Below are 865,426 nucleotides of genomic sequence, written 5' to 3'. Positions count from 1 at the left end.
TGGCTGGGGACCTCCAAGGAGCGGCCCTACAAAAAGGACATGTACCACCCGGGCAACTGGAGAAAATTGATGGACTACGGCTGTGGTACCCTGGGCGATATGGGCGTCCATATCTTTGACACGCCCTACAACGCACTGGAACTGGATGTGCCCAGGACCATCATGACGGAGTGCCGTCCCACGAACGGATTCGGTTTCCCCGAAAAGAACACCGTGACCTATGAGTTCCCGGGCACCAAGTACACGGGCAAGTCCCTAAAATGGATCTGGTACGATGGCCCAGGGGCCCCCGAGATGCACGAGGACCTGATGTTGCCGGGCATGGAAACGAAAAAGGACAAAGAGGCCAACAAGAAAAGTGGCGAAACCAACATTTCCCTGGACGCCGGGGTTGCGGGCGAGAACGAACTGCCGGAACAGGGCGCCATGTTCGTAGGCACGAAAGGACGCCTGTTGCTGCCCCACTTTATGCAATTGCCCAAAAAGATCGTCCGTGGCAAATATGTCGATATTTCCAAGGAGATCGCCAAGGTATCCGAAGAGCATAATCTGGGCGAGCCAATAAGAAATTATGGCACCGAAGGGCCCAAGCACTACCACCAATTCGTGGATGCCTGTTTGGGCAAGGGAGAAACAACAGCGCCATTTGATTATGCCGCCAGATTGACCGAGACCATTCTCTTGGGGACCATTGCAGGACGATTCCCAGGGGAAACCTTGCACTGGGACGCCGAAACGGCACAGTTCCAAGAAGAAAAGGCAAACAAATATCTGTCCGGAGACTACAGAGATTTTTAAAAAGACAATGAACAGATAATGCCAACGACCCAAGAATATTGGTTGAGTGGTCCTATACCTGATGTTCCTGTATTATTGCAACCTGCGGCCCATGCCTTGTTGCAATCGGTACGGGAGGTAAAAGCGTATTTGGAGGATTTTCCAGAAGAAAAGCTTTGGGAAAATCCTTTTGGTCGCGCTTCGGTCGGGTTTCATTTACGTCACATTACTGGGGTTTTGGACCGCATGCTCACCTATGCAGACAGTAACACGTTGACCGAGGAACAATTTGATTTTTTAAAGAATGAAGGTAATGGAAATCATGCGACATCGTCTCAAGAGTTGATCAACAGTTTTGAAGCAAAGGTCAATAAAGCCTTGGAATATTTTAAAAACACATCCGAGTCCATACTAACCGAAGAACGTTTTGTGGGGCGTAAAAAATTGCCATCAACGGTTACTGGATTGCTGTTCCATGCCGCCGAGCACAGTCAACGCCATGTGGGACAATTGTTGGTGACGGTTAGCGCATTGAAAAATCAATAAGTCAGTTATGAATGGACTACACCAGCGTTTTTGTTTTTTATTTTTCATATTGCCAGTATTGATGCTAGCACAAAGCAGACTTAGAGATCATGGTGTTGAAGTAGGCGTGTTGCGTCCAGGGACTTTAAATGCCATCACCGATGTTCCAGGGGTAAAAGTGGGTCAATTTACCTTAAACCAAGGAGATGATATTCGAACGGGCGTCACCGCAATTCTACCCCACTCAGGAAATATCTTTCAGGAAAAAGTGCCTGCTGCCATCTACGTGGGCAATGGGTTTGGCAAGTTGGCAGGATATACCCAAGTAAAAGAGCTGGGCAATCTGGAAACACCCATCATATTGACCAATACCTTGAGTGTTCCCACGGCTGTAAATGCCGTCATCGGTTATACGCTCAATCAACCTGAAAACGAAAATGTCCGTTCCGTAAATGCCGTGGTCGGCGAAACCAACGATGGCTACCTCAACGATATTCGAGGCCGTCACATCACAGAAGAGCATGTGCTTAAAGCCATTAAAAATGCATCAACGGGCCCTGTGGCAGAAGGAAGTGTCGGAGCAGGAACAGGAACCATTTGTTTTGGTTTCAAAGGCGGCATCGGAACATCATCCAGAGTATTGCCAAAGCAATCAGGAGGGTATACCGTAGGCGTATTGGTACAGACCAATTTTGGAGGTGTTTTGCAAGTAGCTGGAGTGGAAGTGGGTAAAAAACTGGAGCATTATTCCGATAGTTTTAAATATTCCCCCGATGGTTCCTGTATGATGGTCGTACTCACCGATGCACCGTTGGACTCCAGAAATTTGGAGCGTTTGGCCAAACGGGCCATGTTGGGGCTTTCGCGCACAGGCGGCATTGCAAGCAATGGTAGCGGTGATTACGTGATTGCCGTTTCTACGGCAGAGGCATGCCGAATTCCTTATGAGAGTGAAAATCCGATTCAGAATGTTCCGACCTTGAGAAATGAGGCCATGACCCCACTGTTCCTTGCCACCATCGAAACGACCGAGGAAGCTATTCTGAATTCCCTTTTTGCAGGAGAAACCATGATCGGTAGAGATGGGCATAAAATTGAGGCACTTCCAAAGGAAAAAGTTTTGGAAATGTTGAGGGAAGCAGGCAAAATCGACTGATTATTTTTCCAACTGTAACAATCCTACGTCATTTCATACTAATCTAACGGAAACGATCTTCTTTTTTTATAAATTAAGCATCAATTAAACTAAAAACACGACCATGGATATTTTTGGAAAAATAAAGGAAAAACTCAGCAACGAGTTCATTGACATTGTTGAGTGGCTGGACTACACGGACGATACCATTGCCCACCGTTTTGAGCGGTATCAGAATGAAATAAAAAATGGCGCCAAACTGATTGTGCGCGAAGGGCAGACCGCGGTTTTCATCAACGAAGGGCAGCTGGCCGATGTATTTGGCCCAGGCACCTACGACCTCACTACGAAAAACTTGCCTATTTTGGCCACCTTGAAAGGTTGGAAATATGGGTTCAACTCGCCTTTTAAAGCTGAGGTATATTTTGTAAACACCCATTTGTTCACTGACGAGAAATGGGGAACCAAAAGTCCGATTACGTTAAGTGATGACCGTTTTGGTCTTGTAGAGATACGGGCTTTCGGAACCTATGCCTTTAAAATTTCCGATGCGGGAAAATTCATAAAAGATATCGTTGGTACGGATAGCAACTTTACCAATTTTGAGATTAATGAGCACTTAAAAAGTTTGATCGCTACACGGTTCACCAATACTGTTGGACAGGCCAATCTGCCCATTGAATTGTATGCGGCCAATACCACCGAACTTTCGGATACGTGTCGCGAGGTTATGTCGCCCGAGTTTGAAAGTGTAGGGATTTCCTTGGAGAAATTCTACATCGAGAACGTATCCATGCCAGAAGACCTCAAAAAGGAAATTTTCGAATACAGCCGTATCGATAAGCTTGATTTGGACAAATTGACCAAATTCAAAACCGCGAAGGCAATCGAGGCCGCTGCCCAAAACGAGGGCGGAACCGCAGGTGCTGGAATGGGCATGGGAATGGGATTTGTTTTGGCCCAACAAATGGGCGGTATGATGGGCGGAAATACGCAAGCAGCCCCGCAACAAGCAGCACAGCCTACGGGAGGAGCCGTGCCGCCACCAATGCCAACACAGACCATGTACTATTATGCATCCAACGGGGTGCAGCATGGCCCAGTAACCTTTGAACAAATGCAATCTTTGTTCGCTTCGCGAACCATCAATCGTGATAGTTTGGTATGGAAACAGGGCATGTCGGCCTGGACAGCCTTGAAAGAAGTGGATGAGTTGAAATCGTTCTTGGGAGGCAATACGCCACCTCCATTACCAACGGAATAATCATTTCAATGCCATTTCGAAATGAGTTGCTCAGCAACGATTGAGAAATCTTAGCGTTGCAATTTAGATTTCTCAGTCGTAAACTCCTTCGAAATGACAAACGGAACATTAATTATACTATCATTCCTGTTAAAGCAGGGATTCTTAAACCATCAAGATTCCCGTTTTCACGGGAATGAAGATATGGAAGAGCAAAAAATCCAAAAGACCGAACTCAAAAAAGCCTGCACCAATTGCGGGGCGGAGCTTAAATACAAACCCGGCACCACCAGTATTAGTTGCGAATATTGTGGGCACCAGGAGACCATTGTTTTGGATGAAAGTGGGTTCGAGGAATTGGAGCTGTACCCATTTTTACAGGAAATGGGCTCGCAAAAGCATAGCGAGGAAATTTCCATGATGCACTGTAAAAATTGTGGTGCCGACCAACACGTGGAGGAAAACTATAAATCGCTCCATTGTGTGTATTGCGGTCAGCCCTTGGTTATAGAGGACGCTTATAAAGAAAAGTGGATTTTGCCGGGCGCGGTCTTGCCCTTTCAAATTGATAAAAAAAAGTCGTTTCTAATTTTTAAGAACTGGGTAAAACGTTTGTGGTTTGCCCCGAACAACCTAAAAAAAGCGTCTCTCGACCCTCAATTTACCAAAGGGCTTTATCTGCCCTATTGGACTTTTGATGCACAACTGTATGCTTCCTACACGGGCCAACGGGGCGAATATTATTACGAGACCAAAAGGGTTCGCAACTCCAATGGTAAAATGGTGACCCAACGGGTCAGGAAGACCAGATGGTACCCAGCAGCTGGAGAAGTTTCAGGTTTTGTGGACGATACCTTGATCAAGGCATCTCACCAAAAGGCTGGAAGAATCCCTGGAAAGATCGCCTTTTGGGATTTGAAAAAACTTCAACCCTTCAACAGCGGTTTTTTATCCGGATTTGTCACGGAAAAATATACCATTCCATTAAAAGATGGACACCTTCACTCCAAAGAAGTGGCACGTGGTATTGCTGATACCTGGTGCCGACGCGATATTGGTGGGGATACCCAGCGTGTAACCAGTATGGACATGAAATTGACCGAAGAGACTTTCAAACACATTTTATTGCCCGTTTATGTAAGCGCCTACCGATACAATGGCAAGGAGTACAACTTTTTTATCAATGGGGAAAACGGGCAAATTTCGGGTACACGACCTTATAGTTTCTGGAAAATATTCTTTACTGTTCTGGCTGTGTTGGCGGTTATCGGAGTGATTGTTTTTCTGTCCAAGAAATAATCAATCCAAAAACACCAAACAAACAGGGTTAGGGTGTTCCGTCTCATTCAAAAAAGTCAGGGTTCCGTTTTCCTTATCTCTTTTGAAAACCACGATGTTGCTGGTCTTTTTGTTGGCGACCAACAAGAACTCTCCCGTAGGGTCCATGGAGAAGTTTCGGGGCCAATCCCCGCGAACCGATTCCCTTCCGACCAATTCCAATTTTCCTGAAGTACGATCCACAGCAAAAATTACGATGGTGTTTTCCCCACGGTTGGAACCGTACAAAAACTTTCCATCGGGTGATAGGTGAAGGTCGGCACAAAAGCTTTCCCCATCAAAATCGGGAGCCAAGGTTGGAACCACTTGAACTTCTTGGTAATTTCCGTTCTCAACCCTTTCAAAAACTGAAATGGTACTGTTCAGTTCATTGATGACGTAAAGTAGTCGACCATCATTACCAAAGGTAAAATGGCGTGGCCCTGCCCCATCTTCAAATGGTATTGAATTTTGTTCGGCAGGAACGAACTTGCCCCCTTGTCGATTGTATCGTTTTATGGCATCCAAGCCCAAATCCGTAACCATAAGTCCATCAGCGTTGAACTGGGCCATATGGGCGTGCGATGTTTTCACGGAGTCCAGTTTTGTATGGTCGATGATCTGTGGGTCATCTGCCAGTGAGCCATCTTTATTTAGAGAAAAAACGGAAACATTGCCGCCTGTGTAGTTGGCAACGGCCAAATGCCCATCACCAGAAAGTGATACATGACAGGGATGTGCTCCTTGGGTTCCCATGCTATTTTGAAGTTCCAGAAGATCCTTGTTCAAACGAAAGGCAGTTACTGCTCCGCCCAAGCTATCGAAATCATCGGTTTCCTGCACGGCATAGAGGTTGCTTTTATCTTCTGAAATAGCCAAGTAGGATGGGTTTGTCAATTTAGCTGCCAGTTTTTGATTGGAAAGCTCCCCTGTATTTGTATCAAAAGTATAGGTATAGATTCCTTCACTATCGCCATCGGTATAGGTTCCAACAAATAAGGTGTACATGGGTTTTTCTTCAGGTTTTTCGGAGCAGGCCAATGCTGAAATTAGAGCTACGCCCGCAAGAATAAATTTTTTCATGGATGTTTAGTTAAACGACCCAAATTAAACATTCTAGATCAAACTGGAAGTATTTAGGATAGTTCGGACCTGATTTCTTTCTGAAGAAAAAATCCTGTGACGACCGTTGAAAGCACATCGGCAATACAAAAGGATAGCCACACTCCTATTTCTCCCATAAAATTGGGAAGAATCAAAATCAACGGGATAAAAAAGAAGCCTTGACGCGTCAAGGTCAGCAACAAAGCAGGAATGGCCTTGCCAATGGCCTGAAAATAAGCGGCACCTATCAACTGTATGGCAATGATCGGCGTTGCGGCAAAAACCAATCGCATGGCCAAGGGCGTATGTTGGAGCACAAAATTATTGGTCTCTATTTCCTCTGGGGACAGCTCAGGGCGATTGCTCAAAAACAGGGGGGCTATCTCCGAAGGAAAAACCATCAACACCACAAAAACAAGGGTTGCCACCAAAGCTGCGTATTTAATGGCAGTGTAAATGGATTCCTTTACCCGATTGTATTTCAGAGCTCCATAATTATAGCCTGCGATGGGCAAAAATCCTTGGGTGACACCAAAAACGGGGAACAGGGCGAACATCAGCATTCTACCGATTATGGCATACACGGCGACCATGGCCTCGCCACCTAAATTGAACAATATATTGTTCATCAATAAATATGTGATGCTGGTAACCGCCTGTCGGGCCAAGGTTACAAAACCCAAAGAACCGATTTCCCGAAGAATGGGTCGATCTAATCCAAAATGGGAGATATCGATTTTTAATTCGGAGTTGTCCGATAGAAAAAAGTAAAACACATAAAAAAAGCAGAGCAAATAGCCCACCGTGGTGGCCCAAGCAGCACCGTGCATACCCCAATCGAACACATAAATAAAGATATAGTCCATGAGCAGGTTGCCAACGGACGGAATGATCATGGCAATCATGGCAAAACGAGGCTTGCCTTCGGCACGGATCACGGTATTTCCCATCATACAGAGGGCCAAGAAAGGAACTCCGTACAAAATGATGGTATAGTAAATCTTAGCGGGTTCAAAAATGGCTCCTTTGCCGCCAAAGGCTGGAATCAAACTATCCACAAAATAAAGGCCTAGAGCCACCATGGTGACGGTAACCAACAAGGTCAAAGTAATCTGGTTGCCAAAGGTTTTTAGGGCCTTATCGCGATTATTTGCCCCAAGCGCCCTTGATATGATACTGGAACCACCGATACCGATCGCCATTCCCAAGGCTGCAATAAAAAAGGAAACGGGCAGTACTACATTGATGGCGGCAATGGCGATGGAACCTATCCAGTTGCCCACAAAAATGGAATCCACCAGCACGTTCAGGGACATCACCAAAATACCGATAGAAGCGGGTACGGCCTGTTTGATCAGTAATTTTCCAATGGGTTCCTGCCCAAGTTCCTCGGAGGTTATTTTGGCCATGCCAGCGGGTATTCTTTATTTAAAATGAAGGCAATTCTGGTTCAAAACTACAACGCATTCACCAAATTCCCTTTGTTCTCTTTTAGTTTTTCGGCAATACTGTCCCAAAGCTCAATTCGGAATTGGAGCGCTTGCTTGCTGTATTGTAAAACATCGTTCCACTTTTGGTCGTCGGTACCGCAAAGTGCCTTGATCATGCGCAATGCCAAAGGACCATGCTCGTCCCCGTCCAATTCAATATGTCTTTTGAGGTAATATTCCAGTTTTTTGTAGTTGCTCGCACCTTTTTCCCCAGATTGCTCAATGATGCCCAAGAACATATCTGGAATCAAGTCTTCGCGACCAAAGGTAAAGGCGGCCGCAATACGATGCGGTTGTTGACTGTTGATGACCTCGAAAGTAAATTGAAGAAAATTCTTTTCGGCCCGATTGAGTTCTGCCGCTTCAATTTGGTTTGAAATCGTTTTTAAATCAGTTAAAGAAGAAATGATGGCTTCAGCCTTCTGGGTATCCGCCTGCACCTCTTGCATGGCATCGAGGTACATTTCAAAATGACTTTTGGGTTCTCCCTCCTCGTTGAAATCGCTCTCTTCCTCCAGCACAATCTCATTGATGAACCGTGCCACCGAAGTATCGTCGGCGGGGTGCCAAGGCAAGCTCACACAGGTCAGATGTTGCTGCAGGGCTTTTAAGAGTGACATAAAATCCCAAACGGCATAAACATGGCTCTCCATAAAGGTTTTAATGTCCTCAACGGATTCCAATTGAGCATACAGTGGATGGTTCTTTAATTTTTTCCGAAGGGGTTGAAGCTCTTGCTCCAAGTTCTCAATTTTCATGGCAATTATTTTGTTCTCTTCTTCTTTACGGAATTTATCGGATGTTGGTTTCGGGCAAAGCATCCTTTTCCTCCCATTCCTTGATCCATTTGGCCATCAATTCGGCCCAATCATCACGGTCGTTCAAACAGGGGATGTGTATGTAATCACCACCTCCAGCTTCTTGAAACTGCTCCTTTCCCTCCATGGCGATCTCTTCCAAAGTCTCCAAACAATCACTGACGAATGCTGGGGTGATCACGGCCAGTTTTTTGACACCTTCTTCCCCCAAGCGCTCAAACTCTTTGTCCGTGAAGGGTTGCAACCATGGGTCGCTTCCCAATCTGGATTGGAACGAAGTGCTCACTTTATCCTCTGGCAGGCCAAGTTCCTTTTTTACCAGCTCGGTAGTATCATAACATTGGTGCCTGTAGCAGGTTTGATGGGCCACAGAATTGGTCTTGCAGCAAGCTCCGTTCAATTGGCAATGGAACTTGGTGGGGTCCGATTTTCTGATATGCCTTTCGGGAATTCCATGATAGGAAAATAGGATATGGTCGTAATCAAATCCCTGTAAACCTTCGGCAATACTTTTTGATAATATTTTAATGTAATCCGGATTGCTGTAAAAAGCGGGCAATGTGGTTATGTGCATCTGGGGGAAATCCTGCTGTTGCACTTCAAGTGCTTTTACAACGACTGTTTCGTAGGACGACATGGCATAATGCGGGTACAATGGTACCAAGAACACCTCATCGACCCCTTTTTCCCTCAATTCTTGTAAACCTTCCTTAATGGACCCAGAGCCGTAACGCATCCCAAGGGCCACGGGAAGGCCCGTATGTTTTTGAACCTTTTCCGTGAATCTTTCGGAAAGGATGATCAAGGGGGAGCCTTCCTCCCACCAAATTTTGGAATAGGCCTCTGCCGATTTTTTGGGACGGGTGTTCAAAATGATTCCGCGAACGATGATGTTTCTTAAAATTGGATTGACGTCGATAACGCGTTCGTCCATCAAAAATTCATCCAAATATGGCTTTACATCCTTTGCGGTAGGGCTATCGGGGGATCCCAAATTGACCAATAAAACTCCTTTTTTCACGGCATTTTAGTTTAGGCCGCTAAAATACAACACGAAGCGGACTTCACCTTTTCCACTTCAAAATACTTTCTTATGATGAAATAATGATTTTCGATTTTGTTTAAGCATTCTTCCTTCCTTGGGCTTTTCTGTCTTATTTTTGAAATATGGAGTCCTTCTACGACAATGTTTCCAAAGAATCCCTTATCTATTTGGGCATCGCCCTGCTGGTACTCGTAATTCTTTATTGGGGCACCTCCGTCTTACTGAAACGTTTCGGTAAGAACCCAAAATATCTACTGCCAAAAAGCGCGTTCAAACGATTGGCATTGCCCCTGCTCCTCATTTTTTTTTCAGTCCTCTTGAGGATGAAACCACTACGGGAAATCTTAAACATGACAGAGGCGGAATTCTGGTTTAAAAAAGCGAGTACCATCCTTTTTATTTTTGCCATGGCCTGGGCCATGATCGCTTTACTTAAAATTGTAAAAAAAGCGGTCATACAAAACTACGATATTGGGGAAGCTGACAACCTCAAGGCCCGAAAGGTATATACCCAGTTTACCATTCTGGAGCGAATTTTTATTTTTATCATTATTCTGCTGGGCACAGGGTTTGTGTTGATGAGTTTTGAGGAAATCCGAGAAGTCGGCATCAGTATTTTTGCCTCTGCGGGTGTTGCGGGAATCATTATTGGTTTTTCCGCACAGCAATTTATAGGGACCATTTTGGCGGGAATCCAAATTGCCATTGCCCAGCCCATAAAACTGGATGATGTAGTAATCGTGGAAGGCGAATGGGGGCGAATCGAGGAGATTACTTTGACCTATGTAGTGGTGAGCATTTGGGACAAAAGACGATTGATAGTTCCTACTCCCTACTTTATAAACCAACCGTTCCAGAACTGGACCAAGACCTCATCTGAACTGCTGGGGACCATATTTTTATATGTGGATTACAATGTTCCTTTTGATAAAATCAGGGAAGAACAAACACGTATCTTAAACAACACGGAACTGTGGGACGGTAATGTAGATGTGGTGCAGGTTACGGACACCAAACCCAATTATGTAGAAATTAGGTGCTTGGTCAGTTCCAAAGATTCCCCGACAGGATGGGACTTACGGGTACATGTCCGAGAAAAGTTGATCGAGTTTTTACAAAAAAATTACCCAGAAAGTATTGCTAGAACCACCCGATTGACGGTTGAACGTAAAGATGATACCAATGAAGAATAAAATTTTTGCTGTTTTTTTAATTTTAGGAGTCCTTGGCAATGCCCAACAAATTACCTGTTCTCCAGAGGACAAATCCCTTTTCGAGACCAAAATATCTGCGCTGGAACAAACAAAAGCATCGAGCTTAGGCGATACCATAGCTTTGGTTGGACAATCCTTTTTGGGAACTCCTTACGTGGAAAAAACCCTTGAGGTTGGCGATACGGAAACCTTGGTGGTAAACTTTGGTGGACTGGACTGCACCACTTTTGTGGAAAATGTGCTGGCTTTTAGCCTAATGCTCCAAAACCAACAGCAGGATTTTGAAAATTTCACTGATAACCTTGAGACCGTTCGGTATAGAAACGGTAATTTAGAAGGATACCCCTCTCGCCTCCATTATTTTACGGAATGGATTCGAAACAACGAGAGAAAGGGTTTGGTCAAGGATATTACCGCCGAACTGGGCGGAGTGGAACTTGAAAAAGCTATTAACTTTATGGGCACGCATCGAAATATATACCCGTTTTTGGCCAGCGACGAGAATTATGAAGCTATGGTAGCGGTTGAAAAAGAAATCGCAAAAGAAAAATTGTGTTATTTGCCACAGGAACAAATCGTAAGCAAGGAACACCTCATCAAATCGGGGGATATTATCGCTTTGGCCACCTCTATAAAAGGATTGGATGTGACCCACACGGGAATTGCCATCCATCAGCCTGACGGACGATTACATCTATTGCACGCCTCTAGCAAAAATGGCGAAGTCGAAATATCCGAACTGCCCTTGGCAGATTATCTCAAAAACATCAAAAGCAATATTGGGATTATAGTGGCTAGACCAACCCTAGTTTCGTTTTAAGCACCACTCAATGGCGCCCAAAAGATGCTGGCGAAACATAGGTTCATCATACGAATCTTCGGTATGACCTCCTCCTGTGTAAAAAGCTCTTCCACCATCAAACTCGTGATACCAAGCTATTGGATGATTGGAACCGTTGGTGCCGCCTTCGTAGCTGCTCTCATCCAAATTGAGCAAAACCGTGGTGTTCGGATTTAGATTTTTATAGTTGTACCATTCATCACTTCGTGACCAAGAATCAGGCAGATGTTCTGTTGACGGATGTGCTTTGTTCACCACATCAATGGTCGCTTGTCGCACATTGGGGTCGTTCGGATGGGAATCAAAATAACCTCCCACCAATTTTCCGTACCAAGGCCAATCATATTCGGTGTCACAAGCTGAATGAATTCCGAGAAAACTTCCTCCGCCTTGGATGTAACCTTCAAAGGCAGTTTGCTTCGCATTGTCCAACACATCCAATGTAGTATTCAAAAACACAACCAGCTTATAGTTCTTTAGGTTCTGAGCGGTAAAATCTTCCCCCGATTCGGTCTGCAAAGCAACAAAGCCGTTTTGCCGACCCAATTCTCTCAAGGTCTGAACTCCTTTTTCAATGGATTTATGCCTCCAGCCTTCAGTTTTGGTGAAAACCAGTACCAATTCGGGCATTTTTTGTGCTTCAGCCTCTTTTGTAGGCTCATCTTGTGCCGCGATTTGAAATGCAAAACAAAAAGCGAGCAAGGGTAGTGCAAAGAGTTTCATGTTTGTTTGTTTAGACATTGGAAGTTAAATATTTTTTAGGTGTAGTGCCGAACTTCTTTTTGAAGGAAGCAATAAAATGGCTTGCCGTACTGTATCCCACTTTCAACCCGACTTCGTTGACATTGTGCTTGCCAGTTTCCAACATTTTGCGGGCATATTCCATTTTGTAATCGAACAGAAACCCAAATACGGAGTCTCCGTAGATTTGTTTGAAGCCTTCCTTTAATTTTTTAAGGCTCAATCCCACTTCTTGGGACAGTTCGGCCAAGGTTGGCGGTTCGGCCATGCGGGAAATCATGATTTCTTTTGCCATTTTGATTCGGCGCACATTGTCCTCATCTGCCAAATAGGGGCATTGCTCCAAGTCGGCATCCTCAGTTTTATTGAAATAGAGGGAAATCAATTCATAGACCTTTCCCTTTAGGTATAATTTTTTGATGGATGGATGCAGGTTATAGTTCATCAATTGGCTTAGGACAACGGCCGTGGCAGGGGATACCATTTCTTGGGAATAATACTTTTTCTCCTTGTTTTCCTCACTCAAAAACGGAATGTAGTCCGCTTCATTAGAAAACAAAGAATGGAACTTTCTAATAGTCATGACCACCGAGAGCAGCCAAGAGCCTGGTGAAACCACCAAATCCAGCGGAAGGTCCTTTTGGGTATTATAGAGCAAAAGGGAGTTTTCTTCATTTACCTCCAAATAGTAGTTGCCGTCGTTAAAATTGAACTTTGACCTGCCCTTCAAACAAAAGTGAAATTGAATGTAGGAACTGTCAATATCCCGCGCTATCAGTTTTGGTTCGTGGGTATCGTTCTGGATTTTGAGGATGTAAATTCCATCTTCGACCAAAATTTCATCATATGAACCGCTAGCGATATTTTTCATATTGGTTTTCAATCTGATTTTGCTTTTGACTTAATTTAGAATCGCTCTAAATTGTATTGTTGATTATCAAATTTATCAATAATACCAATGCGTACCGTCATTTTAATCAAAAATAAATCATAAAATAACAGCCGCAGTTATTTATAGTACCGCTAGCGTTATTTTTTGACCTATAAGCCTGTTATTTTTGTGCTGCGATTTATATCCTTTATGAGGGACTACCATATTTCAAAACATAATTCCTTCTATGCCGTTGGGTTGAGTTACAAGAAGGCGGATGCAGAGGTTAGAGGAAAGTTCAGTCTGGATGTTCCTGCCATTGACCATATTTTGGGCAAGGCCAAGGAAATCGGAATTGATGGGCTTCTAGCCATCTCTACTTGTAACCGTACAGAACTCTACGGTTTTGCACAGCACCCCTACCAGCTTATCAAATTACTTTGCGACGAGACCCACGGAACTGTTGAAGAATTTCAGGAAGTGGCGTATGTGTACAAGAACCACGATGCCATTTCGCATATGTTCAAAGTTGGAACTGGACTCGACAGTCAGATTTTAGGTGATTTTGAAATCATCAGCCAAATAAAGCAAGGTTTTTATCGTGCCAAAAAGCATGATATGGCCAATCCGTTCTTGGAGCGCTTGTGCAATGCTGTGATTCAGGCCAGCAAGCGTATTAAAAACGAAACGGAACTGTCTTCAGGTGCCACATCCGTAGCTTTTGCTTCGGTAAAATATATTTTGGACAATGTTGATGACATTTCCAACAAGAATATTCTGTTGTTCGGAACTGGTAAAATTGGTAGAAATACGTGCGAAAACCTGATAAAGCATTCCAACAACTCCCATATTACCCTGATCAATAGAACTCGGGAAAAGGCGGAGGACATCGCAGGCAAATTTCATTTAACGGTAAAGGATTACGGTGATCTACAAACCGAGATCCGAAAGGCCGATATTCTTGTGGTTGCCACGGGAGCACAATTGCCCACGGTTTCCAAAGCGTTGATCTATCCCAAAAAGCCATTGTTGGTATTGGACCTGTCCGTTCCCAAAAATGTATCGGACGATGTGAAGCAATTGGACAATGTGACCTTGGTGCATTTGGACCAACTTTCCCAGATTACGGATGAGACCTTGGCCAAAAGAAAGAAATACGTTCCCAAAGCGGAAGCGATCATAGAAAAAGTAAAAAAGGATTTCCTAAAATGGTTGGAAACCCGAAAGTTTGCCCCAGTAATCAATGCACTTAAGGACAAACTGAACACTATGAAAACCGAAGAAATCGATTTTCAGACCAAAAAAATTGAAGGTTTCGACCAGATTCAGGCAGAAATCATCTCCGACAGGATCATTCAAAAAATTACCAAGCAGTTTGCCAATCACTTAAAGAGCAACGAGGTCGATACCGATGATAGCCTGGAACTTATCCAGAAAGTTTTTCAGCTAGAACTACACTCCAAATGAGCAAAATAATCCGCATTGGAACCCGCGACAGCGAATTGGCGCTGTGGCAAGCAACCACCGTGCAACAAAAGCTGGAGGCACTCGGGTACGATACCATTTTGGTGCCCACCAAATCTTTGGGGGATCAAGTGTTGGACAAGCCGCTTTACGAGCTCGGTGTTACGGGAATCTTCACAAAGACCTTGGACGTTGCCCTGCTCAAAGGAGACATTGATATTGCGGTACATTCCATGAAAGATGTACCTACACAACTACCAAAGGGAATTGTGCAGGTGGCCGTTTTGGAACGCGCCATTACTCACGATATTTTGGTGCACAAAGGGTCCAATTTTTTGGAGAGCGATCAACCTGCCACCATTGCCACGGGAAGTTTACGACGAAAAGCCCAATGGCTGAACAAATACCCTAACCACAACGTGGTAGATCTTCGAGGAAATGTGAATACCAGACTCCTAAAACTCATTGAGAACGATTGGCAAGGTGCAATTTTTGCACAGGCTGGACTGGAGCGTATCAAGTTATTGCCCAAGGATGCCATTCAATTGGATTGGATGATCCCAGCTCCCGCCCAAGGCGCTATGCTGGTCGTCGCCAAAGAGGAAGATAGCTTTACAAGAGAGGCTTCGGGCAAACTCAACCATCCCGAAACAGAATTGGCCACAACCATAGAACGAGAGTTTTTGCGCACACTGGAAGGTGGCTGTACCGCTCCAATAGGTGCCTTGGCACAAATAAAAGACCAAAAGGTTTGTTTTGAAGGTGTGGTTTTCTCGCTGGATGGAAAACAGAAAATCGATATCAAAAAAGAGATAAAGCTGTCCGACGCTAAAGGCATTGGAAAGACCAGCGCAGAAGAAGTGTTGCAAAAAGGAGGCGACAAATTGATGCAAGAAATCAGAAATGAAAACAGTACTGTCCACTAAAATGCTGAGCCCGTCCCAAAAAGAGCTTTTTCTAAATTCTGGTTTGGGATTGGTGGAGTACGATGCCCTAAAAATTGAACTATTAGAAATCAAAATTCCTTTCGAGTACAGCAACTATATTTTTACAAGTAAAAATGCGGTAAAAGCATTCTTGAAGCAGGCCCAAGATTCTGATGTATCCAAATTCAATGCATTTTGTGTCGGGGAAAAGACAAAAACCCTTTTGAAAGAAAATGAATTAAAAGTGGTGGAAATGGCAGAAAACGCATCAGAATTAGCGAAAATTTTGGTCGAAAAATACCAAAGCGAGTCATTTTTATTTCTTTGCGGCAATAAAAGAAGGGATGAACTCCCTGATACCTTATCAAAAAATAACGTTCAGTATAAAGAATTGGAAGTCTACAGAACTTTGTTTAATCCAAAACAATTTCAAAGGGATTTTGATGGCATTCTGTTTTTTAGTCCAAGTGGCATCCGAAGCTATCTCTTGGAAAACACTCTGGGGAACAGCACATTGTTCTGTATTGGGGAAACGACCGCCTCCGAAGCGCAAAATCATTCAAACCAAATTATTGTAGCCAATAAACCGACCGTGGAAAATATGTTGGTGCAGGCGATTAAAGAATTATCAATCAAAATGGGGGACTGAGCGCCTGCCTGCCGGACGGGCAGGGAGTCGAAGTCCCCCGCACAATCTAAATAAGACTCCTGCCTAAGCAGGAATGACAAATTAAAATTTATGATAAAAAACGACTTGTTCCTAAAAGCATTAAAAGGTGAAACCGTTGAACGTCCACCCGTATGGATGATGCGACAGGCAGGGCGCTATTTGCCCGAGTTTATGGAACTCCGTAAAAAATACGATTTCTTTACCCGTTGCCAGACCCCAGAATTGGCTTCGGAAATTACCGTACAGCCCATTCGACGATATGGCATGGACGCCGCCATTTTGTTCAGCGATATTTTGGTAATTCCTCAGGCCATGGACATCGAAGTGCAGATGAAACCTAATTTTGGACCCTATTTGCCGAACCCTATCCGTTCGCAAGCGGATTTGGACAACGTGATCGTACCCGATATTCAAGATACTTTGGGTTACGTGATGGACGCCATCACTATGACCAAGGAAAAATTAAACGACGAAGTTCCGTTGATCGGGTTTGCAGGTTCGCCATGGACGCTTCTTTGCTATTGCGTGGAAGGTCAAGGAAGCAAAAGTTTTGACAAGGCCAGAGGGTTTTGTTTTACCCAGCCCAAAGCTGCGCACGAACTGCTTCAAAAAATAACGGACACTACCATTTCATACCTTAAGGCCAAAGTGAAGGCTGGTGTAAATGCCGTTCAGGTTTTTGATTCTTGGGGCGGTATGCTATCCCCTCAAGATTACCAAGAATTTTCCTGGAAATACATTCAGCAAATCGTGGATGCGCTGAAAGATGAGGCACCTGTAATCGTTTTTGGAAAAGGATGCTGGTTTGCCTTGAAAGACATGGCAAACTCGGGAGCCTCTGCCGTAGGTGTGGATTGGACGTGCTCGGCACAAAACGCACGATATTTAACGGGCGGGAACATCACCCTTCAAGGTAATTTTGACCCTGCCCGTTTGCTTTCGCCACCATCAACAATCCAGGAAATGGTAACGCAAATGATCCGTGATTTTGGCAAGGACAAATACATTGTGAATTTGGGTCATGGAATTTTACCGAACATCCCTGTGGAAAATGCAAAAGCATTTATTGATGCTGTAAAAGAATATAAGGAGTGAACCTTTTAGCGGTAGCAAAGCGGGTAGATTTTAAAAATATACTGAAAGGTGTATTTATTGGTTTGAGTCGTCCTCACTTTATACTGCCCACCATCAAAGCCACCAAGGATTGCATAGCCATATCGACCAAAAACTACGGCAAACTGCATCATAAAAATGGTCCCGCAAACGCTTTTAGACACGCTTTTTGGAACTATTTGATTGCAAAACGTTGTTTTAACTGGCAAAGAAATGATGAAGCTGTTTTGGTTTGGGCAAAAAAAGTAACCGATTGGCACGAGGATTCATTTCCGAACAAACAATTGGCAAAGACCATGGATTTGCACAACAACGAAGTCGGTCGTTTCATTTTTGTTCAAAACACAGAAAAATCCGAACAGGAAATCGTTGAGCTATTGAAGAAAATGACTTTGGAATCCATCAAAATTGATGAAAATTCAACACTTTCAGAATATAAAAACCAAATGGTACATATTTTAGAGCAATGAAGGATACGTTTTATCAATACATTCAACAATTACAGGATACCATTACCTCCAAACTCGAAGAATTGGATGGAACCGCCAAGTTCCAACAAGACCTTTGGGAACGCGAAGAAGGCGGAGGAGGCAGAACACGTGTCATTGAAAACGGGTCGGTTTTAGAAAAAGGAGGTGTCAATATTTCCAAAGTCCACGGGGCATTGCCCAAAAGCATGCAAAACTATTTTGGCGTGGAAGATGTCGACTTCTTTGCCTGTGGCCTGAGCTTGGTCATTCACCCCAAAAGTCCAATGGTGCCCACCGTACACGCCAACTGGCGCTATTTTGAAATGTACGACAAGGATGGCAATATTGTGGACCAATGGTTCGGTGGCGGACAAGATCTTACCCCCTATTATTTGTTCGAGGAAGATGCTGCTCATTTTCATACAGTTTGCAAAAAGGCTTGTGATGCCCACAACCCAGAATTTTACCCCAATTACAAAAAGAAATGCGACGAATATTTCTGGAATGCGCACCGAAACGAAGCCCGTGGCATAGGCGGACTGTTTTTCGATTATTGCAAGGCAACCGAGCAAACCAGCTTGGAAGATTGGTACAATTTCGTCACCGAAGTTGGGGACAGCTTCTTGGAGGCCTACGCTCCCATCGTGGAAAAAAGAAAAAATCTTCCCTATTCCAAAGATCAGCGTGACTGGCAAGAAATTCGACGAGGCCGTTATGTAGAGTTCAATTTGGTGCACGACAAAGGCACTCTTTTTGGACTCAAAACCAACGGGCGTATCGAAAGTATTTTAATGAGTCTCCCTCCGCACGTGCAATGGCGTTACGACCACCATCCCGAAAAAGGAAGCGAAGAAGAGAAATTGATAGCAGTGCTTCAAAATCCAAAAAATTGGGTTTAATCCGTAGCTTTGTCCCGAAACCAAACCCATGAGACAGAAAATTTATCAAATAGACGCGTTCACCAACCAGACCTTTGGCGGAAACCCTGCCGCAGTCTGTATTTTGGATTCATGGCTGAATCCAGAGTTGATGCAAAAAATTGCACAGGAGAACAACTTGGCCGAAACCGCCTTTGCCGTAAAAAAAGACGAGCTTTACGAGATACGATGGTTTACCCCCGAAGTGGAAGTGGACCTATGCGGACATGCTACTTTGGCAACTGCTTTTGTACTGTTCCACTTTTACGAACTTGAAAAAAATACCATTCAGTTTTATTCAGGGCGAAGCGGAAATTTGACCGTAAACAAAGCAAATAATGGTTGGTTGACCATGGATTTCCCTACGGACAACCTCATTGCCATTCAAAATATTGAGGAATTGGACAATGCCATTGGGCAAAGTCCAATTAAAACCTTGAAGGGCAAAACAGACTATATGATGGTTTATAAATCACAAAAGGAAATTGAAGGTATTGAACCCAACCATCATTTGTTGGCGCAATTGGATGCTCGTGGGGTTATCGTTACCGCGCCAGGGGAAGAGGTGGATTTTGTTTCGCGTTTTTTCGCTCCAGCCTGCGGTATTCCCGAAGATCCTGTTACAGGTTCCGCCCACACCTCGTTATCACCGTATTGGGCCGAGGTTTTGGACAAAAATAAATTGACTGCCAAACAACTTTCCAAACGTGGAGGCGATTTGGTCTGCGAATATTTGGGCGAACGCGTTAAAATTTCGGGTAAGGCCGTGCTTTATTTAACAGGAGAGATAGACATCTGAGAAAACAACTAAAAAATTAAGCCAATAGCTTATAGCTTACAACTTAAAACCAAAATATGTACCCACTCATACGAAACCGAAGACTCCGCGCATCCGAATCCATCAGAAGATTGGTTCGGGAAACCACCTTGACCCCAGATGATTTTTTGGTGCCTTTGTTTGTGACCGAAGGAAAGGGAATCAAAGAAGAAATTCCATCGATGCCCAACTACTTTAGGTTGAGTTTGGACAATTTGGAAAAAGAAGTGAAAGAACTATGGAAAATGGGATTATGTTCCGTACTTCTTTTTGTGAAGGTCGATGATAAACTCAAGGACAATAAGGGAACTGAAGCCTTAAATCCCAATGGTCTGATGCAGCGCGCCATAAAAACCGTAAAAAATGCCTGTCCACAGATGTTGGTGATGACCGATGTGGCGCTTGATCCATTTTCTTCCTATGGCCATGATGGCATTGTGGCCGAAGGGCAAATCCTGAACGATGAAACCGCGGAGGTACTGGCAGAAATGAGCGTATCCCACGCCAAGGCAGGGGCCGATTTTGTAGCGCCCAGCGATATGATGGACGGCAGAATATTGACCATTCGCGAAGCTTTGGAAGATGAAGGATTCATCAACACGGGAATTATGGCCTATTCCGCCAAGTATGCCAGTGCATTTTATGGGCCCTTCCGTGATGCCCTGGATTCTGCACCTGTTGATATTGCCAATGTTCCCAAGGACAAAAAAACCTATCAAATGGATTATGCCAATCGGTATGAAGCCATCAAAGAAACCCAAATGGATATTGACGAAGGTGCGGATATTGTAATGGTAAAGCCCGGATTGTGCTATTTGGACATTGTTCGGGAAATCAAAAATGAGGTCGAAGTGCCCGTTGCCGTATATCAAGTTTCTGGCGAGTATGCGATGGTAAAAGCTGCTGCCGAAAAAGGTTGGTTGGACCACGATGCCGTAATGCTCGAACAATTGACCGCCATTAAGAGGGCGGGCGCTGATATTATTGCCAGTTATTTTGCGAAAGATTTTATCCGTACTTTGGGATAAACCTTAAACCAGAATGAAAAAACTAACGGTTTCATTTTTCTTCATCACTTTAGTGATGCCTTCGGGGTTTGCCCAACGAGAGCTCATCCATGCCCTTCCCTCCAATTTAGGGTTCGACGAAGCTTTCATCGACCAAAAAGTGGATTCCATTATGGAAATGGGCATCGATAGTCTGGCATTTCCAGGAGCGCAACTATTGGTCACCAAGAACGATACCGTCATTTTCCATAAAGCATACGGTTTCCACACCTACGACAACATTCAACCCGTTGCGTTGAACGATTTGTATGATTTGGCCTCCGTAACGAAAATATCAGGGCCGCTTCCCGCTTTGATGAAGTTGGTGGACGAGGGCAAACTTGATCTGGACAAACCTTTTAGTGCCTATTGGGAGGCTTGGCAGCATCGAAAAGACAAAAAAGACCTCACGCTTCGGGAGATATTGGCGCATCAAGCAGGATTGGTGCCCTACATCGTTTTTTTACAAAAAGTACTTCGAAAGAACGGCAAGATCAAAAGGAGATTTGTCCACAATGCATCGGATAAACGATTTCAAGGACAAGTGTATGATGGGCTTTACATCAACAATCGTTTTGAAAGGAAAATGAACCGAATCATCAATCGGTCCAAAGTTTCGGATGAAAAGAAATACAAATATTCAGGGCTTACGTTTCTTATTTTTCCAAGTTTGATAGAGCAACTCACAGGAATGGATTATCAAACCTATTTGGATGAAAACTTCTATCAACCTTTAGGTTGCCATACCCTCGGGTATCTTCCCAAGGAAAACAACTACGTAAATGCCATTGTCCCCACCGAAGTGGATTCACTCTTCAGGAAAACCTTGGTCAAAGGGTGGGTGCACGATGAAAATGCATCACTCAAGGGTGGTGTTTCGGGCAATGCGGGATTATTCGGTACGGCAGATGACTTGGCCAAACTGATGCTTTTCTATCAAAATTATGGGAACGTCGACGGCAAACAACTCATTTCAGCTGAAACCGTAAAGGAATTTACAACGGTCCAATATCCAGAAAATGAAAATTATAGAGGATTAGGTTTTGACAAGCCTCTTTTGAACAATTCGGAACTCCCTTTGGAAGAAGCGTACCCCTCCCCTTTGGCTTCACCCGAAAGTTTTGGGCATTCTGGGTTTACAGGGACCTTTGTTTGGGCAGACCCCGTAAAAAATTTGACGTTTATTTTCCTATCCAATCGGGTATATCCTTCGCGCGACCACAGAAAACTCTATAGTTTGGATATTCGACAGGCCCTTCAGGATGTTTTTTACAAAGCGGAAGCATTAAACATTCAAAATTAATTCCTATTCCCTATCTTGGTACTAAAGATTCTGCCATTCTATGGGACTACTACTATTTTATGCCCTTATTTCCATATTCTTTTCGTTTCTGTGCTCCATATTGGAGGCGGTGCTGTTAAGTATCACACCCACCTTTATCAATGTAAAAAAACAAGAAGGGAAAGATTATGCGGCCACCTTGGAAACCCTTAAAAAGGATGTGGACAAGCCGTTGATAGCCATTCTTACGTTAAATACCATTGCCCATACCGTTGGAGCAATTTTGGTAGGGGTGCAGGCAAAAGTGGCCTATGCAGAAATGTACGGTGCTACAGAGCGCACCATATTCGGATTTACATTAACGGAAGACCTTATGGTCGGAATCGTATCTACCCTTATGACGATATTGATTCTGGTTGCTTCCGAGATCATACCAAAGACGATAGGGGCCACTTTTTGGAAGCAATTGGCCAACTTTACAGGCAAAGCATTGAACATTATGGTATTCGTCCTAAAATGGACGGGACTGTTATGGCTATTGCAGCTCTTTACCAAACTTGTGGGCGCCAAAGGGGAACATGGAAGCGTATTGAGCCGTGAAGATTTTAGCGCGATGACGGAAATCGCCCACGAAGAAGGTGTTTTCAAGGAATCGGAATCCAAGATGATCAAGAACCTGCTCTATTTTGATGAGATTTTGGCTCGCGATGTGATGACCCCCAGGACCGTTATGAAAGTAGCGTCCGAGGACACCCCGATAAAGCAATTTTTTGAAAAAAACCGCCCCTTGCGGTTTTCTAGGATACCGTTGTACAAAGATCGTATGGACAATATTACTGGCTTCTTCTTAAAGGACGAATTGTTGGAGGCCATCATCAATAAAAAAGGAAATGAAACCCTGGCCACCATACGAAGGGAATTATTGGTGACCAACCGTAGCAAATCCATCAACGACCTTTTTAAAAAGTTTGTCCAGAAAAGAGAACACATTTCCTTGGTGGTCGATGAATATGGTTCGGTTAGTGGTATCGTGACTATGGAAGATGTCATCGAAACCTTGCTCGGTTTTGAGATCATGGATGAAAGTGACAACGTGGAAGACCTCCAAAAGTTGGCAAGAAAGAACTGGCATGCCAGAGCAAAACGATTGGGAATTATTGAAGGTGAAGATGAAATAGAGTGATGCAAACGGCTTACATACAAACTCCTATCGGAACGGCAGAATTAAAAGGTGATGAGAAGGGCCTTGCTTCCATTACCGTTTTGGACGATAAAAAACTAGATGGTATAATTCCTGAAGTTTTAAAGGATGCGGCAAGCCAATTTGAAGAATATTTTAATGGAGACCGAACGGTATTTAACCTTGAATTGAATCCATCGGGCACCGATTTTCAGAAAAAGGTATGGGATGCCTTGTTACAAATTCCCTTTGGAAAAACCATTTCTTATTTGGAACTTTCCAAACAACTCGGTGACGTAAAGGCCATTCGTGCAGTAGCCTCGGCCAATGGCAAAAATCCACTTTGGATTGTGGTTCCCTGTCATCGTGTAATCGGAACCAACGGAGACCTCACAGGCTATGCAGGTGGACTGCATAGAAAAAAATGGTTATTGGAACACGAGAGTCCTGCAAAGCAGACGACTCTATTTTAATTGGCTACCATGCTTTATAAACTTAACCTGGAGCATATCCTTTTTTTGGATATCGAGACCGTACCCCAACAACAACATTTCACCGATTTGGATGAAACTGCCCAGCTATTATGGGAACAAAAAACACAGTACCAGCGCAAAGAAGAGTTCACGCCCGAGGAATTTTATGACCGAGCGGGCATTTGGGCCGAATTTGGTAAAATTGTCTGCATCTCCGTAGGCTATTTTAAAATGCAAGGAGATCTAAGGACATTTAGGACCACTTCCTTTTATGGTGACGAGACTAAAATCCTGAAAGAGTTCAAACAACTGCTGACAGGTTATTTTAGCAACGTAAAGCATCTTTTGTGCGCCCATAATGGCAAAGAGTTCGATTTCCCCTATATCGCCCGCAGAATGATCATAAACGGCATCAATCTGCCCTACAAGCTGGACCTGTTCGGAAAAAAGCCATGGGAAATACCCCATCTGGACACCATGGAACTTTGGAAGTTCGGCGACTACAAACATTACACCTCGCTCAAATTATTGGCGCATATACTGGGCATCCCTTCCCCAAAAGAAGATATGGATGGCAGTATGGTAAAAGATGTGTTCTACAAAGAAAAGGATATCGACCGTATCATCAACTATTGTGAATTGGATGTTGTGACCACCGCACAGGTTTTTTTACGCTTACGAAATGAGGAGCTCTTGTCGGAAGATGAAATCAAAAAGGTTTGATTTTGGATGTCGGTGGTGTGTATTGGGTAATGAGAAAATGGTCGCTTCGTTCAGTATGACAACTCGGTTGCTGAGCGCCCGCTTGCCGGACGGGCAGGGAGTCGAAGCGGCACGAATTGCACGAACAATTGGCCAAAGGGAAAAGGCAAAGGGTAAAAGGTTCCGCGTGTCATTTCGAACGGATGTGAGAAATCTTGAAATGTGGAGGCAAAGTAGATTTCTCAATCGGTGCCCTGCACCTCATTTCGAAATGACAAAACGTGCTCCCCAACAAGAAGTCCTATGTCTTGATTCTTTTTTCTTGATTCTTATCCCTTAACCCCAGACACGAATTATCACGAACTTGGGTCAAAGGGTAAAAGGCAAAGGTTCGGCACGGGATGCTGCCGGGCGTCATTTCGAACGGATGTGAGAAATCTTGTGATTCGAGGGCAAGGGAGATTTCTCAATCGGTGCCCCGCACCTCATTTCGAAATGACAAAACGTGCTCCCAACAAGAAGTCTTGGCTCCTTGGGAACAATCTATTTGAACGCACACGAATTACACGGTTTATCAAGAACTTTGGGTCAAAGGCAAAAGGTAAAAGTTCAATGTTCGTTGCGTAATTCTACTGAACGCCGGATTGAGTTTGAACTTGAGACTTAAACTTGTTCTAGTTCTTGTAAAACTTGGTGCTTTTAATCCCGGAATAGTCCTGAACCACCAACACATACAATCCTGAAGAAAGCGACGATACATTGATGGAACCCTCGGTCTTTCCTTTTTTGATGATATTTCCCGATGTGGTCACAATAGAAAACTCGGCATCTTTGGACAGCTCGGCATTTACATTCAAATAATCGACTGTTGGGTTGGGGTACACGGAGATGTTCAATTCCTGCGGAACAAACAACGGAGTGTTCTCGATCAATGCGGTTTCTACTCCATTAAATTCAAACTCGATGGTCTCAGAAAACTCGGATACGGCATTCTCGGTACAAATGGAACGTACACGGGCCTCGTACACTTTCCCTGCTTCCAAAGCGGTAAGCTCAAAAGTGTTTTCCCATATCAATTCACTGTTCCAGCTATCGGAATCGATACTTTTATACTGCACCTCAAAAAGGGTTTCCTCGGCATCTTTCCAAGAAATTACGGTGCTCTCGATAGAGGAGCTTTCCAAATTCACCTGGGAAGGAATCTCAATGGAACAATCGGATACCTGTGCTCCGGTAACGATCAGAGAGAAATCCTGGATATTATTTTTTAATGCTCCCTTGTGCGAAATGGTAATGGTGTATGTTCCACTTGCATTTTCTACCTCAACTCGTTCAAAAGGGTCAACCTTGTTGTCACCTTTAGTGGCAGCGTCATTTGCTCTGGCAGGGTTCAGTTTCCAAGGGAAATAGGTTTCTCCATCTTTGCTGATTCTGATATCCAAATCGTTTACCAAGGCGGCCGTGGTGCTGTTGAGTTCTCCCCGGTTGATGTTTTCCGATTCCGGGTCAGTCCAAGATATGGAAGCTACCAGAGGAGTGCCTTCAATGGCATTTACGGTAATGGTATAGGTTTCACCGTTGGATAATTTTTCTTCGTTCACCAAGGTGGTGTATTCTTTATTTTGAAGGGCCTCGGCCGCAGCTTTGGCATTCATGATGCCCCAGCCCATTTTATAATCGGGACCTTTGGCATCCACATCATCTGCAGTGTGAAGCGCAAGTCCTTTCAAGGTCGCCGCTTTCATATAGTTGCCAAACAATTCTTCATGGTATTGTTGCAACAGCAAAAGTGTTCCTGTTACCCCTGGCGCAGCCATGGAGGTGCCTGCGGAAACCTGATAACTGCTGTTGGTAGCGGAGCTTGTGGAAAGTATGTTTCCGCCATCACCGGCAAGGTCCGGTTTTACGCGGCCATCATCAACCGGTCCAAAGCTGCTATATCCCGCAACTGAAGCCTTGATCAAATCGCCGCTACTATCAATTTCTGTATTGGCCCCTGCAATGGTCAAACCGTTCTTGGTGGTGGTAAAGCCCAACAAAAGGTCAAAGCCATCGGAGGTCTTTCCAAAATTTGGCGCTTCGTTGTCGTTGGATTTCTGCGCATTGCCCGCAGCGGTCACCATTAAATAATAAGGAGCATTGTACATGATTTTGTCCCAATCTTGCGTCACCTTGATATATGCTCCAAAATACCAGTCGGGCACTCTGTCCGATAGAATTCCGTAGGAATGGTTGCTCAATAGCATGCCATTTGCGGCTGCTTCTGCCACTTCAATTTTATCACGGCTCCAATCGTGGGTCAGTGCCTGAGCACCATAGGCAACCCCTTTTGCATTGGGTTCTACCCCCGCAGAAATGAGGTTTCCGGTGACTAAAGTGGCGTGCAAACTAATTTCGTCCGCATTATCGGCATTTTTGGCCCGGGTGTCAAACTCTTGGTGGGAAGATAGTGCCACGCCAGAATCCCATACACCAACTTCCATGTTGGTCCCTGTCAATCCAAGGTTCAAAAGGCCTTTATCGTAAAGTGTGTGTGCTCGAGAAGTTTGTGAAGCAGGGTCGCTCAATGTAGTGTAGTAAAGCGGTGTGCCATCCGTGCCTATATCTTTTAGGGCTACTTGGGCACCATTGCCTTTTTTCTCAGATGCGCGGAGTCCTTTGGACTTTATGAGCTCACCTATTTTTTTAAGCTTGGTTTGATGTTCCGACTCCATTTCGGAAATAAAAGAAGAGATTTTTCCTTGATTGTATGAAGAACGAATCTGTTCTTTGAAATCATTGGATTGTGCATGAAGAGAAACTGCGCCTAAAAGCGATAAAAAAATGGAGAAGATCACTTCCTTGGCCCCTAAAGGAAATCTGTAGTCCATAATTAAGTTTAGGTAAGATTTGGACTACTAATATATTATATGAAATTATATATCTCGATAAAAACCCTTCTTTATTCGATGAAATACATAGTGATTTACGCCTTTCTGTTGTGAAAATTAACTTTTATGTGGTGTAATTATTTTCCTACTTTTTCCTGTCTAAAATAACATAGACTGGAAAATGATCACTGTAGCCCCCAAGATATTTTTTTCCGGCAAATGTCCGGAACGGATTTCCCTTGTACCTACCTTTCCATTCTTTCAAAAAGCGGGGAGAAAAGATCTTCGCTTCCACAAAGGTATGGTTTCGTACTCGATGGTTTAAAAAACTGTGGGAGAGCAATATTTGATCAAACAAGCTCCATTTTGCCTTGTAGTTAGCGCTACCCCTGAACGGAGACAACAATTTTTTCATTGGGTTGATGAACATTCCGGTGTCAATGAGTGTTTGAATGCTTTCGGAATTGGGGTCATCATTAAAATCGCCCATAATAATGATATTGGGCTGATCCACGGGCATTGATCCTATTTTTCGAAGAATGGTCTCGGCGGCCTTGATGCGTTTATAGCTGGTCTCTTCGGCCCCTTCCCTACGGGATGGCCAGTGGTTCACGAAAACGTGGATCTCTTCTTGGTGCAACTTGCCATGTACATATAGAATGTCGCGGGTGAGGTCACGTTCTCCATTGGTGTTTTGGACCATCAAAGGAATGGTTTCAGTATTCAGTACTGTAAAATGGGTTTTATGGTATATCAGTGCGGTATCGATGCCCCGTTCATCCGGCGAATCAAAATGAATCACACCGTAATCAACATTTCGTAGCTTTTTGGACTGCAATAGGGTCTGGATCACTTTCTTGTTCTCCACCTCTGCCAGCCCGACCAATACGGGTGGGTGAGGGCTATCTTCCAATCCTATTTTGGAAATTGCCTTGGAAATTTTCTTTACCTTCTTCCAGAACTTGGTTTTGTTCCATCGTCTAAAACCCTTTGGGGTAAAGTCATCATCAAGAAGATACGGGTCGTCCTCGGTATCAAAAAAGTTCTCGAGATTATAAAATGCTATCGTATATCTGTTTTCCTGTTTTTGCAATTAAAAAATATAAGGGTTAACGAATAGAGAGGGCAAAGTACAAAAATAGCTTCCAAAACATTGTGTAGATTTGTATTCTAAATCCATTTGATGCTAGAAAAGAAATCAATAGAATATGAAAAGGCGGTACTTATTGGTGTATTGAACCAGTACCAAGATGAGGAAAAGGTAAAGGAATACCTGGACGAGCTGGAATTTTTGACCTACACTGCAGGTGGCGAGGTTGAAAAAAGGTTTGTGCAACGGATTGATGTGCCCAACCCAAAAACCTACATCGGGAGCGGTAAGATGGAAGAAGTACGCCAATTTGTAAAGGAAAACGAAATCGGCTCCGTTATTTTTGATGATGAGCTGTCCCCTGCACAACAGAATAATATAGAAAAGTTATTGAAGTGCAAAGTCTTGGACAGGACCAGCTTGATTCTGGACATTTTCGCCCAACGTGCCCAAACAAGCTATGCACGTACACAGGTGGAACTTGCCCAATACGAATATTTATTGCCACGACTTACAGGTCTTTGGACTCACTTGGAGCGGCAACGTGGTGGTATTGGGATGCGCGGACCTGGTGAAACGGAAATTGAAACGGATAGACGTATTGTTCGTGACCGCATAGCTTTGCTCAAAAAGAAACTTGCCAAAATAGACCGACAAATGGAGACTCAGCGTGGGAATCGAGGATCTTTGGTGAGGGTAGCTTTAGTGGGGTACACCAACGTTGGTAAATCCACATTGATGAACGTGATCAGCAAGAGCGAAGTATTTGCGGAGAACAAGCTGTTCGCTACTTTGGACACTACGGTCAGAAAAGTGGTCTTGGGCAACCTTCCTTTTTTGTTGAGTGATACCGTAGGATTTATCAGAAAGCTGCCTACACAATTGGTGGAAAGTTTTAAGAGTACTTTGGATGAGGTGCGAGAAGCTGACTTGCTGCTTCATGTGGTGGATATTTCCCACCCTAATTTTGAAGAGCATATCGATTCGGTAAATCAGATTTTGGACGAAATCGAAAGTTCCGACAAGCCCTGCATCATGGTTTTCAACAAAATAGACCAGTATGTTCCCGAAACCATTGATGAGGACGACCTGGTGACAGAACGTACCAAGGCACATTTTACGCTCGAGGAGTGGAAAAAAACCTATTTCAACAAGCTTGGGGACAAGGCGTTGTTCATTTCTGCGCTCAACAAGGAAAACCTGGACGAGTTCCGAAAACGTGTTTACGATGCGGTACGGGACATTCATGTTACCCGTTTCCCGTACAACAACTTTCTGTATCCAGAGCATTTGGATGAATATTAAACCCATTCATCGAAGTCTACTTTTTCGGTGAAAAGCAAGAAATCTTTTGCTTCACAACAATTATGTGCCAATTCACAACAAAAATTTAGGAAAAGGCAACGTAAGGCATACTTTCACATTGTTTTTAAGTCATTTTAGTGTCGAACACAGATCTTCATCGATCTTAACCTACTTAGACCATGGTCTTAAAAACATGAAAAACATTTTTCACCCCACAAAAAAGCCCTCTGTATTGAGGGCTTTTTTTGTGCTGTGCATCTAGCGTATCAAAACTTATAGCTGACACCCAAGGTCCAATAGGTTTGTAATTCGTTGTCGATGGTATCAAAAGTGGCATCGGGGTTCGGTGTTGGAGCATTGTTCACGATATAGTTCAAGGTTTCCTGTTTGTTGTTCCTCAGACCAAAATCGAAACCTACACCGATCATCTTCCATAACGTATAACTAAAAGAGTTGGTCCACGTCCAGTTGCTCAGATTACTGCTCTCGTAACTTTGAAACAAAGACAGGTTGCTCTTAAAGCTCACCGCACCGATTTGTTTGGTATAGTCGGCAAGTATCTTGGCACCCATGGAGGATTCAAAAATGGTATCCTCGTTGCTGAACACAAAGTTGTAGTTGAGCGGATGCATTACAACGACCAAATCTGGTATCGGGGTCCAAGTGGCACCCACACCAAGGTCGAGATAGCCTGGGTCGTTAAAGTTGCTCAAAATGGTGGTCCTATATTCCATCAATCCTGAAATAGCGAACTTTTCGCTCAATTTTCTACCGTACAATGATGAAATATTGAAGACGTCCGTTGCCTGTCGGAAGCTGTCATCGTCGGTAGGGTCGTCCTTATCGTCCAATTTCACCCAAGAGAGGTTGACATTGGCCGCGTTTCTCCAAAAGAATTTTTCTTCCTTCAAATTGGCAAAGGCATTTACCGTGAATCCTATATTTCCTGATGTGTTGTTTGGAATTCCCTGTGCAAACCAATTGTTGAACTGGGAAATACTTCCTCCGATGGTACCAAAAGCACCTACTTTCCAGCCGGGCAATGCATCGAGCTTGGCCTGCAATGCATCTACTCTTTTCTGGATGGCCTTGATGGAATCCTTTTTTGGGGCGATCTGAGCTTTGAGCTCCTCCTCGGTCTGTGCATGGGCAGAAAATGCAAAAAGCAATCCCACAGCAACAAAAAGCAATTTTTTCATAGTATGGAGTTTATGTTTAGAAATGCAAAAATAAGAATTGTCAGTCTTTTCACATGCAATTGTTTCAATAACCATTTACTAGCTTTTCAGAGGTTGCGCTTTATCCAATAGTCCAGCCGTTTAGCCTATCCATCAACCCAAAAGGGGCATACGTCAATTGGCCTACATACGCTCCGGGCTTTTGTATTTTCTTTGGTGCCTTAATAATCCCATAAAATAAAATGTTATGAAAAAAGTTATGTTACGCACCCTATTGGTTTCATTTATATTTACGATTGCACTCGGTTGCGGCAAGGACGATGGACCGGCACCTATACCCGCTCCCTCTATCACCAATTTTACCCCACCTTCCGGTAAAGTTGGAACCAGTGTTACCATTAATGGTAAAAATTTTGGGAACACCAAAATCAATAACACCGTTAAATTTGGAAATGTTGTCGCCGAGATAACCACCGTTTCCACCACTAAACTTGTGGTAACTGTTCCTGTTGGTGCAACTACTGGAAAAATATCCGTAACAGCCAATGGTGATACGGCAACTAGTTCCTCCACGTTTACAGTTGAGGAGGATGTTCCAGTATTGGCATTAAACAAAACAGCCTTGGAACTTTACACCTTGGAAAACGAAACCCTTGTTGCTACCGGAAATGGAGATGCAACTATAAACTGGAGTTCAAGCAACCCGGCAGTGGCAACAGTCGACACCAATGGCAAAGTTACCGCCCTTGGAGCCGGGAATGCTACAATCACCGCCACGGTGGGTAGTCAATCCGCCAATGTAGCGGTAACCATTGTACCCAATGTATATCTTGGGGGATATGAAAGCAATGGAACCAATAATGTTGCGGCCATTTGGAAAAATGGAACCAAGATTGGACTGAGCAACAGTAGCGACAATTCACAGGTAAACTCTTTGTTCGTAGTAGGAGCGGACACTTATGCCGCCGGTTTTGACGGTAATATCGCGATGGTCTGGAAAAATGGTGAAGAACTTTACCAGCTTACCAACGGTGCCAACGGAGCACGAGCCAATGGAATATTCGTTGAAGGTTCTGATGTTTATGTGGTAGGCGAGGAAAACGAAGGAGGGTTTTTTGTGGCTAAGGTTTGGAAAAATGGCAACCTTTTAAAAAACATAACCAACGGGGTCACCAATGCATACGGTAAATCTATTCATGTAGATGGTATTGATATCTATGTAGCTGGACATGAGAGCAACGGAGAGCTAAATGTTGCCAAAGTATGGAAGAACTTTCAGGTATTGCATGATCTTTCAGATGGTAGCAACCCTGCGGAAGCCTACTCCATTTTTTGGGATGGAACGGACGTTTATTCTGTGGGCGCAGAGGTCGAATTAGGCACTTTCGTAGCTCAAATCTGGAAAAACGATGTGCTTTCCAAAAAGCTTACGAACGGGGACAACAATGGCTATGCCCAATCTGTTTTTGTGGATGGGGACAATGTATATGTGGCTGGAAACGATGGTATTGCTCCAAAGGTATGGAAGAATGGGGATGTATTATATCAGTATCCTGATGGTGGAAGTTACACGGAAGCCAATTCCATATATACCAGTTTAGAAAATGTTTACGTATCCGGATTCGAATCCATGGGTGGTAAAAATGTGGTCAAACTATGGAAGAACGATGAGGAGATGACCATTACTGATGGTTCCCAAGATGCTAAGTCATATAGCATTGTAGTCAAGTAACTTTTTCATTTTAATTAAATAGATTGAGAGAGGCTCCACTTTGGTGGGGCTTTTCTTTTTTAGCTTTCAGGAGTCAGAAGTCAGAGGTCAGTAGGAAGGTTCTTGCTAATTGGTGGAATTCGTGTCGGTTCAAATAGATTGTTTCCAAAGATTCAAGAGCCAAGACTCCAAGATAAAAGAAACGAGAAAAAAGATTCAAGACTTCTTGTTCGGGAGCACGTTTTGTCATTTCGAAATGAGGTGCAGGGCACCGATCGGGAAATCTCCCTTGTCCTTCGCATCACAAGATTTCTCACATCCCTTCGAAATGGCACGCGGCATAATTCCACGTCCAACCTTTGCCTTTTACCCTTTGACCCAGTTCGTGATAATTCGTGTCTGGGGTTAAGGGATAAGAATCAAGAAAAAAGAATCAAGAACCAAGACTCCTTGTTGGAGAGAAGGTTTTGTCATTTCGAAATGAGGTGCAGGGCACCGATTGAGAAATCTCCCTTGCCTTTCGCATCACAAGATTTCTCACATCCGTTCGAAATGACACGCGGAACCTTTTACCCTTCACCTTTTCCCTTTGACCAATTGTTCGTGCGATTCATGTCGCTTCGGCTAAGCTCCGCAACCGTCCACTGACTACTGACTACTGACTACTGACTACTGACTACAAAAAACTACTATTTTCTTTTGAACAGGGGCACCGAAGAGCAGGCTTCCCCATACATGACACTTTTGGCCACTTCTTGGATTTTGGCCACAGCCATAAGATAGGCATTTTCGGGCACGGGTTTTTTGGAGCAACCTTTTATGATTATAGGCTTATCTGTAAACTCGGTCACATCCAAGTTTTCCAAAATAGTTTGATAAAGTGCTGTTTCCAAAGTTTCCAAATTCCCTTGAACTACTTTTTTGGCATAGGGTTGCAATTTGGAGGCAACCAACATAAAGGCCCAGCCTGGAATAATGGCATCCGAAGAACATTGAAGCGCCACATAAGCATCTTGGTGCATTGACCAATCATGCGCATCAACATGGGCACGGAACTCCTTTTCACGAAGAATAAAGCCCTCGTACAACCAATCTTTGATGTCCAAGACCTTACGCTCCCCTTTCGGATAATAATCCTCCAGGTCGAACGTGATCAACTTGCTTTGGGCTACTCTATTTATAATTTCAGACATATGATATCAGATTTTAGTGGTCAGATTTAAGACTTATCTTTTTCTCGAGATGCTTTATCAATCCGTGAATCGTCATTGAAATCTCGTCACAGATCTCATAGAGCCTTCTAAAAACTTCGTCGTCCAAATATTCAATATCCAGGGCCAAATATAATTGTGATTTTACTTCATAAGAGGAGGCTTTGGCCACATTCAAAAAATAAATGAACTCCCTATCGCTTTTTCTGCCAAATCCTTCGGCAATATTTGAAGAAATTGAAATAGATGCTCTTCTAATCTGGTCTCTAAGCGCAAAATCTTTACCAAATTTATTAACCTCGGTTATTTTATAAATCTCTTTGTTTAACTCTCTGGCTTTTTGCCAAGATAGAATTTGTTCAAACCCCTTTTTCATAAAATTTTATCATTGATATCGGGGGTTCGATATTAAATTATAAATATATCGGACTTCTGAAGTCTTACCTCTGAAAATCAGCGAAGCTTCGGAAATCCGCTATAATTTTTGATTTTGCGACCTAAATCTATTGGCCAGGGACGTTTTTTGGTGTTTGGTCTTTCTTCCCTTTACCCGTTTTCTCCACAACTCAAAAGACGAGCGCTTGAGATTGCTTCGCATCACTTCCCTCACGTCGTTTTCCTTTAAACCAAACTGGTACTCTATGGCTTCGAACGGGGTTCTGTCCTCCCAAGCCATCTCAATAATTCTATCGATTTGTCTTGTGGTCATGTCTTCTTAGGTTTACTGGATTTTTACAAAAGGCCCAACTCCAATTTTGCCTCCTCGCTCATCAGTTCTTGGGTCCAAGGTGGGTCAAAAGTGATTTCCACTTCCACATCCTTCAGCATATCAATGGACTTCACTTTCTCCTCTACCTCAACGGGCAAGGTTTCGGCCACAGGGCAATTGGGCGAAGTAAGGGTCATCAAGATCTTTACTTCGTATTCCTCGTTTACGAACACATCGTAAATCAATCCCAGTTCGTAAATGTCCACAGGAATTTCTGGGTCGTAAATGGTTTTGAGCACCTTTACGATTTTTTCGCCCAGCTCTTGTGTATCTATGGTAGTTTCTTCGCTCATCTTAATTTTATTTAAACATGAATTCAATAAAAAACTGATTCATGTCAGGTCGAGCGCAGTCGAGACCTTATTGAAATGCTGAATTTTAAAGCCCTCTCGACTGCGCTCGAGGTGACAAATTCTATTTTAACTGTGTTTGATAAGCAACTGCGTACAATTTCAATTGCTTGATCATACTTACCAATCCGTTCGCACGGGTAGGTGACAAATGCTCTTTAAGTCCGATTTCATCGATGAACTCGGTATCGGCATCTATGATATCCTGTGGTTTTTGGTTGCTGAACGCCCTGATCAATATGGCTATGATTCCTTTTGTGATGATGGCGTCACTATCAGCGGTAAAAACCAGTTTGTCCCCGTCCAACTCGGCATGCACCCACACCTTGCTCTGGCATCCTTTGATCAGGTTGTCATCGGTTTTGTATTGTTCCTCTATCAAGGGAAGGGATTTTCCGAGCTCGATCATGTATTCGTAACGCTGCATCCAGTCGTCGAACATGGAAAACTCATCTATTATCTCTTCCTGTATCTCTTTTATGGTCATGCGATGGTTTTGTTCAAAAATACAACTCGGTTAGTTGCCATTCAAGTCTTTATGATAATGATAACGGTTCGCCTACAGCAACATATTCCTTGCACGGCTCACGCCCTCGACCAACTTATCCACTTCTTCCTTGGTGTTGTAAAAGCTGAAACTGGCCCTTACCGTTCCAGGTATCTTATAAAAATCCATGATGGGCTGAGCACAGTGGTGACCCGTTCGAACGGCAATGCCCAATTTGTCTACAATGGTTCCGATATCATATGGATGAATACCTTCTATGTTAAAGGATATTACCGAAGTTTTGTGCGCTGCGGTCCCGTAAATCTTTAAGCCATCGATGGTGAGCAACTGCTCCGTGGCGTAATTCAATAGCTCATCTTCATACTGGGCAATGGCATCAAAACCGATACTGTTCATATAGTCCAATGCGGCACCAAAGGCAATACCTCCAGAAATGTTCGGTGTTCCTGCTTCAAACTTATGGGGCAAATCGGCATAGGTCGTCTTTTCAAAAGTGACTTCGGCAATCATTTCCCCTCCGCCTTGATACGGTGGCAGTTTTTTGAGCCATTCTTCTTTTCCGTACAATACCCCAACTCCAGTTGGTCCACACATTTTATGGGCGGAAACGGTATAAAAATCAACATCAAGTGCCTGTAAATCGGGTTTGATGTGTGCGGCTGCCTGTGCACCATCTATCAATACGGCTGCTCCCACTTTATGGGCCGCCTCAATGATTTCTTCTATTGGGTTGATGGTTCCCAATGCATTGGAAACATGATTGCAGAACACCAATTTTGTCTTATCCGACAATAGGTTGTGGTATTCCTCCATCACCAACTCCCCTTCCAGATTCATTGGAATCACTTTTAGGGTTGCCCCCGTGCGTTCGCACAGCATCTGCCAAGGGACGATATTGGAATGGTGCTCCATGGCCGACACCAAAATCTCGTCTCCTTCTTTTAAAAAGGAAGTGAATCCCGTTGCCACCAAATTGATGCCATGCGTAGTTCCCGAAGTAAAAATCACTTCGCGGGAATGTGCAATGTTAAAATGCCCTTGGATTTTCTGCCGCGCCGCTTCGTAGGCATCGGTGGCCTCTTGAGACAAGGTATGTACCCCACGATGGATATTGGCGTTGTACCGCTGATAATAATCAACAATGACATCGATTACCTGCTGCGGTGTCTGTGAAGTAGCTGCATTGTCCAAATACACCAAAGGCTTCCCATTGACCTCTCTTTGGAGGATGGGAAAATCCTTTCTAATGGCTTGTATGTCCAAAGTGGTCTCTATCATTGTAATGTAATCGTGAAAAAGTTTGTTTTACAGGTCAAAACCCATGCGTACACCCAGTTTATCAGCAATGATTTTATTGATACGCAGCTTTAACTCTGGGATACGGACACTTTCCAAAACGTTGTTGGCAAAAGCGTACATCAGCAAAGCCTTGGCTTCTTTCTTTGGAATTCCTCTTGACCTCAAATAAAAGAGCGCTTCATCGTCCAACTGACCAATGGTGCACCCGTGCGAACATTTTACATCGTCCGCGAAGATTTCCAATTGGGGTTTTGAGTTGATGGTCGATTTATCGCTCAACAAAATATTGTTGTTCTGCTGAAAGGCATCCGTCTTTTGGGCAATCTTGTCCACTATGATCTTTCCGTTGAACACTCCTGTGGAGCTATCCCCGAAAATACCCTTATAATCTTGATGGCTCTCACAATTGGGCTGTGCGTGGTGCACCAAAGTATGATGGTCCACATGCTGTTTATCGCCCAAAATCGTAATCCCTTTCAAGGTAGAGTCGATACGCTCCCCGTTCTGATAAAAGTTCAGGTTGTTACGGATCAATTTTCCGCCCAAGGAGAACGTATGCACCCTTACAACGCTGCTATCTTTTTGTGAGATATATGTATTGTCCACCAAGGAAGCGGTGGGCTCATCATTCTGAACTTTGTAATAGTCCACAATGGCGTCCTTGCCAGCAAAAATTTCGGTCACGGAGTTGGTAAACACTTCGTTCCCCGTCAAACTTTGGTGGCGCTCTATAATTTGAACCTCAGCGTTGTCCTCGGCAACGATCAAGTTACGGGGTTGCAACATCAAGGCTGGTTCCTTGCCCGTGGCCAAATGCAAAATTTGGATAGGCTTCTTCGGCATTTTGTTCTTTGGAATATAGATGTACGCTCCTTCTTTGCTAAAAGCTGTGTTCAAAGAGGTCAACGACTCATCTTTGGAGGCCGCTTTGTTGAAATATACCTCTATCACTTGTTTGAACATGGGCTTACTAAAGGCAGAGCTCATCAAACAAACATCTACGCCATCATGTGTGGTTTCGGACAGGTATGAACTGTACACCCCATCAACGAAAACAATCTTGTAGGTATCTATCTCGTGGAGGAAGTATTTTTTCACGTCCTTGTATTCCAACGTGGTCTCGTGCTTTGGAAAGATGCTGAAATCTATCTTTTCCAAGCCCCTCAACGAGGTATATTTCCAAGCTTCATCCTTTTTTGTGGGGAAGCCCTTGGTCTCAAAATTCTTTATGGCACTGGATCTTTCCTCATGTACTGGATGATCTAAATCCAAGCCATCTTCAAAAGCCATAAAAGAGGAGACTAATTTTTCCTTTAAATCCATATCTTTTTAAGTTTTCAGTGGTCAGCTTTCAGTTTTAAGTATTCTGAAACCCGATGTCTGAAGTCTTACATCTGTTTTTTAAACTGCAGCTTCTTCTTTTAACCAATCGTATCCTTTTTCTTCCAGTTCCAGGGCCAATTCCTTGGTTCCGGATTTTACGATTTTTCCGTTGTACAACACGTGTACAAAATCAGGAACGATATACTCCAACAATCGTTGGTAGTGTGTAATCACGATGATAGCGTTGTCCTTGCTGCGCAATTTGTTTACACCATTGGAAACGATACGCAGGGCATCGATATCCAAACCAGAATCGGTCTCGTCCAAAATGGCCAATTTGGGTTCCATCATAGCCATTTGAAAGATTTCGTTACGTTTCTTTTCCCCTCCGGAGAACCCTTCGTTCAAGGAACGTGAAAGGAACTTTCGGTCGATTTCCAACATTTCGGACTTCTCGCGAATCTTCTTGAGCATTTCGTTGGCTGGCATATCTTCCAAACCTTGTGCTTTTCTGGATTCGTTGATAGCGGTCTTCATAAAATTGGTCACCGATACCCCTGGAATCTCAACTGGGTACTGGAACGATAGGAACACTCCTTTGTGGGCTCTTTCTTCTGGGGAAAGTTCTTCCAAGTCTTCTCCTTCCAGAAGGATGCTTCCTTCGCCTACTTCAAATTCCTCCTGACCTGCGATTACTTCGGCCAAGGTACTTTTACCTGAACCGTTGGGGCCCATAATGGCATGTACCTCTCCTGCGTTCACCTTTAGGTTGATTCCCTTAAGGATTTCTTTATCGTCTACGCTTGCGTGTAAGTTCTTTATTTCTAGCATTTTGTAAAATTGTGTTCTGTCTTAATAATTGTGATTTCGACTTCGCTCAATCACCAGATTGGATTGGGCAGCTGAGAATGGCCGAAGTTATCCTACGGAGCCTTCCAAACTGATTTCCAATAATTTTTGTGCCTCTACGGCAAATTCCATTGGTAGTTTGTTCAATACTTCCTTGCTAAATCCGTTTACGATCAAGGCAATGGCCTTTTCGGTATCAATTCCTCTTTGGTTACAGTAGAAAATCTGATCCTCACCAATCTTACTGGTCGTGGCTTCGTGCTCTATCTGTGCGCTTTTGTTCTTGACCTCTATGTAAGGGAACGTATGCGCCCCGCAACGGTTGCCCATCAATAGGGAATCGCATTGGGAGAAGTTCCTTGCATTTTCGGCACGGCTGTTCACCTGCACCAATCCGCGGTAGCTGTTTTGTGACTGTCCTGCAGAAATACCTTTGGAAATGATGGTACTCTTGGTATTCTTGCCCAAGTGAACCATTTTGGTCCCTGTATCCGCTTGTTGGAAATTGTTGGTCACAGCAATGGAATAAAATTCACCAATGGAATAATCCCCTTTCAAAATACATGATGGGTATTTCCATGTTACCGCAGAACCTGTCTCGACCTGCGTCCAAGAAATTTTGGCATGCTTTTCACACAGACCTCGCTTGGTCACAAAGTTGTAAACGCCTCCTTTTCCTTCCTTGTTGCCAGGGAACCAGTTCTGAACTGTTGAATATTTGATTTCCGCATTGTCCAGGGCTATAAGCTCTACCACTGCTGCGTGTAATTGATTCTCGTCCCGCATCGGGGCGGTACATCCTTCCAAATAGCTCACATAACTGCCTTCTTCGGCAATGACCAAGGTCCTCTCGAACTGTCCGGTTCCCGCTTGGTTGATTCGGAAATAGGTGGAAAGTTCCATAGGACACCTCACTCCTTTTGGAATGTAGCAGAAAGAACCGTCGGAAAATACCGCTGAGTTCAATGCTGCATAAAAGTTATCCTTTTGCGGAACTACGGTTCCCAAATATTTTTTCACCAATTCAGGGTGCTCCTTGATAGCTTCGGAAATGGAACAGAAAATAATTCCTTTTTCGGCCAATGTTTTTTTGAAAGTGGTGGCCACGGATACGGAATCCATTACGATATCCACCGCAACACCTGCCAACTTTTTCTGCTCATCTACCGAAATTCCCAACTTTTTAAACGTGTCCAGTAATTCTGGATCTACTTCGTCCAAGCTATCATACTTCGGTTTTTTATTGGGAGCCGAGTAATAGGAAATATTTTGGAAGTCAGGCTTTTGGTATTTTACGTTCGCCCACTCGGGTTCTTCCATTTCTTTCCAGGCACGGAATGCTTCCAATCGCCACTTCGTCATCCAATCGGGTTCTTCCTTCTTCTTGGAAATGGCAATAACAATGTCCTCGTTCAACCCTTTTGGAAAGGTATCCGATTCAATGTCCGTGTAGAAACCATACTCGTACTCTTTGGTCTCCAATTCTTTCTTTAATTCTTCTTCTGTATAAGCCATATTCTTTCTCAGTTAAGAGTTAAAAAGGCAAAGCAGTTAAAGTCCGCTTCGTTTTTTAACATACTTAATATAATTTGCTAGCTGTTTTGATATATTGATTACCTGCTTTTTGTAATCGACCAAGTCTTCAGCTTTAAAATATCCTATCTCTTCCATTAAGTTAAAAAGATTTCTGACTTCTCCCGCAGAACCTTTGGAGAAATAAAGGAATCTTATCAACTCTTTGTCTGTTTCCCTTTCAAAACCTTCCGAAATGTTGTTCGAAATTGAAATGGTGGCTCTTCTAATTTGGTCAACCATTGCAAAATCTTCTTTCAGAGGACTTTTCTTCAATAAATCATAAACTTGGCCGGTAAACTTTATTGTTGTTTTGTAAACCTCCAAGTCTTCAAAAGAGCTGTACATCTATTCTTTTACTTTTTAAATGTTTGGCTCTTTTGCTCATTTTATAGTGAAAAACTTTCTCCACATCCACAGGTTCGTTGAGCGTTGGGGTTGTTGAACACAAAACCCTTTCCGTTCAAACCTCCGGAATATTCCAATGTGGTGCCCACCAAATACAAAAAGCTTTTTTTGTCCACGATGATTCTCACATCGTTATCTTCAAAAATCTTATCTGTATCCGTAGCGGAATTGTCAAAGGTCAATTCATAAGACAATCCACTGCACCCTCCGCTCTTTACGCCAACGCGCACATAGTCCGTGGTCGCATTATAACCTTCTTCGGTCATAAGGGACACCACTTTGTGCCTTGCTGATTCTGAAACCTTAATCATCTTAATTGAATTTAATCTAAATAGCCTACAAATATACTGTATCTAAAGGGTTTTACCATAGCAACTAACATTAATATAACGAATGATTCCATAGGTGTTTCCTATGAAAAATTAGTGCAATTTGACCACAAGTCCCATCAGTCGTGAATTTGCAAGTATTCTTAATGACTTTTGACAGGTTTTCGGGGAAAAATTTTTATGTTCCATCCGACTACAGGATTTACGATTATCCTCATTATTTTTGCAAAATGCTAGAAGACAAGAATCAAGAACGTACATCTTTGGAAGAATTGGGCGAATTTGGTCTGGTCGACCATCTTACCAAAAACTTTGAACTCAAACAACCATCTTCCATAGTTGGGGTGGGCGATGATGCTGCCGTAATGGATCATAATGGCAAAAAAACCATTGTGTCCACCGACATGTTGGTGGAAGGGGTTCATTTTGACCTGAGCTATATGCCCTTGAAGCACTTGGGCTATAAATCGGTGATGGTGAATCTTTCCGATATCTACGCCATGAACGCCATGGCCACACAGATAACAGTTTCTTTGGCCATTTCCAACCGGTTTCCTTTGGAAGCGCTAGAAGAATTTTATGAAGGAGTAGCACTTGCATGCAAGCTGTACAATGTTGACCTGGTGGGTGGAGACACCACCTCTTCAACAAGGGGAATGATCGTAAGCGTAACTGCCATCGGCGCTGCGGATGATAACGACATCGTTTACCGAAAAGGCAGCAAGCCCAACGATTTATTGGTGGTTTCTGGCGATTTGGGAGGTGCCTATTTGGGCCTTCAGGTCCTTGAACGCGAAAAAGAGGTGTTCAAGGTAAATCCGAACAGTCAGCCCGATCTTGAACCCTATTCTTACATCGTAGAAAGGCAATTAAAACCCGAAGCACGAAAAGACATTGTAGAGCTGCTCAAAAAATTGGAGGTAAAGCCGACTTCCATGGTAGACATAAGCGACGGCCTTTCTTCTGAAGTAATTCATTTATGCAAGCATAGTGATATTGGCTGTAATGTTTTTGAAGAGAAAATCCCATTGGACCCGACCGTAATTTCCGCATCCGAAGAATTTAAAATGGACAGCACCATGATTGCCTTGAGCGGTGGTGAGGATTATGAGTTGTTGTTCACGATAGACCAAGCAGATTTTCCCAAAATTAAAGGAAACCCCAACTTGACGGTAATTGGGCATATGACGGAAAAGAATGAAGGAATTCATTTAATTACCAGGGCAGAGACCAAGATACCTATTACGGCACAAGGGTGGAATTCGTTCAACGGATAAAAAAATCCCGAAAATCAAGGGCATCCCTACGTCATGGTATTGGGGCACGCAACCATTAGCAGCAGGCAATTACTTAAGTTTCCGGGATAAGATTTGGGCCTTGTAAAAAGAAAAAGGATTATGCCACTTGGTGCACAACCCTGCTTTTTCGTTTTCTGTACATATCTTCCAGAGTACTGTTAATTTCCTGCATTTGTGGAGTTAAAGCAGACAATTTTCCACTTACATCTGTGGTAACTTGTTTTTGGCAGTGAACGCATTTGTACTCTTTGATGTGCTGCGTCACTTTTTTGGAAACCGTGTAGTGGTGACCGAACAGGCTGCAGAAAAAAGAGGAAAATTTGTTGCCATGCTGAGTAGTTGTTGTCTTCATAAGCTGGGTTTGTTTTGGTAAAAGCAGTGATTCATGAAATGGGGCTAAGAAAAATGCTTAAATTGGTTCGTAATTTTTTGTTATATCGATAAATTTTTAAGGTTATATTTTACAGGAACGGATGTTAATAACTTTTTATTTCATCAAGTCATCTTTTAAATTATTTTTTCGATGAACTGCAGCATAATCGATAAAAAGACATGTTTTTTCGTCCAAAAACACTTTCGTAATATATAGCTTTGAAAACAAATTATCAACATCCCTTGAGCAAAAAATCGTTAGCGGTAACGGTCTTTGCTCTTTTTTCGCTTTTTTTTGGGGCCGGCAACCTTGTTTTGCCACCATTATTGGGATTTAAATCTGGGAATTTATGGTGGTTGGTCTCCTTGGGCTTCTGCATCTCGGGGGTATTGATCCCCATTTTGGGGATTATCGCCCATGCTAAATTGCAGGGCACCCTGTTCGATTTTGCCAAAAAAGTATCCCCGTTGTTCAGTGTGGTTTATTGTTATTTAATTTATGGTATCGCCATTGCCCTTCCGTCTCCAAGAACGGCATCGGTAACCCACGAAATGGCCATACAGCCTTTGTGGGGTTCCTCATCCTTGTTGACCAGTCTTGTTTATTTCGCCTTGGTCTTTGTTTTCGCTGTCAATCGTTCCAAAGTTTTGGATATTTTAGGAAAATTGTTGACGCCCGTCATCCTTCTCATACTCTTGGCAATCATAACTACCGCTTTACTCACAATGGAGTTTGATTTTTCTCCTTCGCAGATAGTCCATCCCTTCAGTTCCGGCATTTTGGAGGGGTATCAGACCTTTGATGCCATTGGGGCTGTAGTAATAGGTGCGGTAATTATCATATCCATCAATCTAAAAGAAAAATCTGCCTCGTTTGAAGAAAAAAAGAGATTGATTACCAAAGGGGGCTTCTGGGCCGGAATTGCCCTATTTTTGGTCTATGGTGGGTTGATACTTACCGGGGCTTTGTTCGCCGATTCTTTTGACCCCGAAATTTCCCGAACGAACCTTTTACGAGCCATAAGTTCACATACATTGAATGCCACGGCAAATGCTTTTTTGAGCATTTTAGTGAGTTTGGCGTGTTTTACCACTGCCGTCGGAATAGTTACAGGTACTTCTGATTTTATTAAAGGAAGATTCAACGACTCCCTACTGGCATACCGAATCACGGCCTTTTTTGGCTGTCTATTGGGTGTATTGGTCGGACAGTTTGATGTGGGCTACATTATTACGGTGGCCGTTCCTGCATTAATGTTTATCTATCCCATCACCATTATATTGATTTTACTGAACGTTGTCCCCGAAAGATACGCTTCCGAAAAAGTATTCAAATGGGTCGTTTATACCACCATGGTATTCAGTATTCCCGATTTTTTGGGAAGCATTGGGCTGGGTGAACACATTTCAGATTACGCTGAATGGATTCCTTTGACCAAGTACCAAATGGGATGGGTCCTGCCCGCACTGGTTGGATTCGTTGCCTCAAACACCATCAACAGTAAAGCTTCTACTCAAAGCTAACCTTGCCTTCTTTCAAAACTACAAAAAGTGAAATGCCGCACGATCATGCCATAGGTCATACGTTTTTCTGGATTGAATTCTATGATGTCGCTCTCAATCCAAGTGACCTTTTGTGCCAGAACGCCCAACCTTTTCTGTGCCTTTTCAATGGCTCTTTTTGAAATATCAAGTACCGTGATGTTTTCAAAACCCTCCTGAAGAAGAAAATCAACGAGTTTGCTATCCCCGCCGCCTACATCAATAATGCTGGCATTTTTGTGCAGCTTAAAGGAATGAATAAAATCCAGAGAAGTCTGTGGAACTTCCTGCGTCCAACTTACCTGATCTGGATTTTTAGTTTCATAAACAGTTTCCCAATGATTTTTTCTCTCCAAGTCTTATCAGGTTAATACAATACGGAATCAAAAAACGATTTCATTTCGCTGGCATAGGGAACTCCATATTGATCAAAGGTCGCTCTTGTTCCCGCATCGGGCTTCCAGTCGAAAAAGGCGTGGCCGGCGCCCTCTACTTCAATATACTCCACTGCTTGACCCTTTTCCTTCAACTCATTAATGTAAGGTTGCAAAGCTTCGTCCCTGATCAACATATCCATTGTCCCTCGAACAATAAAATGGGGAATTGCCCTTTCCGAAACATTGGGCACATGGCCCAATGGAGATATGGCATCCAAATAGCCTTGTTCTGTTTGTTTGATAAATTGTCGGAAGTCTGAAGCACTGAAAGGCCCGTAACTTGGCGCCGCCACTTTTATGGCGTCAACGATTTCATTTTTTACCATCTCCACAGTCTTACCTTCGGGCATGTAGGAGGGCATGAATTCATAAATACCTTCCGATACACCAAACCCACCATCACCTATCATTGGGCTCAAAACTGCCGCAGAAGCGGATAAATGTCCGCCAGCGCTATCGCCTGTTACCGCAATACGCGTAGGGTCGCCTCCATATTCTTCAGCGTGTTCCTGAATGTGGGCTATCGCCCCGAAAACATCTTCTATAAGCTGGTGCATGGAATTGGGCTCTTCATCCCCATCCAATGTGTTCACCCATCGGTAATCTATACTGGCGACCACATAGTGGTTTCCTTTGACCAGTTCGCGTGCAAGCCCCCGCATAATGTCCTCATTATTGGAGGACCATCCCCCACCATGAACGATTATGACCAAAGGCAAATTTTTGGCCCCTTTCGGAGAATACACGTCATATTTTAATGGCTTTACCCCGGGTTGGGCATATACTACATCGTGCGTCACATTTAAATTATCGACCAAGTCACTCTTTACAAAAACGGCTCCGATGGACATGTCCTTGTCGACTGTTATCGTCATTTTTGGTGTGAAGTTTTCCACACTGGTGGTACCCCACATTCCTCCTTTATAGGTATAATAAATGGCGTCCAAGCTATATCCGTTGGATGGGGAGGCCTCTATGGTCAGCTCGGTTCCCGCTGCCAACATGCCGTCTTCAGGAAGTTTGGGAGATACTGTGTATGTACCGTTTTCCGGCGCCACCATTGTTACTTTGTACTTGTCCTGTACAGGATTTAAACGATTTTTGGCCTTGATTGTAGAAACGGTAACCAGTACCATGGATAATGCAAATACTGTTCTCATCATAATTTTATGTGCTAATTTGGTTTGTTTAGTGTATGGTTTGAAAAATCTAAAGTTAACGTATTTTGTCAGTCACAACAACAGTGCTTGTTGCTGTTGGCTTTCTCAAAGCATTCTTTTCCTTCGGAAAAAGCAAAATAAGCGAGTCCCAAGGTACCTAGACTATCAATATAAGGTATTTTGAAAAGTTCGTAGATTCCACTACTTACCAAAAGGATGATAGACATGTAAACACAGACCAGGGTGCAATTGGCATCGGCCAAAATAGGGGCCGAACCCAGCTCTCGTCCGACTTTTCTTTTCCACAAGACCAAAATCCACATGACAAGTATGGATATCGAAGATATAATGACGCCCCAAAAGGTAGTCAATGGTTTGTGCCCCGTCCAAATATTATAAATACTGGAAACCACCAGCCCCGCGACCAACAAGTAAAAAGCAACACCGGTAATCCTAAGGGCAGTCCGTTCAAACTTGTCACGGTTACTTTCGGGGTTCCTTTGAATGCGCAAGACCATATGGGCAATGCCGAGCCCTGAAATCACCTCGATAAAGCTGTCCGTGCCAAACCCGAAAAGGGCAAGACTCTCATCTTCAAAACCCAGATAAGTGGAGATTATCCCTTCGGCTATGTTATAAATGATGGTGAACAACGCCAGGGAAAATGCTGTTCGATAAAGTTTATGCTGACTTTTCAAAACATGAAAATTTCCATGTAATCAAGTTCGTGGTAAATTCACAGAAAGTCAAATCCTTTCAAATTTTAAATTGGTGACCCTCCCCACATCAAACTCAAAACCTGAAATATTTCCATCACTTTTTTTGAAACGAACCTTATATCCTTCGGCATCAAAGATACCGTCCCCTTCTGCGGTTAATTTTCTGGGGCTGTAGTTGGCTATTTTAAGTTGAAGCGAATCATTGGCCATGTAGATTTTATAGGTTGTGTTCAATTCGTCACTGTAATATTCACCGATGTAAATCTGCATATCGATTTCTGAGATGTCTTTTTCCGATGCTTTCCCCAATTCTTCCGCTTTTGTATCGGGTGTATCATTAGCCTCTGCAACTTCAATAAATTTATCCCTTAAAATAATATCTGCTACTTTATAAGCCTTGCCCGTAGGGTCTGCATCTGCCCTATTGGCCAAAATAATCACAGAGGTTTTTTCTTTGGGAAAACGAAGCAACTGTGCCCGATAGCCCGCCAATGCACCTGCATGATGGACCGTTCGCAAACCCCTATACGTGTCGTTATGCAGTGCGAAGGCATAGCCTGCGCTCTCCCCGTTGTTCAAGATTCCCTCTTCATGCATTTTATCGATGATGCCCTGGCCTCCTTTTCCCAAAATATTGTGATAGAAATTTTGGTCCCATAGATATAAGTCTTCGACACTGGAATAAACCCCTCCTGAGCCTACGAGATCGAAACGCATGATCAAATTGTCAAAGCTGCCTTCTGTATTCTTTCGGTAACTAAATACCCGGTTTTTGACAAGATCCAAATTGTTGTCATAAAATTGGGTATTCTCCATTTTCAGAGGTTTAAATATGTTTTCAGCCGCAAATTCTTTGATGGTTTGTCCGGATGCTTTTTCAATGATCATCGCCAACATAAAATAACAGGAGTTACTGTACAGGTATTTATCACCAGGGGTAAAATTGAGCTCTTTTTGACTTTTGATCAATTCATACACTTCATCCACATCGGAATTGTCCAAATAATCTCTCCCTTTAAGGTACATTAAGGTCAAATAGTCCCTAACCCCACTGGTATGATGAATAAAATGTCTTACGGTAAGCGGAGCATCGTACTCTGGAAAATCGGGCAGGTATTTTTGAATCTGGTCATCCAAGTTCAACTTGCCCTGTTCCTCCAATAAGAGGACACAAAACGTAACAAACTGCTTGGAAACGGAACCAATGTAAAAAACGGAAGATGGTGATATGGGCAAATCATGCTCCAAGTCGGCGCTACCGTAGCCCTTCGCATATACCAGCTTACCATCTTTCACAATCCCCAAGGCAGCGCCCGGGGTTCGCATGTTCCATTCGGAAAAAATTCGGTCCGCAGCTATGCTGTCCGTTATTTGGGAAAAGGACAAACTATATATTCCACAGCACAGAAAAAGAAATACTTTTTTCATAAAAAAATATTAGTAGGTGATGTGAAGTTCGTCCTTTTTGATGTAAAAGCAAAAGACCAAAGAAACCCATTTACTCCGAGCCGCGCTTCTTCTTATTGTAGCGATATATGGCATAGGCAATTCCTGCCAATACCACAAAAGGCAAGTAGCTCCCAATGACCACACCAATTTCGTAGGCACTGTCGGGAGCTTCCTTTATCTTTTTTTCAATGTTTGATTGTTGGATAAATAAAAATAGTAGCTTCATTTAAGACTATTTATTCATCAACTCTTCTATCTCTTCGATTTCAATGGGAATGTTACGCATCAAATTGAATGGTTCTCCTTTTTCTTGGATCACCACATCATCTTCCAGTCGGATGCCCATTCCCTCAGCGGGAATATAAATGCCCGGTTCCACCGTAAATACCATGTTGGCTTTCATAGGTTTCTTTAATTCTCCGTAATCATGGGTGTTCAATCCTATATGGTGACTGGTACCGTGCATAAAGTATTTTTTGTATGCGGGCCATTCCGGATTTTCGTTCTGCACATCGGCCTTGTCCAATAATCCCAGACCTATCAACTCGGAGGTCATCAGTTTCCCTACTTCTTTATGGTATTCGGCCCAAAGGGTACCGGGAACCAACATTTTGGTCGCTTCGTTCTTCACAAGGAGCACCGCACTATAAACTTCCTTTTGTCTTTTGGTAAACTTTCCGTTTGCGGGAATGGTGCGGGTCATATCACTGGAATAATTGGCATATTCTGCTGCAAGGTCCATCAAGATCATATCGCCGTCCTTTACCTGTTGGTTGTTTTCTACGTAATGGAGCACATTGGCATTTGCCCCCGAGGCGATAATGGGCGTATAGGCGAACCCTTTGGAGCGGTTCCTCACAAACTCATGAAGGTATTCGGCCTCGATTTCGTATTCCCAGACCCCTGGTCTTACAAATTCCAAAATTCGCCTGAACCCTTTTTCGGTAATATCGCAGGCCTTCTGCATCAAATCGATTTCTTCGGGCTCCTTTACCCCACGGATATTCTGCAAAATAGGGTTGCTCTTGGCCCATTGGTGGGCGGGATATTCCTTTTTGCACTTTTCAATAAACCGATCCTCGCGTGTCTGCGTCTCCACAGCTTGGCGGTAATGCTCGTTGGTATTGAAATAAACGGTATCCGCCTCCGTCATCAGATCAAAAAAGATCTTGTCAAAATCCTTGAGCCAATAAATGGTTTTTATGCCCGATACTTCGGTGGCTTTTTCTTTGGTGAGCTTGGCGCCTTCCCAAACCGCAATATGATCATTGGTTTCCCTCACGAACAAAACCTCACGATGCTTTGCATCCATCGCATCCGGAAAAAGCAGCAAAATGGTCTCTTCCTGGTCCGCTCCGCTCAGATAAAAAATATCACGGGCCTGCTCAAATGGCATGGTGCTATCGGCACCAATGGGATAAATATCATTGGAGTTGAACACGGCAATACTCTTGGGCTTCATCTGGGCCATGAATTTCTTCCGGTTCTTTACAAAAAGATCATTGTCGATTTGAGCGTATTTCATATGTATATTTTGATTTTTCCAAATTTAGTCAATTGCGTTACCCAAGACAAATCCTTACCTTCCATTTCAAATTGAAGCCATGCAATTGAACCTTAGCATACCCGCCCTCTTGTTTCCCGCCATTTCACTTACCATGTTGGCCTACAATGCTCGGTATTTGGCCATTGCGGCATTGATCAGGCAATTGCACAAACAGTTCGAGGAGACCTCGGCCCAACCCCTAAAACAGCAAATAAACCAGTTGCGTACCCGTTTGGGGATCATTAAGAACATGCAGGCCTCTGCCATCATCAGTTTTTTGTTGGCCGCCATCACCATGTTTCTCGTTTATGTTGAAAAAGATGTCTGGGCCAATATCGTTTTTGGGTTCAGTTTGGTCTTTTTGATGATTTCCTTGGTCCTCTCCTTTTTTGAAGTACAGCTCTCCACCAAGGCATTGGGAATTCAACTAAAGAATATGCAGAAAGAATAGGGTATTAAAACACTTTGTGTAGGAATACTTCTTGATGCCCGCAAATTGAAAACATTGGCCGTCAATTGAAAGGCCTGTTGCACCAATCCTAAAGGGCCATTTGTAAATCAAGCTCCAAAATAAACTCCGGTTGCATCTACTTTTGCCGGATATAATTGATTCATTATTCTGTGAGGATACATGCAACGGGTTAAGGATTTGGAATATTTTAAAAACATAAGGGAGATCAGAGAGTACGAATTTGGGATTTTCTATTTTTTTGATGGATTGGTCATCTCAGAAATGAACGAGGGCGAGACCTTTGATTGGTCCATCGCCGAAAGGATCATAAACGTGGCCTACGAAATTTTGGGAAAGGACGACCCGATCGCCTACATCAGCAACCGAATAAACAATTACAGCGTAGTGCCAACGGATTGGTTAAAGTTCTACAAACACAGGCACGAATTGGACTTTTATTCCGTAGTCACCTACAACCATAGCGGACTTACCAGCTTGGTGCTTGAAAAAATGTTCTTTAAGAACAAAATTCGCCAGTTTACCGACCTTGAGGACGCCATTAAATGGAGCATGTGCAAAGTGAGCGAAAAGAAAATGGACCAGTCCGCCTAAACAATAAAGGCCTCTATTTTCTGTTTCGTTTCCCATGCTTTTCCACAAACTGGACAATATGCTTTGCCACATTGATTCCCGTCACGGCCTCGATACCCTTTAAGCCGGGCGAGGCGTTTACCTCGATAAGTAAAGGGCCATTTTTTGATCGTATCAAATCCACGCCTGCCACCCCCAGGCCCAAATGTTTGGTCGCATTGATCGCCATAAATTTTTCGCGTGGTGTAAGCTGAACTTTTTGTGTTTCCGCTCCCCGATGTACGTTCGATCTAAAATCATCAAGACCGCTGGTCCTTTTCATGCTCGCTACGATTTTATTGCCGACCACAATTATCCGCAGGTCTTCACCATTGGCTTCTTCGATATACTCCTGCAACAAAATGCTTGTGTTCATATTGTAGAGGGTGTCAATAATGGATTTTGCCGATTTCTTGCTTTCCGCCAAAATAACACCTTTGCCTTGGGTACCTTCCTGCAATTTTATGATCACCGGGGCTCCTCCCAAAAGTTCGATCTGTTGCTCCACATTGTTAGGGTTGATGGAAAACACCGTTTTTGGCACTGGGATGCCTTTTCTGGCCATCATCTGTAACGTGGAAACCTTATTTCTTGCCCTGATGATGCCCAATGATTTTGCCGCACTGAAAACCCCGTTCATTTCAAACTGTTTTACGATTGCGGCTCCGTGACGGGTCACGGTGGCACCGATCCTTGGGACAATCGCATCGAACTCGTCGGTGATATTTTCCGTTCCATAAAAAATCTGGGGCTTTTCATCTCCCAACTGCACGGAACATTTGGTATGATCGATATGGTCAACATAGTGTCCTGCCTTTTCAAATTCCTCAACAATCCTAGCAGTGGAGTACACATGAAGGCTTACGGATAAAATGGCAATGTCCATTTGTTCTTTAAATTTTATCCAAATTCGGACAATTATTTGGATTTTCCTTTTGCCGGCTGTTTTTCTTTTGATTCCAATCGGATTTACACCATAAGTTTTGGCAGGTTCACGATTACCCTTGTTCCCAGTGCCTTTCCAGTTTCTTCGTCTTTTATATCGTAAATGGTATAGCTGAAATCTTCGTGGTATTTTTTAGAAAAAAAATCTAACCGATCCTGAACTATTGATAATCCCAATGATTGGCCTTTGAGCGGATTTTGAAGGTTTTTAAGACGGGAAGCCTGTCGTCCCACACCATTGTCTTCCACTATAACCTTAAGACAGTCCTCTTTATCGCTTTCCTGGACCTTAATAATCAACCGTTTTTTACCTCTTTTTGTTGTGAGTCCGTGCCAAATGGAATTTTCCACAAAAGGCTGTAATATGAGCGAGGGAATCAAAATAGTGTCCGTAGATACTCCATCGTCAATTTCGGCAATGTATTCAATATTGTTTTTGAAGCGGTCACTTTCAATTTCAGTGTACATCTCAATAATGGCCAACTCCTCTTTTAAGGTGACAAGGTCCTTCCTTGAGCTTTCCAAGATTCCACGGATAAGCTTGGAAAACCTTCCCAAGTAATAAATGGCCTTTTCTTGATTGTTTTCTATCAAATAGGATTTAATGGAGTTGAGCGCATTGAAAATAAAATGAGGGTTCATTTGACTCCGCAGGGCATCGAGCTTGAGTTGTGCGAACCTGTTCTCCATTTTCATGGTGAGTTTTTCGGTTCTTTCCCTTTGGGCCTCCGAACTGAGCCCCTCTATTTCGGCCTTGGTCTGCAAAAGTTCATCCGACAGTGTTCGGTTGATACTCTCCTTGATCACTTGATTCTCTTCTAGCTGATCTATGTATTTTTTCTGTACTTGGGCCTTATCCCTATAGACCATTTTTTGCTCCAAACCAATGGCGAGGGCAAACAAGAGACTTTCCAACAATACCCCCAAGTAAAAAATATACAGTGTTTCGTCATTGGCCCTACTATCCTTAAACGAATACAAAGTGATGATGAGGTAGGAAACAAAAAGTGCCGACATACCCGATAGGATGTACCACTTGATTATGCGATCCTGTTTCAGTACCAAATAGAATCCTCCCACAAACACGATCAGGCTCATGGGCAAAAAGAAAAACCCATGGAAATAATCGATCAAGTAAGATCGGCGATTCATCAATTGAACGGACCATAAGGTCAAATATATCGGGGCAACGCCCAAATAGGCCCGGTATGCCCATTTAACGAATTTGGGATGTCCGTTTTTGAGCTGCATTATGTCCAGGACAAAAAAGCTGAACAGCATCGAGGCAAACAATTGTGTGGGGTAATGAACCCAGGCTACAAAGCTTCTTCCGGAAGGACTATGAAAAAAGTCCGAAAAAAAGACACCTTCCACATATTTCATCAACGTAATACCGGTAACCAGGGCATATAAACAGTAAAAGAGGTAAAACCTTTTCTTATGCTGAAAAAACTGTATCAGAAAAAAAACAAAAAGATAGAACAGTACGGAAACCACAAAGAAACCAAATCCATTTTGGTTACTTTCCTTGAAGAAGTCTGTCAAATTTTTCAGCATAAGGGCATATTAGCTCATCCTATTTAAAAAAGCCTCTTTTTTGGTCCTTGAAACAGGTATTTTCTTTTGGTTCAACAAGACCAAGTACCCTTCGGACCGCAAATACTCTTTTACTTTTAGCAAATGGACGATGTAGGAATTGTGTACCCTGAAGAACATTCGATTGGGAAGCATGTCCTCCAGCTCTTTCAGTTTTTTTGATACCAATAACTGTTCTCCGGATTCCAAGAAGGCTTTTGAGTAATTCCCGTCCGATTCGCAATACACAATTTCGTTCACACGCAAGAACAAAATCTTTCCACTTACTGGAATCTGAACAATCTGTGGTGAACTTGCCCGGGAAAGCGCCTCAAACGTTTGTTCGAATTGGTGTTTGAAACTTTGCGCGCCATTCAATTTTTTCAGCTTTTCCACAACGCCCAAAATATCATCCTGATCTACCGGTTTCAAAAGGTAATCCACCGCACTTTCTTTAATGGCCCTAATGGCATATTGATTGTATGCTGTGGTGATAACTATGGCAAAGTTGCGATATTCCAATTTTTCCAAAAGGGAGAACCCGCTCATTTCGGGCATTTCAATATCCAAAAAAACACAATCGGGCTTTAGGTAATTGATTCCCGATATGGCCTCTACGGGAGAGGTGAATGTTTCAATGATCGAGATAAAGTCCGAGTGTTTCCTCAATTCCCAAGACAAGCTATTGATAGCGGCCAACTCGTCATCTACAATAATTACCCTCATGATGGTTTCTTCTTTACCCCAAATTATAAATTGAACCGCTACAAAACCCAACCATAGTGATATTTAACACAAAATGGTGTGTAAGCTACATGTATGCTGTACGAATGGTAAATCTTTCCAAAAAAGAAAGGAACGTCCCATTGGTAATAAAAAACAACCAGCCAGCATAATAATATCCACCTATGGTAACGAGCGAGTTCATCAACTGGTCCAGCAATTCTAATTTGACCCCCTGAAACCCAAAAAATTTAAACATGAAAACAAGTGAATTATCAATTAAAGCATTCTTTTTAACAGTAATGTCGGTCGCGTTGATTGTCTCTTGCTCTCCAGAAGATGGTGAGGATGGTGCCGTTGGCCCACAAGGACCTCAAGGTGAGCAAGGGGTCGCCGGACCTGCAGGCCCTCAAGGGGAACAGGGAGAACAGGGCGAGCAAGGAGAAACAGGTACGGCCAATGTTATCTATTCGGATTGGATAAATACCGAATTCAGCAACAACATCATAGCCACATCCTCTTCCTTTACCATTGATGCGCCAGAAATTGATCCAGACATGCTAAATTTTGGGACCATTTTGGTCTACGCAAGAAGAATTGATATTGCCGCAGGTGGCAATCTGGTATACCAACTCCCTATAGTATTCGGAGCAGGTAGGCAACAGTCCTATTATTTCAGGGCACTAAGTGATGAAATCAGAATCACGGTGGCAGCCAACGAAGAAGGCGAAAGTGTTTTGGACGGCACCTTTTTGGAACAGTACCGTTATGTTCTAATTCCTGGTGGAGTATCCACTTCTGGTAAATCAAACATAGATTTTACCAAAATGAGCTACGAACAAGTCATCGAATATTTCAATATTCCTGAATAATCAGATTCTATAAAGTTCCCCCTAATTCAAAACACACCTATTATTTAAGCTCTTATATAAAGATGAAACAATTATTATACGTTCTCTTGGTGGTAATGATGCCTTCCGTAATGGCGGCCCAAGAACAAAGCGCTACCATAAAAGTATTGGCCAGGGCCATCCATGTGGATTCTTCTCCTATCTATAAAGCCACGGTTTCAGTAAGCCCAGCGTATTCAAGCTATGCTTCGGACGGCATGGATTTCGAGGAACTAAGGTCCATTTACCAAAAGGCATTGGAGTTGCAAGGTATCTCTTGGAAGGAAATCAAGGAAAGACCGTATGAATTTGGTTTTGAGACCATGGGGTACGACAAAGAGGGTGCCATCTATGAATTTTCAACTTCGTCCATCGAAAAAATGAGGACCTTTTTGACCATAAAATCGTTGGGGCTTCAGCGTTTGAATAGCGTTGCTGTTATAAAAATAGATGAAAACGTGGCTAAACTACTCTATGGCAAAGCAATGGAAAACGCCAGAAAAAAAGCGTCCTTAATCGCGCTCACCCTGGGCAAGGAACTTGGTGATGTGATCACTGTAGAGGACAATCAATATCTTAACGAGCAAATGGAAACCTCCATATATTACGATCGTCCAGTCGGGGAATACATCTATTCCCTTCAAGTGATCTTCGAAACCAAATAAACCTCAAAACCAACATCTCCACCAAAATATCGCAATCCCTTTTCAAATCCAACATTCTGCGCGCATGTACGGATGTGCCCACTTTTTTATCGGAATTATCAATTCCCGCCCAAACTACATTGCGGACTTTTAGTACATCATTTTCAAAGCTTTGTCCCTTCCCTATAATGTTTCTAAATAAGGGGGGTCTACTTGTTTATTACTTGTTAAAAACTCATTCGTGCCGTAAATTTGTTCAAAAACTAACTTCTAATGAGTTTGATAAAATCTTCGCTGGCCCGAAAATACGTTATGGCCTTGTCGGGTCTTTTTTTGGTCACCTTTTTGATTCTCCATGTGACCATCAATCTGGCCTCGGTATTTTCACCGGAATTTTTCAATGAAGCCTCACATTTTATGGGCTACAACCCCATCGTCCAATTTTTGATGCAACCCATTCTGATCGCAGGTGTCATCGTGCATTTTGTTATGGGCTTTGTTTTGGAGATCCAGAACAAAAAAGCAAGGGATGTTGGCTATGTAAAATACAATGGAGGAGCCAATGCCCCTTGGGTATCAAGGAACATGATCTACTCAGGTTTGGTCATACTGGCGTTCTTGGCATTGCACTTCTACGATTTCTGGATTCACGAAATGACCTACAAATATGTTGAGGCCAACCCCGAGGACCCCACGCGCTATTATGCTGAAACAGTAGAGAAATTTGCACCATTTTGGCGAACCATCCTTTACGTGGTTTCCTTTGTACTGCTCAGCCTGCACTTGTGGCACGGCTTTGCTTCATCTTTCCAATCCATGGGCGTGAACAACAAATACACCTCCGGTTTTAAAAAATTTGCTAAAATATTCGCGGTAGTGGTACCCTTGGCGTTTGCATTTATCGCCTTATACCACCACCTTAACCCAATAACACATTAAGTATGGGCATATTGGATTCTAAAATTCCATCTGGGCCACTGGCCGACAAATGGACCAAGCATAAAAACGACATCAATCTGGTAAACCCCGCCAACAAGAGGAACATCGACATTATTGTCGTGGGTACCGGTCTGGCAGGCGGTTCGGCAGCAGCGACTTTGGCCGAGCTGGGTTACAATGTAAAGACATTCTGTTATCAAGATTCACCACGTAGGGCACACTCCATTGCGGCCCAAGGGGGAATCAATGCAGCCAAGAACTATCAAGGTGACGGAGATAGTAGCTATCGCCTTTTTTATGACACCATAAAAGGTGGTGACTACCGCTCTCGTGAAGCCAACGTATACCGATTGGCAGAAGTCTCCAGCAATATTATCGACCAATGTGTGGCACAAGGTGTTCCTTTTGCCCGTGAGTATGGTGGTATGTTGGACAACCGTTCTTTTGGAGGGGTGTTGGTATCAAGGACCTTTTATGCCAAGGGACAAACAGGACAACAGCTGTTACTTGGCGCCTATGCCGCCATGAACCGTCAAATCAACCGAGGCAAGATCCAAGCTTTCAACCGTCACGAAATGATGGATCTCGTCCTAATCGATGGTAAGGCAAGAGGCATCATTGCAAGGGACTTGGTAACGGGTGAAATTGAAAGACACAGTGCACACGCCGTAGTATTGGCATCAGGAGGTTATGGGAACGTTTTCTTCCTTTCAACAAATGCCATGGGAAGCAACGTAATGGCCGCTTGGAGAGCTCACCGAAAAGGCGCTTTCTTCGCCAATCCGTGCTTTACACAGATCCACCCGACCTGTATTCCCGTTTCGGGCGACCATCAATCCAAATTGACATTGATGTCGGAATCGCTTCGAAATGATGGACGTATTTGGGTACCGGCTAAAAAAGAAGATGCCATCGCCGTACGCGAGGGTAAATTAAAGCCTACCGAGATTGCCGAAGAAGATAGGGATTACTATTTGGAAAGGAGGTATCCTGCCTTTGGTAACCTAGTGCCGCGCGATGTGGCATCAAGGGCCGCAAAAGAACGCTGTGATGCTGGTTTTGGTGTGAACAAGACCGGTGAGGCGGTATATTTGGATTTCGCCTCTGCCATAGAGCGGTACGGAAAAGAAAAGGCACTTACTTCGGGCATCAAAGACCCGGACAAAGCAACCATCATCAAATTGGGTGAAGAAGTTGTGGAGGCCAAGTACGGGAACCTTTTCCAGATGTACGAAAAAATCGTAGATCAAAATCCATACAAAACCCCAATGATGATCTATCCCGCGGTGCACTACACCATGGGCGGACTTTGGGTAGATTACAACTTGCAGACCACGATTCCCGGTTGCTACGCAGCAGGAGAGGCCAACTTTAGCGACCATGGTGCCAACCGTCTGGGAGCTTCCGCCTTGATGCAGGGACTGGCGGACGGATACTTTGTACTGCCTTACACTATTGGAGACTATCTATCAAAAGATATTAGGACAGGAGCTATTCCTACAGATTCCAAAGAATTTGAAGAGGCCGAGCAACAGGTGCGCGAGAGAATGGAAAAGTTGACAAGTGGTTCCGGTATCCATTCCGTGGATTACTATCACAAGAAGCTGGGCAAGATCATGTGGAACAAATGTGGTATGGCCCGTAACGAAAAAGAACTGAAAGAAGCCATCGAGGAAATCTCGGCACTTAGAAAGGATTTCTGGGAAAACGTAAAAGTTCCCGGAAGCATCGATTCCAAAAACCAAGAACTTGAAAAGGCCGGGCGTGTTGCCGATTTCTTGGAGTTGGGCGAACTGTTTGCAAAGGATGCCCTGCACAGGAACGAATCTTGTGGCGGACACTTCCGTGAAGAGTACCAAACCCCAGAAGGTGAGGCACTCCGCGATGACGAAAACTTTAAATATGTGGCCGCCTGGGAATATGTGGGCGAGCCAAAGGATGCCAAATTGCACAAAGAGGATTTGGTATATGAAAACATTGAACTAAAGACACGATCCTACAAATAAGAAGCTATGAAATTGTATCTAAAAATATGGCGTCAGAAAGACGCATCCTCACCTGGAAAGATAGTTGATTATACCTTGGACGGCGTCGAAGGTGACATGTCCTTCTTGGAGATGTTGGATATTTTAAATGAAGAATTGGTCTCCAAAGGAGAGGAGCCCGTTGAATTTGACCACGATTGCAGGGAAGGTATCTGCGGATCATGTTCCCTGCAGATCAATGGGGAACCCCACGGTCCGGATAGATTGGTAACCACCTGCCAGTTGCACATGAGAATGTTCAACGATGGGGACACCATTGTAATAGAACCTTTCCGTGCAAAAGCTTTTCCGGTAATCAAGGATTTGATCGTGGACCGAAGCTCTTTTGACCGTATTCAGCAAGCTGGGGGATATATCTCCGTAAACACGTCTGGTAATACCGTTGATGCCAATAGTATTCCAATCAATAAGCATGCTGCGGACGCAGCCATGGATGCCGCCACCTGTATTGGTTGTGGTGCCTGCGTGGCCGCTTGCAAGAACGCAAGCGCCATGTTGTTCACTTCGGCCAAGGTTTCACAATTTGCCTTGTTGCCACAAGGAAGAGTGGAAGCGGTGGAACGCGTTCAGAATATGGTGCGTCAAATGGACCTGGAAGGTTTTGGTAACTGTACCAACACCGGAGCTTGTGAAGTGGAATGCCCTAAAGGTATTTCATTGACCAACATTGCCCGTATGAACCGTGAGTACTTATCCGCTACCTTAAAGGGATAAACACCATAACACATCAATATACAAAACCCAAATTCCAATTAGGAGTTTGGGTTTTTTGTTATCTTACGGTATGCCCAAAGAATACCCAAAAGAACGTATTAAAGTCCCCAGGTTCAATGAGGAATCCGGTTTTTACACCACCCCCGAGCGTTCCAAGATCATGGGGAAGATCCGCGGCAAAAACACCAAACCGGAGCTTGCTTTCAGAAAAGCATTATGGCAAGCGGGATACCGTTACCGTATCGACTACAAAAAACTCATAGGAAAGCCGGATATCGCCCTTAAAAAGTACAAGACCGTCATTTTTATTGATGGGGAGTACTGGCATGGTCATAATTGGAAAGAGCGCAAGCGAAAAATAAAGACCAATCGCGAATTTTGGATCCCGAAAATTGAACGGAACATGCAACGGGACCAAGAAGTGAACCTGGCATTAAAAGAGAAAGGGTATACCGTGTTTCGCTTTTGGGAAACGGAGGTGAAGAAAAACTTGGATGAGTGCCTTGAAGAAGTGCTGACCCACCTGAACAAGGTCAAAGCTGCTTTTTCACAATCTTGAAAACCTGCAGTATCTCTTCCATGGGCAATTCGAAATCCTGAAACTCTGGCGAAGTATTCAGATTATGACACATGACCGCCTTGTTTTGTCTATTATAGCCTGTAAGCTGTTTACAGATTATCCTATCCCCGCAAACTATGATATATGGTAGGTTCCATGAGTTTTCATTGTTCCGGGTCAAGGATTCCTTCTTTACCTCCAGCCCCAGCACATAGGATTTGTTCGGAATGGCCCCTGCACTGGAATCATTCATGGAATCTCCTGAAATTTCAAAGATCTTATGCGGCTCTTCGGTTAAAAAATCAATCACAAAACCGCCTTGAAAGGGATTGGTGAAATTATTTTTCTTTAGGCTATCGATATACTTTTTGTGCAATTCCACCAAAACCAGCGGTGCCATCACCAAATATTTGCCATACTCCAACGGATAAAATACGCTCCCATGCTTGGTAAAGGGCTGCCTTTTGGTATAGGCCTCCCCCATATCGTTAACCTCATGCATGTACAGTTCCGCAATCGTAAGACCGAAAAACTCCGCAATCTTGGTTAAATTCTTGATGGGAATGTTGGCATCCTTACGCTCGTAGAGCTGTATGGTACGAAGACTTACCCCAATTTCCTTACCCAATTTTGATTGGCTAATGTTATTTTTTCTTCTTAATTGCTTTATTATATACATTTATTTCTATATTGTGCAATATTGTTACGCAATATTATTTACACGCAGCAATTCATTTAGTTTTCTGTAATTGGGTTACAGGCCAAATATAGAAAATAGGATTCGACCCCAACGTATAATTATTTAAACAGGGATTATATATGGGTTCTATTAAAGGCCTTGGGCCACTACTAAAAATTGAATTGATCTTTAAAGAAGAGGACTATGGCAAACCGATCAGTGAGCGATTATCGGAGGTACTCCGGAGAAACACCACTAAAAATGATTTTGCCAATATTTCCATACAGAGCAATGTGAGTTTTTCAACGATCAGGGACGTTGTCTATCGCACGAACAGCTTGACCAAACTGAACGCGAAGGCCATTTCGTTATTGATTCATGCCGCTTTCGAGAATTCCTTTGCGTACAAGCTCCAAGCGGAGGGCGATATTCTTTTTCTTGGAGAACTATTGAACATTTAAGCGAAGTAGCCAATCGGTCTGTTTATCCGTTCCAATATAGTATGGATGTTCGCCGAACTTTGAAAAACCATGGTGTAGGTAAAAGGCAATGGCCTTTGGGTTGTGCTCCCAAACGCCCAACCAAATATAATCTTTGCCCAAAGTCTTTGCTTTCCGTATAATTTCCTTCAGCATCCATGAGCCCACTTTTTTACCTTGATGCGATTCAAGGACATAAATTCGTTCCAGCTCTAGGGCGTTGGGATCGTGCACATCGGTCTGTGCGGATGCTATATTTAGTTTGAAATAGCCTAGCAATTCACCTTCATCAAAAACAAAATAAAAGTAGCAGTGTTCATTCGAGAGTTCTTTTTTGAGCGTGTCGGGATGGAAAGCTTGGCCAATATAGGCCTGAAAATCCTCCGGGTCATTATCCTTTTCAAAAGCCGCGGCAAATGTTTCTTTTGACACTTGTGCCAAAGTATCCAGGTCAGAACTGTCACATTCACGGCAGAAGAGTTGCATGATATGGTGTTTTGACCAAATCTATCGCAAAAAAAAGAGCCTTACAAAATGTAGGCTCCAATTTTTTCAGGGGGAATACGTACTGATCTACAGCATAAAGAGCTTTTTGATCAAAAGCATAAAACCTGTGAAAAAGTCATTTCTGTAAACTTGAACATTTTCGTCCATCGTGGTGTTTGATTTGAGTGCCATGGTCGTTTGGTTTTGTGGTATTAATTTGGGTCAAAAATTCGATATAACCAAATATATAATCGATGAATGGTAATTTAAAACTTATGTTGTGTAATGAGTTTTTTTTGTTGTAAAAAAACCACGAATAATTATCAAATCTTCATTTCAGGAATTTCCCCATCCACAATTAACTGGCCCTCTGTAGCCTTAATGATTTCCTCCACGGAAACCCCAGGTGCCCTTTCCAATAGCTTGAAGCCATCAGAAGTTACCTCCAACACGGCCAGATTGGTCACGATGGTGGTGACACAGCCCACACCCGTGAGTGGCAAGGTACATCGCTTGAGCAATTTGGATTTTCCTTCCCTATTGGTGTGCATCATCGCAACGATGATATTTTCGGCGGAGGCCACAAGGTCCATGGCGCCGCCCATTCCCTTCACCATTTTGCCGGGAATCTTCCAATTGGCTATATCCCCATTTTCAGCCACCTCCATGGCGCCCAAAATAGTCAGGTCCACATGTTTGCCGCGAATCATCCCAAAGCTCATCGCAGAGTCAAAAAAAGATGCTCCCGGCAGCGTTGTGATGGTTTGCTTCCCTGCATTGATAATGTCGGCATCCTCTTCACCTTCAAACGGGAAAGGCCCCATACCGAGCACACCGTTCTCACTTTGAAATTCCACACTGATATCGTCCCTCACAAAATTGGCCACCAAAGTAGGTATTCCTATTCCCAGATTAACGTAATATCCGTCCTTGACCTCTTTTGCTATGCGTTTTGCTATTCCGTTTTTATCCAACATATCTATGCTTTCTGTCTAACTGTTCGTTGTTCAATTCTTTTCTCATACTTCCGGCCTTGGAAAATTCGCTGTACAAATATTCCGGGAACATGAATCTGATTGGGGTCCAAACTACCTGCCGGAAGTAGTTCTTCTACCTCGGCCACGGTAATTGTAGCCGCACCACACATGCACGGATTGAAATTACGCGCAGTCCCTTTAAAGATGAGATTGCCTGCCTCGTCTCCCTTCCAAGCCTTAACAAAAGCAAAATCAGCTTTAAAAGCGGGCTCCAAAACATACATTTTACCATCGAACTCACGGGTTTCCTTGCCCTCGGCCACTTCGGTTCCGTAGCCGGCAGGGGTGTAGAATGCAGGAAATCCGGCTTGGGCCGCCCTACACTTCTCCGCCAGTGTTCCCTGTGGCGTAAGCTCTACTTCCAGTTCTCCGCTCAGCATTTGGCGCTCGAATTCATCGTTTTCCCCTACGTAAGAGGAAATCATTTTTTTGATCTGGCGCTTTTGAAGAAGCAGTCCCAGGCCAAAATCATCGACCCCGGCATTGTTGGATATACAGGTAATGTCCTTGATGCCCAACCTGACCAGTTCGTTAATGGCATTCTCCGGTATTCCGCACAGGCCAAATCCTCCCAGCATAAAGGTCATGCCATGTTCCACTCCCTTGAGGGCATCACTTACATTGGCCACTGTTTTATTGATCATATGATTCGTATTTATGATTGCTTGAAAATACGATTTAAATAAAAAAGCCCCAAGCAAATTAAGATATGCTTGGGGCTTTATTTTATTGTAAACAGATCGGACTAGAAGTCCAAATCATCCAAATCGTCGTCGGTATCGATTTTATCCTCCTCTTTTTGTTGGGAACAATCCAAATTAATGGACATCTCTTCCGGAGCCTCGAATGCTTCCTTGGAAACACCGATTTCTTCGTTGGCATAGTTCTTTTTCATATACAGACCCCAAATAGGAAGAGCCATAGCTGCTCCCTGACCATAGGTCAGATTATCAAAATGTATAGAGCGGTCATCACCCCCTACCCATACACCGGTCACCAAGTTGGGGACCATACCCATAAACCAGCCATCACTTTGGTTCTGGGTAGTTCCTGTTTTACCCGCAATAGGGTTGGTAAGTTCGTAGGGGTAGCCTGTAATTACTTTTTTATAGAAGGAATTGTTCTTATTATAATCGTTCCTTAATCTTGCTCCAGAACCTGATAAAGTAACTCCTTCCAAAAGATTGATCATGGCATAGGCCACTTCTTTGCTAAGTACATCTTTGGTTTCCGGAGTGTATTCGTACAACACGCTTCCATTTTTGTCCTCGATACGGGTAACCATTATAGGTTTTACGTATACGCCTTGATTGGCATAAGTGCCAAAAGCGCCAACCATATCATACACACTTACATCTGCTACACCCAATGCAATGGATGGAACAGCTGGGATTTCTTTGGAAATTCCCATGTTTTTGGCCAATGAAACTACTGCCCCAGGCCCTACTCTATCAATAAGTTGTGCAGTGATGGTGTTTACAGAGTTGGCCAAGGCATTCTTTAAGGTCATGTTCTCCCCGGAATATTTTCCATCGGAGTTCTTAGGTGTCCAGGCCTCCATATTTCCGTGTTTCCCGGGCTCAATGCTATATTGGTTATCCGGAAGGGTATAACAGGGGGAGTACCTTAATTGATCAATGGCGGCTGCATATACAAACGGCTTGAACAAGGAACCTGCCTGCCTTGCACCTTGGATTACATTGTCATATTGAAAATGCTTGTAATCAATTCCTCCCACCCAAGCTTTTACATGGCCTGTTTGTGGCTCCATGGACATCATAGCGGTACGCAGGAAGGTTTTATAGTATCTGATGGAATCGATTGGAGTCATAATGGTATCTTTCTCGTAGGAATCGCTGTTCCAATCAAACACCGTCATTTCTGCTTTTTTATGGAAAGTTGCTTCGATATCTTTCTCGGAAAGTCCTTCTCGCTTTAGGCTCCTCCATCTAGGCGAACTCTTCATTGCTCTTTTTATGATGGTATCGATAGCTCCTTTGCTCAAACCCAAGAAAGGTGCTGTTGGGTTTTTGTTGGGGGTATTCTGGCTAAAAAATGCATCTTGAAGATTCTTCATATGCTCTTGCACAGCTTCTTCAGCGTTTTGTTGCATTCTGGAATCTATGGTGGTATATACCTTTAATCCATCCAAATAGATATTCCAATTTTCACCATCCGGTTTAGGGTTTTCCTTTACCCAATTGTTCAACCAACGTTGCATGTACATCCTAAAATAGGTAGCAAGACCTTCACGGTGCGATTCTGGATTAAAATTGATCTTCATCTCCAGGCTCTGGAGCGAATCTTTTTCCTTTTGGGTGATGTAGCCATATTTGGCCATTTGTCCCAGAACGGTATTGCGGCGGTTAAAAACAAGTTCTTCCCGCCTCATGGGATTGTAGAGCGATGAGTTTTTGAGCATGCCCACCAAAACCGCAGATTCCTGGATTCTGAGGTCCGCTGGTTCTTTTCCAAAATAAATCCGAGCCGCAGAACGTATACCATCCGCATTGTAACCAAAATCATAAATGTTAAGGTACATGGCTATGATTTCCTGTTTGGTGTAGTTGCGCTCCAAACGGGTGGCTATTACCCATTCTTTTATTTTTTGGGTAACGGCCTCAAAAACGTTCCTAGATCTTACCCCTACAAAAAGTTGTCTTGCCAATTGCTGGGAAATCGTACTTGCCCCACCTTTGCTGCCCAAATAGGCCAAAGCCCTTGCAAACCCCCTGGCATCTATCCCGGAATGTTCGTAGTAGCGGGCATCTTCGGTCGCCACAAGGGCGTCCACCACATTTTGGGGCAACGTTTCATAATCGACCCAAGTTCTGTTGTCATCCAAATAGAGTTTCCCCAAAGTTTCCCCATCGGATGAGATAAATTCGGTTGCCAAATTGGTTTCCGGATTTTCCAATCGTTCAAACGTGGGCATTTCTCCAAAAGCTCCCCAAGAAGCCAAAAGAAAGATAAGGACCACAGTGAGTACCCCGGCTCCAAATAAAATCCAAAACCATTTTATAAAGGGAAGAAAATTTTGCTGCTGCTTTTTTTGACGAGTCTTTGCCATTATAATTTGGGTGCTTTTTCTATTTCCAAACCAACATCCGTTACTCCTTCTAAAATATGAAGGCCTTCCACATCGCCATTTTTTCGCATAGCGTGTGATATTTTCACATTATATACGCCAGAATTCGGAAAATCGATGTTTTCCTTGAACCAAAGTTTGTTTTCCTTGGTACTTCCAAAGCCTTTGCCCAGCCATTCACCACTGGGCTCGGCCATTCTGTATTCCAATGTATCCTTAACGGTGTTGCCGCTAGGATATTCTAATTCGGTAATCAAAAATAAGTTGCTGAAAGGAAAGGTCTCATCATTTCTTATATTGATGAACATGTTGTAGGTCTGTGTGGAATCCAATTCGGAAAATTGAAAGTCCACGGCTTCATCCATCTGCCAATTTCCTTCTTTTATCGGTTTGTATTCTGAATAGACCAATAGATCATTACAAGATGACAGTACAAGGACGGCCACCAAAAGAAGCAACAGATTATTTCGCATTGGAGGACGCTTTAGATTTTGGTTTTCTTCGCTTTTTCTTCCTTCTTTTATTCTTGCTAGGCCTGTCAAACCTGGTAAGACTGTCCTGCCCGACCACATTTTCGAAAGTCGCTTTTTCCTCGAGCAAATTATCCGCGGCGTACTCCTCCAAACTTGCTACTTTCTCGTTCTTTTTGTTCAGTTCCAATATTTCCAAAACCTGGTCCTTGGTCAAGGTGTGCCATGTTGCCGGTTCGTCCTTGTAGGAGAACCATAGCGTTTCTTTGAAGATATCGGCCTTTTGGCAGAATGCGATTCCTTTATTGGTCTTTAGCTTACAATCGGAGGGCGGGAAGTCCTTGAGTGCCTCGAGGTACATGTCCAGCTCATAGTTGAGACAGCATTTGAGCTTTCCACATTGACCTGCCAATTTTTGGGGGTTCAGTGCTAACTGCTGGTACCTTGCTGATGCAGTGCTCACTGATCTAAAATCCGTCAACCAGGTGGAGCAACAAAGTTCTCGCCCGCAGGAACCGATGCCCCCCAAGCGCTGTGCTTCTTGCCTGTACCCTATTTGTCGCATTTCTATCCGGATGCCGAATGCCTTGGCCATATCCTTGATGAGCTGCCTAAAATCTACCCGATCCTCGGCCGTGTAGTAAAATGTGGCCTTGGAACCGTCTCCCTGAAACTCAACATCGCTGAGTTTCATCTCGAGTTTTAAAGAAATGGCAATCTCCCTGGAACGCTTTTTTATTTCCTCTTCCCTATCCCTACATTTTTGCCAAATATCGATGTCCCTCTGGGACGCTTTTCGATAAACTTTTGGGATTGTTTTATCATCAGGGGAAACTTTTTTGCGCTTCATCTGAATACGCACCAATTCCCCGGTCAGGGTAACCACGCCCACATCATGACCTGATTTGGCCTGGGTGGCCACCACATCGCCAATGGACAAGGTAAGATTCTCCGTATTCCTGAAAAATTCCTTCCTACTATTTTTGAAACGTACCTCAACGCAATCAAAGGGTTTTTGACCGTTGGGCAACGACATATTGGAAAGCCAGTCAAAGACTGTAAGCTTGTTACAACCATCAGTGCCGCAAGTTCCATTGTTCTTGCAACCACGCGGTTGTCCATCCTTGCCGGTTGAACAACTGCTACACGCCATATTTAATATCTTGATTTAAGGAAATTTAAAGCACTTCCTTAAAAAGGGTTCATAAAAATTACTAATTGTAAATATAACACAATTTGTGGCAGCAGTGAAATACTAGTTCTTGTATTTCAGAACGGGGGAACGTCCTTTCTTGAATATTTTGTTGCTGGCCCCTTTTCCTTTGCGCAAACGCTTTTGCTCCTCATAGGGCAATGCATGGATTTCCTTGCATTCCACGGAGCAACAATTGTCCATGGCCTCGGCACATTCCTCGCATTGGATAAAGAGTAGGTGGCAAGCTTCGTTGGCACAGTTTACGTGGGTATCGCACGGCTTGCCACATTGATGGCAATGGGCAATGACCTCATCCGAAATGCGCTCGCCCCGTCTGTGGTCAAAAACAAAGTTTTTGCCCAAAAACTTGTTCTCCAGCTGCTTCTCCCTTACTTGGCGCGTGTACTCGATGATACCACCTTCCAATTGATACACATTTTTAAAGCCTTTGTGCTTGTAATAGGCACTGGCCTTTTCGCATCGGATTCCACCGGTGCAGTACATCACCAGCTTTTTGTCCTCCTTGTGCTCTGCCAAATCTTTCTCTATAATATCCAAGGAGTCACGGAAAGTATCCACGTCGGGCGTAATGGCATTTTTAAAATGTCCTATTTCGCTCTCGTAATGGTTTCGCATGTCCACCAAAACAGTGTTCGGGTCTTCAATGAGCTCGTTGAACTGCTCCGCGCCCACGTGAATCCCTTTGTTGGTCACATCAAAAGTATCATCGTTAAGGCCGTCGGCCACGATTTTGTGACGGACCTTTACTTTTAATTTCAAAAATGACTTGTTGTCCTGTTCTATGGCGATGTTCAACCTCACATTTTCCAAAAATGAAATGCTGTCCAGATGTTCCTTGAACACATTAAAATTATCCGCAGGAACGGAAAGTTGTGCATTTATACCTTCGTGGGCCACATAAATTCGACCAAGAACCTCCATATCGTTCCAAGCCAAAAAAAGATGGTTCCTAAAAATCTGGGGGTTGCCTATTCGTGCATATTTATAGAAAGAGATGGTAAGCCGTTCTTTCCCGGCTTCCTCGATAAGGGCTTCCCTTTCTTTTGCACTTAATGTATTGTACAGTTGCATGCTATACCTTATTAAGTTAAAGAATGGTTCTAAAATTTCTGCAAAGATAAAAATTAAAGGGAGAGTAAATTAAAAGGGCCGCGAAGGCCCCCTTAATCCATTTTTTTTCATAGCTGAATTTTCTTCCTCATAGCAATTCCGAGCCCTAAACAGCTCTATGGAGATGAGTTAGTGCCCTTAAGATGTATTGTTATTAAAAAGGTTGCGTGCCCTTTTTTTCATGTGGAAAGAAATGGTATTTTAGCCTTCCTAACAATTTTTACCATGAGCAAAGAGAAAGAAGCAAAATTAAAGGCACTAAAACTTACGTTGGACAAGTTGGACAAAACCTACGGTAAAGGTGCTGTCATGAAAATGGGCGATAGCGTTGTTGAAGATGTCGAAGTGATTCCTTCTGGCTCTCTGGGATTGGATATTGCACTTGGTGTAGGCGGATATCCGAGAGGAAGGGTAATCGAGATTTACGGTCCGGAATCTTCCGGTAAAACCACTTTGACCCTACATGCCATTGCGGAAGCTCAAAAAGCGGGAGGCATTGCTGCCTTTATTGATGCGGAACACGCCTTTGACCGGTTTTATGCCAAAAAATTGGGGGTCGATATTGATAACTTGATCATTTCCCAGCCCGATCATGGAGAGCAGGCATTGGAAATTACAGAAAACTTGATTCGCTCCGGCGCCATTGATATTGTAATCGTGGATTCCGTTGCCGCGCTTACCCCTAAAAGTGAGATAGAAGGCGAAATGGGCGATTCCAAAATGGGCCTCCATGCCCGTTTGATGTCGCAAGCTTTGCGAAAACTGACCTCTACCATCAGCAAAACAAAATGTACCGTGATCTTTATCAACCAATTGAGGGAAAAAATCGGGGTCATGTTCGGAAATCCCGAGACAACCACCGGTGGTAATGCCCTAAAGTTCTATGCCTCGGTTAGGTTGGACATTAGGCGCTCTACCCAGATCAAGAGCACTGATGGCGATGTACAGGGGAACAAGACCCGCGTAAAAGTGGTAAAAAACAAGGTTGCCCCTCCATTCAAAACTGCAGAGTTCGACATTATGTACGGCGAGGGGATTTCCAAAATCGGGGAAATACTCGATTTGGGGGTTGCCTATGAAATCATCAAGAAAAGTGGTTCCTGGTTCAGTTATGGCGATACCAAACTAGGCCAAGGAAGGGATGCCGTTAAAGCACTTTTGATGGACAATCCCGAACTTTCGGATGAATTGGAAGCAAAAATAAAAGAAGCCATATCGGCCGTTAGCGAATAATACCTTTTATCGTTTTTTCCGGGAGATTAACCTTTGCTTATGAAAATCCTACGCAACCCTTGTTTATACTGCACATCTAGGGAATAAAAAGGATTTTATTATGAAAAAAATGCTAATGCCCCTTATTTTGATAGTGGCATGTTCGTGGTTGGTTTCCTGTGATATCGATGACGATACCCAAAATTTTTACTTTACTGCCCTGGCTACTGTTGAGGCAGATATGCCCGAATCTTTTGAGTTCGGTAAAACCTACGACATTGAAGTAACCTACCAAAGACCCAACGGCTGTACCTTTTTTGAAGGTTTTGACGTTTCACAGACAGCAGAGACTGGCCGCGATGTGGTAGTAATCGGGTCTGTGCTATCCGATGAAAATACAGGATGCACACAAGCGGTGGAAGAAGTGGTGGCAACCTTAAAGTTCAATGTTATCTATAACAAGGACTATGTTTTCCGGTTTTACGCAGGCGATGATGCTGATGGAAATGCAACTTATTTAGAATACACGGTTCCTTTAGTGGAATCGGAACCCACAAATTAATATCAACAATCCAGAATTGACCAACATTTGGATCTTGAAGAACTGATACAGAATTGCAAAAAGGGGAACCGACAGGCCCAAGCCGAGCTATACCGGAGATATTCCGGTATTCTTTTCGGTATGTGTCTTAAATATTCCCGGAATAAAACGGAGGCGGAAGACAATCTGCACGATAGTTTTATGACCATATTCGACAAAATTGATCAGTTCGGTTTTAAAGGATCTTTTGAAGGATGGATCAAACGGATAACCGTTAACACCGTGCTACAGAAGTACCGAAAGGACCAATATCTGAATGTTGTTTCAGAAAACACCGAGGACGAAGTAGAGGTGGATACAGAAGACACCGATATAAGTCTATCCACCCTATTGGGGTACATTCAAGAGCTTCCGCACAAATACAGGATGACATTCAACCTCTATGTGTTGGACGGCTACAGCCATAAAGAAATAAGTGAGATGTTGGGGACATCCACAGGAACCTCAAAATCAAATTTGGCAAGGGCAAAAGCCATTTTGAGGGATAAAATAGAGAAAACAAAAATAAACATTGCTTAAATAGACTGACAATGGGGAAAAAGAATTTAGAGCAATTGTTCAAGGAACGTTTTCAGGACTTTCAAGAGGTCCCGGACGAAAAAGTCTGGAGCGCCATTGAAGTATCTTTGGACAAACGAAAACAAAAGAAGCGGGCCATTCCAATATGGTGGGGCCTTGGGGGTGCCGCCGCGGCCCTGGCCATCCTGTTATTGACCATCAATCCGTTTGCTGATGAAACCTTAGAAGATCAAATCATCACCAATAGAGAAAACACCGTTACGCCCGAGCAACACGAGAATTTGAAAAACAATTCGGAAGATTCCGAAAATTCGTTGGACAATGTAAAGAAAGATGCGCTTGTAAATACCACTGACAACAGCGAACAGTTGGATAAAAAGAAGAACAACAGCACTTCCAATAGTCCTTTCAACAATGATGATAACGGTGACCAAGTTTCAGAAAACACAGCATCCAACGTTGCCAGTACTCGATTTTCCCAGCAGAAGCAAGATGCGCCCGACAACCTTGGGGTGATTGACAAGAACGCTGCCGAAGCGGAAAGGGACAACATAACCAAGGAAGCCATTGCCATGAATCGTGATGGGCAAAAACCGTCGGAAAAAATTATTGAGAAAGCTAAGGGCAATGAAGCAGCAATCGCCCAAAATGAATCCAATGAATCCGTAAAAGCGGATGAAGGCAAAAAATCCATATACGACGCCATTCAAGAACAGGAAGACCTTGAAAAAGATGTGGCGGAAAATAAGGGAGGAAAGTGGTCCGCAGGACCATCATTGGCCCCGGTATATTTTAATGCCGCAGGAGATGGCTCGCCCGTAGGCCCTGATTTTTCGTCCAATTCAAAATCCGGGAAACTCAATTTAAGTTATGGAGTTACCGTAGCATACGAGGTCGGAGAAAAACTGAAGATACGCTCTGGGGTCCATCGGGTAAATTATGGCTACAGCACCAACGATGTGTTGTTTTCATCTACCCTAAATGCCGCTGCAGCCAGTAAGATAGCCAATATAGATTACAACGAAAAAGCAGCCTCCGTTATAGTCCAGAGCCGGGAAAGCTCCAAAAACACATTTGCGGTCAATTCCAAGGAAATCGCTTTGACGGAAGCTCCCGTCCTTGATGGAAAAATGATCCAACAACTCGGTTACATTGAGGTTCCTTTGGAAATAAACTATGCCATTCTGGATAAAAAATTCGGGGTGGACCTGATCGGTGGGGTGAGTTCGCTCTTTTTGGTGGACAACTCCGTATTGTTGGAATCCGAGCAACTGGTCACCGAAATGGGGGAGGCCAATAATATCAATTCGATGAACTTTAGTGCAAATCTGGGTATGGGCCTTAATTACAGGTTCAACCCAAAGATAAGATTCAATATTGAACCTGTTTTTAAATATCAACTGAATACGTTTTCCAATGTTTCCGGCAATTTTCAGCCCTACTCCATAGGGGTTTACAGTGGATTTAGCTTTAGGTTCTAGTTTTAAAGAAGTTGGTTAGGAAGATTGCTCCTTTATGCAATCAATGGAACGCCCTACATTTTTCTAGGGCGTTTTTTATTTCCCCCAAGACCATCGATCATTTCTTAATTTTATGTAATTTCAATTCTATCCATAAATAAAGAAAATGTCGGTTTTCCCCCAAAAACTCCTACTTGCCATTTGCGCTACTTTTCTGTTTGTGAATGACCTAACGAGTCATAATCGAGTTTCGAACGCCTCTTCTGCACACTCAATTGCCTTCAGGGTATTACCGACCCAAGATTCTCAAATGGGTTTTGAAGAAGCCTATCTTAATCTGGACAAATTCCTTCCCAAGGATCAAGTCAAAGCCAGCACCCATCCCAAAGACACGTATTGGATCTTGTTGGATTTTCAAAATGAGACGCAATATTTTACAAAAAACGATACCTATTTTTTAAGATTAAACTGTTTTGATTACGGCCACGTTTATTATAAAAAAAACGGTGCCATACTAGAAAAGCCTATCGGTCAGTTTGATGACAACACATTAAGCGAGAGGACAAGTTCATCCATATATCATTGTGAAATTTCCCTTCCAAGAAATTCACTGATAGACCAACGCTACTTGCTTTTGAAGGTAAAGCGGATAAAATTTTTTGAATCGTTGGAAAACTGGACGTTCAGCATTCAAGAAAGCTCCAATCAGGATTCCTATACATGGGACGATATCAAATCATCCATCCCGATATATATCTATTTGGGGATAGGTTTTATCATGAGCATTGCCATGCTCATGTTCTTTATTTATTTTGGTAAGATGGAGTTCATCCTTTATTCGTTCTTTGTGCTCTCCATAATGGTGTACCTACTGCAAGGCGAACTGATATTACTACAAAAACTTCAGTTGACGCATTCATATTTGATCAGCGGTCTTCTGGATCTGAACACTATCCTCTTGGGAATACTTTACCTTTTGTTTGTCCTTTTTTATCTCAATATAAAAACGGAATACCCCAGAGCCTATGTGTTTATCAAGACAGGCATATACATTCATCTGTTTTTGTTCATCACGGATATCTTTTTTATTGCTTTTAAATATAATTTGGGCCAAATCTACCTAATGCAAGCGTTAAGGATCATTTCCTTTCTTATTACCATATCCTTTTTGATCTATCTGTTCATTTACAACAAGAACAAGATCAGTACAATTTTTCTGTTTGGTGGAAGTAGTTATATGTTGAGCATTTTTATCTATTACTACATGAATATAGGATCCACATCCGATCCAATGCTCTATGGCAACTCTTTTGTGCTTATTATCGGCTCAACCCTTGAAGTTATTTTCTTTGCATATGGCCTTACTTACAAAGCCTTTAACGAATACCTCCAAGGATTGTACTTTAGGCAGGAAGCTATTGAAAACAAAAACAAGGCGCTCCGCGCTCAGATAAATCCCCATTTCATCTTTAATGCGCTTGGATCTATTCAACACCTTATTCTCCAAAAAAAGAACGATAGTGCACTCAATTACCTAACCAAATTTAGCCGAATGACCCGAAATGCCCTGGAAGCATCCGTAGAGGGAACCGGTACATTGGAGGAAGAAATAGAGATGTTGAAAGATTATCTGGAACTTGAATCGCTCCGCTTCGATAAAATCTTTTCCTATGAACTAAATGTAGAAGGTGGACTCTCCACATCTGAAATAGAAATTCCTTTTATGATTTCACAGCCCTTTGTTGAAAATGCGATCATACATGGTCTTTTACCCAAAAAATCGGGCAAAAAAGAACTTTCCATTACTTTTAAGGAAGAAACTGGTATCTTAAAGATCATCATTGAAGATACCGGGGTAGGGAGAAACTCGAACAATAAGTCAACGGGAGTATATCCTACCAACAAAAAATCCAGGGGATTGGATGTTACCACAACCAGATTGGAATCATGGCATTTTGGATCGGGAAAAGTTGAAATAATCGACAAAATGGATGCCCAAAATCGACCAATGGGTACCAAGGTCGAAATCAACATTCCAATGGCGCCAAACGAATAATGTTGTACGCATCATTTTTCAAAATGGCAGTTCCAATTAATAATACCTTTTTGCAAAAATTATCGGTAAATTTCTTACATTCCGTCCACAAACACTAACTAACCCTTTGATAATGCGATGACCGAGCAATTCGAGGACATTCTTATCTATTTTTCCGAATCGCTTATGGGACAGGAAAACGAAGAAGATATTCTATGGGATCTGGCCAAGAACTGTATTTCAAAATTGGGCTTCGTGGATTGCGTTATCTACCAAATGGACCACAAAGAGGGCCAGTTACTACAAAAAGCTGCTTATGGCCCAAAAAATCCACGGGACAACACCTTGTACAACCCCGTAAGGATCGCGATTGGCTCTGGCATAACGGGTCATGTGGCAAAAACCGGGAAAGCGGAAATTGTAAATGATACTTCAATGGATCCCCGCTACATTGAAGATGATGCCATACGGCTCTCTGAAATTTGTGTGCCCATCATTTTTGACGACCAGATTTATGGTGTTATTGATTGTGAGCACCCCGATAAAGATTTTTTTTCGGAGCGGCACCTTAAAATGCTTTCCGCCATTGCCTCCATCTGTGCCATAAAAATCAAGAGTGTAAGGGCCAGCAAAGAGGTTATCGAAAAACAGGAGAAACTGTTAAAAATCAGGGAAGAAATGTTGGAGATCAAGCTTAGTGCCCTCAATTCACAACTCAACCCACACTTTGTATTCAACTCGCTTAATGCCATCCAATATTTCGTAACCTCCGAGAAAAAGAAAATGGCATTGGACTATCTCTCTACTTTTAGTAGGCTTATCCGGTTTTACCTAAAACAATTGGGGAAAGATACCGTATCGTTGTACAACGAGATCGACATGCTCCACTGGTACCTGAAACTTCAAAAATTACGGTACGACGATTCCTTTGATTACATAATTTCATTGGACAAGGAATCCGAAGCGCTACAAGAAGCCATAATCCCATCCTTTGTTATCCACACCCTTTTTGAAAATTTAATAGAACGTTCCATGTTCAACCATAAAAAGGGACAGCACTTCAAAATTACATTTAAGCCCGATAGTTCGCAGGTCTTTATTGTTTTACAATACCAAGAATTCGACAACAAAAACCAGAACACGCCAGAGTATCGCGGACGTATTTTAAAATGGCAAGATCAGGTAGAGTTGCTCAATACCGTAAAGGGCTATGATATTAAAAATGAAACCAAAATCCATAAAATCGGTGAAAAATGGATTGGTAATATAACTTTGACCCTGCCCAACTTAAAATAACGCATGAAGAGCAATCTTAAAATCATGTGGCTGCTTTTTGTGATTGTATTTTGTAATCAAATACAATCTCAGTAGCCTACAAGAAAACCAACCTATTGGTACCAAAGTGATTGTACGTATACCACTAAAAGTGGTCTAATCCTTACTTAGGTCGGCCAAGATTACCTCCCTTACCTCCTCCCTTAGGGTAGAAGTGTCCTCAATACTTAAAATCCCGGTCTCAAAAAATTTGTGCACGTTGGCCCTGACACGTCCCGGCCCTCCGCTCAAAAAAGTAAAGGAAAACCTCTTTTTATTATCTGGAAAAGAAATGGGAACGACCGGAATCTTGTGGGCAATGGCCATTTTAAAGGCTCCGTCCTTAAATTTGTCCAAAACAATATCTTCATCGGGCACACCGCCCTCTGGGAAAATACATATACTCAACCCTTGATTCAATCTTCTTTGTGCCCGTCGATAGACCCCGGTACGGCTTTTAACACTGTCCCTGTCCACCATTATACAGACCCTTTTGTAAAAAAATCCAAAAATGGGGAGGGTCTCCAGTTCCTTTTTCCCAACAAAAACAAAGGGATTTCGACTCACGATCAACATCAACATAATATCCAACATGCTGGTATGGTTGGCCACCAACATATAGCTTTTCTTTTTTACCATTCGTTGTTGGCGAACAATTCTGGGAAAACAGCCCATACCGTACATAATGGGAACCGCCCAAAAATTACGGGCCATCCAAAAAAATTGGGGATAGGTCCTTTCCGAAAAGGTCAAGATCAAAAGGAACGGAAAAAACAAAAGAATGGGGACAGTGACCAAGACGTAGAACCACACCCTATACAAAACATGTCCTGCATTTTTGATTGCTCCAAGCATCTTCCAAATGTAAAGCATTTCAATATTTTAAGCTATAATCGAGTATTTTGCACGCTCCATTTTTTCAAAACATAGCGCTCTTTCCCACTTTTTTTATACGTTCGGGATGCTTACTTTTACCAGCAAAAATTTCGCATGGCCCGAATTCTGACCGGAATACAAAGTACCGGCACCCCGCACTTAGGTAACATTTTAGGAGCAATTTCTCCTGCAATTGAAATGGCACAGGATCCAAAAAACGATTCATTCCTTTTTATTGCGGATATGCACTCGCTTACCCAGATCAAGGATGGGGAACTACTACGCAACAATACCTACGCCATAGCTTCAGCTTGGCTCGCATTCGGCCTAGATATTGAAAAAACCGTTTTCTACAGACAGAGCGATATTCCACAAACTGCCGAACTGGCCTGGTACCTCAGCTGCTTTTTTCCATATCAACGGTTGACGTTGGCCCACTCCTTTAAGGACAAGGCCGACAGGTTGGAAGATGTAAACGCCGGATTATTTACCTATCCTATGTTGATGGCCGCCGATATTTTGCTTTACGATGCCGATATTGTTCCCGTAGGGAAAGACCAGCTGCAACATTTGGAAATGACACGCGATGTAGCCGCCCGATTTCACAACCAAATGGGCGAAACCTTTGTAATGCCCGAAGCCAAAGTGCATGAGCAAACCATGTACGTGCCCGGAACCGATGGCGAAAAAATGAGCAAAAGCCGTGGGAACCTCATCAATTTGTTCCAGCCGGACAAAAAGTTGCGCAAACAGATTATGGGCATTGTTACGGACAGTACTCCCATGGAAGAACCCAAGGATCCAAGCAAGGACAATGTTTTTGCCCTTTACAAACTATTGGCTTCCCAGGAGCAGATAGAGGAAATGAGCGCCAACTATTTGGCGGGGAACTATGGCTACGGCCATGCCAAGCAGGCATTGTACGAGCTCATCGTGGAAAAGTTTGAAGAGCCCCGCGAAAAGTTTGAATACTACATGAACCACAAAAACGAAGTGGACGAAGCCTTGGCCTTTGGAGCAGAAAAAGCACGAAATGTTGCCAATGGAGTTTTGGGACGGGTTAGAGAGAAATTGGGGTATTAAAATATCTCTTCGATCTCCTGTCATTCTGAATCCGAGCAAAACGAGAATGAAGAATCTTTCCTTTTTGTTGAGCAGAGATACTTCGCTGCGATCAGTATGACATCAACTACACCGCCTCGAACATTTTACCGGGCAATGGTCGGATCACCCCCTTCATTTCCATGTTCAATAAAGTGGAAGAAACTTTAAAAATGGGTAGATTACACTCCAAAGCAACGGTGTCCAGCAGTTGTTTTCCGTTCACTTGTAAATAAGAGTAGATTGACTGTTCTGTTTCGTCCAACTCGATGAACAGCTGTTTCTGGACGGTTTTTTTCTGTTTTTCTTCCTCAATTTCCCATCCCAAGAGGTAAACCAGCTCGGCGGCAGAGGTCAATAAGTGTGCTTTTTGATATTTGATGAGGTCGTTGCAGCCCTTGCTCCATTTATCGGTCGCCCTGCCCGGCACAGCAAATACTTCGCGATGGTAGCCGTGGGCCAAATCCGCCGTTACCAGACTGCCTCCTTTTTCGGCCGACTCGATTACAATGGTCGCTTCACTGATTCCTGCGATGATACGATTGCGTTTGAGAAAATTTTCACGGTTAGGTTGACTGTTGCTCCAGAATTCAGTCATAAAACCCCCGTTTTGTTCAATCTTGGATTGGTATTTGGCGTGCACTTTGGGATAGATTTGATTGAGCCCGTGCGCCATGCAGGCAATGGTCTGTAATCCATGGTCCATTGCTGCTTTTTGGATGGCAATATCCACCCCGTAGGCCAACCCACTTACAATTACTGGGTTCAGCGGCGCCAATTCTTCAATAAATTGATTGCAGAATGATGTTCCGTAGTTGGTCACATTCCTGGTCCCGACCACACTGATGACCTTTTGATTGTCCAAGTTGATATTTCCCCGTTGGAAAAGCAAAATCGGCCCGTCCACGCAATGTTTCAATCGGGCAGGGTAATTATCATCCATAAAATAAGAGATGTCAATTTCCTCTTTGGATAGAAATTCAAACTCTTTTTGGGCTTCTTCCAAATGGATAGTATCAAAAAGACCCTTTAAGGTCATCTTTCCTATGCCATCGATTTTTAAAAGGTGATACAGCTTGTCCTCAAAAATGGCCGATGGACTTCCACAATGGGCAATTAATTTTTTAGCGGTAACATCTCCGATATTCGGAATTTTTTGCAGCCGCAAGACCGCAATAATTTCAGGTTCAGTCATTTGATTTGGGAGTCAAAGTTGTCCACAAAATACAGATTTTCAAATGTTAATAAAAAGTTATCCGGCTTATTTTGTACTGTCTCATTTTTTACAATATTTGTGCCTATGCGGATAGATTCATACATAGAAAAATTGTTGTTCGATTACAATTGTGTTGTAGTACCTGGTTTTGGGGCTTTCTTGGCCCACGGTAAATCCGCAGAAATTGATTTGGCAACCAATACTTTGGTGCCTCCAAGCAAGACCATATCCTTTAACGCCCAACTTTCCAAAAATGATGGTTTGTTGGTATCCCATATTTCCAAAGAAAAGAACTTGGGGTATGAAGATATGCTTCAGGAAGTGGAAAACATTGCCAAAGATTGGAACTCCAAATTGGCACAGGGCGAAAGCATTGAGCTTTTTGGGATTGGTAAGTTGTGGCACAACAGCGAGCAGCGCATCCAGTTCCAACCTGAGGAAAAAATCAACTTTTTGACATCTTCCTTTGGTCTATCCACTTTTGCTGCGACTCCTATCCAGAGAGAAGTGATCAAAGAAGAGGTGGAAGAGCTTGAGGAGCGTATTCCTTTTATCATCACTCCGGAGAAAAGGGAACAGACATCTTTCAGGCCTTGGTTAAAATATGCTGCCGTGTTTTTATTGGCCGTTTCTTTGGGTGTAACTTCCTATAGCACTTATGGCGACCTTCAACAGAAAGAAGTGGCCGCTCAGCAAGATGCCCAACAGGAGGTTTCCCGTTTGATCCAAGAGGCCACGTTTTTTGAAAGTGCTCCTTTGGAGCTCCCGGCCATCAACATTAATGTGACAAAAAAGCGATTGGGCAAGCACCATGTAATTGCCGGCGCTTTTCGTGAGGAGCAAAATGCCGACAAAAAAGTAGCGCAACTCAAGAATAAAGGGTACAATGCCTTTTACTTGGGCGTGAACAAGTATGGACTTCACCAAGTGGCCTACGATAGTTTTGACGAACCAAAAGAGGCACTCGCCTTTTTAAGAAAGGTAAAAGCCGAAGATTCAAGGGATGCTTGGTTGCTTTCCGAGAAATAATCCCGCTTTCCTTTAAAACCATTCCACACTTCAATATCTTTGCGCAAAATTTAAAGGTATGCGCGCTAAAAAACCCAGTGAATCCCGCACGGTAATGACCGATTTGGTGTTGCCCAGTGAAACCAACCCCCTCAACAATCTTTTTGGCGGGGAACTATTGGCCCGTATGGACCGAGCTGCCAGTATTGCGGCCCGTAGGCACAGCCGGCGAATCACTGTGACCGCTTCGGTGAACCACGTAGCTTTTAACAGAGCGGTGCCCTTGGGCAGTGTTGTAACCGTTGAAGCGGCCGTTTCTCGCGCATTCAATACTTCCATGGAGATTTTTATCGATGTTTGGATCGAAGATCGCTTTACGGGAGAGCGTACCAAGGCCAATGAGGCGATTTACACCTTTGTTGCGGTAGATGATACCGGGAAACCAACCGAAGTACCCGAATTAGACCCAGAAACCGACTTGGAAAAGGAACGTTTTGCTGCCGCTCTGAGGAGAAAACAGTTGAGTTTGGTGCTTGCCGGTAAAATGAAGCCTGCGGATGCTACGGAGCTCAAAGCGCTTTTTACTTCTTAATACTTAAAAAGCAAAATTATCAGGGTCGGGGCCAAACCGTTTGCCTTTTTCCAATCCATCGAGCAGTTCTACGTCCTCTTTTGATAATTCAAAATCGAAAAGGTCGGAGTTGGCGACAATACGTTCTTTTTTGGATGATTTTGGAATCGTGACCACACCTTTTTGAAGGTCCCATCGTAACACGACCTGAGCGATGGTCTTTTTATATTTTGATGCCAGTTCTTTCATAACGTCCAGATCAAAGATATTTCCCTGCATCAACGGAGACCACGCTTCGTATTGAATTCCTTTGGAATTGCAGAAATCAATCAAGTCCTGTTGCACCAAATAGGGGTGGAATTCCATTTGGTTGACCATCGGAACGATCTCGGCGGAGGTCAGTAAATCTTCCAAATGATGCTGCAGAAAATTGCTCACGCCTATGGCTCTTACTCGATTTTCCTTGTATAATTTTTCAAGTGCCTTCCAAGTTTCCTTCGAAATTTCGCCTTTGGGCCAATGTACGAGGTACAAATCAAGATAGTCGGTTCCCAAACGCTCCAAACTGGCGTCAAAAGCCTTTAAAGTAGCATCATAGCCTTGATCGGTGTTCCAGACCTTGCTTGTTAAAAAAACATCCTTTCGGTCCACATTGCTTTCACGGATACCCGTGCCAACGCCCTCCTCGTTTTCATAAATGGCCGCAGTATCAATATGGCGGTAACCATGGTTCAAAGCTGCTTTTACTGCATTGATCACTTCGCTACCATCCTCGGATTGGTACACGCCCAATCCAAAATAGGGCATCTGGACCCCATTGTGCAGTTCAAAGGATCCTTGTAAATCTGTAATTTTCTTCATAGTGTTAGAGTTGATATATCCAATCTTCAGGATTCAGGCGATTGGAGTCCTTGTACAAATAGAACTTCAATTTTGTGGTGCCGTCCAACCGATTGGTATTTATTTCTCCCAATGCCTCTTTGGCAGCCACTTTATCCCCTTTTTTTACGAAGAGATTGGATAGGTTATAGTATGTACTGATGTAGTTTCCATGTTTTATTTGTACCCCCTTGTTTCCGCCAGGGACGGATAAAATTGCGATGACTTCACCCTCGAAAATGGCCCTTGCTATACTGCCTTTATCGGTGGTAATGGTAACTCCGTTGTTTCTGTGCTTAATGCCGGGGTACAATTTATCCGCATACACCCCATATCCCTGACTTTTAACCCCTTTCTCCACTGGCCAGATCAACCTTCCTTTGTTGGAAGTAAAATTATCGGCCAGCAATCTGGTTTCGGGTGTCATTGCAAACGTGGCACTGCTTGCAGAATTGCCGGAGCTTTTATTGGAGCTTGCTATCGCGCTTTTGATCATTCTTTCTATCTCACGATCAATTTTACGGGCTTCTTTTTGCTTTTCGGCAATCGCTGCGGTGTATTTCGCCTCATTTTGTTTTATGCTCGTTAATAGGCTCCTTTGCGACTCAATTTCCTTGGACAGTTCCGCCTTCGCTTTTTGATTCTCCGCAATAAGTTGGTCCTTTTCCTTTCGTTGACGTACCAAATCCTGATTCAATTGGGTAAGCTCCTGAGTCTTTTCAACTATTCCTTCACCCTGCTTCTTACGATGCTTTGCATATTGTTGCATATACTGCAACCTTTTATAGGCTTGATAAAAGTTTTCGGCCGACAATAAAAACATCAATCGGTTACTTTGGGATTTGTTCTGATACGTTTTTTGAATGAGCTCGGCATAGTCTTCCTTCAACACGTTTAAATCTTCCCTGAGCTTACTTATGTTTCTAATGTTTACATTAATTTGTCTGTTGAGCAAATTCGATTGTTGGTTGGTGACGCGAATCAATTCTTGACGAACGTTTATTTTGCTGTCCAACGCCTCCATTTGGTCCAGAACCGTACCTTTTTCCTTCCTTTCGGCAAAGAGCAATCTGTTGATTTCCTTGATTTCTTCCTGAAGACGCTCCCGCTTGGACTCCAAAGCCTTTTGTTCACTGGTTTGCGCAAAGGAACTTACTGAAATAAAAAAAGTAACTATCAGATAGTAAATACAATATGAAATTTTACCTTTCATATTACTTTAATGTAATTTTATCATATCCATTGGGCACTTTGTACGGAAAACTCATGGGTTTATTAAGCTCCAAGTTACGAAAACTCAAATCTATGGTCGTTAGCTCCCCTTTTTCCTCTGCCACTATTTTGATATCCTCGGGCAATATTTTACCAGAAATATCCTGATAGGTATATGCCGCCATTAACTGTCTTGAACTTTGCGGCTGTGAAATTTGCTGTGAGGCTATTTTGAAGTTTTTGGGCTCTAACTGAAAAAGAATCTTAAAGAATTCCTGTGCAGCTTTTGGCTTTAATTGATAGTTACCATTATTCACTTCCGAGCTGAACTTTTCTTTTCGCAAATCTATAACGGCATTCCCGAGTAACAGGTTCTGTACTTTTTCAAAATCCAATTCCGTCCCGAGCATATCGCTCAAATAACTAAAGTCGCCATCAAAATATTCGTTTTGGAGCTTGTTATAGAACGATACCTTTTGTGGTGTAATATGTGCCTTTACCACACCGAGGGGTGCGCTCATCCAAATTACCTTATCCTTTTCCATACGAAGGCTCACGTTTACCCCTTGGGAATCGTCACCGTTGGTATAGTCAATCTTGACCCGCCCCCTCAATGTCTTGAACTTGGGCTCATTGGAATAGTGTGCATTGATGATGTTCTTTGCTGATAACTTTGGATTGATTTCTCCTCCCGTAATGGACTTGGTACTTTTACAGGCACCAAGTGTAAGAAGAAAGGCTACTATCAAGCTGATTCTAGATATGCTCTTATATAGGTTCATTATAATCCTGAATTGATCTTGTTCAAATATTCGTTCGCTTTTTGGGTATTCCCTATTTTGGAATATCCTTCTGAAAGCTGCTTGTAGATTTTATTTTTCAACCCTTCATCATCCAAAAGATAGTCAAGACCGCTTTCCAAAACCTCTATTCCTTTGTTCGGATTGCCCGTGTTGTTCAGGGCCGTTCCGTAGGCGTAATAAAAATAGGGTTGCAGCGGATAGGCATCCAACGCCTCTTGGGAATCGCTCAACAGCTTTTTAAAATTAGATGCTGCAATCAATTGCTCCATTCCAGCCTTTAGCTTTGCTACCGGATCGTTCAAGTCCGTTTCGCTTTCAACGACCGGTACTATTTCAGGTTTTCTATCTTGCTGAAGCGAGTCGTTTATTTTGCGATTTAGTTCCGATTTCAATTGCGAATTCTCTATATCGTCCAGTACCTTGGAAGCTTCCCCATACTTTTTCATTTTAAAGAGGGAGACGGCCATGTTCTGCTGCAGCTTTTTGTTCTCGTATGGTATTTTTTGTTTTATGGTCTCAACGGGGCTTCCCTGTTTCTCCAAAATGGTCAGCAAGTTGTCCAAATACCAATAGTCGGTGGGTTCCGATAACAGGGCCTCTATTGCATATTCTTGGGCCTGCACATATTTTTTGTCCAGCATATAGGCCTTGGCCAGTTCATAGTCCACTACACTGTTGTCGGGCTCCAGTTGCTTGCATTTTAGAAACAAGTCCACTGCCCTGTCGTAGTTCTGAATGCCTTTTTGCTTTAATGCTTCAAAGAAGTTTTCTTGAAACTCATCGGTATATTCTTCGAGATAGACATCGGCACTTTCCTGTTCTTCTTGGGCATAGGTATCGTAATGCACCAAAAATGATGCTCCCATTACCATCCAAACAAGAAGTTCTTTTTTCATAACATCCTAAGTCCCCATCAAACTAAAAAATCTATTCTAAAGTTATTCCAAAACGGAATAATCTCCAATACTAATGGTCTCAAAATTACCATTGTACACTACATGGTTGCCAATCATGGCATTGTCCAGATTGGCATTGGTGATTTTACTGTTGCTCTGGATCAAACTATTCTTGATTGTGGAATTTTCCAGAACGGTATTTGCACCAACGGACACATATGGCCCAACGGTCGTATTTTTAAGAACTACATTTTCACCGATGAAACAGGGCTCTATGATGTTGGCATTTTCCTGGACAACGGTATCAGCAATCATATTTTCGCCTTCTTTCTCCAAAAAGTCGAGCATGCGCTGGTTGGTCTCTACGGTCACATTCTTGTTTCCACAGTCCATCCATTCGTCCACTTTACCTGGAACAAATTTCATGCCCTTCTCCATCATGCGTTTGATACCGTCGTTGATTTGATATTCGCCTCCATGGGTAATATCGTGATCTAGAACGTGCTGAAGTTCATTTTTTAGCACTCCAACATCCTTAAAGTAATAAATGCCGATTACTGCAAGGTCCGATATATACTCCTGTGGCTTCTCTACCAACTCGATTATTTCGTTGCTTTCGTTCAACTGGACCACGCCATAGGCCTCCGGATGTTCTACCTGTTTTACCCAAATAACACTATCGGCGGATTTGTCCAGATCAAAATCGGCACGGATCAAGGTATCGGCATACGCGATCACCGCAGGGCCGCTCAAGGACTCTTTGGCGCTCATAATGGCGTGCCCTGTTCCCAGCGGTTTATCTTGTCTGTAAATGGATCCTTTGGCCCCTAGTTCATCTGCCAGTTCCATAAGGCTCTCCACTACATCATCACCAAAAAAGGCCGGGTCGCCCAGAATGAAGGCGACTTCCTCGATGGGTTCCCCCAACACTTTGGCAATATCGGCCACCAGTCGGTGTACGATAGGCTTTCCAGCAACGGGAATCAACGGTTTTGGAACTGTTAAGGTGTGTGGTCTTAAACGGGATCCTCTTCCCGCCATTGGAACGATTATTTTCATATGTCACACGCCTGCGAAGGCGGGTATTTTTTAAAGTTATACTCTATTTAAAAGGTCTCGACTGCGCTCGACCTGACATCCTTTTTTATTTGGTGCCAGTACTCCCAAAGCCGCCTTCGCCCCGATCGGTATCCGAAAGGGTCTCTACTTCTTCCCACTCGGCGCGTTCGTGCTTGGCGATGACCATTTGGGCGATGCGCTCGCCATTTTCCACGGTAAAATCCTCATTGGATAGATTGACCAAAATGACCCCTACGTTTCCACGATAATCGGCATCGATGGTCCCGGGCGCGTTGAGTACCGTGATTCCCTTTTTTGCCGCCAATCCGCTTCGTGGCCGCACTTGAGCTTCGTAGCCAACAGGAAGCTCTATGAACAATCCCGTGGGAACTATGGTCCTTTCCAAGGGTTTTAATGTTATAGGTGATTCCAAATCCGCCCTTAAATCCATCCCCGCCGAGGCAAGGGTCTCGTAATGTGGCAGCTTATGGCCCGATTTATTGATAATTTTAATCTTCACGTTTTATAAATATACTTCTCAGTTTATCTCCTTCCATTTTATATACTAACCCCAAAAATAACAAAAGTAGTATGCTGCCGGCTATTAAATTTCTATTAAAAACATAGAACGAAAGTATTGAGAATACAAGAGAAACCGAAAGATAGAATACGATTTTACGCATGTTGTAGGGTATGGGGTAGTACTTTCTTCCAAAATAATAGGACAACGCCATCATGCTGCCATAGGCAGCTAATGTAGCCCAGGCCGAAGCCATATAGCCTGCTTTGGGAATAAAAACAAAGTTTATGGCCAGTGTAAGCACCGCTCCTACGGACGAGATATAGGCCCCGAACCTGGTCCTATCCGTTACCTTGTACCAAACGGACAGGTTATGGTAGATTCCCAAGCAAAAACTTGCCAGCAGTATAATAGGAACCACATCCATGGCATCCCAAAATGCTGCATCCCTTACCAATAGTCTCTTCAATGGGTCTATGAAGACCATCACCCCTAAAAATATAAGGCTTCCCATGATTACAAAGTAATTGGTGATTTGGGCATACGCCTTTTTTGGATTTTCGGTGTTGGCATGACTGAAAAAGAACGGTTCCACACCCAAACGGAAAGCAGTTCCGAACAGCGTCATGAATACCGCCAATTTGTAACAGGCCGAATATTTTCCGATTTCTGCCTTGGCTATGTCCTGGGGCAATAATCGGTCCAACAGAATACGATCGAACACTTCGTTCACGGTAAATGCGATACCTGCCAACATTATGGGCAGGGAATATTTGAGCATTTCCTTCCACAACTGTTTATCAAATCTGTATTTGCTATCAAAATAGATGCCGCTCACCCACAAAAAGGCTACCCCACTCGAAATGACATTGGCGATGAAGACATATTCAATTTGAAAATCGGGTCTGTATATTTTAGACCATAATGATGGTCCATTTTCTGCCATTTCTGGCAAGAGAATCAGGAAAAAAATGTTGAGAAACAAGTTTATGGCAACGCTTACGACCTTAACTATGGAATACCTCAAGGGCCTTTCATTCGCTCGGAGCCAAGCGAATGGCACTATGGCCAACGCATCCAATACCAAAATAAGGATAATATAGATGATCAGGGACTCTTGAACATCGATTACCGAAGCAAAGGTTTCCTTGAACATCAACGCGACCGCAAAAAAGATGGAAGAGGATACCAATAACGAAATCAACGACGTGGAAATCACAAGCTCTTTGTTCAGATGCTTGTTGAAAAACCGAAAAAATGCTGTTTCCATACCGTAGGCCAGCACTGTGTTAAAAATAGCAAACCATGAAAATATGACGGAAATCTCGCCATAGGTTTCCGGGTCCATTACCGATGTATACAAGGGCACCAATAAAAAAGATAGCACCCGTGGCAACACTGTTGCCATACCGTAGATGAACGTTTGTTTAAAAAGCCTCTTAAGTGGATTCAATAGCTGTTGCTTCTTTAAAGACCTTGATTAGGTGGCTACAAGTTACGTAAAAGCCGTTACTACCTAAACCTTATTATCCTAAGAAAAACAAAAAGGCCACCGATTGGGTGGCCTTTTCTATTTTATTGGTTTACGATTCCGTTTACTTAAGTTCTATGAAATTATCCAACCTACATTTTAATCTTGTATAAAATATATAAAGCCAATCCATATAGCAAGACCGAAATGACCAATACCCTTGGGTTAATTTTAAAAGACTTCCACTCCATTGTAGAGGTTAAAGTCTTTTCAACTCCCAAAATGTAAAGAACAACCACAAATACTATCGTTGCAATAATAAAATAAATCACCTAGCACGTTTAAAAGAAACCCAGATTTCTCTTTCTTGGAAATTGTTGGCGGGATTTGTCCTATTTTTAATCAAAAGGTCTGTTAAAACACCATTGTTTTTCTTGTTAATATCGTACCACGCCAAACTTTGAATCTCATGGAAGTCTTTTACCTCTGGTTTTGGTATTTGTTCATAATATTTACCCAAAGAATCCTTTTTCACTTCAACTGGTAATTTAAACCCGTGCTTTTCCAGATAAAACTTAGATAAGCTAGAAGTATTGGGTATTCCATATTTACCGACAACTTTTTGATAGAACTGTTCCGCATCCCATATCTTAAGTATTACAAGAATTTCTTTGAAATTTTTATCCTCGCCCAATTCTACTTTGGCAGCTACCTTTTCTACAGGAAATCCTAAAAAATGATATTGCCCTGCCATCCCATCAACTGTGCAATAGTCGTAGGATGTTAGACCAGAATCTACAGAATTGCTCATATTTAATTCTATGTAAGTAGAATCTTTAAACACATCTGAGAACGATTTGCATAAAACACTTTCATCAATAACCATTGTCTGAGCGATTAAGCACGATAAAACTAAATACCACGAAATTGAATTCATGAGTAGATTTATGTATCTTTAGTGAGCAAATTTACCATTGTCTCTTTCAAGAAATCCAATCACTTAGGACATAATTGGCCTTCCATTTTCCATCAATCTTTTTGAAAACTATCAAATCTCCACCTCCCGTGCTTTCTACATACATTAAAGCATATTCCCATCATTTGATAAAATGGGCACAGAGAGAGTCAAAGTATTAAAATCATGTTTTTTAGAGATTGTAATGTTATCGAGCATCCCTTTATTAAAATTTATTTTCTCAACTGATTGAGCTTTTCGTTTAAGCCTTATCATCTCCTCTTTGTCAAAAATTTTTCTAAATTCGACACCAAACTTTTTTTCAATGATATCATGGGAACTATTCAATTCACTGTAGTTGATTAAATCAACTAATGTTGAACTGCTGGAAGGTTTGACCAAAGATTTGAAAAACAATTTTTTCTCCTTTCTGTTTTCAAAATATGCATTGATTACTTCGGATTGTTCCAATGTTATATTTTGAATACCGGAAGTGCTTTTACAGTTCAAGCTAAAGAGAATTGCAACGGCGCAGATTAAATATTTTATTCCTTTCATATTCTTATGTATTAAGATTAAGGACATTTTTCTCCTTTTGCATGACATTATTAATCCACAAGCACATAAGCCAATTTCACTGGAATAACTCTTTTTTTCCCATTTAAATTTTGTTGTACAACATATACATCATGCTCTATTATTTGAGGAGGTGCCATATGCCTAAAAAATTCAGTCAAAGAGTCAAGAGTAATGGTTTTGTTAGTTGAATTTGAACCATAAGAATATCTTTCAGGGTTCTCAATAGGGCTCATTTCTATATGTTCGTTATTATACAAGTTGATTATAATTGGAAATGAATCGGTATCTTCTATATGGACATATATTTCTTCTCGAGGATAATAATCTAGAAGCTTATATGTGATTAATACAACAATAACCAAAAAGACAGCTATAATAGTTCCAATAAAATATTTTCCTTTCATAATAAATTAATTACAATCTATTCCTTTTGCATATGCTTTTTGTAGAGCGGTTACAACATTATTTAATTGTACTTCATTTAACTCTTGGTGCAAACCAGACCAAGCTAAATTTTCGTAATATGAAAAATTTTCGGATGAGTTATCGAATGCTTGTAATCCCTTGGCAATAGGTATTACATACTTATCTCTCATTATTGAATGATGTAAATCATTGGTTCCAGTAGTGGCCTTTATGTACTTTTTGAATAATTCTACAAATGAATCTTGGCCATCTCCAAATTGATGCTTTAAAAGTAATGCATGAATACTCTCATGCAATATCGTTCTAGCTATATCAATAGGTGGTCGATTATCTATCTGATTAGTATTCAAAATAATCTCATAATTGTTTTGATAAAGAAATTTTGTGATCCCATTAGGTATTGTACCGTCACTGTTGGGGCTTAATTTTCCCAAATTATAGGTAAGATAATATGCGTTGTGATTAAGTTCATCATTAAATGCAATGTAGGTATTCTGAATTATTCCTAACTCGGTTAAGTTTGTGGAGTTCAACTTATCATAAACACACTTTGCCTTCCCTGTAAGGTTGTTGATGATTTTGTCTTCATCCTCCTCATTAATGGGCAGCAAGGTATTTTCCCCCTGCTGGTGCGAGCATCATGCTCGTGCTAGCGGGGATTTTAGCAGGTCAACAGTATTATTAATCGATAATTTCATCAACCCATATGACCCTATATTTCAAAACTTTATTGTCTTTAGCTTTTTCGTACAAATAGATGGTATCAAAAACTTCTTCATTTGATAAAAGCTTAATCATACCGTCTTTTTCACCTTTTTTTATTAGATTTTTTCTTTTTGAATCCGAGACATCAATAAATTTATCTAAATCAATTAAATTAATACTGTTTAACTTTTTTAAGTTGATGGTCTCAGGGGAGTCATTTGCCTTAAAATGTTCTTTTTCAATATAAAAATGCGCACAGCCATCATTATCCAAATACTTTTTGGTGCTAAAATTACTGTCCGATATATTAAAATCAATGTTCACTTTACTGTTTTGTGACATTGAAACCGAACAATAAAGTATGGATAGTAAAAAAATTATTCTTCTCATTAGTTGCAATTTTTGTTTCCTATAAGCTTAAAGTTACTTATAACATTGGTTATTCGAGTTCTCTCCGAATTTGACAAACTATTCCACGCTACTGTATTGTGCAATCCTTCCCATGCAAGATCGTCATAGAACTGATCTGAATGTTGATTACTATCCATCTCTTTTAAAATGTCCACTATCGCCGAACGATAATGCGCTGCCATTTGTTGGTGTTGCCAATCCTTCACATATCTCCTATAATAATCATAAATACCGGGGAAATCATCAATGGAAACCATTCCTCCAACGGATCTAACTTTTCGATATAACTCTGCGTGGATGGTTTCATGGGCGAAAGTTCTTGCTAAACCAAGTACGGTTCTCTGGTTTTGTATGTTACCATTGATTCTTATCTCGATTGCATATTTACCTGAATTATTTGTAACAGCAGTAGTATTGTTAGGTAAATTATAATCCATTGAATATATCAAATGGGCTACAGGAAAATCTCCATCAAATTTCTGAATTGCATCTGTAAAATTAGTACTTAAAGATGACAACTTATCATAAACACACTTTGCCTTCCCTGTAAGGTTGTTGATGATTTTGTCTTCATCCTCCTCATTAATGGGCAACAATGTTTCCTCCTCTGGGCAGTCGGCGCTCTTGCCCGTAAGGGCAATGGCCTTTAATATACCATCCGTTCCGGTACCACCAAAATTTCCTTCGCCCACTTCTACAAAGGGTTCGGTGTCTTTACCGGTGCCTCCGGCTATACTGCCAGAGTACAGTTGTGCAAATGGTAAAAAGTATATTTTGTATTACTTGATTTTAAACTCTCTACATTATTTTTAGCCAATATTAATAATAACTAGAAATTTCAATTTTTCGGGATATAATCAATATGTTCTGAATTATCTTCTAGTAAGACCACCTCATGGTCTTTTAATTTCAATTTTATGTTTTTGATTATCAGCTCTTTGTATCGTATTTTGCCAACATAAAGAACAAAATCACTTAATTCTCCCTTTATTTCCAGTTTGAATTTTCCATTTTTATCAGATAGAGCTCCTTGAATATAATGTTCAGGATATTCCAAAGAGTCTTTATTCTTTAGGAGTACCGTGACATTTTCAATGGGAGAGTCGCTACTATCAATAACTTTTCCTTTGATAATAGTATCGTTTTCACCAAGTCTGCAGCTAAAAACGGAAAAGATGAGATATATCAAAAGCCCACCTCTAACAACCAGCATCATTTCCTTTTGTTTATTTATTCTTCTTAGGTATTATAATATCAGGATGGGGATCAAATGCGGAGGTGTCATCTTCCAAATAGAAAGATATACTGATGGAATCCCCCCTTTCGACTCTTAGATTATCTATGGTTTCCCAATTTTTACCAACTGCTCCAGCATTAATCCTAAAATTACCTTCCATTATCTGTAGAGATAGATCATTTAAGCCATGCTTATTAAATATCAATCCGTTTATTTGATAAATTGAATAGAATCTCTTGTTTTTGTCTTCTTTATGGTATGCCCCTAAGCTGAGATAACAGTGTTCATCAACTGATTTAAAAACTGATATGGAATATTTTTTGCTCGTTTTCAAGCCCTGTGATTGAATCTTGTTACATATCAATAAAGCAATTAAAACAAGTGAAAAATTAACAGCCTGCATTATTTCCCTTTTGAACTTTTGTGTTTCCATTAATATCAGATTTAGTTAATTCTATTTGTATGGTATTTAATATTCTAGTTCTGTCCGATAAGTTCGGAAAGGCTTTTTTAAACCAATTAGTTTCTTCCCAAACAATATTTCCAAAAGAATCTTTAACAACGTTTCCAAAACTATCCCTTTTTTTCCAATGTGTCAGACCACCCCATGCCATATCTTCATAGAACTGATTAGGTAGTACATATCCATTTTTTATCCCATAATCTTTCAAAGCACTAGAGATTTGGCTCACATAATTTCTCACAAATTCAGCATGTTCAGTATCATTCCTGTCAGGATATGTTGAAGAACTGTAGTCTTTCATAAAATCTGAAAAAGTCTTGGTTGCTCCTGAATAATTTGAACCGAATGAAGCAACGATATATGAATGCACTGATTCATGTAGCATCGTCCTTGCCCATGACAGGTCTGTGGCTTGTTTCCAGTTTTGGGAGTCAAGGGTTGTGGTAACCGTGCCAGTAAGTTTATTGTATTTGGTAGATGTAGTTCCCGTAGCACCACCTAGGCTTCCATCCTTCACTTCCCAGTTAAAGCCCGGGGTATTGCCCGCAAACTTTTGTACAATATAGCCGACTCCTTTATTAAGGGTCTTCAAATCATTCAAAACGTTCTTAAGGCATGGTTTAAGTGCGGTATCATCGATTTTTTCTTCAAAATCATCCTCCTCATTAATGGGTAACAATGTTTCCTCCTCTGGGCAGTCGGCGCTCTTGCCCGTAAGGGCAATGGCCTTTAAAATGCCATCGGTCCCGGGGCCACCAAATTTTCCTTCGCCCACTTCTACAAAAGGTTCTGTGTCGTCGCCGGCACCTCCACCATTGTCCGGTGCATAGGTGTTCCAATAGTCGTAGTAGCTGCCCGGGTCGTAGTCGGTGCCCCCTCCAGAGCTGGAACTTCCTTCATTTCCGCCGTTACTACCGCCGCCACTGTAACCGCCGTCCCCGTCGCCACCTTCGGCATTTACACTCAAACAGGGTTCCGGTTCACCGCCCATTTTGCCGTTCTGGTCCATCTGCAGGCCAAAGGCTTCCAAGCTATATACCCCTATGGTGCCCTTGAACGGTTTTTCCTGTCGTGGCCCCGCCACATATTCGGGCCAGTAGTCCTGGTCCACCTCGTAGCGCAGCACAAAGGGCTCGTTCTGTACCCCTTCGTAGGTCTGCTTGGCCACCACGTTATAAAATACGTTGTGCGGGGTATCGGCGACGTACATCCGCAGTGAGTAGGTGGTGTTCCCCACGGAGTCCGTTACGGCCAGCACGCGGCTGCCGTCCAGCACCACATCCGAACCATCGTTTTTGGAGGCCCAGCCCACCTTGGAGGTCTGCTGTGCTATGGAACCAGAAAAATCGGGCAGCTCATCAATGGTCAATGCCTTTAGCTGCACATGGCCTTCCGTTTCTTGGATTGGTTCAAGGTAGTCCGCCTCTTCCTTTTGGCAGTTCAAGGCCAAAAGGGCCAATAGCATTACGGGGAGTAGTTTCTTCAGTAGTTTCATTACTTGTCAAGTTTTAAGATTTAATAAGACTTGGGGAACCTTTGAAAACACACAACATACGGATATACGCAGTCTCTCTGGCCGCATATATTTTGCTACGCTGTACAAGTAAGGGGGTAGTGTTCCCGCTAAACTAACAACTTTTTTTGACAATGGATTGGACAAAAACCTTAAAAAAACTGGGGTTTTTCCATAATTGACGGGTAAATCGCCATGAAAAATGGGCCAAAAAGCTCAAAACAAAAAGGCCACCGAATGGGTGGCCTTTTAATATTATGAAAGTGGTAACCTTAGTTGTTCAAAGCTTCGGTTATTGAATATTTAGCCTCACTTTGGTTCGGCTTAATTGTTCAACGCTTCCGCTCCACCAACAATTTCCAAGATTTCGTTGGTAATCGCTGCTTGACGTGCCTTGTTGTAGGTCAATTTTAGTTCGTCCCTAAGTTCGGCAGCGTTATCGGTTGCTTTGTGCATCGCCGTCATACGTGCGCCGTGCTCACTGGCGAAGGAATCCCTAATGGCCTTGAACAATTGCGTTTTCAAGGATTTAGGAATCAATTCTTTTACGATTTCCACTTTGGATGGCTCAAAAATATAATCCGCCGCAATGGCTTCATCACCTTCTGCACCAACAATGGGCAAGAACTGTTCGGTCATCACTATTTGTGTAGCAGCGTTCTTGAACTTGTTATACACCAATTCAATTTTATCGTAATCGCCTTTGGTGAACAAACGCATCAAAAGTTCGGCTATCTCGGCAACATTCTCGAAGGTCAGGTCATCATAAACCTTGCTTTGGTCTCCCAAAATGGTATGCCTTTTTCTAAGGATGTCATGACCTTTTTTACCAATGGTGTAGAAGTCAACATGTTTTCCTGGGTAGGTGTTGGACACCAAATTGTTGCTTTGTTTGATAATGTTGGAGTTGAATCCACCACAAAGTCCCCTGTTGGAAGTAATGGCAACCACCAAAACCTTTTTCACGGGCCTTTTGTCGGCGTACTCACTTCCTCCGTCTCCTTCCAAACTGGCACTAAGCCCTTGCAAGAGCTCGGTAAGTTTATCGGAATACGGACGCATCGCCGTGATAGCATCCTGAGCCTTCTTCAACTTGGCAGCAGACACCATTTTCATGGCACTGGTTATCTGCATCGTTGATGAGATGGATGATATCCTGTTACGTATTTCCTTTAGATTCGCCATATTCTATTTTGTCATTCCGCACTTATGCGGAATCTTTTTTGTTATGGATTCCTGCAGTGCCCTTCGACTTCGCTCAGGGTCCTTCAGAAATGACAATTGTTATGCCTTGTACTTGCTTGAAAGGTCTTTACAAACAGCAGTCAATGTATCGGTTACCTCGTCGGTCAATTTACCGGCTTTAAGGGTGTCCAACACATCTCTGTGCTTGGCGTTCAAGAACTCCAAGTAATCTTTTTCAAATTCTTTTACCTTGTCAACCGGTACATTCCTTAACAGGTTCTTTGAACCTGCAAAGATAATGGCCACCTGATCTTCAACGGTAAATGGGTCGTTCTGACCTTGTTTCAAGATCTCCACGTTTCTACGTCCTTTTTCGATAACGTTCAGTGTAGCGGCATCCAAATCGGAACCGAACTTGGCAAAAGCTTCCAATTCACGGAACTGGGCTTGGTCAAGCTTCAATGTACCTGCCACTTTCTTCATGGATTTGATCTGTGCATTACCTCCCACACGTGATACGGAGATACCCACGTTAATCGCAGGACGCACCCCTTGGTTGAACAAGTCTTGCTCCAAGAATATCTGTCCATCGGTAATGGAAATTACGTTGGTAGGAATATATGCGGAAACGTCACCTGCCTGCGTCTCGATAATTGGAAGTGCTGTCAAAGACCCACCACCTTTTACGATAGGCTTCAAGGATTCCGGAAGATCGTTCATGGTCTTCGCAATTTCGTCATCCGCAATCACTTTTGCAGCGCGCTCCAATAATCTAGAGTGCAAGAAGAAAACGTCACCAGGGTATGCTTCACGTCCTGGAGGCCTTCTCAAAAGAAGGGATACCTCACGATATGCTACTGCCTGCTTTGACAAGTCATCATAGATGATCAATGCCGGACGCCCTGTATCCCTAAAGTACTCGCCGATTGCCGCGCCGGCAAAGGGAGCATATACCTGCATTGGGGCAGGGTCGGAAGCGTTAGCGGCAACTATAGTGGTATAGGCCAAAGCGCCTTTTTCTTCCAAAGTCTTGGCAATGGCGGCAACCGTTGATGCTTTCTGACCTATGGCAACATAGATACAATACACCGGTTCACCTGCATCGTAAAATTCTTTTTGGTTCAGGATGGTATCGATACAAACGGTTGTTTTACCTGTTTGCTTATCCCCGATCACCAACTCCCTTTGTCCACGTCCAACAGGAATCATGGCGTCGATTGCCTTGATACCTGTTTGCAACGGCTCGTTCACGGGCTGTCTAAAAATTACACCTGGAGCTTTACGTTCCAAAGGCATTTCGTAAGTCTCGCCAGCAATCGGGCCTTTACCATCGATGGGTTTTCCCAAGGTATCGATTACACGGCCAACAATTCCTTCACCAACGTTAATGGATGCAATACGCTCTGTTCTTTTTACCGTAGTGCCCTCCGTAATCTCTTTGGTCGGCCCGAGCAGTACCACACCTACGTTGTCCTCTTCGAGGTTCAAAACGATTCCCTGCATTCCACCATCAAACTCCACCAACTCGCCGTATTGTACATTGGCAAGTCCATATACACGGGCAATACCATCACCAACCTGTAATACGGTGCCTACTTCATCCAAAGAAGCGGATGCCTCGAAACCTGATAACTGTTTTTTCAAAATTGCTGATACCTCAGCGGCTTTTACTCCTGCCATTTTTATAGACTATTTGTAAATTCTCTTTTTAATCCGTTCAATTTGTTCGCGATGCTGGCATCGTATTGGGTGTCGCCCACCCTAAGTACAAATCCTCCGATGATGCTCTCATCGATTTTGCTCTCAAGTGTTACCTTGTTTCCTGTTGCCTTGTTGACCGTATCCAAGATTTTCTTCTCCAAATCGGATGTCAATGGAACGGCGGTGGTTACATAAGCTACCTCTTCGCCCTTCAATTTTTCATGAAGGATGATGTATTTATAGGCCACTTCTTGTAACATGGCAATTCGTTTGTTACTTATTAAGGTTTGAAGAAGCCCCTTTGTAATTTCGTTAGCTCCTTTGAAGATTTCCAACAAACTGTTCTTCTTCACTTCCGACTTGATGATCGGGCTCTCCAACAAATGTTGAAGCTCCGCGCTCTCGGAAATGGTCGCAGCTATCTCCCGCATGTCTTTTTCAACGGCATCGGCCGCTTTGCTTTCGACTGCGAAATCCAAGGTTGCTTTTGCGTAGCGTATGGCCGCCCTGTTTTGGTTCATGTTCCTTAGTTCAGTTTAATATCGCCCAACATGTCCTCGACCAACTTTTGTTGCTTACCTTTTTCGGACAGTTCTTCCTTGATTACTTTTTCGGCAATTTCCAAAGATAGGCTCGCTACCTGCGCTTTGATATCGGCTACGGCTGCTTTCTTCTCGCTCTCAATGGTTGCTTGGGCCTGTTTGATCATCTTATTCCCCTCTACCTGAGCCTGCTCTTTGGCCTCGGAGATAATGCTTGCTTTTATATCCCTTGCTTCTTTAAGCAATGCATCCCTTTCGGCTCTCGCTTCTTGCAACAGTCTTTCGCTGTCGGCTGTTACGTTCTGCATTTCTTTCTTGGCTGCTTCCGCGGCCTCAAGGGCATCCTTTATTCCTTCTTCACGCTTTTCAACGGCACCAAGGATGGGTTTCCAAGCATATTTTCTCAATAACAACAATAGGCCTATAAACAGAACCAACTGCCAGACAAACAACCCTAAGGAAAATTCTTCTAATAACTTTTCCATTTATCTTAAAATATAAATTCTTTAAACTCTGTTATCATTTTTAATCAATGAAGGGCCATAGCCAACCGCTATGGCCTTCTTCATCAATACTGTTGCGATTACGCTGCAAAAAGAGCGGCGAAACCGATACCTTCAATAAGGGCGGCTGCAATCAACATTGCAGTTTGGATCTTACCGGAAGCTTCTGGTTGACGAGCAATGGCTTCCATTGCTTGACCACCGATTCTACCGATACCCAATCCTGCTCCGATTACGATCAAACCTGCACCTACGATGTCTGGAATTGTCATGATATATGAATTTAAATATTAAACGTTCTAATTAATGATGATCTTCTTCTACCGCCATACCAAAATATAGGGCGGACAACATGGTGAAAATATATGCCTGCAATGCGGCCACCAACAATTCCAATAAAGAAAGTGCAAATGCCAACAAGAAGGACAACGGGCTTCCTATCCAGTTTTTGAATATGAACATCAACCCGATAATACTCATTAATACTACGTGACCCGCAGTAATGTTGGCGTACAAACGAATCATCAACGAAAATGGCTTGATGAGCGTCCCCAACAATTCGATGGGCGCCAAAATAATCTTCATGGGGACTGGTACGCCTGGCATCCAAAAGATATGCTTCCAGTAGTTTTTGTTCCCTGTAAATGTTGTGATAAGATACGTGATCATTGCCAGGGCAAAGGTCACGGCAATATTATTGGTTACGTTGACCCCAAGCGGTGTTAAACCAAGCAAGTTGATAACCCAAACAAAAAAGAATACGGTCAGCAAGTAACTCATATATTTTTTGTACTTGTGCTCGCCGATGTTTGGAATGGCAATCTCATCGCGGACAAAAAGGACCAAAGGTTCCAAGAACCTCCCCACACCTCTCGGCATTGCACTCTTCTGATATCTTTTTGCCATGGAACGGAACACCAAGAACATTAATAACGCCACGGCTATAATGAAAACGACATTCTTGGTAATGGATAGATCCAATGGTTTCTCGTTGGTAGGATGTGTATCATCTACGACCAAATGCTCGCCAAAAGCTTCCTCTTCATGGGTTTTCTCTCCTTCGTGACCACCAAAATCGATGGTGCCTTCAGCATCTGTCTTGTATATTTTGTTGTGGTAAAGTGTATAGTAGTTCCCGTCTACTTCGGCAACCCCCTCTCCATGCTCCAGTTTAGATGAAGAGAAAACTTTGAGCCCATTGTCCCAAAGAATTACAGGAAGTGGAAACCCTATGTACTTATGCTCTCCCTCCTCAGTAGTGTAGGAAAACAAATTGAAATCATGCGAATCCTGAAGGTGATGGTCGATGTACTCCTTGATCTCCGTCCTTAAATCGTGCGCACCGGTCTCAACTTCTTCTCCCTCATGTTTTTGGGCCGATACAAATCCCGCAATCAAAAAAGTTACGGCAACTAGTTTTTTACTGAAAAAAGAATATCGCATATGATCCAACTATGGGTCCTCAAAAATTGGTGCAAAAATACATTCCTCCTTTAAAAGAAAAAAGCTTTTTTCGGGATTATTTTTCCCATCTCTTTTTTTGCCCAATTTTCGCTCTTTCTCACACAGTATTAAGGAGTTTCACCAAAAAGAAGGTTTCCAGGACCTGGGCAAAAGCGTAGGGAACAAAAAACGCAACAAACTCCAAACGTTCCAAAGCACCGTCCTGATTATAGGCAGGATATAAAAAAATGAAGAAAAGTGTAAATTTCACTAAACTCCCTCCCAAGAAAAAGAATCCGAGCAAATCCCTGTGTTTTGCTCTGAACAAAAAAATGGCAAAAAAAACGATCAGGGCCATTATGGCATTGAGGATATAGCTTGTTGCCAATCGATAATCTGCAGGATGGTACCCTTTTGCTTCCAATAGCCTGTAATGGACAAGGAAGAGTATTGCCAATCCCAACAACAAAATGGAAACAAAAAAAATGGGAAAGGATTTGATTTTCAATCGTTGATTTTTTTCAATTGCTGAATCACCAAATATATTGAAATCGCTACGGCCAGAACGGTGCAAATCGGCAAGAAAATCTTTTGGGTGCCAAAATGGCCATCGAGCCATTTGCCGCCCCAAACACCTAAATATATGACAACGCCCATTTGAATGGCGGAACCAGACAAACGGGCTGCTGTATTAAGGGTTTTGTTGGAAGGCCTACGAGGCTTTTGCTGGCTCATCTTTCTTTGCGGGCTGCATTTTTGGAGCGGAAGCAGACATTGTGGCCTTGCCCATGGTACAGGCAGCATTGAAAGTTGCGCCCGGCTCCACGGCCAATTTGGCCACGCTAACGGTACCTTCAATGGTTGCAGAGGATTTGAGGGACAATAGGTCCTTCACAATTAGCTCCCCATTGAACCTTCCTTCGATATCGGCATTTACACATTCCACTTTTCCGTTGATGTAGCCATCTTTTCCAATCACAACTTTACCGGATGTAGTTACATTCCCCTCCAATTTACCGTCTATCCTAAAATCGGCTTCGGAGGTAATATCACCTTTAATTTTGGTGTTCTTCTCAATTCTGTTGGGCTGTCCGCCAAATTCATTCATAGGCCGGGGTTTTTTGTTGTCAGAAAACATTGTGTTCTAGTATTTTGGGGTTAAAATTGTGTTTTGTACGATTCTAAGTTTTTGTGGACTTGGATGATTTTATAGTTATCCGATAAAACTACAAAATTCTCATCTTTAATAAGGTAGTCCCTATTCTTTTTTATAAGTTCCGCGAAGCCCAGCGCAAAATCTTTGGATCTAAACCCGTGGACCACCACAAACTCTTCTTCAAGATTATAGACGTCCTTGGATACGATATTGTCATAGTTCAGTTCGTCGATTACCTCGACCAAACGATTTTTGAGTTCCGTGGCCCTTGCATCGTTCCTTATTTGAAAAGGGAACACCACTTTCCAATTTCCAGCTCCTGACGAGCCAGTTTCCTCCGAGAATTTCTTGTTCTCCAGCTTGGGCAACTGCTCCTCCACCATTTCTTCCGCTTTCTTTCCTTCGGGATTGTTCGGATAGGTTAGCGCAACATAGTTTAGGGCCTCTTTAAAGGGTTCAAAACCTTGCAGACGCCCTATGGCATTTGCCTTCAACATTTCAAACTTGGGCACTATAGGGTCTCCGGTAAATTTGCTGATATACTCCTCGGACTGGGTAATTACCGTTAAAAATTCTTGTTGTTGGTATTGCTTGAACAATGCGGCGTACCTGGCGTCCGGACTGTCCGTGTTTCCATCCAGTACCGCTTGTGGGTTCAACAAAATCACTGCATAGCGGGTATCCGGGTGGTTGACAATAATGTTTTGTTTCATACTTGCGGCCAATGGACTGCCGGATTCTTCATAAATCTTGAAGAGGTTGTATTTGGATGGAAGTATCAACCTTTCCTCCGGGTTGGAGGACAGGACCCTTTCCAACTTGGCCGCGGCCAGCAAGTTGTCCTTGAATTTCTCCTTATAAATAAGTCCTAATTGATAGTTGGCAAAGTTGCGCTCACTTTTCAAACTGTCTATTTCTGAAACATTGGTGGGTATTTGGGTCAAATAATAGTCTACTGAGTATTTTTGATCCTCCGTCATCACATCATTGTTATCGACAATTTCTTCTCCCGTTGCTTCTGAAATCAACGTTTTGGATTTGTTGCTCCATCGCCAATCATCTTCCAATGCCCTATCTCCCCATCTGGTCTTGAAATCGTTTTTACCGTACCCCAGACTGGTAATATTGTAGAAATAAAATTTTCCTTTGTTCTCCTTACCTCCCTTACTGTTGGCAAAAGTGGCAAAACCTGCCGCTGTTTTTTGTTTTTCCTTTTCCGCTGCGGCTTCTTCCTTGCTCTTAATTTCCGCAATATACTCTTCAAAATAGGCCTTGCGTTCCGCTACGGGCATCTGGTACAGCGTGATCACGCTGTCGGCGTGCTGAACTATATCCTCATACTTGATGACATCCTCAAGATTGTCCAGTTTCTTTTTGATGTCGCGGTGCTTTCTGGTATTCTCGGTCAAGTTGGTCAAAGTGCTATCGTAATACGAACCTGCCATCCGGTACTCGTCCTCATCAAAATAATAATCCGCCAAACTCTGATAGTTCAAAGCATACAGTTTTCGCTCCCCCTGAGTAGCTTTAATCGATTTGTTGTAGTAGGCCAGCGCCAAACTATCCTCTTCATAGGCCAAATGATAATCGGCCACTTGACGGTAGATCTTGTCCAGAAATGGTCGGTTCTCCCTATTCTCTTCCAAATCGGTGAGGTATTCCAGCATTTCTTCCCGGTTCCCCTCCGTAAGTTCGGTGTTCTGAATTTTCTTTAGGTGCGCATTGATCATGTACACCCGTGGCGATTTACGATTAAGTTCAATGATCTTGTTGTAGGCGTAGTTGGCACTATCCTGATGCCCCAATTGGTCATACAACTGCCCGATTATGAACAGGTATCTTCCTTTTTCGGGATTCTTTTTGGTGTAGGCCTGGGATATTTTCAGTTTTTGAATGGCCGTATCGGGCGCATTCAAGTTGATATAGCACTGGGCGAGAACCGCATTGGCGTCGGCATATTCCTGGTCCTTCAGCTTTTCGTATTTGAAAAGTCTCTTCAAGTTTTTAATGGCCACTTCGGGGTTGTCCAACCGCATGTTGGTTTTTTCCCGCCAAATGGTGGCTTCGTTCAATTTGTCGCTCTTGCTGTACTTTCTAAGGATGTAGTTGAAAGATTCCAGCGCGGGAATATAGCGTTGGTCAAAATATCTGGACTTCCCAAGCAAAAGAAAGGCTTCATCAATCTGTGGATTGCGCTCCTCGTCCTTGATGTCCATGCTGTGCTTTTGGATGGCCTTGGTGGCCTTTTCCTCTGCAATGAGAAAGTTGGGATTGTTGTCCTCGGAGTCCAGTTTTATTTCATCGGTCACCTTGAGGCGCTCCACGGGAAGGATTTCCCAATAGTCGTCACGGTAGTTGGCATTGATTTCTTCCAGCCCTTTTTGAAAAGCGAGATTACCGTTGTACAACGTATTGTACTCGGTGTTGATGGCGTGCCAATTCCGGTTGATAAACTTATCCTTTTTGGTGGAACAGGCATTGAATGCTAGCCCTCCCAAAACTATGGCACCTAAAAATGTATGATGAAGCTTCAAAATTATCGATAATCTTGTGTAACCTTAAACTCAAAAATGAGCGGATTATTATAAGGCTTATCGATAAAATGCAATAATTTTTAGGGTCGCTTTTCAAACATCAGCCAGCAAAGAAAGCTTCGAGTTCCTTCATGGTTTCCGCAGAGGTATGGATATCCTTCACGATTTCACCTTTATTGAGCACCACGATGCGTTCGCAGACTTCGGTTACGTGGATCAAATCGTGACTGGAAACCAAAACAGTGACCCCGTCTTTGGCCGCCAGATCTTTGATGATTCCCTTTAATCGAATTTGTGTGGTCGGGTCCAAGTTGGCGAATGGCTCATCCAAAATCACCACTTCCGGGTTGCCGATAAAGCTGGCCACAATGCCCACTTTCTTTTGGTTTCCTTTGGAAAGGTCTCGCAAATACTTCTTCTGGCCCAAGATCTCATCGTGGAAGAAATCCTCAAAATTGGACAACAGGGCATCCACATCGGCCTTGTTCCTGCCGCGCAGCTCCCCGATAAAGTAGAAGTACTCCTCGGGGGTGAGGTACCCGATCAAGAAGGTCTCATCGATAAAGGCAGAGGTAAAGGGCTTCCAATCCTCGCTCTGGTCCACTTGCACATCTTTATTGATGATATGGCCGGATGAGGGCTGAATCAAATCGAGCAACAAACTGAAAAGCGTTGTTTTCCCTGCTCCATTGTTTCCCACAAGGCCAAAGCTCTGTCCTTTGGGAATCTCCAAATGGTCAATGTTCAAAACGGTGTTCTCTCCGTAGGTCTTGGTCAAATTATGAACTGTGATCATGTATTTTATATTAATGGTGTGTTATTTCTGTTTGTATGCTAGTAAAGTTTTGTATTTCTCCTTTTTATAGATGCCCTCGATCATGGTGAACACTTTGTTCTTGAAAACGAACCCAAGTAAACCAAAAACGGCCACAAAAATGTATCCTGCCATGGGGTTGATCAAAAAGTGGCCAATGGCATAAATCCCAATGGGCAATACCATTTTTGGCAAAGTGAGCAGGAGCGTTTTCGCGTTAAAAGCTTGCTTATCTCCAAATGCCTTTTTGTTTGATGTAAGGTCTATCGGGGTTTTAACGTAAGCTCCTCCCAAAAGTACCAGATAACTGTTTATACCAATATTATAAATGCCCCCTACCAAAACGGCAGCATAGGCTTCCCATCCAAAATAGATATAGAAAGTGGCCAAAATGGTGGATATAATGGTCGCAATGATCACCAAATACCATTTTGAAGAGAGGTATTCGCGGTATTTAATGTTTTGGCTCATCATCAAGGGGTAATAACTACTGTCCCAACTGGGAACGTACTGTCCAAAACTGAACAGGAAGCCACCCGTAACGAATATCCCTGCAAAGATTTTCCAGAAAGGGCCATCGTAAACTTCCAAAGCCCCGGTAAAAAACAGGAGTCCGTAAAAAATAAAGAAGGCGCCTGCAATTACGGCGGAACGTGATCTTTTGTTTCGTTTTATCAATTTGATGTCGTTCTTCAAGAAAGTTCCCAAATTCCCGAAGCGATTCAACCACTCCAGGTTTTCGGTCTTGGCCTCGGTCTGTTTCTTAGCCAAACCGCCGTCCAAATACATATGTTTTTTAAAATAGGCGAAGGCACCGTAGTATAATCCTATCAAAATCACCCAGGGGATTACAGCTGTCCAAGGTAAATCGTAGAAAAAGTCGAAAATTGGCCCGGTATAGATGGTAATATCAAACCATTGATAGTACTGTGACGCCCCAGCAACAATGAACAATGCCGCAATGATATAAAAAACCACGTTCTGGTTGTTCACCATTACATTGATAAAGTTGTTACAGTAAATTATGGCCATTAATGCCAGATGCCAACCTACGACTTGCAAAGGTGGATATCCCTCCACAAGTAAAACTATACTAAACGGAATAAAGAAGAAGGCATGGGCCACATTAAAAAAGGATATCACCGTTTTTCCCAACGAAAAATTGACCACTTTGCTCTTGTTTATGGGCAAATAGAGCAAAGGTTTGATATTGGTGACGGGCATTTTTTGCAGCATGTACCTAAAAACGAGGTCAAAGGCCAGGTAGTAAATCATAAACTGGTTAACGACACGAAGGGGGTCCCCGATTTCCATCTCCTTGATCAAGAAAAAGGCTCCGACACCCATTCCTAGGAAAACCACAATAAAATACAGTGCACCCAAGGCCATCAATATTTTAAACCAGATCTCTGTTTTAAAAGTGGCCGATCTATAAAATGACTTCCATTGGAGTCCAATAAAATGTTTGAGCATGGTTGGCGTTTTTTTAGTTGGTGTCTAATTTATCCGTTTTGTTACAGAAAGAAATGCTTTTTCTAAAAATAGCTTTCCAAAAGGACTGTAATGCTTAATTTTGCAGCAAAATTTTTTTCATGAGCGAATTCCATGCTTTAAAAATAGCTGCGGTGGACCAACTGACCCCAAATGCCGTGGCACTCACATTTGAAATTCCAGAAAACTTAAAAGAGGCTTTTAGCTTTAAAGCAGGGCAATACATTACCCTTAAACATCTTATGGATGGCACGGAACTACGCCGGGCCTACTCCATTTCTTCTCCGCCCTCATCAGGAAAATTAACAGTGGGCATCAAAAAGATGGAAGGAGGAACCTTTTCGGTGTATGCCAACGAGCATTTAAAGGCAGGGGACACTATTGAGGTAATGCCTCCCGAAGGACGTTTTGTGTTTGAAGGTTCTTCGCCCAAAAAAATAGCAGCTTTTGCGGCCGGTAGCGGAATCACCCCTATCATGAGCATTGCCCAGACCGTTTTGGAGAGCCATCCAGAAAATACTTTTGTATTGGTCTTTGGAAACCAATCTCCGGAAGAGACCATGTATTTTGAGCAGCTCCAAAACCTGAAAGAGCAATATGGAGAGCGGTTTTTTGTACAGTATGTTTACAGCAGGTCCAATCAACCCGATGCGCTTTTTGGAAGGATTGAGCGATCTACCGTAAATTTTGTGCTCAAAAACAAGTTCAAGGGAACCGAGTTTGATGGTTTTTACCTTTGCGGTCCCGAAGAAATGATAGATCAGGTATCCGAAACCCTTAAAGAAAATGGGGTTTCCGCAGATAAAATCCATTTTGAACTTTTTACCAGTTCCGATACCGAAGACGAGCTTGCAGAAGGTCTTGAAGGGAAAACAGAGGTCAAGGTAATCTTGGATGACGAGACCTATACCTTTGTGATGGACAAAAAAGAGCTTGTTCTGGACGCCGTCCTAAAACAGGATATTGATGCGCCATATTCTTGTCAGGGAGGTGTATGCAGCAGCTGTATAGCCCGCTTGACGGAAGGAAAAGCCGAAATGGTGAAAAACCAGATACTTACTGATGGGGAAATTGAGGAAGGCTTTGTGCTTACCTGCCAATCCCACCCAACATCCTCAAAAATCACGATAGATTACGACGATGTATAGATTGATCTGGGCGATCTAGGTTTTGGTCAACAATTTTTCCAAGGCCCTGCTCCCATGTTCATAGCCGATATTAAAGGCGTTTTCGATGCCTTTTTTGTCCAGGACCCCAATCGTTTCCAATTCGCTGGGTTCTATAAAAAGATCACATTCCTGTAATTTTTCATGGTTGGAGGCATGAATCATCAGACTGGTCACCCTTGCGGTAAGCTGAAATGAGTTACGGAGGTCTTTTTTCTGCAAGGGCACCGTTATGGATACATTGCTTCCAATGATAAAGTCCGTAATGTGCTCTACGTATTCCTTTGGAAAGTTGTTCATAATACCTCCATCGGCATAGAGAATATTATCAATATTTACCGGGCTAAAAACAGGTGGCAAAGCTGCGGATGCCAATAAAGGTTTGATGAGTTCGCCCTGATAGAACACTTTTTCATTCCCCTTCAACAAATCCGTGGCCACGACGAAAAGGGGCTTGCTCAGGTTTTTGAAATCATTTTCTGGGAAAAACTTCTTGAAAATATCAAAATACCTTTCCGTATCTATAAATCCAGGTTTTTTAATGGCAAAAAAGCTGTATTGGAACAAAGGTGTCTCCTTAAAAAACCTGATCATATCCTCCACCGAATCATTATTGGCATAAAGTGCGCCGACCAGAGCACCTATACTTGTACCTGCCACGACCTTAGCCTCGACTTGGTGCTCGCGCATCGCCTTGATGAGTCCTATATGCGCCATTCCCCGTACTCCACCTCCCGAAAGAACCAAGCCTATGGATTTATCTTCAAGCATTTCCTTCTTTGAATAATAAGATATAAAGGTAACATAATGATGGCATGTCAAGGTTACTTCAATATTGTATTTCGATTAAATGGCGACAATTTTGAACAAAACCAAACCCTCCTCGCCAAAACTCCGTAAGTGGTTATATAAACTAAAAATAAATCACATGAAATCTTTTAAAACATTGACATTGATAGTATCCTGTATTGGATTGTTGACCATCACGAACGGATTTGCGCAGACCAAAATGGTAGGAGGTGCTGCTATGTACCCAAGTAAGGACATCGTTTCCAACGCGGTAAATTCAAAGGACCACACCACTTTGGTTGCAGCCGTAAAAGCAGCTGGCCTGGTTGAAACTTTGCAAGGGGAAGGTCCTTTTACCGTTTTTGCGCCGACTAATAGCGCATTTGAAAAACTGCCCGAAGGAACTGTTGCCACCTTGCTCAAGCCAGAGAACAAAGCAAAATTACAGGGTGTGCTTACCTATCATGTAGTGGCAGGAAAGTACAACGCAAAGGACCTTAAAAAATGGATCAAAAAAGGTAAGGGAATGACAGAACTTACCACAGTGAACGGAGATAAATTAACTGCCATGATGGACAATGGTATGATCATGATCAAGGACGGTGCTGGCAACGTGTCCACTGTAACCATCGCCGATGTGAATCAATCCAATGGGGTTATCCATGTGGTGGATACCGTGGTGCTTCCTTCAACAAAATAGTTTTTAGTTGGTTAATTTTGAATTGGTATGAGAGCGGTAAAACCGCTCTCATTTTTTTATATCCCTCATAATCAGATGCCATTTAAGCTTTTATCAAATTGATTATAATTTTATCGCCAACCTTGTAATCTCACCTATTTAATTTCGACCAAAATCAATAGTGATAATTGTTGTATGTTTAGGTAAAACATTAAATCAAGAAAAATGGCCAATTCATATTACGACCCAGCAGACCTTAGAAAATTTGGCAACATCACAGAGTGGAGCGAGGAACTGGGCAAAAAGTTTTTTGACTACTACGGAAAGGTTTTTGAGGAAGGTGCACTCAGTGCCCGCGAAAAATCCTTGATTGCTCTGGCCGTGGCTCATGTGGTAAAGTGCCCATACTGTATAGATGCCTATACCAAAGATGGTCTGCAACGTGGCATTACCAAGGAAGAGATGATGGAGGCAGTACACGCCGGTGCAGCTATAGAAAGCGGTGCAACATTGGTACATGGTGTTCAAATGATGAACAAGTACGATAAACTTTCCATGTAGTACTGGAGCGCTTCTTTTGAAAGAGTTGGACTGAAAAATATTTCAAGTGGAACATCAAGGTTTCCTCTAGGATTATAAAAAGTAGATATGACGCAAAGCATACTCACAGACATAAAAAAAGCAGCTAAAAAATCGTTGAAAGCACGGGAAGATGAGCTTGCCAATACCCAAAAACAATTGGAAATATTGAGTGGCGACCTTTTTGTCGGGGGAGAACTTCCGTTTTTTAAGGATAAAATTGCAGAAACAGGTCAATTCCCGTTAAAGCCCAAAAAGTTGGAAGTGCTCCAAATCAACGTGGGATATATGTGCAATCAAGTCTGTGCGCACTGCCATGTAGATGCCGGCCCCGACCGACAGGAAATCATGACGCGGGAAACCATGGAACAATGTCTGGAGGTCATCCGCAACACCGGAGCGCACACTTTGGACCTTACCGGTGGAGCTCCGGAAATGAACCCGGATTTTAGGTGGTTTGTGGAGGAAGCGTCCAAAGCGGGCATCCAAGATTTCATCGTACGCTCCAATTTGACCATCATTTTGGCCAATAAAAAGTACCACGACCTACCGGAATTTTTCAAAAAGCACAATGTACACGTAGTATCCTCCATGCCGCACTACACCCGGGGTAAAACGGACAAGCAACGGGGAGAAGGGGTTTTTGACAAATCCATAAAAGCATTACAAATGCTCAACAAAGTGGGTTATGGAATGCCAAACAGCGATTTGCGCTTGGATTTGGTGTATAATCCCTCAGGAGCGTTTTTGCCTGCTAACCAAGCGGCTATGGAACATGATTTCAAAAAAGCGCTTAAAGAGGATTTTGACATCGACTTCCACAATCTTTTTGCCATCACCAATCTGCCCATTTCTCGGTTCTTGGACTACCTCATCGCTTCGGACAATTACGAGGATTATATGTATTCCTTGGTTGAGGCCTATAATCCGGCCGCAGTTGAAAACGTAATGTGCACCAATACCATCTCTGTAAGTTGGGACGGTTGGTTATACGACTGCGATTTCAATCAAATGTTGGACCTAAAAGTGGCGAGCAAAGTAAAACACATCAAGGATTACAATGATGATGTGCTCAGTAATCGGGACATTATCATTTCTCAACATTGCTACGGCTGCACCGCAGGGGCCGGTAGTAGTTGCCAGGGAACGGTGGCTTAATCCACTACGGAAGGGAACACGCCCCTTGTGCCCATATCCACGACGCTTTCACCCAATAGAGGTTCATATTTACCGTTGCCGTTACCATCTTCCCATTCAAAACTTTGGTTGATGGATATGACCACTTCAATATTAATGTCTTCGGATGCATTTGCTGGTATCACCAAAGCCGATGGAAATTGTCCCGTCACTACACATGAACCCTCCGGAACCGGGGAAGTATCATCTATTGGGTTGGGCACCGTGGTTTGCGGAGCATTGCCTTGTGTTAATTGCGTTAGGACAAACCCGTTAATATTCCCTTGGGTTTCCAGGCCAAAATACCCTTGGGCCTTATTCCCATTGACATCTACTGTAAGTTTGTCCAAGGTATAATTGCCGATATAAGTGTTGTAACCCAAAAAAGATCCAACAGTGGCATCCACATCAATATTATCGTCGACGCCATCCGGCCAGTCGGGAATTTCCGTTTCGGCTCCCTCAAGGTTGTATACGATTTTGTATTTCTGGTACCCAATAGAAGCCCTAAAATATTCATATGTGCCTGAGGCTACGTAACTCAATGGAATGCTGAAGGTGTTGATTTCTTCATTCAAAAACACTTCGCTGTTAAAATCGATGGCAGTGGCTCCCCCGCTTCCCGTAGTTGCGGTCGAAGTGATGGTGACACCCTCATCATAGGGAGTGAACTTGTCCGGATACAGGCCCATAAAATGCAACCCTAGAACTTCAAAATCGGGGTCTTGCGCTGCATTTCCTTCGGGAACCGATACAGGGTTGCCCAAATTGTCCAACCTTTCAGCCTCGTTATCCATGATAAAAGTAATGTTCAATCTAGGAACCGGTTCAGGATTTGTTGTAGGCTCTTCAGAGGAACAAGAGAGCAGAACAGCTCCCAGAAACATGGTAAATATCAAGTTCGTTTTTTTCATAGCTTGTTTTTATATGACTTCGGTCAATGTCCAAAAACGGACACGGAAAGTTAAGATAATCGATTTTATATAAAATGATGCAATAACCGATAATTGGTTGCTCAATTGTCCAAGATGCCCGTCAATCTATCCAATACTCGCTCTGGTTTGATGGTTTCCATTGCGTTCTCATACCCTTGGGGCACCTTGTTACCATAAACCGAGGTCGGAATCAAAGGGTAGATACCACGGTCGGCCATGAGCGCATTTTCCAAGGGCTGCCCAAATGGATAGAACCCGGCAAACGGATGGGTAACCCCCCAGAGAGTAACCACGGGAATGCCGTAATTGGCCGCCATGTGTGCATTGCCACTGTCCATGGACAGCATTACATCCAAATTGGAGATGAGTTGTAGTTCTTCGGAAAGATTCAATTTACCCGCCATGCAAAATACATTTTCACTGGTTTGGGCCATACCTTCCAGCACTTCAATTTCTTTGGTTCCACCGCCAAAAAGCAAAATTTTATACTTTTCGGTATCATCCAATTTTTTGATGATTTCCTTGGTGGATTCCAATGGATACATTTTGCCTTCGTGAGCCGCAAAGGGGGCAATGCCTACCCATTTTTTCACATCCTGTCCTACCAGTCCCAACACTTTTTCGGAAAGCTGAATACGCTCTAATGGCTTGGCATTTGATAGGTCAACCGGGAATCCCAATTGTCCAAAAACATCGGCATAGCGCTGGTGGGTTGTCCTTAGCTGCTCAAAAACTTTGTTTTTAGATCGCGTGAGTGCTTTTTTTTCCTTCCTTCCTTTATCAATTTGGGCAAAAGGAAGACGGTCCAGGGCAAAATACTTTTTGAGTATACGGCTGCGCAACACATTATGGAGGTCCGCAACGGCATCAAACTGTTGGGGTTTCAATTCTTTGTAGAGACGCCAAAGCCCCATCAAACCCTTGTGTCTATTTTTAACATCGGCCTCTTTGACCTGCACATGCTCCAAGCCATCAAATATGGGCATGAAGTTCTTTTTGGTGAGGATGGTCAAGCGGATTTCAGGATATTTATCGATGAGTGCACGGAGCACAGGAACGGTCATTGCCACATCGCCCATAGCGGATAAGCGAATGACCAAGATATGGGTATGTTTACCCTTTTTGACCACGAAGCACCGGGTTAAGTTCGTCGTCGTTGTACATTTTCATCTGTTTATAGACTTTCATGTACTTTTCCCCTGCCTCAATATCGGCCAACAACTGGTCAATGGCGGTGGAAAGGTCTTTTTTCTGCTCCAAAAGCACCGCTAGTTTCTCACTGCATTTTTTAATGTGTTCTGGTGATGCATCGGTACGGTTTACCTCTTCTTGCATGTGATATATTTTCAACGCGAGAATGGAAAGACGGTCTATGGCCCAGGCCGGGCTTTCGGTATTGATGGTGGCCTCTTCTTTTACATGTACTGATTGGTATTTATTCAAAAAGTAACTATCGATATATTCCACCAAGTCCGTACGATCTTGATTGCTGGCATCAATTTTACGTTTGAGGTCCAACGCGGCAACAGGATCTATTTTTGGGTCCCTAATAATATCTTCGTAGTGCCACTGCACGGTATCTATCCAGTTTTTCCTATATAGCAAATGCTCCACTTTATCCTTTGGATAAGGGTTGCTGAATTCTTGGCACACATCGTCCTTGATGTGATAGGTATCAATACTTTCTTGAAATATATTGAATGCAAAATCGCTGAACATAGCTTAAATTTTGTTCAAAGATATTGCTTTATGATTTACTTATTTCACCTGGGCGATAAAAAGGCCAAAGGCCAAGACTATAGTGAGAACCATGATAATTTCCTGTATTCTTTGTTTTTTGATGCCTTCGAAGTAGTTGGTCAGAAAGACCGAGGCAGGGAAAAAGGTAAGGAGGACCGGTGATGCATCAGCTGGGGTAAAAAGAATAATGCCCGTTCCCAACATGAAAATTAAAAATACAATTCTCAACAATAGCAGCTTGCCGCCGCTTACATTTCGCAATCGTACAAATACCAATATGGATATGATAATAGTCAATATGAGATAGACCAATGTTTTGATGTCCAAAACCTGAAAAAATGATCTTGTTGTAAATAAACCCAATGAAAATTGGTAATGCGATTCGAAAAAATCCAGGTTTCCGTTAAGTTTTAACACTGTAAAGCTGAGGATAAATACCGTTGCTATACCGATAAAAGGGACCAGCCAGTTTTTAAAAGCACTCCGGTCGTAGACCCCGATCACAAAAAAAACAATGACCATAAATGCTAGTGCCCAATCGTAAAATAGACTGGCTGTGGCAATTAAAAAAGCTGCATCAAATATTTTGTGCTTTACATTTTTAATGGATTTGATGGACAACAATCTCCAGAAGGCCAAGAGCAGGAAGAAGTTGGTGAAAACTACATTTTCAGATAATAATTTATTGGAAAAGGCAACGATCATGAGCACAAAAAACACCATGGAATAGGAATTGAATTCTGTCGCCCTTTCTGTTCTTACAATTTGATTGATGATGAACACGGACAATAATTGAACAAGGAACAGGATGATTTCCAATGGAATGACCTCACTGATTTTTTGTTCCCCCAGGTTCAAAAAAATATTGGTGAAGTGAAATAGAAACAATAGAATGGCAAGAACAATGTAATTTATGGGTTTTGTTTTTCCGAAAAAGCTTGAAATCATTCTATCTTTTGCTACTTTTGTAAAGTAAATATAGCCAACATGAGCAAGTTTTTTTACGGTATAGAGGACTTATTTGTAAACTACCTTTTTGCACCTTTGGATTTTTTCCGTTTTATGGAAAGTTGGTGGGCAGCCAATACCATAAACTGGATTTTCTTTGTTATCGGTTTGATTGCCTCCGTTTATTGGATGGGCCAGTTGAAGATTTTCAATGAAACCGGTGAGGAGGACAAGAGCATCAGCTCCCACTCATATCTATAGATCGAAACCTAAATCTTTTCGATAATACATTCCATCAAAATGGAGTTTTTCCATGTTTTGATAGGATGTTCGTAGCGCTTCTTTAAAGTCTTTTCCAAAGGAAGTAACGGCTATTACACGACCTCCATTGGTGACCACTTTTCCATCAGATAATTTTGTGCCTGCATGGAAAACGATGGAATCTTGAACATTTTCTGTTCCAGTGATTTCCCTCCCTTTTTCATACGCTTCGGGATAGCCTCCCGATACGGCCATAACCGTGGTTGCTGTCCTTTCGTCGATTTGAAGATCGATTTGATCAAGTGTACCATTGGCCATGGCCAGAAGCACTTCTACCAAATCAGTTTTTAGTCTTGGGATCACCACTTCCGTCTCGGGGTCGCCCATACGGACGTTGTACTCGATTACTTTGGGCTCGTCACCTACTTTTATCAATCCAATAAATATAAAGCCCACATAGGGCAAATTATCGATTTTAAGGCCGTCTACGGTCGGTTTCACGATTTGACGCTCTATCTTATCCATAAAGACGTTATCCGCGAAGGGAACCGGGGAAATAGCGCCCATTCCACCTGTGTTGAGCCCTGTATCTCCCTCACCTATTCTTTTGTAGTCCTTAGCGGTAGGAAGAATTTTATAATTAGTGCCATCTGTAAGCACAAAACAGCTCAGCTCTATACCATCCAGGAACTCCTCAATCACAACCGTGGCGCTGGCATTACCAAATTTAGAATCGAGCAGCATGGATTTAAGCTCGTCCTTGGCTTCTTGCAAATCCTTAAGGATCAAAACTCCTTTTCCAGCAGCAAGCCCATCCGCTTTTAGTACGTACGGTGGCTTTAGGGTTTCCAAAAAAGCATGTCCTTCTTCCATTGTCTCACTTGTAAAACTTTGGTAAGCCGCCGTTGGAATGTTGTGCCGCATCATAAACTCCTTGGCAAATTCCTTGCTCCCCTCAAGTTCTGCGGCAGCTTTTTCCGGACCGATTACGGGAATGGTCCTCAGTTTGGAATCGTTCAAGAAAAAATCATGTACTCCGTTTACCAGAGGGTCTTCCGGTCCCACCACCACCAACTCTATGTTTTCTTTCAACACCAATTGTTTAATGGCCTCAAAATCGTTCACTCCCACCTCAACATTTGTGGCAATTTGAGAAGTACCGGCGTTACCGGGAGCTACAAAAAGTTTCGATGTTTTAGGGCTTTGTGAAATTTTTAGGGAAATGGCGTGCTCGCGACCGCCTGCACCTAGGACTAGGATATTCATGATTTGATGTTTTGGCAAAAATAACTCAATTCAAATTTAATTTAAGGGTTATTTCCAAATGATATGGGCTTACTTTTCGACACGAATTGCACAAATTTCCACTAAGCCGTTACGGAGCGTAGTTGTCATTTCGAGCGAATGCGAGAAATCTACAATAAGTCAGATTTCTCAATCGTCGCTTCGCTCCTCTTTTCGAAATGACATTTGACGAATGATTTATGGTAAAAACTCTCTGTGGGCCGCCCATAACTTTTCGTCGGAAAGAGATTTAAAATATTCGTACACCTTTTTGAGTCCCTCGGAACGATGCACCCTTGGTTCCCAATCCAGAATTTCCTTTGCCCGTGAAATATCCGGCTGGCGTTGCATAGGATCGTCTTGTGGCAATGGTTTGAACACTATCTTCTGGTCCGTTCCGGTAAGTTTGATGATTTCTTCGGCAAACTCCAAAATGGTGGTTTCATCGGGATTGCCAATATTGATGGGTTCCACATAATCGCTCATCAACAGACGGTAGATTCCTTCAATCTGGTCATCGATATACGTAAACGAACGTGATTGCGAACCGTCCCCAAAAACGGTGAGGTCCTCACCACGAAGGGCCTGTCCCATAAAAGCAGGAACCACACGGCCATCATTCAATCGCATACGTGAGCCGTAGGTATTAAAAATCCGAACAATGCGGGTATCCAGTCCATGGTGCCTGTGATAGGCCATGGTGATGGATTCCATAAAACGCTTTGCCTCATCGTACACTCCTCGCGGCCCTATTGGGCTCACATTCCCGAAATAGTCTTCGTTTTGTGGGTGCACCAAGGGGTCGCCATAAACCTCCGAGGTAGAGGCCACCAATATGCGAGCCCCTTTTTCTTTTGCCAAACCCAAAAGGTTCAAAGTTCCCAAGGAGCCAACTTTGAGCGTTTGAATAGGGATTTTTAGGTAGTCTATGGGGCTTGCTGGCGAAGCAAAATGGAGAATATAGTCCGTGTTACCCGGAACGTGTACAAATTTTGTGACATCGTGATGAAAAAATTCAAACCTTTCAAGGTGAAATAAATGCTCTATGTTCTTTAGATCCCCAGTAATAAGATTGTCCATTCCAATAACGTGGTGGCCTTCGGCAATGAACCGATCACACAGGTGTGATCCCAAAAAACCTGCAGCTCCTGTTATAAGTGTTCTTTTCATTTGATTCTAATAGGCTTTGATCTCTCCTTTAATTGCATTAATAACCGTTTGCACAATTATCTTCAAATCTAGGAACAGTGACCAGTTTTCAATATAAAAGATATCGAATTTAATTCTGTTTTGAATGTCTGCCTCTTGCTCTATTTCACCCCGGTATCCGCGTACCTGAGCCAGGCCTGTTATGCCGGGTTTAACGAAGTGACGCACCATGTACTTGTCAACACTAGTGGCATACTCATTGGTGTGCTTTACCATATGCGGACGTGGCCCCACTACCGACATCGTCCCAAAAAGCACATTATAGAATTGAGGGAGTTCATCAATACTTGTCTTTCGAATAAACTTACCCATTTTCGTTATTCGCATATCATTTTTGGTGGCTTGCACGTTATCGGCATTTTTATTGGGCGCCATGGACCGAAATTTGTAACAATAGAACTCCCTACTGTCGATTCCGTTTCTTGTTTGTCTAAAAAAGACAGGGCCCTTGGACTCTAAAGTAATCAATAGAGCCAATATTGGTGTCAACCAAGATAGTATCCCGATTATGACAATCAACGAAAAAACAACATCAAAAGTTCTTTTTATGAAAGCATTTATGGGACTGTCCAAAGGAATATCCCTCAATGATAGAATAGGGATATAATCATAATACTCAAACTTTAGCTTTTTGGAGAAGATGTTTTTATTGTCCGGTATAAACTTGAGGGTTTTAAGGTTATTGTCAGCAAAGCTTATGAATTGGGCAATTTCTTCGTTTTTAAGCTCGGAGACGGAGCAGTAGATTTCATCAATTTTGTTATCCAAAATGTAATCAAAACAGTTTTGAGGCTCAAAATCTTTGGAGTTGGGTGAAAATTGTTTTTGAAAACTATATCCAAACTCTCTCCTTTCTTTAAACACCTGTCTAAGTTGATCTGTTTTTTTGTTCTTGCCGATAATGACTACGCTTCTAAGGTTTCCTTTAACCCTTTCCCTGTATTCCATTAATAGGAAATAGCTCAATAACTTTAGTGTAGAAATAATCAAAAAAACAATGATAAAATATTCACCTAATGCCAAACGGCTTATTATGGGCTGTTTAAAAAAGCCAATAAATGCGTATAGTACCAAAAAAAAGAACACGAACTGTACAAACAGCAACCTTAGGATATAGGTTAACTTAGAAAACCTATAAACGGTATAAAATTCGCTTTTTATTGAAATAACCAGCCAAGCAATGGAAACATAAATATGTATAAGGGTTGGAGTTTGGAAATTTATAGGTAGAAGGTATAAGAACAAATTCAAAACCACCAAATCTAAAATATATGAAATAGGTGTAATAAGGTTTGAATATCTATGTTGCTTGAAAAACATGAGTGCTCCCTACTATTCATTATCATTTCCTAAAGTAAAGATACTTTAAGAAATTAAATCATCCGGACATTTCAATCCAATCTTTCAAATGCTTTGTCTAATATTTTCTGCTTTGAAAAATTATTCTCAACATATTTTTTCCCATTCAATCCAACTATAACCTGTTCTTCCTTTTTATGAAAAATATCATCAACCAATCTCACCAAAGCATCCAAATCATGGTTATACAAATAATAACCTCCCGAACTTTCCTCTATTATCCTACGAACTTCAGAATCTGGATTTCCTGTAACTAAAGAAGGTACACCACTTCTCATCATTCCCAAAAGCTTTGAAGGCATTACCGTATCTTTTACAGATTCCTTTTGAAATAAAATATGCAAATCCGCACTTCGTAGTAAGACACCAAGCTCTTCATAGGGGACCGGTTCGTAATGATGCACAAAACCCAGCGATTCTGTATCATTTACTAGCTGTGTCTTCATCGATCCATTTCCAACAACAATAATCTCATAAAACCTTCCATCTAACGCTTTGGCGAAATTTAAAAACAATTTCCAGTCTTGTTTATCACCGATGTTCCCAGAGTATAGTATTTTGAATTTGTCTGAGGACAAATATGGATGTTTTCTAACTACTTTGGTCTTCTCTTTTTCAACTTCCACCCAGTTGGGGAGATATTTGATTTCTGTTGAAACCCCAACCTTTGACTTTAGCTTTTCTAACATAGTGAAGCTTATGCTACTAGCAATATCTGCCCTAGAAAACAACCATTTCTCAAACCTGAATAAGAATTTGAAAAGTATGTTTTTATAGAATATGTCTCTTGTTAAACCTGTCTCGAATGCAGCATCAAATTCAAAATCTTGAATGTGCACCCATAACTTCGCTTTAGTTCGTTTCTTTAAAATCCAGCCCAATAATACGGAACTAGTAAAAGGTACAATCGCAATTACCAAATCTGCTTTGTTGATTTTAAAACAATTATACAACGACCCAAAAGTGAAGTCCAAAATATGAAAAACTCTATTTCTAAAACTTGGTGAATTAGGCACGAATTGTTTGTATCTAAAAATTCGTATTTTTCCAAACTCTTCAATGTAAAATTTGGGTTTAGACCTATATTCTTCTTTTATTTTCCATTGTGGATAATACGGGAACCCTGTAATAATATTGACCTGATGTCCTTTATCAACCAAATACTGGGCCATTTGTGTGGTGTACAAGCCTATTGCTGTATCTTCTGGATAAAAATTAATCCCAATGATGATAATATTCTTTGTTTTAGGCAAATATTCTATTTTTTATAGGTTTGGCAGGGCTTCCGTAACAAATTGTTTTTTCTGGCAGACTTTTAAAAACACTACTTCTGGCGCCAACTATTGTAGCTTTACCTATTGTAACACCTGGGGCAATATACACATCAGTCGCTAACCAACAAGAGTCTCCAATTTTTATTTTATCTGAATATATAGGAAAGTCGCTTTTCATGTAATCATGGCTTCCTGTACACAGATATGACTTCTGAGAAATCACCGTATTTACACCTATCTCTATCTCCCCTAGCGAATACAAAACAACATCGTCACCAACCCATGAGTAATTCCCGATGGTTAGTTTCCAGGGATACGTAATTTTTACTGTTGGTCTAATTATCACACCTTTACCTATTTTTGCCCCAAATATTCGAAGCAAGAATCTTCTCCATCCATATAGGACTTGAGGAGACGTTCTAAATAACAACGCTTGTACTATCCACCACAATTGAACTATGAAAATGGACTTACCGCGAAAATCTGAAGGTGTATTATAATTTTTAAGGTCTAGCATTTTCGGAAATTATGTCCTGCTTCCGGACTTTTCTTTTAACAAGTCTTCAAATCATCCAATGAGATGTCTTCTTTATTGAACAAATTTCCATTCTCAAGTATTTTATCTCGTGACCAGTTCCACCATTCCATTTGTTCAAGCGCTGTAATAATATCTTCAGAAAACCTGTATTTAATTATTTTGGCCGGGATTCCTCCTACAATGGCATAGCTTGGGACATCTTTGGTTACTACCGCTTTGGATGCAACAATTGCGCCGTTCCCAATATTTACACCATCCATTACCAATACATCCGCCCCTATCCATACATCATGTCCAATAGTTATGTCCGAATATTCCTCAAAATTACTGTTTTCCTTAGCGAAAGACTCATAAAGCGCAAATTTCTTACTATAAAAAATAGGAGAAGTACTCACTCTATTGACTGGATGTTGTCCAAGACCTGATTTAAAATTCATAGAGATTGAGCAAAATTTCCCAATTTTTGTGTTGTTGACAAGTCCAAAAAGTCCAACGTATGAATAGTCATCAATACTCGAATTAGTAAATTTTGAAAATGGTAAAACCTTACTCTTTTTGCTAATTTTAGAATTCTTTTTGTATACCAACATAATCAAGATTTGTAATAATCGGATAAGTCTTTTTTGCGCTCTAAAATAACACCGCTGTACATATAGATAATTGACTTTATTTTTTCTAAAATATTCTTCCCCATAAAATATCTTCTGAACTCGTGGACAATATTAGGACTGACCTCTATGTTCTTCTCGAAATGAAACCGTTCTTTGGTTAATGTATGCTTTTGGTTAAACCTGTCCAACCTCACTTTGTGCTTTCCAGTTCCATCAAAACCGATGTTTTCAAGTTTTGAATTCGCCGCCCATACTGTAAGCCCCTTATTTTTAAATATATGAACGTACCATCGTATTAGCCAACTATCTATTTTTCCTTCCATTTGCATTCTCAGAAATAATGAAAATGATTTTCCGCTCCAATTGAATTGGTTTTTTAATTCCTTGTCATTTAATATCTTCCAATAATAGGATTCATCGCTAAAATCACATTTAATCCAGCAATCCTTCCAAGTTGCCCACCCCCAAGAACAAGGATAAGGAGAAAAATAAGTGTCACTGTTCAATTTTTCCTTTAACGGTAGCCCAAAACCAGAAATGTGCATAACTCTATTGTTATTCTTGTAATAACTTAACGCTTGTTTCATAAAAAGAAAAAAATCCTCTTTTGGAACACAATCATCTTCCAGGACAATCACAGAATCAAAGCCCTTTTTAAAAACTTCATTTATACCTCCGATTACATTACCGGCCAAACCAACGTTTTTCTCACGAAAAACGAACTCAATATCAGGTTTCTTATTTTTTATTTCCTTCAAATAATCTCTTACCTGGTTAAGATTTAAATCCATTATACCGTCCTTAGGACCATCTGAAAAAACAAAGAGGGGAAGATTTTCTTCTAATTCGATAATTCTGCCAAGGGTTTTCTTAGTATGATGATATCTATTGTAGCAATAGAAAACTATTGCAGGATTAATTGATTTCATTTTTGAGAAAGTTTTTGCTACAAAAATAAAGGTAGTTTATAAAAAAAGAGAAGGCGACAACTCCTGTTTGTCTACTTAAAACATTTTCAAACAAAAAAGAAACACAAAATATAATTAAAATTGCATTTAATAAATTATCCTGATGGCTAAAGGCTACTTTAAAGTAAAGAAAAAGAAAAAACAAGAAATATATCAGCCCAAATATTCCAGTAGAAAGTATAATATTTAAATATTGGTTATGGCTGTTGTAGTTACTTCTTTCGTTTGTAAAAACTTTTGATAAGCAACTTCCTAATTTGTCATTAACATCTCCTAATCCATAACCAAATATTGGTCTTTCCCTCAATATTTTTAAGTTACACTTAAAAATATTGAATCGAATGCTTGTTGAATTATATGTGTCCAATTGAGAATAAGTCTCATAACTAAAAAGTTCAATAAACCTATTATTCTTATCTGGCACCACTAATAAAAGAACCGAACTGATTGAAAATAATATTACTATCAACTTCCATTTGCGCTGTAAAATAAAGAGAACAACAAGAGCTATCAACATTGCGAAAATTATAGCTTTACTCATAAGTAAAAACAAAATTGATAATTGAAGTAGCTGACAAAAAACCAACATAGTCGAATATTTTATGTTGGTTCGATAATGTTTGTTCAAAAAATAAAAACCAATGATTATAGATATTGAAATAAGCAAGGAAATGTATATAGGATGATCTCCTATTATTTGTATCGAATCTACAGCATTCCTGAAAAAATTTGCATCTTTCTTCGGATATCTAGGGTTCTTATAAAGAAAAAATGCAATGCCAGAAATAAAAGAAAAAATAACACAAGAAGCATAATTTACCCATAATACCTTTTCTTTAATTTTTATTATTTCCTTATTGTTTCTCAGAAAAAACAGGAATACTAAAGGGAATATAAAGAGTGAAACCATTGTTTTGGCCTTTGAAGTACCTTCAGTAAGATTATTGGACAAAAGTGCGCTGGCAAGTAGAATCAGATAAAAGCCACAAAAAAAAAATAAACGTTTATCGAATGGGGGAATATTCTTTGTTACAAGCATTTTTATAACTAAGATAATTACCAATAGAGCAATTAAAATACTTTCAACTATTGCTGGTAAAAGTATCATTCCGCTCAACATTAAGGCAAGAAAATGAATACTTTTGTCGAAAAGAACATTTTTAAGGTCCAATAAATTTATTTGTTTCTTTTTTCAAAGATATAATATTAATTCTCCAACTTAAATACGTTAAATTAATGATATCCCATATCTTTCTGCAACTAATTCATAACACGCTCAAATATCCGTATAAATTACCTTATAAAGACATGATTTATTATTTATAAAGTGTTCTTTTCCCTTTAAAAATGCTTAATAAAGCTCTATTAAATGGCTATACTACTTGCTCTAATCGTACTTAGTTTATGTTTTTACCGTCCTATTCTTGGGTATGCGATTTTACTACAAATCAATTTGGTTAGAGCGCTTATTTCTATAGATATTAATAATATTTGTTTTTTGTGCCTAAATGATCAAGATATACTATTGGGCGCAATCGTTCCAATTTTAGGTCACTTTTTAATTTTGGCTAAAATAGGGCTTGCTAAGAAAATAATATATAAGATTGATATTTTTGATCTGTTTTTTTGTTGTGTTACGGCAATTATGCTTTTCAGTATTATTTATAGTATATCTACATACGATTCAATAGCTTATGTGTCAAAATTCATTTTTTTAGGCCTACCTTTTTACTTTTCTGGCAAATTAATTCTCTTAAACTCAAATACAAAGAACAATACAATTAGGATGTTCTTCAAATATTCGATTGCATTAGCATTAATGTTTTCCTTGATTTCCTTGGTTTTGTTGATAAAGTATGGCAGCATTCCCTTTAGGCTAACCATTCCAGGTGTTCATCCTATTACCTTTAGTCAATTAATTGGTATTGGGGTTATTCTTTCTTTTTTAAAATATATATCAAAAGATGGTTTTTTAAGTTTCGGAAAAAGGTTTGATCGCTTCAATATTGCTTTTCTTCTTGTTTTTTTAGTAGTTCTAATTCTTTCCAAAACACGAGGAGTTATGTTGGCATCAATAATTTCAATTTTAGTTTATTTTTCATTTTTCAAAATTGTCGTTAAAAAAAGATTTTTGAAATTGATTTCTATAATATCCCTCGCTGGATTGGTGGCGTTAATATTTAGTTTAGATTTTGAATCGATCTTTAACCGAATTCTTAATGCCTCAAAAGACGCTTCAATACAAGAAAGAATAGAGCTTTACTCAAACAGTATTTTAACACCACTTGAAAAACCAATTGGAATTGGTGCCGGGGCTTTTGAGTTTTATGAAAAAGTAGGGTTCTATCCTCATAACCTTTTTTTAGATCTAATAGTGCAGTTCGGTTTCTTGGGAATTATCCTATTTCTTTTTTTAACCCTCATCATTTTGATATTAGTTTTAGACACCTACAACAACCGATTAAACAAATTTAAGGTTGTTTTATTTGCGCTTCTGGTATATTTTCTGATTGAAACAATGTTTAGCTTTACATTTTGGATGTATAAAGGTGTTTTCGCAATGTTAGGTCTAATGTCCGGTTTTTATTATACCAAAGTCGGTCGAGATCAATAGATATTACAGGAAGTGATCAATTTAATTAAGTATAATCTTCTCTTTAAGAAGGAGCATTGGCAACAACTATTGTCGTTATCTCCTCCAATGGTTTATTACTGGTCTTACTTAGATATTCTCGGCTAAATTCCCTATTTTTAAGTATTAAAAAAATTCATCTTACGGCCATGACAGCTTAGAAATAGCTGCCGTATACTCGGTTGCTTTCCAAGACCCCAACCACAACGAAAAAACATAGTTAAAGGGTTTTTGATCAATTTTTAGAACGAATTTAAAATGAAAAAAGCCATAGTAGCAGGATTAATTGCTGTAAGTATAATTATTTCTTGCTCTCAAGAGGAAGAAACAGTTATTACCATGGCCGACTTTGAGGCTACTATTGTTGAAAACCCAAGCCCAAATAAAGTTTTAGGAAAAATAAATGCTAGCACAAACCATGGAGCTTTAACATTTTCAATAATAGAACAATCACCAAATAACGCACTTCAAATAAACTCTTCAACGGGTGAATTGATGATTCTTAATGAAAGTTTGTTTGATTTTGAAACTTATGAAAAAATTACTGGTACTGTGTTAGCCGTAAACGGAAATGTAAATGAAAGCGCAAATATTGTTGTTACCTTAACAGATGATTTGAATGATAACATTATTGAACTAACGGATGTACTTGATGCCAATATAGAAGGTGTTGACCCAGAACCTTGGTGGAACACTTCACCTGAAATTAATTCAGTAAATTTTCAGGATTCACCTCTAATCATAATAAATAGCTATGAGTCAACTTTCGATGGGTTTGTTGCTTGTTTTGCTTCTAGAGGCCTTTTAGATTTTGACTTAAAATCCATTCCTGCGAATATTAATATCACAAGTGTAGAATTAGTTCTTTACAAAGAGAGTGTTACTTATTGTCCGCCATGCGGGCCAATTGAAAACCAAAACACCCAACTATATTTCGAATTAATAGATGCTGACTGGGATGTGAGCACTGTGAATTGGGGAAATCAACCTTCAACAGATAATAACCAAACCATTAGTTTACATATTCTGGATATTGAGGAAATGAACAATTTTGACATCACCGATCTTTTCTTAGAATTATATAATAATCAGAATATTTATCAAGGGTTAATGCTGAAAATAACCGAAAGTTGTATTCAGGAAAGCGTCTCCTTTTTTTCATCCAACTATTCAGATGCTGGCAAAAGACCAAGATTAATTATTAAATACAATTAAAAGATTCAAATAACTTTAATATTTACTAACCCCGACTGCAGTTACATAAAACCCTCATTGGGAAAAATGTAATATTTTTGACAAGTTCTATTCGAGTTTTTTTAGATTAATATTAAGTATAATATAGCCACATTTACCAAAGATATTTCTGAAATACCATGTATGTGTACAGGGAAAAATATCTAGAACACATTTACGAATCAATTAGCCACATTGATGCTCTCAAAATTAGTTGCCAAGAAAATTTATAAGAAGTTAATGAACAATTCTAGACCTATCGCTCAGCAACTTTTAACTCTCTATGTGTTGAAATGCTATCTGATATATTAAATATCCGTTCTTTTTTTGGGTTAGTCCAAAAGTAAAAGGGCTAAAAAGCTAAGCGAGTAATTGAGGAAGAAATTACAAGTTTTTATACACCTCTATAAGTTTATTTATAGTTTTTTCTGGGCTATAATTTACTGTGATGTATTCTCTTAACTTATTTGCATCTTGTTTTAGTGCAGTATTCACTGCAGCTCCTATTGAATCTATATCCAACGGATTTACCAAATGTGCCATCCCATTATAATACTCTTTTGGTGCGCCTCGCTCAGTTAGTACCACATTACACCCATATAAAGCCGCATTTAAGGCAACTAACCCAACCCCTTCAAATAAACTGGGCAGGGCAAAAACCTTTGCCTTTTTAAAAAGCTCCTTGAGTTTGTCTTCAGACACATAGCCTAAAACTTGTATATTCTTCGCCTTACCAATAGCCCTTTCAATTGTTTCGTACTCTACAAGTGTTCCTTTTGCCCCGGCCAAAATCAACCTAAAATTATATTTTTTAGCTGCTTTTATTAAATTTATCACATTTTTTCTTGGCTGATAAATTGAGCTTACATGGAAACAAAAGTTTTCCTTTTCAAAAATATCGGTTGTTGGTGTATCATATTCATAGGATAGTTCTACTTTTTTAACCTTTTTCTTTGATAAACCAAAAGATTCCGTGAAAAACCTCTCTTCATAATCGGACCTAACAACTACATATTTCACAAATGGCAGTACTTTTTTCAATGCATATGTTTTAGACCAGAGCCTAAATTTTTCAAAACCAAGATGTGATGATAGTCCGTACATAATCTTGCTTTGATTTGAATCTATGATTGGTGACAAAAGAATATTTTGGTTTTTCTTGTAAATACCTTTAATAAGCTCATACATCAATATATCTGCACCAAAAAAATGAATAACATCAAAAGTTTGCCAATCGTAATTGTCCCAAACATTTATTTCAACGACTTCATGCCCTTTTTGCTCTAAACCTTCTTTCCACTTACGCGATTGATTTTTTACCCCGTTTGAATCTCCTGATAACACAGCATACTGATACAAAAAATATCCTATTTTCATAACTTACTCTAAAGCGTTAAGTAAAAAATCGCTTGATTTTGCAATTTCCTTTGATAATATTTTTTCCGTTTTTGAATAATCAATTGGCTTATCTAAAAGGTCAATATAACTTTTGTCAGAAGAGGTTATAAGGCGGTCTTCAAGCTCAAGCATTGATAAAATCGATTGAAATCTTGCCATTCCTCTTTTTTCATTGCCAATTACAATAAACTGCTTTCTAAAAATTATTGAAAACAATGTTCCATGAAAAGAATCTGTAACAACAAAGTCAGCTTCTTGAAAACCTCTCAACCAGTTTGAAACTGAAGGATATACATAATTATAAATATCTAGTGACGGTTTTTTTAAAAGCAAACTTGGGTTTTTTTTGTAATTAATAGACTTTACTTTTAACCCTAAAACATTGGCAATTTCTTGAATTTTTTCGTTTTTCTCGAAACTGTTGTCTAAAACATATGTAGTTAAAACTTTTGTTTGTGACCTATTAATTTTACTTTCAATTATTGGAAGATATTCCTTCGCGGATAGTAGCAACGTAGGGTCTACGACTTGAATTGCATCAACATCAAATTGATTCTTACAGATGTCAATTCCAGAGGATTCACGGACTGATATTGCTGTAAATTTTTTCAGTAACTTACTAATCGTTTTACGTTCTTTTTCTTTAACATCCACCGAATCTTTCCCAAAGGATGGTGCATAAGAAATTCTCTTTACATTCGGGTCCTCCACAAAATCCAAAAAGAAATTATTTTTAACACCGCCCGTGTGTTCTACTCTCCATACTTGATCGCTCCCAACAATAAAAGCGTCAAAATTATCTTTATTTAGGTTAATCATCTCGGATTGTGAATCAATCTTATTGGTTCTTGGAACAATCCATCGATCAGAAAAGCGTTTTACATTCTTTATTAAAAAATGATGGAAAAAAAACTTTTGGATCCAATAACTTATGGTTTTTTTCTTCCTAATGTCCCATTGTCTATCAACCAAGAATGCGTTATACCCTTTTTTTTTTAAAAAAGTAAGAAGTGCATAGGCCTGTAATACACCCCCATAGTTTCCTTTTAAAGGCAATGTGAGTATGCCTACTTTTACTATTTTTCTATTACCCATTAATCTATCATATTAAATCCTTATTCTATTTAGTAACTTTTCAACAATTTTCCTTTCATAGTTGTTAACCCCAATAAACCACATTGAAATTGCAAACAACGACACAAACACACAAATGTGTACAAAATAATGGATTAGGGAGTTTTCTGGAGAGAAGAAGTACTTAAATAATAAATAAGCAGTTGCCGTCGTAATCAGCGGAATTGAAAGTTTAACAATCTCTCTCCAAAACAAAATCATATTTAATTTAATTTTTCTGTGATAATAGATATTCATAATGATACCATTGCCAATTATCAAACTGAATCCTGTTACCATTGCACATCCCAGACCTCCATATGCTTTTGCTGCCGGGATAGCGAATGATATATTTATTAATGCGATTATTAAATAACAAACCGATCTAAACCTCTGTTCATTCTTTGCTTGTAAAATGGTTATCCCTAAATTTTGAATTAAAGGAATTGTAACTGGGATCATTATCCATAAAGCAATAAAAAAAGATTCATTATAATCTTTGCCGACCCAAAGGAATATAAATTGATTTCCAAAAAACACAAATCCCATAAGTATGGCGGATAACAAAATGTATTGCAATCTTCCAATTTTCACAAACATCTTTGTCAATTCTGCATTAGAGACTTTATCAGTAATCATTTTTGTTACTTTTGGCAACATTAAACCAACCATCGAAGTTGACATTGCAAAGTATAAGTTCTTCAATGTAATGGCTACGGAATAAACAGCAACACTTTTAGTGCCAGATACTGATCCTAAAATAAACTGACCTGAATTCCAATATATTTGGTCTACAATAGCATTTAAAAATACATAAAAGGAATATCCTAATATTTCTTTCAAGAGCGATTTATCAAAGTAAAAATAGGACGGAGAAATATTAATTTTCTTTCTGCAATAAATATAGTTTGCAGTTAAAGTGAAGATGTTGATTCCTGTGATTACTAAAACTAAAGTAATGGACTTATAACCCATTAAAAGAAAAGGAGTCATTAAAATGGGGTTTAACAAGACACTCACAATGCTTAGTACTCTTGAAAAAACAAATCTTTCATTCGCGATTATTACCGAATTAAAAATACTGAAGGGAAATGTAATGGCTAAATTAAAGGTCAATAGCAAAATCAGTATTTTCATTTTTCCTAGCTCCAAATCATTCATAGACTCTTGAAAAAAGAACTCTGCATTTAGATACAGGATATATCCAAATATTGCAACAACAATTCCGATCATAGCATATATCTTTAGAAACATGCCGTGCAATCCGTTTAAAGTTTTATAATCATTGAGTCGCAAATATTTTGCAGTATACCTTATCATGGCATTACCTAGACCCAAATCCATTATAGATAAGTATCCAACTGTGGATACAGCCAAAGCGTAAAGACCGTATTCGGATTGCCCAAGAGATCGGATTAAAAAAGGAGTGTAAGTAAGTCTTATTAAGTTATTAACTAAAATAAGAACATAGGAGAGCGTAATTCCCTTTTTTATTTGACTCATAATAGTTCTTAATGAAAGGTAACGAAAGACTCACTATCCCTTCTTAAGGATTTTGCTACAACGCAATCCTCTGTAGGGTAACCTAAAGCCATATACATTATAACTTTTTCGTTTTCTGGAATATTGGCTGCTTTTTTAATACGGACTTCAGATCTAACGGAAACGCATGTATTTAACGCACATGTACCAATGCCAATGCTATAAAATGCTAATATTAAGGACATTGCAAACATTCCAGAATCAATTCCTACTTGATTTCGTTCATTGTTGGAAAAAAACTGAACATCACCTGTTATAATGGCAATTGTCCTTATTGATTGTTCAAAACCCCTATTCCCGTTCTGTAATTTCAACAATTTGGGAACATCGTTGCCATTATAAACATGTAGTTTCCATCCTTGTCTATTGCAAACCGATGGAGTGTATTTCGCTACTTCAATAGCCTTCAAAACTTTGTCTTTGGAAACAGGTATGTTTTTGAAATTCCTAACACTTGCTCTTCCCTTCACAAAAGCTTCATAGGCTTCTGGTTTTAAATTTGATTCAGTGTAATTACGTACACCGCCTGTTGTGCTATTAGAATTTCTATTTCCTATGAATATCCTAATATCTTCGATGATTTCAGATTCAAATCCTTTTTCATTGTGATATTTCACATATTTATTAAGAACGGAAATGATATTATCAATTAAGTAATCATTTCCAAATCTCTTGATATATGCTGACCCAACAAAAATTAAATCATTAATCTTTTTTTCGCCAAACCCTAATTTAACATCTGGCAATGCCAAGCCTTTTTCAATTGTGTGGTATTGTTTGGTCAAATAAGCTACAAAATGGCTTTTCTCTTTTAAATTTCCTACTTTAAAAGAATACTTCAAAAAAATCTTTAAATCATAGCCCGCATTGATAAACTCAATTATTTTTTGCTTTAAATTCATTTCATTAATAAGTGTTGATAATATTTTTGGTTTTATCAAATAATTAGTTTAGCATCCCTACGCACAGCTAGCTACAATGGTTTCAAGTAATCTGGGAAGTTCCTGTCTTTATTAGATAGTAACAAGTCATCAAAATCCATTAACCACTTTATATTTATTTCGGGACAGTCAAATAGAATACCTGATTCTGCAATTTTATTATAAAAATTGTCGCATTTGTATAATACCTCCGCCGACTCGGTCAACGTCAAAAAGCCATGAGCAAAACCTCTTGGTACAAACAGTTGCTTTTTGTTTTCGCTGCTCAGCTCCATTGAAAAATGCTGGGCAAAGGTAGGAGAATCTTTACGCAAATCCACCACCACGTCCTGAATTCTTCCTGACAGCACAGAAACTAGTTTGGCTTGGGCATGCTCTCCCTTCTGAAAGTGCAATCCCCGCAGAACCCCTTTTTTGGAAAACGATTGGTTGTCCTGAACAAAATTTATCTCTCGGCCAATGGCTTCACAAAAATCTCTATGGTTGTAGCTCTCAAAAAAATAGCCTCTTTCATCTTCAAAAATCTGCGGTTCTATTACAAAGCATCCTTTCAGTTTTGTCTCCGTCGCTTTTATCATGCTTCCTTGTTCAATATGCCCAACAATCTTTCTCCGTAACCGCTCTTTCGCAATGGTTCTGCCAGCTCATTTAATTGCTTTTTATCAATATAGCCCATTTCGTATGCGGCCGCCTCAATGGAGCCTATGATCATCCCTTGTCTTTCTTCGAGCACCTCAACAAACTGGGACGCTTGCATAAGTGCTTGGAATGTTCCGGTGTCCAACCAAGCTGTTCCTCGGTCCAGAATGCTAACATTAAGCTTCCCGGCCTTAAGATATGCTTTGTTCACATCGGTTATTTCCAGTTCTCCCCTTGCGCTCGGCCTTATCCCTTTTGCGATGGATACCACGTCGTTGTCGTAAAAATAAATTCCCGGTACCACATAGTTGGATTTTGGCTCTTTGGGCTTTTCTTCAATACTTATGACCTTACCTTCCTCGTTGAATTCCACTACCCCATAACGTTGTGGGTCGTTTACGCGATAAGCATAAATAATTCCCCCATTGGGGTTATTGTTTGATTGCAACAACCTGGACAATCCCGTTCCATAGAAAACATTATCGCCCAAAATCAAGGCTACTTTGTCGCTTCCAATAAACGCTTCACCAATAATAAATGCTTCAGCGAGTCCGTTCGGCGATTCCTGCTCCGCATAGGAAAAAGAGCAACCGTATTTTTTGCCATCTCCCAAAAGTTCCCGGAACAGCGGCAGGTCCTTTGGCGTGGAAATAATCAATATTTCTTTGATTCCGGCATACATCAATGTAGATAGTGGGTAGTAAATCATCGGCTTGTCATAGATGGGCATCAACTGCTTGCTTACCGAAAGGGTAAGTGGGTGCAATCTGCTACCGGTTCCTCCTGCCAAGATGATTCCCTTCATTGTAGTGCTTTATTGATATTGCTTTTTATAATATTCCAAATAGTCCCCTGAGGTAACATGGTTTAACCATTGCTGATTTTCAAAATACCAATCAATGGTTTTTTGAAGGCCCTCCTCAAAAGTCACCGACGGTTCCCAACCCAGCTCCTTATTGATTTTGGTGGCGTCAATGGCATATCTTAAATCGTGACCCGGGCGATCTTTTACAAAGGTTATTAGATTTTCCGAAGTTCCTTCCTTCCTGTTCAGTTTTTTGTCCATCAATCTACATAGTAGCCTTGTCAAATCAATATTCTTCCATTCATTAAAGCCCCCTATATTGTATGTTTCTCCTCTTTTTCCTTGATGAAAAACCAAATCTACGGCTTTGGCATGATCAACTACATAGAGCCAATCGCGTGTGTAGTTTCCATCGCCGTATACGGGCAACGCCTTATTCTGTATGATATTGTTGATGAACAGTGGAATCAATTTTTCTGGGAATTGATTGGGACCATAATTATTGGAACAATTGGAAATTATGAAAGGTAGTTTATAGGTTTCACCATAGGCCCGTACAAAATGGTCCGAACTTGCTTTTGAAGCAGAATATGGGGAATTGGGGTCGTACGCTGTTCTCTCGGTAAAAAATCCATCATTCCCCAGACTACCAAAAACTTCATCGGTACTGATATGGTAAAACAAAAAATCACGGTTCTTTTTGATGCACTCTAATGACGCATTCAGCAGGTTTACTGTACCTAGAACGTTTGTGCGGACAAAAGCCAATGGGTCCGTTATAGATCTATCTACATGTGATTCCGCAGCCAAGTGAATCACTGCATCAAACCTGTAATTGGAAAAAAGTTTGTCAATGAAATCGGAATCGATGATATCCCCCTTTAGAAATGTATAGTTAGAGCAAAGCTCAACATCTTTTAGGTTTTCCAGATTTCCCGCATAGGTGAGCGCATCCAAATTGATAATGTTGTAGTGCCCATATTTTAAAACAAATTGCCTGACCACATGGGAACCGATAAACCCGGCCCCGCCAGTGATTAAAATGTTTTTTGGAACGTTCTTTTCCATGAAAGTAGCCTTAAAAGTACCTGATGTTCTCTTTCTTTCCCATTCATAAAAGAACACTGTTCCTAGGTCTCTTGGCTAAAGTACGATAATTCCTGTCCAATACAAGGTTTGTCCGGGCCACCAAGTTGTTTTCCTCCAAAATTGTTTTGGCAAATGAATACCAGGTCATCGGCTTGCCATCGGTGAAGTGATATGTGCCAAATGGCATATCTCCCAAGACAATCCTATCCATAATGTATTTAACGAGAGATTCTGTATTGGTAGGGCAGCCCAATTGTGCATCTGTAATATGTAAATCTTTACCTGCAAGTGCCCTTTCCAAAATTGAACGATAAAAGTTATGGCCATACTTTTTACTGTACAACCAAGATGTTCTGATGATGTAATGGCTTGGTAAAGTCTCCCGGACAAATTTTTCACCTGCCAATTTGGACTTTCCGTATTCATTGATAGGATCGGTCTTGTCATGTACGGTATATCCCCCATCTTTTTTCCCATCAAACACATAATCTGTGGAAATATGAATCAAATTGACCTTGTTCTCCTTGCAGGCAACGGCAAGATTTTGAACCCCTTTGGCGTTTACCAGAAAGGCCTCTTTGGGATTTTTTTCAGCTTCTTCCACATTGGTATACGCGGAACAATTGATGCAATAGTCATACTCTTCTGTGGAAAGCGTATCCATGACCTGCTTTGACTGGGTAATGTCAAGCTCCTCTGAAGTTTTAAAATCAAATGTAACCTTGGGATAGCGATTTGCAAACTCTTGTAATGTAAGCCCCAGTTGGCCGCGAGAACCTGTAACCAAGATTCGATTCATTGCCATTCTTTATTCGTTACCACTTTGACTGGCAGAGTGAGTATTAAGTGGGTTCTCTGTTGCTTACTTTTTATATGTCTTAAGGTACTTGTTTACCTCTAATAAGGCTAGTACACCTAGAACCAAAATCAGGAGCAACATAGGCAGCTTAAACTTATAACTGTTCCAAACTCCTTTTAATTCCACGCCTCTTGTTGGAAAATCACTTATTACATTGATTATAGTGGACTTATTTGCTCGTTCTTTGTTTAGGGCGACCAGCTTTTCCTTCAGAACATCCTTTTCCTGAACCAAGGCCAGCTCCCTTCCTTTTGAATCGCCACTTTCCGCCATATTGATACTTGTTCCCTGCATGGGTTTGTCCGCCTCCTTCACCAAAACCGTTCTGTACAGGCTTTGTAAAGAATCGATCTCTGCCAATTGGTTTCTATAAATAGTGTCTTGTAGCGCTAGGTTCTCATCATTGATTCTTTTCTGCAATTTAAAGTACTGATTGACCGAAATGGAACTGATAATCGCTGGCTGCGCCTTTTTGGCCACTTTGTTGTCGGTACTGATCATGGAAATTTGGTGGAACCTCGCGTCCAAAGAATTAAAATTTTTGAGATAATTCTCATAATCAATGGCCTTTACTGTAGTCGAGTCCAATTCACGAATAAACTCATCAAACAGCTTTATTTTTTGGTTTTCATCCGAGTAAGAATCCGTAAAAATCTCTTTTATGGTTGCCGCTTCGTGCTCCGTAATGTTCAGTGCTGTTGCCAAGGCTACGGAGTCCTTAGCTTCGGCAAGGTCGTTATAGAAGGCAATATTGTTATACAATTGCTGGACACTGTTAAAATTGGGCTCCACAACCATTCGTGACACGTATTTCTCAGGCAGTACTTTATCCAATACAAACCCTCCTATTCCACCGACAACAATTGCCGCTCCAATCACTATGATATTCTTTTGAACAAAAAGAAGAAAAAGCATTAATATATGAAAAATGCCCTTGAAAATGCTAGCGATAAAATTGAAGAACTTTTGAAAGCCCCTGCCGATCATTTGGAACAATTGTCCCAAATCTATTTCATCAGAACCATTTTGATTTACTGGTTGCTCTGCCATTGCCTTATGAATTGAATATTTGTTTTAAAATCCTGTCCGTAATCAAATATGTGGGTTTTACCCCGGTTGTTCCCAATCCGCCAGAAGCCAATGTGCTTCCAGTCTCCAAAGGATTGTCCGATGCGTAATATGCGTATCGAACTTTCACATCCTTTTTGATGCTTTTGCGTATTTGGGAGGCCGATTGTATTGCCTTTTGATAATGTACGCCTTCCATTTCCAACCCTATCACGTTCCAAGTGGATTCATGGAAAAATTGAAGGATATCCCTGTTCTGCAAGGATGTTCCCAATACCGTCACCATAGTCCCCTCCATTACCTTTAGTCCGTGGCCTTCAAAATCGGAACCGCACAATTCGTTTTTAAACGGATAATTGTCCGCGGTTCCCTCAAAAATGTGTGCCGACGGAATCATCAAGTCGCCTTTGCCCCCATCCAAGATTCCCGCTTTTCCCATAATGGAAACCGAATCAACGTTCAGAAAAGTCTTTTCCTCGCCCTTCTCCATGGGCTTCAAGAGCTCATCTATGGTCTCATAAGCCTGCTCCCCAAACGCATAGTCCATCACAAATATAACGGGTTTTTCTTCTTGGGGAATATCTTTTGGCAGATTGTAACAGCAGCTTTCATTTCCAAATTTGGAGGTGTCAAAAATCTGTACATCGATATTGGTGCCCGATTTATCCTCCATAAAGAGCATTCCATTTTTTTCAGCGAGGTGTTTTACCTTTTTGTTGAGAGCTCTATGCTTTTCCGAACCCAGTGCCTCATAAATATTCAAAGACTCGTTGTCTGGAAATTCCTGGGCCAACGCTTTTTTGGCAAAAAGAGAGTTCATAACACTGTGCATGTTGGCACTGATGATATGTAGTGGTCTTTGCATCAAATTATGTTCCAACAGCGTTTTTTTAATGTTGTAGGCCCATTTTTCGCCATGGATATGATGCCCCAAGCGTTCCCTTAGCAAAGGACTGAAGGTTATCGTCCTTTTGTTTCCAGTAGTTTCCTCTTCAATGGCCAACTTGCCCAGCCAGTAAATCACATTCAAAAAACGATCGGGATCTTCAGGTGTTTTCAATTTATTTTCGATATCCACCACCTCATCAAAAGTTCTTCCCAGAATGTTTGCACAATGTATTAGGGCCACCTCCCTTTCATCATTGTCTTTTTCCTCGCTCAATACAAATTCCGTCAGTTTGTCCCAATCGCGAATGGTAGCATTGCCCTCGTCCACCAATACCCTTCGGCAAATTTTCCCCGATTCAATGAACAAGAAAGTAAGGTGCGTCAAAATATCATAAATGTCACTTCTACCTCGAGTGATCTCGATATTCATCTGTTCCTCATCTATCCGGTAGCAATTTCTTCTTCTTTTTGGTGGAACAATGGGCTTTAGGTGTGATTTGGCAAAGCCCTCATCCGAAGTCAGGTTAATGAAACGGCATTCTTCTATGCCTTCGGGCAGCCTTTCAAGCACATAGATCAACCCATTGAGCTCGGCTTTTTCCTCTGCAATGGTCCCATATATTTCGGGCCTGAGCAATAGCAGTGCACTGCGCAGGGCATTCCCGGAAACTCCCGAAGGTTTGTAGAATCCACGGTTGAGCAAATGGCGCATGGTAATGTACAAACGCTCTATCGCGTTGGTGGACTCCTGCGCCCTAGTTGTTTGTTTTACTTCTGTTGCCATCATATCTTCTGGCAAAAATAAGTGAATTCCTATGAAAATGAAGCCGTTCCAAGTCAACTAATTTTGAAAGGCTGTAAGCCATCGGCCACTTTGCGGTCGTTGGCCAATCGTTGCACCTTGTTCTGTCCGCCCAATTTCCCTACCGATTTCATGTAATCTTGAAAACCATTTGGTTTAATATGGGATATTTTTAGTGGCTGAAGAATATTGCCTTCGATCAAATCAAAGTAGTAACTATTCTGCTTCTTCATGCTTTCCTCGATAATCCCAGAGAACTCCCTTAAGTCGGAAGGTTCTCGTTCAAACTCGATGAACCACTCATGATAAGGCAGTTTTCCATCTTCCGGGTTGGTTTGTGGGGCAACGGTAAATTCGTTGACCAGGGCATCGGTCTGTTCCACGGCCAATCTCAGGGCCTCTTCCACTTCTTTGGCTATCACGTGTTCACCAAAGGCGGAGATAAAGTGTTTTATTCGTCCGGAAACAATAATTTTAAAAGGGTCTTTTGAAATAAACCGAACGGTATCTCCTAAGTTGTATCCCCATAATCCAGCATTTGTTGAAATCACCATGGCGTAATCTACTCCCAACTCAACATCGGCAATAGTCAACCTGTCCGGCTTTTCATCAAAAAATTCATCCGCCTTTACAAACTCGTAAAATATCCCCGAATCCAGTAATAGCAACATTCCCTTTTCCCTTTGTGAATTTTGATAGGCAAAAAACCCTTCACTGGCAGGAAACAGTTCTATACTATCCACTTTTCTTCCGATCAGGTTTTCAAACTTGGCTCGATAGGGCTCGTAATTTACCCCACCATAAATAAACAATTGAAACTCCTTGAAAAGTTCCCCTACCTTTTTACCGGTTTTGGTATGGAGTTTTTCAAAATACATCTGTACCCAAGAAGGTATTCCCGCAATAACGGTCATGTTCTCCTGCTGAGTTTCCTCCACAATCTTGTCCACTTTGGTTTCCCAATCTTCAATGCAATTGGTTTCCCAACTGGGCAATCTGTTTTTTTGGAGGTAATTGGGCACATAATGCGCAGAGATTCCGGAGAGACGGCCAAGCTTGATCCCGTTCTTTTCCTCCAACTCGGGACTTCCTTGCAGAAAAATCATTTTCCCATCCACAAAATCGGCATTTCCTGTTTCGTGTATGTAGTTAAGAATAGCATTTCTGGATGCTTCCACCTGGTTTTTAATGGAAGGTTTTGTAATAGGAATGTATTTGGCTCCAGAAGTAGTTCCCGAGGTCTTTGCAAAATAGATGGGCTTTCCGGGCCACAGCACATCCGTTTTCCCATCAAGAATCTGCTGGATATATACTTTCAGCTCCTCATAATCACGAATCGGAACACGTTCCACAAAATCTTCATGGGAAGTAATGGTCTCGAACTGGTGGTCCCTTCCAAACACGGTTTCCTTAGCTTGGGATACCAACTGGTTAAAAACCTTTTGCTGCGTTTTCACGGGCTGGTTCACCCATTTCTCGGTCTTTTTAGCGATTCGGTTCGCAAATATTTTTGCTGCAAATGCTTTTAAGAACATTTAGTTGAAATCAATATAGTTTTTTGGATCTACCGGCTTTCCCTTTCTCCAAAGTTCAAAGTGAAGATGCGGCCCGGTGGTAAGCTCTCCCGTGTTCCCTATCGATGCTATGACCTCTCCTGCCTTTACCAAATCACCTTGGGATTTGCTCAAAGAACCGTTATGCTTGTAAACGGAGGTGATTCCTTCTTGGTGTTCTATTATAATGACGTAGCCGGTTTCGGTAGTCCACTCCGCAAACAGTACCGTGCCATCTGCAATGGCCTTTACAGGCGTATCCCTCGGAGCGACCAAATCGACCGCATAATGTTTTGTTTTTTGGTCAAACCCCTGCGAAAGAGTACCATTTACCGGCGAGAAAAACAAAGTACCCAGATTTTCCGCGTCCCTTTCAAAAAGATTGTATTTGTCCTCCAATTCCACTTCTTCGCGCAATAAGAGGTCTTGCCGGATCGGGGTAAGGTCCACCGAGGCCGGATCAAGTTTGTATTGGTCAAACAAAGAGTCGCGATTTACCTGGTTATTTTCAATATCCCCGCGCAACACCTTTCTTACATTGTCCAAATACCTATTGGTATAATTTAGCACGGTGACCAACGAGTCCGTTTTGTATGTGAGCTCCGTAGCCTGTCTTTTAAGTTTGGTGGACGAATATCCGGGAATGTACTCGCGCAATGGGGTAAAAGCAATAATCAAGGTGGTAAGGCCGATCAGTACAATTATGAACATGGTACCGGTAACAAAAACATTGAGGCGGTTTAGCTTGAAGGATATCTTCTCCTCAAAGGTGCTTTCATTAAGAATCACCAAGCGATACTTGTGAAGCAGCTTGCGTTTGATCTCCTTTCTTTTCTTTTTGTCCTTTGCCATGATGAACAAAGATAGTCTTAGATTTTAATATGCATGTTAAGCTTTTTAAAAAGCTGCGGTTGGGAAGTTCCTAAAAATCATTTTCAAATGCTAATTTTCGTTAATCGAATATACTCTTCCACATCTTTTTAGTACCTTTACCTTTCTAATTAAAGGTTTTGTAGATATGATTGCTCAAACTATATTTCTTGGCATGTTAGGCCCTTGGCAGATTGTTTTGATCGTTGCCGTGATAGTTTTGCTTTTTGGCGGTAGAAAAATTCCAGAGCTTATGAAAGGCCTTGGAAGTGGGATCAAAGAATTTAAGGATGCCACCAAGGAGGACGAAAAACTGGAAGGCGGCAGCAAAGAATCCAAATCCTAACTGCTCCCTTGTGGGTTGAAACCCGTGGTATTTTGATAGGTTTGCCATCAACGACCACATTTTTTTGGTATTCAATGCCACAAATCCACCCTTTCACAACAAAAAATTAGCCCCCCAATTACCATAATCTATTTTAGCGGTTGAAACTAAACTGTTAGGCCCCCTATGCTTAACCTCCAAATGAACACTAAGTTCATTTGTGCAGATGGAGTGGTAATGAAAAAACTGATTTTCCTCGTATGCTTTGTATGCTCAATTGGGATTTTTTCCCAAGAGCTCGCGCTATCCGATGCCGGAAGGGCTTCTTCTTCCCCCGTACCTGCACAGTACAACAATAATGACATCGGTGCGAACAATTCTTTTATAAATCATTTGGACGGGTTGAGCGAAAGAAAGCTTGCCAAGTACTTGGAGAAAGACGGCATTGCCGAAAAGTTGATCGAAAAGGGTAATGAATATTTTGATAGGATGTGGTATGCCGAGGCCGCCCGTATTTTTGATATGGTCCTGGAAAAAACAGACGCCGACCACACTTTTGATTTATTGTTGAAGGCAGGAGATTCCAACTACTATACCGGAAACCTTGAAAAATCCTATCAATGGTACAATGAGCTTTATCAAAAATACGAAGACGAGGTACAAGAAGACACTTTCTTTAGGTACACACAAACCTTAAAGGGAACCGGTAAATACCAACGGGCCTCCGCAGTGACCAAAATATTGCGACAAAAAAGAGATGAGCCGCTACGCGAGCTCAAGAACGCAAATAGGGATACCTGGAAAGGGGCAACCATGGTAAAAATTAAAAATTTGGGGATAAATTCCCCGTATTCCGATTTTTCCCCCATGTACTACAACGGTTCCGATATTGTTTACGCATCGGCCAAGGACTCCTCCATTTTGGTCTCTAGAAAATACCGTTGGACCAACCAGCCCTTTTTGGACCTCTACATTGCCCAAAACAAAAATGAGGAAGGCGATTTGACGGCTCCCAAAAAATTCTCAAAAAACATAAACACTAAATATCACGAAGCTTCGCTCGCTTTTTCACCCGATCAAAAAACAATCTACTTTACCCGGAACAATTATGGCAAAAGATTGAAGCGCGGAAAAAATGGCATCAATCATTTAAAGATCTATCGTTCCATTTTTAAAAATGGGGAATGGACCAAGGCCGAAGAGCTGTCCTTTAACGGGGATAACTTTTCCACCGGTCATCCAACCGTGAGCCAAGATGGCAAAAAAATGTACTTTGTTTCGGATAGGCCCGGAGGATTCGGCGAGACCGATATCTACATGGTGGACATTCTTGAGGACGGCGGCTTTTCAGAGCCCAAAAATCTTGGAAGGACCGTGAACACCGAGGCTAAAGAAATGTTTCCATACGTAGCCGAAAACGCGCTCTATTTTTCGTCCAACCGCCCCATGGGCTTTGGCGGGCTCGATATTTATAAGTCTGATGGTTCCGATGGTAGTTTCACGGTCGGCATCAACCTTGGAGATCCGATCAACAGCAACAGGGACGACTTTTCCTATATTATAGATGCTTCCGGCGAAAAAGGATATTTTGCATCCAACCGAAAAGGAGGGAAGGGTGATGATGATATCTACGCTTTTGCGTATACCCTCAACCTAAACGCAATATTCGGTTCTGTTGAAAAGGCCTCTTCCAATGAACCCATCGATCAAGCAAGCATTCTGCTGTTGGACCAAAACGGTGCACCAGTGCACGAAGCTTCCGCAGATTCCAATGGAAAGTATGACTTCAACAACTTAAGCCCGTCAACAGATTATATGGTGGTAGCCCGAAAAGAAGGCTTTATCAGCGATAGTTTGATGGTGAAAACGAAGCAAAACGAACCCATAAACATTGCACAGTACTTAAAAGAGCTTAAACCAATGGCCGAGCCCATCGCTACAAGTTTTGAGCCCAACAATGTCCATTTTCGTTTTGACAGTTTCGAAATTACTGCCCAAGCGGCAAAAGAGTTGGACAAGTTGGTCGCCGTTTTAAAAGAGAACGAGGACCTTGCCTTGAAAATCGAATCACATACGGATGCCATTGGACCCAAGAACTACAATAAGTACCTGTCCGACAAGCGCGCCAAATCCACCCGGGACTATATTGTTTCGCAAGGTGTGGAACCTTCACGGATTATAAGCGCTGTTGGATACGGGGAAGAGCGCTTACTCAATAATTGCGCCGATGGCCAACCCTGTTCTCCCGACCAGCAACGCATGAACCGAAGATCCGAGTTCACCCTGATTCCGCGATAAGCCTCTTCGATTCCAACCTATAAAGCCCAATCTGAACGGCTTTTCAACCACTTCCTTTCACTTTATCGATCTTCTTGCCCTTACATCTATTGGTGGCAATATGTTATTTGTCGATCAATATATCGCCTTTGTGGAGATTTGCACATCCACCCATTCTTTCGTCCTGTTTTTAAGGTCATTTATCCTTTTGTTTTCCTTTCCGACGCACAAAATCAAACCTTTGACCTGTCTTTAAGTCTTAAAAATCATACTTATGAAAAAATTACTACTCGTTAAAGAAATTTATTTGGAAGGTTTCAGAAACCTTGGACATATAATTATTGAAAAATATTTTAAAGTATTCGCTTGGTTTAGCTTTATCATGTTCTTTATTGTGCTATATGCATTTGTATATAGAATAGCTACCGGGTATGCATTTGATTAACCCCCTAAGTTTTAAAGACAAAAAAGCCCAGACACTTGATTATCTGGGCTTTTTTGTTTGTTAAAAGTAATTGTACCTAATCCGATGTTGTGGATGGAGCAAAATCCACCGTTTTGAGGATAGCCTCCAGCTCGAACATATAATCTCTTTTCTCTTCAGAAGGGGCAAATGTAAACCCTTCCAGAATAAGCTTGCGATTGTTTTCTTTGTCGTTTATGATATAGGTCAAAAATGGCCCGGCCATGGGGTAGCCGTGAATTTCCCAAACGCCTTTGACCTCAGCAGCTTTTTTGCCCGCTATCTCCGCAGGAAAAACATAGGGCGCAAATGCTTTCTCCGTAATCATGTAAGTGTTCTCATAAGGCCCAGGAATATATTTTTTACCAATGGAGTCCCTCATTCGTACAATGTCCTCTACAAAGGTGGAATCGTTGCTAAAGTAATCCCAGGGCATTTCGTAGGCCACAATGTTCATTGTGCCCTTAGGTATCTGGATATCCATCCAAACAAAATTCTTTTCCCGCTTTCCAACCTTGTACAACGATGGTACGTTAAGGTGGATACCAAACTCCTCTTCCAAGGCCTTGTCCTTGCTCAGCGAGCGTTCAAAACGCTTTTGTGCCTCGGCAATTTCGTTGGCCCTGAATTCCTCAATGGCCCTACCTGCCAATGTATCCAGATTATTGATCATCACCTCTTCCGTTGGCCCTGTTACAACGGCAACCTTTTGGGGCTTTGCATATGCATTGTCCTTAATGTGTGCCAAAGAAGTGGAATCCTGCTCCACGTAGAGAATCGACCTTGAATAAGTGGTCGTGCCCTTGAAAACTTTCGGGGGCACTTGGGTAATGGTGAACTTTGGTTCTATTTGGGGAAGACCTACAATCTGGGCTGCAAACTCGTCCCTTATCTTATCGCCTACCGGCCCTTTCCACAATTCGGTATCCATAACGACCATCAAGGAGTTGATGCCGCCCGTGGATGGTGGCAGAAATCTTTTTTTTGAGCCTGAATCCTTACAGGCTCCCAATGCCAATACAACTGTGGCAATAAATAGTGTTCCTAATTTTTTCATCTTGTGTTAAATTTACGAAGAACAATCACACAATTTAAGTTTTGTGCCCGGTTTTAGGTTATTGCCGCTAATACCGTTCCATTCTCGTAAATTTTCTATGGAAATCCCGGGGTATTTTTTGGAAATGGTCCAAAGCGAATCTCCGGATTGTACTGTGTGCACCTTGGAACCACTTGCAACGCTTTGAGATGTGTTGCCACCATTGCTTTTTGAATTCTGTGCGATATAAGGCTTTCTAGGGAAGATGGTCAGGCGCTGCCCAACCCTCAAATTGTTGCTCCTAAGTCCGTTCCATTGCTTTATTTGACTTACGCCAACACCATATTGCTCCGCAATTTTTCCCAAATAGTCACCGCTCTTCACCTTGTACCTGATCTGGTCCTGTGCAGTGACCATGTTCGGCAACGGTTTTTCCAACGAGTCCAGCTCCTTTTTTACAAATGCATAGATCTCTTTTTCGTTGGATACAAATTTTCCAATTTTTGATATTGGCAAACGCAGGGCATAATCTTTCCCCTCGACCTTAGGAATAATGTTGAGTTTGTATGCAGGGTTCAACATTTCCAGTTCCTCGGTACTTATATCCACCAATTTGGAGATTTGGTCAAAGGTGATGAGGTTTTTTACATGAACGGTATCCGTTTCAAAATAAGGTCGGTCTGCTCTTTTATACTGGAGACCGTGCTCTTCGGCATACTCAAAAATATACATGGTCGCCAAAAAAGCTGGCAGGTAACCCGCTGTTTCACGTGGAAGAAAAGGGCGAATGTTCCAATAATTTTCATAACCGCCAGATCGCCGAATCGCCTTGTTCACATTTCCAGGGCCCGAATTGTATGCTGCAAGGGCCAAATCCCAGTCCCCAAACACATTATAGAGCCTTGAAAGGTATTTGCTGGCCGCCTTTGTGGCCATAATGGGGTCGTGTCTTTCATCCACATAACTGCTTACATCCAGACCGTACATTTTTCCGGTACTGTACATAAATTGCCAGAGCCCCTTTGCACCTACCCGAGACCTTGCCTTTGGATTGAGTGCAGATTCCACAATCGCCAAATATTTAATTTCCAAGGGAATGTTCTGGTTGTCCAGTTCCTGTTCAAACAATGGAAAGTAAAATTGGCTTGCGGTCATCATCCGCTGCATCAAGTCCCTTCTTCTTGTCAAAAAGGACTTTATCACACTTTCCAAGGATTCGTTATAGGTGATGTTGAACGGGGTTTTCTCGTTCATTCTTGCCAATCGGGCCTTCAAGGTATCCGTGGGAAGATCTACCACAAAGATGGAGTCCTGTCCGGGACCGTTCTGGATCTCCAACAACATATCGCTGAACAGGTCGGCATTGCTGTGGAGCTCTTTCAACCAAAGACTATCGTATTTCCATGCCTCCTCCAAGTCGCGCAACTTGAACTTTCCGTCTTCATGTGTTTCCAAGGCCATTAACTGGCCATCGATTTTGATGTTGGATACCGTGATTGCGGCCTTTTCCTTTTCTTCCATCAAGGTGGAATCCTGCTGCGCACTCAACAAAGGTCCTGCTGATACTATTGCAGCAAACACGACTGTTTTGATTTTCTGGTTCATTTTGGACAAGGTTTGATTTTTTGGGGTGAACTAAAATGGTGTTTTTTTCTGAAAAAGTAAAATTCCGGTCGAAAAATCATCCCTTTTTAGATACTCCCTCAATAACTCACAACGTGATAGTTAGTCCAATATTGCAGCAATGCCCGGAAGGGTTTTTCCTTCAAGGCTTTCCAGCATGGCGCCACCACCTGTGGAAACGTAGCTTACTTTGTCCTCGAAGCCGAATTGTTTTACTGCAGCAACGGAATCTCCGCCCCCCACAAGGGAGAACGCACCGCTCTGGGTGGCCTCATCAATATAGTTGCCCACTGCAATAGTGCCCTTGGCAAAATTTTCCATTTCAAAAACTCCTACGGGACCGTTCCATAAAATTGTTTTGGATGCCAATATCACTTGCTTGAATATTTCCAAGGTTTTAGGACCAGCATCCAATCCTTGCCATCCATCAGGAATTTTATCTACATCAACAAACTGCGTGTCGGCACCGTTATCAAAGGCGTTTGCTGCCAAAACATCAACTGGCAGGAATACTTTTACGTTTTTGGCTTCGGCCTGCTTTAGAATTTCCAAAGCCAATTCCATTTTGTCGTCCTCACAGATGGAATCTCCCACTTTTCCTCCTTTGGCTTTAACAAAAGTGTAGGTCATTCCCCCGCCGATGATAAGGTTGTCCACCTTGTCCAGTATATTTTCGATGATAGTGATTTTTGAGGACACCTTGGCTCCACCCAAAATCGCAGTCACAGGTTTTTCACCTGTTTCCATCACCTTATCTATCGCTTTGATTTCTTTGGCCAACAAATACCCAAAGCATTTGTTCTCTGGGAAAAATTTGGCCACAATGGTAGTTGAGGCGTGAGCTCGGTGCGCAGTGCCAAACGCATCGTTCACATATACATCGCCGTGTTTGGACAATTCTTTGGCAAAGGATTCGTCACCGGCCTCTTCTTCGTCATGGAACCTAAGATTTTCCAATAAAAGCACCTCGCCACTCTGTAATCCGGCAACGGCTTCTTCTGCTTTGGGACCAACACAGTCCTCGACAAACTTTACCTGCACGCCGATTATTCCGGATACTTTTTCTACAATATGGGAAAGTGACATGTCCGGGTTTGCCTCTCCTTTGGGTCTTCCCAAGTGGCTCATCAAAACAGCGGAACCGCCATCTTCCAAAACTTTGACAATGGTTGGTTTGGCAGCATCGATTCGGCTGGTATCCGTTACATTGAAATCACCGTCCAACGGTACGTTGAAATCAACCCTGATCAAAGCTTTTTTTCCTTGGAAATTAAAATCGTCTATCGTCTTCATTTAGTATGTTCTTTTTTGCGAGTTTCAAATGTAAAGATTTCCTGCTTTTTCCGTGGCCGGACGGGCCTATTATTTCAAACTTTCATCCTTTTTAACCTTTTCGGCCCAATATGTTAAACAAGCGTGTGCCCACTATAGGTAGGCATGTAAAACTTCAGGACTTAAAAATGTATCTTTGGGTCATGCTTTTTAAAAATGTTCTAGGTCTCGAGCACATCAAAAACCATTTGGTGACGACGGCGGAAACAGGACGGGTGGCCCATGCGCAACTGTTCGTAGGTCCCGAGGGTTCCGGAGTGCTTCCCATGGCAATTGCCTATGCGCAATATTTGCTGTGCGGCAATACAGGCGGCGAAAACGATGGGAAAAATACGGTTTGCAACACCAAGTGCAACTCGTTAACGCATCCCGACCTTCATTTTGCCTTTCCGGTATCCAACTCGGACAAGGTAAAATCGCATGCGGTAAGCGACCATTATTTGGAAGAGTGGAGGCAGTTTGTAAAAGAACAACCCTATGGCAACCTGTTTGACTGGTACCGGCACATCGGCATCGAAAAAAAGCAAGGCCAAATCGGGGTTGACGAAGCGCAGGACATGGTTAAAAAACTGTCTTTGAAATCGTACGAGGGGGGCTATAAGGTGCTCATTGTGTGGATGGCGGAAAAAATGAATTCTTCTGCCGCCAACAAACTTCTTAAATTAATTGAGGAACCTCCGAACAAAACTGTTTTACTCCTTTTGGCGGAAGATGAAGAACAGATTATTAATACCATCCGGTCCCGTTGTCAAATATTGAATTTCCCCCCACTTGCGGAACAGGTAATCACCGACGAGCTTTTACTAAGGGGCGTTGCCCAGACCGAAGCACTTACCATAGCACTGGAAGCGAACGGTAACTTTAACAAGGCATTGGACCTTTTGAACAAGGATTCCGAGGACTTGGTCTTTGAACGCTGGTTTGTGCAATGGGTCCGTAGCGCTTTTAAGGCAAAGGGAAATAAGGGTGCCATACAGGAATTGATCTTGTGGAGCGACGAAGTGGCCAAAACAGGTCGCGAGGTACAAAAGCAGTTCTTAAATTATTGCCTTACCATGATGCGACAAGCACTTTTATTGAACTACGGTACCGACGAGCTCGTTTATGTCAAGGTTCATACGGAAGGGTTCGACCTGCGCAAATTTGCTCCCTTTGTACATGAAAACAATATTTTGGATATTGTAAAAGAGTTGGAAGAAGCTATTTTTCACGTGGAACGCAACGGTAATTCCAAGTTGATTTTCACAGATCTATCCATTAAACTTACACGGCTTTTGCATGTCAGGGCCGCTTAAATACAACTACCCATGGAAAACTTGTTATCGAATGCCCCTAAAATCTTGCTCCTGTTATTTTTGACCATTACTTTTTTACAGAGCGGAATCGATAAGGTTTTAAATTGGAAGGGCAACCTATCTTGGTTGACAGCACACTTCGCCAAATCCCTTTTTAGGGGGACCGCTCCCGTTCTGTTGAGCATTATTTTGGTTTTTGAGATGTTTTCCGGAGTATTTTGCGGCGTAGGAGTCTTTGAACTTGTCTTTGATGGGAAAAGCTCCTTTGGTCTTTACGGGGGGATATTGTCGGCCATTAGTTTGTTGATGCTTTTTACCGGACAACGGGTGGCAAGAGATTATGATGGGGCAAAAACCATTGTGGTGTATTTGATACCCACCATATTCCTAATTTATCTGATGCAGTAAAACGCTGATCGATCTCCTGTGATTTTAAAAATATTCATCCATGATCATTGAACCGAGCAAAAGACCCCATCTTTCCGGAAAATTACAAGGACAGTATACCAAATTTGAACGTTTGATCTTCGAAATCAGGAGAAAGAAAATCACTGACGGGGTAACGCTCATCATCAACAAAGAAATAGAAAAGTTGAATTCCCTTTCCGAAACGGATAAAACGCTTAGGACAGAAATTCGAAAAACGCAAGCCAAGATCATTGGCCTTTTGGCCAAGAAATTGAAAATTGTACCTAAGAACTACTACCGAAAAACTTGGCTTGTACTTGGAATGACGGCATTTGGGCTACCAATTGGTGCAGCTTTTGGGTTTAGCATTGGAAATATGGCGTTTTTGGGAATCGGTTTGCCCATAGGAATGTCCATGGGAATTGCCCTTGGTGCGCGAATGGACAATAGGGCAAAAGAGGAAGGAAGACAGCTGGATATTGAAATATGAATTATGTTCGGTAAAACAGCCTTTGCTCCCTTGGTGGTCATCATTATTAGTGCAATCTTATTTGGTCTGAACATTTATGAGCAGAGGAATGGAAATGGTAGCATTTGGGGCATACTTTCCAATATTTTATTGATTTTGGCTATGATATTCGTAATTCGAGAGAAAAAAGAAAAAGGCTGATTCTTTGGAAAAAATCAGATTATATTTTGAGTCGGAATTTGGGATTTCAGCGTCCGATTGGCAGGTTTTTTCATCAAAATTAACCCGGCATGAGGTTCCCAAAAAAAGCAAGCTTCTTCAAATGGGAGAGATTGAACATCACCTTTCATTTATTGAAACCGGTATTGTTCGTCTGTATATTCCAAATGAGGATGGAGAGCTAACTTTTGGTTTTGTTTTCCAAGATGCCTTTGTCAGTGCTTATGATTCTTTTCTGACACAAAAACCATCGGAATATGCAATGGAGGCACTTTCCCCAACGGTACTATGGCGAATCGACCATCAAGACTTGCAGGAGGTCTACGAAACTACGGCCATTGGGAACTTGATCGGAAGAAAGGCCAGCGAGGAACTTTTCCTCAAAAAATCCAAAAGGGAACTATCGCTATTGCGCGATAGTGCCGAGCAGAGATATCTCAATCTTTTTAAAGAACGCCCTGAACTTTTCCGTGAGATACCGTTAAAATATATCGCTTCTTATATCGGTGTCACTCCACAAGCCTTGAGCCGTATCCGTAAACGCATTTCTTAACCTGGGTTCATTGCGCTGTACCATCTTATCATGGATTTTTACATGAAAAAAGATGAAGCCACTTTTTGTTCTTATTGGAGCATTTGTCCTTTGCTCCTTCGTTCTGAAAATTTTTACAAAAACAATCGATTATCGATTATCCGCAAGAATTGCCATGTCCAGCATGCTACTTTTTACCGCAATCGGGCACTTTGCATTTTTGGAGGGAATGTCGGCCATGGTTCCATCATTCATTCCTTTTAAAAAAGAGGTAGTTCTGGTTACCGGGATTATGGAGATTCTTTTTGCCATTGCTCTCTGGTTTCCTCAGTATCGGAAAACGACAGGGTGGCTTTTGATTCTCTTTTTAATCCTGATACTGCCTGCCAACATCAATGCCGCGATTAATGAAATCAACTACCAGACCGGACAATTAAACGGGCCTGGCATCAATTATCTTTGGTTCCGTATCCCGTTGCAGGCCTTTTTCGCGATTTGGGTCTATATTGCATCTATCCGATAAAACATAAAGCCCGCTCAAAATGAGCGGGCTTTATTTATTTTGACGTTACGAAATTTATTTTTCGTACTTATCGTTCAATATTTTAAGAATGGCATCGGTCACATTTTTGGCCTCATCTCCATAAATTACGGAACCACCGTCTCCACCACCTAAAATGTAAGTATAGCCATTTGCCTTACCATAGGCCCGGATTTCCTTTTTCACCTTTTCCACAACACTGTCCATTTCGGTCTGCCGAACTTGCTGCAGTTGTTGTTCCTCTTGTTGCAAACGTTGTCCTATCTGTTGCCCGCGTTGCTGAAGCTGGGAATATTCTTCCTGCGCACTTTGTTGGGACATGTTCTGTGCCTTGCTCTGGAATTCTTGTAGCTGCATCTGGAACGACTGCGAAATACTGTCCCTTTTCCGGTTCATGGCCTGGGCTCTTGTTTGGTACCTTGAATCGACATCAACTTTTTCCTGATAGTCTTCCAAGATCTTTACACTGTCCACGTATGCAATTTTGTTCTGCTGGCATGCCGTTGCAAAGATGGCAATGGCAAGCACTGTTAATTTTCTCATTTTTTGGATTTTATAGATGCGCAAAAATAGAAAAGCTTTTGGAAAGCCAACCATTAAGTTTGAACGATCTACAATCGGGGGCCTTTTTAAACCATAGAAGTTTCTTATCGGTGTGGCCACACTTCATAATCCCACTCTATTTTGATGGATTGCAGAAAGTGGGCTTTAAAGGCGTTTCTGTTTTCATCCATGCGATTCCCAGTAAAGGTGCAAGTTCGCTTGAACATGGCCCTTAAAACGTCCTATTTCTTCTTTTTTAGAATATATATCAATGAAGAATGCTCCTTGGTGAAGATCGCCCGAAGATTGGACCAGAATCCGATAAAAAATGCACTTGGCAAATACAATTTGTTCCCTTTGTATTTTTCTGAAAGTAGGGACACATAAAACGCATCGAACCACATGGGTTTAATTTTGATGACTTCCATTTGATGGGGTGCAAAAAGTTGCTCAATGGATTTTTTTGAAAAGTGCCACAAATGCCTTGGGACATCATAACCTGCCCAATACTCTTTATAATGTTTCGCGTCAAAAGACTTGAAGTTCGGAACGGCCACTACCAAAACACCATCATCCTCCAACATGGAAACCAAGATTTTGATTTGTTCTTCCAAATTGGGTAAATGCTCCAACACGTGCCAAAGGGTAATTGCCTGAAACTTCTGCTTGGGAACCTCCGCTAAGTTCGGGTTCAAGTGTATTCCTTTTTGCTCGGCCAACCGTCTTGCCTTCTCATTCGGTTCCACTCCAACCACATCAAAACCGGAATTACGGGCCGAAATCAAGAAATCTCCTGTTCCAGCACCGATATCTAGAAGGTTTTTATTTTTAACTACTTGATTTTCAATTATTTGAGCCTTGTTTCGTAGATTTCTTGCCTTCACCAACTGATATAGCTTATCCGTAAAAGTACTTTTGGAATCCGTATGCGAAATATAATCCTCGCTTTCGTAATATGATGCTAGATCATCCGGTTGTGGCCGGGTAAGCAACAAATCCAAATCTTTGTCCCAATGTAATTCAAATGGCTCTCCGGAAATGGCAAAGTCCCTAGTTTTTAAAAACAACTTCATTGTAATTATCGGTTGACAAATATTCGTTTTTCAAATCCCGAAGATAAGGCAAAACCAATTCCCTTGAAATGGAATCTTCAGACAAACAATCCTTTTCGATGTCGCTAAAAACTTCCATGGCTATGTACCAATTTCCAATTCGGGATGAATATGCGTCTTCCATCATGGGATCCATATCTGCCGTTTGATCCAGAACAATGTCCAAAACCATCGGGAACAGATTCACTGTTTTGGTCGGAATTTCCACTTCATAAAAAGAAAAGTAATATGTTTCATTGTTTACAAAAAAGGGAACCTGCACATCCACATAATACCCTCCTAGATCAAATTTGGTGTTGATGTAGTTATAGAATTCATTCGCTTCCTTTGGATCCTCGAAAACAAAAACATTCTTTTTGGGAAGGTTCTTTTTGAATCGTTTCCCGTTGGTCAATTTATAATCTTTAATGTTGGGTGCTATCAGGATCGGGATACAGGAGCTCAAAAAAGCAAAAACAAAAATAGCGAGCAAACTTCGTTTCATCTGGCATAAGGTTACACCAACCTGGAATCAAAAATTGAGCCATTTATGTATTTAGAAACAATAAAAAAACTGTGTTCCACGTGGAACAGTTTTGTGGATTATCTGCCCAAATACACCAAAAGAACGCTAATATCCGCAGGAGAAACACCGCTCACCCTTGAAGCTTGGGAAATGGTCACTGGCTGTATTGCTTGTAGTTTCTCGCGAGCCTCATAGGACAACGATTTGAGTTTTGAATAATCAAAATTGTCAGGAATACGAACATTCTCCAATCGCTGAAGTTTGTCCGCATTTGTTTTTTCTTTTTCTATATAGCCGGAATACTTTACTTGTATTTCCGCTTGTTCGAGCACCTCGGAATCCAATTCGTTTTCTTGAACAAATTCAGCAACGGAATCCAATTGAAGCATGTGGTCCATTGTTACTTTGGGACGAGAAAAAACTTTGAAAAGTTTATCAGATTGTTTGACCAAGGACGAATCCAAGTCATCCAGTATTGGGTTGATTTCATCCGTGGTAAAGCTTGTTTTTTTAAAGAAGTCTACAAGGTTGTCCGACTTGCTCATCTTCTCCTCCATCCTCTTAAGTCGCTCTTCTTTCGCCAGTCCAATTTCATATCCCTTTGGGGTAAGTCTTAAGTCGGCGTTATCCTGACGCAAGAGCGTCCTGTATTCAGCACGAGATGTAAACATTCGATAAGGCTCCTCGGTTCCCTTGGTGATCAAATCATCCACCAAAACCCCAATATAAGCTTCATCCCTTTTCAGGATAAACGGTTCCTTCTCGTTGATTTTCAAATGTGCATTTATACCCGCCATCAATCCTTGGGACGCAGCTTCCTCATATCCTGTAGTTCCGTTAATTTGACCTGCAAAGTAAAGATTGTTTACCAGCTTCGTTTCCAAGGTATGCTTTAACTGCGTCGGTGGAAAATAGTCATATTCGATCGCATAACCGGGTCTAAAAAACTTGACGTTCTCAAAACCTTTTACGGATTTCAAAGCTTTATACTGAACGTCTTCCGGAAGGGATGTAGAGAAACCATTCACATAAACTTCCACAGTATTCCAACCTTCTGGCTCCACAAAAATCTGATGGGAATCCTTATCCGCAAACCGGTTAATTTTATCCTCAATAGAAGGACAATACCTTGGTCCAATACTCTTGATTCTTCCATTGAACATGGGTGATCTATCAAAACCTTCCCGCAATAAATCGTGTACCATTTTACTGGTATGGGTCATATGGCAATCTCGCTGCGTCTTCAGAATCGGGGTGTTTAAATAAGAGAATTTCTCCGGCTTATCATCCCCAGGCTGAACTATCATCTTGGAATAATCAAGAGATCTACCATCCACTCTTGGAGGTGTTCCAGTTTTCATTCTACCGCTTTCAAATCCCAATTCAACAAGTTGCTCGGTAATGCCCGTAGCGGCTTTTTCCCCGGCTCTTCCTCCGCCCAATTGTTTATCTCCAATATGAATCAGGCCATTCAAAAAAGTACCGTTCGTCAACACGACGGCTTTGGACCTTATCTCTAGACCTAAACTCGTTCTCACACCAACAACCCTATCGCCTTCTATCAAAAGTCCGTTCACCATCTCCTGATAAAAATCGGCATTAGGTGTGTTCTCCAGGGCCATTCTCCACTCCTCAGCAAATCGCATTCGGTCATTCTGGGCCCTGGGGCTCCACATTGCAGGACCTTTGGATTTATTCAACATTTTAAATTGAATAGCCGACTTGTCCGTAACAATCCCACTATATCCGCCAAGCGCATCTATCTCACGAACAATCTGCCCCTTTGCAATTCCGCCCATAGCGGGGTTACAGGACATTTGTCCAATAGTCTGGAGATTCATGGTCACCAGTAACGTACTACTTCCCATGTTGGCGGCCGCTGCGGTTGCTTCCGCTCCGGCATGTCCTCCTCCCACTACAATAACGTCGTATTCTTTTTCAAACATATCTATAGTTCCACGTGGAACATTTTGATTTTTTCTTCTTCCTTTTCCCTCATTATCCTCTTCTCCTCGGCAGTCTTGTCCCCATATCCAACAAGGTGTAAAACACCATGACTCATTACCCTTAAAAGTTCTTCCCCAAAGTCGACGCAAAAATCCTCTGCATTATCTTTCACCCTTTCTGTTGATATAAAAATGTCTCCGGAAATTGTTTGACCGTCGCGGTAATCAAACGTAATTATATCGGTTAAGGTATCGTGGTTCAAATACTCTTTGTTCAGTTGCAATAGATAATCATCCGTGCAGAAAACATAATCTATTTGGCCGACGAGGAATCCTTCCGAAGCGATAACCCTATTTATCCAATCGGCATAGTCGGATTTATTGTCTATCAATAATTCACTTTTAAAATGGAACTCTATCATTATCGAAATAAACCTTTACCTTCTTTTCAAAATTTTGCCGCAAAGGTAAAGCTTGTCTATTTAATATTTCAATGTCGTTCTGGTATTCTTGAAGCAACTCTGGTTTTGTAGTAACGGGGTTGGTAAACTGCTTTACGTTTGACTTGCTTTCGCGCTCCTTTCGTTGCCCTTGTTCCATGGCCGCATTTTCCAATTTCAATAACTGATGTTGAATGTTGTTGGCCTTATTTCGGGTCCGCTCGGTAATTCCGTTTTGCAACAAATCATTCTCGAAATCCTCCATCTGCTGTATCAATTTCTGAGCAAGATTCTTATCGGATTCCTGAATCATATCCTCCAGTTGCTTTTCAAGATTCTCGCGAAGAAACTGTTGCTCCTTGTAAATTTCATACACCTCGTTCAGGTCCATTTCTCCCAAACCGTTGCCGCCCGTTTGGGACCCTTCCCCATTTTTGGAACCGCCTTGCCCCCTTTCCCCTTGCTGACCGTTTTCTCCTTGGCCTTCCTTTCCTTTAGACCCTTCTTGTTGGCCTCCTTCATTGTTTCCTTGTTGTTCCCCCTTTCCCTGAGACTGTTGCCCCTTCTCGCCAGAACCGTTCATCTTTTCTTGAATTCCCTCCTGTCCTTTGATAATATCCGGCAATTGAAAATCTTGGCCCTCTCCACTACCTTGCCCTGGTGACATGTTCTGCTGCATATTATCCAAAACGTTCGCCAAAAAGTCTGCAAGGGCGTTGGTGGCGTTGATTACATATTGCTGGTAGGAAGCGCCCTGATAAATTTGATTTTCAGCAATACTCTCCAAGGCTTTGTCCATATTGTAATAGACCTCGGTAATTTGTTCGTTCACGAATTCCGAAAGCTCCGCCCTTCTCAACGATAAAGCAAACAAACTATCGTCCACATGTTCAAACAGGCGCCTCAAATCCTGCTGTCCTTTAATGGTCCTAGAAAACTGGGAGATATCCACATCTGCACTTTGAACATTATCAAAAAGGTTCTCCTGTTTGAATGAAAAGGTCAACAGGTTATCCAGTATTTGACGTAGCATCTCGGCGTCCTCAGCATCAGTCTCCCCACCACCCATGGAACTAGATTTCATAGACTGACTCATCTCCTTCATTTTCTGGGCAGCAGATTTTTGCTTTTTGGAAGCCTGGTTGCCAGCCTCCCTTTTCTCCTGAGCTTGGGAGCTCTCTTCCATGCCTTGATGTTTATTGATTTCCTCCAAGGCATCTTTCTGATCTTCCTTTACAGCATCCGTTTTTCTCTTGCCCGTGTCGAATTCCAATGGCTTTTTAAGCTGATTGTTATCCTTTTCCAGTTCACGTATCTCCTTCTCCAAGGCATCAAACTCTTCATTCAATTTTTTCTGCTGCTTATCACTAAAGTCTTGTCCCAACTTTAATTCTGAAAGGATCTCTTGTCTTTTAGCCAATTCCTCCAGTTCTTTGGAAATTTGTGATGCCTTCTCCGTTACATAATAGCGCTTGGTCAACTCCAGAATCTGCTCCAAATTCCGGGTATTCTTACCCTGATTCTTACCTAACTCCTCCAACCTACGTTGTAAATCTTCCTTATCAATTTTATCAGCAATCTTGTTGAGTTCATCCAACAACTCGGCATTCTTTTTAGCCTCAGCCTCCTGACGCTCCAATCGCTCCTGCAACATTTTCTTCATTTCAGAATCCTCGGAATTCTTATCCATACTTTTGTTCAGGTCCTGACTGAACTTTTGCATGAGCTCTTCCTGCATCTTTTGTTGCTGCAAAAAATTCTTGATCTGGCTCTTATCTTCAAAACTTAGCGATTTCTCTTCCTTTTGACTTTTATTTATTTCAGATAATTTATCCTCCTGTTCTTTAAACTTCTTTAAGGATTCATCCATCTTGTTCAACGTGGAATTTTGAAACTCTAACTCTTTGTTGTTCAGTTCATTATCATCATATAACGTAGCATCAAAAACAGTGCTTTTGGTAACCTTTCCTCCCCTAACACCATCATTATCAACAACTTCAAAAAACAATTTATATCGCTTTCCTGCTTCCAAGGCCAAACCAGATGGAAAAGTGTAATAAAATTGATACACATTGGAATTAGGCCTTTCTAAAGTTATCCGTTGCTCTTTGGCCGTATCGTCAGAAGGGTAGCACACCAAACGGATTTCCCTCAAACCATGATCGTCCGCAGCTTGACCCGTATAATAAGATTCATTGGGGTTCAACGAATCCAAAACCTGATTCACCTGAACGGTGGCCTTGGCATCTTTGATTACATTCAGTCGATAGGCCAACTTTTCAAAATCCTGAACCTTACTATTTGATGTACTCAACTCGTAATCAAAGTCATTGAACAGTCTTTTAGTATTAGAAAACAGGTTTTTGTCCCTATCAAAAGAAAGTATTGTGTCCGCAGTAATCATTTTGATATTGTCCACATGATCGCCTTGAATCTTCCAAGTGACCTTGGTGCCTTCCGGAACTTCAGCATTTCCCGTGCCAGTGATTACCTCGGGCATCAAATTAAGATATTTAGGATATTCCAATTGGAGAGCGAAGTCCACCAAGATGGGTGTTCTATAACTTCTGATAGCGTACTCCCTGGAATCCCAACCATTGGCTGTCAAATAAAAACTGCTTTCCTGAACAGGCGCCTCGAACGTATAAGTATAAAATTCCCCTTGGTCCTTCATCAAAAGTTCCTCTCCATTAACTACGATTCGAATATCATTGGGCCTAACCTCACCTATCGTCTTCACTTGGATAGTAAGGGGAACATTGTCCAAAACCTCCAAATTATCATTCATCAGTTGAAACGTAAAAGGGGCTGGTTTTTCATAGGCCAAATCGTAATGCATGACCCTTTGGTGCGAATTGAAAAAAGAAACGATGTCACCGGTTACCCAAATGAAGGCAAAAAGCACGAGCGGAATTGCGATGTACTTGGCATAAGCAAAGCTTTCCTTAAAATTGACGGCATCGGTAAACGGAACGGGTCCTAGACTTGAAGCGCGTTGTTCAATACTGGCCAACAACAATTCGGATTTATCCTTGTTCTCGGATAACTCCAATAAATTGAGCAATTTATCATCCACCTCAGGAAAATGTTTGCCGATCAATAGCGATGCCCTCCTATTGTCAATTCCATCCCTAATTCGGAACAGATAAAGCAACGGCATAACGATATAACGGTAAAGCAAATACCCCTCGACGGTCAAAAACAATAAAAACAAAATAAGTCTCCATACGCCGCTTAACCATAAAAGGTATTCAAAATAAGTGATGGCCATCCAAAACAGTGTTCCCAACGTCAGGAACAAGAAAACTCCTTTTATCAATTGCTTGGTATAATACCTTTTGATAAAATTTTCTAGCTTATTGAGTATGTCCTGATATGCTCCCAAAGTGAAATATATAATCACCAAATTACCCGATCCATGTCAAAAGGAAAGAAAAAAATTGTTAAACCTTCTCTTATAGAGCATCCAATACCCTTTGAACGAACAGCAAAATAGCTTTTTCATTCCTTTACAGCAATGTATCTTTGCCGTTCAACATACCCTATTATGAGTAAAAAAGTTCGCGTTCGATTTGCCCCAAGCCCAACTGGCCCATTACATATCGGTGGTCTACGTACCGCATTGTTCAACTATTTGTTTGCCAAAAAACAGGGCGGAGACTTTGTACTGCGCATTGAGGACACGGACCAAAATCGGTTTGTTGAAGGTGCGGAACAGTATATCATTGAGGCCCTTAACTGGTGCGGTATTCCTTTTGATGAAGGACCAGGAAAAGAAGGTGAGTTTGGTCCATACAGACAAAGTGAACGCAAACAGCTTTACAAATCCTACGCCTTGGACCTCGTGGAAAAAGGAAAAGCCTACTATGCCTTTGACACCCCGGAAGCTCTTGAAAATCATAGAAAAGATCACGAAGCAAAAGGAAAAACTTTTATTTACAATTGGCACAACCGTAACAAGTTGACCAACTCTCTTTCCCTTTCCAATGATGATGTCAAAGAAAAGATAGCCGCCGGTGAGGATTATGTGATACGATTCAAGTCCCCCGAAAATAAAGAGCTATTGCTAAACGATATCATTCGTGGGCAGATTAAAATAGATTCCAACATTCTCGATGACAAAGTACTGTTCAAGAGTGATGGTATGCCCACTTACCACTTGGCCAACATTGTGGATGATCATTTGATGCAGATTACCCATGTAATCCGTGGTGAAGAATGGCTGCCTTCTTTGGCGTTGCATACCCTTCTTTACGATGCTTTCGGATGGGATGCCCCGGAATTTGCACACTTGCCTTTGATCATGAAGCCTGTTGGAAAAGGAAAATTGAGCAAGAGAGATGGTGAAAAAGGAGGATTCCCGGTTTTCCCGCTCACGTGGAACCAATCCGAAGGATATCGCGAGGCCGGTTTTTTTCCGGAGGCCGTTGTGAACTTTCTCGCACTATTGGGATGGAACCCGGGCACCGAGCAGGAGATATTCACACTGGAGGAACTGGTACAGACCTTCACGTTGGAACGGGTGAACAAATCCGGAGCACGTTTTGACCCAGAAAAGAACAATTGGTATAATCAACAGTGGTTACAATTAAAATCTGATGACGAACTCGCGCAAATGTTTGCCATTGAGCTCAACAATAAAGGTGTTTCCGCGGAGCCTGACTATATCAAACAAGTGGTATCATCCATTAAAGAGCGTGCCACCTTCGTCAAAGATTTCTGGGAACTTGGAGATTATTTCTTCGAATCCCCTTCTTCTTACAATGAAAAGGCGGTCAAAAAACAATGGAAAGAAGATACCCCCCAAATCATGCAACAAGTAGCCGAACTTCTAAAAGGTATCTCAGCATTTGACTCACCAAAAATAGAGGAAACCGTGAAAGCATGGATAGCAGAAAAAGAGCTGTCATTTGGAAAAGTTATGCCCCCCTTGCGATTGATCATAGTTGGCGACATGAAAGGTCCTCACCTTTTCGACATTATGGCGCTAATCGGGAAAAAAGAAAGCATAGAACGCATAGAACGAGCCATAGAACGCTTGTAGTGGCAGTTGAAATGTAACATTATTCGAATTTTAACTACTAATAATGTAGTCAAGTTTCGTAATTTCCATTTCTAACATAAAATCTAAACACTATGGGCAACTATCTTTTTATACCTATTGCATTTGTAGTACTTGTAATCCTGTTCAAGTTCTTCTTTATTGTTAAACAGCAAACTGCTGTCGCCGTTGAGCGCTTTGGTCGTTTTCACAGCATAAGAAATTCAGGGCTACAAATGAAGATTCCGATCGTAGACCGTATCGCCGGCAGATTGAGTCTCAAAATACAACAATTGGACGTGATCGTAGAAACAAAAACACTGGACGATGTGTTCGTGAAGCTAAAGGTATCCGTTCAATATGTGGTAATCCGTGAAAAAGTATATGAAGCATTCTATCAATTGGAATACCCGCATGATCAAATCACTTCCTACGTGTTTGATGTGGTCCGTGCAGAAGTTCCTAAAATGAAATTGGATGATGTCTTCGTAAAAAAAGATGACATCGCCATCGCCGTAAAATCCGAATTGCAGGATGCCATGCTTGATTATGGTTTCGACATCATTAAAACGTTGGTCACCGACATTGACCCGGATGCACAGGTGAAAGCAGCCATGAACCGAATCAATGCTTCGGAACGTGAAAAGATAGCTGCCCAGTTTGAAGGCGACGCACAACGTATTTTAATCGTGGAAAAGGCCAAGGCCGAAGCGGAAAGCAAAAGGCTGCAAGGACAGGGTATTGCCGATCAGCGTAGAGAAATTGCGCGAGGATTGGAAGAATCCGTTGAGGTCTTGAACAAAGTAGGCATCAATTCCCAGGAAGCTTCTGCCCTGATCGTTGTGACCCAACACTACGATACGTTACAGGCCATTGGTGAGGAAACCGACACCAACCTGATTCTTTTACCAAATTCACCACAAGCGGGCAGCGATATGCTGAACAATATGGTGGCGTCCTTTACGGCGAGTAACCAAATTGGCGAGGCCATGAAAAGGAAACGGGACGAAAAAAATTCAGATTCTTAGATTCCTTAATAATCTAAAAAACAAAAGGCTCCCCGATCGGGGAGCCTTTTTTATCTTGGGCAATCAATTCTAATCAAATTTTTCAATCAATTTCTTTGCAATCAGGGAGATTGCGATTTTTTGGAGGATCGGCGCTATTCCTCCCAAGATGTTTGTAGGGTAGAATTCTTTCTTGGTATTTTGAACGGCCAGTTTTACCTTTTCCTCTTCTATTTGTCTCTGAAGCTTAAGAACTTTCAATTCCCTATCAATTTCTTCAAAAGACGTATATTCTTTCTTTATCATAGCTCGTCAAAATAAAATTTAGAAAACTTTTTAAGCATCGGTCTTTCAATTCGGCTTCGTAACGCATACAGAATCAAACCTGTAAGCACATAAAATCCACCGACTATCAAGAAACCCAATGCTGTACTTTCCATAAGGTCCGCCAACCAAAATGAAGCACTCAATGAAAGAAACAGTAGGGCCAAGGACGCAACGCCGCCAACAATTATAACCTTCGCGGCCATGGTCAATCCCTTCATCATGGATTTGAAGCTCTGAAGCCTGTAATAGTCGAGACTATTTTTAATATAAGACTTACCGCCCTCTTCTACCTGATGAATCTGTTCTTTAATATCTTCGAATGCCATACGCTATTTTTTACTTTTGAAGTTGGGCGTTCTTTTTCCTAAGGTCCTCAAGCTTTTTCTCCAAGGCCACGATAATGTCGTCCGCTTTGTAGCTCATATTGGATAGTGTGTCTTCCAATTTTTCCTCGAACTCCATTTTCTTGGCATCGGCTGTCTTTGTAAATTCATCCTTGGCATTCATAATACTTTGGGAAATATCATCTTTTGCCTTTACAGCACTCTTTTTGATTTTCTTTCTTGTCTTTTTTCCTTTATCCGGTGCATACAAGATTCCTACTCCTGCTCCAACTAGTGCTCCGGTCAATAATGCAGTTAATACGTTTCCAGTGTTATTTGACATAATGTTGTGATTTTAAGTTAAACTTCGTTTTTCAATCTTTTGGGCTCGTTTTTCAATTGTCCTAATTACTTGCCCAACTGATTTACTCAAATGTACGTCACAACAATTGCCTGGATCGATCCAATCGGTGCAAACCTTGACGCGTAAGCTAAATTTTTACCAAAAATTAAGAATAAGCGCCTTTAAGAAGCTTTTGGGGCGCCAGCCTTCCCACTAGTGTCAAAAAATAAAAAACCGCCTATAAACCAAAATATAGAGGCGGTTTTTAATAAGGTTCATCAATCCGAAGACCGTGAACCATAAGAATATATTATGCTATGATTTTTGTTCCAATTTGGCCCATGTATCCCTTAAAGTTGCTGTTCGATTGAAAACCAAATTTTCTGGAGTAGAATCCTTGTCCACATTAAAATATCCCATTCTCTGAAATTGTACTTGATCCCCTATTTTAGAATCCTTGAGACTTGGCTCCAAGTAACCGGTCACCTTTTCCAACGAATCGGGGTTTACAAAATCCATGAAATCCTTGTCCTTATGTCCATCCGGTGTCGGGTCGGTAAAAAGACGATCGTACAGTCTCACTTCGGCAGTTATGGCATGAGGTATGGAAACCCAGTGCAGCGTTCCCTTTACTTTCCTCAAACTTTCTTCGGTGCCGGAGCCACTTTTACTCTTGGGGTCGTAAGTACATTGCACTTCGACGATATTGCCATCGCTGTCCTTGGTACAACTCTCCGCTTTGATAATGTACCCGTTTTTTAAACGGACCTCACCGCCGAGCTTGAGTCTAAAAAATTTCCGATTGGCTTCCTCCCTAAAATCTTCTTGTTCTATATACAGTTCCCTTGAAAATGGAACCATTCTATTTCCTGCTGATGGGTCCTCTGGGTTATTTTCTGCTTCCAACCATTCCTCTTTTCCCTCCTCATAATTCGTGATTACCAATTTTAAGGGGTTTAGAACGCCCATTACACGCGGTGCGATTTTGTTAAGGTGCTCCCTAACATGGAAATCCAATAAGGAAACATCCACCACATTCTCTCTTTTGGCAATTCCAATGGTATCCGCAAAATTCCTGATGGATTCAGGCGTAAACCCTCTTCTTCGCAGACCCGAAATGGTCGGCATCCTTGGGTCGTCCCAGCCTCTTACGATGCCATTTTGCACCAATTGCAATAATTTCCTTTTGCTCACAACGGTATGGCTCAAGTTTCTTCGAGCGAATTCCCGTTGTTTTGGGCGTAATTTATCAGAAGATACCACTTGGTCCAAAAACCAGTCGTAAAGCTCCCTATGGGGCAAAAACTCCAGTGTACAAAGGGAATGGGAGACCTGTTCTATATAGTCGCTCTCCCCATGCGTCCAGTCGTACATAGGATAAATACACCAATCGGTATTTGTTCTGTGATGGGCCTTATGGAGTATCCTGTACATCACGGGATCGCGCATCAACATATTGGAAGAAGCCATATCAATCTTTGCTCGTAAAACATGAGCGCCATCCTTGTATTCTCCCTCTTTCATTCCTTCAAAAAGCTTCAGGTTCTCCTCTATTGAACGTTTTCTGTACGGACTTGTCGTTCCTGGTTCCGTAGGCGTTCCCTTTTGACTTGCTATTTCTTCCGAGGATTGGCTGTCAACGTAGGCCTTTCCCTGCTTAATCAATTCAACCGCCCAATCGTACAATTGCTGAAAATAATCCGAAGCATAGCACTCCGTATCCCACTCAAAACCAAGCCACTTCACGTCTTCTTTAATGGCTTCCACATACTCCTTTTCCTCCTTGGCCGGATTGGTATCGTCAAAACGGAGATTTACCGGTGCATTGTAGCGCAGTCCAAGACCAAAATTGAGACATATGGAGCTCGCATGGCCGATATGCAAATACCCATTGGGTTCCGGTGGAAAACGAAACCGTAAGTCCTCCCTGGAGTACCCCGATTTAAGGTCCTCCTCCACAATGTGTTCAATAAAATTGAGCGATCTAGCTTCTTCTGACATACCTATAATTTGAGGGGCAAATGTAGTAAAATCCCATGTTGATAGCTATTTTTCCTTGTTCTGTGTATACAAAGTAGGCGATTTCACAACACTTTTGGTATCACCTACAACAATATCTTTCCTTTCGACGAAATTAGAGACATATTTGTTATTGGAATACTATATGAAAAAGAGGCGCCTGAACAGCGTCTCCTTGAACAAATTACAATTAAGGGGCACAAACTAACAGGGCTATATGGCCCATAACCTCTTAAATACTAACGGTGATGAAAGAAATTAGTTCAACGTATAGCATTCTAGTCCTGGCCTTGGCTTTTGTGCTGCTTAGTACCTTCGGGGTACAAGCTCAGGTACTAAACAAACCCGTGCCAGCAGACAATCCCAACCTTGCCGGTAATTCGGCATGGACCGCGGTCTGTGCATCTGGCGGATTCAATGAATACTTTGTAAACTTTACTTGGGACCCGCCCATGGTCGCAAGTAACAACGTGTTTATTCTGGAACTATCCGATGCCAATGGCTATTTCTCCAACCCTACCGAGCTTGCCAGCGTTAGTGATAAAAACACAACTTTCGACTTTGAGTTCAAATTTGCTCTGCCCACCGATATGAGGGGAGACAACTTCAAAATGAGGGTCCGAAGCACAAGTCCGGCCAAGACAAGTCCAGCTTCCGATGCATTCTCAATGTACTTTATCGATTACAACGCTCCGTTGTTGATCAGCCAAAATGGAAGCGGATCTATTCCTTCAGGAGGACATATTCAAATTTGCGGTGGAGGTTCCGTGACCTTGAAACCACACAACATACCCAATGCAGGAAGCTACATTTATAACTGGTACCGTAGTGGTACATTGCTATCGGAAAAATCAGAAAGCATCACCGTTTCTGATCCCGGCATGTACTATGTGGAACTGGATTATGGAGATTGCTCTGGATCTGCAAACACCTTGTCGAACACCATCGAAATCTCAACAGGATCAAGTTCCGGTCTGGCGATTAACGGTCCAGCATCCGTAGAAGTTTGTCCGGGAGAGAGCCTAGTGTTGGAAGCCAATACGGCAACACCAGGTTTAACTTACACTTGGTACAAAGATGGCTCTGTAGTAAGCGGACCGACCGTTGACGCCAAAACATATACCGTTGATGCCAGCAATAGCAATTATCTAGGTTCTTATCAGGTAGAAGTGGACGGTGTTGGGGTTTGTAAGGAATTATCTGCCCCTGTTACTGTTTCCAGCCCTGGTTCATTTGATATCACCCTGAACAACGAAGAAAATATTGTAATTCTTCCTTCACAGACTAAAACATTGTCTGTGAGCACCACGGCGAGCAGTGCGTCCTATCAATGGTTTAAAGATGGCGCCGAGATCAGCGGTGCAACCAATAACACTTTGAACGTAAGTGAAATAGGATCATATTATGTTGAAGTAACCGATAATGGTGGACCTTGTAACCCAGCTCCGCTAGCTTCGGTGACCACTACTGTTGTTGCCCCAGATTCCTTTGAGTTTGTAGTAAATTATATTGGCGCCTACTCATCTTGTGAGAGCACCGATGCCACATTGAGCCTTACTGCCATCAATGCGGTAAGTGAAAATGGTGCCGCAACCGATGTTACCGCAGACCTTCAGAACGCATTTGATTATCAATGGAAACTAAATGGCAGCGATATTTCTGGAGAAAGCTCAAAAACCATAACCATTACTGGACAAGAAAATAATGGACAATATACCTTATATGGTAGTATAGATGCTTTTGATGCGCTTTCCAATACGCTTGAGGTAAAACTTGCATCCAGCGAATCCGTACAAATCACGGCCAATGGAACTGTCCTCTGTGAGGGCGGAGAGGCCATTGTCCTAGAAAGCAACAAAGATCTTAGCAATGAATCCTTTCAATGGAAAAAGGATGGTACTGTGATAGATAGCTCATCCGAAAGCTTAACTGTAAGTTCTACCGGTGTTTATCAATTGGTCATCACATCCAACGAATGTCCATTGACATCCAACGAAATAACCATTAGCGCCTTTGACGAGTCGCTATTGGTACTAGACAAACCCAAAGACCTCATCATTATTGAGGGAGAGACCCAAACTCTTACCGCTAGCGGTGCCGATTCCTACGAATGGTACGATGCAGGAAACAACCTTATTTCTTCCAGTAGTTTTTATGACTTTACGGAAGAAGGGGAATACCTGCTCATCGCCACCTTTGGAACATGCACCGTGAGCAAAGTGATCACTGTGACCTACAGGGATATGTTTGCCATACCCAACGTTATTACCGCCAATGGCGACGGTATCAACGACCTATGGGTATTGCCCAACACATATTCCAGAGACCCCAATGTTCTTGTCACCATTTTTAATGAGCGGGGAGAACAAGTATTTAGCCAATCTGGCTATGAAAACAACTGGCCACAATCCACCACGTCTTTTAACAAGCAAAGCATGATTTTCTATTACAAGATCACCAGAGGTGGCAAAAGCCTGAAACAAGGAACAATCACTGTTATTAAATAAGCAGCAATGCGCACCCAGAAACCTCTACTATTACTTGCTATTCTGCTACTTGCCTTCTCGGGAATGAGAGGACAGGAAGAAGAAGTCTATGTACCTTACAACGTACCCTCCCAAAACCTTTTAAAGTTCAATAGGTTCTTGCTCAACCCAACGTTTTCAACTGTCAGGGAGGACAAATCCTATATCAACCTTTTCCATAGAAACCAATCGGTATCTTTTGATGACAACAATCAGGTGTATTTCCTGAGTTATAGTGGTAGAGTGAGCGATAGGAGCGGGGTAGGACTTAGTTTGTTTACCAATCGCGAAGGGCTTTTCAATAATTTCGGTGTTCACGCCAACTACGCCTACGGTGTGCGCTTGAGCCCAAAAAACACTTTCACTTTTGGTGCCAACGTCAGCTATTATCAAAGTGCATTCAATCAAGACAGGGTAAATTCTGTAGAGGTAGACCCTTTTCTAAACACTTTGGAAAGTAGCTCATTGGTCAGCTTTCAGCCTGGATTTAATTTTTCCTTTGGCAAGTTCGATATCGGTGCATTTGCCGAAAACTTATTTGATTACAACCTGAAAACCAGCGAGTCCGTTACCGATTTTACCGAAAAGACCTATTCAGGTCACTTACAATATACCCATCAGTTTGAAAACGGAACAGGAATTATGGAAAGTGCCCGTTTGATGCCCTTGGCAAGGGTCCGTAAAGTGGGCGAGGAAAACATCACCTTGGGAGGAAACCTAATCCTTGACCTTCCTAAGTTAGGTTGGGTACAAGCAGGTTACGATGACTTTTATGGTGCCTCCGCAGGTCTAGGTTTTAACCTTACCAAAAACATTTCCTTGGGATATACGGTGGAAAAAGGGTTGTCCAACGAATTTGAAAACTTTGGCGTAACCCACGAAATTTCCTTGGCATACTCCTTTACGCCCAACCTTACCGAAGACCGAGTAATGTTGGAAAAAGAGGGCGAGGAAATGGTTTCCAACGAAGAGAACGTTCCGCAGGACAGCCTAAACATTACAGACAAAGACCTTGAGATTGCCCAGCTTCAAGAAAAATTGGCAGAAAACGATGCCATTTTGGATGAGCTATTAATGCGTCAGGACTCCATAGAATCCACAAGAAAAAAGGATTTGGAAAGACGTTTTGAAACGGTAATGCGCATGGTGAAAAGGGAAACCCGAGGTGAAAATCCAGCATTGGAGCAAAAGGCCAAAGAAGTATACTTCGCCAACATGGACAGCGCCGATGTGGTGACCCAAAGAACCCAGCCTTTGGCCAACCATGGATTGTCCAACAACACATCCACCAAAAAAGTCATCAGGATCAATGAGGCCAAGGACAATACCAAACAAGCCTATGCCGCAAATTCAAGTGTTAAGAAAGACAACACCTATAGACCAGCAACAAATAAAAAAGCTAAGTTCAGATCCCACGCAGTTCCCAATGTGGAAAGCGGCCATTATTTGATTGCCAATGTGTTCCGGGACACCAATAACCTAACGGCCTTTATAGAGAAGCTTCGTGCACAAGGTATCGATGCCGACTACTTCCAAAATCCGAAGAACGGTCTCAACTACGTCTACATTGGTGACTTTAGCAACAAAAATGATGCTTTGGAAGCCTACCACAACAAAATGAACGGTACATACCAAGGTGATGCCTGGGTAATGAACGTGAACGGTGGCGACAGTCAAATTGCAGGATATTCCGGAAATATGGACAATGGCTCCTCCAAATATGGAAACAACCAACTGTCCAAAAATATAGCCAACAAAACCCTTGGAAAAGCCGGCAAGCATGTAGTGCTTACCTCACAGCCCGGAGATGGTTTGGCAGAAGGATATTACATTATCGCCAACGTATTCGAAAATTCAGCAAGCGCCAAGGAATTTGTCAAAGAGCTAAATTCCAAAGGATTGCATGCAAGCTATTTTATCAGTCCAGCAGACAAGAACAGGTACGTGTATTTGAAAAAACACGAAACCTGGAACAACGCCTTGACCTCTTACTACACCAAACTAAATGCCTCGTATGACGACGATATGTGGATCATGCGCATCAAACCAAACACAAATAGCTAACCATGATAAGACTTTTACTTAAAACATTTGTATGTCTTCTTGGCTTCGGACTTTTCAGTTCGACCGTTATGGCACAGGTAGAAGTTCCTTTTACCCCAAGGCTTGACAACTCCTATATCAACATAAAAGGTGATTATACCTTTCTTGCCAATAGTATAATAAACAGGGTAGAAGGCAGCAATACCGCCAACGACCCCTACAATGGGAGCAACAACAATAATGGCTACCATAGGGACTACATCGATATTGATGGGGACCCTTCCACTTTTAGTTCCAGTAGCTCCACGCTTACTGTTCCCGACTGTTCTAGAATCTATTGGGCCGGACTTTACTGGTCCGCCAACTACCAACAAGAAGTACTCAACAACAGCCAGATATCGAGTTTACCCGCCAACGATACGCGACGACTGGATTTTACGCAGATCAAGTTTAAAGTACCAGGGGGCAATTATATAGATATTGTTGCGGACAATAACCCTGATCCCGTTGGTGATGAGGACGCCATTATTTATGACAACGTCAACTTTAAAGATTCACCATATACCTGTTTTAAGAACGTAACAAGCCATCTTCAGGCCCTTGCCGATCCAGATGGTGAATATACCGTTGCCAACGTTCGTGCCACAAGAGGTGTAAGTGTTGGAGGTGCCGGTGGTTGGACATTGGTAATTATATACGAAAACCCCACTTTAACTGGAAAATATATTTCTGTTTTTGATGGTTACGCCGGTGTTCAAGGTTCCAGTACGGCTGACATGAACATCTCTGGATTCAACACTATTCCTGTTGGTCCTGTAAGGGCCAGATTGGGAGCTAGTGTTGTGGAAGGTGACCGTAGTTTGACCGGGGATTCCTTCAGGATTGAAACACCAATGAACCCAGGGTTTACTAACCTATCCAATTCCGCCAACCCTGCAAACAACTTCTTCAATTCCAATATCACTATTGACGGTGCCGATGTGACTTCCAGAAACATTTATGCCACCAATACTTTGGGCTACGATGCGGATATTTTTGAGATCAATAACCCGAGCAACACGGTAATCGCCAATGGCGAGACCGATGCAACATTAAGATTGTCCACTTCTGGTGACTCCTTTGGAGCTTTCTTGGTCACGTTTGGGGTAGAAGTAATCGAACCCAACATGATCCTGGAAAAAACCGTAGAGGACATTGCAGGTAACGATATTACCGGAGCAGGGGTAAACCTCGGACAGTACCTGGACTATGTCCTATCCTTTCAAAACACGGGGAACGATAACGCCACCAACTATACCATAAGGGACGTCCTCCCTATAAACGTAACTTTGGACGAATCCTCGATCACAATGCCCGCTGGTGTAACGTATACGTACAATCCGTCAACACGCGAAGTAATATTCAATATACCTGATAACCTGGTGGAAGAAGGAGATCCCTTTTCCCAAATTAGAATGAGGGTTCAGGTAGCTCAAAACTGTTTCGATTTTGTTGATGCCTGTACCGATGTTATTCAAAACTTGGCGTATTCCACCTATCAAGGGGTAATAAACGATAACCAAATTACCGATGACCCCAGTGTTTACGACTTCGATGATTGTGGATTTGGAACGCCTGGGGCGACCAACTTTTTGTTGGACGACCTTAGCGCCTGTAATTTTACAAGAACCGTGCAACTGTGCGGCGAAAACGTATTATTGGATGCCGGAGACAATTTCGACAACTATGTATGGTATCGCGATGTGAACGGAAACAACCAAATCGACGTAGGTACCGATACCGTAATCACGGACAGCGACTCCGACAACGACCCAAGTACCATCTTGGTAAGCGATATCGGCACCTATATTGTGGACAAGCAAGTTGCCGACCCATGTAAGGACTTTCAAGAGATCATTGTAGTAGAATTGTTCGGTTCGGTACAGTCCAACCCCATTACAGCACTTATCAATGACACCTCCAATTCGATTGACGGAGACATAGAAATATGTCCAAACGACGGTAGTGAGCTACCAGAAATATTCTTGTGCGGCCTAAACGACTCCGAGTTGATCCAGATAAACATACCCGATGCACTAAGTATTGTTTGGGAACAGCTGGACGAAGCAAGTTGTACCGCTGCCACGGATGGTTGTGCCAATACCAACGCAGGCTGTACCTGGAACACCGTGGACACAGGAAACGACTTTTTGGCCTCAAACACAGGACAATATCGATTGGTGATCAATTACCAAAATGGTTGTTTTAGCAGGTTCTATTTCAATATTTATAAAAACCCGCTAGATCCACAGTACACTTCAAACGATATTATCTGTGATACCCCCGGAAACATTACGGTTACCAACGTACCGTTGACCTATGAGTTCCAATTGGTGAACCAAACTACAGGTGCTGTTTTGGTGCCCTATCAATCCAGCCCAAGCTTTGATATCACAAATAACGGAGCTTACGCAGTTGAAATGAGACAACAAGGGGTTACTGATGGATGTGTGTTCGTTTTGGACAACATTGGTATTTTGGACCGTGATTTTCAAGTGGATGTGGTTTCCCAAGACGTTTACAACTGTACAGGTCTTGGAGAAATTGCCATTTCGGTTTTAAATGTTGAAGCACAATATTATTACCAAATAGCCACAGGAGGAACCGTTGTGGATACCCATGGTCCGACCAACGACAACAACTATACCTTTGAAAACCTGAACGACGGAACTTACGATGTTACCGTTACCACTGATGATGGATGTTCGTACACCGAACAGATCATCATCCAAGATTTATTGGATTTAGACCTTGAAGCAAGGGTTTCACAGCATATTACCTGTAGAGAGGGTAATATACAAATGTCCTCCACAGGAGGTAAAACACCACACATATATGCTATTTGGTCCTTTGTGGATAGAAATGGGGTGACACAGATTTCATACCCTTCCGTACAGGACATTCCTCCTTCCGAGTTCCAGACCGAACAGATTTTTGATGTTGTAGGTGCTGCAGGAGCAGGTACATATACCTACGTGGTTATGGACAGGTTCAACTGCTACGCCTTTTCCAATCCAATTGATATCGAGTTCAGGCCAGCGGCCGAGTACAATGCAACCACGGTAACCGATGTTCTTTGCTACGGGGATGCCACAGGGTCCATTACATTCAACCTGGTTAATGATAATGGATACCAGCTTACCTACTACTTGTTCGATGCCACTGGCTTTGATGAGGACAACTATGATTTTGCCAATGCCATTGCAACAAATGCATCAGGAAACTTTACAGGATTGACCGATGGTGACTACGTTGTTGTCATCAACCAAAGAAAAGGAAGTGCATCTTGTGATTATTATGAATATCAAAGCATCTCTGCTCCATCTTTTGCCTTGGAGGCACAGGTCGAACTCACACAGGACTATACCTGTACACAGCCCGGAGAAGTACGGATTTTTGACGTTCAGGGCGGTACGGCACCATATCAGTATAGTGTTGATGGTGTGAACTTTGTTCCCGATTCCGGCACCTTGTTGGAAGAGTCCTTTACCAACCTAACTGACGGCACTTATACCTTGACCGTAAGGGATGACAACGGTTGTACCTTTTCGGATACCGTGACCATACTACCCTTGAACCCACCAACAGATATTTTGTTCTCCGCAACAAACCCGCTTTGTCCAACCTTTGTTTCTGATGTAACATTGACGGTAACAGGAGGAGAGCCCAACTTGATTTACGAACTTATATCACCTTCGGCGAGTGCCGTAAACAATGGGAACAACAACACCTTCACGGGTCTCGCTCCAGGAACTTACATGTTCCGGGTAACGGATAGCGACGGTTGTTTCTATGAAGAAAGCTATACCATTGCACCGGTAACTGAAATTTCTGTTACAGGACAACTGATAAGCAATATCTCTTGTTACAATGATCCCAGTCCAGATGGTGAAATATTGTTCTCCGTTGCCAATTTTAATACCGATTACAACTATACCGTAACCGGTCCGGCAAACTTCTCGGGAACGGCGCAAACCAGTGGTACCATTCCATTGTCCAATTTGGCAGAAGGAACTTATTCTATAACCGTTACTGATAATTATACGAACTGTACCGATACGGCGAGTGTCACCATAAATGCACCGCCCTCTGAAATTACAGCTCCCTTTACCGTAACACAGCCCACATGTTTGGCCGATGGTTCCGTAAATATTACGGCATCTGGTGGATGGGGAAGTTTTACCTATGAAATTACCGCAGGACCAGAAACCTTTGGTCCCCAACCCAATGGAACATTCACCGGTCTTGACCTTGGAGGCACTTACACCTTTGTGGTTACCGATGCCAATGGTTGTGAATTTACCAACACTTTCGATATTATTGAGGCCATTGCTCCAGAACTACAAATTGTACCGAACGATATCTGCTATGATGACGCAACAGGTTTGACCTTGACCGCAAATATTACTGCTGGGGGAGACGGAAATTATGAATACAGCCTAAATGGTGGTCCTTTTGTTACCAGCAATGTTTTCACAGGTTTGGGTCCTGGTACCCATACCATTTCCGTTAGGGATGGAAATGATTGTACCGATACGGAATCCATTACCATAGATCCCGAGCTAAGTGTTGTGGCCTCCGCGCCTAATATTACGGCCTGTGCAACAGATACTGATGTAACCATTACCGCCGCTGGTGGAGATGGAAACTACGTGTATGCCGTAGTGCCCAATGGAGCAACCCCAGCAGCAGGGGACTTCTCGACCACAAACCCAATAACTGTTACCAGTGCTGGCGACTATGATGTATATGTAAGGGACAATGGAGGAGCTGCCGATTATTGCGAGGCTACCTACGACATAACCATAACTCAAGATGACCCCTTGGTAATAGCTGTATCCAATACGGATATTCTTTGTAGTGGGGAATCGCAGGCAGAACTAACCATTAATGCTTCTGGTGGCGAAGCACCATATACGTATAGCATTAATAATGGTTCCAGCTATCAACCATCAAACACCTTTGTAAATCTTCCAGCAGGAAGTTACAATATCCGTGTTAGGGACGCCAACAATTGTGAAGTAACGGAAATTTATACCATTACGGAGCCTTTGACTCTTTCGGCATCTGCGGCAGTTACCGCTTTGGCAGAATGTTATCCAGGAATGGGTGCAGAGGTGCGAATTACCAATGCCATTGGGGGAACAGCACCATACGACTACAGTTTTGACGGTGGTTCCACATACGGAACCAGTTCCATAGGATATCTATTACCGGGTACACATACCTTATATATAAGGGATGCCAACCTTTGTACCTATCCAATGACGGTGACTATAGAACCTGAGCAGGAAGCCCCGACAGCAACCACCGCTATCGATTATGAATGTGATGGCGAAGGAACAATTACGGTTACTCCAAGCAGTACCGATTTTGACTATACTTATGAAATAGATGGCTCTCCCAATACGCCCAATACATCCAACATATTCAGTGATGTTGCCGTAGGAAGCCATACGATTACCGTTAATTATACAAGCAACATAACCCCTTCACCAAGTATTCTACTATCAGAAAACTTTGGAACAGGGCCGAATACCAGCATTTCAGAAATTGATCCAGCATATTGCTACGAACCTCAAGATGGAAGCACTAGTCTATGTGGTTTTGGCACGGACTCCCATATTCAAGATGGTGAGTACTCGGTAACAAACAATATTTCCAGCCCTTATCCAACTTGGCAAAGCCCCAATGACCACACAGGTGTGGCGGGAGGAAGATTCTTGGCCATTAATGTGGGAGGTGTAGCCGGTATAGGCGGTATTGTTTACCAAAAAACGGGCGTGGAAGTGATTGCCAATAGGGACATTACCGTGTCACTTTGGGCCTTCAACCTGCTAAGGACAGGAACCAGCGGGGGAGACCCTTCCATTGAAATACAATTGGTTGACAGTGCCGGAAACCTTATTGCCAGCACCACCACAGGAAGCATTCCAAAAAATAACGGGGCATCGGATTGGCAAGATTATAGCGTAACCCTAAACCCGGGGGCCAATACCAATTTGGATATCGTTATTAGAACCAATTCAAGCGTAGAAGATGGTAATGATATTGCCATCGATGACATAGAAGCCTATCAAATACCTGAAGTTTGTACAGAATCCTTGACGCTCAATGTAAACGTGGAGGACGGTCATGCTTTTGATGGCGCAGTTACCGCATTTACAAACCTTACGTGTAATGGCGCCGCTGATGGAACCATCACTTTTGAAGCTGAAAACTTTGATCCAGCTATCGGATTTACCTATCAAGTTGATGGTGGAGCAGTATCTGCCCCACAATTCGCAAGCCCAATTACCGTAACCGGTCTAACAGCCGGAGCGCACACCATCGAAATTGTGGACTTAAGGGACGCTGCTTGTTCCGTGGTCCTTAACCAAACATTGACCCAGCCTGATTTGGTTGATGTTTCTGCATCTGTTACCACGGAATTTACCTGTACCAACGGAGGAGCAACGATTACTGCTACTGCTACGGGAGGTACACCAACTTATCAGTATCAATTGGAAGATGATTTGGGCAATGTGCTTACAGCTTATCAATCATCCAATGTGTTTACAGGACTAACCGATGGAGACTATGTGATCAGGACGAGGGACACAAATCTATGTGAGGACACAACCACAATTACCGTTGATCCTTATAGAACGATTGCCTTCGACTTAACACCAACTGCATGTTATAGTGGAAACAATGACGGTAGTATCCAAGTAGATGTAACCGATGGTAATGGCAATTATCAATTTAGCTTAAATGGCGGAGCATGGATTACTCCTTCTCCATCTACGGCAACAACATATACCTTCAACAATTTGGTTGCAGGAACGTATACCGTGGACGTGCGTGATCAATATGGTTGTTCTGCGCAAGATACCGTTACCATCAATCCAGCATTGACAGCTTCTGCCTTCCTAGATAATGATTTAACCTGTTTGGCAGACGCCACTATCACCATAAATGCCAACGGTGGCTCGGGATCGTACACCTATGAATGGTCCAACGATGGTGGAACCTCTTACAATAGTACTGGATTTACAGGAAATGTATTCAATACCAACACTGATGGAACCTATGTGTTCCGGGTAACTGATGCTTCCGCACCAACTTGTAATGTCGTTACCAACAGTATAGTAATAACACCAGCGGTACAACCTGTTATCAGCAGTGTGACCCCAACAGACATTTTATGTAACGGAGAAATTACCGGCGCATTGGATGTTGTTATAGACACTTCCGTAGGAGTGCCTCCATATACCATTAACGTGGTGGAAACCATTAGTGGTACAGTTTATGGAACACAGACTACAGGTCTGCCTGCCGGTTCTTACGAAGTTACCGTAACTGATGACAAAGGTTGTGTTTCGGATCCTTTCCCTGTGATAATATCAGAGCCAGACCCGATTACATATACAACAACGGATGTGCCGATTACCTGTGATTCCAGTTCCGGGGTTACCAACCCAGGTTCCATCACAGTTTCTAATGTAACCGGTGGAACAGCGGAATATACCTACGTACTTACCGCAAACAATGGTATTGCACCACAAACTTATACAACTACTTCCGGGGCCAGAGACCATACATTTACGGTACTGGAATTCGGAATTTATCAAATAGATGTGGTGGACGCCAATGGTTGTTCTTCATATACCACAGAAATTATCGCATCACCACCAGATGATCTGGACATCGATGTGAGCACTACAACTGTTGATTGTGTTTCTGGAGGAACTGCAATTGTATCGGTGGATACCACTGTGGGAAGTGGAAACTATGAATTTGCCATTTTAGAAACCTATTCAGCACCCTATTCTAGTTCCTATCAGGCACCAGATGCAGGTGATCCATATACCGCTACATTTACAGGACTTACACCTGGTATCACCTATACCTTTGTAGTGTACGATCTTACCACCAACTGTTACTATTTTGAGGAAGCAGCGGCACCTATCAATACACCTTCATCCATGTCTGCCACCTTGGATGCCGTGAACAATGTAAGCTGTACGGGTTCCGCAGATGGTAATATCTCATTCACCTTCACTGGTTTCGATGCCGGGGCCACCGCAGTGGATTATGAAATTTTCAATAGACAATCGAATATTTCTACAGGATATAGCGGTACGGCTACCGTAAATTCACCTACCTCTGTAACTGTTAACAATTTTGCTACATTACCTCCCGGGGAATACTATCTATTGTTATCTGAAGTTGGCGGTCCAAATAACGGATGTTCCGTAAACGGTGGTGAGTTCACTATTCGTGAATCTGTCAACGCGTTGGATTTGGACGTAGCTAGTCCACAAAATGACAACTGTAACCCCAATGCCGGTGTGATTACTGCCACAGGTAGATACGGTACAGCGCCATATACCTACCAATATCTATTGAATACCGACCCTGCCCCAACTGCCACAAGTGCTGGTTGGACAAGCAGTGCCACTGCAAATGTAGAAGGCGGTGATTACATTGTTTATGTAAAGGACGCCTATGGATGTATTGTTCAAAAACCTATCACTGTTGACGAAGATCCTAGTCCCGAAATTTCCATTTCCATAGTGGACGAGTGTGTGGAAGAAGGACAGTTTCAAGCATTGGTGACTCTGGACAACCCCGCTTTGGCCATGTCCCCATTCCAAATAAGTATAAATGGATCTGCTTACCAGAACTTTACTTTTGATGGAAGCAACCAATATTTAATATCCGGTTTAAGCTCTGGTTCAGGACAAACAATAGCAGTGAGAGATGTAAACGGTTGTGCGGATACAGAAACATTCAACATTTCTCCACCACTCGAGTTTACAGTGACCCAAACAGTTGCTTTGGATTGTGAATCAGGTACAGATGCAAATGCAGAATTGCTGATTGAGGTCATTTCTGGTTCAGGAAACTATGAATATATGATCGATGGTCCTGGGGCAAATGACGTTGCTAGAACCACATTGACCTTGGATGGGTCTAACCAATTTACATGGACTGGCGCAGCTGCAGCGGGAAGCTATGATGTTATTGTGTTTGATATGGGTACAGCACCACCCAACTGTCCTAAAACAATCACAATTGATGTTCCCGATGCACCACTTCCAGATTTTACCGAAACACATGTGGATGTAAGCTGTTTTGGAGGTAGTGACGGAAGCATTACATTAACAGCGGTCGATAATGGTATTCTCCCATTGACCTATACCCTTATACCTATGCCGGCAGGGGCTGTTCTCAACGGAAATACATTTGAAAACCTTCCAGCGGGAACCTACGATGTTCGTGCACTTGGAACCAATAGCTGTCCTTTCGAAATTAATGGTATTGTCATCAATGAACCTGCTGCAATCGCAGTCGCTGCTCCCACAGTAGTTGAATTTGGATGTACCGCAGGTAACAATATGAACAATGCTACCATTACCGTGGACGCATCATCCATTACTGGAGGTAGCGGAAATTACGTTCGTTACGAATTCATCAATGACGCCGGTTCGGTAGTGGTTCAATCAGGAAGCAATCCTGTTTATACCTCCACCGATATCAACGGAGGAAACTATACCATCAACGTTTATGATGACAATGGTTGTTTGGGAACTACCACAGCTGCCATAACTCCTTTTGATAGTTTGGATTCGGCAACCGTAGCTGTTGATGCCGTGGCCACATGTGTCACTGGAGAAGATATCACTATTACAGCATTTGGTTCCATTACAGATTCCAATACCAATCCTACCAACTACGAGTTCAGGGAATTGCCATCCGGTACCTTCCAAGCATCTGGAGTTTTTACAGGTCTGTCCGTCGGTGTTCATAACTTTGAGGTGAGAAACACGGTCACAGGTTGTATCATAACAGTTTCCCATGAAGTTGCCGATCCAGAGGTGCTCGATCTGATCGTAGTGGACACAACCGATATTACTTGTTTTGGCTACACCGATGGAGCTGTAGAGCTCAACCTTGTGGATAGTTCCAACGTTACCTATGCAAGTCCTATTACCTACACGTTGTACCGTGATACCAACAACACACCAACGGATATATCCGACGATGTTCAAACTACAGGTTCCGATACCGATGGTAGTTTCAGCATCACAGGACTTGCCGCAGGAATTTATTACATTGAAGTAACCGATACCAACCCACCGGGTTCAGCCTGTATATACAGTGAATCCTTTACAATTGCAGGACCAGCAGCAGCCATTGCTGGAGCAATCGTAGTGAGTGATATTACCTGTTTGGGCAATGATGGTCGAATTCAAATTACCACTGTGACCGGTGGTTGGGGCGGATATTCCTACTATGTGGGAACCACAGCTCCAACGGCAGCAAGTGATTACGTTTCCAGTTCTGACTTTAGTGGACTTGGAGCAGGTACCTATGAAGCATGGGTAATGGATTCCAGCGGGTGTGAGCAACTTATCGATACAAGAACACTTGCTGATCCTGTACCGATTACCGCAAATATTCAGGTTAACGTTGAAAATTGTACCAACCTACAAGGAGAAATTGAAGTGATCAATACTGCGGGCGGTCAAGGAGGCAACTATACCTATCAATTGATCAGAAATGGTGTCAACGTTGGCTCCCCACAAACAGGTACAGTATTCTCCGGTCTTGGAGCAGGTTCTTACGAAGTACTAGTGGCGGATCAGTGGTCTTGTGCCGCTACCGTTGGACCTGTGGTGTTGACCGATGCCATGATAGCAACAACAACAGTTGATAAACCTATCGATTGTACTATGAACCCCGGTGGGGAAATTACAGTGAATGTATCCGGAGGATCTTCCAATCTTACATTTGATGTGGTCTACCCCGATGGAACAACCACCGATACCAATACTACCGGAATATTTACAGGGCTTATCCAACCTGGTGTTTACACCTTTACCGTTACGGATAATGATACAACAACACCCTGTATCTATGTGGTGACCCAAGAATTGGATGACAAGGTAGACCCAAGATTGTTGGATGCTACCATTCAAAATGTGAGTTGTTTTGGAGGAACTGATGGCAGCATCAGAGCAAACCTTGATCCTGCTACGGCAGTAAATCCGACTTACAGATATGAACTGATAGGAATTAGCCCTGGTGCTCCGAGCAGACCTCTCCAGTTTAGTCCATTGTTCAATAATCTACCTGAAGGAGACTACGAAGTTAGAGTAGTTTCTTCAAGAGGTTGTGAGGATGTTAAGCCGGAAAGGGTGACTCAACCTTCTGTTTTGGATGCCACGGCTACAGCGACAGACTTTGTTTGTAGCCCAAGTAATTCCATAGATGTATCTACCATTACCGTAACACCAACCGGTGGTACTCCTTTTACAGGTGCAAGCCCTTACTACCTCTATAGTTTTAACGGAAACGGATTTACTTCAACCGCTACGTTCACCGTGGTGGACAACGGAACCGCACAGACTATCAACTACGTGGTCAGGGATGCGAATGGTTGTGAATTCCCGGATAGTATTACAGTACAACCGTTGAACACCTTTACATTAGGAGTGAATCCGGATATTGCCATTACCTGTAACAACCCAGAAACGGTTACGTTGACGGTAACAGAAAACTTTGGAAGCGATACCTATACATTTGAGTTGTTGCCATCTGGAAATCCTTATGGATCTATGACGGCTTCAACGTCCACTGCGGCGACCTTTGATTTGACCCAGCCTGGAACCTATACGTTCAGGGCCACCAATGATACCACAGGCTGTTTTGTGGAAACAACACATATCATAGTTCCATACGATACCATCGAAGTGGACGCTGTAGCTACCGCTGCTGCCATGTGCTTTGATGATGCCGGTGAATTGACTATTACCGTTTCGGGATACAATGGTCCGTTTGATTACAGTATCTACAGGTCAGGTGGTACCCTTATTGTTTCAGGAAACGAAAATACCTCAACAGGTCCATTCCCAGTAACGCACCCTGATTTAACCGGAGGTAACTATTACGTGGAAGTGACCGCTGCAGGTACTCCGTATTGTGGTGATACATCAGGTAGTGTAACCATTGTTTCTCCAAGCTCTCGTTTGGATTATACGCCACAAGAAGTGGCAAATGTAACCTGTACCAATGATCAAGGTGAGATTCTTATCGCACCGACCGGAGGTTATGCTCCATATAACATTGTACTGACCAATACGACTACATCTCAGGTATATACCATGAACGATGTACAGAGCCATGTCTTCACAGGATTATCTGCTGGAGTTTATACAGTAAGGGTTACCGATAATGGTGGCTGTTTTGAAGACAGGGGGTTGACCTTGGAAGAACCGGACCCAATTACCGCGGACATCAATGCTGCTCCAATTGACATGTTGTGCTATGGAGATGAAAGCGCAGTTGTTTGGGCAGAGAATGTGGCTGGAGGAAATGGTTCGTATAGTTATCAATTGAACTACTATAATGCAGCCGGAACAGCAATTGTGTTTACCACAGGAGAGCAAATTAGCAACACCTTTAGCAATCTTGGTGCCGGTATTTATAGCATTACGGTTTCCGATAGCTGGAGCTGTAGTGTGGAAACTCCTAGAGTAACCATTACAGAACCAACTGAAGTAGAGGCCAACCTTGTACAGCTTAGTGCCATGACCTGTATTGATGATGCACAGATCATGCTGAGCGCAACAGGTGGAACAGCTCCTTACTATTTCAGTGCCGATGGAACCACCTTTACCGCAATGAGCGGTGGAAACACCCATACTTTTGATGTAGGTCCTGGACCATATCAATACTATGTTCGTGATGCCAATGGTTGTGAAGCGACCATATCCAACCAAGTAACAGTTGACGAGGTTCCAGAATTGATGTTGGCTATCGATGAATCAGCAGCCTTCATCAACTGTACCGGAGAAGCCTCTGCTACCATTATTGCAAGAGCAACGGGCGGTTTGGGCAACTATCAATACGAACTGTTCAGCGATGCTGCTTTGACCAATTTAATTAGTGGTCCTCGAAGCAACGGAACCTTCAATGGACTTATGGCCGGTGAATATTACATCAGGGTTACCAGTGAAGATTGCGTTGAGGTATCACCGGTAATCAGAATCGTGGATCCTGAACCTTTACAGGAAGAAATAGCGGAATCCACCAATATCACCTGTGCCGGAATGGAAGATGGAACCATAACCGTGGAAGTTTCCGGTGGAACTGGAGAAATCCTATATGCTATTTCACCGAATTTGGACCAGTTCGATACCGTAAATACCTTTACCGATTTGGCACCCGGCATCTATGATGTTATCGCACAAGATGTGAACGGATGTTTCATGACCTTCCAGTTTGAGATTACACAACCAGAACCTTTAGTGGCCGAGGCCGTGAACATTATGGACGAGGTTTGTTTTGAAAGTGGTGATGGTTCCGTTGAAATTCAAGTTTCTGGAGGAACAGCGCCTTACGAGACCAGTCTCAATACCAGAGCAGATGAAAACTTTGTTCAAGATCAGTTCTTGTTCCAAGATTTGACTGCAGGAACCCACGTAATATTTGTAAGGGACGCACAAGGATGTGAAACCAACGTAATAGTGGAAATAGAGCCCGGTGTAAATCTGGCCGCCACCGTAACACCAATCTATGAGTGTACTGGAAACATTCCCGATAATTACTTGGAAATCATATTGGAAGACGAAACCATTGCAGGTGATTTACTGTACGCTTTGGATTCCACAGATCCAGCCGACATGCAATTGACTTCGGACTTTACCAATATGACACCGGGTGAACATTACCTCACCATTGCACATGCCAACGGATGTATGACGACCTATGACTTCACTATTGAAGCATACGAACCGCTTACATTGACATTGGAAAATAACACCATTAACCAAATTACTGCAATTGCAGAAGGTGGTGTGGAAGATTATACCTTCTACTTTAATGGGTACGACAATGGAACCGACAATACGTTCTTCATCAACAGAACCGATACCTATACCGTAACCGTGGTCGATCAGAACGGTTGTGAGGCCACTGCGGAGATTTTTATGGAGTTCATCGATATCGAATTCCCGAACTTCTTCACCCCAGATGGCGACGGTCTCAACGATATATGGATACCTGACAACATTGAGGGCTTCCCGGACGTACTAATTAAGATTTATGATCGTTATGGTAGAGTAGTGGAAGAGATGACCCGCAACGTACAAGGTTGGGATGGCAATTACGATGGAAAACCGTTGCCGACCGGAGATTACTGGTACGTAGTTCGCTTAAAAGGTGAACTGGACAACAGGGAGTTTGTAGGTCACTTTACCCTTTATCGACAATAACGCTTAACCTACTTAGACCTCATGTTAAAAAAAGTATATTCAACTATCTTGTTTGTTTCCTTGGCACTATGTGCCAGGGGACAAGAGTTGACCGTACCCCAATTGTCCCAATATATAGCCGACAATCCATTTTTAATGTCCCCGACATATGCAGGTATCGGTGACCACATTAAAGTGCGTCTCAACGGCCTTACACAATGGGTGGGCATTAAGGATGCACCGGATACACAAACCTTGGCGGCCGATGCCAGGATAGGGAACAGATCAGGGGTGGGAATGCTTCTTTACAACGATAGCAATGGCTATACCAGACAGCGGGGAGCAAGAGTCTCTTTTGCTCACCATCTGACCTTGGACAGATACGATGATATTTTCCTCTCCTTTGGTATCTCCTACAACTTTAACCAGTTCAGGATAGATGTCGAACAATTTGAGGAAGATAATGGGCAATTGCCAACAGATGATAAAGCCACCACCAACCATAACTTTGATCTGGGCGTACTTTACCGTTTTGATAAATTCTTTTTTAGCCTTAATGCGGGCAACGTTCTGAACAAGGACCTTTCCAACTTCAATACCGACATTATCCGTATAGAGCCAAATAAGCTAAGAAACTATTATGTCTACTCCGGTTATAGTTTTTCCAAGAGCAAGAACAGCAAGTTGGAAATAGAACCTTCCGTATTCTTTCAATGGTTTGAAAGTGATGGTAGATCGGTAACCGATTTAAACACCAAGTTCCGGTTCCGCGATTTTGAAGATTACTACTACGTGGGGCTTACCTATCGATTTTTGAACGACCAATTGGGGAAACCGCTCTACATTGCCCCCATTGCAGGGCTTAAAAAGAGTAACTTCTACTTTGGCTACTCCTATCAAGTCATAACCAACGAAATATTGGGTTATAGCACCGGTACACATGTGGTCACCGTAGGTATGGATCTCTTCCAGGGTATAAGTAACTGCCGCTGCATGTATTGATTTAAACCGTTTTACCCTATTTTTGCGCTTTCTTAAAACACAATTTTGGGCAAAATCAGGTTAAAGAACGTTAGAATACATTCCAACCACGGATGTTTAAAGGAAGAAATGCTCATCGGCAGCGATTATCGCGTTGATCTTGAAATTACCGCTGATCTCTCACGACCTGCTGCTTCCGACCAACTTTCCGAAACCGTGGACTATGTCCATCTCAATGATATCATCAAAGAAGAAATGACCGTGCGTTCCAATTTATTGGAACATGTTGCCAAAAGAATTATTGATCGTATTTTTGGAGAAATAAAAGAAGTGGAAGAGGTGGAAGTGGAAGTTTCCAAAATAAACCCTCCCATTGGGGGCGATGTTGAAAGCGTATCCGTTATTTTAAAGAGCCATAGACCCTAAATATTGGTTTGGGTAAGCTAAAAAAAATAGTACATTTGCACTCCAAATTGGCATCGTGGCCGAGTGGCTAGGCAGAGCTCTGCAAAAGCTTGTACAGCGGTTCGAATCCGCTCGATGCCTCAAAACCCAGTACATTGTGCTGGGTTTTTTGTTTAAAGATTCTCTATTCTTTCAATCTCTTCCTGAATATCGAACTTATCCTTAGGTAAAAAACCCTTCGTAATCAATACGATACCGCAAATAATCAGCACAATCCCCAACCCTTTTTTAATGAGCACAATACGTTCTTGCGTCAGATATCTTTTTAACTGTTTCGCCAATACTATCTTTATTAGGTCGGTTCCAAAGTAAATCAGCAGAACGGTACCGAAAAAAACCGTCATTCTATTGGGGCTGTTGTCCAAACTTGGGCCTACCACGATTATCAAACCCAACCAAAAAGCAAGAACACCTATATTGATAAAGTTTAAAAGAAAACCTTTCATCATCAAACCAAGATAAGTTCCTTTGGAGGCCTTAACATTGGATTTTTTCCTTGTTCGCTTAACAAAGAGAAATATTCCGTACACCAACAAAATCATTCCACCAAAAACAAAAAGACCAGGTTCGTTGCTCAAATTTTCCAGCAACTGATAACTACTGAAATAGGCAATCAGTAGAAAAACAATGTCGGCAAAAATTACCCCGATGTCCAAACTTACCCCAGCTCTAAAACCTTTGGTGGCGCTCGTTTCCAATAAAACAAAGAACACGGGGCCAATCATAAAGCTCAACAAAAATCCCAAGGGGATGGCAGCTTGGATATCTTCTATCATTGTTTAGTTTACTCTTTTTATTTTTCCGCCAAAAAGGGTCTGCTCGTCCATTTTTTTAGGGTCGCCGTACACCAGTACTTCACCACCGGCCTTTACATTGGCCTTTACATAATCCGATGCATGGATTTCGGCATTTCCTCCAGCGTTTACATTTATGGTTGTAAATTTTGTTTTGAAATTTCTTCCACTATAGGTACCACCTGTATTGATGATTACGTCCTGGGTGTTCGAAAATCCGCCGGCAAAAATCTTACCTCCGGATATCGCTTTTATCAACAATTGGTCTACCTCACAGTTTATTTCCAGTTCACCGCCTTCTTGTGCCTTAAGTTCCAAAATATCCTGAACATACGTATCATCGGAAGAAATCCTGGCATCTTCATTCACATCTATGACTACCAGTTCCTCCGAATGGTATAGATCCACATAGGTCCGATACCCACTAAAAATCTTGATGATCTCCATCCTTATTTTCAACACACCATCATTGTTCACGATAGCCACATTATTGGTATTGGCTCCGGTGATAACGGCTTTGTTCACATTGGATTTTATCAAGTTGATGGATATTCCATCAAATCCCTTGACCTCGGTGAATTTTTGTAGGCTTTTTGTAATAGTGGCATCCTGCGCTTCAACGCATTGAAGGGTGAGGAACAAAATAACAATCGTAATTACTTTCATGTTATAAAAATTTGGCTCTCAATAGGATAACAAATTTTATTCCAAAATAGTATTATTTCTTCTTGCCGATAAGTGCAAAGTCCAAATGGCGTTTGACCAAATCGGTGCTCTTTACCATCACATAGACTTCATCGCCCAATTGGTACATTCTCTTGGTCCGCTCTCCGATTATGGCATACTGGCGCTCATCGAATACGTAGTAATCGTCCTTGATATCGCGGATACGGACCATTCCCTCGCATTTGTTTTCCACAATCTCCACATAAATCCCCCATTCCGTAACTCCAGAGATTACCCCAAGAAATTCCTGGTCCTTGTGGTCTTCCATAAACTTGATCTGCATGTACTTAATGGAATCCCTTTCGGCATTGGCGGCCAAAACCTCCATGTTCGAGGAATGTTTACATTTCTCCTCGTAATATTCGGCCTTCGGTGTCTTTTCCTTGTCCAGATAATGCTGTAACAAACGGTGTACCATTACATCCGGATATCGCCTGATTGGCGAGGTAAAATGGGTGTAGTATTCAAACCCGAGCCCATAGTGGCCAATATTCTCCGTGGTATAGGTGGCCTTGCTCATACTCCGAATGGCCAAGGTATCCACCAAGTTCTGTTCTTTTTTGCCCTTAACGTCCTCCAATAACTTATTTAGGGACTGATTGATGGCTTTATTGTCCTTCAGGTTGATACTATGTCCAAATCTGGAAATAACCCCGTTCAGGGCCATTAATTTATCCTCGTCAGGCTTATCGTGCACCCGGTAAACAAATGTTTTCTTCTGTTTGCCAATAAACTCGGCAACCTTTCTATTGGCCAATAGCATAAACTCCTCTATGAGCTTGTTGGCTTCTTTTGCTTCTTTAAAGTAAACCCCTAACGGAACATTATTTTCGGACAAGTGAAATTTCACTTCTATTTTATCAAAAGAAATGGCCCCGGCATCCATACGTGCCTGCCGCATAATCTTTGCCAATCTATCAAAAGTAAGAACGGCATCCACAATGTCATCCGAAACAGCATAAGCATTTTCCCTAATGGATATTTCTTTGGGTATACGGTTCTGCTTGGTTTCTATAATGTGCTGCGCCTCCTCGTAGGCAAAACGTTCGTTGGAATTTATGGCCGTTCTACCGAACCATTGTTTTACCAATCGAGCGTTATCGTCCATTTCAAAAATGGCGGAAAAGGTATATTTTTCTTCATTTGGCCTCAGCGAACATGCTTTGTTGGACAATACTTCGGGTAACATGGGTACCACACGGTCCACCAGATATACCGAGGTGGCACGGTCGTATGCTTCGTCCTCCAGCACGGTATCGGGCTGTACATAGTGGGAAACATCAGCAATATGAATCCCTATTTCGTAGTTTCCGTTCTCCAATTTTTGGAAAGAAAGTGCATCATCAAAATCCTTCGCATCTTTGGGATCGATGGTAAATGTGAGCACATCCCGCATATCCCTTCGTTTGGCTATTTCCGATTCCTTGATAGAGGTATCCAAAGTTTTGGCAAACTCCTCCACTTCATACGGAAATTCATGTGGAAGTCCATATTCTGCCAATATTGAATGTATTTCGGTATTGTGCTCTCCCGGTTTTCCCAATACTTCGATCACTTCTCCGTATGGCGAATCGGCATCGTCCGGCCAATTGTTCAAATTGACCAATACCTTATCACCATCGTTGGCTTTTTTAAGCTTGTCCAACGGCACAAAAATATCCGTGTACATTCTTGAATCGGTAGGTCTAACAAATGCAAACCTTGGCTGTTTGTCCACAATCCCCACATAAGAGGATTTTTTTCTTTCGAGCACCTTGGAAATCTCCCCTTCCATCTTTTTGCTCTTTCTCCGGGGCTTTATAAAAACTTCCACAGTATCTCCATGAAAGGCCCTGTTCAAGTTGTTGTTCGCCACAAAAATATCGTCATCCAACTCGTCCACAACAATATAAGCGTTCCCACTGGTGGTAAGATCTACCCTCCCCGTGAAATATGTATGCAATGATGGCTTTTTTTGGTACTTGCCCCTTTCGGGCTCGGCAATACGTTCGCTTGCTTTTAATTGTCCCAAACGCTTGATCAAAAGGTTCCTATCCTGGGTGTCGGATATCTCCAATTTTGAAGCTATCTGCTTGTAATTAAAGGTTTTGGATGGTTCTTTTTCCAGTACGGTGAAAATGCCCTTCGTAATTTCATTCTTTCGCTGACTACCAGCCCTCTTCTTTTTCTTTGACATTAACGTCCTTATTTTTTTGAAAAATACAAATTATAATCCTTGAGCAACAAGGAATGGAAGAGTAATCTCAAAACAAATGCAACTTTATCAACAATTATCAATATTATACTTTTTCTTCTTTTTTAAATTTTATTAAAATGATGATTATGATGGATCGTTGAAATGTGGAATAAAATTATAGTTAAAAGTTTGGTTTGAACGATCAAAATAATTTGTTCACAATTTGTCAGACAACAAAAAAATTAAAAATCAAACGATTAGATTTTTTGTGCACGGTTTTTAATAACCGTTATCAACATCAATTTATTGAAAAGTTAATGTCTCTTTAATGTTAATTACCGACAAAAAATGTTTCATATTGGTTGATTAATTTTTGATGGATTATCGCTCCAATATCAAATAATTATTTCCATTGATCTATTTACCGAGAAAACAAAATTTGATTACCAATAATTGTCTTAAAATAATTAACAAAACAGGGGTGTTGTTAATAGGTTGTTTATGAAGCATATGTAAAAATCGCTTTCATATTATAAACAATGTAACATGAAAAGATATTGTACCTTTGTTAGGCATCCATTTTAATACTAAACCATGAAAATAGCAATAGGAAACGACCATGCGGGTACCGATTATAAATTGGCAATAATAGGTATGCTAAAATCCAAGGGGATAGAAGTTGTAAATTACGGTACCGATGGTACCGATAGTGTGGATTACCCTGATTTTACCCATCCGGTAGCCACCGATGTGGCCGAAGGAAAAGTGGATTTTGGCATTGTATTGTGCGGTAGTGGCAATGGTGCTACCATGACTATAAACAAACATCAAACTGTACGAGGGGCCCTTTGCTGGAACAAAGAGATCACCCAACTGGCCAGAGAGCACAACGATGCGAACATATTGAGCCTGCCTGCACGTTTTATTTCGCTTCCACAGGCATTGGATATGGTGGAGACTTTTCTAAAAACAGAATTCCAAGGAGGTAGGCACGAAAGAAGGATTGAAAAAATACCGTGTAGATAAACATTATGGGGCACCACCATCATCACGGACATTCCCATTCCCACGACCATTCTGATCTAAAAGGAAGGAACCTCCTTATTTCCATTTTTCTGAACATAGGAATTACCATTGCGCAGATTGTGGGAGGACTGCTTTCAGGAAGTTTGGCCTTACTATCGGATGCCCTTCATAATTTTAGCGACGTACTCAGTTTAGTGATAAGTTATGGAGCCAGGAGATTGGGAAAAAGAAAAGCATCTGCCCTAAAGACCTTCGGTTATAAACGTGCCGAAATTTTGGCAGCTTTCATCAATGCCGCCACACTTGTGGTAGTGGCCATAATTTTGATGAAAGAAGCTGTGGAAAGATTGATAACCCCACAAGAAATAGAATCCAATCTGGTAATCTGGTTGGCCTTGATAGCCATTGCCGGTAACGGATTCAGTGTGTTGTTGCTGAAGAAGGACTCCAACGACAACATGAACATGAAATCTGCCTATTTGCATCTGCTTACCGATATGATGGCCTCCGTAGCGGTATTGATTGGGGGTATTTTGATGAAATATTTTCAAATTTATTGGGTCGATGCCATTTTGACTATGATCATAGGAATTTATTTGATCTACATGGGATATGATCTTTTGAAGGAATCTACCAAAGTATTGATGCTTTTTACCCCAAAATCCGTAGTGATACAAGATATTGTGGAATCCATCTGTACAATAGATCAAGTAAAAAATGTGCACCACGTGCATATTTGGCAACTCAATGAAGACGAGGTACATATGGAGGCCCATGTGGATTTTAAGCAGGATATCAAGATTTCCGAGTTCGATAGTATTTTGGAAGAAATTGAGGAACATGTTTACCATAAACACGGTATCAACCATGTAAATATTCAGCCGGAATTCGATAAATGCGATTCCAAAAGTGTAATAGTGCAAGATTAATGCAAGTATCCGTTAAAACTTTTGATGAACTCTCCACTACGGAGCTCTACCAAATTCTGCGACTCCGCAGCGAGGTTTTTGTGGTGGAACAAGATTGCGCATACCAAGATGTGGACAACAAGGACCAAAAGGCAATCCATGTATTGGGCATAAAAGAAGGGGAAATAGTCGCGTATACACGAATCTTTGGACCGGGCGATTATTTTAAAAATACAAGTATTGGCAGGGTAGTTGTAAGCAAGAATCAGCGTAAATATGGTCTGGGAAAAGAGATTATGCAGGCATCTTTGGTAGCCATAGATCAAAGATTTCCGAATAGTGCTATTGAAATATCGGCACAATCCTACTTATTAAAGTTTTATACAGAATTAGGTTTTACGGCCTTTGGTGATGAATACCTGGAAGATGGCATTCCCCACCGAAGGATGTTGAAAGCATAAATTATTTGAAGTGCATTTCTGGAAAGGTAGGAATGACCACATGAACGGATTAAACCAACCTTTTTGCCACACCTATATTCTTTAAGTAATCCAATTTTAGTACAAGATTTATGGGTTTTTCCGCTTTGTTTTTGGTAGAAAAGAACAGATACCCCTCGGATTTTTCATTCAATTTATCCAAATGCAGCTTTCCGTTTATACCCTTCTTTGTAGCAATTAATTTTTCCAAATATGATTGGTTCAATCCTGATCGGTCCAGATGTTGGATCAGCTTGTTTCGGTTTACAAAAGTGATATTGCAGGTCGTGAAGGTATTTGCTTCATCCGAAAAAATGCTGGTCACTAAGGCATAAAAATCGGTCCTTTTGGTAGCATCGAATAACCATCCTTGTTTTTGCACACCGTTCTTTTGGTAAAAAAGTTCAAAAGCAAAAGTGGGCAAACGTTCGTTGATGTAATCCAGTTGTGCCTTTTCATCAACATAATACTGCTTTTCCGAGATTTTGTCCTTTAGGACAAGGTCTATTCCCTGAAGTTGTTTTCTCATCTGGAAAACACGCTCAAAGTGGTATTGCTTTAAGTGTTTTTTATAATAGGAATCCAGTAAGTGGGCCAGTTTTTTTTCGTTGGATAGATCAGTTTTGAACTTGCTTTTCAATTTGGGATATTTTCTGGAACAGGGAAGCACCTACTTGTTCCACTATTCCCACCACAAGAGCGTTGCCCATAAAAAAAGCGCGTTTGGCATCCGAGATACCCTCCAGTTTTGTGTGATTGTCCGGAAACATGTTCAACCGTTCCAATTCAATAGGTAAAAGTCTTCGCAGTCCCTTGGAGGTCCGGACCACGTGCTTGAACCGGGAAGGGGATATACCGCCCTCTCCGGTTATTATAGTTCTGGAAGGTTGATCAAGAGCATCGGGAAACACCATGCTTCCCTCGCTATAATTATATTCAAAACCGGTTTTGGTCTTTCTTGTTTCTTTTTTGGAGCCTTTTAAATATTCCCATTTTGGTAAATCGGCTTCATCAATAAAATATTCAGAGGGAAGGGAACCGGTTTCTAAAATATCGGAAAGTACGGTCCGCTGTCCGCTATAAACAGGCGTAGTTTTTATTGATGTCACCTTTCCGTCCACGCAAATACCGGAATTTAGAAAGGGAGAAAGACCCCTGTCCTTATTAAAGTTGTTCGATAGCGAGACCAAGTCTTTTTCCAAATCAAAAGTAATGGGACTAGTTGTTGATGAGGCAACAGGAAAAGCAGCATAAAACGGGCTCTTGTCCAATATCCATTCTTCAACAGGCGTTTGCTCCAAGTTTTGATGGATTAGGGAACCTTTTAGATAGGCCAGAAAAAAAACGCGCCTTCGGCGCTGTGGCATTCCATACTCTGCCGCATTTATTACGCGCCATTCCACAGCATAGCCCAAGTCCGACAAACTGCGTAGCATAACGGCAAAATCGCGCCCACGCTGTGAGGAAGGCGATTTTAAAAGACGGTCCACGTTCTCCAAAAAAAGATATTTGGGCTTGTTCTTTTTTTCTGAAAGTATCCGGTGGATAGACCACCACAGCACCCCTTTTTTTCCAATGAGTCCTTTGGAGTTTTTGAGGCTGGTAGCCACCGAGTAATCTTGACAGGGAAAACCGCCCACCAAAATATCGTGATCAGGAATATCGTCGGTCTTCACAGTTTCAATATCGTGATTAGTATGGTTTTTGGCCCCAAAACGGGCCTCATATACCAAGGAGGCATGTTGCATTTTGGTGGAAGGCTCCCATTGGTTGCTCCACACTACTTTGTAGTGGCCAGTATTTTCCAAACCTAAACGGAATCCTCCAACTCCGGCAAAAAGTTCACAGACTTTTAGTTTTTGCATGCCCAAAAATAGGATTTATTCCTTCTTTTTTGATGTTTAAAACATTATCCAAAAACGTCTTGATAAAAAGAGAGAATAAATACCACCGAAAAAACGAACACTACCATTAAAAAAAGCTTGTTGAGAAAGCGGATAAAATCCTGAGATTCCAAGTTTTCAGTAATTCGGGATACAGATGGTTCATTGGGAAGGTACATAACTTCCAATTGATCGATTTCCGACGGAGATGCGGTATCTGTTTTCTCCAGAATCTTTTTGTCAACCCCTTCAATTTTTTGTCCCCAATGATTTTTAAAAACATAGGAAAAATGAAAAACAGGGTCCTTTTTAATGGATGTTCCCGCATGCTTGTAGTTAACAACTGCTGCTTTGGTTCCGACACCATAGTATAAAAGATTCCAATTTTGTTCCATTGTTTTTCCGTTGACCACCACACCGACCTTTTGTAGCAGAAAATATAGAAGAACACTTATTCCAATAAAGATTAGACCCATTTCCCATGAGGTCGATGTCTTGAAGACACCTTCATACCGATACCTTGCCGAGAATATTTTTTCCAGGGCCTCTCCCATAAGGATATAACTGCCAGAAACGAAAATGATAAGTTTGATAACGCAGAGAACGACCATGGCAAAGGAAAAACGGCACATTTCCTGGGAAAGAAAAATAGGGTCCTTGGGTTTTCTGGCCACGTTGAGCCCTACAGGAATGGTTTTATCGGGTTTGAATCTTTCTAAATGGGGCTTAGTGTCCCAAACCCGTATCTTTCTGTGGATATAGTACCCGGAAAAATTCTCGAATAAGACCATAAGCTCCAACAATGGCTTTTTCCCCTGCTTTATGGTACTTACCGAAATAATGGAGGCTTCTTTGGTGGTGGTCGACCCAGTTTTTCGGTTTTTCAGAATACAAAAAGACCTCGAAAAACAATTGTTCATTAAATGATATAGCCAAAAGAGCAGGGTAATCCCGACAAGTGTCAGTGTCAGTAATGTGTAGGTCATTTACAAGTTTTTAGTCAAGGTAACATCAAAAACTTGACTTTAGCCCCAAAACTTGACGGTTGCAGGATATGGAATTGATGGATAGCCCTTATGAGTTGTTGAGCATTATTTTAAGATGCTCGAATACTTGTTCCCGTCGGCCAATAATTCCTTGGCCGTTAGGATGGCATCATCATGACTCAAATAGTATTTATAAAGACCATCTCGATAAAAGTATCGAGTAATGATTTCGTCTTCCAGTGTCTTCTGTATCTCATTTTTATAGGTGTCGAGCGCTTCGATTTTTCCGCGGTTTACCGCCAACAAAAGGTCTTTGTACTTTTCTTGTACCTCTGGGCCCAACAAGGTATCATCATTGTTGATGGTTTCCTCCAGTACCTTTTCGGTTTTGGTCTGGTAGGAGAAATTCTGTTTCGCTACAAAGTCCTTAAAAGATTCGTAATCTGCTTCTGAAAAACTGAAATTTTCAACCGAACTGAAATCGTGACCATAAAAATAGTTGGTCGCAAAATCGAACACAATATTGTTTGCCTCCAACGCATCTATAAGCGAGTTGGTTTTTAATGATTTTATGCTGATATCCGGCATAACACCGCCCCCGTCTTGGACCTTTCTCCCGTTTCGGGTGGTAAATTCTTTAAAATTGGTGTTCCGTACAGCATTGCCTTCTGCATCCCGGTTCCAATAGTCCAAGGACTGGATACATCGGCCTGAAGGAGTATAGTATCTGGAAATAGTGACCTTTAATTGTGTGCCATAGGTTAGCTTTAAGGGGCGCTGCACGAGTCCTTTTCCAAAACTCCGCGCACCAACAATTACGGCACGGTCCAGATCCTGCAATCCACCAGAGACGATTTCACTGGCGGAAGCACTTTTTCCGTCCACCAGAACCACCAGTGGAATTTCCTCGTCTTCGGGTTGGTTCTTGGTTCTATATTCTTGATTGAACTTTTTCACTTTGGATTTTGTGGTAACGATCAATTCACCTTTGGGCACAAAAAGGTTGGTTACGTTGATGGCTTCGGACAATAGCCCTCCCGGATTGCCCCTTAGGTCCAGAACCAGCCGTTCCGCCCCTCGACCTTTTAAATCTTGCATGGCGGACTGCGTTTGTTTGGAAGCTTTACTGTTAAAGCGGGCCAAAACGATATATCCCGTTTTGTCATCTATCATATCATAAAAAGGAACGGCATCGACCTCAACGCCCTCTCGGGTAATGGTGGCGGTCTTTGTTTCTCCCTGTCTTAAAAAGGTGACCTCCACATTGGAATTATTGGCTCCTTTCAGCAATTCTCCGGCATTATCGTCGAAATCGGACACCAAGGTTTCCCCAATTTTAATGATTTCGTCTCCAGCTTTTAATCCGGCCTTGTCCGCAGCATATCCTTCGTAGGGCTCCACAATGACCAGCTTGTTTTGGTAAGAACGGACCAGTGCACCAATCCCAGAGTACTCCCCAGAATTATTGATTTTGTAGGACTCAACATCCTGCTCGTTCAAGAACTGTGTATAGGGGTCCAGTTCGTCCAACATATTTTTTATGGCCGAATCCATCAACTCTGCTGGGTTGGTCTCGTCCACATAATTCATATTGAGCTCTTTAAAGAGCGTGGTAAAAATCTCGATCTGTTTGGCAATCTCAAAAAAGTCGCTTTTGAAACTACTGGCACCGATTAAAACGGCGAATGCCAAAACGGGAATCAAAACCTGCTTTTTAATCAATCTTTTCATTGAATTCTTTTTTTAAAAAGGCCTCTAAAAGCTTTTTCACGGCCACATTTACTTCCTCAAAACTTGGGGTCTTCTTGCCAAGGTATAAAAATATGAACGCAAAATTTCCCTCAATGTTGTTAAAAATAAGGGGTTTGTTGAGCCTATAAGCTTCTCTTAAAAGTCGTTTTATTCGGTTGCGCTCCACAGCCGTCTTAAACCGTTTCTTTGGGGCCACAACAGCAACTTTTATCGAAGCCCCATCTTTATGATCGGTGTTGAGGTATATGAGTTTAACGGGAAATGCCTGAAGGTTTTTGCCTTCGGTAAAAAGGGCCTCGAAAAGCTTCTTGTTGGTGAGCTTTTCTTTTTTTGGAAATGAATAGTTTAGGGTGTCCCCTTGAGTGGACCTTAGGGGAGTATTAGTATCGTTTGAATCTGTATTTTCTTCAGACATTATGATGGAGACTAGTTCTTTGGAAAGGTCAAATTACTTAAATAAATCTGAGATTAAATGAAAAAGGGCGGCACAAACGGCCACCCCTTGTTGTTCTGTTAAAGGAAAGCTGCTTATTCCTCTGCTTGATAAACATTGTTTTCTCCATCCACATCTGCCATTAATTGTGATGGGTCTATCATAATGGCCTGGACATTGTCCAAGGGCATGTCCAAAGTAAATTCATATGTTGGGTAAGCCCACGGCCAATCTTCCAGAACGGTGCGTTTAAGGTTTGGGTAGGGATTGTCTTTTTCCCCATACATCATGCGCAATGGAACGTAATAGGTTTCCTGCGTTCCATCTTTGCCAACGACCAAAATATCCAAGGGCATGGGCATTTCTCCGATACGCTCCAAAGTTACCTTGGTCTTGTTCCCATCGGCATCAACACTTTTTATACCATAATCAATGGTGTTCGTGGTCTTTGTCCAGTCGGTCAAGTACCAATTGAGCTCCATACCCGAAACTTTTTCTGCAGTTCTTTTAATATCGTTCGGCACAGGGTGCTTGAACTTGAAATCCTGAAAATACTTTTGAATGGTTTCCATTAGCTTATCCTGCCCGATCACATACCCCAATTGAGAAAGGAATATGGAACCTTTGCTGTAAGCGGCAACCCCGTACGCAAAATTGGTGGTGTACCTATCTGCATGTGTGGTCTGTGGCAATTCCAGACCTGAGTTTACCAATGCGTAGTATCCTCTGTACGACCCTTCAAATGGGTTTTGCTTGTTCTGCTCCATAATTTGGTTCATGCACAGGCTGCTGATGAAGGAGGTAAACCCTTCATCCATCCATTCGTGCTCGGATTCGTTGGTGGCCAGTACGTGCTGGAACCATGAGTGAGCCATTTCATGTACCATTACCCCGACCAAACTTCCAAATTCACGTTCGCCTGTAATCAAGGTGCTCATGGCATATTCCATTCCGCCATCACCGCCCTGCACTACGGAATATTGTTTGTAAGGATATTTGCCCACATTGTTGCTGAAGAACTTCATCGCTTCCGCTGTTTTTGGTTGAAGTTTTTTCCAGTTTTCATTGAACTCAGGGTTGTCTTTGTAGAAGAAATGAAGCGTGGGCCCATCTTCCATTTCGTAAGTGTCATGGATATATTCCGGGTCGGCTGCCCACATAAAGTCGTGAACGTTTGGAGCCTTAAAATGCCAGGTCAAGGTTTTGCCCTTGGTTTTTACTTTAGTCCCGGGAGTTTCATATCCATGACCAATTTCTTGTGGATTTTGAAGATATCCAGAGCCACCAACTGTATAATCCTTGTCCAAGGTGATTTTTACATCGAAATCACCCCAAACACCATGGAATTCGCGAGCGATGTACGGATTGGGATGCCATCCTTCAAAATCATATTCTGAAAGTTTTGGGTACCACTGGCTCATGGAAAGTGCGACACCTTCTCTACTATTTCTTCCGGAACGCCTTATTTGAAGAGGGACTTGGCCCTCAAACGTCATTTCGAGCGTTGTTTTGCCTCCGGCAGGAATCGGGTTTGCCAAATCTACGACTAGAATGGTCCCTTCTTCCGAATATGAAACGGGTTGTCCATCCTGGGTTAGGGATTTGGCGTGCAAATATCCCATCTCACTTTCGGAAAGTGATGCAATCCTACTTTTTCCGTCTTCCATCATCCTATTGTCGGGGTCCTTAATGTTCTGCAACCGAATGTCCATTTCACTTCCCGGTTGAAAGGCATTGAAGTATAAGTGATAGAAAACCCGGTCCAGTTCGTCGGGAGAATTGTTGGTGTAAACCAGCTTTTGGGTCCCGTTGTACTGGAATGTCTTCACGTCCATGTCCACCTCCATGGTGTAATCAACGTGCTGGAGCCAATCACAAGTGCTTTGTGCACTTAAGATAAGACTCAATCCGAAAAATGTAGAAAAAAATATAGATCGTAAACGCGTCATAATTTATTTTGAATTACTTTCTAAGGTCATTTTACCATTGGAAATATTGTCCGCTAAAATTAGGGCATTGTAGGCATTTACCATTTTGCCCGACTTGGAAATTTTGTCGAACGTGGTGGCCTTGGTCTGGTCACCGGCCACAATTACCGATGCTTTTGTTCTTAAACCAGACTGCATGATGATGTTCTTTACTTGGGGCGCTGATAGGTCCGGATAATGGGAACGTATCAGTGCGGCGACCCCTGCTACTGCAGGTGCTGCCATGGAGGTCCCGCCCTGAAACTCGTAGGCGCTGTTGGGCATAGTGGAATAGATTTCGTCACCAGGAGCAAATACATCCACATTTTGGCTGCCGTAGTTTGAGAAAGAGGCGACCATATTGGAACCGTATTTACTTGAAAGCGCCCCAACCGTGATCATATTGTCCACAAATTCGGTATCCCCGAATTTATGGTCGTTTGGATAGTTCTTGTTTTCAGGGTCTTCCAAATCGTTACCATCGTTCCCCGCGGCATGCACGATCAAAACATCCTTTGAGGCTGCATATTGAATGGCGTCGTACACCCATTCGGCTTTCGGGGAAAATGCCTTGCCAAAGCTACAGTTGATTATGGAAGCACCATTGTCCACGGCATAGCGGATGCCCAAGGCGATATCCTTGTCATATTCATCACCATTGGGAACGGCCCTTATGCTCATTATTTCAACATTGTTGGCCACACCATCCATTCCTATTCCATTGTTTCTTTTGGCCGCAATGATTCCGGCAACGTGCGTACCATGGCTTTCGGTATCCACATGGTTTTTTGGGTTTCCATCTCCATAGGGAACATCGGTGATGTCATAAGGATCGTCGCCTACGGGAGCCCTTCCGTTGAAGTCTTTGTTGAGGTTGTAGTTTACCTGATCGGAAAAATATGTGATCCCTTCTTCCAGTTCTTCAAGAACTTGGGGAATACTGTCCCCGTAAGTGAACATTTGGGTCAAAACGGCGACACTTTGCTCCATTTGGGATGTTTTGGGCTTTATGGAGAGTAGGTCTTCTTTTGTGTATGACTCTTTTCCCAATTCGGTCTTCACGAGTTCGTCGGCACCTTTCACCACTTGAAAGATTTGCTCATATTGCTGTTTGTTCTGAAGCGCTTCCGGATATTCTTTGTCCAACAGCAGTCTGCCTTCCGCTCTTTCGGAGGCATCTCCCACGTTCAATCGCAGCATCCTGACATATTCCAGCTGTTCATTATAGGCATCTCCCAAAAAATTGTAGCCGTGTATATCGTCCACATATCCATTGCCGTCATCATCCTTGCCGTTATTGGGAATTTCGTCTGCATTGGTCCAAAGAACACCTTTTAGGTCTTCGTGCTCCAAATCCATTCCAGAATCCAGTACCGCGACCACAATGGTTTCCCCTTTTTTGTTCTTAAGGATTTCATTATAGGCCCTGTCCACGCTCATACCTGGAATGGTGTCCGCAATAAGGTCAAGATGGCCCCAATGTTTCTTCTCGGCCTCGGTAAGCTCAGAAATTTTGAGGGGAACTGCATCAATGTTCTCAACAGGGGTCGAAACCAGAGCGGTAGAACCACAGCCCATTAAAAATAGCGCAGCGGATACAGATAGAAATGAAAGTTTGTTATATGTGCGATTCATAGAAGTTGAAAAAAATAAGATTATTTTGTTTTGAATAGTTCATCATAGGAAAACAGTTGGTCCAGCCTAGCTCCTTTTTCGGTACGTTTTAGGGAACAAATCTGGTTATGGGCATCATGCTCGAACAACAAGAGCCAATTGTTTTCAGCAGCTTTATTTAAAAATGATTCTTTCTCTTTTAAAGTCAATAAGGGTCGGGTGTCGTACCCCATCACATAGGGCAATGGAATATGGCCCACGGTGGGAATAAGGTCCGCCACAAAGACCAAGGTCTGATTTTTATAGGTTAGGTGGGGCAGCATTTGCTTGTCCGTGTGCCCATCAACAAAATGGATGCCGAAACCGAGCTCGGAATTGTCCAAAAAGGACGATTCTTTCCTGTCCACAAAATGCAATTGCCCGCTCTCTTGCATGGGCAAAAGGTTTTCTTTTAAAAAGGAAGCTTTTTCCCGTGCGTTTGGCTGTGTAGCCCACTCCCAATGGTCTTTATTTGTCCAGAACTTTGCGTTTTTAAATGCGGGCTCGTACCCTGATCGGTCCTTGTTCCATTGGATTGACCCTCCACAATGATCAAAATGCAGGTGTGTTAAAAAGACATCGGTTACATCATCCCGATGAAAACCTGCTTTTGTGAGAGATTTGTCCAAAGAATGGTCGCCCCAGAGATAATAGTAACTAAAAAATTTTTCGGATTGCTTGTTCCCGAGTCCGTTGTCGATCAAAATAAGCCTGTCACTATCTTCGATCAAAAGACATCGGGCGGCAAGATCAATCATATTGTTGTTGTCCGCAGGGTTGGTCCTGTTCCATATCGATTTTGGCACTACACCGAACATGGCACCGCCATCCAACTTAAAATTACCGGTCTCTATGGGATAAATTGTCATTTGGAAAATAAAATGGGCTGCAAAATAAGAAAAGCACCACCCAATTGGCGAAAAAATAAAGATATATTGGCCGTATTTTAACAAAATGGGGACGAGTTTCATGAATTCCAGTGGCAATCCCACGTTTTGGACGTTCTTAATCCAATCGGTGGGCCGGGTGAAGAATGATTATCTAAAAGAAAAGCAGTAAATTTCCACAAAACTTGAACCATGCTCGAACTTGCTGGAATCATAATTCTTGGCATTATTGCCCAATGGGTGGCTTGGCGATTTAAACTGCCGGCAATTTTGCCTTTGATATTGATCGGACTGCTCGTTGGACCGATAGCAACCTTATATACTGAAGACGGGTCCAAACTGATCGAACCCATTTGGAATGGAGAAAAAGGACTTTTTCCGGGCGATGGGCTCTATTATTTCGTGTCCTTGGCCATTAGTGTCATCCTGTTTGAAGGAGGACTGACCCTTAAAAGGGCGGAGATATCCAATGTTGGTCCGGTAATCACCAAATTGATCACCATAGGTACCATTGTCACATTTTTCGGGGCAGGCGTTTCGGCACACTACATTTTTGGTCTTTCTTGGCAGATATCCTTTTTGTTTTCTGGATTGATCATTGTTACCGGACCTACGGTAATCACTCCGATTTTAAGAAACATTCCCCTCAAGAAAGACGTTTCCGCTGTTTTAAAATGGGAAGGCATTTTGATAGATCCCATTGGGGCCTTGGTCGCGGTATTGGTGTTCGAGTTCATCAGTGTTGGCGAAGGCCAGGCCTTTACACAGACTGCGTTAATCGAGTTTGGAAAAATTATATTGTTCGGGACCACATTTGGTTTCACATTTGCCCATGCTTTGGCGTTTGCCATCAAAAGGGATTTTATACCGCATTACCTGCTCAACGTGGTCTCTTTATCCACCGTTCTTTTGGTATATGTGGAGTCCGACCTTTTTGCACATGAATCGGGGCTATTGGCGGTCGTGGTCATGGGAATGGTGCTGGGCAACATGAAACTTCCGAACATCAAGGAACTGCTTTACTTTAAAGAGTCACTTAGTGTGTTGTTGATATCCATATTATTTATCCTCTTGGCGGCCAATATCAACATCAGCGATATGGAATTGATATACAACTGGAGAACGTTGGCCCTTTTTGCGGTCATAGTGTTCATCATAAGGCCGGTGGGCGTTTTTCTGAGCGCACAAGGCTCCAATCTAAAATTCAACGAAAAGCTGTTTATTGGCTGGGTGGGTCCACGAGGTATTGTGGCCGCAGGTATTGCTTCGCTTTTTGGTTCCAAATTGATGCAGCGCGGCGAAACAGGGGCAGAATATATTACGCCATTGGTTTTTATGATTGTTTTGGGAACGGTGCTCTTAAATGCCACAACGGCACGTTTGTTTGCCAAACTTGTAGGAGTGTTTTTGAAAAAGTCCGAAGGCATTTTGATTATAGGCGCGTCCAAACTATCCCGATTGATTGGAAATTATTTAAGAAAGAACAACAGGCACGTTGTATTGATCGATAACAACCAAAACAATGTGGAAAGGGCCAAAAAATTGGGACTTGAAGCAATAACGGCCAATATTTTCTCCGATACCCTCACCGATAACATCGAGCTCAACGATATGGGGTATTTAATGGCTTTGACCGGCAATTCCGATATTAACAAGTTTGCGATAAATAAGTTTCAAAGACAATTCGGGGAGAACGGGGCCTTCAGGCTTGTAAACACAGAAGAGGTGAACGACCCGGACAATAATCCAAAAGAAGGACTTTTTTCGCATACCGATGACTTTATACAATTAATGGACACGGTTCGCAAGCACCCTACCATCCATGAAATTGATTTGGATGACAAGGAGCACTATGATAAGCTGATCGACATTACCTACGAAGAGCGAGATATTGTTCCATTGTTCACCAAATCCCCGGATGGCAGTATTGAGATAATCCCCGCCAACAGTAAAGACTTTACCCCAAAAGGTGAGGGCTATAAATTGGTTTATTTGGGGAAAGAAATAGAAGAGACAAAAGAGGAAAAGAATCCAGAGAAAAAGTAAAATTGTTTTCTGAAGAAGAATCGAAAATGGTTTAGAGACTATTCCATTCACTTACCATTGATAGAGCCGGCACAGAAAAATAGGTGGCCAAAGAAAGAATGGAACTCTAAATTACGCGCAATATGGGCAGCGATTTGATTATTACCATTGTGATCATCTGTATAGGAATCGTCCTGTTCATAAAGGACTATTTCTCCATAGATACCACTTCCATCATCATTATGGCCCTATTCATAGTGGCGGGTGTTCTTAGTCCCAAAGAAGGTTTTTCGGGTTTCAACCACCCGGCCACTATAACCCTTGGGTGTATGTTCGTGGTGAGTGCCGGAGTGTTCAATTCCGGTATCTTGGGGGGTCTTAGCGACCGTATCATAAAACTGGCAAAAATACATTACAGCATTGCCCTGATCACCTTTTGTCTTATCGCGGGCATGTTTTCCGCATTTGTGAACGATTCTGCCGTAGTGGCACTGCTTTTGCCCATTGCGTTGACCGTGTGCAGAGAAACCAAAATAGCACCGGGAATGTTGTTGATTCCCATATCTTTTTCGGCGTTATTTGGAGGCACCTGCACCTTGATAGGCACTTCCACCAACATTTTGGTGAGCAGCTACGCGCAAGAATATGGATTGGAAGGTTTTGGTATGTTCGAATTCAGTTTGGCGGCACTTTGTTTGGCAACCATTGGGTTTGCCTATATCTTTTTTGTGGCACCGCTTCTACTGCCAAAGCAAAAAATGGAGCAGGACGTACTTACCAAAGAAGCCCAAAAGTATATCACCGAACTATTGGTCGAAAAAGATTGTCCTGATAGCAACAAACCTTTGCACATGTCCAAATTGGTCAATGATTATAACGTGCAGATATTGGACATTTCCAGAGATAGGTTCAACAAAAAAAGTATCGGCCCGGAAACATTCATTTTGGAAGGAGATGTAATGAAGGTCCTTGTGCCACCAAAAACACTGAATGCTATCCGGGATATAAAAGGATATAGGGTAACAGGGGACAAACGGTTTGACGAATCAGAACTGGAGAAAAACATTTATGAGGTTATTGTTCCCTTTGGCTCCAGGCTCACCGAGGGCTCTTTACGCTCGCTCAATTTTAGGAGGCAATACAATGGGTCGGTTTTAGCCATCCGGCAAAGAGGGGAAATCCTTTATGAAAAATTGGCCGATGTAAAGTTGATGGAAGGCGATATGCTACTGATTTTGGGCACAGAGGCCGATGTTGACACACTGGTCGAGCAGGGCTTGGTGGTGGCCCTTTCCGAATACAAGCATGCAAAGGTAAATTATAAAAAAGCCATCCCAGCTATTGTTATCGCAGTAGGGGTGGTGCTTGCAGCCTCTCTCAACCTTACCTCTATTTTGATAAGCAGTATGGTCGGCGCTCTATTGTTGGTGGCCACATCCACTTTAAAACCGAAAGAGGCATACGAGGCGGTGGAATGGAAGGTCATTTTTATGATGGCAGGGGTGCTTTCCATGGGAACGGCCCTTGAAAAGACTGGTGGGGCCGAAAAAATAGCCCAATTTATAGAGCAGACACTGGGAAATTATCATGCCCAAGTGACCCTGAGCATATTATATCTGGTTACTTTTTTAAGTACCAACGTGCTTTCAAGCAAGGCCACGGCCGCTTTGATGACACCGATAGTCATCAGTTTGGCCTCCGCGATGGGGATAAGTGAAAGGCCGTTTTTGGTGGCGGTGATGTTTGCCTGTTCCCTGACCTTTATGACCCCGGTAAGCTATCCCACTAACACGATGGTCTATGCTCCCGGAAATTACAGATTCAACGATTTTCTAAAGGTCGGGACCCCGCTCAATATCATTATCTGGATAGCGGCCACTTTTGTGATACCGTACTTTTTTCCTTTTAATCCGGGAAGCTAAACCGGTTAATCGTTCAGTTTTAGAACGGCCATAAAAGCTTGTTGAGGAATTTCTACGTTGCCCACTTGGCGCATACGTTTTTTACCCTTTTTCTGTTTTTCCAATAATTTACGCTTACGGGAAATATCACCACCATAACACTTGGCCGTAACATCTTTTCGCAAAGCCTTGATGGTTTCCCTGGATATGACCTTGGAACCAATGGCGGCCTGAATCGGAATATCGAATTGTTGCCTTGGTATCAGCTCCTTCAATTTTTCGCACATTTTCTTGCCGATGTGGTAGGCGTTGTCAAAGTGTATAAGTGCCGAAAGAGCATCAACGGGCTGTGAGTTCAATAAAATATCAACACGTACCAGTTTTGAAGTACGCATTCCGATCGGAGAATAATCAAACGAGGCATAACCTTTTGAAACCGTTTTTAAACGGTCATAAAAATCAAAAACAATCTCTGCCAGGGGCATATCAAAAATTAGCTCAACGCGCTCCGTGGTCAAATAGGTCTGGTTAACGATCTGACCCCGCTTTTCAATACAAAGTGACATAACGTTGCCCACAAAATCGGACTTGGTAATGATGGTGGCCTTGATATATGGTTCCTCGACCCTGTCTATTGTTGAAGGATCGGGCAGGTCGGATGGATTGTTTACGATGATGGGCTTTTCGTCACCTTTGGTGGTGTAAGCGTGGTAGCTTACGTTCGGCACCGTGGTGATCACCGTCATATCAAATTCGCGCTCCAAACGCTCTTGGATGATCTCCATGTGCAACATTCCCAAGAATCCGCAACGGAAACCAAAGCCCAACGCGGCACTGCTCTCTGGTGTAAAAACCAAAGAGGCATCGTTCAACTGTAATTTCTCCATGGAGGAACGCAAGTCTTCAAAATCCTCGGTGTCCACGGGGTATATACCGGCAAAAACCATCGGTTTTACATCTTCAAAACCTCCAATGGGATTTTTGGTGGGGCTGGCCGAATCGGTAATGGTATCCCCGACTTTTACTTCGCGGGCGTCTTTAATTCCTGTGATGAGGTAACCAACATCTCCGGTCGAGATCTTGTTCTTTGGATGTTGCGTCAATTTTAAAGTGCCTATTTCATCCGCTTCATAGGACTTTCCGGTGGCCACAAATTTTATTTTCTGTCCTTTGGTAATTTCTCCGTTCATGACCCTGAAATAGGTTTCAACACCTCTAAATGGGTTATAGACGGAATCAAACACCAATGCCTGCAACGACTCGTCACGGTTACCTTTTGGAGGAGGAATGCGATCAATGATCGCTGTCAATATCTCTTGAATGCCTATTCCTGTTTTGGCACTTGCGGGGATTACCTCCTCTGGTCGGCAACCCAAAAGGTCCACGATATCGTCGGTCACCTCCTCGGGATTGGCGCTGGGAAGATCCACTTTGTTGAGTACCGGAATGATTTCCAAATCGTTTTCCAAAGCTAAATACAGGTTGGATATGGTCTGTGCTTGAATGCTCTGTGCAGCGTCCACCACCAAAAGCGCACCTTCACAGGCGGCGATGGAACGGGACACTTCGTATGAAAAGTCCACGTGGCCGGGAGTATCGATCAGATTGAGCACATATTTTTCCCCATTGTGCACATAGTCCATCTGAATTGCATGGCTCTTTATGGTGATGCCGCGTTCGCGTTCCAAGTCCATATTGTCCAGCAACTGGTCCTGTTTTTCACGTTCGGTCACCGATCCTGTAAAATCCAACAAACGGTCGGCCAAGGTACTTTTACCATGGTCTATATGTGCAATGATGCAAAAATTCCTGATCTTCTCCATATCAACAATAACATACCCTAAAAAAGGGATATAATCAACTGCAAATATAATTGTTTTAAATACCCATAAATGGTTTTTTCTCAATAAGAAAAATACGGCCTATTGCGCTCAAAAATAATTTCTTAGATTTGAGGTTCAACCCAAACCTCTAATGAAGAACCTCACCACTATTGTTTTATTGGTGTTTTTTACAATGTGTGGTACGTACGGCCAAACCTTTAAGATTACCGGTAAGGTGGTGGACGAACAGAATCAGATAATTCCCTACGCTAATATTTTACTGCTGCAAGCTGCCGATTCCACGTTTGTGCAAGGGAGTTCCGCCAATGAGGAAGGCCTTTTTGAACTTTCTGAGGTGGCACCCAACCTTTATCTTTTGCAGGCAAGTTATGTGGGCAGGGGTTCGGAGCCAAGGGCACTGGACATTAAGCGGGATGTTTCCCTAGGGGCGCTGATCATTCCCATGGAGAGCAATGAACTGGACGAAGTGGTGGTCACCGCGCAACGTCCAAAGCTTCAAAGACTGCCAGACAGACTGGTCTTTTCGGTTGAAAACACAGTGGTTTCGCAAGGCACGTCGTGGGATATCCTTAAAAATACGCCCGGGGTCATCGTCAACCAGGATGAATTGTTGATTCGCGGTCAAAATGCAACGGTCTACCTGAACGATAGAAAAGTGCAGCTTTCGGGACAGGAGGTCCGCGACCTTTTGCAAGGGCTCTCGGGCGCCAACATCAAATCCGTAGAGGTGATAGCCAACCCGCCCGCCAGTTACGATGCCGAAGGTGGGCCGATATTGAACATTGTAACCAGTAAGAACATTGTTCCTGGATACAAGGGCAGCATCAACGGAACCTTCACACAGGCCGTTTTTCCAAAATTTAGTATCGGAACAAGCCATTATTATAAAACGGACAAGCTGAACTTGTTTGCCAACTATACCATCAATCCAAAAAAGGAAATCAACAAAACCAAAAAGGGTATCAATTTTATAGATGATTCCGATGAAGTTTTCTCTATTTGGGATACGGATTATAACCAGACAGATAGGTCGCAGTCGCAAAATGCAAGCTTTATTTTGGATTATGATTTTGATGACCGAAACAGCCTGAATGTCACTTCCAACCTGCTTTTCAATCTAGATCAAGAACAAGAGACCTTGCTCAGCAACGAAATGAGGAACGGCCAGGCACAATTGGATTCAACATTTACCACGGAGAACAACGCCAATATGGACAACACCAACTTGGCATTCGACCTAACCTACGTGCACAAGCTAAAAAAAGAAGGAGCGCAGATCAGGGCCAATGGTCACTACACCTATTTTAATGGTGAAATGTTCCAGCGCTTATCTTCTGATTATTTTGATGCAGATGGCACTTTTTTGAGGGATTTTGGGTTTGACACCGATTCGGATCAAGAAATCAAAATTTTTACGGGACAACTGGACTACTCCACACCTATCGGAAATGCTTCTTTTGAATCCGGGGCCAAGATTTCATCGATTACCTCAGAAAACACGATGAACTTTTTCAACTTTAATGGTAGTAGCAACACCGTCGACGCTTCCCAATCGGACCGATACATTTATGATGAAGATGTGTATGCTGCCTATTTGAGCTTTGTAAAAAACTGGGACAAATGGTCGATGAAACTGGGGGTTCGCGGAGAGCTGACCAAGGCGGAAGGCCGTTCATTGACTTTGGATCAAATCAACACCCAAGACTTTTTTGAACCCTTTCCGTCCGTCTACTTGCTCTATTCACCATCGGATAAGCATAGCTTTTCTTTTGATTATGGACGAAATATTGACCGCCCCAAGTACAACGACCTGAACCCTTTCCGGTTTTTCTACAATGAAAATGATTATGAGGAAGGAAACCCAGGATTGAAGCCGAGCTTCAGCAACAATTTCAACTTCAACTATACGCTCAACAGCGAGTACTTCTTTGATCTCTACTATCGGGATAACGGTAGGAACATTGCCTATTTGGTGTTTCAGGACAATGACAACCAAACCTTGGTGGAGCTTAAACAGAACGTGCTGGAAAGCAAATCCTACGGCTTAGACTTTACAATGAGCAAATCCATTCTTCCCGCATGGTTCATGTATGCCTATACCTCCGTGTTCCACGAAGAGGAGACCTATTTGGCCGAAGAAAGCGGAAACGTACCTTTCACCAACGAAGTGAACGGAGTGTATGCCTATTTGGGCAATTATTTGACCCTGTCCAAGGACGGAACCTTTACCGGAGAAATTACCGGAACCTATATTTCCAAGTTTCTTTTTGGATCCTACGTGTCGGATGAGCAATTCAACTTGACGATAGGTTTAAGAAAAACGCTGTTTGATAATAAAATTACTTTGTCCCTCGCCGCCGAGGATATTTTGGAGCAATACGTGCCCACTTATCGTTCGCAATACCTCAACCAGGACAATTTTTACCGAAGACGCCCCGAAACACAGTTTATCCGCTTTGGTTTTACCTATAATTTCGGAAATTTCAGGTTGGACGACAATCAACGCGGAATCGATAAAAACGAGCGCGATCGACTTCAATCGCAGAACTAGCTTTCTGGTTCTAAGCTATTTTGTACTTTTGCAGTCCAAAAACCTGTAGGATTTGCCAAAAATTGGAAACATAGAACTCCCTGATTTCCCGCTTCTTCTAGCTCCGATGGAAGATGTGAGCGACCCTCCTTTCCGCAAATTGTGCAAGGAGCAGGGCGCCGATGTGGTGTATACCGAATTTATTTCTTCCGAAGGATTGATCAGGGATGCTGCCAAAAGTGTCATCAAACTGGACATTTATGAAAAAGAACGTCCCGTGGGCATCCAGATTTTTGGTGCCGAACTGGACTCCATGCTTCAGGCGGTGGATATCGTGGAAAAATCCAACCCGGACATTATCGACATCAATTTTGGCTGTCCCGTAAAAAAGGTGGTTTGCAAAAATGCAGGTGCCGGTATTTTACGTGACATTCCTTTGATGGTGAAGCTGACCGAAGAAATCGTGAAGCGTACCAAATTGCCCGTAACAGTGAAAACCCGTTTGGGCTGGGACAACAACTCCATCAAAATAGTTGAGGTAGCCGAGCGTCTTCAAGATGTTGGCATCGAGGCCATCTCCATCCATGGTCGTACCCGCGTGCAGATGTACAAGGGCGAGGCCGATTGGAAGCCCATTGCCGAGGTGAAGAACAACCAGCGCATGCACATTCCTGTATTCGGTAATGGCGACGTGGACACCCCCGAAGCAGCGGTTAAAATGCGCGACGAATACGGGCTGGACGGAGCCATGATCGGTAGGGCAAGCATTGGTTACCCTTGGTTTTTTAAGGAAGTGAAGCACTATTTTAAAACAGGCGAGCACTTGGCACCTCCTACCATGCAAGAACGTGTGGACGCGGCCCGAAGACACCTACAAATGGCCATTGATTGGAAGGGTGAAAAACTGGGCGTTTTTGAAACCAGAAGACACTATACCAACTATTTTAAGGGCATTCCTCACTTTAAAGAGTACCGAATGAAAATGGTGACCAGCGACGATGCCGCCGATGTTTTTGCCGCTTTTGATGAGGTTGAGGAAAAATTCGGGGATTTTCAGTTCGCTTAAGCTGAAATCAATTTTTCGGTGATACGGCTACTCGCAATTTTGGAAGAGATAACCCCCAAAACCACAATAGTTCCGATCACAATCAACAAGTTGATGACATTGAACTCGACGGGATAGGCCAACGAAGGCGTAATCTTCAACCATCCGAAGGCTAATTGTGACCCGATCAATAAACTTCCTAGGGCAACGCCTATCAACCCACCAAAAGAAGTGACCAACAACCCTTGTATAAAATAGATGCGCCGTAATTCTTTAATGGTGGTGCCCAAGCTGAACAAGGTTTTTGAATTTTGTTGTTTGTCCAAAATCATCATGATGATTGCCCCAACAACATTAAAAAGCGCAATGATGAGCACCAAGGTAAAAATCAAATAGGTCGCTAAGTTTTCGGTGTTCAGCATCCGGTAAAGCGATGTATTTTGCTCCCTGCGCGTTAGAACTGATGCTTTTTTGCCCAAAACGGCATTTATGGAATTACGGACCTCATCCGGGGAGGCATTATCCATCAATTTAAAATTGATACCGGAAACCTCGGTGCTATCTTTCTGCAACAGCTCTTGAACCAAAGGAAGACGGGCAAAAACGTATTTTTTGTCCAAAGATTCCTCCACGGCATACACCCCGCTTACCACCAGTGCAAGATCATCGTAAGGCTTGGAATTGAACCCTTGTTGGGAAAAGGAACCCTCACCGGGTTTGGGAACCAAAACTTCCATCGCGGTCCTATTGTTCATGGGCACGCCCAATAGGTTGTAGATACCAATCCCAATAACACCATTATGAACATCCGACCCCCAATTTCCGAATATAAGGGTGCTGTCCACTCCGGTAACGGCGCGATAGTTTTCATCTACACCTTTTATGTAGGCAATGGTGCTTTTTTCTTTATAGGTAAGGTAGGCCCGCTCTTCCAGCTCCTTGGAAAAATTGGCCAGACCATCAATTTCTTCAAGGGCCGATTCTTCCTCCGCGGAAATGCTAAAATGCTTGCCCGTGATGGGGGAAGCCTTCAGATCGGGATCAAAAGTATTGGAAAAGGAAAGGCTGAACGTCTTTAGACCCGCAAAAGCGGAAAGCACGATAAAAAGGGCTGCGGAACCTATCACAATCACCAAAAAAGTAATGAAATTTATGATATTTACCGCATTTTGGCTGCTTTTTGACCGTAGGTAGCGTTTTGCGATATAAAGCGGAAAGTTCAAAACTAGGATTTCTTACGTTTGTCGAGCAAGTCCCTGTTCTCGATAGGGTTTTCCTCTCTTTTTAATGATTTTTCAATCCCTTCGATGTATTCAAGGGAATCGTCCAGATAAAAATTGAGTTCGGGCACACGCCTTAGTTGATGCTTGGTACGCTGCGCCAATTCGTAACGGATGGCCACTTGGCTTTCTTTGATGCCCTCCAACAGTTCTTTGGCACCCTTATTCGGAAAAATGCTCACGTACACTTTGGCCAAGGATAGGTCAACGGTTACGGAAACCTTGGACACAGAGATCAACGTTCCCTTGAGGCCACCATCGGTAGCGGCCCGTTGTAAAATATCGGCCAGGTCCTTTTGAATAATTCCCGCTATCTTTTTCTGTCTTTGTGTTTCCTCCATACTGCAAAAATAAGCGAATAAATGACTATCCTCACGCTATTAACCATTTACACTCCGTAATTTTGGAAAAAGGTGAAGATTTTAACGCTTATTACATCTTGTATGGATAAAATTGAACACATCGGAATTGCGGTTAAAGACTTGGAGGCATCCAATGCTTTGTTTGAAAAGTTGTTGGGCGTGCCACACTATAAAATTGAGGAAGTGGCCTCGGAAGGGGTAAGGACCTCGTTTTTTAAATCGGGCCCCAATAAGATTGAATTGCTGGAGGCGACCAAGCCAGACAGTCCCATCGCCAAATATTTGGATAAAAAAGGGGAAGGCATCCATCATGTTGCCTTTGCGGTGGAGGACATTGTTTCGGAAATTCAAAGATTGAAGGGAGAAGGCTTTGTGGTTTTGAATGAAACGCCCAAAAAAGGGGCGGACAACAAACTGGTAGCGTTTTTGCATCCAAAGGGCACGAATGGCGTGCTGGTGGAGCTTTGCCAAGAAATAAAAGAAAGCTAGGGGCGTTAAAACCTTGCGCTAAAGAAAAATAAACACTAATATTGCATCCGCAAATTGCGGGTCCTATAGCTCAGTTGGTTAGAGCACCTGACTCATAATCAGGTGGTCCCTGGTTCGAGCCCAGGTGGGACCACGGAAAATCCCTCTAAACAGTTGATTTAGAGGGATTTTAATTTTTATAGGGGGCAAATTGGGGGGCAACTATTGGAATAAATTAATTTCCTCAAGAAACATTTTAAACTCTAAATCGGATTTTTCACCTGCTTCCATAGAGTCTGTTAAGTCAAAACAGTAAAAATAATCCCCATGTTCAATATAAATCATTCGGCAAAGAGCACGGTACGAGTTTGGTAGGTCCTGGTGTTCAACAATAAAATCACAATCATAGTGAACAGTCTTGATTCCAGATATATCCTTCACTTCTTTCGATTTGGTAACATTGGGATCTTGGATGTATTGAATTCTATTTGTAGTCCAACTAATGGCATATTCTTCTACCGTTTGTATACCAATCTCATCATAATCGGATTTTTTTTCAACCCAAACAGCAATACTTGGGGAGTATTTTCCAAAATTTAAGGGATTATTCTGATCATACTTGGCCATTAGACAAATAGGGTCACCCGTGTTTTCCCAAACAAAATCCTTAAACTCATCCCAATCTTCTGATAGAATCGTTTTCTCTTTTAACTCACCGAAATCTTTAACGTTGATAAAATACCAATCCTGTGGCTTGGAAAAGGCAAGCCCAAGAACTTTGTTTACATATAGATTGTTCTTGGTTATAACTGCTTGAAGTGGGTTGATTGCCAATCCAGCTAATGCCGTTGACGTTAACTTAAGAAAGTTTCTCCTGCCTGTGCCCATGCCTTTTTACAACTTAAGGATTTCATTTTTAAACACTTTTTCAAATATTGGCACATTCTCCACAAAAAAAGCATTCATTTTTGGCCAATGGAATTTGTCAAAAAGATTCACATCGTTAAGAACATACTTTATGCGACTCATTTTGTTATCTGACAATTCTTCCCACATTAAAGATTTACCAAAACCATCTTCAATTTTCACTTTTCGACTGATTAACTTTTTAAAATACTTTTTGTTCAGCTCTTTATTTGCTGTTGTTATACTAAGCTCAACCTGACAATGGGAACCGGTAACGACCATAGAGTAATTTACTCCTGTTTTTCCGGCACCCATGCTTATCCAATGAGATTTCACAGGATTAACATTTGAAAACTGGCCCTTCTCTTGCAATTGGGGTAAAAGTTGCTCCCAATATTCTTTACGTACATAAAACCTGTTGCCCTGAGAGGAACCAATATCATATTTGATAATAAGTTCATCTTCCAAATCAAATAAGGACAATAACTTTTTTAGAATATTGAACTTTGTATTGCTATCTATATTGAACTCGACAAAGTAGCCATTGGTAATTTCCTGGGCACTTCTAAAATCTTCTTTATTTCTTGTTATTTTAAGAATATTGTTCCCAAGTAATAGTCCAGTATTTAAGCCATATAACTGTTGAAGCACATAATAGTACATGTTTGCAATGGCTGATTCTTCCACCTTGTTGTTCTTGAAGATAAAATATTCGAGTTTTTTGTGGGTTGGAGACTCTGCTTCAAAAATAGATTGTTCTACAGGTTCTTCATCCGTCTCTAGTATAACATTAGGATAACTCCAGATACTAAGAAACCGTTGGCTGATTAGTTTAAGTCTTGATTCATAGGAATTGCTATCCCAAACATCAATTCTTTTTAAATAATCGTTTAACCATAGCCTACTGTATTTATAACCTTGCTCTCCACCTTGATGATTCATATTCTTTTTTTCCAAAAAGGTTTTGTTGCCTAATGAACCATTGTTGCCAGACAAAGTGAGGTTTGCCAATGTATTCAGATATTTTTCCTTAAATAGGAAAATCTCTTCCTCATCTAATTGCTTGGACCATTCATAACTAGGGTTTTGTGGAAAAATGTGCTCAATCGTGATGCTTTCACTGGAAGTATTGACATGCTCACGGTTGTTGTGGTTTTCCAAAAGCTCAAAAAGATAATTCCTGTTTTTTGCTTTGATATTATAGAGATCTTTGTCTTTTAAGGCAGTTAGCAGGTCTTCATCATCCGGAAAGCGTGAATTACCTCTTTTTTTACATAGGGCTTTGGCTAAACTTTCAAAATAGTCTTCGGTATCTATCTCTGAATACAATGTCATGAAAATCTTATTCAGCGCATTGGTCGGCAATCCTACTATAAACCTTCGCCAAGCATAATTTTGAACCAATTTCAATACTTGAATAACAGTTTCTTCGTCTGTAATCCCATTATCCCAATCTTCAAAAACCTGTAACAAGAATGGATAGGCGACATTCACCTCCAATCGGTTGATGTATTCGAGCTCTTTACGAATTTGAGGGTTTTCAACAGTTTCCGGATTGATAAACATTTTATAAAATAGGGAAAGCCCTTTCATGTTTTCCAACTCGTTCATGTACGCTTCATCCAGTTTGTTGGGATAGTTCTTTTTAAACTCTTGGTAGACCTTTGATTTATTAGGTATTTTTTTGTTTTTGAGGGTTAAATAGTCTCGGATGTATTCAGAAACCAGAGACTTTTGTTTTAGAAGGTCCCGGGCATTTTCTTCAATGGGGTTCCAAATCGTGTTGAAAACCTTTTGCTGCTCCCGTGGCTGCAGATCCATTAGAATATAATTCCGTATCAAATCGGATTGGGACAAATCTAGTCCGGTTGAGTTGAGACTTTCAAATATCCGCTGTGGATCATCCTTGTCACGCTCTAGAGAAATTTCAACAAAAATTAATCGCTTCAAACCATTTCTGATGACCTCAAAATTCTCGGCATTGATTTGAGAACTGAAAAAATTATAGTTTTCAATCACATTAGAAAATGAAGTAAACCCTTTTTCATTCCCCTCCAAAATGGCCTTGAACGCCATGGAGTTGGTGTCTGTCTGTTTTAGTTTGAGCTTACTATCGTCTTCTTGTACGTATTGGTTGACCAAGAACATATTGTAGAGCATCTCGGCCTCTTTTTCCAGTCCATTGTTCTTTGCAAAACGGTACAAGGCGACATAAAGCACATTGATAGTTGTGAGCCGTTGCTGACCGTCTATGATCACCAGTTCACGGACCTCTCGGGTGGTGTAAGCACCTTCGTGTATAAAAACAATGCTGCCTATAAAATGTGTCCCTCGGTCTTCTTTTTCAACACTGATGATATCTTCCAATAATTGTTTGCAATGCCCTAGCTCCCAATCAAAATTGCGTTGATAAACGGGTATTACAAATTGTACATTAGGTGTCTGTAAAAAGTTTATGATTGGAAGTTCAGTGGCTTTCATGTTAAATCAATAAAGTTTTTTAAGGTTCATTCACAAAAACTTGGTCATATTCCTCCCTGCTCAATACTGTGTCATATCCACCAACGGCTTGTCCTTTATGTCGGTTGATTCCTGTGTATTCCAAACTTGCATCTTCATAGCGTTTAAATTTATAAACTGCATCATTCATCAATGCGGAGTTGAAAACTCCAAGGCTTACCAGCAATTCAAAGTCTTTCACATTCAACCCAGTTACTTTCTTGAAAAGCCCAGGCTCTAACTGGGTAATAACATCTTTTAAAGTATGCTCTCTGTAATCGGTTAAGTACATGAATACAGGAATGCGAGTGGCAAACTTGATTAGCTTCTCCTGAATTTGTTTTCTCAGGCTTTTGTATTCCTTTTCTTCATCAGTTAACTCTTTCTTTTCCTTTTTGGTCATCTCCTCATCATTCTTCTCTTTCTTGGCTTTCTTTACCGCTTCGGATTTATTGATAATAGTTTCTATGTCTTGGTTCAAGGACCTGAATCCTTCAATGCTCATCAATGCAGCTAAAGCATCAGGATTGTTCTTGATGCGTTCAAGTGTCCCATTGTCCACATTTACAAGCAAGGCTGATTCCCATCTTCGTGCGAGCAGTGTTGCCGTTGTTCCACTCATGGCAATGTCCAGTACACCCGCTGCATCTACTTGCTTCATAGAACTTCCGTCATAGGCTAGTACTGGCAAGAAGTGGATAAACTCCGCTACGTTCTTTTCAGGATTGGACTCGTTTATGTTTAATCGACAAGCATAATCGGCTACTTGACTCAACGCGCGGTTTGGCGCAAAATCAAAAACGTAGCATTCTTTTTTGATGATTTCTGTTTTGTTGGGCGACTCTCCGTCTGGGTTTTTAATAGCCCAAGGTGATTGCACTCTAAAGGCAGCTTGAAAATAAGTTTCTGGACTGGATGAATTCCGCAACATGAAAATCCCTGTCCATGGTTTTACGGTAACACCTGTGGTCAATTTACCGCAAGAAAGTGTGATGGTTTTTGTTTTCAATGGATTGTCCATCGCCTTGAGAACTGGTGGTAAAGCTTCAACGCCAATTCCTGCTTGTGTACCTGCAGCAACCACCACTCTGTAATTGTGATAGAAAGTATTGTTAGGTCTCCTCATCAGGTTTTTCATAGCGTGGCAGGAAGCTACACTTGGCAAAAACCAAAAGGTATGATTCAGAATACTCAACAAACGAGCATCTGAAAAAGGCATAGGGGGTTTCTTGGCACCTAGTTTTAAATTGTCAACGGTGGTTTCTAAAAAGCTACCTCGAATAAGGTCCAGCCATTTTTGTACATAGCTTTCCATTCGGAAACGAGCACCATTGCCAATGCCTGTAGCTTCGAAAAACACGTTTAAGTCAAATTCATTGAACTCACCACCGATTGCTACTTCTTTAATGGAATCTGGCATTTGGTAAGTGAGCATAACCATTCTTGGTAAGCTCTCGTAAGGATTGTCAGCACCTTTCCAATCTTCTTTGGCTCGTTGTTCGTCTGAATACGTCCAGTTGAAGATTTGTTCTTCGATGAACTCGCCTGAGGTGATTGCTCTAAATGGTGTACCCGACAAATACAAAAAGCCATTGGTGGTAATCGGTATCATGTCCTCATCGAAGTAGTCAATGCCTTCACCTTCACCAAATTTGGCTTCTTTAGCATCTTCCGATTCAAACAAGTCTTTGGCATTTTCACGCCATGCCCCATAGTGGTATTCGTCAAAAACTACACAATCCCAATTAGTGGCGTGTACCCATTCGTTTTTGGTTTTGATACCGCCAGTTGATGTGTTCTTTCCCAAATAATCCTGAAACGAACCAAAGCACACAAAGGGCTTGCTTGGGTCAATGTCTTCGTAAGACAAGCCATTTCTGCTCACAAATTGCCAACCTTCAAAATCTACATGGGTAATTAAATCTTCTTGCCAGGCACTTTGTACGGCAGGTTTAAATGTGAGCACCAATATTTTTGTCCATCCTTGTTTTTTGGCAAGTTGGTAGGTGGCAAAGGTTTTACCGAAACGCATTTTGGCGTTCCAAAGGAAGTGCGGTGTTTTATCTGGATTTTCTCCTTTGTAGCTTTCAAAGTAGCGAGCTGTTTTATTGACTGCTTCTTCCTGCTCAGGACGCATAGAAAAGTCTTTGTCTCGGCTTAGCTCGTAGCTTTTGCCGTCTCGAACTGCTTTTATAGCACTTTCTACTTCTATTTTGTTACAAGCAAACCACTCGCCATCTGGGTTTTTGATGCCCTTTTTGCGCAGATATTCGTGTACTTCATAATCTCGAAAACTGGAACCATCATTGCGCATAGCAGATTGTTCTACTACAATTTTGAAAGCCGACCGAGTGGCACCAATTTGTTCCTTGATGCGTTGCTGTGCTGTTCTATTGGTATCACCGACTTTTAACTGCCCTTTACGGCTGTTGTCGTTTGGCAACTCGTAGGCGTATATAGTAGGTGTTGCTTCAGATTTTTTAGGGAAGAAATTTTGGCTCATAATTATTCCATTGGTCGAATTAGTGAATCAATGAAATCTTGCTCTTCCTGTGTTATTCCATATTTAGCGTAGAGCTTTTCATCTGTCCAAGACTCATTAAAATCCTGAATAGGAACAAATGTGTAAACCTTGCTTCTGGATTCCTGGGTGATTTTTTTTAGGGAAATCAAAAACCTAAAAAATTTAGTTCTTATGTACGAGATAACATTCTCACAAACTTTGGCATTGGCAAATGGCCCAATTACAATGTAGGTTTCAGAGCAACACGAGTTCTTTGGACCAAGTATCGGTCGATTAATTATTTGGTGTGGATAAGTTTCGCCTGCACCGTATGCTTTTGAAATGTAAATTTTGTTTTCTTTTATCCAAGAATTGTTTTTACGCACAAAATCAGGATTAATATACCCCATTCCTTTTTTTTCGTAACCACCGTAATAAAACTTAATCGTACCAGATTCCTCCTTCAGCTTAAATTTTGGTTTGACTCTTTTGAAGCTATTATCCTCTCTAACATCAAAGCCAAAAGGGTCATTCGCACTTACAAGGCGAGCGAAACTGTTCTCTTTTTGATTTTCAACTTTCTTTAGAATTGATATTGAGGGGTTATACCTTATGAAGACATCGGTTCCCTCTTCCAAAAGGTACCTATTAGCGGTAGAAGTTATTTGATCTCCTTGGTGTGTATTTACCTGACATTTACCCATTTGATCTCTATTCCACAGAAAGTAACAGACCCCTCCTTTGATTTCTACACCTGGAAAACAATCAGATGCACGAGGAAAGTCATGTAGTATTCTTATTCGTTTGTCATTAAGCATCTCTTTTCTGAAATCATCGACACCTCTTCCTCCAGTATACCACCTTGCGGGTATAATCATTGATAAAAATCGGGGATTCAGTTTGATTGCTTGGAGAACAAACTTGTTATAGATAGGCTTTGCGCTAGCACCAGCACCTCCGTCACTCAACTGGTAGGGAGGGTTGCCTACGATTACGTCAAACTTCATACTGAAAATATTTTGAGGCTTATCGGTATGGATAAACTGATAAGCGTAGGTTTCTAAATCGTCTGTACGGCTGTACACTTCTTCGGTTGCATCACAGAATACACACTTCCCGTTTTGCCAAGTGTGTTGCAAACGGTCATATTTTATATTGCCTTCTTCTGTATCAAACCTGGTACATACCGAGTATTTGCCATTGGCTTTTTTGGTGCAATACACACTGCGCCTTGCCAATAAAGAGGTAAGTTCGGTAATTGCTATACCGTACAACTGCTTGCTAAAAATGTGGTCAATGCGTTCCTGCTGGTCGGGAATTTGGTCTTTAAGTCCGTCATTCAGTCGCTTGGCAATCTCCCGCAAAAACACCCCACTTTTAGTTACCGGGTCTAGAAAGGTAGTTGCCTTGCTTTGGAACAACTCCTGTGGCAGCATATCCAAAATTTCGTTCACCAATTTAGGCGGTGTAAACACTTCGTCATTGCTCAAATTGGCAAGGCAAGAAAGCACGTCTGGATTGTAATTAATCTCTATCATAGTCTGCCAATTTTAAAAAGTGCATAACAGGATAATCTTTTACAGGTTCATCAATAGCCGCAGGATTACCTTCGTCATTAAACATGGAAAACTGGTGTGTTTTCTCCACCAAGAATTTGAAAACGTAATCACGTCTTTTAAGCATACTGCCATTTACCGCAGACCATTCTGAGAAAACAATGGGTTCTTTCGTCACGGGATTGGTAAAGTCCAAAGCATCGCCCCAAAGGATATTTCTTTTAAGCAAATAATTCACTGAGTTACGGCATTCATCTTTGCACTCGTTTTTGTAGAGTTTGGTGTATTGCTCATCAAATATTTTAAAAAGCCGTTTTCGGCATTCTTGAGCGTTGTCTTCCAAAATATCCACGCCATAAATGCTTGAAATGGCAATGATGGCATATCGCTCATAATCAAGTTGATTCTTTTTGTATTTAGTTTCTACTACTGCCAATTTTCTTCGCAAGACTTCCGCTAAGAAATTCCCGTTCCCGCAAGCGGGTTCCAGAAAACGAGAATCTATTCGCTCTGTTTCTTGTTTTACCAAGTCGAGCATGGCATTCACTTCTTTTTCAGAAGTAAAAACCTCCCCGTGGTCGGTTACTCGTTTTTTAGATTTTACTTGGTTCATTTATTCCACATTTTCAAAAAACTTGATAGCATACTTGCAATAATCAATGATTAGGTCTTTGTCTGTTTCAAATTCTTTACGGTTGCCCAACCAATTTCTGCATTTTTCATGGATTTCCTTACCTTCTTTCAACTCTTTATATGAGATGCACTTAATGTGTTTTTGGGAAAGTAAGACGAACAAAGCATTCTCAAAAGGATAATCTCCATATTTTTCAATATCCCTTAATGACAAACAACCATTTTTTCTAAACTTAACCTCAATAAAGTGAGCATCTTTATCCTTAAAGACTACAAAATCGGGCATTTGACGGATGTTGGTAGAAACATCGCTTCTAACACATTTCAATAATTCTGAAATACCAGGAATGGTATTTTCCATACCATATTTGTAAACCTGGAAGCCTAAGGAGATAAAAAGTTGTTCCACAATGGTTTCGGCAATCCTGCCTTTGATTACTCCGGAAACCCAAGGATTCCCATTGGCTTTGGAATAACAATTAGAACAAAGTCCGTTATTGAATTTAGTGAAAGCTCCACATTCGGTGCAATCTGGCATAAATAATTTGACAGTTTGGTTGACTACCAAAATAGATATAACACTCCAGTTTAACAATTAATAAAGTCACTAATAAGGAATTTTCTTATAACAAATGGAGTGTGGAGAAGTCACACAAAGTTCTGTGTTCAAAGTTTTTTCTAATGAAATATTCTTTTTTGGAGAACCTTAATCAAAAGACGAGAGTTAAAAATTTTAAGTCGCTGGGACACCCTTTGCCATTTACTCGTTATAGTAATCATAGTTTCCTCCATATTTTTTATAAAGTCTGCTTTGGGGACAAATAGTCCATATTATCCAGTACCCCACCATGGCCGCTTGTATTTTATTAAATTAGTCATCAATAAAATTCCCCTTGATGAAATTTAATGCCAACTATCTTTTAGTAGGTATAAGAACAGTTATAATTTAATTTGTAGAAAATGAAAAGAAAGACATTTATATCTCATTCAAGTAAGGATAAAAAATTCGTAAACGAAATCACCAATAAATTACAGAAACAAAATGTATGGTATGACACATGGGATTTAGATGTTGGAGATGTATTAAGTGATAAAATTGAGGAGGGAATTGATGAGTCAAAGAATTTCCTTATAATTCTTTCTAAGAATTCTATAGATAGCTCATGGGTTAAATATGAGCTGAATATGGCATTAATCAAGTATTTGGAGAACGAAGATTATCGTCTAATAGTGGCAAGAATTGATGATGTTCAAGTTCCACTAAGATTAAAGCCCTTTCTTAGAGTTGATATTTCAAGTTCTAAAAATATCATTAATTCAATTATTGATTCATTAAATGGTGGTGCTAGAAGCTTTAAAAGACAATTTGTAAACAGAAATGATGAGATTACTGCTCTACAAGATATGTTTTATGACTCCAACGTTAAATTCATATCCCTTATTGGTTTTTTTGGTATTGGTAAATCATCATTAATCAAGGAAACATTAAAAAGAACTTATAGCAATCCAGAAATCTCTGAAATAATATTATCCCCAGCTCATTTTGGTTCCAGATTAACTCTAGAACTTTGTTCCAAAGCCGAAGTTGAATTGCCAAAAGATGGTGCAACTGAAAAAGAATTAAATGCTTTAAACTTACTCTCAATTGAAACACTTCTGTCAAAAGGTCATTTTATTGTCTTCAACAAAATGGAATCTATTCTAGATGACAACGGGGCTCCCAATGAAGATGTTTTATGCATTATTGACCATTTTAAGGAAAAAGAAATATTAACCAGATTTCCAATAATTTTCTTATCCACAAGATGGTTACTACTAAATAATGTTGAAAGTAAAAATTCGGATAATTTATATCTAAAGGGACTGTCAAATAACCATTTAAATCAAATTATAAGTTCAGAATTGGAAAGAACAGATCCTTCAAAAAAGTTTGAGGAAAAATCACTAACTAAAATATCTCATCTATTACATGGCTATCCTCTTGCAGGAAGGCTTGCGGCACCATTTATAGTAAAGTACGGAACTGATTATCTTATCGATAACATTCAGGTTATAAATAAATTAAAAATTGATATTGCCGAGGAAATACTTTCAAAAGCAAGACTAAATCAATTAGAAATCGAAATATTAGCAATATTAGCAATCTTCGAGCATCCATTAAACCCAAAGCATATAAATGATATCCTAGATTTGCCTCCGAATGATTATATCAAATTCATTGATAATTTGGTGTCCTACAATCTTATCGAAACTGATGGAAATGGATTGCTCTTACATCCCCTTGTGAACGACTTTTATCTTAGGCTAGCAAGAACAAGTCCAAAGTTTAAAGTTTTTACGGAAAAACTTTCAGAGATCGCAAAGCAAAATCTGCGAGAGCTCGAATCTACAGATAAAATGTATGTGTATTGGCTTACAAATGCCTGTAGATTACTGTTTTACTGTGGAAAGCAAAATGAAAGTTATCAATTAAGAAGAGACTTAATTGGCGAACTGAAAGATGCAGCTATTAAATTATATCAAAGACAGGAATATTCCACCTCCCTACTATTTTGCAACGATTTTTTAGAATCTCGGCCAGATGATAAAGATATACTATTCACAAAGGCGAGATGTTTATCAAGGATAGGTAAATTGCAAGAATCGATTGAAATACTAAATAAATTGCTGCAACATGAAAATAATAAGTATAGATTATCGAAATTTAATTATGCTATTGGTCGTGCATATATAGAAAATGATCAAAAGGGAGGTGATTATTTAGATGAAGCAGAAAAATATTTTATGGCATCCATAAGAATTAATGAGCATGAAACTGCATTACAAAGCATGGGTGAATTATTGTTTAGAAAAGACCGTTTAGATGAAGCTGCAGCATTCATAGAACGAAAACTTGAAACATCTCCCTCTGATCCATATGCTTTGAGCATTTATTCAGATATTTTATGGTCAATGGGGAGAAAACCTGAGGCAATCGATAAAATAATGAGTGTATTAAAATTCCAACCAAAAAATCCAAACTTTCTTTTTAGAGCAGGTAGATTTTTGGCAGAGGAAAACCAAAGCCAAGAGGCATATGGGTTTTTTTCAGAAGTCGTAAAAATTGATGATAGTTATTTAGATGCCAAGCTATCACTAGCAGACACTTGCCTAGATTTAGGTTATCTAGATGAAGCTAAAGTACATATAGAGGTACTCGAGCGTAAAGTAAAAGGCTATAAAACCAATGTTTTACAATCCATAAAAGCAAACTATTATTTAAAAAGTGAAAAATTATCAGAAGCAGAATCAATCGCTCAAAAGTTGTTGGCTAATGACAGAAATGTTATCACGCTGGGCTTACTTTCAAAAGTTTTTATCTATAAATATCGAGAATCCTTAAAAAAGGGATTGACCTTGATTGCTGAATCGGATAAAATAAAAGCAATAGACCTGATAGAAGAAGGGTTAAAATTAGATGGAAACAATGAAACATTAAAGAATATGTTGAATGGATTACAATGAAACCTTCATTCCGATAGGTGGCATCCATGTTTTGAATTTTACAATCGGTATATTGTACGAAACACCCTATATTTGAGATATGCAGACAAAGACCAAGAACAACCATATAGGTAGAAAGATCAGTAGGATCAGGGAACTCCGTGGGATGAAACAAGAGACGCTTGCCGAGGAACTTGGTATTAGCCAACAGGCAGTATCCAACATAGAGAACAGTGAGAAGGTGGATGATGCTAAACTGGAAGAGATTGCCAAGGCCTTGGGGGTTACCAAGGAGGCTATTGAGAATTTTTCTGAGGAATCAATGATCAACTATTTCAACACCTTTAATGATAAGGTGTCAAGTAGCAACTTTGGCCATTATAATATTTGTAATTTTAATCCTTTGGATAAATTGGTCGAGGCTTATGAAGAGAACAAAGAGCTTTATGAGCGCCTTGTTCAGGCGGAAAAAGATAAGGTTGCTTACTTGGAAAAGCTATTGGATAAATAGTTTTTTTTTGGATTTTGAGCCCGTTAATTCTTCTTAGACTATCCTATTTCTTCACAACGAATACGGGGCATCAAGAATATTTAGCATAAACTTCAAGGTTATATTTTGAACCTGTTTTTCCTCACATGCCATATTAGTATTCCTATATTTTTGAGATTATTTGATCTTTGATGATTTCGTAAGCGTTACTTTGGTCGTATTCAATGCCAGGTCTTAGCAAAGCATAGATATCCCCGCCAAAATCCGGATCCTCTATTTTCTCATCCATATTCAATAAGAACTGTTTTTGTGTTGGTGATTGACCTCTTGAGAAATCCATATAGTGCTTGTATATTGATACTAAATTGTCTGTATCAACTCCCAGTAGGCTTATTGCATGGTACAAGTCAAACAGATCCCGTCCCTTTCTACGTTGATAAAGTGCCCTTAGTTTCGTTGCCAATAACTCCTCAATAGAAAAGGAATTCATGGTACAGCTTCCAGAAAACCATCCGTTATCCATACTATGCTCCAACTCGGTATAGCCCATGACAGTAAAATGTTCTCGGGTGTTGATTTCAATCTTCAAACGCATGTTGACAACGGGTGGGATTTCAGATTCAAAGCGGTAGGTCGCCGTATTCATATTAACATTCTGCTTAATATTTCTTTTGGTTCCCAAAAAATCAAGCTGCTTTCCAATAGCTTGCAAAATGGGCTTTATGGGGCCCTCCTTTATCTGAACCAAATCAATATCCTCGGAATAACGGGCCTGTGGTTTCAAATAGATTTTATGTAAGGCCGTACCACCACGAAACGCTACATGCTCCTTTAAAAATGGGTCCGAGAACAAGGCCACCAAAGCGCGTTCTATAACCAAGTCCTGTTCCACTTGTGCATCGGTAGGCCAAGGGGCGTTTGCTTTCCATTCCGTAATATATCTCCTCGGTATCATGAAAAATCCAGTTCAGTATTAATGATCAAGTTCCATTTATCATCCATGAAACCACTCTTGTTTTTGTGGGATAATGATAATGGAGCCGTATTGGTTTTATTTGCCCTTAAAAAAATGGACAGATTATCTACAAGTTTAGTTTCTGACAACTGCTCCAATAGATAGCCCAATCGCTGTAAGGTGGGTAGGGATGATTCCTTGGCAATAGCTAAAATTCTTGATGACTTAAAATTCTCGCTTAGTTCTTCTAGAACCGGAATCACTCTATTTAATCCTCCTATTTGCTTATGATAATGTACTAAATCGACAGCAGTCAATTCAGGGCTTGAGACCAAGACATATCCGGCATCGGTTTTCTTTTGCTCCAACCAATCGCCCCTCCAAGAACCTTTCGTAAAAAATATTAAATGTTGATTTTTGGTCTTGATGTCCCTAAGTGCCGGTTTTTTAATAATAATCTGCGATTGCATCGGCTGTTGGTGTCCTGCGCCATGAAGTGCAGCAGCAGAGTATAGCCCAAGATAGTATTCTCTATTAAGGAAATTCATCATATCATCTAAATAATAGGTAGTGGGCAATATTCCCATATGAGAATAATGAGGAGGGATAATTACATAAAATTCCTTTCGTACCTGGGCAAGTTTGTTCTCCTTTTTTAAACGGTGTAGTTTTTGGGCTATCGCCTTTTCGTTGGGGCCAAAGCGTTCCCTAAGCTCATGCAGACTAACAGAATACCTGCCTTGAGCTTGGATTTCATATAAATAGTCTGAAATATCGTGGCCTATCACCTCAAATCTGTTTGCGTAAATTTATGATAAATGTAGTTAATCGCAAACAAATATATGATAAGTCTACTCAAAATTACGGTTTCAGCTTAGAAAAACCCCAAATCCTTACCCCAACTTCAACGCATGGATCCTGGCCTATTTTTGTAGGTTCCGGAAGATAAGCGTTGAACAAAAATAGGATAGGGCGCTGTCCTACTTTTTGCCATTTCCCTGCAGCCATTTTTGGTACAGTTCCTTTGCCTCTGGGCTTTCTTTAAAGAATGTCCCGTAGTGTTCAATTGCATCATCCTGACCTTTGATGAATGCTGCCTCTTCTTTCTTGGAAATCCTTGATACCTGATAGATTGAAAAACCAAGGACCAACAGGACCGTGACCAACAACCCCCAAGTAAGTTTTATGGCCCAACTGGGCAAGAGAACGGACCGCTCTACTTTATGAAGAATCCTTTCCATCAGTCTTTGTTGTTCCTTAATATTGGTTTTTTGATTGTTGCCGTACTCCTCTAGAAGCGCATTTAACTCGCTGGTATCTGGCCTTAATGGAAGGTTTTTGAAATCCTCATGAATCTTTTCCAATCGGCCGATACTCTTTTCAAATCCGTTGATCTCCTCTGTCAACAGTTCCGCTATTTCATCCAGTTTTGCCATGATGTTATGTTTAGATTCCTATTCCCGTGTCCCTGACCACCTTGATGGCCAATTTGATGGTCTTCTTTATGATGGCCTGGGTCAAACTTGTCGGGACATTCACTGTCCTGCCTAAAAGCTGCATGCTCCTGCCCTTGGCAATCCGCTGTGCCATGTTCCTTTCAAAGTTCATTTGACGGGCGATCCTGCCCATGGACATGGACCGGTGCACTTCGCTTCCCTTTAGGTTGGTTCCCTTGTACTCAAAACGGAAGCCCTGCAGTTGGTTCTGCCTATTGATGCTAGGAATGACCTTTACATTGTTATGATCCATCGATTTGATATACTGGTCAAAGTCCCTTGGGCGGTCCCTGGACATGACCTTTTCATGGATCTTCTGCATTTCAGAGCGGACATGTTGCATCCGGTAGAGTTTTTCCTGCTGTACCTCCCTTACGGTGGTAAGGTCCATCTGTTTGGCCACCCGCTCGGCCACTTGCTGGCTCCGCTTCCCGATAAAGCTGTCGTTATAGCCCTTCCCTTGAAAGTTTATCCGGTTGGCATACAGATGGACGTGCACATGTTCCTTGTCCCTATGGACAAAGGCAACGGCCTGATGCTGCTTGAGGTTCATTTCCTTGATAAACCGCTCCGTCATTTCCTTGAGCTGCTCCCTTTCGAGTTTCCTGCCGTCCTCGATGGTGGGACTGAGCACAAAGCTGAGCGTGTTCTTCCGGCACAGTTCGTTCTGTTCTTGGATGACCTTGAACTCCTCGGTGATCTCCCTCGGGGTCTCCCCGGCAAGATATTGGCTGTGGATGATCTCAGACCCCTTTTCCTGGTTCATCCCGTAGCTCATGGAGGCCGAAGTGTGCGATATGGATTTGCCCATGCCTATCATTTCCTGAAATTTAAAAGGTGTTGTCGTATCTCTTTGGCCAGCTGGGCCGTTTCCTCGGCCATCCTGGGGTTCCGCTTGCGGAACATATTGGTGATCAGCCTAAAATTTCGTTGGTATTTGACCAATAGCTTATAGGCCTCTATCTGTTCGTCCGTCATACGCTCCACGATACGGTCATCGAAAGCGGCACGGCGGCAGTACTCACTGATGGAAAGACCGCTCTTCCGGGCCTTGACCTTCAGCAGTTTCTTCTCGTAGACCGAGCACCGGAACTGGACAAACTCCCTCTTCATTTTTACATCATCTTTTGCGACCTTCGGGAGCAAAAGCAAGATTTGTCATGACAATGACACATCTTGAATTCGTTGCCGAACTTCATCCTTCGCGCTTTTTACCTTCCATTCGTTGATGTCCTTAAAACTCCCATAGAGAGATGACATATCCCTACTGTTCGGGTACTTTTCCAATAAAAGTTCTGTCATCCCCATTCCCGTTTTGTCCCTATCAAGAAACAGCCCTACGTTTTCATAATCCTCTATTTCAGAAATCATCCGCTTTACAAAGGCCGTAGTGTTCAATACCAAAAGGTCATGGCCGTTCCCGATTTCTGGCATCAGCTCCAATAGGGTAAGCATATCGAACATGCCTTCCGTAATGACCAATTTCTTAAAGCTATTCCCTATGATCGAAACATCCTTGGGAGAAGTGGACCCTTTCCAATATCTGTTCCGCAGTTCCCAACCTCCAGATCTGTTTTGGAGTCCGAGGGTAAAGTATTTCCGACCACAAATTTTATAATGGATTTCCTTGCACAGCTTTCTGGCTGTTGTAGTCGAGATTTTTCTGGACCGCAGATAGGTCTCCAGGGCCCCGTGCTCAATATCCATTTCCTTGGTGATTTTAATGGGGTTGGCCTTACATTCCGTTTTGGTTGGATTCGGCCGCCGGTGAAAAGAAAAATGGCCCATGTTCCCGGACAATCGTTCCAATGCCTCCCTTACGGAACAGTTCTCCATTTTCATCACCAGGTCTATGGTACTGCCCCCCTCGAAGGTCCCGAAATCTATCCAGTAGTTTTTCTTTAATGACACCTTGAAAGAGGCTTGGGTCTCGCTCCGGAACGGGCTGAGGAACCAAGCTTCTTTTTCAGTTTTCCGGACTGGAAAGTGCCCCAAATTGGCAAGCGTGGAAACGATGTCAATGTTGCGGGCTTTTTCGCAGTCCAATCTCTTTTCTTTCATGGTTCTGTTTTTAATCGATTTTTGATGATTTGATGACAAACCTCTGGGAGACCCTGTAAATACTGATTGTTCCCCCGTCATCATTTTGTCATCGTTTCATCACTTTTGTTTTTTTCTTCATTGTCCCTGTCATCATTTTTTATTTTGATGACAGAATGATGACAAAGTGATGACAGCCCAAACCCTTATGAACACTGGGCTTATATCAATCTGTCATCAAATCATCAAAATTTTGGACCAAAAAATTCTTTTTTATGGTAAAGTACCTTCCCTTGGCGTCCTCGGTGTTGATCTCGCCGTTGTTCCAAATGGTGATCTTTTGGTACTTGTTTGAATTGGGCTGGTTGTCCAGTTTCCAATCCTTTTTCAGCAACCGCCTCAATTGGGTCAGGTCGGTCTTGACCCGTGTGCGGTTGAGCATGTGCAGGGCATCGATGGGACAAAGGTCCACCGAGTCCATCTCGAACTTTTCCATGGCGCTCAGCAATAGACTGGCCAGTTCCTTCTCCACCCTATTTCGGTTATTGTTCACCAGCTTCTTAAGGGCAGGGGTATAAACCTGTTTAGCTGTGAACCACATTCGGGTTCTTTGTTTTGTGCTGTATTCCCTTTTTGAAAGGAAATCCAAAAAAGCGGGCACTTCCTTGGACAACTGGTCCAAGAAATCGGTGTCCTCTCTTTTAAGTGAAGGAATCTTCCTAACCCAGAACCTGGTCTCATGGGCATCGATCTTGATAAAACTGTCCTCGTTATTACTGCAGAGGATAAATTTTCCAAAGAATTCCACTTCCCTTTTGTCCTTTCCCTTGGCTTCCAATTTATTTCGGTTGGTGGTACTCAGGTACTTAATGCGCTCGGTCAGTTCCTCCTTGTTGAACAGCACCTCGTCAATACAAATCAATAGTTTGTTGGCCCAATCCGCATTGAACTGGCTTGCAAAGCTGTCGTTGGTGAGGTAGGTCAGGTTGTTCCCAAAGATCTCCTTGAGCCATTTGAGGAAGGTGCTTTTGCCAGTGTTCCTTTCGGTGGAGACCAGACAGAGGATGGGGAGCACCTGCACCGGTCTTTGATAGAGGAGTTTCAGGTAGTCCATCCCCAGCTCCAGCTGGTTTCCGAATATATGCTTCAAAAAGCTGCGTGTCCTTGTTATACTTCCCTCTTCCGGTTCATGCACCAAAGGGGAATATGTATTGTAGAAACCATGGTGTTCCTTTTTGAAATCGACATGACAGGGAATGCAAGCGAATCCGTCATACTTGGGTACCTTACCCAAATAGTCCTTGCCATGGTCCTGCTTGATGATATGCTCGTTCCAAGGGACCAACTGCTCGTTGAAATGTCCTGATATGGTAGGATACTTTACAATTTTATAGAAAGACGTGCCAATGCGGACATATGGAATACTTTTCGACATGGCACTCTCATTTTGTTGATACACGACGGAACTTTCCATTTTTTCTCGCGCATTCCAATAGTTCCTTTTTGGAATAGAAAATTGAATTCCCAATTTGATAATAGGGGATTAAGTTCTTTTTCTTCCATTTGATAAGGCACTGTTCAGATCGCCCCAAGAATTTAGCAGCCTCCTTTTGGGTCAGACGGTCCTCTTCTGAATGGATGACCGATTCATTGGCGAGGTTTGTTCTCTGGAGTCTTTTGATTACCAATTCGATGGTGTTCTCAAGGTCTTTTTTTGTAAAGCCGTATAGAATGGGATTTGACATAGTTTAGAAGATTTTAATGAAACAATCAATTCATCAACTAAACTAGGTGTAACATTGGGCTAAATCAGATTGCCTATGGAATCGGGTAAGCGGTTTCTGTGTATTGAAAATCAGTTGTATAAGCTTTGATTTACGTTTGTAGTGTAGGGAGGAGTCTATTAATGGAAGAGTTGACCTCTATTTGCACATTTTTGGGTAATGTTCTTTTATATTGATAATCTTCCGAAAAGTTCTTCCTCCATGTTTGCCGGGAAAATCCATTGCTTTCGGTGAATATTTCCAAGACCCTAGTCAATTTGTGGTGTGAATTCTCGGTTGTTGAACTTTTGACAACTCTTTTGATAATCAAGTACCTCATTAGGGCAATGAAGGTTAAGACTTCATCTTGGGACAATTCGGTAAAGTAAGGTTGAAAGATATTTCTCAAATTATATTTGCAAGGGTCATAATCTGAAAATCCAGTATAACAGGCCGTAAATTTTTTAGCGTTTAAATTGGGGAGGTATCGTTTGCAAAAGGAGTCGAGAACAAGGGCAAACTGCTTTTGAGTGATTCTGTCGTTCAGGATAATCCGATTTTCCAGATTAACGGAAGTGACATTTTGATTTATGTCGATTAACATTGCCTTTAAGCCTTTGGCATCAAGGGTTACACCATTACTACCTATATTGATGTTTATCGCCAAGGCTTTGTGTATCTCCTTCATGGAATTTAGAACCGAAGCATCGCTCGCATTTTCCATCGTTATGGCCAATGCTCTTTCCATGGCGATCTTATAACTGAAAAATGAACGGATCCAAAGTGACTTCTTCTTTTGATTTTTGATTTCACTGTTTAATCTTTCAAAAGTGAGCTCCGATAACAATCGTCTTTTGAACTTTTTGGACGAAAGATCTTGGATGAGCGTTCTTTTGATTTTTGGATAAGTTTCAAATGCACACGTATAACTGTCAAAGCCCATGTCTTTCTCCTTTATGGATTTAATCAGGAATTTGTGAAACGTCCTTTTTTCTGTTTCGCCCAAAGCTTCATAAAGAGACATTGAACAATTGGAGTATTTAACGACATTAAAATCCTTTGGAGCTTTAAGGACACCGCTGAAATATATAAAAAGAACCCAGCCAAAGCTTATGAGAAGGAAGGCCACTATGAATTTTTCCAGATTGGCCCCCGGAAAAGCCATCAATTCCCAAAGTGAAATGCCCAAATAGACCAGTAGGGCTATGAAAACTATCGGCAGGGTCAAAAACAAGGTATACTTGTTCTTGGCAAGTATTTTATGGGCAATATAGTCATAGGAAGATGTCATATCATTTGATGTTTTCTTATTACACGAGATTCCAGGTATTGTCCATTTCCTTTTGTTTAAAGTCTTCGGCGATATCAACATAGCGCTTAAAGGAAGCTTCGTCCTTGTGTCCGGTAATGTTTCTGACCACCATTTCCTTCATACCAAGGACCAAACTATTAGTAACAAATGTTTTTCTTGCCGTGTGGCTGGTTATCAGGTCATGTTTGGCCATAGTTTTGTCTATTCGCTTTTGCCCTATGTATCTAGTAATAGTGATTTGGGTATTTATTTTGGCTTTTGAACAACATTCTTTTATATACTCATTGAATTTCTGATTGGAAATAGTGGGAAGGGGTTCGTATATAGTACCCTTATAGCGGTCCAGAATTTCTTTGGCATATTTGTTCAAGGGAATTTTTTGGTCAATGGTCTTCGTTTTTACAATAGTGATTTTCAAATGATCTGAAAAGACATTTGAAGATTTAAGGTTCATGATGTCACTAAAGCGTAACCCGGTAAAGCAACCAAAGCAATATATGTCCCTTATCTGGGCATATTTTTTGGATTTAAAATCAAATCGGTACAGAGCCATCAATTCATCCATCGTCAGATAGATTACCTCAATACTGTCTTCGGTCCTTCGAAATTTTTTAAATTCCAGATTATCGTGATAACCCCGCTCATAGGCCCAATTCATAAAAGTCTTAAGGATAGAGACCAGTTTTCCGAAGTAATTGTTCAGGGTTTTACGTTCCTTGAAACAATAGTCCCTAAATTTTTCATAGAAATCCATATTGATATTATCAAAACGCAGTTGGTAGGAAACCTCGTTTTGAAAATCCTTTAGAAACCCTGAGACGGTGTTGTATTTTTTTATGGTGCCATGGGCTTTTATGGTTCGGCTGGTTTCAATGAACTCATCGAAACTTTCAAAAAATTTGGGGGCCAATGAATTTTCTCCGAATGATCTATCATCGAGCTTCTCTTCTATCAATTCTGCGCTGAAAGGGATATTGTTCAGATGGAAGTAACGAAAAACGGTAAATACCTTTTCCCTAAACTCATCGAGCTTAAGATTGAATTCGATATGGTTGTTGTAATCTTCTTTTTGTGTATTGGGTTTGATTCTTTGATTCTTCCAATGTCGTGGCAATACTTTTACCCCTGCAATATTTTTTCTAATTCTTATCCCTTTAAAGGTAATTGTTGCCCTGACGGGCAAAGTTCCATCTTTGTTTTGCTTATCGTTACGGGTAGAGAACGTTAATTGCATTTAATGCAGATTAATATGATTTGAATTAATTTAGATTAAAATGGATAAAAAGGGGGGCAAAACAGGGGGCAAATAAATACAATTTGAATGCTAAAATTGGTTCACCTTCATTCTCCCTATCCCTTATATAGCATAAGATACGGAATGTTAGGTGATTATAAAACAGTGTAGAAAAAAATTACTCCAGGTGGGACCACATCAAAATCCGTAACTCATTGATAAAAAGATGTTTTACGGATTTTTTATTTCCACATAATTCTTATGGATACTTTGATTTCCAAAACTGCTTTTCCATAGTGGCGCAAGGGTGGACAATAACTTACCTTTTCGTTGAATCCGCTTCCATCTTTTTGGCCAGTTTTCAACCACCTATTTAATGTAGCTCCTTATTCTTGGAGCTCCAATCATAACCTTTTAATCAATCACAGACCATGTTTCAGAAACGGCCTCATCTTTCTGTTCAAAATATTATATTGTCTCAATTTGTGACATTAAAGAAAAATACCGTATCTTGGTTATATCATCCACAGTGATAATTTGATTTTTTCAAGAGTAACTACAACGCAATCAAGCGTTAAACGCTTTTGAAAATCAACTCACTGAAAGCAACACATAAACAACAACTAAACAAAATCAGAATGAAAAAAACATTAAACAAACTAAGTAGGTTCCGCATTCAATTGATGCTTGTGGCCTTAACCCTGCCCTTGGCTGCAATCGGCCAAGAAGTTGGTTCCATGGAGCGACTGGTCTCTCCTGAAATTGCCAATGACAACACGGTAACTTTTAGAATTAAGGCGCCCAAGGCGGAAAAGGTGGTCTTATCCGGCAATTGGATGCCAATGGTAGGCGAGGGAATGGCGATGACCCGAAAAACGGTAGAGCTGACCAAAGGAGAAAACGGTGTCTGGTCCACCACGGTCGGACCATTGGAGCCTGAACTTTACGGCTACACTTTTGTGGTGGATGAAGTCAACACCTTGGATACCGCAAACTTGATGGTAGCCCGCGACGGTGCATTTAGAACGGAAAGCGTGTTGTACATTCCCGGCGAAGCGTCCGAACTTTATTGGGCCAAAACAGGACCCAAAGGAGCGGTTCACCAAGTTTGGTACGAGTCCCCGACCTTGGACCTAACCCGTAGAATGTATGTCTACACCCCACCGGGCTATGCCGACAGCAACGAGAACTATCCTGTTCTGTACCTATTGCACGGTGGAGGTGGAGACGAAGAGGCGTGGCCAACCCTTGGGGTTGCCAACCATATCTTGGATAATTTGATCAACTCAGGAAAAGCCGAACCTATGATCGTAGTGATGACCAATGGCAACCCGACCCAGGCCGCGGCTTTGACGGTAAGCCCCAAACTGGAACCCTCAACACAACCCGCAGGAGGCATGGCCAATATGATGTTCGAAAAAAGTTTGGTCAACGATGTGATTCCTTATATAGAATCACACTATAAAGTAAAGCCCAACAAAGAAAACCGTGCTTTGACGGGATTGAGCATGGGCGGCTTACAGACCATGAACACCACTTTTGAAAACCCTGAGCTGTTCGATTACATTGGTGTCATGAGCATGGGCTTTGCTGATTTGAGTCGTTTTGGAATCGAGGTCGATCATTCTAAAAGGGGAGAGCAAATAGAAGCTTTAAAAGCTGCCGACCCTGAGCTTTATTGGATTGCATGTGGTACGGATGATTTCTTGTACCAAAGTGTCGTGGATATGCGAAATGAACTGGACAAACACGATTTTGACTACACCTATCGTGAAAGTACCGGCGGACATACATGGTCCAACTGGAGAATCTATCTATCGGAATTTGTGCCGATGTTATTTAAATAAAATTGGTAAAACGTATCTTAAATTCCCACTAAATCAGAATAAAGATATGTTTATTTCGTCAACCCTTTCAGGTCTTGGATCTGGAAGGGTTTTTTGTTGATGGGCCACAACCAACAGGTGGCATCATAGTATAGCTTTGTTCCAAGAATTCACTAATTTGCTACAAAGGAGAATACCATGCTCACTGCCGAACAAAAGCTCAAGGAACGTATCAAGGAACTTACCTGTTTGTACGAGGTAACATCTCTCATCGCCAACTGCGATTACGATGATATGGAAACCGCATTGCTCGGCATTGTACAGTGTTTGCAGCGTGCTTGGCAGTTTAATGAGGACACTTATGTGCTCTTGTCCAACTCTGATTATTTTATAAAGACCGAGGAGAAAGGAGAAGACTACGTGTTTTTGGAGTCGTTCATCACCGTGTTCAATAAACCCAGGGGTGAAATAAAAGTGGGGTATCCCTCCCCCAAGTACCAACTCAAGGATTTTTTGGAGGAAGAACAGCAACTGTTGGACAATGTGTGCCTAAAAGTGGGCAATCTGTTGGAGCGGAAGGAAATCAAGGAAAAGGAAGAGCATATACGCCGACAAGTGGAACAATCCGATCGGCTGCGGATCCTGGGAGAGATCACAGCCGGAATCGCCCATGAGCTCAATACGCCACTGGCCAATATTCTTGGTTTCACCGAGTTGTTGAAGGAGCGCGTCAGCAATGACCCACAAGCGTCCAAAGATTTGGACAAGATCATCACCAACACCATATTTTCTCGCGAAGTGGTCAAAAAGCTGATGTTCTTTGCCTGCGAAATGCCCGAAACACGGGAAGTCATCAATGTGGTAGAGGTAATAGAGGAAGCCATCAACATGTTACGGACCACGTTGCGCCAAAATGAGGTAGCCTGCGAATTTCAACATTCCCAGGACACCATCGAACTTCGTATCGATAAAATCCAGTTGACCCAAGTGGTCTTCAATCTTATTGTGAACGCCATCTATTTTGCGCCGCCCAAAAGCGTTATTTCCGTTTCTTTGATGATGGAAAAAGACAATGTCATTTTAAAAATTGCCGACCAAGGCCCTGGTATACCGGAAGCATCCAAAGCACATATTTTCGACCCCTTTTTTACTACCAAACCCGTGGGCGAGGGATCGGGATTGGGACTTAGTGTAGTGCACGGCATTGTACAGAGTCACCAAGGGAGTATTGCGGTTAGGCCAAATACCCCAACAGGAACTATCTTTACATTAAAATTCCCAAAAAAGTAAGCGCCTTGTTGAAAAAGGAGAACATATTGCTGGTTGATGACGACATCGATATTTTGGAGCTGCTACAACGGCATTTAAAATCGATGGATTATCACACGTACAAGGCCATTTCGGTAAAGGAGGCATTATACATTTTAAAGGATACTGAAATAGACCTGTTGGTGACCGATATCAATATGCCTGATATTGATGGGCTGCAATTGGTGAAATATGTGGCCGAACATTTTCCAAATATGCCGAAGTTGGTGGTGACCGGTTTTCCTTCCGTTGAAGATGCCTCCAGCGTAATCGAACATGGGGCGACCGATTATTTGACCAAACCTTTTACAAAGGCCGAACTCGAAATGGCCGTAAAAAAAGCCTTGGCGCATAAGCAAGCAAAGGAAACCTTTAAAACATCAACGGTAAAACCCATCCCCAGCAATGGCTATGCCGATATGATCGGGAATTCCGAAGCGTTCCAAAAAGTTACCGAGATCATAGATCGGGTAAGGGACAACCGCGCCACGGTTTTGGTACGTGGAGAAAGCGGCACGGGAAAAGAACTAGTGGCACGGGCCATCCATTATTCGGGCAAATTCGCACGGGCGCCTTTTATAGCTGTGAACTGTGGGGCCATACCCGAGAATTTGTTGGAAGCCGAACTTTTCGGATACACCAAGGGTGCTTTTACGGGCGCGAACGAAAACCGTAATGGATTTTTCCAAGCGGCGCACAAGGGCACTATTTTTTTGGATGAAATTGGAAATGCCAGCCTACCGGTTCAAAATCGATTATTGAGGGTGCTTCAAGAAAAAGAAGTGACCAAGATCGGTTCGCAAAAACCTGAAAAATTGGATGTTAGGGTCATTGCTGCAACCAATAGCGACTTGTATGAGCTGATCCAAAAGAAAACCTTTCGTGAAGACCTTTTTTACCGTCTTTCCGTGGTTACCGTAGAGGTGCCACCGCTCAGGGAACGTATTTCCGATATTACTTTGTTGGTCGATAAATTTATGCAGAAGTACGGCATTGAGTACAAAGATCGTTTTGTCCGCATCACCGAAGATGCTCTTGATGTTCTGGAACGATATTCATGGCCAGGGAATATCCGGGAACTGGAAAATGTGGTGCAGCGCGCCGTGATCATGTGCGATGGCAAGATTACATTGGAACACCTTCCCGATGAATTAAAGTATAAAATCGACTTTCCAGATAAGGGTTTTAAAACGCTTCAGGAAAAAGAAAGGGAATATATTCAGGAAGTTCTTCTATCCGTTCAAGGCAACAAGACCAAGGCTGCCGAAATTTTGGGGATCAACCGAAAAACACTTCGCGAAAAACTCAAATAACCGCTGGGGCATTCTGCCCCGGCCGGGTAAAAATTACCCGCTACCGACTTCTTTTATTTAATATGATTTTATTTATAGTTGATTGATAATCAGTTTAATAAAATTAAAAACCAGTCGTAACATATCCAAATGGCACAGGCTTTGCCCTTTACTGTGCAAAATGCTGGGATGCTATTTTTTTGGTATCCCGTCCGTTAAGAAATGAAAATGAAATACGGAAGCCTGATCATGGAGAAAAAGGATTACCTAACGCTAAAACGAATACTGAACTTCCATAGGTTCTATGAGGATTATGCCCATAAGGATGCCTTGGAACAGTTAGGTGAAAGAATCGATCGGGCATTGGTAGAGGACGAGAAGGATATGCCCGACGATGTGGTCCGGTTGAATTCAACGATCACGGTGGAATTTGCGCAAGGAACAAAGCAGAAGTTCGAATTGGTTCCATCAACCCGGGCAAACCTTAAAGAAAACATGGTCTCCGTAGTGAGCAAGCTTGGAGCCAGTTTGGTAGGACTGGCGGTGGGGGATCAAATTCAATTTGGATTCCCGTCCGATGTTCAATCCTTCAAGATAGTAGGTGTGGAACAGTCGCACCAATTATCATCCAGTTTTGAAGTATAGAAAAGCACCTGAAAATTAATTGTAAACCTTAAATATATATAGTTATGAGAATAATAGTTTTAGCAATTCTGTTCGCAATGGCAACCAACATCAATGCGCAAAGCGTATCCCCACAAGAGGTAAAAGTTGGTGACATATTGGAAATTGGCCGCCCGGACGCTCCACAATTTCAGCATATCGATTTTCCCAGGGCCAATTTCATCATTAAAAAAGGAGGCATAGCCAACTATAAAAGAGTGGTCGGGAACAAGGTTGTGGTGACTGATATCAAAGAGAAGAAAGACGGGACTTTGGTGGTAAAGATCAAAAAAACAGATGGCAAAAGATTTTTTAACAGCCACCCCGTTGTAAAAGCAGATTTAAAAAACGCACTTGAGTCTGGCGAGTTGAGTGTGCTGTAGTTGATTGATGATTTCCGCCCGGCTTCAAACAATTAGGTTTGTTCAATTCAAATGGTTAGCAAATGCCCGGGCGGATTTGCATCCCTGTAAAATTTTTAATATCATGCAGTTACATTTAATTCACATGTAAAACATAATAGGATGCCAAAAAAAAGAACAATAAAGCAACGTATACATGCAGGTTTTGTACTTGCAGCCGCCTTTTTATTGGTTCTCGCATCCAATCGGTTGAACAATCGAAACTTTAGCACGGTAGAACACGGCGTGGACTCCGTTTTTGAGGATCGCTTAGTGGTTCAGGAATATATTTATAGACTGAACAACTTGTTTCATAAAAAGGCCTTGTTTTTGGCCAACCATACGGTAAACGAAGGCAAAATCCCCCAATATCCTGAAATAACAACGATTCTGGCCGATTTTGAAAGGACCGACCTTACTCGGGAAGAGTCACTATACTTAACAAGTCTCAAGGAGAATTATGCTGAGCTTAAAAAATTAGAGGACGATGAAATAAGCAATGAGGCCGTAAAACAAGAAATCGTATCCGTTTTGAACCGTATCAGTGGAAACTTGGACGAACTGGCGGAGGTCCAACTTTCCGAAGGAAGACAGTTGACACAGCAATCCAAAAGATCTTTGGGGATGAATCAAATGTTGTCCCGGATAGAGATTGTATTCTTGATCATTATTGGAATACTTTTTCTCATCATCGTTTTCCATAAGGACAAATCGAACATGGAGCTTGTGGAAGAGGGCCCCTAACCAACCTCTAAGACAGTGTGCTCTTTTCCATTAAAAACAAAGCGCGCTCCTTTTTCCTTTCCCAACAACAATTGAGCAATGGGCGCATTGCCCGAAATACAGTAAATTATACCATCACCTTTTTTAAATGCCCCGGCGGAGATGGCGATAAAATAATCCGCCATTGTGGTTTTTACCCAAGAACCCAAGCATATTTTCACTGATGTTTTATCAATGTTGATTTTGTTGAGAATGCTTCGCGTGGTGTCGAGTTCCAGTAGTTGTTGGCCCAGTTTTTCCTGTTCCAATTGTACCATGGCCCTCCCCGTTTCATGCTTGTCACCTGCCGAGCTTTTGGTTTCGGAACCCAAGGATTCTTGGAGCTCATCGCTCTGTTTTTTGAGACGAGAAGTTCTATCGTCCACATATTTCCGGCAAAATTCTAAAAGCTCTTTCTTCATGGTTTGATCAAGCAAAGGTAAGTCGGAAAACAGTTTCCGAATTTGGAACGGAACGCACTTGGATGCTCCCCCCGTGAAGTTGCATTACCCTTTTGGATAGACTAAGGCCAATTCCGGTACCCTCGCTTTTTGTAGTGAAAAAAGGAACGAATATTTCGTCCATCATCTCCGGCGGGATGCCCGGTCCGTTGTCCCGCACATCGATATATTTGGAGCCGTTTTCATCAACGCTCGCTACGATACGGACTTCGCCCCCTTTGGTGGATTCCACAGATTGCAACCCGTTTTTGGCCAGATTGATCAACACTTGGGAAATTTGTTTTTCATCAATATAAAACTCCAACTCCTCTGGGTGACAAATTGTGGAGAACTCTGAATCCCCATCGACCAACCTGGCCGACATCAGCACATCTATTTTTTCCAAGAGATCCTTTCCCTTCACCAAGGTTTTATTGGGGTCCGGCACGTGGAGCAAACTGCGGTACGACTGCACAAAATCCATAAGGTCGCCGCCCTGCTCCTTGATTACCTCCAGCCCTTTCAAGGTGTTTTTTATCTGACTTTCATTCAGCTCCTCCATTGGAGTGATCTTGCCCCCTTTCCGGTAATATTTTATGATGGAATCCGATATCGAGGCAATCGGGGTTATGGTGTTCATAATTTCGTGGGTAAGTACCCGGATAAGTCGCACCCAAGACTCCGTTTCTTTTTCATCGAGCTCTTTGTGGATATCCTGCACAACGACCAGTAGCAACGATTGGCCATCCAACTTCAGCGGAGTGGATTTTAATGCCAATTGGGTTTGTTCCCTTTCATTGGATAGTTGGAACAATTTACGCTGAAAGGGCTTAAAATCCTTGAAAATCTGATACAGCTGTTCATCTACCTGCTTCAATTGTTTAATATGGTTCAGCGGGGTATAATCGAGCAATTGCTCCAAAGTGGGGTTGGCAAAAAGTATATGGCCCTTTTCGTTAAAGGTCATGATACCGATACTGGCCTGTTTTAGGATTTCCTGATAATACTGTTCCCTGATTTGAAGTTGCATATGTACCTCTTGGATAAGGCCATTTACACGGTTCAGGCTTCGGTTGAGCTCTTTAAAGGACTCGATATTGACACGCTCTGGAAAACGAAGGGTAAAATCCTCGTTCTTGATGGCATCAAAGAAATAAGCAATTTTTCTATTGGTGCTATTGATGAAGGTTATGAGCGAAAATACTTGGAATACCAAAACGAGCACACATAGCCCCAAACTAAAATACCATTTGTAGGACAGCGAAAACCCCATGGCAATGGCGGTAACTGAAATAAGGGCTACCCTAAAAATTAGCTGGATGTAGAAATTCCTGCTCGCCATCAGTCGTTCTTTTTCTTCAATTTATTGTAAAGGGTCTGGCGGGAAATTCCCAATTGTTCGGCCGCCGCGCTATAGTTGCCCTCATTCTGTTCCAGTGCCCTTAAGATCATCTGCTGTTCCATCTCGTTTAGGGTCATGGGCTCATTGTCCATCGATTGCATGGGTTTGGCGTGCAGCAAAAAATCCGAGGGCTTCAATACATTTCCGTCCGAAAGTATCACCGCCCTTTCCATGGTATGCTGTAGCTCCCTTATATTGCCCGGCCAGGCATATTCCATGAGCTTTTCCTGTGCCAATTGATTTATCCGTAATCCGGACTTATCATATTTATGTGCGAACTTTTTGAGGAAGAAATCTGCCAAGACCAAAATATCATCATCACGCTCCCTTAAAGGAGGCACTTCGATATGAATTGTATTGATCCGATATAAAAGATCTTCCCTGAACAATCCGTCCGCGACCATTTGCTCCAAATTGCAGTTCGTTGCGCAGATTAAGCGAATATCAACATTGATGGGTTTGTTGGAGCCTACCCGTACCACGGATTTGTTCTGAATAGAGGATAACAGCTTCGCCTGCATTTGGAGCGAAAGGTTTCCTATTTCATCCAAGAAAAGACTGCCCTGGTGCGCAGCCTCGAACTTACCTGCCCTGTCTTCCTTGGCATCGGTGAACGAGCCCTTGGTGTGCCCAAAAAGCTCGCTTTCGAACAAATTTTCTGCTATGGAGCCCATGTCCACAGGAATAAAAACCTCATCTTTTCGGGTGGACAATCGGTGCACTTCCCTAGCGATCAACTCCTTGCCGGTACCGTTTTCGCCCGTGATCAAAACATTGACCTCTGTTTTGGCCACTTTTGCCACAAGGTTCAATACCGAGGTCAATGCCTTGGATTTACCAATGATAAAATTTCGACCCTCGTTGATGACCTGTTTTAAGTTGTTTTCTTTTTTCTTGAGATTGTGTATTTCCTGTTTGGACTTTCTGAGTTCATAGGCGGACTTTACGGTAGTCATCAAACGTTCATTGTTCCAAGGCTTTAGTACAAAATCGGAAGCACCCTGCTTCAGCGCCCTAACGGCCAGATCCACAGCGCCGTAGGCCGTCATCATTATTACAGAGGTATGTGGCGACCTTTTCTTGATCTCGTTGAGCCAAAACAAACCTTCGTTGCCCGTGTTCACACCAGCGGAAAAATTCATGTCCAGAAGAACAATATCAATATCTTCCAGATTTGGAAAAGAAGTGATCTGGTTGGGGTTAAAAAGTGTTTGAACGCTCTTGTACTCAAATTGCAAGAGAATTTCCAGCGCACTCAACACACTTTTATTGTCGTCAACAACTAAAATTTTGGCATCGACCATCTTACATCACGGTTCATATTGTAGGTTAAAGCTAATAATTGCTTCCATACGTTTGGTCTCATTGTAAAATATTTGGACAATTTTTGTACAAAATTTTTACAGTTAGTCTAGAAAGGGCATTCTTTTTAAATCACAAAAAACTGATAATCAAAATATTATGTTTTTGGCATAAGAATGGGACGCAATTTGGCACAGGACGATACTATGAATCTAAAAAGATACTTGACAACATTATTATTACTGATTTCCTTCGTCGGGTTTTCCCAAGAGGTTTGGACACTTGAAGATTGCGTTGACTATGCCATTGAACACAACCTTCAGGTAAAGAACACTTCCTATGAGAACGACTCCAGCAAGGAAACCTACAGGCAATCCATTAGAAACCTGCTGCCCTCGGTGAGCGGTTCCACAGATTACAACATAAGTTATGGTAGGGCGGAAGACCCCAACACCAATGATTATATCAACACGGAATTCTTTAGCAACAACTATTCCCTCAACGCCAATATGGACCTGTTCCGTGGATTCCAAAAATTGAATACGATCAGGGCCTCAAAATTTATCTACAAAGCCACCCAAGAGGATATTTTGCAGGAAAAGTTCTTGTTGGCGTTTAGGGTGATGAGCGCTTTTTACGACATTAAATTTTACGAAGGGTTGGTCGCCAACACTTTGGAACAATTGGAAATTTCGCAAGCGAACTACGATCTGGTGGAAAAACAGGTAGAGCTGGGAATCATGGCCGGTGCTGATTTGTACGAAGCAGAGTCCAACCTTTTGGGCGATAAGCTTTTATTGACGCAAAATCGAAACCAACTGGCCAATGCGAAGCTTACACTTTTGCAAGAAATGAACCTGACCGATGTTTCCGACATCAAGATTCAGGAAGATCTGCCCAGCAGCACGGCCGAACTCGAGGACAGTGTTCCATTGGACTCCCTGTACCAAACGGCCCGGGGTTTTGTACCCTTGGTCAAATCGCAGGAATACCGAGTAACAGCAGCTAAAAAACAATTGAACGCCACCAGGGGAGGACTTTTCCCATCCTTGTCGCTGTTTGCAGGTTACAGAACAAGTTATTTTGAAACCAACGTGGATGATAACGGAAACGTGATTCCCTTTAAGACCCAGTTCAATGATAACCAGTCCAAATTTGTGGGAGCACAATTAAACATACCCATTACACAAGGGTGGTCCAACCATTCGCAGGTAAAACAACAAAAAATTGCCTACATGCAGGCCAAGAACAACCTGGAGATACAAGAACAGGAACTGTTTAAACTTTTGCAGCAATTGGTTCAGGACAATCGCGCATTGATCGTAGAATACGAACAGAGCAATCAAAAAGTAAAGGCCCAACAACTGGCCTTTACCATTGCACAAAAAAGATATGAAAAAGGACTGATCAATGCCTTGGAGCTATTTCAGGCCAAAAATCTTTACGGGGTTGCGCAAAACGAAAATTTACAAGTGGGCCTTAAATTGAAAGTAAACCAAAGCACCATTGATTTTTACAATGGATTGCCCATTTTTAATATCAACTAAAAAGAAACATGGATATACAATTAGAAAAAAAGAAAGGACTTAAACTCAAGCATTACGGCTATATCGCCTTGGGCATTTTGCTGTTGTTTGTTGGCTATAAATTGATTTTTGCCAGTTCCATGTCCACTTTTAGGACCGAAAAGGAGCGTTTGTCCATTTCAACGGTGACGGATGGCAAATTTGACGATTATATCACCATAAACGGAAATGTAGCCCCTATCGCCACTATATATATGGATGCCTACGAAGGTGGCCGAGTTTCCGAAAAGTTGATCGAGGAAGGCTCCATGGTCAAGAAAGGCGACATCATCCTTAAGTTGGAAAACATGGGACTCTATGAGCAGATTTTGGCAAGTGAAAGTAACTTGGCCTTAAAACAGAACGATCTTCGTTCCACCAAGCTCACTTTTGATTCAAGACAGGTGGAGGGAAGAAAATCTCTCGCAACGGCACAGTATGATGTACAACGGTTAAAGCGTGCCTACGAGCAAAACCAAGAACTGTATAAAGAAGAACTTGTATCCAAAGAAGTGTTCTTAAAGTCCAAGGAAGATTATGAACTGGCCGAAAAACAGCTGGAAATCGTGAAGCTGCAGACCGAGCAGGATGATGAGCTCCGTAAGACCTCCCTCAAAGGATTGGATACCGATCTGGAGCGTATGCAAAAGACCCTTTCCATGGTATACGAACGATTAGATCATTTGAACGTAAGGGCCCCTGCCGATGGGCAATTGGGATTTTTGGACGCAGAGATAGGCCAGAATATATCCCAAGGACAGCGTATAGGGCAAATCAATGTGCTCACCGATTTTAAAATCGAAGCGGATATCGATGAGCATTATATTGACCGTGTAAAGAGAGATCTTTCCGCTTCTTTGGAGCGAAATGGAAACGAGTACAAACTGCGCTTGCGCAAGGTGTACCCCGAAGTACGGAACGGCAGGTTTAGGGTCGATTTGGTTTTTGTGGACGAAAAACCCGAAACCATAAGAGCAGGTCAGAGCTACAACATACGTTTGCAATTGGGCGAATCCAACGATGCCCTATTGTTGCCCAAGGGCGGCTTCTTCCAGAGCACCGGTGGCCAATGGGTATTTGTAGTGGGTCCCGATGGCAATGAGGCCATCAAACGTAATGTGCGATTGGGCAAACAAAACTCAAGATATTATGAGGTCCTTGAGGGGCTTCAGCCTGGAGAACAGGTCATTACCAGTAACTACGATAGTTTTGGCGATGCAGAACGGATCGTATTGAAATAATCCGTGAAAATGTAACAACAATCAAAAGAACAGAGTCTTTAAAAACAAAAAACAACCATTAAAAATGATAAAGATAACAGACCTTAAAAAAAGTTTCCGAACAGAGGAGGTAGAGACCTTGGCTTTGAACGGGGTGAACCTTAAAGTGGAAGAAGGGGAATTCGTGGCGATCATGGGGCCATCGGGATGTGGAAAATCTACCTTGTTGAACATTGTGGGCATGCTGGACAACCCCACCGAGGGCAGCTACAATTTTGCTGGGCACGAAGTGGGCGGATTAAAGGAAAGCCAGCGCACCCAGCTCAGAAAAGGAAATCTGGGATTTGTTTTCCAGAGCTTTAACCTGATCGACGAGCTTACCGTTTTTGAAAACGTGGAACTGCCCTTGATTTACCTTAAGATGAACAAGGCCGAGCGCAGGGAAAAAGTACAAAAAGTGTTGGAGCGAATGAAGATAGCCCACAGGGAAAAACACTTTCCCCAGCAACTCTCAGGGGGGCAGCAGCAAAGGGTGGCCATAGCCCGTGCCGTGGTGACCAATCCAAAACTGATCTTGGCGGATGAGCCGACTGGTAACTTGGACTCCAAAAACGGACTCGAGGTAATGAAGTTGCTTACAGAGCTCAACCAAGAAGGGACCACCATTGTTATGGTAACGCACTCCGACCACGATTCACACTATGCACACAGGGTCATAAACCTATTTGATGGACAAATAGTGACCGAAAGCCAAAATAAACCTCTCAAAGCCATGATATAAAAGGAGTTTAATCATCAATCAAAAATCAATCACATGTTCAAGAACCACTTAAATATCGCATGGAGAAGCATTAAGAAGGACAAGCTCTTCACATTTATAAAAATAGGTGGGTTTGCCGTTGGTATCGCGGCCTGTCTTTTGATCACCCTTTTCATCGGCAATGAATCCAGTTATGATACCCATTACCAAAACAAAGACCACATATACCGAGTGGTGTTCCAAGGAGAGATTCAAGGAGAGGTAATGAAGAGCACCCACTTTCAATTGCCTTTTTCCGATGCACTCCAATCTGATTTTGCTGAAATAACCAAGGCAGGAAAAGTGAACACCATTGAAATCTTTGGTGCGGGCAAACGAGGTTTTAGGATAAACGGGGCACAGGAGAACACTTTTGAAGAGAACTTCATCATTGCGGATCAGGAGGCTTTTGAGATTTTGGAAATCGAACTGGAACAGGGAGACCCGACAACTGCGTTGACCAACCCCAAAAGTATCGTGATTTCCAAATCCAAAGCGGATAAATATTTTCCCAGCGGCAACGCTTTGGAACAGCTTGTGTTCTTGGACAACGATACATCAAATCCCTATACCGTCACAGGTATCATGGAAGACATACCGGAGAATTCACATCTTGATTTTGATTTTATGCTTCCTGTGGAGGACACCAATGGAAGCTGGACGAATCAGAACTATTTTACCTATGTGTTGGTCAATCCGAACACCGATATTCAGGAATTGGAACAAAAAATGTCATCCATTGTTGAAAAATACATTATTCCGGCGCAAATGGAAAGGGGCCGCTCGGCCAGTTTTATAGATGTGCTGCGAACCGCTGAGTACAAACTGCAACCGGTAACAGACATTTACCTGAAATCGGACCTAAAAATGCAGGATGGATTGAAGCATGGCGATGTCAAGTTTGTATGGCTCTTTGCGGCCATAGCCATTTTTGTACTGCTCTTGGCCATTATCAACTTTATCAATATTTCCACGGCCAAATCAGCCAATAGGGCCAAAGAAGTGGGTTTAAGAAAGACCATAGGGGCATTTAGGAACAGTTTGGTCAACCAATTTTTGACCGAATCGGTTATGTTCAGTGTTATTTCTTTTGTGCTAGGTGTGTTTTTGGCTTGGGGACTGCTACCGTTCTTTAATGAAATCGCTTCAAAAGACATTGAACTCCCATGGAGCGATTGGTGGTTTGTGCCCGCATTGCTTGTTGCTGCATTGTTTGTAGGTGTTTTGGCAGGAATTTATCCGGCGTTTTACCTATCGGCCTTTAAACCGGCCAATGTTCTTAAAGGTTCTTTGAGCGTGGGCAGCAAAAGTGGCAGACTGCGTAGTGGATTGGTCATTTTTCAATTTACAACTTCGGTGATCCTGATTATTGGCACATTGATCATCTACCGTCAGATGGACTATATCGTGAGTAAGGAACTGGGATATGATAAGGAACGTGTGGTAGTGCTGGAGGGCACCCATATTCTTGACAACAAAATAGAATCATTTAAACAACAATTATCATCATTATCTCAGGTGAAAAGCGTGACATCCACCAACTATTTGCCCATTGATGGAGGGAGTCGAAATGGAAACACCTTTATGGTCGATGGCCAGGATGATGGAGGAAGAGGTGTAGCTGCACAGATTTGGAAGGTTGACTATGGCTATACCGAAACCTTGGGAATTCAATTGGATAAGGGCAGAACTTTTTCAAAGGACTTTGCCTACGATTCCATCAATTCGATAGTCATCAATAACAAAATGGCCGCAGAGCTTGGTCTAAAGGATCCAATCGGTAAAAAATTGGACAATAACAGCCAAGTTTTTGAGATTATAGGGGTGATAGAGGATTTTCATTTTAAATCCTTGAAAGAGGATATCTCCGCATTGTCATTGGTCATCGGAAAGGACAATGGAGCTGTTTCGGTAAAGCTTGAAAAAGGAAACCCGACCGATGCGCTCGCTGCCATTGAACAAGTTTGGAACAGAAATGTTCCTAATCAAGCACTCAACTATTCTTTTCTGGAGCAGGAATTTGCCCAAATGCACGAAGATGTACAGCGAATGGGAAAAATATTCAACAGTTTTGCCCTATTTGCCATTCTTGTGGCCTGTCTGGGCCTGTTTGCCCTATCAGCATTTATGGTAGAGCAACGAAGAAAGGAGATAAGCATTCGTAGAGTGCTCGGCGCGCCCTTCCAAAATATTTATAAACTGCTCACTTTCGACTTTCTGAAACTTATCATCATTTCAATTGCGATCGCCACACCTATCGGTTGGTATTTGATGAACAGGTGGTTGGAAGGGTTCGCTTACAGAATCAGTATTGGATGGGAAGTTTTTTTAATGGCAGGGGTCATCGCCCTGTGCATTGCCGTACTGACCATCAGCTATCAATCCATAGGAGCGGCCTTTTTACAACCTACCAAAGGTTTGCGCAATGAATAAATCAATCAAAAAATACCATCAATCATGCTAAAAAACTATATTAAAATCGCCTGGAGAAACCTTGCAAAGAACAAGGGTTATACCGTAATCAACGTAGGAGGTCTTGCGTTGGGCATGGCGGTAACGCTCATTATCGGCCTGTGGGTGCAAGATGAGCTGAGCTATAACGATTACAACACCAATAAGGACAAAATTGCCCAAATATTCCAATCCCAAACGTTCAATGGTGAAACCGGAACCGGGCCCGCTATCCCGAGACCATTGGAGAAAGCTTTTAGGGATGGTTATATGGATAATTTTGAGTATTTGGTGATGTCTTCTTGGACCACCTCCCAATATTTAAAATATAAGGAAACAAGCATTTCTCGCGAAGGCAATTTTATGCAGCGGGAAGCTCCCGAAATTCTTGATATAAAAATTTTGAAGGGAGAAAGGGACGGTGTTCGGGAAATCAACTCCATAATGTTGAACGAGTCCACCGCCAAAGCACTTTTTGGTGACGAGGAACCGATTGGAAAGGTAATCGAGGTAAATAGCCAATACGATATGATGGTCACGGCAGTTTACGAGGACCTCCCTTTCAATGCCTCTTTTAATGACACCGAATTCATAATGCCATGGGATAAATATGTCTCAGTGAACGAATGGATCAAAAATGCCGAAGATCAATGGGGGAACAATTCGTTTCAAATGTTTGTCCAGATCGCGGACAATACGACCATGGAATCCGTTACCTCAAAAATTCTGGAGGTAAAACAGAAGCTAAACGAAAACTCCAGGGAATTCAACGCCCAATTGTTTCTATTTCCAATGGAGGATTGGCACCTGCGCAGCAGTTTCGAAAACGGGAAGCAAGCAGGGGGTAGAATCAAATATGTTTGGCTGTTCGGAATTATCGGAGGGTTTGTATTGCTTTTGGCCTGTATCAATTTTATGAATCTCAGTACCGCCCGTTCGGAGAAAAGGGCAAAGGAGGTGGGGATCAGAAAATCCATTGGGTCTCAGCGCTCCCAATTGATCAACCAGTTTTTGGGCGAGTCCTTTTTGGTGGTATCATTTGCCTTTGCAATTGCTGTATTGATCGTTGTGGCGTCCTTGAACGGGTTCAATAATTTGGCAAGAAAAGAAATATCCTTCCCTTGGGGCTCCCTTGCATTTTGGGGTGTTTCTTTGGTCTTTATAACGGTCACAGCTCTTTTGGCGGGCAGCTATCCAGCTCTTTATTTATCCTCGTTCAGACCAGTGGATGTCTTAAAGGGAACTTTCAAGGCAGGCAAGCATTCCGGTTTACCAAGAAAGATTTTGGTTGTAGTCCAGTTCACGGTTTCCGTAGCGTTCATCATCGGAACCGTGATAGTAATGCAACAGATCAATTATGCTAAAAACAGACCCATTGGGTACGATAAGGAGGGTCTGGTCCAGATTCCGACGATGAGCCAGGATTTTACGGGCAAGTTTGAATTGATGCGGGATGAATTCATCAATTCAGGAGCGGTTGTGGAAATGTCCACATCCAGCGCCCCGACCACTAACATTTGGTCCAACCGGAGCGGATTTGTTTGGGAGGGCAAACCAGAAGGTTTCCAAGAAGATTTGGCATGGACCGAAGTGTCCCCTGAATATGCCAAAAGTCTCAACTTAAAGATTGTGGAGGGAAGGGATTTTTCACGGGAGTTCCCCTCGGACTCCAATGCCGTGCTGATCAATGAAACGGCCGTGAAATATATGGGGCTCAAGAATCCAATAGGAAAGTTTATTAAGGACGATGATGAGGAAGACCCATCACCACCTTTAAAGATAATAGGCGTGGTTCAGGATATGATCGCACAGTCGCCGTACGAACCAGTGAAACAAGGCATGTACGTTTTTGATAAATACGGCAATGCTTCCTATTACAATATGAGATTGAATCCATCCCAGAGTGCAAGCCAGAACATTGCAGTAATCGAGAGGGTATTCAAAGAGCATTTCCCGAACATTCCCTTTCAATACGATTTTGTGGACGAGGAATATGCTGAAAAATTTGCATCTGAAGAACGGATTGGCACCCTATCAGGGATTTTCACCGCACTTGCCATTTTAATAAGCTGTTTGGGACTATTTGGTCTCACCTCTTTTGTTGCAGAACAGCGCACCAAGGAGATAGGGGTGCGAAAAGTGCTGGGCGCATCGGTATTTAATGTTTGGAACATGTTGTCCAAGGACTTTTTAAAACTGGTTATTATCTCCTGTTTTATCGCGGTGCCCATTGCCTATTATGTAATGAACGGATGGTTGCAAGAATATCCGTATAGAGTGATTTTGAAATGGTGGATTTTTGCCCTGGCCATGCTCGGAGCCCTCGCGGTAACGGTGCTCACGGTAAGTTTTCAGGCCATACGGGCAGCAAAATCCAACCCGGTCAAGAGTTTGAGAACGGAATAAGAACAGGATCATGATCAAGAACTATCTAAAAATAGCTTGGAGAGGGCTTGTTAGGAGCAAGGTTTATTCAACAATAAACATTGTCGGCCTATCCATGGGACTTGCCGCCTGTATGCTGATAGTCCTTTATGTGGGACATGAGCTGAGCTATGATAAGTTTCATGACGATGCCAGTAACATTTATCAAGCGGAAACTAAGATAACCTTTGGTAAGGACCCCATCTATATACCGTATTTGGATTATTCCGATGCCCCGGAAGGTAAAGGAAGTGTAGCAGGAATCCAAGAATACCTAAGATATCAAAAGGTTTCCGAAAATGTTATGGTTACAAATACAGAGAACCCTTCGTTAAAGTTTTCCGAGGATAACATTTTGTTCGCAGATCCAAACTTTTTTGAGTTCTTCAGTTTTAATCTGATAAAAGGAAACAGCGGTGAGGCCTTGATCAACCCCAACAGTATTGTTATTTCCGAAAGGACTGCCACAAAGTATTTTGCAGACAGCGATCCTATTGGAAGACCACTACAGCTTTTTGGTGATGAGATATTTACGGTTACAGGGGTCTCAGCCGACCCACCTTCGAATTCAAGCATAGACTTTGATTTTATCCTGCCCATTTCCAGTATGTTGGGAATGGAAAAATATAAGGAGGATATTGAACAAGGGCACTTGAACTTCACCACACTTTTCCTGTTGGATGAATCGGCCGACCCTAAAATGGTCGAGGTAGGCCTGCTAAATTCCTTTGGAAAGAACGCAAGTGATGATGTCCAAAAAAAATACCTGTTGAAGCCACTGCAGAGTCTACATTTAGGTGAGGATTGGGCCAAAAACAAATACATCAGAATATTTCCACTGGTAGCACTTTTGATTTTGATACTGGCACTTGTAAACTATGCAAGTCTATCCACTGCCCGCTCTACAACACGTTCAAAGGAGGTCGGAGTGAGAAAAGTAATGGGAGCCCCTAGAAAGGCCATTGCACAACAATTCTATTTCGAATCCGCGCTTTACACGATCATATCGTTCGTTTTGGGCTATTTTTTATGTCTTACACTACAACCCAAATTCTTTGAACTTCTTGGAGTCAAAGTGGACAAAGCTTTCATCTTTAGTCCCGAAATGTTGCTATCACTTTTACTGCTTTTGTTACTAACCATTTTTTTGGCAGCGGCATATCCAGCCATTTTACTTTCATCGTTTAAGCCCATTGTGGTACTACAGGGAAAATTGAGCAAGCAGCAAGGAGGAATAGTGCTAAGAAAGTTTTTCACTGTTTTCCAGTTCGGTATATCGGTAGCTCTTATTATTTGTGCATTTGTAATGGATAGGCAGCTGGATTATTTCAGGCATGCCGATACAGGCGTAAATAGGGAAAATATTGTAATGCTTCCATTTTCCGAAAAGCTCGGCAAACACTTTGGTGCATTTCAGGAGGAAGTCAGTTCACTTCCGGAAATAGTGGAAACCAGCTCTGGAATTCTACCACTTTACAAAGGCCATAACATGATGAGCGCCCAAAGCGATAATAGCGATGAGATGATTTTTTTGCCAACGCTTACCATAAACAAAGACTTTGTTTCAATGATGGGCCTTTCTTGGGCAATTCCTCCTACAGACTCTATTATAAAAATGGGGGATAAATCTGCCGTGATAATCAATCAAGCAGCTGTTGCCAGATTAAACCTAGAAGAAGACCCAGTTCATCAAAAAATTAATGGTCAGTATGAAATCAAAGGTGTTTTGAAAGATTTTAATTACTCTTCGTTGCACCACAAGATAGGCGCGTTATGCCTGTTTATAAAAAATGACCCTTCTTACAAATGGCTTGAAAAAGGGGGGGTGCTCTATGCCAAGGTTGGACCAAAAACCAATATTCCAACAATGTTGGATGGACTAAAGGCCAAATATCAGAAATATGACAACGAGCAGCCATTCGAATATTATTTTCTCGACGATGTTTTTGACTCACAGTATAAAGCAGAAGACCGTTTGGCAAAGATTTTTGGAGTCTTTACGGGCTTTGCCATGTTGATTGCTGTAATGGGACTTTTCGGCTTGGCCACTTTCACGGCATTGCAACGAAGAAAAGAAATCGGGATTAGAAAAGTATTGGGCGCTTCGGTAGAAAACGTAACCACATTATTATCCAAGGATTTCTTAAAACTGGTGCTTTTTGCCATTTGCTTAGCCTCACCATTTGCATACTGGTTTATGGATAAATGGTTGGAAAACTTTGCTTATAGGGCTCCCATGTCATGGTGGATATTCGTTTTGGCCGCATTAGGAACTTTGTCGGCCGCCATATTAACGATTGGTTACCATGCCATTAGAGCGGCCAGTGCAAATCCAATAAAGAGCCTCAGAACGGAATAAATCAATCAAAAAACGAGAATCATGTTCAAAAACAACATCAAAATAGCATGGAGAAGCCTAAAAAAGCAGCCATTCTTCACCTTCCTTAACATATTTGGATTAGCAATAGGAATGGCTGGTGGGCTTTTGCTCGGCCTTTACATTTGGGACGATCTTAACCACGATAACATGTTCACGGATGCGGAACGCATTTATCGTATTAATGCCGACACGAAATTTGGGGGCGCCGAAGAAAATGTTTCGGAGATATCCGCACCCATGGCCCGGGCAATGGTAAACGACATCCCACAAGTTGAAATGGCCACAAGGTTCAGAAATATTGGGAGCGTATTTATTCGACCACAAGATGAAATGGATAACGTTAGGGAGTCCCATGTTTCGTATGCCGACTCTACGTTTTTTGATATGTTCGGAATCAATCTTTTGTACGGGGATAGACATACGGCATTAGTGGAGCCCAATACATTGGTTATGACACGTACTGCTGCAGAAAAACATTTTCCTATTGGTCAAGCAGTCGGAAAAACACTGATAATCAATGATGAGGATGTTTATACGGTCTCAGGGGTATTGGAAGACCTACCAAAGAACTCGATATTTAAGGACAAACCCATTTTTTTGGCCATGTCCGGTTATGAAGATGCTCTACAGGCAGAATGGGGCAGTCACAACTACTATACGTTCGTAAAGTTAACCCCCGGTGTTTCTGGCGAAGACATTCAGGACCAAATGCAGGCCATGGTCGGGAGGTATGTTATTCCTTATGCACAAAAATTCTTTCCCGGTATCACCGAACAACAATTTTTGGAGTCGGGGAATTACATTAACTATTCCACCATTCCCTTAAAGGATATTCATTTATACTCCAAAAGAAGCCCGGAGTTCAGCACTGTCAGCGATATCAAGAATGTGTACATCCTTGGGGCAATCGCTTTGATACTTTTGGTATTGGCTAGCGTGAATTTCATGAACCTGTCCACGGCTCATTCCCTTAAACGGTCAAAAGAAGTGGGTATCCGAAAAACATTGGGATCCCAGCGTAGTGGATTAATCGGCCAGTTTTTGACCGAATCCGGACTGATCGCCGTGGGCTCATTGATTTTTGCCTTGTTGATCGCGGCCCTTGTAATGCCACTGTACAATGACCTTTCCGGGAAAGAATTGTCCATACCCTATGCCAATCCTGTTTTTTGGTTGATTTTGATCGTAGCAGCATTGGTCCTTGGTCTGTTCTCTGGAAGTTACCCCGCATTCTTCATGTCGCGTTTTGTTGCTGCAAAAGTACTGAAAGGTCAAGGGGACAACTCCATTGGAGGCGGTAGGGTAAGAAATGCATTGGTCATTTTTCAATTTAGCATATCCGTATTTCTGATTATGGGGACCCTGACGGTATTTCAGCAGCTTCGCTTTATACAGGGCAAGGACCTTGGGTATGGAAAAAACCAAGTACTGGTCATTAGTGGGGTAAGTTCCCTCGAAGGAAAAAAACAGGCTTTCAAAGATGCCGTGCTTCGCATTGGCCAAGTGAACAATGCCACGCTGAGCAGCTATTTGCCCACGCCATCATCCCGCAGCAGCGGAACCTATATGCTGGCAGAGGATAGGAGCCAAGAAAGATCCATCAATATGCAGCAATGGAATGTTGACGATGATTATATCTCCACAATCAACCTTTCCCTTGTTTATGGAAGGGACTTTGATGTGACAAAATTCCCGACCGATTCATCTGCGGTCATATTAAATGAAAAAGCTGTGGCCGTTTTGGGAAAAACTCCTGAAAGTGTTATTGGAACCCAATTTGTCAATGACTTTGAGAACGGGTCTTTGTCGACCGTAGTCGGAGTGGTCAAGAATTTTCATTTTGAGACACTTAAGGAAGAGGTAGGGGCCCTGGCTCTTTTCAATGGCGGCGGAAATGCGGATAATTTGGCCATCAAGCTCGAAGGAGGAGATGTGACAAGAACCGTGGCAGCAGTGGAGAATATATGGAGGGAGATGGCACCTACACAGCCCTTTGAACATTATTTTATGGACGATTCCTTCAACAATAGTTATGAAGCGGAGCAGCGATTGGGGCAGATCTTCATGGTTTTTACCCTGCTGTCCATCATAATAGCCTGCTTGGGCCTGCTTGGGCTTGCCGCTTTCAATGCCCAAAAACGGGTGAAGGAAATCGGAGTGAGAAAAGTTTTGGGCGCGGGTGTCGGACAGATTGTCTACCGGTTGTCCGCGGACTTTTTAAAATTGGTCGGACTAGCCATAGTTATTGCATTGCCCTTGGGGTGGTATGCCATGGACCGATGGCTTCAGGACTTCTCGTACCGAATAGAGATACCATGGTGGATATTTGCCCTGTCCGCATTATTGGCCATTGGAGTTGCCATAGTAACCGTTAGTTACCAAAGTATAAAGGCGGCCGTAGTGAATCCCGTCAAAAGCTTACGAACAGAATAACCAACCACAAAAAGCAAAGCACATGTTGATCAATCATCTTAAAATAGCCTGGCGAAGTATCTTAAAGAACAAATTGTTTTCCTTCATCAATGTGGTTGGTCTTTCCATTGGCCTCTGCTCCGCATTGGTCATCGGGGCCATTATTTATTTCGATTTTTCGTTCGACACCTTCCATAAGGACAAGGATAGGATATATCGGGTCACATCGCTTTTCAAGTCCGGAAACGATGAGTTTACCAATAGAGGTGTCCCTGTTCCCTTGATGCAGACCTTCAAGGACGGGGTTTCGGGAGTTGAGGTCGCGGCACCTTTTATGAGCGCGAATTTTTCAAAAGTTGAAAACAAAAGTCAGGAGGTGATTCTCAAAAATGTGAACGATGGTATTTTTGCCGACGAGGGCTATTTTCAATTATTTGATTACCAATGGCTGGCGGGCAATTCGCAAACTGCACTATCAGAACCCGCACAAGTTGTGCTGACCAAGAATACCGCAGCAAAATATTTCCCCAAAAAAAGTCCTACAGATGTGATTGGAAGCACCTTGGTCTACAACGACTCCATCAATGTGAAGGTTTCGGGAGTTGTTGCTGATTTTGAAAAAAACACCGATTTAAAGTTTACGGATTTCATGTCCATGAGCTCCGCAAAAATGTTCGGCGAAAAAGAAATTGCGACCAGTGATCAGTGGAACAACACAAGCTCTGGAGATCAATTGTTCTTCAAGGTCAGAGAAGGGGTCGATATGGCCGCCATACAGTCCCGATTGGATGCTTTGGCCAAAGAACACAAAAACACTGCAGCCTGGGCTGTGGATGATGAAAGGTTGTTCGTGCTGCAAAGCTTGCCTGAAATTCATTTTGGGGGCAAAAGCGGCGATTACCCATTCAATAACTCAGACCATGTGGCCAGCAAGACCGTTTTGACAAGCCTATCCTTTGTAGCATTGTTTTTATTGTTGTTGGGCTGCGCCAACTTCATCAACCTAAATTCGGCCCAAGCACTCACGCGCGCAAAGGAAATCGGAATTCGAAAAACCTTGGGGAGCTCCAAAAAGCAAGTGGTGCGCCAATTTTTGGGAGAGACCTTCATTTTGACCGTTCTGGCGACGCTCCTATCTCTTTTGATGGCTCCTTTCCTGTTGCAACAGTTTTTCGAGTTTTTACCAAATGGAATCGACCTTTCCGTTTTATATAGTATGCAAGGGATACTTGGAATTATTTTGTTGGTGACCATTGTAAGTATATTATCGGGCTTCTATCCCGCATTTGTGCTTTCGAAGTTTAGACCGGTTGCCGTGTTAAAGGGACAGTTTACAAAAGGAGACAAAGGCACGCGTTTGCGCAAGACCCTTACGGTTTTTCAATTTGTGGTCGCCCAAGTATTTGTAATCGCAACGATGTTGGTCACCAAACAGCTTCATTTTGTGATGAACAAGGACATGGGCATCAAGACCGAGGCGGTGGCCTATGTGCGCCTTCCATGGAACGATAAGTCCGAAGTAAAAAAAGAAAGGTTGTTTTCCCAAATGGAGAAGATAAAGGGACTTTCCAAAGTAAGCTGGGGCGGAAACCCTCCCACTTCCAACAATATATCATCCACAATTTTGACCTATTTCAAGGAAGAAAACGAGATGCACCAAGAAACCGAAATGCTCTGGGGGGACATAACCTATCTTAAAACCTACGGAATACCCCTGTTGGCGGGCAGGGAAAGATTGAACGACAGTGTAAAGGAGTACATTGTAAACGAAAGGTTTGCCAAGGCTTTGGGCTTTCAAGATCCCGCTGAGGTCGTGGGCACTTTTCTAAAGATGGACAGCACACAAATTCCTGTAGTGGGACTAATGCGAGATTTTAACCAAAGGTCGTTAAGGTCGGACATTAAACCATTGGCTCTGACCGGGGATTGGGGCAACAGCAATTATTCCAGCTTTAATGCCATTCATTTTGACCTTGGCAATAATACCGATAATTGGAACGAAACCATTGAAGGCGTAGAACAGGCATGGGCTTCGGTTTATCCCGATGAAGAGATTCAGGTAGAGTTCATGGACGAATTGGTGGAAGGCTTTTATCGAAGGGAAAGAAGTACGGTACAGCTTTTAAAATGGGCCACAGGTCTGGCCATAGCAATCAGTTGCATGGGATTACTGGGTCTGGTCGTTTACACCACCGAGCGCAGGGTCAAGGAAATTGGCGTCCGCAAGGTGCTCGGGGCGAATTTGGCACAATTGAACCTGCTGTTGTGCAAGGAGTTCCTGGTTTTGGTAGGCATTGCATTTGCCATTGCCGCACCCATATCATGGTACTTGGTCAATGAATGGATGCAAAGATTTGCCTATAAAACCCAGCTGAGCTGGTGGGTGTTTATATCCAGTGGTCTGGGCATGGTATTGGTTGCCTTGGCGGTAATCGGTGCCAGAACGTACAAAACGGCCAACATAAACCCTGTGGAAAGCCTTAGAAACGAATAATACTTAAACGTTAATAATCACGATAATGATGAATTCTTTAAAAATGGCGTTCCGTAGGCTGTTCCGAAAAGGAGAGCATGCCCTAACAAGAATCATTTCATTGACAGCTGGATTGGCTTTTGGAATACTATTGCTTTCAGAAGTGCTCTACTATTTCAGCTACGATAGTATTTATCCGGACGCGGACCGAATTTATCTGGTAGAAGAAAACTTTAAGACAGATAAATCTTCTGAAGAGCTTGAGAATTATCCAAGGGTAAGTGGGGCCATTGCCCCAGGGCTGAAAGCAGAAGTGCCCGGTGTGGAGGCAGCTACCCGACTTAATTCTATTGGAGATAATATCATCTACACGGAAGACCTCAAAAGTTATGATGCGAAGATATCACTGGCAGACGAACATTTATTTGATGTGCTTCCTGTCCCTATGGTGAGCGGAAATCCAGAGGAGATACTAAGGAGCCCAATGAGCTGTATGATTTCCGAAGAAATAGCGGAGAACATGGGGGGCGATGTGATTGGAAAGGTCATAGGCATAAAAGCTTATCCCGACAAAAAATTAACCATTGCAGGTGTGTTCAAAACCTTACCGGACAACGTGAATTACAAGTATGACCTGCTTATATCCATGGTCTCAACAGAACATTTTACTTGGGATGGCACGGATAATTGGATGGGAAACGATAGATATTATGCCTGTGTAAAGTTAAGTCCCGGGGTAATACCGGAAGACTTGGCACCAGCGGTTCGGGCCATGCAGGTAAAACACCAGGATATTGAAAATTTGGAAGAAAAAAATGGTGGATTGGTATTGGAGTATTCTTTCAAACCCATTCAAGAAATAAAGGTGGACAATGTTTGGGACATGATCTTGATTTTGTCCACAATAGCCCTTGCAGTACTGTTCGTTTCATTGATGAACTACATTTTGTTGACCATGGGAACGCTCATAACCCGCGCCAAAAGTTCGGCCATACATAAAACATGTGGAGCAGCGACCAGGAACCTACAACAGATGATTTTTTCAGAAACAGTAGTACTGTTCTTTATTTCCATTGTTGGGGCAATCCTTTTGATATGGGCCTTAAAACCTATGGCAGAGGCACAATGGGGCCACAGCCTTATATCCGTGCTCAACCCCTACGTTATTTTGCCACTGGCGTTGTTGATACTTGTATTGATATTTGTGACCAGTTATTTTCCTGGTCGCTTTTATTCCCGCATTCCAGTAGCTACCGCCTTTAGAAGCTATAAACAGAAAAAAGGCAAATGGAAACTGGTGCTATTGTCCTTTCAATTTTTAGGGGCCACGTTCATTCTCACGGTTTTGGTCATTGTAACCCTGCAATACAACAGCATGAAGACTGCGGACCATGGTTATATTACCGACGGAGTATATTATGCGTCGACCGCCGGTATGGATGGAAACAAAATAGGCCTTGTGTTGAACGAGCTCAGGGCCATGCCCGAAATTGAAAAAGTGGGAATGGGGTACGATGTGCCCATTAGCGGCGCGTCCGGGAACAACGTCATCTCACCGGACGGGGAAAAAGAATTGTTCAATGTGGCCGATTTTTACGAAGTGGACGAAAACTATCTTTCCATACTCGGACTCCAAGTTGATCAAGGGGAAGGTTTTTCAAACGGAAACGCTATTACCAACGATATAATAATCAGCAAAAAAGGAAGTGAGCTATTAAAACTGAACAACGGTTGGTCCGGAGATGTCACAGGAAGGCAAGTGACTCTTACCGCACATGACAATGCAACCATCCGTGGAGTTTATCCTGATTTTGTGATACGATCCATTTCAGAACCCGATTTACGTCCGTCCGTTTTTTTCTATCAGCCCGAAGAGCGGTTTGAAGAACTCAAAATAGAAGACCCTTCCATGTCATTTAATATTCTGGTAGCTGTCAATGAAGGTGCCCAAGAAGGAATTGTGGATAAACTTACGGAGGTTCTCAATCTAGGATTTCCTTATGATGATGCACAGGTCAAGAGTTTGGAAACAGAGCAATTAAAGGCATACAAGGGCCAAAAAGGGTTTCGGAACGCCATGTTGATCGGAAACCTCATCATTTTGATGGTTACCATTATAGGATTGTTGGGCTATACCTATAACGAATCGGTTCGTCGAAGAAAGGAACTAGCGATAAGAAGAATAAACGGGGCAACATTGGCAGATATCCTAAAGGCATTTGTTTCTGACTTGGAATATGTTGCTGTTCCAGCGGTTTTGTTGGGGTTGGTCGCTGCATGGCTAACGGCGGACAAATGGATGCAGAATTTTGCTTTCAAAATGCAGATGCACTGGGGAATATTCGCAGCCTGTAGTCTTTTTATTTTGGTATTGGTGGCATTGATAGCCACAATCAATTATACACGAACTGCAAATCAGAATCCTGTGGATGCCCTAAGGCAGGAATAAATCATCAAACAAAAACGAAAACCATGATCAAGAATTATTTAAAAATTGCCTGGAGAAACCTTATCAAAAACAAGGTCTTTACAATAGCAAATATTGTTGGATTGACCTGCGCATTTACCGTGGCCATTCTTTTGGTAATGACGGCGTTGTTCGAGCTTTCCTTTGATCAGTTCCATAAAAGTAAGGGGGCCACGTACCAACTATATATTTCCAACCAAACACCTAGGGGCACCGAAGTATCCACTTCCAACCCTGTGCCCTTGGCGCCTGCGCTTATGGAAGAGGTTCCGGGGATAAAAAAAATAGCCCGTTCTATTAGCGAGGACGCTTTGGTGACTTACAAGGAAAAGGACCTTAACCTTGACGCGGAATATTCCGATGCCAGTTTTTTTGAGGTTTTTAATTTTCCTGCTCTTTCCGGGAATATCGAAAACCCTATTCCGAACAAAAACGCGGTTGCATTGACGCGGGAAGCGGCCGACAAACTATTTGCAAAAGAGGACCCCATAGGAAAAACCGTAACTCTCCAAATAGGCGGGGAGGAAAAACCTTTCATAGTGGCCTCCATTTTGGAAGAAACCCCCGCGAACAGCAGTTTGGATTTTGAAATTATAATCCCTTTTGAAAACCATCCGGAATATGCATCCAGTCAGGATGTATGGGATTCACAGTTTTTACCGGTCTATCTTCAATTGGAAGAAGGAATGTCCATTTCCCAATTTGAAGAGAACACCCGGTCGTTTGCAAACCTTCATTACAAAGGAAGTATTGAAAGCAGTAAAAGAGATGGCGCCGTCCCCGATGCCAATGGACAGTACAAACAGTTTCATTTGATGCCGGTGACCGACCTACATTTTGCCACATATCAAGGAGGAGTAGCAAGGGCCCCTCGCACTTTTCCCTTGATTATCTTGGGAATAGCCTTGGTCATTATTTTTATCGTAAGTGCCAATTTCATCAACATGAACATCGCATTGAGCGAAAAGCGCCTGAAGGAAATAGGAATGCGAAAAACACTAGGCGCCGTAAAAAAGCAACTGTTCTTTCAATTTTGGTTGGAGAGTATCCTGGTATTTTTAACGTCCATTTCACTGGGCCTTGTTGCCAGCAATCTGTTGCTCGAGCCGTTCAAGACCCTATTTAAGACCAAGGCCACATTTGCCGATGTAGCACAACCGAACGTAATTCTGCTATTTGCCGTTGCCATTTTTTGCATCACCTTGATCGCGGGGGGATATCCTGCCCTTATTATGAGCAGACTGGGCACCCTTAAGGCACTAAAGGGGAAATTAGACCTTGGAAAAAATCGCTTGCGCAACAGTTTGATCGTGCTTCAGTTTGCCATTGCCATCATCTTGATTAGTGGAACCCTGGTACTCCATGGCCAAATAGACTTTATGCGCAATAAGGACCTGGGCTTCAACAAGGAGCAAGTGGTATCTATACCTCTCACTGGCAAAAAGAACAGCTATACCGTCGTAAATCTATTGCGAGAAGAACTGAAGGACAATCCACAAGTGCTGAGTGTAACCGGGGCGGACAACAACTTGGGAATGGGCCGCGATGGTAGCCTTTACTCAAGTATGATGGGCTTTGATTATAAAGGAAGGGGCGTGGTCACCAATGCATTGACGGTAGACTATGAATACGCCAAAACACTGGGTCTGGAATTGATTGCAGGAAGAATGTTCGATAGGGATTATGCCATTGACAGCCTTAGCTTGGTGATCAATGAGACCATGGCCAAACAATTGGGCGAGGAAGACCCGCTTTCGGTACGTATTCCCATGGACGATGGCATCACCTATTCCGTAATAGGTGTGGTCAAAGACTATAATTTCCAAGAAATCAGCAAAACCATACAGCCCCTTACCCTATTCATGAACAAAGATTGGGACCTGTACTACGCCTATGTAAAAATTGCTTCGACCCAACAGGCCCGCTCCTTTGATGCCATAAAAAGTACTTGGGAAAAGATAGAACCGCAAGCGGAGTTCCTGGGGTCCTTCTTGGACGAGAATGTGGACAGGACATTCCGAAGGGAAAAGAACATGGCCACCATTATCACCAGTGGCAGTGTATTGGGAATCATACTGAGCTGTTTGGGATTATTTGCCATTTCCATGTTGGTGGTTGCACAGCGAACCAAGGAAATAGGGGTTCGCAAGGTTATTGGCGCCAGTGTTTCTTCCGTTGCCCTGTTACTGACCAAGGATTTTTTAAAGCTGGTGGGACTTGCCTTTATCATTGCTACGCCGATTGCTTGGTATTTTTTGAACGAATGGCTTCAGAACTACGCCTTTCATGTAAGCCTGAGCCCTTTGTTTTTTGTGGTAGCAGGGCTAATGGCCGTTCTGATAGCTTTCATTACGGTGGGAACAAGGACCATAAAAGCGGCATCTGCAAACCCCGTAAAAAGTTTACGAACTGAGTAATTCCTCATTGAAACAATTAAGCTATGTTCAAAAACTATCTAAAAATCGCTCTAAGGTACTTGCTGAAGAACAAGTTGTATTCTATCATCAACATTTTTGGCCTTGCTCTGGGAGTGGCCTCATTTGTGCTTATAATGCTCTATGTTAATTACGAAAAGAGTTATGACACATTCGAAGGTTCTGAAAATGTCTATAGAACATACATGGATTATCTTGAAGGGGACACTTATGTGGCGGGTGATGCAGCAACATACAATGCCTCTGGCCCTGCCTTAAAGGAAAAGTTTCCAGAAATAGTGGACTATGTACGCTTTTATTATTTTGAAAAATTAGCCTTTAAAGTTGGAGAAAAAATCTTGGAGCAGCCATTGGGGTCATTGGCAGACCCTTCCTACTTCGATATTTTCAATCAACCTTTGATCAAGGGAGATGCGGAAACCGCTCTAACAGAACCTAATTCGATTGTACTTTCAAAATCTTTTGCCGAAAAACTTTTTGGACAGGAGAACCCTATGAGAAAACCAATTTCCGTATTTGAAGATGGCCAAGAGACGCAACTGACCGTTACGGGTATTATGGAAAATGTTCCGAAAAACACCCATTATAGAAATTCGTTTCTCATCTCGTTTGAGACGGAAAAAACTTTGACGGATTTTGGGCCTACGGCCCATGTGCTAAATTGGAACATGAACAACTATTACACCTATTTGAAGTTGGCTCCAAACACCAATATTGATGTCTTGCGTCAAAAAATAATTGACAGCGATATTGAAAAAAGTGAAACCGAAAGACATAACATAGAACCTATTGAGGATATTCATTTATATTCCGATAAGCCTTATGAAGTCACAGTCAATGGTAGTATTTTGAGAATAAAATTCTTAACGGCCATCGCTTTTATAATACTTGTTCTTTCTTGGTTGAACTATGTAAACCTTTCGACGACAAAGTCGATGGAGCGGGCGAAGGAAGCAGGCATAAGAAAAGTTGCCGGCGCAAAAAGATCGCAGCTCATTGTCCAATCTTTAATGGAGTCCGTATTGCTCAACTTTATTGCCATTGCCATAGCCCTGTTGATGATTTTTGGGGCAATGCCTCTCTACAACAACATTACCGGAAATGAGCTCAATCTTGATTGGGGTGTCATGGTAAGTTTTATCCCTTATTTTATTTTTATAATAGGAGGTGTGATTTTGGCCGGACTTTATCCCGCTTTCTTGCTCAGCAGATATTCACCGGCCAAAGCATTAAAAGGAAAGGTAAGGACTTCTACGGAAGGCATCGGGCTACGAAAAGGACTTATCGTCACACAGTTTTTTGCTACAATTGTCTTATTGACCGGGACATTCATTATCTCCAAACAAATTAATTTTTTGGATAATCAACCTATTGGTGCCGATGTTGGTCAAATTATTGCCCTGCACGGAACGGTGGTCTCGACCAAGTCGGATTCTTTGGTAAATAATGATTTTAGGGTGTTGAAAGAACAATTGGAGGACTTCCCCTTTATAGAGAAAACGGCTATTGCAGATACGTATCCAGGGGATAGTTTTGACAATCTCTCCTCTTCCCGAGGAATTTGGTTGCCTGACGGGAGAAGTGATGAGGTCAATATTTTCTATACCTACCGTGCCCAACCAGAATATTTTGACTTGATGGACATTGAATTTTTGGTAGGGGGAACCTTTGTGAAGAATGCTAATTTGGAGAGCAATCAAATCGTAGTTAACGAGACATTTTTAAAAGTTTTGGGAATCTCTTCTCCTGAGGAAGTATTGGACAAAACGGTAACTTTTTGGGGAAACAATAAATGGAAAGTTATGGGCATCATTAAGGATTATTATCATTTCGGACTAAAAACACCTGTTTTGCCCATGGTTATTAGATATGAAAATAATATGAGCAACCTGTTGGTGAAAATCGATAAATCTTCCACCTCAATTGCAGGGATTGAAACCGCGCTAAGCCAAGTTCAAAACAAATGGCAAGAGGTCTTTCCCGAAAGTACTTTCAACTATACCTTTTTGGACGAAAAGTTTGAAGCCCAATATGAACAGGACAAAGCATTTGGAATGGCCTTTCAGATTTTCACCGTTCTTTCCATTCTTATAGCCTCATTGGGACTTTTTGGTCTTACGGCATATACCGTTGTGCTGCGAAAAAAGGAAATAGGCATAAGAAAGGTAAACGGCGCCACTATAACGCAAGTACTAACTTTATTGAACAAAGACTTTGTAAAATTGTTAGGATTGGCCTTCATTATTGCGATACCAAGTTCTTGGTACGTAATGAACCAATGGTTGGAAGGATTTACGTATAGAACAAATTTCAGTTGGTGGATATTCGCTTTGGCGGGAACAACAGCACTTCTGATTACTTTTTTAACGGTAAGCTGGCAGAGTTTTAAAGCTGCTATAGCCAATCCAGTGGAATCATTAAAAGACGAATAAATAAACATACTATGCTATTACAACTCAACAACATATTCAAATGGGTCACTACGGGAGGCCAACGTATTTTTTTGCTGAAAGACATCAATCTGGAAGTGGAAGAAGGAGAGTTTATTTCAATAATGGGACCTTCTGGATCGGGAAAATCCACATTGCTCAACGTCATCGGGATGCTTGATAATTTTGATGAAGGAGAATACAATTTTATGGATGAATCCGTTCATTCCCTCAAAGAAAAACATAGGTCCAATCTGTACAAACAATACATCGGATTTGTATTCCAATCCTATCATTTGTTGGATGAGCTTACGGTAAAAGAAAACTTGGAAATGCCATTGATCTATAAAAAAATCAAAGGCTCCGAACGTAAGGCCATGGTGGCCGATATGCTGGACCGTTTCAATATTGTGGGCAAAAAAGACCTTTTCCCCGCTCAACTTAGTGGTGGCCAGCAACAGCTGGTCGGGGTAGCGAGGGCTTTGATTGCCAGCCCAAAATTGATTTTGGCAGACGAGCCCACAGGTAACCTCAATTCCAAACAGGGCGAGGAAATCATGGAACTCTTCAAACAACTCAACGATGAAGGGGTGACCATAATCCAAGTGACGCATTCCGAGAAAAACGCCGAATATGGCTCCAGAATCATCAATTTGTTGGACGGAAGAATGGTTTGATTTATAATACCAAAAGTAAAGTTCAAACTCAATACAGAAAAATTATTGATTCTTGAACTCGTTGTTTGCTCTTGATTTTTATTGATTGGCTAAATCCGCAAGTTCTTGGCCAACAAGGCTGCCGAGTGCCACACCCATTCCGCCCAAACGGACCCCACAGTAAACAGAATCTGAAACTTGTTTCACTATGGGCGACTTTTGGGCACCAACACCCATAATGCCGCTCCATCTGCGTTCGATTTGTATGTGTTGTTGAGGTAAAATCATTTTTTGGAGCAGTTCTTCCAACTTGTTTTGGATAATTTCCGTTTCCCCAAACTCCATGGTTTCCTCAGTGTCAAAATCAAGGTTTCTACCCCCACCAAATAGAATCCGCTCATCAATATTTCGGAAATAGTAATAGCCTTCATCAAAATGGAAGGTACCTTTTATATGTAGATTTTTGATGGGCTCCGTGATCAGCACTTGGGCGCGAGCAGGCTTTATCGTTTCTGATTTCAAAAGTTTTGATGCAAACCCGTTGGTGGCCACAAAAACTTTTTTGGATGCAAAATCAAAATCGGCTGTCCTGATGATGGCTTTTTGATTGGCTTCAACTACGTCTTTGACCATAACCCCATTTAAAATAGGGATTCCCATGGACAAGCATTTTTGAATCAAGGAACGCATCATCTTCCCCGTATCCAATTGCCCTTCCAGCTGGTGCGTGATGTATTTTTCCTGAATGTTGGAGAACCCGAAGAAATTGGAATTGGTGACAAAAGGGTTTTTGGCAAAAATCGGCTCCATCAAACGGTTGAGATAAGGAATGGATTCCAAGCATTTTTCATAAAACTCAGGTTTTTCCAAAGGAAAAAGTTCGTGACTTCCGTTGAGCTCGAATCCTATGGCCCTGTCTCCCAAAAGATGTCGTAGTCTCTGAATCCCGTTCCAGCGTTTTTGGACGAGTTTCGCCACTTCTTCTTCTGTATGCTGCTCCAGGTCGGATAAAATTTCGGAAACGCTGCCAAAACAGGCAAAACCTGCATTTTTGGTGCTGGCGCCTTGTGGCAAACTTCCTTTTTCTAGAATTAAAATGTTGCTTTTGGGGTACTTTTCCTTCAGGCTGATAGCACAGTTTAGGCCAACAATGCCACTGCCGACAATGGTAAAATCGACATCGGAAAACCAGCTTTTATATTCCCAATAGCTTAATTGCATAAAAGAAAACCCCGATTTTATCGGGGCTTTGTTTAATGTTCGTTTAGATATTTTGGATCCATTTTAAAATCCTCCATGAATTTGGTGGTATAATTACCTGCCAAATAATCAGGATGGTCCATCAATTGACGGTGAAATGGAATCGTAGTCTTTATACCTTCAATTACGAATTCGTCCAAGGCCCTTCTCATTTTGTTTATGGCCTCTTCCCTGGTCTGTGCCGTGGTGATCAATTTGGCGATCATGGAATCGTAGTTCGGAGGAATCATATATCCACTGTACACATGGGTATCCAAACGAACACCGTGCCCACCTGGAATATGAAGGGTGGTAATCTTCCCTGGGGAAGGCCTGAATCCATTATAGGGATCCTCTGCGTTGATCCTGCACTCAATAGAGTGCAATTTTGGGTAGTAATTTTTTCCTGAAATTGGAACACCTCCCGCAACCAAGATTTGTTCACGGATCAAATCATAGTCCACTACCTGTTCCGTAATGGGGTGCTCTACCTGAATACGGGTGTTCATCTCCATAAAATAGAAATTACGGTGTTTGTCCACCAAAAACTCGATGGTTCCCGCACCTTCGTATTTAATGTATTCTGCAGCTTTCACAGCGGCTTTCCCCATATCTTCACGGAGTTTGTCCGTCATAAAAGGAGAAGGGGTCTCTTCGGTAAGCTTTTGGTGCCTACGCTGTACGGAACAATCCCTTTCGGACAGGTGGCAAGCTTTGCCGTACTGGTCCCCTACCACTTGGATTTCGATATGGCGAGGTTCCTCGATAAGCTTTTCCATGTACATTCCGCCATTTCCAAAAGCTGCAGTTGCTTCGGTAACAGCACTATTAAAGCTCTTCTCCATTTCGTCTTCGGACCAAATGGCGCGCATACCCTTACCACCACCACCTGCAGTGGCCTTGATCATAACGGGATAGCCCATTTTTTTGGCCTCTTTCTTGGCGTGTTCCACATCTTTCAACAGGCCTTGTGATCCGGGAACGGTTGGAACCCCGGCTTTTCTCATGGTCTCCTTTGCGGTGGCCTTGTCGCCCATTTTTTCAATCTGCTCTCCAGAGGCGCCTATGAACTTGATATCATGCTCGGCACATATCTTGGAGAACTTGGCATTTTCCGAAAGAAATCCATATCCTGGGTGAATGGCATCCGCATTGGTAATTTCCGCGGCCGCTATAATATTTGGAATTTTTAAGTAGGACTCGCTGCTGGGCGGAGGACCGATACAAACTGCTTCATCTGCAAACCTCACATGAAGGCTTTCCTCGTCGGCCTTGGAGTAGACCGCCACGGTTTTAATTCCCATTTCCTTGCAGGTCCTTATGATTCTTAAGGCAATTTCACCCCTATTTGCAATCAATATTTTTTTAAACATAGAATACGATCTTAAATTCTGAATTCTAAATCTTAAATGTCCCTTGAACTATGGATACTGTTCAAAAAGAACCATTCAAAATCACTATGAAGGGTCTACCAAGAACAATGGTTGGTCAAACTCGACGGGAGAGGAATCATCAACCAATATCTTGACGATTTTACCTGAAACTTCTGATTCAATATCATTAAAGAGTTTCATGGCCTCTATCACACAAAGTACATCTCCCTTATTGATGGAACTGCCAACCTCCACAAATGCCGGTTTGTCCGGAGAAGGCTTTCTGTAAAATGTTCCGATTATTGGGGATTTGATGGTGATGTATTTGGAATCGTCCGATTTTTTGGACTCGGTTGCGGCCGGCGCAGGTGATTCCTGACTTGCAGCTGGTGCTTGGGCTACCGGTGCTTGAGCGGCAGGGGACTGAGCCACTGGTATTTGTTGAACAATGGTGGTTTCTGGAGTGCCCGATCCAGTGCTTCCCGTTCGAATGGTGATCTTGATATCCTCCATTTCCAGCTTCACCTCGCTAGCACCCGATTTAGCAACAAACTTGATTAAACTCTGAATTTCTTTAATGTCCATGGAATATAATTTTGTTAGTTGTGTGATTATGAATTATAGGCCCATTTTAAATAAATGGAACCCCATGTAAAGCCTCCTCCAAAGGCGGCAAAAATAATATTATCTCCTTTTTTCAACTGCTTCTCGTAATCGTATAGCAACAAGGGCAGGGTGGCGGAAGTGGTGTTTCCGTAACGGTCAATGTTCATTAGGACCTTTTCGGGCGCTACTCCCATTCTATTTGCCGTGGCATCGATTATACGCTTGTTGGCCTGGTGTGGAGCCAACCATTGTACATCGTCCTTTGTTAAATTGTTCCGCTCCATGATCAATGCCGATACATCTGCCATATTGGAAACGGCAAATTTAAATACGGACTTTCCATCTTGGTAAACGAAATGCTGTTTGTTCTTTACGGTTTCTTCTGATGCGGGCAAAATGGAACCTCCTGCATCGATTTTTAAGAACTGGCGGCCAATTCCGTCCGATCGGAGGTATTCGTCCTGTAGACCCAAACCTTCCTCATTCGGCTCAAAAAGCACCGCTCCGGCACCATCACCAAAAATAATACACGTAGTTCTATCGGTATAGTCTATAATGGACGACATTTTATCCGCCCCAATGACCAAAACTTTTTTATATCTGCCCGATTCTATATAACTCGCTGCGGTGGACATGCCATATAAAAAACTGGAACATGCTGCCTGCAGGTCGTAGGCAAAAGCGTTAACAGCGCCAATTTCCGAAGCTACATAAGCTGCGGTGGAAGCAACCGGTAAATCCGGTGTTGCAGTGGCGACAAGTACAAAATCGATTTCTGAAGCATCAATGCCTCTTTTTTGGAGTAGATCTTCAGCAGCTTTGATTGCCATGTAAGATGTTCCCGCGTTTTCCTCTTTTAAGATTCTTCGTTCCTTGATTCCGGTTCTTGTGGTGATCCATTCATCGTTGGTATCCACCATGGTTTCCAATAGTTTATTGGAAAGAACAAAATCGGGAACGTACCCTCCTACAGCTGTTATTGCTGCTGTTGTTTTTTTCATTTTAGCCTCTCTTTATTGTCAAAAACATTGAAATTTGACCCAAAAGCGGTGAAAATTAGTCATTTTATATGACTTTCTTGTCAAAATTGGGTCGATTTTGAGTGTTAACAGTGACCCATAAAAAAACTCCCGTCAAAATGAAACGGGAGTTGCTTTATTTTTAGGGATTTGCGATTAGGCCGCAGTTTCCTCTTCTGTCTTGTCGATCAGTACTTGACCTCTGTAGTACAATTTGCCTTCGTGCCAGTGCGCTCTATGGAACAAGTGCATTTCACCTGTAGTAGAGTCCTTGGCAATTGTTGGCGCAACTGCTTTGTAATGGGTTCTTCTTTTGTCCCTTCTGGTTTTTGATGTTTTTCTTTTAGGATGTGCCATTATAAACCTATTTATCCGTTAGTAACTTTTTTAAATCGTCCCATCTGGGATCGGTGTTTTCTGATGGTTTCTTGTTCTCTTTTGGCTGTAATTCTTCGAGCTTGTCCAAAATATCGGATTCCAATGTTCCGTCTTCGACCCCGGGATGAACCCTTTTGGGAGGAACGGCCAGCACCAACATTTCGTAAATGTACTGTGCTATATTGAATTGGTGCTCCCCATGTGGAATGATCAAGATTTCATCATCTTCATCATTGTACTCTTCACCAAACTTGATGATGAGTTTTAAATTGGAAGCAATGGGCTGGTCAAAAGGCTCGCCCGTTACATCGCAATCCACATTTATGGTGCCTTTCGCTTCAATCTCGAGTTCCATCATTGTGCTCATTTTTTCCAAAATGGCATCAATTTGAACGGAGGCCCCGTTAAATTCTTGGTAGTCAAAAGATTCAAAGAACGCATCATCAATCTCGTACACAAAGTTATGTTTTCCCAATTTCAGACCTGAAAAAGGGATATTAAACTCTTTCAGCTTCATCATTTCTACACTTAAGGTTTGTGTACCAGCCTTTAAAGGCGGGTGCAAAGATACTACTAATTTACAAAACTGCAATTCCTTCCACAACAAATATCCAAAATGCAGTCAACTTTTTATCCGCCTCGCTTTATTTTCTGCTTTTGCAAGGGGTTTTTGGTGAGTTCCAAATACTCCGTCCTGTTTTTGAACACTTGTAGCGCGGTAAAAACGGCTTCTTTAAAGGAACTCTCGTCGGCCACTCCTTTTCCGGCAATTTCATAAGCGGTTCCATGGTCTGGTGAGGTACGTATTTTATCCAGGCCGGCCGTATAATTTACGCCTTTTCCAAAGGAAAGGGTCTTAAAGGGAATCAATCCCTGATCATGGTAGGCGGCCAAAATGGCATCGAAATTCTGATGGCTGTTGGAACCAAAAAAACTGTCGGCCGAATAGGGTCCGTATACCAAGGTCCCCTTGTTGAAAAGCTCCTTAATGGTCGGTTTCAAAATCTTATCATCTTCTTCTCCAATGGTGCCGTTATCCCCGCTATGCGGATTGATTCCCAGAATGGCAATCTTGGGCCTACGGATGCCAAAATCCATTTGAAGGGATTTTTCCATGATGGCCACTTTGTTTCGGATGAGCTTTGGGGTAATGGCCTTGGCGACATCCTTGACCGCAATGTGATCGGTAAGGAGACCCACCCTGAGTTTATTGGTTACCATAAACATCAAGCTTTCTCCTTGGAGCTCTTGGGCCAGATAATCGGTGTGGCCAGGAAACTTGAAGTCTTCCGACTGTATATTGTTTTTGTTGATGGGAGCTGTGACCAGCACATCAATTTTGCCATCTTTCAATGCGGCGACAGCGGCTTTCAAGGATTTTATCGCAAAACTTCCCCCTTCCTTGGTGGCCTGTCCGTACTCCACGGTAGGAACCTCTTTCCAAACATTTACAATATTTACCTTGCCCTCTAGGGCTTGATCGGCATCCCGGACCCCGTTGAATTTTAAATCCATTCCTAGATTTGAAATTTCGTGGGAAACGGTTTTGTTGGATGCAAATATAACGGGGGTGCAAAAATCCAACATTCTTGCGTCCTCAAATGTTTTGAGTGCTACCTCGCACCCGATACCGTTAATGTCCCCTATGGAAATCCCTAACTTTATTTTTTGCTCTTCCTTCATAAAATGAATGCCGTTATGGCTACTTTTGCATTACAAAACTAGTCAATTAATAAGACACATGTTCACAGGGATCATAGAGACTTTGGGGAAAGTTGAAAAGCTAGAAAAAGAGGGAGGAAATCTTCATATCACAGTTAGTTCGAACATTACTTCGGAATTGAAAATAGACCAGAGCGTTTCACACAATGGGGTGTGTCTTACAGTGGTTTCCATTGATGGCGAAAACTATACGGTAACTGCCATTGAGGAGACGTTGAACAAGACCAATCTTAGTGATTTGAAGGTCGGCGAAGTCGTAAACCTCGAGCGCGCCATGTTGCTCGGTGCCCGTTTGGACGGACATATTGTTCAAGGACATGTGGACCAGACCGCGGTTTGCAGATCCATCGAGGAGAAAGATGGAAGTTGGGTTTATTCCTTTGCGTATGACCCAAAGTTGAACAATGTCACCATAGAAAAAGGTTCCATTACCGTGGATGGCGTAAGCTTGACCGTTGTCAACTCCCAGAAGGATAGCTTCAGTGTTGCCATTATTCCGTACACTCACCAGCACACCCGCTTCCACACCTACAAAGTAGGAGACACCATAAACCTAGAGTTTGATGTGGTCGGGAAATATTTGGCGAGATTGCTGGAGTTGAGGGGTTAGTGCCCATCAAAATACATTTCTCATCCCGCGCCAAATTCGCAAGAGCACAAAGGTGGCTATCAATACCAAAATAGTAAGGCCTATGGCCAACGGATAGTTGCCATAAATCCAGTTTCCTGTGGCAAATAGGCACCCATACACCAAAATACACCCTACGATCATGGCCAGAACACCGGATGGTACACTCCATTTTACATTGCCATCCTCCAGGGATATTCCTTCTGCTTTGGCTTCTTCGTGAATTTTTTTCCATCCGGGACCTCCCGGTTTTGTAATCTTATAGAAACGGTAGAGTACTTTGTTCTCCTCCGGTTTGGTCAAAAATGTGGTTGCCAGCCAAAGAACGGTAGTGATCAGCACCACCAAGGGAAACTTGCTCCATGTTGGAAATGGTGCGCTTTCTGCCAAAAACAATGGTTCTTCCAGCTTCCAAAAAACAATCGAAATGATTCCTGATGAAAACATGGCAACAATTTCGCTCCATGCATTGATCCGCCACCAGAACCATCTCAATAAAAAGATGAGGCCGGTACCAGCCCCAAACATGATAATGATATCAAAAAGCTGCGTGGCATTATTTAGTTCCAAGGCAAACAAACTACTTAGTATCATCAGAACAACCGTCGAAATCCTACCCACGTTCACCAATTCTTTTTCAGAAGCGTTTTTATTGATCTGTTGTTTGTAGAAATCATTTACAATATAAGAGGAGCCCCAATTGAGGTGGGTTGAAATAGTTGACATATAGGCGGCACCCAAAGAGGCCATTACCAGACCCAATAAGCCCGTGGGCAACATGGTCAGCATGGCGGAATAGGCCAAGTCGTTTTTAAGAATGTTCTCCGGCACATTGGGGAATGCCTGCTGGATGCTTTCCAGGTCAGGGAATACCACAATAGATGCCAAGGCCACCAAAATCCACGGCCAAGGTCTAAGCGCATAATGCAATATGTTGAAAAAGAACGTAGCTCCAATGGCATGGTTCTCATTTTTTGCGGCCAACATACGCTGTGCGATGTAGCCACCACCACCTGGTTCACCGCCAGGGTACCATGCGCTCCACCACTGCACGGCCAAAGGAATGATCAACAGTCCAATCAGCGCGTCGGTATCCGAAAAATCGGGAAGGATGGACATTTTTTCCTGTACCTGTGCATTGGCCAAAATATTGTCCAATCCACCAACTTCGGGCATGTTCACCAAATAAATCGCAGCACCAATGGCCCCGCCCATGGCGACGAAAAACAGCAGAAAGTCTGTATAAACCACTCCTCTAAATCCACCAACGGCACTAAATATTACCGTAATGGTTCCTCCCAGCAGTACGGTTTCAATTGGCTCCAAGCCAAGCATTACCTGTCCAATTTTGATGGCGGCCAACGTTACCGCCGACATGGCCATCACATTAAATACGACACCTAAATATAATGACCGAAACCCTCGGAGAAAATGAGCAGGTTTTCCACCGTACCGTAAATCATAAAACTCCATATCCGTGGAAACATTGGATTTTCTCCAAAGCTTCGCATACACAAATACGGTGAGCAAGCCAGTGAGCAAAAAGGCCCACCATCCCCAGTTACCGGAGACGCCATCGGTACGCACAAAATCGGTTACCAGATTGGGCGTGTCCGTGGAGAAAGTGGTGGCCACCATGGAAAAGCCCAAAAGCCACCAGGGCATGCTACGGCCGGACAAAAAGTATTCTGCTGTGTTTTTCCCTGATTTTTTGGAAACATAGATCCCGATAAAAAGGACAATTGCAAAGAATCCAAAAATGATGATGTAATCTAAAAGTTCTAGTTTCATTTGATTAGTTTGGCTGGAGCTAAAGATAGCTTTTTTGGGTTACTTTTGTGAACCATTAAAAAGTCTTCATGTTTCTTTCTGCTTATTCAGATATTTCCGTTGCCGCATGGACCATGGCTGCCACTGCCGTTTTTTTAATGGGGGTTTCCAAAGCAGGGCTCAAGGGAATGTCCATCTTTAATGTAACGCTAATGGCACTGGCCTTTGGTTCCAAGGCATCGACCGGACTTTTTATTCCTTTGCTCATCGTTGGGGACACCTTTGCCGTGATTTACTATAATAGGCATACACAATGGAAATATATCTTTAAGTTTTTGCCTTGGATGATCCTGGGGATACTTATCGGCGTTTTCATAGGTAAGGATCTTCCTGAACGGGAATTCAAATGGGCGATGGTCGTAGTGATATTCATCAGTTTGGGCATGTTGGTTTTTTGGGACCGCAGAAAGTCGGAAAAAGTACCAACCCATTGGTTGTTTTCGGGGTTTATGGGCGTTTTCTCTGGTATTTGTACCATGATCGGAAACTTGGCGGGAGCATTTACCAATATTTTCTTTTTGGCCATGCGCTTGCCCAAAAATGAGTTTGTGGGCACCGCAGCGTGGTTATTTTTTATCACCAATCTATTTAAAATGCCGTTCCATGTGTTTGTTTGGAAAACAATCACAGTGGAAAGTCTGTTGATCAATTTACGATTGCTCCCAGCCATATTTGTGGGATTGTTCTTGGGTGTTTTCTTGGTAAAAAAAATCAACGAAAAGAATTATAAGCGCTTTATTTTGATCGTGACGGCAATCGGTGCGGTGGCGATTTTGTTTAAATAACCTTTTTACCTTTGCTTTTTTTGAAAAGGTATTTCTTCAAAAATGATTCGTTCATGAAGATTCCGCAGGAGTTGGCCATGGACCACAGCAAAGAATTGTCTAGTCGGATGGGAATTTCAAGAAAATGGTCGAACCAATCCGTAGAGTAGTGGACAAGGCGCATGCCGATAGATATTTATGTAAGAATGAATGTGTTGGGGACCAAGATAAAATACCAAAGGCTCGAGGGTTAATTTCGAAAGTTGTAAATTTCAAGTAAAATAGAAATCACAATAGAACCTAACCAATTATGGCAAAATTTTACGATACAAAATATTTAAAAGGCGATTTTACTGGTGGACTCGTGGCGGGCATCGTAGCGCTACCGTTGGCATTGGCTTTTGGTGTGCAATCCGGTCTCGGTGCAATCTCAGGGCTGTACGGTGCAATCGCAATTGGAATACTTGCCGCCTTGTTTGGGGGAACAAAAACACAAGCTAGCGGCCCTACCGGACCAATGACCGTGGTTTCAGCTGCTTTGGTGGCCAGTGCCGTTGATTTGACGGGAAGCCTGGAAAGTGCAATGGGCATCATTATTCTGAGTTTCTTTGTCGGCGGTGTTTTACAGATAATTTTCGGGCTTGTAAACATTGCCGGATATATCAAATATTTTCCCTATCCCGTAATTTCAGGCTTTATGAGCGGTGTAGGACTCATTATCATCATCCTGCAAATATTCCCGTTCGTTGGTTTGGATTCGGCAAAATCTACTATAAAGGTAATGTCGGATCTGCCCAGATTATTTTCAGAGTTTAATTGGCAGGCCATGGTTTTGGGGGCAATGACGGTGATAATTTATTACCTCTTTCCAAAAATCAATAAGACCGTGCCCAGTGCTCTAGTGGCCTTGATTGCGGTATCCATCTTTTCCTATTTCATAAATTGGGATGTTCCTATCATTGGTGAAATACCTTCGGGATTACCGTCATTGCAAATAGATGGCCTTTTCAGTATTGATAGTGAAGCCTATTTTATGGTTTTGGAATATGGACTCGTCTTGGCGGTTTTGGGTTCAATTGACTCACTATTGACCTCGGTAATTGCAGATAACATGACCAAGACCAAACATAATAGCAATCGCGAGCTAATTGGCCAAGGTATTGGCAATATGGTAGCAGCATTGATTGGGGGCATACCTGGTGCAGGAGCTACGAAGGGTACCGTGGTAAATATCAATAATGGTGGTAAAACCAGGCTTTCAGGAGCCTTGCACGGAACATTTCTCTTGGCCGTTTTATTGGGACTAAGTTCGCTGGCGGCTTATATTCCCTTGGCCGTACTGGCAGGAATATTGATTCCTATTGGATTTAAGATTATAGATAAACGTGGTATCAGGCACATGAAGGTTATGCCCAAGGCTGACTCTGTGGTGCTGATCATCGTCTTACTATGGACCACATTTGGCAGTCTGATCCAAGCAGTTGGAGTCGGGGTAACCTTGGCGGCATTGTTGTTTATGAAACGCGCTAGCGATATTGGAGAAAAAGGCATGGACGTTGGTACCATTGCAGGTTTTGAGGGTGAAAAGCCTTGGCTTGACGAGGAGAATTTTTACGAGAGATACAAGGACCGTGTATACATCAAACATTTAAACGGGCCGTTGTTTTTTGGTTTTTCCACCTTTTTTCAGGATCAGATAAAAAATATTGACGAGAATATAAAAATACTGGTTATACGTATGGATCGTGTGCCCCATATTGACCAGTCCGGGGTCTATGCCTTGGAGAATATTATATTCGAATTATCCAAGAAAAACGTGAAAACCGTTCTAACAGGTTTGAGGGAACAGCCCAAACAACTTATTGAAAATATTGACATTATTCCCGATTTGGTTCCGATAGAACAAGTTTTTCCTAAGGTTCAGGACAGTTTTGCTTGGATTGCAAGGGAACTGGAGGGCGAAAGCCATTCATAGTTTAGTCAGAGCTTTTGGCCAATGCAGTTAAATGCTTGGGTTTTGAATGTCTTTTTAATGAAGAAATTACAAACACGATATTATGATTGTGAAGGCAATCGGTTGGGTAGCTTTTGTTTAATGATGGTATTATTCCTGTGTGATTAATTGTCTAATATAATCATCCTTTTGTTTTGGGATAATTTTGCTTCGCATAACTTCTTTATCATCAAACACTCTTGAAATATTCATCAAGGTCTCACGATAGTTGTCATTTCCATCCTCATATTTATTGTAAAAGATTCTAATCTGCTTGCAGTTTTCTTTTTGCATGATTGTATTCAACAAAATTTGATCAGACAACCCACAAGAAAGACCATACACATAGACTTCATAAGGACTGTTCAATTGAATCTCTAGGTCTCTATAATGAGTACTGTTAAAATAATGAGTCGATTTTATGTTTTCTAAATAATCATTTCCCAAGCCTTCCAACTTAGAATAATTTTCACCAGTTTCATTTCCATAACCAAATATTATAGGAAATTCAGATAAGTCTCCATGAATATGATTTATTGTATTATCATTTTCAGCGTACTCTGGGGCATATTCCATTAAATGGGTTAAAAACTTAGTATAGTTAAAATTCACAAAATAAAAATGAGTAGGTATTTCCTCTGCTTCTTCATAAATTTTCAGGGACGAATCATACTTAAGAATTTTTCCAAAAAAGTGTTTTTTATAGATTGACATGATTTCATCTCCTTTATGTCGATTAATTTCTAGTGTCTTCAGGTATTTGAGTAGTTCTTCCTTCACCAGCTCAAAGTATTGGTGAAACTGACGTATATCATGTTTGCCTGTTTTTAAAAGCCTATCAAAATACATTTGTTCAATATCGACCCATTTATGTTTAGAATCAAAGTTTAAAAGCTCGGTTATGAATGGGTGTTTGGGACTTATAGAAAGTTTAAATAAATATTCTCGTTTTTGTGATAGTTTCTTTTCTAAACTTGAAAATGAGTTTACATTTTTTATAGCTTCATTTAACCAATTAGCTGTAGCTTTATTTGTAGTGATTTGAAACAAAGCGGTTTCGAATCGGAACTCTTGATGCTCCAATCTTAACGAGGGTTTATTTTCCAATGCATTTTTAATAGCCTGTAATCTTGACCAATCAAGAAAATGAGAATAGGATGTTGGCATTGCCAATGAACGGTCAAACCCGTTTCCAATTAAAATTATCCTGCTCAGCTTTGATTTTTCTTCCATAGAAACATTTTAGTAAATCAAATTACAAAAAAAGCCACATCAATTTGATGTGGCTTTTCTTTATACACTAATATGTTCCGCTATTCCGAAGCGCCTTCGTAAATCGCGTTAAAAATCAATTTGTAAGTGCCGCGAGGCTGCGCCCTAAATTGTGGACGGAACGCAAACAAGATGGCGGAACCTTTTCCATACTTTGCTTTTACCATGGCTGGCTTTTTGGCAATGTACTTGTCCTCTCCCATGGCCCAACCACTCATCAGTAGGTCTTTGGCGGCATAGGTGGCTATTACCTCAACATCGGGTGCGGGAGCATCTTTGATGTCCTCTGTTCCTCCTTCACCTGTTTTCCGTTGTTTATCAATGGTAAAGGCCCTACTTCGGTTAAATGAAACTGCAACCGTATCCTTCATACCAAAGGCCAACGGATGGGACGTGTCCACACCAGCCTTGATCAAAGATCCTGGAATAAAGAAATCTTTGCTGTCCGCACCTTCAACGGCATCGCGCAATGGCAACCCGAATTGTTCAATTACAAAGTCACTTGCTTCATCAAAAGCGATCAAGGTTCCACCCGCATCCACATAGTCGCTCAGCGCCATGGACCCTTTTAGGCCAATGCCACCTGTGAATTTTTCGGGCATGCTCAAATTGCTATGTCCATGTAAAATGGAACTTGGTCTTTGAGATGGAATGATGATGGCATCATATTGCGAGAGATCTTTGGTCTTGATGTCCGCATCGTGCAAAGTATCCATATCAAATTCGTACTCGTCCATTACAAAACGGGTCCATCCTTCGTCCATATTGGCCACCCAGGATTTGTACAGACCTACTTTGGGCAGATGGATTTTCTTCAATTGCACCTCTGGTTTAGCTGCTAAACCTGTGAATTCAAGACCGTACTCGTCTGCAAGGGATTCTATCATTTCTTTGTCCCCGGAAACAATATAAGACCCAGCGGGCAACGTTTCTTTTCCTGCTTTGAATTCGCCCATGCTCTTGTATGCCGTGCCTCCTGCCTTCAAAACCTTGTTGGTTGCCGCCACGGAAGCATTTGTGTTTGCACTAAGGGCATATCCAAAGGAGCCGTTCCTATTTACTTCGCCATCGTAATACGATACGAGACCATTGACTTTCTCGGTCGGAGCTTTGAATGGTTCTTCAATTTTATCCACATCGATGCCCATTTGCATTGGCAATGTCCATCCGGCTAAATCGTATGGAGTATCGGGAGGACCGCCGGGGTATTGGAAACGTGTTGGATAATTTTGTTTTTCCATAAGGTCCATCAGGTAAGGTCTAAAGGCTTGTGCTGTGTAGATTACATAGGAACCTTCTTCGTATTCTTTGCCATTGACGGTAAAATCTTTTGTGGCTTTTTCGACCTCGATTCCTCCTTGGAGCAATACGTTGACAAGATTTACGGCTTCAAAAGAATCCCATTGTTCCTTGCTTATGATGTAGGCGAACAACCCTTCGCTCTTTCCTTTTTCAACAGCCGATTTACCCATTTTATAGATGTTGTACAGGTAATTGCTCTTGCGGTCGGCAGCAAGGTCCAAAGTGGCCCAAGTGGCGGTCAGCATATAATCCACGGCATCCCTAAAGTGGGATTCGCCACCTTTCCATGGGTCTGGGTACATAATATCGGTTCCGTCCGTAGGGGTGCCACCCGCTACAGTTTTTGGCAGTTTTTCGGGGTCATAGAATCGAGGGGTTGGTGTGGTATGTCCCGTTTCGGTCAGAATACCGATCATATTATGGTAATATGGCACGGTGCGCCCACCACCGTTCCAGAACATGGTGTAAAAATTATCGGCAATGGCGCCGGGCATATTTTCCAAAGAAAAACGCTTGGACATTGCGGAACCTACTTCGCTCACTGCAGCAGTTATTGCCGGGTGAATTTTTGGGTTTACAGGATCTGCATAGGGTGGAATGGAGATCTTGGTCCAAGATGGGGACGATTGGTGATGATTGTAAACAATCTGTGGGTACCATTCGTTATAGAGAATTTTTGTTACGTTGTACGTTTCGGGCATAATGTTCATAAACCAGTCCCTGTTGTTATCATGGCCCATATAATAATGGTATAGAATCGGAGGGCGAGAAGTTTCATAGGCGGTTCCCATATTCTTGCGATACCAATCAACAACGATGTCCAATCCATCTGGATTCATTACAGGCATTAAAAGGGTGATAACATTTTCCCTGATCTTTTGCATTTCCGGGGTTTCTGAAGTAGCCAAGGTATAGGCCAGTTCGGAAGTCATTTGACCGTGGGCCAATTCCGTGGAGTGCATCCCACCATCGATCCAGACGATGGCTTTTCCTTCTTGGGAAAGTTTCAAAGCTTCGTCATCGCTCACTTGAACACGGGCAAGCTTGGTACTGATGTCCTTCCACTTGTCCAGCTGGGCAAGGTTTTCTTCCGTAGAGATGAACATCATGTACATTTTACGGCCAAGTACCGTTTCTCCTATCTCAATTTTTTTGACCCTATTGGAAGCAGCGTCCAATTTGGACAAATAGTCTTCAATTTGGGAATAATCGGCCAATTTGTAATCGGCTCCCACCCTAAATCCGTAAACGTCCTCGGGAGAAGGAACACTTTGTGCCACGGAAAACGCTGCACAAGACAAAAACATGGCAACGGAGAGCAACCATGCTTTGAGGTTTGCATTTTTAGAAATCATTTTTTTGAATTAGTTATAATTTGACTGAAAATTAAGCATTTGTGTCGAGGATACTAAATCTGGCGTACGGGAATTATAACCAAGGGTCATTTTTTAAAATGTTTATAATCGTGGCTGTTCAAAATCAACAAATCCATATTTGGTCTTATCTGATTTTCCAAAACATAAATTTTACGGATTAACTAGGGCACTTTGGTGTGTGAGAAACATCATAATAGTACCTGTTATACCTATTTTGATAGGTGATTTGGGACTTAATTTTAATTAACATGTTGAAAAATAGTGCATTTCATCGAAAAAATTATAGGCAAAACATCTAAAACAGAGATTCGTCCGTAGATTTGGAATCTAATCAATGCATTTTAACGACATAATAGTTCACTTTAACGACTTTTTTTGATTTAACGATTTTCAAAAAATTAACCCCATTTCAAAAATCGAACCCCATGAATCCATTTCTAATAAATCGTAATATGTTAATCATCCTATCAGCATTTATTGTCTTTATTACGTCTTGCAATAAAGACAACGATTTGTTCATAGAGGCTGTTTTGGATGAAGAAAAAGAAGAAGTCCAGGAAATTGACGAAGAGATCGACACCCCAGAAGATGAGGATGATACCCCGGATGAGCAAGTAGGGGAAGAAAGTGGATACTATCAGGTGATGTTTACCGATGCACAGATAAATACGATGGTTTCCAGATTTGAATCAGGATTTTCAAAACCGGGAACAAATGGAGAGGACATCGCTAGAATGATCAGTGAAGCGCAGGATTTTCTTTCTGACCCAAATTCCGGACGCTTGGACTGGATGCCCTCCAGTGGCATTAGGGAATGTAGGATAGGTTGTGATCCGGTTCCTATCAATGTAGTCAATGGTGCCCATTATGTATCCGATAACATATTTTATGCCGGAATGTATGCCTTTATTCTGGCAAATCGCAATCAAGGCGGAGATATGGCCTATGCCGAACAATTGTCCAGGGCAATAGCGAATCAAACTTTGAAAAGGGCCAACGATCCCAATCTCGATTTTACCAATAGGAGTTCGTGGTTGGATGGAGTGGAAACCAATCCATTTTTCCTTACCGCGGCATGGCTCGAAAAGACATTGAACAATTGGTCCCTTATAAAGGCAATGAACTTGGACACTGGATTGACCGGAGAGGAAGAAGCTAGAGTGGAGAATTGGTTTAAAGATGGCAGGGATTGGCTGTTTGATAAATTGACAAATCATTATGAGGATGGATTTGGTTCCAATTGGAAATCTTCTGCGGCCGACACCGGGTACAATATGAAATACTCCGGAACGAACAATGCGGTTATTGCCGTCAATGGTGTGGAACAGACCGATTATACGGTAAACCATGCTGCTGTGCTACCACATTGGAATGTCCCCTCAAAATATGCCAGTTTTCTTCACTATTATGGATTGATATTTAAAGATAAGGACGCTTTGGACTTAACGGAAAGATGGTTTAAGGACGTTTTCAAATTGAGTGTGTTTCCTGATGGAACTACCACTGAATTGAAAAGGGCTTCCTCGGATATTCCGGGCCAAGGCCTTCAGTATTGGTGCATTACAATGTCGTCTTTAACGAGTATGGCACATAGTCACGCCGTTGCGGTTTTGCAAAATAACCCTATTGTACAGGGCTATAGCTACTCCTACTTCTACGATTATACGACAAGTGAAGGGTTGAGCGATTATCTGCCTACTTATGCAGGTAGCGATACTAAAGGGGGTAGCAAAGGATTGGAAAGTTACTTGCTTGCCTTTACCAAATATTTGGGCCAATCCACCGGATTATATGGATGGGGAGAGGTGAGACAGGTAAACGATGGCAACTACCCAGCACATGAGATGACCAGTAAGTTCCATTATATGGTTCCCCTGGCCCAAGCAAATGCATACTACAATAATTCTACCTTGCAAAATGCATATAGTGGCAATGGAGGTTTTCAAAGGCCACTTACAAAGTCCGAGGGTGCGGACTGGATTGGGGCATGGCGGGAATCCTACATGGGCGGATTCGGAAAATATTTGATTGCTTTTCCATATTTGGAAACAGAAGGGATATCCTATTAACCTTTAGTCCAGAAACATTATTTCATTTTTGAAACAGTTGAGGCTGTCTTAATTGGACCAATCAGGTCTCTTTCGGGCAGCCTTTTTATCTGCCGTAATTTTTTTGGATTTCAATCTTTTTTCTTTGGAAGATTTAGTGGGTTTGGTAGGCTTTCTTTTTTTTGGGACTACGAGCGCATTTTTTAGAATATCAAAAAAACGCTTCACGACGAGGTCTTTGTTTCGGTGCTGGCTCCTTGCCTCATCACATTGAAGAACCAAAGCTCCATCATTGGTCAATCGGGATTGTAGTTTAAGGAAAATCCGACCTTTTTCCCTATCCGAAAGTCCTTCTGATTCACTAATGTTAAAAGTGAGTTCTACTTTGGACGAAACCTTGTTCACATGTTGGCCTCCTGCGCCACTACTGCGCATGGCCTTGAACTGAAGTTCCCTATGTATCTGCTTTTTGTCCAACCTGAAGCCTTTTATTAATGGTATTCAAAGATACATTAAGAAAAATGGTCGCTCCTTTTTCCTGTTCTTTCTCCGAATTGAAAAAAACCACAGTACCATCTTCCGCCATACCTTCATTGAGGTAGTGGGTTCCCTTAAAAAAAGAATTCATAACCTCTACCTTAAGCCCCGACGAATCGGAAAATTTGAACTCATGGGGATAGACCAGAATCGACCTTTCAATTTCAGAATAGGATTTTAACAGCTTCATCGGGATTTGGTTTACTTGCCCGAACAATGATGCCGTGTAGTAATCAGGAGGATTTTTGTAGAGGTCTTGGGTATTTTTGTCTGCAATGACACGTCCTTGCTGTAATATCAAGGTGCGCTCTGCAAAAGGGAGCACATCGCTAGGGTCGTGGCTTGCGGTAAGCACGGTAATGCCCTGCTTTTTTAGATATAGGAACAGATTTCTTCTTAATGAAATCCGCTTAAAGTTGTCAATATGGCCGAAGGGTTCGTCCAAAAGCAAAATCTCCGGCTCTTGAGCCAATACACGTGCAAGTGCTACCCGCTGTTGTTGACCACCGCTGAGGTATTTTACTTTCGTTCTCGCAAACGATTTCATTTCGATGAGGTCTAGGAGTTCATCAATGCGTTCTTGATGGGTGTCGCGTTCAAAAACCGAAAGAAACTGACCTATGTTCTCTTCTACGGAAATAAAAGGCATCAAATCAAAATCCTGGGCCAAATACTTCATATAAGGTTCTCCGGGAACCAGATTAAAATTGGGTCCGAGCGCTTCTGTATTGCCCCAAAAAATGGAGCCATCCTCCACATGAAGGAGACCATAAACAATTTTTAACAACGTACTTTTTCCCGAACCACTTTCGCCCATCAATGCCACATGTTCCCCAGGGGCCACTTCAAAAGAAATGTCCCTTAAAATGGTCTGGTCTTGGTAACCAAAAGAATCTACATGGACTTTTAGCATAAACGTGTAAAAAGCTGTTCAGAAGGTAGGTTTGTCAACCTGAACTTGTTTCAGGTTCCCACATCATTTGTTTTTAATGGATGAGATTCTGAAATACCTTGCCTGCTGGCAGGAGTTCATAATGACATTTTAAGTTACTTTCTGAACAGCTAATAATATATCAATCTTTAAACTCCTTGAGCACGGCTTGGTTGGGAAGTTCCTCGTATCCCATATTATAAAAAGTGAACCCGAAAATGTCGGCATATTGCTCTATGGTTTTGCTCACCGGCGTTCCCGCTCCATGACCTGCGTTGGTCTCGATTCGTATAAGCGTAGGCTGATTACCAGCCTGCTTTTCCTGTAGTTCCGCAGCAAACTTAAAGCTATGGGCAGGGACCACTCGATCATCATGATCTCCTGTGGTCACTAAGGTGGCCGGATATTCCGTTCCTTCCTTTACATTGTGCACAGGGGAATAGCCCTTAATGTAGTTGAACATTTCCTCACTGTCCTCGGAAGTTCCATAATCATAGGCCCATCCGGCTCCGGCGGTAAAGGTGTGGTAACGGAGCATATCCATTACCCCTACGGCCGGCAATGCCACCTGCATCAGGTCCGGACGCTGGGTCATGGTGGCGCCCACCAATAAGCCTCCATTGGAACCCCCACGAATTGCGAGATACTCTTTTGAGGTGTATTTGTTTTCGATCAGGTATTCGGCAGCCGCGATGAAGTCATCAAATACATTCTGTTTACTGAGCTTTGTTCCGGCAATGTGCCATTTTTTACCGTATTCGCCACCACCGCGAAGGTTGGGAACGGCATATACACCGCCTTGTTCCATCCAAACGGCATTCACAATACTGAAAGAGGGTGTTAAACTGATATTGAAACCTCCATAGCCATAAAGAATGGTAGGGTTTTTACCGTTCAGTTCCGTACCTTTTTTATAAGTGATGATCATGGGCACCTTTGTACCATCTTTTGAATTGTAGAATACTTGTTTCGACTCGTAATCATCTGGATTAAAATCGATTTGAGGCTTCCAATATTGTTCGTACTCACCGGTTTCTACATCATATTTATACAAGGAACCAGGTGTATTGTAGTTGGTAAAGGAGAAATAGAATTCCTTATCCTCTTTTTTGCCACCAAAACCACCGGCGCTTCCTACTCCCGGCAACTTAACTTCGCGCACTAGTTTTCCTTCATAATCATATTGAAGCACTTTGGAAATCGCATCCACCATATATTCCGCAAAAAAGTATCCTCCTCCCGTTCCGGCGGTCAATACATTTTCTGTTTCGGGAATCAGGTCTTTCCAATTGTCCGGGGTTGGATTGGAGGCGTCTACGGTCACAACTTTTTTATTCGGCGCATCCCTATCTGTAACCAAATAAAGTTTGGAGCCTTCATTTTCTATAGGGTAGGTGTCGGAATCCGTATCATCCAATATGGTGACCAGTTCAGGGTTTTCTTTGGAAAGATCCATCATAAACAACTTGTTTCCCGATGTTGAGACAGATGCTGTTATAAATAGATATTTCTGGTCTTCGGAAACGGAACCGCCTACGTAGCGGTGTTTTTCTTCGGGTGTACCTCCAAAGATGATTTTATCTTCGGACTGTGGCGTTCCCAATTTGTGATAGTATAATTTATGCTGATCTGTTTTCGCGGATAGTTCGCTTCCTTCCGGTTTGTCGTAGCTGGAATAGAAGAAGCCATCGTTTCCTTTCCAAGAGATACCGCTAAACTTGATATCCACCAAGGTGTCCTCCACAATTTCCATGGATTCCGCATCGATAACAATGCCTTTGCGCCAATCGCTTCCGCCCTCGGAAATAAGGTATGCAGCTTTGGAACCGTCTTTGGTGAAGCTAAGTCCCATCAAAGAGGTGGTGCCATCCTCGGAAAACGTATTGGGATCCAAAAACACCTCTTCTTCGCCATCATCCTTTTTGCGGTAGACCACATATTGGTTCTGTAGCCCGTTGTTTTTGTAATAATAGGTGTAATCGCCTTCTTTAAAAGGGGAACCGACTTTTTCGTAGTTCCAGAGTTTTTCCAATCGGTTTTTTAGGTCTTCGCGAAAAGGGATTTTTTCCAAATATCCGAATGTGACCGCATTCTGCTTTTTCACCCAGGCTTCGGTCTCCTCGCTACGATCGTCTTCCAGCCAGCGATAAGGGTCTGGGACCTCTGTTCCAAAATAATTATCTACAGTATCAACTTTTTTGGTAGTGGGGTAGTTCACAGTAATAGGTTCTCTGTTTTTAGATTCTTCTTTGCAGGCCGCGAATAAAACCAAAGCAGCCAACAGACTTATGTTTTTCATGTTTTCTCGGATTGATTCCGATAAAAATACCACAAAAGACACAAACCTATTGGCTGCAATCGATGCTTTAACGAATTTTATGAAATAGCTTCAGAAGTATTTGAAACTAAACTGTTCTCCACCAAATACTCCGCGATCTGTACCGCATTGGTAGCGGCTCCTTTTCTTAGGTTGTCCGCCACGATCCACATGTTCAAGGTGTTGGGCTGGGTTTCGTCCCGACGGATTCTGCCCACAAAAACATCGTCCTTGCCGTTGGCAAAGGCTGGCATGGGATAGGTGTTGGTTTCAGGATTGTCTTGCACCACAATTCCAGGTGTTTCGCTTAGAAGCTGTCTTACTTCTGCGAGATCAAAATCCTTGTGGAACTCCACGTTTACGGATTCGGAGTGTCCTCCAGCAGTCGGGATACGTACAGCAGTGGCGGTAACCGAAAATGTACGGTCATCCAATATTTTTTGCGGCTCACGGGCCAATTTCATCTCTTCTTTGGTGTACCCGTTTTCCAAGAACACATCGCAATGCGGCAATGCATTTCGGTTAATGGGGTAAGGATAGGCCATTTCACCTTCGATTCCTGCGGCTTCGTTCTCCATTTGTTGCACCGCTTTTACGCCAGTACCCGAAACGGACTGGTAGGTGGAAACGACCACACGTTTCATTTGATATTTTTTGTGCAATGGATTTAAGGCCAAAACCATTTGGATGGTGGAGCAGTTGGGATTCGCAATGATTTTATCTTCAACGGTCAATTCATTCGCATTGATTTCAGGTACTACTAGTTTTTTGGTCGGGTCCATTCGCCATGCTGATGAATTATCGATCACAGTGGTACCCACCTCTGCAAATTTTGGGGCCCACTCCAAAGAGGTGTCCCCTCCTGCGGAAAAAATGGCGATATCAGGCTGGGCAGCCACGGCATCTGCCAAACCGATTACGGTGTATTCATCGTTTTTATAAGTGAGTTTTTTGCCCACGGAACGCTCCGAGGCTACCAACAACAATTCTGAAATAGGGAAGTTACGTTCTTCCAATACTTTCAACATTACCTCGCCTACCATTCCGGTGGCACCAACAACTGCTACTTTCATTATAAAAATATTTCTTGCCGCAAAGGTACTTTAGTCAGCGAGTTAAACAAGCTTTTTTATCCCCAATCAATAAAAAATAACAAAATGTTATAAATAAAACAACCGTCAACATGTTAGCGAAAACAGATTGACGGTTTTTAAAGGTTATTGTGATGTAGCGGTCGTACCGAAAAACTTCATCAGTACTATTATTGTTTTTTCAATAAATCGCGTATTTCTGCCAACAGTTCCTCTTGGGTCGGACCTTTTGGAGCTGCAGGAGTTGGTTCTTCCTTTTTCTTCATTTTGTTCACACTTTTTACGATGATAAACATCACAAAGGCCACTATCAGGAAGTCGATTACATTGGTAAGGAAGGCGCCGTACAGCACAGCGATTTCCCCGACCGTTTCCCCGGCATCGTTCACCGTTCCTTCGGTAATGACATATTTCAAATCGTTGAAATCTGATTTGAACAACAATCCGATCAAGGGGGAAACAATTCCTCCCGTGAACGAAGACACCACTTTGTTGAATGCGGCACCCATAACGAAACCTACAGCGATATCCACCAGGTTTCCTTTCATGGCAAAGTCCTTAAATTCTTTTAAAAATCCCATTTATAGTTGAGTATTGGTTAATCAGAAACAAATTAAGAAAAAAAGTGGTACACTTATTTATTGGAATCAAATTTTCATGTGTTTATCACCTCTCGTTTTACACGTTGCGATATGGCGGTTAGGATTTCGTAGGATATGGTATTTGCCGTCGCGGCAAAATTTTCAGCAGACTTGTTTGGACCAAAAACAATCGCTTCGTCCCCTTCCTTACAATCGATTTCGGTAACATCCACCATAATCATGTCCATGCACACGTTCCCCAGAATAAGGGCTTTTTTTCCATTGATGGTCACAAATCCTTTTCCTTTCCCATATTGGCGCCCTATACCATCGGCATGTCCAATGGGCAACGTGGCACTTTTTATATTGTGGCTCGATTTGAATGCTCGGTTATACCCTACGGATTGATTGGCCCCGATCTCATGTATCTGAGAAATAATGGTCTTTAGGCTTGCCACCGGCCTTAACTGTTCATCTACCTTGGCCTGGTTGCCATACCCATAAAGTCCAATTCCGCTTCGGACCATCTCAAACTGTGCTTCTGGGTAATTTATGATTCCAGAAGTATTCAACATATGTCGCATGGGAGCATAGCCCAGAGTATCCATAAGCGCACCGCTTAAATTTTTGAAAGATGCGATTTGATTCAGGCTAAAATCCCGCTCATTAATATCTTCGGATGCCGCTAGATGTGAAAAACAAGAAACTATTCTGATGCATTCGTTATGCTTGGTTTCTTCAGCGATAAAATTTACATCGGCCTCTGAGAAACCCAAACGGTTCAATCCGGTATTGAATTTAATGTGGACCGGATAATCCTTTTGGTTCTTGGCGTTCGCAGCTCCAAGGAACTGGTTCAGGATGTTTCTCGAATAAAGGCTCGGCTCCAAATGATGCTCGATCAAATCCTCAAAATTGGAAGGCAAAGGGTGCAATACCAAAATGGGAAGTTGAATTCCGGCTTCCCGCAACAAAACCCCTTCGCTTACATAGGCAACGGCCAAATAATCGGCACCCAATTGTTCCAGTTTACGGGCAATGGTCACAGTGTCGCTGCCATAGGCAAAAGCTTTGACTACACCCAAAAACTTGGTTTCTTGCTTTATTTTGGACCTGAGGTAACGGTAGTTGTGTTCCAGGGCGGATAAGTCCAGGATCAGTGTAGTTTCTCCCACCCTATTCATTAGTCTCCTTTTTTTTGGCACTAACTTCTTCGGATTTTACGTCCATATCCCTGATTTTTTCACGCAACATGGCCTTGTAAAATGCAGCACGGCTCAATGGTTCGTACTCTTCCGTCTCTCCCAATAACACCAATTTGTCGTTGTGCGACTTTCTAAAGCTATAATTGGCGAGATTGCCCGTTCTGGTGCAAACGGCGTGTACCTTGGTCACGTATTCTGCTGTGGCCATCAGTGCGGGCATGGGACCAAAGGGGTTGCCCTTAAAATCCATGTCCAGTCCGGCCACCACCACACGGACCCCACGGTTGGCCAGATCGTTGCAAACAGTAATGATTTCCTCATCAAAAAACTGGGCCTCATCAATACCGACCACATCACAATCGTCCGCCAAAAGCCGGATATTTGCGGCCGCAGGAACAGGAGTGGACCTGATTTCATTGGCATCGTGGGATACCACCATTTCTTCATGATAACGCGTATCCACAATGGGCTTGAATATTTCCACTTTTTGCTTGGCAAACTGGGCGCGCTTCAGTCTTCGGATCAACTCTTCGGTCTTTCCAGAAAACATGGAGCCGCAGATAACCTCAATCCATCCAAACTGTTCTTTAGGGTTGACCGTGTTTTCGAGAAACATACCGTATTTTTGAAAGAAATTGTTGGTTTTCCCGTTATATTGGGACAAGCACAAAGCTACTAAAAAAATACACCCCTGTTTTCAATAAGATTTTAACCTTTTGTTGATAGGGTATTCATGAAATCATTATATTTTTATAGTAAAGTAGAAAAGCTATGATACAGAAGTTGAGGGAAGAGTTGATCAAATTGTCCACCGAAATTATTACGGCCAGGGAAGACACCGATCTGGCGGCACTATATGACAAGTCCAGAAGGATCTACGAAAAGTTGGCGGTGCTAAAGTTTATCGATGAGAAATTGAACGATGTGGAGGTAGATGTCTCCCAGAACGTGATAGCTTCAAGATTTGAAAAAATGGCCAATGCCGTTTTGAGCGGGAACACCTCGGTACCCGAGAGCAACCCGCACCAAGAAGATATTATGACACCGGGTATGGATACCATCAAGGACATGGTTTCCGAAATGCCTTCCAATGCCGACTTGGAAAGAGTGTTTGCCGAGTTCGTGGCCAAGCCCGACTTTATGAAGAACGACAAGGATAATTTGTCGGCCGGGGAAGATAACGGAGTGTCCACACAGTTGAAAAAGGCAAAATCTTTGAACGATAGATTGGCCAAGGATTTTCAAGTTGGGCTGAATGATAAGCTTGCTTTTGTTAAGCACCTTTTTAACAACAGTATGGAGGATTATACCCGCGTACTTTCCCAGCTCACTACCATAGATTCTGAGGAACGGTCCATATCCTTCATCAACAATATGGTAAAGCCCGAGTACAACAATTGGGAGGGCAAGGAAGAGTACGAAGCCCGTTTCTTGGCACTTATTGAGAGAAGGTTCGCATAAATCCATTTTTTCAATTTTATTTTGATTGTAAGACCTTAACTTTGGTCCATGGGAAAGCTATATCTGGTTCCGACGCCAATAGGAAATCTTGAGGACATTACCCTCCGGGCCATTAAAGTGCTCAAAGAAGTGGATGTGGTTTTGGCAGAAGATACCCGGACCAGCGGTAAATTGCTGAAACATTTTGAGATCAACACGCATCTACAGAGCCATCACATGCACAACGAGCACAAACAGATTGATGGTTTGGTGCAAAAAATGAAAGAAGGAACAACTTACGCACTCATTTCGGACGCAGGTACGCCGGCTATTTCCGATCCTGGATTTCTATTGACCCGTGCCTGCCTTGAAAACGATATTGAGGTAGAGTGTTTGCCCGGGGCAACTGCCTTTGTTCCCGCTCTAGTGAATAGCGGATTGCCCAACGACCGATTTGTTTTTGAAGGATTTTTGCCTGTAAAAAAAGGCCGCCAGACCCGACTTTTGGAACTTGCCGAAGAAACCAGAACCATGGTTTTTTATGAGTCGCCCCATAAGCTACTTAAAACTTTGGCCCATTTTGCCGAGTATTTTGGAGAAGACCGGCCCATTTCTGTTTCCAGGGAATTGACCAAATTATATGAAGAGACCGTTCGCGGAACTGTTACAGAGGTATTAGAGCATTTCAACAATAAGGCACCAAAAGGCGAATTTGTGATTGTGGTCGGTGGGAAGAAATAGTTGTTAACTTCAACACAACTTTACGACCCAGTACATTAGATGGACCAACTACTATTCCAAATACGGAGCTGCACACATTGTGAGGAGCATTTGCCCTTAGGGCCCAGACCCATTGTTGCTGCCCATCCAGAATCAAAAATTGCGATTATTGGGCAGGCGCCCGGCACCAAAGTCCACCAAACAGGGGTTCCATGGGATGACCCTAGCGGAAGGCAGCTAAGAAAATGGCTGGGTGTAACGGATGAACAATTTTATAATGAACAACTTTTTGCCCTGATCCCAATGGGTTTTTGTTATCCGGGTAAAGGAAAATCAGGGGATTTACCTCCGCGTCCAGAGTGTGCTCCCTTATGGCATGAGTCGCTTATAAATCAAATGCCAAACTTGACACTGACTGTCTTGATAGGTCAATATGCGCAAAACTACTATTTGGGCAATACGATGAAGCGAAATTTGACGGAAACAGTGAAACACTACCAAGAATATTTGCCCGATTATTTTGTGTTGCCGCATCCATCGCCAAGAAATCGGTTTTGGTTGAGCAAAAATCCTTGGTTTGAGGAAGAAGTTTTATCAGATTTGCGAGAAAAGGTTTCCGGGAGTCTGGATTATTGAGTCTATTTAATATATGGATCCATCATGCTTCCCTTTTTGCCAGCCCACTTCCCCCAAATATTTTTCCGCACTTTCCACGGCTCCATCTTCGATATCCGTGCCCATGGAATCGTTCCAGCGGTTGAGGTACCCAAAAAGTGAAATGACCCCCATCATTTCTACAATTTCGCCATCGTTCCAATGTTTGTACAATTCCTTTTTAATGTCGGTATTCACTGTATTTGGCACTTGGGAAGCGGCCAAGGCAAAATCCAAAGCAGCCTTTTCTGCTTCTGAGAAAGCGTTATGCGTCCGGTATTCCCAAATGTTGTCCAATTGTTCCTGTTTGGCACCGTAACGTTCCGCAGCCCGGATGGCATGTGCCTGGCAATACCGGCAACCCGTGGCATTGCTGCTTACCCACGCAATCATTCGTTTTAAGGCAGAAGTTACGCGCCCTTCATTGGCCATTACAGCTTTATTCAGATTGATAAAAGCCTTGGAAATCGCTGGTCTATGCTGCATGGTCAGCACGGAATTTGGGCAAAACCCAAGCGTTTCATTAAAGAACTCGGCCAGTTCTTTCGTTTGGGGATCGTGATCGGGAGATAGGGGATTTACTAAGGGCATGATTGCGATTATAAATTGTATTTTTGAACCCTACAAGAAACAAAAATTAAACGTCATGACAAATCACATAACTACCAAATGGTTGGGAGAGATGGCTTTTGAGAGCAACAATCCATCTGGACATACTGTACGAATCGATGCCGGTGAAGATAGTGGCGGGTCGGGAGCAGGGTTGCGTCCCAAGGCCCTAATGTTGTCATCTTTGGCAGGTTGTTCGGGTTTGGATGTGGCTTTGCTCATTAAAAAGATGAAATTGGAAGTGGACGATTTTAAAATAGAGACCATAGCCAACCTTACCGATGAGCATCCGAAATATTATGATTCCGTAGTAATCGAGTATCATTTTACGGGGGCCAACTTAAATGAAGATAAGCTTAAAAAAGCGGTAGACCTTTCCGTGGAAAAATATTGTGGAGTTATGGAAATGTTCAGAAAATTTGCCGAATTGGACATCAAGACCATTTTTCATCATAAATAAGAGGCAAACAAAAGAACAGGCTCAAGAACAAAACACAAGTTCAATTACCAAATAATCAATTATATTTAAGAATTAGGTCAACCTCAGGATCAATTTTTAAAATATGAACGAAAAGAAATTCGATCTAGAGGAACGATTTGTGGATTTGGCAGCCAGTATCGCTACTTTTTGCCACGATTTATCCAACGATTTTACAGGACAATATTACGGAAATCAATTACTTCGTTCCGCTGGAAGTGCTGCTTTGAACTTTGGAGAGGCTCAAGGAACAAACACCAACAAAGATTTTGTTTATAGGGCTACCATTACATTAAGGGAATTGAAAGAATCGAGGGTAAACCTAAAGATTCTGAAAAAGATAAACTATGGCAATGAAGGAGTTTGCATTGGTTTATTGGATGAAGTTGAACAATTGATTAAAATCACTGCTACCGTAATCAAAAGGAAGAAGTAACTCGAAATTTGAGCTTGAGCTTGAATTTTGCACTTGAACTTTTAAAACTATGCGCTGGACCATAAAGCCAAAACCCGAACAAGAATCCATTGACCAATTGTCCAAAGCATTGGGCGTTGATGATTTGGTAGCGCAGCTCCTAATTCAAAGGGGAATAACCAATTACGAAGAGGCGAAAGCATTCTTCCGGCCCGAGTTGAATCATCTGCACGATCCTTTTTTGATGAAGGACATGCGCAAAGCAGTGGAACGGATTGAAGAAGCCATCAACAAAGGAGAGAACATTTTGGTCTATGGCGATTACGATGTAGATGGGACCACATCCGTAGCGCTAATGAGCGCCTATTTGATGGAAACCTACCCCAATGTGGCCACCTACATTCCCGACCGTTATTTGGAAGGTTACGGCATTTCCTTAAAAGGCATTGATTTTGCCTCGGACAACGACATATCTTTGATTATAGCGCTGGATTGCGGAATCAAGGCCATTGACCAGATAAAATATGCCAAGGAAAAAGGCATCGATGTTATCGTTTGCGATCATCACCGACCAGGCTCAGAACTGCCCGAGGCTATTGCGGTACTGGATCCCAAACAGGAAGATTGCGAATACCCGTACAAAGAACTTTGCGGTTGCGGGGTCGGTTTTAAACTGATTCAAGCCCTGGGCTCCAAGCACGGCAAGACCATCGATGACCTGATACTATATCTGGATTTGGTGGCCACCGCCATTGCTGCTGATATTGTTCCGATTACGGGAGAAAATCGGGTGCTTGCCTATTATGGGTTGATGGTCATCAACGAAAATCCAAGAATCGGAATCAAGGCCTTGATCGATCAGACCAAAAAACGGGAACTTACCATTACCGATGTGGTGTTCATTATTGCCCCGCGAATCAATGCGGCCGGAAGGATGAAACATGGCCAACACGCCGTTGACCTGCTTACCGAAACCAATTTAGCCCAAGCACAGCAATTCGCATCTGAAATTGAACTTTTCAATGCCGAACGAAGGAGCTTGGACCAAGAAATCACACAAGAGGCCTTGGTCCAAATTCAAGAAAACCGGGAAGAAGGCAGGGTCACCTCAGTGGTCTATAACGAAAACTGGCACAAAGGCGTGATCGGTATCGTGGCATCTCGACTAACGGAGACGTACTACCGGCCAACCTTGGTCTTCACCAAAAGCGGGGATAAATTGGCCGCTTCCGCAAGATCTGTCAAAGGGTTCGATATCTACAATGCACTGGAGGGATGTTCCGATTGTTTGGAGCAGTTCGGCGGTCACATGTATGCAGCGGGACTCACGTTGTTGGAAGAGCAGTATGAAACGTTCAAGAGCCAGTTTGAAAGGGTGGTTTCTGAAACCATCGACCCAAAACTCTTGCAGCCCGAAATTTCCATTGATGCCAAAATTAAAATGGACCAGATTACCCCAAAACTGATGCGCATTCTAAAGCAATTTGCGCCATTTGGTCCCGGCAACATGACCCCCGTTTTTATGGCCGAAGGATTAAAGGATACGGGGTATGCCCGTGGAGTTGGCGAAGGCGAGAAACACTTAAAATGCAGCCTCTATCAACTAGGTTCGGAACCTATTGGCGGCATAGGATTTAATTTGGGCGATAAATTGGATGTGGTTAAGCGAATAAAACCTTTTGATGCCGTATTTTCGTTGGATGAAAATGAATGGAACGGAACGGTGAGCCTTCAACTAAAACTAAGAGATATTCGCTAGCTATTTATGGACCCCTACGCAGCACTACGCTATAAGGAATTCAACATATTTTTATTGGTGCGTTTTGCCATGGTCTTTGCATGGTCCATGCAGTTTATCGTAATTGAATGGCAAGTATATTCCTTGACCAAGGACCCGCTTTCTTTGGGTATAATCGGTTTGATGGAAGTGGTACCTGCCGTGAGCATGGCCCTCTTCGCAGGTCATATTGTGGACCAAAAGGAAAAACGGAACCTTTTGGTGGTCTGTATCGCCGGGTTCTCGGTGATAAGCTTCGGATTGTTTGTATTGAGCTGGCCCGGATTGGAAGATTCATGGGAATCCACCACCATATTGTACTCCATTTATGCCCTGGTGTTTTTGGGAGGATTTGTACGTTCGTTTTTAGGCCCGACCATTTTTTCGTTGATTGCCTTGATCGTTCCCAAGAAAATATATCCGAATGCGGCCACTTGGAGCAGTTCCACTTGGCAATTGGCATCGGTTTTGGGACCTGCCTTGGCCGGATTCTCCATAAGCTGGATCGGGGTGCATTGGAGTATGTGCGTCATTTTTGGATTTTCCTTGATGGCGTTGATCTTCCTCTTCCAAATTCCCAAAAAACCTATTATGAACCCTAAAATCGGGGAGCCCGTTTTCCAAAGCCTACGTGATGGACTCAAGTTTGTTTTTGGCAACAAGGCCATTTTTGGGGCACTGACCTTGGATATGATCGCGGTACTTTTTGGTGGCGCCGTGGCGCTATTGCCCGTTTATGCCCAGGATATTTTGCATGTGGGCTCCGAGGGTTTTGGTGTATTGAGGGCAGCGCCAGCGGTAGGGGCATCCATCACCATGTTGGGTTCCACTAAGTTTCCGTTGCACAAAAATGCGGGCAAAAAATTGTTGATGGCAGTCTTTGCCTTCGGAATCTGTATTATCGTCTTCGGGTTGTCGGAACTTTTTTGGTTATCCGTGATCGCTTTGTTTGTAAGTGGGGCAGTGGATGGTATCTCCATGATCATTCGACAGACCATTTTGCAAATAAAGACACCGGACAATATGCGCGGTAGGGTAGCTTCGGTAAATTCTATGTTCGTGGGCTCCTCCAACGAGTTGGGCGCTTTTGAAAGTGGGTTGACGGCCAAACTAATGGGAACCGTGACAGCGGTGGTCTTTGGTGGATGCATGACGCTGCTCACCGTAAGTGCAACAGCAATTGCTTCCCCCACATTTAGGCGATTGGACCTTCAAAAAGATATTGACGAACACGAGAGGGAAGATTAATCCTCCAGTTTTTCCAAGGTCAATTTTTCCCCATCAAAAACAGCGTAGGTAAAAAAGGAGATCCAATCCCCGAGATTGGTATAGGTCGAGGTATCGTTCAGTTTGATTTCCAACGGTAAATGACGATGACCAAAAATAAAATGGTCAAAATGTTGCTCTTCCAACTTGCGCATGGCATACAGAATGAGCCATTCCTTGTCCTCGCCCAAGAATTTGGCATCCGCTTCGCCAGAAATTATCTTGTTGTTTACGGACAGATGTTGTCCCAAACGAACGCCTAAATCCGGGTGCAACCATTTAAAGAACCACTGGGCCACGGGATTGGTGAATACTTTTTTCATCCGTTTAAAACCCTTGTCATGTGGGCCCAGTCCATCACCGTGCCCAATAAAAAAGGAAGTGTCATTGATCAGGAACTGCTGCGGTTTATGGTACACTGGAATATTTAGTTCTTCTTCAAAATAACCGTTCATCCAAAGATCATGGTTGCCCACAAAATAAGTAATGGGAATGCCCATATCCGATAGTTCGGCCAGTTTGCCAAGCGTTCGTGTAAAGCCTTTGGGCACCACGGTTTTATACTCGAACCAAAAATCAAAAAGGTCGCCCATTAAAAAAATGGCCGCAGCATCCTTCTTAATGGAATCCAGCCAGGTCACAAATTTTTTCTCACGGGGCAAACTGTCCTTTCGGGTGGGAGCCCCTAGGTGGTTATCGCTCGCGAAATAGACTTTTTTGCCTTTAGGAAGTGAAATATTGTCCAATGGGTCTAAGGAAAAAGTTTATATATGTCATTTCGTTTTACAAAACGAGACAATATTAAGGTATTGTTTTCGCAATAAAAACCAAGTCGGTATGTACCGACTCTTATTCTGAAGGCATTCGGGTGTCCTGCTAACTTCTTGACGGACTTAAGCTCGTCCAAAACCTCAGCTTCTTTGATTTCGAGAATGATGAGCTTCAATTTTTGCTTTATCTTTTTATCATTAATCTTTCTTAAATCTTTTTCAAGTGATTTATGATATTTGATTTTCATTCATCAAGAATTTTAAAGACATCTTCCTCACTGACAAAGTCCTCTTTGTCTGTTTGCTGCATCAAAAGTAGAAGACCAAGGTCTTCCTTCTCTTCTTCTGATAGCTTTTCAAAACGCTCCAGCTCCTTGTTTTTCACATACTCGACCACGGCCTTTTCCATCAAGGCCTTAACGCTCAAGTTTTCAAAAGCGGAAAGCACTTTGAGTTTTACTACCAGTGACTTATCGACTTCAATGAGTTTTTTGACATGTTCCATAAAACGTGGTCTCTCAAATTATATACCAGCAAATATATAAAATATATATTTTATATATTATTTTTTGTAACGACGATTGCTACGTATTCTATTGACTACATACACCACGACTACAAAAAGGGCCAATATGGGAAAAATCAAATCATTCATAACTGCTTTTATTTTTTAAACTTCTCCAATGCTTTTTTGGTATTTGGCGATAGTGCCAACTTTCCGGATGCTTCAGCACGTTCCAACAATAGGTCGTCCCAATGCTCGGTTCCTTCCCAAAGAACTTTCTTCATTTTTTCCAGAGCTTCGGGGTTATAGGTGGCTAGTTTTTGAACATGGATTTCCAGTTCCCTGTCCATTTCGGTAATGGAATCGTACACTTTTGCGTATAAACCGTTTTCTTTGGCCCAATAGGCATTTTTCCACTCTGTGGGATACAAAGTGAGCTCTGCCAAAGCGGCTTTTCCCATTTTGCGCTCTACCGCCGGGGCAATGACGAACGGGCCTATTCCTATGGATATTTCCGATAATTTGATGGCAGCTTCTACCGTAGCATGCACATAATCGCAGGCCGATGCCAAGCCGACACCACCACCAACAGTTTTGCCCTGTACTCGTCCAATAATCGGCTTGGGACACTTGCGCATGGCATTGATGATGTTTGCAAAACCACTAAAAAACGCCTTCCCCTCTTCCAGATTGGAAACTGCCACTAATTCATCAAAAGAGGCTCCGGCACAAAATGCCCTTTCTCCCTCGGACTTTAACACAATTACAGAAACGTCATCGTTTTTGCCCACTTTATCAAACTCCTTTGTAAGCCGCACCAAAAGTTCGGAAACAAAGGAATTGCTTGCAGGGTGACCAAATTCTATGGTCGCTACCTTGTTTTCAATTTTGGTGTATAGGCTGCCGTTGATTCTATGGGTGGACATTTATTTTCAGTTATCAGTTGTTGTAAACCTGTATTCCGTGAGCACTAAATTAAGGGTTTTGTACCAAGGGTTGGAATTTTCTCCTAAATTTCCAGACGAGGGAAAATCCACGAATCATCATCCAGACCACAAATGCGATCCAAATGGCATATAGCCCCCAACCTAGATAAATGCCCAGATAGAGGCATGGAATGAACCCCAAGAAGGTGGCTGCCAACAGTACGTTCCTTAAATACTTCATTTCGCCCATTCCCTTGAAAAGCCCATCAAAAACAAAGGCCAACGTATTCATCGGCAAACCGATGATTACAATGTAAAAAATGTTGTAGAAGGTTTCCAGAACCACGGTTTCGTTGGAAAAAATCCGGCCAATGGGCCTGTAAAAAATAAATCCGAACGCCATAAGTCCAAGGCTTACAATAGTGCCATACTTCATTATTTTTTTGGCCAATTCCCAAAGACCGTTATAGTCTTGGGCACCGAGCAGTCTTCCGCCAATACTGTTTCCTGCGGCGGCAAATCCATCAATAAAGAAAGCGGAGAACAACCAAAGGTTGATGGCTATGGTATGTGCCCCTATGAACTGGTCGCCCAAGGAGGTGGCCTCGCGTACGGCAAGCATGAGTGCAGCGTTGAGGGCAAGCGTGCGCACAAAGAGGTTTAGGCTCATAAATACCACACGCTTCATTTCTTTGTTGAGCGGAAAAACCAGTTTCATGCTGATTTCCGTCTTTTTCAATAATAGGACAAGGGCGATAATGGCCATGATAGCTTGCGATATCAAGCTTGCCCAAGCGGCTCCTTCCAAGTAAAGGGCGGGCACCCATCCATCGATACCATAAACAAGAACAAAATCCAGTAAAATGTTGAGGCCTGCACCCAACATGGCAATTAGCATGGGGTAAAAAGTATTCTGCAATCCACGAAATATCCCGAAAACGGCAAAGGTGAAAAGTGTAAGCGGAAAGCCCCACACCCTAATGGCATAATAGGATATACAGTACTCTAGAATTTTACCGGATGCGTTGAACAGGGCAAAGATTTCTTCTATGAGAAAAACGGTGGATAAAAGGACCACGATACTGAGCAGAATGTTGAAGAAAATAGCCTGTGCCGGCAAATCTTTTACCTCCGTTAACCGTCCGGCACCCAAGTACTGGGAAATAATGGCGGAAATGGAGCTTCGTGTTTGACCGAGCACCCAAATGAGCATGGACAAAAAGGAACCCACAATTCCCGCTGCTGCCAACGACTCCAACCCGTCCACAGGAATGTTGCCCACGATGGCGGTATCCGTTAAGGAGAGAATAGGTTCCGCAATTCCCGAGATAGTGGCGGGAATGGCCAGTTGGTTGATGCTCTTAAAATTTACCTGCGTGCTCAAATCGGGCGCAAGTTACAGCACTAATTCATAACAATGAAAAGGATGCTGGCTTTGTTTGGGGAAATAGATATCGCCAAGTTTTTGATACCCTCTTTGCTCGTAAAAACGTTGGTTTCTTTTATTCTGTGAAAAAGTATCCAGCCGCACCGAAGCGAAATTATTTTTCCTGGAATAATTTTCTGCAAAATCCATCATTTCTTGGGCCAAGCCCTTTCTTTGAAGGTCTGGATGAACGGAAAGTCGGTGGATATAGGTGCTGTTACCGTTGGGGGTCAGCCATTGGATGGGTTTGTACTCTTCGTCCATCAATGTGGATATGACGATGGTTCCTTGGATAGTCTTGTTTTCCTCTATGACGAAAAGTTCTTCTCGTTCAATGTCCTTGATGAAGGCTGCTGCGGAAGGATAATGCTCGTTCCACTGATAAATGCCGTTCTCCTGCATTTTTTTGGCGCAGGCTTGGGTGATGGTCAAGATATCGGGGATTTCGGATATCTTTGCGCGTCTTATCATTGATTCATTTCAATTTAATTGTAAATTTAAGGTTTAATCATAATCACCAAACCATGAACAATATACTTGTACCTATTGGAACTTCTCCAGATTCTTCTAAAACATTACAATATGCCATTGACTTTGCGTCCGAATTTGGAGCTAAGGTCTTTGTAATGGATGTGTTCTCGGTGACCACGGCCATGGGGAGCTTGGCCAATGTGGAGGAGAAAGTGGCAAAGAGCAGCAAGGAACATTTAAAGGAGGTGATAGACCAAGTGGACACTAAAAATGTCGACTTAAAGATGGCAACCTACAATGGTGATATTATTGATGGGTTAAAGAGCATCAACAAAGAACTTGGTATTGATTTGATAATCATTGCTCCAAAAAGTAACGATATACAGGAGGAACTTTACTTGGGGAACACTTCGGGTAGAATCATAAAGCAGACTGAAATTCCAACCTTGATCGTGCCCAAAGGAACTGTTTTTAAACCTGCAAAAAAGATATTGACCGCTTTTGGGTCGGGCATTTTGAAGCGAAGCAGTATTTTGAATCCTTTGATCATTATCAAGAACAAGTTTAGATCTGAAGTGAGCTTGTTATTGGTAAAAAGACCGGGATACACGGAGGATGACCTTAAGGTCAACACCGCTTTGATGGACTTGAGTTCACAATTGACGATTACAGAAAACGGCACCACCTATTTAGGGGTGACGGAGTATTTCCAAAAAGAGCATCCGGACATGTTGTGCGTGTTCCGCAGAAAGCGTGGATTCTTTAAAAAGTTATGGGAAAAGAACACAATCCAGAAATCGGAATTCTTTGTAAAGATTCCCGTATTGGTACTCAGCGTTAAAAAAGATTAAGGAAAGGGCGCAATTTTTGATACTTTGGGAAAAAAGTATTTCCTTTGCGCTCTCTTTGGGGGATTAGCTCAGTTGGCTAGAGCGCTTGCCTGGCAGGCAAGAGGTCACCGGTTCGAATCCGGTATTCTCCACAGTAACAGTAAGGCTTCAAGAGTTTTTAACTTTTGGAGCTTTTTTCATTTGCACGCAATTTGCACGCAAAACTGGTTTTAAATTAAGCTCGGTATTATTTGATTCAAATTGGGCTATTTCTATGCTTTTTAATCCTTTATAGCATAATTTTTTGAAAAAGTATCACATTTATTACATGCGTTAGCTTCAGTATTAGATTTATGAATCTAAGTCCCATAAAAGGTCAATTAACGAAACAAATAAAAGAGACCACAAATGTGACCGAATGACAACAGAATTTTTGAAATAGAAAAGAAGTTCAAAAAAAGGGCCGTTAAAATGAACTGTTTTTAAATGCACCGAAAAAGTTTTCTTTTACTAGAGAACTGTGTAGGCAATCAATCAGCAACAATCTTCGTTATTCTGAATAGGTGGACAAGCGACAGTACCGTAGGAACAAAAGACACAACAATCCCCTTCTTTTGGCTTAAGGACTTTTTTGCAATTGTCACATTCATAAAAGAATTGACAGGCCGTTGTTGGCATTTCCTCTTCTTTTTCAAGCCCGCAATTTGGGCAAGTAATTGTTGATATTAACTGAGGTCTCATTATTTGACTACTTTATAAGCTGTACTGTTTATGGCTTTTTTGATTGCGGGCAAATCGGTTTTGGTCTTGTCAAATTCCACTATGGTGTTGGCATTTTCGTAGCTGGTTTTTACCGAAATAATTCCATCCAACTTATTGACTTCACTTTCTACGTGTGCCTCACAACCCACACAAGTCATTCCCTCAACATAAAACGTGTGCTTTTCGATATTGGATTGAGAGACATAGACGATGTCCTTTGTGGGCTGTGCATAAAATAAGTTGGAATAGTACGGGAAGGCCAGCATCAATCCCGAAAATACGGTTACGATGAACAAAAATTGTTTGGATTGCCAAAATGTAGGTTTCGCATCATCGTCACAGGCACAATCTATTTCTTCCTTTGTTTTTGGCCGTAATTTCTGATACCATGCAAATACCAAAACAATAATGGTCAAGCCGATAAAATAGGGTCTAAACGGCTCGACCCAGGAAAAGGTAGATGCAATGCCGCTTGTTCCAGCAATCAGTGCCAAGACAGGGGTAATACAGCATATTGATGCTGCAACTGCGGTAAAAATACTGGTATAGGCCGCGGTGTTTGAAGTATTATTCGATGCCATAATTTAAACTTTCTAAGCTGTTTTCTTTCTTATCGAAATTGAACTGAAAATTCCATTTAAAACATTATCCTCACTCTTTACCAACGAATAATATAATGTTTGACCTTCACGTCTCGATGTGATAATTCCTGCATCCTTCATTTTACGGATATGTTGGGATACCGCGGGGACACTCATTTCAAGAATGTCAGCAATATCGCAAGGACACAATTCATTTTCTATGTTCAAAAGAAATAGGATTTTCAGTCGTACCTCACTTCCGGCAAGGGCCAAAATTTTGCTCATGGCCTTAAAACTATCGGAAGAATTTTCTATTGTCCTCTTGCACCGTGATATTTGTTTATGGTCGGCTTCATTCCGGGTACAGGTTATTTCCAAGCTCATCAATTTTAACTTAACGCGTCTACAAATATATCATTATTTAAGCAAATACTTATATACTAAAACTGTAGACATATTATTTAGGAAGTTGGATTGGTTCTTTGTTTTAGTTTTTATAGACGAATGCCTACCGAGTTTTTGTAGCACCAGTGAAAAAAATAGGGGACTATGATATTTCTATTTCGGATTCTGATTCCAATGTCCGGCAGCAATAAGTAGCCTTTTCATTTGAATAAGTTGGTCTTCATCTTTGAAATATTCATGACTTAGCATTTTTCTCAGTTGACCAACGGTTTCTTTTGAAGTTAATCCCTTTTTTTCAAAAAGTTCGGTAAATTTCTGAAGTTGCTCTAACTTGTACTTTGCCTTTTCAACAAATTGTTCCCCATTTTCAGAATCCTCGTAACTCGATTGAATTTCAAAATGTCGTTCTATCGTACCCGGTTTTCCAATTATCAATTTCTCAGCATTAATCTGAACGATTCCATTTGTAGTAAAAACATAGTCCCTATCGTGAACCATCCTATTAATTCTGGTTTGACCATCAGCAATACTGTTTGGAAAGATTTCTAAGTAGTATTTGGTATCTAAAGGCAAAGTTATTACTGAGTCAGGATTAAAAAGGCCTTCAAATCGAGTTGATTTTACGCCGCGTATTGATACCGGATTATCGCAAGTAATTAATGGTGCATCCTCATCATTGATTCGGTGGACATTTATAGTACAATCATATTTGAAATCCACAAATTCTTTCCATTTTTCCAAATGTTGAACCAAGAATTTAATCCTGTTACGCTCTTTAAATTCGTGTCTAACTTTACCAATATCCTTAATATTGAATTCGTGCTTTTCTTCTTCAAATGTAAATTTCACATCGCCGTTTTCGTCGGCGTACAATAACATTCTATCTAAAATTTGGTCGGTAAATGCGTTCTGATGATTAAGAAACCTCGGGGTTCTAAAATAAAGGGATAGGCAGACGTATAGTACTTGCCTTTTTTGCTCAGAGGTCAATATCTTCACATTTTCATCGACAAGTAGTTTATAAATCTTAGGGAATTCAGAATCGACGTGTTCGGCATAATGATATTCCAAATCGTATTTCCTATCAATCTCGGCATTCGGAATCGTATAAAGATTTTTCTGAAAGCAAATACTTTTTGTACTAATCTGTTCAAGAAGCAAATCATCTTCCAATCTGTAAGCATCAACAAAATAGTTGCCGTTATTACCTTCAACACCAAAATTTTTCAGGTAAGACCGTGGTATGTATTGTTGCTTGATGGGTTCGTTTTTAGCCATACATGAAATAATGAATTTTCATGAATGTACTAATTCCATTCCATCTTCTGCAATCGTATCGCATTCAATATAGCCAAAAACGCCACACCCACATCAGCAAAAACAGCTTCCCACATTGTCGCTAATCCACCTGCACCGAGAATGAGGACTATGACCTTGACACCAAATGCAAGCGCAATATTTTGCCAGACAATTCGTCGCGTTGAACGACCAATTTTAATCGCTCTTGCAATCTTACTGGGTTGGTCGGTCTGTATGATAACATCGGCTGTTTCTATAGCAACGTCGCTACCCAAACCACCCATTGCAATACCTACACCACTTGCTGCCAAAACGGGTGCATCGTTAATACCATCGCCAATAAATGCTACTTTGGTTTCGGGTTGCTTTTTGAGCTCTTCAACCTCATTGAGTTTATCTTCAGGCAACAGTCCGCCTTTTGCCCAATCGATTTTCAACTCTTTTGCAACCTGTTGTGTAATTGAGTCTTTGTCACCCGATAGCATTATAATTTTGGAAATTCCTGCATCCCTAATTTGTTTAATGGCTTGGTGCGCATCATCCTTTAATTCATCTGCAATGGTAACATAACCTGCAAATGTTCCATCTATGGACACCATAACGATTGATTCTACAATACCATCTGTTTCCGAAGGGACTTCTATGCTGTTTGAGGTCATCAAGGCTTTGTTACCTACCAATACCGTTTTCCCGTTGACCTTTCCTTTCAATCCCTTTCCGGCAACTTCCGATACATCTGTCGCTTCATAATCTGACCCGTCCGCTTTGTATTCGAGAATTGCTTTTGCGATGGGATGAGTAGATTGTTCTTCCATCGCCATCAGGTATTTCATAAATTCGGCTTCCTCAAATGTGATGGAATTGATTTCCTTGATTTTAAAAACGCCTTTGGTAACGGTTCCTGTTTTGTCCATTACGACCGTGTTTACTTGGGTCATTGCATCCAAAAAGGATGCACCCTTGAATAGAATACCGTTTCGCGATGCCGCACCCAATCCGCCAAAATAGCCCAGAGGAATGGAAATGACCAGCGCACAAGGGCAGGAAATTACGAGGAATATCAATGCTCGATAGAGCCAATCCCTAAATACATAATCATCTATAAAAAAGTAAGGCAGAAAAGTAAGTCCGATAGCGAGGAATACCACGATTGGTGTATAAATCCGTGCAAATTTTCTAATGAACAATTCGGTCTTTGATTTTCTGGCGGTTGCATTCTGCACCATATCCAAAATTCGTGCAATGGAACTGTCTTTAAATTCTTTTGTGGTTTCAATCTCGATTACGCCATCAAGATTTATGCTTCCTGCAAAAACAGTATCACCTTTAGCAATAGTATCAGGTTTGCTTTCGCCTGTCAAGGCAGCAGTATTAAAAGAACCCTTTTCAGAAAGCAGAATGCCATCAAGCGGAACTTTTTCGCCTACACGCACCTGTATCTTTTCGCCAATCTCAACAGTCTCGGGATTTACTGAAACAAAATCATCATCACGATAAACCAAAGCCTCATTGGGTCTTACATCGAGTAAGGCTTTTATATTTCCCTTAGCACGGTTAACGGCCGCATTTTGGAAGAGTTCGCCCACGGCATAAAATAGCATAACGGCTACACCTTCAGGGTATTCGCCTATGGCAAAAGCACCGAGGGTTGCAATGGACATTAAGAAGAATTCAGTAAAGAAATCCCCCTTTTTAATACTTTCCCAGCCTTCCTTTATTACAGGGAATCCCACAGGGATATAGGCTACCGTGTACCATACTACGCGAATCCATCCTTTGAAGAAAGGAAACGCATCAAAGTAATCAATAGCAATTCCGGCTATCAACATTACGAAGCTGAAAATAGCCGGTAGATAGGTTCTGAAATTTGAAATTTCTTCAGGGCTGCTATGGTTATGGCCATCGTCGTGACTGTGCTCGCCTTGTTGTTTTTTTGGTTCTAAGTCACGTAAGTTTATTTTTTTCTTTTTCATATGTTCTAATCAAGTTTGATATCATTTTAAAAACTACTTCGATAATTTCAATATTCTCAATGCACCGCGCATTACAAAAGTGAAAACGATGCCGCCAATCACTAAATCGGGCCATTTACTATTCAGAAAATAAACCAGCACCCCAGCTACTATAACACCACCATTAACAATAATATCATTGGATGTAAAAATGGCACTTGCCTGCATATGAGCCTCTTGACTCTTTGCCTTGTTGATGAGCCAGAGCGATATCAAATTACCTGCCAATGCGAAAATTGAAACGATAATCATCCATTGAAACAAGGGTGTTTCGGTATTGCTAAAAAACCTTCTCAAGACCTCTGCAAACCCAAGTGTTGCCAATGCCATCTGAAAGTATCCGCTGTATTTCGCAACCTTCTTTTTTCTTGAAATGGCACCGCCTACCGCAAATAGGCTTAATGCATATACGATGGAATCTGCCAGCATATCTAATGAGTCTGCCACAAGACCCATCGAAGAAGAAATCCAACCGGTGGTCATTTCGATAACGAAAAAGCCAAAGTTGATGCCCAAGACCCACCATAGGATTCTTTTTTGTTTGGATTGGTCTTCCATTACGGGTGGTTCGGCTTCTGTGGTTCCTTCTAAGGAATCCCCAAGTTTTAAGCTGGCTATAGACGTTTTTATCGCCTTGACGTCGTCCACGTGATATACTTCCAATTTTCTGTTTGGAATATCAAAATCCAAGTGTTTTACTTGAGCATAAGACTCTAACTTCATCCGAATCATCTGCTCTTCTGAAGGGCAGTCCATTTTAGTTATTATAAAAGTGCTTTTTTTCAAAATCAATCTAATTTGTTCGTTTGTTTATTAAAGTAAATTACTGCTGCATTTTTCGCATATTCCCGTAACCACGAGATTAACATCCTCTGCCAAATATCCATCTGGCAAATTGATATGCGGGATTTTTAGTTCCGTTAAACAAACTGTTTCGTCACAGTTAGTGCAATGAAAATGTAAATGCAAATCCTGTTCTATTTCACAATTACAGCCTTCTTCACAAAGTGCGTATTTAGAGATTCCAGTTCCGTCATCTATGTGATGCACCACGTTTTTTTCTTCAAACGTTTTTAGGGTTCGGTACAATGTGGTTCTATCCGCTTTTGCGAAAGCATTCTCAATATCAGTCAGGGCGATGGCGGCATCCCTATCGGCCATATACTTATAAATCAAGATGCGCATTGCGGTGGGACGCACGTTATGGTCATTTAATGTTTTTTCAATTTCAGTCATTTTGTGCGGTGTTATAATTGATATTTTTAGCTTTATTGTAGGCTTCATAGCCTTCTTTTGCAGCGTACGGAACGATAAGTAATGCCGCCACAGGATCTGCCCACCACCAGCCTAACCAGTTGACCAATAGCAATCCTATAAGTACGACCACGGTTTGGTATAAGCAAATAAAGGTGTCTTTAGCATCAGCCAGCAAGGCTGGACTGTCTAATTTCTTTCCATACTTTCTTTTGAAATAGATCAGGATAGGATTTACAACCAGGGAAACCAATAATATAATCAGTCCCATCGTGCTCCAGTTTGCGGTTTCTTTATTTATAAGCTTTGTAATGGAATCGTAGGAAATGAAAATACAGATGAGCGTAAAGGAAACTGCAATTACGTTTAACGTGATTTTTTGTCTTCGTTTTACTTTTTCTTCATCGATACCTTTAATCTCGCCGTGTAGTCGCCAGCCTAATGTTCCCGCACTAACCACTTCAATCGTGCTGTCCAATCCCCAACCTATCAGAGCCGAACTATTTGCTGTAAATCCAGCAATAAGCGAGACCGCAACTTCAATAACATCGTAGATGACGTTCCAAATCTGTAAGGTTCTTGCTACTTTTAAGTTTTTCTTTCTTTTTTCTTTCATTCCATTTTAATCATCGTCACCAAGTTCCCCTTTTTTCATCTCTCCCATAAGGTAATAGGCATTATTAAAGGCAAAATGAGTATTTGGGTCTGGGGTTTCAAAAAAACGTATGGCTATCCAGTCACCATCCTTCTCGCCCGTAGTGACTTCTACTGGTATAAAACTCCAAGTGTTGCCTTCCCTTTGCGCTTTAAACACATAATCCCTACCACCTTCTGTAATAATGGCACTTTCTGGTAATGCGGTTTCAGCGGTTTCATCGTTATCAACTTCAATCCTACCTTTAATGTACATTCCTGAGATAAGACCACCACCTTTGTTCTCAATTTCTGCGTGTACGTGCACCGCTTTAGGATCTTGCTCGAAGGTTTTTCCTACTGAATAAATTTCGGCAACGAGTTCCGTTCCTGGTCTTGATTGAACGCTAAATCGTACTTGTTGACCTTTCTTTACCCTATCAACATCTTTTTCGAAAACCATTAAATCTGCGTGTACGTGGTCTGTATCTACTATTTCCATTAGGTTGGTCTGTGGCTCCACATATTGTCCAGTTTTTATAAAAACTTTTTCTACAACCCCTGCAATGGGACTGCGCAATGCAACACGCTGGTAGATAGTGCCATTGCGCACGCCATTCACATTGATGTTGTACTGTCGCAATTGTGCTTCCAGCCCGTTTACCATTGCGGTAGATGACTGATAGTCTGCCGTTGCCTTTTGGAAATTCATACCAGATGCCACACCAGCTTCATAAAGCCTTTTTTGACGTTCGTATTCTTGTTTTAAAAACCGACTGTTGCTGTGTGCATTTAAGTAATCGCTCTGTATCTGTATGATGCTGGGATGTGAGAGATAGGCAACCGCTTGATTTTTTTTCACTTCATCACCTTCTATTACTTCTATGGATGCCACATTTGCTCCTGTTATGGCAGTAATGGATGCTTCGTTTTGGGGTGGTACTTCCAGCGTGCCATTTGCTTCTACATAACCGCTCATATAACGTTGTGAGAGCGTGTCAATTTCCATCTGTAAGGCTTCAAACTGCTGTGCCGTGAGCATTACTTCCTTAGTTTCGCCTTCCATATTATCTTCTTCATCTTCCCCTTCAGAGTGATTTTCTTCTGTTTCAGAATGGGTGGCTTCATCGTGGCCATCTTCAGTTTTTGACTCGCCACAGCTGAATAATGTCAATGCCATAAGCATTGTGGTAATCGGTATATATTTTAATTTTTTCATCTTTTTTTAGTTTTGGAAATATTGTAGTTTAAACAAGGCTTCTAAATAATTATCGAGTGCGTCCAGCGCATCCATTTCGGTCTGTATGGCATCACGTATAATTTGCGTGAATGCTGCATAATCAAGCGCACCTTCTTTGTAGGCGAGCAATGCGCCTTTGCGCTGGTCTATGGCAAGTGGCAGAGCTTCGGTTTTATAGAAAAACCAAGTATCTCGCCATCGTGTATAATTTTGCTGTGCTTGTGTATATTGGGATTGCAGCTCGCGTTGTTTGAATGCGGCATTGGTTTCTGCAATCTGTGCATCCAGTTTAGCAGCTTTTGCGCGGCTGCGGTCTGGGCCAGAAAACAGCGGTATGGAAATCCCTGCCTGATAGGTGTAGAAACCACTATCGCCATTTACACGTTGCAGGCCACCTTGCAGATTAAACTGGGGCAGTAAGCTTGCCCTTGCTGCATCATAGCTTGCTTGTGCTTCGTCTATACGCTTTCGCGAAAGCGATAACTCGGGATGTTCATCCAATGTATCATCAGTCTCTAACACCGAAATTTCGGTAGCTTCAAATTCATCAGCTACGGTGTACATCGTATCTGGTGTCAACCAAAGATTGAGTTTTTGTAATGCGATTAAATAATCTGTTTCTGCCTGCTGAAACCTGTTGGTTATCTGTAACGCTTGATTGCGCGCAGCAGCATATTCCAGTCTCGAAATGGCTTCGACTTCAAAATTGAGTTCTACAGATTGTGCAAATTGACCATAAATGCTGTCCAGTTCTCGATAAAGAACAAATTTCTTCTTTGCCTGAAAAGCTTCTGACCAGGCTTTTTTGACTTCCAGTTCTATCTGGATTTCAGATAGGTCAAAAGCTGTTTCGGCTAACTGGATGCGTTGTTGTTGCAAGCGTTTTTTGGCACCTATTCCCAATAGATCAATATTTTGTTGCCCGATACCTATCAAGGTATAAATGCCCTGACCATCTGCCACTTCTTCGCCACCTGTAAATACTTTAGTATTACCGAAGTCATAGGCATTGCCCGTGAGTGCGCTCTGTCTTTCTATTTCGAGTTGGCTCGTCTTGAGTGCTGGATAATTCTCTTTGGCAATTTCTACAGCCCGAGATAAGGTAATGGGTGTAATGCTATCCTGAACAATGAGGTCTGGCACAGGTGCTTGTGTTTGTTGCGCTTTCGCCAAAGCGGTACCACCTAACATAAAACCAAGTATTAAAATCGTGGTCAATGCTTGCGGATTAAACGAACCAATCTTGTTCTGGTCTTTGCGCTCACGTCGCTTTTCTATAAAGATATAGAGTACAGGAAGTACTATCAACGTGAGTAGGGTGGCCGTAAGCATCCCACCAATAACTACCGTAGCGAGCGGTTGTTGCACCTCTGCACCGGCTGATGTGGAAAATGCCATAGGTAAAAACCCAAAAATATCTGTGGTAGCCGTGAGCATAATGGGGCGAATACGTTCTTTAGTCCCTTGAAATATTCTATCCTTTATGCTTGTAACACCTTCTTCCTTTAAAGAATTAAATCGGTTAATAAGTACCAGCCCGTTAAGAACTGCGACACCAAATAGCACAATAAATCCTACACCTGCCGAAATACTAAATGGCATATCTCGAAGCCATAAAGCAAACACACCACCAATGGCCGCCAAGGGAATCGCGATGTAAATCATTAGCGATTGTGAAAAGGATTTTAAGGCAAAGTATAACAGTACAAATATCAAGAACAGGGCGATGGGCACAACAATTGTTAAACGATCCTTAGCGCTTTGTAGGTTTTCAAACTCTCCACCATAGGTAATATAATATCCTGATGGCAAGTCCAGTTCTTCATCTAACTTTTGTTGTATATCTTTTACAACAGACTCCACATCTCTGCCTCGTGCATTTACACCTACATAGGTTCTTCTATACGTATTGTCACGTGAGATTTGCATAGGTCCAGGCACGTATTCAATCTCTGCTATTTCAATAATGGGTACCTGGCTTCCATCCTTAAGATCGATGTACATCGTGCGCAGGTCATCAATACTTTTTCTATGGCTTTCATCAAATCGTACCACCAGATCAAATCGTTTCTCGCCTTCAAAAATGACGCCAGCGGTACCACCTGCAAAAGCAGTACTTATGTAATCATTTACTTTTTGAATATCCAGTCCATATTGCGCCATTTTATCTCGTCTGAACTTTACGGTCATTTGTGGTAGTCCAGCTGTACGTTCTGCACTCACATCGCCCGCGCCAGGAACGGTCTTTATAATAGCTGCCATTTCCTGAACCTTGTCTGATAACACCTCTAAATCTTCGCCATATAGCTTTACTGCAATATCCTCTCTTACGCCTTCTAAAAGCTCATTAAATCTTAATTCGACCGGTTGGGTAAATGATAAATTAACCCCGACGAGTTCATCATCCAGTTTATCCCTTATGGCTTCAATCAAACCTTCTTTAGTAGAAGCAGTTGTCCACTCGTCCATATCCTTATTAAGGATGATATACATATCTGCAATATCCATAGGCATAGGATCTGTAGGTATATCTGCCACACCCATACGTGCTGTTACCGTTTTAATTTCAGGAAAATTTTCTAATAGGATAGTTTCTATTTTCTTTGAAACTTCAATGGATTCTGTGAGCGAGCTTCCTGGTCTTATAAACGCCTGCATTGCTATATCTCCTTCATCGAGCTGCGGCACAAATTCTCCACCCATATTAGAAAATATAAATCCAGCAATAATAAGCAGAACAGCAGCAGATGATAACACGATAAGCTTAAGCCGTAGTGCGCCTTTTAATAATGGCTTATAAGCATTATGTATAGCACCAATAATTTTATCACTTATCTTTTCAAGCCAACGCTCAAATTTGCCAAACCAGCTTTTGGTGTTTTGAACTGGTTTCATAAAAAGCGCAGACATCATTGGGACATACGTAAGACACAGAATAATTGCACCTATCATAGCAAAACCAAAGGTGTATGCCATCGGTTTGAACATTTTACCCTCTACACCTGTAAGGAAAAGTATAGGTGTAAAAACTATAAGTATAATGATCTGCCCGAAAAAAGCAGAACCCATCATCGTGGTTCCGGCATCATAGGCTACTTTATCCATTACGCCTTGATTGAATTTTAGCTTTCCAGACCTAATCCGTTTTTGGATCTCATACACCGTTCCTTCTATAATAATCACGGCACCATCTATAATAATCCCAAAGTCTATAGCTCCCAAGCTCATTAAGTTTGCCCATACATTAAATTGCTTCATTAAGATAAAGGCAAAAAGCAAGGACAACGGTATGGTCGTGGCCGTTATGATGCCACCTCTTAAACTACCCAACAATAAAACAAGGGCAAATATCACGATTAGGGCACCTTCCAGTAAATTGGTTTTAACGGTATCGGTCGTTCTGGCAATTAGCTCACTACGATCAATGATAGGGGCGATAGTGAGACCTTCTGGCAGGGATTTTTCAATTTCTGCCATACGATTCTTAACATTTTGAATAACCGCATTAGGGTTTGAACCTTTTAGCATCATTATTATTCCTCCCACGGCTTCCTTACCGTCTTGCGTAAAAGCACCATAACGTACCTGATTCCCAAAATGGACGCGTGTTGCAACATCTCCAATAGTTACGGGAATGTTGCCCTCGTTAATAATCGAAATATCTTTAATGTCTTCCAAAGAGCGAATAAGACCTTCACCTCTTATGAAATTTGACATTTTATTTTTTTCTATGTAAGCACCGCCTGTATTCACATTGTTCCGAGCGAGAGCCTCATACACTTGTGAAATACTAATACCCAAACTATTCAACTTATCTGGGTTGACAGCGACCTCATACTGTTTAATACTGCCTCCATAAGAGTTGACCTCTACCACGCCTTCCAGTAATGTGAGTTGTCGTTTGATAACCCAATCTTGCACGGTGCGCAGTTCCATAGGCGAATACTTGTTTTCAAAACCCTCCTCTGGCTTTATAGTGTATTCATAGATCTGACCTAAACCAGTAGAGATGGGACCCATAGATGGACTTCCAAATTTTTCAGGGATAGATTCGCCCAGTTCGTTTAGTTTTTCCTGTACCAGCTGTCGAGGAAGATAGGTTCCCATATCGTCTTCAAAAACGATAGTAACTACGGAAAGGCCAAAGCGTGAGATAGATCTTATTTCTGTAACGCCTGGTAAATTACCCATAGATAGTTCTACGGGATAGGTTACGAACTGTTCAATATCTTCCGTTCCCAAATTGGGCGATTGTGTGATGACTTGCACTTGATTATTGGTAATATCTGGCACAGACCCAAGATTTACCGTTGCCATTGACCAGATACCGACACCTATAAGAGTCAATGTAAACAGACCGATTATAAATTTGTTATTGATTGAAAAATCAATGATTTTGTTAATCATAGATAAGGATGTTAATTCAGTTGAAATTCTTGTTGAGCACATTGAATAAAAAGCAATGCACAATGTTGACGAATCCAATAGATGGACACGTCAAAACAGGATATAGCTATCCTATGAAAACTGGATTATGCCCGAGGTGGCTGTAAAAGGGAAAGTGAAATATCCTTGCCCAAACTATCGAAGTGGATAAAATTTTCTAGCGAAACGATAGGCTCGATGGGTTCAAAAATAGCCAAACGGAAATCGATGGTATGTGAATGACAGCATTGGCACTGGCAGAATGGGGAACACAGTTCACAGTCTTGTCCGTGTTCGCCATCGAAATCCATTACAGAAACGACCTGTGTGCCTTCATCAACACTGCTGGCATCGCTACAAGGCACGAAATTGAGTGCCAGAAAGTAGATGGATAATATAATCGCAAAAAATTTCACCTTGCAAAGGTAAAAGAATTATAGTGCAATTGGGTTGCAAAGAATGGCTTTGAGCGTAGTTTTTTAAAAGGAACGATTTTCAAGACAGTATTTTTCAAAAAAGCACTAGACTTTCTTAAAGTAGTATCAAAGTATCAGACTTCATTAAGACAATCCAAAGATTAAAACATGCTTTTTTAAAGTGCCTATTTTCTAACTCCCCTAGTCTTAATTGTTGATAACTCTGCTTTCTTCCATTAAACCACCTATTTGCCCAAAATAAGAACAGTTCCATTTGGTATCAAATGAAACCAAATAAAACTAAGGGTTTATCAATACCATTATATTTGAACTATTTTAACATAAAAAACTGTATATCAATTATTTGTGAATAAAATCAATCGGTCAATCTTACTTTCCCTCCTCCTTATTTTTATCTTTATCCAAAGAATTCTTCAAAAGAAAACAAAAGCGCTTTTGTTCATTTCTAATCTTTAAAAAGAAATAAAATGGACAATTTTTTAATACTGGAACGGCTCGACCGTTTGGAAAGGCTATTGATCGCCAATAAAGAAGTGCTGACCTTCGATGAGACCTGTGACTATACCGGCATATCAAGAAGCTATCTGTACAAGCTTACCGCTGCGGGGCATATCCCGCACTCCAAGCCCAATGGAAAACTGATTTTCTTCGAAAGGAAAAAGATAGTGCGTTGGCTGCTGCAGAACCAACAGAAGCCTTTACCGGAAAGCAAAACGATCGGGGATTCGATTCCCTAGTCGAATTCCTCTTTAAATTATTTGTGGACTCACGATAATTTCATAGAAACCCTAAGATTTCAAAAATTTCAAAATATGAAAATAGTACCTTATATAAGGGTGGGCACGTCTTTCTATAAAATTGTAAAGTATCCTACCATTTCGGGACATTTCAACGAGCAGCTGGTTCCGTGGAACGAGCATATCATCAAGCAGGACCATGGCAAGGACTATCTGGGCAAGGTGCCCAAATATGACGGGTTCGCCTGTATTCCTTGCCATGTGAATTTTAAAAAGGAACACCATGGTTTCTACAATACCTATTCCCCTTTGACGCATGAACCGAAAGAGGGATGTATAATAAGGACACGGGGCTTTTTGAAGCATATCTTCGGAAATCAACTGGAGCTGGGACTGGACTATCTGAAACTCCTGTACCAAAGACCGGTGCAGGTGCTCCCCATCCTCTGTCTGGTATCCACCGAAAGAAACACCGGGAAAAGCACCTTTCTCAAATGGCTCAAGGAAATCTTTGGCAACAACCTGACCTATCTGACCAACGACAGCTTTGCAAGCCAGTTCAATGCGGACTGGGCCAACAAGTTGCTGATATGCGTCGACGAGGTACTGTTCAACAAGGAGGAACTCACCGAGCGAATCAAGTACCTGAGCACCACCAACCGGAACAAGCTTGAGGCCAAGGGCAAGGACAAACGGGAAGTGGAATTCTTCGGAAAATTTATTCTCTGCAGCAACAACGAGGACAGTTTTATCAAGATCGATGCCCATGAGACACGGTTCTGGGTGAGGAAGATCCCATCCCTTAAAAGGGAGGACACCGATTTCTTGGACCAACTGGCCCGGGAGGTGCCCGCTTTTTTGGATTTCCTTTCAAAAAGGGAATACAGTACCAAGCAAAGAACACGAATGTGGTTCACTCCAAAACAGGTGCATACACCAGCGCTGAAGAAACTGGTAAACAATAACCGGAACAGGGTGGAGAAGGAACTGGCCAGTCTACTGCTCAGTGCCATGGAAAAGTTCGAGATGGACTCCGTGGACCTTTGTCCCATCGATGCCCTGCACATGCTCAACCGCACAAGGGTCAAGACCGACCTGACCCAATTGAGGCGGTTGCTGAAAAATGATTGGAAACTGGACAACCAGCCCAATTCCAACAAGTACCAAAAGATCACCATCTGGAACAACGGTGAGATCAACACCGAGGACGCAAAAGGGAGGTACTTTACCATAAAAAAGAATTTTTTGGTCCAAAATTTTGATGATTTGATGACAGATTGATATAAGCCCAGTATTTATAAGGGTTTAGGCTGTCATCACTTTGTCATCATTCTGTCATCAAAATAAAAAATGATGACAGGTACTATGAAGAAAAAAACAAAAACGATGAAACGATGACAAAATGATGACGGGGAAACTACCAGTATTTAAAGGGCCTCCCAGAGGTTTGTCATCAAATCATCAAAAATCGATTAAAAACAGAACCATGAAAGAAAAAAGAATGGACTGCGAAAAAGCCCGCAACATTGACATCGTTTCCACGCTGGCCAAGTTGGGGCACTTTCCAGTCCGGAAAACGGAAAAAGAAGCTTGGTTCCTCAGCCCGTTCCGGATCGAGACCCAAGCCTCTTTCAAGGTATCATTGAAACAGAACTATTGGATAGACTTCGGAACCTTTGAGGGGGGAAGTACCATAGACCTGGTCATGAAAATGGAGAACTGTTCCGTAAAGGAGGCATTGGAACGATTGTCCGGGAACATGGACCATTTTTCTTTTCACCGGCGGCCGAATCCAACCAAAGCGGAACATAGAGTCAACCCGATTGAAATCATCGAGGAAAAGGAAATCGAGCACAGGGCCCTGCAAAACTATCTAAGCTCCAGAAGTATCTCGATCAAAACCGCAAGAATACTTTGCAAGGAAATCCATTATCGAATAGGAGGACGGACATACTTTGGCATCGGACTCCAAAACAGGTCTGGAGGCTGGGAACTGCGGAACAGCTATTGGAAAGGCTCCACCTCGCCAAAGGATGTTTCGATGATGGGGAACAAATCAAAGAAATTGGCGATTACAGAAGGCATGTTCGATATGCTCACCCTAATTGAGCTGATGGCGGATATCGTAAACAGCCATGACCTTCTGGTATTGAACACAACTGCCTTTGTAAAACGGATGATAAAAGAAATAGAGGATTATGAAAATGTAAAACTGTTTCTTGATAGGGACAAAACGGGATTGGGGATGACGGAACTGTTACTGGAAAAGTGCCCGAACAGTAGGGATATATCCTTCCTCTATGAAGGTTTTAAAGATATAAACGAATGGAAGGTAAAAAGCGCGAAGGATGAAGTTCGGAAACGAATTCAAGATGTGTCATTGTCATGACAAATCTTGCTTTTGCTCCCGTAGGTCGCAAAAGATGATGTGAAAATGAAGAAAGAGTTCGTACAGTTCCGGTGCTCGGTCTACGAGAAGAAACTGCTGAGGATCAAGGCCCGGAAGAGCGGTCTTTCCATCAGTGAGTACTGCCGCCGTGCCGCATTCGATGATAGGATAGTTGAAAGGATGACGGACGAACAGATAGAGGCCTATAAGCTATTGGTCAAATACCAACGGAACTTCAAGCTGATCACCAACATGTTCCGCAAGCGTAACCCTAGATTGGCCGAGGAAACGGCCCAGTTGGCCAAAGAGATACGACAACACTTTTTAAATTTCAAGAAATGATAGGCATGGGCAAATCCATATCGCACACATCGGCCTCCATGAGCTACGGGATGAACCAGGAGAAGGGATCGGAGATTATCCACAGCCAATATCTGGCCGGGGAGACCCCGAGGGAGATCACCGAGGAGTTCAAGGTCATCCAAGAACAGAATGAACTCTGCCGGAAGAACACGCTCAGCTTTGTGCTGAGCCCCACCATCGAGGACGGCAGGAAACTGGAAAGCGAACGACTCAAGGAAATGACCGAACGGTTCCTCAAGGAAATGAACCTCAAGCAGCACCAGGCCATTGCCTTTGTCCATAGGGACAAAGAGCACGTGCACGTCCACCTGTATGCCAACCGGATAAACTTTCAGGGGAAGGCCTATAACGACAGCTTCATCGGCAAGCGGAGCCAACAAGTGGCGGAAAGGGTGGCCAAACAAATGGACCTGACCACGGTAAGGGAAGTTCAGCAGGAAAAACTGTACCGGATGCAATATGTCCGATCGGAAATACAGAAGATCCATGAAAAGGTCATGGCCAAGGAACGGCCAAGGGATTTTGACCAGTATATCAAATCGATGGAGCAGAACAATGTAAAAGTCATCCCGAGCATCAACAGGCAGAACCAGTTGCAGGGCTTCCGTTTTGAGCATAAGGGAACGAACCTAAAGGGAAGCGAGGTGCACCGGTCCATGTCCATGGGCAGGATCGCCCGTCAAATGAACTTTGAAAGGAACATGGCACAGCGGATTGCCAAGGACAAGAGCATGCAGCTTTTGGGGAGGACAGTGAATGTCCCAAAAAGTTTGACCCAGACCATCATAAAAAAGACCATCAAACTGGCCATCAAAGTGGTCAGGGACACTGGAATAGGAATCTAAACAAAACAATATGGCAAAACTGGACGAGATAGCGGAACTGTTGACTGAGGAGATCAACGGATTTGAAAAGAGTATCGGCCGATTGGAAAAGATTCATGAGGATTTCAAAAACCTTCCATTAAGGCCAGATACCAGCGAGTTAAATGCGCTTCTAGAGGAGTACGGCAACAATCAAAAAACCAATATTAAGGAACAACAAAGACTGATGGAAAGGATTCTTCATAAAGTAGAGCGGTCCGTTCTCTTGCCCAGTTGGGCCATAAAACTTACTTGGGGGTTGTTGGTCACGGTCCTTTTGGTCCTTGGTTTTTCAATCTACAAGGTGTCAAGGATATCCAAGAAAGAACAGGTTGCATATGTAGAAGGTCAAGATGATGCAATTGAACACTACAGGACATTCTTTGAAGAAAGCCCAGAGGCAAAGGAACTATATCAAAAATGGCTGGAGGATAATGGCCAAAAGTAGGACAGCGCCCTATCCTATTTTTGCTTTACGCTTATCTTCCCAAACACTGCAAAAATAGGCCAGGATCCATGCGCTGAAGTTGTGAGTAAGGATTTGGGACTAGGAAGGGTTAAGGTTACAGTTTAACCAATTTCTGATTATAATTGTCTAGTATATTATTCGGCAGGGACTTCAGATATATTTGAGTAGTTGATAGTCGATTATGGCCAAGCATGGAAGAAATAGCTTGTAAGGGAACGTCCTGCAGCATAGCTTGGGTTGCAAAACTATGACGAGATACATATGAGGTCAACCGCTGCTCTATCTTGCATTTTTTTGCAATTTCTTTAAGCCCTTTATTATATCTCTTCCGTGCCCATAAGACGTCTTTATATTGAAGTTCAAATGTGGCTCTTTTAATGATTGGAAATATAAATTCAGACCTCTCTTTATCCTTAAGATAAAACGAGAGGATTTCCTTTAACTGAGGCGTGATGTTAATATCATAAGGCTTTGACGTTTTTTTTCTTTGGAATTTAATTCGGTTGTCAATGATATTTTGAACCCTTAAAAAAGCCAAGTCCATAAAGGAAATACCATAAAGCATGTAAGAGGCAAGGAAGTAATTTCTATAGTGAAACAGACTATCCGTTTCTTCCAGTTTTAAAAGCATAATTGATTTGATGCTTTTAATGTCAAGCGCTCTTTTTTCTGTAGGAGTAGTTTTAATCTTATAATGTGTAAAAGGATAAGCATCTCTAGAAACAACATCAGACTTAATGGCCTTGTTAAAGACCGCTTTGATTGTTCTCATATACGTCGATAGACTGTTAACAGAATTACCTTTGGAAAAGTGCCAGTTCTCAAATCTTTTGAGAAAATCATAATTGATTTCGTTGAATTTGATATCATTTCCATCAGCGAATTTCTCCAATACCTTAATTACCGCGTAGTATGTGTTTGCATTACCATAACGTTCAGCTGCTTTTAACTCATCGACAATATCCTCGCTAAACTTAAAAAATGAATCCAATGATGCGGTTTTTACAATCTTCTTCTTCAGCTGCAAAATGGATAAAAAGTTAAGCTCGTCCTTTTCGTTCAGGTCATTAATTATGTCGACCGCTCTGGTCTTTTCTTTTAAGAGTTGATTATTGAGTTTACTAACTGATGAAGTTCCTTTGAATGCTCTTTTAACTTTCTCGTTTTTATTATCCCAAAATTCCTTTTTTATTGATTGCCCTAAGCTTATGGAAGTTGTTTTTCGAAAATGGGTTAACCGTAAAATAATAGGATAGGAGTCATCTTTTTTCTTCCTACGCGTATCTAAAGAAAGTTTTATATTGGTATTCATCCTAATCAAAGGTAAAAAAAATTTGCACGCAATTTGCACGCAAATGGGTGATTTTATTTGAAATTAAATGAATACGAAATTATTTAAAATACTGAAAAACAATTTATTATGTATTTATTTGTATTGGATTGATATGGTAATCCTCTTGCTGGCAGGCAAGAGGTCACCGGTTCGAATCCGGTATTCTCCACGATCAAGCGCAAGGGATTGCGTTTAAAACTAAGGAAAGCCGCCAAATGTATTTGAGCGGTTTTTGTGTTTTAAATGCCCAGGACCTAAGTCATGGCCCTTGCATTTGCAGTACTGGGTTTTACGGAACAATGCGTTAATCCGGTATTCTCCACCAAAATTAAAAAGCACCTCAAACGGGGTGCTTTTTTTATGGTATGTTTTGAGAGCAACTTTGATTATTTCCTTTTTATGAAGAGGAGTTCAAAGTAATTTTTCAAATGCCTGAGGTGGTCAGCTGTAAGATCTTTTCCTTTGTGCCCCTTGGATACTATGAAGGCCCCTTCAAAAATCACAAGAATATGGTCCGCCAAAGACTGAACGTCCACTTCCATTCGAGGCTCGTATTCTTCAAGGACATCATTGATCAGTTTTTCCATTGTTCGTCTCCATTGGAGCAGTGTGTCTGAAATCTGATCTAAAATATCTTGATCAAATTGATTGGGTTCATAAAGATAGGATGCATAAAGACAGCTGTACGGATCACCAAGACCGGACATCATATCGATAAACTCTTGAACAAACTGTAAAAGTCGGTTCAAGGAATCTCCGTCCAAATTCTCGGTTTTTATCAGCGCTTCGTTCATATGATGAATGTCCTCTAGGGCAAATTCATCTATCAATGCTTTTGCCAGGGCACTTTTCGTCTTAAAATGATAGAAGAATGCTCCTTTGGTGATTCCTGTTTTTTCCAAAATCTGATCAATGCTCGTACCTGAGAATCCATATTGAAAAACTAAGTCCTTGGACTCGGCCAAAATTTTATCACGAGTTGGTTTTCCACTTCTTGCCATAGGTTAAAAATAAAAAAACTAAACAAACTAGTTGGTATGTTTCTATAAAATTTTATATTTGTACCGACTAGTCTGTTATATAATTAGTTTAATCATCAAAAAATGAATCAATTATGGAAAGTTTTATTTCACAGTTACCAACTCCCTTTGAGTTGATTTTCAATCCAATATCCTACATCATATTTGGAATGTATGGAGGTTTAATGCTATGGGAAGCTGTTTTTCCCGCAAGAAAACTACCGCATGTTAAGTTTTGGAAGCTACGCGGCATCATAGCCTTTGTCTTCTTCTTTTTTCTTTCTTCATATCTGCCTATTATATGGGATGGATATTTTGCGGAGTATCAAATCTTTGACCTTACCGGTTTGGGAACAGGTTGGGGAGCGTTTGTAGGTGTAATGGTCTATGAACTTGGTGAATATGTATGGCACAGGACTATGCACAATAGTAATTTCCTTTGGAAAAGTATGCACCAGATGCACCATAGTGCGGAACGTTTGGATAGTTATGGGGCCTTTTACTTTAGTCCACTGGACATGGTAGGTTGGATCATTCTTAGCAGTATTTGTCTTGTACTTGTAACTGGCTTTACGCCAGAAGCAACAACTTTGATTATTTTAACAACAACTTTTCTGAGTATTTTTCAGCATAGTAACATAAAGACTCCGACATGGATCGGCTACTTGATTCAACGCCCCGAATCGCATACCATTCACCATGCTAAGGGTGTACATGCACACAATTATGCAGGAATAGCGTTGTACGATATTATTTTCGGGACATTCAAAAACCCAAAGGAATACAAGCACGAAACAGGTTTTTATCATGGAGCTTCCGCCAAAGTGAAGGAAATGCTTCTTTTTAAGGACATTTCCAAGGAGTCATAACTAAGCCAAAATAATATTACGGTAAAGGATGAGTAGCCACAAAGAAAATACTGTGACTTGGAACAAGATTGCTCAAGAGTATGCGGATAAGTTTATGGGTTTGGACCTATACAATGATACGTATGATGATTTCTTCAAAACCATAAAAAAGAAGCATGCATCCATCTTGGAAATTGGTTGTGGCCCTGGGAACATTACCCAATTTATCGCAAAAAGAAGCGCTGATTTTAAAATTGAAGCCATCGATATTTCCGAAAATATGATAGTGCTGGCCAAAAAGAATATTCCAGAAGCCAATTTTCACGTTATGGATTGCCGTAACGTCGCTCACCTCGAAATGAGTTTTGACGCCATTGTTTGTGGATTTACCATTCCATATTTATCGGAGGCAGATTGTTCAAAACTGCTATCGGATTGCTGTGACTTATTAAAGAAAAACGGAACTTTTTATTTGAGCTTCGTATCGGGCAAAGGAGAGGATTCAGGGTGTATTTATGGAAATCAAGGGGATACATTGTATTTCTATTATCATGATGGTCAATTAATCAAGCGGGAGCTTGAAAGAAACGGCTTCATTGTTATCAATGAATTTGAAAAGAAATATCAAAAGTCCGAGGATTCAGTGGAGAGGCACACTATTCTTTTTGCCAAAAAAACAAGGAACTATAATTAACATGGGCTTACCCTATCAAAATTCAAAAGCACCTCGGAAGGGGTGCTTTTTTGTGCTTTACAGATAGCTTTCTCTGAATTAATTTTTATTCAGCGATAATTCTGGAGTTAGAAACTCATAGACTTGTGCACCGACTTTTACGGTAATTACATCATCATGTATTTTGTTCAAGACATCATAGGGATTTTTCAAATCTAACCTTTTCACAAACAAAACGCGTTGTTGGATTCGATTTGCTTCACTATTTCCAATAGGCTCAGCTTTTTCAAAAAAGCCATTTTTACTTGATTCAACGGAAATAGGAATACCTTTTAAGGGTATACTAGACTTCGAGCTCATAGCGATTAGTACGATTAAAGAGTGTTTATAATTACCATATTCTCTCCAATATCCAGACATGACATTGATATCGGAATTAATATTAAACTTAACATTATAAAAATCACCTTGAATTTCATTGAAAGTTCCGTTTTTATTGAAAAACAAATATGGCATTATCCTGTAATAGGATTTTTTATAATTAGGATTTATTGCAGCTATACCGTTATCATTTAGTTGAGGTGCTGGAATTTCTGGCATTATCTCTGGTTTGGTAGGTCTTGGTACGCTTGAACAAGAGTAAACAAAGAGTAAAATGAAAAAGAAGGGAGCTATTTGCTTCAAATTAATAGGCCTATTTTAAAGTTAATGTGCAATATTGTTCAAACGCCTTTCAAATTTAATGAAAAATCTTCCCAAACTTCTCCGGAAGCTCATCAGTAATACGGATAGTTTCGTTGGTTAAGGGATGCTCAAAACCCAAGGCGTGGGCATGGAGGTACAAACCCTTCCCTTTTAAAATTAAGCCTTCCAGAGTATATTCTTTATCTCCGAGGATGGGATTCCCCAAACTGTACAAATGTTTCCGCAATTGGTGTCTTCTGCCTGTTTTAGGGTGTAATTTCACCAAATTCAGGATGCCGAAACGTTCCGAGGACACGGATTGTATCACTTCAAAATCTGACCGGGACGCTTTCCCGTCTATTTCCGAAGAGATGGTTCCACTTGGCTCCATATCACCAATGGCAACTGCGTAATAGGTTTTGGATATTAGTTTGTCCTCGAACATTTTGTTCAAAGCGCGGATGCTACTATTTGTTTTTCCTACCAAAACAATACCCGTAGTGGCAAAATCCAATCGGTGTATGGGTTGCGGTGTCGTGGTATCGGACATAGGGCTAGGCTTCAAGTTTTGCGGCAATGCATTTGCAATGGTCTTGAACTTATTGCCGCTTACTTCGATGCCCGCAGGTTTATGAATCGCAGCCAGATACTCGTTCTCCAACAATATTTTTATCGGAAAGTTGAACTGCTTTTTCAGCTTTTTTTCCTTTGGAATGGCAAGCGTTATTTCTTCTCCTCCATAAATAAAGGTTGCCGTGGTGGCAATGGCTCCATTAACGGAGATACACTTTTTCTTGAGCGCTTTTTTAAGGGCTGATTTGGTTGGAATGGCTTTAAATATGCCCACGCCATATTCTTGTAGCCGCTGGGGTTCGGGAATATCAGGAACGATATGGTTTTCTATATGGCTATTGATACTTCTATCCTTTATTTACGTCAGTTGATTTTCAATTGGGTCATATAAATTTTGCTCAGCCCATTATTGTTTTCGTAGATGTATTCTTGAAAATCCGACACAGAATCAAACTTCTTGGGGGATAAATTGTTCCGTCGGCTGGTAAAATAGAGTGTTTGGTTGGTCTCGTCGTAGAACGGACAATACTCCATATATTTTGTATTGATGGGAGTTCCAATGTTTTTTGCCTTTTCCCAGTTGCCCTTGTCATTCTTCAGGGAAATATAGAGGTCGCCACTTCCTATACCATCAGCTTCGTTATATCTTGAAAAAAGAATAAAATCCTCATTCTTGGAGACAAAGGCATTGAATTCATATCCGGAGCTATTGATGTTTTCATCCAATAATTGCGGGGTCGAATATGAACCATTTTCCCAGCGGGAAATGTAAATGTCGTCCTTTCCTAGTCCATTGGGCGACTCCAAGGTAAAGTACATGTTGTTGTTTTTACTTATTGAAGGATAAAACTCATTAAGGTCAGAATTAACGGGAGCACCGATGTTTTTAGGACTTGACCAATCTTTTTCGGGACCGCTTCGTTCCACATACCAAATATCAAAATCTTTTTTCTGATTAGAGGAATCATCCAAGGGCCTGTCGGAAACAAAGAACAATCGTTTTCCATCATGGGACAAAAAGGGTTCCAGGTCCATGTACAAAGTAGAAAAGGGCATGAGTTTGGGCTCTGTCCATTCGCCACCCTCTTTTTTGATATATGTGATTTGGGAAATATCCTGTAATGGGCTCTGAATGGTGAAAAATGCCTCGTTACCGTCTTCTGAGATACAGAAATCCCGAACGTTCAGGAATTTGTTCAGAGCACTGTTGAATTGCGTAATCTCGCCTTGATTTTGTGCGATTACTTGGTTTAGACAAAGCACCAGCAAAATCATCAACCTGTTTTTCATCATGGATTATCTATAAATCGTTTCACCAGCGGTAAATGTACCATATTTTACATCACGATTTTGTCCCTCCCTCTTTCTCGCATCAAACTTTACCATCCTTTTAATATCTATTTTTTGTATTTGCCCTGTGCTTTTTTGAACTTTACTACAAAACAAAATCAACATGAAATTAGAAGGAAAAGTAGCATACATCACAGGAGGAACCAAAGGTATTGGATATGGTATCGCTGAAAGCTTATTGGAGCAGGGCATGAAGGTCGCCATTAGCGGACGCAGCCAAGAAAGCGCCGATGAAGCTGTAAAGAGCTTAAACAAACCAGATAAGGTATTGGGGTTGGCATCTGACGTATCAAAATTGGACGATGAGAAAAAGGCTGTGGCCGCGATTCTTGACAAATGGGGACAGTTGGATGTGGTGATGGCCAATGCAGGCGTGGGACATTTTGCCCCAATCGATGAACTGGAAGACGAGAAATGGCACCAGATGATCAATACCAACCTCAATGGGGTGTACCATACACTAAAAGCATCCGTTGATGCCCTGAAAAAATCTGAAGGCTACTACATGACCTTGGCGAGTTTGGCAGGGACCAATTTCTTCGCCACGGCAGCGGGTTACAATGCCACAAAATTTGGGGTGGTCGGATTTACGCAGGCCGCTATGTTGGATTTAAGACAGTACAACATTAAAGTCACTACCATTATGCCAGGTTCGGTGGCAAGCCATTTTAACGACCACGAACCATCGGAAAAAGATGCATGGAAGATTCAACCGGAGGACATCGGGAAGCTTGTGGTGGATTTGTTGACGATGCACCCACGTACTTTACCGAGTAAAATAGAAGTACGTCCTACACGTCCCGATTTAAAGTAATCAATCAATTTTTTCGGTAAGTGGAACTGAAACATTACAGATTTCACGTATCAATTGGAACAGATAATTTTCAAAGGTGGAAAGGGTATCCGAATGTATTCGGGTATCCTTTTCCTCTGAAAATGAGAACAATCCTTTACTCAGATGCTTAAATGAGATAATTCCCGCCTGGACGTCACCAACACTGTGTTTTTTGGAATATAGGTAGGCATAACAGAGCAATTGGAACGCCTTGCTTTTATCATAATCGGCAATCAATGTTTCCCAATCCGTAATTTTTACGTTTTTTGCCTCTACCTTGCCCGTTTTGTAGTCAATAATGCGAACGGTACCGTCAAATTCATCTACACGATCTAAAGTTCCTTTTAGTTTGATGGGAAAATCAATCCCAGGAACCTTAATAAATTCTTCATAGCGTTCCTCGAGTGCCAATATTTTGATTTCATGGTGTTTGAGCTGTTGTAGCTCATCGTCCAAAAAGTTGTTCAGATATTTTAAGATGACATTGTACACCAAAAGAAATTTTCCTTTGGAAACATCCACTCCAGAAAGGTTCTTTTCGAAATGATGCAGTACTACCCCTTGCACTTGTGTTTTTAGTTTCTTGATGCTTGCCTCCGTTAATTCCTGATTAATTAGCGGGGTGTAAAGCTGCTCCAAGCTATCGTGAATAATGGTCCCAAAGGTGTTGGCCGCAATATTTTCCTCTACTTCCTCCAAATCATTGATTTTTAGAATATTTCTGGTATAAAAATCAATCGGGTTTCTGATGTAATTCGTCAACGAAGTGGGTGAAAAGCCGTTTTGGGCAAATGCCTTCAAGTCTTCCATAAACTTGTCGTCCTTTTCGATTTGTATCAGTGGTTTCGGATCAATGGAAATTTTTGGGGTTGCAATGGTATGCGTAATGTGGTTTTTTAGATTTTTATCCGTCAGTAATTGGGTTATCAATCGGCTTTTTTCGCCACCTTCAAGCACATCAGGTTCTGTGTTGTAGGTGATGTATATGTTCTTCGCGCGTTGAATCAATCGGTAAAAGTGGTACACATAAATGGCATCCTTTTCTTTGTAGGTGGGAAGTCCGTAATCCCGTTTTACATCAAAAGGAATAAAGGAATTGTTCGATTTTCCCGAAGGAAGGATGCCCTCGTTCACGGAAGTAATGATGACCGTTTCAAAATCTAGGTTTCGGCTCTCCAACATCCCCATAATTTGAAAGCCCATCAACGGTTGCCCGATAAAATCCAAGGTTTCCATGCTGGCCAATTGTTTGAACAGGTTTTTGATGGATTTAAGCTCTCCCATAAAATCCACCTTCTCCAAATATTGTCCCAATTGGTTGAAAAGCGCATAGAAGCGATACAGATATTCCAGCTCCAGTGCATTTTTTTCTTGTTGGTAGATATTCTTCAAACGATCTATGAGCATCAGACAGTTGTTTATCCAACGCATTGGCGATAGTGTTTCCTCCGGAAAAATGATGGCTAACAACTCCTTTGCCTTCGGATATTTTTCGAGTGTTTCCGTGTTGATGTAGAGTAGGTTGTTCTCTTTGATGTCCTTGGACAATCGTTGCGCGAAGCTCCCTTGCTTTTCCGAGGACAGTGTTAAAGTATAGGGATTGGAGATGAATTCCAAGACACGTTTAAAGAACCATCCCCGTTCAGAAACGTTGAGGTGTAGCTCTAAAAAATTTACAAAAAAGGAATAGAGCACCGTTTTGTTCAATGGCATCCCCATGGTTATGTTGACTTCGGGAATACTGCTAGGTACTGCATTGAGCATTGGGTTGAGCAAAGTCTCATCTGCCAAGACCAAGGCCGTTCTGGAGAGGTTAATGGATTCTTTGTTTCCGATTTCCTGTAGCAGTTGACCCACATACTTTGTTTGTGAGATGCTTTTGGGAACACCAGTGATTCTTATGTTCTTATCTTGAAGAAAATTGTTCTGTGACTCTATTTTATGGCCGTGCTTGTAATATGGCCAATTGTATTGGTAATCCCTGACAAACAAGCCAGCATCGTGAATGGGGTCGTTCAAAAAATAGGAATCGATATCCCAATAAATATGTGAGTTGCCTTGTTCCAGATAATACTGAATAATGGTCGACTCAGCTGCATTTAGGGCATTGAAACCTACAAATACTATGGGATTTTCATTGATTGCTGGTTGATTGACATTTTGAACGGCTTTGACGGCTTCTCGTTGAATCAATCCTTGGTAGCCTTTTTTTTGTTCAAGCAGGGCTTCATAAAAATTTTTGTAGATGGTTTCAAGATTCTTCCAGAGCTGTAAATAATTCTCGACCAGTTCTGTTTTCTCTTTACTGGCAGACCAATGGTTGATTTCTTTGATGGCGGAGAGGTAATTGAGAATATCTGTAGCAGGGATAAGGTAACCATCAATCTCATTAAAATCCTGTAAAAGGGTCTGTCCCCAATTGATGAAGGATGAGAAATCGTCATGATTATCGATTTCCGATTCCTTGTAAACTTGAAACAAAAGTAACAACAGATCAATATTCGATGCTTGGTTCAAATCGGATAGGTTTCCGATGAATTCTTGAATGGACAATACTTGGGGACTGAATATGTTTTTATCCAGTCTTTTGGACATGTGTTTTTTTAGGAACGTACCGGACCTTTTGCTCGGAATAATGAAAGTACACTTGGTAAAGTCCAACTGTTTGTTTTGGAGGTTGTCCAACACATATTCTAGGAAGGTATCATGCATGTATTAAAAATAAAAAAGGCCCCGCATTTGCGGAGCCTTTTTAAAGAAAACTTTAAAGTTTCTTATTCTTTTACCAAGTTGATTTCAACTCGTCTGTTTTGAGCTCTACCAGCTCTAGTATTGTTAGTTGCGATAGGCTTGGACTCACCGTAACCTTCAGCAGACAATCTGAACTCATCGATTCCTTTGTCTACCAAGAAGTCTTTTACAGAAAGTGCACGTGCCTCAGAAAGCTCTTGGTTCAATTTATCGCTACCTACACTGTCAGTGTGACCTTCTACGGTAAACTTAGCAGTAGGATACTCGTTCAAGATTTGGATGATGTCAACCATTACAGAAGTAGATTCTGCTTTGATAGAAGACTTACCAGTATCGAACAAGATAGTTCTAGCGTAATCGTTCAATTGCTTCTGAACTTCTTCAGTTACTTCAGGACAACCTTTGTTGGCTACAGTACCGGCAACTTCTGGACACTGATCGTCTTTGTCAAGTACTCCGTCACCATCAGAATCTGGCCAAGGGCATCCGTTGTTTGCAGCAGGACCTGCTTCGTTAGGACACTCGTCATCTTTATCGGCAACACCGTCACCATCAGCATCAGGACAACCAGCTAGTGCAGGAAGACCTGGAGTGCTTGGACAAGCATCATCTTTATCGGCAACACCGTCACCGTCAGAATCAGGACATCCGTTCATTTCTTTTGAACCTGCTTCGTTTGGACAAGCATCTTTTGCATCTTCGATACCATCACCGTCAGAATCAGGACATCCGTTGAATGCAGCCAAACCAGCTACTTCTGGACAAGCATCGTCTTTGTCGTAGATACCGTCACCATCTGTGTCAGTTCCACCGAACTTGATGCTGATACCAGCCATATGTTGGAAATGCTTAACCAAGTAATCTTCGAAAGCGTGCTTGTATTGTGTTTGTAGTGTTAAACCAAGGTTGTCAGTGAACCAAAAGTTTACACCAATACCACCGTTAACAGTACCAGCACCAATTTCATCAACCCAAGTATAACCACCACCGATTTCCAAGAAAGGATCTACAGTAGTGTTCTTAAGGAAATTGTACTTGATCGTACCATCTATAGCGTAGTGAGAAAGATCGTCAGCTTCGAAGTCTCCCAATTTTTCGATTCTGTTCAAAGAACCTCTTGCTCCAACGGAGAAACCATCACCAACATATTTGGAAACGGAAACATAAGAAACGGAAGGCAAAATGTTCCAGTGATCAGATACGTTAAAATACTCGTCGAACAACGTTGTGCTTGAATAAGGATTGTTCTCATCGTTGGTAGGATAGACGTCTATTGCATTGACCCCTATGCTAACCTGCCAGGGATTATTTTCGTCTTGCGCTTGTATGCTGTTGATCCCTACAAATACAAGAGCAACAACCAATAATTTGCTAAGATGTTTCATGCTCAAAATTTTAAGTTTAAGTGTTTATCAGCAGCAAATGTAAGTTGTTAAGACTTATTAACAAAATCTAAATTTCTTTTTTTTTGACTCATTTGCACTAAGAATTGTTGCATTTCGTCGAATTTAGATAACCTTTAACGACTTTCCTACCTTAATAAAAGCATTAATTGCATGGTCCAAATGCTCTTTTTCATGGGCTGCGGAGAGCTGTACCCTTATCCTTGCCTTGTCTTTCGGGACAACGGGATAAAAGAAGCCGATTACATAGATGCCCTCTTTTAAAAGCATATCGGCCATGTCTTGGGAAAGTTTGGCATCGTACAACATTACTGGAACAATCGCCGAATCACCATCAATAATATCGAATCCAGCTTCTTTCATTCCTTTTTTGAAGTATTCCGTGTTGCTTTGGAGCTTATCTCTTAGTGTAGTGTCGGTATCCAACATCTCAAAAACCTTGATGGATGCCCCAACAATGGCAGGAGCCAAGGAATTGGAGAACAGATAGGGCCTGGAGCGCTGGCGCAGCATCTCGATGATTTCTTTTTTGCCCGTGGTATAACCGCCCATGGCACCGCCCAAGGCCTTGCCCAGAGTTCCAGTGATAATATCGATTCGGTCCAAAACACCTTTTTCTTCCAAGGTACCGCGACCTGTTTCCCCGATAAATCCTGCGGCGTGGCATTCATCGATCATTACCATGGCGTCATATTTTTCCGCTAGGTCACATATTTTGTCCAACGGGGCCAACAAACCATCCATGGAGAACACTCCATCGGTAACGATTATTTTAAAGCGGGCACCATCGGCATTACTTTGTTTCAGCTTTTCTTCCAAATCGGCCATGTCGTTATTGGTGTAGCGGTACCTCATGGCCTTGCACAGGCGTACCCCATCAATAATCGACGCATGGTTCAACGAATCGGAGATAATGGCGTCCTCTGCGGTGAGCAAAGGCTCGAATACGCCTCCATTGGCATCAAAAGCAGCGGCATATAATATGGTATCCTCCGTGCCATAGAAATCGGCGATTTTTTGTTCCAGTTCTTTGTGGATGTCCTGCGTTCCGCAAATAAAGCGTACCGATGACATTCCAAAACCGTGGGTGTCCATCGCGTCCTTGGCGGCTTGGATCACCTCTGGATGAGAAGAGAGTCCCAAATAATTGTTCGCGCAAAAATTGATGACTTCCTCGCCTGTGGAGATTTTTATCACAGCATCTTGCGGAGAGGTAATGATGCGTTCTTTTTTAAATAGGCCAGCTTCTTCAATTTCCTTCAATTCTTTGGCCAAATGTTCTTTTATTTTTCCGTACATATCTTTAATTAGCTTTATACAAAAATAGGGTCTATTTCTTGGTCAATATAAACAATAATGGATTGTTTGATCTTAAAGTCCATATCTCTTAAAATATCGGCGTAGTTGGCAATCTGCTCCTTGTGCTTGGGCGATGGTTTTCCTGTTTTGTAATCAATGATGGTCGCCTCGTTTTCAGAGATAACGATTCTGTCCGGACGAAGGGAAAACCCATCGGTTGTCAAGATTTCCCTTTCATTTAAAACGTGAAGGTCGTCCAAGAACAAATCTTTCAACTTCGGATGGTTCACAACGGCCATTATTTTTTGTTTGATGTCGCCTGCCGCTTCTTTTGGAAAATGTCCCTCTATCTCCAAGCGTTCCAAAACAGCATCAACATCATTTATTGTTTCAATCTGGCTCAAGGCAAAGTGAATCACATTCCCCATTTCGATGGCCTCCAAGCGTTCATCGTCCCATAAACGGCTCGATTTGGTGGAAATCGTAAAGCCAGTATCATCTTTAGGTCGGGTCACGTAACGGATGTGGTTTTCGGTCGATTCCGAAGAAGATTCCACCATTTCTTTGGACGGAAATGCTCCTATCGTATAAACGCCACTCTCCTTTTCGGGAATATTGGCCTGTTTTACATACAATTGAAAAAGGTCGGAGTAGGATGAAGCTGCTTCAACGGAATCGACCTCTTTTTTGCTGGATTCAGTAATGACAAAGAGCCCTTTTACGGGACGTGTGAGGGCCACGTAGAGCACGTTCATGGAATCCAACAAGGTTTTTTGTTCTTCGGCCACATATTTTTGATGGGCCACCTCGTTGTATTCCAACATATCCTTATTGTTGTTGATCAAGAATTCTTCCAGTCCTAAAGCGCTATCATTTGTGGTAGCGGGCACCCAGGTCTTTTTCTTCTTCCGTTTGTCGTCCAGAATGGCATTGGCAAAAGGGAAAATCACAAATGGGAATTCAAGTCCTTTGGCCTTGTGAATCGTCATAATCTTTACGGCATCCACCCCATCTGGCGCGGCAATGGACAGGGATTCTTTTTTTACTTCCCAATAATTAAGGAAGGCATACACGCTGGGTCCCTCTCTTTTTTCCAAATCGAGCACTTCATCCATCAAAAATGAAATATGTGCCACAGAACCTTGATAAAGCTCAAACTGTACAATGGCAGTTTCCAAGATGGTCAATACAGGCTCCCCTTTTAATTTAATAATGTTGAAGTTATACTCGGCCGTCAAGAACGCCTCAATATCCTCAAGATTATTACTGATGAAGGTATGTTTGCCGTTTTCATGAGGGGATAGATACATTAATATATGGTATGCTGCCTCCTTATCTTTTGTATTTTCAAGAATTCGGAGGATGGATATCAAAAAAATGACTTTCTCATTCTTTGCCAACAACAGTGCATCCGAAGAAATAATGGGAATGTTCCGCTGTGCCAAAAAGTCCGCCAGCAGCATTCCTTTTTTATTGTCGCGCACCAACACACAGATATCCGAATAAGCATGATTTTCCGAAACTATGTGCTGGATGGATTTTAAGGTTTCTTCGCAATAAACCTCATCCTTGTCCTCCACATCCGCATCCAAAAAGGACATTTGAATATATCCTCCAGGTTTGTTGTTTGTTTTTTGATGGGAGTCGTTCAAAAAGAGGTTGTGATAATCCTCGTTGCCCAGCACAGGGGCCATTTTGGTGAAAAAGCTGTTGTTGAAGTCCACGATTTCATCATAGCTTCTCCAGTTGGTGTCCAAGGAATATATGCTAGGTTCTACCACGAACGGATGCGATTTTTTATTGATCAAATTGAGGAATTGCTCCGCTCGTCCCCCCCGCCAACGATAAATCGCTTGTTTTACATCGCCTACCAAAAAAAGAGATCCCCGTTCGTGTTTTTCGTCCTCGCTTTCCAAAGCATTGCCGATAAGGGGGACCAAGTTCTCCCATTGCATTTTGGAGGTGTCCTGGAACTCGTCTATAAAATAATGGCGGTATTTTTCGCCCATCCGTTCATAAATGAACGGGACGGGTTGGTTCTTGATTTCTTTGGACAGAATCGCATTTAGGGAGGAAATGGGAATGATATCCCTATCCAGCTCAATGTTCTTGATTTCCTTGGCGATTTCGTTCAAGACCGTCATCGGAACTATGTTGCCATACATGTTTTGGAGATAACTGTGCCGATACACAAGTCTTTTTATGATGAGGTAACTTTCCAAAAGGGTCACGGCCAATTGGGTAACATCTCTTTTGTCATTTGCCTTCAGCAATTTTCCCTCGACCAGATTGGGCTCCAAAGTTTTGGCAGCATACAATTTTTTTGGGTCGAGTTCTCCATCCACCATTTTTTTAAAATGATTGGGCAAGGTTTGTCTGGGGAAATCGGTGAAATCAAACCCATGGTTCTTTATTTCTTGAAGCACAGTTTGGGCCAATTGTTTTACCTTTTCCTCAATGGACTTGCTTTCTGACGCTATCCGTTCTTGGATCTTTTGAAAATCCCCGATGGATTTATCACGTAAAGGATCTATGTGTGCGGAATGGTTTTCTTGGAACAGAAGTTTGCCAATTTCGATAAGGTCGTAGGTGATGTTCCAACTTTTGTCATCATCTATTTTTTCGAGGGAAAAGGCAATCAGGACTTCGGTAAGCTTTTCATCGTTGCCCGCACGTTCCAAAAGTCTTCCCACGGCTTCTTCCAGCAACAGGTCGAGATTGAGTTCTACCTCAAAATTTTGTGATAGGTGTAGATCGCGGGCAAATGTTTTTATGATCTTATGGTTGAACTTGTCAATGGTCGAAATCTCAAAAAAGGAATAATTGTGGAGAATCCGTTTTAAAATGAGTTGGGACCGTTGCCGCAATTGCTCTTCGGTCAAGGAAAGTTCATCACAAAGGGATTGGAACAGGCTTTCTTGCTTTTCGGGAACCTGATCCTGACCAAAGGCGTAGAGGTTTTCCAAAATTCGAGTCTTCATTTCGTCCACTGCCTTATTGGTAAAGGTAATGGCCAAAATCTGTCTGAACTTTACGACAGAATTGTTGGAAAGCAGTAATTTGAGATATGCTTTTGCAAGGGCATAGGTTTTGCCCGAACCGGCCGAAGCACTGAATATTTTAAAATTGGAGTCCTCCAAACGACTTTTTCCTGCAAAATAAGGATTACTTGCCTGATGTTAACATGGTTTTAGGGGAATATAAATGTTAAAATCGTATTTTTACGTAAAAGAATTAATAACCTAAAAAAACAGAATATTATGGCTTTTGAATTACCAAAATTACCGTATGCATACGATGCATTGGAACCTCATATAGATGCAAGAACGATGGAAATCCATCATACCAAGCACCACAATGGCTACACAACCAAGTTGAACGGAGCTATTGAGGGAACCGATTTGGCAGGAAAAGGAATCGTTGAGATCTTGAAAGGATTGGACATGTCCAACAGTGCCGTTAGAAATAATGGAGGTGGATTTTTCAACCACAGTCTTTTCTGGGAAGTAATGTCGCCCAACGGTGGTGGAAAACCATCAGGTGAGTTGGCTTCTGCAATTGATGCCGCCTTTGGTTCTTTTGACGCTTTTAAAGAGAAATTTTCTTCAGCGGCCGCAACCCAATTTGGATCAGGTTGGGCCTGGTTGTGCGTGCACAAAGGAGGAAAATTGGAAATTTGCTCTACTCCAAACCAAGACAACCCCATTATGCCGGGAGTAGGTTGTGGTGGTTACCCAATTTTGGGATTGGATGTATGGGAACATGCTTACTATTTGAACTACCAAAACTTGAGACCAGATTACATTTCAGCATTTTTTAATGTGATCAATTGGGACAAAGTTTCCGAAAACTATGCGGCTAGCAAATAAGAACTAGTTGATTAATAATTAAAAAAGCCGTGCACTTAGTGCACGGCTTTTTTTGTGTTCAATTTTTTAAAATAGAAAAGGGTGAGGAAGCCCTCACCCTTTTCGTCCCAAATCTTACCATAAACTTAACCTACTTATGCTATGGCGAGACTAAAATACTGGTATTGTGTAAAATAACAAAGGGTTTTAAAAAATATTTTGCTTTTTGGAAGAAAAAGAAAACGTGCAGTTCGTCGATAAAATGGATAAAACCTTGGTAGTCAAACATAAAGAAGCCGGAGCATGCTCCGGCTTCTTTCCCCAAATCTTACCATGAACTTAACCTACTTATGCTATGGTTCTCCAAAAGTAAGCCAAGTGTTGTTTTTGTGCCCAAGCTTTTAGATGAAACTCCCTTTAATCAGTTGAAGTGTTCAACAGGGCCCGATTATTGATAAATGTCAAGAAAACAAAGGGAAACCAGAACGTTTTGGGAAGTGCAGAAAATAAAAAAGGTGGAATAGCTTCCACCTTTTTTGCCCCAAATCTTACCATGAACTTAACCTACTTATGCTATGGCAAGTACTAAAGTAGGTTTGTGGGTTTCTGTTTGTATAAAAACCCGCTATTCTGCTAGTTTCATCGATAAAATGCACGGTAATGTGCAATTTTATCGTGCTCCAATCTAATATGCCCTCTCTTTTTTGCCCTCAAAAAAGTTGACGAACGCCTTGTTTACCACCCTGTTGCCGCCCGGGGTTGGATAGTTTCCAGTGAAATACCAATCCCCAAGGTTTTTTGGGCAGGCACTGTGGAGGCCTTCAATAGTTTGATATATGATCTCAACTTCTGCATTGATGCCTTCCGGACTTAAGATTTCGCCAATTTTACGTGAAATCTGTTTAGCGCTGAACGGGGCATAAAACTCCTGCACATAGTTCACTGCATTTTTATTGGAAGGATTGGTCTGTGTGAGACACTTTTCATAAATCTCCTTTATTTTATGCGAAGTGCCGTGCTCTTCATGGAGCGCAAGCGCTGCCCTAAACGCTACAAAATCCTCCAATCGGGCCATATCGATCCCATAACAGTCTGGATATCGAATTTGTGGAGCAGAGGAGACTACAACTATTTTCTTGGGAGATAACCTGTCCAGAATTTTAAGGATGCTTCGTTTTAAGGTAGTTCCCCGAACAATACTATCATCTATAATGACGAGATTGTCCGTTGGTTTTACGGAACCGTACGAAATATCATAAACGTGGGTCACCAAATCGTCCCTGCTACTGTCTTGGGTGATAAAAGTTCGCAGTTTGGCATCTTTTATGGCCACTTTTTCAATACGCGGACGAATATTCAATATGTTATGAAGCTCTTCGGCCGTCATCTTGGAGCCCAATGCCAAAATTTGTTCTTCCTTCTTCTTGTTGAGGTAATTCTGGGCCTCTTTCACCATTCCAAAGAACGATGTCTCCGCCGTGTTGGGGATATAGGAGAAAACGGTGTTCTCCAAATCGTTGTCAATGGACTTCAATATTTCTGGGAACACAAGTTTCCCCAGTTTTTTTCTTTCCTGATAGATTTCCTTGTCACTGCCTCTTGAGAAATAAATGCGCTCAAAAGAACAGGCTTTGCGTTCGGTCGGCTCCAAGATTTTCTTTAAGGCCATGGAACCGCTCTTCTTCACGATTACGGCATGTCCAGGGTCCAGTTCGTGTACATCATCAAAATTAACATTGAACACGGTTTGTATCACCGGACGTTCCGATGCCACGACCACCACTTCATCATCTTGGTAATAATAAGCGGGCCGAATACCGGCAGGGTCACGCATTACAAAGGCATCACCGTGTCCGATAAGTCCGCTCATAGCGTATCCACCGTCCCAGTTTTTTGAAGCTTTTCTCAGAATTTTGGCTACGTTCAAGCGCTCGGCTATCAATGCAGAGGCTTCCCTTTTCGTATATCCTTCTTTTTTGATCTGCTTGTAAAGCTTGGCTACGGCATCATCCAAAAAGTGACCGATTTTTTCCATTACGGTAACCGTGTCGGCCTTTTCCTTGGGATGCTGTCCCAGTTCCACCAAATTGCCGAAGAGTTCATCCACGTTGGTCATGTTGAAGTTTCCGGCGACAATTAGGTTACGGTGCATCCAGTTGTTCTGCCTTAAAAAGGGATGAACGCTCTCGATGCTGTTCTTTCCGAAGGTGCCATAGCGAACATGCCCCATTAAAAGTTCGCCAATATAAGGTATGTTCTTTTTTTGCCAGTCAACATCGTTCTCGCGTTCCGGGTTTTCAGTCAATGCCGTATTGATACGGTTGTTGATTTGGGCAAAAATATCCTGAATGGGTTGCTGTTCTGCCGACCTTACACGGCTCATGTAGCGCTCACCGGGCTGCATGTCCATTTTTATACTTGCAAAACCGGCACCATCTTGTCCTCGGTTGTGCTGCTTCTCCATCATTAGGTACATCTTGTTTACGCCGTAAAAAGCCGTACCGTACTTTTCTTTGTAGTACTCCAGGGGTTTAAGCAAACGGATCAATGATATTCCGCATTCGTGCTTAATGGGATCACTCATAACAATACAAATAAAAAAGCCCCGAAACTTTCAGGGCAAACATTATGTTAATTCTATATTGAACTGCGTCAACTCTCTAAATTGTAACAAGCGGGCCTCGACCTCGCTCTTTTTTAAATCGACCATCCGGTCCGTGCCAAATTTTTCCACACAGAACGATGCCAAGTTGGAACCATGGATTATGGCATTTTTCATACTCTCAAAAGAAATGTTTTCCGACTCGGTCAAATACCCGGCAAAGCCACCTGCAAAGGTGTCTCCGGCACCGGTAGGGTCAAAAACCTCCTCCAAGGGCAGTGCAGGGGCAAAGAAAATATTGTCCTTGTGGAACAAAAGCGCACCGTGCTCCCCCTTTTTTATGACCACATATTTGGGGCCCATTTCCTGAATCTTTGCGGCGGCCTTGACCAAGGAATATTTGTTGGTCATCTGTCTCGCCTCTTCATCATTAATGGTAATCACATCGATTTTGGAAATTACCGCCATCAATTCGTCCCATGCGTTGTCCATCCAAAAATTCATGGTATCCAAAACTATTAGCTTTGGTCGTTTTTCCATCTGATTAATTACACTCAGTTGGATATTAGGGTGAAGATTGCCCAGCATCACGATATCTGCGGCCGCATATTCCTCAGGCACAACAGGGTTGAAGTCCGCCAAGGTATTCAACTCTGTGGCTAAAGTATCCCTGGAATTTAGGTCGTTATGGTACTTTCCTTTCCAAAAGAAGGTCTTGCCTCCTTTCACTATTTCAACACCTGAAAGGTCTATATTCCTATTTTTTAAAACATCCATGTAAGATTGGGGAAAGTCATCTCCCACTACGGATACAATTGCGGAGTCTATATTAAATTGAGAAGCTGCCAAACCGATAAAGGTGCCGGCACCCCCCAAAATTCTTCCTGTTTTCCCGAACGGTGTCTCAATGGCATCGAAAGCCATGGTCCCCACGATCAGTAATTTGCCCATTCCCTAATTTTTGCTGCAAATATACAGCATGGATGATCCAATTATCAAAAAATGGCTTCTTTGTTCGTGAAACGGATTATTTTCTCCCAAAATCAGCAGGAATTTCGCCCCAAGCTTTGGTCTCCCACTTTACGATCGGGGTGTTGAACCGATTTTTTTTGAGCCATTCCTCCGCCCTTGCGATCAATTCAAAAAGCTGCGCATTTTTGGCTGTTTTGTTCAATTTGGTGCCACATTTTTTCTTTCGCACCCAACCTATGGCAATCCTCGAATCGGAATACAGGATGCGGTCGCTTTTCTTTTGCTGCAAAAAAGCAAGACCATGGACCAGTGCCAAGAATTCCCCGACATTGCTGGTTCCCTGCTCAAAGGGACCTTGATGAAAAAGTACTTTTTTGCTTTTGGTGTCCACGCCGCGATATTCCATTTTCCCAGGGTTGCCGCTCGATGCAGCGTCCACGGCAATGGAATTATAATTGGGGTCTCCGATTTTTAACAATTCTTCTGGGCTAAGTTCGCTTTTGCCCTTGGACTTGCCCTTATATTCCAAATAATTGCCATTGTAGGCTTTTTTGGCTTCCTCGAAGGTGGCGAACGATTTGTATTGCGCCCCTTTTACACCTTCAATTTGGGCCTTGCAATCTGCCCAGGACTCAAAAATGCCTGGGTGTTTCCCTTGCCATACTACATAAAATTTCTTCTTTTTGGCCATTAGGACAACAGTTTTTCTATCACTTTAGGAAAATGTTCATATTCGAGTTGATGTACTTTTCGGGCAATGATGCTTGCATCGTCCGACGGCTCTACTAAAGTTTTTGCTTGAAAGATGATGGCGCCCTCGTCATAATTTTCATTTACATAATGTATGGTAATGCCGGTTTCGCTTTCATTATTATCTTTTACGGCTTGATGCACCCTGTCGCCGTACATGCCTTTTCCACCGTATTTGGGCAACAGGGCAGGGTGAATATTGATGATTTTATCGGGAAAGGCCTCGATAAGGTTCGATGGAATCTTCCAAAGAAAGCCGGCGAGCACGATCAAATCGGTTTGTAGCCCTTCAAGAAACTTAACTACTGCATTGGAATCCCTAAAAGCTGTTTTGTTAAAGTAAAAAGCCGGCACCTGTAGACGGTCGCAGCGTTCCAGAACCTTGGCCGAGCTCTTGTTGGTAAGCACGGCAACGACTTCCGCACCCGGTTTTTCACGAAAAAAGGAAATAATATTTTCTGCATTCGACCCACTGCCCGATGCGAAGATTACAATTCGTTTCATTCGTTAGGAATTGATGTGATTTTGGACTAAATTACATCGGCTAAAGTAAGGTACAGTATTTTAAAGTGTTTAATTTAAGGCACATTTTATCTACAAATAGTGTATTTAATCCAAAGTTTTATATTTTTGCCAACGATTTAAATTTTTAAAACCACAATAATTATGTCAGACATTGCATCAAGAGTAAAGGCTATCATCGTTGATAAACTAGGTGTAGATGAGAACGAAGTTGTAGCGGAAGCTAGCTTTACCAACGACTTAGGAGCGGATTCCTTGGACACTGTTGAACTTATCATGGAGTTTGAGAAAGAATTTGATATTCAAATACCAGACGACCAAGCAGAGAACATTGCCACTGTGGGTCAGGCCATTAGCTACATCGAAGAAGCTAAGTAATTATATGATATATCGCTAAAGATTATAAATTATCCATGTGGTGGTTATCGCATGGATAATTTTTTTTATAATTTAGGTCTAAAGGGTAAAAAGATAGTTCAATGCAGTTAAAGCGAGTTGTAGTTACTGGAATGGGAGCGTTAACGCCCATAGGTAACAATTTGGAAGCTTATTGGGAAGGACTACGGACCGGTAAGAGCGGTTCTGCCCCCATTACTTATTTCGATACCGAAAAATTTAAGACAAAGTTTGCTTGCGAGCTTAAGGGCTATGACTCTTCCGATTTTTTTGATCGTAAGGAAGCAAGAAAACTGGACAGGTTTGCACAGTATGCCTTGGTGTCTTCAGACGAAGCCATAGCAGATTCTGGAATAGACTTGAACGTAGTGGACAAGTTTCGGGTAGGTGTCGTATGGGGCGCCGGAATAGGTGGTTTGGAAACTTTCCAGAACGAAGTGATCGGGTATGCCGAAGGTGATGGCACTCCTCGGTTCAACCCATTCTTTATTCCCAAAATGATTGCCGATATAGCTCCGGGCAATATCTCCATAAAACATGGATTTATGGGCCCCAACTATACTACGGTATCTGCCTGTGCCTCTTCTGCCAATGCCATGATCGATGCTCTTAACTATATTAGGTTGGGTCATTGTGATGTAATCGTAACAGGCGGTAGTGAAGCCGCCGTGACCATTGCAGGTATGGGAGGATTTAACGCCATGCACGCACTTTCCACCAGAAACGAAAGCCCCGAAACCGCATCTAGGCCATTCGACGCTACACGCGACGGATTTGTGCTCGGAGAAGGAGGAGGAGCTCTTATCTTGGAAGAATACGAACATGCCAAAGCTCGTGGAGCTAAAATATATGCCGAGGTTTTAGGTGGAGGATTGTCAAGTGATGCCTATCACATGACCGCTCCTCATCCAGAAGGCATCGGAGTGGTAAAAGTGATGGAAAACTGTCTGCTGGACGCCGGATTGAAACCGGAAGATGTGGATGCCATCAACACCCACGGAACCTCGACACCGCTAGGGGATGTAGCCGAATTAAAGGCAATTTCCAAGGTGTTCGGAGATCATGCGCCAAAAATTAACATCAACTCCACCAAGTCCATGACAGGACACTTGTTGGGAGCAGCAGGAGCCATTGAGGCCATTGCATCCATTTTGGCCATGGAGCACAGTTTGGTGCCCCCTACGATCAATCACAGTGTTGTGGACGACCAAATAGACCCGTCGCTTAATTTGACCTTGAATAAGGCACAAGAGCGTGAGGTTAAGGTTGCTATGAGCAATACTTTTGGTTTTGGAGGCCACAATGCCTGTATATTATTCAAAAAAATAGGGTAGTTTTGTTCACATGAAACTCACTTCCAAAATATTCAATTCCCATCCTAGCTCGGATGGGGATTTTTTTTTGGGAATGAAAAGAATACTTGGATTTAAGCCCAAGAATCTTGAAATCTACAAAAAAGCGTTTCTTCATAGGTCTATGAACAAAAAAGACAATGACGGAAACCCGGTAAACTACGAACGTTTGGAGTTTTTGGGCGACTCCATGTTGGGGACCATCATTTCAAAATATCTGTACAACGAAGTTCCCGAAGGTGACGAGGGCTATCTCACAAAAATGCGCTCCAAGGTGGTAAGCCGAAAGCACTTGAACGAATTGGGCAAAGACCTTGGACTTTTAAAATATGTAGAAAGCAGGATCCCAAAGGAACATTTTGGCGAGAATATCCACGGGAATGTTTTCGAGGCGCTTGTAGGAGCCATTTATCTGGATAGGGGCTACCATTATTGTGAAAAATTTATTGACGAACGGGTAATAGAACCGTATGTTGATATTGAACAGCTCGAGGGCAAGGTAATAAGCTACAAGAGCTTGGTTATCGAGTGGTGCCAAAAAGAAAAGAAACCTTTCAACTATAATGTATATGAAGACACCGGTAACGACGAGTTAAAGCATTTTGCCGTCAAGCTCACCATTGGCGATAGAATGTTGGCCAAGGCAAGGGCCACATCAAAGAAAAAAGCAGAGGAAAAAGCATCAAAAAGAGCCTATTTCGCATTACAGAGCAAGATTGAAAATCACTGAGTTTATATTATGGTAAATTCAAACGTTTTCGCTCCGTTTATACGTGTAATATTTTGTATTGACTAGGCATTCATTTGGATTAAGCCTATATTTACGGTTCGTGTTATGGGTATGTTTACGACGCACAAGATATCGGCAGACCTTTATGATGACAGTTTTTCCCTTATCGCCATACATAGCGATTTGGAAGATTATGCCATTGCCTACGCGATAAATGCCAACTGTGGCCTGTATTTGAAAAGAATGGAGAAAGATCTCCAACTTGATGAAAATATGGCCTTTTCCGTATTCGATTGGGACGATGAGTTGAATGATGTGTATTGGACACTGATTTCCAACAAATGCGAAATTGAACAAGTATTGCCTTCGATCGGGCTATTTGAGAACAATGTTTCCAAAAGAGCCGATTATTTGGTGAAAGAACGGAAAGAAGTGGATTATTTTTTGAAAATGGATGCAGCCGATGAAGACATGTTTTTGCAAAAAATAAAATCCATAAATCAAATTGCCAACGTGATAACAGCATATCCATTGGAAACACAAAATTTAAAATCAAAAAGAAATTTAATCTTTTAACAATGCCAACTAGAAAGAAGACTAAAATTGTAGCAACCTTGGGTCCGGCCACCAGTAAGAAGGAAACCCTGAAAGAAATGATACTCGCAGGAGTGGATGTTTTTAGGATCAACTTTTCCCACGCCGCTTACGAAGATGTTGCAGAAAGAATCAAAATGATAAGGGAACTTAATGAGGAGTTGGAAATCAACACTGCCATACTCGCCGATTTACAAGGCCCTAAACTAAGGGTCGGGGTAATGGGCGGCGAGGCCATTGTTTCCCCTGGTGACGAGGTGACCTTTGTTACGGGCGAACCCTTTGAGGGAACTGCCGAGAGGGTTTACATGAACTATAAAAGCTTCCCCAAGGACGTTAAGGCAGGAGAACGTATTCTTTTGGATGATGGGAAACTCATATTTGAAGTAAAATCGACCAATGGAGAGAATGAGGTGGTAGCCACCGTAATTCAAGGAGGTCCCTTAAAATCCAAAAAAGGGGTGAACCTGCCCAATACAAACATCTCTTTGCCGGCCCTTACCAAAAAGGATATCAAGGATGCGATTTTTGCCATTGGGCAAGAAGTTGATTGGATAGCATTGTCGTTTGTTCGACATGCACAGGATCTGTACGATTTGCATAACCTGATCAAAGAACATACCGACCACAAGATTCCGGTAATTTCAAAAATTGAAAAACCTGAAGCCCTGGAGAATATCGACGAAATTGTTAAGGCTTCCGATGGACTAATGGTCGCCCGTGGTGACCTGGGTGTGGAGATTCCCGCACAAGAAGTTCCCTTGGTTCAGAAGCAATTGGTGTTGAGCGCCAAAAAAGGAAGAATACCTGTGATCATTGCCACCCAAATGATGGAAACGATGATCACCAGTTTAACACCTACCCGTGCCGAGGTAAACGACGTGGCCAACTCCGTAATGGACGGGGCCGATGCCGTAATGCTTTCTGGAGAAACCTCTGTTGGGAACTATCCCGTGCAGGTAATCGAGAAAATGGCCAGTATTGTTACCAGTGTGGAAGCGTCCAGCCTGATCAAGGTTCCGCAAACGCCACCGCACATCCGTACCAACAGATTTATCACCAAGTCTGTTTGTTACCACGCAGCCTTAATGGCAAACGAAATTTCAGCAAAGGCCATTTCCACTTTGACCAATAGTGGGTATACTGCTTTTCAGATTTCGGCATGGAGACCGGCGGCCCATATTCTTGTATTTACATCCAACAAAAGGATATTGACCCAGCTGAACCTATTGTGGGGCGTAAAAGCGTTCTACTATGATAAGTTTGTGTCTACCGACCAAACGATAGAAGATGTGAACCAAATAGCCTGTAAAAAAGGATTTTTGGATGTCGGTGATATGCTGGTAAGTCTGGCCGCAATGCCGATCAAGGAAAAAGGCATGGTGAATACATTACGAGTTACCGAGATAGAAAAATGTAACTTCTAACGAATTCTCGGATAAGATTCAAAAAAGTCGTGCGTTGCCAAAATGCACGACTTTTTTATTGCTTCAAATCAATTTCAACCAATAGGGAGGGAGCAATGCTCCTGGCCATAAAAATGGGCCAATCGTTTTTAAATAAGTGGCTTTCGGTGACGGCACTTTCATACAAAAGATAAAGTCCGCTCGATATTTTTTCTGTTTCCGCTTTGGACAAATTGGAAATATTGTCCCCAACAACTTCCCCTAAATATAGGAGAAGCTCCTTTTTCTGCTGCCGGATAACCTCAATAATTTTGGTTTGATCGGGCGAAAGCTCACCAAGTGTTTTGATGCCCCAGCATCCTTGAAAATTCTCTTCGAGGTACATGTCCCGCAACAAATCAAAAATGGCCAATAATTGAGCCCGGCCCTTGTTCCTTTCCGCTACATATCTCTTTAAGTTGTCCATAAAGGCATTATGCCGTTGAACCAGATATGCAATACAAATATCCTCTTTGGACTTAAAATGGCTGTAAAGCGTAGCTTTGGCTATGTCACACTTGGATATAATCTCGTTAATGCCTGTTGAATTATATCCCTGGGAATAGAAAAGATTGCCCGCGGAAGAGATAATATGTTGGTGCAGGTCGGGTCGTTGCATAAAAAATAGTCTAAAATAAAATTAGCGGGGGAAGCTTTCACAAAGTAATAAAGAAATTATGTGGCAGGCAATTAAACTCATTGGTAACCTATGAAAAAATGACCGGGACAAACATTGGTCCTCTTTTTTAAGCCCATGATAACAAAAAATTTTCTAGAGTGATCTAACTGATTAATATAGTGTTGATTGTAAACTATTTCCTATATTGTGTAGGTCAAATTTATCAATCAATAAAGCAATCAAAATGAAAAAATTACTTCTTGCCCTTATAGTGGGCCTTTGGTTCTCAGCGCCAAATTATGCACAAAGTTTTCAGTTCAAAGCTGACGACATCGACATCGATTACAAAACGTACACCTTAAAAAATGGACTTACGCTCTTGGTCTACGAGGACCACAAAGCGCCCATAGCGGCAGTGAACGTATGGTACCACGTTGGGTCCAAAAATGAAAAACCCGGCAAAAGTGGATTCGCCCACCTATTTGAGCACCTAATGTTCAATGGTTCCGAAAACTACAATACCGATTACTTCCAAGCACTTGAGAGCATCGGGGGAACAGATCTCAATGGAACGACGAATACCGACAGGACCAACTACTTTCAAAATGTTCCGGTTTCTGCCCTTGACCAAGTTCTTTTTTTGGAGTCCGATAGAATGGGGCATCTACTCGGTGCCATCGACCAAGAAAAGCTGGACGAGCAAAGGGGTGTTGTTCAAAATGAAAAACGACAAGGCGAAAACCAGCCCTATGGCATGCAATGGGACTACTTGACCAAGGCGATGTACCCGAAAGGACATCCTTACTCTTGGACCGTAATCGGGGAAATGGAAGACTTGAACGCCGCCTCATTGGAAGACGTTCAGGAGTGGTTCAAATCCTATTATGGGGCCGCCAATGCCGTGGTCGCGGTAGCCGGAGATGTAAATGCGGAGGAAGTCCACCAAAAAGTGATCAAATATTTTGGCGACATACCTTCCGGGCCTACCGTGGAGCGCCAAGAAGTGAATATCCCGAACAAAGTGTACGACTCCCGACAGGTTTATGAGGACCGAGTGCCCGAAACAAGGGTTCTTTTTGCGTGGAACACGCCACCGTTCGGAACAAGGGAAGACCTACATTTTGATTTGATATCGGCCATACTCACCAGTGGCAAGAACTCCAGATTGTACCAAAAATTCATTTATCAAGATCAGTCGGCCAGTGCCGCGGTATCATTTCAATCCTCCAGTGAAATTGCCAGTCAGTTCATTACTTGGCTGAATGTAAAATCCGGAGAAGACCCCAAAAAATTGGAACGGGAACTTTCTGAGGAAATAAACAGATTCATCAAGGAAGGCCCCACCGAAGAAGAATTAAAAAGGGTAAAGGCCAGTTATTTTGCCAGCTTCATCAAAGGATTGGAAAGAATTGGCGGTTTCGGAGGGGTATCCGATATCCTTGCTTCCAACCAAACCTACCATAATGATGCATCTTACTACAAGACCAAGTTGAAATTTGTGGAAGATGCAACAGCGGAAGACCTCAGGAAGACGGCTGAAAAATGGCTGACGAAGGGGAAACATATCTTGGTATGCAAGCCCTTTCCGGAATACGATATCGTGGAGTCTTCGGTGGACAGAAGCAAATTGCCGGAGTTGGGAGAGCCAAAAAGCTCAAAATTCCCCGAGCTTCAGCGTACGCAATTATCCAATGGCCTAAATGTGGTCTTGGCACAAAGAAAGGGAGTGCCCACCGTTGTAATCAATTTAGTGGCCGATGCAGGATACAAAACTGATTATTTGTCCAGTCCCGGTACCGCAAAATTGGCCATGAACTTGATGGATGAAGGAACCAAGGACAAAAGCTCCTTGGAGATCAATGAGCAGCTCCAACTCTTGGGAGCATCCTTGAGCACCTTTTCCAGCCAAGATGAATCCAATGTTTACATGAGCACCTTAAAGCCCAGTTTGGATGCCAGTTTGGACCTCTTCTTGGATGTGGTGCTAAACCCCGTGTTTCCCCAAAAGGAGTTTGAGCGTCTTCAAAATGAACAGATCAATGACATCAAACAGGAAAAATCACAGCCCATTACCATGGCATTGCGGGTAATGAACAAATATTTGTATGGCGAAGATCATCCGTATAGCAGTCCTTACACCGGAACAGGCTACGAGGATTCAGTTTCAAAATTGACAAGGGAGGACGTGGTCGAATTTTACAATACTTGGTTCAAACCGAACAACGCCACCTTGATCGTGACCGGGGATGTGGAAATGAACGAACTCAAATCCAAGTTGGAAAAAACTTTGGGCAAATGGAAAAAAGGTGATGTGCCACAAATTGTCTTCAATGAGCCAAAAACCAATTCCAAGAACACACTTTACCTCATGAACCGACCAGAGTCCCAACAATCTGTGATTTTGGCAGGACATTTGACCGAAAAGTATGGTGATGTCAACGAAATTGCCTTGGAGCAAATGGTGAACATCCTTGGGGGCGATTTTACGTCGCGTATCAATATGAATTTGAGAGAGGACAAACATTGGTCCTACGGAGCGGGCGGTTTTGTGATGGGTTCCAAAGAAGAACGTCCGTTTATAGTCTATGCGCCTGTACAAACGGATAAAACCGCGGAATCCGTTACGGAAATAAGAAAGGAGATTTCAGAATTTACATCAACCCGTCCGGCGACCAATGAAGAGCTTGAAAAAGTCAAGACAAACCAAGTGTTGAAACTTCCGGGTCAGTGGGAGACCAACAGTTCTGTCAATAGTTCTGTTCGCAGCTTGATCAGGTATAGCTTACCGGATGATTACTATCAAAAATATGATCAAAATGTCAGAAACCTTTCGGTTGATGATATCAGAAAAGTGAGCAACGAAGTGGTTCAACCTGAAAAGGTGAACTGGTTTATGGTCGGCGACAGGGCCGAGATCATCAATAAATTGGACGAATTGGGCTTCGATAACATTATTGAGATCGATGCCGATGGCAATCCTAAGAAACCAGCGGTAAAACCGATGGAGACGGATATTAAAAATTAATAAGTATAGGAGGCTGTCTGGGAATACGCCATTCCGAAATGAGTTCGGAATGATATGTTTTTGGACAGCCTCTTTTTTAAAAATCAAATTTGAGCTGAACGAGCACGGACTCTTTTTCAGGTTGTTCCTTTTCCTTTTCTGTGTTGAGGTTGGCCAATGAAATACCCAACAACCTCACCGAATTTTCCAAAGTGGATTGGTATAAAAGCTCTTTGGCAGTTTCCAATATTAAATCCTTGCTTGCAATAAAATAGGGAAGGGTCTTGCTTCTGGTCTGTAATGTAAAATCACTGTACTTTATTTTTAGAGTGACGGTTTTGCCTGCAATTTTGGATTTTTGAAGCCTTCTTTCCAGTTCGATGGCAATGTTTTCCAATTTTTCGAGCATAAAAATCTCACTGCTCAGATTTTCTGAAAAAGTTCGCTCCGCACCGACCGATTTTGGAATACGATGCGGTTTCACGCTGCTTAAATGTATTCCCCTTACCACATTGTAATAGTGGCCCCCACTTTTTCCAAAATGCTGATCAAGGAATTCCAATGACTTTTCTTTGAGGTCTTTCCCAGTAAAAATGCCCAAGCGGTACATCTTTTCCGCGGTTACCTTGCCCACACCGTAGAACTTTCGAATATCCAAGTTTTCCAAAAACTCGATCACTTCTTCGGGGTTCACCGTTTTTTGCCCATTGGGCTTGTTGTAATCGCTGGCGACCTTGGCTATAAACTTGTTTATGGATATTCCTGCGGAGGCGGTCAATCCCGTTTTCTCGTATATCTTTTTCCGTATTTCCTTGGCGATCAAAGTGGCGGACGGATTTCCTTTTTTATTTTCCGTTACATCCAGATACGCCTCGTCCAAAGAAAGCGGTTCCACCAAATCCGTATATTCAAAAAAAATGCTTCGAATCTGCATGGAAACTTCCTTATAGCGATCAAAGCGCGGCTTGACAAAAATAAGTTCCGGGCAATTTCTTTGCGCAATCGATCCTGCCATGGCGCTTCGCACACCGAATTTTCGTGCCTCGTAGCTTGCAGCGGACACCACGCCACGTTTGGACCCTCCACCCACGGCAATCGGTTTTCCCTTAAGCTCTGGGTTGTCATGCTGTTCCACGGACGCATAAAAGGCATCCATGTCCACATGAATAATTTTTCTTAAGGGAAAATCAAAGTCCATTTTCAAATTTAGGGTATATTTAGTTCGATGGAACACTTGGAAATAGAACGAAAATTTTTGGTACGGTCAGATGCTTTTAAACAAGCAGCGACCTCTCAAACCCGAATAGTTCAAGGATTTTTAAACACAGACCCCGACAGGACCGTTAGGGTGCGAATTAAGGGCGACAAAGGATATTTGACCGTAAAAGGGCCCAGCAATGAATCGGGAACCACTCGATTTGAATGGGAAATAGAAATCAGTTGGACCGAGGCCACCAACCTTATCGATCTTTGTGAATCCGGTATTCTGGAAAAGATACGTTTTGAAGTGCCTTTTGGCAATCATTTGTATGAAGTGGATGAGTTTTTGGGCGAGAACAAAGGGCTTGTTTTGGCAGAAGTCGAACTCAAACATGAGGAGGAACGTTTTGAAAGGCCGGATTGGTTGGGGGAGGAAGTTACGGGCCAGATACAGTATTATAATTCTCAATTGAGCATAAAACCGTTCAAGGAATGGTAGCCAAAACCGATAAAAAAAGGTGGGGAATCAATATGTTGATATTGGTTTCAGCATGCTTGGCCATTTATTTTGGGCAAGATGATGACAGGTACCTTTTTATGTTTTTCAAACCATGGACGACAATCTTGGTGATCGCATTACTTTTTTTCGCTCCAAAAAGCAACAATTTAAAATTGGGAAGAATGGTCGCTATTGGCTTGGCATTCTGCTTGCTCGGTGATGTTCTGCTACTTTTTGAAGATTACTTTTTGTTTGGGCTTGTGGCCTTTTTGTTGGCACATATCCTGTTCTCCTTAGCATTCATCCAATACAAGGGATTCTACAAGAACTGGATTACCTTTCTAATTCTTTTCGGTATTGCCGGAGTTCTTTTCCTTTGGTTAAGACCGGGTTTGGGAGATTTGTTGCTACCTGTTTCCATGTATGTGTTGATAATCACCTTTATGGCATGGCAAGGAGTTGGCCTGTACGTGAGGGAAAGGAACAACGCACATGCCCTTATGGCTATGGCCGTATTATTTTTTATGCTTTCTGATGCACTGTTGGCGATTGCCAAATTCAAGACCCCTTTTTACCTCTCCGGACCATTGATTTTGGCCACGTATTGGATCAGTATCACATTTATTGCGAATGCCACTAGGAGCATAATCGCGTCTGTTCACAAATAAAAGATCAATCCAGTTTTTTATCAAGTGCCAACACCGTTTTTAAAAGCACATTGGCACCATTGGCCATATCTTCTGCGGATGTAAATTCTTTGGGTGAGTGACTGATGCCTCCTTTGCTCGGGACAAAAATCATTCCCACTGGTGCAAATCGCGATATATCCTGAGCATCATGGCCGGCACCGCTGGGCATATATTGATAACTTAATCCCAAGGACTTTGCGGATGATTCTATTTCTTTTTGAATGGAGGTGTCCGTTAAGGCAGGTTCTGCAGTTGTGTCCAACGGTAAAAATTCTACCGAGACGTTTGAAGCTTCAGCGATTTCTTCGGTTTTTTTCTTGATGGCTTCGTACACTTTTTGAATCACTTCGGAAGAGAGGTCACGGATTTCGAGACTGGCAACCACCTTTCCGGGTATGACATTGGGAGCCCCAGGCTCTGCCTTGATTCGGCCGACCGTGCCAACTTGGGTTCCATCAAAGCTGTTGGTGATCTCGTTAACGGCTACTATATATTTGGCGGCGGCCAATAGCGCATCCTGTCGGGCGTTCATGGGAGTGGTGCCCGCATGGTTGGCAAAGCCCGTAAATACCACATCCCACCAATTCAGGCCAACGATACCTTCTACTACACCAATGTCCAAATTCTCTTTTTCAAGCTTGCCTCCCTGCTCAATATGAAGCTCCAAGAACGCGGCCAAGCTGCCTTTTTCGCGTTTGGCCTCATTTATTTTGGTGGTATCGCCACCAATTCTCATGATTCCTTCACCCATCGAGTAGCCTGTGGAATTGACCACGCCGAGAGCAGACTTTCCTAAATTACCTGCCATGGCTCTACTTCCCATCACACCACCTTCTTCATTAGGAAAGATGATGACCTCGAGAGGGTGACTGGTTTTGATGTTGTTTTCGTTCAGGGTTTCAATGACTTCCAAAGCGGCCATGGAACCCACACAACCATCGTAATTTCCACCGTTGGGCACTCTATCAATATGGGAGCCAAAGGCAATGGGTTTTTTGGATGCATCCGTTCCCTTTCGGGTTCCGATAATATTTCCCGCAGCATCGACCTTCACATCCATGCCAAGGTCTTTTAAGGTTTTGATCACCCAATTTCTGGCTTCAACATCGGCATCACTAAAAGCGACCCGTTCCGTTTCCCCATTTTCCTGAAGACCGAATTTAGCAAGATCGAATATTCTTTCTTCAAGGCGGTCTTGGTCAACTGTAACAGAGGACTTTTGCGCCGATAGCATTCCAACAAAAAGAAGGGAAAAAACAATGTTGAGAAGTTGTTTCATGATTTCCTAGTTTCTTTAAAAGTAGGGATTTAGAACTAACTTTTATTAAAATGGCTAGGCGGCTTTTTCTGCGGTGGCGGCATTTATTTCATGATCGACCAATTTTTGTTCCGACCACTTTTTTTTACTGACACCACTGATCAATGGGATGGCAAAGCCAACTGCCAATAATGCAACGGATATCATGAAGATGTTAAATGGATTTACAAAGAATGACCCGCTGTTCAGAGTTGCCAGAATCAACATGGTGGACAATGGGAATGAAAGGGCCAAAATGGCCACACCAAAATCGCTGCTAAAGGTTCTTCTATTCGATTTTTTGTCCATCTCCATGCTGTCGACTGCCGCAATATGCGCGTAGGGCCAAAAGCTGCATGCGCTGAGTCCGAAGGCCATGGTCAGCAATATTTCGTTTTGCGCTTCGATACCAGTTACCGTTACAAATATTCCAGAAATCAACAGGACCAATCCCGCACGGGTGCACAACAAAGAAAAAATTTGGAAGAACTGTTTCCTTTTGATTTTTACGGCCAAACCAATAAACAACAACACCAAAGGAGTCATGATCAAACTCAGTTTTTCGAGGGTTTCGCTTAAAAAGAATGGCAAAGATTCCATATGCAATCCAAAAGCGAGCAAGATAAGGGCAGCTGCAATAAACACGTTCACAGGTTCGGAAACCATGGCCTTGATCAAGGGCTTTAATTTGGTTCCACCATTCTTTTTTTGGTTGGATTGCAGGCTATAATGCCAGTTCATGGCCACCAAGTATAAAAAGAAGAGTACGAATACCTTATTTCCCAAATCGGACATGGCGGCCTTTGCCAAATATTCTTCTCCTAAAAATTCCAATATAAAGGGAAAGGAAGAAAGGCCAGGCGCCAAAGAGGGCACCAACAATTTGGCGGTTCTATACTCTGAGGTTCCTTTTCCAATACCCATAAGGGGCAAAATAAAGGGCATGGCAAAAAATAACAACAGGTTAAGCCCAAGGGCCAACAGGGGCAATATTAGTAAATGCAATTCTACCTTGATTCCCAGCAGGGCAATAAATATGGTCGCTGGCAACGCAAGGTTAAGAATCACCTTTTTTATTCCAGTAATCTCTTCCTTGGATTTAAACTTTACCTTAAGTAAGATTCCAATGAAGATGAAAAAAAGAAATACTATGGTTTTTTGAATACCTACATCCACTATACCAACACTTTATTGAGTGCGGCGGTAAATGTTTTCATTTCGTCCATGGTTCCCATACTTACACGGCACCAGTTTTGGTCCATGAACTGGAAAGCACGAACTCCCACCTTCAACTCGGTCATTTGTTCCAAAAATGCCTGTCCTTCCATGTCAATAGGGAATATGATAAAACTTGTGGAAGATGGAACGTAAGAAGTGATTCCCATTTCTTCTAAGCTTTTATACACATAGTCACGGCATTCAGCATTTAGCTTACGGGACTTTTCAATGAATGCATCATCATCCATGGCAGCCATGGCAGCGTATACAGAGGGTAAAGAGATTCCCATACCTCCCCTTGTTATTTTTTGTATTCTTCCCAAAGTTTCTTCTTGGGCAACGGCGTATCCGACACGTAGTCCTGCCATTCCGTGAATTTTGGAGAAGGTTCTGGCAATGATTACATCTTTGCCTTCGTTCACTAAAGAAACCATACTTTTTTTGGCACCGTCTTCCAAGAACCATAGATAGGCTTCATCCACAAATACAGGAACCTTTTCAGATACCCTGGAGCAAAAATCGACCAATTCCTCATGGTCGGTCATAGAACCTGTAGGGTTATTGGGGTTACATATGTAAACAAGTTTGGTGTCATCATCAATGGCTTCTTCCATGGCCTTTAGGTCGTGTGACCAGTCATCCTTTAATGGAACGGGCTTCCAGCTTGCCCCAACAGACTCTGCTACTCTAATAAGGGACATGTAGGCAGGATCTGCGGAAACCACATTGCCTCCGTTCATAAAAAAGACCATGGCCGTTTTTTCCAACAAGTCAGAAGAACCGGGTCCCATCATCACATTTTTACTTTCAACGCCTTCAAAGTCGGCTATTTTGTCCACCAACTGGAACAATTCCTTCCAAGCATACCTGTTCCCGCCGGATGCTGAATTCTTAAAAGCTTCCAAGGCCATTGGAGATGGTCCGTAGGGATTCTCGTTGGCATTCAGTTTTGCGGCCAGTTCAGGCAGCACGTTTTCTGGTTTTGGCAAATACTCTTTAAAGAAAGGACTATAGACAGCATTGCCTTCTGTGTCCAAGGTTAAAGGGGCTTTTGGTGTTTCAGCTAATCCGATATATGGCAAGGCCATTGCACCCCCTGCGGTGAGCACACTTTTTCTTATCCAATCGCGTCTGTTGATGTTAGTTGTAGTTCCCATTGGTTTTTTAGTTTTTAGAAGAACTTAAAAATACGCGATCATTATGCTAAAAACAACAGTAAAAACGTAAAAATCAGGTGATTAAAGAAGAATATATTAAAATTGAGGTAGTTTCTTTAGAAAATTGACAGTTTCAATAACTACTGTAAGGGGCTTTTTTGAAGATATGTTAAGGTGAGTATCCCCCTTAGATTATTGATAATGATATGGTCCAATAATTCGTGTAGGCTGTATTCATCAAATAAATTGGCCTTGGAATACACCGTTTCTTCCATCCGGGACAAAAAAAGCGAGCAGACCAACTCTACTTTTACATTTTTTCGCACTTGTCCGAGTTCCTGTGCTTTCTTCAATAATGGACAAACAACTTCCCAAACAATGTCCTGTTTTATGAGGGAATATACCTTATATGCCTCGGGATAATACTTGTTGAGACCATACAGAAAGGAAGGGTTGATCTCTTTGAAAGTAATCAACCCTTGCTTATAAATATATATTATTGTGGTAAGTGGCTGCCCCTCATTGGGATTGTTGAGCATGTAATTGTCGATATTGGCACGGATTTTACCAAAATAATAGGATAGGCTTTCCTTGACCAATTCTTCTTTACTGCTAAAATGCTTGTAAAGGGTTTTTTTGGATATACCGAGGTTCTGGGACAATTCGTCCATGGAGAACCGTTTGCTACCAAATTTGGTGAAGTTCTCTATGGCATAGGCCAAGATATCGTTTTTCCCCTCTATCATTATTTTATTTCCAACCTCCGCCCAAGGCCCTGTACAATTCCACAATAGCGCCAAGTTGTGCGTATTGGGAATCCACATAGTTCAGTTCGGAATTCAATGCATTTTGTCGAGCGGTCAATACCTCCAAATAGTTGGCCAGACCGTTGTTCAACAATTCTTCGGAGTAATCCTCGGCGGTCGCATAGGCATCAAGCTCTTTGGAACGAGCCTCCAATTTTTGGGTTTCGGCTTCATATGTATACAATGCATCGCTCACTTCCCTGCCTGCGGTGAGCAAAGCTTGTTTGTAGTTGAGCAAAGCTTGTTCTTGTTGAGCTTTGGCCACTTCCATTTGAGTTCGTAAACGTCTACCGTTAAAAATTGGCTGGGTCAATGATCCCACTAGACTGGAAAAGAGGGAACTTGCATCCAGCCAATTGTCAAATTCCAAACTTTGAAATCCTCCTGATGCGGATAAACTCAATGATGGATATAGACTGCTTTTGGCCACGTTGGTTAATTCAAAGGCATTGATAAGACCGTATTCCGCCTGCATCACATCAGGCCGATTGGCAAGGAGCAAATAGGGAACCCCTGTGCTCAATTCCGTTTCAATGGTTTGATCGTCCAAACTTCCACGCTCAATTTTTTGTGGCGCTTCACCCAAAAGAATACTGAAGGCATTTTCCAACAGTTTGATATTGTTCTCAAGGTCTATCACGATGATTTCGGTAGTATGCACTTGGGCTTCCGTTTGCTTTACGGCAACTTCGGTAACCTGTCCTGCCTCTTTTAGTGCAACCGTGGTCTCCAAACTGTTCTTTCTGGCCTCCAAGGTTTTCTTGGAAACTTCCAGTTGTTTGTCCAGGGCCAACAATTGATAGTAGGTGGAGGCAATGTTCGCGATCAAGTTGGTCTTTACCGCTTGATGGGCAGAAACACTCTGCAAATAGGAAGCACCAAAGGCGCGTTTGTTACTTCTGATCTTGCCCCAAACATCCGCCTCCCAAGAGAGGCTACCAGATAGTTCGTATTGTTCCAAAGGTCTGGTGAAAAAGCTTCCGAACTGACTGTTTTCCGAGTTTTTGGTCCTTGTGAAACTGGCCGTTCCCGAAAGGGTCGGGTAATAACCGGCCTTTCCCTGTTTTACATACGCTTCGGCGGCCACAACGTTCTGTAGCGCAATACGGATATCTATGTTGTTCTCCAGACCTTCTTCTATGTAGGATTTTAGCTGTTCGTCGTTGAACAAATCCCTCCAGGATACATCGGCCATGGAAATGCTGTCCTGTGGCAGATTATCGGTCCGGTAGAGGTTTTCGGTCTCAACTTCTGGTCTTGAGTAGTTTTTGGCCACGAAGCACGATTGCAACAAAAGTGGCATCGTAAGTACCAATAACAATTTATATGTGGATTTTATTTTCATGGTCGATATTCTTTGTTCCATCAAAGGATAGTTAGGCATTGTCGGTTTTTTGAAGTTCATCAAATGGCTTTCCTGAAATACGTTCCTGCAATGCTTGGAACACTACAAAGAGCACGGGAATTATAAATACCCCAAGTATGGTTCCCACAAGCATTCCCCCTACGGCACTCACCCCAATGGATTGGTTTCCTACGGCACCGATACCCGATGAAAGGGCCAACGGCAGCAGACCGAATATGAACGCGAAGGATGTCATCAAAATCGGTCGGAGCCTTGCACGTGCACCATCGGCAGCGGCATCAAATAAGGATAGGCCCGCTCGTCTACGTTGCAAAGCAAACTCCACGATCAGAATGGCATTTTTGGCCAAAAGACCTATCAGCATGATCAGTGCAATCTGGAAATAAATATTGTTTTGTAAACCAGCTAGGTTGACAAAGAGAATAGCTCCTGCTATACCAAATGGAAGCGACAACAATATGGAAAGTGGTAAAATATAGCTTTCATATTGTGCACTCAACAAGAAGTAAACGAATACCAAGCTCAAGATAAAAATGAGTATGGTCTGTGAACCTGAGTTGCTTTCTTCCCTTGTCAATCCGGAATAATCGTAGGTGTACGAGTTTGGCAACACTTCTGCCGCAACTTCCTCGATGGCCGTGATGGCATCACCTGTACTATAACCTGCATTGGGCACTCCTGTAACGCTCACAGAACTCAGCAAGTTGAAGCGCTGTACGACCTCTGGGCCATATATTTTTTTGAGATCCACAAACTGGCTTACCGCAACCGATTCTCCGTTGGCATTCCTTACGAAAATATGGCTCAGGGAGTTTTCGTTGGCACGGTCTTCGGGTTTTGCCTGAATCATTACACGGTATTGCTTTCCAAACCTATTGAAATCGGTCGCATAAATACCTCCATAATAACCTTGCAGGGCATTGAATATATCGGTGGCGGTCAACCCGGCCATTTTTACTTTTTCCATATCGATGTCCAAATCGTACTGGGGAAAACCAGGATCGAACTGTGAAATGGCATATTGAATTTCAGGTCTGGCATTTAAGGCTTGCAAAAACTGATTCTTCACATCGTTGATGGAATTCCAGTCTTCACCCGTTTTACTCTGAAGCTGTACCTCAAAACCTGAACTGGTACCGAATCCTTGGATACTGGGAGGGGTGAAGTAAATGATCTGTGCATCATTGAAACCTGCCGTTATCCCATATAATTTCTGCATGGTCGCATTTACGGATAGGGAATCGGCGTCCCTCTCGCTCCAATCCTGTAGCTTCATAATGGAGAAAGCGTAGGACCCGGCGCTTACACGGTTCAGCAAGCTAAAGCCTGCCACGCTCATCCTTACATCGATGATATCCATGGACTCATAAATGGAATCCAATTTCATGATGGTCTCCTCCGTTTTTTCAATGGTAGTACCTGGGGGCATGCTCACGTTTACAAAAATCATCCCGCGATCCTCGTCGGGAACAAACCCGGATGGTGTGGAGCGGAACAGGAATATGGCAAGCGCACTAAAGCCCAAAAGCATGGCAAGCGTGATCCATTTACGCTTCACCAAAGTACCTATGGAGTTTGTGTATTTGTTGGTGATTGCGGTAAAACCGGTATTGAATCCCCTAAAGAAACGCGCCAAAAAGTTTGACTTTTTACCTTTTTCATGGTCGTGCGGCTTTAGGAACAAGGCCGCCAATGCGGGGCTCAACGTCAAGGCGTTTATGGCCGAGATTAAAATGGCAACGGCCAGGGTAATACCAAATTGTTGGTAGAAAACCCCCGAGGAACCTTGAATAAAGGAAACAGGAATGAATACTGCGGACATTACCAAGGTAATGGAGATAATGGCCCCCGAAATTTCGCTCATCGCACTCTTGGTAGCGGTCTTGGCCGAATCGGCACCATCTTCCAGTTTGGCATGGACCGCCTCGACCACCACGATGGCATCATCCACCACAATTCCAATGGCCAAGATCATGGCGAAAAGCGTCAACATGTTGATGGAATATCCGAACAGTTGCAGGAAAAAGAATGTACCGATAATGGCAACGGGCACTGCAATAGCGGGAATTAAAGTGGACCTAAAATCCTGAAGGAAAAGGAACACTACGATAAACACCAAAATAAATGCCTCGATCAAGGTTTGTACCACGTGATCTATGGAAGCATCCAGGAAGTCCTTGGAGTTGAACGGGATTACGTAATCCAATCCTGTGGGGAAATCAGCTTTGGATTCTTCCAAAATTGTTTCAATCTCATCGATGATCTCCTTGGCATTGGACCCTGAGGTTTGGTAAACCCCCACAGCAACACCGGGGTTTCCCATACCAGAGTTTTTCCTTACGTAGCTCAAGGCGCCAAGTTCTATTTCGGCCACATCTTTTAGGCGAAGAAAACCGCCATCATCCGTAGTTCTAAGAATAATGTTCTCGTATTCCTCTACTTCGGACAAACGCCCTTTGTATTTCATCACATATTCAAAAACACCATCGGCGTTCTCTCCGATTTTTCCCGTGGCAGCTTCCCTGTTCTGTTCCCGTAGAGCAGCCTGAATATCGGCGGGCACCAGATCATAGGCCGCCATTTTATCGGGAGAAATCCAGATCCGCATGGAATAATCTTTGGACCCGAACACATTTACGTTACCTACGCCTTTGATTCTTTGTAATTGGGGAACCAGGTTGATCTTGGCATAGTTTTCCACAAACGTGGCATCATAATCCTCATTTTCGGAAAAAATGGAGAAAAACAACAGCGCGCTGTTCTGCGCTTTTTGGGTGGTGACACCCGTGTTTATAACTTCTTGGGGCAATAGGCTATTGGCCCTGGCCACCCTGTTCTGCACGTTTACCGCTGCAATGTCGGGGTCAACGCCAAGTTCAAAGAATACACTTATGTTGGCGGCACCATCGTTACTGGCAGATGAGGTCATGTAGGTCATTCCCTCTACACCATTGATTTGCTCTTCCAACGGAATAACCACACTTTTCAGTACGGTTTCCGCGTTGGCTCCAGTATAGTTGGCGTTCACCTGTACCGTTGGTGGTGCAATCTCCGGATATTGTTCTACGGGCAATGTACTCAGCCCTAGAATACCCAAGATTACAATGATTACGGATATTACTGTGGAGAGTACAGGACGATCTATAAATTTTTGGAACATATGTAAGTTGTTCTATAAGAGGTTGATGGTAATTATTGTTTTACAGGATCGATGGTCTGTCCATCCTTGAGCTTGGATACACCCTCGGTAACAATGGTGCTTCCCTCTTCCAAACCTTCTGCTACGATAAATTCCTTATCGGTTTGGGCAGTAATGTTCAATGGAACCGTTTTCACTGTATTGTCATCATTCAGTACATACACCATTTTGGTGCCTTGAAGGTCCACGGTCACGAATTGCGATATCACAAAAACATCTTCATAGGTGGTCGGAACCTTAATGGTTCCTGTACTTCCCGAACTCAGCAATAAATTTGGGTTGTCAAAATCGGCTCGCAGGGTAACGCTGCCCGTAGTTGGGTTGATGATGTTGTTGATCATGGCGATCTTTCCTTTTTGAGGATACGTATCACCATTGATCATCACCAATTCCACTTCCGGTGTATTTGCTGCAGAAACAGCTGACCCATCACCCGTCATTTCGCTTTTCATTTCCAAAAGTTCCTTTTCGGTCATGGAAAAATAAGCGCGGATACCGCTTATATCGGAAACCACCGTCAATGGTTCGCCCATGGTACTGCTTACCAAGGCCCCTACTTTGTAGGGAATCTCGCCAATGTATCCATTTACGGGGCTAACAATATTGGAGTACCCAATGTTTGCCGATATACTATTGTAGTTGCTTTTGGCCTGTTCCAAACGGGCTTTGGCAGTTTCCAATTGTACTTCGCTGATAATGTTCTTTTCAACCAACGGGACCAATTTGTTCACTTCTACCTGGGCAACGTTTACTGCGGCCTTGGCAGCTTCCGCATCTTGCGAAAGGGTCTGTGTTTCCAATTTGAACAATAGTTGGCCTTTTTTTACTTTTTGGCCCTCTTCCACATAAATGTTTTGGACGAACCCAGAAACTTTGGGCCATATTTCCACATTCTGCTTGCCCTGTATGTTGGTGGAATATGAATTGTATATGGTGATGTCCTGCTTTTCCAAAGTGCTTACTTTGAGCGAGGGGGTTTGAGGCCCTGTTGCAGCCTGCTGCTTGTTTTTGCCCCCACAGGATAGGATCAATAGTGCGACTGTTGATACTAAGGTTGATTTGATTGTTTTCATGTACGAACTTGCTTTGTTACGTTTTGGTTGTTGGAGTGATTACTCGTTTAAAATTGATTCCAGTTTTTTGATGGACTTTTTTAGGATCTTTTCGTTCTCGTTGGCATAATCCAAATACACTTCGGTTCTTAATTGCCCCTCCTCGTATTTTTTGGGAGCATATCTTTTATGATAGTTCAAAACCAAGGTGATTATGTTTTTTTCAGCTTCAACGCGTTTTAGGTTTTCTTGTAGTTTGGAAAGAAAGAAGGTCTTCTTCTTTGCCGTTTTAAAATACCTTCTTCTATCACCCGGTTTGGTGAAATAGGTAATCAATCCCATGTTCATCAAAAGGTTCAATGAGGTGGAAGTGGAACTCTTGCTGGCCCCTCTTTTTTCCAAGCAGTCCTCAAAGGTGAGTCCGTCCTGGTCCGTTAAAATTAAGATGGCATAGATGCGGGCCGCTAAGGGGGGCAGGTTTTGCTCCTGCTCCAGGTGCACTCCCAATGTTTCAATGATTTCTTCCTTCGAATGTTCCATATAATGGATTTTGAAGGTGCAAATATATAATTGGTTCGGAACAAACCGAACCAATAGAACTTAAATGTTTGTTAAAAGAAAGTTTTCTTTGAAAAATATGCGTTAATCCTCGGTAAGAATACCTTCCTTTTCTATTATAGGGATAGTGGTAAGGCGATTTTCTGTGATGGAATGTTTGGGAAACAGGAATCTTTTTTCAAAAAGTTTGTCTTCGGCAAAAAAGGTCACGAAGAATTCATTGTTCAGCGCCAACACCTCTTCCTGTATAAACTCGATTTTTTTGAAGGATTTTGCCTCAACGATACCAATGCCATGCCGCATGGTAGAAGTTTTTTTGTCCCCATCAAAACCTTTGGAGACCACAATGGTCATTTCAATGGCATCCTCCCTGTTGTTGATGATATAGGCGTTCCACTCTTTGGACAGAAACTCATCGTTCCATTCACGAATTACTGCAACGTGTACATCCTTGGCAACGGGAATTTCAATATCGTTTTTCATAAAATGGGTTACAGTGCGCTCTTGAACTGTTCCAAGAAACGAACATCATTTTCGCTCAATAGTCGAATGTCCGAAATTTGATGAAGTAGCAATGCAATACGATCTATTCCCATACCAAAGGCAAATCCAGAATATACCTCTGGATCTATACCACAATTCTTAAGTACATTGGGGTCTACCATGCCACAGCCCATAATTTCCAACCATCCAGTTCCCTTCGTCATGCGGTAATCCGTCTCGGTTTCAAGGCCCCAGTATACATCAACTTCTGCGCTGGGTTCTGTAAACGGAAAGTAGGATGGACGCAATCTAATTTTTGATTTGCCGAACATCTCCGAAGTAAAATATTGTAAGGTCTGCTTCAAATCGGCGAAGGATACATTTTTGTCCACATAAAGGCCTTCCACTTGGTGGAAAAAGCAGTGCGAACGGGCAGAAATAGCCTCATTTCTATAAACCCTCCCAGGGGAAATGGTCCTGATAGGGGGTTTATTGGCTTCCATATAACGTACCTGAACCGATGAGGTGTGCGTGCGCAATAAAATATCCGGGTCTGTTTGAATGAAAAACGTATCCTGCATATCCCGGGCAGGGTGGTATTCAGGCAGGTTCAAGGCTGTAAAGTTATGCCAGTCGTCCTCCACTTCCGGGCCTTCGGAAACATTGAAACCAATTTTTGAGAAAATATCAATAATTTGATTCTTCACAATGGAGATAGGGTGTCGGGAACCGATTTCTACCGGTTCGCCGGGACGTGTAAGGTCGCCATACTTGCCAACGGTCTCCGTTTGGTTCTCCAAAGCTTCCTTAAGTTCGTTGACCTTATCGGTAGCAGCGTTTTTTAGTTGATTGACAACCTTGCCAAAATCCTTTTTCTGTTCGTTGGGCACGCTTTTGAATTCGGCAAAGAAATTGTTCAAAAGTCCTTTTTTTCCCAAATACTTGATTCGGAAAGCTTCAATTTCTTCTGTAGAGTTTGAAGTAAACTTTTCGACTTCGGCGATATGTTCCTTAATGGTATCAATCATGATTGCTTACGCTATTGGCGGACAAATTTAGCAAATTGTCCTTGAATATATAGGCAATTAGAAAATGTACTGCGATTCCACCGAAAAGATGCCATAGCCAATGTGTGCCCATGGGAAAGAAATTCTGATGAAGATCGATGCTTCTAAAGAAAACGGCCACCCCAAAAATGATGAAAGCCGATATTACCAAACCTAAATTTTTGCCTTTTGTTCGTATTAAATACATTGTAATGGGAATAAGTATGGTCGCTGCAGTGATGACATATCCAATGGAAATCCTCCATCCCGCGGGAATAGGGAGAATCCGAAGTAAAAAGGAAGCTCCCAAGAGTATTACAATCCAGATTGCCCGCTGCCACCAAGAACGGACGAGTTTAAAAATAAAATAGATGACCAAGGCCGCGCAGAGCAATAGAATGGGCATCCAGTCCAAGCGGAGCCAAAATTCGTGACTGCGCGTAGCATGGTACACCGTACCGCCCACATAACTGATTCCTATAATGGGAAGTACCCAGGCCAAAAATTGGTGCTGCTTTGGGTTTCGATACACTTTGATGCCCCAATAGATGATGAGCGCAAGAAAAATAAGGTTGCTTAAGGTGTTGAAGGGTTCTACGGGAAACCTGCCCTCCACGGTCTCCAAGTATATGGGACCGGAATCATTTGGAAATTTTACCGGATACATGCCACTTTAAATAGGGATGGTAAAATAATCGATAAACATAAGCAAGCCAAAAATTAAAATAAAAAAGCCGATGGTTCCCTATCGGCTTTTGGTTTTAATCGGATGTTCCTGGCATTAAATGAATGTTACCTTCCCGTCCGATATATCGTACATGGCGCCCACGATAGCAATTTCGCCCTTTTCCTCCATCTCTTTGAGGATAACGCTTTGGTTTCTGATGTTTTCCAACGCCATTTCTACATTTTTCATGGCCACAGCGTCCACAAAATCCAAGTTTTGTGAGTTCCGTTGTGACTCGTCCTTTGGCTCTTTTACCGCATAGACAGCAGGTTCAATTTTATTTATCAAGGCGGTCAGGTTGCCCATACGTGCATGGTCGCAGGCCCCTTTTACGGCGCCGCAACTTGTATGTCCAAGGACCACAATGGCCTTGGTGCCGGCCAATTTACAGCCAAACTCCATACTCCCCAATATATCTTGGTTGATAAAATTACCTGCGATCCTTACACTAAAGATGTCGCCCAGGCCTTGGTCGAATATCAACTCTGCGGATACCCTTGAGTCAATACAGCTTAAAATGGTGGCAAAGGGAAACTGTCCGTCCTTGGTATCGTTCACTTGCTCCAAAAGGTTTCTGTTTGCTTTTAAATTTTGTTGGAAACGCTCATTGCCCTCCTTCAAGAACCGAAGAGCTTTTTTGGGCGTCATTGTCGCCTGCGTTTCTTTGGTATGTGCTTTCATATCTATGATTTTATGCTGTTTTTTTTGGAGACAGATTGAAGAACTCGATATAGCTATCCGGGTTTTCGACCTCGCCTCGTTCAGAGATAATTTTAATATCAATGTTCCTGTTCTTCGCCTTTCTGGAAAAGTCTTCCAATATTTCTACGATATCATTATCTAGATAACGGGTTTTTCTAACGTCCAAAGTTAGGTAAGAATTTTCAGGAAGTCTATCCAATTCTTTTAGAATTGCCCCTTTGTTAAAGAAGGTCACTTCCTCGGCAAGGGTCATCTTAATTTTATGGGAGCCATTGCTCTTGTCCTCAATATGTAAGAAATGGGAGTTTTGGTAACTTTTGATGAGGACCACTACGATGCCTACCCCAAGTCCCAAACTAATTCCGATCAATAAGTCGGTGAATACAATACCAACGACCGTGACCACAAAGGGCACAAATTGTTTCCACCCTGCTTGGAACATGGTTTTAAACAAACTGGGTTTCGCAAGTTTATAACCTACAATAAACAATATGGCCGCCAAAACGGACAAAGGAATCATGTTAAGTAGGGTTGGAATTAAAATTACCGACCCTAAAAGGAAGAAACCGTGGATAATGGCCGAAGCCTTGGTTTTACCTCCCGATTGAATGTTCGCAGAACTACGTACAATTACCTGGGTAACTGGAAGACCGCCTACCAAACCGGACAGGGTATTTCCAACCCCTTGCGCCATAAGCTCCCTATTGGTGGGCGTTGTTCTTTTTTCAGGGTCCAATTTATCCGTTGCTTCCACGCAGAGTAACGTTTCAAGACTGGCTACAAGTGCTATGGTAAAAGCCGTAACCCAAACATCCATATTGGTGATTGCAGAGAAATTTGGGAAGCTGAAAAAACCTAAAAACGACTCAATGCTGTCTGGAACCGGCACTGTTACCAGATGTTCGGCGGATATGCCCCAGGTTGCATCTCCTTGTGTTATACTGTAATAAACAATGCCCACGACCACAGCGACCAGGGGTCCCTGAATCAATTCGAATATTTTGGATTTTTTGGTCAATATGGTGCTCCATAAAATGAGAATGGCCAATGCCACAAATGCGATAAGGGTTGCACCGGGACTTATATAATTAATAGTATTGATGATTTCACTAAAGGTATTTTCTCCATCTACCTGAAAAAAGGCCCAATCGCCTTCAGGATCGGAGTCATAACCAAAAAAGTGCGGGATTTGCTTTAGAATGATAATGATTCCTATACCGGTCAGCATTCCTTTTATTACGGAAGAAGGAAAGTAATAGGCGATAACACCAGCTTTCAATATTCCGAAAACGAATTGAATAATACCACCCAGCACTACGGCGACCAAAAAGTTTTGGTATCCCCCAAGAGCACCAATGGCGGTTAAAACTATGGCGGCAAGCCCCGCTGCTGGACCACTGACACCTATTTGTGATCCACTTAGGGCACCGACCACGATACCTCCTATAATGCCGGCAATGAGTCCCGAGAACAGGGGAGCGCCACTGGCCAAGGCTATGCCCAAACATAGTGGGAGTGCCACGAAAAATACCACTATACTGGCAGGCAAGTCATTCTTTATGTACTTGAACATGTTGTGTAAGTTTGTTCTCCTATACTGGTTAGGTCAATGCATAGAAGAAGGTTAAAAATTGATTTGAATAAAATTTGAGTGTTTAAATCAATTTTCGGGGGGGAGGATCCAAAATTTCAACGGTGTGGTCTGATGTTGGAAAAAGATACCCGGAGAAATCCTTCGGTTGTTTTTGAAATATCTGATGGCCGGAAGAATCGGTATAGAAACTGACAAACACGATTGTTTCGTCGAATTTTGTTTCTGCATTCTCTTTTTCACCACTTTCCTCTTCCTCCGCGGAGCCGTACATCATGGACTTTCCTTCCTGTTTGTCCAGAAAAGGAACAACAGGTGCTGCCAACAAAGTAAGTGCCAGCACAAAAGAAATAAATGGTAAAACTATCGTTTTGAACACAGTTTCAATTTTAACTAAAAATAAGGAATTATAAACAAGGAGAAGAAATTTTGGCTAAAACTCCTTGATTTTCTTGATATTATCGGCTTTGAGCCAACCTGTTTGACCATCGGCTATCCGAATTCGCTGCCAACCGTCCAGCTGGTCCAAAACATTGACCTTCGTGCCTTCGTGCAGGGTAAAGATGGTGTTGCTACTGGTATTGGGCTCAGCGTTGACGTTCACTTCTTTTTGGAATACGATGGCAGGATCGTTCGCTTTGTATCGCTGATAGCTAAGATAGGCCATCAAAACACAAACAACCCCAAATATCAACGACAATATGCCGGAGATGAACGCGGCCCTTTTTCGGTTTGCCTGTTCCAAAAAATAGTAAGCCATATATGCCAGTACAAATAAAACCACAAGACCTATTGCCAAAAATGACCATTGGTCGTATGTGAATGCACCCACCACAAGGTTGTAGATACGGGAAAGTTCGGTCTTGGGAATTTCCTCAATGGCATCCAGCCTCATATTTTGGGCAAACCTTAAATTGTTTTGGATTTCATCATCATTTGGACTAAGGAGCAATGCCTTTTCATAATAATATATGCTGGGGCCAATGGAGTTTAGCTTGTAGTAGCAATTGCCCAGATTAAAATAGAGCGCTGCCGAATGCTCACCATTTTCAACGATTTTTTTATAGTTGTCTATCGCTTCGGAATACTTACCATCGTTGTAGAGTTCCGTAGCTTCATTGAAAAGCGCCTCGTTTTGGGCAAACCCCAAAGCGAAGCTGAGAAAGCACAACAAAAAAGTCATCTTTTTTAAGCTCATAACTGTTTGTCCAAATTAGAGATTACTTCACTGGCCCTATCATAATCTTGTTGCATCTGTACGTTGGAGAACGGGCTGTATCGCGCCATTTCGCAACTGGTCAGCAATCGAATGAATCCTTCGATATCTTCGTTCTCAACATTTTTCCCAGAAAGGATGCTTGTAATCTTGTCCTTGCTGAATTCCGAGGTCTCTATATGCAATTTTGCTTTCAGATAGTTGTGCAAACCTTTTTCCAGAGCAACGTAAAAAGCCTCTTTGTTGCCCAGTTCTTTTTTTGCGGTGGATAGATATTTTCTGGCCAATCTATTGGCCTTCTTTATTTTGTTGCCCACAACATCGCTTGCAATGGCCTCCCGTTTTTTAAATGCAAAAATGGCAATAGGAATCAGTAGAAGTGGGGCCAACAATAGGATGAAAAAGAGCCTAGATCCAAAAAAGCGATTGACACCGATAGGGACCAAGTTGGGGTTTATTTTTATAAAGTGGAACTGCTCGCCCGTTGGAACGACCAACTGCTTGTCGCTGGAGGGGATGTTTGCACTAGCGCTTCCACTGGTAGGCCCTTCAATAACCTCAATATTAATTTCTTCTGAATTAATGGTATTGTACTTGCCAGTTTCTGGATTAAAGTAGCTGAAGGCGATACTTGGAATCGGGTACTTTCCCCTAAAAGAGGGCACAATAGTATAATTGTTGGCGACTTTTCCTTCCATTCCCGAGCTATACGTATTGATGGATTCATCATACTCTGGATCATATACTTCCAAAGAGCTTGGTAGCTCGGGCTCGGGCAGTTGGAACAGTTTTAGGTTCCCTTTGCCTGAAACCTCCACTTTGGCCTGCAGCGATTCCGAAGCATTGAGTTGCGTTTTGCTGGTGGTCACCGAAAAATCAAAATCCCCGACCGCACCACTAAAGTCTGCAGGTTTTCCCGCTTCGGGCAAAGGTTTCACATTTATGGTGCGTTTACCTGCCGAAACGGTCTTACTGGTCTGGGTATATATTCTTCCTCCAAAAAAGTCCCTTCGGTTGGTGGGCACATCCACAAATATTTCCAACGAAAGTGGTTCAATGTCAAGCTTACCCGATTTTTGGGGATAGAGTACCACTCGTTTCAAAACCACGTACCGGTATGGTTTGCCTTCGTAGGTACCATTTTGGGCAGTGTGCTTGGTCACCGGGATATCTTGGCTCCAAAAATTGTTGTAGGTGGGATTATCGAGGGGGCGATAATTGGTTACACTGATGTTTGGACTGACGTAGAGTTTGTAGATGACTGTTACCGCTTCGTTCAGATAGGGATTTCCTTTGGAAACCTCCGCAACCAAATGAAGGTTTTCGTCCGCGACATCATCAACTGTTTTCTCTGAATTCGGTTTGTCCACCGCGGCGGTCACCTCAACAGTTTTAGGAGTTGTTTTATAGGTCTGACCATCAATTTCGATGGTAGCCTGGTTGATGGTGAAGCTTCCCCTGGCCGTTGGCACCAAAATATAAGTGTATGTTTTGGAAAAGCTGCGTTTACCATTTACCCATGAGGAACTAATGGATTGCGATGGGCCCATGACGACCTTGAAGTTTTCAAATTGGGGCGGTTTAAAATTATCGCCGTCCTTGTTCATGGTAAAATCCACACGAAGACGTTCATTGATCCCCAATTCTTCTTTGCTCAAGTTCATGGTGAATGTTACCTGCTCCTTCTCTTCGTCTTGGGCATAGGAAGGCCATACTACCAGAAGTAACATTGCCAAAACAAATACTATGTTGCCCTTAAACGCTTTCATTACCAGTCTTTCTCGTTTTTGATTTTTTTGCCACGGACTTTACGGGCTTCCATTTTTTCCTGTACTTTTTTCTCTTCGTTCTGCATGGCCTCTAGCAAATTTTGAATCTGCTGTTCGGAAAGTTGGTTGGGCCGGGGCTGTTGCTTTTGGTCCTGGGGCTGATCACCTTTGTTGGGCTGTTTTTCTTGCTCCTTTTTCTTGTCCCCATCGCCTTTTTGGTTCTCTTCTGGCTTGTTATCGCCATTTTCGCCCTGATCTCCCTTATCCTTGTTCTCGTCTTCTTTTTGCTCCCCGTCGTCTTTCTTTTCGTTGTCCCCTCCTTCGTTGTTCTGGTCTTTGTTTTTATCCTTGTCCTCGTTTTCCTGGTCTTTTTTATCCTGGTTGTCCTGGTTTTGGTCGTTCTTTTGTTCGTCCTGTTGCTTTTCGAGCATCTTTTTGGCCAAGGCAAGGTTGTAACGGGTTTCGTCGTCGTCGGGATTTTTTCGTAGGGCCTGCTTATAGGCTTCCACCGCTTGCTTGTAATCTTTTTGCTTCATGAACACGTTGCCCATGTTATGGAATGCCTTGTGTTTTTCCCCTTTGTCGTCAGCGGCTTCTTCGGCCTGTTTGTACCTGCCAAACGCTTCTCCAAAACTTTCCCGATTGTAATAGGCGTTGCCAAGATTAAATCTTGCGGCTGCATTTTTGTTGCTTTTGGAAATGGCCCTTCGGTAGTCCGCTTCTGCAGTGACAAAATCGTTGGAGGTAAGCTCTTCATTGGCCTCATAGGTAAGGTTAGTGGAGGCTTTCAAAGCTTTCTCCGCTTCCTTGTTCGCTTTTTCGGTTATGTCGTCCTGTGCTTGGACCATACCGAAACTGAGCAATAGTCCAAATAGTAACTTCATCTTATTCATCATCATGTTCATTAAAAAGATTCAGTTTTTTCAACCATTGAGTTTTTCTGTCCAAAACAAAGATGTCCAAAAATAGAAATAAAAAGCCCGCTGCGAGGAACCACTGGAATTGGTCCTTGTACTCCGCAAACTGTTTGGCTTCAAATTCTGTTTTGTCCATCCGGTTCAGTTCCTCTTTAATATACTCCACAGCATTTTCCGTGTTGGAGCCATCAATATATTCCCCATTACCGCGATCGGCAATCTCGATCAATACATTTTCGTTCAATTTGGTTATGACGACCTCGCCTTCATTGTCTTTTTTCAAACTTTCTACGATTCCGTTTCGTTTGATGGGAATCGGAGCTCCTTTGGGGCTGCCTACCCCTATGCTATATAGGCGGATTCCGTTTTGGATGGCCTTTTCTACCGCGTTGATGGTGGAACTTTCCGAGTGATCTTCCCCATCGGAAACGATAAAAAGGACCCTGTTCGTTTGTTGGGAATCATCATAGTAGGTGCTGGCCAAATCTATGGCTGCGTTGATGGCGGTTCCCTGTGAGGAGAGCATATCGGTGTTCATGCTCTGCAGGAACATTTTTGCGGCTCCATAGTCCGTGGTAATGGGCAATTGGGGATAAGCCTGACCTGCGTAGGCAATAATCCCTATCCGGTCGCTCGCCAATTGGTTAATGATTTCCGAAACAATACGCTTGGCCTTTTCCAAACGGTTGGGGGCAATATCCTCCGCCAGCATACTTTTGGAAACATCGATGGCAAATACAATGTCCACTCCTTCACGTTTTACGGTTTCCAGTTTTGTACCGATTTTAGGGTTTACCAACCCCAAGACCAAAAATGAGAGTCCTGCCAAAAGAAACACCAATTTTACTGTTGATTTGAAATTGGACTTGTTGGGAGCCAGTCTTTTTAAAAGGGATGTATCGGCAAAACGTTTCTGTGTCCTTTTCTTCCAAATTTGAAGAAAAAAGAACGTCAGGGCCATGATCGGGATTATGGCCAAGAGGTAGAAATATATTTTTTCGTCAAACTGAATCATCTTCTAAATAAAACTTTTAAAAATGGAATTTCGCAATCCCCATTCCAATAGCAATAAAATTCCCGCCAAGAAAATCAATGGCCTGAATTTTTCCTCGTACTTGTAATATTTGAACTCTTCTATTTCTGTTTTTTCCAATTTATTGATCTCGTCATAAATCTCTTCCAAAGACTCGTTGTCGGTGGCACGGAAATATTTGCCTCCCGTTACTTCTGCGATTTCTTTGAGCAAATCCTCGTCAATCTCCACTTGGCGCATACCATATCGGAAGGAACCATCCCTGTTGTAGGCAATGGGGGAAAGTGCGTTTCCGTTGGTACCCAGACCAATAGTGTATGTTTTTATACCAAATTCCACGGCCAGGTCGGCAGCGGTTCTTGGCTCAATAAAGCCAGAATTATTGACACCGTCCGTTAAAAGAATGATAACTTTACTGATCGCCTTGCTTTCTTTTAGGCGGTTTACCGAGGTCGCCAGTCCCATTCCAATGGCCGTACCATCTTCCAGTACACCATAGGTGATTTCTTCCAATGCGTTCAAAACGATGGATTTATCGCTGGTAATCGGGGTCTTGGTGTAACTTTCCCCGGCGTAGCCCACCAAACCGATACGGTCGTTCGGACGTTCCTCTATAAAATTGGCCGCCACTTCTTTTAGTGCGGACAATCTATTGGGCTTAAGATCTCGTGCCAGCATGCTCGAAGAGACATCGATGGCCATTACAATATCGATACCCTTAGTGGTTTTGGTCCGTGTCGAGATATCCTCCGTTTGAGGTCTCGCCAATGCGGTGATTATGGCGGCAAGGGCCAATAATCGAATGGCAAATAGCACGGGTTTTAATTTGGAAAGCCAACTTTTGAACGTAAACCCTTTGATGCTCGAGATGCGCAGGGAGGCCATTTCATTTTTCCGTTTGAAAAAATACCACAGCAAAGCCAAGGGCAGCAGCAATAGCAGCCAGAAAAATTCAGGATTCGCAAATTCTATATTCTCAAACATCTATGCCTGTGTTTTTACATCTAAACTGTTCAATATTCTGTCCACGATCTGTTCCGCATATTCGTCGTCTTCCTCCCAAGTAATGACCACTTGCTGTATGAAGCCTTTGCCACCAAAAGTGAGAATGTTGTATTTGGCCCTTTTGGAATCTCCACCCGGCCGTTCCAATGTGCCGGTACCATAGGTTTTCATGCCTTTTACTCCGGATTGCGTAACAAACTCTTCTTGCTTGGTGATGATGTTTTTTAGTCCCAATTGCTCAAAATTGCTCAAGGTGGAACCAATTACAGCTTCAAATTCGGGGTCTTCTTTTTGTTCCTTAAAGGTTATGGAGCTTGTACTCACGGAAAATATCCCTACATAACTTCCGTAGGAGAAAGCCTGAAGCTCCTTGATCAGTTCCTCGGTTTCTTTGGGAAGTTCCAATTCTTGGCGTATCAAAACTTCCGGTGTTTCTATCTGAATGGGAGGGAAACCATAAGAACTGGCAACCCATTCCCCTTCCAACAGGTCTTTGGTAGGGTAGCCAAAAACGGTATCCCTCACTTTTTTGGTACCAAAATAAACGGTCGAACCGATTCCGCCCAAAACCAGTATTCCTGCAAAAATGGCCGCTGCCCAGTAAATTCTTTTGCGTTGTTTTTTCTTGGCCAGTTCTTCCAGATATTCCTCATCCAATAGCAAATCTTCTTCAGTAGGTTCCGGGAGGGCTTCGTGGGTTTTGGTCACGATTTCTTCCACTAATTTTCTATCCTGTTCGGCTACCGAGGTGGCCGGTTTGGATTTGGCGAACTTTACGAGGTCTGCCGTCTGTAATATTTTTTGAAATTGTTGAAGGGTGTCATCATCCAATTTGAGCTCGCCGGCATCGCGCAGCATTTCCAATTTGGTGATGAGCTCCGAGGTGGTACTCTCCATGGCCGATACGTGTACGTCTTCTTCCAAATAAGACCGTACAATATCGGTAAGTTCCGAGTAGTATTGCTTGTATTCGTCTTGAATGAGGTATTTGGAATTTTCCAGTTTTTTTAGTTCCAAGATAGCCCGGTCGTAAGGAGGCAGCAGGGCCACCTTCTCTTCTTCGGTCAATGGTTTTTTTCGCAAAAAGAACCAATAGACCAGTCCTCCGACCACAATCAGCCCCAAAAGAATCCAAAGTGCGGTAAGCCACATATCGGCGGTGCTTCGCTCTACTTCAATCAAAGGTTTGATGTCGTACATCTTCTGTTTAGTGGTGTCCACGACCACATCGGCGACCTTTACTTGAAAGGAATCCGTGAAAAAGGGCTGCTCGTTGATGGCGATTCGCTGTGGGGGAATGGTATATGCTCCGCTATCAAACTGTGTGAGCGAATATATTTTTTGAAGAATGACCTTGTCATCATTTTTGAGGGTGTCGGCCATTATGGCCTCTACGGTTTCAAGTGGCGAAAAGGTCTGTCCCTCGGGAAAGAAAACCACATCGGTCGAATCTGTCTCTACGGTAATCTTGTATTTGATCTGTTCCCCAATTTTAATGGCCAAGGTGTCCACTTCGGCATCGACTTTTGGGCCTGTCTGAGAAAAACCGACCATGGGCAAAAGGAAAAGAAACAACATGACAACCAGCATTGGTTGCACCTTTTTTGTGTTTCTTTTTTTATGTTGATCTTCCATTTGCATTATCTATCCCCTTCGTTTAAAATATCCCAACAGTTTTTTCACATAACTTTCGTCTGCCCTACAATCGATTACCCCGCATCCGGATTTGTGGAACGAGTTGGTGAAATAGGCCACTTTGTCCTTGTAATGTTGCCCATAGGCCGAACGAACTTGTTTGGATTGGGTGTTGACCAATTGAATCTCGCCCGTTTCGGCATCTTGCATTTGCACCATTCCCAAGTTTGGAATGGTTTCCTCGCGCTCATCGTACACCCGTATTCCTGTAACATCATGTTTGTTGCCCACAATGCGAAGCGTATTGTCGTAATCGTCGGCAATAAAATCCGAAAGCACAAAAACAATGGCTTTTTTCTTCATTACATTGGTCAGGAACTTCAAGGCTTCCGCAATATTGGTTTCGCTGCTTTTTGGATGAAATTCCAATAGTTCCCGAATGATTCGGAGCACGTGGCTTTTTCCTTTTTTTGGCGGGATGAAGAGTTCCACCTCATCGGAAAACAATATCACACCGACCTTATCATTGTTCTGAAGCGCGGAAAAGGCAAGCGTAGCAGAAATTTCGGTGACAATGTCTTTTTTGAACTGGTTGGAGGTACCGAAAAGTTCCGAACCGCTCACGTCCACCATCAGCATCATGGTGAGTTCGCGCTCTTCTTCAAAGACCTTCACGTAGGGCTCGTTGTAGCGAGCGGTCACGTTCCAATCAATGCTTCGCACATCATCACCAAACTGATATTGGCGCACCTCGCTGAACGTCATTCCCCGACCTTTGAACGTAGAATGGTATTCCCCACCAAAAATATGGTCGGAAAGACGCCGGGTCTTGATTTCAATTTTACGTACTTTTTTTAGTAGTTCCTTTGTATCCATTTGGTTCAAAAAAATAGGTTTTCGGGTTGGTTAAAAGTATTGCTACTTATTCCGATAAACATTGAACCGCTAAGGCACTTCTACCTCGTTTACAATCTTATTGATGATTTCTTCGGAAGTAATATTTTCTGCCTCGGCCTCGTAGGTGATCCCGATTCGGTGGCGAAGTACATCGTGTACTACGGCCCTTACATCCTCGGGAACCACGTAACCTCTTCGCTTGATGAACGCATAGCATTTGGATGCATTGGCCAAGTTGATACTACCCCTCGGGGAAGCACCGAAACTGATGAGAGGCTTCAAGCTTTCCAAATTGTATTTTTCCGGGTATCGCGTAGCGAAGATGATGTCGAGAATGTACTTTTCAATTTTTTCATCCATATAAACCTCACGTACCGTTTCTTGGGCCCTTAGAATTTGCTCCAAAGAAACCACGGGGTTAACGGGTTCGGTAGCACCTCTTAGGTTTTGGCGTATAATGAGCTGCTCCTCGTTGAGTTTAGGATAATCGATTACTGTTTTCAACATAAATCGGTCTACCTGGGCTTCGGGAAGTGGATAGGTTCCTTCTTGTTCCACAGGGTTTTGGGTGGCCATTACCAAAAATGGTTTGTCCAAGATAAAGGTCTCGTCACCAATGGTTACCTGCTTTTCCTGCATGGCCTCCAAAAGGGCGGACTGCACTTTGGCAGGGGCCCTGTTGATCTCATCTGCCAATACAAAGTTGGCAAAAATGGGTCCTTTTTTTATGGAGAAATCGTTCTCCTTTATGTTGTAGATAAGCGTACCAACAACGTCGGCAGGTAAAAGGTCGGGAGTAAATTGTATTCTGCTGAAACTTCCTTTCACAGCTTTTGCCAAGGTGTTGATGGCAAGTGTTTTTGCCAGTCCAGGAACACCTTCGAGCAGAATGTGCCCTTTGCCCAATAAACCAATGAGCAAGCGTTCGACCATATGGGTCTGCCCTACTATCGCTTTGTTCATTTCAACCTTTAAAAGGTCAATAAAAGCGCTTTCTTGGGCAATTTTCTCATTCACAGCACTAATATCAATAGTAGTGTTTTCTTCCATTATATACTTTTATTGTTTGGTGTTAAGGTCGGGGTTTTAACTAAGGTGTGCAAAATGAAAATTTATTTAAAACCTGCCTGTTAATTAATGGTTAAAAAAAACGCTAAACCCCTAGTTTTATGAAGGATTTAAGGGTTTAATTTTATACTTTCAGCGCATATGGAACAGACAACGAAATTTTCCCGCATTATATCGGGAGCAATGACCTGGGGAAGTTGGGGGAAAAAACTTTCCAAGAATGAAATGATCGAATTGATGCACCACAGCATCGAATGTGGACTCACCACTTTTGACCACGCCGACATTTACGGCAGCTATTCTACCGAGGGCGATTTTGGAGCCGCTTTTAAGGATAGCAAAATCAAAAGGGAGGACATCCAATTGATCACCAAGTGTGGGATTCAAATGACCCGCGGCAGGAACAATAAAGTCAATCATTACCAATATGATAAGGATTATATTATCTGGTCGGCGGAAGAGTCCTTGAAAAAGTTGAATACGGATTATCTGGACTTTTTTTTGATGCACAGACCAAGTCCCCTGATGCAGCCGGATGAAATGGCGGAGGCCGCCCAACATTTGTTACAAAGTGGAAAGATCAAACAATTCGGGGTATCCAATTTTACGACCTCCCAAGTGGCCATGTTGGAAAATACCATCCCTGTAGAAGGGAACCAAGTAGAATTTTCCTTAACGCACCACGACCCCATGTACGATGGAACCTTTGATGATTGCATCGCCAACAAAAGAATGGCCATGGCCTGGAGTCCGTTGGGCAGCTTTTTTAGGGAAACCGACGAACAGGTGGAGCGGATTAAAGAAGCGATGCCGCCCCTAATGGAAAAGTACAATGCAACCGAAAGCCAGTTGCTTTTGGCGTGGATCTTAAAACACCCCGCCAACGTGCACCCTGTCATTGGAACTACGAACAAGAAAAGAATTGAACAATCGGCTGCGGCCGTAAAAATAGAACTGGAACTTCAGGATTGGTTTACTCTTTTAGTAGCAAGCCAAGGACATGATGTTCCGTAAAAATTGAAAATGGCAAAAATAGCATTGATAACAGGGGCAACGAGCGGAATTGGGAAAGCAACGGCCAAACTTTTTGCAAAGCAAGGTTTCAATCTCATTCTTTGTGGGCGGAGACAGGAACGCTTGGAGCAACTCAGAAATGAGTTGGGAAGAGATACGGCCATTTTCACGCTTAATTTTGATGTCAGAAATCGTGAGGATGTTTTCTCGGCCATAGAAAGTTTGCCCAAGGAATTTTCCGAAATAGATATCTTGGTCAACAATGCCGGGAATGCCCACGGTCTGGACCCGATTGATAAAGGCAGTCCGGATGATTGGGATGCTATGTTGGATATTAACGTAAAAGGATTGCTCTACGTGTCCAAGGCCATCATCCCGAAAATGACGGAACGTAAATCAGGCCATATCATCAATATCGGTTCTACGGCAGGGAAGGAAGTGTACCCCAATGGAAATGTATACTGTGCCAGTAAGCATGCCGTGGATGCCATCAACCAAGGTATGCGGATAGATCTGAATGCATACGGAATTCGCGTGGGTGCCGTAAACCCGGGCTTGGTGGAAACGGAATTCAGCGATGTAAGGTTCAAGGGAGATTCGGAAAGGGCAGCTAACGTATACAAAGGATTTCAACCCTTAAGACCAGAGGATATTGCGGATATTATTCTGTTCGTGGTCACCCGTCCCTATCACGTGAACATTGCCGACCTTGTGGTAATGCCCACCGCACAAGCCAGCAGCACAATTGTGAACAAGGAATTATGATCAACAAACGCCTACTCGTAAAAAACTTATTGGCCCACAACGACGAGAATAGTTTTTACGACAAAAAGCGTTTTATATCCATTGGAGAAAAGGAAGGCAAGGCCAAGTTTTTAAAGCATGTCTGCGCTTTGGCCAACAGCAACCCCAAAAACAATTCCTTTATCGTGATCGGAGTGGAGGATGAGGACAATACGATTGTTGGCGTTGATTTTTTTGATGACAGCAAAATCCAAAACCTTGTCAATGCCTATTTGGACAACCCACCTCTGATTTCCTATGAAAATATTCCCTTTCCCCACTTGCCCGAAGGTAAGGTGGTCGGGTTGGTCACCATCAGGTCGAACGGAAAGGTCTGTGCCCTGCGCAAAAATATCTGGAAGTACTACGGGGGAGCCGTTTTCTTTCGTGAAGGCAGCATCAGCCTGCCCAAAGCTTTTGATATAACGTTGAAGGACATCAATTCCGAAAAGGTCGCTACCATTGAGCAGCATGCCCGGAACAATATCGAGTATACTTTGGACGCCGTATTGAATTTTTTCAATACAAGGCATCCGGATTTAACAAGCGATTACAAAGTGTTCAAAGAGCAGTTTGTCGTCTGTTGGGCAGGCAACAAGAAAAAAGTAAAGGGAAAGATCTATTATTCCCGAGTGGATATTGAACTCATCAACGAACAGGTAAAATTGTTCTATTCGGCTTTGGATGAAATTACCATTGATTACGATGACGATTCTTTCAAAACGCTGGAATATGTGCAACTGGGTTTGGGATCTCAGCAGAAATATTACCCGTTGGAAGAAATGACGATCACGTTTTCGGACAATGGGAAGTATACCATCAACAATAAATTGATATTTGAACCGCCACAGTTTGATAAAAAAACGTTGTACCACGTGTACAACACGAACAATGCCCTGCTCAAAAAGCTGGAAAGCCATATTCCCCTCACGGATTCCGAACACACGGATATGACACACCTTCCCGCGACATACCTCATTTGTTATTTGAACGGTTTTGAAGAGGCCAAGGATAAAATGGACGGTGCACGGGCATTGTTAAAAGCATATGATAGCCACATATACCAATCGCTGAAAGAGTCGCAACGGATATTGCGAAAGGTCAGGTATGCCTAGGATTTCATTAGCCAGAGCATCTGGTAGGGCATTAGTTCCAAAAGAGCACTGTTCAAGCCCATTTTTTCGTCGGATACCAAATCCAGCGGCTCTCCTTTACTGAAATAGCCCAATTTTTTGATCCAAGCACTATCAATAACCTGTGGGTTTTCATCAAAATTACAGATGACCAATAGCCCTTTTTTGTCCTCTGTCCTTTCAAAAGAAAAAACATGGTCATTTCCTGTATGGTACAGTTCAAGATTGTTATGGTCGGCAAAAACGGTGTTTTCCTTTCTTATTTTGATGAGTCTCTGAAGGGAATGGAATATTCTGGATTGGGGTGAATCCTCCTTGTCCAAGTTTGTGATGGTTTCCCAATCCTGCATCGGGCGGTTCACCCATCGGCTGTCCTCTTTTTTGGAAGCATCATTTTGGAAGGAGTAGTCGTTCAGTGTTCCAATTTCGTCCCCAGCGTAGATCAACGGAATGCCGCCAAAAGCCAATGTGATGCCGTGCAGCAGAACAATTTTCTTTACCGACTCTTCCAATAACGCTTCGTTTTTGGTTTTGATGGCTTTTTCAAGTCCCAATAAAGAAGCTGCACTTCCCGTGATGCGACCATCTCCCGTTTTTGGGTTGTACATAAAAAGCATTCCCGTGGCAGGTGACCAATCCAATCGTTGGCAATAATAGTCCAACAAAAATTTGCGGTGCATTTCGGGATTCCAGCCCAGTTCTTGGATCAGATGGTTTTCGTACCCCAATCCAATATCGTCATGGCAACGAATGTAATTGATCCACGTGCAATCCTTTGGTTTGGGCGGAACGTGCATCAAGCTTTTGTAGAGCAATTGTGTTTTTTTGGTGGCGATGGAATTCCATAATAGTGCCATTAAGGATGCGTTGTACGCCACTTCACATTCGTTGCCCCGTTTTTCCTCTTCCCCAAAATATTTTACAATGTCAGTGGGGGCCACAATGGCCTCTGCCAAAAGAATGGTGCCAGGCGCCACCACTTGAAGGCACATTCTGAACAGGGATATGAGGTTATGTGCTTCGGGCAGGTTTTGGGAAATAGTGCCGATTTTTTTCCAAAGGAAGGCAAGCGCATCAAAACGGACTACATCCACACCCAAATCCGTTAGCTTTATCAAATTGGTGAGCATCTCCAAAAATACTTCGGGATTGGTATAGTTGAGGTCCCATTGGTAGCTGTTAAATACGGTCATTACCCACTTCTCCATTTCGGGGATATAGGTAAAATTGCCTGGCGAGGTTTCGGGAAATACCTCCGGCAGGGTTTTTTCAAATTCTGCTGGGATGGTAAAGTCCTCGTAGGTGTAGTAGTAACTTTGGTATTTTTTATCCCCTTTCTTTGCTTTTTTGGCCCACAAAAACTCGTAGGAGGTATGGTTCACAACAAAATCCAGCATCAAGTAGATACCGTTTTTGCGAAAGGCCTTGGTCAATTCCAGTAAATCTTCTTTGGAACCGTATTTTTTGTCCACTTCCAGATAGTTGTTCACCGCGTATCCACCATCACTTTCGCCTTTTGGCCTTGTAGTAATGGGCATCAAATGCAAAAAGTTGATCCCAAGTTTTTTGAAATAGGGTATTTTTTCTTGAAGTCCTTTAAGGTCTTTATTAAAATTTTCTACATAAAGCTGCATCCCCATGAGCTTTTCGGACTGGTACCAATTTGCTGCGTTGATACGCTCAAGATCTTGTTTTTTTAAGTGGTCTGGCCTTTCCGCAAACAATTTCGGAAGAAGCCTCAACAGTTTCTGAAAATCTTTTTCGTGATGTTCTTCGGGGTATAAGGAGAAGAACTGCTTTTGAATCAAGGTAAGGTTAGTGGCCAATCGCAGCTCAAAGAGCTTTTCGGCATCCTTTTCTTTCTGTGCAATTAGTTTATGTAAGCTGGCTTGGTTCATTTATTTATCGAGCTGGTCCTTTGTGGGCAATGCCACAATGGCTCCGTAATTGGTAGTGGTAATGGCACCGGCCTTGTTGGCGGTAGCGACCATTTTTTCAAGCAATGAGAAATCCTCGAAAACAGGTTCAAAATTGCCCAAATCCGAAATTTGGTATAATAGGCATCCGATAAAGGCATCGCCGGCACCTGTGGTGTCAACAGGGTTTACTTTTACACTGGGAATTACTTTTTTGTTGCCGTTCATGCTCAGCAAGGTTCCTTCTTTTCCCAAAGTAACGGTGATTATTTTTGTTCCCACCTTATGCAGGGCATCGCATGCCTCATGTAGGTCTTCCTTCCCCGAAATCAGTTGTGCTTCTTCCTGGCTGAACTTGCACAAATGTGATTTCTGCACATAGGGCATACATTTTTTTATGAAGGTTTCCTCATCTTCCTTCCAAAGGTCGCTTCTGTAATTGGGGTCGAAACAGATGAACATTTCTTTGGTAAGGCCATCAAAAAGGTATTTGCTGTATGTTTTTTCCAATGGTCCCCCCAAAAGAGCGGTCGCCGCTCCCAAGTGAAGTATATTCCCGCCAAGATTTTTTCTTAGGTCTGGGTTATAGGTAAGTTCCTTATCGGCGCCTCTGCTAAAAACAAAATCACGTTCCCCATCTTCCGATAACGAGACAAATGCAAGCGTGGTAAAGGTATGGGAAAGTTGGACCAACGAAACATCCACTCCTTCGTTCTTCAAGGTTTCCAATAGAAATTTGCCGAACGGATCATCACCTACACATCCGATAAAAATTCCGTTCCCGCCCAATTTTGCTATGGCGCAGGCCACATTGGCTGGGGCTCCGCCTGCTTTTTTGGTGAATTCGTTCGCTTTGGATAGGTCGCTTCCCTGCCTTTCGGCAACAAAATCTATCAAAACTTCACCAATGCAGTATACTTTTTTCATATCACTTCGGATTATTCTAAGGTACACAGAAAATGATACCACGTCCAAAAAAGAGTTAGGTTTATTTAAACCAGAGGTTAAATACGTTATAAAGCCGCCATGATTTTTCATCGGCAAACCATTTGTATGTAATATTGTCAAAAACTATTTTATGCGAACACTTGTAGTGGGCGACATCCATTCCGGGGTAAGGGCTTTGGAACAACTTTTGACAAAAGCCAAAATATCTCCGAAAGATCATATTATTTTTTTGGGCGACTATGTAGATGGCTGGAGCACGGCGGTGGAAACCGTGGACTTTTTGATTCAACTGCAAAGCGATTACCATTGTACATTTATCAGGGGCAACCATGATGAACTTTGCAGGGCCTGGCTGGTCGACCAAAATGAAAACCCGCAGTGGTTGGCCCATGGCGGAACTGCTACAAGAAACAGTTACCTAAATGCAGATAGGGACAAATGGGAAGAGCATATCAAGTTTTATAAAAGTCTCAAAAATTATCATTTGGAGAATGATAACAGATTGTATCTGCATGCAGGCTACACCAACCTCAAGGGAATAGATTACGAGTATTTTCAACAATCCTTTTATTGGGATAGAACACTATGGGAACTTGCCACTGCGCTAGATCCAAGTCTAAAGCCAACCGACCCCAAGTTTCCAAAAAGGTTGACGCATTACAAGGAAGTTTTTATTGGCCACACTCCGCTTTCTAAGAAAGAGTTTGTAAAACCACAGAACAAGGCCAATGTTTGGAACGTGGACACTGGTGCCGCATTTATGGGAGGTTTGACAATGCTTGATGTTGAGACCAAGGAATATTGGCAAAGCGACCCCGTACACACGTTTTATCCTGGCGAAATAGGAAGAAATTAACACTCATTCATTTTTTTATAATGACCTTTGTAAAAAACCCCGTATTATGTCGACGAAAAATGTAAGATTGGAAGTGATGCAAGCGATAGAACCCAAAGTAGGAGGGTATATCGATGAATTTCTTATCCCCGCTGAAAAGATATGGCAACCTACAGATTTTTTGCCCGATTCACAGAGCGATCATTTTTTTGATGAGGTAGAGAAAATCCGCGGTGAGGCCAAGGAACTTGGATATGATTTTTGGGTCACCCTTGTTGCCGATACCATTACCGAGGAGGCGCTACCCACTTATGAGTCCTGGTTAATGGATGTGGAGGGTATAGACCAGCACAATGGCAAGGACAATGGGTGGAGCAAATGGGTACGTGCATGGACTGCCGAGGAGAACAGGCACGGTGATGTCCTGAACAAATACCTTTATCTGTCCGGGCGGGTGAACATGAGAGAGATTGAAGTAACTACGCAACATCTTATATCCGATGGGTTCGACATTGGAACCGATAGGGATCCCTACAAGAATTTTGTTTACACCACTTTCCAAGAGTTGGCCACCAATATATCCCATAAGAGAGTGGGGAAGATGGCAAAAAAGAAAGGAAATAATCTGCTGGCAAAAATGTGCACCATTATTGCCGGTGATGAGATGAGACACCATCTGGCATACCGTGAGTTTGTAAAGACCATTATGGGGCAAGATCCCGATGGAATGGTATTGGCCTTTGCCGATATGATGAAGAAAAAAATAGTAATGCCCGCACACTTTTTAAGGGAATCCGGAGGAAGCATTGGTGAAGCATTTGAGCAGTTTTCCAATTGTGCCCAGCGTTTGGGAGTATATACGGCACAGGATTACATCGATATCCTGAAAAAGCTGAACGATTATTGGGAAATCGGAAATTTGAGAGGGTTGTCCGACCAAGCGGAAAAGGCCAGGGTATATCTCATGAAGCTTCCGGAGAGGTTGCAACGAATCTCGGAGCGTATGCAATTTTCACAAGATCAATACCGATTCAAGTGGGTAGAGGCCAACGGAATGTTGTAGAAAGACAGGTCGGTCTGTAATTGTGTAAATTCGTAAGCACCTGTTTTATCAATATTTACCTGCCCTATGTTTTTCCTGCCATTGGAATAATTGTTCCCATAGGCCCTCGGAGGCCATTTTAGCCTGCATGGGCCATGATGCGGGGTCATGGATACGATACCGTTTTCCTCCTGAGTCCAGCACCTCCTGGCACTTATTGGCAGACGTTTCAGCCAGTGCTTTCCATGTTTTTATGCCATAATCATGAAATAACACTTCAATTTTGGGGCCGATGCCCTCTACAATTTTAAGATCATTCTCTTTAATGCTTTTTCCAAAAGCGGCTTTGGCTTTTTTTGGGTCGAACAAGGATTGCTCTTTTTTTGAGGCGCCCAAATTCCCAACAGTATCGACTTGCTTGGTTTTTAAGGTATAGTTGTCCAATCTTTTTCGGCAAAGGTCCAGATCGGTTTTCAACTTCGCATTTTCTATTTCTAGACTATGGAGCTCGTTGGATTTTGGTGATACAGAAGGGACATCCGATTTTCCGAAAAAATAACCAAGGATTGCGGAAACGATTCCCGTTATGGCCAAAATAATCCAATACCATATAGTTGAAACCTCCCATTCCATGATTTAATCTGTTAGTGATGTCAATCACTCATTAAAGTATTAAAAAAATCTTAATTTTTTAAAATAAATATAGGGAAAGAGATATTTTTTGGGCAAATCCTTGGCTTTGTAAGAAAATTCCAAATCCAAAAACAAAACAAAAGATACCAACCATACACTTTTTACAACCAATGGTAAGATACTCCTTAATTTGTCGACAAAATATTTTGAAATTTGAGACTCAATATTAGGTGAAGAACCCTGTTTCTCCCGACAAAGTTACGGCATTGGAGCGGGGTTTTAAAGTTAAGTTTGAGTTAGTTAAGTTGGTTTTAAAGACTGCCCATTTAGTGTGAAATCCAAATGGGCGGCTTTTTTATTTTATAGGTCGAACTTAATGCCCTGTGCCAATGGAAGCTCAGTAGTATAATTTATGGTGTTGGTTTGTCGTCGCATGTAAATTTTCCAAGCATCGGAACCGCTCTCTCTTCCTCCACCAGTTTCTTTTTCACCACCAAACGCACCTCCAATTTCAGCTCCCGAAGTACCGATGTTTACGTTAGCGATACCGCAATCGGAACCTTCAACGGAGAGAAAGCGTTCTGCTTCACGCAGGTTGTTTGTCATTATCGCGGAAGAAAGCCCCTGTCTTACTCCGTTTTGCATATCAAGGGCATTTTCAAGGTCGCCTGAATATTTCATAATGTACAGTACGGGTCCAAAGGTTTCATGCTGAACAATCTCAAAGTGGTTTTCGGCTTCGGCAATGGCCGGTTTCACGTAGCAGCCACTTTCATAGCCTTCACCTTCCAGGACTCCTCCTTCAACTAAGATGTTCCCTCCCTCGGCCTCTACTTTTTCGAGTGCGTTCAAATAATTTGTAACGGCATCTTTATCGATCAATGGACCAACATGGTTGTTTTCGTCCAAAGGGTTACCGATTCGTATCTGTTTGTAGGCGTCTACAATGGCATTTTTGACCTTATCATAAATATCTTCGTGAACGATTAATCGGCGTGTGGAGGTACAGCGTTGTCCGCAGGTTCCTACAGCTCCGAATACTGCCCCGATAACGGTGTTCTTAATGTTGGCATCGGGTGTTACTATAATCGCATTGTTCCCGCCAAGCTCCAATAAGGATTTTCCGAGTCGCTCTCCCACAGTTTTGGCAACAATTTTTCCCATTCTGGTGGAACCTGTAGCCGAAATCAATGGAATTCGTTCGTCTTTGGTCATGAATTCGCCAACTTTATAATCGCCGGTGATCAAACAAGAAATACCTTCGGGCACCCCATTTTCAGAAAATACACGGGCCGCTATATTTTGACAGGCAACGGAAGTCATCGGTGTTTTTTCGGAGCCCTTCCAAATACAGGCATCTCCACATACCCAGGCCAAAGCGGTGTTCCATGACCAGACAGCTACGGGGAAGTTGAAGGCGGAAATGACCCCGACCACGCCCAGCGGATGGTATTGCTCGTACATGCGGTGGCCCGGACGTTCGCTGTGCATGGTAAGTCCGTGCAATTGGCGCGATAGACCTACGGCAAAATCGCAGATGTCTATCATTTCCTGAACTTCGCCCAAACCTTCTTGGTAGCTCTTGCCCATTTCATAGGATACCAATTTTCCCAACGGCTCCTTTAATCTACGCAGCTCATCATTGAATTTTCGGACAACCTCGCCACGTTGCGGGGCGGGCATAGTTCTCCATTTCTTAAATCCTTGTTGGGCGGTGCTTATTACTTTCTCGTAGTCCTCGCGAGTAGTGGCCTTTACTTTGCCGATTAGGGCGCCGTCAACAGGGGAGTACGATTCTATGATTTCCCCATTGGAAAACCAATTTTCTCCGGTTGAGGTTCCGTTGTTTGTGTTGTTGAGCCCCAATTCCTTAAGGGCATCTTCTATTCCAAAAGCAGTTGCTATTTTTGACATTTATAACTTTTTACAAGTGAATTGTTATATTTTTACAATATTACAAATAATCTTCAAGCCTATAAACGGTTTACAGGAATTGATTCACCAATAATAGCAGTATTCCTATCAATGCCGGGAGCGCTTGGACCCTAAATATTTTTTTTGATGCCGTAGCCGCACCATAAATCCCGGCGATTGCCACACAGCCCAAAAAGAAAAGCCCCACATAGATTTGCCATGCATCGTCCTGAATAATCAGGGACCAAAGAAGGCCTGCTGCCAAAAATCCATTGTAGAGGCCTTGATTGGCCGCCAATGTTTTTGTGGGTTCAAAAAGTTCATCGGGAAAGGTGCGGAACACCTTTTTTGCCTTGGTGGTCCATGCGAACATTTCCAGCCATAAAAAATAGAGGTGCAGCAATGCCACGATACCAATGATGATCTTTGCGAAAAGGAGGATCATTCTTCTTTAGCAATAAAACGTTCGTCCACGGGCATTACGGTGCCACAATTATCACAAGTACGTAATTCTTCGGAACCGTAAAAATGCTTAAAATGGCCCAAGAAGTCCTTTTCGATATCGTTGAGCTTAAAATAAACCTCGTACAGTTTGTGATTGCAGTTATCACAGAACCACAATAGGCCATCTTCGGCATCTAGGTCGAACCGTTTTCGTTCCACCACCAATCCAATGGAACCTTCTTGACGTGCAGGGGAATGCGGAACCTTTGCAGGATGCAGGTACATGTCACCGGGGCCCAGTTTCATGGTCTTTTTCTTTCCATCTTCCTGTATGTGGACCTCTATGTTGCCCTCGAGCTGATAAAAAAGTTCCTCGGTCTCGTTATAATGATAGTCCTTTCTTGCATTTGGTCCCGCAACGATCATTACAATATAATCGCCGGATTCTTTGTACAAATTTTTGTTGCCCACCGGGGGTTTGAGGGAGTCGCGGTTTTCCTCGACCCATTTGGTGAGATTGAAAGGTGCTTTTACTGCCATGTTCAAAGATTTTAGGAAAGGTAAAAAAAACCTTGATGGCAACATAGCGATTAACAAAAAAGACCCACCAACTGGCAGGTCCTTTCCTATATTGGTACAGTTTGGTTATTGCACTTTAATAAAAATCTGTGTGTAATAAGGCCTTCCGTCCTTATCCAGTTGAACGCTCAAGGTTGTGTGCGTAAAATCGCCTTCCATTGCTTCTTTGTGCGTTGGGCTGTTGAGCCATCCTTCCAGAGTCTTTTCCGCGGAGGTGTAATATCGTGCCACGTTTTCCGAAACGCTTACGGCGTTGGTTTCTTGAGCGATTTTGGAAGCCCTATCGTTAAAGTTGTCGTGGCTCAAGCTATTTTTGGAGATCATGTAAACGTTATGTTCCTCGGCGTATTTGTAGGATGGAGCGCTATTTTCCAAAACTTTGAGCCCAATGGTGGCTCTATGGTTGTTTACCAAATCCATCAGATCGTTCTCAATTGCAACAGGATCAATGGGAGCTTTGTCGTTGCCAAATGCAGCCTCCACGTATTCTTGCTCTTCTTCTTGAGTGGTGGATGTACTGCAACTGGATAGGGCAATACAAAACACCACGAGCAGCAAAGTGCCATGTATTTTTTTCATTTTCGGGTTGTTATCGGGAGTGTTCTAAGTTCCCTAGTGTTCTCGTTTGCTAATCTAGTGGAGACTTCCTTGTTTTCAATGAATTTTCCATGTTTGGACAGATTATCACGTTGAAATACAGATGGCTGAGGTCAAATATGATTTTCATTGATCAAAACAGGCGTTTTATCGATAAAAGAGGAAGATGTCAGATGATTTCCTCGTTGGTTTCGATTTCATCGGAAGGAGTGTTTTCTTCATCATCAAAAACATAGGAAAATACCAAATTCCCAATTTCCTTGATGGGCTCATAGAAAACGGATTCTTCTTTGGTTTCCTCGTTGATCAGTCCCAAGGGAGAGGAAAGCTTTTCGAAGAAAATGAGGAATGCCCCCAAAATTACGGCGACCTTTAGCGCACCAAAAATGCCCCCAGCAATTTTGTTCAATAATCCAAGCATGGCAAAATCGGCAATCTTGGTCAGGAACTTTCCTGCTAGGTTCACCACAATTATGATAGCAAAAAAAGTGATCAGAAAAGCGGCAATTTTCAAATATTGGTCGCTCCAATCAAACTGTTCGGCAAGGTAATCCCCCGTGATGTACGAAAAATGTATGGCACCGTATATTCCGGCAATCAAGGCAATCAAAGAGGCCAATTCTACAAAAAGGCCATTTTTTAAGCCTTTGTATAGGCCCCACACCAACAGAATTCCGATGATAATATCCAAAAAGCTCATACAAGGGTTTTAACAAATATAGAATATTGATTTGTACCTTTGGTACTCATAGTAAAACACATGTCAAGAGACGAGCAATTAAAGGAACGATGGGAATTTTTGGTGGAGAAACTGTCCGCCCAATTTTCCGATGGCGACCCGCTTGAATTGGATGGGATCGTTTATTTGGTCGGAGTTCAGGAACTGGGCAATTTTCATCGTAAATTTAAAAAGGACGAAAAGGTCAATTTGATGCATATTGCCATCTGCAGATTGCTGGAACCCTACGGTTACTACGATTTTGATTTTTTTGATGAGGACGGATGGCCCCACTATAAAATAAAAGAACAACTACCTCCCTTAAAAGCAGGTGAGCAGGCCATTTTGATGAAGGAAGCACTGGTCAATTATTTCTTGGAAAAAGAGTACATCAGCTAAATGGAACCACAAAAGACATACTACGCTGTAATTTTTACCAGCCTTAGAACCCCTGGGGACCAAGGTTACGCTCAAATGGCGGAAGAAATGGAAACTTTGGCCAGAAAGCAGCCCGGTTTTTTGGATATTGAGAGTGCCAGGGACGGACTGGGAATCACGGTAAGCTACTGGGAAAGTCTGAAAGCCATCGCGGATTGGAAAGCCAATATGGACCATCGACAGGCCCAGAAAAACGGGATAAAAACATGGTATTCCTGGTACAAGGTCAGGATTTGCAAGGTGGAACGCGAGTACGAATTCAATACATAGAAACATGGGCGAGAACATTGCTTTTTCCAATATCGACAGAAAGGACAAACTGCAAAAAGCGGCCAACTCTATCTATGACCTGGTGGTAATTGGTGGGGGAATCACGGGTGCAGGAATTGCTTTGGATGCATCTTCTCGCGGCATGAAGGTGTTGTTGCTCGAAAAAGGTGATTTTGCATCGGGTACCAGCAGTAAATCCACCAAATTGATTCATGGCGGATTACGTTACTTAAAGCAGTTCGACTTTTGGCTGGTGAAAGAAGTAGGTTCCGAACGGGCCATTGTACATAAACTAGCCCCACATTTGGTACTCCCGGAAAAAATGTTGCTGCCGCTCATCGAGGGGGGTTCCTATGGAAAATGGTTGACATCCATCGGACTGAAGGTATACGATATCTTGGCTCAAGTTTCCGGGGATGATAAACGCCAGATGCTAGAGAAAAAGGAGGCCATGAAATTGGAGCCCCTTTTGCCCAAAAAGATTTTGAACGGAGCAGGCTACTATGCCGAGTATCGAACCGATGACGCCCGGTTGACCCTTGAAAATTTAAAGACCAGTCTTCAATTTGGGGCGGAGCTGTTCAACTATACCAAGGTCAACGACTTTATCTATAAAGAGGCCAAGGTAGCCGGGGTAAAATTCACGGATGAGGTTTTTGGGGATGAGTACAACGTATTCTCCAAATATGTGATCAATGCGGCAGGGCCATGGGTGGATGAACTTAGAAGTGTCAATCAATCCAAAAAGGGGAAGCAATTGCATTTGACCAAGGGTGTCCATTTGGTGTTTCCAAAGGAAAAACTTCCTGTGAAGCAATCCGTTTATTTCGATATTCCCGACGGGCGGATGATGTTTGCCATTCCGCGTGGCAAAGTAACTTACATCGGGACTACCGACACTAACTATAATTCGGACAAGGACCACGTGACCACCGAACTTGCCGATGCCATCTATTTGATTTCAGCTGTAAACAATATGTTTCCGGACATTGAATTGGAATTGGATGATATCATTTCCTCTTGGGCAGGCTTGCGTCCTTTGATTCATGAAGAGGGGAAATCAGCCTCCGAATTATCACGAAAAGATGAAATTTTCACTTCCGATACGGGATTGGTCAGCATAGCGGGAGGAAAGCTCACAGGATACCGGAAAATGGCCGAGCGAGCTGTGAATCGTGTCGCCAAAAAAATGGAGGAAGACCACGACGCAAAATTGGAGCATTGCACTACGGACAAGATTCCACTTTGTGGGAACGATTTTAAAAAGTTCAAACACGTTAAAAAATACATTGCCGACCTTCAAGAACAGCTACAAACCGATGGATTTAGCAAGTATGATGCATGGTATTTGGTGACCACGTATGGCAAGCAAACCGAGTTCATTTTAGAACTGTATGCCAAGATAAAAGGTGACAAACCCAAAGAAAGATTGATAAGGGCCGAGGCCCGATTCACCATAGCGCACGAAATGGCACTGAATCCCTTGGACTTTTTTATAAGAAGAACGGGCCGACTGTATTTTGACATTGACAGTGTTCGTAAATACAAGGAACCTGTTTTTGAGGAATTCCAGAAAGCGTACAACTACTCCACAGAAGAAATGGAGGCCTTTTCTGTAGAACTCGACGCCCAATTAAAGGAACATTCCGATTTTTCTTTGGAGCGGGATTAATCCAACCTGTTATATATTCTTTTCTTTTCAAATCCCGTCAATTCGAGAAAATGCATGGGATTTTGTCGATTTCCACTTCTCGACACGATTTTTCTTTTGAAAAAATCTCAGAATTACCCATCCTTCAATTCAAAACCACTATCCGTCAACCCAAAAGGGGCATCCATTGATTTTGAGGGTATTGAAAGATAATCTTTACATAGCTTGACCTAAATCTTACATTTTTTGCGCAAATCTTGAAGTAAGTAAAACTGATTTCTTAACCTATTAAACTTTTTGAAAATGAAAAAAAGGATTTTTTTATTGAGTACTGTTTTTGCTATTGGTTTTGCCGCTAATAGTTTGAATGCGGCAACATTTGAGGTGCCTACTGATTGTGAAGGTTTAGCTTTTGATTATGCAGACCATGTTTATGATCAAACAGGAGATGGATTTGCTGCAGGGAAAGCATTTACTGTGGCATTGGCATTATGTGAGATGATGTAATCGCATATTTAAGAATTATTAAATGGATAGTACGCCTGAAAATTTCTCAGGTGTACTATTTAATCAAGAAATTATGAAGAATGAAATTATATTCTATTTGGGTCTTTTACTTTTCGGGATTAATATATCAAGTTCTCAGGTTAAAAATGGAAAAGTATCATATAGAGTTAGTATGGAAAGTTTTTATGAGAACAGCTTGGATGGAGGGGAAATATCTCCAAGACTAAAAAAAATGCATAAAATAACCGCTGACGCGGCTAAGAATATTCAATTACAGCTTTTGTTCAACGGTGAAGAAAGTATTTTTCAACACCAAAAAGGGCTAAGTATTTCCGATTTTAAAGAATTGGACGAGTTTGTAAAGTATCTTACTTCTAAGGGAACCTATTTTACTAACCTGGCCCACAGCGAACAAATATTGCAGACCTCTTATGAAGGTAGGAAGTATAATGTAAAATCGGAAGTACAAAAACAAGATTGGGCTTTGACCAAGGAAAAGAAACAATTTGGGAAGTTCATTTGTAACAAAGCTGTTTTAGTAAAAGAAATCGCAGGAAAAAATCGTGAGATAATAGCATGGTACTCTCCAGAAATCCCTGTTTCTTTTGGCCCAGCAGATTACGTTGGCAACTTGCCTGGCCTAATTTTGGAACTACAATTGCCCATAGCCACTTACACGGCGAGCAAAGTTGAGCTAAACCCCAAAAAAGAAGTAAAAATAGATTGGCCAACCAATATCGAAACCATGACCGAGGAAGAATACAAAAAAGAAGGTGATAAGGTTAAAGCGCAGTTGGACAGGGGATGGTAAACTATTTTATAATTTAAAGTGGGCAAAAAATATTTAATAATTCTTTGCTTGGCAATCATAAGTAATTGTGTTAAAACATCAGCACAATCTGGAGGAGAAAAGCTAAAGATTGTTTATAAGATAGAGGTTGAGTCTGATGATAATTCAAAATCCACCAAACACAGGGCCATGATTGAGAAACTATACGAGGCCTATTCGCAATTGGAGTTTGAATTGGTGTCAAATGGTAAATTGGGTGTTTATCAATATGATAAAAAGCTCGAAGTTGGGGAAAGTGACATAATGTATCGGTTGGCAATTAATCATGGAGGAGGTAGCTCGATTTACTATAGGACCAAAGAAAAAAAAATACAACATGTTCAAAACCTTGGAAAAAAAATAAATGTCGTTTATGACCCTAAAGAACTGAATTGGGAAATAACCAAAGAAACTAAAAACATAAAGGGGTATAGGTGTTACAAAGCTGTTGGCTACAAAGAACAATATGACCCAGGAAGAAAAAAGAAGCTAACTTTTTCTCCAATTGCGTGGTTTGCCCCAGAAATTAACGTGCCCTTTGGACCGAAAGGGATTGATGGTCTCCCAGGTTTGGTTTTGGAGGGCTCTATGAATGGAAAGCTTTTCTTTTATGCCAATAAAATTGAGATCTACACAGAACTCAGTGATCAAAAGGAACTGAAAATGGAAAAAGGAGAAGAAATGAGTGAAAACGAATATTTTGAACTTCTTCAGAAAATAAGACCCATTCCCAATTAAAAAAGTAATGCAAAGAATAATTGGAGAATAGATCGCCATAGAGCTTGCAGATGGTGAACATAAAGCATATGCAGGTATAATTAATTATGAGTTCACCCTTCTTGATTAGATGTAGAGGGCTTAAAAATCATCTAAAATGAAATATTTTTTATTTGTTTTATTTCTGAATTGTGCTGCGGTTGTCCATGCACAACAAAACTCGGTAGAGGTCACGTACAAGGTCGACCTTGTTGAAACTGAAGTTTCCGAGGTTTTAAAGGACATTTATAAAATAGCTTATGATAATGTAAAGTTCATAGATTTTAAACTTTTAGGTTATGCAAAGGAGTCACTTTTTTATAGAGAAAAACTGTTGACAAATGATGCAGAAAAAGGAGCTGATATTGCATTGACCATTCTTGGTGCAAAAGGCGAGTTTTTTACAAATCTTGAAAATGGGACGGTTTATGAGGATTTACCAGCTTTTGGAGAGAAATTTATTGTAAAACATCCTGTAATTAAAAATGGGTGGAAGCTAACTAAAGATAGTAAGAGCATTGGTAAATATTTATGCTATAAAGCCACTACGACTTACGTTGTAAATAATAGCAAAGGAAGATTTGAATTTCCGGTTATTGCTTGGTATGCTCCCGAAATAAACTTGCCCTTTGGCCCTAAAAATTATTCTGGCCTGCCTGGTTTAATTTTGGAATTACATGAAAAGGATAGAATATTTTATGCAGATAAAATAAGCTTGGGTCAATTGGACGAAAAGCAACGTAAGCTTATAGCTCCACCTAAAGGTAAAAAACCTATAACACAAGCAGAATTTGATGCAATTGGAACCAAAATAGCCAAAGAACGATTTGGAGGAAGGTAATTTACATGAAATAGTCAAATTATATTGAGCCGATATTTTTTATTGATTTATATTCTTTGTTTTAGTCCCATCAACTTATTGGGGCAAAATGTTACCCTAAGGGGCACTGTAATGGATAGCACCAACACTTCACCAATGGTCAATGCCAACATCTTGGCCTTCCCCAAAAATAATGGCGAGCGCACCCAGTTTGCCATTACCAACGATAAAGGCGAGTATGTCCTGCGTTTGGAAAAAGAGGTGGCCTACTCCATAGAAGTGAGCTATCTCGGTTACCAAAAACTGTCTTTTGATTATACCGCGACCCAAGATGCCACCAAGGATGTAATGATGGTGCCAAGGACCAATGATCTGGATGAGGTAGTGCTTGAGTACAAGATTCCCATAACAGTAAAAGAGGACACCATAACCTACCAAACCGATGCCTTTGTTACGGGAGAGGAACGCAAACTGCGCGAAGTCCTTAAAAAACTACCAGGGATAGAGGTAGACCGTGAAGGCAATGTGACCGCCCAAGGCAAAAAAGTGAACAAGGTGCTCGTGGAGGACAAGACCTTTTTTACGGGCAATAGCAAACTTGCGGTAAACAACATCCCAGCCGATGCCGTGGATCAGGTTGAAGTATTGGACAACTATAACAAAATTGGATTTCTCAAAGGACTGCAGGATTCCGATGAGCTTGCCCTCAACATCAAACTTAAAGAAGACAAAAAGAAATTTGCCTTTGGCGATATGGAAGCGGGTGGAGGCATCAAAGACCGCTATTTGGTGCATCCCAACCTGTTTTACTATAGCCCCAACACCAATATCAATTTTATCGGGGACCTGAACAATATTGGGGTCAAAAGCTTCTCCTTTTCCGATTATTTGGAGTTCAATGGAGGGTTTGGCAAGCTTATGGACGATATTGGCGGCTATTTTTCCCTGAGCCGGGACGATTTCTCCCAATTTTTGAACAACACGGATTTCAGGGCCAACACCAATCGCTTTGGGGCTTTCAATCTGAGACAAACGGTCTCGCCCAAAACGGACATCAATAGTTATGTGATTGCCAATAGCAGCAGTACACAAACGGAAAGCATTACCTTGAACATTTATAACAATTCCGATGGATTGCTTAATGAGGACAGAGCGGAAGAGAATGATTTCGATAATTTCTTTTTGATAGGTAAAGCAACCGCGGAGCACGAACCCAATGGGGAGGAGAATATAACGGTAAACTCCTTTATAAAGCTTACAGAGAATAAGGGGCAAGGAACCATTTTGACAGAAAGTGAGAATCAAAATACTTTTTTCAATACCCTTCAGAATGTTTCAGCCATAGAATTCAAACAGAATGTGGAATACAGCAAGCGTTTTTCAAGAGCACAGACATTTAGCTTGGAAGCTTCCCTAGCACTTCAAAACAACACTCCGGAGAATACTTGGGAAACGGACCAAGTTTTTTTGCAAGGACTGATTCCTTTGGAAGAAGACGATTCCTATCAAGTTTTTCAACAAAAAGAGACGCAGACAACATCATTTGATTTGATATTGAAGGATTATTGGGTACTCAACAACTTTAACCATATCTACACCACTTTTGGCACCAACGCAAAGTTTGATGCTTTTACAAGCAACGAAAGGCAACAACTTTCCAATACAAGTGTCAACGATTTTTCAGAAAATGGCTTCGGAAACCAGATTGATTATCGCTTCAATGATACATTTTTAGGGATGGAATATAAATTCTTGGCAGGTATCTTTACGGTAAAATCAAGGCTATTTTATCATAATTACATTTGGGACAATGATCAAGAAGGGATTTCTGTAAACAATAGCACCCAAGTTTTGCTGCCCGCTTTTGACGCAGAGGCGAAGTTCAATAGTAGCGAGAAAATACGATTCCGATACAGGCAACGAATGCAATTCCCGACCATTGACCAGTTGGGAGCCAATTTTATATTGAGATCTTTTAATTCGGTAGGATTGGGCGCACCCGACTTGCAAAATGGAAGAAACCATTCCTATTCCTTGAGCTATTATAAGTTCAGTCTGTTCCGTGGTTTGAACCTGAACGTAGGTTTGACCTATAATAAAAGAACACAAAGTGTAAAGAACACCACGGTACTGGATGGCATCAATCAATTTGTGACCTATACCATGTTCAACCAGCCCGAAAACTCTATAAACGCCAACTTTAGATTTGGGAAGCGAATCAATAAAATAAAACTTAGCATTGAAAGTAGGGGGAGCTATAACGAGTTTTTCCAATTGGTGAACGACAATGTGTCCAAAAACCTGTCCCGCTCCATTTCTGCCACCGGAAAGGTAGAGACCCTTTTTGATAAATGGCCCAATATCGAGTTGGGTTACACACACAAACCATCGGTTTTTTCCACATCAACGAGTAAAAACATCTTTACCAATTCAAGTGTCTTCGCAAACCTTGATTATATATTTTTCAATGATTTTCATTTGAAGGGGGATTATGAGCGAACGAAATACACCAATGAAGCACAAAACCTGACCAATGTATTTGATGTGGCCAATGCTTCACTCTTCTATCAACAAGAAGATAGCCCTTGGGGATTTGAAATCTCGGTAAACAATTTTTATGATGTGAGGTTTAAAAGACAGAATTCCTTTTCCGATTTTCTGATCACTGACCAATTCACAGCCATCATGCCAAGGATTGTGATGTTTAAAATTTCATATAAGTTGTAATTGCATTCCATCAACTCAAAACCACCATCAGTCAAACCAAAATGGGTATCCATTGATTTTGAGGGTTTTGAAAGGTAATTTTTACATAGATTGAAGTCAATCTTACGTTTTTGCGCAAAAATTAATGGTAAGAGAAAACTGGTATTAATCCATTAATTTTTTTAAAAAGAAGAAAATTAGTTTCATTATGGTAATCGCAATTATGTTGTTTACCATTAATTTAAATGCAAATTTCTCAAGAGCAGAAGTCAAAGATTGCATGGATCAGGCCCTCATGGTTGGTCAGCAAGCACATGCAGCGGGGCTAAGTGATGAGGCATCTACATGGTATATGAATGTAAGTTACGCACTCTGTGAAGGATATTCAATGGGGGATGTTAACATGTAATTAAAATGTAAATAATTATAACTGGGTGAGAGAATTGATTTTAAGTTTTCTCGCCCAAATTAAACCATTGGTTGTATGAAGCAGTCGCTTATATTTTTGACTTTATTTACCATGATTATTTTGGAGGTCAACGGTCAAACTCAAATCCAGTCTGGAAGAGTAACATATGGGTTTACCGAAATTGAATCTGAATTTACTGAAAACAGAGATGAAATTTTCGATAAACTTCATAAGCAAGGTGAGGATGTTACTTTTATCTTGTCATTTTCAGATAGCAAATCGGTTTTTGAAATAGCTACGACATTGGAAAATGACATTTCGCCTTTGGGTAAGTCTTGGGCGGAAAATATTGTGTCCAAAGGTAGATATTATACTAATTTAGAACAAAATGTTGTTTATAGACAAACAGATGCGTATGGAGAAAAAATTCTGATCAAGTCCCCAATTGATTCCCGGAATTGGAAATTGACCAATGAGTCTAAATTTATAGGAAAACATAAAACCTTCAAAGCAACCAAAAATAAAACAGTTGAAAATTCGGTAGGAACATTTAATTTCGAAATTGTTGCATGGTACTGCCCTCAGTTACCAGGTCAATTTGGTCCTAAAGAATTCAATAGTTTACCTGGTCTTATTTTGGAGCTTAGAGATACCCATTTTACTTTTTATGCAACAGAAATAGAAATTATGAAGTCGGAGAGTCTTGATATTAAACCTTTAAAAGGTAAGATTTTAACCGAAAAAGAGTATAGTAATAAAATAAAAGCAATAACTCCTGGTTTTTTCTCGCCTCAAAATAGGCTGTAGACTATTCCAAATGAAAAACCACACGCTATTACTCCTGTTTTTACTACCACTATATCTTGCAGCTCAGGATGACTCAAGAGCGAAAAATTTCTTTTTAAACCTTGGTGCTGAATATAGAATTACCCCCATTCACAAATCAGGAGATCAGGCCCTGGCAACAAATTTTATTAATCCTGATTTACAAAATTCTGGCCCGGCACTTAATTTTGGGGTTGATTATTATGTTACTCAAAATTTTAGTGCAGGATTCAAAACCTCTTTTCGTTATGACCTTATAACAACTCGCATTGATAATACAGCTTCAGAAACAGAGCGTGGGCTGATGTTCGGCTATCATTTTAACTTGAACTATCACTTTCAAGTTTTCCAAAAAGGCGAATTATTGGTCGGTGCCGGCCTTAGCTTGCTCAACCGAAATAGTGAGTATTTAAGAACAGAATCTATTTTAAATGAAGAAGGAGAGGTTGTAGGTTCAAATTCCTCTTTGGACAATTATAATTTCAGCGCAAACAAAATTTTCGTTGGTTATGGAAAAGGCAGGTCTAAGATAATGTTGGGTATATACATATCTCGAAACACAAAGTATTTTGATAAGAAGACAACTTTTATCCTGCCATTTATAAGCTACAGTTTCAATCTTGTCAAACTCTGAATGGGCAATTAATCCAACTTCTCCGTCAGCTTTTCAAACACCTTTTTCGGGTTCTTGTTTTTATAAAGCACTTGATATACCGCATTTATGATGGGTGTTTTGGATTTCTTTTGTAGTTTCTCCATAAGATCATGGGCACTTTGGGTAGCGTAGTACCCTTCGGCCACCATGTTCATTTCCATCATGGCGCTTTTTACGGTGTAGCCCTTGCCGATCATATTCCCGAACATACGGTTGCGACTAAAAACGGAATAGCCCGTTACCAATAAGTCACCCAAATAGGCAGAAGCGTTTATATTGCGCTTCATTTTGTACACACGGTCAATAAAACGCTTCATTTCACGGATGGCGTTGCTCATCAGCACACTCTGGAAGTTGTCACCGTAACCAAGACCGTGCGCAATCCCCGCGGCAATGGCATAAATGTTCTTTAGCATGGCAGCATACTCGGTTCCGATAATGTCATCCGATATTTTGGTGCGGATATAATCACTCTTTAAATGTGCTGCCAGCATTTTGGCCTTGTCCGCATCCGCACAGGCAATGGTAAGGTAAGAAAGTCGCTCCAACGCCACCTCTTCGGCATGGCAAGGTCCAGTAATCACACCAATATTCTCAAAAGGAATATCATATTTCTCGTTAAAATGTTCCCCCACGATTCGTCCTGTCTCTGGAACTATGCCCTTGATAGCCGAAAAAATGATTTTATCTTTCAAAGAAACCGTCAAATTTTGCAGTTCCCTATCCAAAAAAGCGGAAGGAATGGCGAAAATGAGCACGTCCGATGCCTCTACTACTTCATTGATGTCAAAGCTCATCACGAGCTGGTCCACATCAAACTCCACGGAACTCAAATAGTTCGGATTGTGCCATTCTTTTTTAATGTGCCGAATCGCCGAATCGCTTCGCATATACCAATTGACCTGCTCCAAATTTTCGGTCAACATCTTCACAATGGCCGTTCCCCAACTTCCTCCACCAAATACTCCAAACGTAAGCTTGTCTTTCATTCGTCCAAATTAGGGTGTAAAGCTAAAAAATAAATTCATCAGCTTATTATTATTTGATTATCAATAAGTTAAAAATTTTGGCACAGTGATTGGTCTGTATAAAGCGAACTCTAAAACCTCGATTATGAAAAATAGAAAACTACTCTTTGGAATTTTGTTCATTGGCCTATTGGCCAGTTCTTGCTACACCGAGGTTATTGTAGAAGAAGATTTGATCACAGAACCACCAATCAATACCGCCTTGGTTTTGGAATCCCACGACCTTTGGTATGTGGATATCAACGAAACCCGTGGAAGCGGAGAGGTTCCATTTTTGCAACGTGCCTTCACTATTACTTTTGATAGGGGAATCGTGTATGCCAACAACAACCTTTCCGGCTTGGGAAAAACAGGCAACGGATTGGGTATTGATGTAGGTGCCTACGCCACCTATAGCGGTCAGGTGGAAATAGACCACGATGTGGATGGTCTTTGGTTATTGGAAGTTATCGCTTTGGATTATAATACATTGGAAATTTACGACCCCCGTTCAGATACTTCCTATATTTTGGAAGGCTATCAAAGAAGCAATTTTGACTACGATATGGTCTTTTATGATAACATACAACTTTTCTTGCAGGAATATCAAGTTTGGGAGAAAACCTATACCAGTGAATTAGGCGCCCTAAATGAATTTGATGAGGAAAACTACTTACAGTTTTTTCCCGATGGCGGTGGATATTTCAGGTCGTCGATTGATAATCAAGGCATTCCCCTTAACAACATACAATGGGATTACGAAGGAGATTATGAAGTGTATGATGTCGCCAATGATGCATCCCTCAAAACTTTAACACTGGATTATGACTTCTTGGGCAATGATTATTTTGAGTTGTACGTTATCGATGATAGTACCATAGAGTTGTACCATGTATCCAGCGGAACGGTATATGAATTCACGGGAAGAGGATACATTCAATATTTGAAATCAAGCGACGGAACAGGTAAAAAACGTTCAAAGACCAACAACCCTGTAATGAACGTCACCCGTCAACGAGATATGTAAGGAAGAACACCTTTGTTCGACTATACAAACAGTTTTTTTGGTTGGTTATTTAGTTAAGAACCGCCCTGAGTATCAAATCTTAGGGCGGTTCTTTTTTGTGCAAAAAATATACAGCGTCGGCTGCCCATCCTTAAAATCGAATATGATACCGCCAAACAAACCACACTTTAAGAAAAGGTATTTGACCTAACTAACAGATAGATTATCAAATCCTTAAAAATGCTGGCTCCATTAGGGTCTTGGATTTAATAATGCTACTTTTGCGCGCTTCAAGAAAGAAGCCATGAAAAAGTATCTCAACCTTTTTGATTTTTCCCAAAAAATAAATTACCGCACAGAAATTTTATCGGGCTTGACCGTTGCACTTGCTTTGGTTCCCGAAGCCATCGCATTCGCCTTTATTGCGGGCCTTTCACCTTTAACAGGTTTGTACGCTGCCTTTGTTATGGGATTGGTCACCTCGATTTTGGGAGGTAGGCCAGGAATGATCTCTGGAGCCACAGGGGCTGTGGCCGTCGTTATCGTTACCTTGGCACAGCAATATGGGGTGGAATACGTTTTTGCCACCGTAATCCTTGCAGGGATACTACAGATGTTGGCAGGTGTGCTACGTCTTGGTAAATTGATGCGTTTGGTGCCCCACCCCGTTATCTTTGGGTTCGTGAACGGATTGGCCGTGATCATATTTATGTCGCAGATGAGCCAGTTCCAGACCGTGGATGGCGAATGGCTTAGCGGAAGCACGCTCTACATTTTCTTGGGGTTGGTACTGTTGACCATGTTGGTAATCTGGGGACTTCCCAAATTAACCAAAGTGGTCCCAGCATCATTGGCCGCAATTCTTTTGGTATTCGGTATTGTATTTTTCTTTGGATTGGATACACGCACCATTGGGGATATTGCTTCCATCCAAGGAACATTTCCTCCTTTTCATATTCCTGACCTTCCCTTCACTTTAGAAACCTTGCAGATTATATTTCCCTTCGCCGCAATTATGGCTGGAGTGGGCCTTATTGAGAGTTTGCTGACCCTGAACATTGTGGACGAAATCACTGAAACACGGGGACGTGGAAATAAAGAGGCAGTTGCCCAGGGAACGGCGAACATTCTTTCAGGATTGTTCTCAGGGATGGGCGGTTGTGCCATGATCGGACAAAGTTTGATCAATACCTCCAACGGTGCTAGGGCACGCCTTTCTGGTATTTTTGCTGCCTTGATGTTGCTTGTCTTTATCATGTTCGGTTCCAGCCTGATTGAACGTGTACCCATGGCGGCGCTGACTGGACTGATGATCATGGTAGCTTTGGGAACTTTTGAGTGGGCAAGTTTAAAGACGTTCCGTAGGATGCCAAAATCCGATGTTTTGGTGATGGTACTCGTAACTTTGGTGACCGTATTTCTTCACAACTTGGCATTGGCCGTGTTGGTGGGAGTAATCATTTCCGCTTTGGTATTTGCATGGGACAACGCCAAACGTATCCGTGCCAGAAAAAGCATTGATGATGAAGGTGTAAAGCACTACGAGATCTATGGCCCTTTATTCTTTGGAAGTACTACATTGTTTGCTGAAAAGTTTGATGTACTGAACGACCCCGAAGAAGTGGTCATCGACTTTAAAGAAAGTAGGCTGGTGGATATGTCAGCCATTGAAGCCGTGAACAAAATCACAGAGCGCTATCGAAAAGTGGGCAAAAAAGTACACCTGAAGCATTTGAGCCGAGACTGTAGGCGATTGTTGGCCAATGCCGACGATATTATCGAAGTCAACGTTTTGGAAGATCCAACCTATAAGGTTGCGGTGGACAGTTGATCTATTCCCTGGTCTTCCCCAAAAACACATTCACATTGGGGTTTTGAGGGTTGCCACTCGCACGGCGCATCAATACTATTTGACCTGTATGGTGGATACAATCCGAAATCATACCATTGATCATGTTCCAATAGGGAAACTCCGATGTTTTGTCGCCCTGCTTAAAGATTACTTTGAAATTTTCCATTTCTTCGGAACTTGTTCCCAAAACTTTGCTGCTGGCCGCCCTCAAGTTTTTTAGCGTTAGGGAACGTAGTTCTTGGTACGAGTATTTTGGTGGATTCTCGGGCCTTTCATAAGGTTTGGCATCCGGAGCCAATGAAATATTGTTGGACATCACATAAATGTGTTCCATAGTCTCCAAAAGCGAACGTCCATCTTCGGACGGTTTGAAAGCCAAATCCTTTTCAGTCAACCCTTCCGTGGCCCAATAATAGCGGAATCCCAATCCATCGATCATTCTGGATACCAAATTACCGGAACCATAATCCGATGGATATTCAGGAATCTCTTTATAGGGTAAATCCATTTCTTGAGCTTTTAGGTTTGAGTGGGCCGTCAAAATAAAGAGAAGGGCGGTAAATTGAAAAAGAAAATTGTTTTTCATAATCAGTCGATTTTTTTGAATACCAACAAGTTCTCTTCTGATGGATTGGAGAGGTGCAGTCGATTATTTTCAATTTTGTATGTTGTACTTGCCCGTAGTGCGGTCAAGAACTCGGTTTCCTTGTCCATACTGGGGCAGGCCATTCGGGTTGAGGCAATCTGTGTAAACCGAAGGATATCCTTTTCATAATAAAAGCTTCCCCTCATACGATTGCAGCCCGAAAAACCAGAAAACAAATTGCTGTTGCTGTTGATTTCCATATTTGGGACATCACGGCCGTTAAAATCGTCTTTGGAAACAGTACTACCTTTCATTTTTTCCAAAACCCAAATATCGTGTAGTCTATAATCCGTGAGATAAGACCCACAGCCTTCATAAACCTGGGTTTCATCTGCTCCCGTACTTTTATACGATACGGTCACGGTATAGGGAAACACTTCGCCCGACATGGCATTGGTACATTCTTTATAGGAAATTATGATGTCCATTTGGGTGGCCTCCGTCTGGATACGGAACATTTTAAGATTGGAGTCTTGTGCTACAATAGCTTTAGAGGGAGGGGTAGTTATGGTATCCTCCATGGTCTTAAGCTCCACTTTGTCATCATATAGTTTGAGCCCCCAAAAAGGTTCGGTTCCCGTGGCCTTAAAATAACTGCCATCAATTTTCATGGCAATAGGCTCCATTTCTCGTCTTTTTTCTTGGGTTTGAATAGTATCCGTAACCGTTTCTTCCAATGCATCGGTCCCTTCGGGAGTGGAAGTTTCTTCCTTCTTTTTTTCAACACAGCCAAAAAATAACACTAGGGCACAGCTAACAAGGAGTATATTTTTCATAGTTCGACCTTTTTAAATCGCATCATGGGTACCTCACCGACCAATAGGTTGAGCTTGCCATCTTCGATGGAGTAGCCGTCGATTTTTTTCATCATATTCAAAAATTGGCGTTCGCTTCCCCCGCAGAACATCATAGTGGTTGGACCTGGGTCACCAAAGACTATAGTGTTTTCGGCCAGTTCATAATCTGCCGAATAACCATTGCAACTATCGGTACCTGTCACTTTTCCGGATGCTTTGTCAAAAGTGATCTGTGGTTTTTTTTCAGGAAAGAGCCCCTCAAAAGCAATGCGAGCCCCCGAAATATATTCCAGTTCCCAAGTGGGACCGTAAAGTGCTTCCGCACTGGATTTTGTCCCCCCACAGGTTTCTGCCAATAAAAGGGCACTGTAAAGCGCTACGAACAAGATTCTCATTTTACAGAAGTTTATGGTTAATGTTGAAGTAATTTACTAAAAAAATTAGGGTAAAGCACTAACCCTGTTTTAAGGTCTGGTCAAAAATGAGGGCTATTGTTTTCTCTTGCTCCATATCTCATAAATGGGCTCTCCCTTGCTGCTCAAACCGGAGTGGTGCCAGTCACCATCCATTAACTCATAGTTGAACTCCAAGCTTGCGCCGACCCTGGAATCATCCCTTGAAAAGAAACCTATATTTTCGGTGTATTTTCCATCAATCGTGGTGTAGGTGCCGCCACCGGTTCCCATGAACACTTTGGTTTCTGTATTGTAGGCAATCCACTGAAAGCGGGTTCCCGATAATATTTTCATGGTCTTTCTGGGCCCAGAGGTATCACGTTTCACAATTTCGCCATCGCGCTTTCTACCCGATATCAACCATGCTCCGTTCAGCGCTCCGGGAGTTCCATCATCGATACGTTTCCAGACCTTGTTGTCCATGTAAAGTTCGCCGTTGATTATTTTGAGATCCAAGTTTTTTGAGGTACCCACCAGTTCCGGGTCAAAAGAGGCATACTCAATGGTGCAATTGAACAAATTGTCCTTGATTGAAAAACTGCCGCCCATTGTTCCCAAAAACTTACCGGAAGCTTTCTCAAAGAAGGCTTCCGAAATAAAGCCCTCTGCCGTTATAATCTGTACATGTTGGATTTCCGTTCCATCCCCGTTTGTTTCTGAATATTCCCAGGCACCCGTTAAATCCTGGGCACTCAATACTGTGAGGGTAGTGCAATAGAGCAGTATCAATACAAAGCGCTTCATAATAAAAGTTTGTATCAAGATAAATAAAAAGCAGCTGTTTAGATTCAAAACAGCTGCTTTTAAATAATAGGTTGGTTTTTGTTATAACGTCCTTAAGTACTCGGCAATATCCCTTGCCTCATCTTCCGTTAGGTTTTGATTGAGCATGATGGCGTTGTTGTACTCCTTCAGCAATGCTTTTGCAATAGGATCTTCTTTGAGCATGCCGTCAGGATTCAAAATCATGTTCATCACCCATTCCGGACTCCTTCTTTCGTAAACTCCCTTGAGGGCGGGTCCAATCATTCGTTTATCGACCATATGGCATGCAACACAGATGGCCTCAAATTTAGCCTGGCCTCTTGCAGCCATTTCATCATTGATCTCATCGGGAAATTCCAAATTGGTAATGGGGCCTACCCCTTTGTTGTCCAAATCAACGGGTACACCCTCTTTGGCTTGTGCTTTTGTATCCTCAGTTTTGGTTCGGCTAACCTCAAAACCATCTTTTTTTTCTTCTTTTTTTTCGCCGCAACTGGCTATCAAGGCACCTAAGGCCAAGAACATTACAAATTTTTTCATTCTGATTCTATTGAAGTTTGTTTGTGTAAACACGGGCACTAATATAGGCAATTAGGCACTAATATTCCTTGTGTTTTTTGTTTTCCCTCTCACAAAGCGATGTTCATCCGCTTATTTAAATGGAATCAAAAAAACTAAGGGCCCTTTGCTCCGTATAGGTGATATTGTTTTTTCCCCAGAAGCCTACATGTCCGCCATAACTTGGAGTTTCAAGGTACAGCTTGGGATTGTCAGCGGTCTCTTTAACGGGATAACACTGGGGCCCCAAAAAGGAATCGTTCCTTGCGTTGATGATGAGGCTGGGAACTTTGATGGCGGGCAAAAACTGCATGGAGCTGCATTGCTCATAATAGTCCAGGGCATCCCTAAAATTATGGGCCTTGCTCGTGTAGATGTCATCAAAATCTTTTAAAGTCTTTATCCTTTTGATATCCTCCGAAGTGATTCTTTCTGGGAACAGACTTTGTTTCTGTCTTAGTTTGTCCAGCAAATTTCCTTTGAACCGAATGGCATACAATATGTTTTTTGGACCAAGAAGTTGTTGGCAGGAATCACGGAGATTGCAGGGCACGGATACCGCGACCGCACCTTTCAGTTCTTTGGGAACATCGTTTCCTTCCCCCAAATATTTCAGTAGCAGATTCCCTCCCAAACTGAATCCTTTCAAATAGATCTCGGAGTAATTTCTTGTATTCATGATGTGGTCCATCACCTCGATCAAGTCCTCGGTGGCGCCGGAGTGGTAGGACCGGTATTTTTGGTTGGGCTCACCACTGCATCCACGGAAATTTACTGCGCAGCAGTCGTATCCGTTCTGGTTGAGTATTTTGGCGCTACCTGTAATGTAAGGGCGCTGTGCATCGCCTTCCAGTCCGTGGAGGAGTATCACCAACTTGGTTGTGGGTGCAGGGGAATTGCTCCAGTCCAGATCTAAAAAGTCACCATCGGAAAGTGTGATTCGCTCTCTTTTCTGGACCACCCCGTTCACAGATCGTACAATGCCAGAATAAATAGTGGAAAAGTGTCCGTTTCTAAAAAGAAAAGGGGGTATATAATTTGAAGCAAGTTGGGGCATTTATTAGTCCTTTGGGTACATTGTTAACAGGTTGGTCTGCTCTTGAATGGCTGTTTTGAAACCTTCTTTTAGATCATCGACCAGTTTGGATACGGGCAGAACATTATCAATGGTGGTTACACCTTGGCCAGCGGACCAAATGGTTTTCCATGCTTTGGCTTCGGTATCCAGTTCCTTGCCAAAATCTATTTTTCTGTCCTTTTTTAAATCTTCATCAGAAATTCCGGCCGCTTTGAGGCTCGCCGCCAAAAAATTGGCATGTACACCGGAAATGGCTGCCGTGTACACCACATCACTGGCACCTGCGTCAATGATCATTTTTCGGTATTCCTCGGTGGCTTTGCTTTCTTCGGTATTGATGAAACGTGTGCCCATGTAAGCTAGGTCTGCTCCCATTTGCATTGCAGAGGCAACATCCCTTCCCGTACTTATGCACCCTGATAAAATAATGGTCTTGTCAAAAAAATTCTTTACCTCCGCTATCAAGCTCATCGGGTTGATGGTGCCTCCGTGCCCACCTGCTCCGGCCGAGACTAAAATGAGACCGTCCACACCGGCTTCGGCAGCTTTTTCGGCATGTCTCTTTTTAATAATGTCGTGGAATACCAAACCGCCATAGCTGTGAATGGCATCGACCACCTGACTTACGGCCCCAAGCGAGGTGATGACCAAAGGCACTTTATGTTTTATGCAGAGCTTTACATCGGCCTCCAATCTTGGATTGGTAGGGTGCACTACCAAGTTGACCCCAAAGGGAGCCGCTTTTTTTCCGGTTTCCTCCTCAAATACCTTTAGTTCCGATTTAATTTGGATGAGCCATTCCTCAAATCCCTCGCTCGTTCTTTGGTTAAGTGCGGGAAAAGTGCCCACTATTCCATTTTTACAGCATTCCACCACTAGTTTTGGTCCTGAAATCAGGAACATGGGGGCGGCAATAACGGGCAGGGATAGATTTTTGATGAAATCGGCTTTATGGCTCATAAGGTCAATGTTAAACATTGTTTAAAAATAGGAACAATTCTGCTTGTTATATGGAACAGGTTATCAAAACTATGGTATTTTTACAACTATTATGCATGCATAGCAAAATAACTGATTATGTTTTTAAAAGAATTTGAGATCCGATGGAGCGATACGGACGCTAATCGACACTTGGCTAACTCTGCCTATATTAATTTTATGAGCCATACCCGAATGGCATATTTGGGACAACTGGGATTCAACCAAAAGAGCATGTCCAAACACAATATTGGGCCCGTGGTATTCTATGAGCACGTGTACTATTTTAAAGAAGCATTTCCTGGAATACCAGTAAAGGTTTCGTTGGAGTTTGTGGGGATGAGCGAGGACGGAATGTTCTTCGAATTCAGGCACAATTTTTACGACCATAAAGGGAAAAACTTTGCACGCTGCGAAATGATGGGAGCTTGGATAGATTTAAAGGAAAGAAAATTGACGGGACTTCCGGATGAATTTCTCAAGGCGTTCGAGTCCATGGAAAAAACGGAAGATTTTAAAATCTTGACCAAAGCCGATACCCGAAGGTTTGTTCAGGTGCCGAAGGATATCGAGATCAAGTAGATTTTTCAATCTTGCGAGTACCCAAACCAACTTGGGGAAGTTCTGATCAATTTTCCCGAGATGATTTCATCCAACCAGCGCTCGTACCAGTCCAAAAAGTTTTTGTCTTTTGAAAAGGTGGGAGGTGTATCGCCACCTCGATCTAGATTTACAACCATTCCTTGGTGTGGACCATTCAAAACGAGAGCATGAATGTAAGTGCAACCTTGTGAACCTAATGGCAATAGCCCAGCATAAAGGCTCCCGTTCAGTTTGTCAAATTCTTCATCGGGAATATCTTCGTCATTTATCATAAAATCGATTAACTCCTCCCATTGGGCCTCTGTAATACTTGGGTAGAGTTTGCAATCACCGCTTAAATGTTTTTCAACATCATGGTAGATAAGATCATCTAAACTTTGTCCTAAAGGATAAATACCAAAAAAAGGTCCTGCTCCGGATTTCAGGTAGGAGCTTCCTCCATTTCCAACGTTCAGTACAAATGCCCTGTAGCATTCCGGAAGCTGAATTTGAAATATTTTTTCAAAAGCTTCCACGATTTCAATATTCAAGGGAGGATTTAGTTCGTACTTGTGGCTTCCAGCACCGAAAACCTGACGGTTGGCATCCTTTTCTTTTGCCAATTTCAATTTCTGTTTGATTTGCTGTATTTGATCTTCAATCATTCGTTAAAGGTGTTTTGGGATTTGGAGGTATTTGAATTTTGTCAAGAATCTTGATTAAATTTTGGAATGGTCCTCTGATTGCCGCTTTTTCATCACGTGGTTTTTTATGCCAATGTTATAAATGAACAACAGCAAGAAGCAGAATATAAGGACAGCAATGGCCAGGTCATGTACTGAAACAATAGGTTTGTTCAAATGAAGAAAAAGACCGACCGGGCCATCTAAACGGAGAGGCGTGTCTATTTGTTCTACTTTCCATGTTTCAGGAAAAACGCCAAGTATTATGTTGTCCACAAATTCAATTATCAAATAAAACCCACCAAGGTGGAGCAATGGATTTATTTTATAGGCCTTGTTTAAAATTCGGTACAAAAACAGATATACCAGAAAGATAACAACTCCCATAAGGACACCGAGCAAAACCATTCTTTGACATTTTTTAAGGGTGATTCCCTAAAAGTATACAGGTTGAGGTTAACTAAGCTCGCCCAATTGATGAATGCAAGATTTGAATTGACGGATACGGATAAATTTTGACTAGATACCCTTTTTTTGCTTTTGACTGGCCAAATAAACACCTACCAGTACAAAGACCATAGCTGTAATTTTGATGAGACTGAGATGGTCCTTGCCGGTGAAAAGGGCAAAAAGGATGCCCACCAATGGCTGAACATAAACAAATGCGCCTACGGAGGAAGCTTTGAGCTGTGTTAGGGCAAAGACATTGAACAAATAGGTCAAAAATGTGGTGCCAATAACCACAAATGCCACGGAACCATAGGCCCAAAGCGGCATTGCCGACCAGTTAATTTCCAAAACCTCTGGAAGGGTTATGGGTAGGTTGATTACAAGGGCGATGGTGAAAAGCCATTTCATCATGGTAAACGGATGGTACCGCTGTATCAATTTTTTTACCAAAATCAAATAGGAACCATAGGCAGTCGCATTGATGATGAACAAAAAGTTCCCAAAGGGAATATTGGGTGCGTCTTGTCTTACCTCCGCCCCGAACATAATAAGCCCCACGGCGCCCACAAAACCCAAAAAAATTCCAAGGCCCTTGTTCAGGGTTATCCGCTCGCTCAAAAACAAGGCAGAAAGCACTACCACGATAATAGGAGTGATGGTCACCAGTACCGCACTATTGATAGGCGTTGAAAGCTGTAATCCCTTGAAAAAGGAGAGCATATTGATGGACATGCCCATAATGGAGCACAAGAATATACGGCCCCAATCCCTTTTCTCGATTTTTTCCTTGGGACCGAACAGGGTAATCAGCCAAAAGAGCGCTGCGGCCCCGGCCACCCTTAAAAAAATGAACCCAAAAGGCCCAACGTGCATGGGCATGACCCCTTTGGCCACAGTGTGGTTTATGCCATAAATGACGGTGGCACCTATGGCGGCCAAAATGGCGAGGGTCCGTTTGCTCATGAATGTAGGGCTTCCTTGGCGGTTTCCACGGTTTTTTTGGAATTGCCAACAAAGATTTGGTCACCTACCAAGATTACGGGTCTTTTTAAAAAAGTATAGTGTTCCAAGATGAGGTTCTTGTAATCGGTTTCAGAGAGTTCCTTTTCATGTAAACCCCGTTGTCTAAAAAGCATGGCCCTTCTGCTAAAAAGCGTTTCATAGTTCCCCGCCCTTTTGGACATTTCTTCCAATTGTTCGGGTGTAATCACTTCGGATTTTATTTCCTGTAGCTCCACTCCTTCTAGTGGTTCCAGTTCTTTAAGGATGCGCTTGCAGGTTGAGCAACTGCCCAAATGGTATATTTTTTTCATATCAATGCTGCTGGATAGGCAAAGGAAATCAAAAATCCATCAAATCCTGTTACGAACATGTAAATTCAACAGCTTTAAAAGCTGATGTTGGTTTTTTACTGTAGATATAATCTTGCTTAATGGAAAGGTTTTTCGGATTTTAGGGCTAGTTTTACCATAACAATGTTTTGAATCAAATCGAAAGCAATGGAAAAAATATTTGATATCCTTCTTAAAAACAGAAAAATACTTCACGATTTTTTGCAGAACACTCCCAAAGAAGAGCTGTTCAAAATACCGGACGGATTCAACAACAATATTTGGTGGAATATTGCCCATGTGGTCGTAACCCCACAATTGCTCATGTATAAATTGAGCGGTCTTGATTTTACCATTGAGGAAGATTTGATCAACAAATACAAAAAGGGGACGTATCCGGAAGGAGAACCGTCACAAGAGGAGATGGATAAAATTTCAGCCTATCTTTTTAGTACCGTTAAGCACATTCAATTGGACTATGGCCACGGTAAGTTCAAAAATTATATGGAGTACATGACCACGCCAAAAATTGGGTTGAGCAGTCCCGAAGATGCCCTGTCTTTCAATGTCTTCCACGAAGGGCTCCATCTTGGGGCCATTTTGGCCTTGAAAAAGGCGTTGGCAATGCGTTAGGCCTTGTTTTTTTGGCTTACCATCAATCGCTATATCGTATTGTTGTTCTTGCTGTTACGTCTTGATCGCAAAATGAGCGGATAAAAATCGGAGGGAAGGAAAATCCGCTATATTTGTTCCATAATATTGTTAAGAACCCAAATCTTAATCAAGATGAAACACTACCATTTATGTTTTGGGCTGCTGTTGGCGGCCTTAATTCTCCCTGCGCAACAATGTCTTTCCCAAAGAAGTTATTTGTCCTTGGGAGCCGTGCCCACTTACAAAACGGATGGATACGGTATTCAGTTGAGTGCAAACCATTACCACAGCACCACGGACTATATCCAAGTATCTTTGGCAGCCACTTTTTCCAAGGAAAAGCCCAATGCCGGAGTGGAATTTCCGTACGATGATTATTTTCTGAACCTGGGCTATTTTACCACCATTCTTGGTTCGCCCAAAAGAGGTATCAACTTCTATTTTGGAGGAGGCCCTTCTTTGGGATACAAGTACATTAATGATGGGAAGACCGATTTTGCCTTTGATGCCCTTGAGGCAGAAAGCAGTTTTATTTATGGTGCCTATGCTTCTTTTGAAATGGATTTCTTTGTTTCGGATGCTTTTTCATTGATTGTGCCCGTCAATGGGTTTTATCACTTCAATAGCGACCTCAACGATTCCACGCTGTTGTTGGGAGCGGGCCTCCGCTATTACTTAAAATAGGCACATTTTTTAAATCTTCACCTTCCGTTTTAGGTATGGGTTGACTTCGGCGTAGGGCATTGTTAAAACAATGGGGCCATCCGCATATGAGGCCACTTCGTATTGATTGTAAATTAGTTGCAGGCCATCTTGGGTATAGCCGAGATTATTGGGCAAATGGAACGCATCGCCTTCGAACATAAACCCAGTATCATTGATGTTGGCCTCTCTTGGAATTTTCTCTTGATTTCGGAACAGGGTCTCCGCAAAATCCTCGAACCCATCCAGATCCTTAAAAAGTTCCCGATTGTCCAATTCCCTGGACTCCGCTTTGTCAAAATTGAGGAACGAGGTCGAGGCATATCCGTGGGCACCGCCCGTAAAAGAATAGGAATTTAATACCAGTGTGATTATGTTTTCGTCCTCGTAAACCACTTCCCCATCTATTTTGGCTTCCCACTGCACCTCGTCCGGGAATTTGGTCTTGAGCTCCTTGTAACTGGAAGTGAAAGATTGCAAGGCTTTGTTCACGTTGTCAATGTTTTCATCTTCGGTAAAGGATAAAATACTGATTATTTCTTCCCTAACGGACCTATTAATGGCTTCGGAAACACCGGAATCGTCCAACGCATTCGGAAAATTGATTTCGATCTTAGGGCAGCCTTTACAGTCCTCCCCCAGCATTCGTGTAGGCTCAAAAGTAAGTTTGCTTTCGGTCTGGCAACCAAGTAGAATGCACAGGATAAGAATAGGGGCAAGGAATTTTTTCATGAATCGAGGTTTTGGGTCATCAAAAATAACACTTCGTTGAATAGGCAGAAAGATAACGATACATTTGTAGTAAGATAATTTCGATATGGGCAAAAAAGAGTTAAAATTCAATAGTAAAGCCATTCACGGAGGACAGCAACCCGATGCGGCATATGGAGCGGTAATGCCGCCCATATACCAAACATCCACATACGCACAAACTACCCCGGGCGGACACAAGGGATATGAATATTCCAGAGGTGCCAATCCCACGAGGACCGCCCTGGAAAATGCCGTGGCCAGTCTGGAAAACGGAAATTTTGGAATGGGCTTTGGCAGTGGTATGGCCGCCATTGATGCGGTAATGAAACTATTGCAGCCAGGGGACCAGGTTATCTGTACCGGGGATCTTTACGGGGGCAGTTACCGACTTTTTAAAAGGGTGTATGAGAAATTTGGGATCAAGTTCCGGTTTTCGGACATGGTGGATATGGAAGAGCTGTTGTCCCAAATAAATGAAAACACCAAATTGGTCTGGGTGGAGACTCCTACCAACCCCATGATGAACATTATCGATATTGAAGCGGTATCGAAAATCACCAAAAAACACAATATATGGTTGGCGGTCGACAACACTTTTGCTACCCCATACCTGCAAAGACCTCTGGAATTGGGTGCCGATATTGTAATGCATTCCGCAACCAAATATTTAGCAGGTCATAGTGATGTGGTGGTTGGTGCCTTGGTGGTAAACGACCAAGAACTGGCCGATCAATTATATTTTATCCAGAAATCCAGCGGAGGTATTTGCGGTCCCATGGACAGTTTTTTGACCCTACGTGGGATAAAAACGCTACACGTGCGTATGCAACGACATTGCGAAAATGGAGAATACATCGCCAAATATTTGGAGAATCATCCTAAAATCGATAAAGTGTACTGGCCCGGTTTTGCGGACCACCCAAACCATGAAGTGGCAAAAAAACAGATGAGCGGATTTGGCGGGATGATTTCCTTCGTGCCCAAGGGCGGAAGCTACGAAAACGCGATAAAAATAGTGGAGAACTTGAAAATATTTACCCTAGCCGAATCGTTAGGAGGTGTCGAAAGTTTGGTGGGCCATCCGGCAAGCATGTCACACGGAAGTATTCCAAAGGAAGAACGCGAAAAAAATGGTGTTGTAGACGCCTTGATCAGGCTAAGTGTGGGCATAGAGGACGTGGAAGATTTGATTGATGACCTAGAACAGGCCCTTAACTAAAATATTTTGAAAAATTTATAAAAAATAAATATTCAAATTATGGAAATACTATAATTTTGCCCTCAGAATAACAATTCAATAAAAAATCGCTTTTTATAAGCGGAAAGACAAATAATTTTATCCGTATATGGAAGAAAGAATAGAAGACAAGATAAAAGGATTTATGGATGAGGTGATCACCAGAAATGGTCATGAGCCCGAATTTATCCAAGCTGTTCAAGAGGTTGCTGAAACAGTGATACCTTATATTGTTCAGCACGACATCTATCATGGTAAAAATATCCTATTAAGAATGGTGGAGCCTGAGCGATTGATTTCGTTCCGTGTGGCCTGGATAGATGATGATGGGGAAATCCATGTGAACCGTGGATACCGTGTGCAAATGAACTCTGCCATTGGACCTTACAAAGGAGGGCTTCGTTTTCACCCAACGGTAAACGCAAGTGTTTTGAAGTTCTTGGCATTTGAGCAAGTATTTAAAAATAGTTTGACCACCCTGCCCATGGGCGGAGGTAAAGGAGGTTCCGATTTTGACCCAAAAGGTAAATCCGATGACGAGATCATGCGTTTTTGCCACGCCTTTATGACAGAGCTTTGCAGGCACATCGGTCCAAATACCGATATCCCTGCTGGTGACATCGGCGTTGGCGCCCGTGAAATTGGGTTCCTGTTCGGTATGTACAAGAAAATCCGAAACGAGTTTACAGGGGTATTGACAGGAAAAGGACTTTCTTGGGGAGGTTCCTTGATTCGTCCGGAAGCTACGGGTTATGGTACGGTGTATTTTGCCGATAGCATGCTCAAGACGCAGAACGAGACTTTTAAAGACAAGAAGGTAGTGATTTCAGGCTCTGGTAACGTGGCCCAATACGCTGCCGAAAAGGTGTTGCACCTTGGAGGTAAGGTTTTGACACTTTCGGACTCTGGAGGATTTATCTACGACAAGGACGGAATTGATGAAGGCAAGTTGGCCTTTGTCATGGAATTGAAGAACAATAAACGAGGAAGAATTTCGGAGTATGTGGATAAATATCCATCCGCAGAGTTCCACAAAGGGGAAACACCTTGGAAAGTGGCCTGTGATATTGCATTGCCATGTGCCACCCAGAATGAGTTGAACGGTGATGATGCGAAGACGTTGATAAAAAATGGATGTATCGCGGTGGCAGAAGGAGCGAACATGCCCTCTACTCCAGAAGCAATACATGCGTTCCACGATGCCAAGATCTTGTTCGCACCCGGAAAAGCTTCCAATGCAGGAGGTGTGGCCACTTCAGGTTTGGAGATGAGCCAAAACTCATTGCGTATCAGCTGGACCAGGGAAGAGGTGGACAAGCGATTGAAAGGAATCATGTCCGACATTCACGATGCCTGTATGCAATACGGCGACGAGGACGGATATTGCAACTACGTAAAAGGAGCGAATATCGCCGGTTTCGTAAAAGTTGCGGACGCTATGTTGGCCCAGGGGGTGATATAGTCCCTTCACGAACATAAATTTAGATTGGCAGTTACCGGATGTAGTGGTTACATTTACACTTCTGGTAACTGCTTTTTTTATTAGCCCATGCAAATCACCACAAAGGCCATTGTGCTCTCCTCCCTAAAATATGGGGATACTAGCCTTATTGTAAGGGCCTTTACCCGATCGGATGGTATAAAGTCGTATTTGCTCAAAGGGGTGCTCGCCTCCAAAAAAGCAAAGATCAGACCCGCATATTTTTTGCCGTTGATGCAATTGGAAATTCAGGCAAACCACAAAAACAAAGGAACTTTGGAAAGTATCCGGGATGTTAGGGTGGCCATTCCGTACCAGACCATGCACACCGATATCGTAAAAAATAGTGTGGTTCTTTTTTTGGCCGAAATGTTGGGAAATTCCATTCAGGAACAGGAACAGGACGAAAGCCTGTATAATTATTTGGAGTATTCGCTGCATTGGATGGATATTCATCCGTTGTCGCCCAATTTTCACATTTTGTTTTTATTGAATTTGACCAAGTATTTAGGGTTCTATCCGGATACTTCATATCAAAACGCGCCGTTTTTTGATCTTTTGGAAGGGAGCTTCAGCAAAACACCATCGCTTAACCCTTTGATTCAGAGTGAAAATCTGGAAAGTTTTAAGAAATTTTTAGGCATGGATTTTGTGGCACTACAAACGATCCAACTAACTAAGTCGAACAGGCGAGAACTCTTAAAATTGGTGATTCAATATTTCCGTTTACATGTGCATGGATTTAGGGAACCAAAGTCCCTCGCCGTATTAAATGCAGTATTTACTTAAAATGCAACACCTAAAACCAACCTTAACCTTATTTTTTTTACTTTTTGGTTTGCTTTTATATGGCCAGGAGGTCACCGTATTGGATGCCGATACCGGAATTCCTGTGGACAACGTAGCCATATTCAACAAGGACCAATCCAAATCAACCATTTCGGATTCCAATGGCAAAAGTGAGCTCGATATTTTTTCGCCAAACGAGAAGATTACCTTTAAACATATCAGCTACGAAGCATATACCACGACCAAAGAGCAGATTGAACGGCGGGGCAACCGGGTATACCTTCTTCTAAAAACCGAGGAGCTTCAAGAAGTGGTCATGTCCGTGTCCAAATGGGAACAGCAAAAAAAACATATTCCGCAAAAGATAGAGACTTTTGATGCCCGAAACATTGCTTTCACGGCACCGCAGACCTCTGCGGACCTGCTACAGAACAGCGGAAAGATATTTGTTCAAAAAAGTCAACTGGGTGGTGGTAGCCCCATGATCAGGGGGTTTGCCACCAATAGGATTTTATTGTCCGTAGACGGTGTACGGATGAACAATGCCATTTTCAGGGGAGGAAACCTTCAAAATGTAATCTCCATTGACCCATTTACCATAAAAAAGACCGAGGTGACCTTTGGTCCGGGCTCCGTGATCTACGGTAGTGATGCCATTGGTGGCGTAATGAACTTTTATACCCAGCAACCACGCTTTTCCTTTGCGGATAGTCTTGCTTTTTCAGGAAACATTAATTACCGATATGCTTCGGCCAACAACGAAAACACCGCCCATGTGGATTTCAACTTTGGAAAGGAAAAATGGGCATCTTATTCCAGTTTTACATACAACAATTTTGATGATCTGAAGATGGGCGAACATGGTCCCGAATCCTATCTCAGGAACAATTATGTGGTACGAGAAAACGGCACGGATGTTCTGGTTCAGAACGATAACCCCAAAAAGCAGGTCGGTTCTGGTTACGATCAGGTTAATTTCCTTCAAAAGTTCACCTACCGGCCCAATAATACTTGGAACTACGATTTGGGACTGTACTACTCCGAAACGTCGGATTTCCCCCGTTATGATAGATTGATTCGTCCAACAAGCGACGGCGAAGGCCTTCGTTCCGCGGAATGGTACTATGGTCCCCAGAAATGGTTCATGGGAAATGTTCAAATCACCCAAAAAGGAAAGAACAAATTTTATGATGGCGTAAAATTGACCACGGCCTATCAATTTTTTGAAGAAAGTAGGAACGATAGAGGTTTTCAAGATGTAGAATTGTACTCCACCAAAGAAAAAGTGGATGCATTGTCAGTAAACTTGGATTTTGAGAACAAAAAAATAGGGGCACTCAATCTGTATTATGGGGCCGAATACGTGTTCAATAAAGTGCATTCCATGGGGAACATGCGCAATTTTGAAACCGATGAAGTTGAGGAGACCGCATCAAGGTATCCTGATGGCTCTACTTGGCAGACGCTTGCTGGTTATATCAATGGAGAGTATCAATTAAAGCCTAATCTTTCGCTCTTATCAGGAATTCGTTACAGTCAAGTTTGGGTAGATGCTACATTTGACACCACCTACTACCCTTTTCCGTTTGATGAAGCCGATATCGTTACCGGAGCACTTACAGGAAGTTTGGGACTTAGTTGGTTCCCACGGTCAGATCTGCAAGTTACGTTGAACGGTTCTACAGGTTTTAGGGCACCCAATATTGATGATATCGGAAAGATATTTGATTCAGAACCTGGTTCCGTAGTGGTGCCCAATCCCGATTTGGAGCCGGAGTATGCATACAATGGAGAATTGGGCATCCGAAAAAACTTTAATGACGTCGTGGTTTTAAAAGGTGCGACCTATTATATCTATTTGGTCGATGCTCTTGTACGAAGAGATTTCTCTTTTGGAGGTCAGACCGAGATTGAATACAATGGCGAGCTAAGTAATGTTCAGGCCATCCAAAACGCGGCCAAGGCCTATGTCTACGGTTTTGAATTTGGTTTGGAAGCTTATTTTAATGAGCATTTGTCCTTAAATTCCAATCTAACCTTGACGGAGGGTGTTGAAGAAGATGATGACGGTACCGATAGCCCATCGCGTCATGCGGCACCTACTTTTGGGGACGTTCATCTTATTTGGGAAAACCAAAAACTAAAGGCTGATGTTTTTGTCAATTATAACGGGGAGGTGAGCAATGATGATCTCGCGCTTTCCGAAAAGGGAAAAACTTACATGTATGCCAGTGATGCCAACGGGAATCCTTTTTCGCCATCATGGTACACCTTGAACTTTAGGTCCCAATATCAAATTACAAATGCATTGAAGGCATCCGTGAGCTTGGAAAACATGACGAACCAACGCTATCGGATGTACAGTTCCGGAATTGCGGCGCCAGGGACAAATTTGGTTTTAGGGTTGGGATATGTTTTTTAAAAAAATGAGGGTGTCTAAAAAGTATTCATAACTTGATTTGTCCGGTTGAGCCTGTCGAAACTGATATTGATTATCAGTAAGTTAAAAATATTTCGACAAGCTCAATATGACATCGATTTACTTTTTAGACACCCTCATTTTATTGGTATTCGCATCAACTTACATGCTGTCGATGGCCTTTTCTGCAGCATCCATGGTTTCTTTTCCGGCTTTTTCGATGCTATCCAAAGCTTTTTTACCCATTTCCTTGGCTTCTTTGCCGGCCTCTTTCAGTGCATCGGCGGCATCTTCGGCCGCTTCTTCCAAATCTTCCCCGGCCTCGTTCAGCGTTTCTTTTGCCTCCTCGGTCTTGTCCTTTGTGTCCCTACAAGAGGTCAGCGCAGATAGTGATAAAGTCAATACCATTGCGGCAAGCAGTACTTTTTTCATGTGAATAATGGTTAAGTGTTAATGATGCATCAAGATAGGTAAATTATGGCGAATTGGGTATTTGCGGCATATCATATTTAGGTTAAGGGAATTAAGCGGATTCTTATGCCAAAAGGGAGGGTATAATTCCATCTAAATTTATAATTTTGCAAACTTGAATTCTAGTAGAAGAAGCAGTATATGAAGTTTGCGGAATATAAGGGATTGGATTTGCCAAAAGTATCTGAGAACATTCTTGACTTTTGGAAGGACAAACAGATTTTTGAAAAGAGCGTTTCCACACGGGAAGGCAAGGAGAGCTACGTGTTTTACGAAGGCCCTCCATCTGCAAACGGGATGCCTGGGATTCACCACGTAATGGCGCGGACCATCAAGGATATCTTTCCACGGTACAAAACCATGAAAGGCTTTCAAGTAAAAAGAAAGGCGGGATGGGATACCCACGGACTGCCCGTAGAAATCGGGGTGGAAAAGGAATTGGGCATTACCAAGGAAGATATTGGTAAAAAAATATCGGTAGAGGATTACAACGCAGCCTGTAAAAAAGCGGTAATGCGCTACACGGATGTGTGGAACGAGATGACTGAAAAAGTGGGATACTGGGTGGATATGGACGACCCGTACATCACCTATAAGCCCAAGTATATGGAATCCGTTTGGTGGCTCCTCAAACAGATTTACGACAAAGGACTCATTTATAAAGGATACACCATTCAGCCTTACTCGCCAAAGGCGGGCACAGGGTTAAGCTCCCACGAGCTGAATCAGCCTGGAACGTATCAAGATGTGACGGACACTACGGTAACCGCACAGTTCAAGGCCAAAGCCGATTCGCTTCCCGATTTTTTGAAGAAGGTGGACGGAGACATTCATTTTTTGGCATGGACGACCACACCTTGGACGCTTCCATCCAACACGGCATTGACGGTAGGGCCAAAAATCGAATATGTCCTTGTGAAATCGTACAACCAATATACGTTTGAGCCCATTAACGTGGTGCTGGCCAAAAATTTGGTAGGCTACAATTTTTCAGGAAAGTTTGCCAAGGTAGAAACAGCAGAAGAATTGAAATCATTCCAAGAAAGTGATAAAAAGATTCCATATTGGGTCGGCGAATCTTTTGTGGGGAATGATTTGGTAGGTATCCAGTACGAGCAATTGATAGATTATGTGCAACCCTATCAAAACCCAGAGAATGCCTTCAGAATAATTGCCGGGGATTTTGTAACTACCGAAGACGGTACAGGAATCGTGCATACCGCGCCCACCTTTGGTGCGGACGATGCCTTGGTAGCCAAACAGGCCACTCCAGAGGTTCCGCCCATGTTGGTTTTGGATGAAAATGACAACCCAGTTCCGTTGGTGGACCTTCAAGGGAGGTTTAGACCTGAATTGAAAGAGTTTGGCGGCAAATATGTAAAGAACGAATATTACGACGAGGGCGAAGTACCTGAAAAGTCGGTCGATGTAGAGATTGCCATCAAACTGAAAATAGAAAATAAGGCCTTTAAGGTCGAAAAATATGTCCACAGCTACCCTAATTGCTGGCGTACCGATAAACCCATTTTGTACTATCCATTAAATTCTTGGTTCATCAAAGTAACCGATGTCAAGGATCGTATGTTCGAGTTGAACCAGACCATCAACTGGAAACCAAAATCCACAGGGGAGGGCCGTTTTGGCAACTGGTTGGCCAATGCCAACGATTGGAACCTATCGCGCTCGAGATATTGGGGCATTCCATTACCGATCTGGCGAACAGAAGACGGCAAGGAGGAATTGATCATCGGTTCCGTGGATGAGTTGAAATCGGAAATGGCCAAAGCCGTTGAAGCGGGCGTGATGGACAGGGACGTGTTCGAGGATTTTGTAGTAGGCGATATGAGCGAGGAGAACTACGATAAGATCGATCTACATAAAAATATTGTGGACGGCATCACTTTGGTTTCCCCATCGGGACAGCCTATGAAACGTGAGGCCGATCTTATCGATGTTTGGTTCGATAGTGGTTCCATGCCCTACGCACAATGGCATTATCCGTTCGAAAACAAGGAACTAATAGACGATGGAGTGGCATTCCCTGCCAATTTTATCGCCGAAGGTGTGGACCAGACCCGCGGTTGGTTCTATACACTACACGCAATCGGAACCATGGTTTTTGATAGCATTGCGTATAAAAATGTGGTGTCCAACGGACTTGTTCTGGACAGGGAAGGCAAAAAAATGTCCAAACGATTGGGCAATGCGGTAGACCCCTTCGAGGTGCTGCCCGAACATGGGCCCGATGCCACACGATGGTACATGATTTCCAATGCCAACCCTTGGGACAACCTAAAGTTTGATATTGAAGGCGTTGTCGAAGTAAAGCGAAAATTCTTCGGAACACTCTACAACACCTATTCCTTTATGGCGCTTTATGCCAATATTGATGAGTTTGGCTATTCCGAAGCCGATATTCCTTTGGAAGAAAGACCAGAGATCGACCAATGGATATTGTCGGAACTTCACACGTTGATCAAAAACGTGGATGAGGCTTACGATAATTATGAAGCCACCCGTGCCGCTCGAATGATTTCCGATTATGTTCAGGAAAACTTGAGCAACTGGTATGTTCGATTGAGCAGGAGACGTTTCTGGAAAGGGGATTATCAAACGGATAAGATTTCCGCTTACCAAACACTGTATACCTGCTTGACGACCGTTGCGAAATTATCCGCACCCATTGCTCCGTTCTTTATGGATCAATTGTACAGGGATTTGGACGCGACCACTCAAAAAGACGGTTTTGAAAGCGTACACTTGGCGGATTTCCCAGTTTTTGATGCCAGCATGGTGAACAAGGATTTGGAGCGTAAGATGCAATTGGCACAGAAAATTTCCTCCTTGGTGCTTTCCATCCGTCAGAAGGAAAAAATTAAGGTTCGCCAACCGCTCCAGAAAATCATGATTCCAATTTTGGACGATCAGCAGCGAAAGGATATCGAGGCGGTTTCCAATTTGGTTAAATCCGAGGTGAACGTGAAGGAAATCCAGATGCTGGACGATGCTTCGGGAGTATTGGTAAAACAAATAAAACCCAATTTCAAGGTGTTGGGCCCGAAATTTGGTAAGGATATGAAGGCGATTGCCGCCGAAGTGTCCAAATTGGGCCAAGAGGACATACAAAAAATGGAGCGTGAAGGTGAATTATTGCTACAGTTGGAAAATAAAACCGTTAATTTACAGTTAACCGATGTAGAAATAAGTTCCCAGGATATCGAAGGATGGTTGGTAGCAAGTGCCGGTCCCCTGACCGTGGCATTGGATGTAACCATTGATGAGACCTTGAAAAAGGAAGGTATTGCAAGAGAACTTGTAAACCGAATCCAGAATCTTAGAAAGGAATCAGGATTTGAAGTGACAGATAAAATTGATATAAAAATATTGAAGGACGGCCTAGTGGAAAATGCGGTTTCCAGTAATGAGGAATACATCAAAACGGAAACCTTGACCGCCCAGCTGAACTTTGAGGAAAAACTTGAAGAAGGCGTTGCAATAGCCTTTGATGAAGTGAACACAAAATTGTTTATTCAAAAACATTGAAAAAATGGCAGAAGATTCAAAAGTAAGATACTCCGATGCGGATCTGGCAGAGTTCAGGGCCCTGATCGAAGAAAAAATGGAAAAAGCCAAGAATCACTTGGAGCTTTTGAAGAGTTCCTATATGAACGATGGCAATAACGGCACCGATGATACCTCGCCGACCTTTAAAGCATTCGAGGAAGGTTCCGAGACCATGAGCAAGGAAGCCAATACCCAATTGGCCATTCGTCAGGAGAAGTTTATCCGAGACCTTAAGAACGCATTGTTGAGGATCGAGAACAAGACCTATGGCATTTGCAGGGTCACAGGAAAGCTGATCAACAAAGAACGCCTAAAACTTGTGCCCCATGCTACATTGAGCATAGAGGCCAAGAATATGCAGAAATAAAGGAAACGCCTACGGGCGTTTTTTATTTATGAGAACACTGCTCTCGTTGTTCGTTTTTAGTATGCTTGTGCCAGTCCACGGACAAAAGTTGGTAAGAAAGGCTTTTATCGGACCCAACACCGATGCCATTCAAATAGATGCACAATATTGCTATAAAATCGATTTAAAGACCGCATCGACCAATGAGGTCCAAGTATCGGCAAGTATGGAGGGAGAATATGCCAAGGACCTGCTGATCTCCATCGAGCAAAACGGCACTACCGCAAGGATCAGTGCAGATTTTCAACCACTGTTTATAAACCCCAACGACAAGCTAAGCGCACATAAAGTGGTGTCCATTGCCTTGGAAATTAGTGTTCCGGAATATAAGACCGTGGACGTTTATGGAACCAATACCAATTTATACGCCACAGGAAAGTTTGAGGACCTCAGTGTAATATTATCCGATGGACGTTGCACTTTGGAAGACGTTTCAGGTAATACAGAGGTGACCACCCAAAAAGGGGATATTTGGGTTACGGTGCCATCTGGGAACATTAAGGCGGAGAGTGCCTACGGAAAAGTTGAAAAGGAATCGATACCTTTTGGGGACAATCAATTTGTTCTGAAGACGGTAGAAGGTAATATCTTCCTCACTAAAACAAAATAATATCCATATTTTTGCAATCCTTTTAGTAAGCGCATGAATTTAAAAAAGTCCCTTATTGTCATTATCCTGATTTTGCTTGTAGATCAAATAAGCAAGATTTACATCAAAACCAGTTTTATACTGGGTGAGTCGCATGAGGTTTTTAGTTGGTTCAAAATACTTTTTATTGAGAATGAAGGGGCTGCATGGGGTACTAAACTCAGTGATCTTTTGCCTATTTCCGAACCTGCAGGGAAATTGATTTTGACCATATTCCGGATTTTCGCCGTATTCGGTATTGGATACTGGCTGTGGGACATCATCAGAAAACAATCACCACGAACTTTGATTTTGGCGGTTTCCTTGATTTTTGCGGGAGCTGTGGGCAACATTATAGATTCTGTGTTCTACGGGATTATTTTTGATCACAGCAATGGGCAGGTCGCCACCTGGTTCGCCGACGAACCTTATGGAAGTCTGTTCCACGGCAAAGTGGTGGATATGCTCTATTTTCCTTTGGTCGACACTACTTGGCCAGAGTGGGTCCCATCAGTTGGCGGAAAGCGTTTTCGGTTTTTTGAGCCCGTTTTCAACATTGCAGATACCGCGATCAGTACAGGGGTAGGTATTTTGATCGTGTTCAATAAAAAGGCGTTTCCAAAAACTTCGGAAAAGAAGGAAGAAGTTTCCGATCAGAATGCATAGGTCTTTTCCGGTGTGACGCAGTAATCCAATCGTATGTCATTTTCATGGACATCACTGATCGGTTGTTTTTCAGCTTCAAAAAATGATAGCCCCACTTTTATGGTTTCCTTACGGCATTTGTCCAAAAAAACATCGTAAAATCCTTTTCCGTATCCCACACGGTTGCCCAAAGCGTCAAAAGCTAAAAGGGGAACAAAAACAACATCGATTTTACTTTCTGGAATTTCTATGCCATCCACTGGTTCCGGAACCCCCCAAGCACTTTTTTTAAAAGAAGTATTGTCGGTAAGCAAATAGTTTTGCATGGTATTTTTGCCCACGACTTTTGGGACGACCACGTTTTTATCCTTGCCCTGCAATAGTGTGATCATGGGAAGGGTATCGACCTCGTTTTTATCCTCGATACTTAAAAATATATGGTAATAAAAAAAATCCCAGATTGGGATTAGAAGTAAACGGTTTGCTAAAATCAAGCTCAAATCTGAAGCTTTGGTGATACTGATATCAGCTCTCAGATTTGTATATTTTTTTCTTAGTTCACGTTTCAACATATATATGTTGAAGGATTTTAGGATTGGTTTTGGGGTACCGAATTGTTATTCTCCCTTGGTAGCAACGGAAAAAAAGATTTTGAAGAAAAGCATCAAAATCAAGTACATTCCCAAAACGATGACATAGTTTTCCATAGGACTGTTATTATATGGTTAAATGTAAATAAAACATTTTAAAAAATTACCATGAAATGCATTTTTTATCGATGAAATACATGTTTTTTAGCAACTGTTTAACAATTTAGACCCAATTAAAACAACGAAACTGCAGCTTTTCCATAGTTTTTTTGCGGAAAAACCATAATTCTAGGTTTAACCAGGTTATTTCGCAACAGAGCGCATCGGCTGCTTTTGACCATTTATGGGATCAACACGGCCATACATCAATGCAGAACAGGAATTGATCAAGTTTAACAAGAAACACCATAATTAAAGTATAAATTTGTTGTAAGTGAAGAAAAGGTAGATCGTTTAGAGCCCATATGTCCGAACCAGTATCCCTAAAAGTACAATTGAGCGCACTCCCAAACAATCCGGGCGTGTACCAATTTTATGATGCTGATGGCAAGATCCTTTATGTGGGCAAAGCCAAAAACCTTAAAAAAAGGGTCGCTTCGTATTTCAACAAAAAACAGGAATACGGAAAAACCCGTGTTCTGGTAAAAAAGATCCGATCCATTAAGCACATTGTGGTACCCACGGAGTCGGATGCACTTCTGTTGGAGAACAATTTGATAAAAAAGTTGTTGCCCAGATACAATGTTCTGCTCAAGGACGACAAATCATATCCTTGGATCTGTATTAAAAATGAACGTTTTCCGAGGGTATTTTCCACACGAAAATTGATCAAGGATGGCTCGGAATATTATGGCCCCTATACCAGCATGAAAACTGTGAGGACCTTGCTGGATCTGGTCAAGAGCCTTTATCCTTTGCGTACATGCAACTACGATCTTTCCGAAGAGAAAATAGACGGTGGGAAGTACAAAGTATGTCTCGACTACCATTTGGGCAACTGTTTGGGTCCATGCGAAGGCCTGCAGACCGAAAAGGAATATCATGGTCAGATTGAAGATATCCGCCAGATCATAAAAGGGAATTTCAAAAACTCCATACAGACTTTTAAGCAGCAGATGAAAGACTTTGCCGAAGAAATGGAGTTTGAAAAAGCACAGCGCGTCAAGGATAAAATTGATGTTTTGGAGAATTATCAGGCAAAATCCACCGTGGTGAACCCGAAAATCAACAATGTTGATGTGTTTACCATAATTTCGGACGAAACCCATGCGTATGTCAACTTTTTACAACTTTCGCACGGAGCCATCATCAGGTCCCATACCTTGGAAATCAAAAAGAAGCTGGAGGAAAGCGACGAGGAACTTTTGCAACTGGCGATTACAGAAATTAGGCAACGGTTCAATTCAACTTCCAAAGAGGTATATCTTCCGTTCCCCGTAACGGTAGATGGCAATTTAAAAGTGACCTTGCCCAAACTGGGAGATAAACGAAGGATCTTGGACCTATCGGAACGGAACGCCAAATTTTACCGACAGGACAAACTGAAGCAAATCAAGATAACGGACCCGGATAGACATACCAAAAGGATCATGGCCCAAATGAAATCCGATCTGCGCCTTTCCGAGGAGCCTCGCCATATTGAATGTTTTGACAACTCCAATATTCAGGGGAGCAACCCAGTAGCGGCCTGCGTGGTTTTTAAGGATGGGAAGCCCTCCAAAAAGGATTACCGCCATTTCAACATTAAAACGGTAGAAGGCCCGGACGATTTTGCCAGTATGGAAGAGGTAGTGTTCCGCAGGTACAAGCGATTGCTCAACGAAGAGGAGTCATTGCCCCAACTTATTGTGATAGATGGAGGAAAAGGGCAATTGTCCTCAGCATTGAAAAGTTTGGAAGTTTTGGGATTGAGGGGAAAAATCGCCATTATTGGCATAGCCAAGCGGTTGGAGGAAATTTATTTTCCAGAAGATCCCGTGCCACTTTATCTGGATAAAAGGTCGGAAACCTTAAAAATAATCCAGCAACTGAGAAATGAGGCCCACCGTTTTGGTATTACGCACCATAGGAACAAAAGGAGCAAAGGAGCGATTGGTTCGGAATTGGTGAACATTGAAGGAATTGGGGAGAAAACTGCCCAACAGCTATTAAAAAGCTTTAAATCGGTCAAGCGAATCAAGGAAGCCTCGCTTGAAAATTTGACAGCCTCCGTTGGAGCGTCAAAAGCAAAGAAAATCTATAAAACCTTTCATAAGTAAGCAATGCGAAACAAGGCAACGATCATAACCATTCTATTTGCTTTACTTACCACAGTGGGCATTTCTCAAACTTCCGCGGAGGATAGTCCGCCAAAAGTTGGTCTCGTACTAAGTGGTGGCGGAGCCAAAGGGTTGGCACATATTGGGGCCCTTAAGGTCATTGAGGAATCGGGTATTCGAGTGGATTATATCGGCGGAACAAGCATGGGGGCCATTGTAGGGGCGCTCTATGCCTCGGGATATTCTGCTCAACAATTGGACTCCATATTCAGGAGCACCGACTTTACCGAGCTGATCCAGGATAATGTGCCGCGAAGCGCCAAAACGTTCTACGAGAAGGAGGATTCTGAGCGCTATGCCCTATCCCTGCCGTTTGAAAATTTTAAAGTTTCCTTTCCGCAGGCAATTTCTGGCGGACAAAATATTTATAACCTATTGGTGCAATTACTTTTTCATGTAAAGGACGTGCAGGATTTTAGAAAACTGCCCATACCTTTTTTATGTATGGCCACCAATGTGGAAACTGGAGAAGAGGTATTGCTGGATAAAGGATACCTTCCCGAGGCCATTGTGGCCAGCGGGACCTTCCCCTCTCTTTTTGAACCTTCCGAAATTGATGGTGATATTTTGATCGATGGCGGTGTGGTGAACAATTATCCTATTGACCAGGTCAGGAAAATGGGCGCGGATATCGTGATCGGGGTGGATGTGCAGCATGACTTGGCCACGAGGGAATCCCTTTCTTCCGCTACGGAAATTTTGCTGCAGATCAACAATTATAGAACGGTGAACGATATGCGCAAAAAATCCACGCAGACCGATATTTATATCAGACCGGATATCGATGAGTTTTCCGTTATCGCTTTTGAGAAAGGGAACCAGATCGTTAAGAGCGGCGAGGTGGCCGCCCGATCCAAGATGGAGGAATTGGAGAAAATATCACAGTTACAGAACAAGTCGGCGAAGCCACGAAAATACATCAAGGTGATGGATAGCCTTACGGTAAACAGATTGATCATTAGGGGAAACGATCAATACACTAGGGGCTATATCAAAGGAAAGCTAAGGTTCAATCTGGCGGAAGAAATTTCGTTCGAGGATTTAAGGCAGGGAATGAGCAATCTTTCGGCCACGGGCAACTTTAAGGCAATTAGGTACGATTTGGTTTCCAATGGATTGGGCACGGATTTGATTTTGAAGCTCAAGGAGAATCCTATCAAAATGTACATAAAAATGTCCGCCCATTACGACGATCTTTATAAAAGTGCCGCCCTGATAAACCTCACCAGAAAGAATTTTTTAATGAAGGATGATGTGGCTTCCTTCGATTTTATTCTGGGAGACCATTTGCGTTACAATATGCAATATTATTTGGACAAGGGATACTATTGGAGCTTTGGGGTGAATTCCAAACTCACCGATTTTGATGCGGAGACGGATTATTCCCTAATTCAGGGAAATTTTAATGTTCCGAACGACCCCAATATCCAAAGGGTCAATATAGATGTTACGGATTGGACCAATCAGGTGTATTTGCAGACCGTGCTTCAGGAGGAGTTTGCATTTACTATTGGCGCAGAACATAAATTCCTGAACTATAGTACCCGAACGCTTAATCAGATAGATCCGGATGCAGAAGTGAATGCCGCTGCCACCAACCAGAGGACCACTTTTGAAAACTCCAATTATTTTAGTGCATTTTCCCAGATAAAGTTGGATACGTACGATGATAAGTATTTTCCTACAAGAGGACTTATTTTTGATGGTGATTTTCATTTTTACGCGTTCTCATCCGACTATAATAAAAACTTTTCCGAGTTTGGCGTGGGTAAGGCAAAATTGGGAGGGGCCTTTTCCCTGCTTCACAATATTAGCATGCAGATGGAAGCAGAAGGAGGAGTCAAATTGGGCACGTCACCGGTCACATCCTTTGATTTTATTCTGGGTGGATTCGGAAACGATTTTGTAAACAATTTTGTGCCCTTCTTCGGATATGATTTTCTAAGCTTACCGGGCAATAGTTATGTAAAGGGGTATGCCAGAATGGACTATAACGTAGCCCCAAAGCACCATTTGCTTCTTTCGGCCAATTATGCCAACGTGGATGACGATCTGTTTAGAACGGGGGATTGGTTCAAGGAGCCAAGTTTTTCCGGTTATGGAATTGGCTATGGATTTGAATCATTTATGGGCCCTATCCAAATTTATTATTCTTGGTCTCCGGAGATCAGTGACGGCAATTTTTTCTTTAGCGTAGGGTATTGGTTCTAATGGAATCATGTTAACGATAGCGCTGATTCTCTTAATAATTTGTCAAAAAAAACGGTAAAACCCATCAATATAGTAGGGGTTTAGTTAAAGTCCGTTAAAAAGAGTTTTTCCTACAAAACCTTACCGTATCTTTGGAGCACATAAGGGGTGGTTCCCTTATAACTTTAAGTATTGGTTTTTCATAATTTAAAGTTTGGTTGGTTATTTAGGAAAAGCCCAGTCTTGAGACTGGGCTTTTTTTTGTTTATACTATTTTGGAATAAGTTTTGTTTAAGTATATGTGAGCAGCGTAGCCCCTAAAGTGATTTTACTAATTTTATACCATGAAATTGCATATGAAAAAAATTATAGCACCACTTTTATTGCTTCTATTGGCAATGCCGGTGATGGGGCAAAACCAACGTCCGGCCTTTAAGCCTGGGGAATGGCTAAAGTTTAGGATCCACTATGGTATTTTGAACGCAAGCTACGCTACCATGCACTTGACCTCCGATAATATAGGTAACGTACCTGTTTACCATGTGGTCGGAGAAGGAAAGACCACGGGATTTGCAAGCATATTTTTTAAGGTCGATGATACCTACGAAAGCTATTTTGGCCGTGAAAACGGCAGGCCGTACAAATTCATCCGAAAAATTGACGAGGGCGGTTACACCAAGGACATAGAAATCGAGTTTGATTATAAAAAGGACAAAGCCGTTTTAATAGACAACAAGAACGGCACAAAACAAGATTTTCCTATACATCATGGAATACAGGATTTGATATCCGCATCCTATTATTTAAGGAGCAATTATAATTTGGAGGAATTCGAAGTTGGGGATTCCATTGATCTGGACATGCTGTTTGACGACGATGGTGTTTTTAAGTTTCAACTGAAATATTTGGGAAAAGAAATCCTACGGACTAAGTTTGGAAAGGTGGAATGTCTTAAATTTAGACCTTTGGTACAGTCCGGCCGTGTTTTTAAGGAAAAAGAGAGTCTAACCCTTTGGGTATCCAATGATTGGAACAAAATACCCATACGAATAAAGGCAGACCTCGCTGTAGGATCCTTAAAAGCGGACCTTGACGGGTATAATGGCCTAATGAATCAGTTTAAAATAATAATGGATTAGTTGTGCGTTAATGGATAAGGATGCAAAAATCGCTTCCCAAATCAATAAGCTAGAGGAAAAGTACAAAAACTCAGGTCAAGATCTAAGCTCTTACTTGGACGGGCTTCTTTACGAAAGGTATCTCACTTACTGGGATTATATCCACTTGGATACCCTTTTGAGCCTGCAGGTGCCAAGGACCCATTTCCCGGATGAAGAAATCTTCATCATGTACCACCAGATCACCGAATTGTACTTTAAACTCATCCTTCACGAACAAAAGCAAATTGTTTCGGACAAGTCTCAGGACGTTCAGTTTTTTATTGAAAAAGTGAGGCGCATCAACAATTATTTCCAAGCCCTCATTTCCTCATTTGGCATCATGATAAAGGGAATGGAGCGCGAGCAGTTCCTCCGGTACCGGATGGCATTGCTTCCGGCGAGTGGATTTCAATCCGCACAATATCGGATGATAGAGTTCTACGCCACCCCACTGGAAAATATGGTGCACCCATCCGAAAGGGATAAATTTTCATCAGAAAACAGTATAGAAGAATTGTTTGAGCATGTCTACTGGAAAAAAGGTGCTACCGACCTGGCCACAGGGGAAAAGACCTTGACACTGAAACAATTTGAGGTCAGATATACCCCTAGGCTCCTAAGGATTGCCAATCAAGTAAAGGACAGTACCATATATCACAAATATCTTCAATTGCCCAATGCTTCCCAAGGCAATGAAGAGTTGATTTCAGCGTTAAAGGAAATGGACCTGAATGCCAACGTAAATTGGCCGTTGATGCATATGGGTTCTGCACATAGATATTTGGCAAGGGAAGGCAAAGATGTGGAAGCCACGGGAGGTACCAATTGGAAGGACTATTTGCCACCGAGTTTTCAGAAAATAATTTTTTTCCCAACTTTGCATACCAAAGAAGAGTTGGATGCATGGGGAAAACAATGGGTAGACCATATATTTAATCCAACAAAAAAAGAATACAAGGAATAGAGGAGAAATGCGGAAAATTATTGGGGCAATTTTGACACTGGTGGTGCTGGTGTCGTGCAAAGAGACTAAACAACCATTAGAGGAGGTGGCAACCGTTGAAACTATCGTGAAACCTCCGGTACTGCATTATGGTTTTAATCTTGACGACTACAAAGTGGTGCATGATACCGTAAGGAACGGGGATAGCTTCGGCGAGCTCATGCTCAGGAACAAAGTGGATTACCCCAAAATTGCGGCTATTTCCGAAAATTACCGCGATACCTTTGATGTCCGAAGGATTCAGGTAGGCAAACCATATCTTATTTTAAAGTCCAGGGACACTTCCGAAGTAGCGGAAGTTTTCATCTACCAAAATGACAAGATAAATTATACCGTAATAGACCTTCGTGACTCTACCAGAGCTTACAAGAGCAAGAAAAAGGTGAAATTGGTGGAACGAGAGATAGGCGGTGTTATCGACCATAGCTTGTCCATGTCCATAGATACTTTGGGAGTGGATTACAACCTAACTTTTCTACTTTCGGACATATATGCATGGACCATCGATTTTGGACGCTTGGACAAAGGGGACAAATTCAAGGTGATTTTTGATGAACGATATATCAACGATAGTATATACGCAGGTATCGGTTCCATAAAGGCAGCTTATTTTGAGCATAAAGGAAAAACCATTTATGCTTTTCCTTATATATCCGATGCAACCAATAACATCTTGGAATATTTTGACCAAGATGCCAATAACTTGAGAAGTACCTTTTTACGTGCACCGATTAAATTCAAATATCGATTGTCCTCTCGCTACAACCTGAAGCGAAGGATTGCGTACTACGGATATAAGGTAAGGCCCCATAAAGGAACTGATTTTGCCGCACCAATCGGAACGCCGATTGTAGCTACCGCCGACGGTACCGTAACCGAATCGACCCGAAGGGGCGGGAACGGTAAATACGTCAAAATAAAGCATAATGGCACCTACAGTACCCAATACCTGCACATGAAGGCCCAAAACGTAAGGCGGGGCGACTTTGTACGCCAAGGCGATGTAATCGGTTGGATCGGTATGACTGGAAATACGGGGGGACCACACGTTTGTTACCGTTTTTGGAAGAATGGCAGACAGGTGGACCCATTTCAGGAAGAACTTCCTGCTGCAGAACCCATAGCAGATTCCTTGCGTTCGGATTACTTGAAGCACATTCAACCGTTACGAGATCAATTGGATTGTATCGAATTTATTTACCCGACTCCAACAGAACCCGAAGAAACCCTAATCTCATACACCCAATAATGGCATTACCCATAATCAACCCTACTACTACTGAAGCCTGGAAAAAACTTCAAGAACATTACCAAGAAACCAAGGACCTTCACTTAAGGGAGCTCTTTTCAAAAGAAGACAATAGGGGAAAAAATTTGTCCATACATTGGAACGATTTTTTGGTCGACTATTCAAAAAATAGGGTGACGGACGAAACTTTGAAGCTATTATTGGAACTGGCCGATGAAGTAGGGCTCGAAGCGTCCATTAAAAGTTATTACGAAGGGGAAATTATAAACCAGACCGAAGGGCGGGCCGTTCTGCACACCGCTCTGCGTGCCCGAAAAGGAGACAAAGTTTTTGTAGATGGAGCAAATATCGTGGATGAGGTATTTGAGGTAAAGCAAAAGATAAAAACCTTTTCGGAAGCTGTGATTTCCGGAGAAAGAAAAGGACATACCGGAAAACCATTCACAGATATCGTAAATATTGGAATCGGGGGATCGGATTTGGGACCTGTAATGGTTGTCGAAGCGTTGAAATTCTATCAAAATGATCTAAAAACCCATTTTGTAAGCAATGTGGATGGTGACCTGGTTCATGAAGTATTGAAAGAACTCAATCCGGAGACCGCATTGTTCGTGATCGTTTCCAAATCGTTTACCACACAGGAAACCTTGAGCAACGCACTGACCATTAAAAAATGGTTCCTTAAAAGCGCATCCGAAAAAGATGTGGCCGATCATTTTGTTGCGGTATCCACCAATTTGGAAAAAATCAAGGAATTTGGGATAGCCGACGATAATGTTTTCCCCATGTGGGATTGGGTCGGCGGGCGATTTTCCCTTTGGAGCGCCGTAGGATTATCCATTGCACTTTCCGTAGGCTACAAAAATTTCGAGGCCCTTTTGGATGGTGCGCATGAGATGGACGTTCATTTTAAGGAAACTCCATTCAAGGAAAACATCCCGGTATTGTTGGGACTTATCAGCGTTTGGTACAACAACTTTTATAAGGCCGAAACAGAGGCCATTATTCCATACACTCAATACTTGCACCGTTTTTCGGCATACTTGCAGCAAGGTATTATGGAAAGTAATGGTAAAAGTATGGATAGGGCAGGAAACAGGGTTGGTTACGAGACAGGAACCATCATTTGGGGCGAACCGGGAACCAATTCGCAGCATGCCTTTTTTCAATTGATACACCAAGGCACCAAATTGATTCCAACCGATTTTATCGGATTCAAGAAATCCTTGCATGGTGATGTAGACCATCATAATAAATTGATGGCTAACTACTTTGCCCAGACCGAGGCTTTGATGAACGGAAAAACCGCAGAAGAGGTCGAACAAGAGTTGAAATCCCAAGGATTGTCCGGTGATGAAATCCAAACACTGCTTCCCTTTAAAATATTTGAGGGAAACAAGCCTACAAACAGTATTTTGATTGAAAAATTGACCCCGAAATCACTGGGTGCACTGATTGCATTGTATGAGCACAAGATATTTGTTCAAGGAGTGGTCTGGAACATCTTCAGTTATGATCAATGGGGGGTTGAATTGGGAAAACAATTGGCCAAAAATACCTTATCGGATATCGAGAATTCAGAAATTGGCAAACACGACAGTTCCACATTGAACCTTTTGCATTTTTTTAAGGAGTAAATTACCATCTTCCTAAATTCCTTTAAAAAGGCTAAACAATTGTTTTTCAGATAACTTGATTTGTTAATTTAGTGTTAACTATATTTGCATGATTTTAACTTTGGCTTAATCGCAGAGTGTCAAAAATGAATCACTTTTGCAGGGCTAATTAAACACTTAAACACTGAATTAAATGAAAAGAATCTACTTGGCTATTGCGGCTGTTTTTGTTTCCGCGATGGCATTTGCACAAGGAACTCTTACTGGTACGGTCACCGACGGTGAAATGGGCGGACCGCTACCAGGTGCAACCGTGATGGTTAAAGGAACCAGCAACGGTACATCTACGGATTTTGACGGAAACTTCACTTTGGAAGTCAGCCAAGGCTCTGGCACATTGGTGGTATCTTACATCGGATTTCTTAGAAAAGAAGTCGCTTTTACTTCAACAGGTAATGTTGGAACAATTGTATTGATGCCCGATGCTGAGCAACTTGGAGAAGTTGTTGTTACCGGCGTAATGGATATTGCTAAGGATAGGGAAACGCCTGTTGCTGTTTCCACAATCAGGGCCGCAGAAATCCAAGAAAAGCTTGGTTCTCAAGAATTTCCAGAAATATTAAGATCCACTCCTTCTATTTACGTTACAAAACAAGGTGGTGGTTTTGGTGATGCAAGAATCAATATACGTGGATTTGACACGAACAATTCTGCGGTAATGATCAATGGTATGCCTGTTAACGATATGGAAAACGGACAAGTATATTGGAGTAACTGGGCCGGACTTTCTGATGTAACTTCTGCCATGCAGGTTCAAAGAGGTTTAGGATCATCCAAATTGGCAATTTCATCCGTTGGAGGAACCATTAATGTCGTGACGAAAGCTGCGGACAAAAAAGAAGGTGGAGCTGTTTCAACATCAGTTGGAAACAACAACTACCTTAAGACATTGGCCTCATACAACACAGGAATCATGGAAAATGGTTTATCTGCTTCCCTGTTGTTGAGCAGGACTGCTGGCGACGGTTATGCTGATGGAACCAGTTTTGAAGGATATAATTACTTTTTTGCACTTGGATACAATCCAAATGACAAGCACAGCTTTCAGTTTACTGTAACAGGTGCTCCACAACAGCACAATCAAAGAAGTTTTGCACCAACTTTGAACGATTATATCAGATTTGGTAATGGTACCGATCCAGACATTCGTTATAACAGTGATTGGGGTTACAGAAATGGTAAGGAATTTACTTTTGGAGGAAACTTTTACCATAAACCTATAGCGTCTATTAACTGGGATTGGAACATTTCGGATAAATCGTCACTTTCAACTGTAGTGTATGCTTCGTTCGGACGTGGCGGATCTATAGGTTCAATAGGTAGAATTAACGGGAACCAATCTTTTTCATCAACTTTTAAAACTGCGGATGGGTTGATCAGGGTCGATGATATTGTGGCATGGAACCGTGGTGCCGATGTGCCTGACTTTGGAGACCCTAGAGAAACGTACACTTTTGGAGGGGAATTGGCCAATCAAGGTTTGTTCGTGAACGGAAACAACAATTCTTTTGGATTTGTTAGTGACAGTGATTTTGTGAGAGGCCCTGAAAACGGTATTTCACAAAGATCTTCCGTTAACTCACACAACTGGTTCGGAACAATCATCAACTTTAACAATGAAATAAATGAAAATTGGAGCTGGGATTTAGGGGTTGATCTGAGAACTTATAAAGGATATCATTACAGAAGATTGGTCGATCTTTTAGGGGCAGATTATTACGTTGACAATGACGACATCAATAATACTTTCAATTTCATACAAGAGACATATGCACCTACAATCAGCAATACCTTGAATGTATTCAAGAATATTGATGATGAGAAAAAAATAGATTACTACAACCTTGGTTTTGTAAGATGGGCAGGCGCCTTCGGACAATTGGAATATAAAAAGGACAATGTTTCTGCCTTTGTTCAAGGTTCCATATCCAATCAAGGATTTAAGAGAGAAGACCCATTCAACTACTTGGATTCAGATCCTGAGCAAACCACAGAATGGGTAAATAAGGTTGGAGGAAACATAAAGGGCGGCCTTAACTACAACTTGGACGAAAAACACAATGTTTTCGCCAATGCAGGTTATTATGTTAAGCAGCCTCTCTTCGACGCGGTTTTCTTAAACTTTGTAAACGACATTAATCCAGAACTTACGAACGAAAAAATTCTTGGTTTGGAACTTGGTTATGGTTTCAGGACTTCTTTTTTCAATGCTAACGTCAACTTGTATAGAACTTCGTGGAAAGACAGGTTTGTTTCAGATAGCTACAGCAGATTGGATGGATCGGGCAATGTAGTTTTCCAAGGATCTGTAAACTATAATGGTGTTGAACAGGTTCATACAGGTCTTGAAGTGGATTTCGTAGCAAAACCAACTTCCATGATCAGCGTGAATGGAATGCTTTCAGTAGGTAACTGGGAATACTCTGGAAACCCATCAGGTACTGTTTTTGACAATGGAAACAATCCTGTAGGTGAAGCCAACCTTATTTTGGATGGCGTAAAAGTAGGGGACGCCGCGCAATTTACCTCATTGCTTGGTGTTGATATTGAACCAGTGGAGAGATTGTCATTCGACGTAAGTTGGTTCCATGCGGACAATCTATATGCAGATTTTGGCCCTGAAGATTTTGTAGATGAAGATAATAACGGTGTTGCAGATAGTGACTTTTTGCTAAAACTACCAGCTTACGATCTTTTTGATGCAGGGGTTTCATATAAAATGTTGTTGGGTGCGGAGAAAACAAAGTCTCTTAATCTAAGGTTAAACGTGAACAACGTTTTTGATGAACTTTACATTTCAGAAGCAGAAACCAACTCTTCGCCAAATACTGATCCTGCTGATAACTGGAACGGAATAAACAGGTTTAATAGAGTGTTTTTTGGATTTGGAAGAACTTGGAACTTTAGTATTAGATATAACTTCTAGAGTAAATTTTTAATAAAATTAAAAGCCCTTCGCTCTGGCGAGGGGCTTTTTTTATGCCCAAAATTCCGTATTTTTAGACACACAAACTATACCTAATGGAAATCATCAAGAACCTACACTCTTATTTGGCCTACGTAGTGCTGGCCGTATTGGTAATAGCCGTAATCAATGCCATTGCTGGTTGGTTGGGCAAAAAAGACTTCACACTTCAAAAAGACCTTCGTATAAGCTTGTTCGCACTTATACTCAGCCACATACAACTATTGGTGGGGCTTATTCTGTATTTTATATCAGCTAACGGATTTAAAGCCGTTCAAACTTTGGGTATGGGTGGACTCAATGCTCCTGCGCGCTTATTGGCCGTAGAGCATCCATTCATTAATATTATAGCTTTGGTTTTGATAACCATAGGTTGGTCCCGCCATAAAAAGTTTATGGAAAGTAGTAAAAAGTTCAAGACCATTTCCATTTTCTATGGACTTGGATTGCTGTTGATCTTGAGCCGTATTCCTTGGGCGCAGTGGTTTGCTTAATTTCATTCCTGCGGCAGGCAGGAAGGCAGGAATCTTATACAGTTTACTTCGTAAATTTTCCTTAAATGGTCACGTAATTAACCTCAGAGATAATTATGTGGTCTAGCAGTTCTATTTCTAATATAGCGGCAGCCTTCTCCATTCGTTCTGTAAACGCGATATCTGCCTCGCTGGGCTCCAAGTTACCAGAAGGATGATTGTGGCAAAGGACAATTTTATGGCATTGCTTAGCCGCAGCCAAACTTAAAACTTGAACTGGTGTGACAATGTTGCGGTTGTTCGTTCCAATCGTCACTAATTCTATGTACTCAATATCGTTTGCCGTATTGATGCCAATGGTCCAGAAATATTCTTTTTGCCTGTGGATTTTGTTCTGTCGCCAAAGCACCTTTTGCATAATGCGGGCAATATCATCGGTGCCGGATATATGTTTGTCCTCGTCTTTCGGAAGTCTTACTGTCATGAGATAAAGATATTAAATGTTTTGTCACCTTGAGCGCAGTCGAAAGGCAGACAAAACATCTCGCCTGTACTCGATGTGATTATTTTTTGGAAATCCATCATTTAACCTCCTTCAATAAAAACAAATACGCAGGAAAGTGGTCGCTATACCCAGCTGTATAGGTGCCGCCCGAGTAGGTACGTAGCGGATACCCCTTAAACCGTCCTTCATCGGTTCGGATAAATTGCGGTGCAAAAATGCCCGCTTTCCAAAACGATAGGGTTGTTCTGTCCTCGGTCACTAAATTGGAGGTCATAAAAAGTTGGTCGAACAAGTTCCACTTGTCTCGGTAGGCCAACGAACCAATCCCTTTTTTAAACATAGCTTCCATTGGGTTGTACAGGCTGACACTGTCCAACTGACGTTTTTTGCCCTTTGTTTTCAGTATTTTTTTCAAACTGTCATCAATGGGGTCATCGTTCAGGTCACCCATCGAAATAATTTTGGCATCCAAATCCAATTCTTGGATGGAGTCAATAATTCGCTTGTTCAATAAAGCCGCACGAACACGTAAAGGTGAACTTTTAGCGGCTCCGCCCCTACGCGATGGCCAATGGTTCACGATAAAATGAATTTCTTCACCATCCATAGTGCCACCTACCACCAATTGGTCGCGAGTATATTTCCTTTCGCTCATATCATCAAACAACAAAAGCCGATGACTTTTAAACGACGATGGGATAAACGCTGCCTTTTTATAAAGCAATGCGACATCAATGCCCCGTGCATCAGGGGAATCAAAATGGATAATGCCATAATCCTTATCCCGTAAATTGGGATGTTGCACCAAATCTTCCAGCACATCCAGATTTTCAACCTCGCAAAGCCCCACAATGTCGGGGGAGGTTTTAGAGGTTTCGGCACCAATTTGGGAAATAACTTTGGATAGGTTTTCTACCTTTTGCAAGTAGCGTTCCTGTGTCCAATGATAACTGCCCTCGGGAGTTCGGTCATCATCAAAAGTGAGGGAGTCGTTTACCGTGTCGAAAAGGTTTTCACAGTTGTAAAAAGCAATCGTTCTTAAGGTGTATGTCTTGGACTTTTGTCCATAAAGTGAGGTCGATATTAATACAAGTAGGCATATTAATAATCGCATTTTATTTTGATTTTGTAGCTAAAATAGGTACAATTGTTGGCTTTTATAAAGTTTGTACAGCAATTACAACCCCTTTTTTATTAATTAACCTACAATAAGCTATGAGGCTAGCCATAGTATTGGCTGTGCTTTGTTGTTGTAAACCGCTGTACGCACAACAAAGTACCCGAGTTACAGGGCAATTGATGGAAAAGGCAAACAAATTGCCCATTTCCAATGCCAAAATTTCATTGGAAAACACTTTAAAAGAGTTTTCTACAGATTCCGGCGGTAAGTTTGAGTTCGACCTACCGGGTAGAGAAACAGAGACACTACATGTTTCCGCCCTGGACTTTATTCCCAAACGATTTTCGCTCCATTTGGATGGAAACCCGATTGATTTAGGCGTGATTTATCTGGAAAGGGACATTGCCCACGAACAGACAGACAACCTTATTTCGTTAACAGATGGTGACCTTTCCGATGATTTTGAATCGGTTTCCAGCTCCATGGGACTGTTGCAATCCACTCGTGACATTTTTCTAAACCGTGCCGCGTTCGATTTTGGACAGGCTTTTTTTAAGGTGCGAGGTTATGATTCACGAAATGGCCAAGTGTTGATCAACGGTATTCTCATGAACAAATTTTTTGATGGCAGGCCACAATGGAACAATTGGGGCGGACTTAATGATGTGGTCAGAAATCAAGAATTCACCAACAGCCTAACGTTGAATCCGTACACCTTCGGCGGAATTTTGGGCAACACGAACATCATTACCCGACCTTCTGGTTTTCGTCCTGGTCTGCGGTTGTCGTCATCTATGTCCAATCGTACCTATCGCGGTAGGTTGATGGCTACTTACAATTCAGGAGAGAAAGCAAGTGGTTTGGCCTATTCCGTATCCGCTTCGCGGCGATGGGCCAAGGAAGGTTATGTAAATGGAACGCTGTATGATGCCTACTCGTTTTTTGGAGCATTGGAGTATCAATTCAACCCTGAAAACAGCATTACGTTTACCTCTATATGGGCACGTAACAGACGCGGACGCTCCTCTGCTGTCACGGAAGAAGTCTTTGATTTGATGGGTGGTCAATACAACCCGTATTGGGGCGAGCAAGATGGGAAAATTCGTAACTCTAGAGAGCGTGAGATTTTTGAGCCCTTGTTTTTGCTCAACTATGCTTTGAACAAGAAAAAGGTCAATTGGAATATTGGGGTTGCCTATCAAACAGGAATCAATTCCAGAAGCAGGCTTGGCTATTACAATGCACCGAATCCCGACCCAACGTATTACCGTTATTTGCCCAGTTACCACATCAACAGTTCCATTGGAGCGGATTTTATCAATGCAAACTTGGCAAAAGAAGCGTTTTTGGAAAATCCACAACTCGATTGGGAGCAACTGTACACGGCGAATGCCAACAATGGCGAAAAAGCAGCCTATTTACTTTATGATGATGTTGCTCAGAACACTTCCATTTCAGGTGCCACCAATTTGGATTATGCTTTGAATGATTTCATCAAACTTGGCTTTGGCGGAAATTACGGAGCTACGGCATCTGAAAACTATGCCGAAATACAAGATTTGTTGGGAGCTACTTATCACGAGGATATGGACACCTTTTCCAACACCTTGAATAATGTTGATGGGGAATTACAAAAGACAGATGGTGAGAAATTCAATTATCATTATAATTTGGATGCTTTCCAAATGGAAGGATTTGCCCAAGTGCAACTGACCTCCAACAAGTGGAATGGATTTGTGTCAGCTTCATATTCCAACTTTAATGTACAGCGTAACGGACGCTTCAAAAATGAGCGCTATTTGGAAAACTCCTTCGGAGCAAGCGAAAAAATAACCTTTTCCAACCTGGCCTATAAAGGAGGGTTCACCTATTTCCTGACAGGGAGACATTGGTTTACGGCCAATGCTGCGATGGTGGAACGACCGCCCATCATACAGAACATTTTTATCAACCCACGGGAAAATAACGAAACGGTTCCCGAGCTTCAGAAAGAGGTGGTCAGCAGCGTGGACTTGAGCTATTTTGTGCGCCTCCCAAGCTTAACGGGACGAGTCAGTGCGTTTTACACCAGGTTTCAGCATACCACCGACATTAATTTCTTTTTTGTGGATTCAGGGCTGGGTTCCGATTTTGTTCAAGAAGTAATCACGGGATTGGACAGGCTTCACAAAGGCATTGAGTTTGGTTTTGAGTACGAGGCATCATCCAGTGTAAAATTGACCGCTGCGGGAAACATTGGGCATTATGTGTACGCGAGCGACCCATCTGTTCAAATCAATTTTGATACCGCAGGCGCCGAAGAAGAACTTATTGCTCCCGAGGGAAACATAGATTTGGGCATTGCCGATCTCAAGGATTTAAAACTGGCCCAAGGGCCACAAACTGCATTGGCGCTGGGAGTATCCTACCGAGCTCCCAAATATTGGTGGATAAGCGGTACGACCAATTATCTCACGAATAATTATAGCAATCTTTCCACCATTACCAGAACGTCCAGTTTTCTCATCGACCCCGAAACCAATGAACCTTTTCCCGATGCTACCGAAGAGAATGTGGCCAAATTGCTAGAGCAAAACAAACTCGACGATATCTATTTGTTGAATTTGGTCGGGGGCAAATCCTGGTTGATCGATGGAAAGTACATCAGCTTTTTCGCCAGTGTCAACAATGTGTTTGATACGGTTTTCCGCACGGGCGGATATGAGCAGAGCAGGAACGGAAATTTTGGCCAGCTGAAACAGGACAATCAGAGTGGAACGCCCTCCTTTGCCCCAAAATATTGGTACAGTTACGGAAGAACCTATTTCTTGAATTTGGCCATCAGCTTTTAATCTATTTCTTATGAAAAACGTGATTTTAAAAATTATCGGAACCTTCATTTTGATTTCCTTTTTATGTTGTGTGGATGGAAGGGATTTTGACAATATCGAAGGGAATTGCACAACGGAAATAGCGTCAAATATTACTTTTTCCGAATTGGATTCTTTGGTGCAAGATGATGCAGTCCAGATTCTGGATGATTTGATTTTAGAAGGTTATGTAGTCTCATCCGACCGTGCTGGGAATTTTTTCGGGGTGCTTTATCTGCAAGATGCCCTAAGCAATCCAAAATCAGGACTTCAACTTGAAATGGACTTAAGGGAATCCCATTTGCAATTTCCAGTGGGGAGCAAAGTTTTTGTAAAGTTGAAAGACCTTTATTTGGGCAAAAAAGGAAGTAACCTTCGAATCGGGAGCGTTTTCTCTTCCTTTGGAAACCTTTCCATCGGCAGGTTGCCTTCGGGGAAGGTTTTTGAACATCTTTTTGTGGCCTGCGATGGCGCAGGGAGTCCCGACCCTGTGCTTGCAACTATATCAGAAATAGATAGTCTGCCTTCCAATATATTGGTAGAACTGCAAAATGTGGAGTTTGCGGAGGAAACCTTAGGTGAAACCTATGCCATTCCCCAAGAAGAAACCGAACGGACCCTGCTGGATTGCGAAGAAAACGAAATTGCACTTATAAACAGTGGTTATGCCGATTTCCAAGCCGAACCGTTGCCCGAAACAAACGGAACCATTACTGCAATCTTAACCAAGGATGGGAAGACCCCTCAACTCGTAATCCGAACGTTGGAGGACGTAAACTTTACCGAAGAGCGTTGCCCAGAAATTATCACCGAGTTCACTTCCAACCAAATTTTTATTTCTGAATTGGCCGACCCCGATAATAATGCAGGCGCTCGTTTTGTGGAACTCTATAACGCTTCATCAGAGCCGTTGGACCTAAACTTGTGGACGCTTCGCAGATACACCAACGATAATACGGAAGTGAGCTCCACCATTGATTTATCGGGTTTTATAATCGGTGCTGAGAGTACATTGGTGATCTCTCCCAACGCTACAGAATTTGAACTGGTCTATGGCTTTGCTCCCGATTTGGGAGTATCCACCAACAGTCCTGCAGATTCCAATGGGGATGATAATTTGGAGTTGGTCGACCCCTTCGGAACCGTAATCGATATGTTCGGGGTAATCGGGGAGGATGGTTCAGGAACCAACCATGAGTTCGAGGATGGAAGAGCGGTTCGCAATCCTGATATTTTGGAAGGTAATCCAATTTTCACCTTTGGTGAATGGACCATTTTTAATGATTCAGGAGAAGCAGGGACAACAAAACTCCCCCAAAATGCCCCCGAGGATTTTACCCCAGGGGTTCGGGATTAAAATATTAAAACGCCTTATAGCTAAACTTTTGTCCACCCACAGAAGCATCGGCCATAAGACCCGCTTTGGGAAGTGCAAAAACGGCCACACCATCCTTGTATTTAGCGTTAAAGGCTATGCCCGATTTTAAGGCAACTGCAGAAGTTTCAGCAGCAAACTGGAACTTTTCGGTCTTAAAACGTTGCAGGTCCACATCGGTTTCAAAGAAAATTACTTCAATGATGGCCTGTCCGCCTGCCTGTAGTCCAATGTTCAATTTTTTAAGGTCGGCCATTCCCACGGCATCACCGTTTTCATACACCACACCGTTACCGGATGCACCTCCGATGATGAAACCACCTTTCCCTACATTGGGAAATATCACATAGCCTGCGGATTCATCAAAAAAACGCTCAAGGCCTGGACTGGTTTCCAATAAGGTGGTCTTCGCTTTTTGAGCATCGGCCATTATTTTTTTGTCTTTTTTATTCTGAGCAGAGGCAATGGTGACGAAAAATAGAAATGTTGCCAAAGCTATCGATTGTAAATGTTTCATAGTGTTCTTTTAATATATACCAAAATTAAAAAAACAACCCCTTCCGTTTTGGAAAGGGTTTGCCAATAAGTGTTAAGAAAAGCCTATTGTTTGGTTATTCCATTTCTGGAAAATCCTCATGGTCCATTACCTCTTCCATTTGTAGAATATGACGTTCGCAATGGCCTGCCGCAAATACAATAAACTGTACCACATCCACGGTGCCAAAAGGAAGGTCGCTGTTAAAACGATTTCGTAGGTCGTCCTCGGTAATTTTTACATATGCTATAAGTGCCTCCCTGCCATCAATAAATGCTGCAAGAGTTTCGTCGGTGGAACCAAACTTGCCGCTGGGCTCGAACGGTTCGGATGTCTTCACTTTGTTCGAACGGTCCACGACCATGGGCATAATTTGCTCATCTTTGAATACCAAGGAATCCTTTAGACTTGGTTTTGGTCCTTCAGCAACGGATTTATGGACAATTTCAGAAAATGTTCTTTCCGTAAGCGCCAGATGCTCCACGCATTGGGCTATCGACCAAGAAGTGGGGTCTGCTTGAAAGTTGAGCTGTTCTTCCGAAAGACCATCAAGTACCTCTTTCAAATGATCTCTGGTTTCCGTCAAATATTTGAGCATCATTTTTCGATCCTCTGGACTAAGACCAGTGCTGGAATCTTTGGCAAAACTTAAAAGTATAAATGCAACAAAAGGATAAATTAATTTTTTCATTTGTGATAATGTTTAATGTATTGATTGATTGATTGTAGATCTCTATAATTGAGAAGATTAAATTTAAAACTAAATCCGTCTGGTTTACCAAATATTTTCTCGGTGCATAAAAAAATATTCCCATTCCTTGTTGAAAAGGACATTGGGGGAGGCGATGATGTCAAATATTATATAGACAATACCTATATTTTAATAGTATTTTAATATCAAAACTCTATTGTAAAGAAGCTCATTTTCGTAACTTTAAAAATTGGAAAACTATATAAAACAACTATAAAATCATGAGTAAAGAATTGGCAAATGGAGCGGATGAAAGTCTTTGTCCGCACTTAAACGCAATGAACCAGGCAGCTGGTGAAGGAACTTCGATTGATTATTGGTGGCCCGAAAAATTGAACTTGGGCATCTTACGTCAACACTCTAACCTAACAAACCCTTTAGGAGAAGATTTTGACTATGCTGAAGCTTTCAAATCCTTGGATTTGGATGCTGTAAAAAAAGATTTAACGGATCTGATGACCGACAGCCAAGATTGGTGGCCTGCGGATTATGGGCATTATGGGCCCTTCTTTATCCGTATGGCGTGGCACGCCGCGGGTACTTATCGTGTTCAAGATGGACGTGGAGGTACCGTAGGTGGACAACAACGTTTTGCCCCATTGAACAGCTGGCCGGACAATGCCAACTTGGATAAGGCCCGTCGTTTGTTATGGCCTATCAAACAAAAATATGGCAACAAACTTTCTTGGGCAGACCTTATGATTCTTACCGGTAACGTGGCCTTGGAGTCCATGGGCTTTAAGACTTTCGGTTTTGCAGGAGGTAGAATTGATGATTGGGAAGCAGATAAATCCGTAAACTGGGGACCCGAAAAAGTATGGGTCGGCGATGAGCGACACGATGAAGAAGGTGTACTGAAAGGAAACCTTGCAGCTGACCACATGGGGTTGATCTATGTGAACCCAGCAGGACCGAACGGAAACCCTGATCCAGCATTGGCCGCCAAGTATATAAGAAACTCTTTTAAGAGAATGGCAATGAACGATGAGGAAACTGTGGCCTTGATCGCTGGTGGACACACCTTTGGTAAGTCTCACGGTGCCGGACCGCACGAGCATAAAGGAGTTGAGCCAGAAGGTGCCGCTTTGGCCAACCAAGGATTCGGATGGATGAGTGACTTCAAATCAGGTAAGGGACCCGATACCATTACCGATGGTGAGGAAGGAGCTTGGACAAATAACCCGATCAAATGGGATATGGGCTTCTTTGACAACCTATTTAAATATGAATGGGAAAAGACCACAAGTCCAGCTGGCGACGTTCAATGGCAACCTGTAAATGGTGGAGGTGCAGGAACCGTAATAGATGCCTACGATCCAAACAAGAAAAATGCTCCAATGATGTTCACTACGGACTTGGCATTGCGAGTTGACCCTGATTATGAAAAAATTTCAAGAAGATACCACGAAAACCCTGACGAGTTTGCAGATGCCTTCGCACGTGCATGGTACAAGCTAACGCACAGGGACATGGGTCCTAAAGCGCTAATGTATGGACCTGAGGTGCCAGAAGAGGATTTGTTGTGGCAAGATCCAATTCCAGAGGTCGACTACGAAGTTATCAACGATTCCGATGTAGCGAACTTGAAGGGAAAAATCTTGAGTGCTGGACTCACGGTCACCGAATTGGTATCCACGGCATGGGCTTCCGCTTCCACTTTCCGTGGTTCCGACAAACGTGGTGGAGCTAATGGCGGACGCATTCGCCTGGCCCCTCAAACGGGTTGGGAAGTAAATAACCCAACGCAGTTAAAGAAGGTTCTGAATACCTATGAAGTGATCCAACAAGGATTCAATGATGAGCAATCCGGAAACAAAAAAGTATCCATTGCCGACCTTGTGGTACTGGGAGGTGTTGTAGGAATTGAAAAAGCTGCCAAGGATGCAGGTCACACCGTTTCAGTTCCATTTACTCCAGGACGTACAGATGCATCGGCCGAACAGACCGATGTAGAATCATTCTCATGGTTGGAGCCTCAAGCGGATGGGTTCAGAAATTATTATGCCCCCACCTTTGAGACCACTCCGGAGACCATGCTGATCGATAAAGCAGAACTTTTGACGTTGACAGCTCCGGAAATGACGGTTCTTTTGGGTGGATTGAGGTCTATCAATATAAACTATGATGGATCCAACCACGGAGTTTTGACAGACAAACCCGGAACCCTGAACAACGATTTCTTTGTGAACCTTTTGGATATGGCGACCCAATGGGAGCCTACTTCCGAAGCAGAGGAAGCTTTTGAGGCGAAAGACCGCAAAACAGGTGATGTCAAATGGACCGCAACCCGCGTAGACCTTATTTTTGGGTCCAACTCTGAGCTTCGCGCCCTGTCCGAACTCTATGCAAGTAGCGATTCCAAAGAAAAGTTCGTGAAGGACTTTGTGGCTGCATGGACCAAGGTGATGAACCTAGATCGATTTGATTTGAAATAATTTCAATAATAATAGAAAAGGAAGATTAATTGCAAAGGCTGCCATGACCCAAAAAGTTGTGGCAGTTTTTTTATAACTTTAAACGTATCTATGAACAAGAAAGAAGCATTCTTCGACCATATACGAAACGGCAACACTCAGGCCGTTATGGACCTATTGGAAAACAATCCGGGATTTTTGGAAATCCAAGACCAGCGCGGCTCTACCCCCCTCTTGCTGGCGGCATACTATGGCCGTGAAGATTTGGTCCAATTTCTATTGGACAAAGGAGCAGAGGTGGACGCCCTTGACGGTTCCGGAAACACAGCACTTATGGGAGTCTGTTTTAAAGGGTATACCGAAATTGCCGTAAAATTGATCAAGGCAGGAGCCAATGTCAGCCAAAAGAATGCCATGGGGGCCACTTGTCTTATTTATGCGGTAACATTTGACCGTAAGGATATTGCTGAATTGCTTTTGGAACATGGAGCAGATGCCAACGTAAAAGATGCCAGGGGCAAAACTGCAATGGATCTTGTTCTTGAGCAGGGAAACACAGAAATGGAAGAAATTCTCAAAAGATATTAAATGCCCACAACATTGAACATTGCATTGATTCAAACCGATCTGCACTGGGAAGACCCTACAAGCAACCGTAAAATGTTTGAAGAGAAAATAGCAAGCATCCCCGATGATGTGGATTTGATCATATTACCAGAAATGTTCACCACAGGTTTTACCATGAAGCCTGAAAATGTTCCGCTCCAAGAAAGCGAAGGCACTTTCAAATGGATGAAGCAAATCTCCCAACAACACTATAAGGCCGTTATGGGGAGCATTGTTTTTGAAGAGAAAGGAAAATTTTTTAACCGTATGTTTTTTGTATCGCCGGACGGTAGCGTGGAGGTGTATGACAAAAAACACACCTTTACCTTGGCAGGTGAGGACGAAGTATATGAGGCTGGAAATAAAAAATCGATATTCGAATACAAAGGATTCAAAATCTGTCCCATGATCTGTTACGACCTTAGGTTTCCCGTCTGGTCCAGAAACACCGAAGATTACGACGTATTGATCTACATGGCCAATTGGCCCAAGAAAAGAATCAATGCATGGGATACACTGCTAAGGGCCAGGGCCATCGAAAACATGGCTTATTGCGTTGGCGTTAACCGCACCGGTAAGGATGGTCTGGACTACGAATACCCGGGACATTCGGGGGTATATGACGTGTTGGGCGAACCATTGGCTTTTTCCAAAGATCAAACAATTCTGTATGCCACCCTGAACAAGGAACACATTGAATCTACCAGAAAGCAATTGCGATTTTTGGAAGACCGGGACAGTTTTAGTTGGATAGGATAAAGGTTTCTTCTTTTTCCCAGTTTGCCCGGATTTCAATAACGCCGGGGTAATAGCTTATTTTTTCGGGTTGTCGCTTTTTCAAAAAGTTTCCGGTATCCCATTTGCCGTTCCCATTTTCATCAAATATGACACGCGCAATATAATTGCCAGGTGTCAGATTGTTGAACTCAAAAATTTGAGGTTCCGAAGCTGCAATTTCTCGTTGTACCACACCATTTTCATTGGTCAGTTGTACCACAACGGGGTAGGACACATCCCCGTTCAAGATCATGGTCAAATTACCGTAATCGGTTAAACTGCCGGAGGAAAGATTGTATGTCAGAGTATCGTTCTGCATACCGAAAAAATCGGTAATGGCCCCGGGTAAAAAGGAAAACGAATATTTTTGATTGGGTTCGATCTCAAAATCAAAATCGATTTTGTTCTTCACACTGTCCAAAGCATAGGTATATCCCATTGGAATGGAATCACTGACGTTTAGGGAAATATTGCTCGTATCCACAGCCGCAATGGGCGTAGTGGCCAAAATACTGAAGGTATCCTCAAAATTAAGTTTACCGTTAACCGATGGGGACAACTTCAAAGAATCCATGGGAAGGTTCCGAAGTTTCACCGTAAACGTATCGATGAGTTTGGCCTTATCGTTTCTTACCGTGAAAATAATGGAGTCCAGATCGGTAGGTTTCATCCAATAATTAAGGGTATCCTTGTCCCGTTCCTTCAAAATTGTGGTCTCCACGGAGTCCGGCAAGGTCGTTAAGGTTTCAATGGCCATATCACGATAATCCCCTTGATACCCAAAGATAATTTTGTTCTTGGCCACAAAACTCGGTACGGATACTTTATAGTTCAGTTGCTCCCGAAACAGGTTCAGTCCGTAAATAGAATCTGTGGGCAGGGTAATAGTGTCCTCGATAAAACCAATTTTATCCTGTCCTTGGTCGAACATGTTGTTTTTGTTCAAATCCTTAAGGCCAAACAGGGCATATTTTCCTGATTTAAGGTTTTGGAGTTCAAAAAAAGGAAGGCTGTCGCCCGTATTGGTAATGTACAATGGAGGCTCTTTGAAAACCGTGGAATCGGTATAGGTACTGTCCATTTCGTAGAGCATGACACTAATGAATTCATCTGCCTTTCGGTTGATGGCATCCTTAACGGCCCCTGTCAAGGTAAGGGAATCGATATAATCTCCCGTTGAAAACACGTAGCTCAGGAAACTGTTGGGGTTTCCCTCATTGTTGTCCACAATACTTTGCCCAAAATTGATGGTGTACGTAGTGTTTTCCCGGAGGGTATCCTTAATGATTACCTGAATGTATTTGCTAGGGGTACCCATTGGGGTTATTTCTGCTGGGTGCTTAAACGGAGGGGATACCACCAGTTGGTTCTGCACATCTTCCAACTTGATGAGTTCATCAAAATAGAGACGGATTTTGGTAGCCTTAAAATTGGTGGTAAAGTTTTCGGGCTCTGTCCTCAAAAGTTTTGGAGGATCAAGGTCCTTTGGACCGCCGCTGGGCGAACCTCTTTTGGCACATTGCCACAGGGCCAACACCATAAAGGCGATAAAAAGAAGTCCCAACAATTTTTTTAAGTAAACCATGCTTAAAACCAATGTGGAACAAAGAAACAACTAATTTGAAAACTGGGACAGCGCATTAATAAAATTTAACCCTCCGATACCGTGGCGATACTAAGAACGGAGACCTCCAAATCTTTATGTTGGAGTAGCGTCCTGGCGCAAGATTCTATGGTCGCGCCAGTAGTGATCACATCGTCCACCAGAAGGATGTTTTTACAGTTTGGATTTTTCGAAGAATCAAGCTGAAAGGCGTTTTTTGAACTTTCCCAGCGCCATTGTCTCCCCTTTTTGGTCTGCGTTTTTGTGTTTTTTACTTTTATCAGCCAATCATCGCAATATTCCGCCCCAATGCTTTCTGCAATTTTACGGGCGAACAATGTCACCTGATTGTATCCCCGTTTTTTCAGTTTTTTGGGATGTAGTGGAACAGGGATTACGAGATCAATATGTTTTAGTTGTCCGCTTTCCTTCAAATGGGCGCCGCACCATGCTCCAAAAAAAGCTCCTATTTCCTCCTGGTTTTTATATTTGAGCCAGTGCAAAAGATTTTTCACGGGACCTTTTTTGGAAAAAAAACTAAACGAAGCAGCCTTTTTTATAGGAATTCTACCATAAAAAATACGGTCCACCTCATTTTCTTCCAGATAGTTATGATCGGTGAGCGGCACATCATGTCGACAAACGGCACACAAAATATGCTCTCCACTAAATAATTGGGCATTACATCCAAAACATACCCTTGGCAATAGGACGTTGTTAATCTCGTTTATTATCTTAGCCAACCTTTTTGGTATCAAATCTTATACATTTTTAGAGTAGTCTGTCAACCCCATGAACTCCCAAGATAACAATTTCAACTACAAGATTATCTTTGCCGCTATGGCAGCGGTCATTGTGGGGATTCTTATTGCCTTCTACTACAGCTACGCGCAGTCCAAAAACCAAATGATCTATCTGGAAGAGGAAAAAGGACTTTTGGTAAAAGATCTGACCTTGATGCGCGCCGAGGTGGACCGCTTGTCCGGATTGAACGAGGTCAACGAAATCGAATTGCAGACCTCACGTTTTAGGGTGCAACAATTGTTGGATTCCGTAGGTAGGCTCAACTTCAGCATCACCAAATTGAAGGAAACCAGAAAGGAGCTCCGTAAACTGGAACTGCGTTTTGACAGTCTTAAGCTCAAGAACAACTTTTTACGCTACAATAATAGTTTGTTGGCCAGCAAGTACGACGAAACCTTAAAGCAACTGGAGGAACTCCGGGGCAGGGCAAACAGCATGCAGCAGACCGAATCCTTGTTGCGGGAGACCAATAAGGAACTCACCAAGGAGCTACGTATCAAAAGCTATCTAAAACTGCAGGATGCCGAAGGAAGCGGGTTTAGGCTAAGGGCGGGCAGACCCATTAAAACCAATAAGGCCTCGGTGATCGAAAAACTCAGGGGATGCGTTACCATTATGAGCGACCCCAACTCCAAGGGGGATATCAAAGTATTGTACCTCCAATTTTTGGACCCGAATATGTCAGTAATCGAGGACAACGCCAATACCATTTCCGTAAGCGGGAACACCTACAGCAAAAAAGTGGAAATTGTGTATACCGGAAAGGAAATCAGTATATGTGATGCCATTACCGTTCCCGAGGGTTCGTTGCCAGAGGGAATTTATACCTTAAATGTCTTTGAGGACGAAAGATTGTTGGCCTCTACAGAATTTCAGCTGAAATAACACACTTCTTTTTGGGTAAAATTCTATTTTTGCCGCATGGCAAATCAGGAAGACATTTTTAAGAAGGTTATCTCCCATGCAAAGGAATACGGATATGTATTTCAATCCAGTGAGATTTATGATGGACTAAGCGCTGTTTATGATTACGGTCAGAATGGTGCGGAACTAAAAAAGAACATCCGCGAATATTGGTGGAAGGCCATGGTGCAGCTCAATGAGAACATCGTGGGCATCGATGCGGCCATTTTTATGCACCCCACTACATGGAAGGCTTCGGGCCACGTGGATGCCTTCAACGACCCTTTGATAGACAACAAAGACTCCAAAAAAAGATACCGTGCCGATGTACTTATCGAGGATTATGTTGCCAAAATTGAAGCTAAAATCGATAAGGAAGTTGCCAAAGCGGAAAAACGTTTTGGTGATAGCTTTGACAAGGAACAGTTCTTGGCCACCAACCAAAGGGTGATGGACTACCAAGAAAAGGCCGATACCATCTTAAAACGTATGGGCAAATCCCTAGCCAATGAAGATTTGGCAGATGTAAAGGCCTTGATAGAGGAATTGGAGATTGCCTGCCCATTATCGGGGTCAAAAAACTGGACCGACGTAAAGCAATTCAATTTGATGTTCGGCACCAAGTTGGGAGCTTCCGCAGATAGCGCCATGGACCTATACCTTCGTCCTGAAACTGCACAAGGTATATTTGTCAACTTTTTGAACGTACAAAAAACAGGAAGGATGAAGATTCCGTTCGGGATTGCCCAAACCGGTAAAGCCTTCCGTAACGAGATTGTAGCTCGTCAGTTCATTTTCCGAATGAGGGAGTTCGAACAGATGGAGATGCAATTCTTTATAAAGCCGGGTACCCAGATGGAGTGGTACGAGGCTTGGAAAGAAAAACGGTTAAAGTGGCACCTATCGTTGGGAATGGGCGAGGACAATTATCGCTTCCATGATCATGAAAAATTGGCCCACTACGCCGATGCCGCGGCCGATATCGAATTCAAGTTCCCATTCGGATTCAAGGAGTTGGAGGGAATCCACTCCCGTACCGATTTTGATTTGGGCAAGCATGAGGAATATTCGGGCAAAAAACTCCAGTATTTCGACCACGAAGAAAACCAGAGCTACACGCCGTACGTTTTAGAAACTTCGATAGGATTAGACCGTATGTTCTTGGCCGTGTTCTCCAATTCGTTGCAAGAGGAAGAGCTGGAAAATGGTACTACCCGTACCGTGCTTAAGATTCCGGCCGTGTTGGCTCCGAACAAGGTTGCTGTTCTACCATTGTTAAAACGTGACGGATTACCAGAAGTTGCTCAAAAATTGGTAGATGAGTTAAAATGGGATTTTAATGTGGATTATGATGAAAAGGATGCCGTAGGTCGTCGTTACCGTCGACAAGATGCTGCGGGAACGCCTTTCTGCGTTACCGTGGACCATCAAACATTGGAAGACGATACGGTGACCATCCGCCACAGGGATACCATGGACCAAAAACGCGTGAAACTTTCAGAGGTGAAAGACATCATCTCCAAAGAAGTGGACATGCGGTATTGGTTGCAGAAAATCTAGAACAAGCCCGTAATTTCCCCGTCATCATTAATGTCGATACCTTCGGATGAAGGGTGTGCCGGCAGTCCCGGCATACGCATGATATCACCGGTTATCGGAATCAAGAATCCGGCACCGACAGCGATTTCAATTTCCCGTACAGTAATGATAAAATCTTTGGGCCTGCCCAAAAGTTTCGGGTTGTCGGATAGCGATTTTTGGGTCTTGGCGATGCATACGGGCAATTCGTCCAGGCCAAGGTCAGTTATTTTTCTTAGGTCGGCTTTGGCCTTTGCCGTGTAGTCCACATACTCCGCTCCGTATATTTCGGTGGCGATGGTGGCTATTTTGTCCTTTACACTGGATTTCCAATCGTAAAGAGGTTTAAATACCGAAGCTCCCGACTCCACAATTTCAATGACCGCTTTGGCCAAATCCTCGGCACCTTTGCCTCCTTGGGCCCAAACATTGGAAATTGCCACACGGATTCCTTTGGAAGCGGCCAATTCCTGTATTATGGCAAGCTCCTCATCCGTATCCGATACAAATTTGTTGATGGCGATTACAGGCACCATTTTAAACTTGCCGATGTTTTCCAAATGCTTTTCCAAATTGGGGAGCCCTTTTTTCAATGCTTCCACATTAGGTTCCGTCAACGATTTCAAATCAGCTCCTCCGTGATATTTTAGAGCTCGAATTGTAGTAGTGAGTACCACTGCTTTTGGAGTTAGGCCAGCACATTGACATTTGATATCGAAAAATTTTTCGGCCCCTAGGTCAAATCCAAACCCAGCTTCCGTAACGGTGTAATCAGAATAGGACATTCCCATCAAGGTGGCAATTACGGAATTGGTACCCTGGGCAATATTGGCAAACGGCCCACCATGGATAATGGCGGGGTTACCTTCGATAGTCTGAACCAAATTGGGCTTAATGGCATCTTTGAGCAGTGCGGCCATGGCGCCTTCGGCTTTCAGGTCCTTGGCATAAATTGGTTTTTTGTCGTACGTGTAGCCAATAAAAATATTGCCCAAACGATTTTTAAGATCCGTAAGGTTTTGCGCCAAACAGAGAATGGCCATGATTTCTGATGCGGCTGTAATATCGAATCCCGTTTCCCGGGGCACCCCCGAGGTTGTACCGCCAAGCCCTACGATTACATGGCGCAACGAACGGTCGTTCATGTCCATCACCCGCTTCCAACCTATGGTTCTGGGGTCAAGAAGCAAGGAATTGGTCTTGCTTTGGATATTATTGTCAATGATTGCAGATAAGAGATTGTGGGCTTTTTCGATGGCTGCAAAATCGCCCGTAAAATGCAGGTTGATATCCTCCATGGGCAATACTTGGGAATAACCACCGCCGGTGGCACCTCCTTTTATTCCGAAAACCGGCCCAAGGGAAGGCTCGCGTAAAACTACCGTCGATTTTTTGCCCAAGCGGTTCAATCCTTCGGAAAGCCCTATAGACATGGTGGTTTTCCCCTCTCCAGCAGGTGTTGGCGAGATGGCCGAAACTAAGATCAGATTACTTTTTTTCGCTTTTTCACGATTGATTGCCTTTAATGGGAGCTTGGCCTTGTATTTCCCGAACATTTCGATGTTTTCCGGGTCGATTCCAAATTTTTCTGCGATGGAGGAGATATGCTTTAACGAAACGCCTTTGGCGATTTGTAGATCGTTCATAGTTAAGTAGTTTGATGTGCAAGGAAAATCAATTCCAAAAAATGTACATACAAGATACTATAATCAAGGGATTAAAACTATGACAATTGTAGGCCAGAAGCATCTATTCCACACGCTTGCCCTCTGTGGTAAAGGATAATCCCTGCTGACCGGATGTGGAAATCATCACTCCTTCAAAATAAGGTTCGTGCGAAGTGGGCTTTATTGACCAATGGAACAAAAAGTTGGCACCGGTGCCTCCTGATCGGTCTTTTTCATCGATTACGATCTCCACGGTTTCCATTGGTTTAATATGGATGGGAAAATCAAAATAAGTACGGATAGGGTTGCCATGGGTATCAAAATATTCAGCCTTACGGATAAAAATGGTATCCCTTAGGTTGGTGTTCCGCATGCTTATCGTGCTTGTAAGGTTATGGGTTCTGTGTTCCGTTTCACTATAAATTTCTGAATATACGGATAGATAGGAAACACCATTTAATAGGGAATCAGCTTTGGAAATTGAAGTCTTGCGCTGGCTCCAGTTCACAGGGTCCACCGAACTCACTTTTTTGGGCGGTTTTTCTGTGCAGGAAATAGTGGCGAGTACCAAAAAAAAGGGCAATAACTTCCTCATAATCCAATTTTACTAGCGGCTAACTAAGATAAGGATTCTGCAATACTTGAAGTAAGCCCTTCAAAATTAATCTTTCTGTTTTTTGAACAAAACATAGGAGTACACCACGGGAACCAAAGTTATAATAACCGTTATGGCCAAAAATACTTTGATGTTGGTTTGCAAGGGAAGGACAAGGCTACTGATAATGGCCAAAATTCCTCCTACAAACCAAACCTTGCCGCCCAGTTTGTGGGTCTTTTTCCAAACGTATTCGCTTTCCAAGGTCCAGGGAGTGCGTATTCCAATAAAATAATTGGCTTTGATGGTTTTAAAATAGTTGCCCAAAATAAGATACGTGACGCCTATGATCAAGAAAATAAAGGTTGGGTTGGCCAAACTTCCTCCTTTGGTGGAATGGATGATAAAAAGGGCCATCACCGAGGTGATCAAGGTAAGTATAAATTTAAGGGAATAGTATTTGTTTCCCATTTTTTGAATCTGCTTTTTTGGGTCGATGTAGGGGACTACCAGTAGGAGTACGTAAATGAGCAAGGGCAACATAATAGGAATCAAAATGAGTTCCGATTTGTCGCCATAGCGGTCAATTTCACCTTTAATGTTATAATGCAAGGGTACTTTTTCCGGGAGTTGGTCCCATATATAGGCCAAATACAGAAAGGGAAGCAAAACAATGCCGATGATCGGAAGTTCCTTTTTTAGGTTCATGGTTATTTTTTTAAGGTTAGTATCCAATTGAGCAAATCTTCTAAAATAGTGGTGTTGAGGGAATACTCCACAAACTGTCCTTTTTTTTCGCTGGTGACCAAGTCGGCTTGCCGAAGAATGTCCAAATGGTGGGAAATACTGGGTTTGGAAATATTAAACCGTTCCGCAATTTCCCCCGCGTTCATGTCCTTTTCCTTGAGCAGTTCCACAATTTGCCTACGGGTTTCATCATTAAGGGCCTTGAACAGCGAATTCATTTATTAGTTATTTAGATAAATATCTAAATATTAAATGAAATATACAAGCAGGTATTGGGTGAAGGTTGAAGGGGTTGGGGTGTTGAGACCCTGAAACAATTCCGATAGTTATCGGGACAGGGTGATGTAGTAACCTTTTTTTGAGAGGTAAAAATCGTCCTGATGAACACCTGCCTGCCGGCAGGCAAAGCGTTTCAGCATCTCCTATTTTATGTAAACTGGAAAAAATCTTGAATGCAGCCTTCCAAGAGGGATTCACGATGATGGAACTCAAAAATTTTACTTCATCCCATAAAGAACCTTGCCCGCTTCCTCGTATTTATCACCAGTCTTCCAAAACAGTTTTTCGTTGCTATTGGCAATCAACCGACCCGAATACACATATCCTTGATAAAACTTTAGAAGGTAGTCATAGTCCAAACTGTCGGCTTCGTCGTCCGCTTGGTGGTAATATTTAAAGATTTCATCGTCAAAACTATGGAAGCCTGTGGAGTAGGTAGGTGCTGGAATTCCTTTTGCGGCGAAGCTTACATTGTCGCTACGGTCAAAGAGTCCCTGTTCCGGTGCGGGGTCGCCAATGGCCTTTAGTCCAAAAGCAGAGGCCCCTTTTTCAATCAAGGGTTGCGCGGAGGTGCGTTCCAGACCAATTATTGTGGCCAAGGTTGTGTCATTGTATCCACCGCCATCCGTATTAAAACAATAGGAAACCTTGTTCAGCGGGATCAGTGGATGGTCCGCATAATATTGGCTTCCCAATAACCCTTTTTCTTCTGCCGTAAACAAAATAAAGAGCCCGGAGCGCTTAGTGGGGTATTTGCTGAGGTTTTCCAACATGGAGAGCACTGCGGTAACCCCGATGTTGTTGTCGCGTGCCCCATTGTAAATGGAATCCCCTTCGGCGTTGGGCGTACCTATGCCCACGTGGTCATAGTGCGCGGAGTAAATCACATATTCGTTCTTGAGGTTCGGGTCGGAACCTTCGATTGTTCCAACGACATTCTGTGTATCCAAATATTTTTTGGTCTGACCATCAGATTTTATGCTGACCTGCATGGTTTCCCCTTTTTTGAGATCTGGATTGCTCTTATGCGTATTTACCCACGTGTGAAAATAAACGGAATCGTCCATTTCATTGGATGTTTCCTCTTTTATCTTGGTTCCAGAACCGATATAATGATTCACTCGTGTCCAGAAATTTTCTTCAAAATCCACAAGCTCTATCAAACCAAGTGCGTTATGCTGCTGGGCCAATGCTGTTTTTGTGGCCCTGCTTCGGAACATTCCGTTCGGACTGGGATCTTCGCTGGTCCCTGCGAGGACCACTGCCACTTTTCCGGAAACATCCTGACTTGCAAAATCTTCTTCCGTTCCATAGCCCAAAAACACCGCTTCACCGGAATGGTCGACGGCAGGGATTATAAAACTGGCGGTCAAAGGATAATCCATGTTTTTTAGTGATAGCTCCACATAGTTGGGCGGCATGGACTGTTCCAATTGGAATTTTTGATAATAGGAACTGTCTTCGTTGACGGGTCTTGCCCCAAACTTGCGTAGCTGACCGGCCAAGTAACTGGCTGCTATTTTGTTGCCTTTGGTTCCTGCTTCCCGACCTTCCAAAAGGTCGTCGGACAAGAATTTGATATGACTTTCAATGGTGTTTATGTTTACGGTAGAAGCCGCTTTTTCTTTGTCCGATTGGGCATAAAGCACTAGGGAAGAGATGGAAAAAGCGAAACAGAGAGCGAGGGATTTTTTCATAAGGTTTTAATATGCACTAAGTTGAGTAGTTGGTGAAAACTAAGTTAACATTTTTTTAAGAATATTAAAATCTACTCCCTATTCGGTACTTTTCCCTGTTCGTTTAAAATACCATCCATTTTCAGATGGGTGATCATCGGTTTTTTGGCCATACGAACCAAGCTTACATGATCAAAGGCCATGGAGTCTCGTGGATCTTGGCTGCCCCCGGTAGTGCCCAAAATGGTGTAACTATGTCCTTTTCGTATTTGATTGGAAAAGGAATGAAAATGCCCATTGATGACGGTATACTCCCGGTCGGCCAGGACATCTTCCAAGGGGCCGAGACCTTTTTCGTCCTCGCGCATCCAAAGTGGTTTGTGCATGAGCACGAAGGTCCATTTTGCGTCTGGATGGTCTTTTAATACCTTGGTGAAATATTGTAATTGGGCATTGCTCATACCGCCAACGCTCCTTTCGGGCATATTATAGTACTCGGATTCTTCATATGTACCTTCAATTTCCCCGTTGATGATTTTGAGGGCCTTGGCCCGGGCGTTGTAGATTTCCATCATGCGCTCTTCTTCGTAATCTTCGGAATCCATCATCAAAAACAATACGTTTTCATATATAAAGTGATAGTAGCGTGGCCCGAATCTATTTTTCCAAAACTCCCGCATCACCGGATTGGTTAGGTCGTGGTTGCCGCCCAAATGAAAAAATGGCATGTTGAGTTTTGACGTACGCTCATCAAAGGAATCCCATTCCTTTTTTAGTTGTACAGTATCCTCCGTTCCGCCATCGATCAAATCCCCTACACTGAGCACAAAAGTCGGGTCCAACATGTTCAATTGTTGAACGGCCGTAGCGTAAACACCTTCTCTTTCCCCACCATTGAGATCGGAAATAATGGCAAAGGTAAAATCATCCTCGGTAGGCTCAAAGTTTTCGCCTGTCCAAGGCTTGGGCCCTGAAGCCAGGTTGTGCTGAAACCTTGATAGTGCCTCTTCCGTAGTTTGTGCCTCTTGTTTACAGCCCAGTATACCTAGGATGATAATAAGAAGGAGAAGGTTTGTCCTCATGGTCTAATTTTTTCTGTAGTCCAATGCCGGCTTTCTATCACCCAGCAATGCCTCGTATTTAAAATCGGGGCCTCTTCTTTTATTGAAATCTGCTTTTACCTCCTCCAAAAGCTTTGGATTTTTGAACAGGTCCATCGCGGAAAGGGCTATGGTCTTGGCGGCCACCATCATTCCCTTAAAACCAATATCGGTTCCTCCGGCGGCCACGGCCTGCCAGCTATGTGCAGGTGTTCCCGGAACCCAAGTGGCGGTATTCACCGCAGCCGTCGGGGTGTTCCAGCTCACATCTCCGGTATCTGCAGAGGCTTTACCATAGGTAAATTCCATAGGCTGGATCTCCCCAGCACTCTCTATGGGTTTTGGGGCGCCCAAGGTTTTCTGGATTTCCTTGGCAAACTCAAGGTCTTCAGGGGTGTAGTCAACTCCCCCCACAAGCATCATGTTCTCGTGCATAATTTTTGAAAGGGGCTCGTTGGGCAATTTTTCGTAGGTCCCGCCTATGATCTCATAGGTCATTTCGGTTTCTGTACCAATGGCGGCACCTTCTGCAGCTTTTACCACCCTATCCCAAACGGCCTTCACCTCTTTTCGGTTGGAGTGCCGGATCACATAATATACCTCGGCTTCCTTGGGGACAATATTGGGAGCATCCCCACCTTTGGTGATCACATAATGGATGCGCGTTGGTTCGGTGGTATGCTCGCGAAGCATATTGACCAAATCGTTCATGCCTTCCACACCGTCCAGGGCAGAGCGACCCAATTCCGGGGCCATCGCGGCATGTGAAGATTGTCCGGTAAACCGGAACTTACCGGAAATGGTGGCCAAATTGGTACTTGGATTGGAAGCGTTTCTATCACCAGCGTGCCATGAAACCACTGCATCAACATCATCAAAAAGACCTGCTCGGACCATATATACTTTTCCAGACCCTCCTTCTTCTGCGGGTGTTCCGTAAAAACGGATGGTTCCTGATTTTCCGGATTCTTTTAAATAATTCTTGGCAGCAATGGCGGCAGCCATGGAACCAGTACCGAACAAATGGTGACCGCAAGCTTGCCCAGGCTCGCCAACCACTCTAGGTTTTCTAAAAGGAACGGCATCTTGGGACATTCCAGGTAGGGCGTCGAACTCTCCAAGGACACCGATTACCGGGCTTCCGGAACCATAGGTTGCCGTAAAGGCCGTTGGAATTCCGGCTACGCCTTTTTCAATGGTGAAACCTTCTTTTTCGAGTTCGCTTTGAAGAAGGGCCGAACTGTTCTCTTCCAAATACCCCAATTCGGGATTGGTCCATAATTCTTTGGCAATTTCTTTGTAATGGTCTTTTTTGGCATCAAGGTCCGCAATGATTTTTTTCTTGTCCTTTTGGGCAAGTGCGATTGTTGAGATCAGAATAAATACTAAACTGAATGCAAGAGGTTTTTTCATTAGTGATGTAGTTTTGGTCGGTTAAAGCAATGCTATCAAATATAACACTTATACCCAAGAGGTTATATTGAAGGTGTCAATCCTGAAGCATTATTATAAAATCCTAAAATTGATTCACTTTTTCTTGATAGGAACCCAAAATTCTTCTTCCGATTCTGGATGTTCCCCTTTGTATTTGTCTCCCATCAGTGCAAAATAGGGCCTGCTATCCATTTCGTATTCGGAATTCGGTAGCCATTCGCCATATATGTATTTGAAGGCCCTCATCGCTTCACTTGGCTTTCCTTTGTACGGGAAAACGGCATACAATCCTTCGGGAACGGTCAAACTTTCCATATCCTCGGGTATTTCTTCAATTTTCGAAACTGCCATGGCCGCCCATCTTTCAAACTGAAGGGTCGGGTCAAAATCTTGAAAAAATGTGGCGGTGGGATAGATTTCTACGGCATAGCTGTCATTATTGGCAACATGGTTTATTTCTTTTTTACGGGGAGAAAAGGCCTGCCATAGTTCAAAGGTATTGTTGTTGGCAAACGAGGTGATTGATTTTTTCCCGACCAATATGGTGACCGGCAAAGTTTGTATTCTTGGATTCATTTAAAAAGCATAGTTTAATTGCAGCCCTCCAAAATAATTGCGTCCATTGCCCGGATAATAATATCTGGGCTGCGCACCGCCGAATCCAACAGCATTGATCAATATGGATTGCGCATAGTTGGTATCAAAAATATTGTTGACCCCGGCATTGATTCCTAGACTGATATGGGATGAAAGCGATGTTCGGAACCCCAACTTGGCATGGAACACGTTAAAGGAATCACTGTTGATGGAATTAGCATCCGTCATGGGAATTTCGTCCACAAACTGATGAGTCAAGTTCAATTGTAGGCCGCTGGAATGCCTAAAATCGATGCCCGAGCTCAGTCGATGCTTTGGAACACCCGTAAGCGGATTACCGGAATAATCGTTATCATCATCTACAAAATCCACGAAACTGTGGTCGTTCAGTGTGTAACTGATATAGGGGGCAAAAGTGATGGTCCGAGCCATTCTTGCTTTGTATTGTAGTTCCATTTCCAACCCTTGGTGACGTGTTTTTCCCGCATTTCTACCAATATATTGGTCCTCTCCAACACGCTGCGCCACCAACAGATTCTTTACGTTCATTCGGTACACGGTGATATGGGCCGACAACTTTTTTTGGAACAACAGCCAATCGCTGCCCATCTCGTAGTTTATTCCGGTTTCCTGCGCAATATCTGGATTGATGATGCCTCCGGGAGTCAATGTTTCCTCCAGACTTGGATTGGAAAACCCCCTGCTGATGTTTGCATGCAGTCTTCCGTCCCGGAATTGATAATTGACCCCTAGACTTGGGAGCAAAATGGCATCAAAATCACGTTTGGCGGAAGCATTGTTCCCACCTTCATTGAACAAATCCCTAAAATCATAATGGGTCTTGTTCAAATTGAGGCCCAATTGTGCCGAGAATTTTGTTGTTATGGGATAGGTCAATGTTCCAAAAAGATTGAACTGTCTCCGGAATTCCATATTGTCCGAAAGCTGTCCTCCTTGTAAACTTCCGTTGCCATTATTGTCCTCATACAGGTTTTCAAAAGTGCCCCAGTGGTATTCATCCCTGTAAAACTCTGCACCAAAGGTAAAATCCATTTTTTTCCAGTTGCCTACGAAGCTGGTTCTAAAGCCATATCCGTTGGTAAATTCATCCAGAATGTTAAAAGGTCGTGGTTCGTAGTGGTCCAGATAGGTATAAAAGATACTGCTGGTGTTCTGCAAGTCATCGGAAAACCGATAGGTGTAGGACAGTCCGGTTAAAATGTATTTATTGGCTTCGTATCCCTGGGATTCCAACCAATTTCCCGCAGCTCTGGTCGGGTCTTCCATAAAATCCGTTTGATTGATGGAACTTGGAATATGGGCAGTGTAGTCAATATAGTTCATCAAAAGGGACATGCTGCTTTTTTGTCCCGTTCGGAATTGTGTGCTGAGCAAAAGGCCATCACGATTGAACTGACTGTTCTGTCGGTAACCATCCGTTTCCAAATGATTGTAGTTCAACATGAGGTTCAGGCCATCTTCCGAATGGGAAAAACCAAGGTTGTCCTTGAGCATGTTGTACGATCCTATCGTAAAGGAATTGATGAGCTGTGTCCTGTCCGCGACCGATGCCTTTGTCTCCAAAAGTATGGCCCCGCCGAGATTGGAGCCGTAACCAGTGGCTTTAGGACCTTTAATGACCTCCACAGCGCCCAGGTTCTCAAAATCGTAGGCCTCGATGGTAGAGGCGCCTGTTCCGTTGGTTACCGGGATTCCGTCAAAATACAAACGGAGCTTATTGGTACCGTAGGGAGTTCTGGCCCCGATTCCCCTAATGGTGATGCGATTGGTGTTAATGGCGCCGGATAAAATATATACTCCCGATATTTGATTGATGGCCGAGGGGATGTCAACCGGATTGAAACGTTCAAAAGTCTGTCCTGCTATTTTTGATGAAGGGGTGATTCCCGTTGCCTTCTTGGGTATGGCCTCTTGGGTCAGTACCACTTCGTCCAATTGTGTTATGGAATCTTTTTGGGTTTCCTGCGAAAGTGTATCCAAGATTGAAAAAATCAGAAAAAGGAAGGGGAGTGCTCTTTGAATGTAATTCATTAATCTTGATTATCGAGTTCGTTCATCAAGGTTTCGGTATCCTTGATTGTCGCAAATTCGTCTTTTAAGTTGGCCAATTCGGTATGAAAAATCACTTCGGCGCTATACCTTCTGCCATCAAATCCCAATTTATCAAATGCAGCGGTCGCATCCGAAACCAGAATCACCTCAAAACCTAAATTGGATGCCATCCGCACCGATGTGGAAACACAATGCTCAATGGTGAGGCCCACAACGACCAGCTTGTCAATGTTCTTGGCCCTTAAACCCTGTTCCAGACCGGTCCCTATGAACGCGTTGTTCACATTTTTCTCAAAAATGGGTTCGAATATCAGTGGTTGTACCGCAGGGTGAAAATCATTTCCTAGTTTGGTGGGGTACAGAGGGGAGCTAAGATTTGTGGAATTGTGCTTTACATGAAAAACCGGCCAATTTCTTTTTCTAAAATAATCCAGCAACTTACCGCAATTTTCTTCCGCGTTGGGATTGTTTCGTTCGGTACCGTAAAATTCCGTTTCCTGCAGTCCACGCTGGATGTCAATTAATACAAGTGAGGTCATGCATAGCATTTTGATCTAAATTACTGGAAAATATCAAGAAAAACCGGTTTATTTTATTTCTTGATATATCCATTGACAAATTCAATTTTAACGAGCCGATTGCAATACCTATTTTTGGACAAATTTGAGCACATGAAAATCGCATCATACAATGTTAACGGAATCCGGGCCGCAATGAACAAGGGTTTCGTGGATTGGCTACAAACAGTTTCCCCGGATGTCATCTGTCTGCAGGAAACCAAGGCCATGGAAGAACAGGTGGACACCCAACTTTTTGATGAAGCCGGGTATCCGTACCACTATTGGTTCAGTGCCCAAAAAAAGGGGTATAGTGGTGTGGCATTGCTTTGCAAAGAACAACCTGACCATGTTGAATTTGGAACGGGCATCGATTACATGGATTTTGAGGGAAGGAACATTAGGGCCGATTATGGCGACCTTTCCATCATGAGCATGTATCTTCCTTCTGGCACCAACATCGACCGTTTGGATCACAAATTGATGTATATGGCCGATTTTCAAAAATATGCCGATGAACTGAGAAAGGAACGCCCCAACCTGATTGTTTGTGGTGATTATAATATTTGTCACGAAGCCATTGATATCCATGATCCCGTCCGTAACAAGAACGTTTCTGGATTCTTGCCGGTGGAACGGGAATGGATAGGAAACTTTATTGATAGTGGCTTTATTGATAGTTTTAGGCATTTCAACAAAGAACCGGACAATTATACGTGGTGGAGTTACCGTGCCAATGCAAGGGCCAATAACAAGGGTTGGCGTTTGGATTATGGTATGGTTGCAGAGCCGTTAAAGGACAGGTTAAAGCGTTCGGTAATTTTATCCGAAGCAAAACATAGCGACCATTGTCCTATCCTGCTGGAGGTGGAAAAGTAACATTGTGGTTAAAGACCGATAATTTTGTTTCAGTACCTTTAGGCGTCCTAAATTGTAAAAGATGAGATACACCAGAATACCGCATACCGATATCCGAATCAGTAAAATTTGTCTGGGAACCATGACCTGGGGTCGACAGAACAATGAGGATGAGGCCCATGAGCAAATGGATTATGCTCTTGATCAAGGCGTAAATTTCTTTGATACGGCAGAACTGTACCCTGTTCCTGCCAAAAAGGAGCTCTATGCGGTGACCGAGGAACTTATCGGAAACTGGTTCAAAAAAACCGGAAATAGGGACAAGGTGGTGCTCGGCTCCAAGATTGCCGGACCGGGTTACGCAGGAAAACATATACGGAGCACAGGTTTTAGCAAGGAGGCCATTATAAATGCTGTGGAAGGCAGTTTAAGTCGGTTGCAAACGGATTATATTGACCTGTACCAACTCCACTGGCCTGAACGTAACACTAATTTTTTTGGGCAACGCGGGTACAATGCCCACGCAATCGATGTTTGGGACGACAATATTCACCAAGTATTGGAAACACTACGTGATTTGATCGCCGATGGCAAGATTCGTCATGTAGGACTGTCCAATGAGACCCCTTGGGGCACTATGCGTTTTTTGGAAGAAAGCAAGGTGCACCAATCTTTGCCAAGAATGCTGACCATCCAAAATCCGTACAATCTTTTGAACCGACTTTTCGAAGTGGGGCTTTCCGAGATTTCCATGCGGGAACAGATCGGTCTTTTGGCCTATTCTCCACTTGGTTTTGGAGTATTGAGTGGAAAATACCTTACCGAGATTCCTCCGAGAAAGGCGAGGGTGACCTTGTTCCCAAATTATGATCGGTATAGCAACGATAACGCTGTAGCAGCAACTGAACAATACGCCCAATTGGCAAAAGAGCATGGTTTGAGCATGGCACAAATGGCCTTGGCCTTTGTGAATACCCGTCCTTTTTTGACCAGTAATATCATCGGGGCGACCAGTATGGAGCAGCTCAAGGAAAATATTGGGAGTATAGATGTGGACCTTTCCGATGAAGTTTTGGAAGGTATTGAGGAAATCCACAATGCCATTCCGAATCCGGCGCCATAATTATTCCAAGGCGTAGGCACGGTATTCATCACCTGGGGCAGTTCCCATTTTACCACCACCGCAGGAAATTACCACGTATTGTTTGCCATTAACTTGGTAAGTGATGGGTGTGGCATAGCCGCCTGCCGGGAGTTGGTCCGCCCAAAGTTGTTTGCCCGTTTTCATGTTGAACGCACGAATTTTTTCATCTTTCGTTGCAGCAATAAAGAGCACGCCACCTTTGGTGACAACGGGCCCACCATAATTTTCAAGTCCGGATACAGGAATATTGGGGTCGTTCAAACTTTCCTCGTGCCCGAAGGGAACAGTCCAAAGATATTCTCCTGTGTTGAGGTCGATGGCATTCAAAGTTCCCCATGGCGGTTTTACAACAGGATAACCCCGGTCGTCCTTAAACCTTGCAAAGCTCGAAATTGAATAGGGAACATCGATTGTTGTTTTCTCTAACCTATGATCTTTAACTTCTTCGATATCCATCAAAAAGTCGGTTATGGCATTGGTTTCTTCTTTGGAAAGATTTGGCATTCCGGGCATGGCACCACGCCCTTTTTGGATAATGCTTTTTATGGAGTCGATTTCCAACCTTAGCTTCACATTTTGAAGCTCTGGTATTCCGTTCAAACCCTGTAAATCGCCACCATGGCACCTAGCACAATGGATTTGTGCCAAACTTTGGCCAACACTTGAGCCTTCTGCATCGCTGTCAATTTCTTTCATTTTAATAATCCATGCCATTTCGTTGGCGTTAACGTACATGATCCCATCTCGTGGGTCAAGTGCAGCCCCTCCCCATTCGGCACCACCATCGGCACCCGGAAACAGAATCACTCCGGTGGTATCCATGGGTGTAAACTGCCCTTGTGATGTAATGGAATTGAATTTTTCAAGCACGGTTGGTGCCTTATCGGTTTCGTTGCCTGGCACCAAATCATCCACAAAGGCAGTCCGGTTTGGGGCATATAAATCCTCTTCTGTTAAAATCTGTCGTGCAAATGGCGCTGGTTTTAACGGTAAAGGTTGTGTTTCAAATGCTTTTTCTCCAAGTAACGTGGAGCTTGGATAGGCTTTTTCCTCGACAGGGAACAGAGGTTCTCCCGTGATTCTGTTGAACACAAATACATGACCACTTTTAGTAACCTGAGCAACGGCAGGGATGGTCTCTCCGTCCCTAACAATGTCAACTAAATTGGGTGGTGCGGGCAAATCGCGGTCCCAAATATCGTGGTGCACCATTTGAAAATGCCAAATCCGCTCACCTGTGTTTGCGTTGAGTGCCAATAGGGAATTGGCAAAGAGGTTGGACCCTTCGCGGTCGCCCCCGTACCAATCAAACGCTGCTGAACCGGTGGGAATGTAGACAATGCCTTGGTCGTTATCCAATGCCATGCCGGGCCAGCTATTAGCGCCACCAACCTTTTTGTATGCCTCGGCAGGCCACGTATCGTAGCCAAACTCACCGGGTTGAGGAATAGTGTGGAATGTCCATAAAATTTCACCAGTGAGCACATCGTAGGCGCGAATGTGTCCCGGAGAAGAGCCAGGTCCTTCGCCCACTCGGGTGCCCTGAATCAAAATGTTTTTATAAACCGCCCCCGGTGTATTGGAGACCACGGACAATTTGCTCGGGTCTCTGTCCAAGCCTTTCCTAAGGTCTATACTGCCGTTATCGCCAAAACTTGAAATGGGTTGGCCCGTTTCAAGTTTGATGGCATACAATTTTGGACCCGATGAGAAAAAGATGCGACTGGGAGCTGTGCCATCTGATTCCCAATAATTCAAGCCTCGGTTAAGCCCAAGCCCAGATTCATCCCTTATAGGAGGTGTGAAAGTCCAGAGTTCTTTTCCCGTTGCTGCATCAATAGCGAACAACTCAACGGCCGCGTTCACACCATATAGCACTCCATCCACAACTAATGGGCTGGTCTGTATCTGGGTGGTCCTTCCTTCTTGCAGTCCTCCGCTTTTATAGCTCCAGGCCAATTTTAATTGCGAAACATTCGTGGTGTCAATTTGGTCAAGGTTGGAGAAATGTGTTCGTTCGGGGTCGCCCAAATAATGTTCCCATGTGGTGAAATAGGCCTTGTCTGTATTAGTTGGATTTGAATCGTTACAGGAAATGAGAATAGAGAGGGAGATGATGAGAAAATATCTTTTCATGTGCGGTTTGAATGTTTTTTAAATATAAATGAATTATCCGGAACAGGTATTGGAAGGTTTACTCATTCAAACACGGCATTCGCTCATTCTGAATTGAAACAGAAAGGAGTAACTCTTAAACTTAGGAAACTAAACCTGGTAATTATGAAAAAGTTCGGTCTTATTATTTGTTTAGGTATTTGTTTAAACCTAAGTGCACAAGAATTTCCAACTTACGAAAATGGGTTAATCTATTCGCCAAGAGCGATGGAGAAATTAAAAGGTATGGTAGGGCAAAAGAATCAAGAATTTAGAGTTTGCGACTATGACAAACAATTTTACTCTACAGAACAGACAAAAGGAAAGATATTTAATATGGCGGAGGTTGATTGGGGTGTCTTAGCCAAGGATTTGAAAGCCAATATTTCTCTCAAGGACTTTGAGAAAAAATATTCATATGATTTTGAAAAAGATGATTTAGTGCTTTTGTCAAAGTATGACTATGTAGATTACAATGAAAAACAAATGGTGAGCATCAGCGAGAGGCCCGATGGTTCAAGTTTGGAAATAGCATTGGCTGAATGGCCTAAATCCCACTCAAAGAATTGGGTATGGTCAAATAGAGGGAAAAGGACATGGTTAGTCTATTTGGAAAGACCTTTCGAAACTTTCAAAATACCCAAAAGATATTCCAGAATGATACAATATTCGGAATGCCTTATCGATACGACTAGCCAAATTTTCACTGCCAATGCATCAAGAATGAGATGGTATTCAGAAAATGATTCTACACGGATTCAACAAGAAAAATTCATGAACTTTATTACTGATGAATATGTAGTAAAGCAACCCGAATTGGAATATGATGAAAATATGTCGCAAGAAGAAACCATGGCCAGGTATGATAGTTTACAGCGTTGGGAAAGGGCAAAAAAAGGTTTTGTGAAATTGGAGCTATCCAAAAAGCCAAAATTTAAAAGATTGTTGAACAGGGCTTATGATGAGGCATTGAAAAACCAAAGTTCCACGGATGGATTTGAATATTATGTGGCACACTATCTATCACCATCAAAATCGCTCACCCTTAAAAGAAACCGAATTGTTGTGGGGCAATGCAGTATGGACGATAGCCCACGAATCCACGCAATGAACATAGCCCAGTTGGCAGGGGAATCTGTCAATTGGGATATATTTCTCAGGTCTCACCTAAATGTCCTCAACGATAATGTAAGCAGGGTTTCCGATGGTAGCTGGGCGTGGGAAGCAAGAAAAACTTATATCAGAGAATTGGAGGAGTTGGATATTGAAGTGAAGGAACTGTTGTTAGGGATTGCACTTAGGGCCAGTAATACGGCTGAAGGGCATTACTTTGGCAATATAGGAAGGTTGGGCAGAGCTATTTCCGAAAGCAAGGATGCGAATGAGTTTGAGGATGAACTATACCATATGATTGATGACCAAACCTTGGATGATTTTAATAGATTACTCATGTTCTACCTACATGAAAACCTTGTTTACCACATGGATACTTCAAAGGAAAAAAACAGTTACAAGAACAAACGAAATATGGCCAAGTCATTGCTTCCAAAATATTTATCGGATAAACTAGATTGAGGTTAACCAAAGAGATGGGTAACTACATCTTCAATCTTGGAGACTTTTTGAATCTGGATACCAGACTGTTTTAGTCCAATCTTGTTATTTTTGGAAACAAAGATTTTGGAGAAGCCCAGTTTTTCGGCTTCAAGAATGCGTTGGTCTACGCGTTGCACAGGCCTGATTTCTCCTGCCAGCCCGACTTCTGCGGCAAAACAAATGCCTTTTTCTATGGCGATATCCGAGTTGCTGGATAGAATAGCAGCCATAACCGCCAAATCTATGGCCGGATCGTCCACGGAAATCCCACCAGTAATATTCAAGAAAACATCTTTGGCGGCCAGCTTGAAACCTGCACGTTTTTCCAGAACGGCCAAGAGCATATTCAACCTTTTGGCATTGAATCCTGTGGCGGAACGTTGTGGCGTGCCATAAACGGCGGTGCTCACCAAAGCTTGAATCTCAATCAACAAGGGACGCATACCTTCTACGGTTGCGGCGATGGCCGTACCGCTGAGGTCTTCATCGTTCTTTGAAATCAATACTTCGGAAGGATTGTTCACTTCACGAAGTCCACTGCCCTGCATTTCGTAGATGCCCAGTTCGGCGGTTGAGCCAAAACGATTTTTGAGGGATCGAAGGATTCGGTACACATAATTGCGGTCGCCTTCAAATTGGAGAACGGTATCCACCATATGTTCCAAAATCTTGGGGCCTGCGATGGTGCCGTCCTTAGTAATGTGTCCCACAAGAATGACAGGGGTGTGACTTTCTTTCGCAAATTTGATGAGTTCTGCGGTGCATTCGCGTATTTGGGAAATGCTGCCCGCGGCAGATTCAATATAATCGGTATGTAGTGTCTGAATGGAATCGATGACTACCAAATCCGGTTCAATGGTAGCAATCTGCTGAAAAATATTTTGTGTTTTTGTCTCAGTAAGGATGTAGCAATTTTCGCTATTGGGCTGAATGCGGTCTGCCCGCATTTTTATCTGCCGTTGACTTTCCTCGCCCGAAACATAAAGAATTTTGTAGGGCAATTTGAGGGCAATCTGAAGCAGCAAGGTACTTTTTCCGATGCCCGGTTCCCCGCCCAGCAAAGTAAGCGAACCTGGTACCAACCCACCGCCCAATACGCGGTTGAACTCTTGGTCTTTGGTGTCCAAACGGAGTTCTTTCTCTTGGGTAATCTCGGAAACACGTAGCGGTTTGTTGGCTTGTTTTGCAACCTTATCGGTTTTCCAACTTTTTTTATCCTCTTTTTGGACAACTTCTTCCACAATGGTGTTCCATTCCTTGCAGGAGGAACATTGCCCTATCCACTTGGGGAATTGGGTTCCACAGTTTTGACAAAAAAATGCTGTTTTGGTCTTGGCCATTCAAACTAAATGAGGGGCCTAAAGATATGGATTTACGTGGAGGGATTTTTAGATTGTTGGAATTTTGGACGGATAGATTTTAGTCAAGTCAATCCAAACATCGAATCAATCCAACAATCCAAGGTTCTAGTATCCGAAATCTGCCTTGAGCGCATCAATTTTTTCGAGGGCCAAATCCTTGGTCAAAAAGTCGATTTCTTCCATTTGGAAGGCTTTTTCAAAAGTTTTGAATGCTTTTTTGGGTTCTCCGATAAACTCGTAGTATTCCGCTTCAAAATAAAAACCCATCATGGTCTCCGGGAATTCCTTTTTGCAGAGGTCTGCCAAAGGTTGTAGGGACTCGTAGTCTTCTTTTTTGAGGCAAGCGGCATAAATGGCCATAATATCGTTGAGTTCCACGGGTTTTTCAAAGCCGAACAGGTCTTCTATGGTTTGGTAGCGATTCTCCAAATAATTGAAAACGGGCTCTTCGGATGTCAAAATATCGGATTTATATTCTGCAGGGGTAATGGGGCGGTAAATCCTAAAAACATTATCAAAAGCTTTGCTTATCCCGTAGGCGGCAATGGAAGTGTGGTCGGCATTTTCATATTCATCAAAAAAGTAATGCAGGGATTCTTTGGTAATGGATTTGATGCTTGCGTTCATTTGAAGGATACGTTGCCTATCATCGGTGGGTTGTTTTTCCACAATCAAATTATAGAAGATAACCTGGTCCAGTTCGGACAGACGGGCCGGCACCCTGCTTTCCATTTCGGTTGCCAAAACAGGCGAAATACTGATATATGAATTAAAGAAGGATTGTTCTTTGAATAAAAAGTAGTTTCCAAAATTAGCCGTAATATCGTATCCAACAAACATTTTGAAAGGTGCAATGTTGTAAGTGGTGGCTAAGTAGGGAATAAGTTCGGTTCCCAAAAACTCGTAGAACATTTTGCCTTTTTCCGTAGGCAGACCGGAAACTTCATCAAAGTCACAATCTTCCAGCCTTAGGTTATTTTTTAATTGATCAACTCCCACAACGATGGCTTCGGGCATGCGATCGAACCGGCTCTGGAATTTTACATTGGCGACTACTAGGTCAAACAGGTGTTCGGCATCCAAGACCACGATCAATGGGTACAATTTTTCTTCGGAGTAATCTTCGGGAAAATAGTAGGAAACATCCCGGCGTTCCTGCAGTTTAAAGGATTCGAAGATTTCCTTTTTTACTTGAGCGCTCAGGTTCAAGCAAGTAAAGCCTATCAGTAGAAATAGACATTTTTTCATTGGTTAAGATTTAGGTGGTCGGTGCTTACCGATTTCTATTCAATAACGGTAATACTAGGAAGGATATTGTACCGAAAACCACGACCATCAATGTCTGTGCGATCCACATGATCCAACCAAATGCGTCACCTGAAACGGAGCTGATGCCATAAATGCCCAATGCTGCACTTACCGCGATAGGGTACAGGCCAATTCCGCCATTGGTGGTGGACATGGCAAAGGCACCGGCCACAAAGGCAACCAACAGTTGGCCCAAGGATAGCGGGATGGTTTCTTCCACGGTATATTTTATGACCCAGAACATACCAAAATAGGCTACCCAGATAAATATTGTGTGGAAGATAAACGGCCACTTGTTCTTCATTTTGAAAAGGCTGAGTACGCCTTCTTTTAAACCATTTAGGAATACCTTGAGTTTGATGGCCAAAGGCGATTTGGATTTACGGATAATGTAAGACCCCAGAAAGAGTCCGACAATGCCAAAAAGCAATATTCCGATGGCACCGATAATGTTTACGCCTCTTTCTTCGAGAAATCCGAGGATGAAGTCGGTTTGAAGCACCAAGGTGATCATGATGATGGCCAGAAGCATCAAAAGGTCTATGACCCTTTCGGTGACGATGGTCCCAAATCCTTTTTCAAACGGAACTTTTTCGTAAGTGGTAAGGGCCGTTGCCCTTAATATTTCGCCAGAACGCGGTATTCCCAAATTGGCAAAATAGGAAATAAGAACAATGAATATGGTGTTGACGGTTTTTGGTCGATATCCTAGTGGCTCCAAAAGATATTTCCAGCGTACAGCCCTTGAAATATGGCTCAATATGCCAATGATTACGGAAATGGCCACCCAAAACGGGCTTGCATTGGAAATATAATGGATGATTTGTTTTCGTTCTTCCGGTGTGGTGGAGTTGTAGGAGTACCAAACCAAAAACAGCCCAACGGCAATGGGCACAAATATCTTAAGGAATTTTTTTAGGGATTTGCCCAAAATTTATTTTAGTAGATTGGTTTCCTCGTGGGGGAACACCAATGCTGGATTAAATGTTTTTGCCTCTTCGATATCCATCCAAGCGTAGGTAATTAGGATCAATACGTCTCCGACGGCCACTTTTCTGGCAGCGGCACCGTTCAGGGTCAGCTCTCCAGAATTTCTAGGGCCTGGAATGGCATAAGTTTCCAATCGCTCACCGTTGTTGTTGTTCACGATCTGCACTTTTTCGCCCCTGATGATATTGGCAGCGTCCATAAGATCTTCGTCTATGGTGATGCTGCCTATATAATTGAGGTCTGCCCCGGTAACTTTTACTCGGTGAATTTTAGATTTTACGACTTCTACTTGCATGGTGCAAAATTATCAATTCAATCTTAGATTATCAATTAAGCGCACGCCGTCTGCGTAAACGGCTATAAACGCCCTATATTTTTGGTTGTCCTGAATTTTAAAAGCGGGGGTCAATGTGTTCTCGTCCGCGATTTCAAAATATTCCAGATCAAACAAAGGATGTTGTTCAAATTCGGATTTTACCCAATCCTTTATATTAGTAGCACTTTTCATGCCAAATTCGGCTTTGGCAGCTAGTAGGGTTTTATGGATGAAACCAGCTTCTTCGCGCGTTTCTTTTGATAGTCTTTCGTTACGGGAGCTCATAGCAAGGCCGTTCGGTTCTCTTTCAATGGGGCAGCCGATAATGTCAAAAGGCAAATCTTTGATTTCGGCCATTTTTCGGATAATCTGCAATTGCTGAAAATCTTTTTCGCCGAAATAGGCCCTGTCGGGAGCCACGGTTCTCAATAAAAGCTCCACAATGGTTCCAACACCATCAAAATGCCCGGCTCTAAATTCTCCTTCCATTACCTTGTCCAAACCATCGAACTCATAGGTTTCGGATATGATTTTTCCTCCATAAATCTCATCAACAGTGGGTGCAAAAACCACGATATTGTCCGATACTTGGTCCAAAAGCGCTATATCCCGCTCAAAAGTGCGTGGATATTTTTCAAGATCTTCTTTTTTATCAAATTGTGTGGGGTTCACAAAGATGCTGACAACGACCACATCATTTTCCGAAAGGGCTTTTTTTACCAGAGAGATATGACCTGTGTGAAGCGCCCCCATGGTGGGTACGAGACCAATGGTGCGGTCTTTTTTTCGTTGCTCCAGGATAAAGGTGTTAAGCTCTTTTTTAAGGTCGAATATCTTCATATACAGGTACAAAAGGGTGCAAAAATACTATAAATACAGCTAATCAGCATAATTTTTGTACTTTTGCAGCTATGTTTTTCGGATAAACAAAAGAAAGTGTTTATGAATGGTAAAAAGGTATTGTTTGTATCTTCTGAATTAGTTCCCTACCTCCCAGAGAATCCTGTTTCCTTAATGTCGTACGAAGCACCGCGAATGGTGAACAGTAGCGGTGGGCAAATACGCATATTTATGCCAAGGTATGGAAACATTAACGAGAGGAGGCATCAATTGCATGAGGTCATACGTTTATCGGGAATGAACCTGGTGATCAATGACATGGATATGCCCCTGATCATTAAGGTGGCCTCTATACCAAAAGAAAGAATACAGGTCTATTTTATAGACAATGATGAATATTTTAAAAGAAAGGCCACATTTGCAGATGCCAATGGCAAATTGTTTCCTGATAATGACGAAAGGGCCATTTTCTTTGCAAAAGGCGTAGTGGAGACCGTAAAGAAACTAAACTGGTCCCCGGATATTATCCATGTTCACGGTTGGATGGCATCCCTATTGCCACTATATCTTAGAAAGTACTACGCGGACGAACCGCTTTTTGCCGAAAGTAGAATAGTGACTTCGGTCTACGGCAAAGGATTTGAAGGTGAGCTGGATAAGAATATGATAGATAAAATTGCCTTTGACGGTATTGATAAAGAAGAAATTTCCTCACTGTCAGAGCCTGAGTATAATAATTTGTTAAAGGTTGCCGTAGATCATTCCGATGCCGTTATTTTAGCCGCGGAGGAATTGTCCGAGGATTTAAAAAACCATATTGACAATCTTTCCGTACCTGTTTTGCCCTATGTTTCGCTTCAAGAAGCAGAAGAGGCATACACCAATTTCTATAATACAGAGGTTTTAAAATAGATTGAATGAGATTTTCCAATATTTTCAAAGTTTCAGCACTGTTTGGAACTTTGTTTTTACTAATTGTCTCTTGTGAAGATGAACTGGACACCATAGGAGAAGGTGTTATTGCGGGAGAACCATTTAGCACGGGCAAAGTGGAATACGATGTGTTTGCCTACAATAAGGGAATTACGGCCGTACAGACCAATAGGCTCCCTTTGTACCAGTTGGGAACGTTCAGCGACCCCATTTATGGCCAAAGAAAGGCCAGTATCATTTCCCAATTGTCACTGGCAACGGCTTCACCTACATTCGGGGATCTTACTCAGGCCAAAGAAGACGAGCCGGATAATGATCAAGAGAACGAAACGGTAAAAGAAGTGATATTGTTCATTCCTTTTCAAACTGCTCCCTCGCCCGACCGGGATGGAGATGGCATACCCGATGCACTTGAAGAAGGGGATGATGCGGAGGACCCCAATTCGGATTTTGATGGTGACGGGGTATCGGATAACAGGGAAAGGGTCATAGGTTCCAATCCGTATGATCCTGATGAAGACGGTACAGAAGATGGTTTTGTTCCTAATATTTACCCGAAGAGGTTTGACTTGGACAGCATTTACGGCGATATAAACCAGACTTTTGATATCGTAGTCTCCAAATCCAATTATTTTCTACGAGAGCTTGACCCCAATTCCAATTTTGAAGAGGCCCAGGAATATTACTCTAATCAGGATTTCTCCAGCTTTATTGGTGAAGAGCTTACCATTACAGATAAGAATACCGTAACTATCGATGAAATCGAAACAGTTCTTTTTGCTGAAGATGACCCGGATACTGATGTGGACGAATCGAAAACCGTAGTTGATTCAAGGATTGCTCCTGGTATTCGAGTACCATTGAACCCGGATTTTTTCCAACAGAATATCTTGGATAAAGAAGGACAGGCGGAGTTGCTCACCCAATCCAACTTTAAAAACTTTTTTAGGGGAGTACATTTGGCCGGAGAAGGTATGGAAGAGCTAATGTTTTTATTGGATTTGACACAGGCCAATATTACCATTACCTATGAATATGATGATTTTGACACGGAGACCGAAGAGACCGTAAAGTCCGAAAAGGATTTTGTGTTGAGGCTACTTTCGGGTAGTGCAACAACTGGAATAACAGGAAATGCCGTGAACGTCTTTGAGAGTGAAATGTTTCCCACGGATATTGCAAACGCACTGGACAATGGAGAAAATGCTTCCAGAATATATGTAAAAGGCGGTGCAACACTTGCGGAGATACGATTGTTCGATGAAATCGAGAACGGAGGTTCATCGATCATCAACCAGATAAAAAATAACAACTGGGTAATCAATGAAGCCAATTTGGTGTTCTACGTGGATCGTGAAACTCTGTCCCAAGCCGGAGGTTCCGTAGTGGAACCACCAAGACTTTATTTGTACAATGCCGAAACCAATCTGCCCCTGTACAATCCATCCAACGAAATTGTAACTGCCAATTCTGGCCCTAATTCCCTTAGGTATTATCCAAGCCATGATGCCCTTTTGGAAAAGCAAAATGATCTAGGTTTAAAGTATACCATCCGAATTACGGAGCATATCAACAATATAATTGTCAGGGATTCTACAAATGCCAGACTTGGGTTGACCTTAACCCCTAATATTGCGATTACCTTAGCTCAAGAAGCCATTGGCAATGATTTGCAGGGCATTGACTATCCGGTCGGTGCAGCCATTAGTCCGCTCGGAACTGTGCTTTATGGGAGTAATGTGGCTGCTGGTGAAGAAGGAAAGAAGCTAAAACTCGAAATTTACTATACCGAGGCCAATTAAGATAAATGGATAAACGTTAATTTTAAAACGTTCATCGGTTTAAAGAATCAGAAAAGGAGTTTTTAGCAGGATCATCTTAAATTTGATAACTAGTATCCCCAAAACCGTTATTAACTTAAAAGGAATCTTATGTGCGGAATAGTTGGTTACATTGGTCATAGAGATGCTTACCCAATTATAATGAAAGGACTGCAGCGTTTGGAATACCGAGGGTATGATAGCGCAGGTATTACCTTGTATGATGGGGAGAACATCCACCTTTCCAAAACAAAGGGGAAAGTGGAAGATTTACGAAACAAAGCAGAAAGCTCCATTCCCATAAAGGGAAAACTTGGATTGGGACATACCAGATGGGCTACGCACGGGGTTCCGAACGACGTTAATTCCCACCCTCACTACTCAAATTCAGGGGATTTGGTAATCATACATAATGGAATCATAGAGAATTATGAATCCATTAAACAAGCTTTGATGAAAAGAGGATACACCTTTCAATCCGATACGGATACAGAAGTGCTGATCAATTTGATTGAAGAAGTCAAGATAAAAGAAGGGGTAAAACTGGGACAGGCCGTTCAAATTGCACTGAATCAGGTTGTTGGTGCATATGCCATTGCCGTTTTTGATAAAAATAAACCGGATGAAATCGTGGTTGCCAAACTGGGCAGCCCCCTTGCCATAGGAATTGGGGAGAACGAATATTTCATTGCCTCCGATGCTTCTCCTTTTATAGAGTTTACCAACAATGCCATTTATTTAGAAGACGAAGAAATGGCGATTGTAAGGATCGGTAAAGAGATTAAGCTTCGTAAAATCAAGAACGATGCTATTGCCTATCCAAATATTTTGGAACTACAGCTTAATCTTGAAGAAATTGAAAAAGGTGGATACGACCACTTTATGCTGAAGGAAATTTATGAACAGCCCAAGGCTATACAGGATACCTATCGTGGGCGATTGTTGGCCGATAAAGGAATAATCAAGATGGCCGGTATCGACCAGAACCTTGAAAAATTCCTTAATGCAAACCGCATCATTATTGTGGCATGCGGAACCTCGTGGCATGCCGGACTGGTCGCAGAATATATTTTTGAGGACCTGGCCAGGATACCTGTTGAGGTGGAATATGCCTCCGAATTCCGGTACAGAAACCCTGTGATTACGGAAAAAGATGTTTTGATCGCGATTTCGCAATCCGGTGAAACTGCGGATACATTGGCGGCCATAAAATTGGCCAAGGAAAAAGGAGCATTTGTTTTTGGAGTCTGTAACGTAGTGGGCTCATCAATAGCGAGGGAAACCCACGCAGGTGCATATACCCATGCCGGACCAGAAATTGGGGTGGCTTCCACAAAGGCCTTTACCACACAGATTACCGTATTGACCTTGATCGCTTTAAAACTGGCCCAAGAAAAAGGAACGCTCTCTCAATCAAAGTACCATGAGTATTTGGCAGAGTTGGAAGGGATACCGGCCAAAGTGGAAAAGTCTTTGTTGTCCAATACACTGGTTGAGGAAATATCTGAAATTTATAAGGATTCAACCAACTGTCTCTACCTTGGTAGGGGGTACAACTTCCCTGTTGCTTTGGAAGGGGCGCTTAAACTCAAAGAAATCAGTTACATCCATGCCGAAGGCTACCCAGCCGCCGAGATGAAACATGGTCCCATTGCTTTGATAGATGAACAAATGCCCGTAGTGGTAATCGCTACCAAAAAGGGACACTATGAAAAAGTCGTCAGTAACATACAGGAAATAAAATCCAGAAAAGGCAAGATCATTGCGGTCGTCACCGAAGGCGATAAAACCGTAAAAGAACTTGCTGACCATGTCATCGAGATTCCCGATACTTCAGAAAGTCTATCACCATTGTTGACTACGATACCTCTGCAATTGTTGTCTTATCACATTGCGGTAATGAGAGGTTGTAATGTGGATCAACCTCGGAATTTGGCCAAATCCGTTACGGTCGAATAAGTACTTCTAGATTTATAATTAAATGGAAAAGGCACTGAATTCAGTGCCTTTTTTATTGATTACGTATATTTGAACATCTTTTTTTGCCAAAAAAGTATTATGCATGCATAATTTTTTTCAAATTTGTATCATTGAAATGAAAAAAAATGTATCTTCCCAATAGATACTTAACATGCACATAAACTAAATTAACTCTAATCCATAGCAAATGAAAAAACTTATGTTTGTTTCCTTGATGATGTTAGGTTTGGCGACTTATGCCCAGACCACTGTTCAAGGAAAGGTAGTTGATGCAAATAATGAGCCCATACCGGGAGCCAATGTGGTCTTGGTAGGGAAAGCTGAAGGAACCACTACGGACTTTGATGGAAATTTCACCTTTAATACATCGGAAGAGCCCCCGTTTCGACTGCAATTTTCCAGTATTGGCTTCTCCAGTTATACAGCGAACGTCACCTCAAACAATCAAACCCTTACCATAACGCTCTCCGAAGCTTCGACGATGTTGGACGAGATCGTGATTTCTGCCTCAAGGACCCCGGAACGTATTTTTGAATCCCCGGTTTCGGTAGAAAGGTTTGGACTCAAAGAAATTAAGAATACGACCGCGGAGTCATTTTATGGAGGACTTCAGAATTTGAAGGGAGTGGATATCAATACAAACAGTTTGACGTTCCAATCCATCAATACCAGGGGTTTTGCCACCTTTGCCAACAATAGATTTTTGCAGTTGGTAGATGGGATGGACAACACTGCACCGGGACTTAACTTTGTGCTCGGTAACCTTGTGGGGATGTCCGAACTGGATGTGCAGAGTGTGGAAATCCTTCCAGGAGCTTCCTCCGCACTGTATGGAGCAGGCGCCTTTAATGGTATTCTCTTTATGACCAGTAAAAACCCTTTCGATTTTCAAGGGATTAGTGCTTATGCCAAAGGTGGCGTAACCGTTCAGGATGCCGCTGGAACCAATTTTTACAAGGATTTTGGAATACGGGCAGCACATGCGTTCAGTGATAAGTTAGCCGTTAAGGCCAATCTATCTGTATTGAACGGGGAAGATTGGCATGCCAACAGCCGCATGGATTTGAACAACCCTGGGGCAGATCGTTCCAATCCTGGGTACGATGGACTTAATGTCTATGGTGATGAGGTTTCCACTGTTCTCAATTTTGATGCAGCGGCTGGATTGCCGTCAGGTACCGTAGGGTCGGCCTTAATTTCAAGAACAGGTTATGACGAAGCAGACTTGGCCAACTACAATGCGGAAAGTGTTAAGGCAGATTTCGCGGTGCACATCAGACCTTTTGCGGATGATTTAGAAGTGATCCTAAACAGTAGAATCGGTAGGGGTACCACTATTTATCAAGGGGCCAACCGGTACGCGGTAGCTGGGTTTACCATGCAGCAACATCGATTGGAAATTAAAAATGACAACTTTTTTGTAAGAGGATATATTGTTTCTGAAAATTCTGGGGACGCTTATGATACCCGATTCGCAGCTATCAATGTCAATAGAGCTTGGAAATCGGATACACAATGGTTCACCGATTATGCTACTGCCTATATACCTACCTATTTAGGAGGAATCCAAGGAGCCGGACTTACTCCAGAACAGGCCTCTGCACAGGCTCATGTAGCGGGAAGACAAGCTGCTGACGAAGGAAGATTGGTTCCAGGAACACCTGGTTTCGAAAGCGCTTTTAACAGCGTAATCAACAATGGAGACTTGACCACAGGAGCTAAATTTATAGATAAGACCAAGTTCCGTCATGTGAACGGGAACTACAATATTGCCCATCTTATCGATGATTGGGCGGATATCCAAATCGGTGGATCGTTCAGGGAATATGAACTCAATTCCAACGGAACCATTTTCACGGATATAGATGGTCCTATAAAATACAATGAATACGGGGCCTATCTACAGGTACAGAAGAAGTTCTTGGATGACCGTTTAAAGTTTACCGGTTCTGCCCGTTACGATAAAAATGAATTTTTTGATGTATTCCTTTCACCAAGAGTATCGTTCGCGTATACTTTGGGCGAGGAGAGAAACCATAACCTAAGGGTTTCTGTACAGCAAGGTTTTAGAAATCCGACCACCCAAGATTTGTTTATTGGACTGAATGCAGGTCGCGCTATTTTGGTAGGGTCCGCACCGGCAAACTTGGATAGGGATGTGCGAACTTTCAATGTTAGTGAAGCTGGTCAAAATTTAATTGGTCAATCAACAGTACAGATTGTTGGTCGTGAAGCTTATGAAAATGCGTATTCCACAAGCTCTTTGCAAGCGGGCGCACCGCAAGCCGTGGAGACCCCATTGGTACAACCAGAGGAAATTACAGCCTTTGAGGCTGGTTATAGGGCACAAGTGGGTAGATTCACCATTGATTTGAGTGGATACTACAACCGATATAAAAATTTCTTGGCCAATACAACTACTGCCGTTCCTTTTTATGGAGAGGCGGGAGATGGGGGACTTTCCTTGTTGGCCCTACAAAACGGGGATTTCCAAGTGTATCAGACCTATACCAATTCTGATGCTGATATCAACTCCTACGGGGGTACGGTTGGAGTGGACACCAAGCTTGGCAATTTTGATTTGGGTGTAAACTATACCTTTGCCGATTTGGATATCGATGAGGGCAGGTACCCAGACCTTAGGACCAACTTTAACACACCAAAACACAAGGTGAAAGCATCTTTTGGGAATACCGCACTATTTAAAAACTTCGGGTTTAATGTAAACTATCGTTGGAGCGACAGCTACTTCTGGGAAGCTTCATTTGCGGATGGAAACATTCCGGCATATTCCGTGTTGGATGCACAGATCAACTATTCGGTACCGTCCATCAAATCCATATTCAAATTGGGTGGATCTAACCTTATGGGTGATGAATACTACACTGCGATAGGTACAGGGTTTATAGGTTCCATTTATTATCTATCCTGGACCATAAATCCCTAAATAGCAATAAAGAAGCAAAAGTAAAAGCGTTGGGAGCACCAACGTTTTTTTTATTGAAAAAAAAGCTAAAATCGGTTTCTGAATAAAAATGTAAAAGCATATCTTTGCAGCCGAAAAAATAGCGGTTATTTTCCCGCGTATTCAATTATAAATAAACACACTAATGTCTAAAGTAACAGGTAAGGTTGCCCAAATTATAGGCCCGGTCATTGATGTTGAGTTTGATTCAGGGGTAGAGATCCCAAGAATTTACGACTCCCTTGAAATTGCAAAAGCTGATGGCTCAAGATTGGTTTTGGAAGTACAATCACATATTGGTGAGAATACCGTAAGAACCATTTCTATGGACTCCACCGATGGTTTGAGTAGAGGTGTTGAGGTAGTTGCCACAGGAGCTCCAATTCAAATGCCGATTGGAGAAGAAGTTTACGGTCGTCTATTCAACGTAATCGGAGATGCCATCGATGGTATGGAAAACCTTCCTAAAGCTGGAGACAATGGACTTCCAATTCACCGTGAAGCGCCAAAATTTGAAGACCTTTCCACTTCAACCGAAGTGCTTTTTACAGGTATCAAAGTAATCGACCTTATCGAGCCTTATGCAAAAGGTGGTAAGATTGGATTGTTCGGTGGTGCCGGGGTAGGTAAAACCGTATTGATTCAGGAATTGATCAACAACATTGCAAAAGGTCACGGTGGTTTGTCCGTGTTCGCAGGTGTTGGGGAACGTACCCGTGAAGGAAACGATTTGCTTCGTGAGATGTTGGAATCAGGGATTATAAAATACGGTGACGATTTCTTGCACTCCATGGAAGAAGGAGGATGGGATTTGTCCAAAGTAGATAAAAAAGCGATGAAGCAATCCAAGGCTACCTTCGTGTTCGGTCAGATGAACGAACCACCAGGAGCCCGTGCCCGTGTGGCATTGTCTGGATTGACCATTGCAGAATATTTCCGTGATGGATCTGGAGAAGGTCAAGGAAAAGACGTTCTTTTCTTCGTAGACAACATTTTCCGTTTCACCCAGGCAGGTTCCGAGGTATCGGCACTTTTGGGTCGTATGCCATCAGCTGTGGGTTACCAACCAACATTGGCAACAGAAATGGGTGCCATGCAGGAAAGGATTACATCAACAAAAAGAGGTTCTATTACCTCCGTACAGGCGGTTTACGTTCCTGCGGATGACTTGACGGATCCTGCACCAGCGACAACATTTGCTCACTTGGATGCAACTACCGTACTTTCCCGTAAAATTGCCGAGTTGGGTATTTATCCTGCCGTGGATCCTTTGGATTCCACTTCTAGGATTTTGACTCCCGATATTTTGGGCAAAGAGCACTACGATTGTGCACAACGTGTAAAAGAGTTGTTGCAACGTTATAAAGAACTTCAGGATATTATCGCCATCTTGGGTATGGAGGAACTTTCTGAAGAAGACAAATTGGCCGTAGGTAGAGCAAGACGTGTACAGCGTTTCTTGTCCCAGCCTTTCCACGTAGCTGAGCAGTTTACGGGTATTCCTGGGGTATTGGTTGATATTAAAGAGACCATCAAAGGATTCAACATGATTATGGACGGTGAACTTGATCACTTGCCAGAATCTGCCTTTAACCTTAAAGGAACCATCGAGGAAGCTATCGAGGCAGGAGAGAAAATGTTGGCGGAAGCGTAAACCAGTTAAGAGTTTGGAGTATGGAGTTCAGAGTAACTCATAACTCATAACTCATAACTCATAATTAGATAAGATGTATTTAGAAATAGTATCACCCGAAGCTACTTTATTCTCAGGCGACGTAACCTCCGTTACGGTACCAGGAGTAAATGGTGAGTTCCAGATGTTGGAGAACCACGCACCCATCGTTTCTTTGTTACAAAAGGGGAACGTAAGGGTCAAAGGTAACATCACCATTGATGAGGCTTTTGCCGATAAGTTTTCCAAAGGAAACAATGGAGAAACCGTTTTGACGATATCAAGTGGAACAGTGGAGATGAAGGACAATAAAGTTATCGTCCTAGCTGATTAAAATAAATGAATTCATTCACAAAAAAAGCCGCTCCATTGGAGCGGCTTTTTTTATTTCTCTTCCGAATATTCCAATATGTCGCCAGGTTGACAACCCAAGGCTTCACAAATGGCCTCTAAAGTTGAAAATCGAATCGCTTTCGCTTTTCCAGTTTTAAGAATGGATAAATTAGCTGTGGTTATCCCTATTTTATCTGCAAGTTCGTTGCTTTTCATCTCCCGTTTGGCAAGTATTACATCCAAATTGATTAAAATAGCCATGTTTAGATAGTAAGGTCGTTTTCTTGTTTTATTTCGTAGCCATCTTGAATGAGGTCTGCTAAAATCAAAATAAATATCCCTATTACCAGAAGAGGTATTCTACTCCCGATAAGCTCCCCCAAATGGTACCCTAAACTGTAGCCAAAACTGTATGCGCTTGGATTATCGTTAATTCCTATCTCATCAGAATAAAGTTCCAGTGCCCTGATTATAAAAATAGCGATGGAGTAGTATATGATACCCACACCAACTTTCTTAAAAATAGATTTATTTTCTTTTGAAAAGAGTGATTTTGATTCGGAACCATAAACTGTTTTTCTGAGCTTCAAAAGTAACCAGCCCATATAAATCAACAAGATGAAATTGATAGTCAGTAGGACAGTATCCGTACTACTGAAATCTGTGGTAGGGTTTTCATGTATCAAATCGAAGGTGGACAAAATAATCAACGGAAACTTTAATCCCTTTGATATAATGTCCAGCGCTAGAGCAATTAGCAAAAAGTTAACGATGTACTTTAAATAGGTAATTGATTTTTTCATAGAATTATCGTTTAACAATAACAAACATACATTTAATTATCGAAAAACAATAATATTTACTTTAAAATGATAATGACCCACTCTTTATCCAAGGCATAGTATCTCTTTAATTCTTGGAACCCAATCGCCGTATGTGCCGCCAAAGACCGTTTGTTTTTCCCATCCACTTCAGTGATAATGGTATCAAAACCCTCGGGCAGTTTCTCTTGCATGGTTTGATACAATTTTCGGAAAATACCTTGCCCTCGATGGCTTTTGGCCACGCAAATTTGTCCCATGACCATATAGTTTAGCTTGCTTTCAAGAGCTTTGTCAATTTCTTGGAACATCGGACGAAGTACCTCGATATCCTCAGCAAATTGGGGATGCATGCACAGGGCATAGCCCACAACTTTACCATCATCCACCGCAATGATGTGTCCGCACACATCGTTCATGGATTTTAGAAGGTCCAGGGTGTGCTCCACGGTCACAAAACCTTCTTTTGTGCTTTCCTCTTGACTTATATTTTTAGGTAAATTACGCTGCTGAAGGTCTAGAATCTGTTCCAGTTCCTTCAAAGATTCCGCTTGTTTGTAAACGACCATCTATTCCACTTTGAGCCACCCTTTGCGCTGTTCCAGCATCTTTTTGGACGGTTTTTCTTCCTTGTCCTCCATCAAACTAAATGTGTAATCTGGACTTGGGACAAGTACCAATTCTGTAGTTTTTTCGTTTCCGTACCTCGTGAATTTTACTTGCAAAGCCTCTCCCATGCTGAACTGCTTCAGGTAATCACTAAAAGATTGGTCTTCCGTTAAAGGTTTGTCGTTGATGCTCAATACCACATCCCCATTGTCCAGGCCAGCCTTGTATGCTGGACTTCCCATCGAAGTATTTCTAAGAATGGTATAACCTGTTTTATCTGGGTTCAAGGAAACATACGCCCCAAAATAGGGTGAAGTTTCAGGTTGTTCCAACACAACACCAACGGACTCCATAAGTTTTTTGTAGTCGGGCATTTCACTTTTATAGATGTAATTATTGAAGAACTCGTCCCCGAAAGATTTACCAGCGTATTCGTTCAAAGCATCATGAAGGTTTTGGATGGTATAGGGAATTTCGGTTTTACCGTATTTTTTCCAGACGAGCTTCATAAAATCATCCAGGTTCAATCCCTCTTCACGAAGCGACAGATCTAAGGCCAAGCCCAAAACACTTCCGTAAGAATAGTAGGAGATGAACATATTTTCGAGGTTAACAGGGTCCACCGAGGTAGCTGCATCCACAAAAGGTGCCTGGAAACTCATTTCAATCGGATTAAAAAACTGACGGGCTGGGGAATTCCAAACATAATTGAAGGTTCCTGCCAATCCCTCTACGTAGTCTTTCGGACTGGAAAGTCCAGCTCTACATAAAATCAAGCCAGTATAGTAACTGGTAAAACCTTCGGCAAACCAAAGCGCACCGCTCATGTTGGCTTCTTCAAAATCAAAAGGTTCCAGAGTTTTCGGGCGGATACGCTCCACGTTCCACGCATGAAAAAATTCGTGGGATACCGTCCCGATATTACGTTCCATACCTCCATCGGCCAAGCTACGGGTACTAGTCAATATGGTAGAGTTGCGATGTTCCATGCCATCACCAGAGGCATTGGGGATATAACAGGCAAGGAAGGTGTAATTCCCATAATCAAAATCAGGAAGTTCGTCGTACACCTCTTTTTCAGCAAGCACTACCTTTTTCACCTTTTCAAAATATTCATCGGCCTCTGCTTCGGTTCCGTTGTGGTGCAGAGCAAGGTTGATGGTCTTTCCGTCCACCTCAAAAGAACGTAGCATGTAGTTGCTGATCTCCGTAGGGCTGTCCATAAAATAATAAAGGTTCGGGGCCGAATAGGTAGTGCCCGAGACCAAAGGAAGCTGCGTTGCCACTTTCCAATCCAAATCTTCACGGACGTTGAAGGTCACTTCGATTTTTCGCTCGCTCAACTTAGGGGCGAACATAAATGTTGCTGGAATATTTAAGTGGGCATGTGTTTCATCCACTTGCGAATAGGTGCCCCCACCGCGGTTGGCAAACAGGATATATTTGATGTTGATGGTGCCATCGTGTCCGCTGACCTCCCAAGCATAAGGATTGGGACGGGTTACCCTCAAAGCATTTCCTTTACTGTCCGTAGCCTCAAATCCGTAAACGTTTTTGGCGAATTCATGAAGGGCGTAGCGTCCAGGCGAGGTTCTGCTCATCCGAAACTCTATGGTATCCGAAGTTAAGTCGGGAAAAGTAGCTTCAACAACTGCTTCGTGATGCACGGCATTGTCAAAAGAAATTTCATACGTATTGGTCTGGGCGGTCAAAAATAGCCCAGTGAACAACGCTAAAAGGGATAGGGTAAATTTCATTTTCGGAATAGGTTTAAGAGCGACTAAGATACTGTATAATCAGCGTAAGTGCTACATTTGTGTTGTGAGGAAATATCACGAATTTTGCAATTGCCGAATGAATTATTTAACTGAATGAAAAAGGAGTTTCATACTTTGGGGACATTTGAGTTTCCCGCGGATGCCGTGGTCATTAAAGGTAAGCTCGAAGCAGAAGGAATTCCAGTATTCTTAAAGGATGAGAATACCATTAACTCCTATTCGATGGTCAGCAATGCCATGGGAGGTGTTAGGCTTCAGGTCTATACTTCGGATAGGGAAAGGGCCAAAGAAATTTTTGATGAAGTTAGAAGTTATGCTACCGATGATTTAGGAAACCCGATTGTATGTCCTAATTGCAAAGCCGCTCGGTCGGAAATCTATTACTCGCGCAAGAACATTTTCTTTAAACTTTTTCCGTTTTTTGAGTCTACTAAATATAGGTGCATGCAATGCAATTTTATCACAAGACCTGTTCAATAAAATTATTTATAACTGGAGTCATTCTAAACGTTGGTAAATAAGACCTCTACCCACGGTAGCCTCCAATTGGTAATGTTTTTCTAAGTAAGCATCGATATAACTGTTATACTCCACCAGTTTTTTATCAAAAATCTTTTTGCCGTTTCGGGCCACCAAGGTTTTTGGTCGAATCACTTCCATGATATATTTGAGTTCTTCGACACCAGATTTTCGCGGGATGTTCATATAGGGAAACAACTCTTCGCGAGTTATGTTGCTGGGATGCGTAGCAGGTTTGGTGGGAGGGGTTTCATCCAGGACCCAATAACCGATATGGTACTCGGTAAAAAAGATATGCTCGGTTTCCAGATTATGGTCTAGAATGTATCTGGGGACATCGATGCCTTCGCCATTGTAAAAAGAGCCCTTGTTAATTTTGTTGGAGATGACGTTGTCATATTCCAAATAGGATTCCATCGGAACCAATATCAGAAGGACAATGATTACAGCACGGTATTTTTTTTGAATGGGAGGGAGTTTGGCAACTGCCATGCCCAATGGAATCAATATGAATGGATAGAGTTGGATGAGGTAGTGCCCATTCACTTTGCCCGATTGCACGTAAGAGATTAAAATCCCTATGACGACAATGGTCAACAATTGTGTGTTTTTTGATTTCCAATCGATAAGTTTTAAATAGAAACCTGAGCCCAACAGCAATGCAATGGTTCCCACGTAGGGCAATGTTCTCCAAGGTGAGTGGAACCTCCCTTCGGAATAGGCCAAGGGCGCCTCAAAAATGGACTCCCACCAAATTTGGGTATCTCCTTGAAGGTAATATGGAATTGCCGTGCATGCAATGGTCACAAAAAAACCTGCGCCCATAAACACCAGGTTTTTAATGTTTTTCAATGCATGGTTTTCATAAAATCCTTCCCACAAAAAGTAGAGTCCCAAACAGAAAACGGGATAGGCCATGTTCAACTTTGTCATCACGGACAGGCCCAACAACAGCCCTGAAGTAAAGAACCACTTCGCATCGGTTTTATGAACCAAAATATATAGGGCTGCCACAAAAAAGAAGGTGCAAATGTGTTCGGACATTACCCCCTGCAGGCTCCCAAAAAGACTTTGAAAAAATACGCAAAAGATAGCGGTCCAGAACGCCACTTTTTTTGTAGTGATTTTTATTGCGATACAATATGTAAACAAACTGGTGAAGGCTACCATTACCGCTCCAAAAAAGCGAATGGCAAAAAAGCTTTTCCCAAAAATTTTGATGATGAGGGCAAAATACAGAAAGGTAATCGGTGGTTTTAGATCCCAAAGCTGGGTGTAGGGCAAATGTCCGTTGACCCAAGATTGTCCCATTAGGATAAAAGTGCTCTCATCGCGATCCACATAATCCCTAAAAAAGAACGGAAAACGGATAAAGACCGCGACCACCACCAAAACAAAGAGGACCGCTTTCCAGTCCAGATTTTGATACGTTATGGAACGCATTTTTTTAAGCACGGCGGTATTCAGCTTTTATCATCTTTGCAATATAGATAAATTTGAATGTTTAGAGAGGGCGTCTAAGAAGTATTCATAACTTGATTTGTCAGGTTGAGACTGTCGAAACCGATATTGATTATCAGTAAGTTGAAAATATTTCGACAAGCTCAATATGACATCGTATTACTTTTTTACCCCCCCTTTTTTTAAACAGCTACCAACTGAAAGTACGCTTGTTGTAACTTTTCAATTACGATTTTAAGTTCTTCCTCGTTTAAATGCCCATAACCAAAACGTATGGCACAGGTATTTTTATTTTGATAGAGAATCGTTTTGGGCAGGAATAAATCTAGTTTTTCGGCTTCTTCGGCTAGTTTTACCAAGGATATTGGATTTTTAAATCGTAACCACATGGCAAGCCCTCCAGAGGGTATTTGCCAATCAAGGATATTGGCAAAGTGTTGATTTAATAAAGCGCATAAAGCATCTCTACGTTGTTTGTAGGCAACAATATTTTTTTTCTTGAGCCGATATATTTCGCCTTCGGATATCAATTCAGAAAGCATTTGTTCCTGTATTAAATCACCTTGGGTATCCAACAATTGCAAGTAATTATTGGCTTCGGTAATGACCTGTTCTGGAGCCACGACAAAACCCGTATGAAAACTCGGAAATAAAGACTGACCTAATTTTCCCAAATAAATAACGTTTCCATCGGCATCTGCACTGGCCATGGGTAACATGGAAGATCCTTCAAACTGAAAATCATGATCAAAATCGTCCTCTACAATGGCAAAACCATGGATTTTGGCCAATTCCAATAATTGCAGTCTTCTTTTTGTGCTTAATGTTGTAGTCGTAGGATAGTCCCTATTGGAACAAATATATATGCAACGAATGTTCTCGTGTATAAAATGTTCATTTATGTATCCAATATCCAAACCTTCGTCATCTACGGGCACGGTTTTTATTTTTGCCCCCGCTTGCTGAAATATCATATTGGCTACATAATTGCTCAGTTGTCCAACTAGTACCAAATCACCTGGATTAATGAGTACCTGTGAAACGATGTATAGGCTCATTTCCGTACTACGTGTATTTAATAAATTGGTTGGTTTTATATGAAATCCTCGTGTGGCATTTAGGTAATTGCAAAATTGCGTGCTAAAAAAGGAAGGGGTTAAAACACTAGTTCCATTCCATTTGTTGATGAGTGGCTTTCGTTTCATTGCAGCGCTGTACCATCTGGAAAATTGATGCACGGGGTGTAAACGCAAATCGGGCCTGCCATCACTTATAGCATATTTGGAAGAGGTTTCTTCCTTGGTCGATGATAGGTTAAAAGATTGCTGAAACGGGAATCCTGGACTTTTTGGATACTCGTATGCCTGATAAATGTGCTGCGTACTTGCCTTAATTTTTAGATTGGAATCTTCGGGAACCACCACAAAAGTTCCTTTGTTGGGAATAATGTTTACCCATCCTTGCGAGGCCAATTCATCATAGATGGCCACGGCAGTATTGCGGTGGACGTTCAATAACTGACTTAAAACCCGTGTTCCGGGCAATTTACTGCCTTTTTCCAAATAGCCTCGTTGTATGGCGTTCATGATTTGCTGTGCCACTTGCACATATACGGGCTGTACAATAGACTTGTCTATGGATACTAGCTGGACCAACAAATCAAAAACCGGACTATTCATTGTTTTAAAAGCGGACTAGTTTAATCGTCCGGAAAGTTAGGACTTTTGCAGCATTAATTTAAATGGCCTAAAAACCTACGTTACAAGCTCAAATAATGAAGGAATCAATTTTATTTTCTGCGATTTTAATAGCTGGTGCTTTTCAACTACAAGCACAAGAAGAGGACGCTGTTAAGGTAGATTCGTTAAGCGAAGTTGTAGTAACTGCAAACCGAATCAACCTTCCATTTAAGGAAAATTCTAGAACTATAAACATAATAACCTCTACTGATATTAAAAATAGTGCAGCGGTCAATGTTGCGGATTTATTGCAACAAGTTGCAGGGGTAGATATTAGAAGACGCGGTACAGGTGGTAGCCAAGCAGATTTGTATATAAGGGGTGGTGGTTTTGATCAAACCCTAGTATTAATTGATGGCGTCAAAATGGACGATGCGCAAACGGGTCACCATACCATGAACGCTGCTTTGCCATTAGAGGTTATAGAAAGAATAGAAATTATAAAAGGCCCTGCGGCACGGGTTTTTGGACAAAACGCCTTTACTGGGGCCATCAATATCATTACAAAGAAGAATTTGAACAATTCCGTTTCCTTAAACGTAGAAGCCGGATCTTTTGGACAATTAAATGGTAGCGTTACCGCTGGTGTGGATAAGGAAAACTCGTCTCATATTATACATGTGGGAAGGATGACTTCTGAGGGGTATAGAAATAACTCGGATTACGATAATGGCAATTACTTTTTAAAAAGCATTTTCAATAAAAATGCACAGCCTATTGAAATGACAGCTACTTTCATGGAGCGCAATTTTGGGGCTGAGAACTTTTACACCACCAATCCTACGTTTAACGAGTACGAAGAAACCCAAAACAGCCTTTTGGCGCTTTCTACCACCTTTAAGAAAAACAATCTAAGAATACAGCCAAGAATCTATTGGAAACGTAATCAAGATTTATTTCTATTACGGAGAAATGATCCTGGTTTTTATAGGAACATGCATATTTCCAACAAGATAGGCGTAGAAACCAATGCTTCTTATGCCTCTAAATTAGGAATTACGGGTTTTGGGGTAGAACTTTCTGAAATATATCTTAGAAGTAACAACTTGGGTAACCGAAGCCGTTTTATGTCCAATGTGTTTTTGGAACATCGTTTTAGCATTGCAGACAACAAGCTGGATATTACTCCAGGTGTGGCATTAACCTATTTTTCAGATTTTAAGTTTCGTGCTTTTCCTGGATTGGATGTAGGTTATGATCTTACCAATAATTTCAAGGTGTATGGAAATATTGGTTATACCTACCGTATACCAACTTACACGGATTTGTTTTACAATGATCCGGTTACCAGTGGTAACGAAGATTTGGAGCCAGAAGAAGCTTTTGCCCAAGAATTGGGCTTAAAGTATACCACACCCGAATTTAATGTCAGCGTTGCCGTTTTTAATAGAGATGCAGACAATCTAATAGATTATGTAAGAAACAATGTTTCTGAAGATGTGTTTGTGGCAACAAATATTACCGAGGTAAACACAAAAGGCTTGGAGTTGGACGCTGCTTATAATTTTAAATTTAAGGACTATACCCAAACATTAAGCGTTGGCTATGCGTTTTTGGATGACAATATTTTAGACCAGAATGAAGAATTGTCACGTTACTCTTTAAACACGCTCAAGCACCAATACACCACACGATTAAGCACACAATTGTTCAAAAACGTACGTCAAAATATAATCTATAAGTATGCAGAACGTACTACAGGACAAACATATAATGTTTGGGATGCATCATTGGCTATAAAAGTAAAACAGGCAGAGTTTACCATTACCGCAAATAATATTTTCGATGCAGATTACATAGAGTCTGGCTTTGTACCTATGCCGCCAAGTAATGTTCTATTTGGCTTGCGATATAGTTTTAAATAGAGCGAAACGAAGCAGCCTAAAAGAAAGGCAAATTGTTCCACAAGGAATAGATCAGGCAAAGATTTAAAAACCTTTTAGTAATTTAGCTATTTCAAATTCCTTGAAATTTTGAAGCTGAACCTTGAACAAATACCTCGGGAGAAGACCCTTTCGAAGAGAGAGTTTATCCAAAAATATTTCAAGCCCCAAAAGCCCGTTGTAATCGAGCGCTTTATTGAGGATTGGCCGGCGTATTCCAAATGGAACTTGGATTATATGAAAGAGATTGCCGGGGACAAGGAAGTGCCCTTGTACGATGATCGTCCGGTAAAACACGATGAAGGATTCAACGAACCACATGCCAAAATGAAGATGGCCGACTATGTGGAGCTTCTAAAAAGCGGTCCTACCAAATACCGTATTTTTCTTTGGAACATTTTAAAGGAAGTCCCAGAGCTCCAAAAAGACTTTTCGTATCCAGACTTTGGACTTCGGTTGATGAAAGGTTTGCCGATGCTCTTTTTTGGTGGTGAGGATTCCTACACTTTTATGCATTATGATATTGACTTGGCCAATATTTTCCATTTTCATTTTGAAGGAAAAAAGCAGTGCATCCTCTATTCGCAATCCGAAACAAAGTTTTTGTACAAGATTCCGCACTCCCTGATTACGCGTGAAGATATCGATTTTGCCGACCCTGATCTTGAAAAGTGGCCAGCCTTGAAACATGCCAAAGGTTATATAACGAACCTGGAACACGGCAATGTGCTCTATATACCCGAAGGGTATTGGCACCACATGAAATATATCACACCTGGATTTTCCATGAGTCTGAGGTCGATTCCCAGAAAGCCCAAGAATTTTGGACATGCCGTCTACAATATCTTCGTGATGCGGCATTTTGATAATTTGATGCGCAAGTTCAAAGGTCAAGAATGGATCGACTGGAAGAATGAAAAAGCAGTGGAACGCACGCAAAAACTATTGCTGCAAGATTGATGCTATTTGATAAGTTCGTTTACCTTTTCGTAGACCAAATGACTTTCCCAGCCTCGGTAAAGCAGGTAGTCCGCTAATTTCTTCTTTCTCTTTAACGGGTTTTTTTCCGTGATTTGATGCAACCTTTTTTTTGCAAGTTCGTCAAAGGTTTCCAAGTAGTCTTCATCGCTTATTTCCGCAAGGGCACTTTTAATATTGTAAGCGGAAATATCACGGAATTTAAGTTCTCGTACAATTCGGGTTCTGCCGCATTTCTTCATGTGGAACTTTCCCCGTGCAAAAGCCTTGGCAAACCGTTCTTCGTTAAGGAAGTTTTCTTGGATGAGGTGGCCCAGAATTTGGTCTATCGCTTCAGGAATCATGTTCATGCCCTGTAGTTTTTGGGTCACTTCCTTATGGCAGCGTTCCTGGTAGGCACAGTAACGCTCCATCTTTTTGGTGGCCTCGGTAAGGGTATAACTTTTTGTATGTTCCATAAATCAAAAGTACATAAAACAAAAAAGCGACCCCATTTCTGGAGTCGCTGTTTATTGTGGTCTTATGGTTTTGCCATCTTTGTCCTTGAAACGATATTCAAGATACTTGTAGGCATCCCTAGGTTGTACTTTGACCCATTTTTTATAGGTTTTGAACCACTTGGAACGAATGGAGGGAAAACCTTTGGTAAGATAGGCCGCAATGAACGGGTGTATGTTCAATACAAGTCCGTTGTTTTTGTGGTCACCTTTTAAGATTCGCTCCAAATCGGATTGAATGTGGTCTATCAAAACTATCGGAGCTTCCACTTCGGCACCGGTGCCGTTGGGATTTTCCTCGCTGGTCTTGATGTTCATTTCTGGACGTACCCTTTGTCTGGTAATTTGAACGAGTCCAAATTTACTGGGAGGCAAAATTTTATGTTTTGCCCTATCGTCCTTCATTTCGTCCCTAAGGTGATCGAACAACTTTCGTCTATGATCGCCCTTGGTCATATCAATAAAATCTACCACGATGATACCTCCCATATCCCGCAAACGCAATTGTCTTGCAATTTCCGTTGCGGCCAATAGGTTTACTTCGAGTGCGGTATCTTCTTGGTTTTTCGCCTTGTTGGAGCGGTTACCGCTGTTTACGTCAATAACGTGCAAAGCTTCGGTGTGCTCAATAACAAGGTAAGCCCCGCGGCTCATGGATGCTGTTCGGCCAAATGAGGTCTTGATCTGACGCTCTATCCCGAATTTTTCAAAAATCGGGGCCGAACCGGTGTACAACTTTACAATGGATTCCTTTTCTGGTGCAATTTCATGCAGGTAATCCTTGATTTGGTTGTAGAGTGTTTCTTCATCAATATGTATTCCGGTAAAGGAATCATTGAAGACATCCCTAAGGATGGATGATGCCCTGTTCAGTTCCACCAAAACTTTGGATGGATGGGGCGCTTTGTGCAGTTTTTTGCACATGTTTGTCCATTTGGAAAACAAGTTCTGAAGATCTTTGTCCAGTTCTGCAACCTTTTTGCCTTCTGCTACGGTACGTATGATGACTCCAAAACCCTTGGGCTTGATACTTTTTACAAGCCTGATAAGGCGGTCTTTTTCTTCTTTGCTCGCTATTTTTTGTGATACCGAGACTCTGTCGGAAAAAGGTACCATGACCAAGTAACGCCCTGCTATGGAAAGCTCGGAGCTGATTCTGGGTCCCTTTGTGGATATGGGTTCCTTTACTATTTGTACCAGTAATGACTGATTGGCCTTCAACACATCGTTGATGCTGCCATTCTTGTCAATGTCTTTTTCAAACGGAAAATTTCTAAGGGAATAATCTTTAAGCTTCCCTGTTCTAGCTTTTTTGATGAATTTTAACATGGAAGACAGTTGCGGGCCTAGGTCGTGGTAGTGCAGGAACGCATCTTTTTCATAACCTACATTGACAAATGCTGCATTGAGGCCTGTAACGGGTTTTCTGATCTTGGCTAGGAAGATATCCCCTACGGAAAAGTTGTTGTTGTCTTCTTCTTTGTGTAATTCTACTAGTTTTCCATCCTTTAATAAGGCAAAATCGACTGCATCCGGCGTAGATCTTATTATTAATTCTCTATTCACCTGAATCGATTTTTATTTATCCCGCTCATGAAGTTTGGGGATAAATGATTAAACAATATATAGAATCGGTTGTCTCTCAAACCGATTGAAATTCGTTTCTTGAATCTCTATGTCAAAGAACGCAATAGGGTAAAACGAAAAAGTAGTTGAAACAACTACTTTTTCTTGTGTCGGTTAGCTCTTCTGCGCTTTTTGCGCTTGTGCGTGGCTACCTTATGTCTTTTTCTTTTCTTTCCACTCGGCATATGGCTCTTGCTTTAGTGTTGTTAATTATATTATTTTACTTGTACATTGGTTTTTACGCCTTCTACAAAAACTTTGGCGGGCTTGAATGCAGGGATATTGTGTGCTGGAATTTTGATGGTAGTGTTCTTTGAGATGTTTCTACCGGTTTTTTCCGCTCTGGTCTTGATGATAAAGCTACCAAAACCTCTTAAATAAACATTGTCTCCATTCTCCAAGGATGATTTAACCTCCTCCATAAAAGATTCTACTGTCGCTTGCACGTCTCCTTTTTCAATACCTAGTTTTTCTGAGATCCTAGTTACAATATCTGCTTTCGTCATTTCTTCTTATTAATTTTCAAATTTTTTTCGGCTTGCAAATATAAACATTATAATTAATCTTTCCCTTTAACCCTTTAATTTTAAGTATATAAACTGATACATTTGGTCTTTATTACTTTTGCGGATGACTTTTGCCCAAAAAATCCTTAGCTGGTATCGAGAGAATAAACGTGATCTTCCATGTAGAAAAACCCGGGATCCATATCATATTTGGCTCTCCGAAATTATGCTGCAGCAAACCAGGGTGGCACAGGGAATGCCCTATTATTTAAGGTTTACCGAAGCTTTCCCTACGGTGCACGATCTGGCCAATGCAAAGGAGGACGAGGTTCTGAAACTTTGGCAAGGACTGGGATATTATTCCCGGGCGCGCAACCTGCACGCGACCGCAAAAATAGTGGTGGAAGATTTTAATGGAAAGTTTCCCGATACATACGAAGGGCTAAAATCATTAAAGGGAGTGGGCGATTATACCGCCAGTGCCATTGCGTCTTTTTGTTTTGATATTCCGGAGCCGGTAGTCGACGGCAATGTGTACCGTGTGTTGTCCCGCTATTTTGGGGTGGATATTCCTATAAATAGTACCCAGGGCATCAAATACTTTAAGGAACTTGCCCGGGAGGCAATGGACGGGGAGAACATCCGTGATTATAATCAAGGCATTATGGAATTTGGCGCTATACAATGCGCCCCTAAAAAACCGTATTGTTTGCTGTGTCCGCTACAAGAAAGTTGCGTAGCGCTCCAAGAGAACAAAGTGGACCAGTTGCCCATCAAACAGAACAAGACCAAGGTGCGAAAAAGACATTTTAATTATTTGGTGGCTGTGGACGACAATAGGAAAACCATTTTGGAGCAGCGAAAAGGAAAGGGTATTTGGCAAAACCTCTACCAGTTTCCGTTGATCGAGTCCCAAGAAACGCTTCATGAGGAAGAATTGACAAAAAGAATAAAGGAAAAGGAAGTGTTTGCCGAATTGGAATCCCTATCCTTATATAATAATGAACCCATTGTGCACAAATTGTCCCACCAACATTTATATACACAATTTTGGATACTGAAAACTTCTCCTATATTAGAGGGTGGAACACCTTGGGAACAAATCGACGAGTTCCCCGTTCCAGTTTTGATCGCGGATTTTATCAGGACATTTAAAATTTAGTACTTTTGACTAATTAAAGAGATATGAGCGGAACATTGAACAAAGTAATGCTGATCGGGCATTTGGGAGACGAAGTGAAAATGCACTATTTTGAAGGTGGAAACTGTATTGGCAGATTTCCCTTGGCCACCAATGAGACCTATACCAATAGGCAGACCGGTGAAAGGGTGACCAATACAGATTGGCACAACATTGTTGTGCGCAACAAGGCCGCGGAAATTTGTGAAAAATATTTGAGCAAAGGAGATAAGGTGTATGTAGAAGGTCGTCTAAAGAACAGGCAATGGCAAGGTGAGGACGGCAACACAAGGTATACGACAGAAGTGCATGTGCAGGATTTTACTTTCTTGACCACTAAAAAAGAAAGTATGGCCAATGCGCAAACTTCGGATTCGTCCTCCAATTACCAACAGCCATCCAATGCCGGTAATCCTTCGGAACCCATGGCTAACAATGAAGAGGATGATGACCTACCATTCTAAAATAAAAGTTTAAAGCAATACTAAATTGGATCCCGAACCCTATTGTTTGGCATTTTACTTTACAGCTTTTAGTGGAATTTTCACTTTAAAAATTGTTGTGCTCATACTTCTTCTGGCCGGATCTGCATTGATTTCTGCAGCAGAAGTGGCGTTGTTCGGCCTCTCGCAGACCGACTTGAACGAAATGCAGGAGAGCGGCTCTTCCAAAAGCAAGCTCATAGCCCAACTTTTAACGAGGCCCAAAAAGCTATTGGCCACAATTCTCATTACCAATAATGCCATCAATATTGGTATCGTACTTCTGTTCAGCTCCATAGGCGACACAGTTTTTGAAGGTATTGACGGAACCCTCCGGTTTTTATTGGAAGTAGTGGTGGCTACCTTTTTGATTTTGATGTTCGGAGAGATACTCCCAAAGATTTATGCCAATAGGAACCGGGTACAATTCTCACATTTTATAGCAATTCCCCTAAAAGGATTGAATTTTCTGTTCACCCCATTGAGCGCACCCATGCGGTCGGTCACCTTGTTTATTGAGGATAAACTTGGAAAACAGAAATCAAACTTGAGCATCAACCATCTATCGCAGGCCCTTGAGCTGGCCTCGGAAGGGGATACGACCAAGGAAGAGCAAAAGATTCTTGAAGGCATCGTGACGTTTGGAAATACGGATACGAAACAGGTAATGCGGCCTCGAATCGACATTTTTGCCGTGAACGAGAAAATGAAGTTTCCCGAGGTGCTTTTGGAAATAAAAAAGAACGGTTATTCCCGTATTCCGGTTTTTTCGGAAAATATGGACAATGTTCTGGGCGTTCTCTATGTGAAGGACCTTTTGCCCTATATCGACAGAAAGAGTTTTAATTGGATGTCGCTGATACGCGAACCCTATTTTGTCCCCGAGAATAAAAAGCTGGACGATCTATTATTGGAGTTCCAGGACAAAAAGAACCACTTGGCCGTAGTAGTGGACGAATATGGTGGCACCTCTGGAATAGTTACCCTGGAGGATATTATCGAAGAGATTGTCGGGGACATCAGTGATGAATTTGATGATGAAGACCTGATTTTCTCCAAACTGGACGATCACAACTATGTCTTTGATGGAAAAACCACCCTAAAGGATTTTTATCGTGTGGTACGGATCGAGGAAGAGGACGAATTTGAAAGCCAGAAAGGGGAATCGGAGACCATTGCCGGATTTGTGCTGGAAATTTCGGGCAGTTTCCCTAAAATAGGAGAGAAGGTGTTCTTCAAAGATTACCAGTTTGTTGTGGAAAGTATGGACAAAAAGCGATTGAAACGCATAAAAGTAACATTGCCCCATGAAGCATAGGATTTTATTTTTTATTGTGTTAGCAGCACTTTTTATGGGCTGCAAAGACGAAGTTTTGCCTAAGCCCAAGGCCATGTTGCGATTGAAATATCCCACAGCCGATTACACCAAGTCCGGGCCGGATTGCGCATATACTTTTGATAAAAACATCCTCTCTGAAATCAAGGAGACCAAGGACTGTTCCATGGTGCTGGACTATCCCATGATGAAAGGATCTATCTATCTTACTTACAAACCGGTTCAGGGAAATTTGGACACGCTATTGGTGGATGCCCAAAAATTGTCCTACGAGCATGTGGTAAAAGCCGATAATATCGTAGAGCAGCCATTTATAAACCAAGAAGATGGCGTGTACGGAATGTTTTATGAGGTAAGCGGAAATGCGGCATCACAATCACAGTTTTATGTGACCGACAGCATCAACCACTTTGTGACGGGTTCCCTTTATTTCTACGCTAAACCAAATTATGATTCCATCCTTCCTGCGGCCATGTACTTGCAGAACGATATTCGGAGGATAATGGAAAGTTTGCGTTGGGAAAGATAATCAGAGAGAAATATTCTTTTGTTTTAGGTGCCTGAATATGTTTCAATTATTTGCTCATCTAGGTCCCGTGAAACGTCCAAAGCACTACTTTTTGTGAAAAAGTTTATGTTTCCTTCCCCGTATTCCATACTGAAAATATGGGAGTCAGAAAATCTATAGGAATAAGATTCCTCTTCATCTTCACCTTCCTCAAACACCCGAAATTCTTCATCTTCACCTTGCCAATAAATAGGTCTCCCAAAAATAAAATCAGTGGGTAAGGAACTATAGCCTCCATAATGGTAAAATGTTACCGGGCAATTCAGATTCTCTTTCAATAGGGAGTCCAACTCGTTGAATGAATCTCCTAAACGCCATTCTAACCCGCTTTTCACTATTGTTATAAGTTCTGTGTTCACGAAATCAATTGTGCAGGAACGTTCCATAAGCTCCTTTTTCCCATATAAGCTCTCATCTTGTTCAGGGTATTGGCACACCTTAAGTTGGCTGGCTTCCCCGTCATAGTAGGCATATCTGGGAAAATCGCCATTTTTTATGAAAAAATAAATAATACCGCTATCTGGGAATAGATTAAAGATGTCATAATCTTTAAGTTCTGCACAATTTAGCTGGGCGAGAAACAATTCGTTGGGCAATAACTTAATTGAATCAGGTAGGTGAGGCAATCCTCCAACCTTGGATGTACCTAACGGTACAGACCACTCATCCTCAATTTTTGTTTCTTTGTAGTCTAGGAAATAGTGGACATTATCCTTTAGTTCTTCGAAATCGTTTTCAAGATTACGCTCTTTCAGAAAGTCATGAATAATTTCCAAGGCTCTTTTATGGTTGTTCATTTTTATGTGTTTACTTTAAAAGATAAAAGTAGCACATCAACTTTATGGAAGGCCTGTAGAATTTACGGATGAAACATTTCAGTTTACCAATGCCCCATTTGAATGGACCAATGCTTTTTTTTAATCCTTATTAGGATTCTGTGAGTTAAGCAGTTTTTCGGCCCTTTCAATACTTCCATTGATTTTTTCCTTGACCACTTTTACTTTTTCTTCCTCTTCATCCAGCCATTGTTGTTTTTGCTCGGAAAGTTCTTTGCCTTCCATAGTCTCACTATAATCAAATCGATCACCAAACTCCCGCATCCAGTCCATCATGGTTTTATGTGCATCTTGAAGGTCCTTCATGGCCACTTCATATTGCTTTCCCATTGCAGTGGAATCCACTTTGGGTTTTAATTCCCCTACCAATTTGCCGATATCCCGCATTTTGGGCATCACCTCGTCATGAATGGCAATAATCTTCTCCATTTGGGCAGCGGATTCTGTTTGGGCTTTAGATTCTACGTCAGTTGTTTTGTCCTCTTGCTTTTGTTTGCAAGAAAAGTTCAGGAACAAAATCGAACAACAAATAAGTATAGATAAGGTTTTTTGCATGACCATTAATTTATAAACAAAAATACGCATATACTGAATGACCTCATACTTCAGAAACATTAATATGAGCTAACGAACGATTAATGCTGTAATAAAAAAGGCGCTCGGTGAGAGCGCCTTTTTTCTAATATGAGAACCTAGATTTATTTGAAATCCGATGCATCCACTCCTTCGTTCACCTTGATTTCCTTAACAATGAACTCAAAGGTTTGTGGGCCTACACTTTGATTAAGCTTAAACGGGAACTTTATGCCCGATACTTCTTGATAGTTTTCGTAGCCCAAAGTACTGGTCATCTGTTGCCCTTGAACTTCCTGGGTGTTTATTTCTTGTACCTTAAGACCGGTTTCTACATCATAAAAAGCAGTTTTGCCTTCGCTTATTTTAAGCTTGTAGGCTTTCTTGTCCCCTACGGTTTCAATTCCTTCCAGAGTAACATCGCCTGCGGCCAAATAATTTAATTCCGGGAAAGCAGCGGACTCTTCCTTGATCTTGGCAATTTCTTCCGGAGAAAGATCCTTGCGTTGCCCTTGTACAACGGCATAGCCGGTGTCACCGTCCAAAACCTGTTTTTGCATGGAATTGCCCATTACTTTTACATCTTGCATAAATTGGTCTTTGGAAGTTTTCTTCATTTCCAATTCCAATTTCATGCCCTGCATTTCGGCTTCCGCCAACATGGAATAGGAATCCACGCCCTCAAGTTTGGATTTTCCTCCAATGGCTTCAATATAGTCTTCCAATACGGTATTTGCATCCACTCCTTCAGGAACTGCGGCGTTCATTTCGGGTTTTTCTGTTTTGTTCGCGTACTTGTCATAATACAGCACGGGAACCTCTTTGCCGTTAAAGGTGACTTTTTCCAAATTTTCCAGAACATCCGTTCCTTTTCCGGTAACCACCACCCTTGCATTTGAAGTGGAAAAATGCTTTTTGGCCGCTTTTTGCACATCTTCCTTGGTAATGGCATCTATCCGTTTTAGATAGGTTTCATAAAAATCCTTCGGAAGGTCTTCGGTTTCAATGTTCAGGGCGTATTCCGCTACGGTCTCCGGCTTTTCCAGCGCCATCACAAAGCTACCGGCATATTTTGCCTTGGCATTGGCCAGTTCCTCATCCGATACGGGCTCGGAAGTAATCTTATCTATTTCTTTCAATATTTCTACCACGGAGCTATCGGTCACCGCGTTGCGAACCTGGGCGTATGCGTTAAAGCGCATAGGACTGAATTTATTTGCCCGTAGTCCCGAATAGGAACCGTAGGTATAGCCCTTGTCCTCCCTTAAGTTCTTGAACAAGCGTGCTTGGGACCCTCCACCCAAAATCCGGTTGGCCATCAAGGCGTCCAGATAGTCCTCATCCTTCATTTTTAAATGGGTGATGTTTTCCACAGCCACTTCGGACTGTACCGCATTGGGCACGTCTACAAAGTTGATCTGGGTGTATTGGGCATCCTTGGGTTCGGAATATGTGAATGATGGTGGTGCCGCTTTGGACCATGGGGTAAAAGCTTTGGTCACCAAATCTTTGACATTATCAAAATCAACGTCCCCTATGACAACCAAATAGGCATTGGCAGGCACAAAATAGGATCTATAGAACTGCTCCACATCTGCAAGGGAGACATTGTTTACGGTCTCCTCGGTCATAAACTCACCAAAAGGATGGTTTTTACCGTATGCCAAGGCTGTTTGTACCCTATCAGCAATCGCCGAAACGTCTTTTTCTTGGGATTTAAGACCGGTGATCACTTTCTCTTTCTCTTTTTCAAATTCTTCTTGGGTAAAGTCTGGATTGAGTGCGGCATCCGCCATCAATTCCAGAATCCTTGGAAAATATTTGGACAACGAACTCGCAAAAGCGCTCTGCTCCCCGATGTAAATGTTGGCACCAAGAAAATCCACTTCTTCGTAAAAATCATCTTTTGGAATGTTTTTGGAACCTTTTCCGAGCATGCTGCCCGTTAATGTGGAAACCCCGGCCTTGTCACCTTCCAAAATGGGCGGGTTGTCTATGGAAAGCTGTATGCGCACCCTTGGTAATTTATGGTTTTCCACGACAAGGACCTTCAAACCGTTTTTAAGTTCAAAACGTGCAGGGTCCTTTAAGTTGATTTTTGGAGCGGGACCCGCTTTTGGCGGTGTGCTCCTGTCTATTTGGGCATATGTGGCTGTCATAAATAGGGACAGCGCAGCTAAAACTATATACTTTTTCATTTTAATTAGCGTCTTTTTGTTCTGGCAAATATTCCAACTCGATGCGTTGGTTCACCTTCAAATATTTTTTGGCGACCTCCATGATTTCTTCACGGGTGATGGAGCGATAAATGTCGATTTCCGTGTTTATGAGGTCGGTGTTGTCCTTCAGCATGTAATTTTCCGCCAAAGAGTTGGCAATTCCTTCAACACTGCTGTTGGCATTTACAAACTGGTTCTCGAACTTGTTCTGCAGTTTTTGGTAATCCTTCTCCGAAATCAGTTCCATTTGAAGCTTCAAGATTTCTTCGTCTATTTCTTTTTTGATGTCCTGAATGGAATTGTCCCCAACGGGAAGCCCTCCAACAATATAGGAACTGTAATCTTCGGCATCGATGGGAACGGAAAGTATTTGGAGTGCCATTTTCTTCTCGTCCACCAATTTTTTGTAGAGCTTGGAACTCTCTCCATCACTCAAATAGGTGGAGATCATATTGATGACGTAGGCATCTCTTTGTCCCTGACCTGGCGTTCTGTAAGCCAATAGGATTGCAGGGATTTGGATGTTGGGGTCATAATACTTGGCATACACGGTTTGGGTAATGGGATCTTCCTTGATGTTCGGACGCTTAATTTCGGCGCCCCTTGGAATGGGACCAAAATAGTCCTTGATCATTTTTTTGGTCTTGTTCACCTCAAAATCTCCGGCCACCACCAAAACGGCGTTGTTGGGAACATAATATGTTTGGTTGAACTTTTTAAAATCTTCCAAGGTGGCACTGGCCAAATGGTCTAGGGAACCAATTACTCCCCAACGGTATGGATGTTTGGTATAAAGATTCTTCAAGATTTGCTCAAAGAATGCGCCGTAGGGTGCATTGTCCGTTCTAAGTCTTCTTTCTTCCTGGACCACTTCTTTTTGGGTGTCCACGCCAACTTGCCCTATGATGGGGTGCATCAAACGTTCGGATTCCAACCAAAGTCCGACTTCCAAGCTGTTGGAAGGAAAGACTTCGTAATAATAGGTACGGTCCAAAAAAGTGTTGGCATTGTTTCTTCCACCATTGGCGGCTGTAATTTGGTCCCACTCGCCCCGTTCAATATTCTTGGTGCCTTCGAACAATAAGTGCTCAAAAAAGTGGGCAAAACCGGTTTTGTCAGGATCTTCGTCCTTGGAGCCTACATGGTACATGACCGATGTGGTTACCACGGGTGCCGAATTGTCCTGATGTAGGATCACATGGAGCCCGTTGTCCAGATCATACTCTTCAAAGACCACTTCCTGAGCGGAGAGCAAGGCCATTGAAAATAGCATTGTGAATGCGGAAAACAATTGTTTTTTCATTTTAATAGTCAGTATTTAAAAATTGATGTTGCTAAGAGGTTGGTATCGATTTCTCGAAGGATGTTACGTTAAATATATAATATTTTTCCGACGCCATGTCCACTTTACAAAAGTCTTTGGGTTTTAAAAATGGGATAATTCACAAACATTCAGTAAATTAAACAATGAATCCAAAAAAAATTAAAATATGAAAAATTTAACCCTTCCAATTCGTTTCGGTATGGTCACTAGTGCTGTACTGATTGCGTATTTTTTGATTTTATCTTTAATGGGAAAGCATACCAATGTTTTTTATAGCCTATTTAATGGAGTCATCACAGGGTTTGGAATATATGAGACCATTAAGTATACCAAGATAAGACAAGGGAACAAGTTCAGTTACGGCAATGGTTTTACGGCTGGCATTACTACTGGGTTTATAGCGACATTGCTGTTCACCATTTTCTTTGCCTTTTATGCGACGGAATTGGACACTGCATTTTTGGACAAATTATCGAAGGCTTGGTCAGGGGACTATAAAAATTTCGAGGGAATCGTGTTCTTTACCGTAGCCATTATGGGTTTTGCAACAAGCCTTGTACTGACACTTTCTTTTATGCAACTCTTCAAAACCACCAATAATTCTAAAAAAATTGTCAGCTAAATCAACGAGGAATACTTGTAGGTTAAGGATTTAGCAGTATATTTGCACCCGCTAATTTTAATAAAGCGAAGTAATTTTAATCTAATTAACGCATTATGTACGCAATTGTAGAGATGGCAGGGCAGCAATTTAAAGTTGCAAAAGACCAGAAAGTGTACGTTCACCGTTTGCAGGAAGAAGAAGGTAACAAAGTTACTTTTGATAAAGTTCTTCTTTTGGAAGATGGTGATAACGTAACCATTGGCGCCCCGGTCATAGAAGGTGCGGCCGTTGAGGCCAAGGTTGTAAAACACCTTAAAGGAGACAAGGTAATTGTCTTCAAGAAAAAAAGACGTAAAGGATACCAAAAGAAAAACGGTCACAGACAATATTTGACTGAAATCGTTGTTGAGAGTATCTTGGCAAAAGGAGCCAAAAAAGCGGCCCCAGCAAAAGCCAAAGCTGAAGCAAAACCAGCTGCCGAACCAAAACAGGCAGAGAAAAAAGCGGAAGCTCCAAAGAAAGAAGCTCCAAAAGCAACTGAGGATTTGAGTTCCAAAACTGTTGCCGAGTTGAAGGAAATGGCAAAAGCCAAAGAAATCACCGGTTACTCTTCTATGAAGAAGGCCGAGTTGATCGAAGCGTTAAGCAAATAAGAAAAGAACTAAAATTTATATATCATGGCTCACAAGAAAGGTGTAGGTAGTTCAAAAAACGGTAGAGAATCAGAATCGAAACGCTTAGGTGTTAAGATTTTTGGAGGTCAGGCAGCAGTGGCTGGTAACATTATTGTAAGACAACGTGGTACCAAGCACAATCCTGGCGAAAATGTATACGCTGGAAAAGACCATACTTTGCACGCCAAGGTAGATGGTGTAGTTAAGTTTGAAAAGAAAGTTGGTGGTAAATCTTATGTTTCCATCGAACCTTTTGAAGCATAACAAGCGATTATAAAAGTTAATACTGAAAGGCCCCGCTTTTGCGGGGTCTTTTTTGTTGCCTCAATTTTTAATGGTTTGTTAACCCAATGGTGATGTTGGAGTGAGGATCAAAAGCTTACTTGAAGAGCTTTTTATTTTTCCCTCAATAACCCACCATGAAAAATGTTTTTCTTTTTCTTTTTCTGTTCAGTTTATTGATTCCGATGGGCGGTTGGGGACAACAGGCCACCGTTCCTATAACCAATAGAAAAACTACGGATACTTACAATGCACTTCAAAGTCAATTGGAGATTGCAAAAAAGCATCCCGAAAATCCCGCTCAAATCGCCCAAGCCTATCTTCAATTGGGTGAGTACTATCACACACTCGGCCTATATACCGAAGCCATAGCACAATACAATTTTGCTTTGGAACAGTTGGAGTCAAATTTACGGGACCCACTATATATCAAACTCAACAACAATATTGGTAAGGTCTATCTCTCCCTCAACAATTTTGAACTTGCAGAACAGCATTTTGAAGAAACCGGAAAAGCTTCAGAAAAGCTCAGTGATGACAAAGGTTTGGCGGTTTCCTTGGGTCTTTTGGGAGCCAGTCATGAAAAACAAGGGGAATACGAAGATGCGCTTCACGACCAAAGACGAAGCCTTGAATTGTTTCAAAAATTGGGGGATGATCATGGTGTTGCCATTACCAATGAAAATATAGGAAGTATTTATGAGGATTTGGAGGAGTTTGGACTAGCGTACGAATACTTTAAAAAAGCCTACGAACAGCTAAAAGGTTTACGAACAACGGAAGAAATCAATGTGTTGAACAACATTGGCGATTCATTCCGGAAAAGGAGCGACTACCCACCGGCACTGGAATATACCACAAAAGCCCTTGAGTTGGCCAAGGAGTTGAACGACCTCCATCAATTGGAAAGTGCACATAAAGATTTGTCCAAAACCTACGCCCTTATGGGCAATTATGAAGAAGCTCATGCCCACTTGCTGTTGACTGAAGAATACAACAGCGAAATGCTCAAGTCGCAGAACACCGATCAATTGAATGTGCTGCAAACCATTTACGAAACCAACAAAAAGGAGGCCGAGATACAATTGCTGAAGGAGCAGAACAAAGTGAATATTGCCAACCAGAACCTGCTTTGGGTGGCCCTATTTGCCATTGCATCCATTTTTCTTATTCTCTATTTCTATTTGGGCAGAAGGCGAAAGACCAAGTTGAAGATTCAGGAATACAGGCAACGGATGCTACGCGCGGAGTTGGACAAAAAGGCCATTGAGGAGAAAAATATGCAACGCGAGCTTCAGTTGAAAGCTGCATCTCTCTCACGGTACAGCCTGCACTTGTCGCAGAAGAACAAAATCTTGCTCAATATGTCTAACACCCTTCGTAATATGGTGAACCGACAGCACATGAACACTTCAACAAAAATAAAGGAATTGGTTAGGGAAATCGATCATAACCTCACCCAGGAACAGGAATGGGATGAGTTTATGACCTTCTTCAAGGAAATCCATCCAGAGTTTATAAAGAAACTTTCGATGCTTTCAGAGGATTCATTATCCCCTGCTGAATTGCGATTGGGAATGTTATTGCGTCTAAATCTATCCTCCAAAGAAATAGCATCCATTTTACGTGTTACTCCAGATAGCGTTAGAGTGGCTCGTTACCGATTGCGAAAAAAATTGCCCATTGACCAAAAAGAAGAGTTGGTAAACTTTATGATTGAACTTTAACCCCTTACTACCTTTCTTTTTTTAGAAAAGGTTATCCCAATGTAAAAAAACCGTAATTGTTGCCCTCTTGTTTCTATCGATTTTCAGTTTTGTTTCCCTTTTGTTTCCCTTTAATTAAAATCATAACGGGTTGATATACATAGTTTTGGAAAGCATTCTAACGTAAACCAAAATGAAATTGATGAACCTAAAAAAACTACTTTTTGTAACGCTGTTTATGGTGCTCGGAACCGCAATGGCCCAAGCACAATCAGGAAATATTCAGGGAACAATTACCGATGAGAACGGTATCTACGTTCCCGGTGCCAATGTGTATATCGAATCCTTGGCAAAAGGAGCCATTTCCAACTTTGATGGAAAATTCACCTTGGTAGGAATACCGGAAGGAGACTATACTTTGCGAGTAACCTATCTGGGATATTCCGATGTGGAGCAAGCAGTAAATGTAATAGCAGGAGAAACCACTCCTATTGGTATAACGCTCGTTTCTTCCAATATGGAGCTGGATGAAGTGCAAGTGAGCGCATATGGCCTAAGTGGACAATCCAAGGCATTGAATACCCAGAAAAATAACATGAACATCACCAATGTGGTATCTACCGACCAGATAGGAAAATTCCCCGATGCCAATATTGGCGATGCTGTTAAGCGTATACCTGGTATCACAATGCAGGTAGATCAAGGGGAGGCGCGTAACATTATTGTGCGTGGTCTTTCCCCTCAGTTGAACTCTGTGACCTTGAACGGTAGCAGAATTCCTTCTGCTGAGTCCGATAACAGAAATGTTCAGATGGACCTTATTCCTTCGGATATGATACAGACCATTGAGGTGAACAAGGCCGTAACTCCGGATATGGACGCCGATGCATTGGGCGGTTCCGTGAACTTGGTTACCAGAACGGCCCCGCAGGGATTCAGGGTTTCCGCTACGGCAGGGTCCGGCGTTAACTTCATTACCAATAAAAGAATATTGAACGGCTCCTTTTTGATTGGTGACCGTACCAACGATGGTAAATTCGGATGGATGCTTTCAGCGACCATCAACGATAACGATTTTGGTTCGGACAATATTGAAGCCGAGTGGGACAACGAATTTGAGTACAATACCGGTGAAGAAGATGAAGAAGGCGAGCCTATTTTGGAGGAAACCGAAGTAAATCCGTATACCAACGTTACAGAGCAGCGCACCTATTTGGTTCAAAGGGTAAGAAGAAGTTTCTCGGCCAATTTGGATTATCAAATCAACCCAAACAACAACATCTACCTGAAAACCATGTACAACTGGAGAGACGACCGTGAAAATAGGTTCCGGTTGGAGCAGGAAATATTGGATGGAGAGGATATCGAAGTCGGTGACTTCGCCTTGAACAATGGAAATTTGACCCGTTTCCCTGTGGAAGTTAAGAGACAGTCCAAGGGAGGAATTGCCGGGGGAAGAAACAATAATGCCCGTTTGGAAGACCAACGTATGCAGAACTACACCCTTGGGGGCGATCACTTGTTCGGTTCGTTAAAAGTAAATTGGATGGCTGCTTATGCCAAGGCATCCGAGGAGCGTTTGAACGAGCGCTATGCGGAATACGAGACCGAATACATCATCAACAATGACAACAGCAACCCAAAATATCCGGTTATGACGGCTGCTGACCCAGCCAATTTTAGTAATCTTAGCGGTTTTGAATTCGGTGAAGTAACGAACGAAAACCAATACACCGAAGAGGAAGATGTCAATTTTTTTGCAAATTTTGAGCTACCTGCAGATCTTTTTGGAAATGGGGGAATCCTAAAATTTGGTGCAAGGGGAAGATTTAAGTCAAAACTGAGAAACAACGATTTCTACGAGTACGATTTGGAAGATCTTTACCCTACATTGGCCGATGTTCCCGTAAAATCCTATACCGATCCAGACTTTTTGGCCGGTGGAAAATATCAGGCCGGTACTTTTGCCAGTGAAGAGTGGTTGGGCTCTTTGGATTTAAGCCCTGCCAATGGAGAGGCAGTTCAAGATGAATACCTCCCGGGTAATTTTGATATCCAAGAAGATGTTTGGGCAGGTTATGCCATGCTGAATCAAAAACTAACGGAAAGGTTAAGCCTTTTGGCAGGACTTCGACTTGAAAATACCAGACTTGAAACACAAGGAAACCGCGTAATCTATATTGAAGAAGATGAGGACGCAGGGATAGAGGAAGGTATTGAGGTGGAATCCGTTTCCGATGAAAACTCCTATACCAATATTTTGCCCGGAGTTCATTTTAAGTATGATTTGAACAACAGTACGGTGCTCAGGTTTGCTTGGACCAATACATTGGCACGTCCAAATTACGCTGACTTGATCCCACGGTCAGAGATTGTTAACGAGGATGCCGAGGTAATTGTGGGCAATCCCGAATTGGACCCGACTACCTCTATGAACTTTGATTTGAATGCAGAGCACTATTTTGAAAGCGTGGGAATTGTATCGGGGGGCGTTTTCTATAAAAAAATCAACGATTTCATCTATACTTTTATCACCGAGGCAGAGGACGATACGTATGGTATTGGAACTACGGGATACGATGTGTTCCAACCATTGAACGGTGATTCGGCATCCATTTTTGGTGCAGAACTATCTTTCCAGAGACAATTGGATTTCTTGCCCGGGTTTGCCAGAAACTTTAGTGTCTATTTGAACTACACTTACTTATCTTCAAGCGCCGATGGCATCCGTAACGAAGATGGCGATGAGAGAACCGACCTGGATCTTCCCAACACATCCCCGAACATGTTCAACGGGTCTTTAGGCTATGCCGATAAAAGGTTCAGCGCAAGATTGTCCGCCAACTTCTCAGACTCCTATATCGACGAAATTGGAGGGAATGCTTTTGAAGATAGATATTACGACACGCAATTTTTCTTGGATTTCAATGCCAGTTATGCCATCAACAGCAATTTGAGGTTGTACGCCGATGTGAACAACATCACCAACCAACCCTTGCGTTATTTCCAAGGCGTAAAAGATAGAACCCAGCAAATGGAGTTCTATGATATCCGATTTACCTTTGGTTTGAAGTACGACCTGTTCAAAAAGTAGATCAAATTAAAATTCATTAATGTCAGCATCGAGCGGAGTCGGGATGTTTTAGAGGCGGCAGATTGTGTGGTCGTTCTCGACTGCGCTCGAACTGACATTTTATAGAAATTTATCCTAATGATTAAGAGATACATTCCATTATTACTGGTAATTATTAGTGTTTCCTGTCAACAAGGCACCAAATTACCGGCCATAGCACCAGACGTTATTACTGAAAAGACGCCCAACGACACAGATGATCCGGCCATTTGGATCAACCCCGATGATGCATCAAAGAGTATTGTTTTTGGGACTGATAAAGAAACCAACGGAGGTGTTTATGCCTTTGACCTTGACGGTAAGATCATTGAAGAGAAATCCATCAAAAACATCCAAAGACCCAACAACGTGGATTTGGAATATGGGTTCCAACTGAACGATTCCGTTGCCGTGGACGTAATCGCCTTTACCGAGCGGGAAAAACAACAGATCAGATTGTTCTCGGTACCCGATATGAAACCGCTCGACGGGGGAGGTTTTCCGGTTTTTGAAGATGAAACCAATCTGGGACAACGATTGGCCATGGGAATCAGTTTGTACAAATCACCCAAGGATTCATCTATTTATGCCATTGTGGGCAGAAAGATTGGACCAAGTGGTTCGTATTTATATCAATACAAATTGGAATCGGACAGCACTGGTGTTTCGGCAAATTTGGTACGCAAATTTGGAACCTTTACCGGGGGCAAGGAAATCGAGGCCATAGCCGTGGACAACGAAATGGGCTACGTATACTATTCCGATGAAGGCGAATGTGTGAAAAAATACTATGCTGAACCCAGTATGGGCAACGAAGAATTGGCCTGTTTTGGTGGCGAACTGTTCTTGGAGGATATCGAGGGCATTGCTATTGCAAACTACCCTAACGGGGAAGGATATATCATAGTTTCCGACCAGCAACGCGGACAGTTCAATATCTTCTCCAGAAAGGACAACAGCTTCATAAAAGCGGTAAACCTTTCCACTTTGGAGACGGATGGTTGCGATGTTGTCACCGTTCCCTTGAACGATACCTTTTCATCTGGTCTTTTCGCTGCAATGAACGACGAAAAGAACTTCTATTTTTATGATTTGAACAGGGCGCTGGACTTAAAACCTTAGTTTTCGTTTTCGGGCGGTAATTTCCCAAGTGTTTATCTTTTTACCGTTTTCGATTACGGAAACTCCATCATGAAGGTTGATAGTGGGGCAAATGTGGTACGGAATGCCGTAGAGGACATCACCGACTTTGTATTTGTCCCAATCATCCACTTTGATCACACCATGCTCCTCACTCTGTGAAAGCAACTCGTAATTGTCAATGTTCAAGAATTTAACGCGCTTGTCAATAGGGTTTTCGGAGGCAATGGATTTGTGGCCCATATCCACGGTAATGATGCCTTCCGTCGGTTTCGATATTATTCGTGTGACCAAAACCGCGGCGTATTTAAACTGCTGTTCCGTCAGTTTTTCACTGTACCCCCAATCCCAAAGCACACAGGTGCCGGGACTTGAAATTCGTTTTTCCTGCAAAACATGGGCAGTAAATGACGGGGTTCCGCCACAGATCAATTCTGCTTGGGGATAATCGATTTTCAGTACATCGAAATAAGTTTCTACATCTTTTATGCCTTTTTCTATTTTCTCTTTCCGAAGGGAAAAATCGGTATCCCTTAAATGGCCATCATAAACGTGCAGGCCTTTAAAGACCAACGAATCGCAAATTTTAAAATAGGCCAATAACTCGTCCAGCCCCGGCCCGATCTCAATTCCGGTACGATCCATTCCGTTGTTTATATCCACATACATATCGACACAAAGTTCCTTTTTGGCCGCTTTTTGATTCAATAGCTCTGCACTGTCCACATTGTCGATAAGCGTAGCAAATTGGGTATTGGGAAAGTGCTCGACCAAATGTAGCAGCCTATCCACCTTTGGCCCCACCAACTGATGCGCGATCAAAACGGCCTTGGCTCCGGCATCGGCTGCAATTTCAGCTTCGGATATGGTCGAGGCCTTGAACCTGGTGATTCCCGATGAGAGCAACATTTCCATTACCTTGGGCATTTTGTTGGTTTTGATGTGCGGCATCAGCCTTTCGGTTTCGCCATGGGCCAGCGTTATCATTTCTTCGATGTTGAATTTGATGTGGTCCGGATATAGGGCAATGGATGGTGAATCCACCGTTTCCACATTATCAATACTGTACCAATTATGTTCCATGTATTCCCGTTTTTGAGTAGTTAAAGGTAAGAATCACATTGGGATAGATTTTATTTTTTTTAAAACGAAGTTCCACTAAGATGACGACAAGCGTCGATGAATGGCAATGGGTAATGAAAACTTTTCGTAGCTTTAAAAGAATTAACTATAAATCTTATATCATGAAAAAAGTCATTATGTCTTCGTTGTTAGCTTGCTCTATCTTGTTTTCAAGCTGTTTGGGATCGTTCAGTGCGTTCAATAGTCTTAAGGATTGGAACCAAGGACTGACCAATAGCAGGTTTTTGGATAACTTGATTTTTTGGGGACTCAACATTGTTCCCGTTTATGGATTATTTTTCTTGGGGGACACCATTATCTTCAACGTTATCGAATTTTGGTCCGGATCTAACCCAATTGCCATGAAAGATGGGGAGTCGGAAACCCAAATGGTGGAGCACGATGGCAACACTTTTGAAATGATCGCTACCAAGAACAGAATTCAGGTAACCGTGGTGGAAGGCCCGAAAAAAGGAAAGAAAATCGATTTGGTGTACAAACCGGATGAAAAATCTTGGAATGCCGTTCGTCCCAACGGTGAGATCATTAAACTTTCCTCTTTTGAAGAAGGATTCTACATTGTTTATATGCCGAACGGTGAAGAAATCAAAATAGACCCAATGAGCACTAGGGAAGAAGGGTTGGCTTTGTTGCAAGAAAGCAAGACCTGCTATTACGGTGAAGCCTTATTGGCCGATTAACAAGATAAATTCAATAAAAAACCCATGGCAAACACCATGGGTTTTTTTATTTTATAAAAACGTTCTTAATATCTGTAGTATTCAGGTTTAAAAGGACCTTCTACCGTTACACCGATATATTCCGCTTGTTCCTCATTGAGCTCGGTCAGTTCCGCTCCCAATCGGGACAAGTGCAGTTTGGCCACTTTTTCGTCCAAATGTTTGGGGAGCATATACACCTCGTTGGTATACTTGTCATTATGGTTCCAAAGCTCGATTTGCGCCAAGGTCTGGTTGGTAAACGAGTTGCTCATCACAAAACTTGGATGCCCAGTGGCACAACCAAGGTTTACCAGTCTACCTTCTGCCAAAATGATGACATCTTTCCCGTCAATGGTATACTTGTCCACTTGAGGTTTTATTTCATTCTTGGTATTTCCATAGGCGCCGTTCAACCAAGCCATATCTATTTCATTGTCAAAATGTCCAATATTGCAGACAATGGCCTTGTCTTTTAAAGCACGGAAATGCTCCTCTCGGATAATATCTTTGTTACCTGTGGTGGTAATTACGATATCGGCATTGGCTACTACGGTTTCCAATTTCTTCACCTCAAAACCGTCCATACACGCTTGTAGCGCACAAATAGGATCGATTTCGGTAACGGTAACAATGGAGCCTGCTCCCCTAAAAGAGGCTGCGGTTCCTTTTCCCACATCGCCATAACCGGCGACCACTACGCGTTTTCCTGCCAACATAGTGTCGGTAGCCCTACGGATGGCATCCACGGCACTTTCGCGACAACCGTATTTATTGTCGAATTTGGATTTGGTCACGGAATCGTTCACGTTTATGGCCGGCATAGGGAGTGTTCCCTTTTTCATTCTTTCGTACAAACGGTGAACCCCTGTGGTGGTTTCTTCGGACAATCCTTTTACACCTCCGGCAAGTTCTGGATATTGATCCAAAACCATATTGGTAAGGTCGCCACCATCGTCCAAGATCATGTTCAAAGGCTTTCTGTCCTCGCCAAAAAACAAGGTCTGTTCAATGCACCAGTCAAATTCCTTCTCGTTCATTCCTTTCCATGCATAGACTGGAATTCCCGCAGCGGCAATGGCAGCGGCGGCATGGTCTTGGGTGGAAAAGATATTACAGGAACTCCAGGTCACCTCTGCGCCAAGGGCTACCAAGGTCTCTATCAAAACAGCTGTTTGAATGGTCATGTGGAGGCAACCGGCAATCCTTGCCCCTTTTAAAGGCTGTTGTTCGCCGTATTCTTCGCGCAATGCCATTAGTCCGGGCATTTCTGCCTCGGCAAGCTCAATTTCTTTCCTTCCCCAGTCGGCAAGAGAGATATCTTTCACTTTATAAGGAACATACGGAATTGTCTTAGTGCTCATACTTTATATAAATTTACTTTTGTAGCTTCGCTTTTATAGTGCGACAAAGATACGAATTCACTTAACTTTTGTTGATGCCTATTTACAAAACAATAACAGTTTCCCCGACCACCAAGGTCTATATCTGGAAAGTAACGGAATCCGAGGGTGAACTTTCTAAGGATGTTGAACTTACGACCCACTGTCAAGACCGGATGGACGGCATGAAATCTGAAGCCCACCGCCGTGCTTTTTTGAGTATTAGGCACCTTTTGGCGAAAGCGGGTTATGTGGATCATGACCTATATTATGATGATTTTGGAAAACCGCACCTCAAGGATGGGAATTTCATTTCCATTACTCATTCCCACAACTTTACAGGAATCATTGTAAGCGAAACGGACGAAGTAGGCATTGATATTGAAATGCAACGCGATAAAATCTTGAGGATAGCCCACAAGTTTACCCCCATCCAAGAGTACAAGACCTTGGCCAATACCGAAGCCTTGATGCGAAAATTGACTATTGTCTGGGGAGCCAAAGAATCCCTGTACAAAATATATGCGCAGCAGGGACTAAGCTTTTTGAGACACATCAACGTTATGGATTTTACGTTCGAGGACTCACGGACCGTTGCCGAAATACTGTACCATGGCAAAAAATCGCATTACGAAATCGAATTTTTGGAGTTTGAGGGCTTTACTTGTGTTTATGCCCTTAAAATGATGGGAGGATGAGAATTCCTTTTTGTAGTTTTGCACCGAAATTATGACCGACCATGAAAATATCCGTTGAGCTTACCCTTTCACCACTTCAAGACGATTTTGAGGCCCCTATCATAGATTTTATCAAAAAGATGCGCGATTCTGGACTCACCGTTTTGGAAAATCCTCTGAGCACACAGGTTTTTGGGGATTATGATGAGGTTATGGAACTTCTCCGTTCCGAAATAAGGGAAAGTTTTGAGAACTTGGACCATGTGGTGCTCACCATGAAAATGGTAAAATCTGACCGAAGCGATTATGAACCCCATTTTTGATTTTTTTCTCGGTCCGTACGAAGACCGGGAACTATCCCTTATCATTTTAGAGGCCACGGCTTTTTTCTTTGGGATTGCCAGTGTGGTCTATGCCAAAAGGGAAGATATTCTGGTGTACCCCACCGGCCTGGTCGCTACTGTAATCACGACCTACATTTTTTTAGTGGATAGTTTATACGGTGACATGATGATGAATTTCTATTATTCCATTATGAGCATTTATGGATGGTGGAACTGGTCCCGAAGGAAAGATGATAGAAACCCTTTGGTACAAATTACACGTACCAGTTCCAAGGAAAAATGGATCGGCTTCGGGTTTTTTCTACTGACCATGTTGGTAACCTATGGAGTTTATAGGGCATTTGGAGCAGAAATAGGTCCCACGAATTATGTGGACATATTCACTTCTGGTATTTTCTTTACCGGAATGTGGTACATGGCCAATAAGAAACTGGAAAACTGGACCCTTTGGATATTGGGTGATTTAATAACCGTACCTTTGTATGCGTATAGGGGATGGGGTATGTTCTCCCTGCAGTACCTCATTTTTACTGTGTTGGCAATACAGGGATATCTAGCATGGAAGAAAAACTTGGGCAAAAGCCTTCAAACCTCATAAAAGTGGTCCTTTTTGGACCTGAATCTACTGGTAAGACCACCTTGGCCAAGCAGTTGGCGGAATATTATGATACGGAATGGGTGCCTGAATATGCAAGGGAATATCTTCAGGATAAATGGGACAGGGAACAAAAAACCTGCGAGCCACACGACCTGTTGCCCATAGCCCATGGTCAAATGCAGTTGGAAAATACATTGCTGGAGAATGCAAATAAAGTACTCATTTGCGATACCGATCTATTGGAGACAAAAGTATATTCCGAGGCATATTACAACAGCACCTGCGACCCACTTTTGGAAAAGTATGCCCTAAAAAACAACTACGACCTCTATTTCCTTACTTATATAGATACGCCCTGGGTAGCGGACGACTTAAGGGACAAACCAGATGAAAGAGAACGAATGTTTGCGTTTTTTAAGGAAGCCTTGGAGAAAAATAACAGGAAATTCATTATCTTAAAGGGTGATAAAGCGTCAAGGCTTTCCACAGCAATAAAACACATTGATAAACTTCTCCAGAAACATGATTGAATTAAGTCCGAAAGACTTGGAACAATTGGATTCCAAAGGAATTTCCAAAGAAAAGGTAGCAAACCAGATACAAACATTTAAAGAGGGCATCCCATATGTGCAGCTTTCGCAGGCAGCTGTAGTGGGCAATGGAATTCTTCGGTTCTCCGAAAAAGAACAGTTGGACCTGATGCAATATTTTGAAGACCATAGGGGCGACTTGGACCTGTTAAAGTTTGTGCCGGCCTCGGGAGCGGCATCCCGAATGTTCAAGGCGATGTTCAATTTTTTGGACAGTTACGACCCATCAAACGAAAAACTATCCGACTACATACAACGTACCGGTGATACCGATGCGAAAAAGTTTACGGATAACCTCTCCGACTTTCCATTTTACGATTTGATCATGTCCAAAATCAAGGACAAGGCATCCAATAAAGATGAAGAAGCCTACTTGTTTGTAAAGGAAATGTTGTCGGAAGACGGGCTCAATTACGGATTTTATCCAAAGGGGCTACTTCCCTTTCACAACTACGATTCGGGCTCCGCAACACCTTTTGAGGAACATTTGAAGGAAGCGGCGCTATACGCAAAAACCAAGGGAAGGGCCAATCTACACTTTACGGTCTCGGAACAGCACGATGATATGTTTGCCGAGGAGGAAGCGGCCGTTGGGCCTAAAATTTCCGAAAAAACGGATACTCATTTCAATGTTTCCTACTCCAATCAAAAACCATCCACCGATACCATCGCAGTGGATATGGATGACAAACCTTTCAAGAATAATGATGGCTCTATTTTGTTCCGCCCCGGAGGACATGGTGCGCTCATTGAAAACCTGAACGATCAAGATGCCGACATTATCTTCATCAAAAATATAGACAATGTAGTGATCGATAAAAATCTGGAGACCGTCGCCAATAGCAAAAAAATGCTTGCCGGAGTCTTGAAAAAAGTACAGGACAAAGCTTTTGCCTATGCCAAACTTTTGGAGCAAGATGATGTTGCTTTTGAAAAAGCGGACGAGATTAAGACGTTTTTGGAAAAAGACCTCAATGTACGAATGCCCGATAACTATGAGGATTTTGGGGTAGATGAACAGGCCAAACTTTTAAAGGATAGGCTAAACCGTCCCATTCGGGTATGCGGAATGGTAAAGAATGAGGGAGAGCCCGGTGGAGGTCCTTTTTGGATCAAGGATTCCAAAGGAAATATATCCCTTCAAATTATCGAATCTGCCCAAATAGATATGGAGGACAAGCAACAGGCGGCCATTCTTCAAAACTCCACACATTTTAATCCTGTGGACCTGGTTTGTGGCGTGCGAGACCACAAAGGAGAAAAGTACAATCTACTGGAGTTCGTGGACCCCAAACAAGGTTTTATCACAGGGAAGACCAAAGAGGGCAAGGAATTAAAGGCATTGGAACTTCCCGGTCTTTGGAACGGGGCAATGGCCTTTTGGAACACCATTTTCGTAGAGGTGCCATTGGTGACCTTCAATCCTGTAAAAACGGTGAACGATCTTCTTAAACCTTCGCACCAAGCATAAAATATCGGAAATCCAAAATGTGAACCCGCTACAAAAAAGAAGCGGGTTTTTTTTTGTCTGATGATCACATACCGGGAACAAACGAATTAACTGATGATATGATCAAGTGTGTTTGGCTACCTATTCTGTATAAAAATTACACACACTGTTCGTTCAGTTACACACTTTTACACACCAATGAAAAATCACTAATTTTTATAAGTAATTGATATTTAATTAATTATATGTTATTGTTGAATAATCTTAGAAATGGCACCAAATTTTCACATGGTTAGTCAAGTTTAACAATTAAAATCATATACCATGAAAAATTTAGCTTTCGCAACAGTACTATCATTTGTAGGAATCACAGCATTTGCAAATGTTGAAGCTCCACAACACGAATCAGATAACATCATCGAGATTACCATCGGAGATTTTGAGGAAATCAACGTGTCCGATCTACCATCTGCAGTAACTACAGCGGTAGAAACAAACTATCCTACTGCAAAAATCGACAAGGCATACAAAAATGACGAAGATCAATACAAGCTTGAGCTTACCTTGGAAGATGGTACCTCAGGAACTGTATATGCCGATGCCGAAGGTAACTGGATCGACATGTAATTAGATTTATCACCCCACAATAGTTAGTTTGATTGGGAAGGGCTGCTTAGGCAGCCCTTTTTTTGTGATAATTTTATAAAGGAGGAATCATCCTCAGATAACTCAGTATCGTATATTAGATAACTGAGTTATGCCCAAAATCTTGATCATTGAGGACGATACTGCATTCTGTCAAATGCTTCAAAAGTTTTTGACCAAGAACGGTTTTGACGTATCCATAAGTTATTCCATCAAAGAAGCCGAAGAGGCCATAGCATCCACAAATTTTGATATCATCCTGTCGGACGTACGATTGCCAAAGGGCAATGGCGTCACATTGCTTCCAAAGGTAAAACGCGACTCTCCCAAGACCCAAGTAATCCTCATGACCGGATACGCTGAGGTGAAGACAGCGGTAAATGCCATTAAAAAAGGGGCTTTTGATTATATTTCAAAACCATTTACCCCTGAGGAGATTCTTAAAGTAATCAAAGATGCTTTGAATACTGAGGTTGCCGAGCCCAAAGCATCTGACCAAGGCGAGAAAGCAGATACGGAAATACTAGGGAGCAGAAACTTCTTGAAAGGCCAAGGAGAAAAATCCAAAAAGCTTCAGCAATATATAGAATTGGTGGCCCCCACCAATATGTCCGTTTTGCTTACCGGTGAAAGCGGTACGGGCAAAGAGGTAACGGCCAATGCCATACACTTGGCCAGTAGAAGAAGTGACCGACCGTTTGTTGCCGTGGATTGTGGCGCCATTCCCAAGGAGATTGCCACCAGTGAATTTTTTGGTCATGTAAAAGGCAGTTTTACGGGTGCCATAGATGATAAAAAAGGCCATTTTGAAGCCGCCAACGGCGGAACGCTGTTTTTGGACGAGGTGGGAAACCTGCCCTACGAGCACCAAGTCCAGTTGCTCAGGGCCATTCAAGAACGCAAGATCAAGCGTGTGGGAAGCACCCAAGAAATCCAAGTGGATATCCGAATTATAGCAGCGACCAACGAAAATCTATCCGAAGCTGTGGAAGAGGGGAGCTTTAGAGAAGACCTTTTCCATCGGCTCAATGAGTTTTCCATCGAAATTCCTTCGTTAAGGGAGAGGCGGGAAGACATTTTGTTGTTTGCAGAATATTTTTTGGACAGGGCCAATGCCGAACTGGACAAAAATGTTTTGGAATTTTCCGGGGAGACGAAACAAATTCTTCAGGATTACGAATGGCCAGGGAATTTAAGGGAGATGAAAAATGTGATCAAAAGAGCGGTTCTTTTTTCCAGGTCGGAAATCATGATGCCCAATGCATTGGCCGACCAAGTGGTAGAACAGGCGAACAACCAAGTGGTCGAAAATTTCTCCAAAGCCGATTACGAGAAAGAGCGCATTTTAAGTGCGCTTAAACAAGCTAATTTTAACAAGAGCAAAGCGGCAAAATTGTTGCAGATGACAAGAAAGACCCTCTACAATAAAATCAACCAATATCAATTGGATGTTTAGATAGGTAACGTTCAATCTCAGTATCCAAATCGCCAAGGAAATCCTCAAATTCAGAAAGTACCGCAAATACCTGTTTGCCCTCAACATCGTCCGAAACATTTTCCAAATACTCCAAGAGCGTTATTGCTTTTTCAGCTTCCAATTGCCTGAACATTGGAAGCATTTTATGGGCAATCGACCGAATATTGTTATAGTTGGTATTCCCTACCGCAGAAAGCAAAAGTTTTAGATTCTTCTCGGAATTGTCCAAAAAAACCAGTAAAACCTCCTTGACAGATTCAAGATCTCCCAAAAAGGGTGAAATATTGCGAATGGTGAACAAGGAAGAATCGGTGTCGGGAACTTCAAAAGAATAATTGGTCTGTCCGGCCGCTTTCAATATTCTTAAAAGGGCATCTGCGGAGAACGGTTTTTGAAGCACTTCTGAAAATCCAGCTTCCAAATATTCGGATGTATCACGGATATCCTGTCCCGTCATGGCAATTACAGGCCCCGAATATTCTGTTTCTTTGATGGTTTTCAATACCGTGAAGCCATCCGTCACCGGCATCTGAATATCCGTGAGCACTGCATCAAAGTCGGTAATCTTGGAAATATCAAAATTGGAAAAATCTCCGTAGGCAGCGGTATTTATATGATGGATTTTACAGATTTCCGATATAAGGCCCAGCATGCTCTCATCGTCATCCAAAACCAAAACGGATAAATTTTCGGACTTCGTTTCGATATCTTTAGGTTCGTCTTGGACCAATTTTATGTTGGAAAATTCAACAGGTATAAGCACGGTAAATGTGCTTCCTTGGTCAACTTGGCTTTCCAGATTCAATTCGCCCCCTAACAGTTCGGTCAACTTTTTGGAAATGGTAAGTCCTAATCCATAGCCCACATGGGCCTTTTTTGAAGACTTTTCCGCTTGGATAAATTCTTGGAAAATGGATTTTTGTTTTTCCTTTGGGATGCCGATTCCGGTGTCCGTTACTTCGATTTTTACCAAATGGGCCTTGTTTTTTTCCACCAATTTAGCGGATACGCGTACATACCCTGCATTGGTGAACTTAAATGCATTGCCTATCAAATTGGTGAGTATCTGCCGAATTCGAAAGGGATCATTGACAATGGGCGATTTGAGTTTATCGTCTATATCCAATTGTAGCGAAACCCCTTTTTTGGATTGCATTTCCTCAAAATCCACGGCCGTTTCCGCAATAAGTTGTGAAAGCAGAAAGGGAACTTTGTCCAATTGTATTTTCCCGGCCTCCAGTTTGGAATAGTCCAACAAATCGTTGACCAATTTTTCAACATAGTCCGAAGAGGATTTGATTTTTTTGAGGTAATTCGATTGTTTATTGTCCAGTCCGCTCCGCGCTATCAAGTCCGAATAGCCGCTAATGGTGTTCAATGGGGTCCTGAGGTCATGGCTTACCGTGGATATTAACTGTTCGCGGCTTTTTAAAAGTGATTCTGAGTACTTTTTGGCCTTTTCAAGCTGTTCCCGATATCGCTGTACCTTCCAATAATCTTTGGAGATCATAAAGGTAAATAGGATGATGATGACCAGCCCCAAGATCACAGTCCCTATCGCAAGCCTTGAACTCTTTTTTAAAGCCTGTTTTTGTTGAAGGTTGTCCAAGAAGGCATTCTGGACCAATTCACGCTCAAAATCAGTCAGGATACTTCTCATTTTTTGCGAAAGCTCAAGGTCGGTACGGTAGATCTGCAGCTCTTTTTCTAGCACAGATTTCTCCGCTGAAGCGTTCTCTATCTTGGCCTTGTTTAAAATGGACTTCGAGATTTCCAAGATGGAATCGATATTGTTGGCGTCCCCATTGGTTTTGGAACTCGGAATGTTTTTATTGAGCAGGGCGACATATTCCTTTATGGATTCCTGCGTTTTTGGTGAAAGTTGGTCAAAATTTGGAGCAAAGGTCTCGGGAGTGATTCGGCCCATATCCACCTCCATCTCGTGGAACGCCTCCAGCACGGAATCCAAGAAAGCATTGTTCTCATTTTTGACCTTTAGTTTACGGAGCTCCGCGTTGTTATAGACCTTTTGGTTCAATAGCTCCTGAACACTGTCCAGTTTGGAACTTTGATTTCCATTGCTTGTTTGTGCCAAGGGTTTAAGCGAATCGATGAACTGGGAAATGGAATCCACTTTTTGTGCGTAGGACTTTAAATCTGATGGTTTTTTGGTCTGCAAAGCCAATTTTGAAAGGTTCTCGGCCTCGTACAGTTGGGTGAGCAACCTATTCGTCATCAGCAACTTTTTATTGCTATCGTCCTGATTTTTGGCCGAAGCATAGCTTTTGAACTCATTATAGATAAAGAACGCGGCCAGGGAGGCAAGAACTCCCAGTACCACGTAGCTCAATATAATTTTGAAAGTGAACCTTTTCTTTGATTTAGGGTGCATACACTTATATACGCTCGCCCTTGGGGGGCTTAGTTGTTATCAAAAGTTAAATTTCACGGATATTTTTTGTGAAAATCAATATCCGAGGCGTACATTTGCCGCATCTCAAAGGGGTGCTTTTAACAAAAAGGCTGAGATTATACCCAATGAACCTGGGCGGGTAATGCTGCCAAGGGAATGCGCAAGCAGCGCATCTTGGAATTTCTATGTTTCTTTAGAAACAAAAATCAATTATTAACAAAGAATAATGACCCCTTTTATTCGTAACAATTTTACGAATGAAACTCTATTCAATTATTCAAACAAGAGCCCTTTTTGGCTCGATGCGACCGAGAAGGAAGAATTTTCGAAACCGCATCAAAAATGTAATCACCGGAATCTTTGTTTTTGGCATGGCCTTGACCGCAAGTGCCCAAGAAGAGCCCACGGACAGTATTGAGGGAAAAAAAGTAGTGCTGGACGAGGTTTTGGTACAGGCCGTTAGGGTGACCAAGGATTTTCCCATTACGTTCTCCGATTTGGATAAGGTAGAAATGGCCCCAAGGAACTTGGGACAGGACATTCCCATTCTCATGAACTTTATGCCAGCGGTGGTAACGACCTCCGATGCCGGGGCAGGAGTGGGCTACACGAGTATACGTGTACGTGGTAGTGATGCCACCCGGGTCAATGTGACCATCAACGGTATTCCTTACAACGATGCCGAATCGCAAGGAACTTTTTGGGTAAACATGCCCGATTTTGCTTCTTCCACCCAAAGTTTGCAGTTGCAACGTGGAGTGGGCACCTCTACCAATGGTGCAGGAGCCTTTGGTGCAAGTTTGAACATGCTCACGGATGCTTTTTCCGAGGAGTCCTACGCCCAAATTTCCTCCTCCAAAGGAAGCTTTAACACACTTCGGAACAATGTAAAGTTCAGTACAGGACTCATGAACGACCATTTTGAGTTTTCAGGAAGATTGTCAAGAATTACTTCCGATGGGTATGTGGACAGGGCATCTTCAGATTTGGACGCCTATTTTCTGCAAGGAGTTTATAATGATGACAACACCTTGGTAAAAGCCTTACTTTTTGGCGGACACGAAGTTACTTATCAGGCATGGAACGGGATCACTGCGGATCAACTGGAAAATGACCGAACCTATAATTCGGCGGGCGAGTATACGGACGATAATGGCAATACCCAATATTACGATAACGAGGTGGACAATTATAAGCAGGATCACTTTCAGTTACATTGGTACGAAACGTGGAACTCCTCTTGGAACACCCATTTGGCGGTACACTACACCCGTGGGCGTGGATTTTTTGAGCAGTACAGGGAAGATGACGATTTTGCTACCTATGGCCTGGAGCCCATCACAGTAAACGGTGAATTGGTGGAAAACACGGATTTGATTCGCCGCCGATGGTTGGACAACGATTTTTACGGAACCATTTTTTCCGCTACTTATAATAATGACAACTTGGAAGTTATAATGGGTGGTGGATACAACGAGTATAAGGGCGATCACTTCGGAGAGATCATTTGGGCCGAATACGCAAGCAATAGTGAGATCAGGGACCGATACTACGATGATACTTCCACCAAAACGGATTTCAATGTATACACCAAGGCCAATTATAATTTAACGGACCAATGGTCACTATTCGGTGATGTCCAATACCGCGGTGTAACCTATGAGGCCAATGGTGACGACACTGGTTTGGTAGATGATACATTTAGCTTTTTCAATCCAAAGGCGGGTATTACGTTCGATTTGAACCGTAACAACAATTTCTACTTTTCCTACGCAAAGGCCAATCGTGAGCCTAACCGTAACGACTACGAAAGCGGAAGCCCGAAACCCGAAAAGCTCAACGATTTTGAACTGGGTTGGAGGTATGTTTCGCCAAGTTTTCAGTTGAACACCAACGTGTACTACATGAGGTACAAAGACCAATTGGTGCTTACTGGGGAACTTAACGATGTAGGAGCACCGTTGAGGTCCAATGTTGGCGATAGCTATCGCTTGGGTCTGGAAATTGATGCCAATGTGAGATTGTCCAATTCCTTTCAATGGAAGCCCAATATTGCCCTGAGCGATAATAGAAACATCGATTTCTATTTCGAGCGGGACGGTGAACTTCAAAACTTGGGCAATACGAACATCGCATACTCTCCCCGGTTGATAGCAGGCAATATTATAGCCTATCGCCCCAATGAAGATTTTCAGGTTTCCCTTCTTTCAAAATTTGTGGGCAAACAATATATGGGCAATATCGACTCGGAGAACTCGGTTTTGGATAGCTACACCCAAACGGATTTCAATGTTCAATACACCATCAACACCAATTCCTTTATAAAGAGTATTGTGCTATCCGGGCTCGTCAACAATATTTTTGATGCCGATATCGTATCCAACGGATATTTTTATACGTACGATGATGACTTTTCCAACCCTGGAACCATTACCACTATAGAAGGGGCCGGGTACTACCCGCAAGCAGGAATAAACTTTCTGGTAGGGGCGACCATTAATTTCTAGATGAATAAAGTTAGCGGGATTCTGTAATTTTAACACAATGACAGAATCCCGTTTTCATTTTTCGGAAGAGCGACCCCTACGTTGGGGCGTTATTGGATGCGGTAGTGTGGCGGAAAAGAAAAGTGTTCCCGCCTATCAGCTTGTATCCGGGTTTCAAGTGAACATGGTAATGCGGCGCAATGCAACAAAAGTTGAAGATTATGCGCGGAGACATCATGTTCCCAATTGGACCACCAATGCCGATGAGGTCATCGACCATCCAGATGTGGATGCCGTTTACATTGCAACGCCGCCCGATACGCACGCCTTTTATGCATTACAAGTGGCCAAAGCGGGCAAGCCCTGTTGTATTGAAAAACCGATGGCACCTACCTACCAAGATAGTTTGGCCATTTATGAAGATTTTCGGGCCAAAGGAATACCTCTTTTTATTGCCTATTACCGGCGTTCCCTCCCCCGTTTCCTTAAAATCAAACAATGGCTGGATGATGGCCTGATAGGAGAGGTAAGGCACATCCAATGGCAAAAAACCAAGCCCCCAAGTGAAATTGATATAAGCAAAGAATACAACTGGCGAACTGATTCAGGCATTGCACGCGGTGGATATTTTGATGATTTGGCCAGCCATGGATTGGACCTGTTCACTTTTTTATTGGGCGATATTGTCGATGCCCACGGCTTTGCAACGAATCAACTTGGCCTGTATGATGCTTTTGACTCCGTAACGGCGAGTTGGGTCCATGTGGGAGGCATCACGGGAACCGGCACATGGAACTTTGGTTCGTATCACCGAACGGACAAGGTTGAAATTTCCGGCTCCAAAGGCACTATACGATTTGCCGTATTGGACGAAGGACCGGTTGAGCTGGAAAACAAATCAACACATGAGATATTGGAGATTCCCAATCCCGATCACATTCAAGAATTCCATGTAAGGAACATCAAAGAACATCTTTTAGGGAATAAGGAACATCCTTCAACCGGAAAGACGGGTCTCCATACCAACTGGATTATGGAAAAAATATTGGGCGGCTAAAAGTCACCTACCAAAGTTGATGCACATATTTTTTGATGTGCTCATCATAAATAGTACCAATGGCCGATCTTTCCTGTTCCGAAAGTGGAGGTAGTTCCACAGATTGAAGGTTACTTTTAAGATGCTCCACCTTGGATGCTCCGGGAATAATGCAGCTGACCTCTTCAAAATCCAAGATCCATCGTAACGCGACCGGGGCAAGGTTCTCTTTTTGGGGAAACAGTGTTTTTAGCTTTTCAACAGCCTGCAGACCAACGTTGAATGGAACACCACTAAAAGTTTCTCCCTTATCAAACGCGGCACCGTCTCTATTAAAGAATCTATGGTCGTCCTTATCAAAAGTGGAGTTTGAGGAGAACTTTCCGGTCAACAATCCACTGGCCAAAGGAACCCGAACAATTACACCGATATCCTTTTTCTTCGCCTGCTCAAAAAATAGCTCTGAAGGACGTTGCCTAAACATATTGAAAATAATTTGTACCGTATTGACATTGGGATATTCGATGGCCTTTAATCCTTCTTCGACCTTCTCAACACTGACACCAAGGTTTTTTATTTTCCCTTCATGCTTTAATCGGTCGAACAGTTCGAATATCTCCGGTCTGTAATAAACCTCCGTTGGAGGACAATGCAGTTGGATCAAATCCAAACATTCCAATCCGGTGTTTTTTAGGCTGTTCTCTACAAATTTTCGCAATGTCTCCGCTGTATATCCTTCGTTTACGTGTGGATTTATCTGCCTGCCACATTTGGTGGCCACAAAAACCTTTTCCGATCTAGATTTGACCACTCGGCCTACGGCGGCTTCACTCGCACCGGCCTCATACACATCAGCGGTATCGATAAAATTCACCCCAGCGTCTATCGCTTCGTTTATAATTTTTTCTGCCAATGAGTCGTCGAAGCCAGAACCCCATTTTCCTCCTACTTGCCAAGTTCCCAAGGAGATCTCCGATACATTTATTCCTGCTTTTCCTAGTCTTCTATACTTCATGATCATTTATTTAATTAGATATTACCACTACATTTCCGCTCTGGGTGGCCCGATAAAAAAGAAGGTCGTGGTATCGGTTTCCGTCATCGGGCCTGTTCAATTGCTGTCCCGTAAAAAGATTATAGGTATATCCTTCACAACTACAAACGGCATTCTGTCCATCGATTGTCATGGTGGAGCATTCATTGGGAACATGGTTGGGGCAACTTGCCTCCCATGCCATAAAACTGGAACCCGTATTGATTACAAATGCGCCTCTGGTACCCACCCCGTTGTTGCCCACATAAACAGGGTTTCCGATATTTTTCAGATTATTGTACAACGGTAGGTTCAAGTTCAGTTCAAACCGAAACCGTGCCTCCTGTAAATATGGATTTCTGTTGCTCGTATCGGAGCTGCAGGATAAAATAAGGGCCAAAATAGCGATGCTCCAAAAGTGCTTCATAATGGATAGTTTCAGTGCGTTTCGAGGGCAAAGTTGAGCAAAAAATCTCTATATTTGCGTTAAATCCTCGCAAAAACCATGCAGGTCATGGGCATCGTAGAGGATTTTTTGTATTTGTAGAGGAAGAGTACATTGGGGAAATTTTTTGATTTTCTTCAATGCCTCTTTGCATAAAAAATTATCGACATGAGCAAAGTTTCGTACTATACACCCGAAGGATTAAAGAAATTGAGGGACGAACTCAACCACCTAAAGGACGTGGAGCGCCCCAAGGCATCCCAGGCTATCGCCGAGGCAAGGGACAAGGGAGATCTTTCTGAGAATGCGGAATATGATGCGGCCAAAGAAGCACAGGGCCTATTGGAGATGAAAATATCCAAGATGGAGGAGACCTTGGCGAATGCCCGTTTGATAGATGAGTCCCAATTGGATACCTCAAAAATCCTGGTGCTTTCCACCGTTAAGTTGAAGAACCAGGCCAATGGCATGGAAATGAAATATACTTTGGTCGCAGAAAGCGAAGCCAATTTAAAAGCGGGCAAGATTTCCGTAACGTCTCCCATTGGAAAGGGCTTGTTAGGAAAAAAAGTGGGGGATGTGGCCGAGATCAAAGTGCCCAATGGAACCCTAAAGTTTGAAGTTTTAGAGATAACAAGAGAATAACTGTAACGAAATTGGTTATATTTAATCCCGTCGTAGCACGGGATTTTTTTATTAAACCAAATCAAAATGGCCAGTATCTTCACAAAGATCATAAATGGGGATATTCCCTCATACAAAATTGCGGAGGACGATGACAACTTCGCTTTTTTGGACATCAATCCAAACGCCAAAGGGCATACCCTCTGCGTTCCCAAAAAGGAAACGGACAAAATTATGGACCTTGATGAGGAATCCTACATGAAGCTCATGGCATTTTCCCGAAAAATTGGAAGGGCCATTGAAAAGGCGGTGCCTTGCAAGCGTGTGGGGATGTCCGTTATTGGCTTGGAGGTGCCCCATGTGCACGTGCACCTGATTCCGCTGCAAAGTATGGCAAATGCCACTTTTCAGCACAAGGAAGAACTTGCAAAAGAGGAGTTCGAGGCCGTTGCCAAAGCGATCAGGGCCAATCTTTAACTTTCCAGATAAAAATATACCCCTGCAGCCGCCAAGCTGAGCATCAATATCAAAATGATAAAGAACAGCATGGTAAACCTCACGGCGGGCCTGTCTGGCTTAACCAGTTTGTTGTAGTATTCATAAACGCGCTCAATATCTGGAGTCCAGTCCACGGGATAAATCACCGAGCCGCATTTTTTACATTTTATTTCGTTGGTAACAACACCAGTGGTTCTGTGGTACAGCGCATTAAAGGTGTGTTTTTGATAGAATGTAATCTTAAGTTCCTGATTAAAACATTTGGGGCAGTTGTTGGTAATATCAGCTTCTTGGATTACAAGTTGTTTTTCCTTGGCCATAATTCAATTTTATAGTGCTCTTAGGGAAATCTGCATGATAGTTCCTTCTTTACTAGACGAAAATACTTTAATTTTTCCTTTATGGTACTCTTCAACAATTCTTTTTACGAGTGAAAGTCCTAATCCCCAGCCTCTTTTCTTTGATGTGACCCCCGGATTGAAAATATTCTGAAAATCACTTTTTGGGATCCCGTGGCCAGTATCGGACACCAAAATATTGACGATATTCCCCTTTTTTTCAATTTGAATGGCAATATTGCCCTTCCCCTTCATGGCATCGATACCGTTTTTTACCAAGTTTTCAATGCTCCAGTTATATAGTGGGGGGTTCATCAAAACATGGGCTTCGTCCACATTACAGCTAAAGGAAAAATGCACCAGTTTTGAACTCCGTTTTTTGAGGTACTCATAGGCTTTTTTGGTTTCGGCCACGATATCATGTTCCCGTAGCTCGGGGACGGATCCTATTTTGGAAAAGCGTTCCGTAATGGTTTCTAGGCGGTCGATGTCCTTAGCTATTTCCTTGGTCACCTCTGGATTGATGTTCTCGGATTTCAGGAGTTCGTTCCAGCCTAGCAATGAAGTAAGCGGAGTGCCGATTTGATGTGCTGTTTCCTTGGCCATCCCAGCCCAAAGCTTGTTCTGTTCCGAAGCCTTGTTGGTTCTAAAGAAAAAGAAAATAACAGCTCCGAACAGGCATATGATCAGCAATAGTGCCAACGGATAATATTTTAGTTTGTTCAGTACTTCCGAGTTACCATAATACAATGTTTCCAACAGTTCATTTTCCTGGATGATCTGTATAGGTTCGTTCTCATTTTTGAACTGGGCGACCTTTTTTAGGATGTATGCACTGTCGGTAACCTTGTCCTCCGGAATGTTGTGCGTTTTGTAAGACCCTTCCTCGTTCATTAGGATCATGGGGGTAGAGGTGTTGTTGCCCAACACTTTTAGGGTAAGGTTTCCCAATTCTTGGTCCACCGAGGATTGGATGAGCTCCAATTGGGCAGTGGCCCATATTTCCATTTTTAGGCGCTCCTCCTCCTTGAATTTTTTGAAAAAACTATTGGTATTCCACAAAATAAGGCTCACAATTACAAATGCCGCTACGAGCATTATAATGTTGGAGGTTTTCCTTTTAGGGCTAAAGTTCATTGTTGGCGGAATTCGTATTAAAGATATAGGAAAATGGAAAACATGTTGATAGTTAGTTGAAATAACGGCCGTCAGTGGAATTCATTTTATGTATTTTTGAATTTCAATAAAAATTAACATTGCATGGAAGTTCAGGGAAGAATCAAAATGATAGATGAAACCAAAACCTACGGCAACAACGGTTTTAGGAAAAGAGAGGTTGTAGTGACCACGGAAGAGCAGTATCCACAACATATATTGGTGGAATTTGTTCAGGATAAGTGCGATTTGCTAAACAGCTATAGCGTTGGCCAAATGGTGAAGATAAGCATCAATCTAAGGGGAAGGGAATGGGTAAACCCTCAGGGAGAGACCAAATATTTCAACTCTATCCAAGGGTGGAGGATCGAGGCCCTTCAGCCTGAACAGCCTGGTTCGGACAATATGCCACCTGTTCCGCCAATGGAAGCCTTTGAGCCTGCCGACGACCTAAACGAGGAAGACCATGATGATCTACCTTTTTAGTCAACCATAGGTTTTAAGCATAATTAATTAAAAATCTGGGCCTTAGGTTCGGATTTTCTTTTTTTTATGCCTATTTGTATTTTTAGTAAAAATTGCCTGTGGAAAATACCCCGTTACAGTTTTTGAGCAAAAGACTGGAGTTTCCTCCTGTTGATACCGCCAGTGAAGATGGACTTCTTGCCGTTGGGGGAGACCTGTCCCCGGAACGATTGTTATTGGCCTATAAAAATGGAATCTTTCCTTGGTTCAATGATGATTCCTTGATTTTATGGTGGACCCCCGACCCCCGTATGGTGCTCTTTCCAGATAAGGTAAAAGTGTCCAAAAGCATGAGAAAAGTCATTAGGGACAAAGTATTTACCCTCACTCAGAGCAATTGCTTTGAAAGGGTGATGGACCATTGTGCCACAATCGAAAGAAAAGGGCAGGAAGGTACCTGGATCACCCCCGAAATGAAAACCGCGTATTTGAATTTATATAAAAAAGGCCATGCCCGATCTTTTGAAGTATGGGAAGGCGATGAACTCGTAGGTGGTCTGTACGGGGTGGATCTGGGACATGTGTTCTGCGGGGAGAGCATGTTCAGCCTCCGTCCGAATGCTTCAAAATTTGCTTTTATAAAAATGGCGCAGGAATTGGGTAAAAAAGGCTACAGGCTCATCGATTGCCAAGTACATACCGATCATCTGGAAAGTTTGGGCGCGGAGTTGATCCCAAGAAAGGAGTTCGTGAAAATACTACAGGGACAGCTGGGCACTCGTCAATAAAAACAAGATGTTTTGTGGCAGGCTGGAGCTATAGTCTTCCATTCGGTACTCCACACCCACCTGGAATTTTATGCCGCCGTTCAGTTGCCAGCCCACTTGACCGGATAAACGAACATCATATTGAGGAGCATTGTATTTGGCCACGCTCAACAGATTTTCCAAGCTCCCTACAAAATAGGGTTCCCCTGGATCTAATTTTTCACCGACCAAAGGAAAGTCTACTGCAAATCGATATCGGAACCTATGGGTTGTCAAGGAATTGGTGATACGTTGCTCGGTTCGGAACCTGTGTCCATAGCGAATTGCAAAGGGTTGGTTGGTAAAGTTGTACTGCTGGGTAAGTCTAAGTTCGTTTTCCCTGTTTTCAAAATTGCTCCTGAACCTGTATTGAACGCCCAAAGCGATACTTTGGTTGTCTCTCACTTTTAAGTTTGAAAAATGGACAACATCCAGTTGTCTTCCTTTAAAGGTGAATTCTTCATCGTCAAAAATGTAGTTTCGGTTCGCGATTGAAAAGTTATGGGAATATGAACCGGTTACTGGATAGTTTACGGCAATTTGCGGTTGCCAATATCCCGTAAGATTTTCTTGCCCTTTTACGGATGCCGAAATCATTAACAATAGCAACGGAACAAATAAAAACCACTTAGTACAGTACATGGTCATAACTTGGTGGGAAGGATTTGCGAATCTGGATCAACTGTCCTTCGGAATCGAACAGCGCCTCATATTCATGGAAGCCATCACTCTCTTTGGTTGAAAAGATAAGTTCGTAGTTTACTTCGGGCAAAATTAAATTTTGAAAGGCATTGTGCAAGGTCTTCTCGATGGATTGCCCCACGCGGACAGGGTATTGCTGCTGTATTTTTTTTACCCGGGGTTTTTTGTGGTTTTCATTTAGATAAAATTGTATGGTTCCCCAAGTATCGTTGGGAATGTCCCTTTCTTTTATTTTGAATTCCACATCCTCCAGTTTTCCCTCCTGATCGAACTCTACGCTATAGTGCAATCGCCCTTTTTTGAACTTGGCTTCGTAACTTTTTTTGGTGCTGTCCGTTTCTTGATAAAAACGAACACGTTTGGCATCTTCCAAATAATCTTCGATCAAGAGATAGGAAGCGTTCGGGAAATCATCTTTGTCAATTCTTGATTCCCGTTCATACTTGTTCTGCGCGGATGTGATCTGCGCAATTCCGAGTATTAAAAAAAAGGTGTATTTAAACTTCATCGTATCTAAAACAGTTTACTTCGTGGTCGTTAACCATGCCCGTGGCCTGCATATGGGCATAAATTACCGTACTCCCCACAAATTTGAAGCCACGTTTTTTTAAATCTTTACTTATGGCATCGGACAGTTCGGTTGTTCCTGGGGCATCTTTATAGTGTTGCCACGCATTTTTAATGGGTTTATGTCCCACAAAGCCCCAAATATATTTACTGAAACTACCAAATTCTTTTTGAATCTCCATAAATGCTTTTGCATTGGTGACCGTTGCGTTTACTTTCAATTTATTTCGGATGATTCCAGGGTCTTGCAGAAGGTCATCAATCTTGTTTTGATCGTAGTTTGCAATCTTTTTGTAGTCAAAATGATCGAAGGCATTTCGAAAATTTTCACGTTTCCGTAAAATGGTTATCCAACTCAACCCAGCCTGAAAGGTTTCCAAAATCAGGAACTCGAACAGGGTTTCGTCGTCCTTTACGGGAACGCCCCATTCCGTGTCGTGATAGGCTTCATAAAGGCTGTCTCCCACACACCAGCCACATCTGTGTTTGTCCATTGTTATTCGTTTTTATCAAAAGTAAGTCAAAAAAGCAGACCGTTAATTGAAAGTTAAAGTATTAAATATTGATAGTAATACTATTATATTCGCGAGAGTCTGTTTTAAAAAATTTGATGGAATGGATATTTTGATGAAGTCGGTAAAGCTGGAAATGAACGGAAAGCTCTATGTCAAAGACCCTGAATCTTCGGATTTGGGGAAGAAAATAGTAGAGCAGAGCATATTGCTCATCGATGAGATAGGATTTGAATGTTTCACGTTTAAAAAATTGGGTGTTCGCATTCAATCCAACGAGAGTTCTATCTACCGATATTTTGAGAACAAGCACAAGTTATTGCTCTATTTGGCCTCTTGGTATTGGGGTTGGGTGGAGTACAGAATGGTTTTTGCCACCAACGGGATTTCGGACCCTGTGGCAAAACTTAAGAAGGCCATTGAGGTATTGACGCAGAGCGTGGAAGAGGACAATTCCTTTTCGCATATTAACGAAGTGGTCCTGAGCAGGCTGATTATCAACGAATACTCAAAATCCTATTTGGTAAAGGAAGTGGACCAAGAAAACAAGGATGGCTATTTTACCATTAGCAAAAGAATTGTGAGCCGTATTAGTAAAATGATACAGGGAGTGGATGCCAGTTACCCTTACCCGTTGAGTTTGGCCAGCACCTTGCTGGAGGGCACGCTGCATCAATATTTTCTTACTGAACATTTCCCTAAACTAACGGACTGCAATAAAAAAATTACGCCTACCCAATTTTTCACCGATCTTATTTTCCGTACACTAAATCAAAAAGAACATGGCTAAAAAAATACTTTCTGCATGGCAACGGCTAATGGGCCTGCTTGCCCTGGACAAAAAGGATATTTTTCAAATTTTTTACTACGCTATTTTTGCCGGTTTGGTGAACCTTTCCCTTCCTTTGGGGATACAGGCCATTATTAACCTTATACAAGGTGCCCGGGTGAGTACATCTTGGATAGTGCTCGTAGTATTGGTAACATTGGGGGTGGCATTTGTGGGTACGCTTCAGCTAATGCAGATTCGGATTATTGAGAACCTTCAGCAGAAAATATTTACAAGATCCTCTTTTGAATTTGCCTATCGCTTTCCAAAAATTAAAATGAGCGAGCTCAAGTATTATTATCCACCGGAATTGGCGAATCGCTTTTTTGATACGTTAACGGTGCAAAAGTCGCTCTCAAAAATACTGATTGATTTTCCGGCGGCCCTGTTGCAGATAGTCTTCGGGCTGTTGCTGCTCTCCTTTTACCATCCATTCTTTATCATTTATGGACTCCTGCTCCTATTGCTCATCTATATCGTTTTCAAGTTTACGGCACAGAGGGGACTGGATACTAGTCTGGAAGAATCCAAGATAAAATATAAAGTGGCCCATTGGGTACAGGAAATTGCCCGTTCCATAGTCAGTTTTAAACTATCCGGGAAAACCTCCCATGCCTTGGAAAAAAACGATGCCTTGGTGAACGATTATTTGGAAGCAAGGGAAAACCATTTTAAGGTCTTGGTCCTACAGTTTATTCAAATGATAGGGTTTAAGGTCTTGGTAACCGCAGGTCTTCTGTTGATAGGAGGTCTGCTGGTCCTGGAACAACAAATGAACATTGGTCAGTTCGTGGCTGCAGAGATCATCATCCTTTTGGTAATCAGCTCGGTGGAAAAACTGATTTTGGGACTCGAAACATTTTATGATCTATTGACCTCTTTGGAAAAAATGGGTCAGGTTGTGGATAAAAAGCTAGAGCCGCAACAGGGGGAAACCCCATTTAAGGATGACGAAGGCATTACGTTGGAATTGGAGGATGTCGTTTATAAGGTTCCCGGACTGGACAAAAAGGTGATCGATAATTTATCGCTTACCATAAAACCGGATACCATGCTTTTGGTGCAAGGGAAGAGCGGCTCGGGAAGATCTACATTGTTGCGCATGATCGCAGGTATTTTGGAACCCGATTCCGGAAAAATATATGTGAACAATGTAGCCCTCCAAGGTGTAAAACTAAGTCAGTACCGCTCCTATTTGGGTCACTCGTTCAAGGAAGAATACCCGTTCGAGGGAACCCTTTTGGACAACATCACTTTTGGCAACAAGGACATTCCCATCGAGGATGTGTATTGGGCCCTGGAAAAGGTAAGCCTTACCCAATTTGTTAAGGAACAGCCCAAAGGACTCAAGACCATATTGTACCCAGAGGGTAAAAAAATACCTGATTTTATTTCCAGAAAGATTGTTTTGGCAAGGAGTATCGTTACCAGACCTAAATTAATGGTGCTCAAAGACCCCTTGGAACAATACGATGAGGAGGAAACGGAAAGAATGATAGAATTTCTGACAGACCCCAGCCATGGATGGGCTTTGGTCGTGGTAAGCGAAAACCCAAAATGGGAAAAACGCTGCAATCAGATCATACGAATGGAAAAAGGTAGATTGATCAACATAAAATAAGGTTCATGCTGAATATTTCTTCAAATAATAAATTGAATGAGAAGGTCGACCTTACCGGCTTTGAAGCTGGTAAAAAGGTCTTTCATAAAAGGCATTACAAGCAGTTCAATCGCTTCTTGGCCGCCTTTTCCATCATTGTTCTTATCATGATGTTTCTGCCATGGACACAGAACATATCAGGAAGGGGATACCTTACCACGCTGACCCCGGACCAAAGACCGCAGACCATTCAATCCCCCATACCGGGACGTATTGAAAAATGGTATGTCAGGGAAGGGGAATATGTGGAAAAGGGGGATACCATACTCTTTATCTCCGAGGTAAAAAGTGAATATTTTGACCCGGATTTGGTGGAGCGTACGGGAAAACAGATCAAGGCCAAAAACATGTCGGTCACCTCGTACCAAGAAAAAGTAAAGGCATTGGACCAGCAAATAAAGGCCTTGAGGCAAGAACTGACCTTAAAGTTGGAACAGGCCAGGAATAAATTGATGCAATCCAAATTAAAGGTGAAAAGCGACAGTATAGATTTGGAAGCAGCCAAAACGAACATCGCCATTGCCCAACGCCAGTACGATCGTACCGAAAAATTACAAGAAGAAGGGCTTAAGGCGGTGACAGACGTGGAAGGTAAACGACTAAAACTACAGGAGACCCAAGCAAAACTCATAAGTCAAGAGAACAAACTGTTGGCCAGTAAAAATGATGTGATCAATGCCCAGGTGGAGATCAATAGGGTACAAGCGGAGTACACCGATAAAATTTCCAAGGCACAAAGTGAGCTATATACCGCGCAGTCCAATCAGTTCGATTCCGAAGCACAGGTCACCAAACTGGAGAACCAGTACACCAATTACGAAATACGTAATGATATGCTCTATATCAAAGCTCCGCAAAACGGGTATATCACCAAGGCCATCCAATCCGGAATTGGGGAAACTTTTAAAGAGGGGGCCCAATTAGTGGGAATTATGCCCTCGGATTATGATATTGCCGTGGAAACTTTTGTGGACCCGATAGATCTTCCATTGATCCATGTGGACGAAAAGGTACGTATCCAATTTGATGGTTGGCCCGCCATAGTATTCAGCGGCTGGCCCAATGTTTCCTACGGTACCTTTGGGGGGAAAGTGGTCGCTATCGAGAACTTTATCAGTCCCAACGGAAAATATCGGGTATTGCTGGCTCCGGATGAAGAGGAGGCACCATGGCCCAAAGACATCCGGGTAGGATCGGGGGCCAGTACCATGGCCCTACTGGAAGATGTTCCGATCTGGTTTGAATTGTGGAGGCAGCTCAATGGTTTCCCACCCAATTATTATCAACCTCAAAACACAAGTGCAGATGCCACAAAGAAATAGAAGACTACTTTTATTTTGTGCCCTCTTTTTCTTTAGCGTAAACCTTTTTTATGCACAGCAAGACCCCTCTGTGCTCGGTTTTAAAGAGTATTTGGGCTATGTGAAGAAGTATCACCCCATTGCAAAACAGGCCCAGTTGAACATTGCCATGGGGCAAGCCGAACTCATGAGGGCCAGAGGCGGATTTGACCCCAAAGTAGAGGTAGATTTTGATAGAAAGGAGTTCAAGGGCACCGAATATTGGGACCGGTTGAACGCCACCTTCAAAATACCGACCTGGTTCGGTATCGAGCTCAAGGGTAATTTTCAGCAAGCTGAAGGAAATTATATCAACCCTGATGAAACGTTACCAGAGGACGGACTGTACAGTGCAGGTGTCTCGATGTCGGTGTTACAAGGATTTTGGATCAACGAGCGAATGGCCACACTCCGAAAAGCTAAATTTTTCAGGGAACAGTCCAAGGCCGAACAGGATCTGCAAGTGAACAAAGTGCTGTACGATGCTTCTCTCGCTTATTTTGACTGGCTCAAGGCATATAGGGATGCTGAGGTCTACAAGGATTTTTTGGCGAATGCCGAAGTGCGCTTCCAAGGAATAAAGGAGAGTGCCCTAGCAGGCGATATTGCCATGATCGATACAGTGGAAGCCAAAATTGCTGTACGGACAAGGGCCTTGGGGTATAGGCAAGCGGAAGTGAAACTTATGAAAAAGTCCTTGGAACTAGGTAATTTTCTTTGGATAGAAGATGTGCCGGTAGAGCTTCAACCTGGAATAAGGCCCAGTTTGGAGCCCGAGATTGGGATAGACTCCACTTTGGAAATCGAAGGAGTACCGTTGGATAGTTTCAATCTGGAAAATCATCCAAAGCTAATGGCATTGGATTATAAGATTGATGGATTAACAGTGGATAGGCGCTTAAAGGCAAACAAACTACTGCCAAAGCTCAAGGCAGAGTACAATTTTGTAACCGAGACTCCTGAGCTTATGAATTCCTTTGTAACCGAGAATTATAAGGCCGGATTGAGTTTTCAGATGCCGATATTCCTTCGGAAAGAACGTGGAGACCTGAAGCTGGCCAAGTTTAAGTTGAGGGACGCCGAGTACGAAAGGGACAACGCACAAGTGGAAATACAGAACAAGGTCATCGCCATTTACAACGAACTGGATTCTTTTACCGAGCAGAACCAACTGATAACGGATATTGTAAAAGATTATACCACCATGTTGGAAGCCGAGGAGCGGAAGTTCAGTTTTGGTGAAAGTTCACTGTTCCTGATCAATTCCAGGGAGAGCAAGCTTATAGATGCGTACCTCAAACAGAACGAGATGCAGAACAAATTTTTCTATACCAAGGCCATGTTGTTCAAGAGTTTGGCTATCAACCCAAAAGCCTTGTAAGGAAAAGGTGTTATAAACAACCAATGACAAAAGTCACCAAATGGGACAATTGCCCATGGTATTTTTGCAAAAACACTTTGTATGCAAGTATTGGAAAACAATAAACTGGAACTGGTGAAGGACTACCTTACAAAGGCAATGGATTATCCAAGGTACCGAGAATTGGTTCGTCAACTGGCAATAATGGAAAAAACTACCGGGCCTGAGCAATCCGAGGCCAGGATCGGTTATACCAAACTGGGTGACCGGCGGATGAGCCGTTGGGACAAAACCTTCAAGGTTCCGGAGGGCATCCAACAAAGTTTGGAGTCTCTCGACAAGGAACTGGTATTTTTAGCTCTTACGGAAAGCTGGTGCGGAGATGCGGCTGCTAGTCTGCCCATCATCCATAAAATAGCCGAAGCAAGCCCCAATATTACCCTAAAAGTGGTTTTGCGTGATGAAAGCCTCGATTTAATGGATACCTTCTTGACCAACGGCTCCCGTTCCATTCCCAAAGTCATTCTTTTGGACCAAGTCAACGATGAAATTATTGCTGAGTGGGGTCCGCGACCATCCATTGCGACACAAATGGTAGAGGATTTTAAAAAGGGCCATGGAAAATTGACCGATGAGTTCAAACAAGAACTTCAAGTTTGGTACAACAAAAACAAAGGTCAAAATATTCTTGAGGATATCTTGGAGTTACTTCCCTTGGAATAAATAGGTGATGGTGCCTATCTGGGAGATTTTGGAATCCGGGCTAAATCGTGCTTTCAGGGCATAAGCAATGGCATTGTCCACCAAACAGCCGTTACTGGTTCCCGAGCTCTTATCGTTAAAACTGGCTTCGGTTACATAACCATTGTCATCAACGGTAATATTTACGACTACTTTACCACCTTCAATACAGGTATAGATGGGTGGGGGTAGATAGTAGGCATTTCTTTCAACCAAAGAATAGGAGATGGAGGTACGTCTATCTTTTAAATAATTGGTAAACTCTTCTTTTTGGGAATCGCGCTCGCCAAGTTTTTGTTTTTTCTCGTCCCTTTGGGCCTTTAGTTGTTTTAGCTGCTCTTCAAAACCGGAATTATCGGCATACTCCCCCGATTCGCTGCTCATGGCCCGTTCTTCCATTAGTTCTTCCAACGTTTTTAAGGGCTCAGGGTTCCCAACGCTGGGTTTTGCGGTCTCGTTCACGGCCATGTGACTTTTAATGGGATCACTGTTGGCTGCCATTTCTTCCAATCGTTGCTCTTCCTCTTCAAGCAATTTTTCGATGTCCTCGTCGGCCAGGCTCATTTCAATGACATATTCATCCTCTTGTACGCCCCCCAAGTGAATATTGAAAAGCAATAAAATCACTATGGACATAGAGAAGAAAGTAATCAAAAGTGATAACTGGTTCTTGTTTAAGTTCATCGTTTATCTATAACCGCTTTTTTGCAAAATTATTTTATCCCAACCTTTTAGGTTGAAGCGTTTACTTCAAGATTTTCCTTGAAAACATTGGGACTTGTAGCATTATTTACGTTGAAATCACCTATTTTGGTTCTTCGGAGCTCGGATAAATAGGCTCCAGAACCCAATGCTTTACCAAAATCGTGCGCCAGGGAACGGATATAGGTCCCTTTGCTGCACACTACCCTAAAATCCACTTCAGGCAGGTCTATTCGGGTAATTTCAAACTCGGATATTTCTATTTTTCGTGATTTTATTTCCACTTCTTTCCCTTCGCGGGCAAGTTCGTACAACCGCTTTCCATCTTTTTTTAAGGCTGAAAAAATGGGAGGCACTTGGTCAATTTCACCCAAGAACTGTGCCGAGGCATCTTTGATGGAGGCATCTGTAATGTGGTCGATGGGAAAGGTTTCCTTCACTTCGGTCTCCAGATCATAAGAGGGTGTAGTAGCTCCCAACGTGAAGGTACCCGTGTACTCTTTTGCCTGTCCCTGAAGCTCTGGAATTTTTTTGGTGAATTTCCCCGTACAGATAATCAACAGGCCTGTGGCCAATGGATCCAACGTTCCCGCGTGACCGATTTTTATCTTTTTAAGACCGAATTTTTTACGAATGGCCCATTTGAGTGCATTCACGGCTTGGAAGGAAGTCCATTCCAAGGGTTTATCGATCAAAAGAATCTGACCGTTTAAAAAATCTTCTTTGGTGTTCAAAAACTTGGGGTTTTGGAGCAAATATACTGATCTATCCCCAAATGCTCCACGCAAGGGCAATCAACCCTACGATCAAACAATAAATGGCAAAATAGGTAAGCTTGCTCTGGCGTACCAATTTGATCATCCAGGTACAAGCAGCAAGACCTGCGATAAAAGCTGCGATAAAACCAGCACCCATGGCCACGGCCTGATCACCGTGAAAAATGATATCACCGCCCATCACATCTTTGGCGACCTTGCCCAAGATCAGCGGGACCACCATCAAAAAGGAAAAACGGGCCGATTTTGTTTTGTCAACTCCCAAAAGTACGGCTGCCGAAATAGTCGCTCCACTTCGTGAGATACCTGGTAATATGGCCACGGCCTGAGCCATTCCTATGGCAAAAGCACTTCGGAATGATACATTTTTATCGGTGGTCTTGGCTAAATCGGCCAAATAGAGCAAAAATGCCGTGATGACCAACATAATCCCAACGATTACGATGGCACCATCAAAAAACACTTCGATAAAATCATTCAAAAAAAGACCGACCAAAGCGGCAGGAATCATGGAGATGATGATTTTTAAGGAAAATTGGGTTTCCTCGTTCCATTTAAACTGAAAAAGACCTTTCAGAATATGAAAAACGTCTTTTCGGAACACCACCAAGGTGCTCAATGCGGTCGCAAAATGAAGCACTACGGTAAACAACAAACTTTCTTCGGGAACGGCCTGCGCTCCCAAAATGGCTTTTCCCAATTCTAAGTGACCGCTGGAGGAAACAGGTAAAAATTCGGTCAATCCCTGAATGATTCCAAGGATAATGGCGTCAATTAATTCCAATTATTCCTTCTTTTTCTTGTGAGGATTCAACAATATGGCGTAAACCTGAATGCCAAGACCGATAAGGATCAAGGTCGGTGCAAGGCGGATTCTTCTAAAATTGTATATCTCGGGATTGAATACTTCGGGGTCGTCGCTTCCACCACCGCTCATCAAAATAAATCCAAGGGCAATAAAGGCAATACCTATAAATAGAAAGAGATAGTTTTTCTTTTGGAAAACAAACTCTTTGGCAGGTTTTTGACCGTTGTTGTTTTTCTTGCTCATGCTGCAAAGTTAATAATAAAGATCGTCCGTTCTCAGGTTTAAAAAGCGTTGTGTCGCAAAATGGGTGCTGGCCCAGGAAATGATGACGCCCAAACCAAATACACTAACGAACAAAATGATGAGAACAATATAATCTTGCAATAGATTCAGTTCGGGGAAATTTTTATCGATATAGTACACCAAAACACCAAGTCCGATCAAGGCGACAAAGGCTCCCGCCATTCCCAGTTTAATGTTCGTCCAGATAAACGGTCTTCGGATAAAGGTCTTGGTAGCGCCTACCATCTGCATGGTTTTGATGATGAACCGTTTGGAATATATGGACAAACGGATGGAGCTGTTGATCAACAATACGGCAATGAGCGTGAACACGGCACTGGCCACCAGAATCCACAAACTGATTTTTCGTGCATTGTTGTTCAGGAGGGAAATCAACGGTTTGTCGTAGCTCACTTCGTCCACGTAAGCCTTGTCGGCCAGTTCCTTTGCGATTTCGTCAATTTGTTCTGGAGAGACAAAATCAGCCTTCAAATTCACATCAATGGAGTTTTTTAAGGGATTGTAGCCTAAGAACTCCTCAAAATTTTCACCGATATCCTCGCTATATTGCTCGGCCGCATCTTCCTTGGAAATGTATTCGGCCGACTTGGTGTACTCGGCAAGGGCCAAACTTTTCTGCAACTGATCTATTTCCACAGGTTTTGCACTGTCCTTCAAAAACACCGAAATGGTAATCTGCTCCTTAAAATGATCCGCTAATTTTTTGGTATTGAGCACCAAAAGTCCCAGAACTCCTAATAGAAACAGGACCAGGGCAATGCTCAAAGCCACGGAAAAGTAGGAGGAGATCAGTTTTCGACGCTGATATCGTTCAATATATTGGCTCATATGGTAGAATCAGTATGTAAAAATAGAAAAGTAAATTGTATTTAGGGGATTAAACCTATTTTTGCACACGAAATTGAACAAGATTAACAATGAATTACGATTTCCGCGAGATTGAGGCCAAATGGCAGAAGTATTGGGCTGAAAATGAAACTTTTAAGGCGTCCAACGATTCCGATAAACCTAAATTTTATGCGTTGTCGATGTTCCCATATCCGTCAGGTGCAGGCTTGCACGTAGGGCACCCACTGGGTTACATTGCCACGGACATCTATTCACGTTATAAAAGACATAAGGGGTTCAATGTGTTGCATCCCATGGGCTACGATTCCTTTGGATTGCCTGCGGAGCAGTACGCCATTCAAACGGGTCAGCACCCGGCCATAACCACGGAAAACAACATCAACCGATACCGTGAGCAGTTGGACCAGCTTGGCTTTTCTTTTGATTGGAGCCGCGAAGTGCGTACCTCTAACCCACAATATTATAAATGGACCCAATGGATCTTTATCCAATTGTTCAATGCGTGGTACAATAAGAAAGCGGATAAAGCGGAAAACATTGATAGTTTGATCTCCATTTTTGAAAAAGAAGGAAATGCCAATGTTGAAGCCGCTTGTGATGATGATACTCCAACTTTTGATGCTGCCACTTGGAATGGATTTTCAGAAAAGGAAAAACAAGAGATCCTCTTAAAATACAGATTGACCTATTTGGCGGATACCGAAGTGAACTGGTGTCCCGCCTTGGGAACCGTTTTGGCCAATGATGAAATCGTGAACGGTGTTTCCGAGCGTGGAGGTCACCCCGTGGTTCGTAAAAAAATGACGCAATGGAGTATGCGTATTACCGCATATGCCCAACGTTTATTGGACGGTTTGGACAAAATTGATTGGCCACAACCGCTAAAAGACTCCCAAACCAATTGGATTGGTCGTTCTGTGGGAGCCACGGTTAAGTTTAGAGTTATGAGTGAAAAGTTAAGAGTGAGCGAGAGTGAAAACTCCGAACTCAAAACTCAAAACTCATCACTTGATATTGAAGTCTTCACCACCCGTCCCGATACCATTTTCGGAGTAAGTTTTATGACCTTGGCGCCCGAGCACGAATTGGTGGACAAAATCACTACGCCTGAACAAAAAGCTGAGGTGGACGCTTACGTGGAAGCTACGGCAAAACGTTCCGAACGTGACCGTATGGCGGATGTAAAAACCATTTCTGGGGTGTTTACGGGAGCTTATGCAGAGCATCCGTTCACCAAAGAGCCCATTCCTATTTGGATTGGTGACTACGTTTTGGCGAGTTACGGAACGGGAGCGGTAATGGCCGTGCCCTGTGGCGACCAACGCGACTATGATTTTGCCAAACATTACGGTATAGATATCCCCAACATTTTTGAAGGGGTCGATATTTCCGAAGAAGCATTTGTCGATAAGGAAAGCACAGTGATAGCCAATTCGGACTTTTTGAATGGTCTTTCTTATAAAGATGCCATGAAGAAAGCAATTGCAGAATTGGAAAAGATAGGGCATGGCGAAGGCAAAGTGAATTACCGTTTGCGCGATGCTGTTTTTAGCCGTCAGCGGTATTGGGGCGAGCCATTTCCTGTGTATTATGTGGATGGTATGCCGCAGATGATTGATGTGGAGCATTTGCCCTTGCAATTGCCTGAAGTGGAAAAATACCTCCCTACCGAAACAGGCGAGCCACCATTGGGCAACGCCACCGAGTGGGCATGGGACACGGTACAGAATAAAGTGGTAAGTAACGAAAACCTCTCACCCTCTGGGGGAGACCGAGAGGGGGATCAAACCGTTTTTCCATTGGAATTAAATACCATGCCAGGTTGGGCAGGAAGTTCCCAATACTTTAATAGGTATATGGATCCGCGTAATGATGACGCTATTTTCTCTCCCGAAGCCATCAACTACTGGCAAGATGTGGACTTATACATAGGAGGTAGCGAGCACGCTACGGGCCACCTGTTGTATTCCCGCTTTTGGCAGAAGTTTATGTTTGATATGGGGTATGTGCCCAAAGACGAGTTTGCCCAAAAGTTGATCAACCAAGGGATGATTACGGGGACGAGTGCTTTTGTTTATAGGCTTGATTCAATTACGTATACTGATAATAGGATTGAAAATGAAATTTATAATTCTGCCCTTTCTAATGAGCAATATTACAGGGATAGAAGGAAAGCTATAGCTGAAACAGTTCAAGCAAAAAAATTAGTAGTTGTTTCATCAGGAAGAAAGGAAGATTTTTCGTTTCTGGATTCCTCAATTGTAGAAATAAAAGAAAACAGGAATGTTTTTTCTCTCAACTTTTCTCCTGTTCATGCAGATGTTTCTTTGGTAAATGCATCCGATGAGTTGGATGTTGAAGGATTCAAACAATGGCAACCAGAATATAAGGATGCCGAGTTCATACTAGAGGATGGGAAATACATTGTAGGCAGAGAAGTTGAAAAAATGTCAAAATCCAAATACAATGTCGTCAACCCCGATGCCATTTGTGAGGAATATGGAGCAGATTCGCTTCGTTTGTACGAAATGTTCCTCGGGCCCTTGGAGCAATCCAAACCTTGGAACACGGCGGGAATCACGGGTGTACATTCCTTCCTTAAAAAATTATGGAAGCTCTATTCTCCCTTTATCGATTCGGACACTGAGCGTAGTCGAAGTGTTATTGAAGCGGAACCCACCGCCGAAAACTTGAAGACTTTGCACAAGACCATCAAAAAAGTGGAAGAAGATATCGAGAACTTCTCGTTCAACACTTCGGTGTCCACCTTTATGATCTGCGTCAACGAACTGACCGCTCAAAAATGCACTAGTAAAGCTATTTTGGAACCATTGGCCATTTTGGTTTCCCCTTACGCGCCCCATATTGCCGAAGAGCTATGGAGTCGTTTGGGACATTCCGAATCCATAGCCGAAGCGCCGTTCCCTAAGTTTGAGGAAAAGTACTTGGTAGAGAGCAGCAAGGAATATCCTATTTCTTTTAATGGCAAAATGCGCTTCAAGTTGGAGTTACCGTTGGATATGGGCAAGGATGAAATCGAAGCCGCTGTTATGGCCCATGAAAAAACAAAAGAGCAATTACAGGGTCGTTCCCCTAAAAAGGTAATCGTAGTGCCTGGAAAGATTGTGAACATTGTAGGATAATTGTAAAACTGGATTATTAGCCGAAAATTTTAACAAAAACATATAATACCTCTAAAAAAGCATGCCGGTCGGCATGCTTTTTTATTTTAAGCAAGTTTAACCCCTAAAATTATAGGGGATAATCATTATTTATATGTTTTATATCTATATACCCCTATAAATGAAGGGGTATAAATGTTAAAAAACGTTTATTTTGACCTTTACCCCCTGTTTTTTATCGAATTTTTATGTTTTAATCTAATTTTTTTATTCAACTTTGACCCCAGTAACCAAAAAACACCATAGTTATGACTGTTGGTATACCTAAAGAAATCAAAAACAACGAGAGCCGGGTAGGCATGACGCCAGCCGGAGTATTTGAATTGGTAAAAAACAACCACACCGTATATGTGCAATCCGGCGCAGGTGAGGGAAGTGGTTTTTTTAATCAGGATTACCAACAGGCCGGGGCTACTATTTTGGATACGATTGGCCAGGTATATGCCATGAGCGACATGATCGTTAAGGTCAAGGAGCCCATTGCAGAGGAGTATAGTTTGATTCAGGAGGGACAAATTGTCTTTACCTATTTTCATTTTGCTTCGAGTGAGGCGTTGACCAGGGCCATGATCAAAAGCAAATCCATTTGTATTGCTTATGAAACCGTGGAAGACGAAGACGGTACTTTGCCATTATTAACACCAATGTCCGAAGTTGCGGGTAGAATGGCCATTCAGCAGGGAGCCAAATATTTGGAAAAACCAGTGAAAGGCAAAGGGGTGCTTTTGGGAGGGGTGCCCGGAGTGTCCCCAGGACGCGTTTTGGTCCTTGGAGCTGGAACCGTAGGTATTCAGGCTGCTAAAATGGCAGCAGGATTGGGTGCCCAAGTAACCATTTTGGATGTGAACATGAAACGTCTCAGATATGTGAACGACATTATGCCAAGCCATGTGGTGACCGGATTTTCGAACGAGTTCAATATCAGAAAACATATAAAAACAAACGATTTAATTATCGGTGGTGTCCTTTTAAAAGGAGCCAAGGCCCCTAACTTGATCACTAGGGACATGCTCAAGGACATGCATCCGGGAACCGTTATAGTTGATGTAGCGGTGGACCAAGGAGGATGCGTGGAAACCACCAAGCCAACGACCCATGAGGACCCTGTTTATATTATTGACGACGTGGTCCACTATTGTGTAGCCAATATGCCAGGGGCAGTGCCTTATACTTCTACTGTTGCCTTGACGAATGTAACACTGCCCTATGTGCTAAAATTGGCCAACATGGGATGGCGTAGTGCCTGTAAGTTGGATAGATCCTTGGAAAAGGGATTAAATGTAGTAGAGGGCGAAGTAGTTTATAAAGAAATTGCCGAAACCTTTCAACTAGAACCAGTGTTGGTCTAATAAACTAACATTTTGACAGTAAAAGACCCCTGCCATTATTTGGCGGGGTTTTTGCTTTTATATACTATATTTATATTCATGTAAAAAAGATAAAGCTATGATGACATATTATATATTGATCGGTGCAATTGCTTTGGTGAGCTGGTTGGTAAGCAATCAGTTAAAGAGCAAGTTCAAAAAATATTCCAAAGTCCATCTAAGAAATGGCATGAGCGGGGCGGAGATTGCCCAGAAAATGCTCGATGACCATGGCATAAGGGATGTAAAGGTAATTTCAACCCCTGGTATGTTGACGGATCACTATAACCCTAAAAATAAGACCATAAACCTTAGTGAGGGTGTGTACAACCAACGAAATGCCTCGGCAGCTGCGGTGGCGGCTCACGAATGCGGACATGCCGTGCAACATGCGCAAGCGTATGAATGGTTGACCATGCGTTCCAAATTGGTTCCTGTGGTAAGTGTTACCTCTGGAATGTCAACTTGGGTGGTCTTTGGTGGTATTATGTTGATGGCGGCAACTGGTGCCGCAGGTGGTATTGGTTTTTACATCGCGGTGGCCGGGTTGATCATGATGGGCTTCGCAACCTTGTTCAGTTTTATCACGTTGCCTGTTGAATACGATGCCAGTAAGCGCGCTTTGGTGTGGTTGAAACAAAAAAATATGGTGAGCCAAGAAGAATATGCCGGAGCGGAAGATGCTCTAAAATGGGCCGCCAGAACTTATTTGGTAGCAGCTTTGGGTGCATTGGCCTCTCTATTGTACTGGGCCGTTCAGGTTTTTGGAGGTAGAGATTGATAGAGTTGCAAAGCAATACAATAAAAAAGGGGCCAAGCGGCCCCTTTTTCTTTTTCTATATTTGATGGATTACTCGATCCAATTGGCAACTTGGTTGTCAATCATTTGAAGACCTACGCCTTCGGTGCCGGTAACTTGAATCATATCCAAGATGTCCCTGATCGTGTTTTCTTCTTCAACCTGTTCCATAACGAACCAGTCCAAGAAGCGTTCCGTTGTGATATCGCTAATTTCCCTAGCTTTTTTCACGATGTTATGAATGGATTCTGTCACCTTTACCTCGTGTTCCAAGGTAGATTCAAAAACATCAACAATGGATGAATAATCGTGATTGATTCCTGTTACTTCTGGAGAAATCGGATTTCCTCCGGTATCGACCAAAAAGTTGAAGATTTTCATCATATGCTCACGTTCTTCCTCAGCTTGTTTAAAGAAAAACTTGGCACTGGTAAAAAAACCGTTTTGTTCGCACCATGAGGCCATGGCCAAATAAGTGGCCGAGGCATGGGCTTCCATTTTTATCTGTGCGTTGAGCATATCCATGGTTTCTACTTTAATGCTCATACTTTGTCTTGCAATATCTTTCATAACGTAAATATCTAGCGTATTTCCAGCATAAATTTACTGAATTTAATCCTTTTGGAGCAGTTTGCTCCTAATTTATAAGGGAACTAAGATTGGATAAAAATAATAAGTCTAACAAACCACTGCTTCGCTTCCTGCGGATAGTCCCAAAATCATGAAACCATGTTCCACAAGATTTCTTAGGTCGAGCACTTCCAGAGTGTTCAGGATAAAGAGGTGTTCTTTGTTGCAAAGCATCAAAACCTCGAAACCGTGGGAATTGAGGTCGCTATCAAAATGCGCTTCTATGTCGATGGACATCACCTTATGGCGGAGCGACAATAGTTGACATAGCGACATACGAACTGTTTTTTGACCAAAATCAATATAGTAGCAACGTTCGTCCGACGCTTGGTACAAAGTGTAATATGTGGATTGAAATATTACATTCATGGGGTCAAATGTAATATTTATTTAGATTGAATACAAATATCAAATCTGTATTTGTCGATCAATTTGCTGGTCAAGTGAAATAAAGGTCTCCGTTCTTGAAACACCCTCTATTTGCTGGATTTTTTTATTGAGCACCTGCATCAGGTGCTCATTGTCCCGACAGAGCACTTTGATTAATATGGACCAATTTCCAGTGGTGTAGTGGCATTCCAGTACTTCTGGAATTTCCTCCAATTGCCGCACTGCCCGTGGATTGGTCATGGCCTTGTCCAAATAAATGCCGATGTACGCCATTGTGGAATAGCCCAAAACTTTGGGATTGATAACGAATTTGGAACCGGAAATGAGTCCTGAACTTTCCAGTTTGCGCAATCTTTGGTGGATGGCAGCTCCTGAAATCCCAATTTTTCTGGCAATTTCAAGAATGGGCCTTCGGGCATCCTCCATGAGATATCTTAGGATTTTCTTGTCAATGCCATCAATCTTAACGGAATTGTTAGTGTTCTTCACAAGAATGATTTTAATTTGAAGCTAAGATATTGAAAATCACTTAAAGTTAACCGGCCACGGAATCGGGATTGTAACCCAAATAAGGGACTTCATATTCCTTAAACTGAATCCCGTTCGCTTTTAGCTCATCCAGAATGGGCTTGTAGACTTCTTTATTGATGGGAATTTGGACCCCCGGTGTTTTTATTTCCCCGTTCAGTATATGCAATGTGGCCATGGCCACGGGAAGCCCTACGGTTTTGGACATGGCCGTATAGGTCCTGTTTTCGCCTATGACCACCATGTTGGCATCAATCTGTTTTTTTTCGCCGTCCAATTCGTACCCAAACTTATGGTACATCACGATCATATCCTTTTCATCCTCCTTCAATGTCCAGCTGTCCTCTAAAATGTACTGGAGCATTTGAGCAGGTGTTGCATTTTTCAGTGAGATTTTCTTGGAGTCATCAAAAAGGTTTAGCTCTTGTAGTTTTAACCACATTAGGTCATCTTGATCAATTTTGAGGTAGTGCCTCAACTTCAGTTCCACGGAATCCGTGGGGGAGTAGGGTAAAAACAGGTTCACAAATTCGCGGTACGACATTCCTTCCGAATTTTCGATGGCATAACTGTCGTCCGTCATACCAAGAATCACGAACATTTGCCAAGCTTTGGAAAACCCGACCCTTCGCATGGTTCCGCGGTATAAGGTCAATGCATTTTGTAGGCCATAGGCTTCGCGATACTTTAAGGAATCCCTGTTGGCATAAACCTCAAAAGTGCCATAGCCCTCTACTTCCAAAAATTCTGTTCTTCTAAACAATTTTTGATAGGGGATGTATTTGTAGGTGCCTTCCTGTATAAACTTTGCCGTCCCCCCTTGGCCTGCCAGCACTACGTTTCTGGGGTTCCAAGTAAACTTATAGTTCCAAAGGTTGGTGTCGCTCTCTGGAGCCACCAATCCCCCTGTAAACGATTCGAACAGGAGCATTTTGCCCCCGGCATCCCGGATTCTGTCTATAACTTCCATGGCACTCATATGGTCAATGCCCGGGTCCAGTCCTACTTCGTTCATAAAAACCAGGCCTTTTTCTTTTGCCGCTCCGTCCAGTTCCTTTAGTTGGTCGCTCACGTACGAGGCGGTTATGAAATGCTTTTCGAATTCGATACAGTCACGGGCCACGTTGATGTGCAGACTGGCTGGAAGCATGGATACCACTATGGATGCATTTTTTACAGCTTTCTTCCTTTCCTCCTCATTAAAGATATCCAAGGGGAAAACCGTACACTTGGGATGCTTGGAAAAAATATCCGGGATATGTTCTGGATGAAGATCTCCAATTTTAAGATGGATATTTTCAGTATCCGATTTTTTGAGAAAATAATCTAATAGGTATGAGGTTGATTTACCTGCTCCAATAACTAAAATAGTGCGGACCATGTGTTTTGCTTACTTTTGATTTAATAGAATACTAAGGTATTAAAATGTTATATTTCTAAAAAAATAGCATACTAAAGTTATGAACAGAACAATTTTATTGACCGGAATCCTGATGGCCATGACCGCGATCATTCTCGGGGCATTTGGGGCACATGGCTTGGAGAAATTGGTAGACGGGGAAGCTTTGGACACCTTTGAGACCGGGGTGAAATATCAAATGTACCATGCCCTTTTTCTATTGTTTTTGGGCATATGGAACGGGTTGGCCATCAAACAAAAGAAAACTGTTTTTGGTCTTGTTCTTTCTGGAGTGATTTTGTTCTCTTTTTCTATTTATGCCTTGGCCACAAACAGCTTAAGCTCCTTTGATTTTAGGGCAATCGGTTTTTTGACCCCTATCGGCGGACTTTTAATGATTTTGGGCTGGGTCGTTTTGGGATACTCGGTATTAAAGTCCAGATAGGGGGCATATAGTTTTTGCTTTATTCCCTTCTTTTGGTGGTATAGTACCCAAAGACCCAACCTTCTTTGCCATTGAAGTTTATTTTGTACCAGCGGTCTGTGATTCCGTTCATTTTTTCCAAGGATTCACCTTGGGCAACAATGTGGCAAATGTCTCCTTTTTCCACCTGGAAAAGTATGTCCGCATTATTGTTCGGGTTACTCCTAACATTGGCTAAATCGGTTTTTATACCAAGTTTATTGGAGGAAAGATTTTCAAAGGAATCAAGTTCTTTAATATAAAAAGCTTCGCCCTTGCCATCGTTATCATAAAGCGCTTTGTTGACGTTTTCTATCAATTTTGATTTTTTAAAATTGGGATTGGCAAGAATATTTTCAAGTAACTCGAATTTCTTTTCCGATGATTCTTCCATGGCCCTCCAATACAGGATTCCCAGTTTTACGTCAATTTCATTTTGTATGGCATCGATATCCCCTTGTATCCATCCTTTTTTCTCCCTTTTCATGCTGGTAACCTCATGCCACCCTTCCTTTTCCTCATTCTCAAAGATTACCACCATGTCCATAGGCTCCAATTTTTTGCCCTCAAAGGTCATGATGTCCGGTCTTTTGTAAAGCTCCGTTTCTTTTTCAATAATGGCAAGTTCTCCGCCCACGGCAAAAAGGTGTTCGTACACCCAACCTTCACTGCCATCCGAAAGCCTTACTTTCAGGTATTCCTTATCGTCCTCGCCCTTCCGTTTTTCATCAAGAAATGCTACAGACTCCCCAAAATAAATCGTGGTCATGTATTTGGTATTCTTCCTGCCAGGTTTGTCCCTCAACCCTACTTTTGGCCATAAACAAATAGCGGATGTTTTGTTATCGACAGATTCATGGCTTTCGTTTTCTCCCGATTCGGACATTTCCGAACCTTCGTTTGTTCCGTTGCCTTTTTCCGTTTTGGAATTGCAGCCGATATTCAATAAAAGTGCGGTAAAAAGTAATGTAAAAATTTTTCCAGTTTTCATATGATAAAGTTTAGGACAAGAAATGTATTGGAATCATTCAAAACATTAGGGGTACAATTGATGGATGCATGATTTGGATTGACGAAACGGATGAAAAGAATCAATTTGAGAACTTTTAAATAGTTGTATGATCGCTGAATATGAATGCTTTGCCCTAAATCTGACTGAATAATTTTTGAGTTTTAACAATTATGGATATGTTTTGATGATCCCAGGACAGTTTCCTATTGAAAATGATATTTTGTCTTAATAATGAATCAATTAACCAATATTTGAAGGGACAAAAACGTAATATTTTCTAGTTTTGTACCAACACATAAAATTTAACTATGAAGGATTCTGCTTCAGTCACGAAAACGATTTCGTTGGACGCTTACGGAATAGAACATGACAACATCCACTATCAACTGTCGCCAGAAGAGCTACATGACATCGCCATTGAAAAGGGTATGGGCAAGGAGGCCGCCTCGGGCGCCCTGGCCATCAACACTGGGGAGTTTACCGGAAGGTCGCCCAAGGACCGCTTTATCGTAAAGGACGATATTACTTCGGAGAGGGTCTGGTGGGGCAACATCAACATCCCATTTGATAGTGACAAGTTTGATGCGCTCTACGACAAGGTGATCGCCTACCTGAACAATAAAGAACTTTATGTTCGGGACTCATATGCCTGTGCAGACCCGGAGTACAAATTGAACATTCGGGTAATCAACGAATACCCATGGTCCAATATGTTCGCCCACAACATGTTTTTGCGACCCACGGAGGAGGAGCTGGAAGATTTTGACCCGGAGTGGACAGTGGTCAACGCTCCCGGTTTTATGGCAGACCCCGAGGTCGATGGAACAAGGCAGCACAATTTCGCCATCCTGAACTTTGGACGAAAGATCGCTCTGATCGGTGGGACCGGTTACACGGGGGAGATCAAGAAAGGGATATTCTCCGCACTCAACTTTATTCTGCCCGTTTATAAAAACACCCTTCCCATGCACTGTTCCGCCAATGTTGGCGAGTCTGGGGATACGGCCATTTTCTTTGGGCTTTCCGGTACAGGAAAAACGACCTTGTCCACGGACCCGAACAGAAAATTGATAGGGGACGACGAGCATGGATGGACCCCGGACAACACGGTCTTCAATTTTGAGGGAGGATGTTATGCCAAGGTGATCGACCTCTCCCAAGAAAAGGAACCGGAGATCTACGGCGCCATTAAGAAGGGTGCGATTTTGGAGAACGTGGTCATGGACAATAACGGGGAGGTGGACTTTTCAGATACCTCCATTACGCAGAACACTAGGGTAAGCTACCCGATACACCACATCGATAACATACAGTGGCCCTCGATAGGCAAAAATGTGAAGAACATCTTCTTTTTGACCGCCGATGCCTTCGGGGTACTGCCCCCCATTTCAAAATTGACCCCTGCACAGGCGGCCTACCACTTTATATCGGGCTATACGGCCAAGGTTGCCGGAACGGAAGCGGGCGTTGTGGAGCCACAGCCCTCGTTCTCAGCCTGTTTTGGAGCGCCGTTCATGCCCTTGCACCCGGCAAAGTACGCGGAGATGCTCAGCAGGAAAATGAAGGAATCCGGTGTGGACGTATGGCTGGTGAACACTGGATGGACGGGGGGACCCTACGGTGTGGGTACCCGAATGAAGTTAAAATATACCCGTGCCATGATCAGTGCCGCCCTGAGCGGTGAACTTGGCCTGTACAATTATGATAAGTACCACATCCACTCGGTGTTCGGGGTGGCCCAGCCAAGAGAGTGCCCAGGAGTGCCGACCAAGGTGCTGAGCCCAAGGGCTACTTGGAACAATGATGAGGCCTATTACAAAACGGCCTTTAAGCTCACCAATGCCTTTAGGGAGAACTTCAAGAAGTTTGAGTCATATGCCAGCGAGGAAATCCGAAGGGGAGGACCACAACGGTATGCTTTCTAGAAAATAAAAGCCCCGTCCATGGACGGGGCTTTTTGTTTTTAACACCAGTATGTGATTTATTTGTTCACGCTGGTAATGTACTTTTGTAATGCCATGGTCATGGATGGCGTTTCAGGTGTTGGAGCCTGAATGTCTATTCGCAATCCGGCCTGTGTGGCTGCTTTTACCGTACTATTGCCAAAAACGGCAATTCTAGTATCGTTCTGTTCAAAATCCGGGAAGTTTTTCATGAGTGATTCAATGCCCGATGGACTAAAGAAAACCAAAATGTCATAATACACATTTCGTAAGTCCGAAAGGTCGCTGATTACCGTTTTGTAGAAAATCCCACGTTTCCAATTCACACCGATTTCATCCAGCAATTCGGGGACGACCGGTTTTAACGTATCGGAAGACGGCAATAGAAACTTTTCATCCTTATACTTTTTGATCAACGGGATCAACTCATTAAAAGTTCTTTTCCCAACATAAATCTTTCTTTTTCTGTACACCACATATTTCTGCAAATAGTAGGCTACGGCCTCAGATTGGCAAAAATATTTCATGGAATCCGGTACTTTGAAGCGCATTTCGTCGGCAATCCTAAAAAAGTGATCCACGGAGTTTCTACTCGTAAGAATGATGGCCGTAAAGTTGTTCAAGTCGATTTTTTGCTGTCTCACATTTTTGGCCTCTACGCCTTCAACGTGTATGAAAGGTCTAAAATCTACTTTTACTTTCTCTTTTTCAATCAATCGCGAATAGGGGGAATTTTCGACTTTGGGTTCTGGTTGGGAAACCAAAATTGTTTTTACTTTCATAAGTTATCAACCTTTAATATAGCTTCCAATTAACACCAAGGGCGCAATTTCGAGTGCGCAAAGGTACAAAATAAAATACATAAAATACGGAAACAGTGCTTTTTGATGGTTCTTTAAAAGCTTTACGGCACCAATGGCATTTATGAGCAAAATCAAGGAAATTGCTACATATATTAAGGGTTTTGAATTGGTTGAAATGTATATCAACAATATGTTGGTAATGGAAATTATTAGGCTGCTATAGTTGAGGTAGGATATTTTACTGAAAATAAGCCCTCCTATCAGATTCAAATTATTGAAAACAAATCCCGTGAACATTTGAAGTAGAAACTTTACCAGTTCAAACAAGGCCAATAAACCCAATAGGATGCAATAGGTCAAGAACGGATTCTCGTCTGGAATCAGTTCAAAAACCCGTAGGACAAGAAAAATAAACAGGGAAAGATTGATCAGTTGGAAAAGTGTCAAAAGCAAATGGAACCAATGCGAAAATTGCCCTTTTTTATTATGGAGTATAATATACTTGTCGTTGAACGGCAGTATGATAAAGTTCAGGAACTTTTTATGATAAAGGTATTTGCCCAATCCCAAAATTACCAGGCCCATGAACAAGGTCAAGGTCATCCAATCCAAAGAAACGACTGTTTTTTCTATGGGATCCATCAATGAATTTTGATCGGTTTACCGTTTAGTCCAGGCAAGAGGTTGTGTTCTGCAATGCCAATTCTAAAATACGATGGATTTTCCATTTTGGACAACGGCAGCACAAAAGAATATTCAAGGGTATCCTTGGATTTTAAAAAGGATTCCTGTGGCGTAAGGTTCTTGACCTTGAGCGGGAGCATTTGTTTTACCTGTTTGTATTCGTTGGAATATGAAATGGTATATTTCAATTGATCCAGCGCCACATCAAAAGGATAGGGGTTATAGACCTTTAGTGAATATTCGATTCCCGTTTCGGGCTTCTCCACTATACATTTCAGTTTTCGGTACGATTGAAAATCATCGATATAAAATCCATGAAAAACAGTGCTGTCCAAGTGCATGTAGGTAACATCGCCGTTCTGCCGATATTGTGAAACGTACAAAACCCTTTGGCCCCTCACCCGCTCCTCCGAATCGTTAATGGAGTATTGGTTTTTCCGGTACATGTAATTGTTGAGGGATATGGCAGGAATCCCGGAGTAAAATTCATACATCGAAGCTCGCCGATAGGAATTTTCAAAAATTACGGGGATGCCTCCGGATTTGGTTTTGAGTTCTTCGGTCCATTGCTTGTTCCCATGGGTCTCGAAAACCATAGGAAACAGGGGTTGGTAAATCATCCATGCCCTTGCGTACATTAAAAGTACCAAACTTACGATGCCGATACGGTACATCCATCTCCTACTTTTTGCATTGACCAAAAGATGGTTGAAAGCAATAATGGCCAACGGGATGGAAATAGCAATGGTCCATTGGGCCTGCACCCTCCGGTTGAAGCTCGATATAAAAAAGAAAACCAATATCCCATAGACCAGATAAATAAGGGCCTTTGAAAACTTATCGGTCGATCTAAATTTGAAAAAGGCACTATAGACCCAATAAAACAAGAGCCCAATGATCACAATATTGTTCAGGAAAAAGCCAAGTGTAAACTCATCAAATTTATAGGCTTGATTGGGGCGTTCGTACAAATGGAAAGTGATGGAAACAAAATCGTTCTGGTAGAGCCAAACAAGATGGGGAACGTAGCAGACCAGAGCCAAAATTACCGCCAACCAGGCCTTTTTGTTGAATATGAGCTTGTAGTTGGATAACAAAACGAACAAAATCACCAAAACAGCATGGTATTTACTGTACATGAGCCCGGCCATCACCAATCCCAGACCAACGGCCGTGATTGTTTTTTCATCCGCCAAGAATCGTTTGTAGAGCCATAGGAACAATGCCGTAAAAAATAGAAGCGATGTGTCCGGAAGTGTCAAAAAACCATAGGCGTTCATCAACGTGAAGGAAAAAACCAGCAAGAAAAAGTGAATGATGTAATCTTTTTTCTTTGGGTTGTCCACCACTGACCAGAGCAATAGATAAGTGCCGGCAGAGAGCACGCAGCTCATCAACCTGACCCCAAGTTCCCCATCAAAAAAAAGACTGCTGACCTTTATCAAAAATGCCACCATCGGCGGGTGGTCAAAATAGCCCCACGCCATATCCTGTGCATAATACCAATAGTAAGCTTCATCATAAATGAGCTCGGTGAACGAAGCTTGCAAAAGGTTGAGCAGAAAAAGGACTGCCGAGAGTATTAAAAAAAGCCTGGGAAACTTTTGAAACATCAAAATTGATTTTTAAAAGGGCAAAGTTACAAATAATGGTCAAGTGTTATTTTAACCTGCAAAAGCTAAGTTGCACGGACAAGATAGAAAACCGTATTTTTGAAATTCTAATCTAGTGCGAATGGCAGACGGCTTGGTCATTATACCTACATTCAACGAAATTGAAAACATTGAAGCCATTGTTAAAACGGTTTTCGATTTAAAAAGGGATTTTCATGTCCTAGTGGTGGATGATAATTCTCCCGATGGTACTGCGGATTGTGTAAGAAGCCTACAAAATGAATTTCCGGAAAGACTTTTTTTGGAAGTGCGAAAGGAAAAATCTGGTCTGGGAACGGCATACATCCACGGTTTTAAATGGGCCTTGAAAAACGGGTATGAGTATATTTTTGAGATGGATGCCGATTTTTCGCACCGCCCCGCGGACCTTGTTCGCTTGCACAGGGCCTGTTTAAACGGAGCTGACGTTGCCGTTGGCTCGCGGTACAAAAAAGGGGTCAATGTGGTCAACTGGCCCTTGGCCAGGATACTTCTTTCCTATGGAGCATCCTTTTATGTAAAATTGATCACCGGGATGAAAGTCCACGATCCCACGGCCGGTTTTGTCTGTTACCATCGGAGAGTACTGGAAACCATTAATTTGGACAACGTACGCTTTATCGGATATGCATTTCAAATAGAAATGAAATACAGGGCCTATCTCAAAAAATTCAAGATAGAAGAAGTCTCGATCATTTTCACCGATAGGGTAAACGGAAAATCCAAAATGAACTCTGCCATCATTCGAGAAGCTATTTTTGGCGTAATCGCCATGAAGATTAGGAGTATATTTTTTAAAAAGAACTTTTAGTTATGTCCAAAATACTGTTGAAGAATGCCAGAATCGTGAACGAGAACAGCATTTTTGAATCCGACGTTTTGTTGGACGGGGACTTTATTGCCCGCATAGACGGGAATATTTCCGATGCCAATGCCAAGGTGATCGATCTGGACGGAGACCTTTTGTTGCCGGGTATCATTGATGACCAAGTGCACTTTCGGGAGCCGGGCCTTACCCATAAAGGCACCATTGCAACAGAAAGCCGGGCCGCGATAGCCGGGGGCATTACCACATATATGGAGCAGCCCAATACCAACCCGCAGACCACTACCATTGAAAAATTGGAGGAAAAGTTTGCTATGGCAGCCAAGGATTCATCGGCCAATTATTCGTTTCTTTTTGGAGGAACAAACGATAATCTGGAGGAATTGAAACGATTGGACAAGAATGCTTGCTCCGGTGTTAAATTGTTCTTGGGCTCTTCAACTGGAAATATGTTGGTGGACAATGAGGAGGTGCTGGAAAAAATCTTCAGCAATACCGAGATGGTAATTTCTGCCCATTGCGAGGACGAAGGGACCATTAGGGCCAACTTGGCCAAATACAAAGAAATGTACGGGGAGAATATTCCCATTGAGATGCACCCCATCATACGAAGTGCTGAAGCCTGTTACCTTTCCTCGTCAAAGGCCATAGCACTGGCCAAAAAAACGGGGGCTAGATTACATGTGTTCCATGTCTCCACAGGCATTGAAACGGACCTTTTCACCAATGAAATCCCGCTGGAAAAGAAAAAAATCACCGCGGAGGTATGTATCCATCATTTGTGGTTTTCTGATGAGGATTATGCCAAAAAGGGAACCCATATCAAATGGAACCCTGCCGTCAAGACCAAAACCGACAGGGAAAAACTTTGGGAGGCGCTTTTGGACGACCGTTTTGATGTTGTGGCAACGGACCATGCCCCGCACACGATTGAAGAAAAAGATAACCCATATACCAGCGCGCCATCTGGTGGGCCTTTGGTTCAGCATGCACTTTTGGCCATGTTGCAAAAAGAAAAGGAAGGTGTCATCAGTTTGGAAAAAATGGTCGAAAAAATGTGCCATAACCCTGCAAAATTGTTTGATATCGACCGCCGTGGATTCATACATGAAGGATATTATGCAGACTTGGTCCAAGTGAATCGGAATTCTAAAAACGAGGTTAAAAAAGATAATCTTTTCTATAAATGTGGATGGTCACCATTTGAAGGCATTACCTTTGATTCCGAAATAAAACGGACTTTTGTAAACGGTCTTTTAGCTTACGAGAATGGCAAATTCAGTGCAGAAAAGAATGCGAAGCGACTTACTTTTAATCGATAGGGGATGAAATATGGTTTAGCACTTTTCCTAGGTTCAATACTCTTGGTTTCCTGCACCGAAAAGGTGGTAGAGGAGCCGGAAAACCTTATTGCCAAAGAGAAAATGGTCGAAATCCTTCATGACTTGGCTATTTTGAACGCCGCCAAATCCAGTGTAACGAGCAAATGGGATGATTCTGGTTTCGAGGTGATGGAATTTCTTTATGAGAAATATGATATAGACAGCGCCCAGTTTTCACAAAGCGATCTGTATTATGCCTCACTTCCTTTGGAATACCAGTCCATTTACGAAAAGGTGGAAGAACGGGTAAAGCGGCAAAAAGATACATTGGAAGCAATTGGAGAGCGAAGGAACGACAGCGTACGGAAAGCAAACCTTAAACGCAGCGATTCTATAAAGGCCGCTCAAGAACAAGGAGAGACCAAGGTGAAAAGGCCTACTCCTGTGGAACCCTAAACTTTTCACAGCAAAAGGCCAGGGCCTCGTCCATATCCTCGAAAGTAAAATCCAATTCCGACTTTATTTTCTCGCTACTATAAAACTCTTGGTGATAAAGGCCTTTAGCCATGTTCTTGGATAATTTTCGCCTTTTGCCAAAAAGATGGCTCCTAATCCAATCCCATCTCCAGAAACATTCCAACATAAATTTGGAGACTTTTTTTGTTGGAGGTTCCACCCCCAGTTTCGGGGCAATTTTCTGGAACAATTGCTCGTATGTCATGTTCTGGTTGACCAGGATAAAACGCTCTGTTTGGATGGAGGAATCCATCAACTTCATCATTGTGCTCACCACATCGTTTATGGTTACAAAACCTGTACCTCCTGGGATAACATATTTTTTCCCTTTGGATGCATAGGTAAAGAAAGTCCCACTGCCCCGTTTCCAAAAACCTGGACCTATCACTACTCCCGGGTTTACGATCACTATGGAAAGTCCTTCTTGCGAACCGCGCCACACTTCCAGTTCAGCTTCATACTTTGAAATTCCATATACCGAGGCCATGGCGTCGTTCCACTCATTCTCTTCGGTGACTTCTTTTTGTTTGATATTGGACCCGATTGCGGCAATGGAACTTACGTAGCACAGTTTTTTTATGCCATATTTTAAGGATAGGTTTACGATGTTGGCCGTACCCTCCACGTTGGTACGTTCCAAGGCCTTAAAATCTTTTGGGTCAAAGGAAATCAGGGCGGCACAATGATATACCTGCTCAACTCCCGTAAAAAGGGAATCAAGTCCGCCCACTTCCGTAATATCCGCTTTTACCCAATCAATTTGCTCGACCAAAAGAGCGGGGTCGTCCGTATAGTAACCAAAAACGGTATGGACTTTTTCGATGGACTCTTTGGTCCTGTAATTGCTCCGAACCGCTTTTCCATGGCTGACCAAGTGGAAAAGCAAATGGGAACCGATGAGCCCGGTGCCTCCTGTAACCAAAATCATAAGGTAAAAGTACCTATTTGTACTTTAAATATGGAGCAAAATGCCAACTTCATTTTATATTTGCAGCTATTCCAAAAAACTGATGATGACTAAGAATTTTGTTCAAGAACTACAATGGAGGGGAATGGTACACGACGTGATGCCCGGTGCCGAGGAACATTTAATGGAAGCGATGCGAGCCGCTTATGTGGGCATTGACCCAACAGCGGACTCCCTGCACATTGGCCATTTGGTAGGGGTTATGATGTTGAAACATTTTCAGCTATCCGGACACAAACCCTATGCATTGGTTGGTGGTGCAACGGGTATGATCGGAGACCCTTCCGGTAAATCAGCGGAACGCAATCTGTTGGACGAGGAAACCCTAAGTCATAACCAAGAGGCCATCAAAGGTCAATTGAGCCGTTTTTTGGATTTTGAAAGTGGCGAGGCCAACGCAGCGGTTCTGGTGAACAACTACGATTGGATGAAAAACTTTTCTTTTCTTGAATTTATCCGTGATGTTGGAAAACACATTACCGTAAATTATATGATGGCGAAGGATTCCGTGAAAAAACGGCTTTCCTCCGATGCCAAAGAAGGTATGTCCTTTACCGAGTTCACCTATCAATTGGTCCAGGGATACGATTTTCTGTATCTCTACCAAAACCACGATTGCAGCCTGCAAATGGGAGGCAGCGATCAGTGGGGGAACATTACAACAGGTACCGAACTGATTCGAAGAATCGGCGGAGGCAAAGGTTTTGCCCTTACCTGTCCATTGATTACCAAGGCAGATGGGACCAAATTCGGAAAGACCGAAGGCGGAAACATCTGGTTGGATGCCGAGAGAACATCACCCTATAAGTTTTACCAATATTGGTTGAACACTTCTGATGAGGACGCGGAGAAGTACATCAAAATCTTCACCTTTTTGGACCAAAAGGAAATTGAGGGTTTGGTGGCGGAACATAAAGAAGCTCCACATATGAGGACACTTCAGAAGAAATTGGCCGAAGAGGTTACCATAATGGTGCATTCGCAAGAGGATTTGGATAATGCCATTAAGGCAAGTGAAATCCTTTTTGGTAAATCAACGTCCGAAGATTTAAAGGGACTCAACGAAAAAACATTTTTGGATGTTTTTGAGGGCGTGCCACAGGCCACGGTAAACAGGGATGAACTTGAACCCGGTCTGGATATGATCGGTGCGTTGGCCGCCAAAACCGGATTTTTGGGTTCCAATGGTGAGGCAAGAAGGGAACTGAAACAAAATTCTATATCGGTCAATAAGGAAAAGGTACAAGAGGATTACCTGATTACTGCGTCAGATCTGATCAATGATAAATTTGTGTTGTTACAGCGCGGAAAGAAGAACTATTTTGTGCTAGTAATAGCGTAGATGTAAAGATCAACTACATCAAAAAAAAAGGAAAAAGGTAATTCTGAATTTATTTTAGAATCCCATATTATTGATTACATCTGGATATGAACCTGAAACAATCCCCATATCTATCGGGACAGGTTGACCGGAATTATTTTGTTGTTTTTTGTAATGGTATAGGTTAAAGTACCATCAAATTACAGCCGCGTATATCGGAGTCATCAAAACGGCCCAAAACTTCAAAAGTTCCGTTTGGATGGGTCTTTCCCAGATCTTGGGTAGCGATGAAAGAGCAGGAATATAGGTTGGCCAAATCAATAACGTTGATGCCGCCCGTTCTGCCATTTTCTTGAATGGTCAAAGGATCTTCGGTGTCACGGGTAATGATTTTCATCCAAGGTGGTGTTTGAAAAATGCCATCACCTTTGGAGTAACCTTGGGACAATAGCTCCGTCATCCCATATTCCGAATGTATTTTGTCCACACCAAGCCCCTTTTTTAAGATATGATGGAGTTCCTCCCGTATCAGTTCTTTGCGACGGCCTTTCATGCCTCCGGTTTCCATAACAATGGTGTTTTTTAATGCTGAGGTGAACTGCTCAGCAAGGTCCAAAAGTGCAAAAGAAACGCCTATAAGCAGGATTTTTGTGCCTTTTCGCCCCAATTCTTCCAACTTTTGATGTAGTTCATCCAAATTATGAAGATAGAAGCCACTACTTGGGTGTCCCGATTGTTCAATTAGGCTGTTGACCATATAGATTAGGGAAGAGCCTTCTCTTTCCAAATAAGATGGCAATAGTGCCAGTATGCAAAATTCTTTGGGGTTCCCATAAAATAATTGGAATGCCCTTATGAAGCTTTCTTCATACAGTTTTATATCTGGCACAAAGTGTTTGCTGGTAGTGCTTTGTGTGGTGCCGCTACTGGTAAAGATGGTCTGTGCACCGTTGCTAGAGGAAAGTACTTGGTACGACTTAAAAAATGAAATGGGCAAAAAAGGAATGTCCAGATGTTGCGAAACATTTTGTGGATTCGTTTTCAAATGATCGCAGAAGTTCCTGTATACCCGATTGTTTTCATATTGAAACCGGAAAATGTCCAATGCTAGGGCATCAAATTCGGTTGCATTGCCAATATTGAAAATCCGATGGGTATCAAACTGTTTCATTCGGGACCAAAAGTACCCAAAAATAAAAAAGCCCTTTGCGAAAAGGGCTTTAAAAATGTATGGTCTTTTATTTGATGACCAGCTTTCTGGTCATTGTTTTTTTTCGTTCTGTTACCTGGAGCACATACACACCGGGTACCAGTCGGGATATGTCCAACGTGTTCGTGGTGATTCTTTTGGTTAGGACAACTTCGCCAAAAACATCATAAACCTTGATTTCTTTGTCACCGTTGGTCTCGGTAGTGATATACACTTCGCTTCCATACGCTGGATTAGGGTACATTTTGAAACCCTTGAGCTCCTGTACGGGCTCATTGTTCACAGTTACCAGGTCTTGACCGAAGGATAGTAATGGTAAAGCCATAAGTAAAATAAAGTAGATTTTCTTCATATTGCTGATTTGGGGTCTATGTGCAATATAAAAATATGCAAACACTTAAAAGTTGGCCATTTTATGTTGTGAAAGTACTAAAACGGGTTGTAAAGCGTTGAATGTTGTGGTTTGGAGGATTTGAAAGGTGAAAAAATGAAGCGAACTATTTCACTATGAGCTTTCTAGTGGCCACTTTATCCTTTTCAAACACCCTTAAAATATAAACGCCCTTATCCAATTCAGAAAGGTTGAGCTCGTTGCCCAAAATGGTGGTTTGAAGTACTTGGGTTCCCAAAACGTCGAACACAAGAATTTTTTTTGGGGAGTTCTGTGCCGTTTCAATATAGACTTTGCCTTGGGTAACAGGGTTGGGATAAAGCTTGAACCCGTCAATATCCGCACTTGACTTTGCATTTTCCTGAGAAAACCCAAGTGTACAGACAAATAAAAAAATGACTAGGTAAAAGTGCTTCATACGTTAATGGTTGCAAACGGTGTGCCACAAATATATAAAAATTGCGATGCGAAAACGGAACCGTTTGACGAATAGGGGGTTACTTTTCGATGAAATGCAAAAAAAAGGCCCTCGATTTTTTGAGGGCCTTCTAATTTTATGTGTTGTTTAGGATTAGTTGATACCTACGGTCCAACCAGCTCCCCAAGTGGCAATGTCGGTTCCTGTTCCGTTTCCTACACCTGATATAACATCACTTTCGTTAAATACGGCGCCGGTGTCATTTTTCAAGGTAACGGTTACATTGGTGAATGTTACATCAACAATGTTCAAAAGATTGTCCAATACACCTTGACCAGTTTCAGCGTCATCCAAGTCAAAGGCTTCTTCAAAATCGATAACCAATATATTTGTGAAAGTACCTTGTGTTCCAGCACGCAACCTGACTGCTTCTCCAGCGTTGTTTGGTCCACCTACAACTGTTACGTTGGTTACGGTCGGGTTTGAGAAATAACCGGCTTCGTTGCTAAAATCAGTATTGAAACCGTCGCATTCGAAGGCTTTATCGTTGATTGTTCCTCCGTGCTGAACGTATACATCGGTAAGGACACCTGTAAAGCCTTCGGTCCAGTCGATGGAATCGTCCTCTGCATTGACCACGACCAAGTGACTGGCTTCAACTGTTCCTCCAAAGAATTCGAAACCATCATCAGAACCTTCGTATACCTGTACGTAATCGATTAGGGTTCCATTCCCTACTCCATAAAGGGAAAGTCCGTTCAACTCGGCGTTACCATCAATGGCACCACCTGCATACTCGATACGAACATAACGGATTACACCTGAATCATCTGCTGGAGTGTTACCTCCATAGGCCAAAGCACCAACTTCAGAAGTTGCTATATCGGTTGACCCATCTGGAGTTGAGTTGATAGGCGCTCTTCCCAAAACAACCAATCCGCCCCAATCACCAGGACCTGGTTCAGCACTATTTGAAGTAAATACGATTGGATTCGATGCTGTTCCATTAGCATTGATCTGAGCTCCTTGCTGAATGGCAATGTATGCGTTTACTCCGATTGGCTCTACTTCAATGGTCATACCAGCAGGAATGGTAAGGGTAGTTCCGTTTGCCATAAGTACTGGCCCAGTCACTGTATAGGCAATGTCCGGATCCAATGTAAGGTCTTGAGTGTACAGACCGTTTAAGCTTACAGCAGTTACTTCTTCTCCATCGCCACCATCTGTGTTGTTGGTGGTGTTGTTCGTTACACTGTTATCGGTGATAACAATATCTGAGGTATCGTCGGCTTCACAAGCAATGAACAAAGCGGCGGCTATACCTAAAAATAAAAACTTGTTTTTCATTTGTCAGAAATTTAGATAGAATTAAAATTTATATTTAAGGGTTAGCCCAATGTTAACCCCAAGGTTATACTCTCTTATTACAATGTCTCCCAAATCGGTTCCTTCTCTAATGAAGGATATATCCGGGTCCAAAATATTTTTGGCGGAAAGATTCGCTTCAAAGTGCTCCCCGAAGGAATTTTGCCATACAAAATTCAATGTAGGTACCGCTTTCTCAACAATGTTGCCCAAGCTACCGGCACCCAAAGAGAAAATACGATCGGAAAAATAGGAGAAGGCAACGGTGGCTTTCGGCTTATAGTTTCCAAATGTGGGGCTATAGTTCAAATCCGCATTGATAATGAAAGGGGAGGCACCTTCCAACTGATCTGAAGACCTGTCAAAAGACGTTCCAAAGGTGTTTTCAGTACCCGCAGGAATATCTTTTAAATCTTGCTCGGTATGCGTATAAGCGGCATTGACTCCTGCGGATACAATGGCGTTGTCATCGGCATCCATTACAAGATTTTTTCTGGCCTCCAATTCAACACCATAAATATCTGCTTGCTCTCCGGTTCTAAAGTAACGTTGTGTACCGGTTGCATCGGCAGCTACCACTCGGTTTACCGGGTCTTTGATGGTCTTTGCAAAGGCAGCAATGGAAATGATTTCACCTCTCTCCAAGAACCACTCATATTTAAGGTCATAATTATAGATGTCGGAATAAGTGGGTCCATCACCGTTCAATCCGCCCAAAAGGTCAGGGTTACCACCCACACGTTGCGTTACGGATTCGTATACAAATGGTGCAACCTCCTTAAATTCGGGGAAAGAAGCTGTTTTACTGAAGCCTGCCCTAAGATTGGAGTTCTCGGTCAAGGAATACTTAACATTTAAGCTAGGTAAAAAGATGTTTTCATAAACTTCTCTAAAACCAGGATCTACAGGGCTTATATTGATTACATCGTATTCCACTTTTTGGCTGAACGATTCAATTCGGATACCCGGTACAACACTAAGTTTATCGGTTAGACCTAACTCGGCAGTGGTGTAGAATGCGTGAATCCCCAAATTACCTTTATAGGTGTTCTCCGGTAAACCAGGTCGGTTGGTATTTCCAATTTCGTTGGTAATCGGATTAAGAACAATGGTATTCCAAAGCCCCTCTCCAGATGGAATGTTGATGTTCTCCACATTAAAGATGGAGTTAAGGTTGTTTACATCGGTTACAGGGGTATTGTCCCTGTTTACAATATCATACCCATATCGGATACTGCTGAACCTACGTTCTTTTCTTCTTCCGTTATAGCCAAAATTAAACTTCACCTTATCAGAGACTTTGTAGCCCAAATTCATAAAGCTGTTCAGCTCGTTTTCATCGATGCTCTGGAAAAAGCGTTGGTTATCAAAAGGAATATTGGTGTAGAATACGGGATTGGTGGATGCATCATTGTCCAACGCCAATTGATAATTTTCCAAGGTGATTCGCTTTCTGTCCGGCTCATCGGAAAAAACTTTGTTGAAACCAACTCCCCAATCAAAGGATAGTTTTTCATCGAACAAATGTTGTCCTGTCAATTGGTTAACAAAGATCATGTCTTGGTTAAACTGAACGTTCATTACATAGAAACCTTGGTCGGTATCCAAAATGGCATCACGGTTGGTTCCTTGCCCATTAACCCCGTAATATCCTACGCGATCGGCAGCACTGTTTACAAACAAAGAGCTGAACTTTACCTTGTTTTCGGTATTGATTCGATAGGTTACGTTGGCCAAAGCGGTTGTGGTTGACTTATAGGCAAACTCCCGAACGTTTGGAAAATCTACTTTTAGTACGTTGGTAAAGTCCCTGGCAGGTCCTTCCCAAATTTCATAACCGTTCGAAAAACTTGCGGCACCAAAAAAGCTCAATCTGGATTTATCGTTATTGAAGTCGAAGGAATAACCGCCTTCGATAGCTCCGTTAAGATTAATGGGGTCCCATGCGGCTTCGGGATCTACTCCGTGGGATAGGACAACTGCAAATGGATTGTTGTCATATCTATTGTAGAACCCAAAATCACTGGTGCCTTCGCTCTTTACAAAATCTTCCCCAGCAGCATTGGTATTGATTCCACTTCCCAAAGCAACTTCAAGATAACCGTCTCCAGTGTACTCCTTGGAATCCACATTAACATTACCTGCGGCGAAATCTCCATAAAATGTTGGACTGTACGACTTGCTAACGGCTACGTTTTCAATGATACTGGAACCAAAAAGGTCTAGGTTGATGTTCTTTTTCTCCACATCGTTGGATGGCAAGGACAAACCGTTCATGGTCGTGTTTTGATATCGATCGCCAAGACCACGTACATATACGTTGCTGGACCCCTGTTGTTTGGAAATACCAGAAATTTGGGCCACTGCTGCCGCGGCATCATCAATACCTTTTAGAGTCAATGCCTCGGCACTAATGGCCTCTTGCATTACAAGGGCATTTTTTTGTTGAAGCAATAGTGCAATCTCGGAATCTTTACGGGCCGTTGTAGTCACCACAACTTCATCAAGTCCAACACTGCTTGCGCCTAAACCGGTATTTATTTCTGTTACCTTACCAGCTTCTACAACTACATTGGGCACCTCTAAGGTCTCATATCCCAAGAAACTAAAAACCAAGGTGTAAGTTCCCGGTTCAACATCTGCAATTTGGAAAAGACCGTCAAAATCGGAAGTAGTTCCTTTGGTAGTGCCCTTTATCAAAACGTTGGCAAAAGGTAGAGGTTCGTTATTGAGTTCCTTATCCGTAAGTTTTCCCACAATGCTTCCGTTTTCCTGTGCGGAAAGCATTATAGTGAACAACGAAAAGGCCAATATTAGATACGTTTTCATACTTTGGTCTGTAGGATTAAATTTTGGGCAAAGAAACGGGCACGCTGTAAAAGCCGTGTTAGTTGTATGTTAAGAGTTTATTTCAATTCCGTTACAATAACGTTACTAGATTAAATCAACGTTAAGCATATATCCTGTAAGTGTATTATCTTTACATTTGGGCGATTAACATAGAAATACCATCCCATGAAAAACAAGGACATTAAGATTCTTCTCGTTGACGATGAACCTGATATTCTGGAAATTATAGGTTATAACCTCTCTGCGGAAGGATACGAGGTCTTTACCGCGAAAAACGGAGCAGAGGGCGTAGCCAAAGCAAAAAAGAAGAATCCCCATCTCATTATTATGGATGTGATGATGCCGGAAATGGATGGTATTGAAGCATGCGAGATGATTAGGAATACTCCAGGGCTGGACCACACCATCATTACCTTTTTGACCGCCCGAGGCGAAGATTATTCCCAAGTGGCCGGTTTTGATGCCGGTGCGGACGACTACATTACCAAACCCATTAAGCCAAAGGTATTGGTGAGCAAGGTAAAAGCGTTGCTCAGACGCATCAAAGATGAAAAGAAAGAGGTAGAGGATATCGTTAAGGTAGGCGATATCGTCATCAACAGGGAGGAGTACAAAATTGTGAACGAAGGGGAGGAAATGGTGCTTCCGCGCAAAGAATTTGAACTACTGTCCCTTTTGACCTCCAAACCCAATAAAGTGTTCAAGCGCGAGGTGATATTGGACAAGGTTTGGGGCAACGAAGTGGTCGTTGGTGGCCGAACCATTGATGTTCACATTAGAAAACTACGCGAAAAAATCGGAGATCACCACTTTAAAACCGTTAAGGGCGTAGGCTATAAGTTTGTGCTCTAATGGCCATTAAGCTAAAGAAATCATACAAGTTTGCCCTTAGATCTTCTTTGGTTATTACCCTTTTGATTACAGGGACATTTTTAGGCTTTCAGATTGTTGCGAACTATTTTATTTGGACGCATACCATTCTTTTTGCCCTAATATGTTATGGAATATGCTTTGCTATCATACAAATACGGGTAGAACGATTCATATATCGACGAATCAAAAGAATTTATGATGATGTTTCCCTATTGGAATCCTCATCTTTCTCCTCCAAACCGGTCACTACCGATATGAAAACCTTGGTAGAGGAAATTGAAAAGTTTGCGGAAGGCAAGAAAATTGAGATAGATACCCTCAAAATACGGGAAGAATACCGAAAGGATTTTCTGGGCAACGTTTCACACGAGCTAAAAACCCCCCTTTTTACAGTTCAAGGTTATATTTTGACCTTACTCGATGGGGCCATGAAGGACAAAAAGCTCCGTAAAAAATACCTCCAACGTGCAAATAAAGGTGTGGAAAGGCTCATTTATATAGTAAAGGACCTCGATCTGATCACCAAACTGGAGGCGGGCGAGCTCAAATTGGAACGAGAGGATTTTAATATCATAGAGCTTATCCAAAACACCTTCGACCTCTTGGAAATGAAAGCGGCCCGAAAGGAAATATCGTTGACCTTTGATATGGAATACCCCAATCCTATTTATGTGAACGGGGACAAGGAAAAAATACAACAGGTGATCAGTAACCTATTGGTGAACTCCATTAAATACGGATTGCCCAAAGGTACCACGGAGGTGAGCGTGGAAAACCTGATAAAGAACAAAGTGATCGTTAGAGTAACCGACAACGGAGGAGGAATCCCAAAACAGCACATTCCGCGACTTTTTGAGCGTTTTTATCGGGTGGACCAAAGCGGTAGCCGTGCCGAGGGCGGTTCTGGATTGGGACTTTCCATTGTAAAGCATATTGTGGAGGCCCATGGAGAGAAAATTTATGTAGAAAGTGAAGTCGATGTAGGTTCAGAGTTCTCCTTTACGCTGGAAAAGGCCACTGCCCCTCGGGTTTCCGAAAAAACATCGAACAAGGAAGAAAAATCCACTTTGGATTCAAACTGAGCCAAACCTAAGAATTCTTCGATTCTGGATAAATCTTTCACAGTAAAATCCTCTTGACTGGAAAAAGGGACAAGTCCTTGTTTTTGCATTCGTTTGGCCAAGTATTCTTGCTCATATTGCCCCGGTGTGGGTATAAAAAAGGCCTTCTTTTCCAATTTTGCAAGATCCATAACGGTCGTGTACCCTGATCGGCAAAGCACTTTATCGCTTTGGTTCAAAGCGCTTTCCAATTCGTCCGACTTCATAAAATTGTAGTGCAGTATTCTTCCTTTCTCTGTCTTGATTTCCTCTTGGACCTGTTCATCCTCGATTTTGCCCTTCACAAATAATATGTTGCCTTCAAACCCTTGTAATTCCTTCAATAATTTTTCTTCGAGCATCGTACGTTGTGGTTCGGGTCCAGAGAGCAAAACCATGAGATCGTGGGTGATGGGAAGCTCCTTTTTTTCAAATCGGCTCAAGGGGCCCAAATAGGCAATGTTCAATTTCGATTTTTTGAGATGGCCCAGTTTTCCGGTCAAGTTGGGTTTTTCTTCCACATCGGGAACCCAACAGGCATCAAACTTTTTAATTATTTTTTGATGCGCCTTGGAGCTCATCCAGGTCGTGTTCCCCGAAAGCACGTTGAGTTGGTGGGTGATGAAGACACAGGGGACTTTTTTATAGAAGACCCCTAGTCGATTGTCCGAAATAATTCCTTCCAAACAATGTTCTTTCACCAATCTTTTCACCGCTTTCTTCTCATCGGCCATGGCCTTGAGCACCTTCGGTGAATCCCAAATCATTTTCAGCTTGAAATTCTTACGCTTTTCCGCATATGAAATTTTGTAGGACGGAAGCTCGAAAGCCGGTAGATGAGGAAACTCCTTTTTCAACAGTGATAGTGCAACGCCGTCCGATGCGATATAGGGTTGATGACCGTGCCGCAATAATTCATGAATAATAGGGATACACCTAGTAGCGTGTCCCAGTCCCCAGTTCAAGGGGGCGACCAAAATCCGTTTGGAAGAATTCATGCCAACAAAAAAACAAAATACGAATTGCTTTTAGATTTCCTTAGTTTTGCCAAATCATTATTTTTTTGCTCAATTTGATACGAAAGTGGGAAGTAAGAACAAACTAAAAAGGTTCAAGGAGAACGAAACATTTGCCAATGTGGTGCAACCCACGCGGGAAGAGGTTTTGGATGGATTCGAATACAAAGGCAGATGGGCCTCTTTTTTCGGAAACGACAACCCCATTGTATTGGAATTGGGTTGTGGTAAGGGCGAATACACCGTTGGACTCGCCAAAATAAACCCTGATAAAAACCATATCGGAATCGATATAAAAGGAGCACGTTTTTGGAGAGGGGCGAAAACTGCCCTTGAGGAAAAATTGGACAATGTAGCGTTTTTGCGAACACAGATTGAATTGGTCGATGACTTATTTGGAGCAGGGGAAGTAAGCGAAATTTGGATCACGTTTCCCGATCCGCAAATAAAGTACAAGCGGACCAAGCACCGTATGACAAACCCAGTATTCTTGGAGCGATATAAAAAAATCCTTAAGCCAGGAGGTCCTATCAATCTTAAAACCGATAGCGAGTACATGCATGGCTATACCCTTGGGCTTTTGCAGGGTTTGGGACACGAAATTTTGTATGCCAACCACGATGTGTATAAAAATGAAGGAGCTCCGGCCGAAGTTCTTGATATTCAAACTTTCTACGAAAATCAGTATCTTGAAAAAGGAAAACCAATTACCTACATCCAATTTAGGATCCACTAACCGATGACCCACGTACTCATTCTCTTTTTTGCCACGTTTTCGGCGGCCTTTATGGCCACCGTACCGCCAGGCTTGCTCAATATGAACGCGGCCAAGGTAAGCGTGGAAAAGGGAAAAATGAACGGAATTATATTTAGTCTGGGCGTTTCCAGTACCATCATGGTGCAGGCCTATATTGCAGTATATATTTCCAAATTTTTGTACCGGAATCCAGAGGTAATCGATATTCTGTTCAAGATTGCAGTTGCCGTTTTTGCCTTTTTTGCAGTTTACTTTTTTGTTATGGCAAAACGGAACAAAGCTCAGGCACAGGCCATAAAAGAAGTTAATCTGAGCAAGAAGAACAGTTTTTTCAAGGGAGTACTTTTGGCGGCCCTCAATTTATTGACCATCCCCTATTACAGTGGTTTAAATGCGATGTGGAACGAGGCCGGATGGATCCAGTTCGAGGCCAAGGACATCACCACTTTTGTTGTGGCCGCAGGGGCAGGAACATTTTCCGTTTTATATCTCTATACTTTTTATTTTGATAAAATGGAGACCAAGACCAATCGCTTTTCCAAAAATTCAAATTATATACTGAGTGCTTTGATGCTTTTACTCCTGATCATTACGCTGATTCGAATAATGTACCGCTAGCATGGAAGAGAAAAACTTCTTTGATAAAGTCTACGAAGTGGCCAAGGAGATTCCTTATGGCAGGGTTACCTCATATGGTGCCATTGCCAAATATTTAGGGGCGGCAAGAAGTGCCCGAATGGTGGGTTGGGCCATGAACAACTCTTTGGCAAAGGACGTTCCTGCACATCGCGTGGTGAACCGAGTAGGCGTTTTAACAGGCAAGCATCATTTTGATGGAAGCAACATTATGCAACAGCTTCTTGAAAATGAAGGCATCCCGGTAAAGGACAATCAAATCGTCGATTTTCGAAAATATTTTTGGGATCCTGCGCAAGAACTTTGAATCAATATCCTGGAGGATGCAATTCATCAAAAGAGGTATTGTCCTGAAACGCCTTGGCCAAAAGTAGAATACTTTCCTCATCGTACAAATTGCCCACAAACGTCATACTCGTAGGATGGTTTTTGTCATCCAAGCCTGTAGGAACCGCAATTACAGGATGCCCCGTAAGGTTGGTGGCCAAAAGTTGGTCGTTTCCAAACGTAGGTGAAATCAAAACATCATAATCCTTCATCAGATCCTGCATTTTTTGGATGAGTACCTGCCGTTGTCTATTGGCCTGGATATACTCTACCGCGGGAATAAATCTACTTTGCCTTAGGGAATTGGCACGCGAACGCTGATCTTGTTCTACCATAATGTCCACACCTCCCGAACGTACCAGCTCATCAAAAAAAGCACCCGCTTCTGCCCTCAAAATAATATCAAACCCACGATAGGGAACTGCTTCGGGCATCTCTACTGCTGTGGGCTCAATACCCATTTCTTTTAGGGATTTAAGTGCATTTCTAAGATTGTCCCCAGATTCCGTAGTGTCTTTTTCAATATCTTTTTTCAAATAGGCAACCCGTAAGTTTTTGTAGTCTTTTTTCCAATCCACGCCAAAAGGAAGGTCAACCGTGGTAAGATCGTTTTCATCTTTTCCCTGAATGGCTTCAAAAACAATGGCACAGTCCTCCGCATTTCGTCCCAATGGGCCGACTTTGTCCATGGACCAGCTCAAGCTCATCACTCCATGCCGACTAACTCTACCATAAGTTGGTCGAAGACCTGTGACGCCATTTCGCGTACTGGGTGAAGTTATCGAGCCCAATGTTTCCGTTCCCAAAGCAAAAGGCACAAGTCCTGCAGACGTTGCCGAACCTGATCCCGCAGAGGAACCACTGGCGCCTTGGGTGGTATCCCATGGGTTTTTGGTCTTTCCATCGAACCATACATCACCTCGGGCCAATGCCCCGGAGACCAATTTGGCCACTAAAATCGCACCCGCATCCTCCAGTTTTTTAACAACGGTCGCCGTTTCGTTGATGAATTGGTCTTTGTACGGCGCAGCTCCCCAAGTGGTGGGATAACCTGGAACCGCCATCAAATCTTTGGTGCCATAGGGTATCCCGTGCAGGATACCCCGATATTGTCCATTTTTGATTTCTTCGTCGGCTCGCTTGGCCTGCTCCAATGCCAAGCTATCAGTGATGGAGATGCTGCATTGCAACGTAGGCTGATATTTTTTGAGTCGTGCCAAGAAAAATTTTGTGAGTTCCGTGGAAGTGATTTTTTGGTTTTTGATGAGCGATGCCAGTTGGGGAATCGTATAAAAAGCCAACAAATCATAAGGTTCAGGTACTTCAACATTATTTGGAATCTTCCACTCGGTTCCATTTTGTTGCTCGGGCATGGTAAATCCAAAAGGAGTTGGGTCAAAGCGAATTGCAGGGAAAACATCATTCCCTATTGGATATTTACGCAGGGAATCAAAACCACTACGGTTTCGTTTTAAATAGGGATAGAGCGTATCAATTTTTTTGTTGGCAAAATGAAGTCCAATCAATTTTTCCGACTTTTTTACATCTCTTTTTGTGAAAGAATTTTTGTTGGTGGAACATGAGAGCCACATCAACGAAATAAGCAATAGAAAAAAATGGGGGATTCTGGTTTTTGGTAGCATGTTGGTCGGTTATTTCAAATAGCAGCTTCTAAGCTACATTTTTTCAAAAAAACGAACACAATAATCCAGCTCTTTTGTGCCTATCGGACATACTTTATTCGATTCCTCATAATTCAAGTACTGATTTTTTTGAAATTCGACAGCACAACTTCTTAATCTAACGCCAACACCGTATCTTTGTAGTTTAGAACCAGTTCAAACAGTTGGTTTAAAAAAATTGATTCATGAAGTTGAAAAAGACAGACATTCTTAAGGCATTGGAAAAAATTTCTGCCCCAGGTGAAGGCCAAAATTTGGTCGAGAGCGGAGCTGTGACCAATGTTCAGGTTTTCGGTGATGAGGTTGAAGTGGATGTGACCATCAAAAATCCAAGTCTTCAGGCAAAGAAGAAGACCGAAGTGGAAATTTTGAAATGCATCCACAGAGAGGTATACGAGAAAGCAAAAATAAAGGTCAACCTAAAGGTTGATGCTCCGGCACAGCCCAAGGTCAATCAAATCAAGGGAAATCCGATTCCCGGAATTCAAAATATCATTGCAGTCGCTTCCGGTAAAGGAGGTGTAGGAAAATCTACAGTGACGGCAAATATTGCAGTGACCTTGGCCAAAATGGGCTTTAAAGTGGGATTGTTGGATACCGATATCTACGGGCCCTCCATGCCCATCATGTTCGATGTGGCCACGGAAAAACCTTTGTCCATCAACGTAGATGGCAAGGCCAAGATGAAGCCCATCGAAAACTATGGTGTAAAACTACTTTCCATAGGATTCTTTACCCAGCCCAATCAGGCCGTAATTTGGAGAGGGCCCATGGCGGCAAAGGCATTGAACCAAATGATCTTTGATGCGCATTGGGGAGAATTGGACTTTTTGTTGTTGGATTTGCCACCGGGAACAGGTGATATCCACCTGAGCATCATGCAATCCCTGCCCGTAACCGGTGCCGTAGTGGTGAGCACCCCACAGGAAATTGCACTGGCCGATGCCAGAAAGGGAGTGGCCATGTTCCAGCAAGAAGCTATTAGTGTGCCCGTATTGGGAATCGTGGAGAATATGGCGTATTTTACACCTGCGGAACTGCCCGATCACAAATACCATATTTTTGGTGAGAACGGAGCAAAAAATCTGTCCGAGGATTTGGGAGTCCCATTTTTGGGAGAGATTCCTTTGGTACAGAGCATCAGGGAGGCGGGCGATATAGGAAGACCAGCTGCTTTGCAAACGGCTACCCCTACCGAAGAGGCCTTTGAAGAGCTTACCAAAAATGTAGTCCAGGAATTGGTGAGAAGGAACACAGACCTTCCTCCGACCGAGGCAATAAAAATAACAACCATGGCAGGTTGTTCCGCTGTTAAAAAGAAATGAGCATGGCAACAATGACATCAGAAGAGACAAGGAGCAATGTGGAAAAGGCGTTGGAAGAAATACGTCCATTTTTGCAAAGTGATGGAGGCGACATCACGTTGATTTCCATCGAGGACAATACCGTAAAGGTGCGTTTGGAAGGCAACTGTATCGGTTGCAGTGTAAACCAAATGACATTGAAAAGCGGTGTGGAAATGACCATTAAAAAATATGCACCTCAAATCGAAGAGGTCATCAATATCTCCTAATTGATAAAAATCATGAATCTTTTTTTGTGCATGCAGTAAGTTGCAGGCCAAAACCTCTAGTATATGATAAAAACAGATATTCTGATAATTGGAGCGGGACCTACGGGTCTCTTTGCTGTTTTTGAAGCAGGCCTGTTGCAACTCAAATGTCATTTAATAGATGCATTGCCACAAGCAGGTGGTCAATGTTCCGAAATATATCCAAAGAAACCCATTTACGATATTCCTGGGTTCCCAGAGGTGTTGGCCGGGGACCTGGTGGATAACCTTATGGAACAAATCAAACCGTTCCAGCCCGGATTTACTTTGGGCGAACGTGCCGAGACCATTGAAAAACTGGACGATGGGTCATTTATCGTTACCTCGAACAAAGGAACCAAACATCATGCTCCCGTAGTTGCCATTGCAGGTGGTTTGGGAAGTTTTGAGCCTAGAAAGCCTTTGTTGGAAAATCTGGAAAAGTACGAGGACAACGGTGTGGCCTACATGATCAAAGAACCTGAAACCTACCGAGATAAAAAAGTGTTGATTGCAGGTGGTGGAGATTCCGCTTTGGACTGGTCCATCTTTTTGGCCGATGTTGCCAAGGAAGTGACCTTGGTACACCGTAGGAACGAATTTAGGGGTGCTTTGGATTCCGTTGAGAAGGTTCAACAACTCAAAAATGAGGGAAAAATCAATTTGATCACACCCGCAGAGGTGGTTGCGCTCAAAGGTGAAAATCGGTTGGAGAAAGTGACTGTCAAGGATACTTCTACTTCCGAAGAAACCGATGTGGAGGTGGATGACTTTATTCCATTGTTCGGATTGTCGCCTAAACTGGGCCCGATTTCGAATTGGGGACTCGAAATAGAGAAAAATGCCATCAAGGTGGACAATACCTACGATTACCAGACCAATATTCCAGGAATTTACGCCATAGGCGATGTAAACACCTACCCAGGCAAGCTAAAATTGATTCTTTGCGGGTTCCATGAAGCCACGCTGATGTGTCAAAGTGCCTATCAAAAGATACATCCCGATAAAAAATACGTAATGAAATATACGACCGTAGGCGGCGTTACAGGATTTGACGGAAGTAAAAAAGAAGCACCGAAAGCCGTTGTTAAGGCAATCGATTAATTTTTAAGTAAAAATGTTCCCTTGGGGGGACTTTAGGGGTGTCCCTAGACTGATTATGAGTGACATTAAAATAAAAATAACCGACCGTGAAGGTGTCTCGCACGAAGTGGATGCACCAACAGATATGAACATGAACTTGATGGAAGTGGTACGTTCCTACGAACTTGCTCCAGAAGGAACCATTGGAATTTGTGGCGGAATGGCCATGTGCGCCTCTTGCCAATGCTATGTACAATCCGACCATCAACTTCCTGAAAAGTCGGATGATGAGGAAGCCATGCTGTCCGAGGCGTTTAATGTGAAGGACAATAGCCGTTTGGGCTGCCAAATCCATATTACCGAGGATTTGGATGGTCTAGAGGTTGAATTGGCGCCAGAGGAAGCTTAAATCCTTGCTTGATAGGTAAACAGGTTAAAATATCTTCCTTCGGAAGCAATCAGTTGTTCGTGGGTGCCCTGTTCCAAAATGTGGCCGTTTTCAATGACTAGAATCTGGTCCGCTTTGCGGATGGTGCTCAATCGGTGCGCAATTACAAAAGTGGTCCTGCCTTTGGTGAGCTCCCCCAAACTTTTTTGGATAAGTGCTTCGGATTCATTGTCCAAACTGGAGGTGGCCTCGTCCAAGATCAAGATTTTTGGGTCTGCTAAAATAGCGCGCGCAATGGCAATCCGTTGACGCTGACCTCCAGAGAGCTTAACACCTCGTTCCCCGATCAGGGTGTCCAAGCCTTTATCAAAACGGTCTGTGAACTCATCCACATAAGCCGCCTTTACCGCTTCCAATAACTTTTCTTCGCTGGCATTGGGTCTTGGGAACAGAATATTTTCCCTGATAGTGCCCTCAAACAAAAAGTCATCTTGCAGCACAACCCCAAGATGCCTTCGGAAGCTTTTCAGATTCACCTTGGACAGATCCTGGCCATCTATCGTGATGGTTCCCGAATCAGGATTTAGAAAACTGGCCGCCAAGCCTGCAATGGTGGATTTTCCAGAACCGGAACTGCCCACTAGGGCCACAACTTGCCCCGGGTCCACATTAAAACTGATTTGGTGCAACACTTCCTTGTCTTCTTCATAGGAGAAACTGACATCCGAAAATGACATCCGCCCCACAATTCCATCCAATTCAATCGTACGGTTTTCCTCATCGGATTCCTCTTCAAGGTTCATCAATTCTTCGGTACGGTCCAGACCTGCCAAAGCTTCGGTCAATTGACTTCCCACGCTGCTCATTTGCACGATGGGCGCGATCATAAGCCCCAATAGTACCGTAAATTGAACAAATTCACCCAAGGTAAGGGTGTCATTAATTATCTTATAGCCACCAAAACCCATAACACTGGTGGTTGCAACACCCAGCAAAAAGGTGGAGGAGCTTGTCATAAAAGCTGTGGTCGTCAAACTCTTTCTTACATTTTGATACAGACGTTCCACACCGACTTCAAAAACTTCCTCCTCTTGTTTTTCCGCATTGAAACCTTTGATCACACGTATGCCGCCCAAGGTTTCCGTTAACCGTCCTTTTACCTCGGCGTTTATCTTGCCCCGATTTCTAAAAATAGGTCGGATGATCTTAAAGGCCTTTAGCGCGATAATGGCAAAAATGGTCAGCGGGATAAAAGTAAAAAGCGTCATAAAAACACTGATCTCCAAAAGAAGGATTACGGAAACAACCGCCGTTATGATACCACCTACCAATTGCACCAGACCCGTTCCGATGAGGTTTCGGACCCCCTCAACATCCGACATGATTCGGGATACCAAAGCTCCCGATTTGGCATTGTCGAAAAAACGGACGGGCAATGCCAGTACTTTTTTTTGAACCTGTGCCCTTAGTTCCGAAATGAGATATTGCGCCTGAACGCTCAGAATTTTGGTCAGCAGAAAAGAAGTAACAGCTTGCACCAGTATGGCCAACATAACCCCTGCGACCAGATACTTGAGCATGGTCACGTCTTTTTTTACGATTACATCATCAATTAGATATTTGGATGCTATCGGTGCTACAAAACTTGCCGCTTTGCTGATGGCAATCAAAAGTAGACCAAGAAAAACAAGTTTGCGCTTGGGCCAAATTATGGTCTTGAACGCGGTAAGGATGCTAACTTTTTTATCGGGCATATCAAAATATAGAAAGAGATCGCAAGTTACGGCAAATTAAAAGGATGCCGAATCGCTTTGTTTTGAGTTTGGAAAAATTACAAACACTATATTTAAGTGCTACAATTATAAAAGAGGTATGCTAAAAACGAACTGGTTCGGTTTTTTGTTTTTAATATTCTCGTTGTGCGCTGCACAGCAAGAGTATTCCAGATTGACCGAAATTGTTACAGACGATGCCCAAGTTTTTACCCAAGCACAGTTGGATGGGCTTCGGGACAAACTGTACCGATTTGAATCGGAGACCAGTAATCAACTGGTGGTTTTGACCATTGATGACTTGGGGGGCGAGACCATTGAGCAATATGCCTTGCACGTATTCAATGAAAACAAACTTGGCCAAGAGGGTAAGGACAATGGTATTTTGATTCTCTTTTCTAAACTGGACAGAGAGGTGCGGATTGAGGTCGGCTATGGCCTGGAACCCTACATTACGGACGCAGTTGCTTCACGTATAATTAGAAATACGATGGTTCCAAGATTTAAGGAAGACCAATATTTTGAGGGATTGGATGCTGCCACGGACCAAATCATTGAGTTTTTGAAAAACCCCGAGGCCTTAGAGGAATTCAATCAAGAAATTGAGGCAGAGAGCGAGATGCCTTGGTGGCTTCTAGGGGTGATCGGTCTATTCCTGATGATGTTCGTTGCCGCGGGTGGATTTGTTTTTTATAAAGGATATTCCACCCTCATTGAAATGGTCCGCGGCATGCTGATTGGAAAATTGGCAGTGATTCGTGGAATTTTCATGTCCGCCTTTATGCTGCTTCCCTTGGTTTTTGGTCTTGTTTTTATGGGGCTGCCCTTATTTTTCATGGCCATGTTGCTTGGTTTTGATGATGTATTGAATGGACTGGCCAAAGATTTTTCATGGGTGATATGGGTTATCATCACATTTGTTGGTATCACCATTTTATTGGCAATTCTCAAGATCAAGAAAAAGGGAAAAGACGATTTCAAATTATCGTTTTTAAAATCTGATAAGAGTTATATCAAAAAGACCTTTTCATCTTCTGGCACCCATTCTTTTGGTTCAAGCTCGGGCTCTAGTAGCGGTTCCAGTAGTTTTTCGGGCGGTGGTGGCAGTTCCGGTGGAGGTGGGGCCAGCGGAAGTTGGTAATTGTTTTCAATTTTTAGTATTTTATACAAACTGGTTTTACCTAATTCCCTTACGGGTCATGGGTACGATAAACGATTTAAATATTAATTATGGACAATACTTTTATCATCTTCATATTAGGTTTTTTTATTGGAATGTTTATTCTATTCAAGGTCTTCAAAAAGAAAAGGTGAACCTATTTTTCCAAAGGTTTAAGATACTCACCGATTGAAATAAGATACAAAACATGGCATTACAGGAATGCCTGCCGGTTTTCAGATCGGGAATAAGGTCTTTTCACTAAATTTACAGCTAACCAACAGTTTTTATAAAGGTTTGACAACTGAATCTTTTGCGAAACCAAAACCACTTATCCTAATTTAGACCCATGAGAATTTCAATCCTCGCAGTCCTCGTTTTATTTATATCCTGTTCCGAAAAACCCCAGACCGAGCTGGAACAATGGGAGTCACAAGCCAAAAATATTACCATTATACGGGACGATTTTGGGGTGCCCCATATTTATGGAAAAACGGATGCCGATGCTGTTTTTGGGTTGCTCTACGCCCAATGTGAGGATGATTTTAATCGTGTGGAACAAAACTACATCTGGGCCACGGGGCGTTTGGCCGAGGTTGAAGGGGAAGATGCGTTGTACAGTGATCTTCGTGCAAGGCTTTTTATGACCGAAGAGGAGGCCAAGGCCAACTACGAAAATAGCCCCGAATGGTTGAAGGAACTTTGTGATGCCTTTGCGGATGGAATCAATTATTATTTGCATACCCATCCCGAGGTAGAACCTAAATTGTTGACCCGTTTTGAACCTTGGATGCCCATGTATTTTAGCGAGGGGTCCATTGGGGGAGATATCGAACGCATATCGACACGAAAAATCAAAAGTTTTTACGAAAGCGGCATGGAATTGCCCAAAATGGAAGCACTTCAAATCAAAAAACAGGAAGAAATGGCCGAGCCGCAAGGTTCCAACGGAATTGCTATTTCTGGAGACTTGACGGAATCTGGCAATGCGATGCTTTTGATCAATCCACATACTTCATTTTACTTTAGGGGCGAAGTGCACGTCGTAAGCGAGGAAGGGTTGAATGCATATGGCGCTGTTACCTGGGGGCAGTTTTTTGTGTACCAAGGATTCAATGAGAAAACGGGGTGGATGCATACATCTACGTATACCGATGTGATGGATGAGTTCAAGGAAACCATCGTAAAAAATGATGGAAAACTATTTTATCAGTATGGAGAGGAACTGCGACCTGTGGATTCCAGTTCGGTTACCTTAAAATATAAGCAAGGGGAAAGTATTAAGGAGAAAACCTTTCCCATGTACCGAACCCATCACGGACCGATTACGCATCAAGTGGATGACCAATGGACCGCTTCTGCTATGATGTGGGAACCCGTGAAAGCTTTGGAACAATCCTATATTCGTACCAAACAGGATGGCTACGAAGGTTTTAGAGAAATGATGGATATCCGTACAAATTCATCCAATAATACGGTTTATGCCGATGCCGAAGGTAACATTGCGTATTTCCACGGCAATTTTGTGCCAAAACGCGATACTATTTTTGATTATACCCAACCTGTGGATGGCAGCAATCCCAAAACGGATTGGCAAGGATTGCATACGGTGGATGAAAATATTTTGGTATTAAATCCAAAAAACGGTTGGATTCAAAACTGTAACTCCACTCCATACACTTCTGCGCTGGAGTTCAGCCCAAAACGAGAAGATTATCCCAATTATATGTCCAGGGACCAAGAAAACTTTCGGGGCATCCACGCCATAGAACTTTTGACCGGCCGAAGCGGATATACCTTGGATGGACTTATCGAGCTGGCCCATGACCCTTACTTGCCCGCTTTTAAGGCATTGATTCCTGGGTTGGTGAAAGCCTATAATGAGAATGCAAAAGCATACCCAGAACTGCAAGAACCGATTGAAGTACTCAGGGAATGGGATTTTACCACATCAAAAGAATCCATTGCCATGACTTTGGCGCATTACTACGGTACACTTTGTTATTCCAAGGCAGAAAGACCCGAAGGCATGTATTCCATGCAATGGGTAGAATATTGGGGCGGTGATTGGCCCGATGCTCAAAAATTGGATATGTTTCAAGAAACGTTGAACAAGCTTCAAAGTGATTTTGGAACTTGGAAAAAGCCTTGGGGCGAGATCAACCGATATCAGCGTTTGAATGGAGACATCCGTCAGCCTTTTGATGACGACAAACCCAGTATTCCCATTGGTTTTGCCAGTGGTACATGGGGAGCCTTGGCAGCATATGGCGCCCGTTACGACAACAATACCAAAAAAATCTATGGTACAAGAGGGAACAGTTTTGTTGCGGCCGTGGAGTTTGGAGATAAAGTAAAAGCGAAAACCATATTGGCCGGGGGTCAGAGCGGAGACCCAGAATCACCTCATTTTGATGATCAGGCCCAACGCTACGCCGATATGGAATTCAAAGATGCTGCCTACTATAAGGAAGATGTGCTAAAACGTGCGGAAGCAACCTACTCGCCGGGAGAGAAGTATTGAGGGAAAATTTAGTTGTTCTTTGTGATTCCGCTATCCTCTTCCTTTACAATAATGAGGCTGGCCTTGGAACCTGTAGATAGGTTCCAGCGGTTGTTGTGAATGACCTGGCCTTTATCGTCCGTCACGACCACTTGGGCCGTATTGGGACCTGAAGAGCCTTGGTTTAGCGCTTCAAACTCGACTCGGTTAAATCCTTCCACTAAATCCAGATTTATTCCCTTAAAAGAACCACTCAGCAACAGATTATATTCCACAACCTCTCCATTTACATAAATCTTGATGCGGTCACCATCCACATATTCATGATCTCTGGCAACAATTCCCACAAATTTGGCCGAGGTTTTGAAATCGCCCAAATATTGATCGCCGAAGTGCTCGTTGGCCCCTTTTTCCCGCTTCTCGACTACTTTGGGGTCTATCACCATATCGTGTCCAGCCTGAACGAGTTCCCGGTCGGGCAACATCTTAATGCCCGGGTTTTCATTTTTAGAGGTGAGGTTTTCATCCAATACGGAAGGCATACGAAGTAAAGTACCTTGGTTGCTTGCCTTTACATCAAGCTTGTTGTTATCCCCGATCTTCAATGGTCGCGTGGTGGGCAAATCTCCCTGAGCAAACATGGGCAGGCTAAACAGAACTGCTCCCAAAACGATATAAATTTTCTCTTTCATGGCAAGACGGGTCTAAATCCATTTATAAATTTAGCAAATACCTTGCCATCAGCGTTATAAATTGACGTTAAATCGTTAAAAAGCAATCTCTCGTTAAAGTCTTGCCAAATCATTTTTTTTGTGAAAAAATGGAACAATGCTTGATAATTTTTCAGCTTTAACCTTAAAAATTCAACCCAAAATGAAACAAGTATTATTTTTTGCCCTGTTGTTTGGCTTTGCAACCCTCCAAGCACAAAATTCGGATGACGACCAACGAACAATTTCAAAAGGAACATGGAATTTGGGATTGGAAGCGAATTTCAATGTATCCAATTCAGAATCTCAAGCCCAAGCCTCATCAGTGGATACCGATAGGTTTTCGGTAGGACTGTTCCCAAGAGCAGGATATGCCTTTTCTGAAAATTGGATGGTTGGTCTAAGAACTGGGTATAGCCGCACGAAAGTTGATAATGACTTGAATCAACAACCAAATTTTAACCAATCTGAAAGTAAAACCGAAGCTATTCTCTTTGCTCCCTATGTTAGAAAGTATTTTAATTTAGGAAAGAGTCTATTGTTCTACACCCAGGGCGAAGCAGGCTATGTGGGTGCTTGGTCTGAAACCATTTCTGACGTGACCAGCAGGATGAGCATGGAAAGCGATGAGTTTTATGTGGCTTTCAGACCAGGGATATCTTTCTTTGTTTCTCAAAAATTGGCGTTGGAATCTTCCTTTGGAATTCTGAGATATTCCTCCATTAAATCTGAAAATTCTGGTTCAGAAACAACTAGTAATGGTTTTGATCTAAATCTGGATTCATCCAATATTTTGATTGGTTTATCCTACTATTTTTAAACTAAAAGTGAATGGCCCGCTAAATTTTGGCGGGCCTTTTCTTTTTAAGTCCAAAGAGCGGATGCATTATCGGAATCCGTAAAATAATCAAATCATAGATCAACCAACTGATTCCAAATGTGCCCACGACCAGAACGAGTGCTTTTGGGAAAAGGCCCCAACTCAAATCCATCAAATAATAGGCGATGGCAACGGTGACGGTCTGGTGCAAAATATAAAACGGGTAAACTGCTCTATTGGAGTAGGCCAATCCCTTGCTTGGCTTGTTGAGGTATTCTGAGGCGTAGGCAAACAATACCAATATCCATGACCAGATATTCACTACTTTTAAAAATGCTTCGGTAAAATGGACAACGTAGCCATCTTCCAAAAACAGCCATATAAAAGCTTGGGAAGCAAATCCTATTATTCCTAGAATTATAGCCTTGGATTTTACTTTTGTCAGTGCTTGCCAAAAAACATCTCCTGTTGCTATCAAAATGAAGCCATAAAAGAACAGGATGATACTGAATATAAAATTGAACCAGTCATCCACTAAAGCATGAGTGACCGGGAAAAAGGGTTCCACCAGTGATTCTACAAAGTAGAGCGGAATCACAAAGGCATAGATTCCCCAGGTTTTTTGAATCAATCGTTTGACCCATCCAATAAAAAGGGTTTGGCACCTTCTCAAATAGACGAACAACGGGGCCAAGATCCAAGAAAAGACCAAGAGGTAGGGTAAAAACCACAGGTGGTGCCAGCTGAGATTACCTTCCGGGTAGACGCCATCAAAAGCTATAGTGGTAAAATATTCCCAGTACGAGCCCGTAAATGAGCCTTGGACCAGTCGCTCAAAATATACCTGTGGCGGAACAATGAGAATCATCCCGATAATCAATGGAATTCCCAAACGCAGGAACCTTTCCCACATAAATATTCCCATACTTCTTTTGCCCAGGGCGTAATAGGTTCCCATTCCAGATATCACAAAAAGTATAGGCAGTCGCCATTGGTTCAGGAACATCATGGGCCAACGAAGCCAGTCGTATATTTCGTTGTTTTTTACATGCCATCCCCAAGGAACAAAAAACATTCCTACGTGGTAAAATATGAGCAATGTAAACACAATTACACGTAGCCAATCCAAATCGTAACGCCTAATGGTATCATTCATTTTTTAAAATTTTTCCCAAAGGTGAAAAAGAAGGGGGATCAGCCTATGTTTTTTGGTTGGGGAAACGTCCTGAATTGCAATTGTGGAGAAATTACTCCTTGTTTTGCTTCATAAATGAAGATGGAGACTGACCGGTATGTTTTTTAAAGGCATTGTAAAATGCCGATTTGGACCTAAACCCGACCGATTCGCCAATGGCTTCAACAGTGAGTTGTTTGAACTCATCATCCAGCAACCTTTTTTGCGCCAAAACAATTCTTTTTTGGTTGATGTAGTCGTTGAAATTGGTGCCGGTTTCAGAATTTATGAGCTTGGATACGGTATTGCTATTGGTACCCAATTGTTCGGCCACTTTTTTTAGGTTGATGTCCGGCTTGATGAATTCGTTGGAACCTGATACGGATTCGTCCAGCGTTTTAAAATCAATGGAATTTGCCGAGAGGGTTTCATATTTGTCCGCAATCCATGAATTTTCGAAAAAGCGTGATTCGGAAAGGACAAAAAATGAGGTGATGAATATGATGATGGTCTGTACCATGCCAATGATATGATCTCCACCATCATCATCATAGTTGAGATAAATTAAAAGAAGGGTGATCATGAGCAATAGAAATATGACCACAGTGTTCCTTGAAAAGATGTATTTGTCCACTTTTACATTCTTGGGAGCTTTCCAACCTTTTTGTCGGTTTTTGAGCACCAATTTTAGTGATAGGAACAAGTAAAGTGCAAAATTGAACAGCACCAACCATCTAAACTTGTCTTTTATTAAATGATAAGAGTAGTCCATGGTAGTCGGCACATCCAAAAATTCCATATTCCGGTAATATGCCCCTAGGTATGCATTGATTTTTACCTCAACAGGACTTGTATAATAATTGAACTGGGAAATGGCGTATAGTACTGGAAGCACAAAGTGGGGCCAGTGTTTTTTAAAAGTAAAGTGTTCCCGTTCCAATAAGGTGTACAAAAAAAAGTACATCGTTGGCATGATCAGCAGCACCAGAAACTCAGTGGAATCGTTAAAATGAATAACGTATTTGATGAGCCCGGTATAGCATAGATAAACATCTAAAAAGACCAAACACTGTATTAAAAGTGACCATCCGAGGAGATTGATGGCAGATTTTCGCTTGCTCCTCAAAAAAATGACAAATGCCAGAAAAAAACCTTGGACGATGCCCAATAGCATAATATGGGACGAGAGGTCGTGCCGAATGGGGATTTGGTCCAGAATGTATTGTGCCTTATCCATTTTTACGCCTTCTGGTAATCTGTTAGTTTTTGTGGGCCTTCCAAAAGGACCCTTACAATTTGCAGCGTTCCATCGGGTTTGGTGTCAATGTACCATTTGATCAGGGATATTTTGCCGTCCACGATTTCGATGCCCGTAATACTTCTTGGGTGAACACAGCTACCATCGTTAAAAAAGGGAATTTGACCCGGCTCTGGAAATCGGGGTCTATGCGTATGTCCTGCTAAAGTGACCAGCAAGTCTTTTTTGAGTATCCAACGTTTGATCCGCTTTTCGATACGGATAAGTTCCTTATAGTTTTTGGCGGGGCTGGTAGGGTCGGCAATACCAACAACTTGTAAAGGTTTCCATAAGATCCTTACCAAAAACCGACCAATTCGCCAGCACACATAATTCCACCAATCCGCCTGATGGCCGTGCACACAAAAAAGTTCCTGACCCGTTTTGGTATGTTTTAAAATAAGTGCTTCATGATAGGTGATTCCTTCAAAAAGTTCTTTATCGGACCCATCTATGGGTTCAAAATAATGCGAAAGATGTTTGTTGACGTAATCCGGGTCTCGGTATACCATGTCGTGGTTGCCCCAGAGCATATGGAGCCGCTTTTCCAAATGAAACCTTCGCAAAAGTTGATATACGTTTTTATGCGCCTCAAAAATGGCATCAAAACTAATGTTCTCCCATAGCTCATCGCCATCACCAAGTTCTATATAGTGGAAACCTTCCCGATAATAATGGTTGAGGGCATGAAAATAAATATTACGGTTGTTCGCAAAATCGTCGGCAAAACTGTTGTCTCCACGATGGCAATCACTAAAGAAGATGAATTTTGAATCCTCGTTGAACGGAATCGTGATGGCGTTCCGATATGCTCTGTCTAAACGGGTTGAGGAGGACATGAAAAAGTTTTTGCTAAATATCCTTAAAATTGACGATTTGTCCATAAAGATATCCAATAATGGAGTCGCATTTTTACTTTTTGTAACTTTGTGGACTAATCCTCGACTAACGCTGGTATGAATCAAGATTTCAATTCAGAAAGCCCACTGGTTCAGTTGGTAAGCTTCAATAAGTTATTGGAGCATTACGACGAATTGCTGAACAGCGAAAACGCTCATGAAGTGGACCGGGCAAAATATGTACTGGATACACAGGCACCCTACCCAGTGTTGAGGGAAGGCTTCACCGATTTGTCCTTATTGGAAAAACACAAGGATGTGATTGGAGTGATTTTGGAAGATTCCTTTTCCCCCATTTTGACGAAGAACGAGATTAAAACGGCATCTACACCTTTTGAAAATTTGGTGTTCAATTCCTCGGAACGCTTTCGTCAGATTCTAAAAGATGCAGGAGAGGATTTTGATTTGGAGATTATGAACATACCCATGGAATTTGGGTACATCATGCGGTGTACGGTGATTCTAAAATTTTATTATGGGTATAATCTGGATATTAAACGGCCATTTTTTTACGACATTCCAGACCTCAATGGGGTAATGCGCAGGTATAGAATCTTGTACAATGCGGATTTTATGGAAATCATTCCAACAGAAAAGGCAAAGGAGCTTACGCAAGATGATGTGGACGAGTTGTTGGATAATTTCTATAACCTCGACATCTGGAAGGATAAAATTCCGCCAAACAGTTTTATAGCCAAAGGCTTTGTTATTGCCAATATGTTCGATGTAACTACGGAACATTCCGTTTCGGAGATCAAATCAACATTGATTGGACGTGCGCAACGGGGCAACGAGACCTTTATGGAAAGTTTTGAGGAAACCTTCAGGTCATTCTTTAACCTAAAGGATATTAAGGTCGGATTTTCCGGGTATGATGCCGGGGCCAATCGTTTCTTTAAGATTTATGGCAAGGGGATGGAGAGCTATATCCTAAATGGCAAGGATATGGAGGAATGCGACTCCACATTCTGTGACTATACCCATGGAAAATTGTTCAAGGAGAACAAGTACTTTGCCATATCCAATGTCGAAAAATACTTTGAAGGATCTGATGGCGATGTGGAGCCCTATAAAAGTTTGATGGAACAGGGTATAAAGAGTGCCATTTTGGCCCCGATTGCCGTGAACGGGAACTTATTGGGGGTGTTGGAGCTTGTCTCTGGCAAGGTGAACGAGCTGAACAGTGTGAACGCAAACAAGCTGGACGATGTAATGCCCTATATTGTTGCAGCGGTGATGCGAACTATCGAGGAGGAAGAAAACCTGATTGATGCCGTGATCCAACACGAATGTACCTCTGTACACCCATCCGTTTATTGGAAGTTCCAGGAAGAGGCCAAGCGTTTTATGGCAGACGAACTTTCAGGGAACGAAGCCGTGTTCAAAGAAGTTGTTTTCAAGGACGTATATCCATTGTACGGGCAAATAGACATCAAAGACTCTTCACAGCAACGAAATCTGGCCATTCAAAGGGATTTGATGATCCAACTTTCCGAAATCAACGATATTTTGGAAGTGGCCTTCAAAAAATATAAGCTTCCCATTTATGAAGAATTGATGTTCAGGGTGAACAACTATCTCAACGAAGTGAAGGAGGCCTTGTTTACCCATACGGAACAAGCTGTTTTTGATTTTGTACAGGAGGAAGTAGACCCTGTTTTTGGTCATCTTCAAAAGGAGGACAAAGAAATTGCAGCCTTGCTCGAAAAATATAATGAGAAGATAGACAAGTCCACCGAAAGCTATTATGACCATCGTAGAAATTACGATAACAGTGTAATGGAGGCCAATATGAAGCTGGCCGCTCTTTTGGACAAGAGACAGGAGGAGGCCCAGGCCATGTTCCCACATTATTTTGAACGCTACAAGACCGATGGTGTTGAGCATAATATCTACATAGGCAGCTCCATTGCCAAGGATCGGGAGTTCAACGAACTTTTCCTGAGCAATCTTAGACTATGGCAGTTACAGGTAATGTGCGAAATGGAGAACAAGTACTATAGTCTGAAACCACACTTGCCGGTAAAACTGGATGTGGCCTCATTGGTATTGGTCTACAGCACCTCCTTGGCCATTCGTTTTAGGATGGACGAAAAACGGTTTGATGTGGACGGCACTTACAACGCCAGGTACGAAGTCATAAAAAAACGTATCGATAAATCGTTCATTAAGGGAACCAATGAGCGTTTGACCCAAAAGGGCAAATTGTCCATTGTGTATTCCCAACGTAAAGATGAAAAGGAATATTTGCGATATATCAGCTTTCTGAAGGCCAAAGGTTATTTTACCAACAATATTGAAATCGTGGAGCTCGAAGGTGTCCAAGGGGTATCTGGATTAAAGGCCATCCGAGCAGAGATACTGTACCAAAAGGACAAAAAATCGGAGCGCACCTATACTTACGATGATTTAATGGAAGAACTGAACGCTTAGATTAGAAAATCAACCTTTCCGGGCCAAAATACCTAAAGGCAATTATAAAAGAGATTACCGAAAGAATCATGCCCAACATAAAAATGTTATAGGTAATCCGCAGTATTTTATACTTTTTGTTAAGGACAATGCCCAAGTAATACAGGTCTTTGGTCAAGGAAGAGTATACATAATCCTTATCCTTTACCAACTCTTTTAAGGCCCATTCGTATTCAGAAAGCTCCATTTGGTGAAAGTTTCCGAAAAACAGAAGGTTAACCTTTCTTTTTTCCACGTCTTCTTTGGTGAATTTACCGCTCGTAACATTGGGTCTGGTGGCCAATACGGAAAGTACCATGGAAACAATACTGAACATGATCAAAATCAAGGTGGGATAGATCATATAGGTGTTGGATGGATTGTCCAACTTAGTCAATAAATTGGCGAGCACCAACGAAATTATTATAGCGTTGACCGAAAGTAATATGTTTGCTTTGGTATCGGCAATATCGCTCAACTTCAAGTGATTTTTTAGCGTGACCCGGTAGAGGGTTTGAACGCTTCTATCGGGACTCTCATTCTTGTACTTGGCCTTTAGCGCCTCTTTTTTGGCAATCTTTTTTTCTTCTTTCTTTTCTTTCAACAATTTTTTTAGATTCTGTTGTTTTCCTTCTTCCCAATTTTCCTTGGCATAGTCAGTGAAGAAATTATGTTTGGTGCGGAACATTTTAATGTTTTTGTCCCGCCATTCCTTGTTCGAATAATCGGCGACTCCCAATGCTTTAAGCTCTTCCTTTAAGAAATCCGTAGTCTCCCAATAGCTTTTTTTGGCAAAATGGGATATGTCGGCATCCCTGATGATTCCTTCCATCAAATTGGAGGGCTCGTTGCACATTTTAGTGACCATGATCAAGGAACAAACCTGTTCGATTCCTTCCGGGTCATAGTCATTCTTTTGGAGAAAATCCCTGGTAATCTCACAACTGTTTTCCTCATGGTTTTCCCAACCTTTGGTGTGCCCCGTATCGTGAAGCCATGCAGCTAGCATTAACCTTTCATTTTCAACTTCGCTCAGGTTATAATAGTTGAGCAATTCTTTAGTACTTTTGACTACTCTTTGGGTATGTCGCAAGTTGTGGTACAAGAACCTTGGGTCGAGCTCTTCCGTTAATAGTTCAGAAACAAAGTGTTCAGTTTTTTCAACAATTTCCGACATATCTTTTTATTGGAGCATCCAAATTACAAAATTTTGGAATCAACCTCGTGTATATGAAGAAACATTACTTTCTCCTCTTTTTGATGGTTTTGAGCATAGGTTGTGCAACTTATGAAGCTAAATATGCTGGGCCCTTTTCACCTCAGGACCTTGGGGAAGAAAAAGTAGTGGAGCACACATTTTATTTGATAGGGGATGCTGGTCTGTCCCCAATGGGCGATGTGAATCCTACGCTGAAAAAATTCAAGGAAGAATTGGACAGGGCAAACGCTAATAGCACCGCTATATTTTTGGGCGACAATATCTATCCTGCCGGACTGCCGGACAAAAAAGACTCCACAATCGCATATTTAGAGGCGAAAAACCATTTGGACGCCCAGTTGAGCACCTTGGAAAACTTTAAGGGCAACAAGCTTTTTATCCCGGGGAACCATGACTGGTATACGGATGGGCTCAAGGGCCTTAAAAGGGAAGAGGAATATGTGGAGGATGCTTTGGATAACAACGATGCCTTTCAACCCGAGAATGGATGCCCTATTGAAGAGATAGAGATCAGCGAGAATATTCTGGTCGTTGCCATAGATACGGAATGGTACATTGTTAATTGGGACAAGCACCCGACCATGAACGATGAATGTGAGATCAAGACCAGAAGCCGTTTTTTCGAGGAACTGGAGAGCATCATCAAAAAGAACAGGGATAAAACCGTAATCTTGGCCATGCACCACCCCATGTTTTCCTATGGGTCACATGGAGGACAGTTTTCTTTCAAACAGGGCATTTATCCAAATGGGGGCAAAGTGCCCATGCCCATTTTGGGAACGGCCATCAATCTGATGCGTAAAACCTCAGGTGCCACTTCTGAGGATTTGTCCAACAAGAGATACAACGAACTCAAGAACCGGGTCGTGACCCTTTCACAATTTTCGGATAAGGTAATCTTCGCATCAGGGCATGAGCATACCCTCCAATACATTGAGGAATATGGCAAACCACAGATTGTAAGTGGCTCTGGGGCAAAAACAGGGTGGACCCGATTGTTAAACGGCAGTAAATTCTCTACAGGAAGAAAGGGCTATGCCATATTGAAAGTATTTAAGGACGGATCTTCGAAGGTTTCATATTATGGAGCCGATGAACATTCCGATGATCTTCTGTACCGAACGCAGGTGCTGCCACCGGACAGGTCCGTTAGCCCAACAGTGCTTTCGGACGATTTTCCAGCATATAAGATGGCATCTGTATATGAACCCGAAGAAATAGAAAAAAGTGGATTCCATAAACTGTTATGGGGCGAGCGTTACAGAAAATATTATGGAACCCAAATAAAGGCAAAAACGGTGCGGTTGGACACCCTCTTGGGAGGGCTTACCGTTGTACGAAAAGGAGGCGGGAATCAATCCAACTCATTAAGGCTTGCCGATAAAGATGGTAAGGAATATGTGATGCGGGGCTTGCGAAAAAGTGCCGAAAGGTACCTACAGGCCATAGCTTTCCAAGACCAGTACATCATCGGTAAATTCGAGGATACCTACCCGGAAAAACTGTTGTTGGATCTATACACCGGAGCACACCCGTATGCACCCTTTACCATAGGTAAACTTTCGGATGCGTTGGACATGTACCATACCAATCCCAAATTGTACTACGTGCCCAAACAATCTGTTTTGGGAGATTACAACAAGGAGTTTGGTGATGGATTGTACATGATAGAGGAACATGTTTCCGACGATCATGATAATTTAAAAAGCTTCGGATACACCAAAAAGATTGAAAGCACCTACGACCTCATGGACAAGCTCCGTGAAGATGAAGAGTACAGCATAGACCAAAAGGAATATGTGAAGGCCCGTTTGTTCGATATTTTGATAGGAGATTGGGACCGGCACGTGGACCAATGGCGCTGGGCCGAGTTTGAAACAGAAAACGGCGACAAAGTCTACAAGCCCATACCAAGGGACAGGGACCAAGTATTCTCCCGTTGGGGCGATGGTCTCATCATGGACTTTGGTTCCAGAGCGGTTCCCGCGCTTCGGATTTTTGAAGGTTTTCATGAAAAAATTAGAAGTGTTGAAGGGTTTACATCGTCACCCAGAACATTTGCGCTGGATATGGCATTGCTCTCCGAAACGGATTTGGATATGTGGATAGAACAGGCCAAGTTCATCCAGCAAAAGCTGAACGGGGAACTTATAGATGATGCATTTATGGCCTTCCCGGAAGAGGTGAGGGATGAAACCTTGGCCGAGATCAAGGACATCCTTTTGGCACGAAAGGAAAATCTGGTCGAAACTGCTCGGGACTACTTCTCTGTCTTGAACAAATACAGCGTGGTTACGGGAACGGATAAAGATGATTATTTTAATATTACGTCCTTGCCCAATGGTGATGTTGAGGTGAGGGGATATCGAATAATAGGGGGAGAATATACCGACATGTTCTTTCACAAGGTTTACAGTCCGAAGTATACCAAGGAAATATGGATCTACGGTCTGGACGATGATGATGTATTTGAGGCCAATACAGAAACATCCAGAATAAAGGTTAGGGTAGTGGGCGGTCAGAACAACGATATTTACAAGATTGCCGAGAATTCTCTAAAATTGTTTGTCTATGACTTTAAATCAAAGAAGAATACTTTAGACGAGGCTTATGGCGGAAAAATCAAACTCGTCAATGATTATGATACCAATACATATGAATTTTTAAACATCAAGGCAAGCAGTAATCAAATACTGCCAACGATTGGATTCAACCCCGACGACGGTGTTCGAATAGGATTGACGAATACCTACACCTTTAACGGATTCAGGAAAAATCCCTTTACGCGACAACATATTGTCAATGCAGCCTATTATTTTGCCACTGATGGTTTTGATTTGGGGTACAAAGGAGAATTTGCACATTTGTTCAACAAAGTGAACTTGGAGATCAATGCCCGGTTTACCAGTCCCAACTTTACGCAGAACTTTTTTGGCTTTGGGAATGAAACTGTAAACAATGATGATGAAGAACCTTTGGGACTGGATTACAATAGGGTCCGGATAAGTACGCTCCGTTTGGCGCCCGCCTTGGTATGGCGTGGTTTTTTTGGTTCCAAAGTGCGATTGGGGGTTTCCTATGAAGGCATTGAAATCGAGGAGACTGAAAATAGGTTCATCAATGAATTTTATCTCGAAAACGGTGAGGAAAACCATTTGAGTTTCTTTGGGGCAGATGTGAAGTACAGTTATTCCAATACCGATAACGAGGCGTTCCCTACCTTAGGGATGAACTTTGGTCTAGAGGGCGGTTTCAAGACTAATTTGGATGAGTCGTCAAAGTCGTTCGGTTATATCATCCCTTCCTTCTCCATAAATCATAAGCTTTCTGCGGATGGACGTTTGGTTTTGGCGACTCAGCTTAAAGGACATTTTACCATAGGTGACGATTATGAATTTTATCAAGGAGCAAGCATAGGGGGGAACAATGGGCTTCGTGGATTTCGTTTTCAACGATTTACGGGGAAGACGGCCTATTTTCAAAATACAGACCTTCGATATAGCTTTAGAGGCGTCAAGACGGGTCTGATGCCAGTAACCCCTGGAATATATGGCGGGTTTGATTATGGTAGGGTATGGTATCCCGGTGAAGATTCAAATATATGGCACAATTCCTACGGAGGAGGGTTTTTCTTGAATGGGGCTAACGTGATTTCAGCAAACCTCGGACTTTTCAACAGTGTGGATGGGTTACGTTTTGCCTTCGGACTTGGTTTTGGTTTTTAGTCCAATTCCAGTTTGTAAAGTCTACGTCCGCCATGCCGGTTTTGCTCATCGGCAATCAGAAGAGTGTCGTTGTCCAGAAAGCAAACCGATTCAATTTGGGAATAGGTCTGCAAATCAATGATTTTAATGGAGGATTTAGTAAAATCCGGAAGGTTGAAATCCGTGAGCAAAAAAACAAAACCGTAGCTCAGCAGCGCAATGGTTTTTTCATCTGGTGAAATATCGGCGCTGGTCACCGAACAACGATTTTGGTCCGAGCACAGAAATAGGGAACCCAAAAACTCCGCTTCATAATCCCCTTCTTTATCCGGGACTCGGTAGATCAATGTGTTTCCGGAATAGGGCCTGGTTCGATTTTTTGTAAAGATGTACAGAAAATCCTTTGCGTGAAAAAAGCCTTCGGTATCATAGTACAAACTGTCGGATTTGGGCGGAAAATCCTTTTGTTGCGGGTATTTGAATGCTATCTTATCAGCGTTCGGTTCCTTTTTGTCAAGCTTGTCCTCTGGGATTTTGTAGATGACCAGATCTCTCCGTTGATTGCCGTTGTTTCCAAAATCCCCAATGTATAGATTGCCATCCACATCTACGGCCAAATCTTCCCAATCTTGGTTCTTGGCGTGATCTATTTTTGATGATTCTTTGATTTCGCCATCGGTAGCTACGCGATAAATCTTGTCCTTGTTACCGCTATCCTCGATTACCCAGATCTTGTCTTTTTTGTCGACCTCTATACCAGAAACCTCCTTGAGCTTGGAAGGGAATTTGCCCAACGTATCCAATTTGCCCAAGTAGGTCTGCTGGGCACAAGCCTGTACCGTGATCAACAGAAAAAAGATGGCTGCTTTATTCATCGGATTCTTTTATGGGCATAAAAATTTCGGTAGTCCATTCTAGCTCATTTCCACCCATATTCGGGTTGTTGTAAAAGACCTCGATTGGTTTCCTTTCTATGGGTATATTCTTTTCTTTGGCATAGTCCATTATGGCATACCATGCTCTGTCCGAGGTAATGTAATTTCCATGGTATTTGGCTTTAATGGCATTCTTACCATATATCCGTTTATAAATGATTTCAGGGTGATCTGGAAGTTTTTCGGAGCGGACAATGGGGTGGCAGAAATTATATGACAAATTGTTGTTTTTCAAGTCCCAGTCGAGGACTTCAACAAAAGGGGGGCCATTTAACTGAACTTCATTCTCCAAAAGAATGGCATTGAGAAAGTTGTAGTTGGCCATCATTCCCTTGGCTTTGTATTCAGGGGAGGTGTTCAAGTGCACGCAGGCGCAGTAGGATGTAAATGTTTCTTCCTCACCTATAATTGTGGTGTTAAAACTCTTGATGTGCTCGATCAAGATATCATTAAAATCCAACAACAGTTTTCTAGATCCTTTTTCAAAATCGGTATCAGAAAAAGGTATGGCCAGTCTATTATTTATGGAGTTGCCAGTATCCGTTATATTGACCTGAACTTGGCTCAAGGAGTCATGTACTCGATTTATCCTCCATTCAAACACATGAACGGAATCGTTTACCAAAATGGTCTGTTTAAAATGATCAGGACTGATAAAGTCTACTGGAATTATGGAATCAAAACCGTTGTTCCAAGCCTTTACAGTTTCGTAAATAGTGCCCGGAATGGCTTTTGCCTTAAAATTTACCTGATAATCTTGGGGCTTTACAAATAAATACCATAAAACTATCCCTACCACAAGGGCAAGGATTATAGAAATAATCTTCCTCATAACCAAGGAGCAAAAATAAGGATTAGCCTTTTGTCATGTCCAATTTGTCCACGATAAATTTTCCTAGGTCTCGTCCTTGTTTAATTCCGACCTCAATGGCAGCACGATAATGGATTCCGCCATACATACGGCTCAATGCAGCCTCATCGGACGCTTGGTTGAAGGATTTAAAGGAGCGCACAGGAAGGCCATAGGCCACTTCGGTATCGTCGTCAAAGGCAAAATTTTCACCAAAAATATCCGTAAGTGCAATGGCAGCGGCGCCCGATACTACGCTATGGCCACTGGTATATTCTGGGAAAGGTGGGGTCTGCAGAACAGGTTCCCAGCTATCATCTATATATTCATTGATCACGGTTTCCGGACGTATAAGGTTGCTTCTGTACTTTTCGTCCCAACAGCTAATGAATCCGTCTGCGATGGCAATGGAGGTTTTTGTATAAGCATATACCGTTTTGGCGAAATCCGCATTGGTTTTTCTTGCAGCAATTTTAGTGATGCCGATCCAATGGGCCCCGGGAGTAATCTTTTTAGTGGCGAACATTAGGTGCCCTCTGGTCACGGAAACATAAGGATTACAATCCCAAAACTGTGCAATTGCAATTTCGTCGGATTTATCACCTTTGCCCACCATACTTTTTCTAACCTCGTACACTTCCATGACCTCTTGGTAAAACTTGGAGTCTTTTTCCATAGAAAATTCTGGTGGAGGAACAGGCTTGAACTGCTGGGCGGAATCAATAGCGAAGGGGCGTATTTTCATCCAATGCGGCTCAATCCCGTTCATGTATGCCGGCGGAGTGGGTTGCCAACGAGAAGGGTCATCGGAGTCTACCGAGAACTTGGGCATAGTACGGGTTTCCTTGTAGTTGTCCTTGTTCATCCAATCCCCAACAAAGTTGGCTACTTCCAGCCCATATTCTTTGGAGGCATTAAAAACAGGTTCGTTCTTTTCCTTCCAAACGGTGTATAGGCTGTCCCTAAAACTTTCCATTTTCTCCTCTGAAAAAATCAGCCGTTTGCTGATATCCATGTGGGCAATCAAGGCAGCCATCTCATAGTTGATGTTATCACTGTTGCTAGGGTCCGGAATATCTTTCAAATCGGTTACCTGCCCCGCCAAGGATTTGTAGTCTTCGTTGCCCTTGGCCACAATCTCGTATGCCGCAATATTGGAATAAGCAAATATTCTGCTGGCCACTGGTGGAGAAAAGATATCGTGGATCATAATCTCGACCACCTTGTCCACGGAGGCGTGGTATTCTTCCGGTGTGACTTCAACGGGTTCCTGTTTTTTTTGACACGATGTCAAAACCAATAGCAGTGCTGCGATTAAACTTATTCTATTTTTCATGGCCTTGCGATTAATCATTGATTTTATAGACTTGTGCTTTGTCATTATTGAACACAGCCAACAAGTATTTTTTATGGTTTAAAATGAATGTCTTTAAATGTCTGATGGACTTTTTGGTAAAATCCAATCCCAACTGGTTGCCCAGAACAACGGTATTTTCATTGGAAATAAGGGCGCCTGGAAACGAATCAAGTCTTCCATGGTATGGTTTAACACCAAAGTAATTGCCTCCGAGCAATACTTCGGATTTGCCATCACCATCAAAATCATCTACCAAAAATGACATGATGGGAGATACTTGTAGTTCGTTTTGAAAGGGCACAAAAACAAAATTACCATTTTCGTTCCTTAAATACCCCGATTGAAGGTTTTCCACTTCCAACAGAGAGGATGCCTCGAGCGCGTCTTCCCCAAAAATTTCTTCCAACGTCTGCCCGGCGAACGATTTGTATGTGGTGTATTTCTTTTTTAGGTACACCATCTGCGATGCCAGTCCGTCCAAGTTTTCCAATGGATAGTATTTTCCGTTCTTTTCCATAGCGGTGACGGTTTCCGTTTGCCCATTTTCATCAAAATCATTGAAATACAGTCTCATGGAATTTTCTTTGGAAGCCTTGAACTTGGAGTTGGTTCCCCAGTTGCCAAGAAGATAGTCCGTATCACCGTCTCCATCTATGTCAAAAGCTTGGATGGCTTGCCAAAGTCCGGGAATATTGACTTGCTTCGATTCGGTGAAAGCACCATTCCTGTACTTTAAAAATTTGGGAGTCATCCATTCCCCTACCAAGATAAGGTCGGTGCTGCCATCGCCATCAAAATCGCTCCAAATGGCGTCGGTGACCATTCCTTTGGAAAATTCTTCAAAATCTTTTCTGGGTTTAAAGGTTCCGTTCTCATTTTCTAGCAAATGGGATTGGGGTGCATCTCCAAACTTAGCTGTAATAGTGTGTCCGCCCACAAAAATATCCAAATCGCCATCGTTGTCAAAATCAAAGGGCCTTACAACCGAGGAGTTTTGATAATAGGTGGGAAGTTCCACCCTTGCAAAAACGGTATCCTGCTTTATGTAATATGCGTCCAATAAGGCATCGGATTTCCCAAAAAAGTCACCTCCTCCAGAGGTTGTGATCAAGTCATTTTCTTTATCGCCATTGTAATCAGCAATGGATGCGGAAACATTTTCCAAAATGGAATCTTTTTCAATGCCATCGAAGGAATGCTTCACAAAAACGGAATCTTGCTGAACAAATATTTGTGAAGGTTTGTATTTGGATCCTCCAAAATATAAATCCTCCTTGGAATCACCGTTTAGGTCACCAATGGCAAATGCCGGACCTCTATCCGATATTTGATAAGGAATCAATTTTTCTCGGTTAAAATCCGTGTAATTGTCCTCCTCATGGGTAAAGTTCAGTCCTAAATTGTCCTTCACGGGACTAAAAAGTGGCGTTTTGGTTTGATGAAGATCCTTGTAATCAAAAGGTCTGGTACTGCTGGGAGCTAAGGTCAGAGTTTGGTTTACGGAAACATCTTTTAATATTTGATAGGTCTTGTCCGGCCAAATAATTTTGATGGAGTCCACTTGCTTTACACTTTTATATCCAAAATGTACCATAGGCTCCGAAGACGCCTGAAATCCCCTAACTGGGAACAACTCTTTAAATTGTAAGCCGTTCTTGGTATAGGAGTATACTTTGGTTCCAATACCAAACTTGTTCTTCTGCGTATAGTTGAACTTTATCTTCAAGTAATTTCCCTCATCGTTGGTTTGGTTGATATATAGGGATGCAGGATGGTTGATGTTGTTGGTAACAAGGTCAAGGTCGCCATCGCCATCAAGATCGCCCATGGCGGTAGCTCCGGAAATCAGAGTGTCCTTCGCTATCCATTTTTGGGACATGTCCTGGAATTGTAGTCCTTCGGTTCCCTTGTAAACGTAGTTGTGCACATTGCCGGAAGGCATCAGCTTCAAGGCTTGTTGGTCCACCAGTTTGGTGTTGTCCATTTTGTTTTGGATTTGTTCGCTGGAAACAAATTTGATGAAATCCAGATCATTGGGTCTTTTGGGAATTCCGTTGGAAATAAATACATCTTGATGGCCATCCAGGTCGTAATCCCCAAAAAGTGCGCTCCAGCTCCAGTCGGTTGCGGCAATACCGCTCATCAAAGCAGTTTCCATGAAATTACCGTCGGGTTGGTTCACAAATAGCATATTTCGCGTAAACTGATAGTGGTAACCATAGCGGTCAATTCTCATCTTTTGGGTCTGGATATTATCATCTCCTTCCGAGGATTTTAACGGGACTTCATCTTCGGGCAACATGTCCAAAGAAATGAGATCGGGTCGGCCATCGTTGTTGATATCGGCCACATCATTTCCCATGGAAAAACGCGAAGTGTGCCCAAAATACTGTTTGAGACTTTCGGTAAACGTACCATCACCATTGTTCAGGTAGTAATAATCGTCCTCATGAAAATCGTTGCCTACGTAAATGTCCGGGTACCCATCCTGATTAAAGTCCGAAATGGCCAGTCCCAGACCGTAACCGTTTATACCTCCGAAAATTCCAGCCTCTTCACTAACATCCTTGAATTTGCCATTGTCGTTTCTTAATAATTTGTCGCCAGTTTCATATCGGCGGTCATACCTTAGGTCAAAACGCCCAAAGGAGTTTTGGGTATGTACGGCATGGTTGAGCAGGTACATGTCCAGATCGCCGTCCAGATCATAATCAAAAAATGCTGCGTTGGAACTGTATGAATCAAAATCGAGTCCATATTCTGCCGCACTTTCGGTAAAAGTAGTGTCGCCATTGTTGATATAAAGTTCATTGAATCCATTGAACCCGTTGATGCCGACCACCGCGCAGACATAGATGTCCAGAAGGCCATCACCGTTCACATCGGCCATGGTTGCTCCGGTATTCCAGCTGCTGCTCCCTTCAATCCCTGCTGTTTGGGAAATATCTTCGAACTTTAGATTGCCCTTGTTGAGGTAAAGCTTGTTTTTAACCTGGTTGCCACTAAAGAAAATATCGGGCAGTCCATCGTTATTGATGTCGCCTATGGCCACACCCCCGCCATTGTAAAAATACAGGTAGTCGAGAATGCTCAAATCTTTCGTAGAAGTCAGCGTGTTGGTAAAGTCCACTCCGGTCTCCTTCGGCTTTGGATTTTTAAATAGACTGCCTCCCCGGTCACAAGAAACCATAAGGGTCAATGCAATTGATATGGCTAGAAACCTATTCATTAAGAGCAAAAATCTTTGGTTTATTGTTGTTAACAGCTGCGATTACGAATGTTACACCGTTTTTATCCTTGAACTGTTTCAAATATTTTACTTCATCCCTGACCTTGAAACCACTGGTTTCGTAGTCCTGCCATTCAAAACCTAGATTGCCATCTCCCAAAAGGAGGTTGCCTTGGCTTGCATCCAAACGAGAGAATTGTGGTTTGAACTCGTAATTGTTTCCTGCCATGATAAGATCGAGATTACCATCTTTATTGATATCGGTACAGGTTATATCGCACACGCAGGACAATTGTACCCGGGGCGGTAATTTTTTGATGGTGAACCTTCCGTTGCCCTCATTGATGGCAATAACGGATGCGGAGGTTTCCACTTTTTTGACGATGGACTTGTCCATTATCTCCTTTGGAAAAAGTTGGTGAATCGTCCGGTTGGCATAATCCGAGGCTTTTAAATTCTGTTTTTTCAGAAATGGCAGTTGTTCCGTAAGTTCCCGCTTTTGATGGATGGGATAATCACCGCCGTTTTCCTGCATCGTTACGATTTGTTCAATGGTTCCATTGTTGTCATAATCGTTGATGTACATTTTCATTGGGGCGTACTCAGTTGGTTTGTAATGAAGGTTCAGTCCTTGGTTGCCCAGTATCAAATCTTGATCTCCGTCACCATCAAGGTCGGCGGATTCCACGGTATTCCACCAACCGTAAAGGCTGTCCAGGGAACTTTTCATTTTGGTCAACCTCCTGCCTGTGTTCTTGTAAATTTTTGGAGTGTCCCAGTCCGTACTGATGACCAGGTCCTTTTTACCGTCCCCGTCCATGTCTTCCCATTTGGAATCGGTGACCATGCCCGCATCTTTTAGGTCGTATCCCAACCTTTCTGTTACGTTGTTAAAGGTTCCATCACCCATATTTTCGAGAAGGAGATGATCGGGAGATACTCCGTATACCCCCACCACGCTTCGGGATCCAATAAAAAGGTCTACATCACCATCCCCATCAAAATCGAAAGGGGATATGGTGGATATGTTCTTGAAGGTCGAAGGAAGTTCGTTCTTGGACTTGGAGAAATTTCCTTTTCCATCGTTAAGATATAGGCGTGCCCTATAATTGCGCTGCATGCCCACATTGTTTCCTCCGGAACCTACGATTAGGTCAAGGTCACCATCTTCATCGGCATCAAAAAAGGCTGCAGCAACATCCTCAAACTCTTTATCTTCATCAAATGCGGGCGTTCTTTTTGCGGTAACCTTTCCATTTCCCATATGAAGGTATATGGATCCTGCCTGGCCACGGGCACCACCGATGAAAATATCTTCATTGCCATCACTATTGATATCCGCAACGGCCAATGAGGGCCCTTCTTGCGAAAGTTTGTGGGAGATAAGGCCTTCGTAATCAAAATCGTTGTAGTTGTCTTCTTGGTGGGCCGCCAGCAAATTGGTTTCGATTTCTTTTAGGTATGATTTTTTAGATGCTTTTTTCGGGATCACATAGCTTTCCTTGGCATCGGAATACTCAAGGGTGAGCACTTGATTGACTTCTATATTTTCAAGTTTTTGAGTCATATTGTCCGGCCAAATAACCCGAATGGAATCCAGTTTTTCGGATTTTCCCAATCCCAGGGTCATATCATACTGAACGGATGATTGGAAACCTCGTGACGGAATCAATTCTTGATTTACAATATTGCCATCAAAATATATTTTTGCCAAGGTACCCACGGCAAAAGGATTGTTTTTGGGGCCTTTGAATTTTAATTGGATATAATTGTTGTTCAATTGGGATTCCGTATTGTTTCTGTAAATAAAAGCAGGGGTGTTCACATTGTTTATGACGAGGTCCAAATCCCCGTCATTGTCCAAGTCTGCATAGGCGGCACCGTTGGAGCGGGAGGGAAGCTCAAAACCCCATTCCTCATTTGCATTTTTAAATGAGATGTCCCCATTGTTCTTGTAGGCGTAGTTGGGCTGGGGCTTTATAGGCATTTTGGTTATAATGGAATCGATGGATTCTTTTTTGCCTGTCAAAGCCATTTTTTGGACTATTTCATTGGCAAAGAAGTCCACAAAGTCCAAATCGGTAAGGTCATGGTTTATGCCATTGGTGATAAAAATATCCTTTAGACCGTCATTGTCCATGTCGAACATAAGACCTGCCCAGCTCCAATCGGTAGCATCAACCCCGCTGTAATAGGCCACTTCGGAAAATGTACCGTTTCCATTGTTTAGTTGTAATGTGTTCTGAATGTACTGTTGCCCAAAATCCTTGCTCTGTTTTAAATTGAAGACATTATAACCTTCAAATTCCATTACCGATTTTACCCTACGTTCTTTCTCCGGTAGCATGTCGGTAATAAAAATATCATTGTGGCCATCGTTGTTGATATCAGCAATATCAATCCCCATTGCGGAGAGGCTCAAGTGTGATGTCCAATCTTTGATTTCTTCTTTGAAAGTTCCATCTTTCTGATTGATATAGAGGTAGTCCCTCTCATAGAAATCGTTGGAAACGTAGATGTCCGGATAAAGGTCTCCATTAAAGTCCGTGACCAAGACTCCCAGTCCAAATCCTATTAAGCTGCCGTAAATCCCAGCTTCTTCACTTACATCCACAAATTTGCCATTATCGTTTCGAAGGAGCATGTCACCCACTCCCTTAAAAATATCCGGGACTCCTTCCCAATCCTGTGCACGAACTTCGCGTTGTTCTGCATATCCAAGGCTGCTCACAGGTATATTGCTATTGTTCAAAATATATGCATCCAGATCTCCATCTTTATCATAGTCAAAAAAAGATGCATGTGTGGTGAATCCAGTCTTAGCAAGATTGTATTCCTCGGCTTTTTCCGTAAACGTGAAATCTCCATTGTTAATGTAAAGATCGTTGTCGTGGTTGTTGCCTTCCATGTTCCCGGCGTTACAGACGTAGATGTCCAAAAGCCCATCATGATTGATGTCTACCATGACAACGCCAGTAGACCAAGGCTTGTTCCCCATAACTCCGGCACTTTCCGATATGTCCTCAAACTGCATGTTGCCCTTGTTCAAATATAGTCTGTTGGGCTCCATGTTTCCGGTGAGATAGATGTCCTGAAGGCCATCGTTGTTGATATCCCCAATAGCAACACCGCCACCGTTATAAAAGTTCCGGTATTTGAAGATGTTGAAATTTTTTTGGTTTTCAACCTTGTTAATAAAGGTTACACCCGTTTCCTCGGGAGTTAACAGGGTAAACAGTGTTTCTTTTTTGGAGCCTTCCCCAAGCTCTTGGTCGACTTCCTTGTTTTTACAGGCGATTGCAGCCGTTAGGAGAAGACCTACGCAAATGTATTTCAGTTTCATTTATCGTTCTTTTTTTTTGACCAAAAAAATGGGAGCACCATTGTTCATCGTTATGATGAATTCTTCATTCCCTTTTCTGATAATTCTTTCAATTTTTCTGGCGGCACCTGAGATTCCCAAACTTTGTTTCCAACTAATGTTTCCATTTTCGTCGTTTTGCAATAAGAATCCGTGGGAAGCATCCAATCTACCAAGTTGGGTGCTTATCTCAAAATTATTTCCGACCATTAATATTTCATTAATCTTTTCTTTGCTGTTTTTTACCAAGTAAATATCATTAACCGTTGAGGATTGTACCATGTCCGGCAGCTGTTTGCGTGTGAAATGGTTTTTACCGTCATTTTCAAAATATGATGTGGCTAGGAGGTATACTTTTCTTTTGGTGGCCTCTTTCAATTTTTCTTCGCCAAAGAGTTCTTCCAAAGAGGCTTTGGCGAAGTCCTTATAGAACAAGAATTTCTTGTTCAAGAAGGGCATTTGTTTGGCCAGCTCGTCTTTGGAGGCAAATGCAGTCTCTCGATCGCCATGAAAATGGGTCACTACGGTTTCTATGGAGCCGTTTCCATCAAAATCGTTGATATATAGAGTTACCGGTTTTTCTCTAGAAGCGTTGAACTTGGTGTTAAGTCCCCAATTTCCTGCAAGAATATCCATGTCCCCATCGTTGTCCAAATCTGCTAGTTCAATACTGTTCCACCATCCGTTGGTTTGCTGAAGTCCATTGTTTTGTTGTTTTACCAATTGTTTTCCATTGTTCAAAAAGATGCTAATGGGTGTCCAATGGCCTACAATCACCAAATCCGGGAAACCGTTGTTGGTAATATCTTTCCAGATAAAGTCTTTAATATTCCCTATGCTTTTAAGTTCTGGTGCGATGATTTGTGTTACCTGTCGGAAATGCCCGGTCCCGTCGTTTTCCAGAAGAAATTGATTGCTTTTTGACCCAAACTTTGTGGGTACCGTGTTGGATGAAATAAAAAGGTCCAAATCCCCGTCGGTGTCAAAATCAACAGCGTCTACTTTTGATGCGTTTACCTCAATTTCCATTAGGTTTTCCTCTTCCTTGTTGAAAGAACCGTTAACGTTGCGGTAAACTCTTGGTCTTAATGCTTTGCCACTGGTGAATTCGTTTCCTCCGCTTACCACGATCAAATCTGGGTCGCCATCATTATCTATGTCCGCAAATAATTGGTCAATATCCTCATTGATGGCATCCTGTTCAAAAAGATCATTTTGATGTTCTTGGAAGTTGCCCTCATCATCTTGAAGAAAAAGCTTGGATGCTTGTTTTTTACCACCACAGATAAAAACATCCTCAAAACCATCGTTGTTGATATCCGCTACCGATATGGAGGGCCCTTCGTTGGAACTTGCAAATGGAATCAGCGGATTTCTGTCAAAATCCAAAGTCGGATACTCTCTGTGGACAAAGTTTAATTCTTGTGATCGAGTTTTAAATTGGGTTTCGACTTTGCTTTGGTTCGTGAAAAAATTTCCGGATGCATTTGATTCCGAAATTTTCAAAAGTTGGTTGGCCTCCACGTTTTTTAGGGTTTCAAACTTTCCTCCTGGCCATATGATTTGTATGGAATCTATGATGGAGTCTTTGCCCAAACCAAAATTTAAGCTATTGTCCTTGGCCGACATGAATCCTCTTGTGGCCATATTTTCTTGGACCGACTGTCCGTTTTTATTGTAAACAATTGCCTTTGTTCCAATACCAAATTTGTTTTTGGAAGGCCCTTCGAATGCTATTTTTATGAAATTTGCCTTTTTTAGGGTGTTCTCCATGACAAAGGCATTTTGGTTTACATTGTTCACCACTATGTCCAAATCTCCATCATTGTCCAGGTCGGCATACGTACAGCCATGGCTATAGGAATTTATTTGTGGCCCCCAGGTGGCGGTAACGTTGTCAAAACTGATTCCGTCTTTATTACGATAAAAGTAATTTTGAACTTTTTTCTTAGGTAAGCGGTCAATCAATTCCATGTCCTTGTCCGATAACCCTTTTTCTATGTTTTTTTGAATTTCTTCGTTGGATATGTAATTGATGTAATCCATATCGTTCGTGACTCCTTGAATACCATTGGATATGAAAAGATCCTTTAATCCGTCATTGTCAAAATCGGCAAACAATGCACCCCACGACCATTCAGTAGCATCGATACCGCTTAAATTTGCTATTTCACCAAAGTTTTCTCCATCCAAGTTCAAATGTAGAGTGTTGGACATGTATTGAGGGGCGAAACCATTTTTCAGGTACTGTTGGTAAACGGGGTAAGCATATTCCAGACCGGAAGTTTTATAGGTTTCCAAATCTTCTGGGAGCATGTCCAGTGATAATATGTCGGATAATCCGTCATTATTGATATCGGCTATATCGTTTCCCATGGAAAAGTGCGTTGTGTGTCCCAGCTTGGTATTGTCCTGCGATATGGATTCTTTGAAGCTGCCGTCTTTTTGATTGATATAGAGATAGTCGTTTTCAAAGAAATCGTTTCCGATATAAATATCGGGATATCCATCATTGTTGATGTCGCTTATGGCAAGTCCAAGCCCATAACCAATGCCTCCCTGAAATATTCCAGCTTCCTTGGATACATCAACAAATTGTCCGTTTTCATTTTTAAAGAGAATGTCCCCGGACATGGAATCGGCGATTTTTCTTTTGGCACCTTTGCCATATGAGCGGTTGGGGTTTACGGAATGATTCATCAGGTACATATCCAGGTCTCCATCCAAATCGTAATCAAAAAAAGCCGCTTGAGTGGAATATCCTATAAAATCCAAACCAAACTTGGCGGCTTGCTCCTTAAAGGTGGGAACTCCTTTTTCGTTATTGCCTTGATTGATGAAGAGCAGGTTTTGTCCTTGGATCGTTCCATGGTCACCAACCTTGCAGACATATATATCCAAAAGGCCATCATTATTGATGTCAACATGTGTAACACCGGTGGTCCAGCCGGCATTGTTTTGTATTTGCGCCATCGAGGTGATGTCCTCAAATTGAAAGTCTCCTTTGTTAAGGTATAGTTTATCCGGCCCTTGGTTTGAGGTAAAGTAGAGGTCTACCAAGTTATCTCCGTTAAAATCCCCGGCAGCGACACCTGCGCCATTATAAAAATAAAGGTAGTTTAGGATATTGAGTTCGGGGGTTTGCTCCAGTCGGTTATTGAACATTATTCCGGTATCTTGAGAATCCCTAAGAACAAATAGTGTATCCTGCTCCTTGTTTTTACAACCGGCCAGAATGAATAAAAATCCAATAATTATGTAGAGTCGTCCCCTCATTTCATTTTTCAATAGCAAATGGTAATGTAAATAATTCTTTGGTTCTGCCGGACATTAAAAAGACTAATGTTTAACTAAGAATATATTAATGTTCGATTAATGTATATGGACTCAAAAGAAAAAGACCACCAAATTGGTGGTCTTTATATTTAAACAGCTTAAACTTTGAACTATTAATACCCAGGGTTCTGTACCAAGTTGGGGTTAGAGATAATCGCAGTTGCAGGAATTGGGAACAAGTTTTTGGTCTCGTCACCAGAAACTTCTTTATACGACCATGGTGAAGTAAATTGGCCAAAACGAATAAGGTCGTTTCTTCTCCATTGCTCACCATAAAGTTCTCTACCTCTCTCATCGAGTATGTCCTGTTCTGTAACGCTTCCTAGGGGAGAAGCACCTCTTAGAGTTCTTAGGGTATTTACCATCGCAGTTGGGTCACCTCCACTACGCAACATAGCTTCGGCCTTCATTAAATATGCATCTGCATAACGGAAAACGATTTTATGGTTGGCGAACGCCCCGTTAGCAGGATTGTACTTGATCACCCTAATACCTGTTCTCTCGTTGTTACCCAATAGTCCGGGAAGCTCCTTTGTGAACACCAGCGGAGCACCTGTTCTGTCTTTGTAAGGGTTTCCGCTGGCGTCATACTGTTGCCCTATCAAGAAACCATTACCTATACCAAAGTTGGTACCATCTGTTGGAACAAATCCTCGACGCTCTTCCTGACCAGAGCCTGGAGTGTTAATGTTGGGATCTCCCTCGAACAGGTCGTAGAATTCTGCAATAGTGGTAAAACCATTCCAGCCACCAGCTTGATCGGGTACAATTTGGTTGTAGTGCAATGTGTTCCAGATGTTGTTACCTACGCTAGAGGTTGTAAAATATATGGTTTCTGTATCCACATCGGAGGTGAACAATTCGAAATACCCTTCTTGAAGATCGAAACCTTCAGCGGCAATATCATCCACCAAATCAATAACCTGTTGCATATCGGATGGATCTGCAGTTCCGGTACCGGTGTAAATGTGTTTGTTCAGATAAAGTTTGGCCAAAAGAATCATTCCAGCGGCTTTGGACGCTCTAACCAAGTCTTCGCTTGGCCCAATGGACGGAAGATCTGGAATAGCCTCTGTAAGATCTTTAACGGCAAAATCAAAAGCCTCTGCCCTTGTCATTACCATAGGGTTTACATCTGGACCTTCATCCGGGGTCCTAAAGGGAACCTGACCAAATAAATCTATTAACCAGAACATGCTGTAAGCCCTTAAAAATTTGGCTTCAGCAGCTTGCTGAGGAGTTGGGTTACTACGGCTATCAATAATGGTAGTCGCATTGTAAACATTACTGTTTTGATCGTTCCATGTGTTTTTGACACGTTGGTGTGTTGTACTCCAAGTGTGGGAATGAAGAGTCCTCCATACACCGTTGTCCCCCCAATCTGTGCCACGTGTAGGAACTACAAATTCATCGGTACTTACTTCGGTCAATGCGTATAGATTTTCCTGACTCTCTGTTTGACCACGCACTGAATTGTAAAGAGCGGTAAGACTGGCTCCAGGTTGCACTCCTGTAAATTCACCACTTAAGTCGGTAAAAATGGAATCTGTTTGTTCGATTTCCAAATCTGTACAACCCAACACAAGGAGCGAGATTGTCCAGAGGTAAATTTTATTTAGTTTAATAGCTTTCATAGAATTATTTTTTAAAAAGTTGCACTAATACCTAATGTAACTGTTCTAGCCCTTGGGAAGGCGGTATAATCGATTCCCAAAGATGGAATGTTGTTCAAAGACTTTGGTACGTTCACCTCTGGATCAAGACCTGAGTAATCGGTAATGATAAACAAGTTTTGGCCAATTAAGGACAAACGCAAGCTTTGTAAAGCTCCATCACCGCTCAATGGAACATTGTAGCTCAAGGAAGCGTTCTGCAACCTTAGGAAATCTCCTTTTTCCAAGAATCTGGTAGATACATCAGCGGCATTGGCATTGGATTCACCATTGGTCAGCACATTCTGTGTAACATTTTTACCCACTCCGATAATACCAGCAGTGAAGTAGGCATTTTGAGTATTGTTATATACGTAGAAACCGTATTGCCCTGCCAAAAACGCATTGAAATCCCAGTTTTTATAGGAAGCGCTTGTGCTGATACCCAAGTTAACTTTTGGCAATGCACTTTTTCCAACGAATTCTTGAATATCACCATTTGGATAAACAGAGATACCATTTTCGTCAAACCCTCCGAATTCTCTCAAATAGTAGGAGAACAAAGGTTGTCCGCCGGCCAATAATTGCGCAAAAGCACCTGTTAATCCATTACCGTTTATTTCACCAGTTTGAATTTGACCATCGAAATCTTCGACCATGTTGTCGTTGTACGCTACGTTGAAACCAAGGTTCCAGTTCGCATCCTCCATTTGTATGATGTCGTAGTTCATTGAAAGTTCGACCCCTTTATTGATTACCCTTGCATCTAAGTTACCGAAGTAGAATGGTTGGGGTGAAGGTTGTGCAGCTTCTTGTTGAAGCAGTAAGTCATTGGTTGTTTTATGGTAGAAGTCCAAAGTACCGGAAAATCTGTTATTGTCGATTCCAAAGTCCAGTCCAATGTTTGCCTGTGCAGTTTCCTCCCATTTCAAATCATCATTGGTGAAAGATTGAATTGCAAGACCAGGCGCGTTGATATTCTGGTTCTGATCGATTCCAATTCCTGCGAAACGTTGTCTAACTGTAAAGTTACCATATCCTAAACCTTCTTGGTTACCTGTGATACCGTAACCCAACCTAAGTTTTAAGGTTGAGAAAGTATCCCCGATAAAGTCCTCTTCGCTCAATTTCCAAGCAAAAGCACCGGAAGGGAAGTAACCATATTGATTGTTGGGACCAAATCTGGAAGAACCATCAACCCTCAACGTACCTGTAACAATGTACTTGTTGGCAATAGCGTATTCAGCTCTACCAAAGAAGGATTGAAGCTCATCTGTTGAATCGAAATAATCCCCTGCAACCGCACTTATTGGAACTCCGCTTGGGCTGTCCACATCAAAAGTTCCAGGCTCATCCACAAACAAGCGGTTTACGAATGTTCCAGAATCGTTGTATCCAAATTGTTGGTATTCACCAGGAAGTTGACTTTCAATCACGGATGTTGCCGTTTCCAAATCTGAAATCATTTGATTAAGGTCACTGGAACTAAAGCCCAGTCCGGAAATATTCTTACCGGCTCTTTGATAGCTTTGGAAGGAATAACCTACCAATGCGGTCAAATGAGAATTATCAAAATCCTTATCATAAGTCAATGTAAGATCCAGTAATTTACCGGTCACATCAACTGTGCTGAGAGCACCTTGTCCTTGCCCGGGAGCATTTCCAATACCAGTGGACAATGAAGACTGTACCTGATATTTTTCAGAACTTGAATCATCATAACCTACAGCCACTTTTGCCTTCAACTCATCGGTAAGGCTATATTCTGCCGAAACGTTGCCCAAGAATCTATCGGTATGGGTAACATCGTCATAATAGTTCAGTAATTGAAGCGGGTTGATTTCACTACCTCCCGTTGTAAAACTGGTTCTTGCAGGCCAAGTGGGGTTGGCAAAGTAAGCAGCACCCAATAAATCTCCTGTGGAACCGGAGTTATTACTGATGGCACCTCCATCATCATTGATTCTTGATACGGTAAGGCTGGCATCAATTTTCAGTTTATTATCGAAAAATCTTTGGGAAGCGTTAATTCTTCCGGTCAATCTTTCTTGCGCATAACCTTCAACAACGCCAAATTGCTTTCCATATCCAAAAGAGGCACGAACGTTTCCGCTACCGTAGTTTTTGGAATAGGACAGGTTTTGGTTTTGAGAGGCTGTGCTTCTTAAAATTATCTCTTGCCAATCGGTATTGGAGCCAAAATCAAGGGCATTGGGATCACCACCATATTCCGGAAGTGCAGTTAAGAATTCATTACGATCCAAAAGATTAAATCTTTTGGCCGGTGTGGAATAACTGAGGTTTGAGGTGAATTCGAATCTTCCTTGACCAGTCTTACCACTTTTAGTGGTAATGATTACAACACCATTTGCACCACGGGATCCATAGATTGCTGTGGCCGATGCGTCCTTAAGAATACTGATGCTCTCGATATCATTTGGATTAAGAAAGCTCAGCGGGTTTTTGGAGGAACTTGTTCCAGTACCTACGTCAGCCCCTCCTGCTGATGTGTCTTGTCCGGTAAGTGGCATTCCATCAACCACAAAAAGCGGGTTGTTGTTGGAACGTACCGAACTTGTACCCCTAATTCTTACATTGATTCCGGCACCAGGCTCACCGCTGCTCTGTGTAATCTGAACACCTGCGGTTTTACCTTGTATCAGCTGTTCTGGTGAAGAAATAACGCCTTGGTTGAAATCTTCGGAATTCACAACGGCAACGGCACCAGTGGCATCCTCAACCGTAGTCTGGCCGTAACCTATGATCACGACTTCGTCCAATGCCTGGGCATCTTCTGCCAAGGTAACATTAATAGTGGATTGTCCATTGACGGCGATTTCTTGGGTCTTGTAACCGATGTAGCTAAAAACCAAGGTTGCTCCGGAAGCAACATCGTTTAAAGTGAAATTACCATCAAAATCAGTCTGCGTACCGTTGGTAGTACCTTTTACCAATACGCTTGCCCCTGGCAAAGGTCCGTTCGCATCTGAAACGGTACCTGATACTGTTTGGGCTTTAACCAACCCAAAGCACAGAAATGCCCCGAGCATCAAAAAGCTCCTTAGTAGCGTAATCTTCATAAATAATTAATTTTAAGTTTAGTTAATCTTAATTCAAGTGTTAAACATATATAAAAAAATTGTTAATCAAAATTTAAGCATATCGCAAAATGTAGCGAAAACGGTTTCGTGTTAATAACTTTAACAAGTGTATTTTTCACAAATTTAAACAGACTTATTTGCTTAATCCGTAAATATGTTGGTGGGAATTGTGAATTTAGTAATAACCCCACGAATAAAAAAATTTAATTTTTAATCGGTAAATTTCGGATAGCCATATTGGAAAAGCGTTGTTCCCTAATTGTTAAAAAAGCGAGAGTTGTGCAGGCCTTTATATGATTATTAAGTAATTTTCAATTCTGAATTAGTTTACCACAAAAAAGACATCATTGAAAGCCAAGATCACTTTAAAGGATATTGCCCGAGAGCTTGAGGTTTCCATTTCCACAGTTTCCAAAGCGCTCAAGAACAGTGAAGAGATCAGTAGGGACACCAAAGAAAAGGTCCAAGCTTTTGCCAAGCTATACAATTACAAACCCAATAATATAGCGATAAGCCTTAAGAACAAGAGGACCAAGAACATCGGTGTCGTGATACCGGATATTGTGCACCACTTTTTTACCACCGTGATCCGCGGCATTGAAAAATATGCAAACGCCCGAGGTTACAACGTAATCGTTTGCCTATCCGAAGAGTCCTTTGACAAAGAAGTGATTAATATGGAGATGCTGGCCAATGGTAGTATCGACGGTTTTATTATGTCCCTTGCTTCCGAAACCCAACAAAAAGGCGACTATAACCATTTAAAGGAAGTTACCGAACAAGGTATCCCCGTGGTGCTTTTTGACAGGATTACCCACGAGGTGGAATGTGATAAGGTAATTATAGACGATGAACTGGGAGCATACCAAGCGACCAAAAAGTTTATAGAACAAGGGAAAAAGAAAATTGCCCTTATCACCACCGATGACTATTTAAGTGTAAGCAAGGCCAGGAGCAAAGGGTATAAAAAGGCCCTTGCAGAAAGCCCGATAGGGGTCGATGAATCCCTTATATTAAAAATGCCCTCCATGGAAATGGACGAGATAGCCATTAAAGCATTTTTGAACCAAAAGACGCCCGATGCCGTTTTATGCGTTAATGAAATCTTTGCGGTCTACAGCATGCGATTGGTCCAAGAAAAGGGATTGAAAATTCCAGAGGATATCTCCTTTATCGGTTTTACCGATGGTGTTTTGTCCAAGTATGCCAATCCCAGCCTTACGGTAGTGGCCCAACATGGGGAAAAAATGGGAGAAGTATCCGCAAAAATGTTGATCGATAAGGTGGAAAGCGAAGCCGAAGAAGAAACCTATCAGACCAAAATATTGGAACCCACCTTGGTCATCAGGGATTCAATAGCACATTGATCTATACCCAACCTTATTATAGTGGTATGAAAACAATCCGAACCTTGATTTTACCGATTGTTATTGTCGTGCTATCTTCGTGCAACGATCATACCAACCACAAGTCCAACCAACAACCCATGAAAAATAAAGAAGTAGTCTATCAGGTATTTACCCGTTTGTTCGGTAACACCAATACGACCAACAAACCTTGGGGCACCATACAAGAAAATGGGGTTGGCAAGTTTGCCGACTTTTCAGACAAGGCTTTGGCTGAGATCAAGAACTTGGGTATTACGCATATTTGGTATACCGGAGTCCCCCATCATGCGGTGATCAACGACTACACGGCCTACGGAATTTCCAATGATGATCCAGATGTGGTAAAAGGAAGAGCGGGTTCCCCCTACGCCGTCAAAGATTATTATAATGTAAACCCAGATTTGGCCATAGACCCTGCAAAACGCTTGGAAGAGTTCAAAGCATTGATCGAACGAACCCACAAGGCAGGTTTAAAAGTAATTATCGATATTGTTCCCAATCATGTGGCCAGAAAGTATGAAAGCATCACCAACCCTAAAAATGTAGAAGATTTTGGGGCTTCCGATGATACATCCAAAGCATACGATGTAAACAACAATTTCTACTACATCCCCGATCAGGCCTTTAAAGTTCCAGAATGGCAAGATGGATATCTGCCTTTGGGCGGTGAAGAAAATAGGTTGACGGATTCAAAATTTGAAGAAAACCCCGCCAAATGGACAGGAAACGGTTCCCGATTGGCGCAACCGCACTTTAACGATTGGTACGAAACCGTAAAAATAAATTACGGTATACGGCCGGACGGTACAAAGGATTTTGCCGAGTTGCCAGAGGAATACCGTAACAAGAACTACAAGGACCACTACCGGTTTTGGGAGAACCGGACGATTCCGGATTCATGGCGCAAGTTTAACGATATTGCCCAACATTGGTTGGATTTTGGGGTAGATGGCTTTCGTTTTGATATGGCCGAAATGGTACCCGTGGAATTTTGGAGCTATCTCAATTCCAGCATCAAAATGAAAAATTCCAACGCTTTTTTGTTGGCCGAGGTCTACAATCCCGAGCTATACCGAGATTATATTCACTTGGGCAAAATGGATTATTTATATGATAAGGTAGAGCTCTACGACAGCATCAAGCATATCATGAAAGGCTACGGATGGACCGATCACATCCCCGTAGTTCAACAAGGAATGGCCGATATAGAGCACCATATGCTACACTTTTTGGAAAACCACGACGAACAGCGCATCGCAAGTCCGGACTTTGTGGGCAATGCCCAATTGGGAAAACCTGCCATGGTTGTTTCCGCAACCATAAGTACATCGCCTACCATGATTTACTTTGGACAAGAAGTTGGAGAGCCTGCGGCAGAAAACGCTGGGTTCGGCAAACCCTCCCGGACCTCGATTTTTGATTATGTCGGAGTCCCGCACCATCAAAGATGGGTCAACAATAAAAAGTTTGATGGAGGTCAATTATCCGAAGAGGAGAAAGAACTCAGGGATTTTTACAAACGCCTTCTAAACTTTACCATTGGCAGTGAAGCGCTGATGGGCGAATACCAAGAGATACACTTTTATAATAAGGAAAATACGGAAGGATATGATCACCGGGTAATCTGTTACGTTAGATGGTCGCCCAATGAGAAACTCATAGTGCTCTCCAATTTTGATGCACATAAGAACTATTCCCTAAACCTTAAGGTTCCCGAAGATGTAATTGCCAAATGGAATTTGGCTGACGGGAACCATCCATTGACCGAAACACTTTACGAAAGCGTGAAAAAAAGCATGACCGTAACCAACGGACAAGGGCAGATTCAGGTGGAATTGGAGCCTCTTCAATCCTATATTTTTAGAATTGAGCCCTAATGCCAAAAACATAAATTCCAAGTGTTTTTTCATTTGCAAATCGTATTTTTAGCCTTCAAAACCCAACCAAAATGAAGAAAAATGTACTTATGGCTCTTGTAGCTGTTCTGCTTTTAACTAGTTGCGAAATGACAAAATCAAAACCATTGGTAATCGGCCACAGGGGAGCAATGGGCCACGAAACCGAGAACACCCTTGCATCGATACAAAAAGCCATGGATTTGGGAGTGGATATGATCGAGATAGATGTATTCAAAATAAAAAGCGGAGAGATAGTCGTTTTTCATGATGAAACAGTAGATCGTCTCGCCAATTCCGGTGGAAATATTGAAGATTACAACATAGTTGAGTTAAAACAGCTTGTTTTGGATGGTGGCCATAAGATTCCCATGCTCCAAGATGTATTGAAACTAATAAACAATCAGGTCGCCCTGAATATAGAACTTAAAGGCAGCAATACGGCAGATAAGGTCAATCAAATTGTGAACTACTATGTGGACAACCAAGGTTGGAGCCGAGAGAACTTTATAATTTCCAGTTTTAAATGGGATGAGCTCAAAAAGTTTAGGAAGATAAACAAGGATACTAAAATCGCGGTGTTGACGGAAGAAGACCCGCTAAAAGCAATTCCAGTTGCCAAAGAACTCAATGCAGCAGCCATTAACCCTCATTTTAAGGCATTGACCAAAGAAAGCACCGAAAAGATTCAAAAGGAAGGACTTAAAGTGTACACTTGGACGGTAAACGAGCCGGAAGACATTCAAAAAATGATTGAATTTGGGGTGGACGGTATCATCACCAACTACCCGGAACGTGTCAAATAATGTTCGATGTTATAATTGTAGGAGGTGGTGCAGCAGGATTTTATGCGGCGGTTCAAATAGCGGAACTTTCGCCCAATTTGAATATTGCCATTTTTGAAAGGGGCAAGACCGTACTTTCCAAAGTCAAGGTTTCCGGTGGAGGTCGCTGCAATGTGACCCATGGGGAGTTTTTGCCCAAAGAGTTGACCACCAATTATCCAAGGGGCGAAAAGGAACTTCTGGGTCCATTTCATACCCACGCCCCAATGGATGTTATGTCCTTTTTTGAAGAAAGGGGAGTCCCCTTAAAAATTGAGGAAGATGGCCGTGTATTTCCAAAAAGTGATTCTTCCCAAAGTATTGTTGACTGTTTGGAGGGCGAAGCGGACCGTTTGGGAGTGCAGGTTTTAAAGAATAGTGCGGTCAAGAATATTGAGAAAATCGGGGATGCATGGCAGGTCACAACAATGAATAAGCACTATCAAGCAAAAAAACTATTGCTCACGACCGGAAGCAATCCTAAAATCTGGAAACAATTGGAGAAATTGGGGCATCAAATCGTGTCACCCGTTCCCTCCCTCTTCACCTTCAACATCAATGATGAACGCATTCATGGAATACAGGGCATCAGCACAGATGCGACGGTGGAGGTGTTGCCCAAGAAAACCTTCCATACCAATAAAAGCACGCTGAACCTCAAAAGCAAAGTGAAGGACGAAGCCATACTCTATGCAGATGGTCCACTTTTGATAACACATTGGGGTTTGAGCGGTCCGGCCATTTTGAAACTATCCGCTTGGGGAGCCAACATCCTGCACGATTATAATTACTCCTTCAAAATAAAAGTGAATTGGCTTCCCGAATATAGCACCGAGTCCATGGAAGCATATTTAAAGGAATTAAGAGAAGTCGAAGCAAAAAAAACCGTTGTACGGACCAATGTTACCGAATTGCCAAAAAGGTTGTGGAAGCGTTTGGTCGAGGCGGCCCAAATAGGCCCCGAGGTACGCTGGGCGGATTTGAACAAAGAACAACTACAGGAATTGGCGGAACAATTGACCGCATCAACTTTCAAAGTAGAGGGCAAAAGCACTTTCAAGGAGGAATTTGTCACTGCTGGCGGAGTGGATCTAAAGGAAATCAATTTTAAGACCTTTGAAAGCAAAAAGCAGCCCAATTTATATTTTGCCGGCGAGATCATAAATGTTGATGCCATTACGGGCGGATTCAACTTTCAGAATGCATGGACGGGTGCATATATAGCAGCCCAGGCCATTGTTTCCTAAAGGAATTATTGTAAGAGCATGGAAATCCATGCCGCCAAGACCCCACCTAAAATAGGCCCAACTACCGGTATCCATGCGTAGCTCCAACCGTTGTCCCCTTTGTTTTTTAACGGCAATAATGCATGGACAATACGTGGCCCCAAATCCCTGGCCGGATTAATGGCATAACCCGTAGTGCCGCCCAAGGACAGACCGATGCCCCAAACAATTAAGGCTACGGGCAAAGCTCCCAATGAGCCTAATCCAATGATGGCATCCTCGGTTGATAGTACGGCGTCCGTAAAATAAAGCACGGAAAAAACCAGAACGAACGTACCCAATACCTCGGAAAAAAGATTGATGAATGTATTGGGAATGGCGGGAGCGGTACAAAAAACACCTCTTTTGGCGCCACCATCCTCCGTAGCATCGAAATGGTCCTTGTTTGCGAGCCATACACAAAATGCGGCGAACATGGCCCCGATAAACTGTGCCAAAATATAATTGGGAACTTGGTTCCAGGGAAATTCACCTGCAGCGGCCAGTCCAACCGTCACCGCCGGATTAATATGGGCTCCGCTATAAGGCCCTGCAACCACAACCCCGGTATATACGGCAAACGCCCACCCCGTGGTAATTACCATCCAGCCAGAGCCATTTCCATAAGTTTTTTGTAGGGATACGTTGGCATTTACGCCACATCCAAGGACCATCAATAAAAAGGTGCCTACAATTTCAGCTATAAAGGGAGTCATATACAGGGAATGTTAGTGTTTATCATTTCTAAAAATTAAGGGTTTTCGGTCCAGAACTCCAATGCCTTTATGGCCTTGTACCAACCTTTGATGCCTTTATCTATGGCTTTACGCTCCTTGGTCGGGTTAAAATGAACGTCGGTCTGCCAAATATCCTGGATTTCTTCCGGACTTTCCCAGTACCCAACAGCAAGCCCCGCCAAATAAGCAGCTCCCATCACCGTGGTTTCCACTATCTTAGGACGTACGGTAGTGGTATTCAGTACATCGGCCTGAAATTGCATCAACATATCGTTGACAGTGGCCCCGCCATCTACGCGCAACTCTTTGATGGAAATTCCAGAATCGGCCTCCATGGCCTTGAGTATGTCCATGGTCTGGTAAGCGATGGAATCCAAAGCGGCACGTGCTATATGGGCATCCGTGCTACCGCGGGTAAGTCCAAAAATGGTTCCTTGGGCCTTTTGATTCCAATGGGGTGCTCCCAAACCAGCAAATGCCGGGACAAAAACTACGCCTTCGGAGCTCTCCACGGAACTGGCAAGCCGTTCCACTTCAGAAGATGTTTTTATGATGTTGAGGCTGTCGCGCAGCCATTGAACCACCGCACCGGCAATAAAAATACTTCCTTCGAGGGCATAATGGGTTTCTCCATTAATTTTCCAAGCGACCGTAGTGAGCAGGTTGTTCTTGGAAACAATTGGTTTTTTCCCAATGTTCATCAACATAAAACAGCCTGTGCCATATGTGTTTTTAACCATTCCCTTTTTGGTGCACATTTGTCCAAAAAGAGCGGCTTGTTGATCGCCTGCAATTCCTGCAATCGGAATTGGAGTAGCAAATAGGTTGGGTGTCGTATGCCCATAAACTTCGCTGGATTGCTTCACCTCTGGGAGCATGCTTTTCGGGATTGTCAACAGTTCCAAGAGCTCGTCGTCCCAATCCATGGTGTTGATGTTGAACAGCATGGATCGGCAGGCATTGGTCACATCGGTTATGTGAAGCCCCCCATCCGTCATTTTCCAAATGAGCCACGAATCTATGGTTCCCATAATTAAATCGCCGGCTTCGGCTTTTTCCCGCGCACCGTCCACATGGTCCAAAATCCATTTTACCTTGGTGCCTGAAAAATAGGAATCGATGACCAATCCGGTTTTTTCACGGATCATATCGGACTTGCCCGCTTTCTTTAGTTCATCGCAATAATCAGAAGTACGCTTGTCTTGCCAAACAATGGCATTGTAAATTGGCTGGCTTGTGTTCTTGTCCCAAACCACCACGGTTTCCCGCTGGTTGGTAATGCCGATGGCGGCCATTTGGGCTGCCTTCAACCCTTTTTTGCTCACGGCCTCGGCCGCCATTCCGGCTTGGGTGGACCATATTTCGTCCGGGTCGTGTTCTACCCATCCTGGTTTGGGAAATATTTGCGTGAATTCCTTTTGAGCTACGGAGATAATGGCCCCCTTTTGATCAAAGACCACGGCACGCGAACTGGTGGTGCCTTGGTCCAGGGCAAGGATATATTGATTCATTTTGTTAATTTAAGTGCGTTTGAATTTACTAAAATTAATCCGGGTTTGGAATCTATCATTATGGGGAAAACATATATAGCGTTGCTGAGGGGAATCAATGTAAGCGGTCAAAAAAAGATAAAAATGGCCGATTTGAGGGATGTTTTGGAACAAACCGACCTGAAAAATGTAAAAACCTATATCCAAAGCGGCAATATTGTTTTTGATACTGATCTGGATGAAAGGAATCAAATCGAGGAAATCATCACAACGGCCATTCAAAAGCAGTTTGGATTTGAGGTGCCGACCTTGGTGATTCAGGGTGAAGATATTGAACGGATATTAAAAGCCAATCCTTTTTCAGAAGAAGAGGAAAACAAATTGTACTACGTTTTGCTGAAAACTTCTATAAAAGATGAATTGGTCAAGCAGTTCAATCAACTTCAGTTTGAAAAAGAAGGTTTTCATATCACGGATTCCTGTGTGTACCTCTATTGCAAAAATGGCTACGGCAATGCAAAGCTCAACAACAATCTTATCGAAAAAAAACTGGGTACACCGGCCACCACCCGAAATCAAAAAACGATGTTGAAATTGCTGGAGATGGTGTCGGACTAGGAATTAAGTTCCCAAATCTTATAGTTGAGCGCTGAGGCAAAGGCGACCCATAAAACATAGGGAATCATTAAAAGTGCGGCGGGTTTGCTGATTACCTTGAACCATTTTATGGTAAGTATGATCATCGTCAACAAGGCCAAGATCACGATCATTCCACCCAATGGATTTTTAAGTCCGAAGAAAACAATGCTCCAGAGGGCATTCAATAATAGTTGGAACACAAAATGGTACAGCGCTGTCTTGACCCAAATATGATGGTAGCCTTTGGACCAAACGATGCCCGCGGCAACGCCCATCATAATGTACAATGCTGTCCATACCGGTGCAAATAGATAGTTGGGGGGCGTAAACGAAGGTTTGTTGAGTGTAACGTACCAATCGTTCACGGAACTTTGGGTCGCAATGCTGGATAAAAAACCAATGGCAAGGCAGACCAAAACACTTACTGTTATGTAAACGATTCTTTTTTTCATGGTTGGCGCAACTTCGACTAAAATAAGAATTTATTTGTATCCGATTTCCAGTAAGTTTGCCGCTGCTTATATTTGTTGAAACAATCCATTCCAATGACGGAAAAAGATTTTTTGCCCGGCGCCTATGAAAATTTGCCAGATAGTGGCAAAGTGACTTGGAAAGCGCCCAGCAATATCGCTTTGGTAAAATACTGGGGAAAGAGGCCCGTTCAGGTTCCGGCCAACCCTTCCATTAGCTTCACTTTGGATACCTGTGCTACCACTACCTCCGTTTCCTTTGAAAAAAAGGAGAATAAGGATAATTTTTCTTTTGATCTATTTTTTGAGGGAAGGTCCAAGGAGGATTTTAAACCCAAAATCCAAACTTTTTTGGAACGGATCGAGATGTATCTGCCTTTTTTGAAGGAGTACCATTTCACCATTGAAACGTCTAATTCCTTTCCGCACAGTAGTGGAATTGCATCCTCTGCGAGTGGCATGGCGGCACTATCTCTATGCTTCATGGATATTGAAAAACAACTGTTTCCTTCCATGGAAGAAAATGTTTTTCATGCAAAAGCATCCTATTTGGCCCGATTGGGCTCCGGAAGTGCCTGCCGAAGTATCAAAGGGAGTCTTGTGCAGTGGGGAAATCACGCCAATATTCCGGACAGTTCGGATTTGTACGGTATTGCATATCCGTTTGAAGTGAATCCCGTTTTTAAAAGTTATTGCGATACCATTTTGTTGGTACACAAAGGTCAAAAACAAGTAAGCAGCACAGTAGGGCATCAATTGATGCATGGTCATCCGTATGCTCAAAACCGGTTTCAACAAGCATTTGACAATCTGGATAAGCTAAAACCTATTTTGGCAAGTGGCGATTTGGAAGAGTTCATCAAACTAGTGGAAAGCGAAGCACTTACCCTGCATGCCATGATGATGACGAGCATGCCCTATTTTATGTTGATGAAGCCCGATACCTTGGAAATCCTCAATAAAATCTGGGAATTTCGTGAGGCGACGCAAACACCGGTATGTTTTACGCTGGATGCGGGTGCCAACGTACATTTGCTGTACCCATCATCAGAAAAGGAAATAGTACGGAATTTTATCAAGGAGAAACTGGCAGTACATTGTGAAAACGGACAATATATCCACGATGGGGTAGGAACAGGGGCCATCAAAATAAACGGTTAAAAATGAACAGCTAAGCTGTTTTTTTACGTTATTTGCCAAGATTTTAGACCATTGAGAACAGGTTTTATAGATAAATTCGGTTTGTTTATCGAAATTTATCAAACTTTAAACAAAATTTGTTTGTATCTTAGTAGTAGCATATGAAAGGTCCATTATTTTATTCCAAGATTCTATTGTTCGGGGAGTACGGTATCATCAAAGACTCCAAAGGACTTTCCATACCCTACAATTTTTTCAAAGGAGCCCTTAAATGGGACAAGAACGATTCCGAAATGGCCCAGCGTTCCAATAAAAGCCTGAAGGCTTTTGCGGAGTATCTCAAGGTCCTTGAAATTAAGGAAGAAGGTCTGGTTTCTTTTGATATTGATGCCTTGGAAAAAGATGTCGCGGACGGAATGTATTTTGACAGTTCCATTCCACAAGGCTACGGAATTGGTAGCAGTGGTGCATTGGTCGCTGCAATTTACGACCGTTATGCTACGGATAAAATCACCGTATTGGAAAACCTTACCCGAGAGAAACTCCTTCAACTGAAGAAGATTTTTGGCAAAATGGAATCCTTTTTTCACGGTAAATCCTCCGGGTTGGACCCCTTGAACAGTTATCTGAGCCTGCCCATTTTAATCAACTCCAAGGACAACATTGAATCCACCAGCATTCCTTCACAAAATACCGAAGGAAAAGGTGCCGTGTTCTTGTTGGACAGTGGAATGACCGGGGAAACCGCGCCCATGGTGCAGCTTTTTATGGAAAACATGAAGCAGGAAGGATTCCGTAAAATGATAAAAAATCAATTTATAAAGCATACTGACGCTTGCGTGGAGGATTTTTTGAACGGCAACGTAAAATCGCTGTTCGGAAACCTCAAACAACTGTCACATGTGGTTTTTGACCATTTTAAGCCGATGATTCCATCCAAGTTCCACCAACTTTGGGAAAAAGGAATCGAAACCAATGATTATTACCTCAAACTTTGTGGATCGGGTGGTGGCGGATACATTTTGGGCTTTACCCAAGATTTGGAAAAGGCCAAAAAAGCCCTCGAAGGCCATACTTTGGAAGTAGTGTACAACTTCTAAAAACAATCCCATGCTTAGTAGAAAGAACAAACTCTTGCTTTTTAAGCTGTTGAGTCTGTTTTCTGTAGTTCGAGGATACAATATTTTGGTGATAACCCTGGCCCAGTACTTGGCGTCCATTTATATATTGGCCCCCGATATTCCATTGCGGGCAGTAATCCTTGATCTCAATCTATTTTTGATCGTTACCGCTTCGGCACTTACCATTGCAAGTGGGTACATCATCAACAACTTTTACGATGCGGAAAAGGATTTGATCAACAAGCCCACCAAAAGTATGCTGGATCGTTTGGTGAGCCAGCGTTTTAAGCTCACCACTTATTTTATCCTCAACTTTTTGGCCGTTTTTGCAGCAAGTTATATTTCCTTTAGGGCAGTACTGTTTTTCTCCGCCTACATATTTGGTATCTGGATCTACTCCCATAAACTAAAGCGCATACCACTGGTGGGCAATCTGGTATCTTCCACTTTGGCCATTGCACCGTTTTTCGTTGTATTTGTCTATTATTGGAATTTTCAGACCGTAATCTTTGTGCATGCCCTCTTTTTGTTTTTATTGATACTGGCCCGTGAAATGATCAAGGATTTGGAGAGTATGCCGGGGGATATCGCACAGAACTATAAAACCATACCCATTATTTACGGCCCCAAGGTGTCCAAGACCATAATCTCCCTTTTGATCGTACTGACGCTGGTTCCCGCATTATTGCTAATCAAAACTTTCGATGTTGGATACATGTACCTCTATTTTATTGCTTGTATCGTTCTTCTGGTGCTTTTGCTGATACTGTTATGGAAGGCCAATGGCAAAAAACACTACGTATGGCTGCACAACATCATCAAGTTTATTATCGTTGCAGGGGTTTTCAGTATCCTTTTGATAGATGTTGATGTAGTGCTGAACCGTATTCTGTAAGGTTCTTCTCTTTCTTGAAACAATGGAACAAAGAATTGTCCCCTCGAGAAGACCTTAGGGGTATTAAAAAGACTACATTTGCAAAAAATTCGACTGATGGCGAAATCAGACAACAACAAAGGCAGAAGACCTTCCAAAAGCTTCAAGGGAAACGATAGAAAAAAGCCTTTTGAAAAGAAATTTTCTTCAAGACCTAAACAGGATGCCCCACGGGCAAAGTCCAACCCCGATGAAATTCGTTTGAACCGATATATTGCCAATGCTGGTATTTGCTCACGAAGAGAAGCGGACACGTACATCGCAGCAGGTAATGTAACTGTTAACGGAAAGCCGGTCACCGAGATGGGCTACAAGGTAAAACGTTCCGATGATGTCCGTTTTGATGGAAAACGACTCAGCTTGGAAAAAAAGGAGTACATTCTCTTGAACAAGCCCAAGAACTTTATTACCACTACAAGTGATGAAAAAGGGCGCCGCACGGTAATGGAGCTAATTTCGAGCGCATCGAACAACCGACTGTTGCCCGTAGGCCGTTTGGACAGGAACACAACAGGTCTGTTGCTCTTCACCAACGATGGGGACCTTACCAAAAAACTGACGCATCCCAAGCATAACGTACGCAAGATTTACCACGTGCATTTGGACAATAACCTAAGTTTGGGCGACCTCCATAAAATCGAGGCTGGTCTGGAACTGGAAGATGGGCCCATATCCGTGGATAGCGTGAGTTACATCCAAGGGGCACCAAAGCGAGAGGTGGGCGTGGAAATCCACAGCGGACGAAACCGTATCGTGCGCCGTATCTTTGAGCATTTGGGCTATAATGTGACCAAATTGGACCGTGTGGTCTTCGCCGGCCTGACCAAAAAAGATTTGCCACGAGGACACTGGAGGTACTTAACGGAGCAAGAGGTAATCAATTTGAGGAATATTAAGTAATTTAAATATTTTAAGAACTAGTTCTTAGATTGGATTTTAGTTTTGAGCTTCTTATTCATTTGTGTAGCGATAATGATTGAGTTTACATGGGAAATAATAAAGTAGCCTACACCAAAAGGGACTGAAATTATCATACCATATATTAAAATATCCCGTAATTCAAGAATTTCAAATTGGCTGAAATAAGAAGCTCCAAAAATTGATGTTAGAACTAACATAAGACTTAGGATTACGCCAATAAGGCTTTGAAGCTTTTCCAATTTTGTTATTTTGATTTCGATATCACTCTTCTCAAAACTTAAATAGTTTTGGACCAATTTAATCTTGCGCCAAGTATAGTTGCCACCCAGTTTATCCTTGAATGAAATTAATTTATAAATGGATTTTTCATTAGCCTTGATACCGGTTTCTAAATAGAAATATTTCTCCATTAGGTTAGGCCATATAAAATCAGATTCAAATTTTGTATTTGAAAACAGCTCTTTAGAATTACAGTAGTTATTAGTCTCACTCCTTAAAACGGAATATTTGTGCGATGAAAAATGATTATTAAGAATTTTTGTGCAGGAACCTAGTATTAGATTAATTATGGGAAAAACATCAATTTTCATAAGGCTATACTTCAAATGGTTTCTTATGGCACAGGTAAACTTTTTCGGTACTGTCAAACCCATACTTAAACTGCTCTTCTTTTGTAAAGGAAGAAATATAATCATCCTCTATTACTTCAAAACCTGCATCTGCCAATCTCAATTTATAATCTTGGCCGTACCATCGAACATGATCCTTCCTTCCATACGCCTTCAGCCTTCCTTTTTTGGATGTAATGGAAAAATCTTCATACGTTTTCTCCAGATTATAGTCGATCGGAACTTGAAATATTCCTAAACCGTTTGGCTTCATTACCCTATACAGTTCCGACATGGCAAGTGTATCGTTGGGAATGTGTTCCAGGACGTGGTTACATAAAATAAAGTCAAACGTATTGGCCTCGAACGGAATCTTGGTGATATCAGCTTTGATAACTGCGGTTTTTCCGTCGTATTTATAAATCTTCGGGTTTAGATCGCACGGAAAATATGAGATACCTTCCATCTCCGAAAAAATATCATAGAAAACCTTTTCCGGTGCAAAGTGAAGGAGCTTCATCGGTTTTTTGATCAGGTTTTTCTGCTGAATGTATTCCCAAACCAATCGGTGCCGTTCCAATGAGCCGCAACTGTGGCATTGTGCATTTTTTCTGTTTTTGTTGCCAAAAGGCCCAAATTCCCTATACTTCGCATTACAAATGGTGCATTGGACAGCATTTCCTTCAAATAATCTTTGTTTTCTCTTTTTTCGGTATTCCCTATGCTTTTGTTTGATAGAAAATTTAAGTAGGTTCTTCATTTTTATAGATGCTATTAATGGCATGTGAAAAAATAAAGATGAGGAAAACGGACCGATGTGACCAGCGCCAATTGACGGATGCCCCGTTTGGGTTGACGGATTCAGAAGGATTGTCTGAAATTTAAATAATCACCGATTAAACCAATAGGTAAACTTGAGCGTCAGTGACCATAGATTACCTTCCAGTGGCGACAATTGTTCATTATTGTTGAAGACCAGAAATAAATCCGAAGCAGGGGCGTAGCGCCATTGGAGTCTGGAATTGATGCCAAAATTATTGACCTGCTCGTTGTATTGGAACAGGGTGTTCCAAAACAATTTATTGGTAAAAGTTATATCTGCTTCAGTGCCCACAAGCCAAAAATCCGTGGTGTACCATGGTTCGGGCAGATCAAGATTATTATAACTGAGGACAGCACCCAAACTCACGTAGGGCTGAAAACGATACCCGAGTTCCGCATTCAGGTTGGTTCGGTATCCCCCCGAAAAATAGCGGCCCAATCGGGTAGTGAGATTATAGGTGAACAAACTTTTGGGACGTGAACTGTATTCAAGATAAACCCCGTTCCAATGGTGGCGGGTTCCTGCGGCCAATTCCTCTTTTCCTGTGTTAGTGGGGTCAAACGGGGCCAAAAGCTGCACATATTCATTAAAAACATCCACTCCCAACGAGCTGCGGTCCATAAAATTTACCGTATACCCTAAAATGGACACGTAGTCAGTGGAGTTCATACTTGGGTCAAAATAATAGAAGCCCGTGTACTGGGGACCATGGCTCACCACCTTTTCGCTGTTGGGCAAAAATAGATGCCCTACGGAACCTTCCAATTTAATGTAATTGTTCCGGGGCACAAAACCTACTTCCGAAGTGAAGTTCTTGGAGATATACTCCTGCTGCACGCGCCAGTTCCATTTACGACTACTGTATTCCAAATGGGCACCTTGGGCAAAACCGTTATAGGTAGAATCTGGGCCAAACGATTTCAGCATAAATACCTTACCATTATATTGGTTGTCGGCAGAGGCCAAGTTGTATTCCAGTCCAAGGTTCCTATTGAATTTGGTGAATTGTGTTTGAAGACTATCCGCCAAAGAATTATAATCCAAAGACTCTTTGTTCACGAACATCAAACCAATATTGGAGCGGGAGAATACCTTTTGTTGCAGGGAGAGTACCGCAAAGTTTTGACCGGGCAACCCCGTTTCATCGACCTTGTCGGTCTGCATGTCCATCATGCCCAAACGGAGGTTGCGGTTGAGGTTTCCGCTCACACGGGCACCTGCAATAATGGGCACGCCCAATCCAATTCTTCGTGAAAAAAATGGACGGATGTTGTCATACCCAAAACTGGCAAAGAGGTCTGCATTTTCAAGGAAAAACTGGCGTCTTTCAGGAAAAAATAGTTCAAAACGGGTCAAATTGGCCACTTGACGGTCGGCTTCCACCTGCGAAAAATCTGGATTTATGGTCAAGTCCAAATTAAGTGAAGAAGTGAGACCAAGTTTTACATCCCCACCTACCTTAAATTCATTATCGTACGTAATATCCTCGATGCTAGAATTGCCCACTGTTCCCAGCACGTAGGGGATTATGGAGTAATTGAGCCCTTGCTTTGGTGGCGGATTGTCCCAGACCATCGTGCCCGTATAGGCCAAAGAAGCAGTTGGGAATTGTCGAGGAATGGGTGTCCAGCTCGATTTTTCGTTGGTGCTCAAATCCAGTCTGGAAAAGTTCACGCCCCATTCGGTCACGTCTTTTTCATAACGGATGGATTTAAAGGGAATGGCCATTTCCACGACCCACTTATCCTCATGATTTTGAATTTCTGAAACCCATTTGCTGTCCCAATTCAGGTCAATACTGCCACCGTTGGACATGGTACCGTCCCATTGAGCGCCATAGGCATTTGCGCCAAAACTAAATCCTGTGGTCTGGTTGTTGAATGGGTCCATGAACAACAAAAAATTATCGTTGCCCCCAAAAGAAAAGTCCCTGCGGAGCGATTCTACCACATAGGTATTACCGGGAGTCTTAAAAAAGGTGGCCAGCAGATAGAGTTGTTTATCGTCGTATGCCATTTTTACTTCGGATGGCTGAGTGGCCTTGCGGTCGTCCATAGGCAATACCATGAAAAAATCTTTTGCCGGTTCTGCTTTTTGCCATGTTTCCTCGTTGCCAATACCATCAATGGTGAAGGTTTCATCGGTCTTGAAAAGGTGAATTTTGTAATCGGCGTTTTTCTTTTGGGCAAAGGAAAAAGCACCAAATAACATGGCAATGGCCATGCAGGCGGGGGTTGAAATAGTACGGTTGATCATTGTTTGTTTAGTGCGGTAAATGTAATGATTTACTTTGTTTTTTAACAATAGACCAAAACCGTCTTCCTGAAATTCACTTGGTTATTTAGCAATGAGATAGAATTCGTTTTAATCCTCCAAACTGCTGAATTCTACAAATTCATATTGTGGTGATGCTTCCAATAGTTGACGTAAAATGGCCGCGTGTCCGTTGCCAAAGATGACCAAAATACGTTCTTCTGGACTTTTGGTAATATTGATGAGGTTAGAAAAGATCCGCACGTTTCGGTTATACCACCAAATGGACAAATGGTCGGCACCTTGGCCGTCGCCTGTGGCAATGGAGCCTGTAAGATAAAGTCCAAAATTAAAATTATGTCCTTCACGGGTATTCATGGCCTTGATGAAATCCAACAGATGAACATCCTTCATTTTTTTGTCCCGATAGTCAAAATATTCCTCGGCATATGCCCAAAAGGGGTCTTCAATTTCCCAATTCACTTTTTCCAGCAGCTCTCTTAAGTAAACGGAATCCTTTCTGTAAAGATCATTGCGTAGGTCTGTGGCATCGATGCCATATACGGAGTCCAAACCTAAATCAGTAGCTATGCGCATGCCCAATTGATAGCGTTCGTCCCTGTTGGACCGGTGTTGGCCATTTTTGTATTCGTCAATTTTTTGCATGGTGTTCCAGGAGGGCATGGCCTCAATGGCAATTTTTGTGGGCTTAAATTTTTTGATGTAGGCCACAAGTTCTTCCAGTTCCGACTTTTTGGGTTCCTTTAAAACGTCGATTTTATTCTCATCGGCTGTTTTCACCTCGTCCAAACCAGGAAAATTAAAATGAAAGGTGCCTACGACAAGTACCTTGGTCTTTTGGGCTGGATAAAATTCGGATGGTGGTTTTAATTGGGTTTGACCAAAAGAAAAAGTGGAAACTAGAACGATAAGAAAGATTAATCGGTACATGGCTGTGTTTTTCTTTTAAAGATGATGGAGGGCAGTGAATTGTTACAGTGAAAGAACAAAAAATTTTATCGAGGTTTTGGGTTTTATTTGGAATAGCACATACAACTATATCGAACGATAGTTAAGTTAACAGATAAAATCCAAAAGCTCTGAGGTCATTTAATGATTTGTTCAATAAGTCCACCGATTTCTTTTATAAGTTCCTTCTTGGATTTGTTTTCATTGACTATCGCAAAATCTGTATCAAAATTTCTTTCCCGTACTTTCTTATTGATATTTAAAACTTGGTCATCAGAAATATTGATATGTATTTCTTGGTCTCTGGATTTTACCCGCTCCAAACAGGTCGTGCCGTTTGCAAAGACACCTATGGTGATCACCCGAAAATCACTTTTTAAACGTCCAAGCATTTCATCAAAATATTCGGTCAGACCTGTGGACTCGAATACAAGTTTGTCTTTATGGGCTAAGCTACTTCGGATTCCCTTTTCAATGCTCCCAAAAACTTGTTCTAGATATGCTTTATCATCAACATCTCTATTTTTGATGATTTTCTTGGCCCAATCCTCCACTCGAATGAATGTTATCCCAAACTCCTTGTCGAACAGGGTTCCAATAAAAGACTTTCCACTGCCTTTTTGCCCAATCAGCAGAAATATTGTTTTACGATTAATAGTTCCCACGCTTCCGCTTTTGTAGTTCCCATTTCCAGATAAGCCCCTCTTCCAGGTCGTTGATTTCTTCAACCTTTTCAAAGCCACATTTCATCAATACTCTGGTTGAAGGGTTCTCATGTCCTAGGGTGTGGGCAATCACTTTTTTCACGCTACTGTCCCTAAAAGCATTTTCAACAAGACCGTTTGTCATTTCAGTGGCAAGTCCACGATTGCGGTAGGCCGGAGCAATCTCGTATCCGAGTTCAACAGTGCCATCCGCCGTTGGTTTTCCTTTGTAACCGCCGCTTCCTATCAATTTGTTGTCCTGCTTGTGAATAGGGAAATAGGTCCACCAATCTTTTTCGTCTTCACTTTCTGTAAGCCTGTCAAGCGAATATTGTAGTGCAGCAACACCAAACTCCGTCCAATTATCTTGAATGCTAACCCCCAACTTTTGGGCAATGATTTCATTTCCTTCAATCGCAGCTTTCAAAATGTCACCATTACAGGCGATGAGCTTTAAGTTCTTTGTTTCTATTATGGTCGTTGTCCTGATCGTGGTCATGTTTCTTCCTTTTGGTATCAGCTTGATGCTAACAAGTTGCTAAACATAATTTTTAGCAGGAGTCAAGATATCTTTTTTCAGGATAGAACTCTACCGGTAATTAACGAATGGGCCATTTGAATTTACGGATACTATTATTTTCCCATATCCTCAAACAACGTCCACTCATTTGGATCTAAAACAATGGAATCGGGTCGGTCTTTGCTTTCCAATTGGATGTTTTGGTTGCGCTGGTCCAACACAATGGTTTTTATGGTCAGTTTTCCATCTTTTACCACACCTATTTCCAAAGGAAACCCAAATACATGATGGTCTTGCAGTTGTTGTATGTTGAGATTGATGTTCCCATTGCTGTAATTCCAGTTCCATTTGATTTGTGGATGCCCCTTCACAAACAACCATTGCTCAAAAAAGGACGCCAAATCCTCTCCCGATGCCTCTTCCATTACGTGCCTAAAATCATCCGTCAGCACATTGCTGTTTTGGTATTTCGCGTAGTAATTTCGGATGCCTTCCCAGAATACGCCATCGCCCAATTTGTGCCGTAACATGTTCAGTACCCATCCCCCTTTTTGGTAGGTGTTGGTGCTCAAGACCTTCATGGGGTCTTTAATGGTGAGGTCGACAATGGGAGCGGGGTTTTTTCGGTAATACTCAAAGATTTGCTGCTTATCGATGGCCAACTCCTCTTTTCTGCGCTCATCGCCATATTCGCTTTCCAAATACAGAATGCAGAAATACGTGGCAAACCCCTCGCTCAACCAAACGTGGTTCCAGCTTTTCTCCGTGGCTGAATTACCGAACCACTGGTGGGCAATTTCATGGGCAATAAGGGGCTCAACTGTTTTGTTGCCCGTTACAGAATTTTCAAAATACGCAATGGTACCAGCATTTTCCAGCCCGCCCCATTGGGTCTTGGCCTGCATGTTGGCCAGTTTGGCGTATGAATAGGGTCCGATATGATTTATAAAATATTCGAGTACATCGCCCGCTACGGTATAATCTCCAAAACCCTCCAATCGGTTTTGCGGATATACCCAGGCCGAAACTTCGATACCATCCACATAATCCACTACTCGCGAAGCAAACTCTGTAACGCCAATGGTCATTACTTTGGTGGCCACAGGAGCAGGTTCTTCGTAAATGGTTAGTTTGTAACCGTTTTCCAGATTGCTTTCTTCGATTTTCTTGCCCGTTGCCACCACATCGTATTGTTCTGGGGCAGTGATTCGGAATTCCACGCTTGCCTTATCGTACGGATGGTCTACAGACGGCAGCCAATGCCTAGCCAAGTTGGGCCAATTGTCTCCAAAAAAAGAGCGCTTTCCAAATTTGGTGGTATCTATGACCAAACCTCTTTCAGGAACACCCTGGTATTTGATGGTGAACGTCTGTACGGAATCGTTCGAATTTTTAGGAACGATGTTGATTTTGTTATTGGTATAGGTGTAGTTTGCCTTGGAGCCATTTTCCAACACACGGGTCACTTCCATGCCAAATTCTCCCGATTTTTGGATGAGGTCCAAAGCAAATGGAACCATGCCCTCCTTAAAACGGACCGTTACTTCGGTCTCCCCTTTGATTTCGTTGGTGGCATCGTTTAAATGAAGACCAAAAACATAGTTTTGGACATCTACCGATTCATTTTTGGCATATAGGTCTTGGGCATTTCCAGTAAGGCAAGCAAAAATAAAAGTGAATACAAAGGTTACAGTTCGAAGTTGCATAAATAAACCATTATAGTTGATGGCTCAAGATACAATTTTGGGAAAAAGCCTGTATGACTTTTTGCAGGGAACCCAAAAATTAAAAAAAGGGAGTTTTTGTAACGGCACTTATCGGTTGGGCTATGGCACTTTTTAATGTGCTATAGCTTTTGTTGGTGGTAGTTGTTCATTTTTAAAAAGGTAATGTATCTATGTAAACGGACAGTGGAATTTTGAAATTGAAGCTTCCTTTTTCTGTAGCTATTTCTAAGAATAAATTGCCTTGTATTGTATAGTTATCTCTTATCTCTTCTCCGTCATATGCGTAAGCTAGAATCCTTGAGGTGTTGAATTCGATTTGAGTCCACCCTTTTTTAGGGATTTTTGTAATATCTAAATTGAGATGATATTTATAGTTGTAAGGTTTTAGATCAGATTTTCTATTTGGAATCTTGTTTCCCCTCTGTTTGATGTTCCATTGTTTTGATGAGTGGATGTATACAGCTTGAATTTCAGGTGATACCCTATTTGATTTATTTTCAATATCAAGGGTGAAATCAATATTCGCATTCGCAAACTCTTCTGTCGTTTCCAGAATCCCATTCGTTTTCAGTTCAATTTCAAATGGATTGTTTTTTCGATTAGCAATTTCTTGTTTAGCCCAATTAATATTTTCGGAAAGCTGTTCTTTTAAGTAAGAAATCTTATTGCCGTAAACAATATGGCGCTTATGCTTTAAATCGAATGGTATGTTTTCTGCTGAAGTCGTTGTGAGGATACATAATTTGTCGATTGCATGTGCATATCCAAGTTCATAAAACACATTTGGATTTTTATCGGATAAATCAGCTATTATAAAATCAGCGTTTTCAATTTCAGAATAAATTTTATCAAGCATTCCTTCCTCAAATAATTCCTCATCTAGCCTATAGGCTTTAACTTCCAGGTCTTTAGCAGTTTCTTTAATACCAATTTGATAGATGTCATCAAATGCCTCATCAAAGGGCATTATTACAAATGCTTTCATATATTCCGTTTAATTGCCACCAACCTTAAAGATATGATTCGTTTTAATGAATTATATCGACCAATACCTGCCTGTCGGCAGACAGGAGTGAAGTTAGTATTTTTCGGGTTTAAATTCCAGCCTCAATTGGTCAACGCCCCATTTGGATTGATAAACCAGAAATCAACACTTGATAAGCAGTAGTATTTTTAGGAATTTAAGGATTTCTCCATTTTCTCTTTTATCTGCTCCAAGCACAGATTGCCCAAACTCCCTTCGTGGCTATGCTCTATATCGCGTTTCGGTTTAAAATTGCCATTTTCTATGGCCTTGCCCATGGTTTTGTAGGCATCACGAAAAGGCATTCCGCTTTTAACCAACTCGTTCAAGGTATCCACACTGAAGAGATAATCGTATTTCGGGTCTTCCAAAATGGACTTGTTCACTTTGATTTCTTTTAGGCTGAAGGTCATCATCTCCAAACAGGCGTGCATGTCCTGCAAAGCAGGGACTATGACTTCTTTTACCAATTGAAGGTCACGGTGGTACCCGCTGGGCAAATTGTTCATGATCATGATCAATTGGTTGGGCACCGCTTGAATTTTATTGCACTTGGCTCTGATCAATTCGAACACATCTGGATTTTTCTTGTGCGGCATAATGCTGCTTCCAGTGGTCAACTCGTTCGGGAAGGAGATAAAATCAAAATTTTGGCTCATGTACAGACAAATGTCCATCGCCATTTTTGATAGGGTGGCGGCAACGCTCGAAATTCCAAAAGCGGTTGCCTTCTCCACTTTTCCACGTCCCATTTGGGCGGCCACTACATTATATTTCAAGGTTGAAAACTCCATTTCGGCAGTCGTGAAACTTCTGTCAATAGGGAAGGAGCTTCCGTAGCCTGCGGCACTGCCCAGTGGATTTTGGTCGGCAACTTTATGGGCTGCTTGTACAAAGTACAGATCGTCTATCAAACTTTCGGCATAGGCAGAAAACCATAGTCCGAACGAGGATGGCATAGCAATCTGAAGGTGGGTGTAGCCTGGCAGCAAGATATTTTTGTGTTTGTCCGCTAATTTCATCAACAGGTCAAATAGTTCTTTTACTTGATCTTTGATCTCTGTCAATTCATCTTTGAGGAACAACTGCATGGCCACCAAAACCTGATCGTTCCTGGATCGGGCCGAATGGATTTTTTTACCAGTATCGCCCAATTTTTCGGTGAGTATAAACTCTATCTTCGAGTGCATGTCCTCAAAATCATCTTCGATGGTAAACTTTCCTTTTTCAATGTCCTTGGCAATGGTATCCAATGCTTTTACCAGTTCCTTGGCCTCTTCTTCGGAAATCAGCCCGACTTTGCCCAACATTTTGGCGTGGGCTTTGGAAGCGATGACGTCATATTTGGCCAATACCAAATCCAGTTCGCGGTCGTTGCCTACGGTAAAGTGGTCTATTTTTTTATCGGTACTGAATCCTTTGTCCCAGAGTTTCATAATTTTCGTTTTGTCATTCCCATGAAAATGGGAATCTCATGATTTTGATATAATTGCCCTTCGACTACGCTCAGGGTCCCATTGTATTTTGTTTATTGCAAAAATCCTGTAAGGGTCTTAATGTAAATATCTATTCCTTCTTCAATTTCCCTCACGAAGATAAATTCGTTGGCCGAATGCGATCGTGTACTGTCCCCAGGCCCCAATTTTACGGATTGACAGGTCAAAGCAGCCTGATCGGATAAGGTGGGCGAACCATAGGTTTTTCTGCCCAGTGCCAATCCACTTTTCACCAAGTCGTGATCAGGATCAATGCAAGATGAGTTCAAGCGTAAGGAGCGTGGGGTCATTTTGCAAGGTGCTTCTTTTTGAAGGATATCCGCAATTTCCTGATTACTGTAACAATCGTTTACACGCACATCCACTACCAGGTCCACTTGTGCAGGCACAACATTATGCTGCTTTCCCGCATTAATTTGGGTGACGGTCAATTTTACCTCGCCCAAGGCTTCGGAAACCTTTTCAAAAGAGTAGTCTTTGAACCATTGTAACGTTTCAATGGCGTTATAAATACAGTTGTCATCGTTGGGGTGGGCTGCATGCGATGGGGTTCCCTCCACAACGGCATCAAAAACCACCAAACCCTTTTCTGCGATGGCCAAGTCCATCAATGTGGGTTCGCCTACAATGGCTACATCAATTTGTGGTAAAATAGGAAGCAGGGCCCTAATGCTTTTCTCTCCCGCATCCTCCTCTTCACCAGTAGCGGCCATAATAATGTTGTGACTTAGCCCTTCTTTATCATAAAAATGAACAAAAGTGGCCAAAAGCGACACAAGACATCCGCCCGCATCATTACTTCCAAGACCGTATAGTTTGCCGTCTTCGATATGTGCATCAAACGGGTCTTTGGTATAGGCGCTGTTCGGTTTTACGGTATCGTGATGGGAGTTGAGCAACAGGGTCGGTTTGCTCTCATCAAAATATTTGTTGAAAGCATAAATGTTGTTGTGTTGTCTTTTGGTATCAACCCCAAAGCTCTTTAAAAACTCCTCAATGGCATCACCTGTTATGTCCTCTTCACCTGAAAATGAAGGCGTACAGATGAGTTTTTTAAGCAGTTCAATGGCTTTTTCCGTTAATATGTCCTGGGTTATTTTCATAAGGTCAATGTCGTATATTCTGAATTGTCGGCTTCCAACATGTTCGTATTGCCTACACAAACTTTGGATACGTTGTTCCGAAGGGCGTAAAAGCAATTGTGCATTTTGGGCAACATGCCATCAGCGATGATGCCATAGGCCAATAACTCGTCGTAGCCTTGAGAGTCGATGTGCTTTATGACCGAGTTTTCGTCCTCGATATCTTGAAGCACCCCTTTTTTCTCGAAACAATAATAGAGGGTGGTCTCAAATTGTTCGGACATGGCGATGGCAATTTCAGCGGCTATCGTATCTGCATTGGTATTCAGCATCTGTCCGTTACCATCGTGGGTGAGGGCACAAAATATCGGTGTAAATCCCGCTTGCAGCAATTTAAATATTCCGTAGGTGTTCACGGTATCCACATCGCCCACAAAACCGAAATCTACATTTTTCTTGGGTCTTTTATGGGCACGTATCGCATTGGCGTCGGCACCGCTCATACCAATGGCATCGGTACCCAACGATTGCAATTTGGCCACTATTTTTTTACTGTACAATCCTCCGTAGACCATTAGGGCAATATCGAGGGTTTCAGCATTGGTGATTCGTCTGCCGTTGACCATTTTGGATTCCACTCCCATTTGGTTGGCCAGTTCGGTGGCTTTTTTGCCTCCGCCATGGACCAAAATTTTGTTGCCATCCATTTTGGAGAACAGGTCCAATACCTTTTTGCATCCTGCGGCATCTTCAATAAGATTGCCGCCAATTTTTACTACGGATAATTTCTGTTTCATTTTATGTATTTATAATCCCTCCATCTATGGTCACTGTGGTTCCCGTGATCCAAGAACTATCTTCGGAAACCAAGAAAAGTACAAGTTTAGCAATATCTTCAGGTGCCCCCAACCTTTTTAACAATGTAGTCCTTTTCGCATTTTCGACAGCAATATCGGGATTCTCAAAAGCCTGGGCCGATTCCCACAACAAAGGGGTGTCCACAGGGCCTGGACAAATGGCGTTCACCCTGACTTTTGGAGCATAGTCAACTGCCATTTGCTTCATCAGGGCTACCGATGCTGCTTTGGAAGCACAATAAGCGGGATGGTTTGGAAAACTCTTGAAGGCTGCAATCGATGCATTGATCAAAATATTGCCTTGTGGTTGTTTCTGCAACTGCGGAAGTGCATATTTACAAAGGTAAAAGATGGAACTCAAATTCGTATCGATGGTATTCCGCCACGAATCAATGGACAGCTCTTGGACATTTCCCAATCCAAGAATGCCAGCATTCAATGATAGGATGTCCAGCTTGCCATGGGTTTCCATAGCGGTTTGCACCAACTTTTTGTTGTAGGACGGGTCGGTAACATCACCTGGAACAAAGAGCGCATTGTTAAGGCCGTTTTCCAATGCTTTGCCGCTTTCTTGGTTACGACCAGAAAGTATTAGCTTAGCTCCTTCAGAAGAAAAGGATTCGGCAATGGCTTTTCCCATTCCACTGGTTGCTCCTGTAACTATGCAGACCTTGTCCTTGAGTTTCATTTTTCCTGCAATATTTTTTTCAATACAATCTGTGCGGAATAGATCCTGTTTTTGGCCTGTTCCACCACCAATGATTGTTCTCCATCCAAGACAGCGTCCTCCACAATCATGTTTCTTCGAACGGGAAGGCAGTGCATAAACTTGGCATGTCCCAATTTTTCTTTGGTAATGGTCCAGTTTTTATCCTTGTTCAATACTTTCCCGTAATCGGAATAGCTGCTCCAGTTTTTTACATAGACGAAATCGGCATCTTCCAGTGCCTTGTCCTGATTGTATTCAATTTGACATCCTTCGGTCAGTTCCGCATTGAGTTCATATCCTTCGGGATGTGTGATTACAAAATCAGCATCTTGCATCTTCATCATCTGAACAAAGGAGTTGGCCACCGCATGTGGCAATGCTTTGGGGTGCGGAGCCCAAGACAAAACTACTTTCGGTCTCTTTTTTACTTCATTCTCCTTCAAAGTAATGGCATCCGCCAAAGCCTGAAGCGGATGCCCTACGGAACTCTCCATATTTACCACTGGAATGGTGGCGTACTTGGCAAATCCGTTGATTACCTCCTCGGCTTCGTCCTTTTCTTTGTCCACCAAACCTGCAAATGCCCGTATCGCAACAATGTCGGCGTATTGGGAAACTACTTGGGCAGCTTCTTTTATATGCTCCGAAGTACCCTGATCCATCACGGTGCCATCACCATATTCCAGTGCCCAACCTTCGTTGCCAAAATTCATGATCATTACTTCCATACCAAGGTTCATGGCGGCTTTTTGTGTACTCAAACGGGTCCTTAGGCTATTGTTGAAAAACAACAGGCATATCGTTTTCCGTTTGCCCAAATCTTCAAATAGGTAAGGGTCTTTTTTTAGGGTTATTGCTTCGTCCACCCAATCGGGTAGGGATTCTATATCGTTTACGGATAAATAATGCTTCATTATAATGCTTTTTTCAGCGCTTCAAAAAATAGGTCAATGTCTTCTTTGGTGATGTTCAATGCAGGTAAAAACCGCAATAACTTTTTGTTTTTGGCACTTCCCGTGAACATGTGTTGTTCCAGAATCATTTTCTTGCGTAGGTCGGCAACTTCAAAATCGAATTCCAATCCAATCATTAATCCTCTCCCCTTTACTTTTTTGATTTCTGGTATCTCAGCAGCTTTTTCCCTAAAATAGGCTCCAAGTTCTGATGCATTTTCTATCAGGTTTTCACTTTCCAAAACCTCTAAAACTGCAAGACTGGCGGCACATGCCAAATGGTTGCCACCAAAGGTGGTGCCCAAGAGTCCGTATGATGGTTTAAACTTTTCGTGAATCAAAATACCACCTACTGGAAAACCGTTCCCCATGCCCTTGGCTATGGAAATGATGTCGGGTTCTATACCATGATGTTGAAACGCAAAAAACTTTCCGCTACGGCCATAGCCCGATTGTACTTCATCGGCAATAAGCACAACATTATGTTCCTTGCATTTTTTGGCGATCAATTGGAAGAATTCCGTGGTGGGCTCGTCCAAACCGCCGACACCTTGAATGGCTTCCAAAATCACGGTACAGTATTCATCACTTTCAATGGCTTTTTCAAAGGCATCAAAATCGTTTAAAGGCAAGAAAGTGACTTCTTGTTGTTTGTTGATGGGTGCATTGATGCTCGGGTTGTCCGTTGCGGCAACTGCTGCCGAGGTTCTTCCGTGAAAACTATTGGTAAAAGCGATCACTTTTGATTTTCCTGTGTGGAACGAGGCCATCTTCAGTGCATTTTCGTTGGCTTCGGCGCCCGAATTGCACATAAAAAGGTCATAGTTTTCACAACCAGACAAATCACCAAGCTTTTGTGCCAATGCTTCTTGCAACGGGTTTTGTACCGAATTGCTGTAGAAGGCCATTTGGTCCAATTGTTCCTTGATTCGTTTTACGTAGTGCGGATGTGTATGGCCAATGGAGATTACGGCATGACCACCATAAAAATCCAAATATTTTTCCCCTTTGTCATCCCAGACCTCAATGCCCTTTGCCTTTACTGGAGTGACATTATATAGCGGGTATACGTCGAATAGTTTCATAATTTCTTATTTGTCATCTCGAGCGCAGTCGAGAGGTACACTTATTTTTTAAGGTCTCGCATCTCGACTGCGCTCGATGTGACAGCTCGACCTGATAGCTTTATCCTTTTCTGATTTGACTGATTTTTTCATACGAGGATACAATTCCCCTGATCAACGATGAGCTCAATCCTTGGTGCTCCATTTCGTTCAAACCTTCAATGGTGCATCCTTTTGGGGTGGTCACGCGATCAATTTCTTCTTCTGGGTGACTTCCTGACTCAATCAACAGGCTTGCGGCACCATTACAGGTATGCATGGCCAGCTCTTGTGCTTCTTTTGCATCAAACCCCAATTGAATGGCGCCTTGGGTGGTGGCACGTATCAAACGCATCCAAAAAGCAATCCCGCTCGCACAGATTACGGTAGCAGCTTGCATCTGGTCTTCTGGAATTTCCATGGTATGCCCCATTCGGTTGAAAATGGCCTTGGCCAAGTCGATTCTTTTCTTGCCGAGCTCGTTGGAGCAAATGCAGGTCATGGATTTGCCTACGGAGATTGCCGTGTTGGGCATACTTCGGATGATGAACTTGTCCGACCCGATGATTTCCTCGATTCTAGGAATCTTAAAACCCGTAATGGTACTGATGATCACGTGCTTTTCGGTAAGAAGATCTTTGATTTCGTTCAAAATATGGGCAAAATGCCCTGGCTGAACGGCGAAGATCAATATATCCGAATTTTTCACCGCTTCTTTATTGTCCGAAGTAACGGTTACGATTCCATATTTTTCAAACTCCTGAATGGATTTGGTGTTCCGTTTGGTAAGGTACATGGTGGTGGCTCCGTTGCTGTGCAAAATGCCTTTGGCAATGGCCAATCCCAAATTTCCTGCTCCTATGATGGCTACTTTCATGGTTTCTTAAGTTTTTGTCATCTCGAGCGCAGTCGAGAGATGTTTCAAAATTTTTGCGTGTGGTCTCGCATCTCGGCTCCGCTCGATGTGACAGCTCGACCTCGTAATTTTAAAATACGCCTGCCTTCAACAACAGACCTTCGGTTTCGGGGAAACCGAACATTAGGTTCATATTTTGTACTGCCTGTCCCGATGCCCCTTTCAATAAATTATCAATGGCCGATGTAACCAAAAGAATATCATCGTGTTTATGCAAATGAACGTGACACTGGTTGGTGTTCACTACTTGTTTTAGATGCAGTTCTTCATCCGACATGTGGGTGAATGCAGCGTCTTTGTAAAAATCGTTGTACAGCTTCTTCGCATCTTCCAAGTTGCCGTTGTATTTGGTGTACGCCGTGGCCAAAATTCCACGGGTGAAGTTGCCGCGATTCGGTAAAAACATCAATTTGCCCACGGAATTTCCGAAGGAATTCAAACTTTCACCGATTTCTCCCAAATGCTGGTGCGTAAAAGGTTTGTACCATGAAACGTTGTTGTTCCTCCAGCTAAAATGCGAGGTGTCGGACAGTCCAACGCCTGCCCCAGTGCTGCCCGTAACGGCGTTGATATGGACGTCATCACCTAACAGACCTGCTTTTGCCAAAGGCAACAGGGCCAATTGTATGGCGGTGGCAAAACAACCTGGGTTGGCAATGGCCTCAGCGGTCTGTATGGCAGACTTGTTCAGTTCGGGAAGCCCATAAATAAATCGTTGACCATTAAAATTGGAATTCGTTTGTAACCTAAAATCGTTGCTGAGGTCAATGATTTTTGTTGATGCTGAAAATTGGTTCTCGTTCAAAAATGAAGTCGAGTTGCCATGTCCCAAACAAAGGAAGACTACATCGACCTTTGGATTTATCTCCCCTGAGAATTTCAATTCTGTTTGTCCCAGCAAATCCTGATGTGCGGAACTGATGGGCTTTCCCGCTCTTGTGGTACTGTATACAAAATCGATTAGGGCCTGCGGATGGTTGAGCAGAATCCTGATCAATTCACCACCTGTGTAACCCGAACCTCCTATGATTCCTGCTTTGATCATGAATCTTGGTTTACGTGGTTGGCTATTTTTCCTGAGTTCGACAAAATTTTGATAAAGCCCTTGGCATCGTCAGCGGTCCAACCTTTGTTCATTTCGCCATAACTTCCAAAGGAAGCGTTCATCAAATCGTGTTGTGAAGTGATGCCGTTCAAGTCGAATCGGTAGGGGTGCAACGTGACGAAAACATCGCCCGATACATGTTTCTGGGTGTCGGTCAAAAAGGCTTCGATGTTTCGCATCACCTCGTCCAAATAGTTGCCTTCGTGCAATAGCATGCCATAAAAATTGCCCATTTGCTCTTTCTGATATTGTTGCCACTTGCTCAAGGTGTGTTTTTCCAACAAATGGTGCGCTTTTATTATGATCAATGGAGCCGCGGCTTCAAAACCGACCCGTCCTTTGATTCCGATAATCGTATCTCCAACGTGGATATCTCTACCAATGGCGTATTTGGATGCAATGGCGGACAATTTTTCGATGTTGGCCACAGGAGTGTCCTGCTCGCCGTCCAATGCAACCAATTCACCCTTTTTAAAGGTCAACTTCAACTCTTTGGATAGTTCTTTTTGCAATTGGCTCGGGTACGCACTTTCTGGTAATGAAAGGTGAGAAGTCAAGGTTTCATCGCCTCCCACGGACGTGCCCCATAATCCTCGGTTTACGGAATATTTGGCTTTTTCCCAGGAGTAATCGATACCGTTTTGTTGTAGGTAGTTGATTTCTTCCTCCCTTGCCAATTTTTTATCCCTTATCGGTGTGATGATCTTGATGTCTGGGGCCAAGATTTGAAAGATCATATCGAACCTAACCTGATCGTTTCCTGCTCCCGTGCTTCCGTGGGCAATGTATTTGGCGCCAATTTTTTTGGCGTGGTTCACAATCTCGATAGCCTGAACGATTCGTTCCGCGCTTACGGAAAGGGGATAGGTGTTGTTTCGGAGTACATTTCCGAAGATGAGATATTTCACCACTTTCTCATAAAATGTTGCAACGGCGTCAATAGAGGTGTAGCTGGTTGCGCCAAGGGCAAGCGCTTTTTCCTCGATTTCCTCGATTTCAGTTTTGCTGAAACCGCCCGTGTTCACACTTACGGCATGCACTTCAAAACCTTCTTCCTGTGATAGGTATTTGGCACAGTATGACGTATCCAATCCACCACTATATGCTAAAACTAATTTTTCCATTTTTCTTTTATTTTGTCGTTCCTGCCAAAGCAAGAATCCATTTATGTATTTTCAATAGTTCGACTGTGCTCAGGATGATAGCTCGAACTGACAATTAATTATCTTTCTTTTTTAGGAAAAGGTGTTCCTTAATGCTTTTCAGCCTTTGAAACGCCTTTTTATTGAGTTTTTCAGGCTCGTGTTTTTTTGAATTGGGGTCGTACAGCATTCCCGTGCAAAGACACATCTTTTTTTCTGTGCGTGTAAGAATATCAAAGTTCTTACAGGTCTGACAACCTTTCCAAAATTCGGGATCGTCCGTAAGTTCGGAAAATGTAACAGGTTTATAGCCCAGTTCGTAGTTCATTTTCATTACGGCAAGTCCCGTGGTGATACCAAATATTTTGGCTTCGGGGAATTTTTTTCTGGATAGATCAAAAACTGCCTTTTTGATTTTTTTGGCAAGTCCTTGGTTTCTGTAATCGGGATGTACGATCAAACCAGAGTTGGCCACAAAATCCTTGTTTCCCCAGACCTCGATATAGCAGAAACCCGCAAATTTATCGCCATCCAAAGCAATGATGGCGTTTCCGTTCTGGAGGCGTTTTATAATATATTCAGGAGTGCGTCTGGCAATACCTGTACCGCGGACTTTGGCCGATTCGGTAATGGTATCGCTAATGATCTGTGCGTATTTAAAATGTGATTCGTTAGCAACAATAATTTCCATTGCAAGCGATTGTTCTGTAAAAAATTAAAAAAATAGATTTGGTCGTTCTGCGGAAATGGACTCACCTATTTCCAATTGATATAATGCACCCTTACGGGCGACGACGACGGGGAGTAAACGGACTGATGGGAGCAGTGATGCTCAAAGTAAATGGTATGTACTGGTGTCCTTTCATTCTGAAGCTAAAGTACAAATTAATTCGAATTGTACTAAAGTTGAGGTCACTTTTTGAGGAAATATAACTTTTTCGGCCTACTTCCTATTATTTCATAAATAAAAAACCCAATTACCAAAATGTATTCAATGGCCAATAACCAAAGATTTTCTTTGTAATCGGGATTGGAATATGCATAGTAACTCAGAACTACGGCGAAGGACCACACGAATGGGAACCTGTAATCGGTAAACATGGCAATGCCCAAAAGAAACACTACATACCAAGGATGCACGGTGCTGGAGAGGAAATAATAGCAGGCCAATGCAAGCATCATGGATGTGATGACGCTTTCCAGTTTTTGGTTTTTCCGTAGGAAAGCAAGTAGCAAAATGATAACGATCACCACTTTTTGTATTACTGAACCATAGGAGTCTATCAATTCCCAGGGTTTGGCTTCATAATAAGTGACTGCAATCTTCTTAACGACATTGTATGTGCTGGCATTGAACTCAAAATTGGTGAACCATAGCCCAACGGTATCCGAATAATTATCGATAAATACGGAGGAATAAAAAGGAAACAGCAAAGCCCCGCACCCCAACAGTATCAAAGCGTAAAAAACAACACTCTTTTTTAGCCCGAAGTATTTTACAAAAAGTGGCAGGAACATCAGGGGCATTAACTTTACCATGATGGAAATGGCATATATCGGGGTTGACCATAACCACTTGTTTTTTGAGATTAGATACAGGGCCCAAACAAAGAAAAAGAGCATTACACCCTCAAAATGCAGGTTGCCCGTAAGTTCGATAATGATCAATGGATTCAAATAGTACCAAAATGCCAAATGGTTGGCCTTGTTCAGGTGCTGTAAAAGCTTTCTTCCAAAATAAAGCACGCCTAAATCGGCAAGAATCACCATCAACCGCATGGCAATGGTGGAACCCAGAACACTACCTCCACCCAAAATTGATGCAATGGCAAAAAGGACTTGGTTGATTGGCGGATAGTTGCTGTAGTGACGCGCATTGAGGTCGGTCATTCCCTCGTGCAGTTCCTTCATGCTGGGGAATGATACCGTGCCCTGCTCCATAATTTGGTCGGGTGTGTACAAATACGGATTGATGCCGTTTTTGATGAGTTCTCCATCCCAAATAAACCGATAGAAATCCTGTGAAAGATTGGGCTCGGCAATCAAAAATACCAACCGAAAAAGTATCCCAACGACCAATAGGAACTTAAAGTTCCATTTTTCGAACTGGATAATTTTGGAAGTAAGATAAAAAAGTGCCCCATAGAGCATGAACAACTTAATGAAGTCCGTACGGACCAAGTTGTATGCAAAGCTCCAGTAGAACAGAATACAAGCGACAGCAAATAGTATCGGGTATCTGTGCAGTCGCCAATAAGATTGCATGGTGTTTGTTTATGCCTTGGAAGTTAAGGATTTAAAGAATACAAATCCAAAACCTAGGAACAACATTAAGTGGAACGGGAACAATCCGTAGTCGTTCAACGGTATGGCGCTGTACATTCCAAAGAGGAAATAAATCATCAAGGCAAACTCCAAGATCATGTTGGGCGACAATTTATCGGTTAAATATTTGTTGCCTTTCCAGGTATCCTTAATACTGTTGATGTTGAACTTTGGAGTTCTTACAAATTCACTTCGCTTGCCCAAATGTCCTTCCAAAACTGCGACGGTATTGTGCAAAGAAAAGCCCAATGCCACTGAGAAAAAGGTAAAGAACAGTTTGATGTAATCCACGAAATTGTCGAAACTACTGCCCTGAATACTTTTGTACGTAAACCAATAGCATACAAAAAGGATAATGGTACTCAAAATGAAAAAGCTTGTCACTTCAAATACCCATCCCAAATGGCCGTAGGTATTTTTGATATAAAGCATGGGAATGCTCAACAAGGCCACGGTGAACACGCAAAGGAACATAGAGCTGTTCAAGAGGTGCATTACCCCGTGGAACTTAGTTTTGAACGGAATGTTTTTGGCGGTAATTACGCTCAATACCGTTTTTCTGAAGTTTTCCGCACCACCTTTGTTCCAACGGAACTGTTGTGAACGCGCGGCGCTGATTACTACGGGAAGCTCTGCGGGAGTTTCCACATCTTCCAAATACTTGAACTTCCAGTTTTTCAATTGGGCACGGTAGCTCAAATCGAGGTCTTCGGTAAGGGTGTCGCCCTCCCAGTTGCCCGCATCGAAGATGCATTCTTTTCTCCAGATACCTGCGGTACCGTTAAAGTTGATAAAGTGTCCTTTGGAGTTTCTTCCAACTTGTTCCAAGGTAAAGTGGGCATCCAAGGCAAAGGCCTGTATACGGGTCAAAGTGGAGTAATCCCTGTTGATGTGTACCCAACGGGTCTGTACCACACCGATTTCCTCATCCTTGAAATAGGGAACTGTTTTTTTGAGCCAATCGGCTTCTGGAAGGAAATCGGCATCAAAAATGGCGATAAAATCACCTTTGGCAATTTCCAGTCCTTCTTTAAGGGCACCTGCTTTATAGCCTTGTCTGTTTTCCCTACGGATATGCTTAATGTCCAATCCAGTTTCTTGGAGTTCCTCGATCCTTCTGGCAGTTTCCACTACGGAATCGTCCGTTGAGTCGTCCAGCACTTGGATTTCCAGTTTACTTTTTGGGTATTCTATCTTGGCAATGTTTTCCAACAAACGCTCCATCACATATTCCTCGTTGTAAATGGGAAGCTGAATGGTAACGAATGGAATTTCTTTGGGGTCGAGAAGGTTGAATTTTGGAGCTTCCTCGTTTCGTTTTTTATAGCCCAGATAATTGACCAGTAGATTCAATTGAGCCAGACTATAAAAGAATATCAAAATTAAGGCTGTACTATAAATAGCAATGATGATGTAAGCGATAGCAAGTCCCATTATTTTAAACTGTATTTAAAGATCCAACCTAATATTTTTATGCCAGCAAATATAGTACCTTTTACCGTACCTGATACTTTTGACACCCCAATTCTTCGTTTGTAACGCACTGGTACTTCGATATATGACATTTTTTTTCTCAAAATTTTCAATTGCATTTCCACTGTCCAGCCATAAGTGGTGTCCTGCATTCTTAATTCTTTGAGCTTTTCATATTTTATCGCCCTAAAAGGTCCCAGATCCGTAAATTTTGACCTAAAAAACAATCTCATTAAAAATGTGGCCAATTGGTTCCCAAAAACCTGCTGTGGGGTCATGGAACCAGGTTCGCGAAGTGATTTTTTTCGCGCTCCCACCACAAAATCGATGTCATTTTCCAAAATTGGGGCGACAATCTTATCCAATTCCTCTGGATAATCTGAATAATCTCCGTCGATAAATACGATGATGTCGGGTGTTTTAGATCGTTCGGATATGTAATTTAATCCTCTTAAACAGGCAAACCCATAGCCCTTGCGGTTTTCCGTGATTACAGTGGCGCCAGCTTTTTCTGCATTGGCTACGGTATCGTCTTCGGAACCGTTGTCCACGACCACAATTTCGGACACATGGTCGGGAATTTCCGAGACCACCAAACCAATGGAATCTCCTTCGTTGATCGCTGGGATGATGACCTTGATATCCGCCATTGGTCAGGTGTTGTTTTGGTTAGTGTTAGAGCTCGCCAAAACTAAAATTTTCCAAGGATATTTGACCGAAAATCTTCAAAAAGAAGGGAAATCTATTTTTTGTTCACCAATGTCATCAGGTCCACATCGTTACCCAATAATACTTGGTTGCTGTCTATTCTTCCCTCCAACGGACCGTTTTCCAGTTTAAGGACGCCCCTTGGACAAACTGCTGAGCAAATTCCGCATCCCACGCAGCTCGACCGAACAATGTTCTCTCCTTTCTGGGCGTAGGCCCGCACATCGATGCCCATTTCGCAGTATACCGAGCAGTTACCGCAAGAAATACATTGCCCCCCATTGGTGGTAATTCTGAACCTGGAAAACAATTTCTGCTGAAACCCTAAAATGGCGGCCATGGGGCAACCGAAGCGGCACCACACCCTACTACCGAAAATGGGATAGAACCCTGTTCCAATGACTCCAGAAAAAATGCTTCCAATCAAGAAAGAGTATGATTTACGAAGTGTTTCGGATTTAAAAAGAAAAATTTGTCCGTCCCCGCTAAAAAAATGAAACCCGATCAGCGCTATAATGATCACAAAATAACCGATGGCTCCGTACTGCGCATCTTTCTGGAGTTGGTCTCTTTTAAAAATCATGGCCCAACCAAAAACTAAAGTAAGTAAGACGGCTACACCAATTAAGAAAGTGCTTTTGGTCAGCCAATATTTACTGGTATCCGTTCCCAAATAGGAATAAATGACCGCGGTGGTCATCAAAGTCACAAAAACTACGACGCTGTGCACCACCCAGCGTTCCACTTTCCATGCAAATGTAGATTTATCGCTCAACTGCCTGAATGAGTCCCCAGCGGTTTCCGCCAATCCGCCGCAGCCACAGACCCAGGAGCAATACCATCTTTTACCATATTTATAGGTAAGGATGGGGGTGATCACAAATATGGAAAGGATGCCGAAAATCAAAAGGGCAAAACCAATTTCTCCTGAACTTAGGAAGGCCTTGATGCGATAACCTTCAAAATTATAATAGTTGAGCGGCCAAATATTTTTGAGGTCGTAATAAGGCAAACTTCCCCCGTCCAAAATTTTATCACCGTTCAAACGGGCCATCAATTCTGGGATGATGAACGCAAAGGCGGTTTGAAAGAACATGACGCTCCAAGTGCGCAACCTTTCGTATCGGTTATGGCGGTATTTCCAAAGAAACTTGATGCCAAAGGCAAAAATGGCCACCGTATAAAGTGTGCCGTAAACAAACCACTGACTGGCGGGGTTACCGCTCAAAAATTTACTGAGCGGGTCAAAAAGCCCGATAACCCCTTTGTTGTCGCCACCGTTCACCAGACCGAGGTATTCTGGATAAAAATAGAGTACAATGTAGAAACCTGTCAGGGACAAACCTGCCACCCAACCCCATAAGCCGCGGCTGGAAATCGACTTGAACCAAACCCCATCATTTTTGATCCCAGGGATTTTTTTGGAATAGGCGTCCCAAGAAAACCAAACAATCCCGACGGTGATGGCCAAAAGAGACAAGGTCAACCATAAGGTCTTGTTCGGAAAATTGACATTGAAAACGGCCAAAAGCAGAATGCCCATCCCAGATAATCCCAAAAGGACAGCAAGTTTTTGACTTAAGCTCAAACTTTTTGGTGGTTCGCCTGTCAGGGCCATACTTTTATGATAGGTTTGACTGTTCATTGTTTGTTGTTTCTTTGTTCTGATATTTTCGAATGGGACATGACCTCTCCAGTTTTTCGTACAATTTAAACTCTTTAATAAACCATTAACCCTTAACCATCAACCAATCAATTCAGTTGGAAGATGCGTTTTAGGTTTTTCTTTTTCGGATTGATGGATTTGCCGAAATCAGAATTGTATTTGGACACGATCTGTGATTCAAAATTCTTATAAAACTCAGGGTCAAAATTGGCGTCTCTAAGATGCTCCATCACATAATCAATGGTTCTTTTTTCGCTGAGCCATCTATCAAAAACCTCGTGCCGCAAACGAATGCCAAAGGTGTTGATGCCCAACACGGTTTCAGAATCTTTATCAAACGCAAGGGTGATGCAGAGTTTTTCTTTGGGATGTCTCCAATGGAAATGGGCCTCGTTTTCTTTTTTCTTTCTCTCTGGGAACACCCAACCATAGGTTTGGTACTCAATGTCCAGAAATTTGGCGGAGTTGAACCAATGGCCTGGATTATATTCCATTCGATTGCCGCAAATGGTCTGGGCCAGGGTTTCGCCCATCATACGGCCCGTGTACCAAACAGCTTCAATGGGGCGTCGATTTCCAATGGCTTCGTGCTGTTCCGCACAATCGCCAATGGCGTATACGTCTTCAACATTGGTCTCCAAAAACCGATTTACCTTTACTCCTCTACCTAATTCTATATCCGAGTTTTTCAAAAAATCAATATTTGGGGTAACACCTGCGGTCAATCCTACCAAGTCACATTCAATTTCTTCCCCAGTTTCGGACAGTGTCACGGATTTTACCCTTCCATTTTCATCGGGAGTGATTTGCTTGAGTGAAGCACCCAAGCGTAAATCTATATGGTGCTCGCGGATATGTTCGTTGATCATTTCTGATTCGCCAGAAGGCAAAACACTGTTCCAAAAGCTGTTTTCACGAACTAAAAACGTTACTGGAATATCGCGGGTTCGGAGCATTTCGGCCAATTCGATACCAATAAGTCCACCACCAATAATCACTGCCCGTTTGCAAACCTTGTTGTTGGGCGCGTTTTCCTCCAGCAGTTCCAAGTCTTGTTTGGAATAAAGTCCTTGAACGCCATCCAAATCCTGTCCTGGCCATCCAAATTTGTTGGGTTTTGATCCTGTGGCAATAATCAATTTATCGTAGTTGAGGTCTGGAGCACCATCAAGATGAAGCAATTTTTCTTGGGTGTTGACCTTGGTCACGTACCCTTGTACCAAATCTATTCGGTTCTTTTTCCAGAAGTGGTTCTCGTATGGTTGGGTATGCTCAAACTTCATATGGCCCATGTACACATACATCAAAGCTGTTCTGGAGAAAAAATATTCGGATTCTGCAGAAACAATGGTGATTTTTTTGTCGGAAAGCTTTCGAATGTGCCTTGCAGCGGTTACACCTGCAATTCCATTTCCAATAATGACAATGTGTTCCATGGGTTGGGTTTGATTGTTCTATGTGTCGAGGTTTATCGTAAAAACTTAACAGAAAGATGAAATTTAATAAGAATTTGGCGGTCGGATGATGTTTTAAAATGATTATTTTTAAAGCGTTCACAATCATTATGAAAAAGCTGATTTATTTATGTGTGCTTGTTTTTGCCTCTTGCGCAACTAGCAAGTTTGATAAAGTCAATGGTGTCAGTTTTGTCTCCTCGAGGGAGGAAGTCGCCCAGCACCATATCGACCCCGTTCTCAACGTGGGTGCCAATTATGCCGCCGTGATGCCGTTTGGATTTATTAGGGATTTGGATTCCCCCGAACTGATTTTTAATACGGATAGGCAATGGTATGGAGAGCGCAGGGAAGGAGCAAAGCAGTACATAGAAAAGTTGCATCAAAATGGGGTAAGCGTGATGGTAAAACCCCAAATTTGGATTTTTGATGGTCAATTTACTGGCAACATGAAAATGCCTTCAGAAGAAGATTGGGAAAAACTGGAAGCATCCTACGAAGCATTTATTCTGCTTTATGCCGAGATGGCGGAAGAGACCCAAAGCGACATATTTTGTATAGGAACTGAGCTAAAAACCTTTGTGAACGAACGGCCAGAGTTCTGGAACGATCTTATTAAAAAGGTAAGAGAAGTGTACACGGGCAAGATTACCTATGCCGCCAACTGGGACGAGTATGCAAAAACACCTTTTTGGTCGGATTTGGATTTTATTGGTGTGAACGCCTATTTTCCGCTTTGCGAACGGGAAAACCCTACGATAGAAACGTTAACGGAAGGTTGGCAACCCTGGAAGACCAAAATGCGGGAACTTGCCAAACAGGAAGATAAACCTATTCTTTTTACGGAGTTTGGATACCGAAGCATGGATTTTACGGGCAAAAAACCTTGGTTGGTGGACCGTAACCAAATGGATGTGAACCTCAAGGCACAAGCTGATGCTACGCAGGTAATCTTTGATGAATTTTGGAATGAGGATTGGTTTGCTGGGGGATTCGTCTGGAAATGGTTTATGCAGCACGATCAAGTTGGTGGACATGCGGACAACCGTTTTACGCCCCAAAATAAACCAGCGGAATCCATCATTAGAAGGCAGTACACCCAAATCAAAAAATCGAGTCTTTAAGGCTTGTCGATAAATTGTGGGAATTTTTATCTTAAGGAATGGTGGATGTTTCTGATTTTTCGCCATATTTGTAGCGCACCCTCCCCAAAAATATAGCGTAATGAAATTAAAATCGACCCTTCTGTTTTGGGCGTGTGCCTGTACCATTATTTTTGCACAAGAGGACAACTTTTATACCGTTACTGCCGAGCAGGGCGATGGTATTTTTTCACTTCTTCGTAAACAGGGGCTGGATCCTGCCAAGCACTACGGAGCCTTTTTGGAGCTGAACTCAGATAGGATTTCAGAGGGCGGCACGTTAAAACTGGGTAAGGAATATAAGGTGCCCTACGCAGACGATTCATTTAAAAAGACCGGGGTTTTGGTTGAGCCCACTCAAGGTGTGGAGGCGCCTATTTTTGATAAAGAGTTGGCCCAGATGTCCCTCAAAAGTGATAAGCTGAAAGATGCGGTGTACTATTTGGTCACGGAGAACACCAAGAACAATACTGACTTTGTAAAGGAAATAACAAAACGTTTGGCGGCCGAGTTAATGGTGAACGGTGCCAAGGTTTATGTTCTCGGCGATGATTCTTCATCAAACCTTGAGGAGCCTCTCGAATCAAGGACAAGCTCCATGGGGGATTATATCAAGGTCATCAATAAGCGATACTTGCAGAACTCAGGAAAATACCAACGGGTTTTGGTCATTCGTTCGGAGCATGTTACTGGAAACGGAAATTTGGATGTAGCTGTTTATCATTATAATAAAAGCGAACAGGGCCAACGATTTGCACAAAATATCCAGAACGTTTTCAAGAAAAACAATATCTCCAACAAAACATTCAACGAAGCCAGCTTGATTTTTAAGGACAAAAACAGCCTGTACTTGGCCAAAAATATTCTGCCCGCCATAAGTCTGTTGACCCTTGAGAACACTTCTAACCAATCAGATAGTAAAATTTCCTTGCGACCCAACCAAAAAGAATTTGCCAATTTGATCAGCAATGGCATAATGAATGATTATGTTGATATAGAATTTGAGAATTAAATGAGACTTAATTGGTTTACGCCATTGCTGGGCGTTTTGTTTATATTTCAGTACACCTTATGGGGCCAAGAGGATTTTCCCAAAGTCATGGCCCAAGAAGGCGATGGTATTTATTCGTTGCTGCGACGACACGGGGTGAGCCCAACAAAACATTACAACAACTTTGTGAAACTAAATGCAGAGGATTTGGGCGAGGATGAATCCTTAATTCTGGGGAAGCGGTATATGCTGCCCGATACTTTGGAGACAAAAACGGTAGAAGTAGTGGAAGAGGGCACCACCTATTCCATTTTTGGGGAGGACTTTAAAAAGGTAGACAAGGTTAGTTCCCGTTTGAGCAATACTGTTTACTACTTGATTTCGGGACACGGTGGGCCAGACCCAGGGGCCATTGAAAAGCATAACGGTAAATTGATTGCAGAGGATGAGTACGCCTATGATGTGACCCTAAGATTGGCCCGCGAGCTGATATCCCACGGGTCGGAAGTACATATCATTGTCCAAGATGATAATGATGGAATTAGGGACAAAAGAATCCTTGAACTGGATACGGACGAAACCGTTCAATCACAGCCTATCCCGCTAGACCAATTGGAGCGTTTGAAGCAACGTACCAAAGCTGTAAACGATTTGTATGCTAAGAATTCAGGTAAATATCAACGTCTTTTGGTCACACACGTGGATAGCAGGGGCGAGGGTACCAATATCGATGTATTTTTCTACCATCACGAAAAGAGTACCAACGGAAAAAGGCTTGCGGAAAGTATTCACCAGACATTTTTGAGGAAGTATAAAAAATTCCAGCCCAACCGATTGTACAACGGAACCTTTATGGAAAGAAGCAGTTTGTACGTAGTTAAAAACACGCTTCCGGCCATGGCTTACATCGAAATAGGCAACATCAGAAACAAAAAGGACCAACGTAGAATCCTGGACCCCGATAACCGACAGGCATTGGCCAAATGGATTTCCGAGGGGATTTTATTGGATTATGAGTCTTCTAAAGGAGCTATTTCAAAATAAACTAGCAACACCCGCCACCGTTGTAGTGGTATGTACTTTCACTTATAAAGATTTCATCAGAAGCATTGGCCAAAGCTGCTGCGGTTTTATCGCAGACCGCCAAGGGTTGGTTTTGTTGTAGCACATGTCCTTTCTGATCATCAAAATAAGCTTCATTTCCAAAATAAATGGCTGTTTTACCCGTAAAAACACAGGGGCCATCCGCTGGCATGGGGTCTTTAATGGCAGCTATTTCAATAGATTCGATATGAATAAGCTCTTTTGTGGGATAATGGTTCGGTGATAACACCCTATACGATCGCTTACCTCTAATTTCAATAGTGCCAAAACCAGCATCGGTCAGTACTTTAACATATTCCTTCAAAGGAATGCTGCCGCTCAGGCATTGAGCCCTAAGTCTATCATCATTGCGAAGCTCGTCACTCATAGGTTGTTCGCAAATGGGATCGCTCATCACCAATCTTCCGTGGGGCTTTAGTACCCGGTACATTTCGGAAACGGCTTTTTTAAGATTATCTATCTTAAAAATATTGAAAAGGCAATTTTGTGCGGCTACATCGATACTTTCATCGGTAACGGGAAGGTTCAATGCATCCCCTTTCACCAAATTCACGTATTCGCTCTTGAACCAATCGTTTTCTTCTTCGGCTATTTTGAAGTTCTTTCGGGAAGCTTCCAGCATTTCGTCCACGGAATCCACACCCACAACTCCACCTTTTTGTCTGGAAAAATAAGAGAATTGCAATAGTTCCATTCCGCCTCCTACACCAACATATAGAATTTTGGGATTGTTGACCAAATCCTGTGCGGAAACGGTGCTTCCGCAGCCGTAGTTCATCTCTTGCATGATCTTGGGAATGGAAAGCCCGGGGAACTGCCAAATGGGGTTGGTGGTGCAGCAAAGCCCGACATCGGGTGTTAGGGCCGCTTGTTTGTATAGGTCTTGGGTGGCGTCTAAATAGCTCATAATTCTTTGATCAGTTCTTTGAATAGTTTAATCATTTTGGGTTCCGTTTGCCCTGCAATCTTCAAAATTTCTTGGACTTCGACAGGTTGCAGGTTGTCGGGGTCGCATTCATCGGTCAATACCGATACCGCTACAATGGGTAGTCGTAAATGATTCGCAACAATTACTTCGGGGACGGTGCTCATTCCCACGGCGTCGGCACCCATGATCTTGAGCATTCGGTATTCTGCCTTGGTTTCCAGTTGTGGTCCTACCACGGAGGCATATACTCCCTTTTTCAAGGAAATGTTTTCACGAGCGGCGATGGATTCCACTTTTTTGCGCATTTCTGGGTCGTAAGGCTCGCTCATATCCACAAATCGGTCGCCGAACTCGGATACATTTTTAAATGCCAAAGGTGAACCTCCTTGAAGGTTAATGTGATCTTCGATCAGCATAATATCCCCTTTTTTAAAGTCAAGATTAATGGCTCCCGCAGCATTGGACACGAACAATTGTTTGATGCCCAATTGGTGCATTACACGTATGGGGTAGGTTATATCGATAAAATCGTAACCTTCATACAAGTGAAAACGTCCTTGCATTACGATGACTTTTTTGCCCTCGATGGTGCCATAGATCAATTTGCCCGTATGGAATTCCACGGTGGCCAATGGGAAATGCGGAATATGGTTGTAATGGGCCTCAATGGGGTTTTCTATGTTGTCCACCAATTGTCCTAATCCCGTACCTAGAACTATACCAATTTCTGGTGTTTCAAAACCTCGTTTTTTTAAGTATTCAACGGATTCTGCTATCTGTATTTTTGTCATTCTTCCATATGTTTTAAAAATGGCGCAAAGGCCTCAATGTCTTTAATGTCTTCATAGTAATCCACATCATTCTTCTCATCTAAAAGCACAAACTTTTCATCTTTTATGTCGGATAATGTATCAGCAAGTACAGTATTTGTGCCCCATTCTTTGTTTTGGAACAGTTCCTTTTTTAAGGACTTCATGCCCAAAAGATAGTATCCGCCATCTTCAGCAGGCCCCACCACATACTTATAGTCTTTAAATTTGGAGAAAGCTGCTTCCAAATCGGTTTGGTCGAGGTGAAACATATCGCTGCCTATAATAATGATGTTCTCAAAACCTGCCTTGAATCCTTCATCGAAAGCGTTCATCATCCGTTCGCCTAAATCGTTCCCGACCTGAAGTTTCTTTTTGTAGACCTTGTTGTCCCAAATATCATCCATCCAAATGGTTTCTGAATAATAGACCCATTTTTCGACCTTCAAATCTTTGGTAAACGATACGGTCTTGTCCAATAAAAAGCTATAAATGTCCAAAGCTGCTTGGTCTCCCACTTTGGCGGCCAATCGGGTTTTGCATTTACCAAGTTCGGGGTTACGGGTAAGGATCAAAAGTAGGTTTTTGCTCAATTGCTTTGTTTTGGTTACCGACACTTTAAGCTGTTGGTCAGCAAGACGATCCAATACTTACGTTTGATTTTTGCAAAGAATGGTCATCTTTTGTTCATCTACCCAAATATACTACCATAATGATTTTCTTTATGAACAATAGTTGACTTTTTGGTATTGAGCAGAAAAAATGGGAGGGAAGCTTTAGGATATTTTGATGAGGTAATTGGGCAAGTGTTTTCTTAGCTTTTCAAAAGAAATGGGTTTGGTAAAATAGTCGTTCATGCCAACACCTTTGGCCTCATCGATCGCTTCTTTTGTTACATCTGCCGAAAGGCCAATTATTCCGATGGTTTCATTAAACTTTCTAATTTCCATGGTAGCCTTAAAGCCGTCCATTTTTGGCATGTGGACATCCATGAAGACCAAATGGTAGCCATTTCTTTTGACGGCTTCGATGGCCTCGACCCCATTGGTGACCGAATCGGAATGGACCCCCAAATTTTCGAGGGTTTTCTGTAGTACAATTACATTCACTCGGTTATCATCTACAATCAGAACCCGACAGCCGCTCAAATCAATCGATTCTTGTCCTTTACTGTTTACGGAGCCACTACTGTCCGAAACAGGGAATTTAAGGGATAAATGAAATTCGGTTCCTAAGTTTTCTTGACTTGTCACATCAATTTTCCCCTCTAGGAGCTCTACAAGTTTGGAGGTAATGTACAATCCAAGTCCGCTACCTTCATGACGTTTGGCCTTTCCGACCTCTACTTGTGTAAATCGGTCAAAAATGGTGTTTAGTTTATCTTTTGGGATGCCAATTCCAGAGTCTTTTATGGAAATGGCAATCGAAAGGTCGTTATCCACTATATGTTCTTCGTAGGAGATGGTAATTCCTCCTTTTTCTGTGAATTTCAAGGAGTTTCGCAAAATATTGGTTATTATCTGACCGTATTTCCCGATATCCCCAAAGGCTTCCACTTGGCTTTGCGATGCTTGGTTCAAATCGATATAGAGACCTTTTTCTTCAGCAGTTCGCCTATAAATCCTGATAATGTTTTTTAGTTCATCCAAAGGGGAGAAAATGTCGTTCCTAAAAGTTGTTTTTCCCGATTCTATTTTGTCGATTTCAAGGATGTCGTTCACCAAAAGGAGCAGTTTTTTGGAGGAAATATCCATAAGGGAAAGATATTCTTGTAGGGAACTCTGTATCTCCGAAAGTTTTAAAACTTCAATAAACCCAATGATTGCATTTAATGGGGTCCTAATTTCATGGCTCATATTGGATATGAACTCCGTTTTTGATTTGGATGCCTTTTCCGCTCTCAACTGTTCTTTTTTCAAGGATGTGTTGAGGTCTTTTAGTTTTAGGTTGGCATCGTGCAAGTTCTTGTTCTTTTTTCTGGAAGATCTGTAGAAATATACCAAGGAACTGGTTAGCAAGGAAAGCAGGAGCCCAAATGCCAAATAGATGTAAGTGGATTGTTTTCTTTTGGCCAAAAAGTTTAGCTCGGCGGGCATAAGGGAGAACTTCCATGTTTGTCCATCAAGTGCGTCCACCTCAAAAGATGTGGTGAAAATAAATTCTTTTCCGATTTCGTTTGTCCTCGGATTGTTTTTGGAATAAAATATGGTGCCTGTTTCGTCCTCTACTTGAATTGCATATTTGTCCAAATCGGCCGCCAACTCATTAAATGGTGCAGTAAAATCCATGCCCGCTGTTACCGAACCCATAAAGCGGCCGTTCAAATACACAGGTGCATCCACAAGAAAGGCACTGCCTCCTTGGTACAGTTTCGTCCAGGGCGAAATATTGGTGGTTGAATCGCTTATGTGTTTTTTCCATTCGGGATATCTGGGGTGGGTGGTAAGATCTAGCCCAATGGCAGCTTTGTTTTCCTCAATCGGGATAACTTTTTGTATGACCATGGAACTATCCAGCCATTCCACAAACCTAAAGGATGAATTTTGTGCCATAATCAAGGTGGCATCCCGTTCCCAGTAATCAAAGTAGGACCCATTGGTCATTTCAATTCGCTGTTTTAGGTTCTCCAAGGATTTGATGTTGTACTCTACCAAGGAGAAGAATTCCTTTGCCCTAAGACTTCCCGTATTTTGTATTTCCCTAACGTAGATTGATTTTTGGGTATTGAGCGAATTGTTCCACAGAGCGAATACTATGGCAATAAAAAAGACAAATATTGCCAAAGGGAAAATCAGTTCTTTTTTTGAGGATATCAACGGCATGTTAAGTATCTAAATCGGGAGCTTATTATTAATACTTGTCAACTCATCTGTTCAAAACAGCGAACAGTCTATATTTTTCCGCCGCACTTGGTGTCGTAAGAAAATTCATTCAGTTATTATTATCAAACAGTTTTTTGCAAAAAAAATTGTGCTTCAAACCGCGTATTTGGTAAAACATCACAAAATCGTTCACTAACCTATATGCTCTGATCAATATCAGTTTTTTTGAAAGCTCTCCACATGATCTTTGTCATAAATAGGCAAGTATGGGCGTTACACAGAACCAGTTACAAAAATAGCTTTGCAGATTGATGAAGTTGTTGATTTGATAGAGGAGCAAAATGTTGACAACGGTATCTTTTGAAACGAGATATACCCAAAATACAGGCAGCGTGTCAAAAACTGGATGCACGCAAGAGGCCTACAGGAGAAATAATGGAAAAGTTCCCATGATAAACTAGTATTCTTACCGAGAATGGAATGGAAATAAAAAAGGGCGCCTGATCAGGAGCCCCGTGAGAACACATTATTAACTATTGGTGAAATTGATTGATGTGGTAGTGTTTAGTATAGTTTAATTAATGTAAAGGTAAATGCTACTGAAAAGGGAGTAAACGGATAGTGCAATTACAGCGTACCAAAAGAGGTAACCTAGTTTTGCTTCAACAGTGTTCATTTTTGTGAGTGTTTGTTATTTAGTTGAGTTAAATACACTTCTAAATTATTCAAAACACAGTGTCTACAATCCAGATTTTTATTGGTTGCAGTAAATTGGACATAATTGGTTCTAAAAGTTATGTAAATGGGAAAACAGACCTAAAATGGAAAAAAGAAGGTCTTTTTTAATCTTTAAACACTGAAAAACAATAGGTTATGATTTAATAGGTGAGGGGTATAAACAATTATGGAAGGATGCCGACACTTACGAATGACGATATCCTTCCATAAAAGTTAGTGGTTGATAGAAATCTTAGGCCAACGGCGAGCCCTTGAGTCGTTTTTCTATCTTACGTTTTTTAGCCGTAATGTTCTTCATGGTTTCCATAAGTTTGGAATCCTTTGTTTTCTTATAGATCTCGTTTATGGAGAGAATTAAACTCTTTGCTTCTCTTGAGGCCTGAACCCTATCGCTGGTGGACATGTGGCTCATGGGCCTTTTCTCAAACTCTTCCGCCTTTTCTAGTAACTCCTGGGTCATTTTTTGTTTTTAAAATTATTCGTAATCTGCTAAATATAAGAGTTAGTTTGATATTTTTTAACTATGCAACCATTTGATTTTCATATTTATGAAAACATTAAGAAGTCCAAACCACTAAACGCTATAAAAGTCTTAAAAATAAATGTTTGAACCCTCCTGAATGCACCCTTGAGCAACCATAGTGAGGAATTGCAGCCTGAGAAACGGAGATGCGGGAATTGATCATAAATGTTAAATTAACTTATCCTAATTGTAAACTAAATATTATAAAGGCTATTTTCGCAAAAAATAGTTGACTTGGAAATCATCTGGAAAACTTCGAAAAACAAATATGGTCTGGGCCAAGAGCGCATGGTGGACCTAGAATATGCCGTTCGGTTAGAGGTGGTAAAGATACTCATCAAGAAGGCAGAACACCTGATGGATTATCTTTCCTTGATCGTTGTCGAAATTGATGCATACACAGGTCAAGTAACCGTTCACGACGAGACTCCACAACCTTTGTTTTCCATTGTTTCGGATAATTTAGGCCAACCCAAAACAGAGAAGGTTGCCAAAAAGACTTCCCCTTTCTTTGTGACACCCATGTCGTAAGATGATTTAAGTCAATCTTAAAATGGATTGAGTAAGCGCGCTTTCACGGATATGGGTACATTGGACGGAAATTTCCCATTATGGCAATCATAGGCAACATTATAAAAGGCGTTATAGAAGCACGGGACGCCCTCAGCAAAGAGGAAAATCCGGTGGAGGAACAAAAAGAGGTCCTAAAAGAATTATTGGAAAAGGCGAAGGATACTCAATTTGGCAAACACTATCAATTCACTTCTATTTTGGAATCGGATGCGATGCAAAAAGCCTTTTCCGAGGCCATACCGTACCACGATTACAATAAGATCACGGAAGAGTGGTGGAACAAGACCATAGCGGGCGAACCCGATGTGACCTGGCCCGGAAGCCCCGATTTTTTTGCCCTGTCATCCGGTACTACCGGTAAAAAATCAAAAAGAATCCCTGTTACCAAGGACATGGTGGATTCCATTACCCGTGCGGGAAGGCATCAAGTTTATGCCATGAGCAATTTTGATATGCCGGCAGATTTTTTCGAAAAGGAGATTATGATGCTCGGTAGTTCGACCAATTTGAAAGAGCGAGATGGCAAAAAAGAGGGGGAAATCAGTGGTATCAGTGCCAGTAACATTCCTTTTTGGTTTAAAAAATATTATAAACCCGGTGATGAGATCGCTAAAATTGATGATTGGGACGAGAGGGTCCTTTCCATAGCCAAGAACGCCAAAAATTGGGATATCGGTGCCTTGAGCGGTATTCCTTCGTGGATGGAGCTCATGCTCAAAAAGGTGATCGATTACCATGGGGTCGATAACATCCACGACATATGGCCCAATCTACAGGCATATACCTCTGGAGGTGTTGCTTTTGATCCCTACGAAAAAAGTTTCAATGCACTCTTGGGGCATCCCATTCAGATCATAGATACGTATTTGGCCTCCGAAGGTTTTTTTGCTTGTCAGAACAGACCGGAGACCACTGCCATGAAACTCATTACCGATAACGGAATCTATTTTGAGTTTGTTCCCTTTGAGCCCCAATATGTAAACCAAGATGGTTCTTTGAGCAACGATGCCCCATCGGTTACGTTGGATGAGGTAGAGGAGGACGTGGATTATGTACTGATCATTTCCACCGTTACGGGAGCTTGGCGTTACATTATTGGGGATACCATCGCTTTTACGGATGTGGAGAGGGCGGAAATAAAGATTACCGGCCGTACCAAGTTCTTTTTGAATACCGTGGGATCACAGCTTTCCGTGAACAAATTGAACGATGCCGTAAAGCATTTGGAAGAAGAACTGAACATTAAAGTTCCGGAGTATACACTATGTGCAAAACGTTTTGATGATGGGTTCTATCATTCATGGTATTTGGGTTCCGATAGTGATCTGGATACAGAAAAAACGGCACAGGTGCTGGACGATTATCTGAAAGAGGCCAACAAAAATTATAAGGTGGCCCGTAGCAAGGCCTTGGAAGGTGTAAAGGTGCATTTTGTACCGCAGAAAATGTTTTCCGAATGGAACGGTGCCAATAAGAAAAAGGGAGGCCAAGTGAAAATGGAGCGTGTAATGGGAGAGGAACGTTTTAAGGAGTGGGAGGATTTTGTATCCCAAAAAGCTTAACCATTTCCTTCTATCGAATCCAGTTCTTTTACCATTTCCATAATCTCATCCGGAGAAAGGTAGTATTGTTTGATGCGTGTCTTGTAGGTCTCGTCTATTTCTGAGTTGTTGAGGATAAACCGCTTTGTTTTCAGAATGTATTCGGACATTCCCCTAGATACGGCAAAAGAATCCGCGGCGCGTTCCGCTTTTTTCACAAACTCCTTCAGCATCACATAGCGGATACCAAAACCGATCAGGTTGAGGTTCCCCCGCTCCTGGTAGTCCATAACGTGCCCAAGTTCGTGGCCTATCCAGCCTATCAATACATCGCTGGGTACATCTACGGTCTTGAACTCCTCTCCGGAAATCTTGAACTTTTCGCTGATGAGGATCACATAGCTGCGCTTGTTCTTTGGTTTTAGCAGTCCACTCCATGTAGGTTGGGCCTGCATCACCGATTTTTTGATGTTCTTTTTGAACTTGAATTCAATAGGGATGCCATTGAGTTCCGGAAAGTAGCCCAAGGCGATTCTCGCCTCCTGCTCAATGCTTTTCGGTATGCTGTTCTTGGGTTTCTTCAAAATAATGATAACTAAAAATACCGATAGGGATAGTAGTAAAAGTAGTTTTAGTTTTCTTTTCAAAATTTATGGGTTAAAAAAAGGGCAAATTACAATTTGCCCTTTTCAATGTGATTATTTGTTTTCTAAAACTGGTATCTAAGCCCTAGGGCTATATCTAGGTCAAGGTCGTCCGAGTAATTATCGTTGAAACCAATTTCCGGTCTCATATCCAACGAAATCAACAAAGGAATTTCAAAATCGTACTCAATACCGATGTCACCTGCGACAAGGGCAAAAGCTCCGTCGTTGCCTCCGGCATCAAAGGAACCGATACCGCCACCTGCACCAACGTACCAGTGGAAACCACCATCTATGGGCATAACCCATTGGTAAAGGCCTACCAGTTTAAAAGCTTCAACATTGTCCGAATCTCTCCAACCAAGATCAAACTCCAAACGGTTGTTCTCCTTGAGATAGCGCTGATAGGAAATCTCTCCTCCAAATCCATCATTATCGCCTACCCGGATACCCAATGCGTTCTTGGATATGCTCTGAGCGCTCATGGTCGTTGCTCCAATAAAAAATAGAATTAAAAGTAAATTTTTCATGATTGTTTTATTTGGTTACAAAGGTAGTTTTGCCCGGATATTGGCTTGCCTTAAATCAATCAATGATTGATCCAAACAATCAATGTCTTTACAGTACGGGCTTCAAGAATTTGAAAAGTCCTTCCAGGAACCGCATCCAAACGGTCCTGTTCTCGAACCGCTTTTGGGTGACCAAGTTCGATTTTTCGCAGATTTTATCGAACTCCCGTGTCATTTCGGAATTGATCTCTTCATTATAGATAAGTACGTTGGCCTCATAGTTGAGCTCAAAGCTACGGATATCGAAATTTCCAGAGCCAATGGAGACCAGATCATCATCAACGATCATGATCTTGCTGTGTGAAAAGTCTTCCCGCAGGTAAATTTTGACGCCGACTCCGAGGAGGTCCTCAAAATGGGAGAACATGGCAAATTTGGCCGCTGCCGAGTCGGAGTATTTGGGCACCAAAAGAATGACCTCTACCCCTTCGAGGGCCACGATCTTTAAACTTTGCATAAAGGCCTCTCCGGGAACAAAATAGGGGTTGGCAATGCGGATGCAACGCTGGGCCTGGTTCATCATGCCGATGTATTGTTGCATTATGGTGGGATGCTTGGAATCCGGTCCGCCGGCCACTACCTGCGCATCCATGTTGCCTGCCGATTCTTGCTCAACGAGGTAATCGGAAATATGAAAATCTTCTTTTTTGCTGGCAAAATAATAGTCTTTCAAGAACACCAAGTGGAGATCGTTAACTATGGGCCCCTCGAGCTTTAGGTGGGTGTCCTTCCATTTTCCCAGTTCATTCTGGCCCTTTATGTATTTGTCCGAAACATTCACGCCTCCGGTAAACGCCACTTTGTTGTCTATGATCACGATTTTGCGGTGGTTCCTAAAATTGAGGGAAAACAAGAGGTTTTTTATTCGGATGGGCATAATGGGGTAGATCTTGACCCCGATATCCTGAAATTTTTTTCGTGGCCTTCCCCTTAGGTGATAGCTTCCCAGGGAATCGTAAATGATGCGTACTTCAACCCCTTCCTTTATTTTTCTTTTAAAAAGGGCCAACATTTTGTCCAGTAGTTCCCCTCTTTCCAAAATATAATATTGCACGTGGATAAACTTTTCGGCCTGCTCCAAGGCATCAAAAAGTACTTTAAAGGTCTCCCCGCCATCTTGGAGCACTTTTATGTGGTTGTTCTTGGTAGCTGCGATTCCCGAACTGGCCTTTAAAAGTTTTGTTAGTCTGTCTTTTCTCGAACCATCATCATAATTGACCCAATATTTTTTTTCAGCGAGCAATTTTTCGAGGCTATATTTTTGTCGCTGATCAAATTCCTTGGGATTGAAGAACTTGAATTTTCTACGGTTCATACCAAAAAGGTAGTACAGCACTGCACCCAATATGGGCAAGGTGATTATGGCCAGTGCCCAGCTTATGGAACGGGATGGCCGTCGCCCGTGGTAGATGATCGCCCCAATGGCCCAAACGGAGGACAGGATATAGAGAATGGTCAGGATTGTCTTCAAAAAATGGTCGTGTTTATATGTCTAATTTAAGTACGATTATTGGTTAATCGGATTTTTTCGGAAAGAATCGCTGGTAGGGCCCATAAAAAAAACTCTGGCAAAATTTTGCCAGAGTTTTTTAGTACTTGTCAATGGTTATTTCTATTGAGGGCTGTCGTCCGTGGCATCCTCTACTTCATCTTCAACATCTTCGGCGGCATCCTCGATGCCTTCCCCGACATCTTCGGCGGCGTCTTCAACTTCCTCAACGGCATCTTCTGCCTTATCTTCTTTTGTTTCTCTGCAACTGGTCATACTCAATGTAAGTGCCATTGCAAACAATAGTGTAAAAAAACTTAATGACTTTTTCATGGGTTCTGTGTTTTTAAGTTAATGATTCTTTTATCTAGGGGGGTATCCTTATAATTTTTTTCTTCCGGTTATCAATGAAATGATAAACAGTACAATGAATATGAAGAAAAGTATCTTGGCTATACTTGCTGCTCCCGCGGCTATTCCTCCAAATCCAAAAATTCCGGCGATGACCGCCAAAATTATAAAGATGATCGTCCAACGTAACATAATAGTAGTGTTTAAAATTAAAGTCTGATTAGCTCTTAATCAATACAATACAAATATCGCTCGCATTTTACCGGTAACTTGTCGCTTTCGGTATTTATGTTGACTCAATTGGATAAAAAGGCGGTCTTTTTTGGGGTCTGGGAGGTCGGGAAAACTAAGAGCTGGCCCTATAATTTTCCATTCTGGAAGTAAGGAACAAGGGCTCTACGGTAGTGCTGGGGGAGATGTTCTTTAAAAAGAACTCGTTGGACATGCGTTTGGCGGACAGCTCTATTTTTTTGGGGTGTTGGATCATTTCCTTGAGCTCCCCGATGCCGGTACTTTGATCGAGCCAGCGGGATGCCCTGTCCTTATGGATGATCACCGGTGCCAGATTGCTGATGTTGTGGTAGCCGGAAACGAATGAATCCGTTTTGCTGAGCGTTAGGGCCGCGCACATAAAACCATCGTTGAGGATATTATAGGTGCCTGCCAAATAGAACGGTTTTTGGGAAGATTGGTAAATGTAATAGCTACAGGTGTTGCCATTTTCCAGTAGGTGGGTGTAAAAGCCGGTCACCACGACCAGGCATCTCCTTTTTTTCAAGGATTCCCGCATCCACTCCACGCTTTCCAGTTCCTCCATCTGCACGTTAAGGGTGTTGGCCTTGTCCTGAAAAATATGCCAGTCCTCCTTAAAATCCTGGGGCATCAATCCCCAAATGGCATACGTGATCTGGTTTTGGTTTTCCATGGTCACCACACTAAGATTGGTTTCGTGAAAACCATTGATGATGACGTTGGGGGTGAACAGGTTTGGAAACCTGAAGGGAATTCCAAACTCCTTTTCTATCTCTTCTCTATCTGCGTCATTTGAAAGTTTGTAGATCATAATCTTCTTGAATGTTGACCACAATTAAGTACAATTTAACAGCAATGGTTAACGCAAATCAATTTAATCGTGTTTCTTTTGATAAAATCTGTGGCAGCGTTTTTAAAGTTGCGCGTACCGGGTTGTACAACCAACAACAAAGATTATCTTTACAGGTTTAGACCAATTATTTAAACAAACAGTAGTATTACATCCCAATGATAAAAATCAATGTGGACGCTCAGGATACCGCAGAATCGGTAGAGCAGATCAGGAATGTTGTTGGAGGAGAAATTGAGGAAAAGTGGGGGCAGTACACTTTGGTCGTATCCAATGACAAGGCCAACGGAACCATCCGCTTTATCACCTTTGACTGGGGCGTGAGCTTATTGGAACTCGACATTACTTTTTTTGATGAGGTTTTTTTGGAGGTGGACACTTCCAAGTTCAATCCCATCAATTTCTATTATTGTCTGGAGGGGTATTGCGGACACAAGTTCGGGTACCAGCCCGATGACGAGATCAAGATCATGGAGCAGTTCCAGTCCGTGATCCTTACCAACCGCGATGGCGGAATTACCGATAGATATTTCCCAAAAGACGTGAAGATAAGCCAAACCGTGATACAGGTGCGGCGAAAGCCCTTTTTGCGAAAAAGGCTGAACCAGGGGGAGGAGCTGAACAAGCAACTGTACAAGGTGTTTTTGGATACGGACCATGAGCGGGTATTTGCCTACTACGGATCGTACAACCTAAAAATTGCCGAGGTCATGTCCGCGATAAAGAAGATCAAGGCCAAGGGCATGGTGCGCATTATGATGGTGGAAAGTTACGTGTACCAGATACTTTCCATGCACATTATGCAGCACAACAAGGAAGTGTCCGACGAAAGGCCACAGACCTCCTTGCTAAAACGGGAGCTGAAGGCCATTAGGAGCTACGCCAAAAAAATAGAGAAGAACATTGCCAAGGATTTTTCGTTGGAGGAGATCTCGGCGGAAACGGGACTTACGCAGGCCAAGCTCCAGGAAGGCTTTAAACTATTGTACAACAAGACCGTTACCGAATACATACGGCACGCGCGATTGGTGCTCGCCCGCGACCTTATAAACACCACCGAGATGAACATTTCCGAGGTGGTCTACTCCATTGGGTTTACCAGCAGGAGCTATTTTTCCAAGATCTTTAAGGAAAAGTACGGCCTTAGCCCCAGCGAGTTCAAGAACAGCAAAAAAAGTACCGAGGCTTAGGGCCACGGCCACCGTACAGGCGGGGCAAGTTCGCCACCAAGGGCCGTGCAGGCCCTTTCCATGTTGCAAATGCCATGGTACACCTGCGTTACCGCTACGCAAAGCAACGGGTCCGGGGCATCTATCCTAAAGGATAGTTCCAATTTTTCTTCATCCACACATAGCCTACCGTGGTCCAAGGGCCGGGGCAGGGACAGCATTTCCAGATCGGTATAGGGCCCTCCCATGGCGGGAATGCGGAACTGAAAGCAAAAACTGAACACCAGATTGTCCGGAACCGCAATTTTGGCGAGGCCCGTGCCGGGCATTTTTTGGAGGACGATGCGGCCCTGCTGCCGCTGCACTTGGTTTAGGAACTGCCTATTTTGGTAATGGCAAATGGCGAGGTGGGCAAAGGTGATCTGCAATGGCTCCATGGACGTTTGATGCAGGAAGTCATTTATTAATTGAATCGGGCTTAGATTTGGGTTTTTGGGCATGGTAATAGGATAAGTAGATATTTAAAGATACGGTATTTTTTGAGTTTAACCCTATATATAGGGAAGATTTATTTCTATATATAGTGCAACTTGAGGCATGCGAAATAAATTGAGCCGCGAGGAGAAGTTATTTATACGGGATTTTGGAATGAATCTTAGAGCTTTACGTGAAGAGCGGAATTTATCGCAGACCAAATTGGAAGCCATCGCCGGATTATCCAAAAATCAAGTTTGGCGTATTGAAAATGGCGAAGTAAACACTACCATATCCAATTTAAAATTACTTGCCAAAGCACTCGATGTGAATATATCACAGCTTTTTGATTTTAGGGATTGATTTTAAAAACAACGACAGTTATCAGTTTTATTCCTAATTTGGGGGTATATGGATGTATTTTACATCGATATAAACAAGTTGTAGGCAATATAAAAACAAACTATGGGAGTAATTCAAGCTTTAAATTTTACAGGAGGTTCCAGTCAAGTTGGATATAATACTGAACCGAATGAATGTCCTTTTTGTCATAAGAAAATAACATCAAGAATTTACCAAGCTTTCATTAAAGACGAACTTTTGGAAATAATATATCGCTGTCCTGATTCTGATTGCGGACGAACATTTATTGGAATTTATCAAAACGAGTTAATAAGTGGAAATACTTGGCGATTTAATTTAAAATCAACATCTGTTGGAACTTTTATAGAAGCCAATTTTTCAGATAATGTAAAAGCCTTATCTACAAATTTTGTTGAAATCTTTAATCAAGCATCTAAAGCCGAATCTCTGAATCTTAATCATATAGCTGGAATAGGCTTTCGAAAAGCACTTGAGTTTTTAATCAAAGATTATTTGATATCTAAAAAGCCTGATGAAGAGGCAAATATAAAGGCTAAATTTTTAGGGAAATGTATTAAAGATGATATTGACAACGTTAACGTTAAAGAAATGGCGGAAAGAGCAACTTGGTTGGGTAATGATGAAGCGCATTACGTGAGAAAATGGGAAACCAAGGATATTGATGACTTGAAATTACTCATTAAAGTTACTCTGCATTGGATAGAAATGGAACTTTTAACAGAACAATACAGAAGTGAAATGTGATAAATACTGCCTACAACACCGTGTATAATTCATTGCTGGTACTCGCCTACTTACGAAAATCCTCGCACCCGATAGCTATCGGGATTCAGTTTGGTGTGTACATGCAAAGCCTGCCTGCCGGCAGGCAGGTTAAGTTCTAATACACGCAACTACTCATAGCCGAGACCGTTGTAAAACATTTGAAAAAAATGAGAATAGGATATAAAAAAAGACATATGAATATCAATCTGATTTTTGGATTGGTGTGGTTAGTTTGGTTTTTTATCGGAATATTAACAAAAGATGAACCAAACTGGACTGACTATGGTTGGATTGTAATTTCTGCAATGTATTTAGTTGGATATTTTTATCAACGACAGAATAAATATCTGACCATTGAAAACGGAATTATAAAAATTAATAGTCCATTCGGAAAAAAACTAAATCTGAATGAAATAAAACGGATTAAAAAGTTTGCAGGAGATTATATCCTAAAAACTGAAAAAGAAGAATTGACTATCAACACACAGATAATTGACCCGAATTCACTCGCTGAATTAAATGCGGAATTGGAAAAACTGAATGTAGAATGGAATTAAAACGTTTTACAACAATGTATAACCGCAATTACGGCGTATTCGCCTACCCTTCGACTGCGCTCAGGGCTGGCTGAATCCACGCGCACGGTATTGCTAAAGTCTGTGCTAGACCGAAAAACAGTAACTTAAAACCTGTAACTGACGGTTATACGAGACCGTTGTAAACAATAATGAAAAAAATTATCGTTCTCATTTTTCTAACTCAAATGGCTTTTGGCCAGGACAGCTCTAATAACTCCTTTGTTGGAAAGTGGGTAGTAGTTGAATCTTTCACCAAAGGTCCTGACCAAGCGGTTTCAGATGAATATGAGCTCTCTCAAATATTCCTTGGTGGCTCAATTGACTTCAATTCAAATGGCAATTTCAAAATAGACTTAAAAAGTCAAGATGAATTTGCCAGAGATTTAATCGAAATGACAATGGGCTCAAAATGGATATATAATAAAGATTTGGACTGGATTATGGTGGGTACAGAGGAAGATGACTATACTATTATCGGATTCCAACACTTTATTAAAGACAAAAAGCCTTATTTGAAAATACCTGAATCAGGAATTGTACTCCAAGTGGAAAAAATAAAATAACTATTTACAACACTGCCTGTATTTCATTGTTCCCTCCTACCTTGAACTAAATTCCCTACTTTTAAGAAAACTAATAATCCCAAGAATGATTTCTTCTGTTAGCCTTGGCTACCCGGCCACTGACTGAAAGGAAATTATTGGTGTGAGTGTTGTGTCCCAACAACAAAAGCGAAATGGAAATTCTAAAAATATAGAAGTATGATTTGGACATTAATCATAAGTATTCTGATATTCTACGGGATATTGATCGTGGTAAATATTCCGGCACCGCTGATTGGACTGAATTTTGAAAGTGGACAAACGCCTAGACTTTGGTACGCTCCACCTGGATACGTAATACCTATCATTTGGTTTGTTCTATTTACACTTCTCGGGATTGGAAGGTACAACCTAATTCAAACGGAATTTGGCAACTATCAATGGTGGTTATTCGGATTGGCATTTCTCTGTGCAACTTATGCCTACTATACGTTGGGACTTGCCAAAATGACAAATATTTCGGCTTTGTGGTTTGGACTATTTGGCAACATAGTCGTGATTTTATTTACAGCACTCGTGATTTACAAACTTTTACCAATAAGCAAAACGGTCGCATTTATGACTTTACCAGTTATAGTTTGGACAACTTTTGCGAGCTTAATAGTAATTGGAGAATTGAAACTCGAGAAATTGATATAGAAGAACACAAGCTCAAAAGCGAAATAAAAATAGGACAACTCCGGTATAATTCACTGTTCGCACCTGCATTAAGCTAAATTCCCTATTTTTAAGAAAACTAATTAATAACTGGAATGCATTCGTTACGCGGCATTGGCTCGCTGGAAAAGCCTGCCTTCCGGAAGGCAGGCGCACCGGCCCGCGCCATCGCTCACCAGCCACCAGCCACAACGAAATCATAGCCGAGAACCGTTGGCAACAATATTGAAAAAACTAATAATCATATTATTTCTTGTAGTTTGTTCCTGCAAAACTGGATTTGATTCTTCTTCTAAGAAATGTATTGAAAAAGAGGAAAGGCAAATTCTAATAGAGGCCGTTGATTTGTTTGAATTCAAGATTCAAAAACAATACCCAGAAATTTCAAAAGAGGCCGCCTATTTTGAATTTTTAACTAACTGGGCAGATAATAAATTACCTATGGAATTCTTCCAAGACACTTTATCATTGAAAGTGCGGAATATGGATATATGGGAGGAATCTAAGCGTTCCGAGAAGAATATGGATCGGGAAAGAAAAATATTCAATGTTGATTCAATGAATCCTGTAAGGGTTAAATTGAATTCGGAATTTTCAACTTGCCTATCCAAAACCACCAAGGACTGGGATGGTATTAGAAGATTTTTACTAGCTAATTCTAAATACCGTTTAAGTCCAAGATTTGCCTTAAATGACTACTTCTACAGATCTAATGAAAATGATTTAAAAGATTTTGAGAATAGGTTATCCATAGTTCTTGGAGCATACTACCAAACTATGTTTAATATTAAAAATACAGTTGCCAACAAAGAACTGAGTTAAAAAACAAGTTCCTTTAGTTCAATTTTGATACATAATTCTCATCGTAAGGTAGCCATGTTTATGTAATGGCAAACGCGCTTCAAAAGTTTGTAGATGGGGTGATAAAGATTTCTCTTTTTGCTGGTTATAAAGGTCCGATTCAATTTTGTCCCAAAACAAAAGCCCATCCAAATTGGATGGGCTTTTTGTAGTTGCCACTTCGTGGTACCTCCAGGAATTGAACCTTTTCTATATTAACATATCTCACAATTATATTTAACTACGAAAACCCTTTTAAATAGGGCTTTTTTATATATTTACGTTATATCTAGCTATGTTTAGATATGATTAAATTGTCAACTAAATTGTAAACTGTAATGTCAACCCTGTCTTCAACCTTCTTTCTCAAGCATCCAAAAGGTAATGATGAAACCTTGATTTTATTTTCGTGTTACTTCAAATATGAAGAACGAAAGTTTGTGTATTCGACTGGTGAAAAGATTCATCCCATCCATTGGGATTTCAAAAATCGTCAACCAAAATTAAGAGGTGATAAGTCTCCGTATGCTTCTTCCATTAGGATGCAGATAAATAGGTATTCGGACAAATTTGAAGAGCTTCAAGCTAGGTCCAAGACATACGGTGAGGAATTCACTTCAAAGTTTTTGAGGGATGAATTTGACACTGAATTCAAAAAGGCGCCATCAGGTAAGAATATTTTCTTTAAAGCTTATGACGAATTCATGGAGGCCAATAAAATGCAACAAAAGTGGTCTGTTAGCTCAATCAAAAGATATAACAACATAAAAAATATTCTGGAGGAATTTGAAGAAGCTAGAGGCTACAAACTAACTTTCAATTCAATCAACAAGAAGTTTCATGCCGAGTTTACTGATTATTGTATGACTGACCGAAAACATGCCACCAACACCTACCGGAGGAACCTTGGTTTGTTCAAGACCTTTATGTATTGGGCATTAGATAATGGGTACACCTATCAGGATGATTTCAAGAAGTTTGAAAAAATGAAAGAGGCCTTCACGGAAAAAATTGCTCTCAAAGGGGAGGACCTGGCCAATATAATGAACCATCAGTATAAAACTAAAAGTTTGGAAAAGGTCAGGGATGTTTTTGTATTCGCATGTTGCACCGGGATGAGGTTTGGAGAGCTTAAATTGATTGGCAAGCACAATGTGAAAGATGGTTCCATCTATCTGAAAGAAGAAAAGAGCACAACCAAAAAACCGCGAGAGATACCCTTGAATACATTGTCTGAAATGATACTCAAAAAATATGATTATCAACTTCCCTTAATCGCCAATCAAAAGCAGAACGAGTATATCAAGGACGTTTTTAAGGATGCTGGATATACCCATGATGTTGAGAAGATAATTGTCAAAGGAAAGCAGATTATTCGCGAATCCATGCCATTTCACGACCATATTTCAACGCATACCGCCAGAAGGACATTTATCACTATGATGAAGCGAAAAGGGAAGAGTGATAAGCTAATCAGTAAAATAACAGGGCATACCGATTTAAAAACCCTCAACACCTATTATCAAGTTGATCAAGAAGCAAAAAGGGAAGCCGTTGGTGATGTTTTCAACGGGATAATGACGCCATTAAGAAAAGTAGATTAGATGGAATATCTTGAAATAGAATCCTCATTTCAGAAGCTGATTAAAAGGATAGGAACAATTAACGGCCTGTATATTTCGATTGCATCGTACTACGATTCGAATCATCCGATGTATGATTATTTTAAAGACACCACTATTGATAAAAAGGAAAAGGATCTTTCCAAGATTCAGGAAATTATTGGGAATGATGGGTTTTGGAATTCCTTTAACAAGGATCTCTATGATATTGTGAAAAATGATGTGACAGGTATAGTTGATAAACACCTAATCAAATTACTCATGGAAATAGAGCGATGTCTATACTTTGAGCACAAATATTTTGATTTGTTTGATGCTATTCAAGAGGCAGGTAATGAGGAACTAAAGAAGAGATATGAAAGATTGAGCCTATTTTTTAAAGCAGTCGATGGGTTTTATAATCGATTAGAACAAATTAGGGATGATATTTTTTCTTACTTGGATACTTTTAAATTTGATAGGGCTACCCTATTTGATGATAAGTTCGTGTTCTCCGATAAGTTTCTTGAATTGAAGAAAGAATTCAAGGATGCCCCCGTTGTTATGGATCCATATCCAGGTTCTGCTGTTCCTGTAAAAGCATTGATAACTTACGTTCTAATAAATACCGGTAAAATCAAGGACTTCCCATCTTCCGGTAAGAATAGGAAGGGGGCCATAATGGAGTATGGAAATAAAAACTTTGGTTGCAGTGGAGCCAATTTCGTTAACTGTTTTTACAAGGTTCAAAATGGGACCTATCCTACTGAAGATCATTTAGAAGAGGCTGAGGGGTTTTTAGCTTCTGATAAATCGGCATTTGATTATCTACAAACTCTTCGTCCTGACAAAAGATTCGGTAGATAATAGTTCAAACAGCAATCATATATAATATGGACCTGGAGTGATGAATTTTGAAGGTCTCATCGGTTTCCATTCAAATGACTATATGTTTACCGAATTGGGCAAGTGGAGTATTGAAGAATACAAGTTTTAAATAGCGTAAAGCAAAATTGAAAAAAAACTATGTTTTGGTAAAAGATGGGATTCCTTCAGGGATGTGTGGCATCTTGAAAAAGGTAGTCAAATTCATAGAGCGGAAAGTGTTTTCAGTTATTGGACACCGATAAGAAAGAGTGAAAATCTAATAATTAAAGATGATTATTCAATACATAGGGTTAACCAGTATTGATCTCAATAAAAACTTATCAACAGTAAATGTCTTTGAAATATCAATGCAGGCGCTTAAAGTAGGATTTGTTCCAAATCAAATGTTAATAAACCCTGCTTCTAAATCTATAGTTGATCAACTATAGATTATAAAATGCATTATCTTTGGATAAAAATAAGCCACCGTGCGTCGAAAACAAGATGGCTTAATTACTTTAAATGTTGTAACAAAAAATTAGGGGCCGTTAGATTAATTCTTGCTGGATTCCTACCTAGTAGAAGTGGGTTTGATTCCCACCGGCTCCACTTTTTTGTTATGCAAATGTAACGTATTTGCAATATATACAAAAATAATTTTGTACGCATGTCTGAAATATCTATAGAATCGCTTAAAAAAGAGAGAGATAGCCTTATAAGAAAAATAGAGGCTGTTGAGCAAATGATATATGAATATCAAAAAGCAAAGGATAAGGATTTTTTCTATGTTTTGGATGGTTCTGGCGGTTATAAAATGGTGTTCGAATCTAACTTAGACACAAGAAAGCCTTTAGATGGGTTTCCCGTTAAGGAAACATGGCTGAATCAAATAGTTTATCTACTCAATGACAGGGGTAGATTCATGAACAACCAAGAAATTGCAAGTGCCCTGACTGATTATCACTTCGATTATAATGTAGATAAAATGAAAAGAAAAGTATCTGTTGTAATTTCGGCAGCGTACAAAGCCAAAAGAATTAGGGGGTTGATAAAAGTTGGGGTGACAAAATCAGCTAAGGATGCATTGTGGGGTTTTGATAAGTGGTTGACTAAAGGCAACAAGATAAAAAAGGAACATCGTCCATTTGAAATGGAGCATATTGAAGAAATAATAATTGTATAAAACTAAGGTGGCACCAATCAAGAGAAGTCCAGATTCGAGGTTCACAGGCCAGAACTGTACATTACTTGAAGTGCCACTTTTTTAAAATACCGATTCCGCTTCATTCGCGGCTGAACAGACGAGAAAATCAAAGTGTGCCGTCTCTCATTAGGATAGGGCTTTGAAAAATTACCGTCGGAAAAGGGAGAATGGTTCACGGCCGCTCCCTTTTTTCATGCTCCAAATCTATATAATATAACGTTCTGATCCAAATTAAAGTCTAGATAAGTGTCATAAATTTATGTTGTCCACGACATTTTAGTTGCTAATCCACCTTGATTTTACTTCTGGGTCTGCTGGTTTTCCTTGTCTCATATTGTTTTTAGGTGCTTTTCAAACAATTCTAAAATAAACTGCATTGTCAACGTGTTGAAAAATATCAGCAAAATCAATGCTTTTCAAGCGAAGTTCTGGAGACGGACGGTATTGAACCCACAAAATTTTTGATTAATTATTAATGAGTAAGCCCTTACTTAAGGCTTACTCCCTATCTACACAAAGCTTAATGTTCAATTTAGCCATGTTTTCAATTCAAAAATCATGGATATGGACACTACAAACCCATTTACTCAAATATTTCAAGAGCTAAGGACGATTAAAGAAAAAGTGGATGAACTTGGAGATAAGATGCCAAAGAAGCAGCAATCAATAAGAATGTATTCTCCTCAAGAAATTGCAGACAATACTCCATTAACTGTACAAACCATTAGAGCTGCCATTAATGATGGTCGCATTAAAGCCAAAAAAATTGGCAGGAAAATAATGATATCTCAAGAAGAGTTTGAAAGAGCATGTGTGGAGGTGAAATCTCTTAAGTACAAAAGAGGTTAGGGATAGGCCATGGAGAACCTGGCAATATTCCAAAGTTTCGGAATAACTGATGGCCAAAGCCAATTTGCTACTAGGGCCCAGATTGAACGGTTATACAATGTGCCGAGAAAAACTCTATCGGATAATATCAAGGACCTTAAAAAAGATGGATTAATCAACGGGGCGAAAATCCGCCATGTTGCACAAGATGGAAAACAAAGGCTTCAAGAAGTGTTTGATTTAAATGAGGTCATTGCCATTGGGTTCCGGCTTCGCTCTGATACTGCCATTCGATTACAGAAATACGCTTCAAATCTCCTTGTGGAAAAAATGCAAGCCATTGCCGAGGAAAAGAGAACCCTCGAACTCGAGCTGTCTTATGCTTGGAATAAATCAGATCAAAAGGATTTGTATCAATAATAAGCACACATATTAGAAAAGTGTTGAAGCTATTGCATAGAGCTTATTAATTACAATTGGTTCGGATAAGTAGATGATACTTTAGCCAAAACTTTGAAAAACAAAGTATATGGACAACTTAGTTACAATAAAGCAAGCATCAGAAATCTTGGCATGTACCCCTGAATATGTTAGGCAGCTGTGCAAAGAAAGGAGGCTTACCCCGGTGTCTACAATTCATCCAAGGTACTATTTCGATATGGATGAGGTATTGGAATTCCAAAAAACAATGAAGCCAACTTACAGTTCAAATCAGAAGTAGAGATTGCAAACAAACTAGTGTTTAAATGAACGGTTACACCCTTACAAAATCATGGTTCAACTTCTGCTCGGAAAACCCCGAAAAAATAAGACCCAATCATACGGCTGTTTACTGTTTTGCGGTTGAGCATTGTAATCAATTGGGTTGGAAGAAAAAATTCGGTTTGCCATCAGCAATGACCATGGAGGTTATAGGGATCAAATCATACAACACTTACAAGAAAACATTTGAAGATTTGGTGGAATGGGGATTTTTTGAAATCGTGGAAAGAAGTAAAAACCAATACACTGCCAACATAATTGCTTTGTCAAAAATTGATGAAGCACCTGATAAAGCAAATGCAAAGCACCTGATAAAGCAAAATCAGAGCACAGAACAAAGCAATGATAGTATAATAAAACATAAAAAACCTAATAAACTAAAAAACGAAGAAACTGATGTAATTGATTGGTCTTCCTTTCTCGATTTTTTTAAAAAGTTAACTGGTAAAAATTTAAAGAGCGTTAGTGAAGGTGCAAAAAAACAATTCAGAGTATTGTTAGACGAAGGTTATGAGAAAAAGGATATCCTAAAAGCAATTATAAATGCCCAAAAAGATCCATGGATTCAGGAACGCTCTCACGTATTGACTTTTGAATTCATTTCAAAGAAAGAAAATTTTGAACGCTACTTGAATTATGCTGATTTGAAAAAACAAAGCAAATACCATATTCCCGTTGATCCTCAAGAAAAACAAGGAATTTACAAGAACATGAAATCTATACCATAGTTTCAGAAATAAGCACCCAAAATGGAAGATAACCACAAAGTTTTATTGACATACTTAACCAATCAAGATAGGGCACTGAGCAATATTTATAGAAATATGTCTGCAGAATTGGCACCAGTGCTCAGGAAGTATAAAGCAACTTCATCATCAAGGTTATGGCATGGCAATATTGCTCTAAAGAAGCAAATCGATAAAATATTGAACAAGTACCAAAAAATCCTATTGGACCACCTTACCAAGACAACAAAAACCGCATGGGACCTGTCGGATGACCATAATGATCAATTGGTGGACGACTATATCAAGGGCATCAATGTGCCAGAGGGTTTGAAAAAACAAATGATGGCCAGAAACATTGATGCGTTCAAAGCTTTTGTAAAAAGGAAATCAGGTGGTTTTACCATGTCCCAGAGAGTTTGGAAGATTACCGAGGCCTCTCGCGCGCAACTGGATTATTTTGTAGCAGAGGGTCTGACTTCCGGAAGGTCTGCAACAAAACTATCCATGGACATAAGGCGGTACCTTCAGAAACCCGAAAAGAGATTCAGAAGAATACGGAATCCGGAAACTGGGAAACTCATGCTGAGCGACCCTGCCAAAGACTATCATCCCGGTACCGGTGTGTACAGGTCCAGTTATAAAAATGCGCTGAGGTTGGCAAGGAATGAAATAAACATTGCGTACAGAACTGCAGATATTGAAAGAAGAAAGAATTTACCGTTCATACTCGGAGTTCAGGTGCATTTAAGCCCAGCACATGCGGTAAGGGATATCTGTGATGATTTGGTGGGCCTATATCCCAAAGAATTCAAGTTTACGGGGTTCCATCCGAACTGTCTTTGCTACACTACGTCTCAGTTAATGCCTAAGAATGATTTCATCAAATATTTGAATGGTCAAAGGAATGGATTGAAAAAGCCGGTTACAGGAATCCCGAAGAAGGCCAATCGTTTCTTGAACAAGAATGCAGACAAATTAAAGAATCTCAAATCAAAGCCCTATTTCCTTGATGACAATTTTAGGGAAACTAAGGAGGGCTATGAACTCAATATCTAAATCATGGAAAGCAATCAACATAATCTAACGGATAAGCAACAAAGGTTCTGTGAAGAATACATGGTTGACCTCAATGCCACACAAGCTGCTATTCGTGCAGGATATAGTGAGCAAACGGCAGCGACAATAGGATGTGAAAACCTTATAAAACCTAATATTCAAAATTACATCCAACAACTTCAAAAGGAAATTAGGGAGAGGAATGAAGCGACCGTAGATGAGTGTGTGATGCTACTCACGAATATTATTCGGTTTGATATAGCGGAACTCTATAATGATGATGGGAACATAAAGGATCCTAAGGAAATACCTGATTCCATAAGGAATGCCATTGAAGAGGTCCATATCTACTCAAAGAAGAGCAAAAAGGGCAAAGTGAAAGGCAATACCAAAAAAATACGCTCCTATAATAAGCTTAATGCCGTTGAAAAGTTGATGCGGTATTTAGGAGCCTTTGAAAAGGATAACAGCCAAAATAATCCTGACAATGTGGTCATAATACAGATTCCGGATAATGGCAGAGGGTAATATCATAACACCACAGAAGGGGTATCAAATGAAGGCATTGTCTTCAAATGCCGATATTGTCATTGGCGGTGGCGCTGCCGGTGCAGGGAAAACATTTTCCCTTTTGTTGGACCCGTTGAGGTATATCAAAAACCCTGACTTCTCAGCAGTAATATTCAGAAGGACCACTCCGCAGATAAAAGCGCCTGGTGGTTTATGGGATGAAAGCATGAAACTTTATCCAATTGTTTCGGGAAAGGCAAACCATACCTATCTGACGTGGGAATTTCCGAAAGGCTCAAAGATTAAGTTTTCCCATCTCGAGAACGAAAAGAACGTTTTTACATGGCAGGGATCACAAATAGCATACATTGGTTTTGACGAGCTTACGCACTTTTCAAAAGAAACATTTTTCTACCTCCTTTCAAGGAACCGTTCTCCTAGTGGAATAAAGCCACGTGTGACCGCCACCTGCAACCCAGACCCCGATAGTTGGCTTCATGATCTCATACAATGGTGGATTGGTGATGACGGGTACCCAATACCGGAAAGGAACGGTGTTGTCCGGTACTTTACCAAGGACGGGGATTCAATGATATGGGCGGATACCCTTGAAGAGTGTCTTAAAAAATCAGCATACTTCATAAATCCTTTGGCAGAAAAGGCAGGGGTGGACCCAAAGGAGTTTGTAAAGTCATTGACATTCATAGGTGGAAACGTTTACGAGAACCAAGAGCTCTTGAAAGCTAATCCAGAGTATTTGGCAAACCTAGCTGCCCAAAGCAGCGATACAAGGCTCCAATTGCTAGAAGGTAACTGGAAGGTATCCATCAACCCGGATGATATATACAACTACAATTCATTCAAGGACATATTCACTAACACATTTGTAAAGCATGGACCAAAAAGGATAACGGTGGATGTGGCCATGGGGGGCGTGGACAAGCTTATTGTAAGTTTCTTTAAGGGTTATCGATGGGAAGATGTGGCCATACTTCCAAAGTCATCGGGAAAGGATGTGGTGGACACTATTTCCGATATGCAGAACAGACATGGGGTCGGCAATTCCAATGTGATATATGATGCCGATGGTGTGGGTGCATTTATCGGGGGCGATAACAATGCATTTATCGAGGGGGCCATTGCTTTCCATAATGGCGCCAAGCAGATTGAAACCGAGGACAAGAGGAAATTCAAGAACCTCAAAACACAATGCTTTATCTATTCAGGGGAAAGATGTTCCCGGTCAGAATCATACATATCAGAGAAAGTGGCCAATACCATGTTCGATGAAAAAATGACCGTAAGGCAAAGAATCCTATATGAGCGTAAGGCCATTAAGAAAATGCCCAAAAGGGACGAGGAACCAGAGCGGTTGATCACTAAAGATGAAATGAAGCAAAAGTACCTTAACGGTTCCAGTCCCGATTTGATGGACAATTTCATGATGAACGAGTACTTCGATATCATGATAAGGTCAACAGTAATAGAATCAAACGCAAACGCAGACGATTTAGGTCTGTTTTAAAATAAGTATTAATAAAAATCAAATTATTATGGCAGCTAAAAAGAAAGCAGACTTTAAACCAATTCTCATCCATGAGGATATAAAGTTATTTAGGGATTTTCAAAAGCAGATGGCTCAATACAAGCCATTGCTTGAAAACTTGAAAACCGAATATGATAAACTTGAAATGGGACCCTTTTCCAATAAAGTATTCAAAGGACTACTGAAAGCCGGAATTGTGGAATTCACAAAAACTTATGAGGCCTTTATCGATAAAGAACTCGATAGGGGGGGTACGACATCACATCAATCTATTAGGAAGCGCATAAAGCGTGGTTTGGAAAATGATCTGTCGGGACTATCCAGCAGTTTGGATAAGTTGAAGAGGTTTGAGCCACGTTATGGCAAATATAGAAGTGTAAGTGACAGGTTGGACATAAAATATATTTCCTACAACGACAGGTTGATGATATTCTGGATTAATCGCGAAGATTCCGAAACTCTATTGGAGGAACGTTGTAGAACCTATTTAGAAAATGAACAAGAGAAGAAAGCTTATGATTCATTGGAGAAAGTCCGAAAAGCATATATGGAATTTATGGAAAATGCGAAACCTTTTAGGGGTGTAGGAAGATTTGATATTGGGGAGTTGAGGTTTTTGGTGCCGATGGGCGAGGATAGTAAAGACCCTCAAATCAATACACTTCAGTTCAAACAATTCGTGAATAACGGGAAAATATTCGCAGGATTTGATTTGACAACGGGTTCAAGAAATGCCAAGGACGGAGTTAAATCTATTCTTAGTTCTCAATCCATCATAGAGGAAAGCCTTTTGTAGTCATCGATGGAAGCAACCTTATGGATTTCGCCTTTGTACTCGATATATCCATAAGGTTGTTCATTGCCTTTTTTCCCATGGAAAAGATCCCGGACTTCAACCTCAAGTTCTTTAGCAATGGCAACAAGTAATTCAGCTTTAGGAAAATGTGTTCCGTTCAAAATGTTACTAATACTGGCAGGTGTAACTCCTACAGCACTGGCCAACTTTTTTCCAGTAACATTCTTTTCGTTCAAAATTTCTCTGATTCTCAGCAAATCCATTGAATAAATGTTTGTATCAAAGTTATAAATATTTAGTGTAACTATAATAATTATCGATTAAATGATAGTTTTATTTGATTAATATTATAGTTTTACTTACATTTAACATATTAAAATTTAGAAAAACTATAATACTATGAAAAAATCCACTCCTAGAACAGCAAGCAATATGGAAAAGTTATCGAAGAATTCTTATGATCAGGCATTGAAGGAATTTGAAACATCTCTGTTTGATTCCAATGAGCAGAATACTCTCAAAGCCAAATGGGCCGAGGCTATTGTCAAGCAGATAAACCTGTTTGCTCAAATTAACAAGTTTTATAAAAATATGGAATCAACGATTAGGTTTGATTATATCATCCTTTTCAAGGTACTCAGTTCAATTTATACTGAAAAAAGATTATCCTATGAAGCTCTTTTGGATTACATAAATCTGCAGATGGAAATAAAGGCGTTCCAGAAGAAATTCGCAAAATGGCTTGATGATGAATTTGCCATTCCATTTGGTTTGGAATACTATCTAATGGGTATGCCCATGAAATGTGCCAATGATAACAACATGAGCATGCTTTCAGAACGATATGGAAAAATCTACTGTGATTTCTACTATGGCACACTCATGATCGATATGTACGTTGAAAAGTCAATGGAGTTGGTAAAAGAGGTCATTGGTGAAGAGCACTATGACACTGTAGAATCTGAGGTTCAATAAGTCTGGACTCCACAAAATCAACCATAACCCCTGATTATTATTAGGGGTTCTTTTTTGGTTGACGATCAGGTTGGCAAAAAGAACCGTTTAATCGAGAAATTAATTAAAACGAATCACCATGAGCACGAGTGAAAACGCACTGGAAAGTGCAACAAATCTAATTGTATCCTTAAATGCTTCTTTGGAAGTAGCGCAATCCTTGGTAGGTCAAAATAGAGTAGATGAGGTCAATAAAGTGAAGGAGCAACTATTGGCCGTGTTGATCAACAGCAACACTTTCCGGAAATGGCTTCCAGACGAACAGAATGAAATAATAAAACAGGAAATGTGGAAAATAATGAGAGCAGAATGATGAATGATTCCTCATATGTAAACATCAATTTTCTTCGGCAGAATGTCTTGAATCCAACTGTTCATAATATTGGTTGCATAAAAGTTGAAATTCATTGCGACGTTTAGCTAGAATTCCCTGAGCCTTAATATTGAGAACAGTATTAATTGTATGTTGAGCGTTCCCATTAATATTGATAGGCATTTCGTTAGGATATTTTGAATGGATGAACTCATTTATTTTAAAATGCCTTAAGTTGCACTCTTTCTTCAAATGACTTTGGAGGAATGCCCTGTTCTCAAATCCACCATATTTGGTCTTTTCAATTTCCAAGCAAATATCTTTTAGATATTTATCTATCAAATTATTAAGTTCTTCGAAGTCATACATAATTTTCAAACATAGGTGATTTAAAGATAATGCCATTTTTAAAGGCAATTTCTCGGTCTTTTTGTATTATATTGTAAAGGTCGATAATACCTTTCTTTTTAACAAAATCATCATTTTTCCTGTGATTAACTGAAAACTATTTGGTATTTGGATGTGCAAGTTTTGTCCAAGGCTTTATTTGTAGACAGGCAAAAATCTATCATTTAGTTTCTATCTTTTTTTTGAACTCCTCGAGGTCGAACCTTGAAATGATATAGTCCCTTCCGGTTTTAGTGGCCTTTAATTTATAGGTTCTACCTCCGATTTTTCTACCGCTGGTTATGTACCTTATTAAAGTAACCTTGCTTACCCCTATTTTGATAGATGCATCCTTGGAACTGAGTTTTTCATCCCGCATCATTTCCTCTTTGTATTTTTCCACTGCTGCATCAGCTGCTACATTAGCAACTTTCTCCATCAATTTGTCCATGTAATCCAAACGCATTGTGATTGTATTACCAACTATTGAATAATCAGGATTCATATATAAGTTTTGACTTAAAGCAGTTTTTTGTAAATGTGCAGATGAACCTTATTAACTGCCTTATTCCAGTAGTCTGAAGTAAAGCTTAGCTTATCTTCAATTTCCACTTCATATTTATCATTTAAATCTGATATAGATGTCACATCATTGAACCGGGATAAATCAGGTCGTGGCCATTGATTTATGTTTTCGATTAATTCCTTGAAACTTTCATCATTTCCACATAATATTTCAAAGTCAATTGCATGCATGTCCAATGCCTCTACTTTTTCAAATAGCAATGATACGCCTTCATCTCTTTTTTGTTGGTGGTACTCGCCTTGAGATTTTGCATGCGCGTTGCTCTCATCTATTCGATAGATGGTTTTGTGATAATTAAAGGCCATTCCATGTTCCAGGCAATTGATTTCGTATCTTCTGATTGAATTAATTGATGATATTAATTTGTTGTATAAGACCCTCTTTTTTTCCTGTTTTTCCTTACCTCTCTTTACCCATTCAACAATCAAAATAGATCCTAATGAAATTACGCCTCCGGCAATGACAGAAAGAAAAGTTTTTAAAAATTCCACGTTGAATGAAGTGGGGTCTGCGGGTTCACTCATAACTTTTATTAAATATAGAGCTATTAAGATAACCAAATGTTTCATAATGAACGAAGTTCAATTACCGTCTCCAAAAATACCAAAGGAGTGTACTTGTTTTGTTGATAAATCCAAGTTGTTTGGCAGTTTGGTTGATGGAAAGGATTTTTTTAAGACAAAAATTTAAATTGGACAGTAAACAAAATGATTAGGAAAGAAGGAAACTTAAAAAAAATATGGTAGAGGCATGAATAGATATTTGAGCACCGTTTCAACTCATGAATCGATTTCGGAGAGAAATATCTCTCAAAAGAAAGCTGTCAAGGATTTATATTATTCGGTCAACCCTCTTTATAGAACAAATTGTTTAACTTTTCCATGTACTCATCAATTGATTCGTCAGGCAACAATGCATCCTTATATTCATGAGTATTATTTGAGATATACTCTGGCACTAATTCTTTCATTTTTTCAATGACGTTCATGTTGAGGAATTTATTTGAAACACAAAGTTCATCAATTTTCATTTTTACTTTTGCATAATCAAACTTCCTATTCTTAGCTAACATTATTTTTTCATGGTAAGTGGGAAGTGTATTTTCTCCTGATGCTAGAAGTTCTTCATATAACTTTTCACCAGGTCGAAGCCCAACTATTTTTATATCTATATCTTCAGGGTATCTATATCCAGCAAGCCTAATCATGTTCTTTGCTAAATCATATATCCTAACTGATTCACCCATATCAAAAACAAATATTTCACCTCCATTTCCCATTAAGGATGCTTCTAAAATCAAGTTGGACACCTCAGATTCTGTCATAAAAAAACGGCTCACTTGTTTATGAGTAATCATAAGGGGCCCGCCCCTTTCAAGTTGCATTTTTAATATGGGGACGATTGAACCTCGTGGCCCTATTACGTTCCCAAATCTAGTGGTTATGTACTTTGTTTTACCTAAGCTGTTAAGGCTGTTTATATACTGCTCTGCAATTCGCTTGGTGACACCAACTACATTTACTGGAATAGCAGCTTTGTCAGTTGATAGAAAAACAAACTTCTTTGCATTGTAATGAGATGAAGCATCAGCCAAAATTTTTGTACCTTCAACATTGGTTTTAATGGCTTCATAAGGAGCATTTTCCACTAAAGGAATAGCTTTATTTCCAGCTGCATGAAAAACTATAGTGGGCCTATATTCCTGAAATATGTGATCTATCCTAACCTTATCACATATATCTGCTAAAACCGTTTCAAAATTGAGTTTGTCTTTTCGTTTAAGTTCCCAATGAAGGTTATATAATGCAGATTCTGACTGATCTAGTAGTATTACTTTTTTAACCTCATAATCCAGTATTTGTTTAGTAAGCTCACTCCCAATTGACCCTCCAGCCCCTGTGATGAGTATTGTTTCATTCTGATACCCTTTCACAAAATGCGAGACCTCTCTTTTTATAATTGACCTATTAAGTAATTCTTCGATATTGACAACTTTATCTTCTTGGCGGTTTCTATTTCCAGTTTCCACTATTAATTTCGACCGCCTTTTAATGCGTATCGCTATCAACGAGATTGTTAAAGAAAGAATGCTCAATATGATAAGACTAGTTTCAATCATTTTATTTCTTTGGAAATAAGTGAACACTTAAAGTTAGGATAATCATAGAGACAAAAGAAACCATGGATATTTCCTTTATTTTTTCTACTGAAAAAGCATCTATTTTTGTGAATGAAAATATTTCAATGAAGATCATGAGCACAGATAACCCGATAAGAGAATTTCTTAAGATAGGATAGTGAGTTTCCTCTTTAAGAAGCTCACCAATATTAGAGCCGAGCAAAACAATAGATATTAAGACTAGTTCTCCTTTTGATATACCATCAAAATAACAATTCTGAAAGCTTTCAAGATTTAACCTGTCCATTTTCAGATAAATATCAATCAAAACTGGAGAAATGGAAATCAAAATAACGTAAAAAAGCCAGTGATTTAAGTTGTTTACGATTTTCATTCAATAGGATAATTTAAATGGAAATATACAACTTATTATCATTGTCTATAAATGGCCCATATATCAACTACAATGATAGAAATGTACTTGTAAACACCCTTACAAAGTTGATTCAGTTGACATCGCAAAGGAAGGAGGCCATGTGTTTGTGCCAAATACAAGAAAGGTTGATCAGATTCAGGCATAGTTTTTAGTCTGTTTTTCTTAGATTGAGAGGGTCGTTTTTTATTGAGGGGCCTCTTTTTGTTTAAATTAGGAGAATCATATTAATTAGCATTTATCTATATGCGAACTAATTATATTATTATTATTCTTACTGCCGGCATAGCAGTATTTTCAATTAATGGAGTTTTTGATATAGATAGCCAGCAATTAAGATTTACGGTGATTATCTTGTCAATCTTTTTGATGTGCTTTTCTATGTATGAAGAATACCAAAAACGAGATGTATTTAGATATATTAAAAATTTTGATACACTTGTATTGAAGGTTGGAAAGAAGATTAATAAATCTAACATTTATTTTGCGGGCACCGAATCTAAATTTGTGGATGCTGATAGATTGCTTCAAAGTACTCTTTTTACAGATTTAAATTTCCAATGTAAACTTTACAAAGGAAGAATTCTTGTTGACATTGATATTTTGGATAATTCTGGTAAAATAATTGCTATGATGCGTTCTAATCTATGGAAAGTTGGTGGTCGGCAATTTGATTATAATTATGATAAAAATGGATTAGAAATATTAAATGAGGAAGGACTAATTTGTTTCCAAATATATAAGTATAAGGATGGGATTTCTATAGGAGGTATATTTTACACCCCAGATGGAAGATATTTTACAATAATGAAGCCGCAATTTGGCCCAAAACATATGCGTAATAGTGCTGGCGTATTTTATATTGATACCGAAAATTCAGTTAATTACAATCAATTCAAAATTGATTACAAAAAAATGGTTAAACCAATTTTTGTTTTTCCCACAGGTTATAAAAAGGGTAAGAGGGTTTAATGCTAAGTACGCTAAAATGGTTAAGCTTACAGGGACCAATAAAAATTTTATATGTCCAAAAATTATTGAGAAAATCGGGGGCATTCTATTTGAATCATAATTTTCGCCTGTAATTATCCATGTTTTTAATATGACTTGAAATTCTTTTTGGAGGCTGAAATAATTGTTTACATTTCTTCTGATGTAAGGAACAATTGAAATGCAGTATTCATTGTTAAATATTCAGGAAAGCAGGTAAATTGAAATCGATTTATTTACTGACATAAATTAAATATGGCTACCGTCGGCGAAGAAATTGTGTTACAATGCCGGTAACTCCAAAAGCAGTTATAATTGCCCCGCCCCATTCAAATCCCATATGAACGGAATAGGCCCCTAAGGCAACTACAGCAAGAAAAACAAAGAATGCAAACCATTGTCCAGACTTTCTTAATTTGAAGTCCTTATCCATAAACCTTTCATCCATCCTGTGTTGATGCTTCTGTTCATCAACAACCATTTGCTTCATAAGATCTGTTAAAGAAGGGTCAATATCATGATAATGTTCGTAATCTTCAGGACTAGGATATGGGCCGGACTTTATAGATATTTGTTGGGAAACCATTCTTACAAGGTTTCTGGCCTTACTAGGTGATTTTAATTCAGGATATGCCTGTAATACTTGTTTTGTGAGTTGTTCTGAGTTGTTAGATTTATTTTTAGCCATTTTTATTTATGGTGTTCCAATATCCTTTTCTTTGGACGGTTCTTATCTTCCTTGGCATGAATACAACTGAATTTGTCAAAACCAGTAGAGAAATAAACACCTACCCTTATCCAACTATCATGAATTGTATTTGTGTTCCTATTTCTTGTAAAACCTTCTCCAAGAATATCAAAAGCGGAATCAACACCATCCATAAAAACAGATGCTTTATATTTTCTTTTTTTACTCATGGCAATAAATTGAATCTTTAGTATTAGCGTTAAGCTTTTTGAAGAGCTTTAAATGTAAGTATTTAATTATATATACGTTTAAAAGCGTTGTTAAGTTACATAAATTATAGTTAATTATATATAAAAGTAATAATCATGACTTTAGTTCAACGGTACTTTTCGTTTCTATTAGATAATTTTCGATTTTGAGGATTTTTTGGTTTCTGTTTCATTTTTATAACGAATATATCAACCAGATTGTCAACCAAAAAGCAAAACCCCCGCAATCCTTGTAGATGCGAGGGTTTGTGGTGGTACCTCCAGGAATCGAACCAGGGACACACGGATTTTCAGTCCGTTGCTCTACCAACTGAGCTAAGGTACCATTTACTTTTTTACCTTGCTCTACCTCCCGATAGCTATCGGGATGAGCTAAGGTACCATGCCTGTTAAGCGGGTGCAAATATAATTTCAAAATTAGGATATACAAACAAAAACCATAAAAAAAGGTTTTGATTTTTTCCAATTCCCGATCTTTGTCCTATGAATTTGGTAATAGATATAGGCAACACCCTCATCAAATATGCTGTTTTTAACAACGGAAGACTGGTCCACGACCACAGTTTTGAATCGGGCCTCTTCCTGTCCAACATCAGGGAGCTGTTCGAGAAGTATCCGCGAATAAACAACGCAATCTTGTCCTCCGTTGGCAAGTTGGACAAAAAAGAGCGGGACGTAGTGGCGCTATTCTGCAAAGTGCACGTGCTCACCCCGGCATCCAAGGTTCCCTTTAAAAATAGCTATGCGACCCCCCAAACACTGGGGGTGGACAGGTTGGCACTGGCCACGGCGGCATATTACGAAAACCCGCGCGGGAACACCCTCGTCATCGATGCCGGCACCTGCATAACATACGATATGGTTAACAACGCCGGAGAATATGTTGGGGGAGCAATTTCGCCCGGAATAAGGATGAGGTATACCGCCATGCACAACCAAACAGCGGGGCTTCCGTTGCTCGGTCCAGATGAAATGCTGGATTTTATTGGCAATTCCACCGAATCCTGCATGCACAGCGGGGTAATCAATGGTGTGGCACAAGAAGTGGACGGGGTGATTGGCCAATATAAAACCCGATTTCAAGATTTAACAGTTATTTTAACAGGTGGAGACTCCCATTTTTTTGCCAAAAGGCTAAAAAACACCATATTTGCGAACTCCAAATTTCTCTTGGAGGGGCTAAACCGCCTACTGGAATACAACACAAACTGAATGATTAAAAAAATTCTGATCGCTTTTGTCTGCGTGGCTGCCCATGGTCTGTTCGCACAAAATGGAACCATTTCGCCATATTCTTACTTTGGAATCGGCGACCACAGGGACAACGGAACCGTGGACAACCAAATGATGGGGGGTATAAGTATGTATGGGGACAGTATCCATATCAACCTGTCCAATCCCGCTGCATATTCCAAACTCAGGTTGACCGCCTACACCGCAGGTATATCCCATAGGGAATACAGGTTGAAGGACTGGTCCGAAGAACAAAATGTTTCGATCACCAACCTAGATTACCTTTCCATCGGCTTTCCTTTGGCAGAAAATCTGGGCTTTGGTTTTGGTTTGATGCCCTATTCGTCCGTAGGGTACAGCTTAAATTCATCCTCCGTGAACGACCAGAATGCCGAAGTGCGCAACTTTTATGAAGGTGAGGGCGGACTTAACCGCTTGTACGCATCCATCGGTTTTGAACCTATCAAAAACCTGAGCTTGGGGGTAACGGCCAATTTTAATTTTGGAACCTTGGAATACCGAAGGGTACAAAGTGTGGAAGGCGTCCAGTTCGGAACTTTGGATAACCGCCAGTCCAAGATCAATGGGTACGATTTTAAGTACGCCCTTAACTATACCCCGACCATTAAGGACAAATACACGCTCTATACCTCAATCTTGGTCAACACCCAAGGGAATCTGGTGTCCAAGAATACCCAGACCCTAGGTTCGTTCTCCCTCTCAAACGGGAACAATGTGGAAGTTATTGATGTGAACCTGGATGCGTCCAACCTAAGGAACACCGAACTAAAAATTCCAACAAGGACCACTTTGGGCGTCGGTTTCGGAGAGAATAAAAAATGGTTTTTGGGCGGAGAATACAGTTTTCAAAAACTTAGTGATTTTGACAATGCCTTTCTGGGTCTGGATAATGTTACCTATAACGATGCTAGTACCTACGCCTTTGGGGGATACTGGGTGCCCGACTATCGCTCACTTTCCGGTTACTTTAAAAGAGTAACATATCGCGCAGGATTAAGATATGATGTAAGTGGTTCCACCGTGAACAATAAGGAGATAAACAACTTTGGCATAACTTTTGGATTGGGTTTACCGTTGGGAGCCAATTTCTCAAATCTTAACCTAGGTTTTGAGCTGGGAAGAAGGGGAACAACAGACGCAAACCTCATAGAGGAGAGTTATTTAAAAATCAATATCGGTTTATCCTTAAATGATAGATGGTTTCAGAAAACAAAAATAAATTGATAGGCCCTTTTTTTAATAAATTGATAAATAACCACCCATAGAATGTCCTTTAAGAGGATTTTTTAATGAAAATTTGTACTTTAACAGCTTTAAAACTAGAAAGATGAAAAAGAGACACTACTTAACAATGATAATGGTCACCATGTTGACGGGATTAAGTATGGCCCAAGCACAGAACCCCGAGTGTATGACCAATCTGTCTATTTATGCAGAGCACGTAAAGGTTAAAAATTATGATGCAGCTTATGAACCATGGAAAATGGTTTACGAAAGCTGTCCTGACATCAACAAGGCCAATTTCTCTTACGGAGAGCGAATCTTGAAAGACAAGATCGAGAACTCGACCGGTGCCGAAAAAGATGGCTATATTCAAGATTTATTGGGGCTTTATGACAACAGTCTTAAATATTTCCCCACCAACTATACCAAAGCTGGGGTAGCAATAGACAAGGCATTGTTGTTGTACGAGAACAAAATGGCTTCCGATGACGAACTGTTTGCCATGTTGGATAAAGCGTTCAAAGAAGATCAAGAAAACTTCAAGAACCCAAGGGCCCTGTACCTTTATTTCTCCAGTCTGGTAGATTTGCACGGTGCAGGTAAAAAAGATCTTCAAGATGTATTTGATACATATGATGATGTTACAGGGAAAATTGAGGATGAGAACAAAGAATTGACTGCCGTAGTTACAAAATTATTGCCAAAAGATTCTTTGGGAACTTTGAGCTCCAAGGAAAAAAGAATGTTGAAAGCGGCTACCGTAAACTCTGAGTCATATGGTAAAGTAGCAAGCAGCGTGGATTCCAAATTGGGTGCACTTGCAGACTGTGACAACCTTATTCCATTGTACGAGAAAAGCTTTGATGAAAAGAAAGATGACGTAAAGTGGGTAAAGCGTGCCGTAGGAAGAATGTTCTCCAAAGAATGTATAGACGACCCAATGTTCAGAAAATTGTTCGAGGCCCAATTGGCTTTAGATCCATCCGCCGATGCTTATATGTACGGTGGTGCATTAAAACAAAAAGCTGGGGACATGAACGGTGCATTGGCTGACTTTAACAAAGCAGTGGAGCTGGAAACAGATTCATATAAAAAATCTGAAATTCTTTATAAAATCGCTGCGACAGTCAGAAATAGCAGTTCATCGCAAGCAAGAAGCTATGCGTTAAAAGCTATCGATGCCAATCCAGCAAATGGTAAAGCCTATTTGTTGATAGCCACTCTTTATGGAAATAGCGCCAACGCTTGTGGAGATACACCGTTCGAGAAGAGAGCGATTTATTGGAAAGCTGCGGCCATGGCCAGAAAAGCTGGTACAGTTGACCCCGCTTTGAGCGGACGTGCCGCTCAGCTTGCAGCCAATTACGATGCCAAAGCCCCATCCAAAGAAATGATCTTTAGCTCAGGAAAAGCAGGTCAGACCATTTCCTTTAGCTGTTGGGTAGGCGGTAGTGTTACCGTACCTAATTTGTAGTGAGACATACATTAGAACATATTTTAAAGAGCTTTGCCACGGTTTTAACCGTGGCAATCCTTTTTATGTCCTGTGGCGACGACTATAAAAGGGTGGGGGAAGAAGCAGTAAAACCTCTTTTCCCGCAAGGCGTTGCGGAAAACTTCACCCTAACCTACACCGAAACGGTAGAGGCGATGAGCACCCAAGATTCTGCAGACTCCAGGGTAATCGCAGTTCTTACCAGTCCATTGTCCGAGGATTTTGATAACCAAAACTTTAAATTCCGTACCTTTCCCAAAGGGCTTCAGGTCGACTTTTATGATGAAAAAAATCAAAAAAGCGTTATCGTAGCAGATTATGGAATCGTATATTCACTGACCAATTTAATAGATTTACAGGGCAACGTAGTAATCAAAAGCCATGACGGCAAAAAATTGGAAACCGACCAATTGTACTTTGACAGAAAGAACAATTGGATCTTTACGGAAGCAGCGTTTACATATACCAATCCCGAAGATGGAACCGTAATGGATGGTGAAGGCATGGACTTCAACAAGGATTTCAGTTTTTTCAAGGCCCACAAGACCTACGGATTAATGACGATAAAAGAGGAAGAATAGAATGATCAGAATATTAAGATATACCGAATACCTTTACTTGGCCGTAGCGGCCATCTCCATTTATAAGATTGCCACACTTTGGAGCATCAACCCAAAGGATACCTATATATTTATCTTCTTTGCAGTGGTGTCCATCGCCATGTTCATTTTCAGAAGAAGATATCGGAAGCGCTTTGAACAACGTAAAAAGGATAATCAACAATAGCCTTGGATTCCTCCGTAATCATCATTGTACTTTCGCTGTTGTTTTCGGCATTCTTTTCCGGAATGGAGATAGCTTTCGTTTCCGCCAATAAAATCCATATTGAAATTGAAAAAAAGCAAGAGGGCTTTTTGGCCAAGGTACTTACCCTGCTTACCGACAAACCTTCAAAATTTATTGCCACTATGCTTATTGGCAATAATATTGCCCTGGTGATCTATGGTCTTTTTATGGGTGAAATGCTCATGGAATGGTTTCAAGGACTGTTGCCCACAAATTATCAATTCCTGAATGCACTCCTCACTGATTTCAGTTTGTTGTCCCAAACGGTGATTTCAACCTTGGTCATATTGTTGACCGCCGAATTCTTGCCCAAAGTATTCTTTCAGATATATTCCAACGTCCTTTTGAAGATTTTTGCGGTACCGGCCTACATTTTTTACCTCCTGTTCTCGGTAATTTCATGGTTTGTGATCAAAGTATCCGATTTTATACTCAAGATATTTTTTAAGACAGAAGGCGATGAGGTACAACTCTCGTTCACCAAATTGGAACTGGGGGATTACATTATGGAACAAATGGAAACCGTGGAGGAGGAAGACGATGTGGATTCCGAGATCCAGATTTTTCAGAATGCCCTTCAGTTTTCAACGGTAAAGGCAAGGGAGGTCATGGTGCCCCGTACGGAAATCACAGCAGTGGAATTGAACGAGACCCCGAAGAACCTTACCAAACTCTTTACCGAAACGGGCTACTCCAAAATTCTGGTGTTCAAGGACAGCATCGATGAAATTATTGGTTATGTACACTCCTACGAGTTGTTCAAAAAACCAAAGACCATAAAAAGCATTATGCTGCCTGTGGAGTTTGTACCGGAAACGATGCTTATTCAGGACATTTTGAATGTTCTCACCAAAAAACGTAAGAGCATGGCGGTGGTTTTGGACGAATATGGGGGTACATCCGGAATACTTACCGTAGAGGATATCATAGAGGAACTTTTTGGGGAAATTGAGGACGAGCACGATTCTACCGATCTTCACGAAGAGCAGATCAGCGAGAACGAATACAAGTTTTCCGCCCGGATAGAGGTGGACTACATCAACGAAAACTATAAATTGGAACTTCCCGAAGGCGAAGAATACGAAACCTTGGGCGGGCTCATTGTTAACCAAACGGGTGAGATTCCAGAACAGGATTCCGAAGTTACCGTGGACAATTTCACTTTTAAAATCCTTGAGGTGTCAAATACCAAAATTGATTTGGTGAGTTTGCGCGTTAATGCTGAGGATTAATAATTTCCGTCCTTTTTTTAGCTTTCCTATTTGAAAAGAAAGTGGTATTTTCGCCCACTGAATTTAAAGAAAACAAGCAGTAAAATGGCAATATTAGAGAATATTAGAAAACGAACAACAGTTCTTATTCTTATCATTGGTTTGGCGTTGTTCGCATTTGTAATATCGGGAGTATTCAGCAGTAATAATTTTTCTGGTGGAAAAGTAGGCTCCTCGATTGCGGAGGTAAATGGAGAGAATATTCCCATTGACGAATTTAGGACCCAAGTGGAAAATGCTTCCAGGCGATATGGTCCCAGTGTCAGTTCTACCCAGTTGGTGAACATGGTGTACGATCAAGAAATTCGTAAGGCCATTTTAAATCAGCAGTTTGAAGATCTGGGCATTGATGTAGAAAGCGATCAGATCATAGAATTCGTGAGAACATCCGGTTACGCCCAGATTCCTGACTTTCAGGATGAAAACGGAATATTCAACGAGCAAGTCTTTAAAAGTGCCATAGCCGATTGGAGGGCAAACGACCCCTTGCGTTATGATGCATGGCTGCAAGATGAAAAATCCATTATAGAAGCTGCCAAGGAACGTATGTATTTCAATTTGATCAAAGGTGGAGTGGCCGCTACCCTTACCGAAGGAGAATTGGATTATGGAATGGCAAACAATAAAGTGGACCTGCAATATGTCCGTGTTCCCTACACTTCCATTCCGGACAGTACCATCGAAGTTTCCAAAAGTGATATCCAAGCCTATATCAACGACCATAAAGCCTTGTTCGAACAAGATAAGGCACGCGATATCCGTTTTGTATATTTTGATGAAAAACCATCAGCGGAAGATGAGAACAGCGTAAAGGCCGAGATTGCTGCTTTAATGGATGATACCGTGGAATATTCCGAGGCCAAAGATGCCAATGATACCATTTTGGGCTTCAGGAACACCAATAATATGGAGGTGTTTTTGGATAAGTATTCCGATACCAAGTTCGATACCATTTATAAAGCGAAGAAAGACCTTCCATCCGTTGTTGCAGATACATTGATGGCGATGAGCGTTGGGGAAATCTATGGACCCTATAAGGATGGGGACTTTTATAAAGTTTCCAAGATCATGGACCGTAAAGAGAACGGAACCGTGAAGGCAAGCCATATTTTGATTACTTGGGAAGGTGCTGAAAGAGCCAACCCAGCAGTGACAAGAACCAAGGAAGAAGCTGAAGTTGAAGCAAAAAGATTATTGGCCGAAGCCAAAAAAGAAGATGTAGTCTTCACCACCTTGGCCAGGGAAAACTCCGATGGACCTTCCGCACCTAGAGGTGGAGACTTGGGATATTTCCAAGAAGGCATTATGGCAGATGAGTTCAACGATTTCTGTTTCGGAAATCCTACGGGGACCATTGGGTTGGTAGAGACCCAGTTCGGTTACCACGTAATCAAGGTTGACGATAAACAGGATATAATACAAGTTGCTACATTGGCAAGGGAAATAGAACCCTCCGAAGAGACCATCAACACTTTGTTCACCAATGCGACCAAATACGAAATGGCCGTTATGGATGCAGAACCTGAAAGCTTTGGGGATATTGCCAAGGAAAGCAGCTATGCTGTAAGACCTGTGAATAAAATCAAGGAAATGGAAGAGAGTCTTCCCGGACTTGGTTCACAGCGCAGTATTGTACAATGGGCCTTTAACGAGGATACCAATGTTGGGGATATCAAACGTTTCAATGTGAACAATGGATATGCCGTTGTACAATTGACCAAAAAGTACAATAAAGGACTTATGGCACCGGAAGATGCCTCGGCAACCGCACTACCGGCAATCAGAAAAGAGCGTAAAGCGGAACAGATCATTGCGGCCAATAAGGGCAAGTCAATGGACGCCATCGCATCGGATAACAATGTGAGCCAAAGTACCGCCTCAGCCGTCACATTAACATCTCCCACATTGCCTGGAGCAGGTAGGGAGCCTTTGGTGGTAGGTACCGCATTCTCTTTGGACAAGGATCAAACCTCCGATTTGATCGAGGGCAATACCGGTGTTTACATGATCAAGGTTACCAACAAAACGGAGGCCCCGGACGTAGAAAACTATAGTACCTATGCCCAAAACCTTCAAACCAGTGCAGCAGCTAGGGTAAATGGCGCCGTTTACAACGCGTTAAAGGATAAAGCAGAGATAGAAGACAAAAGAGCTACATTCTACTAGGATATAGCCAAAACGATAATAAAAAAAGCCTCCCGATCCGGGAGGCTTTTTTTATTATGTAAAGAACCTATTTACTTTCGGGTTCGTCCCATTTCATTTTATAACAGATGTGGGTTATTTTTCCTTTTGGGTTCACGGTAATTTCAAAACCTTGTTTGGTCCTAAAATAGGCATCGCGTAGGAAGTACCATTTGCCATTTTGAAAGAAATATTCTCGTTTGTCAGGCTTCCATTCTGCAATAGGGTAGATATAGTCCAGAAGTGTTTGGAAGTCCGGCGCGGATTCTTGGTTCAATCTGAAGTCCTCACGAATATAGCTTGCCAATGCTGGAAGCTCGGTGTCGGTTTTGATATGCTCAAACCGATTTACCTTCTGACCATCGTCTATAACAATGAACTCAATGACTTGTTTTTCTTTTTCTCCATAAATGTTCATGGTCTCTTGAGTAATGTAGTAGACGTTGTGCTTCAAAATGTTTTTAACCGATTCTGAAGTAATCTCCTTAAAGTGGGTGGTACAGCTTCTGTTCAAGAAATTGTCCAAACGTAGGCTTGCCTGAATATCTTCTTGGCAAAATGAAAGGGAACAGAAAAGGAGTAGGGCTCCTATCAGAAATTTATCAACTGTTTTTTTTAAGACTTGGGTCATTTGTTGTAAAAGTTTGATGAAGAAGCTCAAACTTAACAGCAATAGGTGAGATTTTAGGGTGCCAATTGACGAATGGGGGGTTTGGGTTGATGTATACATCATTTAGCGAAAAAGCCGCATTCAACGGAATGCGGCTTTATACCAAAAAGCTAGTTGACCAATGTTTTATTAGTATCCATCATTCTGCTCCATATTGGAATTTGCATTAATCTCACTAGTAGGTATAGGATATGCAAATAAATTGTTTGGATAAGTAATAGTTCCCAAGCTATTTTGATTGGATCCCCAATATGGGATAGGTTGACCTGTCCTTACCAAATCATCATAGCGAAAGCCTTCGAACATTAGCTCCTTTCTTCTTTCACTAAGAATATTTTCTTTGGTAACAGAAATCAAATCAGGTACTCCTCTATTGTTACGGAGCATGTTAATTTGCGAAAGGGCGTCTCCACCAGTTTCCAATAGAGCTTCAGCATAATTCAATATCACTTCTTCATATCTGAAAAGTGGGATGTTATCTGACCCAACAGCTGTGTCTGGATATTTCCCCATATTTCTTAATCGGGTCCCGTTATCTTGATAACCCAGTATTCCTAAGCGAACATCCCCATCTTCAAAAATGTCAATCACAGAACTAACAACTTGAATGTCACCGTAACCTGCTGGTGAATCTTCAGGAAATCTATATATGTAGGATAATGAGTTGGAGCTTAAATTATCGGAACCGCTAAAGGCCAATTCGAATAATATATTTGTACCTCCATCGGTAGTCCAACTATCAAGATAATTGGCAGCATCTATGATATCATACAAATCGGAATTAATAACGGTTTCAGATGCAGATACAGCTCTTGCCCAATCACCGAAGTAAACGGCTACCCTAGCTTCTAAGGCCTTGGCGACATATTTGGAAACTATAGTTTTGGAAGTATCATAGCTCGAGTTCATCATATCAAAGGCTGACTCTAGGTCACTATAAATAGCTTCTTTAACTTCATCTACCGAATTACGTGATGGAAATAAATCTTCTCCTTTAAATTCAGTTACTATTGGTACACCCAGTGTACCCCCTGCATGTTGCTGTCCATAAACGCGTAACAAATCGTAATGGGCAAGTGCGCGTAATATCATTGCTGCTCCCTGAAGGTGTTTACCATATTCTAAATCTCCATCCAAGGTGGTTACATCTGTATTGATTATAATATTTGCGTTTGCTATTACATAGTAAGCATTGTCCCAGATAAATCCAGTATTTGCATTGTATTCATATTCACCCTGTGTGGTAAATCTACCAGAGTTCCCATTTGAAAAGCAGTTGTCTGATCTTACCTCATTAGTGGCGATTAAATCTCGACCATAGTATCCTGAACCGGTCAAGGTGTTATGTACTCCTTTTAAGATACTATATAGGTTGTCCACGTTGGTCACACTGCCTTCGACCGCTTTATTTTGTGCCAAAGTAGGTTCCAAGCTGTCCGTAGTGCATGAGCTTAATAATATGCCAGCACTTAGTAACAGTAACTTGCTAGTATTTTTTATTGTTCTTTTCATTGTCTTTTTCTTAGAAATTTATATTTACACCTAGAGAAATTGAGCGTGTTGGTGGAGTCTCAAGACCAGTTTCTCCGGGATCAACGGTTCCATTTTGACTGTCAACATCAACTTCAGGATCGAACAATAAGTTATCATCCTTTACCCAAGTCAACAAATTGTTTCCCCTGACAAAAAACCTTAATTTGGTTAGTCCGATAGTCTCAAGGGCTCTGGAAGGAACATCATAACCTACGGTTAAAGCTCTTAAGCGTATAAAGTCGGCATCATATAAATATTTGGAATGTCTTTGCCATGGTGAACTAGAAGTTGTGAATGCACCATTTCTAGCAATATCACCTGGTTGTTGCCATCTATCCAACAAGGAAGTGTATCCTTGAAAAGTTAGTATTGGATATGAGTTTGACTGGTTTAAGTATAAATGCCACCCTTCGTATATCTTATGTCCGCCAGCATAGTAGCCCGATGCATTCAAAAAGAACCCTCGGTATGAAAAATTTAAGTTAAGACCTGCAGTGGTTGTGGGTACGGCATTACCTCCCTGAAAAACTGCTTCTGCTTCATTAAAATTATCTGTGGTTTCTCCATCGACACCGTTGATATACCATTCCTCAACACCTGTTTCTGGATTTACACCTGCCCATGTTGGCATGTACCATGCATATGCCGGATGCCCGGTTTCAATCCTTGTACGAACTGTGGTAATGGTTCTTTCCTCACCGTTAGGATCAACAGGAAGAGATGTAATTTCGTTTTCTACCTTGGAGAAGTTACCTCCAATACTTAGTTTCACATCTTCGGTATCAACCAAGTTGAAGTTTACCTCAATTTCATATCCTTTATTATTTAGTGCGCCAATATTCTGTACTTGACTGGAAAACCCTGTGGTTTCGGACAAAGGTACGTCCAATAGCAGGTCCTCGGAATCGCGATCAAAAAATGCAACACTACCGGTCAGGAAGTTTTTGAACAGGCCAAAATCCATACCTACATCCAAAGTTTTGGATGTTTCCCAAGTTAAATCATCGTTGCCAAAAGTATCCACGTATTGTGCACCTTCGCCACCATAATCTGCGGCGTACCCAAATAAGGATTGATATTGATTCAATGAGATGAGGGCATTACCAGTTACCCCATATGATGCACGAAGTTTAAGGGTGTTTACCACATCTGAATCTGCCAAGAAGTTTTCTCTATTAAGATTCCAAGCAGCACCTACCGACCAAAAGTTACCCCAGCGATTCTTTTTACTGAATCTTGAGTTGCCTTCTCGTCTATAAGATAGGTCCAAAACATAACGACTATCGAACGCAGAATAATTCAGTAATCCCATATAAGCTCCTACATACCAATCATTGAATGAGGAACTAATACTTGTAGGTGTTCCAAGGTTGTCCAAGTTTTCCAACCCCTCATCTGCAAAATTTTGACCTTCAGCACCTAAAAAATATCTACGGTTTGATTGATATTCTTGTAGTAATTTAAATTTAAATCGATGTTCATCATTTAAATTTAAACTGTAGTCAAGATAGTTTTGAAAAACGTAGAATACGTTTGTTCTGTCATATTGACTGGCATCTCCACTTGTAGCTGCTCCGTATCCATAAGTTGGATTGGAATAAGTCCTAAAATTATATAATTGGAAGTCTATGTTAAATGTAGTTCCGTAAGTGAAACCTTTAGCAAAGTCCCAAGTTATGTTGTTATTGGTCACCATACGAGTTAACCTATTCTCACTTGTGTTGTTTTCAGTCAAATAAAGAGGGTTTGGTAAAGAACCACCGAATAAATTATAGCTCCCATCTGGATTGTAAGGCTGTACTAAGGGAGATAAAAAGTATTTCACAGATCGCGGACTTTCAAAATAAGCACTCGTTTCCAAAAATGCATTCTGCAACATATGGGATGCTTGATTGTTTGTGCTGAACGTAATATTTGGGGTTAGGTCTTTTGAAAAATTCAAAGCGCCTGAAATTCTCTCAAAATCTGAACCAATCACCGTTGCTTCTTGTTGCATATATCCAAGAGAAGCGAAAAATGTGTGTCCTTCGCCTCCACCAGCTGCGGAGAAGCTATGTTGTTGAATAACCGCATCCTTGTTGGCAACAGCTCTATCCCATCTTGCTTCAGGGCGCCCCATAGCATCCCATTGGGCAAACGCAGGTATGTTTAAAACATATTCTATGCCCTCTGCTTTTGAGTCCACAACACCATCATTATAATAGGCCTCTGCAGCAAGTTCGAGCCTATTGGCGGCACTAAGAGGCACTGGGCCAGTTATAGCATCGTTTTGAAAGCCATAGCTACTGCTAATACTAAATGTGGTTTTGCCAACTTTACCTCGCTTTGTGGTTATAAGAATTACCCCATTAGATCCTCTGGCACCATATTGAGCCGTAGCAGAAGCATCTTTTAAAACGGTTATAGATTCAATATTACTTTGGTCCAACCCTGCGAGTGCGGAAAGTGACGAATAAGCACCGCTCGTACCCACATTGCCATTGGAGACTGGAACACCATCAATTACATACAATGGCTCGTTACCAGCGGTAATCGAGCTTATACCACGAATACGTATGTTCGACGTAGAGCCAGGTGTTCCAGATGTTGAAGAAACGGTCAATCCTGAAACATTTCCTTGAAGTGCCTGGTCAACAGAAGGCGCAATTATTTCACTCAATTTTTCTGATTCAACCTTAACTACCGAACCTGTAATATCAGATCGTTTTTGGGAAGTATATCCGGTGACTACCACTTCTTCTAAAGCTTGAGTATCATCTTCCATAGTTACATTGACGACGGAAGAACTGCCGACTGTCCTTTCTACCGTTTTTTGTCCGATATAACTGAAACGTAATACCTGCCCTACGGAAGCTGAAATGGAATAGTTTCCATCAAAATCAGTTTGGGTTCCATTTGTAGTGCCGACCACAACAATTGAAACACCCGGAAGGGGCAGTCCATCTTGAGCGGTCACAGTTCCGGAAATACTCCTTTCTTGTGCTAGAGCTGCTGTGATTCCACAGATGAACAGCGTCAGCATCATCCAACATTTTTTTGTTTTCATAAAAATTATTTAAGAGTTAGTTTATGAATCCAAGCAAGGAGGGGATAAATCTCGTTTTGTAGGCTAATTCAAAAAATCTTCCGAAACAATGAAAACTAATAAATCGGAAAGAAGATAAGATTTAGGGCCCCACCTTGTGGATTGCACGACAAAAAAAAAGAAAGCAGGAGACGGAAGTGTAAGCGCTTATTAACCTTAACGCATTTGCCGACCAAGATTAACATTTACAATTATGCAGCCTTCTGAATAAACTCTTTTGGAGTGATACGGGTTATCTTCTTAAAAGCTTTGTAGAACGAAACCCTGTTATTAAAGCCACACTGATAGGCAACATCTGAAATGGAAGTTGATGTATTTTCAAAACTTGAGCCTAGTTTGCTTTTTGCTTCTTCAATTCTATACGAGTTTACATAATCATAAAAACTCATATTGAAATTTTCATTGATTACTTGGGATGCATGGTGTCTGGAAATATTAAGGAGGTCGGCTATATCGCCCAGTCTGAGTTCATGGTTCAAATAAAGCTTTTCCTCACTCATGACGTTCTCCAATTTGTCTTTTAATTCCTGTGAGAATGCCTCGGAAAGCCCCGTTTTTTCGTACTTGATGCTCTTCTGGTTCAATGCCAAGACTGAGGAAACTCCCCCAAAAAACCTCTCGGGAAATTTTAAGCAGAAATAAATCAGTACTCCATAGAGCAGTAAGGTTGCTGAAAGTGCAAATACAATGAGATGCTGCATTTTATTCTCAGATGCCATCAAGCTAAATACTATCAGAATAGCATTGTAGGCAAATAGAAACAAAAAGAGCAACAGCAATTTATTCTTGAATGGCCTGTTCCTTTTTTTCAGAATTAAAAAGAGAACAATCGCACAATCAAAAACAATGAAAAAGATAAAAGTGTACTTCCAAAAAAATGACATAACATCTCCTTTTTTAGAAGATCTATTGAATTAGCTACATTCTTCTTCTGCAAAGTGCAAAAAAGGTTTCTTATTTAGTGGCCACAATTGACGAATGCCCTATTTGAGTTTATGGATTAGGGAAATGAACTGATGTGGGAGGTTGAAAACTTTGTAAAAAGGAAAACCCCGACGAAAATTTATAGAATCATTCTTGCATAGGGAACCACCGATTCGTACCCTTTCTCTTTAAAATAGGATATGGTCTTTTCATCACCAGTGGCCAAAACAAAATCCCCGCCCCAGGCACCAAGACTTTTTACCATTCCAAAATAATCTGGAAAAAGACGTTGTTTTACGGGCTCCATTTTTAAAACACGTGAAAGTAGGGTTTCGTGTTCTTCCATCAACGTCTCAAAACCGGATAATGTGGAAGCTCTAATCATTTTTTTGGTAATGTCCGAAACCTCTTTGATCAGCTTGGACTTGTCAAACTGTTGTTCCCTATAGTTGGTTATGGCCTCTTTGCTGCTCTGTTTTTGGTTAAGGTGAACAAAAAACAAGGATTCCTTAAAAATTGGGTCGAAATCAATCTGCTCTACTTGAGGTTCCCCATCCACCAGTTGATAGGTAATCGGTGAATTGTGCTGCGCGCAGGCGATGTCGTAACCGCTGCCCCCAAAAGCGTTCCTTAATAAATGATAGGCATCTACCCGTGCCCATTGGGCCAAATTGTTGATCAATGTAGAGGAGGTGCCAAGACCCCACGATTTTGGGAAAGTAAGATGGGTCTCTATTTGGAAACCATTACTGTCCGTCAGGAGTAAAGGGTTTAGGGCATTGGCTTCTAAAAGCAAGGATGTCAAGGTTTTGGCCATGGCATCATCGGAAGTGGAAACCACACGTAAATCATTAAGGTCAAACTTCGCGGAGAACCATATTTCATTGGTTTCATCAAAACTGGTCCACTCCAAAAATCCTGATTCCGTTGGAGCTACATGGAGCGACTGCCCATAGCTGGTGGGGATGGCCAAGCCCAGCGCCCCATCTAAAATAGCATATTCGCCAGAAAGTAATAATTTGCCATTACTGTAAAACTCCTTCTCCATTATTTAGATTTGATTTTTTCCAAAGCCTCCTTTACGGAAGCATTTGTTACGGTCCGGTCCTTAAAATAGGTGACCAGTTGTTGTTTTTCTTTTTCGGTTGCCCCTATTTGATTGAGCATATTGAGCAAGTGCATCTTCATGTGCCCTTTTTGGATGCCTGTGGTGACCAAGCTACGAACTGCTGCAAAGTTCTGGGCCAATCCGGCTACGGCGACAATTTGCATCAATTGTTTCGCGGATGGATTTTGAAGAATTTCCAAAGCAAGCTTCACCAAAGGATGCAAGGTAGTCAATCCTCCCACGGTTCCGAGGGCGAGGGGAACCTCTATCCAAAACTTGAAAATATCACCATCGATCTTGACATGGGTCAAGCTGGAATATGCACCATTTTTGGCTGCATAGGCATGAATGCCCGCTTCTACGGCCCTAAAGTCGTTTCCGGTAGCAAGCACAACGGCATCGATACCGTTCATAATACCCTTGTTGTGCGTGACGGCCCTGTAAGGTTCAACCTTGGCTATATTGACCGCCTGCACAAACTTTTCTGCAAACGTTGCCGCTGGCATATCCGCATTCCCTAATTCCGAAACCGGACAGCTTACCTCTGCCCTGACCAAACAATTGGGCACGTAGTTGGACAAAATACTCATCACCACCTCGATATTTTTCTCTTCCTCCGTAAATCCATCAAAAGCAAGAGTTTGCTCTTTTAAGGTTTTGGCAAATTGCTCCAAACAAGAATTGATGAAGTTGGCGCCCATGGCATCCAGCGTCTCAAAAGTACAGTGGAGCTGGTGGTAGCCTTCTATTTTATCGCTTAAATCCCTCAATTCAATATTGTTGATGCCCCCGCCTCGTTTTTCCATGCTCTGGGTGATGGATGCAACACTTTTAAGAAGTTGTGGTTTAACGGATACAAAGAAATCGGCAAGTTTTTTCTTATCCCCTTTATAGATAAAGTGTACCTGTCCCACTTTTTCCGTGCCGATGATCTCAGCCTTAAAACCACCACGTTCCAGCCAAAACTTTGCTGCCTTACTTGCTGCGGCCACCACGGAACTTTCCTCAATGGCCATGGGTACGGCATAGAGTTCCCCGTTTATCTTAAAATTTGGAGCTATGGCAAAGGGCAAGTAGTAATTGGATACGGTGTTTTCTATAAACTCATCGTGCAACTGTTGCACTCTGGGGTCCGTATTCCAATATTGCTCCAACAACTGTTTGGTACCTTTTGGGTCCTTGGTACAGTTTTTCGCTATCCAATCTATTTTTTGGGTTTTGGTGAGTTTGGAAAATCCTTCAATGGGAGTATTCATAAAGCTGGATTAAAGCATTCAAATATACGGATATTGACCATTTCGCCGAGGCTTTCAATTTTATAGGAATATGGATGCAAACCAAAGGTTAAAATTTGTTGCAAATGCAACATCAAAATTTATTTTTCCGATAAATATTAGTAAACTTGGGAGTTTTTAATCAAATAAACAGAGCGTAGCAGTAGTATCGAAGCTATTTTATAATTTGAAACAAAATGTCATGTCGAGAGACAGTCAGGACATTTTTGTTTGACCTTCGGACCGTGCTCAAGATAACAAAAGCGTTTTTTTGATATTAAAGAGGATTTTTAATCAATTTTTCACTTCATGAACAAACAGTCTTTTCTATTCCTGTTCTTATTGGGAATTTTTACCTTTTCAACAGCGCAAAAGAAAAAAATAACCCTTGAAGAGATTTGGGGAGGGGAATTCAGAACAGAATACATGGACGTACTGCGATCCATGAACAACGGCACCCAATACACCATTCTTAATACTACACGTTCCCCACGGACCAGCAGTTTGGACAAATATGATTATGAAACCTTGGAGAAAGTGGAGACCATCGTAGCTTCGTCCGATGCCATTCCTTACTTTTCTTCTTACAGCTTCAGCGATGATGAATCCAAAGTGCTTCTGGCCACCGAAGTGGAACCAATTTTCAGACGTTCCCGCTTGGGCATTTATTATGTGTATGATATTGCTTCCAAGGAATTGGTGAAAGTGGCCGAGACCAAGATTCAGGAACCTACCCTTTCTCCGGATGGCAGTAAAGTGGCCTATGTACTGGACAACAATATATATGTGATGGATTTGGCAGCACGGACCACCAAACAAGTTACCACCGATGGTAGTAAGGGAACCATCATCAACGGGGTGACGGATTGGGTCTACGAAGAGGAATTTGCCTTTGTACGCGCATTTGAATGGAACAGTAACGGAACCAAAATTGCATTCCTCCGGTTTGATGAAACCGATGTACCACATTTTTCCATGGATTTTTATGGAACAGATCTATATCCGTACCAATACGAATTTAAATATCCCAAGGCAGGGGAGAAAAACTCCATCGTTACCTTGCATATGTACGATGTGGCTTCCGGCACTATTTCGGATATTGACCTCAATGATCCCTACTACATTCCAAGAATCAAATGGATGCACGATCCAAAAGATTTAAGTGTACAGACCTTGAACCGTCACCAGAACGATTTGAAGCTCTACGCAGTAAACGCAGAAGATAATTCTGCTACGGTTTTGCTGGAAGAAACAGATAAAGCCTATGTGGATATTGATGATGACCTCACCTTTCTAGGTGACGACAGTTTTATTTGGACGAGTGAGACTGACGGTTACAATCATTTGTATTTATATGGTAGAAACGGAAAACTAAAAAACCAGATTACCGAAGGTCCTTGGGAAGTGACACGCTACTACGGGTATGACGAAAAACATGACCGTATTTTTTATCAGTCGGTTGAAAATGGATCCATCAATAGGGGCGTTTACAGTATTTCTACCAAAGGAAAGCGCAAGAAAGCATTATCCACCGAAGAAGGTACCAATGCTGCAGCTTTTAGCAGTGATTTTACCTACTACATCAATACCTATTCCAGTGCGACCACGCCGTACAGGTTCACCTTGCACAATGCATCAAACGGTGAATTGGTGAAGGAAATCAAGGACAACTCAGCTTTGCTGAACAAACTGGAAGACTACGAGATAGCGCCCAAAGAATTTTCCACCATCACTGTAAATGGGTACGACCTTAATATGTACATGATCAAACCTGTGGATTTTGATCCCAATAAAAAATATCCATTGTTCATGTTCCAATACAGCGGTCCAGGTTCGCAACAAGTTTCCAATTCATGGATGGGCAGCAACGATTATTGGCACCAGCTTTTGGCGTCCGAAGGTTACATTGTGGCCTGTGTGGATGGTAGGGGAACGGGATTAAAAGGCCGTGACTTTAAAAAACTGACCCAAAAAGAGTTGGGTAAATACGAAGTGGAAGACCAAATTGCCGCAGCCAAGCAATTGAGCGAGCGTTCCTATATTGATGCGGACAGAACAGGAATATGGGGATGGAGCTATGGTGGTTTTATGTCCACCAACTGTTTGCTAAAGGGCAACGACACTTTTGAAATGGCCATAGCCGTAGCACCTGTGACCTCTTGGCGCTTTTACGATACCATTTATACCGAGCGCTACATGCAGACGCCACAGGAAAACCCAACAGGCTACGATGACAACTCTCCGTTCAACTACCCAGAACTGTTGAAAGGAAAATATTTGTTGGTTCATGGGTCGGGGGACGACAATGTTCACGTGCAGAACACTATGCGAATGATAGAAGCCTTAGTGCAGGCCAACAAACAATTTGATTGGGCCATTTATCCCGATAAAAACCATGGAATTCATGGAGGAAATACAAGATTGCACCTCTATACCAAAATGACCAACTTCGTTAAAGAAAATCTTTAGAACTTAAACCAATACAGTTATGTCAGAAGTATCCAAACCAGCTCATGAAAAAGAATTATTTGGGCATCCAAGAGGTTTGTTCTACCTCTTTTTTGCTGAATTATGGGAACGTTTCAGCTTTTATGGGATGCGAGCTTTGCTCACCCTTTATATGGTCGATGTAATATTCGCCGCCTTAATGGAGCGGGATTATGCTACCGCAGCAGTTTATTCTTCATATGGTTCATTGGTATATGCTTCAACCGTTATTGGTGGTCGTATTTCCGATAGTATTCTCGGAATGCGAAAATCCATATTCTTGGGAGGTATCTTGATGTCATTGGGGCATTTTGTCCTGGCTATTGAAAACCATGTTACCTTTTTTCTGGCACTATCACTTATCATAGCAGGTAACGGTTTCTTCAAACCGAACATTTCAACATTTGTAGGTTCGTTGTACAAAGATGGTGACCCGAAAAAAGATTCAGGATTTACCATTTTTTATATGGGAATCAATATTGGTGGATGGGTAGCACCCTTGCTCTGCGGTTATTTGGCGGCCAAATATGGATGGCACTATGGATTTGGACTTGCTGGGATTGGAATGCTTACCGGTCTGATTGTTTTTTGGAGCGGAATTAAAAAAGGAGTTTTTGGAGATAAAGGCCTCCCACCGGAAAACGGTAATATCGATAAAAAAGTGTTTGGCCTAAAACAAGGCATATTGGTACCGGTTTTGGCGTTTGCTTCGGTTCCGATCATAGCGTATCTATTGTCTGCCTACAAAGCATTGGGAGCAGAGGGCACTTTTTTCGACGATCAGAATATCGTCAATGTAATTTTTAAACTAATAGGATTGTCCATTTTGGTATATCTGGGATATATCATGTACAAGGCTACATTGGAAGAACGTAAAAAGCTCTTTGTAGCAGTACTGATTACCTTTTTTATGACAATCTTTTGGGGCTTCCACGAACTCTCAGGTAGTGTAATTACCCTTTTTGCTGCTCGAAATGTGGACCTGGAAGGAATCATGTCAGCCTCTCAGACGAATTCTTTGAATTCCATGTGGATCATTATTCTGGCCATCCCGATTTCCTTAATGTGGCAATGGTTGTCCAAAAAGAAACTCAACCCAAGAACCCCTTACAAGTTCGGAATGGGGCTTTTGTTCGCTGGAATCAGTTTTTATGCCTTGGCCGTGAGTGGTGCGAGTGCTAACGAAAATGGATTTGTACCCTTCACTTATTTGCTGTTGATGTACTTCCTATTATCGGTCGGGGAGCTGTTCATGTCACCTGTTGGACTGTCCAAAATCACGGACCTTTCTCCAAAGCGTATCGTAGCATTTATGATGGGAGTTTGGTTCCTTTCTTCGGCATTTGCGTTTCAAGTGGTCGGATTTATAGGCAAGCAATTGGCCATCGAAAGCACAGATGCCGACATAAGTGGGTTTAGTACCCTTACAGTTTATACGAACGGGTTTATGCTCATTGCGCAATACGCTCTTGGTGCCGGGGTATTGGTCGTCATAGCCTCTCCGTTGATCAAAAGATTGATGGGCAACGTACACTAAGCAAAGATTCAAAACTTAAAAACATAATATCCCTTTTCACCCGTGTAGTGGAAAGGGATTTCTTTTTGTGCACAGGTCGATTTCCATTTGTTGATCAAACTGGGATAATTGCTACCGTCGGCAAACACTTTTTTGGGTTTGATGGAATCCAGGAGCCGTTCAAGATTGATTTTGGGAGATTGTGAGAGCAATAAGTAATCCAACTGCTCTTCCAAAGGAAGAATGGCAGAACTATCAATAACGAAGAGATTTTCGCTACCAATACGATACGTGTTTTGTAATGCAAGGGTATCCAATTTTTGAATTCGTTCTGCCACGGCATAATCAGTTCCAATAGTTCCCGTGTTATCACGATCCGAAGTGATTATAGAAAGCGAATCTCCCAGTTGATGCAATATGACAGTATTCCTAGAACGGTGTGCGAGGATGATGGTTTCCTTTTGATGCACCTTAACCTGGTTCCAGATAATCCAACTTTGAAAAACAATCAGGCCCACAAATAATACCAAAGCCGATTTCCATCGAGGTTTTGATAAAAATAGCACTAAAGCAAAAGTGATAAAGTAGCCCAAAACCAACTGAACCGAATCAAAAGGAATATTTTTAATAATAAAACCCTCCTGCTGTGCTACCCATCCAATAACCGAATTCATTAGGCGGATGATCTCGTTGAAACCATTGGCCAAAAAGTTGGGCAGAAAATCAAACAAGGACAACACAATTACCAGGATACCGGTTCCCAAAATCAAACCTAAAAAAGGAATGACAAGTAAGTTGGAAATAAAAAACAGAGCGGGAAACTGATGGAAATAAAACAAGCTTATCGGCAAAACGCCCAACTGGGCCGCAACGCTCACCGATAGCAATTGCCATGTTTTACGAACCAGGATATTCTCGGGAAACCATAATTTTTGCAACTTGGGATAGACCCAAACAATGGCAAAAACAGCGGCATAGCTCATTTGAAAACCAACTTGAAACAGGAACAAGGGCTTTATCAATAATATGAACAGCATGGAAAGTGCTATGATATTAAAAGAATTCGTGGGCCGGTTGAGATAAAGCGCATAGGCCACAAAGGAGAACATGGTGACTGCTCGAACTATGGAAGGGGAGAGTCCTGCGATAAACGCATAGCTCCAAAGCATTGTCACCACTAAAATGAGTTTGATGGTTTTACCTTTAGGTAATCGCTCCAGTGGACTCAAAAGAAACTCTAAAATAAAAAGGATGATGCCCACGTGAAGCCCGGATACCGCCAAAATATGCACGGCCCCCGCATTTTTGTAGTTGTTATAGGTGTTCTCGGAAATATCGTCTCGTTTTCCCAAAAGCAATGCTTGGATCACTGCCATTTCCTCTGCTCCAAAATCCTTTTCTTTCAATTTTGAAATGATATGCTTCCTAAAACCCGAGGCAATCCCCAGCAAAGTGCTGGGAGCTCTTTCTTTTTTTATGATTGAGGCATGATTGGTCCTGATCTGATGTCGAATCCCTTGTTTTTCAAGATAGTTTTTGTAATCAAATTGATAGAGGTTGAGGGGTGGGTGAATACTTTCAAGGGATGAAAACACCAGCAACTCATCATCTATCTGTAATAGTTTCGAGGTGGAATCTGCGGAAAGATTGACAAGCAATTTTCCCGACGTGGTCTCATCATCCCCAGTAATGATCTGGGTAATGTACCGGTGCGAAAAGGCATTTGGCTTCAGTACCTCATTTACTTTTAAGTGCCAGACTTTATCTGAATTAAAATCTAGTTTGGCATAGTGGTCGGGCATGCCGTTTTCCATGGAAATACCGACAACAAAAACGCCTAAGTATAAGCTGGTAAGCGAAGTAACTGCTTCAAAATACGGGAACCCTTGTCGCTGTTGCTTTTTGTTGCTCCAATACATCAGCGGCAGTAACAAAAGCATTGCGATTAAGGGCCAAAGCAGGGAAACTTCAAAATAAAAACCAACAATAATGCCCAATATAACCCACAATGTGAGCTTTATGGACACAAAATTAAGCTGGTGCACTAAAGTATTCGCATGGCCTTAACAAAAGCGCTGTTCCAGTATCCTTCCCGTAATGAAGATACCAGTACGCCACGTGAGGTTGTGGCATGAATGAATTTAATGTCGTCCCCATCCACTTCGACCACCAATCCTACATGGTTGATGCGTCTACGTGTTTTGCTCGTCTGAAAAAACAACAAGTCTCCTTTTTCGACTTGGTTTACCCGAATTTTTTGCCCCTCCATGGCCATTTGGTAGGATGTCCTGGGAAACAAAATGTCGTTTTCCTTTAAGGAAACATAGACCAATCCAGAGCAATCCATGCCCTTTTTCGTGGTGCCGCCATATTTGTAACGTGTTCCGGAATAAGCCAGTGCAGTGGAAATGATTTCGTTTGCCTTAGCATTTTTACGCCCCTCTTTTTTGCTTTCCTTTTTGGATTCTTTTTCAGGGGAAGTGTCGGTGGTTGACCCCTCTACCGTAACGGTTCGGGTCTTGCTGTAGGTGCGTCGTTTTTTGCCCGGGCCGCAAGCGGTGATAGCAAAAAGCAACAGTAAGATTATGGTTTTTCGTAACATCCAAGAATAGATTTACATTCTTGGAAGATAAAACTACACATTTTCCACGATTAATTTGGCTGCCAATTGACTGGCACCTCTTCCGCCCAATTTTTCTTTGAGCAGTTCATAATCGGATAGCATCCGTTCCCTTTCGGCTCCGTCCACAATTTTGGCAAGCTCTGTTTTAAGATTTTTTGTGGTCAGATCATTCTGAATCAGTTCTTTGACGACTTCCCGTTTCATGATGAGGTTTACCAAGGAAATATAATCCAAGGTTATAATGCGCTTCGCAATTTGATAGGAAATCCAATTTCCTTTATAGCAAACCACTTGAGGGATTCCAAAAAGTGCAGTTTCCAAAGTTGCAGTGCCACTGGTGACCATGGCAGCATGGGAATGTTTCAGAAGCGTATAGGTCTTGTTGGAAACATATTCTACTTTGTCTCCTTTTAGGAATGGTGAATAAAATTCATCGGGAAGGCTGGGAGCACCTGCAATCACAAATTGGAAATTGGGAAAATCTTTCTTTACCGAAAGCATCACGTCCAACATTTTTTGTACCTCTTGTTTTCTGCTTCCGGGCAACAAGGCGATAATTGGCTTTTCTGGATCTAGGTTGTTTTCTTTTCTAAACGTTTCGTTGTCTTGAAGGGGAGTGTTCTCAATGGCATCGATAAGAGGGTGTCCTACAAATTGGACTGGATATCCATGTTTTTTTTCGTAAAAATCCTTTTCAAAAGGCAGGATAACATACATATTGTCAATGTCCCGTTTAATTTTTGAAATACGCCCCTCCCTTGAGGCCCAAATCTGGGGAGAAATGTAATAATTGGTCTTGAAACCCTGTTCTTTGGCCCACTTTGCAATTCTAAGGTTGAAACCGGAGAAATCTATGAAAATGACCACATCCGGATTGAATCTTTCAATATCCTCTTTACAATAGGCAATGTTCTTGAAAATGGTGGGAATGTTCATGAGCACTTCCAAAAAACCCATAAAGGCCATATCCTTGTAATGTTTGGCCAGTTCCCCGCCAGCTTGTCGCATCAAATCACCGCCCCAACAACGAATCTCGGCCGAGGTATCCTCTTTTTTAAGCGCCTTGATCAAATTGGAACCGTGCAAGTCCCCAGATGCTTCACCAGCTATGATGTAATATTTCATTTTAAAATGTCAAGTTCAAAAACAAGTTCAACGATAATTTTAGCCATGCAAATTTGGGTTGAACCTACTTTTGCGGTTGATTTTTAAGAGTTTTAGGACATCACTTTGTACATCAAGATAACCAATGCCGTAACCAAGGTAGCCAACATGACGCCTCTGGCACGCTGATCTCGTTTGATTCGTAAAAAACCAAAAAATGCAACCAAGTTCAAAATGGCTCCTAAAGCCAATAAACTGCCAATATGACCTTGCTCGATTGCAGCATTAAAAGTGTCCACGATACTTAAATCCGAAAATAACAGGATATACAGTAGGGTACCAAAGGTATTTGCGATGATGCCCACTATAAATCCAATAACGATCTCTTTTTTAGTGCTCATTTAAGTTCCAGTTGTTTATTTGTTGTATGGCATGGTGCGCCGTAAGGTCGAACTGCGTAGGGACCACCGAAATGTAACCCTCCTGTAACGCCCATTCGTCGGTATCTTGGCCCTTATCCAAAAGTTCAAATTCTCCCGTTAACCAATAATAATCTTTTCCTGACGGGCTTTTTCGTTTATCAAATTCTTCTTTCCAGTTGCCCCGGGCCTGTCTGCATACCTTTATGCCCTTGGGCTCTGTATCCGTTTTTGGAATATTTACGTTGAGTACGGTTCCTTTGGGTATTCCGTTGATCAATGCTTCGGAAACAATTTTTTTGATGGAACCCAAAGCGGGTTCAAAATTGGCATCCCAGGAATAATCGCATAAGGAGAAACCGATGGCTGGAATACCTTCGATACCTGCTTCAATGGCGGCGCTCATGGTTCCGGAATATATCACGTTTATGGAGGAATTGGAACCATGGTTGATTCCACTAACGCAAATATCGGGCTTACGGTCCAAAATTACCCTAAGCGCCAATTTTACACAGTCCGCCGGTGTGCCGCTGCAACTGTACTCGCTCGGGGCACCTTCTTTATGGTCCACGACCACTTTTTTGGAAAACAAAGTGCTGTCCACTGTAATCGCGTGTCCCATCCCGCTTTGGGGGCTGTCCGGAGCGACTACCACAACATCCCCGATTTCCTTCATGGTGCGCACCAGTGCCCTGAGTCCAGGGGCCGTGATTCCATCGTCATTGGTGACAAGAATAAGGGGTTTTTCCATCTTGGATAATTTAAGCTATAAAAATACGTTTTTCATAAGGATATGGAGCGTTGTGCGTTTAACAAAAAATTAAATCCAGCTGTCAGGCGTGGCACGGTTTTTTCTGTATCTTAGAGAATTCATACAAGTAGAAACGATAAGGGGAACAATCAAGTTTATGGATAATGGACAGATTGGGCGCCCTTAAAAAAAAATATTTATGAAAAAGAACTTCATCTTGGCACTTTTGGTAATTCTAGTGGCGGTAGCCTCATGCAGTTTCACCAATAAGTCCTTCAATAATGATGACAAGGATAAATTTTTGTTGGAATTGATTTCCTATGTTTTGGAAAAGGGCCACTACGAGCCCAAAGAGTTGAACGACAACTTCAGTTCCAATGTTTTTGATGATTTTATAGAGGTCATCGATCCTACCAAAAGATATTTCCTTAAAAGTGATATCCGGGAATTTGAAAAGTACAGGTTCATGATCGATGATGAGATCAGGAACACCGATATCACATTTTTCAATGCCGTTTATCAAAGATTGATGGTCCGAATGGAAGAGGCCAAGGAAATTTACAAGGAAGTACTATCCCAACCCTTCGATTACAACATTGATGAAACCATCGAAATCGATTATGACAAGCAAGAGTTCGCTTCCAGCAAAAAAGAGCTCAAAGAGCGTTGGAGAAAGCAATTGAAATACAATACGCTCAATGTTTTTGACAACAAAATCGATAATCAGATCGCAGATGCCGATACCGATATCGATTCTGATGTTGCCTACTCATTCAGCGATATTCCTGGCTCCATAGATAAAGTGACTACTGAGGAAGAGGCCAGAGAGGTCACAAAAAACACCTTGGACGAGTTTTTTGATTTTGTGGATGATCTGGAACGCAAAGATTGGTTTGTGCAATACCTGAACACCATCGTGGAAGAATTTGATCCGCACACCTTTTATTTTGCCCCAGAGGAAAAGGAGAAATTTGACATTGGGATGTCCGGTAAGTTCGAGGGAATCGGTGCCAGGTTGCAGAAGAAACCCGAAGGGGCCAAAATCGTGGAGATTATTTCCGGTGGTCCCGTATGGAGAGACCAGTCCTTGGAAGTAGGTGATGAAATATTGAAAGTGGGCCAAGAAGGTGAAGAGCCTATAAATATTGTGGGAATGCGATTGGAAGATGCCATTAAGCTCATCAAGGGCCCGGAAGGAACCGTGGTGGATCTTACCGTTAGAAAAGTGGATGGCACCATTGAGACCGTATCCATAACAAGGGATGTGGTAGAATTGGAGGAATCCTACGCAAAATCGGCTACCATAGATGCAGGCGAAGAGAAATTCGGTTTGATCGATCTTCCAAAGTTTTATGTGGATTTTGAGAACTATAGTGAAAGAAACGCAGCAACCGATGTTGCCAAGGAACTGGAGCGCCTTAAGGAAGCAGGAGCTGAAGGCATAATCTTGGATTTACGGGACAACGGTGGAGGTTCCCTAAAAACTGTTGTCGAAATGGCTGGATTATTCATCAAGGACGGTCCAATCGTTCAAGTTCGTTCCTCAGGTCAGCGCAAGGAAGTACACGAGGACAAAGACGAACGCATTCAATGGGACGGACCATTGGTGATCTTGGTCAACGAACTATCTGCATCCGCATCCGAAATATTGGCAGCAGCCATGCAGGATTACAAAAGAGCGGTAATCATAGGAAGCAAACAAACATTCGGGAAAGGTACCGTGCAAAACGTGATTCCTTTGGACGATATCGTAAGAAGTAATGAACATGGCGATTTGGGTGCCATTAAGCTCACCACACAAAAATTCTACCGAATCAACGGTGGTTCTACCCAATTGGAAGGCGTCAAGAGCGATATTGTGGTGCCGGACAGGTACAGTTATATCGATCTTGGGGAGCGCGATCAGCAAAACCCATTGGGCTGGGACAAGATTAGCCCTGCCGATTACAAAGTTTGGGACGGATACATCGATTTTGACGAAGCCGTAAAAAACAGTAAAGAACGTATGGCAAAAAATGAGCAGATCAAGCTTATCGAAGAAAATGCCAAATGGTTGAAAGAACAGCAGGACGAAAACCTGATCTCTCTAAAGTATGATGCATATGTGGGCAAGGAACAAGAAGCCAAAAGACGTTCCGAAAGGTTCAAGAGCCTTAAGGATTACGATTCCAAATTATCCTTTAACTCCCTTCGATACGAAACAGAACTTTTTACACAGGATTCTGTGCTCAGGGAGAAAAGAGATAGATGGCATAAAGACTTGGCTCGTGATATTTACGTGGAAGAAGCCGTTAATGTGCTCAGAGATCTTCATAAGAACAATATCAGCAAGAAAGAAGATAAACTCGCCAGCGTAAAAGGATAAACATTGGCAAGAAATTAAAAAAAGCCAACTCCGCGGAGTTGGCTTTTTTTATGCAACTTTGGTTGATAAAATTTCCAACAAGGGATAAGTCAAATGAAAAATAGAACAGTTTATGTCCTTCTCATGGCGCTATGCATTGTAGGCTTTTGGCTTTTTGAAAATTTTTATACGCCCGCTACATATTCAGGTTCTAATGCATCAAAAGGAAATTTAGTTGAATCCAAACTATTGCCGGGTTCCACAACGGGTGTTATTGTGAATCATTCCTATTATACGTTTTCCTACAGTGAGCCACATGAGCAGGCTGAGTGGGTGGCCTACATTTTAAAAAAGGAACATCTGACGGACGATGATAGAGAAAGACCTTATTTTATAGAAGATCCGAAAGTAAGCACAAAATCGGCCGATTGGCGAAACTACAGAGGCTCAGGATATGATAGGGGGCATTTATGTCCGGCAGGGGACCGAAGGTTTTCCGAACAGGCCTTCAATGAAACATTCTATACAAGCAACATAAGTCCCCAGGACAAGTATTTTAATGCTGGCATTTGGAACCGTTTGGAACAAAAAGTTCGGTATTGGTGCAAAAAATATGGTGATTTGGTAGTGATGACGGGAGGTGTATTGGAAGAAGGATTGGTGGAAATCGGGGAAGAAGATGTGGATGTACCCAAGGCCTTTTTTAAGATTTTGGTGAAAGAAGGTGTCACGGGCACCCAAGTAGCAGCCTTTTTGATTCCAGCCAAAGAGACTGGTGAACCATTGCAAAAATTCTTGGTTTCCGTTGATGAGATAGAAGCCAGAACCGGTATTGATTTTTTTGAAAAACAGCCTGAAGCTTGGCAGTCGAGAATCGAGTCCCAAGTAGAGGTCCAAGGGTGGAAGTTCTAAATCCCGTCCTTTAAACGGTTGGAGTCCAGCTTTAGAAAGATGAACAACAACATTGTGAAGAAAATCAATCCAGAGCCTCCATAGCTGAAAAATGGCAGTGGCACTCCAATGGTTGGCAATAGCCCAATTACCATTCCTATGTTTATAAAATAATGGAATACCAAAATCGAAATTACTCCATAGCCGTACATTCTACTAAAATCACTCTTCTGCCGCTCCGCTATATATATCAACCGCAAAAAGAACAGGGAGAACAATAAAATTACAGTGGCAGTGCCCAAAAAGCCCCACTCTTCGCCAACGGAACTAAAAATATAATCGGTATGCTGTTCGGGCACAAAATCACCCTTGGTCCGCGTGCCTTCAAGGAATCCTTTACCTGTAAACCCACCGGATTCAATTGCTTTTTCAGATTGATAGGTGTTATAGCCAATGGTCTTGCGGATTTCTTCTAATTTTTCCTCATCTTTTTCCAAACTTAACCATAGGGCAAAGCGATCACGATGTCGTTGCTCGAATACGTTTTCGAACACAAAATTTACGGACAGTGAAAAAAGTATCGAAACTATAATCACCCCTAAAACGGGCAGGATGGGAATTTTTAAGGAAGCTTTCTTGAAGGTATATACCAGTAAAGTGAGTATGATCAGCCCAATGGCGACCCAAACAGTCCCAAACATCAACGTGGTGGCAAAAAGCACCACGGCAAAAAGGAGAATGCCCAGATAATAAATGGGAAAACCTTCACGGAACAGTACAAAAAACAGGGAAAAATAAATCAAAGAGCTTCCCGGGTCAGGTTGAGGAAGAATCAATACTGCCGGCAACAAAATAATAATAAGGGCATACATTTGATGCTTCCTATTTCGGATATCGGTCTGGATATCGCTCAAAAATTTGGCAAGCGCCAACGAGGTCGTCACTTTGGCCAGCTCCGATGGTTGCAGGTTAAAAAATCCTAGGTCGTACCAAGATTTGGCTCCTGCTATGGTTTTGCCGAATACGAACAGGCCCAATAGCAGTACAATGGAAACGACATAGAAAATGGAGGCAAAGCGCTCAAAAAAGGTGGATTCTACAAAAAGAACGAAAATAATTCCCAATAGCGCCAATCCAATAAAGAACAATTGCTTGCCGTAAAGGGTGGAAAAATCAAAAATAGAGGTTTCTGTTTCACCAATGGAGGTAGAATATATGTTTGTCCACCCGATGAACACCAATAGGGCATAAAGAATCACAGTGGTCCAATCCAACCTTCCAAAAGGCCCTTTACCAGACATATTCGTTTATCTTGAAAGGTTCACCACTATAGGGTTTTGCATATTCATGTTCCAGTGTTTTTTCAAGCATTCGTTGTTCCAGGTCCTTTCTGGTAATTTCACCTTTTATATATTTTTCTATCAAAAGGGATGCAATATGACCTGCGTAACGGGAACCGTAGTATCCATTTTCAATATAGACGGCCAATGCGATCTGAGGGTTTTCAACTGGTGCGAAGGCCACAAAAACGGAGTGATCCGTCAGTTGCATTCGTTCACCGTCAACACGGATATAGTTTTCCACGGTACCTGTCTTGCCCGCAATCTCGATGCCAGGAATTTTCACCCATCTTGCCGTTCCATAATTGTAAACGTTGGTCATACCTTGGATAACGGGTTCAAAATACTTTCTATCAATGGTGGTGTAATTGGGCTCTGTGTACTGGGGGTCTATTTTTCCGTTGCCACCTATATTTTTTATGATATGGGGCGTATAAAAATAACCGCGATTTGCAATGGCTGCCGTCATATTGGCAAGCTGAAGGGGAGTGGCAGCAATCTCTCCTTGACCAATGGCATTGGATATAATGGTGGATGCGGCCCACCTGCCATTGCCATACCATTTATCGTAATAGGCCACATCAGGAATCCTTCCGGGGGCGCCGGTTGGCAGGTCGGTGCCCAAATAATCTCCCAGCCCAAAACTTTTCATATGTTTTTCCCAAATATCCATACCTTCGTCCGTGGTTTCGTATTTGTCAAAGATTCGACGGAAAACACCTGCGAAATAGGCATTACAGGATTGATATATGCCCGAGTTCAAATCCCTGACACCGCCACCACAATGGCATCCCCTTAGGGTATTGCCCACATAGAAACCATGGTAACATTTAAATCTGGTATCTTCATCTATTACCCCTTCTTGAAGCCCGATCAATGCATTGAGTGTTTTAAAGGGAGACCCTGGGGAGGGTTGTGCCAAAATGGAACGGTCCCAAGTAGGTTTGGATATGGTATCGTAATGGAGCTTGCTATAATTTTTGGAACGTTCTCGGCCCACCAACAGTGAGGGGTCATAGGTTGGACCCGATATCATGGCCAATATTTCACCCGTTTTGGGTTCAATGGCCACAATACCGCCTCTTTTGCCATGCATCAATTTTTCCCCGTATTCTTGGAGCACCTTGTCCAAGGTGATCTGGATTTCCTTGCCCTGTTCCGGTAAGGTGTCCAGTTTGCCGCTTTTATATGGTCCAATGTCCCTGTTAAAACGGTCCTTTTGAATATGTTTTACGCCTTTTCTTCCCCTTAGGATTTCCTCGTACTGTTTCTCGATTCCCGTTCTGCCCTTTAATTCTCCGGCAACATAATACGGGTTGTTTTTAAGGTCCCACTCGTTCACTTCACTGATATAGCCCAAAACATTCGCAGCACTTTTGGTATTGTAGTAGCGCAACGATCTTTTTTGGATATAAAAGCCCGTGAAGTGGCGCATTTTTTCCTGAAGTTTGGCATAATCTTCCTTGGAAAGCTGGGGTACCAATACCGAAGGTAGCCGTGGGGAGTATATCCTTGCTTTTTCCATTTTGGAAAGAAACTCACTTTTCTCAATACCCAAAAGACCACAAAATTCCAAAGTGTCCAATGGTTTTACTTCCCGGGGGATTACCATGACATCGTATGCGGGTTGGTTTCCGACCAAAAGTTTTCCATCGCGATCGTAGATATAGCCTCTTTCGGGATAATCATATACTTTTTTGATAGCGGGATCGTCCAATATTTGATCGGGGGAAAACCGGAACAATTGCAAATACGAGAGCCTCCCTATAAAGGTGAACCCTATAAGTATGACAACGGATGATAGCAATAATTTTTTCATGACGGATCTAGATTATCGAGCTGTATATAACTCAACGATAGAAACTACGTTTTTATTCGGTTTTTGGACTAAAAAGTGAACTGAATAAAATACAAAGTATTAAAGTTACGATTCCTGTGGTAAAAACTTTTTTCAAAATTAATAGGATATGGGCAATACTTAAAATTTCGAAGGAAAAGAATATGGCGTGATGGAACAAGACGATCAGGGCCAAAAAGGTTATTCGCTGGATCTTGGTCGTGTTCTTGAAACTGAAATTTTGAAAATCATAGTTCACACCAAAGCAAAATCGCATGATTGCAGGTCTTGCATAAGCAATGGTGACCGATGCCAATGCGTTCAATGCAAGGCTGTCCGAGAAAACATCGATGACCAATCCCAATAGAAAAGCCGTAAGCATAAAAATGGCACGATTCCTTTTAATGGGATACCAGTAAAAGAAGATTACATAAACCATAGGGTTGATGAAACCCAGAAAGTTGAGATTATTGAATATGAGTACCTGTGTGATGACCAACAACACAAACCGGAGAACATTTATGAAAACGGTATTGCTCATTCTATGGTTCTGGCTTCAAGTTCCTGTATTTCCTCTCTGTCAATGTTCTCGATCAGGTACACATTTTTAATGTTGGCCATGTCGGAGAATAGCTCCACGTCAATATTGTAGAAACTTTTGGAATCGTTAAGATCATATTTCTTGATAACACCTATGGGAACGTTTTCCGGAAAAATGCTGGACATTCCCCCGGTAACAATGGTATCTCCAACAACCAAAGGGACCAGTCTGGGAATATCCACCAGTTGTACCACGGAATAGTCTTTTGTATCCCATACCAACGAACCAAAATATTCGGTGCCCTTTATTTTTGCGTTGATGTTGGATTTGGTGTTGAGCACGCTTTGCACCGTCGCAAAATTATTCGACACGTTTTCCACAATTCCCAAAATACCGTCCGTAGTGATTACACCCATATCTTGATGCACCCCATCCTTCTCTCCTTTGTCAATTAAAACATAATTTCGAGGTGAGGTGAAACTATTTTTTATAAGACGGGCATTCAATACTTGATAAACGGCCAAAGTGGAATCCAAAGGTTCAATGCTATCATATTCTGTGTTGAAAAGAATTCTGCGCAATCGCTGATTCTCCTCGACCAATCTTTTGTTCTCCTCTTGCAAGTCAAAATAAGAGGAAACATCGGAACCGGCACCATAAATACTACCGGAGACCCAACGGGATGAATTAAAGAATTTGGATTGATGGTACGAATGGGACCGAATCGTCATCACCAAAGAAATAAACGCAAAAAACACATACAAAAATGCATTTCGATAGCGTAAAACAAAATTGATGATGCGTTGCATGCAATCGTATCGTTAAGAAGGTTTTTTCAACTCCTTGAAGGTAATAGAACTGTAAAGATTACAGCACTATTTTATTAAAATACTTTTATAGCGTTCCAAGTTTTTAAGTGCAATTCCAGTACCTCGAACAACCGCTCTCAAAGGATCTTCGGCAATGTAAACGGGCAGATCGGTTTTTTGGGAAAGCCTTCTGTCCAATCCTCGGAGCATGGACCCACCACCTGCCAAATAAATACCTGTGTTGTAGATATCGGCGGCAAGTTCCGGTGGTGTTTGCGATAAGGTTTCCATTACCGCATCCTCGACCCTTAAAATACTTTTGTCCAAAGCCTTTGCGATTTCCCGGTAAGAAACCTGTACCTGTTTTGGTTTTCCAGTCAAAAGATCGCGTCCTTGAATGGATTTATCCTCTGGTGGGGATTTTAAGTCTTCCGTAGCTGAACCGATCTCGATTTTGATGGCCTCGGCCGTACTTTCGCCCACATACAAGTTGTGCTGGGTACGCATATAGTAGATAATGTCGTTCGTGAATACGTCGCCCGCAATTTTCACGGACTTGTCACAAACGATACCACCCAATGCGATGACCGCAATCTCCGTGGTACCACCACCTATGTCAACGATCATGTTCCCTTTCGGTTGCATAATGTCCAGACCGATACCGATAGCGGCAGCCATAGGCTCATGGATCAAATAAACTTCTTTACCGTTTACGCGTTCCGCAGATTCACGTACCGCACGCATTTCCACTTCGGTAATGCCCGAAGGAATACAGATGACCATTCGAAGCGCGGGCGGAAACCATTTTTTCTTGAGAGCAGGAATGTTTTTGATGAACATACTGATCATCTTTTCCGATGCATCAAAATCGGCGATAACCCCGTCCTTCAACGGTCGTATGGTTTTGATGTTTTCATGGGTTTTCCCCTGCATCATATTGGCTTCGCGGCCTACCGCGATTATTTTACCCGATACACGGTCCCTTGCCACAATGGAAGGACTGTCTACAACCACTTTGTCCAAGTGGATGATCAGGGTATTTGCAGTACCAAGGTCAATCGCAATTTCCTCGGTCATGAAATCAAAAAATCCCATAAAAATCGTCTGTTTTTCGGATTAACGGTAAAAATTATCGGCTAAAGTACTAAAATTAATGTTTAAAATGTCGAGTACCTGTCATCACCATCGCCAATCCATTTTCGTTGCAATAATCTATGCTCAATTGATCCTTGATGGAGCCTCCTGGTTGTATCACACTTTTAATGCCCGCTTTGTCCGCAATCTCCACACAATCAGGGAATGGGAAGAATGCATCACTCGCCATCACGGCACCTTCCAAATCAAAATTGAAAGATTGGGCTTTGTGTATGGCTTGGTTCAGTGCATCAACACGTGAAGTCTGTCCCGTTCCACTGGCGCACAATTGTTTGTTCTTGGCCAAAACAATGGTGTTACTTTTGGTATGCTTGCACAATTTGGAGGCAAAAATCAAATCCTCGATTTCTTGTGGGGTCGGTTTTTTGTCCGTTACTGGGTTCAGGTCCTCTTTGGAATCGGTTTTGGAATCCTTATCCTGAACCAGAACGCCGTTCAAGCAAGTCCTGACCAAAGTTTCTGGCAATTCAATTTCGTTTTGAATCAAAATGATTCTGTTTTTCTTGCCCTTCAAAATTTCCAAAGCTTCATCGGAATAACTGGGAGCGATTACTACTTCGCAGAACAGGTTGTGAATTTCTTCGGCCGTTGGTTTGTCAATTTCAACATTGGAAATCAAAATACCGCCAAATGCCGAAACTGGATCTCCTGCCAGGGCATCCACGTATGCTTGTTTGATGGTGTTTCTCGTGGCCAATCCACAGGCATTGTTATGTTTTAAGATGGCAAAGGTTGGGTCATCATTTTTGAATTCACCCATCAAGTTTACGGCGGCATCCACATCCAAAAGGTTGTTGTAAGATAGCTCTTTTCCGTGCAACTTGGTGAACATGGCATCAAAATCACCAAAGAAGAATCCTTTTTGGTGCGGGTTTTCCCCATAACGCAACACCTGACCTTTGGTCTCGCTGATTTTCAATACGGTTTCTTCTTTCTCCTTGTTGAAATAGTTGAAGATGGCCGTATCGTAATGGGATGAAATATTGAAGGCCTTGGTGGCAAAACGTTTGCGGTCTTCCAAGGTGGTGGCGCCGTTTCCTTCGGTAATTACGTTCAAAAAGTCTTCGTAATCCTCCATGGACGATACGCAAAGCACATCCTTGAAGTTTTTGGCGGCCGCCCTGATCAGGGAAATACCACCAATATCGATTTTCTCGATTATATCTTGTTCCGAAGCGCCACTGGCAACGGTTTTTTCAAAGGGATAGAGATCCACGATCACAATGTCCAACTGCGGAATATCGAACTCCTTCATTTGGGACACATCACTTTCGTTGTCCTGTCTGTTCAAAATTCCTCCAAAGACCTTCGGGTGCAATGTTTTTACACGACCGCCCAATATGGATGGATAGCTGGTCACGTCCTCAACGGGTACCACATCGATACCCAAATCGCGGATAAATTTTTCGGTTCCTCCTGTAGAATAAAGAGTTACCCCAAGTTCATCCAATTTTTTAACGATGGGTTCCAGACCATCTTTATGAAATACGGAAATTAATGCAGCGGAGGCTTTTTTAGCAGTCATCTTCTCTGTCTTAGAATCAATTTATTAAGCGCACAAAAGTACTTTTTTTGAATCTAAAAATCAGAACGGTTTATCAACAAAATATCAGAAGTTTTACAGAATTTTGGCTACTTCGGCATTGATGAATTCCAAAAAGCGCTCGTCTTCCTCGGTAAATGGGTCTGGAGTGTTGGAATCGATATCGATTTGGCCCACATTTTCCCCGTTCACAAATAGCGGAACAACAATTTCAGCTTTAACGGTAATGCTACAGGCGATGTAGTTGTCCTGAGCGGCAACATCGGGTACCACAAAGTTCTGATTGCTCACGGCTACCTGCCCACAAATGCCCTTGCCAAAAGGAATGATGGTGTGATCGGTGGGAGCACCTGCGTAGGGGCCCAGTTTCAATTCTTCTTTGTCACCATTTTTAAAATAGAACCCTACCCAATCATAATGGGCTACGTTGCTGCGCAAAAGTTCACAGATTTCGCCCAAACGGTCATCCACGGATTTGTTCCCATCCTTTACGATTTCGAGCACTTTGGGTTCCAATGATTTTAGCATGACATTTTTTTTTGCAAATGTATTGAATAGTGGATTTGTACGACAAAAGAAAGTGAACTTACAGGTCAAAAACAGATAAAGTTCTGTTAAGCAAAACAATAAATGTTAATATTTTGTAGTTTTGTAGTCGAATGAAACAGATTTTTCATCAAATAGTATCCTCATTAATGGCCCTTTTGGTCTTGGCCTCTACGGTTTCGTGGACGGTGGACAAGCATATTTGTATGGGCCGTGTGATGGATATTTCCTTTTTTGCCCATGCCGATGATTGCGGTATGGACATGGATATGGATATGGAAAAATCCTGTTGTAATGATGAATCTTTCACCGTTCAAGGTCAAGATGACCTTAAAATTTCTTTCGAGAAGTTTGATTTGGACCAACAAGTCTTTTTGATAAGTTTTGTCCAATCCTATTTTCAGCTTTTTGAAATTGATTCCGAAGAGCCAAGTTCGTTCAGGGAGTACAATCCTCCACCATTGATACGGGACGTCCAGGTTCTGGATCAGACTTTCCTTATTTGATTTAAGCATTGATTGAATGTACCCGGCCAATTTGGTTGGGCAGTTGCGTTTATACGCATTTTTTGTATCGATCTAATGTTTAAATCAAACCCTTATGCTCAATAAAAGCATTAAATTTTTAATAGAGAATAAACTGGTAGCCATATTGCTCCTGCTATTTTTTATGGCTTGGGGCATTGTGAGCACTCCCTTTAATTGGGATACCGGTATCTTGCCCAGCAATCCCGTTGCCGTGGATGCCATTCCGGATATTGGGGAAAACCAACAGATTGTTTTTACCAAATGGCCGGGCCGTTCCCCACAGGATATCGAAGATCAGATTACGTATCCATTAACGACTTCTTTGCTTGGTATTCCTGGAGTTAAGACCATTCGGAGTTCTTCCATGTTCGGGTTTTCCAGCATCTACATCATTTTTGAAGAGGATGTCGAGTTCTACTGGAGCCGTAGCCGAATTCTGGAAAAACTCAATTCGTTGCCCAACAATTTATTGCCCGATGGGGTAAACCCTGCTTTGGGACCTGATGCCACAGCCTTGGGACAGATTTTTTGGTATACCTTGGAAGGTCGCGATAAGGATGGCAATGTAACCGGAGGATGGGACTTGCAGGAACTTCGAAGCGTTCAGGATTACTATGTAAAATATGCATTGTCATCTGCATCGGGCGTTTCGGAAGTTGCTTCCATTGGCGGGTTTGTGCAGGAATACCAAGTAGATGTAGACCCCGAACTGATGAAACAGTACAATGTGGGGTTGGACCAAGTGGTCAAGGCCGTTAAACAGAGCAATCGGGACATTGGTGCGCAGACATTGGAAATTAATAAAGCCGAATACTTGGTTCGTGGATTGGGATACATCAAATCCTTGGACGACATCAAAAATGCCGTAGTGACGGCAACGGATTACACCTCCATCAGAATTAAGGACGTGGCCCATGTGTCCTTGGGCCCTGCTGTCCGCCGTGGCATTTTGGACAAAGAAGGTGCAGAAGTGGTCGGTGGTGTGGTTGTAGCAAGATACGGCGCCAATCCGTTGGAGGTCATCAACAATGTGAAGGAGAAAATAAAGGAGTTGAGTGCAGGGCTTCCTTCCAAAGTTTTGAAAGATGGAACTACTTCTCAACTCACCATCGTTCCTTTTTACGATAGAACAGAACTCATCCAAGAAACACTTGGAACACTCAACGAAGCCCTGACTCTGGAAATATTGATAACCATTTTGGTCATTGTGGTCATGGTGTTCAATCTTAGGGCCTCCGTTTTGATATCTGGACTCTTACCGATTGCGGTACTCATGGTGTTCATCGCCATGAAAATGTTCAACGTGGATGCCAATATCGTTGCACTTTCAGGTATCGCTATTGCCATTGGGACTATGGTCGATGTAGGGGTAATCCTCTCCGAGAACATTATCCGGCACATGGATGAAAACGATAACAATCTACCTATAAATGAGGTGGTGTACAATGCTACTGCCGAGGTTTCTGGGGCAATTCTTACGGCTGTACTGACCACCATCATCAGTTTTATACCCGTGTTTACCATGGTGGGGGCAGAAGGAAAACTATTCAGGCCGTTGGCCTTTACAAAGACCATGGCGTTGACAGCCTCTATTATTGTGGCGCTGTTCCTCATTCCACCGTTTGCGGCCATCATATTCAAAAAGAAAAACCGAAAGCCCACTATTACTTATGTCTGGAACGGCATTTTAATTGCCTCGGGACTGGTTGCCATTGGTTTTGGCTATTGGTTGGGCTTGGCCTTGATTGCCTTTGGTGTTTCGGGAATCTTAAAACTCCGTCAAACTTTGGATGGGAAACAAAACAGTATGCTCAATGTGGGTATCTGCGTTGCCACCATCGCCTTTTTGTTGGCCACCTATTGGAGACCTCTCGGTTTTGATCGTAGCATTGCCATCAACCTGATTTTTGTGGGATTGATCTGTGGTGTTTTGCTCGGCGGGTTTTACCTGTTCCGACAATACTATAGCCGTATTTTAACATGGGCCTTGGAACATAAATTGCTATTTCTTTCCATTCCCACGGTGATTGTGGTATTCGGATTTATGATTATGCGAAACACGGGCCAAGAGTTTATGCCCTCCCTCAATGAAGGTTCCTTTTTGTTGATGCCGACTTCCCTGCCGCATGCCGGAGTGGAAGAAAATAAACGGGTGGTACAGCAGTTGGATATGGCCGTAGCTACCATTCCAGAGATTCAAACAGTGGTGGGAAAAGCGGGGAGAACGGAATCCGCTTTGGACCCTGCGCCACTTTCCATGTACGAGAACATTATTCAATACCGATCAGAATACCAAAAAAATGAAGCAGGGAGTCCACAGCGATTCAAAGTGAATGATGATGGTTATTTTGAATTGCGCAATGGAAAAGTGCTTGCCAATCCAAATTTGCAAGTGAGCAATGAGCAGAACTATGCCGATAACCATGTAAGTGAGCCCTTGCGAATCGACAGGAACTTATTGATTCCAGATAGCGATGGAGAACTTTAGAAACTGGCGACCGGAAATAGAAAGTCCAGATGATATTTGGAATGAAATTGTGAGGGTCACCAAATTACCAGGAGTCACTTCAGCTCCTAAACTACAGCCTATTGAGACGCGTTTGGTGATGTTGCAAACAGGGATGAGGGCCCCAATGGGCATTAAAGTGAAGGGTCAAGATTTAAAGGAAATCGAAAATTTTGGCCTTCAACTGGAGCCCATATTAAAAGAAGCGGCCGGGGTGAAGGACGAGGCCGTTTTTGCTGATAGAATCGTTGGTAAGCCCTACCTCCTTATCGATATAGACCGTGAAAAATTGGTCCGATATGGTTTGGTGATAGAGGATGTGCAGCAGATTTTGGAGGTGGCCCTTGGCGGGATGCAATTGACACAAACCGTGGAAGGAAGGGAGCGATATGGCGTTCGTGTGCGATACCCAAGGGAACTCCGTGAAAATCCAACCGATTTGAAAAACATTTATGTTCCTGTGCAAAAAGGAAGCCCTGTTCCTTTGAGCGAATTGGTCACCATCCGTTATGAACAAGGTCCGCAGGCCATTAAAAGTGAAGATACCTTTTTGGTAGGCTATGTACTTTTTGATAAGCTCGATGGCTACGCTGAAGTGGATGTGGTGGAAAATGCCCAGGCCAAGATTCTGGAAAAGATAGACAGCGGCGAATTGGTGGTGCCCCAAGGCATCAGTTACCGATTCACGGGCACTTACGAAAACCAATTAAGGGCGAAAAAGACCTTGTCCGTAGTGGTTCCGATGGCGTTGTTGATCATATTCTTGATTCTGTACTTCCAATTCAAGTCCGTTGCTACCTCCATGATGGTATTTTCAGGGATTTTGGTAGCCTTTGCGGGTGGGTTTTTAATGATTTGGTTCTACGGTCAGGACTGGTTCCTCAACTTTAGTTTTATGGGCGAGAACCTTCGGGACCTCTTCCAAATGCACACCATTAATTTGAGTGTTGCGGTGTGGGTCGGGTTTATCGCATTATTTGGAATTGCTACGGATGATGGGGTGGTCATGGCCACCTACCTTACCCAAACTTTTGACAAGAACAAACCGGACAACTTGAAACAGATTCGTGCTTCGGTATTGGAAGCGGGAGAAAAGCGAATAAGACCTTGTTTGATGACCACCGCGACTACCATTTTGGCACTCTTGCCCGTGCTCACCAGTACAGGTAGGGGAAGCGATATTATGATTCCGATGGCCATTCCAAGTTTTGGTGGAATGCTAATCGCTTTGATTACACTCTTTGTAGTGCCGGTGCTGTTCAGTTGGAAAAGTGAGTTGCAACTTAAAATGCAAAACCAATGAAAAAAAGATTCATTTATATAATGTTTGTACTCGCAAGCTTTGGGACAAAGGCCCAATCGTTGGAAAGCTATCTGCAAGAAGCGGAACAGAACAGTCCCATGATTCAGGCCTTGGAACTACGCTATAATATTGCTAAAGAAAAGGTGAACGAAGTGAACACCTTGCCCAACACAACGGTTGCCGCAGGATATTTTGTGAGCGAACCAGAAACCAGAACGGGAGCACAAAGAGCTCGGTTTTCGGTCTCGCAGATGTTGCCCTGGTTCGGTACCATCACGGCGCGGGAGAACTACGCAAGTTCCATGGCAGAGACAGAGTATGCTGAAATTGTAATCGCCAAACGGAAACTGGCGTTGTCCTTGGCACAATCCTACTATAATTTATACGGGATTCAGGCCAAGCAAAAGGTGCTTCAGGAAAACATTGAACTGTTGAAAACTTACGAAACCTTGGCGCTCACTTCGGTTGAAGTAGGGAAAGCTTCGGCCGTGGATATATTAAAACTTCAAATCCGTCAGAATGAATTACAACAGCAAAAAGAAGTTTTGGAACAATCCTACTTGTCAGAGCAGGCCGTATTCAACAATTTGCTGAATCGTGAGGGACGTATTGAGGTGGAGGTTTTGGAAGAAATGGAAATCCCTGAGGATGATACTATTTTGAACAAGGACGATTTGAGCCTGAACCCGGAGTTGCTCAAGTATGACCAATTGTATGAATCCGTAACGCAATCCGAAGTGCTCAACCAAAAGGAAAATGCACCAAGTTTCGGGATAGGTTTGGACTATATTCCTGTTTCCGAACGTGAAGACATGGCTATGAGCGATAACGGGAAGGATATTGTAATGCCCATGGTTACTTTTTCCATTCCTATTTTCAACAACAAGTTCAAATCCGTCACCAAGCAGAACGAGCTCCGTCAAAAGGAGATTGAATTTCAGAAAAAGGAGCGATTGAATGTTTTGGAAAATGCCTATGCCAGTGCCATTTCGCAACGCAACCAAGCACGTATCGCATACCGTACCCAAGCAAAGAATCTGGAACAAGCGAAGGATGCAGAAGAAATCTTGATCAAGAGTTATGAAACCGGAACCATCAATTTCAATGATGTGCTCGATGTACAGGAGCTGCAATTAAAATTTCAGACCAATCAAATACAATCAGTGCAGTTATATTATATACAATCTGCCATCATCAATTATTTAATTAACAAGTAAATTTAATTTATCAAGAATGAGAACAAACATCAGAACAATTATCGGAATCGCATTTGCATCAGTATTGGTGCTTACAGTATCGTGCAAGGGAAAAACGGAGGAAGCCAAAGAAACTTCTACGGAAGAAACCATGGAGCATGAAGGTCACGATATGGAGAAAATGGATCATGAAAATCATGATATGGAAGGCATGGAAACTGCCAAAATGGAAGGTAAAGAGTATACTTCCAAATATGTTTGCCCCATGCATTGTGAAGGGAGCGGCAGTGATGAGGAAGGAAAATGCCCAGTTTGCGGTATGACCTATGTGTTGAACGAGGAGCACATGGCCGACGGGCACACCCATAACTAATTTCAAATTGTACCACTATGCGTATCAAGGTAAAAAATATGGTATGTGAAAGATGCAAAGGCGTTCTGAAAAATGAATTTCGGGATGTTGGCATTGAGGTGGTACAAATTGACTTGGGAGAGGTTGAATTCAAGGATTCGGCCATTGGCCAAATAGCACGTATTCGGGAGATTTTGACCAAGAACGGATTTGAATTGATCGAGGATGTAGATCAAACATACATCGTTGACATCAAGAAACACTTGATCAATGCTTTGGATGACCGTTCCGATATGAATCTCTCGGAATACTTGGCCAAAAAACTGGGCAAGGAGTATTCGGCGCTCAGTAAAATGTTCAGTGCGAAGGAGGGCTTGACCATTGAAAAATATTTTATCCTGCTCAAAATGGAAAAGGTAAAAGAAGAGATCCAAATGGGAAACAAAACCTTCTCCGAAATTGCCTACGATTTAGATTATAAAAGCAGCAGTCATTTGGCCAAACAGTTTAAATCGGTAACGGGGATGTCGATGAGCGATTATAAGAAATTGCAAGAGTGGAACAGGAGACCGTTGGACCAAATTGTATAAAAGAAACCCAGAATTGTAAAAAGCTTCCGACTGGTATTCAGCTAGTTTTGAATAAAAAACAAAAAGATGAAACATACCTATCACATACACGGAATGAGCTGCAATGGCTGTAGAAGCCATGTAGAGGAAACCCTATCAAAAGTTGACGGGGTTACCGGGGTTGAAGTCAGTTTGGAAAAGGCCGAGGCCGTAATCCAGATGGAGGAGCATATCCCAATTGAGACCTTTGAGGAAGCACTAAAAAACGATGGAGGAGGCTATAGCATCCATGTTCATGGCCATCACCATCCACCCAAGAAAAAAGAGAAGAAGACCGTTTCGAACGGAAATGGCACCTTTTATTGCCCTATGCAATGTGAAGGGGATAAAACCTACGATAAACCAGGTGATTGCCCGGTTTGCGGAATGGATTTAGTAGAGGAACAAAATTCAGCTACCAGTTCCAAACAACAATGGACTTGTCCCATGCACCCCGAAGTGGTTGAAGATGGACCAGGTTCCTGTCCAAAATGTGGAATGGATTTGGTGCCAAAGGAACCAGAAGCCAGTGCAGAGGAAAAAACGTATAAAAAACTGCTCAAAAAGTTTTGGATCGCCCTTGCGTTTACCTTGCCCATTTTTATTATCGCTATGAGCGAAATGATACCCGATAATCCATTGTACAAAGTAATGGAACCAAGATATTGGAACTGGGTACAGTTTGGATTATCGCTCCCCGTGGTTTTTTATGCCACTTGGATGTTTTTTGAAAGGGCCTATCGAAGTATCAGAACATGGAACTTGAACATGTTCACCTTAATTGGTATTGGGGCTGGTGTGGCATTTCTGTTCAGTGTCCTTGGATTGTTGTTTCCCGGATTTTTCCCGGAACAGTTCAAGACTGAATCTGGTGCCGTACACGTCTATTTTGAGGCGGCCACGGTTATCCTAACGCTAGTGCTTTTGGGACAATTGCTGGAAGCCAGAGCACATAGTAAGACCAATAATGCCGTAAAGGAATTGTTGAAGCTCGCACCCAACAAAGCCATCAAAGTGGTTGATGGAGAAGAAGTTGAGGTCAGTATTGATGATATCGAAAAGGGGGATATTCTTAGAGTAAAACCTGGCGAAAAGATTCCTGTGGATGGTATCATTACCGAGGGAGAAACCTCTGTTGACGAGTCCATGATCACAGGGGAACCTATCCCTGTTGAAAAAGCAGCGGATGACAAAGTGAGCAGCGGCACCATTAATGGAAATCAAACTTTTTTGATGAAGGCCGAAAAGGTGGGCAGTGATACGTTGCTCTCACAAATCATTGATATGGTGAACCAAGCTAGCCGAAGCCGGGCGCCCATTCAAAATTTGGCAGATAAGGTATCGGCCTATTTTGTGCCCATTGTGGTGATCATTTCCATAATTACATTCGCGGTTTGGGCCATTTGGGGTCCACAGCCCGCTTATGTCTATGCATTGATCAATGCCATTGCAGTTTTGATTATCGCTTGTCCTTGTGCACTGGGTCTCGCCACACCAATGTCCGTAATGGTCGGGGTGGGTAAAGGAGCTCAAAACGGTGTGCTGATCAAAAACGCGGAAGCTTTGGAGAAAATGGCCGATGTGGACACCTTGATCATTGATAAAACGGGAACCATTACCGAAGGTAAACCCACCTTTGACCATTTGGAGGCCTTTTCGGACGACTATTCAGATAGAGATTTGTTGCAATACGTTGTCTCGGTAAATGCCAACAGTGAACATCCATTGGCCCAGGCGACGGTGAATTATGGCAAGGAACAAGATGTAAAGATTCTAAAAACTGATTCTTTCAATGCCGTAACCGGTATGGGGGTGGAAGGTAAAATCAATGGTTCCGAAGTCCATTTGGGCAACATTAAATTAATGGAAAAGGCCAATGTCGAAATCTCTGATTCGATAAAGGAAAAGGTTAAAAAATCCCAAGAAAAGGGAAAAACGGTTTCCTATTTGGCTATCGATGGGAAATGTCATGGCTTTGTGGCCATTGGTGATAAAATAAAGGAAACCAGTGCCAAAGCCATCAAAGCTATTCAGGACAGGGGAATTTCCGTGATTATGCTTACAGGCGACAATGCCAACACAGCCAAGGCGGTGGCGGGAGAACTTCATTTGGATGATTTTAAGGCAGAAGCTTTGCCGGAGGATAAAATGAAGGAAGTGGAACGTTTGCAAGGCGAAGGAAAAGTGGTTGCCATGGCCGGTGATGGCATCAACGACGCCCCGGCACTCGCCAAGAGCGATTTGGGTATTGCCATGGGCACAGGTACCGATGTGGCCATAGAAAGTGCTATGATCACTTTGGTAAAAGGTGATTTGCACGGCATCGTTAAGGCAAGGAACCTTAGTGAAGTCGTCATGAAAAACATAAAACAAAACCTATTTTTTGCATTGATCTACAACACCATCGGAGTGCCGGTAGCGGCAGGGGTGCTCTATCCGTTTTTTGGGATATTGCTCTCACCCATGATTGCTGCCCTAGCCATGAGCTTTAGCTCCGTATCGGTGATTGCCAATGCATTACGACTACGAACTAAATCAATCGACTAATACAAAAATGGTAAAACGAAAAACAGCGATTAAAATTAGAAAGGCCCACAGGTATTTGGGACTGTTTTTGGGAATACAATTCATTATGTGGACGGCCAGTGGCCTTTATTTCAGTTGGACCGATATTGATGAAATCCATGGGGACCATTTCAGGAATATGGATCATGAACCTGTGGCCTTTGATGGTCTCATCGGAAGTTCAGAAATCAATATACCGGGTAAAATAAGTTCGTTGAGCCTAAAAGAAATAGCAGGAAAACCCTACTACTGGATAAACCATGAGTTTTTGGTGGATGCGAGGGATGGGAGCCTAAAAGACAACATTTCGGAACAAGAGGCCTTAGCGGTTGCAGCACGTGAGATGGTGCCGAGTTTAAAAGTGAAAAATGTGGAGGTCATCAAGGAAACAGATGAGCATCATGAATATCGAGGACGAAAGTTGCCCGCTTATGTGATTTCGTATGATTCCCCTGAAAATATTAAGGCCTATGTTTCCCTTGCCGATGGTTCTTTTCAAACCGTACGACATCGAAACTGGAGATGGTTCGATTTTTTGTGGATGACCCACACTATGGATTATGAGGGCAGGGACGATTTTAATACAACTGTCCTTCGGGCCTTTTCCCTTATGGGATTGATCACTGTACTGAGCGGATTTTTGCTCTGGTTTACCTCTTCGCCAACGATGCGGAAAATCGTTAAACGTAAAAAATAGAAAAATGAAAAAGGAAAATATCATTTATATCGGAATTGCTGTGGTAGTCGGATTATTGGTCGGCTATCTCATATTTGGGGGCAGTGAAGGCAGCACTACAATGGACGAACATGATCACAGCACCGAATCTACTTCCAGCGAAATGTGGACCTGTTCTATGCATCCACAGATCATGCAGCCGGAGCCAGGGTCTTGTCCCATTTGTGGTATGGACCTTATTCCTGCGGAAAGTAGCGAAGAAGGACTCATGGCCAATCAAATCAAAATGACCCAGAATGCCATGGTGCTCGCGGGGGTGGAAACTATTCAGGTAGGTTCCCAAACTGAAGGGGAGGGCAGTGTCAAGGTTTCGGGCAAGATTGCCGTTAACCAAGAATCCGACGCGGTCCAATCGGCATACTTTGATGGTAGGATAGAAAAGATCTTTGTAAATTTTGAAGGGGAAGAGGTACGCAAGGGCCAAAAGCTGGCCACTATTTATGCGCCGGCCTTGGTTTCGGCACAGCAAGAATTGCTGACGGCGGCCAAATTGAAGGAAACCCAGCCCCAATTGTATAAAGCGGTCCGCAATAAATTAAAGCTGTGGAAGTTGTCCGAATCACAAATTGACCAAATAGAAAATTCAGGCAACGTTGTTGAAAATTTCCCGGTATATTCCAACGTCAGGGGAGTGGTTTCAAAAATAATGGTGGAGGAAGGAGATTATATTAAAACAGGTTCACCTTTGGTGAAAGTGGCCAATTTGGGCTCTGTTTGGGCCATTTTTGATGCCTATGAAAGTCAGTTAGGCCTTTTTGAAAAGGGTCAAACCTTGGAAATCACGACAAGATCTTACCCGGATGAAACATTTCCCGCGACAGTTTCTTTTGTTTCTCCCCTATTGAACAACAGGACCAGGACCCTGGAGGTTCGCGCCGAACTTGATAATGAAAAAGGGTTGCTAAAGCCCGGAATGTTCGTGCAGGCTAAGATTGAGATGTCCAAAAATGAAAAGGATGAGGTTTTGACCATTCCGGAGAGTGCGGTTTTATGGACAGGTCAACGGTCTTTGGTGTATGTGCAGCCGGACCCGTCAACTTCGATTTTTGAAATGAGGGAGGTGGAACTGGGAAATTTGAGCAATGGAAGCTATACGGTCAACTCGGGATTGGAACCGGGGGAACTTGTTGTTGCCAAGGGAACTTTTACCGTGGATGCCGCAGCACAATTGCAGGGTAAAAAATCCATGATGAACCAAGATGGTGAAACTATGACCATGGACCACGAAGGCCATTCAAAAATGGGCAGAACCATGAAAATGGAATTTTCAGAAGCGGTACAGGACAAGTTTGGCGGTTTGTTGGAGGTGTATCTGGACCTAAAAGATGCCTTGGTAGCATCGAACAGTGAACAAACGCAAGCATTGGCACAAAAAGGAGCAGGGATTGCTTCGGACATCAGTGGTATGCAAATGGATGATATGGGCAGGAGCCACATGTCCCAATTGGCAGAACAACTGGCAGAAATGGCTTCAAAAAGTACATTGGAGGATCAACGTGGGATTTTTATCCAGCTTTCCCAAAACATGATCCAGATCGGACAACAAATGCAAGGTTTGGAAACTAAGATTTATGTCCAACATTGTCCTATGGCAAACAATGACAAAGGCGCGAACTGGCTGAGTTTGGAGCAAGAAATACGGAATCCTTACTACGGTGATGCCATGCTTACCTGTGGCAGTGTGGTAGGGACGCTTGACTAATTTTTATTTTAGTTAATATTTAGCCAAATAAAATCTACATATTTAAATCTGGAATACATTTACTTCAGTTTTTAAATTATTGACTGATGAAACAAGCAAAGTCAACTGGAAAGTCATCTCCTGCAAAAGCTGTAAAGCCTGCTGCCAAGAAGACTGCCCAAGCTACTGGTAAAAAGAAGTAACTTGGTTATTGGTTCTTATGAAGGACCGCACTAAACAGATAAAAAGAAAACGCCCCGATTTGCATCGGGGCGTTCCTATTTTATAATACTTGTATTCATGAATTACATCATGCCCGGCATTCCGCCACCTCCCATTGGAGGCATTGAAGGTGCATCTTCTTTGATGTCCGTCAATGCACACTCGGTGGTCAAGATCATTCCGGCAACGGATGCTGCATTTTCCAGAGCAATACGGGTCACTTTCTTGGGATCGATAATCCCTGCTTTAAGCATATCCACATATTGGTCTGACTTGGCATCGTAACCGAAGTCTTTTTTACCTTCAAGTACTTTGGCAATTACTACGGAGCCTTCACCACCTGCGTTCTCTACAATGGTACGCAATGGTGACTCGATGGCCTTGGCCACGATCTGTACGCCTGTAGTTTCGTCCAAAGAGTCGGTCGCCAATTTTTCAAGAACCTTTTTGGCCCTTACCAAGGCAACACCACCACCGGCAACAATACCTTCTTCCACAGCGGCACGGGTTGCGTGCAAGGCATCGTCCACACGGTCTTTCTTCTCTTTCATTTCCACTTCGGAAGCTGCCCCTACATAAAGTACGGCAACACCACCGGCCAATTTGGCCAAACGTTCCTGAAGTTTTTCCTTATCGTAATCAGATGTGGTGGTCTCGATTTGAGCTTTTATCTGGTTTACTCTCGCTTTGATGTCGGAAGCGTTGCCGCTACCGTTCACGATTGTAGTGTTGTCCTTATCGATGGTCACTGTCTCAGCAGTACCCAACATGTCCAAAGAAGCGTTTTCCAAAGAGAAACCTCTTTCTTCGGAGATTACGGTACCCCCGGTCAAGATGGCGATGTCTTCCAACATGGCTTTTCTCCTGTCACCGAAGCCTGGAGCTTTTACTGCGGCAATCTTAAGGCCACCTCTCAATTTGTTCACTACCAATGTTGCCAAGGCTTGACCTTCTACATCTTCGGCAATGATCAAAAGAGGTCTTCCGGATTGTGCCACGGGCTCAAGGATAGGAAGGATTTCCTGCAAGTTGGAGATTTTCTTATCAAAAAGAAGGATATAAGGGTTCTCCAAATCAGCGATCATTTTATCTGTGTCGGTAACAAAGTAAGGAGAAAGGTATCCTCTGTCGAACTGCATACCTTCCACTACGTCAACGTACGTATCGGTACCTTTGGCTTCTTCCACGGTGATTACACCTTCTTTTCCAACTTTGGCGAATGCTTTGGCGATAAGATCACCGATGGCATCGTCGTTGTTGGCGGAAATCGAAGCTACTTGCTTGATCTTGTCGGAGTCGTTACCAACTTTTTTGGCTTGTTTTTCCAGGTCGGCCACCAAAGCTTCAACGGCTTTGTCGATACCGCGTTTCAAATCCATTGGATTTGCTCCAGCAGCTACGTTTTTAAGACCTTCTTTTACGATGGCCTGTGCCAATACGGTTGCGGTAGTGGTACCGTCACCTGCTTGGTCATTGGTTTTGGAAGCAACTTCCTTAACCATTTGTGCACCCATGTCCTCAAGGGCGTCTTCCAATTCGATTTCTTTTGCAACGGACACACCATCTTTGGTCACTTGTGGTGCTCCAAACGATTTGCTGATGATTACGTTTCTTCCTTTTGGTCCCAAGGTCACTTTTACTGCCTCGGCCAATTTATCAACGCCTCTTTTCAGTCCGTCACGTGCATCTATGTCAAACTTAATATCTTTTGCCATTTCTTTCTAGTTGATTTTAATTATACAATTGCCAAAATATCGCTTTCGCGCATCATCAAATAGTCGGTACCATCGAACTTAAGCTCGGTACCGGCATATTTTCCGTAAAGAACGGTGTCACCTACCTTAACTGTCACTTTTTCGTCCTTGGTCCCTGGGCCAACGGCCACAACAGTTCCCTTTTGAGGTTTTTCCTTTGCGTTGTCCGGGATGATGATACCGGAGGCAGTTTTGGTCTCGGCCTGTAGCGGCTCGATCAAAACCCTGTCTGCCAATGGTTTGATATTAATTTTAGCCATATTTTTAATTTTAGGTGTTTGTTTTAAAAATTCTCGTATCAAAACGGCAGAAATTGTGCCAATACTCCAAAACTGACATTCTGGAAAACAAAAATGCCAGCTTGTCATTCAAGCTGGCATTTTTCTATGCTTTGTCACTCAATTTATCCAATGGTGTCCACTGGAGAATTTGTGCTTGCAGGTGGAAGTTGTTCTGGAACTTCTTCAGGTACCGTTTCCGGAATTTCGGTATCATCACCTTGAAGTAATTTGGAATCTGCTTGGCTATAGTTCCCTTTTAGGGAAACATTGGAAAGCAAGATCAAAACAATCAATAGGGTAGCAAGTGTCCAAGTACTCTTGTCCAAAAAGTCCCCAGTTTTCTTAACACCACCAACAACTTGGTTGCCACTTCCGCCAAAGGATGAGGATAATCCGCCACCTTTGGGATTCTGGACCATAATGACCAAGATTAACAAAAGGCACACGATAATTATCAGTACCAAAAAAATTGAAAACGTGCTCATTTCTTATTCTTTTTCTTTCTGCAGCTTCTTCACCGCCTGAATTTGGTCTGCAAAGAAACCACTTTTTTCTGGATATTTCAAACTCAATATTTTAAAAGCTTGAATGGCTTTTTTGTACTTTTTTTGTTCTAGGTATACCTTGGCCAGGGTCTCTGTCATCAATTCGTTTTTGTCCAGTTTTGTGGACTCTTTGATGTCAATTTTTGGGTTGCTCTCCTTGGGGACGATTTTTGGGTTTTTTTGGATGAAACGCTCCAAGAGCTCGAATTTTTTCTTACGCTCCAATTCCTCCATTACATTCTCTTTCGCCGGTTCCTCTTCTTCGGTCTTTGCCGTTAGTTGAAGCCACTCGGTGAAGGAATGTTTTTCCTTTTTGGTGAAAGGAATGGGCTTACCAAGGTTCAGGTCTGTCGATTTTTGTTTTTCCTTGGGTTCTGTTTTTGCTTCCTTGGTTTCCGGAGTTTTGTTTTTGAAAAGTTCCGGGTTCAAAATTTGCTCAGCATCCTTAATATTTTGTGGCAATGCTGTTTCACTGGACTCGGACAACATGCTAGCGGCATTGGGATTGGGCTGTATTTCTTCGGAAACGGCTTCCTGATCTTCCAATTTGGCGCCCCTTCCCGCTATGGCATTGGCGATATTGTTCTGAATAAATTCATTGGAGGTAATGTAATCGAAGAGAACGTCCCTATCAGAAGTATGTGCCGCCGTAATTTTTAACGCATTGTTGTATTTGTAGCTGTCCAGATTTTTAAGTCCCTTTAAATGTAGTGCCCGAGCGGCCTGAAAATAAGGGTATTCTTCAATAATGTCCTCCAGCTCCCTCGTTTGCTTGGGAGATAGGATGGTGTTGGAGTTTTGAAGAATATGTATAAAATCCGAAACGTTCATAAATTGATTACCAATTGCCCAAAGAGGCATTAAAAATATCTTGGGTAAGCCGCTCAAAAATTTCTTCGTGGGCCGTTGCCTGTATCGATGTTAGGGAGGCAGCAGCATCAAAATCATAAAAGAAGGAAAATCTTCTTTCAAAGTCGGCATCTTCCTTTGTGGTATTGAAAAAGCGCACATTTACGCTCATGGTCAATCTGTTCTGGGCGGTACGTTGGTCTGCCGTGGCCGTCATCGGGATGATTTTGTACTCCACAATCTCGCCTTCGTAAATAAGGTCGCCATTGCTGCCTGTCAATGACAAGCTGGTCAAATTGTTGATCATATCCTGGAGTGCCAATGTAAAATCCCGTCCCAATCCTGGAACAATAACGGAACCAGGGGTCTGATCGGCATAATTTTGGAAAAAGTTGACCTGGAAACTTTCAGCAGTTCCGATGTCCGCTCCCGAAAAATTATATGCCCCACAGCTTTGCAGAAAGAAAACCACTCCCAGCAGTCCGAGCTTTATTCCATTTTTTCTCTTCATTCTATTCAAACTTTGTTTTGATCTTGATCAAAGATCGTACTGTTTTATTTTACGGTAAAGCGTTCTTTCCGAAATGCCCAGTTCGGCAGCGGCGGCTTTTCGTTTGCCCTTGTTGCGCTCCAACGATTTTTTGATCAACTCGATTTCCTTTTCCTGTAAAGATAGGGTTTCTTCTTCTTCGATCTCCTCTGCAAAATGATACCTGTCCTCCGGGGATTGGTGCGCCGGGGGAGGCGTTGGTGCTTCTACAATGGGTTCGGGGAGATGAAGGAGTTCCGCCGTGGTGCTTTCTTCGTGCTCAATGTCCTCTTCTTCCTGATTGCCGTAGATTTTACGGATCAGGTTTTCGTTTTCACGCTGTACTTTATTGGAATCGTTGTCCTTTAAAAGTTCGAGTGTCAATTTTTTGAGATCGTTCAAATCGCTCTTCATATCAAAAAGCACTTTGTACAGAATTTCGCGTTCGTTGCTAAAATCGCCTTCTTTTTTTGCCTGTGCGACAACGGCAGGAAGATTGGAACCACTGGAATCGGGCAAATAGCTGTTGAGGGTAGCGGCAGAAATACTCCGCTCTTCTTCCAGTACGGAAATCTGCTCCGCGATATTACGCAACTGTCGGATGTTGCCGGGCCAGCGGTATTTCAGCAATAAATTGACTGCGTCGTCCTCCAGCCGAATGGTGGGCATTTTATATTTCTGCCCAAAATCGGAAGCAAATTTTCTGAACAATAAATGAATATCGTCTCTTCTGTCGCGGAGCGGGGGCAAACTTATTTCCACGGTGCTCAAACGGTAGTATAAATCTTCCCTGAACTTTTCTTTTTTAATGGCGTCGAACATGTTAATGTTGGTCGCGGCCACAATACGCACATCGGTTTTTTGCACCTGGGAGGACCCCACTTTTAAAAATTCCCCGTTTTCCAATACGCGGAGCAACCTTACCTGGGTGGTCAAAGGCAGTTCGCCAACTTCGTCCAAAAAGATGGTTCCGCCATCAGCTACCTCAAAATAACCGTTACGGGTCTGGGTAGCCCCGGTAAAGGCCCCTTTTTCGTGTCCGAACAATTCGCTGTCAATGGTACCTTCGGGAATGGCCCCGCAGTTTACCGCAATGTATTTGGCATGTTTACGGTGCGAGAGCGAATGGATGATCTTGGGAAGGGATTCTTTTCCCACACCACTTTCCCCGGTGACCAAAACTGAAATATCCGTTGGTGCTACCTGTATGGCCTTTTCAATGGCCCGGTTGAGCTTTACGTCGTTTCCGATGAGCTCGAACCGCTGTTTTATGGATTGTACACTTTCCATATGTTGTCATTCCCGTGAAAGCAGGAACTTTATTTTTTAGGTATTCCACATCGTTCTTCGACTACGCTTAGAAATGGGTGTGGAATTACAAATGATTATTAATTGTTTTCAGAATACCCTACGGCTTCACCGATCAGTGTTGCAGAGGTGCATTCGTTGATTTTTACATTTACAAAATCACCTACCTTGTATGTTTCCTTTGGAAATACCACAACGGTGTTTTGTGAGTTGCGACCCATCCAATGGGCATCGGATTTTTTGGAGGTACCTTCGATAAGCACTTCCTCGGTCTTGCCCAAATGCTCTTGGGTACGATAATGACTGTGTTTTTGTTGCAGCTCTATAATTTCCGTGAGACGTCTTTTTTTGACGGCTTCGGGAATATCGTCTTCCATTTTACGCTCGGCCAATGTTCCTGGCCTTTCGGAATAGGCAAACATGAACCCAAAGTCATATTTAACGTATTCCATCAAACTTAGCGTATCCTGATGGTCTTCTTCGGTTTCAGTTGGGAAGCCTGTGATCATATCTTGGCTTATGGCACAATCTGGAATAATTTTTTTGATGTTATCGATCAATTCAAAATATTCCTCACGGGTATGCAAACGGTTCATCGCTTTCAAAATACGATTGCTACCACTCTGTACGGGCAGGTGGATGTATTTGCAAATATTTTGGTATTTGGCCATGGCCTCGATGACGTCCAATGTCATGTCCTGCGGGTTGGATGTGGAGAAACGGATGCGCATCTTGGGCTGTGCCTGAGCTACCAGCTCCAATAGACCGGCAAAGTTTACCGAAGTGGCTTTTTGCATGTCCGTGGCTTTGTCAAAATCCTTTTTCAATCCGCCGCCATACCAAAGGTAGCTATCCACATTCTGGCCCAATAGCGTAATTTCCTTGAACCCTCTTTCCCACAGGTCGTTCACTTCTTCCAGAATGGATTGTGGGTCGCGGCTTCGTTCCCTACCTCGGGTAAAAGGTACCACGCAGAAGGTGCACATGTTGTCGCAACCCCGGGTAATGGAAACAAAGGCGGAGACGCCATTGGTGTTTAACCGAACTGGGGCCACATCGCCGTAGGTCTCATCCTTGGAAAGGATAACGTTTACGGCATTTCTGCCTTCGTCAATTTCTTGTATCAGATTGGGAAGGTCTTTGTAGGCATCTGGGCCTACCACCATATCCACGATTTTTTCCTCTTCCAGGAATTTACTCTTCAGCCGTTCGGCCATACAGCCCAGTACACCGACCTTCATGTTGGGGTTGGTTCTTTTTACGGCATTGAACTTTTCTAGACGCTTACGAACGGTTTGTTCGGCCTTTTCCCGAATGGAGCATGTGTTCACCAGAACAAGATCGGCATCCTCCAGGTTCTGGGTGGTATTGAAACCTTCCTTGGCCAAGATGGAGGCAACGATTTCGCTGTCCGAAAAGTTCATCTGGCAGCCATAGCTTTCTATGTAGAGCTTTCTGCCGTTCTTTTCGTTTTTTTCCAGCGACAACGTACTTCCTTGCTGGCTCTCATCTATAATTTTTTCCACGCTTTTTTCCTCTATCATAAATGTTTCAATGGGGTGCAAAGATAGTGCTTATTCCATTTTAGTGACATTATGGCAGTATTTTTTAAGAATATATTGATGTATCCCTTGTTATTGTTACCTTCAAGCGCGAAACCACAATCATTTTAAATATGGATTTCACTAATATTTCAGAAAGAATCAAGCAGAGTCCGGATGTGGAGTTCGGTACTGTTTTCAATAATTCCGTTGAGCTTTTTAAAAAAGTATGGTTGCAGGGATTCCTAACCCTTGTCTTAACACTTGCCAGTATTCTGCCCTTTTATTTATTGATTTATCTGCCTATGATCGCTATTGGGATAAGTGACCCTGAAATGTTGGACCAACAAGAAATGCCACCTGCATTGGCAGGTTTGATCAGTTTGATGGCTCCCGTTCTCATTGTGGGGGTAATGACCATTAGTATTTGTTTGAACGCTGCTTTTTTACGGATCTGTAGAAAATATGATCTCAATGAATCTGGAAAGGATGATTACTTTTTCTACTTCAAAAAGGAGTATTTGACCAAGGCTTTGATTCTTTCCTTGATCATGACCGGACTGTCATTTCTCGGGGTATTGACCTGCGGGCTGGGAATTTTTTATTTGATCGTGCCGATGTCCCTGTTTCCGGCCTTCTTTGCTTTTGACAGGGATCTTTCCGCTCTGGAAATCGCAAAAGCGGGATTTGCATTGGGAAATAAGAATTGGTTGATGATCTTTCTTTTGATCATAGTTGCCGGACTGGTTTCCCAGCTTGGGGTATTCCTTTGTTTGGTGGGGCTGTTTTTTACGGCCATGTTCAGTAAAATCCCTGTTTACTTTATATATAAGGATGCGGTTGGCATTTCGATGGATGTATAATTTTTCACGAAAAAGGGCGCAACGAAATGCTTTGGCTTGTATCTAAGTGGTTAAAACACAAACCGCTATGAAAATCAAGGTCATTTTACTTTTATGTCTTAATTTTTTACTGATAATTTCTTGCTCCGATGATGATTCCAACGGGAAATATCAAGAATATTTAGTGGCCCGTCCCTTGACAATGAGTCGGGCGGAGTTCGCCAATAGTGTAGACATTATTGCCCCTTGGCCCATGGAAGAATCGGGTAAAGTTTATGTGTATCAAGATTATATCTTCATCAACGATAAGTATAAAGGGGTGCATGTTATAGACAATAGCAACCCGAACCAGCCGGTAAAAGTGGCCTTTATTCAAATCCCTGGAAATGTGGATATTTCTGTAAAGAACGATTATCTGTTTGCCGATAGTTTAATGGATTTGGTGGTACTGGATATTTCCGATCTTGGGGATATCACGATTGTAAATCGGTTGGAAAATGTTCTGCAAAGCTATGTTGCCGCTCCTTTTGAAGCAGATTTGGTGGATTACAGCAGCTATACTTATAATTCCGAGGAAATTGTGATCGGATGGGAAATGGTTTCGGAACGCTTGACAACAGAGCAGTATCAATCCCGTTTTGGAGATTTCGGGATTGCTTTTGCAGAAACGACCAATGATGCCAATGCTGTAACTGGGCAGGGTGGTTCATTGGCAAGGTTCAAAATTGTGGACAATTACCTATATGCCGTTGATAGTCATTATATAAATGTATTTAACATTGCGGATTTGGACAGCCCCCAAGTACTGCAAGACGTTTATGCCGGTTTTGATATAGAAACTATTTTTAATCGTGACAATTATCTGTTCTTGGGGAGTATGAGGGGAATGTACATTTATGATATTTCGTCTCCTGGTACACCAACACTGGTTTCGGAATTCGAACATGGCACAACCTGCGACCCCGTTGTGGTGGATGGGGATTATGCCTACGTGACATTGAGAGGTGGAAATATGTGCGGAGCTACGGAAAGTGGTTTGTTCATTGTTGATATTTCGGATATAGAGAATCCTGAACTGGCCATATCGTATTCCATGGACGGGCCTTATGGCTTAGGTATTAAGGATGAAAAAATATTTATATGTGACGGAGAATCTGGTCTTAAGGTGTATGACAAGACAGATATCGACAATTTGGTGTTATTGAACCACTTTGATGACATTATTACTTTTGACGTGATTCCGATGGAAAACCATTTGATCATGGTAGGGGATGAGACGCTTTACCAATATGAGTATTTGAATAATGGTATAAAATTGTTGAGTCAGATAGGACTCGATTGAGATAAAATAAAAAAAGCGCCCTTTTCGGAGGGCGCTTTTTTTTAAAATTGATTAGTCCTAATTATTGGGTTGAAATCATTTTTATTTTATTCTCATCTACCTTTTGATTGATCAAAGTGGCCTGTTTTTCCACAAGGGCATTAAGGTCATTGATTTCTTTGTCCAGTTCATTGGTGATCTCCACAAAAAATTCTTGGGCCTGCTGTGTCGGTTTTTGGTCGCCACGTTGCGAGTCTACCATCAAAAATGCCAATCTATTGTTGATGCGGATACCGTAGTTCAAAGGATCTTGCCTGCTTTGGTTTTTGGTCATATGGATGTTGTTCTCGATCACGGAAAGTTCCGTTTCAAAATCCTTGGCCATTTTTTGGATTTCAGGATTGTCCTTGGTTTTTTCTTTTAGATAGGCCAAATCCTTTTTAATGTCCCTAATGTTGATGATGGCGTTGTTGGCACGAGAAACTTGATCACGAACCTTCATTACAAAGTCAAACTGGTCTTGAAAATCCTTTTGGGCTAGCGAAATTCTAGGGTCTTTGACTATGGTAAATGTCTTTTCCACTGAGTTTCCGTTCACCGTTAGTCTTACCTTATAGTTTCCGGGCACGGCCTTTGGCCCTATGTTGGGCGAGGAATAGAACACCATTCCTTTGAATTCTTGGTAGCCAGGATACCTCATGTTCCAGATAAACCGGTTACCTCCTTCGGAGACGTTAAGTTTTTGAGTTGAGGTCGGGTCTAATTTGTCAGGCTTTGCATGGTTGGAGAACGACTGGATAACATTTCCATTGGTCTCCAAAATTTCCATGGTGATAGTGTCGGTCTCCTTTAAACTTTTCAAATAATAGTTGATGATGGCGCCGTCCGGATGATTTTCACCTACCAATTTGGTATCGGGCTCTTGCCAGGAACGATCTTGGTGCATTCTGTAGGCCATATCGGGTTGGTACAGATAAAAATCACTGTTGGCCACTTCTTCGGATAGTTGATGCAAGGGTGTGAGGTCATCGATCATCCAAAAACTTCTTCCGTGCGTAGCAACGATAAGGTCATTGTCCCTTACATGAAGGTCGCGAATCGCGGTAATGGGTAAATTCAATTGGAAAGGGCTCCAGTTTTCCCCATCATCGAACGAAATGTACATGCCCCACTCGGTACCTGCATACAATAGGCCTTTCCTTACTTTATCGGAACGGATGACCCGGGTGTAATAATTTTCCTTGATGCCATCCGTGATCAATTTCCATGTTTTTCCATAATCTTCCGTTTTGTAAAGGTACGGGGTGTAATCGCCGAATTTATAGGAAGTAGCGGCAACATATACGGTGCCTGGGTCAAATGGGCTGGCGTCTATGGAGTTGATCATGTTCAATTTGGGTGACATGGATTCTGGCGGGGTGACATTTTCCCAAGTAGCTCCATTATCTCGCGTCACATGGATCAATCCATCGTCACTACCGGTCCAAATAACCCCTTTTTCCAAGATGGATTCGGAAATCACAAAAACGTTGGAATAAAATTCCGCTCCAGTGTTGTCCTGCGTAATTGGTCCGCCGGATGATTCTATGGTTTCGGGGATGCCCCGCGCCAATTCTGGGGAAATGGTTTTCCAAGATTGACCCCCGTCCGTAGTGGCGTGTAAATAATTGGACCCGGCATACAGCACATCCGAATCGTGGCGGCTAAATGTTACTGGGTAGTTCCAGTTAAAACGGTACTTCATTACCTCTGCGCCAGATCCAGCTGGATTGTCCGGCCAAATATTCGTGGAAATGGTCTGTCCCGTGGTGTGGTCCAAACGGTTCATGTATCCTTTATAGGTGCCCCCATATACCAATTGGTTGTTTTTGGGGTCGGGTGCCAAGTGGGCGCTCTCGCCTCCTGCAGTAGGTTCCCAGTCGTCTTCTGTGATGGCCGACCCTGAAGAACGGTGCGAAATCCGAAGGGCCGTATTGTCCTGCTGCGCCCCGTAAATCCGGTAAGGGAAAATACTGTCCGTTGCAATGCGATAGAACTGAGCTGTTGGCTGATTATAATAGGTGGTCCAGTTATTTCCCCCATCGTTGGAAATTTGAGCCCCGCCGTCATCGGCAATGATCATGCGTTGGTTGTTGTTCGGGTCTATCCAAAGATCATGGTGGTCCCCGTGAGGCGCATTTTTTAGGGTAAATGTATTTCCGCCATCGGTAGAAACGCCGTAGCTCACGTTCATCACCCAGACCTTGTCCTTGTTTTGCGTATCGGCATAGATTCTACTGTAGTACCAAGCTCTTTGCCTAAGACCCCTGTTTTCGTTCACTTTTTTCCAGGTTGCCCCGGCGTCATCAGAACGGAAAACACCGCCATCCTCTGCTTCGATGATGGCAAATACCCTATCAGAATCTAAAGGTGAAACCGTTAAGCCAACGATTCCCCAAGGAAAACCGGGCAATCCGGAATGTTCCGAGATGTCCTTCCAAGTATCGCCGCCATCGGTACTTTTAAACATTCTACTATCGGGGCCGCCACTGTCCATTCGGTATCCGTTTCGTTTCATTTGCCAAGTGGCTGCGTAAAGGATCCTACTATTGTTGGGGTCCATGATCAGGTCTCCTGCTCCGGCCTTATCGCTTATGTACAAGATTTTTTCCCAATTTTCGCCCCCATCCGTGGACCGGAAAACACCGCGTTCCTCATTAGGCTTCCATAGATTGCCAATGGCCGCTACGTAAACAATGTCCGGATTATCGGGATGGACGCGTATTCGGGCAATATGCTCCGAGTCCTTGAGCCCGATAAATTCCCATGTTTCCCCGGCATCCATGCTTTTCCAAAGTCCTTTCCCTGATGATACGTTGCCCCTGAGCGTTTGTTCGCCTTCCCCGACATAAATTATATTGGGGTCGGATTCGGCAACGGCAACGGCTCCAATGGACCCGCCAAAATAACCATCCGAAATACATACCCATGAATTCCCAGCATCTGTGGATTTCCATACGCCTCCGCCGGCCGTACCCATATAATAGAGGTTGGGGTCGTTTGCCACACCGGTCACGGTTCCTGCCCGGCCACCTCGATGCGGGCCAACCATACGGTATTCCATTCCGTTGTAGAGCGATTCCTTAAATTGGGGAGAATTGTTCTTGTTCTTTTTTCGTTGTGCGTTCGAGGGATAAAAACATAGTACGGCAAGTACCATGATCAAGTAGCGGTTGGTCATTTTAGGTTGAGTTATTGTGTTAGTCTTTCTAAAAATAACAATTATTTCAGCCTGTTGCACCCACGAATACATATTAATATGCCTTTGGGATTATAATTGATGATTTTTTTCTGTTTTGTAGGTAAAAGAATCGCGGGAAATGACGAAGTTTAAATTTTAATATACTTTTGTTCTCACAAAACCCAGTGCATGCCAAAGAATTTAGTTATTGTAGAGTCCCCCGCAAAGGCGAAGACCATTGAACGATTTCTAGGAAAAGAATTTCAAGTAGAGTCCAGTTTTGGACACATTGCCGACCTTCCCTCAAAAGAGCTCGGTGTTGATGTTGAGAACGATTTTAAGCCCAAATATACCGTAGATAAGGAGAAAAAAGCCTTGGTGAAAAAGCTCAAGGATTTGGCCCAAAAAGCGGAAACCATATGGTTGGCAAGTGATGAGGACCGGGAAGGGGAAGCTATTTCTTGGCATTTGGCAGAAGAATTGGGGCTGGACAAAAGCAAGACCAAACGAATTGTTTTTAACTCCATTACCAAATCGGCCATCCAGAAAGCCATCGAAAACCCAAGGGACATCAATTATAATTTGGTCAATGCACAGCAAGCCCGCAGGGTGCTGGACCGATTGGTGGGGTATGAGCTCTCACCTGTACTTTGGAAAAAAATAAAACCAGGTCTTTCGGCCGGTAGGGTACAGTCGGTCGCAGTTCGATTGATCGTGGAGCGGGAAAGAGAGATCGAGGCGTTTGCTCCCGAAGCTTCATTTAGGATCAAGGCGGAGTTCAAAACCAAGGGAGGGAATGCATTTGCTGCAAAGCTCAATACCACTTTTCCCACTAAGGAAGCTGCCGAAAAATTCTTGAAAGAAAATATCGGCGCAGGTTTTTCTGTGTCCGACTTGGCAAAAAAGCCAGCGAAAAAATCACCAGCAGCACCATTTACCACTTCCACCTTGCAACAGGAGGCTTCCAGAAAACTATATTTTTCGGTAAGCCGGACCATGCAAGTGGCGCAACGATTGTACGAAGCTGGTCTCATCACATATATGAGAACGGATAGTGTAAACCTTTCGAACGAAGCGTTGTCCGCCGCAAAAAGTGCCATCGTGGAAAATTATGGCGAGAAATATAGCCAGACCAGAAATTTTACCGGAAAATCCAAAGGCGCACAGGAAGCACACGAGGCCATCCGCCCAACCGATATGAAATTACAGTCTCCCCAGTTGGAGCGCGATCAGGCCAAATTGTACGAACTTATCTGGAAACGTACCCTGGCTTCGCAGATGAGCGATGCCCAGTTGGAACGTACCAATGTAAAAATAAAAGCGAGCACCCATAATGAGGAATTCTCCGCAAACGGAGAGGTCGTGAAGTTTGATGGGTTTCTAAAAGTGTACTTGGAAGGAACCGACGATGAGGACAGTGTAGAGGAGCAGGACGGAATGCTTCCGGCCATGGATGTTGGAGAGCCATTGCAAAATGTGTTCATCTCGGCCACCGAGAGATTCACAAGACCTCCGTATAGATATTCCGAGGCCTCCCTCGTGAAAAAACTTGAAGAATTGGGAATAGGTAGACCATCTACTTATGCCCCGACCATTTCTACCATTCAAAATAGAGGCTATGTGGAAAAGGGCACTGTTGAAGGTTCCGAGCGGAAATATATCCAATTGGTACTCGAAAAAGGAAAAGTGTCCGACACCGAGCTTGTGGAAACCGTGGGGTCGGAGAAAGGAAAAATAGTGCCCACGGATATTGGAATGGTCGTTAACGACTTTTTGGTAACCCATTTCACACAGATTTTGGATTATAACTTCACTGCCCAGGTGGAGGAAGATTTTGACGAGATTGCATCAGGTGATGAGGATTGGCAGGAAATGATGAAAAATTTCTACAAGGATTTCCATCCCAATGTCATCGAGGTCGAGGAGAACGCGGAACGGGCAAGTGGCGAACGTGTGCTGGGAACAGATCCGAAATCGGGCCGACAAGTATCTGTTAGATTGGGCCGTTTTGGTCCTATGGTACAAATTGGAACTGTGGACGATGAAGAAAAACCGGAGTTTGCAAGTTTGCTTCCAGACCAGTCCATTGCTACCATTACTTTTGAGGAAGCCATGACACTTTTTGAACTTCCAAGGAAATTGGGGGTGTATGAGGGTGAAGAAGTTGAGGCCAATGTGGGCAGATATGGACCTTATGTAAGGTTTGGAAAAAAATTCATTTCGCTGGCACAAGGAGAAAGTGCCTTTGATGTGGATATGGACCGCGCCATTGAACTGATCAAGGAAAAGCAAAAAGCCGATGCGCCGATTGCTACCTATGATGGCAAAGAGGTGACCAAGGGCAAAGGTAGGTTTGGACCGTTTATTAAATGGGACGGAATGTTCATCAATGTGAACAAGAAATACGATTTTGACGATCTTTCCGAAGGGGATATCGCTGAGTTGATCGAGGCCAAAAAGAAAAAAGAGGCCGAAAAACTGGTCCAGGAATGGCCCAAGGAAAAAATCAGGATAGAAAAAGCCCGTTGGGGAAGACACAATATAATAAAGGGTAGGGTAAAGGTTGAGCTCTCCAAGGATGTGGATGCCACAAAAATAACATTGGAAGAAGCACAGGCCCTACTGGAAAAGAAATCACCAAAGAAAAAAGCCAAGGCAAAAGCTAAGAAATAGTATGGCGTTCGATTTTTTGGTTCCGGTAAAGGACAAGGTGCTGGCACATTGTGAACTGTTGCCACAACAAGCATTGGGCAAAAACGTCCATATGCACACGGAAAAGGATGGGCTGCCCGTGTTCGCCCATGCCGATGTCGCCATCTTTGGCGTATTGGAATCGCGGAACGCATTCGAGAAAAAGCCGGAAAAGTTGGATTTGGACGAAGTCCGTATCCAACTGTACAGGTTGATGATGGGCAACTGGAACTCCAACATTATCGATATTGGTGATGTGGAGGAGGGCGATACCGTAGAGGATACCTACTTTGTTGTTAAAGAAATTGTAGCGGGACTCCTTGAGGAAAACATCATTCCCATAGTAATAGGTCTGACCCAAGACATTACATTCCCTACCTACCGTGCTTTTGATAAGATCAAGAACATGGTAAACCTGGTCTCCATTGACAGTCGATTCGACTTTGGTGAGGACGATGAGCTTATTTCCTCCCACTCCTACATGAGCAAGATCATCACCGATAAACCAAACAACCTTTTTAATTTTTCCAATATAGGGTATCAGAGCTATTTCAATGCCCAGGAAGAAAAGGATTTGATGGAGCGTTTATTTTTTGATGCCTACAGATTGGGGGAGATAGCGGCCAATATTGAGTTGGCGGAACCGGTATTGCGCAGCAGCGACATCGTGAGCTTGGACCTTAGGGCCATAAGGGCCGCCGAAATGGGCGGTTCAAGAAATTTTTCCCCGAACGGTTTTACGGGTAGGGAGATATGTGCCATTGCCCGATATGCCGGAATCAGCGATAAGGTTTCCCTGTTCGGTATCTACGAAGGGGAGAATTCCTATCAGGCCTTTCAAATGATCGCCCAGATTATTTGGTATTTTATAGAAGGTCTGAGCTTCAGAATAAAAGAATACCCCAGCTCCAAGAGCGAAGACTTCACAAAGTTTACTGTACCCACGGACACCGAAGAGCTTATCTTCTTTAAAAGCCATGTCACAGAAAGGTGGTGGGTAGAAGTACCAACAATTTTAGCGGAACATACTAAAACAAATTCGGTCGCGTTATTACCATGCACCGAAGAGGACTATCTGGATGCTTGCAACCAGAACATTCCCGAAAGGTGGTTCAAAGCTTATAGGAAAGGCTTGAACTAAATAAATTAAATTTTGACCATTAATTGTTTTTACACAATAATTTATTCAAAAATCAGTTTTGAGAGTAATGAATCTGTGTAGCGCAGTTTTAATCTTGAATCGAAATAATTTAACCTAAAGTATGAGAAAGCTATTCTTTTCATCTATAGCACTTGTTTTTTTGCTTACCAGTTGCGGCTCTAAATCAAGGTCAAAAGGTGAACTAGTTGGGGTCAGTGGAAAAAAGTGGCATCCAGAAAAACCCTATGGAATGGAATTGATTCCCCGAGGCGCCTTTGTTATGGGTAAAGCTGAGGAGGATCAGGCAAAAGTATTGAACGCCCCTACAAGAACGGTTACCGTACGTTCCTTTTATATGGACGATACGGAAATCACCAATAGTGAGTACCGTCAGTTTGTGGAGTGGGTCAAGGATTCCATAGTAAGAACACGATTGGCCATTTTGGCCGACGAACTGGGTATTAGCCCAGAAGATGAAGGTATTGGTGAGTACGCATTCAAGGATACGGATACAACCGAACTTTCCGTTTACGATAAGTACATGCTGGACAACTACGCAGGTCTTGGAGCCACTGGCTATGAAGGCAGGGCACTGAACAAGGATGTTGATTTGGTATGGGATACTTCCGAGTATCCGGATGAGTACTATGCTGAGGTGATGGATTCCATTTACTTGTCGGAAGAGGAAAGCTATAATGGATTGCGTTCCATTGACGTTACCAAATTAAAATACAAGTATAGCTGGATGGATATCGAAGCAGCGGCAAGAGCCAGAGCTGGTAACCGTAAGGATTTCATCAAGCACGAAGAATTGGAAATTTATCCCGATACCACCGTTTGGATTCGAGATTTCGAATACAGCTACAACGAGCCCATGCACAACGATTACTTCTGGCACGATGCCTACAGCGACTATCCTGTAGTTGGAGTAAACTGGATGCAGGCCAAGGCTTTCTGCAACTGGAGAACAAAATTTAAAAACGACGACCAAAAGAGCCGTGGAAAACAGTTTGTGAACCAGTTTAGGCTACCGACCGAAGCCGAGTGGGAATACGCGGCAAGAGGTGGAATCGAAGGAGGTACATATCCTTGGGGTGGTCCATATGTGATCAGTGATACGGGTTGCTTTATGGCCAACTTTAAGCCACAACGAGGAGATTATGCTGCCGATGCCGCATTGTACACCGTAGAGGCAAAATCCTTTGAACCAAACGATTACAACCTTTACAATATGGCCGGTAACGTGTCCGAATGGACAAATTCAAGCTTTGATCCCGGTGCTTATGAGTTTTTGTCCACTATGAACCCGAACATTGGTTCCCAGGACAATCAAAGAAAAGTGATCCGTGGTGGTTCTTGGAAGGATGTTGCATATTTCCTTCAGGTAAGTACCAGAGATTACGAGTACCAGGATTCAGCCAGAAGTTATATCGGTTTCAGAACTGTTCAAGATTACATGGGAGAAGAAGATTCTACCAACGGAAGAAGCGGATTATAACAAAAAAAAGACAACGAGAGAACATTATATAAATAACAAGTAAGAGTAGTAGTAACCCAATACTTATTTATATAACTTAATTAAAACTAAAATTATGGCACAGTCAAAATCAACAAAAAAGCTGTTTAACATGGCCTACGGGCTTGGGGCATCGGTAGTAATTATTGGTGCATTGTTCAAGATCCTTCACTGGGAGTTCGGACCACTTACAGGTGGACTTCTTCTTGCGGTCGGACTTATTACTGAAGCATTGATCTTCGCTATCAGTGCATTTGAACCTGTGGACGACGAATACGATTGGTCCTTGGTTTATCCTGAATTGGCCGGTGGTCAACAAAGCGCTTCCAAAAAACAAGAAGCAAAGGATGCCCAAGAAGCGGAAGGACTTCTTTCCAAAAAATTGGACAACCTTCTTAAGGAAGCCAAGATCGATTCTGAATTGTTTACCAACTTGGGCGAGAGTATCAAGAGTTTTGAAGGTGCCGCTAAGAATATCACTCCAACAACAGATGCTATTCAACACACCAAAAAATACTCTGAGGAACTATCCCACGCTGCAGCTCAAATGGAATCTTTGAACAGCTTGTACAAAGTACAATTGGAAAGCGCAAGCAGACAAGCTTCCATCAACGAGGAAGTAGTACAGAACGCAGGTGCATTGAAAGACCAAATGCAGTCCTTGGCCACAAACCTATCTTCCTTGAACGGAGTATATGGTGGAATGCTAACAGCCATGGGAGGAAAAAACTAATTAGAGATTCTGATATCAACAGAAAACAAACCAAATCAAATTAATTATTAAATCTAATTAGAAAAACATGGCAGGAGGAAAACAAACACCACGTCAGAAGATGATCAACCTTATGTACTTGATCTTCATCGCGATGTTGGCCCTGAATATGAGCAAGGAAGTACTTGCGGCTTTCGGACTAATGAACGAAAAGCTGGAAACTTCCAACACCAATATGGACGCCAATAACTCAACGTTCTTTGCAAGCTTGGAAACCAAAGCTTCTGAAAACGAAGAAGAGTACGGCGAACTGTATGAGGATGCTCAGCAGATCAAACAACTTTCGGATAACTACTACAGCTATCTGGAAGGATTGAAAAAAGAAATGACCGCAGATCTGGAAGACGACAAAGATTATGTGGTTATGGACAAGTCTGATTACTTGGACCAAAAATTCTTTCAAGGGGACAATTTGGGCCCAGAAGGGAAAAAGTTCATGGAGCAGATTGAAACGTACCGTGAAGGCGTAATCAACGCTTTGCCCGCAGAAGGTTTCGAATCTTTGAAATCCGGAGTTAAAGCACGTTTTGCCACAGGTGGTGAAGACGGAAAAGTCGAGAAGAGAGATGGTACACGCCAAGATTGGATCAACTATCACTTTGAAGGGTTCCCATTGGTGGCCTCTTTGACCAAGATGACCCAGTTGCAGGCCGATATCAAAACCACTGAGCAAGAGGTGTTGAAGACCCTTTTGGAAGGTGAGTTGACCGAAGCGGTTTCCTTGACCAACTTTGAAAGTACATTGGACGCACCCAAAACAGCATATTACGCAGGTGAAAAGTACGATGGTAAGATCATTGTTAGCAAAACTGACAAGACCTCTACTCCTGTAAAAGCTGAATTGACTTTGGATGGAAGACCATTGACAGAAGGTAAGGATTACGAATTGGAAGCTGGTGGTATCAAAATGTTGATCAGTGCCGGTACTCCTGGTGACCACACCATTAAAGGAACCATGACGTACATGCAGGATGGACAGGAAGTGCCAGTGGAGATAGACAATACCTTCGCCACTATTTCTATGCCTAACGCAGCCGTTATCTCCGCAGATAAAATGAACGTGGTTTACCGTGGTGTTGCCAACCCGATGACCATTTCCATTCCTGGTATTCCAGATAACAAGGTGTCCGCAAATGCTCCTGGTTTGACCAGAAGAAGCGGAAGCCAGTACATCATGAACCCAGGTACAGGAAGATCTGTGACCATTACCGCATCCGGTACATTGCCAGATGGTAAAGGAATCAGCACCAAGTCTGAATTCCGTATCAAGGATATTCCAAGACCAAGCGGAACTGTTCGTGGAGAGTCCGGTAGCGTTAAGATGCCAAGGAACAACCTGGAAATTTCTACTGTAAGCGCTATGTTGGAAGATTTCGATTTTGACTTGAACCTTGCTGTAAGCCAGTTTAAGTTCAAAGTTCCTGGTCAACCTACTGTAGTTGTAAACGGAAACAAATTGGATGCCAGAGCCAAATCTGCACTTAAGAGAGCAGATAGAGGCGAGTCTGTCCAGATATTCGATATCCAAGCTTACATCACCAACAACAAGAGCTACAAGTTGAAAAAAGTATCTCCTGTAGTGGTTGAGCTTACAAACTAAGAAGTATAAAAAGTATACAAGCAATCATGAATTGGAAAAACGCATTATTAATTGGATTGTTGGGCATATTGCCAGTATCAATGATGGCGCAGGCAAACATTTTGAATGCCAAGTTGCCCGAGGATATAGGTAAGAAAACCCAAGCTCAGATAGAGCACGATGCCGATGAGCCCTTAGAATACGGTTACGTGGACGATAGGGATATCCTCTGGTCCAAAACTGTATGGGAAATCATCGATCTTGACGAGAGAGTTAACTTTCCATTGTATTACCCAACCGATACCATAGGTATTGGGGCGGATAGAAGGTCTTTGTACCACGTTTTGATGAAAAACATCAGAAACGGCAACCTTACCGAGGTATATGCAGACTCTTACTTTACCGAGAAGAGAAAGCTGGAAGACCTTTCCGCAACCTTGCGTAAAGTGGATACCACCGACCTTGGATATGAACAATTGAATGCTGGTGAGCAAATATCCCCAGAGTTTATCAACAAAAGGGATCTTACCGCGGCCGATATTGAAGAGTATCGCATAAAAGGAATCTGGTATTTCGACAAACGCCAAGGCGAACTTAAGTATCGCTTGTTGGGAATCGCCCCGGTTGCTCCTGACGTAAACTTCATCGATGATGAGTCTATCGACCCAGGAGAGAACAAGGTAGAACTGTTCTGGGTGTGGTACCCTGCGGCAAGGCAAATTTTGCACGATGCCAAAGTGTACAACCAGCGCAACTCTGCAAGGCCTCTTTCTTTTGATATGCTATTGAACGCACGTCGATTCAATGGAGTGATCTACAAAGAGGAAAACGTTCACGAAGATCGTGAGATCAGTGATTACATATTTGATAATGCATTGTTCCAGCTCTTGGAAGCCCAACGAATCAAAGAGGGCATAAGGGACAGGGAACAAGATATGTGGGCATATTAAATAGGACCCATAGAATATTCCAATTCAATAAAGCAAAGCGCCGCACCTTTTCGTGCGGCGTTTTTTTTGCATCAAACTTGGGGCCATATGTCAGGAAGATCTATCAGATGCCTAATTTTGCACTATGTATGATTATATTGTAGTAGGTCTGGGTCTGGCAGGAATCTCCTTTTGTGAGGTCTTGGAAGAACACGGAAAAACGTTTAAAGTGATTGCGGACGATTCACAGAAAGCTTCCCAAGTAGCGGGCGGTCTGTACAATCCGGTGATTTTAAAGCGGTTTACCCTGGCTTGGAACGCAAAACAACAGTTGGAGAATGCCAAGCCATTTTATAAAAGATTGGAGGCAAAACTTGGCGTAAAACTGGATTATGAGCTTCCGGTACTGCGAAAATTTGCATCCATTGAAGAACAAAACCTATGGTTCGAGGCTGCCGACCGGCCAAATCTGGATTATTTCCTTTCCACCAAAATCCTTCCGAACAACAATCCATCCATTGATGCGCCCTATGGTTTTGGCAAAGTAAAATATACCGGCAGAATCGATACAAGAACTTTGGTGGATTCCTATAAGGACCATCTTGAGGAAAAGGGACAATTCTTGCCAGAATCCTTCGATTTTGAAGCGTTCACAATTTCGGATAAACACGTTGAATATAAAAGTGTCACCGCACAGAACATTGTTTTTGCCTGTGGGTACGGCCTCAAGCAAAACCCGTATTTTGGGTATTTGCCGCTGAACGGCACTAAAGGGGAACTACTTATCATCCATGCTCCGGACTATAAAGAGGATAACGTGATAAAATCTTCGGTTTTCACCATTCCTATGGATGCCGATGATATGTATTTGGTGGGAGCTACGTACAAGTGGAAGGACAAGACCAACACACCGACCGAGGAGTCCAAAAACGAACTTTTGGAAAAATTGAAAACTTTTTTAAAATGTGATTTTGAGATTGTTGACCATGTTGCGGGAATTCGTCCTACCGTAGTGGATCGTAGGCCCCTTGTGGGCAGGCATCCAGAGCATCCAAACCTATATGTCCTCAACGGATACGGTTCCAGAGGTGTTTTGATCGGTCCTTATGCTTCCAAACAATTGTTCGATCATATAGAAAAGCAAACGGTTTTGGATCCCGAAATGGATATCCAACGCTTCACCAAGAAATATTATTCCAACTGATCAACCTTTTACAGCCTCATGTTTTTTGACCGAGGTTGGGTCGTATTTCACAAAAAAGTTGATCCAAATGTTTCTTGACAACCGTATGATTACGGGCATAAAAACTACCAAAGTAACTACGATGGATACAAAAGTAGCGGGCAAAGAAGCGCCAAGGAACAAAAATGAAATTACAAAAGCCGCTACGGCAAAAGCGATGCCCACGCCATAGCTCACGTACATGGCGCCATAAAAGAACGACGGCTCTATTTTATATTTCAGGCCGCAGTGCGAACACCTTTCGTGCATGCTAAAAATTTTGGACAGCACATAGGGATTGGAATTCTCATACATGCTCTCTTCATGGCATCTTGGACAGTTTCCTGTTAAAATGCTGTACATTTTGGTTCCTTTTTTTAACATTTGCACGGCTTTTGTACAAAGGTATAAATTCGCCAACTAATGTTTTGTAATCAAGGTCACATATAATGCTAAATGTCCATAATTTATCCGTAGCCTTTGGAGGAGAATATTTATTCGAGGAAATATCATTTCGTCTTAACGGAGGGGACAGGGTAGGACTTATCGGAAAGAACGGAGCGGGAAAATCAACAATGCTGAAACTTCTGGCCAAGGAAATGCCCTTGGACCAAGGTGCCATAGCCACCGAAAAGAACATTAAAATAGGTTTTCTAAAACAGGATATCGATTTTGAAGAAGGAAGAACAGTACTGGAAGAATCCTATCAGGCATTTTCGGAGATCAAGGCGATGGAGCTGAAATTGGACGAGATCAATACCGCACTGGCAGAGCGTACGGATTATGAGAGTGATGGTTACCACCAGCTCATGGTGGATTTGAACGATGTAACGCACCGCTATGAAATTTTGGGCGGTTACAACTATCAGGGCGATACCGAAAAGGTGCTTTTGGGCCTAGGTTTCAAGCGAGAGGATTTTGATAAGTTGACCGACACGTTTTCCGGTGGATGGCGTATGCGTATAGAACTGGCAAAACTACTGCTACAGAACAACGATGTATTGTTGTTGGATGAGCCTACCAACCACTTGGATATCGAGTCCATAATCTGGTTGGAACAGTTCCTTCGGAATTTCACAGGTGCCGTGGTGATCGTGTCCCACGATAAAATGTTCTTGGACAACGTGACCAATCGGACCATTGAAATCTCTTTGGGCCGGATTTACGATTACAACAAACCCTACTCCCAATTTTTGGTCCACCGAAAAGAAATCAAGGAACAGCAACTGAGTGCCCAAAAAAACCAAGAAAAACAGATTCAGCAGACCGAACGGTTGATAGAAAAATTCAGGGCAAAATCCAGTAAGGCGTCCATGGCACAGTCCCTTATCAAAAAACTGGATAAAATGGAACGCATAGAGGTGGACGAAGAGGACAACAGCGTGATGAACCTCCGATTTCCCGTATCCGTGAACCCAGGCAAAGTGGTGGCCGAGTTGGAGGGCGTATCCAAAAGTTACGGCCCTAAAAAAGTGCTGGAGGATATAGACCTGATGGTGGACCGTGGAAGCAAAACTGCCTTCGTTGGACAAAACGGACAGGGAAAGACCACCTTGGCCAAAATCATAGTCGGTGAACTGGATTATAAAGGAGATCTGAAAATTGGCCACAACGTGCAGTTGGGATATTTTGCACAGAACCAAGCCGAATATCTTGATGGGAGCAAAACCATCTTAGATACCATGATAGATGCCGCAAACGAAAAAAACCGAAGCAAGGTAAGGGATATCCTGGGTTCCTTTTTGTTCCGGGGCGATGAGGTGGACAAATATGTAAAAGTATTGTCCGGTGGCGAGCGCAACCGCTTGGCCTTGGCCAAAATGCTCTTGCAGCCCTTTAACGTGTTGGTAATGGACGAACCTACCAACCACCTGGACATCAAATCCAAGAATGTGTTGAAACAGGCCCTTCAAAATTTCGAAGGCACCCTGATCTTGGTTTCCCATGACCGGGACTTCCTCCAAGGATTAACGGACCGGGTCTATGAATTCAAGGATGGAGGTATCAAAGAATACTTGGGAGATATCGATTTTTACTTGGAACAGCGTAAAATGGATGATTTCCGGAGTGTTGAAAAGGGTGATCCAAAAAAGGAAGAAAAGGCCCAAGAAAAAACCAAGGAAAGCGATTACCATACACAGAAGAAGCAAAAATCCCTGAAAAATAAGCTGAGCGGGGTGGAAAAAAGAATTTCCAAGTTGGAAAAGGAAATTGCCGAAATTGACCATGAGCTCCTTATGGACTACGATGCAACCATTGCAAAACCGGACTTTTTTGACAATTATGAGGGAAGAAAGAAAGATTTGGACTCCTTGATGAAGGAATGGGAAAAATTGTCCCATGAGCTGGAATCTTTGGAATAGAAAAAAACCTACTTTTTCACCACTTATTTTGATGGCTTCACAACAAATTACGGTGCTTTCAACGATTAAATTTGTAAGATGTTTCTCATTTTTCTTACTTTGTAGGTAAATTCCCTACAATTAATTAAGATAATGATACGTAAAGCCATTTTTTTCTTTTGTCTGATGTTTTCGACAGGTGCATCCTTCGCCATCGGACAGGTAACCCCCAAAGAAAAATCTGCCTTGGTAGACCTGTTCAACAGTACCAACGGTAAAGAGTGGAATACTTCTTGGGACTTAACGGCATCCGTGGACACATGGAAGGGAGTAGAGGTGGATAACGGCCATGTGGTCGGTATAACCTTGTTCATGAACAACCTGAAAGGCACACTTCCAGAGAGTATAGGAAATCTAAAACATTTATCCCATTTAAACCTATCTTTTAATCAAATCACTGGGGTACTTCCAAAGGATTTGGTAAAACTGGAAAAATTAAAAGTTTTCCGATTGGAGATGAACCGTGTTAAAGGGGCGATTCCCGAAGGTATCGGAAATTTGTCCGAACTGGAGATATTTTCAATGTTCAACAATTTTTTGACCGGACCCATACCGGAATCCTTTGGCAATCTTAAAAAATTAAAGGAGCTGAACCTTTCCAGTAACAATTTGGATGGTATCATTCCCAAATCCATCGGTAATCTTTCAAATTTGGAAGCACTGGGACTGTTCGAGAACAAGTTGGAAGGGGAAATACCATCAGAAATAGGAAATTTGGGCCAGCTAAAGGAGTTGGTCTTGTCCAATAATCAGTTGGGCGGGAACATACCCGAAGAATTTGGACAGCTGGCTAGTCTACAGATATTACAGCTTCAAAATAATAAGTTCAATTCGTTCAATGCAATACACAATATGAATGTGGGACAGTTTTTGGTTTTCGATACCGATGACCATAACTTAAATCCCAAGTTTAAGAACATTCAGTTGGACCGTACTCGAATGGCCGATACCAAGTTCGAGGATGAAAACGAAAACGAGTAGTTAGTTATTACTTTAGTTTGTTTGGTTTGGGGATGCCGTTTGGGGTCCCCTTTTTGCATTTGACCATGTTTAAAACGCATTTTATGAAATATTTAACCATTGTAAAAAATGTAGAAGATAGATTTGCAACGATTAAACCAACTAACGAATGCGAAAGCTAATTATATCGGCAGTGGCCGGGGGAATACTCATTTTTGCTTCACTATATTTTGCAGGCCTCATAGCTGGAAGCAAAGATAACAGAAGACCACCCTCACAAAAGGTGGTAAAGACAGTTTTTGTTGATACCGTAAAGAACAGTACAGTCCCTATTACAGTGCCCGCAAACGGGAATCTCAGGGCAAAAAAAAGACTGGAGCTCTATTCAGAAGTTCAGGGTGTATTTAGGGCAGGTAGTAAATTGTTCAGGACAGGACAAAAGTATTCGGCAGGTCAAACCCTCATTAAAATAGACGCCAACGAATACTATGCCTCGGTGCAATCCGCCAAAAGTAACTTTTATAACTTGCTTACCTCCATTATGCCAGATTTAAGATTGGATTACCCCGAAATCTATCCGAAATGGCAGGAATATCTGAATAGTTTTGATTTGGAGAAATCCACACCGGAACTACCCAAAATGGACAGCGAGAAGGAGAATTTCTTTATTACGGGCCGGCAGATAATTTCTACCTATTACAATGTAAAAAACTTGGAACAGCGTTTGTCTAAATATATTATTACCGCACCATTTGATGGAATTTTGACTGAGGCCCTTGTTACCGAGGGAACCTTGATAAGGACCGGACAAAAATTGGGAGAGTTCATCAATATAGGAGTGTACGAACTGGAAGTTTCCGTGAGCAAGACCTATGGCGAGTTTTTGAAGGTCGGGAAAAAAGTAGAGCTCACCAATTTGGAAAAAACCCAACAGTACAAAGGTGAGGTAATCCGTGTAAATGGAAGTGTGGACCAAAACTCACAGACCATAACCGTGTATATCGAAGTTAGCGGAGATGACCTGAAAGAAGGCCAATATTTGGAAGCTAACCTAGAGGCAAGGGAAGAAAACGATGCCATAGAGATCAATAGGTCACTACTGCTAGAAAATAACCAAATTTTTGTGGTCAGGGATTCCATTTTGGACTTAATGGATGTCAACCCAATATTCTTTACAGATAAGACCGTGGTTCTTAAAAATGTTCCCGACGGTGAAGTAATCGTATCCAAACCAATAACCGGTGCCTATGCCGGAATGCTGGTTAAGATTTTTGACGATAGTAAATCCTAAACCACCTCAACTGTGAGAAAAATCATTTCGTATTTTATAAAATATCACATGGCAGTGAATGTCTTTATCTTGGCATTTGTTGTTTTTGGGATTGTTGGGATATTTTCACTAAAATCCTCCTTTTTTCCGCTCAACGAGGCTAGGAACATTACCATTACCATAGCTTATCCTGGAGCTTCCCCACAAGAAATAGAAGAAGGTATCGTACTTAAAATAGAGGATAACCTTAAGGGTCTTGAGGGCGTGGAGCGCGTCACCTCCACATCCCGGGAGAACAGTGGTACCATTAACGTGGAGATCGAGAAGGAAAGAAATGTGGACTTTATGCTCTTGGAGGTAAAAAACGCGGTAGACCGTGTGCCTACTTTTCCCACTGGTATGGAGCCCTTGATCGTCGCCAAACAGGAACCGGTAAGGCCTACCATCAGTTTCGCGGTTAGCGGAAAGGATATTCCGCTGGCCACCTTAAAGCAAATAGGCCGCCAAATAGAGAACGACCTTAGGGCCATTGATGGGATTTCACAGATCCAAATCTCGGGCTATCCGGATGAGGAGATAGAGATTGCGGTAAATGAAAATAGCCTGTTGGCCTACAACCTTTCCTTTAGTGAGGTGGCCCAAGCCGTTTCCAATGCAAACATCTTGGTTACCGGAGGTAATATCAAAACCGTGACCGAGGAATATCTTATCCGTGCCAATAACCGCTCCTATTACGGTGATGAACTTTCCAATATCGTAGTACGTGGAGATGCTGCCGGCCGAGCCGTTAGGTTAAAGGATGTAGCGACCATCAGGGACCGGTTTTCCGAAACACCGAATGCCTCCTATTTTAATGATCAGCTGGCGGTAAATATCACTATTACCAGTACCAATACGGAGGATTTGATGGGCTCTGCCGAAAATGTAAGGGAGTACATCAAAGAGTTCAATGAAAAATATACCAATGTACAGTTGGATGTTATTGACGACCGTTCCATAACCCTTACGCAACGTACACAACTTTTGACCGAGAACGCCATCGTGGGAATGATTCTCGTATTGATTTTTTTGTCCCTGTTCTTGAATACGCGGTTGGCCTTTTGGGTGGCCTTCGGCCTTCCCATTGCATTTTTGGGAATGTTCGTTTTTGCACCCATGTTCAATGTGACCATCAATGTACTCTCCTTGTTTGGGATGATTATCGTTATCGGGATTTTGGTGGATGATGGTATTGTAATCGCCGAAAACATATATCAGCATTATGAGGATGGGAAATCACCTGTGCAAGCAGCACTTGATGGCACCATGGAGGTGCTTCCCCCGATTATTTCTGCAATCATCACCACAGTTTTGGCATTTTCCATTTTCTTGTTCCTGGACAGTAGGATAGGTGAGTTTTTCAGTGAGGTTTCCGTCATTGTAATCCTGACCTTGGTCGTGTCCTTGGTCGAAGCATTGATTATTTTGCCAGCTCACTTGGCGCACTCCAAAGCATTGCATCCGCAGGACAATAAACCAAAAACAGGCATTGCCAAAGTTTTTGCGGAGCTCAGGGCAATCAATAGGATCGGGGATAGGATTATGAACTATATGCGGGACAAGTGGTACAGTCCAGCGCTTCACTTTATGTTGAACTATAAGTTCTTGACGTTTGCCATCTTTTTTATGGCCCTCGTTCTTACTTTGGGGTCCATAGGTGGAGGTATCGTAAGAACATCCTTTTTTCCACGGGTAGCGAGCGATCAGGTATCCATAGAGCTGACCATGCCGAATGGAACCAACGAAAAGGTGACGGATTCCATCATCAGTCTTATTCAGGATAAGGCCCGAATAGTGAATCAGGAACTTACCGATCAATATTTACAGGGACTGGATAAGATGTTGTTCGTCAACATGATCAAGAACTTGGGACCAGGTTCGTCTTCCGCAAATTTACAGATCAATCTTTTACCGGGAGAAGAACGTCCTGATGGTATACGTTCCGATATGGTGACCACGAGGCTCCGAGAACTTGTGGGTCCGGTAATCGGGGTAGAAAGTTTGATCTATGGTTCCGGAGGGAATTTTGGGGGAAGCCCCGTATCCGTATCCCTTTTAGGCAACAACATTTCAGAACTCAAGGCGGCCAAGGAAGAGCTGAAAGAGGCCATGGAGGCCAATGCCAACCTGAAGGACGTGACGGACAATGACCCAGCGGGTATCAAGGAAATCCGCTTGGAACTGAAAGAAAACGCATATTTGCTGGGATTGGACCTGCGAACGGTGATGAACCAAGTTCGGGGCGGATTCTTTGGTGCCCAAGCACAACGTTTTCAAAGAGGGCAGGATGAAATAAGGGTATGGGTTCGTTATGATCGTGAAAACAGATCTTCCATTTCCGATTTGGATGAGATGAGGATTTTGGCGCCGAGTGGCGACCGTATTCCATTAAAGGAAATAGCATCCTATACCATTGAACGGGGCGATGTGGCCATCAATCACCTAGAAGGAAGAAGGGAAATACAGGTGTCCTCAGATCTGACCGATCCCGAGACCACCAGCGGAACGGATGCCATGTTATGGATACGGAACGAGGTAATGCCCGATATTTTATCTAAATACCCATCCATCAGCCCATCGTATGAAGGCCAGAACCGGGAAGCCAACAAATTGTTCGGTTCGCTCGGATTTGTGGGGCCGATAGTACTTTTCCTAATTTTCATAACCATAGCTTTCACCTTTAGGAGCATAAGCCAACCGTTGTTGTTGATTTTTATGGTTCCTTTTAGTTTGACAGCCGTAGCATGGGGCCATTGGATACATGGTTTCCCGATCAATATACTTTCCATGTTGGGGATTATCGCCTTGATCGGAATCATGGTGAACGATGGTCTTGTATTGATTGGAAAGTTCAATACCAACCTCCGTCAGGGGATGAAGTTTGATGATGCGATATACGAAGCCGGGCGTTCCCGTTTTAGGGCCATATTTCTTACCTCGGTGACTACGATTGCTGGTTTGGCACCGTTGCTCTTGGAAAAAAGCCGACAGGCACAATTCCTCAAGCCCATGGCCATTTCCATTGCATATGGAATTGGATTTGCCACTATTTTGACATTGTTGATGCTTCCTTTGCTCCTTTCTTTTGGCAACAACGTCAAAGTTGCTGCGAAGCGATTGTGGACCGGAGAAAAAGTTACGCCGGAAGAAGTGGAACGCGCCATTCGCGAGCAACATGAAGAAGAGGAAATGCAATCGGACCATATTTCCTTGAACGGAAGCAATACTGAAAAAAATGTTTCTCATAATGGAGAAGAAACCTCAAAAAGTGTAGAAGAAGAGACCACAAAATGAAAAACATTATTTATAAAATACCCTTGATCTTCTTGTTTCTTGGTTCATTTTTACATGCCCAGGATCAAATACTCACCAAGCAAGAAGCCATAGACCTTACGTTACAGAACAACCTGAGCATCCAAGTAGCTCGCAATACAAGGTTGATCGATGAGAACAATGCTGATATTCTTAACTCTGGTTACCTGCCCTCGGTGACAGGAAATGCAAGTGGGAGCATAGACAAACAGAATTCTGAAGGTGTTTTGGGCAATGGAGATACCCGTACCGCGGAAGGCGCGGAAACCAGAAGGTACAGTGCTTCGGTAAATGTAAACTACACCTTGTTTGACGGACTGGGCAGATATTACAATTACAAAAGTTTTCAGGAAAGGTCCCAGCAATCCGAACTGGAAGTGCGACAGACCATAGAAACAACTATCCTACAACTGTTTTCGGTATATTATGAGGCGGCCCGATTAACGGAGAACACGGCCACATTGGAGGAGGCACTGACCATCTCCAAAGATCGTCTCAAAAGAGCAGAGTACCAGTTTGAATTTGGTCAGAACACAGGCTTGGACGTGTTGAATGCCGAAGTGGATATCAATACGGACAGCATCAATCTTTTGAACTCAAGGCAACAGCTTAGAAATACGATAAGGGACCTGAATTTGATTCTCAACAGGGATCTTTCCTCTCAATTTAGGGCAGACACCACTGTGGCATTTGTGCCAGGGCTACAAATGGAAAGTATGTACAATGAGGCCAAACTGAACAATGTCCGGCTTCAAATTGCAGAAAAGGACATCAACATGGGGCTAAACAGCGTCAGAATAGCCAGAAGCGGTTATTTGCCCACGATTGGATTGACCGGGACCTACGGTTGGAACGAGTCCAGTAACAACAGTCCACTGGCCTTTGTTTTGCAGAACACTTCCACAGGGGTCACAGGGGCCATCAACCTAACATGGAACTTGTTTGATGGAGGAACTACCATAACGGGGGTCAAGAATGCAAAAATTGCCTATAAAAACCAAGAGATTGCCAAAAAGCAGATAGAGTTGGAGGTAGAGCGTGATATCCGTAATGCTTGGGATAGTTATACCAATGCCGTGTATGTACTGAATGTACAGGAAAAGAACCTCCAGACCAATCAAGATAATTTCAACAGGACCAATGAGCGGTACAAGTTGGGGCAGGTGACATCCATTGAGTTCAGGCAGGCGCAATTGAATCTATTGAACGCAGAATTGGCGAAGAGTCAGGCAAAATACACCGCAAAATTGGCGGAACTGCAAATGTTGCAGATAAGCGGCCAATTGCTCAATATTGATTTTTAGCGTATGTACGAGCATTTTTTTCAATGCCCTTACTGCTGGGAGGAAATCTCCTTTTTGTTGGACAGTTCTGTCCAGCAACAAACTTATGTGGAGGATTGCGAAGTGTGCTGTAATCCAATCGAGGCCACGGCCAAGTTCAACAATCAAGAGCTTGTTTTTTTTGAGCCCAAAGAACTGGGCCAATAAAAAAGCCGAAGTTTTAAACTTCGGCCTTCAGGGTTTCTTTACCCGTTTAAAAATTTAATGGCATAGCAAATTATCGGCAATGCAACTCAATTCCCTTCGGGTATTACTGATATATTCTTACATAATCAATTTCCATGATGTCCTCGGTAAAGTTTTCGGGTACATCGCCACCTAGATTTCCGCCCAAGGCTATGTTCAGGATCAAATAATGATTATGATTAAAAGGTTTGTTGCTTGTATTGGGCAATTCATACACCAAAGTATCGTCTACAAAGGTTTTAATGCTATCGCTGTCCCACTCCATGGAATAAACATGGTATTCGGAAGAAGCATTTGCAACGGCCGTCTCACCTCCCTCATCGTTGTATACCTCTGTATTTAGGTCTCCCCAATGGAAATGGGAAATGGTATTGTTTTTATCCCAACCCGTCTGTTCCATAATATCAATTTCACCACAAAGAGGCCACCCAACGCTGCCGTACTGGTCACCAAAGTAATTCCCTGTTTCGTTGACATTGGCGCCCAACGTCCATATGGCAGGCCAAGTACCCGCTGAGCTAGGAAGTTTTGCCCGAACTTCCACACGTCCGTAAGTGAAGGCAAATTTTGCGTTCAATCTCGCTGAGGTGTACGCTTTGGTGCTTCCGTTGTACGAATATTGTTCTTTGATGGCCTTAATCTTCAATGTACCGTCGCTTACAAAGGAATTGTCTTCCCTGTCGGTATAGTGCTGTAGTTCACCATTGTGCCAGCTACCATTGTTTGGAGGAATCACTTGATGGTGCCATTTCTGATTATCGGGTGTTCCTGCCTGTTCAAATTCATCGGCAAAGACCAAAGAGGCAAAGGCCTCATCGGATCGGTACACCTCCACACTATAACTTTGGTTGATGAACTCACCGGATTCCGAATACGCCCATACGGTAATATTGTGGGTGTTGGTTCCATTTTGCATAAATGTATGTTCAATGGCTCCGTTCGGGCTTTCGATTTGGTCGCCATTGCCAAAGCGGAAGGCATACCGAACGGCATTATTGGCCGATGCGGATATCTGCACCGTGCCGGAACCGTCTCCATTTGGATTATCATTGTTTGCGCCGATAACCGAAATGTCCACGGTCAAATTACTGGGAACATCGGCAGTAGCAGAATCCCCGGAACTACACGAAATTGCAAAAACCAAGGTTAAAAGGGATATGTTAAAAATGTTCATTCTTACTATTTGATGGATACTAATTCTTTTTTTCATAGAAAATCTGACTTGGATGAAAGCTCCTTTCCCAACGTGGAAAGGAGCTTATCCGTTTGCTTAATTAACTAACTCAAATCAATTTACGATTTGTTTTTTTATCCATTATTTGTGGAAGTATACATTATCCACAAAAACGGTCATGGAACCTGCAGGTTGACCTGCGTATATGAGCTGTGCAATGTTTGCTTTGGTGGTCAATCCTACGAACTCGGGAAGTGGAATGTCCAAAGAGATCCAAGTGCCCTGTTCTGGATTGGCAATGGTTATCTCGTGCTCCACGTCATCCCCGCCACCAAAGGCCGCATCGGCACCAAAATCCACTAGTTTTATTCTAATTTCGGTAGCATCTGCTGTCCATACATCGGTGTGGAAGTGGGTCATTTCCGTAGCATCGATTTGATTGGCAACAGTCTCGATGCCCACAAAGTTCAAATCACTGTATTTTTTTACATCATCCCCTTCGATCATAATGTCTTCCAGCGTGGCGACCGACCAATCGGTTTTCCATGTATCCACGGGAACGTTGGTGTACGCATTGCTGAAAAGCGATATTACATCCGCTTCGGCCACTGTAGGGGTTGTAGCTGCTGCTGTTGGTTCTGTAGCGGGCGGGGTATAGAAGTAAATATTGTCCAGATAGATGGTTCCGTTGCCATCAAACTTCAATTGAATCACATCAGTTAAATCCACGACCCCGGAGAATTCCGTCAAAGGAATGTCAACGCTTACCCATTCTCCAGTGGTAATGGTGAAAGAATGAGCGGTTTCGGCAGGTCCTGAGCTAATCAAATATCCGTTGAGTTCTGAAGAATCAGGTGTCCAGTAATCCACATGCAACATGGTCATTCCCGAAACATCCAAAGGAGTGGCAAATTGGGTGCCTTGATAGTTAAGGTTTTCATATTTCAAGGTATTATTGCCATCTATCAATTCTTGAGTAACCACGGTTGCCTGTCCCCAATTGGGATTGAAATCCGTACCTGCAACATCGGTATAGGCATCACTGAAAACGGAGATCACGTTGGCTTCCGGAACTGTTGGAGCCGGGGCACCTGTTGTTGGAGCATTTGAAACGCCTGCTTCGTTATAGAAGAATACGTTGTCCACGTAAACTGTGTTTGCTCCGGTGGGGGCACCCACAAATATCAATTGTGCGATATGCCCCCTAGTTGTCAGGCCTGTAAAATCGGTCAACGGTATATCCAGTGTCACCCATTCTTCCTGGGCAGGTGCCTCGAATACCAGTTCGTGCTCTACGTCATCGCCACCATCAAAGGCGCCATCAGCACCAAAATCAACCAGTTTTATTCTGAATTCCGTGGCGTCCCCTGTCCAGATATCGGTGCGGAAATGGGTCATGTTTGTTGCATCGATCGGAGCAGCTACAGCCTCGATTCCCACAAAGTTTAGTTCACTGTATTTTTTCACGGCATTCCCATCAATTTCGATGTCTTCCAAGGTTGCGGCGGACCACTCGGTTCTCCAAGTATCCACGGTTACGTTGGTATAGGTATCACTGAAAAGGGAGATTACTTCCGTAGGATCAATGGTTGGGTCTGGAGCTGCGGATGTTGGTTCACCAGTTGGGCCGGGTTCTTCTACTTCCCCGCCTTCACTCATCACAATATCATCAAAGTAATGGACACTTTCGTTGGCCTTTTCGCCATTAAAATCAAAGAACAGGACCATTCTGTCAAATTTGTCAGAATCGCTAGGAGAGAATGTAAAGTACAATTCCTCCCACTCGTTGGCCACTGTTGTTGTTGCTTGAACTTCTTTTGAAATGGAACCATCGGTACTGTCCTCAAACTTTAGCAACACGATTTGGTCGGCAGCGGGTGCATATACTTTAATCTTGATGGTCTGCATTTCGGTAAAGTCCACCTTGCTGGCCAAATCAAAAAAGAAACCGGACCATGGCTCTATACTCGGTATTTGGGTATAGGCGACCACCTTTTCGGAGGTGTTGATACCTGATGGATCTGGGTTTTCGACATACTCCAAGGTAAATGAGCCGTCAATTGCACCAAAAAACTCCACTTCGGGTCCAGCACATTCAAAATCCAATCCCTCGGATAGTTCCGGGACTATGGTCTCGAATGTACAGCCCTCACCTGGTTCGGGCTCTGGTTCTGGTTCTGGCGGAACATAGGCAGAAGGTGGGGGCAGGTCGTCCTCCATTTCACAGGAAATGATGGTGCCCAAAATACCTATGGCCATCAGCAGGAACAAGATCGGGAATCTTGTGCTGTTGAGGCTCTTTTTGTTGTTATGCTTTTTCATCTTTCAATGTTATAAGTTAATTCTAGTTTGTGCCGATTTAGTTATATCCATCGTTTTGAGGATAATTGGGTCCTAAAAGGTCCATTTGCTGTTGTGGAATGGGCCAGTTTTGCATGTATTCCCTTAGGATATCCTTTGGATTTCCTTCTGGATACGACTCGTTCATGTTATCATTGTTCATGTGGTCCAAAAGATAATCGTACAACAGTCCGGTACGTTTTAGGGTAAACCAGCGCTGTCCTTCGAAAGCGAGCTCGCGGGCTCTTTCTTCCAAAATGGTCTCAAGGTCAATAGCGTCAACAGGTGCAGCGTTGGCCCTTGTTCTTATGGCATTCAGATAATCCAATGCCTTGGGAGTATTGTTCAACATCATGTGCGCTTCTGCGCCTATCAAATAGGTTTCTGCCAAGCGGTAGATCATAATGTTTTTAAAATGATTTCTATCCGTTGGTTCCACGGTCTCGTCAAAAAACTTGATGATTCCTGGGTTTTGCCTTCTGTAATAGAGCATGAACTCGTTCTGATCGGTCTCGCTGTTTTCGTAGAGGTCCAATGGGTCGCCGAGCTCCTTTCCCGGGGGAAGGGCACTTTCGTCGTTATAGGCATACTCGAAAATATAATAGGTATTGTTTTTCCTATCATCGTTCGGGTCCTCGTTTAAAAGGTCGATGGTATACTGGTTCAAGGAAATGAATCCAGCGCCGGCACCACCATTTTCCACAGATTGAATCAGACCAGGGGCATCAGCATAGCTGGAAACCATGTTCCAGTTCATTATGTGTGGATTTCCACCTCCAATGGTCTGTCTTTCAAAGTTGATGGCAAACAATGTTTCTGTATGATTTAGTTCGCCGGCAAACACCTCTGCTGTGGTCTCGGTCAAACTATGGCTACCACTGGTAATTAACGCATCAGCTTGTGCCGCCGCCTCGGTCCAGTCGTTTTCCCACATGGCCACTTTGGCCCTAAGGTGTCTTGCGGCACCCTTTGCCCAACGTCCAAATTGTGGGGTCGCGTAATCCAAATTGGCTATGGCAAAGTCCAGATCGGAACGTAGGAGGGAGAATATTTCCTCTTCCGAAGATTTGTCCTGTGGTACATCAAAAGCATTCTCTGGAGTTGTGGGTTCCGTTGTAATGAAGATGTTATTGAACATTCGATAGAGCGTAAAGTACGAGTTGGCCCTCATACATTTGGCTTCTGCAAGAATTTGATTTTTCCTGGTTTCTTCAATGCCTTCCAAATTCTCTGCTCCTTGGATTATGGCATTGGCCCTATCCACTATGCGGTAGTAGTGTACCCAATGTGCATTTATTCCGGATGCCGTACCAAAGTCGCCCAAGCTCGCGCCCCATAGCAAACGGCTATATAGGGATACTTCTCCGGTGATACCCACTCCAAGGTCACTTTTGGCCTGAAGAATTAGTGGATAGGTACCGTTTAAACTCAAATCTTGATAAATATTCCGGTTGAGGGTGTATAGGCCCACAACGGCATTTTCCAGACCTTCCGGTGTGGAGTAGAGATAGTCGACCGAGGTATCGGACAATAGCTCGTCCTGTAACAGGTCTTTTTCGCACGATGCGAATGTGGCAATGACAAGGAATATTGTCAATGCTTGTTTTGATATTAAATGTTGAAATATATTTTTCATGACAATTTTTTTAGAATCCTAATTTTACACCTAGGGTTATATTTCTGGTCTCTGGGAAAGCCGATCCATTCTGATTGTTTGCCAATGGTGTTTGTTCCGGACTGTACGACCTGAAATCGGTAAAGGTGAACAGGTTGGTTCCCGTTACATATACCTTGGCCTGTTGCAGTCCCAATTTGGAAAAGGCATCTTTAGGTATGTTGTATCCCAAGGTAAGGGTCCTCAATCGTAAATAAGAAGCATCTCTCACTGCAAAAGGGAAGAGGTGCAAGTGCGTATCGGGCTTTGGCCTTGGATATTCGGCGGATGGGAATTCAGGGGTATAGTATTTGGTCCTAATACCGTTTATGGCTCCTTTCCAAAGTTCTCCGTTGGCAAGAACAGGGTTCAATCTTGTAGCTCCCTGAACTATGTAAATGTCGGCGAACAGATCAAAGTTTTTGTAAGTGATGGTGTTGGTAATGGAACCATACCAATCGGGGTCGGTATTGGTGAACACATTGTCCCTGTCATCAATTTGCCCGTTTCCATCCTGATCAATTACACGTACATCACCTGGTTGTGCCAACGGGTTTCCGGAGCCAGCAATGTCGTCTCCTACTTGGTAGATGCCGTCATATTTTGGTAACCAGATATTGTTGATGGATTGCCCAATGGACAATCTTCGGCCTGAAGTATCGGTGATGTCAATCGGGTTTCCTTCATCATCCGTTTCTCCGGTAAGGGAAATCACTTCGTTCTTGTTTCTGGAAAAAATCAACCCAAGAGACCAGCTAAAGTTCTCTTTTCGGATAATGTTTGAGGTCAATGATGCTTCAATACCTTGATTTTGCAATTCTCCCGAGTTAAATCGAATCACATTGAAACCAGTGGTTCCTGCGATAGATCTATCCAATAGAAGGTCGGTAGTATTCGCTTTATAATATTCAAAGGTTCCTTGGAAAAAGTTATTGAACAACCTAAAGTCCACACCAGCGTTCAAGGTGGTGGTGGTCTCCCATTTTAGGTTGGGATTGGGCAATCGGGACGATGCTGTTGCTCCGGCAACTGTTTCATCTCCAAATACATAAGGTAAATTGTCGGCTACCCCTAAAGATTCCAAGGGATTGATTCCCTGGTTACCTGTGGCACCGTAGCTTACCCTAAACTTCATCTCGTTTATGGCATCCACATTTTGCATGAATGGTTCCATATGCATTTTCCATGCTAAGGATACTGCTGGGAAGAATCCCCATTTGTTGTTTTCGGCAAATACCGATGCACCATCCGCACGTGCGGTCGCTTCCAAGAGGTATCTGTCCAAATAGCCATACCTAACCCTTCCCAAGAAGGAAAGTAATCTACGTTGGGATACGTTTCTTACGTTGTTCAGTAATTCGGTGGCATCACCATTGTAGCGCAAGGCGTCGTTGGTAAATCCAGATTTATCCAATTGGGTGTACTCCGTACGTTGCTCATCAAAAGCCTGTACGGCCGTCAAGTCAAGACTGTGATTGTCATTGATTTGTGGGGTGTAGTTCAAAATATTTTCTACAAGAACCTGTTTAAAAAGGGTATTGGACAATACTCCGATTCCGTCGATTCCTTCGTCTCCCGCAGAATGAAGCGAAGATCTATAAACCCCTTGGTTAGTGTTTCGGTTCCTTAAAAAGGTTTTAAGGGTATAGCTTAGATTGGGCGCAATGTCGTAAATAAGGCTTAGGTTGACATCCGTAAGGTTGATTTTGGTCTCATCAACCGATTCCCTTTGGTCCCACAATGGGTTGACCGCTGTGTTGGATGGGCCCAGATAAAATTTCTGAAGCTCTCCGTCCGCGGTGTAGGGCTGTGCCAATGGTGTTATTGTGGTGAAGTTGATTCCCCCGGTTTCTCGGTCCTGTTTTGCGTTTTGATAGTTGATGATTCCACGGAACATCAATTTACTGGAAAGATTTTGTTCTATGTTTAGTTTGAATGTGCCTCTGTCAAAACCTGAGTTTGGAATAATCCCTTCTTGTGAAAAATAGTTGACACTGGAAAAGATTCTGGTTTTTTCGCTTCCTGCGGAAAAACTTAGGGCGTGACTCTGGATTATTGCATCCTGAAGCACCAAATCTTCCCAATCCACAAAGTTTTTGTTTTCTATGGCTTCCAGTTCGAATGGGGAAAAGATGTTCTCATCGTTCAAATAGTCACCTGTAAATCGGTTTCTATTGGCCTCTCTCCTAAGGTCTATGAACTGTTGCCCAGTGTATTGATTAAAGTTTTTTGTTAAGGATTGTACTGTGGTGTACCCATGGTAATCAATGGTTGCTTTGCCCACTCTACCTTTTTTGGTGGTCACCAAGATTACACCGTTGGATGCCCGGGAGCCATAAATGGCCGTGGAGGAGGCATCTTTTAATATCTCTATGTTGGCGATATCGTCAGGCGCCACATCGTTTAAGCTGTCAAAGGGCAATCCGTCCACAATGATCAGCGGGGAGTTTCCGCCCGGAGCAACCGATACGTTACCCCTGATCACTATATTGGAATTACCTCCGGGCCTTGCATCGCCCAAGTTAACCTGGACCCCTGCAGCTCTACCTCGTAACATTTCGGATACGTTTGTGGTGGGCACGTTGGTGGCTTCTTCCACTTCCACGCTGGCCACGGAACCGATAACGTTACTTTTCTTTTGGGTACCGTAGCCCACGACCACTACTTCGTCGAGTGCTTGTGTATCCTCTTGGAGAACAATATCGATTTCTTCTTGGGTTCCTACAGGAACTTCCTGCGTTACAAATCCAACGTAGCTAAAGACTAAAGTGTCATCATTGGAAACATCGTCAATGGTGAATTCACCATCAAAGTCGGTAACCACTCCATTTGTGGTTCCTTTTACAAGTACGTTAACACCCGGCATGGGTCCCATATTGTCGGAGACTGTCCCGGTAACGGTTTTTGTTTGTGAATACCCATAAGCGGCACATAAAAGTGCCATCAAGGTTAAAATGCCATATCTCATTGTTGAGTCAATTTAATTTGACCTAAATGTACTGGGCTTAACGTCTTCTTAACAAAGGATTTACCTCTATAAAAAACCTACATTGTCAATTTTGAAGTGTTAAAATTGATATTTTGATAGTTAAACCCTTTAAAATATGAGGATTTGTAAATATTTACTGGTTTAGCATCCAGCCCAAAAACAAAAATGAAGTATGCCTTTTTGCTCAATTGTAGAGCTGTTGTAGTGGTGATTTTAAGATTTGTAGTGCAATGATGTGTAAAAGTAGAGTTGCCTAAAAGTTTAAAATGTAGTCGATAAGGTTATCGTGGTGGGGCAGGTCGAATTTTTTGCGAAGTCTATAGCGTTTCATTTCAACGCTTTTTACCGAAATATTGAGCAAAGGGGCAATTTCCTTGGAGGAAAGATTCAATCTTAAATAGGCGCATAATCTTAGATCGTTGTTGGTAAGGCTATCGTGTTTGGCCTTTATCCTTTTTAGAAAATCCTTATCGGCATTGTTGAAGGCATCCTCAAAAAACTTCCAATCGTCTTCGCTGTTGATGTTTCTATCAATTTCCTTGATTACGGACTTAATGTTTTTGTCCTTGGCGGGAACTTCCTTCAATTGTGACTTTAGGGCAGAAAGGAATTTGTTTTTCTTAACCAAGCTCATGGTAGAAATCGCCAATTCTCTGTTTTTGCTGTCAATTTCGTTCTGAAGTTTTTCCGTTTGTATTTTGGCGATACGCTCCTTTTCTTCCAGTTCCCTACGTTCCAGTTCCTTTTGGTTTCTTTTGATCAAGGCTTCCTGCTTTTTCTGATAATATCTATTGTAAAATCGGTGCACCACAATAAAAACAAGGCCAATGGTCAGAATATAAAGGATAAGGGCTAAATTGGACAAGTACCATGGCCTCAAGATGATAAAGCTGTAGGAATCCGTGTTCTCGCTCAAGTTATTGCCCACCATGGCCCTAACGGTGAAGGTATACTCACCATATGATAGGTTCTTGAAAGTTGCTTCGGTATTTTCGGACCATTCGCTCCAATCCTCGTAGAGGTTGTCCATTTTATACTGGTATCGTACATCGGTGTATTTGTCGAACTCGGGTACACTGAACTCAATGTTGATGTTATTGTTGGTATATTCAAATTCGCCTTTTTCATTGATCGGCGCCTCTGTGGAAAGCTCGAGGTAGTCGCCAAAATAAACGGAATTGATATGGACTTCTTGTTTGGAGGGCCCCACCTTGGTAAGGTCCAAAGAAACATAACCGTTGGAACTTCCCATCAAATATTTGAATTCGGATATTCTGGAAATGTTCTCAAATCCTGAAACTCCGAGGTTAGCCCGGATATCTTCTGGAATGGGAATCTGAGTGGTACTCAACTTGTTGCTGAGCGTACTCTGTGTTACATATTGAATGCTGTTGTTGGTATAGAACCAGAGTCGCTGTTCCGAATTTTCTGGGATAATGATACTTGTTTGCCCTTCATTTTCATTAAAAACCATTTGGGTCAAGGTCGTATCCAATTTTATATCGTTCATTCCCTTTACCTCGTAGATAGCGTTATTGGTCTTATAATAAATGTTGTCTTGAAAACTGAAAATGTTGGAACTATGGCCCAACCGTTCCTTATTGATCAATTTGTTCACTTTCCTAAGGTTGGAATCCAATGTAATGAAATACAGTCCCTTTTTTTCGTGGTCCACCACTACCTTAAGGGAATCCATTTCAAAAAACCTACTGGAAATGTTGAATCCGCCAATGGTATTTCGGAACCTCCACTGGCCCTGTGCCTTTTCCAGAATACTCAATCCATTATAGTTTCCTTGAAGAAGCAGGTTCTCACGGTTTTCAATGGGCTTAACTCCCCAGGTCCCAGGATAATTGGAAATTAGATCGGCCTTGTTTTCCTCGATCACGAATGTACCGCTATTATGTCCACAAAAAATGGTGGAGTCCAGTAGCTGAAGGTTCCATACCTGCCCTTCGGTGCCCTCGACCAGCCGGAAGGAGTCTTGCGAGTCGGTCTTTCGGTAGAACAGACCTTGGTTGGTGCCCAAATACAAGAAGTCCTTGTGGCTCAATGCGGCATATACCAATCCCAGATTCCCCAATTTGTCCACATATTCGTTAAAAGGAGAGTAGAGGTTCACTACACTCAGGCCATTGTCCAGTCCCAACCACAAATTGTTTTCCAAATCTTCAAAAAGGGATAAAACCGTATTGTTGTTGAGTCCTTTTTCCTGATCAATATTCTGTATGATGGTCTGTCCGTTTGGTGATAGGTGGTAGAAACCGTTGGAAATGCTTCCGAGCACAAAAGAGCCGTCCCTGAGCTTTATGCTGCTGTAAAGTTTCACATTGATGGTGTCCAGTGCCGTTCCCCATGGTGTGATGGTTTCCGAATCGTACCTGTAAAAACGTGCGCCCTCGGTGACCACCAAAAGATCATTTTCGATACCATAAATCCCTATAATGGGCTGTTCCGCAAAAAGAGGATCGCTACTGATCAACTTGGGTTCTCCATTTTGTATGGTGAACAATCCTTTTCTTGCCATTTGAAAATAGACATTGCCATTGACAAGGCTTAGATTGGCCTTATCGGAATTTGCTTCGATTACCCTAAATGTTCTTTCTGAATAATCGTAGATATATATGCGGTCCAAGCTCTGGAACAACACCCATTGGTCCAAGACCATGATGTCCCAAAACTCCTCGTCCTCGGCCATCGGAATCTCCATTTGTTGGGACAATGAGGTGTATGCCAAATTTCCGTTCGGATTTTTGGTCCAATAACCGAATTCACGGTAGGATCCCGTATAAATTTTATCCCCAACGGCTTTTACGGAACGTATTATTGGCGAGGTAGGCAGTTTGTACCTATGCCATTTGGCGCCATCAAACTCCAAAAGACTGGTATGATTGGCCACATATATATTTTTTGAAGGGGATTGGGCTATGCCCCAGTTCTGAAACTCTCCATTATATTCCTTGGGGGTATAATTTCTGATGGGCGGCAGTTCTTGACCCACCAAGGTGCAGCAAAAGAACAACAGAAAATAAAAGATGTGGAGCCTCAAACCGAATGGATTTAATTATGCTTCGAAACTTATAAAGATAAAGTTAAACACTATAATTAGAATAGTATATTTCAAAGAAATCGATGGGTTATTGAGACCTGATTTTTTAAGCCTTTTTCTTTCCAAAATACAGTATGGCCATTCCTATAACAGCTCCGATAGAAGCCAAAATACCCCCTACAACACTCGCATAATTGAATCCGAGTCCAAAAACCATGGGCAGCCCACCAAAATAGGCTCCCGAGGCATTTCCCATATTGAAGGCACTTTGGTTCATGGAAGAACCTAGCTTTTCCGCACCTTTCGCAGCTTTTATGATTGCTATTTGAATCGGTGCGGCGATGGTAAAAGTAACAACGCCAATAATAAAGCTGAGCACGTAAATGGCGATTCCGTTACTCGCCAGAATGGAATTTAAAAAAAGAATTGTGGCCATACTTAGCATACTAATGACCACAGATTTGACTGGGTTAAAGATTTCCACCATCCTTGCTCCCAAAAAATTGCCAAAGAACATACCTAGTCCGGCAACGATCATAATGTACCCGACATTAGCTTCCGGGAGCTTAGTCACATTGATCACCAATGGTGCAATATAGCTGTACCATGCAAAAAAGCCTCCTGTTCCCACGGTGGTCAAAACAATCAAGGCCCACAGTTTTTTATTTTTTATCCCAGCGGTGGGACCCGCCGTTTGGGACTCGTCCGCGTCCTGCAATTCTTCTTTGGGCATCCAAAAATATAGACTGCAAAGCGTGGCGATGCCTGCCACACCGACCAACATGAAGGAGAAGCTCCAATGTAGCTCCTGGCCAATATAAGTACCCAAGGGCACACCCAAAATATTGGCGATCGTTAAACCTGAAAACATGATGGCCATCGCTTGTGCCGCTTTGCCCGGTCTGGCCAAATATCCCGATACCACGGCGCCGATACCAAAAAAAGCCCCATGGGGCATTCCCGATAGAAAACGGAGCAACATCATTACCCAGTAATTTGGTGAAAAGGCAGATAGGGTGTTGAACACCGTAAACCATAACATGAGGAACAACAGTGTTTTTTTGGGTTTAAGGTTGTTTGCAATACGCGCCATGGCTGGAGCCCCTATGACCACCCCAAGCGCGTAAATGGCAATAAAATGACCCGCTTTGGGTATGGATATGTCCAAGGAATTGGCAATATTGGGGAGAATCCCCATAATCACAAATTCCGTTAGGCCTATGCCAAAACCACCGATGGCAAGTGATAAAAGGGCTTTTTTGTTGGTTGATCGAGAAGTATTGTCCAAGCTTATTTTCTTAAGATGCAAAGGTACGCTCTAAGATGTAAAAGCGGTACAAGGATTTTTACTTAATTCTATTTTGATTTACCTATGTGAGAGATAGAAAAAAACAGCCTTGATGTTTGGACTAATTCAAATACACTCAAAAAATGAAACAAATACTTTTGAAGAGATATTTTATGTTTCAAGGCTGTTTGAAGATTACTTTTTATTGGTGCTAAAATAGTTGGATGACCGCTTTTTTTCGGAAATCCTCAACAACTAGTACCCTTCCCGATAAATTAGAACCTGTTTTAAGTAAAAGCGAAAGGCCCGCTCCAACTGGAGCGGGCCTTTCTTTTGAACCAAATGTAAAAATCAATTGATACACGGAGACGGATTGGGTCCGAATGGTCCCAATACTTCGCCTTCGGGCGTTTCAACCGTATAAACGTGCTCTTCTTCAAAGGCTCCACTGGTATACGATATCACCAGGGAAGTTGTGCCTGCTGGCACCTCTACATTGAAAGTGGCCGCATCGCCTGCGGTAAAGGTGTAGTCCGTTGCAACGCCATCAATCTCAAAGGTTACAAAAGCACCGTCCCAACCGTCACCATATAGATCCTGCATTTCGATTACCCAAGTCCCTGGAACCGTTGTGCCGGAGATAGGGGAGCATTTGACCAAAACAATGAAGTTAAAAGCCTGTAGTTGTTCGGGCTGCCCGGTAACGGTCGCACTATAGTTTTCCACGGTGGTCACTGTACCATCAATCCCGGTGGATTTTCCCAAGAAGCGTATAAAGTCCCCTCCGCTGATATCGTCCACGGTAATGCCCAAGGCACTCGCTACATCGGTGTACGGAATGGAAATATCGCTTGGAAACTCCGTGATGGTTGCCAGTTGAACGGTATCGGTAGATACCCCTCCGGATTCCAATGTCACACTCAACTCCCACGAAGCAACATTGTCGCTAGGGTCGTCCACGGTCCCAGAAAGACTTGAGGAGGCAAGGTCACCCTTGGCTACAATGGTCTCGTCCAATAGGATCCTTACATAAGGAGCGGCCGCTTTGTCCAGTTCAAACACGTTGAGCGGATTTTTATCGCTGTCCTCACAAGCAATAATGCCCACAGTCAGTAGAACAAGACCGAAAATATATTTAAAGTTATTTTTCATCTGTATTATATTTTTTGGTTATGAATCAATCAACGAACCCGTCGGGGTTGGTGTCCCAGAACACAGGGGTACTGGGTGCACTTTTTTGGGTTATGTTTGTGTTGCTGTCCGCAGCGGTCTGCGAATACCACATGGATCTTAGGAACGGTCCGGGATCATTGGTGGTGAAAGCGGGCGTAAGATTATCGGGTTGCCCGGTTCTTCTATAGGTATTGTATGCCTCGATTCCGTTGCACCATAAAGCGATAAAATACTGTTCCGCAATTATTCGGAGTTTGTCCGTGTCGTTTCCGGCATCGTAACTGGCCAATATCTCGGCAACATGATTGTCGATGGCCGTTGAGGTCGGGACGAAGCCGCTTTCGCTGGCCAAGGATGCTCCAAAATCAACTACGGTGGTTATGGATTGTCTAATTCCTGTTTCAAGATAATCCCGTGCATTTCCCGTTGTATTCAATGTCAAAGATGCTTCTGCCAACATAAAGTAAGTGTAAGAGGACATCAGGATAGGTGAAATTCCAGCACCTGCCAATCCTTCATTTACAGCTCCCGATCCGGAAACGTTCCTAAAGGAATTGTCATCAAAAGGTCCTCCGGTAGGATACGTACCGTGCAATGTCCTAAAGGCATCATCCGGTGGAATACCATCATCGTCCAAATGGTTTCTTCCCCAATAACCGCTCAGACCATTGGTGGCCGGCACCAAACAGTATGGTTGCGAAGGGTCCCACCAAGATGGAAGGGATATTTCGGTCACACATTCCTTAGTAACCACATCGGCACCCGAGAAGTCCTCCTGCTGCCTGTAAAAGTAGTACCGTATCCTTGGGTCTGGCTCATTGTACTGATTGGCCATGAGGTCCATGTAATAGTTACAGGTATAAAAATCGGAGCTTGGACCGGCACCATCATAATTGGCATCGAAATACGGATGTCTACTGTCCGGAGAGGCGTTGTTGGTGCCCCATTGGAAGAAGAAATCATCATCCTGGTCCAAGATCAATTGATTGCTATTGATCAATTCATTGATGCGCGCTGTGGAAACCGATGCGCCAAACCCTTCGGCATTGGCCAAACGGGTTTGCAGGTATAGTTTTAAACGCATGGTGTTGGCCACTTTGATCCATTGACTTTCGTTTCCATCATAGAAAAGGTCGTTGGACGGCAAAGACGTTTCGTCTTTGTTCAAGTTTGATATGGCATTCACCAAAAGCTGGTCGGCAGCCTGATAAATAGAGGCGCCTGAATCCAAACTTGGGTTTAAAATTCCCTCCCCGCCAGAAACTGCTTCGGAATAGGGAATATCTCCAAAGAAATCGACCATCGACATCATGATGTAGGCCTCAAGAATCTGGCCTATGGCGATATGCGTGAATTGTCCTGCTTCCTCCGCCAGAGGGTTCATGGTTCTGATATCGATCAATGCCCTTGCGTAAACATTGTCCCAGACCCTGTCAAAATCAGAAGGATCATAGCTCTCCCGATAGGTGGGCCCAAAACCGTGCTGCATTCTCACGGGCTCCATTCCGAATTGGCTGAGGCCGTTTTCTGCACGGCCTTCTTCACCGGAATGGATCTGCGCGGTCATTAACTGAATTTGATTCAGGAAGAAATCAACACTCGCCTGCGAGGGGTTCAATGCATTGGGGCTCTCCACAACATCCAACGATGAGGTCTCGCAGCCCAACAATACTGTCAGCGCAGCGATGAAGAGACTTAGTATATTTGATATTTTTTTCATAATATATTTTTTGATTCTAATTAGCTGCTTTTAAAATGATGCTCTTACGGTAAGGCCATATCTTCTTGTGGAGGGCCCCGTGAAGAAGTCTATTCCCTGTCCATTGCCTACCCCTGTACTGGATGAGTTGGTGTCATAACGGACGTCGTCGGGAAAGTTCACGGCCTTGTACCAAAGGTTGGAACCGGAAAGTGTCAGGGACAAGCTTCCAAAAGGAGTTTTGTCCAGCATTTTCTTCGGAATATTGTAACCCAAAGAGGCTTCCTGTAAACGGATAGTAGTTCCATCAAAGATGTTTACTTCATTGATGTCTCCTCCAAAAAAGGTATTGAAACCAAATTCCGTGGATGAGATGGCCACATCGTTGGGCGTTCCATCTGCAAAAACACCTGGAAGCACGTAATTGGACTCCCTGTCGATAGGATCATCGGTGTCTACAACACCTCTACCGATCAAACCTGCCGTGGTAACGGAATAAACATCCCCGCCATGGCGATATTGTAGGTTGGCCGATAACGTGAAATTTTTAAAGGTGATGGTAGGAATCAGTGCGGTCGTCCAGTCTGGATTTGGATCTCCGATTTCTGAAATGTTGTTATTTACCAAGTAACGGCCGTTGGGACCTACAACTTTATTGCCGTTGTCATCTCTTTGGATGGTACTCCCCAGCAATACGCCAAAAGGTCTTCCTTCCACCGCGTAGTTTGCAGCTTCGCCAGCCACGGCAAACGTCAGTAGGATGTTATTGGTGCCTTCCGCCAAATCCGTTACCGTGGTTTCACTCGCGGTAAAGTTTCCTGCCAAGTTGAATCCAATACCGGCTTCACTTTCCCTTAAAATATTCAGGTCGTAGTCAGCTTCGATACCTTTGGTCTCTACTTCTCCAATGTTCACAAACGTGGAGCGGAATCCTGTGGAACTGTCCAAAGTACGGTTTGTGATCAGGTCCGTGGTGGATTTTTGATACAAACTCACATTAAAGTTAAGCCTGTTGAAAAATCGTGTGTCCAGTCCAACTTCCAGCTCTTGAACTCTCTCTGGTGACAAGTCCCTGTTCCCCAATACATCGGAAACGGTATTTCCTGAAACAACATTTCCGTTGAGGTCCACAAATGTCCGTGCACCCAATGAAAGTACGTCCCTGGTATTGAAAGGTGTTGGGAATCCTGCGGAGGATCCATACCCCACTCGAAGTTTTGCATAGTTGAGCACGTTGCCCTGCAATGCCGGGAACGCAGTTGTGGGAATGAAGGAAAGGCTGGCCCCTGGATAGAACAAGGAATTGTTTTCCCTTTCCAAGGTGGAGGACCAATCGTTTCTTCCTACTACGTTTAAATAAAGGAGGTCTTTATAGGAAAGGGTGGCATCCAAATAAATACCGACCAAGTTTTCCTCAAAATTCTGATTTAGGTTGGAGCCTGAGAATGAGTTTACGGAGGATGGCGTAGTGAAGTTATAGTGCTCCAACACCCCGAAGACCAATTGTCCCTGACTTTCTATACCGTCCTGTGCGTAGGTGTCCCTTCGGCTATTGGCACCCAAAGTCGCGGTCAGGTTCAAATCTTCGGAAAGACTTTTTTCCGCACTCAATATCAGATCGTGGTTCCAAATGGAATTTCTCACGGAGGTAGTTCTCAAGATGCCCAATGTTGGGCCATCCACACCACCTTTGTTCTGTCCGTATGAGTTCAGTTCAGTATACGTGTCCAAACCTACACGATAGGTAAGGTTCATCCAATCGTTCAGTGCGTAACTCATGGAAACATTTCCTGTGAAACGGTCGGTTTCTTGGGAAGTTTTTGAGTTGGCCACTGTCCAATATGGATTTTGGATATCGTTACCTGATCTATAGTAGAGACTTCTTCCATCTGCCGCTTGGTAGGGGAGATTGGTCAAATCCACACTTCTTGGTGTATACAGAACATCACCAAAAATAGCAGAACCATTGAATGCTGCCCCACTACCGGTACTTACCGCATTTGGTGGAGATTTATACCCGGTTCGAGCAAAATTGAAAACACCGGATACCGTAAAGTTGTTGGACAGGACTGCGTTGCCCCCCAAACTAAAGTTGTTTCGCAACAAGGTGTTGCCAGGGGTGACCCCGATATCTTCGGTACGACCATAATTGGCGTTGAAGTTTACTTTTTCGGAACCTCCACGAACGTTTACAGAAGTACTGTACACATATCCGGTTCTGAAGAATTCTTCCACGCCATTGTATGGCTTATAGGGATATTCTTGGTCCAAAAGGTCTTCATAGCCGGCAATTAAAGTTGGGTCGGCTATATAGTTGAACGGATGCCGGGTAAGTGCCACACCGTTGGGCCCCGTCCTTATATATTGTGCAGCTTGGGATATTCCATCGTCGTCCGTACGATCAAAACGGGGCCCCCAGTTACTGAAAAAGAATCCAAATCCTTGATGGAACCCGCTTCCATAATTATCCTGATACTTGGGAAGTACGGCATTGGACATAAATACGGATTGTGTTACCGATACCTCAGTTTTGGAAGGTGCATCTCCCGAAGCGGCACCTTTGGTGGTAATAAGAATCACCCCATTTCTACCTCGGTTTCCATAGAGCACGGTTGCACTTAACCCTTTTAAAACACTTACGCTTTCAATATTATTGGGGTCGAGGTCCAAAAATCGACTGGACTCCGTATTACCGTCCAAAAAGTTGGTTTGTGTGTTTGTTCCTGAATCAAACGGAATACCATCCACAATAAATAATGGTTGGTTGGATTGCGTGGCCGAAGAATATCCTCGAATGATGATATTGGTTCCCGAACCGGACATTCCGTTGTTCGAGGTAATGTTGACCCCGGCTACTTTTCCGTTCAGAACACGGGCAACGTCGGCTTCCGGTCTGGATTCTACCTTATCGGATTCCACAGTGGTAACGGAATACCCCAGGGAGCGTTTTTCCCTAACGATACCTTGGGCGGTCACAACGACCTCTTCCAGCTGTGAAGCATCCTCTTCCATTTGTACATTGATCGTGCTACCTGCACCAACTGTTCTTTCTTGTGTGCGTTGGCCCAAATAGGAAAATACGAGGACATCTCCTTCATTGGCCCCGATGGCAAAGTTGCCGTCAAAATCGGATTGTGTACCACGAACGGTTCCCTTGACCACGATGTTTACACCGGGCAAAGGGACGCCATCTTGGTCGGTGACCGTTCCGGTAACCGTTTTTTCTTGAGCATGGGCGAATGCTATCGACAGACACATAGCCAGCAGTGCTCCAAACAGTTTCTTTACTTTCATACGAATAAAGTTTTGTTAGTAATTTGAAATTGAGTTAGAGCAACTGAGAAAGGTGGACGGCGCTAGGAAAATGATAGCTAATTCAAATAATACTTCTGGGAAGTGAACAAAACTCAATGGATTTGTCTTTTTAAGAAGTAGAGCCTCTCACCGCCCTACCTTTACAATTGCATAGCAAATCAACCTATAAGTGCTATGGAAACGGTACTCCTTAAACGGGGAGAACCTTAAAAAACCATATGCCCATGGGCAAGTACCGTTTTTAACATACCTGAGCGGAATTCAAAATCAAAAAATAAAGGGCATAAAAAAACCTCTTGATTTTTCAAGAGGTTTTTGGGATAGCTTACACGATTCAATGGGAACGCTACGCCAGCTGTACTTCGTGTTGCCTAACGAGTTTTAGCTCTGTAGCAGTCCTGTAATCGTTTGGACTGACCCCGGTAACTTTCTTAAAGGCACTGTAGAAACTATTTTTGCTGTTATAGCCCACTTCGTACATAATGGCCTTTACGCTGAGCGCAGGATCCGAAACCAGAAGGTATTTTGCCTCTTTTATCCGATATTCGTTCAAGAACGAATAAAAGTTTTTGGAGAAATAGGTGTTCATTACTTGGGATACCTTATACCTGTTTTCCTCGATATATTCCGATAGGTCATCAAGGCCAATGGCATTGTTCCTGTAAATTTTTTCCTCCTCAAAGGCTTTTTTGATTTTACCCCTAATAATAAGGGCCTCTGCTTCCGTTAATCCGGATTTCCTGTACTTTTCATGACTGTTGGAAGGACCCATGGTTTGCCCATGACTTCCAACATACTTAAAAACAAATTGTTTTAGTAGTCGTTTCATTTGATTGATGATTTTTGATTGATGACTACTAGTTAACCATAAAGTGGTTGTTTTTCGGTGTCCCCGATAAGAGTTTACCCTTGCCTTAGGTAATTGAGGTATTCACTTGGGGTGAGGTGGGTGTCTTTTTTGAAAGCTTTGTTGAAAGATACTTTGTTGTTGTATCCGACTTCATAGGCAACATCAATGATGTTGAGTTCGTTCTGTTCTTCCAAAAGCTCTTTGGCCTCTTGTATCCGATGGGAATTTACGAACTCCCTGAAGCTCATGTTAAAATGCTCATTGATCAGTTGTGATGTATTATGGCGAGTGGTATTCAATTCTTCCGCCACCATATCTAGGTTGATGTCGTTTTTTCGGTACAGTTTTTCTTTTTGGAAAAGGTCGATGAGGTTTTGTTTTAGCTCTTGGGACAGGCTGTCCGTTAAACCGGATTTCACGTACTTAGGGAACAATCTGTTAATGTAGGAGTATCTTCCACTGAAAACATCGGGCTGTACATTGGCGGCATAGCCTACATAAAGTACCATGGTACTCATCAGGACTATGGGGGCATGAAAAAATATGCCACTATTGGTGCCGGTAAGAATATAGGTGCCATAGATAATGTATACCACCACATAGCTAACATGTATCCAATAGATGTTCTTTTGCCAAATCCGAGTTTTTTTGCTCAATCCCGACGTATTTTTCTTGAGGATCAAATGCACAAAAAAGGCATACACTCCCAAGGAAATAGCCTTTAGAATAACCATCAACAATAATTTTGCGGAATCCCCAGGATTAAGCCCGTCCTGCAGTCGTTCCAACATAAAATTTACTTTGTGCGCGCCAGAGAACCCATATACGGTAAAAAACAAATAGGTGGTCAGGAAAACGGTGGGTAAAAAATGCCATAGGTCTTTAATTCTCAAATCATAGGATTTGGAAACTCTTTTAAAATAAAGAAAAAGTAAAGGACCATATAAAAATGATGACCAAGTGGACATCAAGTAGGTGTGCGGAAATTCAAACACGTAGTTGGTCTGGTTGACACAGATGTTCAGAATAAATAAGGAGTGGATAAAAACAAAAATGGCTATAAGGATTCGGGCCATTTTGTCAATTTTTTTATTGATAAGTAGAACAATGGTCACATAAAAGCCGACCAAGGATACGAAAAAGTAAAATACCGACCAGCCTGTAAATTTTGGCAACACAGTGCCCGATAATTTGGAAAATGAGGGTTCATTTCTGATTTTATCAAAATCCTCGTGCAGTAAAAAGGTAGGTTTAAACTCTATTTTAAAGTAGTCATAAATATATCCAATGGATTCTTCCGATTCGTTTAGGGCTGCTTGACTAAGGGCCAACTTTTTTAAAACATGGATCTTTTCGGCCTTATCCGTCCCATCTAGGTTCTTTTTGTATAAGGGAACCGCCTCTTTAAATCTGTGTATATTGAAATAATAGTCCGCCCAGTCCAAAGAATCCTTAAAAATTTCAGCAGAGGGCTCAGGAAATCCGCCGTAACCCTTTACGGTGGAAGCACTATGGGCAAACGAAACGTTCAGCCATAGAAAGAGTAAGACAATGTATGTTACAGATTGTCTCATTTTTGATTGATGATGAATTAGTTAACAACAATGTATGAAAATAAACTGTTAAAATTGTTAACAAACTATTAAAGAAGGTAAGCCCCGATAAAAGTTTACTACTTGGGATAGCCCATAAATAAAGGATTTCTAGATGAAATGCTTTCATGTAATAAAAAGGTGTCCTTAAAGTTTCACTTTCCAGATTTTTAACAATTCATCCAAAAGAGAACCATAAAAAAGTAAATGAGGGTGGGATAAAATGGTTTTTAGGAAACGATTGCACATTATATCCATTGACCAAAAAGACTTCAATGGACGCCAAAATAAAAGCTCCTTGAGAAATCAAGGAGCTTTTTTAGTAGCGGGGACTGGACTCGAACCAGTGACCTTCGGGTTATGAGCCCGACGAGCTACCTACTGCTCTACCCCGCGATATATGTTTTTATGTTTCTCTTGGAAACGTATTCTTTCAATAAAAAACTCAGTCGGTGTAGGTACCTTGCCCTGAGCGTAGTCGAAGGGTACTGCTCTACCCCGCGATGTGGACGGCAAATATACAACCGTTTTTATATCATTTCCAAACGAAACTTAATATTCCTGTCTCCATTAGGGTCAATCCCGCCCAAAATCCATAAATTCGACCTTTTTACCTTATGGATGCAATCAACGATTTTATATCTTCCCTGTTGCCCTACACCGAGTGGCCTATGTTCATTTTGCTCATTGGAGGGGGGCTTTTCTTGGCTTTCTATTCAAAATTTGCACCTTTTCGTCACTTTGGCCATGCCATTGCGGTGGTATCGGGCAAGTATGATGATAAAAACGCGAAAGGAGATGTAAGCTCGTTTCAGGCATTGTCCGCTGCCGTTGCCGCTACCGTTGGTTTGGGAAACATCTCAGGGGTGGCCATTGCCATTCACGATGGTGGGCCGGGGGTCGTTTTTTGGATTTGGATGACAGCGCTTTTGGGCATGGGCATCAAATTTTACTCCGGTAGTTTGGCCATAATGTACCGTGGCAAGGATTCTGATGGGCATATGCAGGGTGGCCCCATGTTTTACATTACCCAAGGAATGGGAAATTGGGCAAAACCCATGGCCATCTTTTTCAGTATTTGTGGGTTGTTCGGATTTTTGGGGGTTTTTACCGCGAACCAGTTTACCGAGGCATTCATGGGAGTGGTTCGGCCACATGAAACCTTGTTTGCTACCAGCGAGTATAATTGGAAACTCATCATAGGCTTTTTTCTGGCCATTGTCACCTCCATCGTAATTTTTGGGGGGCTTAATAAAATAGCCAAGGTCGCATCAGCAATTGTGCCCTTTATGGTAGGAATTTATCTCTTGGCGGTGATTTTTGTGATGGCAAGCCATGCGGATGAAGTTTTTCCTGCCCTTAAAATGATTTTGGTGGAAGCATGGAATTTTGATACCGTTGTCACCGGTGGATTTTGGGGATTGGTGATCGTTGGGGTACGCAGGGCTATGTTCTCCAACGAGGCAGGTCTCGGTAGCGCGCCCATGTACCACGGACAATCCCGTAACGATGAACCTGCAAAAGAAGGACTCGTGGCAATGCTCGGTCCGTTTATTGATACCATTTTAGTATGTACCTTTACCGCAGTGGTCATTATTTTGAGTGGAGCCTATCTTGAGGATGGCAGTGGAATAACCATGACGATGTCCGCCTTTGAAACGACGTTGTACGGAATCGGGGATGTGCTCTTGATGGTAATCGTGGCAGCTTTTGCATTGTCGACCCTATTTACGTATTCGTATTATGGTGTGAAAAGTTTGTCATTTTTGACGAATGCCAAAATCGGAAAGTGGTACAATGTATTTTTTATAGTGATGATTGTTTTTGCCGCAGTGGCATCATTGAAATTGGTAAAAAACTTGATTGACCTATCATATGCATTGATGGTCATTCCAAATATGATCGCTGTGTTGTACCTTTCACCAAAGGTGAACGCAGCATCCAAACAATATTTTGAAAAAAGAAAGAACGGTGGCGCATAAAGCAGGATTTGTAAATATTATAGGGAACCCCAATGTGGGTAAGTCTACATTGATGAATGCCTTTGTTGGGGAGAAACTGTCCATTATCACCTCCAAGGCTCAGACCACGCGTCATCGTATTTTGGGGATTGTCAACGGAGATGATTTCCAAGTGATTTTGTCCGATACCCCAGGCATCATCAAACCGGCCTATGAGCTGCAAACCTCCATGATGGATTTCGTTAAATCCGCCTTCGAGGATGCTGATGTGCTGCTCTATATGGTTGAAATAGGAGAGAAAGCGCTCAAAGACGAAAATTTCTTCAAAAAATTGCAGAACAGCAAAATTCCAGTCTTGCTCCTTCTCAATAAAATTGATAAATCCGACCAACAAATATTGGAAGAGCAGATGCAGTATTGGCAGGAGCAATTGCCCAGCGCAGAAATTCATCCCATATCCGCTTTGGAAAACTTTAATGTTACCGAAGTATTCAATCGTATTTTGGAACTATTGCCCGAAGCACCGCCGTATTATCCAAAGGACCAAATGACGGACAAACCAGAGCGTTTTTTCGTGAACGAGACCATCCGGGAGAAAATCTTACTATACTATAAAAAGGAGATTCCCTATTCCGTGGAGGTGGAGACCGAAGAGTTTTTTGAAGATGAGGACATCATTCGAATCCGGTCGGTGATCATGGTGGAGCGCGATACCCAAAAAGGAATTATTATAGGGCATAAGGGCGCCGCCATTAAAAAAGTAGGGGTGGAAGCCCGTAAAGACCTCGAAAAGTTCTTTGCCAAACAAGTTCATATCGAACTATATGTAAAAGTGAACAAGAACTGGCGAAGCAACTCCCAGCAGCTTAGGAGATTTGGGTACAATGGCTAGGCATTGCTATTGATTCGTTCAAAAGGCGCAATAGTGTCCCGAACGAATTTTTTCAACTGTTCCATTTGGTCTTTTCCTTTCGATTTTCCCAAACGGCCAAAAGCGTAAAGTGCGAACCAAATCATCACTAATAAGAACATGCCCACCAACCAGAAGGTAACATCCTTGCCTAAAGAGTAATTGGAATAGGCAAAAATTCCCATGATGATAAAAATGGTGCCCACACCAAAATGGAGGAACATAAAAAAGGTCCAAAGCGTGGGATTGGGGCCAAAGACGCCGCGAATATTGCTGACACCCTCCTCGAACGACGACAGTTCCAAATGAAGTTGGGGTGTCCAAAAGGTAGTTTCCGCCTTTCTGAACTTGACAAAAATATGTTCATCCAGTCTTTTGATCAATAAAGAATCAGCCGAAGCCGAATCAAAAATAGACTCCAATTGTTCTAAATTAGCTCTTAGGGACACGCGAAAATGGGGCCGTAAAACTATCTCGTTGGTCAAGTCGCTCATAATCATTTGAAAATGATGAAAAAAGGTATCATTTTTTCTTCATAATAAATGGTACTTTTGCCAAAAATTAAACCTGATGGGAGCTATCGTAGCCATTGTAGGAAGACCCAATGTTGGGAAGTCCACTTTTTTCAACCGACTTATTCAACGCCGTGAGGCGATTGTGGATGCCGTAAGCGGTGTAACACGTGACCGTCATTACGGTAAAAGTGACTGGAACGGCAAAGAGTTTTCCGTGATCGATACCGGTGGTTACGTCTTGGGTAGCGACGATGTTTTCGAAAAGGAAATCGATAAACAAGTAGAGTTGGCCATCGATGAGGCCGATGCCATCATTTTTATGGTTGACGTGGAGTCCGGCGTAACCGGAATGGATGAAGATGTGGCCAAGCTACTTCGCAGGGTGGACAAACCCACATTTTTGGCCGTAAATAAGGTGGACAATACGCAACGTATGGCCGATGCCGTAGAGTTCTATTCCTTGGGATTGGGTGAATATTATACTCTTTCTAGTATCAACGGTAGTGGAACAGGTGAACTGTTGGATGCCTTGGTGGAAGTATTGCCAGATGAAAAGGAAGAAGAGGACGAATTGCCGCGTTTTGCGGTAGTGGGTAGGCCCAATGCTGGAAAATCATCATTTATCAATGCGCTTATTGGAGAGGATAGATACATTGTCACCGACATTGCCGGTACTACCCGCGATAGTATCGATACAAAATACAATCGTTTTGGATTTGAGTTTAATTTGGTGGACACTGCCGGTATCCGTAGGAAGTCCAAAGTAAAGGAAGACTTGGAGTTTTATTCCGTTATGCGTTCCGTAAGGGCCATTGAATACTGTGATGTATGCATTTTGATGATGGATGCCACCAGAGGTTTTGATGGGCAGGTACAGAACATATTTTGGCTCGCTCAGCGCAATAATAAAGGTATCGTAATCTTGGTGAACAAATGGGACCTAGTGGAAAAAGAGACCAATAGCGTAAAGGAATATACAAAGGCCATTCACGAAATAATATCACCTTTTGAAGATGTTCCTATTCTTTTTATCTCGGTGTTGAACAAGCAGCGAATCTATAAGGCCATTGAAACTGCGGTGGATGTTTATAAAAACCGTTCCAAAAAAATACCAACGCGTAAATTGAACGATATCATGCTTCCCATTATTGAAAAAACGCCGCCGCCGGCAACTAAGGGGAAGTACGTAAAAATCAAATTCTGCACGCAATTGCCCACACCATATCCGCAATTTGCCTTTTTCTGCAACTTGCCCCAATATGTGAAGGACCCTTATAAAAGATTTTTGGAGAACAAAATCAGGGAGAATTTCGATTTTACCGGAGTTCCAATGACCATTTTTATGCGGAAGAAATAATTATTCGCCCGAAGCTGAGCGTACTTTCACTACCTGCTGAATTCGATTGCCCTGATTGTCCACGGCTGTGAGCATATACTCACCGGCTTCGATGGGTAGAATCAGCTCATGGAAATTCTCTGTCTTGCCAATAAATAATTCATCCAAATACCAATAAATGATAGCGTTGGATTGTTGATGAGCCAGTTTGAGAATGATTTCCATACTTTTTTCGCCCAAATCCTTTGGGAGTAGTACGGTTTCATTTCTTTTTGGGTAAATGAACTCCATCAAATTGTTTTCCAAAGCAGAACAACCTTCCAAATAAGGGGGCAAAGGTTTATAGTTGGGATTCGAAGAAGCGTAATAATATTCCAAAATAGGAGGGAGTACCAACCAATTCTTGGCGACCATATCTTCCAGAGGGTAACATTCGGAGTTTACTCTATACTGTTCCGAAGCATTTAAAAAAACCTGCTGATGATAGGGGCACGGACCACTTCGTGTTCCGTGTGTAGGCACCCATTCTTTCTTGATATCATCACAATACACCGAAGCACGATACCCACTCTGTGCACATACCTCCAGCTCAATAAGGTCATCAAAAGGTTCTTGGAACCAACCGCTCTGTGGTAGCGCATCCAGTACATCAAATAACAATGGAGCAGCTGCGGTAATTCCTGTTAGTCCAGGTCTGCCCTCGCCATCGGCATTGCCCGCCCAAACCCCAATGGCATATTTTGGCGTAACCCCAACGGCCCACGCATCCTTAAAACCAAAACTGGTGCCAGTTTTCCATGCAATGGGTTGGGAGGAATCAAAAAACTGCCAATTTTCGTCACCTTCGGGTCTGTTGACCTCATACATGGACTGAAATGTGCTGAAAATGGAACCTGCTCCAAAAACCAAAGGGTCAAATTGTTCCCTACCAAAATCTTTGGTCTCATTTTGTAGATAGGTGGCTTCCGTAAATTCTTTATTGCGGTACGTGCTGGAATTTTTGGAGAAATAGTTGACGGTAGATGCCAAGGAAGCATAGGTGGAGGTTACTTCCCAAAGGGAACTTTCCGCACCACCAAGAATCAAGGATAGCCCGTAATAGGATGAAGGTTTGTCCAACGACTCCATTTTCATTTTGTGGAGCTTGTTATAGAACTTTTCAAGTCCGTATTCCCGTAATAATCTTACCGCAGGAACATTCAGTGAACGGGAAAGTGCCTTGCTCGCCGGCACGGCGCCCACATGTTTTAAGTCAAAGTTTTGGGGATTGTATCCGTTGATTACTGTTGGAACGTCCTCTACAAGGCTATGAGGCAACAATTGGCCCTCGTCCAACAAAGAAGCAAACAAAAAAGGCTTCAACGTACTCCCCGTACTTCTTTTTTTAGTGATGATATCCACATAATTGGCATGTGTCTCATCCGAAGGTGAATTACCTACATACCCGAGCACTTTTCGGGTTTCAATATCCAGCACCAGAATGGCCAGATTATGTATTTCGTTGCTTTGCAATTGCTGATAATGTCGTTCCGCTAAAAGGTTCAATCGTTCCTGCAACGGTCGTGTTAACGAAGTGGTCACACGCTGGCCAGGATACTCGTTTCGAATACGCTCGGTAAGGTGCGGTGCCACATCGGGCAATGGAAATGGTTTTTGTGGCAATGGTTCGGCTACGGCCAATTCGTAAGTTGTTTCATCAATGATTTCTTTTTCCCATAACTTCTTCAATAACCGGTTTCGCTTGTCCAAAAAGGCCCGTTCGTTTCGCCCAGGGAAAATAAGTGCCGGGGCATTGGGCAAAACGGCCAAAGCGGCCGATTGCCCCCAGCTCAGTTCGTGGGCGGGAATCCCAAAATAGCGCCAAGCTGCGGTTTCCAATCCCACTACATTACCGCCGTAAGGTGTGTGGGAGGCGTAGAGCTTTAAAATTTCTTCCTTCGAGTGGCGCAACTCCAAACGAGTGGACATAAAAACCTCGATGAGTTTTTCCCAATAGGTCCGGCTTTGATTTTTTCTGCTCAACCGTATTACTTGCTGTGTGATAGTACTGCCACCTCTTCGCGTTTCTTTGGTGATATTGTGCCCGATAGCCTTTATAATGGAAATGGGATTGAAACCAGGATGCTGATAAAAATATTCATCTTCAAAAAGCAAAATACTCTGTTTGAAGCGTTCGGGAACGGAATCAATCTGGGGAAATCGCCATTGACCATCATCGGCAATCCGTGCTCCGATAAGAGACCCTTCAGAACTGTCCACAACCGTTGATGTTGGGTCGTCGAACAGATTCTTGGGCAGGCAAAACAACCATAAAATCAGAACGATGAAAAATACACCGAACTTGACTTTATGGTTGACCAAGATTCTTTTTGCTGGCGATAAAAACTCACTCATTCAACATTACTGAACTATTTTGACCCACTGTCCTTTGTTCCGGGCTTGGTAGTTGTTGTCGTACATCGCTTCAGCTTGGGCACCTGGCAAATAATAGTCACCCAAGAACGATGCATTCAATTTGATGGTAAAGACTTTTGATTTTTTGGCATCCAAATCGAAATACAGATGCGTTCGGTCGTCCCGTGTATCTACATAATCCGCTTTGGATGCATTTTCATTGTTCCCGCTTACAAAAGAGGTGTCCACAATTTCCCATCCGCTGGGCACAATGTGCGTCAGGGCCACATTGTCAATATAGTCATCGGAATTGTTGAAGATGGTCACTTTTGCTTCGAATTCTGTTCCCTGTCTCAGTTCATTTATATTGACGGAATTGCCCAATGGGTCTTGGTAGTTCACGGACAACCTTAGGTTTTGCTGTTGTGCCAACTCTTCGCCAACGGGTAATTTTCCAGTTTGGGTAAGGGTCGCGTAAATGATGTTTCCTTGATTGTTTTTCAGTTCGATTTCCTCTTTAAAGGAAGTCACGGAAAGTTCCCGCTGTGCTATGGCCCTATCGGTTTTGACATTAATGTTCTTTCCATTGTTGGTAAAGGTAAGGTCGATGGACCTTCCCCCATTCTTCATCACCATTTTGGACAAAGCCAAGAGAGCAAAAGCTGTTTCTTGGGTGCTATACCATTGCTGTGATGATAAATTTTTGGCCAAGGAAACGGCCAGTTCCCTTTGTTGTGGGTCACCCAAAATCACCATGGTTTCCAGCGCCATGGCACGGTTTCTGAAAACCGAACCATAGGTTCTGTAATTGTAGTTATTGGGTTTAAAGTTGATGTTTGCCTTTTGAGCGATGGCTTCTGCCACCTCCTTTTTCCCAACAAGGGCATAAGCAGCGGCCAATCTCCATTTGGCTTCATTGCTAAGGTTTGCGGTTTCGCGTAAACGGTTCATTGCGGCCAGTTCGGGTTGTTGTGCCAAGGCCAATGTGTACAATCGATATGCTTGTGAAACATCATCGTTGTAATAGGTACTTTGGTTACTCCATTGACGCGCTGCATTCTTTTGGTATCTCAACCAATTGCTCAAGAAGGTCAACGGAAGTTGGTATCCTTCTTTTTTGGCTTCCAACATAAAATGCCCGGTGTAGGATGTTCCCCAATCATCGGCATTGCCGTAACCTGGCCAGTAGCTTAATCCGCCATTGGGAATTTGGAAATCGCTAAGTCGGTCAATGGCAGCTTTTACATTTTTCTCAATCTCCTTCTTTTTATCAAAAGTGATGTCCAATACATCTGCCAAGAACAATTGAAGGAATGCTGCGGAAGTGGTTTGCTCCACGCATCCGTGTGGGTAGCGCAACAGATAATCCATTCGTTTGGAGAAATCCATCGGTGGAAGCGTAGAGAATTCTATGAATGCTTCATTAGTGCCCGATGTGCCAAAAGTTTCCATTGAAATGGTCTGGGAACCATTTGGGTCGAGCGTGTACAATTCACTTTTGGTGGTTACAGGATTTGGATTTTCCACATCGATTTCGGTCTCGTTGGATGCGCTTTCGCCACCCCCCGTAGCGGTAACTTTTATGGTTTGGAAAGATGATGTTGTGTTGACTTTAAAATCAAAGTTGACAATTTGCTCCCCAACCGCATCGAACGTAATGTTCTTGGAAGTACCGTTGATGGGTTCCAATGCTTTTCCTGCATCAATATTGACCTTTACATTTTTTACTTTGGACTCCATTGCAAATACCGTCACAGGAATCGTCACGGTCTCCCCAGGAGATAATTTTCGTGGAATGGAGGTCAGCACCATCAAAGGTTTGCGTACTGGGGTTGTTTTTTCAGCATTTCCGTAAGCACTGTTCGGATTCCCTGCAACGACCATAGTTCGGACCGAACCTACATAGTTCGGCATATCAATGGTATGTGATGCTTTTTCTCCTGCCTTTAAGGTAAACGGACCCAAATAAGTGACTACAGGTTTAAAACGTTGTGCTTTTCGGTTTTTGGCGCCAGCTCCAATACCACCACCACCAATGGCGTAGATGTTGTCCACACTCACGGAATAGGCTCCCATAACATCGTCAAAAATGTCGAAAGTCTTCACGCCCAAAGCTTGTCGGGCATAGAAAGCACTATGGATATCTGGAGTGGTAAAGCGTGTCAGGTCCAAAAGGCCATCATCTACCACGGCCAACGAGTACGTCATTGGTTTTTTGTTGGCTTCGGACACTGTGACCTTGTACGATGTTTCTGGTTGCAGGACATCGGGCATGCTGATTTGTGGCTCCAAGAATGTGGCTGGATTCTCCACCAAAAGTGGCACAACACCGTACAAACGGATGGGTAAATCGTTCTTAACCTGACTGTGTGGTTGCAATAAGGAAATGTTCACGTAGGCATTCGGTGCCATTTCTGCGGTAATCGGAATGGTGGCGCGAGTTTCTTTGGCTGAAGTTTCTATCCATTGTTGGGAGAGTACCTCTGTACCGTTTTCGATGCTGATTAAAGCGCGACCGCCCTTGTCCGATGGGAAGGTTACCGTGGCTTCTTCCCCAAGAGTATATTTTTCCCTGTCGGTGGAGAAAATCAAAATTTTGGAACTCTCGGTATCTGCGGATGCTGGTCTACGCCACCAATTGCGGTAAAAATAGGCTGTACGTCCCGTTGCATGTCCCGATACTTCATCCATAACTCGAATGAGATAGCGTCCACCTTGTTCATCGGGAACATTGATGTTGAAATTGGCCTTGCCATCGCTTCCCGTGGTCACTTCCATTTCTTTGAACGATCGGTGGACTGTTGCATTTTCGTAGCGTGACAGGTTATCGTAACCACGGTTCCACCACCAGCGCCATTCAATTTCAAATACCTGTACTTTTAGTTTTCGATTGCCTGATGGATTTCCTTGCGCATCTACGGTAACCACATCAAAGGTGTTGTTGTCATCGGTCAATAAAGAGCCGTATTGTTTTGGGTCGGGAGAACGAAGTCCCACAAAATTTGAAAATGGAGCCAAATTTTTGGAGAACACATCTATGGAGAAATCGCCACCTCCTTCAAACACTTTTGTGGTAAAGGTGGCTTGCAACATTCCTGGGGCATTGCCGTTCACATCAATTTTTTTATTGATATCGAGCACACCATTGGCGTCCAAGTTTGATGATATCCATTGCAGTTCAGTTTGGTTGAAGGTGCGTACAGGGTCTTGGAAAACATAACCTTTGTACTTAGGAAATGCTGTGGAAGTCTCGCTCAAGGTGGCATTGATGTCTATTTTAAGGTTGCGTGCAGGAGCGCCATGTAACCATTTTACTTCTGCTTTTCCTCTATTGAAGGAATTTGCCTCCAATACTTCATCATCAAAAGCGAAATCCACTTTTAATCGGTTAGGTTTTACCGTGGCCACTTTCAGGGTTTTACTGAACTGTGCACCTCCCACAATTACTTTGGCAGACCAGTTTCCAGTGGGGGCGGTAGCTTCAGTTGGAATGGGGAAGTAGTAGAAATTCTTTTCTTTTTTTGCGTACAGACCATCGGCAACGGGAATACTGCCTTCTTTTAAAACATGACGTTGCACCAGTTTACCACGTGCATCACTGACTTCCAAAGCTACGGGATGCCCTTTGGGCAAAGGGTTGGCATTGTCATCCAAAACAAAGGTCAAATGGATGATATCGCCCGGTCTGTGTACACCTCTTTCGGTATACAAATAACCTTGCAATCCTTTTTGCAGCTCCTCGCCGGAAACATCAAATTTACTCAGGGACAATGCATTTCCATCCGCTAGTTTTGCATAGGCAAAATTGTTGTTATGTTCTGCCACCGCAAAGGCAATGCCCTTGTCGCTATCGTAAACAGAAAGACCTTGTGGATCGGTTGTAACCTCGCCGATATATTGCTGTTGATAGTTGTAGAGTTTTATTCTGGCTCCTGACACGGGTTGGGTGGTGAGTAAGTTGGTTACGGCAAAGTGATGGGAGCGGTTGCTTCCCTTTTTAACGATAAGCCCTAAATCGCTACCCAATAAATTGGTCGCTGCTATTCTTTCGTAGTTGTAGTATGCAGAGTGGCAAGGGTTGTCCCGTTCTTCCCAATTGTAGTCATAGTTTCTGTAATTATAGATTTCGTTGTTCCAATAGCGCTCTTCTTCGGAGGCTTCATCGGAGCTTTGCTCCAAAGCATATTCGGTAGTGGATTCTTCTGTTTCAGCGCTATCGCCACAATCGTAAGAGGTATGTTCTTTCTTAAAACTGAACTCCACCCGATACAACGAACCGGGGTTTATTTTTATCAACTCCGATAAATCGAGACCGTGGGCCTGCCAGTAGCTGGAATTTTGGTTGCCGTCTTTTGTGAGCGGAATCACTTTGTAGGCTACCCTGCGTCCAACGGGTCTAAAATCGGGGCTGTAACTTTCGGTCAAATCATAGTTTTGGAGATACTGGAGCATATTGTCCTGATACACTTGAATTACACGAACTTCAACGGCAGCAAGGTTGACGGTTTCAAAATAAATGGGCGTGGATGACGCATTGGGGAGAATGGTTCCTTTGGAAATCAATCGAACCGCCGGTTTGAGCTGCTCAAAAGAGACCAGTTCGGAAAAGTCATTTTTCAACGTGAAACCATATTCACTTTTTATTCCTTGAAAGGCATTGATGCGCACCTCACCTAAAATGCGATTGGACGGGTAGACGCTTAAAACGTTGCCGTTGATTTCATATCGAACGCTTTCCGCATTTTCAATGGTGACCAAACCATTTAGGTTTTGGTCTTGCTTTAAGGGTTCGGAGAAATTTAGGGTAAGCACAGCATTTGGTGATGATGTGGTCTTGGCATCAATAATCACAAATTTGTTTTTGCCAGGAATTGTATAATTTTCCGAGCCTTTATTGTCAATATTGAATGCATCGCCTGTCCAATTGATAATAAGTTCGCTATCGTCCGTTTTTCTGGAAATGCTGTCAATTTTAAAACTGAAGTACTGTGCGTTTTCCGAAATATTGTCCCATTTCACGGGGATAGTTTTATCTCCTTGCTTTACGGAAAGTACCGTTTCTATTTTGGATGCTTCCAAAACATCCGAAGCATCCAAGGTACCCGTGAGGTATTGCCAATCTTTGCTGTAGGACTGTAAATCTCCTAGATTGATTTTGAAATTTGGCGCAATGGTCTTAAAACTAAAAGTGTACGTCTTAAACTCACTTTTTATATCCTCGAAGAGTTTGTTGAGCTTCAGGCTAACAGTATATTCCGTATTTGGTTTTAAATATTCTGTTGGTTGAAAGGTGAGTTCCCTTCCGTTTTCAATGATGAGTTTGCCATCAACCTTAGGAGAAATCTCCAAATATTCTTTGGGAAGTTCTTGGGTCAGTTCAAACTGTTCCAATTGTTGGGCCAACGCAATGGTAATTGGAGTAGAAATACTTTGATTGCCGTTGGTGTGATAACTGATGTAATCCTTGAACTTGAAAAGATTATCGGTTTCAGAGCCGCCCTTTTTTTTGCAAGATGCGACTAGAATAAGTAGGGCAATAAGAATGGTTTTGTAGGATCGAGACATGAGAAGACTAGTGTTTTTTATTCAAAAGTTAATCTGAAAGCAAGATACTTAAAATTGAAAAGCGGCATGGCATAAGTTTACGGATGGTGCTTTTGAGTTTACGTATGAAGGTCGGGGGATAATTTTCTCAAAGTTTCGTTAAAAGTGCCTTTACTTAATTTACCAATCCGATATTTAGCAGTCTAAACACCATAAGTAACCATACAAGACAGATTCAAATTGGGAAAAAATTACCTTCACTACGCTTTAATTCTATTATTTTTTTCGTTTTCCACTGCACAAAGCCAAGACTTTTTGGTCAAGGGAAAAATTGTTGATGCAGCCACAGGAGCACCAATCGAAGCCGCTACCATTTACGCGGAGACCTTAAGGGACAGTACGTTGATCACTTACACCATAACCAACGCCGAAGGAATCTTTGCCTTGGAAGGAAAAACGGCTTACAAAAAGGCAAGGTTGGCTTTTTCCAGTAATGGCTTTACTCCCCAAGCACGTGAGGTGATGCTGGAACCTGTGATGGAGATTGGAACAATTAAAATGGAGGAACGGGTGCAACAATTGGATGGGATAGATTTAATTGGTGAACGCGTTCCAATAACGGTGAAGAAGGATACGCTGGAATTTAATGCCGATTCCTTCAAGACCAGACCAGACGCAACCGTGGAAGATGTATTGAAAAAACTCCCCGGTGTGGAAGTGGCCAGTGATGGTACCATAACTGTTAACGGAAAAGAGGTCAATCAAGTGCTCGTAAACGGTCAAGTGTTCTTTAGCACCGACCCGAAGGTGGCGACCAAATCACTTTCCAAAGATGTGATCAGCAAAATTCAGATCACGGATACCAAGACCAAGGAACAAGAGTTTACCGGAGAGTCCGGCAATGGAGAAAACAAGACAATCAACCTTACCCTAAAAGAGGACAAGAACAAAGGGTATATGGGGCGCTTGTCCGGTGGTTATGGCACGGACGACCGCTATCAGGCCAATGGCCTTCTGAATTACTTTAACGATACCGAGAGAATCAGTGTTCTTGGGAGTAGCAACAATATCAACAACCCTGGATTTTCTTTTGATGAAATCTATGAAATGGTCGGGAATTCCCGAGGCGGAGGCATCAGGTTTAGTCAGAACGGCTCCTTTTCCATTGGAAATGTGTCCTTTGGTTTTGGAGAGGGAATCATTACTTCGTCTACCATAGGAGGGAGCTACGCGAACCAGGACAAAGGCAAGTATAAGGTGGATGGAAACTATTTTTACGCTTACAGTGATTCGTATAATGATGAGCGTATTTCAAGGGAGAATATTCTGCCCGATGGCCGGTTTTTCACTGATACCGAAACCAATTTTGTGGGCAGCACCGTCTCCAATCAAGCAGCTACCAACTTGGAGTTTGATGTGGACAAAACCACAAGGATTACGATACAGCCCAATTTGAGCATGAATACTACCAACTCATCCAATTTAGAAAACACGGTTTCTTCCGACGAAGATGGGAACCTGCTGAACGACAATACATCCATTCAGTTTACGGATGGTTTTCAGCGTAATTTCAGCAATAGACTGGAAATCATGAAAAAGTTGGACACGTTGGGGAAATATGTCAGGGTATATTTCAATAATGACAATCGTGTGAGCGACTCCGAAAGCATCCTGAATTCGGAACGGAATATTTATGGTGACAATCCCGGTCAAAGTATTTTGGACCAAAGGACCATGGTGGACAACTCCAACAACGGTTATGAGATTGGTGGGTCTTTCAGGCAACCGTTGAACAAGGACCTCTATTTGGACTTTCGGTATAGCTATGAAAAAAATGAGCAAAAGAACGAGCGTTCTGTTTCCGATTTTGACGAAGGTCTGGGCGAATATGTCTTTAATGAGACCTTAAGTTCTGATTTTGACTTTAATGTGGGCAAGCATATCCCCGAATTCGGATTTGGTTCCAATGGTAAAAAGTTCCGGTTTAATATCAGGGCCCGTCTGGAACAAATAGATTTGAGCAACGAAGATTTTATACAGGCCACTTCCTTTTCCAAAGACTACAGTAACCTCCTTTTTAGCTCCTACGCAAACTATACCTTTAGCAACAATAAGCGGATGAGCTTGAATTACAGGTCCCAGTTGGACGTGCCCTCCATTAACCAAATGCAGCCGGTGCCCAACGTGAGCAATCCCTTGAACATAATTCAAGGTAACCCCAACTTGGACCCTCAGATTAACCATAATTTTTATTTGAATTTCAATAACTACAATTGGAGGGAAAGAACCGGGATTTTCTTTTGGGCCAATTTGGGTATAGATGAGGACAGGATAGTATCCAGCACTACAACGGATGAAGACTTCATCAGAACGACAACTTACCAAAATGTAAAGGGCAATTACAATGCGGCGATGGGCATCAATTACTCAAAACAGATTAAAAAGGATAGTCTTTACACCTTAAAATTCACCCTGAGGCCCAATGCGAGCATTAACAAGCAGGTGGGTTTCACCAATGGGTCCCAACTAGAATCCAGCACTTTTGCAATCAGGCCCAGCGCGGGACTTTTGTTCAACTATAAGGAAATGCTGGAGATTGAACCCGAGTACACTTTGGCCGTAAATGCTACGCGATATAATTTGGACAATGTGGAAAATGTAGATTTTACCACACACAACCTATCTTTTAAATTGACCTCTTACTGGCCAGAAAACTTGGTCTGGGGTAATGATATCACCTATAGTTACAATGGTAACCTTGGTGCAGGGTTTGATAAGGACGCCATATTTTGGAACATGAGCTTGGGCCTACAAATGTTCAAGAAGAAGGCTACCTTGAAAATATTGGCATACGACCTTCTCAATCAGAACATCAACACCAGAAGAACCACTGGACAGGATTTTATTCAGGATTTTCAGGGTACCGCACTTAAACGTTACTTTATGGGCAGCTTGACCATAAAATTTGATTCCTTTGGAGGAAGTGGCGCTCCAAATAAGGGAGGAGGCCCAAGGTTTATCAGGTTTTAATCAAGGTTGGGAATATAGACAGTTGTAAGAACAGGAAGAGATGATGGCTCTACCAAATCATAAGAATAGTTATCTATGGTAAAACTCTCCAAGGTGGTGTAGCCACCACAACAATCATCATTATCCTGTGGCAGACTTGTTTCAAAATTTATATTGAATGACTCGTCTTCGTCAAGAGTAATTGTAAAGCTCTTTTGTCCAAAAGATGTGGTTGATACGGGAATGGCCAGATAGACACCCATTTCTGAAAATTCTTCAACTGTGAATGTTACTTCATTGCTATCCTCATTGATGATTTCTATCAAATCGACATTGATGGTGCCATTTTTCAATAAATCTTCATCATTGTCTGGATGTAAAAATTGAAGATAGATAGTGTCATCGACCGCTGCACATAAAACTAACGAACAATCCAAATCCGTCGAATTGTCATCCGATCCGCAGGAAACCATCACAATTGTAATAAACAGGAGAAGAAACTTTTTGGCCATAACATTTTATCCAGAAGATGATGAAATAATGCTATGGTTGCTTTGATTGCGGTTACCATCCGCCAGAGGCGCCTCCACCACCGAAGCCTCCGCCTCCAAAGCCACCACCGAAACCACCGCCGCTAAATCCTCCTCCGCCTCCAAAACCACCGGAAGAACCGGAACTGCGGCCCATATTGCTCAGTATGATCATGTCCCAGATGCTTGGGCCTCGACCTCCACGGCCTCCAAGGCCTCCCCCGCCTTTATTTTTGCGGCTCCAGAGAATTATGATGATGATAAAAAAGATGATGATCGGAAAAAGTGCGTCGATCGGGAATTTTTTACCGCTGCGCAAAGAGCGATCTTCGGTAAACTCTCCGGTGAGTACTTTAAAAATGGCATCCGAACCTTTGTCCAGACCACTGTAGTAGTCCCCTTTTTTAAATTCGGGAATGATTACGGTTTCAATGATGCGCCTAGACATCAGATCCGTAAGCCTGCCCTCCACGCCATAGCCTGTATTAATGGCAATTCTACGGTCGTCCCTAGCAAGAAGTATAAGCACCCCATTGTCCTTGTCCGCCTGCCCGATGCCCCATTTTTGGCCCCATTGTGCACCCAAGAAATTGATTTCCTCCCCTTCTGTGGAACTGATTATGGCCACAACAATTTGGGTGGAAGTACTATCGGAGTACCGGACTAGCTTTTGTTCCAACGCGTTGCTCTGCGATGGGGACAATAGGTCCACGTAGTCGTAAACGCTCGTCTGTTTTTTGGGTTTATCGGGTATGGTGAACTGCCCCCAAGCTAGGGAAACACATAAAAAAGCCAGTAAAAAACTACCCTTTGGATATTGCATCGTTCAGTTCGTTGATATCATTTTGATTCCATGGAAAATGGGCCTGCAATTCTTTGCCGGCTATCAATATTCCATCAATGATACCTTGTTTAAAATTTCCTTTTTTAAAGTGCGAAGCGATCACATCCTTGGTAGTATCCCAAAATCCTTTGGGAACGGCCCTATCAATGCCCTCACCGCCATAGATGACAAATTTTCTGTCGTCTACGGCCACATATAAAAGCACCCCATTGCCCTCTTTGGTATTGTCCATTTTCAGAAAATGAAAAATTTGCTGGGCCCGACTAAAATGGTCTATTTTGGAAGTGGATTCAATATGTACGCGGATTTCTCCGGAAGTATTTTTTTCAGCTTCTACAATGGCGTTTACAATATCGCTTTCTTCCTCGGCAGTTAAAAATTCTTCTACGTGCGACATAATTTAGTTGAATTCGAAGTTCACATCGGGGGCGTTTTCGGAACCGGCATCGGACCTAAATAGAGGTATGGCATCAAAATTTCCTATGCTGGCCACAATGTTCGTTGGGATTTGCTGAATTTTGATGTTGTATTCTCCTGCCAGATCATTAAAGCGGTTACGTTCCACATTGATTCTGTTCTCGGTGCCTTCCAACTGCGATTGAAGCTCCAAAAAATTCTGGCTTGCTTTCAGATCTGGATAACGTTCCACAGTGACCAATAATCTGGATAAGGCAGAAGATAATCCCGTTTGGGCCTGTTGGAATTCGGCCAATTGTTCCGGTGTAATATTGTTTGCATCAATATTGGTGGATGTGGCTTTTGCTCTCGCTTCAATGACATCTGAAAGGGTTTCGCGTTCAAAATCCGCGGCACCCTGAACCGTTTTTACCAAGTTCCCGATCAAATCACTTCTACGTTGGTAGGAGCTCTCCACATTGGCCCATTGTTTCGTGGCCTGTCCTTTCATGTTGATGAGGTTGTTGTTGGTTCTAACATACCAACCCACGACGATTACGCCAATCAACCCGAGGACAATAATGGCTATGATACCTTTTTTCATTTTCTATTGGTTAAAGTGTTTATAGTTGTTCTTTGATCTTAAGCAGTTCCGCTTTTACCTTTTGTAGTTTTTGAATCACTTCAAAATTGGAAAGCGCCTTTTGCTTTTCTTCCTTTAAATGCGTTTTGGCCCCGTCCAAGGTAAACCCACGTTCTTTTACCAAGTGATAGATCAATTGAAGGTTTTGGATATCCTGTGGCGTGAATTTACGATTGCCTTTCGCATTCTTTTTGGGTTGGAGCACATCAAACTCTTTCTCCCAAAAACGGATTAGAGAGGTGTTTACCCCAAAGGCCTTGGCCACTTCGCCAATGCCATAATATCGTTTTTCGGGTAGGTCTACGTGCATTAATCCAGCGATTGGTTCTCTTGGTTCGCCAACCTGAGCATGTTATCAAATTCTTCAGCTGACAAACTTCCGTAGTAGAAGTTAATGGGGTTGATACGTTCCCCGTCCTTGAACACTTCGTAGTGAACGTGTGGTGCCTGGGAACGCCCTGTGCTGCCAACAAAGCCGATAAGGTCGCCTCTTTTGACTTTTTGACCGACCGTTACATTGTATTTGCTCATGTGGCCATATAGCGAGATATAACCGTACCCATGATCGATACGGACGTGTTTTCCATAACCTGAGGACCTATTGTCGGCCCGAACCACTTTTCCATCACCTGTGGCATATATTGGTGAACCCCTGGGAGCGGTAAAATCCATTCCCCAGTGCATTTTACGGGCTTTGGTAAACGGGTCGGATCGCCAACCGTAACCTGAGGCCATTCGGGTAAGATCTTCGTTGCTTACAGGTTGAATGGCTGGAATGGAAGCCAATAGTTTTTCTTTCTCTTCGGCCAATTTGGCTATTTCATCCAAGGATTTGGATTGTATCACCATTCCTTTTTGGATGATGTCCAAACGCTTGGTGGCATCAATAATAATCTCGGAATTGTTGAAGCCTTCAAGGTCTTTATAGCGGTTTATACCACCAAAACCAGCTCTTCGCTGTTCTTCGGGTATCGGATTCGCCTCAAAATATAAACGGTAGATGTTATTGTCCCTTTCCTCGATATTGGCCAAAACTTGTTCCATTTGGTCCATTTTACGGTTGAGGATATCGTATTGGAGCTCATAGTTTCGAACCTCGCGTTCCAAGGACAGTTCCTTGGGCGTATTTACCCATCGGGTGTTCAAAAGAATGATCAGTCCAAGGAAACCAAATAACGCGGAACCCAACAAGAACAGGAAAATGTTCCTATATCTTTTCGATTTCTTCGGCTCGATCTTTCGGTACGAAAGCGTGTCGGGGTCGTAATAGTACTTTACTTTAGACATGAATGGATTTTATCCTATTTTTGCTCACTCATTTTAAACAGAACAAACAAATATAAAAATTGTTTTGCTTAAACTGTTAAATTTAAGAAAACCCTAGGAATTCAATGACATCCCAAGAAGTTAGAAACCAGTTTTTAAACTTTTTCAAAGAAAAGAACCACAAGATTGTACCATCGGCGCCCATGGTAATGAAGGACGACCCTACCTTGATGTTCACCAATGCAGGTATGAACCAGTTCAAGGAGTACTTTTTGGGGAATTCCGTGCCAAAGCACAAACGCATCACGGACACCCAAAAATGTTTGCGGGTGAGCGGCAAGCACAACGACCTCGAAGAAGTGGGCAAGGATACCTATCACCACACCATGTTCGAGATGTTGGGCAACTGGAGCATTGGGGATTATTTTAAAAAAGAAGCTATTGCGTGGGCATGGGAATTGCTTACCGAGGTATATAAAATAGATAAGGACAGTCTTTACGTTTCAGTTTTTGAAGGAAGCGAAGAAGATAATCTGCCGCTCGATCAAGAAGCATACGATCTGTGGAAGGCCATTGTTCCCGAAAACAGAATCATCAAAGGGAACAAAAAGGACAACTTTTGGGAGATGGGCGACCAAGGTCCCTGCGGACCCTGTTCGGAAATCCATGTGGATATTCGTTCCAAGGAAGAGAAGGCCAAAGTTGATGGAGCTTCCTTGGTCAATCAGGACCATCCACAGGTGGTGGAAATCTGGAACTTGGTATTTATGCAGTTCAACCGAAAGGCCAACGGCAGTTTGGAGCCACTTCCAGAAAAGCATATTGATACAGGTATGGGCTTTGAGCGCCTTTGCATGGTGCTCCAGGGCAAGCAATCCAATTACGATACCGATGTTTTTACCCCTCTGATACGTGAAGTGGAAATTATCACGGGCAAAAAATATGGCACCAACGAAGAAACCGATATCGCCATCCGTGTCATTTCCGACCACGTGCGTGCAGTAGCTTTTTCCATTGCCGATGGACAATTGCCTAGCAATACAGGAGCGGGTTACGTCATCCGAAGGATTTTACGCCGTGCCATTCGCTACGGATTTACATTTTTGGATACCAACAAACCGTTTATCTACAGATTGGTCAAGGTGTTGAGCGAACAGATGGGCAAGGCCTTCCCAGAATTGAAGGAGCAATACCAATTAATAGAGAACGTCATCAAAGAAGAGGAAAGCTCTTTCTTGAGCACTTTGGAGCAAGGTTTGGTGTTGTTGGATTCCGTGATCAAATCATCAAAAGATAAAACCATTGCAGGCGATAAGGCTTTTGAACTCTATGATACGTTCGGGTTTCCGATAGATTTGACCTCCTTGATTTTAGAGGAGAAGGGCTATCAATTGGATACGGAAGGGTTTGAAAAAGCATTGAAAGCCCAAAAAGACCGCTCAAGGGCAGCATCCGAAGTGTCCAAGGACGATTGGAACATATTGATGACCGATACCGAACAGGAATTTATCGGTTATGATAGTTTAGAGGCCAACGTGAAGCTGGTGAAATACCGAAAAGTCACCAGTAAAAAGGATGGCGATCAGTACCAATTGGTGTTCAATTTGACCCCGTTCTACGCCGAAGGTGGTGGACAGGTTGGGGATAAAGGGTATTTGGAAGCACCAAATGGTGATGTCACCTATATTGTGGATACCAAAAGGGAAAACAACGAGATTGTTCATTTTGCCAAGTCGTTGCCCAAGGAAGTTTCAGGAACCTTTAAGGCTGTTGTAGATCAAAAGCAAAGAAGGAGAACAGAGTGCAACCATACGGCAACGCACCTGTTGCATCAGGCCCTTCGGGAAGTTTTGGGAACCCATGTGGAACAAAAAGGTTCCGCGGTACATTCCAAATACCTACGATTTGATTTCTCCCACTTTTCAAAATTGACCCCAGAAGAATTGCAGGAAGTGGAAAACTTTGTCAATTCCCGTATTGATGGACAGCTTCCTTTGGAAGAAAGTCGCAATGTTCCCATGCAAGAAGCGATGGAGCAGGGTGCAATGGCACTTTTTGGAGAAAAATATGGCGATACGGTACGAACCATCCGCTTTGGTCAATCCATTGAACTTTGTGGGGGTACCCACGTGAAGAACACGGCTGATATTTGGCATTTTAAAATTGTTTCGGAAGGGGCGGTTGCTGCTGGAATCCGAAGAATCGAGGCCATTACCTCCGATGCCGTTAAAGAATTTTACTTCAACAATAACCGTATGCTCCTAGAGATCAAGGATATGTTGAAGAATTCCCAAGATCCCGTGAAATCCGTAGCAAGTTTGCAAGAGGAGAATGCAGCACTTAAAAAACAGGTGGAGCAATTATTAAAGGACAAGGCGAAAGGGCTCAAAAACGAACTGATTGCTGAATTGGAAGACCTGGGCGGCACCAAGTTTTTGGCCAAAAAAGTGGATTTGGATGCAGGTGGCATCAAAGATTTGGCCTTTGAAATGGGCGGTCAAGTAGACAATTTGTTCTTATTGCTAGCTTCAGAAAACGATGGGAAGGCTATCCTGTCCTGCTATATCTCCAAAGGTTTGGTGTCGGAAAAAGACCTGAATGCTGGAACCATTGTCCGAGAACTGGGCAAGTACATTCAAGGAGGTGGCGGTGGACAACCGTTCTTTGCCACAGCGGGGGGTAAAAATCCTGCGGGAATCCCCGAAGCGCTGGATAAGGTGTGGGATTATTTAAAATAACGTATTGTCATTTTAAAATCAGGACACCTGTCTGCCGCAGATAGGCGATTTTTCTTTGGTTTCGACTTCGCTCAACCACCAAAAAATCGAACTGATAATTTATCAAATTAATGGAACTACAAACAAAGATACCTTTAACGCCCAGCGATAATTCCATCGATTATCAAAGTAAGTTGGTGCTGTTGGGGTCCTGTTTTGTGGAAAATATAGGCGAGAAGCTGGACTACTTTCAGTTCCAACAATTACAAAATCCCTTTGGGATATTGTTCCATCCGTTGGCCATTGCGAATTTGGTTGAAAGAACCATTGAGGAAAAAGCATATCGACAAGAAGAGATTTTTGAACAGAACGGTATTTGGCACTGTTTTGATGCGCATTCCGATTTGCGTTCCGATGATCCCGAAGCCTTATTGAATCTGCTCAATCAACGACTGGACGAAACCAAAGCGGGTCTGGAGACTTCATCCCATATCATCATCACCTTGGGAACGGCTTGGGTGTACGAGAATAATTCATCAGGGAAAACTGTGGCCAATTGCCATAAGGTTCCGCAGAAGCAATTCACCAAAAAACTATTGAGCGTAGCCGAAATTGAAACTAGCCTTCAAAAAATGATAAGCTTGATTCAAAATGTGAATCCAAAGGCACAGATTATCTTCACTATTTCGCCTGTTCGCCATTTAAAAGACGGTTTTGTGGAAAACCAACGAAGCAAAGCAAATTTAATAACTGCCGTTCACTCTGTTTTGTCATCTCGAGCGCAGTCGAGAGAACTGTCCTATTTTCCGTCCTACGAAATTATGATGGACGAGCTGCGCGATTACCGTTTTTATGGTAAAGATATGGTGCATCCAAACTTGTTGGCTGTGGATTACATTTGGGAGCGTTTTAAATCGGTCTGGATTTCATCAAAATCCTATTCCGTTATGGATGAAGTCGATGCCGTTCAAAAAGGATTGCAGCACCGCCCGTTCAACCCCGATTCCGAAGGCCATCAAAAGTTCAAAACATCGCTCCGCGCAAAAATTACGTATCTTCAAGAAAGGTTTCCTTTCATGAAATTCGAATAAATGAAGAGAATATTAGTAGGAGCGGTAATAGCGTTGGCCTCGGTTCTGATCTACAAGTCGTGCACCGATGACCGTGAGCAAAAATCCATTTTGGAAGAAAATTCCATGCTCATTCAGCAGGAACTCCGCAACGTTTCCAAGTTAGTGGTTACCGAAGGCCATTTTGCCGAGGTGTACAATTATAAAGACTCCAAAGAATTGTTCGGACCTTTGGTCACGGCCCATAAAAAGGCACTGGTGGTCGTGAATGCCGATGTCTCCATTGCCTACGACCTATCCCAAATAAATTATGATGTGGATGAAGAAAATAAGGTCTTGACCATTACCCAGATTCCTGAACCTGAAATAAAAATAAGTCCCGATTTTGAGTACTACGATGTCACCGCGGATTATTTGAACCCCTTTAATGCAGGTGATTACAACGCCATCAAACGGAACGTAAATGCGTCTTTGATGAAAAAAATAGAGGCTTCCTCTTTACGTTCCAATGCAGAAAACCGTTTGGTGAGCGAGCTTTCCCGAATTTTGGTGCTCACCAATACCATGGGCTGGACATTGGTTTATGAAAATGTCCCCGTGGAAAATTCGGAACAGTTGAAAACTTTTTTGGATTAAGCTGTCACATTTTCCATTTTGATGCGTCTATATGGTACATCAATCAATCAATACCATGTTTAAAAGAGTACTGCTAACCGCCCTTTTAGCCACTTTTCTATTTTCCTGCCAGCAACGCCCCGAATCCGATATCAGCTATGAAATTTCTGCCGTGATGGTGGATAGCGTTCCACAGCTCAAAATTAAAATGACCTTGAAGGCAAGTCCCGATGGCACCACCACACTGTCCTTTCCCAATGAGGCATGGGGGCAGGAAGGTCTTCACAAAGCGTTGGGCAAAATGCAACTGCTGAATGTAGAGGGAGCCGTTGAAAAGGACGCAGATAGTAGCCGCATAGTTCTGATGCATCCAAAAGACGTCGAGGAATTGGAGTTTGAATATTTCTTGAAACAGGATTTCGAGGGAGATGTTTCTACCAGAAAAATATACCGCCCCATCATCAACAAAACTTATTTTCATGCATTTTCCCATAATATGTTCATGATTCCAGAAAATGCAGGGGAAAGCGAGGACATTCTTCTGGATTGGACCTCTCTTCCAGAAGAATACACCATTCATAACAGTTTTGGCAGCAAAGAAAAAATCCAATTATTGAAGGATCAGAATGTGGGCCTTTTCAGCAATGCCATATTTGTAGGGGGAGATTTTAGGGTCTTCAACGGCGAGATACAGGGGAACAAAATCAGTTTGGCCACCCGTGGCGAATGGATACCCTTCAAGGACGAGGAAGTTTTTAAGGTATTGGAAGAAACCCTTACGTACCAACGCAATTTTTGGAACGATCACTCCCAAGAATATTTTACGGTGACCATGCAGCCTTTTCCGCAAGAGAATGGCAGCAGTTTTCAAGGCACGGGCCTGACCAATTCGTTTGCCACCTCGGTCTCCAATAACGACCAAACGGAGATTGGTCAAATGGTGTATCTCTTCAACCACGAGCTGATGCACAACTGGATCGGACATACCATCAAAAACGATAACGAAGAGGAACAATATTGGTTCAGTGAGGGATTTACCGAATACTATACCTTCAAAAACATTGCAAAGAACAAGATCAATGGATTGGACGGCACTTTTTTTATAGAGGAACTGAACAGGACCATTCGGGATTTGTACGCATCATCCGTAGCGGAGGCACCCAATTCCGAAGTCAACTATGATAATTTTTGGACCAACTACGAGTATTCCAAATTACCCTATTGGCGAGGTGCGATTTTTGCTTTTTACTTGGATCAGAGCATCCAACGGATAAGCGGAGGTGAAAAAAGTTTGGACGATGTGATGCATCAAATTTATGCTGATGTTACCACAAGTGATCAAAAATTGACCCATGACTATTTTATTGGTGTGATGAAAGACTTTTGGGATGAGGATTTTGAAGCTGTTTTTCAAAAGCATATCGAAGAAGGTCAAAAAGTGGATTTGGTAGCCCTGTTTGATGATTTAGGGTTGGATTACAGCCCCGAAAGCGATATTTATGAGCTTGGATTTGAATTTACGGAGGACAGAAAAGGTATAGCCAGTGTTGTAGAGGGCAGTAAAGCTTGGGAAGCTGGTGTGCGTGAGGGGGATGAGGTATTTTCACGTAGTATTTGGCAGGGCAGCATTGACCACGAAGCTGAACTGGGCCTTAAACGCAACGGGGAAAGGATAAACATTGCTTTTTACCCCATTACCAAAGCGGCGGTGCCGCAACTCAAGCCCACTTCCGAAAATGTGGAAAAACTAGGGTTTTAACTTACCAAAGTGCCGTTTACCAATTGCAGGCCGTCATCAATTAAATGCCCTACCTTGGGGTTGTCCCGTTTTATTTGCTCCAAGTGGTCCAAAATCTCCTGCTGAAACTCTACGTTGTTGTCCTGTTTGGCCAGTTCGTATAGCTCAACGGGCAAAAGCCAATCTTTCGGGTGGTCCCTTTTTAGGGCCTGGAACACTTTATTTCGGGAAATCGTAGTGTTTTTTCCTTCCCTAAAATGTCTGATCTGTTCATAGAAACGTTCCAGTTGCAACCTCTTCTCATCTTTTTTCGATTTGATGGTGCTTTCCGTAACCTTATGTGTGGTCAGGTCGAAACTGTTCAAATCTGCGGGACCATTGTAAGCGGAAACAATGTGTTGGCCAACAGCCATATGATAGAGACCCCACTCGGGTTCAAATAAGATTTTATCGTTGTGGGTAACGGTACAATTTTCCAAAGTGATGAGGATAATTTTTCCCATTAGGTTACGGGTGCCCGTAACAATGGTTCCCTCCACTTTGATACCGCCTTCAAACTCAAGGGCAATCTGTTCGCCCTCATAAATTTTATAGGCCTTGAGGTCACGTGGTCCCATATCTTCAATGGCAATGTTGATGCCCTTCAATTTACCGATAGGGGAGCCGAAGCCATCCTTATGGTGGGCAATACTGTGTCCGACCAATTCTTTTTCACGGTAGGCCAACGCCGTTCCGCCTGTGGTTTGAATGTAAATCGGTTTCCCATCATTTTCGGTGACATTGCTAAACTCTCCCGAGATTTGCAGCCCAGTACTCAATTCGATGGTGCCCAAAGCTTGGGAACCGATCAGTTTTTTGATTCCTGAAAGTCCTCCAGTCCGCACGGCCATGGTATTGGCAAAATCTTCCAAGACCTGACTCAAAAAGGCGAAATCGGGCGTCACGAACAACTGGGGTTGCGGTTTGGTGATATCAAACTCCGTGTGGGCCGCTTCAATGGAGTACGGAATCTTTTTGACCTTGTCCGTCATGCACCACGCACTTTCCCCGATGGAGGAGAGCAGTCCCGCACCATAAATTTTTGGGTTCTCCACAGTGCCGATCAAACCGTATTCAACGGTCCACCAATGCAAATTTCGGATAAGTGCCATTTCACTGGGTTCGCCCATATTCTGCTGAAGGTGGTCGATATGTTTTTCGGCCTCCTCAATGTCGCTTTGGGGCGTACCGTTGGCCTCTTTGATGATGGAAAGATGGCGCACTGCGTTATAAAGTTCATAATCCTTGGCACTGGAAATGGCCTTGCAACCAATTTCCCCAAACCTACGCAAATATTCTGCGTATTCTGGATTCGCGATAATGGGAGCGTGTCCAGCCCCTTCGTGGATAATATCGGGGGCGGGAGTGTATTCAATATTTTCAAGCTGGCGAATATCCGAAGCGATGACCAGAACATTGTACGCTTGGAATTCCATAAAAGCAGAGGGCGGTATAAAACCATCGACCGCAACAGCTGCCCATCCGATTTCCTTCAGGATTCGGTTCATCCCGTACATATTGGGAATGTGGTCTATGGAAATCCCGGTTTTTTTTAATCCATCCACATACGATTTATGGGCCACCCTGCTGAGGTAATCCACGTTCTTCCGCATTACATAGCGCCAAACCGCTTGGTCAATGGCGGTGTAGTCTTCATAATTCTGTGGTTTTATGAATTGTTTGAGGTGCTTTGGTAATTTATCCAGAATTGGATTGGACTCGTAGCTCATACGTCAATTTTTATGCGACTTAAAGATACGAAAACGGGAACGGAAATTCTCTTAAGGAAAGTTAAGGACAATAAAAAACCGCCCAATGGACGGTCTATATTTTAATTGGAGGCCACTGTCATTTGCGGTGGGTACTCTTCCAATATCTGGGAGACAAATTCTTTGATGCGCTGTTCCTTTTTCTCAATATTCGAGGTATTGTTCAATGTGCCTACGCCGCGTCCCTGCCATACCAATTCCTTTTTGTCGGCATCGATAACGTCAATGTACAGGGAACCTTCGGTGCGGGTGCTCACATTGTTGCCGCCTCCCCAGCCCCAGCCCCAACCGGGACCCCAGGCCCAAGGACTATAAAAACCGCCCCAGCCCCAACCGTAGTTGTTGTAGACATCGACACGTTCGCGTTCCTTGGTGAAAATACTGATCAATACATCCGGGTTGTCGGATTTTACGAATCCGCGGGAACTCAATTCGGCCTCAATGGCCCTTAAAATTCTTTTCTTGTCCAAATCCGAGATTTGGGCCTTGTCTATTCCTGTTTTATAAAAAGCATAGCTTTTATAGGTATTAAAGTTGGCTTTTTGATCGTAATCGGAAACTACGCGTACGGAAGTACAGGAAGCCAAAAGCCCAAAGGAAAAGGCAATGAGTGCTAAGTGTTGTAATCTTTTCATAGTACAATTTTTAAATTCTTGAGATGTAATCAATTAAGTCGCAAATATTATGCCGAAAAATTAAACTTGGGTGTTGGTTTTTGAGTTATATCCATAGGGACAATGTCGACAGCCACTCTCACAGCAATAACCACGTTTTAGGTGGTATTTTTCGGTAAACACCCGGTACCCTTGTTCCGATAAGTAATAATCACCCTCTTCCAAGGGAATGTGTTCTTTCATGTAAGGCACTAATTTTGCTACTTAAATTTAAGGGTTTCATGGGAAAAAGACGAAAGTTTTAACCTTTTCAATACAAGGTTATTCACCGAAAATGTTGATCTTATTTTGTATTGAGTCAAATTTTCGCTGCTTTTTGCTGTTATATTTGTAGTGATAACCTAACCATTTATCAATTTGATACTAGTCTTTAAACATTTCTTCTATAAAAATTATGTGGGGCTCTCCCTATGGCCCTTCATCATCTTAAAGGAAGATTCCCTAAAGACCGATGAGGTGCTCATCAACCATGAACGCATCCACCTGAAGCAACAGCGCGAACTGCTGATCTTGCCTTTTTATGTTCTCTATATTTCTGAATGGCTTTTCCGAACCGTGCGCTATATGGACAGTTACCGAGCCTACCAGAACATCAGTTTTGAACGTGAGGCCTATGCCAATGAAAAGGATATGCAGTATCTTTCCAAGCGTAAAACCTTTGGTTTTTTACAGTACTTGACCCGTTAATTCTTTGGATTGAACGTACCCAATCAGCATATTAATATGACCCTTTTGCGCGAAAAGGGAGTTGAACTCTATTTAAAAAGAGAGGACACCATTCATCCACATATCTCTGGCAACAAATACCGAAAGCTTAAATACAACTTGCTTGAAGCCAAAAAACAGGGCAAAGACACTTTGCTCACCTTTGGCGGGGCCTTTTCCAACCATATTGCCGCGACGGCCTGTGCAGGACATGAACAAGGGATAAAAACCATTGGCGTGATCCGTGGCGAGGAACTTGCCGATAAGTGGCACGATAATCCTACCTTGAATATGGCCCACGAGAATGGCATGCAATTCCATTTTGTATCTCGAAGCGATTACCAGCTCAAAAATGACTCTTCATTTATTCAGAATTTAAAAGATCGGTTCGGGGAGGTGTACGTTTTGCCCGAAGGCGGAACCAACGCATTGGCCGTGAAGGGCTGTTCAGAAATTTTGACCAAAGAAGACGCGCAATTCGATTACATCTGCAGCGCCGTGGGAACGGGGGGCACCTTAACGGGATTGATCAATGCGGCACGACCCCATCAAACGGTTTTGGGGTTCCCTGCGTTAAAGGGTGATTTTTTAATCGAAGAGATTCGTACATTTGTTCACAACGACCGTTGGAAACTCGTAACCGACTATCATTTTGGAGGTTATGCCAAAGTTGACCGACCGTTGATAGATTTCATCAACCTTTTTAAAAGTAAAACAGGGATACCCCTGGACCCTATATACACGGGAAAGATGCTTTTTGGTATTTTTGACCTTGTAAAAAAGGGTGTGTTCCCACCTGGAACCCAAATTTTGGCCATTCATACAGGTGGATTACAGGGAATTAAGGGGATGAATCGTATACTGAAAAAGAAAAATTTACCGTTATTGGACGTATGATCAGGCGAATAGGATATGTATTGATTGTGGCTCTATTGCTCTCTAGCTGTGGTGCCAAAAAAAGAAGGTCGACCCAAAAAAAAGGTGCTCCCGTTGTGATAAGGACGGAAAAACCGACAACTAAAACTACGAACGATCTTGATACCGAAGAGACCCTCGACCTTTTTCCCATGCCAGAGGACACCGGTCGTTTTGAACGCTTTCCCATCTCCGATACCGAGGACTACATTGACAACTTTGCCGAGATTGCCCAGTACGAGATGCGTGCTTTTGGCATTCCCGCCAGTATCACGTTGGCGCAGGGCATTTTGGAAAGTGGCTCCGGTCGTGGGGAGCTTACCCTAAAAACAAACAATCACTTTGGCATTAAATGTCATACAGGATGGCAGGGCGAGTTCGATTTCCATGATGATGATGCCAAGGGGGAATGTTTTAGAAAATACAACCACCCCATGTACTCCTTCCGAGATCACAGTATATTTTTATCCACCCGTTCGCGCTATGCTTTTTTGTTCAATTATCGAAGGGACGACTATAAAAAATGGGCACACGGATTGCGACAGGCGGGCTACGCGACCGACCGAAAATATCCAGAAAAATTGATTGCCATCATCGAACGCTACAAGCTCCATGAGTACGACGAGGCCGTAGTGGATACAGGTCTGTCCCCGGTACGCCAGCCAAAACAGTACGATGTGTTCACCCACACCGTGGAAAAGGGCGATACGCTCTATGCGATATCCAGGCGTTACGATATTTCGGTGGATGAGCTTCGCAGACTCAACAATTTGAACGATAATATTATCTCCATCGGACAGGTGCTGAACATCCGGGTTTCACAATAGTTTTTTGTTGATGGTTTCTGGTTGATGGTTTTCCGTGTTGTCACATCGAGCACAGTCGAGATGTGATGATGAGGTTCTCGACTGCGCTCGAACTGACATATGATTTGTGCCCTGAGCTGAGTCGGAAGGTGCTAGACAAAATCCATTTCCCAAAAAGTATTATCCTCATTACCTTTGCGGAGAGCAGTTCGAAATCTATGTGACATAGGATTTGTGCCCTGAGCGCCTGCCTGCCGCAGGCAGGGAGTCGAAGGGTGCTAAAAATAGATGAATGGATTCCCATTTTCATGGGAATGACACTAAACGTTCAAATTGACAAATGATACGTCAACCTGAACTCGTTTCAGGTTCTCATTAAGAGTAAAAGCTGATTGGATGAGATGCTGAAACAGGTTCAGCATGACGAAAAGAATTAATAAAAAGATTCCCGTCGGAATTTATGCCGAGCATAGTCGAAGCAAGGGAATGACAAAATATACTTATGATCTACCAACGAAGCAGTGCCCTGTTCGCTGAGGCCAAAAAATATATTCCTGGAGGAGTAAATTCACCCGTACGGGCGTTTAAAGCCGTGGGGGGCGACCCTATTTTTATCAAGGAGGCCAAAGGAGCTTACCTTTACGATGAGGACGGCAACCAACTTATCGATTACATTGCTTCGTGGGGTCCGCTGATTCTGGGTCATGCGTACGAACCCGTAATCCAAGCGGTGATCGAGAAGGCGAAAAAGGGAACTTCCTTTGGAACGCCGACCGAAATCGAGACGGAACTTGCCAAACTGGCTGTGTCCATGGTGCCAAATATTGACAAAATCCGTTTTGTGAACAGCGGCACCGAAGCCTGTATGAGTGCGGTGCGCCTCGCGCGCGGGTACACGGGCAAGGACAAGATCATTAAATTTGCAGGCTGCTACCACGGCCATTCCGACTCGTTTTTGATACAAGCGGGGAGCGGTGCCGTTACCTTTGGCAGTCCCAACAGTCCTGGGGTAACGCAGGGCACGGCCAAGGACACCCTATTGGCCGATTACAACGATTTGGAAGGCGTAAAAGCCTTGGTGGAAGCCAATAAAGGCGAGATTGCCGCCATTATTTTGGAACCCGTAGCGGGGAACATGGGCTGTATTATCCCCAAGGATGAATTTATACAAGGACTTCGTGACATCTGCACCCAAGAAGGAATTTTGTTGTTGTTTGATGAGGTGATGACAGGTTTTCGTCTCGGAAAAGGAGGCGCGCAGGAAGCCTTGGGCATTGATGCCGATATTGTAATGTTCGGAAAAGTAATCGGTGGCGGACTGCCCGTTGGGGCGTTTGCGGCCAAAGCCGAAATCATGGCGCATTTGGCGCCGGAAGGACCTGTGTACCAAGCGGGCACTTTGAGCGGAAACCCTTTGGCGATGAGTGCGGGACTGGCCATGCTTACCGCCTTGAACAACCAGCCTGAAATTTTTACCAGTTTGGCCGAAAAAACGGAGTATCTGCACAAGGGCATTGCCATGGTGCTGACCAAAAAAGGCGTGACGCACCAGATCAACCGTTATGGCAGTATGATCTCCGTACATTTTACGGAGGAACCTGTGGTGGATTTTGCGAGCTCTGCGAAGGGCAACAACGATACTTTTAAAAAGTACTTCCATGGCATGTTGGAAAATGGGGTGTACTTACCGCCCTCTGCTTTTGAAAGCTACTTTTTAAACGATGCCCTTAGCTTTGCCGATTTGGATCGCACCATTGAGGCGGTGGCGAAGGTATTTTAATTCGTCATTTCGAAGAAGCGCAGCGACTGAGAAATCTGGTTGCGTTCTGAGATTTCTCACGTACGTTCGAAATGACATAGATTCTTCTTCTGGTCATTTTGAAAAGACAATCAGGCTGGGGTCATTTCGAAATGAGGAGTGCAGCTACTATTGAGAAATCTATTATCATGAAAATAGATATATTTAAAAATGCTTTCGTCCTATTATGTATATATCGTTACCAATGAAAAGAAGACGGTGCTCTATATTGGTGTGACCAATAACATCCAAAATAGACTTTCACAACATTGTTTTGATAGCGAAAATGCCAAAAAGTCCTTCGCAGGGAAGTACAACTGTTACCATTTGGTATACTATGAACCATTTGATTCCATTGAATCCGCCATTGCGAGAGAAAAGGAATTAAAGAAATGGCGAAGAGAAAAGAAGGATAGATTGATTTCTTCTTTTAATCCGAATTGGGAGTTTTTGAACCAACAGGTGATTTAGTCATTTCGAAGAAGCGCAGCGACTGAGAAATCTTATTAAGTTTGAGATTTCTCACACTCCTTTCAGTCGCTTCGAAATGACATAAGATCGGTCATTTCGAAATGAGGAGTGAAACGACGATTGAGAAATCCATTTGTATTTGAGATTTCTCCCATTCAGTCGAAATGACACGGTGATGGGACAGGACCATTGAAGCGGTGTCGAGGGTGTTTTAATTCGTCATTTCGAAGATGCGCAGCGACTGAGAAATCTAGATTTCTCACACTCCTTACAGTCGGTTCGAAATGACATAAGATCGGTCATTTCGAAATGAGGAGTGAAACGACGATTGAGAAATCTGGTTGCGTTCTGAGATTTCTCCCATTCGGTCGAAATGACACGGTGATGGGACATGACGATTAAAGCGGTGTCGAGGGTGTTTTAATTCGTCATTTCGAAGAAGCGAAGCGACTGAGAAATCTAGATTTCTCACACTCCTTACAGTCGGTTCGAAATGACATAAGATTGGTCATTTCGAAATGAGGAGCTGAAACGACGATTGAGAAATCTGGTTGCGTTCTGAGATTTCTCACATACGTTCGAAATGACAATTTAGCGGGTGTTATGATTTTGTAGACACCAACAATTCCCTGACATCCACATCCAGAATCTTTGCAATTTCCCGTAAAATAGGAATACTGGGCTGCTTTTTATTGTTGCAATAATTGGTGACCACTACGTAGCTTTTGTCTAATTGCTCCGCAAGCCACATTTGGCTTCTACCCTGTTGTTTTAATACCTCTTTGATTCTGTTCATAAGAAAAAACAATACAGGAACATATTACTTTGTATTATATATGTTTAATGTATTGTAATCTGTTTGTTTAGAGTATAGCAAAATACAATACAAAAAAGTATTGTAAAATATTATAATATGATATATATTTATATTGTATTATAATAATTTTATTGTGATTGACAAGTCCCAAATCATACATCTGATACAGCAAGATTTAAAACACAGCCAACTCACCGAAAGTTTACGGAATTTAGGTTTGGATGATGGTGGATTGTACAGTTTGGATTTGATGTCGCTGGTTGCCCAATTGATGCAAGTGCCGCCAGAGCAAATGGAAAACTTTGCAGAAATCTATGGCAGTTACTTGGATAAAGCCGCTAAGTATCCAGTTACTTATTTGGGAGAACATCTTTTGCCTGTTGCTGAAGCATGTTATCATAGGCTGTTGGGTGGTAAAGACGGTTGAGGTTATGGGGAAGGTGTTTTAAGATGCGATTTCTAAGTTCTTTGGTTTGGGTTTTTGATAGATTATTTTTGAACTGGTTTTTGTTTTCCTTCTTTTGAAATTTAGCGGATTCCAATTTTCTATCTCAGGCTGTAAAATATTCTTACTTAAAAAAAGGATTTCTTTACCTTCCCTAATTTCATATGCAGTATGTTTAAATGAAAATTCCTTTTTAGGGCAGTCTGAATAAAGTTTCTGAATTTCTACCACATTGTCATAAGAAACAATCCATTTGTGATTGTTTATTGTTTTGATTTTATCACTTACCTCCTTATGGTCAATAGGTTTATAATGATTAAGGTAAAGTGAGTCCGCTTTGTGGTAATAAGGAGGGTCAAAATAATAAATGCAGTTTTTGATTTTTGAGTTAGACTGAATTTTGTCTATTAGGTCAAGGGCATCTAGATTGTAGAGAGTAATTCTATTTTTTTTGGAAGCTATTTTCTTGATTCTCAGAATTAAATCAGGTTTGTTAAATCTGCAATCCATTAAATAATCCCCATCTTGATTTACACCGCCCATAATTCCACCTAAAATTATCCCTGACCGATTTGTTCGGTTAAGATAGAATGTTGAAAAGCCCAACTCAAGTAAACTATAATCTTCTTTATTATATTGGATTTCTCTTTGTCTTCTCCATTCTAGCAAAGTTAAATCAGCCTCCTCAATAAGTTGACATAGTCTGTCGGTTTCGTTTAATACAGAATGCCAAAAAGCATAAATAGCCTTGTCCTTGTCATTTAGAGTAATTTTCCTAACATGGCCTTCAAATAATAAAAAAAGAGCTACAGCTGCACCACCTGAATAGGGTTCAATATAATTTTCATCAATTTTATTATCCATGCAAACTTTTGCTATAAATGCTGAAAGCTTATTTTTTCCTCCTGGATATCTTAAAGGTGAATAGAGCATATTATAGTTTTGTTAAATCGATTGAGGTTAACAAATCATTTTCATCCTGGAGCATAAATTCAATCAAATCAATTAAATTGTCGCAAATTCCTTTCGCGTCAGCAGGTATAGCACCAACTCTGTAATTATGAATTATTTGATGAGAACGTTGTAAATCAAAATCTTCAAATGCTTTTCGAACACCTGTATCTGTAATTAGTTCCGTAAATTTTGTTTTTAACACATCAAAATTTGTATATGGTAAAGGATTATGACTTTTAGTTTTATATGCTAATACAAAATGATTAGATGTATTGATAGGTTTACCATTTTTCTTATTGGTATTTTCAACTACAAATTTTAAAGTACATTCAAATGCAACTCTAGTGAGAGCAGTCTTTGCATTAGCGAAATTGTTTTGGTCTAGTTTATAAGTTTCCTCAATTAGTCTCTTTAAAGCACTGGGAATTTGTTTTCTTTTAAGTGTAGGTTTATTCTTTACACTATGTCTTGTATTCGAAGAGTTTTGGTTACTGCTAGGACTTACAGAATTTGTCGATGAATCATTAGTTTGCGAACTATTACTATCTGAGTGTGTATTATTAGCTTCATTTCCTGAATTAGAAGAACTAGAACTTGATGTACCATTAACCGAATTTGAATCCGTTGTCAAAATTGGTGATTCGGTTTCTGGTGGAAAACCATAAGGTTTTAATAAATCCAAAAATGACTTTCCTTCTTTGTATAAGTCATCTAATGTTCTAGATGTTGTGTCTGGGTTATCAATCAAGTAAGGTATAATTGCATTAATGTAGGATTCAAATAGCTTTTTGTCTTTAACAAACAATTCACCTGAATTTTTAAAACTGTAACCACAGTGTTTTCTTTCTCTGAAAAGGCGTTCAAAAATAATTGTTTTTCCTCCAGTTTTCCCTCTACCCTCTCTTACTAACTTTTTAAAGTCTTCACCTTTAAGAGCTACGGCCTCGTGGTAAAAAGTAGCGGTTTTAATAAAATCTTTTGGTTTTGAATCAATTTCTATCAAAGAGTCTAATGAGTTCCCGGACGAAAATAGACGATAAATTTCTATTGCTTTAGCAATTCTACCCCATTTTTTAAAAAGATTACTATTATGCTCTAATCTAATTCGAGTTTCTAAATCAGATAGATTATGATATTCTAAAACAGGTAGTTTTTCAATTTCAAACCTTGATAATCCCAAGTCATATTTATTTGGTGTTTGCAGTGCCTTAACTGCAGCACATCTTCTATTTCCGTCCTTTACTAGAAATCTACCGTCTTCCAATTTAAAAACCCAAAGTGGTCTGTCTTCATAAAATTCTTGGGCATCACTAATAGCTTCCGCAACTTCTTTGGCCGATTCAGTATATAATAGGTATTCTATAATATCACTTTCCTTGTCGCTTCCATTATAAAGTTCGGCAAAACGTGGATTCTCTTTGTCAAGTATTAGCTTGTCAAGTTCAATTTCTGATTGTGTATATTTTTTTGTCATGATTGAATTATAATACAACTAAATGCATACTTATCATTAGATGAGAATAAAACCAATACATTCATCATCCTTATGCAAAGCATAGCTAGTTACTACAGTAAAGTTCTAGGGGAAAGGGGCTGCGAACGGCAAATTACTAATTCCCAACAAATTACCATTACGGAAAAACCTTAAAAAAACTAGGGGTTTTCTGCAATTTGCAATTTGCAGTTGACATTTGTCAATTTTTTGGGTTAAGGGTGGAATGGGTTAAAGGTTAAATGGTGAAAGGTGAAAGGTGGATGGGTAAAAGGTGAAGGGTTTACAGTAAACAGTAAGCAGTTAACAGTTAAAATGGAAAATGATTTTTATAGCGTAAAACATTCTTTTCTGACTTCTGACTTCCGACTCCTGACCTCAGTCCTTTTTCTTGCCCCGTCCCATCATGGTGTCGACCAAGCCTTCTTTTAGGTTGATCCATAAATAATTGAAGAAAGATTTCGTCTGGTTGCGCTCTACCTTAAAATCTCCATGGCGGAAGCCGTCCGCATCCGTTTTTTCACCCTTTTTGGTAAACAGGTTCACTACGGCGGTAAGGATCTTGTTTACGCCCAGTCCATCTTTTTTCAGTAGGGTGAACTCAAAATCATCATATTTCATCTTCATATCGCCCTGCGATTCCAGTTCGTCCCCGCTGATCGTAAAATACATTTGCTGAATGGTCCCCGTGACCTCGGCATTGAGGTTGGTCTTTAAAAACGGGTTAATGCTCTCCGACTTAAAGTTGGACAGCGAGCCTTTGGCCAAAAAGCGGTTGGCCTTGTTTTGGGGGTCAAAACTCCACTCCAAACTAAACGGACCGTTGTCCATCAGTGTGGCATTGATGTCGATGGCTACGTCGCCCTTACCTTGGGTGTGGAGGTTGTTGATGGTGGCCTCAATATCGGCAAACCTCAGTTCTTCGGGTTCCACATCGGCCTCCAACCGCTCTTGGTAGGTGATGAGTCCCTCGGAAATACCAATGGTATCCACTTGCAGGTCCATTTTTAAATCGCGGAGGGCCTGGTTGTACAGTTTTTTATGGGTGGTATCGTCGGGCAACAGCTTGTCGCGGTACACATGAAAAATGGGTTTCCGCAATTGCATTTCGCCCAAGTGAAAGTAGGGCAGGTCGTTCTCGAAGCCGAAATCCCAATCGGTCAGCGAAATGTCATCAATGTTGAGGTTGTAATGGTCGTGCTCCACCTGTAACCGTCGGGAAAGTTCCGATTTGCTGTATTTGGTGCGCAACACAAACTGTTGAAATCCGCCAGCATCGGGCGTTAGCTGCATCCGTTCAAATTGGATAAACTCCAAAGCGCTCATGCTGTAGTAGCCTTTTTTGGTGTTCAGCTCGTAGGTGCCAAAGGCAAAGGGAATATTTTCTTGGGCGGTCTCTTTATCAAATTTGATATCGGAAAGGGTAAAGTCGATGCCCTTCACAGTGGCCGTGCTGTCGGCCGTTTTGTTCAACATATAAAACGTCCCGTTTTGGATGCTAAAGGTGTTGACGGTATAGGTTTTGGAAGGGTCTTGTTTCTCTTTTTTTAAGGTAGTGTCTTTTTCCGTTTGATGATAAACGACCTGGGGAGCTTCGAGGCTTATCTCACCAATGGTAATATCCCCATTTTGAAGCAAAGGGATGTATTCCAGACCCGATACGGTAACGGATTTAGCCTTGAAATCGATGTTTTGTTCCGAGTTGTTGGCGCTCACATCGCTCAGGCTGATTTTTCCCAAAAGTACGTTGGTGCTTACATCACCATAGGTAAGGTTGAGTTCGGCAGGAACTTTTTCCTTGAGTATGGACTTTACCTTGTGGGCGAAGAACCATTGTGCCGCAATGCCCACCAAAATCAATGATAAGAGGATAGTGACGGTTATTTTCAGGTAGCGGGAGACGTTGCGTTGCGGCATAAGTGTGTTAATGGTGTGTTTAATAGATATGGGAGGGGAGGCCTAGTCTTCTTCTTCCTCCAAAAAGGCCACGACATCCGAAGGGGTGTCGATTTGTACGGCACGATCGCCGTTCACCAAAATGGGCTGGGTCACCACCTTGGGATTTTTTTCCAGTACCTTGAGCCAGTCATTCTCATCCTGTAGTTCGGCATTTTTGCCATACTTATCTACAAAATCGGGATGCTCGGTATTGATGAGTTCCTTAATGGGCTTTCCCAATAGCTTGGCCAATTCGGTCCATTGCGTGGCCGTAACTTTGACCTTGTCCAGGTTTACGTCCAATATTTTTTTATTGGAGGATTTGAGGTAGGCCAAGGTCTGCATCCCCTTGTTGGTTTCGGCGTTATAAAACAGTTTTACTTCCCGTTTGTTCGTTGCTATTACTCCCATGTCGTCCTTCATTTATATATCGTTTTCTATAAAGTAATGATTTTTTGATGGTTCGCTTTAACCCAATCCATTTTTTTAGTGTCGTGAAAGGGGGTGATACATAAAAAGCGGGACCACTGGCCCCGCTCCTCACACAAACTAACTCAAACTGAACCACTCAGGATAATGGGATAACAAAAGGTAGTATGGGTCCAGTGTTGAGCATCTGAATAAATGAATCGTTACAGGCGTTCATAGGTAAACTGGTAGTGCCCCCTTTCGCCTTCCGTGCTTTTATAATCCGTAAAATCGAATTTGTAGTAGTTTCCATCGGCATCTTTTAGCACGTAGTACACATTTTCGTTGATCACACCATTAAAGGCATCTCTCCAGCCACTGCCCACAACAGCTCTGTTGTCAAATACAAATGCGGATTCGTCCACATCGCCCATGGTAAAGTTGGAGTAGGTGGGAACATCCCCTTCAATGGTCACCTGGTAGAGTCCCACATTGCCCAATGTATTGTGGAGCACGTAGTCGGAATAGGTAAGCCCGGCAACCAAGCCGCCAGAATCTCCGTAGTAAGAGAATACTCCGCTAAGGTTGATGTCCCATTGGTCTTTGTTGGGCTCTACGCTAATGGTTTCGCCGTTGGTCAAACTAAAAGCGGTAAGGTTGTAGGCAGCGTCTTTGGATATTGTCACTTCATTGTACGACTCGGTTTCGGCCAATTCTGCATATTGAATGGTGTAGCTGTTACCATCGCTCAATACCCTGACCTTCATGTACCCTCTTTGGTCGCCAGTAGTTGCGATGCTCCCTGTTTCTGCTGGCTTCGTTGGAATTTCGTATCCCAAACTAAGGATGTACACATAGTTTTCCGTTGCAGTGGTGGATACCTCGGAGAAAGCGGTCCCCTCCAAGGTGCCTTCGGCATTGTCGGTAAAGGAAATGCCTTCGTCCAAATTTCCGTATTGATAATAGCCTACGGGCAAACCTTCCAAAAGTTCGGACACGGTGCCTACAGTTACGGCTTCTGGCTGAAACATGGCGTTAAGACCTGTCAATTCCATTGGTTCGGGAAGGTCGCTAGCTTCTGTAATAGCAAGTAAATCAGTTTCTCCTGTAATTTCAACAGCCGATACGGCTAAGGCTGGATTTAAGAACACACGGTTTTCAGTCCCATTGTAGAACGCAATTTCCCAAGTGTCCCGTCGCACGGCCGTCTGGGTCGCGGAGCTAAAGTCAAAATAGACCTGATTGGGTATGTTGGACCCACCGTTTTCGGAATCGATTATACCGTTTGTGGATGCGATAGGGGTAAAGCTCACCAAAGCAGATGCTTTGGCCCCCTGTTTCCAATCCGTTTGATCAAAACTGCCAATGGAAAAGGTCACCGATTTTGTGGAACCTTCAATGGCATTGGACAATTTGTTGAAGGTAAAAGAGGCGCTTTGGTCCCCTTTTGCCACTACAACGGCAATGGTTCCCGACTCTCCATTGGGGGTAGTTGTAAAATCCGTTCCATATTCCGCATTGGTACCTGTGTAGGCAATGCTAATGGTTCCCGCTTCCGATGCAGGTCTGGAAAAGTTGAGCTGAACATCAATGGAGGTGTCCTCTTCGGTGGTGCTTACGGTCTCACTATTGAAGTTTACCGTGAAGTCTATCAGGTCTTGGCCCTCATCGTCGCTACAGGAGCTGATGATGAGCAAAAGTGCGATTGCTTTTAAAATGATTGTTTTTCTCATTGGTTTTAATTGAAATTTAGATTGTATAATAGTTTTAGGTAATATGATCTTCCATTGCCGAACAAACGGCTTGGAGCGCCTCCACTTCCGTGGGCTCCCGTGGGGGTGTCCGAGGCATTCACCCGAACAATGTCGAAGATGTTGCGTGCGCCTAGGGTAAGGCTTAAGTTTTTGGTAATATGAGTCCGTGCTGAGGCATCCATCCATGTGAAATCATCGGTTTGGCCTACTTCGGTACCATCCGAGCCGCTTTGTACGATCTGGGTCCTTCCCGTGTACTTGAGTTGGGCGGACAGGGTTGTGTTGATTGATGGAACCGTATAGCTCAAGGCTGATTGTAGATTGAAACTCCACAGATAATCGCTGTTGTCTTCCGTGGATTCGTCCACCGTGGTGGAAGCACCCAAATACGTCATCCCCAAAGAGGCCTGCCAACGGTTCATGGTTAGGGAATTCTCTAAAGAGAAGCCTAATATTCTGGAACGGTCCACATTATCAAAAGTGAACAGGTTACGGTCCTGCTCGTCCACATCAATAACGGATGCTATTTTTCCGTCAATATCAAAATAGTAGTATTTTAGGGCCGTTTTGAGCATACTTGTGTCGGACAGCCTAAATTTTTCTTCCACGTTCAAGAAAAGTGAAATACCATCTTCGGGGTTTAGGTTGGGATTCCCTTGCACATTGTGGTTCGAGTCCACAAAGTAGAAGAATAGTTCCTCAAAATTGGGCGCCCTAAAGGCGGAACCGAACACAGCTTTTATTTTGAAGGTGTTGCTGATGTCGTAGGTAGAGGAGAGGGACCAAATCAATTTGTTGCCGAATTGGGAGTTGTTGGTGAATCGGGCTCCTGGGAAGATGGAAAATCTATTAGTTAGGTTAAAATCCGCCACCCCAAAGAAATCGTAGTTTTCCAACGTGTTTTCCACCACATCGCTGGAATATGCGCCCGTGGCAATGGCATCAAAACCTGTTTGATGGTTAAACTCATACCCCAGTTGCAGATTTAAGAAATCCGATTTGGGGACCATATTGCTCACAAAGCCCTTGGAGTACCATATTTCACTGGATTGACTTAAATCGTCGGCGATAACGGATTCGATTCCCTGCTCGAGGATATTGTATACATATTGTTTGTAATAGCGCTTTTGGGTTTGATGGGACACGGACAGGTTGTAGACCGTTGACCCTTTGATGGGACCTGTAACATTAAGGTTGTTCATGAGGCGCTCCGTGTCAAAATTTTCATCCAAGGCGGTGGGCCTTACCATCCCCGTGTTACTGTCCAGCCTACCGTTTATATAATGGTTGTACACTGGAACGGATTCATCGTAGTATTGGATCTTGTAAAAGATGTTGTGTTTGCCCAGCGATGTATTCAGGTTGCCATAAGCCGTCAATTGCTCCTTGGGATTCCACTCCATCCCGCGGAGACTATCGTTTACCACCGCATTATCCTGAATGTTCACATAGTTTTTTCCGCGGTAACCATTAAAAAAACCAGCATTGTCGTTTCGGGAACCCCCGATGGCAACACTGGTCTTATCACTCAATTGATGGCTAAGTTTTACGTTTTGGATATGTCGGCCTTCATCAAAAAGGGCATATTCGCTGCCTACGGTCTCTTCTTGTACGGATAACTGCAATTGCCATTTGTGGTTATTGTTCAATCCGCGTTTGCTCACAATATTGATAACGCCTGCCACGGCATTGTCTCCGTAAAGCACCCCCATGGATCCTTCCACGATTTCTATCCGTTCCACATCCTCCAAATTGATCTGGGTAATGTCGATGTTGTTCCCCATACCATTGTCGCTGGCCATGGGAATACCATCGATGAGCACTTTTACATACTGTCCGTCCAATCCGAACATACTAATGGTGGAACGGCCCGTGGAGGGGTCCGGCGTAACGGTAATATTGAGATTATAGTTAAGAATGTCGGCCAAATTGTTTCCAGCTACCTTGGCAATGTCCTTTTGATCTAGAACGCCCACAGCGAACAATTTCTTGCTCAGCGACATTACTTTGCTCTCGCCTGTCAATACCACTTCGTCCAATTGTTGCATGGACAATGAGTCTTTTTGAGTGGTTTTTGATTCTTGCGCAAGTCCGAACAACGAGAAAAGTAAGGTTAAAAATGGGAGATTGATATTTTTATTTAGACTCATTCTAATTAATTTATGAAAGCAAATATATATTTTATTTTTATTTAATCTAAATAAGTTTATTATTTTTGACCAGAACATTTTTAAAACAATCTAACACGAACCGATATGAAGAATTTTATGTTACCCTTGCTGGTTGTGGGTTTAACAACCATTGGCGCAACCGCGCAAGAAAAAAAAGAGCTGGACCGCGAAGCTATTTTGGACATGTGCGGCTGCTACGAAGTCAGTTTTAAGTACACGGAAACCTTTGCGCCCGAAATTGACTACGAGAAACATTTGGACTATACTTCCAGTGCTCTGGAACTGGCCCTGCCCATAGAAGAGGGAGACGATAAAATTTCCTTGCAGCACTTGTTGGTGCTCAACGATACTATGGTAATCAAACACTGGAGACAGGATTGGTTGTATGAAAACCAGAAGATTTTCCATTATGATAAGGACAATAATTGGGTGTTCAGTGAGCTTCCTGCAGAGGAGGTAAAGGGACAATGGACACAAAAAGTATATCAAGTGGACGATAGTCCCAGATATGCAGGTTCCTCTACCTGGGTCCATTTTGATGGAAAGCATTATTGGGAAAACCAAAGTGATTCTCCACTACCGCGTAGGGAATATTCCAAAAGAAGCGATTACAACGTGATGAGCCGTGGAAACAGGCAGGAAATCACGACTACAGGATGGGTGCACGAACAGGACAATGACAAAATTATCCGTAAAGATGGTAAGGAAGATGTTTTGTTGGCACAAGAGAAAGGATACAATACCTATGTTAAGGTAGCCGATGAGCGCTGCAAAGCTGCCAAGGATTGGTGGAAGAAGAACAAGGATTTTTGGGCCACTGCCCGTGATGCTTGGGATGAAGTATATGAAAGGGAAGGGGATTTGACCTTGTTGAAACAGGTCGATGGTCAACCGTTGTTCATGCACTTTTACGGTCTGGAGAAAGAAAACGCGGATAAAGCTGAGATTTTGGAGACCATCAACAAGTTTATAGCGGACAAAAACACAAAGCATGTTGAAGGGCAGTAGATTCCGCTTTTTTAGTGGTTTGATAATAGCTTCCACCCTGCTGCTTTTTGGTTTTAGGGCGGACAAGATATCGGACAGGCTGCAGGAAAAAATCAATACCGCTATTCAGGGGACGTATGAAGTTGATGAATTCTCCATGGACCTGATGAATGTCTCTGTCGATTTGAACGGAAAAACTCCTTCAGAATTGGGAGGGGAAAATTTGTTCAGGATTACTGCTGGGGAGAAAAAATTGGGATATGTGTATGTGGGGGTTGCCCCTAGTTTAAAGAAAACGTTCGACTATGTGGTTTTGCTCAATCCCGACCTAAGCGTGAAAAAATCCAAAATATTGATTTACCGAGAAGATCATGGCCGCCAGGTGGGAAGCCAGCGTTGGTTGAAACAGTTTATCGGAAGAAAATCGGGGGAGAAACTGGTGTATGGTAAAGATATCGATGGGATTTCGGGTGCCACGGTCTCTGCAAAATCCATGACCCTAGCGGTAAACAACGTATTGGAAAGCCTTCAAATTCTAAAGAACAACAACTTTTTTTAAGCAAGTGTTTCGATTCAATTAGTGCAGAAAAGGCCATTCTTTATAGGATGGCTTTTTCGTTTTTTGGTAGTGGCTAAAGCTGTTCGGCCAAATACATATAAAACGTACCCGATAGGATGGCCAGACCAAAGCTTAATAGTGTACCAATAAGTACGTACTCGGTCAATTTTCTGTTCTTGCCCTTGTTGAGGTCACCAAAACGGAACACGGATTTGGCTGCGATCAATAGACCGATGGCAGCCCATTGCTGCATCAAAATAAAACCAAACACAAAGAGCCTTTCCAGCATCCCGATATAGGTTCCTGCATTTTTTAGCGAGCCTCCTTCCTCGGATACATCGTTCTTCGCAATTTCATCAATGTACGGAGCCAACAACATTCGCATTATAATACCTGATACGTAGGTGACGAACACCAAAAAAGTAATCAGTAGTAGGGTGTTTTCTGTCAACAAATTGCTGAAATCCAGCGGGAACGGTTCTATCCAATACAGCACCGCACCAAGGACCAAAAGATGCAATACTTGATCTAAGACGAATAGCCAGCGATAATTTTTTGCGTTGGTCAGGGATAATTTGCCCAAGTCGATAAGGAAGTGAGTCACTACAATAACCAAAATTGGTAGAATGTGTTGAAATTGTAGGATAATCAATAGAGCCAGTAGATGCACCCCAATATGAAAATAGAGGTATTTGGACCGTCCCTTTTTCTCCAATTTATCCTCTACCCAATGTGCTGGTTGGAGTACAAAGTCTCCAATAAAGTGGGCAAGTATAAGTTTTAGGGCCAAAATCATCATAATTGGGCGAGTTGTGCTTTGTAAAAATGAATCATTTTTTGGACTTCGTCAAATCCTGATCGTATCAATGCTTCACTAATGGTGCTTTGTGATTTGCCCAGTTTGGATGCAATTTCGCTTTGGTTGGCATTGGGATGCTCCATTGCAGCCTTTACCGTTTTGGAGGTTGCGGGCAACCAGTTGTCCATCGTCATGGTTGACAAAAGGAGCATTAAATTAATGGTTTCATCAAAGTTTTTATGGTCAGATTTTAAGGCCAAGGTTTGCTTCTTGAGGTTTTCGAAACATTCTCCAGAGTTTACAAAGGCTGGGCCGTTGGATTCGGTAATGTGGGGTGCATCATAATTTTTTATACCCAGTCCAATGCCTATGCGTACATCCAATTGGCGAATTTGTTTGATGCATGCTTTTATGTAGATGGCCGCTTCCAATGCATTTTCTGGGGTGGTCTGCAATTGAAAACTGTCGCCCCGGTATATTTCCCAATCCTTGGGTTCCTTACCATATCTGATCAATGCTTCCTTTAAAAGGGGCAACCATTTGTTGGCCTTGTGTTCCGAAGAGTTTTTGATGTCTCCTGTAAGTATGGCAATCATGATTGTTTATGTTTATAAATATCTGTAAAATAACCGATAATCAAATATATCGTTTAAAAAGACGATAATCAAATATATCGATAAAAAAACCGATAAAATTAAATTTACGATAGATTATAAAAAAAGAAACCGCGACCATGGCAGGCGCGGCTTCTTAAATCAACAAAAAACACTATCCTCATCTCCCTCTCTCCTGCATTTTTTAATTGCCATGCATATTTTGCGATTGGAGAACTTTCTTCATGCTTCGTACTGGGCTTCGTTCAGCACGTTCCTCATTGCCATCTGACGGTCCAAACGGGCGCTTTCTATTTAAATCTCGTACATCTTATCCTGCTGGGCCTTGGAAAGGTTTAGTACCAAGGTCATATGTTTTGTTCGAAATGTGGCCATTTATCCCAGGGTCATTATGTATGTCTGGCCATGCCAATTCTGATAAGCATAACCAAAACAACTGCTAATCGCTGTATAATACATCTAATGATTTGGTCCTTGGACTTGTGATAATTCCAAAGGTTTAACCTTCATTAAATAGTTTATGAAGCCTTAACAGTAAAAAATGTGCTTAGGGAAATTACTTGATTTCTTTTTCCAAATCTTCCACGGAATCATTGCTGATGTCGTCCGCATCTTCGAAATTGGTTTCAACGTATTCCGTTGAGTTCAATTGATCTTGGAATTTGTCGTGTTGTTCAACCACATAATACAGGGTGGAAGCTGCCACGAAACAGGCAAAGTAGATGAAGCTTTTTGTTTTGTAGGTCATGATGTTGAGATTTGGAATCACTAAAATAACTATTTTGATTGAAAATCTCGGGCATATGTTGTGAAACTGTCCTGATTAGATGTGTATTGGAAAAAAAATAAGGTGTAACCAATGAATACATCGATTACACCTTAACGTATGTACGTAATCTTAAAAACGTACCTATTTGGATGGCTCCAAAATAATATCTATCCTTTCCAGGGCATCCTGAAGGTGATAACGGCTCATGGTATCAGAAATTCTGGCAAGGCCGCCTCTAATGTCACTCTTTAAATTGTTGAGCTCCGCCCGGGCCACAGAACGAATATCGGACTGGCTTGTGTTGATCGGGGTGGATTTTCTGTATCCCCCAAAATCAGGCTGTTTTCCTTGGCTGTCGGCGGTCATCAAATACTCCAAACGGTCAATATGCGCTTTTTGAAGGTTCCTGCGGTAAGTGTCAATGGTCTTACCGTTACGGGTCTCGGACCAGATGCCCCTACGAAGGTCGCGCATCATCTCTACCAGTCCATAGGCCTCATCCCCGTTCAAGGTCTCATTTTCTATAATTCTGGCCAATTTGCCCAATTGCAGCATGGTGCTCAAATAGCGTTCCTGCGTGGCACGAATGCGCTCCACGGAACCTGAATATTCAATTTTATTGAAAATGTTGGGTTCGATCAACCACTCCGGGGTTTCAAAAAGCTGCTCCTGCATAAATTCCATGGCATCTTTTTGGTGCTCTTTGCTCACGTGGGTGTACACGGCACCTTCCTGATCGGCCGTTTTGTGGTATTCGTAAACACCCCCGATATTGTTGGAAACATGACCCATATATCTGCGGAACTGCGCCACAACATGACCGTACATGGTTTCAAGATCGTCGTAATTTTCACCCGCTTCTGTGGTCCAATCCATTAATTTGGGAACAATTCGCTTAAGATTTTCAATACCGTACAAGCTGGCTTTGATCGCATCATCCCCCAAATCCTCGGTTTGTGAACTTGGATCGTGGATATCACCCACCTGCTGGTGTCCAAAACGGTACATTGGGTCTCCTGCATGTTCCAAGATCCAATCGTTTAGGATTGGTTTTTCTTCTTTGGCGGTTTTGTCCAAAATAGGTCGGTATCCCCATTTGATGGCATATTTATCATAGATACCGATATTGGGCATCAAAGCAACACCTTCGTCACCTGGTTGGGCAACGTAGTTAAAACGGGCATAGTCCATAATGGAGGGTGCCGTTCCATATTTTTTGGTGAAACTGGCCGAACGCAAAGAATCAACAGGGTATGCCACACTACTGCCCATATTGTGGGGCAATCCAAGGGTGTGACCCACTTCGTGCGAGGATACAAAACGTATCAAACGCCCCATGATCTCTTCTTCGAACTGTGTTTTTTGCGCATCCGGATTGATTGCGGCAGTTTGTACAAAATACCATCCGCGAAGCAAGCTCATTACATTATGGTACCAGTTGATGTCCGACTCCAGAATTTCACCACTACGTGGATCGCTCACATGGGGACCGTTCGCGTTGGGTATGGGAGAGGCCAGATACCGCACTACGGAGTACCTGACATCCTCGGGAGACCATTCGGGGTCTTCTTCGGGTGAAGGCGGATCTTTGGCAATAATGGCGTTTTTAAAACCTGCCGCTTCAAAGGCTACCTGCCAGTCTTCGATACCTTGTTTAATGTAAGGCACCCACTCCTTGGGTGTTGCGCGATCTACATAATAAATGATCGGTTTTTTGGGCTCTACCAATTCACCTGCCTTGAATTTGGCAATGTCCTCATCCTTTACCTCAAGTCTCCAACGGTCCAAATAGGTGACAGTTTTACTTTCTTGGGCGTCCAGTCCATAATCCACCTGACCTCGGGCAAACCATCCCACACGTTCGTCAAAATAACGACGTTTCATAGGTTCTTTGGGCAGCAAAATCATGGAGTTGTTGATTTCGAGGGAAATGGAACCCAAGCTGGAATTGCTCGGCGGTTCGCTGGAAAGGTATGTCTTCACATGCCTCGCCTCTATGTTCAAAGGGTAGCTTTTGATGGATTCAATATAGCTACGGTCACCATCCATTCTGGTAACCTTATATCTTTTTCTGTATCCATCGGGAAAACCAAGGGCTTTCACATCGTTGGTGAACAATGGGTCCACTTCGATAACGATAGAGGGATTTAGGCTATCTTTTTTGTTGATTGCCTTGATGTCGAAGGCAAAAAGCACAGGTTCAAAGTTGGAGTTGACCACAGCTTCATGAACGGGTAGCGAATCCGCTGCAAAATTTTCATAAGAGGCTACACGGACAAGTACTTTTTTGTCCATTTTTTCCCATCGCAATACTTGGGTATTGATTTTTCCGCCACCAAACCCGATTCCTGAGGCCGTTTTGGAGATTCGGCTTACCATGAGCATTTCACGGTTAAAGAGGGAATCTGGAATTTCATAAAAGTGTTTGTCGTCCACGGTGTGCACGCTAAAAAGACCCTCATCCGTTTTGGCATCCTTGGTGATTACCTTATCATAAGGTTTTATATCGCCCGGTTTAGACTTGTCTTCCTTTTTTTGTTCTGTTTCCTTTTTCTTCTTTTTGAAAAGTTGGGCGTGGGTTGTTTGAACCGTACCCAATAAAATAATCGCTACAAGTAGTCGAGGTAGTAAATTTTTAATCATTATAAGTCAGTTTGAATAACTACAAAGACTCAAAGAACCAAAAAATCGAGAGAATTAACTGTTAAATAAATATTAACACCCATTTTTTTTGCAATGGTGTCCAATCGTTGGGAGTCCTGCGTTTTACTAGAGGTTTGGGCCGAATCGCTATCTATAGCTGGGCTCAGGGTGCATTTGTTTTTCCAAAAAAAATGCTAAATACTGTAACGTTTTGGATTTCGGATAGTCTTATAGGCATATCATCAATCACAAAATTCAATCAAAAAATGAACAAGTTATTATTAATTTATGGTAGTGTTTTATTAAGTACCACAGCCATAGCAAACGACCAACAAAATGCCAAGACCGTCGAGGTCAGGACCGAAACGTCCGGTAGTTTGGAGAACAATGTAACGGTGTTGAACATCAATGCCGATTTGAACGCCTCAGCTTCATGGATGGCAAATTATGCATCGTATGAGTTGAATTTGAACGACCTAACTTATATAGAGGAAGAGCCTGAAGTGGATTTAGGTTTTGATACCTCGGATTACCTTCCGGAAGGTTTTGATCCTTATAAAAGTTATTTTGATTTGAATTCCATCATATTCCTCGAAAACGAAGTTGAACCAATTTTAGGTTTTGATGCCCAAAAGTATCTGCCCGAGAGTTTTAATCCCTATACGGATGTGGTGGATGTACATTCAATCAACTATATGGAGGAAGAGGACATGGATCTTGGTTTTGATACCAAAGATTACTTGCCAGAAGGATTTTCTCCTTACGAAATGTACGTCGATTTAAAGTCCATTCCGTTTGTGGAGAAGGAATTTGACCTGGAGTTGGGAATCAACAGCAAGTATTTATTGCCAGAAGGATTTGATCCTTACACCAACGTAGTTGCCGTTAGCTCCATCAACTACATGGAAGACGAAGAAATTGAATTGGGTTTTGATACTTCCAAGTATCTCCCAGAAAATTTTGATCCTTACCAAAGGGTCAACTAGTAGGATGGTTTAGTTTTCATTTTACAAATTTTTGAGTTAGTTAGTTAAAGCCCTCTTCGTGAGGGCTTTTTTTTTGTTAATGGATTCTTATAAAAATCTGGTTAACAAAAAAATAACATGGCTTTAGATAGCGAGGGAATTTTAGGTAAAATGGATATTGTCGTGTAGAAAATGCAGTGTTTTGAAAGTTTTACTGAAATTTTTGCAGTGTTTTACCCATTTGCTCATGAATCGTTGGGTTGTAGGCTGAATCATGGTGCGTTAACAAAAGACTAATTACAATAATCTTCACAAAAATGGGTTATAACTTTGTACCTAACAAAGAGTTACGCCACACTTGCAAAAAGCAGGTAGCGTTGGTTAAGTTAGTTTCTTACATTTTTTTGAGTTAGTTAGTTTGTGAAAATGCCCTTCCGCCCGGAGGGGCATTTTTAGTTTTAGAACAATAACGGAATCACAAACTGGAACACAAGTACCAGTAATACCACCGCTATTAGATTAAGGATGACACCCACACGGGCCATTTGTGGAATTTTTATGTAACCGCTAGCAAATACAATTGCGTTGGGAGGCGTGGCCATGGGCAACATAAAGGCACAGCTACTGGCAATGGTAACGGGTATCAACAGATGCAGCATGGGGATATCCAGACCAATGGCGATACCGGCCACTACGGGCGCCAAAACAGCTACAAGGGCCACATTGCTCATCAATTCGGTCATAAAAAGCATAAGGAAAATCAACAGTGCAGCAGTAAACAAAACACTTATTTCGCTCTGTGCAATGGCGTTGGCCACCATATCCACAATGCCACTTGCCGACATTCCCTGGGCCAGGGCAAGTCCGCCACCGAAAAGTACCAGAATGCCCCATGCCAATTTGGAGGTGTCTTTCCAGTCGATGATAAAATCCCCTTTTTTAATGTTGTAGGGAATGGCAAAAAGAGCAATGGCCGCAAAAATGCTGATCATGGTATCCGTAAGCCCTAAACTTGGAAAAATATTGTTGATGAGCGTTCTAAAAATCCATAGGAAAACCGTAACACCAAAAATGACTAGTACCATTTTCTCCTTACCGGATGTTGGGCCCAATTTTTTCAATTCTGTGCGGATTACTTCCTTTGAGGCGCTAAACTTTAAATCCCGATTGGGGAACATCCATTTGACCAAAACCAAGTAACAGATTGCAATCATGATGATGGAAAAGGGCAATCCAATGGTCATCCATTTTAAAAAGGAAATTTCGGTGTTGTATTCATTTTCCAACAATCCGATCAAAACCGAGTTGGGTGGCGTCCCTATAACCGTGGCAATTCCACCTGCATTGGCCGAAAACGCGATTCCCAGCATAACGCAAAGGGCAAAGTTTTGATCGTTCTTGGTAAAACCGTCTTCATCGTTTACCAATAAGTTGATCACAGAAATGGCAATGGGGAGCATAACCACTGTACTTGCCGTATTACTGATCCACATGCTAAGGGTGGCAGTGGCGATCATGAAACCTAGAATCACTTTGTTGGGCGTGGTACCGGTAAGTCGTATGATGTTGAGTGCTATCCTGCGGTGCAGGTTTACCTTTTCCAGCGCAAGGGCCATTACAAATCCGCCAAAGAAGAGAAAAACGATGGGGCTTCCATAGTTGGCACCTACCTCCGCAATGGGCAGTACTTTCAAAATAGGCAATAGGAGCAATGGTAAGAGGGCGGTCACTGAAATAGAAACAGCCTCGGTTATCCACCAGATCAGCATCCAAGCGGCAATCGAGATTACGGGGTCGCCTTTTTCTGACACCATTTCAAAAGGCAATAGGTTCAGTATGAGGAATACGATCGGTCCTAGGACCAAACCAATTTTTTTGCTTAGTTCCATTGGGGTTCTAAGCTATGCTTTTTTATGAAAAGATAAAAATAATGAAGCCCCGTGAAGGGGCTTCAAGATTAAATTTTGATAAAAAGGATAGTGTTATTTGATTTTGAACGTCAATCTACCAAAAACATACCTACCGTTTTGTCCAAACTGCACAGATCTTCTCGAATAGATAAACCTTCCATCCGATCTAAAAGCAGGGTCGTTCTTGTCCGGATAAACATCCAAAAGGTTGTTTGCACCGATGGTAAGTATCGCGCTCTTCGTGAAGCTATAGCCTATGGTAAGGTCGGTCACTATTTTTGCACCGAATGTATAGTCGATTGTTGGGTCAACTTCGTTGGTAGCTTCCCGAACCTCTCCAAAATAAGCGTTCCTTAAAAAGAAACTCCAATTGTCCCCAACTTTTAGGTTGTGAGATAAGTTACCCTTTGTGGTGGGCACGGCAGATTCCAAAAAAATTCGGCTGGTTGGATCGAAATAGGTGTCGCTCAGCCCTGCATCGGCGATTGCTTCGGGAACTTTTACTTTTTCTACGGTTGTTTCGGATAACGTCATGGCCAAGGTATTGGTCAGGGAAACATTGTCCGAGATGTTAGCTTTATGGTCCACTACAAAATCCAAACCTTTGGTCTGGGTATCCACAGAGTTGGCAAAGAAGGCAGCTTGGGTGGCATTGGCCTGTTGGAAAAGATTGGCCAACTCGGCATTTCCGTTATCATCGAACTGACCTGTGAGGATTACACGGTCATCTATGTTGATGAGAAATCCGTCCAGGGTAAACTTTAGGTTGGCAATGGGCACCCTTGCGGTGAATCCAGCGGTGGCACCTACCGAAGTTTCCTCTTTTAAAGGTTCTATGCCCAACAGTCGGGCAACCCTCGAGGTGTTCGGGAAAATACCGACTTCGTTCGGTACTCCATCCACAAATAGGGTAGAGGTGGAGCTATAATGAATCTGATGCAATGATGGAGCTCTAAAGCCCGTTTGTCCGCCACCTCTAAAATTGAAGTTTTCTGAAATTTTCAAGCGTGTAGCGACCTTAAAGTTCAAGGTACCCCCAAAATCGGAGAAATTTTCATAACGGACTGCTCCGCTCAAAAGAATGGACTCGGTGAAATCGGCTTCCACATCAAAATAACCGGCAATGGTATTTCTGAAAGCGTTCACTTCATTATCTGGTTTAAACCCTGGAAATACTTGGATGCCTCCAGGTCGGGTACTTCCAAAAAAGTCTGTTGGAACTACCGATTCCGGGTCTGTGGGATCATGAGGGTTGCCCAATGTGTTGTATTGAGTGTACGAGGCTTCCTCTCCTGCCACGATTGCATAGTTTTCCACACGGTACTCGGCGCCAAAGGCAATGTTCAATCCTGCCATGGTATCTTCATAAAAGCGGCTCATATCAAAATTCGTTGTGTTTTCACTATAGTTGAACCCACCCGAATTGGCTTGAAAAGGAGTGGCATTTCCCATTGAAGCATTGTTGGAGTTGGTCACATGGTACATAAACTCGTTTTTTCCGTAGGAATTGCTAAAGTCCACATTCCAATCCCCGATCATTCCCTTGATGCCAAAAGCGGCAGACTTGTCCACAATGTTGGAATTGATTTCCGGCAAAAAGCCGTTGGGATAAGCAGGGGTGTAGGTGCGCGACTGGTTTGGCAAACGGTAAAAACCACCGGCATTACCATTTTTGAAGCTCAATCCACCAAATCCATAAATCTCCAAGTTTTCATCCAACGGAATGGATAGATTGGCAAAGAACTGTGCTCCCCTAAGTTTGGATTGGCCAACTCGCATGTTGAAATCGCTCCGTTGTAGACCTCTTGCTGCAAGTTCTTCCTCGGTTACATCGGCACTTAGGATGTTTTGAAGCTCCTCCTTGGTTTCATCTCCGTTCAGAGCAATCCCAGCAGCTGATGCATACTGAAATATATCTGTCAAATCATCATCTAGTAGTAAGGATGTATCATAGTTGTTTGCCGCTGCAACTCTTTCAATCGAATTGTAGCTATTAAAAATAGAACCTTCCCATTCCTGCATACGATTGGTCCATCCGCGGTGGTTAAAATTCCCCGTAAAGTTGATGAACCCACCATTTTTTCCAATAGGCAAACCGTAATTAAGTCCAAGACTTACTTGTTCGCCATCGATTTTCTTTTGGGGACTATGCTCGCTGGTAAAATGGGCTCCGGTGTTCACATCTACCTGCAATTCGTTCACGGTATTCTTCAAAACAATATTGATGACCCCTGCAATGGCATCTGAACCGTACTGCGCGGCAGCACCGTCACGTAGAATTTCTATTCTGGAAATGGAATTGGATGGAATCGTGGTCATGTCCGTTCCAACACTTCCCCGACCAAATGTTCCGTTTACGTTGACCAATCCTGTTTTGTGCCTTCTTTTTCCGTTGATGAGAACCAATACTTGGTCAGGCCCGAGTCCGCGCAAAGCAGCGGGGGCAATATGGTCCGTACCGTCAGAAATGGTCTGTGGATTGGAAGTGAATGACGGTGCCGCGTAGTTCAGGATTTCGGTGACCGTGACCTGAGGGGCGGATTGTACCAGTTCTGTTACATCCAGCACATCGACGGGCACTGGCGAGTCGGTAGAGGTTCGGTTGGCGTTTCTGGATCCAACTACTACAACATTTTCCAGTTCGAGTCCGGCTTGTAGTGTAACGTCCAATGTGTTGCCGGTTACGGTCGCTTCCTGTGTGTTGAATCCGACGTAGGAAAATACCAAGATGTCTCCGGTGCTAGCTTCAATTGAATAGTTGCCATCAAAGTCGGTGATGGCTCCCGTGGTTGTTCCTTTAACTTGGACCGAAGCTCCCGGTAAGGGTACGTTTTGGTCGTCATAGACCGTTCCTGTTACCTCTTGTGCCATTCCGGTAAACGATACCAACAGCACGAAAAGGAATGCTAATTTCATTCTTTTCATATAAGTAGATTTTAGTAAGATTAGTGGGGTAAGCTGCTGGAAATCTTCCTCCGTTAGGGAAGAAAATCGGGGGTAAGATAGAAATTTTTTTAAAAACGAAACCCCTGAACCTATTTTGAGGCCCAGGGGTTTGTATTTAATGAGGATAAGATTTTATGCTATCCTGTATATTTTACCAAAAGATCACTTTCTGTTTTCTCTATTTTGATAAGTCCGTGTTTGGAGAGGCTCTTGGTGCTCTTGTCCCATTTTTTACCGCTCAACCCAGCTTTATCCTTAAGGTCGGCCAAGGACATTTCTCCTTGAGGCTTAAGAATGTCCACGATGGTTTTCTCCTCTTCGGTCAACTCTACTTTTTTCTTCTCTGGACGCATTTGAGGGAAGAACAATACTTCTTGAATGGAAGAATTGTTTGTCATCAACATCACCAAACGATCGATTCCAATTCCGATTCCCGAGGTTGGGGGCATACCGTATTCGAGGGCACGCAAGAAATCTTGGTCGATGAACATCGCTTCGTCATCCCCTTTTTCTGACAGTTTCAGCTGGTCTTCAAAACGCTCGCGCTGATCAATGGGGTCGTTGAGCTCGGAATAGGCATTCGCTAATTCCTTACCATTTACCATCAATTCAAAACGTTCTGTAAGCCTTGGGTTGGTTCGGTGCTCTTTGGTCAACGGGCTCATTTCCTTTGGATAATCGATGATGAAGGTGGGTTGAATGTAGTGGTGCTCACATTTTTCACCAAAAATCTCATCTATCAATTTACCGATGCCCATGGTATCATCAACTTCAATACCCAATTTTTTGGCCACTTCGCGAAGCTCATCTTCCTCCATTTCGGAAACATCATATCCGGTATGGATCTTTATAGCTTCCAAAATAGGGACCCTTGGGTAAGGCGCCTTGAATTCAATTTCGTGATTTCCAACTTTTACTTTGGAACTTCCCGTTGCGTCTACTGCCACTTTTTCCAAAAGTTCTTCGGTGGTATCCATCATCCAGTTGTAATCCTTATAAGCTACGTAGAGTTCCATTACGGTAAACTCTGGATTGTGGGTACGGTCCATTCCCTCGTTACGGAAGTCCTTGGCAAATTCGTAAACGCCATCAAATCCGCCGACAATTAATCTTTTTAGGTACAGTTCGTTGGCGATTCGCAGATACAAGGGCACATTAAGTGCATTGTGGTGCGTTAAGAACGGTCGTGCGGCCGCTCCACCTGGAATCGGCTGTAAAATCGGTGTTTCTACTTCCAAGTATCCTTTTTGGTTGTAGAATTCCCGTATACTGGTGGTAATCTTTGTTCTTTTGATGAAGGTGTCCTTAACGTGCGGGTTCACTACCAAATCCACATAACGTTGACGGTAGCGAAGTTCCGGGTCATTGAAAGCATCGTATACTTTTCCCTCGTCGTTTACCTTTGGTAGGGGCAATGGCCTTAGACTTTTGCTCAAAAGTGAAAAGTTTTTTACCATCACGGTTTTCTCACCGACTTGTGTTTTGAACAGCTCTCCTTCAATACCGATAATGTCCCCGATGTCCAACAATTTTTTGTACACATCATTGTACAAGGTTTTATCATCATCCGGACAAATTTCATCACGGTTAAAGTAAACTTGGATACGGCCCTCGCTGTCTTGAAGTTCGGCAAAGGAAGCCTTTCCTTGAATTCTGCGCGACATCAATCTACCGGAAATAACCACTTTCTTTCCTTCTTCAAAATCATTCTTGATGCTCTTGGAAGTGGCATCAACAGGATACAATGCTGCGGGATACGGGTTGATGCCCAATTCCCTGAGTTTGGTCAATTTTTCCCTTCGAACGATCTCTTGTTCCGATAGTTGCATAGTCTGTAAAAATTTAAAGCGCAAAATTACACTTTTGCGCTTTTAAATCCTTGCGTTGGCCCAACTTAATATGCATAATTGGGTACGTAGTCCTTTTGAAAAATGATTTGGGCCATGTCTTCCTCCAAAGTTTCCAACGGACTTTCCACGATTCGGTTGACTTCCTTGCCATCCTTAAAAAAGATGATGGTGGGTACTTTAATAATGTTCAATCCTTTCTCTTCACCAGTGGGACTGGTTTTATAATGTTCCTTGCGATAGTCCAGTGCTATGATTTCCAATTGTTCCATGGGAAAATCCGCCACTTCCAATATTTTAATGAATTTTGGGCTTTCCCGTTTACTGTCCCCGCACCAAGTGCCCAAAAATAGCTTGATGTTGTACCCAGCCAGTTTTTCCTTAAAAAGTGCAACTATGGTTTCGTCAGGGTTATAGCTCTCGTATCTGTTTTGAAACCAGTTGCCGTAAGGTTGGGATTGTAAGCCTTCAATATTGATTTGCCCCACTAAAAACTGTAGGCTGTTTTCTGTTTTGATTTCCTTGTTGAATTCCTGTGCCGTAGCTCCGAAAGTGCAAAGCAAAAGGAGTATTGCCAAAAGTTGTTTCATGATTTACTGTGATTTATGGTTTGATGGCCAAATTCACCAAAATCTGTGATGGACGTAGGTTGTGAACGTTGGATATTGGTACTAGACCGGGGGTTGAATTTTATTTTTTGAAGCGGAGTGCCATCTCTTCGCGGGAAGTGATGCCCAACTTTTTGTACAAATTGTTGATGTGTGTTTTTATCGTGCTTACACTTACAAAAAGTTCTGAGGCAATTTCCTTATTGGTCTTGTTTTCCAAAATCAGGTTGACGATTTTTTGCTCTTGCGGGGTAAGTTTTTCAAGTAATTCAGAAGAACTCTTTTTCTTTTTTCTAATCAAGAACAACACATTTCCCAATATGGAAACTGCCAAAAGTGCGATGATGGTCCGGTTCCATTTGCTGGATTTTGGACGACTGAAACTTGCCAATTCCTTATCAGTAGCTATTTCGGCTTGGTACTGCTGCGTAAACTCGGCTTTGGGATAGGTTTTTGATAATCTTTCCGATAGACCCTCGTAATAATCGTTGGTAGTAAGGTCTTCGAGATAAAACTTAAAGGTTTCGTTCCTTTTGTCGGATAAAAAATCGTAGATGTAAAGTTCGGCCAAGGGTTCGCCAGTCTCTTTTCCAAAACTGTGCAAGGTTTTGAACCACTTGTCCAGGTTCAATTTTTTGTTGGCTTCGCTGGGATAGTCTGCAAAATCGTAGGCCATATGCTCTTTTAGCCCTGCAACCTCCAAAAGTAGGCCCGATTTTGGGTTAGTGGACGTTATGGTGCAAAGTGATTGGTCCTCGAACGAGGTCGGGAACTCCAAGGTGTCGGTATTGTTGGCTATAAATAGGACACTTTTGCTATTGTTGCATCGACCCAAAAAATGATTGTTGCCCGTATTGTCCGAACAGCCATCCAAATGGATGCGATAGATGCGGTTTTGGTCATCGAGGTTGTTGCCCTCAAAGGAAAAATGACCCAAGGAGTCCACCTCAGATTTTTGTACAATTTGGTCCAAGTATACTCGCCCAGATTTTCGGTAATCCTCGACCAATGACAGGTAAATTGAATTACCATTGTTCTCTGCGGAAACTTGGCCCGAAAAATGGTATTGCCCCAAAAGGACATGTGCTTGTGCCAGAAATAAGAAAAGGACGAAAAACCGCATTTTTTACCCGATTTTGGCTAAAAATAGTGCTTTTCTGTAACAAAAACAGTGTTTGGTCTACCTATAAGTATCATCAATCAAAATCAAAAAAATGAGTATCTGGAGAGTTTTGTTGGCTATTTTTTTCCCTCCCTTGTCGGTCATCGGAAAAGGTTGTGGGTCTTTTCTTATTGTATTACTTTTAACCCTGTGTGGTTGGGTTCCCGGAGTAATCGGGGCCTTGGTCATACTAAACAACACTAACTAAATATTTTATGAAAAAAGTCCAAATCTTGCTATTGGCAATGTTGATTGCCCTTGCCAGTGCATGTAATTTTACCGAAGAAATACACATTAATGAAGATGGTTCTGGGAAACTGTCCATAAATTTTGATGGTTCCGAGATGATGGAAATGGCCGGGGAAGAAATGGCCAAAACAAATGAGAAACCAATAGATTCCATAATTTCCTTCAAGGATTTTTTGGAAGAGAAGAAGGATAGCATTGCCCAATTGCCTATTGAAGAACAAGAAAAGTTGAAAAAACTGGAACCGTTCAATATGCGCATGGTGATGAATCCTGAAAAAAAGGAGATGATGTTCGATTTGTACAGCGAGTTTAAAAATGTAAGTGAGGTAAACGATGCCTTTGGAGCTTTTCAAGATGCAAGTTCCATTGGAGGCAAATCCAATCCTCAGCAAGGCCCGATGAAGCCCGCCGAGCAACCAACCGAAGTAGATTACTCGTTCAACAAGAACAAGTTTTCCAGAAAGGCCAAAATTGTGGATCAAGAGTTGTTCCAACAGCAATTGGATAGCCTACAGGGAGCGGAGATGTTCCTTTCGGGGTCTACGTACACCTTAAAATATCACTTCCCTAAAAAGATAAAATCGACCACTGCGGAAGACGCAACCTTTAGTCAGGATGGAAAAACCTTGATCTATGAGGTCAACTTCATGGAGTTGATGAAGAATCCATCGGTCTTGGATTTGGAAGTGGAACTGGAGAAATAGTTTTCCATTCCCATGCTTCGTATCTTTGTGGCATGAACAAGAAAGTTACTTTACAAGATCTAGGATTAAAAGATTATAAGGACACTTGGGATTACCAAGAGCTTCTGTTTAAGAACATTGTGGACACCAAGGTTCGCAACCGACGTGAGGATGCGGGCCTTGAGACCCCCAACCATTTTTTGTTCGTGGAGCATCCGCATGTGTATACCTTGGGAAAGAGCGGCGACATCAACAATTTGTTGGTGGACGAAAACAAACTTGCTGAAAAGGGAGCCACTTTCTATAAAATCAACCGTGGGGGAGACATTACTTACCACGGGCCTGGACAAGTGGTGGGATACCCAATTTTGGATCTGGACAACTTCTTTACCGATATCCATAAATACCTACGCTTTTTGGAGGAAATGGTGATTTTGACCTTGGCCGACTATGGCCTCAAGGGGCAACGTTCCGAAGGGGAGACAGGGGTTTGGCTGGATGTCGGTACTCCCTTTGCCCGAAAAATATGTGCCATGGGTGTACGTGCCAGTCGTTGGGTAACCATGCATGGGTTTGCTCTTAATGTGAACACTGATCTTGGCTATTTTGATATGATGATTCCGTGTGGCATCAAGGACAAGGCGGTTACCTCCTTAAATGTAGAACTGGGCCAGAGGGTAGTGGATATGGAGGAGGTGAAACAAAAACTGCTCCAACATTTTAGCACACTTTTTGAGGCTGAGTTGGTCAAGGAAGGGGCAGGGGTCTAACTTTGAGGACATATTTTAGAATTAGATAACAAGAAACCGAGGCCCGTACCTCGGTTTCTTGTATTTACAAAGTAAATCCCTATTATTTGCTGTATTCGGTGAGCAATGAACTGCCGATCAGTTTTCCTTTGGTATTGTAGGATTCCTGTTTTACCATCCCCACACCTTCGGCCAACCATACCCGGTTGGGAAAAGTTTTGTTTCCCATCATCATTTTTGTTCTTGTTTCGCTATAGATCACGAAACAGTTAAACGTGCCGGCAGGTGTGGTCACACTCTCCTGTTTTTCCACTTTACGGTTAAGTGTTTCTACGGTCATGTTCATGTTTATGGCGCCGCCCATCTTCATTTTAAGTTCCATATTGGCATCTGGCAGTTGTTGACCTACGGATAGATTATTGGGCAGATCCACATCGGTCCCGGAAATATCCATCTCCACATCCCCCATCTGGCTCAGCATCTGATCGTTCATCAAGGATTTAAAATCAATTTTGACCACGTTGCCATCACAATCAATTTCGTAATCCGAGGTATAGGTGTTTCCTTTTTTGTCTACCATTTCCATCATCATGGTGGCACTTACATTGTCACCGCTGCTTTCCACATTGGTAATCTTGTAGTTGATTTGTCCATCGTCTTTTCCTTTCTTATCATAATTAGTGTACTGGAGGCTGGCTCCTTCGACCAAAGGATAATATGTGCTGCAAGTAGATTGTGCCTGTAAATTGGAAGCTGCGAATACGGCAAGTAGCAGGAATGTGAAATATCGTTTCATGTTGTGCAAGGTTTATTTTTTAATGAATTCAACTCTTCTGTTCTGGGCCTTTCCTTGGTCGGAATTGTTATCTGCCACGGGTTCGGTCTCTCCTTTGCCTTCCGAACTCAAACGGTCGGCGGAAATTCCATACACGGATACCAATGCTTTTTTAACGGCTTCCGCACGATTTTTGGAAAGCATCATGTTGCTTTCATCCGTACCATCGGAATCCGTGTGCCCAACTATGTTCAGTTTTATGGAGTTGTCCTGGTTCAATACCTGGGATATTTGCCGGATGATTCCCATGGATTGTGGTAAAATGTCCGCTGATCCCGAATTGAAAAGAATGCCGTTGGTGGAAATTTTGCCTTCGGACATTAGTTTTCTTCTAAGGTCCACACCACCTTCGGAGATTTTAAGGTTGCTGATCAATACTTGCTCCTGTTTCTTTTGCTTGTCGATGCCGTTCACATAGAATTTTACATAATTGATCATTTCCGGTTTTACGATAAATTGGGGCAGGTCCACAATTTTTGCTTCATTGAGCCATAGCCTATACCGGTTTTTGTTGACCGCGATTGATACATGGACAATATCCTGATAAACTTCGCGGAGATCTTGTTGCAGGGTATTGGCAATGGGGGCTGGGTCCCCTGCAAATTCGTTCTCGACCCTGACCCCAATGGCTATGTATTGGCAGAAATTGAGTTTGGCCACCACGTTGTTTTCCTTTGTGGTGAGGCCAGGTGTTTCCGAAAGGTAAATGCCCAGAATAGCACCGGAGCCTGTGTTCCTTGTTAAATTGGTGGCTTTCAAATCAAACTCCATGGTAAAATCTTCGGGAAGTGTACTCCCCAAATTGGGAATGGTGATACTTTTGTTGGCGATGGAGTACCATTTACCAGGTTGGGTGCCCATGGTCACTATTTCTCCGGAACCGTTGGTGTTCCATTTGGAAGGGAAATCACCCATAAAATCACTGTTGAAATCATCGTAAAAAATAGGTTTGTCCCCCGGTACAAAATCAAATTTGCTATATACTTCTATGGTTTTAGGTCCTGTAGTGATGGCTCCGGACGGTGTGCCGGTTTCTTGATTGCCGGGATTACCGGGCGTGTTGCCGGAAGGGTTGTCAGGAGAATTTTTTCCGCCAGAACCGGGCTCCAAAATGCTGTCGAGTGCCTGATCGGTTTTTTTGGTCGTTTCTTTTTCCACCCTTCTTTCAACCGTCCTTTCGGCGGCCTTTTCGGCTTTTTTTGCCAGTTTCTTGAAAAATTGTGCTTGCGCCGCTGTCCCTACCAATAGGGCAAAGGACAAACAGTAGAATAGTTTGTTCGAGGTTTTCATTAAATAGTGTTTTAGTTTGTTGATAAAGCAATTCTGAACAAACTACTAAAATGAAAGCTCCCCAAGGTTCGAAAATGTATGTATCGTAGTAACTACTGTATAGGTCGCAAAAGAAATGAAACTAATTTAGTTTGTACACAATCAGAGAGTTGTCTTGGTCCTTGGCCACCAATTCCAGTTTTTTGTCGTTGTCCATATCAGCAAGGTCTATCAATGAACTACCGAATACTGGGAAATTGGGAATAGGTTCGGTCTGGCTATCGTACAAATATATTTTCTGGTTCTGGATGTCGGTTACGCTAACGTATATTTTATCGTAGATATAGAATATTTTTGGTTTGGTGTACACGCCAAGTTCGAGTTCAACTTTTCTACCTTTTATGCTCAGGATATTGTCGTCCATGAAAACCAAGGTGTTGCTCGTAGCATAAAAACCATGGTCCGGATTTAAGTTAAAATTGGTGGCGGTCAATTTGCCGTTTGTGTCAATTTGATGCAGCACACCGGTTTTGTTGGTCATCGAGAACTTGTTCTTGTACAGGAATACCTCGTTGTTGGAAAAATCGATTTTCTCCTCGACCTTGATTCGGTCGCTACCAACCCTGTGCAATATCCTTAACGTATTGTTGTCCTGTTTAAAAACCAAATAATCTTTGTTGCCCACCCTAAAGTGCTTGGGTGCCCCCAGAATATTGCTTGGGGCCTTCTTAAAGGTAAAGCCATTGACAATCTTTGCCTGGTTGTTATACATATATACGTTAGGGCCCTGCGTGACAACAAATCGATAGTTCCGGCTACCATCATAATCAAAAACGGCCAATGGATTTAGATTGCCTCCTTCAAAATCTATTTGGAACGGAGGAACTTCGTCTCCATTGCGGTCCAGTATCAAAAATTGATTGTTGGTGCAAAAGGCCAGTTGGAGTTTCCCGTTCTTATAAATATCAACCTGTTGAATATTACCCTGTATCCTTCCAGTCAATTCTTTGGTCCAAAGTACTTTTCCGTCGTTGGAGATCAGGTAAAGAACATTGTTCTGGTCCTGTACCACGATTTCCTGCTGCTTGGTCCTATGGTTTTTGACGAATTGTGGGTCTGTGGCCAAATCCGTGTTCAGTTCCAGGGTAAATAGGGGAGACACTGCATTTTTCTCCTGGTTCTTCTCTATTTTTGATGCAAGAATATTGAAATGCCCGAAACCATTGTCCATCACCAGTTGCGACGCGAAGACCTGATCATCAATATCATTTCTCTTAATGTCCTCGGCGAGGTCTGGGTCCAGTTCGTTTTCAGCAAAAAAATCAATACCTGAGGCCTTGGATACCAAAAGCATGCTCGATTCGCTTGCAAGTGATGCCTTTGCCGTTATGTAACCTTGGTCCTTATCAAAAGTAGAAGAGCTCTTGTGGCTACTGATTAAAGTTTGCAAAGCCTCCTTGCCTTCGGAAAAAATAAAACTGTTCTCCAAAATGGTGCAGAAGTTGGACTTGAAATTTTGGACCAATGGCGTAAACCCATTTTCAACAAGGTTGTTTTCTTGGAGTTCGATGATTTCACTGCCCTGATATTCTTGCGAAGCGGTTTTGCGACTGTCCAGATATTCGTAAAGGCCCTCCGTTCCAAATGATTTTAGGAGTACCAGTTTTTCGTTGTTCAAATAAATGATGCCTACTTCCTCTATCGTATTAAAAAGGGAGTCGGTTGCTTTTACCCTGTCCAAATAGCTATTCTGGTTTTTTGCGAAAACTTGGTAATCATCAAAAGTGTAAGAAATCAATGCTTGTGCGTTCATCGGGGCATATGCCGGGGTTTTGTTCACAAGGGGAGATGTTCCTTTGAACAAACTCACAAAGTTTTTGGTGGAATCTGGGGCCATCGCTACCCCATTGAGGTTTACTTCATCCGAATTGGCTGTAAAATCCAAGGATATCCACGAAGAAAATGGCTGGGTTTTATTGGTTTTTTCATGTAGTCCCAATAAAGAAATGTTCCCACTCGGATTTATAAAAAAGGTGGCCGACTTGCCAGCGGAACTGGCCCCGTAGAGTTTTTTCAATGTTGGATCTACAACGGTGGCGTTCTTTGCCCGAACAATGTTCTCCAATAACATCATGGAGGAACTTAAAAGTATATTGTTGTCTTTTTGAAGACTGAAAACCTCAAGTCCGTCCAAGGTGTATTTGGTGATGCTGGCCTGTTCATAGGTGAGAGTCTCCACCGATTTGTTGGCCACACTATCCACATTGAAAAGATTTGCCTCTTTTTTTGCAATCCAAACATAGTCATAGTTGTTCTTGCCCACTTCGTAAAGTGAAAGAACACTTGTGTTGTTGGTGGATAAGAATTCCAGACCCTTTATTTTATCTGAAATGGTTTTAAGATTGGAAAAACCACCTACATTTTTAAGGAGTGCATTGTTTTTGAGCTCACTTTTAAAATTGGTCAAGTTGGTGATTTTGATGACGAGCGCCGGACTGGGGGGAAGATGCTCCAAAAGGGAATCTTTGGTCTGGACCTCTTTTGTACAGGATGCAATTAATATGGGAAGCAAGCAAAAGAATAACTTTGATCTCATTGTTGTGGTTTGACACAAAGTTAGGATTTTTAAATATCCAGAGTCAACTGATCTGGGAGTTGTCTAAAGCTTTTCCGATGATATTTGGTGAGCCCATACTTTCTAATGGCCTCCCTGTGCTCTTTAGTGGGGTATCCCTTGTTTTTTTTCCAGTTGTACATGGGGAATTCTTCATGGATTTTGGCCATATATTCGTCCCGGTAAGTTTTGGCCAAAACCGAAGCTGCCGCAATGCTCATATATTTTCCATCTCCTTTTATGATGCATTCATGTTTTATATTAGGGTAGGGTTTAAACCTATTTCCATCTACAATGATAAAGTCGGGGGAGGGACTCAGTTTTTCTATGGCACGGTGCATGGCCAAAAAAGAGGCATTCAATATATTGATTTCGTCAATTTCATCCTGAAATACGTGGCAAACAGAAAAGGAAACAGCCTCTTTTTCCAAAAAAGGCTTCAAAAAAGATCTTTTGGTCTCAGAAAGTTGTTTGGAGTCGTTTAGCATGTCATGATTGAAGTTTTTGGGCAAGGTGATAGCCGCTGCGGTTACCGGACCTGCCAAACATCCTCTTCCTGCCTCGTCGGTTCCAGCTTCCAGATGTGTGCGATAACAAGATTTTAACATGGTTTCTTAAAATTTAACAGGTAGCCGTTTTAAAAAAATAGAATTCTCAATAAAAAGTTAAAAAAATTCCTACAATCCAAACAAACAGGTGGTTAGCATGAGGGTATTATGTTAAAATTATGAAAAATACCTGGTGGTTTGGGGTTGTTTGATATACTGCAAAGTTGTTAATTTTTTTGAATATTAACTTTTTATATTGATTTTTGAGCGGACTAATTCAAAAAATGAAATAAATGAGAGCTAAGTTAGCATGGATGCTAACACCATTCTTGGTGTTATGCATGTCTTTCTCTTTTGGACAAGAGAAAACAGTTTCAGGTAACGTGACGGACCAAAATGGTTTGCCGCTTCCTGGTGTTTCCATAGTCGTTGTAGGAACGACCAATGGTACACAAACAGATTTTGATGGAAACTATTCCATTTCAGCTTCCGTAGGGCAGGTATTGCGTTTCAGTTATATCGGTCAAGCAACTGTTGAAAGGACGATAGGTTCGTCTTCGACCGTCAATGTGCAGATGGAGGAAGATGCACAGGCCTTGGAAGAGGTAGTGGTAACGGGTTATGGTTCTCGATCTAGGGAACTTTCCACATCTGCCATATCAACAGTATCCACTGAGAAGATTGAAGCCTTCGTGCCCTCGACCAGTGTTGATAACATTCTTCAGGGTCAGGCAGCGGGTGTTCAAGTTACGGCAGCGAACGGACGGCCAGGCCAGACCGCGTTCGTAACCATCAGGGGTGTTGGTTCCATCAACGCAAGTACCACTCCACTTTATGTAGTGGACGGGGTTCCTGTAAACTCTGATTTTATCAACAATTTAAACCCGAACGACATCGAGACTTTTTCCATCCTTAAGGATGCTGCCACAGTATCCAAGTATGGTTCCCGTGGTGCCAACGGTGTTATTTTGATCACCACCAAACAAGGTAAAAGTGGTGATGCCAGAATTACTTTTCGCTCATCATATGGTTTTGGTGAAAGAATCCCTGATCCATTTGATTTGATGGACACCGCTCAAAAGTTGGAGCTTGAAAGACAGTTTGCCGAGCTTGGTGTCAATGCGGCCCAATCTTTGCCGGGAGCAACTGCGGATGCCGCCGAGAGAGCGAGATTGATTGATCTGGATACCGATTGGGAGGAAGAATTGTTGAGAAAATCCCAGATCCAATCCAATTCATTGTCCATCTCCGGTGGTGATGAAAAGTTGACCTATTTCCTTTCCTTGGGATATGACAGGAACACGGGCATCATCGATCGTATCGATGGGTTCGAAAGGATCACATCCCGTCTGAACACTACATACCAGGCCAAGGAATGGTTGAATATTGGAACCAGCATCTCTTTGTCGAGGAGTACGACCGACCTCCCGAGGGACAGGAACAATGTTCAAAACCCGTTCCGTGCAATGTACGACTACAACCCATGGGACCCATTGTATTTGAGAAATGCTGATGGAAGTATACAGCGGGACGATCAAGGGGATCCAATATTCAATCCAACAACATCAGGTTTCCCTATTGCAAGGGCGTTAATCACGGAACCGGAGGACAATAGAAACTTCCTTATCGTAGGTAGCCTATTTGCCGATATCAAATTCTCCGATAAGTTCTCCAACAGGTTTTCTGTAGGTGCCACAAATAACAGGTTTAACAGAACAAATAGATCTCTTGCGGGAGGTGTATTGAACACTATAGTCGGTGATGCCAATTTCCCGGGAACACAGACGGATAATTTTTCCAACACATTGCAGTACAATGTGAACAACCTGTTCTCCTACAATGATACCTTTGGGGATTACCATAACGTCTCCGCTAGTTTCCTTTTGGAGTACAACGAGAATATTTACACAGACCTTTTTGCCAGTGCAAGAGGATTTCCATCACCTGAAATCCCATATCAGGATGTAGCTGCGGAAGCTACAGGTTCAGGGTCGGAAGAAGCCAGAAGAATCCTATTTTCCCAAGGGCTTTTTGTGGACTACGATTATGACAGCAAATATATCCTTTCCGGATCGGTAAGGAGGGATGGATCTTCAAGATTTGGTCCCGATAACAAGTACGGTTATTTCTACAGCGGGAGTGCCGCTTGGAACATCGCCAAGGAATCGTTCTTGGAGGGCTCGTTTGTAAATGACCTTAAGCTTAGGGCCTCTTACGGTACCTCTGGAAACCAGAACATCGGGGACTTTAACTATTTGAACCTGTTGCAGTTCAATACCTATAACGGCAACACTACCGCTATCCCGATCGGAGTCGGGAACCCTAATATCCAATGGGAGTCACAGGCCATCTTGGATATCGGTGTTGAATTTGGTCTGTTCAATAATAGGGTCAACGGTGTAGTCGATTATTTCAAGAAGAACTCAAGGGATCTGTTGTTGAACCAGCCATTGTCACAAACAATCGGTGATGAGGACAACTCTATTGTTGCCAATATTGGTGAGGTTGAGAACAGCGGTATCGAGGTTTCATTGAACGCCGATGTTGTTCGCGCCCAAGACTTTGTTTGGAGAGTCGGAGGTAACATATCGTTCCTCGATAACAAGGTGGTAAGCCTGGTTAATGGTGATGACATCATCAATGGAACGTTTGGTTATAACATCTTAAGAGAAGGAGAGGAAATTAACTCTTTCTACACGGTTAAATATGCAGGGGTCAATCCGGCGAACGGTGAGCCTTTGTACTATGATCTGGATGGGAACGTAACCAATCAATACAGCGCCAGTTTTAATACGATTTTGGAAGGCAAATCCCCCTATGCCAATGTTGAGGGCGGATTCTTTACCTCTATCCGTTGGGGTGGATTTGGAGTGCGGGCCGATTTTGTCGGTAAAGCAGGAAACTACATTATGAACTTCCAGAGGCAGGCCGGTATTTCCATCGGAAATATCGATAGCAACCAAAGGGTAGAGGCATTCAATTACTGGAAACAGCCTGGAGATACCAATGTGCTGCCAAGTCCATTGTTCCAGGGTACTGCCGATCAGGACAGTGACAGATGGTTGGAGAAAGGAGATTACATCCGTTTGAGGACGTTGACTGTGGATTACAACTTGCCTGGAAAATTCTTGGATAGAACAGGTATCGATAGAGTACGCGTTTTTGCAACAGGTCAGAACCTTTTCACTATCACCGAATACAATGGTGATCCAGAGATCGGTATTGGTTCTGATGAAAGTTCTGCGGCAGGTAGTGCTGGGTTCATTCCGGGAGCATTCTCCCTGTTCAGCTACCCACAGACCAGGTCTTATACCTTTGGAGTAGAAATAGGATTTTAATAAAAGAAATTGACATGAAAAATAAATTGTATATATATTGTTTAGCATCCTTGTTCGCCACTTCAATGTTGGTTTCATGCGATGACGAACTTAATGGTCTTCAGCCATTTACTGAAGGGAATCCAGAAACGTTTTTTAACAGTGTGTCCAGTTTTCAAAATGGCGTGGACGGTATCTATAGCCAATTTTGGAATTACTACTCTTCACCGGGGTCAGGGTTACAGGGTATTCCGGATATTCTTTCAGATAACGTAGTTTTGGTGCAAACGGGACGTAGGTCCAACGAGGTCTATTACGATTATCGGTACAATCCAAACACTGGAGGGGCAATACCCCTTTACTGGAGCGAGGCTTACGAGGCGGTAAACGCCGCAAACTTGGTAATAGGGCAAATAGACAACTTGGTAGATGGTCCTGAAAAGAACAATATCTTGGGCCAAGCATTGGCCGCCCGTGCCATTGCGCACTTTGATCTTGCCAGGATCTATGCCATGATACCGACCCAGAGTGCCGATGCGGCCAACTCGCCTGGTATTGTTTATTTAAAGGTAGAAGATGGTGATACAGGGGATCCTTTTGCTCAGCCTTCCAGGGAAACTGTTGCAAGCAATTATAGTGAGATAATTGGAGATTTGGAGCAGGCTGCCCAATTGATCGGAACTTCCAATGGTGAGGGAAGATTGAACAGAAATGCGGTATATGCCATGTTGTCCAGGGTGTATCTCTATAATGGGGATTACCAGTTGGCCATCAATGCGGCAAACCAGGTTACTGCCGATATCGTTGATGCCAACGTGGAGGGGGCCCTATTGGATGTGTACGAGGACACTACCAATGAAGGTGTTATCATTGAGTGGTCTGTAAATACTTCATCAGAATCCGGCTTTAATAACGTAGGGGTGCTTTACAGTCAGACCACCCCTCCAAATACAGTGTTGGAGTATGCCGTTGAATATGAGTTCTTCACTAGCTTAGATCCCAACGATTTAAGGAGGGAAGTTATTCAATATGATGCCACAAACCAGGGCAACAACTATAACGCGATAAGAAAGTTCCTGGGTGAAACAGGCCAGGTGAATGGACGTGTGGACGTTAAGGTTCTTAGGGCCGCTGAAGTTTTGTTGAACAAGGCGGAGGCACAATTTGAGTTGAATCAGCCTGGGAATGCTTTGACGACCTTGAATATGTTGCGTGATGCGCGTTACACTTCCTACACGGGTGGAGAAAGTGGTCAGGCATTGGAAGATGCGATCCAATATGAAAGAAGGGTTGAACTTTGTTTTGAGGGACATAGGTTCTTTGACCTAAAACGTAGGGGGGAAGCTGTCCAACGTTCAAATAATGGGGACTTGGCCGATGGTTCGGGGACTCCTCCGGAGATATTGACGTTGCCAGCGGGAGACTACAGGTTCCAGTTGCCTATTCCAATCGATGAGATCAACGCCAACCCGAACATGGCACAGAATCCAAACTATTAATTTGTAACGACTTGAAAAGATGAAAAATATAATTAAGAAATTTGGAATTTTATTCGCGGGAGTATTTTTGGTTTTTACCTCATGCGAAAAGAACGAAGTGCCCGTTATAGATTATGGGGAAGGCTTTGTACAGTTGAATTCAACTACAGGCTCTATCCCTGAGAATAGCGAAGACCCGATTGTTACAACAGTTTTATTAGGTAATGATGGTACGAATCCAAACGGTGTTACCGTTAATTTCACTGTTACATCATCTGATGATTCTCGATTCACTGTAACCCCTTCAAATGGGACAATTGAGATTCCTGCTGGGGAATTTTCTGCTGACATAGTTATTCAACCAGTTGATAATTTAGATGCTGATGGAGATGTGGAGGTAACCCTCGAATTGGATGCTGGCTCTGATTTGCCAATTGGAATTGCCGGTGAAGGTTTGGTTGCGACTTCAAGAAGTATAACCATTACGGATAATGATTGTCCAACTGTATTTTCATCTGCCTACTCAGTAAGTGTGTTCGCTTTTGATGAAGAAGCTCCTTCTTTCAATGTGGATTTAATCCCTGTGGATGGTACGGATAATCAGTTTACTATCGAATCCTCATGGGGTCCTAATTTTGTTGCTTGGGCAACAGGAGATAGCAGTTATGAAGGACAATTCCCATATTCAGGTACAATAACCGTTAATGAAGATTTTAGCGTGGACTTTGCAGGGGATGCCTCATGGGCAACTGGAGGTACAGGTACCTATACCGCTTGTGGAGACAGATTTGAAATTACGTTGACTCAAGCGTTGTTTAGTGGAGGATTTACTGTTGATATTGTAATGGTGGGACAATAATTCTTATCATTCATTCTTATAAACCATAAAAATGGTCTGGGTTTAAACCCAGACCATTTTTTTTGTGGTTTTATCAAGTTTGATTTTGAAAGGGCTTGAATGTGTTGCTCATACTTTTGAATGCCCAACGAGGATGTTGTTGCTAACTCTAAAAAGGTTAGGTAGGTAATAAAAAAAGCCCCAATGTTGGGGCCTTTTTTGTTTGTGAAGGGTTTTTCTTATTGAGAATCTATTTGTTCATTAAAATAATGCACCACTTGAATCGCATCTTCTTCTTTATTCAATCTTAGATTATTGTCTTTGATAAAGTCTTTAATTTTTTCCTTTCCCAACATATCGTAAAAAAACTTTTTTCTCAAGTAAATTTTTTCCGCTGGTTCATCTCCTTTTTGAATATAATAAGAGCTGATGTCAATAAACCTTGGAGGAACTGTCCTGTCGTAGTTGGTTGCTCCTGTTTTTCCCCTTCGAAGGGTTTTTTCCGGTTTATAAAGCAATTTTACCTCGCCTTCGTTCAACGGTGTAAAATATCCAATCCTAGTAGTTTCCTCGTTGGATTCGTCCACATAAGGGAACAGTTTGTATAATTTGTTGTCGATTTTTGCTGAAATATAATTGCGTTTCAGAACTGCAGAGTATTCGTTTTTACCTTTTTGTAGTTCTAGTTCGCTATTGGCGGCGTTATATCGCAGATTACCGGCAGTTTTAACTTCGCCGTTAACAAGAATCTGCCCGTACTTGAAATTGTCATCAAAATATGGAGACCCTTCTGCTTTGAGCGTCTTGGAATCCACTGATGTAGTCTGGAAGGACACAACAGCACCTTCATCTGGATTTGTGAAATTAACTTGAGCCACTCCTGCGCTTACGGTTAGGAAGGTTAAAATATTTAGCTTATAGTTCATTTACAATGTGATTTTCAAATAGTTTTTGTTTGATTAAATGACTTTGATTAACACTGCAATAAGCAACATTTAATTGAGGTTGATTGTTATAATCTTCTTAATGTTATCATAAATTTATGACAGTTCTATTGTCTATTTTTGGTAAGTTTTGCTTCGCTTCCTGATCTATTAACTTTTCACATTTCTTTAGAAACAAAACTTTTACCTTTGCCAAACCAATATCATGGAATGAGATTAACACTATTGACCCTACTTTTATTTATTGGCCATTCATTAATGGCACAGCAAGACTCCGTGCCACCATCAAAAAAAGTAGACTCTGTAATGCTCAAAACCAAGGACTCCCTTCCTATAAAATCCAAGGATTCCGTTGCTAAGGATCCAATCAACATCAAATCCAGACCTAAAGGGTCTGGAAAGGCGGCAAAAGCCAAAACGGATACGATCAGTATTCGGGATTACAAAATTATTTCCTACTCAAGGGATACCACTTTTGTGGATACCACCCTTACCATAAAAAAAGAGTACAAATACAATTATCTAAGGCAAGATGATTTTGAACTGATGCCCTTTGCAAATATGGGTCAACCCTATAATGAACTGGGCAAAAGTTTTGTGAGCACGCCCTATTACCCCCGCATGGGCGCCACGGCAAAGCATCCGGGCTATTTCGAAAAAGAAGACGTCAACTACTATAATGTCCCGACTCCCATGACGGAGCTCATGTTTAAAACAACCATGGAGCAGGGGCAGTATCTGGACGCACTGCTTACCTTTAACCTGTCCAGAAGATTCAATGCATCCGTAGCCTACAACGGTTTTAGGTCCTTGGGAAAATATCGTTATGAAGAAGCTCAGGATGGAAAGTTCCGGGCAACGTTCAACTATTTGACCGAAAGCGGCAGGTATGCTATAAGGGGGCATATAGCGGCACAGGAAATGAAGAGCGAGGAAAGCGGAGGATTACAGGATAGAAGTCAGTTCGAAGATGATTTGCCCGATTTTCAGGACAGGGCAAAAATTGATTTGTTGTACGAGAATGCCAACAACCGGATTTTGGGAAAACGCTATTACTTGGACCATCATTACAAGCTGGTAAACCATAAAAGGGATTCCATTGATAGCAATCCCACAACATTGACCATTGGACACGAGTTTAGCTACGAGACCAAAATTTATGATTTTGAACAAAGGGCTCAGAACGATGCGTTTGGTCAGGATCCATTTTTGGTTCCAATAGAGGATAGGGCTAGATTAAAGACGATGTACAATAAAGGAACCATTGAGTTTTCAAACCGTACCCTGGGTAGATTGTCCGGTAATGTAGGACTATACAATTACAATTATTTTTTCAATAGCATATTGATTTCCGAAGAACAAACCATACAAAATAAATTGGAGGGAGAGGAAATATCCATTGGGGGAGAATATAGTAACCGTTTTGGCCCTTTGTTTTTAAAGGGGAATGTAAACTATACGGTCTCCGGAGCATTGACGGGCAATAATTTTGATGCCATGGCCAAGTATGCCCTCAATGAGAACAATGCCATAACAGGGGCGGTTCACATATCCGCTCGAATGCCGGATTTCAACTATTTGCTCTATCAAAGTGATTATCGCAATTTTAACTGGCAAAACGATGGGACTTTTGAAGAAGTACAGTCCCAAAGCCTCAGTTTTGGCCTCGACTCCAAGAATTGGGGTGTGTTGGAAGCCAATTTCAGTGCCATTGATAACTACACTTACTTTGCCTCGACCGCAACCGAAGAAGAAATAGGATTGGGTCAGGAAACTGCTTTTGTAAAGCCTTTTCAAGAATCGGGAACCATCAATCACTTCAAAATAAAGTATGAAAAAGAATTGAGTTGGAGAAAATGGTCCCTGATGAACACCGTAATGTACCAAGAAGTCACTCAGGACAATCAAGTGCTCAATCTACCACAAGTGGTCACAAGGAACAGTCTCTACTTTTCAAGCGATGTGTTCAAGAAAGCAATGTTCATTCAAACGGGGGTCACCTTTAAGTACTTTACCTCCTATAATATGAATGCATACAATCCATTATTGGGAGAGTTCTACATTCAGAACAATGAAGAGTTGGGAGGGTATCCTTTATTGGATGTATTTATAAATGCCAAAGTGAGACAAACAAGGATTTATTTAAAGGCAGAACATTTAAATTCTATTTTTTCCGAACCCAATTATTACTCCGCACCCAATTATCCATATCGTGATTTTGTGATTCGATTTGGGTTGGTTTGGAATTTCTTCTCATAAAAAATGTTAAGAAGGAAAAAAGGAAAACCTGAAAAACAAGCACTTATAATTTAATTGATTTTTTTTCAAAAAAAATATTGAAAAACATTTTGTGGAGACAAAATAAGGTGCGTATATTTGCACCCGCTTAGCTGATAAGGCAGGGCGCTTCGGGAGTCCCGAAAGGGGTTTTCCGGGGGGATTGAAAAGAAGTTCATATACATATTGTAACGACAGCGTAAAGAGAATTATAAGAACCATTTTGATGCGAG

The 865,426-nt window shown here is 42.4% G+C and carries 749 protein-coding genes, 5 tRNA genes and 4 pseudogenes; 325 read left to right on the top strand and 433 right to left on the bottom strand.

Features of this window, described 5'->3' with window-relative positions:
* The 5 genes and pseudogenes from SD449_RS13320 to SD449_RS13300 all read left to right on the top strand — a co-directional run.
* Positions 1-798: pseudogene (locus SD449_RS13320) on the top strand (gfo/Idh/MocA family oxidoreductase); the annotation flags it as partial.
* Positions 799-816: 18 nt separating this feature from the next.
* Positions 817-1,323: a DinB family protein gene (locus SD449_RS13315; RefSeq protein WP_207031383.1), complete on the top strand. Its 507-nt coding sequence runs from the start codon at positions 817-819 to the stop codon at positions 1,321-1,323.
* A gap of 61 nt (positions 1,324-1,384) precedes the next feature.
* Positions 1,385-2,458 carry a DmpA family aminopeptidase gene (locus SD449_RS13310; protein WP_318311232.1) on the top strand — a complete coding sequence of 358 codons (1,074 nt, stop codon included), beginning with the start codon at positions 1,385-1,387 and terminating at the stop codon, positions 2,456-2,458.
* A gap of 103 nt (positions 2,459-2,561) precedes the next feature.
* Positions 2,562-3,701, top strand: a complete 1,140-nt coding sequence (locus SD449_RS13305; protein ID WP_318311230.1) for an SPFH domain-containing protein — start codon at positions 2,562-2,564, stop codon at positions 3,699-3,701.
* A 183-nt stretch (positions 3,702-3,884) separates the two neighbouring features.
* Positions 3,885-4,979, top strand: coding sequence for a DNA helicase PriA (locus SD449_RS13300; protein ID WP_318311243.1), 1,095 nt, complete (start codon positions 3,885-3,887; stop codon positions 4,977-4,979).
* Here the strand turns inward: SD449_RS13300 and SD449_RS13295 are convergent, their stop codons facing one another.
* From SD449_RS13295 to hemH, 4 genes are read right to left on the bottom strand one after another with little or no spacing between them, the layout of a single operon-like run.
* Positions 4,980-6,080, bottom strand: a complete 1,101-nt coding sequence (locus tag SD449_RS13295; protein WP_318311229.1) for a lactonase family protein — start codon at positions 6,078-6,080, stop codon at positions 4,980-4,982.
* Positions 6,081-6,133: 53 nt separating this feature from the next.
* A complete protein-coding gene (locus SD449_RS13290) occupies positions 6,134-7,510 on the bottom strand; it encodes an MATE family efflux transporter (RefSeq protein WP_318311228.1) in 1,377 nt (458 codons plus the stop codon).
* 47 nt (positions 7,511-7,557) lie between these two features.
* Positions 7,558-8,349, bottom strand: coding sequence for a DUF3050 domain-containing protein (locus SD449_RS13285; protein WP_318311226.1), 792 nt, complete (start codon positions 8,347-8,349; stop codon positions 7,558-7,560).
* 34 nt (positions 8,350-8,383) lie between these two features.
* Positions 8,384-9,430 carry a ferrochelatase gene (gene hemH, locus SD449_RS13280; RefSeq protein ID WP_318311225.1) on the bottom strand — a complete coding sequence of 349 codons (1,047 nt, stop codon included), beginning with the start codon at positions 9,428-9,430 and terminating at the stop codon, positions 8,384-8,386.
* A gap of 146 nt (positions 9,431-9,576) precedes the next feature.
* Here hemH and SD449_RS13275 point away from each other — a divergent pair, with 146 nt between their 5' ends.
* The gene (locus tag SD449_RS13275; RefSeq protein ID WP_318311223.1) at positions 9,577-10,647 is read left to right on the top strand and encodes a mechanosensitive ion channel family protein; all 1,071 of its coding nucleotides are present in this window, start codon (positions 9,577-9,579) and stop codon (positions 10,645-10,647) included.
* Positions 10,637-11,488: an N-acetylmuramoyl-L-alanine amidase-like domain-containing protein gene (locus SD449_RS13270; RefSeq protein ID WP_318311222.1), complete on the top strand. Its 852-nt coding sequence runs from the start codon at positions 10,637-10,639 to the stop codon at positions 11,486-11,488. Before SD449_RS13275 ends, SD449_RS13270 begins: the two co-directional genes overlap by 11 nt.
* Here SD449_RS13270 and SD449_RS13265 read toward each other — a convergent pair.
* Both SD449_RS13265 and SD449_RS13260 read right to left on the bottom strand, forming a co-directional pair.
* Entirely contained in the window at positions 11,474-12,232 is a 759-nt protein-coding gene (locus SD449_RS13265) for a ThuA domain-containing protein (protein WP_318311220.1), read from the bottom strand. The genes SD449_RS13270 and SD449_RS13265 overlap by 15 nt on opposite strands.
* 10 nt (positions 12,233-12,242) lie before the next feature.
* Entirely contained in the window at positions 12,243-13,121 is an 879-nt protein-coding gene (locus tag SD449_RS13260; RefSeq protein WP_318311218.1) for an AraC family transcriptional regulator, read from the bottom strand.
* Positions 13,122-13,331: 210 nt separating this feature from the next.
* Between SD449_RS13260 and hemA the strand changes: the two genes are divergently transcribed.
* The 12 genes from hemA to SD449_RS13200 all read left to right on the top strand — a co-directional run bounded on the left by hemA (position 13,332) and on the right by SD449_RS13200 (position 24,202).
* Positions 13,332-14,588 (top strand): glutamyl-tRNA reductase, encoded by a 1,257-nt coding sequence (hemA, locus tag SD449_RS13255; RefSeq protein WP_318311216.1) that lies wholly within the window; start codon positions 13,332-13,334, stop codon positions 14,586-14,588.
* Positions 14,585-15,511, top strand: a complete 927-nt coding sequence (gene hemC / locus SD449_RS13250) for a hydroxymethylbilane synthase (RefSeq protein ID WP_318311215.1) — start codon at positions 14,585-14,587, stop codon at positions 15,509-15,511. Before hemA ends, hemC begins: the two co-directional genes overlap by 4 nt.
* Positions 15,489-16,160: a uroporphyrinogen-III synthase gene (locus SD449_RS13245; RefSeq protein ID WP_318311213.1), complete on the top strand. Its 672-nt coding sequence runs from the start codon at positions 15,489-15,491 to the stop codon at positions 16,158-16,160. The genes hemC and SD449_RS13245 overlap by 23 nt, the downstream gene beginning before the upstream one ends.
* 90 nt (positions 16,161-16,250) lie before the next feature.
* A complete protein-coding gene (gene hemE, locus SD449_RS13240; RefSeq protein ID WP_318311212.1) occupies positions 16,251-17,276 on the top strand; it encodes a uroporphyrinogen decarboxylase in 1,026 nt (341 codons plus the stop codon).
* Positions 17,273-17,764: a DUF6973 domain-containing protein gene (locus SD449_RS13235; RefSeq protein ID WP_318311211.1), complete on the top strand. Its 492-nt coding sequence runs from the start codon at positions 17,273-17,275 to the stop codon at positions 17,762-17,764. Before hemE ends, SD449_RS13235 begins: the two co-directional genes overlap by 4 nt.
* The gene (gene hemF, locus SD449_RS13230; RefSeq protein ID WP_318311209.1) at positions 17,761-18,663 is read left to right on the top strand and encodes an oxygen-dependent coproporphyrinogen oxidase; all 903 of its coding nucleotides are present in this window, start codon (positions 17,761-17,763) and stop codon (positions 18,661-18,663) included. Before SD449_RS13235 ends, hemF begins: the two co-directional genes overlap by 4 nt.
* 28 nt (positions 18,664-18,691) lie before the next feature.
* Positions 18,692-19,480: a PhzF family phenazine biosynthesis protein gene (locus SD449_RS13225; protein WP_318311208.1), complete on the top strand. Its 789-nt coding sequence runs from the start codon at positions 18,692-18,694 to the stop codon at positions 19,478-19,480.
* Positions 19,481-19,536: 56 nt separating this feature from the next.
* Positions 19,537-20,526 carry a porphobilinogen synthase gene (gene hemB, locus SD449_RS13220; protein WP_318311206.1) on the top strand — a complete coding sequence of 330 codons (990 nt, stop codon included), beginning with the start codon at positions 19,537-19,539 and terminating at the stop codon, positions 20,524-20,526.
* 13 nt (positions 20,527-20,539) lie between these two features.
* Complete coding sequence (locus SD449_RS13215; RefSeq protein ID WP_318311204.1) at positions 20,540-21,847, top strand: serine hydrolase domain-containing protein; 1,308 nt, start codon at positions 20,540-20,542, stop codon at positions 21,845-21,847.
* 40 nt (positions 21,848-21,887) lie between these two features.
* Positions 21,888-23,009 (top strand): CNNM domain-containing protein, encoded by a 1,122-nt coding sequence (locus SD449_RS13210; protein WP_288980642.1) that lies wholly within the window; start codon positions 21,888-21,890, stop codon positions 23,007-23,009.
* Positions 23,009-23,479 (top strand): methylated-DNA--[protein]-cysteine S-methyltransferase, encoded by a 471-nt coding sequence (locus SD449_RS13205; RefSeq protein ID WP_318311202.1) that lies wholly within the window; start codon positions 23,009-23,011, stop codon positions 23,477-23,479. The genes SD449_RS13210 and SD449_RS13205 overlap by 1 nt, the downstream gene beginning before the upstream one ends.
* Positions 23,480-23,488: 9 nt before the next feature.
* A complete protein-coding gene (locus SD449_RS13200; protein WP_318311201.1) occupies positions 23,489-24,202 on the top strand; it encodes a 3'-5' exonuclease in 714 nt (237 codons plus the stop codon).
* Positions 24,203-24,855: 653 nt separating this feature from the next.
* Here SD449_RS13200 and SD449_RS13195 read toward each other — a convergent pair.
* Complete coding sequence (locus SD449_RS13195; RefSeq protein WP_318311200.1) at positions 24,856-27,051, bottom strand: S8 family serine peptidase; 2,196 nt, start codon at positions 27,049-27,051, stop codon at positions 24,856-24,858.
* Positions 27,052-27,196: 145 nt separating this feature from the next.
* Positions 27,197-28,144, bottom strand: a complete 948-nt coding sequence (locus SD449_RS13190; RefSeq protein ID WP_318311199.1) for an endonuclease/exonuclease/phosphatase family protein — start codon at positions 28,142-28,144, stop codon at positions 27,197-27,199.
* 90 nt (positions 28,145-28,234) lie between these two features.
* Here SD449_RS13190 and hflX point away from each other — a divergent pair, with 90 nt between their 5' ends.
* On the top strand, positions 28,235-29,446 hold the full coding sequence (hflX, locus tag SD449_RS13185) for a GTPase HflX (RefSeq protein WP_220112705.1): 1,212 nt from the start codon (positions 28,235-28,237) through the stop codon (positions 29,444-29,446).
* Between the two features lie 266 nt (positions 29,447-29,712).
* Here the strand turns inward: hflX and SD449_RS13180 are convergent, their stop codons facing one another.
* On the bottom strand, positions 29,713-30,645 hold the full coding sequence (locus SD449_RS13180) for a DUF3078 domain-containing protein (protein ID WP_318311198.1): 933 nt from the start codon (positions 30,643-30,645) through the stop codon (positions 29,713-29,715).
* A gap of 226 nt (positions 30,646-30,871) precedes the next feature.
* Between SD449_RS13180 and SD449_RS13175 the strand changes: the two genes are divergently transcribed.
* Positions 30,872-32,356, top strand: coding sequence for an IPT/TIG domain-containing protein (locus tag SD449_RS13175; RefSeq protein WP_318311197.1), 1,485 nt, complete (start codon positions 30,872-30,874; stop codon positions 32,354-32,356).
* Positions 32,357-33,024: 668 nt separating this feature from the next.
* Here the strand turns inward: SD449_RS13175 and SD449_RS13170 are convergent.
* From SD449_RS13170 to SD449_RS13120, 11 genes are all read right to left on the bottom strand, one after another.
* A complete protein-coding gene (locus tag SD449_RS13170; protein WP_318311196.1) occupies positions 33,025-33,528 on the bottom strand; it encodes a DUF2480 family protein in 504 nt (167 codons plus the stop codon).
* A 13-nt stretch (positions 33,529-33,541) separates the two neighbouring features.
* Complete coding sequence (locus SD449_RS13165; protein WP_318311195.1) at positions 33,542-33,922, bottom strand: four helix bundle protein; 381 nt, start codon at positions 33,920-33,922, stop codon at positions 33,542-33,544.
* A gap of 99 nt (positions 33,923-34,021) precedes the next feature.
* Positions 34,022-34,255, bottom strand: a complete 234-nt coding sequence (locus SD449_RS13160) for a TIGR03643 family protein (protein WP_318311194.1) — start codon at positions 34,253-34,255, stop codon at positions 34,022-34,024.
* Between the two features lie 23 nt (positions 34,256-34,278).
* Positions 34,279-34,608 (bottom strand): iron-sulfur cluster assembly protein, encoded by a 330-nt coding sequence (locus SD449_RS13155; RefSeq protein ID WP_108245524.1) that lies wholly within the window; start codon positions 34,606-34,608, stop codon positions 34,279-34,281.
* Between the two features lie 121 nt (positions 34,609-34,729).
* Entirely contained in the window at positions 34,730-35,152 is a 423-nt protein-coding gene (locus SD449_RS13150) for a SufE family protein (RefSeq protein ID WP_318311193.1), read from the bottom strand.
* Positions 35,153-35,224: 72 nt separating this feature from the next.
* Entirely contained in the window at positions 35,225-36,451 is a 1,227-nt protein-coding gene (locus SD449_RS13145; RefSeq protein WP_318311192.1) for an aminotransferase class V-fold PLP-dependent enzyme, read from the bottom strand.
* Positions 36,452-36,478: 27 nt separating this feature from the next.
* On the bottom strand, positions 36,479-37,795 hold the full coding sequence (gene sufD, locus SD449_RS13140) for a Fe-S cluster assembly protein SufD (protein ID WP_207031332.1): 1,317 nt from the start codon (positions 37,793-37,795) through the stop codon (positions 36,479-36,481).
* 78 nt (positions 37,796-37,873) lie between these two features.
* The gene (sufC, locus tag SD449_RS13135) at positions 37,874-38,626 is read right to left on the bottom strand and encodes a Fe-S cluster assembly ATPase SufC (RefSeq protein ID WP_220112699.1); all 753 of its coding nucleotides are present in this window, start codon (positions 38,624-38,626) and stop codon (positions 37,874-37,876) included.
* A gap of 87 nt (positions 38,627-38,713) precedes the next feature.
* Positions 38,714-40,159 carry a Fe-S cluster assembly protein SufB gene (sufB, locus tag SD449_RS13130; protein WP_288977470.1) on the bottom strand — a complete coding sequence of 482 codons (1,446 nt, stop codon included), beginning with the start codon at positions 40,157-40,159 and terminating at the stop codon, positions 38,714-38,716.
* A 36-nt stretch (positions 40,160-40,195) separates the two neighbouring features.
* A complete protein-coding gene (locus SD449_RS13125) occupies positions 40,196-40,564 on the bottom strand; it encodes a four helix bundle protein (RefSeq protein WP_318311191.1) in 369 nt (122 codons plus the stop codon).
* A 41-nt stretch (positions 40,565-40,605) separates the two neighbouring features.
* Entirely contained in the window at positions 40,606-40,935 is a 330-nt protein-coding gene (locus SD449_RS13120) for a HesB/IscA family protein (protein WP_207031329.1), read from the bottom strand.
* 248 nt (positions 40,936-41,183) lie between these two features.
* On the opposite strand from SD449_RS13120, the gene thiL reads away from it, so the two are divergent.
* Complete coding sequence (gene thiL / locus SD449_RS13115) at positions 41,184-42,230, top strand: thiamine-phosphate kinase (protein WP_318311189.1); 1,047 nt, start codon at positions 41,184-41,186, stop codon at positions 42,228-42,230.
* 118 nt (positions 42,231-42,348) lie between these two features.
* Here thiL and SD449_RS13110 read toward each other — a convergent pair whose 3' ends face one another.
* Positions 42,349-42,603 carry a hypothetical protein gene (locus SD449_RS13110; protein ID WP_318311188.1) on the bottom strand — a complete coding sequence of 85 codons (255 nt, stop codon included), beginning with the start codon at positions 42,601-42,603 and terminating at the stop codon, positions 42,349-42,351.
* Between the two features lie 239 nt (positions 42,604-42,842).
* On the opposite strand from SD449_RS13110, the gene brnQ reads away from it, so the two are divergent.
* Complete coding sequence (gene brnQ / locus SD449_RS13105; RefSeq protein WP_318311187.1) at positions 42,843-44,147, top strand: branched-chain amino acid transport system II carrier protein; 1,305 nt, start codon at positions 42,843-42,845, stop codon at positions 44,145-44,147.
* A gap of 21 nt (positions 44,148-44,168) precedes the next feature.
* Here brnQ and SD449_RS13100 read toward each other — a convergent pair.
* From SD449_RS13100 to SD449_RS13075, 6 genes and pseudogenes are all read right to left on the bottom strand, one after another.
* Positions 44,169-44,521: pseudogene (locus SD449_RS13100) on the bottom strand (class I SAM-dependent methyltransferase); the annotation flags it as partial.
* 11 nt (positions 44,522-44,532) lie between these two features.
* Positions 44,533-45,765: an alpha/beta hydrolase gene (locus SD449_RS13095; protein ID WP_318311186.1), complete on the bottom strand. Its 1,233-nt coding sequence runs from the start codon at positions 45,763-45,765 to the stop codon at positions 44,533-44,535.
* A gap of 65 nt (positions 45,766-45,830) precedes the next feature.
* Positions 45,831-46,460: a cation transporter gene (locus SD449_RS13090; protein ID WP_318311185.1), complete on the bottom strand. Its 630-nt coding sequence runs from the start codon at positions 46,458-46,460 to the stop codon at positions 45,831-45,833.
* A gap of 48 nt (positions 46,461-46,508) precedes the next feature.
* Positions 46,509-47,909 (bottom strand): serine hydrolase domain-containing protein, encoded by a 1,401-nt coding sequence (locus SD449_RS13085; RefSeq protein ID WP_318311183.1) that lies wholly within the window; start codon positions 47,907-47,909, stop codon positions 46,509-46,511.
* A gap of 70 nt (positions 47,910-47,979) precedes the next feature.
* Positions 47,980-48,156, bottom strand: coding sequence for a hypothetical protein (locus SD449_RS13080; protein ID WP_318311182.1), 177 nt, complete (start codon positions 48,154-48,156; stop codon positions 47,980-47,982).
* 6 nt (positions 48,157-48,162) lie between these two features.
* Complete coding sequence (locus tag SD449_RS13075; RefSeq protein ID WP_318311181.1) at positions 48,163-49,455, bottom strand: aminopeptidase P family protein; 1,293 nt, start codon at positions 49,453-49,455, stop codon at positions 48,163-48,165.
* Positions 49,456-49,534: 79 nt separating this feature from the next.
* Between SD449_RS13075 and SD449_RS13070 the strand changes: the two genes are divergently transcribed.
* Both SD449_RS13070 and SD449_RS13065 read left to right on the top strand, forming a co-directional pair.
* Positions 49,535-49,927 (top strand): DUF2721 domain-containing protein, encoded by a 393-nt coding sequence (locus SD449_RS13070; RefSeq protein ID WP_318311179.1) that lies wholly within the window; start codon positions 49,535-49,537, stop codon positions 49,925-49,927.
* Between the two features lie 180 nt (positions 49,928-50,107).
* On the top strand, positions 50,108-50,539 hold the full coding sequence (locus SD449_RS13065) for a hypothetical protein (RefSeq protein ID WP_318311178.1): 432 nt from the start codon (positions 50,108-50,110) through the stop codon (positions 50,537-50,539).
* A 13-nt stretch (positions 50,540-50,552) separates the two neighbouring features.
* On the opposite strand, the gene SD449_RS13060 is transcribed toward SD449_RS13065, so the two are convergent.
* From SD449_RS13060 to SD449_RS13050, 3 genes are all read right to left on the bottom strand, one after another.
* Positions 50,553-51,443: a RimK family alpha-L-glutamate ligase gene (locus tag SD449_RS13060; RefSeq protein ID WP_318311177.1), complete on the bottom strand. Its 891-nt coding sequence runs from the start codon at positions 51,441-51,443 to the stop codon at positions 50,553-50,555.
* 83 nt (positions 51,444-51,526) lie between these two features.
* Positions 51,527-53,059, bottom strand: a complete 1,533-nt coding sequence (locus SD449_RS13055) for a sensor histidine kinase (RefSeq protein WP_318311176.1) — start codon at positions 53,057-53,059, stop codon at positions 51,527-51,529.
* 9 nt (positions 53,060-53,068) lie between these two features.
* Positions 53,069-53,803 carry a LytR/AlgR family response regulator transcription factor gene (locus tag SD449_RS13050; protein ID WP_207031314.1) on the bottom strand — a complete coding sequence of 245 codons (735 nt, stop codon included), beginning with the start codon at positions 53,801-53,803 and terminating at the stop codon, positions 53,069-53,071.
* A 254-nt stretch (positions 53,804-54,057) separates the two neighbouring features.
* On the opposite strand from SD449_RS13050, the gene SD449_RS13045 reads away from it, so the two are divergent.
* The 6 genes from SD449_RS13045 (at position 54,058) to SD449_RS13020 (ending at position 59,591) form a co-directional block, all read left to right on the top strand.
* Positions 54,058-54,672 carry a hypothetical protein gene (locus tag SD449_RS13045; RefSeq protein ID WP_318311175.1) on the top strand — a complete coding sequence of 205 codons (615 nt, stop codon included), beginning with the start codon at positions 54,058-54,060 and terminating at the stop codon, positions 54,670-54,672.
* Between the two features lie 62 nt (positions 54,673-54,734).
* Entirely contained in the window at positions 54,735-55,355 is a 621-nt protein-coding gene (locus SD449_RS13040) for an SIMPL domain-containing protein (RefSeq protein WP_318311174.1), read from the top strand.
* A 252-nt stretch (positions 55,356-55,607) separates the two neighbouring features.
* A complete protein-coding gene (locus SD449_RS13035; RefSeq protein ID WP_318311172.1) occupies positions 55,608-56,273 on the top strand; it encodes a succinate dehydrogenase cytochrome b subunit in 666 nt (221 codons plus the stop codon).
* A gap of 2 nt (positions 56,274-56,275) precedes the next feature.
* On the top strand, positions 56,276-58,279 hold the full coding sequence (locus tag SD449_RS13030; RefSeq protein ID WP_318311170.1) for a fumarate reductase/succinate dehydrogenase flavoprotein subunit: 2,004 nt from the start codon (positions 56,276-56,278) through the stop codon (positions 58,277-58,279).
* 6 nt (positions 58,280-58,285) lie between these two features.
* Entirely contained in the window at positions 58,286-59,032 is a 747-nt protein-coding gene (locus SD449_RS13025) for a succinate dehydrogenase/fumarate reductase iron-sulfur subunit (protein WP_318311169.1), read from the top strand.
* 70 nt (positions 59,033-59,102) lie between these two features.
* Positions 59,103-59,591: a very short patch repair endonuclease gene (locus SD449_RS13020; protein WP_318311167.1), complete on the top strand. Its 489-nt coding sequence runs from the start codon at positions 59,103-59,105 to the stop codon at positions 59,589-59,591.
* On the opposite strand, the gene SD449_RS13015 is transcribed toward SD449_RS13020, so the two are convergent.
* The gene (locus tag SD449_RS13015) at positions 59,566-60,270 is read right to left on the bottom strand and encodes a helix-turn-helix domain-containing protein (protein WP_318311165.1); all 705 of its coding nucleotides are present in this window, start codon (positions 60,268-60,270) and stop codon (positions 59,566-59,568) included. The two genes, SD449_RS13020 and SD449_RS13015, sit on opposite strands and share 26 nt — an antisense overlap.
* 140 nt (positions 60,271-60,410) lie before the next feature.
* Here SD449_RS13015 and SD449_RS13010 point away from each other — a divergent pair, with 140 nt between their 5' ends.
* Complete coding sequence (locus SD449_RS13010) at positions 60,411-60,731, top strand: hypothetical protein (protein ID WP_318311163.1); 321 nt, start codon at positions 60,411-60,413, stop codon at positions 60,729-60,731.
* Here the strand turns inward: SD449_RS13010 and SD449_RS13005 are convergent.
* From SD449_RS13005 to trhO, 7 genes are all read right to left on the bottom strand, one after another.
* Positions 60,717-61,235 carry a GNAT family N-acetyltransferase gene (locus SD449_RS13005; RefSeq protein WP_318311162.1) on the bottom strand — a complete coding sequence of 173 codons (519 nt, stop codon included), beginning with the start codon at positions 61,233-61,235 and terminating at the stop codon, positions 60,717-60,719. The genes SD449_RS13010 and SD449_RS13005 overlap by 15 nt on opposite strands.
* 323 nt (positions 61,236-61,558) lie before the next feature.
* Positions 61,559-62,212: a CoA transferase subunit B gene (locus SD449_RS13000; RefSeq protein WP_318311161.1), complete on the bottom strand. Its 654-nt coding sequence runs from the start codon at positions 62,210-62,212 to the stop codon at positions 61,559-61,561.
* A gap of 2 nt (positions 62,213-62,214) precedes the next feature.
* Complete coding sequence (locus tag SD449_RS12995; RefSeq protein WP_318311160.1) at positions 62,215-62,916, bottom strand: CoA transferase subunit A; 702 nt, start codon at positions 62,914-62,916, stop codon at positions 62,215-62,217.
* A gap of 101 nt (positions 62,917-63,017) precedes the next feature.
* Positions 63,018-65,342: a transglycosylase domain-containing protein gene (locus SD449_RS12990; protein WP_318311159.1), complete on the bottom strand. Its 2,325-nt coding sequence runs from the start codon at positions 65,340-65,342 to the stop codon at positions 63,018-63,020.
* Positions 65,342-65,833: a gliding motility lipoprotein GldH gene (locus SD449_RS12985; RefSeq protein ID WP_318311157.1), complete on the bottom strand. Its 492-nt coding sequence runs from the start codon at positions 65,831-65,833 to the stop codon at positions 65,342-65,344. The genes SD449_RS12990 and SD449_RS12985 overlap by 1 nt, the downstream gene beginning before the upstream one ends.
* Positions 65,823-66,983 (bottom strand): PSP1 domain-containing protein, encoded by a 1,161-nt coding sequence (locus tag SD449_RS12980; protein ID WP_318311156.1) that lies wholly within the window; start codon positions 66,981-66,983, stop codon positions 65,823-65,825. The genes SD449_RS12985 and SD449_RS12980 overlap by 11 nt, the downstream gene beginning before the upstream one ends.
* A 102-nt stretch (positions 66,984-67,085) precedes the next feature.
* Entirely contained in the window at positions 67,086-68,117 is a 1,032-nt protein-coding gene (gene trhO, locus SD449_RS12975) for an oxygen-dependent tRNA uridine(34) hydroxylase TrhO (protein ID WP_318311155.1), read from the bottom strand.
* A gap of 264 nt (positions 68,118-68,381) precedes the next feature.
* Here trhO and recA point away from each other — a divergent pair, with 264 nt between their 5' ends.
* The 6 genes from recA to SD449_RS12945 all read left to right on the top strand — a co-directional run bounded on the left by recA (position 68,382) and on the right by SD449_RS12945 (position 75,279).
* A complete protein-coding gene (recA, locus tag SD449_RS12970; RefSeq protein WP_318311154.1) occupies positions 68,382-69,389 on the top strand; it encodes a recombinase RecA in 1,008 nt (335 codons plus the stop codon).
* A gap of 100 nt (positions 69,390-69,489) precedes the next feature.
* Positions 69,490-69,930: a hypothetical protein gene (locus SD449_RS12965; protein WP_318311153.1), complete on the top strand. Its 441-nt coding sequence runs from the start codon at positions 69,490-69,492 to the stop codon at positions 69,928-69,930.
* 27 nt (positions 69,931-69,957) lie between these two features.
* A complete protein-coding gene (locus tag SD449_RS12960; RefSeq protein ID WP_318311152.1) occupies positions 69,958-70,488 on the top strand; it encodes an RNA polymerase sigma factor in 531 nt (176 codons plus the stop codon).
* A gap of 11 nt (positions 70,489-70,499) precedes the next feature.
* Positions 70,500-71,969: an outer membrane beta-barrel protein gene (locus SD449_RS12955; protein ID WP_318311150.1), complete on the top strand. Its 1,470-nt coding sequence runs from the start codon at positions 70,500-70,502 to the stop codon at positions 71,967-71,969.
* A 289-nt stretch (positions 71,970-72,258) separates the two neighbouring features.
* Entirely contained in the window at positions 72,259-74,004 is a 1,746-nt protein-coding gene (locus SD449_RS12950; protein WP_318311149.1) for a sensor histidine kinase, read from the top strand.
* 117 nt (positions 74,005-74,121) lie between these two features.
* Positions 74,122-75,279, top strand: coding sequence for a histidine kinase (locus SD449_RS12945; protein WP_318311147.1), 1,158 nt, complete (start codon positions 74,122-74,124; stop codon positions 75,277-75,279).
* 135 nt (positions 75,280-75,414) lie between these two features.
* Here SD449_RS12945 and SD449_RS12940 read toward each other — a convergent pair whose 3' ends face one another.
* Positions 75,415-76,152 (bottom strand): lysophospholipid acyltransferase family protein, encoded by a 738-nt coding sequence (locus SD449_RS12940; RefSeq protein ID WP_318311242.1) that lies wholly within the window; start codon positions 76,150-76,152, stop codon positions 75,415-75,417.
* Positions 76,153-76,287: 135 nt separating this feature from the next.
* Between SD449_RS12940 and trpS the strand changes: the two genes are divergently transcribed.
* Positions 76,288-77,256 carry a tryptophan--tRNA ligase gene (trpS, locus tag SD449_RS12935; RefSeq protein ID WP_318311145.1) on the top strand — a complete coding sequence of 323 codons (969 nt, stop codon included), beginning with the start codon at positions 76,288-76,290 and terminating at the stop codon, positions 77,254-77,256.
* Positions 77,257-77,362: 106 nt separating this feature from the next.
* On the opposite strand, the gene dprA is transcribed toward trpS, so the two are convergent.
* Complete coding sequence (dprA, locus tag SD449_RS12930; RefSeq protein WP_318311144.1) at positions 77,363-78,469, bottom strand: DNA-processing protein DprA; 1,107 nt, start codon at positions 78,467-78,469, stop codon at positions 77,363-77,365.
* 105 nt (positions 78,470-78,574) lie between these two features.
* Here dprA and SD449_RS12925 point away from each other — a divergent pair, with 105 nt between their 5' ends.
* Together SD449_RS12925 and SD449_RS12920 are read left to right on the top strand one after the other, a co-directional pair.
* Positions 78,575-79,519: an HU domain-containing protein gene (locus SD449_RS12925; RefSeq protein ID WP_318311142.1), complete on the top strand. Its 945-nt coding sequence runs from the start codon at positions 78,575-78,577 to the stop codon at positions 79,517-79,519.
* A gap of 58 nt (positions 79,520-79,577) precedes the next feature.
* The gene (locus SD449_RS12920) at positions 79,578-80,090 is read left to right on the top strand and encodes an acyl-CoA thioesterase (RefSeq protein ID WP_318311141.1); all 513 of its coding nucleotides are present in this window, start codon (positions 79,578-79,580) and stop codon (positions 80,088-80,090) included.
* A 3-nt stretch (positions 80,091-80,093) separates the two neighbouring features.
* Here the strand turns inward: SD449_RS12920 and SD449_RS12915 are convergent, their stop codons facing one another.
* The 28 genes from SD449_RS12915 to SD449_RS12780 form a co-directional block, all read right to left on the bottom strand.
* Positions 80,094-80,930 carry an aldo/keto reductase gene (locus SD449_RS12915; protein ID WP_318311139.1) on the bottom strand — a complete coding sequence of 279 codons (837 nt, stop codon included), beginning with the start codon at positions 80,928-80,930 and terminating at the stop codon, positions 80,094-80,096.
* A 4-nt stretch (positions 80,931-80,934) separates the two neighbouring features.
* Positions 80,935-82,161 carry a murein hydrolase activator EnvC family protein gene (locus SD449_RS12910; RefSeq protein ID WP_318311137.1) on the bottom strand — a complete coding sequence of 409 codons (1,227 nt, stop codon included), beginning with the start codon at positions 82,159-82,161 and terminating at the stop codon, positions 80,935-80,937.
* A 1-nt stretch (position 82,162) separates the two neighbouring features.
* A complete protein-coding gene (locus SD449_RS12905) occupies positions 82,163-82,942 on the bottom strand; it encodes a DUF4292 domain-containing protein (RefSeq protein WP_318311135.1) in 780 nt (259 codons plus the stop codon).
* Entirely contained in the window at positions 82,942-83,859 is a 918-nt protein-coding gene (locus tag SD449_RS12900; protein WP_318311134.1) for a tetratricopeptide repeat protein, read from the bottom strand. Before SD449_RS12900 ends, SD449_RS12905 begins: the two co-directional genes overlap by 1 nt.
* A 42-nt stretch (positions 83,860-83,901) precedes the next feature.
* The gene (locus SD449_RS12895; protein ID WP_318311132.1) at positions 83,902-84,918 is read right to left on the bottom strand and encodes a sugar phosphate nucleotidyltransferase; all 1,017 of its coding nucleotides are present in this window, start codon (positions 84,916-84,918) and stop codon (positions 83,902-83,904) included.
* A gap of 85 nt (positions 84,919-85,003) precedes the next feature.
* Positions 85,004-85,438, bottom strand: coding sequence for a dUTP diphosphatase (dut, locus tag SD449_RS12890; protein WP_318311130.1), 435 nt, complete (start codon positions 85,436-85,438; stop codon positions 85,004-85,006).
* Positions 85,428-86,891, bottom strand: coding sequence for a lipopolysaccharide biosynthesis protein (locus tag SD449_RS12885; protein WP_318311128.1), 1,464 nt, complete (start codon positions 86,889-86,891; stop codon positions 85,428-85,430). The genes dut and SD449_RS12885 overlap by 11 nt, the downstream gene beginning before the upstream one ends.
* A 346-nt stretch (positions 86,892-87,237) precedes the next feature.
* On the bottom strand, positions 87,238-87,846 hold the full coding sequence (locus SD449_RS12880) for a hypothetical protein (protein ID WP_318311126.1): 609 nt from the start codon (positions 87,844-87,846) through the stop codon (positions 87,238-87,240).
* A 144-nt stretch (positions 87,847-87,990) separates the two neighbouring features.
* Entirely contained in the window at positions 87,991-88,422 is a 432-nt protein-coding gene (locus SD449_RS12875) for a hypothetical protein (RefSeq protein WP_318311125.1), read from the bottom strand.
* A gap of 50 nt (positions 88,423-88,472) precedes the next feature.
* A complete protein-coding gene (locus SD449_RS12870; protein WP_318311123.1) occupies positions 88,473-88,847 on the bottom strand; it encodes a hypothetical protein in 375 nt (124 codons plus the stop codon).
* A 6-nt stretch (positions 88,848-88,853) separates the two neighbouring features.
* On the bottom strand, positions 88,854-89,480 hold the full coding sequence (locus tag SD449_RS12865; protein WP_318311121.1) for a hypothetical protein: 627 nt from the start codon (positions 89,478-89,480) through the stop codon (positions 88,854-88,856).
* 70 nt (positions 89,481-89,550) lie between these two features.
* On the bottom strand, positions 89,551-89,964 hold the full coding sequence (locus SD449_RS12860) for a hypothetical protein (protein ID WP_318311120.1): 414 nt from the start codon (positions 89,962-89,964) through the stop codon (positions 89,551-89,553).
* Positions 89,964-90,677, bottom strand: a complete 714-nt coding sequence (locus SD449_RS12855; RefSeq protein WP_318311119.1) for a hypothetical protein — start codon at positions 90,675-90,677, stop codon at positions 89,964-89,966. The genes SD449_RS12860 and SD449_RS12855 overlap by 1 nt, the downstream gene beginning before the upstream one ends.
* 146 nt (positions 90,678-90,823) lie before the next feature.
* Positions 90,824-91,201, bottom strand: coding sequence for a carboxypeptidase-like regulatory domain-containing protein (locus SD449_RS12850; RefSeq protein WP_318311117.1), 378 nt, complete (start codon positions 91,199-91,201; stop codon positions 90,824-90,826).
* A 10-nt stretch (positions 91,202-91,211) separates the two neighbouring features.
* A complete protein-coding gene (locus SD449_RS12845) occupies positions 91,212-91,655 on the bottom strand; it encodes a hypothetical protein (RefSeq protein WP_318311115.1) in 444 nt (147 codons plus the stop codon).
* On the bottom strand, positions 91,612-93,180 hold the full coding sequence (locus tag SD449_RS12840) for a hypothetical protein (protein WP_318311114.1): 1,569 nt from the start codon (positions 93,178-93,180) through the stop codon (positions 91,612-91,614). The genes SD449_RS12845 and SD449_RS12840 overlap by 44 nt, the downstream gene beginning before the upstream one ends.
* A gap of 342 nt (positions 93,181-93,522) precedes the next feature.
* Entirely contained in the window at positions 93,523-94,383 is an 861-nt protein-coding gene (gene atpG, locus SD449_RS12835; protein WP_318311112.1) for an ATP synthase F1 subunit gamma, read from the bottom strand.
* Positions 94,384-94,482: 99 nt separating this feature from the next.
* Positions 94,483-96,063 carry a F0F1 ATP synthase subunit alpha gene (atpA, locus tag SD449_RS12830; protein WP_220112664.1) on the bottom strand — a complete coding sequence of 527 codons (1,581 nt, stop codon included), beginning with the start codon at positions 96,061-96,063 and terminating at the stop codon, positions 94,483-94,485.
* A 2-nt stretch (positions 96,064-96,065) separates the two neighbouring features.
* Positions 96,066-96,605: an ATP synthase F1 subunit delta gene (gene atpH / locus SD449_RS12825; protein WP_318311108.1), complete on the bottom strand. Its 540-nt coding sequence runs from the start codon at positions 96,603-96,605 to the stop codon at positions 96,066-96,068.
* 5 nt (positions 96,606-96,610) lie between these two features.
* On the bottom strand, positions 96,611-97,111 hold the full coding sequence (locus tag SD449_RS12820) for a F0F1 ATP synthase subunit B (protein WP_318311107.1): 501 nt from the start codon (positions 97,109-97,111) through the stop codon (positions 96,611-96,613).
* Positions 97,112-97,209: 98 nt separating this feature from the next.
* Positions 97,210-97,401, bottom strand: a complete 192-nt coding sequence (gene atpE, locus SD449_RS12815; RefSeq protein WP_182859102.1) for an ATP synthase F0 subunit C — start codon at positions 97,399-97,401, stop codon at positions 97,210-97,212.
* 31 nt (positions 97,402-97,432) lie between these two features.
* Positions 97,433-98,572, bottom strand: coding sequence for a F0F1 ATP synthase subunit A (gene atpB / locus SD449_RS12810; protein WP_318311105.1), 1,140 nt, complete (start codon positions 98,570-98,572; stop codon positions 97,433-97,435).
* A gap of 118 nt (positions 98,573-98,690) precedes the next feature.
* On the bottom strand, positions 98,691-99,080 hold the full coding sequence (locus tag SD449_RS12805; RefSeq protein WP_318311103.1) for a hypothetical protein: 390 nt from the start codon (positions 99,078-99,080) through the stop codon (positions 98,691-98,693).
* On the bottom strand, positions 99,077-99,307 hold the full coding sequence (locus SD449_RS12800; protein ID WP_318311102.1) for an AtpZ/AtpI family protein: 231 nt from the start codon (positions 99,305-99,307) through the stop codon (positions 99,077-99,079). Before SD449_RS12800 ends, SD449_RS12805 begins: the two co-directional genes overlap by 4 nt.
* Positions 99,285-99,710 (bottom strand): bactofilin family protein, encoded by a 426-nt coding sequence (locus tag SD449_RS12795; protein ID WP_318311100.1) that lies wholly within the window; start codon positions 99,708-99,710, stop codon positions 99,285-99,287. Before SD449_RS12795 ends, SD449_RS12800 begins: the two co-directional genes overlap by 23 nt.
* A 20-nt stretch (positions 99,711-99,730) precedes the next feature.
* Entirely contained in the window at positions 99,731-102,262 is a 2,532-nt protein-coding gene (gene porW / locus SD449_RS12790) for a type IX secretion system periplasmic lipoprotein PorW/SprE (protein WP_318311098.1), read from the bottom strand.
* A 100-nt stretch (positions 102,263-102,362) separates the two neighbouring features.
* Positions 102,363-103,058: an ABC transporter ATP-binding protein gene (locus tag SD449_RS12785; RefSeq protein WP_318311096.1), complete on the bottom strand. Its 696-nt coding sequence runs from the start codon at positions 103,056-103,058 to the stop codon at positions 102,363-102,365.
* A 21-nt stretch (positions 103,059-103,079) separates the two neighbouring features.
* The gene (locus SD449_RS12780) at positions 103,080-104,549 is read right to left on the bottom strand and encodes a DUF5687 family protein (protein WP_318311094.1); all 1,470 of its coding nucleotides are present in this window, start codon (positions 104,547-104,549) and stop codon (positions 103,080-103,082) included.
* A 119-nt stretch (positions 104,550-104,668) separates the two neighbouring features.
* Here SD449_RS12780 and SD449_RS12775 point away from each other — a divergent pair, with 119 nt between their 5' ends.
* Positions 104,669-105,715 carry a ferredoxin--NADP reductase gene (locus tag SD449_RS12775; protein ID WP_318311093.1) on the top strand — a complete coding sequence of 349 codons (1,047 nt, stop codon included), beginning with the start codon at positions 104,669-104,671 and terminating at the stop codon, positions 105,713-105,715.
* A gap of 15 nt (positions 105,716-105,730) precedes the next feature.
* Here SD449_RS12775 and SD449_RS12770 read toward each other — a convergent pair whose 3' ends face one another.
* On the bottom strand, positions 105,731-106,504 hold the full coding sequence (locus SD449_RS12770) for a patatin-like phospholipase family protein (protein WP_318311091.1): 774 nt from the start codon (positions 106,502-106,504) through the stop codon (positions 105,731-105,733).
* 157 nt (positions 106,505-106,661) lie between these two features.
* Here SD449_RS12770 and SD449_RS12765 point away from each other — a divergent pair, with 157 nt between their 5' ends.
* From SD449_RS12765 to arsS, 3 genes are all read left to right on the top strand, one after another.
* Entirely contained in the window at positions 106,662-107,222 is a 561-nt protein-coding gene (locus SD449_RS12765) for a fasciclin domain-containing protein (RefSeq protein WP_318311090.1), read from the top strand.
* A gap of 204 nt (positions 107,223-107,426) precedes the next feature.
* Positions 107,427-107,762, top strand: a complete 336-nt coding sequence (locus SD449_RS12760; protein ID WP_108245588.1) for an arsenosugar biosynthesis-associated peroxidase-like protein — start codon at positions 107,427-107,429, stop codon at positions 107,760-107,762.
* An 87-nt stretch (positions 107,763-107,849) separates the two neighbouring features.
* On the top strand, positions 107,850-108,938 hold the full coding sequence (gene arsS, locus SD449_RS12755) for an arsenosugar biosynthesis radical SAM (seleno)protein ArsS (protein WP_207031230.1): 1,089 nt from the start codon (positions 107,850-107,852) through the stop codon (positions 108,936-108,938).
* On the opposite strand, the gene SD449_RS12750 is transcribed toward arsS, so the two are convergent.
* The 4 genes from SD449_RS12750 to SD449_RS12735 form a co-directional block, all read right to left on the bottom strand.
* Positions 108,935-109,870, bottom strand: coding sequence for a hypothetical protein (locus SD449_RS12750; RefSeq protein WP_207031229.1), 936 nt, complete (start codon positions 109,868-109,870; stop codon positions 108,935-108,937). The genes arsS and SD449_RS12750 overlap by 4 nt on opposite strands.
* 101 nt (positions 109,871-109,971) lie before the next feature.
* On the bottom strand, positions 109,972-111,021 hold the full coding sequence (locus tag SD449_RS12745) for a glycosyltransferase family 9 protein (RefSeq protein ID WP_313790171.1): 1,050 nt from the start codon (positions 111,019-111,021) through the stop codon (positions 109,972-109,974).
* Positions 111,005-111,610 carry a DUF4254 domain-containing protein gene (locus tag SD449_RS12740; protein WP_318311088.1) on the bottom strand — a complete coding sequence of 202 codons (606 nt, stop codon included), beginning with the start codon at positions 111,608-111,610 and terminating at the stop codon, positions 111,005-111,007. The genes SD449_RS12745 and SD449_RS12740 overlap by 17 nt, the downstream gene beginning before the upstream one ends.
* A gap of 39 nt (positions 111,611-111,649) precedes the next feature.
* Entirely contained in the window at positions 111,650-112,579 is a 930-nt protein-coding gene (locus SD449_RS12735) for a DUF6427 family protein (RefSeq protein WP_318311086.1), read from the bottom strand.
* Positions 112,580-112,618: 39 nt separating this feature from the next.
* Between SD449_RS12735 and SD449_RS12730 the strand changes: the two genes are divergently transcribed.
* Positions 112,619-112,840 carry a DUF6341 family protein gene (locus SD449_RS12730; RefSeq protein WP_318311085.1) on the top strand — a complete coding sequence of 74 codons (222 nt, stop codon included), beginning with the start codon at positions 112,619-112,621 and terminating at the stop codon, positions 112,838-112,840.
* Here SD449_RS12730 and purD read toward each other — a convergent pair.
* The 8 genes from purD to SD449_RS12690 form a co-directional block, all read right to left on the bottom strand.
* Complete coding sequence (gene purD, locus SD449_RS12725) at positions 112,835-114,106, bottom strand: phosphoribosylamine--glycine ligase (RefSeq protein ID WP_318311083.1); 1,272 nt, start codon at positions 114,104-114,106, stop codon at positions 112,835-112,837. The two genes, SD449_RS12730 and purD, sit on opposite strands and share 6 nt — an antisense overlap.
* 216 nt (positions 114,107-114,322) lie before the next feature.
* Complete coding sequence (locus tag SD449_RS12720; RefSeq protein WP_318311081.1) at positions 114,323-115,294, bottom strand: UDP-glucuronic acid decarboxylase family protein; 972 nt, start codon at positions 115,292-115,294, stop codon at positions 114,323-114,325.
* Positions 115,295-115,300: 6 nt separating this feature from the next.
* Positions 115,301-116,653 carry an undecaprenyl-phosphate glucose phosphotransferase gene (locus SD449_RS12715; protein WP_318311079.1) on the bottom strand — a complete coding sequence of 451 codons (1,353 nt, stop codon included), beginning with the start codon at positions 116,651-116,653 and terminating at the stop codon, positions 115,301-115,303.
* Positions 116,654-116,724: 71 nt separating this feature from the next.
* A complete protein-coding gene (locus SD449_RS12710) occupies positions 116,725-117,945 on the bottom strand; it encodes a WcaI family glycosyltransferase (protein WP_318311077.1) in 1,221 nt (406 codons plus the stop codon).
* Positions 117,938-118,483, bottom strand: a complete 546-nt coding sequence (locus SD449_RS12705; protein WP_318311075.1) for a putative colanic acid biosynthesis acetyltransferase — start codon at positions 118,481-118,483, stop codon at positions 117,938-117,940. The genes SD449_RS12710 and SD449_RS12705 overlap by 8 nt, the downstream gene beginning before the upstream one ends.
* A gap of 35 nt (positions 118,484-118,518) precedes the next feature.
* A complete protein-coding gene (locus tag SD449_RS12700) occupies positions 118,519-119,094 on the bottom strand; it encodes a CatB-related O-acetyltransferase (RefSeq protein ID WP_318311074.1) in 576 nt (191 codons plus the stop codon).
* Positions 119,095-119,096: 2 nt separating this feature from the next.
* Entirely contained in the window at positions 119,097-120,044 is a 948-nt protein-coding gene (locus SD449_RS12695; RefSeq protein ID WP_318311072.1) for a glycosyltransferase family 2 protein, read from the bottom strand.
* Positions 120,031-121,254, bottom strand: coding sequence for an O-antigen ligase family protein (locus SD449_RS12690; RefSeq protein ID WP_318311070.1), 1,224 nt, complete (start codon positions 121,252-121,254; stop codon positions 120,031-120,033). The genes SD449_RS12695 and SD449_RS12690 overlap by 14 nt, the downstream gene beginning before the upstream one ends.
* Positions 121,255-121,452: 198 nt before the next feature.
* Between SD449_RS12690 and SD449_RS12685 the strand changes: the two genes are divergently transcribed.
* Both SD449_RS12685 and SD449_RS12680 read left to right on the top strand, forming a co-directional pair.
* Complete coding sequence (locus SD449_RS12685) at positions 121,453-122,697, top strand: O-antigen ligase family protein (protein ID WP_318311069.1); 1,245 nt, start codon at positions 121,453-121,455, stop codon at positions 122,695-122,697.
* 276 nt (positions 122,698-122,973) lie between these two features.
* Positions 122,974-123,930: a DNRLRE domain-containing protein gene (locus SD449_RS12680; RefSeq protein WP_318311067.1), complete on the top strand. Its 957-nt coding sequence runs from the start codon at positions 122,974-122,976 to the stop codon at positions 123,928-123,930.
* A gap of 402 nt (positions 123,931-124,332) precedes the next feature.
* Here SD449_RS12680 and SD449_RS12675 read toward each other — a convergent pair whose 3' ends face one another.
* From SD449_RS12675 to SD449_RS12620, 12 genes are all read right to left on the bottom strand, one after another.
* On the bottom strand, positions 124,333-125,325 hold the full coding sequence (locus tag SD449_RS12675; protein ID WP_318311065.1) for a glycosyltransferase: 993 nt from the start codon (positions 125,323-125,325) through the stop codon (positions 124,333-124,335).
* 3 nt (positions 125,326-125,328) lie between these two features.
* Positions 125,329-126,441 (bottom strand): polysaccharide pyruvyl transferase family protein, encoded by a 1,113-nt coding sequence (locus SD449_RS12670; protein ID WP_318311064.1) that lies wholly within the window; start codon positions 126,439-126,441, stop codon positions 125,329-125,331.
* Positions 126,442-126,453: 12 nt separating this feature from the next.
* Complete coding sequence (locus SD449_RS12665; RefSeq protein WP_318311062.1) at positions 126,454-127,962, bottom strand: oligosaccharide flippase family protein; 1,509 nt, start codon at positions 127,960-127,962, stop codon at positions 126,454-126,456.
* An 8-nt stretch (positions 127,963-127,970) separates the two neighbouring features.
* On the bottom strand, positions 127,971-128,942 hold the full coding sequence (locus tag SD449_RS12660) for a nitroreductase family protein (RefSeq protein ID WP_318311060.1): 972 nt from the start codon (positions 128,940-128,942) through the stop codon (positions 127,971-127,973).
* A 32-nt stretch (positions 128,943-128,974) separates the two neighbouring features.
* Complete coding sequence (gene rfbC, locus SD449_RS12655; protein ID WP_404828054.1) at positions 128,975-129,517, bottom strand: dTDP-4-dehydrorhamnose 3,5-epimerase; 543 nt, start codon at positions 129,515-129,517, stop codon at positions 128,975-128,977.
* On the bottom strand, positions 129,517-130,386 hold the full coding sequence (rfbA, locus tag SD449_RS12650; protein WP_318311056.1) for a glucose-1-phosphate thymidylyltransferase RfbA: 870 nt from the start codon (positions 130,384-130,386) through the stop codon (positions 129,517-129,519). The genes rfbC and rfbA overlap by 1 nt, the downstream gene beginning before the upstream one ends.
* A 9-nt stretch (positions 130,387-130,395) precedes the next feature.
* The gene (gene rfbB / locus SD449_RS12645) at positions 130,396-131,454 is read right to left on the bottom strand and encodes a dTDP-glucose 4,6-dehydratase (RefSeq protein ID WP_318311055.1); all 1,059 of its coding nucleotides are present in this window, start codon (positions 131,452-131,454) and stop codon (positions 130,396-130,398) included.
* A 43-nt stretch (positions 131,455-131,497) separates the two neighbouring features.
* On the bottom strand, positions 131,498-132,274 hold the full coding sequence (gene rfbD, locus SD449_RS12640) for a dTDP-4-dehydrorhamnose reductase (RefSeq protein ID WP_318311053.1): 777 nt from the start codon (positions 132,272-132,274) through the stop codon (positions 131,498-131,500).
* A gap of 63 nt (positions 132,275-132,337) precedes the next feature.
* The gene (locus SD449_RS12635) at positions 132,338-133,384 is read right to left on the bottom strand and encodes a hypothetical protein (RefSeq protein ID WP_318311052.1); all 1,047 of its coding nucleotides are present in this window, start codon (positions 133,382-133,384) and stop codon (positions 132,338-132,340) included.
* Between the two features lie 4 nt (positions 133,385-133,388).
* Positions 133,389-135,077 carry a DUF6909 family protein gene (locus tag SD449_RS12630; RefSeq protein ID WP_318311241.1) on the bottom strand — a complete coding sequence of 563 codons (1,689 nt, stop codon included), beginning with the start codon at positions 135,075-135,077 and terminating at the stop codon, positions 133,389-133,391.
* A 50-nt stretch (positions 135,078-135,127) separates the two neighbouring features.
* A complete protein-coding gene (locus SD449_RS12625) occupies positions 135,128-136,627 on the bottom strand; it encodes a GH3 auxin-responsive promoter family protein (RefSeq protein ID WP_318311051.1) in 1,500 nt (499 codons plus the stop codon).
* Positions 136,628-137,497 carry a M23 family metallopeptidase gene (locus SD449_RS12620; RefSeq protein ID WP_318311049.1) on the bottom strand — a complete coding sequence of 290 codons (870 nt, stop codon included), beginning with the start codon at positions 137,495-137,497 and terminating at the stop codon, positions 136,628-136,630. It lies immediately after the preceding gene.
* 166 nt (positions 137,498-137,663) lie between these two features.
* Between SD449_RS12620 and tatA the strand changes: the two genes are divergently transcribed.
* From tatA to SD449_RS12605, 3 genes are all read left to right on the top strand, one after another.
* Positions 137,664-137,861 carry a twin-arginine translocase TatA/TatE family subunit gene (gene tatA, locus SD449_RS12615; RefSeq protein ID WP_318311048.1) on the top strand — a complete coding sequence of 66 codons (198 nt, stop codon included), beginning with the start codon at positions 137,664-137,666 and terminating at the stop codon, positions 137,859-137,861.
* Positions 137,862-138,041: 180 nt separating this feature from the next.
* On the top strand, positions 138,042-140,138 hold the full coding sequence (locus SD449_RS12610; RefSeq protein ID WP_318311047.1) for an OmpA family protein: 2,097 nt from the start codon (positions 138,042-138,044) through the stop codon (positions 140,136-140,138).
* A 253-nt stretch (positions 140,139-140,391) separates the two neighbouring features.
* Positions 140,392-140,562 carry a DUF6747 family protein gene (locus tag SD449_RS12605; protein WP_318311045.1) on the top strand — a complete coding sequence of 57 codons (171 nt, stop codon included), beginning with the start codon at positions 140,392-140,394 and terminating at the stop codon, positions 140,560-140,562.
* A 76-nt stretch (positions 140,563-140,638) separates the two neighbouring features.
* Here the strand turns inward: SD449_RS12605 and SD449_RS12600 are convergent, their stop codons facing one another.
* The 3 genes from SD449_RS12600 to SD449_RS12590 form a co-directional block, all read right to left on the bottom strand.
* Complete coding sequence (locus SD449_RS12600) at positions 140,639-141,637, bottom strand: DUF4837 family protein (RefSeq protein WP_318311044.1); 999 nt, start codon at positions 141,635-141,637, stop codon at positions 140,639-140,641.
* Between the two features lie 12 nt (positions 141,638-141,649).
* The gene (locus SD449_RS12595; RefSeq protein WP_318311043.1) at positions 141,650-143,221 is read right to left on the bottom strand and encodes a lytic transglycosylase domain-containing protein; all 1,572 of its coding nucleotides are present in this window, start codon (positions 143,219-143,221) and stop codon (positions 141,650-141,652) included.
* A gap of 120 nt (positions 143,222-143,341) precedes the next feature.
* A complete protein-coding gene (locus SD449_RS12590; RefSeq protein ID WP_318311041.1) occupies positions 143,342-144,532 on the bottom strand; it encodes a phosphoglycerate kinase in 1,191 nt (396 codons plus the stop codon).
* Between the two features lie 182 nt (positions 144,533-144,714).
* Here SD449_RS12590 and SD449_RS12585 point away from each other — a divergent pair, with 182 nt between their 5' ends.
* Genes SD449_RS12585 through SD449_RS12560 form a run of 6 tightly spaced genes read left to right on the top strand, consistent with a single transcriptional unit; the run spans position 144,715 to position 148,017 of the window.
* Positions 144,715-145,866, top strand: a complete 1,152-nt coding sequence (locus SD449_RS12585; RefSeq protein ID WP_318311240.1) for a DNA polymerase III subunit — start codon at positions 144,715-144,717, stop codon at positions 145,864-145,866.
* Between the two features lie 12 nt (positions 145,867-145,878).
* Positions 145,879-146,274 (top strand): DoxX family protein, encoded by a 396-nt coding sequence (locus tag SD449_RS12580; RefSeq protein ID WP_318311039.1) that lies wholly within the window; start codon positions 145,879-145,881, stop codon positions 146,272-146,274.
* 40 nt (positions 146,275-146,314) lie between these two features.
* The gene (locus tag SD449_RS12575; protein ID WP_318311038.1) at positions 146,315-146,764 is read left to right on the top strand and encodes a hypothetical protein; all 450 of its coding nucleotides are present in this window, start codon (positions 146,315-146,317) and stop codon (positions 146,762-146,764) included.
* A 3-nt stretch (positions 146,765-146,767) separates the two neighbouring features.
* Positions 146,768-146,944 carry a hypothetical protein gene (locus tag SD449_RS12570; protein ID WP_318311037.1) on the top strand — a complete coding sequence of 59 codons (177 nt, stop codon included), beginning with the start codon at positions 146,768-146,770 and terminating at the stop codon, positions 146,942-146,944.
* A gap of 4 nt (positions 146,945-146,948) precedes the next feature.
* Positions 146,949-147,515: a Crp/Fnr family transcriptional regulator gene (locus tag SD449_RS12565; RefSeq protein ID WP_318311036.1), complete on the top strand. Its 567-nt coding sequence runs from the start codon at positions 146,949-146,951 to the stop codon at positions 147,513-147,515.
* A gap of 52 nt (positions 147,516-147,567) precedes the next feature.
* Positions 147,568-148,017, top strand: a complete 450-nt coding sequence (locus tag SD449_RS12560; protein ID WP_318311035.1) for a DoxX family protein — start codon at positions 147,568-147,570, stop codon at positions 148,015-148,017.
* Between the two features lie 54 nt (positions 148,018-148,071).
* On the opposite strand, the gene SD449_RS12555 is transcribed toward SD449_RS12560, so the two are convergent.
* The 6 genes from SD449_RS12555 to SD449_RS12530 form a co-directional block, all read right to left on the bottom strand.
* Entirely contained in the window at positions 148,072-148,578 is a 507-nt protein-coding gene (locus SD449_RS12555) for an OmpH family outer membrane protein (RefSeq protein ID WP_318311034.1), read from the bottom strand.
* Positions 148,579-148,820: 242 nt separating this feature from the next.
* Positions 148,821-149,651, bottom strand: coding sequence for a class I SAM-dependent methyltransferase (locus tag SD449_RS12550; RefSeq protein WP_318311033.1), 831 nt, complete (start codon positions 149,649-149,651; stop codon positions 148,821-148,823).
* Positions 149,629-150,174, bottom strand: coding sequence for a hypothetical protein (locus SD449_RS12545; RefSeq protein WP_318311032.1), 546 nt, complete (start codon positions 150,172-150,174; stop codon positions 149,629-149,631). Before SD449_RS12545 ends, SD449_RS12550 begins: the two co-directional genes overlap by 23 nt.
* Positions 150,175-150,272: 98 nt before the next feature.
* Entirely contained in the window at positions 150,273-152,141 is a 1,869-nt protein-coding gene (gene mnmG, locus SD449_RS12540; RefSeq protein WP_318311031.1) for a tRNA uridine-5-carboxymethylaminomethyl(34) synthesis enzyme MnmG, read from the bottom strand.
* Positions 152,142-152,143: 2 nt separating this feature from the next.
* Complete coding sequence (gene ybeY / locus SD449_RS12535) at positions 152,144-152,563, bottom strand: rRNA maturation RNase YbeY (protein ID WP_318311029.1); 420 nt, start codon at positions 152,561-152,563, stop codon at positions 152,144-152,146.
* Positions 152,544-155,984: a hypothetical protein gene (locus SD449_RS12530; RefSeq protein WP_318311028.1), complete on the bottom strand. Its 3,441-nt coding sequence runs from the start codon at positions 155,982-155,984 to the stop codon at positions 152,544-152,546. Before SD449_RS12530 ends, ybeY begins: the two co-directional genes overlap by 20 nt.
* 144 nt (positions 155,985-156,128) lie before the next feature.
* Between SD449_RS12530 and gltX the strand changes: the two genes are divergently transcribed.
* Both gltX and SD449_RS12520 read left to right on the top strand, forming a co-directional pair.
* The gene (gltX, locus tag SD449_RS12525; RefSeq protein WP_318311026.1) at positions 156,129-157,625 is read left to right on the top strand and encodes a glutamate--tRNA ligase; all 1,497 of its coding nucleotides are present in this window, start codon (positions 156,129-156,131) and stop codon (positions 157,623-157,625) included.
* Between the two features lie 92 nt (positions 157,626-157,717).
* A complete protein-coding gene (locus SD449_RS12520; protein WP_318311025.1) occupies positions 157,718-158,650 on the top strand; it encodes an SPFH domain-containing protein in 933 nt (310 codons plus the stop codon).
* A gap of 69 nt (positions 158,651-158,719) precedes the next feature.
* Here the strand turns inward: SD449_RS12520 and SD449_RS12515 are convergent, their stop codons facing one another.
* The 4 genes from SD449_RS12515 to SD449_RS12500 all read right to left on the bottom strand — a co-directional run bounded on the left by SD449_RS12515 (position 158,720) and on the right by SD449_RS12500 (position 161,623).
* Positions 158,720-158,935: a DUF6327 family protein gene (locus SD449_RS12515; protein WP_318311024.1), complete on the bottom strand. Its 216-nt coding sequence runs from the start codon at positions 158,933-158,935 to the stop codon at positions 158,720-158,722.
* Positions 158,932-159,282: a hypothetical protein gene (locus SD449_RS12510; protein WP_318311023.1), complete on the bottom strand. Its 351-nt coding sequence runs from the start codon at positions 159,280-159,282 to the stop codon at positions 158,932-158,934. Before SD449_RS12510 ends, SD449_RS12515 begins: the two co-directional genes overlap by 4 nt.
* Positions 159,283-159,292: 10 nt before the next feature.
* Positions 159,293-159,622, bottom strand: a complete 330-nt coding sequence (locus SD449_RS12505; protein WP_318311022.1) for a YtxH domain-containing protein — start codon at positions 159,620-159,622, stop codon at positions 159,293-159,295.
* Positions 159,623-159,937: 315 nt separating this feature from the next.
* Positions 159,938-161,623 (bottom strand): glutamine--tRNA ligase/YqeY domain fusion protein, encoded by a 1,686-nt coding sequence (locus SD449_RS12500; protein WP_318311021.1) that lies wholly within the window; start codon positions 161,621-161,623, stop codon positions 159,938-159,940.
* Between the two features lie 266 nt (positions 161,624-161,889).
* Here SD449_RS12500 and SD449_RS12495 point away from each other — a divergent pair, with 266 nt between their 5' ends.
* From SD449_RS12495 to SD449_RS12470, 6 genes are all read left to right on the top strand, one after another.
* Complete coding sequence (locus SD449_RS12495; protein ID WP_318311019.1) at positions 161,890-164,148, top strand: Ig-like domain-containing protein; 2,259 nt, start codon at positions 161,890-161,892, stop codon at positions 164,146-164,148.
* Positions 164,149-164,154: 6 nt separating this feature from the next.
* The gene (locus SD449_RS12490; RefSeq protein ID WP_318311017.1) at positions 164,155-166,230 is read left to right on the top strand and encodes a PorP/SprF family type IX secretion system membrane protein; all 2,076 of its coding nucleotides are present in this window, start codon (positions 164,155-164,157) and stop codon (positions 166,228-166,230) included.
* A 2-nt stretch (positions 166,231-166,232) separates the two neighbouring features.
* Positions 166,233-180,512 carry a T9SS type B sorting domain-containing protein gene (locus SD449_RS12485; protein WP_318311015.1) on the top strand — a complete coding sequence of 4,760 codons (14,280 nt, stop codon included), beginning with the start codon at positions 166,233-166,235 and terminating at the stop codon, positions 180,510-180,512.
* A gap of 21 nt (positions 180,513-180,533) precedes the next feature.
* Entirely contained in the window at positions 180,534-181,493 is a 960-nt protein-coding gene (locus SD449_RS12480; protein WP_318311014.1) for a PorP/SprF family type IX secretion system membrane protein, read from the top strand.
* Positions 181,494-181,538: 45 nt separating this feature from the next.
* Entirely contained in the window at positions 181,539-181,898 is a 360-nt protein-coding gene (gene folB / locus SD449_RS12475; protein WP_318311012.1) for a dihydroneopterin aldolase, read from the top strand.
* A 49-nt stretch (positions 181,899-181,947) separates the two neighbouring features.
* Positions 181,948-182,018, top strand: a tRNA-Cys gene (locus SD449_RS12470).
* 32 nt (positions 182,019-182,050) lie between these two features.
* On the opposite strand, the gene SD449_RS12465 is transcribed toward SD449_RS12470, so the two are convergent.
* The 3 genes from SD449_RS12465 to rnr are packed head-to-tail and all read right to left on the bottom strand — an operon-like array spanning position 182,051 to position 185,633.
* Complete coding sequence (locus SD449_RS12465) at positions 182,051-182,713, bottom strand: LysE family translocator (RefSeq protein ID WP_318311011.1); 663 nt, start codon at positions 182,711-182,713, stop codon at positions 182,051-182,053.
* Positions 182,714-182,716: 3 nt separating this feature from the next.
* Positions 182,717-183,397 carry a head GIN domain-containing protein gene (locus SD449_RS12460; RefSeq protein WP_318311009.1) on the bottom strand — a complete coding sequence of 227 codons (681 nt, stop codon included), beginning with the start codon at positions 183,395-183,397 and terminating at the stop codon, positions 182,717-182,719.
* A 52-nt stretch (positions 183,398-183,449) separates the two neighbouring features.
* Positions 183,450-185,633 carry a ribonuclease R gene (gene rnr / locus SD449_RS12455; RefSeq protein ID WP_318311007.1) on the bottom strand — a complete coding sequence of 728 codons (2,184 nt, stop codon included), beginning with the start codon at positions 185,631-185,633 and terminating at the stop codon, positions 183,450-183,452.
* A 594-nt stretch (positions 185,634-186,227) separates the two neighbouring features.
* Here rnr and SD449_RS12450 point away from each other — a divergent pair.
* The 3 genes from SD449_RS12450 to SD449_RS12440 are packed head-to-tail and all read left to right on the top strand — an operon-like array spanning position 186,228 to position 188,028.
* Positions 186,228-186,659: an RpiB/LacA/LacB family sugar-phosphate isomerase gene (locus SD449_RS12450; protein WP_318311006.1), complete on the top strand. Its 432-nt coding sequence runs from the start codon at positions 186,228-186,230 to the stop codon at positions 186,657-186,659.
* 5 nt (positions 186,660-186,664) lie between these two features.
* On the top strand, positions 186,665-187,588 hold the full coding sequence (locus SD449_RS12445) for a cation diffusion facilitator family transporter (RefSeq protein WP_318311004.1): 924 nt from the start codon (positions 186,665-186,667) through the stop codon (positions 187,586-187,588).
* The gene (locus SD449_RS12440) at positions 187,588-188,028 is read left to right on the top strand and encodes a GNAT family N-acetyltransferase (RefSeq protein ID WP_318311003.1); all 441 of its coding nucleotides are present in this window, start codon (positions 187,588-187,590) and stop codon (positions 188,026-188,028) included. The genes SD449_RS12445 and SD449_RS12440 overlap by 1 nt, the downstream gene beginning before the upstream one ends.
* A gap of 49 nt (positions 188,029-188,077) precedes the next feature.
* Here the strand turns inward: SD449_RS12440 and SD449_RS12435 are convergent, their stop codons facing one another.
* The 8 genes from SD449_RS12435 to SD449_RS12400 form a co-directional block, all read right to left on the bottom strand.
* Entirely contained in the window at positions 188,078-188,686 is a 609-nt protein-coding gene (locus SD449_RS12435) for a hypothetical protein (protein ID WP_318311001.1), read from the bottom strand.
* A complete protein-coding gene (gene dcm, locus SD449_RS12430) occupies positions 188,664-189,911 on the bottom strand; it encodes a DNA (cytosine-5-)-methyltransferase (RefSeq protein WP_318310999.1) in 1,248 nt (415 codons plus the stop codon). Before dcm ends, SD449_RS12435 begins: the two co-directional genes overlap by 23 nt.
* Positions 189,912-189,955: 44 nt before the next feature.
* Positions 189,956-190,915: a hypothetical protein gene (locus SD449_RS12425; RefSeq protein ID WP_318310997.1), complete on the bottom strand. Its 960-nt coding sequence runs from the start codon at positions 190,913-190,915 to the stop codon at positions 189,956-189,958.
* 105 nt (positions 190,916-191,020) lie between these two features.
* Positions 191,021-192,646 carry a S41 family peptidase gene (locus SD449_RS12420; RefSeq protein WP_318310995.1) on the bottom strand — a complete coding sequence of 542 codons (1,626 nt, stop codon included), beginning with the start codon at positions 192,644-192,646 and terminating at the stop codon, positions 191,021-191,023.
* Positions 192,630-193,082: a ribonuclease P protein component gene (gene rnpA, locus SD449_RS12415; RefSeq protein ID WP_318310993.1), complete on the bottom strand. Its 453-nt coding sequence runs from the start codon at positions 193,080-193,082 to the stop codon at positions 192,630-192,632. The genes SD449_RS12420 and rnpA overlap by 17 nt, the downstream gene beginning before the upstream one ends.
* Positions 193,083-193,195: 113 nt before the next feature.
* The gene (locus SD449_RS12410) at positions 193,196-195,049 is read right to left on the bottom strand and encodes a M1 family metallopeptidase (RefSeq protein WP_318310992.1); all 1,854 of its coding nucleotides are present in this window, start codon (positions 195,047-195,049) and stop codon (positions 193,196-193,198) included.
* A 3-nt stretch (positions 195,050-195,052) separates the two neighbouring features.
* Complete coding sequence (locus tag SD449_RS12405; RefSeq protein ID WP_318310991.1) at positions 195,053-196,702, bottom strand: S8 family peptidase; 1,650 nt, start codon at positions 196,700-196,702, stop codon at positions 195,053-195,055.
* Positions 196,703-196,722: 20 nt separating this feature from the next.
* Entirely contained in the window at positions 196,723-197,589 is an 867-nt protein-coding gene (locus tag SD449_RS12400) for an MBL fold metallo-hydrolase (protein WP_318310990.1), read from the bottom strand.
* Positions 197,590-197,799: 210 nt separating this feature from the next.
* Here SD449_RS12400 and SD449_RS12395 point away from each other — a divergent pair, with 210 nt between their 5' ends.
* Together SD449_RS12395 and SD449_RS12390 are read left to right on the top strand one after the other, a co-directional pair.
* Positions 197,800-199,653 (top strand): cation:proton antiporter, encoded by a 1,854-nt coding sequence (locus tag SD449_RS12395; protein WP_318310989.1) that lies wholly within the window; start codon positions 197,800-197,802, stop codon positions 199,651-199,653.
* Positions 199,654-199,775: 122 nt separating this feature from the next.
* Entirely contained in the window at positions 199,776-201,554 is a 1,779-nt protein-coding gene (locus SD449_RS12390; protein ID WP_318310988.1) for an SLC13 family permease, read from the top strand.
* 5 nt (positions 201,555-201,559) lie between these two features.
* Here the strand turns inward: SD449_RS12390 and lepA are convergent, their stop codons facing one another.
* Complete coding sequence (lepA, locus tag SD449_RS12385) at positions 201,560-203,356, bottom strand: translation elongation factor 4 (protein ID WP_318310987.1); 1,797 nt, start codon at positions 203,354-203,356, stop codon at positions 201,560-201,562.
* Positions 203,357-203,507: 151 nt separating this feature from the next.
* On the opposite strand from lepA, the gene SD449_RS12380 reads away from it, so the two are divergent.
* Both SD449_RS12380 and dusB read left to right on the top strand, forming a co-directional pair.
* Entirely contained in the window at positions 203,508-205,928 is a 2,421-nt protein-coding gene (locus SD449_RS12380; protein ID WP_318310986.1) for an outer membrane beta-barrel protein, read from the top strand.
* A 52-nt stretch (positions 205,929-205,980) separates the two neighbouring features.
* Entirely contained in the window at positions 205,981-206,973 is a 993-nt protein-coding gene (dusB, locus tag SD449_RS12375; RefSeq protein WP_318310985.1) for a tRNA dihydrouridine synthase DusB, read from the top strand.
* Here the strand turns inward: dusB and SD449_RS12370 are convergent.
* On the bottom strand, positions 206,970-208,175 hold the full coding sequence (locus SD449_RS12370; protein ID WP_318310983.1) for an ABC transporter permease: 1,206 nt from the start codon (positions 208,173-208,175) through the stop codon (positions 206,970-206,972). The two genes, dusB and SD449_RS12370, sit on opposite strands and share 4 nt — an antisense overlap.
* 2 nt (positions 208,176-208,177) lie before the next feature.
* Positions 208,178-208,573, bottom strand: coding sequence for a 30S ribosome-binding factor RbfA (gene rbfA / locus SD449_RS12365; protein ID WP_207031130.1), 396 nt, complete (start codon positions 208,571-208,573; stop codon positions 208,178-208,180).
* Between the two features lie 102 nt (positions 208,574-208,675).
* On the opposite strand from rbfA, the gene mce reads away from it, so the two are divergent.
* Both mce and SD449_RS12355 read left to right on the top strand, forming a co-directional pair.
* Positions 208,676-209,083, top strand: coding sequence for a methylmalonyl-CoA epimerase (mce, locus tag SD449_RS12360; protein ID WP_318310982.1), 408 nt, complete (start codon positions 208,676-208,678; stop codon positions 209,081-209,083).
* Positions 209,084-209,142: 59 nt separating this feature from the next.
* Positions 209,143-209,216, top strand: a tRNA-Ile gene (locus SD449_RS12355).
* A gap of 68 nt (positions 209,217-209,284) precedes the next feature.
* Here the strand turns inward: SD449_RS12355 and SD449_RS12350 are convergent.
* Genes SD449_RS12350 through SD449_RS12325 form a run of 6 tightly spaced genes read right to left on the bottom strand, consistent with a single transcriptional unit; the run spans position 209,285 to position 217,697 of the window.
* On the bottom strand, positions 209,285-209,950 hold the full coding sequence (locus SD449_RS12350) for a hypothetical protein (protein WP_318310980.1): 666 nt from the start codon (positions 209,948-209,950) through the stop codon (positions 209,285-209,287).
* Between the two features lie 6 nt (positions 209,951-209,956).
* On the bottom strand, positions 209,957-212,449 hold the full coding sequence (locus SD449_RS12345; protein ID WP_318310979.1) for a DUF4268 domain-containing protein: 2,493 nt from the start codon (positions 212,447-212,449) through the stop codon (positions 209,957-209,959).
* Positions 212,450-212,468: 19 nt separating this feature from the next.
* Positions 212,469-214,970 (bottom strand): GIY-YIG nuclease family protein, encoded by a 2,502-nt coding sequence (locus SD449_RS12340; RefSeq protein WP_318310977.1) that lies wholly within the window; start codon positions 214,968-214,970, stop codon positions 212,469-212,471.
* 2 nt (positions 214,971-214,972) lie between these two features.
* Positions 214,973-216,508, bottom strand: a complete 1,536-nt coding sequence (locus tag SD449_RS12335) for an Eco57I restriction-modification methylase domain-containing protein (protein ID WP_318310975.1) — start codon at positions 216,506-216,508, stop codon at positions 214,973-214,975.
* Positions 216,495-217,139 carry a DNA methyltransferase gene (locus tag SD449_RS12330; protein ID WP_318310973.1) on the bottom strand — a complete coding sequence of 215 codons (645 nt, stop codon included), beginning with the start codon at positions 217,137-217,139 and terminating at the stop codon, positions 216,495-216,497. The genes SD449_RS12335 and SD449_RS12330 overlap by 14 nt, the downstream gene beginning before the upstream one ends.
* Positions 217,140-217,697 (bottom strand): hypothetical protein, encoded by a 558-nt coding sequence (locus SD449_RS12325; protein ID WP_318310971.1) that lies wholly within the window; start codon positions 217,695-217,697, stop codon positions 217,140-217,142.
* Positions 217,698-218,119: 422 nt separating this feature from the next.
* On the opposite strand from SD449_RS12325, the gene SD449_RS12320 reads away from it, so the two are divergent.
* Both SD449_RS12320 and SD449_RS12315 read left to right on the top strand, forming a co-directional pair.
* A complete protein-coding gene (locus tag SD449_RS12320) occupies positions 218,120-220,663 on the top strand; it encodes a TIR domain-containing protein (protein WP_318310969.1) in 2,544 nt (847 codons plus the stop codon).
* A gap of 79 nt (positions 220,664-220,742) precedes the next feature.
* Positions 220,743-221,153: a helix-turn-helix domain-containing protein gene (locus tag SD449_RS12315; protein WP_318310967.1), complete on the top strand. Its 411-nt coding sequence runs from the start codon at positions 220,743-220,745 to the stop codon at positions 221,151-221,153.
* Positions 221,154-221,295: 142 nt separating this feature from the next.
* On the opposite strand, the gene SD449_RS12310 is transcribed toward SD449_RS12315, so the two are convergent.
* The 10 genes from SD449_RS12310 to SD449_RS12265 form a co-directional block, all read right to left on the bottom strand.
* Positions 221,296-222,087 carry a nucleotidyl transferase AbiEii/AbiGii toxin family protein gene (locus SD449_RS12310; protein WP_318310965.1) on the bottom strand — a complete coding sequence of 264 codons (792 nt, stop codon included), beginning with the start codon at positions 222,085-222,087 and terminating at the stop codon, positions 221,296-221,298.
* Positions 222,084-222,875 carry a type IV toxin-antitoxin system AbiEi family antitoxin domain-containing protein gene (locus tag SD449_RS12305; RefSeq protein WP_318310963.1) on the bottom strand — a complete coding sequence of 264 codons (792 nt, stop codon included), beginning with the start codon at positions 222,873-222,875 and terminating at the stop codon, positions 222,084-222,086. The genes SD449_RS12310 and SD449_RS12305 overlap by 4 nt, the downstream gene beginning before the upstream one ends.
* 192 nt (positions 222,876-223,067) lie before the next feature.
* Positions 223,068-223,523 (bottom strand): DUF6730 family protein, encoded by a 456-nt coding sequence (locus SD449_RS12300; RefSeq protein WP_318310962.1) that lies wholly within the window; start codon positions 223,521-223,523, stop codon positions 223,068-223,070.
* A gap of 10 nt (positions 223,524-223,533) precedes the next feature.
* Positions 223,534-224,394 carry a relaxase/mobilization nuclease domain-containing protein gene (locus tag SD449_RS12295; RefSeq protein ID WP_318310960.1) on the bottom strand — a complete coding sequence of 287 codons (861 nt, stop codon included), beginning with the start codon at positions 224,392-224,394 and terminating at the stop codon, positions 223,534-223,536.
* A gap of 5 nt (positions 224,395-224,399) precedes the next feature.
* Positions 224,400-224,729, bottom strand: a complete 330-nt coding sequence (mbpA, locus tag SD449_RS12290; protein ID WP_318310959.1) for a mobilization protein MbpA — start codon at positions 224,727-224,729, stop codon at positions 224,400-224,402.
* Between the two features lie 12 nt (positions 224,730-224,741).
* Complete coding sequence (locus tag SD449_RS12285) at positions 224,742-225,644, bottom strand: CHC2 zinc finger domain-containing protein (RefSeq protein WP_318310957.1); 903 nt, start codon at positions 225,642-225,644, stop codon at positions 224,742-224,744.
* A 205-nt stretch (positions 225,645-225,849) separates the two neighbouring features.
* Positions 225,850-227,058, bottom strand: a complete 1,209-nt coding sequence (locus tag SD449_RS12280; RefSeq protein WP_318310955.1) for a primase-helicase family protein — start codon at positions 227,056-227,058, stop codon at positions 225,850-225,852.
* Positions 227,059-227,065: 7 nt separating this feature from the next.
* On the bottom strand, positions 227,066-227,368 hold the full coding sequence (locus SD449_RS12275; protein ID WP_119647448.1) for a helix-turn-helix domain-containing protein: 303 nt from the start codon (positions 227,366-227,368) through the stop codon (positions 227,066-227,068).
* 130 nt (positions 227,369-227,498) lie between these two features.
* Complete coding sequence (locus tag SD449_RS12270; RefSeq protein WP_318310951.1) at positions 227,499-228,677, bottom strand: hypothetical protein; 1,179 nt, start codon at positions 228,675-228,677, stop codon at positions 227,499-227,501.
* Between the two features lie 19 nt (positions 228,678-228,696).
* On the bottom strand, positions 228,697-229,932 hold the full coding sequence (locus SD449_RS12265) for a site-specific integrase (RefSeq protein ID WP_318310950.1): 1,236 nt from the start codon (positions 229,930-229,932) through the stop codon (positions 228,697-228,699).
* A 638-nt stretch (positions 229,933-230,570) separates the two neighbouring features.
* On the opposite strand from SD449_RS12265, the gene SD449_RS12260 reads away from it, so the two are divergent.
* The 6 genes from SD449_RS12260 to SD449_RS12235 all read left to right on the top strand — a co-directional run bounded on the left by SD449_RS12260 (position 230,571) and on the right by SD449_RS12235 (position 236,166).
* Entirely contained in the window at positions 230,571-231,779 is a 1,209-nt protein-coding gene (locus SD449_RS12260) for an esterase (protein ID WP_318310948.1), read from the top strand.
* A gap of 177 nt (positions 231,780-231,956) precedes the next feature.
* A complete protein-coding gene (locus tag SD449_RS12255) occupies positions 231,957-233,048 on the top strand; it encodes a sensor histidine kinase (protein ID WP_318310947.1) in 1,092 nt (363 codons plus the stop codon).
* A gap of 5 nt (positions 233,049-233,053) precedes the next feature.
* Positions 233,054-234,379, top strand: a complete 1,326-nt coding sequence (locus tag SD449_RS12250) for a sigma-54-dependent transcriptional regulator (RefSeq protein ID WP_318310946.1) — start codon at positions 233,054-233,056, stop codon at positions 234,377-234,379.
* 207 nt (positions 234,380-234,586) lie between these two features.
* A complete protein-coding gene (locus tag SD449_RS12245; RefSeq protein ID WP_318310944.1) occupies positions 234,587-235,003 on the top strand; it encodes a GreA/GreB family elongation factor in 417 nt (138 codons plus the stop codon).
* 44 nt (positions 235,004-235,047) lie between these two features.
* Complete coding sequence (locus SD449_RS12240; protein WP_318310943.1) at positions 235,048-235,404, top strand: hypothetical protein; 357 nt, start codon at positions 235,048-235,050, stop codon at positions 235,402-235,404.
* 141 nt (positions 235,405-235,545) lie between these two features.
* Positions 235,546-236,166: an MCP four helix bundle domain-containing protein gene (locus SD449_RS12235; protein ID WP_318310942.1), complete on the top strand. Its 621-nt coding sequence runs from the start codon at positions 235,546-235,548 to the stop codon at positions 236,164-236,166.
* Here SD449_RS12235 and SD449_RS12230 read toward each other — a convergent pair.
* Genes SD449_RS12230 through SD449_RS12220 form a run of 3 tightly spaced genes read right to left on the bottom strand, consistent with a single transcriptional unit; the run spans position 236,163 to position 239,330 of the window.
* The gene (locus tag SD449_RS12230) at positions 236,163-236,606 is read right to left on the bottom strand and encodes a 3-oxoacyl-ACP synthase (RefSeq protein WP_318310941.1); all 444 of its coding nucleotides are present in this window, start codon (positions 236,604-236,606) and stop codon (positions 236,163-236,165) included. The genes SD449_RS12235 and SD449_RS12230 overlap by 4 nt on opposite strands.
* Before the next feature lie 7 nt (positions 236,607-236,613).
* Complete coding sequence (locus tag SD449_RS12225; RefSeq protein WP_318310939.1) at positions 236,614-237,966, bottom strand: sensor histidine kinase; 1,353 nt, start codon at positions 237,964-237,966, stop codon at positions 236,614-236,616.
* A complete protein-coding gene (locus SD449_RS12220; RefSeq protein ID WP_318310937.1) occupies positions 237,966-239,330 on the bottom strand; it encodes a sigma-54-dependent transcriptional regulator in 1,365 nt (454 codons plus the stop codon). Before SD449_RS12220 ends, SD449_RS12225 begins: the two co-directional genes overlap by 1 nt.
* A gap of 174 nt (positions 239,331-239,504) precedes the next feature.
* On the opposite strand from SD449_RS12220, the gene SD449_RS12215 reads away from it, so the two are divergent.
* The 12 genes from SD449_RS12215 to SD449_RS12160 all read left to right on the top strand — a co-directional run bounded on the left by SD449_RS12215 (position 239,505) and on the right by SD449_RS12160 (position 263,060).
* On the top strand, positions 239,505-240,875 hold the full coding sequence (locus SD449_RS12215) for a TolC family protein (RefSeq protein ID WP_318310936.1): 1,371 nt from the start codon (positions 239,505-239,507) through the stop codon (positions 240,873-240,875).
* Between the two features lie 8 nt (positions 240,876-240,883).
* A complete protein-coding gene (locus tag SD449_RS12210; RefSeq protein ID WP_318310935.1) occupies positions 240,884-242,134 on the top strand; it encodes an efflux RND transporter periplasmic adaptor subunit in 1,251 nt (416 codons plus the stop codon).
* A 64-nt stretch (positions 242,135-242,198) separates the two neighbouring features.
* A complete protein-coding gene (locus tag SD449_RS12205; protein ID WP_318310934.1) occupies positions 242,199-242,894 on the top strand; it encodes an ABC transporter ATP-binding protein in 696 nt (231 codons plus the stop codon).
* Positions 242,895-242,927: 33 nt separating this feature from the next.
* Positions 242,928-245,345, top strand: coding sequence for an ABC transporter permease (locus tag SD449_RS12200; protein ID WP_318310932.1), 2,418 nt, complete (start codon positions 242,928-242,930; stop codon positions 245,343-245,345).
* 24 nt (positions 245,346-245,369) lie between these two features.
* A complete protein-coding gene (locus SD449_RS12195) occupies positions 245,370-247,769 on the top strand; it encodes an ABC transporter permease (RefSeq protein ID WP_318310930.1) in 2,400 nt (799 codons plus the stop codon).
* Between the two features lie 10 nt (positions 247,770-247,779).
* Positions 247,780-250,146 carry an ABC transporter permease gene (locus tag SD449_RS12190; RefSeq protein ID WP_318310929.1) on the top strand — a complete coding sequence of 789 codons (2,367 nt, stop codon included), beginning with the start codon at positions 247,780-247,782 and terminating at the stop codon, positions 250,144-250,146.
* A 21-nt stretch (positions 250,147-250,167) separates the two neighbouring features.
* Positions 250,168-252,600 (top strand): ABC transporter permease, encoded by a 2,433-nt coding sequence (locus SD449_RS12185; protein WP_318310928.1) that lies wholly within the window; start codon positions 250,168-250,170, stop codon positions 252,598-252,600.
* Between the two features lie 22 nt (positions 252,601-252,622).
* Positions 252,623-255,073, top strand: a complete 2,451-nt coding sequence (locus tag SD449_RS12180) for an FtsX-like permease family protein (RefSeq protein WP_318310926.1) — start codon at positions 252,623-252,625, stop codon at positions 255,071-255,073.
* Positions 255,074-255,098: 25 nt separating this feature from the next.
* Positions 255,099-257,501 carry an ABC transporter permease gene (locus SD449_RS12175; RefSeq protein ID WP_318310924.1) on the top strand — a complete coding sequence of 801 codons (2,403 nt, stop codon included), beginning with the start codon at positions 255,099-255,101 and terminating at the stop codon, positions 257,499-257,501.
* Between the two features lie 23 nt (positions 257,502-257,524).
* Entirely contained in the window at positions 257,525-259,936 is a 2,412-nt protein-coding gene (locus tag SD449_RS12170; RefSeq protein WP_318310923.1) for an ABC transporter permease, read from the top strand.
* A gap of 23 nt (positions 259,937-259,959) precedes the next feature.
* Positions 259,960-262,386, top strand: coding sequence for an ABC transporter permease (locus SD449_RS12165; RefSeq protein WP_318310921.1), 2,427 nt, complete (start codon positions 259,960-259,962; stop codon positions 262,384-262,386).
* 11 nt (positions 262,387-262,397) lie between these two features.
* The gene (locus tag SD449_RS12160; protein ID WP_318310920.1) at positions 262,398-263,060 is read left to right on the top strand and encodes an ABC transporter ATP-binding protein; all 663 of its coding nucleotides are present in this window, start codon (positions 262,398-262,400) and stop codon (positions 263,058-263,060) included.
* A 78-nt stretch (positions 263,061-263,138) separates the two neighbouring features.
* On the opposite strand, the gene SD449_RS12155 is transcribed toward SD449_RS12160, so the two are convergent.
* The 7 genes from SD449_RS12155 to pdxA all read right to left on the bottom strand — a co-directional run bounded on the left by SD449_RS12155 (position 263,139) and on the right by pdxA (position 269,337).
* Positions 263,139-264,260, bottom strand: coding sequence for an NAD(P)/FAD-dependent oxidoreductase (locus SD449_RS12155; RefSeq protein ID WP_318310919.1), 1,122 nt, complete (start codon positions 264,258-264,260; stop codon positions 263,139-263,141).
* A 32-nt stretch (positions 264,261-264,292) separates the two neighbouring features.
* A complete protein-coding gene (gene accC, locus SD449_RS12150) occupies positions 264,293-265,651 on the bottom strand; it encodes an acetyl-CoA carboxylase biotin carboxylase subunit (RefSeq protein ID WP_318310918.1) in 1,359 nt (452 codons plus the stop codon).
* A gap of 84 nt (positions 265,652-265,735) precedes the next feature.
* Positions 265,736-266,236 (bottom strand): acetyl-CoA carboxylase biotin carboxyl carrier protein, encoded by a 501-nt coding sequence (gene accB, locus SD449_RS12145; protein ID WP_318310916.1) that lies wholly within the window; start codon positions 266,234-266,236, stop codon positions 265,736-265,738.
* Positions 266,237-266,262: 26 nt separating this feature from the next.
* Positions 266,263-267,258, bottom strand: coding sequence for a beta-ketoacyl-ACP synthase III (locus tag SD449_RS12140; protein WP_318310914.1), 996 nt, complete (start codon positions 267,256-267,258; stop codon positions 266,263-266,265).
* 174 nt (positions 267,259-267,432) lie between these two features.
* On the bottom strand, positions 267,433-267,633 hold the full coding sequence (gene rpmF, locus SD449_RS12135) for a 50S ribosomal protein L32 (RefSeq protein ID WP_014032589.1): 201 nt from the start codon (positions 267,631-267,633) through the stop codon (positions 267,433-267,435).
* Positions 267,634-267,640: 7 nt separating this feature from the next.
* Positions 267,641-268,174, bottom strand: a complete 534-nt coding sequence (locus tag SD449_RS12130; protein ID WP_318310912.1) for a YceD family protein — start codon at positions 268,172-268,174, stop codon at positions 267,641-267,643.
* A gap of 110 nt (positions 268,175-268,284) precedes the next feature.
* A complete protein-coding gene (gene pdxA, locus SD449_RS12125; RefSeq protein ID WP_318310911.1) occupies positions 268,285-269,337 on the bottom strand; it encodes a 4-hydroxythreonine-4-phosphate dehydrogenase PdxA in 1,053 nt (350 codons plus the stop codon).
* A 58-nt stretch (positions 269,338-269,395) separates the two neighbouring features.
* Between pdxA and SD449_RS12120 the strand changes: the two genes are divergently transcribed.
* A complete protein-coding gene (locus SD449_RS12120; RefSeq protein WP_318310909.1) occupies positions 269,396-269,986 on the top strand; it encodes a riboflavin synthase in 591 nt (196 codons plus the stop codon).
* A 6-nt stretch (positions 269,987-269,992) separates the two neighbouring features.
* On the opposite strand, the gene SD449_RS12115 is transcribed toward SD449_RS12120, so the two are convergent.
* Positions 269,993-271,795, bottom strand: a complete 1,803-nt coding sequence (locus SD449_RS12115; protein WP_318310908.1) for a sodium:solute symporter family protein — start codon at positions 271,793-271,795, stop codon at positions 269,993-269,995.
* A 68-nt stretch (positions 271,796-271,863) separates the two neighbouring features.
* On the opposite strand from SD449_RS12115, the gene SD449_RS12110 reads away from it, so the two are divergent.
* Entirely contained in the window at positions 271,864-272,619 is a 756-nt protein-coding gene (locus SD449_RS12110) for a sulfite exporter TauE/SafE family protein (protein ID WP_318310906.1), read from the top strand.
* Between the two features lie 289 nt (positions 272,620-272,908).
* Positions 272,909-274,573, top strand: a complete 1,665-nt coding sequence (locus SD449_RS12105; protein WP_318310904.1) for a SulP family inorganic anion transporter — start codon at positions 272,909-272,911, stop codon at positions 274,571-274,573.
* Positions 274,574-274,702: 129 nt separating this feature from the next.
* Here the strand turns inward: SD449_RS12105 and SD449_RS12100 are convergent, their stop codons facing one another.
* Positions 274,703-275,824, bottom strand: a complete 1,122-nt coding sequence (locus tag SD449_RS12100) for an AbiH family protein (protein WP_318310903.1) — start codon at positions 275,822-275,824, stop codon at positions 274,703-274,705.
* Between the two features lie 80 nt (positions 275,825-275,904).
* Entirely contained in the window at positions 275,905-278,520 is a 2,616-nt protein-coding gene (locus SD449_RS12095) for a M14 family metallopeptidase (RefSeq protein ID WP_318310901.1), read from the bottom strand.
* A 473-nt stretch (positions 278,521-278,993) separates the two neighbouring features.
* Here SD449_RS12095 and SD449_RS12090 point away from each other — a divergent pair, with 473 nt between their 5' ends.
* Positions 278,994-280,610, top strand: a complete 1,617-nt coding sequence (locus SD449_RS12090; protein WP_318310899.1) for a hypothetical protein — start codon at positions 278,994-278,996, stop codon at positions 280,608-280,610.
* Between the two features lie 48 nt (positions 280,611-280,658).
* Here the strand turns inward: SD449_RS12090 and arfB are convergent, their stop codons facing one another.
* The 7 genes from arfB to SD449_RS12055 form a co-directional block, all read right to left on the bottom strand.
* Complete coding sequence (gene arfB / locus SD449_RS12085; RefSeq protein WP_318310897.1) at positions 280,659-281,066, bottom strand: alternative ribosome rescue aminoacyl-tRNA hydrolase ArfB; 408 nt, start codon at positions 281,064-281,066, stop codon at positions 280,659-280,661.
* Positions 281,044-282,039: an ABC transporter ATP-binding protein gene (locus tag SD449_RS12080; RefSeq protein WP_318310895.1), complete on the bottom strand. Its 996-nt coding sequence runs from the start codon at positions 282,037-282,039 to the stop codon at positions 281,044-281,046. The genes arfB and SD449_RS12080 overlap by 23 nt, the downstream gene beginning before the upstream one ends.
* 160 nt (positions 282,040-282,199) lie before the next feature.
* Positions 282,200-284,356 carry a prolyl oligopeptidase family serine peptidase gene (locus SD449_RS12075; RefSeq protein ID WP_318310893.1) on the bottom strand — a complete coding sequence of 719 codons (2,157 nt, stop codon included), beginning with the start codon at positions 284,354-284,356 and terminating at the stop codon, positions 282,200-282,202.
* Positions 284,357-284,433: 77 nt separating this feature from the next.
* Positions 284,434-285,447, bottom strand: coding sequence for an aspartate-semialdehyde dehydrogenase (locus SD449_RS12070; protein WP_318310892.1), 1,014 nt, complete (start codon positions 285,445-285,447; stop codon positions 284,434-284,436).
* 188 nt (positions 285,448-285,635) lie between these two features.
* The gene (gene mscL / locus SD449_RS12065) at positions 285,636-286,046 is read right to left on the bottom strand and encodes a large-conductance mechanosensitive channel protein MscL (protein ID WP_318310890.1); all 411 of its coding nucleotides are present in this window, start codon (positions 286,044-286,046) and stop codon (positions 285,636-285,638) included.
* Between the two features lie 74 nt (positions 286,047-286,120).
* Complete coding sequence (gene alr / locus SD449_RS12060; protein WP_318310889.1) at positions 286,121-287,230, bottom strand: alanine racemase; 1,110 nt, start codon at positions 287,228-287,230, stop codon at positions 286,121-286,123.
* Positions 287,223-287,867 (bottom strand): thymidine kinase, encoded by a 645-nt coding sequence (locus tag SD449_RS12055; RefSeq protein WP_318310887.1) that lies wholly within the window; start codon positions 287,865-287,867, stop codon positions 287,223-287,225. The genes alr and SD449_RS12055 overlap by 8 nt, the downstream gene beginning before the upstream one ends.
* A 155-nt stretch (positions 287,868-288,022) precedes the next feature.
* Here SD449_RS12055 and SD449_RS12050 point away from each other — a divergent pair, with 155 nt between their 5' ends.
* The 3 genes from SD449_RS12050 to SD449_RS12040 are packed head-to-tail and all read left to right on the top strand — an operon-like array spanning position 288,023 to position 290,047.
* On the top strand, positions 288,023-288,712 hold the full coding sequence (locus SD449_RS12050) for a hypothetical protein (RefSeq protein ID WP_318310886.1): 690 nt from the start codon (positions 288,023-288,025) through the stop codon (positions 288,710-288,712).
* A gap of 48 nt (positions 288,713-288,760) precedes the next feature.
* Positions 288,761-289,432 carry a 16S rRNA (cytidine(1402)-2'-O)-methyltransferase gene (gene rsmI / locus SD449_RS12045; protein ID WP_318310885.1) on the top strand — a complete coding sequence of 224 codons (672 nt, stop codon included), beginning with the start codon at positions 288,761-288,763 and terminating at the stop codon, positions 289,430-289,432.
* Between the two features lie 39 nt (positions 289,433-289,471).
* Positions 289,472-290,047 carry a uracil-DNA glycosylase family protein gene (locus SD449_RS12040; RefSeq protein ID WP_318310884.1) on the top strand — a complete coding sequence of 192 codons (576 nt, stop codon included), beginning with the start codon at positions 289,472-289,474 and terminating at the stop codon, positions 290,045-290,047.
* A gap of 6 nt (positions 290,048-290,053) precedes the next feature.
* Here SD449_RS12040 and SD449_RS12035 read toward each other — a convergent pair whose 3' ends face one another.
* Positions 290,054-290,656, bottom strand: coding sequence for a carboxymuconolactone decarboxylase family protein (locus SD449_RS12035; RefSeq protein WP_318310882.1), 603 nt, complete (start codon positions 290,654-290,656; stop codon positions 290,054-290,056).
* 55 nt (positions 290,657-290,711) lie between these two features.
* Here SD449_RS12035 and SD449_RS12030 point away from each other — a divergent pair, with 55 nt between their 5' ends.
* From SD449_RS12030 to SD449_RS12015, 4 genes are all read left to right on the top strand, one after another.
* Positions 290,712-291,134: an OsmC family protein gene (locus SD449_RS12030; protein WP_318310881.1), complete on the top strand. Its 423-nt coding sequence runs from the start codon at positions 290,712-290,714 to the stop codon at positions 291,132-291,134.
* Between the two features lie 103 nt (positions 291,135-291,237).
* On the top strand, positions 291,238-291,588 hold the full coding sequence (locus SD449_RS12025; RefSeq protein ID WP_318310879.1) for a four helix bundle protein: 351 nt from the start codon (positions 291,238-291,240) through the stop codon (positions 291,586-291,588).
* A gap of 49 nt (positions 291,589-291,637) precedes the next feature.
* A complete protein-coding gene (recJ, locus tag SD449_RS12020) occupies positions 291,638-293,326 on the top strand; it encodes a single-stranded-DNA-specific exonuclease RecJ (RefSeq protein WP_318310877.1) in 1,689 nt (562 codons plus the stop codon).
* A gap of 6 nt (positions 293,327-293,332) precedes the next feature.
* Complete coding sequence (locus SD449_RS12015) at positions 293,333-294,592, top strand: MFS transporter (RefSeq protein ID WP_207030956.1); 1,260 nt, start codon at positions 293,333-293,335, stop codon at positions 294,590-294,592.
* Here the strand turns inward: SD449_RS12015 and SD449_RS12010 are convergent.
* The 6 genes from SD449_RS12010 to SD449_RS11985 all read right to left on the bottom strand — a co-directional run bounded on the left by SD449_RS12010 (position 294,589) and on the right by SD449_RS11985 (position 298,708).
* The gene (locus tag SD449_RS12010; RefSeq protein WP_404828053.1) at positions 294,589-295,347 is read right to left on the bottom strand and encodes a UDP-2,3-diacylglucosamine diphosphatase; all 759 of its coding nucleotides are present in this window, start codon (positions 295,345-295,347) and stop codon (positions 294,589-294,591) included. The genes SD449_RS12015 and SD449_RS12010 overlap by 4 nt on opposite strands.
* Before the next feature lie 14 nt (positions 295,348-295,361).
* Positions 295,362-295,628: a type II toxin-antitoxin system RelE family toxin gene (locus SD449_RS12005; RefSeq protein WP_318310873.1), complete on the bottom strand. Its 267-nt coding sequence runs from the start codon at positions 295,626-295,628 to the stop codon at positions 295,362-295,364.
* The gene (locus SD449_RS12000; RefSeq protein WP_163624409.1) at positions 295,625-295,885 is read right to left on the bottom strand and encodes a hypothetical protein; all 261 of its coding nucleotides are present in this window, start codon (positions 295,883-295,885) and stop codon (positions 295,625-295,627) included. The genes SD449_RS12005 and SD449_RS12000 overlap by 4 nt, the downstream gene beginning before the upstream one ends.
* Before the next feature lie 158 nt (positions 295,886-296,043).
* Positions 296,044-296,811 carry an enoyl-CoA hydratase/isomerase family protein gene (locus tag SD449_RS11995; protein WP_318310871.1) on the bottom strand — a complete coding sequence of 256 codons (768 nt, stop codon included), beginning with the start codon at positions 296,809-296,811 and terminating at the stop codon, positions 296,044-296,046.
* Between the two features lie 49 nt (positions 296,812-296,860).
* On the bottom strand, positions 296,861-298,195 hold the full coding sequence (locus SD449_RS11990) for an MATE family efflux transporter (protein ID WP_318310870.1): 1,335 nt from the start codon (positions 298,193-298,195) through the stop codon (positions 296,861-296,863).
* Positions 298,196-298,207: 12 nt separating this feature from the next.
* Positions 298,208-298,708: a GNAT family N-acetyltransferase gene (locus SD449_RS11985; RefSeq protein WP_318310868.1), complete on the bottom strand. Its 501-nt coding sequence runs from the start codon at positions 298,706-298,708 to the stop codon at positions 298,208-298,210.
* Positions 298,709-298,761: 53 nt separating this feature from the next.
* On the opposite strand from SD449_RS11985, the gene SD449_RS11980 reads away from it, so the two are divergent.
* Together SD449_RS11980 and SD449_RS11975 are read left to right on the top strand one after the other, a co-directional pair.
* Positions 298,762-299,559 (top strand): universal stress protein, encoded by a 798-nt coding sequence (locus tag SD449_RS11980; RefSeq protein ID WP_318310867.1) that lies wholly within the window; start codon positions 298,762-298,764, stop codon positions 299,557-299,559.
* A 57-nt stretch (positions 299,560-299,616) separates the two neighbouring features.
* Positions 299,617-299,690: transfer RNA gene (locus tag SD449_RS11975), tRNA-Ala, on the top strand.
* A gap of 382 nt (positions 299,691-300,072) precedes the next feature.
* Here the strand turns inward: SD449_RS11975 and SD449_RS11970 are convergent.
* The 11 genes from SD449_RS11970 to SD449_RS11920 form a co-directional block, all read right to left on the bottom strand.
* Positions 300,073-300,279 (bottom strand): GDCCVxC domain-containing (seleno)protein, encoded by a 207-nt coding sequence (locus SD449_RS11970; protein WP_099546397.1) that lies wholly within the window; start codon positions 300,277-300,279, stop codon positions 300,073-300,075.
* Complete coding sequence (gene merTP, locus SD449_RS11965) at positions 300,279-300,881, bottom strand: mercuric transport protein MerTP (protein WP_099546398.1); 603 nt, start codon at positions 300,879-300,881, stop codon at positions 300,279-300,281. The genes SD449_RS11970 and merTP overlap by 1 nt, the downstream gene beginning before the upstream one ends.
* Before the next feature lie 12 nt (positions 300,882-300,893).
* Positions 300,894-301,265 carry an ArsR/SmtB family transcription factor gene (locus SD449_RS11960; RefSeq protein ID WP_116216553.1) on the bottom strand — a complete coding sequence of 124 codons (372 nt, stop codon included), beginning with the start codon at positions 301,263-301,265 and terminating at the stop codon, positions 300,894-300,896.
* A 174-nt stretch (positions 301,266-301,439) separates the two neighbouring features.
* A complete protein-coding gene (locus SD449_RS11955) occupies positions 301,440-302,564 on the bottom strand; it encodes a DUF4238 domain-containing protein (RefSeq protein WP_116216552.1) in 1,125 nt (374 codons plus the stop codon).
* Positions 302,565-302,593: 29 nt separating this feature from the next.
* Positions 302,594-304,558 (bottom strand): heavy metal translocating P-type ATPase, encoded by a 1,965-nt coding sequence (locus tag SD449_RS11950; protein ID WP_116216551.1) that lies wholly within the window; start codon positions 304,556-304,558, stop codon positions 302,594-302,596.
* Positions 304,559-304,591: 33 nt separating this feature from the next.
* A complete protein-coding gene (locus SD449_RS11945; protein WP_181898143.1) occupies positions 304,592-305,383 on the bottom strand; it encodes a cation transporter in 792 nt (263 codons plus the stop codon).
* 27 nt (positions 305,384-305,410) lie between these two features.
* Positions 305,411-305,833 carry a Fur family transcriptional regulator gene (locus SD449_RS11940; protein ID WP_116216550.1) on the bottom strand — a complete coding sequence of 141 codons (423 nt, stop codon included), beginning with the start codon at positions 305,831-305,833 and terminating at the stop codon, positions 305,411-305,413.
* A complete protein-coding gene (locus SD449_RS11935; protein WP_116216549.1) occupies positions 305,826-306,467 on the bottom strand; it encodes a cation diffusion facilitator family transporter in 642 nt (213 codons plus the stop codon). The genes SD449_RS11940 and SD449_RS11935 overlap by 8 nt, the downstream gene beginning before the upstream one ends.
* Positions 306,468-306,473: 6 nt before the next feature.
* Positions 306,474-307,664: an efflux RND transporter periplasmic adaptor subunit gene (locus SD449_RS11930; RefSeq protein ID WP_318310863.1), complete on the bottom strand. Its 1,191-nt coding sequence runs from the start codon at positions 307,662-307,664 to the stop codon at positions 306,474-306,476.
* Between the two features lie 45 nt (positions 307,665-307,709).
* A complete protein-coding gene (locus SD449_RS11925; RefSeq protein WP_116216547.1) occupies positions 307,710-312,131 on the bottom strand; it encodes a CusA/CzcA family heavy metal efflux RND transporter in 4,422 nt (1,473 codons plus the stop codon).
* Between the two features lie 125 nt (positions 312,132-312,256).
* On the bottom strand, positions 312,257-312,514 hold the full coding sequence (locus SD449_RS11920; RefSeq protein WP_313777864.1) for a DUF6660 family protein: 258 nt from the start codon (positions 312,512-312,514) through the stop codon (positions 312,257-312,259).
* Positions 312,515-313,053: 539 nt separating this feature from the next.
* Between SD449_RS11920 and SD449_RS11915 the strand changes: the two genes are divergently transcribed.
* From SD449_RS11915 to SD449_RS11890, 6 genes are all read left to right on the top strand, one after another.
* Positions 313,054-313,323 carry a helix-turn-helix domain-containing protein gene (locus tag SD449_RS11915; RefSeq protein WP_090292211.1) on the top strand — a complete coding sequence of 90 codons (270 nt, stop codon included), beginning with the start codon at positions 313,054-313,056 and terminating at the stop codon, positions 313,321-313,323.
* A 75-nt stretch (positions 313,324-313,398) separates the two neighbouring features.
* Complete coding sequence (locus SD449_RS11910; RefSeq protein WP_116216546.1) at positions 313,399-314,604, top strand: primase-helicase family protein; 1,206 nt, start codon at positions 313,399-313,401, stop codon at positions 314,602-314,604.
* A gap of 205 nt (positions 314,605-314,809) precedes the next feature.
* Entirely contained in the window at positions 314,810-315,712 is a 903-nt protein-coding gene (locus tag SD449_RS11905; RefSeq protein ID WP_116216545.1) for a toprim domain-containing protein, read from the top strand.
* A gap of 45 nt (positions 315,713-315,757) precedes the next feature.
* A complete protein-coding gene (mbpA, locus tag SD449_RS11900; protein WP_116216544.1) occupies positions 315,758-316,054 on the top strand; it encodes a mobilization protein MbpA in 297 nt (98 codons plus the stop codon).
* A 5-nt stretch (positions 316,055-316,059) separates the two neighbouring features.
* A complete protein-coding gene (locus tag SD449_RS11895) occupies positions 316,060-316,920 on the top strand; it encodes a relaxase/mobilization nuclease domain-containing protein (protein ID WP_235856357.1) in 861 nt (286 codons plus the stop codon).
* Between the two features lie 10 nt (positions 316,921-316,930).
* A complete protein-coding gene (locus SD449_RS11890) occupies positions 316,931-317,386 on the top strand; it encodes a DUF6730 family protein (protein WP_318310859.1) in 456 nt (151 codons plus the stop codon).
* Positions 317,387-317,501: 115 nt separating this feature from the next.
* Here the strand turns inward: SD449_RS11890 and SD449_RS11885 are convergent, their stop codons facing one another.
* Together SD449_RS11885 and SD449_RS11880 are read right to left on the bottom strand one after the other, a co-directional pair.
* The gene (locus SD449_RS11885; RefSeq protein WP_090292201.1) at positions 317,502-318,719 is read right to left on the bottom strand and encodes a site-specific integrase; all 1,218 of its coding nucleotides are present in this window, start codon (positions 318,717-318,719) and stop codon (positions 317,502-317,504) included.
* 407 nt (positions 318,720-319,126) lie between these two features.
* Entirely contained in the window at positions 319,127-319,741 is a 615-nt protein-coding gene (locus SD449_RS11880) for a TetR/AcrR family transcriptional regulator (protein ID WP_318310856.1), read from the bottom strand.
* A gap of 113 nt (positions 319,742-319,854) precedes the next feature.
* Between SD449_RS11880 and SD449_RS11875 the strand changes: the two genes are divergently transcribed.
* Both SD449_RS11875 and SD449_RS11870 read left to right on the top strand, forming a co-directional pair.
* Positions 319,855-320,628, top strand: coding sequence for a sterol desaturase family protein (locus SD449_RS11875; protein WP_318310854.1), 774 nt, complete (start codon positions 319,855-319,857; stop codon positions 320,626-320,628).
* Between the two features lie 28 nt (positions 320,629-320,656).
* On the top strand, positions 320,657-321,301 hold the full coding sequence (locus SD449_RS11870; protein ID WP_318310852.1) for a class I SAM-dependent DNA methyltransferase: 645 nt from the start codon (positions 320,657-320,659) through the stop codon (positions 321,299-321,301).
* Positions 321,302-321,379: 78 nt separating this feature from the next.
* Here SD449_RS11870 and SD449_RS11865 read toward each other — a convergent pair whose 3' ends face one another.
* From SD449_RS11865 to SD449_RS11855, 3 genes are all read right to left on the bottom strand, one after another.
* Entirely contained in the window at positions 321,380-321,880 is a 501-nt protein-coding gene (locus SD449_RS11865; RefSeq protein ID WP_318310851.1) for a hypothetical protein, read from the bottom strand.
* 139 nt (positions 321,881-322,019) lie between these two features.
* Positions 322,020-322,811, bottom strand: a complete 792-nt coding sequence (locus tag SD449_RS11860) for an RluA family pseudouridine synthase (RefSeq protein WP_318310849.1) — start codon at positions 322,809-322,811, stop codon at positions 322,020-322,022.
* 89 nt (positions 322,812-322,900) lie between these two features.
* The gene (locus tag SD449_RS11855; protein WP_318310847.1) at positions 322,901-323,830 is read right to left on the bottom strand and encodes a TolB family protein; all 930 of its coding nucleotides are present in this window, start codon (positions 323,828-323,830) and stop codon (positions 322,901-322,903) included.
* 160 nt (positions 323,831-323,990) lie between these two features.
* Between SD449_RS11855 and SD449_RS11850 the strand changes: the two genes are divergently transcribed.
* Complete coding sequence (locus tag SD449_RS11850) at positions 323,991-324,701, top strand: SDR family oxidoreductase (protein ID WP_207030949.1); 711 nt, start codon at positions 323,991-323,993, stop codon at positions 324,699-324,701.
* Here the strand turns inward: SD449_RS11850 and SD449_RS11845 are convergent, their stop codons facing one another.
* The 4 genes from SD449_RS11845 to SD449_RS11830 all read right to left on the bottom strand — a co-directional run bounded on the left by SD449_RS11845 (position 324,702) and on the right by SD449_RS11830 (position 333,315).
* On the bottom strand, positions 324,702-327,434 hold the full coding sequence (locus SD449_RS11845) for a PD-(D/E)XK nuclease family protein (protein ID WP_318310846.1): 2,733 nt from the start codon (positions 327,432-327,434) through the stop codon (positions 324,702-324,704).
* Between the two features lie 62 nt (positions 327,435-327,496).
* Positions 327,497-328,858 carry an OmpA family protein gene (locus SD449_RS11840; RefSeq protein WP_318310844.1) on the bottom strand — a complete coding sequence of 454 codons (1,362 nt, stop codon included), beginning with the start codon at positions 328,856-328,858 and terminating at the stop codon, positions 327,497-327,499.
* 123 nt (positions 328,859-328,981) lie between these two features.
* The gene (gene kbl, locus SD449_RS11835) at positions 328,982-330,175 is read right to left on the bottom strand and encodes a glycine C-acetyltransferase (protein WP_207030944.1); all 1,194 of its coding nucleotides are present in this window, start codon (positions 330,173-330,175) and stop codon (positions 328,982-328,984) included.
* 14 nt (positions 330,176-330,189) lie between these two features.
* Positions 330,190-333,315 carry a UvrD-helicase domain-containing protein gene (locus SD449_RS11830; protein WP_318310843.1) on the bottom strand — a complete coding sequence of 1,042 codons (3,126 nt, stop codon included), beginning with the start codon at positions 333,313-333,315 and terminating at the stop codon, positions 330,190-330,192.
* Positions 333,316-333,435: 120 nt separating this feature from the next.
* On the opposite strand from SD449_RS11830, the gene SD449_RS11825 reads away from it, so the two are divergent.
* Positions 333,436-334,044 carry a superoxide dismutase gene (locus tag SD449_RS11825; RefSeq protein ID WP_225605569.1) on the top strand — a complete coding sequence of 203 codons (609 nt, stop codon included), beginning with the start codon at positions 333,436-333,438 and terminating at the stop codon, positions 334,042-334,044.
* Between the two features lie 664 nt (positions 334,045-334,708).
* Here the strand turns inward: SD449_RS11825 and SD449_RS11820 are convergent.
* The 4 genes from SD449_RS11820 to purN form a co-directional block, all read right to left on the bottom strand.
* The gene (locus SD449_RS11820) at positions 334,709-336,607 is read right to left on the bottom strand and encodes an amidophosphoribosyltransferase (RefSeq protein ID WP_318310841.1); all 1,899 of its coding nucleotides are present in this window, start codon (positions 336,605-336,607) and stop codon (positions 334,709-334,711) included.
* Between the two features lie 42 nt (positions 336,608-336,649).
* Entirely contained in the window at positions 336,650-337,576 is a 927-nt protein-coding gene (locus SD449_RS11815) for a PfkB family carbohydrate kinase (protein ID WP_318310840.1), read from the bottom strand.
* Positions 337,577-337,652: 76 nt separating this feature from the next.
* Positions 337,653-338,288, bottom strand: a complete 636-nt coding sequence (locus SD449_RS11810) for a ribonuclease H family protein (RefSeq protein WP_318310839.1) — start codon at positions 338,286-338,288, stop codon at positions 337,653-337,655.
* Positions 338,288-338,851 (bottom strand): phosphoribosylglycinamide formyltransferase, encoded by a 564-nt coding sequence (gene purN, locus SD449_RS11805; RefSeq protein WP_318310838.1) that lies wholly within the window; start codon positions 338,849-338,851, stop codon positions 338,288-338,290. Before purN ends, SD449_RS11810 begins: the two co-directional genes overlap by 1 nt.
* Before the next feature lie 162 nt (positions 338,852-339,013).
* Here purN and SD449_RS11800 point away from each other — a divergent pair, with 162 nt between their 5' ends.
* From SD449_RS11800 to pyk, 5 genes are all read left to right on the top strand, one after another.
* Positions 339,014-339,247, top strand: a complete 234-nt coding sequence (locus SD449_RS11800; RefSeq protein WP_009778413.1) for an acyl carrier protein — start codon at positions 339,014-339,016, stop codon at positions 339,245-339,247.
* A 101-nt stretch (positions 339,248-339,348) separates the two neighbouring features.
* A complete protein-coding gene (gene fabF, locus SD449_RS11795) occupies positions 339,349-340,599 on the top strand; it encodes a beta-ketoacyl-ACP synthase II (RefSeq protein ID WP_318310825.1) in 1,251 nt (416 codons plus the stop codon).
* Positions 340,600-340,609: 10 nt separating this feature from the next.
* Positions 340,610-341,347: a ribonuclease III gene (gene rnc / locus SD449_RS11790; protein WP_318310823.1), complete on the top strand. Its 738-nt coding sequence runs from the start codon at positions 340,610-340,612 to the stop codon at positions 341,345-341,347.
* Positions 341,348-341,458: 111 nt separating this feature from the next.
* On the top strand, positions 341,459-341,923 hold the full coding sequence (locus SD449_RS11785; RefSeq protein ID WP_318310822.1) for an IPExxxVDY family protein: 465 nt from the start codon (positions 341,459-341,461) through the stop codon (positions 341,921-341,923).
* A 2-nt stretch (positions 341,924-341,925) separates the two neighbouring features.
* Positions 341,926-343,368, top strand: coding sequence for a pyruvate kinase (gene pyk / locus SD449_RS11780; protein WP_318310821.1), 1,443 nt, complete (start codon positions 341,926-341,928; stop codon positions 343,366-343,368).
* Positions 343,369-343,423: 55 nt separating this feature from the next.
* Here pyk and SD449_RS11775 read toward each other — a convergent pair whose 3' ends face one another.
* A complete protein-coding gene (locus tag SD449_RS11775; protein ID WP_318310820.1) occupies positions 343,424-344,005 on the bottom strand; it encodes a TetR/AcrR family transcriptional regulator in 582 nt (193 codons plus the stop codon).
* 244 nt (positions 344,006-344,249) lie between these two features.
* Here SD449_RS11775 and SD449_RS11770 point away from each other — a divergent pair, with 244 nt between their 5' ends.
* Complete coding sequence (locus SD449_RS11770; RefSeq protein ID WP_318310818.1) at positions 344,250-347,030, top strand: M16 family metallopeptidase; 2,781 nt, start codon at positions 344,250-344,252, stop codon at positions 347,028-347,030.
* Positions 347,031-347,106: 76 nt separating this feature from the next.
* On the opposite strand, the gene dinB is transcribed toward SD449_RS11770, so the two are convergent.
* Entirely contained in the window at positions 347,107-348,207 is a 1,101-nt protein-coding gene (gene dinB / locus SD449_RS11765) for a DNA polymerase IV (protein WP_318310817.1), read from the bottom strand.
* Positions 348,208-348,234: 27 nt separating this feature from the next.
* Between dinB and SD449_RS11760 the strand changes: the two genes are divergently transcribed.
* Both SD449_RS11760 and SD449_RS11755 read left to right on the top strand, forming a co-directional pair.
* Entirely contained in the window at positions 348,235-348,708 is a 474-nt protein-coding gene (locus tag SD449_RS11760; RefSeq protein ID WP_318310816.1) for a CYTH domain-containing protein, read from the top strand.
* Positions 348,702-349,376 carry a lysoplasmalogenase gene (locus tag SD449_RS11755; RefSeq protein ID WP_318310815.1) on the top strand — a complete coding sequence of 225 codons (675 nt, stop codon included), beginning with the start codon at positions 348,702-348,704 and terminating at the stop codon, positions 349,374-349,376. The genes SD449_RS11760 and SD449_RS11755 overlap by 7 nt, the downstream gene beginning before the upstream one ends.
* Positions 349,377-349,380: 4 nt before the next feature.
* On the opposite strand, the gene SD449_RS11750 is transcribed toward SD449_RS11755, so the two are convergent.
* From SD449_RS11750 to SD449_RS11645, 22 genes are all read right to left on the bottom strand, one after another.
* Positions 349,381-350,676, bottom strand: a complete 1,296-nt coding sequence (locus SD449_RS11750; RefSeq protein WP_318310814.1) for a Zn-dependent hydrolase — start codon at positions 350,674-350,676, stop codon at positions 349,381-349,383.
* A gap of 54 nt (positions 350,677-350,730) precedes the next feature.
* On the bottom strand, positions 350,731-351,870 hold the full coding sequence (locus tag SD449_RS11745; protein ID WP_318310813.1) for an AEC family transporter: 1,140 nt from the start codon (positions 351,868-351,870) through the stop codon (positions 350,731-350,733).
* Complete coding sequence (locus SD449_RS11740) at positions 351,870-353,069, bottom strand: pyridoxal phosphate-dependent aminotransferase (RefSeq protein WP_318310811.1); 1,200 nt, start codon at positions 353,067-353,069, stop codon at positions 351,870-351,872. The genes SD449_RS11745 and SD449_RS11740 overlap by 1 nt, the downstream gene beginning before the upstream one ends.
* Before the next feature lie 140 nt (positions 353,070-353,209).
* Positions 353,210-353,815 carry a TetR/AcrR family transcriptional regulator gene (locus SD449_RS11735; RefSeq protein ID WP_318310809.1) on the bottom strand — a complete coding sequence of 202 codons (606 nt, stop codon included), beginning with the start codon at positions 353,813-353,815 and terminating at the stop codon, positions 353,210-353,212.
* A 4-nt stretch (positions 353,816-353,819) separates the two neighbouring features.
* Positions 353,820-355,220, bottom strand: a complete 1,401-nt coding sequence (locus SD449_RS11730) for a TolC family protein (RefSeq protein WP_318311239.1) — start codon at positions 355,218-355,220, stop codon at positions 353,820-353,822.
* A gap of 31 nt (positions 355,221-355,251) precedes the next feature.
* Complete coding sequence (locus tag SD449_RS11725) at positions 355,252-358,401, bottom strand: efflux RND transporter permease subunit (protein WP_318310808.1); 3,150 nt, start codon at positions 358,399-358,401, stop codon at positions 355,252-355,254.
* A gap of 32 nt (positions 358,402-358,433) precedes the next feature.
* Positions 358,434-359,513 carry an efflux RND transporter periplasmic adaptor subunit gene (locus SD449_RS11720; protein ID WP_318310807.1) on the bottom strand — a complete coding sequence of 360 codons (1,080 nt, stop codon included), beginning with the start codon at positions 359,511-359,513 and terminating at the stop codon, positions 358,434-358,436.
* Between the two features lie 39 nt (positions 359,514-359,552).
* Positions 359,553-360,032 carry a GbsR/MarR family transcriptional regulator gene (locus SD449_RS11715; RefSeq protein ID WP_318310806.1) on the bottom strand — a complete coding sequence of 160 codons (480 nt, stop codon included), beginning with the start codon at positions 360,030-360,032 and terminating at the stop codon, positions 359,553-359,555.
* Between the two features lie 102 nt (positions 360,033-360,134).
* The gene (locus SD449_RS11710) at positions 360,135-360,533 is read right to left on the bottom strand and encodes a hypothetical protein (protein ID WP_318310805.1); all 399 of its coding nucleotides are present in this window, start codon (positions 360,531-360,533) and stop codon (positions 360,135-360,137) included.
* 8 nt (positions 360,534-360,541) lie between these two features.
* Positions 360,542-361,561, bottom strand: a complete 1,020-nt coding sequence (gene pheS / locus SD449_RS11705) for a phenylalanine--tRNA ligase subunit alpha (RefSeq protein WP_318310803.1) — start codon at positions 361,559-361,561, stop codon at positions 360,542-360,544.
* Positions 361,554-362,246, bottom strand: coding sequence for a hypothetical protein (locus SD449_RS11700; RefSeq protein ID WP_318310802.1), 693 nt, complete (start codon positions 362,244-362,246; stop codon positions 361,554-361,556). The genes pheS and SD449_RS11700 overlap by 8 nt, the downstream gene beginning before the upstream one ends.
* Before the next feature lie 114 nt (positions 362,247-362,360).
* A complete protein-coding gene (locus SD449_RS11695; RefSeq protein ID WP_318310801.1) occupies positions 362,361-362,987 on the bottom strand; it encodes a carbonic anhydrase family protein in 627 nt (208 codons plus the stop codon).
* A gap of 10 nt (positions 362,988-362,997) precedes the next feature.
* Positions 362,998-364,581: a SulP family inorganic anion transporter gene (locus tag SD449_RS11690; protein WP_318310800.1), complete on the bottom strand. Its 1,584-nt coding sequence runs from the start codon at positions 364,579-364,581 to the stop codon at positions 362,998-363,000.
* Between the two features lie 82 nt (positions 364,582-364,663).
* Entirely contained in the window at positions 364,664-364,978 is a 315-nt protein-coding gene (locus SD449_RS11685; protein WP_318310798.1) for a hypothetical protein, read from the bottom strand.
* Positions 364,979-365,032: 54 nt separating this feature from the next.
* Positions 365,033-365,797, bottom strand: coding sequence for an SH3 domain-containing protein (locus SD449_RS11680; RefSeq protein WP_318310797.1), 765 nt, complete (start codon positions 365,795-365,797; stop codon positions 365,033-365,035).
* A complete protein-coding gene (locus SD449_RS11675) occupies positions 365,794-367,584 on the bottom strand; it encodes a BatD family protein (protein WP_318310796.1) in 1,791 nt (596 codons plus the stop codon). The genes SD449_RS11680 and SD449_RS11675 overlap by 4 nt, the downstream gene beginning before the upstream one ends.
* A complete protein-coding gene (locus tag SD449_RS11670; protein WP_318311238.1) occupies positions 367,584-368,477 on the bottom strand; it encodes a tetratricopeptide repeat protein in 894 nt (297 codons plus the stop codon). Before SD449_RS11670 ends, SD449_RS11675 begins: the two co-directional genes overlap by 1 nt.
* Entirely contained in the window at positions 368,470-369,516 is a 1,047-nt protein-coding gene (locus SD449_RS11665; protein WP_318310795.1) for a VWA domain-containing protein, read from the bottom strand. The genes SD449_RS11670 and SD449_RS11665 overlap by 8 nt, the downstream gene beginning before the upstream one ends.
* Positions 369,517-369,519: 3 nt before the next feature.
* Complete coding sequence (locus tag SD449_RS11660) at positions 369,520-370,518, bottom strand: vWA domain-containing protein (RefSeq protein WP_318310793.1); 999 nt, start codon at positions 370,516-370,518, stop codon at positions 369,520-369,522.
* Positions 370,519-372,180, bottom strand: coding sequence for a hypothetical protein (locus SD449_RS11655; protein ID WP_404828046.1), 1,662 nt, complete (start codon positions 372,178-372,180; stop codon positions 370,519-370,521).
* A gap of 3 nt (positions 372,181-372,183) precedes the next feature.
* On the bottom strand, positions 372,184-373,050 hold the full coding sequence (locus SD449_RS11650) for a DUF58 domain-containing protein (RefSeq protein ID WP_318310789.1): 867 nt from the start codon (positions 373,048-373,050) through the stop codon (positions 372,184-372,186).
* A gap of 69 nt (positions 373,051-373,119) precedes the next feature.
* Complete coding sequence (locus SD449_RS11645) at positions 373,120-374,121, bottom strand: AAA family ATPase (RefSeq protein WP_207030881.1); 1,002 nt, start codon at positions 374,119-374,121, stop codon at positions 373,120-373,122.
* Positions 374,122-374,280: 159 nt separating this feature from the next.
* Here SD449_RS11645 and SD449_RS11640 point away from each other — a divergent pair, with 159 nt between their 5' ends.
* From SD449_RS11640 to SD449_RS11630, 3 genes are read left to right on the top strand one after another with little or no spacing between them, the layout of a single operon-like run.
* Positions 374,281-375,153 (top strand): aldo/keto reductase, encoded by an 873-nt coding sequence (locus tag SD449_RS11640; protein WP_318310787.1) that lies wholly within the window; start codon positions 374,281-374,283, stop codon positions 375,151-375,153.
* Positions 375,154-375,162: 9 nt separating this feature from the next.
* Positions 375,163-375,918 (top strand): SDR family NAD(P)-dependent oxidoreductase, encoded by a 756-nt coding sequence (locus SD449_RS11635; RefSeq protein WP_318310786.1) that lies wholly within the window; start codon positions 375,163-375,165, stop codon positions 375,916-375,918.
* Complete coding sequence (locus SD449_RS11630; RefSeq protein ID WP_318310785.1) at positions 375,915-377,051, top strand: ATP-binding protein; 1,137 nt, start codon at positions 375,915-375,917, stop codon at positions 377,049-377,051. The genes SD449_RS11635 and SD449_RS11630 overlap by 4 nt, the downstream gene beginning before the upstream one ends.
* On the opposite strand, the gene SD449_RS11625 is transcribed toward SD449_RS11630, so the two are convergent.
* A complete protein-coding gene (locus SD449_RS11625; RefSeq protein WP_318310784.1) occupies positions 377,048-378,967 on the bottom strand; it encodes an amylosucrase in 1,920 nt (639 codons plus the stop codon). The genes SD449_RS11630 and SD449_RS11625 overlap by 4 nt on opposite strands.
* Positions 378,968-379,912: a carbohydrate kinase family protein gene (locus tag SD449_RS11620; protein ID WP_318310782.1), complete on the bottom strand. Its 945-nt coding sequence runs from the start codon at positions 379,910-379,912 to the stop codon at positions 378,968-378,970. It abuts the gene before it with no gap.
* A 151-nt stretch (positions 379,913-380,063) separates the two neighbouring features.
* Between SD449_RS11620 and SD449_RS11615 the strand changes: the two genes are divergently transcribed.
* Entirely contained in the window at positions 380,064-380,789 is a 726-nt protein-coding gene (locus SD449_RS11615) for a metallophosphoesterase family protein (protein ID WP_318310781.1), read from the top strand.
* A 46-nt stretch (positions 380,790-380,835) separates the two neighbouring features.
* Positions 380,836-381,831: an acyl-ACP desaturase gene (locus SD449_RS11610; protein ID WP_318310780.1), complete on the top strand. Its 996-nt coding sequence runs from the start codon at positions 380,836-380,838 to the stop codon at positions 381,829-381,831.
* 48 nt (positions 381,832-381,879) lie between these two features.
* On the opposite strand, the gene SD449_RS11605 is transcribed toward SD449_RS11610, so the two are convergent.
* The 6 genes from SD449_RS11605 to SD449_RS11580 all read right to left on the bottom strand — a co-directional run bounded on the left by SD449_RS11605 (position 381,880) and on the right by SD449_RS11580 (position 386,677).
* Positions 381,880-382,443 (bottom strand): hypothetical protein, encoded by a 564-nt coding sequence (locus tag SD449_RS11605; RefSeq protein ID WP_318310778.1) that lies wholly within the window; start codon positions 382,441-382,443, stop codon positions 381,880-381,882.
* Positions 382,444-382,803: 360 nt separating this feature from the next.
* The gene (gene amaB, locus SD449_RS11600; RefSeq protein WP_318310776.1) at positions 382,804-384,357 is read right to left on the bottom strand and encodes an L-piperidine-6-carboxylate dehydrogenase; all 1,554 of its coding nucleotides are present in this window, start codon (positions 384,355-384,357) and stop codon (positions 382,804-382,806) included.
* Between the two features lie 70 nt (positions 384,358-384,427).
* Positions 384,428-384,802 (bottom strand): DUF1304 domain-containing protein, encoded by a 375-nt coding sequence (locus SD449_RS11595; RefSeq protein WP_318310775.1) that lies wholly within the window; start codon positions 384,800-384,802, stop codon positions 384,428-384,430.
* Positions 384,799-385,341: a 3-hydroxyanthranilate 3,4-dioxygenase gene (locus SD449_RS11590; protein WP_318310774.1), complete on the bottom strand. Its 543-nt coding sequence runs from the start codon at positions 385,339-385,341 to the stop codon at positions 384,799-384,801. The genes SD449_RS11595 and SD449_RS11590 overlap by 4 nt, the downstream gene beginning before the upstream one ends.
* A 105-nt stretch (positions 385,342-385,446) precedes the next feature.
* Positions 385,447-385,959 (bottom strand): CAP domain-containing protein, encoded by a 513-nt coding sequence (locus SD449_RS11585; protein ID WP_318310773.1) that lies wholly within the window; start codon positions 385,957-385,959, stop codon positions 385,447-385,449.
* Positions 385,960-386,146: 187 nt separating this feature from the next.
* A complete protein-coding gene (locus SD449_RS11580; protein ID WP_318310771.1) occupies positions 386,147-386,677 on the bottom strand; it encodes a CvpA family protein in 531 nt (176 codons plus the stop codon).
* Between the two features lie 60 nt (positions 386,678-386,737).
* On the opposite strand from SD449_RS11580, the gene SD449_RS11575 reads away from it, so the two are divergent.
* The 10 genes from SD449_RS11575 (at position 386,738) to SD449_RS11530 (ending at position 396,540) form a co-directional block, all read left to right on the top strand.
* The gene (locus SD449_RS11575) at positions 386,738-387,094 is read left to right on the top strand and encodes a hypothetical protein (protein WP_318310770.1); all 357 of its coding nucleotides are present in this window, start codon (positions 386,738-386,740) and stop codon (positions 387,092-387,094) included.
* Positions 387,095-387,403: an antibiotic biosynthesis monooxygenase family protein gene (locus tag SD449_RS11570; protein ID WP_318310769.1), complete on the top strand. Its 309-nt coding sequence runs from the start codon at positions 387,095-387,097 to the stop codon at positions 387,401-387,403.
* Positions 387,404-387,407: 4 nt separating this feature from the next.
* Positions 387,408-389,075 carry a glycerol-3-phosphate dehydrogenase/oxidase gene (locus SD449_RS11565; protein ID WP_318310768.1) on the top strand — a complete coding sequence of 556 codons (1,668 nt, stop codon included), beginning with the start codon at positions 387,408-387,410 and terminating at the stop codon, positions 389,073-389,075.
* A gap of 282 nt (positions 389,076-389,357) precedes the next feature.
* Positions 389,358-389,561 carry a hypothetical protein gene (locus SD449_RS11560; protein WP_318310767.1) on the top strand — a complete coding sequence of 68 codons (204 nt, stop codon included), beginning with the start codon at positions 389,358-389,360 and terminating at the stop codon, positions 389,559-389,561.
* 22 nt (positions 389,562-389,583) lie between these two features.
* A complete protein-coding gene (locus tag SD449_RS11555) occupies positions 389,584-390,372 on the top strand; it encodes a GLPGLI family protein (protein WP_318310765.1) in 789 nt (262 codons plus the stop codon).
* An 18-nt stretch (positions 390,373-390,390) separates the two neighbouring features.
* Positions 390,391-391,128, top strand: coding sequence for a GLPGLI family protein (locus tag SD449_RS11550; protein WP_318310764.1), 738 nt, complete (start codon positions 390,391-390,393; stop codon positions 391,126-391,128).
* Positions 391,129-391,264: 136 nt separating this feature from the next.
* Complete coding sequence (locus SD449_RS11545) at positions 391,265-391,987, top strand: GLPGLI family protein (RefSeq protein WP_318310763.1); 723 nt, start codon at positions 391,265-391,267, stop codon at positions 391,985-391,987.
* A 24-nt stretch (positions 391,988-392,011) separates the two neighbouring features.
* The gene (locus tag SD449_RS11540; protein ID WP_318310762.1) at positions 392,012-394,693 is read left to right on the top strand and encodes a carboxypeptidase-like regulatory domain-containing protein; all 2,682 of its coding nucleotides are present in this window, start codon (positions 392,012-392,014) and stop codon (positions 394,691-394,693) included.
* A gap of 463 nt (positions 394,694-395,156) precedes the next feature.
* Entirely contained in the window at positions 395,157-395,888 is a 732-nt protein-coding gene (locus tag SD449_RS11535; protein WP_318310761.1) for a GLPGLI family protein, read from the top strand.
* A 10-nt stretch (positions 395,889-395,898) separates the two neighbouring features.
* Positions 395,899-396,540 carry a hypothetical protein gene (locus SD449_RS11530; protein ID WP_318310760.1) on the top strand — a complete coding sequence of 214 codons (642 nt, stop codon included), beginning with the start codon at positions 395,899-395,901 and terminating at the stop codon, positions 396,538-396,540.
* An 8-nt stretch (positions 396,541-396,548) separates the two neighbouring features.
* On the opposite strand, the gene SD449_RS11525 is transcribed toward SD449_RS11530, so the two are convergent.
* Positions 396,549-397,550, bottom strand: a complete 1,002-nt coding sequence (locus SD449_RS11525; protein WP_207030848.1) for an NAD(P)H-dependent glycerol-3-phosphate dehydrogenase — start codon at positions 397,548-397,550, stop codon at positions 396,549-396,551.
* Positions 397,551-397,674: 124 nt separating this feature from the next.
* On the opposite strand from SD449_RS11525, the gene SD449_RS11520 reads away from it, so the two are divergent.
* Together SD449_RS11520 and SD449_RS11515 are read left to right on the top strand one after the other, a co-directional pair.
* Entirely contained in the window at positions 397,675-398,595 is a 921-nt protein-coding gene (locus SD449_RS11520; RefSeq protein ID WP_318310757.1) for a nicotinic acid mononucleotide adenyltransferase, read from the top strand.
* Positions 398,596-398,878: 283 nt separating this feature from the next.
* Entirely contained in the window at positions 398,879-400,405 is a 1,527-nt protein-coding gene (locus SD449_RS11515) for a SulP family inorganic anion transporter (RefSeq protein ID WP_318310756.1), read from the top strand.
* A gap of 1 nt (position 400,406) precedes the next feature.
* Here the strand turns inward: SD449_RS11515 and SD449_RS11510 are convergent, their stop codons facing one another.
* The 7 genes from SD449_RS11510 to SD449_RS11480 all read right to left on the bottom strand — a co-directional run bounded on the left by SD449_RS11510 (position 400,407) and on the right by SD449_RS11480 (position 405,685).
* Positions 400,407-401,012, bottom strand: coding sequence for a DinB family protein (locus tag SD449_RS11510; protein WP_318310755.1), 606 nt, complete (start codon positions 401,010-401,012; stop codon positions 400,407-400,409).
* A 2-nt stretch (positions 401,013-401,014) separates the two neighbouring features.
* Positions 401,015-401,848, bottom strand: a complete 834-nt coding sequence (locus SD449_RS11505) for an META domain-containing protein (RefSeq protein ID WP_318310754.1) — start codon at positions 401,846-401,848, stop codon at positions 401,015-401,017.
* Positions 401,845-402,264 carry an META domain-containing protein gene (locus tag SD449_RS11500; RefSeq protein ID WP_318310752.1) on the bottom strand — a complete coding sequence of 140 codons (420 nt, stop codon included), beginning with the start codon at positions 402,262-402,264 and terminating at the stop codon, positions 401,845-401,847. The genes SD449_RS11505 and SD449_RS11500 overlap by 4 nt, the downstream gene beginning before the upstream one ends.
* Before the next feature lie 93 nt (positions 402,265-402,357).
* Positions 402,358-403,068 carry a membrane or secreted protein gene (locus SD449_RS11495; RefSeq protein ID WP_318310751.1) on the bottom strand — a complete coding sequence of 237 codons (711 nt, stop codon included), beginning with the start codon at positions 403,066-403,068 and terminating at the stop codon, positions 402,358-402,360.
* A gap of 81 nt (positions 403,069-403,149) precedes the next feature.
* Positions 403,150-403,629, bottom strand: coding sequence for a c-type cytochrome (locus tag SD449_RS11490; RefSeq protein ID WP_318310750.1), 480 nt, complete (start codon positions 403,627-403,629; stop codon positions 403,150-403,152).
* Positions 403,630-403,744: 115 nt separating this feature from the next.
* Positions 403,745-404,704: a YheT family hydrolase gene (locus SD449_RS11485; RefSeq protein ID WP_318310748.1), complete on the bottom strand. Its 960-nt coding sequence runs from the start codon at positions 404,702-404,704 to the stop codon at positions 403,745-403,747.
* Positions 404,705-404,707: 3 nt separating this feature from the next.
* Positions 404,708-405,685: an NAD(P)H-dependent flavin oxidoreductase gene (locus SD449_RS11480; RefSeq protein ID WP_318310747.1), complete on the bottom strand. Its 978-nt coding sequence runs from the start codon at positions 405,683-405,685 to the stop codon at positions 404,708-404,710.
* A gap of 117 nt (positions 405,686-405,802) precedes the next feature.
* On the opposite strand from SD449_RS11480, the gene SD449_RS11475 reads away from it, so the two are divergent.
* Entirely contained in the window at positions 405,803-406,285 is a 483-nt protein-coding gene (locus SD449_RS11475) for an acyl-CoA thioesterase (RefSeq protein ID WP_318310745.1), read from the top strand.
* Positions 406,286-406,290: 5 nt separating this feature from the next.
* Here SD449_RS11475 and SD449_RS11470 read toward each other — a convergent pair whose 3' ends face one another.
* The 4 genes from SD449_RS11470 to SD449_RS11455 all read right to left on the bottom strand — a co-directional run bounded on the left by SD449_RS11470 (position 406,291) and on the right by SD449_RS11455 (position 408,731).
* On the bottom strand, positions 406,291-406,950 hold the full coding sequence (locus SD449_RS11470; protein WP_318310743.1) for an SMI1/KNR4 family protein: 660 nt from the start codon (positions 406,948-406,950) through the stop codon (positions 406,291-406,293).
* A gap of 54 nt (positions 406,951-407,004) precedes the next feature.
* The gene (locus tag SD449_RS11465) at positions 407,005-407,376 is read right to left on the bottom strand and encodes a hypothetical protein (RefSeq protein WP_318310742.1); all 372 of its coding nucleotides are present in this window, start codon (positions 407,374-407,376) and stop codon (positions 407,005-407,007) included.
* A gap of 111 nt (positions 407,377-407,487) precedes the next feature.
* Positions 407,488-408,381 (bottom strand): DMT family transporter, encoded by an 894-nt coding sequence (locus SD449_RS11460; protein ID WP_318310740.1) that lies wholly within the window; start codon positions 408,379-408,381, stop codon positions 407,488-407,490.
* On the bottom strand, positions 408,378-408,731 hold the full coding sequence (locus tag SD449_RS11455) for an arsenate reductase family protein (protein ID WP_318310738.1): 354 nt from the start codon (positions 408,729-408,731) through the stop codon (positions 408,378-408,380). Before SD449_RS11455 ends, SD449_RS11460 begins: the two co-directional genes overlap by 4 nt.
* Positions 408,732-408,917: 186 nt before the next feature.
* Between SD449_RS11455 and SD449_RS11450 the strand changes: the two genes are divergently transcribed.
* Both SD449_RS11450 and SD449_RS11445 read left to right on the top strand, forming a co-directional pair.
* The gene (locus tag SD449_RS11450) at positions 408,918-409,382 is read left to right on the top strand and encodes a DinB family protein (RefSeq protein ID WP_318310736.1); all 465 of its coding nucleotides are present in this window, start codon (positions 408,918-408,920) and stop codon (positions 409,380-409,382) included.
* Between the two features lie 153 nt (positions 409,383-409,535).
* Entirely contained in the window at positions 409,536-410,087 is a 552-nt protein-coding gene (locus SD449_RS11445) for a conjugal transfer protein TraO (protein WP_318310735.1), read from the top strand.
* Positions 410,088-410,096: 9 nt separating this feature from the next.
* Here the strand turns inward: SD449_RS11445 and SD449_RS11440 are convergent, their stop codons facing one another.
* A complete protein-coding gene (locus tag SD449_RS11440) occupies positions 410,097-410,837 on the bottom strand; it encodes a DUF3298 and DUF4163 domain-containing protein (RefSeq protein ID WP_318310733.1) in 741 nt (246 codons plus the stop codon).
* Between the two features lie 85 nt (positions 410,838-410,922).
* Here SD449_RS11440 and SD449_RS11435 point away from each other — a divergent pair, with 85 nt between their 5' ends.
* The 4 genes from SD449_RS11435 to SD449_RS11420 all read left to right on the top strand — a co-directional run bounded on the left by SD449_RS11435 (position 410,923) and on the right by SD449_RS11420 (position 416,786).
* Positions 410,923-412,077: a cystathionine gamma-synthase gene (locus SD449_RS11435; protein WP_318310731.1), complete on the top strand. Its 1,155-nt coding sequence runs from the start codon at positions 410,923-410,925 to the stop codon at positions 412,075-412,077.
* 127 nt (positions 412,078-412,204) lie between these two features.
* Positions 412,205-413,557, top strand: a complete 1,353-nt coding sequence (gene gdhA / locus SD449_RS11430; RefSeq protein ID WP_318310730.1) for an NADP-specific glutamate dehydrogenase — start codon at positions 412,205-412,207, stop codon at positions 413,555-413,557.
* Positions 413,558-413,644: 87 nt separating this feature from the next.
* A complete protein-coding gene (gene recO, locus SD449_RS11425; RefSeq protein WP_318310728.1) occupies positions 413,645-414,364 on the top strand; it encodes a DNA repair protein RecO in 720 nt (239 codons plus the stop codon).
* A gap of 1 nt (position 414,365) precedes the next feature.
* Positions 414,366-416,786, top strand: coding sequence for a TonB-dependent receptor (locus SD449_RS11420; RefSeq protein WP_318310726.1), 2,421 nt, complete (start codon positions 414,366-414,368; stop codon positions 416,784-416,786).
* A 159-nt stretch (positions 416,787-416,945) separates the two neighbouring features.
* On the opposite strand, the gene SD449_RS11415 is transcribed toward SD449_RS11420, so the two are convergent.
* The gene (locus tag SD449_RS11415; RefSeq protein ID WP_318310725.1) at positions 416,946-417,215 is read right to left on the bottom strand and encodes a hypothetical protein; all 270 of its coding nucleotides are present in this window, start codon (positions 417,213-417,215) and stop codon (positions 416,946-416,948) included.
* Between the two features lie 180 nt (positions 417,216-417,395).
* On the opposite strand from SD449_RS11415, the gene ileS reads away from it, so the two are divergent.
* Genes ileS through SD449_RS11395 form a run of 4 tightly spaced genes read left to right on the top strand, consistent with a single transcriptional unit; the run spans position 417,396 to position 422,518 of the window.
* A complete protein-coding gene (gene ileS / locus SD449_RS11410) occupies positions 417,396-420,797 on the top strand; it encodes an isoleucine--tRNA ligase (RefSeq protein WP_318310723.1) in 3,402 nt (1,133 codons plus the stop codon).
* Positions 420,798-420,801: 4 nt separating this feature from the next.
* The gene (locus SD449_RS11405; protein ID WP_207030815.1) at positions 420,802-421,185 is read left to right on the top strand and encodes a TraR/DksA family transcriptional regulator; all 384 of its coding nucleotides are present in this window, start codon (positions 420,802-420,804) and stop codon (positions 421,183-421,185) included.
* Positions 421,186-421,213: 28 nt separating this feature from the next.
* Entirely contained in the window at positions 421,214-421,834 is a 621-nt protein-coding gene (locus tag SD449_RS11400; protein WP_318310722.1) for a DUF4097 family beta strand repeat-containing protein, read from the top strand.
* Positions 421,835-421,867: 33 nt separating this feature from the next.
* On the top strand, positions 421,868-422,518 hold the full coding sequence (locus tag SD449_RS11395; RefSeq protein ID WP_318310721.1) for a lipoprotein signal peptidase: 651 nt from the start codon (positions 421,868-421,870) through the stop codon (positions 422,516-422,518).
* Here SD449_RS11395 and SD449_RS11390 read toward each other — a convergent pair.
* Positions 422,506-423,069: a 5-formyltetrahydrofolate cyclo-ligase gene (locus SD449_RS11390; protein ID WP_318310720.1), complete on the bottom strand. Its 564-nt coding sequence runs from the start codon at positions 423,067-423,069 to the stop codon at positions 422,506-422,508. The two genes, SD449_RS11395 and SD449_RS11390, sit on opposite strands and share 13 nt — an antisense overlap.
* 482 nt (positions 423,070-423,551) lie before the next feature.
* Here SD449_RS11390 and uvrC point away from each other — a divergent pair, with 482 nt between their 5' ends.
* The 8 genes from uvrC (at position 423,552) to SD449_RS11350 (ending at position 436,142) form a co-directional block, all read left to right on the top strand.
* Positions 423,552-425,345, top strand: coding sequence for an excinuclease ABC subunit UvrC (gene uvrC / locus SD449_RS11385; protein WP_318310719.1), 1,794 nt, complete (start codon positions 423,552-423,554; stop codon positions 425,343-425,345).
* Positions 425,346-425,348: 3 nt separating this feature from the next.
* Positions 425,349-427,616, top strand: coding sequence for a patatin-like phospholipase family protein (locus SD449_RS11380; protein WP_318310717.1), 2,268 nt, complete (start codon positions 425,349-425,351; stop codon positions 427,614-427,616).
* Between the two features lie 335 nt (positions 427,617-427,951).
* Positions 427,952-428,734, top strand: a complete 783-nt coding sequence (locus SD449_RS11375; RefSeq protein WP_318310716.1) for a DUF3108 domain-containing protein — start codon at positions 427,952-427,954, stop codon at positions 428,732-428,734.
* 10 nt (positions 428,735-428,744) lie between these two features.
* Positions 428,745-429,719: a tryptophan 2,3-dioxygenase family protein gene (locus tag SD449_RS11370; protein WP_318310714.1), complete on the top strand. Its 975-nt coding sequence runs from the start codon at positions 428,745-428,747 to the stop codon at positions 429,717-429,719.
* A gap of 7 nt (positions 429,720-429,726) precedes the next feature.
* Positions 429,727-431,007, top strand: a complete 1,281-nt coding sequence (locus SD449_RS11365; RefSeq protein WP_318310713.1) for a peptidoglycan DD-metalloendopeptidase family protein — start codon at positions 429,727-429,729, stop codon at positions 431,005-431,007.
* A complete protein-coding gene (pgi, locus tag SD449_RS11360; RefSeq protein ID WP_318310712.1) occupies positions 431,007-432,644 on the top strand; it encodes a glucose-6-phosphate isomerase in 1,638 nt (545 codons plus the stop codon). Before SD449_RS11365 ends, pgi begins: the two co-directional genes overlap by 1 nt.
* Positions 432,645-432,816: 172 nt before the next feature.
* Positions 432,817-435,609, top strand: coding sequence for a TonB-dependent receptor (locus SD449_RS11355; RefSeq protein WP_318310710.1), 2,793 nt, complete (start codon positions 432,817-432,819; stop codon positions 435,607-435,609).
* A 95-nt stretch (positions 435,610-435,704) separates the two neighbouring features.
* Entirely contained in the window at positions 435,705-436,142 is a 438-nt protein-coding gene (locus SD449_RS11350) for a hypothetical protein (RefSeq protein WP_318310709.1), read from the top strand.
* A gap of 61 nt (positions 436,143-436,203) precedes the next feature.
* Here the strand turns inward: SD449_RS11350 and SD449_RS11345 are convergent, their stop codons facing one another.
* Entirely contained in the window at positions 436,204-436,605 is a 402-nt protein-coding gene (locus SD449_RS11345; protein WP_318310708.1) for a JAB domain-containing protein, read from the bottom strand.
* A gap of 97 nt (positions 436,606-436,702) precedes the next feature.
* Positions 436,703-437,740 carry an endonuclease/exonuclease/phosphatase family protein gene (locus tag SD449_RS11340; protein ID WP_318310707.1) on the bottom strand — a complete coding sequence of 346 codons (1,038 nt, stop codon included), beginning with the start codon at positions 437,738-437,740 and terminating at the stop codon, positions 436,703-436,705.
* A gap of 101 nt (positions 437,741-437,841) precedes the next feature.
* Between SD449_RS11340 and SD449_RS11335 the strand changes: the two genes are divergently transcribed.
* Entirely contained in the window at positions 437,842-440,577 is a 2,736-nt protein-coding gene (locus SD449_RS11335) for a TonB-dependent receptor (RefSeq protein WP_318310706.1), read from the top strand.
* A 10-nt stretch (positions 440,578-440,587) separates the two neighbouring features.
* Positions 440,588-441,952, top strand: coding sequence for a DUF5689 domain-containing protein (locus tag SD449_RS11330; protein WP_318310705.1), 1,365 nt, complete (start codon positions 440,588-440,590; stop codon positions 441,950-441,952).
* A 4-nt stretch (positions 441,953-441,956) separates the two neighbouring features.
* Here the strand turns inward: SD449_RS11330 and SD449_RS11325 are convergent, their stop codons facing one another.
* Together SD449_RS11325 and SD449_RS11320 are read right to left on the bottom strand one after the other, a co-directional pair.
* Complete coding sequence (locus SD449_RS11325) at positions 441,957-442,487, bottom strand: lipid-binding SYLF domain-containing protein (RefSeq protein ID WP_318310703.1); 531 nt, start codon at positions 442,485-442,487, stop codon at positions 441,957-441,959.
* A gap of 94 nt (positions 442,488-442,581) precedes the next feature.
* A complete protein-coding gene (locus SD449_RS11320; protein WP_318310701.1) occupies positions 442,582-443,196 on the bottom strand; it encodes a DinB family protein in 615 nt (204 codons plus the stop codon).
* Positions 443,197-443,477: 281 nt separating this feature from the next.
* Between SD449_RS11320 and katG the strand changes: the two genes are divergently transcribed.
* The 3 genes from katG (at position 443,478) to SD449_RS11305 (ending at position 447,035) form a co-directional block, all read left to right on the top strand.
* A complete protein-coding gene (gene katG / locus SD449_RS11315) occupies positions 443,478-445,691 on the top strand; it encodes a catalase/peroxidase HPI (protein ID WP_318310700.1) in 2,214 nt (737 codons plus the stop codon).
* Positions 445,692-445,781: 90 nt separating this feature from the next.
* The gene (locus tag SD449_RS11310) at positions 445,782-446,258 is read left to right on the top strand and encodes an ankyrin repeat domain-containing protein (RefSeq protein ID WP_318310698.1); all 477 of its coding nucleotides are present in this window, start codon (positions 445,782-445,784) and stop codon (positions 446,256-446,258) included.
* Positions 446,259-447,035, top strand: coding sequence for a nitrilase family protein (locus tag SD449_RS11305; protein WP_318310696.1), 777 nt, complete (start codon positions 446,259-446,261; stop codon positions 447,033-447,035).
* On the opposite strand, the gene SD449_RS11300 is transcribed toward SD449_RS11305, so the two are convergent.
* Positions 447,019-448,638, bottom strand: coding sequence for an Ig-like domain-containing protein (locus SD449_RS11300; RefSeq protein WP_318310695.1), 1,620 nt, complete (start codon positions 448,636-448,638; stop codon positions 447,019-447,021). The genes SD449_RS11305 and SD449_RS11300 overlap by 17 nt on opposite strands.
* Positions 448,639-448,703: 65 nt before the next feature.
* Positions 448,704-449,399 carry a ComF family protein gene (locus SD449_RS11295; RefSeq protein ID WP_318310694.1) on the bottom strand — a complete coding sequence of 232 codons (696 nt, stop codon included), beginning with the start codon at positions 449,397-449,399 and terminating at the stop codon, positions 448,704-448,706.
* Positions 449,400-449,448: 49 nt separating this feature from the next.
* On the opposite strand from SD449_RS11295, the gene SD449_RS11290 reads away from it, so the two are divergent.
* A complete protein-coding gene (locus SD449_RS11290) occupies positions 449,449-450,345 on the top strand; it encodes a hypothetical protein (RefSeq protein ID WP_318310693.1) in 897 nt (298 codons plus the stop codon).
* Positions 450,346-450,381: 36 nt separating this feature from the next.
* Complete coding sequence (locus tag SD449_RS11285) at positions 450,382-451,923, top strand: glycine--tRNA ligase (protein WP_318310691.1); 1,542 nt, start codon at positions 450,382-450,384, stop codon at positions 451,921-451,923.
* On the opposite strand, the gene SD449_RS11280 is transcribed toward SD449_RS11285, so the two are convergent.
* The 10 genes from SD449_RS11280 to SD449_RS11235 form a co-directional block, all read right to left on the bottom strand.
* Positions 451,920-453,587, bottom strand: coding sequence for a formate--tetrahydrofolate ligase (locus SD449_RS11280; RefSeq protein ID WP_318310689.1), 1,668 nt, complete (start codon positions 453,585-453,587; stop codon positions 451,920-451,922). The genes SD449_RS11285 and SD449_RS11280 overlap by 4 nt on opposite strands.
* Positions 453,588-453,690: 103 nt before the next feature.
* The gene (locus SD449_RS11275) at positions 453,691-454,203 is read right to left on the bottom strand and encodes a DUF3124 domain-containing protein (RefSeq protein WP_318310688.1); all 513 of its coding nucleotides are present in this window, start codon (positions 454,201-454,203) and stop codon (positions 453,691-453,693) included.
* 66 nt (positions 454,204-454,269) lie between these two features.
* Positions 454,270-454,911 (bottom strand): SdpI family protein, encoded by a 642-nt coding sequence (locus SD449_RS11270; RefSeq protein ID WP_318310687.1) that lies wholly within the window; start codon positions 454,909-454,911, stop codon positions 454,270-454,272.
* Positions 454,912-454,913: 2 nt separating this feature from the next.
* Entirely contained in the window at positions 454,914-455,168 is a 255-nt protein-coding gene (locus SD449_RS11265) for an autorepressor SdpR family transcription factor (protein ID WP_127018811.1), read from the bottom strand.
* Positions 455,169-455,447: 279 nt separating this feature from the next.
* The gene (locus tag SD449_RS11260; protein ID WP_318310683.1) at positions 455,448-456,926 is read right to left on the bottom strand and encodes a M28 family peptidase; all 1,479 of its coding nucleotides are present in this window, start codon (positions 456,924-456,926) and stop codon (positions 455,448-455,450) included.
* Between the two features lie 71 nt (positions 456,927-456,997).
* On the bottom strand, positions 456,998-457,987 hold the full coding sequence (locus SD449_RS11255; RefSeq protein ID WP_318310682.1) for a metallophosphoesterase family protein: 990 nt from the start codon (positions 457,985-457,987) through the stop codon (positions 456,998-457,000).
* 3 nt (positions 457,988-457,990) lie between these two features.
* Positions 457,991-459,418, bottom strand: a complete 1,428-nt coding sequence (locus tag SD449_RS11250) for an amidohydrolase (RefSeq protein ID WP_318310680.1) — start codon at positions 459,416-459,418, stop codon at positions 457,991-457,993.
* A gap of 114 nt (positions 459,419-459,532) precedes the next feature.
* Positions 459,533-460,015, bottom strand: coding sequence for a GyrI-like domain-containing protein (locus tag SD449_RS11245; protein ID WP_318310679.1), 483 nt, complete (start codon positions 460,013-460,015; stop codon positions 459,533-459,535).
* A complete protein-coding gene (locus SD449_RS11240; protein ID WP_318310678.1) occupies positions 460,016-462,088 on the bottom strand; it encodes a TonB-dependent receptor family protein in 2,073 nt (690 codons plus the stop codon). It abuts the gene before it with no gap.
* The gene (locus tag SD449_RS11235) at positions 462,088-462,648 is read right to left on the bottom strand and encodes a cysteine hydrolase family protein (protein WP_318310676.1); all 561 of its coding nucleotides are present in this window, start codon (positions 462,646-462,648) and stop codon (positions 462,088-462,090) included. The genes SD449_RS11240 and SD449_RS11235 overlap by 1 nt, the downstream gene beginning before the upstream one ends.
* Before the next feature lie 132 nt (positions 462,649-462,780).
* On the opposite strand from SD449_RS11235, the gene SD449_RS11230 reads away from it, so the two are divergent.
* Together SD449_RS11230 and SD449_RS11225 are read left to right on the top strand one after the other, a co-directional pair.
* Positions 462,781-463,545, top strand: a complete 765-nt coding sequence (locus SD449_RS11230) for an exodeoxyribonuclease III (protein WP_318310674.1) — start codon at positions 462,781-462,783, stop codon at positions 463,543-463,545.
* Positions 463,546-463,606: 61 nt separating this feature from the next.
* The gene (locus SD449_RS11225; RefSeq protein WP_318310672.1) at positions 463,607-464,647 is read left to right on the top strand and encodes an aldo/keto reductase; all 1,041 of its coding nucleotides are present in this window, start codon (positions 463,607-463,609) and stop codon (positions 464,645-464,647) included.
* On the opposite strand, the gene SD449_RS11220 is transcribed toward SD449_RS11225, so the two are convergent.
* Positions 464,648-466,804 carry an outer membrane protein assembly factor BamB family protein gene (locus SD449_RS11220; RefSeq protein ID WP_318310671.1) on the bottom strand — a complete coding sequence of 719 codons (2,157 nt, stop codon included), beginning with the start codon at positions 466,802-466,804 and terminating at the stop codon, positions 464,648-464,650.
* 144 nt (positions 466,805-466,948) lie between these two features.
* Here SD449_RS11220 and SD449_RS11215 point away from each other — a divergent pair, with 144 nt between their 5' ends.
* Positions 466,949-468,397, top strand: a complete 1,449-nt coding sequence (locus tag SD449_RS11215) for a hypothetical protein (protein ID WP_318310670.1) — start codon at positions 466,949-466,951, stop codon at positions 468,395-468,397.
* A 2-nt stretch (positions 468,398-468,399) separates the two neighbouring features.
* Here SD449_RS11215 and radA read toward each other — a convergent pair whose 3' ends face one another.
* The 5 genes from radA to panC form a co-directional block, all read right to left on the bottom strand.
* Positions 468,400-469,758, bottom strand: a complete 1,359-nt coding sequence (radA, locus tag SD449_RS11210; protein WP_318310669.1) for a DNA repair protein RadA — start codon at positions 469,756-469,758, stop codon at positions 468,400-468,402.
* Between the two features lie 126 nt (positions 469,759-469,884).
* Positions 469,885-471,027 (bottom strand): alpha/beta hydrolase, encoded by a 1,143-nt coding sequence (locus tag SD449_RS11205; RefSeq protein ID WP_318310668.1) that lies wholly within the window; start codon positions 471,025-471,027, stop codon positions 469,885-469,887.
* A 25-nt stretch (positions 471,028-471,052) separates the two neighbouring features.
* Positions 471,053-472,018, bottom strand: coding sequence for a lysylphosphatidylglycerol synthase transmembrane domain-containing protein (locus tag SD449_RS11200; RefSeq protein WP_318310667.1), 966 nt, complete (start codon positions 472,016-472,018; stop codon positions 471,053-471,055).
* 3 nt (positions 472,019-472,021) lie between these two features.
* Positions 472,022-472,372 carry an aspartate 1-decarboxylase gene (gene panD, locus SD449_RS11195; RefSeq protein WP_318310666.1) on the bottom strand — a complete coding sequence of 117 codons (351 nt, stop codon included), beginning with the start codon at positions 472,370-472,372 and terminating at the stop codon, positions 472,022-472,024.
* 12 nt (positions 472,373-472,384) lie between these two features.
* Positions 472,385-473,233, bottom strand: coding sequence for a pantoate--beta-alanine ligase (panC, locus tag SD449_RS11190; protein WP_318310665.1), 849 nt, complete (start codon positions 473,231-473,233; stop codon positions 472,385-472,387).
* Between the two features lie 102 nt (positions 473,234-473,335).
* Between panC and SD449_RS11185 the strand changes: the two genes are divergently transcribed.
* From SD449_RS11185 to SD449_RS11160, 6 genes are all read left to right on the top strand, one after another.
* Positions 473,336-474,145: a glycogen/starch synthase gene (locus SD449_RS11185; RefSeq protein WP_318310664.1), complete on the top strand. Its 810-nt coding sequence runs from the start codon at positions 473,336-473,338 to the stop codon at positions 474,143-474,145.
* 5 nt (positions 474,146-474,150) lie between these two features.
* Positions 474,151-475,968 (top strand): DUF4270 domain-containing protein, encoded by a 1,818-nt coding sequence (locus SD449_RS11180; protein WP_318310663.1) that lies wholly within the window; start codon positions 474,151-474,153, stop codon positions 475,966-475,968.
* A 129-nt stretch (positions 475,969-476,097) separates the two neighbouring features.
* The gene (glmS, locus tag SD449_RS11175) at positions 476,098-477,945 is read left to right on the top strand and encodes a glutamine--fructose-6-phosphate transaminase (isomerizing) (protein ID WP_318310660.1); all 1,848 of its coding nucleotides are present in this window, start codon (positions 476,098-476,100) and stop codon (positions 477,943-477,945) included.
* 208 nt (positions 477,946-478,153) lie between these two features.
* Positions 478,154-480,913: a TonB-dependent receptor gene (locus SD449_RS11170; RefSeq protein WP_318310659.1), complete on the top strand. Its 2,760-nt coding sequence runs from the start codon at positions 478,154-478,156 to the stop codon at positions 480,911-480,913.
* Between the two features lie 163 nt (positions 480,914-481,076).
* Positions 481,077-482,585 carry a F0F1 ATP synthase subunit beta gene (atpD, locus tag SD449_RS11165; protein WP_318310658.1) on the top strand — a complete coding sequence of 503 codons (1,509 nt, stop codon included), beginning with the start codon at positions 481,077-481,079 and terminating at the stop codon, positions 482,583-482,585.
* 73 nt (positions 482,586-482,658) lie between these two features.
* Positions 482,659-482,937: a F0F1 ATP synthase subunit epsilon gene (locus SD449_RS11160; RefSeq protein WP_318310657.1), complete on the top strand. Its 279-nt coding sequence runs from the start codon at positions 482,659-482,661 to the stop codon at positions 482,935-482,937.
* 50 nt (positions 482,938-482,987) lie between these two features.
* Here SD449_RS11160 and SD449_RS11155 read toward each other — a convergent pair whose 3' ends face one another.
* Genes SD449_RS11155 through SD449_RS11140 form a run of 4 tightly spaced genes read right to left on the bottom strand, consistent with a single transcriptional unit; the run spans position 482,988 to position 486,123 of the window.
* Positions 482,988-483,197, bottom strand: a complete 210-nt coding sequence (locus SD449_RS11155) for a helix-turn-helix domain-containing protein (protein ID WP_318310656.1) — start codon at positions 483,195-483,197, stop codon at positions 482,988-482,990.
* A gap of 2 nt (positions 483,198-483,199) precedes the next feature.
* Entirely contained in the window at positions 483,200-483,739 is a 540-nt protein-coding gene (locus SD449_RS11150) for a DUF2975 domain-containing protein (protein WP_318310655.1), read from the bottom strand.
* A 56-nt stretch (positions 483,740-483,795) separates the two neighbouring features.
* The gene (locus SD449_RS11145) at positions 483,796-484,326 is read right to left on the bottom strand and encodes a GNAT family N-acetyltransferase (RefSeq protein WP_318310653.1); all 531 of its coding nucleotides are present in this window, start codon (positions 484,324-484,326) and stop codon (positions 483,796-483,798) included.
* A complete protein-coding gene (locus SD449_RS11140) occupies positions 484,327-486,123 on the bottom strand; it encodes a M61 family metallopeptidase (RefSeq protein ID WP_318310652.1) in 1,797 nt (598 codons plus the stop codon).
* A gap of 114 nt (positions 486,124-486,237) precedes the next feature.
* Here SD449_RS11140 and SD449_RS11135 point away from each other — a divergent pair, with 114 nt between their 5' ends.
* Complete coding sequence (locus SD449_RS11135; protein WP_318310651.1) at positions 486,238-486,624, top strand: putative signal transducing protein; 387 nt, start codon at positions 486,238-486,240, stop codon at positions 486,622-486,624.
* 18 nt (positions 486,625-486,642) lie between these two features.
* On the opposite strand, the gene SD449_RS11130 is transcribed toward SD449_RS11135, so the two are convergent.
* Positions 486,643-488,106: an ArnT family glycosyltransferase gene (locus SD449_RS11130; protein WP_318310649.1), complete on the bottom strand. Its 1,464-nt coding sequence runs from the start codon at positions 488,104-488,106 to the stop codon at positions 486,643-486,645.
* A 200-nt stretch (positions 488,107-488,306) separates the two neighbouring features.
* On the bottom strand, positions 488,307-489,803 hold the full coding sequence (locus SD449_RS11125; RefSeq protein ID WP_318310648.1) for an aminotransferase-like domain-containing protein: 1,497 nt from the start codon (positions 489,801-489,803) through the stop codon (positions 488,307-488,309).
* Between the two features lie 95 nt (positions 489,804-489,898).
* Here SD449_RS11125 and SD449_RS11120 point away from each other — a divergent pair, with 95 nt between their 5' ends.
* Positions 489,899-491,728 (top strand): TonB-dependent receptor plug domain-containing protein, encoded by a 1,830-nt coding sequence (locus tag SD449_RS11120; RefSeq protein ID WP_318310646.1) that lies wholly within the window; start codon positions 489,899-489,901, stop codon positions 491,726-491,728.
* 108 nt (positions 491,729-491,836) lie between these two features.
* Complete coding sequence (locus SD449_RS11115) at positions 491,837-492,706, top strand: cupin-like domain-containing protein (RefSeq protein WP_318310645.1); 870 nt, start codon at positions 491,837-491,839, stop codon at positions 492,704-492,706.
* Between the two features lie 2 nt (positions 492,707-492,708).
* Here SD449_RS11115 and SD449_RS11110 read toward each other — a convergent pair whose 3' ends face one another.
* From SD449_RS11110 to SD449_RS11100, 3 genes are all read right to left on the bottom strand, one after another.
* Entirely contained in the window at positions 492,709-493,182 is a 474-nt protein-coding gene (locus tag SD449_RS11110) for a regulatory protein RecX (protein WP_318310644.1), read from the bottom strand.
* 51 nt (positions 493,183-493,233) lie between these two features.
* A complete protein-coding gene (locus SD449_RS11105; protein WP_318310642.1) occupies positions 493,234-494,787 on the bottom strand; it encodes a ribonuclease E/G in 1,554 nt (517 codons plus the stop codon).
* Between the two features lie 275 nt (positions 494,788-495,062).
* Complete coding sequence (locus SD449_RS11100) at positions 495,063-495,353, bottom strand: HU family DNA-binding protein (RefSeq protein WP_014032385.1); 291 nt, start codon at positions 495,351-495,353, stop codon at positions 495,063-495,065.
* A 124-nt stretch (positions 495,354-495,477) separates the two neighbouring features.
* On the opposite strand from SD449_RS11100, the gene mutY reads away from it, so the two are divergent.
* The 4 genes from mutY to gldD are packed head-to-tail and all read left to right on the top strand — an operon-like array spanning position 495,478 to position 498,880.
* Positions 495,478-496,515: an A/G-specific adenine glycosylase gene (mutY, locus tag SD449_RS11095; RefSeq protein ID WP_318310639.1), complete on the top strand. Its 1,038-nt coding sequence runs from the start codon at positions 495,478-495,480 to the stop codon at positions 496,513-496,515.
* A gap of 23 nt (positions 496,516-496,538) precedes the next feature.
* Positions 496,539-496,997, top strand: coding sequence for a single-stranded DNA-binding protein (locus tag SD449_RS11090; protein ID WP_318310638.1), 459 nt, complete (start codon positions 496,539-496,541; stop codon positions 496,995-496,997).
* Positions 496,998-497,022: 25 nt separating this feature from the next.
* Positions 497,023-498,333 (top strand): gliding motility-associated protein GldE, encoded by a 1,311-nt coding sequence (locus tag SD449_RS11085; protein WP_318310637.1) that lies wholly within the window; start codon positions 497,023-497,025, stop codon positions 498,331-498,333.
* A complete protein-coding gene (gldD, locus tag SD449_RS11080; protein WP_318310636.1) occupies positions 498,323-498,880 on the top strand; it encodes a gliding motility lipoprotein GldD in 558 nt (185 codons plus the stop codon). Before SD449_RS11085 ends, gldD begins: the two co-directional genes overlap by 11 nt.
* 23 nt (positions 498,881-498,903) lie before the next feature.
* Here the strand turns inward: gldD and SD449_RS11075 are convergent, their stop codons facing one another.
* The 4 genes from SD449_RS11075 to SD449_RS11060 form a co-directional block, all read right to left on the bottom strand.
* Entirely contained in the window at positions 498,904-499,716 is an 813-nt protein-coding gene (locus SD449_RS11075) for a DUF1963 domain-containing protein (RefSeq protein ID WP_318310635.1), read from the bottom strand.
* A gap of 120 nt (positions 499,717-499,836) precedes the next feature.
* The gene (locus SD449_RS11070; protein ID WP_318310633.1) at positions 499,837-500,310 is read right to left on the bottom strand and encodes a hypothetical protein; all 474 of its coding nucleotides are present in this window, start codon (positions 500,308-500,310) and stop codon (positions 499,837-499,839) included.
* Between the two features lie 143 nt (positions 500,311-500,453).
* Positions 500,454-502,526, bottom strand: a complete 2,073-nt coding sequence (locus tag SD449_RS11065) for a M16 family metallopeptidase (protein ID WP_318310631.1) — start codon at positions 502,524-502,526, stop codon at positions 500,454-500,456.
* Between the two features lies 1 nt (position 502,527).
* The gene (locus tag SD449_RS11060; protein ID WP_318310629.1) at positions 502,528-503,850 is read right to left on the bottom strand and encodes a M16 family metallopeptidase; all 1,323 of its coding nucleotides are present in this window, start codon (positions 503,848-503,850) and stop codon (positions 502,528-502,530) included.
* 187 nt (positions 503,851-504,037) lie between these two features.
* Here SD449_RS11060 and SD449_RS11055 point away from each other — a divergent pair, with 187 nt between their 5' ends.
* From SD449_RS11055 to SD449_RS11030, 6 genes are all read left to right on the top strand, one after another.
* Positions 504,038-504,493 (top strand): DUF4199 domain-containing protein, encoded by a 456-nt coding sequence (locus SD449_RS11055; protein WP_318310628.1) that lies wholly within the window; start codon positions 504,038-504,040, stop codon positions 504,491-504,493.
* A gap of 95 nt (positions 504,494-504,588) precedes the next feature.
* Positions 504,589-505,128 (top strand): 50S ribosomal protein L21, encoded by a 540-nt coding sequence (gene rplU / locus SD449_RS11050; RefSeq protein ID WP_318310627.1) that lies wholly within the window; start codon positions 504,589-504,591, stop codon positions 505,126-505,128.
* 24 nt (positions 505,129-505,152) lie between these two features.
* Positions 505,153-505,413 carry a 50S ribosomal protein L27 gene (gene rpmA, locus SD449_RS11045; RefSeq protein ID WP_108245862.1) on the top strand — a complete coding sequence of 87 codons (261 nt, stop codon included), beginning with the start codon at positions 505,153-505,155 and terminating at the stop codon, positions 505,411-505,413.
* A gap of 155 nt (positions 505,414-505,568) precedes the next feature.
* Entirely contained in the window at positions 505,569-507,158 is a 1,590-nt protein-coding gene (locus SD449_RS11040; RefSeq protein ID WP_318310625.1) for a tetratricopeptide repeat protein, read from the top strand.
* Positions 507,159-507,330: 172 nt separating this feature from the next.
* Positions 507,331-510,231, top strand: coding sequence for a TonB-dependent receptor (locus SD449_RS11035; RefSeq protein WP_404828044.1), 2,901 nt, complete (start codon positions 507,331-507,333; stop codon positions 510,229-510,231).
* A 117-nt stretch (positions 510,232-510,348) separates the two neighbouring features.
* The gene (locus tag SD449_RS11030) at positions 510,349-511,371 is read left to right on the top strand and encodes a phytase (protein ID WP_318310622.1); all 1,023 of its coding nucleotides are present in this window, start codon (positions 510,349-510,351) and stop codon (positions 511,369-511,371) included.
* Here the strand turns inward: SD449_RS11030 and SD449_RS11025 are convergent.
* Complete coding sequence (locus SD449_RS11025; protein WP_318310621.1) at positions 511,360-512,472, bottom strand: D-TA family PLP-dependent enzyme; 1,113 nt, start codon at positions 512,470-512,472, stop codon at positions 511,360-511,362. The two genes, SD449_RS11030 and SD449_RS11025, sit on opposite strands and share 12 nt — an antisense overlap.
* Before the next feature lie 161 nt (positions 512,473-512,633).
* Between SD449_RS11025 and SD449_RS11020 the strand changes: the two genes are divergently transcribed.
* On the top strand, positions 512,634-513,212 hold the full coding sequence (locus tag SD449_RS11020) for a DUF3332 domain-containing protein (RefSeq protein ID WP_318310619.1): 579 nt from the start codon (positions 512,634-512,636) through the stop codon (positions 513,210-513,212).
* Between the two features lie 65 nt (positions 513,213-513,277).
* On the opposite strand, the gene ahcY is transcribed toward SD449_RS11020, so the two are convergent.
* Positions 513,278-514,594, bottom strand: a complete 1,317-nt coding sequence (ahcY, locus tag SD449_RS11015) for an adenosylhomocysteinase (protein ID WP_318310618.1) — start codon at positions 514,592-514,594, stop codon at positions 513,278-513,280.
* Between the two features lie 74 nt (positions 514,595-514,668).
* On the opposite strand from ahcY, the gene SD449_RS11010 reads away from it, so the two are divergent.
* From SD449_RS11010 to SD449_RS10980, 7 genes are all read left to right on the top strand, one after another.
* Entirely contained in the window at positions 514,669-515,310 is a 642-nt protein-coding gene (locus SD449_RS11010; RefSeq protein ID WP_318310617.1) for a 4'-phosphopantetheinyl transferase family protein, read from the top strand.
* Between the two features lie 41 nt (positions 515,311-515,351).
* Complete coding sequence (locus SD449_RS11005) at positions 515,352-515,612, top strand: YkoF family thiamine/hydroxymethylpyrimidine-binding protein (RefSeq protein WP_318310616.1); 261 nt, start codon at positions 515,352-515,354, stop codon at positions 515,610-515,612.
* On the top strand, positions 515,596-516,231 hold the full coding sequence (gene pnuC, locus SD449_RS11000; RefSeq protein WP_318310614.1) for a nicotinamide riboside transporter PnuC: 636 nt from the start codon (positions 515,596-515,598) through the stop codon (positions 516,229-516,231). The genes SD449_RS11005 and pnuC overlap by 17 nt, the downstream gene beginning before the upstream one ends.
* Positions 516,192-516,761, top strand: coding sequence for an ATP-binding protein (locus SD449_RS10995; protein WP_318310613.1), 570 nt, complete (start codon positions 516,192-516,194; stop codon positions 516,759-516,761). Before pnuC ends, SD449_RS10995 begins: the two co-directional genes overlap by 40 nt.
* Complete coding sequence (locus tag SD449_RS10990; protein WP_318310612.1) at positions 516,754-518,292, top strand: DUF4301 family protein; 1,539 nt, start codon at positions 516,754-516,756, stop codon at positions 518,290-518,292. Before SD449_RS10995 ends, SD449_RS10990 begins: the two co-directional genes overlap by 8 nt.
* A gap of 303 nt (positions 518,293-518,595) precedes the next feature.
* Positions 518,596-518,898: a hypothetical protein gene (locus SD449_RS10985; RefSeq protein WP_318310611.1), complete on the top strand. Its 303-nt coding sequence runs from the start codon at positions 518,596-518,598 to the stop codon at positions 518,896-518,898.
* A 130-nt stretch (positions 518,899-519,028) separates the two neighbouring features.
* A complete protein-coding gene (locus tag SD449_RS10980) occupies positions 519,029-520,372 on the top strand; it encodes a sigma-54-dependent transcriptional regulator (protein WP_318310610.1) in 1,344 nt (447 codons plus the stop codon).
* Here the strand turns inward: SD449_RS10980 and SD449_RS10975 are convergent.
* Entirely contained in the window at positions 520,347-522,785 is a 2,439-nt protein-coding gene (locus SD449_RS10975; RefSeq protein ID WP_318310609.1) for a hybrid sensor histidine kinase/response regulator, read from the bottom strand. The genes SD449_RS10980 and SD449_RS10975 overlap by 26 nt on opposite strands.
* 278 nt (positions 522,786-523,063) lie before the next feature.
* On the opposite strand from SD449_RS10975, the gene SD449_RS10970 reads away from it, so the two are divergent.
* Positions 523,064-525,313, top strand: coding sequence for a TonB-dependent receptor (locus SD449_RS10970; protein WP_318310608.1), 2,250 nt, complete (start codon positions 523,064-523,066; stop codon positions 525,311-525,313).
* 37 nt (positions 525,314-525,350) lie between these two features.
* Positions 525,351-526,349 (top strand): Gfo/Idh/MocA family protein, encoded by a 999-nt coding sequence (locus tag SD449_RS10965; RefSeq protein WP_318310607.1) that lies wholly within the window; start codon positions 525,351-525,353, stop codon positions 526,347-526,349.
* Positions 526,350-526,356: 7 nt separating this feature from the next.
* On the opposite strand, the gene SD449_RS10960 is transcribed toward SD449_RS10965, so the two are convergent.
* Both SD449_RS10960 and SD449_RS10955 read right to left on the bottom strand, forming a co-directional pair.
* Positions 526,357-527,343, bottom strand: coding sequence for an aldo/keto reductase (locus tag SD449_RS10960; RefSeq protein WP_318310606.1), 987 nt, complete (start codon positions 527,341-527,343; stop codon positions 526,357-526,359).
* 10 nt (positions 527,344-527,353) lie between these two features.
* A complete protein-coding gene (locus SD449_RS10955; protein WP_318310604.1) occupies positions 527,354-527,788 on the bottom strand; it encodes a Rieske (2Fe-2S) protein in 435 nt (144 codons plus the stop codon).
* 186 nt (positions 527,789-527,974) lie between these two features.
* Between SD449_RS10955 and greA the strand changes: the two genes are divergently transcribed.
* Positions 527,975-528,451 (top strand): transcription elongation factor GreA, encoded by a 477-nt coding sequence (gene greA, locus SD449_RS10950; RefSeq protein ID WP_318310603.1) that lies wholly within the window; start codon positions 527,975-527,977, stop codon positions 528,449-528,451.
* 66 nt (positions 528,452-528,517) lie between these two features.
* Positions 528,518-528,907: an HIT family protein gene (locus SD449_RS10945; RefSeq protein ID WP_318310602.1), complete on the top strand. Its 390-nt coding sequence runs from the start codon at positions 528,518-528,520 to the stop codon at positions 528,905-528,907.
* Here the strand turns inward: SD449_RS10945 and SD449_RS10940 are convergent.
* A complete protein-coding gene (locus tag SD449_RS10940) occupies positions 528,904-529,248 on the bottom strand; it encodes a hypothetical protein (protein ID WP_318310600.1) in 345 nt (114 codons plus the stop codon). The genes SD449_RS10945 and SD449_RS10940 overlap by 4 nt on opposite strands.
* 9 nt (positions 529,249-529,257) lie before the next feature.
* On the bottom strand, positions 529,258-530,403 hold the full coding sequence (locus SD449_RS10935) for a sensor histidine kinase (protein WP_318310598.1): 1,146 nt from the start codon (positions 530,401-530,403) through the stop codon (positions 529,258-529,260).
* A gap of 123 nt (positions 530,404-530,526) precedes the next feature.
* Here SD449_RS10935 and SD449_RS10930 point away from each other — a divergent pair, with 123 nt between their 5' ends.
* The gene (locus SD449_RS10930) at positions 530,527-530,907 is read left to right on the top strand and encodes a DUF3127 domain-containing protein (protein ID WP_318310596.1); all 381 of its coding nucleotides are present in this window, start codon (positions 530,527-530,529) and stop codon (positions 530,905-530,907) included.
* Between the two features lie 92 nt (positions 530,908-530,999).
* The gene (aat, locus tag SD449_RS10925) at positions 531,000-531,674 is read left to right on the top strand and encodes a leucyl/phenylalanyl-tRNA--protein transferase (protein WP_318310595.1); all 675 of its coding nucleotides are present in this window, start codon (positions 531,000-531,002) and stop codon (positions 531,672-531,674) included.
* Here the strand turns inward: aat and SD449_RS10920 are convergent.
* Genes SD449_RS10920 through SD449_RS10910 form a run of 3 tightly spaced genes read right to left on the bottom strand, consistent with a single transcriptional unit; the run spans position 531,645 to position 533,455 of the window.
* On the bottom strand, positions 531,645-532,334 hold the full coding sequence (locus SD449_RS10920) for a DUF2490 domain-containing protein (RefSeq protein ID WP_318310594.1): 690 nt from the start codon (positions 532,332-532,334) through the stop codon (positions 531,645-531,647). The genes aat and SD449_RS10920 overlap by 30 nt on opposite strands.
* A complete protein-coding gene (locus SD449_RS10915) occupies positions 532,321-532,902 on the bottom strand; it encodes a hypothetical protein (RefSeq protein ID WP_318310593.1) in 582 nt (193 codons plus the stop codon). The genes SD449_RS10920 and SD449_RS10915 overlap by 14 nt, the downstream gene beginning before the upstream one ends.
* Positions 532,892-533,455: a DNA-3-methyladenine glycosylase I gene (locus SD449_RS10910; RefSeq protein WP_318310591.1), complete on the bottom strand. Its 564-nt coding sequence runs from the start codon at positions 533,453-533,455 to the stop codon at positions 532,892-532,894. The genes SD449_RS10915 and SD449_RS10910 overlap by 11 nt, the downstream gene beginning before the upstream one ends.
* Positions 533,456-533,576: 121 nt before the next feature.
* Between SD449_RS10910 and SD449_RS10905 the strand changes: the two genes are divergently transcribed.
* The 5 genes from SD449_RS10905 (at position 533,577) to SD449_RS10885 (ending at position 539,385) form a co-directional block, all read left to right on the top strand.
* Positions 533,577-534,263 carry a TetR/AcrR family transcriptional regulator gene (locus SD449_RS10905; protein ID WP_318310590.1) on the top strand — a complete coding sequence of 229 codons (687 nt, stop codon included), beginning with the start codon at positions 533,577-533,579 and terminating at the stop codon, positions 534,261-534,263.
* Positions 534,256-535,923, top strand: coding sequence for a peptidase domain-containing ABC transporter (locus tag SD449_RS10900; RefSeq protein ID WP_318310588.1), 1,668 nt, complete (start codon positions 534,256-534,258; stop codon positions 535,921-535,923). Before SD449_RS10905 ends, SD449_RS10900 begins: the two co-directional genes overlap by 8 nt.
* Positions 535,924-535,928: 5 nt before the next feature.
* Positions 535,929-537,284: an HlyD family secretion protein gene (locus SD449_RS10895; RefSeq protein ID WP_318310586.1), complete on the top strand. Its 1,356-nt coding sequence runs from the start codon at positions 535,929-535,931 to the stop codon at positions 537,282-537,284.
* The gene (locus SD449_RS10890) at positions 537,268-538,683 is read left to right on the top strand and encodes a TolC family protein (protein WP_318310585.1); all 1,416 of its coding nucleotides are present in this window, start codon (positions 537,268-537,270) and stop codon (positions 538,681-538,683) included. Before SD449_RS10895 ends, SD449_RS10890 begins: the two co-directional genes overlap by 17 nt.
* Before the next feature lie 81 nt (positions 538,684-538,764).
* Positions 538,765-539,385 carry a thioredoxin family protein gene (locus tag SD449_RS10885; protein ID WP_318310584.1) on the top strand — a complete coding sequence of 207 codons (621 nt, stop codon included), beginning with the start codon at positions 538,765-538,767 and terminating at the stop codon, positions 539,383-539,385.
* On the opposite strand, the gene SD449_RS10880 is transcribed toward SD449_RS10885, so the two are convergent.
* From SD449_RS10880 to SD449_RS10860, 5 genes are read right to left on the bottom strand one after another with little or no spacing between them, the layout of a single operon-like run.
* Positions 539,368-540,087, bottom strand: a complete 720-nt coding sequence (locus SD449_RS10880) for an energy transducer TonB family protein (protein WP_318310583.1) — start codon at positions 540,085-540,087, stop codon at positions 539,368-539,370. The genes SD449_RS10885 and SD449_RS10880 overlap by 18 nt on opposite strands.
* A 47-nt stretch (positions 540,088-540,134) precedes the next feature.
* Positions 540,135-540,839, bottom strand: coding sequence for a tRNA pseudouridine(55) synthase TruB (gene truB / locus SD449_RS10875; RefSeq protein WP_318310582.1), 705 nt, complete (start codon positions 540,837-540,839; stop codon positions 540,135-540,137).
* A 31-nt stretch (positions 540,840-540,870) separates the two neighbouring features.
* On the bottom strand, positions 540,871-541,665 hold the full coding sequence (locus SD449_RS10870; RefSeq protein WP_318310581.1) for an undecaprenyl-diphosphate phosphatase: 795 nt from the start codon (positions 541,663-541,665) through the stop codon (positions 540,871-540,873).
* On the bottom strand, positions 541,666-541,932 hold the full coding sequence (locus tag SD449_RS10865; RefSeq protein WP_207028086.1) for a DUF3098 domain-containing protein: 267 nt from the start codon (positions 541,930-541,932) through the stop codon (positions 541,666-541,668).
* A gap of 9 nt (positions 541,933-541,941) precedes the next feature.
* Complete coding sequence (locus SD449_RS10860) at positions 541,942-542,820, bottom strand: cell division protein FtsX (RefSeq protein WP_207030675.1); 879 nt, start codon at positions 542,818-542,820, stop codon at positions 541,942-541,944.
* An 89-nt stretch (positions 542,821-542,909) separates the two neighbouring features.
* Between SD449_RS10860 and SD449_RS10855 the strand changes: the two genes are divergently transcribed.
* The 3 genes from SD449_RS10855 (at position 542,910) to SD449_RS10845 (ending at position 548,171) form a co-directional block, all read left to right on the top strand.
* Complete coding sequence (locus tag SD449_RS10855) at positions 542,910-545,984, top strand: leucine--tRNA ligase (RefSeq protein WP_318310580.1); 3,075 nt, start codon at positions 542,910-542,912, stop codon at positions 545,982-545,984.
* A 287-nt stretch (positions 545,985-546,271) separates the two neighbouring features.
* Positions 546,272-547,372, top strand: coding sequence for an alanine dehydrogenase (ald, locus tag SD449_RS10850; protein ID WP_318310579.1), 1,101 nt, complete (start codon positions 546,272-546,274; stop codon positions 547,370-547,372).
* 97 nt (positions 547,373-547,469) lie between these two features.
* Positions 547,470-548,171 (top strand): zinc metallopeptidase, encoded by a 702-nt coding sequence (locus SD449_RS10845; protein ID WP_318310578.1) that lies wholly within the window; start codon positions 547,470-547,472, stop codon positions 548,169-548,171.
* A gap of 69 nt (positions 548,172-548,240) precedes the next feature.
* Here SD449_RS10845 and SD449_RS10840 read toward each other — a convergent pair whose 3' ends face one another.
* The 4 genes from SD449_RS10840 to SD449_RS10825 form a co-directional block, all read right to left on the bottom strand.
* A complete protein-coding gene (locus SD449_RS10840; protein ID WP_318310577.1) occupies positions 548,241-548,759 on the bottom strand; it encodes a ferritin in 519 nt (172 codons plus the stop codon).
* 108 nt (positions 548,760-548,867) lie between these two features.
* Positions 548,868-549,188, bottom strand: coding sequence for a hypothetical protein (locus tag SD449_RS10835; protein ID WP_318310576.1), 321 nt, complete (start codon positions 549,186-549,188; stop codon positions 548,868-548,870).
* 39 nt (positions 549,189-549,227) lie between these two features.
* Complete coding sequence (locus SD449_RS10830) at positions 549,228-549,698, bottom strand: Lrp/AsnC family transcriptional regulator (RefSeq protein WP_318310575.1); 471 nt, start codon at positions 549,696-549,698, stop codon at positions 549,228-549,230.
* Positions 549,699-549,744: 46 nt separating this feature from the next.
* The gene (locus SD449_RS10825; RefSeq protein WP_318310573.1) at positions 549,745-551,118 is read right to left on the bottom strand and encodes a saccharopine dehydrogenase family protein; all 1,374 of its coding nucleotides are present in this window, start codon (positions 551,116-551,118) and stop codon (positions 549,745-549,747) included.
* Positions 551,119-551,197: 79 nt separating this feature from the next.
* Between SD449_RS10825 and SD449_RS10820 the strand changes: the two genes are divergently transcribed.
* On the top strand, positions 551,198-551,581 hold the full coding sequence (locus tag SD449_RS10820) for a DUF423 domain-containing protein (protein WP_318310572.1): 384 nt from the start codon (positions 551,198-551,200) through the stop codon (positions 551,579-551,581).
* 19 nt (positions 551,582-551,600) lie between these two features.
* Here the strand turns inward: SD449_RS10820 and SD449_RS10815 are convergent, their stop codons facing one another.
* Positions 551,601-552,590 carry an SH3 domain-containing protein gene (locus tag SD449_RS10815; protein WP_318310571.1) on the bottom strand — a complete coding sequence of 330 codons (990 nt, stop codon included), beginning with the start codon at positions 552,588-552,590 and terminating at the stop codon, positions 551,601-551,603.
* A gap of 329 nt (positions 552,591-552,919) precedes the next feature.
* On the opposite strand from SD449_RS10815, the gene pckA reads away from it, so the two are divergent.
* Complete coding sequence (pckA, locus tag SD449_RS10810; RefSeq protein ID WP_318310570.1) at positions 552,920-554,536, top strand: phosphoenolpyruvate carboxykinase (ATP); 1,617 nt, start codon at positions 552,920-552,922, stop codon at positions 554,534-554,536.
* 56 nt (positions 554,537-554,592) lie between these two features.
* Here the strand turns inward: pckA and SD449_RS10805 are convergent, their stop codons facing one another.
* The 3 genes from SD449_RS10805 to SD449_RS10795 are packed head-to-tail and all read right to left on the bottom strand — an operon-like array spanning position 554,593 to position 557,654.
* Entirely contained in the window at positions 554,593-555,336 is a 744-nt protein-coding gene (locus SD449_RS10805) for a uroporphyrinogen-III synthase (RefSeq protein ID WP_318310568.1), read from the bottom strand.
* 6 nt (positions 555,337-555,342) lie between these two features.
* On the bottom strand, positions 555,343-555,999 hold the full coding sequence (locus SD449_RS10800) for a DUF4271 domain-containing protein (RefSeq protein WP_318310567.1): 657 nt from the start codon (positions 555,997-555,999) through the stop codon (positions 555,343-555,345).
* Positions 555,999-557,654: an ArnT family glycosyltransferase gene (locus SD449_RS10795; RefSeq protein ID WP_318310566.1), complete on the bottom strand. Its 1,656-nt coding sequence runs from the start codon at positions 557,652-557,654 to the stop codon at positions 555,999-556,001. Before SD449_RS10795 ends, SD449_RS10800 begins: the two co-directional genes overlap by 1 nt.
* A 121-nt stretch (positions 557,655-557,775) precedes the next feature.
* On the opposite strand from SD449_RS10795, the gene SD449_RS10790 reads away from it, so the two are divergent.
* Genes SD449_RS10790 through SD449_RS10780 form a run of 3 tightly spaced genes read left to right on the top strand, consistent with a single transcriptional unit; the run spans position 557,776 to position 560,297 of the window.
* On the top strand, positions 557,776-558,504 hold the full coding sequence (locus tag SD449_RS10790) for a polyprenol monophosphomannose synthase (RefSeq protein ID WP_318310564.1): 729 nt from the start codon (positions 557,776-557,778) through the stop codon (positions 558,502-558,504).
* Positions 558,505-558,506: 2 nt separating this feature from the next.
* Entirely contained in the window at positions 558,507-559,841 is a 1,335-nt protein-coding gene (locus SD449_RS10785; RefSeq protein ID WP_318310563.1) for a dihydroorotase, read from the top strand.
* Between the two features lie 3 nt (positions 559,842-559,844).
* A complete protein-coding gene (locus SD449_RS10780) occupies positions 559,845-560,297 on the top strand; it encodes a DUF4296 domain-containing protein (RefSeq protein ID WP_318310562.1) in 453 nt (150 codons plus the stop codon).
* On the opposite strand, the gene SD449_RS10775 is transcribed toward SD449_RS10780, so the two are convergent.
* Positions 560,278-561,285, bottom strand: a complete 1,008-nt coding sequence (locus SD449_RS10775) for an NAD-dependent epimerase/dehydratase family protein (RefSeq protein WP_318310561.1) — start codon at positions 561,283-561,285, stop codon at positions 560,278-560,280. The genes SD449_RS10780 and SD449_RS10775 overlap by 20 nt on opposite strands.
* 85 nt (positions 561,286-561,370) lie before the next feature.
* On the opposite strand from SD449_RS10775, the gene tyrS reads away from it, so the two are divergent.
* Complete coding sequence (gene tyrS, locus SD449_RS10770) at positions 561,371-562,666, top strand: tyrosine--tRNA ligase (protein WP_318311237.1); 1,296 nt, start codon at positions 561,371-561,373, stop codon at positions 562,664-562,666.
* Positions 562,667-562,829: 163 nt separating this feature from the next.
* On the opposite strand, the gene SD449_RS10765 is transcribed toward tyrS, so the two are convergent.
* The 5 genes from SD449_RS10765 to SD449_RS10745 form a co-directional block, all read right to left on the bottom strand.
* Positions 562,830-563,816, bottom strand: coding sequence for a LuxE/PaaK family acyltransferase (locus tag SD449_RS10765; RefSeq protein ID WP_318310560.1), 987 nt, complete (start codon positions 563,814-563,816; stop codon positions 562,830-562,832).
* Between the two features lie 67 nt (positions 563,817-563,883).
* A complete protein-coding gene (locus SD449_RS10760) occupies positions 563,884-564,207 on the bottom strand; it encodes a T9SS type A sorting domain-containing protein (protein ID WP_318310559.1) in 324 nt (107 codons plus the stop codon).
* 145 nt (positions 564,208-564,352) lie between these two features.
* Positions 564,353-564,664 (bottom strand): T9SS type A sorting domain-containing protein, encoded by a 312-nt coding sequence (locus SD449_RS10755; protein WP_318310558.1) that lies wholly within the window; start codon positions 564,662-564,664, stop codon positions 564,353-564,355.
* Between the two features lie 153 nt (positions 564,665-564,817).
* Positions 564,818-566,011: a multidrug transporter gene (locus SD449_RS10750; RefSeq protein WP_318310557.1), complete on the bottom strand. Its 1,194-nt coding sequence runs from the start codon at positions 566,009-566,011 to the stop codon at positions 564,818-564,820.
* 21 nt (positions 566,012-566,032) lie between these two features.
* Complete coding sequence (locus tag SD449_RS10745; protein WP_318310556.1) at positions 566,033-568,858, bottom strand: TonB-dependent receptor; 2,826 nt, start codon at positions 568,856-568,858, stop codon at positions 566,033-566,035.
* 186 nt (positions 568,859-569,044) lie between these two features.
* Here SD449_RS10745 and SD449_RS10740 point away from each other — a divergent pair, with 186 nt between their 5' ends.
* Entirely contained in the window at positions 569,045-569,731 is a 687-nt protein-coding gene (locus tag SD449_RS10740) for a response regulator transcription factor (RefSeq protein ID WP_318310555.1), read from the top strand.
* Positions 569,731-570,834 (top strand): sensor histidine kinase, encoded by a 1,104-nt coding sequence (locus SD449_RS10735; protein ID WP_318310554.1) that lies wholly within the window; start codon positions 569,731-569,733, stop codon positions 570,832-570,834. Before SD449_RS10740 ends, SD449_RS10735 begins: the two co-directional genes overlap by 1 nt.
* A 38-nt stretch (positions 570,835-570,872) precedes the next feature.
* Here the strand turns inward: SD449_RS10735 and SD449_RS10730 are convergent.
* Positions 570,873-571,214 (bottom strand): annotated as a pseudogene (locus SD449_RS10730) (glycosyltransferase); the annotation flags it as partial.
* 721 nt (positions 571,215-571,935) lie between these two features.
* Here SD449_RS10730 and trmB point away from each other — a divergent pair.
* Genes trmB through SD449_RS10715 form a run of 3 tightly spaced genes read left to right on the top strand, consistent with a single transcriptional unit; the run spans position 571,936 to position 573,568 of the window.
* Entirely contained in the window at positions 571,936-572,604 is a 669-nt protein-coding gene (gene trmB / locus SD449_RS10725; RefSeq protein WP_318310552.1) for a tRNA (guanosine(46)-N7)-methyltransferase TrmB, read from the top strand.
* A gap of 3 nt (positions 572,605-572,607) precedes the next feature.
* Positions 572,608-573,243 (top strand): LysE family transporter, encoded by a 636-nt coding sequence (locus tag SD449_RS10720; RefSeq protein WP_318310550.1) that lies wholly within the window; start codon positions 572,608-572,610, stop codon positions 573,241-573,243.
* Between the two features lies 1 nt (position 573,244).
* A complete protein-coding gene (locus SD449_RS10715) occupies positions 573,245-573,568 on the top strand; it encodes an MGMT family protein (protein ID WP_207030647.1) in 324 nt (107 codons plus the stop codon).
* Position 573,569: 1 nt separating this feature from the next.
* Here SD449_RS10715 and SD449_RS10710 read toward each other — a convergent pair whose 3' ends face one another.
* Positions 573,570-575,231 carry an amidase gene (locus tag SD449_RS10710; RefSeq protein WP_318310549.1) on the bottom strand — a complete coding sequence of 554 codons (1,662 nt, stop codon included), beginning with the start codon at positions 575,229-575,231 and terminating at the stop codon, positions 573,570-573,572.
* A gap of 224 nt (positions 575,232-575,455) precedes the next feature.
* On the opposite strand from SD449_RS10710, the gene SD449_RS10705 reads away from it, so the two are divergent.
* The 4 genes from SD449_RS10705 to SD449_RS10690 all read left to right on the top strand — a co-directional run bounded on the left by SD449_RS10705 (position 575,456) and on the right by SD449_RS10690 (position 578,353).
* Positions 575,456-576,595 carry an Mrp/NBP35 family ATP-binding protein gene (locus SD449_RS10705; RefSeq protein WP_207030645.1) on the top strand — a complete coding sequence of 380 codons (1,140 nt, stop codon included), beginning with the start codon at positions 575,456-575,458 and terminating at the stop codon, positions 576,593-576,595.
* Between the two features lie 11 nt (positions 576,596-576,606).
* Positions 576,607-576,843, top strand: coding sequence for a NifU family protein (locus SD449_RS10700; protein WP_108246045.1), 237 nt, complete (start codon positions 576,607-576,609; stop codon positions 576,841-576,843).
* A gap of 63 nt (positions 576,844-576,906) precedes the next feature.
* The gene (locus tag SD449_RS10695; RefSeq protein ID WP_318310547.1) at positions 576,907-577,965 is read left to right on the top strand and encodes an NAD(P)/FAD-dependent oxidoreductase; all 1,059 of its coding nucleotides are present in this window, start codon (positions 576,907-576,909) and stop codon (positions 577,963-577,965) included.
* 55 nt (positions 577,966-578,020) lie between these two features.
* On the top strand, positions 578,021-578,353 hold the full coding sequence (locus SD449_RS10690; protein ID WP_207030643.1) for a 2Fe-2S iron-sulfur cluster-binding family protein: 333 nt from the start codon (positions 578,021-578,023) through the stop codon (positions 578,351-578,353).
* Here SD449_RS10690 and SD449_RS10685 read toward each other — a convergent pair.
* Positions 578,350-580,086, bottom strand: coding sequence for an ABC transporter ATP-binding protein (locus tag SD449_RS10685; RefSeq protein ID WP_318310545.1), 1,737 nt, complete (start codon positions 580,084-580,086; stop codon positions 578,350-578,352). The two genes, SD449_RS10690 and SD449_RS10685, sit on opposite strands and share 4 nt — an antisense overlap.
* A gap of 118 nt (positions 580,087-580,204) precedes the next feature.
* On the opposite strand from SD449_RS10685, the gene SD449_RS10680 reads away from it, so the two are divergent.
* Both SD449_RS10680 and SD449_RS10675 read left to right on the top strand, forming a co-directional pair.
* Complete coding sequence (locus tag SD449_RS10680) at positions 580,205-581,245, top strand: TPM domain-containing protein (protein ID WP_318310544.1); 1,041 nt, start codon at positions 580,205-580,207, stop codon at positions 581,243-581,245.
* Positions 581,246-581,612: 367 nt separating this feature from the next.
* A complete protein-coding gene (locus SD449_RS10675; protein WP_318310542.1) occupies positions 581,613-583,787 on the top strand; it encodes an acylase in 2,175 nt (724 codons plus the stop codon).
* An 8-nt stretch (positions 583,788-583,795) separates the two neighbouring features.
* Here the strand turns inward: SD449_RS10675 and SD449_RS10670 are convergent, their stop codons facing one another.
* On the bottom strand, positions 583,796-584,458 hold the full coding sequence (locus SD449_RS10670; RefSeq protein WP_318310540.1) for a hypothetical protein: 663 nt from the start codon (positions 584,456-584,458) through the stop codon (positions 583,796-583,798).
* A gap of 136 nt (positions 584,459-584,594) precedes the next feature.
* On the opposite strand from SD449_RS10670, the gene SD449_RS10665 reads away from it, so the two are divergent.
* Positions 584,595-585,296, top strand: a complete 702-nt coding sequence (locus SD449_RS10665; protein WP_318310538.1) for an outer membrane beta-barrel protein — start codon at positions 584,595-584,597, stop codon at positions 585,294-585,296.
* Between the two features lie 19 nt (positions 585,297-585,315).
* On the opposite strand, the gene SD449_RS10660 is transcribed toward SD449_RS10665, so the two are convergent.
* From SD449_RS10660 to SD449_RS10650, 3 genes are all read right to left on the bottom strand, one after another.
* Positions 585,316-586,452, bottom strand: a complete 1,137-nt coding sequence (locus SD449_RS10660; RefSeq protein ID WP_318310536.1) for an acyltransferase family protein — start codon at positions 586,450-586,452, stop codon at positions 585,316-585,318.
* A gap of 91 nt (positions 586,453-586,543) precedes the next feature.
* Entirely contained in the window at positions 586,544-587,707 is a 1,164-nt protein-coding gene (locus SD449_RS10655) for a helix-turn-helix domain-containing protein (RefSeq protein ID WP_318310534.1), read from the bottom strand.
* A gap of 2 nt (positions 587,708-587,709) precedes the next feature.
* Positions 587,710-588,606 carry a metallophosphoesterase gene (locus SD449_RS10650; protein ID WP_207030637.1) on the bottom strand — a complete coding sequence of 299 codons (897 nt, stop codon included), beginning with the start codon at positions 588,604-588,606 and terminating at the stop codon, positions 587,710-587,712.
* 117 nt (positions 588,607-588,723) lie between these two features.
* On the opposite strand from SD449_RS10650, the gene SD449_RS10645 reads away from it, so the two are divergent.
* Entirely contained in the window at positions 588,724-591,099 is a 2,376-nt protein-coding gene (locus tag SD449_RS10645) for a GAF domain-containing protein (RefSeq protein WP_318310532.1), read from the top strand.
* A gap of 1 nt (position 591,100) precedes the next feature.
* On the opposite strand, the gene SD449_RS10640 is transcribed toward SD449_RS10645, so the two are convergent.
* Positions 591,101-592,294 (bottom strand): Pycsar system effector family protein, encoded by a 1,194-nt coding sequence (locus SD449_RS10640; protein ID WP_318310530.1) that lies wholly within the window; start codon positions 592,292-592,294, stop codon positions 591,101-591,103.
* 53 nt (positions 592,295-592,347) lie between these two features.
* Between SD449_RS10640 and SD449_RS10635 the strand changes: the two genes are divergently transcribed.
* The gene (locus tag SD449_RS10635; RefSeq protein WP_318310529.1) at positions 592,348-596,061 is read left to right on the top strand and encodes a metallophosphoesterase; all 3,714 of its coding nucleotides are present in this window, start codon (positions 592,348-592,350) and stop codon (positions 596,059-596,061) included.
* Here SD449_RS10635 and SD449_RS10630 read toward each other — a convergent pair.
* The 8 genes from SD449_RS10630 to SD449_RS10595 form a co-directional block, all read right to left on the bottom strand.
* Positions 596,058-596,915, bottom strand: a complete 858-nt coding sequence (locus SD449_RS10630; protein WP_318310528.1) for a hypothetical protein — start codon at positions 596,913-596,915, stop codon at positions 596,058-596,060. The genes SD449_RS10635 and SD449_RS10630 overlap by 4 nt on opposite strands.
* Entirely contained in the window at positions 596,908-597,807 is a 900-nt protein-coding gene (locus SD449_RS10625; RefSeq protein ID WP_318310527.1) for a GyrI-like domain-containing protein, read from the bottom strand. Before SD449_RS10625 ends, SD449_RS10630 begins: the two co-directional genes overlap by 8 nt.
* 22 nt (positions 597,808-597,829) lie before the next feature.
* On the bottom strand, positions 597,830-599,161 hold the full coding sequence (locus SD449_RS10620) for a vanadium-dependent haloperoxidase (protein ID WP_318310525.1): 1,332 nt from the start codon (positions 599,159-599,161) through the stop codon (positions 597,830-597,832).
* 10 nt (positions 599,162-599,171) lie between these two features.
* On the bottom strand, positions 599,172-602,411 hold the full coding sequence (locus SD449_RS10615) for a VCBS repeat-containing protein (protein ID WP_318310524.1): 3,240 nt from the start codon (positions 602,409-602,411) through the stop codon (positions 599,172-599,174).
* Positions 602,404-605,754, bottom strand: a complete 3,351-nt coding sequence (locus SD449_RS10610; RefSeq protein ID WP_318310523.1) for a VCBS repeat-containing protein — start codon at positions 605,752-605,754, stop codon at positions 602,404-602,406. Before SD449_RS10610 ends, SD449_RS10615 begins: the two co-directional genes overlap by 8 nt.
* Entirely contained in the window at positions 605,755-609,048 is a 3,294-nt protein-coding gene (locus SD449_RS10605; protein ID WP_318310522.1) for a VCBS repeat-containing protein, read from the bottom strand.
* 173 nt (positions 609,049-609,221) lie between these two features.
* Complete coding sequence (locus SD449_RS10600; protein ID WP_318310521.1) at positions 609,222-610,742, bottom strand: RagB/SusD family nutrient uptake outer membrane protein; 1,521 nt, start codon at positions 610,740-610,742, stop codon at positions 609,222-609,224.
* An 11-nt stretch (positions 610,743-610,753) separates the two neighbouring features.
* Complete coding sequence (locus SD449_RS10595; RefSeq protein ID WP_318310520.1) at positions 610,754-613,840, bottom strand: SusC/RagA family TonB-linked outer membrane protein; 3,087 nt, start codon at positions 613,838-613,840, stop codon at positions 610,754-610,756.
* A gap of 368 nt (positions 613,841-614,208) precedes the next feature.
* Between SD449_RS10595 and SD449_RS10590 the strand changes: the two genes are divergently transcribed.
* The 4 genes from SD449_RS10590 (at position 614,209) to SD449_RS10575 (ending at position 619,215) form a co-directional block, all read left to right on the top strand.
* A complete protein-coding gene (locus SD449_RS10590) occupies positions 614,209-615,228 on the top strand; it encodes a LacI family DNA-binding transcriptional regulator (protein WP_318310519.1) in 1,020 nt (339 codons plus the stop codon).
* 26 nt (positions 615,229-615,254) lie between these two features.
* Positions 615,255-617,126: an alpha-amylase family protein gene (locus SD449_RS10585; RefSeq protein ID WP_318310518.1), complete on the top strand. Its 1,872-nt coding sequence runs from the start codon at positions 615,255-615,257 to the stop codon at positions 617,124-617,126.
* Positions 617,127-617,254: 128 nt separating this feature from the next.
* A complete protein-coding gene (locus tag SD449_RS10580; protein WP_318310517.1) occupies positions 617,255-617,950 on the top strand; it encodes a glycerophosphodiester phosphodiesterase in 696 nt (231 codons plus the stop codon).
* Positions 617,950-619,215: a BaiN/RdsA family NAD(P)/FAD-dependent oxidoreductase gene (locus SD449_RS10575; protein WP_318310516.1), complete on the top strand. Its 1,266-nt coding sequence runs from the start codon at positions 617,950-617,952 to the stop codon at positions 619,213-619,215. The genes SD449_RS10580 and SD449_RS10575 overlap by 1 nt, the downstream gene beginning before the upstream one ends.
* Positions 619,216-619,220: 5 nt before the next feature.
* On the opposite strand, the gene SD449_RS10570 is transcribed toward SD449_RS10575, so the two are convergent.
* Both SD449_RS10570 and glpK read right to left on the bottom strand, forming a co-directional pair.
* The gene (locus SD449_RS10570; protein ID WP_318310515.1) at positions 619,221-619,949 is read right to left on the bottom strand and encodes an MIP/aquaporin family protein; all 729 of its coding nucleotides are present in this window, start codon (positions 619,947-619,949) and stop codon (positions 619,221-619,223) included.
* 35 nt (positions 619,950-619,984) lie between these two features.
* Complete coding sequence (gene glpK / locus SD449_RS10565) at positions 619,985-621,481, bottom strand: glycerol kinase GlpK (RefSeq protein ID WP_318310514.1); 1,497 nt, start codon at positions 621,479-621,481, stop codon at positions 619,985-619,987.
* A 60-nt stretch (positions 621,482-621,541) separates the two neighbouring features.
* Here glpK and SD449_RS10560 point away from each other — a divergent pair, with 60 nt between their 5' ends.
* Positions 621,542-622,078 carry a DUF1697 domain-containing protein gene (locus tag SD449_RS10560; RefSeq protein WP_318310513.1) on the top strand — a complete coding sequence of 179 codons (537 nt, stop codon included), beginning with the start codon at positions 621,542-621,544 and terminating at the stop codon, positions 622,076-622,078.
* Here the strand turns inward: SD449_RS10560 and SD449_RS10555 are convergent.
* Entirely contained in the window at positions 622,075-622,551 is a 477-nt protein-coding gene (locus tag SD449_RS10555; protein ID WP_318310512.1) for a TspO/MBR family protein, read from the bottom strand. The genes SD449_RS10560 and SD449_RS10555 overlap by 4 nt on opposite strands.
* Before the next feature lie 93 nt (positions 622,552-622,644).
* Between SD449_RS10555 and SD449_RS10550 the strand changes: the two genes are divergently transcribed.
* The 4 genes from SD449_RS10550 (at position 622,645) to SD449_RS10535 (ending at position 626,664) form a co-directional block, all read left to right on the top strand.
* Entirely contained in the window at positions 622,645-623,730 is a 1,086-nt protein-coding gene (locus tag SD449_RS10550; RefSeq protein WP_318310511.1) for a diphosphomevalonate/mevalonate 3,5-bisphosphate decarboxylase family protein, read from the top strand.
* Between the two features lie 140 nt (positions 623,731-623,870).
* On the top strand, positions 623,871-624,809 hold the full coding sequence (locus SD449_RS10545) for a mevalonate kinase family protein (RefSeq protein WP_318310510.1): 939 nt from the start codon (positions 623,871-623,873) through the stop codon (positions 624,807-624,809).
* Between the two features lie 10 nt (positions 624,810-624,819).
* Entirely contained in the window at positions 624,820-625,725 is a 906-nt protein-coding gene (locus SD449_RS10540; RefSeq protein ID WP_318310509.1) for a geranylgeranylglycerol-phosphate geranylgeranyltransferase, read from the top strand.
* 96 nt (positions 625,726-625,821) lie between these two features.
* Complete coding sequence (locus SD449_RS10535; protein ID WP_318310508.1) at positions 625,822-626,664, top strand: pseudouridine synthase; 843 nt, start codon at positions 625,822-625,824, stop codon at positions 626,662-626,664.
* A 17-nt stretch (positions 626,665-626,681) separates the two neighbouring features.
* On the opposite strand, the gene SD449_RS10530 is transcribed toward SD449_RS10535, so the two are convergent.
* The 23 genes from SD449_RS10530 to SD449_RS10420 form a co-directional block, all read right to left on the bottom strand.
* Positions 626,682-627,095 carry a hypothetical protein gene (locus tag SD449_RS10530; protein WP_318310507.1) on the bottom strand — a complete coding sequence of 138 codons (414 nt, stop codon included), beginning with the start codon at positions 627,093-627,095 and terminating at the stop codon, positions 626,682-626,684.
* 184 nt (positions 627,096-627,279) lie between these two features.
* Positions 627,280-628,053, bottom strand: a complete 774-nt coding sequence (locus tag SD449_RS10525) for a class I SAM-dependent methyltransferase (RefSeq protein WP_318310506.1) — start codon at positions 628,051-628,053, stop codon at positions 627,280-627,282.
* Between the two features lie 129 nt (positions 628,054-628,182).
* Positions 628,183-630,372, bottom strand: coding sequence for a DUF5916 domain-containing protein (locus SD449_RS10520; protein WP_318310505.1), 2,190 nt, complete (start codon positions 630,370-630,372; stop codon positions 628,183-628,185).
* A 108-nt stretch (positions 630,373-630,480) separates the two neighbouring features.
* Positions 630,481-631,320 (bottom strand): DUF5694 domain-containing protein, encoded by an 840-nt coding sequence (locus tag SD449_RS10515; RefSeq protein WP_318310503.1) that lies wholly within the window; start codon positions 631,318-631,320, stop codon positions 630,481-630,483.
* A gap of 155 nt (positions 631,321-631,475) precedes the next feature.
* Positions 631,476-632,003 (bottom strand): nucleoside/nucleotide kinase family protein, encoded by a 528-nt coding sequence (locus SD449_RS10510; RefSeq protein ID WP_318310500.1) that lies wholly within the window; start codon positions 632,001-632,003, stop codon positions 631,476-631,478.
* The gene (locus tag SD449_RS10505; protein WP_318310498.1) at positions 631,990-632,541 is read right to left on the bottom strand and encodes a GNAT family N-acetyltransferase; all 552 of its coding nucleotides are present in this window, start codon (positions 632,539-632,541) and stop codon (positions 631,990-631,992) included. Before SD449_RS10505 ends, SD449_RS10510 begins: the two co-directional genes overlap by 14 nt.
* A 134-nt stretch (positions 632,542-632,675) precedes the next feature.
* Positions 632,676-634,268: a M1 family metallopeptidase gene (locus SD449_RS10500; protein ID WP_318310496.1), complete on the bottom strand. Its 1,593-nt coding sequence runs from the start codon at positions 634,266-634,268 to the stop codon at positions 632,676-632,678.
* A gap of 172 nt (positions 634,269-634,440) precedes the next feature.
* Entirely contained in the window at positions 634,441-635,274 is an 834-nt protein-coding gene (locus SD449_RS10495; protein WP_318310494.1) for a hypothetical protein, read from the bottom strand.
* A gap of 188 nt (positions 635,275-635,462) precedes the next feature.
* Positions 635,463-636,749, bottom strand: coding sequence for an argininosuccinate lyase (gene argH, locus SD449_RS10490; RefSeq protein WP_318310492.1), 1,287 nt, complete (start codon positions 636,747-636,749; stop codon positions 635,463-635,465).
* A gap of 92 nt (positions 636,750-636,841) precedes the next feature.
* On the bottom strand, positions 636,842-637,912 hold the full coding sequence (locus SD449_RS10485; RefSeq protein WP_318310490.1) for a M20 family metallo-hydrolase: 1,071 nt from the start codon (positions 637,910-637,912) through the stop codon (positions 636,842-636,844).
* Positions 637,909-638,688, bottom strand: a complete 780-nt coding sequence (argB, locus tag SD449_RS10480) for an acetylglutamate kinase (RefSeq protein WP_225605441.1) — start codon at positions 638,686-638,688, stop codon at positions 637,909-637,911. The genes SD449_RS10485 and argB overlap by 4 nt, the downstream gene beginning before the upstream one ends.
* Position 638,689: 1 nt before the next feature.
* A complete protein-coding gene (locus tag SD449_RS10475) occupies positions 638,690-639,436 on the bottom strand; it encodes an SDR family NAD(P)-dependent oxidoreductase (protein ID WP_318310489.1) in 747 nt (248 codons plus the stop codon).
* Positions 639,433-640,371: a Rossmann-fold NAD(P)-binding domain-containing protein gene (locus SD449_RS10470; protein WP_318310488.1), complete on the bottom strand. Its 939-nt coding sequence runs from the start codon at positions 640,369-640,371 to the stop codon at positions 639,433-639,435. Before SD449_RS10470 ends, SD449_RS10475 begins: the two co-directional genes overlap by 4 nt.
* Positions 640,371-641,495 carry an aspartate aminotransferase family protein gene (locus tag SD449_RS10465; RefSeq protein WP_207035259.1) on the bottom strand — a complete coding sequence of 375 codons (1,125 nt, stop codon included), beginning with the start codon at positions 641,493-641,495 and terminating at the stop codon, positions 640,371-640,373. Before SD449_RS10465 ends, SD449_RS10470 begins: the two co-directional genes overlap by 1 nt.
* Before the next feature lie 100 nt (positions 641,496-641,595).
* On the bottom strand, positions 641,596-642,390 hold the full coding sequence (proC, locus tag SD449_RS10460) for a pyrroline-5-carboxylate reductase (protein ID WP_318310487.1): 795 nt from the start codon (positions 642,388-642,390) through the stop codon (positions 641,596-641,598).
* A 109-nt stretch (positions 642,391-642,499) separates the two neighbouring features.
* Positions 642,500-643,474, bottom strand: coding sequence for an N-acetyl-gamma-glutamyl-phosphate reductase (gene argC / locus SD449_RS10455; RefSeq protein WP_318310486.1), 975 nt, complete (start codon positions 643,472-643,474; stop codon positions 642,500-642,502).
* A complete protein-coding gene (gene argG / locus SD449_RS10450) occupies positions 643,471-644,658 on the bottom strand; it encodes an argininosuccinate synthase (protein WP_318310485.1) in 1,188 nt (395 codons plus the stop codon). The genes argC and argG overlap by 4 nt, the downstream gene beginning before the upstream one ends.
* A gap of 94 nt (positions 644,659-644,752) precedes the next feature.
* Positions 644,753-645,367 carry a GNAT family N-acetyltransferase gene (locus SD449_RS10445; RefSeq protein WP_318310484.1) on the bottom strand — a complete coding sequence of 205 codons (615 nt, stop codon included), beginning with the start codon at positions 645,365-645,367 and terminating at the stop codon, positions 644,753-644,755.
* A gap of 221 nt (positions 645,368-645,588) precedes the next feature.
* Positions 645,589-646,941: a glycosyltransferase 87 family protein gene (locus SD449_RS10440; protein ID WP_318310483.1), complete on the bottom strand. Its 1,353-nt coding sequence runs from the start codon at positions 646,939-646,941 to the stop codon at positions 645,589-645,591.
* A 9-nt stretch (positions 646,942-646,950) separates the two neighbouring features.
* Positions 646,951-648,435: a cellulose synthase family protein gene (locus SD449_RS10435; RefSeq protein WP_318310482.1), complete on the bottom strand. Its 1,485-nt coding sequence runs from the start codon at positions 648,433-648,435 to the stop codon at positions 646,951-646,953.
* Positions 648,435-649,124 (bottom strand): glycosyltransferase family 2 protein, encoded by a 690-nt coding sequence (locus SD449_RS10430; RefSeq protein ID WP_220113360.1) that lies wholly within the window; start codon positions 649,122-649,124, stop codon positions 648,435-648,437. Before SD449_RS10430 ends, SD449_RS10435 begins: the two co-directional genes overlap by 1 nt.
* Before the next feature lie 92 nt (positions 649,125-649,216).
* A complete protein-coding gene (locus SD449_RS10425; RefSeq protein ID WP_318310480.1) occupies positions 649,217-650,827 on the bottom strand; it encodes a 4Fe-4S binding protein in 1,611 nt (536 codons plus the stop codon).
* Positions 650,828-650,934: 107 nt separating this feature from the next.
* On the bottom strand, positions 650,935-652,284 hold the full coding sequence (locus SD449_RS10420; protein ID WP_318310478.1) for an NAD(P)/FAD-dependent oxidoreductase: 1,350 nt from the start codon (positions 652,282-652,284) through the stop codon (positions 650,935-650,937).
* Between the two features lie 128 nt (positions 652,285-652,412).
* Between SD449_RS10420 and SD449_RS10415 the strand changes: the two genes are divergently transcribed.
* The 3 genes from SD449_RS10415 to SD449_RS10405 all read left to right on the top strand — a co-directional run bounded on the left by SD449_RS10415 (position 652,413) and on the right by SD449_RS10405 (position 655,479).
* Positions 652,413-653,426: a glycoside hydrolase family 113 gene (locus tag SD449_RS10415; RefSeq protein WP_318310476.1), complete on the top strand. Its 1,014-nt coding sequence runs from the start codon at positions 652,413-652,415 to the stop codon at positions 653,424-653,426.
* Between the two features lie 100 nt (positions 653,427-653,526).
* Complete coding sequence (locus SD449_RS10410) at positions 653,527-654,456, top strand: N-acetylmuramoyl-L-alanine amidase (RefSeq protein WP_318310474.1); 930 nt, start codon at positions 653,527-653,529, stop codon at positions 654,454-654,456.
* Positions 654,457-655,479 (top strand): N-acetylmuramoyl-L-alanine amidase family protein, encoded by a 1,023-nt coding sequence (locus tag SD449_RS10405; RefSeq protein ID WP_318310473.1) that lies wholly within the window; start codon positions 654,457-654,459, stop codon positions 655,477-655,479.
* 1 nt (position 655,480) lies between these two features.
* On the opposite strand, the gene arsM is transcribed toward SD449_RS10405, so the two are convergent.
* The 5 genes from arsM to SD449_RS10380 form a co-directional block, all read right to left on the bottom strand.
* Entirely contained in the window at positions 655,481-656,446 is a 966-nt protein-coding gene (gene arsM / locus SD449_RS10400) for an arsenosugar biosynthesis arsenite methyltransferase ArsM (protein ID WP_318310472.1), read from the bottom strand.
* Positions 656,443-657,258 carry a purine-nucleoside phosphorylase gene (locus SD449_RS10395; protein ID WP_225605428.1) on the bottom strand — a complete coding sequence of 272 codons (816 nt, stop codon included), beginning with the start codon at positions 657,256-657,258 and terminating at the stop codon, positions 656,443-656,445. Before SD449_RS10395 ends, arsM begins: the two co-directional genes overlap by 4 nt.
* Entirely contained in the window at positions 657,255-657,869 is a 615-nt protein-coding gene (locus SD449_RS10390; RefSeq protein WP_318310470.1) for a TIGR04282 family arsenosugar biosynthesis glycosyltransferase, read from the bottom strand. Before SD449_RS10390 ends, SD449_RS10395 begins: the two co-directional genes overlap by 4 nt.
* 183 nt (positions 657,870-658,052) lie before the next feature.
* Positions 658,053-660,098: a response regulator gene (locus tag SD449_RS10385; protein ID WP_318310469.1), complete on the bottom strand. Its 2,046-nt coding sequence runs from the start codon at positions 660,096-660,098 to the stop codon at positions 658,053-658,055.
* 970 nt (positions 660,099-661,068) lie between these two features.
* Positions 661,069-661,296 carry a hypothetical protein gene (locus tag SD449_RS10380; RefSeq protein ID WP_318310467.1) on the bottom strand — a complete coding sequence of 76 codons (228 nt, stop codon included), beginning with the start codon at positions 661,294-661,296 and terminating at the stop codon, positions 661,069-661,071.
* Positions 661,297-661,593: 297 nt separating this feature from the next.
* Between SD449_RS10380 and SD449_RS10375 the strand changes: the two genes are divergently transcribed.
* Together SD449_RS10375 and SD449_RS10370 are read left to right on the top strand one after the other, a co-directional pair.
* Positions 661,594-661,890, top strand: a complete 297-nt coding sequence (locus SD449_RS10375; RefSeq protein ID WP_318310465.1) for a hypothetical protein — start codon at positions 661,594-661,596, stop codon at positions 661,888-661,890.
* 80 nt (positions 661,891-661,970) lie between these two features.
* Complete coding sequence (locus tag SD449_RS10370; RefSeq protein WP_318310464.1) at positions 661,971-663,494, top strand: GH3 family domain-containing protein; 1,524 nt, start codon at positions 661,971-661,973, stop codon at positions 663,492-663,494.
* On the opposite strand, the gene SD449_RS10365 is transcribed toward SD449_RS10370, so the two are convergent.
* The 6 genes from SD449_RS10365 to SD449_RS10340 form a co-directional block, all read right to left on the bottom strand.
* Positions 663,491-664,120: a hypothetical protein gene (locus SD449_RS10365; protein WP_318310463.1), complete on the bottom strand. Its 630-nt coding sequence runs from the start codon at positions 664,118-664,120 to the stop codon at positions 663,491-663,493. The genes SD449_RS10370 and SD449_RS10365 overlap by 4 nt on opposite strands.
* A 62-nt stretch (positions 664,121-664,182) precedes the next feature.
* A complete protein-coding gene (locus SD449_RS10360) occupies positions 664,183-664,647 on the bottom strand; it encodes a hypothetical protein (protein ID WP_318310461.1) in 465 nt (154 codons plus the stop codon).
* A gap of 88 nt (positions 664,648-664,735) precedes the next feature.
* The gene (gene cls / locus SD449_RS10355; RefSeq protein ID WP_318310459.1) at positions 664,736-666,157 is read right to left on the bottom strand and encodes a cardiolipin synthase; all 1,422 of its coding nucleotides are present in this window, start codon (positions 666,155-666,157) and stop codon (positions 664,736-664,738) included.
* A gap of 141 nt (positions 666,158-666,298) precedes the next feature.
* Positions 666,299-666,508, bottom strand: a complete 210-nt coding sequence (locus SD449_RS10350) for a hypothetical protein (protein ID WP_318310458.1) — start codon at positions 666,506-666,508, stop codon at positions 666,299-666,301.
* A gap of 48 nt (positions 666,509-666,556) precedes the next feature.
* Complete coding sequence (locus tag SD449_RS10345) at positions 666,557-666,718, bottom strand: DUF1328 family protein (RefSeq protein WP_318310457.1); 162 nt, start codon at positions 666,716-666,718, stop codon at positions 666,557-666,559.
* Positions 666,719-666,872: 154 nt separating this feature from the next.
* On the bottom strand, positions 666,873-667,589 hold the full coding sequence (locus SD449_RS10340) for an SOS response-associated peptidase (RefSeq protein WP_318310455.1): 717 nt from the start codon (positions 667,587-667,589) through the stop codon (positions 666,873-666,875).
* Between the two features lie 197 nt (positions 667,590-667,786).
* Here SD449_RS10340 and SD449_RS10335 point away from each other — a divergent pair, with 197 nt between their 5' ends.
* Positions 667,787-668,818 (top strand): helix-turn-helix domain-containing protein, encoded by a 1,032-nt coding sequence (locus SD449_RS10335; RefSeq protein ID WP_318310454.1) that lies wholly within the window; start codon positions 667,787-667,789, stop codon positions 668,816-668,818.
* Here SD449_RS10335 and SD449_RS10330 read toward each other — a convergent pair.
* Positions 668,815-669,297 carry a hypothetical protein gene (locus SD449_RS10330; RefSeq protein WP_318310453.1) on the bottom strand — a complete coding sequence of 161 codons (483 nt, stop codon included), beginning with the start codon at positions 669,295-669,297 and terminating at the stop codon, positions 668,815-668,817. The two genes, SD449_RS10335 and SD449_RS10330, sit on opposite strands and share 4 nt — an antisense overlap.
* Before the next feature lie 97 nt (positions 669,298-669,394).
* Here SD449_RS10330 and SD449_RS10325 point away from each other — a divergent pair, with 97 nt between their 5' ends.
* From SD449_RS10325 to SD449_RS10255, 17 genes are all read left to right on the top strand, one after another.
* Entirely contained in the window at positions 669,395-669,634 is a 240-nt protein-coding gene (locus tag SD449_RS10325; RefSeq protein WP_318310452.1) for a helix-turn-helix domain-containing protein, read from the top strand.
* A 102-nt stretch (positions 669,635-669,736) separates the two neighbouring features.
* Positions 669,737-670,399 (top strand): DUF4145 domain-containing protein, encoded by a 663-nt coding sequence (locus SD449_RS10320; RefSeq protein WP_318310451.1) that lies wholly within the window; start codon positions 669,737-669,739, stop codon positions 670,397-670,399.
* A 188-nt stretch (positions 670,400-670,587) separates the two neighbouring features.
* Complete coding sequence (locus tag SD449_RS10315; RefSeq protein WP_318310450.1) at positions 670,588-670,977, top strand: hypothetical protein; 390 nt, start codon at positions 670,588-670,590, stop codon at positions 670,975-670,977.
* 170 nt (positions 670,978-671,147) lie between these two features.
* Positions 671,148-671,561 (top strand): hypothetical protein, encoded by a 414-nt coding sequence (locus SD449_RS10310; RefSeq protein ID WP_318310449.1) that lies wholly within the window; start codon positions 671,148-671,150, stop codon positions 671,559-671,561.
* A gap of 198 nt (positions 671,562-671,759) precedes the next feature.
* Complete coding sequence (locus SD449_RS19200) at positions 671,760-672,239, top strand: tryptophan-rich sensory protein (protein WP_404828040.1); 480 nt, start codon at positions 671,760-671,762, stop codon at positions 672,237-672,239.
* Positions 672,240-672,470: 231 nt separating this feature from the next.
* Positions 672,471-673,079 (top strand): hypothetical protein, encoded by a 609-nt coding sequence (locus SD449_RS10305; protein WP_318310448.1) that lies wholly within the window; start codon positions 672,471-672,473, stop codon positions 673,077-673,079.
* 356 nt (positions 673,080-673,435) lie between these two features.
* Positions 673,436-674,701, top strand: coding sequence for a tyrosine-type recombinase/integrase (locus SD449_RS10300; RefSeq protein ID WP_318310447.1), 1,266 nt, complete (start codon positions 673,436-673,438; stop codon positions 674,699-674,701).
* Entirely contained in the window at positions 674,702-675,565 is an 864-nt protein-coding gene (locus SD449_RS10295) for a hypothetical protein (protein WP_318310445.1), read from the top strand.
* A gap of 667 nt (positions 675,566-676,232) precedes the next feature.
* On the top strand, positions 676,233-676,748 hold the full coding sequence (locus tag SD449_RS10290; protein ID WP_318310444.1) for a hypothetical protein: 516 nt from the start codon (positions 676,233-676,235) through the stop codon (positions 676,746-676,748).
* Positions 676,749-677,333: 585 nt separating this feature from the next.
* Complete coding sequence (locus SD449_RS10285) at positions 677,334-677,618, top strand: helix-turn-helix domain-containing protein (RefSeq protein WP_318310443.1); 285 nt, start codon at positions 677,334-677,336, stop codon at positions 677,616-677,618.
* A gap of 9 nt (positions 677,619-677,627) precedes the next feature.
* On the top strand, positions 677,628-678,017 hold the full coding sequence (locus tag SD449_RS10280) for a hypothetical protein (RefSeq protein WP_318310441.1): 390 nt from the start codon (positions 677,628-677,630) through the stop codon (positions 678,015-678,017).
* 109 nt (positions 678,018-678,126) lie between these two features.
* Positions 678,127-678,318: a helix-turn-helix domain-containing protein gene (locus SD449_RS19195; protein ID WP_404828039.1), complete on the top strand. Its 192-nt coding sequence runs from the start codon at positions 678,127-678,129 to the stop codon at positions 678,316-678,318.
* Between the two features lie 25 nt (positions 678,319-678,343).
* Complete coding sequence (locus SD449_RS10275; protein WP_318310439.1) at positions 678,344-679,087, top strand: hypothetical protein; 744 nt, start codon at positions 678,344-678,346, stop codon at positions 679,085-679,087.
* 21 nt (positions 679,088-679,108) lie between these two features.
* Complete coding sequence (locus tag SD449_RS10270; protein WP_318310437.1) at positions 679,109-680,143, top strand: hypothetical protein; 1,035 nt, start codon at positions 679,109-679,111, stop codon at positions 680,141-680,143.
* A 3-nt stretch (positions 680,144-680,146) separates the two neighbouring features.
* The gene (locus SD449_RS10265) at positions 680,147-680,671 is read left to right on the top strand and encodes a terminase small subunit (RefSeq protein WP_318310435.1); all 525 of its coding nucleotides are present in this window, start codon (positions 680,147-680,149) and stop codon (positions 680,669-680,671) included.
* The gene (locus SD449_RS10260; RefSeq protein WP_318310434.1) at positions 680,658-682,178 is read left to right on the top strand and encodes a terminase large subunit domain-containing protein; all 1,521 of its coding nucleotides are present in this window, start codon (positions 680,658-680,660) and stop codon (positions 682,176-682,178) included. The genes SD449_RS10265 and SD449_RS10260 overlap by 14 nt, the downstream gene beginning before the upstream one ends.
* A 28-nt stretch (positions 682,179-682,206) precedes the next feature.
* Positions 682,207-682,995, top strand: coding sequence for a hypothetical protein (locus SD449_RS10255; RefSeq protein WP_318310433.1), 789 nt, complete (start codon positions 682,207-682,209; stop codon positions 682,993-682,995).
* On the opposite strand, the gene SD449_RS10250 is transcribed toward SD449_RS10255, so the two are convergent.
* Positions 682,965-683,258 carry a helix-turn-helix domain-containing protein gene (locus SD449_RS10250; RefSeq protein ID WP_318310431.1) on the bottom strand — a complete coding sequence of 98 codons (294 nt, stop codon included), beginning with the start codon at positions 683,256-683,258 and terminating at the stop codon, positions 682,965-682,967. The two genes, SD449_RS10255 and SD449_RS10250, sit on opposite strands and share 31 nt — an antisense overlap.
* 136 nt (positions 683,259-683,394) lie before the next feature.
* Between SD449_RS10250 and SD449_RS10245 the strand changes: the two genes are divergently transcribed.
* Together SD449_RS10245 and SD449_RS10240 are read left to right on the top strand one after the other, a co-directional pair.
* Positions 683,395-683,970: a hypothetical protein gene (locus tag SD449_RS10245; RefSeq protein ID WP_318310430.1), complete on the top strand. Its 576-nt coding sequence runs from the start codon at positions 683,395-683,397 to the stop codon at positions 683,968-683,970.
* Between the two features lie 118 nt (positions 683,971-684,088).
* Positions 684,089-684,322 (top strand): hypothetical protein, encoded by a 234-nt coding sequence (locus SD449_RS10240; protein ID WP_225605408.1) that lies wholly within the window; start codon positions 684,089-684,091, stop codon positions 684,320-684,322.
* A gap of 24 nt (positions 684,323-684,346) precedes the next feature.
* Here SD449_RS10240 and SD449_RS10235 read toward each other — a convergent pair whose 3' ends face one another.
* The 5 genes from SD449_RS10235 to SD449_RS10215 form a co-directional block, all read right to left on the bottom strand.
* Positions 684,347-684,727, bottom strand: a complete 381-nt coding sequence (locus tag SD449_RS10235) for a hypothetical protein (RefSeq protein ID WP_318310428.1) — start codon at positions 684,725-684,727, stop codon at positions 684,347-684,349.
* A gap of 163 nt (positions 684,728-684,890) precedes the next feature.
* Positions 684,891-685,175: a hypothetical protein gene (locus tag SD449_RS10230; RefSeq protein WP_318310427.1), complete on the bottom strand. Its 285-nt coding sequence runs from the start codon at positions 685,173-685,175 to the stop codon at positions 684,891-684,893.
* Between the two features lie 53 nt (positions 685,176-685,228).
* Positions 685,229-685,864: a hypothetical protein gene (locus SD449_RS10225; protein WP_318310426.1), complete on the bottom strand. Its 636-nt coding sequence runs from the start codon at positions 685,862-685,864 to the stop codon at positions 685,229-685,231.
* Between the two features lie 275 nt (positions 685,865-686,139).
* Positions 686,140-687,414 (bottom strand): polysaccharide biosynthesis protein, encoded by a 1,275-nt coding sequence (locus tag SD449_RS10220; RefSeq protein WP_318310425.1) that lies wholly within the window; start codon positions 687,412-687,414, stop codon positions 686,140-686,142.
* 1 nt (position 687,415) lies between these two features.
* The gene (locus tag SD449_RS10215; protein ID WP_318310423.1) at positions 687,416-687,808 is read right to left on the bottom strand and encodes a hypothetical protein; all 393 of its coding nucleotides are present in this window, start codon (positions 687,806-687,808) and stop codon (positions 687,416-687,418) included.
* A 285-nt stretch (positions 687,809-688,093) separates the two neighbouring features.
* Here SD449_RS10215 and SD449_RS10210 point away from each other — a divergent pair, with 285 nt between their 5' ends.
* Positions 688,094-688,819 carry a hypothetical protein gene (locus SD449_RS10210; RefSeq protein ID WP_318310421.1) on the top strand — a complete coding sequence of 242 codons (726 nt, stop codon included), beginning with the start codon at positions 688,094-688,096 and terminating at the stop codon, positions 688,817-688,819.
* 277 nt (positions 688,820-689,096) lie between these two features.
* Here the strand turns inward: SD449_RS10210 and SD449_RS10205 are convergent, their stop codons facing one another.
* The 3 genes from SD449_RS10205 to SD449_RS10195 all read right to left on the bottom strand — a co-directional run bounded on the left by SD449_RS10205 (position 689,097) and on the right by SD449_RS10195 (position 690,119).
* Positions 689,097-689,525 carry a DUF2335 domain-containing protein gene (locus tag SD449_RS10205; RefSeq protein WP_318310419.1) on the bottom strand — a complete coding sequence of 143 codons (429 nt, stop codon included), beginning with the start codon at positions 689,523-689,525 and terminating at the stop codon, positions 689,097-689,099.
* 2 nt (positions 689,526-689,527) lie between these two features.
* Positions 689,528-689,755: a hypothetical protein gene (locus tag SD449_RS10200; RefSeq protein ID WP_318310418.1), complete on the bottom strand. Its 228-nt coding sequence runs from the start codon at positions 689,753-689,755 to the stop codon at positions 689,528-689,530.
* 288 nt (positions 689,756-690,043) lie between these two features.
* Positions 690,044-690,119, bottom strand: a tRNA-Phe gene (locus SD449_RS10195).
* 158 nt (positions 690,120-690,277) lie between these two features.
* On the opposite strand from SD449_RS10195, the gene SD449_RS10190 reads away from it, so the two are divergent.
* The 7 genes from SD449_RS10190 to SD449_RS10160 all read left to right on the top strand — a co-directional run bounded on the left by SD449_RS10190 (position 690,278) and on the right by SD449_RS10160 (position 698,050).
* Entirely contained in the window at positions 690,278-691,006 is a 729-nt protein-coding gene (locus SD449_RS10190) for a type III pantothenate kinase (RefSeq protein WP_318310417.1), read from the top strand.
* Positions 691,007-692,272, top strand: a complete 1,266-nt coding sequence (locus SD449_RS10185; protein ID WP_318310416.1) for a hypothetical protein — start codon at positions 691,007-691,009, stop codon at positions 692,270-692,272. It abuts the gene before it with no gap.
* A gap of 103 nt (positions 692,273-692,375) precedes the next feature.
* On the top strand, positions 692,376-693,746 hold the full coding sequence (locus SD449_RS10180) for a hypothetical protein (RefSeq protein WP_318310415.1): 1,371 nt from the start codon (positions 692,376-692,378) through the stop codon (positions 693,744-693,746).
* Complete coding sequence (gene lptC, locus SD449_RS10175; protein ID WP_318310413.1) at positions 693,746-694,348, top strand: LPS export ABC transporter periplasmic protein LptC; 603 nt, start codon at positions 693,746-693,748, stop codon at positions 694,346-694,348. Before SD449_RS10180 ends, lptC begins: the two co-directional genes overlap by 1 nt.
* Position 694,349: 1 nt before the next feature.
* Positions 694,350-694,553 carry a hypothetical protein gene (locus tag SD449_RS10170; protein ID WP_318310411.1) on the top strand — a complete coding sequence of 68 codons (204 nt, stop codon included), beginning with the start codon at positions 694,350-694,352 and terminating at the stop codon, positions 694,551-694,553.
* Positions 694,554-694,555: 2 nt separating this feature from the next.
* Positions 694,556-695,845: a hemolysin family protein gene (locus SD449_RS10165; RefSeq protein ID WP_318310409.1), complete on the top strand. Its 1,290-nt coding sequence runs from the start codon at positions 694,556-694,558 to the stop codon at positions 695,843-695,845.
* Between the two features lie 84 nt (positions 695,846-695,929).
* On the top strand, positions 695,930-698,050 hold the full coding sequence (locus SD449_RS10160; RefSeq protein ID WP_318310408.1) for a peptidylprolyl isomerase: 2,121 nt from the start codon (positions 695,930-695,932) through the stop codon (positions 698,048-698,050).
* Between the two features lie 67 nt (positions 698,051-698,117).
* On the opposite strand, the gene SD449_RS10155 is transcribed toward SD449_RS10160, so the two are convergent.
* The 6 genes from SD449_RS10155 to SD449_RS10130 form a co-directional block, all read right to left on the bottom strand.
* Entirely contained in the window at positions 698,118-698,699 is a 582-nt protein-coding gene (locus SD449_RS10155) for a hypothetical protein (protein ID WP_318310406.1), read from the bottom strand.
* A gap of 168 nt (positions 698,700-698,867) precedes the next feature.
* A complete protein-coding gene (locus SD449_RS10150) occupies positions 698,868-700,250 on the bottom strand; it encodes a RagB/SusD family nutrient uptake outer membrane protein (protein ID WP_318310405.1) in 1,383 nt (460 codons plus the stop codon).
* A gap of 10 nt (positions 700,251-700,260) precedes the next feature.
* Positions 700,261-703,317 carry a SusC/RagA family TonB-linked outer membrane protein gene (locus SD449_RS10145; RefSeq protein ID WP_318310404.1) on the bottom strand — a complete coding sequence of 1,019 codons (3,057 nt, stop codon included), beginning with the start codon at positions 703,315-703,317 and terminating at the stop codon, positions 700,261-700,263.
* A gap of 230 nt (positions 703,318-703,547) precedes the next feature.
* Positions 703,548-704,057 (bottom strand): helix-turn-helix domain-containing protein, encoded by a 510-nt coding sequence (locus tag SD449_RS10140; protein WP_318310403.1) that lies wholly within the window; start codon positions 704,055-704,057, stop codon positions 703,548-703,550.
* Between the two features lie 362 nt (positions 704,058-704,419).
* Positions 704,420-705,328, bottom strand: a complete 909-nt coding sequence (locus tag SD449_RS10135) for a GYDIA family GHMP kinase (RefSeq protein ID WP_318310402.1) — start codon at positions 705,326-705,328, stop codon at positions 704,420-704,422.
* Positions 705,328-706,644, bottom strand: coding sequence for a hydroxymethylglutaryl-CoA reductase, degradative (locus SD449_RS10130; RefSeq protein WP_318310400.1), 1,317 nt, complete (start codon positions 706,642-706,644; stop codon positions 705,328-705,330). The genes SD449_RS10135 and SD449_RS10130 overlap by 1 nt, the downstream gene beginning before the upstream one ends.
* 327 nt (positions 706,645-706,971) lie before the next feature.
* Between SD449_RS10130 and SD449_RS10125 the strand changes: the two genes are divergently transcribed.
* The gene (locus SD449_RS10125; protein ID WP_318310398.1) at positions 706,972-709,131 is read left to right on the top strand and encodes a S9 family peptidase; all 2,160 of its coding nucleotides are present in this window, start codon (positions 706,972-706,974) and stop codon (positions 709,129-709,131) included.
* A 19-nt stretch (positions 709,132-709,150) separates the two neighbouring features.
* On the top strand, positions 709,151-710,686 hold the full coding sequence (locus SD449_RS10120) for a peptide MFS transporter (protein WP_318310396.1): 1,536 nt from the start codon (positions 709,151-709,153) through the stop codon (positions 710,684-710,686).
* A gap of 8 nt (positions 710,687-710,694) precedes the next feature.
* Here SD449_RS10120 and SD449_RS10115 read toward each other — a convergent pair whose 3' ends face one another.
* From SD449_RS10115 to surE, 5 genes are all read right to left on the bottom strand, one after another.
* Positions 710,695-712,692 carry a ComEC/Rec2 family competence protein gene (locus SD449_RS10115; protein ID WP_318310394.1) on the bottom strand — a complete coding sequence of 666 codons (1,998 nt, stop codon included), beginning with the start codon at positions 712,690-712,692 and terminating at the stop codon, positions 710,695-710,697.
* Positions 712,693-712,709: 17 nt separating this feature from the next.
* Entirely contained in the window at positions 712,710-713,267 is a 558-nt protein-coding gene (locus SD449_RS10110) for a C40 family peptidase (RefSeq protein ID WP_318310393.1), read from the bottom strand.
* A gap of 33 nt (positions 713,268-713,300) precedes the next feature.
* Positions 713,301-714,413 (bottom strand): lipid-A-disaccharide synthase, encoded by a 1,113-nt coding sequence (gene lpxB, locus SD449_RS10105; protein WP_318310392.1) that lies wholly within the window; start codon positions 714,411-714,413, stop codon positions 713,301-713,303.
* Between the two features lie 92 nt (positions 714,414-714,505).
* The gene (locus SD449_RS10100; protein ID WP_318310390.1) at positions 714,506-714,793 is read right to left on the bottom strand and encodes a hypothetical protein; all 288 of its coding nucleotides are present in this window, start codon (positions 714,791-714,793) and stop codon (positions 714,506-714,508) included.
* Positions 714,783-715,562, bottom strand: coding sequence for a 5'/3'-nucleotidase SurE (surE, locus tag SD449_RS10095; RefSeq protein ID WP_318310389.1), 780 nt, complete (start codon positions 715,560-715,562; stop codon positions 714,783-714,785). The genes SD449_RS10100 and surE overlap by 11 nt, the downstream gene beginning before the upstream one ends.
* 199 nt (positions 715,563-715,761) lie before the next feature.
* On the opposite strand from surE, the gene SD449_RS10090 reads away from it, so the two are divergent.
* Complete coding sequence (locus SD449_RS10090; protein ID WP_318310388.1) at positions 715,762-717,927, top strand: carboxy terminal-processing peptidase; 2,166 nt, start codon at positions 715,762-715,764, stop codon at positions 717,925-717,927.
* A 93-nt stretch (positions 717,928-718,020) separates the two neighbouring features.
* Positions 718,021-718,818, top strand: coding sequence for a DNA/RNA non-specific endonuclease (locus SD449_RS10085; RefSeq protein WP_318310387.1), 798 nt, complete (start codon positions 718,021-718,023; stop codon positions 718,816-718,818).
* Here the strand turns inward: SD449_RS10085 and rodA are convergent.
* The 7 genes from rodA to SD449_RS10050 all read right to left on the bottom strand — a co-directional run bounded on the left by rodA (position 718,815) and on the right by SD449_RS10050 (position 726,550).
* Positions 718,815-720,098 (bottom strand): rod shape-determining protein RodA, encoded by a 1,284-nt coding sequence (gene rodA / locus SD449_RS10080; protein WP_318310386.1) that lies wholly within the window; start codon positions 720,096-720,098, stop codon positions 718,815-718,817. The genes SD449_RS10085 and rodA overlap by 4 nt on opposite strands.
* Positions 720,088-721,956 carry a peptidoglycan D,D-transpeptidase FtsI family protein gene (locus tag SD449_RS10075; RefSeq protein WP_318310384.1) on the bottom strand — a complete coding sequence of 623 codons (1,869 nt, stop codon included), beginning with the start codon at positions 721,954-721,956 and terminating at the stop codon, positions 720,088-720,090. Before SD449_RS10075 ends, rodA begins: the two co-directional genes overlap by 11 nt.
* Before the next feature lie 52 nt (positions 721,957-722,008).
* Complete coding sequence (locus tag SD449_RS10070) at positions 722,009-722,515, bottom strand: rod shape-determining protein MreD (protein ID WP_318310382.1); 507 nt, start codon at positions 722,513-722,515, stop codon at positions 722,009-722,011.
* Complete coding sequence (gene mreC / locus SD449_RS10065) at positions 722,512-723,324, bottom strand: rod shape-determining protein MreC (protein ID WP_318310380.1); 813 nt, start codon at positions 723,322-723,324, stop codon at positions 722,512-722,514. Before mreC ends, SD449_RS10070 begins: the two co-directional genes overlap by 4 nt.
* Positions 723,325-723,390: 66 nt before the next feature.
* Positions 723,391-724,419 carry a rod shape-determining protein gene (locus SD449_RS10060; protein WP_127138234.1) on the bottom strand — a complete coding sequence of 343 codons (1,029 nt, stop codon included), beginning with the start codon at positions 724,417-724,419 and terminating at the stop codon, positions 723,391-723,393.
* Between the two features lie 55 nt (positions 724,420-724,474).
* Positions 724,475-726,004: a bifunctional phosphoribosylaminoimidazolecarboxamide formyltransferase/IMP cyclohydrolase gene (gene purH / locus SD449_RS10055; RefSeq protein ID WP_318310379.1), complete on the bottom strand. Its 1,530-nt coding sequence runs from the start codon at positions 726,002-726,004 to the stop codon at positions 724,475-724,477.
* Positions 726,005-726,097: 93 nt separating this feature from the next.
* A complete protein-coding gene (locus SD449_RS10050; protein ID WP_318310377.1) occupies positions 726,098-726,550 on the bottom strand; it encodes a GAF domain-containing protein in 453 nt (150 codons plus the stop codon).
* A 131-nt stretch (positions 726,551-726,681) separates the two neighbouring features.
* On the opposite strand from SD449_RS10050, the gene SD449_RS10045 reads away from it, so the two are divergent.
* The 8 genes and pseudogenes from SD449_RS10045 (at position 726,682) to SD449_RS10010 (ending at position 738,063) form a co-directional block, all read left to right on the top strand.
* On the top strand, positions 726,682-727,074 hold the full coding sequence (locus SD449_RS10045) for an HYC_CC_PP family protein (RefSeq protein ID WP_318310376.1): 393 nt from the start codon (positions 726,682-726,684) through the stop codon (positions 727,072-727,074).
* A 94-nt stretch (positions 727,075-727,168) separates the two neighbouring features.
* A pseudogene (locus tag SD449_RS10040) lies at positions 727,169-730,904 on the top strand (efflux RND transporter permease subunit).
* Positions 730,901-732,121 carry a TolC family protein gene (locus tag SD449_RS10035; protein WP_318310375.1) on the top strand — a complete coding sequence of 407 codons (1,221 nt, stop codon included), beginning with the start codon at positions 730,901-730,903 and terminating at the stop codon, positions 732,119-732,121. The pseudogene SD449_RS10040 and the gene SD449_RS10035 overlap by 4 nt, the downstream one beginning before the upstream one ends.
* Before the next feature lie 16 nt (positions 732,122-732,137).
* Positions 732,138-732,473 carry a heavy metal-binding domain-containing protein gene (locus SD449_RS10030; RefSeq protein ID WP_207035360.1) on the top strand — a complete coding sequence of 112 codons (336 nt, stop codon included), beginning with the start codon at positions 732,138-732,140 and terminating at the stop codon, positions 732,471-732,473.
* A gap of 17 nt (positions 732,474-732,490) precedes the next feature.
* Positions 732,491-733,042 carry a helix-turn-helix transcriptional regulator gene (locus SD449_RS10025; RefSeq protein ID WP_318310374.1) on the top strand — a complete coding sequence of 184 codons (552 nt, stop codon included), beginning with the start codon at positions 732,491-732,493 and terminating at the stop codon, positions 733,040-733,042.
* Between the two features lie 66 nt (positions 733,043-733,108).
* The gene (locus SD449_RS10020) at positions 733,109-735,607 is read left to right on the top strand and encodes a heavy metal translocating P-type ATPase (RefSeq protein ID WP_318310373.1); all 2,499 of its coding nucleotides are present in this window, start codon (positions 733,109-733,111) and stop codon (positions 735,605-735,607) included.
* A 7-nt stretch (positions 735,608-735,614) separates the two neighbouring features.
* A complete protein-coding gene (locus SD449_RS10015; RefSeq protein WP_318310372.1) occupies positions 735,615-736,322 on the top strand; it encodes a PepSY domain-containing protein in 708 nt (235 codons plus the stop codon).
* Between the two features lie 4 nt (positions 736,323-736,326).
* Positions 736,327-738,063, top strand: coding sequence for an efflux RND transporter periplasmic adaptor subunit (locus SD449_RS10010; RefSeq protein WP_318310370.1), 1,737 nt, complete (start codon positions 736,327-736,329; stop codon positions 738,061-738,063).
* 284 nt (positions 738,064-738,347) lie between these two features.
* On the opposite strand, the gene groL is transcribed toward SD449_RS10010, so the two are convergent.
* From groL to miaB, 7 genes are all read right to left on the bottom strand, one after another.
* A complete protein-coding gene (groL, locus tag SD449_RS10005) occupies positions 738,348-739,979 on the bottom strand; it encodes a chaperonin GroEL (RefSeq protein WP_318310368.1) in 1,632 nt (543 codons plus the stop codon).
* A gap of 20 nt (positions 739,980-739,999) precedes the next feature.
* Positions 740,000-740,278 (bottom strand): co-chaperone GroES, encoded by a 279-nt coding sequence (locus tag SD449_RS10000; RefSeq protein ID WP_108246930.1) that lies wholly within the window; start codon positions 740,276-740,278, stop codon positions 740,000-740,002.
* A 143-nt stretch (positions 740,279-740,421) separates the two neighbouring features.
* Positions 740,422-740,784: a preprotein translocase subunit SecG gene (gene secG, locus SD449_RS09995; protein WP_318310366.1), complete on the bottom strand. Its 363-nt coding sequence runs from the start codon at positions 740,782-740,784 to the stop codon at positions 740,422-740,424.
* Positions 740,785-740,787: 3 nt separating this feature from the next.
* Positions 740,788-741,675, bottom strand: coding sequence for a hypothetical protein (locus SD449_RS09990; RefSeq protein WP_318310365.1), 888 nt, complete (start codon positions 741,673-741,675; stop codon positions 740,788-740,790).
* A gap of 7 nt (positions 741,676-741,682) precedes the next feature.
* Entirely contained in the window at positions 741,683-742,204 is a 522-nt protein-coding gene (locus tag SD449_RS09985) for an LptE family protein (protein WP_318310364.1), read from the bottom strand.
* A gap of 27 nt (positions 742,205-742,231) precedes the next feature.
* Positions 742,232-743,512 (bottom strand): sigma-54 interaction domain-containing protein, encoded by a 1,281-nt coding sequence (locus SD449_RS09980; RefSeq protein ID WP_318310362.1) that lies wholly within the window; start codon positions 743,510-743,512, stop codon positions 742,232-742,234.
* 98 nt (positions 743,513-743,610) lie between these two features.
* Positions 743,611-745,056, bottom strand: a complete 1,446-nt coding sequence (gene miaB, locus SD449_RS09975) for a tRNA (N6-isopentenyl adenosine(37)-C2)-methylthiotransferase MiaB (protein WP_318311236.1) — start codon at positions 745,054-745,056, stop codon at positions 743,611-743,613.
* A 149-nt stretch (positions 745,057-745,205) separates the two neighbouring features.
* On the opposite strand from miaB, the gene SD449_RS09970 reads away from it, so the two are divergent.
* Together SD449_RS09970 and SD449_RS09965 are read left to right on the top strand one after the other, a co-directional pair.
* Positions 745,206-745,934, top strand: coding sequence for a hypothetical protein (locus tag SD449_RS09970; RefSeq protein ID WP_318310360.1), 729 nt, complete (start codon positions 745,206-745,208; stop codon positions 745,932-745,934).
* A 67-nt stretch (positions 745,935-746,001) separates the two neighbouring features.
* Positions 746,002-747,255, top strand: coding sequence for an LVIVD repeat-containing protein (locus SD449_RS09965; RefSeq protein ID WP_318310358.1), 1,254 nt, complete (start codon positions 746,002-746,004; stop codon positions 747,253-747,255).
* A gap of 61 nt (positions 747,256-747,316) precedes the next feature.
* On the opposite strand, the gene SD449_RS09960 is transcribed toward SD449_RS09965, so the two are convergent.
* Complete coding sequence (locus SD449_RS09960; protein WP_318310357.1) at positions 747,317-750,454, bottom strand: VPS10 domain-containing protein; 3,138 nt, start codon at positions 750,452-750,454, stop codon at positions 747,317-747,319.
* 189 nt (positions 750,455-750,643) lie between these two features.
* Here SD449_RS09960 and topA point away from each other — a divergent pair, with 189 nt between their 5' ends.
* From topA to SD449_RS09925, 7 genes are all read left to right on the top strand, one after another.
* Positions 750,644-753,127 carry a type I DNA topoisomerase gene (topA, locus tag SD449_RS09955; RefSeq protein ID WP_318310356.1) on the top strand — a complete coding sequence of 828 codons (2,484 nt, stop codon included), beginning with the start codon at positions 750,644-750,646 and terminating at the stop codon, positions 753,125-753,127.
* Between the two features lies 1 nt (position 753,128).
* The gene (locus tag SD449_RS09950; RefSeq protein ID WP_318310355.1) at positions 753,129-754,286 is read left to right on the top strand and encodes a formimidoylglutamase; all 1,158 of its coding nucleotides are present in this window, start codon (positions 753,129-753,131) and stop codon (positions 754,284-754,286) included.
* Between the two features lie 121 nt (positions 754,287-754,407).
* Positions 754,408-755,784, top strand: coding sequence for a T9SS ring complex lipoprotein PorK/GldK (porK, locus tag SD449_RS09945; RefSeq protein WP_318310354.1), 1,377 nt, complete (start codon positions 754,408-754,410; stop codon positions 755,782-755,784).
* Positions 755,785-755,878: 94 nt separating this feature from the next.
* Positions 755,879-756,535: a type IX secretion system motor protein PorL/GldL gene (gene porL / locus SD449_RS09940; protein ID WP_318310352.1), complete on the top strand. Its 657-nt coding sequence runs from the start codon at positions 755,879-755,881 to the stop codon at positions 756,533-756,535.
* Between the two features lie 67 nt (positions 756,536-756,602).
* A complete protein-coding gene (porM, locus tag SD449_RS09935) occupies positions 756,603-758,174 on the top strand; it encodes a type IX secretion system motor protein PorM/GldM (RefSeq protein WP_318310350.1) in 1,572 nt (523 codons plus the stop codon).
* Between the two features lie 26 nt (positions 758,175-758,200).
* A complete protein-coding gene (gene porN / locus SD449_RS09930) occupies positions 758,201-759,103 on the top strand; it encodes a type IX secretion system ring subunit PorN/GldN (RefSeq protein ID WP_318310348.1) in 903 nt (300 codons plus the stop codon).
* 124 nt (positions 759,104-759,227) lie between these two features.
* Positions 759,228-760,286 (top strand): NAD(P)/FAD-dependent oxidoreductase, encoded by a 1,059-nt coding sequence (locus tag SD449_RS09925; protein ID WP_318310347.1) that lies wholly within the window; start codon positions 759,228-759,230, stop codon positions 760,284-760,286.
* Here SD449_RS09925 and SD449_RS09920 read toward each other — a convergent pair whose 3' ends face one another.
* Positions 760,287-760,688, bottom strand: coding sequence for a DUF983 domain-containing protein (locus tag SD449_RS09920; protein WP_318310346.1), 402 nt, complete (start codon positions 760,686-760,688; stop codon positions 760,287-760,289).
* Positions 760,689-760,753: 65 nt separating this feature from the next.
* Between SD449_RS09920 and SD449_RS09915 the strand changes: the two genes are divergently transcribed.
* The 6 genes from SD449_RS09915 (at position 760,754) to SD449_RS09890 (ending at position 769,777) form a co-directional block, all read left to right on the top strand.
* A complete protein-coding gene (locus tag SD449_RS09915; protein ID WP_318310345.1) occupies positions 760,754-762,667 on the top strand; it encodes an ABC-F family ATP-binding cassette domain-containing protein in 1,914 nt (637 codons plus the stop codon).
* A gap of 165 nt (positions 762,668-762,832) precedes the next feature.
* Positions 762,833-763,687: a leucine-rich repeat domain-containing protein gene (locus SD449_RS09910; RefSeq protein WP_318310344.1), complete on the top strand. Its 855-nt coding sequence runs from the start codon at positions 762,833-762,835 to the stop codon at positions 763,685-763,687.
* A 148-nt stretch (positions 763,688-763,835) separates the two neighbouring features.
* Positions 763,836-764,957: an efflux RND transporter periplasmic adaptor subunit gene (locus SD449_RS09905; protein WP_318310343.1), complete on the top strand. Its 1,122-nt coding sequence runs from the start codon at positions 763,836-763,838 to the stop codon at positions 764,955-764,957.
* 12 nt (positions 764,958-764,969) lie between these two features.
* On the top strand, positions 764,970-768,269 hold the full coding sequence (locus SD449_RS09900; RefSeq protein ID WP_318310342.1) for an efflux RND transporter permease subunit: 3,300 nt from the start codon (positions 764,970-764,972) through the stop codon (positions 768,267-768,269).
* Entirely contained in the window at positions 768,266-769,591 is a 1,326-nt protein-coding gene (locus SD449_RS09895) for a TolC family protein (protein WP_318310340.1), read from the top strand. The genes SD449_RS09900 and SD449_RS09895 overlap by 4 nt, the downstream gene beginning before the upstream one ends.
* A gap of 3 nt (positions 769,592-769,594) precedes the next feature.
* Positions 769,595-769,777, top strand: a complete 183-nt coding sequence (locus SD449_RS09890; RefSeq protein WP_318310338.1) for a CPXCG motif-containing cysteine-rich protein — start codon at positions 769,595-769,597, stop codon at positions 769,775-769,777.
* A 103-nt stretch (positions 769,778-769,880) separates the two neighbouring features.
* On the opposite strand, the gene SD449_RS09885 is transcribed toward SD449_RS09890, so the two are convergent.
* From SD449_RS09885 to SD449_RS09830, 12 genes are all read right to left on the bottom strand, one after another.
* Positions 769,881-770,990, bottom strand: a complete 1,110-nt coding sequence (locus SD449_RS09885; RefSeq protein ID WP_318310336.1) for a glycoside hydrolase family 16 protein — start codon at positions 770,988-770,990, stop codon at positions 769,881-769,883.
* Positions 770,991-771,131: 141 nt separating this feature from the next.
* A complete protein-coding gene (locus tag SD449_RS09880; protein ID WP_318310334.1) occupies positions 771,132-773,312 on the bottom strand; it encodes a hypothetical protein in 2,181 nt (726 codons plus the stop codon).
* A 37-nt stretch (positions 773,313-773,349) separates the two neighbouring features.
* Complete coding sequence (locus SD449_RS09875) at positions 773,350-774,966, bottom strand: RagB/SusD family nutrient uptake outer membrane protein (protein WP_318310333.1); 1,617 nt, start codon at positions 774,964-774,966, stop codon at positions 773,350-773,352.
* A 10-nt stretch (positions 774,967-774,976) separates the two neighbouring features.
* Positions 774,977-777,952: a SusC/RagA family TonB-linked outer membrane protein gene (locus SD449_RS09870; RefSeq protein ID WP_318310332.1), complete on the bottom strand. Its 2,976-nt coding sequence runs from the start codon at positions 777,950-777,952 to the stop codon at positions 774,977-774,979.
* 274 nt (positions 777,953-778,226) lie between these two features.
* Entirely contained in the window at positions 778,227-781,022 is a 2,796-nt protein-coding gene (locus tag SD449_RS09865; RefSeq protein WP_318310331.1) for a helix-turn-helix and ligand-binding sensor domain-containing protein, read from the bottom strand.
* Between the two features lie 106 nt (positions 781,023-781,128).
* Positions 781,129-782,310: an MFS transporter gene (locus tag SD449_RS09860; protein WP_318310329.1), complete on the bottom strand. Its 1,182-nt coding sequence runs from the start codon at positions 782,308-782,310 to the stop codon at positions 781,129-781,131.
* Positions 782,311-782,661: 351 nt separating this feature from the next.
* The gene (locus SD449_RS09855) at positions 782,662-783,462 is read right to left on the bottom strand and encodes a hypothetical protein (protein ID WP_318310328.1); all 801 of its coding nucleotides are present in this window, start codon (positions 783,460-783,462) and stop codon (positions 782,662-782,664) included.
* A 25-nt stretch (positions 783,463-783,487) separates the two neighbouring features.
* Positions 783,488-785,203, bottom strand: coding sequence for a SusD/RagB family nutrient-binding outer membrane lipoprotein (locus SD449_RS09850; protein WP_318310327.1), 1,716 nt, complete (start codon positions 785,201-785,203; stop codon positions 783,488-783,490).
* A 30-nt stretch (positions 785,204-785,233) separates the two neighbouring features.
* Positions 785,234-788,476, bottom strand: a complete 3,243-nt coding sequence (locus SD449_RS09845; RefSeq protein WP_318310326.1) for a SusC/RagA family TonB-linked outer membrane protein — start codon at positions 788,474-788,476, stop codon at positions 785,234-785,236.
* A gap of 367 nt (positions 788,477-788,843) precedes the next feature.
* Positions 788,844-789,326 carry a helix-turn-helix domain-containing protein gene (locus tag SD449_RS09840; RefSeq protein WP_318310325.1) on the bottom strand — a complete coding sequence of 161 codons (483 nt, stop codon included), beginning with the start codon at positions 789,324-789,326 and terminating at the stop codon, positions 788,844-788,846.
* Positions 789,327-789,400: 74 nt separating this feature from the next.
* Complete coding sequence (locus SD449_RS09835; RefSeq protein ID WP_318310324.1) at positions 789,401-790,921, bottom strand: AraC family transcriptional regulator; 1,521 nt, start codon at positions 790,919-790,921, stop codon at positions 789,401-789,403.
* 341 nt (positions 790,922-791,262) lie between these two features.
* Positions 791,263-791,335 (bottom strand) — tRNA-Met (locus SD449_RS09830).
* A 221-nt stretch (positions 791,336-791,556) separates the two neighbouring features.
* Between SD449_RS09830 and SD449_RS09825 the strand changes: the two genes are divergently transcribed.
* The gene (locus tag SD449_RS09825) at positions 791,557-792,921 is read left to right on the top strand and encodes an alanine/glycine:cation symporter family protein (protein WP_318310322.1); all 1,365 of its coding nucleotides are present in this window, start codon (positions 791,557-791,559) and stop codon (positions 792,919-792,921) included.
* Positions 792,911-793,792, top strand: a complete 882-nt coding sequence (gene era / locus SD449_RS09820) for a GTPase Era (protein ID WP_207035541.1) — start codon at positions 792,911-792,913, stop codon at positions 793,790-793,792. Before SD449_RS09825 ends, era begins: the two co-directional genes overlap by 11 nt.
* On the opposite strand, the gene SD449_RS09815 is transcribed toward era, so the two are convergent.
* The gene (locus SD449_RS09815; RefSeq protein WP_318310321.1) at positions 793,789-794,304 is read right to left on the bottom strand and encodes a GTP-binding protein; all 516 of its coding nucleotides are present in this window, start codon (positions 794,302-794,304) and stop codon (positions 793,789-793,791) included. The genes era and SD449_RS09815 overlap by 4 nt on opposite strands.
* Before the next feature lie 76 nt (positions 794,305-794,380).
* On the opposite strand from SD449_RS09815, the gene der reads away from it, so the two are divergent.
* Complete coding sequence (der, locus tag SD449_RS09810; protein ID WP_318310319.1) at positions 794,381-795,682, top strand: ribosome biogenesis GTPase Der; 1,302 nt, start codon at positions 794,381-794,383, stop codon at positions 795,680-795,682.
* On the opposite strand, the gene pbpC is transcribed toward der, so the two are convergent.
* Positions 795,683-798,055, bottom strand: coding sequence for a penicillin-binding protein 1C (gene pbpC / locus SD449_RS09805; protein ID WP_318310317.1), 2,373 nt, complete (start codon positions 798,053-798,055; stop codon positions 795,683-795,685).
* A 6-nt stretch (positions 798,056-798,061) separates the two neighbouring features.
* A complete protein-coding gene (locus SD449_RS09800) occupies positions 798,062-803,620 on the bottom strand; it encodes an alpha-2-macroglobulin family protein (protein ID WP_318310316.1) in 5,559 nt (1,852 codons plus the stop codon).
* A 294-nt stretch (positions 803,621-803,914) separates the two neighbouring features.
* Here SD449_RS09800 and SD449_RS09795 point away from each other — a divergent pair, with 294 nt between their 5' ends.
* Positions 803,915-806,629, top strand: a complete 2,715-nt coding sequence (locus SD449_RS09795; protein WP_318310314.1) for an outer membrane beta-barrel protein — start codon at positions 803,915-803,917, stop codon at positions 806,627-806,629.
* Here SD449_RS09795 and SD449_RS09790 read toward each other — a convergent pair.
* From SD449_RS09790 to SD449_RS09765, 6 genes are read right to left on the bottom strand one after another with little or no spacing between them, the layout of a single operon-like run.
* The gene (locus SD449_RS09790) at positions 806,626-807,120 is read right to left on the bottom strand and encodes a hypothetical protein (RefSeq protein WP_318310312.1); all 495 of its coding nucleotides are present in this window, start codon (positions 807,118-807,120) and stop codon (positions 806,626-806,628) included. The genes SD449_RS09795 and SD449_RS09790 overlap by 4 nt on opposite strands.
* Positions 807,121-807,172: 52 nt before the next feature.
* On the bottom strand, positions 807,173-807,961 hold the full coding sequence (locus SD449_RS09785) for a TPM domain-containing protein (RefSeq protein WP_318310311.1): 789 nt from the start codon (positions 807,959-807,961) through the stop codon (positions 807,173-807,175).
* On the bottom strand, positions 807,942-808,379 hold the full coding sequence (locus tag SD449_RS09780; RefSeq protein ID WP_207035443.1) for a TPM domain-containing protein: 438 nt from the start codon (positions 808,377-808,379) through the stop codon (positions 807,942-807,944). The genes SD449_RS09785 and SD449_RS09780 overlap by 20 nt, the downstream gene beginning before the upstream one ends.
* Before the next feature lie 3 nt (positions 808,380-808,382).
* Complete coding sequence (locus SD449_RS09775; protein ID WP_318310309.1) at positions 808,383-808,982, bottom strand: LemA family protein; 600 nt, start codon at positions 808,980-808,982, stop codon at positions 808,383-808,385.
* Between the two features lie 19 nt (positions 808,983-809,001).
* Positions 809,002-809,331 (bottom strand): MerR family transcriptional regulator, encoded by a 330-nt coding sequence (locus SD449_RS09770; protein ID WP_207035448.1) that lies wholly within the window; start codon positions 809,329-809,331, stop codon positions 809,002-809,004.
* Positions 809,331-810,308, bottom strand: coding sequence for a M23 family metallopeptidase (locus tag SD449_RS09765; RefSeq protein WP_207035450.1), 978 nt, complete (start codon positions 810,306-810,308; stop codon positions 809,331-809,333). Before SD449_RS09765 ends, SD449_RS09770 begins: the two co-directional genes overlap by 1 nt.
* Positions 810,309-810,412: 104 nt before the next feature.
* Here SD449_RS09765 and alaS point away from each other — a divergent pair, with 104 nt between their 5' ends.
* From alaS to SD449_RS09745, 4 genes are all read left to right on the top strand, one after another.
* Complete coding sequence (gene alaS, locus SD449_RS09760; protein ID WP_318310306.1) at positions 810,413-813,025, top strand: alanine--tRNA ligase; 2,613 nt, start codon at positions 810,413-810,415, stop codon at positions 813,023-813,025.
* 110 nt (positions 813,026-813,135) lie between these two features.
* The gene (locus SD449_RS09755; RefSeq protein WP_318310304.1) at positions 813,136-814,095 is read left to right on the top strand and encodes a GSCFA domain-containing protein; all 960 of its coding nucleotides are present in this window, start codon (positions 813,136-813,138) and stop codon (positions 814,093-814,095) included.
* A complete protein-coding gene (locus SD449_RS09750) occupies positions 814,096-814,710 on the top strand; it encodes a DUF4230 domain-containing protein (protein ID WP_207035455.1) in 615 nt (204 codons plus the stop codon).
* 55 nt (positions 814,711-814,765) lie between these two features.
* Positions 814,766-816,448 carry a M1 family aminopeptidase gene (locus SD449_RS09745; protein ID WP_318310302.1) on the top strand — a complete coding sequence of 561 codons (1,683 nt, stop codon included), beginning with the start codon at positions 814,766-814,768 and terminating at the stop codon, positions 816,446-816,448.
* Here the strand turns inward: SD449_RS09745 and SD449_RS09740 are convergent.
* From SD449_RS09740 to SD449_RS09730, 3 genes are all read right to left on the bottom strand, one after another.
* Entirely contained in the window at positions 816,445-818,196 is a 1,752-nt protein-coding gene (locus SD449_RS09740) for an aromatic amino acid hydroxylase (RefSeq protein ID WP_318310301.1), read from the bottom strand. The genes SD449_RS09745 and SD449_RS09740 overlap by 4 nt on opposite strands.
* Positions 818,197-818,297: 101 nt before the next feature.
* Positions 818,298-818,870: a DUF4136 domain-containing protein gene (locus tag SD449_RS09735; RefSeq protein ID WP_225605342.1), complete on the bottom strand. Its 573-nt coding sequence runs from the start codon at positions 818,868-818,870 to the stop codon at positions 818,298-818,300.
* Positions 818,871-818,930: 60 nt separating this feature from the next.
* Entirely contained in the window at positions 818,931-819,092 is a 162-nt protein-coding gene (locus SD449_RS09730) for a DUF5522 domain-containing protein (protein ID WP_207035463.1), read from the bottom strand.
* A gap of 174 nt (positions 819,093-819,266) precedes the next feature.
* Between SD449_RS09730 and SD449_RS09725 the strand changes: the two genes are divergently transcribed.
* The 5 genes from SD449_RS09725 to SD449_RS09705 all read left to right on the top strand — a co-directional run bounded on the left by SD449_RS09725 (position 819,267) and on the right by SD449_RS09705 (position 823,604).
* Entirely contained in the window at positions 819,267-819,596 is a 330-nt protein-coding gene (locus tag SD449_RS09725) for a hypothetical protein (protein ID WP_207035465.1), read from the top strand.
* A gap of 36 nt (positions 819,597-819,632) precedes the next feature.
* Entirely contained in the window at positions 819,633-820,511 is an 879-nt protein-coding gene (locus tag SD449_RS09720) for a 1-aminocyclopropane-1-carboxylate deaminase/D-cysteine desulfhydrase (RefSeq protein WP_318310299.1), read from the top strand.
* Complete coding sequence (locus SD449_RS09715) at positions 820,508-821,356, top strand: glucosaminidase domain-containing protein (RefSeq protein ID WP_318310298.1); 849 nt, start codon at positions 820,508-820,510, stop codon at positions 821,354-821,356. The genes SD449_RS09720 and SD449_RS09715 overlap by 4 nt, the downstream gene beginning before the upstream one ends.
* A gap of 481 nt (positions 821,357-821,837) precedes the next feature.
* A complete protein-coding gene (hemL, locus tag SD449_RS09710) occupies positions 821,838-823,115 on the top strand; it encodes a glutamate-1-semialdehyde 2,1-aminomutase (RefSeq protein ID WP_318310296.1) in 1,278 nt (425 codons plus the stop codon).
* Between the two features lie 189 nt (positions 823,116-823,304).
* Positions 823,305-823,604 (top strand): GIY-YIG nuclease family protein, encoded by a 300-nt coding sequence (locus SD449_RS09705; RefSeq protein ID WP_318310295.1) that lies wholly within the window; start codon positions 823,305-823,307, stop codon positions 823,602-823,604.
* Positions 823,605-824,205: 601 nt separating this feature from the next.
* On the opposite strand, the gene SD449_RS09700 is transcribed toward SD449_RS09705, so the two are convergent.
* On the bottom strand, positions 824,206-824,400 hold the full coding sequence (locus SD449_RS09700; RefSeq protein ID WP_288980748.1) for a helix-turn-helix transcriptional regulator: 195 nt from the start codon (positions 824,398-824,400) through the stop codon (positions 824,206-824,208).
* Between the two features lie 154 nt (positions 824,401-824,554).
* Here SD449_RS09700 and SD449_RS09695 point away from each other — a divergent pair, with 154 nt between their 5' ends.
* On the top strand, positions 824,555-824,848 hold the full coding sequence (locus SD449_RS09695) for a hypothetical protein (protein ID WP_318310292.1): 294 nt from the start codon (positions 824,555-824,557) through the stop codon (positions 824,846-824,848).
* An 18-nt stretch (positions 824,849-824,866) separates the two neighbouring features.
* On the opposite strand, the gene SD449_RS09690 is transcribed toward SD449_RS09695, so the two are convergent.
* The 6 genes from SD449_RS09690 to SD449_RS09665 form a co-directional block, all read right to left on the bottom strand.
* A complete protein-coding gene (locus SD449_RS09690) occupies positions 824,867-825,799 on the bottom strand; it encodes a DNA adenine methylase (RefSeq protein WP_318310290.1) in 933 nt (310 codons plus the stop codon).
* A gap of 1 nt (position 825,800) precedes the next feature.
* The gene (locus tag SD449_RS09685; protein ID WP_318310289.1) at positions 825,801-827,294 is read right to left on the bottom strand and encodes a hypothetical protein; all 1,494 of its coding nucleotides are present in this window, start codon (positions 827,292-827,294) and stop codon (positions 825,801-825,803) included.
* Positions 827,295-827,690: 396 nt separating this feature from the next.
* The gene (locus tag SD449_RS09680) at positions 827,691-829,229 is read right to left on the bottom strand and encodes an AsmA family protein (RefSeq protein ID WP_318310288.1); all 1,539 of its coding nucleotides are present in this window, start codon (positions 829,227-829,229) and stop codon (positions 827,691-827,693) included.
* Between the two features lie 42 nt (positions 829,230-829,271).
* A complete protein-coding gene (locus SD449_RS09675) occupies positions 829,272-829,673 on the bottom strand; it encodes an arsenate reductase family protein (RefSeq protein ID WP_318310287.1) in 402 nt (133 codons plus the stop codon).
* A 209-nt stretch (positions 829,674-829,882) separates the two neighbouring features.
* The gene (locus SD449_RS09670; protein ID WP_318310286.1) at positions 829,883-831,391 is read right to left on the bottom strand and encodes an HmuY family protein; all 1,509 of its coding nucleotides are present in this window, start codon (positions 831,389-831,391) and stop codon (positions 829,883-829,885) included.
* Between the two features lie 5 nt (positions 831,392-831,396).
* On the bottom strand, positions 831,397-833,562 hold the full coding sequence (locus tag SD449_RS09665) for a TonB-dependent receptor plug domain-containing protein (protein WP_318310285.1): 2,166 nt from the start codon (positions 833,560-833,562) through the stop codon (positions 831,397-831,399).
* 105 nt (positions 833,563-833,667) lie between these two features.
* On the opposite strand from SD449_RS09665, the gene SD449_RS09660 reads away from it, so the two are divergent.
* Positions 833,668-834,591 (top strand): DUF6607 family protein, encoded by a 924-nt coding sequence (locus tag SD449_RS09660; protein WP_318310284.1) that lies wholly within the window; start codon positions 833,668-833,670, stop codon positions 834,589-834,591.
* Positions 834,575-835,129 carry an FMN-binding protein gene (locus tag SD449_RS09655; RefSeq protein ID WP_318310282.1) on the top strand — a complete coding sequence of 185 codons (555 nt, stop codon included), beginning with the start codon at positions 834,575-834,577 and terminating at the stop codon, positions 835,127-835,129. Before SD449_RS09660 ends, SD449_RS09655 begins: the two co-directional genes overlap by 17 nt.
* A 73-nt stretch (positions 835,130-835,202) precedes the next feature.
* On the opposite strand, the gene SD449_RS09650 is transcribed toward SD449_RS09655, so the two are convergent.
* The 4 genes from SD449_RS09650 to SD449_RS09635 all read right to left on the bottom strand — a co-directional run bounded on the left by SD449_RS09650 (position 835,203) and on the right by SD449_RS09635 (position 839,954).
* On the bottom strand, positions 835,203-835,928 hold the full coding sequence (locus SD449_RS09650) for a DUF3307 domain-containing protein (RefSeq protein ID WP_207035487.1): 726 nt from the start codon (positions 835,926-835,928) through the stop codon (positions 835,203-835,205).
* Positions 835,925-836,524, bottom strand: a complete 600-nt coding sequence (locus tag SD449_RS09645; RefSeq protein WP_318310281.1) for a transcriptional regulator — start codon at positions 836,522-836,524, stop codon at positions 835,925-835,927. The genes SD449_RS09650 and SD449_RS09645 overlap by 4 nt, the downstream gene beginning before the upstream one ends.
* A 574-nt stretch (positions 836,525-837,098) precedes the next feature.
* A complete protein-coding gene (locus SD449_RS09640; protein ID WP_318310280.1) occupies positions 837,099-837,290 on the bottom strand; it encodes a hypothetical protein in 192 nt (63 codons plus the stop codon).
* A 162-nt stretch (positions 837,291-837,452) separates the two neighbouring features.
* Positions 837,453-839,954: a zinc-dependent metalloprotease gene (locus SD449_RS09635; RefSeq protein ID WP_318310278.1), complete on the bottom strand. Its 2,502-nt coding sequence runs from the start codon at positions 839,952-839,954 to the stop codon at positions 837,453-837,455.
* A 266-nt stretch (positions 839,955-840,220) separates the two neighbouring features.
* Here SD449_RS09635 and SD449_RS09630 point away from each other — a divergent pair, with 266 nt between their 5' ends.
* Positions 840,221-840,940, top strand: coding sequence for a hypothetical protein (locus tag SD449_RS09630; protein WP_318310277.1), 720 nt, complete (start codon positions 840,221-840,223; stop codon positions 840,938-840,940).
* Between the two features lie 437 nt (positions 840,941-841,377).
* On the opposite strand, the gene SD449_RS09625 is transcribed toward SD449_RS09630, so the two are convergent.
* From SD449_RS09625 to SD449_RS09605, 5 genes are all read right to left on the bottom strand, one after another.
* Positions 841,378-842,808, bottom strand: coding sequence for an SLC13 family permease (locus SD449_RS09625; RefSeq protein ID WP_318310276.1), 1,431 nt, complete (start codon positions 842,806-842,808; stop codon positions 841,378-841,380).
* A gap of 93 nt (positions 842,809-842,901) precedes the next feature.
* A complete protein-coding gene (locus tag SD449_RS09620) occupies positions 842,902-845,754 on the bottom strand; it encodes a TonB-dependent receptor (protein ID WP_318310274.1) in 2,853 nt (950 codons plus the stop codon).
* A 158-nt stretch (positions 845,755-845,912) separates the two neighbouring features.
* The gene (gene lysS, locus SD449_RS09615) at positions 845,913-847,604 is read right to left on the bottom strand and encodes a lysine--tRNA ligase (RefSeq protein ID WP_318310272.1); all 1,692 of its coding nucleotides are present in this window, start codon (positions 847,602-847,604) and stop codon (positions 845,913-845,915) included.
* A gap of 65 nt (positions 847,605-847,669) precedes the next feature.
* Positions 847,670-848,212, bottom strand: coding sequence for a thioredoxin family protein (locus SD449_RS09610; protein WP_318310271.1), 543 nt, complete (start codon positions 848,210-848,212; stop codon positions 847,670-847,672).
* Positions 848,213-848,312: 100 nt separating this feature from the next.
* Complete coding sequence (locus SD449_RS09605) at positions 848,313-849,353, bottom strand: response regulator transcription factor (RefSeq protein WP_318310270.1); 1,041 nt, start codon at positions 849,351-849,353, stop codon at positions 848,313-848,315.
* 91 nt (positions 849,354-849,444) lie between these two features.
* Here SD449_RS09605 and SD449_RS09600 point away from each other — a divergent pair, with 91 nt between their 5' ends.
* Genes SD449_RS09600 through lipB form a run of 3 tightly spaced genes read left to right on the top strand, consistent with a single transcriptional unit; the run spans position 849,445 to position 851,094 of the window.
* A complete protein-coding gene (locus SD449_RS09600) occupies positions 849,445-849,600 on the top strand; it encodes a YqaE/Pmp3 family membrane protein (protein ID WP_207035507.1) in 156 nt (51 codons plus the stop codon).
* A 7-nt stretch (positions 849,601-849,607) separates the two neighbouring features.
* The gene (locus SD449_RS09595) at positions 849,608-850,345 is read left to right on the top strand and encodes a hypothetical protein (protein ID WP_225605318.1); all 738 of its coding nucleotides are present in this window, start codon (positions 849,608-849,610) and stop codon (positions 850,343-850,345) included.
* Positions 850,346-850,377: 32 nt separating this feature from the next.
* On the top strand, positions 850,378-851,094 hold the full coding sequence (lipB, locus tag SD449_RS09590; protein WP_318310269.1) for a lipoyl(octanoyl) transferase LipB: 717 nt from the start codon (positions 850,378-850,380) through the stop codon (positions 851,092-851,094).
* A gap of 82 nt (positions 851,095-851,176) precedes the next feature.
* On the opposite strand, the gene SD449_RS09585 is transcribed toward lipB, so the two are convergent.
* The 4 genes from SD449_RS09585 to SD449_RS09570 all read right to left on the bottom strand — a co-directional run bounded on the left by SD449_RS09585 (position 851,177) and on the right by SD449_RS09570 (position 856,399).
* Entirely contained in the window at positions 851,177-851,869 is a 693-nt protein-coding gene (locus tag SD449_RS09585) for a TapB family protein (protein WP_318310268.1), read from the bottom strand.
* Positions 851,870-851,881: 12 nt separating this feature from the next.
* Positions 851,882-853,198, bottom strand: a complete 1,317-nt coding sequence (locus SD449_RS09580) for an OmpA family protein (RefSeq protein ID WP_318310266.1) — start codon at positions 853,196-853,198, stop codon at positions 851,882-851,884.
* A gap of 121 nt (positions 853,199-853,319) precedes the next feature.
* A complete protein-coding gene (locus tag SD449_RS09575; protein WP_318310264.1) occupies positions 853,320-855,773 on the bottom strand; it encodes a ribonuclease HII in 2,454 nt (817 codons plus the stop codon).
* 29 nt (positions 855,774-855,802) lie between these two features.
* Positions 855,803-856,399, bottom strand: a complete 597-nt coding sequence (locus tag SD449_RS09570) for a ribonuclease HII (RefSeq protein ID WP_318310262.1) — start codon at positions 856,397-856,399, stop codon at positions 855,803-855,805.
* A gap of 233 nt (positions 856,400-856,632) precedes the next feature.
* Here SD449_RS09570 and SD449_RS09565 point away from each other — a divergent pair, with 233 nt between their 5' ends.
* The 3 genes from SD449_RS09565 to SD449_RS09555 are packed head-to-tail and all read left to right on the top strand — an operon-like array spanning position 856,633 to position 861,993.
* Positions 856,633-859,677, top strand: coding sequence for a SusC/RagA family TonB-linked outer membrane protein (locus SD449_RS09565; protein WP_318310260.1), 3,045 nt, complete (start codon positions 856,633-856,635; stop codon positions 859,675-859,677).
* A 14-nt stretch (positions 859,678-859,691) separates the two neighbouring features.
* Complete coding sequence (locus SD449_RS09560; protein WP_318310259.1) at positions 859,692-861,155, top strand: RagB/SusD family nutrient uptake outer membrane protein; 1,464 nt, start codon at positions 859,692-859,694, stop codon at positions 861,153-861,155.
* 19 nt (positions 861,156-861,174) lie between these two features.
* Entirely contained in the window at positions 861,175-861,993 is an 819-nt protein-coding gene (locus SD449_RS09555; RefSeq protein ID WP_318310258.1) for a hypothetical protein, read from the top strand.
* A 218-nt stretch (positions 861,994-862,211) separates the two neighbouring features.
* Here SD449_RS09555 and SD449_RS09550 read toward each other — a convergent pair whose 3' ends face one another.
* Entirely contained in the window at positions 862,212-862,898 is a 687-nt protein-coding gene (locus SD449_RS09550; RefSeq protein WP_318310256.1) for a hypothetical protein, read from the bottom strand.
* A 228-nt stretch (positions 862,899-863,126) separates the two neighbouring features.
* Between SD449_RS09550 and SD449_RS09545 the strand changes: the two genes are divergently transcribed.
* Complete coding sequence (locus SD449_RS09545; RefSeq protein WP_318310255.1) at positions 863,127-865,175, top strand: putative porin; 2,049 nt, start codon at positions 863,127-863,129, stop codon at positions 865,173-865,175.
* Positions 865,176-865,426 lie beyond the last annotated feature (251 nt).

This window comes from Flagellimonas crocea (assembly GCF_033441595.1).
Lineage (GTDB): Bacteria > Bacteroidota > Bacteroidia > Flavobacteriales > Flavobacteriaceae > Flagellimonas > Flagellimonas crocea.
The sequence above is the reverse complement of the archived record's forward strand: the minus strand, read 5'-3'. Positions and strand labels throughout refer to the sequence as shown.

Excerpts from the sequence above, each read along its gene's own strand:
- SD449_RS13195 (WP_318311200.1), bottom strand. The coding sequence starts at position 27,051 with ATGGACTACAGATTTCCTTTAGGGGCCAAGGAAGTGATCTTCTCCATT.
- SD449_RS12680 (WP_318311067.1), top strand. The coding sequence starts at position 122,974 with ATGAAAAAAGCCATAGTAGCAGGATTAATTGCTGTAAGTATAATTATT.
- SD449_RS11415 (WP_318310725.1), bottom strand. The coding sequence starts at position 417,215 with ATGAAAAAAGTACTGCTTGCCGCAATGGTATTGACTTTATCACTATCT.
- SD449_RS10865 (WP_207028086.1), bottom strand. The coding sequence starts at position 541,932 with ATGAGCAAGAAAAACAACAACGGTCAAAAACCTGCCAAAGAGTTTGTT.
- SD449_RS10025 (WP_318310374.1), top strand. The coding sequence starts at position 732,491 with ATGCGTATCAAGGTAAAAAATATGGTATGTGAAAGATGCAAAGGCGTT.
- SD449_RS13015 (WP_318311165.1), bottom strand. The coding sequence starts at position 60,270 with ATGTATATAATAAAGCAATTAAGAAGAAAAAATAACATTAGCCAATCA.
- SD449_RS12200 (WP_318310932.1), top strand. The coding sequence starts at position 242,928 with ATGTTCAAGAACCACTTAAATATCGCATGGAGAAGCATTAAGAAGGAC.
- SD449_RS11905 (WP_116216545.1), top strand. The coding sequence starts at position 314,810 with ATGAAAGAAAAAAGAATGGACTGCGAAAAAGCCCGCAACATTGACATC.
- SD449_RS09755 (WP_318310304.1), top strand. The coding sequence starts at position 813,136 with ATGGAACTACAAACAAAGATACCTTTAACGCCCAGCGATAATTCCATC.
- SD449_RS11500 (WP_318310752.1), bottom strand. The coding sequence starts at position 402,264 with ATGAGAATCTTGTTCGTAGCGCTTTACAGTGCCCTTTTATTGGCAGAA.
- mbpA (WP_116216544.1), top strand. The coding sequence starts at position 315,758 with ATGAAGAAAGAGTTCGTACAGTTCCGGTGCTCGGTCTACGAGAAGAAA.
- SD449_RS11885 (WP_090292201.1), bottom strand. The coding sequence starts at position 318,719 with ATGAATACCAATATAAAACTTTCTTTAGATACGCGTAGGAAGAAAAAA.
- SD449_RS11060 (WP_318310629.1), bottom strand. The coding sequence starts at position 503,850 with ATGAAAAAACAATTGTTTTCCGCATTCACAATGCTATTTTCAATGGCC.
- SD449_RS11505 (WP_318310754.1), bottom strand. The coding sequence starts at position 401,848 with ATGAAAAATATACTCCTTGTTAGCTGTGCCCTAGTGTTATTTTTTGGC.
- SD449_RS12080 (WP_318310895.1), bottom strand. The coding sequence starts at position 282,039 with ATGCTAAAAGTCCATGTAGATTCTTTTGGTTACCAAGACCAGACCATT.
- SD449_RS11840 (WP_318310844.1), bottom strand. The coding sequence starts at position 328,858 with ATGAAACATCTTAGCAAATTATTGGTTGTTGCTCTTGTATTTGTAGGG.
- SD449_RS10515 (WP_318310503.1), bottom strand. The coding sequence starts at position 631,320 with ATGTACCGATTAATCTTTCTTATCGTTCTAGTTTCCACTTTTTCTTTT.
- SD449_RS13150 (WP_318311193.1), bottom strand. The coding sequence starts at position 35,152 with ATGACCATAAAAGAGATACAGGAAGAGATAATAGATGAGTTTTCCATG.
- accB (WP_318310916.1), bottom strand. The coding sequence starts at position 266,236 with ATGGACATTAAAGAAATTCAGAGTTTAATCAAGTTTGTTGCTAAATCG.
- SD449_RS13160 (WP_318311194.1), bottom strand. The coding sequence starts at position 34,255 with ATGACCACAAGACAAATCGATAGAATTATTGAGATGGCTTGGGAGGAC.
- panC (WP_318310665.1), bottom strand. The coding sequence starts at position 473,233 with ATGAAGATATTCGACCTTAAAAAAGAGCTTAACACCTTTATCCTGGAG.
- SD449_RS11395 (WP_318310721.1), top strand. The coding sequence starts at position 421,868 with ATGAATTTAAAAAAGTCCCTTATTGTCATTATCCTGATTTTGCTTGTA.
- SD449_RS10185 (WP_318310416.1), top strand. The coding sequence starts at position 691,007 with ATGATTAAAAAAATTCTGATCGCTTTTGTCTGCGTGGCTGCCCATGGT.
- SD449_RS13070 (WP_318311179.1), top strand. The coding sequence starts at position 49,535 with ATGCAATTGAACCTTAGCATACCCGCCCTCTTGTTTCCCGCCATTTCA.
- glpK (WP_318310514.1), bottom strand. The coding sequence starts at position 621,481 with ATGAATCAATATATCCTTGCCCTGGACCAAGGCACCACCAGTTCGCGT.
- SD449_RS11455 (WP_318310738.1), bottom strand. The coding sequence starts at position 408,731 with ATGAAAAAAATATACCATTTGGGCAGTTGCTCAACCTGCAAGCGCATC.
- SD449_RS12705 (WP_318311075.1), bottom strand. The coding sequence starts at position 118,483 with ATGCTAGACCTTAAAAATTATAATACACCTTCAGATTTTCGCGGTAAG.
- SD449_RS12015 (WP_207030956.1), top strand. The coding sequence starts at position 293,333 with ATGGACCCCTACGCAGCACTACGCTATAAGGAATTCAACATATTTTTA.
- SD449_RS12115 (WP_318310908.1), bottom strand. The coding sequence starts at position 271,795 with ATGAAACTAGAACTTTTAGATTACATCATCATTTTTGGATTCTTTGCA.
- SD449_RS10890 (WP_318310585.1), top strand. The coding sequence starts at position 537,268 with ATGCCACAAAGAAATAGAAGACTACTTTTATTTTGTGCCCTCTTTTTC.
- SD449_RS12750 (WP_207031229.1), bottom strand. The coding sequence starts at position 109,870 with ATGAAAAAAACGAACTTGATATTTACCATGTTTCTGGGAGCTGTTCTG.
- SD449_RS12585 (WP_318311240.1), top strand. The coding sequence starts at position 144,715 with ATGCTTTTTAAAAATGTTCTAGGTCTCGAGCACATCAAAAACCATTTG.
- SD449_RS10045 (WP_318310376.1), top strand. The coding sequence starts at position 726,682 with ATGAAACAGATTTTTCATCAAATAGTATCCTCATTAATGGCCCTTTTG.
- SD449_RS10815 (WP_318310571.1), bottom strand. The coding sequence starts at position 552,590 with ATGAAAACTGGAAAAATTTTTACATTACTTTTTACCGCACTTTTATTG.
- alr (WP_318310889.1), bottom strand. The coding sequence starts at position 287,230 with ATGAATAGGGTGGGAGAAACTACACTGATCCTGGACTTATCCGCCCTG.
- SD449_RS13005 (WP_318311162.1), bottom strand. The coding sequence starts at position 61,235 with ATGCAACTCTTCTGCCGTGAATGTGACAGTTCTGACCTGGATACTTTG.
- SD449_RS12625 (WP_318311051.1), bottom strand. The coding sequence starts at position 136,627 with ATGTTCTTAAAAGCATTTGCAGCAAAAATATTTGCGAACCGAATCGCT.
- SD449_RS09745 (WP_318310302.1), top strand. The coding sequence starts at position 814,766 with ATGTTTAAAAGAGTACTGCTAACCGCCCTTTTAGCCACTTTTCTATTT.
- tyrS (WP_318311237.1), top strand. The coding sequence starts at position 561,371 with ATGACTAAGAATTTTGTTCAAGAACTACAATGGAGGGGAATGGTACAC.
- SD449_RS12100 (WP_318310903.1), bottom strand. The coding sequence starts at position 275,824 with ATGGAAGAAAAATCAAAGCTGAGCAGGATAATTTTAATTGGAAACGGG.
- SD449_RS11120 (WP_318310646.1), top strand. The coding sequence starts at position 489,899 with ATGAAGGAATCAATTTTATTTTCTGCGATTTTAATAGCTGGTGCTTTT.
- trhO (WP_318311155.1), bottom strand. The coding sequence starts at position 68,117 with ATGCAACTGTACAATACATTAAGTGCAAAAGAAAGGGAAGCCCTTATC.
- SD449_RS12230 (WP_318310941.1), bottom strand. The coding sequence starts at position 236,606 with ATGAAGAAAGAGCTTTTAGAATTTTGCCGGAAATATGTGGACGATAGA.
- SD449_RS12760 (WP_108245588.1), top strand. The coding sequence starts at position 107,427 with ATGGCCAATTCATATTACGACCCAGCAGACCTTAGAAAATTTGGCAAC.
- SD449_RS10135 (WP_318310402.1), bottom strand. The coding sequence starts at position 705,328 with ATGGAGAAGGAGTTTTACAGTAATGGCAAATTATTACTTTCTGGCGAA.
- SD449_RS12995 (WP_318311160.1), bottom strand. The coding sequence starts at position 62,916 with ATGATCAATAAAACAGTGGCCAATGTAAGTGATGCCCTCAAGGGAGTG.
- SD449_RS13020 (WP_318311167.1), top strand. The coding sequence starts at position 59,103 with ATGCCCAAAGAATACCCAAAAGAACGTATTAAAGTCCCCAGGTTCAAT.
- SD449_RS11755 (WP_318310815.1), top strand. The coding sequence starts at position 348,702 with ATGGTAGCCAAAACCGATAAAAAAAGGTGGGGAATCAATATGTTGATA.
- hemC (WP_318311215.1), top strand. The coding sequence starts at position 14,585 with ATGAGCAAAATAATCCGCATTGGAACCCGCGACAGCGAATTGGCGCTG.
- SD449_RS11970 (WP_099546397.1), bottom strand. The coding sequence starts at position 300,279 with ATGAGACCTCAGTTAATATCAACAATTACTTGCCCAAATTGCGGGCTT.
- SD449_RS11055 (WP_318310628.1), top strand. The coding sequence starts at position 504,038 with ATGAAAAATTTAACCCTTCCAATTCGTTTCGGTATGGTCACTAGTGCT.
- SD449_RS10955 (WP_318310604.1), bottom strand. The coding sequence starts at position 527,788 with ATGAAGCACTTTTGGAGCATCGCTATTTTGGCCCTTATTTTATCCTGC.
- SD449_RS11490 (WP_318310750.1), bottom strand. The coding sequence starts at position 403,629 with ATGAAAAAATTTGTAATGTTCTTGGCCTTAGGTGCCTTGATAGCCAGT.
- SD449_RS11280 (WP_318310689.1), bottom strand. The coding sequence starts at position 453,587 with ATGAACGATCTACAAATCGCCAAAGGCGTTTCGTTAAAGCATATCTCC.
- SD449_RS12515 (WP_318311024.1), bottom strand. The coding sequence starts at position 158,935 with ATGATAAAGAAAGAATATACGTCTTTTGAAGAAATTGATAGGGAATTG.
- SD449_RS12055 (WP_318310887.1), bottom strand. The coding sequence starts at position 287,867 with ATGTTTCTCGAAAACACGGTCAACCCTAAAGAACAGTTTGGATGGATT.
- SD449_RS11305 (WP_318310696.1), top strand. The coding sequence starts at position 446,259 with ATGCCCACAACATTGAACATTGCATTGATTCAAACCGATCTGCACTGG.
- SD449_RS12765 (WP_318311090.1), top strand. The coding sequence starts at position 106,662 with ATGAAATCTTTTAAAACATTGACATTGATAGTATCCTGTATTGGATTG.
- SD449_RS10250 (WP_318310431.1), bottom strand. The coding sequence starts at position 683,258 with ATGGATTTGCTGAGAATCAGAGAAATTTTGAACGAAAAGAATGTTACT.
- atpH (WP_318311108.1), bottom strand. The coding sequence starts at position 96,605 with ATGAACCAAAACAGGGCGGCCATACGCTACGCAAAAGCAACCTTGGAT.
- SD449_RS09565 (WP_318310260.1), top strand. The coding sequence starts at position 856,633 with ATGAGAGCTAAGTTAGCATGGATGCTAACACCATTCTTGGTGTTATGC.
- SD449_RS09575 (WP_318310264.1), bottom strand. The coding sequence starts at position 855,773 with ATGAGATCAAAGTTATTCTTTTGCTTGCTTCCCATATTAATTGCATCC.
- SD449_RS09770 (WP_207035448.1), bottom strand. The coding sequence starts at position 809,331 with ATGCACGTAGACCTACCCGAAAAACGATATTATGGCATTGGCGAAGTG.
- SD449_RS13120 (WP_207031329.1), bottom strand. The coding sequence starts at position 40,935 with ATGATTAAGGTTTCAGAATCAGCAAGGCACAAAGTGGTGTCCCTTATG.
- SD449_RS11160 (WP_318310657.1), top strand. The coding sequence starts at position 482,659 with ATGTATTTAGAAATAGTATCACCCGAAGCTACTTTATTCTCAGGCGAC.
- SD449_RS09560 (WP_318310259.1), top strand. The coding sequence starts at position 859,692 with ATGAAAAATAAATTGTATATATATTGTTTAGCATCCTTGTTCGCCACT.
- SD449_RS10550 (WP_318310511.1), top strand. The coding sequence starts at position 622,645 with ATGACGGAAAAAGATTTTTTGCCCGGCGCCTATGAAAATTTGCCAGAT.
- SD449_RS11010 (WP_318310617.1), top strand. The coding sequence starts at position 514,669 with ATGCCTATTTACAAAACAATAACAGTTTCCCCGACCACCAAGGTCTAT.
- alaS (WP_318310306.1), top strand. The coding sequence starts at position 810,413 with ATGACATCCCAAGAAGTTAGAAACCAGTTTTTAAACTTTTTCAAAGAA.
- SD449_RS10345 (WP_318310457.1), bottom strand. The coding sequence starts at position 666,718 with ATGTTACGTTGGACGATCATCTTTATAATTTTGGCGGTCATCGCCGGA.
- SD449_RS12310 (WP_318310965.1), bottom strand. The coding sequence starts at position 222,087 with ATGATACCGAGGAGATATATTACGGAATGGAAAGCAAACGCCCCTTGG.
- SD449_RS12730 (WP_318311085.1), top strand. The coding sequence starts at position 112,619 with ATGAGCAAGTTTTTTTACGGTATAGAGGACTTATTTGTAAACTACCTT.
- SD449_RS12300 (WP_318310962.1), bottom strand. The coding sequence starts at position 223,523 with ATGGCAAAACTGGATGAAATAGCGGAACTGTTGACAGAGGAGATCAAC.
- glmS (WP_318310660.1), top strand. The coding sequence starts at position 476,098 with ATGTGCGGAATAGTTGGTTACATTGGTCATAGAGATGCTTACCCAATT.
- SD449_RS10315 (WP_318310450.1), top strand. The coding sequence starts at position 670,588 with ATGAGAATAGGATATAAAAAAAGACATATGAATATCAATCTGATTTTT.
- SD449_RS10360 (WP_318310461.1), bottom strand. The coding sequence starts at position 664,647 with ATGAAAAATTTACTTTTAATTCTATTTTTTATTGGAGCAACGACCATG.
- SD449_RS10840 (WP_318310577.1), bottom strand. The coding sequence starts at position 548,759 with ATGAAAGATATTGCAAGACAAAGTATGAGCATTAAAGTAGAAACCATG.
- SD449_RS09950 (WP_318310355.1), top strand. The coding sequence starts at position 753,129 with ATGGCGTTCGATTTTTTGGTTCCGGTAAAGGACAAGGTGCTGGCACAT.
- mnmG (WP_318311031.1), bottom strand. The coding sequence starts at position 152,141 with ATGTTTGAAAAAGAATACGACGTTATTGTAGTGGGAGGAGGACATGCC.
- SD449_RS10615 (WP_318310524.1), bottom strand. The coding sequence starts at position 602,411 with ATGAATAGGTTTCTAGCCATATCAATTGCATTGACCCTTATGGTTTCT.
- SD449_RS10655 (WP_318310534.1), bottom strand. The coding sequence starts at position 587,707 with ATGGATAAGGCACAATACATTCTGGACCAAATCCCCATTCGGCACGAC.
- ileS (WP_318310723.1), top strand. The coding sequence starts at position 417,396 with ATGAAGTTTGCGGAATATAAGGGATTGGATTTGCCAAAAGTATCTGAG.
- pbpC (WP_318310317.1), bottom strand. The coding sequence starts at position 798,055 with ATGAGTGAGTTTTTATCGCCAGCAAAAAGAATCTTGGTCAACCATAAA.
- SD449_RS12325 (WP_318310971.1), bottom strand. The coding sequence starts at position 217,697 with ATGCCAGATTGCACCGAATGTGGAGCTTTCACTAAATTCAATAACGGA.
- SD449_RS12195 (WP_318310930.1), top strand. The coding sequence starts at position 245,370 with ATGCTAAAAAACTATATTAAAATCGCCTGGAGAAACCTTGCAAAGAAC.
- SD449_RS11670 (WP_318311238.1), bottom strand. The coding sequence starts at position 368,477 with ATGAATAAGATGAAGTTACTATTTGGACTATTGCTCAGTTTCGGTATG.
- SD449_RS13155 (WP_108245524.1), bottom strand. The coding sequence starts at position 34,608 with ATGAGCGAAGAAACTACCATAGATACACAAGAGCTGGGCGAAAAAATC.
- SD449_RS11930 (WP_318310863.1), bottom strand. The coding sequence starts at position 307,664 with ATGGCATTGACATTATTCAGCTGTGGCGAGTCAAAAACTGAAGATGGC.
- SD449_RS10930 (WP_318310596.1), top strand. The coding sequence starts at position 530,527 with ATGGAAGTTCAGGGAAGAATCAAAATGATAGATGAAACCAAAACCTAC.
- SD449_RS12040 (WP_318310884.1), top strand. The coding sequence starts at position 289,472 with ATGGACCAACTACTATTCCAAATACGGAGCTGCACACATTGTGAGGAG.
- SD449_RS10970 (WP_318310608.1), top strand. The coding sequence starts at position 523,064 with ATGAAACTCTATTCAATTATTCAAACAAGAGCCCTTTTTGGCTCGATG.
- ybeY (WP_318311029.1), bottom strand. The coding sequence starts at position 152,563 with ATGATAGAGTTCCATTTTAAAAGTGAATTATTGATAGACAATAAATCC.
- SD449_RS13010 (WP_318311163.1), top strand. The coding sequence starts at position 60,411 with ATGGGTTCTATTAAAGGCCTTGGGCCACTACTAAAAATTGAATTGATC.
- SD449_RS09545 (WP_318310255.1), top strand. The coding sequence starts at position 863,127 with ATGAGATTAACACTATTGACCCTACTTTTATTTATTGGCCATTCATTA.
- greA (WP_318310603.1), top strand. The coding sequence starts at position 527,975 with ATGAGCAAAGTTTCGTACTATACACCCGAAGGATTAAAGAAATTGAGG.
- SD449_RS11495 (WP_318310751.1), bottom strand. The coding sequence starts at position 403,068 with ATGAAGCGCTTTGTATTGATACTGCTCTATTGCACTACCCTCACAGTA.
- SD449_RS12005 (WP_318310873.1), bottom strand. The coding sequence starts at position 295,628 with ATGAAAATCAAATATCATAAATCACTTGAAAAAGATTTAAGAAAGATT.
- SD449_RS12545 (WP_318311032.1), bottom strand. The coding sequence starts at position 150,174 with ATGAAACGAAGTTTGCTCGCTATTTTTGTTTTTGCTTTTTTGAGCTCC.
- hemB (WP_318311206.1), top strand. The coding sequence starts at position 19,537 with ATGTACCCACTCATACGAAACCGAAGACTCCGCGCATCCGAATCCATC.
- SD449_RS12160 (WP_318310920.1), top strand. The coding sequence starts at position 262,398 with ATGCTATTACAACTCAACAACATATTCAAATGGGTCACTACGGGAGGC.
- SD449_RS10190 (WP_318310417.1), top strand. The coding sequence starts at position 690,278 with ATGAATTTGGTAATAGATATAGGCAACACCCTCATCAAATATGCTGTT.
- SD449_RS12070 (WP_318310892.1), bottom strand. The coding sequence starts at position 285,447 with ATGAAAGTAGCAGTTGTTGGTGCCACCGGAATGGTAGGCGAGGTAATG.
- lysS (WP_318310272.1), bottom strand. The coding sequence starts at position 847,604 with ATGCAACTATCGGAACAAGAGATCGTTCGAAGGGAAAAATTGACCAAA.
- lipB (WP_318310269.1), top strand. The coding sequence starts at position 850,378 with ATGAACAAGAAAGTTACTTTACAAGATCTAGGATTAAAAGATTATAAG.
- SD449_RS10745 (WP_318310556.1), bottom strand. The coding sequence starts at position 568,858 with ATGAAAACGTATCTAATATTGGCCTTTTCGTTGTTCACTATAATGCTT.
- SD449_RS10665 (WP_318310538.1), top strand. The coding sequence starts at position 584,595 with ATGCTTGATAATTTTTCAGCTTTAACCTTAAAAATTCAACCCAAAATG.
- SD449_RS11370 (WP_318310714.1), top strand. The coding sequence starts at position 428,745 with ATGGATAAGGATGCAAAAATCGCTTCCCAAATCAATAAGCTAGAGGAA.
- topA (WP_318310356.1), top strand. The coding sequence starts at position 750,644 with ATGCCAAAGAATTTAGTTATTGTAGAGTCCCCCGCAAAGGCGAAGACC.
- SD449_RS12345 (WP_318310979.1), bottom strand. The coding sequence starts at position 212,449 with ATGAAAGCCACTGAACTTCCAATCATAAACTTTTTACAGACACCTAAT.
- SD449_RS10090 (WP_318310388.1), top strand. The coding sequence starts at position 715,762 with ATGAAAAAGAACTTCATCTTGGCACTTTTGGTAATTCTAGTGGCGGTA.
- rnr (WP_318311007.1), bottom strand. The coding sequence starts at position 185,633 with ATGTCAAAGAAAAAGAAGAGGGCTGGTAGTCAGCGAAAGAATGAAATT.
- SD449_RS11335 (WP_318310706.1), top strand. The coding sequence starts at position 437,842 with ATGAGGCTAGCCATAGTATTGGCTGTGCTTTGTTGTTGTAAACCGCTG.
- SD449_RS11365 (WP_318310713.1), top strand. The coding sequence starts at position 429,727 with ATGCGGAAAATTATTGGGGCAATTTTGACACTGGTGGTGCTGGTGTCG.
- SD449_RS10675 (WP_318310542.1), top strand. The coding sequence starts at position 581,613 with ATGAGAATTTCAATCCTCGCAGTCCTCGTTTTATTTATATCCTGTTCC.
- SD449_RS12560 (WP_318311035.1), top strand. The coding sequence starts at position 147,568 with ATGAAGCCACTTTTTGTTCTTATTGGAGCATTTGTCCTTTGCTCCTTC.
- SD449_RS11520 (WP_318310757.1), top strand. The coding sequence starts at position 397,675 with ATGAAAAATAGAAAACTACTCTTTGGAATTTTGTTCATTGGCCTATTG.
- SD449_RS10530 (WP_318310507.1), bottom strand. The coding sequence starts at position 627,095 with ATGGAGAAATATTTCTATTTAGAAACCGGTATCAAGGCTAATGAAAAA.
- SD449_RS11030 (WP_318310622.1), top strand. The coding sequence starts at position 510,349 with ATGATTAAGAGATACATTCCATTATTACTGGTAATTATTAGTGTTTCC.
- SD449_RS12030 (WP_318310881.1), top strand. The coding sequence starts at position 290,712 with ATGACAAATCACATAACTACCAAATGGTTGGGAGAGATGGCTTTTGAG.
- SD449_RS12025 (WP_318310879.1), top strand. The coding sequence starts at position 291,238 with ATGAACGAAAAGAAATTCGATCTAGAGGAACGATTTGTGGATTTGGCA.
- SD449_RS10555 (WP_318310512.1), bottom strand. The coding sequence starts at position 622,551 with ATGAAAAAAAGAATCGTTTACATAACAGTAAGTGTTTTGGTCTGCCTT.
- SD449_RS10995 (WP_318310613.1), top strand. The coding sequence starts at position 516,192 with ATGGAAGAAAAACTTGGGCAAAAGCCTTCAAACCTCATAAAAGTGGTC.
- SD449_RS10335 (WP_318310454.1), top strand. The coding sequence starts at position 667,787 with ATGATAAAAATCAATGTGGACGCTCAGGATACCGCAGAATCGGTAGAG.
- SD449_RS12520 (WP_318311025.1), top strand. The coding sequence starts at position 157,718 with ATGGGCAACTATCTTTTTATACCTATTGCATTTGTAGTACTTGTAATC.
- SD449_RS09750 (WP_207035455.1), top strand. The coding sequence starts at position 814,096 with ATGAAGAGAATATTAGTAGGAGCGGTAATAGCGTTGGCCTCGGTTCTG.
- SD449_RS09610 (WP_318310271.1), bottom strand. The coding sequence starts at position 848,212 with ATGAAACAACTTTTGGCAATACTCCTTTTGCTTTGCACTTTCGGAGCT.
- SD449_RS09655 (WP_318310282.1), top strand. The coding sequence starts at position 834,575 with ATGTTGAAGGGCAGTAGATTCCGCTTTTTTAGTGGTTTGATAATAGCT.
- SD449_RS11170 (WP_318310659.1), top strand. The coding sequence starts at position 478,154 with ATGAAAAAACTTATGTTTGTTTCCTTGATGATGTTAGGTTTGGCGACT.
- SD449_RS11330 (WP_318310705.1), top strand. The coding sequence starts at position 440,588 with ATGAAAAACGTGATTTTAAAAATTATCGGAACCTTCATTTTGATTTCC.
- SD449_RS12740 (WP_318311088.1), bottom strand. The coding sequence starts at position 111,610 with ATGTTCAGCGATTTTGCATTCAATATATTTCAAGAAAGTATTGATACC.
- SD449_RS12275 (WP_119647448.1), bottom strand. The coding sequence starts at position 227,368 with ATGTCAAATCCCATTCTATACGGCTTTACAAAAAAAGACCTTGAGAAC.
- SD449_RS12110 (WP_318310906.1), top strand. The coding sequence starts at position 271,864 with ATGTTTCTTTCTGCTTATTCAGATATTTCCGTTGCCGCATGGACCATG.
- SD449_RS12165 (WP_318310921.1), top strand. The coding sequence starts at position 259,960 with ATGTTCAAAAACTATCTAAAAATCGCTCTAAGGTACTTGCTGAAGAAC.
- argB (WP_225605441.1), bottom strand. The coding sequence starts at position 638,688 with ATGAAACAGAAATTATCCGTAGTAAAAATTGGCGGCAATCTTATTGAA.
- pyk (WP_318310821.1), top strand. The coding sequence starts at position 341,926 with ATGCCAACTAGAAAGAAGACTAAAATTGTAGCAACCTTGGGTCCGGCC.
- SD449_RS10670 (WP_318310540.1), bottom strand. The coding sequence starts at position 584,458 with ATGAAAGAGAAAATTTATATCGTTTTGGGAGCAGTTCTGTTTAGCCTG.
- SD449_RS13265 (WP_318311220.1), bottom strand. The coding sequence starts at position 12,232 with ATGAAACTCTTTGCACTACCCTTGCTCGCTTTTTGTTTTGCATTTCAA.
- amaB (WP_318310776.1), bottom strand. The coding sequence starts at position 384,357 with ATGTCAAAAATAGCAACTGCTTTTGGAATAGAAGATGCCCTTAAGGAA.
- SD449_RS10140 (WP_318310403.1), bottom strand. The coding sequence starts at position 704,057 with ATGCAGCATCTCATTGTATTTGCACTTTCAGCAACCTTACTGCTCTAT.
- SD449_RS09740 (WP_318310301.1), bottom strand. The coding sequence starts at position 818,196 with ATGAGCTACGAGTCCAATCCAATTCTGGATAAATTACCAAAGCACCTC.
- thiL (WP_318311189.1), top strand. The coding sequence starts at position 41,184 with ATGCTAGAAGACAAGAATCAAGAACGTACATCTTTGGAAGAATTGGGC.
- SD449_RS12225 (WP_318310939.1), bottom strand. The coding sequence starts at position 237,966 with ATGGCGAGCAGGAATTTCTACATCCAGCTAATTTTTAGGGTAGCCCTT.
- SD449_RS12465 (WP_318311011.1), bottom strand. The coding sequence starts at position 182,713 with ATGATAGAAGATATCCAAGCTGCCATCCCCTTGGGATTTTTGTTGAGC.
- argG (WP_318310485.1), bottom strand. The coding sequence starts at position 644,658 with ATGGAAAAATTAGTTTTAGCATATAGTGGTGGATTGGATACGTCATAC.
- SD449_RS12845 (WP_318311115.1), bottom strand. The coding sequence starts at position 91,655 with ATGGAAACACAAAAGTTCAAAAGGGAAATAATGCAGGCTGTTAATTTT.
- gltX (WP_318311026.1), top strand. The coding sequence starts at position 156,129 with ATGAGTAAAAAAGTTCGCGTTCGATTTGCCCCAAGCCCAACTGGCCCA.
- SD449_RS09735 (WP_225605342.1), bottom strand. The coding sequence starts at position 818,870 with ATGAAAAGATTACAACACTTAGCACTCATTGCCTTTTCCTTTGGGCTT.
- SD449_RS11855 (WP_318310847.1), bottom strand. The coding sequence starts at position 323,830 with ATGATGAAAAACAGGTTGATGATTTTGCTGGTGCTTTGTCTAAACCAA.
- surE (WP_318310389.1), bottom strand. The coding sequence starts at position 715,562 with ATGGAAAAACCCCTTATTCTTGTCACCAATGACGATGGAATCACGGCC.
- SD449_RS12860 (WP_318311120.1), bottom strand. The coding sequence starts at position 89,964 with ATGAGAAGAATAATTTTTTTACTATCCATACTTTATTGTTCGGTTTCA.
- SD449_RS11070 (WP_318310633.1), bottom strand. The coding sequence starts at position 500,310 with ATGCAAAAAACCTTATCTATACTTATTTGTTGTTCGATTTTGTTCCTG.
- SD449_RS12895 (WP_318311132.1), bottom strand. The coding sequence starts at position 84,918 with ATGAAAATAATCGTTCCAATGGCGGGAAGAGGATCCCGTTTAAGACCA.
- SD449_RS10720 (WP_318310550.1), top strand. The coding sequence starts at position 572,608 with ATGACCCACGTACTCATTCTCTTTTTTGCCACGTTTTCGGCGGCCTTT.
- SD449_RS11700 (WP_318310802.1), bottom strand. The coding sequence starts at position 362,246 with ATGTATCCGGTAAAATTTCCAAATGATTCCGGTCCCATATACTTGGAG.
- SD449_RS10570 (WP_318310515.1), bottom strand. The coding sequence starts at position 619,949 with ATGACTCCCTTTATAGCTGAAATTGTAGGCACCTTTTTATTGATGGTC.
- SD449_RS12940 (WP_318311242.1), bottom strand. The coding sequence starts at position 76,152 with ATGCTTGGAGCAATCAAAAATGCAGGACATGTTTTGTATAGGGTGTGG.
- SD449_RS11810 (WP_318310839.1), bottom strand. The coding sequence starts at position 338,288 with ATGGCCAAAAAGAAGAAATTTTATGTAGTATGGCAAGGGAAACACCCA.
- SD449_RS10690 (WP_207030643.1), top strand. The coding sequence starts at position 578,021 with ATGAGTGACATTAAAATAAAAATAACCGACCGTGAAGGTGTCTCGCAC.
- radA (WP_318310669.1), bottom strand. The coding sequence starts at position 469,758 with ATGGCCAAGACCAAAACAGCATTTTTTTGTCAAAACTGTGGAACCCAA.
- SD449_RS13165 (WP_318311195.1), bottom strand. The coding sequence starts at position 33,922 with ATGAAAAAGGGGTTTGAACAAATTCTATCTTGGCAAAAAGCCAGAGAG.
- SD449_RS09890 (WP_318310338.1), top strand. The coding sequence starts at position 769,595 with ATGTACGAGCATTTTTTTCAATGCCCTTACTGCTGGGAGGAAATCTCC.
- SD449_RS10900 (WP_318310588.1), top strand. The coding sequence starts at position 534,256 with ATGGCTAAAAAAATACTTTCTGCATGGCAACGGCTAATGGGCCTGCTT.
- SD449_RS11255 (WP_318310682.1), bottom strand. The coding sequence starts at position 457,987 with ATGAGGACAAACCTTCTCCTTCTTATTATCATCCTAGGTATACTGGGC.
- SD449_RS11230 (WP_318310674.1), top strand. The coding sequence starts at position 462,781 with ATGAAAATCGCATCATACAATGTTAACGGAATCCGGGCCGCAATGAAC.
- SD449_RS11235 (WP_318310676.1), bottom strand. The coding sequence starts at position 462,648 with ATGACCTCACTTGTATTAATTGACATCCAGCGTGGACTGCAGGAAACG.
- SD449_RS11350 (WP_318310709.1), top strand. The coding sequence starts at position 435,705 with ATGGAAATCATCAAGAACCTACACTCTTATTTGGCCTACGTAGTGCTG.
- SD449_RS10150 (WP_318310405.1), bottom strand. The coding sequence starts at position 700,250 with ATGAAAAGAACAATAAAAAATACTAGCAAGTTACTGTTACTAAGTGCT.
- rnc (WP_318310823.1), top strand. The coding sequence starts at position 340,610 with ATGAAACTCACTTCCAAAATATTCAATTCCCATCCTAGCTCGGATGGG.
- SD449_RS10035 (WP_318310375.1), top strand. The coding sequence starts at position 730,901 with ATGAAAAAAAGATTCATTTATATAATGTTTGTACTCGCAAGCTTTGGG.
- SD449_RS09965 (WP_318310358.1), top strand. The coding sequence starts at position 746,002 with ATGAAAATCAAGGTCATTTTACTTTTATGTCTTAATTTTTTACTGATA.
- SD449_RS10280 (WP_318310441.1), top strand. The coding sequence starts at position 677,628 with ATGGAGAACCTGGCAATATTCCAAAGTTTCGGAATAACTGATGGCCAA.
- SD449_RS09990 (WP_318310365.1), bottom strand. The coding sequence starts at position 741,675 with ATGAACGTTTCGGATTTTATACATATTCTTCAAAACTCCAACACCATC.
- atpB (WP_318311105.1), bottom strand. The coding sequence starts at position 98,572 with ATGCGATATTCTTTTTTCAGTAAAAAACTAGTTGCCGTAACTTTTTTG.
- SD449_RS10500 (WP_318310496.1), bottom strand. The coding sequence starts at position 634,268 with ATGCAACTTCGAACTGTAACCTTTGTATTCACTTTTATTTTTGCTTGC.
- SD449_RS12405 (WP_318310991.1), bottom strand. The coding sequence starts at position 196,702 with ATGAATCGCACATATAACAAACTTTCATTTCTATCTGTATCCGCTGCG.
- SD449_RS10905 (WP_318310590.1), top strand. The coding sequence starts at position 533,577 with ATGGATATTTTGATGAAGTCGGTAAAGCTGGAAATGAACGGAAAGCTC.
- SD449_RS12450 (WP_318311006.1), top strand. The coding sequence starts at position 186,228 with ATGAAAATAGCAATAGGAAACGACCATGCGGGTACCGATTATAAATTG.
- uvrC (WP_318310719.1), top strand. The coding sequence starts at position 423,552 with ATGTCCGAACCAGTATCCCTAAAAGTACAATTGAGCGCACTCCCAAAC.
- SD449_RS12735 (WP_318311086.1), bottom strand. The coding sequence starts at position 112,579 with ATGATTTCAAGCTTTTTCGGAAAAACAAAACCCATAAATTACATTGTT.
- SD449_RS12510 (WP_318311023.1), bottom strand. The coding sequence starts at position 159,282 with ATGGCATTCGAAGATATTAAAGAACAGATTCATCAGGTAGAAGAGGGC.
- SD449_RS12445 (WP_318311004.1), top strand. The coding sequence starts at position 186,665 with ATGGGGCACCACCATCATCACGGACATTCCCATTCCCACGACCATTCT.
- SD449_RS12270 (WP_318310951.1), bottom strand. The coding sequence starts at position 228,677 with ATGACATCTTCCTATGACTATATTGCCCATAAAATACTTGCCAAGAAC.
- SD449_RS09790 (WP_318310312.1), bottom strand. The coding sequence starts at position 807,120 with ATGGCCAAAAAGTTTCTTCTCCTGTTTATTACAATTGTGATGGTTTCC.
- SD449_RS12780 (WP_318311094.1), bottom strand. The coding sequence starts at position 104,549 with ATGCTCAAACATTTTATTGGACTCCAATGGAAGTCATTTTATAGATCG.
- SD449_RS10295 (WP_318310445.1), top strand. The coding sequence starts at position 674,702 with ATGGAATATCTTGAAATAGAATCCTCATTTCAGAAGCTGATTAAAAGG.
- SD449_RS09915 (WP_318310345.1), top strand. The coding sequence starts at position 760,754 with ATGCTAAATGTCCATAATTTATCCGTAGCCTTTGGAGGAGAATATTTA.
- rodA (WP_318310386.1), bottom strand. The coding sequence starts at position 720,098 with ATGTCTGGTAAAGGGCCTTTTGGAAGGTTGGATTGGACCACTGTGATT.
- SD449_RS12330 (WP_318310973.1), bottom strand. The coding sequence starts at position 217,139 with ATGAACCAAGTAAAATCTAAAAAACGAGTAACCGACCACGGGGAGGTT.
- SD449_RS09925 (WP_318310347.1), top strand. The coding sequence starts at position 759,228 with ATGTATGATTATATTGTAGTAGGTCTGGGTCTGGCAGGAATCTCCTTT.
- SD449_RS11630 (WP_318310785.1), top strand. The coding sequence starts at position 375,915 with ATGATCAACAAACGCCTACTCGTAAAAAACTTATTGGCCCACAACGAC.
- SD449_RS10520 (WP_318310505.1), bottom strand. The coding sequence starts at position 630,372 with ATGATCAACCGTACTATTTCAACCCCCGCCTGCATGGCCATTGCCATG.
- SD449_RS10265 (WP_318310435.1), top strand. The coding sequence starts at position 680,147 with ATGGAAAGCAATCAACATAATCTAACGGATAAGCAACAAAGGTTCTGT.
- SD449_RS11960 (WP_116216553.1), bottom strand. The coding sequence starts at position 301,265 with ATGAGCTTGGAAATAACCTGTACCCGGAATGAAGCCGACCATAAACAA.
- SD449_RS09720 (WP_318310299.1), top strand. The coding sequence starts at position 819,633 with ATGACCCTTTTGCGCGAAAAGGGAGTTGAACTCTATTTAAAAAGAGAG.
- argH (WP_318310492.1), bottom strand. The coding sequence starts at position 636,749 with ATGAAACTCTGGGACAAAGGATTCAGTACCGATAAAAAAATAGACCAC.
- SD449_RS12605 (WP_318311045.1), top strand. The coding sequence starts at position 140,392 with ATGAAAAAATTACTACTCGTTAAAGAAATTTATTTGGAAGGTTTCAGA.
- SD449_RS11785 (WP_318310822.1), top strand. The coding sequence starts at position 341,459 with ATGTTTACGACGCACAAGATATCGGCAGACCTTTATGATGACAGTTTT.
- SD449_RS11135 (WP_318310651.1), top strand. The coding sequence starts at position 486,238 with ATGAAAAAGGAGTTTCATACTTTGGGGACATTTGAGTTTCCCGCGGAT.
- SD449_RS11265 (WP_127018811.1), bottom strand. The coding sequence starts at position 455,168 with ATGAATTCGCTGTTCAAGGCCCTTAATGATGAAACCCGTAGGCAAATT.
- SD449_RS11605 (WP_318310778.1), bottom strand. The coding sequence starts at position 382,443 with ATGGAATGGGAGGTTTCAACTATATGGTATTGGATTATTTTGGCCATA.
- SD449_RS12335 (WP_318310975.1), bottom strand. The coding sequence starts at position 216,508 with ATGATAGAGATTAATTACAATCCAGACGTGCTTTCTTGCCTTGCCAAT.
- SD449_RS10985 (WP_318310611.1), top strand. The coding sequence starts at position 518,596 with ATGAAAAATTTAGCTTTCGCAACAGTACTATCATTTGTAGGAATCACA.
- SD449_RS12875 (WP_318311125.1), bottom strand. The coding sequence starts at position 88,422 with ATGAAAGGAATAAAATATTTAATCTGCGCCGTTGCAATTCTCTTTAGC.
- SD449_RS09635 (WP_318310278.1), bottom strand. The coding sequence starts at position 839,954 with ATGATTAAAAATTTACTACCTCGACTACTTGTAGCGATTATTTTATTG.
- SD449_RS10380 (WP_318310467.1), bottom strand. The coding sequence starts at position 661,296 with ATGACCCAGGAGTTACTAGAAAAGGCGGAAGAGTTTGAGAAAAGGCCC.
- SD449_RS09715 (WP_318310298.1), top strand. The coding sequence starts at position 820,508 with ATGATCAGGCGAATAGGATATGTATTGATTGTGGCTCTATTGCTCTCT.
- SD449_RS10880 (WP_318310583.1), bottom strand. The coding sequence starts at position 540,087 with ATGAACTTAAACAAGAACCAGTTATCACTTTTGATTACTTTCTTCTCT.
- SD449_RS10980 (WP_318310610.1), top strand. The coding sequence starts at position 519,029 with ATGCCCAAAATCTTGATCATTGAGGACGATACTGCATTCTGTCAAATG.
- SD449_RS12280 (WP_318310955.1), bottom strand. The coding sequence starts at position 227,058 with ATGTCGAAAAGTATTCCATATGTCCGCATTGGCACGTCTTTCTATAAA.
- SD449_RS10630 (WP_318310528.1), bottom strand. The coding sequence starts at position 596,915 with ATGAATAAAGCAGCCATCTTTTTTCTGTTGATCACGGTACAGGCTTGT.
- SD449_RS11875 (WP_318310854.1), top strand. The coding sequence starts at position 319,855 with ATGGAAAGTTTTATTTCACAGTTACCAACTCCCTTTGAGTTGATTTTC.
- SD449_RS10735 (WP_318310554.1), top strand. The coding sequence starts at position 569,731 with ATGGCCATTAAGCTAAAGAAATCATACAAGTTTGCCCTTAGATCTTCT.
- SD449_RS11995 (WP_318310871.1), bottom strand. The coding sequence starts at position 296,811 with ATGTCCACCCATAGAATCAACGGCAGCCTATACACCAAAATTGAAAAC.
- sufC (WP_220112699.1), bottom strand. The coding sequence starts at position 38,626 with ATGCTAGAAATAAAGAACTTACACGCAAGCGTAGACGATAAAGAAATC.
- SD449_RS10485 (WP_318310490.1), bottom strand. The coding sequence starts at position 637,912 with ATGAAAATAACCCAGGACATATTAACGGAAAAAGCCATTGAACTGCTT.
- SD449_RS09630 (WP_318310277.1), top strand. The coding sequence starts at position 840,221 with ATGAACAAGTTATTATTAATTTATGGTAGTGTTTTATTAAGTACCACA.
- SD449_RS11725 (WP_318310808.1), bottom strand. The coding sequence starts at position 358,401 with ATGTTCCAAAAATTTATAGATCGTCCTGTACTCTCCACAGTAATATCC.
- SD449_RS10585 (WP_318310518.1), top strand. The coding sequence starts at position 615,255 with ATGAAAACAATCCGAACCTTGATTTTACCGATTGTTATTGTCGTGCTA.
- SD449_RS11320 (WP_318310701.1), bottom strand. The coding sequence starts at position 443,196 with ATGAAAAAATTAATTTATCCTTTTGTTGCATTTATACTTTTAAGTTTT.
- SD449_RS11400 (WP_318310722.1), top strand. The coding sequence starts at position 421,214 with ATGAGAACACTGCTCTCGTTGTTCGTTTTTAGTATGCTTGTGCCAGTC.
- SD449_RS10420 (WP_318310478.1), bottom strand. The coding sequence starts at position 652,284 with ATGGAACACATTGTCATTATTGGAAATGGAATTGCAGGTGTAACCGCT.
- SD449_RS10825 (WP_318310573.1), bottom strand. The coding sequence starts at position 551,118 with ATGGTCCGCACTATTTTAGTTATTGGAGCAGGTAAATCAACCTCATAC.
- hemA (WP_318311216.1), top strand. The coding sequence starts at position 13,332 with ATGAGGGACTACCATATTTCAAAACATAATTCCTTCTATGCCGTTGGG.
- SD449_RS10030 (WP_207035360.1), top strand. The coding sequence starts at position 732,138 with ATGAGAACAAACATCAGAACAATTATCGGAATCGCATTTGCATCAGTA.
- SD449_RS09645 (WP_318310281.1), bottom strand. The coding sequence starts at position 836,524 with ATGATTGCCATACTTACAGGAGACATCAAAAACTCTTCGGAACACAAG.
- SD449_RS09700 (WP_288980748.1), bottom strand. The coding sequence starts at position 824,400 with ATGAACAGAATCAAAGAGGTATTAAAACAACAGGGTAGAAGCCAAATG.
- SD449_RS10100 (WP_318310390.1), bottom strand. The coding sequence starts at position 714,793 with ATGAGCACTAAAAAAGAGATCGTTATTGGATTTATAGTGGGCATCATC.
- SD449_RS11950 (WP_116216551.1), bottom strand. The coding sequence starts at position 304,558 with ATGAAAAAGAAAAAAATAAACTTACGTGACTTAGAACCAAAAAAACAA.
- SD449_RS10935 (WP_318310598.1), bottom strand. The coding sequence starts at position 530,403 with ATGAACTTTAGCCCTAAAAGGAAAACCTCCAACATTATAATGCTCGTA.
- SD449_RS11580 (WP_318310771.1), bottom strand. The coding sequence starts at position 386,677 with ATGAGCTTTTTGGATATTATCATCGGAATTCTGTTGGTGTGGGGCCTA.
- SD449_RS10540 (WP_318310509.1), top strand. The coding sequence starts at position 624,820 with ATGCTTAGTAGAAAGAACAAACTCTTGCTTTTTAAGCTGTTGAGTCTG.
- SD449_RS11680 (WP_318310797.1), bottom strand. The coding sequence starts at position 365,797 with ATGAGCTTAAAAAAGATGACTTTTTTGTTGTGCTTTCTCAGCTTCGCT.
- SD449_RS10695 (WP_318310547.1), top strand. The coding sequence starts at position 576,907 with ATGATAAAAACAGATATTCTGATAATTGGAGCGGGACCTACGGGTCTC.
- SD449_RS10680 (WP_318310544.1), top strand. The coding sequence starts at position 580,205 with ATGCTAAAAACGAACTGGTTCGGTTTTTTGTTTTTAATATTCTCGTTG.
- SD449_RS12140 (WP_318310914.1), bottom strand. The coding sequence starts at position 267,258 with ATGAAAAAAACAACAGCAGCAATAACAGCTGTAGGAGGGTACGTTCCC.
- SD449_RS12965 (WP_318311153.1), top strand. The coding sequence starts at position 69,490 with ATGAAAAAAATGCTAATGCCCCTTATTTTGATAGTGGCATGTTCGTGG.
- SD449_RS11390 (WP_318310720.1), bottom strand. The coding sequence starts at position 423,069 with ATGTTGAAACGTGAACTAAGAAAAAAATATACAAATCTGAGAGCTGAT.
- SD449_RS09660 (WP_318310284.1), top strand. The coding sequence starts at position 833,668 with ATGAAGAATTTTATGTTACCCTTGCTGGTTGTGGGTTTAACAACCATT.
- SD449_RS11575 (WP_318310770.1), top strand. The coding sequence starts at position 386,738 with ATGTCAAGAGACGAGCAATTAAAGGAACGATGGGAATTTTTGGTGGAG.
- porL (WP_318310352.1), top strand. The coding sequence starts at position 755,879 with ATGGCACAGTCAAAATCAACAAAAAAGCTGTTTAACATGGCCTACGGG.
- SD449_RS11845 (WP_318310846.1), bottom strand. The coding sequence starts at position 327,434 with ATGCATGATACCTTCCTAGAATATGTGTTGGACAACCTCCAAAACAAA.
- SD449_RS13225 (WP_318311208.1), top strand. The coding sequence starts at position 18,692 with ATGAGACAGAAAATTTATCAAATAGACGCGTTCACCAACCAGACCTTT.
- SD449_RS09605 (WP_318310270.1), bottom strand. The coding sequence starts at position 849,353 with ATGCGGTTTTTCGTCCTTTTCTTATTTCTGGCACAAGCACATGTCCTT.
- SD449_RS10275 (WP_318310439.1), top strand. The coding sequence starts at position 678,344 with ATGAACGGTTACACCCTTACAAAATCATGGTTCAACTTCTGCTCGGAA.
- SD449_RS12175 (WP_318310924.1), top strand. The coding sequence starts at position 255,099 with ATGATGAATTCTTTAAAAATGGCGTTCCGTAGGCTGTTCCGAAAAGGA.
- SD449_RS13095 (WP_318311186.1), bottom strand. The coding sequence starts at position 45,765 with ATGATGAGAACAGTATTTGCATTATCCATGGTACTGGTTACCGTTTCT.
- SD449_RS10145 (WP_318310404.1), bottom strand. The coding sequence starts at position 703,317 with ATGAAAACAAAAAAATGTTGGATGATGCTGACGCTGTTCATCTGTGGA.
- SD449_RS10470 (WP_318310488.1), bottom strand. The coding sequence starts at position 640,371 with ATGAAGCATTATTTATCCGTAAACGATATAGAATCCCTACCCGATTGG.
- SD449_RS11545 (WP_318310763.1), top strand. The coding sequence starts at position 391,265 with ATGAAATATTTTTTATTTGTTTTATTTCTGAATTGTGCTGCGGTTGTC.
- SD449_RS11125 (WP_318310648.1), bottom strand. The coding sequence starts at position 489,803 with ATGAATAGTCCGGTTTTTGATTTGTTGGTCCAGCTAGTATCCATAGAC.
- groL (WP_318310368.1), bottom strand. The coding sequence starts at position 739,979 with ATGGCAAAAGATATTAAGTTTGACATAGATGCACGTGACGGACTGAAA.
- SD449_RS09870 (WP_318310332.1), bottom strand. The coding sequence starts at position 777,952 with ATGAGATATGGCATTTTAACCTTGATGGCACTTTTATGTGCCGCTTAT.
- SD449_RS11890 (WP_318310859.1), top strand. The coding sequence starts at position 316,931 with ATGGCAAAACTGGACGAGATAGCGGAACTGTTGACTGAGGAGATCAAC.
- SD449_RS09690 (WP_318310290.1), bottom strand. The coding sequence starts at position 825,799 with ATGCTCTATTCACCTTTAAGATATCCAGGAGGAAAAAATAAGCTTTCA.
- SD449_RS12390 (WP_318310988.1), top strand. The coding sequence starts at position 199,776 with ATGGGCAGCGATTTGATTATTACCATTGTGATCATCTGTATAGGAATC.
- SD449_RS12580 (WP_318311039.1), top strand. The coding sequence starts at position 145,879 with ATGGAAAACTTGTTATCGAATGCCCCTAAAATCTTGCTCCTGTTATTT.
- SD449_RS10610 (WP_318310523.1), bottom strand. The coding sequence starts at position 605,754 with ATGAAACTGAAATACATTTGCGTAGGTCTTCTCCTAACGGCTGCAATC.
- SD449_RS11150 (WP_318310655.1), bottom strand. The coding sequence starts at position 483,739 with ATGAAAAAATCAATTACCTATTTAAAGTACATCGTTAACTTTTTGCTA.
- SD449_RS11035 (WP_404828044.1), top strand. The coding sequence starts at position 507,331 with ATGAAATTGATGAACCTAAAAAAACTACTTTTTGTAACGCTGTTTATG.
- SD449_RS13025 (WP_318311169.1), top strand. The coding sequence starts at position 58,286 with ATGAAATTGTATCTAAAAATATGGCGTCAGAAAGACGCATCCTCACCT.
- SD449_RS11285 (WP_318310691.1), top strand. The coding sequence starts at position 450,382 with ATGGCAAATCAGGAAGACATTTTTAAGAAGGTTATCTCCCATGCAAAG.
- tatA (WP_318311048.1), top strand. The coding sequence starts at position 137,664 with ATGATTGCTCAAACTATATTTCTTGGCATGTTAGGCCCTTGGCAGATT.
- SD449_RS11655 (WP_404828046.1), bottom strand. The coding sequence starts at position 372,180 with ATGCAAATGGAAGATCAACATAAAAAAAGAAACACAAAAAAGGTGCAA.
- katG (WP_318310700.1), top strand. The coding sequence starts at position 443,478 with ATGAGTAAAGAATTGGCAAATGGAGCGGATGAAAGTCTTTGTCCGCAC.
- sufD (WP_207031332.1), bottom strand. The coding sequence starts at position 37,795 with ATGGATTTAAAGGAAAAATTAGTCTCCTCTTTTATGGCTTTTGAAGAT.
- SD449_RS12050 (WP_318310886.1), top strand. The coding sequence starts at position 288,023 with ATGATACAGAAGTTGAGGGAAGAGTTGATCAAATTGTCCACCGAAATT.
- SD449_RS12380 (WP_318310986.1), top strand. The coding sequence starts at position 203,508 with ATGAAGAACCTCACCACTATTGTTTTATTGGTGTTTTTTACAATGTGT.
- SD449_RS13300 (WP_318311243.1), top strand. The coding sequence starts at position 3,885 with ATGGAAGAGCAAAAAATCCAAAAGACCGAACTCAAAAAAGCCTGCACC.
- SD449_RS13295 (WP_318311229.1), bottom strand. The coding sequence starts at position 6,080 with ATGAAAAAATTTATTCTTGCGGGCGTAGCTCTAATTTCAGCATTGGCC.
- porM (WP_318310350.1), top strand. The coding sequence starts at position 756,603 with ATGGCAGGAGGAAAACAAACACCACGTCAGAAGATGATCAACCTTATG.
- SD449_RS09840 (WP_318310325.1), bottom strand. The coding sequence starts at position 789,326 with ATGAAACGACTACTAAAACAATTTGTTTTTAAGTATGTTGGAAGTCAT.
- SD449_RS10210 (WP_318310421.1), top strand. The coding sequence starts at position 688,094 with ATGCGAACTAATTATATTATTATTATTCTTACTGCCGGCATAGCAGTA.
- SD449_RS10445 (WP_318310484.1), bottom strand. The coding sequence starts at position 645,367 with ATGGAAATTATTGTTGCTAACGAATCACATTTTAAATACGCACAGATC.
- pheS (WP_318310803.1), bottom strand. The coding sequence starts at position 361,561 with ATGATTGATACCATTAAGGAACATATCGCCGAAGTCGAAAAGTTTACT.
- SD449_RS10710 (WP_318310549.1), bottom strand. The coding sequence starts at position 575,231 with ATGCTACCAAAAACCAGAATCCCCCATTTTTTTCTATTGCTTATTTCG.
- SD449_RS11435 (WP_318310731.1), top strand. The coding sequence starts at position 410,923 with ATGGGCAAAAAAGAGTTAAAATTCAATAGTAAAGCCATTCACGGAGGA.
- SD449_RS13170 (WP_318311196.1), bottom strand. The coding sequence starts at position 33,528 with ATGTCTGAAATTATAAATAGAGTAGCCCAAAGCAAGTTGATCACGTTC.
- SD449_RS12210 (WP_318310935.1), top strand. The coding sequence starts at position 240,884 with ATGGATATACAATTAGAAAAAAAGAAAGGACTTAAACTCAAGCATTAC.
- SD449_RS10945 (WP_318310602.1), top strand. The coding sequence starts at position 528,518 with ATGGCCAGTATCTTCACAAAGATCATAAATGGGGATATTCCCTCATAC.
- SD449_RS12945 (WP_318311147.1), top strand. The coding sequence starts at position 74,122 with ATGACCGAGCAATTCGAGGACATTCTTATCTATTTTTCCGAATCGCTT.
- SD449_RS10395 (WP_225605428.1), bottom strand. The coding sequence starts at position 657,258 with ATGACAAAAATACAGATAGCAGAATCCGTTGAATACTTAAAAAAACGA.
- SD449_RS11635 (WP_318310786.1), top strand. The coding sequence starts at position 375,163 with ATGGCAAAAATAGCATTGATAACAGGGGCAACGAGCGGAATTGGGAAA.
- SD449_RS09640 (WP_318310280.1), bottom strand. The coding sequence starts at position 837,290 with ATGACCTACAAAACAAAAAGCTTCATCTACTTTGCCTGTTTCGTGGCA.
- rsmI (WP_318310885.1), top strand. The coding sequence starts at position 288,761 with ATGGGAAAGCTATATCTGGTTCCGACGCCAATAGGAAATCTTGAGGAC.
- SD449_RS11510 (WP_318310755.1), bottom strand. The coding sequence starts at position 401,012 with ATGAAAAACAATTTTCTTTTTCAATTTACCGCCCTTCTCTTTATTTTG.
- SD449_RS11555 (WP_318310765.1), top strand. The coding sequence starts at position 389,584 with ATGGATAGTACGCCTGAAAATTTCTCAGGTGTACTATTTAATCAAGAA.
- SD449_RS10205 (WP_318310419.1), bottom strand. The coding sequence starts at position 689,525 with ATGGCTAAAAATAAATCTAACAACTCAGAACAACTCACAAAACAAGTA.
- SD449_RS10310 (WP_318310449.1), top strand. The coding sequence starts at position 671,148 with ATGAAAAAAATTATCGTTCTCATTTTTCTAACTCAAATGGCTTTTGGC.
- SD449_RS10650 (WP_207030637.1), bottom strand. The coding sequence starts at position 588,606 with ATGTCCTCCTCAACCCGTTTAGACAGAGCATATCGGAACGCCATCACG.
- SD449_RS11775 (WP_318310820.1), bottom strand. The coding sequence starts at position 344,005 with ATGCAACGACCCGACCTGCACCAACATATTATCTCTTCCGCGGGCAAT.
- SD449_RS10475 (WP_318310489.1), bottom strand. The coding sequence starts at position 639,436 with ATGAAACTCAAGGACAAGGTCTGCATAGTTACAGGAGCAACCAGTGGA.
- SD449_RS13275 (WP_318311223.1), top strand. The coding sequence starts at position 9,577 with ATGGAGTCCTTCTACGACAATGTTTCCAAAGAATCCCTTATCTATTTG.
- SD449_RS12990 (WP_318311159.1), bottom strand. The coding sequence starts at position 65,342 with ATGGCAAAGACTCGTCAAAAAAAGCAGCAGCAAAATTTTCTTCCCTTT.
- SD449_RS12255 (WP_318310947.1), top strand. The coding sequence starts at position 231,957 with ATGCTCACTGCCGAACAAAAGCTCAAGGAACGTATCAAGGAACTTACC.
- SD449_RS10225 (WP_318310426.1), bottom strand. The coding sequence starts at position 685,864 with ATGAAACATTTGGTTATCTTAATAGCTCTATATTTAATAAAAGTTATG.
- SD449_RS09800 (WP_318310316.1), bottom strand. The coding sequence starts at position 803,620 with ATGTCTCGATCCTACAAAACCATTCTTATTGCCCTACTTATTCTAGTC.
- SD449_RS11005 (WP_318310616.1), top strand. The coding sequence starts at position 515,352 with ATGAAAATATCCGTTGAGCTTACCCTTTCACCACTTCAAGACGATTTT.
- SD449_RS10855 (WP_318310580.1), top strand. The coding sequence starts at position 542,910 with ATGAATTACGATTTCCGCGAGATTGAGGCCAAATGGCAGAAGTATTGG.
- SD449_RS19195 (WP_404828039.1), top strand. The coding sequence starts at position 678,127 with ATGGACAACTTAGTTACAATAAAGCAAGCATCAGAAATCTTGGCATGT.
- SD449_RS10805 (WP_318310568.1), bottom strand. The coding sequence starts at position 555,336 with ATGAAAGTAAAAACAATTTTGGTTTCCCAACCAGAACCCAAAGTCGAA.
- SD449_RS12925 (WP_318311142.1), top strand. The coding sequence starts at position 78,575 with ATGCGGATAGATTCATACATAGAAAAATTGTTGTTCGATTACAATTGT.
- SD449_RS12610 (WP_318311047.1), top strand. The coding sequence starts at position 138,042 with ATGAACACTAAGTTCATTTGTGCAGATGGAGTGGTAATGAAAAAACTG.
- SD449_RS12285 (WP_318310957.1), bottom strand. The coding sequence starts at position 225,644 with ATGAAAGAAAAGAGATTGGACTGCGAAAAAGCCCGCAACATTGACATC.
- SD449_RS09685 (WP_318310289.1), bottom strand. The coding sequence starts at position 827,294 with ATGACAAAAAAATATACACAATCAGAAATTGAACTTGACAAGCTAATA.
- SD449_RS10620 (WP_318310525.1), bottom strand. The coding sequence starts at position 599,161 with ATGAAAAATAGAATAAGTTTAATCGCAGCACTGCTATTGGTTTTGACA.
- SD449_RS12220 (WP_318310937.1), bottom strand. The coding sequence starts at position 239,330 with ATGGTCGATGCCAAAATTTTAGTTGTTGACGACAATAAAAGTGTGTTG.
- SD449_RS11515 (WP_318310756.1), top strand. The coding sequence starts at position 398,879 with ATGAAAAAGTATCTCAACCTTTTTGATTTTTCCCAAAAAATAAATTAC.
- SD449_RS12775 (WP_318311093.1), top strand. The coding sequence starts at position 104,669 with ATGAGCGAATTCCATGCTTTAAAAATAGCTGCGGTGGACCAACTGACC.
- SD449_RS10405 (WP_318310473.1), top strand. The coding sequence starts at position 654,457 with ATGAGACTTAATTGGTTTACGCCATTGCTGGGCGTTTTGTTTATATTT.
- SD449_RS11275 (WP_318310688.1), bottom strand. The coding sequence starts at position 454,203 with ATGAGGAAGTTATTGCCCTTTTTTTTGGTACTCGCCACTATTTCCTGC.
- SD449_RS10775 (WP_318310561.1), bottom strand. The coding sequence starts at position 561,285 with ATGATTTTGGTTACAGGAGGCACCGGGCTCATCGGTTCCCATTTGCTT.
- SD449_RS12685 (WP_318311069.1), top strand. The coding sequence starts at position 121,453 with ATGGCTATACTACTTGCTCTAATCGTACTTAGTTTATGTTTTTACCGT.
- SD449_RS12910 (WP_318311137.1), bottom strand. The coding sequence starts at position 82,161 with ATGAAAGGTAAAATTTCATATTGTATTTACTATCTGATAGTTACTTTT.
- dcm (WP_318310999.1), bottom strand. The coding sequence starts at position 189,911 with ATGCAAAAACTAAAAGTCTGTGAACTTTTTGCCGGAGTTGGAGGATTC.
- SD449_RS09980 (WP_318310362.1), bottom strand. The coding sequence starts at position 743,512 with ATGGAAAGTGTACAATCCATAAAACAGCGGTTCGAGCTCATCGGAAAC.
- SD449_RS12555 (WP_318311034.1), bottom strand. The coding sequence starts at position 148,578 with ATGAGAAAATTAACAGTGCTTGCCATTGCCATCTTTGCAACGGCATGC.
- SD449_RS11675 (WP_318310796.1), bottom strand. The coding sequence starts at position 367,584 with ATGAAAGCGTTTAAGGGCAACATAGTATTTGTTTTGGCAATGTTACTT.
- SD449_RS10180 (WP_318310415.1), top strand. The coding sequence starts at position 692,376 with ATGAAAAAGAGACACTACTTAACAATGATAATGGTCACCATGTTGACG.
- SD449_RS09920 (WP_318310346.1), bottom strand. The coding sequence starts at position 760,688 with ATGTTAAAAAAAGGAACCAAAATGTACAGCATTTTAACAGGAAACTGT.
- SD449_RS11440 (WP_318310733.1), bottom strand. The coding sequence starts at position 410,837 with ATGAAAAAATTCCTTGCCCCTATTCTTATCCTGTGCATTCTACTTGGT.
- SD449_RS11300 (WP_318310695.1), bottom strand. The coding sequence starts at position 448,638 with ATGGTTTACTTAAAAAAATTGTTGGGACTTCTTTTTATCGCCTTTATG.
- SD449_RS11155 (WP_318310656.1), bottom strand. The coding sequence starts at position 483,197 with ATGGCTATTTTAATCAATTTGGATGTAATACTTGCCAAACGGGAGATG.
- SD449_RS09815 (WP_318310321.1), bottom strand. The coding sequence starts at position 794,304 with ATGAGCGACTTGACCAACGAGATAGTTTTACGGCCCCATTTTCGCGTG.
- SD449_RS11955 (WP_116216552.1), bottom strand. The coding sequence starts at position 302,564 with ATGGCTAAAAACGAACCCATCAAGCAACAATACATACCACGGTCTTAC.
- SD449_RS11590 (WP_318310774.1), bottom strand. The coding sequence starts at position 385,341 with ATGGCAGTAAAAGCACCTTTCAATCTCACCAAATGGGTCGAGGAAAAC.
- SD449_RS12505 (WP_318311022.1), bottom strand. The coding sequence starts at position 159,622 with ATGTCAAATAACACTGGAAACGTATTAACTGCATTATTGACCGGAGCA.
- SD449_RS10575 (WP_318310516.1), top strand. The coding sequence starts at position 617,950 with ATGTTCGATGTTATAATTGTAGGAGGTGGTGCAGCAGGATTTTATGCG.
- hemF (WP_318311209.1), top strand. The coding sequence starts at position 17,761 with ATGAAGGATACGTTTTATCAATACATTCAACAATTACAGGATACCATT.
- atpG (WP_318311112.1), bottom strand. The coding sequence starts at position 94,383 with ATGGCGAATCTAAAGGAAATACGTAACAGGATATCATCCATCTCATCA.
- SD449_RS12905 (WP_318311135.1), bottom strand. The coding sequence starts at position 82,942 with ATGAACCTATATAAGAGCATATCTAGAATCAGCTTGATAGTAGCCTTT.
- SD449_RS11180 (WP_318310663.1), top strand. The coding sequence starts at position 474,151 with ATGAGATTTTCCAATATTTTCAAAGTTTCAGCACTGTTTGGAACTTTG.
- SD449_RS10070 (WP_318310382.1), bottom strand. The coding sequence starts at position 722,515 with ATGAGCAATACCGTTTTCATAAATGTTCTCCGGTTTGTGTTGTTGGTC.
- SD449_RS11770 (WP_318310818.1), top strand. The coding sequence starts at position 344,250 with ATGAAAAAATTACTTCTTGCCCTTATAGTGGGCCTTTGGTTCTCAGCG.
- SD449_RS12575 (WP_318311038.1), top strand. The coding sequence starts at position 146,315 with ATGATCATTGAACCGAGCAAAAGACCCCATCTTTCCGGAAAATTACAA.
- SD449_RS11250 (WP_318310680.1), bottom strand. The coding sequence starts at position 459,418 with ATGAAAAAACCTCTTGCATTCAGTTTAGTATTTATTCTGATCTCAACA.
- SD449_RS12260 (WP_318310948.1), top strand. The coding sequence starts at position 230,571 with ATGAAAAAAACATTAAACAAACTAAGTAGGTTCCGCATTCAATTGATG.
- SD449_RS12630 (WP_318311241.1), bottom strand. The coding sequence starts at position 135,077 with ATGATGGCAACAGAAGTAAAACAAACAACTAGGGCGCAGGAGTCCACC.
- SD449_RS13000 (WP_318311161.1), bottom strand. The coding sequence starts at position 62,212 with ATGTTGGATAAAAACGGAATAGCAAAACGCATAGCAAAAGAGGTCAAG.
- purN (WP_318310838.1), bottom strand. The coding sequence starts at position 338,851 with ATGAAACGAATTGTAATCTTCGCATCGGGCAGTGGGTCGAATGCAGAA.
- SD449_RS11585 (WP_318310773.1), bottom strand. The coding sequence starts at position 385,959 with ATGAAAAAAATACATGGCACTTTGCTGCTCGTGGTGTTTTGTATTGCC.
- sufB (WP_288977470.1), bottom strand. The coding sequence starts at position 40,159 with ATGGCTTATACAGAAGAAGAATTAAAGAAAGAATTGGAGACCAAAGAG.
- SD449_RS10940 (WP_318310600.1), bottom strand. The coding sequence starts at position 529,248 with ATGGCCAAGGAAAAACAACTTGTAATCCAAGAAGCTGATATTACCAAC.
- SD449_RS13305 (WP_318311230.1), top strand. The coding sequence starts at position 2,562 with ATGGATATTTTTGGAAAAATAAAGGAAAAACTCAGCAACGAGTTCATT.
- mce (WP_318310982.1), top strand. The coding sequence starts at position 208,676 with ATGGATAAAATTGAACACATCGGAATTGCGGTTAAAGACTTGGAGGCA.
- SD449_RS13290 (WP_318311228.1), bottom strand. The coding sequence starts at position 7,510 with ATGGCCAAAATAACCTCCGAGGAACTTGGGCAGGAACCCATTGGAAAA.
- SD449_RS12870 (WP_318311123.1), bottom strand. The coding sequence starts at position 88,847 with ATGAAAGGAAAATATTTTATTGGAACTATTATAGCTGTCTTTTTGGTT.
- SD449_RS10015 (WP_318310372.1), top strand. The coding sequence starts at position 735,615 with ATGGTAAAACGAAAAACAGCGATTAAAATTAGAAAGGCCCACAGGTAT.
- SD449_RS11325 (WP_318310703.1), bottom strand. The coding sequence starts at position 442,487 with ATGAAACATTTACAATCGATAGCTTTGGCAACATTTCTATTTTTCGTC.
- SD449_RS11720 (WP_318310807.1), bottom strand. The coding sequence starts at position 359,513 with ATGAAAACAATCAAATCAACCTTAGTATCAACAGTCGCACTATTGATC.
- SD449_RS11925 (WP_116216547.1), bottom strand. The coding sequence starts at position 312,131 with ATGATTAACAAAATCATTGATTTTTCAATCAATAACAAATTTATAATC.
- SD449_RS10075 (WP_318310384.1), bottom strand. The coding sequence starts at position 721,956 with ATGAAAAAATTATTGCTATCATCCGTTGTCATACTTATAGGGTTCACC.
- SD449_RS09570 (WP_318310262.1), bottom strand. The coding sequence starts at position 856,399 with ATGTTAAAATCTTGTTATCGCACACATCTGGAAGCTGGAACCGACGAG.
- SD449_RS10895 (WP_318310586.1), top strand. The coding sequence starts at position 535,929 with ATGCTGAATATTTCTTCAAATAATAAATTGAATGAGAAGGTCGACCTT.
- SD449_RS12480 (WP_318311014.1), top strand. The coding sequence starts at position 180,534 with ATGTTAAAAAAAGTATATTCAACTATCTTGTTTGTTTCCTTGGCACTA.
- SD449_RS10780 (WP_318310562.1), top strand. The coding sequence starts at position 559,845 with ATGAAATATGGTTTAGCACTTTTCCTAGGTTCAATACTCTTGGTTTCC.
- SD449_RS11480 (WP_318310747.1), bottom strand. The coding sequence starts at position 405,685 with ATGAGCCATAAAGCCGATTTCATCAAAAATCTATCCCTGCCCGTTATT.
- SD449_RS11185 (WP_318310664.1), top strand. The coding sequence starts at position 473,336 with ATGAATGGTAAAAAGGTATTGTTTGTATCTTCTGAATTAGTTCCCTAC.
- SD449_RS11895 (WP_235856357.1), top strand. The coding sequence starts at position 316,060 with ATGGGCAAATCCATATCGCACACATCGGCCTCCATGAGCTACGGGATG.
- arsM (WP_318310472.1), bottom strand. The coding sequence starts at position 656,446 with ATGAGCTATTTAGACGCCACCCAAGACCTATACAAACAAGCGGCCCTA.
- SD449_RS12320 (WP_318310969.1), top strand. The coding sequence starts at position 218,120 with ATGAAAAGAAAGACATTTATATCTCATTCAAGTAAGGATAAAAAATTC.
- SD449_RS12700 (WP_318311074.1), bottom strand. The coding sequence starts at position 119,094 with ATGTTGGTATACAAAAAGAATTCTAAAATTAGCAAAAAGAGTAAGGTT.
- hemE (WP_318311212.1), top strand. The coding sequence starts at position 16,251 with ATGATAAAAAACGACTTGTTCCTAAAAGCATTAAAAGGTGAAACCGTT.
- SD449_RS11460 (WP_318310740.1), bottom strand. The coding sequence starts at position 408,381 with ATGAGCAAACGGACCCTCGCCATTTTGGCCGCCATAGGTGCCACCGTC.
- rbfA (WP_207031130.1), bottom strand. The coding sequence starts at position 208,573 with ATGGAGGAAACACAAAGACAGAAAAAGATAGCGGGAATTATTCAAAAG.
- SD449_RS12440 (WP_318311003.1), top strand. The coding sequence starts at position 187,588 with ATGCAAGTATCCGTTAAAACTTTTGATGAACTCTCCACTACGGAGCTC.
- SD449_RS12155 (WP_318310919.1), bottom strand. The coding sequence starts at position 264,260 with ATGCAATTAAGCTATTGGGAATATAAAAGCTGGTTTTCCGATGTCGAT.
- SD449_RS11610 (WP_318310780.1), top strand. The coding sequence starts at position 380,836 with ATGTCGACGAAAAATGTAAGATTGGAAGTGATGCAAGCGATAGAACCC.
- SD449_RS11730 (WP_318311239.1), bottom strand. The coding sequence starts at position 355,220 with ATGAAAATAAAATCCACATATAAATTGTTATTGGTACTTACGATGCCA.
- SD449_RS10885 (WP_318310584.1), top strand. The coding sequence starts at position 538,765 with ATGCAAGTATTGGAAAACAATAAACTGGAACTGGTGAAGGACTACCTT.
- SD449_RS11450 (WP_318310736.1), top strand. The coding sequence starts at position 408,918 with ATGGAAAAAATATTTGATATCCTTCTTAAAAACAGAAAAATACTTCAC.
- SD449_RS10915 (WP_318310593.1), bottom strand. The coding sequence starts at position 532,902 with ATGAAGTTTAAATACACCTTTTTTTTAATACTCGGAATTGCGCAGATC.
- SD449_RS10340 (WP_318310455.1), bottom strand. The coding sequence starts at position 667,589 with ATGATCTACAAACTTTCAAATGACGCAGATAGAGAAGAGATAGAAAAG.
- SD449_RS12985 (WP_318311157.1), bottom strand. The coding sequence starts at position 65,833 with ATGCGAAATAATCTGTTGCTTCTTTTGGTGGCCGTCCTTGTACTGTCA.
- SD449_RS11485 (WP_318310748.1), bottom strand. The coding sequence starts at position 404,704 with ATGCCCCAACTTGCTTCAAATTATATACCCCCTTTTCTTTTTAGAAAC.
- gdhA (WP_318310730.1), top strand. The coding sequence starts at position 412,205 with ATGGAAGAAAGAATAGAAGACAAGATAAAAGGATTTATGGATGAGGTG.
- SD449_RS10270 (WP_318310437.1), top strand. The coding sequence starts at position 679,109 with ATGGAAGATAACCACAAAGTTTTATTGACATACTTAACCAATCAAGAT.
- SD449_RS11525 (WP_207030848.1), bottom strand. The coding sequence starts at position 397,550 with ATGAAAGACAAGCTTACGTTTGGAGTATTTGGTGGAGGAAGTTGGGGA.
- SD449_RS10740 (WP_318310555.1), top strand. The coding sequence starts at position 569,045 with ATGAAAAACAAGGACATTAAGATTCTTCTCGTTGACGATGAACCTGAT.
- argC (WP_318310486.1), bottom strand. The coding sequence starts at position 643,474 with ATGATCAAAGCAGGAATCATAGGAGGTTCGGGTTACACAGGTGGTGAA.
- SD449_RS10385 (WP_318310469.1), bottom strand. The coding sequence starts at position 660,098 with ATGCCGTTGATATCCTCAAAAAAAGAACTGATTTTCCCTTTGGCAATA.
- rnpA (WP_318310993.1), bottom strand. The coding sequence starts at position 193,082 with ATGTCTGAAGAAAATACAGATTCAAACGATACTAATACTCCCCTAAGG.
- SD449_RS12665 (WP_318311062.1), bottom strand. The coding sequence starts at position 127,962 with ATGAGTCAAATAAAAAAGGGAATTACGCTCTCCTATGTTCTTATTTTA.
- SD449_RS12205 (WP_318310934.1), top strand. The coding sequence starts at position 242,199 with ATGATAAAGATAACAGACCTTAAAAAAAGTTTCCGAACAGAGGAGGTA.
- SD449_RS09625 (WP_318310276.1), bottom strand. The coding sequence starts at position 842,808 with ATGGAACTAAGCAAAAAAATTGGTTTGGTCCTAGGACCGATCGTATTC.
- rplU (WP_318310627.1), top strand. The coding sequence starts at position 504,589 with ATGTACGCAATTGTAGAGATGGCAGGGCAGCAATTTAAAGTTGCAAAA.
- SD449_RS11465 (WP_318310742.1), bottom strand. The coding sequence starts at position 407,376 with ATGGTTTTGCTCGGTGTCCTTATGGGAGTTGTTATCTTTCTGGTATAT.
- SD449_RS10795 (WP_318310566.1), bottom strand. The coding sequence starts at position 557,654 with ATGTTTCAAAAGTTTCCCAGGCTTTTTTTAATACTCTCGGCAGTCCTT.
- SD449_RS12980 (WP_318311156.1), bottom strand. The coding sequence starts at position 66,983 with ATGGCGTGTAGCAGTTGTTCAACCGGCAAGGATGGACAACCGCGTGGT.
- panD (WP_318310666.1), bottom strand. The coding sequence starts at position 472,372 with ATGCAAGTAGAAGTCGTAAAATCTAAAATTCACCGAGTAAAAGTTACC.
- SD449_RS11345 (WP_318310708.1), bottom strand. The coding sequence starts at position 436,605 with ATGACAGTAAGACTTCCGAAAGACGAGGACAAACATATATCCGGCACC.
- SD449_RS10370 (WP_318310464.1), top strand. The coding sequence starts at position 661,971 with ATGGCAATCATAGGCAACATTATAAAAGGCGTTATAGAAGCACGGGAC.
- SD449_RS13040 (WP_318311174.1), top strand. The coding sequence starts at position 54,735 with ATGAAACAATTATTATACGTTCTCTTGGTGGTAATGATGCCTTCCGTA.
- gldD (WP_318310636.1), top strand. The coding sequence starts at position 498,323 with ATGAAGCATAGGATTTTATTTTTTATTGTGTTAGCAGCACTTTTTATG.
- SD449_RS10535 (WP_318310508.1), top strand. The coding sequence starts at position 625,822 with ATGGCGAAATCAGACAACAACAAAGGCAGAAGACCTTCCAAAAGCTTC.
- SD449_RS12670 (WP_318311064.1), bottom strand. The coding sequence starts at position 126,441 with ATGGGTAATAGAAAAATAGTAAAAGTAGGCATACTCACATTGCCTTTA.
- der (WP_318310319.1), top strand. The coding sequence starts at position 794,381 with ATGGGAGCTATCGTAGCCATTGTAGGAAGACCCAATGTTGGGAAGTCC.
- SD449_RS11615 (WP_318310781.1), top strand. The coding sequence starts at position 380,064 with ATGCGAACACTTGTAGTGGGCGACATCCATTCCGGGGTAAGGGCTTTG.
- SD449_RS12090 (WP_318310899.1), top strand. The coding sequence starts at position 278,994 with ATGTTAATCATCCTATCAGCATTTATTGTCTTTATTACGTCTTGCAAT.
- SD449_RS13285 (WP_318311226.1), bottom strand. The coding sequence starts at position 8,349 with ATGAAAATTGAGAACTTGGAGCAAGAGCTTCAACCCCTTCGGAAAAAA.
- rpmA (WP_108245862.1), top strand. The coding sequence starts at position 505,153 with ATGGCTCACAAGAAAGGTGTAGGTAGTTCAAAAAACGGTAGAGAATCA.
- SD449_RS09780 (WP_207035443.1), bottom strand. The coding sequence starts at position 808,379 with ATGTCGCACGTAGAAGAATTTTTAACTGCCGAGGAAGAAAGCGATATT.
- SD449_RS09650 (WP_207035487.1), bottom strand. The coding sequence starts at position 835,928 with ATGATGATTTTGGCCCTAAAACTTATACTTGCCCACTTTATTGGAGAC.
- SD449_RS10660 (WP_318310536.1), bottom strand. The coding sequence starts at position 586,452 with ATGAATGATACCATTAGGCGTTACGATTTGGATTGGCTACGTGTAATT.
- recA (WP_318311154.1), top strand. The coding sequence starts at position 68,382 with ATGAGCAAAGAGAAAGAAGCAAAATTAAAGGCACTAAAACTTACGTTG.
- SD449_RS10320 (WP_318310451.1), top strand. The coding sequence starts at position 669,737 with ATGGGAGTAATTCAAGCTTTAAATTTTACAGGAGGTTCCAGTCAAGTT.
- SD449_RS10600 (WP_318310521.1), bottom strand. The coding sequence starts at position 610,742 with ATGAAAGCTATTAAACTAAATAAAATTTACCTCTGGACAATCTCGCTC.
- SD449_RS12105 (WP_318310904.1), top strand. The coding sequence starts at position 272,909 with ATGGCAAAATTTTACGATACAAAATATTTAAAAGGCGATTTTACTGGT.
- SD449_RS10605 (WP_318310522.1), bottom strand. The coding sequence starts at position 609,048 with ATGAGGGGACGACTCTACATAATTATTGGATTTTTATTCATTCTGGCC.
- lepA (WP_318310987.1), bottom strand. The coding sequence starts at position 203,356 with ATGGAGAAGATCAGGAATTTTTGCATCATTGCACATATAGACCATGGT.
- SD449_RS12840 (WP_318311114.1), bottom strand. The coding sequence starts at position 93,180 with ATGAAACTACTGAAGAAACTACTCCCCGTAATGCTATTGGCCCTTTTG.
- SD449_RS10525 (WP_318310506.1), bottom strand. The coding sequence starts at position 628,053 with ATGAAGAACCTACTTAAATTTTCTATCAAACAAAAGCATAGGGAATAC.
- SD449_RS11570 (WP_318310769.1), top strand. The coding sequence starts at position 387,095 with ATGGAACCACAAAAGACATACTACGCTGTAATTTTTACCAGCCTTAGA.
- SD449_RS10820 (WP_318310572.1), top strand. The coding sequence starts at position 551,198 with ATGAACAGAACAATTTTATTGACCGGAATCCTGATGGCCATGACCGCG.
- SD449_RS11110 (WP_318310644.1), bottom strand. The coding sequence starts at position 493,182 with ATGGAACATACAAAAAGTTATACCCTTACCGAGGCCACCAAAAAGATG.
- SD449_RS12720 (WP_318311081.1), bottom strand. The coding sequence starts at position 115,294 with ATGAAAAGAACACTTATAACAGGAGCTGCAGGTTTTTTGGGATCACAC.
- SD449_RS09670 (WP_318310286.1), bottom strand. The coding sequence starts at position 831,391 with ATGAGAAAAACAATCATTTTAAAAGCAATCGCACTTTTGCTCATCATC.
- SD449_RS11260 (WP_318310683.1), bottom strand. The coding sequence starts at position 456,926 with ATGAAAAAATCCCTCGCTCTCTGTTTCGCTTTTTCCATCTCTTCCCTA.
- SD449_RS12900 (WP_318311134.1), bottom strand. The coding sequence starts at position 83,859 with ATGAAAAAAGAACTTCTTGTTTGGATGGTAATGGGAGCATCATTTTTG.
- SD449_RS11815 (WP_318310840.1), bottom strand. The coding sequence starts at position 337,576 with ATGGGCAAATTACTGATCGTGGGGACCATGGCTTTCGATGCCATTGAG.
- SD449_RS12035 (WP_318310882.1), bottom strand. The coding sequence starts at position 290,656 with ATGCCCTTAGTAAATCCCCTATCTCCCGATCACGATCCCCAAACGAAA.
- SD449_RS09850 (WP_318310327.1), bottom strand. The coding sequence starts at position 785,203 with ATGAAAAAAATATCAAATATACTAAGTCTCTTCATCGCTGCGCTGACA.
- SD449_RS09550 (WP_318310256.1), bottom strand. The coding sequence starts at position 862,898 with ATGAACTATAAGCTAAATATTTTAACCTTCCTAACCGTAAGCGCAGGA.
- SD449_RS10220 (WP_318310425.1), bottom strand. The coding sequence starts at position 687,414 with ATGATTGAAACTAGTCTTATCATATTGAGCATTCTTTCTTTAACAATC.
- SD449_RS11825 (WP_225605569.1), top strand. The coding sequence starts at position 333,436 with ATGGCTTTTGAATTACCAAAATTACCGTATGCATACGATGCATTGGAA.
- SD449_RS10765 (WP_318310560.1), bottom strand. The coding sequence starts at position 563,816 with ATGAAACAGTTTGATACCCATCGGATTTTCAATATTGGCAATGCAACC.
- SD449_RS11535 (WP_318310761.1), top strand. The coding sequence starts at position 395,157 with ATGAAGCAGTCGCTTATATTTTTGACTTTATTTACCATGATTATTTTG.
- SD449_RS13205 (WP_318311202.1), top strand. The coding sequence starts at position 23,009 with ATGCAAACGGCTTACATACAAACTCCTATCGGAACGGCAGAATTAAAA.
- SD449_RS13030 (WP_318311170.1), top strand. The coding sequence starts at position 56,276 with ATGGGCATATTGGATTCTAAAATTCCATCTGGGCCACTGGCCGACAAA.
- SD449_RS12950 (WP_318311149.1), top strand. The coding sequence starts at position 72,259 with ATGGGTTTTGAAGAAGCCTATCTTAATCTGGACAAATTCCTTCCCAAG.
- SD449_RS10760 (WP_318310559.1), bottom strand. The coding sequence starts at position 564,207 with ATGAAGAAAATCTACTTTATTTTACTTATGGCTTTACCATTACTATCC.
- SD449_RS12490 (WP_318311017.1), top strand. The coding sequence starts at position 164,155 with ATGCGCACCCAGAAACCTCTACTATTACTTGCTATTCTGCTACTTGCC.
- pdxA (WP_318310911.1), bottom strand. The coding sequence starts at position 269,337 with ATGAAGGAAGAGCAAAAAATAAAGTTAGGGATTTCCATAGGGGACATT.
- purH (WP_318310379.1), bottom strand. The coding sequence starts at position 726,004 with ATGACTGCTAAAAAAGCCTCCGCTGCATTAATTTCCGTATTTCATAAA.
- fabF (WP_318310825.1), top strand. The coding sequence starts at position 339,349 with ATGCAGTTAAAGCGAGTTGTAGTTACTGGAATGGGAGCGTTAACGCCC.
- SD449_RS11380 (WP_318310717.1), top strand. The coding sequence starts at position 425,349 with ATGCGAAACAAGGCAACGATCATAACCATTCTATTTGCTTTACTTACC.
- SD449_RS09960 (WP_318310357.1), bottom strand. The coding sequence starts at position 750,454 with ATGACCAACCGCTACTTGATCATGGTACTTGCCGTACTATGTTTTTAT.
- rfbB (WP_318311055.1), bottom strand. The coding sequence starts at position 131,454 with ATGGAAAAGAACGTTCCAAAAAACATTTTAATCACTGGCGGGGCCGGG.
- secG (WP_318310366.1), bottom strand. The coding sequence starts at position 740,784 with ATGAGCACGTTTTCAATTTTTTTGGTACTGATAATTATCGTGTGCCTT.
- SD449_RS10125 (WP_318310398.1), top strand. The coding sequence starts at position 706,972 with ATGAACAAACAGTCTTTTCTATTCCTGTTCTTATTGGGAATTTTTACC.
- SD449_RS13200 (WP_318311201.1), top strand. The coding sequence starts at position 23,489 with ATGCTTTATAAACTTAACCTGGAGCATATCCTTTTTTTGGATATCGAG.
- SD449_RS10835 (WP_318310576.1), bottom strand. The coding sequence starts at position 549,188 with ATGAATGTAATATTTCAATCCACATATTACACTTTGTACCAAGCGTCG.
- SD449_RS10595 (WP_318310520.1), bottom strand. The coding sequence starts at position 613,840 with ATGAAGATTACGCTACTAAGGAGCTTTTTGATGCTCGGGGCATTTCTG.
- SD449_RS10920 (WP_318310594.1), bottom strand. The coding sequence starts at position 532,334 with ATGTACTGTACTAAGTGGTTTTTATTTGTTCCGTTGCTATTGTTAATG.
- SD449_RS13210 (WP_288980642.1), top strand. The coding sequence starts at position 21,888 with ATGGGACTACTACTATTTTATGCCCTTATTTCCATATTCTTTTCGTTT.
- SD449_RS12240 (WP_318310943.1), top strand. The coding sequence starts at position 235,048 with ATGAGAATAATAGTTTTAGCAATTCTGTTCGCAATGGCAACCAACATC.
- SD449_RS12485 (WP_318311015.1), top strand. The coding sequence starts at position 166,233 with ATGATAAGACTTTTACTTAAAACATTTGTATGTCTTCTTGGCTTCGGA.
- SD449_RS12120 (WP_318310909.1), top strand. The coding sequence starts at position 269,396 with ATGTTCACAGGGATCATAGAGACTTTGGGGAAAGTTGAAAAGCTAGAA.
- SD449_RS12420 (WP_318310995.1), bottom strand. The coding sequence starts at position 192,646 with ATGAAAAGATTGATTAAAAAGCAGGTTTTGATTCCCGTTTTGGCATTC.
- dinB (WP_318310817.1), bottom strand. The coding sequence starts at position 348,207 with ATGGACTTTGATTTTCCCTTAAGAAAAATTATTCATGTGGACATGGAT.
- SD449_RS12130 (WP_318310912.1), bottom strand. The coding sequence starts at position 268,174 with ATGATGAAGCTGAAAGAGTTTAATATCCCTTTTTCAGGTCTGAAATTG.
- SD449_RS12000 (WP_163624409.1), bottom strand. The coding sequence starts at position 295,885 with ATGGAACATGTCAAAAAACTCATTGAAGTCGATAAGTCACTGGTAGTA.
- SD449_RS12350 (WP_318310980.1), bottom strand. The coding sequence starts at position 209,950 with ATGGGCACAGGCAGGAGAAACTTTCTTAAGTTAACGTCAACGGCATTA.
- SD449_RS10050 (WP_318310377.1), bottom strand. The coding sequence starts at position 726,550 with ATGCTAAAATCATTGGAACCCAAAGTGCTCGAAATCGTAAAGGATGGG.
- SD449_RS12715 (WP_318311079.1), bottom strand. The coding sequence starts at position 116,653 with ATGTTTTTCAAGCAACATAGATATTCAAACCTTATTACACCTATTTCA.
- SD449_RS11870 (WP_318310852.1), top strand. The coding sequence starts at position 320,657 with ATGAGTAGCCACAAAGAAAATACTGTGACTTGGAACAAGATTGCTCAA.
- SD449_RS11800 (WP_009778413.1), top strand. The coding sequence starts at position 339,014 with ATGTCAGACATTGCATCAAGAGTAAAGGCTATCATCGTTGATAAACTA.
- SD449_RS09910 (WP_318310344.1), top strand. The coding sequence starts at position 762,833 with ATGTTTTCGACAGGTGCATCCTTCGCCATCGGACAGGTAACCCCCAAA.
- SD449_RS11910 (WP_116216546.1), top strand. The coding sequence starts at position 313,399 with ATGAAAATAGTACCTTATATAAGGGTGGGCACGTCTTTCTATAAAATT.
- SD449_RS12820 (WP_318311107.1), bottom strand. The coding sequence starts at position 97,111 with ATGGAAAAGTTATTAGAAGAATTTTCCTTAGGGTTGTTTGTCTGGCAG.
- SD449_RS12185 (WP_318310928.1), top strand. The coding sequence starts at position 250,168 with ATGTTCAAAAACAACATCAAAATAGCATGGAGAAGCCTAAAAAAGCAG.
- rfbA (WP_318311056.1), bottom strand. The coding sequence starts at position 130,386 with ATGAAGGGAATCATCTTGGCAGGAGGAACCGGTAGCAGATTGCACCCA.
- SD449_RS09730 (WP_207035463.1), bottom strand. The coding sequence starts at position 819,092 with ATGAAAGAACACATTCCCTTGGAAGAGGGTGATTATTACTTATCGGAA.
- SD449_RS10645 (WP_318310532.1), top strand. The coding sequence starts at position 588,724 with ATGAATCAAGATTTCAATTCAGAAAGCCCACTGGTTCAGTTGGTAAGC.
- SD449_RS12675 (WP_318311065.1), bottom strand. The coding sequence starts at position 125,325 with ATGAAAATAGGATATTTTTTGTATCAGTATGCTGTGTTATCAGGAGAT.
- SD449_RS11565 (WP_318310768.1), top strand. The coding sequence starts at position 387,408 with ATGGGCGAGAACATTGCTTTTTCCAATATCGACAGAAAGGACAAACTG.
- hemL (WP_318310296.1), top strand. The coding sequence starts at position 821,838 with ATGATCTACCAACGAAGCAGTGCCCTGTTCGCTGAGGCCAAAAAATAT.
- SD449_RS10330 (WP_318310453.1), bottom strand. The coding sequence starts at position 669,297 with ATGCCCAAAAACCCAAATCTAAGCCCGATTCAATTAATAAATGACTTC.
- SD449_RS10640 (WP_318310530.1), bottom strand. The coding sequence starts at position 592,294 with ATGTCGGAAATTGTTGAAAAAACTGAACACTTTGTTTCTGAACTATTA.
- pgi (WP_318310712.1), top strand. The coding sequence starts at position 431,007 with ATGGCATTACCCATAATCAACCCTACTACTACTGAAGCCTGGAAAAAA.
- SD449_RS11560 (WP_318310767.1), top strand. The coding sequence starts at position 389,358 with ATGAAAAAAAGGATTTTTTTATTGAGTACTGTTTTTGCTATTGGTTTT.
- SD449_RS13125 (WP_318311191.1), bottom strand. The coding sequence starts at position 40,564 with ATGTACAGCTCTTTTGAAGACTTGGAGGTTTACAAAACAACAATAAAG.
- SD449_RS11695 (WP_318310801.1), bottom strand. The coding sequence starts at position 362,987 with ATGAAAGCACATACCAAAGAAACGCAGGCGACAATGACGCCCAAAAAA.
- SD449_RS11220 (WP_318310671.1), bottom strand. The coding sequence starts at position 466,804 with ATGAAAAGATATTTTCTCATCATCTCCCTCTCTATTCTCATTTCCTGT.
- SD449_RS11640 (WP_318310787.1), top strand. The coding sequence starts at position 374,281 with ATGGAACAGACAACGAAATTTTCCCGCATTATATCGGGAGCAATGACC.
- accC (WP_318310918.1), bottom strand. The coding sequence starts at position 265,651 with ATGTTTAAAAAAATATTGATTGCAAATAGGGGTGAAATTGCCTTAAGA.
- SD449_RS12590 (WP_318311041.1), bottom strand. The coding sequence starts at position 144,532 with ATGAAGACGATAGACGATTTTAATTTCCAAGGAAAAAAAGCTTTGATC.
- SD449_RS12880 (WP_318311126.1), bottom strand. The coding sequence starts at position 87,846 with ATGAATTCAATTTCGTGGTATTTAGTTTTATCGTGCTTAATCGCTCAG.
- SD449_RS11940 (WP_116216550.1), bottom strand. The coding sequence starts at position 305,833 with ATGACTGAAATTGAAAAAACATTAAATGACCATAACGTGCGTCCCACC.
- SD449_RS13050 (WP_207031314.1), bottom strand. The coding sequence starts at position 53,803 with ATGAGGGTAATTATTGTAGATGACGAGTTGGCCGCTATCAATAGCTTG.
- SD449_RS10990 (WP_318310612.1), top strand. The coding sequence starts at position 516,754 with ATGATTGAATTAAGTCCGAAAGACTTGGAACAATTGGATTCCAAAGGA.
- SD449_RS12395 (WP_318310989.1), top strand. The coding sequence starts at position 197,800 with ATGCTCGAACTTGCTGGAATCATAATTCTTGGCATTATTGCCCAATGG.
- SD449_RS11310 (WP_318310698.1), top strand. The coding sequence starts at position 445,782 with ATGAACAAGAAAGAAGCATTCTTCGACCATATACGAAACGGCAACACT.
- SD449_RS11420 (WP_318310726.1), top strand. The coding sequence starts at position 414,366 with ATGCAACACCTAAAACCAACCTTAACCTTATTTTTTTTACTTTTTGGT.
- SD449_RS11270 (WP_318310687.1), bottom strand. The coding sequence starts at position 454,911 with ATGAACCTAAAAAAGGAACTTCCGATCATCGGCATTGTTTTGCTTCCC.
- SD449_RS10245 (WP_318310430.1), top strand. The coding sequence starts at position 683,395 with ATGAAAAAATCCACTCCTAGAACAGCAAGCAATATGGAAAAGTTATCG.
- SD449_RS10625 (WP_318310527.1), bottom strand. The coding sequence starts at position 597,807 with ATGAGGAAGATTATTTCTATAATCCTTGCCCTTGTGGTAGGGATAGTT.
- SD449_RS12235 (WP_318310942.1), top strand. The coding sequence starts at position 235,546 with ATGCCAAAAAAAAGAACAATAAAGCAACGTATACATGCAGGTTTTGTA.
- SD449_RS11690 (WP_318310800.1), bottom strand. The coding sequence starts at position 364,581 with ATGTTCAAGTACATAAAGAATGACTTGCCTGCCAGTATAGTGGTATTT.
- SD449_RS09895 (WP_318310340.1), top strand. The coding sequence starts at position 768,266 with ATGAAAAACATTATTTATAAAATACCCTTGATCTTCTTGTTTCTTGGT.
- SD449_RS12340 (WP_318310977.1), bottom strand. The coding sequence starts at position 214,970 with ATGAGCCAAAATTTCTTCCCTAAAAAATCTGAAGCAACACCTACTATA.
- SD449_RS10240 (WP_225605408.1), top strand. The coding sequence starts at position 684,089 with ATGAGCACGAGTGAAAACGCACTGGAAAGTGCAACAAATCTAATTGTA.
- SD449_RS10505 (WP_318310498.1), bottom strand. The coding sequence starts at position 632,541 with ATGACCACGATCAGGACAACGACCATAATAGAAACAAAGAACTTAAAG.
- SD449_RS09880 (WP_318310334.1), bottom strand. The coding sequence starts at position 773,312 with ATGAAAAAGCATAACAACAAAAAGAGCCTCAACAGCACAAGATTCCCG.
- SD449_RS10215 (WP_318310423.1), bottom strand. The coding sequence starts at position 687,808 with ATGAAAATCGTAAACAACTTAAATCACTGGCTTTTTTACGTTATTTTG.
- SD449_RS09885 (WP_318310336.1), bottom strand. The coding sequence starts at position 770,990 with ATGAACATTTTTAACATATCCCTTTTAACCTTGGTTTTTGCAATTTCG.
- SD449_RS13310 (WP_318311232.1), top strand. The coding sequence starts at position 1,385 with ATGCTAGCACAAAGCAGACTTAGAGATCATGGTGTTGAAGTAGGCGTG.
- SD449_RS10705 (WP_207030645.1), top strand. The coding sequence starts at position 575,456 with ATGAAGTTGAAAAAGACAGACATTCTTAAGGCATTGGAAAAAATTTCT.
- SD449_RS11065 (WP_318310631.1), bottom strand. The coding sequence starts at position 502,526 with ATGAAAAAGTATATAGTTTTAGCTGCGCTGTCCCTATTTATGACAGCC.
- SD449_RS09665 (WP_318310285.1), bottom strand. The coding sequence starts at position 833,562 with ATGAGTCTAAATAAAAATATCAATCTCCCATTTTTAACCTTACTTTTC.
- SD449_RS10285 (WP_318310443.1), top strand. The coding sequence starts at position 677,334 with ATGGACACTACAAACCCATTTACTCAAATATTTCAAGAGCTAAGGACG.
- SD449_RS09765 (WP_207035450.1), bottom strand. The coding sequence starts at position 810,308 with ATGTCTAAAGTAAAGTACTATTACGACCCCGACACGCTTTCGTACCGA.
- SD449_RS12095 (WP_318310901.1), bottom strand. The coding sequence starts at position 278,520 with ATGATTTCTAAAAATGCAAACCTCAAAGCATGGTTGCTCTCCGTTGCC.
- SD449_RS12915 (WP_318311139.1), bottom strand. The coding sequence starts at position 80,930 with ATGAAGAAAATTACAGATTTACAAGGATCCTTTGAACTGCACAATGGG.
- purD (WP_318311083.1), bottom strand. The coding sequence starts at position 114,106 with ATGAATATCCTAGTCCTAGGTGCAGGCGGTCGCGAGCACGCCATTTCC.
- SD449_RS10715 (WP_207030647.1), top strand. The coding sequence starts at position 573,245 with ATGGAAGAGAAAAACTTCTTTGATAAAGTCTACGAAGTGGCCAAGGAG.
- SD449_RS10440 (WP_318310483.1), bottom strand. The coding sequence starts at position 646,941 with ATGCAATCTTATTGGCGACTGCACAGATACCCGATACTATTTGCTGTC.
- SD449_RS12410 (WP_318310992.1), bottom strand. The coding sequence starts at position 195,049 with ATGACGCGTTTACGATCTATATTTTTTTCTACATTTTTCGGATTGAGT.
- SD449_RS11090 (WP_318310638.1), top strand. The coding sequence starts at position 496,539 with ATGAGCGGAACATTGAACAAAGTAATGCTGATCGGGCATTTGGGAGAC.
- SD449_RS10200 (WP_318310418.1), bottom strand. The coding sequence starts at position 689,755 with ATGAGTAAAAAAAGAAAATATAAAGCATCTGTTTTTATGGATGGTGTT.
- SD449_RS10790 (WP_318310564.1), top strand. The coding sequence starts at position 557,776 with ATGGCAGACGGCTTGGTCATTATACCTACATTCAACGAAATTGAAAAC.
- SD449_RS12620 (WP_318311049.1), bottom strand. The coding sequence starts at position 137,497 with ATGGCAAAGGACAAAAAGAAAAGAAAGGAGATCAAACGCAAGCTGCTT.
- SD449_RS12850 (WP_318311117.1), bottom strand. The coding sequence starts at position 91,201 with ATGATGCTGGTTGTTAGAGGTGGGCTTTTGATATATCTCATCTTTTCC.
- rfbD (WP_318311053.1), bottom strand. The coding sequence starts at position 132,274 with ATGAATCGAATCTTGGTTACAGGTTCTCGCGGCCAACTGGGGCTTACA.
- SD449_RS09875 (WP_318310333.1), bottom strand. The coding sequence starts at position 774,966 with ATGAAAAATATATTTCAACATTTAATATCAAAACAAGCATTGACAATA.
- SD449_RS12295 (WP_318310960.1), bottom strand. The coding sequence starts at position 224,394 with ATGGGCAAATCCATATCGCACACTTCGGCCTCCATGAGCTACGGGATG.
- SD449_RS10325 (WP_318310452.1), top strand. The coding sequence starts at position 669,395 with ATGCGAAATAAATTGAGCCGCGAGGAGAAGTTATTTATACGGGATTTT.
- SD449_RS09595 (WP_225605318.1), top strand. The coding sequence starts at position 849,608 with ATGAAAAAAGTCCAAATCTTGCTATTGGCAATGTTGATTGCCCTTGCC.
- mutY (WP_318310639.1), top strand. The coding sequence starts at position 495,478 with ATGACTTTTGCCCAAAAAATCCTTAGCTGGTATCGAGAGAATAAACGT.
- SD449_RS09985 (WP_318310364.1), bottom strand. The coding sequence starts at position 742,204 with ATGAAGAGAAAAAATGGAATAAAGCTCGGACTGCTGGGAGTGGTTTTC.
- SD449_RS12595 (WP_318311043.1), bottom strand. The coding sequence starts at position 143,221 with ATGAACCAGAAAATCAAAACAGTCGTGTTTGCTGCAATAGTATCAGCA.
- SD449_RS13035 (WP_318311172.1), top strand. The coding sequence starts at position 55,608 with ATGAGTTTGATAAAATCTTCGCTGGCCCGAAAATACGTTATGGCCTTG.
- SD449_RS09835 (WP_318310324.1), bottom strand. The coding sequence starts at position 790,921 with ATGAGACAATCTGTAACATACATTGTCTTACTCTTTCTATGGCTGAAC.
- SD449_RS11735 (WP_318310809.1), bottom strand. The coding sequence starts at position 353,815 with ATGATAGAGGGGAAAAACGATATCTTGGCCTATGCCATAGAGAACTTC.
- SD449_RS12075 (WP_318310893.1), bottom strand. The coding sequence starts at position 284,356 with ATGAAAAACATAAGTCTGTTGGCTGCTTTGGTTTTATTCGCGGCCTGC.
- kbl (WP_207030944.1), bottom strand. The coding sequence starts at position 330,175 with ATGTACGGAAAAATAAAAGAACATTTGGCCAAAGAATTGAAGGAAATT.
- SD449_RS12770 (WP_318311091.1), bottom strand. The coding sequence starts at position 106,504 with ATGCTTGAAGATAAATCCATAGGCTTGGTTCTTTCGGGAGGTGGAGTA.
- SD449_RS11405 (WP_207030815.1), top strand. The coding sequence starts at position 420,802 with ATGGCAGAAGATTCAAAAGTAAGATACTCCGATGCGGATCTGGCAGAG.
- SD449_RS12600 (WP_318311044.1), bottom strand. The coding sequence starts at position 141,637 with ATGAAAAAATTAGGAACACTATTTATTGCCACAGTTGTATTGGCATTG.
- arsS (WP_207031230.1), top strand. The coding sequence starts at position 107,850 with ATGACGCAAAGCATACTCACAGACATAAAAAAAGCAGCTAAAAAATCG.
- recO (WP_318310728.1), top strand. The coding sequence starts at position 413,645 with ATGCAAATCACCACAAAGGCCATTGTGCTCTCCTCCCTAAAATATGGG.
- SD449_RS10755 (WP_318310558.1), bottom strand. The coding sequence starts at position 564,664 with ATGAAGCACTTTTACCTAGTCATTTTTTTATTTGTCTGTACACTTGGG.
- atpD (WP_318310658.1), top strand. The coding sequence starts at position 481,077 with ATGTCTAAAGTAACAGGTAAGGTTGCCCAAATTATAGGCCCGGTCATT.
- SD449_RS11980 (WP_318310867.1), top strand. The coding sequence starts at position 298,762 with ATGAACAATATACTTGTACCTATTGGAACTTCTCCAGATTCTTCTAAA.
- SD449_RS11290 (WP_318310693.1), top strand. The coding sequence starts at position 449,449 with ATGAACTCCCAAGATAACAATTTCAACTACAAGATTATCTTTGCCGCT.
- SD449_RS11740 (WP_318310811.1), bottom strand. The coding sequence starts at position 353,069 with ATGGGAACTACAACTAACATCAACAGACGCGATTGGATAAGAAAAAGT.
- SD449_RS10415 (WP_318310476.1), top strand. The coding sequence starts at position 652,413 with ATGAAAAAGCTGATTTATTTATGTGTGCTTGTTTTTGCCTCTTGCGCA.
- SD449_RS11820 (WP_318310841.1), bottom strand. The coding sequence starts at position 336,607 with ATGAGTGATCCCATTAAGCACGAATGCGGAATATCATTGATCCGTTTG.
- SD449_RS09585 (WP_318310268.1), bottom strand. The coding sequence starts at position 851,869 with ATGAAACGATATTTCACATTCCTGCTACTTGCCGTATTCGCAGCTTCC.
- SD449_RS10130 (WP_318310400.1), bottom strand. The coding sequence starts at position 706,644 with ATGAATACTCCCATTGAAGGATTTTCCAAACTCACCAAAACCCAAAAA.
- SD449_RS13055 (WP_318311176.1), bottom strand. The coding sequence starts at position 53,059 with ATGCTGAAAAATTTGACAGACTTCTTCAAGGAAAGTAACCAAAATGGA.
- SD449_RS09825 (WP_318310322.1), top strand. The coding sequence starts at position 791,557 with ATGGATGCAATCAACGATTTTATATCTTCCCTGTTGCCCTACACCGAG.
- SD449_RS11130 (WP_318310649.1), bottom strand. The coding sequence starts at position 488,106 with ATGCGTTCCATAACGTATCAAAATCTGGACTGGAAAGCGGTCCTCTTT.
- SD449_RS09675 (WP_318310287.1), bottom strand. The coding sequence starts at position 829,673 with ATGAAGGACGACATGGGAGTAATAGCAACGAACAAACGGGAAGTAAAA.
- SD449_RS11645 (WP_207030881.1), bottom strand. The coding sequence starts at position 374,121 with ATGGAAGAAAACACTACTATTGATATTAGTGCTGTGAATGAGAAAATT.
- SD449_RS13270 (WP_318311222.1), top strand. The coding sequence starts at position 10,637 with ATGAAGAATAAAATTTTTGCTGTTTTTTTAATTTTAGGAGTCCTTGGC.
- SD449_RS11935 (WP_116216549.1), bottom strand. The coding sequence starts at position 306,467 with ATGAAAGAAAAAAGAAAGAAAAACTTAAAAGTAGCAAGAACCTTACAG.
- SD449_RS12400 (WP_318310990.1), bottom strand. The coding sequence starts at position 197,589 with ATGACAATTTATCCCATAGAGACCGGTAATTTTAAGTTGGATGGCGGT.
- SD449_RS10230 (WP_318310427.1), bottom strand. The coding sequence starts at position 685,175 with ATGCGTTTGGATTACATGGACAAATTGATGGAGAAAGTTGCTAATGTA.
- SD449_RS10300 (WP_318310447.1), top strand. The coding sequence starts at position 673,436 with ATGTCAACCCTGTCTTCAACCTTCTTTCTCAAGCATCCAAAAGGTAAT.
- SD449_RS11760 (WP_318310816.1), top strand. The coding sequence starts at position 348,235 with ATGGAACACTTGGAAATAGAACGAAAATTTTTGGTACGGTCAGATGCT.
- SD449_RS10465 (WP_207035259.1), bottom strand. The coding sequence starts at position 641,495 with ATGAAACTATTCGACGTATACCCGCTATATAATGTCACTCCAGTAAAG.
- SD449_RS09970 (WP_318310360.1), top strand. The coding sequence starts at position 745,206 with ATGGATTTCACTAATATTTCAGAAAGAATCAAGCAGAGTCCGGATGTG.
- SD449_RS11880 (WP_318310856.1), bottom strand. The coding sequence starts at position 319,741 with ATGGCAAGAAGTGGAAAACCAACTCGTGATAAAATTTTGGCCGAGTCC.
- pnuC (WP_318310614.1), top strand. The coding sequence starts at position 515,596 with ATGAACCCCATTTTTGATTTTTTTCTCGGTCCGTACGAAGACCGGGAA.
- SD449_RS13175 (WP_318311197.1), top strand. The coding sequence starts at position 30,872 with ATGAAAAAAGTTATGTTACGCACCCTATTGGTTTCATTTATATTTACG.
- mscL (WP_318310890.1), bottom strand. The coding sequence starts at position 286,046 with ATGGGATTTTTAAAAGAATTTAAGGACTTTGCCATGAAAGGAAACCTG.
- SD449_RS09785 (WP_318310311.1), bottom strand. The coding sequence starts at position 807,961 with ATGCAATATCCAAAGGGTAGTTTTTTACTGGCTTTTTTATGTGTTTCC.
- SD449_RS11750 (WP_318310814.1), bottom strand. The coding sequence starts at position 350,676 with ATGAAACAACTTCTCAACATTGTTTTTTCCCTTCTTTTTGTTGGAATG.
- porN (WP_318310348.1), top strand. The coding sequence starts at position 758,201 with ATGAATTGGAAAAACGCATTATTAATTGGATTGTTGGGCATATTGCCA.
- SD449_RS13065 (WP_318311178.1), top strand. The coding sequence starts at position 50,108 with ATGCAACGGGTTAAGGATTTGGAATATTTTAAAAACATAAGGGAGATC.
- SD449_RS10290 (WP_318310444.1), top strand. The coding sequence starts at position 676,233 with ATGTCTGAAATATCTATAGAATCGCTTAAAAAAGAGAGAGATAGCCTT.
- SD449_RS12920 (WP_318311141.1), top strand. The coding sequence starts at position 79,578 with ATGCGCGCTAAAAAACCCAGTGAATCCCGCACGGTAATGACCGATTTG.
- SD449_RS09620 (WP_318310274.1), bottom strand. The coding sequence starts at position 845,754 with ATGAAAAGAATGAAATTAGCATTCCTTTTCGTGCTGTTGGTATCGTTT.
- SD449_RS11205 (WP_318310668.1), bottom strand. The coding sequence starts at position 471,027 with ATGAAAAAATGTCTATTTCTACTGATAGGCTTTACTTGCTTGAACCTG.
- SD449_RS11215 (WP_318310670.1), top strand. The coding sequence starts at position 466,949 with ATGAAAAAGTTCGGTCTTATTATTTGTTTAGGTATTTGTTTAAACCTA.
- SD449_RS11475 (WP_318310745.1), top strand. The coding sequence starts at position 405,803 with ATGTTTTTAAAAGAATTTGAGATCCGATGGAGCGATACGGACGCTAAT.
- SD449_RS11445 (WP_318310735.1), top strand. The coding sequence starts at position 409,536 with ATGAAACACTACCATTTATGTTTTGGGCTGCTGTTGGCGGCCTTAATT.
- SD449_RS12785 (WP_318311096.1), bottom strand. The coding sequence starts at position 103,058 with ATGATCACAGTTCATAATTTGACCAAGACCTACGGAGAGAACACCGTT.
- SD449_RS11530 (WP_318310760.1), top strand. The coding sequence starts at position 395,899 with ATGAAAAACCACACGCTATTACTCCTGTTTTTACTACCACTATATCTT.
- SD449_RS10750 (WP_318310557.1), bottom strand. The coding sequence starts at position 566,011 with ATGAAAAACAAGTTTTTATTTTTAGGTATAGCCGCCGCTTTGTTCATT.
- SD449_RS10110 (WP_318310393.1), bottom strand. The coding sequence starts at position 713,267 with ATGTTACGAAAAACCATAATCTTACTGTTGCTTTTTGCTATCACCGCT.
- SD449_RS13145 (WP_318311192.1), bottom strand. The coding sequence starts at position 36,451 with ATGATAGAGACCACTTTGGACATACAAGCCATTAGAAAGGATTTTCCC.
- SD449_RS12460 (WP_318311009.1), bottom strand. The coding sequence starts at position 183,397 with ATGAAAGTAATTACGATTGTTATTTTGTTCCTCACCCTTCAATGCGTT.
- SD449_RS10845 (WP_318310578.1), top strand. The coding sequence starts at position 547,470 with ATGATGACATATTATATATTGATCGGTGCAATTGCTTTGGTGAGCTGG.
- SD449_RS10800 (WP_318310567.1), bottom strand. The coding sequence starts at position 555,999 with ATGGATCCCATAGAAAAAACAGTCGTTTCTTTGGATTGGATGACCTTG.
- SD449_RS13080 (WP_318311182.1), bottom strand. The coding sequence starts at position 48,156 with ATGAAGCTACTATTTTTATTTATCCAACAATCAAACATTGAAAAAAAG.
- SD449_RS11355 (WP_318310710.1), top strand. The coding sequence starts at position 432,817 with ATGAAAAGAATCTACTTGGCTATTGCGGCTGTTTTTGTTTCCGCGATG.
- SD449_RS12550 (WP_318311033.1), bottom strand. The coding sequence starts at position 149,651 with ATGAAGTTGTTTTTAAAAACTAGGGACTTTGCCATTTCCGGAGAGCCA.
- SD449_RS11915 (WP_090292211.1), top strand. The coding sequence starts at position 313,054 with ATGGACAATTTTTTAATACTGGAACGGCTCGACCGTTTGGAAAGGCTA.
- porK (WP_318310354.1), top strand. The coding sequence starts at position 754,408 with ATGAGAAAGCTATTCTTTTCATCTATAGCACTTGTTTTTTTGCTTACC.
- SD449_RS10965 (WP_318310607.1), top strand. The coding sequence starts at position 525,351 with ATGACAGAATCCCGTTTTCATTTTTCGGAAGAGCGACCCCTACGTTGG.
- SD449_RS13060 (WP_318311177.1), bottom strand. The coding sequence starts at position 51,443 with ATGGACATTGCCATTTTATCCGTAAGCCTTCATGTGTACTCCACTGCT.
- SD449_RS11340 (WP_318310707.1), bottom strand. The coding sequence starts at position 437,740 with ATGCGATTATTAATATGCCTACTTGTATTAATATCGACCTCACTTTAT.
- rpmF (WP_014032589.1), bottom strand. The coding sequence starts at position 267,633 with ATGGCACATCCTAAAAGAAAAACATCAAAAACCAGAAGGGACAAAAGA.
- SD449_RS12495 (WP_318311019.1), top strand. The coding sequence starts at position 161,890 with ATGAAAGAAATTAGTTCAACGTATAGCATTCTAGTCCTGGCCTTGGCT.
- SD449_RS10545 (WP_318310510.1), top strand. The coding sequence starts at position 623,871 with ATGAAAGGTCCATTATTTTATTCCAAGATTCTATTGTTCGGGGAGTAC.
- SD449_RS10255 (WP_318310433.1), top strand. The coding sequence starts at position 682,207 with ATGGCAGCTAAAAAGAAAGCAGACTTTAAACCAATTCTCATCCATGAG.
- trpS (WP_318311145.1), top strand. The coding sequence starts at position 76,288 with ATGGCCCGAATTCTGACCGGAATACAAAGTACCGGCACCCCGCACTTA.
- SD449_RS11020 (WP_318310619.1), top strand. The coding sequence starts at position 512,634 with ATGAAAAAAGTCATTATGTCTTCGTTGTTAGCTTGCTCTATCTTGTTT.
- SD449_RS10860 (WP_207030675.1), bottom strand. The coding sequence starts at position 542,820 with ATGAGCCAATATATTGAACGATATCAGCGTCGAAAACTGATCTCCTCC.
- SD449_RS11040 (WP_318310625.1), top strand. The coding sequence starts at position 505,569 with ATGAAAAATGTTTTTCTTTTTCTTTTTCTGTTCAGTTTATTGATTCCG.
- SD449_RS10160 (WP_318310408.1), top strand. The coding sequence starts at position 695,930 with ATGGCAATATTAGAGAATATTAGAAAACGAACAACAGTTCTTATTCTT.
- SD449_RS11225 (WP_318310672.1), top strand. The coding sequence starts at position 463,607 with ATGAGATACACCAGAATACCGCATACCGATATCCGAATCAGTAAAATT.
- SD449_RS13315 (WP_207031383.1), top strand. The coding sequence starts at position 817 with ATGCCAACGACCCAAGAATATTGGTTGAGTGGTCCTATACCTGATGTT.
- SD449_RS10020 (WP_318310373.1), top strand. The coding sequence starts at position 733,109 with ATGAAACATACCTATCACATACACGGAATGAGCTGCAATGGCTGTAGA.
- SD449_RS11985 (WP_318310868.1), bottom strand. The coding sequence starts at position 298,708 with ATGATAAGACGCGCAAAGATATCCGAAATCCCCGATATCTTGACCATC.
- SD449_RS19200 (WP_404828040.1), top strand. The coding sequence starts at position 671,760 with ATGATTTGGACATTAATCATAAGTATTCTGATATTCTACGGGATATTG.
- SD449_RS13075 (WP_318311181.1), bottom strand. The coding sequence starts at position 49,455 with ATGAAATACGCTCAAATCGACAATGATCTTTTTGTAAAGAACCGGAAG.
- SD449_RS12695 (WP_318311072.1), bottom strand. The coding sequence starts at position 120,044 with ATGAAATCAATTAATCCTGCAATAGTTTTCTATTGCTACAATAGATAT.
- SD449_RS12635 (WP_318311052.1), bottom strand. The coding sequence starts at position 133,384 with ATGGCAGAGCAACCAGTAAATCAAAATGGTTCTGATGAAATAGATTTG.
- SD449_RS12170 (WP_318310923.1), top strand. The coding sequence starts at position 257,525 with ATGATCAAGAATTATTTAAAAATTGCCTGGAGAAACCTTATCAAAAAC.
- SD449_RS10000 (WP_108246930.1), bottom strand. The coding sequence starts at position 740,278 with ATGGCTAAAATTAATATCAAACCATTGGCAGACAGGGTTTTGATCGAG.
- dprA (WP_318311144.1), bottom strand. The coding sequence starts at position 78,469 with ATGACTGAACCTGAAATTATTGCGGTCTTGCGGCTGCAAAAAATTCCG.
- SD449_RS12180 (WP_318310926.1), top strand. The coding sequence starts at position 252,623 with ATGTTGATCAATCATCTTAAAATAGCCTGGCGAAGTATCTTAAAGAAC.
- SD449_RS09600 (WP_207035507.1), top strand. The coding sequence starts at position 849,445 with ATGAGTATCTGGAGAGTTTTGTTGGCTATTTTTTTCCCTCCCTTGTCG.
- SD449_RS10700 (WP_108246045.1), top strand. The coding sequence starts at position 576,607 with ATGACATCAGAAGAGACAAGGAGCAATGTGGAAAAGGCGTTGGAAGAA.
- SD449_RS11140 (WP_318310652.1), bottom strand. The coding sequence starts at position 486,123 with ATGAAATTTACCCTATCCCTTTTAGCGTTGTTCACTGGGCTATTTTTG.
- SD449_RS10435 (WP_318310482.1), bottom strand. The coding sequence starts at position 648,435 with ATGGGACTTGCTATCGCTTACATCATCATTGCTATTTATAGTACAGCC.
- SD449_RS09905 (WP_318310343.1), top strand. The coding sequence starts at position 763,836 with ATGCGAAAGCTAATTATATCGGCAGTGGCCGGGGGAATACTCATTTTT.
- SD449_RS12245 (WP_318310944.1), top strand. The coding sequence starts at position 234,587 with ATGAAATACGGAAGCCTGATCATGGAGAAAAAGGATTACCTAACGCTA.
- merTP (WP_099546398.1), bottom strand. The coding sequence starts at position 300,881 with ATGGCATCGAATAATACTTCAAACACCGCGGCCTATACCAGTATTTTT.
- proC (WP_318310487.1), bottom strand. The coding sequence starts at position 642,390 with ATGAAAGTAGCCATCATAGGAGCAGGAAATTTGGGATTGGCCATTGCC.
- SD449_RS10635 (WP_318310529.1), top strand. The coding sequence starts at position 592,348 with ATGAAGAAACATTACTTTCTCCTCTTTTTGATGGTTTTGAGCATAGGT.
- SD449_RS10085 (WP_318310387.1), top strand. The coding sequence starts at position 718,021 with ATGAAAAATAGAACAGTTTATGTCCTTCTCATGGCGCTATGCATTGTA.
- SD449_RS10430 (WP_220113360.1), bottom strand. The coding sequence starts at position 649,124 with ATGGCGGATATCAAGGTCATCATCCCAGCGATCAACGAAGGAGATTCC.
- atpE (WP_182859102.1), bottom strand. The coding sequence starts at position 97,401 with ATGACAATTCCAGACATCGTAGGTGCAGGTTTGATCGTAATCGGAGCA.
- SD449_RS10120 (WP_318310396.1), top strand. The coding sequence starts at position 709,151 with ATGTCAGAAGTATCCAAACCAGCTCATGAAAAAGAATTATTTGGGCAT.
- SD449_RS13215 (WP_318311204.1), top strand. The coding sequence starts at position 20,540 with ATGAAAAAACTAACGGTTTCATTTTTCTTCATCACTTTAGTGATGCCT.
- SD449_RS11145 (WP_318310653.1), bottom strand. The coding sequence starts at position 484,326 with ATGGTCGTTTACAAACAAGCGGAATCTTTGAAGGAACTGGAACAGATT.
- SD449_RS11075 (WP_318310635.1), bottom strand. The coding sequence starts at position 499,716 with ATGAACAACCATAAAAGAGCCTTGGAAATTATTCATGACTTTCTGAAA.
- SD449_RS11245 (WP_318310679.1), bottom strand. The coding sequence starts at position 460,015 with ATGAATCCAAGAATACAAACTTTGCCGGTCACCATATTGGTCGGGAAA.
- SD449_RS11100 (WP_014032385.1), bottom strand. The coding sequence starts at position 495,353 with ATGACGAAAGCAGATATTGTAACTAGGATCTCAGAAAAACTAGGTATT.
- mreC (WP_318310380.1), bottom strand. The coding sequence starts at position 723,324 with ATGCAACGCATCATCAATTTTGTTTTACGCTATCGAAATGCATTTTTG.
- SD449_RS11715 (WP_318310806.1), bottom strand. The coding sequence starts at position 360,032 with ATGGAACATTCGAAGGAAGAAATCATTGAAACATTGGGAGTGCACCTG.
- SD449_RS11660 (WP_318310793.1), bottom strand. The coding sequence starts at position 370,518 with ATGTTTGAGAATATAGAATTTGCGAATCCTGAATTTTTCTGGCTGCTA.
- SD449_RS12795 (WP_318311100.1), bottom strand. The coding sequence starts at position 99,710 with ATGTTTTCTGACAACAAAAAACCCCGGCCTATGAATGAATTTGGCGGA.
- SD449_RS09845 (WP_318310326.1), bottom strand. The coding sequence starts at position 788,476 with ATGAAAGTAAAGAAACTGTTTGGAGCACTGCTGGCTATGTGTCTGTCG.
- SD449_RS10010 (WP_318310370.1), top strand. The coding sequence starts at position 736,327 with ATGAAAAAGGAAAATATCATTTATATCGGAATTGCTGTGGTAGTCGGA.
- SD449_RS09705 (WP_318310295.1), top strand. The coding sequence starts at position 823,305 with ATGCTTTCGTCCTATTATGTATATATCGTTACCAATGAAAAGAAGACG.
- SD449_RS11375 (WP_318310716.1), top strand. The coding sequence starts at position 427,952 with ATGAAAAAAATTATAGCACCACTTTTATTGCTTCTATTGGCAATGCCG.
- SD449_RS10785 (WP_318310563.1), top strand. The coding sequence starts at position 558,507 with ATGTCCAAAATACTGTTGAAGAATGCCAGAATCGTGAACGAGAACAGC.
- SD449_RS12190 (WP_318310929.1), top strand. The coding sequence starts at position 247,780 with ATGATCAAGAACTATCTAAAAATAGCTTGGAGAGGGCTTGTTAGGAGC.
- SD449_RS10560 (WP_318310513.1), top strand. The coding sequence starts at position 621,542 with ATGGGGAAAACATATATAGCGTTGCTGAGGGGAATCAATGTAAGCGGT.
- SD449_RS12955 (WP_318311150.1), top strand. The coding sequence starts at position 70,500 with ATGGGGAAAAAGAATTTAGAGCAATTGTTCAAGGAACGTTTTCAGGAC.
- SD449_RS11595 (WP_318310775.1), bottom strand. The coding sequence starts at position 384,802 with ATGATCCTCCTTTTCGCAAAGATCATCATTGGTATCGTGGCATTGCTG.
- SD449_RS12315 (WP_318310967.1), top strand. The coding sequence starts at position 220,743 with ATGCAGACAAAGACCAAGAACAACCATATAGGTAGAAAGATCAGTAGG.
- SD449_RS10260 (WP_318310434.1), top strand. The coding sequence starts at position 680,658 with ATGGCAGAGGGTAATATCATAACACCACAGAAGGGGTATCAAATGAAG.
- recJ (WP_318310877.1), top strand. The coding sequence starts at position 291,638 with ATGCGCTGGACCATAAAGCCAAAACCCGAACAAGAATCCATTGACCAA.
- SD449_RS13110 (WP_318311188.1), bottom strand. The coding sequence starts at position 42,603 with ATGAAGACAACAACTACTCAGCATGGCAACAAATTTTCCTCTTTTTTC.
- SD449_RS13180 (WP_318311198.1), bottom strand. The coding sequence starts at position 30,645 with ATGAAAAAATTGCTTTTTGTTGCTGTGGGATTGCTTTTTGCATTTTCT.
- SD449_RS11665 (WP_318310795.1), bottom strand. The coding sequence starts at position 369,516 with ATGATTCAGTTTGACGAAAAAATATATTTCTACCTCTTGGCCATAATC.
- SD449_RS09855 (WP_318310328.1), bottom strand. The coding sequence starts at position 783,462 with ATGAAAAATAACTTTAAATATATTTTCGGTCTTGTTCTACTGACTGTG.
- SD449_RS11850 (WP_207030949.1), top strand. The coding sequence starts at position 323,991 with ATGAAATTAGAAGGAAAAGTAGCATACATCACAGGAGGAACCAAAGGT.
- SD449_RS10350 (WP_318310458.1), bottom strand. The coding sequence starts at position 666,508 with ATGAAAAAGTCATTAAGTTTTTTTACACTATTGTTTGCAATGGCACTT.
- SD449_RS10910 (WP_318310591.1), bottom strand. The coding sequence starts at position 533,455 with ATGGACAAACACAGATGTGGCTGGTGTGTGGGAGACAGCCTTTATGAA.
- SD449_RS12500 (WP_318311021.1), bottom strand. The coding sequence starts at position 161,623 with ATGTCAGAAGAAGCTAGATCGCTCAATTTTATTGAACACATTGTGGAG.
- SD449_RS09580 (WP_318310266.1), bottom strand. The coding sequence starts at position 853,198 with ATGAAAACCTCGAACAAACTATTCTACTGTTTGTCCTTTGCCCTATTG.
- SD449_RS10425 (WP_318310480.1), bottom strand. The coding sequence starts at position 650,827 with ATGAACAGTCAAACCTATCATAAAAGTATGGCCCTGACAGGCGAACCA.
- SD449_RS11625 (WP_318310784.1), bottom strand. The coding sequence starts at position 378,967 with ATGAACCAAGCCAGCTTACATAAACTAATTGCACAGAAAGAAAAGGAT.
- SD449_RS11710 (WP_318310805.1), bottom strand. The coding sequence starts at position 360,533 with ATGAAAAACGATATTGAAATTCCCGTTGCCAAGGATGTACACGTTGCA.
- SD449_RS09775 (WP_318310309.1), bottom strand. The coding sequence starts at position 808,982 with ATGAAAAAAGGTATCATAGCCATTATTGTCCTCGGGTTGATTGGCGTA.
- SD449_RS10580 (WP_318310517.1), top strand. The coding sequence starts at position 617,255 with ATGACAAAATCAAAACCATTGGTAATCGGCCACAGGGGAGCAATGGGC.
- SD449_RS10155 (WP_318310406.1), bottom strand. The coding sequence starts at position 698,699 with ATGACCCAAGTCTTAAAAAAAACAGTTGATAAATTTCTGATAGGAGCC.
- SD449_RS13045 (WP_318311175.1), top strand. The coding sequence starts at position 54,058 with ATGAAAACAAGTGAATTATCAATTAAAGCATTCTTTTTAACAGTAATG.
- SD449_RS10975 (WP_318310609.1), bottom strand. The coding sequence starts at position 522,785 with ATGCACCCTAAATCAAAGAAAAGGTTCACTTTCAAAATTATATTGAGC.
- SD449_RS10235 (WP_318310428.1), bottom strand. The coding sequence starts at position 684,727 with ATGGCATTATCTTTAAATCACCTATGTTTGAAAATTATGTATGACTTC.
- SD449_RS09680 (WP_318310288.1), bottom strand. The coding sequence starts at position 829,229 with ATGCCGCAACGCAACGTCTCCCGCTACCTGAAAATAACCGTCACTATC.
- SD449_RS12425 (WP_318310997.1), bottom strand. The coding sequence starts at position 190,915 with ATGACCTACACATTACTGACACTGACACTTGTCGGGATTACCCTGCTC.
- SD449_RS12215 (WP_318310936.1), top strand. The coding sequence starts at position 239,505 with ATGGGACGCAATTTGGCACAGGACGATACTATGAATCTAAAAAGATAC.
- ahcY (WP_318310618.1), bottom strand. The coding sequence starts at position 514,594 with ATGAGCACTAAGACAATTCCGTATGTTCCTTATAAAGTGAAAGATATC.
- SD449_RS11650 (WP_318310789.1), bottom strand. The coding sequence starts at position 373,050 with ATGGATACAAAGGAACTACTAAAAAAAGTACGTAAAATTGAAATCAAG.
- SD449_RS12570 (WP_318311037.1), top strand. The coding sequence starts at position 146,768 with ATGTTCGGTAAAACAGCCTTTGCTCCCTTGGTGGTCATCATTATTAGT.
- SD449_RS12265 (WP_318310950.1), bottom strand. The coding sequence starts at position 229,932 with ATGCAATTAACGTTCTCTACCCGTAACGATAAGCAAAACAAAGATGGA.
- SD449_RS10495 (WP_318310494.1), bottom strand. The coding sequence starts at position 635,274 with ATGAAAGCATTTGTAATAATGCCCTTTGATGAGGCATTTGATGACATC.
- hflX (WP_220112705.1), top strand. The coding sequence starts at position 28,235 with ATGCTAGAAAAGAAATCAATAGAATATGAAAAGGCGGTACTTATTGGT.
- SD449_RS10410 (WP_318310474.1), top strand. The coding sequence starts at position 653,527 with ATGAAATTAAAATCGACCCTTCTGTTTTGGGCGTGTGCCTGTACCATT.
- SD449_RS11025 (WP_318310621.1), bottom strand. The coding sequence starts at position 512,472 with ATGGAACATAATTGGTACAGTATTGATAATGTGGAAACGGTGGATTCA.
- ald (WP_318310579.1), top strand. The coding sequence starts at position 546,272 with ATGACTGTTGGTATACCTAAAGAAATCAAAAACAACGAGAGCCGGGTA.
- SD449_RS11470 (WP_318310743.1), bottom strand. The coding sequence starts at position 406,950 with ATGATTGAAGATCAAATACAGCAAATCAAACAGAAATTGAAATTGGCA.
- SD449_RS13085 (WP_318311183.1), bottom strand. The coding sequence starts at position 47,909 with ATGAAAAAAGTATTTCTTTTTCTGTGCTGTGGAATATATAGTTTGTCC.
- atpA (WP_220112664.1), bottom strand. The coding sequence starts at position 96,063 with ATGGCAGGAGTAAAAGCCGCTGAGGTATCAGCAATTTTGAAAAAACAG.
- SD449_RS10170 (WP_318310411.1), top strand. The coding sequence starts at position 694,350 with ATGATCAGAATATTAAGATATACCGAATACCTTTACTTGGCCGTAGCG.
- SD449_RS11620 (WP_318310782.1), bottom strand. The coding sequence starts at position 379,912 with ATGAAAAAAGTATACTGCATTGGTGAAGTTTTGATAGATTTTGTTGCC.
- lpxB (WP_318310392.1), bottom strand. The coding sequence starts at position 714,413 with ATGAAATATTACATCATAGCTGGTGAAGCATCTGGGGACTTGCACGGT.
- SD449_RS12800 (WP_318311102.1), bottom strand. The coding sequence starts at position 99,307 with ATGAGCCAGCAAAAGCCTCGTAGGCCTTCCAACAAAACCCTTAATACA.
- SD449_RS11865 (WP_318310851.1), bottom strand. The coding sequence starts at position 321,880 with ATGCCAGAAATTCCAGCACCTCAACTAAATGATAACGGTATAGCTGCA.
- SD449_RS10960 (WP_318310606.1), bottom strand. The coding sequence starts at position 527,343 with ATGAAGTATAGAAGACTAGGAAAAGCAGGAATAAATGTATCGGAGATC.
- SD449_RS13245 (WP_318311213.1), top strand. The coding sequence starts at position 15,489 with ATGAAAACAGTACTGTCCACTAAAATGCTGAGCCCGTCCCAAAAAGAG.
- SD449_RS11240 (WP_318310678.1), bottom strand. The coding sequence starts at position 462,088 with ATGAATTACATTCAAAGAGCACTCCCCTTCCTTTTTCTGATTTTTTCA.
- SD449_RS10685 (WP_318310545.1), bottom strand. The coding sequence starts at position 580,086 with ATGCCCGATAAAAAAGTTAGCATCCTTACCGCGTTCAAGACCATAATT.
- SD449_RS13260 (WP_318311218.1), bottom strand. The coding sequence starts at position 13,121 with ATGAAAAATATCGCTAGCGGTTCATATGATGAAATTTTGGTCGAAGAT.
- SD449_RS09555 (WP_318310258.1), top strand. The coding sequence starts at position 861,175 with ATGAAAAATATAATTAAGAAATTTGGAATTTTATTCGCGGGAGTATTT.
- SD449_RS10060 (WP_127138234.1), bottom strand. The coding sequence starts at position 724,419 with ATGGGATTTTTTGATTTCATGACCGAGGAAATTGCGATTGACCTTGGT.
- pckA (WP_318310570.1), top strand. The coding sequence starts at position 552,920 with ATGAAGGATTCTGCTTCAGTCACGAAAACGATTTCGTTGGACGCTTAC.